Annotated in this window: 877 protein-coding genes, 6 pseudogenes, 6 riboswitches and 3 other annotated features (2 of these 892 only partly in view); of the genes and pseudogenes, 376 read left to right on the forward strand and 507 right to left on the reverse strand. The window is 36.4% G+C overall.

Annotation, left to right across the window (positions count from 1 at the left end; translation table 11 throughout):
* The 4 genes from MKX29_RS19045 to MKX29_RS19060 all read left to right on the forward strand — a co-directional run.
* Positions 1 to 128 carry the end of a response regulator transcription factor gene (locus MKX29_RS19045; protein ID WP_224938476.1) on the forward strand. It extends 547 nt beyond the left edge of the window, so 128 of the gene's 675 nt are visible here — the last part of the coding sequence; the start codon falls outside the window, past its left edge; it ends in the stop codon at positions 126 to 128.
* A complete protein-coding gene (locus tag MKX29_RS19050) occupies positions 125 to 1,507 on the forward strand; it encodes a HAMP domain-containing sensor histidine kinase (protein ID WP_341107086.1) in 1,383 nt (460 codons plus the stop codon). Before MKX29_RS19045 ends, MKX29_RS19050 begins: the two co-directional genes overlap by 4 nt.
* 143 nt (positions 1,508 to 1,650) lie before the next feature.
* Positions 1,651 to 2,049 (forward strand): hypothetical protein, encoded by a 399-nt coding sequence (locus MKX29_RS19055; protein ID WP_224938474.1) that lies wholly within the window; start codon positions 1,651 to 1,653, stop codon positions 2,047 to 2,049.
* A 132-nt stretch (positions 2,050 to 2,181) separates the two neighbouring features.
* Positions 2,182 to 2,517 carry a hypothetical protein gene (locus MKX29_RS19060; protein WP_224938473.1) on the forward strand — a complete coding sequence of 112 codons (336 nt, stop codon included), beginning with the start codon at positions 2,182 to 2,184 and terminating at the stop codon, positions 2,515 to 2,517.
* 333 nt (positions 2,518 to 2,850) lie between these two features.
* On the opposite strand, the gene MKX29_RS19065 is transcribed toward MKX29_RS19060, so the two are convergent.
* Positions 2,851 to 3,846: an aromatic acid exporter family protein gene (locus MKX29_RS19065; protein WP_251161805.1), complete on the reverse strand. Its 996-nt coding sequence runs from the start codon at positions 3,844 to 3,846 to the stop codon at positions 2,851 to 2,853.
* 304 nt (positions 3,847 to 4,150) lie between these two features.
* Between MKX29_RS19065 and MKX29_RS19070 the strand changes: the two genes are divergently transcribed.
* The 8 genes from MKX29_RS19070 to MKX29_RS19105 all read left to right on the forward strand — a co-directional run bounded on the left by MKX29_RS19070 (position 4,151) and on the right by MKX29_RS19105 (position 14,748).
* A complete protein-coding gene (locus MKX29_RS19070) occupies positions 4,151 to 5,959 on the forward strand; it encodes a S9 family peptidase (RefSeq protein ID WP_341107087.1) in 1,809 nt (602 codons plus the stop codon).
* Positions 5,960 to 6,037: 78 nt separating this feature from the next.
* Complete coding sequence (locus MKX29_RS19075) at positions 6,038 to 7,711, forward strand: sigma-54 interaction domain-containing protein (RefSeq protein ID WP_224938470.1); 1,674 nt, start codon at positions 6,038 to 6,040, stop codon at positions 7,709 to 7,711.
* A 184-nt stretch (positions 7,712 to 7,895) separates the two neighbouring features.
* Complete coding sequence (locus MKX29_RS19080; RefSeq protein WP_224938469.1) at positions 7,896 to 9,044, forward strand: acyl-CoA dehydrogenase family protein; 1,149 nt, start codon at positions 7,896 to 7,898, stop codon at positions 9,042 to 9,044.
* Between the two features lie 21 nt (positions 9,045 to 9,065).
* Positions 9,066 to 10,676: a long-chain-fatty-acid--CoA ligase gene (locus MKX29_RS19085; protein ID WP_341107091.1), complete on the forward strand. Its 1,611-nt coding sequence runs from the start codon at positions 9,066 to 9,068 to the stop codon at positions 10,674 to 10,676.
* Positions 10,677 to 10,695: 19 nt separating this feature from the next.
* Positions 10,696 to 11,586, forward strand: a complete 891-nt coding sequence (locus MKX29_RS19090) for a 3-hydroxyacyl-CoA dehydrogenase family protein (RefSeq protein ID WP_341107093.1) — start codon at positions 10,696 to 10,698, stop codon at positions 11,584 to 11,586.
* A 15-nt stretch (positions 11,587 to 11,601) separates the two neighbouring features.
* Entirely contained in the window at positions 11,602 to 12,750 is a 1,149-nt protein-coding gene (locus MKX29_RS19095) for an acyl-CoA dehydrogenase family protein (protein ID WP_341107094.1), read from the forward strand.
* 12 nt (positions 12,751 to 12,762) lie between these two features.
* Positions 12,763 to 13,956 carry a thiolase family protein gene (locus MKX29_RS19100; protein ID WP_289433978.1) on the forward strand — a complete coding sequence of 398 codons (1,194 nt, stop codon included), beginning with the start codon at positions 12,763 to 12,765 and terminating at the stop codon, positions 13,954 to 13,956.
* A 15-nt stretch (positions 13,957 to 13,971) separates the two neighbouring features.
* Positions 13,972 to 14,748, forward strand: a complete 777-nt coding sequence (locus MKX29_RS19105) for an enoyl-CoA hydratase/isomerase family protein (RefSeq protein WP_341107097.1) — start codon at positions 13,972 to 13,974, stop codon at positions 14,746 to 14,748.
* 74 nt (positions 14,749 to 14,822) lie between these two features.
* On the opposite strand, the gene guaC is transcribed toward MKX29_RS19105, so the two are convergent.
* On the reverse strand, positions 14,823 to 15,806 hold the full coding sequence (gene guaC, locus MKX29_RS19110) for a GMP reductase (protein ID WP_251161799.1): 984 nt from the start codon (positions 15,804 to 15,806) through the stop codon (positions 14,823 to 14,825).
* Positions 15,807 to 16,145: 339 nt separating this feature from the next.
* Here guaC and MKX29_RS19115 point away from each other — a divergent pair, with 339 nt between their 5' ends.
* Positions 16,146 to 18,131, forward strand: coding sequence for an acetoacetate--CoA ligase (locus tag MKX29_RS19115; RefSeq protein WP_341107100.1), 1,986 nt, complete (start codon positions 16,146 to 16,148; stop codon positions 18,129 to 18,131).
* Between the two features lie 99 nt (positions 18,132 to 18,230).
* A complete protein-coding gene (locus MKX29_RS19120) occupies positions 18,231 to 18,623 on the forward strand; it encodes an acyl-CoA thioesterase (protein WP_341107102.1) in 393 nt (130 codons plus the stop codon).
* An 8-nt stretch (positions 18,624 to 18,631) separates the two neighbouring features.
* On the opposite strand, the gene MKX29_RS19125 is transcribed toward MKX29_RS19120, so the two are convergent.
* Positions 18,632 to 18,844 (reverse strand): hypothetical protein, encoded by a 213-nt coding sequence (locus tag MKX29_RS19125; RefSeq protein ID WP_341107104.1) that lies wholly within the window; start codon positions 18,842 to 18,844, stop codon positions 18,632 to 18,634.
* Positions 18,845 to 19,379: 535 nt separating this feature from the next.
* Here MKX29_RS19125 and MKX29_RS19130 point away from each other — a divergent pair.
* Both MKX29_RS19130 and MKX29_RS24530 read left to right on the forward strand, forming a co-directional pair.
* Positions 19,380 to 21,215 carry a PTS fructose transporter subunit IIABC gene (locus MKX29_RS19130; protein ID WP_251161797.1) on the forward strand — a complete coding sequence of 612 codons (1,836 nt, stop codon included), beginning with the start codon at positions 19,380 to 19,382 and terminating at the stop codon, positions 21,213 to 21,215.
* A 127-nt stretch (positions 21,216 to 21,342) separates the two neighbouring features.
* Positions 21,343 to 21,426: a putative holin-like toxin gene (locus MKX29_RS24530; protein ID WP_224938507.1), complete on the forward strand. Its 84-nt coding sequence runs from the start codon at positions 21,343 to 21,345 to the stop codon at positions 21,424 to 21,426.
* 188 nt (positions 21,427 to 21,614) lie between these two features.
* Here MKX29_RS24530 and MKX29_RS19135 read toward each other — a convergent pair whose 3' ends face one another.
* The gene (locus MKX29_RS19135) at positions 21,615 to 22,862 is read right to left on the reverse strand and encodes an MFS transporter (protein WP_095372983.1); all 1,248 of its coding nucleotides are present in this window, start codon (positions 22,860 to 22,862) and stop codon (positions 21,615 to 21,617) included.
* 154 nt (positions 22,863 to 23,016) lie between these two features.
* Here MKX29_RS19135 and MKX29_RS19140 point away from each other — a divergent pair, with 154 nt between their 5' ends.
* The 11 genes from MKX29_RS19140 to MKX29_RS19190 all read left to right on the forward strand — a co-directional run bounded on the left by MKX29_RS19140 (position 23,017) and on the right by MKX29_RS19190 (position 33,959).
* Complete coding sequence (locus tag MKX29_RS19140) at positions 23,017 to 23,670, forward strand: MOSC domain-containing protein (protein ID WP_341107106.1); 654 nt, start codon at positions 23,017 to 23,019, stop codon at positions 23,668 to 23,670.
* Between the two features lie 33 nt (positions 23,671 to 23,703).
* Positions 23,704 to 23,949: a binding site (T-box leader), on the forward strand.
* A 37-nt stretch (positions 23,950 to 23,986) separates the two neighbouring features.
* Positions 23,987 to 24,241, forward strand: a binding site (T-box leader).
* Positions 24,242 to 24,302: 61 nt separating this feature from the next.
* Positions 24,303 to 25,709 (forward strand): anthranilate synthase component I, encoded by a 1,407-nt coding sequence (gene trpE / locus MKX29_RS19145; protein WP_445662711.1) that lies wholly within the window; start codon positions 24,303 to 24,305, stop codon positions 25,707 to 25,709.
* Positions 25,706 to 26,320 carry an anthranilate synthase component II gene (locus MKX29_RS19150; RefSeq protein ID WP_341107109.1) on the forward strand — a complete coding sequence of 205 codons (615 nt, stop codon included), beginning with the start codon at positions 25,706 to 25,708 and terminating at the stop codon, positions 26,318 to 26,320. Before trpE ends, MKX29_RS19150 begins: the two co-directional genes overlap by 4 nt.
* A complete protein-coding gene (trpD, locus tag MKX29_RS19155; RefSeq protein WP_224938456.1) occupies positions 26,289 to 27,314 on the forward strand; it encodes an anthranilate phosphoribosyltransferase in 1,026 nt (341 codons plus the stop codon). The genes MKX29_RS19150 and trpD overlap by 32 nt, the downstream gene beginning before the upstream one ends.
* Positions 27,315 to 27,318: 4 nt before the next feature.
* Positions 27,319 to 28,101, forward strand: a complete 783-nt coding sequence (trpC, locus tag MKX29_RS19160; RefSeq protein WP_341107111.1) for an indole-3-glycerol phosphate synthase TrpC — start codon at positions 27,319 to 27,321, stop codon at positions 28,099 to 28,101.
* Positions 28,098 to 28,706: a phosphoribosylanthranilate isomerase gene (locus MKX29_RS19165; RefSeq protein ID WP_224938454.1), complete on the forward strand. Its 609-nt coding sequence runs from the start codon at positions 28,098 to 28,100 to the stop codon at positions 28,704 to 28,706. Before trpC ends, MKX29_RS19165 begins: the two co-directional genes overlap by 4 nt.
* A 14-nt stretch (positions 28,707 to 28,720) precedes the next feature.
* Positions 28,721 to 29,923, forward strand: coding sequence for a tryptophan synthase subunit beta (gene trpB, locus MKX29_RS19170; protein WP_341107113.1), 1,203 nt, complete (start codon positions 28,721 to 28,723; stop codon positions 29,921 to 29,923).
* The gene (gene trpA, locus MKX29_RS19175) at positions 29,920 to 30,699 is read left to right on the forward strand and encodes a tryptophan synthase subunit alpha (protein WP_341107115.1); all 780 of its coding nucleotides are present in this window, start codon (positions 29,920 to 29,922) and stop codon (positions 30,697 to 30,699) included. The genes trpB and trpA overlap by 4 nt, the downstream gene beginning before the upstream one ends.
* A gap of 132 nt (positions 30,700 to 30,831) precedes the next feature.
* Positions 30,832 to 31,431, forward strand: a complete 600-nt coding sequence (cdaS, locus tag MKX29_RS19180) for a sporulation-specific diadenylate cyclase CdaS (RefSeq protein ID WP_251161789.1) — start codon at positions 30,832 to 30,834, stop codon at positions 31,429 to 31,431.
* Between the two features lie 72 nt (positions 31,432 to 31,503).
* Positions 31,504 to 33,105, forward strand: a complete 1,602-nt coding sequence (locus MKX29_RS19185) for a catalase (protein WP_341107119.1) — start codon at positions 31,504 to 31,506, stop codon at positions 33,103 to 33,105.
* A 194-nt stretch (positions 33,106 to 33,299) separates the two neighbouring features.
* Complete coding sequence (locus tag MKX29_RS19190; RefSeq protein WP_341107122.1) at positions 33,300 to 33,959, forward strand: SOS response-associated peptidase; 660 nt, start codon at positions 33,300 to 33,302, stop codon at positions 33,957 to 33,959.
* A gap of 37 nt (positions 33,960 to 33,996) precedes the next feature.
* Here MKX29_RS19190 and MKX29_RS19195 read toward each other — a convergent pair whose 3' ends face one another.
* From MKX29_RS19195 to MKX29_RS19210, 4 genes are all read right to left on the reverse strand, one after another.
* The gene (locus MKX29_RS19195) at positions 33,997 to 34,278 is read right to left on the reverse strand and encodes an iron-sulfur cluster biosynthesis family protein (RefSeq protein ID WP_341107125.1); all 282 of its coding nucleotides are present in this window, start codon (positions 34,276 to 34,278) and stop codon (positions 33,997 to 33,999) included.
* Between the two features lie 5 nt (positions 34,279 to 34,283).
* Positions 34,284 to 34,478, reverse strand: coding sequence for a hypothetical protein (locus tag MKX29_RS19200; protein WP_224938447.1), 195 nt, complete (start codon positions 34,476 to 34,478; stop codon positions 34,284 to 34,286).
* 285 nt (positions 34,479 to 34,763) lie between these two features.
* Positions 34,764 to 34,901 carry a hypothetical protein gene (locus MKX29_RS19205; RefSeq protein WP_180316959.1) on the reverse strand — a complete coding sequence of 46 codons (138 nt, stop codon included), beginning with the start codon at positions 34,899 to 34,901 and terminating at the stop codon, positions 34,764 to 34,766.
* A gap of 26 nt (positions 34,902 to 34,927) precedes the next feature.
* A complete protein-coding gene (locus MKX29_RS19210; protein ID WP_341107128.1) occupies positions 34,928 to 35,074 on the reverse strand; it encodes a Fur-regulated basic protein FbpA in 147 nt (48 codons plus the stop codon).
* Positions 35,075 to 35,255: 181 nt separating this feature from the next.
* On the opposite strand from MKX29_RS19210, the gene MKX29_RS19215 reads away from it, so the two are divergent.
* From MKX29_RS19215 to MKX29_RS19245, 7 genes are all read left to right on the forward strand, one after another.
* Positions 35,256 to 35,594, forward strand: coding sequence for a MerR family transcriptional regulator (locus tag MKX29_RS19215; RefSeq protein ID WP_191817265.1), 339 nt, complete (start codon positions 35,256 to 35,258; stop codon positions 35,592 to 35,594).
* A gap of 311 nt (positions 35,595 to 35,905) precedes the next feature.
* Complete coding sequence (locus MKX29_RS19220; RefSeq protein WP_322909485.1) at positions 35,906 to 36,664, forward strand: threonine/serine exporter family protein; 759 nt, start codon at positions 35,906 to 35,908, stop codon at positions 36,662 to 36,664.
* Between the two features lie 28 nt (positions 36,665 to 36,692).
* On the forward strand, positions 36,693 to 37,142 hold the full coding sequence (locus MKX29_RS19225) for a threonine/serine exporter family protein (RefSeq protein WP_341108311.1): 450 nt from the start codon (positions 36,693 to 36,695) through the stop codon (positions 37,140 to 37,142).
* Positions 37,143 to 37,203: 61 nt separating this feature from the next.
* Entirely contained in the window at positions 37,204 to 38,814 is a 1,611-nt protein-coding gene (nagZ, locus tag MKX29_RS19230) for a beta-N-acetylhexosaminidase (protein ID WP_341107130.1), read from the forward strand.
* Positions 38,815 to 38,887: 73 nt separating this feature from the next.
* Entirely contained in the window at positions 38,888 to 40,600 is a 1,713-nt protein-coding gene (locus tag MKX29_RS19235; RefSeq protein WP_281202530.1) for an ABC transporter ATP-binding protein, read from the forward strand.
* A gap of 139 nt (positions 40,601 to 40,739) precedes the next feature.
* Positions 40,740 to 41,606: a carbon-nitrogen hydrolase family protein gene (locus tag MKX29_RS19240; protein ID WP_224938442.1), complete on the forward strand. Its 867-nt coding sequence runs from the start codon at positions 40,740 to 40,742 to the stop codon at positions 41,604 to 41,606.
* A gap of 151 nt (positions 41,607 to 41,757) precedes the next feature.
* On the forward strand, positions 41,758 to 41,958 hold the full coding sequence (locus MKX29_RS19245; RefSeq protein WP_224938441.1) for a hypothetical protein: 201 nt from the start codon (positions 41,758 to 41,760) through the stop codon (positions 41,956 to 41,958).
* Between the two features lie 180 nt (positions 41,959 to 42,138).
* On the opposite strand, the gene MKX29_RS19250 is transcribed toward MKX29_RS19245, so the two are convergent.
* Entirely contained in the window at positions 42,139 to 42,615 is a 477-nt protein-coding gene (locus tag MKX29_RS19250) for a hypothetical protein (RefSeq protein WP_224938440.1), read from the reverse strand.
* A gap of 159 nt (positions 42,616 to 42,774) precedes the next feature.
* Here MKX29_RS19250 and MKX29_RS19255 point away from each other — a divergent pair, with 159 nt between their 5' ends.
* The 10 genes from MKX29_RS19255 (at position 42,775) to MKX29_RS19300 (ending at position 59,005) form a co-directional block, all read left to right on the forward strand.
* Positions 42,775 to 45,870: a DEAD/DEAH box helicase gene (locus MKX29_RS19255; protein WP_341107133.1), complete on the forward strand. Its 3,096-nt coding sequence runs from the start codon at positions 42,775 to 42,777 to the stop codon at positions 45,868 to 45,870.
* Between the two features lie 596 nt (positions 45,871 to 46,466).
* Positions 46,467 to 47,726, forward strand: coding sequence for a C40 family peptidase (locus tag MKX29_RS19260; protein ID WP_224938438.1), 1,260 nt, complete (start codon positions 46,467 to 46,469; stop codon positions 47,724 to 47,726).
* Positions 47,727 to 48,114: 388 nt separating this feature from the next.
* Positions 48,115 to 48,798 (forward strand): FadR/GntR family transcriptional regulator, encoded by a 684-nt coding sequence (locus MKX29_RS19265; protein ID WP_224938437.1) that lies wholly within the window; start codon positions 48,115 to 48,117, stop codon positions 48,796 to 48,798.
* 64 nt (positions 48,799 to 48,862) lie between these two features.
* A complete protein-coding gene (locus MKX29_RS19270) occupies positions 48,863 to 50,182 on the forward strand; it encodes an FAD-binding oxidoreductase (RefSeq protein WP_251162017.1) in 1,320 nt (439 codons plus the stop codon).
* Positions 50,183 to 51,523, forward strand: a complete 1,341-nt coding sequence (locus MKX29_RS19275) for a (Fe-S)-binding protein (RefSeq protein WP_095373007.1) — start codon at positions 50,183 to 50,185, stop codon at positions 51,521 to 51,523.
* Positions 51,520 to 52,977 carry an FAD-linked oxidase C-terminal domain-containing protein gene (locus tag MKX29_RS19280; protein WP_251161783.1) on the forward strand — a complete coding sequence of 486 codons (1,458 nt, stop codon included), beginning with the start codon at positions 51,520 to 51,522 and terminating at the stop codon, positions 52,975 to 52,977. The genes MKX29_RS19275 and MKX29_RS19280 overlap by 4 nt, the downstream gene beginning before the upstream one ends.
* A gap of 109 nt (positions 52,978 to 53,086) precedes the next feature.
* Entirely contained in the window at positions 53,087 to 55,264 is a 2,178-nt protein-coding gene (locus MKX29_RS19285; RefSeq protein WP_341107138.1) for a malate synthase G, read from the forward strand.
* 116 nt (positions 55,265 to 55,380) lie between these two features.
* A complete protein-coding gene (locus MKX29_RS19290) occupies positions 55,381 to 56,157 on the forward strand; it encodes a fumarylacetoacetate hydrolase family protein (RefSeq protein WP_341107140.1) in 777 nt (258 codons plus the stop codon).
* Between the two features lie 33 nt (positions 56,158 to 56,190).
* Positions 56,191 to 56,961 (forward strand): IclR family transcriptional regulator, encoded by a 771-nt coding sequence (locus MKX29_RS19295; protein ID WP_224938433.1) that lies wholly within the window; start codon positions 56,191 to 56,193, stop codon positions 56,959 to 56,961.
* A gap of 268 nt (positions 56,962 to 57,229) precedes the next feature.
* Positions 57,230 to 59,005 carry an L-lactate permease gene (locus tag MKX29_RS19300; protein WP_341107142.1) on the forward strand — a complete coding sequence of 592 codons (1,776 nt, stop codon included), beginning with the start codon at positions 57,230 to 57,232 and terminating at the stop codon, positions 59,003 to 59,005.
* Positions 59,006 to 59,055: 50 nt separating this feature from the next.
* Here the strand turns inward: MKX29_RS19300 and MKX29_RS19305 are convergent, their stop codons facing one another.
* Entirely contained in the window at positions 59,056 to 59,343 is a 288-nt protein-coding gene (locus MKX29_RS19305) for a hypothetical protein (protein WP_224938431.1), read from the reverse strand.
* 161 nt (positions 59,344 to 59,504) lie between these two features.
* Between MKX29_RS19305 and MKX29_RS19310 the strand changes: the two genes are divergently transcribed.
* Positions 59,505 to 60,233, forward strand: coding sequence for a class I SAM-dependent methyltransferase (locus MKX29_RS19310; protein WP_341107144.1), 729 nt, complete (start codon positions 59,505 to 59,507; stop codon positions 60,231 to 60,233).
* Position 60,234: 1 nt separating this feature from the next.
* Here MKX29_RS19310 and MKX29_RS19315 read toward each other — a convergent pair whose 3' ends face one another.
* The gene (locus MKX29_RS19315) at positions 60,235 to 60,663 is read right to left on the reverse strand and encodes a MarR family winged helix-turn-helix transcriptional regulator (protein ID WP_341107146.1); all 429 of its coding nucleotides are present in this window, start codon (positions 60,661 to 60,663) and stop codon (positions 60,235 to 60,237) included.
* A 235-nt stretch (positions 60,664 to 60,898) separates the two neighbouring features.
* On the opposite strand from MKX29_RS19315, the gene MKX29_RS19320 reads away from it, so the two are divergent.
* From MKX29_RS19320 to pssA, 5 genes are all read left to right on the forward strand, one after another.
* Entirely contained in the window at positions 60,899 to 62,044 is a 1,146-nt protein-coding gene (locus MKX29_RS19320) for an acyl-CoA dehydrogenase family protein (RefSeq protein ID WP_341107148.1), read from the forward strand.
* Between the two features lie 13 nt (positions 62,045 to 62,057).
* On the forward strand, positions 62,058 to 63,209 hold the full coding sequence (locus MKX29_RS19325) for a thiolase family protein (RefSeq protein ID WP_341107150.1): 1,152 nt from the start codon (positions 62,058 to 62,060) through the stop codon (positions 63,207 to 63,209).
* 21 nt (positions 63,210 to 63,230) lie between these two features.
* Positions 63,231 to 64,784, forward strand: a complete 1,554-nt coding sequence (locus tag MKX29_RS19330; protein WP_224938426.1) for a fatty acid--CoA ligase — start codon at positions 63,231 to 63,233, stop codon at positions 64,782 to 64,784.
* Positions 64,785 to 64,810: 26 nt separating this feature from the next.
* A complete protein-coding gene (locus tag MKX29_RS19335; RefSeq protein WP_341107153.1) occupies positions 64,811 to 65,845 on the forward strand; it encodes a CaiB/BaiF CoA transferase family protein in 1,035 nt (344 codons plus the stop codon).
* A 146-nt stretch (positions 65,846 to 65,991) separates the two neighbouring features.
* Entirely contained in the window at positions 65,992 to 66,687 is a 696-nt protein-coding gene (pssA, locus tag MKX29_RS19340) for a CDP-diacylglycerol--serine O-phosphatidyltransferase (RefSeq protein WP_095373020.1), read from the forward strand.
* 142 nt (positions 66,688 to 66,829) lie between these two features.
* On the opposite strand, the gene MKX29_RS19345 is transcribed toward pssA, so the two are convergent.
* A complete protein-coding gene (locus MKX29_RS19345) occupies positions 66,830 to 67,207 on the reverse strand; it encodes a nucleotide excision repair endonuclease (protein ID WP_224938424.1) in 378 nt (125 codons plus the stop codon).
* A gap of 311 nt (positions 67,208 to 67,518) precedes the next feature.
* Here MKX29_RS19345 and MKX29_RS19350 point away from each other — a divergent pair, with 311 nt between their 5' ends.
* From MKX29_RS19350 to pstB, 4 genes are read left to right on the forward strand one after another with little or no spacing between them, the layout of a single operon-like run.
* The gene (locus tag MKX29_RS19350; protein ID WP_224938423.1) at positions 67,519 to 68,361 is read left to right on the forward strand and encodes a phosphate ABC transporter substrate-binding protein; all 843 of its coding nucleotides are present in this window, start codon (positions 67,519 to 67,521) and stop codon (positions 68,359 to 68,361) included.
* Positions 68,362 to 68,404: 43 nt separating this feature from the next.
* Positions 68,405 to 69,310, forward strand: a complete 906-nt coding sequence (gene pstC / locus MKX29_RS19355) for a phosphate ABC transporter permease subunit PstC (protein WP_224938422.1) — start codon at positions 68,405 to 68,407, stop codon at positions 69,308 to 69,310.
* Between the two features lies 1 nt (position 69,311).
* Positions 69,312 to 70,136, forward strand: coding sequence for a phosphate ABC transporter permease PstA (pstA, locus tag MKX29_RS19360; protein WP_224938421.1), 825 nt, complete (start codon positions 69,312 to 69,314; stop codon positions 70,134 to 70,136).
* Between the two features lie 17 nt (positions 70,137 to 70,153).
* Positions 70,154 to 70,972 (forward strand): phosphate ABC transporter ATP-binding protein PstB, encoded by an 819-nt coding sequence (pstB, locus tag MKX29_RS19365; RefSeq protein WP_224938420.1) that lies wholly within the window; start codon positions 70,154 to 70,156, stop codon positions 70,970 to 70,972.
* A gap of 370 nt (positions 70,973 to 71,342) precedes the next feature.
* Here the strand turns inward: pstB and MKX29_RS19370 are convergent, their stop codons facing one another.
* Positions 71,343 to 73,388 (reverse strand): molybdopterin-containing oxidoreductase family protein, encoded by a 2,046-nt coding sequence (locus MKX29_RS19370; RefSeq protein WP_341107157.1) that lies wholly within the window; start codon positions 73,386 to 73,388, stop codon positions 71,343 to 71,345.
* A 470-nt stretch (positions 73,389 to 73,858) separates the two neighbouring features.
* Here MKX29_RS19370 and ileS (MKX29_RS19375) point away from each other — a divergent pair, with 470 nt between their 5' ends.
* The 5 genes from ileS (MKX29_RS19375) to fsa all read left to right on the forward strand — a co-directional run bounded on the left by ileS (MKX29_RS19375) (position 73,859) and on the right by fsa (position 82,282).
* Positions 73,859 to 76,921, forward strand: coding sequence for an isoleucine--tRNA ligase (gene ileS / locus MKX29_RS19375; protein WP_341107159.1), 3,063 nt, complete (start codon positions 73,859 to 73,861; stop codon positions 76,919 to 76,921).
* 542 nt (positions 76,922 to 77,463) lie between these two features.
* Positions 77,464 to 78,666, forward strand: a complete 1,203-nt coding sequence (locus MKX29_RS19380; protein WP_251161768.1) for an MFS transporter — start codon at positions 77,464 to 77,466, stop codon at positions 78,664 to 78,666.
* A 114-nt stretch (positions 78,667 to 78,780) separates the two neighbouring features.
* Positions 78,781 to 79,980, forward strand: a complete 1,200-nt coding sequence (locus MKX29_RS19385; RefSeq protein ID WP_341107161.1) for an NAD(P)/FAD-dependent oxidoreductase — start codon at positions 78,781 to 78,783, stop codon at positions 79,978 to 79,980.
* 150 nt (positions 79,981 to 80,130) lie between these two features.
* Complete coding sequence (gene gndA / locus MKX29_RS19390; RefSeq protein ID WP_224938415.1) at positions 80,131 to 81,546, forward strand: NADP-dependent phosphogluconate dehydrogenase; 1,416 nt, start codon at positions 80,131 to 80,133, stop codon at positions 81,544 to 81,546.
* Between the two features lie 76 nt (positions 81,547 to 81,622).
* Entirely contained in the window at positions 81,623 to 82,282 is a 660-nt protein-coding gene (gene fsa / locus MKX29_RS19395) for a fructose-6-phosphate aldolase (protein ID WP_224938414.1), read from the forward strand.
* A gap of 320 nt (positions 82,283 to 82,602) precedes the next feature.
* Here the strand turns inward: fsa and MKX29_RS19400 are convergent, their stop codons facing one another.
* A complete protein-coding gene (locus tag MKX29_RS19400) occupies positions 82,603 to 82,848 on the reverse strand; it encodes a methionine aminopeptidase (protein WP_095373030.1) in 246 nt (81 codons plus the stop codon).
* 301 nt (positions 82,849 to 83,149) lie between these two features.
* Here MKX29_RS19400 and MKX29_RS19405 point away from each other — a divergent pair, with 301 nt between their 5' ends.
* Positions 83,150 to 83,908 carry a TerC family protein gene (locus tag MKX29_RS19405; RefSeq protein WP_224938413.1) on the forward strand — a complete coding sequence of 253 codons (759 nt, stop codon included), beginning with the start codon at positions 83,150 to 83,152 and terminating at the stop codon, positions 83,906 to 83,908.
* Positions 83,909 to 83,955: 47 nt separating this feature from the next.
* Here the strand turns inward: MKX29_RS19405 and MKX29_RS19410 are convergent, their stop codons facing one another.
* A complete protein-coding gene (locus MKX29_RS19410) occupies positions 83,956 to 84,924 on the reverse strand; it encodes an ABC transporter substrate-binding protein (protein ID WP_341107164.1) in 969 nt (322 codons plus the stop codon).
* Between the two features lie 112 nt (positions 84,925 to 85,036).
* On the opposite strand from MKX29_RS19410, the gene MKX29_RS19415 reads away from it, so the two are divergent.
* From MKX29_RS19415 to MKX29_RS19430, 4 genes are all read left to right on the forward strand, one after another.
* Positions 85,037 to 86,059, forward strand: a complete 1,023-nt coding sequence (locus tag MKX29_RS19415; protein WP_224938411.1) for a FecCD family ABC transporter permease — start codon at positions 85,037 to 85,039, stop codon at positions 86,057 to 86,059.
* Positions 86,060 to 86,061: 2 nt separating this feature from the next.
* On the forward strand, positions 86,062 to 87,078 hold the full coding sequence (locus tag MKX29_RS19420; RefSeq protein WP_404826629.1) for a FecCD family ABC transporter permease: 1,017 nt from the start codon (positions 86,062 to 86,064) through the stop codon (positions 87,076 to 87,078).
* Between the two features lie 43 nt (positions 87,079 to 87,121).
* Positions 87,122 to 87,382 carry a hypothetical protein gene (locus MKX29_RS19425; RefSeq protein WP_341107167.1) on the forward strand — a complete coding sequence of 87 codons (261 nt, stop codon included), beginning with the start codon at positions 87,122 to 87,124 and terminating at the stop codon, positions 87,380 to 87,382.
* A gap of 161 nt (positions 87,383 to 87,543) precedes the next feature.
* The gene (locus MKX29_RS19430; protein WP_341107169.1) at positions 87,544 to 88,638 is read left to right on the forward strand and encodes a metallophosphoesterase; all 1,095 of its coding nucleotides are present in this window, start codon (positions 87,544 to 87,546) and stop codon (positions 88,636 to 88,638) included.
* Positions 88,639 to 88,711: 73 nt separating this feature from the next.
* Here the strand turns inward: MKX29_RS19430 and MKX29_RS19435 are convergent, their stop codons facing one another.
* From MKX29_RS19435 to MKX29_RS19445, 3 genes are all read right to left on the reverse strand, one after another.
* Positions 88,712 to 88,930 carry a methionine aminopeptidase gene (locus MKX29_RS19435; protein WP_095373037.1) on the reverse strand — a complete coding sequence of 73 codons (219 nt, stop codon included), beginning with the start codon at positions 88,928 to 88,930 and terminating at the stop codon, positions 88,712 to 88,714.
* 60 nt (positions 88,931 to 88,990) lie between these two features.
* Positions 88,991 to 91,207: an MMPL family transporter gene (locus MKX29_RS19440; protein ID WP_341107170.1), complete on the reverse strand. Its 2,217-nt coding sequence runs from the start codon at positions 91,205 to 91,207 to the stop codon at positions 88,991 to 88,993.
* Between the two features lie 487 nt (positions 91,208 to 91,694).
* The gene (locus MKX29_RS19445; RefSeq protein WP_224938504.1) at positions 91,695 to 92,411 is read right to left on the reverse strand and encodes an NAD-dependent protein deacylase; all 717 of its coding nucleotides are present in this window, start codon (positions 92,409 to 92,411) and stop codon (positions 91,695 to 91,697) included.
* A 214-nt stretch (positions 92,412 to 92,625) separates the two neighbouring features.
* Between MKX29_RS19445 and MKX29_RS19450 the strand changes: the two genes are divergently transcribed.
* From MKX29_RS19450 to MKX29_RS19485, 8 genes are all read left to right on the forward strand, one after another.
* Entirely contained in the window at positions 92,626 to 93,087 is a 462-nt protein-coding gene (locus MKX29_RS19450; protein ID WP_341107173.1) for a GNAT family N-acetyltransferase, read from the forward strand.
* Between the two features lie 338 nt (positions 93,088 to 93,425).
* On the forward strand, positions 93,426 to 93,998 hold the full coding sequence (locus tag MKX29_RS19455; RefSeq protein ID WP_341107175.1) for a histidine phosphatase family protein: 573 nt from the start codon (positions 93,426 to 93,428) through the stop codon (positions 93,996 to 93,998).
* Between the two features lie 120 nt (positions 93,999 to 94,118).
* Positions 94,119 to 95,171 carry a bifunctional transcriptional activator/DNA repair enzyme AdaA gene (locus MKX29_RS19460; protein ID WP_341107178.1) on the forward strand — a complete coding sequence of 351 codons (1,053 nt, stop codon included), beginning with the start codon at positions 94,119 to 94,121 and terminating at the stop codon, positions 95,169 to 95,171.
* Positions 95,172 to 95,322: 151 nt separating this feature from the next.
* On the forward strand, positions 95,323 to 96,519 hold the full coding sequence (locus MKX29_RS19465) for a M20 metallopeptidase family protein (RefSeq protein ID WP_095373041.1): 1,197 nt from the start codon (positions 95,323 to 95,325) through the stop codon (positions 96,517 to 96,519).
* 15 nt (positions 96,520 to 96,534) lie between these two features.
* Complete coding sequence (locus tag MKX29_RS19470) at positions 96,535 to 97,824, forward strand: amidohydrolase (RefSeq protein ID WP_341107180.1); 1,290 nt, start codon at positions 96,535 to 96,537, stop codon at positions 97,822 to 97,824.
* Between the two features lie 77 nt (positions 97,825 to 97,901).
* Entirely contained in the window at positions 97,902 to 99,224 is a 1,323-nt protein-coding gene (locus MKX29_RS19475) for a hypothetical protein (protein WP_224938401.1), read from the forward strand.
* Between the two features lie 295 nt (positions 99,225 to 99,519).
* On the forward strand, positions 99,520 to 101,043 hold the full coding sequence (locus tag MKX29_RS19480) for an AbgT family transporter (RefSeq protein WP_281202557.1): 1,524 nt from the start codon (positions 99,520 to 99,522) through the stop codon (positions 101,041 to 101,043).
* Between the two features lie 211 nt (positions 101,044 to 101,254).
* Positions 101,255 to 102,007, forward strand: coding sequence for a GNAT family N-acetyltransferase (locus MKX29_RS19485; protein ID WP_341107185.1), 753 nt, complete (start codon positions 101,255 to 101,257; stop codon positions 102,005 to 102,007).
* Positions 102,008 to 102,126: 119 nt separating this feature from the next.
* Here the strand turns inward: MKX29_RS19485 and trhA (MKX29_RS19490) are convergent, their stop codons facing one another.
* Entirely contained in the window at positions 102,127 to 102,762 is a 636-nt protein-coding gene (trhA, locus tag MKX29_RS19490; protein ID WP_341107188.1) for a PAQR family membrane homeostasis protein TrhA, read from the reverse strand.
* Positions 102,763 to 103,114: 352 nt separating this feature from the next.
* A riboswitch (TPP riboswitch) is annotated at positions 103,115 to 103,224 on the forward strand.
* A 123-nt stretch (positions 103,225 to 103,347) separates the two neighbouring features.
* Here trhA (MKX29_RS19490) and tenA point away from each other — a divergent pair.
* From tenA to MKX29_RS19510, 4 genes are all read left to right on the forward strand, one after another.
* Positions 103,348 to 104,037, forward strand: coding sequence for a thiaminase II (gene tenA, locus MKX29_RS19495; protein WP_281202560.1), 690 nt, complete (start codon positions 103,348 to 103,350; stop codon positions 104,035 to 104,037).
* A gap of 300 nt (positions 104,038 to 104,337) precedes the next feature.
* Positions 104,338 to 105,618 carry an MFS transporter gene (locus MKX29_RS19500; RefSeq protein ID WP_341107191.1) on the forward strand — a complete coding sequence of 427 codons (1,281 nt, stop codon included), beginning with the start codon at positions 104,338 to 104,340 and terminating at the stop codon, positions 105,616 to 105,618.
* A 297-nt stretch (positions 105,619 to 105,915) separates the two neighbouring features.
* Positions 105,916 to 108,051, forward strand: a complete 2,136-nt coding sequence (locus MKX29_RS19505; RefSeq protein WP_251161753.1) for a peptidoglycan D,D-transpeptidase FtsI family protein — start codon at positions 105,916 to 105,918, stop codon at positions 108,049 to 108,051.
* Positions 108,052 to 108,646: 595 nt separating this feature from the next.
* On the forward strand, positions 108,647 to 109,462 hold the full coding sequence (locus MKX29_RS19510; RefSeq protein WP_224938395.1) for an ATP-grasp domain-containing protein: 816 nt from the start codon (positions 108,647 to 108,649) through the stop codon (positions 109,460 to 109,462).
* A 42-nt stretch (positions 109,463 to 109,504) separates the two neighbouring features.
* Here the strand turns inward: MKX29_RS19510 and MKX29_RS19515 are convergent, their stop codons facing one another.
* Both MKX29_RS19515 and MKX29_RS19520 read right to left on the reverse strand, forming a co-directional pair.
* Positions 109,505 to 109,675 carry an aspartyl-phosphate phosphatase Spo0E family protein gene (locus tag MKX29_RS19515; RefSeq protein ID WP_224938394.1) on the reverse strand — a complete coding sequence of 57 codons (171 nt, stop codon included), beginning with the start codon at positions 109,673 to 109,675 and terminating at the stop codon, positions 109,505 to 109,507.
* Positions 109,676 to 110,021: 346 nt separating this feature from the next.
* The gene (locus MKX29_RS19520) at positions 110,022 to 111,398 is read right to left on the reverse strand and encodes an aspartate aminotransferase family protein (RefSeq protein ID WP_281202563.1); all 1,377 of its coding nucleotides are present in this window, start codon (positions 111,396 to 111,398) and stop codon (positions 110,022 to 110,024) included.
* 223 nt (positions 111,399 to 111,621) lie between these two features.
* Between MKX29_RS19520 and MKX29_RS19525 the strand changes: the two genes are divergently transcribed.
* The 23 genes from MKX29_RS19525 to MKX29_RS19635 all read left to right on the forward strand — a co-directional run bounded on the left by MKX29_RS19525 (position 111,622) and on the right by MKX29_RS19635 (position 144,735).
* Positions 111,622 to 112,488, forward strand: coding sequence for a MurR/RpiR family transcriptional regulator (locus MKX29_RS19525; RefSeq protein WP_251161751.1), 867 nt, complete (start codon positions 111,622 to 111,624; stop codon positions 112,486 to 112,488).
* Positions 112,489 to 112,500: 12 nt separating this feature from the next.
* Entirely contained in the window at positions 112,501 to 113,286 is a 786-nt protein-coding gene (locus MKX29_RS19530; protein ID WP_224938391.1) for an SDR family oxidoreductase, read from the forward strand.
* A 112-nt stretch (positions 113,287 to 113,398) separates the two neighbouring features.
* Complete coding sequence (gene htpG / locus MKX29_RS19535) at positions 113,399 to 115,285, forward strand: molecular chaperone HtpG (RefSeq protein WP_341107193.1); 1,887 nt, start codon at positions 113,399 to 113,401, stop codon at positions 115,283 to 115,285.
* Between the two features lie 339 nt (positions 115,286 to 115,624).
* The gene (locus MKX29_RS19540) at positions 115,625 to 116,023 is read left to right on the forward strand and encodes a VOC family protein (protein WP_341107195.1); all 399 of its coding nucleotides are present in this window, start codon (positions 115,625 to 115,627) and stop codon (positions 116,021 to 116,023) included.
* A 715-nt stretch (positions 116,024 to 116,738) separates the two neighbouring features.
* Positions 116,739 to 118,106 carry an NAD(P)-dependent oxidoreductase gene (locus MKX29_RS19545; RefSeq protein WP_224938387.1) on the forward strand — a complete coding sequence of 456 codons (1,368 nt, stop codon included), beginning with the start codon at positions 116,739 to 116,741 and terminating at the stop codon, positions 118,104 to 118,106.
* Between the two features lie 19 nt (positions 118,107 to 118,125).
* Positions 118,126 to 119,412, forward strand: a complete 1,287-nt coding sequence (preA, locus tag MKX29_RS19550; protein WP_224938386.1) for an NAD-dependent dihydropyrimidine dehydrogenase subunit PreA — start codon at positions 118,126 to 118,128, stop codon at positions 119,410 to 119,412.
* 24 nt (positions 119,413 to 119,436) lie between these two features.
* Positions 119,437 to 120,846, forward strand: a complete 1,410-nt coding sequence (gene hydA / locus MKX29_RS19555; RefSeq protein ID WP_341107198.1) for a dihydropyrimidinase — start codon at positions 119,437 to 119,439, stop codon at positions 120,844 to 120,846.
* Between the two features lie 92 nt (positions 120,847 to 120,938).
* Positions 120,939 to 122,411: an NCS1 family transporter gene (locus MKX29_RS19560; RefSeq protein WP_224938384.1), complete on the forward strand. Its 1,473-nt coding sequence runs from the start codon at positions 120,939 to 120,941 to the stop codon at positions 122,409 to 122,411.
* Between the two features lie 13 nt (positions 122,412 to 122,424).
* Positions 122,425 to 122,637, forward strand: coding sequence for a hypothetical protein (locus tag MKX29_RS19565; protein ID WP_095373056.1), 213 nt, complete (start codon positions 122,425 to 122,427; stop codon positions 122,635 to 122,637).
* Positions 122,638 to 122,658: 21 nt separating this feature from the next.
* Positions 122,659 to 123,888 carry a Zn-dependent hydrolase gene (locus MKX29_RS19570; RefSeq protein WP_281202564.1) on the forward strand — a complete coding sequence of 410 codons (1,230 nt, stop codon included), beginning with the start codon at positions 122,659 to 122,661 and terminating at the stop codon, positions 123,886 to 123,888.
* A gap of 443 nt (positions 123,889 to 124,331) precedes the next feature.
* Complete coding sequence (locus tag MKX29_RS19575) at positions 124,332 to 125,105, forward strand: 2,3-dihydro-2,3-dihydroxybenzoate dehydrogenase (RefSeq protein ID WP_341107201.1); 774 nt, start codon at positions 124,332 to 124,334, stop codon at positions 125,103 to 125,105.
* A 21-nt stretch (positions 125,106 to 125,126) separates the two neighbouring features.
* Complete coding sequence (locus tag MKX29_RS19580; protein ID WP_281202565.1) at positions 125,127 to 126,287, forward strand: isochorismate synthase; 1,161 nt, start codon at positions 125,127 to 125,129, stop codon at positions 126,285 to 126,287.
* Between the two features lie 20 nt (positions 126,288 to 126,307).
* Positions 126,308 to 127,924, forward strand: a complete 1,617-nt coding sequence (locus MKX29_RS19585; protein WP_341107204.1) for a (2,3-dihydroxybenzoyl)adenylate synthase — start codon at positions 126,308 to 126,310, stop codon at positions 127,922 to 127,924.
* Between the two features lie 15 nt (positions 127,925 to 127,939).
* Positions 127,940 to 128,824, forward strand: coding sequence for an isochorismatase (locus MKX29_RS19590; protein WP_224938379.1), 885 nt, complete (start codon positions 127,940 to 127,942; stop codon positions 128,822 to 128,824).
* Between the two features lie 15 nt (positions 128,825 to 128,839).
* Positions 128,840 to 135,946 carry an amino acid adenylation domain-containing protein gene (locus MKX29_RS19595; RefSeq protein ID WP_341107206.1) on the forward strand — a complete coding sequence of 2,369 codons (7,107 nt, stop codon included), beginning with the start codon at positions 128,840 to 128,842 and terminating at the stop codon, positions 135,944 to 135,946.
* Positions 135,943 to 136,155 carry an MbtH family protein gene (locus MKX29_RS19600; RefSeq protein ID WP_224938377.1) on the forward strand — a complete coding sequence of 71 codons (213 nt, stop codon included), beginning with the start codon at positions 135,943 to 135,945 and terminating at the stop codon, positions 136,153 to 136,155. The genes MKX29_RS19595 and MKX29_RS19600 overlap by 4 nt, the downstream gene beginning before the upstream one ends.
* On the forward strand, positions 136,155 to 137,543 hold the full coding sequence (locus MKX29_RS19605) for a DHA2 family efflux MFS transporter permease subunit (protein WP_281202568.1): 1,389 nt from the start codon (positions 136,155 to 136,157) through the stop codon (positions 137,541 to 137,543). Before MKX29_RS19600 ends, MKX29_RS19605 begins: the two co-directional genes overlap by 1 nt.
* A 20-nt stretch (positions 137,544 to 137,563) precedes the next feature.
* Complete coding sequence (locus MKX29_RS19610) at positions 137,564 to 138,247, forward strand: 4'-phosphopantetheinyl transferase family protein (RefSeq protein ID WP_281202569.1); 684 nt, start codon at positions 137,564 to 137,566, stop codon at positions 138,245 to 138,247.
* 251 nt (positions 138,248 to 138,498) lie between these two features.
* A complete protein-coding gene (locus MKX29_RS19615) occupies positions 138,499 to 140,082 on the forward strand; it encodes a PucR family transcriptional regulator (protein WP_224938374.1) in 1,584 nt (527 codons plus the stop codon).
* A gap of 205 nt (positions 140,083 to 140,287) precedes the next feature.
* Positions 140,288 to 141,754 carry a CoA-acylating methylmalonate-semialdehyde dehydrogenase gene (locus MKX29_RS19620; protein WP_341107210.1) on the forward strand — a complete coding sequence of 489 codons (1,467 nt, stop codon included), beginning with the start codon at positions 140,288 to 140,290 and terminating at the stop codon, positions 141,752 to 141,754.
* Between the two features lie 16 nt (positions 141,755 to 141,770).
* Positions 141,771 to 143,123 carry an aspartate aminotransferase family protein gene (locus MKX29_RS19625; RefSeq protein ID WP_251161740.1) on the forward strand — a complete coding sequence of 451 codons (1,353 nt, stop codon included), beginning with the start codon at positions 141,771 to 141,773 and terminating at the stop codon, positions 143,121 to 143,123.
* Positions 143,124 to 143,353: 230 nt separating this feature from the next.
* Positions 143,354 to 143,641, forward strand: a complete 288-nt coding sequence (locus tag MKX29_RS19630; RefSeq protein WP_224938371.1) for a DUF3219 family protein — start codon at positions 143,354 to 143,356, stop codon at positions 143,639 to 143,641.
* A 119-nt stretch (positions 143,642 to 143,760) separates the two neighbouring features.
* On the forward strand, positions 143,761 to 144,735 hold the full coding sequence (locus tag MKX29_RS19635; protein ID WP_281202571.1) for a bile acid:sodium symporter family protein: 975 nt from the start codon (positions 143,761 to 143,763) through the stop codon (positions 144,733 to 144,735).
* Between the two features lie 161 nt (positions 144,736 to 144,896).
* Here the strand turns inward: MKX29_RS19635 and MKX29_RS19640 are convergent, their stop codons facing one another.
* On the reverse strand, positions 144,897 to 146,075 hold the full coding sequence (locus MKX29_RS19640) for an MFS transporter (protein ID WP_224938369.1): 1,179 nt from the start codon (positions 146,073 to 146,075) through the stop codon (positions 144,897 to 144,899).
* A 253-nt stretch (positions 146,076 to 146,328) separates the two neighbouring features.
* Between MKX29_RS19640 and MKX29_RS19645 the strand changes: the two genes are divergently transcribed.
* The 3 genes from MKX29_RS19645 to MKX29_RS19655 all read left to right on the forward strand — a co-directional run bounded on the left by MKX29_RS19645 (position 146,329) and on the right by MKX29_RS19655 (position 148,267).
* Positions 146,329 to 146,529 carry an IDEAL domain-containing protein gene (locus MKX29_RS19645; RefSeq protein WP_224938368.1) on the forward strand — a complete coding sequence of 67 codons (201 nt, stop codon included), beginning with the start codon at positions 146,329 to 146,331 and terminating at the stop codon, positions 146,527 to 146,529.
* 49 nt (positions 146,530 to 146,578) lie between these two features.
* A complete protein-coding gene (locus MKX29_RS19650; protein WP_341052761.1) occupies positions 146,579 to 147,637 on the forward strand; it encodes a DmpA family aminopeptidase in 1,059 nt (352 codons plus the stop codon).
* Between the two features lie 183 nt (positions 147,638 to 147,820).
* Positions 147,821 to 148,267, forward strand: coding sequence for a GNAT family N-acetyltransferase (locus MKX29_RS19655; protein WP_341107214.1), 447 nt, complete (start codon positions 147,821 to 147,823; stop codon positions 148,265 to 148,267).
* Positions 148,268 to 148,453: 186 nt separating this feature from the next.
* Here the strand turns inward: MKX29_RS19655 and MKX29_RS19660 are convergent, their stop codons facing one another.
* Together MKX29_RS19660 and MKX29_RS19665 are read right to left on the reverse strand one after the other, a co-directional pair.
* Entirely contained in the window at positions 148,454 to 149,476 is a 1,023-nt protein-coding gene (locus MKX29_RS19660) for a DUF1646 family protein (protein ID WP_341107216.1), read from the reverse strand.
* 117 nt (positions 149,477 to 149,593) lie between these two features.
* Entirely contained in the window at positions 149,594 to 150,121 is a 528-nt protein-coding gene (locus MKX29_RS19665; protein WP_224938366.1) for a GbsR/MarR family transcriptional regulator, read from the reverse strand.
* A 307-nt stretch (positions 150,122 to 150,428) separates the two neighbouring features.
* Here MKX29_RS19665 and MKX29_RS19670 point away from each other — a divergent pair, with 307 nt between their 5' ends.
* From MKX29_RS19670 to MKX29_RS19685, 4 genes are read left to right on the forward strand one after another with little or no spacing between them, the layout of a single operon-like run.
* Positions 150,429 to 151,568, forward strand: coding sequence for a betaine/proline/choline family ABC transporter ATP-binding protein (locus tag MKX29_RS19670; protein ID WP_281202574.1), 1,140 nt, complete (start codon positions 150,429 to 150,431; stop codon positions 151,566 to 151,568).
* Positions 151,569 to 151,583: 15 nt separating this feature from the next.
* Positions 151,584 to 152,237, forward strand: coding sequence for an ABC transporter permease (locus MKX29_RS19675; RefSeq protein ID WP_224938364.1), 654 nt, complete (start codon positions 151,584 to 151,586; stop codon positions 152,235 to 152,237).
* 16 nt (positions 152,238 to 152,253) lie between these two features.
* Entirely contained in the window at positions 152,254 to 153,174 is a 921-nt protein-coding gene (locus MKX29_RS19680; RefSeq protein ID WP_373370915.1) for an osmoprotectant ABC transporter substrate-binding protein, read from the forward strand.
* Positions 153,175 to 153,186: 12 nt separating this feature from the next.
* Positions 153,187 to 153,870 (forward strand): ABC transporter permease, encoded by a 684-nt coding sequence (locus tag MKX29_RS19685; protein WP_341107218.1) that lies wholly within the window; start codon positions 153,187 to 153,189, stop codon positions 153,868 to 153,870.
* A 50-nt stretch (positions 153,871 to 153,920) separates the two neighbouring features.
* On the opposite strand, the gene MKX29_RS19690 is transcribed toward MKX29_RS19685, so the two are convergent.
* The gene (locus tag MKX29_RS19690) at positions 153,921 to 154,070 is read right to left on the reverse strand and encodes a hypothetical protein (protein WP_251161736.1); all 150 of its coding nucleotides are present in this window, start codon (positions 154,068 to 154,070) and stop codon (positions 153,921 to 153,923) included.
* Positions 154,071 to 154,210: 140 nt separating this feature from the next.
* On the reverse strand, positions 154,211 to 154,885 hold the full coding sequence (locus MKX29_RS19695) for a lysoplasmalogenase (protein WP_289433910.1): 675 nt from the start codon (positions 154,883 to 154,885) through the stop codon (positions 154,211 to 154,213).
* Positions 154,886 to 154,910: 25 nt separating this feature from the next.
* On the opposite strand from MKX29_RS19695, the gene MKX29_RS19700 reads away from it, so the two are divergent.
* Positions 154,911 to 156,341, forward strand: a complete 1,431-nt coding sequence (locus MKX29_RS19700; protein WP_341108316.1) for an aldehyde dehydrogenase — start codon at positions 154,911 to 154,913, stop codon at positions 156,339 to 156,341.
* A 96-nt stretch (positions 156,342 to 156,437) separates the two neighbouring features.
* On the opposite strand, the gene trhA (MKX29_RS19705) is transcribed toward MKX29_RS19700, so the two are convergent.
* A complete protein-coding gene (gene trhA, locus MKX29_RS19705; protein ID WP_095373078.1) occupies positions 156,438 to 157,085 on the reverse strand; it encodes a PAQR family membrane homeostasis protein TrhA in 648 nt (215 codons plus the stop codon).
* A 130-nt stretch (positions 157,086 to 157,215) separates the two neighbouring features.
* Between trhA (MKX29_RS19705) and MKX29_RS19710 the strand changes: the two genes are divergently transcribed.
* Positions 157,216 to 157,788, forward strand: coding sequence for a DUF1836 domain-containing protein (locus MKX29_RS19710; RefSeq protein ID WP_281202575.1), 573 nt, complete (start codon positions 157,216 to 157,218; stop codon positions 157,786 to 157,788).
* 219 nt (positions 157,789 to 158,007) lie between these two features.
* Here the strand turns inward: MKX29_RS19710 and MKX29_RS19715 are convergent, their stop codons facing one another.
* From MKX29_RS19715 to MKX29_RS19735, 5 genes are all read right to left on the reverse strand, one after another.
* Complete coding sequence (locus tag MKX29_RS19715) at positions 158,008 to 159,015, reverse strand: LLM class flavin-dependent oxidoreductase (RefSeq protein WP_281202576.1); 1,008 nt, start codon at positions 159,013 to 159,015, stop codon at positions 158,008 to 158,010.
* 218 nt (positions 159,016 to 159,233) lie between these two features.
* Positions 159,234 to 160,364: a CAP domain-containing protein gene (locus MKX29_RS19720; protein WP_341107223.1), complete on the reverse strand. Its 1,131-nt coding sequence runs from the start codon at positions 160,362 to 160,364 to the stop codon at positions 159,234 to 159,236.
* A 618-nt stretch (positions 160,365 to 160,982) separates the two neighbouring features.
* Entirely contained in the window at positions 160,983 to 161,147 is a 165-nt protein-coding gene (locus tag MKX29_RS19725) for a hypothetical protein (RefSeq protein WP_224938356.1), read from the reverse strand.
* Positions 161,148 to 161,193: 46 nt separating this feature from the next.
* Entirely contained in the window at positions 161,194 to 162,141 is a 948-nt protein-coding gene (locus tag MKX29_RS19730; protein ID WP_224938355.1) for a MerR family transcriptional regulator, read from the reverse strand.
* A 290-nt stretch (positions 162,142 to 162,431) separates the two neighbouring features.
* Positions 162,432 to 163,496 (reverse strand): AbrB family transcriptional regulator, encoded by a 1,065-nt coding sequence (locus MKX29_RS19735; protein WP_341107225.1) that lies wholly within the window; start codon positions 163,494 to 163,496, stop codon positions 162,432 to 162,434.
* 199 nt (positions 163,497 to 163,695) lie between these two features.
* Here MKX29_RS19735 and MKX29_RS19740 point away from each other — a divergent pair, with 199 nt between their 5' ends.
* Complete coding sequence (locus MKX29_RS19740) at positions 163,696 to 164,346, forward strand: AAA family ATPase (RefSeq protein WP_224938500.1); 651 nt, start codon at positions 163,696 to 163,698, stop codon at positions 164,344 to 164,346.
* Positions 164,347 to 164,635: 289 nt separating this feature from the next.
* On the opposite strand, the gene MKX29_RS19745 is transcribed toward MKX29_RS19740, so the two are convergent.
* Positions 164,636 to 165,409: a methyltransferase domain-containing protein gene (locus MKX29_RS19745; RefSeq protein WP_224938353.1), complete on the reverse strand. Its 774-nt coding sequence runs from the start codon at positions 165,407 to 165,409 to the stop codon at positions 164,636 to 164,638.
* A gap of 201 nt (positions 165,410 to 165,610) precedes the next feature.
* On the opposite strand from MKX29_RS19745, the gene MKX29_RS19750 reads away from it, so the two are divergent.
* The 8 genes from MKX29_RS19750 (at position 165,611) to MKX29_RS19785 (ending at position 173,203) form a co-directional block, all read left to right on the forward strand.
* Positions 165,611 to 165,991 carry an XdhC family protein gene (locus tag MKX29_RS19750; RefSeq protein ID WP_224938352.1) on the forward strand — a complete coding sequence of 127 codons (381 nt, stop codon included), beginning with the start codon at positions 165,611 to 165,613 and terminating at the stop codon, positions 165,989 to 165,991.
* A complete protein-coding gene (locus tag MKX29_RS19755) occupies positions 165,966 to 166,763 on the forward strand; it encodes an XdhC family protein (RefSeq protein WP_281202579.1) in 798 nt (265 codons plus the stop codon). Before MKX29_RS19750 ends, MKX29_RS19755 begins: the two co-directional genes overlap by 26 nt.
* Positions 166,735 to 167,358 (forward strand): nucleotidyltransferase family protein, encoded by a 624-nt coding sequence (locus MKX29_RS19760; RefSeq protein WP_251161728.1) that lies wholly within the window; start codon positions 166,735 to 166,737, stop codon positions 167,356 to 167,358. Before MKX29_RS19755 ends, MKX29_RS19760 begins: the two co-directional genes overlap by 29 nt.
* 194 nt (positions 167,359 to 167,552) lie before the next feature.
* A complete protein-coding gene (locus tag MKX29_RS19765) occupies positions 167,553 to 168,002 on the forward strand; it encodes an SRPBCC family protein (protein ID WP_341107227.1) in 450 nt (149 codons plus the stop codon).
* Between the two features lie 18 nt (positions 168,003 to 168,020).
* On the forward strand, positions 168,021 to 168,914 hold the full coding sequence (locus MKX29_RS19770) for an FAD binding domain-containing protein (protein WP_281202580.1): 894 nt from the start codon (positions 168,021 to 168,023) through the stop codon (positions 168,912 to 168,914).
* A gap of 1 nt (position 168,915) precedes the next feature.
* A complete protein-coding gene (locus MKX29_RS19775) occupies positions 168,916 to 169,380 on the forward strand; it encodes a (2Fe-2S)-binding protein (protein ID WP_308937070.1) in 465 nt (154 codons plus the stop codon).
* Positions 169,381 to 169,394: 14 nt separating this feature from the next.
* The gene (locus tag MKX29_RS19780; protein ID WP_341107230.1) at positions 169,395 to 171,767 is read left to right on the forward strand and encodes a xanthine dehydrogenase family protein molybdopterin-binding subunit; all 2,373 of its coding nucleotides are present in this window, start codon (positions 169,395 to 169,397) and stop codon (positions 171,765 to 171,767) included.
* A gap of 161 nt (positions 171,768 to 171,928) precedes the next feature.
* Entirely contained in the window at positions 171,929 to 173,203 is a 1,275-nt protein-coding gene (locus tag MKX29_RS19785; protein WP_251161725.1) for an MFS transporter, read from the forward strand.
* 77 nt (positions 173,204 to 173,280) lie between these two features.
* On the opposite strand, the gene MKX29_RS19790 is transcribed toward MKX29_RS19785, so the two are convergent.
* Complete coding sequence (locus tag MKX29_RS19790) at positions 173,281 to 173,712, reverse strand: terpene synthase (protein WP_224938345.1); 432 nt, start codon at positions 173,710 to 173,712, stop codon at positions 173,281 to 173,283.
* A gap of 36 nt (positions 173,713 to 173,748) precedes the next feature.
* Positions 173,749 to 174,663, reverse strand: a complete 915-nt coding sequence (locus MKX29_RS19795) for a DMT family transporter (RefSeq protein WP_281202582.1) — start codon at positions 174,661 to 174,663, stop codon at positions 173,749 to 173,751.
* 116 nt (positions 174,664 to 174,779) lie between these two features.
* Between MKX29_RS19795 and MKX29_RS19800 the strand changes: the two genes are divergently transcribed.
* The gene (locus MKX29_RS19800) at positions 174,780 to 175,649 is read left to right on the forward strand and encodes a LysR family transcriptional regulator (RefSeq protein WP_281202583.1); all 870 of its coding nucleotides are present in this window, start codon (positions 174,780 to 174,782) and stop codon (positions 175,647 to 175,649) included.
* A 54-nt stretch (positions 175,650 to 175,703) separates the two neighbouring features.
* On the opposite strand, the gene MKX29_RS19805 is transcribed toward MKX29_RS19800, so the two are convergent.
* Complete coding sequence (locus tag MKX29_RS19805; protein ID WP_251161722.1) at positions 175,704 to 176,144, reverse strand: OsmC family protein; 441 nt, start codon at positions 176,142 to 176,144, stop codon at positions 175,704 to 175,706.
* A gap of 117 nt (positions 176,145 to 176,261) precedes the next feature.
* Between MKX29_RS19805 and MKX29_RS19810 the strand changes: the two genes are divergently transcribed.
* The 6 genes from MKX29_RS19810 to trhO all read left to right on the forward strand — a co-directional run bounded on the left by MKX29_RS19810 (position 176,262) and on the right by trhO (position 180,991).
* Complete coding sequence (locus MKX29_RS19810; protein WP_289433904.1) at positions 176,262 to 177,017, forward strand: exodeoxyribonuclease III; 756 nt, start codon at positions 176,262 to 176,264, stop codon at positions 177,015 to 177,017.
* Between the two features lie 441 nt (positions 177,018 to 177,458).
* Positions 177,459 to 178,187: a DUF421 domain-containing protein gene (locus tag MKX29_RS19815; RefSeq protein WP_095373096.1), complete on the forward strand. Its 729-nt coding sequence runs from the start codon at positions 177,459 to 177,461 to the stop codon at positions 178,185 to 178,187.
* The gene (locus tag MKX29_RS19820) at positions 178,188 to 178,556 is read left to right on the forward strand and encodes a DUF4363 family protein (RefSeq protein WP_095373097.1); all 369 of its coding nucleotides are present in this window, start codon (positions 178,188 to 178,190) and stop codon (positions 178,554 to 178,556) included.
* 47 nt (positions 178,557 to 178,603) lie between these two features.
* Positions 178,604 to 179,659 (forward strand): undecaprenyldiphospho-muramoylpentapeptide beta-N-acetylglucosaminyltransferase, encoded by a 1,056-nt coding sequence (locus tag MKX29_RS19825; RefSeq protein ID WP_341108318.1) that lies wholly within the window; start codon positions 178,604 to 178,606, stop codon positions 179,657 to 179,659.
* A 92-nt stretch (positions 179,660 to 179,751) separates the two neighbouring features.
* Positions 179,752 to 180,015 (forward strand): DUF1450 domain-containing protein, encoded by a 264-nt coding sequence (locus MKX29_RS19830; RefSeq protein ID WP_191814296.1) that lies wholly within the window; start codon positions 179,752 to 179,754, stop codon positions 180,013 to 180,015.
* A 13-nt stretch (positions 180,016 to 180,028) separates the two neighbouring features.
* Complete coding sequence (gene trhO, locus MKX29_RS19835) at positions 180,029 to 180,991, forward strand: oxygen-dependent tRNA uridine(34) hydroxylase TrhO (protein ID WP_224938338.1); 963 nt, start codon at positions 180,029 to 180,031, stop codon at positions 180,989 to 180,991.
* 45 nt (positions 180,992 to 181,036) lie between these two features.
* On the opposite strand, the gene MKX29_RS19840 is transcribed toward trhO, so the two are convergent.
* On the reverse strand, positions 181,037 to 181,654 hold the full coding sequence (locus MKX29_RS19840; protein ID WP_341107233.1) for an NUDIX hydrolase: 618 nt from the start codon (positions 181,652 to 181,654) through the stop codon (positions 181,037 to 181,039).
* A 420-nt stretch (positions 181,655 to 182,074) separates the two neighbouring features.
* Here MKX29_RS19840 and MKX29_RS19845 point away from each other — a divergent pair, with 420 nt between their 5' ends.
* On the forward strand, positions 182,075 to 182,686 hold the full coding sequence (locus MKX29_RS19845) for a superoxide dismutase (protein ID WP_095373101.1): 612 nt from the start codon (positions 182,075 to 182,077) through the stop codon (positions 182,684 to 182,686).
* A gap of 431 nt (positions 182,687 to 183,117) precedes the next feature.
* On the opposite strand, the gene MKX29_RS19850 is transcribed toward MKX29_RS19845, so the two are convergent.
* Positions 183,118 to 183,747 (reverse strand): helix-turn-helix transcriptional regulator, encoded by a 630-nt coding sequence (locus tag MKX29_RS19850; protein WP_341107236.1) that lies wholly within the window; start codon positions 183,745 to 183,747, stop codon positions 183,118 to 183,120.
* A gap of 187 nt (positions 183,748 to 183,934) precedes the next feature.
* On the opposite strand from MKX29_RS19850, the gene MKX29_RS19855 reads away from it, so the two are divergent.
* From MKX29_RS19855 to sipW, 5 genes are all read left to right on the forward strand, one after another.
* Complete coding sequence (locus tag MKX29_RS19855; protein ID WP_341107238.1) at positions 183,935 to 184,894, forward strand: MBL fold metallo-hydrolase; 960 nt, start codon at positions 183,935 to 183,937, stop codon at positions 184,892 to 184,894.
* Positions 184,895 to 185,376: 482 nt separating this feature from the next.
* A complete protein-coding gene (locus MKX29_RS19860) occupies positions 185,377 to 185,967 on the forward strand; it encodes a CalY family protein (RefSeq protein ID WP_224938334.1) in 591 nt (196 codons plus the stop codon).
* 36 nt (positions 185,968 to 186,003) lie between these two features.
* Entirely contained in the window at positions 186,004 to 187,587 is a 1,584-nt protein-coding gene (locus MKX29_RS19865; protein ID WP_341107240.1) for a M4 family metallopeptidase, read from the forward strand.
* Positions 187,588 to 187,654: 67 nt separating this feature from the next.
* Positions 187,655 to 188,083 carry a hypothetical protein gene (locus tag MKX29_RS19870; RefSeq protein WP_341107242.1) on the forward strand — a complete coding sequence of 143 codons (429 nt, stop codon included), beginning with the start codon at positions 187,655 to 187,657 and terminating at the stop codon, positions 188,081 to 188,083.
* Entirely contained in the window at positions 188,084 to 188,632 is a 549-nt protein-coding gene (gene sipW, locus MKX29_RS19875) for a signal peptidase I SipW (RefSeq protein ID WP_224938331.1), read from the forward strand.
* Between the two features lie 248 nt (positions 188,633 to 188,880).
* Here sipW and MKX29_RS19880 read toward each other — a convergent pair whose 3' ends face one another.
* Positions 188,881 to 189,900 (reverse strand): AI-2E family transporter, encoded by a 1,020-nt coding sequence (locus MKX29_RS19880; RefSeq protein WP_224936639.1) that lies wholly within the window; start codon positions 189,898 to 189,900, stop codon positions 188,881 to 188,883.
* Between the two features lie 43 nt (positions 189,901 to 189,943).
* Positions 189,944 to 190,258: a hypothetical protein gene (locus tag MKX29_RS19885; protein ID WP_341107247.1), complete on the reverse strand. Its 315-nt coding sequence runs from the start codon at positions 190,256 to 190,258 to the stop codon at positions 189,944 to 189,946.
* A gap of 234 nt (positions 190,259 to 190,492) precedes the next feature.
* On the opposite strand from MKX29_RS19885, the gene MKX29_RS19890 reads away from it, so the two are divergent.
* A complete protein-coding gene (locus tag MKX29_RS19890; protein WP_341107251.1) occupies positions 190,493 to 191,620 on the forward strand; it encodes a metallophosphoesterase in 1,128 nt (375 codons plus the stop codon).
* 287 nt (positions 191,621 to 191,907) lie between these two features.
* Here MKX29_RS19890 and MKX29_RS19895 read toward each other — a convergent pair whose 3' ends face one another.
* Together MKX29_RS19895 and MKX29_RS19900 are read right to left on the reverse strand one after the other, a co-directional pair.
* Positions 191,908 to 193,356 (reverse strand): spore germination protein, encoded by a 1,449-nt coding sequence (locus MKX29_RS19895; protein WP_341107253.1) that lies wholly within the window; start codon positions 193,354 to 193,356, stop codon positions 191,908 to 191,910.
* 5 nt (positions 193,357 to 193,361) lie between these two features.
* Complete coding sequence (locus MKX29_RS19900) at positions 193,362 to 194,438, reverse strand: endospore germination permease (RefSeq protein ID WP_251161709.1); 1,077 nt, start codon at positions 194,436 to 194,438, stop codon at positions 193,362 to 193,364.
* A gap of 153 nt (positions 194,439 to 194,591) precedes the next feature.
* Here MKX29_RS19900 and MKX29_RS19905 point away from each other — a divergent pair, with 153 nt between their 5' ends.
* The 10 genes from MKX29_RS19905 (at position 194,592) to MKX29_RS19950 (ending at position 204,703) form a co-directional block, all read left to right on the forward strand.
* A complete protein-coding gene (locus tag MKX29_RS19905; RefSeq protein WP_224936634.1) occupies positions 194,592 to 195,698 on the forward strand; it encodes an ABC transporter ATP-binding protein in 1,107 nt (368 codons plus the stop codon).
* Positions 195,688 to 196,494, forward strand: a complete 807-nt coding sequence (locus MKX29_RS19910; protein ID WP_341107257.1) for an ABC transporter permease — start codon at positions 195,688 to 195,690, stop codon at positions 196,492 to 196,494. Before MKX29_RS19905 ends, MKX29_RS19910 begins: the two co-directional genes overlap by 11 nt.
* Positions 196,491 to 197,291 carry an ABC transporter permease gene (locus MKX29_RS19915; RefSeq protein ID WP_224936633.1) on the forward strand — a complete coding sequence of 267 codons (801 nt, stop codon included), beginning with the start codon at positions 196,491 to 196,493 and terminating at the stop codon, positions 197,289 to 197,291. The genes MKX29_RS19910 and MKX29_RS19915 overlap by 4 nt, the downstream gene beginning before the upstream one ends.
* Entirely contained in the window at positions 197,288 to 198,364 is a 1,077-nt protein-coding gene (locus tag MKX29_RS19920) for an ABC transporter substrate-binding protein (protein WP_341107259.1), read from the forward strand. The genes MKX29_RS19915 and MKX29_RS19920 overlap by 4 nt, the downstream gene beginning before the upstream one ends.
* 396 nt (positions 198,365 to 198,760) lie before the next feature.
* A complete protein-coding gene (locus MKX29_RS19925) occupies positions 198,761 to 199,606 on the forward strand; it encodes a MurR/RpiR family transcriptional regulator (RefSeq protein ID WP_341055762.1) in 846 nt (281 codons plus the stop codon).
* A gap of 12 nt (positions 199,607 to 199,618) precedes the next feature.
* Positions 199,619 to 200,755, forward strand: coding sequence for a M20 peptidase aminoacylase family protein (locus tag MKX29_RS19930; RefSeq protein WP_341107261.1), 1,137 nt, complete (start codon positions 199,619 to 199,621; stop codon positions 200,753 to 200,755).
* Between the two features lie 3 nt (positions 200,756 to 200,758).
* Positions 200,759 to 201,595 (forward strand): GNAT family N-acetyltransferase, encoded by an 837-nt coding sequence (locus MKX29_RS19935; RefSeq protein ID WP_341107263.1) that lies wholly within the window; start codon positions 200,759 to 200,761, stop codon positions 201,593 to 201,595.
* Positions 201,592 to 202,698 carry an o-succinylbenzoate synthase gene (menC, locus tag MKX29_RS19940; RefSeq protein WP_341107266.1) on the forward strand — a complete coding sequence of 369 codons (1,107 nt, stop codon included), beginning with the start codon at positions 201,592 to 201,594 and terminating at the stop codon, positions 202,696 to 202,698. Before MKX29_RS19935 ends, menC begins: the two co-directional genes overlap by 4 nt.
* A gap of 89 nt (positions 202,699 to 202,787) precedes the next feature.
* Positions 202,788 to 203,867 carry a YkvI family membrane protein gene (locus MKX29_RS19945; RefSeq protein WP_341107268.1) on the forward strand — a complete coding sequence of 360 codons (1,080 nt, stop codon included), beginning with the start codon at positions 202,788 to 202,790 and terminating at the stop codon, positions 203,865 to 203,867.
* A 56-nt stretch (positions 203,868 to 203,923) separates the two neighbouring features.
* Positions 203,924 to 204,703 carry a divergent polysaccharide deacetylase family protein gene (locus MKX29_RS19950; protein WP_425389319.1) on the forward strand — a complete coding sequence of 260 codons (780 nt, stop codon included), beginning with the start codon at positions 203,924 to 203,926 and terminating at the stop codon, positions 204,701 to 204,703.
* Between the two features lie 180 nt (positions 204,704 to 204,883).
* On the opposite strand, the gene MKX29_RS19955 is transcribed toward MKX29_RS19950, so the two are convergent.
* Both MKX29_RS19955 and MKX29_RS19960 read right to left on the reverse strand, forming a co-directional pair.
* The gene (locus tag MKX29_RS19955; protein WP_341107270.1) at positions 204,884 to 205,699 is read right to left on the reverse strand and encodes an ATP-binding protein; all 816 of its coding nucleotides are present in this window, start codon (positions 205,697 to 205,699) and stop codon (positions 204,884 to 204,886) included.
* Positions 205,700 to 206,300: 601 nt separating this feature from the next.
* On the reverse strand, positions 206,301 to 207,947 hold the full coding sequence (locus MKX29_RS19960) for an AAA family ATPase (RefSeq protein ID WP_341108319.1): 1,647 nt from the start codon (positions 207,945 to 207,947) through the stop codon (positions 206,301 to 206,303).
* A 389-nt stretch (positions 207,948 to 208,336) separates the two neighbouring features.
* Between MKX29_RS19960 and MKX29_RS19965 the strand changes: the two genes are divergently transcribed.
* Complete coding sequence (locus tag MKX29_RS19965) at positions 208,337 to 208,609, forward strand: hypothetical protein (protein ID WP_224936625.1); 273 nt, start codon at positions 208,337 to 208,339, stop codon at positions 208,607 to 208,609.
* A 31-nt stretch (positions 208,610 to 208,640) separates the two neighbouring features.
* On the opposite strand, the gene qoxD is transcribed toward MKX29_RS19965, so the two are convergent.
* Genes qoxD through qoxA form a run of 4 tightly spaced genes read right to left on the reverse strand, consistent with a single transcriptional unit; the run spans position 208,641 to position 212,435 of the window.
* Positions 208,641 to 208,931, reverse strand: a complete 291-nt coding sequence (gene qoxD, locus MKX29_RS19970) for a cytochrome aa3 quinol oxidase subunit IV (RefSeq protein ID WP_095373680.1) — start codon at positions 208,929 to 208,931, stop codon at positions 208,641 to 208,643.
* 2 nt (positions 208,932 to 208,933) lie between these two features.
* Positions 208,934 to 209,530, reverse strand: coding sequence for a cytochrome aa3 quinol oxidase subunit III (qoxC, locus tag MKX29_RS19975; RefSeq protein ID WP_095373124.1), 597 nt, complete (start codon positions 209,528 to 209,530; stop codon positions 208,934 to 208,936).
* Complete coding sequence (gene qoxB / locus MKX29_RS19980) at positions 209,530 to 211,476, reverse strand: cytochrome aa3 quinol oxidase subunit I (protein WP_251161702.1); 1,947 nt, start codon at positions 211,474 to 211,476, stop codon at positions 209,530 to 209,532. The genes qoxC and qoxB overlap by 1 nt, the downstream gene beginning before the upstream one ends.
* A 44-nt stretch (positions 211,477 to 211,520) precedes the next feature.
* Positions 211,521 to 212,435, reverse strand: a complete 915-nt coding sequence (gene qoxA, locus MKX29_RS19985; protein WP_224936623.1) for a cytochrome aa3 quinol oxidase subunit II — start codon at positions 212,433 to 212,435, stop codon at positions 211,521 to 211,523.
* Between the two features lie 869 nt (positions 212,436 to 213,304).
* Here qoxA and MKX29_RS19990 point away from each other — a divergent pair.
* The gene (locus MKX29_RS19990) at positions 213,305 to 213,634 is read left to right on the forward strand and encodes a DUF3889 domain-containing protein (RefSeq protein WP_251161700.1); all 330 of its coding nucleotides are present in this window, start codon (positions 213,305 to 213,307) and stop codon (positions 213,632 to 213,634) included.
* On the opposite strand, the gene MKX29_RS19995 is transcribed toward MKX29_RS19990, so the two are convergent.
* Complete coding sequence (locus MKX29_RS19995; protein WP_251161699.1) at positions 213,631 to 213,822, reverse strand: small, acid-soluble spore protein, H family; 192 nt, start codon at positions 213,820 to 213,822, stop codon at positions 213,631 to 213,633. The two genes, MKX29_RS19990 and MKX29_RS19995, sit on opposite strands and share 4 nt — an antisense overlap.
* Before the next feature lie 436 nt (positions 213,823 to 214,258).
* Here MKX29_RS19995 and MKX29_RS20000 point away from each other — a divergent pair, with 436 nt between their 5' ends.
* From MKX29_RS20000 to MKX29_RS20010, 3 genes are all read left to right on the forward strand, one after another.
* Positions 214,259 to 217,093 carry a 2-oxoglutarate dehydrogenase E1 component gene (locus MKX29_RS20000; RefSeq protein ID WP_224936619.1) on the forward strand — a complete coding sequence of 945 codons (2,835 nt, stop codon included), beginning with the start codon at positions 214,259 to 214,261 and terminating at the stop codon, positions 217,091 to 217,093.
* A gap of 16 nt (positions 217,094 to 217,109) precedes the next feature.
* Positions 217,110 to 218,357: a 2-oxoglutarate dehydrogenase complex dihydrolipoyllysine-residue succinyltransferase gene (odhB, locus tag MKX29_RS20005; protein ID WP_095373129.1), complete on the forward strand. Its 1,248-nt coding sequence runs from the start codon at positions 217,110 to 217,112 to the stop codon at positions 218,355 to 218,357.
* 618 nt (positions 218,358 to 218,975) lie between these two features.
* Positions 218,976 to 219,110, forward strand: coding sequence for a hypothetical protein (locus MKX29_RS20010; protein WP_263624168.1), 135 nt, complete (start codon positions 218,976 to 218,978; stop codon positions 219,108 to 219,110).
* 79 nt (positions 219,111 to 219,189) lie between these two features.
* Here MKX29_RS20010 and sda read toward each other — a convergent pair whose 3' ends face one another.
* Complete coding sequence (gene sda, locus MKX29_RS20015) at positions 219,190 to 219,321, reverse strand: sporulation histidine kinase inhibitor Sda (protein WP_095373130.1); 132 nt, start codon at positions 219,319 to 219,321, stop codon at positions 219,190 to 219,192.
* A 257-nt stretch (positions 219,322 to 219,578) separates the two neighbouring features.
* Here sda and MKX29_RS20020 point away from each other — a divergent pair, with 257 nt between their 5' ends.
* The 7 genes from MKX29_RS20020 to MKX29_RS20050 all read left to right on the forward strand — a co-directional run bounded on the left by MKX29_RS20020 (position 219,579) and on the right by MKX29_RS20050 (position 224,915).
* Positions 219,579 to 220,322 carry a VOC family protein gene (locus MKX29_RS20020; protein ID WP_341107276.1) on the forward strand — a complete coding sequence of 248 codons (744 nt, stop codon included), beginning with the start codon at positions 219,579 to 219,581 and terminating at the stop codon, positions 220,320 to 220,322.
* A 15-nt stretch (positions 220,323 to 220,337) separates the two neighbouring features.
* The gene (locus MKX29_RS20025) at positions 220,338 to 220,841 is read left to right on the forward strand and encodes a GNAT family N-acetyltransferase (protein WP_341107279.1); all 504 of its coding nucleotides are present in this window, start codon (positions 220,338 to 220,340) and stop codon (positions 220,839 to 220,841) included.
* 25 nt (positions 220,842 to 220,866) lie between these two features.
* Positions 220,867 to 221,337 (forward strand): GNAT family N-acetyltransferase, encoded by a 471-nt coding sequence (locus tag MKX29_RS20030; RefSeq protein ID WP_341107281.1) that lies wholly within the window; start codon positions 220,867 to 220,869, stop codon positions 221,335 to 221,337.
* Between the two features lie 243 nt (positions 221,338 to 221,580).
* Positions 221,581 to 223,224 (forward strand): AMP-binding protein, encoded by a 1,644-nt coding sequence (locus MKX29_RS20035; RefSeq protein WP_341107283.1) that lies wholly within the window; start codon positions 221,581 to 221,583, stop codon positions 223,222 to 223,224.
* A gap of 241 nt (positions 223,225 to 223,465) precedes the next feature.
* On the forward strand, positions 223,466 to 224,335 hold the full coding sequence (locus MKX29_RS20040; protein WP_341107286.1) for a gamma-glutamylcyclotransferase: 870 nt from the start codon (positions 223,466 to 223,468) through the stop codon (positions 224,333 to 224,335).
* A gap of 72 nt (positions 224,336 to 224,407) precedes the next feature.
* On the forward strand, positions 224,408 to 224,596 hold the full coding sequence (locus MKX29_RS20045) for a hypothetical protein (protein ID WP_341107290.1): 189 nt from the start codon (positions 224,408 to 224,410) through the stop codon (positions 224,594 to 224,596).
* A 115-nt stretch (positions 224,597 to 224,711) separates the two neighbouring features.
* Positions 224,712 to 224,915, forward strand: a complete 204-nt coding sequence (locus tag MKX29_RS20050; protein ID WP_095373136.1) for a DUF6501 family protein — start codon at positions 224,712 to 224,714, stop codon at positions 224,913 to 224,915.
* A 298-nt stretch (positions 224,916 to 225,213) separates the two neighbouring features.
* Here MKX29_RS20050 and MKX29_RS20055 read toward each other — a convergent pair whose 3' ends face one another.
* Positions 225,214 to 225,756: a YhcN/YlaJ family sporulation lipoprotein gene (locus MKX29_RS20055; protein WP_224936612.1), complete on the reverse strand. Its 543-nt coding sequence runs from the start codon at positions 225,754 to 225,756 to the stop codon at positions 225,214 to 225,216.
* Positions 225,757 to 225,851: 95 nt separating this feature from the next.
* Between MKX29_RS20055 and crcB the strand changes: the two genes are divergently transcribed.
* The 3 genes from crcB to MKX29_RS20070 all read left to right on the forward strand — a co-directional run bounded on the left by crcB (position 225,852) and on the right by MKX29_RS20070 (position 227,611).
* Complete coding sequence (gene crcB, locus MKX29_RS20060) at positions 225,852 to 226,235, forward strand: fluoride efflux transporter CrcB (RefSeq protein WP_224936611.1); 384 nt, start codon at positions 225,852 to 225,854, stop codon at positions 226,233 to 226,235.
* Positions 226,228 to 226,578, forward strand: a complete 351-nt coding sequence (locus MKX29_RS20065) for a fluoride efflux transporter FluC (RefSeq protein ID WP_224936610.1) — start codon at positions 226,228 to 226,230, stop codon at positions 226,576 to 226,578. The genes crcB and MKX29_RS20065 overlap by 8 nt, the downstream gene beginning before the upstream one ends.
* Positions 226,579 to 226,681: 103 nt before the next feature.
* Complete coding sequence (locus MKX29_RS20070) at positions 226,682 to 227,611, forward strand: lysylphosphatidylglycerol synthase domain-containing protein (protein ID WP_224936609.1); 930 nt, start codon at positions 226,682 to 226,684, stop codon at positions 227,609 to 227,611.
* Between the two features lie 328 nt (positions 227,612 to 227,939).
* Here the strand turns inward: MKX29_RS20070 and MKX29_RS20075 are convergent, their stop codons facing one another.
* Together MKX29_RS20075 and MKX29_RS20080 are read right to left on the reverse strand one after the other, a co-directional pair.
* Positions 227,940 to 228,530 carry a biotin transporter BioY gene (locus tag MKX29_RS20075; RefSeq protein ID WP_224936608.1) on the reverse strand — a complete coding sequence of 197 codons (591 nt, stop codon included), beginning with the start codon at positions 228,528 to 228,530 and terminating at the stop codon, positions 227,940 to 227,942.
* 95 nt (positions 228,531 to 228,625) lie between these two features.
* Positions 228,626 to 229,099: a DinB family protein gene (locus tag MKX29_RS20080; RefSeq protein WP_224936607.1), complete on the reverse strand. Its 474-nt coding sequence runs from the start codon at positions 229,097 to 229,099 to the stop codon at positions 228,626 to 228,628.
* A gap of 174 nt (positions 229,100 to 229,273) precedes the next feature.
* Between MKX29_RS20080 and MKX29_RS20085 the strand changes: the two genes are divergently transcribed.
* The 4 genes from MKX29_RS20085 to nadE are packed head-to-tail and all read left to right on the forward strand — an operon-like array spanning position 229,274 to position 232,923.
* A complete protein-coding gene (locus MKX29_RS20085; RefSeq protein WP_224936606.1) occupies positions 229,274 to 230,029 on the forward strand; it encodes an NUDIX hydrolase in 756 nt (251 codons plus the stop codon).
* 14 nt (positions 230,030 to 230,043) lie between these two features.
* The gene (locus MKX29_RS20090; protein WP_289433881.1) at positions 230,044 to 230,586 is read left to right on the forward strand and encodes a cysteine hydrolase family protein; all 543 of its coding nucleotides are present in this window, start codon (positions 230,044 to 230,046) and stop codon (positions 230,584 to 230,586) included.
* A 22-nt stretch (positions 230,587 to 230,608) separates the two neighbouring features.
* Positions 230,609 to 232,084, forward strand: coding sequence for a nicotinate phosphoribosyltransferase (locus MKX29_RS20095; RefSeq protein ID WP_341107297.1), 1,476 nt, complete (start codon positions 230,609 to 230,611; stop codon positions 232,082 to 232,084).
* Between the two features lie 17 nt (positions 232,085 to 232,101).
* Positions 232,102 to 232,923, forward strand: coding sequence for an ammonia-dependent NAD(+) synthetase (gene nadE / locus MKX29_RS20100; protein WP_341107299.1), 822 nt, complete (start codon positions 232,102 to 232,104; stop codon positions 232,921 to 232,923).
* A 339-nt stretch (positions 232,924 to 233,262) separates the two neighbouring features.
* On the opposite strand, the gene MKX29_RS20105 is transcribed toward nadE, so the two are convergent.
* Entirely contained in the window at positions 233,263 to 233,862 is a 600-nt protein-coding gene (locus tag MKX29_RS20105; protein WP_341107301.1) for an undecaprenyl-diphosphatase, read from the reverse strand.
* A gap of 304 nt (positions 233,863 to 234,166) precedes the next feature.
* Between MKX29_RS20105 and safA the strand changes: the two genes are divergently transcribed.
* Positions 234,167 to 234,793 (forward strand): SafA/ExsA family spore coat assembly protein, encoded by a 627-nt coding sequence (gene safA / locus MKX29_RS20110; RefSeq protein ID WP_281202880.1) that lies wholly within the window; start codon positions 234,167 to 234,169, stop codon positions 234,791 to 234,793.
* A gap of 87 nt (positions 234,794 to 234,880) precedes the next feature.
* Here safA and MKX29_RS20115 read toward each other — a convergent pair whose 3' ends face one another.
* Together MKX29_RS20115 and MKX29_RS20120 are read right to left on the reverse strand one after the other, a co-directional pair.
* Positions 234,881 to 235,078 carry a hypothetical protein gene (locus MKX29_RS20115; RefSeq protein ID WP_341107303.1) on the reverse strand — a complete coding sequence of 66 codons (198 nt, stop codon included), beginning with the start codon at positions 235,076 to 235,078 and terminating at the stop codon, positions 234,881 to 234,883.
* Positions 235,079 to 235,288: 210 nt separating this feature from the next.
* A complete protein-coding gene (locus MKX29_RS20120; RefSeq protein ID WP_251161689.1) occupies positions 235,289 to 235,738 on the reverse strand; it encodes a cupredoxin domain-containing protein in 450 nt (149 codons plus the stop codon).
* Positions 235,739 to 235,874: 136 nt separating this feature from the next.
* On the opposite strand from MKX29_RS20120, the gene MKX29_RS20125 reads away from it, so the two are divergent.
* From MKX29_RS20125 to MKX29_RS20165, 9 genes are all read left to right on the forward strand, one after another.
* Positions 235,875 to 237,329, forward strand: coding sequence for a helix-turn-helix domain-containing protein (locus tag MKX29_RS20125; RefSeq protein WP_341107305.1), 1,455 nt, complete (start codon positions 235,875 to 235,877; stop codon positions 237,327 to 237,329).
* A 30-nt stretch (positions 237,330 to 237,359) separates the two neighbouring features.
* A complete protein-coding gene (locus MKX29_RS20130) occupies positions 237,360 to 238,313 on the forward strand; it encodes a phosphoglycerate dehydrogenase (protein WP_341107307.1) in 954 nt (317 codons plus the stop codon).
* A gap of 431 nt (positions 238,314 to 238,744) precedes the next feature.
* Positions 238,745 to 240,418 (forward strand): urocanate hydratase, encoded by a 1,674-nt coding sequence (hutU, locus tag MKX29_RS20135; protein WP_341107310.1) that lies wholly within the window; start codon positions 238,745 to 238,747, stop codon positions 240,416 to 240,418.
* Positions 240,419 to 240,440: 22 nt separating this feature from the next.
* Entirely contained in the window at positions 240,441 to 241,739 is a 1,299-nt protein-coding gene (hutI, locus tag MKX29_RS20140) for an imidazolonepropionase (RefSeq protein ID WP_341107313.1), read from the forward strand.
* Between the two features lie 76 nt (positions 241,740 to 241,815).
* Complete coding sequence (locus MKX29_RS20145) at positions 241,816 to 243,147, forward strand: YjiH family protein (protein ID WP_445662698.1); 1,332 nt, start codon at positions 241,816 to 241,818, stop codon at positions 243,145 to 243,147.
* A gap of 74 nt (positions 243,148 to 243,221) precedes the next feature.
* Entirely contained in the window at positions 243,222 to 244,421 is a 1,200-nt protein-coding gene (locus tag MKX29_RS20150; protein ID WP_306469994.1) for a DHH family phosphoesterase, read from the forward strand.
* 151 nt (positions 244,422 to 244,572) lie between these two features.
* Positions 244,573 to 245,517 (forward strand): glycine-rich domain-containing protein, encoded by a 945-nt coding sequence (locus MKX29_RS20155; RefSeq protein WP_341107317.1) that lies wholly within the window; start codon positions 244,573 to 244,575, stop codon positions 245,515 to 245,517.
* A 227-nt stretch (positions 245,518 to 245,744) separates the two neighbouring features.
* Positions 245,745 to 246,932, forward strand: coding sequence for a D-alanyl-D-alanine carboxypeptidase family protein (locus MKX29_RS20160; protein ID WP_341107319.1), 1,188 nt, complete (start codon positions 245,745 to 245,747; stop codon positions 246,930 to 246,932).
* 143 nt (positions 246,933 to 247,075) lie between these two features.
* On the forward strand, positions 247,076 to 247,546 hold the full coding sequence (locus tag MKX29_RS20165) for a DUF523 domain-containing protein (RefSeq protein ID WP_341107321.1): 471 nt from the start codon (positions 247,076 to 247,078) through the stop codon (positions 247,544 to 247,546).
* Positions 247,547 to 247,675: 129 nt separating this feature from the next.
* Here MKX29_RS20165 and MKX29_RS20170 read toward each other — a convergent pair whose 3' ends face one another.
* Positions 247,676 to 249,298: an ABC-F family ATP-binding cassette domain-containing protein gene (locus tag MKX29_RS20170; RefSeq protein WP_224936592.1), complete on the reverse strand. Its 1,623-nt coding sequence runs from the start codon at positions 249,296 to 249,298 to the stop codon at positions 247,676 to 247,678.
* Between the two features lie 391 nt (positions 249,299 to 249,689).
* Between MKX29_RS20170 and MKX29_RS20175 the strand changes: the two genes are divergently transcribed.
* The 7 genes and pseudogenes from MKX29_RS20175 to MKX29_RS20205 all read left to right on the forward strand — a co-directional run bounded on the left by MKX29_RS20175 (position 249,690) and on the right by MKX29_RS20205 (position 257,284).
* Positions 249,690 to 249,818, forward strand: coding sequence for a hypothetical protein (locus MKX29_RS20175; RefSeq protein ID WP_263624167.1), 129 nt, complete (start codon positions 249,690 to 249,692; stop codon positions 249,816 to 249,818).
* Between the two features lie 671 nt (positions 249,819 to 250,489).
* Positions 250,490 to 251,617: a sensor histidine kinase gene (locus tag MKX29_RS20180; RefSeq protein ID WP_341107324.1), complete on the forward strand. Its 1,128-nt coding sequence runs from the start codon at positions 250,490 to 250,492 to the stop codon at positions 251,615 to 251,617.
* Positions 251,618 to 251,628: 11 nt separating this feature from the next.
* A pseudogene (locus tag MKX29_RS20185) lies at positions 251,629 to 252,261 on the forward strand (response regulator transcription factor).
* A 205-nt stretch (positions 252,262 to 252,466) separates the two neighbouring features.
* Positions 252,467 to 253,399: an ABC transporter ATP-binding protein gene (locus tag MKX29_RS20190; protein WP_341107326.1), complete on the forward strand. Its 933-nt coding sequence runs from the start codon at positions 252,467 to 252,469 to the stop codon at positions 253,397 to 253,399.
* 19 nt (positions 253,400 to 253,418) lie between these two features.
* On the forward strand, positions 253,419 to 254,681 hold the full coding sequence (locus tag MKX29_RS20195) for an ABC transporter permease (protein WP_341107329.1): 1,263 nt from the start codon (positions 253,419 to 253,421) through the stop codon (positions 254,679 to 254,681).
* Entirely contained in the window at positions 254,681 to 255,784 is a 1,104-nt protein-coding gene (locus MKX29_RS20200; RefSeq protein ID WP_341107331.1) for an ABC transporter permease, read from the forward strand. Before MKX29_RS20195 ends, MKX29_RS20200 begins: the two co-directional genes overlap by 1 nt.
* A gap of 744 nt (positions 255,785 to 256,528) precedes the next feature.
* Entirely contained in the window at positions 256,529 to 257,284 is a 756-nt protein-coding gene (locus MKX29_RS20205; protein WP_251161678.1) for a MerR family transcriptional regulator, read from the forward strand.
* A gap of 43 nt (positions 257,285 to 257,327) precedes the next feature.
* On the opposite strand, the gene MKX29_RS20210 is transcribed toward MKX29_RS20205, so the two are convergent.
* Entirely contained in the window at positions 257,328 to 258,812 is a 1,485-nt protein-coding gene (locus MKX29_RS20210; protein ID WP_341107335.1) for an aldehyde dehydrogenase family protein, read from the reverse strand.
* A gap of 552 nt (positions 258,813 to 259,364) precedes the next feature.
* Between MKX29_RS20210 and MKX29_RS20215 the strand changes: the two genes are divergently transcribed.
* The 3 genes from MKX29_RS20215 (at position 259,365) to MKX29_RS20225 (ending at position 264,088) form a co-directional block, all read left to right on the forward strand.
* Entirely contained in the window at positions 259,365 to 261,851 is a 2,487-nt protein-coding gene (locus MKX29_RS20215; protein WP_341107337.1) for a beta strand repeat-containing protein, read from the forward strand.
* 225 nt (positions 261,852 to 262,076) lie between these two features.
* Positions 262,077 to 263,432 (forward strand): IS1182 family transposase, encoded by a 1,356-nt coding sequence (locus tag MKX29_RS20220; RefSeq protein WP_251161429.1) that lies wholly within the window; start codon positions 262,077 to 262,079, stop codon positions 263,430 to 263,432.
* 503 nt (positions 263,433 to 263,935) lie between these two features.
* The gene (locus tag MKX29_RS20225) at positions 263,936 to 264,088 is read left to right on the forward strand and encodes a hypothetical protein (RefSeq protein ID WP_251161676.1); all 153 of its coding nucleotides are present in this window, start codon (positions 263,936 to 263,938) and stop codon (positions 264,086 to 264,088) included.
* A gap of 29 nt (positions 264,089 to 264,117) precedes the next feature.
* Here the strand turns inward: MKX29_RS20225 and MKX29_RS20230 are convergent, their stop codons facing one another.
* Positions 264,118 to 264,264, reverse strand: a complete 147-nt coding sequence (locus MKX29_RS20230) for a hypothetical protein (protein ID WP_224936582.1) — start codon at positions 264,262 to 264,264, stop codon at positions 264,118 to 264,120.
* Positions 264,265 to 264,384: 120 nt separating this feature from the next.
* On the opposite strand from MKX29_RS20230, the gene MKX29_RS20235 reads away from it, so the two are divergent.
* On the forward strand, positions 264,385 to 264,576 hold the full coding sequence (locus MKX29_RS20235; protein WP_224936581.1) for a cold-inducible protein YdjO-related protein: 192 nt from the start codon (positions 264,385 to 264,387) through the stop codon (positions 264,574 to 264,576).
* Between the two features lie 118 nt (positions 264,577 to 264,694).
* Here the strand turns inward: MKX29_RS20235 and yhfH are convergent, their stop codons facing one another.
* A complete protein-coding gene (gene yhfH / locus MKX29_RS20240; protein WP_224936580.1) occupies positions 264,695 to 264,826 on the reverse strand; it encodes a protein YhfH in 132 nt (43 codons plus the stop codon).
* 300 nt (positions 264,827 to 265,126) lie between these two features.
* Here yhfH and MKX29_RS20245 point away from each other — a divergent pair, with 300 nt between their 5' ends.
* Positions 265,127 to 265,963 (forward strand): LysM peptidoglycan-binding and 3D domain-containing protein, encoded by an 837-nt coding sequence (locus MKX29_RS20245; RefSeq protein ID WP_341107341.1) that lies wholly within the window; start codon positions 265,127 to 265,129, stop codon positions 265,961 to 265,963.
* Positions 265,964 to 266,584: 621 nt separating this feature from the next.
* Here MKX29_RS20245 and MKX29_RS20250 read toward each other — a convergent pair.
* Positions 266,585 to 267,280: a hypothetical protein gene (locus MKX29_RS20250; protein WP_341107343.1), complete on the reverse strand. Its 696-nt coding sequence runs from the start codon at positions 267,278 to 267,280 to the stop codon at positions 266,585 to 266,587.
* 366 nt (positions 267,281 to 267,646) lie between these two features.
* Between MKX29_RS20250 and MKX29_RS20255 the strand changes: the two genes are divergently transcribed.
* The 7 genes from MKX29_RS20255 (at position 267,647) to MKX29_RS20285 (ending at position 276,121) form a co-directional block, all read left to right on the forward strand.
* Positions 267,647 to 268,228: a TerD family protein gene (locus MKX29_RS20255; RefSeq protein ID WP_341107345.1), complete on the forward strand. Its 582-nt coding sequence runs from the start codon at positions 267,647 to 267,649 to the stop codon at positions 268,226 to 268,228.
* 28 nt (positions 268,229 to 268,256) lie between these two features.
* Positions 268,257 to 268,835 (forward strand): TerD family protein, encoded by a 579-nt coding sequence (locus tag MKX29_RS20260; RefSeq protein WP_224936576.1) that lies wholly within the window; start codon positions 268,257 to 268,259, stop codon positions 268,833 to 268,835.
* A gap of 474 nt (positions 268,836 to 269,309) precedes the next feature.
* Entirely contained in the window at positions 269,310 to 271,547 is a 2,238-nt protein-coding gene (locus MKX29_RS20265) for an AAA domain-containing protein (RefSeq protein ID WP_341107347.1), read from the forward strand.
* 106 nt (positions 271,548 to 271,653) lie between these two features.
* The gene (locus MKX29_RS20270; RefSeq protein WP_341107349.1) at positions 271,654 to 273,729 is read left to right on the forward strand and encodes a transglycosylase domain-containing protein; all 2,076 of its coding nucleotides are present in this window, start codon (positions 271,654 to 271,656) and stop codon (positions 273,727 to 273,729) included.
* A gap of 468 nt (positions 273,730 to 274,197) precedes the next feature.
* Positions 274,198 to 274,740: an HD domain-containing protein gene (locus MKX29_RS20275; RefSeq protein ID WP_224936573.1), complete on the forward strand. Its 543-nt coding sequence runs from the start codon at positions 274,198 to 274,200 to the stop codon at positions 274,738 to 274,740.
* Positions 274,741 to 275,080: 340 nt separating this feature from the next.
* The gene (locus tag MKX29_RS20280; RefSeq protein ID WP_224936572.1) at positions 275,081 to 275,515 is read left to right on the forward strand and encodes a peptidylprolyl isomerase; all 435 of its coding nucleotides are present in this window, start codon (positions 275,081 to 275,083) and stop codon (positions 275,513 to 275,515) included.
* Between the two features lie 276 nt (positions 275,516 to 275,791).
* Positions 275,792 to 276,121, forward strand: coding sequence for a hypothetical protein (locus MKX29_RS20285; RefSeq protein ID WP_341107352.1), 330 nt, complete (start codon positions 275,792 to 275,794; stop codon positions 276,119 to 276,121).
* Positions 276,122 to 276,745: 624 nt separating this feature from the next.
* Here the strand turns inward: MKX29_RS20285 and MKX29_RS20290 are convergent.
* The gene (locus tag MKX29_RS20290; protein WP_341107355.1) at positions 276,746 to 276,925 is read right to left on the reverse strand and encodes a DUF4083 family protein; all 180 of its coding nucleotides are present in this window, start codon (positions 276,923 to 276,925) and stop codon (positions 276,746 to 276,748) included.
* Positions 276,926 to 276,994: 69 nt separating this feature from the next.
* On the reverse strand, positions 276,995 to 278,023 hold the full coding sequence (locus MKX29_RS20295; protein ID WP_341107357.1) for a DctP family TRAP transporter solute-binding subunit: 1,029 nt from the start codon (positions 278,021 to 278,023) through the stop codon (positions 276,995 to 276,997).
* A 193-nt stretch (positions 278,024 to 278,216) separates the two neighbouring features.
* Between MKX29_RS20295 and MKX29_RS20300 the strand changes: the two genes are divergently transcribed.
* The 14 genes from MKX29_RS20300 to dacB all read left to right on the forward strand — a co-directional run bounded on the left by MKX29_RS20300 (position 278,217) and on the right by dacB (position 292,175).
* Positions 278,217 to 278,765: a TRAP transporter small permease gene (locus tag MKX29_RS20300; protein WP_341107359.1), complete on the forward strand. Its 549-nt coding sequence runs from the start codon at positions 278,217 to 278,219 to the stop codon at positions 278,763 to 278,765.
* Positions 278,762 to 280,030, forward strand: coding sequence for a TRAP transporter large permease (locus MKX29_RS20305; RefSeq protein WP_251161670.1), 1,269 nt, complete (start codon positions 278,762 to 278,764; stop codon positions 280,028 to 280,030). The genes MKX29_RS20300 and MKX29_RS20305 overlap by 4 nt, the downstream gene beginning before the upstream one ends.
* Positions 280,031 to 280,285: 255 nt before the next feature.
* Positions 280,286 to 281,056: a DeoR/GlpR family DNA-binding transcription regulator gene (locus MKX29_RS20310; protein WP_289433851.1), complete on the forward strand. Its 771-nt coding sequence runs from the start codon at positions 280,286 to 280,288 to the stop codon at positions 281,054 to 281,056.
* Positions 281,057 to 281,120: 64 nt separating this feature from the next.
* Positions 281,121 to 281,312 (forward strand): hypothetical protein, encoded by a 192-nt coding sequence (locus MKX29_RS20315; protein ID WP_341107362.1) that lies wholly within the window; start codon positions 281,121 to 281,123, stop codon positions 281,310 to 281,312.
* 61 nt (positions 281,313 to 281,373) lie between these two features.
* Positions 281,374 to 282,126, forward strand: coding sequence for an ABC transporter ATP-binding protein (locus MKX29_RS20320; RefSeq protein WP_251161667.1), 753 nt, complete (start codon positions 281,374 to 281,376; stop codon positions 282,124 to 282,126).
* A complete protein-coding gene (locus MKX29_RS20325) occupies positions 282,119 to 283,741 on the forward strand; it encodes an ABC transporter permease subunit (protein ID WP_341107365.1) in 1,623 nt (540 codons plus the stop codon). The genes MKX29_RS20320 and MKX29_RS20325 overlap by 8 nt, the downstream gene beginning before the upstream one ends.
* A gap of 16 nt (positions 283,742 to 283,757) precedes the next feature.
* Positions 283,758 to 284,747, forward strand: a complete 990-nt coding sequence (locus MKX29_RS20330) for an extracellular solute-binding protein (RefSeq protein WP_251161665.1) — start codon at positions 283,758 to 283,760, stop codon at positions 284,745 to 284,747.
* 14 nt (positions 284,748 to 284,761) lie between these two features.
* Positions 284,762 to 285,853, forward strand: a complete 1,092-nt coding sequence (gene phnW, locus MKX29_RS20335; protein ID WP_251161664.1) for a 2-aminoethylphosphonate--pyruvate transaminase — start codon at positions 284,762 to 284,764, stop codon at positions 285,851 to 285,853.
* A complete protein-coding gene (gene phnX, locus MKX29_RS20340) occupies positions 285,853 to 286,671 on the forward strand; it encodes a phosphonoacetaldehyde hydrolase (RefSeq protein WP_251161663.1) in 819 nt (272 codons plus the stop codon). Before phnW ends, phnX begins: the two co-directional genes overlap by 1 nt.
* The gene (gene pbfA, locus MKX29_RS20345) at positions 286,661 to 288,019 is read left to right on the forward strand and encodes a (R)-1-hydroxy-2-aminoethylphosphonate ammonia-lyase (RefSeq protein WP_341107369.1); all 1,359 of its coding nucleotides are present in this window, start codon (positions 286,661 to 286,663) and stop codon (positions 288,017 to 288,019) included. The genes phnX and pbfA overlap by 11 nt, the downstream gene beginning before the upstream one ends.
* Positions 288,020 to 288,299: 280 nt before the next feature.
* Complete coding sequence (gene mug / locus MKX29_RS20350) at positions 288,300 to 288,806, forward strand: G/U mismatch-specific DNA glycosylase (RefSeq protein WP_251161661.1); 507 nt, start codon at positions 288,300 to 288,302, stop codon at positions 288,804 to 288,806.
* A gap of 161 nt (positions 288,807 to 288,967) precedes the next feature.
* Positions 288,968 to 289,930, forward strand: coding sequence for a S8 family peptidase (locus MKX29_RS20355; RefSeq protein ID WP_341107372.1), 963 nt, complete (start codon positions 288,968 to 288,970; stop codon positions 289,928 to 289,930).
* A 200-nt stretch (positions 289,931 to 290,130) separates the two neighbouring features.
* The gene (locus MKX29_RS20360) at positions 290,131 to 290,442 is read left to right on the forward strand and encodes an MGMT family protein (RefSeq protein WP_095373183.1); all 312 of its coding nucleotides are present in this window, start codon (positions 290,131 to 290,133) and stop codon (positions 290,440 to 290,442) included.
* Positions 290,443 to 290,690: 248 nt separating this feature from the next.
* Positions 290,691 to 292,175, forward strand: a complete 1,485-nt coding sequence (gene dacB / locus MKX29_RS20365) for a D-alanyl-D-alanine carboxypeptidase/D-alanyl-D-alanine endopeptidase (RefSeq protein ID WP_341107374.1) — start codon at positions 290,691 to 290,693, stop codon at positions 292,173 to 292,175.
* 88 nt (positions 292,176 to 292,263) lie between these two features.
* On the opposite strand, the gene MKX29_RS20370 is transcribed toward dacB, so the two are convergent.
* Entirely contained in the window at positions 292,264 to 292,797 is a 534-nt protein-coding gene (locus MKX29_RS20370; protein ID WP_341107377.1) for a YceI family protein, read from the reverse strand.
* Positions 292,798 to 293,006: 209 nt separating this feature from the next.
* Between MKX29_RS20370 and MKX29_RS20375 the strand changes: the two genes are divergently transcribed.
* The 3 genes from MKX29_RS20375 (at position 293,007) to MKX29_RS20385 (ending at position 297,520) form a co-directional block, all read left to right on the forward strand.
* Positions 293,007 to 295,577, forward strand: a complete 2,571-nt coding sequence (locus tag MKX29_RS20375) for a DEAD/DEAH box helicase (protein ID WP_341107379.1) — start codon at positions 293,007 to 293,009, stop codon at positions 295,575 to 295,577.
* A 14-nt stretch (positions 295,578 to 295,591) separates the two neighbouring features.
* Positions 295,592 to 296,584 (forward strand): LLM class flavin-dependent oxidoreductase, encoded by a 993-nt coding sequence (locus MKX29_RS20380; RefSeq protein ID WP_341107381.1) that lies wholly within the window; start codon positions 295,592 to 295,594, stop codon positions 296,582 to 296,584.
* Positions 296,585 to 297,064: 480 nt separating this feature from the next.
* Entirely contained in the window at positions 297,065 to 297,520 is a 456-nt protein-coding gene (locus MKX29_RS20385; RefSeq protein ID WP_224936552.1) for a CoxG family protein, read from the forward strand.
* A 1-nt stretch (position 297,521) separates the two neighbouring features.
* Here MKX29_RS20385 and MKX29_RS20390 read toward each other — a convergent pair whose 3' ends face one another.
* Positions 297,522 to 298,043, reverse strand: a complete 522-nt coding sequence (locus MKX29_RS20390; RefSeq protein ID WP_412728594.1) for a ribonuclease H-like YkuK family protein — start codon at positions 298,041 to 298,043, stop codon at positions 297,522 to 297,524.
* Between the two features lie 280 nt (positions 298,044 to 298,323).
* Here MKX29_RS20390 and MKX29_RS20395 point away from each other — a divergent pair, with 280 nt between their 5' ends.
* The 7 genes from MKX29_RS20395 (at position 298,324) to MKX29_RS20425 (ending at position 305,470) form a co-directional block, all read left to right on the forward strand.
* A complete protein-coding gene (locus MKX29_RS20395; RefSeq protein ID WP_224936550.1) occupies positions 298,324 to 298,908 on the forward strand; it encodes a branched-chain amino acid aminotransferase in 585 nt (194 codons plus the stop codon).
* A gap of 123 nt (positions 298,909 to 299,031) precedes the next feature.
* Positions 299,032 to 300,042 carry a fatty acid desaturase gene (locus MKX29_RS20400; protein WP_251161654.1) on the forward strand — a complete coding sequence of 337 codons (1,011 nt, stop codon included), beginning with the start codon at positions 299,032 to 299,034 and terminating at the stop codon, positions 300,040 to 300,042.
* An 86-nt stretch (positions 300,043 to 300,128) separates the two neighbouring features.
* Positions 300,129 to 301,265, forward strand: coding sequence for a sensor histidine kinase (locus tag MKX29_RS20405; protein ID WP_251161653.1), 1,137 nt, complete (start codon positions 300,129 to 300,131; stop codon positions 301,263 to 301,265).
* Positions 301,262 to 301,861 carry a response regulator transcription factor gene (locus tag MKX29_RS20410; protein WP_224936547.1) on the forward strand — a complete coding sequence of 200 codons (600 nt, stop codon included), beginning with the start codon at positions 301,262 to 301,264 and terminating at the stop codon, positions 301,859 to 301,861. Before MKX29_RS20405 ends, MKX29_RS20410 begins: the two co-directional genes overlap by 4 nt.
* Positions 301,862 to 302,280: 419 nt before the next feature.
* The gene (locus MKX29_RS20415) at positions 302,281 to 303,381 is read left to right on the forward strand and encodes a branched-chain amino acid aminotransferase (RefSeq protein ID WP_095373191.1); all 1,101 of its coding nucleotides are present in this window, start codon (positions 302,281 to 302,283) and stop codon (positions 303,379 to 303,381) included.
* 280 nt (positions 303,382 to 303,661) lie between these two features.
* Entirely contained in the window at positions 303,662 to 304,570 is a 909-nt protein-coding gene (locus MKX29_RS20420; protein ID WP_341107389.1) for a nuclease-related domain-containing protein, read from the forward strand.
* Between the two features lie 114 nt (positions 304,571 to 304,684).
* A complete protein-coding gene (locus MKX29_RS20425; RefSeq protein ID WP_341107391.1) occupies positions 304,685 to 305,470 on the forward strand; it encodes a hypothetical protein in 786 nt (261 codons plus the stop codon).
* 231 nt (positions 305,471 to 305,701) lie between these two features.
* Here the strand turns inward: MKX29_RS20425 and MKX29_RS20430 are convergent, their stop codons facing one another.
* Positions 305,702 to 306,208 (reverse strand): shikimate kinase, encoded by a 507-nt coding sequence (locus MKX29_RS20430; RefSeq protein ID WP_224936544.1) that lies wholly within the window; start codon positions 306,206 to 306,208, stop codon positions 305,702 to 305,704.
* Positions 306,209 to 306,333: 125 nt separating this feature from the next.
* Positions 306,334 to 306,441: riboswitch (TPP riboswitch) on the forward strand.
* Positions 306,442 to 306,484: 43 nt separating this feature from the next.
* A riboswitch (TPP riboswitch) is annotated at positions 306,485 to 306,577 on the forward strand.
* 71 nt (positions 306,578 to 306,648) lie between these two features.
* On the opposite strand from MKX29_RS20430, the gene thiW reads away from it, so the two are divergent.
* The 5 genes from thiW to MKX29_RS20455 all read left to right on the forward strand — a co-directional run bounded on the left by thiW (position 306,649) and on the right by MKX29_RS20455 (position 310,134).
* Positions 306,649 to 307,170, forward strand: coding sequence for an energy coupling factor transporter S component ThiW (gene thiW / locus MKX29_RS20435; protein ID WP_095373195.1), 522 nt, complete (start codon positions 306,649 to 306,651; stop codon positions 307,168 to 307,170).
* Positions 307,139 to 307,945, forward strand: a complete 807-nt coding sequence (thiD, locus tag MKX29_RS20440; protein ID WP_341107394.1) for a bifunctional hydroxymethylpyrimidine kinase/phosphomethylpyrimidine kinase — start codon at positions 307,139 to 307,141, stop codon at positions 307,943 to 307,945. Before thiW ends, thiD begins: the two co-directional genes overlap by 32 nt.
* Complete coding sequence (thiM, locus tag MKX29_RS20445; RefSeq protein ID WP_341107396.1) at positions 307,945 to 308,754, forward strand: hydroxyethylthiazole kinase; 810 nt, start codon at positions 307,945 to 307,947, stop codon at positions 308,752 to 308,754. The genes thiD and thiM overlap by 1 nt, the downstream gene beginning before the upstream one ends.
* A complete protein-coding gene (gene thiE / locus MKX29_RS20450; RefSeq protein ID WP_341107400.1) occupies positions 308,754 to 309,362 on the forward strand; it encodes a thiamine phosphate synthase in 609 nt (202 codons plus the stop codon). Before thiM ends, thiE begins: the two co-directional genes overlap by 1 nt.
* A 145-nt stretch (positions 309,363 to 309,507) precedes the next feature.
* Positions 309,508 to 310,134 (forward strand): FMN-dependent NADH-azoreductase, encoded by a 627-nt coding sequence (locus tag MKX29_RS20455; RefSeq protein WP_095373199.1) that lies wholly within the window; start codon positions 309,508 to 309,510, stop codon positions 310,132 to 310,134.
* Positions 310,135 to 310,490: 356 nt separating this feature from the next.
* On the opposite strand, the gene MKX29_RS20460 is transcribed toward MKX29_RS20455, so the two are convergent.
* Positions 310,491 to 311,273, reverse strand: coding sequence for a hypothetical protein (locus MKX29_RS20460; protein ID WP_341107403.1), 783 nt, complete (start codon positions 311,271 to 311,273; stop codon positions 310,491 to 310,493).
* Positions 311,274 to 311,404: 131 nt separating this feature from the next.
* Here MKX29_RS20460 and pepF point away from each other — a divergent pair, with 131 nt between their 5' ends.
* Together pepF and MKX29_RS20470 are read left to right on the forward strand one after the other, a co-directional pair.
* The gene (pepF, locus tag MKX29_RS20465; RefSeq protein ID WP_341107405.1) at positions 311,405 to 313,195 is read left to right on the forward strand and encodes an oligoendopeptidase F; all 1,791 of its coding nucleotides are present in this window, start codon (positions 311,405 to 311,407) and stop codon (positions 313,193 to 313,195) included.
* A gap of 60 nt (positions 313,196 to 313,255) precedes the next feature.
* A complete protein-coding gene (locus tag MKX29_RS20470; RefSeq protein ID WP_341107409.1) occupies positions 313,256 to 314,371 on the forward strand; it encodes an NAD(P)/FAD-dependent oxidoreductase in 1,116 nt (371 codons plus the stop codon).
* 71 nt (positions 314,372 to 314,442) lie between these two features.
* On the opposite strand, the gene MKX29_RS20475 is transcribed toward MKX29_RS20470, so the two are convergent.
* Positions 314,443 to 315,267 carry an aldo/keto reductase gene (locus MKX29_RS20475; protein ID WP_224936536.1) on the reverse strand — a complete coding sequence of 275 codons (825 nt, stop codon included), beginning with the start codon at positions 315,265 to 315,267 and terminating at the stop codon, positions 314,443 to 314,445.
* A gap of 181 nt (positions 315,268 to 315,448) precedes the next feature.
* On the opposite strand from MKX29_RS20475, the gene MKX29_RS20480 reads away from it, so the two are divergent.
* Both MKX29_RS20480 and MKX29_RS20485 read left to right on the forward strand, forming a co-directional pair.
* Complete coding sequence (locus MKX29_RS20480; protein WP_095373204.1) at positions 315,449 to 316,129, forward strand: NAD-dependent epimerase/dehydratase family protein; 681 nt, start codon at positions 315,449 to 315,451, stop codon at positions 316,127 to 316,129.
* Between the two features lie 29 nt (positions 316,130 to 316,158).
* Positions 316,159 to 316,983: a 2OG-Fe(II) oxygenase gene (locus MKX29_RS20485; protein ID WP_224936651.1), complete on the forward strand. Its 825-nt coding sequence runs from the start codon at positions 316,159 to 316,161 to the stop codon at positions 316,981 to 316,983.
* A 189-nt stretch (positions 316,984 to 317,172) separates the two neighbouring features.
* On the opposite strand, the gene MKX29_RS20490 is transcribed toward MKX29_RS20485, so the two are convergent.
* The 3 genes from MKX29_RS20490 to MKX29_RS20500 all read right to left on the reverse strand — a co-directional run bounded on the left by MKX29_RS20490 (position 317,173) and on the right by MKX29_RS20500 (position 319,363).
* On the reverse strand, positions 317,173 to 317,574 hold the full coding sequence (locus MKX29_RS20490) for a VOC family protein (RefSeq protein ID WP_251161643.1): 402 nt from the start codon (positions 317,572 to 317,574) through the stop codon (positions 317,173 to 317,175).
* A 549-nt stretch (positions 317,575 to 318,123) separates the two neighbouring features.
* Positions 318,124 to 318,306 carry an SE1832 family protein gene (locus MKX29_RS20495; RefSeq protein ID WP_224936534.1) on the reverse strand — a complete coding sequence of 61 codons (183 nt, stop codon included), beginning with the start codon at positions 318,304 to 318,306 and terminating at the stop codon, positions 318,124 to 318,126.
* A 301-nt stretch (positions 318,307 to 318,607) separates the two neighbouring features.
* Complete coding sequence (locus MKX29_RS20500; RefSeq protein ID WP_224936533.1) at positions 318,608 to 319,363, reverse strand: TraR/DksA C4-type zinc finger protein; 756 nt, start codon at positions 319,361 to 319,363, stop codon at positions 318,608 to 318,610.
* Between the two features lie 282 nt (positions 319,364 to 319,645).
* Between MKX29_RS20500 and MKX29_RS20505 the strand changes: the two genes are divergently transcribed.
* Positions 319,646 to 320,419, forward strand: a complete 774-nt coding sequence (locus tag MKX29_RS20505; RefSeq protein WP_341107412.1) for an arylamine N-acetyltransferase family protein — start codon at positions 319,646 to 319,648, stop codon at positions 320,417 to 320,419.
* Positions 320,420 to 320,456: 37 nt separating this feature from the next.
* Here MKX29_RS20505 and MKX29_RS20510 read toward each other — a convergent pair whose 3' ends face one another.
* Positions 320,457 to 320,699 carry a DUF1450 domain-containing protein gene (locus MKX29_RS20510; protein WP_095373211.1) on the reverse strand — a complete coding sequence of 81 codons (243 nt, stop codon included), beginning with the start codon at positions 320,697 to 320,699 and terminating at the stop codon, positions 320,457 to 320,459.
* A gap of 129 nt (positions 320,700 to 320,828) precedes the next feature.
* Here MKX29_RS20510 and murB (MKX29_RS20515) point away from each other — a divergent pair, with 129 nt between their 5' ends.
* From murB (MKX29_RS20515) to MKX29_RS20540, 6 genes and pseudogenes are all read left to right on the forward strand, one after another.
* Complete coding sequence (gene murB / locus MKX29_RS20515; RefSeq protein WP_224936531.1) at positions 320,829 to 321,761, forward strand: UDP-N-acetylmuramate dehydrogenase; 933 nt, start codon at positions 320,829 to 320,831, stop codon at positions 321,759 to 321,761.
* Complete coding sequence (locus MKX29_RS20520) at positions 321,754 to 322,239, forward strand: flavin reductase family protein (protein WP_224936530.1); 486 nt, start codon at positions 321,754 to 321,756, stop codon at positions 322,237 to 322,239. The genes murB (MKX29_RS20515) and MKX29_RS20520 overlap by 8 nt, the downstream gene beginning before the upstream one ends.
* Before the next feature lie 90 nt (positions 322,240 to 322,329).
* Positions 322,330 to 323,107 (forward strand): annotated as a pseudogene (locus MKX29_RS20525) (ABC transporter ATP-binding protein).
* A gap of 423 nt (positions 323,108 to 323,530) precedes the next feature.
* A complete protein-coding gene (locus MKX29_RS20530; RefSeq protein WP_341107415.1) occupies positions 323,531 to 325,273 on the forward strand; it encodes an ABC transporter ATP-binding protein in 1,743 nt (580 codons plus the stop codon).
* The gene (locus tag MKX29_RS20535; protein WP_095373215.1) at positions 325,270 to 327,006 is read left to right on the forward strand and encodes an ABC transporter ATP-binding protein; all 1,737 of its coding nucleotides are present in this window, start codon (positions 325,270 to 325,272) and stop codon (positions 327,004 to 327,006) included. Before MKX29_RS20530 ends, MKX29_RS20535 begins: the two co-directional genes overlap by 4 nt.
* 163 nt (positions 327,007 to 327,169) lie before the next feature.
* Positions 327,170 to 327,601 (forward strand): hypothetical protein, encoded by a 432-nt coding sequence (locus tag MKX29_RS20540; RefSeq protein WP_224936526.1) that lies wholly within the window; start codon positions 327,170 to 327,172, stop codon positions 327,599 to 327,601.
* A 63-nt stretch (positions 327,602 to 327,664) separates the two neighbouring features.
* Here MKX29_RS20540 and MKX29_RS20545 read toward each other — a convergent pair whose 3' ends face one another.
* A complete protein-coding gene (locus MKX29_RS20545) occupies positions 327,665 to 328,423 on the reverse strand; it encodes a 2-phosphosulfolactate phosphatase (RefSeq protein ID WP_341108326.1) in 759 nt (252 codons plus the stop codon).
* A 668-nt stretch (positions 328,424 to 329,091) separates the two neighbouring features.
* On the opposite strand from MKX29_RS20545, the gene MKX29_RS20550 reads away from it, so the two are divergent.
* The 7 genes from MKX29_RS20550 to MKX29_RS20580 all read left to right on the forward strand — a co-directional run bounded on the left by MKX29_RS20550 (position 329,092) and on the right by MKX29_RS20580 (position 335,438).
* Positions 329,092 to 329,481 carry a sporulation protein gene (locus MKX29_RS20550; RefSeq protein WP_341107418.1) on the forward strand — a complete coding sequence of 130 codons (390 nt, stop codon included), beginning with the start codon at positions 329,092 to 329,094 and terminating at the stop codon, positions 329,479 to 329,481.
* A 181-nt stretch (positions 329,482 to 329,662) separates the two neighbouring features.
* Positions 329,663 to 329,812, forward strand: coding sequence for a 50S ribosomal protein L33 (gene rpmG / locus MKX29_RS20555; protein WP_095373222.1), 150 nt, complete (start codon positions 329,663 to 329,665; stop codon positions 329,810 to 329,812).
* Between the two features lie 32 nt (positions 329,813 to 329,844).
* Positions 329,845 to 330,114, forward strand: coding sequence for a 30S ribosomal protein S14 (rpsN, locus tag MKX29_RS20560; protein ID WP_095373223.1), 270 nt, complete (start codon positions 329,845 to 329,847; stop codon positions 330,112 to 330,114).
* Positions 330,115 to 330,215: 101 nt separating this feature from the next.
* Positions 330,216 to 331,409 (forward strand): GTP-binding protein, encoded by a 1,194-nt coding sequence (locus MKX29_RS20565; RefSeq protein WP_341107420.1) that lies wholly within the window; start codon positions 330,216 to 330,218, stop codon positions 331,407 to 331,409.
* 213 nt (positions 331,410 to 331,622) lie between these two features.
* Positions 331,623 to 332,945 (forward strand): hemolysin family protein, encoded by a 1,323-nt coding sequence (locus MKX29_RS20570; RefSeq protein ID WP_341107422.1) that lies wholly within the window; start codon positions 331,623 to 331,625, stop codon positions 332,943 to 332,945.
* A gap of 2 nt (positions 332,946 to 332,947) precedes the next feature.
* On the forward strand, positions 332,948 to 333,994 hold the full coding sequence (locus MKX29_RS20575; RefSeq protein WP_341107424.1) for a hemolysin family protein: 1,047 nt from the start codon (positions 332,948 to 332,950) through the stop codon (positions 333,992 to 333,994).
* Positions 333,995 to 334,199: 205 nt separating this feature from the next.
* The gene (locus MKX29_RS20580) at positions 334,200 to 335,438 is read left to right on the forward strand and encodes an MFS transporter (protein ID WP_341107426.1); all 1,239 of its coding nucleotides are present in this window, start codon (positions 334,200 to 334,202) and stop codon (positions 335,436 to 335,438) included.
* Here MKX29_RS20580 and MKX29_RS20585 read toward each other — a convergent pair.
* The 3 genes from MKX29_RS20585 to MKX29_RS20595 all read right to left on the reverse strand — a co-directional run bounded on the left by MKX29_RS20585 (position 335,369) and on the right by MKX29_RS20595 (position 337,597).
* Positions 335,369 to 336,199 (reverse strand): helix-turn-helix transcriptional regulator, encoded by an 831-nt coding sequence (locus MKX29_RS20585; protein ID WP_341107428.1) that lies wholly within the window; start codon positions 336,197 to 336,199, stop codon positions 335,369 to 335,371. The genes MKX29_RS20580 and MKX29_RS20585 overlap by 70 nt on opposite strands.
* A 15-nt stretch (positions 336,200 to 336,214) precedes the next feature.
* Entirely contained in the window at positions 336,215 to 337,069 is an 855-nt protein-coding gene (locus tag MKX29_RS20590) for a DUF2268 domain-containing putative Zn-dependent protease (RefSeq protein ID WP_341107430.1), read from the reverse strand.
* Between the two features lie 75 nt (positions 337,070 to 337,144).
* Positions 337,145 to 337,597 carry a DinB family protein gene (locus MKX29_RS20595; protein WP_341108328.1) on the reverse strand — a complete coding sequence of 151 codons (453 nt, stop codon included), beginning with the start codon at positions 337,595 to 337,597 and terminating at the stop codon, positions 337,145 to 337,147.
* A gap of 556 nt (positions 337,598 to 338,153) precedes the next feature.
* On the opposite strand from MKX29_RS20595, the gene MKX29_RS20600 reads away from it, so the two are divergent.
* Complete coding sequence (locus tag MKX29_RS20600; protein ID WP_341107432.1) at positions 338,154 to 338,735, forward strand: GNAT family N-acetyltransferase; 582 nt, start codon at positions 338,154 to 338,156, stop codon at positions 338,733 to 338,735.
* 365 nt (positions 338,736 to 339,100) lie between these two features.
* Here the strand turns inward: MKX29_RS20600 and MKX29_RS20605 are convergent, their stop codons facing one another.
* The gene (locus tag MKX29_RS20605) at positions 339,101 to 339,229 is read right to left on the reverse strand and encodes a hypothetical protein (RefSeq protein ID WP_341107434.1); all 129 of its coding nucleotides are present in this window, start codon (positions 339,227 to 339,229) and stop codon (positions 339,101 to 339,103) included.
* 224 nt (positions 339,230 to 339,453) lie between these two features.
* Here MKX29_RS20605 and MKX29_RS20610 point away from each other — a divergent pair, with 224 nt between their 5' ends.
* The 3 genes from MKX29_RS20610 to MKX29_RS20620 all read left to right on the forward strand — a co-directional run bounded on the left by MKX29_RS20610 (position 339,454) and on the right by MKX29_RS20620 (position 341,441).
* Positions 339,454 to 340,182, forward strand: a complete 729-nt coding sequence (locus tag MKX29_RS20610; protein WP_341107436.1) for a nucleotidyltransferase domain-containing protein — start codon at positions 339,454 to 339,456, stop codon at positions 340,180 to 340,182.
* A gap of 142 nt (positions 340,183 to 340,324) precedes the next feature.
* Positions 340,325 to 340,918 (forward strand): histidine phosphatase family protein, encoded by a 594-nt coding sequence (locus MKX29_RS20615; RefSeq protein WP_289433802.1) that lies wholly within the window; start codon positions 340,325 to 340,327, stop codon positions 340,916 to 340,918.
* Positions 340,902 to 341,441 (forward strand): HAD-IIIA family hydrolase, encoded by a 540-nt coding sequence (locus MKX29_RS20620; RefSeq protein ID WP_341107438.1) that lies wholly within the window; start codon positions 340,902 to 340,904, stop codon positions 341,439 to 341,441. Before MKX29_RS20615 ends, MKX29_RS20620 begins: the two co-directional genes overlap by 17 nt.
* 129 nt (positions 341,442 to 341,570) lie before the next feature.
* Here MKX29_RS20620 and MKX29_RS20625 read toward each other — a convergent pair whose 3' ends face one another.
* The 4 genes from MKX29_RS20625 to MKX29_RS20640 form a co-directional block, all read right to left on the reverse strand.
* Positions 341,571 to 342,413 carry a metal ABC transporter permease gene (locus MKX29_RS20625; RefSeq protein WP_281203044.1) on the reverse strand — a complete coding sequence of 281 codons (843 nt, stop codon included), beginning with the start codon at positions 342,411 to 342,413 and terminating at the stop codon, positions 341,571 to 341,573.
* Positions 342,350 to 343,066 carry a metal ABC transporter ATP-binding protein gene (locus MKX29_RS20630; protein WP_281203043.1) on the reverse strand — a complete coding sequence of 239 codons (717 nt, stop codon included), beginning with the start codon at positions 343,064 to 343,066 and terminating at the stop codon, positions 342,350 to 342,352. Before MKX29_RS20630 ends, MKX29_RS20625 begins: the two co-directional genes overlap by 64 nt.
* 179 nt (positions 343,067 to 343,245) lie before the next feature.
* The gene (locus MKX29_RS20635; RefSeq protein ID WP_341107440.1) at positions 343,246 to 344,784 is read right to left on the reverse strand and encodes a metal ABC transporter solute-binding protein, Zn/Mn family; all 1,539 of its coding nucleotides are present in this window, start codon (positions 344,782 to 344,784) and stop codon (positions 343,246 to 343,248) included.
* Between the two features lie 79 nt (positions 344,785 to 344,863).
* Positions 344,864 to 345,841, reverse strand: coding sequence for a ZinT family metal-binding protein (locus tag MKX29_RS20640; RefSeq protein WP_341107442.1), 978 nt, complete (start codon positions 345,839 to 345,841; stop codon positions 344,864 to 344,866).
* A 426-nt stretch (positions 345,842 to 346,267) separates the two neighbouring features.
* Between MKX29_RS20640 and MKX29_RS20645 the strand changes: the two genes are divergently transcribed.
* A complete protein-coding gene (locus tag MKX29_RS20645; RefSeq protein ID WP_341107445.1) occupies positions 346,268 to 347,020 on the forward strand; it encodes a class I SAM-dependent methyltransferase in 753 nt (250 codons plus the stop codon).
* A gap of 83 nt (positions 347,021 to 347,103) precedes the next feature.
* On the opposite strand, the gene MKX29_RS20650 is transcribed toward MKX29_RS20645, so the two are convergent.
* Positions 347,104 to 348,057, reverse strand: coding sequence for a calcium/sodium antiporter (locus MKX29_RS20650; protein WP_224936508.1), 954 nt, complete (start codon positions 348,055 to 348,057; stop codon positions 347,104 to 347,106).
* 254 nt (positions 348,058 to 348,311) lie between these two features.
* Here MKX29_RS20650 and MKX29_RS20655 point away from each other — a divergent pair, with 254 nt between their 5' ends.
* A complete protein-coding gene (locus MKX29_RS20655) occupies positions 348,312 to 348,692 on the forward strand; it encodes an alpha/beta hydrolase-fold protein (RefSeq protein ID WP_341107447.1) in 381 nt (126 codons plus the stop codon).
* Positions 348,693 to 348,966: 274 nt separating this feature from the next.
* Here the strand turns inward: MKX29_RS20655 and MKX29_RS20660 are convergent, their stop codons facing one another.
* Positions 348,967 to 349,728: a SurA N-terminal domain-containing protein gene (locus MKX29_RS20660; RefSeq protein ID WP_224936505.1), complete on the reverse strand. Its 762-nt coding sequence runs from the start codon at positions 349,726 to 349,728 to the stop codon at positions 348,967 to 348,969.
* Positions 349,729 to 350,229: 501 nt separating this feature from the next.
* Between MKX29_RS20660 and MKX29_RS20665 the strand changes: the two genes are divergently transcribed.
* From MKX29_RS20665 to MKX29_RS20700, 8 genes are all read left to right on the forward strand, one after another.
* Positions 350,230 to 350,712 carry a GNAT family N-acetyltransferase gene (locus MKX29_RS20665; protein ID WP_341107449.1) on the forward strand — a complete coding sequence of 161 codons (483 nt, stop codon included), beginning with the start codon at positions 350,230 to 350,232 and terminating at the stop codon, positions 350,710 to 350,712.
* A gap of 340 nt (positions 350,713 to 351,052) precedes the next feature.
* On the forward strand, positions 351,053 to 351,940 hold the full coding sequence (locus MKX29_RS20670; RefSeq protein WP_341107451.1) for a hypothetical protein: 888 nt from the start codon (positions 351,053 to 351,055) through the stop codon (positions 351,938 to 351,940).
* A gap of 28 nt (positions 351,941 to 351,968) precedes the next feature.
* Positions 351,969 to 352,745: a hypothetical protein gene (locus MKX29_RS20675; RefSeq protein ID WP_341107452.1), complete on the forward strand. Its 777-nt coding sequence runs from the start codon at positions 351,969 to 351,971 to the stop codon at positions 352,743 to 352,745.
* 22 nt (positions 352,746 to 352,767) lie between these two features.
* On the forward strand, positions 352,768 to 353,247 hold the full coding sequence (locus MKX29_RS20680) for an NUDIX domain-containing protein (RefSeq protein WP_341055626.1): 480 nt from the start codon (positions 352,768 to 352,770) through the stop codon (positions 353,245 to 353,247).
* Between the two features lie 15 nt (positions 353,248 to 353,262).
* Positions 353,263 to 353,901, forward strand: coding sequence for an NUDIX hydrolase (locus MKX29_RS20685; RefSeq protein ID WP_341055624.1), 639 nt, complete (start codon positions 353,263 to 353,265; stop codon positions 353,899 to 353,901).
* Positions 353,901 to 354,275, forward strand: coding sequence for a VOC family protein (locus MKX29_RS20690; RefSeq protein WP_289433786.1), 375 nt, complete (start codon positions 353,901 to 353,903; stop codon positions 354,273 to 354,275). Before MKX29_RS20685 ends, MKX29_RS20690 begins: the two co-directional genes overlap by 1 nt.
* Before the next feature lie 52 nt (positions 354,276 to 354,327).
* A complete protein-coding gene (locus MKX29_RS20695) occupies positions 354,328 to 354,786 on the forward strand; it encodes a DinB family protein (protein ID WP_341055621.1) in 459 nt (152 codons plus the stop codon).
* 3,021 nt (positions 354,787 to 357,807) lie between these two features.
* Positions 357,808 to 359,151, forward strand: a complete 1,344-nt coding sequence (locus tag MKX29_RS20700; protein ID WP_341107454.1) for an FAD-binding oxidoreductase — start codon at positions 357,808 to 357,810, stop codon at positions 359,149 to 359,151.
* A 161-nt stretch (positions 359,152 to 359,312) separates the two neighbouring features.
* Here MKX29_RS20700 and MKX29_RS20705 read toward each other — a convergent pair whose 3' ends face one another.
* Together MKX29_RS20705 and MKX29_RS20710 are read right to left on the reverse strand one after the other, a co-directional pair.
* The gene (locus MKX29_RS20705; protein WP_341108330.1) at positions 359,313 to 359,855 is read right to left on the reverse strand and encodes a cysteine hydrolase family protein; all 543 of its coding nucleotides are present in this window, start codon (positions 359,853 to 359,855) and stop codon (positions 359,313 to 359,315) included.
* Positions 359,856 to 360,452: 597 nt separating this feature from the next.
* Positions 360,453 to 360,908 carry a VOC family protein gene (locus tag MKX29_RS20710; protein ID WP_341107456.1) on the reverse strand — a complete coding sequence of 152 codons (456 nt, stop codon included), beginning with the start codon at positions 360,906 to 360,908 and terminating at the stop codon, positions 360,453 to 360,455.
* Positions 360,909 to 360,984: 76 nt separating this feature from the next.
* Here MKX29_RS20710 and MKX29_RS20715 point away from each other — a divergent pair, with 76 nt between their 5' ends.
* Positions 360,985 to 361,893: a helix-turn-helix transcriptional regulator gene (locus MKX29_RS20715; RefSeq protein ID WP_224936496.1), complete on the forward strand. Its 909-nt coding sequence runs from the start codon at positions 360,985 to 360,987 to the stop codon at positions 361,891 to 361,893.
* A gap of 244 nt (positions 361,894 to 362,137) precedes the next feature.
* Here MKX29_RS20715 and pdxT read toward each other — a convergent pair whose 3' ends face one another.
* Both pdxT and pdxS read right to left on the reverse strand, forming a co-directional pair.
* Entirely contained in the window at positions 362,138 to 362,731 is a 594-nt protein-coding gene (gene pdxT, locus MKX29_RS20720) for a pyridoxal 5'-phosphate synthase glutaminase subunit PdxT (RefSeq protein ID WP_281203024.1), read from the reverse strand.
* A complete protein-coding gene (pdxS, locus tag MKX29_RS20725; protein ID WP_281203023.1) occupies positions 362,731 to 363,618 on the reverse strand; it encodes a pyridoxal 5'-phosphate synthase lyase subunit PdxS in 888 nt (295 codons plus the stop codon). The genes pdxT and pdxS overlap by 1 nt, the downstream gene beginning before the upstream one ends.
* A 114-nt stretch (positions 363,619 to 363,732) precedes the next feature.
* Between pdxS and pdxR the strand changes: the two genes are divergently transcribed.
* Positions 363,733 to 365,148 carry a MocR-like pyridoxine biosynthesis transcription factor PdxR gene (pdxR, locus tag MKX29_RS20730; RefSeq protein ID WP_341107459.1) on the forward strand — a complete coding sequence of 472 codons (1,416 nt, stop codon included), beginning with the start codon at positions 363,733 to 363,735 and terminating at the stop codon, positions 365,146 to 365,148.
* Between the two features lie 134 nt (positions 365,149 to 365,282).
* On the opposite strand, the gene MKX29_RS20735 is transcribed toward pdxR, so the two are convergent.
* The 6 genes and pseudogenes from MKX29_RS20735 to MKX29_RS20755 form a co-directional block, all read right to left on the reverse strand.
* Positions 365,283 to 366,068: an energy-coupling factor transporter transmembrane component T family protein gene (locus MKX29_RS20735; RefSeq protein WP_341107461.1), complete on the reverse strand. Its 786-nt coding sequence runs from the start codon at positions 366,066 to 366,068 to the stop codon at positions 365,283 to 365,285.
* Positions 366,065 to 366,853: an energy-coupling factor ABC transporter ATP-binding protein gene (locus tag MKX29_RS24535; protein WP_445662712.1), complete on the reverse strand. Its 789-nt coding sequence runs from the start codon at positions 366,851 to 366,853 to the stop codon at positions 366,065 to 366,067. The genes MKX29_RS20735 and MKX29_RS24535 overlap by 4 nt, the downstream gene beginning before the upstream one ends.
* A gap of 99 nt (positions 366,854 to 366,952) precedes the next feature.
* A pseudogene (locus MKX29_RS24540) lies at positions 366,953 to 367,630 on the reverse strand (ABC transporter ATP-binding protein); the annotation flags it as partial.
* The gene (locus MKX29_RS20745) at positions 367,605 to 368,216 is read right to left on the reverse strand and encodes an ECF transporter S component (RefSeq protein WP_341107465.1); all 612 of its coding nucleotides are present in this window, start codon (positions 368,214 to 368,216) and stop codon (positions 367,605 to 367,607) included. The pseudogene MKX29_RS24540 and the gene MKX29_RS20745, both read right to left, overlap by 26 nt.
* The gene (locus tag MKX29_RS20750; protein WP_341055610.1) at positions 368,213 to 368,821 is read right to left on the reverse strand and encodes a YkoF family thiamine/hydroxymethylpyrimidine-binding protein; all 609 of its coding nucleotides are present in this window, start codon (positions 368,819 to 368,821) and stop codon (positions 368,213 to 368,215) included. Before MKX29_RS20750 ends, MKX29_RS20745 begins: the two co-directional genes overlap by 4 nt.
* An 85-nt stretch (positions 368,822 to 368,906) precedes the next feature.
* Positions 368,907 to 369,010: riboswitch (TPP riboswitch) on the reverse strand.
* Between the two features lie 206 nt (positions 369,011 to 369,216).
* The gene (locus MKX29_RS20755) at positions 369,217 to 369,786 is read right to left on the reverse strand and encodes a TetR/AcrR family transcriptional regulator (RefSeq protein ID WP_095373690.1); all 570 of its coding nucleotides are present in this window, start codon (positions 369,784 to 369,786) and stop codon (positions 369,217 to 369,219) included.
* Positions 369,787 to 369,944: 158 nt separating this feature from the next.
* Between MKX29_RS20755 and MKX29_RS20760 the strand changes: the two genes are divergently transcribed.
* The 22 genes from MKX29_RS20760 to MKX29_RS20865 all read left to right on the forward strand — a co-directional run bounded on the left by MKX29_RS20760 (position 369,945) and on the right by MKX29_RS20865 (position 392,211).
* Positions 369,945 to 372,011 (forward strand): efflux RND transporter permease subunit, encoded by a 2,067-nt coding sequence (locus tag MKX29_RS20760; protein WP_341107467.1) that lies wholly within the window; start codon positions 369,945 to 369,947, stop codon positions 372,009 to 372,011.
* A complete protein-coding gene (locus tag MKX29_RS20765) occupies positions 371,998 to 373,809 on the forward strand; it encodes a YhgE/Pip domain-containing protein (protein ID WP_341107469.1) in 1,812 nt (603 codons plus the stop codon). The genes MKX29_RS20760 and MKX29_RS20765 overlap by 14 nt, the downstream gene beginning before the upstream one ends.
* A 284-nt stretch (positions 373,810 to 374,093) precedes the next feature.
* Positions 374,094 to 374,278: riboswitch (cobalamin riboswitch) on the forward strand.
* Between the two features lie 200 nt (positions 374,279 to 374,478).
* Positions 374,479 to 376,146, forward strand: coding sequence for an acyl-CoA dehydrogenase family protein (locus MKX29_RS20770; protein WP_341107471.1), 1,668 nt, complete (start codon positions 374,479 to 374,481; stop codon positions 376,144 to 376,146).
* A 14-nt stretch (positions 376,147 to 376,160) separates the two neighbouring features.
* The gene (locus MKX29_RS20775; RefSeq protein WP_341107473.1) at positions 376,161 to 377,072 is read left to right on the forward strand and encodes an NAD(P)-dependent oxidoreductase; all 912 of its coding nucleotides are present in this window, start codon (positions 376,161 to 376,163) and stop codon (positions 377,070 to 377,072) included.
* On the forward strand, positions 377,069 to 378,526 hold the full coding sequence (locus MKX29_RS20780; protein ID WP_341107475.1) for a CoA-acylating methylmalonate-semialdehyde dehydrogenase: 1,458 nt from the start codon (positions 377,069 to 377,071) through the stop codon (positions 378,524 to 378,526). The genes MKX29_RS20775 and MKX29_RS20780 overlap by 4 nt, the downstream gene beginning before the upstream one ends.
* Positions 378,527 to 378,548: 22 nt before the next feature.
* Positions 378,549 to 379,595, forward strand: a complete 1,047-nt coding sequence (locus MKX29_RS20785; protein ID WP_341107477.1) for an enoyl-CoA hydratase/isomerase family protein — start codon at positions 378,549 to 378,551, stop codon at positions 379,593 to 379,595.
* 388 nt (positions 379,596 to 379,983) lie between these two features.
* Positions 379,984 to 380,331 carry a DUF2294 domain-containing protein gene (locus MKX29_RS20790; protein ID WP_340974967.1) on the forward strand — a complete coding sequence of 116 codons (348 nt, stop codon included), beginning with the start codon at positions 379,984 to 379,986 and terminating at the stop codon, positions 380,329 to 380,331.
* A gap of 38 nt (positions 380,332 to 380,369) precedes the next feature.
* Positions 380,370 to 380,744 (forward strand): hypothetical protein, encoded by a 375-nt coding sequence (locus MKX29_RS20795; protein WP_224936479.1) that lies wholly within the window; start codon positions 380,370 to 380,372, stop codon positions 380,742 to 380,744.
* A 139-nt stretch (positions 380,745 to 380,883) separates the two neighbouring features.
* A complete protein-coding gene (locus MKX29_RS20800; protein WP_341107479.1) occupies positions 380,884 to 382,008 on the forward strand; it encodes an NADH:flavin oxidoreductase in 1,125 nt (374 codons plus the stop codon).
* Positions 382,009 to 382,409: 401 nt separating this feature from the next.
* Positions 382,410 to 383,312 carry a sulfurtransferase gene (locus tag MKX29_RS20805; RefSeq protein WP_340974964.1) on the forward strand — a complete coding sequence of 301 codons (903 nt, stop codon included), beginning with the start codon at positions 382,410 to 382,412 and terminating at the stop codon, positions 383,310 to 383,312.
* A gap of 269 nt (positions 383,313 to 383,581) precedes the next feature.
* Complete coding sequence (locus MKX29_RS20810; RefSeq protein ID WP_341107481.1) at positions 383,582 to 384,247, forward strand: HAD family hydrolase; 666 nt, start codon at positions 383,582 to 383,584, stop codon at positions 384,245 to 384,247.
* 139 nt (positions 384,248 to 384,386) lie between these two features.
* A complete protein-coding gene (locus MKX29_RS20815) occupies positions 384,387 to 385,193 on the forward strand; it encodes a protein phosphatase 2C domain-containing protein (RefSeq protein ID WP_341107483.1) in 807 nt (268 codons plus the stop codon).
* A 142-nt stretch (positions 385,194 to 385,335) separates the two neighbouring features.
* The gene (locus tag MKX29_RS20820; RefSeq protein WP_341107485.1) at positions 385,336 to 385,539 is read left to right on the forward strand and encodes a hypothetical protein; all 204 of its coding nucleotides are present in this window, start codon (positions 385,336 to 385,338) and stop codon (positions 385,537 to 385,539) included.
* The gene (locus MKX29_RS20825) at positions 385,536 to 385,730 is read left to right on the forward strand and encodes a hypothetical protein (protein ID WP_341107487.1); all 195 of its coding nucleotides are present in this window, start codon (positions 385,536 to 385,538) and stop codon (positions 385,728 to 385,730) included. Before MKX29_RS20820 ends, MKX29_RS20825 begins: the two co-directional genes overlap by 4 nt.
* A gap of 297 nt (positions 385,731 to 386,027) precedes the next feature.
* Entirely contained in the window at positions 386,028 to 386,702 is a 675-nt protein-coding gene (locus MKX29_RS20830; RefSeq protein ID WP_224936463.1) for a FadR/GntR family transcriptional regulator, read from the forward strand.
* A gap of 133 nt (positions 386,703 to 386,835) precedes the next feature.
* A complete protein-coding gene (gene ilvD / locus MKX29_RS20835; RefSeq protein ID WP_224936462.1) occupies positions 386,836 to 388,509 on the forward strand; it encodes a dihydroxy-acid dehydratase in 1,674 nt (557 codons plus the stop codon).
* Between the two features lie 601 nt (positions 388,510 to 389,110).
* Positions 389,111 to 389,266, forward strand: coding sequence for a hypothetical protein (locus MKX29_RS20840; protein WP_251161626.1), 156 nt, complete (start codon positions 389,111 to 389,113; stop codon positions 389,264 to 389,266).
* Positions 389,267 to 389,603: 337 nt separating this feature from the next.
* On the forward strand, positions 389,604 to 389,729 hold the full coding sequence (locus tag MKX29_RS20845; protein WP_281203241.1) for a hypothetical protein: 126 nt from the start codon (positions 389,604 to 389,606) through the stop codon (positions 389,727 to 389,729).
* A gap of 321 nt (positions 389,730 to 390,050) precedes the next feature.
* Positions 390,051 to 390,230, forward strand: a complete 180-nt coding sequence (locus MKX29_RS20850; RefSeq protein ID WP_095373273.1) for a DUF6440 family protein — start codon at positions 390,051 to 390,053, stop codon at positions 390,228 to 390,230.
* Positions 390,231 to 390,449: 219 nt separating this feature from the next.
* Positions 390,450 to 390,965 carry a GNAT family N-acetyltransferase gene (locus MKX29_RS20855; RefSeq protein ID WP_404826586.1) on the forward strand — a complete coding sequence of 172 codons (516 nt, stop codon included), beginning with the start codon at positions 390,450 to 390,452 and terminating at the stop codon, positions 390,963 to 390,965.
* Between the two features lie 213 nt (positions 390,966 to 391,178).
* Positions 391,179 to 391,499 (forward strand): PadR family transcriptional regulator, encoded by a 321-nt coding sequence (locus tag MKX29_RS20860; RefSeq protein ID WP_341107493.1) that lies wholly within the window; start codon positions 391,179 to 391,181, stop codon positions 391,497 to 391,499.
* The gene (locus MKX29_RS20865; protein WP_341107495.1) at positions 391,492 to 392,211 is read left to right on the forward strand and encodes a DUF2812 domain-containing protein; all 720 of its coding nucleotides are present in this window, start codon (positions 391,492 to 391,494) and stop codon (positions 392,209 to 392,211) included. The genes MKX29_RS20860 and MKX29_RS20865 overlap by 8 nt, the downstream gene beginning before the upstream one ends.
* A gap of 94 nt (positions 392,212 to 392,305) precedes the next feature.
* Here MKX29_RS20865 and MKX29_RS20870 read toward each other — a convergent pair whose 3' ends face one another.
* On the reverse strand, positions 392,306 to 393,490 hold the full coding sequence (locus MKX29_RS20870; RefSeq protein ID WP_224936456.1) for a NupC/NupG family nucleoside CNT transporter: 1,185 nt from the start codon (positions 393,488 to 393,490) through the stop codon (positions 392,306 to 392,308).
* Between the two features lie 240 nt (positions 393,491 to 393,730).
* Here MKX29_RS20870 and MKX29_RS20875 point away from each other — a divergent pair, with 240 nt between their 5' ends.
* On the forward strand, positions 393,731 to 395,422 hold the full coding sequence (locus MKX29_RS20875; protein WP_341107497.1) for a methyl-accepting chemotaxis protein: 1,692 nt from the start codon (positions 393,731 to 393,733) through the stop codon (positions 395,420 to 395,422).
* Between the two features lie 143 nt (positions 395,423 to 395,565).
* Here MKX29_RS20875 and MKX29_RS20880 read toward each other — a convergent pair whose 3' ends face one another.
* From MKX29_RS20880 to MKX29_RS20895, 4 genes are all read right to left on the reverse strand, one after another.
* Positions 395,566 to 396,666 (reverse strand): tyrosine-type recombinase/integrase, encoded by a 1,101-nt coding sequence (locus MKX29_RS20880; protein WP_224936454.1) that lies wholly within the window; start codon positions 396,664 to 396,666, stop codon positions 395,566 to 395,568.
* A gap of 655 nt (positions 396,667 to 397,321) precedes the next feature.
* Positions 397,322 to 397,813 (reverse strand): 3-isopropylmalate dehydratase small subunit, encoded by a 492-nt coding sequence (locus tag MKX29_RS20885; RefSeq protein ID WP_251161622.1) that lies wholly within the window; start codon positions 397,811 to 397,813, stop codon positions 397,322 to 397,324.
* The gene (locus MKX29_RS20890; RefSeq protein WP_341107499.1) at positions 397,810 to 399,054 is read right to left on the reverse strand and encodes a 3-isopropylmalate dehydratase large subunit; all 1,245 of its coding nucleotides are present in this window, start codon (positions 399,052 to 399,054) and stop codon (positions 397,810 to 397,812) included. Before MKX29_RS20890 ends, MKX29_RS20885 begins: the two co-directional genes overlap by 4 nt.
* 6 nt (positions 399,055 to 399,060) lie before the next feature.
* Positions 399,061 to 399,822: an IclR family transcriptional regulator gene (locus tag MKX29_RS20895; RefSeq protein WP_341107501.1), complete on the reverse strand. Its 762-nt coding sequence runs from the start codon at positions 399,820 to 399,822 to the stop codon at positions 399,061 to 399,063.
* Positions 399,823 to 400,048: 226 nt separating this feature from the next.
* On the opposite strand from MKX29_RS20895, the gene MKX29_RS20900 reads away from it, so the two are divergent.
* The 22 genes from MKX29_RS20900 to MKX29_RS21005 all read left to right on the forward strand — a co-directional run bounded on the left by MKX29_RS20900 (position 400,049) and on the right by MKX29_RS21005 (position 422,168).
* A complete protein-coding gene (locus tag MKX29_RS20900) occupies positions 400,049 to 401,371 on the forward strand; it encodes an MmgE/PrpD family protein (protein ID WP_341107503.1) in 1,323 nt (440 codons plus the stop codon).
* 127 nt (positions 401,372 to 401,498) lie between these two features.
* Complete coding sequence (locus MKX29_RS20905) at positions 401,499 to 402,881, forward strand: FAD-dependent oxidoreductase (protein ID WP_341107506.1); 1,383 nt, start codon at positions 401,499 to 401,501, stop codon at positions 402,879 to 402,881.
* Positions 402,878 to 403,588: an isochorismatase family protein gene (locus tag MKX29_RS20910; RefSeq protein ID WP_341107508.1), complete on the forward strand. Its 711-nt coding sequence runs from the start codon at positions 402,878 to 402,880 to the stop codon at positions 403,586 to 403,588. Before MKX29_RS20905 ends, MKX29_RS20910 begins: the two co-directional genes overlap by 4 nt.
* Positions 403,578 to 404,960 (forward strand): dihydroorotase, encoded by a 1,383-nt coding sequence (locus MKX29_RS20915; protein WP_251161616.1) that lies wholly within the window; start codon positions 403,578 to 403,580, stop codon positions 404,958 to 404,960. Before MKX29_RS20910 ends, MKX29_RS20915 begins: the two co-directional genes overlap by 11 nt.
* 21 nt (positions 404,961 to 404,981) lie before the next feature.
* Positions 404,982 to 406,184 carry an ABC transporter substrate-binding protein gene (locus tag MKX29_RS20920; RefSeq protein ID WP_191811572.1) on the forward strand — a complete coding sequence of 401 codons (1,203 nt, stop codon included), beginning with the start codon at positions 404,982 to 404,984 and terminating at the stop codon, positions 406,182 to 406,184.
* A 210-nt stretch (positions 406,185 to 406,394) separates the two neighbouring features.
* Positions 406,395 to 407,264 carry a branched-chain amino acid ABC transporter permease gene (locus MKX29_RS20925; RefSeq protein WP_251161614.1) on the forward strand — a complete coding sequence of 290 codons (870 nt, stop codon included), beginning with the start codon at positions 406,395 to 406,397 and terminating at the stop codon, positions 407,262 to 407,264.
* Complete coding sequence (locus tag MKX29_RS20930) at positions 407,261 to 408,274, forward strand: branched-chain amino acid ABC transporter permease (protein ID WP_341107513.1); 1,014 nt, start codon at positions 407,261 to 407,263, stop codon at positions 408,272 to 408,274. Before MKX29_RS20925 ends, MKX29_RS20930 begins: the two co-directional genes overlap by 4 nt.
* Complete coding sequence (locus MKX29_RS20935) at positions 408,255 to 408,974, forward strand: ABC transporter ATP-binding protein (RefSeq protein ID WP_341107516.1); 720 nt, start codon at positions 408,255 to 408,257, stop codon at positions 408,972 to 408,974. The genes MKX29_RS20930 and MKX29_RS20935 overlap by 20 nt, the downstream gene beginning before the upstream one ends.
* Positions 408,974 to 409,684 carry an ABC transporter ATP-binding protein gene (locus tag MKX29_RS20940; RefSeq protein WP_225230481.1) on the forward strand — a complete coding sequence of 237 codons (711 nt, stop codon included), beginning with the start codon at positions 408,974 to 408,976 and terminating at the stop codon, positions 409,682 to 409,684. The genes MKX29_RS20935 and MKX29_RS20940 overlap by 1 nt, the downstream gene beginning before the upstream one ends.
* 46 nt (positions 409,685 to 409,730) lie before the next feature.
* Positions 409,731 to 410,468, forward strand: coding sequence for an IclR family transcriptional regulator (locus MKX29_RS20945; protein ID WP_251161612.1), 738 nt, complete (start codon positions 409,731 to 409,733; stop codon positions 410,466 to 410,468).
* A 20-nt stretch (positions 410,469 to 410,488) separates the two neighbouring features.
* Positions 410,489 to 411,817, forward strand: coding sequence for an MmgE/PrpD family protein (locus tag MKX29_RS20950; RefSeq protein ID WP_341107521.1), 1,329 nt, complete (start codon positions 410,489 to 410,491; stop codon positions 411,815 to 411,817).
* A 36-nt stretch (positions 411,818 to 411,853) separates the two neighbouring features.
* The gene (locus MKX29_RS20955; protein ID WP_341107523.1) at positions 411,854 to 413,065 is read left to right on the forward strand and encodes a CaiB/BaiF CoA transferase family protein; all 1,212 of its coding nucleotides are present in this window, start codon (positions 411,854 to 411,856) and stop codon (positions 413,063 to 413,065) included.
* Between the two features lie 12 nt (positions 413,066 to 413,077).
* Positions 413,078 to 414,016, forward strand: coding sequence for a hydroxymethylglutaryl-CoA lyase (locus tag MKX29_RS20960; RefSeq protein ID WP_341107525.1), 939 nt, complete (start codon positions 413,078 to 413,080; stop codon positions 414,014 to 414,016).
* Positions 414,017 to 414,457: 441 nt separating this feature from the next.
* A riboswitch (SAM riboswitch) is annotated at positions 414,458 to 414,562 on the forward strand.
* 164 nt (positions 414,563 to 414,726) lie between these two features.
* The gene (locus tag MKX29_RS20965) at positions 414,727 to 415,446 is read left to right on the forward strand and encodes a phosphoadenylyl-sulfate reductase (RefSeq protein WP_341107527.1); all 720 of its coding nucleotides are present in this window, start codon (positions 414,727 to 414,729) and stop codon (positions 415,444 to 415,446) included.
* 16 nt (positions 415,447 to 415,462) lie between these two features.
* Complete coding sequence (gene sat, locus MKX29_RS20970; RefSeq protein WP_341107529.1) at positions 415,463 to 416,608, forward strand: sulfate adenylyltransferase; 1,146 nt, start codon at positions 415,463 to 415,465, stop codon at positions 416,606 to 416,608.
* Between the two features lie 14 nt (positions 416,609 to 416,622).
* Positions 416,623 to 417,228 (forward strand): adenylyl-sulfate kinase, encoded by a 606-nt coding sequence (cysC, locus tag MKX29_RS20975; RefSeq protein WP_341107533.1) that lies wholly within the window; start codon positions 416,623 to 416,625, stop codon positions 417,226 to 417,228.
* A gap of 3 nt (positions 417,229 to 417,231) precedes the next feature.
* The gene (locus tag MKX29_RS20980; protein ID WP_341107536.1) at positions 417,232 to 418,863 is read left to right on the forward strand and encodes a nitrite/sulfite reductase; all 1,632 of its coding nucleotides are present in this window, start codon (positions 417,232 to 417,234) and stop codon (positions 418,861 to 418,863) included.
* Positions 418,847 to 419,050, forward strand: coding sequence for a DUF3906 family protein (locus MKX29_RS20985; protein ID WP_095373296.1), 204 nt, complete (start codon positions 418,847 to 418,849; stop codon positions 419,048 to 419,050). Before MKX29_RS20980 ends, MKX29_RS20985 begins: the two co-directional genes overlap by 17 nt.
* Positions 419,051 to 419,063: 13 nt before the next feature.
* Positions 419,064 to 419,840: a uroporphyrinogen-III C-methyltransferase gene (cobA, locus tag MKX29_RS20990; RefSeq protein WP_224936449.1), complete on the forward strand. Its 777-nt coding sequence runs from the start codon at positions 419,064 to 419,066 to the stop codon at positions 419,838 to 419,840.
* A complete protein-coding gene (locus MKX29_RS20995) occupies positions 419,837 to 420,595 on the forward strand; it encodes a sirohydrochlorin chelatase (RefSeq protein ID WP_289433710.1) in 759 nt (252 codons plus the stop codon). Before cobA ends, MKX29_RS20995 begins: the two co-directional genes overlap by 4 nt.
* Complete coding sequence (locus MKX29_RS21000; RefSeq protein WP_289433707.1) at positions 420,571 to 421,203, forward strand: NAD(P)-dependent oxidoreductase; 633 nt, start codon at positions 420,571 to 420,573, stop codon at positions 421,201 to 421,203. The genes MKX29_RS20995 and MKX29_RS21000 overlap by 25 nt, the downstream gene beginning before the upstream one ends.
* Before the next feature lie 44 nt (positions 421,204 to 421,247).
* A complete protein-coding gene (locus MKX29_RS21005) occupies positions 421,248 to 422,168 on the forward strand; it encodes a sulfite exporter TauE/SafE family protein (RefSeq protein WP_341107544.1) in 921 nt (306 codons plus the stop codon).
* Here MKX29_RS21005 and MKX29_RS21010 read toward each other — a convergent pair.
* Positions 422,163 to 422,852, reverse strand: a pseudogene (locus MKX29_RS21010) (GntR family transcriptional regulator); the annotation flags it as partial. The gene MKX29_RS21005 and the pseudogene MKX29_RS21010 overlap by 6 nt on opposite strands.
* A 160-nt stretch (positions 422,853 to 423,012) precedes the next feature.
* On the opposite strand from MKX29_RS21010, the gene MKX29_RS21015 reads away from it, so the two are divergent.
* The 3 genes from MKX29_RS21015 to MKX29_RS21025 all read left to right on the forward strand — a co-directional run bounded on the left by MKX29_RS21015 (position 423,013) and on the right by MKX29_RS21025 (position 426,363).
* A complete protein-coding gene (locus tag MKX29_RS21015; protein ID WP_341107546.1) occupies positions 423,013 to 423,927 on the forward strand; it encodes a DMT family transporter in 915 nt (304 codons plus the stop codon).
* Positions 423,928 to 424,284: 357 nt separating this feature from the next.
* On the forward strand, positions 424,285 to 424,443 hold the full coding sequence (locus tag MKX29_RS21020) for a recombinase family protein (RefSeq protein WP_341107548.1): 159 nt from the start codon (positions 424,285 to 424,287) through the stop codon (positions 424,441 to 424,443).
* A 582-nt stretch (positions 424,444 to 425,025) separates the two neighbouring features.
* Positions 425,026 to 426,363, forward strand: coding sequence for a CoA-disulfide reductase (locus MKX29_RS21025; RefSeq protein WP_341107551.1), 1,338 nt, complete (start codon positions 425,026 to 425,028; stop codon positions 426,361 to 426,363).
* A gap of 47 nt (positions 426,364 to 426,410) precedes the next feature.
* On the opposite strand, the gene katG is transcribed toward MKX29_RS21025, so the two are convergent.
* Positions 426,411 to 428,636, reverse strand: coding sequence for a catalase/peroxidase HPI (katG, locus tag MKX29_RS21030; RefSeq protein ID WP_341107553.1), 2,226 nt, complete (start codon positions 428,634 to 428,636; stop codon positions 426,411 to 426,413).
* A 424-nt stretch (positions 428,637 to 429,060) separates the two neighbouring features.
* Here katG and MKX29_RS21035 point away from each other — a divergent pair, with 424 nt between their 5' ends.
* Positions 429,061 to 429,663 (forward strand): hypothetical protein, encoded by a 603-nt coding sequence (locus MKX29_RS21035; RefSeq protein ID WP_341107556.1) that lies wholly within the window; start codon positions 429,061 to 429,063, stop codon positions 429,661 to 429,663.
* A 118-nt stretch (positions 429,664 to 429,781) separates the two neighbouring features.
* Complete coding sequence (locus MKX29_RS21040) at positions 429,782 to 430,306, forward strand: hypothetical protein (RefSeq protein ID WP_341107558.1); 525 nt, start codon at positions 429,782 to 429,784, stop codon at positions 430,304 to 430,306.
* A 54-nt stretch (positions 430,307 to 430,360) separates the two neighbouring features.
* Here MKX29_RS21040 and MKX29_RS21045 read toward each other — a convergent pair whose 3' ends face one another.
* Together MKX29_RS21045 and MKX29_RS21050 are read right to left on the reverse strand one after the other, a co-directional pair.
* Positions 430,361 to 430,786 (reverse strand): DUF2071 domain-containing protein, encoded by a 426-nt coding sequence (locus MKX29_RS21045; protein WP_341107560.1) that lies wholly within the window; start codon positions 430,784 to 430,786, stop codon positions 430,361 to 430,363.
* On the reverse strand, positions 430,701 to 431,102 hold the full coding sequence (locus tag MKX29_RS21050) for a DUF2071 domain-containing protein (protein ID WP_341107562.1): 402 nt from the start codon (positions 431,100 to 431,102) through the stop codon (positions 430,701 to 430,703). The genes MKX29_RS21045 and MKX29_RS21050 overlap by 86 nt, the downstream gene beginning before the upstream one ends.
* Before the next feature lie 261 nt (positions 431,103 to 431,363).
* Here MKX29_RS21050 and MKX29_RS21055 point away from each other — a divergent pair, with 261 nt between their 5' ends.
* From MKX29_RS21055 to MKX29_RS21065, 3 genes are all read left to right on the forward strand, one after another.
* Positions 431,364 to 432,776, forward strand: a complete 1,413-nt coding sequence (locus tag MKX29_RS21055) for an FMN-binding glutamate synthase family protein (RefSeq protein ID WP_341107564.1) — start codon at positions 431,364 to 431,366, stop codon at positions 432,774 to 432,776.
* A 520-nt stretch (positions 432,777 to 433,296) separates the two neighbouring features.
* Positions 433,297 to 433,434 (forward strand): hypothetical protein, encoded by a 138-nt coding sequence (locus MKX29_RS21060; RefSeq protein WP_341107566.1) that lies wholly within the window; start codon positions 433,297 to 433,299, stop codon positions 433,432 to 433,434.
* A gap of 2 nt (positions 433,435 to 433,436) precedes the next feature.
* Complete coding sequence (locus tag MKX29_RS21065) at positions 433,437 to 434,381, forward strand: Ger(x)C family spore germination protein (protein ID WP_341107568.1); 945 nt, start codon at positions 433,437 to 433,439, stop codon at positions 434,379 to 434,381.
* Positions 434,382 to 434,443: 62 nt separating this feature from the next.
* On the opposite strand, the gene MKX29_RS21070 is transcribed toward MKX29_RS21065, so the two are convergent.
* Entirely contained in the window at positions 434,444 to 435,532 is a 1,089-nt protein-coding gene (locus MKX29_RS21070) for a GerAB/ArcD/ProY family transporter (RefSeq protein ID WP_341107570.1), read from the reverse strand.
* 70 nt (positions 435,533 to 435,602) lie between these two features.
* The gene (locus MKX29_RS21075) at positions 435,603 to 437,126 is read right to left on the reverse strand and encodes a spore germination protein (protein ID WP_263624163.1); all 1,524 of its coding nucleotides are present in this window, start codon (positions 437,124 to 437,126) and stop codon (positions 435,603 to 435,605) included.
* Between the two features lie 1,068 nt (positions 437,127 to 438,194).
* Here MKX29_RS21075 and MKX29_RS21080 point away from each other — a divergent pair.
* The 7 genes from MKX29_RS21080 to MKX29_RS21110 all read left to right on the forward strand — a co-directional run bounded on the left by MKX29_RS21080 (position 438,195) and on the right by MKX29_RS21110 (position 447,555).
* Positions 438,195 to 439,904, forward strand: coding sequence for a sigma-54 interaction domain-containing protein (locus tag MKX29_RS21080; RefSeq protein WP_341107573.1), 1,710 nt, complete (start codon positions 438,195 to 438,197; stop codon positions 439,902 to 439,904).
* A gap of 229 nt (positions 439,905 to 440,133) precedes the next feature.
* The gene (locus MKX29_RS21085) at positions 440,134 to 441,216 is read left to right on the forward strand and encodes a DUF917 domain-containing protein (protein ID WP_341107575.1); all 1,083 of its coding nucleotides are present in this window, start codon (positions 440,134 to 440,136) and stop codon (positions 441,214 to 441,216) included.
* Positions 441,213 to 442,766, forward strand: a complete 1,554-nt coding sequence (locus tag MKX29_RS21090; RefSeq protein ID WP_341107577.1) for a hydantoinase/oxoprolinase N-terminal domain-containing protein — start codon at positions 441,213 to 441,215, stop codon at positions 442,764 to 442,766. The genes MKX29_RS21085 and MKX29_RS21090 overlap by 4 nt, the downstream gene beginning before the upstream one ends.
* Positions 442,767 to 442,794: 28 nt before the next feature.
* Entirely contained in the window at positions 442,795 to 443,523 is a 729-nt protein-coding gene (locus MKX29_RS21095; RefSeq protein WP_095373692.1) for an aspartate/glutamate racemase family protein, read from the forward strand.
* A gap of 16 nt (positions 443,524 to 443,539) precedes the next feature.
* Entirely contained in the window at positions 443,540 to 444,850 is a 1,311-nt protein-coding gene (locus MKX29_RS21100; protein WP_224936427.1) for a purine-cytosine permease family protein, read from the forward strand.
* Between the two features lie 30 nt (positions 444,851 to 444,880).
* A complete protein-coding gene (locus tag MKX29_RS21105; protein WP_224936426.1) occupies positions 444,881 to 445,975 on the forward strand; it encodes a DUF917 domain-containing protein in 1,095 nt (364 codons plus the stop codon).
* The gene (locus tag MKX29_RS21110; protein ID WP_341107581.1) at positions 445,975 to 447,555 is read left to right on the forward strand and encodes a hydantoinase/oxoprolinase family protein; all 1,581 of its coding nucleotides are present in this window, start codon (positions 445,975 to 445,977) and stop codon (positions 447,553 to 447,555) included. Before MKX29_RS21105 ends, MKX29_RS21110 begins: the two co-directional genes overlap by 1 nt.
* Positions 447,556 to 447,821: 266 nt before the next feature.
* Here MKX29_RS21110 and MKX29_RS21115 read toward each other — a convergent pair.
* The 11 genes and pseudogenes from MKX29_RS21115 to MKX29_RS21165 all read right to left on the reverse strand — a co-directional run bounded on the left by MKX29_RS21115 (position 447,822) and on the right by MKX29_RS21165 (position 457,094).
* Positions 447,822 to 448,291: pseudogene (locus MKX29_RS21115) on the reverse strand (DMT family transporter).
* A gap of 14 nt (positions 448,292 to 448,305) precedes the next feature.
* The gene (locus tag MKX29_RS21120) at positions 448,306 to 448,734 is read right to left on the reverse strand and encodes a DMT family transporter (protein ID WP_341107582.1); all 429 of its coding nucleotides are present in this window, start codon (positions 448,732 to 448,734) and stop codon (positions 448,306 to 448,308) included.
* 80 nt (positions 448,735 to 448,814) lie between these two features.
* Positions 448,815 to 449,129, reverse strand: coding sequence for an ArsR/SmtB family transcription factor (locus tag MKX29_RS21125; RefSeq protein WP_191811650.1), 315 nt, complete (start codon positions 449,127 to 449,129; stop codon positions 448,815 to 448,817).
* 1,102 nt (positions 449,130 to 450,231) lie between these two features.
* Positions 450,232 to 450,795, reverse strand: a complete 564-nt coding sequence (locus MKX29_RS21130) for a staygreen family protein (protein WP_251161590.1) — start codon at positions 450,793 to 450,795, stop codon at positions 450,232 to 450,234.
* Positions 450,796 to 450,872: 77 nt separating this feature from the next.
* The gene (locus tag MKX29_RS21135) at positions 450,873 to 451,634 is read right to left on the reverse strand and encodes a hypothetical protein (protein WP_224936421.1); all 762 of its coding nucleotides are present in this window, start codon (positions 451,632 to 451,634) and stop codon (positions 450,873 to 450,875) included.
* A gap of 74 nt (positions 451,635 to 451,708) precedes the next feature.
* On the reverse strand, positions 451,709 to 452,101 hold the full coding sequence (locus MKX29_RS21140; RefSeq protein WP_224936420.1) for a helix-turn-helix transcriptional regulator: 393 nt from the start codon (positions 452,099 to 452,101) through the stop codon (positions 451,709 to 451,711).
* Positions 452,102 to 452,134: 33 nt separating this feature from the next.
* Positions 452,135 to 452,752: a DUF2812 domain-containing protein gene (locus MKX29_RS21145; protein ID WP_341107585.1), complete on the reverse strand. Its 618-nt coding sequence runs from the start codon at positions 452,750 to 452,752 to the stop codon at positions 452,135 to 452,137.
* A gap of 13 nt (positions 452,753 to 452,765) precedes the next feature.
* Positions 452,766 to 453,089, reverse strand: a complete 324-nt coding sequence (locus MKX29_RS21150; protein WP_224936418.1) for a PadR family transcriptional regulator — start codon at positions 453,087 to 453,089, stop codon at positions 452,766 to 452,768.
* Positions 453,090 to 453,335: 246 nt separating this feature from the next.
* The gene (locus MKX29_RS21155; RefSeq protein WP_341107588.1) at positions 453,336 to 454,307 is read right to left on the reverse strand and encodes an NAD(P)H-dependent flavin oxidoreductase; all 972 of its coding nucleotides are present in this window, start codon (positions 454,305 to 454,307) and stop codon (positions 453,336 to 453,338) included.
* Positions 454,308 to 454,483: 176 nt separating this feature from the next.
* Positions 454,484 to 455,437, reverse strand: a complete 954-nt coding sequence (locus MKX29_RS21160) for an alpha/beta hydrolase (protein WP_341107590.1) — start codon at positions 455,435 to 455,437, stop codon at positions 454,484 to 454,486.
* A 13-nt stretch (positions 455,438 to 455,450) separates the two neighbouring features.
* Entirely contained in the window at positions 455,451 to 457,094 is a 1,644-nt protein-coding gene (locus tag MKX29_RS21165; protein WP_341107592.1) for a flavin-containing monooxygenase, read from the reverse strand.
* A gap of 298 nt (positions 457,095 to 457,392) precedes the next feature.
* Between MKX29_RS21165 and MKX29_RS21170 the strand changes: the two genes are divergently transcribed.
* Positions 457,393 to 457,935 (forward strand): DUF402 domain-containing protein, encoded by a 543-nt coding sequence (locus MKX29_RS21170; RefSeq protein ID WP_341107594.1) that lies wholly within the window; start codon positions 457,393 to 457,395, stop codon positions 457,933 to 457,935.
* 325 nt (positions 457,936 to 458,260) lie between these two features.
* Here the strand turns inward: MKX29_RS21170 and MKX29_RS21175 are convergent, their stop codons facing one another.
* From MKX29_RS21175 to MKX29_RS21210, 8 genes are all read right to left on the reverse strand, one after another.
* A complete protein-coding gene (locus MKX29_RS21175; RefSeq protein WP_341107596.1) occupies positions 458,261 to 458,581 on the reverse strand; it encodes a hypothetical protein in 321 nt (106 codons plus the stop codon).
* A gap of 26 nt (positions 458,582 to 458,607) precedes the next feature.
* Positions 458,608 to 459,018, reverse strand: coding sequence for a hypothetical protein (locus tag MKX29_RS21180; RefSeq protein WP_341107599.1), 411 nt, complete (start codon positions 459,016 to 459,018; stop codon positions 458,608 to 458,610).
* Positions 459,019 to 459,247: 229 nt separating this feature from the next.
* Positions 459,248 to 459,802, reverse strand: coding sequence for a hypothetical protein (locus tag MKX29_RS21185; protein ID WP_341107601.1), 555 nt, complete (start codon positions 459,800 to 459,802; stop codon positions 459,248 to 459,250).
* A complete protein-coding gene (locus MKX29_RS21190) occupies positions 459,738 to 460,109 on the reverse strand; it encodes a hypothetical protein (RefSeq protein WP_341107603.1) in 372 nt (123 codons plus the stop codon). The genes MKX29_RS21185 and MKX29_RS21190 overlap by 65 nt, the downstream gene beginning before the upstream one ends.
* Entirely contained in the window at positions 460,102 to 460,353 is a 252-nt protein-coding gene (locus tag MKX29_RS21195; protein WP_341107604.1) for a hypothetical protein, read from the reverse strand. Before MKX29_RS21195 ends, MKX29_RS21190 begins: the two co-directional genes overlap by 8 nt.
* 329 nt (positions 460,354 to 460,682) lie before the next feature.
* On the reverse strand, positions 460,683 to 463,115 hold the full coding sequence (gene parC, locus MKX29_RS21200; protein WP_341107606.1) for a DNA topoisomerase IV subunit A: 2,433 nt from the start codon (positions 463,113 to 463,115) through the stop codon (positions 460,683 to 460,685).
* On the reverse strand, positions 463,112 to 465,088 hold the full coding sequence (gene parE / locus MKX29_RS21205) for a DNA topoisomerase IV subunit B (RefSeq protein ID WP_281202489.1): 1,977 nt from the start codon (positions 465,086 to 465,088) through the stop codon (positions 463,112 to 463,114). Before parE ends, parC begins: the two co-directional genes overlap by 4 nt.
* A gap of 330 nt (positions 465,089 to 465,418) precedes the next feature.
* Positions 465,419 to 465,832, reverse strand: coding sequence for a CoA-binding protein (locus tag MKX29_RS21210; RefSeq protein ID WP_341107612.1), 414 nt, complete (start codon positions 465,830 to 465,832; stop codon positions 465,419 to 465,421).
* A 301-nt stretch (positions 465,833 to 466,133) separates the two neighbouring features.
* Here MKX29_RS21210 and plsY point away from each other — a divergent pair, with 301 nt between their 5' ends.
* Together plsY and MKX29_RS21220 are read left to right on the forward strand one after the other, a co-directional pair.
* A complete protein-coding gene (gene plsY / locus MKX29_RS21215) occupies positions 466,134 to 466,736 on the forward strand; it encodes a glycerol-3-phosphate 1-O-acyltransferase PlsY (protein WP_224936411.1) in 603 nt (200 codons plus the stop codon).
* Between the two features lie 377 nt (positions 466,737 to 467,113).
* The gene (locus MKX29_RS21220; protein WP_224936410.1) at positions 467,114 to 468,223 is read left to right on the forward strand and encodes a sensor histidine kinase; all 1,110 of its coding nucleotides are present in this window, start codon (positions 467,114 to 467,116) and stop codon (positions 468,221 to 468,223) included.
* Positions 468,224 to 468,308: 85 nt separating this feature from the next.
* Here the strand turns inward: MKX29_RS21220 and brnQ (MKX29_RS21225) are convergent, their stop codons facing one another.
* Complete coding sequence (brnQ, locus tag MKX29_RS21225) at positions 468,309 to 469,655, reverse strand: branched-chain amino acid transport system II carrier protein (RefSeq protein WP_224936409.1); 1,347 nt, start codon at positions 469,653 to 469,655, stop codon at positions 468,309 to 468,311.
* A 382-nt stretch (positions 469,656 to 470,037) separates the two neighbouring features.
* Positions 470,038 to 471,384, reverse strand: coding sequence for a branched-chain amino acid transport system II carrier protein (gene brnQ / locus MKX29_RS21230; protein ID WP_224936408.1), 1,347 nt, complete (start codon positions 471,382 to 471,384; stop codon positions 470,038 to 470,040).
* Positions 471,385 to 471,752: 368 nt separating this feature from the next.
* Between brnQ (MKX29_RS21230) and MKX29_RS21235 the strand changes: the two genes are divergently transcribed.
* Together MKX29_RS21235 and MKX29_RS21240 are read left to right on the forward strand one after the other, a co-directional pair.
* Complete coding sequence (locus MKX29_RS21235; protein WP_224936407.1) at positions 471,753 to 472,412, forward strand: GntR family transcriptional regulator; 660 nt, start codon at positions 471,753 to 471,755, stop codon at positions 472,410 to 472,412.
* 87 nt (positions 472,413 to 472,499) lie between these two features.
* Positions 472,500 to 472,790 carry a HesB/YadR/YfhF family protein gene (locus MKX29_RS21240; protein ID WP_289433672.1) on the forward strand — a complete coding sequence of 97 codons (291 nt, stop codon included), beginning with the start codon at positions 472,500 to 472,502 and terminating at the stop codon, positions 472,788 to 472,790.
* A gap of 38 nt (positions 472,791 to 472,828) precedes the next feature.
* Here MKX29_RS21240 and MKX29_RS21245 read toward each other — a convergent pair whose 3' ends face one another.
* The 9 genes from MKX29_RS21245 to MKX29_RS21285 form a co-directional block, all read right to left on the reverse strand.
* Positions 472,829 to 473,122 carry a hypothetical protein gene (locus MKX29_RS21245; protein WP_251161580.1) on the reverse strand — a complete coding sequence of 98 codons (294 nt, stop codon included), beginning with the start codon at positions 473,120 to 473,122 and terminating at the stop codon, positions 472,829 to 472,831.
* A gap of 17 nt (positions 473,123 to 473,139) precedes the next feature.
* Positions 473,140 to 473,556 (reverse strand): acyl-CoA thioesterase, encoded by a 417-nt coding sequence (locus MKX29_RS21250; RefSeq protein WP_191811710.1) that lies wholly within the window; start codon positions 473,554 to 473,556, stop codon positions 473,140 to 473,142.
* Positions 473,525 to 475,858, reverse strand: coding sequence for an AAA family ATPase (locus MKX29_RS21255; protein ID WP_341107618.1), 2,334 nt, complete (start codon positions 475,856 to 475,858; stop codon positions 473,525 to 473,527). Before MKX29_RS21255 ends, MKX29_RS21250 begins: the two co-directional genes overlap by 32 nt.
* 127 nt (positions 475,859 to 475,985) lie before the next feature.
* A complete protein-coding gene (locus MKX29_RS21260) occupies positions 475,986 to 476,129 on the reverse strand; it encodes an acid-soluble spore protein N (RefSeq protein ID WP_095373331.1) in 144 nt (47 codons plus the stop codon).
* 60 nt (positions 476,130 to 476,189) lie between these two features.
* The gene (locus MKX29_RS21265; RefSeq protein ID WP_095373332.1) at positions 476,190 to 476,327 is read right to left on the reverse strand and encodes an FbpB family small basic protein; all 138 of its coding nucleotides are present in this window, start codon (positions 476,325 to 476,327) and stop codon (positions 476,190 to 476,192) included.
* Between the two features lie 122 nt (positions 476,328 to 476,449).
* Positions 476,450 to 476,941 carry a peroxiredoxin family protein gene (locus MKX29_RS21270; RefSeq protein WP_341107620.1) on the reverse strand — a complete coding sequence of 164 codons (492 nt, stop codon included), beginning with the start codon at positions 476,939 to 476,941 and terminating at the stop codon, positions 476,450 to 476,452.
* Between the two features lie 30 nt (positions 476,942 to 476,971).
* A complete protein-coding gene (locus MKX29_RS21275) occupies positions 476,972 to 477,388 on the reverse strand; it encodes a hypothetical protein (protein ID WP_341107622.1) in 417 nt (138 codons plus the stop codon).
* Positions 477,389 to 477,579: 191 nt separating this feature from the next.
* Entirely contained in the window at positions 477,580 to 480,288 is a 2,709-nt protein-coding gene (gene acnA / locus MKX29_RS21280) for an aconitate hydratase AcnA (RefSeq protein WP_341107623.1), read from the reverse strand.
* A 325-nt stretch (positions 480,289 to 480,613) separates the two neighbouring features.
* The gene (locus tag MKX29_RS21285) at positions 480,614 to 480,874 is read right to left on the reverse strand and encodes a hypothetical protein (RefSeq protein WP_095373336.1); all 261 of its coding nucleotides are present in this window, start codon (positions 480,872 to 480,874) and stop codon (positions 480,614 to 480,616) included.
* A gap of 119 nt (positions 480,875 to 480,993) precedes the next feature.
* Between MKX29_RS21285 and MKX29_RS21290 the strand changes: the two genes are divergently transcribed.
* Both MKX29_RS21290 and MKX29_RS21295 read left to right on the forward strand, forming a co-directional pair.
* Positions 480,994 to 481,137: a small acid-soluble spore protein P gene (locus MKX29_RS21290; protein ID WP_224936401.1), complete on the forward strand. Its 144-nt coding sequence runs from the start codon at positions 480,994 to 480,996 to the stop codon at positions 481,135 to 481,137.
* Positions 481,138 to 481,382: 245 nt separating this feature from the next.
* Positions 481,383 to 481,688, forward strand: a complete 306-nt coding sequence (locus tag MKX29_RS21295) for a heat-shock protein Hsp20 (RefSeq protein WP_095373337.1) — start codon at positions 481,383 to 481,385, stop codon at positions 481,686 to 481,688.
* Between the two features lie 173 nt (positions 481,689 to 481,861).
* Here MKX29_RS21295 and MKX29_RS21300 read toward each other — a convergent pair whose 3' ends face one another.
* On the reverse strand, positions 481,862 to 482,797 hold the full coding sequence (locus MKX29_RS21300) for an L-threonine 3-dehydrogenase (RefSeq protein ID WP_224936399.1): 936 nt from the start codon (positions 482,795 to 482,797) through the stop codon (positions 481,862 to 481,864).
* A 41-nt stretch (positions 482,798 to 482,838) separates the two neighbouring features.
* Positions 482,839 to 484,029: a glycine C-acetyltransferase gene (locus MKX29_RS21305; RefSeq protein ID WP_341107625.1), complete on the reverse strand. Its 1,191-nt coding sequence runs from the start codon at positions 484,027 to 484,029 to the stop codon at positions 482,839 to 482,841.
* Between the two features lie 314 nt (positions 484,030 to 484,343).
* On the opposite strand from MKX29_RS21305, the gene MKX29_RS21310 reads away from it, so the two are divergent.
* Complete coding sequence (locus tag MKX29_RS21310; protein WP_341107627.1) at positions 484,344 to 484,886, forward strand: NADPH-dependent FMN reductase; 543 nt, start codon at positions 484,344 to 484,346, stop codon at positions 484,884 to 484,886.
* Positions 484,887 to 485,365: 479 nt separating this feature from the next.
* Entirely contained in the window at positions 485,366 to 485,785 is a 420-nt protein-coding gene (locus tag MKX29_RS21315) for a Fur family transcriptional regulator (protein ID WP_191811732.1), read from the forward strand.
* A gap of 157 nt (positions 485,786 to 485,942) precedes the next feature.
* Here MKX29_RS21315 and MKX29_RS21320 read toward each other — a convergent pair whose 3' ends face one another.
* On the reverse strand, positions 485,943 to 488,531 hold the full coding sequence (locus MKX29_RS21320; protein ID WP_341107629.1) for an AAA family ATPase: 2,589 nt from the start codon (positions 488,529 to 488,531) through the stop codon (positions 485,943 to 485,945).
* Positions 488,528 to 489,847, reverse strand: a complete 1,320-nt coding sequence (locus MKX29_RS21325) for a 3' terminal RNA ribose 2'-O-methyltransferase Hen1 (RefSeq protein ID WP_341107631.1) — start codon at positions 489,845 to 489,847, stop codon at positions 488,528 to 488,530. The genes MKX29_RS21320 and MKX29_RS21325 overlap by 4 nt, the downstream gene beginning before the upstream one ends.
* A 158-nt stretch (positions 489,848 to 490,005) precedes the next feature.
* Between MKX29_RS21325 and MKX29_RS21330 the strand changes: the two genes are divergently transcribed.
* On the forward strand, positions 490,006 to 491,559 hold the full coding sequence (locus tag MKX29_RS21330; protein ID WP_224936394.1) for an ABC-F family ATP-binding cassette domain-containing protein: 1,554 nt from the start codon (positions 490,006 to 490,008) through the stop codon (positions 491,557 to 491,559).
* Positions 491,560 to 491,620: 61 nt separating this feature from the next.
* Here the strand turns inward: MKX29_RS21330 and MKX29_RS21335 are convergent.
* The 3 genes and pseudogenes from MKX29_RS21335 to helD form a co-directional block, all read right to left on the reverse strand.
* Positions 491,621 to 492,348, reverse strand: a pseudogene (locus MKX29_RS21335) (SDR family NAD(P)-dependent oxidoreductase).
* A gap of 111 nt (positions 492,349 to 492,459) precedes the next feature.
* Positions 492,460 to 493,974 (reverse strand): esterase/lipase family protein, encoded by a 1,515-nt coding sequence (locus MKX29_RS21340; protein WP_445662713.1) that lies wholly within the window; start codon positions 493,972 to 493,974, stop codon positions 492,460 to 492,462.
* Positions 493,975 to 494,177: 203 nt separating this feature from the next.
* Positions 494,178 to 496,424, reverse strand: coding sequence for an RNA polymerase recycling motor HelD (gene helD, locus MKX29_RS21345; protein ID WP_341107635.1), 2,247 nt, complete (start codon positions 496,422 to 496,424; stop codon positions 494,178 to 494,180).
* Positions 496,425 to 496,605: 181 nt separating this feature from the next.
* Between helD and MKX29_RS21350 the strand changes: the two genes are divergently transcribed.
* The gene (locus MKX29_RS21350) at positions 496,606 to 497,430 is read left to right on the forward strand and encodes an MBL fold metallo-hydrolase (RefSeq protein WP_341107637.1); all 825 of its coding nucleotides are present in this window, start codon (positions 496,606 to 496,608) and stop codon (positions 497,428 to 497,430) included.
* On the opposite strand, the gene MKX29_RS21355 is transcribed toward MKX29_RS21350, so the two are convergent.
* The 15 genes from MKX29_RS21355 to MKX29_RS21425 all read right to left on the reverse strand — a co-directional run bounded on the left by MKX29_RS21355 (position 497,425) and on the right by MKX29_RS21425 (position 515,619).
* Complete coding sequence (locus MKX29_RS21355; protein WP_224936390.1) at positions 497,425 to 498,051, reverse strand: NUDIX hydrolase; 627 nt, start codon at positions 498,049 to 498,051, stop codon at positions 497,425 to 497,427. The two genes, MKX29_RS21350 and MKX29_RS21355, sit on opposite strands and share 6 nt — an antisense overlap.
* Before the next feature lie 89 nt (positions 498,052 to 498,140).
* The gene (locus tag MKX29_RS21360) at positions 498,141 to 499,388 is read right to left on the reverse strand and encodes a glutamate-5-semialdehyde dehydrogenase (protein ID WP_341107640.1); all 1,248 of its coding nucleotides are present in this window, start codon (positions 499,386 to 499,388) and stop codon (positions 498,141 to 498,143) included.
* On the reverse strand, positions 499,385 to 500,479 hold the full coding sequence (gene proB / locus MKX29_RS21365; protein ID WP_251161567.1) for a glutamate 5-kinase: 1,095 nt from the start codon (positions 500,477 to 500,479) through the stop codon (positions 499,385 to 499,387). Before proB ends, MKX29_RS21360 begins: the two co-directional genes overlap by 4 nt.
* A gap of 569 nt (positions 500,480 to 501,048) precedes the next feature.
* A complete protein-coding gene (locus MKX29_RS21370; protein ID WP_251161566.1) occupies positions 501,049 to 502,263 on the reverse strand; it encodes a CaiB/BaiF CoA transferase family protein in 1,215 nt (404 codons plus the stop codon).
* 36 nt (positions 502,264 to 502,299) lie between these two features.
* Positions 502,300 to 503,463: an acyl-CoA dehydrogenase family protein gene (locus MKX29_RS21375; RefSeq protein ID WP_224936386.1), complete on the reverse strand. Its 1,164-nt coding sequence runs from the start codon at positions 503,461 to 503,463 to the stop codon at positions 502,300 to 502,302.
* A 12-nt stretch (positions 503,464 to 503,475) separates the two neighbouring features.
* Complete coding sequence (locus MKX29_RS21380; protein ID WP_224936385.1) at positions 503,476 to 504,273, reverse strand: enoyl-CoA hydratase/isomerase family protein; 798 nt, start codon at positions 504,271 to 504,273, stop codon at positions 503,476 to 503,478.
* 334 nt (positions 504,274 to 504,607) lie between these two features.
* The gene (locus MKX29_RS21385; RefSeq protein WP_341107646.1) at positions 504,608 to 506,383 is read right to left on the reverse strand and encodes an acyl-CoA dehydrogenase family protein; all 1,776 of its coding nucleotides are present in this window, start codon (positions 506,381 to 506,383) and stop codon (positions 504,608 to 504,610) included.
* 11 nt (positions 506,384 to 506,394) lie between these two features.
* Entirely contained in the window at positions 506,395 to 506,805 is a 411-nt protein-coding gene (locus MKX29_RS21390) for a PaaI family thioesterase (RefSeq protein WP_180316969.1), read from the reverse strand.
* A gap of 17 nt (positions 506,806 to 506,822) precedes the next feature.
* Positions 506,823 to 508,958 (reverse strand): acetate--CoA ligase family protein, encoded by a 2,136-nt coding sequence (locus MKX29_RS21395; RefSeq protein WP_341107648.1) that lies wholly within the window; start codon positions 508,956 to 508,958, stop codon positions 506,823 to 506,825.
* 3 nt (positions 508,959 to 508,961) lie between these two features.
* Positions 508,962 to 510,872: a TRAP transporter permease gene (locus MKX29_RS21400; protein ID WP_341107650.1), complete on the reverse strand. Its 1,911-nt coding sequence runs from the start codon at positions 510,870 to 510,872 to the stop codon at positions 508,962 to 508,964.
* Positions 510,873 to 510,925: 53 nt separating this feature from the next.
* Positions 510,926 to 512,071: a TAXI family TRAP transporter solute-binding subunit gene (locus tag MKX29_RS21405; protein ID WP_341107653.1), complete on the reverse strand. Its 1,146-nt coding sequence runs from the start codon at positions 512,069 to 512,071 to the stop codon at positions 510,926 to 510,928.
* Positions 512,072 to 512,111: 40 nt separating this feature from the next.
* Positions 512,112 to 512,516 (reverse strand): Zn-ribbon domain-containing OB-fold protein, encoded by a 405-nt coding sequence (locus MKX29_RS21410; RefSeq protein ID WP_251161559.1) that lies wholly within the window; start codon positions 512,514 to 512,516, stop codon positions 512,112 to 512,114.
* A 4-nt stretch (positions 512,517 to 512,520) separates the two neighbouring features.
* Positions 512,521 to 513,690 carry an acetyl-CoA acetyltransferase gene (locus MKX29_RS21415; RefSeq protein WP_281202472.1) on the reverse strand — a complete coding sequence of 390 codons (1,170 nt, stop codon included), beginning with the start codon at positions 513,688 to 513,690 and terminating at the stop codon, positions 512,521 to 512,523.
* A gap of 226 nt (positions 513,691 to 513,916) precedes the next feature.
* Positions 513,917 to 514,657, reverse strand: coding sequence for a 3-oxoacyl-ACP reductase FabG (gene fabG / locus MKX29_RS21420; RefSeq protein ID WP_281202471.1), 741 nt, complete (start codon positions 514,655 to 514,657; stop codon positions 513,917 to 513,919).
* Between the two features lie 167 nt (positions 514,658 to 514,824).
* The gene (locus tag MKX29_RS21425) at positions 514,825 to 515,619 is read right to left on the reverse strand and encodes an IclR family transcriptional regulator (protein WP_251161556.1); all 795 of its coding nucleotides are present in this window, start codon (positions 515,617 to 515,619) and stop codon (positions 514,825 to 514,827) included.
* A 156-nt stretch (positions 515,620 to 515,775) separates the two neighbouring features.
* Here MKX29_RS21425 and MKX29_RS21430 point away from each other — a divergent pair, with 156 nt between their 5' ends.
* Positions 515,776 to 516,684: a LysR family transcriptional regulator gene (locus MKX29_RS21430; protein ID WP_281202470.1), complete on the forward strand. Its 909-nt coding sequence runs from the start codon at positions 515,776 to 515,778 to the stop codon at positions 516,682 to 516,684.
* Between the two features lie 62 nt (positions 516,685 to 516,746).
* On the opposite strand, the gene MKX29_RS21435 is transcribed toward MKX29_RS21430, so the two are convergent.
* From MKX29_RS21435 to MKX29_RS21490, 12 genes are all read right to left on the reverse strand, one after another.
* Positions 516,747 to 518,852 (reverse strand): acetate--CoA ligase family protein, encoded by a 2,106-nt coding sequence (locus tag MKX29_RS21435; protein WP_341107657.1) that lies wholly within the window; start codon positions 518,850 to 518,852, stop codon positions 516,747 to 516,749.
* 15 nt (positions 518,853 to 518,867) lie between these two features.
* Positions 518,868 to 520,172, reverse strand: coding sequence for a TRAP transporter large permease (locus tag MKX29_RS21440; RefSeq protein ID WP_341107659.1), 1,305 nt, complete (start codon positions 520,170 to 520,172; stop codon positions 518,868 to 518,870).
* Entirely contained in the window at positions 520,162 to 520,677 is a 516-nt protein-coding gene (locus tag MKX29_RS21445; RefSeq protein ID WP_341107661.1) for a TRAP transporter small permease, read from the reverse strand. Before MKX29_RS21445 ends, MKX29_RS21440 begins: the two co-directional genes overlap by 11 nt.
* A 22-nt stretch (positions 520,678 to 520,699) precedes the next feature.
* Positions 520,700 to 521,761 carry a TRAP transporter substrate-binding protein gene (locus MKX29_RS21450; RefSeq protein WP_224936371.1) on the reverse strand — a complete coding sequence of 354 codons (1,062 nt, stop codon included), beginning with the start codon at positions 521,759 to 521,761 and terminating at the stop codon, positions 520,700 to 520,702.
* 27 nt (positions 521,762 to 521,788) lie between these two features.
* On the reverse strand, positions 521,789 to 523,003 hold the full coding sequence (locus MKX29_RS21455; RefSeq protein ID WP_341107664.1) for a CaiB/BaiF CoA transferase family protein: 1,215 nt from the start codon (positions 523,001 to 523,003) through the stop codon (positions 521,789 to 521,791).
* A gap of 3 nt (positions 523,004 to 523,006) precedes the next feature.
* Positions 523,007 to 524,221 carry an acyl-CoA dehydrogenase family protein gene (locus tag MKX29_RS21460; protein ID WP_224936369.1) on the reverse strand — a complete coding sequence of 405 codons (1,215 nt, stop codon included), beginning with the start codon at positions 524,219 to 524,221 and terminating at the stop codon, positions 523,007 to 523,009.
* 165 nt (positions 524,222 to 524,386) lie between these two features.
* Positions 524,387 to 524,953: a Fe-S-containing hydro-lyase gene (locus MKX29_RS21465; protein ID WP_251161550.1), complete on the reverse strand. Its 567-nt coding sequence runs from the start codon at positions 524,951 to 524,953 to the stop codon at positions 524,387 to 524,389.
* A gap of 11 nt (positions 524,954 to 524,964) precedes the next feature.
* Positions 524,965 to 525,810, reverse strand: a complete 846-nt coding sequence (locus MKX29_RS21470; RefSeq protein ID WP_341107665.1) for a fumarate hydratase — start codon at positions 525,808 to 525,810, stop codon at positions 524,965 to 524,967.
* A gap of 2 nt (positions 525,811 to 525,812) precedes the next feature.
* The gene (locus MKX29_RS21475; RefSeq protein ID WP_341107667.1) at positions 525,813 to 527,174 is read right to left on the reverse strand and encodes an MmgE/PrpD family protein; all 1,362 of its coding nucleotides are present in this window, start codon (positions 527,172 to 527,174) and stop codon (positions 525,813 to 525,815) included.
* 91 nt (positions 527,175 to 527,265) lie between these two features.
* Positions 527,266 to 527,931 carry a GntR family transcriptional regulator gene (locus tag MKX29_RS21480; protein ID WP_341107670.1) on the reverse strand — a complete coding sequence of 222 codons (666 nt, stop codon included), beginning with the start codon at positions 527,929 to 527,931 and terminating at the stop codon, positions 527,266 to 527,268.
* 169 nt (positions 527,932 to 528,100) lie between these two features.
* The gene (locus MKX29_RS21485) at positions 528,101 to 528,958 is read right to left on the reverse strand and encodes an HpcH/HpaI aldolase/citrate lyase family protein (protein ID WP_341108336.1); all 858 of its coding nucleotides are present in this window, start codon (positions 528,956 to 528,958) and stop codon (positions 528,101 to 528,103) included.
* A 24-nt stretch (positions 528,959 to 528,982) separates the two neighbouring features.
* The gene (locus MKX29_RS21490) at positions 528,983 to 530,047 is read right to left on the reverse strand and encodes a tartrate dehydrogenase (RefSeq protein ID WP_341107672.1); all 1,065 of its coding nucleotides are present in this window, start codon (positions 530,045 to 530,047) and stop codon (positions 528,983 to 528,985) included.
* A 257-nt stretch (positions 530,048 to 530,304) separates the two neighbouring features.
* On the opposite strand from MKX29_RS21490, the gene MKX29_RS21495 reads away from it, so the two are divergent.
* Together MKX29_RS21495 and MKX29_RS21500 are read left to right on the forward strand one after the other, a co-directional pair.
* Positions 530,305 to 531,027, forward strand: a complete 723-nt coding sequence (locus MKX29_RS21495; RefSeq protein WP_224936363.1) for an ABC transporter ATP-binding protein — start codon at positions 530,305 to 530,307, stop codon at positions 531,025 to 531,027.
* Positions 531,024 to 531,791, forward strand: coding sequence for an ABC transporter permease (locus tag MKX29_RS21500; RefSeq protein ID WP_341107676.1), 768 nt, complete (start codon positions 531,024 to 531,026; stop codon positions 531,789 to 531,791). Before MKX29_RS21495 ends, MKX29_RS21500 begins: the two co-directional genes overlap by 4 nt.
* Positions 531,792 to 531,863: 72 nt before the next feature.
* Here MKX29_RS21500 and MKX29_RS21505 read toward each other — a convergent pair whose 3' ends face one another.
* Positions 531,864 to 532,139, reverse strand: a complete 276-nt coding sequence (locus tag MKX29_RS21505) for a hypothetical protein (RefSeq protein WP_251161545.1) — start codon at positions 532,137 to 532,139, stop codon at positions 531,864 to 531,866.
* Between the two features lie 267 nt (positions 532,140 to 532,406).
* On the opposite strand from MKX29_RS21505, the gene MKX29_RS21510 reads away from it, so the two are divergent.
* Both MKX29_RS21510 and MKX29_RS21515 read left to right on the forward strand, forming a co-directional pair.
* Positions 532,407 to 532,628: a hypothetical protein gene (locus tag MKX29_RS21510; protein ID WP_341107678.1), complete on the forward strand. Its 222-nt coding sequence runs from the start codon at positions 532,407 to 532,409 to the stop codon at positions 532,626 to 532,628.
* Positions 532,629 to 532,684: 56 nt separating this feature from the next.
* On the forward strand, positions 532,685 to 534,715 hold the full coding sequence (locus MKX29_RS21515; protein ID WP_251161544.1) for a catalase: 2,031 nt from the start codon (positions 532,685 to 532,687) through the stop codon (positions 534,713 to 534,715).
* A 332-nt stretch (positions 534,716 to 535,047) separates the two neighbouring features.
* On the opposite strand, the gene sdaAA is transcribed toward MKX29_RS21515, so the two are convergent.
* The 7 genes from sdaAA to MKX29_RS21550 all read right to left on the reverse strand — a co-directional run bounded on the left by sdaAA (position 535,048) and on the right by MKX29_RS21550 (position 540,799).
* The gene (gene sdaAA / locus MKX29_RS21520; RefSeq protein WP_341107680.1) at positions 535,048 to 535,938 is read right to left on the reverse strand and encodes an L-serine ammonia-lyase, iron-sulfur-dependent, subunit alpha; all 891 of its coding nucleotides are present in this window, start codon (positions 535,936 to 535,938) and stop codon (positions 535,048 to 535,050) included.
* Positions 535,939 to 535,962: 24 nt separating this feature from the next.
* Positions 535,963 to 536,625, reverse strand: a complete 663-nt coding sequence (sdaAB, locus tag MKX29_RS21525; protein WP_224936357.1) for an L-serine ammonia-lyase, iron-sulfur-dependent subunit beta — start codon at positions 536,623 to 536,625, stop codon at positions 535,963 to 535,965.
* A 36-nt stretch (positions 536,626 to 536,661) separates the two neighbouring features.
* A complete protein-coding gene (locus MKX29_RS21530) occupies positions 536,662 to 537,336 on the reverse strand; it encodes a helix-turn-helix transcriptional regulator (RefSeq protein ID WP_289433634.1) in 675 nt (224 codons plus the stop codon).
* Positions 537,337 to 537,812: 476 nt separating this feature from the next.
* Positions 537,813 to 538,046, reverse strand: coding sequence for a group-specific protein (locus MKX29_RS21535; RefSeq protein ID WP_224936355.1), 234 nt, complete (start codon positions 538,044 to 538,046; stop codon positions 537,813 to 537,815).
* Positions 538,047 to 538,141: 95 nt separating this feature from the next.
* Entirely contained in the window at positions 538,142 to 540,070 is a 1,929-nt protein-coding gene (locus MKX29_RS21540; RefSeq protein ID WP_341107682.1) for an LTA synthase family protein, read from the reverse strand.
* 183 nt (positions 540,071 to 540,253) lie between these two features.
* Entirely contained in the window at positions 540,254 to 540,487 is a 234-nt protein-coding gene (locus tag MKX29_RS21545; protein WP_341107684.1) for a hypothetical protein, read from the reverse strand.
* Between the two features lie 12 nt (positions 540,488 to 540,499).
* Positions 540,500 to 540,799, reverse strand: a complete 300-nt coding sequence (locus tag MKX29_RS21550) for a DUF2642 domain-containing protein (RefSeq protein ID WP_341107686.1) — start codon at positions 540,797 to 540,799, stop codon at positions 540,500 to 540,502.
* Positions 540,800 to 540,954: 155 nt separating this feature from the next.
* Here MKX29_RS21550 and MKX29_RS21555 point away from each other — a divergent pair, with 155 nt between their 5' ends.
* The 3 genes from MKX29_RS21555 (at position 540,955) to MKX29_RS21565 (ending at position 543,676) form a co-directional block, all read left to right on the forward strand.
* A complete protein-coding gene (locus tag MKX29_RS21555; RefSeq protein WP_341107688.1) occupies positions 540,955 to 542,049 on the forward strand; it encodes a glycosyltransferase in 1,095 nt (364 codons plus the stop codon).
* A 47-nt stretch (positions 542,050 to 542,096) separates the two neighbouring features.
* Entirely contained in the window at positions 542,097 to 542,552 is a 456-nt protein-coding gene (locus tag MKX29_RS21560) for a hypothetical protein (protein WP_281202455.1), read from the forward strand.
* Between the two features lie 101 nt (positions 542,553 to 542,653).
* On the forward strand, positions 542,654 to 543,676 hold the full coding sequence (locus MKX29_RS21565) for a M42 family metallopeptidase (protein WP_445662714.1): 1,023 nt from the start codon (positions 542,654 to 542,656) through the stop codon (positions 543,674 to 543,676).
* Between the two features lie 75 nt (positions 543,677 to 543,751).
* Here MKX29_RS21565 and MKX29_RS21570 read toward each other — a convergent pair whose 3' ends face one another.
* Complete coding sequence (locus MKX29_RS21570; RefSeq protein WP_341107693.1) at positions 543,752 to 544,471, reverse strand: glycosyltransferase family 2 protein; 720 nt, start codon at positions 544,469 to 544,471, stop codon at positions 543,752 to 543,754.
* A gap of 108 nt (positions 544,472 to 544,579) precedes the next feature.
* On the opposite strand from MKX29_RS21570, the gene MKX29_RS21575 reads away from it, so the two are divergent.
* Positions 544,580 to 545,662, forward strand: a complete 1,083-nt coding sequence (locus MKX29_RS21575) for a glycosyltransferase family 4 protein (RefSeq protein ID WP_341107695.1) — start codon at positions 544,580 to 544,582, stop codon at positions 545,660 to 545,662.
* Positions 545,663 to 546,104: 442 nt separating this feature from the next.
* Here MKX29_RS21575 and MKX29_RS21580 read toward each other — a convergent pair whose 3' ends face one another.
* Entirely contained in the window at positions 546,105 to 546,818 is a 714-nt protein-coding gene (locus tag MKX29_RS21580) for a glycosyltransferase (RefSeq protein ID WP_281202451.1), read from the reverse strand.
* Positions 546,819 to 546,820: 2 nt separating this feature from the next.
* Positions 546,821 to 547,738 carry an NAD-dependent epimerase/dehydratase family protein gene (locus tag MKX29_RS21585; RefSeq protein WP_341107697.1) on the reverse strand — a complete coding sequence of 306 codons (918 nt, stop codon included), beginning with the start codon at positions 547,736 to 547,738 and terminating at the stop codon, positions 546,821 to 546,823.
* Positions 547,739 to 547,890: 152 nt separating this feature from the next.
* Here MKX29_RS21585 and MKX29_RS21590 point away from each other — a divergent pair, with 152 nt between their 5' ends.
* The 7 genes from MKX29_RS21590 to MKX29_RS21620 all read left to right on the forward strand — a co-directional run bounded on the left by MKX29_RS21590 (position 547,891) and on the right by MKX29_RS21620 (position 551,828).
* Entirely contained in the window at positions 547,891 to 548,331 is a 441-nt protein-coding gene (locus MKX29_RS21590) for a hypothetical protein (protein ID WP_281202449.1), read from the forward strand.
* Between the two features lie 170 nt (positions 548,332 to 548,501).
* On the forward strand, positions 548,502 to 549,692 hold the full coding sequence (locus MKX29_RS21595) for a glycosyltransferase family 4 protein (protein ID WP_341107700.1): 1,191 nt from the start codon (positions 548,502 to 548,504) through the stop codon (positions 549,690 to 549,692).
* A 12-nt stretch (positions 549,693 to 549,704) separates the two neighbouring features.
* Positions 549,705 to 550,622 carry an NAD-dependent epimerase/dehydratase family protein gene (locus tag MKX29_RS21600; RefSeq protein ID WP_251161533.1) on the forward strand — a complete coding sequence of 306 codons (918 nt, stop codon included), beginning with the start codon at positions 549,705 to 549,707 and terminating at the stop codon, positions 550,620 to 550,622.
* 22 nt (positions 550,623 to 550,644) lie between these two features.
* Positions 550,645 to 550,851, forward strand: a complete 207-nt coding sequence (locus MKX29_RS21605) for a hypothetical protein (protein WP_341107703.1) — start codon at positions 550,645 to 550,647, stop codon at positions 550,849 to 550,851.
* 54 nt (positions 550,852 to 550,905) lie between these two features.
* Positions 550,906 to 551,109 (forward strand): hypothetical protein, encoded by a 204-nt coding sequence (locus tag MKX29_RS21610; protein ID WP_341107705.1) that lies wholly within the window; start codon positions 550,906 to 550,908, stop codon positions 551,107 to 551,109.
* A gap of 36 nt (positions 551,110 to 551,145) precedes the next feature.
* Positions 551,146 to 551,592, forward strand: a complete 447-nt coding sequence (locus MKX29_RS21615) for a glycosyltransferase (RefSeq protein WP_341107708.1) — start codon at positions 551,146 to 551,148, stop codon at positions 551,590 to 551,592.
* A 20-nt stretch (positions 551,593 to 551,612) separates the two neighbouring features.
* Positions 551,613 to 551,828, forward strand: a complete 216-nt coding sequence (locus MKX29_RS21620; protein ID WP_341107711.1) for a glycosyltransferase — start codon at positions 551,613 to 551,615, stop codon at positions 551,826 to 551,828.
* A 195-nt stretch (positions 551,829 to 552,023) separates the two neighbouring features.
* Here the strand turns inward: MKX29_RS21620 and MKX29_RS21625 are convergent, their stop codons facing one another.
* The 6 genes from MKX29_RS21625 to MKX29_RS21645 form a co-directional block, all read right to left on the reverse strand.
* The gene (locus MKX29_RS21625) at positions 552,024 to 552,866 is read right to left on the reverse strand and encodes a dTDP-4-dehydrorhamnose reductase family protein (RefSeq protein ID WP_341107713.1); all 843 of its coding nucleotides are present in this window, start codon (positions 552,864 to 552,866) and stop codon (positions 552,024 to 552,026) included.
* Between the two features lies 1 nt (position 552,867).
* Positions 552,868 to 553,854: a polysaccharide biosynthesis protein gene (locus MKX29_RS21630; RefSeq protein WP_224936338.1), complete on the reverse strand. Its 987-nt coding sequence runs from the start codon at positions 553,852 to 553,854 to the stop codon at positions 552,868 to 552,870.
* Complete coding sequence (gene wecB, locus MKX29_RS21635) at positions 553,847 to 554,938, reverse strand: non-hydrolyzing UDP-N-acetylglucosamine 2-epimerase (RefSeq protein ID WP_251161529.1); 1,092 nt, start codon at positions 554,936 to 554,938, stop codon at positions 553,847 to 553,849. The genes MKX29_RS21630 and wecB overlap by 8 nt, the downstream gene beginning before the upstream one ends.
* 228 nt (positions 554,939 to 555,166) lie before the next feature.
* The gene (locus MKX29_RS24545) at positions 555,167 to 555,463 is read right to left on the reverse strand and encodes a TIGR04104 family putative zinc finger protein (protein WP_224936336.1); all 297 of its coding nucleotides are present in this window, start codon (positions 555,461 to 555,463) and stop codon (positions 555,167 to 555,169) included.
* Between the two features lie 20 nt (positions 555,464 to 555,483).
* Positions 555,484 to 556,281, reverse strand: coding sequence for a PHP domain-containing protein (locus MKX29_RS21640; protein WP_341107715.1), 798 nt, complete (start codon positions 556,279 to 556,281; stop codon positions 555,484 to 555,486).
* 24 nt (positions 556,282 to 556,305) lie between these two features.
* A complete protein-coding gene (locus MKX29_RS21645) occupies positions 556,306 to 556,851 on the reverse strand; it encodes a M15 family metallopeptidase (protein WP_341108338.1) in 546 nt (181 codons plus the stop codon).
* A gap of 139 nt (positions 556,852 to 556,990) precedes the next feature.
* Here MKX29_RS21645 and MKX29_RS21650 point away from each other — a divergent pair, with 139 nt between their 5' ends.
* Positions 556,991 to 557,167, forward strand: a complete 177-nt coding sequence (locus tag MKX29_RS21650; RefSeq protein ID WP_341107717.1) for a CsbD family protein — start codon at positions 556,991 to 556,993, stop codon at positions 557,165 to 557,167.
* Positions 557,168 to 557,207: 40 nt separating this feature from the next.
* Here MKX29_RS21650 and MKX29_RS21655 read toward each other — a convergent pair whose 3' ends face one another.
* The 4 genes from MKX29_RS21655 to MKX29_RS21670 are packed head-to-tail and all read right to left on the reverse strand — an operon-like array spanning position 557,208 to position 560,925.
* Positions 557,208 to 557,774 carry a GNAT family N-acetyltransferase gene (locus MKX29_RS21655; protein WP_341107719.1) on the reverse strand — a complete coding sequence of 189 codons (567 nt, stop codon included), beginning with the start codon at positions 557,772 to 557,774 and terminating at the stop codon, positions 557,208 to 557,210.
* A gap of 52 nt (positions 557,775 to 557,826) precedes the next feature.
* Positions 557,827 to 559,434, reverse strand: a complete 1,608-nt coding sequence (locus MKX29_RS21660) for a YndJ family protein (RefSeq protein ID WP_341107721.1) — start codon at positions 559,432 to 559,434, stop codon at positions 557,827 to 557,829.
* Positions 559,427 to 560,017, reverse strand: coding sequence for a DUF4166 domain-containing protein (locus tag MKX29_RS21665; RefSeq protein WP_341107723.1), 591 nt, complete (start codon positions 560,015 to 560,017; stop codon positions 559,427 to 559,429). Before MKX29_RS21665 ends, MKX29_RS21660 begins: the two co-directional genes overlap by 8 nt.
* Positions 560,014 to 560,925, reverse strand: coding sequence for a DoxX-like family protein (locus MKX29_RS21670; RefSeq protein ID WP_251161525.1), 912 nt, complete (start codon positions 560,923 to 560,925; stop codon positions 560,014 to 560,016). Before MKX29_RS21670 ends, MKX29_RS21665 begins: the two co-directional genes overlap by 4 nt.
* A gap of 264 nt (positions 560,926 to 561,189) precedes the next feature.
* Between MKX29_RS21670 and MKX29_RS21675 the strand changes: the two genes are divergently transcribed.
* From MKX29_RS21675 to MKX29_RS21685, 3 genes are read left to right on the forward strand one after another with little or no spacing between them, the layout of a single operon-like run.
* Entirely contained in the window at positions 561,190 to 562,227 is a 1,038-nt protein-coding gene (locus MKX29_RS21675; protein WP_281202438.1) for an ABC transporter substrate-binding protein, read from the forward strand.
* A gap of 18 nt (positions 562,228 to 562,245) precedes the next feature.
* A complete protein-coding gene (locus MKX29_RS21680) occupies positions 562,246 to 563,046 on the forward strand; it encodes an ABC transporter ATP-binding protein (RefSeq protein WP_224936328.1) in 801 nt (266 codons plus the stop codon).
* Positions 563,047 to 563,060: 14 nt separating this feature from the next.
* A complete protein-coding gene (locus tag MKX29_RS21685; protein ID WP_224936327.1) occupies positions 563,061 to 563,873 on the forward strand; it encodes an ABC transporter permease in 813 nt (270 codons plus the stop codon).
* Positions 563,874 to 564,054: 181 nt separating this feature from the next.
* Here MKX29_RS21685 and MKX29_RS21690 read toward each other — a convergent pair whose 3' ends face one another.
* The 39 genes from MKX29_RS21690 to MKX29_RS21880 all read right to left on the reverse strand — a co-directional run bounded on the left by MKX29_RS21690 (position 564,055) and on the right by MKX29_RS21880 (position 603,957).
* Positions 564,055 to 565,077, reverse strand: a complete 1,023-nt coding sequence (locus MKX29_RS21690; RefSeq protein WP_224936326.1) for a zinc-binding dehydrogenase — start codon at positions 565,075 to 565,077, stop codon at positions 564,055 to 564,057.
* A 306-nt stretch (positions 565,078 to 565,383) separates the two neighbouring features.
* Positions 565,384 to 566,157, reverse strand: a complete 774-nt coding sequence (locus MKX29_RS21695) for a sporulation protein (RefSeq protein WP_341107727.1) — start codon at positions 566,155 to 566,157, stop codon at positions 565,384 to 565,386.
* 297 nt (positions 566,158 to 566,454) lie between these two features.
* Entirely contained in the window at positions 566,455 to 567,642 is a 1,188-nt protein-coding gene (locus MKX29_RS21700) for a CaiB/BaiF CoA transferase family protein (RefSeq protein WP_341107730.1), read from the reverse strand.
* A 24-nt stretch (positions 567,643 to 567,666) separates the two neighbouring features.
* The gene (locus MKX29_RS21705; RefSeq protein ID WP_224936319.1) at positions 567,667 to 568,473 is read right to left on the reverse strand and encodes an enoyl-CoA hydratase/isomerase family protein; all 807 of its coding nucleotides are present in this window, start codon (positions 568,471 to 568,473) and stop codon (positions 567,667 to 567,669) included.
* A 13-nt stretch (positions 568,474 to 568,486) separates the two neighbouring features.
* Complete coding sequence (locus tag MKX29_RS21710) at positions 568,487 to 569,569, reverse strand: acyl-CoA dehydrogenase family protein (RefSeq protein ID WP_281202436.1); 1,083 nt, start codon at positions 569,567 to 569,569, stop codon at positions 568,487 to 568,489.
* On the reverse strand, positions 569,566 to 570,720 hold the full coding sequence (locus MKX29_RS21715) for an acyl-CoA dehydrogenase family protein (RefSeq protein ID WP_281202435.1): 1,155 nt from the start codon (positions 570,718 to 570,720) through the stop codon (positions 569,566 to 569,568). Before MKX29_RS21715 ends, MKX29_RS21710 begins: the two co-directional genes overlap by 4 nt.
* Positions 570,721 to 570,901: 181 nt before the next feature.
* Complete coding sequence (locus tag MKX29_RS21720) at positions 570,902 to 571,849, reverse strand: C40 family peptidase (protein WP_224936643.1); 948 nt, start codon at positions 571,847 to 571,849, stop codon at positions 570,902 to 570,904.
* A 245-nt stretch (positions 571,850 to 572,094) separates the two neighbouring features.
* Positions 572,095 to 572,826 carry a YwaF family protein gene (locus MKX29_RS21725; RefSeq protein WP_224936316.1) on the reverse strand — a complete coding sequence of 244 codons (732 nt, stop codon included), beginning with the start codon at positions 572,824 to 572,826 and terminating at the stop codon, positions 572,095 to 572,097.
* A gap of 157 nt (positions 572,827 to 572,983) precedes the next feature.
* Positions 572,984 to 573,991 carry an NADP-dependent oxidoreductase gene (locus MKX29_RS21730; RefSeq protein ID WP_341107736.1) on the reverse strand — a complete coding sequence of 336 codons (1,008 nt, stop codon included), beginning with the start codon at positions 573,989 to 573,991 and terminating at the stop codon, positions 572,984 to 572,986.
* 106 nt (positions 573,992 to 574,097) lie between these two features.
* Positions 574,098 to 575,258, reverse strand: coding sequence for an ABC transporter substrate-binding protein (locus MKX29_RS21735; RefSeq protein WP_224936314.1), 1,161 nt, complete (start codon positions 575,256 to 575,258; stop codon positions 574,098 to 574,100).
* Positions 575,259 to 575,285: 27 nt separating this feature from the next.
* On the reverse strand, positions 575,286 to 575,993 hold the full coding sequence (locus MKX29_RS21740; RefSeq protein ID WP_224936313.1) for an ABC transporter ATP-binding protein: 708 nt from the start codon (positions 575,991 to 575,993) through the stop codon (positions 575,286 to 575,288).
* On the reverse strand, positions 575,986 to 576,747 hold the full coding sequence (locus MKX29_RS21745) for an ABC transporter ATP-binding protein (RefSeq protein WP_251161515.1): 762 nt from the start codon (positions 576,745 to 576,747) through the stop codon (positions 575,986 to 575,988). The genes MKX29_RS21740 and MKX29_RS21745 overlap by 8 nt, the downstream gene beginning before the upstream one ends.
* Positions 576,734 to 577,738: a branched-chain amino acid ABC transporter permease gene (locus tag MKX29_RS21750; protein ID WP_341107741.1), complete on the reverse strand. Its 1,005-nt coding sequence runs from the start codon at positions 577,736 to 577,738 to the stop codon at positions 576,734 to 576,736. The genes MKX29_RS21745 and MKX29_RS21750 overlap by 14 nt, the downstream gene beginning before the upstream one ends.
* Before the next feature lies 1 nt (position 577,739).
* A complete protein-coding gene (locus MKX29_RS21755) occupies positions 577,740 to 578,603 on the reverse strand; it encodes a branched-chain amino acid ABC transporter permease (protein ID WP_095373424.1) in 864 nt (287 codons plus the stop codon).
* A 31-nt stretch (positions 578,604 to 578,634) separates the two neighbouring features.
* Positions 578,635 to 580,314, reverse strand: a complete 1,680-nt coding sequence (locus MKX29_RS21760; RefSeq protein WP_224936310.1) for a long-chain-fatty-acid--CoA ligase — start codon at positions 580,312 to 580,314, stop codon at positions 578,635 to 578,637.
* A 56-nt stretch (positions 580,315 to 580,370) separates the two neighbouring features.
* Entirely contained in the window at positions 580,371 to 581,159 is a 789-nt protein-coding gene (locus MKX29_RS21765; protein WP_224936309.1) for an enoyl-CoA hydratase/isomerase family protein, read from the reverse strand.
* A 20-nt stretch (positions 581,160 to 581,179) separates the two neighbouring features.
* Positions 581,180 to 581,908 carry a 2-phosphosulfolactate phosphatase gene (locus tag MKX29_RS21770; RefSeq protein ID WP_224936308.1) on the reverse strand — a complete coding sequence of 243 codons (729 nt, stop codon included), beginning with the start codon at positions 581,906 to 581,908 and terminating at the stop codon, positions 581,180 to 581,182.
* A gap of 10 nt (positions 581,909 to 581,918) precedes the next feature.
* Positions 581,919 to 582,980: a phosphotransferase family protein gene (locus MKX29_RS21775; RefSeq protein WP_341107746.1), complete on the reverse strand. Its 1,062-nt coding sequence runs from the start codon at positions 582,978 to 582,980 to the stop codon at positions 581,919 to 581,921.
* Positions 582,977 to 583,414, reverse strand: a complete 438-nt coding sequence (locus MKX29_RS21780) for an acyl-CoA thioesterase (protein ID WP_224936306.1) — start codon at positions 583,412 to 583,414, stop codon at positions 582,977 to 582,979. Before MKX29_RS21780 ends, MKX29_RS21775 begins: the two co-directional genes overlap by 4 nt.
* A gap of 2 nt (positions 583,415 to 583,416) precedes the next feature.
* The gene (locus MKX29_RS21785; protein WP_224936305.1) at positions 583,417 to 584,001 is read right to left on the reverse strand and encodes a TetR/AcrR family transcriptional regulator; all 585 of its coding nucleotides are present in this window, start codon (positions 583,999 to 584,001) and stop codon (positions 583,417 to 583,419) included.
* Between the two features lie 33 nt (positions 584,002 to 584,034).
* Positions 584,035 to 585,213: a thiolase family protein gene (locus tag MKX29_RS21790; protein WP_224936304.1), complete on the reverse strand. Its 1,179-nt coding sequence runs from the start codon at positions 585,211 to 585,213 to the stop codon at positions 584,035 to 584,037.
* A 19-nt stretch (positions 585,214 to 585,232) separates the two neighbouring features.
* Positions 585,233 to 586,006, reverse strand: a complete 774-nt coding sequence (locus MKX29_RS21795; RefSeq protein WP_224936303.1) for an SDR family oxidoreductase — start codon at positions 586,004 to 586,006, stop codon at positions 585,233 to 585,235.
* Positions 586,006 to 587,232 carry an acyl-CoA dehydrogenase gene (locus MKX29_RS21800; protein ID WP_224936302.1) on the reverse strand — a complete coding sequence of 409 codons (1,227 nt, stop codon included), beginning with the start codon at positions 587,230 to 587,232 and terminating at the stop codon, positions 586,006 to 586,008. Before MKX29_RS21800 ends, MKX29_RS21795 begins: the two co-directional genes overlap by 1 nt.
* A gap of 15 nt (positions 587,233 to 587,247) precedes the next feature.
* Positions 587,248 to 587,652: a MaoC/PaaZ C-terminal domain-containing protein gene (locus MKX29_RS21805; RefSeq protein WP_224936301.1), complete on the reverse strand. Its 405-nt coding sequence runs from the start codon at positions 587,650 to 587,652 to the stop codon at positions 587,248 to 587,250.
* Positions 587,649 to 588,098 carry a MaoC family dehydratase N-terminal domain-containing protein gene (locus MKX29_RS21810; RefSeq protein ID WP_341107751.1) on the reverse strand — a complete coding sequence of 150 codons (450 nt, stop codon included), beginning with the start codon at positions 588,096 to 588,098 and terminating at the stop codon, positions 587,649 to 587,651. The genes MKX29_RS21805 and MKX29_RS21810 overlap by 4 nt, the downstream gene beginning before the upstream one ends.
* Positions 588,099 to 588,118: 20 nt before the next feature.
* Positions 588,119 to 588,880, reverse strand: coding sequence for a 3-oxoacyl-ACP reductase FabG (gene fabG, locus MKX29_RS21815; RefSeq protein WP_341107753.1), 762 nt, complete (start codon positions 588,878 to 588,880; stop codon positions 588,119 to 588,121).
* A 26-nt stretch (positions 588,881 to 588,906) separates the two neighbouring features.
* A complete protein-coding gene (locus MKX29_RS21820) occupies positions 588,907 to 590,085 on the reverse strand; it encodes an acyl-CoA dehydrogenase family protein (protein ID WP_095373436.1) in 1,179 nt (392 codons plus the stop codon).
* A gap of 447 nt (positions 590,086 to 590,532) precedes the next feature.
* Positions 590,533 to 591,354 carry an MBL fold metallo-hydrolase gene (locus tag MKX29_RS21825; protein ID WP_224936298.1) on the reverse strand — a complete coding sequence of 274 codons (822 nt, stop codon included), beginning with the start codon at positions 591,352 to 591,354 and terminating at the stop codon, positions 590,533 to 590,535.
* Positions 591,338 to 592,294, reverse strand: a complete 957-nt coding sequence (locus MKX29_RS21830; RefSeq protein WP_341107759.1) for a ketopantoate reductase family protein — start codon at positions 592,292 to 592,294, stop codon at positions 591,338 to 591,340. Before MKX29_RS21830 ends, MKX29_RS21825 begins: the two co-directional genes overlap by 17 nt.
* Positions 592,291 to 592,971 carry a Dph6-related ATP pyrophosphatase gene (locus MKX29_RS21835; protein WP_341107761.1) on the reverse strand — a complete coding sequence of 227 codons (681 nt, stop codon included), beginning with the start codon at positions 592,969 to 592,971 and terminating at the stop codon, positions 592,291 to 592,293. Before MKX29_RS21835 ends, MKX29_RS21830 begins: the two co-directional genes overlap by 4 nt.
* A 115-nt stretch (positions 592,972 to 593,086) precedes the next feature.
* On the reverse strand, positions 593,087 to 594,334 hold the full coding sequence (locus tag MKX29_RS21840; RefSeq protein WP_341107763.1) for an MFS transporter: 1,248 nt from the start codon (positions 594,332 to 594,334) through the stop codon (positions 593,087 to 593,089).
* Between the two features lie 967 nt (positions 594,335 to 595,301).
* Positions 595,302 to 595,757: a GNAT family N-acetyltransferase gene (locus MKX29_RS21845; RefSeq protein ID WP_341108342.1), complete on the reverse strand. Its 456-nt coding sequence runs from the start codon at positions 595,755 to 595,757 to the stop codon at positions 595,302 to 595,304.
* Positions 595,757 to 597,145, reverse strand: coding sequence for an MFS transporter (locus MKX29_RS21850; RefSeq protein WP_341107765.1), 1,389 nt, complete (start codon positions 597,143 to 597,145; stop codon positions 595,757 to 595,759). The genes MKX29_RS21845 and MKX29_RS21850 overlap by 1 nt, the downstream gene beginning before the upstream one ends.
* Positions 597,146 to 597,627: 482 nt before the next feature.
* A complete protein-coding gene (locus tag MKX29_RS21855; RefSeq protein WP_341107769.1) occupies positions 597,628 to 600,774 on the reverse strand; it encodes an SMC family ATPase in 3,147 nt (1,048 codons plus the stop codon).
* A complete protein-coding gene (locus MKX29_RS21860; protein WP_341107770.1) occupies positions 600,771 to 601,916 on the reverse strand; it encodes an exonuclease SbcCD subunit D in 1,146 nt (381 codons plus the stop codon). The genes MKX29_RS21855 and MKX29_RS21860 overlap by 4 nt, the downstream gene beginning before the upstream one ends.
* A 944-nt stretch (positions 601,917 to 602,860) precedes the next feature.
* The gene (locus MKX29_RS21865; RefSeq protein WP_095373442.1) at positions 602,861 to 603,061 is read right to left on the reverse strand and encodes a cold-shock protein; all 201 of its coding nucleotides are present in this window, start codon (positions 603,059 to 603,061) and stop codon (positions 602,861 to 602,863) included.
* Positions 603,062 to 603,234: 173 nt separating this feature from the next.
* Positions 603,235 to 603,354, reverse strand: coding sequence for a YvrJ family protein (locus tag MKX29_RS21870; protein ID WP_445662715.1), 120 nt, complete (start codon positions 603,352 to 603,354; stop codon positions 603,235 to 603,237).
* A gap of 139 nt (positions 603,355 to 603,493) precedes the next feature.
* Positions 603,494 to 603,712 (reverse strand): DUF2922 domain-containing protein, encoded by a 219-nt coding sequence (locus MKX29_RS21875; protein WP_224936291.1) that lies wholly within the window; start codon positions 603,710 to 603,712, stop codon positions 603,494 to 603,496.
* Positions 603,713 to 603,738: 26 nt separating this feature from the next.
* Positions 603,739 to 603,957, reverse strand: coding sequence for a DUF1659 domain-containing protein (locus MKX29_RS21880; RefSeq protein ID WP_224936290.1), 219 nt, complete (start codon positions 603,955 to 603,957; stop codon positions 603,739 to 603,741).
* Between the two features lie 294 nt (positions 603,958 to 604,251).
* On the opposite strand from MKX29_RS21880, the gene MKX29_RS21885 reads away from it, so the two are divergent.
* Positions 604,252 to 604,533 carry a phage holin family protein gene (locus MKX29_RS21885; protein ID WP_095373446.1) on the forward strand — a complete coding sequence of 94 codons (282 nt, stop codon included), beginning with the start codon at positions 604,252 to 604,254 and terminating at the stop codon, positions 604,531 to 604,533.
* A gap of 214 nt (positions 604,534 to 604,747) precedes the next feature.
* Here MKX29_RS21885 and MKX29_RS21890 read toward each other — a convergent pair whose 3' ends face one another.
* The 12 genes from MKX29_RS21890 to MKX29_RS21945 form a co-directional block, all read right to left on the reverse strand.
* Entirely contained in the window at positions 604,748 to 605,947 is a 1,200-nt protein-coding gene (locus MKX29_RS21890) for an NAD(P)-dependent malic enzyme (RefSeq protein WP_341107776.1), read from the reverse strand.
* A 150-nt stretch (positions 605,948 to 606,097) separates the two neighbouring features.
* Entirely contained in the window at positions 606,098 to 607,057 is a 960-nt protein-coding gene (locus tag MKX29_RS21895) for a VOC family protein (protein ID WP_341107778.1), read from the reverse strand.
* An 18-nt stretch (positions 607,058 to 607,075) separates the two neighbouring features.
* Positions 607,076 to 607,861: an SDR family NAD(P)-dependent oxidoreductase gene (locus MKX29_RS21900; protein ID WP_095373449.1), complete on the reverse strand. Its 786-nt coding sequence runs from the start codon at positions 607,859 to 607,861 to the stop codon at positions 607,076 to 607,078.
* Positions 607,862 to 607,894: 33 nt separating this feature from the next.
* Complete coding sequence (locus MKX29_RS21905) at positions 607,895 to 608,404, reverse strand: aromatic-ring-hydroxylating dioxygenase subunit beta (protein ID WP_095373450.1); 510 nt, start codon at positions 608,402 to 608,404, stop codon at positions 607,895 to 607,897.
* 28 nt (positions 608,405 to 608,432) lie between these two features.
* Positions 608,433 to 609,734: an aromatic ring-hydroxylating dioxygenase subunit alpha gene (locus MKX29_RS21910; RefSeq protein WP_341107780.1), complete on the reverse strand. Its 1,302-nt coding sequence runs from the start codon at positions 609,732 to 609,734 to the stop codon at positions 608,433 to 608,435.
* Between the two features lie 59 nt (positions 609,735 to 609,793).
* Positions 609,794 to 610,576 (reverse strand): aspartate dehydrogenase, encoded by a 783-nt coding sequence (locus MKX29_RS21915; RefSeq protein WP_095373452.1) that lies wholly within the window; start codon positions 610,574 to 610,576, stop codon positions 609,794 to 609,796.
* 16 nt (positions 610,577 to 610,592) lie between these two features.
* Positions 610,593 to 612,038 carry an aldehyde dehydrogenase family protein gene (locus MKX29_RS21920; protein ID WP_341107782.1) on the reverse strand — a complete coding sequence of 482 codons (1,446 nt, stop codon included), beginning with the start codon at positions 612,036 to 612,038 and terminating at the stop codon, positions 610,593 to 610,595.
* Positions 612,039 to 612,067: 29 nt separating this feature from the next.
* A complete protein-coding gene (locus tag MKX29_RS21925) occupies positions 612,068 to 613,789 on the reverse strand; it encodes a thiamine pyrophosphate-binding protein (protein WP_341107784.1) in 1,722 nt (573 codons plus the stop codon).
* 26 nt (positions 613,790 to 613,815) lie between these two features.
* Positions 613,816 to 614,607, reverse strand: coding sequence for an SDR family oxidoreductase (locus MKX29_RS21930; protein ID WP_341107786.1), 792 nt, complete (start codon positions 614,605 to 614,607; stop codon positions 613,816 to 613,818).
* Positions 614,608 to 614,634: 27 nt separating this feature from the next.
* Positions 614,635 to 615,549, reverse strand: coding sequence for a VOC family protein (locus MKX29_RS21935; protein WP_307314255.1), 915 nt, complete (start codon positions 615,547 to 615,549; stop codon positions 614,635 to 614,637).
* A 137-nt stretch (positions 615,550 to 615,686) separates the two neighbouring features.
* The gene (locus MKX29_RS21940; RefSeq protein ID WP_095373457.1) at positions 615,687 to 616,214 is read right to left on the reverse strand and encodes a cupin domain-containing protein; all 528 of its coding nucleotides are present in this window, start codon (positions 616,212 to 616,214) and stop codon (positions 615,687 to 615,689) included.
* 132 nt (positions 616,215 to 616,346) lie between these two features.
* A complete protein-coding gene (locus MKX29_RS21945; RefSeq protein ID WP_095373458.1) occupies positions 616,347 to 617,618 on the reverse strand; it encodes an MFS transporter in 1,272 nt (423 codons plus the stop codon).
* 653 nt (positions 617,619 to 618,271) lie between these two features.
* Between MKX29_RS21945 and MKX29_RS21950 the strand changes: the two genes are divergently transcribed.
* Positions 618,272 to 619,830, forward strand: a protein-coding gene (locus MKX29_RS21950) for an IS3 family transposase (RefSeq protein ID WP_224939358.1) whose coding sequence is annotated in 2 segments (ribosomal slippage) — positions 618,272 to 618,926 and positions 618,926 to 619,830 — 1,560 coding nt in all. Because the reading frame shifts where the segments join, the coding sequence is not laid out codon by codon here.
* 97 nt (positions 619,831 to 619,927) lie between these two features.
* Here the strand turns inward: MKX29_RS21950 and MKX29_RS21955 are convergent.
* Together MKX29_RS21955 and MKX29_RS21960 are read right to left on the reverse strand one after the other, a co-directional pair.
* Positions 619,928 to 620,704 carry an IclR family transcriptional regulator gene (locus MKX29_RS21955; protein WP_095373459.1) on the reverse strand — a complete coding sequence of 259 codons (777 nt, stop codon included), beginning with the start codon at positions 620,702 to 620,704 and terminating at the stop codon, positions 619,928 to 619,930.
* Positions 620,705 to 620,787: 83 nt separating this feature from the next.
* The gene (locus MKX29_RS21960) at positions 620,788 to 621,591 is read right to left on the reverse strand and encodes an alpha/beta fold hydrolase (protein ID WP_095373460.1); all 804 of its coding nucleotides are present in this window, start codon (positions 621,589 to 621,591) and stop codon (positions 620,788 to 620,790) included.
* A 193-nt stretch (positions 621,592 to 621,784) separates the two neighbouring features.
* Here MKX29_RS21960 and MKX29_RS21965 point away from each other — a divergent pair, with 193 nt between their 5' ends.
* Positions 621,785 to 622,243: a DUF2188 domain-containing protein gene (locus MKX29_RS21965; RefSeq protein WP_095373461.1), complete on the forward strand. Its 459-nt coding sequence runs from the start codon at positions 621,785 to 621,787 to the stop codon at positions 622,241 to 622,243.
* A 129-nt stretch (positions 622,244 to 622,372) separates the two neighbouring features.
* On the opposite strand, the gene MKX29_RS21970 is transcribed toward MKX29_RS21965, so the two are convergent.
* The 12 genes from MKX29_RS21970 to MKX29_RS22025 form a co-directional block, all read right to left on the reverse strand.
* Positions 622,373 to 623,113, reverse strand: a complete 741-nt coding sequence (locus MKX29_RS21970) for an SDR family NAD(P)-dependent oxidoreductase (protein WP_341107788.1) — start codon at positions 623,111 to 623,113, stop codon at positions 622,373 to 622,375.
* 32 nt (positions 623,114 to 623,145) lie between these two features.
* Positions 623,146 to 624,756 carry an AMP-binding protein gene (locus MKX29_RS21975; protein WP_341107790.1) on the reverse strand — a complete coding sequence of 537 codons (1,611 nt, stop codon included), beginning with the start codon at positions 624,754 to 624,756 and terminating at the stop codon, positions 623,146 to 623,148.
* A gap of 24 nt (positions 624,757 to 624,780) precedes the next feature.
* Positions 624,781 to 625,581 carry a 1,4-dihydroxy-2-naphthoyl-CoA synthase gene (gene menB / locus MKX29_RS21980; protein ID WP_095373464.1) on the reverse strand — a complete coding sequence of 267 codons (801 nt, stop codon included), beginning with the start codon at positions 625,579 to 625,581 and terminating at the stop codon, positions 624,781 to 624,783.
* A 30-nt stretch (positions 625,582 to 625,611) separates the two neighbouring features.
* Positions 625,612 to 626,775: an acyl-CoA dehydrogenase family protein gene (locus MKX29_RS21985; RefSeq protein WP_322909257.1), complete on the reverse strand. Its 1,164-nt coding sequence runs from the start codon at positions 626,773 to 626,775 to the stop codon at positions 625,612 to 625,614.
* Positions 626,776 to 627,002: 227 nt separating this feature from the next.
* A complete protein-coding gene (locus tag MKX29_RS21990; protein ID WP_341107793.1) occupies positions 627,003 to 628,313 on the reverse strand; it encodes a sigma-54 interaction domain-containing protein in 1,311 nt (436 codons plus the stop codon).
* 5 nt (positions 628,314 to 628,318) lie between these two features.
* Positions 628,319 to 628,783 (reverse strand): hypothetical protein, encoded by a 465-nt coding sequence (locus tag MKX29_RS21995; RefSeq protein ID WP_224936270.1) that lies wholly within the window; start codon positions 628,781 to 628,783, stop codon positions 628,319 to 628,321.
* Between the two features lie 17 nt (positions 628,784 to 628,800).
* On the reverse strand, positions 628,801 to 629,115 hold the full coding sequence (locus tag MKX29_RS22000) for a DUF3870 domain-containing protein (protein WP_224936269.1): 315 nt from the start codon (positions 629,113 to 629,115) through the stop codon (positions 628,801 to 628,803).
* A 14-nt stretch (positions 629,116 to 629,129) separates the two neighbouring features.
* A complete protein-coding gene (locus MKX29_RS22005) occupies positions 629,130 to 630,347 on the reverse strand; it encodes an acyl-CoA dehydrogenase family protein (RefSeq protein WP_224936641.1) in 1,218 nt (405 codons plus the stop codon).
* Positions 630,348 to 630,361: 14 nt separating this feature from the next.
* Positions 630,362 to 631,549 carry a CaiB/BaiF CoA transferase family protein gene (locus MKX29_RS22010; protein WP_224936268.1) on the reverse strand — a complete coding sequence of 396 codons (1,188 nt, stop codon included), beginning with the start codon at positions 631,547 to 631,549 and terminating at the stop codon, positions 630,362 to 630,364.
* Between the two features lie 295 nt (positions 631,550 to 631,844).
* Positions 631,845 to 633,839: an LTA synthase family protein gene (locus tag MKX29_RS22015; protein ID WP_224936267.1), complete on the reverse strand. Its 1,995-nt coding sequence runs from the start codon at positions 633,837 to 633,839 to the stop codon at positions 631,845 to 631,847.
* Positions 633,840 to 634,246: 407 nt separating this feature from the next.
* Complete coding sequence (locus tag MKX29_RS22020; RefSeq protein WP_224936266.1) at positions 634,247 to 635,182, reverse strand: ATP-grasp domain-containing protein; 936 nt, start codon at positions 635,180 to 635,182, stop codon at positions 634,247 to 634,249.
* A gap of 161 nt (positions 635,183 to 635,343) precedes the next feature.
* Positions 635,344 to 636,870 carry an MDR family MFS transporter gene (locus MKX29_RS22025; RefSeq protein ID WP_224936265.1) on the reverse strand — a complete coding sequence of 509 codons (1,527 nt, stop codon included), beginning with the start codon at positions 636,868 to 636,870 and terminating at the stop codon, positions 635,344 to 635,346.
* Between the two features lie 177 nt (positions 636,871 to 637,047).
* Here MKX29_RS22025 and MKX29_RS22030 point away from each other — a divergent pair, with 177 nt between their 5' ends.
* Positions 637,048 to 637,920, forward strand: coding sequence for a TetR/AcrR family transcriptional regulator (locus MKX29_RS22030; protein WP_341107798.1), 873 nt, complete (start codon positions 637,048 to 637,050; stop codon positions 637,918 to 637,920).
* Positions 637,921 to 637,967: 47 nt separating this feature from the next.
* On the opposite strand, the gene MKX29_RS22035 is transcribed toward MKX29_RS22030, so the two are convergent.
* From MKX29_RS22035 to MKX29_RS22055, 5 genes are all read right to left on the reverse strand, one after another.
* The gene (locus tag MKX29_RS22035) at positions 637,968 to 639,047 is read right to left on the reverse strand and encodes a nitric oxide synthase oxygenase (RefSeq protein WP_263624160.1); all 1,080 of its coding nucleotides are present in this window, start codon (positions 639,045 to 639,047) and stop codon (positions 637,968 to 637,970) included.
* Between the two features lie 72 nt (positions 639,048 to 639,119).
* Positions 639,120 to 640,469 carry a D-arabinono-1,4-lactone oxidase gene (locus tag MKX29_RS22040; RefSeq protein ID WP_341107801.1) on the reverse strand — a complete coding sequence of 450 codons (1,350 nt, stop codon included), beginning with the start codon at positions 640,467 to 640,469 and terminating at the stop codon, positions 639,120 to 639,122.
* Positions 640,466 to 641,629: an alanine racemase gene (locus MKX29_RS22045; protein WP_341107803.1), complete on the reverse strand. Its 1,164-nt coding sequence runs from the start codon at positions 641,627 to 641,629 to the stop codon at positions 640,466 to 640,468. The genes MKX29_RS22040 and MKX29_RS22045 overlap by 4 nt, the downstream gene beginning before the upstream one ends.
* A gap of 88 nt (positions 641,630 to 641,717) precedes the next feature.
* Positions 641,718 to 643,241 carry a solute symporter family protein gene (locus tag MKX29_RS22050; protein WP_224936261.1) on the reverse strand — a complete coding sequence of 508 codons (1,524 nt, stop codon included), beginning with the start codon at positions 643,239 to 643,241 and terminating at the stop codon, positions 641,718 to 641,720.
* Between the two features lie 2 nt (positions 643,242 to 643,243).
* Positions 643,244 to 643,588 (reverse strand): DUF485 domain-containing protein, encoded by a 345-nt coding sequence (locus MKX29_RS22055; RefSeq protein ID WP_224936260.1) that lies wholly within the window; start codon positions 643,586 to 643,588, stop codon positions 643,244 to 643,246.
* Between the two features lie 171 nt (positions 643,589 to 643,759).
* Here MKX29_RS22055 and MKX29_RS22060 point away from each other — a divergent pair, with 171 nt between their 5' ends.
* Together MKX29_RS22060 and MKX29_RS22065 are read left to right on the forward strand one after the other, a co-directional pair.
* Positions 643,760 to 643,888 (forward strand): hypothetical protein, encoded by a 129-nt coding sequence (locus tag MKX29_RS22060; protein WP_341107806.1) that lies wholly within the window; start codon positions 643,760 to 643,762, stop codon positions 643,886 to 643,888.
* 140 nt (positions 643,889 to 644,028) lie between these two features.
* Positions 644,029 to 644,454, forward strand: a complete 426-nt coding sequence (locus tag MKX29_RS22065) for a DUF2621 domain-containing protein (RefSeq protein WP_224936258.1) — start codon at positions 644,029 to 644,031, stop codon at positions 644,452 to 644,454.
* A gap of 77 nt (positions 644,455 to 644,531) precedes the next feature.
* Here the strand turns inward: MKX29_RS22065 and MKX29_RS22070 are convergent, their stop codons facing one another.
* The 3 genes from MKX29_RS22070 to MKX29_RS22080 form a co-directional block, all read right to left on the reverse strand.
* The gene (locus MKX29_RS22070) at positions 644,532 to 645,026 is read right to left on the reverse strand and encodes a CcdC family protein (RefSeq protein ID WP_341107810.1); all 495 of its coding nucleotides are present in this window, start codon (positions 645,024 to 645,026) and stop codon (positions 644,532 to 644,534) included.
* Between the two features lie 82 nt (positions 645,027 to 645,108).
* Positions 645,109 to 645,468 (reverse strand): response regulator, encoded by a 360-nt coding sequence (locus MKX29_RS22075; protein ID WP_095369427.1) that lies wholly within the window; start codon positions 645,466 to 645,468, stop codon positions 645,109 to 645,111.
* A gap of 183 nt (positions 645,469 to 645,651) precedes the next feature.
* Positions 645,652 to 646,359: a cytochrome c biogenesis CcdA family protein gene (locus MKX29_RS22080; protein WP_095369428.1), complete on the reverse strand. Its 708-nt coding sequence runs from the start codon at positions 646,357 to 646,359 to the stop codon at positions 645,652 to 645,654.
* A 303-nt stretch (positions 646,360 to 646,662) separates the two neighbouring features.
* On the opposite strand from MKX29_RS22080, the gene MKX29_RS22085 reads away from it, so the two are divergent.
* Positions 646,663 to 646,842 carry an aspartyl-phosphate phosphatase Spo0E family protein gene (locus MKX29_RS22085; RefSeq protein ID WP_224936256.1) on the forward strand — a complete coding sequence of 60 codons (180 nt, stop codon included), beginning with the start codon at positions 646,663 to 646,665 and terminating at the stop codon, positions 646,840 to 646,842.
* A 199-nt stretch (positions 646,843 to 647,041) separates the two neighbouring features.
* Here MKX29_RS22085 and MKX29_RS22090 read toward each other — a convergent pair whose 3' ends face one another.
* The 6 genes from MKX29_RS22090 to yneA form a co-directional block, all read right to left on the reverse strand.
* Positions 647,042 to 647,260 (reverse strand): YneF family protein, encoded by a 219-nt coding sequence (locus MKX29_RS22090; RefSeq protein ID WP_095369430.1) that lies wholly within the window; start codon positions 647,258 to 647,260, stop codon positions 647,042 to 647,044.
* An 84-nt stretch (positions 647,261 to 647,344) separates the two neighbouring features.
* On the reverse strand, positions 647,345 to 647,779 hold the full coding sequence (sirA, locus tag MKX29_RS22095) for a sporulation inhibitor of replication protein SirA (protein WP_095369431.1): 435 nt from the start codon (positions 647,777 to 647,779) through the stop codon (positions 647,345 to 647,347).
* 136 nt (positions 647,780 to 647,915) lie between these two features.
* Entirely contained in the window at positions 647,916 to 649,913 is a 1,998-nt protein-coding gene (tkt, locus tag MKX29_RS22100) for a transketolase (protein ID WP_289433576.1), read from the reverse strand.
* Positions 649,914 to 650,071: 158 nt separating this feature from the next.
* Positions 650,072 to 650,302: a DUF896 domain-containing protein gene (locus MKX29_RS22105; RefSeq protein WP_224936230.1), complete on the reverse strand. Its 231-nt coding sequence runs from the start codon at positions 650,300 to 650,302 to the stop codon at positions 650,072 to 650,074.
* Between the two features lie 448 nt (positions 650,303 to 650,750).
* A complete protein-coding gene (locus MKX29_RS22110; RefSeq protein WP_224936229.1) occupies positions 650,751 to 651,416 on the reverse strand; it encodes a YneB family resolvase-like protein in 666 nt (221 codons plus the stop codon).
* A 14-nt stretch (positions 651,417 to 651,430) separates the two neighbouring features.
* Positions 651,431 to 651,763 carry a cell division suppressor protein YneA gene (yneA, locus tag MKX29_RS22115; RefSeq protein ID WP_341107816.1) on the reverse strand — a complete coding sequence of 111 codons (333 nt, stop codon included), beginning with the start codon at positions 651,761 to 651,763 and terminating at the stop codon, positions 651,431 to 651,433.
* Positions 651,764 to 651,894: 131 nt separating this feature from the next.
* Between yneA and lexA the strand changes: the two genes are divergently transcribed.
* Positions 651,895 to 652,542 (forward strand): transcriptional repressor LexA, encoded by a 648-nt coding sequence (gene lexA / locus MKX29_RS22120; RefSeq protein ID WP_095369436.1) that lies wholly within the window; start codon positions 651,895 to 651,897, stop codon positions 652,540 to 652,542.
* A 196-nt stretch (positions 652,543 to 652,738) separates the two neighbouring features.
* Complete coding sequence (locus tag MKX29_RS22125) at positions 652,739 to 653,023, forward strand: DUF4257 domain-containing protein (protein WP_341107819.1); 285 nt, start codon at positions 652,739 to 652,741, stop codon at positions 653,021 to 653,023.
* Between the two features lie 573 nt (positions 653,024 to 653,596).
* On the opposite strand, the gene MKX29_RS22130 is transcribed toward MKX29_RS22125, so the two are convergent.
* The 7 genes from MKX29_RS22130 to hflX form a co-directional block, all read right to left on the reverse strand.
* Positions 653,597 to 653,944 carry a hypothetical protein gene (locus MKX29_RS22130; protein ID WP_224936225.1) on the reverse strand — a complete coding sequence of 116 codons (348 nt, stop codon included), beginning with the start codon at positions 653,942 to 653,944 and terminating at the stop codon, positions 653,597 to 653,599.
* 267 nt (positions 653,945 to 654,211) lie between these two features.
* Positions 654,212 to 654,553 (reverse strand): hypothetical protein, encoded by a 342-nt coding sequence (locus MKX29_RS22135; RefSeq protein WP_095369439.1) that lies wholly within the window; start codon positions 654,551 to 654,553, stop codon positions 654,212 to 654,214.
* A 258-nt stretch (positions 654,554 to 654,811) separates the two neighbouring features.
* Positions 654,812 to 655,114 carry a hypothetical protein gene (locus MKX29_RS22140; protein ID WP_224936224.1) on the reverse strand — a complete coding sequence of 101 codons (303 nt, stop codon included), beginning with the start codon at positions 655,112 to 655,114 and terminating at the stop codon, positions 654,812 to 654,814.
* A 300-nt stretch (positions 655,115 to 655,414) separates the two neighbouring features.
* The gene (glnA, locus tag MKX29_RS22145) at positions 655,415 to 656,749 is read right to left on the reverse strand and encodes a type I glutamate--ammonia ligase (RefSeq protein WP_341107823.1); all 1,335 of its coding nucleotides are present in this window, start codon (positions 656,747 to 656,749) and stop codon (positions 655,415 to 655,417) included.
* Between the two features lie 41 nt (positions 656,750 to 656,790).
* Positions 656,791 to 657,201, reverse strand: a complete 411-nt coding sequence (locus tag MKX29_RS22150; RefSeq protein WP_095369443.1) for a MerR family transcriptional regulator — start codon at positions 657,199 to 657,201, stop codon at positions 656,791 to 656,793.
* A 180-nt stretch (positions 657,202 to 657,381) separates the two neighbouring features.
* Positions 657,382 to 658,656: a methionine gamma-lyase family protein gene (locus tag MKX29_RS22155; RefSeq protein ID WP_341107825.1), complete on the reverse strand. Its 1,275-nt coding sequence runs from the start codon at positions 658,654 to 658,656 to the stop codon at positions 657,382 to 657,384.
* A gap of 18 nt (positions 658,657 to 658,674) precedes the next feature.
* Positions 658,675 to 659,931 carry a GTPase HflX gene (gene hflX / locus MKX29_RS22160; protein WP_341107827.1) on the reverse strand — a complete coding sequence of 419 codons (1,257 nt, stop codon included), beginning with the start codon at positions 659,929 to 659,931 and terminating at the stop codon, positions 658,675 to 658,677.
* Positions 659,932 to 660,171: 240 nt separating this feature from the next.
* Between hflX and MKX29_RS22165 the strand changes: the two genes are divergently transcribed.
* On the forward strand, positions 660,172 to 660,780 hold the full coding sequence (locus MKX29_RS22165; RefSeq protein WP_341107829.1) for a trimeric intracellular cation channel family protein: 609 nt from the start codon (positions 660,172 to 660,174) through the stop codon (positions 660,778 to 660,780).
* A 134-nt stretch (positions 660,781 to 660,914) separates the two neighbouring features.
* Here MKX29_RS22165 and spoVK read toward each other — a convergent pair whose 3' ends face one another.
* The 3 genes from spoVK to miaA form a co-directional block, all read right to left on the reverse strand.
* A complete protein-coding gene (gene spoVK, locus MKX29_RS22170) occupies positions 660,915 to 661,865 on the reverse strand; it encodes a stage V sporulation protein K (protein ID WP_095369446.1) in 951 nt (316 codons plus the stop codon).
* 289 nt (positions 661,866 to 662,154) lie between these two features.
* Entirely contained in the window at positions 662,155 to 662,385 is a 231-nt protein-coding gene (hfq, locus tag MKX29_RS22175; RefSeq protein WP_095369447.1) for an RNA chaperone Hfq, read from the reverse strand.
* Between the two features lie 28 nt (positions 662,386 to 662,413).
* Positions 662,414 to 663,379: a tRNA (adenosine(37)-N6)-dimethylallyltransferase MiaA gene (miaA, locus tag MKX29_RS22180; protein ID WP_341107832.1), complete on the reverse strand. Its 966-nt coding sequence runs from the start codon at positions 663,377 to 663,379 to the stop codon at positions 662,414 to 662,416.
* A gap of 308 nt (positions 663,380 to 663,687) precedes the next feature.
* Between miaA and mreBH the strand changes: the two genes are divergently transcribed.
* Positions 663,688 to 664,698 carry a rod-share determining protein MreBH gene (gene mreBH, locus MKX29_RS22185; RefSeq protein WP_095369449.1) on the forward strand — a complete coding sequence of 337 codons (1,011 nt, stop codon included), beginning with the start codon at positions 663,688 to 663,690 and terminating at the stop codon, positions 664,696 to 664,698.
* Between the two features lie 120 nt (positions 664,699 to 664,818).
* Here the strand turns inward: mreBH and mutL are convergent, their stop codons facing one another.
* The 34 genes from mutL to dpaA form a co-directional block, all read right to left on the reverse strand.
* Positions 664,819 to 666,678, reverse strand: a complete 1,860-nt coding sequence (mutL, locus tag MKX29_RS22190; protein ID WP_341107835.1) for a DNA mismatch repair endonuclease MutL — start codon at positions 666,676 to 666,678, stop codon at positions 664,819 to 664,821.
* A gap of 21 nt (positions 666,679 to 666,699) precedes the next feature.
* Entirely contained in the window at positions 666,700 to 669,300 is a 2,601-nt protein-coding gene (gene mutS / locus MKX29_RS22195; RefSeq protein WP_341107837.1) for a DNA mismatch repair protein MutS, read from the reverse strand.
* Positions 669,301 to 669,461: 161 nt separating this feature from the next.
* The gene (locus MKX29_RS22200) at positions 669,462 to 670,004 is read right to left on the reverse strand and encodes an outer spore coat protein CotE (protein WP_095369452.1); all 543 of its coding nucleotides are present in this window, start codon (positions 670,002 to 670,004) and stop codon (positions 669,462 to 669,464) included.
* 1,049 nt (positions 670,005 to 671,053) lie between these two features.
* On the reverse strand, positions 671,054 to 671,479 hold the full coding sequence (locus MKX29_RS22205; protein ID WP_095369453.1) for a RicAFT regulatory complex protein RicA family protein: 426 nt from the start codon (positions 671,477 to 671,479) through the stop codon (positions 671,054 to 671,056).
* Position 671,480: 1 nt separating this feature from the next.
* The gene (gene miaB, locus MKX29_RS22210; RefSeq protein ID WP_341107839.1) at positions 671,481 to 673,025 is read right to left on the reverse strand and encodes a tRNA (N6-isopentenyl adenosine(37)-C2)-methylthiotransferase MiaB; all 1,545 of its coding nucleotides are present in this window, start codon (positions 673,023 to 673,025) and stop codon (positions 671,481 to 671,483) included.
* Between the two features lie 217 nt (positions 673,026 to 673,242).
* The gene (locus tag MKX29_RS22215; protein WP_341107841.1) at positions 673,243 to 674,109 is read right to left on the reverse strand and encodes a 2-oxoacid:ferredoxin oxidoreductase subunit beta; all 867 of its coding nucleotides are present in this window, start codon (positions 674,107 to 674,109) and stop codon (positions 673,243 to 673,245) included.
* Complete coding sequence (locus tag MKX29_RS22220; protein WP_251161483.1) at positions 674,110 to 675,843, reverse strand: 2-oxoacid:acceptor oxidoreductase subunit alpha; 1,734 nt, start codon at positions 675,841 to 675,843, stop codon at positions 674,110 to 674,112.
* A 192-nt stretch (positions 675,844 to 676,035) separates the two neighbouring features.
* Positions 676,036 to 676,962: a dipeptidase gene (locus MKX29_RS22225; protein ID WP_341107844.1), complete on the reverse strand. Its 927-nt coding sequence runs from the start codon at positions 676,960 to 676,962 to the stop codon at positions 676,036 to 676,038.
* 134 nt (positions 676,963 to 677,096) lie between these two features.
* Complete coding sequence (gene spoVS, locus MKX29_RS22230) at positions 677,097 to 677,357, reverse strand: stage V sporulation protein SpoVS (RefSeq protein WP_095369458.1); 261 nt, start codon at positions 677,355 to 677,357, stop codon at positions 677,097 to 677,099.
* Between the two features lie 151 nt (positions 677,358 to 677,508).
* Positions 677,509 to 678,306 (reverse strand): TIGR00282 family metallophosphoesterase, encoded by a 798-nt coding sequence (locus MKX29_RS22235; protein WP_095369459.1) that lies wholly within the window; start codon positions 678,304 to 678,306, stop codon positions 677,509 to 677,511.
* Between the two features lie 123 nt (positions 678,307 to 678,429).
* On the reverse strand, positions 678,430 to 679,989 hold the full coding sequence (gene rny, locus MKX29_RS22240) for a ribonuclease Y (RefSeq protein WP_095369460.1): 1,560 nt from the start codon (positions 679,987 to 679,989) through the stop codon (positions 678,430 to 678,432).
* Positions 679,990 to 680,449: 460 nt separating this feature from the next.
* A complete protein-coding gene (recA, locus tag MKX29_RS22245) occupies positions 680,450 to 681,490 on the reverse strand; it encodes a recombinase RecA (protein WP_095369461.1) in 1,041 nt (346 codons plus the stop codon).
* A gap of 373 nt (positions 681,491 to 681,863) precedes the next feature.
* Positions 681,864 to 683,096 (reverse strand): competence/damage-inducible protein A, encoded by a 1,233-nt coding sequence (locus MKX29_RS22250; RefSeq protein ID WP_341107846.1) that lies wholly within the window; start codon positions 683,094 to 683,096, stop codon positions 681,864 to 681,866.
* Between the two features lie 16 nt (positions 683,097 to 683,112).
* Entirely contained in the window at positions 683,113 to 683,691 is a 579-nt protein-coding gene (pgsA, locus tag MKX29_RS22255; RefSeq protein ID WP_191812097.1) for a CDP-diacylglycerol--glycerol-3-phosphate 3-phosphatidyltransferase, read from the reverse strand.
* A 159-nt stretch (positions 683,692 to 683,850) separates the two neighbouring features.
* The gene (locus MKX29_RS22260; protein WP_341107848.1) at positions 683,851 to 684,741 is read right to left on the reverse strand and encodes a helix-turn-helix domain-containing protein; all 891 of its coding nucleotides are present in this window, start codon (positions 684,739 to 684,741) and stop codon (positions 683,851 to 683,853) included.
* A 12-nt stretch (positions 684,742 to 684,753) separates the two neighbouring features.
* Positions 684,754 to 685,551 carry a DUF3388 domain-containing protein gene (locus tag MKX29_RS22265; protein ID WP_095369465.1) on the reverse strand — a complete coding sequence of 266 codons (798 nt, stop codon included), beginning with the start codon at positions 685,549 to 685,551 and terminating at the stop codon, positions 684,754 to 684,756.
* Between the two features lie 203 nt (positions 685,552 to 685,754).
* On the reverse strand, positions 685,755 to 686,000 hold the full coding sequence (locus MKX29_RS22270; RefSeq protein WP_095369466.1) for a DUF3243 domain-containing protein: 246 nt from the start codon (positions 685,998 to 686,000) through the stop codon (positions 685,755 to 685,757).
* A 111-nt stretch (positions 686,001 to 686,111) separates the two neighbouring features.
* Complete coding sequence (ymfI, locus tag MKX29_RS22275; protein ID WP_341107849.1) at positions 686,112 to 686,834, reverse strand: elongation factor P 5-aminopentanone reductase; 723 nt, start codon at positions 686,832 to 686,834, stop codon at positions 686,112 to 686,114.
* Positions 686,835 to 686,898: 64 nt separating this feature from the next.
* Positions 686,899 to 688,185, reverse strand: coding sequence for an EF-P 5-aminopentanol modification-associated protein YfmH (gene yfmH, locus MKX29_RS22280; protein WP_341107851.1), 1,287 nt, complete (start codon positions 688,183 to 688,185; stop codon positions 686,899 to 686,901).
* A complete protein-coding gene (gene yfmF / locus MKX29_RS22285; RefSeq protein WP_251161478.1) occupies positions 688,185 to 689,465 on the reverse strand; it encodes an EF-P 5-aminopentanol modification-associated protein YfmF in 1,281 nt (426 codons plus the stop codon). The genes yfmH and yfmF overlap by 1 nt, the downstream gene beginning before the upstream one ends.
* Positions 689,466 to 689,675: 210 nt before the next feature.
* Complete coding sequence (locus MKX29_RS22290) at positions 689,676 to 690,635, reverse strand: ABC transporter permease (protein WP_251161477.1); 960 nt, start codon at positions 690,633 to 690,635, stop codon at positions 689,676 to 689,678.
* Positions 690,636 to 691,682: an ABC transporter permease gene (locus MKX29_RS22295; RefSeq protein ID WP_095369470.1), complete on the reverse strand. Its 1,047-nt coding sequence runs from the start codon at positions 691,680 to 691,682 to the stop codon at positions 690,636 to 690,638. It lies immediately after the preceding gene.
* Positions 691,675 to 693,207, reverse strand: coding sequence for an ABC transporter ATP-binding protein (locus tag MKX29_RS22300; RefSeq protein WP_341107856.1), 1,533 nt, complete (start codon positions 693,205 to 693,207; stop codon positions 691,675 to 691,677). The genes MKX29_RS22295 and MKX29_RS22300 overlap by 8 nt, the downstream gene beginning before the upstream one ends.
* A gap of 202 nt (positions 693,208 to 693,409) precedes the next feature.
* Positions 693,410 to 694,504 carry a BMP family lipoprotein gene (locus MKX29_RS22305; RefSeq protein ID WP_341107858.1) on the reverse strand — a complete coding sequence of 365 codons (1,095 nt, stop codon included), beginning with the start codon at positions 694,502 to 694,504 and terminating at the stop codon, positions 693,410 to 693,412.
* 50 nt (positions 694,505 to 694,554) lie between these two features.
* Positions 694,555 to 695,283: a GntR family transcriptional regulator gene (locus MKX29_RS22310; RefSeq protein WP_341107861.1), complete on the reverse strand. Its 729-nt coding sequence runs from the start codon at positions 695,281 to 695,283 to the stop codon at positions 694,555 to 694,557.
* A gap of 373 nt (positions 695,284 to 695,656) precedes the next feature.
* On the reverse strand, positions 695,657 to 697,993 hold the full coding sequence (locus tag MKX29_RS22315; protein WP_289433557.1) for a DNA translocase FtsK: 2,337 nt from the start codon (positions 697,991 to 697,993) through the stop codon (positions 695,657 to 695,659).
* Between the two features lie 112 nt (positions 697,994 to 698,105).
* On the reverse strand, positions 698,106 to 698,318 hold the full coding sequence (locus MKX29_RS22320) for a YlzJ-like family protein (RefSeq protein ID WP_224938641.1): 213 nt from the start codon (positions 698,316 to 698,318) through the stop codon (positions 698,106 to 698,108).
* Positions 698,315 to 699,037 (reverse strand): ClpP family protease, encoded by a 723-nt coding sequence (locus MKX29_RS22325; protein WP_224938654.1) that lies wholly within the window; start codon positions 699,035 to 699,037, stop codon positions 698,315 to 698,317. The genes MKX29_RS22320 and MKX29_RS22325 overlap by 4 nt, the downstream gene beginning before the upstream one ends.
* Before the next feature lie 155 nt (positions 699,038 to 699,192).
* The gene (locus MKX29_RS22330; protein WP_341107866.1) at positions 699,193 to 700,857 is read right to left on the reverse strand and encodes a ribonuclease J; all 1,665 of its coding nucleotides are present in this window, start codon (positions 700,855 to 700,857) and stop codon (positions 699,193 to 699,195) included.
* Between the two features lie 558 nt (positions 700,858 to 701,415).
* Positions 701,416 to 702,285 carry a 4-hydroxy-tetrahydrodipicolinate synthase gene (dapA, locus tag MKX29_RS22335; protein WP_341107868.1) on the reverse strand — a complete coding sequence of 290 codons (870 nt, stop codon included), beginning with the start codon at positions 702,283 to 702,285 and terminating at the stop codon, positions 701,416 to 701,418.
* A 25-nt stretch (positions 702,286 to 702,310) separates the two neighbouring features.
* The gene (gene dapG, locus MKX29_RS22340; RefSeq protein ID WP_341107870.1) at positions 702,311 to 703,543 is read right to left on the reverse strand and encodes an aspartate kinase; all 1,233 of its coding nucleotides are present in this window, start codon (positions 703,541 to 703,543) and stop codon (positions 702,311 to 702,313) included.
* Between the two features lie 24 nt (positions 703,544 to 703,567).
* Positions 703,568 to 704,617: an aspartate-semialdehyde dehydrogenase gene (asd, locus tag MKX29_RS22345; RefSeq protein WP_224938637.1), complete on the reverse strand. Its 1,050-nt coding sequence runs from the start codon at positions 704,615 to 704,617 to the stop codon at positions 703,568 to 703,570.
* A 270-nt stretch (positions 704,618 to 704,887) separates the two neighbouring features.
* Complete coding sequence (gene dpaB, locus MKX29_RS22350) at positions 704,888 to 705,487, reverse strand: dipicolinate synthase subunit B (protein WP_095369480.1); 600 nt, start codon at positions 705,485 to 705,487, stop codon at positions 704,888 to 704,890.
* A complete protein-coding gene (dpaA, locus tag MKX29_RS22355; RefSeq protein WP_289433551.1) occupies positions 705,484 to 706,386 on the reverse strand; it encodes a dipicolinic acid synthetase subunit A in 903 nt (300 codons plus the stop codon). Before dpaA ends, dpaB begins: the two co-directional genes overlap by 4 nt.
* Before the next feature lie 268 nt (positions 706,387 to 706,654).
* Here dpaA and MKX29_RS22360 point away from each other — a divergent pair, with 268 nt between their 5' ends.
* Positions 706,655 to 707,314 (forward strand): class I SAM-dependent methyltransferase, encoded by a 660-nt coding sequence (locus MKX29_RS22360; RefSeq protein WP_341107876.1) that lies wholly within the window; start codon positions 706,655 to 706,657, stop codon positions 707,312 to 707,314.
* A 70-nt stretch (positions 707,315 to 707,384) separates the two neighbouring features.
* Here MKX29_RS22360 and MKX29_RS22365 read toward each other — a convergent pair whose 3' ends face one another.
* The 89 genes from MKX29_RS22365 to MKX29_RS22805 form a co-directional block, all read right to left on the reverse strand.
* Entirely contained in the window at positions 707,385 to 708,620 is a 1,236-nt protein-coding gene (locus MKX29_RS22365; RefSeq protein ID WP_224938634.1) for a M16 family metallopeptidase, read from the reverse strand.
* A 157-nt stretch (positions 708,621 to 708,777) separates the two neighbouring features.
* Complete coding sequence (locus MKX29_RS22370) at positions 708,778 to 709,743, reverse strand: polysaccharide deacetylase family protein (RefSeq protein ID WP_224938633.1); 966 nt, start codon at positions 709,741 to 709,743, stop codon at positions 708,778 to 708,780.
* A gap of 209 nt (positions 709,744 to 709,952) precedes the next feature.
* Positions 709,953 to 712,076: a polyribonucleotide nucleotidyltransferase gene (gene pnp, locus MKX29_RS22375; protein WP_224938632.1), complete on the reverse strand. Its 2,124-nt coding sequence runs from the start codon at positions 712,074 to 712,076 to the stop codon at positions 709,953 to 709,955.
* A gap of 201 nt (positions 712,077 to 712,277) precedes the next feature.
* Positions 712,278 to 712,547 carry a 30S ribosomal protein S15 gene (rpsO, locus tag MKX29_RS22380; RefSeq protein WP_251161471.1) on the reverse strand — a complete coding sequence of 90 codons (270 nt, stop codon included), beginning with the start codon at positions 712,545 to 712,547 and terminating at the stop codon, positions 712,278 to 712,280.
* Positions 712,548 to 712,673: 126 nt separating this feature from the next.
* Complete coding sequence (ribF, locus tag MKX29_RS22385; protein WP_341107882.1) at positions 712,674 to 713,621, reverse strand: bifunctional riboflavin kinase/FAD synthetase; 948 nt, start codon at positions 713,619 to 713,621, stop codon at positions 712,674 to 712,676.
* Positions 713,622 to 713,703: 82 nt separating this feature from the next.
* Positions 713,704 to 714,621: a tRNA pseudouridine(55) synthase TruB gene (gene truB / locus MKX29_RS22390; RefSeq protein ID WP_224938629.1), complete on the reverse strand. Its 918-nt coding sequence runs from the start codon at positions 714,619 to 714,621 to the stop codon at positions 713,704 to 713,706.
* Between the two features lie 80 nt (positions 714,622 to 714,701).
* Positions 714,702 to 715,064 (reverse strand): 30S ribosome-binding factor RbfA, encoded by a 363-nt coding sequence (gene rbfA / locus MKX29_RS22395; RefSeq protein ID WP_095369489.1) that lies wholly within the window; start codon positions 715,062 to 715,064, stop codon positions 714,702 to 714,704.
* A 16-nt stretch (positions 715,065 to 715,080) separates the two neighbouring features.
* A complete protein-coding gene (locus tag MKX29_RS22400; protein WP_095369490.1) occupies positions 715,081 to 715,362 on the reverse strand; it encodes a DUF503 domain-containing protein in 282 nt (93 codons plus the stop codon).
* Complete coding sequence (gene infB, locus MKX29_RS22405; RefSeq protein ID WP_224938628.1) at positions 715,359 to 717,494, reverse strand: translation initiation factor IF-2; 2,136 nt, start codon at positions 717,492 to 717,494, stop codon at positions 715,359 to 715,361. The genes MKX29_RS22400 and infB overlap by 4 nt, the downstream gene beginning before the upstream one ends.
* A gap of 19 nt (positions 717,495 to 717,513) precedes the next feature.
* Complete coding sequence (locus tag MKX29_RS22410; protein ID WP_095369492.1) at positions 717,514 to 717,816, reverse strand: YlxQ family RNA-binding protein; 303 nt, start codon at positions 717,814 to 717,816, stop codon at positions 717,514 to 717,516.
* Positions 717,817 to 717,825: 9 nt separating this feature from the next.
* The gene (gene rnpM, locus MKX29_RS22415; RefSeq protein WP_095369493.1) at positions 717,826 to 718,098 is read right to left on the reverse strand and encodes an RNase P modulator RnpM; all 273 of its coding nucleotides are present in this window, start codon (positions 718,096 to 718,098) and stop codon (positions 717,826 to 717,828) included.
* A 14-nt stretch (positions 718,099 to 718,112) separates the two neighbouring features.
* Positions 718,113 to 719,237 (reverse strand): transcription termination factor NusA, encoded by a 1,125-nt coding sequence (gene nusA, locus MKX29_RS22420; protein WP_191812158.1) that lies wholly within the window; start codon positions 719,235 to 719,237, stop codon positions 718,113 to 718,115.
* 45 nt (positions 719,238 to 719,282) lie between these two features.
* Positions 719,283 to 719,753 (reverse strand): ribosome maturation factor RimP, encoded by a 471-nt coding sequence (gene rimP, locus MKX29_RS22425; protein WP_095369494.1) that lies wholly within the window; start codon positions 719,751 to 719,753, stop codon positions 719,283 to 719,285.
* 235 nt (positions 719,754 to 719,988) lie between these two features.
* A complete protein-coding gene (locus MKX29_RS22430) occupies positions 719,989 to 724,308 on the reverse strand; it encodes a PolC-type DNA polymerase III (protein ID WP_224938627.1) in 4,320 nt (1,439 codons plus the stop codon).
* A 339-nt stretch (positions 724,309 to 724,647) separates the two neighbouring features.
* Positions 724,648 to 726,342, reverse strand: a complete 1,695-nt coding sequence (locus MKX29_RS22435; protein WP_224938626.1) for a proline--tRNA ligase — start codon at positions 726,340 to 726,342, stop codon at positions 724,648 to 724,650.
* 92 nt (positions 726,343 to 726,434) lie between these two features.
* Entirely contained in the window at positions 726,435 to 727,700 is a 1,266-nt protein-coding gene (gene rseP / locus MKX29_RS22440) for an RIP metalloprotease RseP (protein ID WP_341107887.1), read from the reverse strand.
* Positions 727,701 to 727,735: 35 nt separating this feature from the next.
* Positions 727,736 to 728,881, reverse strand: a complete 1,146-nt coding sequence (gene dxr, locus MKX29_RS22445; protein ID WP_341107889.1) for a 1-deoxy-D-xylulose-5-phosphate reductoisomerase — start codon at positions 728,879 to 728,881, stop codon at positions 727,736 to 727,738.
* Between the two features lie 119 nt (positions 728,882 to 729,000).
* Entirely contained in the window at positions 729,001 to 729,801 is an 801-nt protein-coding gene (locus MKX29_RS22450; protein ID WP_341107890.1) for a phosphatidate cytidylyltransferase, read from the reverse strand.
* A gap of 17 nt (positions 729,802 to 729,818) precedes the next feature.
* On the reverse strand, positions 729,819 to 730,595 hold the full coding sequence (locus MKX29_RS22455) for an isoprenyl transferase (RefSeq protein ID WP_224938623.1): 777 nt from the start codon (positions 730,593 to 730,595) through the stop codon (positions 729,819 to 729,821).
* A 465-nt stretch (positions 730,596 to 731,060) separates the two neighbouring features.
* A complete protein-coding gene (gene frr / locus MKX29_RS22460; RefSeq protein WP_224938622.1) occupies positions 731,061 to 731,618 on the reverse strand; it encodes a ribosome recycling factor in 558 nt (185 codons plus the stop codon).
* Complete coding sequence (gene pyrH, locus MKX29_RS22465) at positions 731,619 to 732,344, reverse strand: UMP kinase (protein WP_095369502.1); 726 nt, start codon at positions 732,342 to 732,344, stop codon at positions 731,619 to 731,621.
* 122 nt (positions 732,345 to 732,466) lie between these two features.
* Positions 732,467 to 733,348, reverse strand: a complete 882-nt coding sequence (gene tsf / locus MKX29_RS22470) for a translation elongation factor Ts (RefSeq protein WP_095369503.1) — start codon at positions 733,346 to 733,348, stop codon at positions 732,467 to 732,469.
* A gap of 205 nt (positions 733,349 to 733,553) precedes the next feature.
* The gene (rpsB, locus tag MKX29_RS22475; protein ID WP_095369504.1) at positions 733,554 to 734,255 is read right to left on the reverse strand and encodes a 30S ribosomal protein S2; all 702 of its coding nucleotides are present in this window, start codon (positions 734,253 to 734,255) and stop codon (positions 733,554 to 733,556) included.
* 154 nt (positions 734,256 to 734,409) lie between these two features.
* Positions 734,410 to 734,910, reverse strand: coding sequence for a hypothetical protein (locus MKX29_RS22480; protein WP_289433541.1), 501 nt, complete (start codon positions 734,908 to 734,910; stop codon positions 734,410 to 734,412).
* Positions 734,911 to 734,955: 45 nt separating this feature from the next.
* On the reverse strand, positions 734,956 to 736,293 hold the full coding sequence (locus MKX29_RS22485; RefSeq protein ID WP_224938620.1) for a DUF342 domain-containing protein: 1,338 nt from the start codon (positions 736,291 to 736,293) through the stop codon (positions 734,956 to 734,958).
* A 24-nt stretch (positions 736,294 to 736,317) separates the two neighbouring features.
* A complete protein-coding gene (locus MKX29_RS22490) occupies positions 736,318 to 737,070 on the reverse strand; it encodes a FliA/WhiG family RNA polymerase sigma factor (protein ID WP_341107895.1) in 753 nt (250 codons plus the stop codon).
* A gap of 59 nt (positions 737,071 to 737,129) precedes the next feature.
* Positions 737,130 to 737,624: a chemotaxis protein CheD gene (locus MKX29_RS22495; protein WP_180316976.1), complete on the reverse strand. Its 495-nt coding sequence runs from the start codon at positions 737,622 to 737,624 to the stop codon at positions 737,130 to 737,132.
* A gap of 5 nt (positions 737,625 to 737,629) precedes the next feature.
* Positions 737,630 to 738,265, reverse strand: a complete 636-nt coding sequence (locus tag MKX29_RS22500) for a chemotaxis protein CheC (protein ID WP_341107897.1) — start codon at positions 738,263 to 738,265, stop codon at positions 737,630 to 737,632.
* Complete coding sequence (locus tag MKX29_RS22505) at positions 738,258 to 738,716, reverse strand: chemotaxis protein CheW (RefSeq protein WP_341107898.1); 459 nt, start codon at positions 738,714 to 738,716, stop codon at positions 738,258 to 738,260. The genes MKX29_RS22500 and MKX29_RS22505 overlap by 8 nt, the downstream gene beginning before the upstream one ends.
* 21 nt (positions 738,717 to 738,737) lie before the next feature.
* The gene (locus MKX29_RS22510; protein WP_341107900.1) at positions 738,738 to 740,741 is read right to left on the reverse strand and encodes a chemotaxis protein CheA; all 2,004 of its coding nucleotides are present in this window, start codon (positions 740,739 to 740,741) and stop codon (positions 738,738 to 738,740) included.
* Positions 740,742 to 740,756: 15 nt separating this feature from the next.
* Positions 740,757 to 741,842, reverse strand: a complete 1,086-nt coding sequence (locus MKX29_RS22515; protein WP_341107903.1) for a protein-glutamate methylesterase/protein-glutamine glutaminase — start codon at positions 741,840 to 741,842, stop codon at positions 740,757 to 740,759.
* On the reverse strand, positions 741,842 to 742,714 hold the full coding sequence (locus MKX29_RS22520) for a MinD/ParA family protein (protein ID WP_289433536.1): 873 nt from the start codon (positions 742,712 to 742,714) through the stop codon (positions 741,842 to 741,844). Before MKX29_RS22520 ends, MKX29_RS22515 begins: the two co-directional genes overlap by 1 nt.
* On the reverse strand, positions 742,707 to 743,837 hold the full coding sequence (gene flhF, locus MKX29_RS22525) for a flagellar biosynthesis protein FlhF (protein WP_341107905.1): 1,131 nt from the start codon (positions 743,835 to 743,837) through the stop codon (positions 742,707 to 742,709). Before flhF ends, MKX29_RS22520 begins: the two co-directional genes overlap by 8 nt.
* Positions 743,837 to 745,870: a flagellar biosynthesis protein FlhA gene (gene flhA / locus MKX29_RS22530; protein ID WP_095369514.1), complete on the reverse strand. Its 2,034-nt coding sequence runs from the start codon at positions 745,868 to 745,870 to the stop codon at positions 743,837 to 743,839. The genes flhF and flhA overlap by 1 nt, the downstream gene beginning before the upstream one ends.
* 73 nt (positions 745,871 to 745,943) lie before the next feature.
* Entirely contained in the window at positions 745,944 to 747,029 is a 1,086-nt protein-coding gene (flhB, locus tag MKX29_RS22535) for a flagellar biosynthesis protein FlhB (protein WP_224938611.1), read from the reverse strand.
* 4 nt (positions 747,030 to 747,033) lie between these two features.
* Positions 747,034 to 747,810 (reverse strand): flagellar biosynthetic protein FliR, encoded by a 777-nt coding sequence (gene fliR, locus MKX29_RS22540; protein ID WP_341107908.1) that lies wholly within the window; start codon positions 747,808 to 747,810, stop codon positions 747,034 to 747,036.
* Between the two features lie 7 nt (positions 747,811 to 747,817).
* On the reverse strand, positions 747,818 to 748,087 hold the full coding sequence (gene fliQ, locus MKX29_RS22545; RefSeq protein WP_095369517.1) for a flagellar biosynthesis protein FliQ: 270 nt from the start codon (positions 748,085 to 748,087) through the stop codon (positions 747,818 to 747,820).
* A gap of 19 nt (positions 748,088 to 748,106) precedes the next feature.
* Positions 748,107 to 748,772 carry a flagellar type III secretion system pore protein FliP gene (fliP, locus tag MKX29_RS22550; protein WP_095369518.1) on the reverse strand — a complete coding sequence of 222 codons (666 nt, stop codon included), beginning with the start codon at positions 748,770 to 748,772 and terminating at the stop codon, positions 748,107 to 748,109.
* Positions 748,765 to 749,439, reverse strand: coding sequence for a flagellar biosynthetic protein FliO (locus MKX29_RS22555; protein WP_341107910.1), 675 nt, complete (start codon positions 749,437 to 749,439; stop codon positions 748,765 to 748,767). The genes fliP and MKX29_RS22555 overlap by 8 nt, the downstream gene beginning before the upstream one ends.
* Before the next feature lie 20 nt (positions 749,440 to 749,459).
* The gene (locus tag MKX29_RS22560; RefSeq protein ID WP_095369520.1) at positions 749,460 to 749,825 is read right to left on the reverse strand and encodes a response regulator; all 366 of its coding nucleotides are present in this window, start codon (positions 749,823 to 749,825) and stop codon (positions 749,460 to 749,462) included.
* Between the two features lie 17 nt (positions 749,826 to 749,842).
* A complete protein-coding gene (gene fliY / locus MKX29_RS22565) occupies positions 749,843 to 751,057 on the reverse strand; it encodes a flagellar motor switch phosphatase FliY (RefSeq protein ID WP_224938607.1) in 1,215 nt (404 codons plus the stop codon).
* Positions 751,050 to 752,045 (reverse strand): flagellar motor switch protein FliM, encoded by a 996-nt coding sequence (fliM, locus tag MKX29_RS22570; protein ID WP_289433531.1) that lies wholly within the window; start codon positions 752,043 to 752,045, stop codon positions 751,050 to 751,052. The genes fliY and fliM overlap by 8 nt, the downstream gene beginning before the upstream one ends.
* Positions 752,046 to 752,114: 69 nt before the next feature.
* Entirely contained in the window at positions 752,115 to 752,528 is a 414-nt protein-coding gene (gene fliL, locus MKX29_RS22575) for a flagellar basal body-associated protein FliL (protein ID WP_095369523.1), read from the reverse strand.
* Complete coding sequence (locus MKX29_RS22580) at positions 752,521 to 752,745, reverse strand: flagellar FlbD family protein (RefSeq protein WP_095369524.1); 225 nt, start codon at positions 752,743 to 752,745, stop codon at positions 752,521 to 752,523. The genes fliL and MKX29_RS22580 overlap by 8 nt, the downstream gene beginning before the upstream one ends.
* A 43-nt stretch (positions 752,746 to 752,788) precedes the next feature.
* A complete protein-coding gene (locus MKX29_RS22585) occupies positions 752,789 to 754,276 on the reverse strand; it encodes a flagellar hook protein FlgE (protein ID WP_341107913.1) in 1,488 nt (495 codons plus the stop codon).
* Between the two features lie 41 nt (positions 754,277 to 754,317).
* Entirely contained in the window at positions 754,318 to 754,947 is a 630-nt protein-coding gene (gene flgD, locus MKX29_RS22590; protein WP_341107915.1) for a flagellar hook assembly protein FlgD, read from the reverse strand.
* A gap of 12 nt (positions 754,948 to 754,959) precedes the next feature.
* Positions 754,960 to 756,267 (reverse strand): flagellar hook-length control protein FliK, encoded by a 1,308-nt coding sequence (locus MKX29_RS22595; RefSeq protein ID WP_341107917.1) that lies wholly within the window; start codon positions 756,265 to 756,267, stop codon positions 754,960 to 754,962.
* Positions 756,268 to 756,282: 15 nt separating this feature from the next.
* Positions 756,283 to 756,903 (reverse strand): MotE family protein, encoded by a 621-nt coding sequence (locus tag MKX29_RS22600; protein ID WP_341107920.1) that lies wholly within the window; start codon positions 756,901 to 756,903, stop codon positions 756,283 to 756,285.
* A gap of 8 nt (positions 756,904 to 756,911) precedes the next feature.
* On the reverse strand, positions 756,912 to 757,355 hold the full coding sequence (fliJ, locus tag MKX29_RS22605) for a flagellar export protein FliJ (RefSeq protein ID WP_224938601.1): 444 nt from the start codon (positions 757,353 to 757,355) through the stop codon (positions 756,912 to 756,914).
* A 3-nt stretch (positions 757,356 to 757,358) separates the two neighbouring features.
* Complete coding sequence (fliI, locus tag MKX29_RS22610) at positions 757,359 to 758,678, reverse strand: flagellar protein export ATPase FliI (protein ID WP_341107922.1); 1,320 nt, start codon at positions 758,676 to 758,678, stop codon at positions 757,359 to 757,361.
* Positions 758,665 to 759,432 (reverse strand): flagellar assembly protein FliH, encoded by a 768-nt coding sequence (gene fliH, locus MKX29_RS22615; RefSeq protein ID WP_341107924.1) that lies wholly within the window; start codon positions 759,430 to 759,432, stop codon positions 758,665 to 758,667. Before fliH ends, fliI begins: the two co-directional genes overlap by 14 nt.
* Positions 759,425 to 760,438: a flagellar motor switch protein FliG gene (gene fliG / locus MKX29_RS22620; RefSeq protein WP_251166478.1), complete on the reverse strand. Its 1,014-nt coding sequence runs from the start codon at positions 760,436 to 760,438 to the stop codon at positions 759,425 to 759,427. Before fliG ends, fliH begins: the two co-directional genes overlap by 8 nt.
* Positions 760,439 to 760,452: 14 nt before the next feature.
* Positions 760,453 to 762,051: a flagellar basal-body MS-ring/collar protein FliF gene (gene fliF, locus MKX29_RS22625; RefSeq protein ID WP_341107927.1), complete on the reverse strand. Its 1,599-nt coding sequence runs from the start codon at positions 762,049 to 762,051 to the stop codon at positions 760,453 to 760,455.
* Positions 762,052 to 762,102: 51 nt separating this feature from the next.
* Positions 762,103 to 762,411: a flagellar hook-basal body complex protein FliE gene (fliE, locus tag MKX29_RS22630; RefSeq protein WP_224938596.1), complete on the reverse strand. Its 309-nt coding sequence runs from the start codon at positions 762,409 to 762,411 to the stop codon at positions 762,103 to 762,105.
* A gap of 15 nt (positions 762,412 to 762,426) precedes the next feature.
* Entirely contained in the window at positions 762,427 to 762,870 is a 444-nt protein-coding gene (gene flgC / locus MKX29_RS22635) for a flagellar basal body rod protein FlgC (protein WP_095373475.1), read from the reverse strand.
* 3 nt (positions 762,871 to 762,873) lie between these two features.
* Positions 762,874 to 763,263, reverse strand: coding sequence for a flagellar basal body rod protein FlgB (gene flgB, locus MKX29_RS22640; protein WP_224938652.1), 390 nt, complete (start codon positions 763,261 to 763,263; stop codon positions 762,874 to 762,876).
* Between the two features lie 424 nt (positions 763,264 to 763,687).
* On the reverse strand, positions 763,688 to 764,467 hold the full coding sequence (gene codY, locus MKX29_RS22645; protein ID WP_224938594.1) for a GTP-sensing pleiotropic transcriptional regulator CodY: 780 nt from the start codon (positions 764,465 to 764,467) through the stop codon (positions 763,688 to 763,690).
* A gap of 116 nt (positions 764,468 to 764,583) precedes the next feature.
* Positions 764,584 to 765,981 carry an HslU--HslV peptidase ATPase subunit gene (gene hslU / locus MKX29_RS22650; RefSeq protein ID WP_373370913.1) on the reverse strand — a complete coding sequence of 466 codons (1,398 nt, stop codon included), beginning with the start codon at positions 765,979 to 765,981 and terminating at the stop codon, positions 764,584 to 764,586.
* Positions 765,982 to 766,007: 26 nt separating this feature from the next.
* Positions 766,008 to 766,550 (reverse strand): ATP-dependent protease subunit HslV, encoded by a 543-nt coding sequence (gene hslV / locus MKX29_RS22655; protein ID WP_095369538.1) that lies wholly within the window; start codon positions 766,548 to 766,550, stop codon positions 766,008 to 766,010.
* 98 nt (positions 766,551 to 766,648) lie between these two features.
* Complete coding sequence (xerC, locus tag MKX29_RS22660) at positions 766,649 to 767,545, reverse strand: tyrosine recombinase XerC (protein WP_095369539.1); 897 nt, start codon at positions 767,543 to 767,545, stop codon at positions 766,649 to 766,651.
* A 65-nt stretch (positions 767,546 to 767,610) separates the two neighbouring features.
* Positions 767,611 to 768,918 carry an FADH(2)-oxidizing methylenetetrahydrofolate--tRNA-(uracil(54)-C(5))-methyltransferase TrmFO gene (gene trmFO / locus MKX29_RS22665; RefSeq protein ID WP_224938593.1) on the reverse strand — a complete coding sequence of 436 codons (1,308 nt, stop codon included), beginning with the start codon at positions 768,916 to 768,918 and terminating at the stop codon, positions 767,611 to 767,613.
* A 620-nt stretch (positions 768,919 to 769,538) separates the two neighbouring features.
* Complete coding sequence (gene topA, locus MKX29_RS22670; RefSeq protein WP_224938592.1) at positions 769,539 to 771,614, reverse strand: type I DNA topoisomerase; 2,076 nt, start codon at positions 771,612 to 771,614, stop codon at positions 769,539 to 769,541.
* 298 nt (positions 771,615 to 771,912) lie between these two features.
* Complete coding sequence (dprA, locus tag MKX29_RS22675; protein ID WP_341107932.1) at positions 771,913 to 772,791, reverse strand: DNA-processing protein DprA; 879 nt, start codon at positions 772,789 to 772,791, stop codon at positions 771,913 to 771,915.
* 86 nt (positions 772,792 to 772,877) lie between these two features.
* Positions 772,878 to 773,780 (reverse strand): succinate--CoA ligase subunit alpha, encoded by a 903-nt coding sequence (gene sucD, locus MKX29_RS22680; RefSeq protein ID WP_095369542.1) that lies wholly within the window; start codon positions 773,778 to 773,780, stop codon positions 772,878 to 772,880.
* Between the two features lie 92 nt (positions 773,781 to 773,872).
* A complete protein-coding gene (sucC, locus tag MKX29_RS22685; protein WP_095369543.1) occupies positions 773,873 to 775,033 on the reverse strand; it encodes an ADP-forming succinate--CoA ligase subunit beta in 1,161 nt (386 codons plus the stop codon).
* Between the two features lie 248 nt (positions 775,034 to 775,281).
* The gene (locus tag MKX29_RS22690) at positions 775,282 to 775,593 is read right to left on the reverse strand and encodes an EscU/YscU/HrcU family type III secretion system export apparatus switch protein (RefSeq protein WP_341107935.1); all 312 of its coding nucleotides are present in this window, start codon (positions 775,591 to 775,593) and stop codon (positions 775,282 to 775,284) included.
* Positions 775,590 to 777,353, reverse strand: a complete 1,764-nt coding sequence (locus MKX29_RS22695) for a hypothetical protein (RefSeq protein ID WP_341107937.1) — start codon at positions 777,351 to 777,353, stop codon at positions 775,590 to 775,592. The genes MKX29_RS22690 and MKX29_RS22695 overlap by 4 nt, the downstream gene beginning before the upstream one ends.
* A gap of 8 nt (positions 777,354 to 777,361) precedes the next feature.
* Positions 777,362 to 778,135: a ribonuclease HII gene (locus MKX29_RS22700; RefSeq protein ID WP_341107940.1), complete on the reverse strand. Its 774-nt coding sequence runs from the start codon at positions 778,133 to 778,135 to the stop codon at positions 777,362 to 777,364.
* Between the two features lie 142 nt (positions 778,136 to 778,277).
* Positions 778,278 to 779,141, reverse strand: coding sequence for a ribosome biogenesis GTPase YlqF (ylqF, locus tag MKX29_RS22705; RefSeq protein ID WP_224938587.1), 864 nt, complete (start codon positions 779,139 to 779,141; stop codon positions 778,278 to 778,280).
* A gap of 194 nt (positions 779,142 to 779,335) precedes the next feature.
* Complete coding sequence (gene lepB / locus MKX29_RS22710) at positions 779,336 to 779,887, reverse strand: signal peptidase I (RefSeq protein WP_095369548.1); 552 nt, start codon at positions 779,885 to 779,887, stop codon at positions 779,336 to 779,338.
* A 320-nt stretch (positions 779,888 to 780,207) separates the two neighbouring features.
* Positions 780,208 to 780,552, reverse strand: coding sequence for a 50S ribosomal protein L19 (gene rplS, locus MKX29_RS22715; protein ID WP_095369549.1), 345 nt, complete (start codon positions 780,550 to 780,552; stop codon positions 780,208 to 780,210).
* A 132-nt stretch (positions 780,553 to 780,684) separates the two neighbouring features.
* Positions 780,685 to 781,422, reverse strand: a complete 738-nt coding sequence (trmD, locus tag MKX29_RS22720) for a tRNA (guanosine(37)-N1)-methyltransferase TrmD (RefSeq protein ID WP_224938586.1) — start codon at positions 781,420 to 781,422, stop codon at positions 780,685 to 780,687.
* Complete coding sequence (gene rimM, locus MKX29_RS22725) at positions 781,422 to 781,937, reverse strand: ribosome maturation factor RimM (protein ID WP_224938585.1); 516 nt, start codon at positions 781,935 to 781,937, stop codon at positions 781,422 to 781,424. The genes trmD and rimM overlap by 1 nt, the downstream gene beginning before the upstream one ends.
* A 13-nt stretch (positions 781,938 to 781,950) precedes the next feature.
* Positions 781,951 to 782,337: a YlqD family protein gene (locus MKX29_RS22730; protein WP_095369552.1), complete on the reverse strand. Its 387-nt coding sequence runs from the start codon at positions 782,335 to 782,337 to the stop codon at positions 781,951 to 781,953.
* 114 nt (positions 782,338 to 782,451) lie between these two features.
* Positions 782,452 to 782,679: a KH domain-containing protein gene (locus MKX29_RS22735; protein WP_095373476.1), complete on the reverse strand. Its 228-nt coding sequence runs from the start codon at positions 782,677 to 782,679 to the stop codon at positions 782,452 to 782,454.
* A 14-nt stretch (positions 782,680 to 782,693) separates the two neighbouring features.
* Positions 782,694 to 782,966 carry a 30S ribosomal protein S16 gene (gene rpsP / locus MKX29_RS22740; RefSeq protein ID WP_095369553.1) on the reverse strand — a complete coding sequence of 91 codons (273 nt, stop codon included), beginning with the start codon at positions 782,964 to 782,966 and terminating at the stop codon, positions 782,694 to 782,696.
* 95 nt (positions 782,967 to 783,061) lie between these two features.
* Positions 783,062 to 784,414 carry a signal recognition particle protein gene (gene ffh / locus MKX29_RS22745; RefSeq protein ID WP_341107944.1) on the reverse strand — a complete coding sequence of 451 codons (1,353 nt, stop codon included), beginning with the start codon at positions 784,412 to 784,414 and terminating at the stop codon, positions 783,062 to 783,064.
* A 12-nt stretch (positions 784,415 to 784,426) separates the two neighbouring features.
* The gene (locus MKX29_RS22750) at positions 784,427 to 784,756 is read right to left on the reverse strand and encodes a putative DNA-binding protein (RefSeq protein ID WP_095369555.1); all 330 of its coding nucleotides are present in this window, start codon (positions 784,754 to 784,756) and stop codon (positions 784,427 to 784,429) included.
* A 205-nt stretch (positions 784,757 to 784,961) separates the two neighbouring features.
* The gene (gene ftsY / locus MKX29_RS22755) at positions 784,962 to 785,948 is read right to left on the reverse strand and encodes a signal recognition particle-docking protein FtsY (RefSeq protein ID WP_251161463.1); all 987 of its coding nucleotides are present in this window, start codon (positions 785,946 to 785,948) and stop codon (positions 784,962 to 784,964) included.
* Positions 785,949 to 786,036: 88 nt separating this feature from the next.
* Positions 786,037 to 789,603 (reverse strand): chromosome segregation protein SMC, encoded by a 3,567-nt coding sequence (smc, locus tag MKX29_RS22760; RefSeq protein WP_341107948.1) that lies wholly within the window; start codon positions 789,601 to 789,603, stop codon positions 786,037 to 786,039.
* A gap of 47 nt (positions 789,604 to 789,650) precedes the next feature.
* On the reverse strand, positions 789,651 to 790,388 hold the full coding sequence (rnc, locus tag MKX29_RS22765) for a ribonuclease III (protein WP_224938581.1): 738 nt from the start codon (positions 790,386 to 790,388) through the stop codon (positions 789,651 to 789,653).
* Positions 790,389 to 790,745: 357 nt separating this feature from the next.
* Positions 790,746 to 790,979 carry an acyl carrier protein gene (locus MKX29_RS22770; protein WP_095369559.1) on the reverse strand — a complete coding sequence of 78 codons (234 nt, stop codon included), beginning with the start codon at positions 790,977 to 790,979 and terminating at the stop codon, positions 790,746 to 790,748.
* A gap of 132 nt (positions 790,980 to 791,111) precedes the next feature.
* A complete protein-coding gene (gene fabG, locus MKX29_RS22775) occupies positions 791,112 to 791,855 on the reverse strand; it encodes a 3-oxoacyl-[acyl-carrier-protein] reductase (RefSeq protein WP_341107951.1) in 744 nt (247 codons plus the stop codon).
* On the reverse strand, positions 791,852 to 792,799 hold the full coding sequence (fabD, locus tag MKX29_RS22780) for an ACP S-malonyltransferase (RefSeq protein ID WP_341107953.1): 948 nt from the start codon (positions 792,797 to 792,799) through the stop codon (positions 791,852 to 791,854). The genes fabG (MKX29_RS22775) and fabD overlap by 4 nt, the downstream gene beginning before the upstream one ends.
* A gap of 15 nt (positions 792,800 to 792,814) precedes the next feature.
* Positions 792,815 to 793,804: a phosphate acyltransferase PlsX gene (gene plsX / locus MKX29_RS22785; RefSeq protein WP_224938578.1), complete on the reverse strand. Its 990-nt coding sequence runs from the start codon at positions 793,802 to 793,804 to the stop codon at positions 792,815 to 792,817.
* Between the two features lie 32 nt (positions 793,805 to 793,836).
* On the reverse strand, positions 793,837 to 794,394 hold the full coding sequence (fapR, locus tag MKX29_RS22790; protein ID WP_095369563.1) for a transcription factor FapR: 558 nt from the start codon (positions 794,392 to 794,394) through the stop codon (positions 793,837 to 793,839).
* A 208-nt stretch (positions 794,395 to 794,602) separates the two neighbouring features.
* On the reverse strand, positions 794,603 to 796,642 hold the full coding sequence (gene recG, locus MKX29_RS22795) for an ATP-dependent DNA helicase RecG (protein WP_341107956.1): 2,040 nt from the start codon (positions 796,640 to 796,642) through the stop codon (positions 794,603 to 794,605).
* Between the two features lie 251 nt (positions 796,643 to 796,893).
* Entirely contained in the window at positions 796,894 to 798,579 is a 1,686-nt protein-coding gene (locus MKX29_RS22800; RefSeq protein WP_341107958.1) for a DAK2 domain-containing protein, read from the reverse strand.
* Between the two features lie 16 nt (positions 798,580 to 798,595).
* Positions 798,596 to 798,958 (reverse strand): Asp23/Gls24 family envelope stress response protein, encoded by a 363-nt coding sequence (locus MKX29_RS22805; protein ID WP_095369566.1) that lies wholly within the window; start codon positions 798,956 to 798,958, stop codon positions 798,596 to 798,598.
* A 406-nt stretch (positions 798,959 to 799,364) separates the two neighbouring features.
* Here MKX29_RS22805 and rpmB point away from each other — a divergent pair, with 406 nt between their 5' ends.
* Entirely contained in the window at positions 799,365 to 799,553 is a 189-nt protein-coding gene (gene rpmB, locus MKX29_RS22810; RefSeq protein ID WP_095369567.1) for a 50S ribosomal protein L28, read from the forward strand.
* Between the two features lie 69 nt (positions 799,554 to 799,622).
* Here rpmB and spoVM read toward each other — a convergent pair whose 3' ends face one another.
* From spoVM to MKX29_RS22895, 17 genes are all read right to left on the reverse strand, one after another.
* Positions 799,623 to 799,703 (reverse strand): stage V sporulation protein SpoVM, encoded by an 81-nt coding sequence (spoVM, locus tag MKX29_RS22815; RefSeq protein WP_095369568.1) that lies wholly within the window; start codon positions 799,701 to 799,703, stop codon positions 799,623 to 799,625.
* A gap of 90 nt (positions 799,704 to 799,793) precedes the next feature.
* Positions 799,794 to 800,447 (reverse strand): thiamine diphosphokinase, encoded by a 654-nt coding sequence (locus MKX29_RS22820; RefSeq protein ID WP_328199072.1) that lies wholly within the window; start codon positions 800,445 to 800,447, stop codon positions 799,794 to 799,796.
* A gap of 133 nt (positions 800,448 to 800,580) precedes the next feature.
* Positions 800,581 to 801,225 carry a ribulose-phosphate 3-epimerase gene (rpe, locus tag MKX29_RS22825; RefSeq protein WP_224938574.1) on the reverse strand — a complete coding sequence of 215 codons (645 nt, stop codon included), beginning with the start codon at positions 801,223 to 801,225 and terminating at the stop codon, positions 800,581 to 800,583.
* A gap of 3 nt (positions 801,226 to 801,228) precedes the next feature.
* On the reverse strand, positions 801,229 to 802,113 hold the full coding sequence (gene rsgA, locus MKX29_RS22830; RefSeq protein WP_341107960.1) for a ribosome small subunit-dependent GTPase A: 885 nt from the start codon (positions 802,111 to 802,113) through the stop codon (positions 801,229 to 801,231).
* A 15-nt stretch (positions 802,114 to 802,128) separates the two neighbouring features.
* On the reverse strand, positions 802,129 to 804,120 hold the full coding sequence (gene pknB, locus MKX29_RS22835; protein ID WP_307314487.1) for a Stk1 family PASTA domain-containing Ser/Thr kinase: 1,992 nt from the start codon (positions 804,118 to 804,120) through the stop codon (positions 802,129 to 802,131).
* 9 nt (positions 804,121 to 804,129) lie between these two features.
* The gene (locus MKX29_RS22840; RefSeq protein WP_095369572.1) at positions 804,130 to 804,879 is read right to left on the reverse strand and encodes a Stp1/IreP family PP2C-type Ser/Thr phosphatase; all 750 of its coding nucleotides are present in this window, start codon (positions 804,877 to 804,879) and stop codon (positions 804,130 to 804,132) included.
* A 4-nt stretch (positions 804,880 to 804,883) separates the two neighbouring features.
* Positions 804,884 to 805,969, reverse strand: coding sequence for a 23S rRNA (adenine(2503)-C(2))-methyltransferase RlmN (rlmN, locus tag MKX29_RS22845; RefSeq protein WP_224938571.1), 1,086 nt, complete (start codon positions 805,967 to 805,969; stop codon positions 804,884 to 804,886).
* 4 nt (positions 805,970 to 805,973) lie between these two features.
* Complete coding sequence (gene rsmB, locus MKX29_RS22850) at positions 805,974 to 807,326, reverse strand: 16S rRNA (cytosine(967)-C(5))-methyltransferase RsmB (RefSeq protein WP_341107963.1); 1,353 nt, start codon at positions 807,324 to 807,326, stop codon at positions 805,974 to 805,976.
* Positions 807,323 to 808,273, reverse strand: a complete 951-nt coding sequence (gene fmt, locus MKX29_RS22855) for a methionyl-tRNA formyltransferase (protein ID WP_341107966.1) — start codon at positions 808,271 to 808,273, stop codon at positions 807,323 to 807,325. Before fmt ends, rsmB begins: the two co-directional genes overlap by 4 nt.
* The gene (def, locus tag MKX29_RS22860; protein WP_095369576.1) at positions 808,270 to 808,755 is read right to left on the reverse strand and encodes a peptide deformylase; all 486 of its coding nucleotides are present in this window, start codon (positions 808,753 to 808,755) and stop codon (positions 808,270 to 808,272) included. The genes fmt and def overlap by 4 nt, the downstream gene beginning before the upstream one ends.
* Before the next feature lie 112 nt (positions 808,756 to 808,867).
* Entirely contained in the window at positions 808,868 to 811,276 is a 2,409-nt protein-coding gene (gene priA / locus MKX29_RS22865; RefSeq protein WP_289433510.1) for a primosomal protein N', read from the reverse strand.
* Positions 811,273 to 812,481 carry a bifunctional phosphopantothenoylcysteine decarboxylase/phosphopantothenate--cysteine ligase CoaBC gene (coaBC, locus tag MKX29_RS22870; RefSeq protein ID WP_224938567.1) on the reverse strand — a complete coding sequence of 403 codons (1,209 nt, stop codon included), beginning with the start codon at positions 812,479 to 812,481 and terminating at the stop codon, positions 811,273 to 811,275. The genes priA and coaBC overlap by 4 nt, the downstream gene beginning before the upstream one ends.
* A gap of 158 nt (positions 812,482 to 812,639) precedes the next feature.
* Complete coding sequence (rpoZ, locus tag MKX29_RS22875; protein WP_095369579.1) at positions 812,640 to 812,864, reverse strand: DNA-directed RNA polymerase subunit omega; 225 nt, start codon at positions 812,862 to 812,864, stop codon at positions 812,640 to 812,642.
* A gap of 1 nt (position 812,865) precedes the next feature.
* The gene (gmk, locus tag MKX29_RS22880) at positions 812,866 to 813,480 is read right to left on the reverse strand and encodes a guanylate kinase (protein ID WP_095369580.1); all 615 of its coding nucleotides are present in this window, start codon (positions 813,478 to 813,480) and stop codon (positions 812,866 to 812,868) included.
* A gap of 9 nt (positions 813,481 to 813,489) precedes the next feature.
* Positions 813,490 to 813,753, reverse strand: coding sequence for an extracellular matrix/biofilm regulator RemA (remA, locus tag MKX29_RS22885; RefSeq protein WP_095369581.1), 264 nt, complete (start codon positions 813,751 to 813,753; stop codon positions 813,490 to 813,492).
* A gap of 59 nt (positions 813,754 to 813,812) precedes the next feature.
* Positions 813,813 to 814,685, reverse strand: a complete 873-nt coding sequence (locus tag MKX29_RS22890; protein ID WP_224938566.1) for a YicC/YloC family endoribonuclease — start codon at positions 814,683 to 814,685, stop codon at positions 813,813 to 813,815.
* 167 nt (positions 814,686 to 814,852) lie between these two features.
* Complete coding sequence (locus MKX29_RS22895; RefSeq protein WP_224938565.1) at positions 814,853 to 817,531, reverse strand: cation-translocating P-type ATPase; 2,679 nt, start codon at positions 817,529 to 817,531, stop codon at positions 814,853 to 814,855.
* A 280-nt stretch (positions 817,532 to 817,811) separates the two neighbouring features.
* Here MKX29_RS22895 and MKX29_RS22900 point away from each other — a divergent pair, with 280 nt between their 5' ends.
* Positions 817,812 to 819,524 carry an Rqc2 family fibronectin-binding protein gene (locus tag MKX29_RS22900; protein ID WP_224938564.1) on the forward strand — a complete coding sequence of 571 codons (1,713 nt, stop codon included), beginning with the start codon at positions 817,812 to 817,814 and terminating at the stop codon, positions 819,522 to 819,524.
* Between the two features lie 73 nt (positions 819,525 to 819,597).
* Here the strand turns inward: MKX29_RS22900 and MKX29_RS22905 are convergent, their stop codons facing one another.
* The gene (locus MKX29_RS22905) at positions 819,598 to 820,341 is read right to left on the reverse strand and encodes an SDR family NAD(P)-dependent oxidoreductase (RefSeq protein WP_224938563.1); all 744 of its coding nucleotides are present in this window, start codon (positions 820,339 to 820,341) and stop codon (positions 819,598 to 819,600) included.
* Positions 820,342 to 820,363: 22 nt separating this feature from the next.
* Positions 820,364 to 821,119 carry an SDR family NAD(P)-dependent oxidoreductase gene (locus MKX29_RS22910; RefSeq protein WP_224938562.1) on the reverse strand — a complete coding sequence of 252 codons (756 nt, stop codon included), beginning with the start codon at positions 821,117 to 821,119 and terminating at the stop codon, positions 820,364 to 820,366.
* Positions 821,120 to 821,289: 170 nt separating this feature from the next.
* On the opposite strand from MKX29_RS22910, the gene MKX29_RS22915 reads away from it, so the two are divergent.
* Positions 821,290 to 822,390: a LuxR C-terminal-related transcriptional regulator gene (locus MKX29_RS22915; RefSeq protein ID WP_224938561.1), complete on the forward strand. Its 1,101-nt coding sequence runs from the start codon at positions 821,290 to 821,292 to the stop codon at positions 822,388 to 822,390.
* 82 nt (positions 822,391 to 822,472) lie between these two features.
* On the opposite strand, the gene pyrE is transcribed toward MKX29_RS22915, so the two are convergent.
* The 44 genes from pyrE to MKX29_RS23135 form a co-directional block, all read right to left on the reverse strand.
* Positions 822,473 to 823,105: an orotate phosphoribosyltransferase gene (pyrE, locus tag MKX29_RS22920; protein WP_095369586.1), complete on the reverse strand. Its 633-nt coding sequence runs from the start codon at positions 823,103 to 823,105 to the stop codon at positions 822,473 to 822,475.
* Positions 823,102 to 823,818 carry an orotidine-5'-phosphate decarboxylase gene (gene pyrF / locus MKX29_RS22925; protein WP_289433505.1) on the reverse strand — a complete coding sequence of 239 codons (717 nt, stop codon included), beginning with the start codon at positions 823,816 to 823,818 and terminating at the stop codon, positions 823,102 to 823,104. Before pyrF ends, pyrE begins: the two co-directional genes overlap by 4 nt.
* The gene (locus MKX29_RS22930; protein WP_341107971.1) at positions 823,790 to 824,731 is read right to left on the reverse strand and encodes a dihydroorotate dehydrogenase; all 942 of its coding nucleotides are present in this window, start codon (positions 824,729 to 824,731) and stop codon (positions 823,790 to 823,792) included. Before MKX29_RS22930 ends, pyrF begins: the two co-directional genes overlap by 29 nt.
* Positions 824,728 to 825,507 (reverse strand): dihydroorotate dehydrogenase electron transfer subunit, encoded by a 780-nt coding sequence (locus tag MKX29_RS22935; protein ID WP_341107973.1) that lies wholly within the window; start codon positions 825,505 to 825,507, stop codon positions 824,728 to 824,730. Before MKX29_RS22935 ends, MKX29_RS22930 begins: the two co-directional genes overlap by 4 nt.
* Entirely contained in the window at positions 825,504 to 828,722 is a 3,219-nt protein-coding gene (carB, locus tag MKX29_RS22940) for a carbamoyl-phosphate synthase large subunit (protein WP_341107976.1), read from the reverse strand. The genes MKX29_RS22935 and carB overlap by 4 nt, the downstream gene beginning before the upstream one ends.
* Entirely contained in the window at positions 828,719 to 829,807 is a 1,089-nt protein-coding gene (locus MKX29_RS22945; RefSeq protein ID WP_251161456.1) for a carbamoyl phosphate synthase small subunit, read from the reverse strand. The genes carB and MKX29_RS22945 overlap by 4 nt, the downstream gene beginning before the upstream one ends.
* On the reverse strand, positions 829,804 to 831,090 hold the full coding sequence (locus MKX29_RS22950; RefSeq protein WP_289433502.1) for a dihydroorotase: 1,287 nt from the start codon (positions 831,088 to 831,090) through the stop codon (positions 829,804 to 829,806). The genes MKX29_RS22945 and MKX29_RS22950 overlap by 4 nt, the downstream gene beginning before the upstream one ends.
* Positions 831,053 to 831,988, reverse strand: coding sequence for an aspartate carbamoyltransferase catalytic subunit (locus MKX29_RS22955; RefSeq protein WP_341107980.1), 936 nt, complete (start codon positions 831,986 to 831,988; stop codon positions 831,053 to 831,055). Before MKX29_RS22955 ends, MKX29_RS22950 begins: the two co-directional genes overlap by 38 nt.
* Positions 831,989 to 832,191: 203 nt before the next feature.
* Complete coding sequence (locus tag MKX29_RS22960) at positions 832,192 to 833,469, reverse strand: uracil-xanthine permease family protein (protein WP_224938552.1); 1,278 nt, start codon at positions 833,467 to 833,469, stop codon at positions 832,192 to 832,194.
* 131 nt (positions 833,470 to 833,600) lie between these two features.
* Entirely contained in the window at positions 833,601 to 834,143 is a 543-nt protein-coding gene (pyrR, locus tag MKX29_RS22965) for a bifunctional pyr operon transcriptional regulator/uracil phosphoribosyltransferase PyrR (protein ID WP_224938551.1), read from the reverse strand.
* Between the two features lie 186 nt (positions 834,144 to 834,329).
* On the reverse strand, positions 834,330 to 835,235 hold the full coding sequence (locus MKX29_RS22970) for an RluA family pseudouridine synthase (protein ID WP_224938550.1): 906 nt from the start codon (positions 835,233 to 835,235) through the stop codon (positions 834,330 to 834,332).
* Positions 835,216 to 835,701 carry a signal peptidase II gene (gene lspA / locus MKX29_RS22975; RefSeq protein WP_095369597.1) on the reverse strand — a complete coding sequence of 162 codons (486 nt, stop codon included), beginning with the start codon at positions 835,699 to 835,701 and terminating at the stop codon, positions 835,216 to 835,218. Before lspA ends, MKX29_RS22970 begins: the two co-directional genes overlap by 20 nt.
* An 88-nt stretch (positions 835,702 to 835,789) precedes the next feature.
* Positions 835,790 to 836,083 (reverse strand): hypothetical protein, encoded by a 294-nt coding sequence (locus MKX29_RS22980; protein WP_224938549.1) that lies wholly within the window; start codon positions 836,081 to 836,083, stop codon positions 835,790 to 835,792.
* Between the two features lie 384 nt (positions 836,084 to 836,467).
* The gene (gene ileS / locus MKX29_RS22985; protein WP_224938548.1) at positions 836,468 to 839,239 is read right to left on the reverse strand and encodes an isoleucine--tRNA ligase; all 2,772 of its coding nucleotides are present in this window, start codon (positions 839,237 to 839,239) and stop codon (positions 836,468 to 836,470) included.
* 97 nt (positions 839,240 to 839,336) lie between these two features.
* Positions 839,337 to 839,587: a binding site (T-box leader), on the reverse strand.
* Between the two features lie 73 nt (positions 839,588 to 839,660).
* Positions 839,661 to 840,176: a DivIVA domain-containing protein gene (locus MKX29_RS22990; protein WP_095369599.1), complete on the reverse strand. Its 516-nt coding sequence runs from the start codon at positions 840,174 to 840,176 to the stop codon at positions 839,661 to 839,663.
* A 144-nt stretch (positions 840,177 to 840,320) separates the two neighbouring features.
* On the reverse strand, positions 840,321 to 841,097 hold the full coding sequence (locus MKX29_RS22995; protein WP_224938547.1) for a YlmH family RNA-binding protein: 777 nt from the start codon (positions 841,095 to 841,097) through the stop codon (positions 840,321 to 840,323).
* Between the two features lie 163 nt (positions 841,098 to 841,260).
* Positions 841,261 to 841,527, reverse strand: coding sequence for a YggT family protein (locus tag MKX29_RS23000; RefSeq protein ID WP_224938546.1), 267 nt, complete (start codon positions 841,525 to 841,527; stop codon positions 841,261 to 841,263).
* A gap of 7 nt (positions 841,528 to 841,534) precedes the next feature.
* Positions 841,535 to 842,026 (reverse strand): cell division protein SepF, encoded by a 492-nt coding sequence (locus MKX29_RS23005; RefSeq protein WP_224938545.1) that lies wholly within the window; start codon positions 842,024 to 842,026, stop codon positions 841,535 to 841,537.
* A gap of 15 nt (positions 842,027 to 842,041) precedes the next feature.
* Entirely contained in the window at positions 842,042 to 842,719 is a 678-nt protein-coding gene (locus MKX29_RS23010; RefSeq protein WP_251161453.1) for a YggS family pyridoxal phosphate-dependent enzyme, read from the reverse strand.
* A 4-nt stretch (positions 842,720 to 842,723) separates the two neighbouring features.
* Positions 842,724 to 843,542 (reverse strand): peptidoglycan editing factor PgeF, encoded by an 819-nt coding sequence (gene pgeF, locus MKX29_RS23015; RefSeq protein WP_341107989.1) that lies wholly within the window; start codon positions 843,540 to 843,542, stop codon positions 842,724 to 842,726.
* 59 nt (positions 843,543 to 843,601) lie between these two features.
* Positions 843,602 to 843,880 carry a YlmC/YmxH family sporulation protein gene (locus tag MKX29_RS23020; protein WP_341107991.1) on the reverse strand — a complete coding sequence of 93 codons (279 nt, stop codon included), beginning with the start codon at positions 843,878 to 843,880 and terminating at the stop codon, positions 843,602 to 843,604.
* A gap of 356 nt (positions 843,881 to 844,236) precedes the next feature.
* Positions 844,237 to 845,016: an RNA polymerase sporulation sigma factor SigG gene (gene sigG, locus MKX29_RS23025; protein WP_191812371.1), complete on the reverse strand. Its 780-nt coding sequence runs from the start codon at positions 845,014 to 845,016 to the stop codon at positions 844,237 to 844,239.
* A 145-nt stretch (positions 845,017 to 845,161) separates the two neighbouring features.
* On the reverse strand, positions 845,162 to 845,881 hold the full coding sequence (gene sigE, locus MKX29_RS23030) for an RNA polymerase sporulation sigma factor SigE (RefSeq protein ID WP_095369607.1): 720 nt from the start codon (positions 845,879 to 845,881) through the stop codon (positions 845,162 to 845,164).
* 38 nt (positions 845,882 to 845,919) lie between these two features.
* The gene (gene spoIIGA, locus MKX29_RS23035; protein ID WP_095369608.1) at positions 845,920 to 846,840 is read right to left on the reverse strand and encodes a sigma-E processing peptidase SpoIIGA; all 921 of its coding nucleotides are present in this window, start codon (positions 846,838 to 846,840) and stop codon (positions 845,920 to 845,922) included.
* A gap of 367 nt (positions 846,841 to 847,207) precedes the next feature.
* Positions 847,208 to 848,374: a cell division protein FtsZ gene (gene ftsZ, locus MKX29_RS23040; protein WP_224938540.1), complete on the reverse strand. Its 1,167-nt coding sequence runs from the start codon at positions 848,372 to 848,374 to the stop codon at positions 847,208 to 847,210.
* A gap of 157 nt (positions 848,375 to 848,531) precedes the next feature.
* Positions 848,532 to 849,815 carry a cell division protein FtsA gene (gene ftsA / locus MKX29_RS23045; protein WP_095369610.1) on the reverse strand — a complete coding sequence of 428 codons (1,284 nt, stop codon included), beginning with the start codon at positions 849,813 to 849,815 and terminating at the stop codon, positions 848,532 to 848,534.
* A gap of 149 nt (positions 849,816 to 849,964) precedes the next feature.
* A complete protein-coding gene (locus tag MKX29_RS23050; RefSeq protein ID WP_095369611.1) occupies positions 849,965 to 850,327 on the reverse strand; it encodes a small basic family protein in 363 nt (120 codons plus the stop codon).
* On the reverse strand, positions 850,327 to 851,058 hold the full coding sequence (locus tag MKX29_RS23055) for a DUF881 domain-containing protein (protein WP_251161451.1): 732 nt from the start codon (positions 851,056 to 851,058) through the stop codon (positions 850,327 to 850,329). Before MKX29_RS23055 ends, MKX29_RS23050 begins: the two co-directional genes overlap by 1 nt.
* 57 nt (positions 851,059 to 851,115) lie before the next feature.
* The gene (locus MKX29_RS23060; protein WP_289433484.1) at positions 851,116 to 851,829 is read right to left on the reverse strand and encodes a DUF881 domain-containing protein; all 714 of its coding nucleotides are present in this window, start codon (positions 851,827 to 851,829) and stop codon (positions 851,116 to 851,118) included.
* Positions 851,795 to 852,595 (reverse strand): cell division protein FtsQ/DivIB, encoded by an 801-nt coding sequence (locus tag MKX29_RS23065; RefSeq protein WP_306469970.1) that lies wholly within the window; start codon positions 852,593 to 852,595, stop codon positions 851,795 to 851,797. Before MKX29_RS23065 ends, MKX29_RS23060 begins: the two co-directional genes overlap by 35 nt.
* Positions 852,596 to 852,757: 162 nt before the next feature.
* Entirely contained in the window at positions 852,758 to 853,666 is a 909-nt protein-coding gene (gene murB / locus MKX29_RS23070; RefSeq protein ID WP_251161449.1) for a UDP-N-acetylmuramate dehydrogenase, read from the reverse strand.
* A gap of 65 nt (positions 853,667 to 853,731) precedes the next feature.
* Positions 853,732 to 854,829 (reverse strand): undecaprenyldiphospho-muramoylpentapeptide beta-N-acetylglucosaminyltransferase, encoded by a 1,098-nt coding sequence (gene murG, locus MKX29_RS23075; protein ID WP_289433480.1) that lies wholly within the window; start codon positions 854,827 to 854,829, stop codon positions 853,732 to 853,734.
* A gap of 276 nt (positions 854,830 to 855,105) precedes the next feature.
* Entirely contained in the window at positions 855,106 to 856,206 is a 1,101-nt protein-coding gene (gene spoVE / locus MKX29_RS23080) for a stage V sporulation protein E (protein WP_224938535.1), read from the reverse strand.
* A gap of 110 nt (positions 856,207 to 856,316) precedes the next feature.
* Positions 856,317 to 857,669 carry a UDP-N-acetylmuramoyl-L-alanine--D-glutamate ligase gene (gene murD, locus MKX29_RS23085; protein WP_341107999.1) on the reverse strand — a complete coding sequence of 451 codons (1,353 nt, stop codon included), beginning with the start codon at positions 857,667 to 857,669 and terminating at the stop codon, positions 856,317 to 856,319.
* The gene (gene mraY, locus MKX29_RS23090) at positions 857,669 to 858,643 is read right to left on the reverse strand and encodes a phospho-N-acetylmuramoyl-pentapeptide-transferase (RefSeq protein WP_095369616.1); all 975 of its coding nucleotides are present in this window, start codon (positions 858,641 to 858,643) and stop codon (positions 857,669 to 857,671) included. The genes murD and mraY overlap by 1 nt, the downstream gene beginning before the upstream one ends.
* A gap of 124 nt (positions 858,644 to 858,767) precedes the next feature.
* Complete coding sequence (locus MKX29_RS23095) at positions 858,768 to 860,240, reverse strand: UDP-N-acetylmuramoyl-L-alanyl-D-glutamate--2,6-diaminopimelate ligase (RefSeq protein WP_341108001.1); 1,473 nt, start codon at positions 860,238 to 860,240, stop codon at positions 858,768 to 858,770.
* 304 nt (positions 860,241 to 860,544) lie between these two features.
* On the reverse strand, positions 860,545 to 862,491 hold the full coding sequence (locus MKX29_RS23100; RefSeq protein ID WP_251161445.1) for a stage V sporulation protein D: 1,947 nt from the start codon (positions 862,489 to 862,491) through the stop codon (positions 860,545 to 860,547).
* 85 nt (positions 862,492 to 862,576) lie between these two features.
* A complete protein-coding gene (locus MKX29_RS23105) occupies positions 862,577 to 864,814 on the reverse strand; it encodes a penicillin-binding protein (RefSeq protein ID WP_289433475.1) in 2,238 nt (745 codons plus the stop codon).
* Positions 864,814 to 865,176 carry a cell division protein FtsL gene (gene ftsL / locus MKX29_RS23110; RefSeq protein WP_095369620.1) on the reverse strand — a complete coding sequence of 121 codons (363 nt, stop codon included), beginning with the start codon at positions 865,174 to 865,176 and terminating at the stop codon, positions 864,814 to 864,816. The genes MKX29_RS23105 and ftsL overlap by 1 nt, the downstream gene beginning before the upstream one ends.
* A gap of 30 nt (positions 865,177 to 865,206) precedes the next feature.
* On the reverse strand, positions 865,207 to 866,139 hold the full coding sequence (gene rsmH, locus MKX29_RS23115; RefSeq protein ID WP_289433473.1) for a 16S rRNA (cytosine(1402)-N(4))-methyltransferase RsmH: 933 nt from the start codon (positions 866,137 to 866,139) through the stop codon (positions 865,207 to 865,209).
* A 72-nt stretch (positions 866,140 to 866,211) separates the two neighbouring features.
* Entirely contained in the window at positions 866,212 to 866,643 is a 432-nt protein-coding gene (gene mraZ / locus MKX29_RS23120) for a division/cell wall cluster transcriptional repressor MraZ (protein WP_095373480.1), read from the reverse strand.
* A 395-nt stretch (positions 866,644 to 867,038) separates the two neighbouring features.
* Positions 867,039 to 868,673, reverse strand: coding sequence for a bacillithiol biosynthesis cysteine-adding enzyme BshC (gene bshC, locus MKX29_RS23125; protein WP_341108007.1), 1,635 nt, complete (start codon positions 868,671 to 868,673; stop codon positions 867,039 to 867,041).
* A 165-nt stretch (positions 868,674 to 868,838) separates the two neighbouring features.
* On the reverse strand, positions 868,839 to 869,228 hold the full coding sequence (locus MKX29_RS23130; RefSeq protein WP_251161441.1) for a DUF3397 domain-containing protein: 390 nt from the start codon (positions 869,226 to 869,228) through the stop codon (positions 868,839 to 868,841).
* Complete coding sequence (locus MKX29_RS23135; RefSeq protein ID WP_341108010.1) at positions 869,225 to 870,121, reverse strand: 2-dehydropantoate 2-reductase; 897 nt, start codon at positions 870,119 to 870,121, stop codon at positions 869,225 to 869,227. Before MKX29_RS23135 ends, MKX29_RS23130 begins: the two co-directional genes overlap by 4 nt.
* A gap of 289 nt (positions 870,122 to 870,410) precedes the next feature.
* On the opposite strand from MKX29_RS23135, the gene MKX29_RS23140 reads away from it, so the two are divergent.
* Positions 870,411 to 870,857: a PH domain-containing protein gene (locus MKX29_RS23140; RefSeq protein ID WP_341108011.1), complete on the forward strand. Its 447-nt coding sequence runs from the start codon at positions 870,411 to 870,413 to the stop codon at positions 870,855 to 870,857.
* Between the two features lie 88 nt (positions 870,858 to 870,945).
* Here the strand turns inward: MKX29_RS23140 and MKX29_RS23145 are convergent, their stop codons facing one another.
* From MKX29_RS23145 to MKX29_RS23155, 3 genes are read right to left on the reverse strand one after another with little or no spacing between them, the layout of a single operon-like run.
* Positions 870,946 to 872,487: an acyl-CoA carboxylase subunit beta gene (locus MKX29_RS23145; protein ID WP_224938526.1), complete on the reverse strand. Its 1,542-nt coding sequence runs from the start codon at positions 872,485 to 872,487 to the stop codon at positions 870,946 to 870,948.
* A 13-nt stretch (positions 872,488 to 872,500) separates the two neighbouring features.
* Positions 872,501 to 872,713: a biotin/lipoyl-binding carrier protein gene (locus MKX29_RS23150; RefSeq protein ID WP_095369626.1), complete on the reverse strand. Its 213-nt coding sequence runs from the start codon at positions 872,711 to 872,713 to the stop codon at positions 872,501 to 872,503.
* A 23-nt stretch (positions 872,714 to 872,736) separates the two neighbouring features.
* A complete protein-coding gene (locus MKX29_RS23155; RefSeq protein ID WP_251161438.1) occupies positions 872,737 to 874,083 on the reverse strand; it encodes an acetyl-CoA carboxylase biotin carboxylase subunit in 1,347 nt (448 codons plus the stop codon).
* Between the two features lie 264 nt (positions 874,084 to 874,347).
* On the opposite strand from MKX29_RS23155, the gene MKX29_RS23160 reads away from it, so the two are divergent.
* The gene (locus MKX29_RS23160) at positions 874,348 to 874,833 is read left to right on the forward strand and encodes an N-acetyltransferase (protein WP_095369628.1); all 486 of its coding nucleotides are present in this window, start codon (positions 874,348 to 874,350) and stop codon (positions 874,831 to 874,833) included.
* Positions 874,834 to 874,946: 113 nt separating this feature from the next.
* Here MKX29_RS23160 and MKX29_RS23165 read toward each other — a convergent pair whose 3' ends face one another.
* The 4 genes from MKX29_RS23165 to MKX29_RS23180 all read right to left on the reverse strand — a co-directional run bounded on the left by MKX29_RS23165 (position 874,947) and on the right by MKX29_RS23180 (position 877,451).
* The gene (locus MKX29_RS23165) at positions 874,947 to 875,528 is read right to left on the reverse strand and encodes an RsfA family transcriptional regulator (RefSeq protein WP_224938524.1); all 582 of its coding nucleotides are present in this window, start codon (positions 875,526 to 875,528) and stop codon (positions 874,947 to 874,949) included.
* 92 nt (positions 875,529 to 875,620) lie between these two features.
* Complete coding sequence (locus MKX29_RS23170) at positions 875,621 to 876,382, reverse strand: enoyl-CoA hydratase/isomerase family protein (protein ID WP_224938523.1); 762 nt, start codon at positions 876,380 to 876,382, stop codon at positions 875,621 to 875,623.
* Positions 876,383 to 876,606: 224 nt separating this feature from the next.
* Positions 876,607 to 876,780: a 50S ribosomal protein L32 gene (gene rpmF, locus MKX29_RS23175; protein ID WP_095369631.1), complete on the reverse strand. Its 174-nt coding sequence runs from the start codon at positions 876,778 to 876,780 to the stop codon at positions 876,607 to 876,609.
* A 149-nt stretch (positions 876,781 to 876,929) separates the two neighbouring features.
* On the reverse strand, positions 876,930 to 877,451 hold the full coding sequence (locus MKX29_RS23180) for a YceD family protein (protein ID WP_095369632.1): 522 nt from the start codon (positions 877,449 to 877,451) through the stop codon (positions 876,930 to 876,932).
* A gap of 230 nt (positions 877,452 to 877,681) precedes the next feature.
* On the opposite strand from MKX29_RS23180, the gene MKX29_RS23185 reads away from it, so the two are divergent.
* Positions 877,682 to 878,896 (forward strand): nucleotidyltransferase, encoded by a 1,215-nt coding sequence (locus MKX29_RS23185; protein ID WP_341108014.1) that lies wholly within the window; start codon positions 877,682 to 877,684, stop codon positions 878,894 to 878,896.
* Positions 878,897 to 879,289: 393 nt separating this feature from the next.
* On the opposite strand, the gene MKX29_RS23190 is transcribed toward MKX29_RS23185, so the two are convergent.
* Positions 879,290 to 880,309 (reverse strand): SepM family pheromone-processing serine protease, encoded by a 1,020-nt coding sequence (locus MKX29_RS23190; RefSeq protein WP_322909207.1) that lies wholly within the window; start codon positions 880,307 to 880,309, stop codon positions 879,290 to 879,292.
* Positions 880,306 to 881,094 (reverse strand): patatin-like phospholipase family protein, encoded by a 789-nt coding sequence (locus MKX29_RS23195; protein WP_307314603.1) that lies wholly within the window; start codon positions 881,092 to 881,094, stop codon positions 880,306 to 880,308. The genes MKX29_RS23190 and MKX29_RS23195 overlap by 4 nt, the downstream gene beginning before the upstream one ends.
* A 311-nt stretch (positions 881,095 to 881,405) precedes the next feature.
* Here MKX29_RS23195 and ylbJ point away from each other — a divergent pair, with 311 nt between their 5' ends.
* Positions 881,406 to 882,620 (forward strand): sporulation integral membrane protein YlbJ, encoded by a 1,215-nt coding sequence (gene ylbJ, locus MKX29_RS23200; RefSeq protein ID WP_341108018.1) that lies wholly within the window; start codon positions 881,406 to 881,408, stop codon positions 882,618 to 882,620.
* A 71-nt stretch (positions 882,621 to 882,691) separates the two neighbouring features.
* Here ylbJ and coaD read toward each other — a convergent pair whose 3' ends face one another.
* The 3 genes from coaD to MKX29_RS23215 form a co-directional block, all read right to left on the reverse strand.
* Complete coding sequence (gene coaD, locus MKX29_RS23205) at positions 882,692 to 883,174, reverse strand: pantetheine-phosphate adenylyltransferase (RefSeq protein ID WP_095369637.1); 483 nt, start codon at positions 883,172 to 883,174, stop codon at positions 882,692 to 882,694.
* Between the two features lie 23 nt (positions 883,175 to 883,197).
* The gene (gene rsmD / locus MKX29_RS23210; protein ID WP_341108021.1) at positions 883,198 to 883,761 is read right to left on the reverse strand and encodes a 16S rRNA (guanine(966)-N(2))-methyltransferase RsmD; all 564 of its coding nucleotides are present in this window, start codon (positions 883,759 to 883,761) and stop codon (positions 883,198 to 883,200) included.
* Between the two features lie 333 nt (positions 883,762 to 884,094).
* Complete coding sequence (locus tag MKX29_RS23215) at positions 884,095 to 885,477, reverse strand: hypothetical protein (protein ID WP_341055219.1); 1,383 nt, start codon at positions 885,475 to 885,477, stop codon at positions 884,095 to 884,097.
* 131 nt (positions 885,478 to 885,608) lie between these two features.
* Here MKX29_RS23215 and MKX29_RS23220 point away from each other — a divergent pair, with 131 nt between their 5' ends.
* Positions 885,609 to 885,998, forward strand: coding sequence for a DUF7147 family protein (locus MKX29_RS23220; RefSeq protein ID WP_095369640.1), 390 nt, complete (start codon positions 885,609 to 885,611; stop codon positions 885,996 to 885,998).
* 50 nt (positions 885,999 to 886,048) lie between these two features.
* Here MKX29_RS23220 and MKX29_RS23225 read toward each other — a convergent pair whose 3' ends face one another.
* The 5 genes from MKX29_RS23225 to MKX29_RS23245 all read right to left on the reverse strand — a co-directional run bounded on the left by MKX29_RS23225 (position 886,049) and on the right by MKX29_RS23245 (position 888,133).
* Positions 886,049 to 886,324, reverse strand: coding sequence for a YlbG family protein (locus MKX29_RS23225; RefSeq protein ID WP_095369641.1), 276 nt, complete (start codon positions 886,322 to 886,324; stop codon positions 886,049 to 886,051).
* Between the two features lie 122 nt (positions 886,325 to 886,446).
* The gene (locus MKX29_RS23230; RefSeq protein ID WP_095369642.1) at positions 886,447 to 886,887 is read right to left on the reverse strand and encodes a YlbF family regulator; all 441 of its coding nucleotides are present in this window, start codon (positions 886,885 to 886,887) and stop codon (positions 886,447 to 886,449) included.
* A 65-nt stretch (positions 886,888 to 886,952) separates the two neighbouring features.
* On the reverse strand, positions 886,953 to 887,384 hold the full coding sequence (locus tag MKX29_RS23235) for a hypothetical protein (protein ID WP_095369643.1): 432 nt from the start codon (positions 887,382 to 887,384) through the stop codon (positions 886,953 to 886,955).
* Between the two features lie 89 nt (positions 887,385 to 887,473).
* Positions 887,474 to 887,713: a YlbE-like family protein gene (locus tag MKX29_RS23240; RefSeq protein WP_191812444.1), complete on the reverse strand. Its 240-nt coding sequence runs from the start codon at positions 887,711 to 887,713 to the stop codon at positions 887,474 to 887,476.
* A gap of 15 nt (positions 887,714 to 887,728) precedes the next feature.
* Positions 887,729 to 888,133 (reverse strand): YlbD family protein, encoded by a 405-nt coding sequence (locus tag MKX29_RS23245; RefSeq protein ID WP_341108024.1) that lies wholly within the window; start codon positions 888,131 to 888,133, stop codon positions 887,729 to 887,731.
* Between the two features lie 201 nt (positions 888,134 to 888,334).
* Between MKX29_RS23245 and MKX29_RS23250 the strand changes: the two genes are divergently transcribed.
* A complete protein-coding gene (locus MKX29_RS23250; protein WP_341108026.1) occupies positions 888,335 to 888,823 on the forward strand; it encodes a PaaI family thioesterase in 489 nt (162 codons plus the stop codon).
* A gap of 46 nt (positions 888,824 to 888,869) precedes the next feature.
* Here MKX29_RS23250 and MKX29_RS23255 read toward each other — a convergent pair whose 3' ends face one another.
* Entirely contained in the window at positions 888,870 to 889,952 is a 1,083-nt protein-coding gene (locus MKX29_RS23255; RefSeq protein WP_095369646.1) for a CAP domain-containing protein, read from the reverse strand.
* Between the two features lie 495 nt (positions 889,953 to 890,447).
* Here MKX29_RS23255 and MKX29_RS23260 point away from each other — a divergent pair, with 495 nt between their 5' ends.
* Positions 890,448 to 890,807: a YugN family protein gene (locus MKX29_RS23260; RefSeq protein WP_095369647.1), complete on the forward strand. Its 360-nt coding sequence runs from the start codon at positions 890,448 to 890,450 to the stop codon at positions 890,805 to 890,807.
* A gap of 26 nt (positions 890,808 to 890,833) precedes the next feature.
* On the opposite strand, the gene MKX29_RS23265 is transcribed toward MKX29_RS23260, so the two are convergent.
* From MKX29_RS23265 to coxB, 7 genes are all read right to left on the reverse strand, one after another.
* Complete coding sequence (locus MKX29_RS23265; RefSeq protein WP_095369648.1) at positions 890,834 to 891,163, reverse strand: hypothetical protein; 330 nt, start codon at positions 891,161 to 891,163, stop codon at positions 890,834 to 890,836.
* A gap of 309 nt (positions 891,164 to 891,472) precedes the next feature.
* Positions 891,473 to 891,940 (reverse strand): DUF420 domain-containing protein, encoded by a 468-nt coding sequence (locus MKX29_RS23270; RefSeq protein ID WP_095369649.1) that lies wholly within the window; start codon positions 891,938 to 891,940, stop codon positions 891,473 to 891,475.
* A 184-nt stretch (positions 891,941 to 892,124) separates the two neighbouring features.
* Complete coding sequence (gene ctaG / locus MKX29_RS23275) at positions 892,125 to 893,027, reverse strand: cytochrome c oxidase assembly factor CtaG (protein WP_095369650.1); 903 nt, start codon at positions 893,025 to 893,027, stop codon at positions 892,125 to 892,127.
* A gap of 269 nt (positions 893,028 to 893,296) precedes the next feature.
* Positions 893,297 to 893,629, reverse strand: a complete 333-nt coding sequence (ctaF, locus tag MKX29_RS23280; RefSeq protein ID WP_095369651.1) for a cytochrome c oxidase subunit IVB — start codon at positions 893,627 to 893,629, stop codon at positions 893,297 to 893,299.
* A 3-nt stretch (positions 893,630 to 893,632) separates the two neighbouring features.
* A complete protein-coding gene (locus MKX29_RS23285) occupies positions 893,633 to 894,262 on the reverse strand; it encodes a cytochrome (ubi)quinol oxidase subunit III (RefSeq protein ID WP_095369652.1) in 630 nt (209 codons plus the stop codon).
* Positions 894,262 to 896,127 carry a cytochrome c oxidase subunit I gene (gene ctaD / locus MKX29_RS23290; RefSeq protein WP_322909201.1) on the reverse strand — a complete coding sequence of 622 codons (1,866 nt, stop codon included), beginning with the start codon at positions 896,125 to 896,127 and terminating at the stop codon, positions 894,262 to 894,264. Before ctaD ends, MKX29_RS23285 begins: the two co-directional genes overlap by 1 nt.
* Before the next feature lie 34 nt (positions 896,128 to 896,161).
* Positions 896,162 to 897,220: a cytochrome c oxidase subunit II gene (gene coxB / locus MKX29_RS23295; protein ID WP_095369654.1), complete on the reverse strand. Its 1,059-nt coding sequence runs from the start codon at positions 897,218 to 897,220 to the stop codon at positions 896,162 to 896,164.
* Between the two features lie 1,055 nt (positions 897,221 to 898,275).
* Here coxB and MKX29_RS23300 point away from each other — a divergent pair.
* The gene (locus MKX29_RS23300; RefSeq protein ID WP_095369655.1) at positions 898,276 to 899,235 is read left to right on the forward strand and encodes a COX15/CtaA family protein; all 960 of its coding nucleotides are present in this window, start codon (positions 898,276 to 898,278) and stop codon (positions 899,233 to 899,235) included.
* 64 nt (positions 899,236 to 899,299) lie between these two features.
* Here MKX29_RS23300 and pyc read toward each other — a convergent pair whose 3' ends face one another.
* From pyc to glsA, 4 genes are all read right to left on the reverse strand, one after another.
* A complete protein-coding gene (gene pyc, locus MKX29_RS23305) occupies positions 899,300 to 902,743 on the reverse strand; it encodes a pyruvate carboxylase (protein WP_341108029.1) in 3,444 nt (1,147 codons plus the stop codon).
* 19 nt (positions 902,744 to 902,762) lie between these two features.
* Positions 902,763 to 903,977: an FtsW/RodA/SpoVE family cell cycle protein gene (locus tag MKX29_RS23310; protein WP_341108031.1), complete on the reverse strand. Its 1,215-nt coding sequence runs from the start codon at positions 903,975 to 903,977 to the stop codon at positions 902,763 to 902,765.
* A gap of 365 nt (positions 903,978 to 904,342) precedes the next feature.
* A complete protein-coding gene (locus MKX29_RS23315) occupies positions 904,343 to 904,624 on the reverse strand; it encodes a YlaN family protein (RefSeq protein ID WP_095369658.1) in 282 nt (93 codons plus the stop codon).
* Positions 904,625 to 904,718: 94 nt separating this feature from the next.
* Complete coding sequence (gene glsA / locus MKX29_RS23320) at positions 904,719 to 905,657, reverse strand: glutaminase A (RefSeq protein WP_224937874.1); 939 nt, start codon at positions 905,655 to 905,657, stop codon at positions 904,719 to 904,721.
* A gap of 145 nt (positions 905,658 to 905,802) precedes the next feature.
* Between glsA and MKX29_RS23325 the strand changes: the two genes are divergently transcribed.
* The gene (locus MKX29_RS23325) at positions 905,803 to 906,300 is read left to right on the forward strand and encodes a peptidyl-prolyl cis-trans isomerase (protein WP_224937873.1); all 498 of its coding nucleotides are present in this window, start codon (positions 905,803 to 905,805) and stop codon (positions 906,298 to 906,300) included.
* A 71-nt stretch (positions 906,301 to 906,371) separates the two neighbouring features.
* On the opposite strand, the gene MKX29_RS23330 is transcribed toward MKX29_RS23325, so the two are convergent.
* Positions 906,372 to 907,700 (reverse strand): PhoH family protein, encoded by a 1,329-nt coding sequence (locus MKX29_RS23330; RefSeq protein WP_445662699.1) that lies wholly within the window; start codon positions 907,698 to 907,700, stop codon positions 906,372 to 906,374.
* A gap of 198 nt (positions 907,701 to 907,898) precedes the next feature.
* Here MKX29_RS23330 and MKX29_RS23335 point away from each other — a divergent pair, with 198 nt between their 5' ends.
* Entirely contained in the window at positions 907,899 to 908,501 is a 603-nt protein-coding gene (locus MKX29_RS23335; protein ID WP_341108037.1) for a YhcN/YlaJ family sporulation lipoprotein, read from the forward strand.
* A gap of 82 nt (positions 908,502 to 908,583) precedes the next feature.
* On the forward strand, positions 908,584 to 908,784 hold the full coding sequence (locus MKX29_RS23340) for a YlaI family protein (RefSeq protein ID WP_095369663.1): 201 nt from the start codon (positions 908,584 to 908,586) through the stop codon (positions 908,782 to 908,784).
* 42 nt (positions 908,785 to 908,826) lie between these two features.
* Here MKX29_RS23340 and MKX29_RS23345 read toward each other — a convergent pair whose 3' ends face one another.
* Positions 908,827 to 909,381, reverse strand: a complete 555-nt coding sequence (locus tag MKX29_RS23345) for a nucleotidyltransferase family protein (RefSeq protein WP_341108039.1) — start codon at positions 909,379 to 909,381, stop codon at positions 908,827 to 908,829.
* Between the two features lie 13 nt (positions 909,382 to 909,394).
* Positions 909,395 to 909,583, reverse strand: a complete 189-nt coding sequence (locus MKX29_RS23350; RefSeq protein ID WP_341108040.1) for a hypothetical protein — start codon at positions 909,581 to 909,583, stop codon at positions 909,395 to 909,397.
* A gap of 515 nt (positions 909,584 to 910,098) precedes the next feature.
* On the opposite strand from MKX29_RS23350, the gene MKX29_RS24550 reads away from it, so the two are divergent.
* Together MKX29_RS24550 and MKX29_RS23355 are read left to right on the forward strand one after the other, a co-directional pair.
* Positions 910,099 to 910,428: a transposase gene (locus tag MKX29_RS24550; protein WP_251161713.1), complete on the forward strand. Its 330-nt coding sequence runs from the start codon at positions 910,099 to 910,101 to the stop codon at positions 910,426 to 910,428.
* On the forward strand, positions 910,425 to 911,276 hold the full coding sequence (locus MKX29_RS23355) for an IS3 family transposase (protein WP_409338353.1): 852 nt from the start codon (positions 910,425 to 910,427) through the stop codon (positions 911,274 to 911,276). The genes MKX29_RS24550 and MKX29_RS23355 overlap by 4 nt, the downstream gene beginning before the upstream one ends.
* Before the next feature lie 55 nt (positions 911,277 to 911,331).
* On the opposite strand, the gene MKX29_RS23360 is transcribed toward MKX29_RS23355, so the two are convergent.
* From MKX29_RS23360 to typA, 3 genes are all read right to left on the reverse strand, one after another.
* The gene (locus MKX29_RS23360; RefSeq protein WP_341108346.1) at positions 911,332 to 911,613 is read right to left on the reverse strand and encodes a hypothetical protein; all 282 of its coding nucleotides are present in this window, start codon (positions 911,611 to 911,613) and stop codon (positions 911,332 to 911,334) included.
* 28 nt (positions 911,614 to 911,641) lie between these two features.
* Positions 911,642 to 911,956 carry a YlaH-like family protein gene (locus MKX29_RS23365; RefSeq protein WP_341108041.1) on the reverse strand — a complete coding sequence of 105 codons (315 nt, stop codon included), beginning with the start codon at positions 911,954 to 911,956 and terminating at the stop codon, positions 911,642 to 911,644.
* A gap of 78 nt (positions 911,957 to 912,034) precedes the next feature.
* Positions 912,035 to 913,870, reverse strand: coding sequence for a translational GTPase TypA (gene typA / locus MKX29_RS23370; RefSeq protein ID WP_224937867.1), 1,836 nt, complete (start codon positions 913,868 to 913,870; stop codon positions 912,035 to 912,037).
* A gap of 216 nt (positions 913,871 to 914,086) precedes the next feature.
* Here typA and MKX29_RS23375 point away from each other — a divergent pair, with 216 nt between their 5' ends.
* Entirely contained in the window at positions 914,087 to 914,272 is a 186-nt protein-coding gene (locus MKX29_RS23375; protein ID WP_095369668.1) for a YlaF family protein, read from the forward strand.
* Between the two features lie 77 nt (positions 914,273 to 914,349).
* On the opposite strand, the gene MKX29_RS23380 is transcribed toward MKX29_RS23375, so the two are convergent.
* Both MKX29_RS23380 and MKX29_RS23385 read right to left on the reverse strand, forming a co-directional pair.
* Positions 914,350 to 915,150, reverse strand: coding sequence for an inositol monophosphatase family protein (locus tag MKX29_RS23380; protein ID WP_341108043.1), 801 nt, complete (start codon positions 915,148 to 915,150; stop codon positions 914,350 to 914,352).
* Positions 915,151 to 915,298: 148 nt separating this feature from the next.
* Positions 915,299 to 915,493, reverse strand: a complete 195-nt coding sequence (locus tag MKX29_RS23385) for a hypothetical protein (protein WP_095369670.1) — start codon at positions 915,491 to 915,493, stop codon at positions 915,299 to 915,301.
* 231 nt (positions 915,494 to 915,724) lie between these two features.
* Here MKX29_RS23385 and MKX29_RS23390 point away from each other — a divergent pair, with 231 nt between their 5' ends.
* Positions 915,725 to 916,342 (forward strand): YktB family protein, encoded by a 618-nt coding sequence (locus MKX29_RS23390; protein ID WP_251161424.1) that lies wholly within the window; start codon positions 915,725 to 915,727, stop codon positions 916,340 to 916,342.
* Between the two features lie 81 nt (positions 916,343 to 916,423).
* Here MKX29_RS23390 and MKX29_RS23395 read toward each other — a convergent pair whose 3' ends face one another.
* Complete coding sequence (locus MKX29_RS23395; protein WP_095369672.1) at positions 916,424 to 916,693, reverse strand: UPF0223 family protein; 270 nt, start codon at positions 916,691 to 916,693, stop codon at positions 916,424 to 916,426.
* 337 nt (positions 916,694 to 917,030) lie between these two features.
* Here MKX29_RS23395 and MKX29_RS23400 point away from each other — a divergent pair, with 337 nt between their 5' ends.
* Positions 917,031 to 918,500 carry an aminotransferase class I/II-fold pyridoxal phosphate-dependent enzyme gene (locus MKX29_RS23400; protein WP_341108046.1) on the forward strand — a complete coding sequence of 490 codons (1,470 nt, stop codon included), beginning with the start codon at positions 917,031 to 917,033 and terminating at the stop codon, positions 918,498 to 918,500.
* A 179-nt stretch (positions 918,501 to 918,679) separates the two neighbouring features.
* Here the strand turns inward: MKX29_RS23400 and MKX29_RS23405 are convergent, their stop codons facing one another.
* Complete coding sequence (locus tag MKX29_RS23405) at positions 918,680 to 918,805, reverse strand: GapA-binding peptide SR1P (protein ID WP_224937863.1); 126 nt, start codon at positions 918,803 to 918,805, stop codon at positions 918,680 to 918,682.
* A gap of 195 nt (positions 918,806 to 919,000) precedes the next feature.
* Positions 919,001 to 919,273 (reverse strand): SAV0927 family protein, encoded by a 273-nt coding sequence (locus tag MKX29_RS23410; protein WP_224937862.1) that lies wholly within the window; start codon positions 919,271 to 919,273, stop codon positions 919,001 to 919,003.
* Positions 919,274 to 919,416: 143 nt separating this feature from the next.
* Here MKX29_RS23410 and MKX29_RS23415 point away from each other — a divergent pair, with 143 nt between their 5' ends.
* Positions 919,417 to 919,857, forward strand: coding sequence for a DUF1885 family protein (locus MKX29_RS23415; protein ID WP_341108051.1), 441 nt, complete (start codon positions 919,417 to 919,419; stop codon positions 919,855 to 919,857).
* 33 nt (positions 919,858 to 919,890) lie between these two features.
* Positions 919,891 to 920,241, forward strand: coding sequence for a hypothetical protein (locus MKX29_RS23420; protein ID WP_341108053.1), 351 nt, complete (start codon positions 919,891 to 919,893; stop codon positions 920,239 to 920,241).
* Here MKX29_RS23420 and MKX29_RS23425 read toward each other — a convergent pair.
* From MKX29_RS23425 to lpdA, 3 genes are all read right to left on the reverse strand, one after another.
* Entirely contained in the window at positions 920,238 to 921,086 is an 849-nt protein-coding gene (locus MKX29_RS23425; protein WP_224937859.1) for a polysaccharide deacetylase family protein, read from the reverse strand. The two genes, MKX29_RS23420 and MKX29_RS23425, sit on opposite strands and share 4 nt — an antisense overlap.
* 37 nt (positions 921,087 to 921,123) lie before the next feature.
* Entirely contained in the window at positions 921,124 to 921,375 is a 252-nt protein-coding gene (locus tag MKX29_RS23430) for a hypothetical protein (protein WP_095373481.1), read from the reverse strand.
* 341 nt (positions 921,376 to 921,716) lie between these two features.
* Positions 921,717 to 922,746, reverse strand: partial view of a dihydrolipoyl dehydrogenase gene (gene lpdA / locus MKX29_RS23435; protein WP_095369678.1) — the 3' portion only. It continues 380 nt past the right edge of the window; the window shows 1,030 of its 1,410 coding nt (coding positions 381-1,410); its start codon lies off the right edge, out of view; its stop codon occupies positions 921,717 to 921,719.

Consider the following 922,746-nt stretch of genomic DNA (forward strand, 5'->3'; position numbering starts at 1 on the left):
TTTCTGGGGATGAAAGGACTGTTGATGTACATATTAAACGTTTACGTAGCCGCTTATCTAAGTTAGAGGTAGATGTAATCATTAAAACGATTCGCGGTATCGGTTATTCATTGGAGATAGGCAAATGAAAACACTTTACTCAAAAATTGCTCTCACAACCATTTGTATTATGCTTCTAAGTAGTGTCATTTCATTCATCTTGAGCAATGCATATTATCAACAATCATTAAAGCCTAAAAACGATGCCAAAGTGACAGAGATGGCGAAAGCTACGATTACCTTCATGGAGGAGAATCCACAAATCAATAAGGAACTATATCTTACAAATATCAGCTCTTTTGGTTATCAAATATTTGTAACTGATGGTCTTGGAGAGGAATCTTTTTATGGAGCGGAGTATCGCGATCATAATTTAAGTAGTGCTGCTGTTCAACAAGTTTTGAATGGTCGGATTTATCACGGTATTAACCTTTTTCCACATGCTACATTTGTGACCGGTTTTTTTGCTAACGAACTTAAAAATACTGTCGGTGTACCATTTACTTATCAAGAGAGGGAGTATGCTCTTTTTCTCAGACCTGATATTTCCCTTTTATTTAGCGAAATGCACATGATGTTTGCTTGGTTATTGATTGGTATCCTCTTATTAAGTATTTTATTCGTGTTCATCAGTACAAAGTATATTGTAAAGCCGATTAGAAAGTTAAATGAAGCAACAACAGTGATTGCTAATGGAGCGTACAGTATTGAGTTACCTACTAATAGAAAAGATGAAATTGGTTCTCTCACTCAAAGTTTTATGAAAATGACGAAAAAATTAGAAGCAGCAAATGAAATGCGCAAAGAATTTATTACAAATATCTCACATGATATTCAATCCCCTTTATCTAATATAAAAGGTTACTTACATCTTTTTAAGGAAAAGAAAAGAACAGATGAAGAAATGAATCAAATGACAATGATGGAAGAAGAAGTAACCCGTTTGTCTGATTTAACAAATCAATTATTATTATTATCTTCTATCGACTATAGGAAAGATATGGTTAATATCGTTTCATTTAATATGAGTGAACAACTAAAGTCAGTGATTAAACAATATCAGTGGCATTTAGAAGACAAAGGCATGATGCTAAGTTATTCATTGCCTGATTGTATGATCGAAGGGGACCCCTCCTTGCTCTATTCTGTTTGGGAAAATTTACTCACAAATAGCATTAAATATGGAAAGGAAAATGGAGATATTTCCATCATTCTTAAAGAAGAGGGGGGCTGGATAAAAGTACAAATTCAGGATAATGGTATTGGTATGAATCAGGAGGAAATGAAAAAGGTTTTTAATCGTTTTTATCGTTCCGACCTTTCTAGAAATCGTTCCATTGCTGGTTCTGGGTTAGGACTTTCCATTGTTTATTCAATCGTAGATCTTCACCAAGGAGAAGTACGAGTCGAAAGTGAAGAAGGAGAAGGAACGATTTTTACAATTATGCTACCAAACCAATCGAATTAGCAAAACAATTCTATTGTAAACCATTGTTCATACTCCGTTCATATTCATTCTATAACCTTATTTTGTCAGTCATAAAAGGTGAGATAGGACATATGATGACAAAATAAAATCAAATGAATGAAGATGAAAAGGGTGAGTGTCAATTGAATAAATTTAGCAAAATATTACTTAGGTTTTCTGCTATCTTTGCAGTGATAGGTGCTTTTCTAGGATCACATATGGCCGGAGCAGGGAGTTATGCCTTCAAACCCATCCATGCCCATAGTTTAGTTGTTGGCTGGCTATCACTTTTCGCATGGGCGGTATATTATCAATTATTTACTCCGAAGCTAAGATTCCTTGCAAAATTACATGTCACTACTGCCATTATCGGCACAATTGGTTTAACCGCTGGAATGGCAATGTTTATCTTTAAACCAGGTTTTATGCCAGAGATGATTAATACGGTTTTTTATATTGTTGGAGGAAGTATCCTATTGATTAGCTTTGTTCTTTTCTTATTACTTACTTTTACAAAACATGAAAGTGAGATAAAAAAATAGCTTTCAGCTGTAGGTTTTAGAAAAAATAAATGACGCTTAGTAATTGATATATGAAGGGTGAGTTCTTCTTGTTGACTTCATACCAATAGGGGTATAGAATATGAGGGTGAATATAACATCCTAGGAGGAAAAATGCTTACGTTTATTAGTATACTCTTAATCATTTTACTTTTGACTTTTATATATAGTAGATATTTGCCGGTATTTGGTGTGAAGGCACAAGTGTTACAAGACAATCAAGAAAGCGATGTTCGGATTGTTGATGTGAGGGACTATAATGAAAAAGTAGATCAGGCTCATCATCGTCTGCATATTCCAATTGCTTATCTCCATCGCTTTTATCATGAAATCGATGGAAAGAGCGTACACGTTATTGCTTCATCAAAAATAGAAAAAAACATGAGCATTCGATTTCTTAGAAGAAAAGGATATAAGGTGTCAGGGTACACACTATGCAATGAATGTTGAACAATATAAATATAGAAAAGAGTGCCACAGATTAAGTGATCTGTGGTTTTTTGTTGAATTGTAAAAGAGGATAATAGGGAAATTCATTTTTTCCTAAAGCTGTAAGAAGAGTGGTACAAGGGGCGGATTCTTGCTTTTAGAAAAAGCCCCAAGAATAAAAGTAACGTAAATGAGAGAAACACTGCTCTCAGAGGAAACCCCAAGAGTGAGTGCGCCTTAAAAGTAATAGTTCCTTCTCATAACGGAAAATAACAGTTACTAACTACATTTAAATTTTAAATAAGGCTGCAAAATAAAATCCTCTTCTGTACCATACGCTCTCATAAATACATCTTAAGTACTCGTGTTTTCTACATTCATTATTCTCTCATCTAGTTTTCTTAACTTTTCTTCATTCATTTGATACTGCATGATGAGCTGTTGTATGGCGAGCATATTTTCCTCGATTTTAAGGTGGTTGTCATTCAATGTATATTGTGTCCTTAAATGGAAATAGTCCTCTTCATTAGGTTGCTTGGATGGCTGTTTCAGATGCAGTATAGTATCTTGCAATAATCGCATTAAGTAGGGTGAAGGTGTAAGCTCTTTCAAAGAAAGGTTTACAAGCTGGAATAAGTGGATAAACGCTTGTTTTATGATAGTTAAATGCCTTTCTTTCTGCCTTAGGTAAAATACATCCTTCCTAGAAAATTTATGAAAGCGCCATTCATCTTTTTGATATTGTATCAGCTGTTGGTAATGAGCTATTTCTTCCTCAATCTTTGCAATGACTTGTTTGACCTCGTTTCTGCTGCTATTTCCTTGTTTGATGTTGTTTGTTACATATACAAGAATATTTTCCATACGATTCAATAACTGTGTAGACGTTTTGCTTATTTTTACTAAATAATTCGGGGGTAAAATAAATATATTTACACAAGTTGAAATTAATAAACCTAGCGTCGTACCTCCAAGTCTCATTAACAATGTTGCCATATAAGCTTCTTGTACAATTGAAATCATGGCCATACCGGTTAAAGCGGCTACAAGTAGACCATCTTCTAGCTTTAACTTCGTACATATCATCAAAGTGAAAACGGCTGTTAGTGCGTAAGCCAACGAACTATCTGAAAAGATAAAGGTAAATAAAACGGCGAAGGAAGCTGCTATAGAAGAAGCTTGAAATCTTGCTGGTGCTTTGCGAATGGATTCTTTCGCCGTAGGCTCAATCGTAACGAGAGCGGTAATGACTGCAAAGGTTGGTGGCCATGTGAATAGCTGACATAGAAATGCAGTAATAAAGACAGAAATGCCTGTTTTGAAAATTCGCCCTCCAAATAGTCTAATCATAGTTAGTATCCTCTTTCTATATGCCTTACATTTATAATGAAGGAAGTTTAAAATAAACACGCTGCATTAACAGAATGACCAATTGAACCTTTTTCAATCAAAAGAAAGAAAAAATAAATAAAAAAGAAGGTTCATTTGTACATCCTCCTATCGGTATTTTGAGCATTTACGGCGAAATTATTGCAAACAAGTAGATTTGAAATAAAAATGTCATACTATGTTCGCTTTTGTTTGGTTTTAATTGGTAAAATAGAGTGTGGTATACTGAATAATAAGAATAATCTATTAATAGGAGGGCAACTCTATGATTCAATTTCCAAAACCCGAGATGGATCAGTTTCTAAAAACGTTAAGCATTAATGATTTTGTCGTTAATTCCGATGAGTCCCAAGTAGTGTTTAGTACAAATTTAAATGGCTACTATAATTTATGGGCAATGAATTTGCCACAACAATTTCCAGTTCAGTTAACATTCAAAAATCAAGTGTGCATGGGGCTTCTCTATGATAAGAGTGGCAAATTTATACTTGCGGGTTTTGATCAAGATGGGGATGAGTGTGCGCAATATTATGCAGTCCATCCAAGTGGTGGTAAATTGAAACAACTAATCAATAATGAAAAAACGAGGAATTTTAATCCCTTATTATCAAAAGATGGCCAGTATTTATATTATAGTTCGGCTAAAAATAACCCAACTTATTTAAATGTTTATAGATATCATATAGAAACAGAGCAAGAAGAACTTTTCCTAGAGGGTAAAGAAGGTATGACGTTTCTAGATGGTTGGAGTCCAAATGAAGAGAGTTATATTTCATCTACTGTATTTGCCAATACGCATTCTCTCGCTTATGTACATACGGAACGTGAAAAGCTTTGTTTAACTGAAAAGGAGGAAGAGGCGCATACGGTAACTGGATCTTTGTTTACCGCGGAAGACACGATTTATTTGATCACCAACTTTAAAGAAAATTTCACTTATTTGGCTGAATTTAATATCGTGACAAAGCAATTTCGTAAAGTCGTCGGGCTTGACCATGAAAGTTTCTCATCCATTCATTATGATAAGAGTAATCACATCATCTATTTAACTTCTGAAAAAGGAGTGGAGGATTATCTTTATGCTTATTCATTAGATCATAATTCCTTACAAAAGGTAGAAATTCCTTGTGATATCATTGAAAAATTAGTTGTTCATGACTCAGGAAATTTATATCTTTTAGGAAGAAGCGCTATTAAACCGCACAATATTTATCAATTGAAAAAGGGTGAAAAGTGGAAGCAGTTAACTGAATATCGCGTACCAGGTGTGGAAGAATCTGAGCTTGTCGAGCCGGCAACGATTTACTATCCTTCATTTGATGATTTAGAAATTGAAGCATTATGGTTTGAAGCAAATAAAGAGGTAAATAATGGCCAAGTTATATTTTGGCCACATGGTGGACCGCAAGCCGCAGAGAGAAAATCTTTTCGTTCCTATTTTCAGTTTCTTATCAATCATGGATATAGCATCTTTGCCCCTAATTTTAGAGGATCAACAGGTTATGGCCTGTCCTTTATGAAAATGGTAGAGGGTGATTGGGGAGATGGTCCTAGGTTAGATAATATAGCTGGTATAGAGTGGCTAATTGAAAAAGGTTATACAAAGAAAGGTGACATTCTATTAATGGGCGGAAGCTACGGCGGATATATGGCGCTACTTTTACATGGTAGACATCCAGAGTATTTTAAAGCGGTGGTCGATATCTTCGGACCTTCTAATTTATTTTCGTTTATAGAATCAGTTCCCGAAGATTGGAAACCAATTATGGATCAATGGGTTGGAAATCCCTTAAAAGATAAGGAAAAACTCACTGAATACTCCCCTATTATTTATTTGGAAGCTATGACTAAACCGATGCTCGTTATTCAGGGAGCAAATGATCCCCGTGTAGTGAAGGAGGAATCTGATCAAATTGTGCAAGCATTGAGGAAAAAAGGACGCGAAGTAAAGTATATTTTATTACAAGATGAGGGACATGGATTTTCTAAAAAAGAAAATGAGCAGCTTGTGTTTGAAGAAGTTCTCTCTTTTTTTGATCAGCACACAAAGAAAACCGCCGATACGAATAGTTAATTACGTTCCAAGCTAGGAGGAAATATAGTGAAATTATTTCCTCTATTTGTTTACCATGTGAAGAGGTGAAGATAGTAGATGATTGTACAGAATCGTAGTCTTTTATTGACAGTAGAGACAACGCTCACTGGTGAAATTATTTCTATGAGCGAATCATTACGTATCTTGATAAAAGGGAAGCCTTCCACGTATATTGACGACCTATTTCCTAGATGGAATGCGTATGGTAATGAAAAGATAAAGGTTGCCTTTTTAACGGATGAAGATTTTCTTCTGTTTATCAGAAGTCAATCAGGACAACATCACTACTTATATATAGGGGTTCTATCTTCCGAATTGTCTCAATTAATGAATAAAGTAAGTGACTTGATGAAGGCAAATACGCTACTAGAAGCAATCATAGAAAACTCTTACGATGGTATTTATTTAACCGATCGAAACGGTAATACCATTTTAACCAATTCCGCAATGGAGAGAATTACAGGGATCCCAAAAGACTATTATATGAACAAAAAGGTCGATGCTTTAATTGAAAGAGGCATTCTCGAGAGTTCGTTAACGAAAAGGGTGATAGAAAAGAAAGAAACGATTTCACATGTCCAGTTTAATCGAGCTGGCAATGAATCGTTGCTCCTTACAGGTAGTCCAGTTTTTGACGATACAGGAGAAGTAGAAAGTGTTGTCACAAATATTAGAGATTTATCACAGTTGATTGAACTACAAAATGCTCTAAAAGAAGCAAATAAATTAAACCTCTCTTACCGTCAAGAAATTGAAAGGTTAAAACAAAACATTAACATACATCAGCAATCAATTGTCATAGAAAGTGAAAAAATGAAGCATGTATACGAAACCGCCGAAAGGATTGTTAATGTGGATGCCACAGTTCTTCTTCTTGGTGATACAGGCGTAGGAAAAGATGTTCTTGCTAAATATATTTACGAAACAAGCAATAGAAGAATGAAGGGCAAATATATTAAACTAAACTGTGGTGCGATTCCAGAAGAATTAATTGAATCTGAGTTATTTGGTTATGAAAAAGGTGCTTTCACAGGTGCAGATAAACAAGGGAAACCAGGGATGTTTGAACTAGCCGATGAAGGGGTTTTATTTTTAGATGAGATTGGGGAATTACCGTTGGCTTCACAAGTCAAATTGTTAAGAGTTATTCAGGAAAAGGAAATCCAACGGGTAGGCGGAACGAAGACGAAGAATGTAAATGTAAGGCTTATTGCTGCGACTAATAGAGATTTAAAAGAGATGGTGAATAAAGGTCGTTTTCGCGAAGATCTTTATTATCGCTTAAATGTAATTACCATTGAAATCCCCTCTTTAAAGGACCGGCGGGAGGATATTTATCCCTTAATCAATTATTTCTTAAAACAGACGAACGAAAAGTATCATTTCAACAAAGATCTACATAATGATGTAAAAAAATTTTTATACCATTATCAATGGCCTGGCAATATTCGTGAATTAGCCAACTTAATTGAGAGATTGGTTATTGTCTCACAAGAGTCTATCATTACAATGAATGATCTTCCACCAGAATATCAGCGAGAAATAGATTTTCCATATGAAAATGACAAAATAGAGACATTAAAGGATGTAGTAGAAGCAGCAGAAAAAAAAGCTATTATGAAAGCTTTAAAAAAATGTACAACAACCTATGAGCTCGCATCCGCTTTGCATACAAGCCAACCGACAATTTCAAGAAAGCTTAAAAAGTATGGAATAGAGTTGATTCATTAGTGAATCTACTCTATTCTTTTTTGAATCAAAAAAGTAAGCGTTTACTTTTTTGCTGATTTAAAGGATGCGGAAAAAATAACTATATAACTTGTGTTAAAGCTATTCATTAACGATTTATCATGAGTTAAAAATGATGGCATGGTTTTTGCATCTATATTAATAAAGCAAACAAAGGAGTGATCTTATGTTCACAGTTCAAAACCAAGAAATCGATCAAATCGTGCAGATGGTTCACCAATTTGTCGAGAAGGAAGTAGAGCCTTTAGCACAACAAATTGAAGATGACGACCGTATACCAGATTCTTTGGTTCAGCAAGTGAAGGAACTTGGATTATTTGGGATGAGTATACCAGAAGAGTATGGGGGTATTGGTCTTGGCATGGTTGGGAAAACCGCTGTATTAGAACAATTAGGTCGCACGCATAATGGTTTTGTTAGTTTAATTAGTGCACACACAGGTATTGGTAGTACAGGTTTAGTAAGGCTTGGCTCTCCCTACTTGAAAGAAAAATACTTACCTGCTTTAGCATCAGGAGAAAAAATTGCTTGTTTTGCCCTTTCAGAGCCTGGGGCAGGTTCTGATGCTACTAATCTTGCGACAAAAGCAGAGAAAAAGGGAGATAAGTGGATTCTTAATGGGTCAAAACATTTCATCACGAACGCGCCTGTAGCAGATGTATTTACGGTCTTTGCTGTTACAGATAAAGACAAAGGCGCAAAGGGGATTACTGCCTTCTTAATAGAAAAAGATTTTCCTGGATTTACAGTAGGAAAAAAGGATAAAAAAATGGGTTTAAAAGGTTCATATACTGCACAATTATTGTTTGATCAATGTGAAGTGCCAGAAGAAAATGTTATAGGAGAAGTGGGTCTTGGATATGTAGCTGCACTAACTATTTTAAGTGAAGGACGGATTGGGTTAGCGGCAAGGGCAGTTGGATCTTGTGATAAACTCATTGAATTATCAGCGAAATATGCGAATGAGCGTATTCAGTTCGGTAAACCAATTGCAAAGAACCAAGCGATTCAATGGATGTTAGCTGATATGGCAACAGAAACAGAAGCAGCAAGAACATTAACATTAAAAGCCGCTCATTTAGTCGATCAAGGTAGAAAGGTCGTGAAAGAATCCTCAATGGCTAAACTTTACGCGTCTGAAGTGTTTAATCGAGTGGCTGACAAAGCAGTGCAAATTCATGGTGGCATGGGCTACGTCGCTGATTATCCTGTTGAAAGGTATTATCGTGATGCAAGAATAACGAAAATCTATGAAGGCACAAATGAAATCCAACGGCTAATTATTGCAAGAGATATATTAAAAGACTATATGTGACACATAAAGGAGGAATGTGTCTTGAATAATCTCTCATTAAAAAGAGTATGGGAAAAATATTATGAAGATCGGTTGCCAAATTTCCACATACCTTATATTGGCCTATATGAAGTACTAAAGGAAACTGCGCATTCTTATCGAGATCATGTGGCTATCATTTTTAATCACGAAACACTCACCTATGAGGAACTGAAGAAACGAACGGACACACTCGCTTCGTATTGGCAGAGATGTGGGTTGAAAAAAGGGGATAGAATCGGGTTATGGCTTGGCAATCATCCAGATTATGTCACTGCCTATTATGCTAGTCATGCACTTGGTCTTATCATCGTGCCAATTAACCCAGCCTATACACCAAGAGAGGTATTGCAAGTGTTTCATGATACAGAATTACGCGCACTAGTTGTTGGTGAAAAATCAGTTACTGCACTGCAGAAAATTAGAGAAGTGTATGATTTAGAGCATATTATGTATGCCACAAATGTCAGTATTAATAGGGAAGTATCTTCAATCGTTCATCATATGAAAGATATTTTTAAAAATGGAAGTACTAAATTTACTGAAGCGTCTATAGATCCTAAAAAAGACTTAGCCATTATACAATACACAGGCGGAACAACGGGAACGATAAAAGGAGCCATGCTTACACATCATAATTTAATTGCGAATGTTTACCAAAGTTATGTGATGTATCGACAAAAAGTGGCTTTCGGAAACGAAACGATATTAGCGGCAACTCCGCTTTATCATGTGTTTGCGATGACAAGTGCTATGAATGTAGGCATCTTTTTAGGAGCGCGAATCTTGCTCTTTGAACGTTTTGACGTTGATGAGGTTTTAAATCAAGTGAAGAAATATGCACCAACCATGTTTCCAGGTGTCCCTAAAATGTATCTTTCTTTTATCCATCATCCCAATGTACGATCCGCAGGATTAAACTCTCTTAAAATATGTTCATCCGGATCAGCGCCATTGCCAGTAGAGGTTATTAAACAATTCAAGCAATTAACTGGTTGTACCATCTTAGAAGGGTTTGGTATGTCGGAAACTTCCCCAACGACTCACCGTACGCCAATAAATGGTACACATAAACATGGTAGCATCGGTATTCCTGTTCCTGCTGTAGATTGTCGTATCGTTGATCAAAAACAGGAGGATTTGGGGATTAATCAGGTCGGTGAATTGGTCATTAAAGGTCCACAAGTGATGAAGGGTTACTGGAACAATGAGAAAGAGACAGCCGCTACGTTACAAGAAGGGTGGTTATTTACAGGTGATTTAGCCACAGTAGACGAAGATGGGTATTTCTATATTGTCGGTCGTAAAAAAGAAATGATTCTTTTCTCGGGGTTTAATATTTATCCTCAAGAAGTGGAAAATGTCCTTTATGAACATCAAGGTATTGCTGAAGTTGCAGTAGTCGGTATCCCTGATTCTGAAAATGGAGAGATTCCGAAAGCATTTCTTGTGGCTAAAGAAGGTTATACGCTCCATCTTGAAGAAATTAAAGCATTTTGTTATACGAAACTAACACCTTATAAAGTACCGAGAGTTTTTGAAGAAAGAAGTCACCTACCAAGAAATGGTGTTGGTAAATTATTGAAAAGATTACTTGTGAAAGAGAAGAATTAGAAAGGAGAAATAAACGAGAATGACAAATATAAAAAAAGTTGGTGTGATTGGAGCGGGAGCAATGGGTGCACAAATTGCCGTTGTAGCAGCGCTTCATCAATATGATGTCGTGTTACAAGATATATCTAACGATCGTTTAATAAAAGCGAAAGAAGTGTTAGAAACACAGTTAGAAAAGAGGGTAAGAAAAGGGAGATTTTCGCGTGATGAGGTGGATAAAGCTTTCGAACATTTAACATTTACTACTGAAATCAACCAGTTACATGATGTAGATATTATCATAGAAGCTATTATTGAAGATTTAGAGGCAAAACAAACATTATTTCAATCTTTAGAAAAGATTGTCTCGGAAAATTGTATCATTGCGACGAATAGCTCCACTATAGTGAGCTCTAAATTGATAGATAAGTTAACCTATCAAAATCGTGTATGTAATATCCATTTCTTTAACCCAGTACTTGTGATGGAGCTTGTGGAGGTTGTTCAAGGTCCGCATACTTCAAAGGACGTTGCCCAGCAAGCGATGACATTCATTCATAGTATTGGAAAAAAACCAGTACTTCTACAAAAAGAAATTTCAGGTTTCATCGCCAATCGTATCTTAGCGAGACTCATGGATGAAGCGATTTATTTATATGAACATGGATATGCCAGTTATGAAGAAATCGATGTCGTTGTCGAAAAGGCTTTAGGTCATCCTATTGGTCCATTTGCATTAATGGATTTAACTGGTCTTGATGTAAATTATGCTGTAAGGAAGCAAAGATATGCAGAAACAGGGCTCGAGGTGGATCGCCCTAAACAGTCGGTAGTAGAAAAAGTGGAAAAAGGTGAATTAGGTAGAAAAACAGGTAAAAGATGGTACGCATACGATCAACACGGAAAGAAAATAGAGAATATTCAAAAATAAAGGGAGGCAGATGATATGAGTTATACAGTAAGTGAAGATATCGAAGTGTTGCAAAAAGGTGTTAGAGAGTTTGTGCAAAATGAAGTGGAAGCGGTTGCGATGCAGATCGAAAAAGAGGATCACATCCCAGATAAAATTGTAGAAATGGCAAAAGAGCTAGGCTTATTTGGTTTAAGTATTCCAGAAGAATATGGTGGGTTAGGCATTGGGATGGTAGGCAAATGTGCCTTGTATGAAGAAATTGGTGCCACGCATAATGGATTCACCACTTTGATTGGCGGTCATACGGGTATCGGATCAGTGGGCATTGTGGAAATGGGAAATGAATATCAAAAACAGAAGTACTTACCTGATATGGCTACAGGAAAGAAAATAGGTGCCTTCGCATTAACAGAGCCACAGGCTGGTTCGAATGCCACTAATTTAAAAACGACGGCAGTACGTAAAGGCGATAAATATATTTTAAATGGGTTAAAGCACTATATTACAAATGCACCTCAAGCGGATGTCTTTACGGTTATGGCTGTCACAGATCCATCTAAAGGTGCAAAAGGGATTACTTCTTTTATTGTAGAAAAAAGTTTTCCTGGTTTTCAAGTAGGAGCGATTGAACATAAAATGGGCCTTCGTGGTTCACATTCAGCAGAAATAATTATGGAAGACTGTGAAGTCCCAGTAGAAAATGTCCTAGGTGAAGAAGGGAGAGGGTATGTGAATGCATTAACAATTCTTGCCAACGGACGTGCAGGCTTGGCTGCCAGAAACTTAGGTTCCGCCCAAAAATTATTAGATCTTTCAATGACGTATGCAAAAGAACGGGTGCAGTTCAATGTACCAATTATTGAGCATCAGGCCGTTGCTCATATGCTAGCGGAAATGGCTGTCGATATAGAAGCATTACGATCTTTTACGTACCAAGTAGCTACGATGGTTGATGAAGGGAAGAAAGTAATTAAGGAAGCTGCGATGATTAAATTATTCGGCTCAGAGGTATATAACCGTGTGGCTGATAAAGCCGTACAAGTCCATGGCGGGATTGGATACATTTCAGATTTTCCTATTGAACGGTTTTATCGTGATGCGAGAATTACGAGGATTTATGAAGGAACATCAGAAATACAAAAAAATATCATCGCTGCTCAATTAAATAAAGAATATAACTAAGGGGGGAAGAAAATGGACCTAAACAAAATCGTCATTGTAGATGGCGTAAGAACAGCGATTGGAAGGTATGGAGGAACATTACGAAATATATCTTCTAGCTACTTAGCCTCCGATGTTATATCTGGCTTACTTAAACGTGTCAATGTGAGCCCATCGACTGTAGAAGAAGTCATATTAGGAGAAGTGCGACAATCTTCGCAATCATCCAACGTGGCAAGAGTAGCTGCTTTAAGAGCGGGCATTCCTGAAACTTCCCCCGCTTTTACTGTGAATCGATTATGTGCATCAGGCATGCAAGCCATCGCTTCAGGTATGCAACAAATTTACTCCAAACAGGCCAATGTTGTTATCGCAGGTGGTACGGAAAGTATGAGTAATTCCCCCATTTTTATTAGAGGCTCACGTTTTGGAGGTGACCAAACAATACTAGTGGATGCCAATAAAGAGAATGGTCAACAACCACAAGAAATTTATGGCGCTCATTTAGGGATGGGGGTGACAGCAGAAAATGTTGCCGAGCGATACAATATTGCTAGGGAAGATCAAGACCAGTTTGCATATGAAAGTCAGCAAAAGTATAAAAAGGCGCAAGAAATGAACGCATTTCAACAAGAAATCATCCCAGTAACAATACAAAACAAAAGAGAACAAATCACTTTCGCTCAAGACGAACATCCAAGACCGGAGACAAAACGAGAAAAGCTTGCCAGCTTAAAGCCGGTATTTAAAGAAGGTGGTAGCGTAACTGCGGGAAATGCGTGTGGAAGAAATGATGGCGCCTCAGCACTCTTGCTTATGACAGCACAAGAAGCTGATAAAAGGGGATTATCAGCAAAAGCAATGATTCATGATTGGACATCTGTCGGTGTTTCACCTGAAGTCATGGGGATTGGACCTGTACCGGCAATACGGAAGCTATTGGCAAGAACAAAGCTTAGTATCGCAGACATAGATTTATTTGAAATAAATGAAGCGTTCGCTTCTCAAGCCATTGCAGTACAAAGAGAGTTGATGCTACCACCTGAACAAATAAATATTAATGGCGGAGCAATTGCTCTCGGACATCCACTTGGATCAACCGGATCTAGAATTGTCGTTACTTTAATGCATGCACTAGCAAGAAAGAAGGGAAGATTTGGCATTGCCTCTCTCTGTGTCGGTGGCGGCCAAGGAATGGCTATGTTGATTGAAAACCTTCAAAAATAAGAAGGAGGAAATCTGATGTATGAAAACATTATTGTAAAAAAAGAAGGTCAACTTGCCTATATATATATTAATCTACCAGAAGTAAGAAATAGATTAAGTAAAGAAACGCTTAGTGAGATAAGGGATGCTCTTGTAGAAATTAAACATGATGGAGTGTCCCAGCTTGTTGTATTTACAGGAGAAGGAGACAAGGCATTTGTAGCAGGTGCAGACATTACCCAACTAAATGAGAAGGAAATGTTAGATGTTTTTGCAACAGGTAGTATGCAAGAGATTTATGATGAAATTGAAGCTTATGACATGCCGACAATTGCCATGATTAATGGTCTTGCCCTTGGCGGAGGATGTGAACTGGCATTAGCATGTGATATACGAGTGATGGCTGATCATGCCAAGATTGGTTTGCCAGAATTAAATTTGTCAATTATCCCAGGTGCTGGTGGTACGCAAAGGCTATCGCGAATTGTTGGAAAAGGAAAGGCGTTAGAAATGATTCTATTAGGAAAATTTCTTTCCGCTGAGGAAGCAATGACACATGGCTTAGTAACAGAAGTTGTCCCATTGCAATTTTTGAAGGATAAAGTAGATGAGATAGCAGAGCAAATTTTAGCTAAAGGTCCATTAGCGGTTAAGCTAGCTAAAATGGCTGTACAATATGGTGCAGAAACCGATCAAAAAACAGGACAAATAATTGAGAAATTAGCACAAGCAGTTTTATTTGCAACAGCGGATAAAAAGGAAGGAACAAAAGCTTTTATGGAGAAAAGAAAACCTGTTTTTACTTCAAAATAAACGCACTCATCCTGCCCGGGGGTCAATTCCCTGGCAGGATGAAATAAATGATTATCTTGGCTTAATCGTGCTGTTTAATAAACTTTATCACCATTAAAGATTGAGTTTTTTACTACTACATAATCTACATTGCGGATACTCTCCAGCCTATTTCCACCAGCATAAGAAATAGAAGATTGTAAATCTTGTTCCATTTCTTTTAATGTATCCACAAGAGAACCTTTATGCTCGACGTACATTTTTTTGCCTTCAACATTTTTACGTTCGCCTTTTTGGAATTCAGAGGCTGAACCGAAATATTCTTTGAAGAGCTTACCATCTTTTTCAATTGTTTCACCAGGTGATTCTTCATGACCAGCAAACAATGAACCGATCATGACCATTGATGCGCCAAAACGGATAGACTTTGCAATATCGCCATGTGTTCTAATCCCACCATCAGCAATAATAGGTTTGCTTGCTGCTTTTGCACACCAACGAAGTGCAGCTAATTGCCAGCCACCTGTACCAAAACCAGTTTTTATCTTTGTGATACAAACTTTTCCTGGCCCAATACCTACTTTTGTTGCGTCTGCACCGGCATTCTCTAATTCACGGACAGCTTCAGGTGTACCTACATTACCAGCAATAACAAAAGCATCAGGCAAATGTAATTTAATATGTTGAATCATTTGAATGACTGCATTGGAATGCCCGTGAGCAATATCGATTGTAATATAATCAGGTACAATTTTTTCATAAGCTAATTCTTCAATAAAACCATATTCTTCTTCTTTTACACCAACACTAATAGAGGCAATGAGTTCACGTGCATGCATATCCTTAATAAAGTTTTTACGCGTCTCAGGTTGGAAGCGGTGCATGACATAAAAATAACCGTTTTCAGCAAGATAAGTAGCAATTTTTTCATCGATAATTGTTTGCATATTTGCAGGAACAACTGGGAGTCTGAATTTATGTTTTCCGAGCGTTACAGCCGTATCACACTCAGAACGACTAGTCACAATACATTTAGCAGGAATTAATTGAATGTCTTCATAATCAAATACGTTTTCCATAGCTAGCACCTCAAAATACGAATATTATATTGGGTTAACATATTAATTGTTCGCCCATTACGTAATTTACATCATTTTATCCAACTTGTCAAAGGTTATCTCTAGAAAAAAGCTAAATGTTAGAATTAATTAAAATTTTCGAAGTCAAGGAAAAAGATAGGAACCTAAACACTTAGAATGATTTTTAATAATAATAATCGTTGTAGTCACTTATACTAGGAGAATATATGCTAAATAGTATGATAATGGCGATTTTTTTGATAATATATATATAATGGAAATTTATTTCATCTCAGATTCCCGTCCATTTTACAAAAGAGTATGAAGGGGGCGAAGGAAATGGAAGCGGTTTCAAAAGGTCAGCTTTTATGGCAACCGAGCGAAAAGGAGATAGAGAAAGCAGGGGTAACAAAATTTCTTCATTGGATCAGAAACGAAAAGAAGCTCGAAATAAATGATGTCCATCATTTGTGGAAATGGTCAGTTGATGAATTAGAATTATTCTGGGGGTATGTTTGGGAATATTGTCAAATCATTTCATATACGCCATACTCACATGTCTTACAATCTCGAAAAATGCCAGGAACTAGATGGTTTGAAGGCTCCTCATTGAATTATGCTGAGCATGTGTTCAGAAATGATAGAGGTGATGAAACAGCCCTTATTTTCCGATCAGAAATGGAAGATATAAAGGAAATTTCCTGGAAAGAATTAAGGGGAAAAACGGCTTCACTAGCAGGTTATTTAAAAGAGATAGGTGTAAAAAAGGGAGATCGTATCGTTGGTTATATGCCTAATATCCCTGAGACGATTATTGCTTTTTTAGCATGTGCGAGTATTGGAGCAGTGTGGTCTTGTTGTTCACCTGATTTCGGTATGGAAAGTGTTGTGGAACGTTTCAAACAGATTGAGCCGAATGTACTCATTGCAGTGGACGGTTATGTATATAATGGCAAAACATCAGACCGAGTTGAACAAGTGGTTCACTTACAGAATGCACTACCAACTTTGAAGCGAACCGTGTTGTTTAAGAGCATAAATAGTGATAATAAACGGTTAAATCCACAGAAAACAATCGACTGGCACGAAGTAATGAAAAGAAAGAGTGAACTTGTTTTTGAACCAGTGCCTTTTAATCATCCTTTATGGATTTTATTTTCATCTGGAACGACAGGATTGCCTAAACCGATTGTACACAGTCAAGGAGGCATTGTACTTGAACATTTAAAAGTATTAGTCATTGAAGAAGGGGTTACAAACGAAGATGTATTTTTTTGGTTTACGACAACGGGTTGGATGATGTGGAATTTACTTGTTGGTGGCCTTTTAACAGGTGGAAAGATTGTTTTATATGATGGTAGCCCAATGTACCCGAAACCCGATGTTTTATGGGAATTAGCCGAAAAAACAAAAGTAAGTTTCTTTGGCACGAGTGCTGCTTTTATACAGGCAAGTTTAAAATTAGGAATTAAACCAAGAGAAAAGTATACATTCCCCCATTTAAAAGCCATTTGTTCCACAGGTTCTCCCCTAAGTATAGACGGTTTTAATTGGGTATATAACGAGGTTAAACAGGATGTGTGGTTAGCCTCTGTAAGTGGAGGTACAGATGTATGCACAGCTTTTATTGGAGGTTCCCCCGTTTTGCCTGTTCGTGCTGGAGAAATTCAAACAAAGGCTTTAGGAGTAAACGCCCAAGCTTTTAATGACGATGGAAAGCTCATACTTAATGAGGTAGGGGAATTAGTGATTCTTAATCCAATGCCATCGATGCCAATTTATTTTTGGAATGATGAAGGTGATAAGCGTTACAAAGAAAGTTATTTTAGTACTTTTCCGGGAATTTGGCGTCATGGAGATTGGATTCAGTTTGATGATAAAGGGAGATCCGTTATCTTTGGCAGATCAGACTCAACCATTAATAAACAAGGCGTTCGCATAGGTACTAGTGAAATTTATCGAGCAGTCGAAAGTATAGAGGTTGTGAGCGATAGCTTAGTAGTGGATTTAGAAACCCTGGAAGAAGATTCATATATGGCATTATTTGTAGTGTTAAAGCGAGATCAACTACTCGAAGATGGACTCATTTCACATATTAAAGATGTCATATGGCAACAAGTTTCACCACGCTTTGTTCCAAATGAAATTATTGCTGTGGAGCAAGTGCCGAGAACGTTGACCGGTAAGAAGATGGAAGTACCGATTAAAAGGATATTATTAGGTCATCAGCCAGAGAAAGTGATTAATGTTGGTTCAATGGCTAATCCAGAAATACTTAAAACGTATATTGAATTTGCTCATAAAAGAAGGGCAATCAATCAATAGGTTTTCAATTGGTGAAAGGAATGGATAGTACTTTTCTTTCACCATTTTTATCAATATTGTTCCGAGGAAGTAGCATACAAAAAGGAGGACTGGCTTAAATTGAAAAAAATTAAAACAAGTCTTGTTGTTCGTGAGAGTGATATAGATGAACTTGGTCATATGAACTATTTGAAATATTTCAACTACTTTGAATGCGGTATTGATGACTGGTTTTTAGCGCTTGGTCTAACGAATCAATATTTACAATCAAGACATATCGGTTGCGTTGTAAAGAAAGTGGAAAGTGAATATATAAAAGAGGCATTAGTGGGAGAACTGTTAGAGATTACGACAACATTAAAGAGAGTGGGTCATACGAGTTTTCTCATTTCTCAACAAATGGTAACTAGAGATCAAAAAATCATCGCAACAAGTGAAAAGGTTTTTGTTATGTTCCATTTGCAAACAAGAAAAGCAATTCCAGTAATCAAAACGATTACCTCTGCCTGTTAGTGACTTATTTATGTGTCACTTTGTTTTTCAAGTTCTAATTCTAAATCACATAAAGCGGTGACTGCAAAACTAACGAGCATAATAATCCATAGCTCTGCACCATTGAGGGTTTGTGATTGATAACATTCTGTTAATAAAAAAGTAATTCCACCAATTGATAAGACAGTGAAAATACTCCCTGCAATATAAAAGATGACTGTTTCACTAGATGGCTTTGCCATGATCCATACTCCTCTATATTTTAATCACTTCGTTATAATTGAATCAAAACAATAGTAATATATTGCATTTTTCATATTGTAACATGTAACCGGACTATATGGAGTTATTTTATTGACCTATTTTATAAATAATGATTTCTTTATTTGATGATACAATGGTCACAGAATAGTCATAAAAATAGTAAGAAATGCATATGTAAACATCTATAGTTATACAGGAACTTTAGATATACTGGAAGTATCATTTTATTTCCAATCGTTGGGTGATGACATAATCAAAAGGGAAAAGATAAACAGAAAAAAGCCGTTTCTTATAAAGAAACGGAAAATGAGACTATGGATGAGGATAATCTTGCGAAATACAATATATAGTGATTAGTGAAGTTGAATTTAACTATATATTGTTATTTTGATTCTAGCATACATGAACAATTTCAGCAATTATCATTTGCTAGAAAAAATGATTGATTTTCTTATTATTTTTTGTATGATTGAAAGATAAAAAGACTTTTTGTTAGTGGAAAGGAGAGAGGTATTGAATATTACTGATTTATTAAGTGAAGAATCAATTCTTCTCTCACTTGAGGAAGTGACAAAAGTAGAAGCGATAACTGCGTTAGTCGATACGCTATACAGTGATGGTGGTATAAAGGAAAAAGGACTTTTCCTTGCTGATGTGCTTAAACGAGAAGCGCAAAGTACTACAGGTATAGGCAACGGCGTTGCGATTCCCCATGCAAAATCTAGGGCAGTCACACAAGTTGGTATTGCTTTAGCAAGGAGTCATGGAGGGATAGAGTTTAACTCTTTAGATGGTGAAAAAGCCCATCTTATCTTCCTTATTGCTGTTCCGGAAAACGCCGATGAACTCCATTTGGATATATTAGCTAAGTTATCCACCATTTTAATGAACAAAGAAACTCATTTCAAACTAATGACGGCAGAGTCAAAGAGTGATTTACTCTCGATTATTAGTGAATTGGATAAAGATGATACTAGAAATGAAACTTATGAAACGAATGAAGAGACTCCATTTATTTTAGCAGTTACAGGTTGTCCAACAGGGATAGCTCATACTTATATGGCGGCTCATTCCTTAGAGTCAGCTGCCGCCACTTTGCATATTCCTCTAAAAGTCGAAACAAATGGAGCTGCTGGGGTTAAGCAACATATTACAAAGGCTGAAATAGAAAAAGCAACTGCCATTATTATTGCAGCCGATACAAAAGTAGAGTTGGAGCGATTTAGTGGCAAACATATGGTGCAAGCCTCTGTTGCAGATGGTATGAGTAAACCTTTTCAGTTATTAGAGAAAGCTGTTTCACAAGATTGTGATATATATGACCATAATCATGTAAATAAAAATAGTAAAACTTGGTCAAGAGAGCTTTATCAACATGTGATGAATGGGTTATCTAATATGCTCCCCCTTGCCATTGCCGCCGGATTTTTATTGTCATTAACGATTTTTAGTTCAGATTTTCGTCATCAATTTTGGGAGATTCTCTCTTTTTTCGGTGATCAAACAATTATTGTTTTATTAATGCCTATATTTGCTGGCTATATTGGTAAAAGCATTAGTGATCGCCCAGGATTTGCGCCAGGAGCAATTGGTGGTTTATTCGCTGCAATGAATGGTTCAGGCTTGATTGGTGGGATATGTGCAGGTTTAATCGGTGGGTTCATTATTAATCGTTTAAAGAAATGGACGAATTATTTACCATCTTCTATCACAGCGATGTCGAACATTATCATTTATCCTGTCATCGGCATTTTGATGACTTTATTGGCGATGTTTGTATTATTACAACCATTAACCTGGTTAACACAATCCATTACAACATTATTCCAAACGATGACGACACCTTTGTCTATCTTGATTGGTGCGATGTTCGGACTATTAATGGCCATTGACCTAGGTGGTCCTATTAATAAAATGACTTATTTGGTTGGTATTGGATTTATGTTAAATGGTGTATACGAACCATTAGCTGCTATTATGGTTGGTGGAATGGTTCCCCCACTTGCCATTGCTTTTGCGACGAGTATTTTTTATTGGAAGTTCTCTAAAAATGAACGTTTATATTATCGTACGAATTATGTAAAAGGTTTTTTGTTTATGACTGAAGGAGCGATCCCTTTTGTCGAGCGGAATAAAAAGGCGTATATACCACCAATTCTCCTTGGTTCTGCTATTGCGGGTGCGTTGTCGATGGCAACACATACAGGGATTGCGATTCCTCATGGAGGAGTATTAGTTACACCTTTTGTGTTCGGTTCTTCTCTTTCCTTTTTGTTGGCCATTGCGGTAGGTAGTCTTTTTGCTGCTTTGTTGCTAGGAACCATCAAAAGAAAACCTAAAGTAGAATAGGTGGATAGGCTCAATTTTCAAAAAGAGAACATGTGTTCTTATATTTTTGTGAAAATATGTTATAATGGAAGAGCGATAGTGTTCACAAGGGTGGTCGGCTAACCCCGTAGAAAGGGGGTGAGGCCTTTTGACAGTATTTGAATCTCTAATGTTGATGATTTCATTTACAACACTGATTATGGCGGTCTTAGCTTTTAATCATAAAAAATAGACCCCCCTTGAGCCTTTAAACTTTTAGGGTGAGGTCTACGTCAAACTTATTTGGCCGTCCCCTTTTAGGACGAACCTATTGCAGATGGCCACAGGTGCTGCAACACCTGTGGTCATTTTTATACGTAATATATAATAAAATCATATCATATGAGTGTTCAGTTGTCACGGGTTTATCTTCTGTGTTCCTTATGATTTCGGCTTAATTGCTAAGAAGGTTGCTAATGCCGCTATCAGTAAAATAAGACTAAAGATATAGAACATCCAATTTTCTGCATGCTTTAACAATAATGCCGTAATAGGTGGTCCTGCTGCAACACCAATAAAACGCATAGAGCTATAAATAGAAGATATCGTCCCTCTTTGTTCTTTTTCAATGCCTTCAGTAATCATTGCATCCAAACAGGGCAACGCCGCTCCGATACCAATCCCGCATAACAGAAACAGCATAATCATAAACCAAAGTTGGTCATTTAAGCTTAGTAATGCTACAGAGATCATTGCTCCTAAACAACTTACAAATATCATCCACTTCATCAATATTTTGTTTTGCTTAATTAACTTTCCTGTAATATAGGAAGATGCACAGAGTGAACATAAAGGTAATGCCAGGAGCAGACCTTTTTTTATATTTTTTATATGATAGCTTTTCTCTAATAAATCGGATAAATAAAATAATATCCCGAATAGAACAAGCATGAGGATTGCACCAATAAGAAAAATGGCATATAACCATTTTCCTTTTTGTGTAAAGATGTCTTTTATATGCTGAAAAAATTCCTTAAAAGGAATAGGTTCTTCTCGCTTATTGGGTGTTTTTACGAGAAACAGCATTAAGATAATCGAACATAAACAAAAAACAGGAATTGAAAAGAAAGGTAAAAACCAAATTACCCCAGCAAGCAAAGCTCCTAAAATGGGACTTAATACTTTTCCGAAAGTATTGGAGGTCTCGATTAAACCTAACGAACTACTTACATCATCATCATTTTTAAACATATCTCCAACTAATGGCATGACTATTGGTTGAGCTCCGGCAGCTCCTACCCCTTGAAGGGCTCTTCCAATCAAGATGACCGTATAGGGATTTTCCAACTTCCATGCAGCCCAACCAGAAACAATTCCACCAATTCCTGCAATCAACAGACTAGGGATAATGACTTTTTTTCTTCCAATATGGTCAGAAAGATAACCGGCAATCGGGATGAGAAAGATTGCGACAATGGAATATATTGTGATGATCATACTTACTTGGAAAGAATTAATTGATAGTTTTTTTTCCATAACTGGTAAGACAGGTATGAGCATAGAATTTCCAAGGGTCATGACAAGTGGGATGGAAGAAATAGATAAAATAGCCCATTTTTGGTTATTCTTTTTATTTTGTTTTTTATTTTTACTCGTCTTTTTTTGTATGGCTTGTTCAATATGGTCCATGGTTAACTCACTTTCAATAGTTTTTACCCTCACAAACACTATTTATTAATATGAACGAAATGAACAGAAAGTATGGCTACAATTTTGTTTTTTCTTAACTAGTAAAAATTAGTAATAAAAGCTAAAATGAAAGGTAGATAAAGGGGGCTGGAAATTGAGAATTGTATCTTTAAGTAAAGGTAAACCTAAAGATTATCAATGGAAAGAAAAGCATGAAACATCTGCTATCGGTAAAACACCTGTAAAAGAACTCTTTTTAAAAAAAGATGCGATTGAAGGTGACGGAGTAGCTAATACAGATTTTCATGGTGGGATTGACAGAGCATTATGTCTTTATCCGTACGAACATTATGAAAAATGGCAAAAGGCATTTAACCGTACTTTTATGCTTCCTTCTTTTGGTGAAAATATTAGTACAACAAATATGACTGAGAAGGAAATATATATTGGAGATGTGTTTGCAATTGGTGAAACGATTGTTGAAGTGACACAAGGGAGAGTTCCTTGTTCAACCATCTCAAAATTTAATGGTGAAGATCAATTACTAAAAAAGGTTTTTCAGACGAATCATACAGGTTATTTTTTCCGTGTGTTAAAAGAAGGAACGATTAACCTTCAGTCAGAAATTCAATTAGTCGAAAGAAAGCAATCGGAACTGTCTGTATGGGATGCGACTGATATTATACTACATAAACTTAAAGATATTGAAGCAATGGAAAAACTGTTGAATGTATCGGGGTTATCGCAAGAGTGGACAGAAATTTTAGAAAAAAGATTAAAAAATAAACGAAAACCTATTGACAATTAAAAGAATCAGGCATATCATATGTAACAAATAAAGACGTAAGCAATGACGAAGAGTAGTATCTTATATATGCTCATTTTAGAGAGCTGATGGTTGGTGGGAATCAGTGGGTGATATAAGTGAATGGACTTCCGAGCTTCCAGACCGAACCTTTATAACTAGTAGGCTCTGGCGAATGTCTCATCGTTAAAAGAGATAAATACGAATTTGTTATTCGTATTTGTTAAGTGAGTTGTAATTTACAGCTAATAAAGGTGGCACCACGGGTCTCTCGTCCTTTTTAATAAGGAGAGAGGCCCTTTTTCGATTAAATTCATAAAAAAAATCGTTGATCAAGAGTAGTATATTTATCGTTAATCACATAAGAGAGCCGGTGTTGGTGGGAATCCGGTGTGATCGATAAATGGAATGGACTTGTGAGAGGTACCCTGAAAAATGTAAGTAAGGGACACGGGATTCCGCCGTTAAAAGGATAGAGTATCGATTTTGACATCTGTACTTGAAAAAGAGAATGTCCACATGGACATTCTGAACTTGAGGTGGCACCACGCATCTATATAGATACGTCCTCTATACCTAAAGCTATTGAGCGTTTATGGTATAGGGGATTTTTTGCGTTAAAATTCGATTTATTATTGATAAGGAGAAGTGAAGAAATGAATCAGACTTTAGAAACCCTGGTTATTTTAGAAGTCAATGACGGTGATTTATTAACACCAATTGCCATTTATCAAAAGCTTTCAGGTAAAAAGAAATTCTTGTTTGAAAGTTCTTTAAAACATGAAGACGCTGGTAGATTTTCTTTTATCGGCTGCAATCCCGTTTTAGAAGTGCAAGGAAGTGCAAGAACTACGGTTATACTCTCAGAAAATGAGAGAGAAGAAGTAAAAAATAAACCGTTAGAAGTAGTCAAAGAGCAAATGAAAAAAATTGGCGTTCACAATTCTCAACAATTCCCTTTTATTGGTGGTGCCGTGGGGTTTGCTGGTTATGATGTCATAAGACAATATGAAGAAATAGGCGTTGAAATACAGGATGATTTGCAAATTCCCGAAGTACATTTCATGTTCTTTGAAGAAGTGATTGTTTTTGACCATTTGAAGCAAAAATTATTTTTAGTAGGCGTACCTATCGTATCAAATAAGAGGCAACTAGAAGAAAAATTAAGTAAGCGTAAGGCAGAGCTATTTTCTATGGAGCAAAAAACGGGTGAAAAAGCGCGAATCAGTCAATATAGACCATTAATGAGCGAAGATGCCTTTATCTCAAAAGTAGAAAAAGCAAAGGAATATATAAAGGCGGGAGATATTTTTCAAGTAGTATTATCTCAGCGGTTACAAGCAGAAATAAGTGGAGATCCTTTTGATTTTTACCGAAAACTCAGAATTGATAATCCTTCTCCATATATGTATTACTTGGACTTTGGTGATTACAAAGTAGCGGGGGCTTCACCAGAGAGTTTAGTAAAGGTGAATCAGCACAAAGTAATGACCAATCCAATTGCCGGCACAAGGCCTAGAGGGAGAAGTAATTTAGAAGATGATCTGTTAGCAAAAGAGCTCAAGCAAGATGAAAAAGAGGTGGCAGAGCATCGAATGCTTCTTGATCTTGGGAGAAATGATTTAGGTAGAGTATGTGAATTTGGGACGATTAGCATTCGGAAATATATGAATATTGAAAAATATAAACATGTGATGCATCTCGTTTCTGAAGTAGAGGGGCAGTTAAAGAATGAATGTACAAATATTGATGCCCTTATTTCTTGCCTGCCAGCTGGTACAGTATCAGGTGCACCAAAAATAAGAGCGATGGAAATTATCAATGAATTAGAGGAAACAAAAAGAGGGATCTATTCCGGAGCCATTGGTTATTTATCGACAAACGGTAATATGGATTTTGCTCTTGCTATTCGAACGATGGTAGCAAAGGATGGGAACGCATATATTCAAGCTGGTGCAGGAATTGTTTATGATTCGATTCCTAAAAAAGAATATGAAGAAACGATTCATAAATTAAAGGCATTTCTGGAGGCAAACAAATGATTTTATTAATTGATAATTATGATTCATTTACTTATAACTTGTATCAATATTTAGGAGAACTTGGGCAAACGGTCGTAGTGAAACGAAATAACCAAATAACTGTCGAAGAAATTCGTTTATTAGATCCGACACATATCATTTTGTCACCTGGCCCTGGGCGCCCAGAAAATGCAGGGATATGTGTGGAATTGATTCAACAATTACATCAAGAATACCCCATTTTAGGTGTTTGTTTAGGTCATCAAGCAATTGGATATGCATTCGGAGGTGAAATCACTGAAGCGAAGAAAATTATGCATGGAAAAACCTCAAACATGATGCATACGGGTGGGGGGGTATTTCAATATATGAGCCAACCGCTCGTAGTGATGAGATATCACTCATTAGTCATCAAATCAGGTAGCCTTCCAGGGTACTTCAATATTTCAGCACGTTCACTAGAGGATGGCGAAATAATGGCCATCAAGCATGAAGCATTTGATTTATATGGATTTCAATTTCACCCTGAATCCATTGGTACATTACAAGGACAAAAGATGTTGAGACATTTTATTGAAAACACTAAAAGGAGAGAGAATGATGAAAGAAATACTGCTGCAATTAACCAATAGCATTTCATTAACGGAAGAAGAAATGATAGAAGCTGTACAATATCTGTTTTCACCAGATATTACGGATAGTGAAATTGCTGCCTTTCTTGTTAGTTTAAAAGCAAAAGGAGAGACGGTTAATGAAATCGCAACATTTGTAAAAACATTAAGAGCTTATGCGCTAACCTTTGATACATCTATTCCTCATTTAATGGATAATTGTGGTACTGGAGGAGATGGTTCAAAAAGCTTTAATATTAGTACCACTTCTGCTTTTGTTATAGCTGCAAGCGGTATTCCTGTGGCGAAACATGGGAATAGGAGTGTATCAAGTAAAACGGGCAGTGCGGATGTCTTGGAACATTTAGGGATTCGTCTTGATTTATCACCACAACAAATTGAAGGAATATTAGAAAAGATTGGCATCGCATTTTTATTTGCACCTAATGTTCATCCGCAAATCAAGAGGATTATGAAAGTCAGACAAGATTTAAGAATTCCGACAACATTTAACTTATTAGGTCCGCTAATTAATCCAATGAATTTAGAAAATCAATTATTAGGCATTTATAAAAGAGATGCTGTTGAAATGTTTGCGGAAGTCCTTCAAAAGCTAGGACGAAAAAGAGCGGTCGTTATCAATGGAGCAGGGTATATGGACGAAGCTTCCTTACAAGGTGAAAACTATTTAGCTATTTTAAAAGACGGAAACATTCAAACGACTATGCTTCATCCTGAAGAGGTGGGGTTACATGTATATGCGAATGAAAAAATTCGTGGTGGTTATGCAAAAGAAAATGCAGCTATTTTACTTCGGGTTTTAGACGGAGAAAAAGGGGCGTATCGAGAAACCGTTGCGCTGAATGCTGGGATAGGTATTTTTGTTGGTGGAAGAACTGAATCAATTAAGGAAGGCGTGCAACTTGCTTTAGAAATCATTGATTCAGGCGCAGCCATGGAAAAGTTAGAGCAACTAAAAGCATTAAGTGTTCAATCTACAGAAAAGGTGATATAGACTCATGACAATCTTAGATCGTATCATTTCAGAAAAAAGACGAACTTTATCAAATTTAGCCTATTCAGAAAATAGTCGAAGGAACGGAACTACCCGCTCTTTATTAAAACAATTAGAAAAAAATAAACCTGTGATTATCGCTGAATTTAAACGAGCATCTCCCTCTAAAGGAATCATAAATAATCTATTACAACCTGACGAGCAAGCCTGTTTATATGAACGCTTTGGTGCTGATGCGATGTCTGTTCTGACCGATACCCCATTTTTTAAAGGAAATTTTACAGATTTAACAACTGTTTTTGATGCGGTATCGCTACCTTTATTATGTAAAGACTTTATTATCGATGAAAGGCAAATCGTTTATGCCAAAAATCATGGGGCAACAGTTATTTTATTGATTGTTGCAGCATTAACGAAAGATCAGTTAAAACAACTCTTTCATTTTGCAATCAATGAGGGTCTTGAGGTTTTGGTCGAAGTACACAATAAAGCTGAAGCAGAAAGGGCAATAGAATTAGGAGCTGAAATCATTGGTGTGAATAATCGTGACCTTCATACATTTGGTGTGGATTTGCAGGTAACGGAATCACTCGCTCCACTTATAAAAGAATCAGGAGCGTTCTTAATTAGTGAGAGTGGATTAAAAACAGGGGAAGATGTAGCAAGAGTAATTAATGCTGGAGCAGACGGTATTTTAGTCGGGGAAGCATTGATGACATCTGAAAACTTAGAATTATTAATGGGGCAAATGAAAAAGACGCAAAATTTGGCTGGTGGATCGAAATGAAAGTGAAAATTTGTGGAATTGTTAGTGAGGAAATTGCACAGCAAGCAATAGTCTATGGGGCTGATGCCCTCGGATTTGTTTTTGCTGTAAGTAAACGTAGAATTTCTACCGAGAAGGCGAAAAAGATTATTAAAGGTTTGCCTATAAATGTATGGAAGGTCGGAGTCTTTGTTGATGAGCCAATAGAATCGCTTCTTCTTATAGCAAAAGAAGTAGGCTTAACACATGTGCAATTACACGGTGATGAATCGAAAACCTATTGCACAGAAATCAAATCTCAAGGTTTTGAGGTAATTAAAGCGATACAAATGAAAAGCGAAAAAGATATCGACCTTATCTATGAATACGATGATGATTACATTCTTGTTGATAGTCCAAGAGGTAAATACCATGGCGGTAATGGAACGAGCTTTGATTGGACATTGCTGCAAGAAATGCAAAGAAAACACCCTAAATTAATTCTCGCTGGTGGTTTAACAGCAGAAAATGTTAAAGTCGCCATTTCACAATGTGCTCCCTTTATGGTTGATGTAAGTTCAGGTGTTGAAATAGATGGAAAAAAAAGTCCGAGTAAAATTAGAAGATTTATAGAAGCAACAAATTAAGAGGAGGAATAAAAATGACAACAACTATCCTACCAGATGAAAAAGGACATTTTGGCACGTATGGAGGAAGATATGTACCAGAAACGCTTATGCAGGCCATCCTAGAATTAGAAAAAGAATATGAAAAAGCAAAAGTGGATCCTGCATTTCAAAATGAGCTAAATGATTTATTAAGAGATTATGTTGGAAGAGAAACACCACTCTATTACGCGAAAAATTTGACAAAATACGCTGGGGGTGGAAAAATCTATCTCAAGCGCGAAGATTTAAATCATACTGGTGCCCATAAAATAAATAACTCTCTTGGGCAAGCATTATTGACTAAAAGAATGGGAAAATCAAAGGTTGTGGCAGAAACAGGGGCTGGTCAGCATGGTGTAGCAACTGCGACGGCTTGTGCGCTGCTTAATTTAGAATGTGTGATTTTTATGGGAGAAGAAGATATATTGCGTCAGCAATTGAATGTATTTCGGATGGAAATACTCGGTGCAAAGGTCATCAGTGTAAAGTCTGGAAGTGCAACTTTAAAAGATGCAGTTAATGAAGCATTAAGATATTGGGTGTCAAATGTAGAAGATACGCATTATATACTGGGCTCTGCTATGGGACCACATCCCTTCCCTAAAATTGTGAGAGATTTTCAAAGTGTGATTGGCCAGGAAACGAAAAAACAATTTATCGAAAAAGAAGCTAAACTTCCAGAAGCGATAGTGGCATGTATCGGCGGAGGGAGTAATGCAATTGGCATGTTTTATCCGTTTTTAGAAGATCGTGAAGTAAAACTTTATGGCGTAGAGGCTGCTGGCTTAGGACTTCATAGTGAAAAGCATGCAGCATCATTAGCGAAAGGCAAACCTGGTATTCTTCACGGAGCCTATATGTATCTCCTTCAAAATGAAGATGGTCAAATACAGGAAGCCCATTCAATATCAGCAGGTCTAGATTATCCAGGGATCGGGCCAGAACATTGCTATTTACATGATATTGAACGAGTGAAATATGATGCCATTACCGATGATGAAGCACTGGAAGCGTTACAGGTGCTCTCGAAAACTGAAGGAATTATTCCGGCATTAGAAAGTGCCCATGCAATTAGTTATGCGATAAAACTTGCAAAAGAAATGGAGCCAACAGAACATATCGTTGTTTGTCTTTCGGGTAGAGGAGATAAGGATATGGAGGCTGTTAGATCGAAAATAGGGGGAGTAAAAGCATGAACCGCATCGAAAAAGTGTTCCAAACAATGAAAAAAGAAGGAAAAAAAGCATTTGTACCTTATGTAATGGCTGGGGACGGTGGCTTAACATCTTTGAAAGAAAAGTTAGTGTTTTTACAAGAAGCAGGAGCAACTGCCATTGAGATAGGTATCCCATTTTCTGATCCAGTAGCTGATGGTCCTGTTATTCAAGAGGCTGGTATTAGAGCTTTAAATACGGATGTTACCTTAAAAGAAATTGTAGAGTGTATGAGAGAAATACGACCAATAATCCATATTCCATTGATCTTTATGACGTATATGAACCCATTATTAGCTTATGGGCTGGAGCGGTTCTCGAGAGATATTCAAACATCCGGTATCGATGGATTAATCATTCCTGATTTACCTATTGAAGAAGAAGAGATTATCACTTCTTACTTAGATGAAGTTAAGATCGAATTGATTCGTTTAGTGACATTACAAAGTCCAATCGAAAGAATTGCGGAAATCACCAAGCGAGGTAAAGGTTTCGTCTATGCTGTTACCGTAAATGGCATTACTGGTACGAGAGCACAATTTGCTTCTCAGCTCTCAAGTCATTTAGAGAAAATAAAAAGTATAAGTCCACTACCTGTCTTAGCTGGATTTGGCATCTCCACACCAGAACATGTAGAAGAAATTCTTCAGTATTGTGATGGTGTCATTGTCGGATCAAAAATTATAGAGCTAATGGAAGCTGATAATTATGAACAGATCCGCGCTTTGATTAACGCAACCAAGCTACCTATTGCTTGAAAATGAAGTATGATAAAGAGCCGATTGGCTCTTTTTTTTACCTAAAACTAACAACAGAAAAAGAACATAATTAACGACTGATAAATCAAAATATGATAAGGAGAAAAAATATTCCCGCGAAAGGAGAAAAAAATGCAATATGGTTTAGAAGACTACCAGAGCACACTTGAACAATATATAAAGGATATCGAGGCTCAGCTTTCTCACTTATCAAATATTAATATTGGCGTTGATTGTTGCATTTTAACCGAGTTTGAACAGCTCCAACAAATCGTGTCTGATGCCCATAATCTAACGGCGATTTATTACTTGCAACATTATTTATCACCGTTTACAAACCATTTTTCTAGCATATCATTAGCGGGGCAAACACTATCGAACAAAGGTCACGGTGGTTTAATCATTATCGAGCGCGAAGTGGATGTTACGCCCTTTATCCATAATGGCATTCAAATCGATGCAAGGGTGAGTCAAGCTTTAATAGAAACGATTTTTTATCCAGGTGGTCCTGTACATGATGGAGGAACATTAATTCGTGGTGATATAATCATTTCAGCTGGAAATATTCTCCCTTTAACCAATAGGGAAGTGAATGGGCGCGTTTTAGGTACACGACATCGGGCGGCACTTGGTTTATCGGAACTTACGGATGCGGTTATCTTAGTTGTATCAGAAGAGTCTGGTCGTATTTCTTTTGCTTATAAAGGAGAGTTATTTGTTGTTCGTCCTTAAAATTATACATAGAAAAGCTCTAACTTGTACATATTACTCAAGGAAAGATATGTAAAAGGAGGCTTTTTTCTAATGAATAATGATCATAATAGTGAAAATGAAAAACTCGAACAAGAAGAAACCTTGACCAATCGCCAAGGACATCCGGTTACTAATAATCAAAACATACGAACAGTAAGCAACAGAGGACCAGCGACACTAGAAAATTATGATTTTATTGAAAAAATTAGTCACTTCGACCGTGAGCGTATTCCAGAAAGGGTCGTGCATGCACGAGGTGCTGGCGCTCATGGTTATTTTGAAGCGACCGGCATGGCAGGTGACGAACCAGTATCTAAATATACAAGGGCAAAACTTTTCCAGGAAAAAGGGAAAAAAACACCCGTGTTTGTTCGTTTTTCATCTGTTATCCATGGTGGTCACTCCCCGGAAACACTTCGAGATCCGAGAGGGTTTGCAACAAAATTTTATACAGAAGAAGGGAATTGGGACTTAGTAGGAAATAATTTAAAAATATTTTTTATTCGGGATGCGATGAAGTTTCCTGACATGGTGCATGCATTTAAACCAGACCCATTAACCAACATTCAGGATGCAGAGAGGTTTTTTGATTTTTGTGCTAATTCACCTGAAAGTTTTCATATGGTCACATTTCTCTATTCACCTTGGGGAATACCGGCAAACTATCGCCAAATGCAAGGCTCGGGTGTGAATACATATAAATGGGTTAACGAAAATGGGGAAGCGGTACTTGTAAAGTATCATTGGGAACCGAAGCAAGGGATAAAAAATTTAACACAAGAGGAAGCCGAACAGATTCAAGCAAAGAATTTCAATCATGCTACACAAGACTTATATGACGAAATTGAAAAAGGTAATTATCCTGAATGGGATTTTTTCGTTCAAATCATGAGTGATGATGCGCATCCAGAATTAGATTTTGACCCCTTGGATGATACAAAATTATGGCCGGAGGATCAATTTCCATGGCTTCATATTGGTAAGATGGTGTTAAATAAGAATCCGGAAGATTATTTTAATGAAGTCGAACAAGTTGCCTTCGGAACAGGGGTACTCGTTGATGGTCTTGATTTTTCTGATGATAAAATGTTGCAAGGTCGAACATTTTCTTATTCAGATACGCAAAGATATCGTGTTGGACCTAACTACTTGCAATTACCTATTAATAAGCCGAAAACAAATCAAGCGACAAATCAGCGTGGAGGACAGATGTCTTACTATGTCGATAAAGCACCTGGCCAAAATCCGCATATTAACTACGAACCATCTAGTTTAGGTGGTTTAAAAGAATCAGAGCAATCAGGTAAAGAGCATACACCAAAAATTAGTGGTGAGCTCGTTCGAGAATCGATTGATCGTGATGATAATACAAAACAGGCAGGACATACCTTCCGTGAATTTGAAGACTGGGAAAAAGATGAACTGATATCAAACTTAGTAAATGACCTTTCCACATGTGCTAAGGTGTTACAAGATAAAATGATTACATTAGCTGAATCAGCGGATGATGAATATGGCAAGAGGCTAAGAGAAGGTTTAGTGAATGCTCGGAAAGAGGAAGGGATGCATAAAGGTCGTCCACTTGGTGATAAAGATGGCGATGACGCACCCGGACATGCTGAACAGATGGGGCATGATGCAGATCGTTATTAATGAAAGGAGGGCTTGTTGCCCTTCTTTTTATTTTATTGGAATTATAAAGTAACTATGAGCGTTACTCACGTAATTAAGGCTATGAAAAAGGGTTGTTAGGGTAGAAAATAGTTTCCTTTAGATTATCAGGCAGCTATATTTTTACGTTTTGAATATGGTTGGTATATGCTTTTATTAGGAAAGGGGTTGTCATCATGTGTGGTCGATTTACTTTATCTGAAGAAGTGTTCATTCTACAAAAAACATTTGAGTTTTATTATCATGATGCAGCGGATTTACCCAGGTATAATATTGCACCGGGGCAAAAAATTTTAGCTATAGTAGAGGAGCAAGGCGAGAAAATTGGGAGGAAAATGACATGGGGTTTCATACCACCATGGGCAAAAGCAAAACGTAATAGCACTTCATTCATTAATGCACGTGCAGAAACAGTGGATGAGAAACCTAGCTTTAAGCACTCTTTCCATACAAGGCGCTGTTTAGTCTTAGCTGATGGCTTTTATGAATGGAAGAAAATAGAAGGTGGTAAAAGCCAGCCTTTTCATTTTACATTGCTTGAAAAAAAGCCGTTTGCGATGGCGGGAATCTGGAGCGAATATAGACAAGGGGACGAACTTTTTACATCATGTTGTATTTTAACTACAGCAGCAAATGAGATCATGTCGTCTGTTCATCATCGTATGCCGGTCATATTAACAGGTAATGAAGGGGATAAGTGGATGTATAGCAAAGATAAAAAACAGCTGAAATCATTATGCAAACCTTTTCAAAGTGATGAAATGCAAATGGTTAAAGTCTCAGAATTGGTGAATTCTGTGCATAATGATTATCCTGAGCTACTGAATAGTTTATAATCTAAAAAATTGTTCAAGAGCTCCTTCTTGAACAATTTTAGAATGGTTGTACGAGAGGATGTGGATGGCGTATAAAGAATCCACCATCGCTATAATCAATCATTGTATCCTGTAGATAAGGTAAATCTGTAGGGTGGTATATGACTTGCACTGTATCATATGTATAGATAGCGTCTTGTGTTGTGGTTGTATCGGTTAGTGTAAGGTCATATTTCCGTTGGTTACAACAAGGGGTCGTAATTCGAAAGCGAATCATCACTTTGTCTTGACCGCTCCATTCTATGAGTGCCTGTGTGGCCTTTTTTGTAATTGCAAACAAGTTACTCAACTCCTGTTTTTTTGCGCTCTGAATTTTATTAACTTCTCTTTAAATTGAGACCATCGCTTGATTCGAATTGTCTTTTCATCATTTTCATGGGTTTGATAAAAAAGTGAACGACGAACTACATAATGTATAACTTCTTCAATGATAATTAGTCCTACTAAAATACTTAAGGCAATAGTTAACCAAATTGGCAATTATAACCCTCCTAATAGTGGGAATATATTAATCAGTATGAGGAAAATCTGAGATGGCTTTAATATTCATTTTATCATATTTTTCGTACAACATGGTTGTATGATGGCTGGATCAATAAAAAAAGAAACGAGCTCATTCCACTATTACTTGGAATGGAGTTCGTTTCTTTATATATAAATATTTTATATCTTTACATATAAATGGTTACGTAAATAGAAATAAAAAGATCAACGTGCTGTAAATCTCTACATAATTAGTCAGAGAATTTAACAAAATAGTCCGATTTAACTGTTTTGTACAAGGCGAAGAAGTTTATGTGCATCATCTCCTGTAAGAGCCGCATAATACTCCCATATCTCGTCTCTTAATAAGTCGAGTTCAATAATTTTTTTCGCTAATTGAACTGCTTCTTCATTTTCCATTTGTTAAATCCCCCAATTAATTTTGATTATTTAATTGATAAGTGTTTTTTTGATAATCCTTCAAGTTCAGAAAGTGTTAAGCTTTGAAGTTTCTGTTCGTGCAAACCGTATTCTTGTAATAACTTAATCAAATAATTTCTTTTCTTTTCCACCGCTTTACGTAAATATTGCATTTTTATCTGCTCCTTTAAATGGATGATGATGTCATTCTAAAACGTTTGTTATAAAAAATCATCTGAATTGTAAGATAATCTAACATGGTTTATTTTATGTTATTTTTTTTAACATAACTAGTGAAATTTTTTAACAATTCTGTATAATAGAAATAAAACCTTGAAATAGGGTGGTCTGCAGATGGAAAATGAATGGTCATATAAGGAAAGAAAAGTCATTTCAATTGGCGCTGTTAGTGAACTTACTGGATTAAGCGAAAGACAAATTAGATACTATGAAGAACGAAAATTGATATTTCCTTCAAGGTCTGATCGTGGTAATCGCAAATATTCTTTTTCGGATGTAGAAAGGTTAATAGATATTGCAAATAAACGAGAAGAAGGTGTGAGAACAGATGAAATTCGTATGGAGTATAAAAAAGAAAAGGTGAAAGAAGATCGCGAAACAAGAAAGAAAATGATACAAGGACAACTTAATGCGAGATTTATGGGGCAGAATAATGGAAAGAGATTTAGTTGATATTTGAAAAGAATAGAAGGTGGCAGGGTTCTTTAAAACAGGATGACGAAAGTAGTCTCCGTTTTAAAGCCCTTTTTTTATCTCGTATGTTACAGAATATGCCGTTAATGGTATTCTGTTATATATGATGACATAAATACATATTCTATGAGAAATGAAGGCTGTCCCTCAATATTGGTTTTAGAAGGGATTAGTAAAATAATTCTGTATTTCTTCTCAATACTTCCTTATTTTAACGAATTCGTATACGATGGATAAGCGTAATTGTGGACCTTCAGAATAAGGTTTTGACGACATGGAGGGATATTTCTTTGAGTAAAAATAATGAACATGTGTTTGAAGTAATTGAGCTTTGTTTATTAGCGGGTAAAATTATGCTGCAATCCGGAGCAGAGACATATCGAGTGGAAGACACAATGACGAGAATAGCGGAAGCATTAGGCATTCCTAATTCACATAGTTATGTTACTCCTACAGGAATTGTTTTTTCGACTGATGACACCAACCCAGCGAAATTAATAAGAATCTCAGAACGTTCTACAGATCTATATAAGGTGACATTAGTAAATGGTGTATCGAGAAAAGTAAGTAATGGCGAACTGACAAGACAAGAAGCATTTGAAAAGTTAATGGAAATTGAAAAGGCAAATTATACATTTCCAATTTATCAACAGGTACTTGCAGCGGCTATTGCTAGTGCTTGTTTTATGATTATGTTTTTAGGCCAGTGGCATGATTTTTTTCCTGCCTTTATTACTGGTGGTGTTGGTTTCCTTTCTTTTATTTTTTTGCAGAGAGTAGTGCAAATTCGCTTCTTTTCTGAATTTCTTGCTTCTCTAATTATTGGTGTGATCTCGATGCTTTTTGTCAAAATCGGAATAGGCGAACAACTGGATAAAATCATTATTGGCTCGGTCATGCCACTCGTACCTGGATTACTGATTACTAATGCTGTGAGAGATTTGATGGCGGGGCATCTTGTTTCAGGGTTATCCAAGGGCGCAGAAGCGTTTTTAACGGCATTTGCTATAGGTGCTGGGGTGGCCGTTGTCTTTGCAACAATGAGTTAAATGAAAGTGAGGTGCGAAATACATGACAATGGTTATTACACATTTGTTTACAAGTTTTATTGCGGCAACATCGTTCGGTGTCATTTTTAATGCGCCAAGAAAATCATTATTGCGTTGTGGGTTTGTTGGTATGATTGGCTGGATCATCTATATAATTCTTGTGAACAATCATTATGATGCGATCCCCGCTTCGTTAATTTCTGCAGTGTTCATTTCAGCAATTAGTCATATTTTCGCAAAAATCTATCGCACGCCAATAATTATCTTTAGTGTTGCTGGTATAATTCCATTGGTTCCAGGTGGTATTTCCTATGATGCAATGAGACATTTTGTGTTAAATGATTATAATATGGCCATCCAATTGGCAGCAAAGGCATTTATGATATCAGGTGCGATTGCGGTGGGACTTGTCATTGCAGAAGTGTTTTTTCAATTGTTTATGAAAGCAAAACATAAAATAACGTCCAGAAACACATAATAGATAGGAGGTGCGCATAGCACCTCTTTTCTATTAATTAATGAAAAGATGTGAATGCAGGATGAGACGTTTCATATTTTGTATTTGTTTTATGTTTCTTTTGCAAAATGAATCGGGGGTTCAAGCTTTAACTATAGAAAAAACGAACGTAACACAGCAACTCCATGAAATGAGTGTGGAGGAAAAAATAGGGCAAATGTTGATGATAGATTTTAATCAAACAGTCGGGAGCGGACAAATAGGTGTGAATGCTTCAATCATTCGGATAATAGATCAAATCCAACCTGGTGGGATTATTTTTTTTAAGGAAAATATTCAATCGATGGAACAAACAAAGCGATTTACAACGGAATTACAACATCTCAATCGTGGAATTCCTTTCTTAATAGGCGTAGATCAAGAAGGTGGAGAAATAGTGAATCGTCTCCCTTTCTTAACAGAAATGCCAGGAAATATGGCATTGGGAGCTAGTAGTGATCTTGGACTTACAAAGCGTGTCGCCTCAGTATTAGGAAAGGAGTTGGATTCATTAGGTTTTAATATGAACTTCGCACCAGTGGTTGATATGAATAGTAATCCTTTAAATCCCATCGTAGGTGTCCGCTCTTTTGGGGAAAATCCATACTTAGTTGCAAAAATGAGTGCAGCTTTTATGGAGGGGCTCCATGAAGCAGGAATAGTTGCTGTAGCAAAGCATTTCCCAGGTCATGGTGATGTAACGGTTGATTCTCATAAAGGGTTACCCACTGTGTCTAAGTCTATCGAGCAATTAAAGAAAAATGAGCTCATACCTTATAGATATTTAATAGACAATGGTCTTCAATCCGTTATGACTGCTCATATTGCGTTTCCGGCTATTGAGAAGTCAGTATATCCAGCATCGCTATCTCACGCTATAACAACGAATCTTCTGCGGCAAAGTCTTGGGTTTAATGGAGTAGTTATAACAGATGCCCTAAATATGCAAGCGGTAGCGAGCAATTTTACAGCAGCTGATGCCGCTATTTCTGCTGTTAATGCTGGTGCAGATATATTATTAATGCCAAGTGAAGCATTAACTGTTAAGCGGGCGCTGATAAATGCCGTCAAAACAGAGGTTATTAGTGAGGAAAGAATTGATTTATCTGTGCTAAGGATTCTAAACTTGAAAGCACAGTTATTTAAAGAGCATAACACGATTGATGTCATACGTGCTAAAGAACATCTTAAGGTAGAAAAAGAAGCGGCTGAAAAAGGGATTACAATTATAAAGCGAGATGAGACGCTCCCGATTCAAAAAAATGAGAGGGTGGCATTCATAGATGATGGCAGTAATCATCAATCGAACAAACGGTTAACTGAAATATTAGTTAAAGCGGGAATCACCGTTACAACCGAAGAAGAGGCAGAACGACTCATTTATATTTTACATCATAAAAAAGACGCGTTATTGAATAACAACCTACAAAAGGAAAAGAAGCCAATCATAGTGATTTCGACAACAACTCCTTATCACTATGAACAATGGGATTTTGTACAAGGATTTATTGCTACATTTAGTCAATCGAAAGCTAGTATACAGGCAGTAAGTGATTATCTTAGAGGGGAATTGTTAGCAACAGGATGTCTACCAGTTTCCATATACGATTCAACAGGAAAAGTGATTGTAAGGAATGAAGAGCAGTGTAAATAAAGTAAAAAGGTATTGTAACTTTTATCTTCGAGGCATATAATCCAAGATATATTTTGAAAGTTAGGAGAATAGCATGTTTAGAAGATTTTTCACTTATTATTTACCTCATAAAAGACTATTTATTATTGATTTTAGTTGTGCCATTATCGTTGCTCTACTAGAATTAGCTTTTCCATTAGCTGTTAGTTGGTTTGTAGATGAATTACTACCAACCAACAATTGGTCAATGATTGTTGCGGTTAGTGCGGGTTTGTTTGCTCTTTATTTTACGAGTACTGGGCTACATTTTGTTGTTAACTACTGGGGACATAAACTTGGTATTAATATTGAAACAGATATGAGACAGCAATTATTTACACATGTGCAGAAGCAATCCTTTCGTTTCTTTGATAATACGAAAACCGGTCATATTATGAGCCGGACAACCAATGACTTAATGGATATTGGTGAGTTAGCCCATCATGGACCAGAAGACCTTTTTATTGCAGCGATGACTTTTGTCGGCGCTTTTTGGATCATGTTAACTATTAATGTGAAACTTGCATTGGTAGCAATATTTATTGTACCGTTCCTCGTATGGCTCATCGCATATTGTAATATTTCTATGAATAAAGCTTGGAAAAGAATGTATACAGAAATTGCCGAAGTGAATGGTAGGGTAGAAGATAGTGTTTCTGGTGCCCGTGTTGTTCAGTCTTTTACAAATGAAGCTTTTGAAATTGAAAGATTTACAAAGGATAATAGAAGGTTTCGATCGGCTAAACTTCGTGGCTATAAAGTCATGGGGATCACATTATCTGGCGTCTATTTCCTCACGAGAGTGTTAATTCTATCTGTTTTAGTTTTTGGTGCTTGGTTAGCTTTCAATAATCAGTTAGCACCAGGAGAGTTGGTCGCTTTTGTATTGTATGCTAATCTTTTATTAAAGCCGATTGATAAAATTAGTGCGTTAATGGAGCTCTATCCAAAAGGAATGGCAGGGTTCAAGCGTTTCACAGAAATGATTGATCAAGAACCAGATATAAATGATAAGCCTGATGCAATAGAAGTTGATTCATTACAAGGGAATATTACCTTTAACGATGTCACGTTCGGGTACAATGATACTCAAAAAGTTTTACAAGAGTTGAATTTTCATATTCAATCTGGACAAACGGTGGCCTTTGTTGGTCCTTCAGGCGCTGGAAAGTCTACGATTTGTTCCTTAATACCTAGATTTTATGATGTTGATAAAGGAACCATTACGATTGATGGTATCAACATTCAAGATATGACGAAAAACTCTTTAAGAAATCAAATTGGTATCGTTCAACAAGATGTCTTTTTGTTTACAGGCACCATTAAAGAGAATATTGCTTATGGCAAGTTGGATGCAACGGAAGAGGAAATCATATTAGCAGCAAGTAAAGCCCACCTAACGCAATGGATTGATACGTTACCTGATGGTTTCGAGACACAAGTTGGCGAGAGAGGGTTAAAACTTTCTGGGGGACAAAAGCAACGTTTAGCCATTGCGAGAATGTTTTTGAAAAATCCACCGATTTTAATCTTAGATGAAGCCACTTCAGCACTTGATACCGAAACTGAAAAACTCATTCAGTCGGCCTTAACTGAGTTATCTAAAGATCGAACGACACTTGTTATAGCCCATAGATTTGCCACGATTAAAAATGCCGATAAAATCATGGTTGTTACTGAGGATGGTATAACCGAAGAAGGAACTGAAGAAGAGTTACTCGCTCTTGAAGGGATTTTTGCGAACCTACATCATGTGCAGTACCAATAAATAAAGGTTGTCAAAGTGAAGATTATTTATCATAATAAAAGATATGTGAAATTTAAAGAAAGACTTGTTTACCCGGTAGAAAGAATGTGGCTTTTCTTTCTCTGGGTTTTATTATGCCCAAAAGATAAGGAGGATGACAATGAAGATGAGAGTTTCTAGTGTGCAGTATCATTTGCATACGATTCGTTCGTTTGAGGATTTTGCTCGTCAATGCAAACACTATATTCTTACTGCAAAAGAGTTTGATTCTGAGTTTGTATTGTTTCCAGAATTTTTTACAACTCAATTACTATCAATTGGTAGTGAAACGGGTGAGAGTTTATCCATTGCAGAATTACCAGGTTTTACGAAACAATATCAATCGCTGTTTACTCAATTAGCTGCCGAAACAAATATGCATATGATTGCAGGGACTCACGTAATCAGGCGAAATAATCGTCTCTATAATATGGCCCATCTTTTTTACCCGGATGGACGGATAGAAGAACAAGCAAAGCTTCATTTGACACCGACTGAAATATATGAATGGGGCATAACAAAGGGTGAAGACTTAAAAGTTTTCGATACAGAAAAAGGTAGGATTGCGATTCTTACATGTTATGACATAGAATTTCCTGAGATTGTCCGCATGGCAGTAGCGAAAGGGGCAGATGTTATTTTTTGCCCTTCGTGTACCGATGACCGCCATGGTTTTCATCGCGTCAGATACACTTCTCACGCAAGAGCAATCGAAAATCAAATCTATGTAGTAGGTGCAGGGACGGTGGGATCACTTCCCACAGTTGATTTTATGCGTGCAAATTTTGGACAAGCAGCTATCATGACACCAAACGATATACCCTTTCCTCCGCAAGGTGTTTTAGCTGAGGGGGAATTAAATAATGATATGATTATTACAGCTGACATCGATCTTCATTTATTGGATGAAGTAAGAAAAAAAGGATCTGTTACAACTTGGCGTGACCGAAGAACAGATTTATATTATGATTGGGAAAAGGCAAGATAGGATTATTGAACATGTCATTGATTTTCCACTAAAAACAGTGAGTATATGTCCATACTTAGGGAGAACCCTGAGGTAAACAAACGAGTCAAAAACACAGTAACAGATAAAAATAGGATTGGATTAAATTATGGTTTCGATAGGCGGTGTTGTGGTGAAAAAATATCCTGGCTTTCTTCTTATATTTATAGGTATTGTTTTACTGTATTTTTCCTTTAAACTAGATGTTTCGCCAATCGTAGCGATTCTATTATTGCTTTCAAGTTTAATCGCTAATATCGCAGGTACGGTTATATTAGTAAAGCTAATTATTACTATTCAAAGGAAAGCAGCCGAATTGAATAAAGAAGAATGATTGGAAGGGTTCGCTCTATGTTCGAACTACCTTACGAGTGTGATGCTGAGAATTCAATTAAAGGCAATCACTTAATAAATATATATGATTACCAAGGGATAGAAAAAGTCAGTTCCGTAAATGAGTGTTAACGGGACTGACTTTTTCTTTTTATCTATTTTCTTTATCAGTTTATCTCTATTATTCAATCTCCATCTTTTTTTCTGTACCATCAGCAAATATACGGTATTCTTCAATTTTCTGCTCATCGTTTACATAATAGAGTGCTGCACTTCTAATATTTTTCTCATCATCAAAATCAAAGTATATAATGGCCTCTAATTGTTTATTTTTTAACGCATCCATATCGACGAGCTGATAATCAGCATCTAATGAATAATGTTCATCATGTTTAAAATCATAGCGAAAAGAGGGTAAGCCATACATATCATCCTTCATTTTTTGATCGGGTTGACCAAACTGATCGATTACGTCTTGTTCTGTCAGGTCGCTATGTAGTTTATCTTTTAATGTCGAAACGATATTTGCTTGTTCTTGAGTAGTCTCATTTTCAACTGTAGTATCCTTTGCTGCCACCGGTTCCCCATTTGGTACCGCAGTTAAGTTCAAAAATAGGACGAATGTTAGGACGGATAAGGAAAGTATAAACTTAAACATTTAATCTCCTCCGTTTATATTTTCTGTTTCTACTATTCATATTTCCTTTTATACACTTTCAAAACATCAATTCAACAATTAATAGAAAGTTTTTGCTATACAATCTTTATGTATAGGTTTGTTATAATAGAAGAACATTTGAAAAAAGGAGCATGATTTGTGGAATTGAACCTCACTGACAAGATGATTATTGAAAGATGTGGAGCTGTTTCTTATAAGCGCGGTAAAGCTTTTTTCTCTGCAGGGAAAGTCAACTTTATAACAGAAGAAGAAAACAAAATCTATGCAGTTGTTAAAAGCGGAGAACACTTCAATGTGGAAGTAGAACGGACAGATGGTGAGATACAATCAAAGTGTAATTGCCCTCAACTCTCTTCTTATCGTAAAGAATGTCAGCATCTAGCAGCCGTTTATATTGCCTGTCAAAAAAAGAACAGAGTGAGAGCGGACTCAGATGCGAATCAACTATTCTCCTTATTTGCAAAAGAGATTCCGGAAGTAAATGAACAAGCCCATTTTGAGTATAGAAAAAAATTAGAAATCCATATACAATGCCGTACGGTGACATGGAAAAATGAAGCAAGGCTAGCGCTATCATTTATCTATCAAGGTCTACCTATTTCCTCCCCTCATGATTGGTTCCGTTCTTTTATGCAAGGAAGGGTTTACAAAGAAAGTAATGGACTTCGTTTGGATGCTAGTAAACATTATATAGCCGAACCAATCGTCAATATTATGCAACTATTAGAGAATGCAGAAAGAAAGCACGAATGGTTATTCATTCCTTCATTAACTTGGGAAAAAGTAATGGAGAACATCATTCGGTTAGGTAATAGTCACTTTATAGAAGAGAACAAACAGTTACAAACGATGAGATTATCAGATCAACCTTTACCCATCATTTTTGAACTCTCTTATAACGAAGAAGAAAATATGGCTATTTTATCTTACAATCACAATGATTCTTTTCAGCTTTTACCATATTATCAAGCTGTATATAAAGAGGGATGCTTTTATCATTGGCCTAACCATGACTTTAGACGTTTAACTGAATTGTTAAAGATGATGCAGAAGGATGAGAAATTGATGATTGCTGATGAACAAATCTCATTTTTCTTAAATAAAGTAGTGCCTGGGTTAAAGAAGCTTGCGACCATAACCATAGCTGATACGCTTAAAAAACAATATATGCAAGCCCCCCTAGTGGCAAAGCTTTATTTAGATCGCTTAAATCATAAATTATTAGCTAGTCTGGAGTTTCATTACGGCAAATTAAGTTTTAATCCATTAGATGAAGAAAAAGCTAAAAAGGTTCTTTTTAGAAATAAAGAAGACGAGGAGCAAATCCTCTCTTTAATGGAGCAGGCCTCTTTTACAAAAACGGATGAAGGTTATTATATTCAAAATGAAGAATTGGAATATCATTTTTTAATGCATATTTTACCTGATTTACAAGAGCTTGTACGTATATACACGACTACAGCCATAAAGATGAGGATTGATAAAGGTAAAACGCGTCCAGTTATTAGAGTGAAAATGAAAAAAGATCGAATGAATTGGCTGCAATTTAAATTTGATATTGAAGGAATTCCTGAGCAAGAAATTAAAGAAATTCTAAGTGCAATTGAAGATAAACGAAAATACTATCGCCTCAAGAACGGGGCATTATTATCATTAGAAACAGAAGATTATCAACAAATTAAGGCTTTTTTGAACGAAGTACCTCTGCAAGCTGAAAATTGGAGTGAAACGACACTTGCTCGTGGCTTACAGCTTATTGCAAAAACGAAGGAAGATACGATTGCCTTTGAAGCATCTATAAGAAATTTTCTTCAAGATTTTAAAAATCTTAACGAAGAAGACTACCCTCTACCAGGGAATTTTTCGTCCATATTAAGGCCCTATCAAATGGAAGGTTATCAGTGGATGAGAAAGCTGGCAGAAAACCAATTTGGTGGAATTTTAGCAGACGATATGGGGCTTGGGAAAACAATACAAGCGATTACTTTCATCTATTCTTATATAGATGAAATAAGACATAAGCAGTCACCTGCTCTTATTGTATGCCCCTCAGCCGTACTTTACAATTGGTTACAAGAATGGATGAAGTTTGTACCGGATATGAAAGTTGTGATTTTAGATGGCAAACAGAGCGAAAGACAATTATTACGTAAAGATATTCATGTAGCAGATGTAGTTATTACATCATATACGTTAATAAGGAAAGACATTCATTGGTTGAGAAATGAACGTTTCCACACGATTATCTTTGATGAAGCACAAAGTTTTAAAAACCCATTAACTGAAACACATAAATCTGTAAAACAATTATCATCACAATATAAGTTTGCGCTAACAGGTACACCAATCGAAAATGCAATCGAGGACTTATGGTCTGTCTTTCATATTATCTTCCCAGATTTATTTCTCGGCTTACAACAATTTAGTGAACTAAATAACGCTGCGATTGCCCGAATAATTCAACCTTTTGTTTTACGAAGAATGAAAACAGAGGTATTGGAAGAGCTTCCAGTTAAGGAAGAAAAAATCGAAAGAATAGATTTATATAAAGAACAACAAAAAATTTATTTAGCGTATCTAGCCAAATTGAAAGAAGATACATTAAAGCATTTAGATAAACGGACGTTAAGGAAAAATCGTATTAGAATTTTAGCAGGACTAACGAGGTTAAGACAGTTATGTTGTCACCCGGCATTATTTGTAGAAGACTATCAGGGACGATCAGCTAAACTAGATCAATTATTGACTTTATTACAAGAAGCCAAACAGGCGAATCGCCGTGTGCTCATTTTCTCTCAATTTACGAGCATGCTTGAAATAATCAGTAGTGAACTCTCCTTTCAAGGGAAAGAATTCTTTTATTTAGATGGTCATACAACAGCAAAGGAAAGAGTAGAAATGTGTGAACGGTTCAATAGCGGGGAAAAGAATCTCTTTCTGTTATCATTAAAAGCTGGTGGCACTGGTTTGAATTTAACAGGTGCAGACACTGTTATTTTATATGACACATGGTGGAATCCAGCGGTGGAAAGCCAGGCAGCGGACCGTGCCTACCGCATCGGTCAAAAAAAAGATGTTGTAGTCGTGAAATTAATCGCTAAAGGTACGATTGAGGAAAGAATGGAAGAAATGCAGTATCGCAAAAAAGATTTAATTCATACAATCCTTGACCGGGAAACAGAAGACTTTCTTACGGAAGAGGATCTATTACATCTTTTAGATATAAGAGACTAATGGGTCTCTTTTTTTTGTTTCTGGTCTCTTGATTAGGTGTTATAAAGGCAAGTAATATTCCTAGTTCATTCATTTAATGTGGTTCACTCTTTTGAATAAAAGAAGAAAGTCTACCAATTTTAAATGGGAATTCTATAGTTTTCGCTAGCTAGCTCACTCAAAATAATATAACTCACTACCTTTACGCATTTATTTAACCTGTGTCTGTTCTAAAAGAGTTAATCATTGAAATGTTGAAGTGAATATGTTTTCATGGAGACTGGATTAAATAATTGAAATAACTAGATTTTTACAGATGATGGAGTATCATCCCTCTTTATTAGGCCAAAGAGATTAGGAGAAAGGTGCAAAAAAATACAAGTTTTTAGGAAAAAGTTTCAGTTTGTAATAAAAAAATGATGAAATATGTCGGATTAGTAATATATTTGTAACATTGCTATTACCTGAATGTCAAAAAGGGATGATATAATGCATTTTGTACTAGATAATATACCGACATATAAAAGTGAACTATAGTAAAAAAAACATAGAAAAATAGACAATATAGATAAAACATACATAAAAAGGAAAAATGTTAAAAAGGCAGGGGAAAATGAGTGAAGAAAAAGATTATCGCATTAAACACAACAATTATGTTAGGCCTTGGAGCCTTCGCACTTCCAGCAGTGAACGCAGAATCTCTGGATGACATTAAAAAAGAACGCTCTGATGTCAAATCTGATCTTTCTAAAGCAGAAAAAGAACTTGCAGCTGTATTAACAGAATTAAATGGTTTAGAAGAGAAAATCGCAAAAGTAGACCAAGCAGTAGCCGATAACGAGAAAATTGTTAAAGAAACAGAAAAAGAAATTGAAGAAGCTAAAGCAAAAGTAAAAAAACTTGAAGAAGAAATTAAAGTCATTCAAGAAAGAATTGACAAGAGAAGTGAAATCTTAAAAGAGCGCGCAGTGGCTATCCAAAATAGTGGTGGTTCTAACGTTAACTATATTGAAGTCCTTCTAGGTTCTACTAGCTTCAGTGATTTTGTTGATCGTGTTGGTGCGATTTCTAAAATTGTCGATGCAGACGAAGAATTATTAATTCAACATGATAAAGATAAAAAAGAAGTAGAAGAAAAGAAAGCAACAGTAGATAAAGAGTTAACTACACTAAATGAAAAAATGACTGATCTTGAAGGTATGCGCGAGCAACTAAAAGAACAGGAAGCACAAAATGATAAGCTAAAAGCTGAATTAAAAGAAAAAGAAGAAGTTGCAGCTGAAAAAAAATCTAAGTTACAAGCTAAAGATGTTGATCTAGCAGCAATGCAAGCTGATATTGAGAGCAGCATGGCGAGACAAGCTCCTGTAGAAGCAAGTGTTACAAATAATGAATCAACTTCAACTGCAAATACTACAAACTCTAATAGTAGTTCTAAATCTAAGTCTTCAGCAAAGGCATCTTCTGCACCAGCATCTACAACTGTTGGTAGCGGTATGCAAGCAGTTATTTCAGCAGGTAATAAATACATCGGAAATTCAGTTTATGTATTTGGCGGTGGACGCTCAGCATCAGATATCGCTGCAGGCCGTTTTGATTGTTCTGGATTCGTACATTGGGCATTTGCTCAAGGTGGCTATAGTGTAGGTGCTAGTACGGATGCATTGAAGAATCAAGGTACACCAGTTCCAGCAAGCCAAATGCAACCTGGGGATATGGTATTCTTTAATACTTATAAAACAGATGGTCATGTTGGTATTTATATCGGTGGCGGTAAATTCATCGGTTCACAGAGCAGCACAGGTGTAGCCATTGCTGATATGTCAAGTGGTTATTGGGCAAAAGCATTTAACGGCCGCGTTAACCGCATCAACTAATCTATGATTTGAATTTTTGAAAGAGCGTCTTGTTACGAATGTAATAGGGCGCTTATTTATTACCCAATTCTGTTCTCATCTTAAACATGGATCTTGAAACCTATCATAATCGGTAAAAGAGAACAAATTAGTACTAAGTTGTATTATCCCATCAAATAATAGACCAGCACTTAAATGATTGTGGCGTTTGAAAACGTCCTGTTTATTCTCCTCAGCTATCGAATTCTCTATGTAAATAGGTGTCGAGTAAAATTGTCAACCTGACTTATCTTCTATAAGTAGTTATAAAATTATCAGTTAATTCAAAAAATAGTTGCAATTATTCTTATTAGGTGTTTTAATAAAATTAACTTATCTGATATGTGATATATAACAGGATGTGATGATTTTGGCAATTGAAAAGATTGAGACGAAGAGAGTCTCACATATTATTGAAGAGAAGTTAGAGGAAATGATTCTCGATGGTCAATATCAAATAGGTGAAAAACTTCCATCAGTCCGCATGCTTTGTGAATCTTTTGGTGTCGGGCGATCAGCGATTCGAGATGCAATCACTGCATTGAAAGGGAAGGGATTAGTTGAGGTAAAACAAGGAGAAGGTACTTATGTGAAGGCGTTTGATGTTCATACATTACTGGGGAGTAAGTATTGGAATTTGTATGAAAAGGATATACGAGAACTCTTTCAAGCACGTAAGATTGTCGAGGTAGGTTTAGCGGAATTAGCTGCCAATCACAGATCAGAAAAGGATGTAGAGGATTTACATTATATACTTACAGAAAAAAAGGGGTGGGAATCAGATTTTTTATTTCACCAAAAGCTTGCTGGTATTGGAGGTAATACAGTTTTAATGCAATTTATAGACTTCATATCCGCACCATTGAAGCAATCGCTAGTAAAATTCCATCAATATATACAGAACAGTAAAGAAAAAGGTTCAATCATTGAAACCCAACATATGAACATTTTCCAAGCAATTAAGGAAAGAAATAGCAAAAAAGCTTCAGAAGAAATGCTGGCGCATTTGACCACAGTCGAAGACATGTTACAAGAGACATCTACTATGGAGTAAAAATTTTTCGCTAATTGAGGAACGGTGTTTGGTAATAGCGAACAATAAGGAGGTAAGGAAATTGATGAATGAGGTGCTTTCTATAGTGGAGTATTTAACAGCTTATAAACTAGACTATGAAATGTCTCAAGCTGATTTGTATGGTAATAGTGGACAATACACCGTATATCCAACCTCAGAAGAAGAGTTAAGTGAAATTTTCGCATTTGTTCATAAACATCAATTCACAGTCAATATCCAAGGTGCTGGATCTAAAAGGGGGTACGGGGGATTAATTGATCAAGCTGATTTACTTATTTCAATGGAAAAGTTTACGGGGATCGTTGAACATCAAAGTGGAGATATGACTTTAACCGTTAAAGCAGGAACGAAACTTGAGGATATTCAACGTTATTTAGAGGATTTTAATCAAAAGTTAGCACTAGATCCCTTTATGCCTCACGTAAGTACAATTGGTGGTGTGATAGCAAGTAATGATAGTGGACCGAAGAGACTAAATTATGGATCGGCAAGAGACGCAGTCATCGGTTTAAGAGTAGTATACCCAGATGGTAAGGTGATTCGCACAGGTGGTAAAGTAGTAAAAAATGTTGCCGGCTATGACATGAATAAGTTGTTTATTTCTTCAATGGGGACACTTGGAGTGATAACAGAAGTCACAGTTAAATTACGTCCATTGGCAAAGAGTACAGCCACTTGCATCATATCTTTTCAAGGTGAAGATAGAAATACGATTTATTCTTTTACTAGAAATTTATTAAATAATAGTATTGAACCAATTAGTTGTGAGTTACTTGATCCAATTGTTTCTTATAAAATTAGCGGCATAAATAAACTATCTTTACTCATAAGCTTCGAAGATGTTGAAAAATCGGTGGAATATCAAATAAAGTATATTCAAAGTTTAATAGAAGAAGAAATGAATCTGATTGTTCTAAGAAATAGCGAGGAAAAACAGTTATGGGACCGACTTTATCAACTGCCTATTGATAAGGAGGCTGAACATAACAACGGTGAAAAGCTCTTTGCTGTTGCTAAAATAGGTACAATCAATCTAAACGTTATAGACATTCTCCTAAAAGTAATGGAGATTAGAAGAAATACCAACATTGATATTTATACGCATGGAGGAGTCGGTCATGGCTTGATGCAGCTATATATCAAGGGGGAAGAAAGAGAAATGATTGAAACGCTTACAAAAATGAGAGAAGTAACAAATGAAAATGGTGGTTATTTTATCATTAAACATTTACCGCTAGCTCAAAGGTTGGTGTTTGATACATGGGGAGAAACGAAAGGTGCTCATTATTTACTTGAAGGAATTAAAACGAAGGTCGATCCAAAAAAAATCTTAAACCGTAAACGTTATGTAGGGGGGATATAGGTGACAGTCTCACAACAAAAATCAAAGCAACCAGCTTGCAAAGACGGGGTGAGCAATTATTTGTGGAATGATGCGCCTGATGAAACGAAATGGGCAGATTGTGTGCATTGCGGGATGTGTTTAGAATCTTGTCCAACCTATGAGCAAACAGGTCAGGAACAGCATTCGCCAAGGGGGAGAGTTTATTTAATTAAGTCTGTGGCAGAAGGGAAATTAACGGTAAATGAAGAGTTTATGGATCCTGTATTTGCATGTTTAGATTGTCGAGCCTGTACAACAGCATGTCCGGCTGATGTTGATGTGGGTGGATTAATTGAAGAAGCACGAGGGCAAGTAAGGCAAGCTATTCCTCTAAAAGGATGGAAAAAGTCTGTAAACAAGTTATTTTTACATGGGATATTTCCACATGAAAATCGTCTGCAAACCTTAGGTGGACTGCTGAAGTTCTATCAAAAAAGTGGAATGCAAACATTGGTTAGAAAAACGAAGCTCATTCAAATAATGCCTAAACATTTAGTCGATATGGAAGGGGTTATGCCAAAGATTCATTCATCAGTAAAGAAAAAACATCGTAATGGGTCAGTAATTAAAGCAAAACAAGAAACTAAACGTGAAGTGGCGATGTTAACTGGTTGTGTAATGGATGTTATGTTTAGTGATGTCAATGAATCTACTATAAACGTGTTAACACGTAATGGTAATGATGTTCATATTCCTCAAAATCAAACCTGTTGCGGGGCATTACATGTTCATGCAGGTGATCGAGATATGGGTAGAAAACTAGCAAAACAAAATATTCTTGCCTTTGAGAACGATGATACAGTAATTGTCAATGCAGCGGGATGTGGCTGTATGATGAAAGAATATGGTGAATTATTTAAAGAGGAGCCAGAGTGGCGAGAAAAAGCAGAAGCGTTAGCAGATAAAGTGGAGGACATCTCGAAGTTCCTTTATGATACTGGTTATGAAAAGCCAAAAGCTTCCTTGAATAAAAGAATTACTTATCACGATGCCTGCCATCTTGCTCATGGTCAAGGTGTGAGAGAGGAACCACGAGATTTGTTATTAAATATTCCTGGAGTAGAAATGGTCCATATGCCGAATGCAGATCGTTGTTGTGGGAGTGCAGGTATTTATAATATTACCAACCCTGAAATGGCGGGAGCTGTATTAGCAAGTAAAATGGAAAACGTGCCAGATGATGTCGAGATGATTTCCATGGGGAACCCCGGCTGTATGTTGCAAATGGCCATTGGTGTGAAAAATCATGGGCGCAGTCAAAAGGTTGTTCATACTGTTCAACTATTAGATTGGGCTTACCAAAAGGAGAGTAGAGGATGAAGAAATGGAAATTAAAAACAAAAGATCGACATATTCATGGACTCTCTCAATTGTTAAATGATAAACAAGCTATTCTTTATCATAAAGAAGATTTAATCAGTTATGATTGTGATGGGTTTACGATTCACAAATCATTACCAAGAGCGGTTGTTTTTCCTCATTCAACCGAAGAAGTGGCACGAATCGTCAAGTATTGTCATGATCATGCCCTACCTTTTTTAGCGAGAGGTGCGGGTACAGGATTGAGTGGTGGAGCGATTCCCCTTAATAATGAGGTCATTATTAGCATGGTTAAAATGAAAAGACTAATTGACATTGACCTTGATAATAGGAGAGCAGTTGTCGAGCCTGGTTATGTGAATTTGAAACTCACAAATCAAATTATTGAACGTGGGTATTACTATGCACCAGATCCATCGAGTCAATATTGCTGTACCATTGGTGGGAATGTGGCAGAGAATGCTGGAGGTGCCCATTGTTTAAAATACGGTGTGACAACAAACCACATTTTAGGGTTAGAATTAGTCCTACCAAATGGAGAAATAGTTGAAATCGGTAGAAACGGTGTTTTAGATGAACCTGGTTATGACCTATTAGGCCTTATTACAGGTTCAGAGGGTACATTAGGTATTGTAACAAAAATCATCGTCAGAATATTAAAAAATCCAGAAGGAAAACAAACCGTGTTAGCCTATTTTGATGATATTGAAGACGGTAGTCAAGCAGTATCGGATATCATTTCAGCAGGTATTGTTCCGGCAGCACTTGAAATGATGGATAAGACAGCTATTGAAGGAGTAGAAGCAGCGGCTTTTCCGGTTGGTCATCCGAAAGATATAGCAGCTGTTTTATTAATCGAAGTAGATGGTATTGCAGCAGGAATCGATGAACAAATTGAGCAAATTTTATCGGTTTGTCGCCATCGTAATGTTAGAGAGGTAAGAGCAGCAAAGGATGAAAAAGAACGGGCAGCATGGTGGGCTAATAGAAAAACAGGATTTGGCGCAATGGGGGCAATATCACCTGATTATCTTGTTCAAGATGGCGTTATCCCACGTAGTAAATTACCTGAAGTTCTTCGAAGAATTAATAAGATCAGTGAAGAATATGGTTTACGAATTGCCAACATATTTCATGCTGGGGATGGGAACTTACACCCGCTCGTTTTATTTGACGCGAGAGTTCCTGGTGAAACAGAGAAAGCGCTCGCAGCTGGTAGTGCTTGTCTAAAAGTGTGTGCAGATGTTGGTGGAACAATTACAGGTGAACATGGAGTAGGTATTGAAAAGAGAGAAGAAATGCGGTTCGTTTTCACTGATGAGGAAATTGCAGCGCAAACGGATATTCGATCTGTGTTTAATACGGATAATCTTTTGAATGCTGGCAAGTTATTTCCGTCTCCAAGTAGATGTGCAGAAGTGAAAAAAGAAATAAAAGAGAAAATTATTGGTTAAATAATCGTAAGAATAATCTAAAAATCGTTGAAGCGATCAGTCAATCATGGTATATTTTTTTTAGAATAATAGAAACAGTGTTTTGTAATAACAAACAAGGAGGATTATCATGACGCAATATGTAGAAAAAGGCAGTCTTAAAATCGCGGAGGAATTATTTCATTTTATTGAAAAAGAGGCATTACCAGGAGCAGAGGTAGATTCAGAACAATTTTGGCAAGGATTTGAAAAGTTAATTGCCGATTTAACTCCGAAGAATAAACAGTTACTACAAAAAAGAGAAGACATACAAACACAGATTAATGAATGGCATACAACACAAAAAACGTTTGATGCGAAACAGTATAAACAGTTTTTAGAAGATATAGGCTACTTGCTCCCAGAAGCTGATGATTTTGAAATTACTACTCAAAATATTGACGATGAGATTGCCATTCAAGCAGGACCACAATTAGTTGTTCCAATTAATAATGGGCGCTATGCAATTAATGCTGCCAATGCGAGATGGGGCAGTCTATATGATGCCTTGTACGGCACAGATGCGGTTAGTACTGAAGATGGGGCAACGAACGAAGGTGCATACAACCCTATTCGTGGAGAGAAAGTAATTGCTTTTAGTAGAAACTTTTTAGATGAAGTGATCCCGTTACAAGAAGGCAGTCATAAAGACGCGATCGCTTATACTGTTGAAGCCAGTGAACTAGTCATTACATTAAATAGCGGGACAAAAGAATCACTCCGTAATAAAGCATTATTTATCGGTTATCGCGGGACAGAAACAGAACCAACGGCCATTCTTTTGAAAAACAATCAACTACATTTTGAGATTCAAATTGATCGTCAACATCCAATTGGAAAAACCGATGATGCAGGAATTAAAGATATTTTATTAGAAGCTGCAGTTACAACGATTATGGATTGTGAAGATTCAGTTGCAGCAGTCGATGCTGAAGATAAAGTACTAGTATATCGTAATTGGTTAGGATTAATGAAAGGAGATCTAACTTCTACATTTAAAAAAGGTGACCGAGCGATCACAAGGGCTATGAATGATGATCGTGAATATTTGGCACCTAATGGAGGTACCTTTTCGCTTAATGGACGCTCACTCATGTTTGTCAGAAATGTGGGTCACTTGATGACAAATGAGGCGATATTAACAGAAAATGGTGAGGAAATTCAAGAAGGAATTTTAGATAGTGTGATTACTTCACTAGCAGCAAAACATACATTACTTGGAAATGGAAAATATCAAAATAGTAAAAAGAATTCTATCTATATCGTAAAGCCTAAAATGCATGGTCCAGAAGAAGTGGCTTTTGCCAATGAGCTTTTTAACCGAACAGAAGATTTATTGGGACTCGATCGTTATACATTGAAGATAGGTGTAATGGATGAAGAAAGAAGAACTTCTTTAAACTTAAAATCTTGTATTAAAGAAGTAAAAGAGAGAGTTGTATTTATTAATACAGGATTTTTAGATCGTACCGGAGATGAAATGCATACCTCAATGGAAATGGGCGCAATGATTCGTAAAAATGATATGAAGTCAACAAAATGGCTGCAAGCTTATGAAACATCTAATGTGTTAACAGGGCTTTCTACCGGTTTTAAAGGGAAGGCGCAAATAGGAAAAGGTATGTGGGCGATGCCTGATTTAATGGCAGCCATGCTCGAACAAAAGGTGGCGCACCCTAAAGCTGGTGCAAATACAGCTTGGGTTCCTTCACCGACTGCAGCTACACTTCATGCCCTTCATTATCATCAAGTAGATGTGGCTAAAGTACAGCAATCATTATCAGTGAAAAAGACTGACTTAAGAGACGAGATACTTGCCATACCAGTGGCAAAGGATACTAATTGGACTGGGGAAGAAATCCAAGCAGAGTTGGATAATAATGCACAAGGGATATTAGGATATGTCGTTAGATGGGTTGATCAAGGCATAGGTTGCTCAAAAGTCCCAGATATCAACAATATTGATTTAATGGAAGACCGAGCGACTTTAAGAATTTCGAGCCAACATATGGCGAATTGGTTGCATCATGGTATTGTATCAGAGGACCAAGTGATGACTACTCTAAAAAGAATGGCGAAAGTAGTGGATGAACAAAATGCGGATGATCCATTGTATTATCCGATGGCACCGAACTTTGAGGAATCTGTTGCTTTTCAAGCTGCATGTGAACTAGTCTTTGAAGGAGTTAAACAACCAAGTGGATATACCGAGCCAATTTTACACCGTCGTAGAATTGAGGCAAAAGCGAAGTTTGCTGTAAAACAGTAAAAAAATAATGAATAAAAGAGTGGTTCGTTTGCGGCCACTCTTTCTAAATATAGTAAGAAGAGTGGGACTTGAAATTGTAATTTAAAACTTAAATGATTGTAGTAGGAGGATTTTAAATGAAATTTGTAAGATTTACGATTAATAATCAATTATTACAAGGTATCATTGAAAATGGGGAGATCAAAGAAATCTCAGGTGATATATTCAATAAGTGGGAAGAGACAGGCACCTATTATGATCAAAGTGATGTTAAACTTATTTCTCCTATTGTTCCCAACCAAATTATCGGAATCGGTGCAAACTTTGTTAGTGATAAACAAGAACTACCAGAGGAACTACCAGCAGTTCCAGTGTTTTTCTTTAAACCGGTATCATCCGTAATCGGTCCGAATGAAGAGATAATCATTCCTAAAGGGATTGATCAAGTTAAATTTGAATCAGAATTGGCAGTAGTGATTGGTAAAGAAACAAAAGATGTCGCTGAAGAGGATGTGTTTGATCATATTTTTGGTTATACGATTGGTAATGATGTAACAGCTCCGCAATTTTTCCATCAAGACGGTCATTGGACGGTCGGTAAAGCATTCGATACATTTACTCCTCTTGGGCCAGTTATAGAAACAGAGCTTAAGCTAGAAGATACTCGCATTAGAGCAAATCTAAATGGTCAATTAAAGCAAGATAGCCCACCTGAGTTAATGATTATTTCTATACAAAAGATGATTGCTTTTCTATCGAAGGTAATGACTTTGAGGGCTGGAGATGTTATCCTTACTGGAAGCCCTGTAGGCGCCGAATTGATTGGTGAAGGTGATATAATTGAATGTGAGATTGAATCAATCGGTCAGTTAACAAATACAGTCGTAAGAAGTAAAGCGGAAGTAAAATCATAAATGATTTTTGTAGGTTTTGATTGAGGTGAAGGTATGGAAAGAGATAATATGGTGAAATCGGTAAGTAGAGCGCTTGATATTATTGATATGATCAGTTTAAGAAAGTACGGTATGGGTGTGACTGAAATTGCAAATGAAATGGATATCAATAAAAGCTCCGTACACCGCATATTATCAACTCTTGTGAAGTATGGTTATATCGAGCAAGTAAAAGATTCAGGCAAATATAAAGTAGGTTACAAAATATTAAATATTAGTACTAGGTTGCTTGATTCAATAGATATCCGCTCAGAAGCAAAGCTTTATTTACAGGATTTGGAGCAAAAGACGAATGAAGTCATTCATCTAGTGGTGCCAGATAATGACGAGGTTGTTTATATCGAAAAACTCGATGGGAATGAAGCATTGAGAATGCACTCATCCGTTGGCAAACGTGCGCCAATGCATTGTACATCTGTTGGTAAAGCGATTTTAGCACATCTACCAGTACAAGTAGTCAAAGATATTATACAGAGAAAAGGATTGAAACCTCATACAGAGCATACAATTACAGATGAGATGGCATTGTTAGAAAATTTAAAGATGATTAAGACAAAAGGTTTTGCCCTTGACTTAGAGGAAAATGAAACCGGAATTGTGTGTATTGCTGTCCCAATATTTGACTATCAAAATAATGTATGTGCTGCGATCAGTGTATCCGGTCCATTAATAAGAATGTCACAAGAGCGTTTGCAAGAACTCGCTCCCTTTATGGTTGATATTGGAAAAAGTGTTTCTGTACGCTTAGGGTATTTAGATGAATAGTCTCTTTCAGTTAATAAAAACGCTCCCTTATAAAAAAAAGGGAGCGTTTTTACTTTTTTTAAGTCTAATATCGCACGCTATTACCTCATCTGTTAATCAATCATTCTACTTATTAAAAACTTTAATTATATATAAAAAATATCAATTTATAATTTTCAAAATATTGTTGTAATTGCATAATAAATAAGTATAATTAATATATATAACATTTGTTGTATAACAAAATATTTTAGTTATATAACAACAAAGAGAATAAGGGGGAGTGTTTGTGAGTACAGGCGTTTTAGCAGTTATTTCTTTATTACCGATTATTGCTGTTGCCATTTTTCTTGTAGGACTTAAATGGCCGGCAAGTAAAGCCATGCCGATTTCCTTTCTAATTGCTGCCGCATTAGCATTATTTGTATGGAAGGTTCCATTCAATACTGTAGCTGCAGCAAGTGTAAATGGTTTAGTTGTGGCCATTACACTGTTATATATTATCTTTGGTGCAATATTATTATTGAATACTGTACAAGAAAGTGGAGCCATGAGAACCATTCGCCAAGGCTTCATAGATATTTCACCAGACCGTAGAATTCAAGTGATCATTATTGCTTGGCTCTTTGGCTCATTTATTGAAGGGGCATCAGGCTTTGGTACACCTGCTGCGGTAGCAGTTCCATTAATGGTTGGTTTAGGATTTCCTGCAATGGCAGCTGTTGTGGCTGGCATGGTCATTCAAAGTACACCTGTTACTTTTGGAGCTGTGGGTACACCTGTATTAGTAGGTGTACAAACAGGTTTATCTGCTAACCAAAGTATAACTGACAATCTCTTAAATGTTGTAACAACGATTGGTGGTCATGCCGCAATCTTGCATATGATTGCCGGTACCTTTATTCCATTATTTGTTGTTGCTTTAATGACTCGCTTTTTTGGTAAAAATAAATCTTTTGCAGAAGGAATTAAAGTATGGAAATTTGCACTGTTTGCAGCTTTTGCAATGACGATTCCATACGTGATTGTTGCCAATACACTTGGACCAGAATTCCCATCTATGACAGGGGGACTAGTTGGTTTACTGATAGTTGTACTTGCAGCTAGAAAAGGTTTTCTCCTTCCGAAAGATGAATCGTGGGATTTTGAAGAGAAATCAAAATGGGATCCTGGGTGGACAGGTAGAATAGAAGTGCAATTAAATAACAATGGGAAAACAATGGGGTTACTAAAAGCATGGTCACCGTATATCCTAGTGGGAGTCTTTTTAGTTTTAACGAGATTGAAAACGCTTCCTTTAAAAGAGTGGTTACAATCTATTGTTATTAAATTGGAAAATATATTCGGCTCAAGTATTACTGCAAGCTTTGAGATTCTTTATTCACCTGGAACAGTTCTTATTTTAGTATCAATTATTACATTTTTCATCCATGGAATGAATTTTAGCTCCTATAAAAAAGCATGGAGTAGTTCGGCAAAAACAACAGCTGCAGCATCTGTTGCACTTGTATTCACTGTTCCAATGGTTCAAGTATTCATCAATACTGGTGGTGGAGCCGCAGGTTATGAACAAATGCCAATCGAATTAGCAAATGGGGCAGCGGCATTAGCTGGAGAATTCTGGCCATTCTTTGCTACCTTTATTGGTGGGATTGGTGCATTTATCGCTGGTAGTAATACGGTTAGTAACATGATGTTTTCCCTTTTCCAGTATGATGTCGGTAGCCAAATTGGGGTGAACCCAAGCTGGATTGTAGCTTTACAAGCAGTTGGTGGAGCAGCGGGTAACATGATCTGTGTCCATAATGTTGTTGCTGCTTCTGCCGTAGTAGGACTCGTCGGTAAAGAGGGAGAAGTTATTCGTAAAACACTCTTGCCATTTGTTTATTACGCTTTATTTGCAGGTGCTATAGGGTACTCTATTGTATGGTATTCAAGTAAAGGCTTATTTAACCTCGGTACACTGATTGCTGTTCTTATCATTTTGGCTGCATTTTATATTATAGCCACGAACAATAAAAGGCTTAATACGTTGCATCAATATAATCAAACAATTTCAAAGTAATAACAAAAAAAGTAACCGCACTATATTTAGCGGTTACTTTTTTGTTAAAATTACCAGAAAAATAAGGGAAGAAAGACTAAGGCAGCAATAGCACCTAAAGCAATCCCTGCGCCGAATCCCCAGCCCCAACCGCCGCGACCGCAACCACCGCGACCGCAACCACCTCTGCGGTATCCGCTTGCATAACCGTAACCACCATAATTTTTGTTCATTGGACGTAAATACACTCTGTCGTTAGATACTCTTTCAATAATCCCACGATGAATTCTACCATCATTCATTTTGATTTCTACAGGCTTTCCTATTCCGTTAGAACAGCGATGATAATAACCACTCATTAAAATAACACCTCCGGGAAATAAAAATGCTTTCTCTCCTTATGGTATGTCCACCTTTCTTTTTTGAATAGGTGCATGTCCTATATGAAGAGCGGAGTTTTTATCCAGTGTCAACAACTAGAACATTAGAATAATATAGATAGTATAAAAGGAGGGGAACAATGAAATATTCTTATGAAGATGCTTTAGCCTATTTTCAAGTCCCATTTGCTCACCCTGGAGGGAAACAACTTACGAGTGAGTTATTAATTAATGAGTCTATTACGACAGAAACGACTATTCTCGATGCTGGCTGTGGAACAGGAAGCACATCTTATCTTTTAAGTGATTTATATGGTGCGAGAATAGAAGCAATAGACAAACATGCAGAAATGGTACAGGCCGCAACTAGAAAGGCGAGCATGTTAACAAAACCCTTTCACGTATCGTTAGGTAATGTGGAGAAGTTATCTTTTTCTAATCAACAATTTGATCTGATCCTATCTGAATCAGTTATCGCCTTTACTAACGTGGCAAGTACTTTAAAGGAATTTGCACGTGTATTAAAAGACAAAGGGAGACTCTATTTAATAGAGATGACAAAAGAATCATCAATGACTAGTGAAATGGAAGAAGAAATGAAGGCGTTTTATCAATTAGAAAAACTGTTAAGTGAAAAAGATTGGACGAAGGCTTTAGACACTGCCGGCTTTAAAAAGGTCGAAGTTTTAAAAGCAAGTACGATTGCAGAGATGATTGCAGAAGGAGTGAAGATGGGAGACGATAGTTCCCATCAACATATCAAGTTATTAAAAGAAGATTTATCACAAGTGTTAATTGATCATTACCAACTTAACTTACAATTAAGTAACCATCTAGGCTATCGAATGATACGAGCGATGAAAACGTAGCTCACATTTGATCGAGGGTAAGATTTAACTTTTGATAGATTGCTAATAATTGTTTAATTTCTTCATTTGTGAGCTGTGCAAATGTATTTTTTTGCAGTTGATGTCCGTCTTCAGCTGCTTTTTTTAACACTTCTAAGCCTTCATCAGTGATTTCTAAATATGAAATTCTTTTATCATTTAAATCAGGTATTCGTTTAATATAATCCCGTTTAGATAACTTCTGAATAAGATGCGAAATAGAGGATGGTGCGATACCGAGGCTTTCTGCCAAATCGATAGGTTTCATTTTTCCATCGCGCTTTAAATGACTAAGCAGAAGAATATGAGAAATACCTAATCCCTCATTAAAAGATTGATTCCATTTAATAATCATGCGGTTGGTTACTTGTTCCATCGCATGAATAAGTTCAAAAACAGTTTGATCATTCATTTTATGCCAGGTCCTTCCCTACGTTTCATACAGTAATCATATCAAAAAAAATAATGATGCAACAAACGTTAGTATCTTTACGATGTTTTTTCCAATAATCGGATATTATCTGTCGAAATCAACTTCACGGAATCCATTTCATAATTACATATTACTTATGTGTGAGATTGATATTAATAATATTCGAAAAAATAAGAAAAATATAATAAAATATAGAAAAGGAGGAAAGGCAAAGATGAATGATACATATATAACAGAGGAGCATGAACTTTTTAGAAAGTCCTTACGGAAATTTTTAGATAAAGAAGCTTATCCCTATTATTCACAATGGGAAAAAGATGGTATGATTCCTAGAGCTTTCTGGAGAAAAATGGGTGAGCAAGGCTTCTTATGCCCAAACATCGACGAGGAATATGGTGGAAGTGGTGTTGATTTTGGCTACTCTGTCATTATAAATGAAGAATTAGAAAGGGTCGGATCCGGAACGATTGGTATCGGTCTTCATAATGATATTGTTATACCTTATATCACAACATATGGTACTGAAGAACAAAAGAAACGGTGGTTACCAAAGTGTGCGACAGGGGAATTCATTTCGGCGATTGCCATGACTGAGCCTGGCGCAGGTTCTGATTTGGCATCGATTAGGACGACAGCTATTAAAGTTGATGACCATTATGTACTGAATGGCGAAAAAACCTTCATTACAAATGGAATGAATGCAGATTTGGTCATTGTGGCTGTAAAAACAGATACGAAGGTGAATCCTCCATATAGAGGAATTAGCTTAGTTATAGTAGAGAAAGGAATGAAAGGGTTTACAAGAGGAAGGCAACTAAACAAGGTTGGCTTACATTGTCAGGATACAGCAGAGCTTATTTTTGATGATTGTATCGTATCTAGTGAAAATCTACTCGGTGAGGAGGGTAAAGGGTTTTACCATTTAATGGAAAGGCTTCAACAAGAACGGTTAATTGTTGCTATTGCTGCCCAAATTGCTGCCGAAGAAATGATAAGAATGACAACGGCTTTTATCAAAGAAAGAAAAGCGTTTGGAAAGGCAATTAGCTCTTTTCAAAATACGCAGTTTAAAATGGCTGAGATGGTAACAGATGTAGAGATGAGCCGTGCCTTTCTTCAAAAGTTAATTCATGACCATATGAAACAAAAGGATATTGTCACTCAAGTTTCAATGGCTAAATGGAAATGCACAGAGAATGCGAGAAGAATTGCGACAGAATGCATGCAACTTCATGGTGGATACGGCTATATGGAAGAATATGAAATAGCAAGAAGGTATAGAGACATACCTGTCGCCAGTATCTACGCAGGAACCAATGAAATGATGAAATCAATTATTGCTAAAAACTTAGGATTATAAGGGAGGATTTCTTTTGCGCGAAGTAGTTATTATTGATGGGATAAGAAGTGCAGTCGGAAAAAGGAACGGTTCTTTAAGAAATACACGTCCTGATGATTTAGCTGGTGCAGTCATTAAAAGTTTAGTAGAAAAAACAGGGTTAAATCCAACACTAGTAGATGATGTTATTTTAGGATGTGTATCACAAATAGGTGAACAAACAGGAGATATTGCTCGTGTGGCGGCTCTTATCTCTGGATTACCAATCACAGTTCCAGGAACAACGATTGACCGACAATGTGGGTCGAGTCAACAGGCGGTTCATTTTGCCGCTCAGGCGATTTCATCAGGTGATATGGATATCGTTATTGCTGGTGGCGTTGAAAGTATGTCGAGAATACCAATTGGTTCAAGTTATCAGGGTGTAAAACCGAGTGAGCAATTGACAAAGCAATATGAGATTATCCATCAAGGGTTATCGGCGGAAAGAATAGCAGAAAAATATCAGTTCACTCGTGCTCAACTAGATGAGTATGCATATCACAGTCAAGAAAAGGCACTACTTGCTCAAGCAGAAAATCGCTTTAAAAATGAAATTATGCCACTTGAGTTAGTTGACGATAGTGGGGAAACATTCAATTTTGATCAAGATGAGGGGCCAAGAAAAGGAACGAGTATAGAGAAATTAGGCGGATTGAAACCTTCATTTAAAGAGAATGGCATCATACATGCTGGAAATGCAAGTCAAATAAGTGATGGAGCAGGTGCTTTGCTCATTATGTCAGGTGAGAAAGCACGAGAATTAGGATTGAAACCAAGATTTAAAATAATTACCCGCGTCGTTATTGGGTCAGACCCTACTTTGATGCTTACAGGTCCGATAGCTGCAACTGAAAAAGCATTGCAAAAGTCTGGATTAACCTTAGCGGATATGGATGTATTTGAAGTGAATGAAGCCTTTGCTTCTGTGCCATTAGCGTGGTTGAAAGAAACAGGAGCAAATGCGAATAAACTGAATCCAAATGGAGGTGCTATTGCCTTAGGTCATCCACTGGGTGCAAGTGGAGCTCGCTTATTATTAACAATGATGAGTGAATTAGACCGTACAGAAGGTAGATATGGGTTACAAACAATGTGTGAAGGTATGGGTATGGCAAACGCAACAATTATAGAAAAAATCTTTTAATAAAAAAGGGAGGAATAATAGATGACAATGACGATTGCAGAAATCTTTGATTTAACGGTAAGTAAGTTTCCGGAGAAGGAGGCGCTATATGATGTCAGAAAAGATTTGAGGTTTACTTATCGTGAGTGGGCAGACGAAGTCAATGGATTAGCACAGGCGTTACATGTAGCAGGAGTGAAAAAAGGAGACCGAGTTTCTACCTATTTATATAATACAGAAGAATTAGCAACGACGTTTTTTGCCTGTGCAAAAATAGGTGCAGTATTTAATCCTATTAATTTCCGGCTGATGTCAGAAGAATTGTCATTTATTATTTCTGATGCTGAACCCAAGGTGTTTATTTTTGAAGAAACTCTACAGACAGCTGTTGAAAAAGTGGCCAATAGTTTCCCCACAGTTCAATTTTGGTCAATTGATGGCAATCATCCTCCTTTTGCCAAAAGTTATCATGAGCAAATCAAAGCTGTTAATAGAGAGAACGTAGAAGTGGAACTATCATCAGATGATCTATATGCGATTATGTATACGAGTGGGACAACTGGGAGACCAAAAGGCGTGCTGCATCGCCATAAAGATATGACAGAACAGAGTCTGATTGTTATCCATGCACTAAATTATCATCAGAATGATAATGGTTTAGTCGCTGCTCCTATGTTTCATTGTGCAGAGTTACATTGCGCTTTTTTACCAAGAGTTCATATTGGAGCAAAGAGTACCATTCTCCACCAGTTTGATGCAAAAAAAGCATTAGCACTGATTGATTCAGAAAAAATTACCGCTTTCTTTGCAGCACCAACAATGTGGAATATGTTGCTTCAAGAAAATTTACAAGCGTATAATCTATCAACATTAGAAAAAGGTTTATATGGTGCAGCACCAATGGCCCCTAGTCTCGTGTTTGCTTGTCGGGAGAAGTTGGGTGTTAAATTAACTCAAGCCTATGGGATGACTGAAATGGGACCAGCAATTACGTTCCTTAGTGATGAAGACCAGATTCGTAAAGCAGGCTCGGCGGGGCAAGCTTGCTTGAACCATGAGATAAGGATTGTTGCACCTAATGATAATGGTCATTCATATGATGATCAAGTCGTTCCAACTGGTACAGTAGGTGAGATCATTGTGAGAGGACCAAGTATGATGCAAGGTTATTATAAAAGAGAGGAAGCAACTAAAAAGGCACTCCATAACGGCTGGTATCACTCAGGAGATATGGGCTACCTCGATGATGAAGGCTTTCTCTATGTGAAAGACCGTGTTGATGATATGGTGATTTCAGGGGGAGAGAATATTTATCCACGGGAAGTAGAAGATGTTATCCATGCACATCCTTCCGTGTTAGATGTAGCTGTATTAGGTGTACCAGATGAGCATTGGGGAGAAGTTGTCATTGCTTACGTTGTCAAAAAAGAGGGGAATATTACTGCTGAAATTTTAGATGCATTTTGTAAACAAAGTGAAAGCCTTGCAAATTATAAAAGACCAAGAAGATATGAATTTGTGGAAAGTCTACCGAGGAATGCTAGTGGGAAAATCCAAAAATTTGTATTAAGAAATCAGGAACAATTGCAAAAATAACCGCCAGTAAATGGAAGGGATAACATATGTTAACAGGTGTGAAAATAATTGATTTTACAAACTATTTACCAGGTCCTTTTGCCACGCTTAGATTGGCAGAACTAGGAGCAGAAGTAATTAAAATAGAAGGACCCAATGGTGATCCTGCACGACATGTAGAGCCGATGGGCAAAGGTCAAGGTGTCATATTTACGAGTAATAATCGGGGTAAGCACAGTCATTTCCTCAATTTAAAAGATACAACCGATTTAAATAAGGTGAAGGAACTAATACTAGAAGCCGACGTAATCATTGAAAGTTTTCGACCGGGTGTGATGAAGCGTTTAACATTAGACTATGAAACGATCCAAACATATCATCCCACAATTGTCTATTGTTCATTGGTTGGGTATGGTGAAAATACTCTTTATTCTACCTTTGGAAGTCATGATCTGAATTATATGGCCATTAGTGGGATGTTAGCACAATGGAAGGATGATAAGGGACGTCCCATTCATCCTTCTCAACAAATAGCTGATTTAGTCGGAGGGATTGTGGCAAGCGAAAGAGTTTTAGCAGGTCTTGTTCAAAGAGGGATAAATGGAAAGGGTAGCTACCATCAAGTAAGTATGGCAGATACAATGACGGCTTTAATGGGTAACCACCATCTCGTTCATCAAGTGACCGAAATGAAACAAGGTGTAGAGGTTTTAGCAGGGACCATTGTTAACTATTGTTTATACGAAACAAGTGATGGTCGCTATATGGCATTAGGCGCATTAGAGAAGAAATTCTGGCAATCTTTTTGTTTAGCTGTTGAACATCCCGAATGGATAGCATGTCATATGATGAAGGTAAGTGATCCTGTTTATAAACAAGTTTCTGCAGTTTTTAAGGAGCAATCATTTACTGATTGGATAGGTGTTAGCGAGCAAGTCGATTGTTGCTTAACACCTGTGTTAGAAATCGATGAAGTACCCAAAAGTAGTTATCATCAACAAAGAGGAAATTTCGTTTATGATGATAACTGGTCGTGTATTCAACAATATTCTGACTTGAGAAATCCTCAAAAAAAGAAATAGGGACAAAAGAACTTAATAATCGTCAAACATATATAGTAACAACTTAGAATATAGTGTTATAATAGATAAACCTTAAAAAGTGATTTGTGTTTAAATGAAGGTTTATTTTGCAACGTAGATCACAAAAAAGTGAGTGATGATTGTAAGTGAAATTTATTAAGATGATACCTAATATGCTTACTTTAGGCAATTTATATTGTGGATTTTTGTCTATTGGATTTGCTGCTCATGGCCAATATAATAATGCGGCTATATTGATTATTATCGGGATGATGCTTGATAGTATGGATGGTCGTGCAGCGAGGATGTTAAAAGCAGATAGTACGCTAGGCAAAGAATTAGATTCATTAGCCGATGTTGTAACTTTTGGGGTTGCACCGTCATTTCTCGTATATTATACATACTTTTACCAATTTGGTTCTATTGGATTATTAGTTTCTGGGTTATTCCCGCTATTCGGTGCATATCGCTTAGCACGATTCAATATTGGTACTAGTAAGCAGTCCATGCATTATTTTATCGGTGTTCCGATTACTGCCGCTGGTGGTATTTTAGCTATCCTAACATTGTTTGGCCATTGGGTGCCCAGTATTATTACGACAGTTGTATTTACCGCGCTTTGTTTTTTAATGGTCAGTCGTATTCGCATTCCGAGTTTAAAAGATATCCCATTACCAAAGTACGGGACAATTGTGACAATCTTTTTAGGCTGTATGCTTTTTGTTCTTTATAAAGGGACATATGGTTCCTATCCTTATTTAATTTATATTGCCACTCCATTGTACATTGCCTATTTAGCGTACCGCTTTAAAAAGAACCAAAATAATAAGACTTCCGACTAGTAAGAATCATACAGTTGGGAGTCTTTTTTTGTTGTTAAAAAACCATTAAGTCATGAATGTAATTGATTCTTTCAGAGAGGGAAATCATTTTATAAAAAAAGGATGAAGGAGGTTTCTCCTTCATCCCATAGCTAAAATAAAATTAGCTTGAAAAGAAAACTTTTTCAGTATTATATTTTGCTTTTAACTTATTAATAATGTAGGTTTCGTATATTTCACGCTCAACGGGATCATCAACATACATACATGCAATTTTGGTCACTTGTTCACGGTGATTTTTAATGGGAGACACCTGGTCGTCGAAATGCTTTTTTACACGTTGTCTTAGTTTACGTGCTTTCCCAACAAAAAGAAGGTTCTCTTTTTTGTCAAAGAATAAAATCATTCCACCTCTATCTCTTGGAATCTTTGTAAAGTCCGTAAAACCATATAAATGGCTGATGGCCGTTGTTCCTTGTTCCCCGCCAGGCTTCTTTTTAGTGATAACTAAGTCTGGTTGAGGTATTTCAATATTAATCATCAATAATCACTTCCTATTCTAGCAATCATCGTACCACAACCTACATAAAAAAGCCCATACTTCCTCGTATTTTTCTTTAAATGTTTTTAAATCATATAATGTAGAGAAAATAAACGTTTTCAAAAAATGAAAGTTTGAAAAATTAACAATATTTTTAGGTTGATTTTTACAATTTCTCCATAAATTTATGGGTATATTGATGAATTTTACAAAGGCTTTACAAAAGGTTAATAGAGAATTAAATATGATTCGTTATATTGGGGTTAACACAAACAAAACAGCTAAAAGCAATCTAAAGTGGAGGTTTTTCTATGCTAAAACTTCGAAAATGGAAGAGTATTTTGTTACTTTTGTCACTTACCTTAATTTTGACTGCATGCAATGGTGGTGAAGAAGAAGGAGAGGGACAAGCTAGTACAGGTAACGGAAGCACGATATCCATTTCTGGTTCTACGTCAGTTGGTCCGCTAGCGGAAAAGCTAGCTGCTAAATATATGGAAAATGCGGATGTGAATATTGAAATCAATCAAATTGGTTCTTCAGCAGGAATTACAAATGCAATAAGTGGAGTTTCCGAAATTGGTATGTCTTCTCGTAACTTAGAGTCAGGAGAAGAAGAAGAAGTAACACCTACAATCATTGCTTTTGACGGAATTGTAGTCGTTACACACGCAAACAATAAGGTAAAAGATTTAACAATGGATGAAGTGAAAAAGATCTTTACTGGTGAAATAACAAACTGGAAAGATGTGGGCGGTAAAGATATGGAGATTGTTGTCGTTTCACGTGAAGACGGGTCAGGTTCGAGAGATGCTTTTCAGGAAATTGTTGACTACTCTTCTGGTGAATTAGTGCGGAGCTCAATTATCGCTAGTGGGAACGGAAATATAAAAACGACGGTTGCAACAAATGAACATGCTATTGGGTTTATCTCTTTTGAATATATAGATGATACAATTTCAACGATTAATATTAATGGGGTAGAACCAACTGCTAAAAATGTGATTGAAGAGAAATATCCATTATCTCGTCCTTTCCTTTTCGTGCATAAAGACTTATCAGAGGAAAGCCAAGCGTTTATTGATTTCATTTTAAGTGAAGCTGGGCAGGAAATAGCTGCAGAAGCAGGGGCTATACCAATTATAGAAGAATGATGCTACATCAAACAATTAGCAAGTGACTTTGGAGGTATGTGTTTTGCCAAATCCATCAGAAGTAAAACAAACAAATAAATCAAATCGATTAAAATATATTATGGAGTTCATTTCAGAGAAGTTGTTTTTAATCTGTGCGCTAATCTCTGTGCTTAGTTTATTTCTCATTATTGGATTCGTCTTCTTTAAAGGATCGAATCCATTCATTGCAGACGGATATAGCTTTATTGATTTTATCTTTGGCTCTGATTGGATACCGAGTGAAGATAAGTATGGAATTTTTCCAATGATAGTTGCTTCCATTTATGCAACGATTGGAGCGCTTGTCATTGGAGTACCAATTGGGTTATTAACGGCGATCTTTTTATCGGAAATAGCTCCAAAACCAATTGCAAAGATTATTTCACCAGCTGTGCAATTGTTAGCGGGTATTCCCTCTGTATTATATGGTGTATTCGGCTTAGCGATTATTGTTCCTTTCTTACAAAATAATCTTGGCTTAGTAAAAGGGCAAAGTTTAATAGCGGTTATTCTCGTATTAGCGATCATGATGTTACCTACAATTGTAACCGTTGCTGAAACAGCCATTAGAGCAGTACCGAAAACGTATAGAGAAGGTTCCTTAGCATTAGGTGCCTCGCCAATCGGAACCATCTTTAAAGTCGTTGTTCCAGCAGCAAAATCAGGTATTATGGCAGCGATTGTATTAGGGCTAGGACGAGCAATTGGAGAGACAATGGCAGTCATTCTTGTTGCTGGTAATAGTTTGATTATACCAACAAGCTTAACGGATAGTGTAAGGCCACTTACAACGAATATTGCCCTTGAAATGGGTTACGCTTATGGTACACATCAGGAAATGTTATTTGCGACAGGAATTGTATTATTCTCATTCATTCTAATATTGAATTTCGTATTAGCAAAAATAAGTTCGAAAGGTGGGAAGTAAAGTGAGAAAGTTTAAAGATAATTTATTATTAGGCTTATTGTGGTTTGGCGCTTTCTTAACTGTAGCTATCCTACTTATTATCGTTGGTTATATTTTTTATAAAGGTATCGGGTTAATTAATCTTGATTTTATCTTTGGTGACTATTCACCTGTCGGCGGCGGTGGAATTTGGCCAATGATTATTACTACCATTTATACAATTGTGATATCGCTAGTCATTGCCACTCCAGTTGGGATTTTAGCAGCAGTTTATTTACAAGAGTACGCGAAACAAGGAAAGCTCGTTCGAATGATCCGGTTTGCAACAGAGAGTTTAACGGGTATTCCATCTATTATATACGGATTATTCGGTGCTGTATTTTTTGTTACCACATTGGCGATGGGGATGTCTATTATTTCAGCATCCTTGACCTTAACAATTATTGTTTTACCAGTGATCATCCGTACAACAGAAGAAGCATTAAAAACAGTACCAGCTAGTTACCGAGAAGGTTCCCTGGCATTAGGTTCAACAAAGTTACAAACACTATATAAAGTCATTTTACCTAGCGCTATGCCAGGGATCTTATCAGGGATTATCCTCTCAATGGGACGTATCATTGGTGAATCAGCAGCAATCTTTTTAACAGCAGGTACAGTAGCTGCAATGCCTGAAGGGATTTTCTCATCAGCGAGAACATTAACGGTTCATTCGTATCTTGTTACACAAGAATCTGGTGATATTGAATTAGCAGCAGCAATTGGTATTGTGTTAATTGTAATGATTCTTGCTCTAAACTTTGCTGCAACATTTATCTCTAAAAAGCTTAATAAAGCTGACTATTAAAAAGGAGTGTTCTATTCATGAATACAACACTAGAACGTAAAGAAGTAAAAGAGTCTGCAAATGTTGAACATCAAAATGATCAGCGTTCAGTGAAAATTAGTGTAAGAGACTTAGATTTATTCTACGGTGAGAACCAAGCGCTTTATCAAGTGTCATTAGATATTCGTGAAAAAGAGGTAACAGCATTAATTGGTCCTTCTGGATGTGGAAAATCGACTTTTTTAAGAACATTGAATCGTATGAATGATTTAATTGATAGTGTGAGAATTAATGGAGATATCCACATTAATGGCAATAATATATATCAATCAAAAGATGTTATTGAACTTAGAACAAAAGTCGGTATGGTTTTCCAGAAGCCAAATCTATTTCCAATGAGCATCTATGATAATGTAGCCTATGGGCCTAGAATGCAAGGGATTAAAAATAAAAAAGAATTGAATAAAATTGTTGAAGAAAGTTTACGTGGAGCAGCGATTTGGGACGAAGTAAAAGATCGTTTAAAAACTTCGGCACTTGGTTTATCAGGTGGTCAACAACAACGTGTTTGTATTGCCAGAGCAATTGCCATGAAACCAGACGTCATATTAATGGATGAGCCAACTTCAGCACTTGACCCCATTTCAACACTTAAAGTAGAAGAACTTATTGCTCATTTGAAGAAAGATTATACGATCGTCATCGTTACTCATAATATGCAACAAGCTGCTCGTGTATCCGATAAGACAGCGTTCTTCCTCAACGGAGAAGTCATTGAATTTGAACAAACCGATCAAATCTTCTCCATGCCAAAAGATAGCCGTACAGAAGATTATGTGACTGGCAGATTCGGTTAAAAAAATAAACGTGAGGTGTCGAACAAATTTCCATTGTTAAATAGGGATTTGTTCGGCTCTTTTCTTTGGGAAAATGTATGATTGATGCATAGCTACCAAACTAATGAGATGTGAGAGTAGCGCAAAAGGGGGAACTAGACAACAGGTGAGCAATTTCGGATATGGGCAATGTAAATAGCTAAACATAACCAACAATAGGTCAACTTCCAATTTAATGGTTGCAAAACGGAAACTAATCTAGAGAAGTAAAACCTAAACATTGGTCTTCTTCCCTTAGCACTATAAAAAAGACTAGAACAAACGTTCAACCATACCAGTTTGTCCTAGCCATTCTGTAATTTAGACATTTGTCCATTTTCTAAAAAAGGTATTAATTACTAATGACTTTCTCAATATACACTCTGCCAGAAAAGAAAGTCGCCCCGCCTCCCATATCAGCGACTCTATCAGGTGTGAGGGTATTAACGAGATGTTTCTTACCTGGCTCATCAGCCCAAAGACCTTGACTAACAACAACCCCAGGAAGTACGTTTTCTCCGACAGCAGCGGTTAACTCACATTCTCCTCGATTATTAAAGATTTTTACTAGATCTCCATCTTCAATTCGATAAGCCTGCGCGTCCTTGCTATGCAAATGGATTTTTGGTTGTTTTTCTAATTTAATATGCTTGTCATTATTTGAAAAAGTACTATTTAAAAAATTATGGTTCGGTGCTGGTACGAATAAAAATGGCGCATCGCCTTCATCTACAATTGGATTGTAGGTCGGCAGTGGATTTAAACCGTCCTTCTCCATTAATTCAGAATAAAGTTCAATTTTTCCACTTGGTGTCTTAAGTTTGCCAGGAAGTAATGGACGTACGTCTGCTTTCATAAAGCGATTTTCTTTTAGACGCTCAAAATTAATTTCCTTCATATACTCATTCTTTGTATTCGCTAAAGCGGATGTGATTAAATCTTCTTCGGAATCCTTAAATAAATCTTCAGTATATCCCATATAATGTGCTAGCTGTTGAAAAACAAGATGATTGGACCTTGACTCACCATACGGTTCTATGACTGGTTCATGCAAATGAATATAATGGTGCCAATAAGACGTGTAAAAATCTGTATTCTCATATGATGAGGTAGACGGCAAGATGATATCAGCATATTGAGCTGTTTCTGTTAAGAATAAATCATGAACAACTAAAAATAAATCTTCTCTTTCAAGCCCTTTTTTCACTAGATTACTATTTGGTGCAATAACAGCCGGATTACTACCATAAACGTACATGGAGCGGATAGGTTCATCTTTTTGTACTAAAGCTTCACCTATGAGATTCATATTAATCGATCTTGTCTGTTTATTTGCTAATAAATCGGGACGCTGCATAGCCGCGGTATTGAAAGCTAAAAACCCAGAGTTTGATTTTAGTGCGCCACCACCTTTATGCAGCCATTGGCCTGTTAGAGCAGGAAGGCAGGATATGGCACGTACATTCATCCCACCATTATCATGATGTTGCAATCCATTGCCAATCCGGATAAATGACGGGGTACTCTGACCATACTCTCTTGCTAATTGATAAAGATCATCAATAGATACCCCTGTAATAGAAGAGACTACTTCTGGCGTATATTTTTTTATATGTGTTCGTAATTGCTCATGTCCAATGGTATACGTTTCAAGAAATTCCTCATCTACCATATGCTCAGCGAACAAGATATGCATCATCCCAAGTGCAAGCGCACTATCCGTACCTGGTTTAATGGGAATAAACCAATCAGCCATTTTGCCTGTTTGATTTTTATGGACATCAATCACGATGATTTTTGCTCCATGTTTTTTTGCTTTTCGGGCAAGGATAACTTGATGCATATTCGTACTGACAGCATTAATTCCCCAAAGGATGATGAGCTTGGCTTCACTTGTTTCTTCCGGATCTGTGCCAAAGCCTCCACCCATTGTGTAACGGTAACCTTCTTTACCTGCTGCTTGACAAACTGTTTGTTCTAGTCTACTGGCACCTAAGCGGGAAAAGAATCGGCGGTCCATTCCTTCAGCAGCCACTCTACCCATATTACCGTAAAAGCTATAGGGAAGAATGCTCTCAGGGCCGTGTGTTTTAATTAAATCTTTCCATTTATCTGTAATTATTTGTAGTGCGTCATCCCAACTGATCTCCTCAAATTGAAGACTACCTTTTGGACCAGTTCGTTTGAGAGGGTGAGTTAATCTCTTTGGGTCATATAGCCGTTCAGCCATATTTCTTACTTTATTGCAAATATTCCCTTGCGTAACAGGATGGTTAGGATCGCCTTCGACTTTAATGATTTTCCCCTCTTTTTTATGTATGAGTAAACCACATTGGTCTGGACAATCAAGTGAACAAACGGACGTGAAAATGCCCTCTTTCTCGGTGTGAATCGTCATTTTGTAATCTCCTTTATTCTTGGCAAGCTTTATTGTCTATTTAGCATGTTTTTATTAATAATTATTATAATAGGTTACTTCTCTTCATCCTGCAATGATAAAATATTTATTTCTATTGACAATTCATAATTATTAACATATGATACTTTCATATTAATTAAATTCTATTCAATTCGTTGACGAGAAAGAGTAGTTGTGCACATCTTATCCAAAGAGAGTTAGCCATTTGCTGAGAGGCTGACGTTAAGACCACAATGAAAATCCTCTCTGAGAAGCAAAGCTGAAGTGAAACTAAGCTTTGACGGCATCCAACCGATAACCTGGACGCGTATGATAGTACGTAGTGAGAGCAAATACAAACCACTACAGTTGGTTTTTTTGTTTTTTAGAGGGGATATTTTAACTCGATTCTACGTATAGGAATCGAGTTTTTTTCGTATATGAAGGGATATCGAAAGGGGTCTTTATAGATGAAAGAACGAGATGTGGAAAAGGAGAGGAAGATTGCTGATTATTGGCAAGAAGCACGGATATTTCAAAAGTCCATACAGCAAAGGCAAGAAGCGCCATCCTTTGTTTTTTATGAAGGCCCGCCAACAGCAAATGGTATGCCGCATGCTGGTCATGCACTTGGTCGAACGATAAAAGATTTTGTTGCCCGTTATAAAACAATGACGGGACATCAAGTTTTAAGAAAAGCAGGGTGGGACACACATGGGCTCCCTGTAGAACTTGAAGTACAAAAGAAATTACAATTGCATAGCAAAGAGGATATTGAAGCATTTGGTGTAGAAGCATTTATCGCAGAGTGTAAGAAAAGTGTATTCACATATGAAAAAGAATGGCGACAGTTTACTGAGCTATTGGGCTATTGGGTGGATATGGATAACCCTTATATCACGCTCGATAATGAGTATATTGAATCAGTTTGGCATATATTGTCACACATTCATCAAGGTGGGCGTTTATATAAAGGACATCGAGTTGTCCCGTATTGTCCTCATTGTGAAACGTCCCTAAGCTCGCATGAAGTCGCACAAGGATATAAAGATGTGCATGATCTTTCAGCAACAGTTAAATTTAAAGTGGCTGAAAATGAATACTTACTTTGTTGGACAACAACGCCTTGGACGTTACCTGGAAATGTAGCTGTAGCGGTAAACCCTAAGCTACGTTATGTGAAAGTCGAGCAAAATAATGAACGATTGATTGTTGCAGAAAGCTTGGTTTCAACTGTACTTAAAGAAGGTTACAAAGTTATCGAGTCTGTACGAGGTGAAGAATTAATAGGAATGAAGTATGTAGCACCATTTTCATTTGTGCCGCTCAACAAGGGGCATATGGTGATTGCTGCGGATTTCGTAAAGGATGATGCAGGAACTGGGTTAGTCCATATTGCCCCTGCACATGGTGAAGATGATTATCAAGCTGTAAAAGAAAATGGATTAGATTTTCTTCAAGTTGTGAATGAGAAAGGGAGATATGTGCAACAAGTTGCCCCGCTTGCAAATAAGAGAGTGAAAGAAAGTGATGTAACAATCATTCAAATGTTAGCACAGCAAAATCTACTTTATAGCAAGAGGAAGTATGAGCACAGTTATCCGTATTGCTGGAGGTGTGATAATCCACTGATTTATTATGCGATGGAAGGATGGTTCATTCGAACAACTGATGTCAAAGAAAAAATGATAGACAATAATCAAATGGTTGAGTGGTACCCAACGCATATGAAGAATGGTCGATTCGGTCACTTTCTTGACCAACTTGTTGATTGGAATATTGGAAGAAATCGTTTTTGGGGGACGCCGTTAAATGTATGGACTTGTCAAACATGCGGATTAGAAATTGCCCCAGGTTCCATGGCACAATTAAAAGAAAGAGCGATTGAAAAAGTAAATGATCGCATCGATCTGCACAAACCTTATGTTGATCGCATTCATTTGAGATGTTCTTGTGGTGGTGAAATGAAGCGAGAGAAAGAGGTCATTGATGTATGGTTTGATAGTGGTTCAATGCCATATGCTCAATATCATTATCCTTTCGAACAGACAACGCCATTTAAAGAACAATTTCCCGCCGATATTGTAATAGAGGGAGTAGATCAAACGAGAGGATGGTTCTACAGTTTACTAGCCGTATCCACCCTTTACAAAGGTGTTGCACCTTATAAAAATGTCTTATCTCTTGGCCATATATTAGATGAGCAAGGACAAAAAATGTCTAAGAGCAAAGGGAATGCTCTAAATCCTACATCGTTAATTGAAGAGTTTGGCGCAGATGCATTAAGATGGGCTCTTCTTAGTGATAGTGCCCCTTGGAATAATAAGCGATTTTCTAAAAAGACTGTTCAACAAGCAAAATCAAAAATAGTCGATACGTTGAGGAATGTTTTTTCCTTCTATGATATGTATGCAAAGATAGATGGCTTTGATTTCAGACAACATCGAGTCAAGGAATTTGCACTCATTGACCAATGGATACTTTCTAGATTGCATCATACGATTGCGGAGGTAAGAGAAGGGTTAGAGCGTTATGACTTTTTTAAAAGTGCTAGATTACTGGCAGAATTTTTGGATGATGTGAGTAATTGGTATGTAAGACGATCCCGGCAAAGATTCTGGAAGGAAGGGTTAGATCACGACAAAAGGGCAGCGTATACAACTCTATACGAAGTACTTCTGCAATCAACACGATTATTTGCACCATTTATGCCGTTCGTCACTGATGAGATTCACCTACAATTAGTCGGCAGTAGCGTTCATCTAACTGACTACCCTAAGCAAGAGAAAAAGAAGACTAACATCCAATTAGAATCCGAAATGAAAGCTATTCGACAAATTGTTGAACTCACTAGATCAATCAGGATGTCAGCAAATATCAAAACAAAGCAACCACTTCAAACATTAATCGTAAGTGTTGTTAATGGGAAGGTTAATTTGTCATCCTATGAACAGATCATAAAAGATGAAACAAATGTAAAAGACATTGTTTATGAAAAATATGTAAATAATTTTATGATGATTGAGTTAAAAGTTAATTACGCAATTGCCGGCAAAAAGTTCGGTAAAAGAGTAAAAATGATTGAGCAGGTAATAAAAGGATTAACTGCCCATGAAAAAGATAGGTTACTGACGGATGGAATAGTAAATATAGAAAAAGATGGAGAAATGCTCTTTTTAGAAAATGAGGATGTGTTAGTAGAGAAAAAAGCAAAACACCCATACAGGTTTGCGGAAGGAAAAGATTGTACAGTCCTACTGGATATCGGATTAACAGAAGAGCTTTTGCAGGAAGGGTTAGTGAGGGAAGTAATTAGAGAAGTGCAAAACACTCGAAAAAAGAAAGGGTTAGCGGTTGAATTACGTATTCATCTAACAATGTTTGGCAATGACAGGGTTTTAAGTGCATTAGAGAAGTTTTCAGCGCTTTTACAAGAATCATTACTTGTCCAGACAATTACATTAGCAGAAGTTGAAGAAATGACAAATATTGATGTTGATGGAGAAACAATCAAAATCAAAATAGACCATTAAACAATGAAAAATCACAGCCAATGGCGGATGGCTGTGATTTTTACTGGGGGATATGTTGTTTAACCATTCATCACGTATCCATGTCCCTACAAAAAGTGTAATGGTAACCTTTTAGTATAGGCTTTGATTAATAAGCTATTAAAGTTTCGTCTGATGAGAATGCGACTGAATTTGAATAGTGGATGAATGATATTTCAACAATAAGTATTTGATGTAGGCTTGTAGGTTAAATTCATTATTCTTAACAAAATACGAAAAGTTAGTTCTTTTCAAGCTTAATCACAACCTTTTATATGTACTAAATAAAATGATCACCATTGAATATACCGGCCCCACCTTCGCCAAGTACGTTGATAGCCACACTTGCTATCCGCCTAATACTTAGTATATATGAAAACGCTTACATAAACAATAAAAAATTTTCTCTTTATTTCGACAAAAAAATAAGTAAAATGAGCATACTTTATTGGCGGATTATAAGCTATAATTGCTTAGGTAGTCGAAATATAATATATTCATTTTTTTGAGGAAGAAGGTTAAACATGCATACGTTAGGAGGCAAGCTTTGGACCAGACAGTATATCATGGCCCTTATGCTTACTTTTTTATTTTTTTTAAGTTTACAATCCTTGTTAGGGGGATTTCCAATCTATGTTACTACATTAAGTAATAACCCGACATATGGAGGGTTAATGACAACAGCATTTATGATTGCTGCTGTTATATCTAGGCTTTTCTTAGGCTTATGCTTACGGTATTTGAATCAAAAAGCGTTATTAATTCTATCTTTAATAGGTATGTTGTTGTTTATTTTTGTGACAACATTCACAAATTCTATCGTTCTATTCACTATCCTTCGCATACTACAAGGAATTGCTTTCGGTTTTATTACTACTTTATTAGCAACAATAACCACAAATTTAATTCCTGACCACCGTTTAGGTGAAGGAATCGGTTATTTTGGCTTAGCTACTAGTGTAGGTACAACAAGCGGACCTTTTTTGGCTATTTCAATGATTAATGTTTATTCATTTGAATCCGTTTTGTACTTTTCTCTTATTCTTATTATAGTGATTACAATTGGTAGTCTTGCGCTTAAAACTTCTCAAAACATAAATCAGCAGGCAGTTAGTAAATTGTCAATTGTTGAATCTGCTTTTGATTCACGCGCTTTTTTACCATGCTTTTTAGTATTATTATTTTATTTTACGTTTGCTGGAGTGGTGAATTTTATTGAAGGCTTAGGAAGTTCTATTGGAGTTGGGGAACAAACCTCTTTATTCTTTCTCATCTTAGTGGCGATGCTCATTATCATTCGCCCATTTTCAGGGAAAATTTTCGATCGCTTTGGACATGCTTATTTAATATATAGCGCAACAATTGCAGCATTTATCGGGTTGTTACTGATTGCATTTGCTAAAGGTGTTTCAACCTTATTTATTGCCGCTGTTTTTTATGGCATTGCATATGGTGTCATGCAACCGACATTCCAAGCTTGGGCTGTTAGCCTCGTACCAAAAGAAAAAAGAGCGACGGCTAACGCCATGAGCTTAAGTTTTATGGATATGGGTTTAGCAATGGGTGCACTACTGCTTGGTATCGCTGCAAACGAAAAGGGATACGGTTTTATGTACATCCTATCTTCTTTACTAGCCGTCGTTATCTTTCTGCTCTATTTTGTTGCTCATATAAGAAGAAAAACCAAATTAACGCCATTGCCATCTCATAACAGAAAAGCTTCGTAAATGGATAATGTCTTGGTATTCTTTGTCATTGCTTTCTTTCTTATCATGTTTCTTATCCATATTTTTTGGGGAAAGTAACGTCATAATCTTCTATAGGCTGAAAGGATAATGACAATGAACTTAAAAGCTGGTAAATTATTTTGGCCAATGACAATGAACGACGTGAAAAAGTATGGCTGCTTGCAGGAGAATAAGAACTGTGATGTGTGTATTATTGGCAGCGGTTCGAGTGGGGCTTTTCTTGCTTACCATTTAGCGAAAGAAAACATTAGAACGATCGTCATTGATAAACGAAAAATCGGTATGGGTAGTTCCTCTGCAAATACTGGATTACTACAATATAGTAATGATAAATCATTTACATCTTATATTAACTCTTTTGGCTTAAGTAAAGCGAAAAAGCATTTAAAAAACTGCTTTGAATCAATATCTCATTATGAAACCAACATTCTGCCAACTTTAGAGGATAATCCAGATTTTTTTAAAAGAAAAAGCTTATATTTTGCATCTAAAAGAGAAGATATGAAAATGCTGAAAAAAGAGTTTGCCAATTTACAAGCTCATCAGTTTCCTGTGCGTTTTTTATCAAGGAGAGATATGAGAGATCGTTGGTCCTTTGAAAAAGAAGGTGCCATTGTTACTGAAGGAGATGCTGAGATTAATATATTTAAAAATATTCACTATTTACTAAGTGCGGCTAGTAAAAAAGGAGTAGAGATTTTTGAAGAAAGTGAAATTGTAGGCCAAAAATGGGGAAAAGATACGGTCAAATTATATACTGATAATAAAAGCGTTATTCAAACGAAATATGTAATTTATGCGACAGGGTATGAAGCTCAGATGGATATAGCTGAAAAAAATGCAATGATTGTGAGCACATATGCTTTAGCTACTAACCCAGTTGATTATCAATGGCCAGAAGATATGTTCATTTGGGAAACTGCCAGACCCTATTTGTATTTACGCCGTACATTAGATAAAAGAATCATTATTGGAGGCCTTGATGAGTCAACTTCAGACTCTAGAAAAAGAGATAGGATGTTAGTTCAGAAAAGGGATCAATTATTAAAACAATTACTTTTGTTGTTTCCCATGTTAAAGGACAAGTTAGAACCTGCCTATTACTGGACAGGCTTTTTTGGAGAGACTCATAATGGCTTACCAATGATCAAACAACATCCGAATTACTCAAACGGGTATTATCTTCTCACATATGGTGGCAATGGCACGGTATACAGTATGATTCTATCGGATTTAATGAAGAAATTTATTGTCAATGGAGACTCAAAGGGTATGGAACTATACTATCATTAGAGTGATATAGTGAGAAAGTTCACACAGTTTGTTTAATAATAGGATTGATTGTAATCACCCTTATCGTTTTGTATAATCACAGATGAGGGTTATTCTATTCTTGACTAAAGTATCAGTCAAGGAAAAATGAAAGACGAAAGGACCAATTAAATGAGTAAACAACAAATAGGTGTTATTGGATTAGCAGTAATGGGGAAAAACCTTGCTTTGAATATAGAAAGTCGTGGCTTCTCAGTAGCTGTTTTTAACCGTTCTTATGAAAAAACAGAAGCATTCTTACAAAATGAAGCAAAGGACAAGAACTTTACTGGCGCTGAAACTATTGAAGATTTTGTTCAATCACTGGAAACACCAAGAAAAATCTTGTTAATGGTTAAAGCGGGTGCAGCGACAGATGCGACAATTGAATCGCTAAAGCCATATCTTGAAAAAGGCGATATCTTAATTGACGGTGGTAATACATATTTTGAAGATACCATCCGCCGTAATCAAGAATTAGCAGAAGAAGGCTATCATTTTATTGGTACAGGCGTTTCTGGTGGTGAAGAGGGAGCTTTAAAAGGACCTTCAATCATGCCAGGTGGTAAGAAGGAAGCATTTGACCTTGTACAACCGATTTTTGAAGCTATTTCTGCTAAAGTAAATGGCGATCCTTGCTGTACATACATTGGTCCAAACGGGGCTGGTCATTATGTGAAAATGGTTCATAATGGGATTGAATATGGTGATATGCAGTTGATTTCTGAAGCTTATTTTATTCTCAAACATGTACTTGGTTTAGAAGCGAATGAACTTCATGAGACATTTGCAGAATGGAACAAGGGTGAGTTAGATAGCTATTTAATTGAAATTACAGCTGATATCTTTACAAAAGTAGATGACGAAACTGGCAAACCACTCGTTGATGTGATTCTCGATAAAGCGGGACAAAAAGGGACAGGTAAATGGACAAGTCAAAATGCTTTAGATCTTGGGGTGCCTCTTCCGATTATTACAGAATCTGTATTTGCAAGGTTCATTTCCGCAATGAAGGAAGAAAGAGTTCATGCGAGCAAGATTCTTGCAGGACCTAAAGAGGACACCTATAGTGGAGACCGTACGGAGTTAATAGAAGCTGTTAGACAAGCATTGTATATGAGTAAAATTGTCTCTTATGCACAAGGGTTTGCTCAAATGCGCGCAATGTCTGATGAACAGAATTGGGATTTGAAATATGGCGATATTGCTATGATTTTCCGCGGAGGTTGTATCATTCGTGCCCAATTCTTACAAAAAATTAAAGATGCTTATGATCGTGAACCAGCATTAGCAAATTTATTATTGGATCCTTATTTTAAGGAAATCGTTGAAAGCTACCAGTCTTCATTAAGAAAAGTTCTTTCTATTGCTATTGAACAAGGTATTCCTGTACCTGCATTCTCGAGTGCTATTGCTTATTTTGATAGCTATAGAACGGCAACATTACCAGCTAATCTACTGCAAGCACAAAGAGACTATTTTGGAGCACATACGTATCAGCGAGTAGATAAAGAAGGAACGTATCATACTAATTGGATGGAAAAGTAAAGAATGAAACTAGAAACGATTACCAGCTTTAGTATGGTATAATGTTAAAGGAAGCTAGAAAGGGAGGTATTTTACAATGAAATTTTTCATTGATACAGCAAATTTAGATGAAATTAAACAAGCATACAAGTTAGGTGTCCTTTCAGGCGTAACAACTAACCCTTCACTTGTAGCTAAAGAAGGCATTAAGTTTGAAACAAGAATTGAGGAAATCCTTCAAACTGTACCAGAATTAGAATCAGTATCTGCTGAGGTCACTCCTTCTGCAGAAACAGCTGAACAAATGATTGCAGAGGCTGAGGAACTGATTAAGATAAATAATGGTGATAAGAACATTACTATTAAAGTGCCAATGACAATGGCAGGCCTTGAAGCAACAAGATATTTATCCAAAAAAGGTGTTAAAACAAACGTCACATTAATCTTTACTGTGAACCAAGCATTACTTGCTGCAAGAGCTGGTGCTACTTATGTTTCACCATTCTTAGGCAGACTTGATGATATCTCAGAAGACGGGATTAACCTCGTTGCTAAAATAGCTGAGTTATTCCGGATTCATCAAATAGATGCTCAAATTATCGCTGCATCTGTTAGACATCCGGATCATGTCACAAGAGCTGCATTAGCAGGTGCTCATATTGCGACAATTCCGTACAAAGTAATTGAGCAGTTAACGAAGCATCCATTGACAGATCAAGGGATGGAGAAGTTCGCTGCTGATTGGAAAACAGTATAAGCTTTTTTAAACCCTCTCCTTCATTTTTAGGAGAGGGCTTTTTGATTAGTCTGTTGTTCTATACGAATTAGAAAATTATTGATTTTGCGTGCCCAACAATCTTGTGAGGAGAATGGGTTACATAGTAATTAGAGCAGAACTAAAAAGAGTATGTGCGCAAGCTTCGATAATGAAATGGGAATATATAGCTGAAAAACATCCTTTTCTCTGTCCATTCACCCTTTCTGGTAAAAGGAAATGGCAGAAAATTTATACATAACTCTTTGCCAAATAATTAAAGACACTCAACATTCGACTTGTGTTCCCCAGTAGAAGTTTGGTTATTCGACTTGTTCATCCTCTGTATGCTTTTCTCTTTCTTGAATAGTCACCCAATCATTGAAACGACCACTTCCTTCGCATCCTGGACAAAAGAGTGTATCAGAATGTAGGGAGTACATAAGGCTAGGATATAATAAAAAGCCTTGTCCGTAGCATTCTGGGCATCTATTACTTCGTTTCATCTTTTCTAAATGTTTATGTTCTCGCGCATTTTTCCATTGATTAAAAGATTTACCTAGACTCATCGGCTTCACCTCTGATCATCGCTTTTTAATGAAGCGATAAATTGTCGTGATGCTAGACAAACTACTGTTAAACTTCATGCTTCAATTATGAAAGGACTTGAATATACCCGTACATCTTATAGCGAGCAAAAGTTTTTAACCATTTCTGTTAATTATTATATTAAAAAGAATTATTTTTGCTCATACTTTATGAGAGGAAATGAAAAATATTTTGTTAGATTAACGAAACTTTCGGGCAGCGAATCTATTTGGTATAATAGAAGAGTATAATAGGTTCAATTCATTTAAAGGAGTCTTGTCAATGGAAGTATTAAATCAGTTGTTATCCACCTATGCATCATTTTTTGATTGGTCAATGTGGAAAGAGGTTCTTACAGATCCTGTTTCTTGGGGATATATAGGTACACTCATTGTCCTAGAAGGTCTATTATCAGCTGATAATGCATTGGTATTAGCCGTTATGGTTAAGCATTTGCCGAAGGAGCAGCAAAAAAAAGCACTTACTTATGGCTTAATTGGCGCTTATTTTTTCAGATTTCTCTTTATCGGTTTAGGTATGTGGCTGATTAAATTTTGGTGGATTAAAGTACTAGGAGCCGCTTATTTAGCTTACTTAGTGATTAAACAATTTTGGCTTAAAACCCCTGAAGAAGATATTGACGGAGTAAAGAAAGACGGTTGGATGATTCGTACTTTTGGTGTTTTTTGGGGAACGGTTATTTCAGTAGAGTTAATGGATTTAGCTTTTTCTGTAGATAGTATATTGGCTGCCTTTGCTGTTTCAGATAAAGTATGGATTTTGTTAATTGGAGGTATGCTGGGTATTTTAATGATGCGTACAGTAGCTAAGTTATTTTTAGTGCTAATTGATAAGATTCCTGAGTTAGAGACAACAGCTTTTATTCTTATTGGAATCATTGCAATTAAAATGTTATTAAGTGTGTTCCATATAGAGATTGGACATCTATTATTTTTTAGTATTATCATTGCAGCCTTCGTTATCACATTTTTTGTTCATATTTATCATAATAAACAAGGTGGACATGATCACGTGGCATAAGAAAAAGGCTAAGATTCCAAAAGGAAAACTTAGCCTTTTTGCTTGTCTTATTTATTAAGAATAGTTTCTTCCACATCTTCAATGATTTGTGTATTCGCTATTGTTCCAGTGTATAACCACCCTGTGTCTCTAGAGAATTCATACACATTCTCATTTTTCACTGCCGGAATATTTGCCCATAATGGATCAGATAAGACTTCTGCACCTTCACCATCGCTATTAATAAAGAATAGGTGGTCAACATCCATATCTGCTAATTTTTCTAATGAAATCGCAGACCAGTTTCCAGTAGCATCTGCTGAAATTTCTTCAACGACAGAAGGAACGGCCATACCTAAATCATTATAAATTACATCACCTGCAGAAAGATCCTTACTTACGACAAATAAACTGTTATTCACTAACCAAATAGCTGCAGCAGATTCACCAGCATGATCTTTTTGTAGCTCCTCTTCAACTTGTGCTGCTTTATCTTCGTACTCTTTAAGAACTTCAGTTGCCTTATCTTCTTTACCGAAGATTTCACCAACTGTTTCAAGTTCTGTACGCCAATCACTATTTTCTTCTTCACCAATCACGTAAGTTGGAGCAATTTTCGCATATTGATCATATTTACCACCTTCAACCATACCTGCTCCATCCATAATTATCAAATCTGGATTTTGACTAGATATAGCTTCTAAAGGTAAATCATGAGCAATTGTAGGTACATCTTTTAAATATTCTTGAAGGTATTCTTGTTTGCCGTTAGCAACTGACCATTGTACAATAGGTGTAATGCCTAAAGCGACAAGATGATCTTCTAAGTATGTAGCAACTACTCGTTCAGGATTAGCAGGAATTGTTACTTCGTTTCCTAATGCATCAGTTAATACACGTTCCTCGGTTTGCTCAGCTGCTTGGTTTGAGTCATTGTTACTATTTTCAGCATCCTCATTACCACAACCAAAAAGGGCAAGAGATGTTGTAATTGTAGCAATTAATAATAAGTTTTTTTTCTTGTGAGATAAAAACAAGATGTTAACCTCCTAAATGAACTATGATATAATTAGCCTATGCAAATGATAACAATTATCACTATCGATTACAAGATATTTCTTGCACAACTTGATGAAAGAGAGATACATAATGGCTTTACTTAATGGAACAAATACGAGTAGAAATCGTTTTTTTGCGATTATGATCGTCACATTTGGTACAATCATCCTTTGTTTATCGATGGCTGTTTCCATTGCTTTTGGTGCAGTGAATATTAATCTTTCAACTGTATGGGAAAGTGTTGTATCATATGACCCATCTAAAACGACGCATCAAATTATTATTAATTTAAGGATGCCTCGAGTGGTGGCAGCAGCACTAGTTGGATCTGCACTTGCCATTGCCGGAGCAATTATGCAAGGGATGACAAGAAACCCACTAGCTTCACCATCCATTATGGGGGTTACCTCTGGGGCTACATTTGCTATTGCAATGGCTTTAGCCTTTTTTACCTCTTTAAGTCCGATTGGAACCATGTTTGCTGCGTTTATCGGTGCAAGCATTGGAGCAGGGCTTGTTTTTGGTATCGGAATGCTATCACGAAATGGGCTGACTCCTGTTAAACTGGCTCTTGCCGGTTCCGCTATTACGGCCCTTTTAAGTTCTATCTCATCTGCAATTGCCATTCACTTTAATGTCGCAAAAGATTTAAGCTTTTGGTATGCAGGTGGTGTGGCTGGTATCCAGTGGGAAAGTGTTGGCCCTGCTATTCCTGTTTTTATTATAAGTATTATCCTAGCAATTATGATTAGCAGTTCCATTACTGTCTTAAGTATGGGTGAAGATGTTGCTATCGGACTAGGGCAAAAGACAGGTTTGATCCGTACAATTGGTTTTTTAGTTGTTTTGCTCTTAACTGGAGCAGCAGTTTCTATATCGGGTACGATTGGATTTGTGGGTCTCGTGATCCCACATATGATTAGGTTTTTAGTTGGAACAGATTACCGCTTAATCATTCCTTGCTCAGCAGTATTAGGTGGTCTACTACTTGTGTTAGCGGATATTGGTGCGAGAATGATTAATCCTCCTTTTGAAACACCAGTTGGTGCTATCATGGCATTGATCGGTGTACCTTTCTTTCTTTATTTAGCAAGAAGGGAGGGTGGAAGATAATGATGTACAAATCTAGAAAACAAAAATGGAAAGTGGTTGTATTCTTTCTAACGATATTATTAGCTTTACTATTCATTGCTAGTTTGAGCTTTGGAGCCAGTTTTATTTCACCCGTTGCTATTTTCAACAGTGTATTATCTTCTACACCTGGTCAATATGATTTAGTCCTTTTCGAATTTCGTTTACCAAGGATTGTTCTAGCCATTTTAATTGGTATTGGCATGGCAGTTTCTGGTGCGATATTACAAAGTGCGACTCAAAACGGTCTAGCTGATCCGGGGATATTAGGAATTAATAGTGGTGCTGGATTTGCTGTAATTTTGTACATCTTTTTTACACAAGGTATTAGATTTGAATCTGAGTTATTACAACTGTATATTCTGCCTATATTTGCATTATGTGGGGCGCTGCTTGCAGCATTTTTGATTTATATTTTCTCGTGGAAAAAGTCTTCTGGTGTTACACCTATTAGGTTAATCTTAGTAGGTATAGGTATTAATGCGGCTTTTTCTGCGTTAATTATTATCCTCCAATTAAAAATGGACCCCCGTTCCTTTACACAAGCAACTGTTTGGTTATCGGGTAATATTTCTGGGGTGAGTTGGAGTTATACTTATGCTCTTTTACCATGGTTAATTGTGCTGTTACCCATTGTGTTATTCAAGGCGAGGTATTTAAATGTTCTTACACTAGGGGATGCGATGTCTACTGGCTTAGGTGTCAATGTCAATCGTCAAAGAAAATGGTTATTATTACTTGCTGTTGGACTAGCTGGTTCTTGTGTGGCTGTTGGTGGTGGCATTTCATTCTTAGGTCTAGTGGCTCCTCAACTAGCAAAAAAACTCGTAGGGCCAAGAAACGAAATTTTATTACCTGTTTCAGCGTTAGTCGGTGCGGTGTTACTACTCTTTTCAGATCTTGTTTCACGTACCATTTTAGCACCTTCAGAAATTCCAATTGGCTTAGTCGTTTCTGCAATTGGCGCACCTTACTTTATTTATTTATTAATTAAAAGCTAAATCGACCATACTATCGTTAACAATAGATGAAGGGTATGAGCACATGGCTAAAAAGGAAGAAAATAATAGTAAGGAAATCGACCATCTCAACTCTATGCTTGCAGCTGTAATGAATTATTTAACAGATGAAACAGTCGAGGAGATAGACTTTGATTATCTTCTTGATTCTACTGAAGGACTGAGACAGTGGTGGAATGAGTATGAAGAACGCCATAAGAAGGAAATTGCAAAAGAAATTAAACAATCTTTAGAGGGTTTATCTTTAAAAGAATTAATGCAAATCAAAAAACAAATCACACCTTAAAGTCTTCACAGTAAAAGTGGAGGCTTCTTTCTTTTTATATATGTAATAAAATTATTTAACATTATTTTTGTAATTAAGAAGCAATTAGTTGTTTTCAACATACGTCTCTGATAATATTTTTTACAGTTCTATACTTTATACATAATGTGAAGGGGAAAAATATGCTTACATTGTTCGTTGGCATTACAATGATACTTATTTACGGCTTAACTTGTTACTATATTGGCTTTAATATATGGCGTTGGTTGAGTAAAACTTTTTCTTTTCGATTCAAAAAAACATTTATCGTGGTTGTTTTTCTTCTTGCAATATCATTTTTTGTTGGATTTGCGATTCATCTGCCGGTCATTGAATGGATTGGTGGATATTGGCTTGTCATTGTTGGCTATGGTATTCTCCTATTACCGATTATCAATTTGCTTTATTTTATTTCAAAGAAAAATGCTAAATTTTTCACTTACTCAGGTTGGGCGATTGTTGCGTTTTTTACGTTTGTTTTTGTATATGGTACATATAATGCATGGACTCCGATTGTGAGAGACTATCAAATAACAATCGATCAACCGACAGAAGCAAAAGAAGGGAAGTTAAAGGTTTTATTAGCGGCAGATTTGCATCTGGGTACGATTATAGGAAATAATCATCTTGAAAAGTTGGTGAAAATAGCGAACCAGGAGAAACCTGATATTATTCTTATACCTGGTGATATTATTAATGATGATATTACCCCATATGTAGAACAGGAAATGAATAAAACGATGGCAAAACTAGAAGCCCCACTAGGTGTTTTTGCTTCTCCTGGTAACCATGATTATTATGGTGGTGATAATGAACAGTTGAAAAAGGAATTAAATGATATCGGTATTCATTATTTAATGGATGAAGCAGAAATTGTAAATGACCAATTTGTAGTAATTGGCAGAGAGGATTTAACGAACCCAAATAGAAAAACCATAGAGGAACTTATTGCTACGAATAAAACAAAAGATTTACCCGTTATTGTATTAGATCATCAGCCTCATGAGATTACAGAAGCACAAGTGGCTGGAGCAGATGTGATATTATCTGGTCATACACATAGGGGGCAGTTATTTCCAGCAAATTTAATTACTGCGAAATTGTTCGAGAATGATTGGGGTTATATGCAAAAAGAGCAATTACATTCTTTTACTACTTCAGGATTCGGATTATGGGGGCCAACACTACGTATAGGATCTCAATCAGAAGTAATGATCATTGAAATAGATTTTCGATAAAAAACCATCTCCAGAGATAATGCTGGAGATGGTTTTCCTATGTTTGTCTATTTAAATAAATTCAGGAGGAATATCATTTAATTTGGTTACTTTCCCATATATCATACTCACCGCTGCCATTACAGCTTGCACAGTAGTAGGCATCGTCGTCCATAAACATATATTCTTGACCAGCAAAATATTGAAATCCTTTTCCACGACAATCAGGGCATTTTTCGAGATCTTTCATCTTCTCTACGTGATTAGCATATCTTGTTTCACGCCACTCGTTAAAAGCATTGAGTAATCCCATGAAAGTCCCTCCTTACTTTTTCTACTAGTTTGCATCAAAGTGTGGAGAGATATACCTACTTTATTTTTTTAATGTGTCTTCACAATTAGAAGTAATCTTTCTCTTTTTAGTAGTCCAAACAAGAAGTGTGGGTAATAAGAAACCACGAACAACAAAAGTATCCAGTAAGATACCAATAGCCATCGTCATTCCGAAAAGATATAATTCCTGTAGAGGTTGTGTGATAAGCACTGCAAAAGTTGCTGCTAATATAACCCCTGCAGACGAGATGACTCCACCTGTTAGCGTCACGCCTTCTTTCACAGCTTGAATCCATTCAACTTCTTTTGCTCTTTCCTTAATTCTTGCTAGCAACATAATATTATAATCAATTCCAAGGGCTACCATAAAAACAAATGTATAGACGGGTATTCGATAGCTGATGGCATCTAGCCCTAGTAAGTATTTAAATATCAACCAACTGAAGCCTAATGAGGCAAAATAAGATAGTAAAATAGTTGCTACCATAAGGAACGCCAATTTAAATGATTTGGTTTGAATTGATAGTAGCCCTATCAGCAGTAGGGTAACAAGTGTTATCAAAACGATAGTATCCCGTTGATTCATCGATTGGATATCAACTAATTTAGCCGTTTGTCCGATTAAATATAGTTGAGTTTCTTCAGAATCAAAACCAGCATTTTTCATTAACTCATCTTTTTGTTGCAACAAGCTTTCCACCGTATCCATACTCGATTGTTCATAAGGGTGATCATCTAGTATAATTTGAAAGGAAAAACTATTTAGAGAATCTGATTGAAAACCTTTTGGTAATGATACTTGTTCAGATACCATCTCATCTGTAATGGAAGGCGAAATAGTTGATATTCCTTCTGTTTCTTCTATACTTTTTGCCAACGCCTGCAAACTTGCTACATTTTCTCCAACATTGTTTGTCGCAATTTGATCTTGATGTACTAACACTGTTAACGGCGCTAATTGTCCGGCTGGATAGTTCTCTTCTAAGATTTCGAAACCTACACGTGAGGATAAATCTTCGGGAAACGATTTTAATAAATTATAAGAAGGACTAATCGTGCTGAATTGATAAGCACTAAGCCCAAAAATAATTAATAGTAAAACAGCCATTCTTTTTGGGTATGTCACAATCAATTGACTAGCTTTTTCCCAAAACGGATGCTTATTAGTATCTGCTGCATCCATTTGAGGAATAAATGGCCAAAAGGCTTTTCTTCCAAATAAGGCAAACATGCTGGGAATCAAGGTTAAACCTGCTAATAAGATTAATATGACAGCTACAGCAAACACTGGTGCAAAATGATTATAGGGCTTAAAAACAGTAAAAAATAATGTCAGCATTGCCATTAAAATAGTACCGCCACTAAAGAAAATAGGCTCAGCTAAAGGTGTAGCCGCATGGTGCATCGCTTCATAATGAGACGGATATTTCTTCAATTCACTTCGATACCTAGAAAAAATAAAAAGACTATAATCAGTTATGACAGCAAATAGAAGGACGAGCATAATAGAGATACTGGCACTATCGACAGTAAACCAATCCCATTTTCCTGCTATACCAAGGATGCGGTCAATCACACCATATGCGATTAAGGCAATTATTACTGGTATGATTGCAATGATTGGTGAACGGTAAATAACCATCAGTAAAAAGAATATTAGTAAGATGGTTGTAATCATAAGCACAAAGTCTGCATTTTTAAAAAGGGTCACTGTATCAGCGGATATACCTGCTGGTCCTGTTATTTCGAACTGAATATCTGTTGCTCCCATTCGTGTGAATTGTTTACGTAAAGAGTCAAATGCCTGATTAGCGACATCAGAATCTATATTTTCTTTTAAAGATGCATTTATAATTAAAGTGGATTGATCTTTAGAAAACATTTGATTTTGTATAGATTCATTAAATTGATGAAAAGGGAGGGCAGAAGAAAATGCTTCTGGCTTGTCATCAGTTGTTAACCATTCACTAAAAGAAGTAATTTTTTCTCGATCTTCAACTTTAAGACCACCTTCACGGTGGAAAACGAGTAAAGCAGTTAATCCATCATCTGATGGATATTCTTCTTCATATAAGTCTTGAGCGATTTCTGATGGCATTTTGCCAGATATACTGCTTTCACTACTATTTGAAGCATATTCTTTCGAACCAGGTGCAGTAAAACTTAATAGGATCATAATGACGATCCAAAAGAATATGACCCATTTAGCTCCTTTTTTACTGCTGGAAAATTGCACGATTTTTTTTAATGATTTCATTATTCGTTTCATCTCCTTCAAAATCAATCCTATCTAGCTAATTTGAACGGAGAATGAACATTAGATGACATTTGATTTAGCCTAAGCCAACGTAAGCAAAGAAAATAAAAAAACATGTTAGATTATTTAACAAAATAGATGCAGAACGAAAAGAATCATAATATAGTAAGTATATAATCCTAAGCCCCACTTGGGAGGAAGCCTGATAACTATTGTTATCAGGCTTTTTTTGATCGTTGTGGTTACCGTCTGAAAAATTTAGTCATTTTAGAAATGAAATGATGGAAATATGACAATTTTGATAGTGGGGAAGTTCTCTTATGAGAATGAAGAAAAAATTAATTATATGCCTACATGAATCCAAACGCAAGATGAGCTTAACCGAGGTAAAACAACGTGTTCTGAATAGAAGGAATGAACGAATGATTTTTATTACAAAGTACAATATATAACGCTCGTTTAATATGTTATATCGAATTTTCTTAAATTAAATGCTATGTAATTGTTGATCCACAGCGGATAATACTTCTCCAATCTTCCTCTCATTAATGACTAAGTCAGCATAATGATCGAGATCGGTTGATTCTTCATTAATGATTATTAACTTTGCTCCTGCTTCTTTTGCGATTAAAGGAAATTGATTGGCTGGAGCTACAGAAAGAGAGGAACCTAAAACAATAAAAAGATCGCAGGATGAAGAGAGATGTGACGCATCTTCGAAAGCTTTATTTGGTAACTGCTCACCGAATAGTACGATAGAGGGTCTTATCTTACCACCACAGTGACATTTGATTTGTTGCTTTATAAAATCGTCTCTATCCTTTGTCTCCCCACAGCTTTGACAGTGAAATCTTTTTAAAGTACCGTGCAGTTCTGCTACATGTGTAGAACCTGCTTCTTGATGTAGACCATCAACATTTTGCGTAATAATACCTTCAATTAACCCTTGTTTTTCCCATTGTGCAAGAATGCTATGCCCTTTATGAGGCTTTACAAGCTGTACACTGTTCACTCTTTCTTGATAAAATTGCATAAAATCACTGAGCTGATTGTTCAATGCGTCAATACTAGCTAATTGCTTTGGGTCGAATTGCTTCCATAATCCTGTAGATGAGCGGAAATCTGGTAAACCACTTTCTGTAGACATACCAGCCCCGGTAAAAACAACTGTTGCATGTGCATTTTTCAGCCACTTTGTTAACATATCCAATTCATCTCCGCCTTTCATTACTTTTTATTATTATAGACAATCAAGTATCGAAGGAAAAGAAATTCAGACTATGGCTAGTTTTTAGATGATGATATTTGATATTAACTATAGCGTTTGTTTAAAAATTTGATGATATAATGGCCATACACACCACAGATCAATCAATGTGAAAGCTTCATAAGAGTTAATAGATTGGGGGATTTGTAAAATGATAAAAACAATTGATATTACTGACTTTGAGTCAGCTCAAGAGGTGTTCTCCATTCAAATCGCAGCATATAAAATAGAAGCTTCGATTATTGGTTCATATGATTTACCCCCATTAAAAGAGACAATAGAAACGCTGCAAAATTGTGGGGAAACTTTTTTTGGTTATTACAGCGAAGAACGGTTATATGGGGTTATATCAATCGAAATTGATAGGCATGTGATAGAGGTTTGTCGTTTAGTGGTCCACCCAATCTTTTTTAAAAAGGGCGTTGCACAAGCACTATTAAACTTTATTGAGGATGAAAACAAGTCAAAAAAACTGAAGGTTTCGACAGCAACTAAAAATACACCAGCAGTCAATTTTTATAAAAAAAATCGTTTTCAATTGGTGGACGAGAAGATAGTAAGTGAGCATATTACTTTGGCTTTTTTTGAAAAAAGCGAGAAAAAGCTTGATTGATAAAACGAGTTTGAAATTGAAAACTAATAAAGTCGCCCACCGAGCAGACTTTGTCACTAGGTGGGCTACAAGGCGAAGCAAACTGGTTTTAGCGGGAAAGAAATTTTTATTCGTTAATATCTTATGATATCAGGACAAGTATGTGCATCATACGAATAAAAAAATACGAAAAATCGGTATGTAAAACAATAAGAAAGGGATTGAACAATGTTCAATCCCTATTTCAAAAGGGGGGGAATTTGTTTATGTCCTAGCTGTATTATTAATATACACATAAAATATGAATAACCTATGAACGCAAGATGAAAAAAGCGTTAACTTTTTGGAGGGGGAAGAGAATGACAACGATTTGTTTGATTAGACATGGAGAAACCGATTGGAATGCTGCGAGAAGAATTCAAGGTAGAACGGATATTATGCTAAACGAAAAAGGAAAGCAACAAGCGAAGCAATGTGGAAACTATTTTTCTGGAACGGATGCAGATGTAATGATTGTAAGTCCCTTGAAAAGAGCCCGACAAACAGCAGAAATTATAAATGAGAAGCTGCAATTACCCATTGTTATCATGGATGAATTTATTGAAAGATGTTTTGGAGAAGCAGAGGGAATGACTTATGAAGAAAGAAAAGAGCAGTTTCCATCACATAATATCCCGGGGTATGAAAGTGATAAAATATTAATGGAAAGAATAAAAATCGGTTTATCAACCATTCATTATCAATATCCTTATAAAAAAGTCCTTCTTGTTGCACATGGTGCGGTGATTGGCATACTACTAAATCATTATTCAAAAGGTGAAATTCACCAAAAAAGAGACCGGTTATTAAATGGTTGCATTAATACAATTACTTTAAAGAAAAAAGACTGGCTCATAAAAGAATATAATATAACCCATCATCTATATGATTGAAATGACTTTGAAAAGGATATAAAACTTAAATAAAAATAGTTGTTCATTTTTCGAAAGAAATCTTGCTTAGTCTCGCTATAATTATAGTAGCGATTAACCGAAATAAAGGAGGGGGCAACTATGGTTATAGGCGAGGAAAAGGCAAGGGAGTTTTATCAAGCTTTAGTTGACAGAAATGCAAAATATGATGGTATTTTCTTTGTAGGCATAAAAACAACCGGTATCTTTTGTCACGCGACCTGTTCGGCAAGAAAGCCTAAGTATGAGAATTGTGAATTCTTCTTAACTGCAGAGGAAGCATTATTAGCAGGATATCGCCCTTGCAAGCGGTGCACACCATTATTCTATCCAAATAGTATTCCTAAAGAAATTGAGAAATTAGTTGTAGCCGTTGAGGCAAGCCCGGAAAAAAGATGGAAGGAAGCAGATTTTCGAGAAATTGGTATCCATTCGGCAACTGCCAGAAGAAAGTTTAAAGAAATTTATGGTATGACATTTGTGCAGTACGCCCGCTCAAGAAGAATGGGTATCGCCTTTAAAGAAATATTAAATGGAAAAAAAGTCATAGATCAACAAGTATCACTCGGGTATGATTCATCGAGTGCGTTTAATGATGCATTCTCAAAGATTATCGGTAGATCACCTAAGAGAGCTTCTTTATCGATATTATATGCAAATATTTTATCAACACCTCTAGGGCGGATGATCAGTATTAGTGATGAAAAGTATTTATATTTATTGGAATTTGTTGATAGACGTGGACTTGAAAAAGAGATAGAAAACTTAAGAAACAAGCAAAATGCGCGAATTCTACCAGGGTATACAACGATTAATAGAAACCTAGAAGAGCAGCTCAAGCTTTATTATGCTAAACAACTTCGACAATTTACAATCCCTCTTTTCCTTCAAGGAACTCCTTTTCAACTGGAAGTATGGTCTCTTTTGCAAAAGATTCCTTATGGACAAACTGTATCTTATCAGGATATTGGTCAGCTATTAGGAAGTAGCAATTACGTGAGGGCTGTCGGAAATGCGAACGGAGCCAATCAAATAGCCATTATAATACCGTGTCATCGCGTGATTAAAGCAGACGGTAAATTAGGTGGGTATGGCGGAGGAATAGAAAGGAAGGAGCATCTTTTACGTCTAGAGACCGAGAGTGAAATAAAATGAGTAACTGATTGGATATTTTTCTATTCACAAAAGAAATTTACGTAAATTTTTAAAAAATTCTCGGATTTCCCTCAAATTTGATTCATTTTAGTGTATTATCGGAATTGATAAGGAATTTTTCCTTAATGATTTAATAGAGGGAGAGATCATTATGACCGTTTCTTTTAAAGGCGAAGCAAAAGAAATAGCTACTGAATTAACACTGTTTAGACGTGAGCTTCATGAGTATCCAGAGCTAAGTGGCGAAGAAGTACAAACATCTTCGAAAATACAACAGAAATTAAACGATTATCAAATACCATATCAAACTGGTTTTGCTAAAACTGGTATTCTAGCAATTATTAAAGGGGCAAAACAGGGACCGACAGTATGTTTAAGAGCGGATATTGATGCCCTACCGATTGAAGAACAAAGTGGTGTCTCTTATTCTTCGAAAGTAAAAGGTGTGATGCATGCTTGTGGTCACGATAGCCATGCAGCAATGTTATTAGGAGCTGGAATTATTTTAAATAAACATAAAGGCAACATATCCGGCACAATCTTGCTCTTATTTCAACCAGCGGAAGAAAAGTCTCCAATAGGTGGAGCGAAAATCATGATGGAAGATGGTGTATTTGATGAATATAAACCGTCTGTTATTATTGGTCAGCATGTATGGCCAGACCTTCCGCCAGGTCAAATAGGAGTTAGACCGGGACCAATGATGGGTAACTCTGATCGATTTTCTTTGAAAATCACTGGTTCAGGCGGGCATGCAAGTATGCCCCATACGACAATAGATGCAATTATTATAGCGAATCAAGTAATTACAATGTTGCAAACGATCGTAAGCCGAAACATTGATCCGCTAGAATCGGCGGTAGTCACAGTTGGTAAGGTGTCTGGCGGTGTTGCCCATAACGTCATTGCGGAAGAAGTAATTATTGAAGGTACAGTAAGGACTTTAACAGATAAGGTAAAAACACAAGTGAAGAATCGTTTTCATCAAATCGTAACAGACACTGTTAAGGCGCTAGGTGGACGTGTCGAAATCACATACCTTGATGGTTATCCTTCCACAGTAAACACTCCGGAATGGGCTGAAAGAGTAAAGGAAACAGCGGCAAAATTTGTAGGTAAGGAAAATGTCCCAGAAGTCGCACCCTCAATGGCAGGAGAGGATTTTGGCCGCTTTTTAAAAGAATATCCAGGTGTATATTATTGGCTAGGTTGTTCAATAGGAAATAATCAAAAGCCGCTTCACAACCCTTCTTTTCAACTTGATGAAAACATTTTGCCGATCGGTATGGAATTAATGGCTCAAGTTGCCATTGATACAATTGAACAATTACAAAGTAAGGGTTTATAGGAGGAATTTTTTTCAATGGAAGCATTCATAAAAGACATCACCCCGTATTTAACTAAAATGAGAAGAATGTTTCATGCATATCCAGAGGTAGCGTGGACAGAGTATGTGACAACTGCAAAAATTGCTGAAGAGATAGAAAAGCTTGATTTTGAAGTAGAGATGGGACAAGCGATTCTCCATCCACATACAAGAATGGGGTTGCCAACAGAAGATCAGATAGAAAAAGAAGAACAAAGAGCGATGGAAGCGGGCATAAATAAAGCGTATTTATATTTAATGAAAGGTGCTTTTACCGGACTTAAAGCTTATTTCGACACTGGTCGAAAAGGAAAACATATTGTTCTACGATTTGATATTGATGCCCTGCCGATTAATGAAGCAGAGGATGAAGCACATTTTCCTTTTGTGCATGGGTTTCATAGTAACAGAGCGGGATATATGCATGCGTGCGGTCATGATGGGCATACCGCCATTGGTTTAGGTGTGGCGCATTTTATTCATGAAAATCGCCATCAATTAAACGGCCGTTTCACCTTGTTATTTCAACCTGGAGAAGAAGGCGGACGAGGGGCAAAGCCGATGGTGGATAAAGGCTTGTTAGATGATGCCGATGTCTTTTTAAGCGGACATATAGGGATCCACTCGTTAAACATTGGTGACATCGTTGCAACAACAGATCAGTTCTTAGCGAGTACAAAGATAAACGTTGAATATTTTGGCAAATCAGCACATGCTGGATTAGAGCCAAATGAAGGCAGGAATGCTCTATTAGCCGCTGCAGCCTCTTCATTACATTTAAATGGTATTACGAGACACGCAAGTGGTGCGACGCGCATCAATATAGGAACACTAGAGGCTGGAAGTGGCCGAAATATTATTGCTGATTATGCGAAAATGCAATTAGAAACCCGAGGTGCTTCAACTGAACTTAATGAAGAGTACATGGTCCTCGAAGCCATGAGAATTATTCAAGCCAGTGCAGCACTATATGATGTCACTACAAATGTTGAAATCGTTGGGCAAGCGCCAAGTGCAGTGTATCAAGAAGAATGGGTGGATTTTATTAATGAGGCAGTGAAAGCCAGTACAAATATTAAAAATGTGATCCCAAAATTACCTCTAGGGGCTTCTGAAGACGCTGCCTTTATGTTAGAGAAGGTGAGGAATAATGGGGGAGCGGCGAACTATATGTTATTTGGAACACCGCTCGCTGCTGGACATCATCATCCATGTTTTGATTATGATGAAAAGGTACTGCCTATCGCCGTTGAATCAATTTGTCGTGTGATTTTAGGATGGCAATAAGTTAAAAAGAACGAACCTTAACCAGTCATGTTAAAATAAGGCTATATTGTTTAATTTGTTGGAGGCAGGTGCGTTGGATGAAAATTCGAGTGGGGGTTATTGGACCAAAAGATTCAGTTAAAATGATTATAGATACAGGGGCGGACTACGGCGAACTTCACTTTATTCCCTTTGTGTATGAATCGACTGAAGAAACTGAGCAAATTATTATTAGAAATAGAGAATGGGTTGATCAGTGGCTTTTTTCAGGACAGGCGCCATATTTTTATGCATTATCCAAGAAAGTGATTACAAAAAAAGAAGCGAGTTATATTCCTTTAAGTGGTGCGAGCCTGCTTGCTGTCTTAGTAAAGGTTTTTTTAGATAGCGATCAAGTGCAAAAGCGTTTTAGCTTGGACACTATTCAAGAAGAAGAAATGGATAGAGGACTCGATCCGTTAGTGAGGAATCGAGTCCTTTTCCAGATGAATTCTTACGATGGATATATGCCGGCTGAAGAAATTATTGCTTTTCATAAAGAATTATATGAAAGTAACAAAGTCGATGTGGCTATTACTTGTTTGAATAAGGTGTATAAAGAATTAACGAAGATGAATATCCCAACTTATCGCATTGAGCAATCTGAACTAACGGTCAGACGTTCTTTAGAAACGATTAAAGAAAAGGGGCAAGCATCATGGTACCGGAAATCACAGCTTGTCATTATTGGTGTCGAACGCATCGTTGCTTCTTCTGAAAGTGAAGAAAGAAGGCGATCCTTCCGGTTAAAGCATCAAGAACTAGAACTAAAAAAAGTCTTGCTTGACGTTGGTGAACAAATGAATGGTTCGATAGTCCAAATGGATGATGGCGTTCACTATATTTTTACTACGCGAGGAGAACTTGAGCTATTTATGCGAGACCAATCGATGTTGACGATCAGTGAAGAGATTTTTGTTCATAGTCGGTTACGTGTTCGCATAGGTGTAGGCTTTGGATTAACGGTATTAGAGGCTGAGGAAAATGTGAGCATGGCTTTTTCTCATGCTCGTGAATTTAAGGGTCCTATCGTTATCTCTGTTAATGAAGAAAAAGAATTAACGATTATTAATAATGAAAGAGAAGAAATAAGTTTTCATTCAAGGATTTACGGAAATGATTGGGAAAAAATATTTAAAGATGCAGGTATAAGTAGTAAGGTTGTTGCAAAAATTGAGTCTTTATCATTACATTATCAAAAAAATAAGATCACTTCTCAAGATTTATCTCATTGGCTAAAAAGCACTGATCGCAACGCAAGAAGAATCTTGATGGAGATGGAAAAGATAGGTTTAGCTGAAATTATTGGAGAAGAGACAGGTCATAGAGGGAGACCACGAAAAATTTACCAATTAAACTTTAATCAGTTTGCCAAACAATAAAAAAATAAATCCGTATGATTTGAACCTAAACACTAGAAATATCACTTATTTCCAGTTGTTTAGGTTTTTATTATCGTTTAAGTTAAATAACACCTAACAAAAGGCGAACATTGAGAATGATTATCAACCATATAATTCCTATATATTCTTTTATTTGTAAATAAAAATGATATTTATTAGAAAATTACTAAAAAAGACAAAAAAGATTAAAAAAAGACTATTCACAATATAAATGTGATGATATAATAACGGAAATGTTAAGGAATAGTTCCGTTATTAAAGGAGTGGATAATGTATGAAAGTAGAACATGAAGTCAAACAGTCAAGAATAATGACTGGATTCTTAAATGGAATTGAAAAACTAGGTAACAAATTACCTGATCCATTTTTCATTTTTGCATTTTTGGCAATAGTTGTTATTATCGCGTCAGCAATCATTAATTCTTTAAATGTAACTGTCGTTCATCCAGGAACTTCAGAAGAGCTAGCAATTAAAAGTTTACTATCAGGTGAAGGAATTCAGTTTATTTTAACTGAAATGCTCAGTAACTTTACTGGCTTTGCTCCGCTAGGTTTAGTACTAGCTATGATGTTAGGAGTAGGTCTTGCTGATAAAGTTGGACTACTTGAAGCTGCGATTAAAAAAACCATGTTAAGTACGCCAAAATCATTAGTCACTTATGCAGTTTTTTTTGTTGGAATTTTAGGTAATATTGCTTCCGATGCTGCATTTGTCTTAATACCTCCTTTAGCCGCAATGATATTTTACACAGTGGGAAGACACCCGTTAGCGGGTTTAGCTGCAGGTTTTGCTGGGGTAGGAGCAGGTTTTACGGCTAATATTATTGTTGGTGGAACAGATGCACTATTAGCAGGTATTACTTCTGAAGCTGCTAAAGCAGTAGACCCTAGTATATCAGTATCGCCTGTTGATAATTGGTATTTTATGTCAGTTTCTGTCGTTATTTTAACACTTATCGGTGGCTTGATAACTGAGAGAATTATAGAACCAAGGTTAGGAAAATATGATGGAGAATTAAAGAAAGAGTTTGAACCAGTTACTCAATTAGAGTCAAAGGCTTTAAAAAATAGTGTCCTAGCAGGTGTAATTTATTTAATTGTGTTATTCACAGCACTTTTTTGGCCAAATTCGCCTTTAAGGAATGAAGAAGGTGGTATTATACCTTCAACATTTTTAAGTGGAATTATTCCGATCATACTATTATTCTTTATTGTAATGGGTACCGCATATGGGGTAACTGTTAAGAAGATTCAAAAATCTACTGACATACCAAAGTTTATGGGTTCAGCAATGAAAGATATGTCCGGTTATATTGTGTTGATTTTCGCAGCTTCTCAATTTATTGCTTATTTTAACTGGAGTAATTTAGGGACTTTAATTGCAGTAAGAGGAGCGGATTTACTTACCTCATTAAATTTGACTGGTTGGTTTGTTATTATTCTATTTGTATTTTTTACAGCGGGATTAAATTTATTAATATTTAGTGGCTCTGCACAATGGGCGCTGCAAGCACCAATCTTTGTCCCAATGTTTATGTTATTAGGTTTTAACCCGGCTTTTGTACAAGTAGCCTATAGAATTGCTGATTCTTCTACTAATGTCATAACTCCTTTGAATCCGTATATATTAATTATTCTTGCCTATATGAAAGAATATGATAAAAAGGCAGGCTTAGGGACATTAATTTCAATGATGTTACCATACTCAATCGCCTTCCTTTTTACATGGGTCATCTTGCTTGTATTATTTGGTTTACTTGGTATTCCGTTTGGTCCAGGGGTGGGAATGTTTCTCTAATATTTTATTAATGCTAAATGATTAAAGTAGAATGACTCTCGCTTTCTGAGTGAGAGTCATTTTGTCTTTTGCATAAAAATCTTATTAGGATAAGTATAAAAGAAGCTATAATTGTTAATATAGACATGTTATTTTGGAGTTCAAATCAGTTATTCTTTTAATATTTTGTCTTACTATTACCCAAAAATTTAGTAAGAGGGTGGGTTTATTAATGGTTAGTTTCAGAGATATACACGATGATGGTAATTTAATAGCAGAGAAAGCCAACTTTGAACACTATGGCACAAAACAGTTCTATTTTAAATATGATGCAAACTTTATTCAATTTAAAATAAATCCTAGTTTGCAAGTATTTCAACTGGCACAGAGGTATTTAGAAGACTATCAGAAAGAGCATAAACAAGAACATTTGAAGTTTTATTTACCAGCAGACGAAATGATTCAAGAGGATGTTTTATTATACCTTTATCAACAATTTTATACGATCGGGTGTCAGGAGTTATATGAAATTAAACCTCTTCAATTTATCTATAAAGATAGAAAGAACGAAATCGTGGTTGAGGAAGTGACAAATGATAATTTACGAGAATATCTACTATTGCAGAGAAACTTTGATCAAGATTATGGTGAGGAATATGTGAATCTTAATAGAAGCATGCATTCCTATCATTATAATGCAAAAGATACGTTACAGTTACTCGCATATGATCATGGTGTGCCAGCAGGTTCATTACAAGTATTTTTTAATAAGTGTACGTGTACAGCTGAAATTGATAATGTAGGTGTGTTACCAGCTCACCGATTAAAGGGGATTGCTGCAAGTTTGCAATATGAAGTAATGAAACGATTTAGCAATCATAGGGTTATACTTGTAGCCGACAGCAATGACACGCCAAAGGATATGTATCGCAAACAAGGGTATAAAAAAGTGAGTTTTCGCTATGAAGTAATGAAGTTATTATAAGTAGTAGTTTTTTTAGATTAAACACGTATTGTCATAAAAACTCAACAAACGGATATTAATAAATCTGCAGGCGGTGAGAGTAGCCATCTGCAGATCATTTATAAAGAAGTAAATTTTGATCATGGTAGAAGCGAGAGAACAGCAAAAAAATGCATAATCGAACCAGCGAGAATAAAAACATGCCACAATGCGTGATGGTACTTAAATCCTCTCCATACATAAAATATTGAACCAGCAGTGTATAGTACGCCACCGATAATGAGGAAAATCATTCCTTGTTTGGGTAAGTGTGTAACCAAGGGCTCCCAGGCAAATATAATTAGCCAGCCCATCAAAACATATAGTAATGTCGAGAAGACTAAAAACTTTTTAACAAAAAAACATTTGAAAACCGTACCAGCAATCGCTAGCCCCCAAACAAGACCAAATAAAGTCCATCCTAAGGGTCCTTTAACTGTTATAAATAGAAACGGTGTGAACGTTCCAGCAATAAAAAAGTAAATGGAAGAATGATCGAGAATCTCAAATACATCCTTTGCTTTTCCAGCAGGTAAACTATGTAGCAAAGTTGATGAGAAATATAAAATAACCATCGTTGTACCAAAAAGAACAAAGCTGACAATATGCCAAGCTGTTCCATATAAGGATGAGAAAACAGTTAAAATGACCAGAGCCGCAATACTTAATAGCGCACCAATTCCGTGTACGATCGCGTTGGCGATTTCTTCTCCCTTTGAAAAAATATGTGTTTCCAAGTAGTATTCACCCATTCTTTATCCAAAATCATAATTCTAGTATAAACATATTTTACGCTGATAAAAAGTCGAAAGCTTTCATTATAAAGAAAAACTTCACCGAACGAAAAGGGGGAAGGGTCTGGTCTAACGGCAGAGAGTTTAAATGCTTGGAGAATATTTGGTGTTATCCATCCTTGAGTCAATGCCAATTTAAGCCGCGGTATTACGTCAGTTGAAGCATTCATCCAACTTGTTTCATAATGGTTACTGAAAGAGAAGCTCGACATTGCTTATTTACTAAACTTGCAGTTTCCATTTAGGTTGACATTTATTGATAAGATGATAACATAACTTTGAAAGCATAATTGAATAAATCCACTAGGGGTGCCTTTAAAAGGCTGAGATTAAAGTGTAATAACTTTAAGACTCTTAGAACCTGATCTGGTTGATACCAGCGTAGGGAAGTGGCGTATATAAATTTAGTTAACATTATAACTATAACTAAATGAATAATGTATACAGTAACCACTTTCTTATAGGAAGTGGTTTTTCGCTTTTCTGGATTTTTTATGCTCGATAAAAAAAAGAGAAGAGGTAGAAATGATGACAACAAAAGAAACGTTTACACAATCGTTAAGGAAAGAAGTACATGATATATGGGAAGCGAATTTTGAACACCCTTTCGTTAAAGGAATTGCTAAGGGAGATTTACCAATTGAGTGTTTCCGCTTTTATGTGTTACAAGATTCTTACTATTTATCACATTTTGCTCGTGTGCAAGCAATCGCTGCTTCTAAAGCAGAGAATTTATATATGACCTCAAGAATGGCCTCGCATGCGCAAGGTACCTATGAAGCTGAACTAGGGTTACATAACAAATTTATGGAGGTATTAAAAGTTTCTGAAGAAGAGTTAAACCAGTTTAAACCCGCTCCTACTGCCTATGCATATACATCCCATTTATATCGTGTAGCAGAGACAGGCACAGTTGGCGAGGTCATCGCTAGTTTGCTTCCGTGTTATTGGATTTATTATGATATTGGGCAGAGCTTTAAAGGGGCAAAACCAAAAGAAGAAATCTATCGTACCTGGATTGATACATACGGTGGAGAATGGTTTGTTAAACTTGTACTGGAACAAATTCATCATCTTGATCGGCTTGCTGAAATGGCATCTGAAACAGAAAAAGAAAAAATGAAAATGGCATTTACCATTAGCTGTCAATATGAATTAGCTTTTTGGGAAATGGCTTATACCCAAGAAAAGTGGCTAAGTGATAAAACATATGCATAAAACTTCATAAATGAAAGCAGGAATAGTGTTAACAGAATAAGGTTAGTTCATACTAACTCAATTCTGTTAACATCATACCCTTTATAATCGTTGTAGTATCAGGTTTGTTTATGGAATAAAGACAATTTGCCGTATCGGATTTTCCTAAAAAGAAGTTCGGACTTCAAAAACTACTCATCTAGTCAATAGAAATGACTTCTACTTCTCCACCCTCATAGACATATAAACTTCCTATATATATATAATGACAATAAGCGTATAATGAGAGACGAATGTTAAATTGAGGAAGGCGTTTTAAAAATGAATAAACAACAAAGTAAGTACAGATGGGTTGTATTTGGTGTTTTACTTTTAGCCTATTTATTTATGGTTAGTCAAAGAACAGCACCTGGTTTAATTACTGATCAATTAATGGAAGAATTTCATTTAACTGCAGCAACGATTGGGCTGATAACGAGTATTCAATTTTTTGCTTATGCTGGATTGCAAATTCCCATCGGATTATTCTCTGATAGATTTGGTCCCAATGTATTTCTAGTCGCTGGAACACTGCTAAACGGGCTAGGTACCATCCTGTATAGTTCGGTAGATAATAGTTATATGCTCATCTTTGCTAGGTTATTATGTGGAATTGGCGATGCTACTATATGGGTCAATTTAGTTCTTGTATTGAGCATTTGGTTCAAGCAGCAGGAGTTTTCGATGCTAGTGGGATTTGCCGGAATGACCGGAAGTTTAGGATTCTTATTAGCAACAGTTCCTTTTAGTTCGACCATTTCTCTATTAGGGTGGCGACTTCCATTTTTAATTGTTGGCATTGTAATATTCACCCTTGGTATGGGGCTTTATGTTGTTTTAATAAAATATCCTAAGAAGAAATTTCAAATGGAAGAAGAAAAAAATCAAAAAGAAACAAATGAACCGTTATTAGTCATCATAAGAAGATTACTTGTCAATCGCCAAGCTTGGGCGACATTCCTTTGTCACTTTGGTGTAGTGGGCACATATATCGGCTTTATTGGCTCTTGGGCAGTTCCCTATGGTATGGACATTTACGGTTTATCACGATCAAGTGCAAGTGAAGTAATTATGTACGGCTTATTTGGTGCCATTATCGGAGCACCATTAACAACCTATCTATCTACTTTTTTTGACAGAGTCAAAGCACCGTATGTCATTGTGCAGATGCTGTCGGTTTCTGCTTGGATCACTTTAGTATTGATGGGTGGAGAGCCACCATATTTATTATTCATTCTTTTATTCGTAATCATAGGTTATGCAAATGGTGCCAGTGCTCTAACCTTTACAGTTGTTAGACAGTCCTTTCATATAAAGGAAGTGGGGCTTATTTCCGGTTTCGCTAATACGGGAGGCTTTCTTAGCGCAGTGTTGCTGCCAGCAATTTTTGGAAAAGTATTGGACCATTTTGCTAATTTTGACGTTATAACCGCTTATCAATATGGACTTTATATTCCTTTAAGCTTTGCGATTATTGGGTTAATTGGAGTATTCATGTTATATGAGCCAACAGTATATCGTCAAAAACTTAAAATGAGTCAAATGAAAAAATCGGTTGGTTAACAATCGATTTTTTTATTTAGCTAATAAAAAATGAAGAACAATCATCACTTAAAAGGCAGTCGAGTGGATACCTGATTTGTTCACCATCTATCGTCTTTAGAGAAATGTTACTGAAAGTGTAAAATTGATCTTTTTTTATCAAATATTTCTTCATAACAATTGAAAAAATTGGATATTTGTTGTAAGATAGTTTATATTATTAATCTAATTTTAATAGATAACATATTTGTGAAATATAATAGTTACATATAGTAATAATTAAGAACATTCATACTTTGATGATTGGTTGTGTTGATGATGGCGGGAGAACAGAGAAGAAAAAAAAGAAATAAAAAAATGGTTTTTCGGATTAATTTAATGTTTTTTGCAGTATTTATACTCTTTTCGATTCTAATCTTCCGCTTAGGTATTGTTCAAATTGTTTACGGAGAGAATTATAAAAAAGAGATTGAACGGGAAGTGGAGGTGCCAGTAGCAAGCACGGCACCTAGGGGGCAGATCTATGATAGTAAAGGAAGACTGGTTGTAGGGAATAAACCCCAATTAGCCATAAGTTATACTCGCTCCCAATCTACAACACAAGAAGAAATGATTCAGACATCAGAGCTTTTAGCGAAGATGATTAAAAAAGACACGGAAGAAGACTTGAAGGCGATTACTGAAAGAGATAAACAAGACTTTTGGATAATAAAGTATCCGAATGAAGCAGCAGAAAAAGTATCGGATAAAGAAAAAGATAAATTGCTAGCAAGTGATATGTCATCAAAAGAAGTAGATGACGAAATATATAAACGAACGCGGGAACGAATAACAGAAGAAGAACTGAATGCTTTTAAGAAGGATGAACTAGAAGTTTTAGCGATATTTCGAGAAATGGCAAGTAGTCGAATGTTGACACCTCATTTTATAAAGAACAAAAATGTCAATGAAGATGAATTTGCTCTTGTTAGTGAGAATCTTCATCTATTACCTGGCATTGATACAACGGTAGACTGGGAACGTTATAATGCTTTGAAAGACGAAGACGGCGAAGTGACATTAAGTTCTGTACTTGGAAATGTTTCAAGTTCAAAAGAGGGCTTACCTAGTGAAATGCTCGAATATTATCAATCTAAAGGTTATAGTCGTAATGATCGTGTCGGCAAGAGTTATTTAGAATTGCAATACGAGTCTGTTTTACAAGGGCAAAAGAAAATCATGAAAAATTACACAGATAAAACAGGTGAAGTAACAAAGCAAGATGTGGTAAGAGAAGGACAAGCAGGAAAAGACCTTGTCTTAACAACTGACATCGAATTCCAACAAGAGGTAGAAAAAATTATTGAAAAGCATGTTCGAAGTCTGAGGGGAAGTAATTACTTTTTAGATCGTGGCTTCGTTTCAGCGATGAACCCACAAACAGGTGAGGTTCTCGCAATGGCTGGCAAACAATTTGTCAAAGATGAAAAAACAGGTGAAACAGAAGTCATGGATTACGCCTTAGGTAATATGACAAGTCAATATTCAATGGGTTCCACTATAAAAGGCGCAACAGTGTTAGCAGGTTACCAAGAAGGGGTAATCTCACCTTGGAGTGTTTTGGTGGATAGACCTTTGTATTTTGACGGAACACAACCTAAACGATCTTGGAATACGGCAGGATTTGGTGCCATTAATGATCTAACGGCCCTTAGGAAATCGTCAAATGTTTATATGTTTTTAATAGCGATGAGAATTGGTGGGCAACAAGAATACATTCCGCGAGGTAAACTTCGTATTGATAAAGATGAAGGTATTAGAAAGTTACGATATAATTTTCACCAGTTCGGTCTTGGGGTGAAAACGGGTATCGACTTACCAGGTGAAGTAACAGGACAATCACCCATTCCTCCTAATGGAGGGAATACGCTTGATTTTGCCATTGGACAATTCGATACTTATAGTCCGCTACAATTGGCACAATATGTATCAACGATAGCAAATGGTGGTTACCGTATGCAACCACAGATTGTGAAGGAAATTCGTGAACCGAATCTCGAGAATAATCAACTTGGTGCGGTTTATCAATCCATTGAGCCAAATGTTTTGAATAAAATTACGATGAAGGATGCATGGATTGAACATGTACAGGATGGGTTTATCCAAGTAGTCAACCATCCGCAGGGAACAGCAAATAGTGGGATTACAAATAAAAAGTACAAGATTGCAGGTAAAACAGGAACAGCCCAAGCTTACTACGGGGGGCCGCTTAAGGTGCAATCAAATCCGGATACTTGGAATTTAACCTTTGTCGGTTACGCGCCGTATGATAACCCTGAAATTGCCATTTCAGTCGTCATTCCATGGTTGTCTTCAGATAAATCCAAGATTAACCTTCATATTGCTGATGAGGTATTTGATGCTTATTTTAAAATGAAGACTAAACAAAAAGACGAAGAAAATGAAGAACTTTAAATAAAAAAGAATAGAGCTTTTGATGTACACCCCGAAAGTCTAACACTCGGGGTGTTTTTTATGGTGAATGATGATGGCGCTATTAAGCAAAAAATTGTTATTCTCTCTTGCTAGGGAAGGTGATTACGCTTCCTTAGCAAAGGTAGTTGGAATCCGTAGTAAAACGATTGTAAGATAATGGGTGTGTGCTTTAAAAAGAGAGGGTGGTTCCCTTAGAAGGACTAACAAAACAAGTCATTCTATTCAATTTAAGGTAAATGTCCTACACTAGAAATTTAAACCAGGAGAATCTTTTGACACAGTTGGTTTTTAAAATTTGGCATTCGAAATGAAAAAAATAAAGAAAATGAGTGTAAATGCATTCAACTCTTTTAATTTTCCAAAAAACCGGTTCTATTTTCCTGATTTTTCTTTATTCTACTTCCGTATAATTACAATAAATATTTAGAAATATTAATAAGAATATTTCTTAAAAAAACTGATTGTATTTTTTTACAAAAATGCTATGATATTAATAGTTTTCTATTCTTTTAAATACATTTTTTAACATCTGTAATACGGAAAACATAATTGAATAATGAAGGTGAATGAATCAATGAAAATTGTTTCTTTTAATGCATTTCGCACGATTGGTATGCCCAATGTGCACTATATAAAGCCAGAACATATGTTTAAGGAAATAGATGCAATAAAGCAAGCAGACATCGTGTTATTTCCTGAAACGTGGCAAGTACCGTCACTTGTGTATGGGTTGAAGAAAAAGATTTTTCCTAGCATAGAAACAATGCAGTTAGGTTTTAGTAAAATTGAAATGACAAGGGCCCTTTGGTCGGTGAGTCCTGAGCATGCTCCCTATACTGAAATCCTTGCTAATACAAGGAGCAATATTGAGTATGTGTTAGATACTTTTCCCTTTCCTTTTGTAGCAAAAGAATCACGAAACTCTATGGGAAAAGGTGTTTTCCTTATCCAATCGAGAGAAGACTTTCTAACGTATTGTGAGAAAGTGGACGCTTTATATATCCAAGAATATTTACCGAATGATGGCAAAGATTTACGTATATGTGTGGTTGGGAATGAAGTACTGGGCGCCTACTGGAGAGTGGGACTAGAAGGAGAGTTTCTTCATAATATTGCACAAGGTGGAGAACTATGTGCCGATTTTATTCCACAAGAAGCAATCGACCTTGTTTTAGATATCGCCGGTCAATTAGGTATTAATCATGCAGGGTTTGATGTCATGGTAAGCGAAGGGAAATACTATATTATCGAATTTAATGTGTTATTTGGGAATCAAGGGTTAAATAAACTAGGAAAATCAGTGGAACAAACGATTTATCAATATTTATTATCACAATTTCTACCACCATTTCCAACATCGCCAACACCAGGAAATAAAGTTGTTTCTTAATGGTAAAAGCCTAATTTCTTTCAGAGGAAACTAGGCTTTTACTTATTTATACATTGCGTATTTTTCTTTTTGTACCATATTAATTAAGAGGTCGAGTTCCTCGCTTATTTGAATAGTGAACGGGTCTGATAGTCCAAAAATATCCCCGATAATTAAAAGCATTTCTCTTGTATCTTTTATTTGACTCTCTATGTCTATAGAAGTTACCTGCATCTGTCATTACCTCGAATTCAAAATATCATAACTAATTATATTATCACATATTTTTACATATTATACAATCAATAGTTATCTCTTTAAGTTATAACAGAGCTGCAGTTTTTATAGCCTGAATCAAAATGCTATAAATCTAGTAAAAGGATAAATTGTGTCATGCCCAGAATTTTGCTTTCGTTTTAGCAACGAGATGAAAAAGAAGAAAAAGAGAGAAATTAAAAAAATCATTGAAGAGCATCAGATAGTTATGGAGAGCGATAAATAGTTGATTCATAAATGGCACAAACAAAAACGATTTTTTAGGAGTTTTTGTTTGTGCTTATTCACTGGGTACAACGAATGATTATAAATCTTGTAAAGCTTTTTCGAATATCTCCAAGGTTCTATTAATTTCTAAATCAGTGTGTGCTGTAGATAGACTGAAACGATTCATTGGTTTTGTATATAAACCATTAATTAATAATAATAGATCTAATCTTTTTCGTAAGGCAAAATTCGCTTCCTGTAAGTCGCGATAATTCCATATTTCTTTATCAGTAAATACGATGTTAAAAATGGACCCGAGTCCAATGGTTTGCATCGTTAATCCTTTTCTCTCAAAAAGACTTGTTAGTTCTTGTTTTAAACGATGCGTTCTAGCTATTACAGTAGAGATTTCATTTTGTAATACGTCAATGGTTGCCATACCTGCTGCAAGGATTGAAGGGTGACCATTATATGTCCCGCTATGGAAAAGAACATCTTTGGCACTGGAGTTCTTACCTGTACTATGGTCAAAAACATCCGAGAAGGCAGAAGGAGCACAACACATCATTATCTCTTCTTTGCCTCCAACCATACCAACAGGAAAACCCCCTCCAACTACTTTACCTAAGGTTGTTAAATCAGGTGAAATATGATAAATGGATTGTGCACCACCAAGCCCCAATCTAAAGCCGGTTTTTACTTCATCAAAGATTAAAACAATACCTAAGTCTTCCGTTATTTTTCTCAATCCAGTCATAAATTCTTGTGTAGCAGGGATAAAGCCACTTTGAGCAGGTTCTAAAATCACTGCTGCTACCTCATCTTTATGCTTTGTCAAAATTTCTGCTGTTGCTTCTAAATTATTAAAAGGTAAAACAATCGTATGTGTTTCGTGATAGGGATCAACACCTTTAGATTCAATTAGCGCATTTGGTTCCGAAGCTGGACCTGCTTGATCTACTTTTGGATTGACACTAATAAGCATTTGATCATATCCGCCGTGGTAATGACCTTCAAACTTAGCAATCTTATATTTACCAGTGTAAGCATAGGCTAATCTTATTGATAATAAAGTGGCTTCAGTACCTGAGTTTGTATATCTAAGTTTTTCCATCGAAGGATAAAGTGCTTGTAATTTTTTTGCCATTTCTAGTTCAAGTTGATGAGGCGTCCCGAATAAATGTGTACCATTCACTTGCATTTGGTCAGCTAATGCTTTTTGCACTTTTGGGTGACCATGACCGAGCATTAAAGAGCCGTAAGATAATAAGTAATCGATGTATTCATTGCCATCAATATCGAATAAGTAAGCGCCACTACCTCTTTGCATAACAATCGGGTATGGATCAAAGTATTTAATATTTGCTGTCACACCGCCTGGCATATAGCTTTGGGCATCTAAAGAGAATTGATATGATTTACTCGTTTTTGCTTTTAATTGTTCGTGTACATCATCTAATGAACTTGTTTTCACTGTATTTTCCACCTCTATAATGAAATGTATAATTCATATTTATTAATATAAGAAATATATAGAACATCATACGCTGAAAAAACCTATTTGTGAAGTATTAATTTCATTTTTAATTAAAATGAAATAAATAATTCATTGATGGTTATACAAATTATCAATTTTTAAGCTTTTCACGTATAATAAAAAGGATGAGAAAGAAATCTGTTAATTTTGAAGAAAAGGTATGACTTACAAAATGGAGAATATCGAAAAGTTAATCGCGGATCAATATCCAATAATGAGTAAATCTCAAAAGAAAATTGCTACATACATGCTTGATCATAAAAATGAAATTCCATTCTTAACTGTCGCTAAACTAGCCAAATCTACGAAAGTTAGTGAAGCTACTGTTGTTAGATTTGCCGTTTTTCTTGGATTTACTGGTTACTCTGATCTACAGCAATACATGCAAAGCTCTATACAAAAACAACTCACTACAACAGAGAGATTGAGAATGTCATCAGATGTGTATGAACACGAAAGAGAAGGGGTTGTCTCTCTGTTCCAGGATGATATGGCTAACATCCAATTGACGATGGAAAAGTTAGATGAACAACAATTTATGAGAGCAGCACAATATATATTAGAGGGAAGAAGAATATACATCAGTGCCAATCGCAGTGCTCGGTCATTAGGTGTATTTCTGCAATATTATTTAAATATTATCCTTGGACATAGTGAATTAATAGGTGCTGCTGACACTGTATCAGAACAGTTATTTAAGTTGGATGAGCATGATGTAGTGATTGGTATCAGCTTTGCTCGTTATTCAATGAATACAATTGAACAAGTGCAATATGCAAAAGAACATGGAGCAAAAGTGATTGCTATTACTGATCATCTAACGTCACCATTAGTGCCATATGCAGACGTAGTATTAACTGCTTCTAGCAAGCTTCCGACGTTTATCGACTCCTTTACCGCACCACTTAGCTTAATTAATGCTTTAATTGTTTATTTAGGGAAAGAGCGGACAGATGTTGTAGAAGAAAGGTTAGAGAAGTTAGAAGACTTATGGGAGCGGTTTGATATATTTTATAGAAAGAAATAGGAGGAGTAGTCAATGGATTTAAAAATAAAAGGTAAAGTAGCTTTAGTATTAGCTTCCAGTCAAGGTTTAGGAAAGGCGATTGCCCTTGAATTAGCCAAGGAAGGCGCCAAAGTAATGATTTCTAGTAGAGATGAAAGTAAACTACAAGTCGTACAACAAGAGCTAAAATCAAGTGGTTTCATGGAAGTGGAGTACCAAGTGTGTGATATTACAAAACAGGAAGATATTGAAGAACTTGTTCAAAAGACAAAAGCTACATATGGAACCGTTGATATCCTTATCAATAATGCTGGAGGACCCCCTGGTGGCGGATTTGAGGATTTATCGGATGAAGATTGGTATCGTTCGTTCGAATTAAATTTACTTAGTTACGTACGAACAATCCGAAGTGTATTGCCTGAAATGAAGAAACATGGTGGGAAAATCATTAATATTGCTTCCACATCTATTAAACAACCAATCCCAGGTTTATTATTATCTAATACATTTCGCTTAGGAATTGTCGGTTTGACTAAAACGCTTGCTGATGAATTGGCTCCGCATCAAATATTAATTAATACGGTTGCACCAGGTAGAATAGCAACAGATCGTATTGACTATCTTGATCAATTAACGGCCAATAGAAAGGGGATGACGAAAGAAGAAGTGCAAAAAGCATCAGTACAATCGATCCCGTTAGGTCGTTATGGTACGCCGGAAGAATTTGCTCAATTTGTCACTTTCCTATGTTCAGATATTAATACTTACGTAACGGGTTCTTCCATTTTAATAGATGGCGGAATGGTGCGTTCTTTATAAATATTAACTATTGACTGGGAAAAAAGAGGATATTAAAATAGTATTAGCACTCTACAAGATAGAGTGCTAATTTAGTCTTTGAAAATTTCATGATAAAGGAGAGACTGTGAAGATGGCAGAAAAAATGCAATTCCAAGCTGAATCGAAACGATTGCTTGATATGATGGTACATTCTATTTATTCACAAAAAGAAGTGTTTTTACGTGAATTAATTTCTAATGCAAGTGATGCAATTGATAAAATCTATTATAAGGCGTTGACTGACGACCAACTTGTTTTCGAACAAGACGATTATTACATAAAGGTGATTCCTAATAAGGAAACACGCACATTAACCATTATTGATACTGGTATCGGAATGACAAAAGAAGAACTAGAAAATAATCTAGGTGTCATTGCTAAAAGTGGATCCCTTGCTTTTAAATCAGAGAATGAAGCAAAAGATGGTCATGATATTATTGGGCAGTTCGGTGTCGGATTTTATGCAGCATTTATGGTAGCAGACGAGGTAAAAGTATTGTCCAAAGCTTTGCATAGTGACCAAGCTTATCTTTGGGAATCTCAAGGGGCCGATGGATATACTATTGTGGAAACAACGAAAGATCAAGTAGGTACAACCATCACACTTAAATTAAAAGAAAATGAAGAAGAAGAGAACTTTGATGATTTCCTTGATGAATATCAATTAAAATCAATTATTAAGAAATATTCTGATTTCATTCGTTATCCAATCAAAATGGATGTCACAACGAGTAAACCGAAAGAAGATAATGACAAAGAATTTGAAGAGATCATAGAAGAACAAACCATTAATAGCATGGTTCCAATTTGGCGTAAAAACAAAAATGAATTAACGGATGAAGATTATCAAAACTTCTATCAAGAGAAACGGTATGGGTTTGATCAGCCATTAAAGCATGTGCATGTAAGTGTCGATGGATCCATTCGATATAATGCCATTCTTTTTATCCCAGAAAATCGTCCTTTTGATTATTACTCTCAAGAGTATCAAAAAGGGTTAGAGTTATATTCAAATGGCGTGTTAATTATGGAGAAATGCCCAGACTTATTACCTGATCATTTCAGCTTTGTTAAAGGGATGGTTGATTCTGAAGATTTATCCTTAAATATTTCAAGAGAAATTCTCCAGCATGATCGTCAATTAAAATTGATTGCCAAAAATATTAATAAGAAAATTAAAAGCGAGTTAAAAACATTATTGAAAAATGAACGTGAACAATATGAGAAGTTCTATGAATCATTCGGTCGCCAAATCAAGTTTGGTGTGTACAATGAGTTTGGTACACATAAGGATTTATTAAAAGATTTACTATTGTTCCATTCGTCCAAAGAGAAAAAACTAGTAACATTAGATGAATATATAAGCAGAATGCCAGAAGAGCAAAAATATATTTATTATGCTACAGGTGATTCAATTGATCGTATTGACAAGCTACCACAAACAGAAATCGTAGCCGATAAAGGATATGAAATTCTTTATTTTACAGAGGACATTGATGAATTTGCAATTAAAATGCTTGTTAACTATGAAGAAAAAGAGTTTAAGTCAGTATCTAGTGGAGATTTAGGAATTGATGCGGAAGACAAAGAAGAAGACAATGAAGATGAAGTAAAAGAAAATAAAGAAATATTAACGAAAATGTCTGAAATACTTACTGGTAAAGTAAAAGAGGTCCGTGCATCCAAACGACTAAAATCTCATCCTGTTTGTTTATCAGCTGATGGTGAAGTAACCATTGAAATGGAAAAAGTATTAAGTATGATGCCAGATAATCAAAATGTCAAAGCTGATAAAGTACTTGAACTGAATATCCACCATTCTGTTTTCAATAGTATCCAAGCTGCATTTAATAAGAATGATGATGAAAAATTAGCTTTATACACCAATTTACTTTATAACCAAGCATTACTGATTGAAGGCTTATCTGTGGAAGACCCGGTAGCGTTCACAAATGATATTTGTAAGGTAATGCAATAATCTACTTTGAAATAGTTTTTTCAACATGAGGCCCGATCGATTGTTCGGGTCTATTTTAATTTACGCTGTTTTCGTAATGAATGACAACTCTGTTTGAGAATAACATCATCGTGGTTAAGGAAGCATTTCGATTTGTAAGGAGGGGTAAATGTACGTTCAAAAGAAAAATTAGTGCTTGTTAAAGCTATTTGAAATGACTTGTTTCCAGCAGAAGTTGATACGTTTATTATACGTTAAAATCGTTTTCCTAATGGAATGGGTTGTGTTTATTGTGGAAATACATCAGCGATATGTAACGGAAAGTACAAGATGTTAATTTTACATTTAGGAGGGATATAGATGATTTTTGAAATGACTACTCAAGTTAGAGTTGCCAATATTGAAGAAGGGCAAAAGTGGTATGAAGCACTGCTTAATAAGAAGGCTGATTTTACTCCACATGAGGGGTTTGCTGAGTGGGAACTTATTCCTGGATGTTGGTTGCAAGTCGCAGAAGGAACTCTTTCCGAGGGTAACGGACCTTTGCGTTTAGGAGTGACTAATATTGAGGCTGAAAGAGAGAGACTTATAGAAGTTTTAAGAATAGATAGGTTTGAAATACATTCAAGACCTGATGTACCAGTGAAATGGGGAACTTTCACAGACCCATGGGGAAATCGACTTGGATTTTTCGAATATTTAGATAAGGGAGAAGAGCAAGAGCGTATTAAAACGATCAAAGGAACAATAAAAGTTTGAAATAGTCTGGTAAGAAAGGGAACTACGAGAGAGGTTCCCTTTCATTTATGTAACAAATAACAAAGGTCACGAAAACAGTGTTAATTTAAAGAAGATTAATAATTAAGAAATAGGTATATACCTAAGAAACACAAGAAGTCTGTAAACAATCATCTTTGAAAAACAATTGCTTTGTATGAGCTCACTTCTGTTTTCGTTTGTCCGTGCATAAAAAATAAATAGAATTAACTTTATAGTGAATTGCAAAATCCTTTCCACTCGTATCCTCTTAAAAAACATCTCCAGGGTCTTTTAAAGGCTCTCCCTCATAATTCTGAGTATAGAGACCTACATTCATAATTAAAGTTTGTTATTCTATTTCTTACTAGATCTTAAAACAAGCATTAGTCAATTATTATTTGTGAGACATAATAAATTGCTTATGTTTGCCATTTTAGAATGTAAAAGAACACTAATATTTACAGGGTATGTAAGGATAAATAACATTCAAAAATTAGAAAGAAAAAACTATTTGGAACAAGTATTAAGTGAAGCGCTTACAAAACTTTGCTTTTTACATTTTGACAAGCAAGACTAGTGAACTATTTTACGAATTGTATAATGATTAATCGATTAGAACACAGTAAAATGATTATAAGATTCTAACAATTCAGTTTAATTAATGTTAGAAAAACTAACATTCAAAGATGCTATCTATTAAGGAGGTTACTCTATAGTGAAAAGCGACCGAAAAGAGACATTAGCAACACTAAAGCGGAACTTTGAAGAAGTAGAACCACCTTTTTCTAAGCATGATGCACTGGATGAGGCCAATCGATGTTTGTATTGTTATGATGCTCCTTGTATTCAAGCGTGTCCAACGGGAATTGATATCCCTAGTTTTATTAAAAAAATTGCCACAGATAATTTATTTGGATCTGCAAAAACAATTATGTCTGCTAATCCTGTAGGAGCTAGTTGTGCGCGCGTTTGTCCGACTGAAGAACTTTGTGAAGGCGCATGTGTACTCAATCATTCTACTAAACCTATTTTAATAGGAAATTTACAACGGTATGCAACGGACTGGGCAATTAAGAATGAAGCGACCCTGTTTCATGCTGGAAAGCCAAATGGAAAGAAAGTAGCGATTATAGGAAGTGGGCCTGCCGGTTTATCAGCAGCCAGAGAATTAGCAAGAATGGGTTATAAAGTGACGATTTACGAAGCAGAAAGTGAAGCGGGAGGATTAAATACTTACGGAATCGTCTCATTTAGGTTACCGCAGAAAATATCTTTTTGGGAAGTAGAACAAGTAAAAAAATTGAATGTAGACATTGTTACAAATACGAGAGTAGGGGTAGATATCTCTGCTAAAGAAATTCTGGAACAGAATGATGCTGTTGTTTTAGCCATTGGTATGTCATCTGTACCAGAATTAGGCATTCTTGGTGAAGATTTAAATGGCGTTCATGATGCGATTGAATTTGTAAAAGAAACAAAGACAGCACCTATTCATGATGACTTATACAAAAAAAAGGTAGCAGTAATCGGGGCTGGTAATACAGCTATCGATGCTGCAACTTGTTCAGTTAGATTAGGAGCGGATAATGTCAAAATTTTATATAGAAGAACGCTGGCTGAGATGACCGCTTATGATTTTGAATATGAATTTGCAAAGCAGGATGGTGTCGAATTTCGCTGGTTAACAGCTCCGGTTGAAATTTTAGGAGATGAGCAAGGGAAAGTTACAGGTATTAAATGTGTCAAGATGACTTTATCGGAACCTGGTGAAGATGGAAGGAGACGTCCTGTACCCTTAACTGATTCTGAATTTACGATTGAAGTAGATGCAGTGATTAAAGCGATCGGACAAAGTCGTTATATTGATTTAATTGAACAATTTGAAATTAGTCACGATGGTGGTGTTGTGACAATAGATAGTGAAACCTTTCAAACATCTAACAGTAAAGTATTTGCCTGTGGAGATTGTATATTTGGTAAAGGACAAGGTGAAGCAATGGTTGTGTCTGCTGCACAACAAGGAAAAGCGAGTGCCATAAGCATCCACCGCTCTCTATTAAAAGAAACGATAGAAACTGCTTAAATATCTTGGAGGTGAAAAAATGGCAGATTTAAGTACAAATATAGCTGGAATTAAATCCCCAAATCCATTTTGGTTAGCTTCAGCTCCGCCAACCAATTCAGGTTATCAAGTACAGCGTGCCTTTGAAGCTGGGTGGGGAGGTGCAGTTTGGAAAACATTAGGTGACCCCATTTTGAATGTTTCTTCGCGTTTTGCAGCAGTGAGTTTTAATGGTCAAAAAGTAGCAGGGTTTAATAATATTGAATTAATTACTGATCGACCGTTGGAAGTAAACCTGAAAGAAATCTATGAAACAAAAAAGAAATATCCTAATCATGCAATCATTGCTTCGTTGATGGTCGAACCGAAACAAGAAAAATGGCATGAAATTGTCAAAAAGGTGGAAGAAGTGGGTGTCGATGGACTTGAATTAAATTTCGGTTGTCCGCATGGGATGGCTGAAAGAGGAATGGGAGCAGCCTCAGGTCAAGTACCAGCACTTGTTGAGCAACAAACCTATTGGGTAAAAGAAGTAGCGAAGACACCGGTAATCGTGAAACTTACACCAAATATCACCGATATAACTGCAACAGCTGAGGCTGCGGTTAATGGTGGTGCAGATGCAATTAGTATGATTAACACGATTAATAGTTTAGCAGGTGTAGATATTGAAACGTGGAATACCATTCCGCATGTTGGAGGGAAGGGTGCCCACGGTGGCTATTGCGGACCTGCAGTGAAACCAATTGCTCTAAATATGGTTGGAGAATGTGCACGTAATAGTAGAATTGGTGTGCCAATCTCAGGAATTGGTGGTATATCTAATTGGCAAGATGCTGTGGAGTTTATGCTCATGGGTTCAACAAGCGTACAAGTTTGTACAGCGGCCATGCATCATGGCTTCCGCATCGTAGAAGATATGATTGATGGGCTGAATTATTATTTAGATCGTAAAGGGATCGCTTCGGTAAATGAAATCATCGGTAAGTCTGTACCCAAATATTCTGATTGGGGCGATTTAGATCTAAACTATCAAATTGTCGCACACATTAATAATGATGTTTGTATCAATTGTAATAAATGCCATATTGCCTGTGAGGATACCTCCCATCAATGTATTGATATGCTGACCGGAACTGATGGTAAGCCTTATCTCCAAGTTCGCGAAGAAGATTGCGTCGGTTGTAATTTATGTTCGATTGTTTGTCCTGTAGATGGAGCAATCGATATGGTCGAAAAACGAAATGAACTACCACCGATGACTTGGAATGAAAGGCAAGAAGCCATTGCAAATATAAGCTATGTTGCAAATAGTACAGCGAAGTAAAAGAGTGAGAAAGGGTGGTTACTTATGAAAAAACTCATAAAAAATGGAGTAATTGTTACAGCAACAGATACTTACAAAGCAGATATCCTAATTGAAGATGAAACAATTATGCAAATCGGAGAGAATCTTCAAGAGAGTGGTGCGGAAGTCGTTGATGCAAAAGGACATTATGTCTTCCCTGGTGCGATTGACCCCCATACTCACTTAGACATGCCTTTTGGTGGAACGGTCACTAAAGATGATTTTGAAACGGGTACAAAAGCTGCCGCATTTGGTGGAACAACTACGATTGTTGATTTTTGTTTAACGACAAAAGGGAAATCACTCAGTAGCGCCGTTGAAACTTGGCATCAAAAATCAAAAAATAAAGCGGTCATTGACTATGGTTTTCACTTGCAAATTGTTGAGAGCAGTGACGCTGTATTAGCAGAGATACCGAAAATGGTTGAGGAAGAAGGCATAACTTCATTAAAAGTATTTATGGCTTATAAAAATCAATTCCAAGCAGATGATGAGACACTATATAAAACTTTACTTGCCGCTAAAGAACTTGGGGCACTTGTCATGGTGCATGCTGAAAATGGTGATGTAATTGATTATTTAGTAAAGGACGCATTAGCAAAAGGAAATACAGACCCTATTTATCATGCTTTAACTCGTCCCCCTGAAGCAGAGGCAGAAGCAACAGGAAGAGCTGCAACACTTACCGGACTTGCTGGATCACAATTATATGTCGTGCATGTTTCGTGTGCAGATGCGGCTAAAAAAATAGCTGAAGCTAGATGTCAAGGTATCGATATCTGGGGTGAAACCTGTCCGCAATATTTGGTCTTGGATCAAACCTATTTGGAGAAACCAGATTTTGAAGGAGCTAAATATGTTTGGTCACCGCCATTAAGAGAAAAATGGAATCAAGATCATTTATGGAATGCGTTAAAGACAGGACAATTACAAACACTCGGATCTGATCAATGTTCTTTTGATTTTGTTGGCCAGAAAGACTTAGGAAAAGGTGATTTTTCTAAGATTCCAAATGGTGGTCCATTAATTGAAGACCGCGTAAGTATTTTATTTTCAGAAGGTGTGAAAAAAGGGAGAATATCACTTAATCAATTTGTAGAGATTACTTCAACCCGTGCAGCTAAATTATTTGGATTATATCCGAAAAAGGGTACGATAGCTGTTGGCGCTGATGCTGATCTTGTTATCTATGATGGCAATGTCGAACGGACGTTGTCGGCGAAAACGCATCATATGGCAGTTGACTACAATCCTTTTGAAGGCATGAAAATTACAGGAGAGCCTATTTCAGTGTTATCTAGGGGTAACTTTATCATCAAAGATAAACAATTTGTAGGTGAAGCAGGTCAGGGTAATTTTATTAAGCGTGCTAAATATGGAGAAACGTTAGAAAAACGACCAACAATGATTTAACTTTTATTGCGCCCTGCTGAAATGATTTCAGCAGGGTATCCAACTTCAAGAACTTTACTAAATGTGTTGTTCATATTAAGGGGGTGTCCATATTGGAGAAGAAAGATAATTATTTAAAATCACCGGACCTATTGCCAATTGGTTATAAGGAAAGGAAAATTGGTACCTTTGGTTTTGCAGTTATTTGGATTGGTATGGCGATTGTGCTAGCAGCATTTGCTATTGGTGGTGGCGGAATTGTTCATTTATCGCTTCCTATGGTTCTGTTAGCAACCATTATCGGCTCAGTGGTCATTGGGATATTGATGTCCTTAATTGGTGATATTGGTGTGGAACATGGACTTTCTTTTCCTGTATACATGCGGGCGCCGTTTGGAACAATTGGCACACATATTCCTTCAGTTGTTAGGGGGATAACTGCTTCATGTTGGTTTGGCATAAACACTTACTTTGGTGCTTCCGCTATTAACGGGATACTTAATCTTCTTTTTGGCTTTGATCAGTGGTTCGTATGCTTTATTCTTTTTGCTGCTGCACAATTAATCAATACAGCATTAGGAATTAAATCGATTGAACGGTTTGCTGATTTAGCTGCCCCTATTATTATTATAATCTCATGTTGGATGTATATTACATTATCAGATAATGCAACAAGCCAAGGTAAAGATGTCTGGACTTGGGTGGAAAGTCCTGCGACAGGTATAACTGCTTTTACAGCTTTCATGGTTGTAATTATGGCAAATATGGGCTTTTGGGCTACACTTGCAGCAGATATGCCAAGCTTATCAAGATTCTTTAAAGCCCCTAGAAATGAGAGGAATTGGTTTAAACGCAATAAATCTCAGTTAATTGGTAATATCATCGTGATGCCAATTGTGAATACATTCATGATTGCGATTGGCGCTGTATCATATATGGCAGTTAGCACATCAGATCCAATTGTGGCATTACAAGAATCAGCTAGTGGTTTTATTTTAGGGATTCTTCTATTAATGATTGTTTTAGCACAGTGGTCTACAAATACTTCGGCCAACATTATACCAGCAGCAACTGTTTTCTCTAATGTAGGCGGGCCGAAAGTACCTTTTTGGGTAGGAGTCATTTTTGCAGGAATTATTGGTACTCTTGCGCAGCCATGGAGCTTGTTTGATGTGCTTAATCAAGCGTTATTAGTCATTGGGGGAATCCTAACATCTATCGTTGGTATATTATTTGCTGATTATTATTTATTAAGAAAGAGAAGAGTGAATGTGCCAGCATTATATGAGAATGAAGGGCAATTCAAATATTTTGCAGGTTTTAATGGCGCTGGACTAATTGCTTGGATTGTCGGGGGGATATGTGCCAATCTATTGTCTACCTACTCTTCCATTGTAGGTTTTGTCGTTGGAGCTGTTCTCTATTATGTTTTAGCGAAGTACTGGTGGTTTAAAAAATACAAGCAAAGCGAAATGAATGATCCTAGTGATGAGAAATATCTGGGAATTACAGTCGGAAGAGATTGGGTTTTATCTATTGATGAACAGGAAATAGTAAATACTAAAGTCAAAGAAAAAGTCCAATAAAGGAGATGGTCAAATGTCTGAGCATATTGAATATATGAAAGAAAAAACAAGCATTGATGTCCTGTTAAATAACGGTTATACAATTAAAAGCATTACAGAGAATTTAAGTGGGGCCTTTGTGGAGTTTGAGAGAATTACAGGTTCAACGATTTACTCTGAAACGTTACACATATTAACAGCTGATGCACGCAAGTATTTTTCTGTCCATTTAATTAATCGTAAATAAGTTGTTGAAGGAGATGACATTTTGGAGAAACAAAAAGTAAGGATTAATAGTGAGAGATTAACAGAAACGATTGAACATTTCGCGAATTTTGGTAGGACAGAGAATAATGGTGTAACAAGGTTAGCTCTATCAGAAGAAGATCGCTTAGCACGAGAATATTTTAAAACCTGCTGTGAAGCACTGAAAATGGAAGTGAAAATTGATGATATGGGTAATATGTATGCTCTTTTACCAGGTTTAGTAGAGCGTCCACCGGTGGTCATCGGTTCCCACCTTGATTCAGTAAAATGCGGAGGTCGTTTCGACGGTGTTTTAGGGGTAATTACAGGTTTAGAAATTGTGAGAACACTTGTTGACAATAATATTACACCTAAGATTCCTATTATGTTAGTTAATTTTACGAATGAAGAAGGTGCTAGATTTGAACCTTCAATGATGTCCTCCGGAGTTTTAAGTGGAAAGTTTGATAGTGAAAAGATGTTGAACAAAAAAGATGCTGATGGCAAGGTCTTTAAAGAAGAGTTGGCGAAGATCGGTTTCAATGGCTCTGAGGCCAATAGATTAAAAGAAGCGCATGCCTTTTTAGAGCTACATATTGAACAAGGGCCGGTTCTTCAGCATGAAGAGTTGAAGATTGGTGTAGTTGACTGTGTAGTAGGGATGGTCTGTTATGAAATTAAAATCGTAGGTGACTCTAATCATGCAGGCACGACGCCTATGCATTTACGTAAAGATGCACTATTTACAACCAATAACTTTATTCAAGATATTAGAAATGAATTAAGTAGTTTACCAGATGACCTCGTATTTACTATGGGAAGACTAGATGTTTCTCCTAATGTTCATACGGTTATTCCAAATGAAGTGATTTTTACGATTGAAGCAAGGCATAAGGAACCTGAAGTAACAGCAATTGTAGAAGAAAAAATAAAAAAAGTACAAGAAACCGTAAATAGTGAAGGATGTACTGTATTCATTGAAAAACTCTGGGATCGCTCGACCGTCCATTTTGATAATGAAATGGTTCAATTACTAGAAAATGTGACAAAAGAACAGAGATTACCATATAAAAAAATGGCTAGTGGTGCAGGGCATGATGCTCAGTTTATCGCAAGTATGATTCCTACTGCTATGTTATTTGTACCTAGTATAAATGGAAAAAGCCATAGTGAAGATGAATTTACTCCATATGACGATTGTGCAGCAGGTGTCAATGTAATGTTAGAGGCTGTATTGGAACTTGTAAAATAAATGAATGAACAAAGAAACGAACTTAACAGTGACATTCACTTAGAGTTCGTTTCTTTTTTATCTGGAATTTACTGGAAAATAAAGGTTTTTTAAAAGAAAAATGAATGAATTCCCAAAAAGCCACCTGTATTTTTTACTATAGATATTTAAATAACTTTTCCTACATTTATAAAATTTTTTGGTTCAATCGATCGTCATTCAATCCTTAATTTTCCATTACAAACCATTCGATTCGATAAAAAACCATTCGATTTCATAGAAATAGGATTTTTTTCCTCCTTGACGAATATTAGGAATCTGTACTATTGTTAATATTGTGATGTGATAATGAGAATCATTATCATTAAAAGTGTAATTTTTTTCTAACCATGTAAGAAAGAAATGAACGCTTTCTTTTTTAAATTTTAATTGAGAATGATTATCTGTTGAGAAAGGGTGTTAAGATGCTTAAAGGAAAAGTTGCAGTCATCTCAGGTGCAGCAAAAGGAATGGGTGCCGCTTTAGTCAAGCGTCTCTGTTCTGAAGGTTGCCAAGTGGTTGGCTTAGATATCGAAGCAGAAAAACTAAACCAATTATCGGAAGAGTTATCAAACCGGGATCATACATTTGAAGGCTACATCTGTGATGTATCAAATAAAGCACATGTAACAGATACGATACAACTAGTAATAGAAAAATATAAAACGATTGATATTCTTGTCAATGTTGCTGGTGTGATCTCACTAAACCCGATTCAATCTATGACAATGGATGAATGGGAACATACTTTTTCCATTAATACAAATGGGGTATTTTATCTATCCCATGAGGTGAGTAAAGTGATGATTACCAAGCAATCTGGGGCAATTGTTACAGTTAGTTCAAACGCAGCATCTGTACCGAGAACATCTATGTCAGCGTATTGTGCATCAAAAGCTGCTTCTCTCATGTTTACAAGATGTTTAGGGTTAGAGCTTGCAAAATACAATATACGTTGCAATATTGTCTCACCAGGTGCCACTGACACAGATATGCAAAGAGACTTCTGGAAGGACGGTGCTATTGAGCAAGGAATTAAGGGTGTTCAAGAAGAATATCGCGTAGGTATTCCATTACAAAGAATAGCCACTCCGGAAAATATTGTTGATTCGATTCTTTACCTCGTTTCAGATCAGGCAAGTCATATCACTATGAATAATATTGTGATAGATGGTGGAGCGAGCTTAGGTGCACAATGACGAAAAAAGAGGTGGATATTAATGGCGATATTACAAGAAAAAAGCGTCAATAAAATGGCGGATTTATATAATAATGGCGATAGTTTCCTTGGTTTTCCCACGAAACATATTTTAGCAAAGGGAAAGGAAGTTAAATTACATACGGAAGAACAGGAAGGAAAATCCTTTAGCGAACGAGTGGATTTACTTTGGCAGAAGTGTCCCCGGACATATGGACATCATGATCTGATGATAGCTGCTTTTCCTTTGGATCAAAAGGATGTAGCAACCTTATATATCCCTAAAGAAGTAATGTTGGAGAAACCGTTAACTAGTACAAGATATCAAGAAGGAAATAGACTCCCGTTACCTAATAAGGTGAATTTTCATCCACAACCACAGGAATATATGATGATGGTCGAAAAGGCTGTAGCAAGAATAAAAAATGCAGAGCTTAAAAAGGTTGTTTTAGGCCGTTTAATGCAAATTGAGTTTAGTAAAGACGTGAATATTCGTTATGTTTTACAGAATTTATTAGCAGATAATGAAGATAAATTTAATTTTGCGGTTCATTTATCAGATGAAAAAAGTACGTTGATAGGATCTAGCCCGGAATTGCTGATTAAAAAAGAGGGAGGAAAAGTGATTACCAATCCTTTAGCAGGTTCAAGGCCGAGGATGGCAAACGAAGAGGATGATAAACAAATGGCCCAAGAATTAAGTTGCTCTGAAAAAGATTTATATGAACATCGCCTTGTCGTTGAAGCGATTGAAAGAAATCTTAAACCATATTGTCGAACACTAACTGTTCCCGCTCGACCTTCTGTTATTTCTACAAAAACGATGTGGCATCTTTCAACAAAAATAGAAGGGGAGTTGTATGACGAAAGCGTTTCATCTGTTCAATTAGCCGAGAGTATTCATCCGACACCAGCTATTTGTGGGACACCAGCAGTTAATGCTTTTCAATTGTTGAATGAACTCGAGCCATATAATCGTCATTATTTTACAGGGATGATTGGTTATAGTAAAAGAAACGGTGATGGAGAGTGGGCGATTTCAATTAGATGTGCAGAACTGAGTCAACGAAAAATGAAGTTATTTGCTGGAGCAGGAATTGTTGCTCAATCAGTACCACAAGAAGAATGTGATGAAACGGCCGCAAAATTAAAAACGATGTTAAGTGCATTAGGTATTGAATAATTCATAAAGGAGAGTTGTAAATGTTACAAGGATATACACCGTGGCCAGATGAATTGGCAACAAAATATCGCTCAAATGGTTGCTGGACTGGTGAAACTTTTGGGGAAGTATTAGAAAGAATGGCAACATTCACACCGACATCCATTGCGCTCATTGAAGGAAATCGTAAAGTCACGTATGAAGAGTTAGATGATAGAGCCAATCGCTTAGCCCATGGATTCATACATCTTGGGATAAAAAAGCAAGATCGAGTAGTATTGCAACTCACCAATACCATTAGCTTTTTTGAAGTTTGTTTTGCGTTATTCCGTATTGGGGCTCTCCCTATTTTCTCTTTGCCATTGCATCGACAAACAGAAATTACTTACTTTTGCGAACATACAAAAGCCGTTGCTTATGTGATACCTGATGTTTTTGATAGACATGATTATGTGAAGATGGCCAGAGAAGTGAAAGGAAAAGTTAATTCATTACAACATATTATTGTCGCAGGAGATGAGCAGGAGTTTTTAAACGTTGAAGCACTAAAGTCTGAAGAGTCTGTGGATCTACCAAATATTACGGGTAGCGATTTAGCATTTTTCCAATTATCTGGTGGAAGTACTGGGTTGCCTAAGTTAATTCCGAGAACACATGATGAGTATTTATATAGTATTCGCAAAAGTGTAGAAATCTGTGAATTAAGTGAAAGGACGAAATATCTTGCTGTATTACCAGTAGCACATAACTTCACGATGAGTTCACCTGGTGTTTTTGGTGTCTTATATGCTGGTGGGTGCATCATTTTAAGTCCCGACCCTAGTCCAGATACGGCATTTCCACTAATCGAAAAAGAAAAAATCAACTTTACTTCACTCGTTCCTCCGCTCGCAATTATTTGGATTGAGGCAAAGAAGACAAGAGATTATGATCTTACTAGCTTAGAGGTGATTCAAGTAGGTGGGGCAAAATGTAGTGCCGAAGTAGCGAAAAAGGTGGGACCTAGTTTTGGCTGTTCACTACAACAAGTTTTTGGCATGGCTGAGGGCTTGGTTAATTATACGAGATTAAATGATGCAGATGAGAAAATCGTTTATACACAAGGGAGACCAATGTCTGAATTTGATGAGATTCGTATTGTAGATGAAGAGGATCAGTCTGTTGCCATTGGTGATACGGGCCATTTACAAGTAAGAGGTCCTTACACGATAATTGCCTATTACAATGCAGAGACTCATAACGAAAAAGCATTTACTCATGATGGCTTTTATCGGACAGGAGATATTGTTAAACAAACGGAAGATGGTTATTTAATCGTAGAAGGAAGAGATAAGGACCAAATTAATCGTGGTGGAGAAAAGATTGCTGCTGAAGAGGTTGAGAATTATTTGCTCTCACATGAAGATGTATTAGATGCAGCAATTGTCAGTATGCCAGATGCATTCCTTGGTGAAAGATCTTGTGCATTTATTATCTCGCAAAACGCACAGTTGACAGGTCAAGCTTTGAAGTCGTTTCTACAATTAAAAGGAATTGCCGCATTTAAGATACCTGACCGTTTTGAATTTGTACATGAGTTTCCACAAACACCACTTGGAAAAGTAAGTAAAAAAAGCTTGAGAGAAATCATCCAAGACAAATTAGCTACTAAAATATAAAAGGAGAGATTCCCTATGTCAATACCAAAAATCAAAACCTATCCATTACCTGAGGCAAATAGTTTACCAAAAAATAAAGTAGATTGGCAGCTTGATAATAAGCGCGCAGTACTGCTTATTCATGATATGCAAAATTATTTTATCAACTATTATGAGAATGGTTCTCAATTGATTGAGGGAGTGATTGAAAAGATTGCTCGTGTAAAAGCCTATTGCCAAAGTCAAAATATCCCGATTGTCTATACGGCACAACCAGGTAATCAAAAAGATGAAGATCGTGCCTTATTGACCGATTTTTGGGGGCCAGGACTAACGGAAGATGAAGCACAAACAGGTATTGTACCTGAGTTGGCACCAACAGACAATGATACGATTCAAACAAAATGGAGATATAGTGCTTTTAAGAAATCAAATTTACTTGATCGTATGAAGGAAGATGGTCGTGATCAACTTATTATATGTGGTGTGTACGCACATATAGGTTGTTTAGCTACGGCAATGGAAGCATTTATGTATGATATCCAACCATTTCTAATTGCCGATGCGGTAGCTGATTTCTCTTATGAGGAACATGTACAGGCATTAAATTATACAGCAACTAGATGTGGGAAGGTTTTATTAACAGAAGCACTACTTCATGATTTATCAGAAAAAAACGCATCTAATCGTACGCACAGTGAAATAAAGGCAAAAGTAGCAGAGATACTAGATATCTCCCCTAGTGAAATCAAGGATGATGATGACTTAGTGAGCTTAGGATTAGACTCCATTAGGATGATGACGTTAGTAGAAGAATGGCGAGCTGAAGGAGCAGATGTAAACTTTATGAAAATGGCATCAAATCCAACCCTACAAGCTTGGTATGAAATGTTTCCACAAACAGACGAAGTCTATTCTTAAAAGGAGGAGCATGGAATGATCAGTGAAGCAACTAAACTGCGAGCAACAGATGCCCAAGCAGGTATTTGGTACGCTCATGAATTAGATGAAAAAAAGACAGCTTATAATACTGGCGAATATGTTGAAATAAACGGGCGAATAAACGTGTCGTTATTAATAGAAAGTATAAAAAGTACTGTTCAAGAAGCAGACAGCCTCCACATTACCTTTTTTGAAGAGGATGGAAAATTATATCAAGTTCTTCAAAAACCGAATGAAGTGCCTGTTCAATATATCGATGTGAGTCTAATGAAGACTCCTAAGCAAACGGCTATTGATCTCATGAATGATGACTTATCCCTGTCAATTGATTTGAAAAAAGGTCCGATTTATAAGCAAATTCTCTTTAAAATAGCAAGTGATGAATATCTTTGGTATCAAAAAATACATCATATTGCTTGTGATGCATTAGGATTTTCATTAATAACAAACAAAGTGGCAAGTACTTATTCAGCATATCTAAAAGAAAAGTTTGAGCCAGAACCTGCTTTTAAACCATTGTCTCTATTAATTGAAGAAGAGAAAAAGTATAAAGAATCTTCGTTATATATGGAAGATCAAAAATATTGGAAGGAAAAATATAAAGGAGTCACACACGACGTTTCATTGTCTCAGAATGAGCTTCAATCTTCTGAGGCAACATCTACGATAAAAATTGCTAAAAAATTAACAGCCACAGAGTTTCAAAAGATAAAAAACAAGGCAAAAGAATGGAAAATCGCGTGGCCACATCTCGTTATCGCAGCTATGGGGGTTTATCAATATAAGATAACGGGGGATCGCAAGAGTTTATTAACATTACCAATGATGAATCGTTCAACAGTTGCGATGAATATTCCAGCAACAACAATGAATATTCTACCCTTACTGCTATCATTTTCTATTGATTCAACTTTTATGAGTCTGGTGAAAGATGTTGTAAATGAAACGAGAGAAAATAGTAAACATCAACATTATCGTCAAGAACAATTACAAAGAGATTTAGGAACCATTGGCCAGAGTAGTTTTTTGAACTCTTTTCAAGTAAATATTATGCCGTTTACGTATCAACCGATTTTTGGCGATGTCGCTGCCACTACTTATAAATTAGCCACCGGTCCAATTGATTTAATGAATATGAATATGTTTGAGCAAGATAGAGATGGCAGTCTAAGAGTAGATATTGAAGCAAATGGTACGAAGTTTCAGCAATTGGAAGTAGAGCAACATGCAAGTAGAATTATCCATTGGCTAAAGAGGTTACCAAGTATTGATGGCGGGCAACCTATTTGGAAGATTAATTTATTATTAGATGAAGAAAACGCATTGATGCGAAAAGATTTAGGGTATGAGACAGCTGAAAGCGTTCATCCGCTTATTCAATTCAAGGAAATGGTAAAGAAATATCCTCAGCATCCAGCATTAGAATATAGTGGAGAAATATGGACATATGAAAAGCTAGATAAGATGACTTCAGCATTAGCAAGAGAAATGATTAGCACGGGGTACAATTCCCCCTTTATTGCGGGGATAGCTGTAAGCCGTTCTGCCAATATTTTGGTTGCCATATTGTCTGTTTGGAAAGCTGGCGGTGCCTATGTGCCAATGGATATCGATTATCCTGAGAGTAGACTCAACTATATGTTAAAAGATAGTCAAACACAACTGATTCTTACTGATACAGAAGGGAAGCAGAAACTACCAAAAAGCTTCCAACCGTATCTTATGAACATCGATGTTATAAAGGCTGAAAGTGAGACTTTGCTACCGCTCGTAAATAGTGGAGATCCTGCGTATATGATTTATACATCAGGTTCAACTGGTAATCCAAAAGGTGTTCTCGTATCTGCAAAGTCACTTTCTTATTTCTTATCGGCAATGAATAAGCATTTACAATTAAACCATATGGATCGCTTTTATGCTTTAACGACGATTTCGTTTGATATTTCAATTTTAGAATTGATTTTACCCATCACGGTTGGGGGCACATGTGTAATCGCTAAGAATGCGGTCATTTCTGATCCGCCAAGTATTGTCAAAGAATTGAAAGAAAAGCAGATTAGTGCGGTTCAAGCAACACCGACACATTGGCAAATGATCCTACCATTTGTAACTGAAGAATTAAAGAAAGTCAAAGTATTAGTTGGGGGAGAGAAACTTCCTTCACATACAGCAAAGCAAATGCAAACGTTATGTCGAGAAGTGCATCATGTTTACGGGCCAACTGAAACGACAATTTGGTCTACACATTATGAATTAACGTCAGTTGATGGTTTTACTTCACCACCACTTGGAGACGCCCTTTCAGGCACAGAAATTTACATTTTGGATGAAAACCTGCAACTAGTTGCTCCGGGAAGACCAGGTGAAATCTATATTGCGGGAGAGGCTGTTACATACGGTTACTATCGTAAGCCAGCGCTCACCTCTTCAAGGTTTGTGGCTAATCCATTTACTGAAAAAGGTCAAAGAATGTATCGAACAGGTGATATTGGCATAAGAGATCTTTCAGGGAAACTTCATTATGTGAAACGAAGTGATGATCAAGTAAAAGTCCGTGGTCATCGGATGGAATTAGGCGAGATTGAGCATCACTTGTCAGCACACCCTAATGTGAAAAGCTGTAAAGTGATTGTAAGAGAAGATCAACCGGGAGATCAACGTATTACGGCTTATATAATAGCGGCAGAGAACGTGAAGAAAACAAGTGAAGATTTCAATTCATACTTACGTGAGTTTTTGCCAGATTATATGATTCCTAGTTTCTTTATGTATTTGGACGCTTTTCCATTGACGCTTAATGGAAAGTTAAATTTGCGTGAATTACCTAATCCGCTGGAAAGTAACGCAAGCTATACAGGTGACGAATGTTGGACTCCTTTGCAGAAGGATGTTTATAATATTTTCCAACAAATATTAATGTTGCATGAAATACGCGAAACCGATTCGTTCTTTGCCCTTGGTGGTCATTCATTACTTGCTTCCCAATTACTTGGTAAACTCCGTGAGGAATTCGGTCTAAGTTTATCATTCTCAGCATTTTATCAAAACCCAACGATCCAATTTATTGTTGAACAAGTGAAAGAACAAGCAGACAACAAGTTTGAAGGTAGAAAGTTAAAGCCATATAAGAGAGATCAGTATGCTCCAATGAGTCATGAACAAAAAAGATTATGGTTTATCGAACAAACTGAAAATGTGGCTTCTACTTATTATATTCCTGTGGTAGTCAAGTTGAAAGGTACACTCCGAACGGAAGCTTTATACGAATCTTTAGTTGAGGTAATGAAAAAGCATGAAGCGTTGAGAACTGTCATAGAAACAAAAGATGGTGAAGTATATCAAAGGGTATTATCAGCAGATGAAGCAACATTGAAATACTATGAAAAAACGATTAATCGAAATGAGCTCAATCATGAGATAGATGAAGCGATCAAAATGCCAATCGATTGGGAAAATGAATTAGGTTGGCATAGCTATCTATTTAGAATAAATAAAGAAGAGAATATATTATGTATTGTTTATCACCATCTATTCGCTGATGGGTGGTCGATTGCACCATTTATGGAAGATGTATCAACTGCTTATGAGACCCTTGTTAAGGGCGATCAGCCAGTTTTATCTTCATTACCTATTCAGTATGGTGATTATGCCTTCTGGCAACAGGAAATGTTAGTGCATGATATGGAGGAAAAGCTTGCCTTTTGGAAAAAACAATTAGCCCACATACCTGAGGCCATCCCATTGCCATATGGGGTTGAAAGACCAGAGAAAAGAATGGTTGAAGGTGGACGATTGACTTTTGAGCTGGACAAAAACCTTTATCGACAACTCAATCAGTTAGCAAAAGGTGAAGATGTTACGTTGTTTATGGTTCTACAATCAGCATTAGCAACACTGTATCATCGTTTAGGCGCTGGAGATGATATTCCATTTGGTACACCAGTAGCTGGGAGGGATGAGCCGTCATTACAAGCAATCGTTGGTTTCTTTGTTAATACAATAGTTCTACGTACAGATGTTTCAGGCAACCCATCATTTTTACAGTTACTACATCGCGTGAAGAAACAAAATATGAGTATTTATGATCAGCAAGACACACCGTTTGATAGAGTGGTAGAGGCGATTAACCCAACCCGTTCGAATAAAGTTCATCCATTATTCCAATCAATGATTATTATGCAAAACACACCACAACCCTCATTTAAAGTAGAGGGAGTGGATGCTGAAATTCATATTAACGGTACGAACACAGCGAAATTTGATTTAACTTTTGAATTTTGGCAAGGATCTAATCAAGATACATTGGAAGGTGCGATTGAATATAGAAAAGACCTTTATAAGCATGAACAAATCCAACAATTATTGCAGCAATGGTTGACTCTCTTAAGTTCAATCATTGCTACGCCGAATCAATCTGTTGGAAAGTTACCAATTCTAATAGACACAGAAAAAAATGAGTTATTACATCTACAATCGAAGAAAGTAACGACGAAACAAGAACATATCGTTCATAACTTTGAACAAATGGTAGAACAATACCGTAATGAAATAGCGGTAACATATGATGAGACATCAATCAGTTATCAACATCTAAATGAAAGGGCAAATCAGCTTGCTAGATTGTTAATAGATAAGGGTGTAAAAGCAAATGATTTTATCACCATTTCATTACCACGCTCCTTGGAGTTAATTACAAGTATTTTAGCAGTATTGAAAGCCGGTGCAGCCTACGTACCAATAGATCCGGATTACCCCGAAGATCGCAAACAATATATCCATCGTGATGCTGGTGCGGTTATGATGATTACTGATAAAAAACAGGTAGAACACGGGAATCAAATTGTGTTTGATCTACAATTACACCAAACATTGACATTGTATGATTCTTCTAACTTAGAAGAAGTTGAGGGGAATGAGATATATCCTAGTTCACCAGCTTATATTATTTATACATCAGGTTCTACCGGTAAGCCGAAAGGTGTGCTAGTTCCACATAGCAATGTGGTACGACTGTTTGCCTCAACGAATCGATGGTTTTCTTTTGATCATGATGATGTTTGGACACTTTTCCATTCGTATGCTTTTGATTTCTCTGTTTGGGAGATATGGGGCGCATTATTATTTGGTGGAAAACTAGTTATTGTCCCTTACGAGACGACTAGAAACCCACAAGCTTTTCTACAATTATTAGTTAAAGAACGAGTGACTGTATTAAATCAAACACCTTCTGCATTCTATCAATTAATGGAAGCTGAAAAAGAAAGAATTGATTTATCGGATATGTTGCGAATCAGATATATCATTTTTGGTGGAGAGGCGTTGGAACTACCAAGATTGGAAAGTTGGTATAACCTGCATGCGATGTCAAAAACAAAGCTTATTAACATGTACGGTATTACAGAAACAACCGTTCATGTCAGTTACTTAGAATTAACGAAAGACATAATTCGACAATCTGCTAGTAGTTTAATTGGTGAAGGTATCCCTGATTTAGGTGTGTATATATTAGATGATTACCTTCAACCTGTTCCTAAAGGTGTCATAGGAGAAATGTATGTAACTGGGGATGGACTCGCTCATGGTTATTTAAATCAACCAGCACTGACAGCGGAGAGATTTGTCGCTAATCCATATGGATCAGCAGGAAGTCGAATGTATAAAACGGGAGATTTAGCAAAATGGACTGAAGATGGTTCACTTGACTATATTGGTCGCTCTGATCATCAAGTGAAAATTCGTGGTTTCCGCATCGAGTTAGGTGAAGTAAATGCAGCACTTCTTCAGTATCCTGCTATTAAACAAGCTGTAACAACAGTACTAACGATGCATGGTGATAAGCAATTGGTTAGCTATTTCATCTCTCATAATGAGATTGATTACAAAGAACTGAGACAATTTTTACAAACGAGATTGCCTAAATATATGGTTCCGAATCACTTCGTTAGAACAGATGATATCCCGTTAACGAACCATGGGAAATTAGATATGAAAGCTCTTCCGAAACCAGAGATGGAGACAATGCAGGGAGATAGGCATCTACCTAGAACTCCACAAGAAGAAATACTTACGCAGTTATTTGCTGAAACCCTACATTTAACTGAAGTAAGTATTGATGATAGTTTCTTTGACTTAGGAGGACATTCGTTATTAGCAGTTCAATTAATGAAAAAAATAGAATCAACATTCGGCAAAGAGTTAGGTATTGGTGTGTTATTTGAAGCACCAACTGCTGCCCAACTCGCAAAAGTGATTGAAGGTGATGCAGAAGAAGGCGCTTCATTACAGTCATTATTGGGTTTACGAAAAACAGGAAGTGAGACGCCATTATTCTGTGTGCATCCTGCAGGTGGTTTAAGCTGGTGCTATGCTGGATTGATGTCGAAACTAGATAGTCGATTTCCTATCTATGGCCTCCAAGCAAAAGGGATTAAAGAGAAGAAAAATAAACCGACAAGTTTAGTTGAAATGGCGAAGGATTATATCCAAGAGATTCGTTCTGTTCAACCAAAAGGTCCGTATCGCTTACTTGGCTGGTCGTTAGGAGGTAACGTTGTTCATGCAATGGCAGTTGAATTACAAAAGCAGGGAGAGAAAATTGAGTTTTTAGTCATGATGGATTCCTATCCAGGACATTTCATTTCTATGAATGAAGAAGAAGCAGAAGATGATGCGTTAATTGCGATGCTAGCACTTGGGGGCTATGATCCTCAAGAAGTGAAAGGCAATCAATTAACAATACAATCGGTTAAAGAATTACTTCAGGAAAAGGGGAGTGTACTTGCATCATTGGATGAAGAAACAATCGAAAATCTTAAAGAAACCTATCAAAATTCCGTTCGTATCATGTCAGAATATGATCCAGAAGTATATGAGGGGGATATGATTTTCTTCAAGTCAACAATTGTTCCAGAGTGGTTTAAAAATGATGATCCAGCGAGATGGTTACCATATGTCCATGGCAGGATGAGACAATATGATATTGCTTGCCGTCATAAAGATATGTGTCAACCAGAGCCTTTAGCAGAAATAGGCGAAGGAATCGCAAGAGAGTTAAAGTGTTTAATTGAAAACAAGCATTTAGAAGGGAGTCTACAAACATGAGTAACCCATTTGATCAAAAAGATTCTATGTATTTAGTTTTAATGAATAATATAGGGCAGTATTCATTATGGCCAAGTTATATTGATGTACCAACAGGTTGGCAAGTGGTTTGGGGGGAAACTACCCTTTCAAGCTGCCATCAATATATTGAAGAGCATTGGGAAAGTCTACTTCCAAATGAAAAAGAGAAGGAAAGTCTATCACTCTAATGACAATGGATAAAAAAGTGAAATACCAAAGAAGAGCATTATGTACAGTGTATATACTAGCTATGTTTATGGCGGCATTAGACGGAACAATCGTCTATATTGCCCTTCCTTCGATTGCTGCTGAACTGGGCGTAACATCCGCTCAGTTAAGTGGATTGACTGTCTGGTATCTGGTTGGGGTTAGCATGATTTTACCTTGTGCAGGGTATTTAGGTGATCGTTTTGGAAGTAAAAAGATGTTTATGGTTAGCTCACTCGTTTTTACATTCGCTTCTTATATGTGTGCTTTAGCAGATTCAGTTTCGATGTTAAACATAGCACGGTTTCTGCAAGGATTAGGAGGCGGCTTGTTTGCCCCTATAGGCATGGCGATGATCTTTCGGACGTTTTCAATTGAAGAACGTCCGAAACTGTCGCGGTCTTTCGTCATTCCTATTGCCATTGCACCTGCCCTTGGTCCGATAATTGGTGGAGTAATCGTGACTTATTTACCGTGGCAGTGGATCTTCTTAATTAATATTCCGATTGGCTTGTTCATCGTTATAATTGGTGCACTATTTTTACAGGAAAAACATGAGTATATGGGTAAAAAGCTAGATGTTAAAGGTTTATTATTACTGGTGATTGGTTTTCCATTATTTATGTATACGTTGAATCGACTAACAGCAGGAATGAGTCTGCCAATAATCGTTTTTGGGATGATTGGGCTAATAATGATTGTTACATATGTTTTTCATGCATTAAAAGCAGATCAACCATTATTGAACTTAAAATTATTGGAGGAAAAGACATTTAAACGAATAAGCATGCTCTCCTTTCTTGGAGCGGCAGGCTTACAAGGTTTCTTGTATTTGTTCCCGATTATGTATCAATATACAACTGGTGCATCACCATTAAAAAGTGGATTAACTATTTTTATTGAAGCGATTGGTTTAATGGTGGCATCAAGAGTAATGCCCTTGACATTAAAACTTCTCGGCGTTTATCGTGTGATCGTTTATGGATTCTTATTATCCAGTGTCTTTTTCCTACTCATCAGTTGGATAGGCCCTACTGGTTCTATCATCGGTTTACAAATTTGTTTATTTGGAATTGGACTGACGTTAGGGCATGCCGTGATTGCCATGCAGTATACGGCATTCCATCATATTAATAAAGAAAAAATGTCACAAGCAACCACATTATTTAATGTGCAGAACCGTTTAGGTGCAGCAATGGGAATTGTGAGTATTTCTTTGATTATCAGCATGTTTTCAATCGGAAATGAGCAATTATATCAAGTGGCAATTATTTTTTGTGCTATGCTTCTACTCGCCGCGTGCTTGTTTGCGATCAATAGTCAAACTGCCATTAAGTCAACTTCACCAAAAATGAAAAAAGCAAGCTAGTATAAGAAGGAGGGGAAGGTATGCTTGAAGTTTTTGCTTGTCGATTACCGCAAGTACATTCAGAGGTAACTTTACATCATTATAGCGACTATTTACCACCATTAAAAAAAATACAAATCCACCGTTATAGAAGAATAGAAGATGCATATCGTACGTTAGTAGGTTATCTATTATTAAGGAAAATACTTATGAAGAAGTTACCTAAAGTTGATTTTACTAAGCTCCAATTCAGCAAATACGGTAAACCTTTTTTGAACGCGGACCCTTTTCCCCCTTTTAGCTTGTCTCATTCAGGTGATTGGTGTGTTTGTGCCGTTGGAACTGATGGAATGGTTGGGATAGATTTAGAAAAAATAACTAAACCAAAGCCAGAGTTACACTCCCTATTGTTTCGAGAGGAAGAAGAGTGTATCGGAGCGAAAGATTTTTTTAATCGTTGGACGATAAAAGAAAGCTATTTAAAAGCCATCGGTACGGGTTTACTTGTAGATCTCCAAGAAATAGAAATGGAAGAAAAAAATCGGAGTGAATTCGAGGTCAACCATCAAGAAAAACGGTACCCAGGGGGAAAAGTAAAGGTTTATAACCGCCTGAAACAATATAGCTTATCACTTTGCACATTGTCTACAGAGGAAAAGCTTCCTCAACATCTAAAACTTGTCACATTTGAAGAAATTATCAAACCCAGCGCACAAACAGTATAAAGCGCTGGGTTTTCATTTTACGAGCATCACTTATGTGACGGAATGCATAAAGAAATCTTGCTGAGTATGGAGAGCGATTGATCCGAAGAATTGTTAAAAGGCGTTTAAGAAATGTGTAAAAGTATAACCATTTATTTTCATGGGAGTGGGCCTCTTGTATTTACTGAATGTATTAAATATTTCTATTATATTTGACAATTTGTCTAGTTATCCATTAATATTCTATATATTCAGAATTTAGGAGGGCGAGAATGAAATCCTATTTAACCGTCAATGATATCTTGCAAAGAAAGCATTTCGATCAAATAGAAATAGTTGCAGGGAAAGATGGGTTAGTAGATCAAGTGAAGTGGGTTCATATTGTTGAGGTAACAAAAATAGGGAATCTCTTAAAAGGAAATGAATTAATCCTTTCAACCGCTGTTGCATGGCGAGAGAGAAAGGAATTATTTATCTCAATTGTACAACAGTTAATTAAGTCGAATGCAGCAGGCTTATGTATTGAATATGGCACTTATACGAAGGGCATACCTCATGAAATCATCTCTATGGCAAACAAAGCGAATTTCCCCATTATACTCATATTAAAGGAAGTTCCTTTCGTGGAAATCACGCAAGACATTCATACATCTTTAATTAATCAGCAATATGATATGTTAGCAAATTTAGAAAAAATCTCTCATATCTTAAATAAGAAACTACTTTCTATTAATCATTATGATGAACTTTTGAAGGTCATTTATGAAGAATTACAAGTGCAAATTCTATTATTATTTCAAGATGAAAGTGCGAAGTTTTATCCTGTACTACCGGAAATAAAAAGAGAAAATATCCTAAAGAAGGTGCAAGCCCAACAAGAACCCTCTCGTTTTGTCGTAAGAGCTACTATTGAACTTTTAGGTGAGAAATTTGCTGAACTTATCATCATTTCTTCATCTCATCAACTAACAGAATATGATCAGCTAATTGTAGACAGAACAGCTAACGCTTTAGCACAATTCTTTATTCGTGAATTATATGTAGAAGAAAAAAGAAGATTAGAAGAAAGTGAGTGGGTAAATTCTTGGTTAGAAGGTAAGGAAACGACGCCTTCATTACTAAACCATGTATCTGCCTATTTACCGAAAGCACCTCGAGGGGCGGTTGTATGTGTCTATCAAGTGGAAAAGTTAGAAAATTTAACCTATTTCAAGTTGTATTTTCGCTCCATATTAGAACAAAAAGGTTTTTCCCTCTTAGCTGTTGAGAAGCACAAAGCAATTGTATTTATATTATTTAATGAAAGAGGATTATCTGATTGGAAGAGGAGAGTAGTGCAAGCAATTGAAAAAATGAAGCAATTATTTTCGGATATGCAATCAGACACGACTTTTAATTTTGGAATTGGAAAATATGTTTCTGATTTAAATGCCGTGCATGAGAGTTATCAAACGGCATTAGAAACAATCCAAGTGAATCAACAATTTTATCATCGTTCGTATTCAAGTATGTTTTATGATGACTTACATATATTTCGTATTATCTCAGTTGCCAGTAGACACATGAATTTACAAGGAATGATCGAAGAATATTTAGGGCCGATTGTTGAATATGATACCGCACATCAATCAAAGTTAATGGAAACATTAAAAATGTACTTAATTTGTAATGGCTCAAAAAAAGATACGGCACAAAAATTATATATTGTTAGACAAACATTATATCATCGGTTGGAAAAAATTGAGCAGTTATTAGGCTCCGACTTTATGAGTCATGAGAAAAGATTGGCATTGGAATTTATGCTATTAAGCTATGATTTTATCCAGCGACCAATGGATTTAAAACAAATAAAGTAAAAAGGAATGAACCGTCTCTAGTAGTCGGTTTATTTTGCTTGTTACGATTTCCTTTGAGACACTGATTTCGAGATTACCCCTATTTCATATAGACCGTTTGTTTATGAATGACCGTTATCCTTTTTACAGTATGTCTAATGAAAAGGAGCTAGTAAATAAGAGATAATGAAATCAGAATAATCAATCTTTAATAGGAGGTTTGATGATGAGCGTAATTGAACAGGGAACGAAAACTTTACAGAATTTTATTAATGGCCAATGGGTACCTTCACAATCTACAGAAACAATGGAGGTGCCTAACCCAGCAACTGGGGCAATTATTGCAAAGGTACCTATATCCACGAAATCAGATGTTGATCAAGCAGTAAAGGCAGCAGCAAATGCTTTTCAAACTTGGAAAAAAACACCGGTTCCAAAAAGAGCGAGAATTCTCTATAAATATCATCATTTGTTAACGGAAAACCATGAAAGATTAGCAAAATTAATCGTAGAAGAGAATGGTAAAGCATATAAAGAAGCATATGGGGAAGTGCAAAGAGGAATTGAATGTGTGGAATTTGCCGCTGGAGCCCCAACACTAATGATGGGAGAAACTTTGTCGACGATTGCAGAAGACATCGATTCACAAATGTTTCGTTACCCACATGGAGTTGTCGCTGGTATAACACCATTTAATTTCCCCATGATGGTTCCTTTGTGGATGTTTCCACTTGCCATTGCATGTGGCAATACTTTTGTTCTCAAGCCATCAGAGAGAACGCCTATTTTATCTAATGAGTTGACGAAGTTGTTTATGGAAGCTGGTGCACCAGCTGGCGTCTTAAATGTTGTTCACGGTGCGCATGATGTAGTTAATGGCTTACTGGAACATCCCCTCGTTAAGGCAATTTCATTTGTTGGTTCTCAACCGGTTGCGAAATATGTCTATGAAAAAGCGGCTTCTTACGGTAAAAGAGTGCAAGCATTATCAGGAGCGAAGAATCATCATATTGTTATGCCAGATGCGGATATGGAGAAAGCGATTAGTCATATTATAAGCTCCACATTTGGCAGTGCTGGTCAGCGTTGTATGGCTTGTAGTGCAGTTGTTGTGGTAGGTGATGGATCTGAGTTTGTGGAAAAGCTTTCACAAGCAGCAGATGAATTAATTATTGGTGAAGGCTCTAATGAAGAAGTCCTGCTAACACCAGTTATAAGAGATTCTCATCGTCAGAAAGTTTTAGGATATATTGAGAAAGGCATTGAAGAAGGAGCAGAGCTGTTACGTGATGGTAGAGCTGTTATGACTGAAATGAAAAACGGCACATTTTTAGGTCCGACAATTTTTGATCAAGTCACACCTGATATGACCATTGCGAAGGATGAGATATTTGCCCCAGTGCTAAGTTTATTGCGAGCGAAAGATTTAGATGAGGGATTAGCTTATATTAGTCAATCAAGATATGGAAATGGCGCAACGATTTATACGAAAGATGCGCGTGCTGTCCGTCAGTTCAGAGAAGAAGCGGATGCAGGTATGTTAGGGATCAATATTGGTGTCCCAGCAACAATGGCCTTTTTTCCTTTCTCTGGGTGGAAGGATTCGTTTTATGGTGATTTGCATGTAAACGGGAAAGATGGTGTTAATTTTTATACCCGGAAGAAGATGATTACCTCACGTTTTGATAATTAATAAGGAGGAAAAGTGCATGGCTGAAATTAAGGAAGAGAAAGGGTTGCTTAAGAAAGATGCAGAGGTTGTTTGGCACGCGATGAAACCATTTAGCCCTAATAGCACAATTATAGCGGAAAAAGCAGATGGTGCTTGGGTTACTGATCATGAAGGTAATCGCTATTTAGATGCAATGGCAGGTTTATGGTGTGTAAATGCAGGCTATGGTAGAAAAGAGCTCGCAGAGGCAGCATACGAACAATTAAAAGAGATGAGTTATTTTCCTTTATCACAAAGCCATACACCAGCGATAAAATTAGCTGAAAAACTAAATGAAATGCTCGGTGGCGGCTATGTATTCTTCTTTTCAAATAGTGGTTCAGAGGCGAATGAAACCGCATTTAAAATCGTTAGACAGTATTATAAGCAAAAGGGAGAACATGAACGCTACAAAATTATTTCTAGGTATCGTGGGTATCATGGGAATACGATGGCAACACTTGCAGCAACAGGGCAGGCGCAAAGAAAATATAAATATGAACCGCTCGCACCGGGCTTTATTCATGTCGCACCACCTGATATGTATCGCCAACCGGAAGATGAAACCTTGGCATCTACCAAGCTTCAATCAGTACAGGAAATAGATAAAGTAATGACGTGGGAGCTAAGCGAGACCGTTGCAGCTGTCATAATGGAACCAATTATTACAGGTGGCGGGGTTATTATGCCACCAGAAAACTATATGAAAGGAGTAAAAGAGGTTTGTGAGAAGCACGGGGCATTGCTCATTAGTGATGAAGTTATTAATGGCTTTGGTCGCACGGGTGAACCGTTTGGATTTATGAATTATGAGGTCTCACCAGATATTATTACGATGGCCAAAGGGATAACAAGTGCATATTTACCTTTGTCAGCTACCGCTGTGAAAAAAGAAATCTATGATTATTTCAAAGGAACAGAAGAATATGATTACTTTCGCCATGTGAATACTTTTGGAGGAAACCCTGCTGCTTGCGCTTTAGCATTGAAAAACCTAGAGATTATGGAAGATGAGAAGCTGTACGAACGGTCGAAAACAGCCGGTGAAGCGCTAAAGAGGACATTACTGCAAAAGCTGCAACATCACCCTTATGTAGGGGATGTGAGAGGAAAAGGATTATTAATAGGTATTGAGTTAGTAGCGGATCAGGCGACGAAGGAACCGCTAGCTGTGGAGTATGTGAATAAGATCATTTCCGGATGTAAGGAGAAAGGTGTACTAATAGGTAAAAACGGAGCAACTGTTGCTGGATATAATAATATTATTACACTTGCCCCACCGTTAAATATAACTGATAGTGATATCACTCTTTTAGTTGATACATTAACAGAGCAAATGAACCAACTTTAATTATATGCTGCACTGGCTTGCCATTTATAGCAACCAGTGCTTTTTTCCATAGATGTATGTATGAACGGTGTTAAGAAGTCATTAGCTATTTTTTTTATTTGTTATGAAAATATATTTCTCATCATTCATTTTTCTATGTAGGTTGTATCATTGTTATTTAGTAAGCAAATCAATATAACCTCCGCTCATTATTTGCTAGAATAAAATTTGTAAGAAAGGAGCAGATGATAATGGTTCAAGAGATACAATTAAACAATTATACATTACCTATTAATCAATATAAGGAAACCTTAGTAAATGGTTTAAAACAAATTGCCATTGACTTTAAAGTAACGAGTGAGAACTATCATGATATTGCCGTGCTTTTATATGAAGAAAATTTTGATGTGCAAGTTCCGGCGAATAATCTTAGAATGAAAGCCGCAATAACTCAATATTATACATCAGTAACAAATCTGTATCGTGAAGGCGAAATTGGCGACTATCATGTAACCTTACGGGAAGTTTTAGGTGAATAATCAAGAAAAACGTAATATTGTGCTCATATAGGCATAATATTACGTTTTTATTTTATCGAAAAATTCATTGCTAAAAAGTGTTAAAATATATATGTATAAAAAAGAGAAAGGAGTGAGGGATGATATTAACGAAAATAAACAGTCAGCTAGATAAAATGATGCCCTTGATTACTCCTACTAGTGTCATATTGGGTATATGCTTTGCTGTCTATTTAAAAAACCTAGATAGTCTTATCCCATGGATCTTTGCGTTTATGACATTCGCAGGTAGTTTGAAAGCAAATTTTACATCGATGAAAGAAGCCATCACTCATCCTTTGCCACTATTTATTGTCTTATTTGTTCTACATATTTTTATGCCATTATGGGCCTTTACTGTTGGTCATATTACTTTTCCAAATGATACTTATACAATTACTGGTCTAATTTTAATGATGGCAATACCTACAGGTATCTCAAGCCTGATATGGGTTTCCATTTACAAAGGCAGCATTCCATTAACTTTAACGATTATTCTCGTTGATACGTTATTATCACCAATACTTGTGCCACTTACACTAAAGCTCTTAGTAGGAGCAAAAGTGGAAATGGATGTCATAAGCATGGTGAGTGGATTAATCATGATGATTGTCATTCCATCTATTTTGGCCATGGTTGTTAATTCAATCACAAAAGAGAAGGTTTCAAACATACTTAGTGCAAGACTTGCTCCATTTTCTAAAATAGGTATGGCGACTGTTGTAATGATTAATAGTGCCGTTGTTTCATCCTACTTGACAGCCTTTGATTTACGTTTATTAGCATTAGTTGTCACCGTTTTCTTTATAGCCTTTACAGGATACTTAGTGGCTTTTTTAATTGCTAGAAAAATAGTAGGGAAAAATAGAGAAGCGGTGATTGCGATTACTTTTAATGGTGGTATGCGAAACATTAGTGCAGGCTCTGTCTTAGCTGTTGCCTATTTCCCACCGCCAGTGGCCGTGCCTGTTGTTATTGGCATGCTATTTCAGCAAATATTAGCAGCTTTATTTGGGATGATTATAAATAAGGTTGAAGAAAAGGATCGACTGAATGTGAGGAAAGAGGCAGTGTGAAGATAAAAGAGACAGTTCTATGAAGGTGGTCTAATCTCGAAGCTTGAAGATAGTAGTATTGGTATAAGTCTTAATTAAAAACCCGAAAAACATTTTAATCACAATGAAAAAATGTCTTTTCGGGCTTTTCTATTAGGCTTATTTTTTTTTTTACAAGGTTGTTAGCGGGTCTTTCTCATTTGTAATAACATACCAATATAGATGAATAAAGAAACAACAACTGAAATGGCAGCAACGATATAGATAGAGCTATATCCTAAGTAAAAAGCGATTTGTCCAAACATAATTGATCCAATACCGATTCCTAAATCAAAAAAAGAAAAGAACGTGGCATTAGCCATTCCTCTACGATTGACCGGTGCTTCTTTGACAGACCAAGCTTGCAAAGCTGGTTGAATCGTACCGAAACCTAAACCATATAAAATGGCTGCAGTAAATAGAATCGCATTACTCGGTAACCATGCGAGTAGAAGCATGGCGGCAATAATAAGGAGCACACCTGGAATAAATACAGCTTGATGCCCTCTTTTATCATAAATTCTACCTGCAAAAGTACGGCTGATGAGTAGCGCTAAAGCATAGAGAAAGAAATACCATTCAATTCCATCAATTCCTTTTTGTAATGAATAGATAGGTAGAAATGTAGCAATCCCTCCAAATGTAACGGTGACAAAGAAGATTAATATGGAAGGGGGCAGAGCGGATTTCTCGTAAACATCAAACTTTTTCTTTTCTACAACGCTAGCAGTATGGTCTACTTGCTTATATTTTATGAATGATGAAAGGATGAAAGCAGCGAGTCCTAATAAAGAACAGATTAGAAATAAAGAAGTAAAGCTAATATTGCCAATGAGTGCTAATCCTAAAGTAGGACCAAAGGCAAGAGCGAGATTACCTGATAGTCCAAAGTAACCCATCCCTTCGCCACGTCTTTTCTGTGGAATAAGATCTGTTGCGATTGTCCCTGAAGCTGTTGTAGAGAATCCCCATCCTAAACCCTGTACTAATCTGAGTATAAGTAGAAAGGCAATACTCGTTATAAAGCCAATGACTCCAACGGAAAGAACAAATACAGCTAGTCCAATAAGAAAGACAAACCGCCTGCCTTTTGATTCTAACGCATGTCCCGCAAAAGGACGCATAATAAGGGATGAAAAGGTAAATATCCCGATGACTAACCCAATTAATTGGTCATTGCCACCAAGTTCTTCGACAAACAAAGGCAATGTTGGTAATGTCATTTGAAAACCTAAAAATACAAAGAAGTTTGCAAAACAAATTAATGTAAAATCCTTAGTCCAAATTCTTTCTTTTTGTAATGAATTTGTTGATTGATCCAAAACCCCACCTCATTTATAAATATATATACCAATAGATATATTTTGATTCCCTAAATATCCATTATAGTAAAGAAAATTATATTTGCAAGGAAGTGGATTAACATATTTTAAAAAGGTTTAAATCAAGATAGTACGGGGTAATATTTATATTAACAACAATTAGTAATAGAGTATAAGATAAATTTCATTTAAGGTTTGAATTATCAGAAATTTTTTGTTATAATAGAAAAAAGGTCAAGGGGTTGATTTCAAAATGGAAAAGTACACGCTTAACTCAACAGTCCAAACCGATGAAAACCAATACTCAGTCGTAGCGGAACAAGTGTTAAATAAGGCTATACTTGACTTCAGAATGAAAAAGCTCCGCCAAGAAATTGATAACGCTCTTGAAGAAAGAAACGAAGAGAGATTTATTGAATTAACTGATGAATTAAATAAGTTAACGAATGAATAAAAAAAAGCAACCTTCTTCAAGGAAGGTTGCTTTTTTGGTACAGAAAGAAATGGAGAGAAAAGCATTGAAAATACGAGAAAGAGGAATAATCATTGGTAGTATACCGACAGGGGAAAATAATTGCTTGATTGATGTCCCCGGGGTGAGAGTCGGTCATAAAACCATTGATGAAAAGACGGAAACAGGATATGCCTGTACAGGTGTCACTGCCATTTTGCCTCATGGTGGTAATTTATTTAAAGAAAAAGTAGTGGCCACATCGTATGTTATTAATGGTTTTGGTAAAACCACTGGGTTGGTACAAGTAAATGAATTAGGACAGATAGAATCACCCATTATGTTAACCAATACATTTTCAGTCCCGGCCGTTACACAAGGTACCCTGCAATATATGTTACAAGAAAATAAAGACATTGGAGATACAACAGGGACGATTAACATTGTCACCGGAGAGTGTAATGATGGTTTACTAAATTCAATAAGAGAAATGGTTGTTACGCCTAAAGATACTATAGAAGCCATCTTGCACGCTTCAACAAATCCAGTGGAAGAAGGTGCAGTTGGTGCAGGAAAGGGAATGGTATGTTTTGGCTATAAAGGAGGGATTGGTACTTCTTCTAGAAAATTGTCAGTAAATGACGGGGAATTCTTTCATGTAGGTTGTCTTGTCTTAAGTAATTTTGGAGGAAAACCTGAATTCCCTTTTGATCGTTATTTTAAAAACAACCTACATTATCCTTTAGAGTTAGATAAAGCAACTGACGGATCAATTATGATTGTATTAGCAACAGATGCTCCGTTAAGTGATAGGCAATTACACCGAGTTGCTAAAAGATGTGGAATTGGACTGGGTAGGACGGGTAGCCATTATAGTCATGGTAGTGGAGATATCGTTATTGCTTTTTCTACTGCAAATACAATAAAGCACAAACAATCATCTTATTTGCATACAATGAAAACTTTAAGAGAAGATCATTCGATTATGAATGAGCTGTTTGCAGCAGCAGCAGAAGTAACAGAAGAAGCAATTATGAACTCATTATCCCAAGCTGAAACGACCGTTGGAAGAAATGAAACGGTTGTACATTCCTTATTTGATTTAGCTTAAATAAGGAGTGAATCAACATTTCCATAAAAGCTTTTTTTTATAGGAAAATAGCTTTTCTTTTTTATTCTCTTTGATGTTTAAGGAGAATGAGGTATTTATTTTGGTCATTGTAATGTTGGATACTTTTATCTTTTTACAGCAGGTAAAAAGCAATCTAAAAATGTTTAGAAGGAGAAAAGGTATATGGGCTATGAATATATTACTTACCATACAATCCCTGAAGCAGATGTATTAAATGACATTTTGAAACTGCATGAAGACATTTTTGGAACCTCTGATAATTTAATTACCAACATGCTGAGTAAATCTAAATTGTTGGTTATCCTTGCAAAGGATGGAAAGAAGATAGTCGGATATAAGATTGGGTATACAATTGATAGCACGAAGTTTTATAGTTGGCTAGGTGGAATAGATGCTAATTATAGAAAACAAGGTATTGCATCAATATTAATGAAGAAGCAACATCAGTATTTAAGGGATAATGGTTTTCGCATTGTTCAGACAAAAACGATGAATAAGTGGCGTAATATGCTGATTTTGAATATAAAAGGTGGATTTGACATTATTCATACTTATACAAATGAAATAGGAATACATAAAATAATCCTCGAAAAAAATTTAGTCAAATAATACAGCATCAGACCATTATTGATTAAACTGCAAATGTTATAGCGGAGACATTTACGATTCAATTTGTCTCCGCTATTACTCTATTATGTGAAGTTTTGTTTATATAAATAATCAGTGAAATAAGATAGCCTACAGCTGGTCAATCGTTTATGTCAAAGAAAGTCTCTATTTTCTATAGGAGATTAATTATTGAATAAACAATAGCACCATAAAAAAAGCAAGCATGAATACTAGTCCTATAGGTAAACCGATTTTCGCCCATTCTTTACTCGTAATATTTAATTTACCGGCTGCAATAATATTCGGGATATTGCCCGGAACAAGCATCCCACCGCTTATTAAAAGGCCGAGTAATATCGCTTGTATGGTTTGATTACTCATAGAAGGGCTAATTTCCGCCGCAGCTAATGTCGCATTATCAAGTACTGCAGATAATGTATTAATCCAGTACAGATCAGAAGGCGAGAGGTTAATCAAATATTGGCTAATTAATGGTTCAAATCCTGCACCTAAAAATGTTAACCCCATTACGAAGAAATAAATTTTTAAAGAACGAATACTTATTTCACCGTAGCCTTCTTCCTCGTTTTGCACCATTTTGCTGAATTTATCTGTTTGCCTGGGTGGTTTAACTAAAATAGCGGCTAGTAAACCGAAGAATAACAAGGCAATTAGAATCTCTTTACCAACTAAATTGATAAGGAAAAAGAAATCTTCATTTAATTTACTAATAGCGATTGTTGAAAGTGGTTCACCAATCGGTGTTAAAGATGCACCTAGACCAATAGAAAAACAGGAAAGAACAACAAATATGATTAATGACTGTCTATGTAGTGGAAGTGAAGAAGCAATAAGGACAAGAATGAGTGCGGCAATAATTGCAGTTATAACACTTGAAATCAGTCCTAAAAAGATTACTGTGAAAAAAATAAAAAACCAAAAGGGCACACGTTCACTAACATAGACGATTGAATTTTGCAGTCCGCGTCGAAACCACTTGAATAACACACTTGCTATAAAAACCGCTATTGCGATATTAATTGGTGCGATTGCTGCCTTAAAAAATAATGCTTCCGTATAGACTTGGCTAATAAAAACAGCTAAAACGCCCATAAAGAAAAGAAATATTTCTAAATTTTCTTCGACTACCTTTGAAGTAAAGGGCAGAAATAACACAAGTAAAAAAATGATGATCAGTCCAGTTAACATATAACAATCCCCATTTAATTGTTTTTCCTAACCTTAGGAACGGTTGGATATGTTATATATATGAAAAGATAGGACAAACTTTACAATAAATATTTAAGAACGGTTATAGCTAATTCTTTAGTATGGCTTCGGTACATGTTTAAATACTTCCCCACTTTCAAAAAACTCCACAAGATTAGCTAGCCATTTGTAGTATTCCATCCATTCCTTTGCTTCTGCTAATAATTCATTTATCTTTAATTCATCTTCGACGGTAAGTTCCTTTTTTGATGTGATAAGATGAAGCTCTTCTTTTATTTTCTTTTCAAATTGTTTGTTCTTTTGTATCGCTTTTTGCCAATTGGAAGTGAATAGTGATACGAACGTTTGGTAATAGTCTTGTTCCACGTTGTATAAGTCTTTACGGATGCCTTTCTCAAACACTTTTTCCGCTATATTTAACTCCACCATTTCTCTTACTACTTGACTCATTCGTGTTTTGCTCATGCCCGTTGCTTCCGATAACTCGCTAAGTGTCATCGGTTTTCTGTTCATATAAATAATCCCTAACACTCTACCAACCGTTGAGGAAACACCATACGTATTCATATTATCCGCTATTTTATCGATGAAAATAGATTCAATTTGATCAAAACTTTCGCTCAATCCAATCACCCTTTCAATATAAGGATCATTTAGTTAATGACAATGTACCATATTTGAAAAAAATTTACATAATCACACCTTTGGGAGTAATTCGTATGATTATGTAGCTATTATAAGATATAACGAGTAAAAACATTATACAATATTTATTTTAACTATTTTTTATAAAATATGTACACTTTGTAAACTTTTTATTTCATGAAGTTTATAATATACTACGTTATGTAAGTAAAAAGTCTGACAAGAGGATTCATATTACGGAGAACTGGGTATTGTTTGTGGTAGAGAAAAAATGGGGGTGTTATAAATGCTGAAATTTGAGCATGTATCAAAAAAGTATAAAGGCGGTAAAACAGCCGTTTCTAATCTAAATTTAGAATTTAAGAAGGGTGAATTTATTGTATTTATCGGCCCAAGTGGTTGTGGGAAGACAACAACAATGAAAATGATCAACCGCTTAATCGAACCAACAGAAGGCAAAATCTTCATTAATGATGAAGACATTATGGAGAAAGATCCGGTTAAGCTGAGAAGAGAAATCGGTTATGTCATTCAACAAATTGGTCTATTTCCGCATATGACTATTCAAGAAAACATTTCACTTGTGCTTAAACTTTTAAAATGGCCAGAAGAAAAAAGAAAAAAACGGGCAGAAGAGCTTCTTTCTCTCGTTGATATGACTCCTGATTATTTAGAGAGATATCCACATGAATTGAGTGGAGGACAACAGCAACGTATAGGTGTCTTGAGAGCGTTAGCCGCTGATCAACCGTTAATCTTAATGGATGAACCATTTGGTGCACTCGATCCAATTACGAGAGATGCCCTACAAGATGAATTTAAAAACTTGCAGAAGAAATTAGACAAAACAATCGTTTTTGTTACGCATGATATGGACGAAGCGCTTAAACTAGCAGACAGAATTGTCATTTTACGTGATGGACAGCTTGTACAATGTGGGACTCCTGACGAAATTTTACGTGAACCTGCCGATGAATTTGTTGAAGAATTTATTGGAAAAGAAAGATTAGTGCAAGCAAAACCAAACATTACAACAGTTGAGCAAATAATGAATGCGCATCCTGTAACCATTACAAGTGATGAGCAATTATCTAATGCGATAACTGTTATGAAAACAAATCGTGTAGACTCACTATTGGTTATTGATCAAGAAGGAGTTTTAGAAGGATATATTGATGTGGAAGCCATTGATCAAAACAGGAAAAAAGCAAAAGACGTAGCCGATATTTTAATCCCTGATACATTTTCTGTGTATAAAGATGCGCTTGTGCGTGATACGATCAGGCAAATATTAAAGAAAGGGCTTAAATATGTGCCGGTTGTAGATGAGCAAAGACATCTTGTCGGTATTGTGACTAGAACAAGTTTAGTCGATATCGTTTATGACTCTATTTGGGGAGACGAAGAGCTAGAACGTGCACAGTAGAAGGGGGAGATATAAATGAGTGCCATCATAGACTTTTTAAATAATAACGGTTCGGATTTATTGATCAAAACTTGGGAGCATTTATATATATCAGTCATTGCTGCAGCTCTTGGTGTCATTGTAGCTGTTCCTTTAGGTATACTTCTTACAAGATTCGATAAAGCGGCATCACCCGTAATGGGAGTGCTTGGTATGATTCAAACAATTCCGAGTTTCGCAATTTTAGCGTTTTTTATTCCTGTTCTTGGAATAGGTAAAATCCCCGCCATTATTGCTTTATTTTTCTATTCAGTCCTGCCTATCTTAAGAAACACATATACAGGTGTGAAAGATGTTAATAAAAGCTTATTAGAAGCTGGTCGTGGGATGGGCATGACTGGATGGGAAAGAATTCGATATGTTGAACTACCACTGTCCATCCCTGTTATTATGGCGGGTATTCGTGTATCGACAGTATATTTAATTGGGTGGGCTACATTAGCTGCGTTTATTGGTGCAGGCGGTTTAGGTGATTTTATTTTTAGCGGGTTAAATTTATATCAAACTGAGTTTATCATTGCAGGTGCGATTCCTGTCACCATACTCGCATTAATAGTCGATTTAATACTTGGAAAATTAGAATTTAAGGTTACGCCTAAATCAATGCGTGACAAAGAAAAAACAGCATAAGGTGGTGATTAGTTTGATAAAAAGCAAAAAAATTTTCATGACGATGATGTTAACGATGACTCTTTTATTATCAGGCTGTTCACTTCCTGGTTTAAGCGGATCTAGTGAAGATTCTATTTCAGTAGGGACTGTGGTCACCTCTGAATCACAAATTGTCGGTCAAATCATTAAACAGTTAATTGAAGAAGAAACCGATCTCAGTGTAAACATGGTCAATAATCTTGGGTCTTCTATTGTGCTTCACCAGGCAATGGTGAGTAATGATGTAGATATATCAGCTACTCGCTATACAGGCACGGATATTGCAGGACCATTAGGAATGGAGCCAGTACTTGACCCTGATAAGGCAATGGAAGTTGTCCAAGAAGAGTTTGACGAGAGATTTAATCAAAAATGGTATGATTCATTTGGGTTTGAGAACTCGTATGCTTTTACCGTAACTGATGAATTAGCAAAAGCAGAGGATTTAGAAACGGTCTCTGATTTAGAGGCATTAGCAAATGAAATAAATTTCGGTGTAGATACTTCATGGTTGAATCGTGAAGGAGATGGATATGATGGTTTTGTTGAAACATATGGCTTTGATTTTTCGAATGTGTATCCTATGCAAATTGGACTTGTTTACCAAGCAGCGGCATCGGGCGAAATGGATGTCGTTTTAGCTTACACGACGGATGGACGTATAAAAGCCTTTAATTTAAAAGTATTAGAAGATGATAAGAACTTCTTCCCTCCATATGATTCATCTACTGTTGCGAGTAAAGAAATTTTAGAGAAATACCCTGAACTTGATCCATTATTAGAGAGATTAGTTGGAGAAATCAGTACAGAAAAAATGCAAGAATTAAATTATGCAGCAGATGGGGAATTAAGAGAACCCGCAATCATTGCTGAAGAGTTTTTAGAAGAAAATAATTATTTCCGTGATAAGGAATAGGGGGTGGCATAAATGGATGTGTTTTCTGACTTAATTACTTATTTTACAAATAACGGTTCTTATGTATGGGAACAGTTCTTTAGACATTTTCTAATGTCAGCCTACGGGGTTTTATTCGCAGCGATCGTGGGTATTCCGGTTGGCATCTTAATAGCAAGATATTCACGTTTAAGTAGTGTAGTTCTCTCGTTAGCCAATGTAATTCAAACGATTCCTGCACTCGCTATGCTCGCAGTTTTAATGCTTGTGATGGGCCTTGGAACAAATACAGTCGTTTTTGCACTATTCCTTTACTCCTTATTGCCAATTATTAAGAATACTTACACAGGAATTAGGAATGTAGATCATACTTTAATAGAGTCAGGTAAAGCAATGGGTATGACAAAATGGCAAATATTAAGAATGGTAGAAATACCACTTTCTCTTTCTGTCATTATGGCAGGGTTACGAACAGCACTAGTCATTACAATTGGTATTGCAACAATAGGTACTCTTATTGGTGCTGGGGGACTTGGTGATATTATTATGCGTGGAACAAATGCGCAAGACGGAACGGCAATCATTTTAGCTGGAGCTATTCCAACAGCATTTATGGCAGTAATTGCAGATGTTCTAATGGGCTGGTTGGAAAGAAGCTTAATGCCAGTGAAGAAGAAGAAACAGGATAGTAATGAGCAAGAGGAGGTTACGGCATAAAAAATGATGGTGATTCATCATTAAAATGAATCACCATCATTTTTTTGTTCTTAATTTCCGTAACCATTTAACCCCGTCCCGAACGTATCAAATTCTGGTTTTCTTTCAATTCTTTCAGCAGCCGTCTCAACTGTCTCTATTTCATTTTCATGATTTTCGCCATTATCTTGTGAATGAAAAGAATGTTGTTTCTTGTTCATACTGGTATCCTCCTTTTACAATGTAAGATAGATTATAACTAGTTAAGCCTAAACGGGAGAGTGAAATAAATTTGCTTATTGTTATTTTATGCTAATGCCCAATTTAGGTTATTTCTTTATTTTAACATAAATTTGAAAAATTATCCTTTTGTTGCTATGGGTGAATTTGGTTTCTGTATCTTCACTTGTTTTACTGTATGAAACAAGCTAAAAGCAATTAAAAATTGTGCTAAATAATAGGTAATCATAATAATACTTCCGGAAAAAGGAATGGAAGAAATAAATTTATTCCATGCTAATACACTATCAGAAATGACAAAGAGTAAACTTCCAATGATGGCATATAATTGCCCTGACATAATAGCAGACCAAAACATCAATGATATGACCGCGATATAGAGGATGACTGGTATAATCAATTCATTTTCATTGCGGTTGTGAAGTGCTTTCACAAATTCCGAACTCATAAAGATGCCATAGGCAAGAATAGGAATAAAAGAAAGAAACCTAGCTAAAGAGTATTCCCAAATCTTAAAAAAGCCAATCGTATAGAATATATGACCGATTAAAAATGCGGTTAATCCAACCACAAACCAAATGAGTAGACCGTCACCGAACATACAAAAAATAAGACCTGAAAAAATAAAATAGTAGTGAATAGGTTTAGTTTCTTGCCGATTGCGATAGGTGTATAGAATAATAAGAATCATCGGTACTAATTTGAAAAAGATTTTTAGGATTGTCGGTTCCTCAGGTATAAAAAATATATAAAGAACAGCAAATAGAAGAATCATATATGGCAGTTTTTTTCGCATTGGATTCACCTCATTTTTTTAGTATATATTCAAGAGAGTAAAACCATTTTCCTGCAGGAGGTATATAAAATTGAAAGTAGAAAGAGGGAAGAGCATGGAAAAGAATATTTTAGCACAGCAAAAAGCATTCTTTCATACGGGTAAAACAAAAGCACTTACATACCGATTGGACGCATTATATACATTAAGAAGTTTAATTAAGAAGAACGAAAACAGCATAGCGGAGGCTTTGCAAAAAGACTTACGGAAATCATTTTTTGACTCCTTTTTAACAGAGATTGCTGTTTTACTAGAGGAAATAAAATTTACAATTAAACATGTGAAAAAGTGGTCGAGACCTGCAAAAGTAAAATCATCTTTAACTACGTTCGGTTCAAAAAGCATGATTTATCCTGAGCCATATGGTAATACATTAATCATTGCACCATGGAACTATCCTTTTCAATTAGCGATTGCGCCATTAATTGGTGCAATCGCTGCAGGCAATACAGCAGTCATCAAACCTTCCGAATTAACACCTCACACTTCTCGTTTAATTGCTCATCTTATTGAGGAGCATTTTCCAGCTGAATATATTACAGTTGTGGAAGGTGGCGTGGAAGTTAGTGAAAATTTGTTAGAAGAATCTTGGGATCATATTTTCTTTACTGGGAGTGTAGCAGTTGGTCGACACATAATGAAAGCAGCCGCTAATCATTTAACACCTGTTACGTTAGAGCTGGGAGGAAAAAGTCCAGCAATTATTCATCATGATGCCCAAATGAACCATGCAGCCAAAAGGTTAGTATGGGGGAAATTCTTAAATGCTGGACAAACATGTGTAGCACCCGATTTTGTTTATGTCCATCAAGAGATTCATGACAAGTTTCTTAAGGAAGTTACAGCTCAGATAGAAAGTCTCTATGGAGAGAATGCAATCGAAAATACGGCTTACACAAAGATTGTCAATGAGAAGCATTTTAAGAGGCTTGCTACATTTTTAACTAATGGTCAATCTTTTTATGGGGGGAGAGTGGATGAATCAAATCATCTGATCGAACCGACCATCTTAACTGAAATTAATTGGCAAGATCCAATTATGCAAGATGAAATTTTCGGACCGATTCTTCCAGTATTGAGTTATAAGGAATTAGATGATGTCATTAGCAAAATAAATGAACAACCGAAACCGCTGGCACTTTACCTTTTCTCAGATGATAAAAAAGTCCAGCAAAAAATCTTGCAATCAATTTCCTTTGGTGGTGGTTGTATCAATGATACAGTCATGCATTTAAGTTCCCCACATTTACCATTTGGTGGTGTAGGCAATAGTGGAATTGGATCTTATCACGGACGGGCAAGTTTTGATGCATTTACGCATTATAAAAGCGTCTTAAAGCAAACAACAAAAGTGGATTTTCCATTTCGGTATCCGAGTGAAAAATCATTAAAGCTATTAAAAAAGCTAATTAAATAATGAATAGAGAAGGGCTAAATGAGCAGAATAGACATCTATCTCACTTAGCCCTTCATTTTATACACAAACATAATATTCCTATGACCATTCAATTAATTAAAGAACGTAGCCATATACGCTAATAAAGTGACAAAGCGTTCCTAATAAGATAAAGATATGAAAGATTTCATGAAACCCCATATGTTTAAATTCCATGAATTTAGGTTTGACCGCATAAATAACGCCACCGATTGTGTAAAATACGCCCCCTTGAATTAACCATACGAGTCCTGCTGTACTCAATGCTTTACTTAATGGGAGGAAGGCGATGATGATAACCCAACCAAGAAGAATATATAAAAAAGTGGATAACCATCTAGGACAACTAAACCAGACCATTTTAAATAATACACCAAGAATGGATGTCGTTATAACGAAAGCAAATAAACTTATTCCTAATACGCCATCAAGTGCGATTAAACAGAAAGGTGCATAAGAACCAGCAATTAACACGAAAATCATGGAATGGTCAACTTTTCTCAAGAAAGCAATAACTGTATGTTTTGCTCTTACCCCATGATAAGTGGAGGAAGCGAGATAAAGTAACATCATACTAATACCGAAAAAAGTAACAGAGAATATGGCAATGTTTGTTCCGTTATGTAATGATGCTTTGATGATTAACGCCAGTAAACCTATAAATGACAATATTGCGCCAACGAAATGAGTTAAGCTATTGATGGGTTCTCTTATAAACGACATGATAACACCCCTAATAATATTATAAGTAGTTTTTAATACTACATATAATATTACTACTAACTATAATATATAGTCAACATTTACATTTCTATTGATAGGATGTATGATAGGAAGAAAAATAATGAGGGATAAAATGATGGAAAAACAAGAAAGAATCAGACAAGGAAAGCCGATTCGCATGGAAGACATTCCGTCTATCGCTTTATATATGGATCAAGTCATACAACTGTTTGAACAAAACTACCATTCTTATAAACGAAATGAAGATGAGAAAATCTTAACAAAAACAATGATTAATAATTATGCCAAAGGAAAACTATTACCACCCATTAAAAATAAGCGCTACAGCAAAGAACATATATTAACGATGAGCCTTATTTATCAACTAAAAGGCATTTTATCGATTCAGGACATTAAATCAACGTTAGAAAGTCTGAACGAGGAAGTACAAAAAGAAGAGGTGAATATAGAAGACGTTTATGATATGTATGTTGACATGATAAATGAGAATGAAGAACAATTTAATGAAAATGTTGACTGGATGGAGAAATCGATGGCTCAAAATTATAATGAAAAAATCTCCCAACCGAACAATGAAATGAAAGAGGTATTAATGATTAACTCATTGGTCCATATGAGCAATCTTTATCGCCGGTTAGCTGAAGCAAAAATTGATTCACTTTCTAGGGAAGAAAATAGGAAGTGAATCAGATTCTCACCCCATATACATATTTAAATATTGAAGCTGTACCAACATGGATAATAAGCTAAAGATGATAAAAGAGGGATGAGGAAGGGTGCTCCGTACCATAACTAAAGCCAAGCAACGCAGATTTCTAAGTACGACCCTGTATGAAAGAGAACAATGGGGTCGAAAGCAAACATGTAAACTAGTTTTCATGTTTGCTTTCGATGATCAAAGTTCTTAAGCGTTTATTTCCTTCATTACATTCGCCACATGCTGATAAGATGCTTTTCTTTTATCATGGTCATAGATTTGAGCATTGACGATGATCTCATTGGCGCCAGTTTCGCCAAGGAATATTTCAAGCTTTTCTTTCACTTTCTCAGGACCACCAATAATGGAAGAACCTAATTGTTGTTGTAATAATTGTTTCTCAATAGGTGTCCAAACTTCGTCCATATTCTCAACAGGAGGCAACATCCTTCCACGTTTATTACGCATCATGCCTAAGAAAGATTGGTAAAGAGAACTTGCTAGGTATTGTCCTTCTTCGTTTGATTCCCCTGCAATGATATTCACCCCAACCATTACATAAGGTTCTTTTAATACATCAGATGGTTTAAAGCTCCGGTGGTATAGATCAATTGCTGGTAGTGTATTGTCCGGTGAAAAATGGCTAGCAAAAGAGAAGGGCAAACCTAACTGACCAGCAAGTTGCGCACTATAACCACTTGAACCAAGTAACCATATTGGAATATTCAAGCCTTCTCCTGGAACCGCTCTAACTGGTAATGGTTGTTCTGAGCGGGAAGGATCAAAGTAAGTTCTTAATTCTTCCACTTGTTGAGGGAAATCTTCGGCATCTGTTCGTCTTGTCCTTCTTAATGCCGCCGCAGTAAGTTGGTCAGTACCTGGCGCACGACCTAGGCCTAAATCAATTCTTCCTGGGTAGAGTGATTCGAGTGTACCGAATTGTTCAGCAATCACTAAAGAAGAGTGATTTGGTAACATAATGCCCCCAGATCCTACTCTAATTGTATTGGTAGCGCGGGCAATATCACTTATAACAATAGATGTGGCTGAACTAGCAATCCCCGGCATATTATGGTGTTCAGCCAGCCAATATCTCGTATAACCTAAGTTTTCTGCATGTTTGGCTAAATCGCGCGAGTTCGCTAATGACTCACTAGGTGATCCATCTTCAAGGACTGGTGCTAAATCTAAAACAGAATATTTTATCGTTGACATCGTTTTCAGCTACTTTCTTTTTAGTATCTGTACATATTGTAGCAACTTCTATTACATGAATGAAATTATCTGCTTTAAAAATGAATGATTCGGTTATTAAAATGTTATTTGATATGATCATTAAAGCAAAGCTCATTTAACCGTTTGTCTTAAGAGTGAATAGTTATATTAAATGGTTTGTAGTATGAAAAAGAGCATGTCAGAGCAGTTCTGCATGCTTATCTTTTCGTATAAAAATTTTCTGTGAAATAAGGCTGGTTATCGTCATTAAATGCCACGCCAACACCAAGAAGCTGGTAATCTTCTTTAAGAATGTTTTTCCTATGTCCAGCAGAATTCATTAAGCCTTCATGGGCAAAAATACTACTAAATTGGCCATAGGCTAAGTTTTCGCCTGCTGTTCGGAACAGAATATCATCCGCATTCATCCGGTCAAACGGCGATTCACCTTTTAAGTTATCATGACCGAAATAATTATTAACAGCCATATCAGCACTATGATCTCTAGCTGTTTGTCTCACGGGATCATCCCAAGTTAGTGTAGGTAAATGATAATTAACTCTTTCAGCATTTGTTAAATCAAATAACTGGAATTCAAAACCTTCCTTTAAAGCTGCACTTTTTTTACCATAGAATCCAACTTTATTAAGTTCAAGCTCTTTAGCAATTAATTGAATGGCAGTTACTTGGTTATTTTCATGAATATCATAGAAAACCGTTAAATAACTATCATCGACCTCATAAAGTGCATAATTACTGTCGGTTGCATATTGATAATTGGTTATACCTTTACGAATCGCGCTAATCGGTTCCCCGAATATCTCTGTTACTTCCTCTTTTGTCATATTCATTTGAAAGCCGTTTTTAGAAGTAATTAAATCTTGATTCGTATAGATGCCATTAATTAATTCATTTTCATCGTAAGAAATCATGATGAAGTGATGATAATTATCATGATAAGCATGCCATTTACTACCGTATTCATTTGATGTAATTCTTTGTGGGGATCCTAATGTATTCTCAACTTCCGCTTTCTTCTCACCGATTTCAAAATTATAGACTGAAATTGTTTGGCTATCAGGTTCAGATAATGCGGGCTTCTCGACTGATTCCTCTTCTGCCGGAGGAGAGTCATTAGGTGAAGGCTGGATCCATTGTTCAAAATTGATAATCATTTGATTAAAAGCAGTAACAGCATCTTCTGTAAAGCCTTGAACATCTTTTTCTTCAATAGTTGATTGAATTTCTTTCAAGTGTTCGCTGGTTTTATCCCCTAGAGCTTCACGAATTGACGGCCAACTTATATAAATAAGTATACATATTAAGAAAAATATACTAATCTTTTTCAAAATAGAATTCCTTTCTAACCTTGATACTACTCTTTATTGCCTAAATTATAGTCTCGTTAAACATAGGTAACAACTCATTTGACTTATCCATAATTACCCACTAAGGATATATTTCCTATTATTTACAGAATAACATAATCTGTTTATGAAAATATAGTTTTGTTTTAAAGAAAAATATTTGGGCTTTCTCATAGTAGGAGGAGTCATTGAATGGAGAGATAATACACCGAATAAACGGGGAATGGGACCGCTTTTAAGAAGAATAACAGAAAAAGGGCTGAGACATAACTAAATGACCTAACCTCAAAGATGAACAATAACAAATGAAGAACTATAAAAAATCAGTTGCAAAAAAAGTCCGTCCTCTTGCACTACAGCCACTCACTTTCCGCGGGGAGGGAGCTGAGCCTCCTCGGCATTGCCTGTGGGGTCTCAGCTTTCCTTCTATTTCTCGTTGGAGTCGAGTGTCTTCCGCTCCATCCACTATTCTATAGGATATAAATCACACAAAAAAACCGAATGATTAGAAGTTGTATGCTCATAATCATTCGGATATATCCTTAGCTAGAATACAATACTTCTCTTCCAGCTTCTTTTAGAGGGTATTATCAGGTGTATTTAGTCTTTAAGCATTTGCATTTTGTGTTCAAATTTTTCAAGTTTTCTTTTTAACATCTCCATTTTCGATTCCAGTTCATCTAGACGAAAATCTACACGATGATGATCATTGTCCATTGTAACTAATAATTCATCCACATGATGCGCTTTTTGCTGATTTTTCATTTGATAAAGACCCCTTTATATTGAGGGGATACTCGCCCCTACGAATTTATTTTTTCCACTTTTGCCACCATTTCTTTTCTTGCTTACTCGCTGCGGCATCTCGGAAAGACAGCATCATATCTTGAAATGCGTCTTCTCGCTCACGTAATCGATGTAAATATTCTTCATGTTCTTTTCTCATTGTTTCGACATAAATATCACGATCTGCATTCATACTCTCTTTTAATTCATTTATTTCATTGCTAAATTCTGTACCTGTTAATTCTTGCGAGCTAGAAATATAATGAATCATTGTTTTGAACTCTTCAGAGGATGCTTCTGAGGATTCGGTTATTTTGTTCGTGATATAGTGCATCTGGTCTGTCGTTCGCTTCGACTGTTTCGCAACTCTTTTTGACAAGGTTTCGAGCGCTCCGGAGCTTTGTTTTGAAGCATGCTTCCATTCGTCAGTCATTTCTTGAATTTCTGCTTTCGTCTTCTCGTTGGATTTATAGATGGAGTCTGAAATGGTTTTAACTGTATGAAGCGAATTTTTGGAAAGCTCCATTTTCATTTCTTCTACAACTTCTTTTTTAAAGTTCGTTTTTAATTCTTGCTTGATCTCTTGTAATAAATGGTCCTGGAATTGTGTCATGACCATAGATAGCTGTTCGATATTGAGAGGATGATGATCTTGCTCAGTTGTTGCTTCATGTAGGATAGGATTCAATGATGTTTCTAAGGGGTTCTCTTGTTGGTCTGCTATTGACTCTGAATCAAGATGTTGCTTAAGTAGTCTGCGAATCATTTTTTGACTTAAATTTTGATTACGCATCTTTTTGACGGTATCTAGTAAGCTAATTTCTTCATCTGTATAATATCTTGCCCCATTTTTTGATCGGGGAATGACTAATATATCCTTTAAATCTTTTTCCCACTGTCTTAATGTTCCCGGCGGAATATTTAACTGTTTAGATACTTCATTAATGGTATATGCTTGCATAATTTGATTCATGAATAACTCCCTTTCATCATAGTGTAATTTTTCATGTTTCGGAAGGGGATTCCGAACTACATAATAAATTCCGTATAATTAGCTATTCCGCATCGTAGCCCGTCTTTTCCTGCCTGCTGACAAAAGATATCAAAACAAGACGTTATTCCACAAATGTAGGCACTTTATAACGAAATTGACTATTTCGACAATGAATTTTGTAGATAAAAAATAGATTTACGAAGGAATAGGTAAATGGTCCTGAGGTGAGGATAGATCATTTAGGATAGGCAAAAAGGGTCACCAACTGGTTACCCTTTTACTCTCTTATATCGTAAAAATAGATATTTTAAACAAGGAGGTACAATAAAGAAGATGAAAAATACCCGAAAGAGTTGATAGCCGGTTACAACAGCCAACTGTGCGTCGACTTCATGGGCAATAATAGCCATTTGATCCATGCCACCAGGTGATAAACTTAAGAAGCTTGTAGCAAGGGAAAACTCATAAAAATGACTAAGAAGAAAGCTTAGAATCATTGAGATGACGATTAATAAAGCGCTGCTAAATACACCTAAACTTAATAATTTCCATTTGTTTTCAAGCTTTTCTGGATGCATCATGAGACCAATGTTAATACCAATAAAAACTTGTGCAATCTCAAGTAAGCTGTTAGGTAAAGCAGGACCATTAATATTAAGCAGTGTCATGAGGCTTGTTGCAATAATAGGTCCGAGAAGAAATGGGGTTGGTGCGTTCCATTTTTTAAAAATAATAGCTAAAATAAATGATAGAATCATAAATGGAATAATGTCAGGTAATAACTGCTGCCAGCTAGCTGTATGTTCATAATCTGGTAAAATATTCCTGCCATTATGGAAGAACGGACCAAATATGAGAAAAGGAACAAAAAAGATAATAAGTATTAATCTTACTACTTGTAAGAAAGTAACAACAGTCACATTCATTCCTTTTGTTTCTTCAGCTAATACGAGCATTTGTGACAAACCGCCAGGAATACTACCAAGCAATATCGATGGATAATGGATACCGGTTAATTTTGCAATGAAGAATGAAGTAATTAAACTGAACCCAATAATGAGTACTGTTAAAAATAACATGGAGGGTAGTTGGTGCAAGATGAACACCATCGCCTCTTTTGTTAATGAAAGGCCCATACTGTATCCAATTATAAAGATCCCGATGTTTCTAAAATATTTTGGCCAGTACAACGTCGTCTTTGATAGTATAGAATAAAGCATCATACTTGTTATGGATCCTAATAGCCAGCTTACAGGGATATGAAGTAGGGTGAAAATGCCCCCACCTGCTACGGCAATAGTAACTGCTAGCAATAGTGAATAGCTTTTGTTCATGTGCAGACCTTCTTTTTCTTATGAGAAATTTCGATTCTGGAAAGATATGTTTATCATACCATAGACAATAACATATTTTTAGTAAATGCTTAGGTGAGACATCCTAAAATCAGGAGGAGAGACCTTGCTAAGAAAAATAAAGAAAATAAGTAGTAGTCATGAAAATACCTATCCTTTATCCATTCCCACGATTGCATCAATGGATGAAATTCAATTTAAGTCACCTGTAACGTTCTTTGTAGGTGATAATGGTTCTGGCAAGTCAACCTTATTAGAAGCCATTGCCCACCAATGCGGTTTTAATGTGGCTGGAGGGAGTAGAAGTAATAGTTATGAATTACATGCCTCCGAATCTTCCTTAGCTCCCCACATTAGGCTTTCTTGGATGCCGAAGTTAACAAATGGCTTTTTCTTAAGAGCCGAATCTTTTTATCAGTTTTCTTCACATATTGATGAATTAGAACGGGAATGCCCAACAGGATATAGTGGTTATGGTGGCAAGTCATTACATGCACAATCACATGGAGAATCGTTTCTATCACTCTTTCTGAATCGTTTTGATGGAGAGGGTATCTATTTGTTAGATGAACCTGAAGCGGCATTATCGCCTGCAAGGCAGCTTGCTTTTCTTAGAATCATGCATGATATTGTCTCAGCAGAAGAGAGCCAATTAATTATTGCCACCCATTCTCCGATACTACTTGGCTTCCCTGGAGCAACGATTCTAAATTTCGATGAAGGTAGCATTGCGGAAACAACGTATGAAGAAACAGATCATTACCAAATAACGAAATACTTCTTGGAAAATAGAGAGCGATATTTACATGAAATATTTAAAGAAGAAGACTAATCAATACCTTGCTGTATAAACAAGGTACTGATTAGTCTTTTATGATCTTAAAGTTCATCAAAGATTAGTCATCGTGTTATATAAGATTACCCATCTTGTCTTTAGAAGAACCCAGCAATTATGACCACCGCAAACAAACATGGAAAATAAAAGACATGCGAGAGTTATAAGGAACACACTACTAAGAATCATGATTATGCTTAAGAGAATGAAATTTGGGTCTACCTACATGCAGGGTAGGCCCAGATTTATTCTAATAATGACTTTAATCCATAGACTTGTAAGGGATTTACACTTGTACTATTGTTATATATCGTTCATAAGTGATAGGTAATCCTTTAACGGTTTGATGTTTCTTGAAAATGTTAGTGATTTCTTGTATGTCGGAGCTAACTACTTGATAGATTTCTTCTTTTTGTCCAAAGCAACGATAGTGGATGAGATCAAGCGGTGAATGTAAATATTCAATCGTATGATACGGGTGAATTTCAAATTTCTTGAAAGGAGCCTTTGTAAAGATCTTTGTGAGATGTTGTTGAATGGGTATGTTATGTTGGTTGTTTGGAAAAAGTTTAGGAAACCAGTTTGATAACTCTTTTCCCTCATTTTCACCAGGGTGCAACCCTAAAATGAGCCCTCCTTCTTTTACGTAAAGAGGTAATTGATGATAAATAGATGTTGGCCCTTTGCGGATAATGGCAATATCAAAGAATGCTCGTTTAAAAGGAAGTACATGTTTTGAATGAGCAACAATAAATGATGTATTTTCGGGCTTTGTCTTCATTGCCGTCTGAATAAATTGCATAGAAGAATCGGCCCCAATCATTTGCTTGGCATATAAAGCATATTTTTTTGTGAATCTTCCATCCCCGCAGCCAAAATCAAGGGTAACTTTATCTTGTGTATGTAAACAGACAAGTTGATCAAAGATATTCTCTGCTATAGGTGAATCAATAGTAGATTGCCATGGGTATATGTATGCATTTCCGTTCTTGCTTATTTGCCTATACCATTCGGGAGAGTGAGGAGAAAGCCAATAATTGGATAATGTAGGATTTTTCAAATGAATACCTCCATATGTATGTTGGGTAATAAGAAGTCAAAAATTTCAAATAGTAATCTATTGTAAATTTTCTAAAAATTTAATTGACATAGTCAAGAAGTAACGATTATATTATTCTATATCGGAAACTTCGTTTTATAGGTAAAACATTCCAATTTTTATTTGTACTATTAAATATATACGCATTGGAGGGTGATGTCGATGACTAATGAACAGTTGGAAGTGATGAGGGCAATACAAAAACTAAAAGCCAAGAAGCTTCCTTGTGCGCTAGCAACAGTTATTAAAGTAAAAGGATCAGCTTATCGAAAAGAAGGGGCAAAAATGCTAATCGATGCGGATGGAGTTACTGTTGGATTAATATCGGGGGGCTGTTTAGAAGCAGATGTAGCAGAAATAGCCAAGGAAGTAATAAAGACAAAAGCTCCAATAATTAAAACGTATCATTTAGATGAAGACGAGGTATGGGGGTTAGGTCTTGGCTGTCCAGGAACGGTTCATATCTATATTGAACCTATAATATATACAACACAGAATATTGAGGAGGTGGATGAATGTGCAAAAGAAATTGGCGCCTTTTGACGCTTGGCTAGATGCGATTGACCAACAACAAGCTGCTGTTTTAATGACCATTACGGAAGCTAGTTTGTCACAAAAAAATTATCGGATTTGCTATCTGGAAAATCAATCCCCTATTGGATCTTTCCATGACCAAGAATTGGAATTGGCTGCTTTATCCATTGCTAAAGAAAAGTTAAGGCAATCCAACCCGCAATCAGAAAGTTTAATGATACAAGATGAGAATGAATTAGATGTAGACATATTCTTCGATGTATTTGTTCCATCACCTACTTTGATGGTGTTTGGTGCAGGACATGATGCGATACCTGTTGTTAAATATGCAGCAGAATGCGGGATGAAAACGGTTGTCATTGATCAAAGAAGCCTTTATAACAATGAAGAAAGGTTTCCTCATGCCGAAAGAATAATAGCTAGACCAGAGGATTTCACAGCATGTATTCGTGTAACAAATCGTACATATATTGTCGTTATGAATCATCATATTGAGAAAGATAAGCAGACATTAAAATTTGCCCTGTCTTCACTGGCTCCTTATATAGGCGTTTTAGGACCGAAATCACGACGTATCAAAATCCTCGATCAGCTTTATTTGGAAGGTTGTCACTTCACGTATACAGACTTACAAAGAATGCATAGTCCAATTGGTCTTGATATAGGAGCCGTATCCTCTGAGGAGATTGCTATTAGTATTGTTGCTGAAGTGATAGCAGTTAGAACAAGACATAAAGGAGGCTTTCTACAAGGTGCGGAATTTATCCACCAATCATCATAAACGTCCAATGAAAGCAATTATTCTCGCAGCAGGGTTATCTACGCGAATGGGGCGGACGAAGCAGTTGCTGCCATTTAAAGGGACAACTATGCTTCATTATGTCATTGAACAAGTATTAAAGTTACATTGTAAAGAAGTGATAGCAGTTATTGGTCATGATGCAGTTACCATTATGGAAAGAATTAAGATAAACAATCCTTCCTTTTCTTGGGCTTTTAATTCGGATTATGCCAATGGTCAATCGTCTTCACTGTACAAAGGACTTTCCAAAGTTGCCTTTTCAAAGGAAGATGCACTCGTTTTTTTAGGAGACGCCCCCTTTATAGAAAAGGAAACAAGTGAAATGATTATTCAAAGAGGGCAGCAGTTAGCGAGAGAGAAGAAACATCCAATATCTATAAGGCCATCATATGATCAAACGCCTGGCCATCCTGTCTATTTTGCAAACATCAACAATACAATGATTCATTCGATTCAACAACAAAGTGGGAAGAACTTTATTCAGACCATCCCATATAAGGAAGAAATTGCAGTGAATGACCGCGGTATTCTATTAGATATAGACACAATAAAAGAGTATGAAAAGCTAAAATAATAAATGGTTTTACATCCAAAACAAAAAATAGCCTTCTTCATCTAAAACAATCTTTTTTACATATTTATGTTTTATATAAGAAACGATATTTAGTTAACGAAACAAAAACATCCGTATTTTATTGACAAAATTTTTCGAAAAAATTAATATTATTACTATTAGCACAATTCAAAAAATATAAAGGGGAGAAAATAATGATCTTATCAGGTCAAGTGAAAATGAAAAAAAATTATAAAGATGTTTGGGATGCTCTTCACAACCCTCAAATATTAGAAAAAGCTATTCCAGGATGCAAAAGCCTAGTGTTAAAAGAGGACGGAACCTATGATGTTGAAATGAAATTCGGCATTGCTTCAGTTAAAGGGGATTACAAAGGAAATGTAAAACTTGAAGATATCGAAGCACCTGTACACTATCAATTAATAGCAGAAGGGAGTGGAAAACCAGGATTTGTTAAAGCAAAAATGGATTGCTATATTACTGCAGTTGATGAAGAAAAGTGTGAAGTTAAATGGGAATGTGATGCTGAAGTTGGCGGCATGATTGCAGGTGTAGGAAGCAGAGTAATGAGCGGTGTGGCGAAATTTATTGCTGGAAACTTTTTTAAAGATGTGGAGAAACAAATCACTTTACAAAAGGCGTAACGAAAGGGTGGCACGAGCATGAAACCATCAAAATTTAAATATTTAAAACCGTCAAGTGTTAATGAGGCACTAACCTATCTAGAAGAATACGCAGATGATTGTAAAATCATTTCTGGAGGGCAAAGTTTAATACCTGTACTGAATATGAGGCTATCTACCCCTGAGTTTTTAATCGATGTAAGCGGTATAAAGGAGTTAAATTATATTCGTGAAGAGGATGGATATATCGCCATTGGTGCACTGACAAGGCATGTGGAAGTGGAAAATTCACTATTAATTAAAGAAAAATGTCCATTGCTTATTGACGCAATTAAGTGGGTAGGTCATAAACAAATTCGCAATCGTGGGACAATTGGTGGCAGTATAGCTCACGGTGATCCTTCGGCAGAATTACCGTGTGTATTGACGACATTAAGAGGTGAGATTGTTATTGCTTCAGTGAATGAAGAGGAAGTTGTCGGTCCTGAAGATTTTTTTCTCACTTATCTCCTGACTTCATTACAAACAAATCAATTAGTGAAAGAAATCCGCTTTCCAATTATGACACAAGGAGAGAGAGTGGGGCATTCTTTTGTAGAAGTGGCGAGGAGACATGGAGATTTTGGCTTAGCAATCGCTGCAGCAGTAATTGAACTAGATAATCAAGGACTTATTCAAAAGGCACAACTAGCTGTAGGTGGTGTCAATCCTGTTCCTCTTATAATAGAAGAAGCTGAGGAATTATTAATAGGAAAGAAAGTAACGGAAGCTTTATTAAAAGAAATCGCTGAATTAACGAGTGAGTGTGTGGACCCAGAAGGAGATTTGCACGGAAGTGCTGATTATCGCAGGGAACTTATTGGTACCCTATTAAAACGTGCAATAGAAGAAGCAATAGCAAGAGCATGGGAAGGAGAAGAGAAGGTTGGATAAAGTGAATATTTCTTTAAATGTAAATGGAGAAAAAGTGGAAAGAGATATAGAACCTAGGCTCTTATTAACAGACTTCTTAAGAGAAGAATTATTTTTAACAGGCACACATGTCGGTTGCGAGCATGGGGTATGCGGGGCATGTACAATACTTTTAAACGGTGAAGCGGTTCGAGGTTGTTTAATGCTAGCTGTTCAAGCAGATGGGGCAACAATTGAAACAGTTGAATCACTTGCTGGTGAAGATGGTCAATTAAATCCTCTTCAACAAGCATTTACGGATTGCCATTCCCTCCAATGTGGATTTTGCACACCAGGGTTCTTAATGACACTAACGCAATTTACGAAAGAAAATCCCAATCCGACAGAAGAAGAAATTCGAGAAGCCATCTCAGGGAATCTTTGCCGTTGTACAGGCTATGCCAATATTGTTAAAGCAGTAAAGCAAGTTACACATCAAACGGTATAAAAGGAGGGAGAAACATGCATAAATATATCGGAAAAAGCATGCACAGAAAGGAAGATTATCGCCTTTTAACTGGAACGGGCATGTTTGTAGGCGATATTAGTTTAACCAATATGGCAGAGGCAGTATTTGTAAGAAGCCCTCATGCACATGCGAAGATTGTGGACATAAATATAGAGGCTGCAAAAGCAATAGAGGGTGTTTATGGGATATTTACTGCAAAAGATATTGAAGACATCAAACCATTGACGCAATTTGAATCACATTGTTTTTTGCCACCCAATTTAGTTGAGGCCATATCGCCAACAATCAACTTTAACTATGAAGATATTTTGGCTAAGAAGAAAGTTACATACGTTGGCCAATCTGTAGCAATAGTTGTGGCGAAAAATCGTTACATCGCCGAAGATGCAGCTGATCTAGTTGAAGTAACGTATGAGCCGCTACAACCCCTTGTTGACCCATATGAGGCACGAAAAGAGGGTGCACCTCTCATACAAGAACATTTAGAAAATAATATTCAGTCCCATTTTCATGTGACAACAGGCAATGTTGAGCAAGCATTTGCCGAGGCGGACTATATAATGAATGAAAAAATTCGCACCCCACGACTCGGATCAAATCCGTTAGAAACAAGAGGAGTAGTGGCGAAATTTGATACAAGAAATCAAGAACTGAGAGTTTGGTCGTCTTCGCAAATGCCTTATGAAATCAGATCTACTTTAGCACATTGTTTGTCATTACCCGATTTAAGTATTCGTGTTACAGCATCTGATGTTGGAGGGGGATTTGGACCAAAAGGAGGTGTTCACCCAGAAGAGATTGTTATTCCTTACTTGGCTAAAAAATTGCAGAGGCCGATAAAATGGGTAGAGGACCGAATGGAGCATTTAACAAGTGCAAGGCAATCTAGGGATCAAATCCATGATGTGAAAGTTTCATTTAAACAGGATGGAACGATTACGGCAATTAAGGATTTTTTTGTGATTGATAGTGGTGCTGTTAATTTCTTCGCCTTAACTTGTGCTTATAATAGTGCCTATCATTTAAGAGGAGCTTATAAAATCCCTAATTATGATAGTGAATGTGAAGTCATCTTAACGAACAAAACACCTAATGTCCCATTTAGGGGGGCAGGTAGACCTGAAGTAGTCTTTGTAATGGATCGAATTATCGATATCGTCGCAAGAAAATTAAAAGTAGATCCAATCGAAATTATGAAGAAAAATATGATCCAAGCTGAAGACATGCCTTATGATCAAGGAATTCTTGTAAAAGATGGTCATCAGCTTATTTATGATAGTGGCGATTATCCTGATGCATTACGCAAGGCAGTTGATTTAGTTGACTATGATGCTTTTAGAAAAGAACAAGAAGAGAAGAAGAAAGAAGGTAAGCTAGTTGGTATCGGCATCTCTTCTTACGTAGAAGGTACGGGCGCAGGACCTTATGAAGGGGCACATATCTCTATTGACCCTTCTGGTCATGTAACAGCTTATTTAGGCTGTACCCCTCAAGGACAAGGGCATGAAACAGTATTTTCACAAATTGCAGCAGACGGATTGGGTGTAAACCCGCAAAATATTACTGTTCGAGTTGGCGAAACAACTGTGTTGCCAATGGGTCAAGGAACTTACGCAAGCCGAAGCGCAGTAAATGCAGGTTCAGCTATTTATGAGGCAGCATTAAAAATGAGAGAGAAAGTGTTAAAAATCGCTGCACATTTGCTAAAAACGGATGAAGATTTAGTCATTGATGAAGGGAAAATATATGCAGAGACTTCTCCTGAAAAGTTTGTCACCTATCAAGATGTTGGGCGAGCGGCGCTGCCTGCTAAATTAGGGAATTTACCAGAAGGCATGGAAGCAAGCTTAGAAGTAACACATTATTTTGCCCCTCCAACCGTTACATTTGCTGCTTCGATTCATATGGCACAAGTGGAGGTTGATAAAGAAACAGGTTTTGTAGATTTACAGAAATATAGTGTTGTACATGATTGTGGTACGGTTATTAATCCGATGATTGTTGATGGTCAAGTGCAAGGCGGTATTGCACAAGGAATTGGTTCAGCTCTTTACGAAGAAATCGTCTATGACCAAACAGGGCAATTGCTTACCGGTACTTATATGGATTATTTATTACCAACATCGATGGAAGTACCAACGGTGGCAAAAGCACACCAGGAATTCAAATCAACAAGAAATCGCCTAGGGATAAAAGGTGTAGGTGAGGGGGGTGCCATCGCGCCACCAGCTGCAATAGCAAATGCAATTGTAGATGCACTTCATCCATTAGAAATTAAAACAAATGATTTACCTATCAGTCCAAATAAGTTAAGAACATGGATTAAGGAAGCAGAGGCATCTTTTCAAACACTACAAACAAATTAAAGGAAAAAAACAGGTATCTTCCAAAGGATTTTGTGGGAAATCCCTTTGATTGCAAGATACCTGTTCTATCTTAAAGATTACTAGGAAAGCCATCAATAAGAGTGTATTTATTATATCACTCTTCTACTAACATGCCAATTTTCACAAGGAGTGATTCAACTATGCAAAAGGCAAATGTACTTCACGAAGAAAACATGACAAAGGCAACAAATGCTAGGTGGATTTATATTTCACTACCATTAATGCTACTGTTCACGGTTTCAATGATCGATAAATCTAATATTAATATACTATTTGCAGAAAGACAGTTTTTACAAGATTTAGCTATTAGTGATAATGTGATCAAGGGAACATTAAGTTCTGTCTTTTTAATTACATACGCATTAGGGCAGTTTTTCTGGGGATTTGTAGTCGACCGTATCGGCGCATTTAAGAGTGGAATGATTGGTATAGCCATTTGGGGTATAGCGATGATTATCGGTGGAGTAGCTACATCGGTTACGGCATTATTATGGTCAAGAGCATTACTAGGGGTAGGTGAAGGTGTTTTATACCCCATTGCACTTACCTTAACTGCTAAGTGGTTTCCGCAACAAGAACAAGGGAAAGCTCAGTCTTTTTGGTTTACAGGGAATGCAATCGGACCAGTTATTGGTATTCCAGCGATCGCATTAATTGCCGCCTCTTTTGGATGGAGAGAAAGTTATTTCGCACTAGCGATTATTTCTTTTATTTGTTTGGCCATATTTATTTTTATGATTAGAAACAAACCATCTGAACATTATGCAACTAATGCTGCAGAAGTGAACTATATAGAAAAGGGACAAGGAGTGAAAAAGACTGCTAACATCGATACAGGAAGTGTTAAATCTGTTTTAACTAGTCCTCTGTTCTGGATATTAACAACAGTATATGCTTGCGTCTCAATCGGTTTTTTTGGATTTTCTACATTTTTGCCAAGCTATTTAACAGAAGCAAAGGGGATTGATTTTGTTAATTCAGCTATGATTAATGCAGCGGGTTATGCTCTTGCCATCATCGTTCAATTGGTATGTGGCTATCTTTCTGATAGATGGATGAAACGGGCTATATTTGTCGCCGTAGCAAGTGTCATCATCATAGGCTGCTTCGTAGGCTTCTTATACACTACGAATACTACAATCGTTATTCTACTTACAATTATTCTATTAAGTGTATTATACATGCCAGCACCGATAACCATGACGATGCTCCATGAAGTCGCTTCATCCCAAGTGATGGGGAGAATAAGCGGTACATTCGGATGTGTATCTTATTTAGTAGCAGCTGCTGGGCCAATGGTTGTTGGCTTTTTCAGTACAACAACAGGCTCTTTTACAGGCGGTTTTATGGCGTTAATTAGTTTTATCGTTCTTTCACTTTTATTATGTGTGTATTTGATGAAAAAAGGTTATTGATATAGAATCATTTTAAAAAAATTAAAAAAGTAGAGTCGTTCTGAACAAAGTGAACGGCTCTATTTTTATAAGAAACCTTAGTCTTGTGATAAATAAATCCAATTTTTTTCATCAAATTCTTCTATTATATAATTTGAACCAATACTTTGTAGGATTTTATTAAAGGACTTTATATCGTCTTCGTTCTCATACAAATCTTCTTGAATATATTCCTTCATAATAAAATTTGTTAAGTGAGTATTGTTAACGAAGTCCGAAAAATATATTCGTAGTGTTTCCGAATCCTCTTCGTTTAACTTTTCATCATTAATAATAGAAATTCTGAAAACATTTAGTATCTCATCAATATCTTCATCTTCCATATAACAGAGCGGCTCTAGTTTTTTATCATCATTTGTAAATGGTTTTCTAGTATCTTCAATGATTACATAAGATAAGAAATGTTCTTGCTTCCATACATGAAAGATTTCTAAATCACGTAATTTTAAGACTCTACGAAGTGATAACATAAACTTCCTCCTTTCCATATTAAGTTAATGGCTGTACTAAAGTAGAATTTTTTCTGTTTTTTGTTCCATTGTTTGCTCAGTTTTTACCTTAATAGGCACTCGATAGCTCCCTAATGTCGCAACAATCACACCACAAATAATTAAAAAAGCACCTATGATATCTCGAATGGTAAATGCTTCACCAAGAATAATAACAGCTAGACCGGCAGCGAAGAGAGGTTCTAGTGAAAACATTAAACTCGTTTGTGTTGGTGATGTATGTTTTTGTGCCACTGCTTGGGAAATAAAGCCAAAGGCACTACATAGAATCGCTAGTCCAAGTATACTCATCCAAGCAACTGTGTTTTGGGGTAGGATTGGTGATTCAAAAAAGCTACTTAAAACAAGAGCGAGTATACCAGCAAAGCCGAGTTGCATGATACCAACTGTAATGGGTTCATGATCCTTAGTGACTCTTCCAATAATCAGAATTTGAATAGCGTATGCGAGAGCGGAAAGCATACATAAAATATCGCCGTAATTGAATGATAATGATTGTGTAATTGTCATGATGATAATACCAACAAATGTAATGATGATGCCAATTCTAACTGGCACGATTGGTAACCTTCTTTGCAGAATACTTTGGATCACCGGAACGAATATGACCGTCATACTTAATAAAAATCCGGCATTAGAAGCATCTGTCATCGTCAAGCCAACAGTAACTAAAGAGAACACAAGTAATAATAAGAAGCCTAATAGAAAACTGTAAAATAAAAGTTCCATATTAACATGCCGTAAAGAACGATAAAAAAAGGTAGCGGCAATTACAAAGGCAATTAAACATCTTAATGCGACAAGGTTAAATGGTTCAATCGACGCGATTCCCATCTTCATAAAAATATAAGATAATCCCCAGAAAAAATTCACCACCACTAAAAGAATCGTTGCTTTCGTGTGCATACTCATAACCATTTCTCCATTCTCATGATTTTCTACATGTATTATAATGAATCTATTAACATTAATAAAACGAATCTTTTTCATTGTTTATATGAAATAATTTCATGAAAAGGAGTAGCGAGATGAGTTTAGTTAAATATGAGATTTATAGCAAGGTTTCTGAGCTTCAAAGTTTTACGAAAGCAGCAGAAGTACTAGGGATGACACAATCTGCAGTCAGTCATGCGATGGCTAATTTAGAAAAGGAATTAGGTTTCACGCTTTTTCATCGTTCAAGAGGTGGGCTAACATTGACGAATGAAGGAAGAAGCATGCTTGTAAGTATTCGTAAGGTGTTACACTATGACGAACAAGTACAACAAGAGGCAGCAAAAATAACGGGTTTGATGAAAGGAACAGTAAAAGTAGGTACATTTACGAGTGTTTCATCTACTTGGTTACCCGAAATCATTAAATCAATGGAGCAAAGTTATCCTTATATCCGTATTGAATTAATTGAAGGAGATTATGAAGCGATTGACCGTTGGATTCTTAATGGAAAATTAGACTGTGGCTTTATTAATGTCGATAGCTCCAGTCATTTTGATGTTATTCCGTTAAAAAAGGACCGTTTGCGTTGTATTGTGTCAACAGATCATCCTTTTTCAACAAGAAGTGAGATAAGCGTACAAGAGTTAAAGGATATTCCTTTTATCATGCCGACATATGGGGGGTACCATGAAGTAAAAGATTTATTTGCTAAAGCGGAGATCCAACCAAATATTCGCTTTGAATTAATGGCGGAAGATTCAATTAAGTCAATGGTTGCTCATAATTTTGGTGTAAGCATATTGCCAGAATTATTATTAGAAACCATTCCTAAAAATTGTGTGGTAATGCCATTAAAGGAAGAAAGCTATCGCATATTAGGATTAGCGATGAAGTTTAATCTGTCACCAGCAGCCAAAAGATTTGTAGAGATCACGGAGAAGTGGTTGGCGTCGTTTTATTAAATCCTCACGCCTCTAGGGAAAACTTGTAAGAGACGTGGATTGAAAACGATACTTTTATTTAATGGTTACTTCTAGTTCAATATCTACATTGCCTTGTATGGCGCGCGAAATCATGCAGGATGCTTCTGCTTTTTTAGCCAATTTCAGAGCAAGATCTCTGTCACGTTCATTATCACGGTTAGTAAGTACGATGGTTGGTTTATGAATGATTTTCTTATAAGTTAAGACGCCATTCGTTTCGTTAACAATTGCAGTTGATTCCATCGATAAATCATTTTTCTCTACTTTACTTCTTTCCATCATGGCAGCTAAGGTAATGATATAACAAGTGGCAGCAGCACCTAGAAGCATTTCATCTGGGTTAGTCCCTACTCCTGGTCCGTTCATTTCAGGTGGAATAGATACTTTTGTACGCAGTTGTCCACTTTCGATTGTTCCGACGCTATTTCGTAATCCTGGAAAGTGTGCTTTTAAATGAAATTGATGATCGGCCATTAGTATTCCTCCTTCAAACTATACGTAAAAACTATAGCAAATCACAAGGCTTTTATCAAAGACAAACTTCCTATAGAATAAGAAGGGACAGATAGAGAAAAAGGGGAGTTTAGCAACATGAAATTTGTGTCATGGAATGTAAATGGTTTGCGTGCTTGTGTGAAGAAAGGCTTTCTCGACTTTTTTGCAGAAGTGGATGCGGATGTGTTTTGTATACAAGAATCAAAGCTTCAAGCAGGTCAAATAGAATTAGATTTAAATGGCTATCATCAATATTGGAATTATGCTGTTAAGAAGGGCTATTCAGGAACCGCTATTTTTACTAAAGAAAAACCTCTATTTGTAAAATATGGCGTAGGGGAAAACGAAGAACAAGAAGAAGGTAGAATTATTACGTTAGAATTTGAAACGTTTTACCTTGTAAATGTATATACACCGAATTCAAAAAGAGATCTTTCCCGATTAGACTATCGTTTACAATGGGAAGATGATTTAAAAACATATTTGCTTTCGTTAGAGGCGGAAAAACCTGTGATTTATACAGGGGACTTAAATGTTGCACACCAAACAATTGATTTGAAGAATGCAAAGTCCAATATTGGAAATTCAGGATTTACTGATGAAGAACGTGGGAAAATGACAAGTCTCCTTGAATCAGGGTTTGTCGATTCTTTCAGATACCTTTATCCAGAAAAGACGGATGTCTATACATGGTGGTCGTACATGGCCAAAGTGAGAGAGCGGAATATTGGCTGGCGAATTGATTATTTTATCGTGTCGGAAAAATTAAAAGCACAAATCAAAGATGCCGGTGCACACTGTCAAACAATGGGTAGTGACCATTGTCCGATTTTCTTAGAATTAGATATATAAGGAAAAATGAAGTGAAGTCTAATAAGGCTTCATTTTTTTGTGTTGTGCATATTAATCGACAAAGGAAAAACCATTATCTAGGTTATTTAAGGTTTAAGTTAAGAGAATCAGTTGCATAGAAGAATGATGAATCAGACTCGTTAAGAAATGACGGAAGATAAACATTATATTTTACAGCAAACCTTGGTTGGAGATGATAACATACAGAACCGAGCAATCTATTGTGGAACTAACAAAATAAAATTAAATAGATGTTAACTAAGCAAACAAACTTGTGAAAATGATGCGAGAATCTTTTTCCTTTAAATAAGAACCCTTGTATCTATACAAAAAAAATTCATTTGTAAAAAATCTATTTACTCCCCTCAAACTTCAAAGGTTTTCTGGATACTTTTTCTAGTTCTGCTCATACTAAAGGCAATGATTGTAGGAGTGAAGTCAATGAATGAGACATCGGTCGTTATTGTAAGGTCGATTATTGCTTTTGGTACATTACTTATATTTACACGATTTTTAGGTAAACAAACAGTGAGTCAAATCACATTCTTTGATTACATTTTAGGTATCTCGATTGGTTCTATGGCCGCAAATCTTTCAGCAGACATCGCGACAGATGCTTGGCCATATTGGGTGGGGCTGTTTACATGGACGGTTCTTGTATTATGTCTGCAAAAAGTAACAATGAAGTGGCGACAAGCATCAATCTATTTCGATGGGGAGCCTGTCATCGTTATTATGGATGGGGAAATTATGGATGAAGTTATGAAGAAACTGCGTTACCGTATCTCTGATCTCCAAGAACAACTAAGAGAAAAAGGGATATTTGATTTAAAAGAGGTAGATTATGCAATTGTAGAAAAAGATGGGCAAATATCCGTGTTAAAAAAAGCGGATTATTTACCAGTTACCCCAAGAGATTTACAGTTAAAGTCTACATATAAAGGAATAGGGACGGAATTAATTTATGATGGTGTGCTTGTCCGCAATAATTTGCAGCAATTGCAAAAATCTGAGGAATGGCTGATGAAAGAATTAAAAAATCGTGGATATACAAAAATTAGTGATATCTTTCTAGCGATTATTGATAGCAACGGGATGCTCTTTATTGACGCTTATCATGATAAAATGAAAAAACCCGTAGATATAACAGATTTTAAAGGATTGAAGTAAATGAAAGAGTTTATTCTTTATAAATTGATTCCATTACTTATATTGGCTATTTTTATTTTTACAATGAAGTCTGGAGATTTTCTTAAACAACCACTTGTTGATGGCGATGATGTAATAGGGACGCTTTCTTTAGTTGAACAATCAATTCACGAAGGCGATTGGAAAAGTGCAAAAAAACAAATCAATAGAGCCAAAGAAGGGTTTTTAACTGTTCAGATGCGAGTGCAGTTTTCTGTAGAGAAAAATGAACTGAATCAAATAGGCACAAGTTTAAACCGAGCAATTGGCTTTATTGATGTTCATGATGAGGGAGGAGCTCAGGCTGAAATAGAAGAAATCAAATTTGCATGGGAGGGGTTAGGAAAATAAAATAACAGTAAGACCTTTAAATAAGAGAATGAGGAGAATGATTGATGTTGGCTAAGAAAAAAGTAGTTTTAACAGGAGGGGGATCAGCGGGGCATGTTACCCCTAATCTCGCCCTTATTACAGAATTACAGAAAGAAGTCGATTTTTTTTACATAGGTTCGAAAACAGGCATTGAAAAGGAGTTAATCGCAAAGACCGAGGTCCCTTATTTTTCAATTTCCAGTGGGAAATTAAGAAGATATATAGACTTAGAGAATGTAAGGGATATCTTTCGCGTCATGAAAGGTGTAATTGACGCAAGGAGAATCTTAAAACAGATAAAGCCTGATTTGCTTTTTTCAAAGGGTGGATTTGTATCAGTCCCCGTAATAATTGCTGCTAAAATGCTAAGGATACCAGCATTTATCCATGAGAGTGATTTAACACCCGGGTTAGCAAATAAAATTGCCCAACGGTTTGCTGAAAAAGTGTTTACTTCGTTTGAAGAAGCGAAAGCTTATTTTCCGCGAGAAAAAGTGTTTGCCATTGGCTCACCAATACGGCCAGAAATATTTAACGGCGATAAAAACACGGCCCTAAAGTTGCTTCATTTTTCTAGTGTAAAGCCAATTATTACTGTTATGGGTGGTAGTTTAGGTGCCAAAAAGATAAACGAACAAGTTCGCAAGGAATTACCAAATCTATTAGGTAACTATCAAGTTGTGCATATTTGTGGAAAAGGTCAAGTTGATGAAAGTTTACTAGGGAAAGCAGGTTATAAACAATTTGAATATATTCATGAGGAATTACCACATATCCTTGCCGCTACTCATTGTGTAATCACAAGGGGTGGATCCAATGCGTTATTTGAATTCTTAGCACTAAATATGCCCATGCTAATCATTCCCCTATCTAAAAAACAAAGTAGAGGTGATCAATTGTTAAATGCTGAATCTTTTGCACAAAAAGGATTCGCTAAAGTAATCGAGGAAGAAGCAATTGGTTCCTTATTACATACGTTAAGACAAATGGAATTGGATAGAGCAGAAATGATTGCTAGTATGAGCAAATCTCCTTTGACGAACGGTTTAAAAGTTATAGTGAATGAGATTAGGGAAAGGTAATTGTTGCAAATCTATTTGAAAATGTTTGTCAAAGCATGGTATAGTATTCTACGGATAAATAGGAAATAGACATCTAAAAAAGGATGTTGTAAATGGGATTATTTAATAAAATTTTTTCAAAAAAAGAACAAGTTACGATAGAATTTTGTGAAAAGAACCTCGATCGTTTTTATACTGATGAAGACTTTGCACTTTTTGGCCCTTTTCTTTCTAGTAAAGAGGTATCTTACAAACAATATGAATGCCAATCACATTGTAAGCAATGCAAGAAAAGTCCATATGCAATAGTTAATGGCGAGTTTATACAATGTGAAACACCCAGTGAACTATTATCGCAAATGAAAGAACAGAAATAAGCAGGTGGAAGAAATGACAGAAGAAAATAATCAATACCGCGTCTTACTCTATTATAAATATGTAACAATCGAACACCCTGAAGCCTTTAGTAAACATCATTTAAAAGCATGTCGTGAGCTCGGATTAAAAGGAAGAATCCTTGTTGCCAAAGAAGGTATAAACGGTACGGTTTCAGGCACAGTGGAACAAACAAATGCGTATATAGATATGATGAAAAACGACAACCGCTTTAGTGATATGGTCTTTAAAATTGATGAAACGAATGGACATGCATTCAAGAAAATGCATGTCAGACCTCGTAAAGAAATTGTGACATTAAAACTTGAGGATGATCTCAATCCTAATGAGATCACAGGCAAATATTTAGAGCCAAAAGCATTCTTTGAAGCAATGCAAGCAGAGGATACTGTTGTTATTGATGCAAGAAATGATTATGAATATGATATCGGCCACTTTAGAGGGGCGATTAGACCGGATGTTGAAGCATTTCGTGATTTACCTGATTGGATACGTGAACATAAAGACCAACTTTCTGGGAAGAAGATTTTAACATATTGTACAGGTGGCATACGTTGTGAAAAATTCTCTGGTTGGTTAGTAAGAGAAGGTTTTGAAGATGTGAATCAGCTACATGGTGGCATTGTCACATATGGTAAGGACCCAGAAGTTCAAGGAGAACTATGGGACGGTCAATGTTATGTGTTTGATGAAAGAATCAGTGTGCCAATTAATCAGAAAGAACATACCATTGTCGGAAAAGACTATTTCACTGGTGAATCTTGTGAACGTTATGTCAATTGTGCTAATCCTGAATGTGATAAACGTTTTATGACGACAGAAGAAAACGAACATAAATATTTACGGAGCTGTTCGGATGAGTGCCGCACACATCCTGATAATTTATACGTGAAAGAAAAGGGTTTAACAGATGAAGAGTGGCAAGAGCGATTACAGAAGATAACAATTGACGCATAAGAAAAAGGCTCATAACCAAAAATGGGAATGGGCTTTTTTCTTTGATTAATCGATGATGGGGAATTTATGAGGATCTTCAAGGTAGCCAAATGCCATTTTTATTTGTTCTTCCGTATTTCGATTAAGGGATAGTGGAGGTAAGTTGTTTTCAGGAAAAAAATCAATCGCTTCGGTTTCTATTCCGCAGGTAGCTTGTCCGCCCGTAATCTCACATAAAATAAATATTTTATAATAATGGAAGATTTGTTTGGGATGCGGGTGCTTATTCATATCCAACAAGGCAATGAGCTTCTTCGCAACACAAATAAAACCTGATTCTTCTTGAATTTCTTTTATAACATTCTCACTTGCAGATAAGCCAACATCACAAAAACCACCTGGTAAGGACCATTTGTTATCAACATTTTCTCTCACTAGCAATATTTTGTTTTTCCTGAAAACAACGCCTCGTACGTCAATTTTCGGTGTTTGATAGCCTGATTCATTACTTAATACGGCCACAATTTCGTCTGTTGATTGTCCTGAGTACTCACCTATGATCTCAGCACTCAGTTCTTTTAACTGCTCATACCTTTCAATATCATAGATATCTTTCGAAAAGGCTAAGCCAGATTGTGCAATCGCTTGGATTTTCCTCGCCCATGTTAACCACTGGTCGCTCATTATCTCATCCCCTTTGATAACCTTTACACCATGTTAGTTAATCATCCAATTCAATATTTGCTTGTGATCGAAACTCCGTCGTTTGGTAAGCTTTAGATGTTTTCAGAAATTCCTGTTTCTGATGGTCCTAACATTGATAGGCATTCATGATGAGAAAGTGTATGCTCATTAAATTGTTAAACATCTTGTTTAACGCAGCGTTAAAAATTTAATGTTTTGGCTAACGTACCATCGATATCAAAGGAGGACTGCTTTCATAAAATCATCCTCATACTCATTTTATACCAATTTTAACAAAAGGAGGTAGAAATAGGAAGTTTTATTTTCTAGCTACTTTTTATACTTATTAGTTGAAAAAGTAGATAAGGTATTCTAAAATATAGAGTGTAAATAGATTTTACATATTAGGAGGAATTCAAAATGGCTAAACACGAATTACCAGCATTACCTTATGCAAATGATGCGCTTGAACCACATATCGATGCGCAAACAATGGAAATCCACCATGATCGTCACCATGCAACATATGTAAACAACTTAAATGCTGCATTAGAAGGACATGACGAGTTAGCTAGCAAATCTATTGAAGAACTAATTGCTAACTTAGACGCTGTTCCTGAAGATATTCGTACAGCTGTACGTAATAACGGTGGCGGACATGCAAACCACAGCTTGTTCTGGACACTTCTTTCTCCAAACGGTGGCGGTGCACCAACTGGTGACGTTGCTGGTGCAATTGAAGAAGCTTTTGGTAGCTATGATGCATTCAAAGACCAATTCGCTAAAGCTGCAGCTGGACGCTTCGGTTCTGGTTGGGCATGGTTAGTATCTGAAAATGGTCAATTATCTATTACAAGCACACCAAACCAAGATAGCCCAGTAATGGAAGGTAAAACACCAATCCTTGGTCTTGATGTTTGGGAGCATGCTTACTACTTAAAATATCAAAACAAACGCCCAGATTATGTTCAAGCATTCTTCAATGTTGTGAATTGGGATGAAGTAAACAAATTATTCGCAGCATCAAAATAAGGATGTTGATCAGGGACCCAAAATTTGATTTTGGGTCTTTTTTATATGCAAAATGAGAGGGAAAAGAAATAGTTAAGAATTTACTGATGTAAAAGTAAATACCAAAAGCACCAAACACCTGAGGAATATAGAAAAAGAATAGCAAATAAAAAATATGCATAAAACACCTTTGAAAACAGATAAGAGGAGTGGACAAACAGAAAATTTATTCCATATTGTGTAAATGTAAGTAAAGGGAATATACAAATAATTGCAAAATATGAGGGATATTGAAGGGCTTAAAAAGTGATAAATGTACACTGTTGTTCTTATAGGGATGTATCACAATAAAAGATAAATACATAAAAGAAACTAAGTTAAAAGTAAAGCCTAGAAATCGAAACCGGGTGAATATAAAAGAAAAACTATTACTCTAGCAAGTAATAGTTGAATCAATTAAATTTAATTTTAAATTGGCAATGATCATGGCCTTCTGTTTTGCATCTTACACGTTGCACTTGATTTGTGTTTAATGCTTGCTTGAACAATTGGGTTTCGCAATGACAAGCTGTTTTATACGATTGGACAATGGAAAGAATGGGACAATTAAATTCTGTAAGCTCATATTCGTCTGTTCCTGTTTTCAACAAGTTTGCCATATAGCCTTTTTCATTTTGAATGTTTAATAATGTTTGCATTTTTATATCAGGCGCTTGTTCTTGTAATCTATGTTCGTACTCTTCAACTAGTCGCTTTTCTCGTTTAATAAATAAGTTTTCAATCGCTTCACTGCCATACAATTCTTCAATATCAAAGAGAAATTCAAGTGATAGACCTTCATAATTTTTTGGAAAATAATGTTCGCCTTTACTTGTTAAATAGTAGAACTGAGTCGGTCTACCTAAGGCTTGTTTCGTTTCTTTGGACGCGATTAAACCGCTATTCTCTAATCCGGTTAAATGTTTTCTCACCGCCATATGGCTAATATTCAGGCGCTCCTTAAGGTCGTTGACAGACATGGAAGACTCTTTTTTTAATAAAAATAACACTTTATCTTTTGTTGATTCAGCATGAAATTCCATTCTATCACCTCAAGTATAGTCAATATTCGCGTGGCAATGGCCGGTTTGACAATCATACTTATTATACTATATTGTATAAAAAAACTTAAGAGATAATCATTGCCAGCGGAATTTTTAGAGAAATAAGACATTTCGATTGAGTGCTCATTCAAACATTTGAGATAAATAGTTTAGTAGGGGGAATAAAATGATTTATCCAATAACCATACCGACAAAAAGTGATTTGCGTTCTTTTAATTTTTTTCTTGTAGAAGGTAGTAAAGGATTAACTTTAATAGATGCTGGAATTAATCATGAAGCATGTTGGCAGCAATTTCTTCAACTATTACAGCGCCATCAATTTCTGTTAGAGGATATCAATGAAATCATCCTTACCCATTCACACGAGGATCATACAGGCTTGATTACTAGAATTATTGAAAAACACAACATCCCCGTTTATGTTCATGCTGAAGCGATTCCTCGGTTAAAGAGGGAAAAGTCATTTTTTGAAAAAAGAATTTCCTTTTATGAAATATTATATCGTGAAATGGGTTGTGGCAAGGAAGGTGAAAAAAGAGTACAGCAGCTCAAGAATATCGTCATAGAAAAACAAAACGAGGGATTGCATGCTGATTATAGAACGTTAAGTGAAAATGATTATATTATTAATAGAAAAGTAATTGAAACACCAGGACATGCTCCTGATCATATCGCTTTAATAGATGAAAGAAACAATGTGATGTTAGGTGGAGACCACCTTATCGCCCATATATCAAGTAATGCTTTAATTGAACCTTATATGAATGGTGAAAGAAGAAAGACGGTCCTTGAGTATGTGGAGTCACTGCAAAAATGTTTAACCTATGATATTGACTATTGTTATAGTGGGCATGGTGAACAAATAACGAATCCACATCAACTTATACATAAAAGGTTGAAAGGGATAGAAAGAAAAGCTGAAAAATTCCTATCCTATGTTTCTGAAGCAGAAAAAACAGCGAGTGAAATTGCCCGGTATTTTTACCCGGACAAATATTATACGCAGTTCAGCCTTGTTATGTCAGAGGTAATTGGTCATTTAGATTATTTGGAAGAAAAGAACAAAGTAGAGAAGGGAATGGAAAATGGAGTTTGGCGGTATAAAACCGTTAAGCACATTAAGTAGAAAGTTTTTATAGGGGAAATGGATTTTCTCATATGGAACATTTTATGAGGTCCAATCCCCTTTAGCTCTGTTCTCTTAATATTAAATAACTCCATATACAACTCTCTCTGTCAATGATAGATTAATATCGTAACTGCATAGTTAATCTCAATTTCTGGTGTTGGATTAGACAAATACCAAAATACAATAGGTAGGAGACGGGCAAAGGGGATAACAAGCTTTGCATTTGATTGGGTTGCTAATAGTAAGCTTGAAAAATCACTTTTTCCGCCTAAAATAATGGTAATAAATACCTCGTTTTTACTAAAAATGTGAAAAATGAAGGAATATGACTATATTTAAATAGGGCATAGGAAACTTAATTCCAACCATTGATTCCTTTATGTTTGACGTAAGCTTTTCTTATAAGTCTAAGCAAATGAAGAAAAGTCTAAGCAAATGAAGAAAAGTCTAAATAAAGGGTTGAAAGGAGCAGATTTACTATGGGAGTGAAAAGAAAGCTTGCATCTGGGATGATGTCAGCAGCACTTGGATTGGCTCTGGTTGGAGGAGGAACATTTGCCTATTTTTCCGATGAAGTAACGACGAATCATGTATTTGCTGCTGGCACACTAGACTTATCAATTAATCCTGAGGTTGTGTTTCAAGTTGAGAACATCAAACCGGGTGACACAGTCACGAGAGAGCTTGTTTTAAGTAATAGTGGTTCGTTGCCAATTGAATCCGTTCACCTGCTCACAAATTACCAAGTATCGGATGAATTATCTGATAATACAGAAGATTTCGGCAAACATATTCGTGTAAACTTTTTGTGGAATTGGGAGAAAGAGTCAGAACCTATTTTCGAGACAACTTTGTATGAATTAAAGAATATGGACCCTGATATTGTTCAAAGAGACCTATGGGATCCTTTATGGAAACAGAATAGTGGCCTAGCTCCAGGAGAAACAAATGAGATATGGGTACAATTCGAATTTGTTGAAAACGGTGAAGATCAAAACCAATTCCAAGGGGATCAGTTAGATCTAGAATGGGTATTTAATGCTTCACAAACAGCTGGTGAGGAGAAGTAGAGTAAATGAAAATAAGCAATGGGGAGGCGTTTTTGCATGTCGATAAAAACGAAAGTATTATCAACAGCATTCATTTTAGGGATGCTAGCGAGTCCTATTCAAGGGCAAGTTTATGCAAATGAATCACAAACCAAACTGTATAGCGAATCATCTCAGCTTACTGAACATATGAAGGTAAGTGAGACTGTTGAGCCTAAACAAATACTTGAAAGCTATCTACTTTCTAAAAGTAAGCAATTCAATTTATCTAATAAACAAATGAGCGAAAATTTCACAATAAAAGATTATGAATTTATTAAAAATGAAAACTTTCATCACTATCGTTTGCAACAATTATATAAAGGTATTCCTATATATGGAGCAGAACAAACTTTTAATATTAGAAAAGATACTGATAAAGTTACTTTTTATGGTGAAGTCGTTTCAGACATCGATATTGACCTAAAAGCTACAACCGACCAAATAAGTGAAAAAAAGGCTATTTCCATTGCAACAGCAGGAATAGAAGCATCAATTGGCGAAGTAAACCAATATGATAGTGAAATAACAGCAGAAAAATACATTTACAAGTTTAATGATAACTATTATCCTGTTTATCTTGTGAAAGCTTCCACCACCTCTCCGGAAGTAGGGTATTGGCATTACTTTGTAAATATAGAGACTGGGCAGATTATTGATTCCTTTAATGCAGCAAATGAAATAACGGCATTTGGTTATGGTGTATTCGGAGATAAACAAATGTTTAAGGCATCTTACATTGATGGTTTGTTTAAGATGTATGACCAAACAAGAGGTGATGGGGTCATTACATACGATTATGATAATAATATTAATGAAGATATTGTTAGTAGAAGTAAGTTATTTACCGATGGTGCAGCAGTTGATGCTCATGCCAATTCTCAAAAGACATACGACTACTACCAAAAAACCTTTGATCGCAACTCTGTAGATGATCAAGGGCAAAGATTACTCTCCCGTGTACATGTTGGGGATAATTGGAACAATGCTTCTTGGAATGGTGTATATATGTCTTATGGAGATGGTGATGGTATTAGATTTCATCCGCTAGCTGGTGGTCTTGATGTGGCTGCACATGAAATGTCTCACGGTGTCATTCAACATACAGCAGGGTTAATTTACCGCAATGAATCAGGTGCGTTGAATGAATCATTTGCTGATATTTTCGGAGCAATGGTCGATCGAGATGATTGGATTATCGGTGAAGATATTATGGCGAATGGGGCGATTGGATTACGCTCTATGGAAGACCCAGCTAGTTTAATTGAGAATAGAACACAACAACCTTATCCAGATCATTGGGATAGAAGGTATACAGGCTCTCTTGATAATGGTGGTGTCCATATTAATAGTAGTATTAATAATAAAGCTGCTTACCTTGTCTCTGAAGGGGGAGAGCATTACGGCGTGGAAGTAACTGGTGTTGGCCGAGAAAAAACGGAACAAATTTTTTATCGGGCCTTATCGGTTTATTTAACACCAAATTCAACATTTGCCATGATGAGACAAGCTGCCATCGATGCTGCAGAAGATCTCTATGGTGAGGATTCAGCGGCAGTTACGGCAGTTGAACAAGCTTATAACGCTGTTGGCGTTCAATAATTAAAACATAAATATGCTGGGGAAATGATCATCGTTCCCCAGCCCTTGAAAGAAAAGGGGATATAACATGAAGCGCAATGGAAAAATCATTTTATTACTCTCTGTTCTGTCTATCTATTCTCTCATTTTGACTTTCCATTCAGTTTTAATAGGGCAAACAAAAGCAAGTTATACATATTCAACCTCCGTTGATGTAAATGTAGAGAGTAAAATCTGGTCATCTAATGAAGAAGTAAGCGATAGTGAAAAAAAACGAGAGACAGAAAATGAGCATGAAGAGGAAAATGACCAAGAGATAGAAAAGCAAGAGGATGAAAAGATGGCAAAAGAAGATAAGCAACAGCAGGAGGAGCAAAACGAAAGTACTGAAGAAAAAGAAAAAAACGTCGATGTTGAACATAACCAAGAAGAACTGGAAGAAGAGGAAGTTAGTAACGAAAATCCATCTTCTGATGACGAAATTGAACAAACACTTGAAGAAGAGGAAGTTGAATAAATGAGAAAGGTACTTAATTGGTTTAGTACGGCTTTGACGGTTTTCTTAATGGTTATAGTTATCGTGTTAGCGGTTGTTGTTGTTGCTGCTAAAGCATCAGGCGGGGAACCAACAATTTTAGGGTACCAATTAAAGTCTGTGTTATCTGGTTCTATGGAACCCACGTTTCAAACAGGTGCAGTTATTGCAGTAAAACCACTAGAGCAGGATGAAAAGCAATCTTTACAAAAGCAAGATATTATCACTTTTCAAAGTGAAGAAGGCATGCCTGTTACCCATCGTATTCATAATGTTATCCATAGTGGCGTGCACACGATGTATGAAACAAAAGGAGATAATAATAATACAATTGATAAAGATCTCGTACTTTCCGACAATGTAACAGCTAAGTATACCGGCTTTACTATTCCTTACGCAGGCTATTTTACACAATTCGCACAGTCTAGGGAGGGAAGCGCGTTATTATTAATTGTTCCAGGTGTTTTCTTACTTATATATGCTTTATTCTTAATTATAACGGGTTTAAAGTCCATTCAAAATCAACAATAAGGAAACCTCACGAGAACAACTACTTAGGAGGTTTCTTTTTTATATTTCTCATCGATTGTTACTAGCCCTTGAGTTTATTTTAAAGTAAAGATTCGTGCGGAGGTAATATAAATGAAGGGGTACCCCACATTAATCGGGGGTGTACAAATTCAACTGATTTAACGATAATGCCGTCATTCACAGCTAAAAGCTTCAGGAGAAAAATGAAGAATAAAAGCCGTGCTTTATGCACAGCTTTTATCTTATATTTACACTTTTACCGACTTTTTTCCTGTCGTTTTCACATCTAATACATCTAGTAAGAAGACGAACACTGGTATACCGACAATAAGTCCCCATACGCCAAAGAAATGTTCCCCGAAAATCAATACGATAAAAGTATAGAAGACAGGTAAATTGGTTTTTGATGACATTAGCTTTGGATTAAGTATATATGCTTCGATTGCGTGAATAATCATAATGACGACTAATAAATAAATGACTAGCATGAATCCACCAATCGTATATCCGATTAAGCTTAATGGCACCAATGATATAATCACGCCCGCAACTGGTATTAAGCCTAGAAAGAAAATAAGAATAGATAATCCCATTAAATGGGGAAAATCCATTATCCATAGTGCAAATGTTGTTAATGCACAGTTCACAAGGGCAATAATAAATTGTGCCTCAATTACTTTGCCAAATGTTTGAACAAACTTAGAACCAAAGTAAGCAATCTCATTATAAAATGGTGCAACTTTGCTATATTTGAATTTGTTTGTAAAGGCAATCAATTTCGGCTTCTCTAAAACGAAGAAAATACTTAAAATAAGTGAAATCAAAAATTGTATGCCAAATGAACTTATATCAGAGAAGTATTTAAGTAGAACGGTTACCCCTTGTTCTAAATAAGATGATATTTCATTTCGTTCATATAATTCTGTAATATAGTTCATGATAATATTGTCATGTTTTTGGCTAAAGAAACTTTGCATTTGTCCAATCAGTTGCGAGATTTCAAAAATAATAACTGGTAAATATCTGCTGATTCCAACAGTAAATATCGCAATAATGAATAAGTAAAGACCGATTACTGTGAATTTTCGATTTATGTTCACTTTCTTCAAGACAAGATTTACTAAGCGGTCCATTAGAAAGGAAATAATAAACGTAATAAGGATGACATTAATCATACTTCTCATTAAAAATAAAGCGAATACGAGAATTGCAAAAATAATAACTCTTTTAATCCCGCTACTTTGTAACCAATTCTTGAAATTTTCCATTTTCACATTCCCCCTATAAAATCTTCAACAATAAAGCATCTTTTTATATAAGGAGATTAGATAAATAACTGGATTGATACTGGACGGGTAGTTGAAATCGATCCTGTTTTGATTGTTGGTTCTCCTGAATGATGCTATGGGGTTCTTCTAAGCGAACAAAATCATTGATTTTATGTACAATAGGATTTTTTTCTTCTGGTATAACCATCTCTGTAGGCCTTTTAAATGTAGCAAAAGTAGCCGTTATTTGAACATCATCATCATAATGTAAAGAACGATGCTCGTTTATATCCTCAGTTAAAAATGGCGTAATGAACATATAGCAAATGAACATCATTGATAAACATATCTTATACAAAACCTACATCCTCTCAGTATTTCCTTATATTTATTATTCTATCCTACTTTTTTTTAATTTCATATATTTTTCTTTAGATAAAAAAATATAATAGCTTGTTCTAACATATGCACAATACGTGTCATAAATGTACTAATTGGAATAAAGTGGTTTAGGACAATTCTACTTTCCATCGAATGATTTTAAGTAAGTCATGACAAAATAAGAATTCATCAAATGTGTTGAGGTGAAATGATGAAAAGTCATATGCGAAAGATAACTGTCGTTTTCTTTATACTTCCTATCATTGGATGGCTCTTGGGTTTATCGCTATTTCCTAGCGCTTATGCCACATCAGCAGCTCCAGTAAAATTACGGATTCTACAAACAACAGATATGCATGGTCATATGATGGATGAAAACGATGAAGGCGAATCTGTTAGCGATTTTGGACTCGTTAGAACCGCAACCTTAATTAAAAGTGAGCGTAATGAAAACAAAAATGTCCTGTTATTTGATACTGGTGATATCTTAGAAGGAAATGCATTTGCAGATTATATATTTCAAACAAGATTGATGCATTTAGGACAAACTCACCCGGTTATTCATGTCATGAATACACTACGGTATGATGCCATGACACTCGGAAATCATGAATTCAATTATGGTATCGGCTTTTTAACAGAAAGCTTAAGAGATGTGACTTTTCCAATTGTAAGTAGCAATATATACAATGAGGATATGACGATAAACATCTTTGATGATGTTTCATATATGAACCCATATGTGATTCTTGATCGGACATTGGTCGATGCAAATGGGGATGAACGTGCAATTAAAATTGGAGTGATTGGTTTTTTAACCCCCATTGTCGCCGATTGGAATAGTAATTACTTTAAGCAAAAGTTAAAAATGAGGACAATTACTGAAACGGCCAATCAGTATATTCCCCAAATGAAAGCAAAAGGAGCAGATATCATCATAGCTTTGGCTCATGTGGGTGTGAATGCGGATAAGGGCCTTGCGGAGCAAGAAGGGAATAGTGTCAATGAATTAAAATCAATTGAGAATATTGATGTGATTCTATTTGGACATAGTCATAATATTTTCCCAGAAAAACCGAATGAATGGCTTCAATCTCAGACAACACCATTCATTGTTCAAGCGGGGCATTGGGGAAATCATTTAGGAAGAATAGAACTTGAGTTAACTTATGATGGAGAACAATGGATTATTGAAGAAGGAGCTACTTCTGTAATCCCAATTTATAAGCAAGTTAAAGGAAAAAAAGTACCTAATGTCGCCAAAGATAAGCAAGTAGAGGCATTAATGAAGGGTCCCTATAATGAGTTAAAGAGTTTCCGCAAGTGGCACGCGCATTGATTGTAAACGGAAGAATGGTAAATGAACAATCAATATATAATAAAGTGAATATATGAAGGATTTCAGTTAAAAGTTGAGTAGTTTAAAACTCCTTTTTTCTTAGTCTCATTTTGTATAAATGATGGTGCTATCGCAAATGTTGCAGTTTTTCCTAATTTTGATAATTTTAAAAACTGTAATCTTTGATAATCTGGCCCGATTTCTAAAGTATGCGCGGAGCCGAACTTCTATACTTTGGCAACCACTAAAAATCAGGCAAGTAGTATGTTCGTGAATGAACACCTTCTTTAATCATTGTCACTATTTTTTCGTGTTTTGTCTTTAACACCGTAAGATAGATTTCTCTTTTTCTGCAGGCTAAAAGGAAGTGTAATGAACATTTTTAGTTCTTCTGACCACTTTCTTTGCCTTGCTAGAGTTAAAAAAGGCATACCAAAGGATTTGAGTGTAGATAAGTGGATAAATACACAAATTAATGAAAGGATAAAACCAAAAATACCAAAAGCATAACTTATTAATAGAACAGCCATTCTCAAGAAAAAGACATTACCCGTAAGACTGGCATTGACGAGAGTAAACCCTGCGATGGCCGTTATTCCTACAACAATGAGTAGCGTCGGCGAGGTTATACCAGCTCTGATTGCTGCATCACCAATGATTAATCCCCCTATAACAGCAACTGTTTGTCCAATTCCTTTTGGCAGTCTTGCACCCGCTTCTTTAAACAACTCAAACATAATAAAGATTGTAATCATTTCTAATAATGTAGAAAACGGCAAACCCATCTTTGCAATCGTAATAGTGGCAATAAACGGCAAAGGTAATTGTCCAACATTATGCATAACGAGTGCTGTATAAAAACCTGGTAAAAACACCGTCAGGAATAAGCTTAGTAAACGTATCATTCGTTCTACTGAGGAATAATAAAAGCTAATATTACTATCTTCAGCTGTTTTAACAAGGAAGCTTAAGTTGATGGGGGCGATAATCACAGTCGGGGCACCATCAATAATAATCGAAAATCTTCCTTGATTGAGTGATTCAACAACAAAATCAGGCCGACCTGAGAAATTTGTAAGTGGTAGTAGGGAGAATTTATTATCCACAAGTAACTCTTCTAATTCATCACGACTCTGCAAAATATCGACATCAATGTGATTTAGTTTCTCTCGCACATTGTTAATTATTTGTTCATTTATCACATCTTTAATATACAGAAGTGCAACCCTCGTATTTGACCGACGCCCAATTACAAACTCTTCATTAACGAACGAGGGGGTTTTTAACCTTTTACGTACAAGTCCAAGGTTAGTGTCAATATTTTCGATAAAGCCGTCTTTTGGTCCCGTTACTGATACTTCAATAACAGATTCTTCGGGTTGTCTATTGGGCTCATCTTTCACATCATAATAATAAATACGTTCACGGAAGTTTGATAACACAGCTAATTTACCACAAAATACTTGATTTATTAATTCTTCTTTTGTTAATTTAGCTTTTAAACTGTAATCACTTTGTATGTAGTTATAAAGTTTTTCATTGTCATTATCCTCATCCATTAAAAAAGGAATCACAAGAGAGTGGACTAACTTTATGTTTACAATGGGACGACAATAGATAATAATCAACTCTCCCTTAGGAGTATGCCGAACAGGAACGCTTTTGATCTGTATATCTGCAGAATGATTAAAAACTTCTGCTAACTTTTCTTTTGTAAAAAGGGATTGATCATACAAGCTCTTTAACCTCCTAGGAATAATTGTTTATTCTTAAAGATATATATAGAAACCATAATAAATTGAATAGGTAGAACAATCGTTGATATGGGTAAGAAATAACGAAAAACAAAATTATAAAATAGGTCTTGGTCTAACGGCATAACAACTGCAATGAATAACAAAATAAAGATGATAGAGATAGGTGTTCTGTTTTTCTCCCCTTTTGTAAGAATTTGAGAGGTGAGGTAGATAAAAAATCCAATTCGAATCGTAGCACCTGATAGCCATTGGAAAATTGCAAAAAAGTCTGTATGAGAAATATATCTTCCAATAGATATGATTCGCCACTCTTCAAATGCTGGGTACCTAAATTCGGAAGCGTATTTTGGACCAAATTCCACTATCGCTCCAATTGCCGGCCCAATCATTAATCCGATAATAAGTACACCCAGAATGATTAAATGTTTAATTTTAATCATTCCTTTCATATGGGGTAGGAAAAATAAAACAAAAGCAATCTCAATAATCGGTAAGCTTGTGTAAAACATCCCTTTTAGAATATCTAGTACACCCTCTTGGAATATGGGTAATAACAACTCATAATGTTTTTTCTTCATATTGGCGAAAGAAACAAAAAATCCTAAAAATACGACTACTGGAAGTAACAAGCGGCTAATAATGGCCATTGATTCTACACCGGAAAAACTACAATAGAAGCAGGCAATTAATAGTACACCACCAATGATCATACTGGAGAAATTCTGCATGAAACTTAACTGTGACCAATAGATAATTTCTTTTGTAGAGACAAAGGCAGAAATTATTAAATATAGGAGTAAAGGGAAGAATAAAATATAGAATTTGAATCTCCCTAATTGTTCACTAATAATTCGAATAAATGGTGTTCCTTTAACTGTTTGTCCCACTTTATAAATAAGAGGGGTGAATAGAATCAAAGGAATAATGGCAAGTAACATACTGATCCATGTATCGCGTCTAGAAGTAGACAATACAGCAGGAATAATTTCAACATGAGCAAACAAGCCGATGCCGAGAATCATAATATAGGCAATGCTAATAAAGCTTAGTTTTTGATTCAAAATTACTCACCTGTTTTTTTCCTTATTGTTTCAGCTATTCCAATTATTATGCGCAGATAAAAATATCTATATATATTTATTATTGTGTATTGATTATCAGTTTTTTTTAATCTAGAATTACTAAGGAATATCTTATAGAAGAAGGAGATTGGAATGTCAGACCAAACTATTATTCGTTTTGAAAACGTAACAAAGCAATATGACAATGACCCGGCTGTCTTAAATGATGTTTCATTTGAAATAGAGCGTGGGAAATTCTATACTTTGCTCGGTCCTTCTGGATGCGGAAAAACGACCATACTTCGCTTAATTGCCGGATTTATTTCGCCATCAAAAGGTAATATTTATTTTAATAATAAAAAGGTAAACGAAGTACCTGCAAATAAAAGACAAGTGAATACTGTCTTTCAGGATTATGCACTCTTTCCTCATTTAAATGTCTTTGAAAACGTGGCATTTGGACTTAGAATAAAAAAATTAAAATCTGAAATGATTAACCAAAAAGTGATAGAAGCTTTGAAATTTGTGAACTTAGAAGGATATGAAAAAAGAGAGATAAAAGAGATGTCAGGTGGGCAAAGGCAACGTGTTGCGATTGCACGAGCGATTGTTAATGAACCTGAGCTTATTCTTCTTGATGAACCATTATCTGCACTAGATTTAAAGTTGCGAACAGAAATGCAATATGAATTGCGAGAATTACAAAGAAATTTAGGCATCACTTTTATTTTTGTGACACATGATCAAGAAGAGGCATTAGCGATGTCTGATGAAATTTTTGTTCTGAATAACGGTAAAATAGAACAAAGTGGTACGCCTAATGATATTTATGATGAGCCGATTAACCGTTTTGTTGCCGACTTTATCGGTGAATCTAATATTGTTGAAGGTGTAATGGTTGAAGATTATGTCGTTCAGTTTACAGGCAAAACATTTGATTGTGTCGATGGCGGTTTAAATCAAAATGAAACGGTCGAAATTGTCATTCGCCCAGAAGATTTAGAAATTACTAGCCCTAATGTAGGTAAGTTAAAGGTGAAAGTAGACTCACAATTATTTAGAGGCGTACATTATGAGATAAGTTGTTATGATGAAGATGGCAATGAGTGGCTCGTTCACTCGACAAAAAAAGCAATTGTCGGAAGTGAAATTGGTCTCAACTTTGAGCCAGAAGACATACATGTCATGCGTCTTGGTGAAACAGAAGAGGAATTCGATAAGCGTCTTGAAGCATATGAAGAGGGAAGTTATGAAAGCTAAATCTCGTAATTATTATTTAATTCCTTATGTTTTATGGATTGCTCTTTTTGTCATCACACCAATCGTCCTAGTCGTTTATTATTCTTTTTTTAATATAGAAGGTGAATTTTCGTTAGAGAATTACCAAAAATTCTTTACACCAGTTTATTTAAAAATGACACTTAGCTCCTTTTGGTACGCGTTATTAATTACATTTTTCACGTTATTAATCGCTTATCCAACTGCTTATTTATTAACAAAAACAAAGCATAAACAACTATGGTTACTCCTTATTATCGTTCCTTCATGGATCAATTTATTATTAAAGGCTTATGCATTTATTGGTATTTTTGGTACATACGGAGCAGCGAATAAATTTCTTGAAGTGATGGGTGTAGGTGGAAAGCAAATTTTGTTTACAGACTTTAGTTTTGTGTTTGTCTCTGTTTATATCTTTTTACCGTTTATGATTTTACCAATATTTAATGCACTAGATGAACTGAACCCATCTTTTATTGATGCTTCAAAAGATTTAGGTGCTTCAAGCTGGCGAACCTTCTCTCGTGTCGTTTTCCCTTTGACTTTAGATGGGGTGAAATCTGGATGTCAAATCGTATTCATCCCTGCCTTATCTTTGTTTATGCTGACAAGGTTAATCGCAGGAAATCGAGTGATTACATTAGGAACAGCTATTGAGCAACATTTTCTCGTGACACAAGATTGGGGAATGGGGGCAACCATTGCTGTTTTCTTAATTATCTTTATGGTTGTCATTATGCTTCTTACTGGTAGAAGAAAGAGAGGCGAAATGAGATGAAGAAATTTAAATGGTCCTCTCTTTATTTAATCATTGTTTTTATGGTTTTATATGCACCAATTTTTTATTTGATTTTTTATTCTTTCAATAGTGGCGGTGACATGTATCACTTTGAAGGGTTTACATTGGATTGGTATAAAGAAATATTTAATGACACTAGGCTACTCATTATAGTATTAAATACAATTATTGTTGCCTTGCTTTCATCAGCAATATCAACAGTTTTAGGGGTAGCTGGCGCTATGGCCATTTATTATGCAAGAAGAAGAAGAACAAAAAATACTTTATTGTCGTTAAATAATGTTTTAATTGTTAGTCCCGATGTCATTATCGGCGCATCTTTTCTCATTTTTTTCACAATGATAGGTATAAAGCTTGGCTTTATTTCCGTCTTATTGGCACATATTGCCTTTAGTGTACCAATTGTTGTCCTAATGGTATTACCTAAGTTAGAAGAAATGAGTACGAGTATCATTTATGCGGCACTGGATTTAGGTGCAAGTCGATTAGATGTGTTAACAAAGGTTGTATTACCTTATATTACCCCTGGTATATTTGCTGGTTTCTTCATGGCACTTACTTATTCTTTGGATGATTTTGCTGTCACCTTTTTTGTGACCGGTAATGGATTCTCAACTCTTTCTGTAGAAATTTATGCGTTGGCGAGACAAGGGGTTTCTCTAAGTATTAACGCCTTATCAGCATTGTTATTTTTATTCACCATGCTTTTAGTTGTTGGTTATTACTTTATAACAAAGAAAACGAGCAAGATAGGTCGAATGGGGGTTAGAAAATGAAAAACCTCATACGTGCTTTGTCACTTGTATTAATTGTTTCTTTTGTCTTGTTGTATATCGTTCACCGCTTAAATACTGCACAAGGATATACAGGCGAGAACACGATTACTGTTTATAACTGGGGAGATTATATAGACCCTGAATTATTAGTCCAATTTGAAGATGAAACAGGTATCAAAGTCATATACGAAACCTTTGATTCAAATGAAGCCATGTTAACAAAAATCGAGCAAGGTGGGACTTCATACGATATAGCGGTACCTTCAGAATACATGATTGATAAAATGAAACAGGAAGATTTACTTCTCCCCATTGATCATGCACAACTGCCGAATTTGAAAAATATTGATCCACGTTTTCTTAATTTAGCTTTTGATGAGGACAATGAATATTCTATTCCTTATTTTTGGGGAACAGTAGGTATTCTATATCATCCTGATAAAGTAAGTGATGAAATTGATTTTAAACAATGGGACGATCTTTGGCATCCAAGCTTGAAAAATGATGTATTACTCGTTGATGGAGCGAGAGAGGTCATAGGTTTTGGACTGAATAGTCTCGAGTATTCATTAAACGAAACAGATAAAGCAAGATTACTGGAAGCGAAGAATAAACTGGATACATTAACACCAAATATTAAAGCCATCGTTGGTGATGAAATTAAATTATTAATGCAAAATAATGAAGCGGCCGTTGCTGTTTTATGGTCTGGAACTGCCCAAGATGCGATGTGGGAAAATGAATCACTGGAATATACGGTTCCTGAAGAAGGATCGAATCTTTGGTTTGACAACATGGTCATCCCAAAGACAACAAAAAATAAAGAAGCGGCTCATCAATTTATTAATTTTATGCTAGATCCGAAAGTTGCTGCGCAAAACGCTGAATATGTAGGTTACTCAACACCGAATAAAGCAGCTCTTCCTCATATGGATGAGGAAACAACGAGTGATGAGCGTTTCTATCCGGATGAAGAGCAAACAGCTAAGTTAGAAGTATACGAGAACCTAGGTAAACAAATGCTTGCTTATTATAACGAACTGTTTCTTGAATTTAAAATGCATCGTAAATAAACAATAAAATAAAGAAGAACAGAAAAGGTCGTCAGAGCAGCCGCAAAGCGGACAAATTTCAATGGTGGAATTTGTCCGCTTTTTTAATGGAAGAGTACAATGAAATGCTTATAGGCAATAAATGCTGTTCGTACTTTATGATTATTTTGATGAAAACAATGGTGGCATTTAAAAAGGGTGAGCCGTTAAATTTATCGGAAGGGTAACGAACGTGGGAGATAGTCATGCTTGGATAAAAAATAAGAACTACTCTAAATAATATATTGCAGTTGAAACTTTTTCTCTATAAAGCATTGAAATAACTGAAAAATTGTGATAATTTACTATAAACAAGAAGTTAACACTTCTAATATATTGCATAAAAAGTACAGACTTCATTTTGAGGTAGGTGTTCAGGTGAATCTGAAAGAAGTTATTACAGGGAGTTATGAAAAACTATCGAAAACACAGCAGAAATTAGCAAGTTATTTACTAGACCATTATCAAGATATAGCCGTATTGTCTGCAAGTGAATTAGGTAAAAAAGCAGGTGTGAGCGAAACCACTGTGATCCGTTTTTGTTATCGAATAGGATTATCAGGATATACGCAATTACAAAAAGAAGTGCGTGAGCAATTATTTCATGATAAAAGCAGCTTGGATTCTTATATTCAAATGAAGCAACCATTTGTTGGCGAACCACATTTTCTTGAAAAAGTGATGAACATGGATGCAGAGCGAATCACCCAAGCCATTCAGACAATAGATGAAGCAAAATTTGATTTGACTATTGAGCAATTAAAATCAGCCCAAAAGATTTATATTATTGGTGCAAGAACATCATTTGCTGCTGCAAGCTGGTTAGCATTTACATTAGGGCTTGTGAAGGATGATGTCCATCTTATTCGAACAGAGTCCGATGATTTATTGAAGATTCTCCATTCGATGGATGAAACTTCAGTAGTGGTTTCAATCAGCTTTCATCGTTATGTGAAAAGCACTACTGATTTTACCAAGCAAGCAAAAAGTCGAAATGCCAAAGTCGTTGGCATTACTGACACGCCACTATCTCCATTAAAAAACAATGTCGACATTCTCATTCCACTATTTTCAGGGAGGAAACCTACACTTGATTCTACACCAGTGCTTTTTTCATTCTTGAATGCGTTGATTGCGGCAATGATGACAGAGAATAAAGAGTCATTTAAAGAAGAAAAGGATTACTACGATAAAGTATTCCATGATTATTTTGAATCTAGTTAACAGATTAAAGAGGTGAAAGAATTGCAGGAACTTGAAGCACTAAAGCCAAAATTAACAAACATATTTAATCATCTCCATCAAAACCCGGAAATCAGTTGGCAAGAAACAAAAACGACAACATTTATTGCTGAAGTCTTAAAAAAAGAAGGGATCCTGTTTCAAACCTTGCCTAAAACGACAGGACTTATTGCCGAAATAGGTAGCGGTGAAAAAGCCATTGGCGTTAGAACTGATATAGATGCATTGTGGCAGGAAGTTGATGGAGTAATGCAGGCCAATCATTCGTGTGGGCATGATGCACATATGACCATGGCGATTGGTACATTACTTGTACTGCATCGTTTGAATGCTCAGAAAAAAGGTAGGGTTAAATTTCTATTCCAACCAGCTGAAGAAAAAGGTACCGGGGCATTAAAGTTTATTGAAGAGGGATTAATAGACGATTTGAATTATTTATACGGTGTCCATGTAAGGCCGATACAGGAGTTGAGAGATGGTCAATGTTCACCAGCAATTATGCACGGAGCTGGACGGTTCGTTACTGGAGAAATCATTGGTGAAGATGCCCATGGAGCGAGACCTCACCTCGGGCAAAGCGCGATTGAAATAGGTGCAGCGATTGTTCAAGAATTGAATCGTGTCAAATTAGATCCTATGGTCCCACATTCAGTTAAAATGACGAAGTTCCAAGCCGGGGGTGACTCAAGTAATATTATCCCAGGTAAAGCACATTTCAGTTTAGATTTAAGAGCGCAAACAAATGAAGTGATGCAACAATTAGCAACTAAAGTAGAAGCAATTTTTGCTCACATTTCTTCTCTTCACGAGGTAGAAATTCATTATAAAACAACGGCTGATATTGCTGCAGCACAAGTAGATACTGATGCAGTGCAATTAATGGGTCAGGCAATTGTTGAAACAATCGGTAAAGAAAAAATGGTTCCTCCAATTATCACATCTGGAGGAGAAGATTTTCATTTTTATACTTTGAAAAGACCTGAATTGAAGGCAACGATGCTCGGACTTGGTTGTGGATTAACTCCTGGGTTACATCATCCTGAAATGAATTTTAACCATGAAGCGATATTTACGGGTATTGAAATTCTTGTCAAAACAGTCTTAAATACGTTAGAAAAAGAAGGTGCGTAACCTATGCTCGCTGGCTTAGCGATAAAAAAATTGACCACGATAGAAGAAATGGAAACAATCCAAAAGTTAGAGCGAGGCGTATGGGGAATGGATCCCATTCCTATCCACCAAACAGCAACAGCAATAAAAAATGGTGGTCTCATGCTAGGCGCATTTGATGAAAATGAATTGATTGGATTTAGCTATGGATTTCCTGGTTATGCAAATGGAGAAGCGTTTCTTTGTTCTCATATGCTCGGTATCCATCAAAGCTATCGTGATAAAGGAATTGGTGCTCTACTAAAAGTTGCACAGAGGGATGCTGCTGAGGAAATGGGGTACAATCTGATTCGTTGGACATTTGATCCTTTACAAAGCAGGAATGCTTACTTGAATTTATCAAAACTAAATGGTATTTGTAATGATTATCTTGTGAATTGTTATGGTGAAATGGTAGATGGAATTAATAAAGGCTTACCAAGCGATCGTTTCAACATAGAATGGCGAATCAGCAGTTCACATGTCAAACAACAACTTAACTATGATGTGACACCGATCTATCCATTTGAAGTTTTCAATCGAAACGATTTTCCTGCGATAAGCGATATGGAACAAACTTTACAAACCATTGATTATAATGAAATGAGTATTGCTGTCCCCATTCCAGCGGAGTTTATGGAAATTAAAAAACATAATCCTTCACTAGCAAAGGAATGGCGAGAGGTGACAAGAAGGATATTTCAGCAATTATTTCAGCATGGGTACACCGCGTATGATGTCCAAAAAAATAATCATGTAAGTTATATCATCACTATCAAAAGACAAAAATTACAATTAGATGTGAGGAGAAGAGATCAATGAAATTAAAGGAAGTAAAGTTACGCCATCTAAAAATGACAATGAAAGCACCTTTTGCCACTAGCTTTGGATCTTTTCAAGATAAAGAGTTTATCTTATTAGAAGCAACTGATGAATTAGGTAATACTGGTTGGGGAGAATCTGTTGCTTTTGAGGTGCCTTGGTATAATGAAGAAACCTTTAAAACGAATTGGCATATGCTTGAGGATTTTCTCATTCCAGCATTATTAAATAAAGAAATGACTCATCCAGCTGAAGTAAATGAAATCTTTTCTTCTATAAGAAAAAACAATATGGCCAAGTCTACAATAGAAGGCGCTGTTTGGGATCTATATGCAAAAAGAAATCAAATCACTTTGGCTAAGGCACTTGGTGGAGAAAAGAAGAAGATTGAAGTAGGTATCAGTATCGGCATACAGAAATCTGTAGAAGATTTACTGCAATTAATTGAGGGCTATGTAAATGAAGGCTATAAAAGAATGAAAGTAAAAATTAAGCCGGGCTGGGACATAGATGTGATGAGACAAATAAGAGAGAAGTTTCCTGACATTCTCCTAATGGCTGATGCAAACTCTGCTTATCGTTTATCAGACATTCAGCATCTTAAACAATTAGATGAGTTCAATTTAATGATGATTGAGCAACCTTTAGCTTCGGATGATATTGTTGATCATGCTAAACTTCAAGCTGAAATGAAAACGCCGATTTGTCTAGATGAAAGCATCCATTCGTTAGAGGATACACGAAAAGCTGTGGAGTTGGGTAGTTGCAAAATCATTAATATCAAAATTGGACGAGTAGGCGGCTTAACAGAAGCAAAGAAAATCCATGACTATTGTCAAGAACAAGGTATTGCTGTTTGGTGTGGAGGAATGTTAGAGTCAGGCGTTGGAAGAGCTCATAATGTTGCTTTAACTACTTTAGCCAATTTTATTATGCCTGGTGACACTGCAGGTTCCTCAAGATATTGGGAAAAGGATATTATAACACCTGAGGTTGTTGTTGAAGATGGATATATTACCGTACCTGAAAACGCCGGAATAGGTTACGCCCCAGATTTAGCGGTCATTGAAAAATATACAATAATGGAAAAAACGTATCAATAATGTCTAATAAGAAAGCCAGCTGTGTATATAGGCAGCTGCTTTCATTATTAATGAAATATCAGAAAATTCAAATATAAGGATGAGGTTTTATGAGAAAAATCATTCAAATAGCAGGTGCTTATATTGGTACAATCATTGGAGCTGGTTTTGCATCTGGACAAGAGGTATTGCAATTCTTCACTAATTTTGGCTGGTTAGGTTTTATTGGTACAATAGTCGCTACGTTTTTATTCATTATTCTCGGTATGAATATTACGCAAATAGGTAGTAGGCTACAAACAGAATCTCACAAAGATGTTGTTCACTATATTTGTGGAAAATATATAGGGAGAGTAGTGGATTTTATTATTACTTTCTTTTTATTCGGTGTGGCAACCATTATGTTTGCAGGTGCAGGTTCAACATTGGAACAACAATTTGGTATTGCGAGTCAAATTGGAAGTTTAATCATGGTGCTGTTAACCGTGTTGACTTGTTTTGTAAACGTGAATCGAGTCATGACTATAATCGGTAGTATCACTCCTTTTCTTCTCATGCTTGTCATGATTATTTCAGCGTATGCTCTATTTACAGCTGATGCAAACTTCTCACAATTGAATCACGTAGCTCAAGAAGGTAGTCCAGCAGCACCACATTGGTTACTAGGTGCAGTACTTTATGTTTCCTATAACATTACATGTGGAGTGGCAATGCTAGCTGTTATGGGTGGCACAACTAAAAACGCGAAACAAGCAGGTTGGGGCGGAGTTCTTGGTGGTTTGGGTCTTGGTCTTATGCTAATACTCATTAATGTCGGAATGTTCACAAGAATAGGGGATGTGGCAACACTCGATATTCCGATGCTCTTTCTAGCAAATGAAATCTCTCCAATCGTTGGTGTGTTGATGACAATTATTCTTTTAGGAATGATTTATAACACTGCCGTTGGAATGATCTATAGCTTTACTTCAAGGATAGTGAAAAGAGAAAGCAAACATTTTAAATGGGCAGTTCTTGCCATTAGTTTAACATCTTTTGTTTTTAGTTTCTTTGGATTTACTAACTTAGTTGGTATCCTGTATCCGATTACTGGCTATTTAGGTTTAGTTCTTATTGCTGCTGTAATCATCGCGTGGATTCGAAATAGAAAAACGTCCTACACGCAAGTAGAAAAAAAATCAGTTTTATAAAATCGAATGCAATTTTCTTCGAAGTTATGGGAAATTTAACTTTGAGGAGTGATGAGATGAAACGATTATTGTTCATAAGTTTGCTAGTTCATATCATGTTATTTCCATTTATGAGTAAAGACAGTTTCGCACAAGTTGATGAAGGGGGGAAGCCATCTTTATCAATTGTGATTGATGATTTAGGTAACCATATGAATGGAACAGAAGATATTCTTAATTTACAGGCAAAGTTAACTGTTGCGATTATGCCGTTTATGCCTTCAACAACTGCAGATGCCAATGCAGCCATTGAAAAAGGTCATGAAGTAATCGTTCATATGCCGATGGAGCCCAAAGTAGGGAAAAAAAGTTGGTTAGGTCCAGGAGCGATTACTGCTGATCTGAGTGATGAAGAAATTCGCAAAAGGGTAGAGGAGGCAATTGAGAATGTACCACATGCTGTTGGGATGAATCATCATATGGGGTCGAAAATCACTGAAGATAAAAGAATTATGCAAATTGTGCTAGAGGTTTGTGCTGAAAGGGGCTTATATTATCTTGATAGTAAAACCACTGGCAAGAGTGTCATACCAGAAATAGCAGAAGAGCTACACTTACCTTATCTAGAGAACAATCTTTTTTTTGATGACACATATTCCGTCAGTCATATTGAAAAACAAACTCAGAGACTGGAGAATAGACTTAAAACTGAAAACCGCCTAATTGCGATAGGCCATGTTGGTGTTTCGGGACCAATGATGGTTACCGTATTAAATCGCCATATTGAGCATTTGAAAGAAAATGCTCATATCATTCCTTTATCTGAACAGATTGAAGGAAGTGAATGGCTTCGTTAATAGAATGGTTCCGAGAAGTTAAGAACTAACTTATGAGAAGATATATTAGAAGTGATAATGGCTTCATCTTAAATTATCACTTCTAATATATAAGGAAATAAGGACTTTATTCTCTTGTTATTTCCTAGGCAAGCGCAAGAAGTGACATATTCCTTCTTCATTGAGGGAAATGCGACATCGTTAGACAGAATCTGATGTAGAAAAATACAAATGAATGGCTGTTCCTTCGTCCTCATTACTTTCTATTTCATATTTCCCATTCATTTTTTTTATAATATCAAAGGCAATCATTAAACCAAGGCCAGTTCCTCTCGTTTTTGTTGAAAAATACGGTTGTCCGATTCGTGATAACTCGTCTTTTGACATTCCTTTCCCATTATCTCGAACCGTAATTTTTACTTTGTTTTTTAAGGAAAAAACCTCAATCTCTACCGTGCCATTTTCATTAATGGCTTCAATAGCATTTTTAATAAAATTAATTAGCAGTTGTTTTAACTCATTAGCATTTCCATCTATATAAATGGGGTAGTGGGTTATTTTACACTGCAATTGAATATTCGACAGATGGGCATATGATTTCATAAATTCAGTTACTTCTTGAATGATCGGAATAAGGTCAAATGTTATGACGGTGTTATTAGCAGGTTTTGATAAAGTGAGAAAATCATTAATCATTTGATTGGTTCGTTCTAGTTCTTTTAAAGAGACTTCGATGTACTGTATTTGTGTCTTAGTAAGATTTTGCTCAGCGTGCATTAATTGCATAAATCCTTTTACAGTGGTCATTGGGTTTCTTATTTCATGAGCGATGGATGCAGCTAATTGACTAATCGCATTGAGTTTATCTGCCGCTTGAATCGTCTCTCTCATTAATAAATGAGATTGGTGCATTTCAATCATATAAATGATCAATATTAATGTTAAAGCGTAAACGAAGACAAGAAATAATGCTTGAATAAAAAATTGTGTTTCCTGATTCTTAAAAAATATAATCATTCTAGTACTCGCGATAGGAATATAAAATAATAATCCTATCAATATTTTCTTTCTTAAAGAACTTTTTTGGTAAAATTTTGTTAGTAAATGAAATATGAAAGCGAGGACGAGATAATTGACTATGAGAAATACATCGCTAGTATCGCTTTCAAACAAACGGTAAATAAGAGCGAAAAATAATAAGCATAATCCGGTATATTTATGAACATAGAAAAAACAAATAAATATGGGTATGTACATTAAATCAAAAACAGTATGGTTAGAAAGATGCACTGGAAAAAGAATAGTTAAGATTAATGAAAGTAAAATAGCAACAAAAAAAATGCCAACTTTCTTTTTATGATGATATTTAGAAGGGACAATTATTTTTGTCATTGGTATAATCATTAAAATCAAAAAATGCAGTATAATATTTGTGATGAATTCATACAAAAGCATCATTCCTAACATGGTTATATATTCATATATATACATTATACATTTAGTTGGAGATTCCTGCTTCATTTTGTCGAATAATAGAATCGTATAGGAGAGGGAAGAGGTGAAAAATGAACACTTTCAACAGGCGGTTGAAAGTGTTCATTTATATGTGTTGGCATTTTCATTTGTTTCGTACTAATTGTTCAATTTCATCTCCATCTAATGTTTCATAAGACATGAGGGCGTGAACAATGTTTGCATGCGCCTTACTATGTTCGAGTAGTAAGGACTCTGCTCGTTTTAATGCTTGAAAATAAAGTGATTGTAATAATTCGTCTTTACGCTTTGATTCAAAAGAAAGGGTGAATCCATCTTCTAAGAGACCGTTTTCAACCATCTGTTCTAATAATTGCTTTGCTTGTTGGACATCTCCGCTTACACCGATACTATGCTCACCTAATAGTTGTCTTTCTGCTACTCCTCCACCTAAAATCATTGCCACTTGATCAAGCAATTCGCTAAAAGTAGATAAATGGAGTTCTTTTTGAATAGGTGCAACATAACCCAATGCTTGGCCACGAGGAATAATGGTCGCTTTTCTAACTGAACCCGGTTTTGTCACAGCTGCAATAAGAGCATGGCCCGCTTCATGGATGGCTACTCTTCGCTTAATATTTACATCTTGTAAAGGTAGGCTGCTATTTCCTAGTATGGTTCGATCCAATGCAAAATTGAGATCATCTTTTGTTATTTCTTTATGATTATTGAGTATTGCTTTTCTACTTGCTGTTTCAAACAGAGAATGGAGATCAGCTCCAGAAAATCCGGATGTTGATTCAGCTAAAACTGTAAGTGAAGCTGAGACATCACTGGCAAGTTGTCGATTTTTTGCATGAATATCAATGATTTCTTTTCTTCCTTTCAAATCAGGTAACTGAATATGAAAGCTGAAATCAATTCTGCCTGGTCGAAGAAATGCATCATCTAGCATATCTTTTCTGTTCGTTGCTGCAATAAATAAAATACCATCATTGGATAGCCCGCCATCTAATTGAACGAGTAATTCCGTTAATGTTTTTTCACTTTCTTCCCCGCCATGAGGCTTTCTTTTGCCTGCTAAAGCATCTACCTCGTCTATAAAAATAACAGCAGGTTGATTCTTGCGGGCATTTTGAAAGAGTGAACGCACTCTTGCAGCACCAATACCAACAAACATTTCATTAAAGGCAGAACCACTTGAAGAGTAAAATTGCGCATTTAATTCCTTAGCTATTGCTTGTGCAAGCAATGTTTTACCAGTCCCAGGAGGGCCATAAAGAAGAATCCCTTTAGGAGGTTTAATCCCTAATTCTACTGCTTTAGCTGGCGACTTCAAGGATGATATGGTTTGTAATAATTCATCCTTCATTTCGGGTTGCAAGCCTCCAACATCATTTAATGTTGTCGAGGGGAGCGGTTTCGCTTTAGATACAGATTGTTTTAATTGTTTGGTTGCACCCATTTTTCCTGATTTAAACAAATAAATAACTGTTGCAATGAATAATGATAAGAAAGCAATAATGATCCATATACTATATGAGTTAGTCGCAGAATATTTATATTCTATTGGATAAGTAGCGACAAGGTTTTCAACTTTATCACTATTAGGTGTGATATGAGAAATAAATTTTTTCTCGTCTATTACCACTTCTAATTTTCCGTTTTTATATTCCTTCATTTCAATGTCAGCTTGGGAATAATTTTGTATATTGGCTTCTAATTGAGAGAAGGGGATTGTATGAGTGGTTGGTTTATTCATCAAATAATAGGTGATAAAAATAGCTAACATACATAACAGTGATATAAGAATGAGAGTTGCACGTTTTATTTTATGTGACAAATTTATAACCCCCAAAAAAATTAATATCAAACATGTTTTGGTAATGTAAATATATGTCCATTATAAAGGGAGAGAAAAGCTATTTTTAGTATAAAACGTTGTTAACATAGGAATATAATGCATAATTTGTGAAGAAAATAAGTAGTAAAACCGTTATTTTTGTCAAAAATAAGGCTAAAAGTAAAATCAAACTATAATTATTTGCATAATATAATAAAAAAATAACTAATTAATCGAAAAGTCAACCCAAAAACAGAGGTGTTTTTGTCAAATTTGCGAAAAAATATTGACATAATTGTGAACAGGGTGGATAATGGATGAAAAGGAGGATGATGGAAATGAATACATCAAAAGCTATGTTAAATGCAGTTAAGTATTATGGAGGTACATTATTGATTGCCGGAATCATCATCTTTTCGATCGGATTCTTTGGAAACGTTTCCAGTACGTTAACTGGTATTGGTATTGGTACGGTAATGGGAGCCATTTTTGTCTTTTTAATGGGCGTCTTTTTTGTAGCTACAGAGGAAGTATTAGAAAAGACAGGTAGAAGAAAATCTAAACTAGATACATTAGCAAAAGTAACAGCAACATCTATTAAAACAAAGTAGGAGCGCCCGAAAGAGGACGCTCCTTTTTTATTTATTGAATTTGGTAAGTCCAAACCATTGTTAGTAGGGAACCAAGAATGGTGAAGATTGCAATTAATACACCATAGTAAATTGTAATATAGATGGCGTTTTTATCTTCTGATTCACCAGCATGCATGAATAGTACTAATTGTAGCCCTGCTTGAATAAAAGCAGTTACAAGTAAGATTGTCATTCCAACTGCAAATGACATATCAAAGAAGTAAACCATTAGGGCAACAGCTGTCAGCACGAGTGAAAAGATAAATCCCATCACTTGTTTCATCGGGAATAATTCTTTCATCATTACATCATTCCTTTCAGATAGACGAAGCTGAAGATGAAGATCCAAACAACGTCTAGGAAGTGCCAGTAAAGAGAGAAGATAAATGACTTATTCGTTGTTCTTGGTGTTAAGCCATATTTCTTTACTTGAATTAGGATACATGTTCCCCAGAATAACCCGAAAGTTACGTGCGCGCCGTGTGTTCCTAAAGTTGTTAATAGGATTGCACTAAATGCACTTGTTTGTAGTCCTGCGCCAACATGAACATAATGAACGAATTCATAAATCTCAACACCGAGGAAAATAGCCCCAAGTACGATTGTTGCAATAAAGAATCCCATCATTGCTTTTTGGCGGCCAAGTCTCATCGCGTGAACCATGAGGCCAATTGTGAAACTACTTGTTAGTAGAACGAGCGTTTCAATTAATACAGGTGTGATTTCAAAAATTTCGGCACCCGATGGGCCATCACCTGTACCACCTGACAAAATAAAGTAAGATGCAAATAATGTAGCAAATAACATAACTTCCGCACCGAGGAAAATCCAGAAGCCAAGAATCTTTAAGCGATTTTCATCAGTACTGTACTCAAGAGGGAGAGAGTGATCAATCTTCATTATCTTTTACCTCCCAATTCTTTTTCTGTTTCTTCTATTTCTTCAATAGAAATATATCTTCCATGATCATTTTCAAATGATTGATAAGCCATACAAGCGAAAATACCTAGTGTACAAATAATTAAAGGAATCCACATTGCAAAGACGAACGAGAATCCCCACATGAAGAAGATAATTCCCATAATGAATGGAATACCACTGTTGTTCGGCATGTGAATCTTTTCAATTTTATCTGGGAATAACGGTGTGCCTTTTTTCTTTGAATCCCAGAATGTTTCATAGGAATCGATCTTAGGCATAGTTGCAAAATTATACTCAGGAACTGGTGTATGTGTAGCCCACTCAAGTGTACGTGCATCCCAAGGATCTGATCCAATGTCTCGTGATGCATAACGGAAACTATAGTAAATGTTATAAACGATTAACGCAAATCCTGCTGCTAACATAAGGGCGCCAACCATAGAAATCATATTCCAAATACCAAATCCACTTGCTTCAGAATAAGTGTACATACGTCTTGCTTGACCATCTAAACCAGAGATGAACATTGGCATAAAGGCAACTAATGTACCAATAGCAATAATCCAAGCGCCGATTTTACCAAGACGATCATTTAACATGAAGCCGAACATTTTTGGCCAGTAGTAGTAAAGGGCAGCTAGCATTGCGAACACAACCCCAGGAATGATTACCATATGGAAGTGAGCAACTAAGAACATTGTATTATGGTATTGATAGTCAGCTGCTGACATACCTAGCATAACCCCTGTTACACCACCAAGTGTGAAAAGTGGGATAAACAACATTGAGTAAAGCATTGGCGTTGTCATAGTGATTTTACCTTTATACAGTGTTAACAACCAGTTGAATATTTTTACACCGGTAGGTACTGCTATTGCCATCGTTGTAATAGAGAAAATACTGTTAACGAAAGCGCCTTGACCCATTGTAAAGAAGTGGTGAACCCATACAACGAATGATAATAGTGAAATGATTACCATTGAAGCAACCATTGATTTATAACCATATAGGTTACGTCTAGCGAAAGTAGAGATTACTTCACTGTAAATACCGAATGCAGGCAAGATCAAGATATATACTTCAGGGTGTCCCCAAACCCAGAAAAGGTTGGCCCATAACATATCCATACCGCCATTTGTTGATGCGAAGAAATGTGTACCGAATAAACGATCTAATGTACCCATTGCAAGCGCAACTGTTAATACAGGGAAAGCAAATACGATAATAACGTTCGTAATTAATGCTGACCAAGTAAACATTGGCATTTTCATTAATGTCATGCCTGGAGCACGCATTTTCAAGATTGTCGTCATAAAGTTGATACCTGTTGCTAATGTACCAAGACCGGCAATCTGTATCGCAATCATATAATAGTTGGTACCGACAGAGGTACTAAATTCATTATCTGCTAACGGGAAATAAGATGTCCAACCCGCATCTGGTGAACCTCCGATAACGAATGAGATATTGAATAACATCGCACCGGCAAAGAATAACCAGAAGCTAAGTGCATTAAGACGTGGGAACGCAACATCGCGAGCCCCAATTTGCAGTGGAACAACAAAGTTCATAAAACCGATAATAAATGGCATAGCCATGAAGAGAATCATAACAACACCATGTGTAGTGAATATCTCGTTATAATGCTGTGCATCAAGCAATTTGTTCTCAGGTGCTGATAATTGCGCACGCATCATAATTGCGTCAGCGCCTCCACGGAATAGCATGAGGATCGCTGCAATAATATACATAATACCTAATCGTTTATGGTCAACAGTTGTTAACCATTCACGCCATAAATAACCCCATTTTTTAAAATATGTTATCCCAACTACAATGGCAATAGAAACAATTGCAATTGCTACCATTGAAGCATAAATAGCTGGACTTGGATGTGGTATGGCAAAACGTTCAAAGAACTCCATCCTGTATACTCCTTTCAGAAGATGTCAATAGACACTTCATCTAATTAATGGCTACTGTGGTCAGAGTGACCTTCGTGCTCATCATGATTTTCATGATTTTCTTCTGAATCTTCATCATTTGATTGATGATGTTCATGCCCTTCAGGTGCTGGGCTAAAGTCTAAATGAGTGCCAGTAAAAGTCATCTTACCTAAGTGACCTGGCTCTAGTAACTCTTCAAATTTATCTTCAGTAATTGGATCAGCTGTTTGATGAACTTCATCTACCCATTCCTCAAATTCAACTGGAGACATTGCTGTTACATCAAATGTATTTTCAGCAAAACCTTTTCCGCTGAAGTTCGCATTTCTACCCATGAATTCACCAGGATGATCAGCAGCTAAATGTAATGTTGTTACCATATCGGCCATTGCATATTTCTGTCCGCCAAGTTGTGGAATCCAGAAGCTAGTAATTGGACCGAATGAGTAAAGTTTAAATTCAAGTGCCCGATCAGTAGGTATATATAAGTAATTTACTGTTTCAATATCTTCTTCAGGATAGCTGAAGTGCCATTTCCAGTTAGATGATGATGCATATACAACTAATGGCTCCTTATCCTCATACCCTGGTGGTGTTGCTTCAACTTTATAGTTACTTTGGACAGAAACAAATGATAGATAAGCAACAATTAGTACAGGTATTCCGACACAAACTGCCTCCACCCATTTATTTCCCTCGATGTGAGGTGGTTCATAATCTTTTCCTTGTTTAGATGAACGAAATTTAATGAGCATATATGCAAGCATTGCAAAAACTACAATAACAATGCCAGACATTAACCATATGGACATCATAATATCGTTAGCCTGGACTTCGGCCTGTGGACCTTTAGGATTTAGAACAGTAAGTGGTTCACACCCAGCAAGTACAGCGGCAATGGCAACTATAGCCAATAAAAGAGCCCTTTTCAATTTCATTGATGTACCCCTTTCTATCTTTCTAAAAATCTATTGTTTTATTTGAACGTGAATATCACGCCTGTAACCCTATGTTAGTATCATAAATGGTTAAAAACAATTGAATGTGATAGGTGTCACAAAATGTTCATGAACAAATGATGAATTTGGTCACAAAATGTTCATGAAACTGAAAGTAAAAAGAAAAAATAATATTATTTAAATACTCTATTTTAAGAAAAAACTGAAAAATGAATATTGTATCATTCAATAAATATTAAAGGTTGCTTCTGTATTTATTATTTTAATATAAATGATGTTGCGTATTTGATTGACAGTACCCTCAGAAAAAGTGTGAAGTCTTCGAATGGTTTTGAAACGGATGGAAAAAAGAGGGGGGTTATCTTGTTAAAGAAATTTGATATTGATCAATTTTTAGACGGTGTATATAACCCGACTGATGATATTCATCATTTAATAGACATAATTGAAATAGATGATTTACTTGAGAGAACAAAATAGCCCTTTATGTCTTCCACTTTTTGTTTTAGATGTTGTACGATTACTTTTTTTAAAATCATAACTAAAACTAATCAAATGAACTAGTAAAGGACATATTCTTATATTTTTTTAAAGGCTATGTTGATATTTATGGTATAAGGGTTAATGGAACAATAGATAAAGAAAAGCGGGCAAGTTTTAACCATTAACTTGCTCGCTTTTCTTTGTCCATTGATATTTACTTTTGCACAAGCAAGTTTTGCCTTGAATTTTTTCTTTCATTATATAACCCATTACCCAAAAAAACTTTCATAAAGAATAAACATTTAAAAGATAGTAAAACTATAAATATTTCCATCAAAAAATGAAAGTGAAGAGGTGAGGAGAAAATGGAGAAAAGAGTGTTTCTCTCGATTGTCATAGTGTTGTTTAGCTATATATTAATTTCAAGCCCTCAAACAAACTATGCCGTTTATGATGCTCCTTCTTATGCAAAATGGGGTAAAGAAGCGATGATGATTGCAAAGGAAAAATACCCATCAGCAGATATTGTTGATTATCAGCATCTTGGAAAAGAAGTAAAGGAAAAGACAGAAATAGAAAAGTTTAAACTTTGGATGCGTCAACAGGAGATAGAATATGGGCTCTATGTGTTTATTGAATATGATAAAGATTCGGAGAAAATCGTCCATATTATAACGAAAAAAACTGACCGTTAACGTATTGTATTTTCTTCTATTAATTGTGCGAGTGGAACAACTTGATTCTTATCTACGTTGTTTCTTTCGCACACCCTCGCCATTTTAGTTAGTTCATAGAGATCGACAATCACGATTTTTACGCCATCGAAAGTTACTTCATATTCGATTTGACTTTTTAGTAGTTCCCTCGCTCTAGATAAATCCATAAGTTCACATCCTCTCTCGTAGTATTTTATTCAGTTTGAATATTTAGTGCACAATTCTACCAATAATAAGGCTTTTGATATATACTTAAATAGGCAAACGGTTTAGAAGTTGAATGATTTTCAACTTGTAGACGTTAGTTCATCTTTCCAATTTATTACACTAATAGGCGTGATATAGGAATGAAATTAATTCACTTTTTTAATATAAGTATTTTTTCTAAAAATATTAGCTGTATTTTCGTGATTTTCTCTTTTTTCCCTTTGTATATGCGCCTTTAACGTGGTAAAATGGCTTAGGAAACATTTCGTCCTCTGGAAATTAACATTATTCGGAATTTTTATATACGAAATAATATTGTTACTATCCTAGAATGGATATGGGGCGGAAATAAATTATCCAAATATATTTAAAAAAGAGTTGTGGAGGTAATTTTCCATGAAGAAGCCTTCAGAGGGTAGCGGACCTTTAGAACAAAGTTTTTACGGTCCTAACCTTGGCTATGTAATCGAGCTTTATGAGATGTATTTAGAAAATCCAGAATCAGTCGACCAAGAAATGAGAGAGTATTTTGAGGTTAATGGTTCACCATTGCAACAAACAGGGGTAGCTCCTGTAAGTATAGGAGCAGAAAGCACTGGCGTAAGTCCAGAACAAATTGAAAAAACTTTATCAGCTATTCGTCTTGCCGATTTTATTCGTTCAAACGGACATAAAGCTGCTGATATTTATCCCCTAGTTAATAGGGAAGAAAAGAATGTTGCTATTTTTGATTTAAGTAATTATGGATTAACAGAAGCAGATTTACGTGCAATACCAGCTCATCTTATATGTACAGATGCGAATATTCCGTTAAGAGATGGATTAGAAGCATTTGAATACTTAAAAAATGCTTATATGGATACGTTAGCATTTGAGTTCACTCATGTTGACAATTTAGAAGAAAAGGATTGGCTTCGTCGCAAGGTTGAAACAAATAGCCTTAAACTTAACTTGCAAAAACCTGAAAAGGCGAAAGTGTACAAAAGATTAACGGAAGTAGAAGAGTTTGAGAAATTCTTACACCGTACTTTCGTCGGTCAAAAACGCTTCTCTATTGAAGGTTTAGATACGATGGTACCAATGTTAGATGAAATTGTATCAGGTTCAGTGGCGAATGGCACAAAAACAATAAATATTGGAATGGCACACCGCGGACGTTTAAATGTGCTTGCTCATGTACTTGGTAAGCCTTATGAGATGATATTCGCGGAGTTTCAGCATGCGCCAAACAAAGATCTTGTCCCATCTGAAGGCTCTATTGGCATCAGCTATGGATGGACAGGCGATGTAAAATACCATCTTGGATTAGACAAACAAATCAAGGCTGAAAATACAACAGTTGCAAACTTAACACTTGCGAACAACCCAAGCCATTTAGAGTTCGTTGGTCCTGTTGTTGAAGGATATACAAGAGCGGCTCAAGATAAACGTACTTCTGGTGGTTTCCCAGAAGTTAATTACGACGAAGCACTTTCCATCATCATTCACGGAGACGCTGCTTTTCCAGGGCAAGGTGTTGTCGCTGAAACATTAAATCTAGGTCAATTAAATGGCTATAATACTGGTGGTTCTATCCATATTATTGCTAATAACACGATTGGCTTTACAACAGAATCTTATGATTCTAGATCGACTAGATATGCAAGTGATTTAGCCAAAGGCTATGAGGTTCCAATCGTGCATGTAAATGCAGATGATCCCGAAGCAGTCATCAATGCCGCTAAATTAGCTATTGAATATAGAGATAAATTCCATAAAGATTTCTTAATTGACTTAATTGGGTATCGCCGCTTTGGTCACAATGAAATGGACGAGCCGATGACCACAAACCCAGCGATGTATAATATTATCCATAAAAGACCAACGATTAAAGAGCTTTACGGTGAGAAATTAAAAAAAGATCAGTTCTTAACAGAAGAAGAGGTTACTGCTATTCATTCAGAAGTAGCAGAAAAACTTCAGCAAGCTTACGATAAAGTGCCGGATAAACAAGAAGATGCAACTGAATTAAATCCACCTGAGACAGTGGAAAATGGTATACCAAGCATTCAAACTGCTGTGCCATTAGAGTCTTTACAGCAATTGAATGAAGAGCTTCTAAATTGGCCGGAAGAATATAAAGTCTTTAGAAAGCTAAGTAAAATATTACAACGTCGTAAAAATGGACTAGAAGAGGTTGGGAAAATTGATTGGGGTCACGCTGAAACATTAGCATTCGCTTCAATTATTTCAGATGGTACGCCTGTAAGACTTACAGGTCAAGATTCAGAGCGTGGAACATTTGCCCATAGAAATATCATGTTACATGATGAAGTGACAGGTAAATCGTTCTCACCTTTACATCAAATCTCAACTGCTAAAGCTTCATTTGCTGTTCATAATAGCCCGTTGTCAGAAATGGCTGTTCTAGGTTTTGAATATGGTTATAATGTGTCAGCTCCAGAAACTTTAGTTCTTTGGGAAGCACAGTTTGGTGACTTTGCGAACTCTGCACAAGTTATGTTTGATCAATTCATTTCTGCTGGTCGCGCAAAATGGGGGCAAAAATCTGGTCTAGTAATGCTTCTTCCACATGGATATGAAGGACAAGGTCCAGAACATTCAAGTGCAAGATTAGAAAGATTCCTGCAGCTGGCAGCTGAAAATAACTGGACAGTAGCTAACCTTTCTTCAGCAGCACAGTACTTCCATATTTTAAGAAGACAAGCAGCGATTTTGAATCAGGAAGAAGTAAGACCATTGGTCATAATGTCACCTAAGAGTCTTTTACGAAATCCTACAGTTGCTGCAACTGCTAAAGATTTATCAGAAGGACAGTTTAACTCGATTCTTGAGCAATCTGACCTTGGTGAGAAAAAAGATCAAGTGAAGAGAATTGTTTTCACATCAGGAAAAATGGCTATTGATTTAGAAGATAAATTAAAAGATATTGAAGATAAAGAGTGGTTCCATATTGTACGTGTAGAAGAGATTTATCCGTTCCCATTTGCTGACATTACGGAAGTAGTAAAACGTTATCCAAATCTTGAAGAAATGATCTGGGTGCAAGAGGAACCGAAGAATATGGGCGCATGGAATTTTGTTGAACCAAGGTTAAAACATATTGCCCCTGACGGAGTAGAGGTAAATTATATCGGTAGACGCCGCCGCTCAAGCACAGCAGAAGGCGATCCAGTCGTGCATAAAAAAGAGCAGCAGAGAATTATTGAAGAATCTTTAACACGTAAGTAATAAGGAGGAAATTATTGTGGCAGATATTAAAGTTCCTGAATTAGCAGAATCAATTACAGAAGGTACGGTGGCTCAGTGGCTAAAACAACCTGGTGATACAGTCAATAAAGGTGATTATGTTGTTGAGCTTGAAACAGACAAAGTAAATGTAGAAATCATTTCTGAATATAGTGGTGTACTTGCAGAATTAAAAGCAGAAGAAGGCGACACTGTGAATGTAGGGGATACCATCGCAGTTGTAAGTGAAGGTGGAGAAGCTCCTGCTCCTAAAGCAGAAGAGAAGAAAGAGGAAGCACCTCAAGAGGTTAAAGAAGAAGCGAAACCAGCTGATTCCAAACCAGCGGAAGATAATAAACAACGCACAATTGCTTCACCGGCAGCTAGAAAAATGGCGCGTGAAAAAGGAATCGATTTAAGTGAAGTTCCAACTACAGATCCTATGGGAAGAGTACGTTCACAAGATGTTGCGAACTACGATCCAAATCAAGCGACTCAAGCAGCGCAGCCACAAGCTGCATCTAAACCAGCTCCTAAGCCAGCCGCAACTGATGCAAATAGTGAAAAACCAGTAGAACGCATCCGTATGAGCCGTCGTCGTCAAACAATTGCGAAAAGACTTGTAGAAGTTCAACAAACATCTGCTATGTTAACAACATTCAATGAAATTGATATGACAAATGTTATGAACTTACGTAAAAAACGTAAAGATAAATTCCAAGAAGAAAATGATGTAAAACTTGGATTTATGTCTTTCTTCACAAAAGCGGTTGTCGCAGCACTTAAACGTAGCCCGTTGTTAAACGCTGAAATTGACGGCGACCAACTAGTTCTTAAAAAATTCTATGACATCGGTATTGCTGTTTCAACAGATGAAGGTTTAGTAGTTCCAGTTGTTAGAGATGCTGACCGTAAAAACTTTGCAGAAATTGAAAAGGATATTATGGGCCTTGGTAAAAAAGCAAGAGATAATAAACTAGCTATTTCTGACTTACAAGGTGGAACATTCACCATTACTAATGGTGGTGTGTTTGGTTCATTATTATCAACACCAATCCTTAATGGACCACAAGTAGGTATCCTAGGGATGCATTCTATCCAAACTCGTCCAGTAGCTATTGATGCTGAAAGAATGGAAAACCGCCCAATGATGTATGTTGCTCTCTCTTATGACCACCGTATTGTTGATGGTAAAGAAGCAGTAACATTCCTTAAACGTGTGAAAGAATTAATTGAAGACCCTGAGTCTTTATTATTTGAAGCTTAATTTAAAATAAACTAATACTCAAAAGGGTTTAAAGCGAGGAAGTGAAGCGATTTATTGTTCACTTCCTCGCTTTTTGTTATCAGTCACCCTCATGATTGATCCCTTCATTTGAACCCGAGGGTATTGTAAAAGGGGCATATTCCTCTAAAAGAGAAGAAATCAAAGCTTGAACCTGTCACAAAAGCAAGAGCCATAGCCCTTTAGCAGTAAAACAAATATGGTGTCAACGAGCATAAGATCATCACTCATGAACATGTCTTTTAGGAAAGAAGTCAAAAATAAAGCAAATTACTAACTTTTTTTACACATGAACTACGCTAGGTCTGAGGAGAAAACGAGTGAGTTTCATCAAACATGAACAGGTTCAGAAAAAGTACGAGTGGTAACAAATAATATTCACATTTTCCTATATCATTCATCCACATGCTACTCATCCCATTTATTGTTGCATTAAAAAAAGATCATGTATTCCTCACTATTAATCATCATTTCAAGCACTTTAGGAAATAGTAAGGGATATGCACTTGATAAAAAGATTTTTAGAAATATAAAAATGTTGCATGAAGGAAACTTTATTGATAAAATGCATATTATGATAGAAAAGCAGGAGTGATTACCATGAGAGGAAGGAAAAATAGGATATTGAAATATTCCGTACTGTTCAAAAAGCTAGGTGTTATTTCTGATATGGACTATAAACAGATACTACAAAATAATGAAATTCAAACAACAAAGGAAATAAAGCAACGATAATTAAAATGTGATGGATATCTTCCGCGTTACCGAAAGGATTAAAATAAAAAGGCGAGCAACTATTTGCTCGCCTTATGCTTTACTCTTTAAATGGTTTTAATCCCCGCTTTTGAATTTCATCTTTAAGTATCCGAATCCATTCCTTTTCAGAACCTGACTTTAATGCATCACGATACGAGACGACCAACTGTTCATTACTCATTATCTTCATTTGATACATACCTCCTAGGTAAAGGATTGAATATTCTTTTATTTATTGTAAACGTTATCCCCTGTTTTGAAAAGGAGAAATGTATAAAAATTTTAATTGTTAAGGAAATGTAAAATGTTTATAAAGGACACACAATTCATTTAAGAAGTAAAAGTTGAGTGAAAAACATTCATAGATAAGTAGAAAAGTTATGGTAAACTAATCTTAGCTAAGGTAAAGTTGGATGAATTTTCTTTTGATGAAAGGGGTATCCTTCAATGCAACTTGATCATATCGTTCATTTTATTAAACGAAATCCGCAAGAGATTATCGATTACTTATCTGTTATGAATATAAAAGCGGTTCAGGGTGGTAGGCATGAAAAATGGGGAACATATAATAGTTTATTGTACTTAAACTCATCTTATATAGAATTTTTAGCAATAGAAAATAAAGCAACTGCTATGCAATCAGATAACCCTTTAGTACAACAAGCTGTACAGGATTTAGCTACTTTTGAGGGGTTAGGTCAAGTATGTTTTCGCACAGAAAATATTGAGGTGTTAAAGCAAGAATTAAATGAAAAGGGATATAAAACCTATCCGATCTTTCCTGGTGAACGGATGAGGGCAGATGGGCAAATGATTAAATGGAAGATGCTATTTTTGCAAGCAAAACGAGAAGTGCCTTTTCCTTTTTTTATTCAATGGCAACAAGATGACCATACGAGATATGAAGAATTCAAATCATTAGGTATGATAGATCAACAACTTATCCATACAAAAATAAAGGACATTAAGTATATTGTAGAGTCACCTGAAGAAACAGCTGCAGAATGGCGTGAGTTGTTTCAAGGAAAACAACCCGGTACAAACGTTATGATTGCAGACGTATCCTTTGAGTTTGCAGCATATAACAAAAAATACGCGAATAAGAACCGTCCCGTTCATATCACATTACAACCTTTTTTGAAGAACGAGGAAACAATACAACTCTTTGGCTCTTCTTATCATTCGTTATAGAAAGAGGGGTGTCACATGCACATATATGAAACGAAACGAATGTCATTCTTTGTATTTAAAAAAGAGTATATTAAGCAAATGAATGAAATTTGGGGCAGTCAGGAAGTAATGGCCAGAAGTGGAGGAGCAGTTGCTTCCGTCAAGATTCCTAAAATCGTCAAATGGTATGAAGACTGTCATAAAGAATACGGCCTATCGGTATATAGTTTAAAAGATAAGAAAAGCAATGAAATTATTGGAGCGGCTGGATTTAATATTGATGCATCAGTGAAACGAATTGAATTAATTGCCCATTTCAGAAAATCGTATTGGCATAAAGGCTATGCGACAGAAGCTATTACAGGTTGTATCAAATTAGCTAAAAGACATAAAAAAGTAAAATATATTCAAGCCTCATGTGACCCAAAAAACGAAGCATCCATAAGAATCGTGGAAAAATTAGGGTTTACGTTATTAGGAAAAGAGTGGTTTGAAGACACTCGCCAAGAAGAACTTGTATATGAGTTGAGATTATTTTAATAACGATAAACTGGAGGAAAATGATATGGAAACTACCAGGTTTAATAAAGTAAAAGAATACGAGGCAGTCATCCTCAGTTCATGGACATATCCACCTCCTTACGATTTTTATAATCACGCTCAAACAGAAGACAGTAAACAAGAATGGCTAACGGGAAACTACTTTTGTATATATAAACAGGAAGAAATGATTGGTTTCTTTTGTTACGGTGAATCAGCAAGAGTACCGGTGAAAAGCAGTCATCTATATCTAGATGATTGCATTGATATTGGCATTGGAATGAGACCGGATTTAACAGGAAAGGGATTGGGAAGCAGTTTTTTAACCAAGATTCTTATGGAAATAGAAAGGCTTTTTCCAAATACCCCAATAAGGTTAACAGTGGCTTCATTTAATCAACGAGCCATCCATCTTTATGAAAAACTCGGTTTTATTATTCAACACCATTTTCAAAGAAAAAGTACAAACTTTTATATAATGGTAAGAAAAAAATAAAGGAAATAATACGAGGAGGTTCGAATATATAAATATTCGAGCTTTTTTATTTTTATTAGAATAGAAATCTACATTTGTTTTTAACTGTTGGACATAAAGCACCATCGGAATATGAATTTACAAACCTGGGTTGGTTCATTTTGTACTGTACTTTAATATGATAAGTACTAAAATGATACATTCGAATTTTACATAAGAATAAATGAAAGCGTTTCAATCATAATTTTCTGAGGAGGAAAAGAATTGTCTGAATTATTAAATATAACGATTGGCGATTTATTAGAAAAAAGAGCAGAAGAATATCCTAATCATGAAGCATTAGTCTATGCAGATAGAGGTTTGAGGTACACATATCATAGCTTTAATGAGTATTGTCGTACAGTTGCTAAAGGTTTCATGAAACTCGGTTTAGAAAAAGGAGAACATGTAGCGATTTGGGCTTCTAATACCCCTGAATGGGTAAGTGCTCAGTTTGCAACAGGTAAAACCGGATCTGTGTTAGTAACTGTCAATACGAATTATCAAGCTGCTGAACTTGAATATTTATTACAACAATCTGATGCCACCACTATTATTTTAATGGAAAAATACCGCGACCAATCATATATTGATATTCTCTATAAAATCGCACCAGAATTAAAAACATCGCAGCCGGGCCAGTTAAGATGTCGCAAGCTTCCCTTTCTAAAAAACGTCATCGTGTTAGGAGAGAAGCGCTTTGCTGGCACCTACAGTTGGGAAGATGTTGTAGCTCTTGGTGAAGGATGTAGTGACGAGGCTTTAAATGAGCGTTTGCTTTCACTTCAGCCGGATGATGTTATTAACATGCAGTATACCTCAGGCACAACTGGATTTCCGAAAGGCGTAATGCTCACACATAGTAATGTCGTGAATAACGCATTAAATATTGCCGCTTGTATGAAGCTCACAAAAGATGATCGACTATGTATTCCTGTACCATTCTTCCATTGCTTTGGTTGTGTCATTGGCACCTTGGCTTGTGTGTCAGTTGGGGCAACGATGGTACCTGTACAGGAATTTCATCCTGATACCGTTTTACAAACGGTTGAACAAGAAAAATGTACGGCCCTTCATGGAGTGCCAACAATGTTTATAGCTGAAATCAATAGCAAAAATTTCACAAAATATAATTTACAATCATTGCGAACAGGTGTGATGGCTGGATCCAATTGTCCGATTGAAGTAATGAAGGCTGTGATTGAAAAAATGGGTATTGAAGAGATTACAATTTGTTATGGTCAAACGGAATCTTCACCAGTTATTACACAAACACGCACTGATGATCCTATTAATTTACGCGTAGAATCAGTTGGCCGAGCATTGCCAGAAGTTGAAGTGAAAATTGTTGAACCTGGGACAGCAAATGAAGTGCCAATTGGTACTCAAGGGGAACTCTGCACAAAAGGATATCATGTTATGAAAGGTTATTATAACAATCCCGAAGCGACAGAACAAGCTATCGACAAAGAGGGATGGTTGCACACTGGTGATTTAGCTATTATGGATGAAAATGGTTATTGTAAAATAACAGGTCGTCTGAAAGATATGATTATAAGAGGTGGAGAAAACGTATACCCTAGAGAAATTGAAGAATTTCTCTATAGTCATCCAGATATTTTAGATGTTCAAGTTGTAGGTGTTCCGGATGAGATATACGGTGAAGAGGTAATGGCATGGATTATTTTAAGAGATCATGCCAACATTACGGCTGAAGAAATTAAAGAATATTGTAAAGACAAAATATCTAAGCATAAAATACCTAAACATATTACTTTTACGAAAGAATATCCAATGACTGCTTCTGGTAAAATACAAAAATTCAAATTAAAGGAACAAGCGATTCAATCCATTACTGCCCAGAAATGAAGAGTGAAAAGAGGAGATCAAATATAAAAAGTGGAGAGTAAAGAGCAAGAGACAAGGCAATCATTTGCCTTGTCTCTTATTCACCCATATTCCTAGCTCTATTCGATATTGGTGATATTTAGTTAAGGTAAAAATATGGTAAAAAATTGTTAATAAAGAGGGAATCACTTTCAAATTGTTGAATATTGTAGGAGGAGGAAGAATAAGTATATTACTATAGTGACAATAAAGGAGCGCATTTATGGGTATGGCAACGATTCACCTCTTTGTGTATGGTACATTACGAAAAAATGAGATCCATCATGATTATTTAACTGAAGCTCGTTTAATGGCCGAACAAGCTTGGGTAAATGGAGTCATGTTTGATACGGGTGATGGTTATCCGAGAGTCGAATTGTCAGATAAACTAGCTGAAAAAGTATATGGAGAATTATACGTTTTAAGTGCCGAACATTTAGAGGCAATTGATGTTTTAGAAGGGTATGTAAAAGGTGACAAGCATTCCTTATCTGTAAGAAAAAAAGTACACGTACATACGGATTTAGGAGTGCGACAAGGTTTTATTTATGTTTCCCCCGCTGAAGTTCTACAGCAAGAAGCAATTAAAGTTTCAGACTGGAAGGTATACAACCTGCAAAAGAATTCCCCAAAGACTTTTTACTATTTTGCTTATGGGTCTTGTATGGATACAGAAAGATTTATGAAAGCTGGAGTTGACCATTTTTTTAAAAATGTCGTTGGTATAGGTGTGTTAAAAGGCTATCAAATGGGCTATTATTTCTATGCACCAGATGGGAATCGAGCGGACATCATTGAAGGTTCTGGTGAAACAGAAGGTATTGTTTATCAATTACCGATAGAAGCAATAGATTATTTATTCAAAAGAGAAGGAGTCACTGTTGGTCACTACCGACCGACTTTTGTTAATCTGACAATTGAAGGGGCAATATATAAAGATGTGTTAACCTTCCATGTTTATGATAAAAATCCCCAGTCTTCTCCACCATCCTTTTATGCGAGGGAGATTTTGCGTGCAGCTGAAGGGAGACTCAGTTATCAATATGTTCAGCATTTAAAAGAAGAGATAAATAAGCTTGGAGTCGTGAATTAAACAAAGAAGTTTACTATAAGCTACTTTGGTGGTATATAACAATGTCACCAAAGATGAAAGAAGGTCGTCTAAATGAAACAATTGACGAAAACATGCTTCTTTGAGATTGTTTATGATAAGCAACATTATCAATACTTGGAAATGATTAGAATCGATTATATTTGTGATATACTATATATAACATTTAAAGATTTTTTCACAAGTGAAATGTATACTTGTGAAAAAGAAAAAATTTCTTTTTTACAAAAAGTATTTCTATAAAAACACGTTTCAAATGAGTATTTACCATCACAAATAGAAAAAAATCACTATACAGCTTGCAGAACACATTTAATTTTTTTACACTGTATAAGAGAACACATAAGGAGTGGCAAAAATGATTCATCAAACATGGCATGAAAGTGACACGTTAAAAAAGGTAAAATGTGTACATACGAATGCAGCGAAATATATTGTTAATCGTGCTTTAACTGAAGGAAAAATCTATGATGTGAAAAATGAAACAGAAGAGTTTTTCTTCATCGTTGACAACTCTGGTAAAGTTAGTGGTTTTTATAAAGACTATTTTAAAGAAGTTTAAGGCAAAAAGCTGTCAGATTGACTGACAGCTTTTTCGTGTGCAAAAAAATAGCTAAGTTCATAATATATGTAAAATGTACCTTTGAGGATGCATGCAGGTTGGAGCAAGAGATTTATATTGGGATCATAGAGGAAAGCATCGAGTGGAAATGATTGTTATAATTAACACTTACAAAATCTGTAATGTTATAAATTAACTTCTTTACTTTTATTTTTTATACAATAATCGCTTAGTCAAGTGAAGTCAGGATTAAATAGGACTGATAGGGATATTTCCCTACCAGACCACAGATTGACCATTATTCATGATTAGGAAACATTCGTTTCACTGTTTCACTAAATTCATCGAAGAAGCCTTCAATTGGTTTTCCATTGCGAACATCTTTTGCATATGTGTCCATACGGTTGTAGAAATCAGGGTTTACTGATACATAGACATCATCAATGTTCTGGTCAGATGATTTTACTTGATCAGCAATTTTCTTTTCTAGATCTTGTGTAAATTCATTACCATTTGCTAAGGTTGCTGCCACATAGGCATTGTCGTCAGTAAGTAAAACCCTTGCTCTTTTAACTTCGTCCATTTGTGTAATATTATCTGCTGTTTTATCGGCAAACCTCATTGAATGTTGTGTCCCATCATAATCGACATTACGAGTATGAATATTGTTGTCAATACTTGGTCTATCATTGTCACCATTTCTTTCATATCCAACTTTAGCGGGGTCATGCATATCTGGTGCTCTATAAGCAGTGTCGTTCGTATCTTGTCCATTATTCATGCCACAAGCTGTTAATAGTAGAGAACTTGAAAGAGCAACAGCAATGATTGTACCTTTCATCTTTTAACACCCTTTCTTTTTTTCTTACACTGTTAGCTTGGCTCATTTTATCGATAGTATGCATAAACAATTTTTTTGGAGCAAGGAGGTCAAGGATGAAGTATCTATATATTGGAATTGGCGGGATGATAGGCGCAAGCATGCGGTTTGCTATCACAATTGTCATCGGACGGTTTTGGCAGAGTGCGTTTCCTTTAGATATTTTAATAATCAATGTGTTTGGTGCCTTTATTCTCGGTTATTTATCGTCCATCACATTGCCTATTGATCCTAATCTTAAACAAGCAATCACTGTAGGGGTAATTGGCTCATTTACCACATTATCGACTGTTAGTGCGGATACCGTTTTATTAGTTGAAAATGGATTTATCATTCAAGCTTTTATATATATCTTATTTAATATCGCACTAGGTTTAGTGATGGCCTATCTTGGTGTTGTTTATGGTAAACGTAAAGAGGTGAGGGGAACAAATGAGTGAAATACTTTATGTGATGATAGGTGGATTTTTTGGTGCAATAGCCCGTTTCTCCTTATCAACGTTGATCAATAGCAAAACCAACTCACTCTTTCCCTATGGAACGGTGATCGTTAATTTACTTGGTTGTTTCTTAATGGGTGTGGTTGTTCATTTTCTACATTGGGAAAATGTATCAGCTTTACTTGTAGTTGGTCTTTTGGGGGCGTTTACAACTTTTTCATCTGTTCAGTTGGAGATGGTGGAATTAATTGTGAAGAAACAAAAGATGGCATTTATATATTTTTTTGTCACTTATATAGGCGGTATAGCCCTTTTCATGTTAGGCTTAATAATGTTTCCATAAATCGGTTGTTCATTTATGGACAAGTATTGAATACATATTTAATAGGATCGAAACAAAAGGGGAATGAAAATGGTTGTAAAAGTAGTGAATAAGGTGAATCATCGTGTCAATTTTTTCTAATCAAAAATTAATTCAAGTAATAAAATATGTTATGCCATGTATTATTTTGCTCATTGTAATAATGGAAGCAAATAAATTCTTTAAAGATTTCAACTGGGCTTTACTTGAGCATTATTTGGATGAGCTTTCATTTTGGCGAATTTTTTTCATTATTATTCTAGGGTTAATTTGTTTGTCTCCAATGTTTTTTTATGATGTTATTTTAAATCGATTACTACAGGTCAAAATTCCGATGCAAAAACTGTTAGGGTATTCGTTATCTGCAAATGCTTACTCAAACTTAATTGGGTTTGGCGGAGTAGCCGGCGCAACATTAAGAACGGTTTATTACCGCCCCTACTTAGACAATAATATCCCATATATTAAGGTAATCGCTAAACTGTCATTATTTTATCTTTGTGGTTTATCCATCTTGTCTTGGATTGTGTTATTTAATGGATCTGAACTTTTCTCAGAATTGAGATTAGCTCATCTTGCTATTTGGATTGTGGCGCTTTATACCCCTCTACTGCTTTTTGTCTATTTTATTAAACGAAAACTGCAAAGTTTGCCTATCAAGAGGGAGTTTATAACGGAACTATTAATGATCTCTGTTTTTGAATGGATCTTTGTCGTTATTTGTATTTGGGGTATTTTAAATATAGTCGGTGTCAATTTTTCTTTATTTTCTGTTTTCCCAATTGTCATTGTAGCTGCTTGTGCTGGCATAATAAGTATGTTACCTGGGGGAATTGGTTCGTTTGATTTAGTTATTCTAATCGGTTTTGAATCTCACGGAATACCAGCAGAATTAACATTTATGGTATTAATGTTTTATCGCCTGAGCTATTACTTTATTCCTGCGGTAGTTGGTACACCGGTTGTTTTGACTACTCTATGTGGACATTTAAAAACAAAAAATTTTTTCAGCTAAGGAAGTAATAAAAAAAATCGACTATTTCAATTTAAACTGCATGCATACTGGTATGAGGGCAAATATAAAAAGTTGGCTAGACTAGAGATCAGAGGGCTTAAATCGGGCGGTCTTAATCAATCATATGGATAGATGTGATTATGGAGATAGAAAAATATCAAAGAGAAAGAAGTAAGCTTAGGAGTGTGAAATGGACGAAGACCAATTTCGGTACTCAAATCCAATGTATATATAATAGAAGGAATGTAAGAATATAATATTGAAAAGTGAAATGCGCACACAATTTAGATGTATGCGCATTCGTTCACTTTTAAAAAAGAATATATCATTAAGAGGCGCTTTTATCGACTGCCTTCGTTGATAATTGATTCGTAAAAAGTAATCGAGCACTAATGAGTCGTTTTCTAACTAGCAATCCAATCCATGCTGCCATCAACGCTTTAATAAAACCACCGATAATAAATGGAGCGAACCCTGACAGAAAGGCTGCGGTCCAACTTAAGTCAGCCATCCACTTTAACCACGCCGTTCCAATAATTAACGTAATAAACATACCTATGATATTTGCTGTAAGCGCATGTGCAAATGTGAATTTTGTTTTCTCAAGGTATTTAGCCATAATCCATACTACTGGTATATAGCTAATTAAATAGCCACCAGTCGGTCCGACAATAACTGAGAAACCTGCAGAAAACTCTGCAAAAACGGGCACGCCAGCACAACCTAGGGCTAAATATAAGAGTACGGAAAAAGTGCCATATTTCGATCCTAAAATGACGGCTGCTAATCCAATGGCTAATGTTTGTCCAGTAATTGGGACAAGTGGCAATGGGATAATTAATTGTGCCATAATCCCAATAATAGCTGCGAATAATGCTGTCGTAAGGAGCGACCTTAATCGTAATTGTTCTTTCGTCAAATCTTTCACCTCATTTATAATGTTAACCTTATGTATAATATAGTTTACATTATAATTTGGCGGGTTTTTTATGTCAACTATGTTTTGTTTGTGGTTTACTTATTTTTCGTGCTTTTATATATTCTTTTAATTGTTTCTAAATGCATCCCTTCATGAAAGGTAGAAAAAAGGATACATTCGCCAACCGTTTGAAAAGTAATCCCCATTTTATTGGTGAATGGAGTGGGCAATGTTTTAGTAAATTTGTTTTTGGCAACGGAAATGACTCTCTCTGTCTGTTCCTGTAATACATCTTTGATTTCTAAAATAGATGGCGGATTGCCTTGCCAAAGATGTGGTGCAGTACCTGCAGCAAAAAATGTTTCATACTCACTTGGAATCCCCATTCGCTCTCCTGTTAGTTCAAATACAAGTCTCTCCTGTATATAAGCGATATGACCGAAATTCCAGTGAATATTATTATTAAATCCTTTTGGTACAGTCGAAATGAATGCTGGATTTATTTTCTCAAGTGATTGGATTGTTAATAAACGTACTGTTTGTATGTGATTCGAGACATTTTCAATCATGTTTTCTTTCCTTTCAAAAAAAGTATTATTCCTCCTCTCATATATTCTTTAGGAAAAAAGAAAACTCCTGCATTCAAATGAATCATTAGAGTTGAACTTTCTTTAAAGTAGGGTAAAATATAATTAACAATTATCAAGTTGTTAATTAATTCATGGTGGTGGGGCAATTACCTTATGACTAAAAAATATCGAACACCAGATGGCTATACAGCAGATATTGCTGTTTTTACCATCGTAACAGAAGAATCTAAACCATTTACTCCACCCGATATGAGCTTAAACCTTTTGTTAATTGAAAGAGCTAAGTGGAATGCAGAAGGGGAGTTAAATACAGAGGGAGGGAAATGGGCGCTGCCAGGTGGCTTTGTTGGCGTTCATGAAAATGCCTTACAAGCAGCTGTTAGGGAATTAAAAGAGGAAACTGGGATTGATTGTGTGCATATGAAGCATTTTGGTATATACGATGAACCTGGTCGAGATAATAGAGGGTGGATTATATCTAACGCACATTATGCAATTATCTCTGAGGATGACTTAAGGGAAATGAATGCAAATGATGACGCATCTGCCGTTAAATTAGTGAATATTCATGATGTCCTGCAATTAGAACTTGCATTTGATCACCGACAGATTATTTGTGATGCACTGAGCGTAATAAAAAAAGAGCTGTTACAAACAACAGCCGCAAAAAATTTATTACAAGATGAATTTACATATTCAGAATTACAAGCCGTATTATCAACAGTTACAAAAGATCCCGCTATACTAAATGAGCAAGCATTTGCTAGAAAAATTAAATCACTCCCTTTTATAGAAAAGGTTGAGGGTAAAACCACGCAAAGAACGTCAAAAAAAGCAACGCAATTATATAGGTTTAATGAAGTCGAAGTAGTGAAACCTATATATACAGGTCGATACCAAGAAAGATAACGGGGGAGATACTAGTGGCAAGGGCTTTGATTAATATCGATTATACCAATGATTTTGTTAACGGAGCATTACCTTGTGGAGAACCGGCAATTGCTATTGAAGATGAAATTGTAAGAATAACCGCTGATTTTATCAAAAATGGGGATTTAACGATCTTGGCTATCGATAGACATGAAGAAAATGATCATTTTCATCCTGAAACAAGTCTATACCCGCCTCATAATATAAACGGCACAGTGGGTAGAGAGCTATATGGTAATTTAAAACAAGTTTATGAGGAAAATAAGGGTTTAGAGCATGTAAAGTGGTTAGATAAAACAAGGTACAGTGCGTTCTGCGGGACGAATTTAGAACTTTTATTAAGAGAACGAAACATTAACGAATTGCATTTAGTTGGTGTTTGTACAGATATATGTGTGTTACACACTGCTGTAGATGCCTATAACAAAGGGTTTTCAATGGTTGTCTATGAAAGAGCCACAGCAAGTTTTAACGAAATAGGTCATAAATGGGCACTCGAACATTTTAGTGGTTCTCTGAATGCAATAGTTAAATAACGAAAAAGGGGTATAAAATAGTATGAACAAGCCATATCCAGATGACAGCATGGCATTACACACAGACTTATATCAAATTAATATGGCACAAACCTATTGGCAAGATGGTATCCATGATAGAAAAGCGGTTTTTGATATTTATTTTAGGAAACTACCTTTTGGGAATGGCTATGGCGTGTTCGCTGGTCTTGAGCGCATCATTGATTACCTGCAAGGGTTCGAATTTTCTAAGAGTGATATTGCCTATTTGCGAGATGAATTACACTATCCAGAAGCGTTTCTTGCTTATTTAGCGGATTTGCGTTTTACAGGTAATATTCGTTCAATGATTGAAGGAGAGCTGGTTTTTGCCAACGAACCAATTGTACGAATTGAAGCACCGCTTGCTCAAGCGCAATTAATAGAAACAGCATTATTAAATATCATCAACTTTCAAACATTAATTGCTACGAAAGCTGCACGGATTATGGAAGTGTTAGATGATGGTGTGGCAATGGAGTTCGGTTCCCGTAGAGCCCAAGAAATGGATGCCGGTGTTTGGGGAGCAAGAGCAGCTGTAATTGGCGGGTTTGGGGCTACGTCAAATACGCGTGCTGGTAAAATGTTTAATATCCCAGTAGCTGGGACACATGCTCACTCACTTGTACAAGCATATAAAAATGAATATATCGCTTTCCATAAATATGCACAAACACATAAAGATTGTACTTTCCTTGTTGATACATATGATACGCTTCGTTCTGGTGTACCAACGGCTATTAAGGTAGCAAAAGAGTTAGGAGATCGTATTAATTTTGTCGGTATTCGAATTGATAGTGGGGACTTAGCTTATTTATCTAAAGAAGCTAGAAAAATGTTAGATGAAGCTGGATTTACTCACACAAAAATTGTTGCTTCTAACGATTTAGATGAATATACAATTATGAATCTTAAAGCACAAGGTGCCAAAATTGATTCTTGGGGTATTGGGACAAAGTTGATTACAGGTTATGACCAACCTGCACTGGGTGCTGTGTATAAAATGGTATCTATAGAAAATGAAGCAGGGGAAATGGAAGATACAATTAAAATTAGTGGGAATCCAGAAAAAGTAACAACGCCAGGTTTGAAACGTGTTTATCGAATAATAAATAGGGAAAATCACAAATCAGAGGGTGATTATATCGCTCTTGAGAGTGAAAACCCTAAAGAAGAAGAACGTTTAAAAATGTTCCACCCTGTCCACACCTATATTAGTAAGTTTGTCACCAATTTCGAAGCGAAAGACTTACATCAGGACATTTTTACGGATGGACAATTAGTTTATGAAATGCCTAGTCTTCAAGAGATACAAGGATACGTGAAAGAAAACCTATCTCTATTATGGCATGAGTATAGAAGGTCATTAAATCCGGAAGAATATCCTGTAGATTTAAGTCCAAATTGCTGGAATAACAAAATAGAACTGATTGATTCAATAAAGAAAAAAATTAAAGATAGCCTAAATGCTAAAGCTTGATGAAAGGATGAGTAATGATGTCCATACAAGATAAGATTCGCGCTGCTTTAAATGTCAAATCATTGATTGATCCAAAAGAAGAGATCATTGAACGAATCAATTTTTTAAAAAATTATGTCAAGCAGGCGCGTGCAAAAGGATTTGTATTGGGTATAAGTGGTGGTCAAGATTCTTCACTAGCCGGACGATTAGCACAGATAGCAGTAGAAGAATTACGGGCGGAAGGATATGAAGCCAAGTTCGTGGCGATTCGATTACCATACGGAGAACAGCATGATGAAGATGACGCACAAAAAGCATTGCAATTTATTCAACCGGATGAAACATATGTTTATAATGTGAAATCACCAGTCGATGAGATTCAAAAAGTATATAATGAAGTGGCCGATATTGCTGAGCTAAAAGATTTCCATAAAGGAAATGTGAAAGCAAGAACACGTATGATTGCGCAATATATTTTCGGTGGAGAAATGGGTCTTTTAGTAATTGGTACGGACCACGCTGCAGAAGCAGTTACAGGATTTTATACAAAGTACGGTGATGGAGGAGCAGACTTATTGCCACTAGCAGGGTTATCTAAGCGACAAGGTAAAGCTCTATTAAAAGAACTAGGTGCAGAAGAGAGCATCTATATGAAGGTACCGACAGCAGATTTACTTGATCACACGCCAGGACAAGCTGATGAGACAGAACTAGGAATTACTTATGATGAGCTTGATGACTATTTAGAAGGAAAAGAAGTCAGTGCGGAAGCTGCCAAGAAAATTGAGCAAAGGTATATTATAACGGAACATAAAAGACAAATGCCAGCATCTATGCATGACGATTGGTGGAAATAATGTTGTAGGCAGACTGCTAGTTAGCAGTCTGTTTTTTTACAGGTAAGTATAATTAACCAACATGATTAGGGGGGTTAACCAATCTACTAAATTAAAAGCTAATAAACAACTAAATAAGTAGACAGTGTTAACATATCTCGAAGATAAAACGAAGGTAAAAGTCGAGCCAAAACGGACTTCAAATAGAAAACCTGAATGAATACAGAGTACAAGTCGTTTTCACCGATTCATTGTGCATTTTCGCTAAATAATTGAGCAAATGCTACATAATCGCCCCTTATTTTTATTCATTAACAGAAAGGAAAAAAAGAATGGATCTAAAAAAGATCCATCCCGCTTCTATCGATTTAAATGTCTACCTTTATTTTTTCTTGGCCATACTTTTTCTTCTATTTTTTCGTATACTTCTAAAAGTGTCGTGAACAATTGCATTCTACCTATAAGGTTATACATGATAATCGCACAAATGATGGCAATGAGTGCCCCTGTTATCACATCAAATGGATAATGAACACCAACCCATATTCGTGAAATCCCTACTAATACAGCAAGAATGGGCCACAATACATTTTTCTTATCAAATAACCAAAAGACGATACAAAATGAAAAGAATAATATCGTATGATCACTTGGAAAAGAATTATTTGCCGCTTTATCTATAAGCTGATTGACATTATCCAATTCAACAAAAGGTTGGTAGTTAAAGTGAAGTTTGCTAACAACGAACTTACCAATAATTTCAGCTAAAATAAATGTGAATCCTGCCGTCATCACCATATAACGATGTTTTGTTTTACGTGTAAACCAATACATCAAAGTAATGAAGGCTAATAATATCACGGTATATTCGGCAATAAAAACAATTATTGGGTTCAAATCTGGATATTCAAAGCCTAGGTCATTTATTCCTCTAAATAAACTAATATTGATTTCGTTCATCTCTCAATACCTTTCTATTCTATCAGTTTCTAATGTCATTACTCCATTATAATCATTTTTCCTATTGCTGTCATCTGATTCTATCAAGTAACTTACATTATCATAAGAATAGACGAGAACAAAGGCAAATTCCCTACACCATTGTTCAATAAATTTTTTAAGGGTGTAAAAAAGTAATTAATTTTAAATTTATAGGTAATGATTTTTCCAGTATTACCTTTCATATACTATCTAAGCTTCTTTTACCCAATGTAGGCAACAATTACCGCTATAATAGTTTAATAGGTTTTGGTTTAATATGAATATGAAAAAAACAACTAAATACTTATCCTTATTTTTGTTAACTGTTACTCTTGTCTTTGGAATAAAAAATATAGCAAGTGCTCAAACCGTACATACAGTGCAATCCGGAGATACAATGTGGAAAATAGCGGTGAAGTATCAAGTAGGGGTGCAGGAGATTATTCAAGCTAATAAACAAATTGGTAATCCTAACCTCATTTACCCTGGTCAAACAGTTCAAATTCCATCCACTGCTCAAGCGACATTATCAATGGAATCTCAAGTCGTTCAGCTTGTAAACGAAGAGCGCGCTAAAGTGGGCTTAAAACCATTAAAAGAAAATTGGGAGCTCGCGCGAGTGGCACGCTTTAAATCTCAAGACATGATCGATCATCGTTACTTTAGTCATCAATCTCCTACATATGGCACACCTTTTCAAATGATAAAAGATTTTGGTCTAACATACCATGCAGCAGGGGAAAACATTGCAGCTGGCCAAACAAGTGCACAAGCTGTTGTAACAGCATGGATGAATAGCGATGGACACCGTAAGAATATCTTATCGAGTCAGTTCACTGAGATTGGTGTTGGCTATGTTACAGGCGGTTCTTACGGTCACTATTGGACACAAATGTTTATTTCAAAATAATAATATAGAAGGGAATTCTACTGTCGTACAAGTTACGGCAGTTTTTTTATGAAGCCTATTGCGATTACCTAATTGTGTTTTTTTAGGCTATGTTTTAGCGCTCTTTAACGAGTCGTTTACAGTATTGAATTGATTATCGCATAAATTCTTGAAAAAAGAATACTGATAAATATAATAAAGGCTGTGTATCCCTTTTGTAGGCTTTATAGGTTCGCTGGAGACAGAAACCCAATCACCAATCATAGATACGATCGCACCAAAAAGAAAAACCATATCTTTAGACACCTTTGTCCCTCCCGAAAATTTAATTATAAGAAAATAGAGTCGTTGTTTATCATTTTTTATTTTTCCAAACGATGTACTGTGGAATAAAATGGGGGGATGCCTAAAGGAGATTATAATAGAAACACGAACAAATCAAAAGTATGTTCAATTTGTTCGCGTCATTATTCAGTGGCTATTTTCTATATTCAACATTCTTAGAGACAACTATAATCATTGTACAACAATGTAAGCAATCATTTTTCCGTGATCTTCCTCTTGAGAATGGTTATGGCAGATGAGTTGATAGGTACCTTTTTCGTCAAATTGGAGAGGTACTTTAGTTTCTTCTCCTTTTTGAACCACGCCTTTAATATCAGTTCCCTCTACATAAAAGGAATGTTCCTTACCCATCACACCTAGTATGTTTAAATTAACCTTTTCTCCGACCTCTAAAAATACAGTTCCTGGATCCCAGCGATAGACTTCCATTTCTTCTCCATTTTCCATTGTTGTTTTATATTCTGTTGTTACCATTTCAATCTCTCTTGTTGTTTCTGTCGTATCCCCAAACACCGCTAAACTCCCATTTTTTGATATAAGCCATACCGAAGCAGATGCAATAAGGGCAATTAATAATAAAACAGTGATTATCGTTTGCTTTGTAATAATTAGAAACTTCATTCTATCTCTCCTCATTATTAGGTTGTACTTCATATGTATGCAGGTTGAACAACAGAACTTGTCTCATTTTTATCTTTTTTTTCAAAATTGTTTACTTTTGCATTTTAAGCTAACATAATAAAAAGGAGATGATGGAATGTATAAAATTTTGATTGCTGATCGAGATAACATCGATGCAGAGGGATTAAAATGGTTAATTAAAACCGTATATCCTACTTGGCAAATTGAAATAAGATCATCTACAAATGAAGTATTCACAACCATGGAAAAACAAAGTCCGGATCTCTTATTGTTGGAAATGGAAATGTTCGATTCAGTGGGATATAAGAAAATAAAACAGCTTGTGCCTATCTTAAACATAAAAATTTTAGCCATCACCATTGAACCTACTTTTGATCAAGCAAAGAAAGCCATTGAAATAGGAGTGAGTGATTTATTAGTAAAACCTGTGTCTCCTGAGGATGTGCTTCGATCACTGCAGGTGCTTTATCGTATGCATAGCAAAAGCCTGAACCATGCGCAAATAGCAGAAGACAATACTGAAGAACGAACCTTACTGCAAAAAGATCAAGCCCATCATGTAAAGGTCATAGGAATGAGAACTATTCATCCAAATGGAATATTTAAGTTATATACATATGTAATGGGTCATTCATGGGCAAATGTCAAAAAAGTATTTCTTTTACCTGAGATGATTTTATGCCTTGTCGAGGAGAATGACCAAGATCTTTTAAGAAAATGCCATACCTTTATTCGTGGATGGGAAAAAGAATCAAATGAAGCGATTATTTTAGCCGAAGGAAATACAAATGATACAGGTTTACTGCAATCACAATACGGTAAGATTAAGCAACGAATGGAGCTTTCTTTTTACACTGGTCTAAATAAGCTTATTCCATGGTCATCAAACGAATGGGTGAGTATTGACCCTTTTTTAACACCAAAAGAGCAGGAGTTTTGGATTGATTATTTACGGCGAGGGAATATAAAAGCAATCAAAACATGGCTGTATGAGCAATTTTTAAGTCTAACTTCGCCTTACCCTGATCCAGCTATTATTAGAATTAGGTTAACGAGTATTTTGGCACAAATTAGGAGATACATGATTTCAAGGCATTTAATTGATAAACAAAAGGAAGAAAAATATCAAGCATTATTCCAAACGATTCTATACTCACCACTTATCTATCGAGTAATAGAAGAAATGATCAAGCTGATAGCTAGTTTAATAGATACAGACATGCAAATAGACTCGAAGTCCGAGAAGTTAGCCAAGCAAATATATCATTATCTAGAAGAACATTATCATGAGAAAGAGATAAGCTTAGATATGATTGCTGCCAAATTTAATCGTAATACAAGCTATATTAGCTCCTTATTAACGAAGTATTATAAGCAATCTTTTAGAGAAATCGTTACGATGCGTCGTATAAAAAAAGCGACCCAGCAATTGACGGAAACAAATCTTCCTATTAAAATAATTGCGAAAGAATGTGGTTATCGTAATCAACAATATTTTAATAAAGTCTTTAATCAAAACATGAAGTGCTCTCCAAGTACTTTTCGTGCAAACACCAGTCGTACGTACTAACAAAAATGAACATAAAGGTGAAGATGAAAAATGAAAGTTTTATATTTAATTAGAGATCCCTTTATCGAGGAATATCCGACAATCATAGAAGATGCGAAGCAGTTAAATGCTGAAGTGAAGTTCGTTCATAGTGATAGTGGACTTACAAAATCACAATTATTAAAAGAAGTCGAAGAGGTTGATATCATCGTCGTTGCTATTGTGAAAATTGATCAAGAAGTTATTGACCATGCCCCCAATTTAAAGTACATTATTAAATTCGGAGCAGGGTACGATAATATCGATGTGAGCTATGCTGAGAAAAAAGGGATTGTTGTTACAAACGCACCAGGGGAAAATGCACATTCCGCAGCAGATCTTGGCTTTTCGTTATTATTGTCAATTTCAAGACAAATTGCGCAAAAAGATCAAGAGATGAAAACTGGTAAATGGCAGCTTTCTATGGGTAACGAAGTGTACGGGAAAAAGTTGGGCATTATTGGTTTCGGTGCAATCGGACAAGCAATTGCTAAAAGAGCAAGCGGTTTTGATATGTCAGTCATTGCTTTCGGCCATTACCGAAACGAGGAAAAAGCGAAAGGGCTGAATGTTACCTTTACTGAACTTGACGATTTACTATCAACTGCCGATTACATTATTCTCTCTACGTCGTTATCTGAGAAAAATCGCCATCTAATAAATGAAAAAACTTTAGCAAAAATGAAGCCGAGTGCGTTTCTTATTAATATCTCACGCGGCGGATTAGTCAATGAAGTGGACCTGCTTGCAGCATTAAAAAACCATGTGATTAAAGGTGCTGCATTAGATGTTTTTGAAAAAGAGCCTTCTATTACGGAGTTGTCAAAACAAGCAAATGTGATAGCAACTCCTCATATAGGTGGGGCTACTTTTGAAGCAGTCCAAAGAATTAACCAGCTGACGCTAAAAAATATACAGCGATTTATTAATGACGAACAGCTAGAACATCTCGTCTCGAAATCATAAACAAAAACTCAATCTGAACAATCATTCAATTTTTCCTTAAAACCTAGAATGATTGTTTGGATTTTTTTGTTTTGGCCGTTTATTCACTCCAAGGAAAGTCTCATTATACATATTGTCGAGTCTGGCATGATGAGAGCAGAAATCAACTTTAATTAAAAGAGGCAATTCTACCGTGAAAGAAACGGAATGGGTTCAGATCAAAAAAGAATTAGATGGTTTATAAATTAAGAATAATAAAAATAGAGCAGTAGAATTTAAACGGTTTAGTTATATATTCTTTATATTTTTATATAAATCAAATAAATGAATAAATAACTATATAAATCAAAGTAACAAATAACAGAAAAATATAAATAATCCAATATTAATAGACCGTTTATTCTGAAAATTCTAAGTTAAAATAAACTTATGAATGAGTTGGAGGGATAATAATGGAAAAAGTGAAGAGAGAAATTATTAATTATACAGGTAGTGAACTTCATGCAAAAGGTTGGATTCAAGAGGCTGCTATTCGTATGTTAAGAAATAATTTAAATAAAGAAGTCGCAGAAAAGCCTGATGAATTAATTGTATATGGCGGGATTGGTAAAGCGGCAAGAAATTGGGAGAGCTACGATAGTTTGATGGAAACTCTTCACCAGCTTGAAAATGATGAAACCTTGCTTGTGCAATCAGGGAAACCTGTTGCGGTTTTTAAAACACATGAGGATGCACCCAAAGTACTAATTGCCAATTCTAACATTGTTCCTGCATGGGCCAATTGGGATCACTTTCATGAACTAGACAAAAAAGGTTTAATAATGTACGGCCAAATGACTGCAGGTAGTTGGATATATATTGGCAGCCAAGGAATTGTGCAAGGAACGTATGAAACATTTTCAGAATTGGCAAAGCAACATTTTAATGGTTCTTTAAAGCAAACGATTACACTTACATCGGGCCTTGGCGGTATGGGCGGGGCGCAGCCATTAGCAGTGACAATGGCTGGGGGTGTTTGTATTGCAATAGATAAAGATGAGACAAGAATAGACCGAAGATTAGAAACAAAATATTTGGATAAAAAAATTTACGATATGAAAGAAGCGATTGTGCTTGCACAGGAAGCAAAAGCAGAGGGAAAGTCACTGTCAATTGGCTTGCTTGGAAATGCAGCTGAAATCCTCCCCAAAATGTTGGACGTCGGTTTCATTCCAGATATATTAACAGATCAAACATCCGCGCATGATCCGTTAAATGGCTATATTCCTATTTCTTATTCAATGGAAGAAGCAGCGAAGTTAAGAATTGAAAATCCACAAGAGTATGTTCAACAAGCTAAGAAGTCAATTGCCATTCATGTGACTGCTATGCTTGAAATGCAGAATAAAGGTGCGATTACATTTGATTACGGTAACAATATTCGTCAAGTCGCGCATGATGAAGGTGTGGAAAATGCTTTTGCCTTCCCAGGATTCGTACCTGCTTATATTCGTCCACAATTTTGTGAGGGGAAAGGCCCTTTTAGATGGGTAGCACTATCGGGAGATCCAGAGGATATTTATAAAACAGATGAAGTCATCTTAAGAGAGTTTGCAGATAATAAGCATTTATGTAACTGGATTAAAATGGCTAGAGAAAAAATTCAATTTCAAGGGTTACCTTCAAGAATATGTTGGTTAGGTTATGGTGAAAGAGCAAGGTTTGGCAAAATAATTAATGATATGGTTGCATCTGGTGAATTAAAAGCACCAATCGTAATTGGGCGAGATCATCTTGACTCAGGCTCTGTTGCCTCACCTAATAGGGAAACAGAGGCCATGAAGGACGGCAGTGATGCAGTAGCAGATTGGCCAATTTTAAATGCATTAATTAATAGTGTTGGTGGTGCTAGTTGGGTGTCAGTACATCACGGCGGTGGAGTCGGCATGGGCTATTCCTTACACGCTGGCATGGTGATTGTTGCTGATGGAACGGAACAAGCGGAGAAGAGATTACAGCGAGTGCTTACAACAGATCCTGGTATGGGTGTAGTTCGGCATGCTGATGCTGGTTATGATCTGGCGAAACAAACGGCCATAGATAAAGGCATTCAAATACCAATGTTGAAGAGAGATACCGAAAAATAATCGATAGAGGAGAGGTAAGGTAATGAGCTCAACTTATTTGTTTATAAAACATGCGAATGAACTACTTACATTAAAGGGTCATTCACAACAACCAGCAGTCAAAGCAGCGATGAATCAATTACACGTCATTAATGATGGTGCGATACTAATGAAAGATGAACAAATAGTCGCCATCGGTGAAACAGATGAATTGCTCAGCCAATTTCATCAGGAGATAAATTTAGCAGAAATAATTGATGCGAGTGGTAAAGTGGTCATGCCTGGATTAGTGGACCCACATACACATTTAGTTTATGCAGGGAGCCGTGAAGAAGAGTTTAATATGAGGTTAAATGGTGCCACCTATATGGACATCATGAACAACGGAGGTGGCATTCATGCCACCACAACTAAAACGAGAGCAGCGACAATAGATGAATTAAAAGAGGAGAGTATAAAACGGTTAGATCGCTTTTTAATACACGGTGTAACAACGATTGAAGCAAAAAGTGGCTACGGCCTTGACTGGGAAACTGAATATAAGCAATTGTTTGTAGCTAAAGAACTCAATCACCTTCATGCAATCGATATTGTCAGCACCTTTATGGGCGCACATGCCATACCTGCTGAATACAAGGAGCGGCCAGATGTTTTTATTGATCTAATTATCGATGAGATGCTCCCTCTTGTGGTAGAGGAAGAGTTAGCTGTTTTTAACGATGTATTTTGTGAACGCGGAGTGTTTACTCCTGAGCAATCGAAGAGGTTATTGTTAGCGGGTAAAAATCTTGGATTAATACCAAAAATTCATGCAGATGAAATTGAACCGTATGGTGGAGCAGAATTAGCAGCAGCAGTAGGTGCCATATCAGCTGACCATTTATTGAAAGCATCAGATGAAGGGATTAAAAAAATGGCGGAAGCAGGTGTCATCGCTGTTCTTCTTCCTGGTACAGCCTTTTTCTTAATGGAAGCAGCAGCAAATGGTCGTAAAATGATTGATGAAGGAGTAGCAGTTGCCTTGTCTACAGATTGTAATCCTGGTTCCTCGCCAACAACTTCATTACCTTTTATGATGAATCTCGCTTGTATGCATATGAGCTTAACGCCTGCTGAAGCGATTTACGCGGCAACAATCAATGCTGCCCATGCAATTGGGAAGGGTCATGAGGTTGGCAGTCTGGAAGAAGGAAAAAAGGCAGATATTCTTATACTTGATGTACCTAATTATATGCAAACTCAATATTTATATGGAATGAACCATACGCATACGGTAATTAAAGCTGGAAGAATAGTCATTGACAATGGTGCCCTAGTAACAACTAAGCTAAAAAGTCACTAATAGTAAGGGAGAGATTGGTATGTGCCAGTCTCTTTTTATAAAATAACATTTAAAGGAAGATAGGGTGTGAGGAAATATGGAAACGGAACTGAGTAATCCAAAAACCAAATCTCAAATGAAAAACGCCAATAGTCATGTATGGAAGTTTTTCATTTACAGTATGATTGGTATATTTATGTTTTTTATTCCGATAACATTGAATGGGCAATCTTCCATCATGATCGATCATATTGTGAGTGGGTTGCGCCACCTTCTAGGTAATGTTGTTCCTTATTATTTGCTATTGATTATCCTGATAGGAGGCTTATATCCTTTTATAAAAGGTAATTGGAAAGAAACGATTGTGACAACAGTATTTTCCTTCTTAAAACTTTTGGGTGTAGTTATTGCTTTTATGGTTTATTTTAGCTTGGGTCCCACATTCATATTTGATCCAAATATGGGTCCCTTTTTATTTAATAGTCTTGTTACGCCTGTCGGTTTATTAGTTCCTATTGGTTCGGTCTTCTTAGCTTTATTAGTAGGCTATGGTCTGCTTGAATTTATCGGAGTGATGATGAAACCAGTTATGAGACCGATTTTCCAAACACCTGGACGGTCTGCGATTGATGCAGTAGCCTCTTTTGTCGGTAGTTATTCTGTCGGTATTTTAATTACTAATCGTATTTTTAAAGAAGGTAAGTACTCAATGAAAGAAGCAGCAATTATAGTGACTGGGTTTTCCACTGTTTCTGTTACTTTTATGATTGTCGTGGCTAAAGCGTTAGACTTAATGTCTATATGGTCGGTTTATTTTTGGACTTCCTTCATAATTACATTTGCAGTAACAGCAATTACGGTAAGAATTTGGCCAATTAGAAACATGTCAAATGAGTATTATCAAGGTGTGAAGAGAGAGAAAGATGCATATGACAAACCTCTGCTAAAAACTGCGTGGAAAGAAGCAATGAAAGCTGCTGCTTCAGCACCATCAATAGTTGAAAATGTGAAACAAAATTTAAAAGATGGTGTATTAATGACGATGTCCATTCTGCCTTCAATTATGTCTATTGGGCTTATTGGCTTGGTATTAGTCGAATACACGCCAGTTTTTGATTGGCTTGCATATTTATTTTATCCATTTACAGCTATATTGGGATTACCAGAAGCAATGCTAACAGCAAAAGCGACATCGGTTGGGATTGTTGAAATGTTCTTACCTTCTATGGTAGTGACAGAAGCCGCTTTGATGACAAAATTTATTATTGGGGTTGTATCTGTTAGCGGGATTATTTTCTTTTCGGCTTTAGTTCCTTGCATTTTATCAACTGATATTCCTATTACCATAAGGCAAATGGTGATTATTTGGTTTGAACGAACAGTGCTTGCTCTTATTCTTGTCACACCAATTGCATACCTTCTGTTTTAATTTAATGCCCTGCGGTTTCATGCAGGGTTCTTTTCATATATAATAGTACTAACTCTTTTGGGAGAGCATACATATTGAAATATTCTAGAACAGCGGGTGAAGTAATGTATAAATTATATTCTCATAACGACTTAGATGGTGTTGGTTGTGGTATTATAATCAAGCTAGCATTAGGAGAAGAAGGGCAAGTTTATTATAATTCTGTCGGAGGCTTAGACTATAAAGTCGAGAAGTTTTTTTCTGAAAAGGACCATAAAGATACCAAGCTTTACTTAACAGACTTATCGATCAATGAGGATAACACGAAAAGGGTCGATGATTTTGTCAAACAGGGTGGTCAGGCACAACTAATTGATCATCATAAAACGGCCCTACACTTTAATGAATATGAATGGGCTACAGTAACAGTACAATATGATGATGGTAGACAAACTTGTGCTACATCATTATTATATGAGTATTTTGTTGAGCAAAAAAAACTATCTCCAAAAAGGTCTATTGAACAATTCATTGAATTGGTTCGACAATATGATACTTGGGAATGGGACGAAAATAATAATGTAAAAGCGAAGCAGTTGAATGATTTATTTTATATGTTTTCTATAGAAGAATTTGAAGAAATGATACTGCAAAGATTAAAAACCGCAGATGACTTTGAATTTGATGAGCTTGAAGCGAAATTATTATCAATGGAAGAAGCTAAAATTGAACGCTATATTAAGCGTAAAAAAAGAGAACTTATCCAAGCGTCGATTGATAAGCATATTGTTGGTGTTGTTCATGCGGAATCTTATCATTCCGAACTAGGCAATGAGCTGGGAAAAGAATACCCTCATTTAGATTATATTGCAATTCTTAATACGGGTGGTCGCAAAGTCAGCTTCAGAACGATTCACGATCACATTGATGTTTCGGCTGTTGCAGGCACGTACGGTGGGGGTGGTCATGCAAAAGCATCAGGCTGTACGATGAATGAAGAGGCGTTTAGAAAATTTGTTGTAGAATTATTCACAGAAGAATCATTAAAAATTGATGCACCTAAAAATAAATTCAACCAAAAAGAAAATAGTCATGGTACGATTTATGAAGGACGCTCTGGTGACATTTATCGTATCTACCAAAAACAAGAGCAGTGGAAAATAGAAAAGAATCATCAAGAAAATGCGACAGTATTTAAAGATTTCCAATCGGCAGTGAATGCAATTAAGATAGCTGATTTTGCTTGGTTAGCGAAAGATGATGTATACGATAATTATATGAAAAAGAATAAGTAAGTCATAACTCCTCGAAAGATAGCAACCCTTTCGAGGAGTTTTTTATAAATTTGGGGTAAAGTATCGCTTTTGAATGCTTGGTTAACACCTTCCAAATTTATGGTGGGGTACCAATATCTTGTGTATAATGAGCGAGAGGGGGGAAGAGAGAATGTTGTACTTATTTATCATTTTATTCATCATCATGATTCTCGTATTTGCCAAATTCTTAAAACCGACTGTAAAACCTTTAAAGGAATTGCCAATCCCGAATAATCTTGGTTTAGTTCAGCCGATAGCACAATCTTTAGTTCATCAAGTAGAGAATTCATTTACTGAAAGTGATAAAAGGCAGTTAAGAAATCGCGTGCTAAAAGAACATCCAAAATGGAAAGATCATGAATTTGACTGGCTTTTTTTGGAGTTGAAAAGGTATTTCTTCTTATGCAGCATGTTTAAAACAGTACCTATGTATAGTAGCAAAGTAGATACATTATGGCATGAAATGATTTTGTTTACACAAAAGTATGCTGATTTTTGCCAGCAATTATTTGGTCAATATTTACACCATACCCCTAACCTTGGTGGCAATCAATCTGCACATAACGAAAGGGCATTTTTTGACTTTTTGTATTTGAGTTATTTCCAACCATCTGAGAATAGTGTGAAAATATGGGGATCTTTTATGAGAAAACCTTTGCACCCGCAAATTATAGCTGATTTTACTGCTTTGAGTGAAAAAGAATTGTTAATGACTTATTTTCGGACTCATTCTAAATGGAAGGATATCCAATTGGAATTAATTCAATCAATAAAAGAAAATATTAAATTAGCAACTAATTTTCATGAAAATCAAGATAAGGGTTTAAAATCAAAATCAGTATTTTCCCACCAAGGTATTCTTTTTATTAGCATTTATTTTTCAATGTATGAATATGACAATTTTGAGGAAGCGGTAAGTAGTTATTTACCTGAAGAGCTAACAAAGAATAGCTTTACTTCTTCCTCATGCAGCGGTTTTGCCTGTGCTAGTAATGCATCGTCACCTTCCAATGATAGTTCTTGTTCTAGTGGTGATTCAGGTGCGAGTTGCGGTGGAGGCTGCGGCAGTAGTTAATATCATATAATTAGTAAATTAGGGCATCTAAATAAAGGATGCTCTTTTTTATGACCAAAAATTAGGCACGTACTAAGTTTAGTTTTTATCACCAGCATTCGTTAACTCATTACAAAATACGACAAAGTTCTTTCAATTATGTAACAATTTGTTATCATCTGTAATTACGTTAGATTTTTTTGGTACAATTCAATAGGGTAAAAAGCACTAGAAATGGAAGTGGATGAATGAAGAAAAAATGGATGATCATCTTCCTATTCCTCATGTTATTAGGTACACAAGCATATGCTAAGGATGATGAACCAGAAATTGTTAGTGAAACGGCAATCGTTATGGAAACAGAGACGGGCGCTATATTGTATGAAAAAAATGCAAACGCAAAAATGTATCCAGCAAGTTTAACTAAAATTGCAACCGCTATTTACGCAATTGAAAACGGAAACTTAAATGATGTGGTCACAATTTCTAAAGAAGCAGTAGATGTTGATGGGACAAAAGTATACTTAGAAGAGGGCGAGCAGGTAACTTTAAAAAAGCTCGTTCAAGGAATGCTCATTAACTCAGGTAATGATGCGGCAAAGGCAATTGCCATTCATTTGGAAGGTAATGAAGAGAATTTTTCGAAAAAATTGAATGCTTACATGCGAAATAAAATAAAAGTGACCGAGACTCATTTTACGAACCCCCACGGATTATTTTCCGAAAACCATTATACAACGGCAAAGGATATGGCAATCATCACAAATTATGCTATGAAAAACGAGACCTTCGCTGAAGTTTTCGGTACTGTAGAATTAAAATGGGATGGTGAATCTTGGGATACGACACTCATTAGCCATCATCAACTCCTAACTGGACAAAGACCGTACGAATGGATTACTGGTGGGAAGACTGGATTTGTCAGTGAATCTAAACAAACACTCGCATCTACTGCAGATAATGGGAAATTGGCATTAACAGCGATTGTTATGAAAGCAGATTTTAAACGTGATATTTATAAAGACACCAAAACCATCTTTGATTACAGTTTCTCTCATTATGAAAATAAAGAACTTGTCCCTGAACAAGAATATTTTGTTGGTGAAAAAGTGTTTCAACCGACAGAAAATAGCTACAAGGTATCTTTACCGATTGAAGGATTTACAGAACACTTAAATAAACAAGGTGTATTAGAAATCGTGGATAATAATGACAAAGTGATACAAGAAATAACTTTGGAAAGAGAGCAGCCTAAACAAGAGGTAGCGAACCATCATACGATGAATGATGCTAGTGATGATACTGAGAAGGAAAATCCGACTCTTATTATTTATATTGCTATAGGCTCGGTCGCCATCATTTTAATAGTGGTTTTCTTATTTATACGAAAAATGAGGAAACGTAACCGATATGATATCCATAATAGAAGATGGTAGGAAGGAAGCGCAGTAACTTTACTGTGCTTTTTTGCTTTATATAGATGTGAGTAAATGTGAGAATATAACTTTAAAAAGAAAGAATTATGTTACTATTATCAATAGAAAAGATTGTTTGGGACTAACAACTGGCGGTGAAAAACATGATAGTAGTAAGTGCATGCTTGGCAGGAATGAATGTAAGATATAATGGATCTAATAGTTTAGACGAAAGAATCCAGAAACTTTTATTAGAGAATCAAGCGATGCCTGTTTGTCCGGAATTACTCGGAGGTTTTACGACGCCAAGAGAGCCAGCTGAAATCGTGGGCGGAGATGGTGAAGATGTATTATACGGAAAAGCAAAAGTTATCGAAAAGTCAGGTAAGGATGTTACAAAACAATATATCAACGGTGCATATGCTACATTAAAAAAAGCTCAAGAGTTGGGCGCAAATACAATTATCCTTAAGGAAAATAGTCCATCATGTGGTAGTTCAGTTATTTACAATGGAGAATTCAAAGGGGAACAAATAGTAGGTAATGGTGTCACAACAGCCTTATTAAGAAAAAATGGTTTTAAAGTCATTTCGGAAAATAACTTTAATGAATATTCAATACTTGAAATTAACTAAGGATATATTTATGTATTTTTACGTAGGTGTTTGTTATAGATACAACTTTGAGTGTCCTCAGGTATTCGCGACTTTACATATCCATTTAAAGAAGCTGGTAGCCGTATATGGCTACCAGCTTTCTTACTATTATGCCTGATACATTTTGGCGATTTGCTTTTGTAGCTCATCGTTTTCAAGGTATTCATCATAAGTTACTTGTTTGTCTACGATACCGTTTGGTGTGATTTCAATAATTCGGTTAGCAATCGTTTGGATAAATTGATGGTCATGTGATGCAAAAATCATCGAACCTTTAAAGGCAATTAAACCATTATTTAAAGCGGTAATGGATTCTAAGTCTAAATGGTTAGTAGGTTCGTCAAGTAAAAGTACGTTTGAACCACTTAGCATCATTTTTGATAGCATACAGCGAACTTTTTCTCCACCTGAAAGCACGCTTGCTTTCTTCAATACTTCTTCACCTGAGAAGAGCATACGACCTAAAAAGCCACGAAGGAAGCTTTCACTTTCATCTTCAGGAGAATATTGACGGAGCCATTCGACTAAATTCAGCTCACTATTTTCAAAGAAATTTGAGTTATCCTTTGGAAAGTAAGCTTGAGAAGTTGTTACCCCCCATTTAAATGAACCTTCATCTGGATCCATTTCACCCATAAGAATTTTGAATAAAGTTGTTTTAGCAAGTTCATTTGTACCCACAAGGGCAATTTTATCGTCTTTATTCATAATAAAGCTTACATTATCGAGTACTTTCACACCGTCAATTGTTTTTGATAGTCCATCTACTCTTAATAAGTCGTTACCAATTTCACGATCAGGAGAAAACCCTACATACGGATAACGTCTTGAGGACGGTCTAATGTCATCTAAAGAAATTTTATCAAGTAATTTTTTTCTAGATGTTGCTTGTTTAGATTTTGACGCGTTCGCACTAAAGCGAGCAATAAAGTTTTGTAATTCCTTAATTTTTTCTTCTTTTTTCTTATTTGCATCTTGGGCCATTCTTTGTGCTAATTGACTAGACTCATACCAGAAGTCATAGTTACCGACATAAATTTGAATTTTACCGAAATCTAAGTCAGCAATATGAGTACAGACTTTATTTAGGAAATGACGATCATGAGATACAACGATGACTGTGTTTTCGAAGTTAATTAAAAACTCCTCTAGCCATGCAATTGCTTTAATATCCAAGTGGTTCGTCGGTTCATCTAGTAATAAAACATCAGGCTTTCCAAACAATGCTTGAGCAAGCAATACTTTTACTTTGTCTCCACCTGATAAATCAGCCATTTTCTTCATATGCAATTCTTCTGGAATGCCGAGACCTTTAAGTAAAATAGCCGCTTCGGATTCTGCTTCCCAACCATTTAACTCAGCAAACTCACCTTCTAATTCAGCAGCTCTCATACCATCTTCATCTGAGAAATCTGCTTTCATGTAAATAGCATCCTTCTCTTGCATCACTTCATATAGGCGTGCATGCCCCATAATAACCACTTTTAATACTTCATATTCTTCATATTCAAAATGGTCTTGTTTTAAGACGGCAAGCCGTTCTCCTGGTCCTAAGCTAACATTCCCGGACTGTGATTCAATTTCGCCAGATAAAATTTTTAAGAAGGTGGATTTTCCCGCACCGTTTGCGCCGATTAAACCATAGCAATTGCCAGGTGTAAACTTAATATTAACATCTTCGAATAATTTGCGATCGCCATAGCGGAGACCTACGTTTGTAACAGTTAGCATTAATTATATTCCTCCATGAATCATAATCGATAAAATTATAACATTAACTCAAGTCACAGTGTTAATCTAGATCATATTTATTTGAAAAAACATGAAAAAATAGAGGGAGTTTACCCCTTTAAAGCGAATATAAATATTTATGGTTTGAAATGAAATTGTTGAGGTTTTGTCATAATTCTAAAAGGGTAAGTAATGATAAAATAGACAATGCGAGGCGTTGGACAATACATACAAGCAAGTTTTCACTTTATCCAACAAAACCATGATCCTTTTATACTTTTTTCACAAAAAAGTTATAAAAGAAGGAAAAAAATAAAGGATTGTTCATAGTTTTTTCATAATTATCCTTTAATATATAAAGTATAAAGGCAGGAAAAAAGGAGTTTTATAAATGGAGAAAACACAGATCGTAGATTTAGTGAACCGTTTAAAAAAAGCTGGTATTAAAGTGAGCCTTACAAAACCAAGATCATTATTAACCATTCAGCCATGTAAAGCAATGCCATCTGCTTCTAATTAAGGATAAGCAGGGCTACTACATATGATTAATCGATTTTAGAGGTGAGTGTATCACCTCTTTTTTTTGTTTAATGATATTTTTTTATGTATAGACCACATTTCGGACATTTTGTAAGGTAACTTTAGAATTTAAATGGGAAAGTTACAATATTTTATTTATAGATAATTTAATCCTTTAATGTGAAGGGCATGTTAAAAAGGCGCCTTATTATTCAAGTCAAGCGCCCGAATACTGAAACTAGTTGACTAAATGCTGTGCCACCAATCAGTTAAAGAAAATCAAATAAGACGAAGACTAAATGTGTAGTTACTTCATTATTTGTTCAAGTACTTGGACTTTGTACACTTTTGATGCAAAAAATAAACAATCCTTTCCCCTACCTCCACATTACTTGAGTGGTTGTTCACCAGTCGTATATTACTCGAATCTATAGGTATAAAATATTCCACCTTATATGTCACGAAAAATACATTGGCGTTTCCAGTCAATTTATCACTCGCCGCTTGCTTAGTTGAGTTCAAAGACCAAAAACCATATTTCTTCCCCAATTCCAATAACTGATCCTTTCGAGAAACAACGTTCTTCTTCTTTTAGATATATTACCTTAGATAATTGTTATCTAAAACCCTATTTGGTACGATATATTCATTGGAAGGAAAGGGACAATGTGTATGAACTTATACTGGATATGGTTGTTGTTTAATGCAGTTGCTTGGAGTTTTGCTATTCTAGGATTTTCAGGTGATTTGTCAGAGATCACATGGCGGCTATTTGGTTTATCACTGTTTTTTATACTGTTTTTTTTCATGCCGCTTGTTAAGGAAAAGCCTGTCATTTCCACCGTTTTAATTGCTATTAATGCAGTGATTTCGGTCATTATATTATTCCCGCAACAAGGAGAACAATTTAATCTGTTTCTGCTGTTGATTTTATCCTTGTTAATTGGAGAAGCCTATTATCAGCTGTCAACTCGTCTTGCTAGTATTATTGCAATTGTTTCTACTATAGGAGTTATTTTTATCATATTAAATAAGGATCTGTCCGCAACTGAAATTAGTTTTATCTTGCTATATTTAGTTTTTCTCATTGCAGCGATCATTCTTTATAAACAAACAAAGAACGAGAAGGATGATTTTTTCCTTAGGTATGATGTGCTACTCAGTGAATATAGGAGTTTAAAAAGGCGTGTTGCCTCGGAGGAAGAATCAGCAAGGCAGGAGGAACGTACCCTGATTGCACATGAAATTCATGATTCTGTAGGTCACAAACTTACTGCGCTTCTCATGCAAATGGAAGCATTCAGGTTAACGGCAGATGAAAAAGATCAGGAGCAGATCCAGTCTTTAAAGTCCCTAGCAAGTGAAAGTCTTGAAGAAACGCGAAATGCGGTGAAAGTGTTAAAGAGCAATGAAATTGGAGGACTTCAGGGCATTTTACGATTAATCCGTATGCTGGAAACGGAGAGTTTTATCCGTATTCAGTTTTCAGTCAAGCATGGGGCGTTTACCGTACCGCTTACAGGTGAACAGTCTTTTGTCATTTTTCGTTCTGTACAGGAAGCACTTACGAATATTATGAAACATAGTAATGCTAGAGAGGCTGAGATTTCGTTTGAAGCTCCAGGGGGCAGTGTCTTTCGTTTTGAAATTAGCAATCCGGTGATGAATAGTTATCGTTTTGAGGAAGGATTCGGATTAACCTCCATGCGAGAAAGGCTTGAAAAAATCGGTGGTCAGTTAGAAGTACAGAAAACGGAAGAGCAATTTATCGTTAAGGGTTTTATAAAATTAGCAGACTAGGAGGGGTAATGTTGATACGGATTCTATTGGCTGAAGATCAGGTGATGGTGCGGCAAGGGCTAAAGATGATGATTGAAACAGATGAGGAAATGAAGGTTGTCGGAGAAGCAAGCAATGGTAAGGAAGCAATCGACCTTTGTGAAAAGCATGTATTTGACGTAGTTATTTTAGACATTCGCATGCCTGTTATGGACGGAATCGAAGCTGCTAAAATTATACAATCCCGTTGGAAACCATCATAAATTTTAATGTTAACAACGTTTGATAATAACGAGTATGTGATGGAAGCATTAAAAATAGGCGTAAGCGGTTATCTATTAAAAAATGCAGATACCGATTCTCTCATTCGCTCTATCCGTAGTGCGCTAAAAGGTGGACTGAGTGTGGAAGATCAAGTTGCAGCCAAAGTGATGCCGCTTCTTCTCCATCGCCAGGAAGAAAAAAATCCAGATCCATCGCTGAATCCGCGTGAACGTGCACTATTAACTTGTATCGGTGAAGGGCTTAACAATCATGAAATTGCAGAGCGATTAGGTTTATCTGTCGGAACGGTGAAAAATAATACGAGTCAGATTTTACATAAATTAAATTTAAGAGACCGGACACAACTGGCTATTTACGCAATCCGCCATAATCTTGTCTGATTAACTGAAGAGAAGCAGCAAATAACTAGGCGAAAAATGAAAATGACTAAAGTCATGACCAATGATGATGAAAATGACTGAAGGCAGTGGTGACACTGTTTTTTTTTATGTATATTGACAATGTCAGGAGAGGATATAAGTATTAGAAAAACGAGCGTTACGTCAAGTTTTTCTGTGCTACCAACTTATACAGGGGTGTGTGGATATGATTGAAACAGTAAAATTAAGCAAAATATTTAAAGGAAAAAAAGCTGTGGATGAAATTGATCTTTATATAGATGAAGGAGAATCCATTGGTTTGCTTGGACCGAATGGAGCTGGCAAGTCTACAACGATTTCCATGATTTCTACTTTACTCAAGCCGACTTCCGGTGATGTGAAACTAAATGGCAAAAGTACCATTAAAAATCCAGGAAAAATCAGGAGAATCCTTGGTGTTGTTCCACAAGAGATCGCCTTATATGAAGAACTTACTGCTTATGAAAATCTAAAGTTCTTTGGTGAAATTTATCACGTCAAAAAGAATATCTTAGAGCAACGTATCCAGGAAGTTCTTGAGATGGTCGGATTGAAAAAACGTCAAAAAGAGCTGGTAAAAACATTCTCCGGCGGGATGAAAAGACGGGTTAATATTGCAGCTGCTTTGTTGCATCAACCAAAAGTTCTTATTCTAGATGAACCTACTGTAGGGATTGATCCACAATCAAGAAACCATATTCTTGAAACGGTGCGTAAACTAAATGAGGAATATGGAACGACAGTGCTTTATACGAGTCACTATATGGAAGAAGTCGAGCAATTATGCAAACGTGTCTACATTATGGATCATGGGAAAGTGGTGGCTGCAGGAAGTAAAGAAGAGTTATTAAGCATTTTGTCCAGTGAGGATATGATTCAAGTAACTTTGAGCGAGACGAGTGAGAGGGTAGTCGAGAAAGTGAAAGCTATTAACAACATAGGTCGTGTTGATGTAACAGATAAAAGTTTACGGATTATCTCCAAAAAAGGAAGTAGTATCTTAAGTGATTTAGTACACGCGGTTGAAAGTGAAGCCATTCATTTAACGAATTTTCAAATGGAAAAGCCAAGTCTTGAGGATGTTTTCCTGCATATTACCGGTCGGACATTAAGAGATTAAGAGGAGGAAGGGGAGCCAAATGATTTCATTTTTAAAAAAAGATTTATTGGTTTTTTGGCGGGATCGTAAAGAAGTCTTGATTTCTATATTAGCGCCAATATTGATCTTGATTGTTCTGAATGTTGCCTTCTCCGGAATATCGATAGATGATACCGATGAATTGGATGTAAGGGCTGGTTTGGTTCTGGAAGATGATGAAGCTGCCGCATTTAAACAATTTGAAGAAACGTTACTGGAAATGAACTTGGCAGAAATGGAAATAAATGCAATGATGGACCAGGCTAAAACATTGTCACCAAGTGGGGTAATGGTATCGTTTTTTGAAGATCCTGAATTAAGTTCCTGGGTTCATACCATAGAGATGAGTGAAGAGGAAGCGAAAAAACAGGTCGAAAACGGCGAATTAGAAGCCATTATTAAAATTCCAGCAGGATTTACGCATGATATGTTAAGTCAGGTAATGCTAGGGCAACCTGCAGATACAGCTATTCGTTTTCAAATAGCAGAGCATTCATTTGAAACGGATATCTTAGCTAGTGTAATCGATCATTATATCGAGACGCTCAATTTTCAATTGGCACTTGATGCGGTGACAGAAGATGAAGGAACAGAACTAGTATTACCGCAAGGAGGAAGAGACGTAATCAGCGAAAACATTGTTGAAATAGAACTTGCCCAATATTATACGATTGCGATGAGCTCACTCTTTGCGCTATTTATTGCTGCAACAGTTGCAGTAAAGACGGCAACGGAAAAAAGAGAACGTGTTTTCAATCGAATTTTATTAACGAACAGCAGTCCATTTTTGTATTTAATGGGAAAGGTAATTTCTACTTTCTTTCTGGCTTGGATTCAGTTAATGCTTGTGTTTATTGCAACTGATCTGATGTTGGGAATCTTCCCCGAAAAATTATCGGAATTTTGGCTAGGCATCATTGTTATTGTTACGTTTTTCTCATTAACTATTGCTGGGTTATCTGCGATTTTCACTTCGTTGACGTTAAGGATGAGTAATATAAATACAGCGAATGGACTGTTTACAATGGTCGTTATGGTGTTGGCTGCATTAGGCGGAAATTTTTTCTCGTTGGAACAATTCCCGAATTGGGTACAGGAATTGAGTCAATGGACACCGACTGGGGTAGCGATAGATTTATTTACGGAATTTCTGCAAAATGGAAATGCGATTTCTTTTGCCGTACCATTGGTGAAGCAATTTGTTTTTTTCTGTGGATTTTTTGCTCTCGGAATACTCCTGTTTCCTGAAAGGGGGAGGTCGTAATGTTTCCAGTGATGAAAGCACAACTCAAGAAGGACATAAGAAGTCCATGGTTAGTCATTCTATTGACCATAGGAAGCATACTTTTTACGTTTATTTTCACGGATTTGCATGAACAAACAGAAACAACCGTTCCGATTTTTAGCAGTGAGCCTAATAGTAGAGAAGTGGAAGAAAAATGGGAGCCTCTGTTGAATGCAAATCAGGATTATGATTTTGTGATTACTGATGAATTAGAGGCGCAGACAGATGTGGAAGATGGAAAAAGTGAGGCAGCGATTCGGCTATCAGAAAGTGATTATCAGATTATTGCAGCTTCCAATACTCAGGCGGTCCAATTAGTGGAAGACTATGTTCATTCTGTATTTACGAAAGAGGCGCAGCTCCAAGCCGCATCTGGAACAGGGAATGTTGACACCACACGAGAGAAAGTGAATGGTTATTTGGAAGAGGCTCCATTCCAAATGCAAACGGAATCCATTGAGGGTGGAGAAGTGCCTGAATATAATATGCAGCTCCAATTACTGTTTGGTTTCACCCTGTTTCTAGCCATGTTTACAATTGGATTTAAAGTGAATGCAGTAACTTCCGATAAAGTGAGTGGTGTATGGGATCGAATGATTCTCTCTCCTGTCAGCAAAACGGGGATGTATGCCGGCCATCTGTTTTACAGTTTTATGATTGGGTTTATGCAAATTGTAATTGTATTAGCGATTTTTAATTATGTGATGGACTATGATCTAGGACATAACTTTGGCATGATACTTACTGTCGCTGCTGTCTTTACACTCAGTATGGTGAGTTTAGCCATGTTATTTACAGGATTTATAAAAACACCGGAACAGTTTAATATGATTTTCCCGTCCGTTATGCCAATTGTGCCGGTCATCAGTGGTGTTTACATGCCACCTGGACTGATTAGTCATCCTGTCCTCTCGTTCGTTGCCGATTTATTTCCACTCGTTCATGCGATTGAAGCCCTAATGGATATAGCCATCTTTGATGCCGGATGGCTTGAGATTACAATGCCATTAGTTCTCATGTTATTAATTGGAGTGATTTGTATGGGCGTTGGCGTAAATTTGATCGAAAGAAGGACGAAATAACTGAAGAGGTTGGGACATAAGTATTCTAGCTAAGGATTGATCCGAGTGATTAGGCGTATTTATCATCTAATCATTCGGATTTTTTGTCAGAAAGGAGTGTCTATAGTGCAATGAAATGGACTTTTTTTTACAAATGATGTTCATGTTCAAAGGGCATCATTTGTTATTGTTCGTTTTAAGGTAGTTCATTGAGTTATAACCCAGCCCCTTTAGTTTATCTTCGGTTATTTTCAAGTTCTATATCTTCTTTTTTAAACAGAACATGGTGTAATGATACAATTGGGTTTTAAGCTAAGTAAATTAGGCTTATATTAAAGGATGATTGAACTACCAAAACGCGTCATGGAAGAAATTATACGCTAAATTAACAATACTTTTACTAAAAGACCGAACTGTTCATAAAACCCAACTAGTTAGACTTTTGGGATATTACCTGACAGGCATCATCAATTTCCTTTTCCCATAAAAAGATTTAAGTACATATAAAAGGATTCTTAAAAGCACTTACTTAAGATATTTAAGATTTATTGTGAATTTTTCTAGAGAACTTCCGCTAGTGGAGGAGGATGTTACTCGCCATTTGGGGTTGAACATCTGATGACTGTCGTTTAAAGGGTCAAAAAAGCATATAAAAATATTGTTGCTTTGTATCCTGCATTAAAAGTGGTATTGAAAAATTTTTTTCATTTACGCTTGACCTTTACGCAACGTAAACCTTTATTGTAGTGATTAGGAGGTGAATTGATGCTCTATTCAATTAAACAAATGGCAGAAATGTCAGGTGTAAGTACACGTACTCTAAGATATTATGATGAAATTCATTTACTTGAGCCTGCAACAGTCAATGAAGCGGGTTATCGCTACTATTCAACAAGAGAAGTCGATCGATTACAACAAATCTTATTTTATCGGGAATTAAACTTTAAATTGTCTGACATACAACAAATACTATCGTCTGAAAGTCAATCGATACAAAGTGTATTACATTCACATTATGAGGCGTTAATTGAAAAGAGGAATCATATAGACAGCCTCATTAGAGCAGTGGAACAGACGATTGCTTATCATAAAGGAGAGAAAGAAATGAGTAATGAAGAAAAATTTGCCGCATTCAAAAAGAAAAGATTAGAAGAAAACGAAAACAGTTTTGGAGAAGAGATTCGTCAAAAATATGGTGAAGAAACAGTGGATGAAGCAAATAAATCATGGCTGGGAATGTCTGAGGAAAAGTATAAAGAAATGCAAGAGGTAGAGGGGCAACTGATTGAAAGACTTAAACAATTCAATCAACAAAAAAATCAACAAAAAGAAGATGCGAAGCAAATCGTGATGTTACACAAAAAATGGTTACAATATACATGGTCAACTTATTCTTCTGAGGCACATAAAGGTTTAGCAGACATGTATATCGCTGATGAGAGATTTACACAGTATTACGATGAGAAAGCAGGTGTGGGGGCTGCTCAACTCTTAAGAGACAGTATTTTAGCATATGCGTAAAAAAAGAGTAGCCATTTTTTGGCTACTCTTTTTTTATTCTATATTATTTCATTGAAATCCAGACACTTTTCACTTCAGTATAATTATCAAGAGCATAGGATCCCATTTCACGACCGATACCAGACTGTTTATAGCCACCAAATGGTGAAGCTGCATCAAAAGCATTATAACAGTTAACCCAAACGGTACCTGCTCGAAGTTTATTTGCAATATAATGAGCATTTGCTACATCACGTGTCCATACTCCCGCAGCCAAACCATATTCTGAGCGATTAGCCCGATCAATAAGTTCATCCAAATCTTCATATGGCATTGCGGAAATAACTGGACCGAATATCTCTTCCTTAGCAATCGTCATGTCATCTTGCACATTAGCAAAGATTGTTGGTGAAACAAAATAGCCATCATCCTGTGGTTTCGTTCCTCCTACTATCAGTTCTGCACCTTCACTTACACCTTTTTCAATATAACCAAGGACTCGTTTTTGTTGTTCAGTTGACACCAGTGGTCCAATTTCTGTGTCAGCATGTATACCTGCTCCTTGTTTGATATTTTTAGCATGGCTTGCCATATCAGCCACTACATTATCAAATTGTTTCTTCTGAATAAACACACGAGAACCGGCACAGCACACTTGACCTTGGTTAAACATGACACCATTTAGGGCCCCTGGAATCGCTTTTGAAAGGTCAGCATCAGGTAAGATAATATTAGGTGATTTACCGCCAAGCTCCAGCGTTACTCTTTTTAATGTTTTAGAAGCACTGGACATAATCGATTTACCGACTTCAGTAGAGCCAGTAAAAGCAATTTTGTCGACCAATGGATGATCCACTAGTGGACTACCTGCCGTTTCACCAAATCCAGGAACAATATTAATGACACCTCTAGGGAATCCAGCTTCCTCGACTAGTTCTGCTAAATAGAGAGCAGATAGAGGAGTTTGCTCAGCTGGCTTTAATACAACCGTACAACCGCTAGCTAGTGCTGCACCGATTTTCCACATAGCCATTAACAATGGGAAGTTCCATGGGATGATTTGTCCTACTACTCCCACAGGTTCATGTCTTGTATAGTTAAAGAATGGACCGCTTACCGGTATCGTCTGTCCTACGATTTTTGTTGACCAGCCAGCATAATAACGCATATGCTCAACAGCTAGTGGGATATCTGCATTTGTTGTTTCTCTAATAGGTTTTCCGTTATCTAAGGTTTCTAATTGTGCTAATTCTTCACTATTCTCTTCCATTAAGTCGGCAAGTTTATAGAGAAGTCGACTGCGTTGTGCAGCAGAGATCTTTGACCATTTACCATTATCAAATGCCTCGCGAGCTGCTTTGACCGCTAAATCAATGTCTTCCTTGTCAGCTTCATATACATGGGCGAGTACTTCACCTGTCGCTGGGTTATAAGATTCGAATGTTTTACCTGATTTGCTTTCGACAAACTCCCCATTAATATACAGCTTTTTCTTCCCACTTAAAAATTTCTCCACCTTTTCTTTCACACTTACAGTTAACTGACTCATCGAATTCCTCCTTAAAAATAGTGTCTATGTACTCTCATGGCTGGAATTGTTAAGCATAGAAACCGTTTACATGAATATAGTACCATTTTTTAAAATTATAAATCAACTAAGAAGATTTATAATTTTCCGTCTATATTCGACATGGACATTTAATGAATATAAGAAAGAAGCTATTTATCGGACAGCACTAATGCAAGGTTAAACATCGGAATTGATATCTATATGTATGCGCGGATTAACAGGTATTATATTCATCCTGGAGCCGTGTGAAAATACACTTGTATTCCAACAAGAAATGCCTTTTCCTATATACTCATGAGTATATAGGAAAAGGTCTTATATTCTATTTTTAGATTTATGTCGAATTTTTTTATTTATTACTTGTACTTTTTATTAAAATGCGACAAAATTTTATCATTTTATTTAATCTCAGTTTTTTCAAAGATCAATAAATGTGCCGTTCCACTTTTGTTCCAAATTTCATAAATTAATTAGAAAGTTAATTTAAATTAAATTCACTTGTATTCTCTATAAAAAGGAAGGTGACAACCTATGCCAGAATTCTTTGATGGAATAATATCTCAAAATGCTTCCTATGCCAATTCTATAAACATACCAACTTCGTCTGCTTACCAAATTTGGGGACAAGTTGGCCTTAATGTTAGTGAAGCTATCCCCACTTCAAACATTCGTGTTCAATTTGACGGTATTATTACTTTAAAATTAAGTCCAACAGCCAGTACTTATACAAATTTTGTAGAAATAAAAATTGTTCGAGGGACTAATCCTAATGCTAATACTATTTTTACAGGTATCAAGACTATTGTTCTTAATGGCTCCGAGGATGGTCCTCAAGAGTACGCATTTTCCGCTTCAGATTACAATGTCCCCAAAGGTTCTGGGTTTTTAATATATACTGCCTTTGTTCGTAATATTACTGGTGCAGTTGATTCAGATGTAACGCGTGTTGGCCCAGAGAGTTTTAATGCGACAGCTAGTGGAATTACAGGTATGAGTGGAGTTACAGGAGCCACCGGGGCGACCGGAGTAACCGGTGCTACGGGATCTACAGGAGTTGCAGGTAATACAGGGGCAACCGGAGTAACAGGGGTGACCGGAGCTACTGGAACGATTGGATTAACCGGAGTCACAGGAGCTACCGGGACGACCGGAGTAACCGGTCCAACAGGAGCAACTGGAACGACGGGAATAACCGGAGATACCGGAATCACAGGAGCCACAGGAATCACAGGAGCGACAGGAGTAACGGGAGCCACCGGAATAACAGGAATAACTGGAGCAACCGGAGTAACAGGAGCAATCGGAGTAACAGGAGCAACAGGAATTACAGGAGCAACAGGAATCACAGGAGTAACCGGAATCACAGGAGCAACAGGAATTACAGGAGCCACCGGAATTACAGGAACAACAGGAATCACAGGAGCGACTGGAGTAACGGGAGCCACCGGAATAACAGGAATCACAGGTGTCACAGGAGCAACAGGAATCACAGGATCAACAGGAATCACAGGATCAACAGGAATCACAGGATCGACCGGAATAACAGGAGCAACAGGAATAACAGGAGCAACCGGAATCACAGGATCGACCGGATCAACAGGTACCACAGGAGTAACCGGTCCAACAGGAGCCACTGGTGTAACGGGAGCCACCGGAATCACAGGAATCACTGGAGCAACAGGAATAACAGGAGCAACCGGAATAACAGGAGCAACCGGAATTACAGGATCGACCGGAATAACAGGAGCAACCGGAGTAACGGGAGCAACCGGAATAACAGGAACAACAGGAGCAACCGGAATAACAGGAGCAACCGGAATCACAGGAGCAACAGGAATCACAGGAGTAACCGGAATCACAGGAGCCACAGGAATAACAGGAGCAACAGGAATCACAGGAGCAACAGGAATTACAGGAGCCACAGGAATCACAGGATCGACCGGAATAACAGGAGTAACCGGCGCTACGGGAGCAACAGGAATAACAGGATCGACCGGAATCACAGGATCGATCGGATCAACAGGTACCACAGGAGTAACCGGTCCAACAGGAGCCACTGGAGTAACGGGAGCCATTGGAATCACAGGATCGACCGGAATCACAGGAGCAACAGGAATAACAGGAGTAACCGGAATTACAGGAGCAACAGGAATCACAGGAGCAACAGGGACGACGGGAGTAACCGGTCCAACAGGAGCCACTGGAGTAACGGGAGCCATTGGAATCACAGGATCGACCGGAATCACAGGATCGACCGGAATCACAGGAACAACAGGAATCACAGGAACAACAGGAATCACAGGAACAACAGGAATAACAGGAGCAACCGGAATTACAGGAATAACAGGAGCCACAGGGACGACGGGAGTAACCGGTGCAACAGGAATCACAGGAGCAACTGGAGTAACCGGCGCTACGGGAGTAACAGGAATCGCAGGAGCAACCGGAATCACAGGATCGACTGGAATAACAGGAGCCACAGGATCGACCGGAGTAACGGGAGCAACCGGAGTAACCGGTCCAACAGGAGCAACTGGAACGACGGGAATAACCGGAGATACCGGAATCACAGGAGCCACAGGAATCACAGGAGCGACTGGAGTAACGGGAGCCACAGGAGCTGGATCTCAATTATTTTTTACACAAGTGGCTGGGCCAATTGCGCTAATAACTACTGGAACTGAAACGACAGTGGCTACATTAAATGTGCCAACTACTGTTGCTCAAAACATTAAAATTGACTATGCGGTATCAGTTGATGTAATTACAACAGCCAATTCTAATTTCACCTTCCAAATAAGGCTATATCTTAATGGGACTTTACTTGATACGCGTTCCGCTCAAAGAAGTGTAAGTTCGGCAGGTACATCAAGATTTCCTGTTGCATCAACCAATGTAAATACTGCTACTACCACTGGAACTGCAACATATGATATTAGAATAGCTTATACAGTAGCAACAAATGTAACCTCTTCAAGTGCTTTAAATATCGACATTAACGCAATACGTTTTCCGTAACGAAAGTAAATCAATAAAAATAAAAGCTACCCTTCAAATGAGGATGTCAACATGGGAATTAAAGATAAATATAAGATAGTAGATGTTTGTTATATTGACGTTAGAACATCTTGAGAAGCAGCCTTAATGGCTGCTTCAGCTTGTAGACAAAGTCTAAGAATTAGACCACGTCTACAAGTTTTTTTGTATAATTGAATGGAATCAATTTTATGTAGGGGATATAAAATGTTATCAAAACACGTTGAGGATGGAAGAAATCAAATTGAAATGGTAGCGTTGGATCAACTTGTTCCAGAGGATCATCTGGTTAGGAAGGTTGAACAAGCGATTGACTTTGAATTTATTTATGACCTGGTGAAAGATAAGTATTCCTTAGACAATGGTCGTCCGAGTATTGATCCCGTCGTTCTTATTAAAATGGTCTTCATACAATACCTTTTCGGCATACGCTCAATGCGTCAAACTATAAAGGAAATCGAAACCAACGTGGCTTATCGATGGTTTATTGGTTATGGGTTCACCGAGAAGATTCCTCATTTTTCAACCTTCGGTAAAAACTACGCTCGACGCTTCCACGATACAGATCTATTTGAACAAATTTTCTACCGCATTTTGAAAGAAGCGATGACCAAGGGATTGGTGGATCCATCCGTTGCGTTTATTGATTCTACTCATGTTAAAGCGAATGCTAATAAGAAGAAATTTGAAAAGAAAATAGCCCGAGTCGAAACCAGAACGTATCAGGATCAGTTAGATGAAGAGATCAATATCGACCGTGAGAAACACGAAAAAAAGCCCTTCCCCCCACAGAATAAAGAAGAGTCAAAAGAAATAAAAGTCAGCACGACAGATCCTGAAAGTGGTTATTACGTAAAAGATGAACGCGAAAAGCTATTTGCGTATTCTTTTCATACGGCAAGTGACTCCCGGGGGTTTATCTTAGGTTCACACGTCACAGGAGGGAATGTTCACGATAGTCGGATGTTGGACAAGCTCGTCACTCAAGTCACAGATAAAGTCGGTAAGCCCAGTTCTATCGCTGTTGATGCGGGATATAAAACACCACACATCGCTAAATTCTTAATGGACCAAGACATCAGGCCTGTTATGCCTTATACACGTCCGAGAACGAAAGACGGATATCTTAGAAAATACGAATACGTTTACGATGAACATTTTGACTGCTATCTATGTCCCGAAGGACAAATTCTACCTTACCGTACGACGACAAGAGACGGGTACAAGCAATACGCTTCAAATCCTTTGGAATGTAAAGACTGTCCTCTGTTAGACCGTTGTACGCAAAGTAAGAATCACACCAAAATGATTCATAGACATGTATGGCAGGATTACATAGATGAAGTAGATCATTTGAGACATACCGAACTTAATAAAACTCTATATGCGAAACGCAAAGAAACAATCGAACGAGTTTTTGCGGACGCAAAAGAAAAGCATGGCATGCGTTGGACGACCTTAAGAGGTCTTAAAAAAGTTTCAATGCAGGCGATGCTTACGTTCGCTGCCATGAATCTAAAAAAATTGGCAAACTGGACATGGCGAGGACCATGTCCAAGCTGAAAAAGAAGAAAAATCTTTTAAAATAACAGAAAACCCCACCTTCACTATAATGCAAAGGTGGGGTTTGTCTACGGTCTGAAGCAGCCTTAATGGCTGCTTTATTATTTTTAAATACTTCTGTTTTTAATTTTTTGAATGTTGTTATGCTACATTGTGAAAGTTTCGCTACTTCAGTTTGGGAACCATTTACTTTCAACTTGCTAAAAAAGTATTCACTTAAGAATAATCTTCTATATTATATTTTTGGAATTTCCCTCCGAGTTTATCTCTTTATTTCTTCCATCCTTCAACCTACTTGTGTTCATGGTAATATTCATCAACCAGTCATGATATTAATCATGTGAACAGTTATTCTACTGCTTGTTAAATCGATGATCATTGATTCGAATTGTGAAGAATTCTCTCTATGTAATCATATTGGCAATAGTACATAAATGCTTGAGAACTGTATGAAAAAGTGAAATTTGAACACAATAGTATTACATGAAGGGAGGATAACAGATTTGAAAGAGTATGAGGATATGCCTTTAAGTGAATCCAAAAATCTTTATGAGAATCTATCCTTGCTAAATGGTGATTTAGAAAATTCTGATGAAAATTGGGATGCTATTGAAGGTATTGACATCGCGATTCCAAGAAAAAAATCACAGAATTAAATTAAAGAAGCTGCTTACTGGCAGCTTCTTTAGTTACGCTCATTTTTTGAATTTAAATATTTTGCAGCTAATAATGCTTTTACTTCATTATAAGATAAACCAGACTGTTGATTTAGTCGTTTCACTTCATTAATATCAGTTCCTGCTACTGTAAATCGTTTTTCTTTTGATGACATTATGTTCACCTCTTTCTATAGTTTACGTTACTTACGAAAAAATACACAGAATTAAATTCATTAATCTAAGCTAAGTTGTCCATACTAATAGTAGAAGATAAAATTTAGAGGGGGATTACGATGTTTTTTAATAAAAAAGCACAAGATGAAAAACCTGAAGTAGTGATTTTAAGTACGGATGTATATGCTTGTCTAGATAATACATGTAATGGCTGGATGAGAAAAGATTTTGTATCTGTAGATTTGAAATGCCCTTTATGTGGTAGTGACACAACTTTAGAAGTAAGGGATCTCCCAGAAATCTTAATGTAACTTGTCGCCAGTTAAAGATAAAGCAATTAGCATAGTTCTTTGTGTTAATCGCTTTATTTTTAGCAAGATGGATACAAAAAACCGTGTAGTCTACATCGACTGCACGGTTTTTGTCGTTCTATTCACCTTTTTTTGAAAGACAACGATCACATTCCATTAAGTAGGATTCCGCTTGTTCTTCCATTATTTGACCGCATTCTGGGCATACCTTCTTAGGTAAAGTTTGAAAAAATTCTACTGGACTCATCATTTTCTTCCATCTCCTTTTATATAACAATTATTTTATTATTCCTTCTGTTATGATACAGTATACACGATTAAAATAAAAATGTGTACCTATTTTTTGAATTTTTTAATAAAAAGGAAGAAAAATTTTCATTTTAAGGAAGAAGAATTACTATTAATACATTTATTAAGCAACAACCCTCATTTTGTTAAACTTCTGTTATATAAGTCATTAGATTATTATTGTCCTGTTCTTTTCCTGTAACGAACTTTTGTTATGATTATCACCGTTAGCTAATACAAGCTATACAGGAGGTTATGCGAAATGAAAAAATCAGTATTATCATTTTTAGCTGTAGCAACTATTGCAGGAGGAGCTGCAGCAAGCGTGCAAGCCGAGGAAGTAACTGTCAAAAAAGGAGATACAATATGGAGCATCTCACAAAAATATAATACGACAGTTGAACAGGTTAAAGAGTGGAATAACTTATCTTCAAATACAATTTATATTGAAGATGTGTTAAACGTATATGAGGAAGAAAAATATAAAGTAAATAAAGGCGACACGCTTTGGGGCATTGCAAAAGAACTTGATGTGAAGGTTGATTCATTAAAAAACTGGAACAATTTAAGTTCAGAAGTGATACACCCTGACCAAGAGCTTGTTGTATATCCCGGTGCACCGAGTAGTATCGTAAAAGAAAGCCCGGTACATACTCCGGTAGAAAATACCGAATCTACACCAACTAAAGAAGAAAAACCAGCGGTGAATCAAGAGACGAACAAAGAACAGGCAAAAGAAGAACCTGCAGAGGCTGTAGATGCACCTAAGGAAGAAAAAAATACAAACAACACCCCTTCAGAAGAAGGAACAAAAGAAATTACAATGGAAGCAACTGCATATACAGCATCTTGTGAGGGTTGTTCTGGTGTAACTGCAACTGGTATTAACTTAAAAGAGAATCCAGATGCGAAGGTCATTTCAGTTGATCCAAATGTTATTCCACTTGGCACAAAAGTATATGTAGAAGGTTATGGTGAAGCAATCGCAGGAGATACTGGCGGTGCAATTAAAGGAAATAAAATTGATATCTTTATTCCAAATAAAGAGGATGCCATTAATTATGGTAGACAATCAGTAAAAGTGACAATCTTAGATTAATTGTTAAATAGAAAATGGTTAAACTAGTATGATAGTTAGCTGACAAGTCCGAACACATTTTAAACCTATAAAGGTTTATGTGTTCGGATTTTTTTGCTCTATGGGTCTTTCTTAGACTGAAAGAAAGAATTGTGATCACTGCTATTTCGTATTCAAGTTTCATTATATTTTTTTCTTTGAACGTTGCACAACCCCTTTTTACTCAACCATCTTGGGCAATGTACGAACTAAACTTATTTTGCCTTGTTATTTTTTGCTATGATTTTAGGAGTATATCTCCTTATTCTCTACTAAAAAATTATTATAGACTCAGGTTCTGCTTATTGGACTGTGCCAAACCTGCCTTAAGGTCCAACATAACAATATGCGAGTTGAAAGCACTTGTCATTATTAAAAAGGAAAAATGAGAAAAAGAAAGGTGATGATCATTATAGTGATTTAACATATCAGTGGAGGAAAAAACAACACTCATTTCAATAGATTCGTTAAATAACTAATAAAACGAAGAAATCTATATTATGTAATTTCTGAAAAATACGGATGAGTGCAACGGGCAAATAAATGCGCGACCAGGCAATTAAAATAAACCAAAACCGCGCAAGAAAAAATATAAAACCTGACTTATTTATTTTTGTTTTTCTCCTCATGATGAACAAAAAAACTTTTTACTGGAGAAATGAGTGACTTAAAGTTTTCTGTAAGGTAAGCTGTTCTTTCAAAAATAATCGATTTTAAATGATCGATTTGTCTTGATAATTTCTCATTAAGTGCATCTTGAGATTCGAGTTTTTCCATAACAGATTGATGATAGATATCTTGTGTTTCCATTTTGTCTTTAATAGCAGCTTGATCATCGGTAATGACTGTTAATTCCTCTAGGATTTTTTCAGTCGGCTTCTCAAGGTTATCTAATTTTCGTGAAAGTTCTAAGATAGCTGTTTCCTGAATAGATGATTGTGCTAATAGAGTTTCATATGAAGACTGACTAGTTCTTAGTTGAATTAGTAATTCTTCGTTTTTATTTTCAATTTGTTGAAGATAACTATTCATTTCGAGTTGATTTTGCTCTTGAGCTTGGTAGGCTGATTGAAGTGCAGTCCAGTCCTCATTGTATTGCTGCATATTTTTTTCGTGGCGTATACTCTCATCTTTAGCATAGCTCATTAAATCTTCATACGTCTCCTCTAACTGATGTTGTAAATCGCGATGCTGTTTTGATACTTTATGATTAAGCTGTGATTGTTCTTCTAAAAGGTCAGATAGATAATTTTTTCTAAAAACATCTTGGTTACTAGTGATTTTTTCTTTAAGAAACAATGATGGTGTTACCTGCTCTTGTTTAGACAGAATATAAACCTCCCTTCAGATCTGTTTTTATAGCATATGAGTGTCGTTGTTAAACTGTGGCAATAATAGGCACTCACCTATTAAACGAAAAATTTTTGAAACTATTTATCAGGCGTTTACGTATGTACTATAGACAGGATGCAAAAGAAAATGAGAGTCAGAAATGAAAGAACTCCATTTTCCATAAGCATATGAAACCATGCTAATTGAATAGGTTTTTTTCACTTGCTTTTTTAAGTATAAAAGCGAGGGTATATCAGTTTACGTTTTTCTAATAAACGTTTAAACTAAATGTATACATATTTACAATTTTCAATGAAAAGGGAGAGATGAAAAGTGGCAATTTCATTATCAAAAGGACAAAAAATTGATTTAACCAAAACAAATCCAGGGCTATCTAAAGTCGTTATCGGTCTTGGTTGGGATACAAATAAGTATGATGGTGGCCAAGATTTTGACTTAGATACTAGTGTGTTTTTATTAGATGAATCTGGAAAATGTTCTTCGGATAAAGACTTTATTTTCTACAATCAATTAGAAGGTGGAAATGGGTCAGTTGTACATGCAGGAGATAATCGCACGGGTGTGGGTGATGGCGATGACGAAAGTGTAAAAGTTGACTTATCCAATGTACCTGCTTCTATTGCAAAAATCTCGTTTGTAATTACGATTCATGATGCAGAGGGAAGAGGGCAAAATTTCGGACAAGTATCTAATTCTTATGTTCGTATCTTAAATGAAGAAAACAATGAAGAATTGATTCGTTATGATTTGGGAGAAGACTTCTCTATTGAAACAGCTGTAATTGTTGGGGAATTATACCGTCATAATGGCGAATGGAAATTCTCTGCAATTGGTTCAGGCTATCAAGGTGGTTTGGCAAGAATTGCAACTGATTACGGCTTACAAGTAGGATAATCTTAACGCGATAAAAGGGGGAGTCTCTTTGGCTATTCAATTATCAAAAGGACAAAGAATCGATTTAACGAAAACAAACCCGGGGTTAACGAGGGCAGTGATCGGTCTCGGTTGGGATACAAATAAGTATAATGGCGGGGAATCCTTTGACCTAGATGCTTCTGCATTTTTAGCAGATCATCAAAACCGTTGCCAGCAAGATCAAGATTTTATTTTCTACAATCAGTTGGAACATCCATCAGGTTCGGTCATTCATACAGGAGACAATCGTACTGGTGAAGGAGATGGAGATGATGAACAATTAATTGTCGAATTTTCAAAAATCCCTTCAACTGTTGATCGTATCGGAATTGCTGTTACCATTCATGATGCAGAGTTAAGAAAGCAAAATTTCGGACAAGTTTCCAATGCGTTTGTCCGTTTAGTAAATGAAGAAACAAATGAAGAACTTCTACGTTATGATTTAGGAGAAGATTTTTCCATTGAAACAGCTGTTGTTGTATGTGAGCTTTATCGCCACAATAACGAATGGAAATTCAATGCCATTGGTAGTGGCTTCTCAGGTGGACTAGCAGCATTATGTAAAAACTATGGCTTAGAAGTATAAGGAAGAGAGGCTCAATCATTTTAAAAATGATTGAGCCTCTTTCATTTATCTCTGGTTCATTCATGATTGGAGAGAGTCATTCTTTACGACAAGGACGTTCTAAAATAAGTAACTATATATGAAAAACTAATATTGAAAGCCGATCAGAAAAGTATACATGAATCAGTCTTATTTTAAAGGAAGATAGGTGAAATTAGTGGCTTTGAAGTATACAGAATACGGTGATAAGGGTGCTTCTTTAATTGTATTTTTACATGCCATGGATTTCCTATGGAAAAACCTGACTTATTTACTTATATCGTTGAAACGTGGTTACTAAAAGGTGATTTACCAAAGGGATGTAGCGAGATTAGATCATTTTGTACTGAGGATGGTGCTGAAGGCTAATTACCTTTTTTATTTCAAGCAGAGTCTACTTGTTTGTAAATATGGTATAGTAAATATTTATGATGAAAACAAAGGAAGTATGAGCAAATGGTATCAACAAAAGTTTATATAAAAGAGTGGCAAAAAGCGATTGCAGCAGAAATCAGTCATTTAAAACAATATGGTAGTAAGAGTTTTCATATTTTTGCTGGAAGAAAATTAGATGCAAAAGAGGGCTATAGCTATTACTTTGAAGTCCATTTTCCTTTATCAATTCCAATTGGTTCAACCATTACCGTTCTTTGGGGAGAAAGAAGGTCAAAGGGCCGTATGGTCTCTGTAGAAGGAAAAAATATTATTGTAACGATAGAAGATTATTACGGTGAAGAGATTCATGAAGCCCATTTGCATCATGACCCGTGGGAGTTATTAGATCAACTCTATCAGAGGCTAGCGGAAATAAAGGATCAAAAGGAAAAAAGAGTAAGAATAAAGCATCTAATGAATCCCTCAACTGAGGTAAAACATCCGCAAGATAAAATTAAATCATCATTACATGAGTTAGTCCTACGATCGAAGTATAATCCAATGACTTATATTTGGGGACCTCCTGGAACCGGTAAAACCTATACGTTAGCAAGAGTAGCTGCAAATCAATATTTAAAAAAGAAGCGGATATTAATTGTCGCACATAGTAATCAAGCAGTGGATGTACTTATGGCAGAAGTGTATCAGTTTCTTTTGAAAAAGGATAAATATAATCTTGGTGATCTATTAAGGTATGGCAGACAGTCAGATGAATTCATGAAGCAGTTTGCTTCAATTACAGCGACTGGCTTATTGAACATGAGCGATGGTGATTTAATAGAAGAGAAAAATCAATTAATGGAGGAAAGAGCAGGATTAAAATTAGATCTATCCTCTTCATTTAGCCAACGTGATAGTAGGCAATTAGTTGAAATAGAAAAAAAGCTTCATACATTACAGGAAAAACTAAAGAAAAAAGAAAATACGCTAGTAAAGCAATCAAGAATCATTGGCACAACTTTGGCGAAAATGGCTACTGATACCCTAATCTATGAAGATGAATTCGACTATATCATTTTAGATGAAGCAAGTATGGCATATATCCCTCAAATTGCCCTGGCGACTTCTCTAGGAAAACGGACAATTATTTGTGGAGATTTTAAACAGCTACCGCCAATAGCTTCAGCAAAGCATCCTTTAGTAAAAAAATGGTTGCAAGAAGATATTTTCCATCATGCCGGTGTCGTAAGTCAAGAGAAGAAAGGGAAACTTCATCCGCAGTTGTTCTTATTAAATGAACAAAGAAGAATGCACCCAGATATATCGAAATTCACGAATGAATATATTTATCAATCCCTCGTTATCGATCATCCATCTGTCTATCAAACGAGAGAGAACATTGTAGAAAGTCATCCATTTCCTCAACGTGCTTCTATATTGTTAGATACATCAAGTACAGGTGCCTATTGTATAAAGGAAAAATCAACGCATTCACGCGTGAATCTCTGGCAATTATTGCTCTCTTTTCAACTCATTCATGAAGCTTATAAGGCGGGTAATCGCTCAATAGGCTATGTCACCCCTTATAGGGCACAAGCAATATTAATGACACAGTTCTTAGATGAAGTCTATGAGAAAGAGAAAATGGCTGCGCAAATTGTGTCAGCGACTGTCCATCGCTTTCAAGGGAGTGAGCAGGATATGATGATATTCGATACAGTCGATGGGGATCCAGAAACAAGACCAGGTATGTTATTAACCGGTCAAAATAGTGAACGATTATTGAATGTTGCTCTCACACGTACAAAAGGAAAGTTTATCCATATAGCAAATGGTACGTTTATAAGGCAGCATGTATCAAGTAAGAAAATATGGAAAAAATTATGGCAACATCAAACGAGCGAAGGACATGTGATTGGCCCCGCTGAAATAGGGCAATGGATGAATCATTCTCATCCGAAATTGTCTTGGCATTATGCTAAAAAGCGTGAACGCCTCCTATATGATCTACATCATGCTAAGAAGCAAGTAATCGTTGGATTGCCGAAAATATTTAGTGTGGGGTCCCCTTATATAGAGGTATTTCAATCACTTATGAAAAGGAATTTACTTACGATTTGTAGTGAGTCTCATTTATCTGAGCTTCCTTCGGCTAATCATATGAAAGGTCATCCGTGCTTTGCTTTTATTTTGATTGATGATGATATTTTATGGCTTGGAGCTCCTTTTGAAGCAATGACTAATCTATTACCCCCTTATGTCAGTGCGAGAATCATATCAAATACATTAGTCAACTGGGTTAAATCTAATGGTTGGTAGAAGAATAATATAAAAGTGAAACTTATTTTCATTTATTACGTTCTATTTAATAGAGGAGAGGAAATAAAAACTTTTCACTATTGCATTTATATGAAGGAGTAAAACAATGAAAGCTCAACTAAAAGCCAGATTAAAAACTTTATGGCAATGGATAAAGAAGTTTTGGAAAAAATATCATTTAACGCAAATCGGATTATTATTAGGATTGACTTTTATTTTACTTGCGATTCTATTTTTTGCTTTTCTTGCCGTAAATGCCAATGTTTCTACATTACAAGAAGGATTAAAGCAATCTACTATCATATATGATAAGGATGGGGATGAAGCGTCAAGCTTTGCCACAAATCGTAGCGAAGGAGTAACATTTGAAGATTTACCAGAACATTTACCAAATGCGGTTGTTGCCATAGAGGATGAACGCTTTTATCAACATAATGGCTTTGATTTAAAAGGAATGACAAGGGCGTTTGTAAGCAATCTATTTGCTGGTAGAATCACAGGTGGAGGTAGTACAGTCACACAGCAATTAGCTAAGAATGCACTACTAACATCCGAACAGACATACCGCCGAAAAATAGAAGAACTATTCCTTGCAGTTGAAATTGAAAAAGAATATGAAAAAGAAGATATACTGCAGATGTACTTAAATCAAGTTTACTTTGGTAGTGGTGCCTGGGGAATTGACAGTGCCGCCAACCAATATTTTAGTAAAAATGTTGGCGAGTTAACAATAAGTGAATCAGCCATGCTTGCAGGTTTATTGCAATCACCTTCTTATCTGGACCCTTATAAAAACTATGAAGGCGCAATGAAAAGAAGAAATATTGTATTAGCTAAAATGCAGGAACTGAACATGATTACTACTGCCGAGTACGAAAAAGCAGTTGCCGAAGAGATTGTCTTAAAAGAAGGGGAAAAAAATACATTCGAGAGACAATACCCTTACTATGTAGATGCGGTATTAGATGAAGCAATCAACCGTTATGGTTTAACTCAAGAGGAAATTTTTACAAGAGGATATAAAATATACACACAAATGGACCAAAACATCCAATCAAATTTAGAAGTGACTTATCATAATGACTCTCTATTCCCGAATGGTAATGGAAGTACTCTTGTTCAAAGTGGAGCTGTTCTACTCGATCCGCAAACTGGTGGCGTCCGTGCAGTGGTTGGTGGACGAGGCGAACATGTTTTTAGAGGATTTAACCGTGCCACACATATAAAGGCACAACCAGGGTCAACCTTAAAGCCACTTGCTGCCTACACCCCTGCGCTTGAAGAAGGTTATGAGCCAGATTCAATGTTACAAGATGAAAAAGTCACTTATGGGGACTACACACCAACAAATGTGAACGATCAATACCTTGGTGAAGTAGAAATGACAAAAGCTGTTGCTGAATCTATCAATGCACCCGCTGTCTGGTTACTAGATCAAATTGGATTAACAAAAGGGTTAGATTCCTTGCAGCGATTTGGCATTCCTTATGAAAAGGAAGATGAGTATTTAGGTATTGCTTTAGGTGGTATGCATAAAGGGATTTCTCCTTTAACACTAGCAGAAGCTTATTCTACTTTCCCAAATGAAGGGAAGCGGTATGATGCTCATTTTATTACGAAAATTTTTGGTCCAACAGGTAATGAGATTGTTGCCCATGATGATAAAGCTACAAAGGTCACATCAAAATCAGTCGCAAAAAAAATGGATACAATGCTTGAAGACGTCATTGAAAATGGAACCGGTGCAGGTGCCAAAATAGAAGGTGTGTCACTTGCTGGGAAAACAGGTTCGACTCAATTGCCATATGCTGATTTAAATGGAACAAAAGATCAATGGTTTGTTGGTTATACAGATGAAATCGTTGGCGCAGTGTGGTTGGGGTATGATAAAACGGACCGAGAACATTACTTATCAGGAAGCACCTCGACAAATGTTGTACCGATTTTTAAAGCGGTAATGGAAGGCGCTATTGAACCTAAAGAAGTGAACAACAGCACGGGCGAAACTTTTAACAAAGCAAAAGAGAAAATGGAAACAACCATTAAAGAACAATCTGACAAACTAGGGGAAAAACTAAAAGAAGAACTACCCGTTTGGAAAGAATTTATGAAAGAAAGCATTGAAGACGGAAAAGATTTCGCGAGATACTTGCGCGATAAATGGAATGAATATGTAAATTAAGAAGGAAGTAGCTGGGACATATGTATTCAAGCTAAGGATTGATCCGAGTGATTAGGAATATACACAACTAATCATTCGGTTTTTTTGTGTGTTTTTATCCTTTTATAAAAAGAATAGTGCAATGGAACAGGTTTTTTTGCAACTGATTTTTATAGATCATCATTGGTAATTGTTCGTTTTTAAGGTTAGGTCATTTAGTTTTGTCTCAGTCTCTTTCTTACGATTAGTCAAGGATGTTTTATTTATAAGGTGGTAGAGACATTGCTCACAAACATTTTTGTTAGATAATCAAACAAAACACTAGCAATTTTAAGAGAAAATAAGTAAAATGTATAGTTAAAATATCAATTTCCACATAATATGCCCTAACACTTTCGACAATAATAATGTATATGATAACTTTATAAGCCAACGTTTGTTTAGAGGGGCATAAATATGGTAAAGGATAAAAAGAGGAGGTTATTTTTTATGAGGGATGTTACATTAACAAATATTTTTGATCATCATATTGCCAAAAAATATGTCACAAGATCAGGACTTGCCCATGCTGTAGCGGTTGCTTATCACGCAGTGAAATTAGCAAAGATCGAAAATGTGGATGTCGACTTAGCTGCAAAAGCAGGGTTTTTACACGATATCGGTCATTACACTTGGTATAATCAAAATGGTAAATGGGACTATGAATTATATCGTAAAAACGATATTCATGCGATCAAAGGAGCGGAAAGAGCCCATAAATTACTGATTCGCTTAGGTGAAAATCCGATTAGAGCCAAACAAGTCTCACTTGCAATATTATTTCATACTGATTCTTTTTTACCAGGTGGAGAAGTGGATCGTACGGCCTTACAATCCATTGTTAAAAGAGCAGATGAAAAGGATGAAGAACCAGGGGGAGCCCATCATTATCGGACCATTACTGCTGACAGAGCAAGGCAAAGTCTACAAAAGTTAGACAGTATCATTGATCGTCATTTAACTCAACAACTTCAGCAAAGACAAGCTGAATAAATGGCACTTCATACAAACGAAGGGCTATTTATTTTGCTTAAAGTTGGAGGATTTTGTCACATGAATAACGAATATTATTAACATCTACATAAGGATGGTGATGATATGCAAAAACGGACGAAAAGACAAACTTTTAACACTGAAGAAATAAAATTCAACCTCACTACTTTTTTTCTCCATGTCTCATTTTATGCATCGATCATATTTCTTTTATTACTATTCTTAAGCTTATTTGGTACATAATAAATGCTTCATTTAAATTAATTAACCTTCAGATTTTATTCTTACATAAAAAAATGTTATGATAGAAAAGATTTTGAAATATAAAGGAGTGTTATACATGTCTGAAAAAGGATACATACAGCTACAAAATGGAGAAAAACTTGAATTTGAATTATACCCAAATGAAGCACCAGGTACAGTAGAGAACTTCAAAAAGTTGATTAACGAGGGCTTTTATAACGGGTTAACTTTCCACCGTGTGATTCCTGGATTCGTTTCTCAAGGTGGGTGCCCTTCAGGAACAGGTACAGGCGGCCCCGGTTATACAATTAAGTGTGAAACAGAAGGCAATCCTCACAAACACGAAGAAGGATCACTTTCTATGGCGCATGCTGGTAAAGACACTGGTGGAAGTCAGTTCTTCATCGTACATGAACCTCAGCCGCATCTTAACGGTGTTCATACTGTGTTTGGTAAAGTAACTTCTGGTATGCCAGCTGTTAAAGCAATGAAAAATGGTGACGTAATGGAAAAGGTTGTCGTTGAAGACTAATTCCACTTTCATCAACTAGAGCAAGGTGGTTTGTTTTAGCTGAAATGTAACCCGGACATGAGTCCGGGTTTTTTGTCGTGTGTGATTCGTTCTATCCATATATGTGATTACGCCTGTGTTGTTAATAATCAAGAGTGTGTAGAAGGTTATTTACATACAATCAGAACGATATGAGTGAGATTACAGAATGTTGTGGATTGGTAAGGTTTTTGAGTTGAAGGAAATGGAATAATTTCGCAAAGTGGCTTAGCAAGTCACTCAGGAGGAAGAATAGAAATGAGCGCTTCGCAAAGTGGCTTAGCAAGTCACTCAGGAGGAAAAGAAGAAAAGAGCGCTTCGCAAAGTGGATTAGCAAGTCACTCAGGAGGAAAAATAGAAAAGAGCGCTTCGCGAAACGGCTTAGCAAGTGACTCAGGAGGAAAAGAAGAAAAGAGCGCTTCGCAAAACGGATTAGCAAGTCACTCAAGAGGAAAAATAGAAATAAGCGCTTCGCAAAGTGGATTAGCAAGTGACTCAGGAGGAAAAATAGAAAAGAGCGCTTCGCGAAACGGCTTAGCAAGTGACTCAGGAGGAAAAGAAGAAAGAGCGCTTCGCAAAGTGGCTTAGCAAGTCACTCAGGAGGAAAAATAGAAAAGAGCGCTTCGCAAAACGGCTTAGCAAGTGACTCAGGAGGAAAAGAAGAAAAGAGCGCTTCGCAAAGTGGCTTAGCAAGTGACTCAGGAGGAAAAGAAGAAAAGAGCGCTTCGCAAAGTGGCTTAGCAAGTCACTCAGAAAGAATAGAAGAAATGAATGCTTCGCAAAATGGATAGCCAATCACTCACAAGGAAAAATCGAAAGGGTGCTTCGTAAAAGTATTTCACTTCCATCAAAAGGGAAACCGCTCATAAAGACTAGCAAAAGTCGTTTTTTCACAAACCCATTACGTATGAATAGCTAGAACAAAAATACATCACTCACTCATAATCTTTGCATAAAGAATAAGAAAACCCTCGTATTTTAACGTAAAAGTTATCTTCCAAAAAAAGAGACATAACCCTCAAATCATTACAATATTGGTTAAAAACATATAAACGTGGTGAAAATTGATAAAAATAGGGGTAGTAAAGGCGATGTGTGGGCATCTGCTAACCGATAATTGTCTATCGAAATTTTTGAGTGGCATTTAGAATCGTCCAAATCTACATTAAATGTGAGAAAGGAGAAAGGCGCTTTATATGAAAACGCCTTTAATTATTTACTATTTGTTTCTCTTTCCAATAATTCGATAATACGATCTAATTTTTGTTCTACATCAGGATTTGTTTTAACAACCCTCTTTTTTAACAAGATTTTTACAGCGGTAGCAATTATTAATAAGACGGCTAAAAGGAAGAGGAACATAATAATTTGAAACACCATATCCCCAGTCATTTCTTATATCACCTCATTTGAGACGGTTTTACCTTAGTATACATGATATAGAAATATTAGGGTGCCGTTTTACTGTTTTTCAGCATCCTCAATAATATCTTCGCCAATAATTTCCTTCCATTTATCATACACTGGCTGTAAATGCTCTTTAAAAGCTTCTATTTCTTCTTCAGTCAGTTCATTTATTTCTATATCGCTCTCATTTTGTATTTTTACATAAGCTTCATCATTGAGCTTTTCAGCAGAATCTCTAGCAATCTCTGTACCTGCGTCGATTCCGGCTTGCACAATACGCTTGCTCTCATCATTTAATCCATCCCAAAAAGTTGTGTTTGTTAGTAATGCATAGTCAACACGGTTCATACCGATAATGGTTAAGTACTCTTGTACTTCAGCAAACTTTTTCGATTCGATGTTGCTATACGGGTTATCTTGACCATCGACCGTTCCTTGTTGCAAGGCAGTATATAGCTCTCCGAAAGGGATCGAACTTGAGCCGGCCCCTAATGATTTATATAGTTCTTCTAATAGTTGCCCTCCAGTTGTCCGCACTTTCAATCCAGCAAAATCACTTGGAGAGGATATAGTACGGTTATTATTTGTCACATGCTTGGCTCCGTTTGGCCACATGGTTAACCCTAATACTTTATCTTTCTGTAAACGCGCTAATACTTCCTTCCCCTTTGGACCATCCCAAAAATTTTCAGCAGCTTCATCATTTTCAAATAGAAAAGGCATACCTGGAATATTAAAACCGACTTCTGAACCAACTAATTTGGTCATTTCTGGCATGATGAATTGAACATTATTGGCAATTAAGTTTTGATATTCATCTTTATCACCGAACAAGGAGCTATTAGGAAAAATCTCAACTTGGATCTTCCCATTTGATTGTTCTTCAATCACTTCTTTCATTTTTAATGCCCCTTTATGCTTGGGGGTATTTTCTGCAACTACGTGGGATATCTTAATAGTCATTGCTTGAACGCCGTTTACTTGGGTAGCATCTGCATGTGTAGGGTGACTTTGACAACCAGACAGAAGTGTTCCAACGATAATCAAAAGGCAAAGGACAAAAATCGATTTTACTCTTAACATGGAAAAACCCCCCTTAGTTACAAAAGAAATCGCTTACAAAATAGTAGATTGGATACAATATCTAAAATTATAACAAAATAAATGAAAATTGTGAATAAATAAAAATAAATAAATATTCTGTTTATTATTCATTTGTTTTATAGTAAAGTATAAATATTGGATACAATCTACAATAGGGGAGTTGATAATCGTCATGCTTAAGAAACTATCAAACTTAGAAGAGGGAATAGCTGGTTTGTTATTTATTGCTGGTGTGTTTGTAAGTCTGTATGGGGTATTTACACGGTATATCCTCAATATGCCGCAAGCTTGGGTGACAGAGATTTTTGAATTTTTGATTGTTTGGTCCATCTTTTTGGGTTTTGGTATCGCTTTAAAGGAAAATCGTCATATCAGTGTAGAAATCCTATTTGATCGTTTATCTTACAAAGCAAAAATGATTATTAACTGTATTAGCAATTGTATCGGTGCGGGTTTTGCCTTTTTTTTAATGTTTACAAGCATTAAATTGGTAACGCTTACAAGAGTGCAAGGTACTGAAACTGTTGATGTAGGTATTCCGATTTGGATTACCTTACTTGTATTACCTATCAGTATGGGGCTACTAGGGCTTTACTTCATTAGAAAAGCTTATAGATCTGCTAAAGGAGATAAGAAAGAGTTAACAGGTGGAGTAGAAGAATTATATGAAGAAATTGAACAACAAAATAGAGAAAATCATAACAAGGGGGTTAGTTTATGAGTGCGATTATTGTCCTCTTTGTTGTATTTACGATTCTTTGTTTATTAAGAGTTCCAATCGCAGTCAGCCTTGGCCTGTCTAGCATCGTTGCTTTATTTATGGTAGATTTTACGCTTTATACGGTTGGTTTGAAGATGTTTAATGCTTTAAACTCAGCAACTTTAATGGCGATTCCCGGATTTGTTTTTGCAGGGGTGATTATGTCCAAAGGTGGCATATCCTTTCACTTAATTGAAGCACTAAAATCATGGGTCGGTCATTTTCGCGGTGGGTTAGCTGTTGTCACTATCCTTGCCTGCATGATTTTTGCTGCCATCTCAGGTTCAAGCCCGGCCACAGCTGCAGCAATTGGTGGGATTATGATTCCTGCGATGGTAAAGGCAGGTTACAGTAAAAGATATTCGATGGGTTTAGTGGCAGCTGCTGGTACGCTAGGTATATTAATCCCACCGTCCATTCCGTTAATTATTTATGCAACTGTTGCAGAAGCCTCAGTAGGTAAATTATTTGCTGCAGGAATAATCCCTGGTTTGCTACTAACAAGTTTACTTTTGTGTTCAGCTATATTTCATGCAAGGAGACATAATTATGGTAGATTAGAAAAAGTGCCCTTTCAATTAAGATGGAAGAAGACATATAAGGCAATCTGGGGCTTTTTACTACCCGTTTTTATTTTAGGTGGCATTTATAGTGGGGCTGTCACGCCAACTGAAGCGGCTTTTGTTTCTTGCTTATACGGTTTAATTGTGTCGATATTTATTTACAAAGAGATGACTTTTAATAAATTTCGAGAAGTATTAAAAGAGTCTATTAATATAACTGCGATGATCTTCTTAGTGATTGCTTCAGCCATGGTTTTTGGGATGTTCTTAACAACGGAACAAGTACCGCAGATTTTTGCTCAATGGATTGAAGCTAGTGCAGCCAATAAGTGGATATTTATAATTGGTGTCAATTTGATGTTTTTCTTATTGGGTATGTTTCTAGAGGCAACAGCGATTATTTTAATCACTTTGCCCATCTTACTACCTGTATTAGTATTGTTCGATATCAATATCATACATTTTGCCATTATTATGACGATTAATATGGAGTTAGCGATGATTACTCCTCCGGTAGGGCTAAATCTGTTCGTAGTTAGTGGAATTACAAAAGAAAAAATTGGTGAAGTGATTAGAGGTGTGGTTCCCTTTTATTTGCTTATGGTGGCTGCACTTATTCTTGTAATCATATTTCCTGAAATCTCTCTGTTGTTTGCAGAGTAAATCATTGAGTAATAGAGCCGTCCAAAGCAATGTCTTTGGCGGTCTTTTTGTGTTGTTATAAGCAAACTAATAGAAGAAATATGTAAAAGCCTTTAAGCGGTTGTAAATGATATTTAAGGTTTTGTAAATGTTTGTGAGATTCTCTGACAGGATGATATACATGTGATATTCTTGCTTATATAATAAAAAACAACATAAAACAAAATAAAACAAAGTAAAACAACAAAAGAATTTTGATTAAGGGAGCAAACATGGATGTCTCTACTAGCCGAAGAAAGAAAGAAAAAGATTATGAGTTTAATCCAAGAGTTTGGGCAAGTGAAGGTTAATCAATTGGCGAAGGAATTTCATGTATCAACGGAAACCATTCGTAGATACTTAGAAGAATTATCAAATGAATATAAAATAAAAAAAGTTCATGGTGGCGCAGTCAAAGTTGAGCCTGTAAATAATGAATTGTCGATGTTTGAAAGAGAAATTCTTCATATCGAAGAAAAGAAATTGATTGGTAAGAAAGCAGCTGCTCTTGTTGAAGATGGTGATGTACTTTTCATTGATGAAGGAAGTACAACGATGCAGATGGCTGATGGTTTATTAATGAAAGAAGGCATTACAGTGATAACGAATTCCTTTCCCATCGCGATTAAATTAATGGAAAGAGAGGAGTTAAGAAGTTTCACTGGTGAACTTATCTTCTTAGGTGGACATGTTCGTAATGACCACTTCCGCACAACCGGATCTCTGGCAGAAAAAATGGCAAAAGAATTTTATGTCGATAAAGCATTTATTGCCATCGACGGTGTGGCTAATCAAGCTGGATTTACAAGTTATGACTTAGATAAATGTCTTCTATCACAAGTTTTTATCTCGCAATCAAAAAAATCTTATGTTCTAAGTGATGATTCTAAGGTGGATAAGGTAGCCAATTATAAAATCGCATCATTAGAAGAAGTGAATTACTTTATTACGAATATCGACTATTCGCACACAGTTGCCCTTACTAAAGAACAATGGATACAGAGCTAAAAGGAGAGGGATGCACTTTAGTTAGCTGATTGCAGCCCTCCTTAGTTCAGAGGAGAATGGAACAATGATCGCTCCGATGCCAGTTGCCGCACTGTTGTATCGGTTAGGATTTCTAGATGCTGATTTAATGATAAAAATGGGCGTCAAAGTAAAGGGACTTACTTCAGCAGCGATAATATTTTTTGTAGGCGGTATAAGGGTCTTTAACATGGTTAATTTTTATCATTGTGACACTTTTTATCATTCGTCTTGGTAGCTGAAAGAGAAAAATGCTCAGTTTAAAATGCTGAATTTTCTAACTATAGGGGGATTTAAATATGCTCAAACTTGAGAATGTATCTAAAAAATATCATAACAAATCAGTATTAGAAAATATTGATTTAGAAATACGACCAGGAGAAATCGTGTCACTTCTTGGTCAAAGTGGAAGTGGGAAAACAACGTTATTAAACATCATTTTAGGATTGACAAAAATGGATAGTGGTAAAATTTATTATGAGAATGAAGATTTAACGAATGTAAAGATGAAGGATAGGGGCTTTAACATTGTTTTTCAAGATTATGCATTATTTCCCCATCTAAACGCCTATGAAAATATTGTTTATGGCTTGAAGAATAAGAAATCTATGGACTCAAAGAATGAATTACACGAATATATTGATTTCCTTGAGCTCGGTCCACATTTGGACAAGAAAATCAGTCAACTATCTGGCGGGCAAAAACAAAGAGTCGCGCTTGCGAGAACGTTAGTGATGAAACCAAGAATTCTTCTATTAGATGAACCGTTAAGTGCATTAGATGGGGTGATAAAAGAGTCAATTAAAGAAAGAATCAAGTCGATTGCTAAGCAATTTCAATTGACAACCATTATTGTTACGCATGATCCGGAAGAGGCGTTAACTTTGTCAGATAAGATTTTAATTATTAATCAAGGTCATGTGTCACAATTCGGCACCCCACATGAAATCATTCATGAACCGAATAATGAATTTGTGAAAGATTTTATTCTTAAACAACTACACATTAAAAGGCAAAATATTTTTCATTTGTTTGGTGAGCAATATGCCTAATATCAAGTTGGAAATGAAGGTCATCTATATGGCTATCATCCTACTATTCTCGGTATTTCTAGTCTTGCCAATGCTGGCATTGTTCTACCGCTCCTTCCAAACAACCAATGGCCTTGAATTAACTAATTATATAAATGTACTAGCGAATGGCGAATTACTAACAGCGTTCATAAACAGTATAAAAGTTTCAGGATTAACAGCTGTCATTTCAACTGTGTTAGCGTTTATGATTGCTTACGCATTACATTGTACGAATATTGAACATCGTTATAAAAGTATCATTAAAGTCGGGATACTTATTCCTATGTTATTACCTACGATTACATACGGTTTTGCAATTATGTATTCTTTTGGTAATCAAGGATTAATCACGCAGCTCATGGGAGAACCTTTATTTAATATCTATGGATTTAATGGCTTGTTGTTAGGTTATACAATTTACACTTTACCGGCAGCCTTTCTTATTATCAATAACTCATTTATGTATATAGATAAGAGATTCATGGTTGTTTCAAAGTTGATGTTAGACGGTACTTGGAGAAGTTTTTTTCATACGATCTTACGTCCATTAACTGGAGCCATAGGTGGAGCCTTTGTACTCTCATTTATTCTAAGTTTTACTGATTATGGGATACCAGCTTCGATTGGCGGAACCTACTCGGTTGTTTCTACTCAGCTTTATCAGGTTATGCTTGGTTCAATCCCGAATTTCAGCCATGGGGCAGTCATCGCTATATTAATGCTCCTACCAGCCTTATTCGGTGTTTTTTTACTGCAATATTTAGAACGATTCAATTTCCATTATGACAAATTCACTGAGATTGAAATGGTTGAAAATAAAGGAAGAGATATTAGTTTTGCGTTATTATCTTCCATTGTCATCATTGGTATGTTATCTGTCTTTCTGGTGATGTTCATTGCACCGTTTTTAACAAGTTTTCCCTACGATTCAACTTTTACATGGAATCATCTCATCAATGTATTTCAATCAAATGACCTCATTGGTGTTTATAAGAATTCTTTAATCGTTGCTCTTTTTACGACATTCTTTGGGATATTGATAGCCTACAGTTCAGCGATTATTAATGCGAGAACAAAGATAAAAGGAAAAGGCGCGTTTGATATTGTTTCAATGATTACAAATACCTTGCCTGGTATGGTACTTGGTCTATCGTATCTATTACTTTTTAATAATAGCAGTCTAAAAGGCACATTTATTATTATTATTGTATGCAATATTGTCCACTACTACACAACGCCTTACTTAATGGCGAAAAATTCTCTATCTAAGATGAACCCGACATGGGAGACAACGGGAGGATTACTGGGAGATAGTTGGTTTAAAACGATTTACAGAGTGATTCTGCCAAACTCTTGGGGCACAGTGATAGAAATGTTTAGTTATTATTTTATCAATGCGATGGTCACGATTAGCGGCATTATTTTTCTCGTATCTGCTCAAACATCGCTTGTTTCAAGTAAGATCAAAGAACTACAGCACTTTGCTAAATTTAATGACATTTTTGTACTATCTTTACTGATCTTCTTCACTAATCTCATTATCAAACTACTCTGTGATTATTTACAAAAAAGAAGATCATTAAAAAACATATAAAAGTGAGGGATGTAACATGAGAAAAAATAAAAAATGGTTCACACTCTTGTCAGTTGCTATCGTCATGATTCTAGCTGGATGTGGAGGGGAGGCAGCAAGTGGTGACAGTAATCAAGTCGTGATCTTATCAAATGGTGATGAAGAAGCAGTAAACGTGATGGAAGAAACATTAAACGATGCTGGCTTTGAAGGAGACTATTTAATTCAATCATTAGGAACATCAGAATTAGGAGGAAAATTATTAGCAGAAGGGAAAAGTATCGAAGCAGATATCGTCACAATGAGCTCTTACTTTTTAGAAAGTGCTGAAAAGCAACATGACATGTTTAAGGAATTAAGTTTTGATACAAGTAGTTTAGAAGAATATCCTGACTTTTATACTCCTTTATTAGCTAATACTGGTTCATTATTTTATAACACTTCTCTTTTAGAGCAAAAAGGGCTAGAAGTACCGACCTCAATAAAAGAGTTGGCAGAACCGCAATACGAAGGCTTAGTGTCAATCCCTAATATTATGGATTCTTCCACAGGATGGATGCTTATTCAGGCAATAATTAGTGAATATGGAGAAGAAACTGGTAAGAATGTAATGGCTGGTATTATAAAAAATGCAGGGCCCCATTTAGAAAGTTCAGGTTCTGGTTCTATTAAAAAGGTGCAAGCAGGGGAAGTGGCGGTTGGATTTGGTTTGCGTCATCAAGCGGTTGCTGCAAAAACGGAAGGCGCACCCATTGATTTTATCGATCCAACAGAAGGGAACTTCTCAACTACAGAATCGATTGCTGTCATTGATAAAGGTGAAGGGCAAAAAGAATTAGCGGAAGAAATGGCTGAAGTTCTGGTAAAAGAAGCGAGAGAAGGTTTAATCGACTATTATCCAGTTGCTTTATACGATGGCGAGACGGTTGCAGATGAAAATATTGCTAGCAATCAAAAAATATTCCCAGAACCAATGACAGTAGAGTTATTAGAGAAACATCAAGCATTCTTTAATTCAGCTAAATAAAGGAGAGTTTACGAATGAAACAATATAAATTATTAACACCAGGTCCATTAACAACGACAGAGACGGTTAAAAGAGAAATGTTGTTTGATCGTTGTACTTGGGATGATGATTATAAGCAAATTACGCAAAAAATTCGCACAGATTTATTAAAACTTGCTCATGCAGAAAATGATGACTATACCGTTGTCTTGATGCAAGGAAGCGGCACTTTTACAGTGGAATCAGTTATGACTTCTGCTTTTAGTAAAGAAGATAAAGCATTGATTATTACGAACGGTGCCTATGGTGAGAGGATTGTCAAAATCGCCAACTATATTGGTATCAAGCATACGCATTACGCTGTAGCCTATAATGAATATCCGAAAGAAGCAGAGATTAGAAATTTATTATCTTTAGATAACGAAATTACACATATCGTCATGGTCCATTGTGAAACAACGACAGGTATTCTTAATCCACTTGAGATGATCGCCAACGTTGCTAAAGAAACAAATAAAACATTAATTATTGATGCAATGTCAAGCTTTGGCGGAATGGAAATTGATATACCTGCACTTGGAATTGACTTCTTAATAAGCAGTGCGAACAAATGTATACAAGGAGTGCCAGGGTTTGGATTTGTGATTGCTAAAAGAGAGAAAATCACCTCTTGTAAAGGTAATGCACGAAGCCTTTCACTCGATTTATATGATCAATGGGTAGCGATGGACAAAGATGGTAAATGGCGCTATACTTCACCAACTCATGTCGTTGCTGCTTTCGGGAAGAGCTTGGATGAACTGGACACAGAAGGAGGGATTCCTGCTCGTGAACAACGATACCGAAATAATAATCAGTTATTAAGGAAGAGAATGAAAGCCATTGGATTTGATACATATATTAGTGAGGACAAACAATCACCAATTATTACTTCCTTTATTTATCCGAACGATCAATTTAGTTTTCAAGCTTTCTATGATTATATGAAAGAACATGGGTTTGTTATTTATCCAGGAAAACTAACTGATGAAGATACTTTTAGAATGGGCAATATTGGCGAAATTTACGAAGAAGATATTAACCGTTTATGTGATATTATCGAAAACTATTTGGGAGTGAAAGCATAATGAAGAAAATAGAAGCAGTGATATTTGATTGGGCGGGTACGACAGTAGATTTTGGTTGTTTTGCACCTGTAAATGTCTTTATTGATATTTTTAAAGATGCGGGTATTGAGGTGACGATGGCAGAGGCGAGAGAACCAATGGGCATGCTAAAGATCGATCATATTCGCGCCATGCTGTCGATGCCCCGGATTGCATGTCTTTGGGAAGAACAAAATGGCAAGCCATTCACTGAAACAGATGTAGAAAGGTTGTATAGCAAATTCGAACCGGCTTTATTGCAGTCATTAGCTCATTTTACTGATCCGATAGCTGGTGTGGTCGAAACGGTTAAAGAGCTAAGAGCATATGGTTTGAAAATAGGGTCAACGACAGGATATACGAGCACAATGATGGATATTGTTGTACCCTTAGCAAAGGAAAAAGGCTATACACCTGATTGTTACTTTACAGCTGATGATACCGATTCGTACGGTCGACCGTATCCGTTTATGATCTTTAAAAACTTGCAGGCATTAAAAGTATCAAGTGTCAAAAACGTCGTGAAGGTTGGAGACACGATTTCAGATATGAAAGAAGGTGCACAAGCCGGCGTATGGACGGTTGGGGTGATAGTTGGTAGTTCTGAAATGGGCTTATCAGCCAATGAGTTTAACAAATTATCTGAAGAGGAACAACGGAAAGAAATGGCACGAACAAAAGAAGCCTTTATAAGCGCAGGGGCTGATTTTACAATTGAGACAATGACAGAATTACCTTCACTGATAGAAACAATTAATCTTCAAGTATCCGGGAAGGAAAGGGAAGCGATTGAAAAATAAAGAAGCACTTCACCGTGAAGGAGACGTGAATAATAGCCCTTCACGGCTGAGATGGAATCATTCACTTGATCAGATAAGTCGAGAAACACTTTGTCGCGACGAAGCGGTCTTTATAAGGCAATCGATGTCGACTCCTTGTCTACAAACCGTTGTTGACTCAGACGGTTGCTACTTAATCGATCGAGAGGGAAAACGTTATTTAGACTTCCATGGCAATAGCTTGCATCAAGTCGGCTATAAAAATCCGTACGTGATTGAAGCTATCACGAAACAAATGAGTACTTTGCCTTTTATTCCGCGGAGATTTACTGCTGACATTGCGATAGAGGCTGGAGAAAGGTTAATAGAGAAGACGATCTCAAAAGATTTCAAGGTATTATTCGTTCCCTCAGGCAGTGCAGCAGTAGGGCTTGCTATGAAAATTGCTAGAAAAGTGACTGGCAATCATAAAGTGATTTCCATGTGGGAGTCATTTCATGGGGCAGGCTTAGATGCAATCTCTGCGGGAGGAGAGTCTGTATTTAAAAACGGTATTGGTCCGATGTTGCCTGGGATGATTAAAGTAATGCCCTACCAGTCCTACCGGAATGTCTTTGGTGCAAGCTCACCAGAAGATATCGCTGAAAAGTCGTTAAATTATCTGGAGTATGTGATTATAAATGAAGGGAATATTAGTTGCATCTTACTAGAGCCAATTAGAGCAACAGACACGCATATTCCTCCACGATCTTATTTTAAAAGGTTAAGAAAAATATGTGACGAACATGGAATCCTACTCATTTTTGATGAGATTCCAACCGCCTTTTACCGAAGCGGTGAATGTTATGTGCATCAATTATATGATATCGAGCCAGATATCCTTGTATTGGGAAAAGGTTTAGGCGGAGGCATCGTGCCACAAGCTGCCGTTTTAGTGAAAAAAGTGCTTGATACGGCGGCAGATGTTTCACTCGGTCATTATACACATGAAAAGCCAGCAATAGGCAGTGCGGCTATCGTTGCCATGCTTAACTATATTGACGATTACAGGTTAAAAGAAAATAGTTTGAGCCAATCTCAATTCATGGCGGCTAAGTTAAAGAAGCTAGCGGAGGAGTATACTTGCATTGGGGATTTGCGAATCTGTGGATTGTTAATAACGATCGAGCTTGTTAAAAGCCGAGTCACAAAAGAAAAAGATGAGCAGTTGACCGAGTTTCTTCTCTACTATTGTTTACAACATGGACTATCGTTTAAAGTAGCAGCTGGCAATTGCATCACATGGCATCCACCCCTCATCATCAAAGAAAAAGAAGCAAGCTTAGCTATTGAGTTACTGGAGAATGGCTTGAGAGCATATCATGCATAAAAACCTCTCATTTTTAGAGAGGTTTTTTTGTCTTCTGCATGCATAGTGCAACATCATAAAAATTAGGAATCGTCTAAACAGCACTTAAAATGATGAAAATGATTGTCGGGATAATCACTGTCCATTTTTAAGATTGTGAACGTCTTTTTTTCTAGAACATTCATACAAGCAATTGATCATTTTTTCCTTCTACTATAAATAAATTGTAGATTGTATCAATGCAAAAATAATCATTTACATGCTATGGTTATTGTATGAAAAAATAAAGGAGTAAAGATAAATGAAACCGATAGATGATCATCTTAAAAAGGATTTAAAAGTCATATTTATTGGGTTTAACCCGAGCGTAAAGTCTGCAGAAACTGGATATCATTATGCCAATCGTCATAATCGGTTTTGGAAAATCCTCTATCAATCTGGACTGACTGAGCGGATTTACTTACCAGAAGAAAATCATCAATTACTTCAATTAGGATATGGTTTAACAAATATCGTCTCAAGACCAACTAAAGCGGCCGGCGATATTACGAAGGAAGAATATCAAGCAGGTAGATTAGAACTATTAGAAAAACTAGAAACATATCAACCTGAAGTGGCCTGTTATGTAGGGAAAGGTGTATATCAAGAATTTAGTAAGAAAAAGAAGGTATCTTGGGGGTTTCAGAGCGAATCGGTTGTACCTGGTGTAATTGATTTTGTTGCACCTTCGTCAAGCGGGCTTGTAAGAATGAAAATAGATGAAATTGTAGATATCTATAAACAATTGAGGGAAATGTTACGGAAGTAAAAAACAGGAAAAAAGACCGAGAGAAAAAAAGGTCTAATTTCTTTCAGAATATTTAATCTTTTGTTATAATAATGATACAACTTGTATCGCTTCAAAATTCTCTTGTCTATGCGTTGAAGGGACCAAATGGTTTTCACGATTATGTTAGGGAGGGATAAAGGATGAAGCAATTAGTTAGAGTAATGCCTTACACAGTCAATGATCAAGTGACAGATGTCAATGAAACACCGCAAGGAATACAATTGATTCAGGCACCTGAGATTTGGAAAGAGACGAAAGGAAAAGGCATGAAGGTGGCAATATTAGATACAGGTTGTGACATGGACCACCCCGATTTAAAAGCGAGAATTATAGGTGGTAGAAACTTTACAGACGATGATGGGAGTTCACCAGATATCTTAGATGACCATAATGGTCACGGCACACATGTTGCTGGTACAATTGCTGCTACTGCTAATGAATCAGGAGTAATTGGAGTAGCCCCGGAAGCAGATTTGTTAATTGTAAAAGTATTGAACAAAGATGGATCTGGTCAATATGATTGGATTATAAATGGAATATTGTATGCGGTTGAACAGAAAGTAGATATTATATCGATGTCACTAGGTGGCCCTGAAGATGTTCCAGAACTACATGAAGCGATACAAAAAGCCGTCGGAGAAAATATTCTTGTTGTTTGTGCAGCTGGGAATGAAGGTGACGGGGATGATAATACCGATGAGCTTGCTTATCCAGGTTCATATAATGAAGTCATTAGTGTTGGAGCCGTTAATTTAAACCGCGAATCATCTCCTTTCAGCAATTCTCATACCGAAATTGATTTGGTCGCTCCTGGTGAAGAAATATTATCTACTTTTTTAAATGGTAAATATGCAAAACTAAGCGGTACATCAATGGCCGCACCACACGTCGCAGGGGCTTTGGCGTTAATAAAAGATTTATCTCAAGTTACATTTGAAAGAGATTTCTCAGAGCCTGAGTCATATGCGCAATTGATTAGAAGAACTGTTCCGCTGGGCTATTCGCCAAAATTAGAAGGAAACGGTCTCCTTTATTTAACTGTACCAGAACATTTAAATCGTGTATTAACTGAAGTAGTAAAAAATAGATTAGTAAAAAGTTAATATATTGATTGTATTAAAAACAAGAACAAATTCTGCTTCTTTGAATTTGTTCTTGTTATTTTTTGTCTAATAAGTTTCTCTAGGCATGGTTTTTTTATTTTATTGATTACATGTATTTTATGATGAATGAATTGAGACTATGTTATGATCCTTTAGTTTATTATACTAGTAACAAAACGAGCGCGTTTGGAGGAAAGGATATGCAGCCATTTACAGCAACAGTGATTAAAATAATTAAAGAAATCCCTAAAGGAAGAGTAATGAGCTATGGACAAATCGCAACATATGCTGGTAGCCCCCGTGGTGCAAGGCAAGTTGTTCGCATTCTCCATTCAATGAGTCATAAATATGGTTTGCCCTGGCATAGAGTGGTCAATAAAGTAGGTGAAATTAGACTAAATGATAGCCACCAAGCCGATATGCAAAAAGAGTTACTTGAACAAGAAGGTGTTTTCTTTATACAGGCTCATCAAGTGGATATGAGTCGCTCACAGTATGACCGCGCCAAGTGAAGCACTAACACACAGTCAAGGTTTGTTCTCTATCTTTCCTCTTTTTTTCCCCTAAGTATGCCTAGTTTTGCTGAAAGAAATGATTGACTAGTCATTGCTACCTATTTAGGACAGAAGGAAAAACACATCCATTCACTTACAGGAGAAAAATGAAGAAAAAGCGAAGTTCAATACATATAGATGTAGTTTTTTGTCAATCTATGTAGGAGAAATGTAGACAGGAAGAAAATAGGAGGGGATGAGGAAAAATGAAAAAAGCTTTAGTGAGTTTGTTGACGGTTGTACTATTATTTTCAATTGCCTATACACCGTTTCAATCAGCAGTGGAACCTAAAGTTTCGGCTAATGAAGAAGGAGATGAGTTAGTTCAGAAGCTTAATCGACTTATTAACAATGATCCACTGTTAGCGGGAGCTCTTGCTGGTGTAAGCGTGAGGAGCGCAGAAGAAGGGGAGATTGTTTATGAACATATAGCTGATACTAGATTACGACCAGCTTCTAATATGAAACTATTAACAGCAGCAGCAGCACTGTCAGTATTAGGTGAAGATTATCGTTTTAAAACAGAATTATTATCGAAGGGCCAGCAACGGGGCTCTGTCCACCATGGGGATATTTATTTAAAGGGGTATGGCGACCCTACTTTATTGAAAGAAGATTTTACTAACATGGCTAAAGCATTAAAAAAACAAGGTATTAAAATGATTAAGGGTCAACTTATTGCAGATGATAGTTGGTATGATGATGAACGTTTGTCAGAAGATATCATCTGGAAAGATGAGAGTTATTATTATGGTGCGCAAATATCAGCATTGACTGTAAGTCCGAATGAAGATTATGATGCTGGAAGTGTGATTGTCGAGGTAAAACCAGGTAAACAAGAGGGGAAAAAGCCAGAAATAACTCTGCAGCCGAACAATAAATATGTCAAAATCAACAATAACGCTAAAACCGTTGGTACATCAGATAAAAAAGAAATTGATATTGTAAGAGAACATGGTACAAATGAGATAACCATCACTGGGACGATTCCTATAGAAGCTACATCTAGTAGAGAGTGGATTGCCATATGGGAGCCAACACAGTATGCTTTAGAGTTATTAAAGGATTCTTTAGCAGATGAAGGTATTAAAATACATGGTGGCGTTAGGGTAGGAGTCGCACCTAATCAAACAGAAGTGTTGTATGAACAACAATCCATGCCGTTAAAGGAATTGCTCATTCCCTTTATGAAGTTAAGTAATAATACACATGCCGAAATCTTAATCAAAGAAATGGGAAAAGTGGTTAAAAATGAAGGCAGTTGGGATGCGGGATTAGAAGTTTTAACAGATGAATTGAAGGCTTGGGGAATCAATCAAGATACCATGCTTTTAAGAGACGGATCAGGCATCTCTCATGTCACTTTATTACCAGCTAACGAGCTTTCCAAACTCTTATACGAAGTACAGAAGGAATCTTGGTTTGATGTGTATTTTCATTCATTACCAGTAGCTGGTCATGCGGACAGAATGGTAGGGGGAACATTAAGAAATCGACTGAAAAACTCTCCAGCTGAGGGTCATGTTTATGCAAAAACAGGATCGATTTCAACTGTTAGCTCGCTTTCAGGCTATGTGGATAACAAGTCAGGAGAAAGATATGTATTTTCTATTATATTGAATAATATGGTAGATGGATCAAAAGGGAAAATCATTGAAGATAAAATTGCTACCATTTTAGCTGAACAATAAACTACGCTCTATCATTACAAAAACGCTTGGGTGCTGGACACCAAGCGTTTTGTAATCGTCTTTATTTTAAATAAGATTCGGATAAAAATTACTCACCCTTGCTAGCCTGAACATCTAAACTAATTTTGATTTTGTCTCCGACAAGAACGCCACCCGTTTCTAATGTAGAGTTCCATGTTAAGCCATAATCATTTCTGCTGACTGATCCAGTTACGTTAAATCCAGCTTTTGTATTTCCCCATGGATCAATTCCCGTTCCTTCAAATTCGACTGTAAGCGTTTCTTGTTTTGTTGTATCTTTAATCGTCAGATCGCCTGTCACGCTATATTCATCTTCCCCATTTTTCACAATATTCGTTGCTTTAAAATTAATTTTTGGATAGGTTTCAACATCGAAGAAATCTTGTGATTTTAAATGATTATCACGATCTTCGTTTTTGGTATCAATACTAGCTGAGTCGATTGTTAATGAAATATCCGCTGTTGTTAAATCTTTAGGATCAGCTTCAATAACAGCATCAAACGCTGTAAATGATCCCTTTACATTAGCAATCATCATATGTTTAACAGAAAAATCAACACTACTATGAGCTGGGTCTAACGTCCACTTTGTTTTAGCCATTTTATTTCCTCCTATATATCTTTGATTAATAAATCTCAAATTAAAAATAATTTATTTCGAAATAATTATAATCTCGCCATCCGTGTTTGTCAATTTATTTTTAAATTTTCTAATTATTTTTTCGTAGAAGTGCGATATGTTATGGTAGTGAAGTGACAAGAGTTCGTATACAATAGGAATAATATGTATTTGTTAGAGGAGTTAAAGGAATGAAGCAATTAGAGGATATCCATCGTCAAGCGATTGAATATACAAAAATGAAAATTTATGAAGATATAGATTATTATTTAGGTGCAAATGAACAAATGTTAAGTTTTTCACAATATATAAAGGATCGAGCCCCGTTTTTAGCACAAGTTTGGCAAAATGTGTGGAGTAATAAAGCGACAAACAAACTCTCTCGTTTTCATAAGAAGGAATATTTAAAGAAAAAAAACTATGTTATTGAAGATATGAATAAGAAAACGTTAAATCAAGCATTTAGGAAAGAAGTCATTGAGTTTCGTCCATTAAATGTAAATAGTTTGCTGCATTCGATTTTTGCAGATCAACCTGAAAAGTGGGCGAAGCGTTATGCTTATGCAAGAGAAAGATATCTTCAAGAAGAAAAAGAACGCCAGATCAAACAAGAAAGGTACGCCTATCAAGAATTTCTATGTGAAGAAGCAGAACAATGGTTGTCAAAAAACAGTGAAAATCTCTTTTTAACTTTAAGACACAAATTGGCTCTAAAGCTTAAAACGGATTTAACAAATCGAGTGAAGTATCATGAGACGGAATCCCGTTACTTAGAAGAGCCTTTAGTGGAAGTGGGGGCTTTTGTCGTTGATGATTACCCTCGTGTAGAAGATTTCTTTGAGGAGTTTACAGGTAATCTCCACAAAGTGATGATAAAAAATAAATGGTATTTTGAGTATGAAACATACTATTTTGAATACGAACAAATGGTAGGAGAAACTTTACATACGCTTATACAACAAGCGCTTCTATTACAACTTGGTCAAGAACATATTGATAAGTATCAATCTTTGTTCCAGCATAGTTTGACTGGAGAGAAGTTGTTAGATCTAATTGATTGGGAAGATTTAATTCCAAATGCACTAGGCCGAATCATGGAAGATTATGTGAAAGATTTATTGAAGATAGCAAATGAGGATTTTGATTTAGAAGAGCAGCGAAGCTTATATGAAATACAAGTGAAAGAAAGAAAAATGAAGCGCAAACAAGAAGAACGGGAACGGAGACAAAAAGAAGAACAACAACAAAAAATGTTGAATGATATTTTTGGCTCTGCTTATGAGAACCGAAAGAATATTTATCAGAAATTTGTTCTTCATATTGGTGAAACAAATACAGGGAAAACGTTCCAAGCGCTAGAGAAAATGAAAGCAGCCCCATCCGGGTTATATTTAGCCCCATTACGTTTGTTGGCACTTGAAGTCTATGAAAAGCTAAACAATGAAGGAACACCTTGTTCTTTAAAAACTGGAGAAGAAGAACGAGAAACCTCAGGTGCGAAACATTTAGCTTGTACGGTTGAAATGTTTTATGAGAAAGATGATTATGATGTCATTGTTATAGATGAATCACAAATGATTAGTGATAAGGACCGTGGCTATGCTTGGTTTAAGGCAATCACAAAGGCAAATGCGAGAGAAGTGCATATTATTGCGAGTAAAAATGCCGAAGCTATGCTGTTGCAATTAATTGGAGATAGCAATGTTGAAATACATAGATATAAACGAGAAGCCCCTTTGGAAGTAGACAGTGAAGAGTTCACTCTAAAAAACGTAAAAGAGGGTGACGCGCTGATTTGTTTCTCACGTAAAAGGGTACTCGAAACAGCGTCTATGTTACAGAGAAAAGGTCATCAAGTGAGTATGATATATGGCAGTATGCCACCTGAAACGAGGAAGAAACAGGTTAATCGCTTTACAGCTGGTCAATCTGATGTCATTGTCTCAACAGACGCAATCGGAATGGGATTAAATTTACCGATACGACGGATTGTTTTTTTGGAAACGGAGAAATTTGATGGTACGAAACGTCGCACACTGACTTCTCAAGAAGTGAAACAGATTGCTGGGAGAGCGGGGAGAAAAGGTATTTACCCTGTAGGTAGAGTGGCCTTTTTTGACCGGATTAAGTTAATGAGTAGTTTATTATCACAAGTAGATGCTCCGATTGAAAGTTTTGCTATTGCACCTACTTCAGCCATTTTTGATCGCTTTCTTTCGTATTATCGTGATTTAGGGAAGTTTTTTGAACTCTGGGATTTATTTGAGAGTCCAAAGGGAACTAAGAAAGCAACATTAAGTGAAGAAAGGGAGCTTTATGAACTGGTTAGAGGGACAGAGATTGAGGCGAGAATGCCTTTAAAAGATTTGTACAGTTTCTTACATCTACCTTTTTCAAAAAAAGAAGCGGACTTGATTCGGCAATGGGAGCAGGCGATGTACAGTATCATTGATCATGAAGAGCTGCCTGAACCAAGGTTAAGAAACCGTAATCTTGAAGACCTTGAGTATTCATATAAAGCAATAGGTCTTCATTTACTATTTCTCTATAAATTAGGTCAACATACTGAAGCCATCTATTGGGAAAGAGTGAGGGACGATATATCTAATCATGTGTTTGAACGATTAGATGATGATATTGCAAATATGAAAAAAACATGTAAGCGTTGTGGAAAATCTTTAGCTTGGGATCATGCCTTTAACATTTGCGATGATTGCCATAAGAATCAACCGAGTAGAAGAAGACGTTACTATAAGAGGTAAACAGGAGGGATAATGTGAAGCTGAGTATTTTAGATCAATCACCAATTGCCAAAGGCAAGACGGCAAAAGAAGCACTTGAGGCCTCACTGCAGTTAGCAAAAACAGCGGATGAATTAGGCTATTACCGCTATTGGATTGCAGAGCATCATGACTTGCCTGGGCTCGCTAGTTCCTCTCCTGAAATTATGATGAGTTATATTGCATCACAAACGTCAACTATAAGGATTGGCTCGGGTGCGTTGTTACTACCGAATTATAAACCTTTTAAAGTGGCAGAGAACTTTCATTTGTTAAGCACACTTTTTCCAGGACGTATAGACCTCGGCATAGGAAGAGCACCAGGTGCATCTGCTGAAGCAAGTATTGCACTAGCAGGGAATTATTTGCAAGCTGTCAAAGAGTGGCCCCAGTCTATTGATACACTACTTGCTTTTTTAAATGACCATCATCCAGAAGACCATCTTTTTCGTAAAGTGAAGGCAAGTCCCATTCCCCCAATAAAGCCTGAAGTGTGGATGTTAGGAACAAGCCATAAAAGTGCTAGTGTAGCAGCCGAAAAAGGGTTACATTACTGTTTTGGACAATTTATGAGTGAAGCTAATGGTAGAGAGGCGATTGATCTTTTTAAAGAGAAGCGCAAGAGCGAACAACAAAATATGATGTTAACCGTCTCCGTTATTTGTGCTGAAACAGATGAAAAGGCTGAGGAAATAGCTACCTCAGTATTATTATGGCATCTCCAATCAGATGATGGAGAGAAGCAAGAAGTACCTTCAGTAGAGGAAGCAATTAAGCATCCCTATTTCATTGCAAAACAAGAAAAAGTAGCTAAGATGAAAGAAAGAATGATTATTGGTAATCCGGAAAAGGTCAAGAGAGATTTGTTAAGTCTTACAGACCAATACGGCATAGATGAAGTCATGATCGTGACAATAACACATGATTATGACGATCGTCTAAAGTCATATAAATTATTGGCTGATATGTTTAACAAACCAGTTTTTTAGAGATATAAAGGGAATGTGAAGCAACCTACACAATGTGAATTAGTGGGTTGACCACCCCCAATCTAAAGCTAATCATCGCGCTACAGACGTCTGTAGTATAGCCATTAGACGATAGCCTAAATTATGACTGCGTTATGGCTCTAATAGACAAAGTAAATCGTAGTATGATCTTTTTTTTTAGAAATTGTATAAAGATTGCACGCTATTCTTTAAAGGTGAGAGATTTAATATCGAAACTATCTACTTCGTCCATTGATTTTAATAGAATATAAGGTAGGAATGTATTCTCTTTTTTTCTGCCATTTAAAAGAGCGAACATGATGAGGTATATCGGTTTTATTAAACTGAAGCAATGTCAATTGTAAGCAAGCAGCTTTTACCTCTAGAGTTTCTAATTTGTTTTCGTTAGCATGTTTCCCTTACTGCTTGAATAGAAATAAGGCAGTAGCATCTAAGACGAGAATGAAGGAGAGAGGCATAATGGCAAGCTTTCATCATGAGAAAAAAGTAAATGTATCAATTGAACACCTATGGCAGTTTGTTAGTGATATGAACCATTGGGCACCACTTGTTCCTGGATATATAAGGCATGAAATATTAAATGAAAAAAGCTCCATCTGGGTGTTTAAAGTAGATGTCGGCTTAATGAAAAAGAAGATAGAGCTACAGGTTGATATCACTAGATGGCAGGCACCTAATAAAGTGACATTTAACTTAACAGGTATCAATGAGAAATTTAAGGGCAATGGTTTTTTCTCAAGTGTAAATTCTTCTAAAAAAGAAGTAGTGATGACGGGCTTTTTAGAGATTGTAGCTGAAGGAATGATGGCAAAAATGGCGAATGCTATTTTAGAAACCTCTCTTCCTGAAATTACAACCGAGTTAACGAATGCAGTCGCAGAGAAAGCAGAACAGCAGTATTCACTGCATCAGTAATTTATTTTGTGAATTTATTTGCATAACTAGAGGCGACATATGCCTCTGGTTTTATTTTGGCTTCCACACCAATGGATTCCATCCTTGCGACCATTTCAGCTACATATTCCTTCGTTTTATTACGAGAGCCGGCACCAATATCTAAATGGCCTTCCATCGTAAAACTTGCACCTTGGTAAATAAATGGTAAGACGATATCAATCATCTTGTTTTTCTTCTCTTCATCAAATAATGCAACAATTTCTTCAGTTAAAGAAGTTTCAAAAGAAATTCGTTCATGTAGATGAAGCATCTTTCGTGGGACGGAACATTTTCTAATACAAGCCCACGCTCCTTTTCCTGCATTTTGAATCACTATACCAGTGATAAATAAAGTATGGGCAGGATGTACTTGAGAGTCTGTTCCAACAATCAGTTTATAATTTCCTCTCGGTTGGATGTACATGAAGTGAAGAATGCGCTCAAAGACATCTTCAAATGTTAAGTTTTTCTCTTTTAAATTTTGAAAAGGAAGTATTTGCAAAGTCATCACCACATTTTTAATTTATAGTTTATGCATTCACGAACCTTCATGAATCAATTGCAGCCTATTTTATACATATGAAAGAAGTAAAGATTTTAAGATAAATTTTATGATGCTAGGTTGCAACCTAAACTGATTGAAAGGATGAGATGGCGGTTATTGGAATCATTGATAGTGGATGTTCGTCAATATGTGATTTTCCATTGTTGAAAGCATGATAGAGAGTTGTGTAGAATGTAAAGGAGTAAAACTTGCAATGAAAGACAAAGAGGTGCGAATAATGTTTAAAGAACAGTTAGTTGAAAGAATTAGACAAGCAAAAGAAAATGGAGAATTATTATTTAATGAAGAATTAAACTACGCAAAAAAGCAGAAGTTAATAGATGAAAAAGAGGAAAACGTCCTCGACCCTAAAAAGCGCTTTTTTGATAGTTATATTGAAAGAGGCGATAAAGAAACAGAAAATTTCCTTGGGACAGAATCGGCCAGTGAATTTTTTGAGCAGCCGATCACTTATTTTAAGCAACATATCAATGAATTCGTCTATGTTGAATCCGTATGGTTCGATCAACTAAATGTTGAATCACTTTCTTTTGAAGTAGATGATTTATTCCGTACTTATGATTGCTTGATTGGTTTAAAACAGCCTAAGAAAAAGGAAAAAGAAATTAAAGCCTATTTTATGTCAATCTTCACAAGTGATGAAGCACGACTCAGCCCCATGTTTAATCAAAAAGATGGCTTATGGGAAATTAACTTTACGTTGGATTATATTGAAGGATTTTCTGAAGATATGAAGATAGGCGAAGCTTTTTCACTTATTTATAAAGTTTTATTTGACCTTATAATTGAGCTTGAAGGCTGATATTAGTAGTTGGTCTTAATGGATACATGACATTTATCATGGTTGCGTGATGACACCTATGTCTTCACAGTATTTTCAGACGTCTTTATTATTAAATTATATTGAAGGAAAGGAACTTACAATATGACAAAAGAACGTTTGAAAACATTGAGAAAACAAATGCTGCCATTTGAAAAGGCGAATCGTAACAAAAGTATATATCAATTAATCAATACGCTGGTACCATTTTTTGGTTTATGGACACTTGCTTATTTTTCACTTTCCATTCATTATTTATTGACATTAGCTTTATCTGTTTTAGCGGCGGGCTTTTTAATACGTATATTTATCATCTTTCATGATTGCTGTCACAATTCATTCTTTAAAAGCCGCAAAGCGAATAAAATTGTGGGAACGATTGCTGGGATTATTACGATTTTTCCATATAGCGCTTGGGCACATGATCATTCCGTTCATCATGCAACAAGCAGTAACTTGGACAAGCGTGGGACAGGAGATATATGGTTATTGACTGTTAAAGAATATATGGATGCCTCTTTTTTAACGAAGGTTGGTTATCGACTTTACCGTAATCCAATCATTATGTTTGGATTAGGTCCGATTTACACATTTTTATTTAAAAATCGTTTTAATCGAAAGGGTGCTCGTTTACCAGAAAGATTAAATACGTATTTAACCAATGTAGGAATTGTTGCTTTATATGCTTTCATGTGTTATCTCATCGGCTGGGAAGCATTCCTACTTGTTCAAACCCCGATTTTCCTGATTTCTGGTGCAGCTGGTATTTGGTTATTCTATGTCCAGCATACATTTGAAGATTCTTATTTTGAGCCAGATAAAGAATGGGAATATGTGAGTGCAGCAATTGAAGGCAGTTCATTTTACAAATTGCCAAAACCACTGCAATGGATGACAGGAAATATTGGTTACCATCATGTACACCATCTAGCTCCAAGAGTCCCAAATTACGAATTAGAGAAAGCACATACTAACAGTGAGCAATTACAAAATGTACCGACCATTTCACTAGCAACAAGCCTAGAATCTCTTCGCTTTAAGCTTTGGGATGAAGAGAAGAAAATATTTGTCGGCTACCGTGCAGTAAAACAATACCGAAAAGTACCGGTATCTTAATAATCTGCTATAATACTGTTAAGAAACTCCTTTGTATGAAAGAAACAAAGGAGTTTTCTATTTCTACATTGAAGCGGAGGTTTACAATGTCATATCCACTTTTATATAAATTGAAAAGCTCTGGGATGACACCATACATATGGATTATCCTGACGATTCTCCCATTTTATTTTATCTTTCAATCTTCAACGACTTGGGAGATTATTGTTGGTATTATATTAACGGTCGTCTTTTTTATCACTTTTCGTTTTGCCTTTATATCTAATAAATGGCCAGTTTATATCTGGTCTCTTTTATTGATTGCAGTTTCAATGACAATGTTAATTATTTATCAGTATGTGTATTTTGCTTTTTTTATCGCTTATTATAATGGATATATAAGAAATAGAGTGGCGTTTTTTATTGTTTATATCATTCACATTGTTTCAACGACTGTAGCCATTAATTATAATATTGTTGTTAAAAGTGACATGTTTTTAAGTCAAATTCCATTTGTGATTATTATTTTAGTGAGTATGATATTGTTGCCATTTAATATCTATAATAAAAGAAAACAAGAGAGGCTAGAGAAACAATTAGAATACGCGAACCAAAGAATTGCCGACCTTGTTAAACAAGAAGAGCGTCAAAGAATTGCGCGTGACTTACATGATACACTTGGACAAAAACTCTCACTAATAGGATTAAAGAGTGATCTGGCGAGAAAGTTAATTCAAAAAGACCCAGAACAAGCAAAAGTTGAATTAAAAGATGTCCAGCAAACAGCCCGTACAGCTTTGAATGAAGTACGGAAAATGGTATCACAAATGAGAGGAATACGATTGCAGGAAGAAGTCGTTCGTATTAAAGAAATATTACAAGCAGCGCAAATGGATATGGAAATCAATGAACCTTTAAAAGAAGCTTACACATCCATTTTTATAGAGAATATTATTAGTATGTGCTTAAAAGAAGCGGTTACAAATGTAGTCAAACATAGTCGAGCGACAAAATGTTCGGTAGTAATAGAAGAACGAAATAAAGAATTAGTCGTTACTGTAAAGGATAACGGAATAGGCATTACAAATAGTGAGAAAAAAAGCTATGGTAATGGGATTAATGGCATGAAAGAACGATTAGAATTTGTCAATGGTCATTTGGACATCAGTTGTGATGAGGGCACGACAATTTCAATTATTGTCCCACTTGTCGTTAAACAAGTTGAAGGAGGAGATTTGGCATGATTCGAATTGTCATTGCAGAAGACCAAAGGATGATGTTAGGCGCACTCGGTTCTTTACTGAACCTTGAGGACGATATGCAAGTCGTTGGTCAAGCCTCCAATGGAGAAGAGGCAGTTACATTAGTGAAGGAACAAAGTCCCGATATTTGTATTATGGACATTGAAATGCCTTTAAAAACAGGGTTAGAAGCAGCTGAAGCAATTAAAAACAGTGGCATAAAGGTCATTATTTTAACCACTTTTGCAAGATCTGGATATTTTCAACGAGCGATAAAAGCAGGGGTACGGGGCTATTTATTAAAAGATAGTCCAAGTGAAGAGTTAGCTGATTCGATTCGTAGTGTTATGGCAGGCAAAAGAATTTTTGCCCCGGAACTGATGGATGATGTCTATCGAGAAGAAAATCCCTTAACAGAACGTGAGAAAGCGGTACTTGAATTAATGGCAGAAGGAAAAAGCACTAAAGAAATTGCCTCCATATTAACGATTAAAGCTGGTACAGTTCGTAATTATATCTCAGCTATATTAGAGAAGTTAGAAGTAACCAACAGAATCGAAGCCATCACAGAATCAAAAAACAAAGGCTGGTTTCATTAATGAATACTCGTGACGAGCAGGTGGTCACGAGTATTTTTGTATTTCTTGACTAATTATCTAAAAAATCAAACCTTTTTCTGCATAATATTTCATGCAAATCATTTCAATAAAAAGCTAGTTAAATCCTGTGTTTATAGGGAGATTATAAATTTGTAAGAATAATAGAAAAGTTTCAGAAACTGTGTTGACAATACTAAAAATAGGGTTCATAATATTTTAAACAATCAATGTACTTTATTAAGGAAATGTTATATTGATTTTAAGTATTAAAGTAATAAATTCTTAATATCGTATAAATTGCGAAGTAGTAGTTTAATCATCAAAGTATTTCGTTTACAATGGTGCATAATACCACAAGAAAAAGAGTAAAGATGTTTAACAGCACTTTAAATTGATCTTAGACAGGGAGTAGAGTAGAAATGAATGATTATCAGTTTGAAATCCAAAGACGTGCAACCAAAAAAGAGAAACCGGCATTTGATCAGTTGATTTTCGGTAGGAATTTTACAGATCATATGTTTGTAATGGACTATCATGCAGACAAGGGGTGGCATGATGGACGTATTGTCCCTTATGAGCCATTACAAATTGACCCGTCTGCAATGGTATTTCATTATGGCCAAAGTGTTTTCGAAGGATTAAAGGCATATTTATCTGAAGATCAGGAAGTGCTCATGTTCAGACCATATAAAAATATGGAGAGACTGAACAAATCGAACAACAGACTCTGTATTCCGCCAATTGACGAAGAACTTGCTGTTCAAGCATTAAGACAATTAATTGCAGTTGATCGTGATTGGGTTCCAAATGTAGAAGGAACATCTCTATATATTCGTCCATTTATTATTTCTACAGAACCTTATTTAGGCGTTGCTCCATCACATCAATACAAATTTATTATTATCATGTCACCAGTCGGTGCCTATTATAAAGAAGGAATTAACCCAGTGAAAATTGCTGTCCAAAGCGAATATGTTCGTGCAGTCAAAGGTGGAACGGGTAATGCCAAAACAGGAGGAAACTATGCTGCTAGCCTAAAAGCTCAAGAAGTAGCAGAACAGGAAGGATATTCACAAGTACTTTGGTTAGATGGCAAGGAAAATAAATATGTGGAAGAAGTAGGAAGCATGAATATTTTCTTTAAAATTAACGGTGAAGTCGTTACACCTGAATTGAACGGAAGCATTTTAGAAGGCGTTACAAGAAACTCTGTTATTGAACTCATTAAAGACTGGGGTATTCCTTTATCTGAGCGTCGTATCTCAATCGATGAGATCTATGAAGCACAAAAAAATGGCACGCTAGAAGAAGCATTCGGAACGGGTACTGCAGCGGTCATTTCACCTGTCGGAGAACTATTCTGGAATAACGAAAAACTGACCATTGGTGGCGGACAAACAGGTGAAATTGCCGGCAAACTTTACGAAACGCTAACAGGAATCCAAAAAGGAAAAGTAGAAGATAAATTTGGTTGGATTGTGAAGGTAGACGAAGAAAAAGCTGTTACGACAGCAATTTAATAGAAGAGAAAGAACCACTTGCCATTGATGGTAAGTGGTTTTTTAAAAGGGTTAGGCTAGAAATGTGGATAGCAGTAAAAGTGGACAAAAACTGAAAGAATAAAGACGAAGTGATGGACTTAGTGAGAAAATGGAATGACTGCATATATTAAAATCACAAAAGGGTTTTACACTTTTTAACAAGCAAATTTGTACTTTCTATTAGAGAAGTTATACAAATTGGTATTTTTTTCATGTGGAAAATTCGTTATAATAGTGTAAAAAGAAAGGATGAAGGAATTTGCCAGACCTAAAACCACTCAAACCCTCTTATCAACTCCGATTATTACGCGTGCTCCATCTTAGATCAAAATTGTCCCCTGAGAATGAACAATATCTCAAAATGTTAGAAAAAGGATATGAAGGAGAAAGTAAATGGCGAGATGATTTGCAGCAACTTTCACCAAAATTCCCCATTCTTTATGATGTATTGCTAGAAATTAATCATACATCCTTCCAAATTGATGCACTCTGTTTAACCCCTCACAAACTCATTGCTTTCGAAGTGAAAAATTATAGTGGTGATTTTTTGGTTCAGGACACTAAATGGTATTCACCAACAAACAAGGAAATTAAAAATCCCCATCTACAAATCCAAAGAAATGAAACCCTCCTACACCAATTCCTTACTAAGCACGAATTAAACATTGCATTTGATTATCTACTTGTTTTTGTTCATCCCGAGTTTATGTTATATGACCGTACAAAGAAACAAAATGTTATTCTTCCACCGCAAATTCCACGATTATTAAGAGAACTAAATCAAATAGACATTCAACACTCTCCATTTCATACAAAAATTGTTCACACTTTTTTGAGTCATCATAAAGAAGAAAAGAATTATGCTAGAAAAATCGATTATTGTACGGAGGATTTGGTAAAAGGAGTGGTTTGTCGAGAGTGCAGTGGGCAGATGAGGCGAGCGAGTTTGCGCAAATTTCATTGCTCAAAATGTAGGAGGAATATTTCATCTTATGATGCATTAAGTGAAGCAATCAATGACTTTATTATTCTTTTTCCATCAGAAAAAGTAACAAAGACGGCGATTTATGATTGGTGTGGAGGAGCAATCAGTAGTTCCGCAATACAACGATTCTTACAAGAGAAATATACACTTAATGGTGGTGGAAATTATTTTTATTATCATTAATGGGTTTTAAAAAAGAAGAAATAGTTGAATTATTTAGTAATGAAGTGAAGTAACAGTACCGTATAGATTGATCGGTATTCTGATGGGTTCAATCTACTAGTAAGCAGTTATAAGTTGAACAAAGGACTTTGTGCACAAAAAAATTTATATGACATCGCAAAAAAGGGGATAGTAAGTCACTCAATAGGAGAATCAGAGAAGAGCGCCTCGCAAAAGGGTTTAGCAAGTCACTCGGAAGGACAAACAGAGATGAGCGCCCCGCAAAAGGGATTAGTAAGTCACTCAGAAAGAAAACCAGAAATGAGCGCCTCGCAAAAGGGTTTAGCAAGTCACTCAGAAAGAAAACCAGAAATGAGCGCCCCGCAAAAGGGTTTAGCAAGTCACTCAAAAGGAGAATCAGAGATGAGCGCCCCGCAAAAGGGTTTAGCGAGTCACTCAGGAAAGAAACCAGAGATGAGCGCCCCGCAAAAGGGATTAGTAAGTCACTCGGAAGGAGAAACAGAGATGAGCGCCTCGCAAAAGGGTTTAGCAAGTCCCTCAGAAAGGAAACTAAAGATGAGCGCCTCGCAAAAGGGTTTAGCAGATCCCTCAGAAAGAAAACCAGAGATGAGCGCCCCGCAAAAGGGTTTAGCAAGTCCCTCAGAAAGGAAACTAAAGATGAGCGCTCCGCAAAAGGGGTTAGTAAGTCCCTCGGAAAGAAAACCAGAGATGAGCGCCCCGCAAAAAGGGTTAGCAAGTCCCTCAGAAAGGAAACTAAAGATGAGCGCTCCGCAAAAGGGATTAGCAAGTCCCTCAGAAGGGAAACTAAAGATGAGCGCTCCGCAAAAGGGTTTAGCAAGTCCCTCAGAAGGTAAACCAGAGATGAGCGCCCCGCAAAAGGGATTAGCAAATCACTCGTAAAGAAAATCAGAGATGAGCGCCCCGCAAAAGGGTTTAGTAAGTCCCTCGGAAAGAAAACCAGAGATAAACGCCCCGCAAAAAGGAGTTATTTAGCAATTTATTAAGAACCAAACACAAATGAAAGCCGAGCAAGGGAGTGCCCGGCTTTCATAAATTCGTTTAGGATAATGCGAAATACTTAGATAGTAGAAGAAACATCCTAATGAACCATAACCATAATCATCACTAGCTTTATCTTATCCCACTAATAATCAATTCAGCAGCTTCTTCAGCTGTTTTCCCGTCAACATTGATTTTTAGATGATATGGTTGATAATGAGCTTGTCTTTCTTTGTATAGATGATACATTTCATCAGTAGAAAGACCATTTAATTTCGGTCTTGTATCTTTAATCAATGGGTATCGGTCAAGCCACTTTTCCCATGAGAGCTCGATAAGGACAACGGTACTGTTTTGTAAACATATTTCGCGGTTCTTACTGTTTAAAAAGGCACCGCCGCCTAATGAAAGAATCTGTTTTTCTTCGGCAGATAGTTGTTCAATCAACTCGCTTTCAGCTTTTCGAAAAACTTCTTCACCATGATCAAGGAAAATTTTTGAAGTTGACATCTTGAACTGTTGTTCAATACGTTCATCCGTGTCGATTAAACCCCACTGTAATTTCTTTGCTAATTCCGTTCCTATGGATGTCTTTCCGACCCCCATAAACCCAATAAGTACAATACTCTTATCTTCCATAGACTGTCCTCCCGAATGTTATATAAATATCATATCATAACGTTTTATGTCGCAACATCGTTTCTATCCCATGTTTTTTATTTTCATTTCTATCATTTCATGTTATATTGACATCATATATTATAAGTTTTCACTGGGGGTGCCTTCACATAGAGGCTGAGATTGAATGCCGTTCAAAACCCTTTGAACCTGATCTGGTTTGTACCAGTGGAGGGAAGTGTGTCGATGTAGTCGTCCTCGCTTCCTTTTGGAAGTAGAGGATTTTTTTTATATATGAATAAATGCTAGGGGTGCCAAATACTTGGCTGAGATGAACCCTTTGAACCTGATCTAGTTAATACTAGCGTAGGGAAGCGAGTGACGTCATACATATCATGATGACCAAAGCCGCTTATACAAACTAGCGGCTTTTTTATTTTTATCGAAAGGAGGAAAGGTCTATGAATAAAATCCAAAAAATGACGATGACGGCAACGATTGCAGCCATCACTACTGTGTCGAGTAGTCTCATTTTTATTCCGATTGGAATAGCGAAAATTTTTCCGATTCAGCACTTGGCGAATGTATTATCTGCTGTACTTCTTGGACCATGGTATGCCGTTAGTCAAGCGTTTCTTTCATCTACATTGAGAAATATGATGGGGACAGGAAGTGTTTTTGCCTACCCCGGGAGTATGATTGGCGCATTACTTGCAGGGTTCCTTTATCAAAAAACGAAAAAAATTGGCTTCTCAGCACTAGGTGAAGTCGTTGGAACAGGAATGATAGGGGCAGTAGCGACTTATCCGATTAGTACATTACTTTTAGGACAAGAAGCCACCCTTTTCGGATTTCTACCAGCATTTATGGTGAGCTCGTTTACTGGAGCAATTTTAGGATATGGTTTATTAAGAGTATTAATAAAGAATAAAGCTATTGGAGGTTACATCAATGAAAACAGCATTAACGATCGCAGGTTCTGATTCAGGAGGAGGAGCTGGGATTCAAGCAGATCTTAAAACTTTTTCCGCCAATGGTGTGTTCGGCATGTCTGTCATTACGGCGATTACCGCTCAAAATACAGTAGAGGTACGATCGGTACAGGATATTGAAATCAATATTATAAAAGACCAAATAGAAGCTGTGTTTGATGATATCCAAGTTGATGCTGTCAAAATCGGGATGTTGTCATCTAGTGAGACTGTAAAAATCGTCGCAGACCGTTTAAATCATTATAGTCCAAAAGTGATTGTGTTAGATCCTGTTATGGTTTCGAAAGGTGGACATCATCTTTTAAAGGAACAAGCTATTGAGGCATTAAAAGCGAAGATGTTACCACTTGCGACTGTAATTACGCCAAACATTCCTGAGGCTGAAGTACTTTCGGGTATGACGATTCGCACGGTTGAAGACATGGAGCAAGCTTGTAAAAAGTTATATGAATTAGGGCCAAAAGCCGTCTTATTAAAAGGTGGACATTTAGAAGGAGAACCGAATGACTTATTATGGGATGGTCAAAGTTTCAACTGGTTTAATGGTAGAAGAGTAGAGACAAAAAACACCCATGGTACAGGTTGCACTCTCTCATCTGCCATTGCTGCCGGGTTAGCAAAAGGGGAAGAACTTATTGAGGCCATACAGTCTGCGAAAAATTATATTTCCATAGCGATTGAGCATAGCCTAGCACTCGGTCATGGGCATGGTCCGACAAATCATTTTTATGAGTTATACAACAAAGCAAAGATGGAGGAAAGATAATGGCGATTTCAAGTGAAGCAGTTGAGAGAGTCTTTCAGCAGTTACAAGAACAAACCCCACTCATTCATCATTTAACAAATACAGTAACTATTAATGATTGTGCCAATGTGACCCTAGCAATGGGCGGTTCACCTGTTATGGCCACCCAACTCTTAGAAGTAGAAGAAATGGCTATGATGGCAGATGGGCTCGTAATTAATTTTGGTACTATTAATGATGCAATGTTTGCGGCGATGATTAAAGCTGGACAAACAGCCAATCAAAAAGGGATTCCAGTAATATTTGATCCAGTGGGTGTTGGTGCAACCACTTATCGCACAAATAAGGCAAAGGAGTTAATTAGCACAATAAAAGTGTCCATTATTCGTAGCAATGCTTCTGAAATTTCAGCTCTTATTGGTAAGAATACAAAAACGCGTGGTGTTGATGCAGGGGCAATTGAAATGGCACCTGAAGCACTTGCAAAGGAGGCAGCCGAAGTTCTAAACTGTCTCATTGTTATTAGTGGGAAAGAAGACGTCATTACAGATGGTAGGCAATTCGTTGTGATTGATAATGGAGATTCCCTTTTGACGAAGGTAACTGGAACTGGCTGCATGACAGCTTCATTAGTAGCAACTGCTGCTGCTGTTTCAGAAAATTGGTTTGACGGGGCTGTTATTGGTATGGCTACTATGAGTCTAGCAGGGGAAATCGCAGCAAAGAGCTTACATGCCGGTGAAGGGTTAGGTTCATTTCGAGTGAAGCTAATGGATACGATTAGTACAATGAATGCAGCCACTTGGCTAGAAGGAGTGAGGCAAAACTAATGGATTACCGTTTATATTTAGTCACAGATGATAAAATAGCAAACAATGAATTATATGATATTGTTCGAAGTGGTGTAAAAGGTGGTGTGACCATCGTTCAATTAAGAGAGAAGACAGCGGATGGTCAACCCTTTTATGAAAAGGCGAAAACATTACAATCTATATTAAAGCCATTGGATATTCCACTGATTATTAATGATAGAGTAGACATCGCTTTAGCGGTAGGTGCAGCAGGTGTGCATGTGGGACAAGATGATCTGCCATGTGCTGTCGTTAGAAAGATTGTTCCTGATGATATGGTAGTTGGTATCTCTGTATCTAATGTAGAAGAAGCGAAACTTGCTCAAGAACAAGGAGCAAATTATGTTGGAATAGGTTCGGTGTTTCCGACAATTTCTAAATCTGATGCTGATTTATTAGCACCAGGTATGCTCGAGGAAATCATTGCAGCGATTGATATTCCTGCTGTCGCTATTGGTGGTATTCAACTAGAAAACATAAAAATGCTTAAAAATCGAGGGTTAGCAGGTGTTTCTGTTGTCTCAGCAATTAGTAAATCTAAAAATCCAGAAAAGTCAGCTCGAGATTTACTTCAATTATTCCTTTAGACCTAAAAAATATCATAAGTGTAGTTAAAGAGAACTTATTCCATTGACAAGATACTATTAATATACTAAAATTACTTTTGGTTCGAGATATTTCATTTTAGTGTATTTCGGATAAATTATTACGACATTCGGAGGTCTTCACATAATGGCAAAAGTTCTATTTGTAAACGCAAGTGATCGTCCAGTTGAAGCTGGAATTTCTGTAAAAATGTATCATGCATTTTTACAATCATATAAAGAATCAAATCCATCAGATGATATTACGGAATTGAATCTTTTTGAAGAAAACATGCCTTACTATGGTAATGATGCAATCAATGGTACTTTTAAAAAGAACCAAGGGTTGGAATTAACTGCTGCAGAAGAAAAGGGTGCGGCGTTAGTTGAGAAGTATTTAAATCAGTTCTTTGATGCTGATAAAATCGTTTTCGCATTCCCACTTTGGAATTCAACTGTACCAGCTCCATTGATCAGCTATGTTTCTTACTTAGCTCAAGCAGGTAAAATGTTTAAATATACTGCTGAAGGTCCAGTAGGATTTGCTGGCGACAAGAAAGTGATGCTTTTAAACGCTAGAGGTTCTGATTATTCACTAGAAGGTATGGCTGCTGGCGAAATGGCAGTTAACTTAGTAAAAACAATTATCAGCCTTTGGGGCATTACTTCTCCTTCAGAAGTTGTGATTGAAGGACATAACCAATACCCAGATCGTACACAAGATATTATTGAAGAAGGATTACAAAACGTAGCTAAAGCTGCTGCTCAATTCTAATTCGATACGAAAGCATCTCTATATTTTAGTAGAGGTGCTTTTTTTGTCTAAAGGAAGTTCTAAAAGTTGTATTGAGGAAGTCACGGTCGCTCATTCTTTGCGTAAACCTTGAATAAACTTGATTATTATCACAAAACTCGATGATGTGTAAAGAGGTTAGGATTCAAAACAGGAAGACATTTTAAACAAGCTAAATAGATAAAAACGTATTCGCAGTTAAATAGATATATTTTAACTACAAACATGAATGATGGCTGAGGAACTATTTGTCGAATCAGTACCCATTTGTTACGAAAGATTACTTGCGTATCTTAAAGTAGAACAAAACAGAGTGAGGAATGGCCTCACTCTGTTTGTTATTGTTTTTCAATTTTTGAAGGATTGTTTATTTTATAAGGAACTGCTTCTTCTACTTTATGCTCTTCATCGACATCGTCTTGGGCTTTTGGTAATTTCTTTTTGACGATTTTGCCATTAAAGGAAAGTTTGTTTCCGATAGCTAATTCTTGTTTTTTTAATGTTTTAGAGTGACTGCACCAAGCTAGTCCAATAGGTAAAGGATCGTCTTGATGAATTACAACCTCATCGAGCACAATGACTTCATCATGGTCCTCAGTGAAATGATTATAGCTTAGCGCAAATTGCTTCACAATTGCTGAGAAAGCCACCTTATCTTCAGGAAGTTGGATTTTTTTAGCTGCTTCTTTTTTCTTTGTTTTTGTTTTTGTAGCTGTGGTTTTCGGCGGTGTTGGCGCTTGCTCTTTTGTTTTTTCGTCGGCCTGTTTTTCTTCTATTTGTGCGGTGTTCGGTTGTCCAGCAGCATCAAAAGCTTCTTTACCAAAGTTGCCCGCTTGCATTTCTTTTAAATAAGCGGGATGAATGCAACTTAGTTTTCCATCTTGGAACTTGATTACAATGGTGTAATGATCATCTTCTTCACCGTATGCTTGATAGCCGACAATTTCTACTTTGCGTTGATGGGTTTTTTGTTTAAACCAAAACGCTTTCTTGGCAGGCAGCTTCCATTCTTTTAACTTAGTTTCGTATTCTTCTTCAGATTCAAACGGTTGAATCTCACCTTGAGGTGGGAGATAATTAGTTTGATTCGCATCCTCGATATGAGGTAATGTAATAGCCATGATTGGATCTCCTTTCCTTTTTTCCATTATTAATTACTATAAAAAGGTTTAAGAATGGCGAAATAGAATATATTTAGTTAATATAACGCATATGAGCAAAAAAATGAACTATTTAAGGAGTGTTAAAAATTATGACGGCCTATTCTAGTCGAAAAGAGATTCCCGTAGAAGAAACTTGGAATGTCACTGATATTTATAGTGAGGAGTCTGAGTGGCAAAAGGATTATGATTCCATTCAGTCATTAGCGCAGGAGTTAGCTGGGTTCGAGGGGGAAATAAGCGATGGACAAAGTTTATTTCAATTTCTGAGGAAGCAGGAAGATTTATCTTATTTGTTTGGTAAAGTCTATGCTTATGCGATGTTACAATCAGATGTTGATACAAGGGATAGTCGTGCTCAAAGTTTATTAGATCAATCGAAACAACTAAGTGTAAAAGTGAGTAGTGCAACTTCTTTCTTTATGCCGTTTTTACTTAGCTTAGATGAAGCGACATTAAAAGCTTATATTAAAGAAGAAGAAGGGCTGCAATATTTTGAAGAAGACTTACTCGAATCGTTTCGTTATAAAGCGCATGTGCTCTCAACTGAGCAAGAAAGTTTATTATCACAACTCGGTGAATCGCTTTCTGCACCATCAAATACATATAATATGATTAATAATGCTGATATTGAGTTTGGACTCGTAACAAAAGATAATGGTGAAAAAGTAGAACTTACACGAGGAATGTATGCGAAATTAATTGAAAGTGATGATCGAGAAAAGCGGAAAGAAGCGTATAAGGCGTATTATAAGCCTTATGTACAACTTAAAAATACAATCGGCTCGACTTTATCAGCAGCAATCAAGAATAATGTTACAACCACAAGAATAAGGCAGTATCCTTCTGCATTAGAAAAAGCATTATTTGGTGATAATGTTCCGAAAGAGGTTTACCATAATCTAATTCAGTCCACAAGAGACCATTTGCAAACGATGCACAAATATACAGCATTAAGAAAAGAGTTATTGCAGTTAGATGAATTAAGACAATATGATTTAAGTGCCCAGCTTGTGAAAGATGTCGATATGCAGATTCCATATGAAGAGGCATTTGCGACGATGTGTAAAGCGTTAGCGCCACTAGGGGAAGAGTATATTTCTACATTGCAATCGTTTAAAGAACATCGTTATATTGATGTAAGAGAAACGAAAGGAAAGCGCTCGGGTGCTTATAATATGGGCGTATATGGTGTACACCCTTATATTCTTTTAAATCATCGTGATGATCTTGATAGTATGTTTACACTTGCGCATGAATGTGGCCACGGTGTTCATAGTAAATGGAGTGCCCAGCATCAGCCGCAAATTACGGCAGGCTACAGTATTTTCGTCGCTGAAGTGGCATCAACTGTAAATGAGGTACTTTTAATAAAATATTTACTTGATCACGAAACCAATGAAGACGTCAAACGACATTTACTTAATCATTTTATTGATCAGTTTAAAGGCACTTTCTTTACACAAGTTATGTTCAGTGAATTCGAATGGAAAACGCATCAATTAGCAGAAGAAGGTAAAACGTTAAATACAGAAGTATTTAATGGCATTTATGAGCAGCTATTTAAAGATTATCATGGGGAAAGCCTTGTGTTAGATGAAGAGGTGAAATATGGTTGGTCAAGAATTCCGCATTTTTATCGACCATTTTACGTATATAAGTATGCGACAGGTTATGCTTCAGCCATTCAATTAGCAACGAAGATTTATAATGGCGATGAGGAAACATTAAAGACTTATCTTGAATTCCTAAAAAGCGGAAGTTCAGAATTTCCATTAGACTTATTAAAAAATACAGGTGTGGATTTAACGACGTCAAAACCGATTGACGAAGCGTTACAAACGTTTGAAGAGCTTGTGGAAGAGTTCGCAAGCTTAAGCTAGAACGAAAAAAGACGGAAAGCATATTGCCTTTCGTCTTTTATCCATGATGGAGGAAAAAATATGCAACAAATGATAGTGATTGGAGCAGGCATACTAGGTGCATCTACGGCTTACCATTTAGCGAAAGCAGGTTTTAAGGTGACGGTGATCGATCGGCAAGATGCAGGGCAAGCAACAGAAGCAGCTGCGGGTATCGTCTGCCCATGGTTGTCACAACGTCGAAACAAAGCGTGGTATCAGCTTGCTAAAGGGGGAGCAAAGTATTATCAACAATTAATTCCAGCACTTGAAGCAGAAACTGATCAAGACACCGGTTATAAAAAAGTAGGTGCGATTAGTCTACATCACGACGAAACAAAAATTGAAAAGATGATAGAAAGGGCGATAAAAAGGCGAGAAGATGCACCAGAAATCGGTGAAATCAAAAGCTATAATCAAGAAAAAACGAGAGACGCCTTTCCGCCACTGTCGCACGATTTTCAATCTGTATATGTGAGTGGAGCGGCTAGAGTAGATGGGCGTAAACTTAGGAAGGCGCTGCTTAAAGCCGCCGAACTATATGGCGCAGATATCATCCATGGTGAAGCTTTTTTAGTAAGTGAAAATGGTCAACTAGAAGGGGTAAAGGTGAATGGAGAGCTATTACATGCAGATAAAATCATCGTAACCGCCGGCGTTTGGGCAAGGGAATTATTAGAGCCAATAGGGCTCAACTTTCAAGTTAGTGCTCAAAAAGCACAAATTGCCCATCTTCACGTACCTGATTCAGACACATCTGAATGGTCTGTGGTTCAGCCGCCAACAAATCATTATTTACTCTCTTTTGAAGATGGTAAAGTCGTTGTTGGTGCGACACATGAGGATGAACATCCGTTTAATACGAATGTGACAGCGGGGGGCGTGCTTGAAGTATTATCTAAAGCGTTGACTGTGGCCCCTGGTTTACAAGCAGCAACTCTTGTTGAGACAAAAGTGGGATTTAGACCGTTTACACCTGGTTTTTTACCCGTTATAGGTCAAGTTCCTGGGTACGAGAAACTATATGCTGCCAATGGTTTAGGAGCATCTGGATTAACATCTGGTCCGTATTTAGGTGCGCAATTAGCAAAGCTTGTAATTGGCGAGGAATTAGATATTGATATAGCCCTATATAATATTAATGACGCCTTTAGGTAATAAAAAAAGAGGGAGGTGCAAATATAAGAATATTATAGCACTTACCTCTTTATCCTATTGATGAAAGAATATTAGCGAACATTCATATCCGATGGATCTGGGCCTTTTCTTTCATTGCGATTAAGTTTATTAATGGTTTCCATTTGTGCTTGCGAAAGCTCAAAATCAAAGACATCGAAGTTTTCTTTAATTCTAGAAGGTGTAACTGACTTAGGAATAACAATTGTATCGTTCTGCAAATGCCAACGAAGAACTACTTGGGCAGGTGTTTTTCCTACTGAATTGGCTATTTCTTTAATTGAATCAAGTTGTAATACTTCCCCGCCTTGTTGTAAAGGGCTCCATGCCTCAACATAAATATCATGTTTGTTACAAAATTCCTTTAATTCGTTTTGTGATAAATAGGGGTGACATTCTACTTGATTTAAGACAGGTTTGACTGAACACTCATTTAATATACGTTCTAAATGTTCAATATGAAAATTGCAGACGCCGATCGCTTTTACACGACCATCTTTATATAATTTCTCTAGTGCTTTATATGTATCTACATAAGTATCGAATTGTGGTGTTGGCCAATGAACCAAGTACAAATCAACATAATCTAATCCTAACTTTTCTAGACTTTCGTCAAACGCTTTTAATGTCTGTTCATATCCTTGATCCGTATTCCAAACTTTTGTCGTAATGAATAGATCTTCTCTAGCAATACCAGCGTTTTTAATGGCTTTGCCGACACCTTCTTCATTTTGATAAATCATCGCTGTATCAATGGAACGATACCCAACTTCAATGGCTGTTTGCACAGCAGCGGTTGCTTCCTCATTTTGCACTTGCCAAACACCAAAGCCAAGTTGGGGCATTTCTACTCCATTGTTTAAAGTAATTGTATTCATGTAGTACCTCCTTTAATGTTATGGTCATATTATGGCATATGATGTAATTTTTGCAAAAAGAAAAGCTTCGTGACTAGAAAAAAACAATAAATGCACAATAATTCAAACTTTTTGTTTTTATCTGTACCCGTTTCCATGTATCATAGAATGAAAGGAAAAAATATAGAAGGATGGTTTAAAGATGGGAAAGACTGCGCTGATAGCAGGTGCAACAGGCCTAGTTGGGCAAGAATTATTAAAATTATTACTACAAGATTCGTATGAGAAAGTGATTGCTATTGTTAGAACACCGCTTCATATGAAACATGAAAAATTGATTGAATTAGTCATTGACTTTGATTATTTAGAAGAATATGCCGAACATTTTTGTGTTGATCACGTTTATTGCTGTTTAGGAACGACCATTAAAAAAGCAAAAACAAAAGAGAAAATGATTAAAGTAGATGTAGATTATCCTTATACGATGGCAAAGTTAGCGAAGAGTCATGAGGTTGAACATTTTGTCATTATAAGTTCTATCAACGCAAATGCCCGTTCTAAATTGTTCTATCCAAGGATTAAGGGCTTACTAGAAGATAAACTAAAAACATTGTCATTACCTGCGTTATCGATTGTAAGGCCTTCATTGTTAATGGGTGAACGATTAGAAAAGCGTAGAGGGGAACTGGCGGGTAAAAAGCTGTATCAACTTTTGTCGCCATTATTGAATGACGAGAAAAAAATGAAATATGCCATTGAAGCCAAGCATGTTGCTCAAGCAATGAAATGTATCACTGATATGGAGAAGCAAGGTGTTTGTATTTATTCTTCAGAGCAACTAATGAAGATTGTTCAGTCTCAACAAAACATATTGTCAAAATAGGGGAGGAGTTGACGTCTGTTTTGGAAAAAATGAAAACTATTTCAAATGAACTACAAGATTGGATTATTGATACATTAAAACAAGGAGTAAGTCCATTAGCTATTACGAATGGTCTGATTAAAAAAGGATTTGATGCTAGGTTTGCCTATGAGACAATGTTTGAAATTGCGTTTGCCAGTTCAGATATTAAAGGTGCCTCAACTTATCAATATGAACCTGTCTATTTAAATGAACAACCTCATACCATTGTGGTAGATAATCAAATGGTGTTTGTTCGCTCTAACTTTATAAAACCAACGATTATCCAACTAGACCATGTATTATCAGATGAGGAATGTGATTTTCTCATTGAACGGGCGAAAAGCCGCCTTCAGCCATCTAAAGTCATAGATGCGAATTCTGGAGCAGAAAAAGCCGCTGCTGGTAGAACGAGCAAAGGGATGTATTTTAAGCTTCAAGAAGATGATTTTATTGCTCGAATTGAAAAACGAATCAGTTTGCTGACCTCTTATCCAATTGAAAATGGGGAAGGTTTGCAAGTATTGCATTATGAAGTCGGTGATGAATATAAGTCTCACTTTGATTTTTTTCCGGAAAACCGTGTAGACAATCGTAAAGGCGGCCAAAGAATAGCGACGATGCTAATCTATTTGAATGATGTCGAATCAGGCGGTGAAACGATATTTCCAAAGATTAATGCTTCATTTACCCCTAAGAAAGGATCTGCTGTCTTTTTTCACTATAGTAATTCTCTAGGTGAAGTCGATCGCAAATCATTACATTCAAGTTTACCGGTACAAAGAGGAGAAAAGTGGGTGGCAACCAAATGGATTAGACAAAAAAGGATTGATTAAAAGCGTGGTGATGATATAAATGTGGGTGCTGTTTTTTATCATTGTTTTTTTATGTAGTATAGCTTTTTGGATTGATAGAAAAAGGAGGCATCATCCATATTTGCCTCCTACTAATGTAAATATGAGAGAAGATAAAAATGTGATGATGGGTGATAACAAGTATTTAAATGGTGGAGAATGAAGATGAAACTATGTTGCGGGTGCAACAATTTCAACCTTCATCCGGTCTGGATCTTCAAAATAAACAGCATAATGCCCTGTACCACCAGCGAAGGGGTGCTTATCTTCATAGAGAATTGTAACATGATTTTCTCTTAATTTTTCTGTAATCACATCAACCTGCTCTCGTGACTGTGCATGAAAAGCTAAATGATTAAGGCCAACACGACAACGATGATAGGGAATGTCTAAATATTTCTCTTCTGCTTGTACAATGACTAAATAACTGTTCTCTATTTTCCAACTTTGTCCGTACTTCCATGTTTGAAAACGACTGTAACCCAGCTCTGTTAGTAATGCATCCCAAAAAGCTACACTACGTGAAAGTTCTGACACATACAATTCTATATGATGAATCATTCCTTTAGACATTGGTAATGCCTCCTTAGCTTGCCTCATTAATCACTTGATTCCACAGAGAATGCTCATCTTCATCCACCTTTTTAGTTAACTTATACGGTATCAATAGCAACATCATCTTGTAGAAAAGTTACGGTGTTACTGCATAATAATCGATTAGACCGTTATGTATTTGAACTTCTTCTAATTGCGAGCTTTCTATATCCGTTATAAGGGGTAACTAAATTTAATGAGCAGGTTTCGATTAACACCCCTATTTTTTGTCTTTGTTAGAAATCCAATCGGAAGGGCAACAAGTGGTTTTTTTTCTACTATCCTTTTACAACCACAAAGTTTCTCATTATAAGATTGCTGTCACAAGATATCAAATCAGCGTTCTGTTGACACTCTGTTAAATAGAATGTGAAGGCAAAAATATGAAAATAAAATTATTTTTTAGTGCAAGTCATGTGTTCATCAACTCAGGAAACATCCCCCCAAATAAATTGGGGGAAGCCTTCATTATCACTATATAGACCAGGCGGCAAATCAACAGGCCGTTTCACACCTGCAGTCAGCGTATTATTTCTCAAGCTCAGCTTTTAAATGATTAAGCCTTTGTAGTTCTTCTTCAATTTCTTTCATTCGTAATTCTTGTTTCTCAACTGAACGTCCAAATGACTCTAACTTTTCGATATCATCTTGTAAGCGCATATAGTCCATTTTTAACTCTGCTAATTGGTTTTCAATTTCCTTTAATGTCATTTACTCTCCCCACCTATGTATATAATCCTTTTTAGTTTAACGTATATCTTCACTGGTTACTAGTAAATGGAGACATAATGAAGACGCTTCTGCATATAGATGGAGTAAGGGAAACGTAAGTCTTTACTTCTTAGATAAACCGGAGGAATGAACTTCACCATTTATGGAGGAGGATGATTCCGATCGAAGCCGATGTCTTGATTCAATTACTCGTGTTAATTGTCATGATGATCGATCTCGCCAAAGAAGAGAAGTAAAGCAGTGAATAATAAAAAGCGAGACGCTATAGTCTCGCTTTTTATTATTGCTCATCTTCTTTGTTTTCTACATAAGGTTCTTCTTCATAAGCTTTTAAATCACCGAAAGTAGTCATAATGCCTTCTTCATCAAGTGCTTCTTCATAAGCACGTAACTGTTTAGTGTCAAAAATTTGAATGTTTTTGCCATCGATATCCGTTCCCACACTATTCTCGAACTCTTCTGTATAGCCAACATTTTCACCGGAATTAAGATACATTTTTTCATAATCTGTTGGGGCATCGTATAAATCTGACGGTCCATCTGAATTCCCCCATTTTGCAACAGATTGCCAGCTATCTTCTTCATCAAAACCGTTATTATCATCATGTGGTACCTCGACATCGGCATTAATGACTTCTTCTTCTATTGGTCTGTACTCATTTAAGTTCTGTTGTTGACTATGTTCAATGCAAGTTGTTGCTGTTGGCAATGCCTCAAGTCGGCTTACGGGAATCTCTTTTTGACAAACTTGACACACTCCATAAGTTCCTTTTTCTATAGCAGTAAGAGCTGTGCGAATTTCATCAACTTCATCTCTATAATGATCGTCTATGGCTAGGTCCTTTTCTCTTTCGTATAATTCAGTCGCAGAATCAGCTGGATGATTATCGTAATTAGATAATTCGCCTGAAAAACCAACATTATTTTGTTCCTCATGGAGTCCGAAATGATGATTTTGCTCTATTTGTTGTTCATTTTCGTTTAAAGATTGTGTTAACAATTTTTTAAAATGATGTAGTTGTTCAGCAGATAACATAATGAAGTCCTCCTATCTTTGTTGCTTATATTGTCAGCGGTTTGTCTCTTTATTATGTAAGGTTTATTCAAAGTGATTTGTGTTTCATGTGTTTGGTTTTTTAAGGAATAAAATAGTAGGCAATCTGTGATAGGTGGGATGATTAATTTTCTTATTAAATACTCCTCAGTAATTGAAAGAATCAGAAAGATACCTTGTGCTCGCCAATTTTATGCAGATTCATTTATGAGATAGGCGAAGCGTGTTATAGTAGAGTGAAGTTATACCAAAGGATGATGAACAATGACAGACTTGACAATGAAGTTCAAAGAGAAAATTCATTTTCAAGAAAAGATTACATTTAATAATTTGGACGAAGTTCTAAGAAAAACAACAAATATCTTCCCGTTTGAAAACACGAGTATTATGGCGAGAAGCACAACACCTATTACAAAAGAATTAATTGAAGAAACTTGTTTAAACAATGGATTTGGTGGTGTTTGTTATCATTTGAACCCTTTGCTTTTTTATGTATTAAAAGATGAAGGATTAGATGTAAAATTAGTAAAAGGGAATGTCTATGATCACAGTAAACAAACATGGTCAAGTACTGGGGACACGCATGTATGTATCATTCTCACTAAAGAAAATAAACCTTTCTTAGTAGATACAGGTTTTGGCAATAATTTACCTTTAAAAGCTGTACCGTTAGACGGTGAAGAAGTCAAATCAGCGAACGGTTTTTTTAGAATCACATACAATAACGATGAATATATTTTAAATATGAAAAAAAACGGTGTACATGATTGGAAAACAGGGTATAAATTCTCTTTGGCAAACACTATACAATCAGAAGATGAATTAACGACCATACAAGACACCATTATCCATAGTGAATCCTCACCTTTTAATAAGGGTTATCTATTCACATCTATTAGAGAATATGAAACGATTACGTTGACAGAAAGTTCCTATACCCTAAATGTAGGGGGGAATATAACGAAAAGAAAAGTAACAACAGCTGAATTTTTACAATTAGCTAAAGATCTATTTGGGATTACAATAAAAAATAAATAAAAAACTGGAGCCTTTATTAGGCTCCAGTGCGAATGAATTATGCGAACAATGCCAGTTCCTCTTCTATTTTAATGCGTATATTTTCAATGCATTCCGGCAAGTCTTTTCCAAATATCCTTTGTCCGTTTACGAGCGCATATGGTCTCATTTTGCAAAGACCACATAAGTTTTGACAATCATAGCTCATAACAGCTACTTCGGGATATTTTTCTAATAGTGCTTGCAACGCTTCTTCTGACAAGAGGTTCATGTCGCAAATTTCTAGTAATATTAAACCCATGGTTATCACACTTTCTTTCGTCTCACAAAGTACTAGATAAATACATGATTTCATGTTATTTTATTTTTATACCTTTCAGTATAAAAATGCATTGACTTTTTGTAAAGCATAACAGATTGGAGTAAAAAAATGAACATCAAAGAAACATTACGTCAGCTATTAACGAATAGTGATATCTATCATCAAGAGCCGATGTCAAAACATACATATATACAGGTTGGTGGCGAGGCGGAAATTTTCGTGCAGCCAAGAAATACTGAAGACGCACAAAAGGTTGTAAAATTTGCCTTCGATAAAAAGATTCCTCTAACCTTACTTGGAAAAGGAGCAAATGTCATTATTAGTGATCATGGTTTACCTGGAATTGTGTTAAACCTGAATCATTTTAACGATATTGCTGTTAATGAAAAACAAATAACAGCAGGTAGTGGCGCTGAAATTATTCATGTTTCTCGTACTGCTTATGAACACGGACTAGATGGGTTAGCGTTCGCATGCGGGATCCCAGGAAGTGTAGGCGGTGCGGTATTTATGAATGCAGGGGCATACGGTGGTGAAATCTCGAATGTATTAACAAAGGTCATTGCTTTAAATACGGAAGGTGAGTTATTAACGCTAACACCAGAAGACTTTGATTTTGCTTACCGTACAAGTGCATTTGCTAAGAAAAAGCTAATTGTATTAGAAGCGACATTCACGCTACAAAAAGGAAATCAAGCAGACATAAAAGCAAAGATGGATGAATTTACCTTTGCGAGAGAATCGAAACAACCACTAGAGTATCCTTCTTGTGGTAGTGTCTTTAAACGACCTCCGGGATACTTCGCTGGGAAGTTGATTCAAGATAGCGGCTTACAGGGCTTAACGGTTGGGGGCGCGCAAGTGTCGACGAAACATGCAGGTTTTATGGTGAATATGAATGAAGCGACTGCTAGTGATTATATTCAGCTCATTCATCTTGTACAAGAAAAGGTCTTTGCCAATTTTGGTGTGAAGCTAGAAAGAGAAGTACAAATTTTAGGGGATTATGAGGAGAATGAAAGGGGAAAGAATCATGAGTAAAACAGATTTATTTAAAGAAGTCATGGGTAATTACCCTACTGGTGTCACTGTTGTCACAATGATGGACGAAGAAGGCACCCCTATCGGTTTAACGGTGAATTCATTCGCTTCTGTTTCATTAGATCCAATGTTATTATTGTGGTCAATTGATAAAAGAGTATCTTCTTATGAGAAGTTCACGCAAACGAAAAAATTTGCTGTCCATGTATTAGCTCATGATCAAGCAGAAGTTTGTTCATTATTTGCTTCAAAAGGTCTTGATCGTTTTAAAAATACTGATTGGTCTGAATCAGCCAATGGATTGCCAATTATTGCTGATTGCGCTGGTGTATTTCAATGCGAGATGCATGACACAATTGAAGCTGGCGACCACAGTATTTTAGTGGGAAAAGTAATTGATATAGAAAGCAATAAAAAAGAACCGTTATTATATCATAAGCGTAAATTCGCAGGTATCCCTGACAGTTTTTATGAGTGAAATGAATAATTTACATAAACAGGACGGACAAAAGCCAAAAGCACCGTTCTGTTTTTTTATTATATAGTTTAGTTTTTAGGGAGGGTAAAGATGGATACAGTGCTTCAAATAGAAAATGTCTACTGGTCAAGAAATCAAGAGCTCATCCTAAAAAATATGAATTGGCAAGTAAATAATGGGGATCATTGGGCAGTGCTTGGTTTAAATGGTTCAGGAAAGACCACATTATTAAATATGATTATGGGCTATATTTGGCCAACTAGTGGACAAATATCAGTATTGGGTCATACATACGGAAAAGTAGACTTACAGCAAGTAAGGCAATCCATTGGATGGGTATCCTCTTCTTTTCAAGAGAAGATTCGTCCATACGAGCGAGTACAAGATATTATTGTAAGTGGGAAATACGCATCTATCGGACTTTATGACGAACCTTCAATGGATTGAAGAAGCAAATGAATGGTTAGAGCAATTCCATTTAATCCAATTACAGAATGAAACTTATCAAACTTGCTCTCAAGGTGAGAAACAAAAAATATTAATCGCTCGTGCCCTAATGGCCCATCCAAAATTGCTCATTCTTGATGAACCAACAACGGGACTAGATTTTGTTTCTCGTGAACAGCTGCTGGATTCAATTGCTCGTATCTCAAAACAAAAAGAAGCACCGACCATTATTTTCGTTACCCATCATATTGAAGAAATCATTCCGATTTTCAATAAATCTCTATTAATCAAAGACGGTACGGTATTTAAAAGTGGAAATACATCTGAGTTACTTACGAGTGAAACATTAACTGATTTTTTTGGCATAACAGTTGAAGTAGACAGGCATTCAAAAAGAATGTCTTTGAAAAAAACATATTGACACAAATATGAAAATAGTGGTAATATTCAAAAGACGCTATTTACAAATGAGAGGAGGTAAGGACGATGAAAGCAAGAGTGAAGGCATTCATGAAAACAAATTCATATTCGTCCCTACCTTTTTTTCGATAATGCTTTATTCTTTTAATGAATGGAGGTATGGCAACACGTTCATACCTTAGAAGAGAAATGCGGCCTCTTTATGGGGACCGCATTTTCTTTTTTTGGAGAAGAAAATAGGGGAGATAAACAGAGACTTGCCATGTAAATTTCCGTGCAAGTCGAGTTTTTCTAATAGATAGTTGAATAAAGATAAGGGGATGTTAAAGATGAACAGAAAACAAAGAATATTATTATTAAAAAATCAGCGTATAGGTTGTGGGTAGAGGAAACAGACAGCAAGAGAGGAAAGGTTGTGTAATAAATGTTTGATGTGTTAAAGAAACTCGGTTGGTTTTTTAAAAAATACAAAAAGCAATACGGTATCGCCGTTCTATTATTGATGTTAGCTACTGTATTAGAAATTATTCCACCGTACTTAATTGGGGTCATTATTGATTACATTACAGAAGGTGAAATGACACGTGATTTACTTATTCAGTATGTAGCGGTCTTCTTAGGTATTATTATTTTTAGCTATATGTTAAATTTCTTTTGGCAATACGGTCTATTCGAAGGATCCGTCAACTTGCAACGATTAATGCGGCGGAAATTAATGAGCCAATTTCTGTGTATGACACCGACTTTTTATGAAAAAAATCGCACCGGAGATCTTATGGCCAGGGCGACCAATGATTTGAATGCCGTCTCGTTAACCGCAGGATTTGGGATTATGACGTTGATTGACTCTACTTTCTTTCTCGGTGGTATTATCTTAGCGATGGGCTTCATGATCTCGTGGGAACTTACTTTTTTCGCCATGTTACCTGTCCCAGTTATGGCCATATTAATTCAATATTATGGCAAACTTGTCCATGAAAGGTATATGAGAGCACAAGATGCTTTTGGCGAGATGAATGATAGTGTTTTAGAATCCGTCTCTGGTGTGAGAGTTATTCGCGCCTATGTGCAAGAGAAGGCAGATGAACAACGGTTTGCTGATATGAGTGAAGATGTTTTTGAGAAAAATATGCATACCGCCAAGATAAATGCTTTATTCAATCCAATCACAACAATTGGAACTGGTATTAGTTATATTGTCGCACTCGGTTATGGATCAGTGTTAGTGGCTAATGGAGACTTATCTGTTGGGCAACTAGTTACCTTTAATGTTTATTTAGGATTAGCGGTTTGGCCAATCTTTGCTATTGGTGAGTTAATCAATGTGATGCAACAAGGGAACGCTTCTTTAGACAGAGTGCAAGAGACATTAAATTATGAAGCGGATATCATGCCGCCAACAAAACCTTTAGCAGTCGATAAGCCCCATATTTTACAATTCCAAGAGGTAACCTTTCAATATCCTACGAGTAAAGTCGTTAACCTCTCAAATATTAATTTAAGCTTAAGAAGTGGTGAAACGTTAGGAATTGTGGGTAAAACAGGCGCAGGGAAAACGACCTTTATTCGCCAATTGTTGAGGGAGTATCCTTTAGGAGAAGGAGGAATATCTATTGATGATATCGACCTTTCCCAACAGACGAAAGAACAAGTATTAGATTGGATTGGCTATGTACCACAAAGTCACGTGCTTTTTTCTCGAACAATTAAAGAAAATATATTATTCGGTAAAGAAGATGCCACAGACGAAGAAATAGAAAAAGCGATTGATTTGGCTGCTTTTACAAAAGATTTAGCTTATCTTCCGCTCGGGTTAAATACGTTAGTAGGTGAAAAAGGTGTTTCCTTATCAGGGGGACAAAAGCAGCGGGTATCGATTGCTCGCGCATTAATTAAAGATCCTGATATTTTAATATTAGATGATTCCTTATCTGCTGTAGATGCAAAAACAGAGTCTGCAATTATTAGCAATATTCAAAGCGAAAGAGCGGGAAAAACGACAATTATTACAACACATCGTTTATCAGGTATTCAACACGCAGATCAAATTATTGTTTTAGATAATGGTGTGATTACACAAGTAGGTACACATGATGATTTAATTAATGAAGACGGTTGGTATAAAGAACAGTATGTACGCCAACAGCTAGAGGGGGCCAATTCATGAGCACAGGCAAACAATTATTATCGTATGCGCTAAGGTTTAAAGGCACCATTTTACTCGGGTTGTTATTTCTATCCATTGCAGTGTTCACTGACCTAGCGGGCCCCTTTATTGCTAAACATATCATTGATAATCATATGACAGTCGGCCAATTTGACTTTACACCAATTCTATACTTACTCATTCTATATTTCTCGTTATCAATTTGTACGGCTATTTTCCGTTATTTTATGTATTTACAATTACAAAAGGGTTCAAATAGAATTATTCAAGCATTAAGAAAAGATGTATTCAAGCATATTCAAACATTACCAATTGGTTTTTTTGATCAATTACCATCTGGTAAAATTGTTGCAAGAGTGACAAATGATACAGAGGCAATAAGAAACTTATTTGTGCAAGTACTTTCGAGTTTTGCTACGAGTGCCATTTCTATAACTGGTGTCTATATTGCCCTATTCATTTTGAACTGGAAAATGGCTTTAATCGCACTCGTTATGATACCAATCGTTTATATTTGGATGATTCTATATAGAAAGTATGCTTCACAGTATAATGACGTGATCCGAACAAAAATTGCTGATATTAATGCAATGATCAATGAATCCATTCAAGGGATGACTATTATTCAAGCTTTCCGTCGAGAAAAACAAATGACGAAAGAGTTTGATGAAATGAATGAAGAACATTATCAATATGAGAGAAAGCTAATTATTCTTGATTCTGCGACTTCTCATAACCTTGTAAATACGTTAAGGCTACTGTTATTTACATGTTTTATCATTTATTTTGGGACACAATCATTTAGTGGTACACAAATAGTGACAGCTGGAACACTATATGCGTTTGTTGACTATTTAACAAGACTTTTTAATCCGATTACAAATATTGTGAATCAATTTTCGCAAATGGAGCGTTCACTTGTAGCCGGGAATCGTGTATTTGAAGTTTTAGCATTAAAAGGTGAGAAGGTATCTAATGAAAAGATACCAAAATATAAAGGGCATGTGGTGTTTGATCAAGTATCCTTCGCATATAAAGAACCTGATTTTGTTTTAAAGGATATTTCATTCCAAGCGAAAAAGGGAGAAACGATTGCGCTCGTGGGTCATACAGGTTCAGGAAAAAGCTCGATTATGAACTTATTATTTCGCTTTTATGATCCAACAATCGGTAAAATTTATATTGATGGAGTGGATATTACGACGATACCACGACAAACGATTCGTGAACATATGGGGATAGTTTTACAAGACCCGTATCTTTTTACAGGGACTATTGCTTCGAATGTAAGTTTAAATCAACCTAATATTACAAGAGAAAGAGTGGAGCATGCGATTCAGTCAGTTGGTGCTGATCGAGTGCTATCACATTTAGAAAAAGGGATAGATGAACCGGTAATTGAAAAAGGAAGTACTTTGTCTTCCGGTCAAAGACAATTAATCTCGTTTGCACGGGCGCTCGCTTTCGATCCAGCGATCCTAATCCTCGATGAAGCAACATCAAATATCGATACAGAAACGGAAGAAATTATTCAAAACGCGATGAATGTTCTAAAACAAGGAAGAACCACTTTTATCATCGCTCATAGACTGTCTACAATTAAAAATGCTGATCGCATTTTGGTGCTTGATAAAGGTGAAATCAAAGAACAAGGCAGTCACGAAGAGCTCATTGCAGCAGGTGGCATATACGAACAAATGTACGAGATGCAAGCGAAATCTTTACAAGCATAAGAAGAAAAAACCAATCTGAGTATAAATCTTAGATTGGTTTTTTCATTTAACTAATAAATTAAATGAACTATGTTCCAAATATTCAATAGGAAAGAAAATAATAAATGCACAATTAAGAGTAAAAAAAATCTTGAGGGAAAAGTTAATAACAGAGGTGATTAAGATGAAAAAAATGTTGATCTTACTTTCTTTCGCACTATTACTATCATTTGTTTCAACAGCTTCTGCACAAGGACTTCCTCAAGTGGAATTGTTTGATGTGGAAGTCAACGACGTTGTAAAAAAGCGACCCCCTAATGAACAAATACAACAAGAAGCAACATCTATTCTTCAATCAATCAATGGGATATATGTGAAAATTAATCCTATGCCTAAAGACGGCTATATGGTTCGTATTCCGTTGGCACCATCATTGACCGTAAAAAACAAATGGTTTAATGATTTTATCAACGAAATGGTATTAATTATTCCTGAAGAAGAAGAGCCTTATATTATGTTATTAGATGACGAAAATCATCCCCACTTCCTCATAGCACAACGAGATTTCTACCAAATAGTGACACTTATAATTGGCGAATCAAACAGCTTAAGATGAAGATGACAAGATTAAAAGCTACCAAAGAAGAAGCAATTGTGAACATTATTGTGGATTGCTTCTTCATGTCGTTGTTGTATACTCAGAAAAATGTTGGTTTTTTAATATAGGAACGGTTTGATAAATATTTAAACGGCTACAATGCTTCACATCTTTTTCAAACCCTCTTTCTCTTAATTCTATTCCACTTGTACAATCCCATATTAATCTACTAAGTGTTGACTTTGAATGCTGAAAAGCGCCAATACACACTTGCACCTCAGCTGATTGCTTTCCTTCTATCCTAGAAAGGATGGCACCAGCCCCTAAGTAGTCTTCCATTGCAGGACGAAGGGAGTCTTCAAATTCTTTCACGCCATTCCATACTTCTCCACAAGGAACAACAGTAATATTAGCGTTTAATGAAGCGGATATTTGACTTGCAGCTGATGCCACTGCAGAAGCGTTTAATAAAGAGCCAATGAATAAAGCTGGTATATGGGAGGCAATCCAAGTACAAAAGGCACCATTTAAAGAACTCAAAACATATTTTTGCCTATCATGTGAGTGATTAAATGTAACAGGTGATAAAGTGGGTGCATCTAATCTCGCTGCCTCAGCTCTCCCAAGAATATATTGCGCTCCCAATGATTGTGCGTATGCTTTGCCATTTAAATGAGGGGGATAGGGATATATGATTGCTCCATAATTTAAACCCGTTACAACTGTAGAAGAAAAACTGAGGACATCAACAATAATCACAATATCTCCTCGATTTGCTGCTTCTCTTGCACCACGTTTTCCCCATTCTATCTGACATTCAGGTAAGTATGAAATGATTATTCTCCTCTTTTCTAAAAGCCTTTATTTTGCTGCATTTGCGGTTAAATAGTTTAAGATAACATTTTTCATTGTTACTAGTTGATGATGCGCAGGTAATTCCGGTTCAATTATATTCGTTTTGCTTTGTACAGCAAGTTTAAGTGTTATATCAATACAGTTTAAGATAAGAAACAATTCCTGCTGCTTTGTTATTCCATGGTTCGGTGCTAAATCTCATGCATCTTTTAATGCAACTAAAATACTTACTATAGTTATTTTTGAACGATAAAAATGAATCCGTCATAATGTACCTACTGACGAATGTAAAAACACAGTAAATTTTATAAAAGCACACGTTTTTATCTTGTCAAAGGTAGATGCGCATTATATAATTTAAAGAACTATAACGTTGCACTTTATCTTTTGGTTAATTACCTGAAGAAATGTTAGACAATTGTAACGTTTCACTTTCAAAAAGGGAGTAATGGAATTGATTAATTGTTTAGTAAAATGCGTTACTGATTGAAAGCTTATAATTCTAAGGTGAAAAGAAGGATAAATAATTTTAAAAAATAATTATGTAAAAAAATTCTTTACCATTATTTCTATCATATACTATTATAGTTTAGTACGATTACAAACAACAGTTATTAAACAATATATAAGAAGGTATAGGTGACATAGCTAGAATGCTTAAAAAATATGCTCTAAAAATGGGTATAGGAATGAAGAAAATTCATTTATCTACTAATGAAGAAGAATATAAAGAAGGCCATATTATTGAAGGTGGCATAAAATTTTTTGGTGGTCTCATCCCACAGAAGATTAGAAGATATGATATTGATCTGATTGCTTGCAACCAAGAAAATGATAAAGAAGAAATTGTGAGATCTCACTCTGTATTTTGTTCGATTCCTGTCCAACCGAATGAGCAGAAAGAAACAGTATTTACATTGGAAATTCCCTCAGCAAATGAGATGAATGCTAAAGATAATGATTATTATATTCAAGCCAACTTTATGCTCGATCATAAATTAGAGCAATCAGTAAGAGTTGCAGTGAAAATTAGCCCAAATTAGCCCATTAGCAACTATGTAAATTAAATAATCAAAGGATAGAGCGATCATACAATATGATGGCTCTTTTTTTATAAAGGAATAAAAAACGCTTGCAAATCGTAATGATTACGTTTTATACTATGGGATGTAATATCTGATTGTTTTTAGTTTTTATAATAGGAAACGGGAAGGAGATAAAAAATTGAGAGTTAAAATCACACTAGCTTGCACAGAGACGGGTGATAGAAATTACATTACTTCAAAGAATAAAAGAAATCATCCAGATAGAATTGAACTGATGAAATATTGTCCGCGGTTAAAGAGAAAAACTTTGCATAGGGAAACAAAGTAGAGAATGTAGAAATAGAAAAGGAATGGTGAAAGTTGGCTAAGAAATCTAAAATAGCAAAAGAAAAGAAACGGCAAGAATTAGTGAAAAAATATGCAGAAATTCGGAAGGAACTGAAAGAAAAAGGTGACATTCAAGGTATTAGAAAACTACCGAGAGATTCGTCCCCGACAAGGTTAAAAAACAGATGCGAAATAACCGGAAGACCTAGAGGTTATCTTAGAAAATTTAAGATGTCTCGTATAGCTTTTCGCGAATATGCACATAAAGGTCAAATACCAGGTGTTAAAAAATCGAGTTGGTAATCCACTATCCTTATTAGATGGGAGTATATAAACGAAAGATAAGAAGAGTATTTTTTTAATTCATAAATCGTAATCATTTTGATTTATAGGGGTGTTTAACAATGAAAAAAATTCCAGTGACCGTTCTTAGTGGTTATCTAGGTTCCGGTAAGACAACATTATTAAATCATATATTAAATAATAGAAACGGTTTAAAAGTAGCAGTCATTGTAAATGACATGAGTGAAGTAAACATCGATAGTGAACTTGTTCGAAAACAAGGAAACTTTTCTCGAACAGAGGAAAAATTGGTGGAGATGTCAAATGGATGTATATGCTGCACTCTTCGAGAAGACTTACTTATAGAAGTTGAACGATTAGCTAAACAGGGTGAAGTAGATTACATACTGATTGAATCTTCAGGTATTAGCGAACCTGTCCCTGTAGCACAAACCTTTTCTTATATCGATGAAGAAATGAATATAGATTTAACTCGGTTTTGTAAATTAGATACGATGGTAACGGTGGTTGATGCGAATAGATTTTGGCATGATTTTGAATCAGGAGACACATTATTAGAACGAAAGGAGGCAGTTGGGGAAGAAGATGATAGAAATATCGCTGATTTACTCATTGACCAGATTGAATTTTGCGATGTGCTTATATTAAATAAGTGTGATCTAGTAAATGATATAGCCCTTGATAAATTAGAAAAAGTGATTAGAACACTGCAGCCACAAGCGAAGATTATTCGTACGGTAAATAGTGAAGTAAATCCGAAAGAAATTTTAAATACTGGGCTTTTCGATTTTGACGAAGCCAGTCAATCTGCAGGTTGGTTACAAGAGCTCTCGATCGGTCCTTCTGATCATACGCCTGAAACAGAAGAGTATGGCATTTCATCCTTTGTCTATTACCGAAAATACCCTTTCCATACTGAACGTTTTAATACTTGGTGTCAAAAAATGCCATCACAAATAGTTAGATCAAAAGGGATTGTTTGGTGCGCGAGCAGAAACAACTTAGCTATATTAATGTCACAAGCTGGTCCTTCTGTAATGATGCAGCCCATATCCTATTGGGTAGCATCACTACCAGAGAAGGAAAAAGATGAGACCTTAAAGGAAAACCCTAATTTGTTAGATGATTGGGATGTGGAATTTGGTGATCGTCATACTAAACTTGTGTTTATTGGAATGGATATTGATGTAGATTTAATAACAAAAGAATTAGATGACTGCTTGTTATCACCAAGTGAGTATGATGCCAAGTGGGATGAACTGCCAGATCCATTTAGCTGGACAATCAATAGTTAGATAAATCGGTCCAGTTATAAAATATGTTAATGTTGTCGAGGAAAGAAAAATTATTTTCTTTCCTCGTTTTTATTTTTAATAGGAGTTTTCATAGATACTGTTACGCATTTTAGCCTTTGGTATTAGAGGTTAACTAATCATTACAAATGCATGAGTACATGATATTAGAATGGACACATTAATAAAATACAATTTCAATACTGGTGGTGTCTTATGGATCTGATTACAATATTAAATTTACTACTATTGGCCTTCTTGATCTTTGCGACCGGTTTTTTTGTGGCAGCTGAATTTGCTGTTGTCAAACTAAGAATGTCACGGATTGATCAGCTGATTGATGAGGGGAATAAAAAAGCAATGACTGTCAAGAGGGTAGCAGATAACTTAGATTATAATTTATCAGCTTGCCAACTGGGGATTACCGTAACAGCTTTAGGACTTGGTTCCCTTGGTAAGCCAACCGTTGAGAAGATATTATATCCTGTTTTTGATTGGTTAAATCTTTCACAATCATTATCATCAGTTCTTTCATATGCCATTGCCTTTATTTTAGTAACAATTCTACATGTAGTTGTCGGTGAAATGGCACCTAAGACCTTAGCGATTCAATTTGCCGAAAAAATGAGCTTATTATTAGCGCCCCCTCTTTACTGGTTCGGAAAAATCATGTTTCCTTTCATTTGGTTACTCAATGGAACATCACGTGTGATATTACGTATGTTTGGCGTGCCGGCAAAAGCAAAAGAAGACTCATATACGGAAGAAGAATTGAAAATTGTCATGACCCAAAGTTATAAAGGCGGTGAAATCAACCAAACCGAACTCGAGTATATGGAAAATATTTTCTCCTTTGATGAAAGGGTGGCCAAAGATATCATGGTTCCCAGAATTAATATGGCTGTGTTCGAGCAGAACATGACAAGGGAAGAAATTGCGCAAATGATGATTGAGCATCATTTTACAAGATATCCTGTGATAGAAGACACAAAGGATCAAGTGATCGGCATCGTTAATGTTAAAAAAATGTTGACCAAGATGGCAGGCAAAAGGGAATATCACTTGGCTGATTTTATTCAACCTATTCCGTTTATTTTAGAAACAACAAAAATATACGACGCATTCATCAAAATGCAAAAAATCGGTGTTCACATGGCGATAGTTGTGGATGAATACGGTGGTACCTCTGGTTTACTTACGATAGAAGATATTTTAGAAGAAATTGTTGGTGAAATTCGCGATGAATTTGACGAAGAGGAAGTCGAAGAAATTGAGTATCGTGCACCTAACAAATACTGTATCTCTGGACGCGTTTTATTGGCTGATTTAGAAGAAAAATTCGGGATGACATTCGCAAATAGTGATCAAATTGATACATTAGGTGGTTGGATTCATCAAAAATTAGCGGGCATGGCAAAAAAGGGAGATGTCGTGGAAGAAAACGGTCTCACTTGGACAGTAATGAAAGTAAAACAACTACAAATCCAAAGAGTACAATTAGAAGGACTTCATATTGGAGGTGAACCCAAAGGGGATTGAGAATGGACGGTATGATTATTTTAAATCTATTTCTTGTTGTTGTGTTTATTATTTTAACCGCGTTTTTTGTTGGTGCAGAGTTCGCTATTCTTAAGGTGCGAATGTCACGAATTGACCAACTGATTGAAGAAGGAAATAAAAAGGCTAAAATATCGAAAAAAGTGGTTGTGGGGCTCGATTATCATTTATCGGCATGCCAATTAGGAATTACTGTTACCGCCCTCGTACTCGGTGCATTGGGTGAGCCAACAGTAGAAAAAATTTTACATCCTGTTTTTGAACGATTCGAAGTATCTAAAGCAACAGCCACTTTATTGTCGTATTTCATTGCTTTAGCGATTGTCACGTTTTTCCACGTTGTCTTTGGAGAATTAGCTCCAAAGACATTGGCGATCCAATATTCAGAGAAGATGACATTGTTACTTGCTCCTCCATTATATTGGTTTGGGAAAATAACAAAACCGTTTATCAAATTCTTAAATGGAGCTTCGCAAAGTCTTCTAAGATTGTTTGGTGTCGAACCGTCGAAACATGAAACAGCGCATACAGAAGAAGAAATAAAGTTGATTGCCACACAAAGCTTCGAAAGTGGTGAGATTAACCAAGCAGAACTTACTTATCTAGAAAATATTTTTAGTTTTGATGAACGAAAACTAAAAGATATCATGATTCCTAAAGCAAGTATCATTACACTTGAAAAAAACATGAGCCTTGCCGTATTATTAGATATTTTAGAAAAACACGCTTTTACTCGTTATCCTGTTAAAGACAAGATAGATGGAAGGATTAAAGGTTATATAAATGCAAAGGAGTTATTAACGAAAAGTCTAGTGGATCAAAATATATCTATCAGTGATCTTATTCATGAAATTCCAAACTTTCTAGAGACTTCTCCAATTAAGGAAGCCTTACTAACGATGCAAAAGACAAGAAAGCATATGGCACTTATTCATAATGAAGAAAAGCAAGCCGTTGGTATTGTCACAATGGAGGATGTTCTAGAGGAAATTGTTGGTGAAATTGGTGAGGAAGGCAATAGGGTAAACTAACATTTATATGATTTACCTAATGCGTGAGAGTTTAAGACCGACCATAGGCCTCGTATGGTATCGTAATTAGGATTATCATCTTTTATATTTTTGATAAGAATGATACTAAACAATAGTAAGTGGTATGATCTTGTGCAAAATATATGCAATATCATAGCAGAAAAATCCCTCGCTCAACTATAAGGTAGTAGGTGAGGTGAGCGAGATGTATCAATCAATTCTACGAAACAACCGGGCATTCAGGTTTTATTTACTTAGTAAAAGTTTCACAAGTTTAGGTAACATGATGATAAATATGGCTTTATTGTTTTTTGCTTTCTCATTAACGGGTTCATCTAGCTATGTAACTGCTATGGTTGCCGCTCAAGTGTTGCCATATTTGTTATTTGGATTAATAGGGGGCGTATTAGCGGATTGGATTCCAATTAAGAAATGGCTTATTCGAATGGAAATTATTAAAATACCGATAATCATGGTAGTGATTGTTTTATTTTATACTCAGCAATTACAGTATTGGCAACTTATTTTTCTCTGTTTATCTATACATACAATAGGTTGCTTATATGACCCTGCGAGTAGAGCGTTATTGATGAAAGTGACGGTTGAAGAAGAGAGAACGACGGCCAACAGTTTAGTTGACTCTATTACAAGAGGCGTTGTTATAGTAGGACCCATTGGAAACCTCATCATTTTAGCTATGATCGGTAAAATACATTTTTTTACATTTTCGATAGTTAGCTATCTTGTTAGTGCAATATTCCTTTCTTTTGTGACGGTTTACATTCATAGTGACATCAAAACGAATCATCTAAAAATTCACAGGTCCTTAATGGAATTTTTTCGCTGGTTAATACAGCACCATATTCTTAGGAAAGTCATTTTCATCACTGTTGTGATTGTGTTTTTCCATACTTGGGTCTGGCAAGTTGGATTATTTTTATTAGTAGAACAGTTGGTTACAAAGGGAGAAGAATGGTACAGTATTTTAACCAGTTGGTATGGCCTATTTGTCATTGTTGTTAATGTAATCATTCCTTTATTTATCAAAAGGTTCACCATGATGCAATATGTAATTGGTTCCTTTATTTGGGGAGCTGGCATTAGTATCGTCGGTTTAGTTAATGGGCTCCCGTTTTTGTTTATTGGTGTGTCCATCGCAGCGATTGGTCTACCGATTTCAGGGCTTGCTAGAGTTTATTTGTTACAAAAACACCTACCAGACGAGATGTTGGGCCGAGGCTTTAGTTTTAGCGCATTTACTTTATATTGTGCGAATGCCTTTTCCTTATTATTATTTGGTTTATTCTCACATATTGTACCAGTAAGATTCCTCTATGCAATATGTGGCCTTTTTATATGTCTCTTCACATTTTATTACTTCGTGAAGTTGTTTCGAAATGTTCGAGGTGAAATGCCATATACTCTTTTAAAAAGGCGATTATAGACAGCAATGGATGAAAAACCTGCGTTCAGAGCCGTATCGAGAATAGTCGTATCATTCTGTTTCAATGAAAACAAACTTCTTTGCAGACGATAGATTTGTAACCACGAATAGGGCGAAACCCCGACGATTTCTTTAAAATAATGAGAGAAATAATAGACATCCCAATCAATAATTGTTGCCATGTCCTTGAGGGTCCATGGTGATTGATAGGCTTCTTTTAATGAGGAAGTGACTTTGTAAATAGCAGGTGCTACGGTTTGATAATGCTCTGTTGGTAGCTGATGGTTATTCGTATGTATCGTGTGTTTTAATAGAAGGATCGCTAGCTGTGTGTAGCTGTTCTCAAGGAATAAGCGAAACATCGGCTGTTGATCGTCTTCTTCTAGTGTCATCATTTCAATTACCAGCTCAATCCATTTCGTGATCATTGGATTGAGCTGAATAACCGCTGCAAATGCAATATCAATAGGTTCAACACCAAAAGATTCATTCACATCTTTTAAAAAAGAAGGGTTGATTTCAATAAGAAATTTTTGCTTTTCAACAAATAATTGCTGATGAGGTGTAAATGGATCAACCATAATAAATTGATTAACCTTTAGTTTTTTCACTCTTTGTGATAGATGGTAATGAATGGGTCCGTTTAGAGCATATATCAATTTATACGAAGCATCTGAACGTAATAAGCTTTCTTGTTGAAAGGTGTTTTTATAGAGAAACAGTCCCTTTTTTGAAGGAATTAATACATTTCCATGTTGCATAAGAGCTCTCCTATCTTAATCATAGTTTTCCTCATGATTACCTTCTTTAAAAATAGTGGCAGCGTCTTGTTTTGTCCATTCCGGAATACTCATTTTCGGATTTTTCTCAATGTAATTTTTCACCATTCGGTAGCCTTCAGAATAGCCGTACAATGGTGGCAGTGGATCAAATCCGCCATAAAGAATCTCATTAGAGTGCTCGAGTGTTCCTGTTTCGAAATGAGGTGAAGCATAATCCCATGCCTCTTGGTCATAAATCTCATTTGTATTGATCATTTGTTGATTAGGGTAAATGATCTCTTGAAACATCACTGCCTTTCCTTCAAAAACCATATTATCTAGGACAGTCCATTTCTCAGATGGCTCTCTATATGCAGCTTGCCAGGCACTATGATGATATTCATGAGCGAGTGTAACCTTAAAACGATCGATGGAAAGGTACTCGTCAAACAAAATGAGAATCTTATCTGATCCTACTGCCATTCCAAAACCAGGGTAGGAAACAGGAAGTAAGCAGACATTGATTTCCTTTTCTATCGGTAAGGCAGCAGCAGAAAGCTCTAATGCTTCGGATAAGCTATCTTTTACTTCCTTACTATTCATCCGTTCGATGGCTCTTTGTAGTTTGTCGAAATTCTCCGGGTTATGTGACAATACATCTTCAGCGATATGAAGAAATTCGCCGTCAAGAAAGCAATCATTATAAATAGGATCAATGACCGCTTCTTTATAATCTGCGAATATAGCATCTTCTTCATCATGATCTTTTATGTACCTTTCCATTAAATGTTGGATTTCTACAATATTAAATGATTGTCCGTTTTCAGTTTGGAAAGACCAGTTCGTTTCTAATTTTTCATTCCTACTCATTTCAGAACACCCGCATAATAAAAACAACACTGTTAAGCTAAGACAAAAATAAGGAAAACGCATAGATACCTCCGATTAAAATTTCCGCCCAATGTAGCTAGCAGAGACAGGGTGTAAATTCAATTCTCTCGCCCATATAGACAACTGGCCGATATGATGAATTTCATGGGCAATTATATGATGAAGAATCGCAGTCACATTTTGGTGACTAGAGTCCCAAGGAATAAATACTTGTTTATCTATAGGTACATCATGAGGAAAGGTAGCGCTTATTTCAGTTCTTAGTTGATTTGATAGATATTGAATACGATCAAGTGTCTGATAGTCACTATAATCAAATAGTACATCTTCTTTTCCATTGATACACCGTAGCCAGCTATACTCCACATCAATGATATGGAAGAAGGTATAAAGAATACTCCTGACACCACCGACCTTCTCCTTTAATAGTTCATCAGGAGGGATGTCTTTCAACAGTGTCAACCATTCATCTCTCACTTGCCAATTGTATTGAAAGAACTGGAACAAAATCATTTCACTCCTCTTACAAAATTACATTTTTTCCAAAATATGATACTATTAATTATAGCAAAAAAAGTAAAAGGAAGTTGAACAATTGCAAAAAAAATAGGAAATACAGAAAATAAAATAGGCTACAAATTATAAATTGACCAGATAATCACCTGTATCAAATTTCCACCTGTTTTTTATTGCAATCGAAATGTAAGGTAAAGCATGGAGAAAAAGGGCGTGCTCTTTTTATTTTCAAATGGATAACTGAAATCTCGAGAGAAAGACATTCATGCCAAGCAATTTCAAAATAATAGTAATCACTATTTCGTTTTACAAAAAAGGCATTGTTTCTCGCCAATCTTGTTCTATAGAATGGGATGTGAGGCCGTTTAGCAAAGTGTGTTGGTTCTATATCCATAGAAACTGGACTTCTCGTTTGTTTATTTAATGCCTTTTATCTTTAATCATAAAGACTTTCATATTGAAAGGAGTGATTGCCATGTTCACAATGAATCTAACAATAATTGCATGTAGGTGTTTAGGGGGATTCTTTTACTTAAGGAGAGAGTAAATGGAAATAAGAGCTTATAGACCAGAGGATGAAATAGGTTGGGTGAGATGTAGAGTACTTGCCTTTTTGGATTCAGCTTATTATGACAATGTTTTAACTGCAAAAGAGCATTACGAAAATCAAGCGATTGAACTTATAGCTATCACGGACCAAACAGTTGTCGGTTTGATCGATGTAGAATATGAAAATGAAGAAAGAAGTGTTTGTTTCCAGGGGAGTGGACTCGGTGGCATGATATGGCATATCGCTGTCCATCCAGATTACCGAAGACAAGGGATTGCGCGCGCATTACTGACAGAAGCTGAGCGAATAGCTCGTAAAAAAAACATCCATCGGTTAGAAGCGTGGACGAGAGACGATAATGGAGTCAACAGTTGGTACCAGCAAAACGGATTTACTAGTGATTACTCCTATCTTCATCTTTATATCAATGAAGAAGAGGGTAGTGATGTCATTTATAGCAAAGATAAAAATATCCTACCAACGACAACCTTCGCGCATTATGTCGGTGATAACAAAGAAGAAGTGAAGTCACAGTATAAGCGAGCATATGAATGTTTTTGTTATGAGAAGTTTCTGTAAAACCAAATCTATTATAAGTATGATAAAGATTAAATAGAAAAAAGAAAAGGCATGTTGGATGTTTCACACCATGCCTTTCGCAAATTTATAGTTCCCCATTTTTAACTCTCTCAATAACTGTAAATAAAGAAGTATAGATTTCGCGTACTTCATTTTTTTGGTCCTTATTAACCTCAATCTTATAACGTAACTTCCACCCCTTGTACCCATCTTTTATAGAGACGTATTACAGACCAAAATAAAATTACTATCATCATTAATCTTTTTTGCTGCTATTTCATAGGAAATCCGTCCAGAAAAATCTCTAAACAGAACTGTACCTGCTTTCGATTGTATAAAGAAGAACGGAAGCTTTCTGTTTTTCTTTAAATAATTGGATATAGCCATCTATCGACTATAGTTAAATACGCCTCTGCATTTAATACAGCATCAAATTTTATTTGATCAATGGCTGATAATTTTTCTAATGATACCGGCGTAAAATGAACTTGCACTTCTAAAAATTCCGGTGTTTTTCCTAACATAGTAATATAAAGAGATGTGCCATCAAGTAATTTTTAACCTCTTGTTTATTTATTGCTACATCCACTTATAAAAGCTAGAAAGCCACAATTTTCAAGATTAACCTATTCATAACTTAATAGTAAAAGGTTATACTAGGTTATACATTGGTATATTGTAACATTTTTGTCAATAAAATTAGAAATGGGTGATATTATTGATTAAGCAAACAGCTATAGAAACAGCAGAGAATTTTATTGAAGCATCTTTCCCTCGATGTGCAAGTGCAGTATTAGCTGGAAGTGTTGTCAGGGGAGAAGCGACGGCAACTTCTGATTTGGATATTGTAATTTTTACAACATGTAGAGAGTCTTATCGCTATTCTTGTATAAAAGATGATTGGCCTATCGAAGTATTCGTCCATAATTACAACTCCTATCGTGCGTTTCTCCAAAGTGATTATGAACGAGCAAAACCTTCCTTAGCAAAAATGATAACGGAAGGAATCATCTTGAAAGAAGATGGAATGTTTAAGAAAATAAAAAAAGAAGCTGCTGACTTGTTATACCTTGGAACAGCATTATGGGATGCAAATACGATTGAAATGAAACGCTACTTTTTAACAGATGTATTAGACGATTTATCTGGTTGTAAGGATAGAGCAGAAGGTGTATTCATTGTGCAAACATTGGTTGAAAGATTAGGAGAATTCTATTTACGAACGAAAGGGCAATGGATAGGCGACTCAAAATGGTTATTGCGAGCACTAAAAACCTATGACCCTCATTTTGCTTCCAAACTAACCGACAGTTTAGAAGAATATTATAAGAAAAATAGCAAAGCGGGGTTAATCGCACTTACTTATGAGGTGTTGCTTCCATATGGTGGGAGATTATTTGCAGGCTTTTCCCTAGGTAAAGAGAAACATGAGGGAGGAGCAGAATAAAGAATGTCATTATACTCCATTCTTAGCGTAAGAAGAGTGGAGATTGTATAAAGGATTTTTTATTTGGATTTACGTTAACTATAAGTATCTAAATTTTCTGAATTTTTTTCGAGTCTTATAGAGAAAGATAGGGGGAAAAGCTATGGTAACGACAATATATATGGTTAGACATGCAGAATCGCCGTTTATATTTGGTGAGGAGAAAACAAGAGGTTTATCACCAAGGGGAAGAGAAGCAGCAATTAAGGTCACTGAGGTTTTAAAGGATAAAAAGATTGATAGAGTCATCTCTAGTCCATATACACGCGCAATCGAGACTGTTCGAGAGGTTGCAGAAAATAGGCAGCTACAAATCAAAACATATGAAAATCTAAGAGAAAGACCAATTAAGGGGCTCGATTACCATGCAGAAGAAAAGGAATTATTATCCGCCATTGAGCAGTCATTTAAAGACGAAAATTACTGTTTAGTTGGAGGAGAATCCACAGTTGCTGCGCAAGAACGTTCTATCCCAGTCATAAAAGAGATTTTAAACAATTACATGGGAGAATCCATTGTCATTGGAACACATGGAAATATCATGACGATTATAATGAATTACTTTCAAAAACAGTATGATTTTCAATTTTTTCAACAAACGACTAAACCTGATATTTATGAGATGATATTTGCTGAAGAGAAACTGCTAACGGTTAATCGCCTTTGGGGGAAAGGTCACCATGAAGAAAAACAATAAATTACAAGCTGTTTTCTTAGATAGAGATGGCACAATTGGTGGCGATGACACCATCCATTATCCTGGGGAATTTAGACTCTTTCCCGGTGTAACAGAAAATATAAGCAAGTTACAGGAAAAGGGAATAAAGGTTTTTGCTTTCACGAACCAACCAGGAATTGCGGAAGGATTAACGACAAAAACGGCATTTATTCACGAATTACTTTCTTTCGGATTCGATCAAGTGTATATTTGCCCTCATGCCCCTGAAGCGGAGTGTAAATGTCGCAAACCAAATCCTGAGATGCTCCAGCAAGCAGCAGAAGATTATAAGCTTTCCCTAGCTCGAACCGTCGTAATTGGCGACCGCTGGAGTGATATGGTTGCCGCTTCAAAAGTAGGGGCAATGAAAATCTTAGTCAAAACTGGGGCAGGAAAGCAAACATTAAAAGAGCACCAGGAGAGACTCAAAGACATTGAGTTGGATAAGGTGGTTGAAGGGATAGAAGAGGCCATGAACGTTATTCATCGAGAGTATATATAAATGTTCGATATGTACGGAACGCTATTGAAAAGTATCTATAAGATAAATTAAGGGTGGAAATAGTATCCCCACCCTAACAAGACATAGAACCAGAACCTTATGAAGCTTGATTTTATGATGTTGTACCATTTACTGCTGTTCTTTCAAAGTAATTTTTTCCTTTTGGTTTTGTTTCATCACTTTTTTTACTATGATTGCTATCACAAATAGGGCCAATAAGATTAAAGTGATAGTGGCACCCGGAGGCGTACCATACTCATAAGATGTAAATAAACCACTTAACATACCAGTCAACGCAATAGGTATCCCTAATAGAATTGTGCTTGCGAAGCTACGGCTCAATCGCATAGAAATGGCTGCAGGAAGAATTAAAATGGCGGATACGAGCAGGGAGCCAACTATAGGCATAATAATAGCAATCGTTACTCCGGTTAATACATTAAAAGCAATCGACATCGTTTTGATTGGTAATCCAGCAGTAAACGCTGTTTCTTCATCAAATATTAAAACGTACATCGCCTTACGGAAAATGATATACAGTATGACGATGATTCCCGCTAAGAGGTAGAGCATCCATACTTGTTGTGTGCTAATTGTTACGATAGAACCGAATAAAAACTGATTGATATTAAGTGTAGTTCCACCTTGGTTCAAACTCATTAAAAACAATGCTAAGGCCATCCCGCCAGACATTAAAATAGCAATTGAAACTTCTGAATAGGTGCGATATAACATACGTAAGTATTCCAGTAAGATCGCAATGATCACCACCATGATAATGTTCGTCCAAGTCGGATTGATACTAACTAATAATCCAAGTGCTACACCAGCTAAAGAAACATGAGCTAGAGTATCTGCCATCAGAGACTGTCTCCGTAGTATGAGAAACAAGCCTAGCATAGGGGCAATTAAAGAGATGAGAATCGAGGCTTGGAAAGCTCTCTGCATGAATTCATAGAGAAACATCTCCAAGGCAATTCCTCCTTTCGAACAAGTTCAATATGTTTATTACAATAATTTCGTAATTCGTCGTGGTCGTGCGACACCATCAGAATTGCTTTTTCGTGTATTTCACTTTGATGTCGCAATAATTGGTAGAATTCCTCCCTTGATTTTTTATCCATTCCCGTAGTAGGTTCATCTAGAACAAATAAGTCCGGATCTGTAGCAAATACACGTGCGATCGATATTCGTTGTTTTTGGCCTCCTGATAATTCACCAATTTTTTTATGACGCATTTCCCATAATCCTACAGATTCAAGGGATCGTTTCACTTGATCTTTATCCGCTTCAGTCAACTTTTTAAACCACTTGCCCCTTTGATAGAGTCCTGATTGAACTAATTCTAAGACTGTACTAGGAAAACCAATATTAAATGAAGATACTTGTTGGGGAACATATCCAACCACTAACTTCTCACCATATCGATTAGTAGGAGACTGCGTAACTTCCCCCATAGTAGGCTTAAGCAATCCTAAGATATTACGTAACAAAGTTGTTTTTGCGGCGCCATTTTCACCGGTTAACATGACAAAATCACCCGGGTTTAGCTCAAATGAAATATTTGTTAAGACGGGTTCTTTTTCGTAGTGGAAAGAGAGATCATCTACTTTTATATAGAACACTTTTTCATCTACCTTTCTTCATTTTCCAAAAATAAGGTGGAAGGATTGCAGGATCGTCTATCTGATTTTTTATCTAATAGATAGAAGTTAAATTAACCAGATGGGCAAACTAGAATGATGCAAATCCAAACCTTTGGTTAGTTAGCCTTTTTTTAAATAACCGCCTTCACCAATTGATCCTAATGTACACTAAGTTGCAATGCTTTAAGGTTATGACGCATAGCTTCAATATAACCTAAGTTATTTTCTAATAATTCATCAGAAAGTACCTCTAAATCATACAATACAGCTGTGTCTGTTCCTGTCTCTGATGCAACGGTTTGAGCAATGGAGGAGCTCGCTCCTTGTTGATAATAAATCACAGGTACGTTATTCTCTTCAACTAAATGACCGATTTCAGCAATACGTGATGGACTGGGCTCAACTTCTGTAGATAATCCCCCAATCGCAATTTGTTCTAGGTTGTAACGTTTCGCTAGATGGCCAAATGCCTGGTGTTGCACGACAAAAACACGATTTTTCGCATCTTTTAAAGTAGTTTGATATTCCTCATCTAGATCCTTAAGTTCATTCATAAAGGATTCAGCATTCTTCTCATATATTTCTTCTCCACCTGGATCTGCCTCAATTAAGGCATCACGAATCGCTTTGATTTGATTTTGTGCTAAAACTGGATCAAGCCATATGTGAGGATCTTGTTCTTCATGATCATCAATTAACACAGATACAGGGTTAGATTCTGCCTGAATATGATGTTTATCATCATAAAGAACAGCCTTCAATTCGAAGCTTTTTCCTGTTGTTTTGTATTCAAAATGATCGGTTACTTGTTTTGGTACTGCTTTCCATTCTTGGTTAGCATCTTCTCTCATCATCCAATGCCAATGATTATGATTGAATGAATCATTCGGCTCAGCTTCTAGTGTAACAACATCACCTGTATGATAATGATCTGCTAACCCTTTTATGTTTATTTCCGCTTCCTTCTTGGAATGGTTATGTTCAGCGTGTTCAGTGTCTACCTGGTTATCATGGTTATCAATATTAATTTCTACTGGCTCTGATTCTGCATATTTATTATGATTATCATCATAAATAACTGCACGAATGTTTAAACTTTTCTCTGGAGCAACCATTGTCAACGTATCAGTACTTTGCTCAGAAATAGCTTCCCATTCTTCACTCTCATCTAACTGCTGATACCAATGCCAGTGATCATAATCAGCATTTCCTGTTAATTCAGCTGAAAGTTGAATATCATCACCCGTATGGTAATGATCTGCTACCCCATTGATCTTCAATTGTTCTGTTCCAGTTGAGTCGTGTTCATCATGCACATTGTCATGTTTTGATTCATCGAGACCGTCTGCAGCACGTGCTATAACGAGATTGTTGTTCTCTACCGTATTAAGTAGGCTCTTTACCCAATACTCCATTTCTTCACTACTGTAGACAAACACATCTGCTTGACTGACAGCTGCTACATCTTGGGCACTAGGCTCGTAGTGATGGGTATCTTGACCTTCTGAAACCATAAGTTGAACATTTGCTCGATCACCAGCTACTTGTTTGGTGAATTCATACATCGGTAAGAAGGAAGCGACAACAGTTATTTCAGGTTTATTCTTATTTCCAGCTTCTTTTGAATTTTGAGACTGACAACCAAAAAGAAATGCTATCACGGTAAAACATATGAATATAGTTTGGTATTTTTTCATTTTATCTATGAATCTCCTTGTTATAATGTGTTGCAAAAGTAGAGAGAAGAGAGGACCGATCCATCTCTTCTCCAAAGTATTAATGAGCTAATTGATCACGGACAATATCATCGCCGTCTAAGTTAGATGGATAATAAGTCGGCCAGTGAGTTACTTCTTCCAATAATTTCTCGCGATCATCTCCCCAATAAAGATGAAAATGACTAGATTCCTGAGGGGATATAATATGGTCACTAAATTGAATGTATTGAGGCATCTCATTAGATTTTTCTGCAAGTTTATAGATAAAACGAACACCACGATTTCCTTTTTCATAAGTCAGAATTTCATAGCCATCATATTCGTAGTCTCCAGAAAACTCTTCTCCGTCCTTGTAAAACGTTACATTACCATTATCAATAACAATACGCTCGACGTCTGTTACATAACCTTCTGTATAATAGTCTTTGTATTCTTCCGCAGTCATGTCACCTTCTTCAGCTTTCTGTGCAAAGACTTCATCTAAATCACCATTTAAAAGGTAAGGGTAGACAGACTGCCAATCGCCTTCCCAGTCTGTTAATTCACGATCTGCTACTTGATCATCGTCAAAATACCCTTGATAAATCTGTTTGCTTTCTTCATCATGCCCATGATGATCATCAATAACAATCGTTACTGGTTCTGATTCAGCAAATACCTCATGATTATCGTTGTAAAGAGCTGCTTTAATTTCTAAACCATCGACACTTGCTTCGCCTGAGAAGGTGTCACCTTCTTGACCAGATGCAACCTCCCATTCTGATTGACCACTTTCTCTTGTATACCAATGCCAGTGATCATAATCAGCCTCTTCACTTAATACAGCAGCCAACTCAATGGTATCCCCAGTGTGATAATGATCACCTAAGCCATCGATCGCAATAGTTGCTGTTTCTGCTGAAGTTGCATTATCATTTGTAGATTCCCCTTCTTCTGTAGAAGTACTGTTAGTAGTTGCTGTTTTTTCTGAATCTTGGCAAGCTACTAATGCTAAACTTAAAGCCACTACACTTAAATATAAATACGGTTTTTTCAAAATAAACATCCTTTCGCGTTGAATTTAATCGTAACGATTACGTTTTAAAGAATATACTTTTAGAAGGCTGATCAATATGTATAGAGTATGATTTCTTCAGGGCAGATCTTTATTGGTTAATCGTAACGATTACGTTTTAAAGAGTATAATGTTTTTTTAGTTTTGTCAATATGAATCTTTTATTTTTAATAAATAACTAATTAATAGCTAAATGGCTGAAAAGAGGGGAATATAGCTTATTTTATTAGTCATATTAATAAAATCCGCTTCAACTAATATATTTAAAATTACGAAAATATCACAAACAGGAGTGCTTAACGGTACTGTATTATGACACAAAATTGAAGGAGAATCACCCAAGTTTTTTCTCAAAAAGGAGGACATCATCACCCAAGAGAAGAATATATGTTCTTAAGAGGTGAAAGTATGAATAATGTAACGTTAATACAAAACAAAAAAAGTTGGGATAAAGCCGCAGAGCGTTTTTTTGCTAGAAACCCGCTACCTGAATATGGTCCGTTCGCACCTACAGAAGAAGCTTTACAGTTATTCGGTGAGGTTAAAGGAAAGAGGATATTGGAATTAGGATGTGGGAGTGGTCATTCAATCAAATATTTAGATGGAAAATCTCCTAGTGAGTTATGGGGGCTTGATTTATCTCATGTGCAAATTCAAACAGCTAAGCACTTATTAGCAGAAAGTAATACATCGATTCAATTATTTGAGTCTCCAATGGAAGAGAATCCTGGTATTCCAAGTGCGTATTTTGATATTGTCTTTTCAATATACGCGATCGGATGGTCGACGGATTTAAGAAAGACATTGGCCAATGTCTTTCAATATTTAAATGATGGTGGTTTATTTATCTTTAGTTGGGAGCACCCACTATATAATAGAATGAGCCGCCAAAATGGACAACTCGTTATGACTAAAAGCTATCATGAGGAAGGTGCTTATGATCATCATGCATGGCAGGAACCAGCAACAATGCAACAATATAAATTAAGTACATATATCAATTTACTTACTGCTTCTGGCTTTCATATTGAGCAAATGATCGAAGAGGTCTGTATAACAGAAGAAGATAAAGATAGACATAGTAATGGCTGGTATTCACCTGATAAAGCCAGTCTATTACCGACTAGCTTTATTATCAAATGTCGTAAGCCAAACATATAGGGCAAACAAACAAAAAAAAGACTTTCAAACTAGAAATGGAAGTCTTTTTTTATCATGCACATTCAATTATTTTATAGCATTTTTTAATTACGAATAATAATATAAACCAAATAAATAATGTATGCGACAGCGAGAATGAACCCTTCTCTTTTGCCGATTTTAAAACTGGTCCGCGAGAATATAAATAGAACAATCGTTAGGATTATCATAAGAATGACATCAATAAAGACTTTATCATTTACGGCTAATGGTGAGATGGTTGCCGAGGCACCAAGTACAAATAAAATATTAAAAATATTACTACCTACAATATTACCCAAAGCGATTTCGCTCTCTTTTTTTAACGCTGCAGTAATTGAAGTTACTAGTTCTGGTAGAGAGGTACCTATTGCAACAATTGTTAACCCTACTAATGTTTCACTCATACCGAGGGAGTATGCAATTTCTGTCCCGTTGTTAACGACCAAATTCCCACCAAAAATAATGGCCGCTAGACCTATAATCGAAATGAATATATTTTTCCCCCACGTAATGTCTTTAGGAGTAGATATATTTTCTTTATTTTGCCGACTTTTAAGGCCAATTTCAATGACATAGTACATAAATATAGATAAAAATAATAAAAAGACAAGCCCATCACTACGAGTAAGTAAATTACTGTCAAAACCCTGCAATGCTATATCACTCATAAGAATGAGCAAAGTAACACTTGCAAGTAATGTGAAAGGGATTTCTTTTTTTATGGTTTCACTTTGTACTTTCAATGGATATAAAAAGGCTGTAACCCCTACCACAAGTGTGATGTTAAAGATATTGCTTCCCAGCACATTCCCTAGTGAAACATCTGCACTTCCTTCTAGTGCCGCAATAATACTGACAGTAGCCTCAGGTGAACTTGTACCAAATGCCACAATCGTTAACCCAATTAAGATGGGCGGGACTCTTAACAACCTAGCAATATTGGAAGAACCGTCAACAAAAAGATCAGCCCCTTTAATCAATAATGCGAATCCAACAAGTAATAAAATATAAGTCATCATAAGTACTCCTTCATTTTCTTTTATGTATAGTTTTATTCATTATTCTTTTCTCTTCACTCCTATTCATACCCTCTTTCGGAGTGGATTAAAATATAGCTTTGATTTATTAATAAAAAAAATATCCAATTATGCTCGTATAAATTTGTATAATATCTTTAAAAACATTATCGTAAATGATAGAAATGAGTTTTCCTTATTAAACTTTTAAATACTTCCTTAACAACTCCTTTTAAAAATTGCATAAGTGAGGTGTGCTTAAATTTGTTGCATTGCTTCCCAATTTATTCAAATATCTTGTAACAAACGAGAACAAGGGTTATCCCATTTCAAGTAATCACTATCCTGTGCTTTACATGCATGATGGTCAAAATCTTTTACGTGATCAAGATGCAATTGGTGGTGACTCTTTGTCATTGGAAAAAGGGTTAGATTACCATAATGCTCAACTAATGATAGTGGGTATTGATAGTATACAGGTGCAAAGAACAGAAGATTATTGCCCTTGGCAGGCAGGTTTATATAGTGAAAAATCTCATGTTGATAAGCATTTTCGTGTGAATGAACAACAGTACATTGAGTTTATTACGAAAGAACTGAAGCCTTATAGGGTAGCAATTGCTATCCAATTATAAAAGCAAACAAAGTTATTAATTGTAGAAGGAGGAAAAAACATCATTATGTTCACTTTAAAACCCGAGCGCCAAGAGTCCTAATGCAATTATTTTCTTAACCAAGAAGAATGGGGAAAATATTACTCGATAGAATAATCCAATAGGCACCCAAGTTAAGGTCATTCCTACTGGTACCACTGGGAAATTTGTTTATTTTGATAGGTTGAGGTCTTTATAAAGACTACAAGAACCATCAAAAACCCCCACCCAAATGAAGTTTGGATGGGGGGGATTATTAAATCTTAATATCAACTTTCCCTTTTTCTTTCAAGTCATCAACATGTTGAGCAAGTACTTCTTGTTGTTTTTGCTGTTGGATAGATGCTTTAATTTGTTCTTTTACATCTTCAAGTTTTGGCACTTCTTGATCGGCACCTTCACTTTGTGTTTTTACTTCTTCATACGCTTTTTTGATTTCATCTTCTGATACTTCACCAGTAGGCACTTCTTTTTCAACGTATTGGTTGAATTGAATGCTATCAGCGATTTGTGCTTTTAATTCTTTTTCATCTAATTTAGATTGCTCTAGAGCAGCTGCAAAGGCTTTTTCATCTTCAAATTGACCTTTTGTCTGCTCAAATTGTTCATTGATATCTTCTTCAGAAGCTTTAATCCCTTTTTTATCTGCTTCTTGAAGGATAAGTGCTTGTCCAACAAGGCTATCAATTACTTGAGTCTTCATTTGTTCAGATGTTTCTTTAGTAGTTGGGTCTTGACCCATTTGTTGCATTTGCCCTTGTAGTGTAGTAAGTGTCAAATTATAATCAACACCTAAGATTTTTTCATCATTCACTACAGCAACAGTTGAATCATCCTCAACCATTTGTTCGTCTAATTTCTTCTGCATTTCTTCTTGTTTTTTCTTATCTTCAGCAGATAATTCAGTGTTTTGCCCTTCGTCCTTCTTCTCAGCATCTTTTGCTTCTTCGTCTCCTCCACAAGCGGCTAAGAAAAGCACCATCAAACTTGTCATTAATAAAACTGTCCATTTCTTCATAATCAATCTCCTTCCTGCAAGCAGAATGATTTTTTGATTAAAATCATCTAGTGCGCATTATATAGTATGTTTGGCTAAAAAGAAACCAATAGACCCTCCAATTATGAGATGTAATCAAATTGAAAAATCAATAAAAATTTTAACTATTTACATATGATACCAGCAAAACAAGAGATTAGCCATTCTTTTCATATTAAAGAGGAAAAAATGCCTGTTCTTTTATTACAAAAGTAACAAAAATTATAAGAATTTTCAGTAGAAATATCGCTGACTTAAACTTTGATAGGTTATGATAGTAAGGTGAAGTATAACGAATGGAAGAAAGCTCTTTTGCATGACTCACACTGTATAACCAACTCCATTTTTTCTATCCACTTCGAAGTTGTCATGATTCCTAACAATTGCATTTATAAAAACAGTCTAAAAACTTATACTGTATTCTATGAAAGATTCCTCTATCTATGAAAATTTAGTGAAAAATGGGTAATAAGGAGCGCACTTATGTTAATCAAATACGCAACAAGCGAGGATGCTGCTATCATTAACGAAATAATGCAGGTTGCATTTAGTGAATATAAAAATCCCCCATCTAGTGCTTTAAAAGAAACAACGGCAGAAGTCAAGAACGCACTAGAGAGAGGTGAACATAGTTTAATCGGCTTTGATCAAGATATACCAGTGGCGATGGTTCGGTTTAAACTCACAAATAAGGAGCTGTATTTTTATCGTCTTTCTGTACTCCCAACCTATCAACGAAAAGGGTTGGCAAAGCAATTGTTGAAGGAATTAGAATCCTATGCAAGGAATCATGGAGTTACCCAGCTCGTTTGCAAAGTCCGAATGACTGCTTCAAAAAATATCTTATTATATCAATCAATTGGTTATGAGATGTTTGAAAAAGTAACTGTCCGGAAAGCAAATGGGTTTGAAATCTCTGTTGTTCACATGAAAAAACAAATCCAGTTAGGCAAGGTAAGGGGTTAAATATATGACGAAGTAACGACCAATTAGGATCGAAAAGAAATACAGTTATCATGGAAAACGAGTCTGTTCAACGAAAATGGATAAACATGCAAGCGTTTAGTCAATATTTTGAACAATACTAGAAGATTTACTAAGTGATTTTAGATAGCGCCATTGAAAGGTATCAACAATGGTATAAGAAGGATTGAACAATCAACCTCAAGAGTATCTCTACATATTTTAAAGTCTAGTGCTTCGTTTCGTTTCCACTTTTACGAGCAAAAGATCAGTTGGAAAATTCAATGAACGGCACGCTAATCGTATTTACATTTAAAACACTATGTATATAGGAGGAAACTAAATGAATAAACAAACGAAGATTTGGATGCAGCGTAATGCTCGACCACTTGAACTGGCACGATGGGAATACCTATTTGATGGAGGGTCGCGAGAAAGGGTCATTCAGTATTTAGCATCTTACCAAAATGAAGATGGAGGTTTCGGTAATGGATTGGAACCCGATTTCTGGCTGCCAGATTCTTCGGCTATTGCTACATGGTCAGCGTGCCAACAATTAATAGAAGTGAATGCGACTAAGGATGAAAGCATAGTAAGGAATCTCGTCAACTATTTATTATTTTCTTTTAATAAAGAGGCGGAACTTTGGCTCACAGTAACACCAGAACATAACCTTTATCCCCATGCCCCTCATTGGCACTATACAAAAGATGTTCAATCTACGTGGATGTATAATCCATCAGTTGAATTAGCTGCCTATTTGATACATTGGTCGAGCAAGGAGAGTGAAGCAAATAAGTTGGGATGGCAAGTAATTGAAAAAGCCTTCACCTATCTGCAGCAAGCGGAAGACATGGGATTTCATGAGATTAATAATTATCAGAAGGCGGCGATCTTATTACAGGACAAAATGGGTGATTCCAAAAAAGTGCTTGCTAAAATCCATCAACTAGCAGAGCGAGCGATGAACAAATTACCAGATACATGGGGGAAAAGTTATGGCGCACTGCCACTAGATTTAATTCATAATAAAGAGGACCTTCTATATCATCAATATCGCAATCTTGTAGAAGAAAATATTGTTTACCTACATAAAACAATTACAACGGAGGGGATATGGAACCCTTCTTGGGATTGGGGAGACGATCAGTTGCATTTTGCTGTAGCTAAACAACAATGGATAGGCATTATTGCCATTAATAATCAGCAGAAATTACAGATCTTTCAATAAAATCTTTTGCTTCATAGGAGTTGTTCATATGAACACGGATAAAAACCAATCCATTCTATCATATATAATGAATCTATTAACTACACTCACTTGCTTACTTATTCTACTAAATGTTTTCCTTCTAAGTAGTGTTGGTTTTGATTTATATGAATGGAAGCAGTCATATCAGTCATGGGTTTATCTTTACTGCATCATTTATGCTCTACTTGTTGCTGTGGTCATTGACGGGTTTTCGATTAAATTATCTTTATCCATATCAGCTCAGGCCATCTTTTATACAGTCGCTGGCTTTATAGCTTTCTTTCCTTTTACGGGAATCAGCTTTTTTACCTTTTTTGCAGGTATATTCGCTGCATTTATAGCTGTTATCTTTTTCTTTTGCTATAAAATCGTGAAACACTATCATAAAAAACTATGGGTAATTGTTCTACTTTTTCCCATGTTAGTTGCATTATCCACCATAGATTATACAGAGAAGAAAGACTGGCATGAACAAACGTCAGAAAACTCATTTTCTGCTCAATTTACTCATTTTAATGGTATGCACCCTATTCCTATTTCACTTGCCCGTGGTGAGATAGTCTACATAACCATTCAATTTTTACCTGAAAATGAGGGTGGCTATGGTTATTATATTTTAGACGAAAAAAACCAAGATGTGTCTTATCAGATGATAGAGGCAATCGATCAAGACGTGAACAATTTTCAAATCTATTTTACAGCAGATACAACAGGTCAATATCGTGTTTTCGTAACCGGTTCAGATTTAAAGGGGAGAATAAAAGTCAATTGGGAAGTGAAGTGATTACTGAGTGAGGTTTAGGCAAATGGCCGTTGCGTTTTTAACCAATCGAAATGGTGAAGTTTTACTATTACAAAAACCTTCCACGCACGCATTTCTTCCAGGGAAACTCGTTCCAATCGGTGGTCATATGGAGCCAGATGAGCTAAATGACCCCGAACGAGCGATTATAAGAGAAGTGCAGGAAGAGACTGGACTTATTTTAGAAAAACTACAGTTAAAGTATATTGTCCATAGATTAAAAGCAGATGAAAATGAGATAAGGGTTCAATATGTCTTCTTTGCAAGCTTAAAGGAGAATGGACCAATTATTTCAGGTGAGGAGGGAGAATTGTGCTGGATCAGGATGAAAAATTTGGAAAAAGAAAACGTTTCTGAAACGTCGAGGGCCATTGCCAGTCATTATAATGAACACCTGGAAAATGAATTAATCTATACCGGCACAATGAAATCAGACAACGGCAAACCCACTATTACTTGGAGTGTACTAGAAGATTGGTTGTAGGAAAGGATGGCATACATGACTAAAGAATTCTTGAAAATCTTTGATGAACATTATAACGAAATTGGTATAGCAACAAGAGACGACGCGCACGACAATGGCTATTGGCATGAAGTCTTTCATTGTTGGCTACTAAGTCAGGAAGGAGAGACAGCCTACCTCATTTTACAGATCAGAAGTGCGCAAAAGAAAGATTATCCTAATTTGCTAGATATTACTGCTGCAGGGCATTTATTAGCGGATGAAACCATTGAAGATGGAGTTAGGGAAGTAGAGGAAGAGCTAGGCATCAATGTCTCTATAAAACAACTTTCCTCAATTGGTATGCTTCGCTATGCGATAGAAACCGAAAAGATGAAAGATAGAGAGCATGCACATGTTTTTTTATATCGTGGATTATTCAACTGGGATCAATTTTCTCTTCAAGAAGAAGAAGTAGCCGGCTTGGTTAAAGTGAAATGGACTGATTTTTGCCGATTATGGGTGGGGGAACAAGATACGATTCCTATTATAGACCGATCTATCTTAGATCCTAGGCAAAGTGATGAGCTGAACACTAATATCACTCAAGCACACTTTGTTCCGCATCCGCCTTCGTTTTATCAAGATGTCATAAGACTGATTCAACCATTGCTAGTGAATAAAGGAGGTATTTGATGGCTTTCAAAATTGAATTATTTGTCATAGACTTGCACCAGTCGATTCATTTTTATCAAGAAATATTAGGATGTAGCCTTATGAAACAAGGGGAGAATAGTGCCTTGTTTAAGAATGAGGATACTTTTCTCTTACTCACAGGAGAATCCATTCTAGACGAGGACCATTACTTCAGAAAAAGGAATTTAGCAAATAAGGGAGTGGGCGTTGAGTTGATTCTAAGTGTGGATGACGTCAATGATCATTACGAGCAAATCACAAAAGTCGCACCAAAAGTCATAGAATCTCCTATTAAACACCAAAGTTGGGGGGCAACTGATTTTAGAGTCATTGACCCAGATGGATATTATATACGGGTAACTTCAAAAGGATAGACCTCCAGTACAGTTGAATTCGTCTTATAAAAATTTTAGGGGGAAGAGAAATATGCAAAAGGTAGTTGAGGGGATCAATCGTTGGATAAAAACATTGCCAAATGAGTACAATTCTATGTCAGAATTAGAAATTTCTAATCGACCATTACCAAATAAATGGTCTAAAAAAGAAATTTTAGGACATTTATGTGACTCTGCGATAAATAATATTGAAAGGTTTATAAAAATTCAGTATGAAGAACAAGTGTATGTTATTCAATCATATAATCAAGATCAATGGGTAAAGGTTCAGAATTATCAAGATAGACCGCTGGGTGAAATAATAAACCTTTTTCAGACATTAAATAAGCAAATTCTCACTATTGTTAAAAATGTTCCTAGCGAAAGCCTATCTAAACTTTGTGACATAGGCAATAATCAACATAAGACACTCGAGTGGCTTATTCAAGATTATCTTTCGCATATGGAACACCATATTCACAATCAAATTTTAATTAAAAATAACAATTGATAAATTTAGTTCTTAGTAGAGAATAGGGCGCATTTTCGGAGGAAGGAGTGTGCTCTTTTTACATCTATGTATTTATAACAAAAACCAGCTAATGTACTGTCTAGGGATTAGCTGGTTTTACTACTAATTGAAATAATGATTTAAGAGACTTTTAATTTAATAAGTAGCAGCTAAACCATATCAAGTTCAAAAGTTCCGTATGTATTTTTTTATGGTTATTCCCATATGAATGGATCTCATTTCTATATGATATTCGTATAGAAAATTCAAAAGCACGAGTTCTTTCATTTAATAGGCACCTTCATTAACGATATTTTATTTTCTGCTTATATTTTATGATTGGATAATAGATTAGACGGTATCTCATTTTTCGAGCATCGGTATTGTATTTTGTATAATTATCTTCACTATTCTCATTTTATTGATTCAAAAAAGGGGAAAGCGTTAGAAGAAGATAAAAGAGAAGTAAAGCGAACAGAACAGCAACTCTAAAGCAAAAAACCTACCTTAAATTAGAATTCCAACTTGATAAATATATATACAAAGCTCATACATTTTAGTAGACATAACGCCTCAATAAGTAGAGCATCTTAGTACATGCTCTTTTTTTATATGAGCTTAAAAAATTCATTTAATTACAATAATATGACTTAGATAATTCAGAAGTACGCTTAAATGAATTGAATCAAGAAGCTGAACAAGGAATTATAACTATTTTATCGGATAAAACAATAATTCAAAATGTAGAAGTACAAGGAGTAACAAAAACTGTTAAAAACTGGTAGGGATATACACGATATTTAAATAATAGGGATACTGTAAATGCAATAGATCAATTAAGGGAGTTTGATAAAGATGTAAAATCTAGTTCAACTATTTTGAGAATCTTAAAAATACCTGTACTTGGTTTTGTTGCAAGTGTAGTAAGTAACTACGGAAAATTGGTGGCAAGTAGACTTGAAAAGAATAATAAAGGAAACGGTACCATCCTGAGCATAACCTGGGCAATGGTGTTTAATGTGAAAGCTCAATAAAATTGATTAAGTTTCTACTTTTTTTTGTTATTTTTCAAAAAATCCCTTATTGATAAAAGACCATCCAATATTGTTGCTACGACTTCTAAAATCCAAATCATATGATTTTTTCTCCTCTAGTAATCTTAATTGGATGGTTACTTTTTATAATAAACTCGTATTAATCCAATTAGAGTGGAATAAAATGAATAAAATTATTTATTCTATAGGAGGAACTATTTTTGGATTCTACATTTAAACAAAGTCGTTTACCCATGATATTAGGAGTAACGTCTATATTATTACCATATATCGGGATTATAGTTGGAGTATTCGGGATTTTGACTTCTTCAAAGGTAATGAAAGACAGGGAATACATTGAAGAAACTAAATGGGCATCAAGGGGTAGAATCCTTAGTATAATTGGAGGTTGCATTCAAATTATCCTTATTATTTTATTATGTTTATCGATTATATTTTATTACATTTTACATAGCATCTGATTCTAATAAAACAAGAGTATTTCTTGACAAATAAATATACAGCACCTATACAATCTAGTAGACATAACGTCACAATATTGGCAGTTACAAAAACCAGAACCCATGTGGAATCTGGCTTTTTCTTTGCGCTTTTGTTGGCCTAGTATATTATACATGTTAAGAAACAGTGATAAGGCACGATACGTTCTTTTTAATGAATGAAAAAATGAATAAAACTTTCGCCACCTCCCCCTTTTACTGCCTTTTTTCTTAAGAAAAAAAGCCACCTTAAGGTGGTTAATCAACTAACAGTCGTTTGGGGTGATTTTCACTAAATACAAATGAAAAACTTCTATTAATTGCTAAGCCCCTATTTGTTTATCATTATTATTCAATCTTTTCTCTTTTTGTCTTCTTTCCAACCTATCCAAATAGCTACGGCTAAAGCAAATGCTACTCCAATATAAGCCATTCAGTACCCCTCCTTTTTGGAAACCGCCCTGATAGTTTACTCATTTTCCGCAAAGCCATTGAGAAATCTACGTTTTAACGTAACACACCTTTTATAATTATTACGAAACAATTGTAGGAAAGGTTTCATTAAAGGGAAAAACTACCTTAAAGTGGCGGTCATTCCGCTTCTTTTTTGGTCAATTTCATTCAGCTTTTCCTCCCCAAATCTCTTTTACTAAAAGTTTGCCATCAATGAATCTGTTTAAACATACTCTTCTCTATCTCTATAAGACACTATGACACTGTTTTAAAGCAAACTGACGAAATGAGGGGATTGTTTTGATTAAAGAAGAGGAGATAAAGAAAAACTCGTTTAAAAAAAGAGGAATCAAACCGACAACTTCGATTGAATAAAAAATTGTCTATACCGATTGTTAAATCACCAATCAACTAGTAAAAGATATTGTAGAAATACTTTGCGAAACAGATTGCATTCAAGAAAAATAATGGAATATTTATCGGAATTTTTTTAAAGAGATTACCAATTTTCTTATACAACCTTCTTTGGACACCTTAAAAGAGAGTCTCTACATGCATAATGAATCTGTTCATATTGCTGCCTAATAAGATCCCATTTAATTGATCTACTGCAGAAGAATCACTTCCTCTATTGATGTTATTCACGATATTTTACGGGTCCGACTGGATCGCAACTGTCCCACTCACCATCAATATCAAAAGGATTGTTTTTGGCCTTGAGAAAAGTATCATTATTTAAGGTTGGATACCTGCTGCACACCAAGGAGGTGCAGGAGTCGCTACTATTGTCATCTTTGAGCAAACTTGCTCCTATACCAATGCATTACTTGGAGCAGGAAGACTATCCTTTTTAGTTAGCCTTTTTGTGATTGTGATAAAAAAACAACAGCGCCTTTTAAGAGCCACTTAATAAATATTTATTTTCATCAACAGAAACAAAAAATAGGAAGGTTATGTTTTACTTTTTCACATACCAACGTTCATCTACTCATACAATTAAAAATGTTCAACAGTATATAATGGGAGTGGTGTGCATGGGGGCGAGTGAGTTAACAGGGCGGGTGATTTTTAAAGGTGAACCAGGTTACGACAAAGCTGTTTTGAATTGGAATCCTTATGTTGATACTTTTCCACTTGTATTTGTTTTTGCACAAAATGCAAGAGACGTAAGCCATGCGATAAAATGGGCGCGAGAAAAAAATGTTCCATTACGTGTGAGAAGTGGGCGTCATGCATTAGATAAGAGCCTTTCAGTTGTGAAGGGAGGCATCGTAATTGATGTCAGTGACATGCAAAAGGTGCATTTGAATAAGACAAAGGGTATAGCGACAGTGCAAACGGGTGTTCATGTTGGTCCACTTGTAAAAGGCTTGGCTCGCAATGGCTTTGTTGCTCCCTTTGGAGATAGTCCGACTGTTGGTATTGGTGGCATTACAATGGGTGGTGGGTTTGGTGTACTATCACGATCAATTGGGCTAATTAGCGATAATCTTCTTTCGTTGAAAACGGTTGATGCAAATGGAAATATCATTACTGCCAATAAAAAGGAGAATACGGACTTATTTTGGGCTTCCAGAGGGGGTGGTGGCGGTAATTTTGGCTACAATACTGAGTACACATTTAGTGTACGACGTGCACCTAAAGCCACTACTGTATTTAATATCGTTTGGCCATGGGAACAATTTGAAACAGTTGTGAAAGCATGGCAAAAATGGGCACCATTCGTAGATGAAAGGTTAGGCTGCTTATTAGAGGTCTATAGTAAAATCAATGGTTTATGTCATGCAGAAGGAATATTTCAAGGTTCGAAAAGCGAACTGACAAAATTGCTACAACCTTTAACTAGCGCCGGAACACCTTCGAGAATCGTGATTGAGACCTTATCATATCCAGATGCAATCGATTTCTTAGATCCTGACGAACCCATTCCAGGTCGTTCTGATCAAAGTGTGAAATTTTCTTCAGCTTGGGGTCTAGATATATGGCCAAATGAACCGTATGCGATTATGAGAAAGTTTTTGGAAGAAGCAACAGGTACAGAAGCTAATTTCTTTTTTATCAACTGGGGTGGTGCATTGGGGAGAGTCCCAACTGACAAAACAGCTTTCTATTGGCGAAATCCTTTATTTTATGTGGAATGGAATGCGAGTTGGAAGCATAAATCACAAGAAGCAGTTAGCATTGCATCTGTTGAAAGAGTAAGAAAGCTTATCAAGCCATATGTAACAGGTTCATATGTAAACGTGCCAGATCAAAATATAAAAAATTTCGGAGAAGCATATTACGGTAATAATTTTGCAAGGTTACGGGAAGTAAAAACGAAATACGATCCAGAAAACTTCTTTCATTTTCCACAGAGTATACCGCCTTATGATTAATATCAGTTAAAAAACAGCTTACTATGAAGAGCCTTGCTATATCTGAAATAGTAAGGCTTTTCATAGGGATGACTAAAATCATCAATACTTCTGTATGCTGTTCATCTTTTTACATATTGAGATTGTTTTAACCCTCCAAAAAATATTCCGCATAAATGATTCTATTTGATTGCTTTTATCAATTGTTCAGTTGTAAGTATAGTAGCGAACTCTTCATTTAAAGTTGCAAGAGAAATGTTATGTATCGTCTCAGCATCGTAACTGTTATTGTGATGGTCTTTTAAGGCAAATGCTGCCGTTGCATCTGAGATAAGATAAGTGTTGAAACCTAAGTTCCCACTCATTCTTGTAGTCGTTGATACACAATGGGGAGTAGTTAAACCCACTATTACGACAGATTTTAATTCATTAGACTTGAGAAAGCTCTCCAAGTTGGTACCGATAAAACTACTATTCACCTTTTTAGTTATTACTTCTTCACCTGAAATAGGTTCAACACATTCTTTTATTGAGAACCCTTCATTAGCAGGATGAAAAAGCGAATGCGGTTGATCAGATTTGTGTTGAATATGTATGACTTGCCACCCTTTTTTTCTCCAAATCGTTAGTATTTTACTCATATTTTCCTCTGCATTTAAGTTGTTACGTTCTCCCCATTTATTATCATCAAACGCTTTCTGGACATCTACAATTATCAAACCCATATTCCCTTGCTCCATGAAAATCCCCCTTGATTCATTAATACTCATTTAATTTTTACATCAGCCAACATGATAAGACAGCCTTTACCTTGTTTCCCCTTTATAGTTTACATTAACACCAAGTTACATTTATAACAAAACCTAGTAATAAAATATATATTAGCTTGGAGTGTCCATCTGTTTCCAACTATTAAAAAACAAACCAGACCATGCTTCAATGTTTGATTGAAAATATTTACACAATTGTTGAAATGAAAGAGATAACTACACCATTTAGCAGGGAAAATAAAGGCTATAAATGATGATGGAGACATTGGGAAAAGTTCCATATATGTATGAAAAAGCTCAATACAGCATTTCTACACAGTCTATTCTTTTAGTAAACTTCTTTTATTGTATAGCGTTTAGTATTCTTTACTAAAATAAAAAAATATCCTTTATCCATTTATATCAATATTTCTTATTAAATATCTAATCATAGAAATAAAACAAGCCCCGAAATTTCCAAATAATATAGGAAATCTCAGAGGCTAGTTTGTCTATTCTGTTTAGTCTGGGTGTTACGCCAAAAAGGTTGGACAAATCCCCAATAATAGAAGATTAATCTACATAACCATCTATAAATTTACTTGCCTCACTATTAAACTTCCACATTACCCCAAATCTATCGACTAACATTCCAAAACTTGCTGACCATGGCGTAGAAGAAATCGGCATAATCACAGTACCACCTTCTGAAAGGCTTTCGAAATATTGTTCATTTACTTCGGGATCAGCGTCAATAATACTAATTAAGAGGGTATTACCATTTGTGATATCACCTGTGACAGATTGCATAAAAGGCGGAACATCAGAGATCATTAAAATATTCTCCGAAAACTCCATACGAGATTCCATAATCATATTTTGTTCTTTTTTTGTTAATGAGGCATTGGGATTTTGACCGAAGTCGCCAAATTTTACTATTTTTTTGCTAGTTGCTGATAATGCCTTTGCATAAAAGGCCAATGCTTCTTCTGCTTTTCCATCAAATTGTAGATAATTTATTGCTTTCATATTTTATTCCTCCTTTTCATATTTGAAGTATAATAGTACATAAGCGACATATGTATGTCGTATATCGGAGGAGAATATGAAAAAAATTGAGCGACTTATCTCGATAGTAATGATTTTGTTACAAAAGGAAGTTGTATCGGCTTCAGAATTTAGTCAACTTTTTCATGTGACGAGAAGAACGATTCAACGTGATATGGAAACATTAAGTTATGCAAAAATCCCTATTTATGCGAAATATGGTGTTGAAGGGGGATATGCGCTAATGGAAGAGTATAAATTTGATAAACGTTTACTAAATCACAAGGATATAGAAAATATACTTATAGCTTTAGCAGGCTTTGAGGGACTGATTACAAATCAAGAAATTCAAACGACTATTCAAAAAATTAGAGGAATGACCAGCACAGATATTTCTCCAAATCTTAATCTATCTTTCTATGATTGGGTTGGGAGAAGGCAATCTAAAGCAGATATTTTATTTATTGAGCAAGCAATTAATAATAATCGGTTATTAAAGTTTGAGTATGTTGACCAAATAGGAAACATAACTTATAGAGTGGTAGAACCTTATAGACTACATTTAAGTGAAATGCATTGGTATCTATTTGGCTATAACTTAGAACGGAAAGACTATCGAACATTTAAGTTGACGAGGATATTAAATATCCAAAAAGGCGGTTATTTTGATGCAAGAATTAATCAGGAATACAAACATGAAAGACAACACAATAAAGAAAAAACAATGGTTAATGTACATCTATCAATAGATGTTGCTGTAAGGGATCAATTTATCGATAGATATGGGAAAGATGCCGTTAAGAAAGAAGCTGGAACAAGTTACGTTGCAACAATTGAATTGCCTGAGAATCAATATGCTTATCAATTTTTGGCCGGATTTGGTAATAAAGTTAAGATTTTAAAACCAAAAGCATTTATTGTGAAATATGTAAAGTTTTTGGAGGGGGCAGTGAAACTTTATAAATAAAATGGTTACTGCTGTTCTTCTAAACAGCTAAATGGACTCGAAGAAGGAGCGTATTTTTACCGAAGTAAGCAAGTGTGTTTCGTCTTCTTGCCATATATAACTTCTCGCGATAAGAAATAGATTTGCAGGTTAGGAAAAGGAGAGTAAATAAATACATAGAGAACCCGGAAAAATTCCTATTAGGAAACAGCTCTTTTCCGGGCATTTCTTTTTAAATTATCTGTAGCAAGGCTCTTTTTGTGATTTAATGAATGGTAGACATTTGATGTGCCTGTTTTACCATCTCGATAAATAATTTCATCCAACGATTATCCTCTGTTAATTCAGGGTGGAAGGAGGTAACAAGTAGATGACCTTGTTTGGCAGCTACAATTTGGTTATCATATGTAGCTAACACTTCCACATGCTCTGTTACTTCTGTAATAATTGGGGCTCTAATAAATACTGCTGGAACATTGTCTGTGAATCCCTTTACTTGTAACATTGTTTCAAAACTATCCTTTTGTCGACCGAAGGCATTTCGCTTTACACTTATATCCATTAACCGTAAATGCGCTTCACTACCATCAGCTAACTCATTAGCTAGTAATACTAAACCCGCACAAGTACCAAAAATCGGTTTCTTTTCTGCTGAAAACTGTTGAATTGGTGCTTTGAATTCATAATAATCAATTAGTTTTCTTATTGCCGTACTTTCTCCACCAGGAATAATTAAAGCATCAAGTGACGGTAGTTCACTTGCTTTTTTTACGGCTACAGCGACTTGCCCGGCTGACTCGATTTGTTTTATGTGCTCAGAAACGGCTCCTTGCAAGGCGAGTACGCCAATTTTTAACATTACCAACCACGCTCCTGCATTCTTTCTTCTAAGGATAATTTAGAAATATCTAATCCTTTCATTGCAGCACCGAGTTCTTGCGAAAGCTTTCCGATTAAATCGTAGTCCTTATAGTGCGTTGTTGCTTGCACAATGCTATGAGCAAACTTTTCTGGATTTTCAGATTTGAAAATACCCGAACCTACAAAGACACCATCAGAACCAAGTTCCATCATGAGAGCAGCGTCTGCTGGCGTGGCAATCCCACCTGCAGCAAAGTTTACTACTGGTAATTTGCCACTTTTCTTAATTTCACGAAGGATTTCATATGGTGCACCTAAGAGTTTAGCTTCTGTCATGAGTTCATCATCATTCATCAAAGTGATTTTCCGAATTTGTGCTTGAACTTTTCTCATATGCCTTACTGCTTCAACAATATTACCTGTACCCGGTTCACCTTTCGTTCTTAACATGGATGCACCTTCACCAATTCTTCTTGCTGCTTCACCTAAATCACGACATCCACACACAAATGGAACCGTAAACTCACTTTTTAAAATATGGTACTCTTCATCCGCAGGGGTTAATACTTCACTCTCATCTATGTAATCAACACCCATTGCTTCTAACACTCGTGCTTCAACAATATGTCCAATTCTAGCTTTGGCCATGACAGGAATAGACACTGCCTGCATCACTTCTTCAACAATTCTTGGATCCGCCATGCGAGCGACTCCTCCAGCTGCACGAATATCTGAAGGCACGCGCTCTAATGCCATAACAGCAACTGCGCCTGCTGCTTCAGCGACCTTTGCTTGCTCAGCATTGACGACATCCATAATGACACCGCCTTTTTGCATTTGTGCCATCCCGCGTTTTACTGTTTCTGTACCTACTAATTGACTCATTTTCATTCCTCCATTGCATTTTTCAGATTTGTTTATTAGTATAAAAAGAAACTGATATGATTGTAAGTATCAGTTTTTGATAATTTTATAGTATCAGTTAGAGGGGGCAGTTAGATGGATTACTTAGCTTGTGAGTTGTTAAGAGACAGTGATGTGCCTTTATATGAGCAATTATATGACTATATTAAGGGCGAAATAACAGTGGGAAGATTACGAGAAGGAGATAAGCTTCCATCTAAACGAAAATTAGCCACCTTGTTAAAAATAAGTCAAAATACCATTCAAACAGCGTATGAACAGCTTGAAGCGGAAGGTTATATTGAAGTACAAGCGCGCAGAGGCTACTTTATATTACCATTAACAGACTTAGAATATATCGAAAGTAAAATGAAGAATGAAAGTTCAACAGTTGGTGTTTATCCTAAGGAACAAACAGCCATTTATGATTTTCACCCGAGCCAAATTGATACAGTTCACTTTCCATTTGATAAATGGCGAAAGTATGTGAAACAACATATTGAACCTGTTCATCAGTCCTCATTACTGCTTGGTGAAAACCAAGGGGAACTTGATTTAAGGCAGGAAATTGCGCAGTACTTATATCATTCCCGTGGTGTAACTTGCAAGCCAGAACAAATTGTAATTGGCGCAGGTGTAGAAGTTCTTTTACAACAGCTGATTTTTCTGTTTGATAAAAATACGGTCTATGGGGTGGAAGACCCAGGCTACCATTTAATGATGAAGATACTACATAATTACGGATATGAAGTGTATCCACTGTTAGTGGATAGACAAGGAGTCGACATCCACGCCATAAAAAAATCGCCTATAGATATCCTGTATACGACGCCTTCACACCATTTCCCTTATGGAACCGTTTTACCGATTCAACGAAGACAACAATTGTTGAATTGGGCAGCAGAGAAGAATGATCGCTACATTATTGAAGATGATTATGACAGCGAGTTTCGCTATAACGGAAAAACGATACCGTCTCTGCAAAGCATGGACAGAGGGGAAAAGGTTATTTATTTAGGCTCTTTTTCTAAATCTTTTATTCCATCATTGCGCATTAGTTATATGGTTTTGCCGAAACCCCTTGTTAAATCTTATAAAGAAAAATTATCTTTTTATCATTGCACGGTTTCGAGAATAGACCAAAATGCCTTAAGTGGATTTATGAAAGACGGAGAGTTTGAAAAGCATTTAAACCGGATGAAAAAAGTTTATAGAAGAAAGGTAGAAATAGTTCTAAACGTACTCAAGTCCTTTCCGCAATTAGAAGTTATGGGAGAAAGCTCTGGATTACATGTCGTATTGATTGTCAAGAACGGAATGAATGAAAGCGAACTCGTAGCACGCGCAAAAAGAGAGCGCTTGAAAATTTATCCATTATCTAATTACTCCATAATTAGAAGAGAGGATAAAGAACCGCAAATCATATTAGGCTTTGCAGGTATTCGTGAAGAACAATTGAAACACAGCTTGAAGGCATTGTTCAAAGCATGGGGAATGGATGATATTGATTAGATATATCTTGCTTGACTTAAGAAGAAATAATTACAAACAAGTACAATAAGTTAATCAACAACGAACAAATTCTTAATCATATAACTGAACTTGTTCGTTGTTAATATTACTTAGAAAGATTGAAGGAAGTAAAGTTAGGGCATAATCCGATGGCCAAATATGTTAAGGGTGCCCAATCGATAAGAGACGTAATAGGCGATTATTAAAATGATAAGCATGATGATAATAAATAGGTAATCAGTGGCCTTGATTTTCATTACAGTATAATAGGTTCGATCTTTTGACCCTGTAAAACCTTTTGATTCCATTGCAATTGCGACTCTTTCAGCCTTCCGAATGGCACCAGCTAATAGGGGAATAAAATATTGTCTCATATGTTCCACGCGATTTCTCCATCCTTTCGCACGACCAAGGCCCCGAATACGATGAGCTTTCTTTAACAAGTCTAATTCGTGTTTGAAGGTTGGAACAAAGCGATACCCAGCCAAAATACCATAAGTTAACTTAGGTGAAAGGCGAACTTGCTGCATTAAACTTAACATAAACTTTGTTGGATCAGTTGTAAAAGCAAAGAGTAAAGATAACCCTATAAAACACAATGACCTTAGTGCTAAACTCATACTAACTATAATGCTACCCATCCTGATATCAAAAGAATAGAACGAAAAAACAATAGGACCAGTTGCGTACTTATCATCCGTATATAGCATTGTCATCCAAGCTAATCCGAGCGCAAAAAAGGACATCGGTATAAAGTAAAACAACCATTTCTTTATGTTCAGTTTACTGAAGAAAAAGGTAAGTATCAGGATATAAATAAACATAATCGCTGGTGTAATAATATCAAAGGAAAAGCTCAACAGAATGGCAGGTAAGATAACCGTAATAGCTTTCATGGTTGGATTTAATGAGTGTATCATATTGTCATCTCTTCATTGATCAACCGTAAGCGGTAAGGTATCCTTAATCTGGCTTTTTCTAGAAGCTCAGTTTTTCGCCAAAGTGCTTTAGGTGTACCATCATAAACGATCTTTCCTTGTTGCATGACCAAGACATTATTACAGTATGAATCAACTAAATCCATGTCATGTGTAACGAAAACGATGGTTACCCCTTTATCATTTAGGTGCGTGACTATACGCATAAATTGAGAGGTCGTATAGGCATCTTGTCCAAATGTTGGTTCATCGAATAGAAGTAAATCTGGTTTGGAATGTAACATTGTTGCTACACTCAGCCTTCTTTTTTGGCCACCACTTAATGAAAATGGGTTTTTCCACTTATCAGATAAGAGATCAAAGTCGGTTAATAAATGATGAGCCATTCTTTCTGTTTCTACTCTAGAATAGCCACGTAGCTTGATACCAAAACACACTTCATCGTATACAGTTTGGTTAATAAATTGATGCTCAGGATTTTGAAATACATAGCCCATATTCTTATACAATTCGTTTTCATACCAATTACTTAATGGAGTGTTTAAAAAATCGATTGAGCCTGAGACGGGCTTAATTAATTTGGCTATTAACTGTAATAACGTAGATTTACCAGCACCATTTTCGCCAACTATTGCGCAAAAGTCCCCTTTTTTGATTGAAAAGGAAAGTTCATTTAGGATTTGCTTATTTTTATAGTTGAATTGTATATCTTTAAGATTGACGATTACTTTTGTACTTTCTTTCTCACTTGATGGTCGAATAGGCATTTTTCTATTTTCATACCTTTTAGGTACTCTTATACGATTCTTCGTCAACTTATGTAAATGATTTTGAAAACCTTCCTTCGGCGTACTATCTAAAAGTAATTCTCCTTTGTTATTAAGCGCAACCAACCGATGAGCGTATGGTTCCCAGTCATCGATTTCGTGTTCAATTACAAGCAAACCAAATCTTTGTTGTTTTTGAATCTTAATAATTGTCTCGATAAACTCGAGGCTAGATATCGGATCTAAATTTGCTGTAGGTTCATCTAAAATTAAATATTGAGGGTCCATTAAAAGGATAGAAGCTAGCGCAACCTTTTGTTTTTGTCCTCCTGAAAGATGGTGAATGTTATGTTTCATATATTGTGATAATCCTACAATATCTAGCACATGTTCTATTCTTTGTTTCATTTGGCATCTGGGAATAGACAAGTTTTCTAACACAAATGCTAATTCATCTTCTACACGAACCATGCAAAACTGACTTTCTGGATCTTGAAAGACAATGCCTATTTCTTGGTTTATTACTCCTTTAGGGTAGGAGGAGATATTTCTCCCTTTATATAAAAGGTCCCCTGAAGTAAAACCATCAATCGCCTCAGGATATAGACCATTTAAACATAGTGTAAGTGTACTTTTGCCAGAACCACTTGCTCCAAGTAATAAAGTCACTTCCTCTGCATATAACTTACAGCTTACATTATCTACAGAAGGTTCATCGTGTTTATCAAAGGAAAATGAGAAAGAGTCTAGTTCAAAAATTGGTTGATGATTTTTCATGCCTTGCTATTACCTCCTTCCCAATCGGGTACCCATTTAACACACCAGTTTTCGCTAGTTGATCCGCTAACATTTTTCCTAAATAACCAGCAATGATGGCTCCACTTAAGAGACGTATAACAAACATTGTCATAATAAGCCAGGATTCATAGGCATGAAAACCTGATACAAAGAAATGGTAAGGAAAACTAATAAATGCTGCGCTAACACCTGAGAAAACGAGAATTCGAGGTTGGTAATTTTTCCATTTTGTCAGTGCAAAAGCGATTTCCGCCCCTAACCCTTGCACCATCCCTGAAAGAATTAAAGTGGGTCCAGATGTTGAGCCGACAAGTACTTCGGTAATAGCAGCAATGGTTTCTGCTGTAAAAGCAACGCCTGGCTTTCTGATAATGTAAGCAGCTATTATTGATACAATAAACCATATGCCATAAATCAATTCATAACCAATGGGTCCAAATCCAAACGGGGTAAGGATGGCAACAAGAACTTTACCGACCCCAAAAAAACCTAAATAAATAAAGCCAAATACTACACCCAGGACTGACATGAGAACAATATCTTTTAGACGCCATGATTTTGTCATGAGACTTTCACTTCTTTAGCTTTTCCAGTAGGGCTGTTAGCTGATAATGTGAATGTCATTGTCACATGAGATACATCTTGCTTGGTCTGATCGAAAACGTTCTGTAACAAGTTAAAAATATCATTCACCTTGCCATCAAGCCTTGTGGCATAATGGCTATGGCTTACGTTTACTTCAGTCTCCTTGGACCAATCAATTTGCTCATAAATTTTTTCCATATAATCTTCCCTCCCTAAGGGATAGAGGGCAAATTTACAACCTGCAAGCTGGTCTATTTCTTTTGTATAGTCCTTGTTCAAGGCAATGTCAGTTTCGTCCATGTATACATCTGCTGCTGAATCTCCTGGACAACCAATCGAAAAGGTACCACTCATAGCGATGTGTTCTCCTGTTTTAGCTGCGTGTAAAAAGATTGCCCTCACTACATCAAAAACATGAATTTGCTTACCACGGATACAAGTAGATACATCATCAGTTTCAGCCCACACCTTTGACATGTTCACTTCTTTAAGGGCAAATAAGATGATGTCCACATACCTCTCACTCATTGCAGAAAGCGTAAACTGACAACCTACGATACTACTTGTTCCACATAATTGATTCATATAAAAATCTCCTTTTAACATTTTTTGAACAAAAAAACTGCACCCCGATGGAATGCAGTTTGGCTATGCAGAAAAAAAGAGAATACACTGACCAACTGCACTTCCCCACGCTAGTATTATCTAGATCGGGTTATAAGGGTCAGGCACTTGCCTTCTCAGCCATTAAATATAGCTCCCCTAGCGCATTCGATATATTTATTTGTTCGTCTATCCTATCATAAGCAAAAAATCATTATCTGTAAACCAATACTTGTCAATTGATAATGTAGTAGCGATAAATACAATATATTAATTGATACGTAAAATGATGCAAATGAGTAGGGGAGACAACTTAAATTCCAATAGAGTAGAGGTGAATAAAATATTGATGTGAAGAATGTTGATATATTCGCATCCTATTTAGAATGAAGAATAACCCGATTACTTATTTCAGTAATAATGGTTGTCATTTCTTCCGGAGATTCTTTCATCCCGTTCATTAACCATTTTTCAATTACATAAATACATCCACTAATTACAAAGTAAATCATATATTTTGATTTATCTAGATTTATGACCTGCTGTTCTTCCTTTAAACTATTAATAATGATTGATTGTGCAGTATCAATTACTCTCGTTTGAAAAGCTTTGTTACCATGGTCACTAAATAAAACAAGAAAATCGGCACTACGTTTATAAACATAATCTAATAAATACTTTGTCATTGCAAAAGTTTCATTTGTCTCATTATGGTTGTACTGTTTTAAAGTGACTTGTAATTCTAACAAAATCTCATCTTCAATATGCTGGAGTAAATCAAATTGATCACGATAATGACTATAAAAAGTAGAACGATTGATATCTGCTTTTTGACATAATTCTTTAATGGTAATGGAGGAGATTACTTTTTCTCTTAATAATTCCATTAAACTTTCCTTTAACACCATACGAGTATATTGTTTCCGACGATCCAATTTTTTGTTCATCATACAAACCCTCACTTTTTTAAAGAAATCCAACAAAGTACGCTTAAATGTTGGATGTTAAACATTTTTTACACAACTGTTTGTTGTTTATCTAACACAGTGGTATGTATAATGTTACTGTAAAAGAATTTCAACATCAAGAAGTGGGGAAACCAATAATGATTGAGTTTATTATTCGTTATAAAAAATCTGTAACAATCATTTTCTTTTTGTTATCAGTGCTTTCTGCTATTGGCTTTCTGTTTGTGAATGTTAATTATAATATGAAAGATTATATCCCAGCAGAAGCTGAATCTACCGTTGCTTTAGAAGTGATGGAAGAGGAGTTTACTAGTGGCATTCCAAATACAAGCGTAATGGTTGAGAATGTAACAATCCAAGAAGCGCTCGTTATCAAAGAGAAATTAAATAAGGTTCAAGGTGTAACTGATGTGATGTGGTTAGATGATGCGATGGACATAAGAACACCAATAGAAACCGGAGACCAAGGCACAATAGAAAATTACTACAAAAATAATCACGCTCTTTATTCTGTCACCATTGAGAGTGGCAAAGAGGTCGAAGCAACAGAAGATATATATCAAATAATTGGTGAGAAGGGATCACTTATTGGCGAAGCTGCAAATACAGCTACGCAGCAGAAAATGACAGGGCAAGAAACGTTACTCGCTGCAGGGATACTTATTCCCATTATTATCATTATACTAGTTCTCTCGACAAACTCTTGGGTCGAACCGCTCTTGTTCTTAACGGCTATCGGTGTATCGGTAATTATTAATTTAGGGAGTAATGTTTTTATAGGAGAAGTGTCCTTTGTGACACAATCAGTCGCACCAATTTTGCAGTTAGCTGTTTCCTTGGATTACGCTATCTTTTTATTACATAGTTTTCAAGATTATCGTAAACGAGGGCATGAGCCAAATGAAGCTATGAAACTAGCTATGAAAGAATCGTTTAGTGTCATTGCCTCGAGCGCATCTACAACTCTATTTGGATTTATTGCATTATTGTTTATGGATTTTGAGATTGGATCAGACCTAGGTTTAAACCTTGTTAAAGGAATAATTTTAAGTTTTATAAGTGTGATGGTATTCCTTCCAGCACTTACATTATTATTCCATCATTGGATTGAAAAAACACAGCACAAATCATTAATACCAAATTTTAAAGGTATTGGAAAAAAAACATTAAAGTTAAGGTTTCCGGTCTTGATTTTCGTCTTACTTCTCGTTATACCTAGCTTTTTAGCACAAAAAGAAACCTCATTTACTTATGGAATGGGGGATCAACCTGACAGTACTAGGTTAGGGCAAGACATCCAAAAAGTAGAAGAAATATTTGGCGAATCAACCGCTGTAGTATTATTGGTACCTAATAATGAAATAGGTAAAGAAAAAGAAATGATTGCATCTATTGAAGAGGTTGACCATGTCTCAAATGTAATTGGCTACACGAATATGGTTGGTTCGACTATTCCGCAAGAATATTTAGAGGAGGAAGCAAAGGAACAATTCTTATCCAATAATTACAGTCGAATCATCATTAATACTGATGCAGGAACAGAAGGAGATATTCCTTTTCAATTAGTAGAAGAGATAAGGGAAATAGGTACTAAGTATTTTGGTAATCAAGCGTTAACTTTAGGCGAAAGTGTTGCACTTTATGATATGAAATCAACGGTTACAGAAGATAATTCTTTAGTAAATACTTTAACCGTTATCGCGGTTGGATTCGTGTTACTTGTCACATTCAAATCATTATCATTACCGATTATCTTATTATTAACAATACAATCTTCTGTTTGGATTAATCTCGCCATACCCTATTTTACCGATACGTCATTAGTATTTATTGGTTATCTCATCGTTAGCACTGTACAGCTTGCAGCAACGGTCGATTATGCCATTTTATTAACAGAGACTTATAAGCATAATCGTGGAAAACTTTCTCCAAAACAAGCGATGAGAAAAACAATTGATGAGAAATTATTTTCCATTATCGTGTCTGCCTCCATTTTATCTAGTGTCGGATTTATATTATGGCTAACTTCTTCAAATCCAATCGTCGGTTCTATTGGATTATTATTAGGTAGAGGAGCATTGCTCGCGTTTTTACTCGTTATCCTTTTTCTACCTGCATTATTATTACTATGTGATAAATTGATTCAAAAAACATCTCTACAAATGGACTTTAGTAACAAGGAGGAAAAACATGAAGATCATTAAATGGATGCTTATCACTGCTTCCCTATTTTTCTTTCCTGTGATGAATATACATGCTGAATCACAAACAGTTAAAGGCGGAATGAGTAAAGGGAAAGTAGCAAACAAAAATGAAGTGATTTATGCTAACTTGCTAGCAGACGGTAACCTAACCGAATTATATGTTGTCAATTCGTTTGAACTGATAGAACCTGGTGTGATAGAAGATTTTGGGAATTACCAAAAGGTTAAAAATCTAACTGACACATCAAAAATTAGCAAAGAAAATGATCAGATCACATTACAAGCAAAAGAAGAAAATTACTATTATCAAGGAAACTTACCAAATAACTTTGAGTTACCTTGGCGTTTTACAATAAATTATTACCTTAATAATAAAAAGGTTGAACCAGAAAATTTAGCTGGTAAATCGGGCGATATAAAAATGGAAATTGCTGTAGAAGCGAATGAAGGTAAGCGTTCTTCATTCTCTGAAAATTATATGCTGCAAATTAGCGTACCGCTGAACACTGAAAAATTCAAGGAGATAAAAGCCGAGAATGCCACTGTTGCACAATCCGGCAAAGATAAGCAGCTCACTTTTACCGTTATGCCGGAGCAGGAAGAAGTATTTACGATTGAGGCAGAAACAAATCATTTTGAAACAGAAGGTGTGCAAATATCTGCTTTACCTGCTTCACTTGCCATTGATAGCCCAGATACTGAAGAATTGACGAGTGAGTTTCACTCATTAACTGAGGCAATTGGTGACATTCATCATGGTGTCGGAGACTTAGCAATAGGAATGAATGAACTATCATCAGGCTTACGGTCTTTAGAGGGTGGGTCTGCACAATATAAAAAAGGACTAAATGAATTAAGTCAGTCTGGTAACCAATTAACAGAAGGATCAGCACAAATAAATAATACTTTATCTTTGATTAAAGATGAGATGAAACAAGCCAGTGGCGTAAGTGGTATTGGGGAACTCGAGAATGTAACAATCGATCTGCCTGAGGTAGCGGATAATCTAGAACAAGCAGCAAATGATGTAGACCAAGTAGTTGTTAATTATAATGAGGTAAAAACACAAATCAATCGTGCTCTGGAGCAGATACCAGATAACCAAATTTCAGATAAAGAGATAAATAAATTATATGAAAGTAATGCGGATAAAGAGGTAATTGATCAATTGGTAGAAACCTATAGAGGGACAAAAGCTGCTCAAGAAGTTCTACTACTAGCCAAAGATAACCTTACAGACATGGTTGAACCGCTATCAACCTTTAGTCAATCAATGAGAGAAGCAGCAGGTAACCTTCGTGCAATATCATCTAATATAGACGAATCTATTCTTCAAATTGACATTGATGAAGGGTTAAAACAATTGACATCTGGTGTTGAAGAAATGGTATCTAACTATAATCAATTCCACCAAGGGTTACTTGCTTATACAGGCGGTGTTTCTGAATTAAGTACATCATATAGTGACATCCATGAAGGAATTAGCGGTTCTCTATCTGGAGCTGAGCAACTAACCAAAGGAGCTGGCTCGCTTCATAATGGAACTGGACAATTACATGATGCAACTAAAGACATTCCTGATGAGGTGACAAAAGAAGTGGATGAAATGATATCGCAATATGATAAATCTGATTATGAGCCAATTTCTTTTGTATCAGATAAAAATAATGAAAAGTTGGAACTAGTCCAATTTGTCATCCAAACAGATAAGATTAAAATTAAAGATAACAAAGAAGATGTAAAAGAAACAAAAGATAAAGTAGGATTCTTCGAGAAACTTCTTAACTTATTTAAGTAAACTTGAAAAACACGCCACTGCAATCTAGGAGGCGTGTTTCTCTTTTTGGTGGTAAATTTATATAAACCTTTCATGTTACATCAAACGATCGGTCAAAATGAAGAATTAGGCTTTCTTCTACTCGGGTTGTAGGAGTGGATTTAATCAATGACTCTAGCTTATATTGTGGTTGGAAGAAAAATGATAAAGAGCCTAACTTTTTCATCATTTTAAGCTGAGAATACATATTCTAAAAAATAAATTGTAAATTTTCCGAAAAATTGATATATTGTTAGTGTGAAACTAAATAAGCTAAATAAACAGGTGCTTGTTCATCAAGCTTAAAAGGGAAACCGGTTAGACTCCGGTGCTGTCCCGCAACTGTATTTGCGAGCGGATTGTACATAACCACTTATTCATTATTGAATAGGGAAGGAACAAATCCGCCACGACCATAAGCCAGGAGACCTGCCTGTTTTAGCCAACATCATTACCTACGCGGATAGGGGGTGTTAAGTGCGGATAGAAGAACATGTATATTACTCAACACATGTTTATTTGTTTGTCCACTCGTTACTTAACAACTTCTTTTAACAGGAGTTGTTTTTTTTTGAAGGTGGTTTGCTTCTTGCTACTGATTTGAGCAAGCGCTCAATCAAAGGAGATGGAAAGATGTAAAGGGAGTGCACGATGGCGAAGCTAAAAAAAACGCTAGAAGAAAAGGGAGATATTTTTTCTCCTGAAGATTTTCTTGAAGAGGAACAACTCATTGCACAAACGGCAGAATTATTTATTAAGAATGAAGTGTTGCCCCAAATAGATTCATTAGAAAAAAAGAACTATGAAGTGGCTAAGAATCTGTTTCAAAAATCAGGGGAACTAGGTCTACTAGCTATTGATGTACCTGAGGATTATGGCGGGTTTGCACTTGGTAAAAAATTATCCGGGCTTATAGCTGAAAAGATAGGATACGGTGGGGCTTTTAGTGTTTCGTATAATATTCATGTAGGTGTTGGCACATTACCGTATGTTTATTTTGGTTCAGAAGCACAAAAACAAAAGTATTTACCACAACTCATCTCCGGGGATTGGATTGGTGCTTATGCCTTAACGGAAGCAGGAGCTGGATCGGACGCACTTTCACCGAAAACAAGAGCTATTTACAACAGCAAGAGTGATAGTTGGATAATAAATGGGGAAAAACAATGGATTACCAATGCTCACATAGCAAATGTGTTTGTTGTATTTTGCCAAACAAATGACGGGATGACTGCTTTTATTGTTGAAAAAGACATAGCAGGCGTATCTATTGGTGCAGAAGAAGAAAAGATGGGTATTCATGGATCATCAACAGCTACTCTTATATTGGAAGATGTCGTTGTGCCATCCGCTAATATACTAGGAGAAAAAGGAAAAGGTCATCAAGTTGCCATGAATATATTAAATCTTGCTAGATTGAAGCTAGCTTTCTCGAATATTGGCACAGCTAAACAAGCCTTCAACTTTTCTCTTAGCTATGCGAAAGAGAGACAACAATTTGATAGAGCGCTGGTTGAATTTACGTTGATACAAGAAAAATTAGCTGAAATGGTGACATCTATTTATGCAAGTGAAAGTGCCGCTTATCGCACAGCAGATATGATTGATCAAGCTCCAACAGATGAAGGAATCACCTCTTTAAAAGCATTCGCAATGGAATGTGCCATAAACAAAGTACGATGCTCTGAAATGCTTGGGCATGTAACAGATGAGGCCGTTCAAATTCACGGTGGATACGGTTATATGAGAGATTACGATGTTGAGCGACTATATAGGGATGCTCGAATCAGTCGTATCTTTGAAGGAACAAACGAAATCAATCGCTTAACCATAGCAAAAAACTTACTTCACAAACACTCATCTAAAGATATCACAATCAATACCCCTACACCATTACACCAAGATAGAAACAGCCAATTTATTGAGTTAGGAAAAGAACTGTTATCGCTGTCTTTGGAAGCGGTTTCAAATGCAAAGATTGATATAAATAGGGAACAGCAGTATGCACGTCTTTTAGCTAATATCATCACAGAACTATACACAATGGAATCGACTTATATGCGGACATCAAAACTGCAACATCGAAAACAAAATCAAAAGTGGAAAGATTTAGCGACTGATATTATATGCGAACAATGCTTTCAATATTTGAAACAACAAACGATTAGCCTGATTTCAGCAGCGATACTTGATGAAAAAGAACGATTCGTTGCATTCGCAAACATTGAAAATTACCAAATCCCACTCTACAGCAATCTGTTATTGAAAAAAAGGCAATTAGCACAAATACTTATTGATCAACCAAAATTACTGAAATGAAGGGAGCTTAAATGATGGGTGAGAAAATCGGTTTTATTGGTTTAGGGAATATGGGTTTACCGATGGCGCAAAGCTTATTATCAGAAGGCAATGAAGTGTACGGCGTCGACCTCAACAAAGATGCTGAAGCGGCATTGCTAAGGTCGGGAGGTGTGATTGGATTATCTATCAATAATATCATAAAGCAAGTAAATTTTATTTTCACAAGCTTACCATCAATGAAAGCGGTGGAAGAAATCTATTTAGGTGAGGAAGGATTGATTACAAAAGGACGGGAAGGCATTGTCCTGATTGATACAAGTACGGTTGCTCCTAGCTTGAATCAAAAATTAGCAGAAGAAGCAAAAAAGAAGAGCATTCATTTTCTTGCTGCTCCTGTCAGTGGGGGTGTAATCGGTGCTGAAAATCGTACTTTAACCATTATGGTCGGTGGTCCTAAACAAGCTTTCGAGCAATCCCAACCATTGTTAAATATTCTTGGAGAGAATATTTTTCATGTGAATGAACGAATTGAAAGCGGAACTGCAGTCAAATTAATCAATAACTTACTTATCGGTTTTTATACTGCTGGTGTAAGCGAAGCCTTAAATCTGGCAGAAAAAAGCAACATTCATTTAGCACAATTATTTGAGATGTTGAATGTGAGCTACGGCCAAAGTCGGATATATGAAAGAAACTATAAAAGTTTTATCGCGAACGAAGATTATCGTCCCGGTTTTACCTTGCAGCTATTAAATAAAGATCTTGGTTTCGCGCTTGATTTAGCCAAGGAACACGAATTGCAATTGCCAGTTAGTGAATTACTATTAAATATATACAAAAATGCTGAAAACGAGGGTTATGGTAGCCAAGATATGGCTGTTCTTTATGAAAAAGTGAAAAATGATCAAACAAAAAATGCGAAAGAAACGGGGATGAAGGAATGATTAAAACAGAAATTCCAACAATGAAAAACCATATTAATGGTGAATGGGTTGATTCAAGCAGTAAGGAAGTGGAAGCCGTACCGAACCCGGCGAATGGGACAATTATTGCTTACGTCCCCCTTTCTGGTAAAGAAGATGTTGATTTAGCTGTCAAAGCTGCTGCTGCGGTCTATCCTAAGTGGGCTGAAGTACCCGTCCCAAATAGAGCGCGTCTGCTTTACCAATATCTTCATTTGTTAAAAGAGGAAAAAGAAAACCTCGCTCAAATTATTACAGAGGAAAATGGAAAAACATTAAAGGATGCGCGTGGTGAGGTACAAAGAGGAATTGAAGTCGTTGAACTCGCAACCTCCACTCCTAATTTAATGATGGGAGATGCACTTCCTAGTATTGCCGAAGGGATAGATGGCTCAATTTGGCGCTATCCGCTTGGTGTTGTTGCTGGGATTTCTCCTTTTAACTTTCCAATGATGGTTCCTTTATGGATGTTTCCTCTGGCAATCGCCTGTGGGAATACATTTATACTGAAAGCTTCTGAAAGAACGCCGATCTTGGCTGGTAGACTCGTAGAGTTATTCTATGAGGCAGGTTTTCCTAAAGGGGTACTAAACCTTGTACATGGAGGAAAAGACGTGGTTAATCGCTTATTAGATCATCCAGAAATTCGTGCAATTTCATTTGTTGGGTCAGAGCCGGTCGCCAAACATGTTTATCAAACTGGCACCGCTCACGGAAAGAGAGTACAAGCATTAGCTGGTGCGAAAAATCACGCAGTTGTAACATCTAGTTGTCATCTAGAAAAAACGGTTCAAGGTGTTATTGGCGCAGCGTTTGGAAGTAGTGGGGAACGATGTATGGCTTGTTCTGTGGTAGCCGTTGTAGAAGATATAGCAGATGATTTTATGAACCTACTTGTAGCAGAAACGAAAAAACTTACTGTCGGGGATGGCCGGTTTGAAGAGCATTTTGTTGGACCACTCATTCGTGACACTCATAAATCCCGTGTGTTACAATATATCGCCTCAGGGGTTTCAGAGGGAGCCAATTTAATCGTAGATGGTAGGGATACAGAGACGACAGAAGATGGTTATTATGTAGGTGCAACAATATTTGACAATGTAACATCCGATATGAAAATTTGGCAAGATGAGATTTTTGCACCGGTCTTAAGTGTCGTTAGAGTAAAAACATTTGAAGATGGTATCGCCTTAACGAACCAATCAAAATTTGCCAATGGAGCTGTTATTTATACATCTAGTGGTAAAGAAGCACAAATTTTCAGGGAGAAGATTGATGCAGGTATGATTGGTGTAAATGTGAATGTACCTGCTCCTATGGCGTTTTTCTCTTTTGCTGGTAACAAATCATCATTTTATGGAGATTTAGGAACTAACGGAAAAGATGGTGTTCAATTTTATACAAGAAAGAAAGTCGTAACTGAACGTTGGTTTTAAAAAAAATGGAAGGAGAGATTGTATGACAGATGAAGTACTCTTCACAGTAAATGATAAAGGGTTAGGTGTGATTGCACTCAACCGTCCGAAAGCGCTAAACTCACTTTCTTTAGCAATGGTTCAACCACTTAAAGAAAAGTTACTGCGATGGAAAAACAATAATCACATACAGATAATTCTGATCAAAGGAGCAGGAGAAAAAGGCTTGTGTGCAGGTGGAGATATAAAAGCTTTATACGATGCCCGCTTGAATGAAAAAAATAAAAGTCTGGCAATGCAATTTTTTAAAGAGGAGTATGAATTAGATCAATTAATTTATGACTATCCAAAGCCCATTATTGCTTATCTTGATGGTATTGTAATGGGCGGGGGAGTTGGACTGACTTATGGGGCAAACTATCGTATCGTAACTGAACGGACGAAGTGGGCCATGCCTGAAATGAATATTGGCTTCTTCCCTGATGTCGGTGCAGCCTATTTCCTTAACAAAGCTCCAGGCTATATTGGCCGTTATTTAGCGTTGACGGCAGAGACGATACATGCATCTGATGTTCTCTACATAGGAGGAGCTGATTATTTCATCAAGAGTGAACAATTTAACTCCCTCTTAGAAAATCTAGAGAATATGAATTGGTTAGATGTAAATCACGATTATAACTTGAATGATTTACTCAACCAGTACGCCAACGACGAAAGCGGAGAAAGTAAGTTATCACAATTACAAGAAGAAATTGATTTGCACTTTTCTTTTCAAACATTAGAAGAGATTCTACACTCTCTTCGTGAACATCCTAGTGATTTCGCTACAACGACAAGTGATATGTTATTATCTAAATCACCTTCATCACTTAAAGTCACACTTAAGCAACTGATTGACGGTGAAGAACAATCTCTCACAACTTGCTTAGAAACAGACTTCATACTTGCTAGAAATTTTTTAAGCCATAGTGACTTTTATGAAGGTGTACGGTCAGTGGTCATTGACAAAGACCGCAATCCCCAATATGACTTTGCACAATTATCCGATTTTACATCTCAACATGTTGAGGGATTCTTTCAAAAAAAGTAAGCTAACTCTTAACGAAAATCAAATGAAACAGCAAGGGCATGAGTTTATTACCATATCAAATAGAAGAGAAAGCAATTTTTTTCTATAATATTGATATTTTTCAAGAAAGAAATTATACTTATATAAGTAATATATGGCTAATAGGTAAAGAGATTGCCTATTACTATATAATAATAGGTGAATGGTGAGATGGATAACGAGTAGCTTCTGCTGCTTTGCTATTAGCCCGCCATAAAATAGTTTATGAAAACAAACTATTTTATGGCGGGCTTATTTTATGCATAGAGAAATAGGTTTAACAAATGGTCACATGAGGACCATAAGATTACATTTTCACTATACACTTACCTTGGAAAAACTGTGACTTTATTATTGGAGGACGCTTTTAATGAATATCGAACATCAATTCAATATGATTATAAGAGAAATTCGAAAAAAACATGTAGGCAATGGACCAAGAGAAATGACTACAAAATTTACAGGCTGTTGGGCGATTACGGAAATGAAAGGGAACTTAACAAATGTCGAGAAGTTCATGATTGAATCAACGAAAGGCTACCAAGTAGTCCATGAAGCTCGAACAACCCTTATCAAACAATTATATAGCGATAAAGAAAAGGTTGAAAAACTTGAAGTACTCGTTGGTGCTCAATTAATCAATATTTTTACTGATATTGATTTGGAAAAAGATATTGCGATGACGATTTATGTTTTTGATAAACCTTTGCAAGTATAACTCTCAACTCTTTAAGATGATTAAAATTGGAAAAATAGGTGATTAAAATCGATATAAAAGAAATGTTAAATCAAGTTCCTGTTGTGAATGAAGAAGAAGGACGGTTATTATTAACTAACTTAAATACGCAAATGATTAAACTATTTCAGGAAAAGGAAATCGCAATCTATTATTCACTATTAGAGGATGTTTTGAAGATTGCAAAACATTTAAATTTAGATACGGTAATTAAATATTTCGGAATCACCCCCGTGGTGAAGGCAAATGAAAGCATGCAGTTCCAAGAGATCTTTCGTTGTCTTCACACAAAGGAAAGGAATAATAATTGGTTCTTGGATTTCTTTTCTTTATATTTAGGTGTTTCTGTTATTTATGGCTTTAAACCTGAAGAAATTAAAAGAGCTGATTCCTAATAAAGAGAAAACATTTCAATCCCTTTTGTTGAAATGTTTTTTTATGCAGTGATAAATGAATAAAATATTCTGTTAATTGAAAGCATTTTACTTGTATTTGTTATCATTCTTTGTAAAATGAAAGCAAGGAGTGATAAAGATGGTAGAAAAAACTGCAGGGCATAGTTTATTGGAAAAGGTGTCATTTGGAAATGGGCAATTAAAAAGCAGGGTAGTAATGGCACCAATGACAAGAGGGTTCTCACCAAATGGTGTACCAGATGAAAAGGTAGCACAATATTATCGCAGGAGAGCAGAAAATGGTGTAGGCCTTATTATTACTGAAGGCACAGCGATTGATCATCCATCAGCAGTTGCTGGTGAAACAATTCCCCTTTTTTATGGCGAGGATGCACTAAAAGGTTGGGCAAATGTAGTAGCTCAAGTACATGAAGCCGGCGGGAAGATTATTCCACAATTATGGCATGTTGGTGCAGCAAGAAAAGCCGGGAGTCTACCTAACATCGATTCACCGCCTGTCAGTCCTTCAGGCATCACGTTAAAAGGAAAGAAAATTGATCAGATCAAGGTACTTACAGAAGAAGATATACATGACCTAGTTGATGCGTATGCAAAGGCTGCTAAATCTGCCAAAGAGATTGGATTTGATGGCATCGAATTACACGGAGCTCACGGTTATCTAATTGATCAATTTTTCTGGGAACTGACTAATAAACGGACAGATCAGTATGGTGGAGACCTACAGGAACGCTCTACATTTGCAGCAGAGGTCGTTAAGGCATGCAGACAAAGTGTTGGTCCCGATTTTCCAATTGTTTTCCGCTATTCTCAATGGAAGGGTACAGATTACAAAGCCAAGTTAGCGAATAATAGTAAGGAGCTTGCGACCATATTATTACCTTTAGTTGAAGCGGGTGTAGATATTTTTCATTGTTCAACAAGACGCATATGGGAACCAGAATTTGTAGATGAACACCCTACATATAACTTGGCTGCTTGGACAAAGAAAATCACACAAAAACCAACAATTGCAGTTGGATCCATTGGCATTAATCGCGCATATTTAAGTAGTGAAGACAATGCACAAATCACCATTGAAAAAAATCTTAAAATTGTCGATGAAAAAATGAATGCTGGTGAATATGATTACGTGGCAATCGGTCGTGCCCTACTTGCAGATCCAGAATGGGTAACTAAGTTAAAAGATGGGGCACTTGATCAGGTGAAAATTTATACAAAAGAAGCAGAAGGCACCCTCTATTAATAGGAAATTATTTTAAAAACCGATTAAAATAAGAATCGGTTTTTTTCCCGTTGTTTCTTTCCTCCATAAAGGAGGGCCTTATGTAGCAAGATTGAGTTGTAATGTAGAGACGAATCGAAAAGATATTTTCTTATAATTATTGGTATGAATGTCGAATGTCTTTACTTCATTTCATTCTCTCCATTCAATGAACAGGTTTCGGGAGATTGTTTTTTGCTCGAAAGCTTTCATAAATAATGATTTCTATGATAAAGCTTTTATCAATGTTTCTAACCTTTGTAAATAGGGAATATGAAAATATAATGGTTTGTTTCATAAAAATGAACATTGCAAACCTAATTCCTTGTAAACAGATGGGTATAATGTTATATTAATCAAAAATCGAAAGAGGAGAGAAGAGTATGACCAAAACGATTCCACCAATTGTTTCAACCCAATGGTTAGAGGAACATTTAAATGATGAAAATATCCGCATACTAGACGCGACGACTTTCTTAAAGTTACCAGATGGTGATGGACTTTACTCTGTAACGAACGGACGAGACGCATATAAAGAAGAGCATATTCCGGGTGCTGTGCATGCGGATGTAGTAAACGAATTAGCAAACCCAGATGATCCAAAAGCATTTACATTGCCATCTCGAGAAAGGTTCGTAGAAGGGATTGAAAAATTGGGTGTTGGTGATGGTACGCATGTGATTATTTATGACAAAATCGCTGAAGTCGGCTCCCCGAATGCCGCATCTGATTGGGCATCACGTGTTTGGTGGCAACTTCGCTTCGAAGGATTTGATAATGTCTCAATCTTAAACGGCGGGTTTAGAAAATGGAAAGAAGAAGGTAGAGAAATTAAGTCTGGGATTGAATATTATCCAAAAGCAACTTTTAATGGTAGAAGAAGACGGGAATTATTAGCTACAAAAGAAGATGTCAAAAAAGCGATAGATGATCCAAACATGATTATTATGAATTGTTTATCACCAGATGTCTTTAGTGGTAAGAAAAACACTTACGGTCGTCCCGGTCATATTCCTAATAGTAAAAATGTCTTCTTTGCCGACTTATCAGATGATGAATCACTTCTCATTAAAGATGAAGAAAAATTACGTGAAATTTTTGAGCCGACCGGTGTATTTGATCAATCTAAAAAAGTCATCACATATTGTGGCGGTGGGATTGCTGCTACATGGAATGCTTTCATTCTATATACACTAGGCCGTAAAGATGTCGCTGTATACGATGGTTCCATGACAGAATGGGTGCAAGACGAAAACGCGCCACTAGTAACAACCAATAATGAATAAATTCTTTCCACGAATGTTCTCGCATTTGTTGATTTAAAATAAAATTTATAAGTTGTAAAAAAGTTCGATAATTTATAAAAAAGTTTGATAACTTATAATAAAGTTTGATCAAAAGTCCTGTATTGATGCAGGACTTTTTGTTCAGCAATCGGGCCATTTAATGGAGCAAGAATTATCGAGTAAACGGGACAGTTTGATAATAAATTTAAATAATTCTGAGTTTTTATGGTAAAATGAGGAAGGTAATTGATACAGAAAGGAAGCTTTATATGAACAAATATAAGATAATTTTATTTGATTTAGATGGAACACTTTCAGACCCAAAAATAGGTATAACTAAATCTGTTCAATATGCGTTAAAGAAAATGGACATTGATGAACCTAATATCAATAAACTTGAATGTTTTATCGGTCCACCACTTCAAGTGTCATTTGCTGAATATTACGACTTTGATGAAGGAAGTACACAAAAGGCAATTCATTTTTACAGGGAAAGGTTCAAGGATAAGGGTATGTTTGAGAATGACCTATATTCGGAAATTCCTTTTCTACTAAAATCATTAAAAGAACAACAATATATTTTAGTTGTTGCAACTTCAAAGCCTACTGTATTTTCTGAACAAATACTAAAGTATTTTAACATTGACCATTATTTTGATCTTGTTGTTGGAAGTAATCTAGACGGAACACGAACATCAAAAACTGAAATTATTCAATACATACTTGATAAGTACAATGAGCATAGGTTAGATGATTTTATTATGATTGGTGACAGAAAAGACGATATGATTGGTGCAAATAATATTGGTATTGACTCTATCGGAGTAACTTATGGATATGGTTCATTTAAAGAATTAAGTGATACTAACCCTACACATATAGTTAATTGTGTTGACGAGATAACAGATATTTTAATAGCAAGTAAAGTTGGATAAATAACGAAATTATATTTCCGAAATAAGGAATTGGCAGCTATTCTGCATGAAAAGGGTGCTTTTCTTAGGTTATAAATCGTTTTATTTTCTTTTGTATATTAAAAAATAGTTGACCAATATGAATACAAGGTGATTAATCATGAGTGGTTATCAATGGGTAGGAAGCCAAAAACATTATGTAGATGAAGTTCACACTGAATTGTTGAACAACGATATTGTAATAGGTCATTTTGGTGGTAACTCTTCAACTGGGCAATTTAAGAATGAAGATGGATGTTTAATTTGGGTTAATCAAGAAGAAGATTGGGAGTTTGTTATTATTCTTGATGCTCATAATACAGCACAAAGTGCAGAATTAGTTCTTAAAACCTTTGAAAAAGAAAGAGACTCAGTGCAACAAATCTTAAAAATGCAGACAGTAGAAGCTTTCGACACCATATCCACCTTCATTCTAAATATTTTTAAGGGTCAAAGCTTTCGAGAAGCTAATCAAAATGTCCAAGGAGAAACTGCTTGCCTATTTGTTGTTAGGAAAGGAAAATTCCTTTGGTGGCTATCGATAGGAGATTGCATTCTTTATTTGTTTCATCCTGAACTTAAAGCACTAGGAGAATTTCAACAGAATCATAGAAGTTTTTATGAGTGGGTAGGACAAAAGAATACTTTTAATTTAGCTGTACCTTGTTACAGTTCTGGAAGGAAAGAATTACGGAAAGGAGAAAATCATATTTTCTTAACAACAGATGGGCTTATTGAGTGCCCAAATACTAATTTTGACAACCCATTTGAAATATTTAATACCTTCGAAGGGATAACCAATCAATATGGTGTTAAAAGATTATTAGAAGAAATTAAGGAAAATAATGTACGTGATAGTACCACAATAATTTCATGGAAAGTAACTATCAACAATTCAGCTACTTTACCTAGTGATATTCCGCAATAGGGCGCTTTTCAAGAACAAGGAAAGCTCTCTTAAATGATTTGAGTTAGTTTGTATATTTTGAAATAATTGGTATTAAGCAATAGGACATTACTTTTGTATAAGGCTTAAAATAATTAATTCAAATTAAGGGAGGGTAAGAATTATGGGTAATGAAGAAGATAAGAGTTCTGTTTGGATTGTTAGCAAGAAAGAGAAAGTTTGGAACGCAATAATAAATGAAGATAAACTTTCACAGTGGTATGCACCTGGTTCACCTTGGGAAATTCCTAGTCTGAATGTTGGTGAGAAAATTACTTTTACGTTAATACCTAGTGTACATAATAACCTTACAAGAAACTTCCAATGACCTTAACAATTGAGAATGTTGTTACCTATCAGGAATTTGCCTTTCGTTTAGATTCACAACAAATTCTAATATCAATTACATTAAAAGATGAATCCAATGGAACAAGAGTAACAATGAATTCGGAAGGTTTTGCTACCTCTTTAGAAAATTTGAAAGCCTTAGTAGAAGGAAATAAAATACGTAATATTTAAAAAAGGTTATTCAATTATAGGGCGCGATTGTTGAGCAACAAAGGTAGAAAATGATCAAACTTTTTTTATAAAAATCGTCTTCGTAAAATGTTTAAAGAGCCTGTTTTTATCAAACTTTTTTTCAAAAACAGGCTCTTTTATATTTGGGAAATTAACATAATAAGACGTGCATTTGATCAAACTTTTATATAACCCAACAGCATTCATGGTTTTTCATTTCGCAAAAAATAAGCATTTACATAAATGATCGTTTACACTATATTCTATATTAATACTAAATAAGGTGTGGACAAATATATGACTCAAAAAAGATTATCCGATTCCATCGCTGATGACATTATCTCTATGATTGTCATTGAGAAACGTTTTCAACCTGGAGATAAGCTACCTAACGAAAATGTATTATCGGAAGAATTGAATATTAGTCGAACTACTTTAAGAGAAGCGATTAGAATCCTTGTTACAAATGGCATTGTCGAAATCAAAAGAGGTAGAGGGACTTTTATAAAAGAAGCTTTGGATATTGACCATATGCAACATTTCGGATTGCTTACAGATGCAAAAATTAATGCGAAAGATTTGTATGAAATGCGCTTAATATTTGAACCAGAAGCTGCATACTATGCGACCATTCGAGCAAGTGACCAAGAAATGAAAAGAATTATCGATTATGGATTACAAATTGAAGAGAAGATTAAAAAGAAGCAAGATCGAACGGCTGAAGAGCAGAAATTTCATCAATCAATTGTTAAAGCGACCCATAATGAATTTATGGAAAAGCTCATGCCTGTCATTTATCAAGCCATCGATAAAGGGGTGATTTTATCAGTCGAAAAAGAAGTTGCAATTAAAGATACATTGAATGATCATCAAATGATTATGGATTTTATGAAGAATCGTAACCCTGAGGGAGCAAGAAGTGCGATGAAAATTCATATATTACATGCAATGAGTGAATTAGGAATTGAATAAAAAAGCAAAAAAGAGCATCTTTTTATAAAAGATGCTCTTTTTGTCTAACAACGTTATTGACAGCAGACAACATACGTTTTACAATACATTATACAAATAATCAAAATAATGAAAATTGAAGGTGTGGTTGTAAATGAGAAGAAGCGATACGATTAAACTTGGAGTAGATAGAGCTCCTCACCGTAGTCTTTTATATGCGACAGGAAAAGTAAAAGCAAAAGATTTAGAGAAACCATTTATTGGTGTATGTAATTCATATATTGATATTATTCCTGGACATGTTCATTTACGAGAATTTGCAGATGTGGTTAAAGAAGCAATCATTGAAGCAGGTGGCATTCCCTTTGAATTTAATACAATCGGTGTTGATGATGGAATAGCCATGGGGCATATTGGTATGCGTTATTCCTTACCTAGCAGAGAGTTAATTGCTGATAGTGCGGAAACCGTTATTAATGCCCACTGGTTTGATGGCGTCTTTTATATTCCAAACTGTGACAAGATCACTCCTGGTATGTTAATGGCAGCCGCGCGTACAAATGTCCCTTCCGTCTTTGTTTCAGGTGGGCCGATGGAAGCAGGAACGAGTGCAAGCGGAAAACAACTTTCATTAACATCTGTTTTCGAAGGAGTAGGAGCTTTTAAGTCAGGAAAAATGACAGAAGAAGAGTTCAATGATATTGAAAATAATGCGTGTCCAACATGTGGGTCTTGTTCAGGGATGTTTACAGCTAATTCAATGAACTGCTTAATGGAAATGCTAGGTGTCGCTCTTCCCGGTAACGGATCGATTGTCGCAACAAGTGCGAAACGAAAAGAGTTAATCTATGAAGCTGCTAAACATTTAGTTCGCATGATTGAAGAAGATGTGAAACCACGTGACATCATTACGAAAGAAGCCATTGATGATGCCTTTGCTTTAGATATGGCGATGGGTGGTTCGACTAATACAGTGCTTCACACTTTGGCAATCGCAAATGAAGCTGGTATTGATTATAATCTTGAAGATATTAATAAAATCGCTACCCGTGTTCCATATTTAGCAAAAATTATGCCAGCGTCAGATTATTCAATGGATGATATTAATAAAGCTGGGGGCATTAGTGCAATCATTAATGAATTAACGAAAATTCCAAATGCCATTCATCCAGAGAGAATAACGATTACAGGTAAAACAATGGGTGAGTTGGTAAGTGGACATGATATTACTAATGAACAGGTTATACGTCCTAAAGATAATCCCTATAGCCCAGTTGGTGGCCTTTCCATTTTATATGGAAATATCGCCCCTGAAGGTGCTGTCATCAAAGTCGGCGCAGTGGACCCAACGATTCAAGAGTTCGAAGGAGAAGCAATTGTTTTTGAGTCACAAGAAGAAGCACAACAAGCAATCGATAATGGAGCTGTAAGAGAAGGCCATGTTGTTGTCATCAGGTATGAGGGACCTAAAGGTGGTCCAGGAATGCCGGAAATGCTAGCACCAACTTCAGCCATTATGGGTCGAGGATTAGGTAGTTCAGTTGCTTTGCTAACAGACGGTCGTTTTTCCGGAGCATCACGTGGAATTTCCATTGGTCATATTTCTCCAGAAGCTGCTGAGGGTGGTCCAATCGCACTTATTGAAAATGGAGATATCATTGTGATCGACTTACCTAACAGAACGATGAACGTAAAATTATCTGATGAAGAATTAGCTAACCGAAAAAAATCATTACAACCATTTGAACCAAAGATTAAAAATGGCTGGTTAGGAAGGTACTCCAAACTGGTAACAAATGCATCAAAAGGTGGCGTAATGAGCATTTAAGTATAGTAAAGTAAAGAAACTTCATTTTAGATAATGAGGTTTCTTACTTATTATTTTCAAGACTATTACTATAATTGATTTAGTAATGGACGAACAAAGTAATTGGCAAGCCCAACATTTTAAAAATATTAAAAACACGGGTTATAAAAAATGATACAACTTTCACACATCTCTGAGATTGGAGATGAGACGTTGCAAAGTTATTTTTAATTGTTACGAAACAGTCGATAAGCCCTCCTTATTAACAAAATAGAACTAAGCATTACACGTAGCTTTTTAAAAATTACTTAACATGTTTATTCCGGGCTTATTTTCGTGTTCTTTGTAGGTAATATACGTTTTTTCTATACTTAAATAAATTTCCCCTTACTTTTCCAGATGTTTACTCATTTCTTCTTATTGAAAATTCAAAAACCTTAAGTTTGCCTAAAAATCTCATCAGTAACCTCAAACTTGAGGGAATATGTTTGCCCGTTGTCTAAATATATATAACAATAAGTTTTAATTGAATCCATTTGATTGAACTGTATCTATAAAAGACAATATAAAGTTTTTTAAAGTCTGTTCTAAAAAGGTCGAACTCTTATATTAAGGAGGTATTATGGAAAAAGAGTATCTTGGTAAATGTAGTAGTTGTGGTGAGGGGATTTATTGTCATGGTGGATTTTTAGGTGGTGTTCTTGAAGATGATGGTAAAATGATTTGTTTTTCTTGCTTTGAGGAAGAAAACACTGGCTATCATTCAAAAAAACAATAGACCAATAATAAAATTCGATAACACGCTAGAAGTTATTTCATTTAAGCTAGAAAATAGGAACAAGATTTGAAAACGAAAGACCGACCGATCTCTACACCAATTAGATACTATTGAATAAAAGAACAAAGCCGATTCCTAAAAGCCACAAAGGAAGTCTACTGTTTTCATTCAGCTAGGAAGCGAACTTTAACAATTGATGTCTATATATCATTATACATATGGAATTACTCGCCCCGTGATTTGATAAGAGGAGGTCTTGGGTGTGACTGGACTCTTTTTTGTATAGAATTTTCTCGAAAGGTCCACAATACTCCTTAATAGAAGGGAGTGAAGCAGTTTGACGAAAGTACCTAATAACGGCAGTAAGAACCAAAGCTCACCGCAAGGAACTCAAAGCGCAATAAGTGGTGATAATAGTAAGGGGAATAAACGAAATAAAGATCAAAAAAGAAAACCAGAATAGGATCATTTTTGGCTTGTTAGCTTTCGAAGTTAACAAGCTTTTTTTTTAGGTAATTTCTAGTTTCACTCAATACAGACGTTGATTGGTCTTTAACTGAATAGAATAACAATAATTTAGACTGCTATATCACTTTAAAGGAGTAACTCATTATTATTCAGAATTATTTATAAAAATTTTTGATTTAATCTCTAAAGTAAAAATGCTTTGAAATGTGCATTGTTCAGTAGGTGGTTTTATGGTAAAAATAAGTTAATGAAACTTATTTAGAGCTACATTACCTCAGAGGAACTTCATTAAAAAAGATGTAGGGAGCGTTGAGTGATGGATAATAAACGTTTTGAAACAATTTATTCTCAAGGGAAAATAGAAAATTTCAAGATTATTCGGGATAATGAAACCGGAGTGATGTATATGTTCCATTATGCAGGTCCGGTCAGTGGATTAACTGTTATGGTTGATCCAGATGGTAAACCTTTGATAGATAAGGACTTTAAGAAATAGTGTGTAATTTATTAACTGAAAATTCCGTCCTATTAAGTGGGTATGTGTACGGATAAACATGTGAATAAATAACCGGAATTTCAGTTGTTTCTCTTTGGAACAGTTAAGATACGATTATTTTTCCAAGGGGAGACTTTTCTTATTCGGTAGGTTGGTGGTTCAAACATATCTGCTTTTATGCGTGCGAGAGGTCACTCTATATCTTGAACAGGAGAGTTCATGTTGAAGGAAAATGATTTATATATAAGAAAAATGTCTAAAAATGACTATCTGTATATGAGGAAATGGTTAAGTACGAAAGAAGTATTGACATTCTACGGAGATGTTAATGAACCTTTTTCTCTAGAAATGGTGAAAGAGAAATACGGTCCTCGTATAGACGGCGAAATTAATGTCCTGCCATTTATCGTAGAACTCAAAGATCAACCGATTGGATTTATGCAGTATTATCAGGTAGATAATGAAAATGAATATTTTGGATTTGGGGACAATGAACTGATCTATGGAATCGATCAGTTCATCGGTGAACCAATGCTTTTCGGAAAAGGTATTGGAACAAGAATGGTGAAACTATTTGTTAAATACATTGCGCAAAGAACAGAAGCAAAGATGGTTATTTTAGATACTGCGACAAACAATCATCGTGCTATTGCTTGTTATGAAAAAGTTGGGTTTACGAAAGTGAGGAAAATGAATAAGGATAGTAATTGGTTGATGGTATATCCTTTGAAGTAATGTGCAATGTATGGGTAAAAGAAATTAAAATTGCAAAGATATGTTCGTTGTTAATATTGACTAGAATGCTTCTTTATGTTGAAGGAAGCTTTTTTTATATAAAAATTATATCATTTTATGATATAACTATAGACACTTATATCACAAAATGATATATTATGAATATATCCATTTGTGATATATCAAAAAAGAATATATTAAGGATGATGTAAATTGAAATCAGAAGGGCAGATAACCGATTCTATGTTTTATATTATGACGGCACTAACCCGTCCAAGGCATGGATATGCAATTATGTCTTTGATCGAAGAGACTACACAGGGGAGAATAGCCATTGGACCAGCCTCGATGTATACGATTATAAAGAAGCTCTTAAAACAAGAATGGATTTATTTGCAGGACGGTTCGGATTCAAGAAGAAAAGTATATGAATTGACTAATCAAGGTAAAGTGGTATTAAAAGGTGAAATGAATGTGAGAAAGCTAATGGTTCAATTAGCTGAAGAAGGATTGGGAGGAATGGACAATGAGTAAAACAAAGTATATGATGTCTGGTGGATTAGCATTTGCAGAAAGTAAAGATATGGAGAAATTGAGGCAGCAGTCTCTTAAAGGGTGGCATGTTAAAAAGCTAAGTTTTATGGGATATACATTGGTGAAAGGTGAGAAAAAAGAGTATGTATACAGCATTGATTACCGTACAGTAGAAGAAAATGAAGAAGAGGAATACTTAAGCTATTTTGAAGACGCAGGTTGGAACCACGTTTACTCAGAAGCAGGTATTCATTTATTTCGCGCCGATCCTGGTACTGAACCAATTTATTCAGATAAGGAAACACTTGCCCAAAAACATGAAGAATCTTTAAGTAACACGGCAAGGTGGGGAATAGGAGCATTAGTGTTGTTTGCAGTAAGTTCTTGGACGGGTACAGTATTTACAACTGGAATGATAGCAAATATACTCACTGTTGTATCAATAATATTAACGATCATAGCAGTACCAGCTGTTTGGACAGCAATGAAAATTCAATCAAATAAATGGAAAGTACAAGGGAAACAAAGAAGTGTATTTTTCATAAATACAATAATCATATTATTTTTAGCTGCATTGACAATTTTTCTGTTATATGGAAGTGGCCCAAATGATGCAATTAAAACGCTCGCTTATATGCTTATAGGTGCTTTTGCACTACCTATACTCATCTGGTCAATTTTATCTTTTTATCATAAGCACTTAGGGCGGTAATCTTACATAATCAAAGTAAGTATAGGTTCAGTTGAACAAACTCATGATTTTAACACGAAAAAAAGGCATATATCGCTATGCCTTTTTTTCGTGTTTAACTAAATAAACCGACCATAATGGATGTTAAGGTAGATGCCATGGTTGCTGCTAATAGAATCTTCAAACCAAATTTAGCAACGACTGCCGCTTTTTCACCATTAATAGCTTGAATCGAACCACTAATAATACCAATTGAACTAAAGTTAGCGAAAGAAATCAAGAATGTTGAAATAATCGCAACTGTTTTCTCTGAAAGCTCTCCAATAAGTGGTTGGAATTGTAACATTGCAACAAATTCGTTTGTAGCAAGTTTTGTTCCCATAATGGATCCTGCTGTAATAATTTCATTTGATGGTATACCCATCAACCAGGCAATAGGAGCAAATATATAACCTAGTATTGTTGTTAGATCCATACCAAATATTCCATCAAACATGGCATTAAGTAAAGCCATTAACGCAATATAGGCAACAAGCATAGCTGCAACGATTAAAGCTACTTTACCGCCATCAAGTGCACCGTTAGAAATCGCTTCGAACAATGATTTTGACCCCGTTACGTCTTTTACATCAATTTCTTCTTTTTCGTTGTTTTTGATCGGAGCTATCATTGTCGCGATAATCAAGCCTGAAAGCGAATTCAAAATCATCGCTATTAAAACATACTGAGGAGGAACCATTGTCATGTAAGAGCCCATAATACTAGCTGATACACTCCCCATTGCTGATGTACTAATAATAAATAGTTTGTTATCACTCATTTTTGCCAAATGTGATTTAATCGCCAACAATGCTTCACTTTGGCCAAAGAAAATGGAGTTAATACTATTGAATGTAACTACTGTTGATAAACCGGTAATTTTCGCTAAAAACCCACCAATGTACTTTATAGCTAGAGGTAAAACTCTAATATAAGTAAGAATGGATAATAATGCTGAAGTAAAAATAATGAGCATAAGTACATTCATAAAGAAGACTGTTTGTCCTTCTTGCACCAAGCCACCTAATACAAAATCAATACCTTCATAACCAAAATTTAAAACAGTTGTAACGCCATTAGAAATCCATTCAACTAACTTTAAACCAATGGTTGTTTGGAACATGAATAAAGTAATGATAATCTGTAAGACAACCATAATAGCAATCGCTTTATAGTTGATATTTTTTTTATCATTGGAAATAAGGTATGCTAAGCCGAGAACGAGAAAAAAACCTAAAATTCCTATTAAAATATTTACCATGATGTCTCCCCTTAAAAAGTTTTATCCAATAGTATTGATGATAAGGTAGTATGACATCTGATGTCAAATGAATATTAAAAAATGACAGAAATTGCATTATTCAATGTATTAAGAATGAGTGCACAACTTTTCATTCTCACTACTTTAGTAATGGGTATAAAGAATTAAAACAATTATAACTCATTATTTACATTCTCTTTATATTTCACCCTCATAATAAGAACAAGGGGGGAGAGATATATGGAAAATGTTTTAGACGCCATCAAAGGGATTGTTGGAAAACTTTCTTTACAAGCAAGACTCTTGATTATTGTTATTACTATTCTGCTTTTTTCAGCAACGATAGTGACAATGATTTCTATTAGTAAATCAAAAGAAACTATTATTGGCTTTATGGAACAAAGACTTGATAAGGAAACAAGTTATATTTATGAAGTTGCCCAAAATTTATTACTCATATACATAGATGACGAGAATGAGTACACAACAAAACTGAATCAAGTGATCAGAAGACAAGAATCACAATTAGCCCAAGATGGATTCAGTGCATATTTCTTTTTGATTAATCAAAACGGAGCAGACCCTTTTTCTGTCAGTGAAAATCGACCAATTAACTTTCCTGATAACGTTGTTGAAACTATTACTCAACAACAAAATGGAATCATTGAGCGTGACATGAATGGGGAAACCTACACGATAGCATTTCGTAACATTCAAGAATTAAAGGGAATCTACACTATTGCTATACCTCAATCACAGTATCTACAAACATTAACAGAAATGAGCCAGTTTATTGGTGTAACAGTCCTTTTATGTTTGTTAGTAACTGGAGTGATTGTCATTCTTTTAGTAAGAAATTTGACCAACCCTATTTCAAAGTTAACAATAATGATGAGACAGGCTAGTAAAGGACAACTAATAAATGATATAAAAATGGAAAGTACAACACCTGAAATTGTCTCACTTATTAATAGTTATCAAACAATGATTGCTCATATGAGGAAGTTATTAACAAATATAATGGATGCTACAGACAATTTATCCCAATCAGGCAATAGTCTTGATCATATTTCTCATAAAGTAAAATTAGAAAATGAAGAATTATTAGTCGGTATTCAAGTGGTAAAACAGGGAGCAGAGCAAACTGCCATTAGTTCTGAAGAGAGTATTAAGAAGTTTCAATCTATGAAAGAAAAAACCAATAAATTATTTGATAGTATGGATAGTATGATGAAAAAAGCATATACAATGGAAGGTACAGCGGTAGATGGTGAAGAGAGTATAAGTAAAGTCATCGCCACATTTGAATCTTTTTCAACTTCATTTTCAAAAATGACTCACACTGTTGCCCAAATGAATAACTATTTTTCTTCTATTAAAAAGGTGACCTCAGTTATACAAGATATTTCAACTCAAACAAAGCTGCTAGCTTTAAATGCTTCCATAGAAGCAGCGCGGGCAGGGGAATCAGGGCGCGGTTTTGCGGTAGTGGCAACTGAAGTCGGTGCTTTGGCAGAAAAATCAGCACAAGCTGTTGAATTAGTCAAAGAAAATATTATTTCAATGAAAGACATCTCATCTAGAACACTTTTTGAATCTGAAGAAACGAATAACCATTTTTTACAATATAAAGAGATCATGAATAAGAATCGAACAGCATTCGATTTGTTAATGAAAGAAGTCCTTTCTGTTTGTAACATTATAGATGAATCAAAACGACAATTGGTTGGTTTACAGACTATTCTACCGCAAATGGAGGACAAAACAGAATACGCTTTAGCGATTTCGCAAGAGACTTTAGCAAAATCTGAGCAAATGGTGATGGATTCAAACCATTTAATGAAGGAAGTGGCACAAAGTCACGAAGAGGGTTTAAAGATTAGCTCACTTGCACGAAAATTAAAGGAATTAAATAAAGAGTATCAAATTTAAGTTTAGCCCAAATTTTAAAAAATAGACCATTGTCCTTGTCCACATTCCCTGCTTGTACATATAGTATAGTAATCCTTCTGAAAAACTGATTCACCTCAAACGGAGAAAAAGACAGCTCGCCCAGGCTGTCTTTTTCATTTGTATTATTGGAAAATATTTACTTTTTCAAGATGTTTGTATGCTTCCTCTTGATTAATTCGTTCTAAATAAACATTGGTCGTAGATATATCTGCGTGTCCTGCCCAATCTTTTACAACTGCTAATGGTACATCATTTTCTAACAACATCGTGACAAAAGTATGGCGGAACCAATGGGGAGAAATATCAGTTTGTTTTCCGGCCATCCGCACCGCTTCTTTCACAATTTTATAAAGTGCAGGATAAGTGAGTCTTTTCTGCTTTCCAGTTAAATCCCGTTTATTATACATAGAAAAAAAGAGAGGAGAGTTGTCTCCGCTTGAAAAACTTGTTGAAGCACCTATTGTTTCGCGATATTGCAACAGCACCTTTTTTGTTTCCTCACGAATAGGAATAGAACGGAATTTATTTCCCTTTCCAATCACATCTGCATATAAGGCACCACGACGATTTAAACGGAAACTACCCCAATTCAAACTGATAAGCTCACTCGCCCTTAATCCAGTTGTATACAATAAGTAACCGATTAACAAATTGCGTTGCTTTAATCCTTCACGATTTGTCTCCGCCTTCACGACTTTTGGGAAACAGGAAATAAGTTGTTCGGCGTCAAAAGCAGTCAGTTCTCTCATACCAACACCTGCAGATGTTTGATCACTAAAATGACCTTTTTTACTTGATGGTTTAGATACCCATGTTGAAAGATGCGCTTTATAAAATTGCGTTTCATAACCGAAGTCTAAGATTCTACGAAAAAATTCTAATTTTCTTATCGCTGACTTGGCTGCATAAGCCTCATTAATGTAACGATTATAAGCTTTCACTTCCGGGAAACCAATTTCCTTGAATGAAAGTTGATGTGTATTCATATAAGTAAGTAAGGTTTTCGCATCACTGCGATAAGCCTTCAGGGTATGAGGAGAAAATGTTTTATTGGTTGTAAAAATCTTTACAACGAAGAACATTTCCAAAAATTCTTGATCACTGGCTTTTTCCAAAATGAGATTGCGATGTTCATCAAGAAGATGACTCGAATGTAACTTAGTTTGTAAAGCTTGTAAGTATTGACTATCAGTCATTTTATGTAAAGGTATCATATCATTCATAGAAGAGAACTCCTTATTATTAACCATAATTTTATTATGTATAGTAAAGATAATGCGTAATTATCTTTACTTATATATTATCATAGAAATCTATGAAAATAAAATAATATTTTTCCAGTAATTAGGATGCTTGAGAATCGCCCTCAGACGAAATTATCTTTTTTTTAATAGGTATTTACTCATTCGTTTCTTATAAAATATATCTTGGTATAAAGGGATATTATTCAGATAAATGAAGGAATTAGATGTCAAAAATATTATTAGTAAAAATAATAAAATATTATAATTAATGAGATTTAGCAAAAAACAACTAGGGAGGGATGAATCAAAAAGAAGTGGCAATGTGATAGGTGCTAGGTATGGAAACGGAAGGCGTCGATTTTGCTTCTCAAAGGAGAGTTTTTTGTTCATTAATTGTACATATGTAAGCCAGGAAATAGTTGGCTATTTTCCCTAAGTTCAGTTTTAACATGTATTTTGATTATAAAAAAAACAATGTTTTGCAAAAATGCCCTACGATTCGAGCAAGTGTACCACTGGAAATCAAGAATCCCAGTGGTAAATGCAAGCTGCCTTATAGGCGAACAGAAGAAGGCATGATATATCGATGTCTTTCGTCTCTTTAATAATTGTCATAAAAAGCGCCAAAATGGGATCAAGAATAAGTTTTATGTTCCTTCAAATAAGGAACTAATCCACCTTCATTTAGTATCTTTACCATTACCTCAGGGATTTGTGTCCCCTCATATACTTCATTTTTTGATAAGTTTGTCACTTTTCCATTCTTTAAATCTACTTCTACTTCATCATTCATATTGATAGAGTGATCCTTCACTTCAATAACAGGCAAGCCAATGTTGATTGCGTTGCGGAAGAAAATGCGCGCAAAGGATTGCGCAACAACGGCAGAGATCCCTGCTTTTTTTAACGCAAGAGGGGCCTGTTCTCTTGATGAGCCACAGCCGAAGTTGCTTCCTCCCACGATGATGTCCCCTTGTTTTACTCTTGTGCGAAACTCAGGATCTAAATCTTCAAGGACATGATCGGCTAAGTCTTGTAGATTTAGTGTTTTAGTGTATTTTCCGGGTATAATCCGGTCAGTATCGATATTATCTCCATATACATGCGTTTGACCTTTAATAATCATGAAAATGCCTCCTTTAGTGTTGTAGGGTCAGTGATTTTTCCATTCAAGGCGGAGGCTGCAACAGTTGCTGGAGATGCTAAGTATACATTGGAGTGACGATTTCCCATCCTTCCTTGGAAGTTACGATTTGTCGACGAAATAACGTTTTCTCCGTTCCCTGGTACCCCTTGGTGCGTCCCAACACATGGCCCGCAGCCTGAAGATATGAAGGAAGCACCTGCTGCAGTTAAGATCTCAACAGTCCCATCCTTTAGTGCATCTAGTAATACCTTTTGTGATGCGGGAGCAATGATTAGACGAACATCTGGATGAATTCGCCTCCCTTTTAAAATCTCTGCTGCCGCATGTAAATCTTGCAATCTGCCATTTGTGCAACTTCCGATAAAAGCCATTTGGATAGGTGTGTTAATAGCTTCAGCAATATCTCTTACATTGTCTGGAGAATGAGGGATGGCAATTTCAGGATTAATTTGGCTGACATTAAATAAAAACTCTTTTTCATACGCTGCATCTTCATCACCATATATATGATCAAAATCGTATGGAAGCTCTAATCCTGTAGTATCAACAAAACAAGCTTTAGCTCCCATTTCAATGGCCATATTGGAAAGAGTCATCCGGTCATCAAGTGAAAGTAATTCGACTGCAGGGCCTGTGAATTCGATTGCTTTATAGGTTGCACCTTCAATTCCTAGCTGACCGACGATGTATAAAATTAAGTCTTTAGCAGACACACCTCGTTGCAGCTTTCCATTCAAAGTGATTTTGAATGAAGCAGGTACTTTTAGCCAAGTTTGCCCTGTCAACATGACTCCTGCCAAATCGGTTGAACCTACACCTGTAGCAAAGGCACCCAATGCACCATAGGTACAAGTATGGGAGTCCGCTCCTAAAAACAATTGACCTGGCTTCACATGATGATTTTCTACCATCAGCTGATGGCATATGCCTTCACCGATATCGTAAAGCTTTATATTCTGAGCTTTCGCAAATTCTCTCATGAATGTATGAAGATTAGCGATTTTTTCGTTAGGCGCTGGTGCAGCATGGTCAATAATAAGGAAAACCTTTTTTGCATCCCATACCTTCCATCCACCCATATCCTGAAAGGCCTTAATTGTAAGAGGTGCAGTGGTGTCGGTAGCCATCACACCATCGACATTGACAATTGCAATTTCATTTTGCTTAACTTGTTTATTTGCATGTGTTGATACAATTTTTTCAATAATGGTTTGTCCCATAATGAATCATCCTCCTAATTTTTGATAACCCATCATAGCTGATAATTTTTCTGCTGACTGTATGGCTGCTTTTATAAATAACTGTTTATTATTATCTAGCCTTGCTGATAGCCCTGAGATAGAGAGTCCGCCAATTAGCTGCTGCTGGCTATTTAAAATGGGGGTGGAAATCGCAAATGCTCCGATAATTCGTTCATGCATGCTGAAGGCAAATCTCTGCTCCTGGAATAGTAAGAGGTCTTTTTTTAATTCTGCTGTTTCATTCTTCGTCAATCCGGATCCTTCAATAACTTCTTCAATTAGTTCGTTTTTAGAAAAGGCAAGCAGCAGTTTACCTGAAGCCCCTTTATAAAGAGGGTAAGGAATGCCTAAGTTGATAAACTGTCGAATATCTTCCTTTCCCTCTAATTTCTCAATACATATTCTCGAAGATCCTTGTATGATATTCAAACTTATTGTTTCTTTCGTAATCTCATTAAGCTCATTCATGATAGGCAGGGCCATTTTTCTTAAATCTAGATTTTCAGTAACAATCTGGGCGAAATGTATAAAAGGTAGACCAAGCCGGTAAGTATTCATAGCTTCATTTTTATTAATCAGTTCTTTTTTCATCAAAGAAGAGAGTAATCGAAAGACCGTTGTCCGATTTAACCCTGTTCGTTTGACGATAGCATTGAGTGATAGCTCCGGTGTTCGTGTTGTGAAGCAATATAATAGTTCAATCGCTCTTTCAACAGATTGAACCGTTTCAGTTTCATTTGTTTTCAAATTTTAATCCCCTTATTACATATTATGAACAACATGTTCACGATACGAACATACAAACATCGTAAGGGAAGTATTAGGAGAAGTCAATATAATTATCAGATTTGTTTAAATTTAAAATTAATTCAAAACTTTTTGGTGAAATTCATTGACTTAAAAATTTAAATAATGATAGAATTTATAAAAAATAGAACACGTTTCATAATATGGAACAATAGAAGGTGGCTGAATGGAATATCAACAAGTATTAAGTGAGTACGCAACCAATTTTCAACTTCATGATGCATCAGAAGAAGTAAAACGGAGAGCGAAATTAATCATTCTTGATTCAATAACTGCCATGATCCATGGAAATCAGTCTTTACATATGCTCAAGCTGCAAGAGGATATCAGTCAGAATGAAGCCAATAAAGGCTACGCAACTATTGTAGGCAGACAACCTTCTATTAACCCTCAGATGGCAGCCTTTATTAATGGGATTGCAATGGTGAGTGAGGAGATGGATGAAGGTAATCCGATTGCAAAAGGTCATCCAAGTTGTCACTTCTTTCCTTCTTTATTGGCCTATGCTGAAACGAGTCACTGCAATGGAAGAAGTTTTTTAGAAAGCTTTATACTCGGCTATGAGATTGCAGCTAGAGCAGGGGCAGCTATTACCTTACGATACGACATACATCCCCATGGAAATTGGGGAGTAATTGGGGCTATATTTGCTTTAGGTAAACTGAAAAACTATCATGCAAGTGATTACGAGCGAGGATTTTATTTAAGTAGCTCATTGCCTAATGTATCTTTATGGCAGCCGGTGTTAGAAGGTCATCGGTTAAGGGATGTATACGTCGGTTTGAACAATATGCATTCATTTTTAATTGGCCATCTTATTACAGCTGGTTTTTCGAGCAGTCCCAACGCTATGAAGCAAATTTATGGTGATGGAATATTAGGAAAGCGTTTTCAAAGCGAAAAATTAATAGAAAATCTTGGCGTTGAATACTACATGCTGAAAACGTATTTCAAATTTTATGACTTTTGTCGTTTTTGCCATTCTCCTATGGATGGAGTAAATAAACTATTAAAAATGGAAACAATCCTCCCTAAAGATGTGGAGAGAGTAGATATCTTTACCTATTCAATGGCAGCTAGGCTGAATAATCAAAATGTGAAAAATCCATATGCAGGCAAATTTTCTATACCTTATGCTGTGGCAAGCTTATTTTATCCAAAGGGAAGTGAGAACGAAGAGAGGCTCAATTTTACCAAGAGAGTATTTGTTCATGAGGATGTTAATATGACACAATTGCTTCCTGACCAACGCGATTCACGTGTTGTACTTAAAATGGTAAATCAGCAGCAATTTACGATAACTGTTAGTGGAGCTAGCGGAGATGCTCATGAGGTAGGACTTGAAGAAAAAGTAATAGAAAAAAGCGAAAGAACTTTAGCAAAGGTGCTTAGCTGTCAGGGTGCGAAGGATCTTATAGAAAAAATTCTTTCTTTAGAAGAATTGGAAGATATCTCAACAATCACAGAATTGATGCGACCAGCTCATTAATTATTGAAAAATAAAAAACATTGTAAATAAATATGACATCTTAGTTGTCAATTTATTTTATAGTGTTACCATGATAATTAAATGAAACAAGTTTCACAATATGGAACAAATTGGAGGATTCAACATTATGTGGGATGCTGAGTTAGATGTAGTTGTAGCAGGTGCTGGTGGTTGCGGCTTGGTGGCTGCATTAGCAGCAGCTGAAAAAGGCTTAGAGGTAGGCGTTTTTGAAAAAACAGATTTTGTTTTGGGCAATACAGCTGCCAGTGCCGGAATGATTCCTGCAGCGAATACAAGATTTCAGAAAGAGGAAGGAATTTTTGAGACAGCAGAAGAGATGACAGAGGATATCTTAAGGAAAAATCATAATGAAAGTGACTATGATTTAACCTTAGCTTTATGTAAAGAATCGGGCCCATTAATTGAGTGGATGGCAGATACGCTGCAAATTCAGCTTTCACTAGTAAAAGAGTTTAAATATCCTGGTCAAAGGAATTTTCGAATGCATGCACCACCCTCGAGATCAGGATTAGAACTAATAAAAAAGCTTAAACAAGCTGTTGCAAAGCGGGACAACATTTACTTGCTATTAAAATCAGAGGTAAATGAATTAATAACAAATGAGAACAAAGAAGTCATTGGAATAGAAGTAAAAACAGATGATGGTATTCAGCGAATTAAAGCAAAAAAAGTCATACTAGCAACAAATGGCTTTGGGGCAAATAAAGAAATGGTACGTAAATATATTCCTGAAATAGCAGATGCTCTCTATTTTGGTTATGAAGCAAATACAGGTGATGCAATTAGAATGGGCGAGAAAGTGGAGGCATCATTTGCCTCCTTAACAAGTTATCAAGGGCACTCTGCTGTCGCAAAATCACAAGGTATTTTAGTAACATGGGGAACGGTTATGATGGGTGGATTTATGGTCAATCAAAATGGCGAGCGATTTGGCGATGAATCTCATGGATACTCAGAATTCGCTGTTCAAGTATTAAATCAGCCAGGCCAATGCGGATATATTATTTTCGATCAGCATATATTCGATCAATTGATTAGTATTGAAGATTTTAGCCAGCTTGTTGGGATGAAAGCTTTTAAAACAAGTGATTCGATTGATAAGTTAGCGAAGTTGTTAGGTTTGCCTGCGGAAAATCTACAAAAAACTTTCGAATCAGTTGTTGTAGCTGTTGATGAAGGCATAGATGCATATGGAAGAGCAGAATGGCCGAAGAAGCTTACCCCAACTTATTATGCGATCAAGGTATCGCCTGCTCTATTCCATACACAAGGAGGTTTGCAAATAAATTCCAATGCACAGGTGATAAATAAGAATGGTAAATCTATTAAGAATTTATATGCAGGCGGAGGGGCAGCGGTTGGAATTTCAGGTAACCATTCTTATGGTTATATGTCAGGAAACGGCCTCTTAGCTGCATTAGGTTTCGGAAAAATTGCCGGAGACCATGCGGCACTATCAATTTTAAATGAAGGGATAGAAATATTATGACTAGACCATGGGAAGATATGTTGACTGAGGTAGATAGAATGGTAATTCAAAAAGGAGGATATGGAAAAAAGAGAGGATTAGGGAAAAATCCTGCTCTTGTTATTATAGATATTCAACATAACTATGTAGGAGCAAACCTCCCGATAGCAGATCAGCTTGAAACATGGCCAAGTGGGGGAGGTGCAAAGGCATGGGAAGCAATAGAGAAAATAAAAAAAATGAAAAAGCTGTCAGATCAATTAAATATACCAACAATCTATACAAGGAATGTACAGAAGAAAACCATCAATTTTGATTCATTTGCGGTTAAAGCTGAACGAGATAATTCTAAGTACATTGACGGAAGACCTGAGGCGCAAATTGTTTCTGAACTTGAGCCAGAAAGCAAGGATCTTGTTGTTGATAAAAGCTATGCAAGTGCCTTTTTTGGAACGCCACTGATTAGTTATCTAGTAAAAATGGGCGTCGATACATTGATTATTGTAGGTGGTTCGACGAGTGGATGTGTCCGTGCAACAGCCGTAGATGCAGTCACGCATAATTTCAATGTAGCTGTTGTGGAGGACTGTGTTTATGATCGGATCGAACTGTCTCATAAAGCCGGTCTACTTGATCTATGGATGAAATATTGCGACGTATCACCGTCAGAAGAAATTTACGATTATCTAAAAGAATTTCAAGAAGGAGGAGTTAAAGTTGAAGGTTAATCAACTGATTAAAAATGGGTTAGTCGTCTTCCCTAAAGAAGGAGTTAAGGCGGTTGATATCGGTGTCATTAATGGTAAAATTGCTGGTATTTATAATGAGAACTCGGAGATAGAAGCTGATGAAGTAATTGATGCAAACCGTTTACATGTGTTCCCTGGAGTGATCGATGCCCACCAGCATCTAGGAATCTATAATTCAATTGAAAAAGATTTTCTTGATACGAAACAGCATGCCGTTGGAGGTATTACAACGATTGTCAATTATGATCGGCAACCAGTTAGCTATTTGGATTTTTTTCCTAAAGTACAAGATATCGGTGAAAAACATAGTTATATTGACTTTACATATAGCTTAGGTATTTTGACAGAACAGCATATTGATGAGCTTGAAGAGACGGTTAAACGTTTCGGGCTGACATCATTTAAGTTTTTTAGGAATTATGAACGACAATTAAATGATAAATTCAAAATATCCAATGGCATTAACTTATCTTCCTATGATTTAATGCGTCTTCTGGAGAAATTTAAGTCTATCTCTCCTAAACTGCTATTAGCGATTCATTGCGAGAATATGGATATTAATCGCAGTTTGATTAAGAAGTATAAAGAAGAAGGTGCTGAAGAAGGATTAAAAACATGGTCTCTTACAAGCCCTGGTTTTGCGGAAGCAGAATCATTACTAAGCACATTGTATATAAATTCGATTGTTGGTGGAAATGTTTTTATTGTGCATTTGACGTCAGGGGCTAGTATCGATGTGCTTGAAAAGATGCCATGGCTACTTGAGAAAGGGGTAAAGGTAGAAACTTGTCCCCATTATTTGAACTTAACAGAAGAATCTTCAACTGGATTGAAAGCAAAAGTAGGTCCACCTATTCATGGTCAATACGATTCAGATCGTTTATGGGAGGGGATTAAGGAAGGCATTGTGAATGCAATTGGAACAGACCATGTGCCTGGATCACTTGCAACCAAATTTTCTAAAGGAAATGGAGTATTTGAAGCAGAGTACGGATTCCCAAGTGCTGGTGCACTATTGCCAATGATGATTACTGAAGGTCATATGAAAAGGGGAATTCCGCTTGAAAGAATTGCTGATATCACTTCCTATCAAGTAGCTGAATCGTTTAATTTGGAAAATAAGGGACGTATTGAAATAGGGGCAGATGCTGATTTCGCCATTGTGGATTTAGCTAATGCCAAAACAATTTCGCCAGAAGTACTTCATTCGAATTCAGATTATTCTATATTTGATGGATTTGAGACCGTAGGATGGCCAGTGTATACCATCAGTAGGGGAGAAGTAATCGTAAACAATGGAATACCAACAAAGGAAAGTGGTAGAGGTAAATTTGTTAGAAGGTCCATTTAATGATAAAAGTGGGGGATGGAATTGAAAAAAATCGTTTTTCTTATGCTGGCGACGCTGTTCATATTGACAGGTTGTACTGGAGAAGCACAATCAGGCGATGAGAATATTGTGAAAATCGGCGCACTTCATCCATTAAGCGGTGCATTGGCTAATGAAGGTCAGGAAATGCGTGATGCAGCAAGACTTGCAGTTGAAGAAATTAATGAAGCAGGCGGAATCGAGTCTTTAGGCGGTGCAAAGGTCGAATTAATAGAAGCTGATCATGAAGGTGCACCAGAAAAAGGGATGTCTGAAATTCAAAGGTTAGATCGTGAAAAAGTAGTTGGTGTTATTGGTGCTTATTCAAGTGGTGTTACATTACCAGCAACCCAAGAAGCTGAAAGAGCAGGGATCCCATTCGTTGTCGATATTGCTACAGTCGAAGAAGTTACAAAGAGAGGCTTTAAATACACCTTCAGAGTTCAGCCACCAGCATCGACTATGGCAGCGAACTTTTTAGACTATTTTAATGTGCTTAATGAAATGAGTGATTCCCCTTTAGAGACAGTTGTTCTTGTTCATGAGGACTCAGTGTTTGGGACAAGTATTGCTAGTTTGATAGAGAAAGGGGCAGCAGATCACGGAATTGAAGTGCTGGATAACATCCCTCACGCTGCAACAACAGCAGATTTATCATCGACAATCAATAAAATTAATCGGCTCAAGCCTGACGCAGTGATTGCAACAACCTATTTGCGTGATGGCACGCTACTGGTAAATGGATTAAATCAATCTAACTTTCAGCCTAAAGCAATAATCGGTGTTGCTAATGGAGCATTTAGCAATACGTCATTTATTAATGATGAAACAGAAATCAATCAATATATTATGGATGTCAACTATTCTATCAATCCTCAAAGTAACCTGGCAATTGAAGTTTCGAAAAGATATGAAGACCAATTTAATAAACATATGGGGCCGAATGCAGCTTATTCTTATACTGCCACGAAAGTCCTAATTGATGCAGTAGAGAGAGCTGGTTCAACCGATCGGGCCAAAATTCAGAAGGCTTTATCCGAAACAAATTTAACAGAGCATATCCTTCCCCAGGATTCAATTATTTTTGATGAAAGTGGACAAAATGCAAATGCCCAGGCTGTTTTAAATCAAATTATCAACGGTGAAACTAAAGTTATTTACCCTGATGAATACAAGAATGCCGACGCTGTATTACCAACAAAGTAATAAAAAGAGGGAACGAAGAGAGGGTACTATGTATAGACAATGTTAACATTTGAGGCCTTCAGTTGTGTTTGTAGCCGCTTGTAAGCTCACCTCATTTGGAAGCGTGGGTCCTACATAGGAAAACTCCACCCCAACTTTCAAAATTAGAATGATTGAGGGAACGAAATGGGTTCTCGTTTATAAAAAACACTAGGTATAGGAGGGAAGTTGATGCTCACTTTGATATTACAGTCCTTGGTGGACGGTATTTTAATGGGAGGTATTTATGGACTGGTAGCTATAGGCCTCACCTTAATCTTTGGGGTAATGAAAATTATTAATTTTGCTCAAGGGGCATTATTAATGTTAGGTATGTATATTTCATACTGGTCGTTTAGCCTTCTTGGGCTTAATCCATACTTATCGATACCATTAAGCGCCATTTCCTTATTTTTCATTGGTGCGATCATTCAGAAGACAATCTTATCTAAAATGTTAAATGCGCCAGAGCATAATCAATTGCTTGTAACACTTGGAATTATGCTTGTTATTGAAAACCTTGCGTTAATATTATGGAGTCCTGATTTTCGCAGCGTAAAATTAGAAGGTTTTATTCAAACGTTTAATATAGGTGAAGTAGGAGTAAATGTCCCGAAATTAATTGCTTTTATTGCAGCGATTGTATTATCAATAGGCCTGTTTTTATTTCTTAAAAAAACGATGCTTGGGAAGGCGATACGCGCAACTTCAATCAATCGCAACGGCGCAATGCTATCAGGAATCAACACGAAACGCATAAACTATATTGCCTTTGGATTAGGCGCTTCTCTTGCAGCAATCGCTGGTTCGCTCATTACGCCATTTTTCTATACTTCGCCGACAGTAGGTGCCACTTTTATATTAAAGGGGTTTGTTGTGGTAGTTCTTGGCGGATTGGGCAACTTTATTGGTGCAATAATAGGTGGGCTCATTATTGGCATTTCTGAAGCGTTAGGAGGAGCTTTTTTACCTGGTAGTTTAAAAGAACTCATGACCTATATTATTTTTGTCATTGTCCTAATGGCAAAACCTAATGGTTTATTTGGGGGGAAAGCACGATGAGAAAATTTCCTATTCTAATCAGCTTAGCATTACTTATCTTTACGTTCTTTCCTCTTATTGTCAAAGACCAGTACTACATGCACATTGCCATTCTCATTTTATATTATGCATTGGTGAGCCAAGCATGGAATATATTGAGCGGTTACTCAGGCCAGTTTTCATTTGGGCATGCAGCTTTTTTTGGAACAGGTGCTTATACATCAAGTATATTATTCACGAAGCTTGGTGTATCGCCTTGGATTGGACTTTTTGCAGGGGCCCTAATCGCAGCCTTAATTGGTCTATTCATTGGATATCTGTCGTTCAGATTCAAATTGAGAGGTGTGTTCTTTTCGCTTGGAACACTTGCATTTGCGGAAATTCTGCGAATCATCATTCAGAATTTTGACATTTTCAATAAAACACTTGGTGTACTTATTCCATATAAACCAGATCCCCTTATGTTTCAATTTAGCTCGCGTACCACTTATTATTACATCATTCTATTATTTGCTATCGCAGTCACTGTTTTAGTTTATTATATTAGTCGTTCTAAGTTGGGCTATAACTTAGTCGCCATCCGCGAAAATGAAGATGCTGCCCAATCACTAGGTGTAAATACGTATAAAAATAAAATGATTGCTATTGCAATCAGTGCAAGCTTAACAGCAATAGGGGGAACATTTTATGCACAATATATGCTTTTTATTGAACCTGCGACGACTTTTTCTAATGATGTCTCGATTAATATTTTGTTACCGGCTATCATTGGCGGGGCAGGAACGGTTTTAGGTCCGATTGTAGGTTCACTCATTATTATTCCAATTGGGGAGCTTACAACCACTTTATTCGGAAACTTTGTCGGAGCGAATTTAATGGCTTACGGGGTCATTTTAATTCTTGTCATGCTGTACTTGCCTGAAGGAATTGTTGGGTGGTTCCAAAATAAATTTGGGAAGGAAAAAAATGCAAAGAAAAAGAAAGATAACAGCATAAATGGGGGTGAAGACGTTGGAACTTTTAAAAATTAAAGGATTGACAAAACGCTTTGCTGGCCTAGTAGCAGTAAACAATGTCAACTTAACGCTCAATAAAGGAGAAATTGTTGGGCTAGTTGGTCCGAATGGAGCAGGAAAGACAACTTTATTCCATTCTGTATGTGGATTTCACACACCGGAGGAAGGATCTGTTAAGTATAATGGTAAAGAGATAATTGGAAATAAACCAGAGCATATATGTAAAGAAGGGATTGCGAGAACATTTCAGATTGTGCAGCCTTTTGGCAATCTGACAGTGTTAGAAAATGTCATTGTTGGCGCATTTAATCGAGAAAAAAGTTATAAAGAAGCAGAAAGATTGGCTTTGGAAAACCTAGATTTAATTGGTATTTCATCTCTTGCCTATTCCAGAATGAAAGACCTAACCTTTCCAAATCAAAAGAAAGTAGAAGTAGCCAGAGCTCTTGCTACAAGCCCTGAAGTTCTTTTTTTAGATGAAGTAATGTCAGGGCTTAATCCATCTGAGGTGAATGAATTCATTGAGCTTATTAAGAATATTAGAGATAGCGGAATTTCCATCTTCTTCATTGAACATCTTATGTCTGCAGTGATGGCACTATCTGATCGCCTAGCTATTATGCATCTGGGAGAAAAAATAGCTGATGGAGACCCCCAGGAAGTAATGAAAATTCCAACTGTAGTAGAGGCGTATTTAGGAGAGGAAGTATCATGATGTTAAGAGTATCGAACCTGGATGCAGGTTATGGAAATTTACAGGTGTTAAGAAATATCACTTTTGAAGTGAACTCCGGTGAATTAGTCAGTATACTAGGAACGAACGGTGCAGGGAAAACTACTTTGTTGAGGACCTTATCTGGATTAATTTCTACTACCAATGGACAAATAGAGTTCAATGGAAAGCATATACAAAAAATGCAACCAGAAAATATTGTCAAGGAAGGATTAATACAGGTGCCAGAAGGCAGAATGTTATTTACTGAAATGACAATACGTGAAAACTTAGAGTTAGGTGCTTATTCTTCAGCGGCACGTAAAAATATGAAGAAAAATATCGAGTACTGCTTTAAGCTATTTCCGATTTTAAAGGAAAGGGAAAACCAGATGGCAGGAAGCTTCAGTGGAGGCCAGCAACAAATGCTTGCAATAGGTAGAGCACTGATGGCTCAACCTAAGATTCTATTATTAGATGAGCCTTCTACAGGGTTATCGCCTTTATTAACAAAACAAGTATTTGACATTATTAAGGAGATTAAGCAACAGGGTGTCACTGTCCTATTAGTTGAACAGAATGCACATCAAGCATTATCCATGTCTGATAGGGGATATGTGATTGAAAATGGAGAGATAGTGATGTCAGGTACAGCAGAATCTTTGCTGCAGGATAATAAACTTAGAGAATCTTATTTAGGTCTAGCCAATTAAGACCCTTGCACCGAATAGTTTTTTGATAGACTGGAGAGTTCACAAAATGAAAATAATTGAAAAAATGGCTAAAATACTATCTTTGTACTCTATGAATAGAACAAGCTTATCTATTAGTGAGGTACAAGAGGAATTGGGATACCCTAAAAGCACCGTCTTTCGTATCCTCAACGCACTAGAAGAATTTGATTATATTGAAAGGAACAAAGATACGCATAGATACTCTTTAGGTGTTAATTTTTTTAGGCTGGGTAGCATTGTTCAAAGCCAATTGGATTTTAGGCATGTCGCCATACCGATAATGAAAAAAATGGTAGAAGAAACGAGCGAAACAGTGGAACTTAATATTAAGGACGACCTTAATCGAGTATGCGTAGAAAAGGTTGATAGTCCTCAGGATGTCCGAAACTTTGTAAGAATTGGAGAACGAAAGCCACTTCATTTAGGTGCTTCAGGAAAGGTATTGATTGCATTCGAGAAGGAAACCGACAGAGAAAAAACACTCGATAATCTAGCTATGCAAAACAGTCATATCCCTATTCAAGCATTACGAGAAGAACTCAATCAAATCAACCAACGTGGTTTCTGTGTTACGAAAGGTGAAAGGGTTCCTGGGAGCTTTGCTATTGCTGCACCTATATTTGATCAAAACAAAGAGATGATCGCAAGCTTAACGATTGCAGGTCCTATCCAGAGACTTACGCCAGAACATGAGGAGGAATTAATTGCAAAAATAAATGAGGGAGCTAGACAAATCAGCAATAGCCTAGGCTATTTTGAATAAGAGAAGGAGGAGAAGGCCGATTGATCAAGAAAGCTTCAGCAATATATGATGCAGTTTGGTCAGACTTTAATGAAGAAACAATTGATTCAGCTAAATGGATCTTGCTAGATACATTAGGAGCTTTGATTGCTGGCATGCAGCAACAAGATACGCTCGAATTAGCTAAGCAATTTTCTGGAACGGGTAGCTATCAGCTGCTTGGTACTACCCTCCATGCAGATAAGTATAGTACTGGACTTGTACATGGTACGGCATGTGTGGCTACAGAGATGGATGAAGGAAACCAATATAGTAAAGGCCACCCTGCGGCCCATGTGATTCCTGTTATTCTCACGATGCTGCAGAGGAGTAAAAATGTTTCTGGACAAGAACTGATTAGTATAATTATTAAAGGCTATGAATACTGCTCAAGATTTGGTAGAGCGACTACTCTATCACCAGAAGCACATGCTCATGGAACATGGGGAGTAATGGGGGCTGCAGCAACTGCGCTCATGATTGATGGAGCAGATAAAGCAACATTTCAAGAAGGTGTGAACCTAAGCGCTAGCTTCTCATTGCCAACCTTATGGACATCGGCATTAGAAGGTAAATTAATTAGAAATATTTACGCTGGCCATGCGATTGAAATGGGAATGAAAAGTGTGATATTTGCCCGTACCAATCATTTGGCGCCGAAAAATAATGTTTCAACTGTGTTTTCCACTATTCTCGGCAGTGGATTTAATTGGATTGATTTAGAGAGAGGTAAGAATGCGCCCTGGGATATTGAACTCAATTATTTTAAACCCTATGCTTTTTGTCGTTATGTACATTCACCTATTGATGCCGTTAAGTCTATTATTGACAAACAGCAACTTGGTCCAGATCAGATAGAAAAAATAAACGTATATACCTATGCAAGAGCATCCTCTTTATCACATCAGGATTATGAAAATATACTGTCATCAAAGTTTAGCATTCCTTTTGCTATTGCTGTACAGCTCTATCATCAAAAGGCAAATCAATCTGTTTTCATAGAACAGCTGCACAAGGATAAAAAGATAAAAGAGTTCGCTAAAAAGGTGTTTGTTCAATATTCTGATGAGCTCGAAAAGGATTATCCTCTTCAAATGCCCGCTCGAGTGGAAATTATAGATTCATATGGAAATATATATAGCGAACGTGTAGACATTGCAAAGGGCGGGCCGGGTAAGAAACTATCTGAAAGCGAATTAATAGAAAAATTTAAGACCTTGACATCTACCGTCTACAGCAGCAATCAACAGGATAAAATAATTGATTTTATTACCCATTTAGAAACGGAAACGAATATTGAGAAAATATTTGTTTTATTGGAGTTGAACTAAAAGTATATTTTTTAGACAGAAGAGAGGTTAAAAGTAATGGAAAATAAACAGAAATATGGCCCTCTAACTGGTAAGAGAGTGCTAGATTTGTCTACAATGATTGCGGCACCTTTTGGCGCTACATTACTAGGGGATTTTGGAGCTGAGGTTATTAAAGTAGAGATTCCCGGTAAAGGGGATACATTAAGAGGCATGGGTCCTTTTCGTGAGGATGAACCATTAAGGTGGCCAGCTTTAGCAAGAAATAAAAAATCACTTACTTTAGATTTGCATAAAGAAGAAGGGAAAGAAATTTTAAGAAAGCTTGTTAGAGTGTCAGATGTAGTAATAGAAAATTTCAGACCAGGAACATTGGAAAAATGGGGGGTTGGATACGAAGATTTAAAGAAAGAGAATCCGAACTTAATCATGACAAGGGTTACAGGGTATGGTCAGACAGGTCCCAATGCCAGTAAAGCAGGATTTGGTACACCAGCGACTGCCTATAGCGGATTTACTTATTTACATGGATACACAGATCGACCTCCCATCAGTCCGTCTTTTTCATTAACAGATTATGTGACGGGAATTTACGTTGCTTTTGCAACGGTTACAGGCCTATATCATCGTGATACAGCAGAACAAGGGGAAGGACAATATATTGATATCGGATTATATGAATCTATGTTTAGAATGATGGAATTTCTTATTGCGGAATATGATCAAAAGCAAATCGTGAAAGAGCGTACGCCAGGTTTGAGCGGACACTCCAGTCCGGCAGGAACATTTCAAACAAAAGATGGTCACTGGATGTCTCTTGTCACTAGCTCTGATCGTACATTTGAACGTTTAGCAGCTGCAATGGGCAGGGAAGATATGCTTGAAGATGAGCGATATCATAATAATGCCGCCCGCCTTAGCCGATTTGAGGAAACAAACGGTATTGTTGCCGATTGGGTGAAACAATTTAATAGAGAAGAATTGCAGAATCTGCTAGATGATTATGGGGTCCCAATTAGTCCAATATATAGTATTAAAGATATATTCGAAGACACTCACTATAAAGAACGACAAAATATCATAGAGGTCGACCACCCTCGTCTAGGAAAAATAAAAATGCCTGGTATCATCCCTAAATTCTCTGAGACACCTGGGGCTGTTCGTAATGTAGGTCCAGATTTGGGAGAGAACAATGAGGAAATCCTTTCTGGCATTCTTGATTATAATGATGAAGAAATTGAGATCCTAAGAGAAAATAACGTAATCTAAGGAGGGAAAAACATGAATTTGAAAGAAGAGGTCATTATTTCTGAAGTTTGCCCCCGTGATGGCTTTCAAAGTCTGGCAGAAATCATTCCTACAGAAGAAAAGGTCGAATGGATTAATTCAATGATTAACTGCGGTTTCAAGCAAATTGAGGTCACATCTTTTGTTCACCCAAAAGCGATTCCTCAGCTGTCGGACGCTGCTGAAGTACTGCAAAAAATTAAGCGCAAGCAAGGGGTAAAACTACGTGCGCTTGTCCCGAATTTACAAGGATTAGAAAGAGCGATTGAAGCAGAAGTAGATAAAGTAAAACTAATGCTTTCAGCAACAGATTCCCACAGTATCAGTAACGCTAATAGCAAAACGTTCGATGCAATGAAAGGTTTTGAACCGCTAGTAAAACGCGCAGCAGAAGCTTCTATGGGTGTATCAGGCAGCATTTCTGTCATATTTGGATGTCCTTACGAAGGGGATGTACCTTTGGTGAGAATTGAAGAGATTTGCAAAAGATATATAGATATGGGAATATATCAGTTATCGTTAGCTGATACAACAGGGATGGCAAATCCAGTAAAAGTTAAGCGCATTATTGGGCATCTCACTAATAAATTCCCAGAATTATCCTTCTCCTTGCATTTGCATAATACGAGAGGGATGGCTTTTGCCAATGCCATAGCAGGCTATGAAATGGGTGTTCGGGATTTTGATAGCTCGATTGCTGGACTAGGTGGCTGCCCTTATGCACCAAACGCCACTGGAAATATCTCCTCTGAAGACCTTATTCATGGTTTTGAAGAGATGGGTATTTCAACGGGTGTAGATTTGGATAAAGTCATTAAGCTAGGAAAAAAATTAGAAATTAAATATCCTGAATATTCTGATAGTTTTATTTTGAAGGCTGGTAAATGTTCTGACTTACATCTGGCTCCAAAAACACAAGAAAAGTTGGGATAAAGCTTTTATTCTTATTAATCCTACTTTAAGAGAATGAAGGTAGGTTGAAAGTTTACTTTTAGCTAAGTGAGAAGTATTATGTAATTAATATTTCTAGGGCAGCTTGTGGAGGAAATCTTTTAGTTGTAAATGCAGTATATAATTCTCCTAATATGATTGTTTTTCGATTTAGTATCAAAGAACAATTGAGACCATCAAAAAAGAAGCTCGCACCATCTTTTTTACTATATGTTTAACTAATCTTTAACGGCAGTTACACCCTTTATAAAACGTTATTTCTTTTATGAGGATATTTGGGACACGCTCTCAGAAAAAATAAACTTTTTCTCAACTTTATGTATATTCATCAGTTTCAGTTAAATAATTCAGACAAATCATAAAAATTAGATTTTTGTCTTGACTTTTATTGATAGTATGTTAGGATTTATCTTATCCAATATTTTCTTATCCAGAGAGGTGGAGGGACTGGCCCGATGAAACCCGGCAACCTGCTTAGTGCAAGGTGCTAATTCCAGCAAAATGTTGATTCATTTTGAAAGATAAGGTGTCAAAAATTTTCCATCCTACACCTTTTCTCTTTGAAAAGGTGTTTTTTATTTAAGAAGGTGATAAATAAAAAAATAATAAGATTCGCTGATTAGACAACTAAAGGCGGACATTTCCTTTTACGGAGGAAATGCCGTCTTTTTTTATTGGAAAAGGGGGATTAAATGAATCAACCGCTCTCTTATAAAAACTGGAAAGACATTTCTGCTACCTTCGCTATTGATCAATCAACGAAAGGAGCCAAACAGGTTCTAGAGTGGGCTTATGGCACATATGACGAAGAGGAAATTGTGTACGCTTCTAGTTTCGGTGCTGAAGCTATTGTTCTAATTGACCTCATCGCACAAATAAAAAGTGATGCCAGAATTGTTTTTCTTGATACCGATTTACACTTTCCTGAAACATACCAAGTAATCGAGGAAATAAAATCACGTTTTCCTACGCTTCAAATTGAGATGAAAAAACCTAAGCTTACATTGGATGAACAAGCCACACAATATGGGTCAGCATTATGGAAAAGCGACCCGAATCAATGTTGCCAATTACGTAAAGTGTTGCCTTTACAAGAAGCAATGCAAGAAAAAAAAGCTTGGATATCTGGACTTAGGCGCGAGCAATCACCTGAAAGAAAACAGACAAATTTCTTAAACCGTGATGAGAAATTCACTAATATCAAAATTTGCCCACTTATTCATTGGCGTATAGATGATGTGTGGGATTATATCAAAGAAAAGCAGTTGCCTTATAACAGCTTACATGATGCAAATTATCCGAGCATTGGTTGTTTTCCCTGTACACAACCAGCTAGTGGCGGTGATGATTCCCGTGCTGGCCGCTGGCAAGGCTTAACGAAAACAGAATGCGGCTTGCATACTAATTCATAAAAAAAGGAGTAAACAGATGAGCATACCTAGCCCACATGGAGGAACATTAATTCAAAGATTTGAGCCAGAATTTGATTTTTCTAAAGTGTCAAAGTCGATAGAGATTGACAAAGTTGCACTAAGTGATTTAGAGCTAATAGCCGTTGGATTATTTAGTCCATTAATAGGCTTTCTAGGAAAAGAAGATTATGAATCTGTCGTTCATGAAATGAGATTAAGCGATGGGACAATATGGTCCATCCCCATCACATTACCTGTTGATGTTACGATTGCTGCCCAACTTCAAAAAGGGGAGCAATACCGTTTGGTTTTAGAAAATACTACCTATGGTGTAATTACTGTTTCTGAGTGGTTCGAACCTGATTTAGAAACAGAAGCACAATCGGTCTATCGTACAAAAGATAAAGCCCATCCAGGGGTCAAACGACTTTTTGAAAGAGGCAATATTTATGTAGCTGGAGAAATCATCCTCATTAGAAAAACGGAAAAGAAAGAATTTGCAGATGTCTGGTTAGAGCCAAAAGATACAAGAGCTTTGTTTGCAGAAAAGGGGTGGGAAACAATTGTTGGTTTCCAAACGCGTAATCCGATTCACCGAGCGCATGAGTATATTCAAAAAGCTGCGCTTGAGACGGTCGATGGCTTATTTGTAAATCCATTAGTAGGTGAAACAAAAGCAGATGATATCCCAGCTGATATCCGTTTAGAAAGTTATCGCATCTTACTAAAAGAATATTTTCCTCGTGAACGTGTCCATTTGGGTGTTTACCCGGCAGCGATGAGATACGCAGGCCCTAGAGAAGCAGTGTTTCACGCCATAGCCAGAAAAAATTTTGGCTGTACACATTTTATCGTCGGCAGAGATCATGCCGGTGTTGGGAATTATTACGGTACATACGATGCCCAATATATTTTCCAACAATTTACTAAAGAAGAACTTGGAATTACCCCATTATTTTTTGAACATAGCTTTTACTGCCACCGCTGTGAAGGGATGGTTTCAAATAAAACATGTCCACATGAACAAGAAGATCGAGTGATATTATCTGGCACAAAAGTACGAGAACTATTAAGCAAGGGTGAACAGCCACCTTCCACATTCAGCCGTAAAGAAGTGATTGATGTATTGATTAATGGCTTAAAGAGTGATGCAAGCGTCTAGAAAGGATGATTTATATGGGGAGCCGTAATCTTACTTGGCACGATACGCTCATTTCCAAAGAGGAACGTCGCTTAAAGCAGCAACATGGTAGTTGTACATTATGGTTTACTGGGTTATCTGGTTCTGGAAAATCAACTTTGGCAAATGCTTTATCAGCCAAATTGTTTGAAGAAGGTATGAAGGAATATGTCCTTGATGGTGATAATATCAGACATGGTCTAAATGCAGACTTAGGCTTTACTGAAAAAGACCGGACAGAAAATATCCGCCGTATTGGGGAAGTAGCTAAACTGTTTGTTGATAGTGGAACAATTGTTGTTACGGCATTCATCTCACCATTCGCAGCTGACCGTGATTGTGTGCGTGAACAGTTTGCCTCCAATGAATTTTTTGAAATATTTATTGACTGCCCGTTAACAGAATGTGAGAAAAGAGACCCGAAGAAATTATACGAGAAAGCGCGTAGAGGTGAAATAAAAAACTTCACCGGAATCGATTCACCTTATGAGCCTCCTAAACATCCGGATTTAACTATTAGGTCCGACCGGTTATCAGTAGAGGAAGCAATAACGGAAATACTAACGTTTTTGCAACAACAACAAATCATTAAGGAGTTGTAGACAATGGCTTATACAAAGCATTGGTCAAATAATGAAAAACTAAACAAAACCGAATTAGCTAAACTCGAAAAAGATGGGCTGAAAATTTATGAAGACATTCCACAATATGCAAAGAATGGCTTCACGTCTATTCCTAAAGACCAATGGGATCTTTTTAAATGGGCAGGCTTGTATTTGCAAAAGCCGAAAGAAGCAGGTTATTTTATGATGCGTGTGAATGTAACTTCAGGAATACTAACGAAGGAACAAGCGAAAATTCTAGCTGGTATTGCCAAAGATTATGGTCGCGGGATTTTCGACATTACGACGCGACAAGCGATTCAATTTCACTGGTTAACAATTGAGGATATCCCTGATATTTTTACTAGATTAGAAAGTGTTGGCCTTTCCAGTGCTGGTGCATGTGGGGATATAACGAGGAATATAGTCGGAAATCCGATCGCAGGCATTGACCCTAACGAATTATTTGATACGAGAGATATTGTCAAAGAAGTGTATGAGTACTTTCAATTTAATGAGGAATTTTCGAATTTACCAAGAAAATATAAGATGTCTATCAGTACAAACTTACACAACGCCGCTAATGCAGAAATTAACTGTGTCTCATTTACACCGGCTGAAAAAAACATCGATGGTGAAGTAAAACAAGGCTTTCATTTAAAAGTAGGGGGAGGCCTATCTGCTAAGCCTTTTCTGGCAGAAACGGTTGATATATTTGTAGAAAAAGAGCAAGTGCTACAGATTGCTATTGCCGTAACCACTATCTTCAGAGATTACGGTTATCGAGATAAACGTCATCGTGCTAGATTAAAGTTTTTAATTGCTGACTGGGGTGTAGAGAAATTTAAAGAAAAACTTGAAGAATATACAGGGAAACTGCCTTCTAAAGGAGTTGAACCCGTGAAGAAATGGAATGCAGGGTATTTCTATGGCGTCCATGATCAGAAACAATCAGGGCTTAAGTTCATCGGTTTTAATGTACCTGTCGGCCGTTTAACAGCTGATGAAGTATTTGAACTTGTTCGAATCTCTGATCAATATGGTCAAGGTGAAATTAGAACATGTAATTCACAGAACTTGATTATTCCACATATCCCAGAAGAACATGTAGAATCGCTACTTGCCGAACGCATTTTTAATAGAATTACAGTGAATCCGAATTCCTTTATCGGACATTCCGTTTCTTGCACAGGTATCCAATTTTGTAACTTAGCCTTAGTTGAGACAAAGGAAAGAATGCGCCAAATTGCAGAAGAACTCGATCGTCGCTTAACTGTTGATGTTCCGGTACGCATGCATATGATCGGTTGTCCGAATTCCTGCGGTCAACGGCAAATAGCCGATATCGGTTTACAAGGTGTGATGGTACGAAACAAGAATAAGGAAATGGAAGAAGCTTATGAAGTGTATGTTGGAGGAACGTTAGAATCTGGCGGAGAGTTTAACAAAAAGTTAAAAGGAAAAGTACCAGCCAACTTCCTCACAGATACACTTGAACATCTACTACATTTTTTTAACAAAGAAAAAATGTCAGGTGAGAACTTTTATACTTTTGTGCAAAGAAATGGCACACAATCTTTGCAAGATCAACTAAATATTGTATTGGAGAATCATAAAGATGGCCTTTCTATATAGGTTTGAATTGTCATTGGTAAATAAGGAAATTCCAGCAGTCATTGTAGCTGATTCTGATGATGAAGCATTTACCCAGTTAGATATTGAACTAGAAAAATATTACTTAAAGTTGCCAGAGATAGACGAAGTAACGTTAAGAGAAAAGAAACGGATAACGAAAAAAATCGGTTTTATATTAGATGAATGATGGAGGCGGATAAATGAAGGGTTATGTTTACCTTGTTGGTGCAGGCTGTGGTGATCCTGAATTACTAACATTAAAAGCAATTAAAAAAATTCAGCAAGCGGATGTAATTTTATATGATCGACTAGTCAATCAGGAAATCTTATCATTTGCGAGAGAAGAGGCACAATTGATTTATTGTGGGAAGCTTCCTCATTATCATACGATGAAACAAGAAACGATCAACAATTTCCTCGTAAAATATGCAAAAAAAGGATTAGCAGTTGTTCGCCTTAAAGGTGGGGACCCCTTCGTGTTTGGTCGTGGAGGAGAAGAGGCCCTTGAATGTGTGAAACATCGTGTTCCATTTGAAGTGATTCCCGGGATTACTGCTGGCATTGGTGCTGCGAGCTATGCCGGCATTCCTGTCACCCATCGGCAAATCAGTCAAAGCTTTGCATTTATTACCGGTCATCAAGCGGGTGACTCAGTTGCTGACCAAAAATGGCATCACTTAGCACATGGAGTTGATACACTTTGTATATATATGGGTGTTTCACAATTGCCTGTCATTGTCGATCATCTTATTAAAAGCGGAAAAAATAGTGATACCCCAATTGCTATTGTGGAGTGGGGAACAACATTGAAACAACGGACGATAACTGGAAAATTAAAATCGATTGTAAAGGTAGCGGAAGAAGAAGCAATTATCAATCCAAGTATGATTATTATTGGGGAAGTCGTTAAACTACGAGACGAACTGAACTGGTATATTGAAAATGGCTCGGCCCTTCAGAAGGTTCATAGCGAATGAAAGCCATCCTTTATATTGCTCACGGCACAAGGTCAAAAAAAGGAATACGGGAAGTAGAATGTTTTTTGCAGACCATCATGAAACAAGTAAATGTCCCTATACAAGAATGGTCCTATTTAGAAATATGTGCCCCAACGATTGAGCAAGGAATAGAAGCTTGTGTTCATCAAGGAGCACGGGAAATTGAAATCATTCCGTTACTTTTATTAAAAGGAGGGCATTACAAGAAGGATATTCCTGGCCTTCTACTATCATTGCAGAGGCGCTTTTCAGCTATTAAAATCGATTTGCATCCACCTTTTGGCGTCCAAAGCTATATTTTAGATGGTATATGTGATTTGATAAACGAAAAATATTCTCCCATTACCGAAAAAGATCATTTACTTGTAGTAGGACGTGGAAGTAGCGACATGAACATTTATAAGGATTTCAACTTAATTACAACTGGGTTAAAGGCAAGGTTAGCTGTGAACAACGTAACCTCCTGCTTTCTTGCTGCAGCCACTCCTCGTCTTGAAGAGGGCTACCATTTATCACAGAGTCGTACAAAAAATAGAGTAATTATTATCCCTTACTTATTATTTTCAGGGTTATTACTAGACGAATTGCAGCAATTTACGGAACAAAAAAGAGCTTTAGGCGATCAGACTTTCATCATTGAACCGTTAAGTCGCATCTCCAGCATACAACTTCGATTGATACAATATTTAAATAAAGGGGGCCCAGAAGATTGCAACCACTCGTTATTGATTTAAGTAATAAGGCAATTGTCATTGCGGGAGGTGGGAGGATTGCCGCACGCAAAGCGAAAGTTTTATTAGAACAAAGAGCCAATATTACTTTTATCGCACCTGCATTTTCAAATGAAGTCTTGGAATTAGTGCAACAAAATCATTTTCAATGCATAGAAAGAGAGATCGAATTGGCTGATTTCGAGGATGCGTTTCTTTGTATTCTCGCTACCAATAATCGGGCGATTAATAAGCAGTTTGGCGAAATATTAACCCCGCAAAAGTTAGTTTGTGTAGTAGATGAACTAACGGATGGCAATACACTCTTCCCCGCTACTGTAACGAGAGGGCATCTGCAAGTAGCAGTTACTTCAAATGGCAGTAGTCCAAAGTTAACAAGAGCATTAAAACAACAATTAAGTAAACAATTTGATGAAAGTTGGACGGAGTATACAACGTTTCTTGCCGAATATAGGCAGTTGGTTAAAAAATTGCCTATAAGTGAAATTGAAAAAAATGACTATTTACAAGAGGTACTAGCAGATGAATTCCGTGTAAATAATAAACAACAAAGAGAGAGCTTAGAAGCATTACATATAGCTGCTGTTCGGTCAACCGAAGGCAAAATCTAGAAAATAGATTTTGCCTTTTTTTATTTAACGAAAGAGGTGTTACCGTGAAAAATTTATTGATTTTTATTTTTATTGGTTTATTCGCACAGTTAATTGATGGTGCTCTCGGAATGGCATACGGAGTGACTTCTACATCGCTTTTACTTGCTTTTGGCATTGTACCTGCCGTTGCTTCCGCATCGGTACATCTTGCTGAAGTTGTCACTACAGCTGCTTCAGGTATCTCACATATTAAATTTGGCAATGTAGATAAACAAACAGTATATAAGTTAATCATCCCTGGTTCCATTGGTGCGTTCTTAGGTGCCACATTTTTAAGTAATATCCCAGGTGATTTAGCTAAGCCATATATAGCCCTTTTTCTTTTACTATTAGGTGTTTTTATCTTCATACGATTTTTATTTAAATATAAGGAAAGTAGCCACCAGTCATCAATCAATCTCAGTAAAAAGCAATCGATTCCATTAGGTTTTATAGCCGGATTTGCTGATGCCACAGGTGGTGGCGGTTGGGGTCCTGTTACAACACCAGTATTGCTTTCAAAAAAAGGGGTAAGCCCAAGGAAAGTTGTTGGAACTGTTGACACAAGTGAATTTGCGATTGCCCTCTCTGCATCCATTGGTTTTCTTATTTCTTTAGGATGGAACGAGGTAAATTGGCTTTGGGTGGGAGCACTCATGGTAGGCGGTGTAATTGCAGCACCGATCGCTGCTTGGCTTGTACAGAAATTAAATCCACAATTAATGGGGGTGCTTGTTGGAGGATTCATCATTCTCATTAACATTCAAACAATTGTACAAACATGGATTAGTAATGAAGAGGTTTATCCCATTGTGTATAGTGCCGTCGCAATCATATGGGTAACAGCGATTATCTTTACAGTCATTCGAATCTACCATAATTATTTTCTTCATTATTATTGTTTACCGAAGATGGTGTCATCGCCTTTACTGGCATTCATCTAAGGGTAGACCTGTAAGCTTCATTCCAGCAGATTGAAACACATGTAGAGAATAAAGATAGGAAGGCTTTTCAAGTAAAACGGATGACCCCCTGTGTAGTAAGCCAACTGAAATCAATTGTAATGCCTGCAATGCTCCAGAAACAATTAATATGGATGAAGGAGAGGCATGAACACCCACTGTTCTTAAATAGTTGCTTAACGCTTCTCGTAAAGGCATAAATCCTTTTGGTTCTTCATATCCGAAAGCCTCCATTTTGTTAGAAACTCTTCCCATTACGAGCTTCATTGTTTCCAAGGGAAATAGATCTTTGGAAAGTTCGCCTTTACTAAGCTGAATAAGGTTAGTGTTAGATTCGGCTTGATTAATCTCTTGAACTGTTGCTTGACTCGGTTTGTGTAAACCTGATTTGACATGTTCGTTCCAATCAGGTGGAGGATTTGTAGCTAGTAATGTCCATGTATTATTCACTACGATTGTTCCCATTCCCATTTTACCCTCAATTAACCCGTCAGCCATTAATTCTTCTAAAGCAGTGATAACAGTGCTCCGATTTACTTCAAATTTCTTGGCTAATTTACGTTGGCTTGGAATTTTGCTTCCGATAGGCCATTCTCCATGTGCAATTTTCTCTTTTATATCATCCACAATTTGTTGATATTTCGGGTATTTTTTATTTGATATCATCCATAAGTTACCCCTTCACATTCTATTTTTATTCCAAAGTGGTTGGGTTAAGAATTGTCCAACTGGTTGAAGACATTCTATCAAATACTGATTAAGATTAGAAATAATAGGAACCAGAAATAATATTGGTTGGTTTCGTATTCTCAAAGGATGTGTTCAAATGGCAAAAAAATGGGGTTTTAATGTTATAGTCGCTCATAGTCTTGCGATTTTTCTATGGGCTTCAGCTTTTCCTGGTATTCGGGTTGGATTAGAGTCCTATACACCTGAACATCTTGCCCTTTTTCGATTAATAGTTGGTTCTTTAGCCCTCGTAGTAATTGCTTTACTCACTCGTATGCATTTACCGGAAATAAAGGATGTTCCAGCTATTTTATTGTTAGGATTTTTAGGTTTCACGGTTTATCATACAGCTTTAAATATTGGAGAGAAAACGGTTAGTGCTGGTGTTGCTAGCCTAATTGTATCTATGACTCCTATTTTTTCTGCTCTATTAGCCGTTTGGTTTCTGCGTGAACGGTTTGGATTTATAAGGTGGATTGGGTCTATTATAAGTTTTTTGGGCGCTATATTGATATCGTTTGGGACAGGAGATCATTTTGAATTTAATACTGCAATTTTATTTATTCTCTTAGCTTCCTTTTCAGAAAGTTTATACTTCGTTTTCCAAAAGCGGTATTTAATAAAGTATGGATTTCTTGCTTTTACTACCTATACGATTTGGGCAGGTACATTTTTTATGCTTTTCTATCTCCCGGGACTGGGTCAGGAAATAATAAGATCCTCTATAGAATCAACACTTAGCATTTTGTACTTAGGTCTCTTTCCTACGGTTATTCCTTATCTTGCATTAGCTTATGTAACATCTCGGGTAGGAGCTTCAGAGGCGACAAGCTCCCTTTACTTAACACCAGCTCTTACATTTTTGATTGCTTGGGTTTGGCTTGGAGAGGTACCGACTACCCTTTCTGTTATAGGAGGAATCATAACGCTATTTGGGGTTTTGTTCATTCATATAAAGAGAGATAAATTACCGGAAAGAGTAAAACGAAATATAATACAAATAGAAGATTAATTTATTATTGAGTTCAGTCCGGAAAGTCATCATTTCTGTACACAATATTTTGTAATCTAGTTTTCTATATTTAATTATAAATAATTTACATTAACTCTGTTAATAAATCTATGTTTACTTAATAGCTCTTGCATTAAGTTATGGTACAATTATTTTTGGGAATAATTAGAAATGATGGTTCTCTATGATAGTAATTCGCTTGCAATAGACGCTTAAAAAAACTCATGGTTGTGAAGAAATTTTAACTGACAAAATGAGTGGACCAAAAGAGTAAAGAAAAGGATTTGAGGAATCTCTCCGGTTTGTTCGTCCAGGTGACACTGTTATTGTTTAGTGACTTGATTGTTAGAGAGAAACATGCAGCACTTCTTAAAAATTGTCAATGATCTTAATAGTCAAGGTATTAGCTTTCACAGGTTACAGGAAAACATTACGCTGGATAAATCAACTGCAACCGGCCAGTTGATGTTTCATTTATTCACGGCATTTGCAGAATTTGAACGAAATCTTATTTAAGTACGTACAGCAAGCTGAAGAATAGCAACGAAGGCAAGAGGTAGATGAGGCTGAAGGCCAGTAAAATTAGATAGGAAGCAAATAGTAATGCAGAAAACAATTGTGGCAAACGGACCACCTATAAAGGATGTTGCTAAATGGGGGGATTTCTCGTACAACTATCTATTGTTATTTAGATAAGGAAGCAGGCAAAAAAATAAATTAAAAGGGAAACATAAAGACACCCCTGTATCGACATCAATGCCAAGCAATTTTGTAAGATGTCGTTAAGAGGAAGAGCATAACTTACATCAGAACAAAGGTTAGAGTTTGTTAGCATTTCAGATGACATAAGTGAACAATTTCGCGTTTTGCTACTGCGCCCCATCAATGCGTGTAAATTACTCAATCAATTATTATGGTTTCTTAAAATGAACTAAAGGGTATTCAATTAAGAAATTTACGAGTGGTGGAAGGAGATAAGAAACGATAACTTTAACGCTCAGTTAACTTTGTTCAATCGTTTCATTGTAGGTAAAAAACGAATCATTGTGTGAAAAACACATTGTTGAGCAAAACTAGTGAAGGGAGGAATGAAAGAAGATGAAAATAATTATTATAGGTGGCGATGCTGCCGGGATGAGTGCAGCGATGCAAATCATTCGCAACAGCAAGGAAAATCACGAAATTACTGTATTAGAAAAAGGAACGATTTATTCTTATGGACAATGTGGTCTTCCCTATTATATTAGTGGCGTAATTCCACAAAAGGAAGACTTAATTGCCCGTTCTGTTACTACTTTCCGCGAGAAATATGGAATAGATGCCAAAGTACAACATGAAGTCTCTCATATTAATACAGATACGAAAACCGTTGAGGGATATAACTATATTGATCAACAACCATTTCAACTTACATACGATAAATTATTGATTGCGACTGGAGTTAGTCCTGTTATGCCTGATTGGGAGGGGGCTGATCTTCAAGGAATATTTACTTTAAAAACCATACCTGACGCAAATGAAATAATCCAGGAAATGAATAATCGAACGATTAAACATGTGACGATTATTGGTGGTGGATACATTGGTTTGGAAATGGCTGAAAGCTTTGTGAGGTTAGGGAAAAGGGTCACGATTATCGAGCGCAATAAACAACTTGCTACCATTTTTGATGAAGATATGGCACAGCTGATTCATCAAAAAGCTAAAGAGCATCAAGTGACTTTAAAATTAGGTGAAGAAGTTCAATCCTTTTCAGGAAACACTTTTGTCGAAAGCATTAAGACTGATAAAGGGGCATACAAGACAAATCTTGTCTTAGTGGCAATTGGTGTCAAGCCAAACGTGGCATTTCTCAAACAAACAGATATTTCACTCAGTCAACACGGTGCAATACGGGTGAACAATTATATGCAAACCAGTATTAAAGATGTATATGCAGCAGGAGATTGTGCTACGCAATATCATCGAATTAAAGCCTTAGATGATCATATTCCTTTGGGCACACACGCAAATAAGCAAGGACAAATTGCAGGTCTGAGCCTATTAGGAATTCCTAAGCCGTTTAAAGGAATCGTGGGATCATCTGTCATTAAATTTTTTAACTTAACATTAGGAAGAACAGGTATTTCTGAAAAGGAAGCTAAACAACTAAATATTCCTTACGAGTTTGTCGTAACAGATGCTCACGATATTGCTGGGTATTACCCAGATGCAAAAAGAATGAAGGTAAAACTTTTATACCATAAGAAATATCGCACATTACTTGGGGGACAAATTATTGGAGAGTACGGGGTAGATAAGCGAATAGACGTTCTTGCGACTGCGTTATACAATCAAATGTCTATCGATGACTTAATGGATTTAGATTTATCGTATGCGCCACCTTTCAACGGGGTATGGGACCCAGTGCAACAAGCCGCACGCAGAAGTAAATAAGAAGAACGCCGTCTACATAAGTAGCGGCGTTTCTTTTTAGAATAATATTACTTGCTTAATACAGCATCTTTGATTTTTAAATCAAAACGATCGGCATTCATTACTTTAACCCATGCAGAAATAAAATCAGCGACAAACTTTTCTTTATTATCCTCTTGTGCATACACTTCAGCAATAGAACGTAACACTGAGTTTGAACCGAACACTAAATCCACTCTTGAAGCCGTTCGAACAACTTCTCCTGTTTGACGATTACGACCTTCAAAAATACCGCCTTGAACTGGTTTCCATTCTACACTCATATCAAGTAAGTTCGTAAAGAAATCATTGGATAGTGTGCCTACATTTTCAGTAAATACGCCATGGCTTGTGCCACCATGATTTGTACCTAATACACGCATACCGCCAATTAACACAGTCATTTCTGGAGCAGTTAAGTTAAGTAGTTGTGCTTTATCTACCAATAACTCCTCAGAAGCTACACTGTATTCTTGTTTTTGATAATTACGGAAACCATCAGCAATTGGTTCTAATACTTCAAAGTTTTCTACATCCGTCTGTTCTTCTGTGGCATCTCCACGACCTGCAGAGAATGGAACAGTGACGTCAAAACCAGCATTCTTTGCCGCTTGTTCAATCGCCGCACTACCACCAAGTACAATTAAATCAGCTAAGCTGACTTTTTTATTTAATCCAGCTTGTAAACCTTCTAATGTATGAAGCACTTTAGAAAGTTGTTCAGGTTGATTCACTTCCCAGTCCTTCTGTGGAGCAAAACGGATCCGCGCACCATTCGCACCTCCACGATTGTCAGAACCACGGAATGTACTAGCTGATGCCCATGCAGTTGTAACAAGCTCACTAATTGATAAACCTGAATCTAAAATTTTGGCTTTTATCTCAGACACTTCAGCATCTGTTAGTTCATAGTCTACTTTAGGGATAGGGTCTTGCCATACTAATTCTTCTTCTGGTACTTCTGGACCTAAATAACGATCACGTGGACCCATATCACGGTGTAGAAGTTTAAACCAAGCACGTGCAAAAACATCGGCGAATTCTTCTGGATTCTCATAGAACCTACGAGAGATCTTCTCATAAGCAGGGTCCATACGTAGCGCCATATCAGCAGTTGTCATCATTGTTTTCACACGGACAGAGCTATCAGCGGCATCAGGCGCCATATGTGCTTCATCTTGACCTACTGCTTGCCATTGGTATGCACCGGCAGGGCTTTTTGTTAACTCCCACTCATATCCAAATAATTGTTCGAAGAAACCGTTATCCCACTGAGTAGGGTTTGCAGTCCATGCACCTTCAATTCCACTTGTAATTGTGTCACGACCTTTACCACTACCATGTGAGCTGATCCAACCAAGTCCTTGCGCTTCAATTGGCGCTGCTTCTGGTTCTGGGCCAACTTGGGCAGCATCTCCAGCACCGTGTGCTTTACCGAAAGTATGGCCACCTGCAACAAGGGCAACTGTTTCTTCATCATTCATACCCATACGTGCAAATGTTTCCCGAATATCTTTCCCACTTGCTACAGGATCAGGTTTCCCATTTGGGCCTTCAGGGTTCACATAAATCAGACCCATTTGTACAGCCGCTAAAGGATTTTCCAATTCGCGATCTCCTGAGTAGCGGTTATCACCAAGCATTTCTTTTTCATTACCCCAGTATACATCTTCTTCAGGGTGCCAAACATCTGCTCGGCCACCACCGAAACCAAATGTTTTACCACCCATCGATTCAATGGCAACGTTTCCTGCTAATAGAATTAGATCTGCCCAAGAAATTTTGTTACCGTACTTTTGTTTAATAGGCCATAAAAGACGACGAGATTTATCAATGTTGGCATTGTCTGCCCAACTATTAAGAGGGGCAAACCGTTGTGAACCTGTACCGCCACCCCCGCGTCCATCACCTGTACGGTAAGTACCTGCAGAATGCCAAGCCATACGAATAAACTGTGGTCCGTAATGACCGAAGTCTGCTGGCCACCAATCTTGGCTATCCGTCATTAATTTATGAAGATCTTGCTTTAAAGCATAGTAATCTAGTTTAGTAAATTCTTCAGTATAATCGAAATCTTCACCCATTGGATTAGACTTTTGATCATGTTGGTGAAGAATATTTAAGTTTAATTGATTGGGCCACCAATCTTTGTTAGTCGTTGCTTCAGATTGCTGCTTAGTTACACTTCCATGATGAAAAGGGCAGCCACCTCCGCCTGAATGGTTTGCTTCAGAAATAATATTATTTTCGCTCATACTGATTCTCCTTTATTGTGAAGTGAGGTAATTATCATCATCTACTAATCAATCTCAGATAATAATAATTATTATATAATGATTATAATAAAATATAATAAAAAAAGTAAAGGGAAAAGATGAAATTTACGAGAAAATTATATTCTAAGAGGATAAACAATGGAATATTAGGGTGCTTTTATTCTTGTAAAATAGTAAAAAGAGAAGGAGGATATGAGAAAATGTAAATGAAATTGATAAAATTAATATGTAAATGAAAATAAATCAGTAAAGGGTATTATCAGTTAATCGAGGTCATAAAATAAAGATAGAAAAATCTGACTATTTATCTTTTATTGTAAATGAAAGTAACTAAAATGGAAAGTATTAGCCTTTGATAAATATAATCTTTCTTAATAATCCTTTTAAATAGGTGGCGTAAGCAATGATTCATCAAAAGGAAAACAGCTTCTTAATCATCATCATCACTCTATTACTATTATGTATTACATTGGTTCTAGGGGCTTGTTTACATATCATGTTTGAATGGGACTTGACCATTATAGCTGGTTTGATCGGATTTGTTGGAGCGATTATTGGCGGAATGATTACCTACTACGGTGTTAGAGTAACCATTTGGCATCGTGATAAGGAAATCTTTCTCTCTACCGCCACCTCAAAACTACTTTTAATAACGACGAAAATTGAACCTAAATATAAAGAGATTGCTAATGAAGCATTACTATACTCTAATGTTTTTAATTTAGATATTGATTACCATCTAAAAGCAAAAAGATTACACGAACTAATGAAACGGTTCATCTATACATCATATGAAGATATGGAAACACTCTATGACATTATGGAATATGAAGACATTAAAGGCTTTCATCAATCACTTAAAAAGATGAGAGAAGAAGTAATGAATGAATCGGATGTGCAACTAAATGATTTAATTCAGCTTATTCAGCAAAGCTACCAATATATCTTTGCAACTTCTGCAAAACTAGAAAAGAAATATTTCCGATACAAGAAGCAAGTTCTTTAAACTGTCAAAATTCTTCAAGGAAATTTTTTAAAAAAGAGGGTTTAATCCCTGATAAATGGAAGTTTTATGTATGCGCTCGCAGTAACATCGCAGTTAATTAGAAGGAGGGAAAAGCAGTATGAAAAACTTTGGACATACGCTCATTTTTGGAGGAACAGGTATGTTAAAGGAAACAACACAATGGTTAATTGATCGCACGACTCAAACAAGAATCTATGGAAGAAAGAGCAAATCCCTAGAGCAATCAAATACAACTTATCGTCTTTTAGATTACACTGATACTGACAAACTTATTGAAGAGATTACCCTTGCTTACAAAGAAGGCGGTCCCATTCACACTGTTTTAGCATGGATTCATAATACAGCCCCCAACGCTATTCCTATAATGAACAAACAAATCGAGCAATTACAAAATGAACCTTGGACACTCTATCTTGTAAAAGGCAGCAGTTCAGACATCGAAAGTATCAAATCCTCCCAACAAAACTACAAAGACCAATGTAAGCTTAAAATCATCCAACTAGGCTTCAAATATAACGGAACATCTTCCAGGTGGCTCACACACGAAGAAATATCAGCTGGTACAATTGACAGTATGCAATCAGCGAGGGATTTCACAATCATTGGCTCACTTAAGCCTTGAGATGGGCGACCTTAACGTAATTCTTTTTAAAAGAGAAATCTACGTCTTCTTAATTTAATGTAGCTTCTTAATATTCCAAATAAGAGAATCAACTCCTTTTGAAAAATGAGATATCGGTTCTTTATTAGAAAGATCAATATTAAAAGGTGAAAAAAGTGTATTCACCTCTATATCTATATCTACTTTCTGTAACGGCCATGGCCCATGATGGATTTCTCCACAATAGATGGTGCCATTAGAATCGGTACTATATAGGCAATACCGCTCTGTAAGCCAGTGATCAAGAGTGCCTGTATTTGCAAAAATTACTTCTTGTGAGTGTCTTAACGTCCCACGAAATGCTATTTGGGCATTGTTATTTTTTCTGACACTCTTACAATGAAAAATTTGATCGTCATTTCGAAAAGAAATCTGTGCAGGATAATAGGGCAAACGATACCATTTTTTTTGCGATTTTATAGGAAGCCCAGTTCTCGACATCTAAAGAAAGAAAATAGACTCCTGGTTTACCATTATATTTAACATAGGTTCTTAAATTGACTTCTGGAAATTTAGGGGTTATTGAGACAGCAGGTATTCCGCGAGGATAGATTCCTTCCATAACAAATGCAACAATTCCTAACCAAGCATAGTTATTAAAGGTATCAATTTGTAATGAATCAGGAATATGTTCACGTAGCGCTTCAATTGGGACAGGCCAATGAAGAAAATATAGGTTTCTCCATGTTTGTCTCATTATCCATTTTTTTGAATATATTGAAAATGGTCGATGACTGGTATCTTTTAAAATATTCAAGCAAATTTTCTCCTTTCCATGTTAGATGGCAACACTATAATCCATGAGAAAATGATGTTAATAAAAATCACCCGAAGCACGTCTTATTACATTAGTAATTGTTCAATCTTAAAATCATTTTTAGCCTTCCCCTTAAGATGAATTTTATTAGAACTCCATATGTACTTCTTGCTAGTGTTCTATATCAATATGATAATAAATTTTAATTTGGGCAATAATGGGGATGATGGTTGTTTATTAATACAAAGTGGAGAAGTGATTATGCCGAACATCTTATACTATTTTTCTTTTGTGATGATTTCAATATTATTTATCTTTTTGATTTTCATCCTTATTGGTTGGCGTTGGATGATAAAAAAAATAGCGAAAAAAATGGGGAAAATCATACTAACCGACGGATATCAAGAAAATCTTATGGAAATATTGCCGGGTTTACGCCATATGGGAATTCAAAATATGCTAGAAAACAGCTTGCGTGCCGAAACAGGCGATGTCCTACATCGTCCATTAGGCTCGTCAAAAAAGTGGCCACATTTTGATCCGATTACCTTTATCCCTACACAAACAACACCATTTCCTATAGATGGCGAAGAAGAGGTAGATGTTAAAGTAACAATTGGACCAAAAGCAAAGAAGCCAATGAAAATAAAAATACCATTACTGATCAGTGGGATGGCTTATGGCATTGCACTGAGCGAAGAAGTAAGGCTTGCATTGGCAGAAGCAGCTAACAATACAGGAACAGCAATTAATTCAGGAGAAGGAGGCGTTTCACCTGAAGAATTAAACGCTGCAGGGAAATATATATTGCAATTTTCAAAAGCAGAATGGTCAAAGGACGAGGATTTAATTAAACGTGCTGATATGATTGAAATTAAATTTGGACAAGGTGCACTATTCGGCGTGGGTACGAAAATTTCACCAAAAAATCTAACCGGACGTGCGCGTGATGTAATGGGACTGAAAGAAAATGAAGATGCTGTGATTTATGATAATTTCTATGAAGATCAAACGATCGATGATATAAAAGAGCTTGTTAAGGAACTTCGAACTGTATCTGGGGGTGTTCCTATAGGTGTTAAAATGGGGGCAGGCGGAAAGATAGAAGAGGACATCGATCAATTAATTTATCTAGGTGTGGATTTTATTTCGATAGACGGTGGTCAAGCAGCTACAATGGGTGCACCGCCGATTTTATCTGATGATATGGGGATTCCAACCTTACATGCAATTGTTCGTGCTGTTAATCATTTAAAGAAGAGAAATATGAAAGGAGAAATTAGTTTAATTGTTTCTGGTGGACTTTATGTTCCAGGACATTTTTTAAAGGTACTGGCATTAGGTGCTGATGCTGTTTATTTGGGTTCTGCTATTTTATTTACGGTTGCACATAATCAAATATTTCAGGCAATTCCTTTCGAACCACCTACACAAGTTGTTTGGAATGAAGGGAAATTCAAGGATCAGTTTAAGATTGAAGATGGGGTAAAAACTGCAGAAAAATTTTTAACAGCGAGCATTGAAGAAATGAAAATGGCCTTAAGAGCAATGGGGAAACGCTCATTAAAAGAACTTTCAAAAAAAGATTTAGTATCCTATGATGAGTTAACAGCTAAAATGGTGGGAATTCCATTTTCATTTGAACCTTGGAAAGTCAACCATAAAGAGAAATAATCATCAATTATTTTATTAACATAAATAAGTTTGAGTATAATCTGATAAAAAGATGGTTCCAGATAGTATTCTAAAATTATTGCTTCACCATATTGGATTTTAATAATACAAGTTAGTTAAAAACAGGTATTTGATTATATAGAAAAAGAGCCTGATTTACTAATGAAGAGGCATAAATGTATTGGTATATTCTCAATTTATCTTGTCATAATTTACGGCAATTAACAAAGAATAATTTATAACAATTGAGATTATTTTTTGTATATACTATTTAATCTATTTTTAAAAGTGAATGTCCTTTTAAACTCATCCATAGTTTTAGGGCTTTTTCCAATAAATTTAGTATTAGTACAGGAAACTATGCAATCTCTGCACTCGCAACAAAGTCCTATAATATATGAATAGTTGTCACATTATATAAAGGTTTGGGCGGAATAATGATATTGAATCAATGTCACTGTCGAATATCTATGATTACCTGACCTTAATTTGGTAAATTTTAATGTCAAGGAGTATATTAATGATAATTAAAAAGTCGCTCATCCCTATCTGCTGTATTTATTTACTTGTAGGCTGTGTTCAGACAGAAACAATTGAAAATCTTCAGATTGCGGAAGGCATCGGTTATGATTCTGCTGACAAAAAAAATACGAATTAACTTTGGATGTTGCTATTTTCAGTACAGGTAAGGATAAAAAAGTGACTAACACAACCCTCAGCGATGTGAATTTTACTGGATATGGTGCTGCAAGAAGTGCTCAAAATGAGTCGCCTAAACCTGTTACAGTGGGTAAAGTGTTGGTTGCTGTCTACGGGGAAGAATTAGCAAAAGAAGGTGTTATTAAGATTCTTGATGGTCTTAAAAGACATCCATCTATTGGAAGAATGGTTGACTTTTGTGTAATTGAAGGAAACGCCAAGGAATTATTAGAAGGGACATACGCATTTGAAGAAACACCTTCCCGTTATTTAAAGAATCTTCTTGAACATCATAAAACAGGAAATTTACCTTCAACAAATTATCATGAGTTTATGTACAATTATTCATCTAAAGGTCAAGATCCCTTTATGGTGCTTGTCAAAAAACAAAACGATAAAATTAAGCTCACTGGTCTAGCCTTATTTAAAGAAGATAAATACATAGATGCTATACGGGGGGATAAGCTTTTCTTATTTAAAATGTTATATGAACATATAGATTATGGGACGTACGAGGCCTCTTTTCCTGAAGAAGATACTTATATAGCATTGGAAACTATAAAATCGAAAGTGGATTATCAAATAAAGAAGGGGATGACCAGTCCAGAAATTGAGATCACTGTTAAAGCTAAAGCTTTTATTAATGAAGTTATCTCAGACATTAAGTTGCAGAATGCGGCTGATGAAAGGAAGCTTGAAAAAATGATAGAGGCACATTTAAAGGAAAGCAGTTTACAAATGATTAAAGATTTTCAAGAAAAGGGCATTGATCCACTTGGTTTTGGAGATAGAGTTAGAAGCCAAACAAGGGGATGGAAAGCAGATAAATGGCGGGAACTGTATCCAGATGCCTCCGTAGATGTCAAAATTAAATTCGATATTATAGAAAAGGGCATTACTGAGTAAAAAAAACAGAAACGAATAGATTTTAAGTTATTTTTAAATTTTTGTGAGGGGATATTCATACTTTATTTACCCCCTCTCAGCTTCAATATAAGCCTTTGTAAAATAAACAAAATGGGGATGTATCCATATACAAAAAAGAAAGTAACTTCTCCTGAAAATCTTCTAAGTGCTTCGATACTTGTCCGATCTTCAATTAATCCCGAAGCAGCTACTAAAATGATTATGATCACACTCAAAATAACTTTTTTGTTAAATGAAAATATCTCTACAATTCCACGGTGTGCTCCCCAGAATGTCAAACAAATATTTGGCAATACAATAAATATCCATGCAGCTATTCCTAAATGTTCAAAACGCTCGAAAAATGGAAATTCGATAATTTTCCAAATTGTGATTGTTCCCCATAATATTTCTTGCAGCTGATCTTGATTATAAAAAACGAAAGTAACTAGAGCTATAAAGACATAAACAAGTGTTGTGACTATGACTGCTAAATGAGCCCATTTTTCAGACCTTTTCGGATGCTTAATAAACGGGTAATACATAAATAATAATTCAAATCCGCTCAAACCTAATGTGACATTTCTTGCTGAATCAATCAATTCTTTAAAACTATGGTCTATTACAGGAAGCAAGTTACTGAAATGAGCAAATTTCAGCGGGAAAAGAAATGTTAGTAAAATTGGTATCGAGTATAGGGTACTTAAAAAACATATCCCAGTTACAACTCGAAGTCCGTTAATCACAAAATAACCGGCAGCTATTAAAAGTACTAAGCTAAAAAACCATGGAGTTAATTGCGGAAATACCCATAATTGTATGATTTCGATATATGAACGTAATACAGTGAAACAAAGCATTAATAAATATAAAATAAACAGCAGACTAAGAAAACCACCAACCCATTTGCCAAACAATTCCTTGTGAATAGCAATTAAATCTCCTTGTCCTTTGTTTAAAATACGATATAAGATAAAGATTAGAAGATGTATACTTACCCCAGATATTATTATTGAGATCCAAGAATCGTGTCCAGCAGACTTACTTATTCCTCTTAAGTCGAGGACAGAGATACCTGTCTGCATTGAATGAATCAGATAAAAGACAAGGAAGGGTGAAATAAGTAAGTTTTCTTTTAAAAGATTTCGCATAAACCTCACCAAATTTCCATAGTAGTTGTTCAAGATTCATTTGCTGTTAAGTTAAAAAGCTCTATGCTCCTTATTTATTTTTATTCTTATCATGTTTTTGATTTAAGCGATCTGAATTTGCACGATTTGAGTCTTCAGGTCTTTGGTAGATTGGACGCTTAGCCTGACGATTGAAAGGCATACGAAAAAAGGCATCTTTTAAATCCGTTAAACGTGGCGGGAATATAGGTTCAATAAATGGCCTACCTAAGGAGGTCAATCCTAATAGGTGGCAAATTGTAATTGCAAATAAAATAGCGATTCCGACAAATCCCCACAAATGTGCAAATAATATAAAAGGAAAGCGAATGAAGCGAATGGTGTTGCTCATTTGGTAGACTGGTGTTGTAAAAGATGCAAGTGCTGCAAGTGCTACAATAATTAGTAATACGCTGCTAGTTAAACCAGCATCTACAGAAGCTGTTCCAATTACAATACCGCCAACGATACCAATTGTCTGTCCGACTTTACTAGGCAATCTAGCACCAGCTTCACGCAATAGTTCGATAACAAATTCCATTATCAGCACCTCAAGCACTGGTGGAAATGGGACATTTCCTCTTGATGAATATATGGTGGCTAAAAGATTTATCGGTAACATTTCAAAATGATATGTCAATATTGCGATATAAAAAGGAGTAGAAAAAACCGAAAAAGCTACAGCGAATAGACGAATCAATCGAAAGAAGGATGCCATATGCCAAATAAGAAAATAATCTTCAAATGCCGAGAAAAATTCAACTATTGTTATAGGAGCATATAGGGCATGCGGTGAACCATCAACTAGAATCACAATTTTCCCTTCTGTTAATACTGCACAAACACGATCAGGACGTTCCGTATCGAGCAGCTGTGGAAAAGGTGAATTTTTATTATCAGAAATCATTTGAGTTATATACGAACTATCAATTATATTGTCATATTCAATATCAGATAATCGCTGTATTACTGTATTAACATTTTCCTGATTAGCGATGCCATCAATAAAAAGAACAGCGATTCGCGTATTTGATATTTTCCCAACCTCAATCTCTCTTAAATGTAACTGCGGAAGTGGAAGTCTCTTTCTGATTAAGTTAATATTTATATCAAGTGTTTCCACAAATGCTTCCTTCGGTCCAACTACACTAAACTCTACTTCTGGTATTGTTACTTGTCGTGATTCAACAGTAACAGCAGGTATCAGTAAACAGTTCGAATCATGTTCACTAAATTGAATCATAATTGAACCAGTCATTATTTTCTTTTGGATTTCTTTTACATCATCAGTTATTAATTTCTGTTCTATTGGAAGTAATTTTTCTATGTCTTTTAGGCTAGTAAAGGTGTTTTCTGTTAAATGTGACAGAACATCACGATGTATAAACTCCGGGTTTACTAAAGTATTCATATAGCTAATAATGCAACTAGTACTTCCAGTTTTGAATTCAAACCGTTGAAAGTCTTTCGATGGTTTTAACGCTTTAATTAAATCATCTATCTTAAATTCTGTTTCAGTATCGTCATTGTTTTTATTAAATAATGTCTTTTTCGATTGGTTAAGCCATTTTAGCAAGGGTAAAGCCCTCCTTATATATTTGCATTGAAAATAGAAGGTTTTTTTTCCGATACTGATTCTTTGGTTATTTGTATTTATAGGTTATCCAATAAATTGATTAATATTAGGGGAAGAGCAGAGGAAAAGTTAAATTAAAGAGGTAGGTTCTCCAGAAGCGCATCAAGCAGCAATCAAACGTTTATGTATGGAAAATAAGGGATGTAAAAAAGTTTAGTATCACCCTTTAAATGCTGAAGAAACTACTTAATTACAAAAAACACTTATATCAAATCTAGTATGTAGGATTTAAAAGTAAAAGTATGTTTAATTTGCTATTTTCCATTTTTAATGGTTCAGAAACTTTGAATGGGTATCCCTTAGAATACATGGTTTCCAAGTAGTAATTGAGTTTCCATGCTACGCCAACTCTTCAATAGTCACTTTCTCAACTGTTTTATCAAACCGTATGACAAAGCCACCTTGTCATACATTTTTCCTTTTAGAGAAAGAATAAATCCTCAATCTATCCTCATTCTTGGGTGTAAACATTTAACGGAAAGAAAATCAACCTAATCAGCAAAAATCGGATGTTATGGGACTGACATTGAACCATTATTGGATAGATTTTCTGAGTAAATAGATAGCAGATTTTTCGATTTTTCTCCTACCATTTAAGTACCCGAGCAATTACAAAATGAACCTAGGACACTCTATCTTGTAAAAGGCAGCAGTTCAGACATCGAAGTATCAAATCCTCCCAACAAAACTACAAAGACCATAAGCTTAAAATCATTCAACTAGGCTTCAAATATAACGGAACATCTTCCAGGTGGGGCTCACACACGAAGAAATATCAGCTGGTACAATTGACAGTATGCAATCAGCGAGAGATTTCACAATCATTGGCTCACTTAAGCCTTGGGATGCGCGACCTTAATTCACCTTATAAAAGGATTTATTTAAACTCAGGCTTATTTTTCATAAGGTTCATTTAAAGTGAAATTAATCTAAATGCGTCAATATACCAATGGGACATCTCGATTATTTGTTATAATAACTTTAATCTCAGTAAAAGTGGTGATCCTGTTGTTATCTGAATTATATAAAAGTGAAATAACGACAATTGCTATAAGGTTCTTTCGCCACTATTCTTGTAAGATACATATCTATTTTGAGAATTGTGATAGGCAGAATTCAACCTTTGGTGTCCTTATTGAAGAAAAACTCCGGAAAAATAGGAACCCAATTGGACAATTATTTAAAGAATCGTGTAGCATTTGTACTGACTTATGTACATTAACTAAATACCCTGATGAAGAAATAAGTATAACCCCCATTAGGATAGCGGATCAAATAGTGGCATATCTTGTTATGCAAAGTGGCATGAAAAATGAACAGCGAGATGAAACATTAGAACTCATTGACTCTCAATTGGACTTATGTAAATCAACGATCGAAATAAAATTACAAAGTCTAGAACTAGAACGTCTTTATCATGAAACATTAGATGAACTGCAAATCTTTTTACAAACTACAAGCGATGTATTTGTCCTTATTAACAAAGAAGACGTCATTGAAACGACCAGTCAAACATTCTCCTCTATTAATGAGGAAAAATTAAATGTAGTAGGCTTAAATATTTCAACTTTAATGTACAGTAAAGATTGGGAAAGACTCAAAAAAGATAAAGTCATTGAAGAGGTTGAATTATTGGTGAATAAAGGAAAAGCTACGGTTTCTTTAAGAACGATCAAATCAAATGATGTAACAATATCCTATTTAATACAAATATTAATGGATAAAGGAACTGTGAAAAAACCGATTGCTAAACAAACGCTCTATACTTTTCAACAAATTAAGGGGACTAGCCATAGTATTCAAAAAACGATTGAAAAAGCACAGAGAGTAGCTAATAGTGATTCATCTATTCTATTAAGAGGTGAAAGTGGTACGGGAAAGGAAATATTTGCCCAAGCTATTCACCATGGAAGCAATCGAAGTAAGAGGCCATTTATTGCGCTAAATTGTGCAGCCATACCAGAATCGCTATTAGAAAGTGAATTATTTGGTCATGTAAAAGGTGCATTTACTGGTTCACATACTACAAGGGTTGGGCGCTTTGAGCTCGCAAATGGCGGTACGCTTTTTTTAGATGAGATTGGTGATTTGTCTCCTTCTCTTCAAGCGAAGTTATTAAGGGTTGTTCAAGAAAGAAGAATAGAAAAAGTAGGTGATAATCAATCAACCCCAGTAGATGTAAGGATCATTACTGCTACTCATCAAAACTTGGAGCAATTGGTTCAAGTAGGGAAGTTCAGAAAAGATTTATATTACCGTTTAAATGTTATACCGATTGTCATCCCACCTTTAAGAGATAGAAGGGAGGATATCCCTATATTGATTGAATATTTTATGAAAAACTTATCAAAACAAGCTGGAAAAAAACCGAAAAGAATTTCTAAAGAAGTATTGGAGATTTTATTGAATAACAATTGGAGTGGAAATATTAGAGAGTTACAAAATGTCGTTCACCACTTTGTTCAATTAGAAATCGGTGAATTAGTGACTCAAAAAAGTTTGCCAACGTATCTTAAAGATGAAATACAATCTCAAATACAATTACAACCAAATCATAAGCGTATATATAGAACACAATCCAATGAAAACAAAGAGGAAATCCTCCGACTGTTAGATGAATTTGGAAGGGATACCTTAGGTAAAAAAAGAGTAGCAAAATCCTTGAATATAAGTTTACCAACCTTATACCGCAAACTGAATAAATTAAGAATTAAGTAATTTGAGAATCAAAGAGAAAAGTTGAGAAAAAATGAGAAATCAATGTATTTAACCTGTTTTTCTCAATTATCATTCTCATGTTTATATTTAAAAATCCTCTCACTTGAGAGGATTTTCACGTTTAACCTAGATACATAAAGTTGCGAGATTCGTGGTTTTTTAAGTTATTATTTTATTTTTTTGAATATTGGTATAAAACTTGCAACTAGTAAAGAAAGGAGAGAAAGAAATGCCTTGGAAAATAACTAAAGAAGACATTCGATTCATTTCCCTTGGGGCAAGGATATTATCTTGTGGAGGTGGTGGTAATACAAGATCAATGGAAGCTTTAATATTGTCGGTGATGAAAGACGATGATGTGATAGAGGTGATACCCATTCATGAAGTGAGGGATGATTGGTGGGTAACTGCTATTGGAATTATGGGTTCCACAGTCCTCTTTAATGAAGATTTACCGACAGGCGAAGAAATGGAAACAGCACTTAGTTTATATGAAAAGGAATATAACAAAAATGTAGATGCCCTCATTTCTATCGAAATAGGTGGTGTGAATGCTTTGGCTCCCCTTTTACTTGCTCTAAAGCGGCGCCTTCCTGTGATTGATGGAGATGGAATGGGAAGAGCATTTCCAGAGCTTTATATGACTACTCTGCATTTAAATGGTATTCCACTTGCCCCTCTTTCACTAGTAACGCAAGATAATATGAAGTTCATTCCTTCTTCATACACTTCCGATCAGGCAGTACATGAAGCTAAATCATTTGCTAATAATAATGGAGGGCATAGTCACGTAGTCGGCTATGGTACAAGTGGAGATGAGATCAAAACTTCGATGTTGTCAGGGACACTTTATTTAGCCTATCGTTTAGGGAAAATTATTACGTCTTATGGCGACGGAATCATCCGATTAAAGCAAATAAAGAACGTATTTGAAAATTCGATCTACGGAGAATTATCTCTCGTTATTAAAGGGTATGTAACAGAGGTCTCTCGTTGGTTTGAAAATGAAGTGATTGTTGGAAAACTATTTATTGAAAGCTACACAAAACAACATAACCAGAAAATTGAAATCCAATTTATGAATGAATTTTTTACCGTTCATAATGGCGAAAGCCTTTATCGTGTGCCAGATTTAATTGTGTTTCTCCATATAGATTCACTTGAACCAATCAGTGTTGTAGACATTCAAAGGGCTCAATCAGTCATCGTTTTAGTTATACCTGCTCCTAACATATTGCATACTACAGATATGTTAACACTCATACACATGGAAGAATCTTATCAACTGTTAAAGAAAGAGGATGACCAATGAGGTTAGGAATTGATGTAGGTGGAACAAATACTGATGCAGTTATCATTGATGACTCAGGCAATATAAAGGCCTGGTCAAAGCAATTGACGACAAGTAACTTGGGAGAAACCATCTATGAAACCGCAAAAATAGTATTAAATGAGGCCAATGTAAAGCCAGAATCGATGAAAGGGATCTTCTTAGGCACTACACATGTACTAAATGAATTGTATTATCCAAAAAATTTAGCCAAGACAGCTTTGATTCGCTTAACCAAGAAACCATCAAAAATCAAACCTGGTTTATTTTGGCCAAGTCATTTAAGTAAATACATTATAAAAGAGTTTCATTTAGAAACAAAATATGATTTTACAAGGCAAATACCTCATTATGATGAAATCGATCATGAAAGTGTATTTAAGATAATGAAGGAATTAGAAAAAGCAAAAGTAGAGTCAGTTTGTATTGTAGGTGCCTTTTCTTCCTTTTATGAGGATGAAGAAAACAACTTAAAAAAAGTGATTGCCTCTCATATGCCTTCTCTTTCTGTCACTGTATCTAATGAAATAGGAAGTATAGGCTTTTTGGATCGTGAGAATGCCTCTTTGCTTAACTCAATGTTGTCATTTGTGATGAAGGATGCGTTAAGCTCCATTAATGATATCTTTAAAAACTTAGGTCTGCATTGCCCTTATTGGATAACGCAAAATGATGGATCATTGATGAAAGTAGAAGAAGCGATTAAGTTACCTATTTTCACAATCGGTTCTGGCATAACTAATAGTTTACGTGGCGCTTCCAAACTTACTGGTTTAAAGAACTTCATAGGGATTGATGTTGGAGGCAGCACAATTGATATTGGTATGGTAAGTCATGGTCATCCACAAACAGAAGAAGGACCAGTAAAAGTATTGGATATTCCAGTGAATGTTAGGCTGCCAAAAGTACACTCACTTTCAACAGGTGGAGGCAATTTAGTCAATACTCATAATGGTGATTTATTAATTGAAGATACAATTGCAAGTGATATAACAAAAGATGGGCTTGCATGGGGAGGAGAACAATGGACAATATCCGACTCGTTTTTAAAAATTTTTCCTCATTCATTCAAGGATAAACACATTAAATATGAAAATCTAGAAGGTATTTCAACAGAAGATTGTTTAAAAGTAGTAAATACGGTATCAAGCAGGATAAGAGAAAAAATTAGACAATTACAACCTAAAGATCAATACGTCCCACTCGTTCTAGTTGGAGGTGGAAGTCCTTTACTTCTAAATAATATTTTCACTAAATTTGATAAAGCTATCCAGCCTGTAGGTTATCAAATATGTAATGCCGTAGGAGCTTGTTATGCTCCCCTAAGCTCAAGTTTAGACAAAGTTTTTTGGCTAAATGATCGTACAAAAGAGGAAATTGTAGAAAGAGAGAAAGAGAGGGTAATTACAGAGTTAATTCATAAAGGAGCAAAACCTGAAACGATCAAAATAAATAGAGTGGAGGAATTTCCATTCGATTATTTAAAAGGTGAAATGTTTCGTTTAAAAATAATGGCATTTGGTGATTTATAATCTTATTTTAAAAAAGAGAGGGCGAAATATGAAAATTAAAGTGATTGCACCTATTATCTCAGACACATTTATGGATGAAATGAAAAAAGAATTTACTGGATTTTCCTATCCTCAAACAACCATTGATGTAACAAACCTAGATTACGGGCCTGCTTCTATAGAAAGTGAGTACGATGAAGCCTTATGTGTACCTGATTTTATCGAAAAAGTAAAACAAGCGGAAGCAGACGGATACGACGGTGTGATTAGTAATTGTTTTGGAGATCCAGGAGTGAAGCCAGCTAGAGAGGTCGTTGATATTCCAGTGATAGGCCCTTGCGAGGCTTCTATGCTGTTTACAAGCACACTGGCAAAACGTTTCTCTGTTGTAACTGTTCTCCCCAATGTCGTTTCAATGATTAGTAACATTAGTAAAGTAACAGGTGTTTATCATAATCTTGCCTCTATTCGTTATGTAAACATCCCCGTTTTAGAAGTACATGAGAAAGAGAAGTTAAAGAGTGCTCTTTTAGATGAAATGTTAAAAGCGATTAAAGAAGACCAAGCAGAAGCACTAATTCTGGGCTGTACTGGATTTATGGGGGTAGCTAGCGAACTCCAAATGAAGCTAACTGAAAAAGGCTATGACATTCCAGTTGTAGATCCTGGCTTTGCAGCGACAAAATTATTAGAAGCTACAATAAGTATGGGAGTGAAGCAAAGTCGCATTACTTATATGAAGCCGCCAAGTAAACAAAGAGTGATGAATACGAATTGAATGGAGGGATAGGACGTTGGCAAATCATTCTACTATTGGGGACGATTATTCATTAACAAGGGTGCCTCAGGAGGCTAGGCGATCACTGTGGAGTATTACGATCATTCGTGTCGGGGCATTAGCAACCATTTCACAATTTATTTTAGGAGCATCTTTAGGATACGGGATGACTTTCTGGCAGGCATTTTGGGCTACGTTTCTAGGTAGTGTGATTCTTCAAGTGGTTGGTTTCCTTTTAGGGTATGCAGGCGCGAAAGAAGGGTTATCTACAAGTCTTTTAGCTAGGTGGACAGGGTTTGGGCGCCATGGTTCGAGCATAATTGGGGCAGTTATAGCTATTTCTTGTATTGGTTGGTTTGGTGTACAAAATTCCGTGTTTGCTGAAGGAATTGTACAATCTACCAATGGAGCGGTTTCTTTACCCTTAGCAGCAACATTAACAGGAATTGGTGTAACCATTTTGGTTATTTTCGGTTTTAAACTTTTAAGTATTACAGCTTCAATCACTGTACCCTTATTTCTAATAGCTGTCAGTATAGGAATTTATCAAACACTAAAAGGACAGAGTTTTTCTGATTTACTAGCAACACAGCCAGCAGGTGAGCCTTTATCAATTGGCGTTGCTGCGACCATGGTTGCGGGTGGATTTATCATAGGTGCGGTGATTACCCCGGATTTTAGTAGGTTTGCTAAGAGTGGAAAAGATGTTTTCTGGATGACTACCATCGGATTATTAGTAGGAGAATTAGGGATTAATATGATTGCTGTCTTAATGGCTTTAGCGGCAAGAACAAATGATGTAGCTAATATTATGATGACAACAGTTGGCTGGTTAGGGGTTATGGTTGTGGTCCTTTCCACTGTTAAAATCAATAATTTAAACTTGTACTCATCATCCCTCGGTTTTACTAATATTTTTGACTCATTATTTCGAATTCAATTAAATCGTGGAATGGTTACGTTACTAATTGGTATTATTGGTACGCTATTATCTGTATTAGGGATATTAGAACGTTTCACTGATTTTCTCGTTTTACTTGGGATACTTGTTCCACCTGTTGCGGGAATTATGGTTATTGACTATTTCATTTTAAAGACACATAGGAAAATACTAGACGAAAGTCGCCAGAAGGGCCAATTGCCTGCAAATACCGAGAAACTTGGCTGGCCTACGATTTTAGCCTGGGGATGCGGAGGATTAGCTGGTTATTTTATTACAATAGGTATACCATCTATTAACTCGTTAGTGATTAGTGCGGTCATTTATTATGTGGCAAAAAAAATGGAGCGATTATATAAAACTGATATTCATGCAGATGTAGCATAAATATATAGAAACTTCAAAGGAGTGCGTCAAATGAGAAAAATAGGAAAACAAGAAATTGAGGATATGGCAATTGGTGCAGCTTTACTTGGAACGGGCGGAGGTGGAGATCCGTACATCGGTAAGTTAATGGCGCTTCAAGCAATTGAAGAATATGGAGAGGTAATATTATTAGACCCGGAGGAAGTACCTGACGATGCATTAGTTGTCCCATCATCAATGATGGGTGCACCCACTGTTATGTTAGAAAAAGCACCAAGTGGTGAGGAAGCTATTCGTGCTTTTAATCAATTAGAGGAATATTTAGGTGAAAAGATATACGGGACTTTTCCTATTGAAGCGGGTGGTGTAAATAGTATGTTACCTTTTGCATTAGCTGCAAGATTAGGAATTCCAGTAATAGATGCTGATGGGATGGGACGAGCATTTCCAGAACTCCAAATGGTAACCTTTTATTTAGACGGGATATCAGCAACTCCTGCAATAATAGCTGATGAAAAGGGAAATACAGCGCTATTGTCTACAATTGATAATGTATGGACAGAGAGGATTGCTAGATCTGCAACTATACAAATGGGTGGTTCTGTCATGTGTGCGATGTATTCAATGACAGCTAAAGACCTTAAGAAAAGTGGGATTACAAATATTCTTAAGCTTGAAGAGGAAATTGGTAAAAGTATTAGATTAGCCAAAATAAATAATGTGAATCCTATAGAGAAAATTTTAGAAACAGTCAATGGCTTTGAGTTATTTAAAGGGAAAGTCATTGATATAGATAGGAAAACTGAATCAGGTTTTGCAAAGGGTGTCGCTACTTTTGAGGGGCTTGAACAAAATAAAGGTGAAAATTTAAAACTCCGCTTTCAAAATGAACATCTTATTGCTCAAACGAATGAAAAGGTTTTATGTATGACGCCGGATTTAATAGCTGTACTCGATTCAGAAACAGGTTTACCTATAACAACAGAAGGCATACGCTATGGATCTAGATGTGTTGTAATTGGCATCCCTTGTCATCCAAAATGGAGAACAGAAAAAGGCATAGCAACAGTAGGACCAAACTACTTTGGCTATGATATGGCATATACACCTGTAGAGGAACTTGTAAAAAAAGGAGTGACACAATGATGGCAACATATAGAATTGGAATTGATGTAGGTGGTACTCATACTGACGCGGTCTTGTTAAATGACAAGAATGAAGTCATATCAGAAACAAAAGCTTCAACTACTGAAGATGTAGCTACAGGCATATATCATGCAATGCACAAAATTGTTTCTCATGCGAATGTGCCAAAAGAAAATATAAAATATGCAATGTTAGGAACAACTCATTGCACGAATGCGATTGTTGAAAGAAAGAGACTAAATCAAGTGGCGGTAGTACGAATTGGTGCGCCAGCGACACTGGCAGTCAAACCTTTAATAGGTGTCCCAAATGACCTTAGAGAATTACTAGGTGAACATGTCTTCTTAGTGCGAGGGGGTCATGAATTTGATGGAAGAGAAATAGTTGAACTTGATGAAAATCACTTATATGAAATCGCAAATGAATTAAAGGAAAAAGTGGATTCCATAGCAATTACTTCTGTTTTCTCTCCGGTATCAAAGGCACACGAAGAAAGAGCAGCCGAGATTTTTCAAGAAGTATTGGGAGACTCTATCGCATTATCGTTATCTTCTGAGATTGGTTCTGTAGGGCTATTAGAAAGGGAGAATGCGACCATATTAAACGCTTCAGTTATTAATGTCGCAAAGATGGCTGCAGAAGGGTTTATCGATGCATTAAAAAATGAAGGGATTCAAGCGAAAGTATTCTTTGGACAAAATGACGGAACATTGATGTCTGTAAAATATGCAATGAAATACCCTATTTTCACAGTTGCATGCGGACCTACTAATTCTTTGAGAGGTGCTTCATATTTAAGTGAATTATCGGATGCCATAGTCGTAGATGTAGGAGGAACAACATCTGATGTAGGTGTGTTAGTGCAATCATTTCCACGAGAATCTTCTCTTGCAGTTGAGATTGGTGGAGCAAGAACGAACTTCCGTATGCCGGATTTAGTTTCTATAGGCTTAGGGGGAGGAACAATTATAAAAATAGAAGACGAACATTCTTTTACAATCGGTCCTGAAAGTGTGGGGTATCGATTACCAGAGAAAGGATTGGTCTTCGGTGGAGATACATTAACTACTACTGATGTTGTTGTGGCACTTGGGAAAAGTAATTTAGGAGACGTTAAAAAAGTGTCACATCTTGATAAAAATTTATTAGATAAAATATACGTAAGAATGGTTGAGATGGTCGAAGAAGCAATAGACAGAATGAAAACAAGTGCTGATCCAGTTCCCGTTATTCTTGTTGGAGGAGGTAGTATTTTACTACCAGAAACCCTTAAAGGCGCCTCTCATGTTATCCGCCCGAACCATTCAGGTGTAGCAAATGCCATTGGCTCAGCCATTGCTCAAGTAAGCGGGCAAGTGGAAAAGATATTTGTACTAGATGAGATTGGCAGAGCTGCTGCGTTACAAAGCGCAAAAGAACAAGCAATAAAAGAAGCTGTGGAAGCTGGGGCTGAACCAAGTAGTGTAGAAATTGTAGATATTGAGGATGTCCCATTGGCCTACTTGCCAGGAAATGCAACTAGAGTAAGGGTGAAAGCGGCAGGGGACTTAAAATATCAAAGCGAGGTTGCTATCCATTAATAGCAAAAGTTACAAATAGTAGGTAAAACACAGACTGATGCTTTTATCAGAGTCAAATTCAAAACCAGTCATCTATAGTGTTGATGACTGGTTTTGTTGATTCTTAATACCCTAATGAGATATGAACTCCAAGTCCCGCTCTAATAGAGCTGAAGAATAATAGTTAAATTCATTGCGATAAAAAAATTGAGATGATTTAGCTATGCTACCTAATGACATACTGATTAATAGGGGATTCTTAAATGCATTAAGTGAAGTAACCTCAACTACTTTTGTTGTTTCGCTTCTACCACAGAACGCTTATTCCCTTTAAATATGAAATATAAGGCTATTAACATAAATAAAAGAGCAAACCATCGTTTAGTATCCATGGAATAATTAAACTATTAAACCATCCAAAGTGATCAATTACAACACTAATGACTAATTGCCCGATAATCACCGTAATACTAGTAGCTATAACGCCAATTTTTGTAACAGCAAAAACATTAAAGAGCAAAAATATAACTCCTAAGAAAACTGCACTTAGTTGCCAAAGAGGTGCGTCAAATATGGCAAATATATTTCCTTGACCAAAGAATAATATAATAAGGGCCAATAACATACTGCCTGTTATAAATGTTAAAAACGTAGTTTCGATTGTACCTGCTCTACGGCTGAATGATCCATTTATTGCTGATTGTGCACTTAATGTTATACCACCAATTAAAGTAAATAAAATCATAATAATTCCCATAATAAAAACCTCTCCTAGTTAACTAATATGAGTGCTATCATCATTGAAATGACAGCTAAAACTTTCTCTCTATTAATTTTCACTTTATTTGTTCCTAACCATCCAAAATGCTCAATTACCATACTCATAATCAATTGGCCAAGGATGACAGCAACCATAGTGATCCCAACTCCAACAAATGGGATACTAATTACTATTGCTGTTAAGTAAACAACACCTAAGACTCCTCCTAAAAGGGACCATTTAGGCGCTTTAATTGCGTATGATAAATTACCTTTTCCAAAAAATAACCATAATAGACCAAGAATGATTGCACCTACAATAAAGTTATAAAAACTAGTCTCTAATTTTCCAATATTTTTACCTAGTTCACCGTAAATAGCTCCTTCAAAACTAAGTGCCATTCCAGCCAATAATGCAAAAATATATGCAATAAACCGCATGATTAAATCCTCCTGTCTTAAATTCAAATATCTAGAATTATCGATATATGCATTAAAAAAAATACGAAAATCATAAAAACTTAGATTTCCGTTTTAAAATATTCAGCAAATTGACTAATAGCTTCCTCATTTCTTCGATAATAAGTCCATTGACCATAACGAACAGATTCTAATAATCCTGCTTTCTGCATCATATTTAAGTAGTGTGACACTGTAGATTGGGAAACTTTAGCCTTTTCTTGTATATCTCCAACACATACTCCGCCTTTGTAACTCACTTCCTTAGGTAGGTGAGCCCCCTGTTTTGGAAAGTGCTTCTCTGGATCTTTTAACCACAGTAAGATATTTAGCCTCGTTTCATTAGATAATGCTTTAAAAATATCGATAGGTTCCATATTGCTATTATATCGATATTTCTATATATGTCAAATTGATGTATTAAACGTTGTTAGCAAAGGCAGAAGAAGGGAGGGAGAATTGTACATAAAATTAAAGATATGCAAATTTACTCTATTAACAAAATCACCAGCTCTGTATAAACATATTAACTATAAGTGGGGGAAGAATATAGTACACTATTAGTTAATCTCATGTTCTTATATTTAACTATTTAAGCCCAGCGTTCTTAAATGAATGAAAATCTTTTTAAAGTAGCATTCGAGCAATACTTATTATGTAAACTGAGGAATGAATTTTATCATGAATGACAAAAAAATATCCAATACTCAGCATAATTAAATCAACGTCAAAGTTAATGGGAAGGTACCACGGTATCCGAAAACAAATCATTAGTTTATCATCCTGACCATTCGAAAGAATAAGGATTATGAAAGGTTAAAGAACTTTGGCATAGAAAAATGAACATAGTTGCTATTTTTGCATAGATCGAAGTGAAGTCGTAAGCGGGAAATCGCAATGAAATGAAAGTAACTACTTTTCTTATCATTTTTATCTAGTTTACATAATATATATTATAGGAAGTTAAGTAATTTTAATCATTTCTGTCTCAATATCTAAGTATACTTAAAACATTGAGACAGAATAAAATTTTATGATTCCTGATCTTATTTTTGTGATAAATTGTTTTCCATTGTAATCAAAAATTGCAAATCTATATGTAATCCTATTTAATAACTTTAACAAAATGATTGATTCGCATATGATTCAAGTTTTAGTGTATCAATCAATCTATTATCTAATTAAAAAAATCGCAGTTAACTCAATGATTTTATTTACGTTCTTGCTCTACCTAAGTTGTATACGATTAAAATACCGTATTAACTCTTTCTTAGCTACCTTTTCTATTCTTGCTTCAGCATTGCCAGCTGCTGAACGCTCATAACTAAGTTTAGATGTAACAGAAAATAGCTTTATCCATTATCAGTTTTTCTGCATGATATAAAAATAACTCCTTGATCTCTAAGATCATTCACAATTTTAATTGGAAAAAGTTATAAACCATGCTTCGATTTATAACTTTTAGTTTACATAATAATATTATTGTCTTTGTAAAGCTTTGCTTAAAAACTGTCTTACATTTCCATAATATTGTATCTTATTAAACGCAGGATAATCAGATTGAAACTGTACGTAGATTGGTGAATCGAGTAACCATGGATAATGCTGTAAAAAATGTTGATCCCCATAAACCAGCGCTGTTAACCAAGTATTGATTTCTCTTTCATAAATAAGATATCGTATCTTAGCATACGGTTCAGTATACTCTCCTTTGCTAATTTGAAAACGGCAGAACAATACATATTGCCCCATTTGCGGTATCCACTGTGCCTGAAGCGCGTCAGAATGAGTGTTCTCATTGCTTTTTACGTTCTCAATAGAAATGCTTAAATAAGCTTGTTCATCTCCATAAGGCTGTCGAAAGTAATAATTTCTATATTCAACTGGCTTAACATTTGTTGCAGGAGCAAGAATATCAACCTTTAATTTTGTTAAATCTAATTCTTGATTCATTGAATCCTTCCCCTTCATTAAAAGATTGTTACTTCTATACATCATATGCCCATTAGCTAAAGTTGTGCTAGCTAGAGATTTGTACCCCATTCTCTACCCATATCATAAAAAATGCTTATAGTTTATCTTTAAAGAAGATAAACTATAAGCTATTTAGCCATAACCGCTTATTTGTTTCTTACATCCAAAATTTCTACGTTCACTAATTGCCATTTTTCATCTTCTCTTTTCCAAAAAGATTGCAAATAAGCTATAGTATCATTTTGGTCTATACCTGTGACCCTTTGCATTCCCTTCAAGCCCTTTTCTCCCTTTGTATTTTCAAAAGGAGTAAGCATATTGTATGAGTTAACAGTTAGTTCAAATGGTTCGTTTAATTTCCCTTTATGATATATACCGAGTTTTTCATATGCTTTTGCATTCCCAGCCAAATCAAAAGTTACTTCCCTATTTTCATTTTCTACTGCAATAACAGCTTCATAATTATCCTCTAATTGCGCAGTAGAAATGACTGGGTCAGGTACACCTAAGTTAATTAGTTTTCCATCTTGATAACTATAAAGATAGAATGAAGCATTTTCTCCACTATCTTCGCTGTTGATTTTCACTAGCAATTCCTTTTCACCATCATCATTAAAATCAATTATCTTTAATCGTGGGTCAAACCCCGGTTCTAAATCTACTTTGACAGTTTTTTTAAGATCATCTTCTACTTCTAATGATAATTCTTTAAAAAAACCAGCTTCCTCTTCATAACGGATACCTTTAATTTTTATCGTCTCTTTTAACTCTTTTCCAGAAAGCTCTGCTTCTTGGGTAATGATTGTTTTTTGCTCTTCATTCTTGTCTACACCGGCATATACAGCGGTCATCGTGGATAAACTCATCAAGAAAAAGGCAGTTAATGCGACAAGCACTTCTTTCTTCATTATAAAGACCCTCCTAACATTATTATAAGGATGCCCTTTATTGGAAGAATAATGCAAAAATAGACTTGAAAAATTTATTTTCTTTTTATTGGTCCGTAATGATCACTCATGGCCTGATTTAGCAGTCCTAAACAACGGTCAAGCTCCACTTTCATTTGCTTTCTATATAGTTCGTATTCTTGCTTCCCCTTATCCGTAAGATGATAAATAATAATTTCTTGAAAATCTACTCCAGGTTCACCAAGTAACTTTTTTTCTCTTCTCACCCATCCCTCTCTCGTTAACTCATGTAATGTTTTATAGATTTCGGAATGAGTAGGATGATATCCATATGGTTTAAATTCGGTTCTCAGATCATCTAAAAACTGAGTACCATAACGTTTATTCGCTTCAATCATTTTTAGTAAATACAACTTCAAAAATGCTCTTTGTCTTACAAGAAAGCCCCTCTTTAATTCAGATTCCATTGTTCTCCCCTACCTTTGCTATGAAGAATCCTGTTATTTTTTTATCATTGATTGAATATACCGTTTATTTGCTTTATAACTAAAGAATAAATAGAATAGAACAGATAGTGGAATGAATGTCCAAGCTGCCCCTCTTAACAAGGCAAAAGGTGTCTCAAAAATGAACGAAAACCAAAATGAGGTTCCACTTTTGTCCCATAGCCCCGGCGTTAAGTAAAGTTCACTTGGTCGAATGAGATAGACTGGATCAATAATGTCTGTAAAATAAAGAAAGATTATTAGTGGGAAGTTACCAATGGCAAGCATGAGAGAAGAATGAGCGTAGCGCTGATACCTTTTTGCCTTTGAAACATTATCAGAAAAAATGTCATCTATGGCTTGGTCATCGATTTTCTCAAAATATTGAATCCCTGAATATTTTGATCCCGCTATATGTCTCCACCCACTATCCTCAAACAGTGTAATATAATCCAAAAAGTCTGCTGAATGCTTGAACTTTCTGAAATCTATTTTAATTTTTTTCTCTTTTGGATCAACTAACCGAAATTTGTAGCCGAAATAAGTGCTTTCTAATTGGTATCCTTCACTCGCCATTCTCTCTAACCATTGTTCCTCTTTATCAAAGTCATTAAAAACCTTGAATTTGCGCATCTTCTCCCCTCCACTACTTATCTGTATTAGAGAATAAGTTATTAGTAATGCGAATCATATGGCTCATCCTCTTATAATCTTGTCTTAGTACCTCAATTCCTTTCTCTGTGATCACATACGTTTTTCTACGTTTATCATCACTTTGCACAGATTGTATTAACCGTTGTTTCACTAAATTTTCTATTGCTCCGTACATCGTTCCTGCCGCTATTTTCACTTTGTTGTCACTTAATTCCTCCACTTTTTGCATCATCACATATCCATGGGAAGGTTCAATTAATGATAATAAAATGTAATAGGTTGTTTCGGTTAATGGAGAATATTTATTTATGTCCATGGAATCACCCCGACACTATATATACAGTTAAACTATATAGTTCAATTATATACAGTCTAACTGTATATTGCAATAAAACATTTTTCAACTTTCGCCCTTTTCTTACTTAATTGCATTTTTTGTTTTTTCTCTATCTATTGAATATTTGGAACATAGTTCTGTTAGAATTATTTTCGTTAATTTTTGTATGCTTATAAATTCGGACATTAAAAAAGCCACCTAAAAGGTGGCTAAAAGATTCATTGTTCACGTAAATTGTTTGCTATAAGCGAACAAGTCTTCTTGTGCTTGTTTATATTCCTGTTTTAGTTTATTGACATAATTAGCGGTAGTTGTCACCGCGGAAATGGCAGCAATCCCTTGTCCACTTCCCCAAACATCTTTCCATGCTTTTACTCGATTTTCCCCAAAATTCATTTTGCTTGGATCACTATCTGGTAGATTATCAGGATCCAAACCAGCCGCTTTTATGGATGGTTTTAAATAGTTACCATGAACCCCAGTAAATAGATTACTATAAACAATATCATCGGACGAACCATCAACAATAGCTTGTTTATACTCTTCTGAGGCTCTAGCTTCCTCTGTAGCGATAAATGGCGAGCCGATATAGGCTAAGTCTGCTCCCAACGCTTGCGCAGCTAAAATGGCTTGTCCGTTCGCAATAGAGCCCGAAAGCGCTAATGTTCCATCAAACCATTGTCTAATTTCTTGAATGAGCGCAAACGGACTTTTATCACCAGCATGGCCACCCGCTCCTGCAGCAACAGCAATTAAACCATCTGCGCCTTTTTCTATCGCTTTATGTGCAAAAGTGTTATTGATTACATCATGGAGTGCAATACCACCATAACTATGAGTAGCGGAGAATACTTCCTCTCTCGCTCCTAGAGAGGTAATTATAATTGGCACTTTATATTTCACGCATAGCTCCATATCTTTTTCTAATCTTTGATTTGATTTATGTACGATTTGATTAATTGCAAAGGGTGCAGCCGGTTTATCCGGGTTTTGTGCATTATAATCAGCAAGCTCTTCTGTAATTTGCGCTAACCATTCATCTAACTGAGAAGAAGGTCTGGCATTTAATGCTGGCATTGATCCAACGATACCAGCTTTACATTGTTCAATAACTAGCTTTGGGTTACTAATAATAAAAAGTGGTGATCCAATGACCGGTAACTGTAATTGCTGAAATTGTTTTGGTAAACGAGACATTTTCTTTTCTCCCTTCAAAGAACGAATGAAAACGGTAACACTTATTTCATCTGTTTTCTATATGTCCAATTTAACCCATATTTCTGTTACCCGTCAATTAAATATCAGATATTTCTAAATTAACAATATTATTTTCTGTAAAAATGAGCTGCGATTCAATCTCGCAGCTCATTTTTTTACTTCATGATTTTCACTTTTGGGTTAAGCGCTTTCTTTAATGCTTGTATATAGTTTTGAATTGCTGCACTACCCAAATCAGAAGTTGGATTTAATAATTCAAAGGCATGATAAGCGCCAGGATAAATATGAAACTCTACATCGACTCCATCTTTCGCAAGTCGCGAGACATATTCAATTGTTTCATCTCTAAATGGATCCAATTGACCCACACAGGTATAGGTTGGTGGTAGGCCAGAATAATTTTTTGCTCTTGCCGGCGCAGCATACGGTGAAATCTCGCCATTGATATTTTTACCTAAATACATCCTCCATGCTGCTAGGTTATTGCCACGATTCCATATCGCTTTTTCATCGGTGATTTCATAGCTTGATGCACTCGTATTACGATCATCTATCATTGGATAAAGCGGCATTTGAAAGGCTATTTTCGGACCGCTTCTATCTCGTGCTAACAATGAGAGGGCAGCTGTTAATCCTCCGCCCGCACTCTGACCAGCTACTGCGATTCTACTTCTATCAATCTTTAATTCTTCACAGCTCTCATGCATCCATAACAAGGCAGCATAGCAATCTTCTATTGCACAAGGATAGCGATGCTCTGGAGCTAACCGATAATCCACTGACACAACCACACATTCAGCTTCTTTTACAAACGCTTGACAAATAGCATCACTACCATCTGGATGACCAGTAACATAACCTCCACCATGTATGAAAAGAACAGCTGGAAGTGCCTCTTCATTTCTATTAGAAGGTTCATAAATCTTCACTAACATTCTTTGTTTATCTCCACCTTGAATAGATAATTGATTGATTCTTACATAAGGGGATGTTTCGACTGGGACGAATGCAGCCTGCCTTGCTGCTTCTAATCCCTCTGGTAACTTAAATGGTGGGAAAATCTCACAGATTTCTCTTATTTCTTCTGCTACTCTACTCATAAAATCCATTAATAGCACTCCTTTACATACTTTTTGTGATGGAAGAATGTTGGTCAAATCCACTATACTCACTAGTAGCACAGTTCTCGAGGATTTTCCCGTATTGTCCTAGTCCACCCAGGTAAATTAAAAATGCTTCAGGCTTTCCTTCTACATTTGCTCCAGAATACCAAGAAGGGGTTTTGCTATATAATGTTTGTCTATATACTTCTTCACAGTGGATACGCCATGTTTCTTCTTGTTGCGCATTCGCTTCTACCATTTCGAGCCCCTCTGCCTCTATATAAGCAATAAAACGGTCAATCCAATCCACATGCTGTTCAATACTTGTCGGCATATTTGTTGCTACAGATGGACTTTGTGGTCCAGTAATCATAAACATATTCGGGAAGAGGTTAGTGGCAACACCTAAATAAGTTGATACATTAGCTCCATGTTCCCATTTCTCCTTAAGTGATTCTCCTCCACGTCCTTTAATATCCATCGTTAATAATGGTCCGGTCATTCCATCATAACCTGTAGCGAACACAACCATATCTAAGGGATACTCTCTGCCTGTTGTGCAAATACCCTTTTCACTGAATTGTGTTATAGGCGCAGCTTTTACATCAACAAAATGAACATGTGGCAAATTAAATGATTCATAATAATTTGTATCAAGAACTAGACGTTTAGTGGCAATTGGGTAAGTGGGTAACAATTTTTCTGCTAACGATTGATCCTTAACAACTTGTTTTATCTTATCTCGAACAAATTGACTAAGTGTTTCATTAGAGGTTTCATTAATTAATAAATCATTATAAGTGGCACTTATCTCAAAGCCGCCTTTCTTCCATGCTGTTTCATAAACTTCCTGCCGTTTATATTGATTTTCCTCTAAGGCAGAAAACGGTCGTGAAAAAAAGGGATAACCAGTATGAGATTGAAACATTTTCTTTCTTGTATCTAATCGATTTGCTTTATATTCATTGATTTCTTCTTCTGTGTAAGGGTGATTTTGTGCGGGAATCGCATATTGAGGAGTTCTTTGGAAGCTATATACTTCCGCTGCTGTTTCTGCAATAACCGGTAAACTTTGAATTCCACTTGAGCCATTACCAATAATCCCTACTTTCTTGCCATGAAAATCTACTTCGTGATGTGGCCAAGTACCTGTGTGATAGCTTTCACCTTTATACTGGCTATAACCTGGTATTTTCGGTATATTCTTCGCATGTGCTGATAGACAACCGACAGCTGTAATGAAATATTTACATATCAATTGTCGACCATCTTGTAAAAACACTCTCCATTGTGTAATTTCTTCATCAAAATGAGCCGCTCTTATTTCTGTTTCTAACTCAATATCCTCTCTCAGTTGTAAGCGATCTGCTACAAAGTTTAAGTATTCGAGAATTTCTGGTTGTGTCGGATAACGAGAACGCCAAGACCATTCTTCATATAACGTTTCAGAAAAGGTAAAATTATACGTATGGCTTTCTGAGTCACACCTCGCACCAGGATAGCGGCTCCAATACCAAGCTCCCCCTACACCAGCACCTTTTTCAAACACCCGTACCTTCAAGCCACGTTCTCGTAATCTGTAGAGCATATACATGCCAGAAAACCCAGCACCAACAATAATTGCATCATAGGAAGGGAAATCTTGATGATTGTGGTTGTCCATCAATTACTCACACCTTTCTACTTGAATGATTGCGCTTACATTTCATAGGTTTTGTTGAAAATATTCTGACTATTAATAGTATTAGACCTCCTATTGTAAAATTCCTCTCTCCTTAATTAAATTTTTTCTCACTATAATAGCTCAGTAAAAGGAAGCCCATTAATTTTAGAAGTAACAGCATTACTTATGAAATATATTCAGTAAGATCTATTATTTTAAATAAATTTGTTTAATACAATTAAACTCATTACAATCAAATGCTATAATTTGCGTAAAAAAACAAGCGTGGGGGATGATGATGCTAAAGAGGAAGTTCGGAGATCGTTCAGATTGGAAAAGAATTGATAAAAGGAAATATTCACAGGCTTTCCTCAATACCAAAAACTTTAAGGGACACATAACTTTATTACATACACTATCCGTTACATCTCCATTATGTGTAAGTTATGGGAGAAAGAAATTATGTATAGTGGATGATGGATATATGTGGCTTCAACAATTTCCTTTAAGAAAAAACCATACAGTAACTACGATGTTCGATTCTAAAGGGAATATCATTCAGTGGTATATAGACATATGCCTCCATTATGGAATAGACAATACTATTCCATGGATAGACGATTTATTCTTAGATATTGTTATATTACCAACCGGGGAATTATATGTTTTGGATGACGACGAACTTGAAGATGCTCTAAAAAATAATATTTTTAATCAATCTCTATATGATTTAGCTTGGAAAGAAGTAAAAATCATTAAAAGTTTAGCTAGAGCTGGAAACTTTAATTTGTTAAAATTGTCAAACGCCCATAAAAATATTCTATCTAAAATTTTAAAGTAACTAAGATTAAATGAACAGAAGTTCTGTCTATTTCCCTTGATGAAAATTAGTTAACTAGAAGATTTAACGTTAATATAAAAAAATCATTTACTAACACAGTAATCTTCCCTGTTGACCAAGAAGCATTAGAAGGACGCCTTCAGAGTTTTAAAAAAATGATCAACTAAAAGAAGGATAATGACACATAAAAAAAGTACATCACTTTTATGATAATGGGTTCGGTTGATGGGGAGAAAATTGCTAATAACTAAGTAAAAAACAAGTTAATTAGCGTATATTTCAACAGTAAATTAGTAATGTAAATGGCAAGTAAAAACGCTCAGATTTATTCTGAGCGTTTTTTGATGTTATATTTTTTTACTTTTCTAATCGGAAAAAAGACAAGTATTAATACTAATCCTAGTAACAAGGTTAAAAATGGGAATATTAAGGGGAAGAATATTGTAGGATAACCTTCCCAAGCGTCAGTGTAATATCCAATCGAATAAGGAACAACTACACCAGCATTAAGTAGTTCTGTTTGTAAAGCGTCTCGTTCGGTAAAATTAAAAGATTTATTTTTGAAATTACCATCTTCATCTAATGTGTATAGAGTGTACTTCAATTTCTCTGAAGGTACCCCTCCGACTATATCTCCATTTGGCATCTCTTTTTCTAGTTCTCTTGTTTTTTTCAAAAGTAGAATGAATTGGGTTTTATCATTTTTTTATCTTCTAAGATTAAATATGCAATTTCTCCATAGTATCTATTCAAACCTTTTTCATCTATCCTTATCGGATAACCTTTTAACGTATCTATTTTCTTCCCATCTAATTTTAATGATAAATCTGCGATGCCAATTTTATTACTCCAAGGGTCTATATAACTTTCTTCATCTATTATTGTTTCTTTAACCTCTACAATATGGTCTTTAAAATTAAATGTAGATTTAGTAGGGGGTTCACCTTTGCTTACATTTGTAATCTTATACTCTTTATTCATTTTTTGATTATGTATGAGTTCCATTATCATTTCTGTGCTTAATGGCAGAGAAGTTAAAAATAAAATCGTTCCTATTATAAAGAATACTAATCTTTTTTTCATATCAATTTCACCTCTATCCTAATTTTTGTCCATTTGCATTTTGTGATATAATTTTAACATAAATTTTCCAATTCCTTATTTAAAAAATAAGTTTGCTTCGTATTAAAGCGAACTACCTCAGATAAATAATATCTTTTAAATCGAACTTTTTATTTGTAATACTCAATCGTTGTGCAGGTGTTTCCATTGTTCCGTTCGATTTATAGGCAAAACAAAAGTTGTAATAAGTTCACAGGATTGTGATAGCCATTTGAGCATACTTTGGATTGAAATTGGAATAGAGATAACTTTCTCCATCACCACGGGCTGTGGTTAATGGTCTTTCTAATATGGATAATCTTCTGTGAATTTGTTGAATAAGGTATTGGTTGCAGTCATTCATATTCAATATTAAAGCAGCCACATCTTTCGGTTCCAACGAAGAAAGGTTTGTCGTGCAATCAACAGAACGCAACCCTCTATCAATCGTAGCAAGAGGATGCAAGATAGGATTATCGGCATATTCTAGGTGTATTCCTGATGATGTGGAAACTTCTTTGTGGAAATGATGTTGCTCAAACAATTCTTGTGATTGCAGAAATGCCAATTTTCTTAGAGAGCCTGTTCCAAATCCTTGCATTGATCCCCAATTAACTAAATCAACTCTTGCTTGAATAAATTCCTCACGCGCCTGTTTGCTAGTTTTCGTTTTTTCCGTTTGACACAAGAAATGATGGGCATCAGATAGCCGTATTTCTTTTGAGAATACTCGGTTGATGGATGTAGAGAAGAAAATTGTTTTCATCAGTCACAAAATGCCACTCAGGGGCTTTCACGAACCGTTTAATGAGCCATAGATGTGCAATTGTCGTGTAAGTTGAACCGACGTGTAATCCATGATGTGAACAATGATGGTATTGAATTTGATGTGTATTGCCATTCCAAGTAAGTTCAATAGGCGTGAACAGTAAATCTTTATACTTTGTTCCAAACTGCTTCGGTGTTAATACATCATAATCTTTCGTTCTATCCCCAATTTCACTCATTGAAAGAGGGGATAGAACCTGAATTATAAAATCTTCTTTGGTAGCCAATCGCTTTAATTTAGCCAATCTTTTCGTCACCTACTAAATCTTCAATTCCAAGCTGCTTAACCATCCGTCTGTTATTTCTCCTGTTTTCAATCCAAGCGCTGAATTCTTTATCATCCAACAGGTTGAGAAGAAATAAATTGGCGACTTCGCTCTCGCTATGCTCCGTGTATTCTTCATAGCTTTTTACAATATTTCTTGCCCGTTCCGATATGAGCCAATCTACCTTTTCTGCATTTTGATTTTTGGGTTTAATGAACTTCATCCTTATTAGTCTCCTGTCTAAAATTGGTCATTAAATTAGTAAATCCAATTCGCAAACATTTTAGCACTCGTTTTAACAACGCCACATAATTTTATGTGATGTTTCCAATTTATCTGCGAATTGATGTGTGAAATTTGAAAATTTAATCTGGAAAGTATTGATATGGCAACAAAAAAGGGGACACCAATTCCTATGTGAATTGTGTCCCTAATGAGATTGCTATTTAATGTTTTCTCCCCAATAACCGAACCCGTTACTTTAATGAGTGTGTACTTTTTTTATGTGTCATTTAAGTTAAATACAACCTTTCAACTTTTGGAAGAAACCATTTATGTTTGTTCCTTTTTCTCAGTCCATAAATGAATAATTGTACCATTTTCTTCTTCATCCAAAATGAACGATCCGTTGGAGTAGCGATCATTGTATCTAAGTTCATTCATTGCTATGGACTCGATTGTCCCTTTTTCACTTTCAACAAATGCCGTTTCATGGTTATTTGTTATAACCATACCGACAATGCGATGCGGATGTTTTTTCAATTCGCGTAACATCACTACACCTCGTTTTGCCCTTGATGTTTGTTCAAACTCTTGCAGTTTCATCTTTTTCACTGCCCCGCGTTGCGTCGCAATGACAACTGCTTCTTCTTTCTCATTACTAATCATTTTTCCAGAAACAACATAATCATCATCTTTTAGATTGATTCCTTTTACACCCGCAGCTCTTGGACCTACTAAGTTTACTTCTGTCTCATGGAACCTGAGACCATAACCTAAATGAGTTGTGAGAAACACATCATGCTCGCCATGTGTTAGGTGAACATCGACAACCTCATCATCACCTTTTAGGTTAAGAGCAACGAGCGCTTTTGAAAAGCGTTGAGCTTTATATGATTTTAATTCGGTTTTCTTCACCATACCATTTTTCGTAATAAATAATAATGTCGCATTCTCTTGTTCAAAATCAGTAATAGGGATTGCGTGAATGATACATTCATCACGATCGATGGCAATGATATTGGCAATATGTTGACCCATGTCCTTCCAGCGGATATCAGGTAATTGGTGCACAGGACAATATAAGTAGCTGCCTTTATTCGTAAATAGAAGTAGAACATCCGTTGTATTCATCTCTAGCTTTGTTAATAAACGGTCGGATTCCTTCATCGCTAAATCTTGTCCATTTGAAGCTGAATAAGAACGCTGGCTTGTCCGTTTAATATACCCATCTCTTGTGACAGTAACAATCACATCTTCATTTGCTACAAGAACTTCTAGGTTAATTTTAATTTCTTCTATCTCTGCTTGAATTACTGTTCTTCTATTGTCTTCAAATCGCTTCTTCACTTCACGAAGTTCTTTTTTTATCACTGATGCGAGTTTCTTGTCACTGGCAAGAATCGATGTGAGTTCCTCTACTTTGGCCGCTAGTTCATCTGCTTCTGCACTCAATGCTGTGATATCCGTATTCGTTAAACGATAAAGTTGTAATGAGACGATCGCTTCTGCTTGAGGCTCTGTAAATTGATACTCTCTCATCAAATTCTCTTTCGCGTCACGCTTATCTTTTGAAGCACGAATCGTCGCAATGACTTCATCTAATATAGATAACGCCTTAATTAGTCCTTCAACGATATGCTGACGTGTTTGTGCCTTTTCTAAATCGAATTGCGTTCTACGTGTGAGAACCTCTTTTCGATGGTCAATATAGGCATCTAATAAGGGAACTAACCCCATCGTTTTCGGATGACGGTTATGAATAGCCACCATATTAAAGTTATATGGGATTTGCAGATCAGTATATTTATATAAATAGTGTAAAACACCTTGTGGGTCAGCATCTTTCTTTAATTCAACGACAATTCTTAACCCTGTACGATCCGTTTCATCACGGACTTCGGCGATTCCTTCAATTTTACGATCGAAGCGAAATTCATCCATTTTCTTCACTAAGTTCGCTTTATTTACTTCATAAGGGATTTCAGTAATGACTATTTGCTTTCTACCACCACGAATATCCTCGAAATCTACTTTACCACGGATAATAATTTTACCTTTGCCCGTTTCATAGGCTTTCTTAATGCCTTCCACACCTTGTATGATTCCACCGGTAGGAAAATCAGGTCCTTTTATATACTGCATTAAGTCATCGACAGTACTTTGTGGACGATCCATACGATGAATAACAGCATCAATAACTTCTCCAAGGTGATGAGGTGGAATTTCCGTTGCATACCCGGCAGAAATCCCTGTTGATCCATTTACAAGTAAGTTAGGATAACTAGCCGGTAAAACGGTTGGTTCATTCGAAGTATCATCAAAGTTCGGAATAAAATCAACCGTTCTTTTTTCAATATCATTTAAGAGTGCAGAAGAAATAGAAGATAATCTCGCCTCTGTATACCTCATTGCAGCAGGTGGATCATTATCGATACTACCATTATTGCCGTGCATTTCAATAAGAAGCTTGCGCAACTTCCAATCTTGACTCATACGCACCATGGCATCATATACAGACGAGTCACCATGTGGGTGAAAATTACCAATCACGTTACCGACCGTTTTTGCCGATTTTCTAAAACCTTTATCATGCGTATTTCCTTCAACATGCATGGCATATAAGATACGACGCTGTACGGGCTTTAGCCCGTCTCGCGCATCAGGTAATGCTCTATCTTGTATAATATATTTACTATATCTGCCAAATCGGTCACCAAGGACATCTTCTAACGGCAGATCACGAAATTGTTCTGCTTTGTTCATGAATCTAACTCCTCAAGCGTCGAAATGTTTTCATTTTCTAAAATGCTGCCATCTTCTTCTAACCCAAATGCAACATTGGTTTCAATCCATTTCCTCCGCGGTTCAACTTTATCACCCATTAAAGTGGTAATTCTACGTTCCGCTCTCGCAGCGTCATCAATTTTTACACGGATGAGCGTTCTCGTTTCTGGATCCATTGTTGTTTCCCATAATTGGTCAGCATTCATCTCACCAAGTCCTTTATAACGCTGAATAATATAACCTTTACCGACCTTTTTAATCGTATCAGGAAGCTCTTCATCACTCCATGCATACTCTATTACTTCTTTCTTTCCTGAACCTTTACTCACTTTATACAATGGTGGTAAAGCAATATAGACTCTACCTGCTTCGAGTAACGGCTTCATATAGCGGTAGAAGAAGGTCAGTAAGAGCACTTGAATATGGGCTCCATCGGTATCAGCATCCGTCATAATAATCACTTTATCGTAATTAATATCTTCAATCGTAAAGTCACCACCGACACCCGCTCCAACAGCGTGTATTATCGTGTTTATCTCTTCATTTTTAAAGATATCTGCGAGCTTTGCCTTTTCAGTATTTATTACCTTACCTCTTAATGGCAATACCGCTTGAAACCTTCTATCGCGCCCCTGCTTTGCTGAACCACCTGCAGAGTCACCCTCTACTAAATATAATTCGTTTCTTTCTGGGTTACGTGATTGAGCAGGTGTCAATTTCCCTGACAGAACCGCTTCAGCCCGTTTCTTCTTCTTCCCGCCTCTAGCGTCTTCCCTCGCTTTACGTGCTGCTTCTCTTGCTTGAAAAGCTCTAATTGCTTTCTTAATTAATAAAGAGCTTGTATCTGGATTTTCTTCAAGGAAGTAAGAGAGATGCTCTGATACAACAGCATCGACAGCTGAACGCGCTTCACTTGTTCCGAGCTTGCCCTTTGTTTGTCCTTCAAATTGTAACAGTTCTTCAGGTACACGTACTGAGACAATCGCCGCAAAACCTTCTCGTAAATCAGTTCCTTCTAAGTTCTTATCTTTCTCTTTTAGAAGCTGCACTTTACGGGCATATTCATTGAACACCCTAGTCATCGCTGTTTTAGCTCCAGCTTCATGTGTCCCTCCATCTTTCGTACGAACATTATTGACAAAAGAAAGGACATTTTCCGAAAAGCCATCATTAAATTGGAAGGCAAAATCAACTTCAATACCGTTATGCTCCCCTTCAAAACTAACTACTGGATGGAGCGTATCTTTTTCTTCATTTAGGTACTGAACGAATGCTTCAATCCCATTTTCATAATGATAAATCTCTTTAAGATCATGACGTTCATCCGTTATTTCGATTTTCATTCCTTTTAAGAGAAAAGCGGATTCACGTAATCGTTCACTTAGAACTTCAAAATTATATGTAGTTGTTGAGAAAATTGTCGGATCTGGTTTAAAGTGGATCGTTGTCCCTACTTGATTCGTTTTACCAACCTTCTCAAGTGTGGTTACTGGCTTTCCACCGTTTTCAAATCGCTGTTCATAAACAAGTCCATCGCGTTTAATTTTAACGACTAACCATTGTGATAAGGCGTTAACAACTGAAGCACCCACACCATGAAGTCCACCACTTGTTTTGTATCCACCTTGGCCAAACTTTCCTCCAGCGTGCAACACAGTCAATATGACTTCGGTTGTAGGTTTGCCCATTTTGTGCATTCCGGTCGGCATTCCTCGACCTTTATCTTGAACACTAATTGAATTGTCTTTATGTATTTTGACAATGATATGATCGCCGAAACCTGCAAGTGCTTCATCTACAGCGTTATCGACTATTTCGTATACAAGATGGTGTAACCCTCTTGCATCCGTACTTCCAATGTACATTCCGGGACGTTTTCTAACAGCTTCTAATCCCTCAAGTACTTGTATGGCATCATCATTATAGTCAAATACTTCCTGATTTTTTGCCACAAGCATTCCCCTTTCATCTCTTCAAAAACCATCTATTGTCTATCAATCCGAGTCGGCAATAGAGTTTGATTATATCATAACCGCGCCTTTATGCACCTCTCTACAATAGATATCGGTTTATTATTCCATTCTTATTCACTATATTCCTTCTTACTCATGCGAGCCGTATGCATATATGTTCCCCATTGTAACATGCATTAAGATCATGTATATACTGTTGCAAGAGGCAAACGAGAACAAACGTTCTAATCATTATATCATATTTTCACTTCTAAACCGCATATGAAAGAAAAAGCATGAAATCAATGTCATGATCCCATGCTACAAATGTTATTTTGTTAGCGCATGCTCTACTTTAATGCATCGATCCATGATTACGGTATAACCAGCATCGCTTAACTGCTGAAATACGTCTTCATCTACAACACCTAGCTGAGTCCAAAAAATGGGACAATCAATATTTTGAAATTCATTCGCAAGACTTGGCAAATATTCCGACCGTCTAAAGACATTAACAATATCCACTTTGCCTTCTATTTCAGCTAATGATGCAACCGCTTTTACACCTAATACTTCCTTAACTTTGGGATTAACAGGGATAATTTCATAACCACTTTTTTGCATTGCTTCACTTACCATATAGGATGTACGATTAGGGTTATCACTTAAACCTACGACGGCAATCCTCTTTGCTTGTTTTAACATCTTTCCGATTTCAGTTCTTGATGGGTTTTCTATACTCAATACATTCACCTCTTATTTTGAACTCTACACTATTTTATCTGAATTAAAGTATAAATGCGAATGGATCGCAATGCTGTACTTTCTATCTTTTTTATAAAGCTTTCCTTTTCGCTAAATATCACGTAATTCCTCTTAACAAAAAAGTTCTTTTCTACTAATTTTAATCATATATCTATTTAACATTCGTTTCATATAGCGTAATCTTTGCAATAGAAAAGATAATTTAAAAGCAACATAGTACATTCACTTATTTACGTGGTACAATATAAGAACTGTATTTTTATTCCGTGGGGGAGAGTTTATGACATTTGAAGTAATCATCGTTTTTCTTATTGCTTATTTAATTGGTTCCATTCCATCTGGATTAATCATTGGTAAAGTGTTTTATGGCATTGATATTCGTGAGCATGGTAGTGGTAATCTTGGTGGGACAAACACTTTCCGAACGCTAGGAAAAAAAGCAGGTTTTACCGTTACACTGGCCGATATCCTGAAAGGTACCATAGCTGCTGGATTATTACCAATCTTCTTTGATATAGATATACATACAGTGATTATAGGAATTTTTGCTGTTATTGGCCATATGTACCCGATATTTGCAGGATTCAAAGGTGGTAAAGCTGTTGCTACATCTGCAGGCGTTGTGCTGGCGTTCGTGCCCGTCATGTTTGTGGTCATATTAGCTGTTTTTTTCATCTCACTTCTCACTACTAAATATGTTTCATTATCATCAATGATTGCTGGTATTGCAGGATTGATTTATTCACTCATTCTTGGTGATCCAATTTTAATCATAGTGATTGCCCTAATGACATTGTTCATCATTTATCGACATCGTACAAATATTAAAAGGATTATCAATAAAACCGAACCAAAAGTCAATTTATTTAAAAAGAAAAGATAACATTCAAAAGACAGCGTTAGAGCATGCTGTCTTTTTTTATCTATTCATTTCTATACTAGGTAAATCGAAGCTATACTTTTTTCTAGTAATCTATCATTTTTTAACAATTCCTAAAAAATTCCTTTAACGAATGAAAACGGTGATTGAAAGCCATTGAATGACTTTGGTATGATAAGATTAATAATTCCAACATTGCGGTTTAATTAAAAATATGACATTTTAACTCATATACATAACAAGATATGTAGAGATGATTCGTGTTTTATTCTCAATATACATGTTTTTCTAACATATATTGCAATTTCTTCTAATAGAATAAAAGAGAATGACATTAGATACTACTTCCACATGACAAACAATGGTAAGGATGATAAGAAATGAAATTAACTGAGATTGTCTTAAAAGAACTACCATTTCCATACTTCTTAATTGACAACAATAATCACGTGGTTTCAACATCTATAGTTAATCAGCATACAATCATTGGTACCCCATTCACACAATTAATGAATTACGAAGATGTCGAACAATTTAATGAAATACGGAAGAAAAAAGCAGTTCTTAATTTACAGCTATTTTTCGGTAACGGTTATCACAATTATCGCGTCTATACGATTCCTGAGGAAGAATCATGTCATTTATTTTGCTACCCCTTATTTCATTCATTAACTGCTGACTATAACTATCAAACACAACAATTAGAACAGAAACTCCTCAGATTTAGCTTAGAACTAAATGAAAAAAAGAAAATCATTCATGAAACTGCGTCTCAGATTAATGAAGCAAATTTTACAAATGAGTACGCCCAAAATTTAAGTACACTTGCAGCATCGATGGCACACGAAATACGTAATCCGCTTACAACAGTTAAAGGTTTTTTACAATTGTTAAAACCCTATCTCAACGAGTCAGGGAAAAATCAATATGTTGATATTGCTCTAGATGAGATTAATCGTGCCAATGATATTATTCACGAGTTTCTAAATGCAGCAAAGCCAACGGACAAAATAAAAGAAGGTATATCTATTAATAAACTTGTTCACGATACTTTCCTGTTGTTTCAGAGTGAAGCGATTTTAAAGAATACTGCACTCTCCTTCCAATTATCAAAAGACGACCCATATATTTATGGAAATGCCAAACAATTAAAACAAGTACTTGTCAACTTAATTAAAAATGCACTGGAATCATTTGATACACAAGAGCAGCATCAAGATAATACGATTAATATCTCTGTTAGAAGTACAGCTGAAACATGTTTAATCGTTATAAAGGACACGGGTTTCGGAATGAATGAAGAGACATTAGAAAAGCTTTTTCAACCTTTTTATTCTACTAAAACGACGGGCACAGGCATTGGGTTATCCATTTGTAAAAGAATTATCGAACAACATAATGGCTGGATTAACATTTCATCTGAAATGAATGTAGGTACAACGATTAAGATTACTTTACCGCTCGATAAAGAAAATACATACAGCAATTGAGAGATTAACTTCACATATCCGAATGATCGGCATCGTTTTATAGCAAAAAAAAGCCTCCGTTTTAGTCGGAGGCTTTTTTTTCTTATTATATTAATTGTTCTTTTTCATCCTCAACCTTTTTATTTTGAAATAAACCAATGATTATTCCTAGAACCGCTCCTAAAAATGCAGGTACTAACCAACCTAACCCTACATCATATAATGGAAGAATACTAGTGAATAGATTATCTACTGAGGCAATCGTATATCCTGCTGCTTTAAAGCCATCAAAGATACCAATAATAAACGTAAATAACATACTCATTTGATAAACAGTTTTCTTACCATTAAACAATGGGTGTAAAAACGTAAGGATTAATAATACAATCGCTAATGGATAAATAGCTGTTAATACCGGTACTGAAATAGCGATCAATTGAGTTAATCCAAAGTTAGCAATCGCTGCACTAAATACTGAGAAAACAATAACAAACGTATTATAGGAGACTTTAGGCATGATTTTACTAAAATAAGCTGCACATGAAGAGATTAAGCCAATACTAGTCGTTAAGCATGCCGCAATGACAATCACACTTAGAATAACTCCTCCAAATGAGCCGAAATAATGCCCGGAAACTTGAGATAAAACTGCACCACCGTTTCCTAATATACCTAATTGAGAAACACTACTAGCACCAATATAAGAAAGTGAGCCATAAATCACGGCAAGCAAACCGGCTGAAATTAATCCTGCTTTAATCACTGAAAGCATCACTACTTTAGTAGATTGAACGCCTTTGGAACGAATGGCATCAATCACTATAATTCCGAATACGAAAGCTGCAAGAGCATCCATTGTTAAGTAACCTTCAGTAAAGCCGTTAAAGAAAGAGTTAACAGTATATGCCTCACTTGGTGCTTGTAGAGATCCTAGTGGATTAACAAATGCTACTACAATTAAAATTAAGATAAATAATAGTAGAATGGGTGTTAAAACCTTACCTACAATATCAACAATTTTCGATGCATTCAGAGAGAAGAATGCGGTAATTCCAAAGAAAATGATAGAGAAGATAACTAATCCAATCGTACTCCATTCATCAGAAATGAATGGTCTTATACCAATTTCATAAGAGACCGTACCAGTTCTTGGTATCGCAAATAATGGTCCGATAGATAAATATAATACAACTGTAAAAAGGAGACCAAAGAGTGGACTTACACGACTTGCAAGCGATTGCAAGTCACTTTTACCAGAATAACCTAGAGCGATTACACCCAATAAAGGAAGACCAACACCTGTTATAATAAAGCCCGCTACTGCGGCCCATACGTTCGTTCCTGCTTCTTGACCCATCATTACTGGAAAAATTAAGTTCCCAGCACCGAAAAATAATGAAAATAACATAAATCCTACTGCAATAATATAAGAAGATGGAACCTTTTGATTCATATCTTCTACCCCCTTCTGCCTCTACTGTTGTAGTTAACAATCATCAAATACTATAATTTACTAATTCTTCAGAAAATTCATATTTAAATATAATATTGTATGAATTACAACCTCTGAAAAAATTCAAGCAATATATTGCATTATTAAAGTAACATATCCATGTAATGAATGCAATATATTATTTTAAAAAAATATAGTCATATGTAATATATTAATAGAATGATTCTTACTTATATTACTAGTATGGACATCGATAATTTTTACGTTCTTAATTGGAATGACTAAGAATAACCCTTCTAGATATCAATAAAATAGTGAATATTATAGGTTACATAAAAAAACCCTTACAAAAGGAAAATCTTTTGTAAGGGTAAAAAAACAGTTAAATTACTTCTTCATTCTCTTTTATCTTTGTCTCTCTTTTAAACAGGTCTATAACAATACCTAAAATCACACCAATGATAGCTGGTACAATCCAACCTAATCCCACTTCATACAACGGAAGAATGTTTGCGAATAAATGATAAACAGGCTCTATTTGAACTCCTGCCTCTTTTAAACCATCAAAAACACTAACAATAAACGTTAAAATCATACTCACTTGATAGACAGACTTCTTCCCATTAAAGAACTGATGGAAAAATGTTAAAATTAATAATAAAATCGCCAAAGGATAAATCGCTGTAAGTACTGGAACAGAAATAGCTATTAACTCTGTTAAACCAAAGTTCGCAACTGCAGTACTGAAAATTGCAAATGCAATTACATATGTCTTATAGGAAAATTTAGGCATGATCTTATTAAAATAGCTAGCACATGAACTGATCAAACCTACACTTGTTGTCATACAGGCAATAATCATAACAGCACTTAGAACGATTCCTCCATAAGAGCCAAAATAGGCATAGGCTACACCCGAGAGAACAGCTCCACCATTTTCAAGGATACCTAATTCCGCAACACTACTAGCACCCATATAAGCCATCGCACTATAAAAGAATGCTAATAAAACCGCAGCAATCAAACCAGCCTTCATCGTAGCAAACATAATAGAGCGATTTGACTCTATACCTTTTGCCCGAAGTGCATTAATAACAATTACACCAAAAACAAAAGCAGCCAGTACATCCATAGTTAAATAGCCTTCTGAGAAGCCATTAAAGAATGAGTGTTGTGAATAAGCTTCTGTTGGCTCCCCAAAAGATCCTAAAGGATTAAAAACAGCTACAAGAATTAATAGTAGTATAAAGCTAATTTTAATAGGCGTTAAATATTTACCAACGATATCAACAATCTTTGATGAATTTAATGATAATATCGTCGCAACACCAAAGAAGCAGATTGAGAATATTAATAAACCAATCGTCAGTGAAGATTCTGGCAATAATGGTCGGATGCCAATTTCAAATGAAACACTTCCTGCTCTCGGAATGGCAAATAATGGACCAATAGCTAAATACAAAATAATAGCGAAAATCAGTCCAAATGTTGGATTCACTCGACTTGCAAGCGATTGCAAATCACTTTTACCTGAAAAGCCAAGAGCAACAACAGCTAATAATGGCAGACCCACACCAGTTATAATAAACCCAGCTGTTGCTGCCCAAACATTTGTACCCGCTTCTTGACCCATCATAATCGGGAATATTAAATTACCCGCTCCAAAGAACAAAGAGAATAACATTAAACCTAATACAACCACATAAGAATTTGAAGATTTTTGATTCATATTTACAAGTTTACCCCTCTCAATTACAACTAGCAGATGATGTTCGCACCGCTAGTATTTTTCAGAATATTTATTCTTCATAAAATTAAATATTCTGAAATAATTTTAAAAAATTCTGTCTTTTATCTAATTCCAGTTAATATATTGCATTAATAAGATAACATATCACTATAATGAACACAATAAATTATCTTAAGAAACTAACGGACGAGGTGATATATTGCATTAAAAACTATATTATTATATAATTTTTTCTATATATTACTAATATGGATAGAATATTTCCGTATTTATTTCAGCAAGTTTGAAAAATCACACTATACTAACAGAGTATTTTACAGATATTTGATACGCAAAGGTGGTTTATTATGCCAATTCCAAGTAATTTTTCAACTCCACAACGACTTTCAGCCAAAAAACGAGCATTCTTGCAAATTCAAGAATGGATTATTGATGGCACGTTAAAACCAAAAGAAAAGTTGAATGATGCTGATCTTGCGGAAGCTTTAGGAGTCAGCAGAACACCCATTAGAGAAGCATTACAATTATTAAATTCCCAAGGATTTGTAGAAATGTATCCTGGTGTCGGGACACAAGTTACGGCAGTAAATCACGAAGATATAACGAAAATCCTTCCTCCATTAAGTGTCCTGCAAGCATTGTCTTCTGAATTAGTAGCAGGCAATCTGGGGCAAGAGGTGATTAATCGTTTAAAAGGAATTAATCAGAAATTTGCTGAAGCTATTAATACTGAGGATTCATTCTCTGCTCTTAAATATGACGAAGAGTTCCATCAATTAATAGTAGATGAAACAAACAATCCTTATATAACTCAGGCAATTGAAGGTCTCCAACCTCACGTTATGAGACTTTACTATTACAAAGCCATTATCTTAACAGAATCATCTATCGACGAGCATGAACGGATCATTCAAGCGCTAGAAGCAGGTGACAAACAAACAGCCTCTGATGTAACAAGAATCAATTGGATTCGTGCCATCAATGAATATTTTTCTGAGCATAAATAAGGTTCCCTTCTCTTTCCAATCAAAATCTTAGCAGTGTGTTTCACTTTCGTATACAATAGGCATATAAAGGTAAAAGGAGTGGGGACCTTGGACATTCGATTGAGTGAGAAAGCCATTAATTGGTTTAAAGATGAGATGCTTTTAACTACTGGAGATTACGTTCGTTTTTTTGCCCGTTATGGAGGTTCAAGCCCGATACAACAAGGCTTTTCTTTAGGTATTTCTAATGAAGAACCGGTTAATCCTATCGTTACGAAAGAATCTGAAGGTATCCAGTTTTTCATCGAGGAAAAAGACTTATGGTACTTCGATGATCATCATTTGATTGTGCATTATGATGAGAACTTAAACGAACCGCAGTATAAATATGAAAAATAAACATCACCCCTAGCTCTTAAAACTAGGGGTGATGTTTATTATCTCCAAATATGCTCTTCTTTTCCCTCTAACTTCATAATTTCGATTTGTTTATCTCCTAATAAATCAAAATGAGAGTATCCATCCTTACGATGATGAATCCACTCCGGCTTCAATCCGTATTGCTTCCCCCATAAAATGAGCTGATTCAAATCGGAAGCTCCCACCTTCGTGACCGTCTTACACGTGGGGAAACGATCATCAAGCCAATAATGAGTAAGAAAGGCGATCTTTCCAGCATCTATATCAGCTTTCCACTTTCTCACATCCACCCTAGTAATACCGAACGCCATTTTTAAGCCTTCTTTCTTTATTTCTTTGCATTTTCGTATGCTTCATGCCAATCTGGAAACTTCCTTCGAAGTGAAATCGGTCGAAAACTATCCTTCTTCACACAAGTGTGTAAGGAAGACCCACTAACAGCGAGAATGCCTTCTTGGTTATATATCTCATACCCATAAGTTGTCCTTAAACCATCATAAGCCTCTACCCAGGTCTTGACTGTAGCTGTCTCCCCATAATGGAGAGGTTTTTTATAAGATGCTTGTATATCGAGTACAGGTGATAATACACCTTGTTCTTCTAATGCCGCATAATTAAAACCTAGGTCTTTTACGAATTGCGTTCGACCTAGTTCCATCCAAATAATATAATTGGCATGATAGACCACACCCATTTGATCTGTTTCCGCATATCTAACTTCTATCTCTTTCGTTGAAACTAGCACTAGTCTTGTCTTCCTTTCTATTGCCGCCTATTGTATTCATAAAATCCCTCTCTGTTAATGTGGATAACGATGACTCACTTGTATGTGAATCTTCCATAATTCTTCTTGCTTGATTCTGAATGGCCCCTTCAGCAAGATTCACAACTAAACGACCATTGCCTTCTGTTACTGTATTCGTAAAATACTCTATCAGTAATTGTTCGGCCGCCTTTGTTAAACTCATTTCATAACTTGCTAAAAATGCTTTCATCATCTTCAGCATCTCTTCAGCAGTATAGTCCGGAAAATGTAAAAACTTTTTAAACCGCGACCTTAGTCCAGGATTACTTGCCAATAGCTTTTCCATTTCCATTGGATACCCTGCTAATATCACAACCAAGTTTTCATTATGTTTAGTCATTTCATCCACAAGCGTATCTATCACTTCTTTTCCGAAATCCGTAGTGATATCTGATAAAAGAGAATACGCTTCATCAATAAACAAAACACCACCTAATGCTTGGAGAATAAGTTTTCTTGTTTTTAATGCTGTCTGGCCAATATAACCAGCAACAAAGTCAGCTCTACTCGAAACAATAAGATGGCCCCGTTTGAGCAAGCCACATTCTTTTAATAATTGTGCGAAAATTTTCGCTATCGTTGTTTTTCCAGTACCTGGATTTCCTGTAAAAACTGAGTGTAGCTGCACAGGAATGGCCGGTAATCCTTGTTGCCCTCGCATATGCTGTACTTGTACAAATGACACTAAAGTCTTTACTTCTTCTTTAACATGCTCCAATCCAATCATTTCATCCAGTTGCTTCTGCGGTTGATCAATAGACTCTTCCTCATCGATGGTAAAATCATCTTCTTCTAATATGGTTAGTTCTCTAATATCTGCTTGATCACCCTTAATACCTTTAGAAAATATCGCATCGAGAATGACATCATGTACAGCTCTTGCGTTACCAAAGGTATCATCAACACGCTCTCTTTCTATTCTCTTTAACAACGCCCTTTCTCCTGAACTAGTTAGCACATAATCATTATTTAAAGCGATCCGCTTTCCTATCTCTAACAACTCGTAGTCATTGTAATCTTGAAGATGGAGATGGTTTGCTTGCGGGAAACGACTGCGTAATCCCGGGTTTACTTCAAGAAACTGTCGCATTTCATCAGGATAGCCTGCCAATATTACTGCCAACCGTCCACTATACTTTTCACTTGTCATTAACGAAACAAGCGTATCAATTGCTACTTGTCCATAATCGTCCTTTGACTGATCTGATCGATTCAATGTATAAGCCTCATCTATGAATAATACTCCACCTAGCGCTTTTTCGACTAATTGTCCAACATTCTCTTCGGTTTGCCCAACATATGCACCGACTAATTGTGAACGATTAGTTTCTATAACATTCTCCCTTGGTAAGACACCTAGATGATGGTATATACGCGCAAGTGTTCTCGCTAAAGTTGTTTTACCTGTTCCAGGATTCCCTGTAATCACCATATTGAGACTCATTTGATCTCGCTGGTTAAAACCTAAAGTACGACGTCTATGTTGATACTGTAAAAATTGATAATAAGCTTTAATTCTCTTCTTTACATTTATCATACCAACCATTTCATCAAGCTCATTCAATGGGGTCACATGTTGTTTTTTCTGTATTTCGTAGGCTTCAATTCTTTGTTGCCACTTTTCTTTCACTTTCAAAAGTTGCTCAATTTTTCTCTTTACTTCATCATAATGTATCGCTGTATGAAATACGCCAGATATCGACCGCTCATATGCTTCGGCAACCTCAACTAATTCCTCACCAATGAACAGAGCGTCTTCGAGGATAGCATATAAATCGTTTACAAAAGGACTCAATTGATCATTTTTATACTTACTTAGCTCCTCTTTTTGTCGTTTTAAATGTTCTTTTGCTTTATGAGTTTCTTGCATAAAACGGTTCGTGATGGCTATCATTTCTTCTGCAGCATATTTTTTTGTTGCACGATTATCAGTTTCACGAATAATAGGATATTGAAGTTGATCCATGAATTCTTTGTTAATCATCCATTTTGTTTCTGCGAGCGCTTCTTTTGCTCTGAGATTCTGCGGTGATAATTCAATCGCCTTTTGTAACCATGCAACTGGCAATTGAACATCTGTTTTGTCCCTTATAGCAGACAATTGCGCTGCTTCTGTTAGCAACTCTGATAATTGTTCAGCATCCGTTTTTTCATCTAAACGAGAGATTTGTTCAAATATATTTCTTTTAGTATGTACTTGCTGGGAACCATTTTTATCAATATCTGTTTTCTTTTGTTTCATTCTATTCACATCACTTTATTCAATGGTTTAAACTAACTATACCATATTTTTTTCTTCATATTGAAGTAAAGCCGCTTACATACAAAAGGATGCTTAGGTACGGCTTACCTAAGCATCCTTTTGACATTTATTCACCTTTTGTTTGAATCACATCAGGTTGTTTGCCTGTTTTATCCTGCATTTGTTTCCCTTTATTGCCACCAAAACCTCTTGATTGTGTACCAAGGTGATTGGGGACAAAAGCTTTACTGTTCTTTTTTGGATTACCCATCACTTATCCCTCCTTCATTTTATTATGTTCGGAAGTTAAGTGAAATAGTCAGGTAAAAATCTACTCTGCCTTTAGGTGACTAGCATGTTTTTCTTCTAATCGCATTTCTATTTTATCCATTGCAGACTGATCTTTCATTAATTGAAGCTTATTCTCTAATACCAGATCAGCAAACGTTCTTCTTTTAGGTTTTCTCATAAAATTCTTCACCCACCATTTCTTTCTATTTTATAAGCAGTATGCCCCATTCAATAGAAAGTTATTACAAATTTTAGAAAATTTAATAATGGGCTTAGTTATTGAATTATAAAAGAGATATATTAAAACTGTTTTAACTTTTCTTTAATTAATGATAAAGGCATAGCACTATAGTATTTATCCCTTATAACACCCTTTTCATCAATGAAATAAGTTGTTGGTATTACCAGCACTTGATAAACCTCATTTACGTGATCATTCTCGTCTAATAAAACCGGAAAAGTAATACCTAAACGCTCAACATATTTGCTGACATTACTTTTTGAATCAATGTTAATGGCAATGATCTCTATATTAGTATCCTTTTTATTTTGATAAAATGATTGGAAATCACGCATTTCTTGTTTACATGGCGCACACCAAGTAGCCCAAAAATTAAGCATCACTTTTTTTCCGCGAAATTCCGTTAAACTGACATTTTTACCTTCAATAGTCTGAAGCTTAAAGTCGGGTGCTTCTGTGCCGATCTTCAAACCTGGTAATTGATCTTCTGCTGCAGTTTCTAGCGGGATAAATAGGAAAAGGCAACAAAGGAATAATAAGATTTTTTTCAACTAGAACACTCCTTCCTTTCATTATTGTTCCTAATAGAAAAGAAAATATAGTGTTCTGATCATCCAAAATGAAAGAAAATATGTAAATAAATAAACGAAAGCGATACGTATCCATTGAATCATAGAGAAATGCGAGCGATAGGCTTTTATAAATAAATAAATGACCATGATAACTAAAGCGAAAAATAGACCTTTCAGCCCACTACTTGAATAAACAATTATAAAAGGGTTTTTTATTACATCTGCAAACCTCGTTATTAGTGGCAACCCTTTATAACATAGGAGAAAAATAATTAGACCAGTCACCAGACTAGAACTAACTTCATCTTTTATCTTCCCTTCAACTTTAAACAAAGTTTTTTTAAAGAAATAGGTGATTACAAACGCTAATACAAGACTTAACTGATTAACAGTAATTAAAAACGGACCAATCATCCATGCTTTCAATTGTTATCTCCTTTTGTTTTACTATGCTCAATCATTTTAACTCATTTCATTTAATCCTAAGCTTTTTTAAAAACTTTACATCGTGATTCTATGAGTATGGAATGGAGGCAAATTCCTTCCTAAAAGGGGTAAAGTTTGGAAACTAAAAACCCTCTACACATTTAGATGTGTAGAGGGCAGGAATGCTACAATTATTTCTGCAATCGATTACGAAGTACCATTTGCAAGATACCACCATGACGATAGTAATCAATTTCCACTTCAGAGTCGAAACGAACAAGTGCTTCAAAAGTAGTTACAGTGCCATCTTCTGCAATTGCTGTCACTTTTACAAAGTCGCGAGGTCTCACGTCTTCTCCAATTTCAACACTAATTGTTTCCTTACCAGTTAATCCTAGTGTATCAGCACTTTCCCCAGCTTTAAATTGAAGTGGTAGAACGCCCATTAATACAAGGTTAGAACGGTGAATACGCTCATAGCTTTCAGCAATAACTGTTTTAATACCGAGTAAATTTGTTCCTTTTGCTGCCCAGTCACGAGATGATCCCATTCCGTAATCCTTACCAGCAAGTACAACTAATCCAGTTCCATCTTCTTTATATTGCATACATGCATCATAAATGGATGTCACTTCACCCGTTGGCCAGTACGTTGTGAATCCACCTTCAGTACCTGGTGCAATTTGGTTACGGATACGGATATTAGCAAATGTACCACGCATCATAACTTCATGGTTACCACGACGAGAACCATAAGAGTTAAAGTCACGAACTTCTACGCCATTTTCACGAAGGTATTTACCAGCTGGTGTATCTTTACCGATTGCACCTGCAGGAGAAATATGGTCAGTTGTAACAGAATCACCAAATTTACCAACTACACGTAAACCATTTAATGGTTTTACTTCTTCTGGATCTGGTTTTAAACCTTCAAAGAATGGTGGGTTTTGGATATAAGTAGATGACTCATCAAAAGTATATAATGGTTCATTACTTGTTTTAATTTCATTCCAACGCTCATTATCATCGAATACACGCTCATATTCATCACGGAATAAATCAGGTGTAACCGTTTGTTTAACGACTGCATTGATTTCCTCTGTTGTTGGCCAGATGTCTTTAAAGAATACATCGTTCCCATCCTTATCTTGACCAAGAACATCATGTTGAAGATCAACATCGACTGTTCCAGCTAGAGCGTATGCAACTACTAACGGTGGTGAAGCAAGGTAGTTACCTTTTACTAATGGATGGATACGACCTTCAAAGTTACGGTTACCAGAAAGAACAGAAGTAACAAGTAAATCACTATCAGCAATCGCTTCTTCAATTTCTTCTTTTAAAGGACCAGAGTTACCGATACATGTTGTACATCCATAACCTACTAGATTAAATCCTAATTGCTCTAAATAAGGAAGTAAACCAGAGTTATTTAAGTATCCAGTTACAACTTTTGAACCCGGTGCTAAAGATGTTTTTACATATTTAGGAACTTCCAAACCAAGTTCTACTGCTTTTTTCGCAACAAGACCTGCACCAACTAATACATAAGGATTAGATGTGTTTGTACAGCTAGTGATTGCAGCAATTGCAACTGCACCTGTTTTCATTGTCGTAGAATCGCCATTTTTGAAGTTAACTGTTGCTGTTTTATCAAACTCTTTCTCATCATAACCAAAACCTTGGTTACCTTGAGGAGCAGTAACAGCTTTATTAAATTCTTTTTTCATAGCAGAAAGCGGAATTAAATCTTGCGGACGTTTTGGACCGGAAAGGTTCGGTTCAATATCAGCTAAGTTAATTTCTACTACATCTGTATACACTGGTTCTAATGAAGGATCGAAGAATAATCCATTTGCTTTAGAATAAGCTTCAACAACTTTGATTTGTTCTTCTTTACGTCCAGTTAGACGCATGTATTCTAAAGATTCACCATCAACAGGGAAGAATCCACATGTTGCACCATATTCAGGTGCCATGTTCGCGATTGTTGCACGATCAGCTAGTGGAAGTGCAGGAACACCTGGTCCGAAGAATTCCACAAATTTACCTACAACACCGTGTGTACGTAAAACTTGTGTTACTTTTAAGGCAAGGTCAGTAGCTGTTGCTCCATTAGGTAGCTCACCAACAAGTTTCACCCCAACCACTTCAGGAACTGGGAAATATGAAGGCTGTCCAAGCATACCAGCTTCCGCCTCAATACCACCAACACCCCAACCGAGTACACCAATACCATTAATCATCGTTGTATGAGAGTCAGTACCAACAAGTGTATCAGGGAATGCTTCAAAATCTCCTTCTGTTGTTTCATTTGCAATTACAACATCTGCAAGATATTCTAAGTTTACTTGGTGAACGATACCTGTCGCAGGTGGAACAGCACGATAGTTATCAAATGCTTTTTGTGCCCAACTTAAGAATTGGTAACGTTCTGCGTTTCTTTCAAATTCTAAAACCATATTTGCATCTAGTGCATCTGGTGTGCCATATTTATCAACTTGTACAGAGTGGTCAATAACAAGATCAACTGGTTTTTCAGGGTTGATCATATCTGGATCTCCACCCATATCAGCCATAGCTTTTCTTAAAGAAGCTAAGTCTACAACTGCTGGTACACCTGTAAAGTCTTGAAGGATAACACGTGAAGGTTTAAATGGTACATCCACTTCCTTCACATCTACTGTTCCCCATTTTGCTAAGTTTTCAACATGCTCTTTTGTAATTACACGACCGTCATATTGACGTAGTACAGATTCAAGTAGGACTTTAATAGAATATGGTAATTTAGATACCTGTCCTATACCTGCATTTTCAAGTGCTGCTAAGTCATAGTAATGATAACGTTTCCCATCTACATCAAATGATTTACGGGAATTAAACACATCATTTTTCGCCATAGTATTACCCCCTAATTCGAACTACAAAGTACTATAATACCACTTAATGGTAATCAATCGAAAAGTTTGAATTTTTACCCATCCTCACTTTTCTCACAATTTCTATAATAATACAACATTCAACATAAGTAAATAACAAGAAAGTTATTGTTATTGATAAGTTTTTCTTATGGTATTTCTAATAAATGATATGATAAACATAAAAACACCGTAATTGAGAGAGGTTATCAATTACGGTGTGAAATAGACTTCATTTAATTATTATATTAAGAAAATAAACCAATCGTGTTTAATTGACTTTATTCGACTTTCTTAGCACTATTTTTTATTTTTCCGATTGCACTTGGCTTGTAATGGCATCCAAATCCGTTTGAAATTTAAGCAATTGCTCTTTTTGATGCTCTGATGCAACTTCTAAAGCATTTTGAATTTGTTCATAAGTTTCTGCTATTTCTTGAGACAGATGTTTGAGTTGTTGGCCATACGTACTCGCATGTTTATCTATTACATGATACTGTTCTTCTACATCTTCCATACTTTGTTGGGCTGCTTGAAATGCTTGCTGTTTATTTTTATGATAAGGCATAACTTGTTTTCACCTCTTTTGCTTTTCTTACAATTAAATTGTTCAGTGTGATGATAAAATATACCGTATAAAAAATGGGGATTCTTTCATCCTATAAACAAAAGGAGGGAAATAAAAAAATGAATAAAAATGATGGTAAAGATATGAGAAAAAACGCTCCAAAAGGGGATAATCCAGGACAACCTGAGCCTTTAAGTGGCTCTAAGAAAGTAAAGAATAGAAATCATTCAAGACAAAAGAATCACTCTCATCATGATATGTAGAAGTTTGTTCGATACAATTGCATAAGTGATCAAAATAAAACCTTAATGAAATAACTTTGCATTCTTGAAATGGGTTCGGTATTGTACCGGACTCATTTTACCTTATACCCGGACTGTTCCTAATAAAAATAATTCATCATTAATTTGGAAGAGAATATAATTTTCCCCATTAACATTAAAAAAATCCGTGGTACGATTCACATTATTTGTGTATACGCATACATTATCATACTGGGGTGATATGTATGAATATGGAGTGGCAGAGTTGGTTTGAAAGCATGTTTCTTGATCCGTTAACATCTTTTTTAGACGAGTCTATCTTTCGTATCGATGTATTTGATACAGAATCAGCTTATATTATTGAAGCCTTAATTGAAGAAGATCGTTATCATCATGTGCAAGTAATACCAACAGGAGATGAGCTTATTATCAGTGCTGTCGCAAAAAGTGATGGTGCAACATATAGCAGAAAACTTATGCTTCCTCATATTACAACTCCACTACGAATCGTGCATCAGCATTCTATTTTGGAAATTTTCATAGACAAATAACGATGAAACATTTAGTTGACATAATATATTTATGTAAACCTTTTATCGTCTCAGGATTCGAACTAAAATGAACAAATTTACGATACGATAAATCCTCCTTAGCATGGATATACTAAAATCTATTTTCACTCAAAGAAAAACGCCCGCTAATCAAAAGGGCGTTTTTCTTTGAGTTATTTTAGTTTATTTAACATATCCTCAGTCATTCTTGCAAGATCATACTCTGCTTTAAATCCCCATTCTTCTTTTGCGGCTGAAGCGTCAATGGCATTTGGCCAACTGTCAGCAATCGATTGGCGAACTGGATCGACATCATACGTTAAGGTGAATTCTGGTATATGCTTACGAATTTCAGCAGCGATTTGCTCCGGTTCAAAACTCATTGCTGTCACATTAAATGAATTACGATGTAATAATTTTGCTGGATCTGCCTCCATAAGGTTGACTATCGCATTTAAGGCATCAGGCATATACATCATATCCATATAGGTACCTTCTGCAATATAAGAAGTATACGCTTTGTTTTTCATCGCTTCGTAATAAATCTCCACAGCATAATCGGTCGTTCCGCCCCCTGGAGGTGTTACGTAAGAAACTAATCCTGGGAATCGTAAACCGCGCGTATCCACACCGAATTTATGATAGTAATAATCTGAAAGAAGCTCTCCAGACACTTTATTGACACCGTACATTGTTGTTGGTCGGCAAATCGTATCTTGTGGTGTAAGGTCTTTTGGTGTAGAAGGTCCAAAAGCGCCAATGGAACTTGGCGTAAAGAATTGCGCACCCGTTTCTCTTGCTGCTTCAAGTGCGTTCATCAATCCACCCATATTTAAATTCCAAGCAAACACTGGATTTGCTTCAGCTGTTGCTGATAATAAGGCAGCCATATGAATAATAGAATCAACTTGATGCTTTTTCGCCACTTCTAACATCGTTTTTCCATCTGTAACGTCTACCATTTCAAAAGGACCTGATGTAGCTGCCTCTGAGTCATTGCTTCTAATATCTGTTGCAATGACATGGTCCGTTCCATAGATTTCTCTCAATTTCAGTGTTAACTCTGAGCCAATCTGGCCAAGTGCACCAGTAATCATAATTTTTTTCATTTTTTCTCCTACCCTTTTCAACCCTCTCTAAAAGGGTGATTTTATATAATCTCTAGTTCTTTCCCTACCGTTTCATATATAGTTAACGCTTGATCTAGCATTTCTTTCGTATGTGCAGCAGATGGCATATTACGTACACGACCAGTTCCTCTTGGTACCGTTGGGAATACGATGGACTTTGCATACACTCCAGCTTCATTAAGTTTCTTACTAAATTCTTGCGTTTTCACTTCATCCCCAATGATACAAGGTGTAATCGGTGTTTCACTTTCACCGATATTAAATCCTAATTTCTTTAAGCATGCTTTTAAGTATTCACTGTTTTCCCATAATTTTTCATTGAGCGCTGTGCTCTCCATTAACATCTCAATCGCTTTTTTACTTGCAGCGGCATCAGCAGGTGTAACAGATGTAGAAAATAAGAAAGGTCTACTTCTCACCTTTAACCAATCGATTAATTGTTGTTTACCAGCTACATAACCACCAACTACTCCGATTGCCTTCGATAATGTACCAATTTGGAAATCCACTTTATCAGAAAGACCAAAATGTTTTACCGTACCAGCACCCTTACCTAATACACCAGAACCGTGAGCATCATCCACATATGTTATTAGATCAAACTCTTCAGCGATTTTAACGATTTCTGGTAATTTAGCAATATCACCATCCATTGAAAATACACCATCTGTAATGACCATTACTTTATTGTATTGCCCAGATTCTGTTGCTTCCTTTGCTTTTGCTCTAAGATCGTCCATATCAGAATGATTAAATCGAATAATCTTTGCTTTGGATAAACGGCAACCGTCAATAATAGAAGCATGATTAAGCTCATCTGAAAGGATGGCATCATTTTTATCCATAACTGCAGAAATCGCCGCCATATTACAATTGAATCCAGATTGATAAGCAATTGCTGCCTCTGTATGCTTGAATTTTGCAAGTGTTTCTTCAAGCTCTACATGAATTTGCAACGTACCATTAATCGTCCTAACTGCTCCTGCACCAACACCATATTTATCAATCGCTTCTTTAGCAATTGTCTTTAACGTATCATTTGTTGCTAAACCTAAATAATTGTTCGAAGATAAGTTGATTAACTCTTTCCCGTTAATTTTAATGATTGGACCATTCGCACTTTCTAACGGGTCAATTTCGTTATATAATCCTTTATCTTTTAAATCCTCAAGATTTTCACTTAAAAATTGATTAAGAATATTGCTTGACATATTTCTTTTCCTCCTAGGGTTTCATCTTCATTTTCTTTTCAAAATAGACAACTGTCCTCTGGAAAAATACAACTATTTTCTAGTTACACATTTGCTATGTATAGGTTTTACAAATTATACTTTACCACATTTTAAATAATTGTACACATATAGAGGACATATTTTCAAAAGAACTTTATTAGTTAATTTACCCATTTTACTTAAAAAATGTTCCTTTAATTGAAACGATTAGATTTTCTGAGCATTTATAACAGATTTCAAATAGGTCTATGCTATGATGGAAACATTAATTATTACATAATGGAGGCGTTTATATGAAAATTGCTGCATTTGTTGGAAGCAATCGTAAAGAATCACTAAATAAAAAGTTAGCCTTATTAATGAAAGATCGTTATCAAGAAGAGCTCGAGATAGATATCCTCCCTCTTGAAAGATTACCGATGTATAATCAAGATGATGAACTTACACCACCAGCGGCCGTTTTAGAAATTCGCCAAAGAATTAAAGATAGTGATGGGTTATTATTTTTAACACCTGAATATAATCACTCCATTCCTGCATTTTTAAAGAACGCCATTGATTGGTTTTCAAGAGTGGAAAAAGTTATGGTCAATAAACCTGCGATGATTGTTGGGGCAACGCCTGGTGCAATGGGAACAGTAAAAGCCCAAATGCACTTGCGTCAAATACTCAACTCAGCTGGAGTCGGCGCTGTCACACTTCCAGGAAATGAAGTTTTTATCGGTACCGTGCTTGATAAAGTAAATGAACAAGGAGAACTTGTACACGAACAAACTCTAGATTTCTTAGATCAGGTTGTAAACAATTTTATGAACTGGGCAGAAAAAGTAAAATAACCTTCACTTCCATTATTAGATTAAATATATAAAAATCCGTAATGTTCCAAAAAACGCTAATGTTTTAGGGACATTACGGATTTTATATTTGTACAAAATTTGAACTCTTTTATCAACTAGAATCCCCATTCAAAGTGTAATTGATAATCCCCTTCCGTCTTCAATATTCTTTCACACATTCATGTCATGTAACATATTAGTATATTGGTGATTAAAAAAACTAAAATTATTACACACTCAACGAGGATATATTACAGGTAATGTCGAAACTATAGTCGAAACTATATTTATACACAGTCCTTATTTATAATTATTATAAAAAAGTATTGATTTTCGAATGAGAAGTGTTATTATTAATATATATCGTTAATATGTTAGTCATTCTCATATTTCGTTATTTTTCACTTTTTCTCATTTGCCTTTAAGTTCTACTTAAAGGCATTCTCAACAATTACATCATTATAAATGAGGGTTATAGCATGAATAAAGACCAAATAGAAAGCTTAATTCCCTTATTAAAAGAAAAAAATTTAAGGGTTACACCACAAAGAATACAAATTTTAACGACACTGATTGACATGAATGGACATCCAACAGCTGAAGACATTCAAAAAAGAATCCCTATCATTAGTCTCGCTACCATTTACAATAACTTAAAACTATTTGTTGAATTAGGAATCATTAATGAGCTACCTTATGGCAATGGATTAAGTCGCTTTGAATTTAGTCAGTCCAATCATTATCACGTTATCTGTGAATCATGTGGAAAAATTGCAGATATTAACTATCCGGAACTTACAGAAATTGAAGAAATGGTAGCTAATCTTACAGGTTTTTCCGTCAATAATCACAATATGGAAGTGTATGGGAAATGCCAAGAATGCATAGAGAAAGGATGATTCCGATGAAAAAAGAAGATAAAATTTGCCCAGTATGTAAAACAAAATTAATTAAGTTAAAGCATAGTACAATTTGCGCTTGTGGTAATAAGATTATGAAAGATAAAATTCCATCATAAAAAAGCCATCATATATAGATGACTTTTCTCTATGACGACTATAATCTCGGGTCGACTTCATCTCCTTCGAGGGCAAGTATAGCGACAATACACTCATGAATTCGACCTATTTCTTCTTGCTTTACAAAGCGGTTTAACGCCTCTATCCCTAAGGAAAATTCTTGCAACGCTAATTTTTGTTTACGTTTCGTGTTTCTTTTCTTCAACCGCTCTAAGTACTTCTCTTCTAAATAATCGATGCCATATATGATTTGTAAATACTTTCTTCCCCTTACCTTTAATGCTGGTTGTAACAGCTTCCCTTTTTCCCATACGGTAAACTGGTTAGGTTTAACAACCATTCCTTCATGCCCTTCTTCTGTTATTTTTTTCCACCAATTAATTACTTGCTTCCAATCCGATTCATCTTCAATAAGTAAATATTCAGTACGTCTAAAAATACTACATATATTGGATAGTTCTTCTACATGAGTCATATGCCACGTATGGGGATTTTCGTGATATACTCTTCCACTATGTGCTAGGATATGAAATGGAGCAATCACAATGCGATCTATGTCAGAAACTTCCCAGCAATACTTTTCATACACTTTTTGAAAACTTTCTGCACGTTCTAACTTTTCCTCATTTTCCTTTAACCACTGGTTCTCAACCATTGATTCATTTAGTGCTTGATCCAAGATTTTTCGATCTAAGATCGCACTTTCAGCTACAAGTTCATATTGTTTATTGATTAAATCTTGTGCCTTTAAATTCCATGGCATGATCTCACAATCCAGTAATACAAAGTCTGTTTCGTACTTATCAAAATAGTCATTTTCCTTTAAACTAGATTGGATAACCGTTAATATTCGCTCTTCTATATCCTTCTTAAAAAAGCGCTTCCCACTTCTTGAATATATCGCACCTAAATTACTAATCCCAGTATAGTTTAACGCTACTTCCTCATTCTTAAAGATGAGTAAAATACCCCGTGAACCCATATGCTTTTTCTCAACAATCAGTTGATTAACACCATTATCCCGATAATATTTAAAAGCCTCTATTGGATGTTCTAAATAATCTGGCAACTGACTCGGAATAGGAACAGGACTCATAGTTGGAGGGAGATAAACCAGTTGACCAAAATGGGTATCGGCTGTAGATAACGAGCCAATGACTGGTTTTACATACTTACCTTTCACACTTACATCTTCGAATTCTTCCATTCGTATGCGGAAACCTTCAATAAGCGCTTGTATATTTGGGGGTAGCAATCTCTTGCTCTTCCATTCTATTATTGGGTTATGCTCTACACCGTTATAATTTTTGAGGGCATCAACTGCGACAAATGACTTCTCGGGATATCGATAGGCTGTTAATTTCCCTCCAAATACTACACCTTGATCAATATTAATCGTAGAGTTGATAGTAGTCGGATATGGTCTCGGATCATGCCCCCATATAATGGTCATATGACCTGTATGATGATGATACCATTCACCTCTAATGGGAATACCATCTTGCATGCGACTTGATGATTCACCGTATCGACAATAATCCGATATTTGTGGGGATTTCTTGCCTATATACTCATCTTTAATCCCTGCATGTGTGCATACAAGCATCGGCACGCCTTTATCCTCGATTATATAATGTGCCGGAGCATCTCCTAAAAACTGAATGAACTCATCCTTCAGACGCTTTTGCTCTTCTTCTGAATAGGTAGCTAACCATTGATTGATTTCTTTAGCTGTCCATTCGTCACCATGTTGTAAAGTAACTTGATTTCCTTTTAACCATCTGTAGATTTTCCAACCATGATTACTATCAATCATATAAGCTAAGTTATTATTAACATGATTTTTAAAAAATAAAAGCGTTTCTAAAGAGCGCGGTCCCCGACTCATAATATCTCCTAATGATAAAAACTTCCTCCCAAGGGGATGAGTATAGAGCCCTTGTTCATTTTCTTCATATCCTAACTTCTCTAATAAATGTAATAGCTCAGTATAACAACCATGAATATCACCAATGATATCAATTCCTGCTCCCACATCAATAGGAGGAACTTCATCCATTCGTTCTATTTCAATAGAGTGATTCAATTCTTTTATCATATGAAGTTGATGATAACCTTCTGTCTTTAAATAACGCTTATGATATTGGAACCTTTTCATTTGTTGTTTAATGCGCTTTGAGCCCCTTGGGAATACTCGTTCGTTATCTCTCATTAATAATGTATCTAAATCGATATCTAGCACAATTGCGCTTATCGGTAAATGATGGCGATGTGCAATGGAAATCAATTTTTTACGATCATCACTATTTATATTAGTCGCATCAATGAAACTACATTTATTTAAGCGACATCTTGCTTCTAGGGTCAATTCTAGCAGTTCAAATGCTTCTTTAGAAATCCTTTGATACTGTTCAAATAAGATTTGCGCCATCTTATTATCAGTGCTTTCAACTGAGTTGTACTCTTGATCTGCAACTATTTTTCTATATTTATCTGAACTTAAAATTTCTGAGTCTTTTATTTGTCCGCTATCGACCAAGTTCTGCAATAATGTTGTTTTACCGCTACCAGAAGGCCCAACAAGTAAAACGACACCAGCGTTAGGAAGTGTGATTCTCCTCCTCATACCATCACCTCTTTTTCAAATACGACTATCTGAGTCGGTGAACCTCGTTCATGATCTACCTCACCTATACTAGAAATGCTAGCTTTATAAGCATACATATCAGTCATCTTCTCAACCCATGCTAGTAATTCTGCTCTTGTCCATTCAAAGCGATGATCATAATGACGCATGGATTCCCCAAGTTGATAAAGTGTATTATATTCTTTATTCGGTGTTGTAATAATACAAACCGCAGGCTTATACTCTTGAAAAATCAGTTGCATGGCCGTATGCAATTTTTCCTCGGCAATATGTTCGATCACTTCACATAAAATAAAGACGTCTTTATTCTTTAGTCCATCATCATAATAAAATACCGAACCCCATTTTTGCATTGGCATTAAGAAGCCCGGATTTTCGGCAGCTTTTGCATATCTTTTTTTCGCCTTTAACGTTTCTCGTTCACTTGGTTCAACTGCGATTATTTCACTCACATTTGGTAAAAAGCCTAATCTAGTACTAAGCTTTCCTTCTCCACTCCCCATATCTATTATCTTTCTAAGATGAGGTTTAGATTGAATGATTTCGATTATCTTTTCATAACGTAGTTGGTTTAGTCCTTTTTGCTTCTTTTCCTTTTCAACCTTTATGTGTTCGGTTATATGGTCGTCTAACAGCCCTTTATACTTTAAGGCACGTATATAAATCCATTCTTTTTGAGGATGATCATCTAGCCAACCTTCTCCGAACCGCTGAAGCTTTTCCGCCTCTTTTTCATCAATAAAATAGTGCTTATAATTATCAATAACTGGAATGAGAATAAATAACTGCCTTAACCCCTTTTGTAACGTTGTCTCACCTGTAACAGTTACATAAAGAGGACTGTTTTTCGTTTCAGATTGCACAGATAAGGTAAATCCAAGCGGTGAAAACAACTCCCGAAGATTCTCTACAGAAAGGTCTGTATTTACTGGACCAAATGAATAAGAAAATTGAAATACCTGCCGTACATATGGTAAATATTCTTCCTTAGGTAAGCCATTTAGGGCTGTCGCAAGAGAAGAGCGTATGAGTGATAAAAACAAACTACTAACTGCAAATTCACGGTCATTAATATAATGTGTAATATCTAATTTCTCTCCACTATCCCTTACTAAACTTATAGCATCCAAAACGACGTATATCGTTACTTTCACCTCATTAGGAGTAAAGGTTTGATAAAAGAGACGTACTTTATGCCCTTTATGTTCTTTTTCATAAAGACGTTCAGGGTGTTTCGCCAATAAAAAAGAAAGGATATTCGCGCCTTCTCCTTTTGCATGGATCGTTAATTGCATAACAATCCCCCTTTTATATGTATTTAAACCATATTATACCACCATCCATTCCTCATAAGGAATTTTTCTTTTATAGATAAATATCGCCTCTCCCCTAGTTAAACATCGAGAAATCTAGTATGATTATTAAATGATTATGAAGAAATGAGGATTACAAAATGAGTTTACTTACAGTTGATCATCTTAGTCATACTTTTGGCGATCGAACATTATTTAAGGACGTGTCTTTTCGTTTATTAGCAGAAGATCACGTAGGGTTAGTTGGAGCAAACGGGGTAGGTAAATCTACTTTAATGAATATTATTACAGGGCAGCTTATTCACGATGGGGGCAAAGTGGAATGGACACCTAATGTACAATATGGGTATCTGGATCAACATACTGTTTTAACCCCTGGAAAAACGATGCGCGATGCATTAAGAGATGCCTTTCTACCATTATATAAAAAAGAAGAAGAATTAAATGAAGTCACAGCGAAGATGGCAGATGCCACACCAGAAGAATTAGAAGTTTTGCTTGAGAAAATGGGTGAAATTCAAGATACACTAGAAGCAGGCGGATTTTATTCAATCGATTTAAAAATAGACGATGCAGCAAGAGGGTTGGGATTAGATGCAATAGGTTTGGATAGAGATGTCGCAGCACTTAGCGGAGGGCAAAGAACAAAAGTCCTACTTGCTAAACTATTGCTTGAGCAACCTCAAGTTTTACTCTTAGATGAACCAACAAACTATTTAGATGTTGAACATATAGACTGGTTATCCCACTATTTAAAAGAATATCCGTATGCATTCATTTTAATCTCGCATGATACTGAATTTATGAACGGAGTCTCAAATGTTATTTTTCATCTAGAATTCTCTAAACTTACTCGCTATACGGCTAGTTATGAAAAATTCTTAGAACTGGCAGAAATCAATAAAAATCAACATATCCACGCATATGAAAAGCAACAAGAATTCATCAAGAAACAAGAAGATTTTATCGCAAAAAACAAGGCGAGATATTCAACAACAGGTCGTGCAAAAAGTAGGCAAAAGCAATTAAACCGGATGGAGAGAATTGATCGTCCTGAAACTGCCGCTAAACCTACTTTCGAATTTAAAGAGTCGAGGGCTAGTAGCCGTTATGTGTTTGAAGGCGAGAATTTTGAAATTGGTTATACACATGCCCTATTGCCAAAAATGTCAATTACGATTGAAAAAGGGGATCGCATTGCCATTGTTGGATGTAACGGTGTCGGAAAATCTACCCTCTTAAAAACGATGCTTGGAAAAATCCCAGCGATTAGCGGGAAAATTGAAAGAGGTGACTTCCTCTACCCTTCCTATTTCGAACAGGAAGTAAAAGGCGAGCAAATTACACCCATAGATGATGTATGGAACGAGTTCCCGGCGATGGATCAGCATCAGGTTCGTGCAGCTCTCGCTAAATGCGGGCTAAAAAATGAACATATTTCAAGACCAATGAACCAACTAAGTGGGGGAGAACAAGCGAAAGTACGTCTTTGCAAGTTAATGATGAACGAAAGCAATTGGCTGCTGTTTGACGAACCAACAAATCATTTAGATATTACGGCGAAAGAAGAATTAAAAAGAGCCTTAAAAGCATATAAAGGCACCATTGTCCTCGTTTGCCATGAACCCGACTTTTACGAAGATTGGGTCACAAAAGTGTGGAATGTAGAAGAGTGGTCAGACGCAATGAAATAGAAATATAAACAAGCAAGGTTCCTTTACTCTTACTAGGGGAACCTTGCTTTTTATCATTTATTTATTCTTCATATATCATTTTCTTCGTCATACCACCATCTACAGTAATATTCTCTCCGTTCACAAAGTTATTTTCCGGATCTGTTAAGTAAAGACAAGCTTTAGCTACATCAGCTACCGTCCCGACTCTCCTTGAAGGGTGCTGATGATGATCTACTTCTCGCAGTTCCGCCTTCTCATTCGTCACAATCCACCCTGGCGAAATACAATTAACCGTAATGTGATAATCAGCTAGGGAAAGAGCTAATGCATGAGTTAAACTAACTATGCCACCTTTTGAAGCGGCATAGGCTTCTGAATTGACCTCAGACATCATCGAACGAGTAGAAGCCATATTAACAATCGCTCCACCCGATTCGTTATTTTTCATATATTTTGCCGCTTCTTTCGTGGCTAGAAATACGCTTCTTACATTTGTATTGATGACACGATCCCATTCATCTAATGTTAATTCGAACAAAGGTTTAAAGACAGATACACCAGCATTATTAATGAGAATATCTACTTGTCCATATTTCTCGATCGTTTGTTCTAATAATCGTTGAATGTCTGCTTCTTCTTATTTATCTGAAGGCAATCAAGCCCCTTTGCTTCAAGCGCAGCAAAGTTCGAATCATCCCAATCAGCCACTACTACGTTGGCACCTTCCCGTTTATATGCGAGTGCAACCCCTTGACCAATGCCATTACCTGCACCAGTGACAATAACTGTTTTATTTATAAACTTCATTCACATCTCACCCCATCTATTTCAATTGACTTGCCTTTATTTTAGTTAAAAAGAAAAAGAGATGCCAGTATCAGCACCTCACACACCGATCAAACGATATATGAAACTCTACTATTGTACATAAAACGAGCGAATAACTGTTCTTTCATAAGGGGCCCCTTGAAGTGTTTTACCTTTTATATCAATAGTCATATTATAAACACCACTACTTAACTTAGCATTAAATTGTCCAATTGACCCATTACGCGAAGTGTTTTGTACATTTAAAGGTGCCACTACTGTATTGCCGTTCTTATCCACTAATTTCGTATTCATTGTGATAGATTGTATATTGTTGTTTGATTGTAGGGAGAAAGCAACTGGATCCTTTGAGAAAAGTGGATTCATCTTTAGTTCTAGATTTTTTTTCCCTTCATGGGTAACATTCATTACATAGGCATTATCCTTCTTGCTAGATGTTAGTTCCACTTGCCAACGACCTGTTTCAGATATAATGCCAGTAAAACTATGTGCTGCTGCCCCATTAAATATTTCTGCACTTTTAGGTGATGAAGTGTAACTTTGATACTCTTTCCCAGTTGGCGAAATTAATTTAACTTTAACATCCTTCGTTGATGTCCAGATTTGTATGTTTTTAAGTTGTTCATCCACATGAAAGAATTGATTATAAGGGGCATACCCTTGCCATTCGCCACCGTGGGTATAGGAGGAAATATCTTTAGACATTAATGTATCGCTACTTTTTACATCATCCGTTGTCAATCCGGTTACAGATGATGAACGCAAATATGGTTCAATTCTAGAAAATACTGCGGAGCCCATACGAATTTTATCATGATCGAGAGAGGTGTCATTAAAGAGATGTGTACCATATGGTAACCTTGTACTCCAATCATTAACTAAACCATCATTTTCACCTTCAGAGGATAAGTATTGGCCACCCATCCATAAAGCGGACATTGACGGCCCCTTATTTGTCCCGGAAACAGTGTAATACTTATTCTTCGTTGCATGAGAATGATGATCAGTTATTGAGCGAAAGTGAGCCATTTCACCTACCTGTAAAGAAAAGGTCCCATCATCCTTTTGCCCTAATAACGTACCTAACCACCCTGCCCACCAACTATAAGCAAGGTCAGCCAAATGGGAACCATGATGCGGGGAACCTAATGTAATGACTCGACCGACATATGCGTGTGCACCATAATGAATGAGCGCCGCTTGTGTATCTGGTCCACCTTTACTGTGAGCGACAATATTTAATTTTCTTCCTTGGAAATGCGCGGAAATATCAGCAAGCATCGAAGCGAGAAGTTCACCGTTATCCAATTGGCTTGCCGAACCTTCTCCTGCTGCATCATGCAATTGTACAAACACAGTTTGATAACCAGATTCATACGCTTTTGTATACATATCATTTACACCATGATATTCCGTTTTTTCATACCAACTAGTTGAACTACCATTTTTTCCTTGAACAAAGACAATCGGGGGTTTACTTGTATCTAAATTCGGTGGTACACTTCCGAGAAACCACTCTCCCGGCGTGAATACTTCCCCTGGTGGCTTAAGCTTTCCTTGAGGCGTAATCGTTTTAGCAGCAAATGCTTGAGAGGTTGTTAACATAAATAGTGTGACGATGGCAATACAAGCGACCATTTTTTTCACTTCACATTCCTCCCTCTATTCAGATTGAAAGCAAAAATTGCTCCCTTAAAAGGGTTATGCAAGAAATCCCCTTTTCCTCCTTTAATATGTAAAAACACATCAAAAGATATAAAAAAAAGTATGCAAGATACGAATAATATCCTACATACCTAAAACAATCATTACAATATATATTCATATGTGTGCACATCTGCTCCATTAATAAACGGATTCGTTTGTGATTTTTGCAAGATGACTAATTGATGCATTGCCCGCGTACACACAGTATAGAATAAAAAGCGGTCCCTCTCTTTTTTATATTGTTCACCATCTGGGATAACAACAGCATCAAATTCAATCCCCTTTGCTAAATAAGATGGAATAATGGTAATTCCTTTTTGAAAATCCGTTGTTTTTTGATGGATAAGGTTCACATTGTTAAGATGAGGCAATAATTGACGGTACCACTCCTCACTCTGACTCGCACTCCTAGCAATGATCGCAATGGTTTCATGACCTAGCGAGACGGATCGACGAACGACATCTATAAGTATCGTTAGCGCTTCTTCCTCATCCACATTTTTGATAATGGGCTTTTCGCCACTTCGGTTAAAAGGAATAATATCTTCATTATTCAAAAGTAGACTTGATGTAAATGTCGTAATCTCTTTCGTTGAACGATAACTTTGTCTTAATTGATAGATTGTTGCTTTTTCATTACTAAACAGGACAGACTGATTGTCAGCGTGATAGTGGATAGTTTGATTCACATCTCCCAATAACGTCCACTTACTATGCGGGAATAACTCTTTTAAATAGGCAAAGTGAAAGGGTGAATAATCCTGTGCTTCGTCAATAAAAATATGACGTACAGACGTATGACCATCTTCCTTTAATAATTGTTGTTTTAAATATAAATAAGGGACCACATCTTCATACAACATATCACCAGATACAATTGCCTCTAATCCCGAATCATCTTTGTTACTTGTACGTAAAAACTCATCGTACATTGCAAGTATATCAACAAAATAGAAAGATTGGATTTGTTTCCGAATGGGCTTAAGTCTCCTTTTCACAACCATTTTCATCAAATACGCTTGCTCAACTTCTGGTTGCATAAAGCCATCATCATCTATTTGCTGTGCCTTTTTATATGCTTGTAAATAATCTTCTTTATCAAGTAATTCTACTTCATTCTCAACCCAAGCCTTCTTCCGTTCTGCTTTCTCCTTTTTCTTTATAATAGAAAGGATCCATTCTTGTATAAGTTGCAGTCTGTTCGCGATTGAAATGTTACTTTCATAAGAATAAAACTTCTCACCGATTTCATCGACAGTCAGCCATTTTTCATTATGAAAGGTGAGATCACGGAAAATCATCCCTTCTATTAATAAATGGCTAATATATTGATCCATAGAAGATTGATAGGATAAAGAGGACTTATATTCAATTTCCTGGACTCTTTTTTCACTTGAATCATTTTCTTGAAGAAGAAATTCTAATTGATCAAGCGGTGTTTCTATCGTAAGCTTTGCATCAAACTTACTTAGAATGAAGTGCCAAAAAGTATCCTGCTTCATATTTTTCTCACCCAATTCTGGTAACACTTGAGAAACATAACTATTAAATAGCGGGTTTGGCGAGAAAAGAATTATATTTTCCGCATGTAATGATTTCCTATAATGATATAGAAGGTAAGCGATTCTTTGTAATGCTGCTGATGTTTTCCCACTACCTGCCACTCCTTGAACAATAATTAAATCGTCTTTCACATTGCGAATAATTGCATTTTGTTGCTTCTGAATCGTAGCAACAATACTTTTCATCTGTGCATTTGCGTGACCACCTAACACTTCCTGCAGCACACTATCACCAATCGTTAAACCCGTATCAAATAACCCTTCAATATTCCCCTTTTTTATAATAAATTGACGCTTTAATAACATTTCTCCCATAATTGTTTCATATGGGGTGTCATACTTTGCTTTTCCAGGTGTGTAATCGTAATACATACTCGCAACAGGTGACCGCCAATCATAAATAAGAAACTGCTCATCGTTTTCATCCATTAATGAGGCAACACCAATATATATGGATTCCTTTTCTTCCCCATCTTCCCTAAAATCAATTCTGCCAAAATAGGGTGAGTCTTTTTGTTTCGACAATATGTTGACATATTGATCGAGCATTCCCATTCGCCGTTCTCTTTCCCCTAATAATTCTGCTTGCTGCTTTACACTTTGAAATGTCTCAATCACATCGTCCATTTCCTCTAGGTTGACTGTCACATCATCCCAAAATCCTGTTTTTAATTGTTTTACATCCTTCTGTACGTGGTCGCGATTTTCTATATAAGCGACTTGCTTCTTATTCACTTCATGTATTATTCTATCAACCCTTTTTTGCTCTTCTTGTCGCTCTTGCATAGAATCACTCCTCGATAAAAAATTAGTTGACACATCTTAATATTTTTGTTATTATTATATTGGATACTTTTATACAATAATAAAAAAAGCCATACCTATGTATCATAGCATAGTTTTAAAGTAAGTATCAATAGCTAAAAAATATTCATAATATTCAAATTATTTATAAAAGGTGGACATAATGAAATCAGATATTAGTGTATTACGTATACCTATTCCTACTCCCACTCTTTGGCCATATACAACAACAAATAGCTACATCATCGGTAATAAAGAGGAAACTCTAATCATTGACACTGGTTATAATCAACCCATTACAAGAGAAACACTACATACAGCACTAAAAAAACATGAGCTTCCCATTCCGAAAGCGATTCTTCTCACCCATGGACATAAAGATCATTCACCTGGAGTGAAACAACTTCTTGATTGGCAAATACCTATATTTGCTCATCCACTTGAGGAGCCCGAAATCAGAAGGAATGTTCAAATTGATAACCTCCATTACCTTTCAGATCACGAAGAAATATCTATAGGCGATGAATCTCTGATAGCATTACATCTCCCAGGGCATTCTTCAGGTCATTTAAGCTTTTATTTACCTTCTAAGAAGATTTTACTGGCAGGTGATAATTTAATAGAAAAGGGAACTTCTTGGATTGGTACACCCGATGGGAATATGAAAGATTATTTCATCACATTAGAAAAAATAAAATCATTATCCTTAACAATAGTTGGTCCTGGTCATGGCGATTGGATTAATAATCCATACGAACATATTGATTATGTACTGAATAGAAGAATGCAGAGAGAAGAACAAATTTTACATATTTTAAAAGAGAATGAGCCCCTGTTATTACACGAAATTACGAATAAGATATACGCTGGTCATATTCACCCTTCAAACAAAGTAGTAGCAGAAAAAACAACAGAAGCTCATTTAATTAAGTTGATAGAAGAAAGAAAGGTTATACAGAACAGAAATGCTTACTCAAGTTATTCATGAAGTTGCATCTAACCAACAAATTGCTTTTTCAAGTGAACGGATAGTCGGGTTTATGAGTTTAATTTCACCCTTCTCATATGCATGCAAAGCATCTTTTGGATAAATCCACCTGGCTTCTGCAACTTCATAAGGATCAGGAATTGGTTGTTGCCGTTTTGGGAGACGTGTAATAAAGAAACGTGTATCAAAACGTATTGGACTTTTTGCTGGTGTCGTTTTATGGCCGATATATGTGAAGCAGCGACAATCAAGCGCGGCTTCTTTTTCTTTTAATAACTCGATAAAACTTATTTCCTTTTTTAAGAGCCTTTTCCTATCGTTCAAACTTTCTTCTTTTTGAAATGAGAGCGGCTCTCCTGTTCTATCACAACCAAGGAAAACTCCAATTTCTTCATAGACTTCTCTTGCGGCAGCAACATAATAAGCTAAAGGGATATTTTCCTGATCTGTTGGAGCAATTAATCTATTAGATAGCAGCGAGTCTTTCTCATCCACTGCGCCACCAGGAAAAACATAATGCCCAGCAAGAAATTTCATTGTTGCTGGGCGTTTCGTCATATATACTTGTCCTTGTGGATTGATTAATAAGACTGTCGCCGCTGGCTTAGGAATAGTTTCCATATATAAGTCACACCTTTTTAGAAGAATATCATCTTATTCATTTATACTTCTCTAACGCTAGCAAAATTCCTTTAACTTTTAGCTAACAATTATTCTCTTATTTGTCCATTACCTTCAATAAAATATTTACTTGATGTTAGTGCTTTTAATCCCATTGGTCCACGCACATGCATTTTTTGTGTGCTAATGCCAATCTCAGCGCCAAAACCAAATTCAAATCCATCTGTAAATCTTGTTGAAGCATTATGATAAACAGCAGCAGCATCTACATGATTCATAAAGGTTTCTGCTCGACTATTATTTTCCGTTATAATTGCTTCTGAATGCTTTGTCCCATACTGACGAATATGAGTAATGGCGTCTTCAACAGAGGCAACTGTTTTAACGCTCATTTTTAAGCATAGAAACTCACTGTGAAAATCTTCTGTAGTGGCTAATTCGATGTGAGGAAGAAAGTCTTTCACATATTGATCTCCAACCATTTCAATTCCCTCGTTCTCCATGTAAGCTAAAAATTCTCCCCCGTATTTTTCCAACCAATGAGTATGAATCAAAAGAGATTCGATACTATTGCAAACAGAAGGTCTTTGTTTCTTCGCATTTAATACTACTTTCTTCGCCATTTCTAATTCCGCAAACTCATCAATATACATATGGCAATTACCTGCACCTGTTTCAATAACCGGCACGGATGCCTCACGTACAACAGTATCAATCAATCCTTTGCCACCTCTGGGGATAAGCACATCGAGAAATGTATGAAGATGAAATAATTCTTTGGCAGCTTCTCTACTCGTATCTTCAATTAATAAGACACTATCAATTGGTAGCTCCGTCGATTGTAATGCGCGATGAACAGTTTGGACAAGCGCACGATTACTATGTAGAGCCGTTTTACTCCCTCGTAAAATTACACAATTATTTGTCTTTAAAGCTAGTGAAGCAGCATCAATGGTTACGTTAGGTCTTGCCTCGTAAATCATACCTATAACACCAAGTGGGACTGACTTTTGTTGAATAAGTAGGCCATTTTCTTTTTTTATTGTCTGCAATACACGATGTATAGGATCGTCAAGTTGTGCGATATCAGTGACCGCTTGTGCCATTGCTATTATTCTAGACTCATCTAACATAAGACGATCAATCATACTGTCACTCATGTGGCCACGCGCCATCCTTATATCTTTTTCATTGGCTAAACGGATTTCCTCTTGATCTTCTATTAATTGATTGGCAATGGCGTTTAATGCTTGATTTTTTTCCGCTGTCGTAGCGCCACTTAAACGATAGCTCGCTTTTTTTGCTAATTTACCTTTTTCATATACTTCACTTGTCATTTCCCTTCACTCCTATTCGATTCTAAAACTAATTTATCACGATGAATCACTTCTTTAATTCGTTTTTTCTCATGTGATGTTTGCGTGAGATATTGACTAGAACAACTTACTTCTCCCCTAGCAATTAGTTGATTTTCAAACCTCACTTCAACCACCTCACCCGAAAGAAAACTTCCATCAATTTTAACAATTCCAGGTGATAATAGACTTCCACCACCATGTACAAGTGCTTGTTCGGCTCCTTTATCCACATAGATTTTTCCTTTGACCGTCGAATGAAGGGCAATCCATTGCCGTTTTGTATTAATATTTTTCATTTGCTGATTAGAAAGATATGTACCGTCTCCATTTCCATTAAGGATGCTTATAAGTTTGTCTTCACCTTTACCAGTACCGATAAAAACCGGGACGTTTAATTCCATAGCTGTTTTAGCAGCATTCAACTTTGAGTACATGCCGCCAGTTCCAACTTTAGAGCCCGCACCATCTGTCGCTTTCATTTGCACATCAGTAATTTCATTTAAGAAGTCAATTCGGCTGGCATTTGGATACTTAAACGGGTTTTGATCATATAAGCCATTAATATCTGTTAAAATCACAAGTAAATCAGCATGAACAAGCCCGCTAACGAGTGCTGATAACATATCATTATCCCCGAAAGTCAATTCCTCAATAGAAACAGTGTCATTTTCGTTAATAATCGGTATGACTTTACGATCTAACAGTTCCATAATCGTATCGTACGCATTTCTAAAGCGCACTTGATTGTTAAAGTCGGATCGAGTCAGTAAAATTTGCGCTGCCAGGGTGTCAAATTTTAATAAGGCTTCCATGTAACTTTGAATTAATAATCCTTGACCGATAGCAGCCGCAGCTTGTTTCCCTTTTAATGTAATGGGACGGGAAGAATAACCTAGTTTTCTAAAACCTGCTGCTACTGCTCCCGAGGATACGACAATCACTTCATGGCCCATTTTCTGTATTTTTGCAAGTGCTAATATATGATCGGTAAATTTATAGCGGTCAATCTCTCCCCTTTCATTCGTTAATGAACTGCTGCCAATTTTAACGATCATTCTTTTCTTCCCCATATGATTCATTCCTTTTAAGAGCACGAACACCCATGTAGTGATGTCTCAGTCTAGTTTTTTAAAAAATAAAAAACCTAACTCAAGCCTTAATACATAAGGACGAGTTAGGTTTCGCGGTACCACCTTAATTGAATGCTCTCTTTTAAACATTCCACTTTCATGAGTTAACGTCTCAATCACCGCTGATGGTTTTCACCAGACTAAAGAGGCAGGTTCAATAGGTTGAATCATGGTGGAATCTTTCAGCTGATAAATTCCACTCTCTTTCATGCCAATCCCTATTTACTAGCCCTCTTTCAATCGTTCATTTATAATTTTGACTCTTTCTTCAATTAAAACGTTTCAGTATTACAACTATTATAGCAGATATCTTTCTCATGAAAAGAATTATTTATCGTAGTTGATGAAAATATCCCCACTTCATATGTAATATTCATCAAACAAATCTTTTCTTCAACTTTTTGATATTGTAGATGAAAAACAGTTGTACTATTTACGCGTTAGTTGAACCACAAGAAAAGCTCTCCTATAAATGTCTTACCACAATAATAGAAGAGCTCATAAATGGTTTATCTGTTTTTCAGTTTTTTTTCATAAGCCCCAATAACTTGGCTAGTTGAAAGCTCTGCTATTCTTTCTTGCGTATAGCCTAATGATTGTAGGACACAATCAGTATTTTCCCCTAGTTTTGGCGATGCCATTTTCACCTCAGGTGTAGATTTACTTAGATGAAAAGGTAGTCTTGGTAGACGTAAATCTTCAATTGTATCATGTGTTACTTGTTGCCACATGCCAAGGGCTTCTGTCTGTTTTGCATCAATGACTTCCGATATTTTTTTTACTTTGGAACTTGGGATCCCTGCCGCGCTTAATTCCGTCACCCAATAATCAGCCGTTTCCCTTTGAAGTATCAGTTCTATGTTTTCTTTTAAGATGTATTGGTTTTCCACACGATTTTTATTATCTAAAAATCGCTGATCTGATAGCCACTCCATACTATTTAAAACCCGACATAATCTTTCAAATAGCGATTGATTGGAAATGCCAATCATGATATACGTATCACTTGCCAAGTAAGCACCATAAGGAGCAAATGCCGTGTGACCAGAGCCGTTTTTCTGTGGTTCTTCTCCTGTCGCTAAAAAGGAAAGCATATGATAACTACTCCAAAATAAACCGGTTTCATATAAAGAAGTAGAAACAAATTGCCCTTCACCTGTATGATTTCGATGCAAAAGTGCAGATAGAATACCAATTGCCCCCCACATTGCACTTCCTTGATCTAAAATAGAGACAGGTACTCTCGCTAATTCAGCGTCTTTGGCTCCATTGATGCCCATGATACCTGTTTCAGCTTGAGCAATAGCATCATAGCCCGGTTGCAATTTTTGCGGTCCACTTTGGCCATATGCTGATAATGAGCAATAGATGATTTGATTGTTTATTGCTTTCAATTTAGCATAACCTAATCCCATTTGCTCTGCTTTTCCCTGCCGGAAGTTCTCAACGAATATATCTGCCGATTTGACAAGATCATATACGATTTGTTTCCCATCTTGTTTCTTAAGGTCGATGACAACCGACTCTTTATTGCGATTAATATGAAGAAAATATACGCCTTCACCACTCATAAATGGCCCCATCCCCCTGGCGTCATCTCCCGTACCCGGACGTTCAATTTTAATAATTTCTGCACCTAAGTCCGCTAGAATCATTGTTAAAGTTGGACCGGAAATATTGGTTGTGACATCAATGACTCTCATGCCTGCTAAAGGTCCCGTCATCCTTATCCCTCCCTGTAGTAAAAGAAATGGTACAAGTTAATAAGACCTTGGTAATCCTAATACATGCTGTCCGACAAAGCTTAATACTAAATTATTGGCAATTGGGGCAACCTTAAATAATCTCGCTTCTCTAAATTTCCGTTCAATATTATATTCTTTAGCAAAACCATAGCCACCGTAAGTATCCATTGCCGCATTTGCTGCATTCCATGTCGCTTCGGAAGTAAGGTATTTAGCCATATTTGCTTCTGCACCGCAATTGACTCCCTCATCAAATAAATCAGCCGCCCTATCTCTCATTAGCTTTGCGGCTTCTATTTCCATAAATGCCTTAGCAATCGGAAATTGTACACCTTGATTCTTTCCAATAGGACGATTGAATACTACACGTTCATTAGCATACTGTACTGAGCGATCTATAAAGTATAAGCCATCTCCAACAGATTCTGAGGCAATTAATATTCTCTCCGCATTCATTCCACTAAGAACATATTTAAACCCTTTACCTTCTTCGCCAATTAAGTTTTCTACTGGAATTTCCGCATTTTCAAAGAATACTTCTGTTGTTGCATGATTAATCATTGTATCAATCGGACGAATGGTTATTTTATCGTGTTGTTCTTTCATATCTAGTATGAATAAACTTAAGCCATCAGTTTTCTTCGCTACAGCTTCTTTTGGTGTTGTTCTTGCTAGAAGTAGCATCAAATCAGAATGCTCAGCTCTAGATGTCCAAATTTTTTGTCCGTTAACTATATATTTATCTCCTTCTTTGTGGGCAAAAGTTTCAATACTAGTTGTATCACTGCCAGCTGTTGGTTCCGTAATTCCAAATGCCTGGAGTCTTGCTTCACCACTGGCTATTTTTGGGAGAAATCTCTGTTTTTGTTCTTCACTACCATGCCTTAATATTGCACCCATTGTATACATCTGTGCGTGGCAAGCACCCGCATTCCCGCCTGAGCGATTAATTTCTTCTAATACAATACTCGCTTCTGTCATTCCCAAACCAGCTCCGCCATATTGTTCTGGAATAAGAACTGAAAGCCACCCCTCATCTGTTAAGGCTTGAACGAAACTTGTTGGATATTCTCCCCTTTCATCCGTTTCTTGCCAATACGTTTCCGGAAATCTCTCACATAAACTTTTCACACTTTTCCTAATCATGTCATGTTCAGTATTGACTTTCGTCTGTGCCATTTTTACCCTCCTTTATTTTCCTTGCCATTGTGGTTTTCTTTTTTCATTAAAAGCATAAATTCCTTCTAGACGATCGTTAGAATTAGCACAACGATAATATGCTTCTAATTCTAGTGCGATTCCCGTAGATAAATCGGAATCTGCTCCTTTATTAACAACTTTCTTTAATGCCTTTAATGAAAGTGGCGCGTTCTCTGCAATTTCTGATGCCAACTTAATTGTCTCTTCTAATAAGTTTTCTTCTCGACAAACTTTATTCACGAGTCCATATTTCTCAGCTTCTGTAGCACTGATTCTTTTACCTGTAAATAAAATTTCTTTAGCTATTGCAAGTGGTAATACTCTTACGGCCATTTGTGTACCACCTATCCCTGGTATGAGACCGAGTTTCGCTTCAGGCAAACCGAATGAAGCGTTTTCATTTGCTGTGCGCATATCACAGCTTAATGCAATCTCCATACCTCCGCCTAGCGCATAACCATTTACAGCACAAATAATGGGAAAAGGAAACTCACGAATTAATTCTGTCACTCTTTCAAAAATATCATGTTGTTTTTTCCAGTCACTTTGGCTCATTCCGTTTCGCTCTTTTAAATCAGCTCCAACACAAAAGCTTTTATCCCCCTCTGCAGTTAAAATAATAACACGTAAATCTGGATCATATTTTAAGGTTTCTAAACTTGATACAATCTCACTTGCCATTCTAGTGTTCAATGCATTCATTGATTGTGGACGGTTTAAACGTAAGATAGCAATTTGATTATGATGGGTTTTTTTTAGGTCAATCGTTTCATATGTCTCAACTTTCATTTATATCCTCCTTTTTTGCTGTAAAAAGAGCATTTAATTCATACTCAATCATTGACATAGTTGCCCTTAATATTCTTGTTGGTTTAGTATGATTCATTAAAGAAATGGAGACGAATACCTGCTCATTTTTCGCCAAATGTTCGTAGATGTTCTTTGTGGAAATGCATAGTAACATGTTCCTTTAAGTGATATTTTTAATGGTTTGCTAGGGGGGAAAACAACGAAGCTTCTCGCTTTTTCTCACAAGTTGTCGTTCGTCTTCACCCTACTTATAAAAATGGTTATCTATAGGATACTGTATCCAATTTTCAATTGCAATATTTTTTAGAATTTTCTATTTACTTAATTGCTCATTAAAATGAGAGATCGCTGATTTGGGGATAGTCACCCAATTGATAACATCTTCTCCCCATTGCCATACACTTTGGTGAAAACAGCGACTTTTACTATTTTGGATATGCAGATGATAATAATAACAAGCATTAAAATATTTTCTATAACTGCTTGTTTCCTTTGTTTCAATTTCAGCTTCTTTCAACAATAAGCAATTCGCTAATAAAAAATAAATGCGATGCATGATAGAAATAGCTTCCATTTCTACTTCTGTAGGGCTAACTTGCCCTATTAGATTAAGATCTTCCTCTAATAGATGCATATTAGTTAATAACTTCTTTCTCAATGGGATAAAATTAACAAACGTCACTTCATTTAAAATCGTTTTCATTGTTTGTATTAACACAGTATTTGCCTTATTTTTTGTAATTGCTCTTAAAACATCCAGCGCAACAATATTCGTCGTACCTTCCCATATTGACCCTAAATGTGCATCACGTACAAGTTTAGCATTTACCCATTCTTCAATATATCCATTGCCGCCTCTCATTTCCATTGATTCACCTGCAATCACTCTTGCTTGTTTGCATATTACACCTTTTAACAAAGGTGTTAACAATCTTAGCATCGTTTTTGCTTTCTCATCCTTTTTAGTTTCGGTCAAATCAAAGGTATGTGCCGTGTATAGTGAGATGGATGTCGCCACTTCCGATGTTAGCATCATTTCAAATAATTGTTTCTGCATGAGAGGAAGTTTGGCTAATGGTTTTTTAAATGCGATACGTCCTCTAGTTGTGTATAAGGCTTCTAAATAAGAGCGCCTGATGAGACCTGTAGAACGGACACTATTTGATAACCTTGAAGCGTTGACCATTGACATCATTTGTTTAAACCCATGATCAAGTTCCCCAACTAAGTAACCAGTCGCCCGCTTAAAAGTTACTTCTCCTGAAGCCATTCCTTTTGTCCCTAATTTATCTTTTAATTTATTGATCGTATAATGATTTCTTTCTCCACTAGGCAAGATTCTTGGTACTAAGAACATGGCCAACCCTTTTGTTCCTTCTTTTGCACCTGTTGGTCTCGCTAATACAAGTGCTACATCAGCACTAACATTTGAACAAAACCATTTATCCCCCGTGATTAACCATGAATCTCCATTAGCTTCTGCTCTGACTGAATTGGCACCCACATCCGAGCCGCCTTGCTTTTCTGTCATAAATTGAGCAGCTGTCATTCTATCACTCTTCGTGCTAATTAAATGGGGTAAGTATTCTTTCTTTAGTTTTACACTTCCATAATCCTCCAAAATCTTCGCCGCTGAGTCTGTCATACTCATCGGACAACATAAACCAAATTCAGCTTGAGCAAATACATACCAAAAAGTGTATTTCATCACTTTATTAAAAGCCGTTTCAGCCCCCATGACACCGCTGCGATGACTCATGGCAACCAAGCCGAATTCTTCATAACCGATTTCCTCGAGACGTGAATAGGATGAATGATAATTAACATCGTTTATTCGTTGTCCACGCTTATCATACATTGTTAATGTTGGTGGATGTCTGTCCGCCTCTCTCGAAAGCGGATCGATTTCATTATTTGCTCTATCCCCTAACTCAATTAACTTATCTTTAACTAATTGATAATCATCGTTTACATAGTGTGCTAATAAAAAATGAATATGGGGATCTGATAAGAAATAATTGATTTCTGTCGGTTCTGGCATGCCACCTTTTATCGGTTCCGGTTGAGGTACTTTAATAGACTCATCCATAAATCCACCTCCTAACTTATCCGCTGTTTAATAGAAAAGGTACCTAGCGCTTTGGCAACAACACTTCCATCTTCCTGAGTAAGGATAGACTCAACATATTGGATTCTTCTTCCTTCATGTATCATTTTCGCTTCTGCATACAAGATCCCTTCTTTAACAGGGGCGAGAAATTGAGTTGTTAATGAAATCGTCGCCACTTTAACATCTTTCATTGACCGAATAGTGACACCTATAACCGAATCCAATAAGGAGGCAGTTGCGCCTCCATGAACCACACCATTAGAGTTTAAATGTTGTTTTTGTACTGACATCTTAATGCGCGCTCTCCCTGCTTCCAATTCATCCATTGTAATACCAAGAAGCTGCCAATAAGGAGATGTATTAAACTCCTTTTCTAGCCATTGTAAGTATTCATTCTTCATAATAGAGACTTCTCCATTCATAAGGATTCTATTAAATGATCAATTTTTTCATCCCAAACGATGACACCATCTAGGGCAAGCACACCTTCTCCTTCTTCAAGCACAATCAGAGGGTTGATATCCATCTCTTTTAATCTACCATTTTGATTAGCAGCAAAATGGGATATCTTCTCTATCGCTCGAGCTAATGCCTGAATGTCATGACTGCCTTTTCCCCTAACTCCTTGCAAAACGGCATAACCTTTTAATTCCATTAGCATCTCAATTGCGTCTTCCTCACTGACTGGAGCTTTTCTTAGCGATACATCTTTAAATACTTCAATAAATATCCCTCCTAGCCCACAGACAATAATCGCACCAAATTGAGGATCCTCTTTCACGCCAATGAAAAATTCTACACCTTCTTGCTTAACCATCTCTTCCACAAGAAAGCCATCTATCTGTGCTTCTTTATCATATTTCTTTACACTTTCTGTTATCTCCTTAACCGCTAACGCTAATTCTTGTTCATTCTGTATATTAACAATAACACCACCTGCATCCGTTTTATGAAGAATATCGGAAGAAATGACTTTGCACACCTTAGGAATATCCCAGTCTACTTTCATAGTCTCTATCTCATCTACCTTATTGATGAGTACGCCTTTAGGTGTACGGATGCCAAAGCTTGTTAATAGATGTTTAACCTTCACTTCAGTCCAAATTCGTTCTTTTATTTCATCAGTATGATAAATGTTTTCACCAGCTACCTGAACATCATTAACAGTCTTTGTTGAATATTGTACTAGTAAACTTAGTGCAACCATCGTTTCATAAGATGTTTTATATACTGGGATATTATTTTGTTGTAAATACCTTCTTCCTTTTCCTGTTAATTCATCTGTGCCAGTAATCGTCACGAGTATCGGTTTATCTGTTTTCGCGTCTATTTCCGCTATTGCTTTGCAAATATTAAAGCCTAATTCGCCTCCAAATGTCGTTTGAAAAACAATGCTGTCTATTGTTGTATCTTCTAATAAGATTTTCAATGTATCGGTTAGAATATGTTGTTCTTTTAAACTTTGCGCAGTCACATCAATCGGATTCATTGCAGATCCGTAAGTAGGGATTAAATCTGCCACTTTTCTCTTCGTTTCTTCAGCCAACGTAATCATATTAAGCTGCAAATCTTCACTATAATCAGCCATTGCGATACCTGCAGCTCCAGAATTAGAAATCGTTACCACTCTATTTCCAGCTGCCCTTTTGTGATTTAAAAAGACTTTGACTGTTGTGATTAAATCATCAATATCATTCACTGTAATAATGCCATATTGTTTGGCGATTGCTTGATACGTTTCGTCAGAACCAGTCATTGAGGCTGTATGCGATAAAGCCGCTTTCTGTCCTAATTTTGACCTTCCAGCTTTCAACATGATGAGTGGTTTATCTTTTTCTTTTGCGGCTTTCGCTAATCGAATGAATTGTTCTCCGTCTGGAATACTTTCTAAATAACCAGTAATGATTGATGTTTGCTCATCCTTTACCATATAACTCATGACATCAAGTGTCGTAATATCCATCTGATTTCCCGTATTCACCACATAGGAGAATCCTATATTCTCTTCTTGTGCCATCCCGAATAATGAAAAGCCTATCGCTCCACTTTGAGAAGCAAACCCTACTGGTCCAGAAATAAATGGCCGATCTGTTTCAAACGAGGTAGCAAACCCCATTGGTAGTGATAAATGAACATTTAATAAGCCGACACAGTTGGGGCCAAGAATATGAATATTCGCTTCCTTCGCCTTTTCTAACACTTCATTCTGTAGATTTGAACCTTCTTCTCCTATTTCTGCAAAACCTGAGCCAAAAAGAACGATACTTCTAATTGCTTTTTGTTTACATTGATCGATGATGGATAACATTCTTTTAGCTGAAACAGCTATTAATGCGACATCAACGGAGTCAGGAATTTCAACTAAAGAAGGGTAACACTTATAACCACCAATTTCTTCATATTTAGGGTTTACAGGATAAATATTCCCTTTATATTGATGCTGAATAAGGTTTTTGATCGGTTTACCACTAATGGATGTGAAATCTTTTGATACGCCTACAATGGCGATTGATTGTGGGTGAAGAAATTTTTGTATCGCTTCATTTTTATCCATTCGTTATACCTCCAGTTCATTGCCTTGATTATATTTACTTCTTTTTCTTCGCCATTTAAGTACATAAAGACAGACAGCTATCACGGTTCCAGCGATAATAAATGACCACATTGGGACAAACATCATCAGACCAGCAACAAATAAAATGATTCGCTCTGCCATAACTAAAATGCCAGCTCCCACAAGATAGCCTTCCAGAGCAAAGGAAATGCAAGCAATCCCTACGACTGCAACAACTATACTAAGGACCGTATCCCACGGATCTCCACGACCAATCAATATGGCAGGATTATAAATCATGAAGAATGGGACAATAAACTTTACTGACCCTAACTGGACAGATTGAAAAGCTGTTTTCATCGGACTTGCTCCTGCTATACTTGCTGTCGAAAAGGCAGCTAATGCTACTGGTGGCGTAATATAGGAGACAGTTGCCCAATAAACAACATATAAATGTGCTGCTATTGGATCCACACCAACCGCAACAAGTGCCGGTGCCATAATAACTGCTAAAAATACATATACAGCGGATACAGTCATACCCATCCCTAAAATAAAGCAGGTAAGTGCTCCACCTATTAAGATTAAGAAAGTATTATCTCCAGCAGCAGCCACTAATTCACGAGAAAATGAAAACGATACACCTGTAGCAGACAACGCACCAACAATAAAGCCTACCCCAGCAATAATAACAACGATATCAGTTAAGACCTTTCCTATATTCACAACCATATTCGCTAGATCCTTAGCTGACATCCTCGTTGATTTCTTTATCATGGCAATGAGTAACAATACAGCACTCGCATAATAAGGTGCTTGCCCTTCTGAGTTAAGTACTGCTAAGAAGAGTATCATGACTACGATTGAAAAGATATAATACCAACCCTCTTTTAACGTTTTCCAGAATGAGGATATTTCCTTAGCAGACATCCCTTTCAATCCATTTTTGGCAGCATATCCATCAATTTGAATAAATAAGCCAAGATAATAAAGAAATGCTGGGACTGCAGCTGCTAAAGCGATTTCATAATAAGGGACCGCTAAAAAAGAGGCCATGATAAAGGCTGCCGAACCCATAATCGGTGGCGTAATGGTACCACCTGTAGACGCTGTCGCTTCAATAGCTGCTGCATAATGGGGTTTATAGCCTGTTTTCTTCATTGCCGGTATGGTCATTGCACCTATAGTCACTGCATTCGAAACGGCACTACCACTCAACATGCCAAAAAATGCACTCCCTACAACGGCAACCTTCGCAGAGCCCCCCCTTGTTCTGCCAAAGATAGAAAGAGCGAGGTTGAAGAAAAAGTCACCACCACCAGTTTTCGTAATGACTACACCAAATACTAAAAATCCTAGTAATAAATTCCCAATCGTTGTATAAGCAATACCAAACACGCTATTAGAACTCATGATGTGATTTCTCGCTAACGTAAGAAAATCATAAGACTGTCCTTGGAGCAATTCTATCGGTATAATTCCAGCAATAAGAGGATACAGTGAGATTACTAGACAGATCATCGCTAAAACAAGACCGGCTGTTCTTCTTAAAGCTTCAATAATTAACCCCCATAGAAGAATACTTGCAATGGTCGGTAAAACTGGAGCCTCCCAATCCCATCCCTCAATAATAATTCGTTCACCATTCAAACCAATGGCTATAGCAATGATCATGGATAATAAAAAACAGGCGATATCATACCATTTAATCGAAAGATCCGTTTTCTTTCCGGGAAACATAAGATAGGCACAAGGGAGAAAACAGGCTAATAATAAAATCATGTAAGCATTTTGAATCGGATTTATGCCAAATAATTCAAGATAGAATAACATGTTTACAGATAAGAAAATGCCTATTAAAGTGGAGCTAATAATAATCGTTTTCCAAAAAGTGTTTAAACGTGATTGCACCATAGACTAACCTCACCTCACATTTATCAGAATGGATGGTTATGATTCTCTCATTTCTAATTTACAGATTCCCGTTCCTGTAACCAGAGCGCTTCAAATTCCTCATCTGTTAATTCTTCTTTTTCAGCGTAGGCAACCGTTTTTTCCCATACTTCATTTAACGCTTCGTACCGTTCTATTAATTGATCATTTTTTTGTTGTTTTTCTTCACTCCATAAGCCTTCTTCTTTAAAGAAACGAATTGTGCCCTCATGAAACGGAATTCCTTTTGGCTCTGTTAAGACTTCATCCTTACTATATAGAGCTAGATTAGGTAGGGCATCGCCATATAAATGGAAAGAATCATTTAACGATTTAATAAACTGATAAACTGCCTCTTCACTTTGATCTGCGTATCCACCAATTAAATAGCCATGTCCCATGACATCCATACCTGTTTCCATACCTGCTCCTTGTTTTGTATTAATAGGAAATAACCACGCAGCCACTTCCTCAACTCTTGCCCATCCCCCGTTGTCATCTTTATCCATTTCTAACCAACGAATTCCACCTTTACTATGGGCTTCAAACATTGTAGATGCAGTCGGATTAATACCGGCAACATCAATTTGCCCTTGGATAAGCGCTTCTCCTTGTCCTGAATAGGAAGTGATTTTCACTGGCTCCACATCATTCCAAGTTAAGCCGGCGAAAGCAAGCATTGCTTCATTTTTCAAATTGACGGAAGTGTTTCCAGCTATTATTGGAATTTTCTTTCCCCTTAGATCTTTGAGAGTTTGTATATCTGAGTTTTCTCTTACCGCAAATCCGAATTGACTAATGGGTGCCCAATAAGCTCGAACATTTTGCGGTCCCCATTTTTTTGAAGTGAATTCTTCCTTTCCTTCGAATGCCAGTTGAATTTCATCTCCCACTTTGCCTACAGAAGCAATTTCACGCCTTAAAGGGACCATTCTTCCAACACCACTTGCAGATGGAAGCATTCTCACCTTTGTATCATATTTTTCTGTCAACACATTCGCAATAGCCGACATTTCTGCATAACCACCAGAGCCTACATCATAAACACTCCACGTCATTTGCTCAGCTAGGCCCGATTCATCTGCGAGCAACGAAGCTTGAGGAGCAGAGTTACATCCAGCTAAAAGAAAACATAGTAATAGCAGCAGTACTAATGGAAGCATTTTATTCCCTTTCTTCATGTAATAACCTCCCATCCAGATATGGCCAATGAAAACAAAGTTATACAGGCGTAAACATGGGTAGCGTCATCTCTCCGACTTTTTGAAAGACGACTTTTACTTGTTGATTGCAATGAATTGCTTCCATATCCGTATCAATAATGTTCGTCATCATCCTAACCCCTTCTTTTAGATCGATGAGGGCAACACAATACGGCAAATCGTCTTTAAACGCAGGACCACCAGCCCTTCGCGCAATTGTATAAGAATAGATCGTCCCTTCTCCGCTTGCTTCTACCCAAGTAACGTTTTCCTCTCCACAGTGAGGACATAGAATACGTGGGTAAAAGATATGCAAAGAGCAGCTTTGACATTGTTGTATGAATAATTTTCCTTTCTCACACCCTTCCCAAAAAAACTTCGAATCATTATCAATAATTGGTAATGGCTTCATTATCTTATCCATCTGTTTAGTCCCTCCCTAAAATGACGACTGATGTTGAGGAAAGTGTTCCCCCTGTTCCATTTACAAGTCCTATTTTTGCTTCTTTCACTTGTCTCTCTCCACACTCACCTCTTAGTTGCCTAACCGCTTCAATAATTAAAAAAATCCCGTACATACCTGGATGGGCATATGAAAGGCCCCCGCCGTTCGTATTCATCGGAAAATCACCGCCTGGAGCTGTACGTTGATTTTTCACAAAATCGCCACCTTCACCACGTTTACAAAAACCTAAAGATTCTAATGTGAGCAACACCGTGATCGTGAAAGAGTCATAGATTTCAACGAAATCAATGTCATCATGGCCAACTCCTGCCATCTCAAACGCGCGTTTACCTGATTGCGCAGCAGATGTCATTGTTAAGTCAGGCATCGCCTGAATAGACCAATGACTATGTGCCTCCCCTTGGCCAAGGATCCAGACCGGTTTTTTCCGGCAATCCTTCGCCCGTTCGGGTGATACAAGCACTACTGCCCCTGCTCCGTCTGTTACAAGACAGCAATCTAGTATATGAAGAGGATCAGTAATCATTGGCGATTGCAGAACATCCTCAATGGATATCGTATCCCTTTTTGTCGCATATGGATTTAATTGAGCCCACTTTCTTGTTGCTACTGCTATTTCTGCTAAGTCTTCATTCGTTGTTCCGTATTGATGCATGTGACGATTTGCCGCCATTGCGTATGCACCAGCTGGTGAAGGTAAGCCAAAAGGTGTTTCATATTGTGCAGTAAAGGTAGGTGGTCTTCCTGCTAAAGATCGCGATCTCTCTGACTTCTGTGTACTTCCATATAAAATTAATGCTACTTCACAAAGCCCTGCTTGAATGGCAGCTGCAGCATGGCCAATATGAGCTTCAAATGAAGAACCGCCTATCTGTGTAGAATCTGTATAGTTTGGCTCAATCCCTAAATATTCTCCCATTACAACAGAAGGAAATGTACCAACACCAGGCACCCCCCATAGACCAGCAACAAACAGACCGTCTACATCAGACTTTGTTAAACCTGCATCATCTAGTGCTCGTTTTGCTGCGATTGCTTGAATTTGCAAGACAGATAAACCGTCTTTTACTTTTCCTTCCTCAAGCTCAATATCACCTACTCCGACAATCGCAGCAGCGTTTTTAATTGACATGATAACCCTCCATCTATGCATTTATTTTTAGAAATCCTTATGAAAGCAGTCATACATACCTAATAGATTGGTATACATATGTTTTTATTGGGTTTGGTCTTTTACAAAGAAGTTAACAGCGAGTATTTCAGGATGTATCTTGGTTGAGGATGTTGTTAGATCATTTTGTAGATTTGAGAAGAGAGATTAAAAATGAATCGATATATTTTTCATGTTTTGCAATCGCTTACATATATCTGCCACCAGTTACTTCAATTACGTTCCCAGTGATATAGTCAGCATAATTAGAGCTTAAGAAAACGGCAGCTTTAGCGATATCAAGCGGTTGACCTACTTTTTGCATCGGTATTTCTGCTATTTTCAACTCCTTTAACTTGTCAGGAATGGCTTTGGTCATATCTGTTTCAATAAAACCAGGTTGAATGGCGTTCACATTGACCTGGAATTTAGCTAATTCTTTTGCTGCAGCTTTCGTCATGCCAACAATTCCTGCCTTAGCGCCAGCATAATTCACTTGCCCCATATTACCAACCTTACCGGCAATGGATGAGATATTAACAATCTTCCCCTTTTCTTGTTTTCTCATATGAAGTGCCGCAGCTTGCATACATAAGAATGTCCCTTTCATATGTACTTGAATCACTTGGTCAAATTGCTCTTCTGTCATTTTATGAAGCATTGCATCACGTGTAATTCCTGCATTATTAACAAGCACATCTATATCACCAAAATGACTAATTGTCTTGGAGAAAAGCTCGTCAACACTTTCTTTTTTGGCAACATCTACTTTAACTGCTAATCCCCTTGATCCAACCTTTTCAATTTCATTCACGACAGATTCACATGCTTCTACATTCAAGTCACCAACGACTATTTGGGCGCCATGTTGAGCTAATAAAAGACTAATCTCTCTACCGATTCCCTTCCCAGCGCCAGTAACTATCGCTACTTTATTCTTTAAATCCATGAAACTACCTCCATTTCAAAAATATGATATTTATTAAGATTTTATATATTAAAAATTTTTTGTCAATAAAAAATTAGAAAATTAAGATTATTTAACTACATTCAATTTTCTGCAAAAAAGACATTATTACTCCCTATTTTCTGATTGAATAATAATGTCTTTTCTAATTAGACTAATGGGCGATCTCCGCCTAATTTAATTGTAATTTCATTCGCAATTCCCTTTATTAGTTCACCAATTCTTTCCGCTTCCGCTCCTTGCAACTGACTGGTTAAGCCGACTAATGAAATGGACATCTCCACTGTATTTGTATTATTAAAAATCGGTGCAGCAATGCCAATTAAACCATCAATATATTCCCCATATGAAATGGCATATCCCTTTATTTTTATCATTTCTAACTCTGCTAATAATTCTTTCATTTCGTTTTCCGTTAAAGGACGAAGACCATCATTATAATCAATTAACCGTTTTGCTTCTTCTCGCCTTAGATTAGCTAACAAACACTTACCATAAGCACCATCTACAATTGAGAAATGTCTACCTACTGATACATTTATTCCAAATTGTTCTGCTTCTACCTTAGCAATGATGGTCGATTTTTTCTCACCAATTCGATTGACTAGGAAACTCGTTAATCCAGTTTCTTCTGTTAATCTTTCCAAGTATGGCATAATAACAGATAAATCTAGAATATTCTCTTTCGCTCTTTCTCCTAAAACAACTAAATAGGGGCCAAGACTATATCTTTTAGAGCTTTGATCATAACGTACAACGGATAGCTCTTCTAACTTTTGCAGTATGCGGTAACATGTTGTTGGGGTTAATGATAAGGCATTTGCAATTTCAGTTAAGTTACTTTTACTAAACTTTTTTCGACTCAATAATGTAAGGATTTTAAATGCACTGTCCACTGCAGGTACATTATATTTTCTCTTCGCCTTCTTTACATGCTCATCCATCTTTTCTACCCCTTCATTATCCTTTTTTCAGTAATTTTATATACAAAAAATTTTTTTGTCAACGAAATAAAAGTTGTTTTTTGAATGATATAAATCATCTGATATCTATATGGTAAAATAGTGGGAGCAGGAAAACATGTAAGGAGCGTTATTAGAATGGATATTAAACAATTAGAAGTATTTCTATCAGTATATAAACATAATAACTTTTCTAAAGCTGCTGAGGAACTTTGTATTTCACAACCAACAGTTAGCTCTCAAATCAAATCTTTAGAAGACCAATTAGGGCTGCAATTATTCAATCGTAAAAATAAATCATTAGGTAGCTTAACAGATGCTGGAAAGATTCTTTATCCTTATTCCACCCAAATTCTTTCATTAGTAAAAGAAGCAGAAAAATCACTCACTCAATATAAAGAAGGGTATAAAGGTTCCCTCTCTCTAGTGACTTCCGATTCATTTTGTTACTGGATTTTACCAAAAATTTTAGAAAGCTTTCATATTTCCTATCCTACAATTGAAATCATACTACATACCGCTTTTACACCTAAAATGATTGATATGCTTTATCATCGTGAAGTGCATTTTGCCATTGCACGTTCCGCTCAAAAAGAGTTTATAGAAGAAGATTTAGTCAGCCATCATATTGGTCAAGATCCCATTGTACTCGTTGCCTCAGCTAACAATCGTTTAACAAATATTCCAAGTCCTCATTTAAGTGACTTAGCTGATGAAACCTTCATCGTTTATGGGAAAGAGTCAAACTACTGGGCACAAATTGAACAAAAGCTATCTTCCTATGGTTTCCATATGAAAACAGGAATGGAGCTTAACGACATCCATGCAACGAAAAAAATGATCGAGATTAATCTCGGGATTTCTTTCTTGCCAAGTATCTCGGTACAAGAAGAGATTGAAAATGGTAAGCTCCAAATCATTCCAATTAGTGATGACTTGCATTTGTATCGTCACTCTCACCTTGTTTACCATCAAGATACCGTAATTGCTGGAGGAATACAGAAGTTTTTATCGTTTGTAACTGAACAGAAGCCCTATTTGATTTAAGTATATAATCCCCCTTATTAATGAGGTTGCTTCACTTTGCCTCATTAATAAGGGTAAGTGAATCAACTATAGATCTCTGCTTGTTTTTTCCCAACAATGACAGCGTCAACCGCTGTAACACCTTTACCTTCTTTATGGACAAGGATTGGATTAAATTCCATTTCTTTCCATTCCCCTTGATGAGATAAACAAAATTCTGATAAAGTTTGTATCGTTAATGCCAATGCTTTTATATCTGACTTAGGTTTTCCCCTCACTCCATTTAGAAGTGGAAATGCCTTAATAGAAGCAATCATTTGTAACGCTTGAGCCTCTGTAATTGGTGCAGGCAAGAAAACAACATCCTCAAGCACTTCCGTAAATACCCCACCGATACCAAACATGATTGTCGGTCCAAATGTAGGGTCGTTAATGGCTCCAATAATCACCTCAACTCCTTCATCTGCCATTTCTTCAATCATCATTCCTTCGATAAGATGTTCGATATGATGATGCTTTATTCTATTAATCATGCCTTCATAAAATTGAAGTAACTCTTGTTGACTGTTGATTTTTGTTTGAACCAACTGATAGTCTGATTTATGAGTAATCTCCTTCGAAACCCCTTTTAAGACAAGAGGAAAAGAAAGACTATGCTCATGCAGATCTTCTTGATTACGAACAAAAGAACCTTTAGGCACTTTTATACCAATCGATTGTAATAGTTGCTTCCCTTCCCATTCATTTAGTTTTTCATTAACGATCATGGGTGTCTGCTTACGAATTTCTTTTCTCATTTGACCGTCAGTTTGCTTTTCTGCCGTATAGTAATTTACGACATGTGCAAGGGCATTAATGGTCCGTGTGGGTGTAGGGATCCAAGGAATACTTTTTTCCTTAAAGACCGCCTTTTTTGTTTCTTCCTGTATACCAGACCAACAAACAACAACGGGCTTATTTGCTTGTTTAATCAACTTACTAAGTTTGTCGATAATAGGTGTAAATAAATGATCCGTCATTTGAATATAAAACACGATGGTTTGCACTTCAATTGCTTCAACTAACACAGTTAGAGTATCAAGTATTTGTTGAGGATCTTGATTCACTTGTGCCGTCATATCAACTGGGTTTTTAATAGAAGCAAAAGCTGGAAGAGTTTGTGATAATCTCTCTTTCGTTTCTGCTTTTAAAGTGGCAAGTTTCATTCCTTTACGTTCACATTGGTCAGCCATCATTATGCCTGCACCACCTGATTGTGTGACGATAACCGCCCCTCCGTCTTTAGAGATATTTTTAGCATAATGAAACAGTGATAATGTATCAATTAATTCTTCCTCATCATCAACGAGAACCACATTGTTTGCAGCAAAATAACATTGATAAATCTTCGCATTTCCTGCTAATGATGCGGTATGCGAACTAGCCGCATCCGCCCCGATAACTGACGTGCCAACTTTCATTAATACTATTGGTTTATTATTTTCATGACTTGCCTTTATTGCACGATTCATTTTAGTTATATTTCTTGCTCCCTCTAAATATCCACCAATGACTTTTATGTCAGGACTTTTAGCAAAATAATCAATATACTCAAAGAAATCAACCGTGCTTTCATTTCCGCTAGATACAAAAGCTTGAAATCCGATACCCATTTCAGTTGCTAATGTATGAGTTAAAGAACCCATTGCTCCGCTTTGTGTAACGAATGCAATCGCTGCAGGATCACATGCTTTTAAACTGGAAAAGGAAGCAATCATCTGTTTATTTAAGTTAAATAACCCAAGAGAATTTGGACCGCAAATCGGCAAATGGTTTCCTTTTGAATACTCCCTTATCTCTTCCTCCAACTTCTCTCCCTCTCCACCTATTTCTGTAAATCCAGAACTAAAAATCAATATACTTTTTACCTTCTTCGCATGTAATTGTTTAATAATAGATAATACACTTTTAGCTGCTACACAAATCAATGCTAAGTCAATATATTCAGGTAGTTCTTCTATCTTCTGATAGCATGGAAAACCTAATATCTCTTCATATTTTGGATTTACAAGATAAACTTCACCTTGATAGCCTACCTCTTTTAAATTCGCTATCGGTTTATAGCTGATTTTCGTTTCGTCTCCACTAGCTCCAATAATAGCTATTGCGTTTGGTTCTAACATTGGTTTAAGGTCGTCACTCGTAAACATATATTCAACCTCCTCTTAATACATATTTTTAGGCAAAAACAGAGCAATATCAGGAAAAAGATAGAGAATAATAATTAATAGGAAAATGGGAATCAAAAATAAACTTGTTCCTTTAAAAATTTGTTCTAAAGAAAGGTCAGGGGCTGATCCTCTTAGTACAAAACAATTCATGCCAACAGGAGGTGTGATCATTGCCATTTCCATCACCAAAACAATAATGACACCGAACCAAATTAAATTCATATCCATCGCTAGAATAATCGGTAGAATAATCGGTACTGTAACAACAACCATAGCAAGAGCATCCATCACCATTCCTAATAAAATGTACATAAGAATAATAAGCACAAATAATAGAAAAGGGGGAACTGAGATAGATTCGAAAATATCCGCTAATAGAAAAGGTAATCTCGTAATTGTTAGGAAGTAATTTAAGATAAATGCCATAATAATTATGGCAAATAAAAATCCTGTTGTTTTTAAAGTAGCAGATAATGCTTTAACAAATGACTGAATCGTTAATTTCCTTCTGATTAATGCAAAAATAAACGTAAAGAATGCCCCAATCCCTGCTGCTTCAGTTGGGTTAAACCAGCCGATATACATCCCCCCAATCACAATGCCAAATAACAAAATAATCCATATTGTAGATTTCAATGCGATGAAACGATCCTTCCACTCCACCTTTGTATGAATCATTGGTGCTAACTCTGGCCTTACAGAAACAGCCACAAATACAGTAATCATATATAAGATGATAAGCATCAGCCCCGGTATAATGCCAGCCACTAAAAGCTGTCCAATAGATTGTTCAGTCATCATCCCATATAGAATAAACAAAGTACTTGGTGGAATGAGCACACCCAATGTTCCTCCCGCGACAATCGTTCCTCCGGTTAATGATTTGTTATAACCAGCCTTTAGCATTTCCTTTGATGCAATTACACCCATTGTGGCAGTATTTGCAAGGCTTGAACCTGAAGCGGCCGCAAAAACAGCAGAAGATGCAATTGTCGCCATCCCAAGTCCACCTCTTAATCTACTAAGCCAAAGTCTGAAAGTATTAAAGAGCTCTGTACTAATTCCACAGATAAATAATAATTCTCCCATTAGAACAAACATAGGGATAGTGCTTAACGTATAACTAAAACTATGATCCCATGTCACTGTTTCAACAACTGTGGCTAATGCCGTCCAACCTTTCAAATAAAAGATTCCTAGTACGGCTGGTACAACCATTGCGATAGCAATGGGTACTTTAAAAAACATTAAAACAAACATGATCAAAATAACGATAACGCCAAACCATTCAACCGGCATGTTCATCACCTCCTGTATTTTCATAATTTAATGAAAAGATGAGCTTGAGCATTCTTAGAAAAGCCTCAGCTCCCCACATGAGAAAGCCGAATGTAATGATATAATCAAAGGGATAAAACGGGATTTCTAAAAGAGTAGTAGATATAGGCATTGTTAGTTGATGAAAGATCCCGACATGAAGATATATATAGGCAATGAGGATGGTAATAATAAATGTAAGAAAGGCGCCAAATATCTCTAAGACGCGTTGCCACTTATATGAAAGTCTGCTTGTGATAATATCTATGGTAATATGTCCGTTTACTTGTTCTGTATAAGCCAAACCACACATGATTAGCACTACCATACCTAATTGAACAATTTCGATATCACCGATAATAGGTGAAAATAATATCCGACTAATTACAGCAAAGGTAATAAATATCATCATCAGTGTCATCGTTGCTAACGCAATATATTTTGTTATTGCTGTTAAAAAGTGTATGACCTCTTCCAGCTTTCTCATGCATTCCACCACCTTAACTGTTTTAATTTTCAAATGGTAAAGGGTAATCTTCTTCACGGAGAATTTCAAAAAAAGCTTCGACCATTTCTTCTCCATCATATCCACGTTTATTTGCATCTTCTATCCATAACTCCCAAGCACCTTTACCTGCTTCACGATACTTAATGTCTTCTTCTGTAGAAAGTTTAATATATTCGCCTCTTTTTTCAACTGCTTTCTCTAACTGCTCATTAGAAGCAGCTAACTCTGTAACATAACTCTTTGTAAACATTTCTGATAACGCAGGATTCAATTCTTCTGTAAATATTTTTTGTAAATCTGGCGGGAGCTGATCATAGAAGTTTTTATTCATTACAGGAATGAGTGGGTTCACGAGTACTGACATTTGTGTAATATAAGGGGCAGGTTCATAATACCTTACTGCTTCACCACCAATAGGTGTATAAAATGCGGTATCAATCATCCCCTTTTCTAATCCTTCGTATATGCCTTCAGATGTGATCGATACTGGCGTTCCTCCTAATGATTGAATAAAGGCATTTTCGCCTTTTCCGCTCATTCTCATTTTTTTATTCTGTAAATCTTCCATTGTGTGAATAGGAGTGGTAGAAAATAAATCATAGGCATCTGTTGATGTTGGTGGCATAAGGATGACATTATCTAACCCTTTGTCTGCAAATCGATCTTCGAATTTACTTAAAACTTTGTTTGCCTCAACAGGTCCTTGTAATGCAAATGGTAAACTACCGATTGTATAAGGAAAAAAAGGGGTATCATAAAAATAGTTCGTTACGAGAAGACTTACATCATAGAGCCCTCCTTTTATATCTTGATAAACAGAGCTAGACTTTCCTAAGGCACTCCCATGATAAATATTGACTTTAACTCTTCCATTCGTCTTTTCTTCCACCATCTTTTTCCATGGCTCCCACGCATTATAAGCATAGTGATGTGTAGATGGCTGCCAATTATTTATATCCATCACATACACCTCATCGGAAGCGCTTTCATTGGATGTCTGTTGACTACAGCCATTTAATAAAATACATACAAAAAATAAAGTCAATAGAAGAATCTTTTTCATTGGAAACACCTCCATTATTGTGCATAATCACACTTTCCACTTGGCTAACGAACCAATAACTCCCTCTTTTCTCAGTTGATCAATCTCTAATTTTTGATACCCTAATGCATGTAGAAGTTCTTCTGTATGTTGTCCTAAAACAGGTGGCCCTGCTTTTGTTTTAACATTTAGCGTAGAATTTTTGAGTGGACTTTTCACCAATTTAATATGTCCAAGCTTTACATGGGAAACTTCTTCTACAACTTCTCTCGCCTCAACTTGAGGATGTTGAAAAACTTGTTCAATATTATTTACTGGTCCAGCTGGAACACCTACTTGTGATAATAGAGTGAACCATTCATCTGCCGTTTTGGTTATCATCATATCTGCGATCTTTTTTGTTAACACTTCACGGTTAGTTACTCTGGCTTGATTCGTTTTAAACCTCTCGTCCCCAATCCATTCTTCATGATTTAAAACAACGCAAAAATTCGCAAATAATTTATCATTACCACAACAAACCATTAATGGACGGTCACTGCATTTAAATACTTGATAAGGAACAATATAACTATGATCATTGCAAACTCTTGTTGAAACAGTACCTGTATTTAAATAACTACTTGCTACATTGGCAAGTGCACTTAATTGTACTTCAAATAGGGATAGATCAATATATTGTTCCTTTCCTGTTTGATCTCTTTGTCTTAGTGCTGCTAGAATCGCTATTGTTACATATTGTGACGTCATAATATCGACTAGTGGAAGTCCCACTCTTGTCGCCTCGCCCTCTGAAAATCCAGTAACTTCCATTAAACCACCTATCGCTTGCATAACAGGATCAAATCCCGGTTCCCCTTTATACGGTCCCGTTTGCCCATATCCGGTAACCGAACATAATATAATATCTTTTTTTACCTTTTTAAGTTGATCTAGGTCGAGACCTAACTTTTTCAAAGTACCTGTTTTAAAGTTTTCTAAGACAATATCTGCCTCTTGTACGAGCTTTAGAAAGATATCCTTCCCTTTTTGATTTTTCAAATCCAACTCGACTGATTTTTTATTACGATTAGCGGTAAAATAATACGTACTTTCTCCACCTATGAAAGGAACCCAATCTCTCATACTATCTGTACCGTTCGGTGCCTCTATTCTGATGACATCAGCACCTAAATCTGCTAATATCATTGAACCCCCAGGTCCTGCATATACACGAGATAAATCCAATACTTTAACGCCTTCAAGTGGTTGCCTTTCACTCATCGACTACACCCTCACCTTTTGAATATCACTACTTAAAGAATACTTTCTTTCGATATGATGACGATTAGCATCCTTTTCCCCTAAGGCATCATTGGCAATCAGTATACGTTGAATATTTGCCGACCCTTCACCAAAGTGAAGCATATTCGCATAGTTTACATACTTCATAATCGGATATTCATCTGCGATACCATTGCCACCAAATATCTCTAACGCACTTCTTGCAGCTTTGGTAGCTACTTCGGAAGCAAAATATTTTGCGTATGCACTTTGTCTAGTCGCCGCTTCGCCTTTATCTTTTAAGTAAGCGCTTTTATACGTAAGCAATCTTGCAGCCTCTGTTTCTACTACCATATCCGCAATCAAATGTTGAATCATTTGATATTGACCAATCGGTACACCACTCACTTCTCGTTCGTTTGCATAAGATATCGACTCATCAATACAACCTTGAGCAATGCCAACCAATCGTGAAGAAACCGTTAAGCGTCCATAATCAAGGGCGTTCATCGCAATTTTAAAGCCTTCTCCCTCTTTCCCTAATAATTGACTTTTGGGGATTCGATAATCCTCTAAAAATACTTCACAGCTTCTTGTCATAAATCCTAGAGAGCTGATTTCGATTGGTTTTGCATAAAACCCTGGTACATTAGTCTCAATAATAAATGCAGAAATGCCCTTATGACCAGCTTCTGGATTGGTTCTCGCAAACAACACACCTACATCTGCCTCATTTGCAAAAGTAATCCACATTTTTGATCCGTTCAGTACGTACTCATCACCATCTAAAACAGCCGTTGTCTTCATTGCTCCAGCAGGATCTGAGCCACCACCAGATTCAGTAAGAGCGAACATACCAATTTTCTCAGCCTTTATTAGAGAAGGAACATATTTTTCAATTTGCTGCTTATTTCCCCAATTTAATATTGTAAAAGGACAGGTCATTGCTTGCATATTAAAGGCATAACCTAACGATGGATGTGCTTTCGATATTTCTTCAGCAATGATAGCTAAATTAAGAAAACCTAATTCAGACCCGCCATATTGCTCAGGAAAACAAGCACCAAAAAAACCTAGATTCCCCATTTTTTCAAAAATATCTTTCGGGAATAATTGATTTTTCTCATAATATTTAATGTGGGGTGACACTTCTTTTCGGACAAACTCCTTTACCATTTGTAAGACTTGTTGGTTTTCACTTGTATATTCGAACTCCATCTCTCCACACCACCTAATTAGAATTTTCTGAATTCATTAATTATACTATTATATATATTAATAATATTCAATATTTTATTAATAAAATAGATAATTTGTTTGGGATAATGGATACAATTGATAGACATGTGAGACTTTGTCCTTTTTAAGAATAGTAATAAATGATTAAAGAGTTGATCTTTCTTGTTGAAACTTCTCTCTTGCTTGTATATACCAGTCATTACCTAAAGAATCGATAATCACTGTAGCTGGAAAATGTTCTACTGTGAGCCTATATACTGCCTCTGGACCTAACTCAGGAAATGCCACAACCTCAGCCTCTCTAATAGCCGTTGAAAGAAGTGCACCGGTTCCCCCTATTGCTGCTAAATAAACCGCTTTGTTTCTTTTTATACTTTCCTTTACTTCTTCATTTCGATATCCTTTTCCAATCATTCCTTTTAAGCCATGCTCTAATAATAATGGTGTATATTTATCCATTCTGCTACTAGTAGTTGGACCAGCGGAACCAATCACTTGATTAGGTTTTGCTGGGGTCGGACCAACGTAATAAATAAAAGCATTTTCTAACGTGAATGGGACCGTTTCTTGTTGAGATAAAAGATCATAAATTTTTTTGTGGGCTGCGTCTCTCGCTGTATATATTAAGCCAGTTAATTCGACTTGCTGCCCGGCCCTTAATGTTTCCAACTCTTCTGGTTTTAAGGGTAGTGATAATTGCTTTTTTTCCAATTTTATCAGCCTCACATTCTCAATTCTTTATGTCTTGACGCATGACAATTTAAATTAACAGCCACAGGAAGTGCAGCGATATGACATGGTTCTAACTCGATCTTTACATCTATGGCAGTTGTATCCCCACCTAATCCTTGAGGACCAATCCCCATTTCATTCATGTTCTTCATTAAATCTTTTTCTAATTGGGCAACTATTGGAGACTGATGATGTTGACCAATCGGCCTAAACAATGATTTTTTAGCTAAATAAGCGCAGCGTTCAAAATTCCCACCAATTCCAATTCCAACAACTAGAGGTGGACAAGCATTTGGTCCTGCATTTTCAACGGTTGTTAAGATGAACTCTTTTACGCCTTCGATACCATCTGCTGGGGTTAACATTTTAAGTGCACTCATATTCTCACTCCCTCCCCCTTTTGCCGACATATGGATAACGAGTTGATCTCCGGCTTTCATTTCGATGTGAATAATGGCAGGGCTGTTATATGTTTCAGATTTATCTCTTGTCAGGGGATTATTGACGATAGAATGTCTTAAATATCCGTCTTTATATCCTTTCATTACACCTTCATTAATGGCACTTGTAATTGTTCCACCTTTAATCAAACAGTCTTGACCTAATTCAACTATAAAAACGGAAACACCTGTATCCTGACACATAGGCACACGGTTTTCTGTAGCGATATTCGCATTTTCAATTAAACCTAACAGTATATCTTTTCCAATTGGTGATCTTTCTGTTTCTACCGCTTGTCGAAAAGCAGAAATAACGTCTTCGCCAAGGTCAAAGTTCGCTTCCTGACAAAGCTTCGCTACTTGTTCCACTATATGGTCATAAGCAATCACTTTCATCATCAAGCCTCATTTCCATTTACAATTGGGCTATTTACCAGTAGCCAATCCTTTATTTTTACATTTTCAATATTGTATATATCATCTACTCTATGATCTACATCTGTAATTTTATGAGCCACTAATGACTGGAACTTCTCAACCATTTGTTTTTTACTGGCAGGATTCTCTGGGTCTCCTTTTGGAAATTCAGTCGCGAAACGATAACTTTCTTTATTCCTTAAGACAATAGTTACCTTGGCACCCCATTGTTCTGGATAGGCATCCGTAAAATCCTTTGTTGATACTACTCGTACTTTATTCATCATTTCTCTAATTTCACTATTATTTAATGTTCTTTCATTAAAGTCTTGTAGAAAAGCGCTGCCTTTAAGAGCGATTAAGCTAACACAGAATTGTACACTAAATTTTGCTGCATAAATGGAACGAGGTTTGGGATTATCCGTTATATCTAATACAGTTTGATAGGTTTCTATGAGGATTTTTTCAATTTCAGTAGAGTCTATTGAATGTTTGTTCATCAATGTATGCACACAGTCCATACTCGGATGGGTATGACGACAGGAAGCATAAAGCTTAAAACCATTTTCCATTATTTTAAACTGCTCACCGAGTCCTTCAACAATCTTTTGTTCGTTGTACGAATCACTCATTGCCTTGAAAAAACCACGATCACCCTCTAATATCTTTGAGGCACCTGTAAAGCCTTTTTTTGCTAGTAGTGCTGCAAGTACACCATTATAGGATGCCTTTGCAGTATGAAGCTGTTTTGAATTGGCTCCGTCTTCAATAAATTCCCATAACCCCGCTGCCTGTGTCCCTGCATTCCCCAAAGCATGAACGATTTGTTGTTTATTAAGCCCTAATAACTTCGCTGCTAAAGCTGCTGCTCCGAAAGTGCCACATGTTGCAGTATTATGCCAATAATAATAATGACTAGGCGTAACCGCTTCCCCGATACGATAACAAACTTCATAGCCGATGACGATACTCGTAATTAATTCTTCTATTGATAAGTCATACGCTTCACACACAGATAAAGCAGCAGGAATCACAACTGTTGCTGCATGAATAATCGACCCTTTATGAATATCATCTAACTCCACTATATGGCTAGCAGCACTATGAATCATGGCAGCATTTGCAAGAGAAGTCCTTTCACCGGAAATAAGGGTTGCCTGTTCATTCCCTCCCATTTCAAATAACGTTTCTTTTAAAGCAACAACTGGTGGTTCATCTATGCCTGCTATTGCTGAACCGTACCAATCTAAAATACATACTTTCGTGAATTCAATCACATCTTTTGGTAAATCTTGATAGTCTAAATTAACTATATATTCTGAAATTTTCTCCGTTAAAGCCATTGTCCATTCACCCTTCCTTCGTTAAAGTAAACGTTTGCAAAAGATAAGGCAGCTCTGAAAAATTCGTGCTGCCTTCCTGATGAATCAATATTTATTTCATTCTTTCATTTTTTAAACTATGAATAAGTGATTCACCTGTTCTTAAAATATGATGAGACAAAATCTCACCTGCATGCTCAAATCTTTTCTCTCTAATCGCTTTGATAATCTCCTGATGCTCTTCATTTGATGTAGCCGTCTGACCTGTAATAAAATGTGGGGTTTGTTGTGGTAGCCCATTCCATAGTGAGTCAATAAAACCATTTAATCTCTCCCAATGGCAGTGCTTTAATAATAATTGATGAAATTCTATATTTCTTTCAACAAATTCATCTACATCTTCACTATCTTCCATTAAATGAACAAGATTTATTAATCTCGTGATTTCAGTATCTGTAAGCAGCTTTGCACTTTGGATAAAAGCCATCTTCTCTAACTGTGCTCTTAAGGTGTACACCTCTTGTAAATCTGATAAATGAATCGTTTTAACAATAGCTCCTTTATGTGGTACTAGGGTAATTAAGCCTTCAGATTCTAATTTTCTCAATGCTTCTCTAATCGGCATTCTACTAACACCGAGTTTTTCTGCTAAATCTGATTGTTTTAATCGTTCACCAGGTTTAAACTGACCTTTTATAATTGCTTCTCGGAGAACATTACATACTTTTAAATGCAGTGTATCACGATTATCTAATTTCAAATCAACATCAATCGTCAATGATCACTCACCCTTTACTCCCTTTTAAAACAGGATACAAAATCCAATTACAATTGTCTATACTTTTCAGAAATTTATTTTAAAGAGTAGTAAAACTAAGTGTTCGATGACAAAGGGTCAGCTAATACTAGCGTATCAAACATTTGACAGTTCAAAATATAAAGTGTCATCACTTTGATTCATTACTCTCACTATTTAACTGTAGTAATTTCTTAGCCTGTTTATAAACGGGATAATCCACTAAACGCCCATTCACATTAATTGATGCTTTTCCCTCTTTCTCAGCGTTTTCGAACAGTCTAATCACTTCTTTAGCCTCATAAATACGGTTGTGATTCTCTTGATGATACACATCATTGATTCGTACGACTTGCTTTGGATGAATCGCTAATTTACCAGCAAAGCCTAGTTTCCTGCCATGGGTTGTTTCTTTAATGAGATCATTGCTATTCTCTAAATGAAGGAACACGGAATCAATAGGTGGTAGTGTTTTAGCTGCTGCTGAAGCGTTTACTAGTTGCGAACGTGCGTATAATAACTCTTCCCTCCCCTCTCCTACCTCAATATTTGTATCTAAACAATAATCAACCGCACCAAAAGCCAGTCTTTCAACGGTTTCTGTTGCAGTGGCAATGTCAAATGAATAATGTATCCCTTTTGCCGTTTCAATTAAGGGAATAAGAGCTATCGATTCGTCTGCCAAATAAGTAGCTATCTCCTTTATCATGTTTTTATCTTCTGTTTTTGGGATAAATAGTCCCCGTGGCTTACATACTTTAACTAATTGAAGATCATGATAAAAATACGGACTTTCACTATCATTAATCCTAATATATACCCTTTGCCTATCCCATTCATTAAGTTCACTCATATAACCAGAGACCTTCTCTCTGGCTACATGCTTTTTGGAATGGGCAACAGAATCCTCTAAGTCTAGTATGATGGCCGATTGTTTAATTGTTAAAGCCTTATTTACCATCTTGGTAGAAATCGCAGGTACGAATAAAAAACTAAACATTTGATTCATCAAATATCTTCAACCTCCCTACATTCAGCCAATATTATTTTGTAATTGAAGACAAATCTTATTTGTCACTTCATCAGTCGTAGCATTTCCGCCAATATCTCTCGTCTTTACCCCTGCATCAGTAACTTCTTCCATTGCTCGTAAGACCTCTCTAGCTAGTGCTACTTCACCTAAATGATCTAACATTAACGAGGCCGTCCATATTTGCCCGATTGGATTGGCTATCCCTTTACCATAAATATCTGGCGCTGAACCATGTACAGGCTCAAACATAGACGGATATTTCCCATTTATATTGATGTTTCCAGCAGGAGCTATACCAATACTCCCCATAATCGCTCCACCAATATCAGTTAAAATATCTCCAAAAAGATTACTAGCAACGATCACATCGAAATCGCTCGGTTTGGAAACAAAAAAAGCAGCTAGTGCATCAATATGCACAGATGATGTACGCACTCCTGTATAGCGCTCACTCACATCTTTAAACACTTCATCCCAAAATGGCATCGAATGGACAATACCGTTAGATTTTGTAGCTGAAGTGACATGACCCTTACGAAGAACAGCTTGTTTAAACGCATAATCCATTACTCTTTCCGTTGCTTTTTTCGTAAAAATGGCGTTTTGGATAGCGATTTCGTCTGTTCCTTTATGTATCCTCCCACCAGATTCACTATACTCACCCTCACTATTTTCACGTACAACGAGAAAATTAAATGCCCCTGGATCAACGAGAGGGGAGGTTAGCCCTTTGAATAATTTTGCTGGCCGGATATTAATGGTCTGCTCAAATTCTCTCCTAATGTGAATAAGTAAACCCCATAATGAAATATGATCGGGAACTTTGTTCGGATCTCCTACTGCCCCTAAAAAAATCGCATCAAAATTCTTCAGTCGCTCTAGACCGTCATCACTCATCATTTTGCCATGTTTGAGATAATAGTCGCACCCCCATGGAAGTTCAGTTGTCTCTAATTGAATACCGCCATGTAAAGTCGCTGCTGTTTGGAGCACTTTAACGGCAGAAGGTACAACTTCTTTCCCTATACCATCACCAGGAATCACTGCTAAATCATATCTTTTCATCATTTTTACCTCCTCTTTGTTGTCATTGTGATATATTTTCATTTCTTTACTGCCTTTAATAAATCCTTTTCTTTTTTCAAATATTAAGTAAAGTCTTTTTACTAAGTAATCATTAGATCGCTTTATTTTAAAGAACATCAAGTTATTTCTTTTTCATTTTAAGCAAGAATGTTTTAAATATCTAACCAATCTCATCCTTTAGGATATACTAAGGTTGTACATAAAGATTTATCATAAATGTAAAAGGGTGGTTATATTTGCAAACAGCGATTTCATTTCAAAATGTACATTATCACACTGATTCATTATCAATTATTAAAGACATAACAGGTACTATTTCTTCCGGGAATATAACGACCGTTGTCGGTCCATCAGGCTCGGGCAAATCTACACTATTCTATTTATGTAATGGAATGAAGTCAGCCTCATCTGGAGACATTTTCATTCATGGTGAGAATATTTCGACCATTACACCAACAGTTCTACGTCGTAATGTAGGAATAGTTCTGCAAAAAGCCATTATGATAGAAGGGGATGTCTATGATAATTTATCGTTGCCACTAACCCTAAATGGAAAACAGTTATCAAAAGAAAAGGCGATCGAAATGCTTAATTTGATTGGATTGAATGAAGAATTCCTTCACCGCAAAGCAACAGACCTTTCTGGAGGGCAACAACAAAGGGTGTCTATCGCGCGGACATTACTGAATGAACCAGCAATATTATTGTTAGACGAAGTTACATCAGCCCTTGATCAAACTTCACAAAGGGAAGTGGAGCAACTAATTACAACGATTAATCAAAAGAGGAAAACAACCATTGTTTGGATTACTCATAATCTTGATCAAGCACTTCGTTTAGGGGATGAGACGTGGGTAATTATAGATGGCAAACTAGCAGCATATGGAAAAAGCACTGAAATTGTTTCATCCTCAAATGATAAGGTCAAGCAGTTCTTTGAAGGTGGTGAGGAAAAATGACTTTTTTTCAATTATCTCTGACATTAATATTTGTTCTTATTCCTATTCTCTTATCTAAAACATTCAGGCTAGGTCTTGAAAAAGATGTCTTGATTGCGACCATTCGATCAATCATCCAACTTCTTGCGGTCGGTTACGTGTTGCAATTCGTTTTTGATTCAGAAAGCTTTTTCTATATCTTTTTAATGATTATTCTCATTATTACTGCTGCCGTACATAATGCAAGAAAAAAAGGTGTGATGATCAAAGGCATTACATGGAAACTTATTCTTACATACTGCTTTATCGAAGTGTTGACCCAAAGTGTCCTTATTAGTCTTAAAATTATTCCAGCAACTGCCCAATACATGATTCCAATTAGTGGAATGATTATTGGTAATGCGATGGTACTATCGATATTATTTCTCAATCGATTTACCGCAGAAATTGAAAACAGAACAGGAGAAGTAGAGCTTCTGCTATCATTGGGGGGTACACCGAAACAAGCTATTCACCGTCAGTTAATGACAAGTATTCGCGCAAGTACAATACCGACAATAGAAAGTCAAAAAACAATTGGGCTTGTACAACTGCCTGGGATGATGAGTGGACAAATAATCGCAGGCGCTGATCCTGTGCAGGCTGTCATGTTTCAATTGTTGATTCTGTTTATGTTGCTTTCTTCTGCTGTTATCACGAGTATTATACTTGGATTCCTATCCTATCCAACAATGTTTAATGAAAGGATGCAATTTGTGACACATACGCCAAATAAAACGGAATGATATCCTTTATAAACGCGGACAAATGGAAATTTGTTCGTGTTTTTCGTTTTAATAACTCTTTGCTCTTTTGCATTATTTTTTATTTCTAAAATAAAGCAAAGATGTTTTAAGGGAAGCGTAACTACCAATAGCCCCATAACCGTAAAAGTAACCCATAAAGACACCTGCAATGAGATCCCCTCTATGACTTATAAATATTGATACAATTAACCCAATAAGTATAGCCACTGTCGGCACATAAGGTTTACTAATTCCTAGAAAATATTTTAACACTTGCGTAAGGATCATCACTATGGGAATAGCGATGATAGCATCCCAAAAATTTGTATGTATGATTGGAAATTCCATATCTTATTGCTCCTTTCATTTTTTAAACCAACAACATTATTCTCTATTATTCTTCATCATTGCTGAAATACTCTTAAATAAGGATAAACCTCATGAAAATTGGTTACATTATAATTGAACAATTCAAGTGTATAGCAAAGGAAAATAATCATTTAAAAGGTTTTACTATACAGATTTACATAAAGTTCTATATTACCCAAGATGATAAGGCGAATGAAAGCCTAGTCTATCGCATTAATTCATCATGTCAAATGGAGGCGAATCTAGATGGCTATTAAAAAGAATATGGAGTTTAAAATTAAAGATGGTTTTTTACCTAACTTATATTTGTCAAAATCTTTGAAGGTTTTGGATGTAAGTGATAGTAGTATTATTATTGAAATGGGATCTTCACAAAGGCGTGGTGTTTTCCCGCCAGAGAACTTCAATTATTGGATTAACAAGGGGATTTTAATTGCCGTAAAAGATCATCAAAAGCGTATATCATAAAATTTTATACATACTTTATTACCGTCATCATACCTTTGATAATGGAGGTGACTGTAGTGGAGCGAGAAGGCAAAAAGCCAGAAAATAAAAAAACGAAACAATTAGAAGCATTCATACGTGAAAATAAAAATCAACCGTTAACAACTAATGAAGGGGTAAAAATTGCGAATGACGAAAATACTCTAACAGCTGGTGAACGCGGTCCCACCTTGATGGAGGATTTTATATTTCAGGATAAAATGGCTCATTTTGATAGAGAGCGTATTCCTGAGAGAGTAGTTCACGCGAGGGGATTTGCTGCACATGGGGTTTTTCGCGTATATGAATCGTTAGAAGATATAACAATGGCTCATTTTCTTCAAGATCCTAGTTTAGAAACACCTGTATTCGTCCGTTTTTCTCAGGTGGCGGGCTCTAGAGGGGTAAATGAAACGAACCGAGATGTGCGGGGATTTGCGACAAAATTTTATACAGAAGAAGGCAATTTTGACCTGGTAGGGAATAATATTCCCATCTTCTTTATTCAAGACGGGATTAAATTTCCAGATCTCATTCATGCAGTAAAACCAGAACCGCATAATGAAATTCCACAAGGTCAAACAGCTCATGACACTTTTTGGGATTTCATTTCGAGCAATGAAGAATCTGCAGCAATGATGATGTGGATTATGTCCGACCGAACCATTCCCCGTAGTTTTAGAACGATGGAAGGCTTCGGCGTCCATACATTTAGACTGGTTAATAAAAATAACGAAGCGAGATTTGTTAAATTTCATTGGAAGCCTGTACTTGGACTGCACTCGTTAATTTGGGATGAAGCACAAAAACTTGGCGGAGCAGATGCCGATTTTCACCGCAGAGATTTATGGGAAAATATCGAAGAAGGTCATTTTGCTGAGTATGAATTAGGCATACAAGTCATTAATGAAGAAGACGAATTTAAATTCGACTTTGATATTCTAGATGCGACTAAATTATGGCCAGAAGAGCTTGTTCCCGTACGGAAAATAGGTAAAATGACATTGAATCGAAATGTTGATAATGTTTTTGCCGAAACAGAACAAGTTGCTCTTCACCCTGGTAGTATCGTCCGTGGTATTGACTTCTCTAATGACCCCCTACTACAAACGCGTATTTTTTCCTATTCAGATACACAAATATATCGTGTAGGAACAAATTTTCAACAAATTCCTATTAATCGTCCTGTTTGTCCATTTCATAACAACCAACGAGACGGTGCAGCCAGATATATTATCGATAAGGACAAAGTCGCTTATCACAATAATTCCTTGCAAAACAATACACCTTATGAAGTACCCCCAGCAAGAGGCGGGTTTCTCACATACCCTTCTGAAGTTGAAGGCATGAAAGTTCGAAAGACTGCTCCAAGTTTTACAGACCACTTTTCTCAGGCGAGGTTATTTTGGAATAGTATGAGTGATGTTGAAAGGAATCATATTTTCTTAGCTTTTAGCTTTGAATTAGGTAAAGTAAAAAGTAAAATGGTCAGGCAAAATGTAGTCAACCTTATTGGTCATATTAGCCACGATCTGGCCACATCCGTGGCACATAAAATTGGTGTCCAGCCACCAAATGTGAAAGAATCATCGGAAACTGCGTCCTCTAAAGCACTTAGTATGGCAAACACCACTTTTTCTCCAGCTACGTTAAAGGTGGGAATCATCGTAGCTGACCAATATGATGCAGCTATTGTACGTCCATTATTACAACAGCTGCTCGCTGCAAAAACTCGCCCGTTCATTATTAGTGAAACACAGGAAACATTGAATGGAACTGATGGTAGTACGCTTCAAGTCGACGATTCCTTTTTAACAGGTTCTCCCCTGGTTTATGACAGCCTATTTGTCGTATCTGGAAGAGGAGCTACACCTCACTTTAATCAAAAAGCAAAGAGCTATATAATTGAACAATTTAATCATTATAAACCGATTGGCTCTTCTCGAAGTGGCATGTACTTAATCCAAGAAGTTGGAATTATTAATAAACCTGGAGTAACAATCACAAACGGCCCTTTTAAAACTTATATACAAAATGTAGGTAAACAAAGGTTTTGGGAACGAGGATAATAGACAAAATACACCAGCATCAACCACCTTTGTGACCCATTTTACATTAGACCACTTTTGTAGTGGTCTTCCCTTATGCTATCTATGCCTGTACTTCATTGTAATCTGTGCAAAAGATGAACATGGGTACGAATATCGTATTGAATGATAAGCACTCCTAAGACTTTTTCATTTGATTTTGATAAAAAGAGTACCTAGCGATCTTTGCTCTACTTCTTTCTCCCACATCTCATTCCTTATTAGCCATACTGCTGCTAAACAAACAAAAAAATAAACACTCTTGAATCGTATAGACACGAGACAAGAATGTTTATTTAAAGTGCTCTATCATATTATTTAACTGTTTTAGCTTTGTTCCCAAAAATCTCTTTTTCTAATCTTCTACCTGTTGGTGTGGCCGCTAACCCACCTTCAGCCGTTTCTCTTAACGCAGAAGGCATCGTTTGACCAATTCGGTACATGGCATCAATCACTTCATCACATGGAATTCTACTTGTGATCCCTGCTAATGCCATGTCTGCTGCTGTCATCGCATTTGAAGCACCCATTGCGTTTCTTTTCACACAAGGGACTTCTACCAATCCAGCTACAGGGTCACATACTAAACCGAGCATATTTTTTAAAGTAATCGCCATCGCATGTGCTGCTTGAGAAGGTGAACCGCCTGCCATTTCTGTAATAGCTGCAGCTGCCATCCCACTCGCTGACCCCACCTCTGCTTGGCAGCCACCAGCTGCTCCGGAAATGGATGCATTATTGGCAACAATAAAGCCAAAAGCTGCGGATGTAAATAAGAATTCAATCATTTCCTCTCTTGTTGGATTAAGTACATCCTTAACGGCAAACAGCGTTCCAGGTACAACGCCTGCGGAACCCGCTGTTGGTGTGGCACAAATAGTTCCCATTGCTGCATTTACTTCATTTGTAGCAACAGCTTTGCTAACAGCATCCAGCAGTGTATGACCAGAAAGTGCTTTTCCACTTTTTATATATTTTTGTAATAAAACCGCGTCTCCTCCTGTTAACCCAGAAACAGAAGTTACACCATTTAAACCTCTCTCTACTGCTTGTTCCATAACGGTGAGATTACGATCCATTTGGGCAATAATATCTTCACGTGTGCGCCCTGATACTTTAACTTCTTGGCGAATCATCACTTCTGCAATTTTGATTTGCTCTCTTTCTGCTATTTCTACTAATTCTGCCGCGTTCTTAAATAACATATACATCCCTCCTACATGCTGTCATTAATCCACCATCTTGATGACTTGAGTGATATGTGGTAACTGAGCAATTTCGTCCATTAAGTTTTGATCAATATTTTGGTCTACTTCAATGACCATTAATGCCATTTTCCCTTTTTCTTTTCTTGACACTTCCATATGACCGATGTTTATTTCATGTTGTGCTAAAAGGTAAGTAACTTTTGAAATTACACCAAATTGGTCATTATGGACCACTAAGATAGCAGGATGTTCACCTGTAAGTTTGAGCGCAAATGAATTTAATTCAATTATTTCAATAGAGCCTCCACCAATGGAAATACCAACTAGCTCCATTTCTTTATCATCATCAAACAATTTAATGCGCACAGTATTTGGATGATCAACAACTGCTTCTTCAACAGAAAACACGATTTCCATTCCCAGTTGCTCGGCTAATTGAAGCGATCCAGGGATGCGTTCATCAAACGTATCGTAATCAAGAATTCCCCCTACAATTGCCACATCTGTTCCATGTCCCTTATACGTTTTCGCAAATGAACCATAAAGATATATTTCCGCCTTCGTTGGCTGCCTGCCAAATAAGGTCCGAGCTACCCTTCCAATTCGAGCAGCCCCAGCTGTATGTGAGCTAGAAGGTCCGATCATAACTGGGCCGATAATATCAAATGCTGATCTATATTTCATATATTATGCTCCTTTATCATTAACTGACTCTTTATCTTAAACATACTCATGCGTGTTTTCGTTCTCATTCTCATTCATCACTTTTATTTTTTGTAAATAATTATAAATAGTAAACTTAGAAACTCCTAAAATAGAAGCAACATATTCATTGGCTCCTTTAATTAAGAAGGTCCCTTTTTCCTCTAACTTTTTCACTGCCTCAATTTTTTCATCAATCGTCATACTTGCAGGTGCTTTTTTATACGGTTGAAGGACTTGTTCCACCATTTCGTGAACAATATCCTGTACGGATGTAAAGAAAGTTTCATCCTTTGTATCTTCTTCATTAAAGTTTGTTAACGTTTCAAGGACACCACCAAATTGCATCATCAAGCTTATGTCGTAGTTCATACATAGCGCGCCAATAATTTTATTATGTTCATCACGTAAGAAAACGGTCGATGATTTCATTACATTTCCTTTTGGTGTCTGCGTTTTATAGTTGGCAAGATCCTCTGCTTCATGGTTACCCTTTGCTAATTCGTTCAAAACTAAATCCGTAATTGGAGCACCAATTGAACGACCAGTTACATTACCGGCAAGATGTATAAGCGATTTCTTAAAATCCGAGAAATCATGAACACCTACTTCACAATGAGGGCCAAACATTTTTACAAGCATATCAGCCGTTCTAATAGCAAAGTCAAATATATGTTGATCCTTCTTTTTCATCTTTGTCACATCCTATACTCTTCGAATGAAACCGTTTTCAAAATGGTTGTATTTCAAATCCTAATCATCATAACACACATAAACTATAATTAAAATATTTTTTTAATGCATACAATTTTTTTGTAATAACGTTCAAAAGTACGATAAACTAAGAACAAATAAAAATCCGCAAGTCTAAAATAGCTATTGTGCAAGTTTAAAAGACAGAAGATTATACCCTCTTTCGCTTGAGAAAGAAGAGGGCATTTGCCTTTCCTATTGACAACTCATCATTGGACTCTTCTCTGAATGCGATAATATAGCCTTGTGGAGACCTGATTTCTTTATTTTTGTGAAGCTCTCAGCTTGGGCTAATTCTATGAGTACGACATTGAAATGCTTTAAATCAATATCACCACTAAGAGTTTTTTCATTTTACACGCATCTGCCCAACAACAAATGAAAAGCGAAAGAACAAAAGTCCTCTCGCTTTATCATCAAACATTTCTTAAGACCAAATGAAGACGATTATTTCTCGTTTCTTGCTCCTCTTCATCAGCTAAATCGTATTTCTTTAATAAGTGAAATACATCGTTTAGGATTTCTTGGCTATGTTCTTCTTGGAAAAAAAGGTCGAACTTTGCATGCAAATCCTTAGGCAAATACGATTGCTGATCTATATACTTATTTTTTACATCAGTCATTGTGTGATCCAATTTGCATTCGCTCATCTTTTATCCCCCTTAATCAATTTCTCAATGTATGAAGTATAACATTGATTATAAGTTGTTTGCTATATTTTAACCCGAAGTCCACATTCAATACTTTAACTTTCCGCTTCACCGTCTTGAACATATTGATAGTCCTCACGATTGATAGGGGTAAACCCTGCTGGATGATAAAACCTTAATAAATCTTTTGTTAATATTTCATCTGAAAGATCAAGCTTTTCTCTTGCAGCTTGTGTCAGTTGATCAAACTCCTCCTCATACGATATCATTTTCCCGCTTTTACTATCATAAAAACGCCGATTAATCATACTTATATCATTCGAGACAAAGTCACCATTTCGCAATGGCGTAAGTTCGATATGACCTTTGGCTAATAAATCTGTTCCTAAACCTAAATAATGATTGGTTTCAACCCCTAATAAATGTAGAAGTGTAGGCCTAATATCTAATTGTCCGCCGATAGGTTGAGGATAATCTCCTGTTTTCACTCCAGGGATATGAATAAAAACGGGGACTTGTTGTAGTTTTAGACTTTCGATTGGCGTCATTTCTTTGCCGATAATCTCTGCCATCGCTTCATTATGATTCTCTGAAATTCCGTAGTGATCACCATAAAGGACAATAATAGAACGGTCATATAGACCACTCTTTTTCAAATCTGTGAAAAACTTAGATAATGCGGAATCTAGGTAATTTGCCGATTGGAAATACTGATTAACAACCTTATCATTTGTATTAGCTTGTGGGAAATTTGTATCCCATTCGTCCATTTCAAAAGGAAAATGATTGGATAATGTAATAAATTTTGCGTAAAAAGGTTCAGGTAATTCCTCTAATATGGGCATCGACTCTTCAAAAAAAGGTTTATCTTTCAATCCATAATTCTTCGTATTTCTCTCATTCATATCATAATATGATGCATCATAGAAACGGTCATAGCCTTGAGAACGATACATTTCATTCCGATTCCAAAATGTTTTATAATTCCCATGAAAGGAAGCAGATGTATAACCATATTCCTTTAATATTCCTGGTGTAGATTGAAAGGTATTTTGCGCTTTATTTACATAGGCCGACCCTTGCGGCATGCCATATAAAGAATTATCAAGAATGAACTCAGCATCCGATGTTTTACCTTGACCCGTTTGATTATAGATTTGATCGAAATAAAACGTCTCCTCATTTTCTACTAAAGAATTGAGAAAAGGTGTGACTTCCTTCCCTTCTATTTTCATATTAATTACAAAATCTTGTAATGATTCCATTGAGACTACTATCACATTGCGATTTTGCGCCAATTGAAAATAATCCTTAGAGGGCGAAACATAGCGATTTTGAATTTCTTTTTTAATCTTCACCACATCTCCGCTATCTGCCGTTGCTCTTTCACTCGTCGCATGTATATTTTGATAAATGTCAAAAAGTGTGAAATTGTATAATCCTAAATACTTAACTAAATAGGCGCGATCAAATGAGCGCTGAAATAACCCTGGTCGATCATTTTCTGCTAAAATGACATTTCCTATAACCATCATTACTCCAATGAAAAGGCCTATCAATGCCATTTTCATGCTTCGATTTCCAACAACCTTAACTTTAAATACGGTCAAAAGGACGACCAACACGATCAAATCTATAAAAAAGAGAATATCTATTGGCTGCATGAGAGCTAAGGCACTATTACTTAATTGCCCCCCATTTGTTCTTGTTTGCATTAAGACTGGTATTGTAATGAAATCATTGAAGAATCGATGGTATACAACATTTGCATAAAGAAGAATGGTTAAAAGAAGATCCATGATAAGTAAATAAATCATTTGTTTACGTTTATTAAAAATATACAAGATAAAAAATAAGCTAGCAGAACTTAAAATATGTGTAGCTAATATAATCATTTGGGTTCCCTGCTCAATATCCATTCGAAACTGTTTGTTATATGTAATCAAGAGCTTCATAACAAAACTACTTAATGCAATGAGAAAAATCGAATGAAATGAAATATATTTATTGTTACTTTCTTCCATGATAAAACCTCTTTCAAGTTCTTTTATAAATAAAAATATAATATGATATAAGCTTGCTCCTATTGAAGACGAAGACTAAAATAATAAAGTTTCAAAAATGCAGCTTTTTGATATCGTCCTGCTACACAAATAAAAATGAGAAAGCCTTCAAAGGTAAAGACCTTCGAAGGCTTTAAGTCATCATTAAACTACTGGTAACTCTACATAACTCACATTACATAACGGGATAATAATCTCGTCCGTTTCATTTGAATAATAACCAGATACGACACGAGCTAACACCAGTGAACCATCTTCTACGCGTAAAAGGACACCTGTTTGAGAAGAAAAGTTACTTACTACAGTGATTGTACGTCCGATGTAACCTTCTAGCTCTTCTGCAATAGTTGGTGCTAATCCAGAAAACCCTCTAGACAATATAAACCCTCCTTATCCTAAATTAATAACTGATTGAATATTTCTAAATGGAACAAAGAAAGTTGAAGTACCATCAGTAACAACAACATAGTCTTTTTTCACTGCTGCTAATACACCTTCAACTGGGCCACCTGTTGTTTCAATTTCTACAAAAGTGCCGACTAAGCGTTTTAATTCATTTCTTAGTCCTTCAAAATTACAGAAGTCATCACCACAGTCATTGTTATGAGATGGTTTTTCACAACCATCTAACCATTCTTTTTCCTTACCACCTTGGTAACGATATTTCTTCTTAGAGTCAGTACATAACATATTGTAATACCCTCCCTTCACTCCTTAATCACTAACTATCTTATGTCGTTTTCCTCAAACTGAATGGACGAGTTTCCCAGTACAAACGCCTTTTTTCTAACAATTCCTTAAACAATCCACATATAATGTAAAAAAACATGATTGGAAGTGTTAAGATGAAATCCATATTAATGGTAGCTGATCACTTAGGAGCAAACGGAACAGTAACTTATATATTTACAATTAGTAAAGCATTAAAAGCCATGGGTTATACGATTATTGTCATCGGGAGACCCGGCGTATTAGGAGACAATTTTAAGCAAGAGAACATTCCTGTCTATGAGGTTAATATCCCGACCACCTTTGACAAAAAATCTAATGAATTAGAAGCAAAAATAGAAGAAATCATTCATAACCATCAAATTGATCTCATTCATTGTCATCAAGTATATTCAGGTATTTTATTCCTTCATATGGCACAAAAACATAACATCCCCTATGTCTACACTCTTCATGGTCTATATAACCGAAAAGACGAGTTATTAAAAATACTTCCAAAATGTAACCAAATCATTACTGTCAGCCAATTCGTTCAAGAGCAATTGGTTCATCAATATAATCTGACATCTACCTTCATTCCAAATGGCATTGATGGAAATGATTATTTTTATCAATCTGATCTAACTGCAAGAAAAAACCTTCATATCCCAGAAACAGGATTTGTTGTCTTTTATGCCAGCCGGCTCGAATTTGATAAAGCAGATATTTGCATGCGTCTGTTAAAAGCCATTGAAGAATTGAGACAACCAAACCTATATGCACTTGTTGCTGGGGAAGGTTTTAGAACGAAACAAATTCATAATATGATTAAAGCGATGAATCGGAAAAGAGCAACACCGTACGTTCATTTATTAGGCTCACAACAAGATTTACGGCCCTTTTACTATTCCGTTAATGCGGTTGTAGGAACCGGAAGAACAGCAATGGAAGCGATATGCTGCGAAGTTCCTGTTATAGCAGCAGGAGCAAAAGGTTATAGTGGAATTTTGACAAAAGAAAACTGGGAAAAAATGAAATATGGTCATTTTGCTGATCATCATGCAGATCAACCTATTCATCAACGGAATATCAAAAATGACATCTTCCAATTAATGACTCATGAAAAAAACCTTGTAGAAATGAAAGAAACTCGTCAAGCATTATTAAAAGATTTTAACATTGCAAAAATCACAAAAGATTTAACTAGTTTGTACGTAAACATCCTCAATTAATGTTAAAATATGCTAAAAGAAACGAAAAAAGGAGGTGCAAGCTCCCCATGTCTAGAAAGAAAATCATATTTATTTCTTTCATGAGTTTAACAACGGTTTTCACCGCTATACTTATTTGTTTTGCGGTGCTAGAGGGAGTCACCTATCAAGCAGCTTCAAAACTGGCTGACACGCTGCAAGAAGAAGACATGCAAAAATTATTAAACGACCCTACAATCCTGTCATATATCAATGAAAAAGACGAGATTGCAACAATGAACTTAAGTAAAACGGACTTACCGATAAAAACGAAATCAGAAGCCATGACCAAAGTAACACAAACCTTCAGCAATCAAGACATCAAGGATCTTTCTACAAAACTAAAACATGGGTTAACGGAGAAAGATAAGGAAGAATTAATGGACACCGTTAATAAGCATTTTAGTGATGAAGAAATTCTTTCACTAAAAATACTTGCCATACAAGAGCATAAAAAAAGAGAATATCAATCACAAAAACAATAAAATGCCTGGCATGTTCAGACACACAAAAAAGGCGTATAATAATAGACAATTAAACATATAGGAGGCTCACAAATTTGACTCACTTTCAAACGAAAGAAACACTGCAATTATTAAAAGATTTAGTTTCCATCCCTAGTCCATCAGGGAATACATATGAAGTAATTTCATTCGTTGAGGAATATTTGCATGAACTTGGCGTACAAACAAGAAAAAATCGCAAAGGTGCTCTTATCGCAACAATTACTGGCAAAGACAATTCCCAACATAGGATGTTAACTGCACATGTGGATACATTAGGAGCCATTGTAAAGGAAATTAAGCCGAGTGGCAGATTAAAAATTGATCTCATTGGTGGGTTTCGTTATAACTCTATTGAAGGCGAGTACTGTCAAATAGAATCGTCAGATGGAAAAAAATATACTGGGACGATTCTCATGCATCAGACCTCTGTTCACGTATATAAAGATGCTGGGACAGCGGAAAGAAATATAAATAATATGGAAGTACGTTTAGATGAAGAAATACACTCCATTGAAGATGTTAAAAAACTAGGAATTGCCGTTGGAGATTTTGTTTCATTTGATCCACGAGTGGAAATAACCAACGCTGGATTTATCAAATCTAGACATTTAGATGATAAAGCAAGTGTAGCTATTTTACTGCAGTTAATGAAAGATATCGCTACTGCTCGTATTGAATTACCTTATACAACTCATTTCCTCATTTCAAATAATGAAGAAATTGGTTATGGAGGCAATTCAAATATCACTGACGAAACAGTAGAATATTTAGCTGTGGATATGGGAGCGATCGGTGATGGACAGGCAACTGATGAATATACGGTTTCTATATGTGCGAAGGATTCTAGTGGGCCTTATCATTATCAATTACGTAAACATTTAGTCTCTCTCGCAGAAGAACATCAAATCGGTTATAAAGTGGATATTTATCCATACTACGGTTCCGATGCATCTGCCGCTATTAGAGCCGGATTTGATATTATTCACGGATTAATCGGACCAGGAATCGATTCTTCTCACGCTTTTGAGCGCACGCATGAAAAGAGTATTCGCCAAACTTACGACTTACTTTATTATTATTTACTGTCAGAACTAGTTGGTTAAAGGATCAATCCTGAGTGTAATTGATATAACCCTACCTGCCAAAACATATTGTTTGACGGCAGGTATATTTTCTTCCTAATGCCCACCCCTTCTTAGCTCTGAGATTTTTTTTAATACATGATTTCGATACTGTCTCTTTATGAAGAGAACTTCTTGCTTTATTTCTCTTTGATGATGCACTGTCCCCATTTCTTCATGCACACGATAATTCACTAACTTTTCAGTAAGATAGTGAAATTCCTCACTTAGGCCAACCCGCAACCACATCTCATAATCATGTGTATATCGATAACTAACATCAAATGGACCAACTTCTCGTAATAAATCCATACGCAGCATAACTGTACAACCGTGAATAAAACATATATTTAATAAAGCTTTTAAAAAGTGGCTTCTCAATGAATAGGTTTGATTAAAATAAGCATCTATCTGTGAATCACTCTTTCCAATTGTCTCACAGCCGGTATAACAAGCTCTTACGCCATATGTTTCCATATACTTTACTTGTTTTTCTATTTTTGTTGGCTTATAGCTATCATCGGCACTAAGCCAACAAAAATATTTACCTGTTGCGATTTGACTTCCAGCATTGAGAGCTGTAGCTGTGCCTCCATTTTCCTTCCTTACATAAGTAACCTGTTTTTTATATGGTTCAAGTTTATCAAGATGTAATGTGGACCCATCATCGATGACAATAATCTCGATATTTCCATATGTCTGTGCAAGCAGACTTTCAATTGCCTCATCAATATAACGGCAATTATAAAAAGGGATGACTACTGAAACTTTATCCATAAATTAAATGCACTCCGTTCTTTCTTTCTAGACGTATTGTCCAAACCACATGTGAGACTTAAGCATATTTATAATATTAGAGGATAAATGTGATAGGAGGAGTACATCTTGAAAGTATTATTTATATTCTATGTACCAAGTGGAGGAGTCGAAACCTTAAATCGACAAAGAAGTATTGCTTTAAAGGAGGTAGGAATCACTTGTCATTTTCTATATTATGAAAACCGTAGAAATTATATAAATGAACACTATAATCCTGTATTTATTAAAAGTGATGAAGAAGAAATTATTACCCTTATAAAGAAACATCAATATGACGCCATTGTCATTACTTCCGATTTTAAAATGGTGCCTGCTATCAAAAAAAGTGGGTACAATGGTAAAATCTTTGTTGAAATCCAAGGTTATGGGTCGATACAACAAACAAGATATGGTTTTTCTATCGGTAAAACATTAGCAGAGAAAGATATTGATGGTTTTCTTAATCCAAGAACTCCCCATATTTCCACATTATTAAGTGAGATGTTCCCAAATGTTCCTAAGTATGAATTTAATAATTGCTTTGACTGCAGTCACTTTAACTATAAAGCGACTGGCAAAAGTTTTGTCCAACCAATTATTGGTTGGGTTGGTCGGATCGAGGATAATAAAAACTGGCAGGAATTTTTGAACATTTGTTTTCTACTAAAAAGGAAACTACGTAATCAGCTACAAGTCTACCTTTTTGAAGATCCAACATTATCTTTCCCTAAAGATAGAGAAAATTTTTTAAAGACGTTGAAAAAGTACCATTTAGAAAAAAACATCAATTTATTACCGAATATTCCTAATGAGAAAATGGCTGACTACTTTTCCATGATTAGTGATTCTGGTGGATTTCTTTGTTCGACCTCAAAAATAGAAGGTGCCCCCTTAACAGCATTAGAAGCGATGAGCTGTAGATGCCCGATACTCACAACTGACTCTAGCGGTATAAGAACAGCTGTCACTCATAATGTTACCGGTAAATACTATGATATTGGCAACCCAAAAGAAGCTGTTAAAGAAGGTGTAGAACTGATTCAAAACCAGACGCTCAGACAGACAATTATTAATAACGCAGTATCCCATGTAAAAACGAACTTTGCCCCCTCGCTTTATGCTCAGAATTTCAAGAAAATGATGACAAGTACATTACCAGTAAGTAACTGAAATATGTTTTATGAACGGAAAAACAACTAAAAAATTCTCATAGCAAATCTGTTACTATGCTGTTTTTTTCTAATTGAAACGTCATGTCATCTTATAAGGTATACGTTGCAACTACTCATTTAACTATTTTATTTATTCAGTAGCCTCTTTAAGGAATTGAAACAAGTAGATTGTAATAATCATACATTAGGAAATGAATTGAGCAGTACATTACACTGCTCAATTCTGTTTTTACTCTATTGGTATAACTCGGAATCTTAACTTCCATTGATGTATTCGCCTTTGGGTTTACCTAATCGGCAATCATTTTTTTTAAGGATCTCTATCAGTTTTACAATTAGAACGCACAAAGTATTATACAAAAAAAGAAACACTCCATATTCAGAGTGTTCATTTGGCATGTATTCATCCAGATCACTATTTTATAAAAACTAGTATTATTTCATATCCACTTTTTTAATAGTTGCCTTAATTTTCTACGATAAATGGCTTCGAGTTTACGTATTTCCATTTTCATTGCCGGCTGATTTTTAGCTGATGTTGAATTACTATGAGAGCGATATTTTGTTAGACTTTCATTTATAAATGCTATTGAAGTTTTGGCAAGGACTACTCTTAACCACATATCATAGTCTTGAGTGAATTTATATAGAGTATTGAAATAGCCCACTTCATTAAATACATCTTTCTTTATCATGACTGTGCATCCATTTACAGGGTTGTAGTATAAAAATGTTTCATAAATATGATTGGTAGATAGAAAATTAATCGTTAAGTTTTTCATCACAACTTCATTATTTTCATTGATGATATCATAGTTTGTAAAACTCATATCCACTAGACGATCTTCCATAAAATCTACTTGTTTTTCAATCTTTTCATGTTCAAATAAATCATCGGCACTTAACCAGGCAATATATTTACCTTTAGCAGCTTTAATTCCCGTATTTAAGGCAGCTGCTGTCCCTTTATTTCTTTGATAAATATAGGTTAGTTTATCTTTATAAGCTTGCACTAAGTGTACGTATTCAGTTGAACCATCATCGACAACAATTAATTCTATATTTTTATACGTTTGTTGTAATACACTTTCAATTGCTTGATCGACATATTGGCAATTATAAAAAGGAATAACGACCGAAACTAGTGGCTCCATATTTACACTTCCTTCTTTATCTTATTCCTAAAGTGAGTTAACACATCATTTAAAGATTCTTTTAACGTGTAGTCTCTCACCCAACCTAATTCTCTTAATCTTTGTGCACTCATTGATGATACATAAGATGGTCGTAACTCTTCCACTTCTTCAATATGAATATTTTCATTTGTAAGAGATTTGTAAATAGCCATCACTTCAAGGAGTGTGTAAGATGTTTCAGAACAAATCTCGTACACTTCTCCAACTTTTCCTTTTCTTAACAACAATTCGTAAGCTTTTATTGCATCTCTTACATCGAGAAAATCTCTTTTAGCATTGACAGCAATCTCTATCGCTTCTTCCTTATTATAAGAATGCCTTGTTTCTATTTCTGCAATTCGTTGACCTAAAATGGCACAAATCCCCGTCGAATTTCCTGGCCCAATTAAATTCGTAGGTTTGGCTAAGATGACTTGGCTTTCAAAGAGCTGAATCCAGGACTTTGCCAGTATGACTTGTATCGTTTTGCTAAGACTATAAGGGTTTTTCAGTGTGTCTATTTGATTGGGTTCAAACTCTAAGGCAGAACCCGGTATAAGAATGCGACAGTGTTTCACATGCTTTCTAGCTTCGTCTATTAATTTGGCTGTTGCCATCGTATTAACACTTAATACATCTACTGGATGTTCCCATGAATCAGAAACACTACATCTTCCAGCTAAATGTAAAATATAATCAGGCTTACTGACATTTACTGCTTCTTCAATTTGTTCAAGCGATAATAAATCACAAATGATTACCTTATATGGTAATGATAATATTGGCTGATTCCTCATTAATGCATATACTTGATAACCTTGATTATGAAAGAAATCACATGCATGCCGACCCGTAAACCCACCAGCACCAGTAATAAGAATCGTTTTCCCTTTACCCATATTATCCCTCTCACTCTCCAATTCGAACAACTTACTAAATAGCATATGAAGAGTTTGTCTATTTGTTTCGGGCTCAATTCGTAAAAAAATGGTGAAACTTGTCCAAGCACCTCGCACTTATTACTAACTGACAAGCAAAGGAGGTGAACATATTGGGAACATTTTTAGATTCACAAAGTTCACAAAACTCAACAGCAAATGGTCAGATTAGTATACCTGTAACAGCTACACCAGCATTATTCGGTACATTAGGGTTGAATTTAGCAGGCGCTGGTGCTAATCCACGTGTAACATTTTCTATCAGTGCCGCCTTCACTTCATTAGCTACAGTGTTAACACCGATTGTCGTAAACGTATATCGTGTGGTGAATGGTATCCCAACACTTATTTATTCAGCCACACAAACATTAGCAGTTGCAGGTCTGGGAGTAGCTTCAACTACTGTCTTATCTTTCAATGGTGCCGATTACAACCCCATTGCTTCAACGACTTTTCCAATTTATCGCGCAACAATCAATGTAGGAGGCGGAGTTGTATTATTTCCAACACGAACAGGACCAGAAACATTTTATGCAGCTGCCTATTCTGATTAATTTCTGAATGACGCAAAACACGGACAATATATGTTTTTATCATATTTTGACCGTGTTTTAATTTGAACAAAGCTTTTCTATTTAAGATATTTAGCGGGTAACCCGTCTATAACCGATTATAGCGCACTGCATATACATAGTATGTGGACAATCAAAAAGGAGAGAAACATATGAGGATTTTATTTGCAACCTTTTGGCAAATTCCGCATGTTGGTGGTGTATGGAAATATATGAACCAACTAAAGAATAGGTATGAATTACTTGGTCATACAGTAGATATCATTGGTTTTACTCAAGGCCATAAAGCACTTGCGGTCATTAATCGTAATATTTTTATCCCTACGCCCGCTGGACAACCACCTATGGCTGAGAGTAATGATCCCATTATTGGCTCTTATTCTTCCTTATTAGACATATATATAAATTGTTTCAAACAAATTGACCTTAGCGAATATAATGTCATACATGCCCAGGATATTTTCTCTTCTATAGCGGTCAATCGATTAAAACACCCTCAAACGGCAACAGTTACTACCATGCATGGATGTGTAGCTCAAGAAATTATTGATGCCCATTATAATGGTCAAATAGAAAATCGCTCCATAGAAGGTGTTCAATATTTCTGTCAACTCGAAAAACAAGGAGCTGAAGCTAGCGACTGTACCATTGTGGCAAACCGATGGATGTATGAAAAATTGATCTCCCAATTCGATGTATCGAGTCAGCAATTAAACATTTTACACTACGGCTATGATATTGAAGCTTTTACCGCTAGCGCGAAGGAAACGACCAATATGAAAAAACCACTCAATAAAAAAGTGATCATTTTCACAGGTAGGTTCACACCATTCAAGGGAGTGAGGTTTCTTATTGAAGCACTTTCAATGCTTAAGAAAAAAAGACGTGATTGGGTATGTTGGCTGGTAGGGAGCGGTCCTGAAGAAAACGAATTGAAAAAACTTGTTAAAGAAGTACGACTAGAGAAAGATATTGTCTTTCTAGGGCAACGAGATGATATCCCTGCCTTATTACAACAGTCAGATATGCTTATTTTACCAACGTTAATTGAGAACCAACCTTTATCTGTTATTGAAGCACAACTTTCTGGGAAAGCCATTATCGCTAGTCAAGTCGGTGGTGTCCCCGAGATGATTCAACACGGTATGACAGGCATGCTAGTACCTCCAAAAAACGCCTACCCCCTTTATGAAACGATTGCTTATCTCTTACAAGAGCCAGCATTCTTAAATAATCTCGGGATGCGTGCCAAACATTTCGCAGATGATTACTGGCGTTTAGACCCAGCCATTGATCGTGTTATTGCCGTTTACCAAAAAGCCTTGAAGACAAAGCAAATTTAGGGAGGAACAATCATGAATATTGTTATTAGTGGAGGAGCAGGATTTATTGGTTCACATTTAGTGGACTATTTTATAAAAGAAGGGGCAAAAGTATATGTGATTGATAACTTCTCATCTAGTACACAAAAATATCTCCACCCTGAGTCAATCGTTCTTGATTGTGATATACGAAGTGACAAAATAAAGCAGCATTTTTCTACCATAAAACCTGATCTTGTTTTCCACCTTGCTGCTCAAGCAGATGTAACAAAATCAATCAAATATCCAACTACAGATGCAGATATTAATATCGTAGGTACAATCAATCTACTAGAAGCTAGTGTACAAGCAAAAGTAAAGCAATTTATATTCTCATCTACCTCCGCTGTATACGGAGAATCATCGGAGGATATTATTCACGAAACAGATCCCACTCAACCAATCTCCTACTACGGTATGTCAAAATATGCAGCAGAAAATTATATCCGCCTTTACCACCATTTATATCAATTACCCTATACGATATTACGCTATGGCAATGTGTATGGTCCTAGACAAACACCCAAAGGAGAAGGTGGTGTTATTGCTGTTTTCCTTCAAAAGATTTTATCCGGGGAATCACTTAATATCCACGGGAATGGGGAACAAACACGAGATTTTATATTTGTCGACGATATCGTTCTTGCAAATGTGTCTGCTAGTAAACAAATCACAAATGATACCTATCACGTGAGCACAGGTTTAAAAACTTCAGTTAATCAAATCATTGAAAAACTTTCGCATATTCATTCTAAGCCGATAAAGAAACAATATGTTACAAGTCGCCAAGGAGATATAAAAGATAGCTGCCTTTCCCGAGAAAAAATCAAACAGAAACTCAATTGGGTACCACACCATTCTATCGACGAGGGCTTACTACAAACCTATCAATTTATGAAAAACAAAAGCTAACTTAATGTAAAGAAGCTTTTTTATGAAGATTCTAGCTACGTATTGGGCGATTCCTCACTTAGGGGGAGTGTGGAATTATATGAATCAGTTAAGAAAAGGGCTCGAGGCAGAAGGTCATGAGGTAGATTTAATGGGGTTTAATACACAAAACCGTCATGTCATTATTATTAATAAAGATATTAGTATTCCGATTACACCGCCTCATACAGAACTTCCGCCTGATGAATAAATTATTAAATATACCGCTTATCAAAGCAAGGAATATGAGAAGGCAGCTGCTCAAATGGATTTGGAAGCATATCTATTCATACATGCACAAGACGTTATTGCAGCCCGTGCAATTGATCATTTAAAACTCAAACACCCTGCTCTCATTACAACTATACATGGATCCCTGACAAAAGAAATAAAAGAACAGTTTTTCCAAGACCCTTCATCAAAACTGGAGAATTTATCGTATTTTAAGAATTTAGAATACACCGGTTAAAGGGCAGGTTATACCACTATTGTAGCTAATGAATGGATGAAACGTATTTTATGTAATGATATTCACATCGAGAGTCATCAACTAACTATCCTTCACTATGGGTTTGATATTGATGATTTCTTATTACGAGCTGCAAAACCTGCAAACCATATTAGAAAAAGAAAAAAAAGACAACAACTATTAATATATACAGGTAGACTCATTAAAGCAAAAGGTGTACAGTATTTGATCACCGCATTGTCATATTTGAAAGAACAAAATAATAACTGGGTTTGTTGGATCATTGGTGATGGCGAAGAAAAACAGCATCTACAAAAACGAACGAATGATTATCACTTAAGAAATCAAATTCTCTTTTTAGGAGAAATGATGTCCCCTCTCTATTACAACAAGCTGATCTATTCATTTTACCAACACTCTCAGAAAACCAGCCTTATCAATTATCGAAGCTCAACTATCAGGATTAGCTATTATCGCCAGTGATGTAGGAGGCATACCTTTAAATGATTGAAGATGGCGTCACAGGATTTCTAACACCGATAGGAGATTCAAAAAAACTAGCTGAACAAATCGCATTCTTACTACATGAAGAAAAGGTCAGAAAAAGTATTGGTATAAGCGCATTTGAGTTTGCTACTCATCACTGGTCGTTAGCAAAAGCCATTAAACAAGTACTATGCCTCTATCATCAGGCGATACAGAAAAAACAGCATGAATAATTGAATTAAAAAAACGATCCATCCGGTTTGATTCGCTAAAAATCTAAATGCGAATAATCGAATAAGTTTTAAATAATGAGATGGCAAACATACAAACGAACCCTCCGCATAATTTAAGAAATGAACTGCACCTCCAATTGTTAGGTCATGTGTCTAACCATTAGAGGTGCAGTTTTTCCTTATAGCTGATGACAATTATTCTCTTTCCTTCATTCTTTCCATCTCTTCTTTAAGCTCAATGAGCATTTCTTTATATGTTGGTAGTGGATAAGAAAAATCTTTCCTTACCGTTTGCACTGTTCGATCTAACTTTACTACATCATCAGAGATAATCGATACATCTTCTTTGTGAAATACTTCTTTTATTAAAGATAAGAGCTCATATTTAGAAACAGCTTGATGCATACCCAGATGATACAGTCCCTGTATATCCTCCTTGATCATTTGATGAATCGCTTTCGCTAATTCGAAAGTCGTTACGCCATTCCAATACACATTACTGAAACCTTTTATGGTACCTGTTTGTTCCATAAACCATAAGAATAAGCCGATACCATCCTTCTTTAACTCCGGACCTATAATTGATGTTCTTACAGTTAAATGGGGAGGTGAAGATACTTCACCTAATTGCTTCGATTGCGCATAAATAGATGTACCATCTGTTATGTCTTCTTCAGTATAGCCACCCTTATCGCCTAAAAACACACAGTCAGTACTAATATGGATGAGACGACCGCCCCTTTTTTCCATAATACTTGCCAACGCTTGTGGCAGCAGACTATTCACTTGAAAGGCAAGCTTTGTATTAGCACTTGCATGCTCGTTTAAGATACCAACACAATTTATAACGATATCCGGTTGTACCTTATCTATAACCTCTTCGACATCAGTTGTTCGGGTCACATCTAAATATAGTTGATGATCACTTTCTGAATGTTCTCTTGAAGTTGTGTAGACGTCAAAGGTGGAATAAGCATGAAAATAGGAGGCAAGCATGTGACCTGCCATGCCCTTCCCTCCCAAAATTAATAATTTCATTCTAAATAAACCCGCCCTTCTTCAACATCTTTCTCAGCTCCTCTTTATCCATTAACGATTGACCAGAATTATATTCTTCTAGATTAATCGGTTGATAATCTTTATAATAAGCCTTCAAACCATCGATATGGATAGAGGGTAGGATAACATAGTATTCATCATCATAAGTGACGGTCATTGTACTTTCATAATCTGATAGTAAAAGTTCATGGATTTTTTCTCCTGGTCTTACTCCAAGAATTTCTGTTCCGATATTCGGTTTTCCTGATGCTTCAATTAATAAGTCAGCGAGGTCAGTAATTTTACATGCTGGCATTTTCATTACAAATGTTTCGCCACCGATACTTTCAAAAGTTGCTTTAAATACCAATTTGATTGCTTCCTCTACTGTTAAGAAAAATCTTGTCATTCTTGGATCGGTGATGCCTACCTTTCCCTTTTCTTGTATTTGTCTCTTAAACACATGAATGACACTTCCATTTGTACCAAGTACGTTTCCTCCTCTTATACAAACAAACTTTGTGGCCGAGTTTAAAGTATTGGCATGGATAATCAATTTCTCCCCCATCGCTTTAGATAAACCGTAGAAGTTCGACGGGTTAGAAGCTTTATCTGTGGATATATATACAACTCTTTCCACTTTATTAATAATCGCTGCATCTATGACATTTTGTGTTCCAATCACATTGGATTTTAATGCCTCAATCGGTTGGTCTTCACATACAGGAACATGCTTAAGTGCCGCAAGATGAAAAACATAATGTACTCCTTGTGTTGCTTCAATCATGGCATCCTTTTCTTTTATATCTCCAATTAAAAAGTGTAATGAAGGATGATGATCGAATGCTTCCTTCATTGAAAATTGATTTGACTCATTTCTAGATAGTATTCTTATCTCTTTCGGTTGAAAGAAAAGTAATTGTTCGACGAGTTCATAGCCCCAAGACCCTGTACCGCCGGTTACTAAGATGATTTTATCTTTAAACAACTGTCAGTCCCCCTAATAGTAGTTTGATTACTTTATCTGAAACATCCTCTGCTTCGTAGCCTTCAGGCAATTTCCAACTTGTCGGCTGACTCGTCATTATTTTTGCACAGAAAAGTATTCTTTTTGCATCAATACCAGAAATCATATTACTTCCACAGGCTAATGTTTCAGGTCTTTCTGTTGTATGGCGGATCGTAACAGTTGGAATATAGAATAAACAGCACTCCTCTTGGACTGTTCCACTATCCGTTAATACACAGAAAGCATTTTTCTCAAGTTGTACAAAATCAAAAAAACCAAATGGCTGATGGAATTCGACTAATGGATGTAGAACGAAATCGGTAAGGTGATCGATTTTGGATTTTGTGCGGGGATGAATACTGCAAATGACACGTTTATTAAAATGATCAGCTACTTGATTAACACCATTTAAGATCTCAAGCAGCCTTTCTTGATGGTCGACATTTTCAGCTCTATGTGCAGTAAGTAACAAATAATTTCCTTTTTGTAGTGATAATGAGGTTAAGATATTACTTTGATTAATTTGTGGCGAATAGTGTTGGATGACTTCATTAATCGGATTGCCTGAAGTATAAATTCTTTGTGGGGCTATCCCCTCTCTTAATAAATTTTCTTTACTTCCTGGTGTATAAGGAAGATTAACTGTTGAAATCGCATCAATTACACGGCGGTTTTTCTCTTCAGGCACTTCTAAATCATAACAACGATTCCCCGCTTCCATATGGTATACTGGAATACCCATGCGCTCAGCTAAAATAGCACTGAGTCCACTATTGGTGTCTCCTAATACGAGAATTTTATCTGGTGCCTCATCTTGTAATATGCCTTCTAGCTCGCTATACATTTTTGCTAATTGTTTTCCAAGTGATTGTTGTTTTGATGCTAATATATAATCAGGTTGTCTTAAGCCTAGTTCTTTAAAAAAGATATCGCTTAATTCGTTTGTAAAATTCTGACCAGTGTGTACAATAAGATGTTCATCAATTAATTGATCGAGTTTTTTTATGATTAAACTTAAGCGAATAATTTCTGGCCTTGTCCCCAAAATTGTCATGATCTTCATCCCTTCACTCCCTTTCCTTTCTATTACTAGACCATAGCACTTTTTTTATCTAATATTAATTTATGCTTGTATCTCGACTTTGCTATAGGCAAGTCTTTGAAAGATAAAATTGAAACATATACCTAAGGGGGAGAAGCCAGTGGAGTATATATAATGAAAAAAAGCTATGATGAAATGGTATTTACCATATCATCATAGCAAGCAAAAATTTAGTTCTTCATTAGTTCACTACATTACATCATCATCCTTAATGAAACGGATAAAAAAAGGCATGACAAGACAAATAAGGATAAATATGAAGCCACTGAATAGATATACAATGGTTTGCGAAGGATTAAAAAGATAAATAAAAGCGATCATAAATGAGGTAACGAGCGGTAGAAAGAAAGTAACTTTTCTTGACCTTACACTTTGATATTGATTTTCACCGCAATACATACACTTTATTGTCCTCCTAATAGTAAATAGTCTTTTAAATGTTTGCATCCAACTCCATTTGTGATGACAATGTTGACAAATAGGCATGACAAACCTCCATAATTCTATTATCGTTTATAACCAAATTCACCCAAATAGTGGGCATATGTATGAAAATCTGATCCACCTGTTTGCAGAATCTCATATTTTTTTGCCATTCTTTTGTATTTTTTCACATCTTTACTCGTATGCCTGCGATGCCAAACTTCAATACCATTGAGACCTAAACGCAGTAATTCTAACACTAATTGATCATCTTTTATGAGGCGTGGATGAGCTAGCACAGCATGTCCACCAGCCTCATGAATAGTGGCAATCGCCTCTTCCACAGACATCGTATCGAGTGGAACATGTGTTGGGCTATCATCACCGATGTATCGCCGAAAAGCATCATTCTTGCACGATGCATAGCCCTTTTCAACTATAGCCATGGCAATATGGGGACGACAAATTAGCTCTCCTACCATCTGTTTTCTAATATCTCTCATATTAATATGCACGCCATAAGAGTTTAACAGTTTTACCATCTTGTTGGCACGATCTAACCGATTTTCATAAATAAATGCAAGTTTTTTTTTAAGATGATTAGTTGGGTGAATATTGTATCCTAATATATCAATTCTTCTGTCTTTATATGTTGATGATAGCTCAATCCCTCTAATGAGTTGAATAGGGAGATTGTGGGAGATGCTATATGCCTCTTCCACACCATTAATCGTATCGTGATCTGTAATACTGATAGTCTTTAATCTTTTTTCAACAGCATATTGCATTAACTCAAGAGGTGTTAGTTCACCATCTGAAGCAGTCGTATGCAAATGCAGATCAAAGCCTTCCTCTTTTGTTACAGCAGCAATATCCACCACACTCAATCCCTCCCTTAACGATATTTATTCTTCTTCTGGTGGTCTTTTCCCCCTTTGTAATTCATTAATCGATAAACCGAAGTCATATTGTAGATGCGGGTAATCTTTAAAATGCTGCCAATCCCCACCCCATTCAAAACCTAATTTTTTCGCTTCTGCAACTACTTCATCCCAGTCAGCTTGGCCATTTCCATTCCCATCATATGTCATATCCCATACTACTTCTCCACCTTTTATGACTAGTGCAAAATCAACAGCTAACCCATAATTATGATACGATTCTCCACCTTTAGCATGTGTGACAATCTTTCCTTCTTCAGTTCGCCCTTTTGCATACAGCTCATCTTGGTCATGTAAACTGCGATAATCATCTGTAATCAATATATTGATTCCTTTGTCTTCTAATGATGTGATTAGCTGTTCTGTCTTAGCTCTTACTTCGGGATGAACCTCAACTGGTAAGGGTACATCTTTATACTTAAATAATGAACCGAATAAATATTGGATAAATAACAATAGAATAATAATTAATATGAGCACAAATACAAACGCCCTAAAAACTTTCACCATCTTCACCTTTTCTTTTCCCCCACACAAAGTTGTCTCTTTTCAATAGTTTATCAGTTTCATAAACGAATAATCGAAGAAAAAGGTTTCAGTTTTTTGATAAAGGGAATAAATGTAACAAACTTCAAAAGGAGTGGTACAAATGAATAAAGAGCAATTGGATGGTCTTAAAGATAAAGTAAAAGGAAAAATGAAAGAAGAATATGGTGATAGTACAAATAATACATCAAAAAAATCTGAAGGTAAGATGGATCAAGTGAAAGGAACAGTTAAAGAAAAGTTCGGCGATGTGAAGGAAGCTTTTAACAAACAAAAGTAAGAAAAAAGGTGATGATTCCTTTCATCACCTTTTTTCTTCTTTACATTCTGCTATTATCGAAAAAATAACTCATTAAGATGAGATCATCATACTCATTATAACTTTTTTTCACTGCCTGCCTTTTAACACCTTCGACTGCAAAACCCGCACTCTCATACAAGTGGATAGCAGCTTTATTTTCAGCCAGCACTTCTAACTCTATTTTTTCTATTTTTGGATGTTGTCTACCCCATAAAAGTAAACTTGAAAGTAACGCTTTTCCTACCCCTTTTCCACGAAAAGAGTGACTCACACTCATCCCGAAAGTTCCTGTATGCGCAATTTTCTTTCGACTGGCTACACTAAAATCTAACCTGCCAATAATCTCCTCTCCAAAAACAGCAATTAACAATAACTTACTTGGACCTTCAAGTATTTGCTGAACTTTTTGCTGTTGCTGTTTGAAGGAAATCTGATATTCATTGGGCTCAATCAATAAATAAGGAGATTGCTCTATGACATCCTTAGTAAACAGTAGTAACTCATTGGCATCCGAGCTTTCAGCATGTCGTATATAAAATTTCTTCCCATCTAACATACGAAATCCTTTTATTAACATCTTTCCCATTTAAGGCACTCCTTAGCAACCTATCATTTAATCATGCTAATATAGTTCTACTCTAAGTATTTTTTTCCTGCCTATTTTCAATCTCATAGGAGATAAATAGAAAAGAGATTCCGAATATCCACATATGATGATTCGCCATTAACTTGTCATCTTTTGAAACAAACATCGTAAATTTTTCATTTAATGGCAAACGGAAGAAGTGATTTCTCCATTGAAAATATATCCCTTCATGCGACTGCTCATTTTCTTGAAAACTAGTTAATACTAAGTTCTCTTTATCCATCTTCAGTGAAAGAATACCGGTCATAGCAGAGAAAGGAAGGGGTAGACTTATATTCATATATTTTTTCCCTAAATGTTCATGTGCTGCATATAAAGCAATAAAGCAAACGTCATTGTTTATTTTTCTCACCCACGCTCGGGGATTTGTTCGCCCATCGACTTTAGATGAGACCGATACCAACTCACCGTTCATTTCTATTTTATTGCTATGGAGGGGTAAATGGATTTGTTTAACGAAGCGGCTCACTTGGTAATAACAGAAAGCAAATGGTTTAAACCATTTAGCCCAATGTACAGTTGCATACAAGCGAAACTCGCCCGTATGTTCATAAAAATCTCGGTATGGTTTTGGAATCGAACGGGATGAATAACTTTGTAGTTCTTCAACAAGTCCCTCTACTTTTCTATTGTCTTTCACTTTAGTTAAAACTTCTTCACCAACCATCATGCCACCTCTCACATGACTAAATGGGATATTATGCTTAACAAAACGACTTTGGGGTCGGATAAAAAACCAAGCTAAGCAACCACATAAAGCAAAAAAGACACTATTCGTTATACCATGAAATTGAAGCATGAAAGGAATAGTAATCCCTTCATTTCCACCAAATCGACTTATGATATAGGCAACAGAAAATAAAATGGTTACACCTAAGGAAGCAAATGAAATGACAGCTAAGGATTTGTAAAACAATCTATGAATTCGTGCTCTTAATGCATAATAAATCAGTCCATAGATTCCATATATATAAAGAACGACGGATACTACTTCTAACCAATAAGAAACAGCAATGCCAATTGCAAGAAGAAGCGGTGCAATAAGGACGGCTGTGCTACAGTAATAAAAACCCCTTCGCTTCCCTTTTAGTACGCGTCCTAAAAAGCCAGCAAAAACCGGTAATAAAAAAGAAGCATAATGAAAATGGATACTCGTTAACCAAGTAATCATTGGAGAAAAACCAGTATCAATTCCATTATAATGAGCAAATGTCCATAATCCTCCAATTGCAAAATAAATCAAGCCAACATCAATCAAAAATTCTTCAAAGAGAGTGAAACCTCGATTTAGAAAGCGCCATACCCCATAAAAACATATGAAAACCGTATAGAACAGATAAATTGAAGAGAAAAACCAATTGGTCACACCTGAAGTGAAAACCGTTAGTATAAAAATCGAAAGGACACCAATTGTAATGAATAGCCATCCGTATCTGTCTATCCAATCCCCTTTCTCAACAATAAGCAAGATCATTGTCGGAACATAAATCATTTGTGCTACGGTCAAAAGTAAAAAATAGCCACTATCGATTGATACGAGAAGTGTGATAATAAATAAAATGATGTATAGGATAAGTAATGTTTTTTTCTGTCTATTCATCAATAAAAGTCCCTTCATATGTGAACAATGTACCTAAAAACCGATTCATTACTTTTACTTTAATTCGAAACCGGCCAATCTTCTCATCAAATTGTTCATACACCTCTGCTTTTACTTGAAAGAAAGAGGGAATCTCTACCTCGTGTTTACCAATAAGCAACTTTTGCCGACCCGACACAATCTTTAGACCACCACAAGGTTGTACTTGAAAACATAGTGATGAGTATAAAGGGGACGGATATCCTAAAAAATCATCCACTTCTCTCGTCTGTTCATTCCACCTCATGTTTGCATCAAAAAAACGTACTTTCCCACCAATGAAAAACTTCCGCTCCCAATACACTTCGTTTTTTTCTACATTCAACGTATTTTTCACTTCAAACGGAATATTTTTACCATGTTCAGGGAACATTAAGCGTCTTTTTGTCGCTAAATATAAAAAAGGGCGTAGCCACCATTTATTATCAATCATGTCCATTTTCCCTTTTCCTATAAAAGTTGCCTCATTGAAACGGTATCTTTGCTGCATTCTCTTATGTAATTTTTCAAAATGTTCACCTAATACTTGCTCATACATAGTCATTTGCGCTTTTTCACTCTCCTACAATTTTTAGCAGACGGTAGATGAGCCGAACTTAACCACCCAATCAGGGCAAGTATAATTAAACTAGTGTTAAACGTAAAAGGATTAAAGGGGGCAGTCATTAAAGATGGAATTCCGACAATTGCCGCTATGCCTAAAGCAAATAAAAGCAAGAGGGCTATTATAAACAGCTTACCTTTTCGCTGAATGAATAAAAAACTTAAGCCAAAGGCAATCTCACCTACACCAGCTATTATGGTCAATATTTTCGCATGCGCATATGAGACTGGCAATACATCAGTAATCATTTGCACCTCTAAAGGATGTTGTGTAATCAATTTAGGAACTAAACCGTGATAGATCCATATAAAAGCAAATAGAAAAGTAACTATCCAGTGAATGATAAAATTTCGATATTGCGTCTGAGGACTTTCCCCTTTTTCTAACCATCTTCGCAATACATCGAAACTAAGCGCCGTTGACCATCCTAATAAAGGTCGGAAAAAATAGTTATCTAGCAACATACCTAACCTACCTAATGGGACATCATAGTCATATTGGGTAATAAATAATGTCTTATTTTCTCCTTTAGTTTCATATTTCCAGTATCCTCTACCTTCCCTTATTGGCGAAAGCGAATAATCGGTACCGAAATGAAGCGATGAAGTCTTTTTTCCATCCCTATCTACGCTACCTCTTGTTTTCCCCCACCCTATTATTTCTAAAAATGGTGGGATATTCCGCTTATATGTAAAAGTTTGTACATCATCATCCAATATTTCTTCATAGTGAATGTTTGAGAACCTGATATCCCATTCCACATGCTTAGTAGGTTCTTGTGTGTATGTCCAAACGTCATCTAGCTCACGATTGATATCAACCTCCACATAAATCGGTTTAGGCTTCATCAACCCACCTCCCTTATTTACCATTATAACTGATAATAAACGGTTGAATCATCAAATGTTGGAGAATAATCCATTCATACATAGCGTTCTTTAATTAGATTAAAAGACGAAATTCTCCTTTGACTATCTTTATACTCTAGAATCGGTAAAAGGTATATTGAACTCATCAAAATAAATAAAATATTCAAATAATATTGACATTAATCAAATCTTTTTTGTATATTTAAAACTATGTATTATATATAAAACAAAGGAGGATTTAACATGAAAAGCACTTTATTCACTTTATTACTGTCAACATTGCTCCTTCTGACAGCTTGCGGGAATGCTTCTTCTACTTCAGAGGATGGGAAGACCGCACTTACTTTTGCAGAGCCAGCACGAATTCTTTCCTTCGCCCCTCTCTATGTAGCAATTGAAAAAGGATATTTTGAAGACGAAGGGATCGAGGCAAATATTGCTTCAGGTGGTGGTGGTTCCCAAGTAACAGCGACTATTCTTTCAGGAGATACACAATTTGCATTAGCTGCACCACGTGCCATGTTATCTGCCATTGAAGCAGGAGAAGACCTTGTAGCCATCCAAGGATTAAATTCTGCTCTCACATATGAAGTAGCGCTGTCTGAAACCTTTATGAAAGAAAAAGGCATAACAAAGGAATCCACTGTTGAGGAGAAAGTAAAAGCATTAGCTGGTGCAAAAATTGGCTCTAATCAAGTGGGAGATTCCGGCGATGTTTATTTACGTTATTTAATGGAAAAGTATGGACAAGATCAATCGACCCTTGAAACAGTAAAAATGGAAGGGACAGGATCAAAAGTCGGTGGAATGCAAGAAGGTATTATTGATGGTGGAATTGCGTCACCTCCATTCTCTGCACTGGTTGAAGCAGAAGATGGTGGTTCACTTGCACTCGAACTAAGTGAAGAAGAAATGTACGCGGAACTAGCTTGGGAGATTGTTTTTGCGAAAAGAGACTATATCGAAGACAACCCTGAACTTACTACAAAAGTTGTAAGAGCATTAGGAAAAGCGATTGAATTTACTCGGGACAATCCAGGTGAAGCTGCTGGATTAATTACAGGGTATTTTGAAGGAGTTGATCAAGCAATATTAGAAAAATCGCTCACTTCATTAAAACCAACCTATGTCGGGTATGGTGAAATGACTCAAGCTGCATGGGATCACGCACAAGACCCTTTAGTTGAATTAAGTGAAATTTCTGGTGTAAGCCAAACTCATGATACGGCTGAAGAAAAACTTTGGACAAATCGTTACTTAAAAGAGGCTTTCCCAAAATAATAGGAAAGGAAGGGTACGATGAAAGATACACAATCATTACCTAAACTGCAAAGTCAATTCCTCGATGTCACTTATATGAACCATAAAACCGGTCAAGAGGTAACTGCTTTAAAAAATATTAACCTCTCCATTCAAGAAGGAGAATTTATTTGTATTGTCGGTCCATCAGGTTGTGGAAAAACAACTTTCTTAAATACGGTGATCGGTTTTATTGAACCGAGCAATGGGTCCATTCTTTTAGATAATAAGAAAATAGTCGGACCTGGGAAAGATCGCTCTATGGTCTTTCAATCTCCGAGTCTCCTTCCATGGAGAAATGTAATGGACAACGTCTTATATGGGGTAGAATTACAAAAGAGACTGAGTCCTGATACAAGAGAGCTAGCGAAAACATATATCGAAATGGTTGGCCTCAAAGGATTTGAAAGTCATTATCCGCATGAACTATCTGGTGGTATGCAACAACGAGTAAACCTTGCAAGAGCCTTAACAGTAGAACCCTCCTTACTCCTTTTAGATGAGCCATTTTCCGCTCTTGATGCACAAACAAGAGAATTTATGCAACAGGAACTTGTGAGAATATGGAGTGAAACGAAAAAAACAAGTATTTTTATCACCCATCAAATCGACGAAGCTGTTTTTTTAGCTGATCGCGTTTTTGTGTTTGGTGCAAGACCTGGCCATTTAGTAGAAGATATTTCGATTGATTTAGTAAGACCAAGAGAATTGAAGATAAAAAGAGAACCACATTTTCTACAATATGTTGACCGTATTTGGCAGTTAATAGAAAATGAGTCAGCAAAACAAGGATTCGCCTAAGGAGGAGACATTGAGTGAGTAAAACCGAAATGACATCCACCATTCCAGTGAAAAATAAATCGCTAAAAATAAAAACAAAAAAAAGCACCGTCTGGATTAGTGTAACTTCCGTTATTCTATTTTTAATTTCTTGGGAATTGATTTCTTATTATAAGCTTATTAACCCCCTATTTATAAGCTCACCTATTAAAATTGTTGAAGCGGCCACGACACTTTTTGCAGATCCTAGGTATTGGCAGCATCTAGGTGTTAGTGCATATGAATTTTCACTTGGGTTTATACTGGCGATGGCGATAGGGATTCCGATTGGCATATTTGCCGGGTGGAATCGTATTTTCAACAGTATTATTAGTCCATTTGTATCCGCTCTATACGTTACGCCAAAAGTTGCATTATTACCCATAATCATCATTGCTTTTGGGATTGGTGCGGCATCTAAAATCGTCGTCGTATTTTTAATGGCATTTTTTCCTATTGTCATGAGTGCACAAAAGGCCATGTCCACTCTAGATCAAAACTTAATTAAAGCAGCTCGTAGTTTTACCGCATCTGAATTCCAAATATTTAAAACGATTGCTCTCCCCTCCACGGTTCCTTTTCTTCTAAACGGTATTCGCTTAGGGCTAGGACAGGGATTAATCGCAATTGTCGTTGGAGAAATGTATGCATCTACAGCTGGTATTGGTTATCATCTCACACATGCAGGCCAAAATTTAAAAACTGCGGAAATGTTTGTTGGTGTCGTTGTAATCGCTGTTTCTGGTGTCATTCTCACCGGCATTATCGGTTTAATTGAAAAAAGATTTAGCTCATGGAAACCTGAATAATTATCATTAAGCAGCATAAAAAGGTTGAACTTATAGTAATGATAAGATCAACCTTTTGCTATTTATTTTATATGTTTTTCATTTTTGCATGTCAGTTGGGATTTGATATCTTTGACGAGTGGATGATAATATCATAGCTGGCCTGGCAACGATAAATAATGTTTTATACCATTTTTCCATCTTAGTCATGCGGTATTTTTAAAACCATTTTCCCAAATACCTTTCCTTTATCCATTTTCTCATGGACATTTTCAATATCTTGTAGATCATATACTCCATCAATTACTGGCTTTAACTTATGAGCCTCGTAGAAATCAATCACTGATTTAAATTCAGAAGCACTACCCATTGTTGTCCCTAGAATATGTAATTGCTTAAAAAAGATTCTTGGCATCACAACTTGCTCTACCGGTCCTAATGTCGCACCAAAGGAGACGATTTTACTACCAGGTTTAGCCAAGTAGATGAGATCATTAAAGGTAGATCCACCAATACTATCAATACTTAAATCGGCACCACCTGACAGTGCTTTTAATTCCTTCACCCAATCCTCATTGCGGTAGTTTACTCCATCAGTAGCCCCTAGTTCCTTAGCATAAGCAATTTTCTCATCACTGCTTGAGGTAACAAAGACCGTCGCTCCTTTTGCAACAGCAATTTGTAATGCAAAAGTCGCAACACCTCCCCCAATACCCGGAATAATAACGGTATCAGATGGTTTGACCTCTCCTTTTGTGACAACGGCTCGGTATGCTGTAAGTGCGCCTAAAGGAATGGCAGCTGCTTCTTCTAATGTTAAATGGGAAGGTTTTTGTAGCACATTCTCAGCAGGTACTGTCACATACTGTGCATAAGTCCCGTTTGAGGGAACACCAAGTACTGTATGTTTAGCTTGAGGATAGTCAATGTTATCTCCCCAATCAAGCCCTGGATTGATGACAACTTCACTACCTACAGCGATACCTGAAACCCCCTCACCTAATGCTGCAATGACACCTGCCCCATCAGAACCTAAAACAGAAGGTACCGCAATCCCAGGATAAGCACCATATCGGATAAATACATCCCGACGATTAACAGCAGCATAATGTAATCTCACAAGCACTTCACCTTTTTTGGGCTGTGGTGTCTCTACTTCTTCATAATATAATGGAGCAATCATATCTCCTTTTTTCATTTTGTCTTTTAATACAACCGCTTTCATTTTTTCTACCCCTTTCCAAACCTCTCCTGTATGTATAGCAATTATTTTACTTAATTAAACATAATACAAGTATAACAAACCCATCGATTCATTCAAAAATTCTGATTTATCAGAACATCTATAGATTGACTTTATATGCTTGAAACGACAAATGCGAACATATCCAATGAAGATTATCCTCTGATATGTTCGCATAAAATCACATACATAAACAAACATAATAGCTAAAATCATTGACTTGTTAAGCTTCTATTAGGCTATTATTTTACTTACTTCCAGCATACAACCATTAGTTATTGTTACATTTTAAGCATATTTACGAATGAGCTCTGTAAGTTTCGCTTCCATTTGAGGGATATCATTTACAGACAAATAGACTCTTAATTTCGTCTCATCTGTTTCCATAAGTTCTGAAAGAAAGGAGCCAAAATCTCTTGCTCGACGGTCGACTTCAATGAGTAATTCCACATTACTTTCGTTTTGCTTCATGAAGATTAATTCTATTTCATCCAACAGGCCTCGAAACTCTCCACTAGTAGGAACAAATTCCCACTCTTGAGCAAACGGATATTTATCTCTTAATCTTCTAGGTACTTCCTCGCATACTACTTCTCTTAACCTAAATCCAATATCCTCCATGCTATGTAAAATGGAAGAAGATAATTGATTAGGCTCAACCTTTATAAAGTCTGTGTCGTTAGGATCCATTGCGTTCTTAATATCTCCTGAAGTCTGTAACCAAACCTTTGTTTTTCCGTAAGTCATCGGTGTATCATAAGGTAATTGAAAAGAAAAAGGCACTTCTTTTTCTTCACCTTCTAAAACGGTTATATTTTGTGTAATCAATTGACGACATAGAACTGCTGTTTGTGTGCTTACCCCATTATCATCATTTTCGACATCATATTTACAGCATACTTCTATATATAAATGTTCAATCTGTTGATCTATTTTCCCTCCGGTGATTGCAATGACACCGTCGATTTGTTCGCCTTGCACAAAAGATGCTTTTGCAAGTTTTGTATCCACTTTACAGCCACCTATACCCACACTAGCTAAAACTTTAGAAAAGAAACTCATTCATTTCTTCCTCCTCATCATATTCATCCTCATCTATATTTTACCATGGAGTGATGGATATCAACACATATTTTACTTAGCTTTTACTACTTCCGGCACATATCCTGCTTCACATTTGCCAGGTAATTTGGTAAGGAATGATGAGAAAAAACAGGAGTTTCTCCTCCATTTAAAATAAAATATCTAATGAAGTATCTTTTTGGAACCAACACATCGGTAAAAAGGTGTTATTTTATTCAAATGAAAATTGGTAATGAGCTATTCAATCATACAAATGTTTTAAAATATAGATCTTTCTCATATAACCCCTTGTTTTTTTAATGTTGCTATCTCCCCCTCACCCAAACCTAATTCTTCTTGTAAGAACAAATTTGTATGCTCTCCGAGGATTGGTGGTGGCAGAACCCATCTGATGTTTAATCCAGAAAACCGTAAAGGACTTTTCGTTAATTTCACCTCTCCCATCACTGGATGTGACATTGTTCCAACCGTTTCTCTTGCAATTACTTGCGGATCATTGAAGGCTTGCGTAATACGATTAACTTTTCCAGCAGGAATACCGTATTGGGAAAACTTCTCCAACCAATTGTCTGCTGTATTTTCTAACATTTGTTCAGCTATCCATGGGACTAAGATATCTTTATACTCTAAGCGTTTTTCGTTGGTTTGAAACCTATGATCATTTACCCATTCTGGTTTATCTAATAGTGTGCATAATTGACTAAACAAATGGTTATTTCCTACACAAATCATTAGAGGTTGGTCTTTACAATCAAAAACTTGATAGGGAACAACATTATTATGTTGGTTGCCTAATCTTTTAGATTCCATACCAGTATTTAGGTAGCCACTCGCAATATTGGCCATTGAGCTGATTTGCACATCTAGTAAAGATAAGTCGATATGCTGACCCACACCATTATTATCTCGCATCCTTAAAGCGGCTAAGATACCTATAGCGACATATTTAGAGGTAAGAATATCCGCAATAGGAATCCCCACTTTTGTTGGCTCACCATCAGGGTGACCTGTCACATCCATTAATCCACTCATCGCTTGAATAACTGGATCAAAACCTGGTTCTGTACGCATTGGACCTGTTTGTCCAAAGCCTGTTACAGAACAAAGTATAATCCTATTATTGATTTTTTTTAATTCATCAAAGTCAATACCAAGCTTTTTCAATGTCCCTGTTTTAAAGTTTTCAAGGACGATATCAGCTTTCGCTACTAACTGCTTAAAAATAGTTAATCCTTCATGAGATTTTAAATTAAGAGTAATAGAACGTTTATTCCGATTGGCTGTAAAATAATAGCTGCTGTGACCATTCATAAATGGTCCCCAATCTCGCATGCTATCAGTACCCATAGGTGATTCTATTCTAATTACATCGGCACCTAAATCCGCTAATATCATTGAACCAGCCGGTGCAGCGTAAACTCTTGATAAATCCAATACTCTAATTCCATCCAAGGCTCTATCCACGACTACCTCCCCCTTCACATCTATTCATTGAAATTTCGGTTTTCTCTTCTCTGTTACCGCTTTTACTCCTTCACGATGATCTTCTAATTCGGTTGTGATTGCCATAAACGAAGAAATCATATCTAATGATGACCTTAGGCTCATTGTTTGATTTTGATAGACAGCTCTTTTAATGAAGCGAATGGCCGTTTGTGGTCCATTTGCTAATTTTTTGGCATAGTTCTCTGTAAAACCTTCCAGCTCATCATCAGCAATTACAAATGTGACCAATCCCATTTCTTTCGCCTCACTAGCCGTCAATACTTTCGCTGTCCAAAGCATATCTAAAGCTTTGTCTATACCAACTATTCTCGGAAGAAAATAAGCAGCACCATCCCCAGGAACTAAGCCGACTTTTGTATAACTTTCAGATAGCTTCGCACCTTCTGCGGCAATGCGGATATCACACATTAATGCCATATCAAGACCTGCCCCAAATGCCGCTCCATTAATTTGTGCAATAACAGGTTGATCAATCTCTTCCAATAATAAAGGAATTCGTTGTACCTTTTTCCATAGAGAATTTTTTCTTGCAAGACCAGTGGTTACACGATCTTCATCAGAGCGATAAAATCCCCTGCCTGCACTCATTTCTTTCATATCCCCACCAGCACAAAAGCCTTTTCCATTTCCTTTAACAATCACTACACGTATATCATTAGAATCTCGCACAGTCTGTAGTGCGTCAATCCATAAATCTAGCATTTCCTCACTAAACGCATTCATTGCATCTGGGCGGTTTAATATAATTTGTGCAATTCCGTCTCTTACCTCAAAATGTAAATCAGACATTCTCTTTACCTCCTTATAAAATGGATTTAACTTCGTGATTATCCACTAATAGTGACCAAATAGTGGCTGGACTGTGTGCTATATATGTGCTTAATTCCCCTTGCCAATAGCGTTCATTTCCAGCTTCATCACGCCACGACCATAACCGTTTTGTTAAATGATGCAGCGTATGTTCATATGTCATCCCAATGGCTCCATGGAGCTGATGGGCGGTCATCGCAATATCCCCTGCAACGGAACTCACCTTTATCTTCGTCAACATGATAAACAACGAATCATTACTACCCTGAAGCATTTCCACTGCATTATTAACAGCAGCTAAGCAAGCAGCGGTTTCTCCTACTAGAAGTGAGATATGTTGCTGCACCGCTTGAAAGCGATATAAATTCCTACCAAACTGTTTACGCTCACTTGCATAAGACAGGCACTCCTGTACTACTCGTTCACTAATGCCAGCAAGCATCGCCGCTTTAGCCAATGCATACAGTTGCTCTACTATTTTCTTACTCTCACAATCTTCTATTATTTTGATGGCTGAACCTCCAATATGAATGTCATGAAAAATCAAGGAATCACGTGGTTCACCGGCTAGATTCACCTCTTCATGTATCTTGGACTCGTTTACTGGTACGAGGACCATCATCCACTCGTTTTGACATTTGGCGAGGGCAACGATTTCTTTTGCTACCCTTCCCCAAGGTACGTTCAAAGCCTCTCCGCTTATAATATAGTTGCCGTTATGTTTCCTAACTTCCAAAGGGTTTTGTTCATTAAAATAGAAAGATAACGGTTGATCATGATGGATCTTTATCCCGTACTGTGACAGAATCCATTTACTAATTAAAGTTTCAGGTAAAGGTAGAGGAATTGGGTATTGACCAACTAATCTAATAACTGTAAAACCATCTACATAATCTCCGCCAACTCCCCCATATGCTTCCGGTATATTTACTCCTGTTAGACCCATGTCATTTAGGGATGCCCATAACTCATCATCAAATAACCCCTTTTGTCCCTTTTCAAGTAAGTCCTGTGTAGATTGTTTCTTCAAAAATTTACTGGCCGAATCATAAATATACTCTTTTATTTCACTCATTCTGATACAACCCCTTTGGCAATCATTCCTCGTAAGATTTCCGTTGTTCCCCCTCTTAGAGTGAAACCTGGGCCATGCAAAATAGATTGTGTATACAGCTCACCGATAGGCTTACTATTTAATAAATTAGGGTGTTTAGACAACACTAGCCTCACCGTCTCTGCCACTTTTGTTTCAAAAGTTGTTCCTCTATCTTTAACAAGTGACGCAATAAATGAAACATCCTTCCCCTCGTCAAGATACTTTGCCACACCAATAGATAAATTTCTAATGCTCCATAGCTCTGGAAGGAGCGAGAGCATTTCTGTTAATCCTTCTCGATCATTTATCCTTTTTAGTTCATCAATTACACCTGAAAATAATGGGTATGTACTGAGTATTCTCTCTGGTCCGCTTCTTTCATAAGCAAGTTCTGCCATTCCTTGTTTCCAACCATTCCCGACTTGACCGACCACTTGTTCATCTGGAACGAAAACGTTTTCAAAAAATACCTCATTAAAATGATGCTCACCTGTTAAAAAAGTGATTGGGCGAATGGTCACACCATTAACATGTAAATCAACAATTAACTGACTCATACCATCATGGCGATTTTCTTCATCTTCTGGTGATGTACGACATAGCACGACCATATAGTGAGCGATATGAGCACCACTTGACCATATCTTTGAACCAGTGAGTAGCCAGCCACCATCCGTTCGTACTGCTCGGGTTTTGATAGCAGCTAAATCAGAGCCAGCATTCGGTTCACTTAAACCTATAGCAAAGAAGCATTCACCTTTTGTGATTTGCGGTAAAAAAGTCTTTTTTTGATTTTCCGTCCCATATTTAAGAAGCAATGGCCCCGTTTGTCTATCAGCAAACCAATGAGCAGCAACGGGTGCACCTGCTACAAGCAATTCCTCTGTTAAAATATACCTTTCAATGGCGCTCTTTTCACTTCCACCATATGCCTGCGGCCATGTCATTCCAATCCAACCTTTATCACCTAGCTTTTTCGAAAAAGTAGATGATTCTCCACTTAGCCATGAATCACATGCAGGTGTAAAATGCCCGGATTGTATTTCTTCTCTTAAAAATGCACGGACTTCATTTCTAAATGACTGCTGATCAGATGTCAATTGAACAGTTGGCACTTCTAATTTAACCAATACTTTTCACCCTCTCATTTTATCGGTATTCGATACTATATATCTATATATAATATTTTATTTAAAATATTATAATTTGTCAATTTTAAATATTTAGAATATTTATCGGGTAATTCAGTGTTTTTAACCTAAAAAAGAGCATCTAGGAACTGTCTCCCAAATGCTCTTTTAAATCTAGTTACTATAATGCCGTCTTTGCACCCAAATATTTCGGTTTCCAATAACTTGAAGACATATCTGCAATTGTTACACCTGTGCTTGTTCCAGCATGAATAAATTGATTGTTGCCTAAATAAATACCGGCATGTGATGGTCCTTTTTTATACGTTTCAAAGAAAACAATATCACCTGGTTGTGGAGATGAAACAGATGTAGTCGCTTGCCAAATCGTTTCCACTGTTCGTGGAATGGAAACACCAATTTGATTAAAAACATATTTTAGAAATCCACTACAGTCAAACCCTGAAGATGGTGAATTCCCTCCCCAAGTATAAGGAACACCGATATGTTTTTTCGCTTCTTTTATTAATTGATTTACCTGTGACTGTTGGTTATTACTAGTTTGATTTCCACCAGCCGAGGAGTTAGATGAACTCACTTTTAAAACCTGACCTGGACGGATCACATCCGTTGTTAAGTTATTTATATTTTTTAACTGCGCTACTGATAACTGATGTTTTGAGGCAATTAACCAGAGACTATCACCTGATTGCACTGTATAAGTTGATTGGTTTGTATTAGGGGTTGAAGGTGCTCCCCCTGAACTCACCTTTAGCTTTAATTTCTGACCTGGATATATCCTATCGGAACTCAGCCCATTGATGTTTTTTAAATCAATGACAGAGATGCCATGTTGTTGTGCAATTTTCCAAAGTGAGTCTCCACTTTTGACAGTATAGGTACTTGTTTGTTCTGTCCCATTAACCTTCAGCTTTTGACCAACAACAATTGTAGAACTCTTTAACTGATTCCATTCCATTAATTGATTGATGGAAAGATTATATGTATTAGACAATTTCCATAAAGTATCACCTGATTGCACTGTATGTGTTTGCGCTGCTCCAACTTCTGCATATGTTGCCGCAAAAAGAGTAGTAGCCGCTGCTATTGACACGAGTTGTTTTTTCATCACTTTGTACACTCCTAATCTATCATTATCTCATTCATGATAGTGGTCATACGATGAAAAACAAACCGTGAAAAACATGGTTTATATGTAATATAATGACAGTTTAAAAGAAAATACATACTAAACTTCCAATAGCATCCACAATAAACAGTTCTTTATCACTAAAATAAAATGTAACACAAAAGAAAATAGTTGCATTTTATTTGTCCATTTTGTGACACCTATGGAAAAATGGGCCGATGTAATCAACTAATTGTTTTTCTTTTCTCTAGAGGGTCTTTCCTCCTATTCTTAAATGGGAGATACATAAGTACAAATAACAATACTGCTACAGCTTCAAGAACAAAAATGTAATAAGGATAGGGTCCAAAAAAGTCGAGCACAGAACCCGTCGCTGGTTTTCGGGAAAGAAACATATAATTTCCACCCGTAACATAGTTAATAACAGCCGCTATAATTGCAAATATATTAAGTGAAATAAACGCATTTACAACCCCTTTACTTGATGGAGAGTACTTGAAGGTAAATATATAAAGGAGAGCTGTCCATACGATGATCATATGGATAAAGAAAAATTGAAAATAACGAAAATGAGGGTATCCGAAAAACAATTCTGGCGTCAAGATAGCCATGGTCGCTCCCGCAATACCAATATAATAAGTTAATTGAAAAAACAAACGTTTTTGTAAAATAAGTAATAGCAAACAAAGCAGCACACTAATCGAGCATAAGTGAAGAGGCAAAGCAAATGATACATCCCACTTTCCACCTATCCATAACCAATAGTGATAACTTCCTTCTAAAACGAGTAAGAGGAATGAAAATATTACTCTTAACATCGTTTTATGTCCGGCTAACCTTTTTCTCTTGAAATATAAGAAGAAGGATCCTAATAAAAAAAGGACCACCATTACAAGGTGTGAAGTAGAAAATATCTCAAAGGAGTAGTTGCTATGATTTGGCTCAAATAGTTGCATAACATTCCTCCAATCTATGTATCTAATTGTCCCTTATTGTTCTATTACAAAGATTGTAGCAGCAGCAACCATTCACAATGATATGGAGAAGAACAAATCATGCCATAGACACGTTATTTATTCTTCTCCAATATCATGTCCTTATAGTTAGGTCATGTTAATCTTCACTCACTTTAACCAGTTGTTTACCTAAATTATCCCCCTTAAATAAGCCAATAAATGCATGAGGAGCATTTTCTAAACCTTCCACAATATTTTCCCGATATTGAAGCTTTCCTGAATTAACCCATTCTCCAAGTTGCTTCAATCCTTCTTCGTGATTATCTGCATAATCACCAACAATGAATCCCTTCATTAATGCACTTTTTTGTACCAATAACCCTTGTATTCTCGGGCCGTGCTCTACTTCTGTCGCATTATAGGAGGAGATTTGTCCACAAAGAATAATCCTTGCTTTGTAATTAATTCTTTTTATTACTTCATCGGAAATTTCTCCACCTACATTATCAAAGTAAATATCGACGCCATCGGGTGTATATTCTTTAACCTTATCCTTTATATTATCAGTTTTATAATTGATGACTTCATCAAAATGTAGCTCATCTTTTAAATATTGGCATTTTTCTTCCGTTCCAGCGATTCCAATCACTTTACAGCCTTTTAATTTTGCTATTTGCCCAACCGTTGAACCAACGGCACCTGCTGCTCCAGAGACCACAACCGTCTCTCCCTCTTTAGGCTCACCTATATCTAATAATCCAAAATAAGCTGTTAACCCTGGCATTCCCACAATACCTAATGCAGTTGATATAGGAGCTATAGAAGGATCTAATTTACGTATTTGATGACTTTTAGCTACATTATAATCAGACCAGCCAAGCCGCCCTTCCACATAGTCCCCCTCTTTAAAATGACCATCCTTTGATTCAATTACTTGACCTACAATTCCACCAGATAACACTTCATTTAATGCAAATGGCTCAATATATGATTTTCGCCCACTCATCCTGCCTCTCATATATGGATCAACAGAAAGGTAAATGGTTTGTATTAATACCTCCCCTGCATTTAAACGAGGAACCTCTCCACTCTCTACTAATTCAAAATTTTTATCACTTGGCATTCCGTTTGGTCTTTCGACTAATAGAATACTTCGATTACCCATTTTATCCCTCCATTTTATACTTTCTACTTCTCTATACCCTTATCAATTAAGGTAAAACAAAAGATAGGACGTCTGTGAATTTTCTTCACTCACAGACGTCCACTTTTTATTCTACATCTACTTCTTCAAACTCACCGTCTTTAATTACACCCATTCTGATAAAGTTTTCGATTGCCCCATTTTCTTCAATATGTTTCAAATCATATACTTTTTTATCATCTGGTAAATTAGTTAATCCATCTTCTATATGTTCCCGTATAAGCTTAGCATCATCAACAGATCCCGCTGCTTTCATTGCCTCTACAAATACATACATTGCTAAATAGTGATACCCTGCTTCAGAACCTGGGTCTTTGTCATGCTTTTCACGATACTTATCAATAAAAGCCTTTGTTCCAGAATATTCTGTATATATAAGGGGAACAACACCTATTGCTCCTTCTAATACATCATATGAACCTGTCACATTTTTCATTTCATCCAATTTCGCTTGGTCCATCACGATAAAACCTCCGTCATATCCAAGCTGTCTTGCCTGTGATACGATTTTAGCAGTAGGTTCTGAAGGTCCACCAATGAAGAGGACATCTGGCTCTTCTTTTAATGCATTCGTTAAAAGAGTAAAAAAGTCGGTATCTTTTGAGTAATCAACTGAAGCTTTATGAACCACTTCTCCTCCTGCACTTTCCCAGTATGGAATAATCGCTTCAGCCCAATCTTTTCCATATTGCGTAACAGGTGGAATAGCTGCTAATTTTTTTCCGAAATTATCCATCGCATAATCGGAGAATGGCTCAATATATCCTTCATAGCTCGGCGGTATTCTAACAGTTAATGTATTCCCACGCTCAACAATATCTGGTTCACTCGAATAGGCTGATACGATGAAATTATCCACTTCGTTAAATACTTGTAACGCTGAGATGCCACCGCTATGTGGCGAGAATATAATTGGTGTTTGGTTTTCTTGAACTAAGCGCTTTCCATTTGATGCTGTTTCATTAGGTAAATATTTATCATCCAAGGCAACAACATTCAGTTTGTATTTATCACCATTTACTTCAAAACCTTCTTTATTAATATCCTCTACTGCCATCTTCAAACCATTTAATGTATTTTCACCATAATAAGCAGCAGCACCACTCAATGGACCACTATAACCAATATTGACGACTTTCTCACCATTGCCACCACTTGATTGTGCACAAGCTGAAAGAAAAAAGATAGTGAATACGACTAAAACACTTAACCATTTCCGCTTTTTCATAAAACTCTCCCCCTTAATGATTATTACTTATGCACCAATATAAGCCTTTCTTACCTCTTGGTTTGATAAAAGCTCATCCGCAGTCCCTTGCAATGCAATCTGCCCATTTTCAAACACATAACCTTTCTTCGCAATACTTAACGCTGCAAATGCATTTTGTTCTGCTAAAAGAATGGTTGTTCCTTCTTGATTAATATTTTTAATGCTTTCAAACATTTGTTCAACAATAAGTGGTGCTAGCCCAATGGAAGGTTCATCAAGTAACATTAACTTCGGTTTAGCCATATAAGCTCTGCCGATTGCAAGCATTTGCTGTTGTCCACCACTTAGTAAACCTGCTGCTTCATTTCTTTTCTCGTAAAGAATCGGAAAAAGCTCGAACACATCATTTAATGATTGTTTCAATTGCGCTTTACGCTTACGATGAATATAACCACCCATCATTAGATTTTGTTCTACGTTCATATAAGGAAACAATTTACGGTCTTCGGCACATTGGACAATCCCCATTTGTACAATCTTTTCAGGTGCCGTTTGATGAATAGGTACATCGTTAAAAAGTATCTTGCCTGAAGTTGCTTTTAATAGACCACTAATTGTTTTGAAAGTCGTGCTTTTCCCTGCTCCATTCGCCCCTAATAAAACAACAATCTCGCCTTCCACCACATCAATATTAATATCTTTAATACTTAAATATTTTCCATATTTAGCAGAAACCCCATCTATTTTAAGCACTCACCGTCCCTCCTAAATAGGCTTTGATGACCTCTTCATTTTTTTGAATCTCTGCTGGTGTTCCTTCCGCAATCTTTTCTCCATAGTTCAACACCATAATATGATGCGCCAACCGCATAATCATCGGCATCTTATGCTCAATAAGACAAATCGTTAAGCCTTTATCCGCCATTTTTTGGATTAATTTTGCCATTTCATCTGTTTCATCAGGATTGACCCCAGCTGTTGGTTCATCGAGAAAAACGATCTCAGGATCAGTAGCAAGTGCTAATGCGAAAGCAACACGTTTCTTCTCTTCTTGAGAAATATTTGTTACTAGTTGATCACTTACATGTGATAAGCCAACGAAATCTAAAGATTCCTCTGCTTTGGCGATACATTGTTGTTCTTCTTCTTTTAGTCTTCTCGTCCGAAAGATACTATCAAACAGATTCGATTTCGTTCGCAAGCGATGGCCGACGATTACATTGTCTTTCACCGTCGACATTTCAAATAAGTGTGTACTTTGAAATGTCCTTGCCACACCTAGCTTTGCTATCACATTCGCTGGTTGTCTAGTAATCTCTTCATTTTTATAGATAATCGTTCCTTCGGTCGGTTCGTGCACACCTGTAATCAAGTTAAAGAATGTACTTTTCCCCGCACCATTAGGGCCAATGATGGCGTTGATCTTCCCTTGTTGTACGGAATAATCCACTGACTTCACTGCTACATTTCCACCAAAACGCTTCGTTAAGCCTTTAACCTCCAGCATTTGTCTCCTCCTCCCTGTTTTTGTAAGCAAGAGATTCCTGTTTTTTCCTTTTTCTTTGATACAACTGCATTTGAATAAACCCAACAATTCCTCTAGGAGAAAAGATGATGAGTAATGTCAGTAATGGACCAAATATGAGCATCCGATAATCTTGTAAGAATTGTAGATTTTGCGAAATGATCACGATAAGAAATGTCCCTACAATCGGACCAGCAAATGTACCAATTCCACCAACAATCATATAAGTAAGCAAATCAAATGTGATCGTTGTATAAGCTATTTCTGGACCGATGAAACGGATAAAACCTGCATACATCGCTCCTGCCAAACCAGCAAAAAAAGTTGAAAGTACAAAGGCAAGAAGTTTATTACGTTTAGTTGAAATACCAAGTGATAACGCTAAATCTTCACTATTACGAATAGCGATAAATGTTCTCCCAGTTAGGGAATGCACGATACGATAAATGACAGCCACAACGAGAAGAAAAATGAAAAACGCTAAATAATATTGAGCTGTTGGCGATTGAAAAGTGATTGGACCGATTGCCTCTGGCAAAGGGATACCAATTAGACCTCTTACCCCACCAGTTAGACCTTCCCACTTATCAATCACTAGGTAAATAATATAGCCTACACAAAGGGTGTATATAGCAAAGAAGTGTTCTTTCGTTCTTAAGGCAAACAGCCCGATGATTAACCCAATGAACATCGTTACCAATGGTGCTAACAAAAAGCTTAACCAAAAACCCATCTCAAGTTTAACGGTAAGAATGCCGATAACATACGCCCCAATTGCAAAGAAACCACCATGAGCTAAAGATAAGTAACCTGTATAACCCGCAAGTAAATTCAAGCCATAAACTGCGATGGTCCAAATAAAAGCCAAAGTCATAATATGAAGATAATAAAGATTCGGGATAATGAAAGGGAAAACGATTCCGAGAACGATGAGCAAAGATATAATTAATTTCTTGTTTGTTAGAACATTCATTCTATACGCCTCCTTTAGAGAAAATTCCTTGAGGCTTAATCGATAGAATAAGAATTAATAATACAAAAGCGATGATGTCTTTATAATCTGCAGAAAGATAGGTTGCACCTAAACTTTCCGTGAACCCTAGAATATATCCACCTAATATGGCTCCTGGAATACTGCCCATTCCCCCGATGATGATAATGACAAAAGCTTTTAGGATTACCAGATGTCCCATTCCAGGAAAGACGAGGTTAATTGGTGACGTAAGTGAAGCACCAATTGCCGCCAGAGCACCAGCAATAAAAAAAGTGAGGATCGCTACTTTATGTGTGTTGATACCTACTAATTGCGCCCCTTCTCTATTTTGGGCCATTGCAATGATTGTCCTACCCGTAAATGTTTTCTTTAAGAACCAGTAAAGCAAAATCATCACGGCAATTGCTGCGAATACAATGAGTATTCTTTGCAATGTCAGTGTGAGACCAAACACTTCCACCACCTGCCCAAAAGGTGTTGACATTTGGCGATAGTCCGCTCCCCATATAAACTGTGCTAATGCTTCAAGAAAAAGTAAAATACCGATGGCAGCCACTTTATCTTGAATAGGAGGAGAGTGTCTTAAAGGATAGAACACAAGTCTCTCCATTAAGACACTTAATAGTCCGACTACACAAATGGAAACAACCATTGCGAGAATATAGTGTAAACCTGCTTCAGTCATCATAATTAAAGTGATATATCCACCTACCATGTACAGAGCACCGTGAGCGAAATTTGGAATATGGAGAATGCCGTATACTAAAGTGAGCCCTAAAGCTACTAGGGCATAGACACTCCCAATTGTTAATCCATTAAACAATTGTTGCATTAAAAGTTCCATCATTTTCCCCCTTTTTCACGTCAGTAGAAGATTAGACTTTTTGTTGATTCAATTTCGATTCTTCTTCTTCTTTCAGTTTACGCCATAATATTTTCCCGCTAGATGTCATTGGGAAAGACTCTCTAAACTCAACCACTTTCGGAACTTTATAGGCAGCCATATGCTCTTTAGCCCATTGAATAATCTCTTCAGCAGATGTCTTTCCTTTACTGTCTTCATTTAATATTACGAAGGCTTTTGCTGCTTCTCCTCGTCTCGGATCAGGAATCCCCACGACACAAGCCTGTTGAATCGCAGAGTGACGATATAGAATCGACTCCACCTCTGTCGGCCAAATCTTATAACCTGAAGAATTAATCATTCTTTTAACACGATCAACAATAAAGAAATAACCCTCTTCATCTACTTTTCCTAAATCACCTGTTCTAAAAAATTGTTTTCCTTCTATAGTAATAAAAGCGCTTTCATTTTCTTCCGGACGATTATAGTAACCTTTCATTACTTGGTGACCATGAATGATGATTTCACCAACCTCATCGATACCCAATTCTTCATTTGTAATAGGATCTATGATTCTAGCATCCACATCGAAGAAGGGAATGCCTAAACATTGCATTTTCGGATGATCTGTTGGATTTGAATGGGTTTGTGCAATTGTTTCGGTCAAGCCATACCCTTCTAAAAAAGTTAATCCAGTTAATTTCTCTAATTTCTGACCAACTGCTTCCGGCAAAGTAGCGCCACCACCGGAAATGCCAATAAGTGAAGCTATACGATCAGCTGTTAATTTAGGATTAGAAATAAAATCAATTAACATCGTACTTATAGCTGTCCAATTACTACACTGCTTTCTCTCAATAAGTTGTAATGCCGTATCTTTATTCCATCTAGTCATAATGACCATGGTACTTCCAGCATAAATGGGTACATGCATACTTTGCACCATTCCGGTCACATGGAAAAATGGCAAAGAAGATAAAATGACATTGCTACTTGAAATCCTCCCCCATAAAGCACCACCAACGGTATTGGCTTGAACAGAATAATTCGTATGCATACAGCCTTTTGGTACACCGGTTGTTCCTGAAGTGTAAGGAAGGACGATTAAATCATCCTGTTTGCTCGTATAATAAGGAACGATTTCTCTCATCTTTATAGCGTCATCCCACCGGAAATGATCTTGCTCTTCTGTCCATTCTTTTCGTGGTTCTGCAACTACATCTGGTCTATCTATGTTATCTTGTGGGTCAATATAATCTGAATAGGAGGCAATAAGTAGGTGTTTCAAAGAAGTCTGTTCAATAAGTGGTTTTACAATAGGTTGTAATTCTTGACCGATAACTGCTGTTTCAATTTGACAATCATTAATATAAAAAGCTAACTCACTCGTAACAAGCATTGGGTTAATCGGAACGACGACTGCGCCGATTCTCATAATGCTATAGAAGCTAATGACAAACTGTGGAGAATTCTGCATAAAGAGCAGGACTTTATCTCCTTTTTTTACCTGTAATTCCGTTTGAAGATAACTAGAAACACTCTTCACTTCGTCTAATAATTGCTTAAAGCTTATTTCATTTCCATAATAATGGATAGCCTCTCGCGAAGGATATTGAAGTGCTGAGAATTCCAAGTTTTGGTAAACTGAAGTTTCTGGAACAATCAATTTTTTTGGAAGCTTTGGCCAGTGATCAAAATGTCTTGTTTGCATTAATTTAATCTCCTCCTTAACTTTTTAGAATAGCTCATAGAGGTGTCATATTTAATTTAAGAACGTTTGAAGTCAGGTTGTCTTTTTTCTTTAAAAGCAGTAATTCCTTCATGATGGTCCTCTGTTGTTACCATCGTCCCTTGTGTAATCCTTTCCTGTTCTAATACTTGTTTTAATGATAACTGATAAGATTCGTTAGTAAGTTTTTTAATAAATCCATACGCAATATTTGGCCCAGCACTTAATTTTTCCGCATATTGTTTTACTTCATCTTCAAAGTGACCTTTTTTGTAAATATGGTTTACGATGCCAAATTCGTATGCTTTTTCAACTGTTAATGGCTCTGCGCTAAATAATAGTTCCTTCGCACGTTGCAATCCAACTAATCGAGGTAGAAAATAAGAGCCGCCGCCATCCGAAATTAAGCCTACTTTAGAAAAACTTAAAATAAATTTAGTTTCTTCTTCAGCTAAGATTAAATCACATGCTAGTGCTAGATTAAACCCAGCTCCTGCCGCATATCCATGTACGGCTGCAATGATTGGTTTCTCTACAGATTGTATTAAAAGAATAAGCTCATTCAAATTACCAATATGTTCATAAGTAGCTAGAGGCGACCTTGAACCCATCCTTTTTACATCTCCACCAGAACTGAAAGCTCTTCCTGCACCCTTCAATACAATAACACGAATATCTTTATCCGCTTTCGCTTGTTGTAGTGCTGACTTTAACCCTTGAATTAGCTCAGGGCTAAATGAATTTAATGCCTCAGGTCGATTTAATGTTAATTCCATTACACCATTCTCAATTTTCATTAGTAAATGACTCATTGTTTTCGATGTCATATCTTCACCTCATTTTTTTATTAAACGCCGATTACGCCTTCATCCGTTACAATAGGTGCAACGGCAAAAATATCTTTTTGAGCTGCGAACGCTACTTCTGTCTTCATACCGTGATTTGCAATCATTTTACCTACACGTGAAGCCATTAATAATTCTGTTCCTTTTTCTTTTGCACCCAAATAAAACTGATGGGCACATAGTGCTGTATCTGACATTTCCCAAGCTTTATGACTGCTAGTTATTAAACAATCGATGTAATAACCGACTCCATAAAAGTCCTCGACATTAAATGCACCAGAAGATCCCGAACAAACAAGTACTACCGTCTCATCAAGATGTTCGTTACAAACTGCCTTAGCAGAATGTTTGGCATTTAAAAGGGATGCTATATACACTTTCTTTGCATTAAGTGCATGTTTGATGGCTACGGTTCCATTGGTGGTTGTTAAAATGATATCCTTACCTAATACAGTTTTAGATAACCTTTCTGGATGGGGCGATTCAAAACCGTCTATCGTTAGCCCGTTATATTCTCCAACTAACACATATGTTCCTTTTTCACGAATACTTGCTTCATATAATGCATCCTCTTGATTCGCTACTGGTATAACCGCCTTTGCCCCGTGTTGAATCGCAGTTGTTATAACTGATGTGGCCATCAAAATATCAAAAACAACGACCACCTTCTGCCCATTTAATTTCTCTTTATCGATTTCTTCTTTTTTCATGACTACATGAAGTTTCACCATATCAATAACCTCACAATTTTCTTCTAGATGTCTTTACAGCATGTTGTATTAAGTTATTTACATATAAGTTTAGATTAGAAAAGCGCTCGTCTTTTGTTTGTCCGCGCTTCCAACGATAATAAATTTGCTGACATATAACGGCGAGTTTGAAGTAAGCAAATGTTAAATAATAATGAATTTGACTGACATCTGTCCCACTTTTTAGAGCATATGCTTGAATAAACTCTTCTCTTGTGAAGAAGCCAGGCTTTGTCGTCACCGACTCGTCTCCTAGACCTCTCTTCAATAGATCGGAATCACCTTTTTCATGCCAGTAGCTTAAGGCAACACCTAGATCCGCTAATGGGTCACCAACAGTTGACATTTCCCAATCAAAGACACCGATTAATCTTGTTAACTGTTGATTGAACATACTGTTATTTAACTTGAAATCATAATGGATAATCGTTGTTTTTTCGGAATGTGGGAGATGTGACTCTAACCAATTTGTAAGTTCATCAATCCCAAGAATTTCATCTGTTTTACTACGATGATATCGGCTTATCCATCCATCTACTTGCCTTTGCATGAACCCAGCTGGTCTCGTCATATCTTTTAGTTTGGTCTTCTGATAATTGATATCATGTAATTGTACAAGAGCGTTTACCATCAATTGTGATATCCTTTGACCGACATCATAAGCACTGTCACCATCAGGAATAGTGAGGGAATCGTCTATCACCACCCCTTTTTTTCTTTCCATAATAAAGAACGGTGCACCTAAAAGTTCTTTATCACTGTAAATAAAAGGCTTTGGTGCTTGATTGAAAAAAGGGTGGATCTCCTGTAGTACTTTATATTCCCTCTCCATATCATGCGCTTTAGGTGCTACTGGTCCCATAGGCGGTCTTCTTAACACACCCTCCCAGTTGCCAACTTTTAATTGATAGGTTAGATTTGATTTACCTGCACTAAATTGGGAGATTTCTAATGGTTTGTTAGGTATTTCATCTATGTTTGCTTTTAAATATTGTTCTAAGCGATGAACATCCAGCCCTTCACCTTCTCGAATGGGAATTGTATCAGAAGTCATTGAACACCCTCCTCTGTTGTACTTAGTAATGCGAGAGGCTGATATTTTTCTAAGTTATTCCTTAAATGTTCTGGAATCAAAATAGAATGATCATCTATGAAGTTATAACACACAGTGACACAACTTGCTTTAGCCACCAATTTCCCATCCATCTTTCTTGTCAACAAATGCTGTAATTCAAAGCTTTTACGGCCAATATTGCTAACCTCAGTTGTCACAACTAGTTCCTCACCTGCGAAAGCTGGGGCAACATAATCACAATGAATAGAAGCCAAAATCATGCTACTTTGTTTATTTCTATTAGGTAGGATCTCATAAAATAATTTCGTTCTTGCCTCTTCAAAATAAAGAAAATAACTTGTATTATTGACATGGCCAACAGCATCGGTTTCACTAAACCGTACATACACCTCTATTTGATGTTTTTTATGCATCATCAAATCCCCTCTTTAACAGGCACTTCTTCAATACCCTTTAAAATGATTTCTGTATAAAATCGTGCTAATTCCTTATCCGTTAGTTCACCATCTGTTCGAAACCAATAATAGCTATAATTCGTCATTCCTAAAAATCCGAATGCAAGAATATCCGTACGAATATGATTACTAAATTCTTTTGTCTTTTTACCTTCATCAATAATCTTTTCAAAATTTAATCGATATTCTTTTCTCTTTAATTTAATTTGTTTGACATGATCTTCATGTAAATGCCTTAACTCCCGGTGCACAATTCGTGCTTCTTTGCCCTGGGTGTCAATCTTACTTAATGTTAAATAAATGTTTTCGTAGAGCTTTTCTTTATTACTTAATGTTTGATTTTGTAAGATTTCCTCTTGTTCTTGTAATAAACCTTCGATGTATTCTAAATGGATATCCCTTAATACTTCCTGCTTACTGTTGAAATAATAATAAAAAGTACCTTTTGTCACATCGAGTTGATCCACAATATCTTGAATGGTCGTTTCCTTAAAGCCTTTATCATCAAACAAATCGATGCTTTTCTTTAAAATTTGATTTTTCACTAAAAGCCCTCCTGACTATGACTATGCCTATTCTTAGACTAGTTCTCTTTCAATGAGAAGGGCAATCCCTTGACCTCCACCAATACAAGCGGTAATTAAAGCCGTCTGGCTCAGTGACCGTTGCAATTCATACACTGCTTTCGTAACAAGTATGGCACCTGTTGCGCCTAATGGATGACCATGAGCAATCGCTCCGCCATTCACATTCAACTTTTCAGGATTGAATGATAACTCCCTGTCACAAGCAATGACTTGTGCAGCAAATGCTTCATTTAATTCAATTAAATCAATATCTTCAAGTGTTTTGCCAGTTTTCTTTAATAGTTTTCTAACAGCAGGTACAGGACCTATTCCCATAATATTAGGGTCAACACCAGCGACAGTTGATTCTTTTATGACGGCTAATGGACGTAAACCGAGTGAATTCGCTTTTTCTCTCGACATGATAACAAGCGCCGAAGCGGCATCATTTAAGCCTGAACTGTTACCGGCTGTCACACTGCCAGCTTGCTTAAATGCAGGTTTAAGTTTAGCTAACCCCTCTATATTCGTTTGTGGTCTTGGATGTTCATCCTCATTAAAAGTAATCGGCTCACCTTTTCTAATAGGAATCTTTATCGGAACAATTTGTTCATTAAAACGGCCTTCTGCCATCGCCTTAGCCATTCTTGCTTGACTACGATTGGCATATTCATCTTGCTCTTGACGAGAAATATCATATTTTTCTACTAAATTTTCTGCTGTTATCCCCATAGGTGGATCTCCAACTTCATCAGGTGAAAGTCGTGATTTTCTAAATTGAGGGGGTCTTGGACTATACGGCTGATCAGCCCGATCCATCAAGTAAGGTGCCCTCGACATACTTTCTACTCCACCTGCAATATAGACATCTCCCTCACCCGCTTTAATCATTGCTGCAGCAAGTGCAACAGCATTCATACCTGATCCGCATTGGCGGTCTATTGTTAAGCCAGGTAGATTAAGAGAAAGACCTGATTGAAGACTTGATAATCTAGCAATATTTCCTCCACCACTTAGCACATTACCAAAAATCACATCATCAATCTCTCCCACATTCACTTGCGCCCGCTCTACTGCTGCCTTAATAACTTCGCCACCAAATACGTGAGCTGGAACGGAGGCAAGAGCACCTCCCTGCCTACCAATCGCTGTGCGTACAGCTGAAACGATTACTGCTTCTCTATTACCCATTTCATCCATCCCCTTCTCTTTACATTGCCGTTGTTCCACCATCTACAGCAATTGTTTCACCAGTAATGAAATTGGACGCACCACTGGCTAAAAATAAAGCCACTCCTTTTAAATCCGAGTCGGAACCAAATTTCCTAAGTGGTGTCCTTTGCAAGAAGCGATCGCTGTTTCTTTCAATAAGAACCTTGGACATTTTTGTTGGGAAAAACCCAGGTGCAATCGCATTGACATGAATGCCTCTCGGTCCCCATTTCACAGCCAAATCTTTTGTAAAAGAAATGACACCACCTTTACTTGAGTTATATCCAATTGCGTCCATTAACTCTGGATTTGACCCCTTAAGTCCAGCAACAGAAGCTATATTAATGATTTTCCCTTGTTTTTCAACCAGCATTGCTTTACCAACAGCTTGTGACATTAGAAATGTGCCTACAACATTTACATTGACCACTTTTTGAAAGGCTTCTAGAGGCATTTCTTCTACTGGAGCCCCCCATGTTGCCCCACTATTATTGACAAGAATATCAATCTTTCCAAAACGCTGAATCGTTTCGTCGACGACTGTTTGCACTTCTTCTGGATTAGTAATATCACATTTAAAAGTCAGTACTTCAACACCAAGTTCTTTTAAACGATCGGCCACTTCATCACAATTCTCTTTTTTCCTGGAACATAACACGATGTTTGCTCCAGCTTCGGCAAACCCTTCAGCAATTTGTTCACCTAATCCTCTTCCGCCCCCAGTGACAATAGCTGTTTTCCCAGATAGATCGAACAGTTCTTTTACATGCATTATTGGACCCCCTGTGCTACTTTTTTATATTTTTTTAACTCTTGTCTTGCAATCGCTCTTTTATGGACTTCATCTGGACCGTCTGCTAACCGTAATGTTCGAATATTCGCCCAACTTGCAGCAAGCGGTGTATCTTGACTTACTCCTTTTGCACCTAGTGCTTGAATGGCGTGATCAATCACTTGAAGTGCCACATTTGGTGCGACTACCTTAATCATGGCAATCTCTGTTTTGGCAGCTTTATTTCCAACAGTGTCCATCATATAAGCAGCTTTCAACGTAAGTAAACGAGATTGTTCTATATTCATTCTAGCTTCGGCAATCCATTCTTGAATAACACCTTGTTCTGCTAATGTTTTGCCAAAGGCAATGCGCTCTTGGACACGCTCACAAAGAATGGATAATGCTCTTTCCGCTGCCCCAATCGTTCTCATGCAATGATGAATGCGCCCTGGTCCTAATCTGCCTTGTGCAATTTCAAAGCCCCTTCCTTCACCTAGTAGCATATTACTAGCAGGGACTCTTACATTGTTATATTCAATTTCTGCATGACCATGAGGAGCATGATCGTAACCAAACACATTTAATGTACGTTTGATTTTTACACCTGGTGTATCAAGTGGGACTAATATCATCGATTGTTGTTTATGTTTTTCTGCGTTTGGATCGTTTTTACCCATGACAATGGCAATTTTACATCTAGGATCACCTGCCCCTGATGACCACCACTTTGTTCCATTAATGACATACTCATCTCCATCACGAATAATGCTGGATTCGATATTGGTCGCATCAGATGAGGCCACATTCGGTTCAGTCATGGAAAAACAAGAGCGTATTTCACCGTTTAGTAATGGTTTTAGCCACTTTTCCTTCTGTTCATCCGTTCCGTAGCGTACTAATACTTCCATATTACCTGTATCTGGTGCTGCACAGTTAAATACTTCAGGTCCTATAGATGACCTCCCCATTAACTCACATAATGGAGCGTATTCGATATTGCTTAAACCTGCACCATCTTCGCTATCCGGTAAGAATAAATTCCATAATCCTTCTGCTTTTGCTTTTGCTTTTAGTTCCTCCATAATGGATGGATGGGTACTAAATCGATTCTCCTTACTTATTTGCTCCATATAGGTTTTCTCATTTGGAAAAACATATTGGTCCATAAAATCACTAATTTTTTCTTGTAAACGCTTTACTTTATCCGAATATTCAAAATTCATTACACGCACCTCCTCTTATCCATTTGTTTTAACAAACGTGACATCACCTTTTAAGACTGCTTTCCCTGCTTGATTGACTGCTTTCACCTCAAATGCGATTTCCTGCTCCTCTTCAGTAGTCACTGTAGCAACCAGTGTAATCACATCATCAATAAAGACCATACCTGAAAAACGAATGCGATAATCCTTTATAAATCCTTCTTCATAATATGGTGTGAATAATTTGGCCAAATTACCCATTGTCCACATGCCATGAGCGATAATTCCAGGAAGTCCCGTTTTCTTTGCTTCCTCATCAACTGTATGAATGGGGTTAAAATCTCCAGATGCACCTGAATACTTTATTAAGTCCATTCTCGATACAGGCGCTAAGGTTTCTGACAATGTTTTTCCTTTTTCTAAAGTCAAGATATTACTCATACACTCATCGCCTTTCTCACAGCTTCTGTAATGATGGTAATGGCTTCTTCTTTAAAAATGAGCTTCCCATCCTTATCTTCTCCATACTTCACTACGGAAAGAAAACCCATTAAACCATTGCTCCCTTTCTTTTCATAATAATCCTTTACTTCGGTCCAAACATAAACATCTTCTCCAACGAGGAGAGGTCTTTCATAATGAAACCTTTGCTCACCATGAATCAAACCTTTCTTAGGGAGCTGTAACTCTTCAATTGTGCCCGATTCAAACACACGTGGAAAAGTAGGTGGCGCAATATTTGTGCCATACTTACTTCTCTTTCCATATTCTTCGTCAATAAAAATGGGATGGGGGTCGCCAATCGATTGCGCGAACCGTTTGACTAACCCACGTTCAACAGTATTCTTCACCTTACCTGATACTTTGCCAATCACATCCGTGTACATCCTGTGTATCAACTCCTATTTTAATTTTTTGGACCGCCCGCAACATAGATAACTTGACCGTTCACAAATGATGATTTCTCATCTGCAAAAAAAGCAACTGCATTGGCGATATCCTCAGGTTTTCCGCTTCTCGCAACCGGTATAGCCGCAATCGCTCCTTTTATAAAGTCTGCAAAAGGTACCCCTACTCTTTCTGCTGTAGCCTTTGTCATCTCTGTTTCAATGAAACCAGGTGCGACACTATTTGCTGTGATACCATAGCGTCCAAGTTCAATGGCTAAAGTTTTTGTTAACCCTTGTAAACCAGCTTTTGCTGTTGCATAGTTAGCCTGACCTCTATTACCGAGAGCAGAAGTAGAAGAAATACTAATGATTCTGCCATAGTTTTGCTTGACCATATATTTTTGTGCGGCACGCGATGCATTAAAGGATCCCTTCAGATGTACATCCATTACTAATTGCCAATCATCGTCCGTCATTTTAAACAGTAAATTATCGCGGATGATACCAGCGTTATTAACTAAAATATCAAGTGTACCAAACTGTTCCACAACTTCCTCCATTGCTGTTTCTACTTCGCCTGCTTCCACAACATTCGCTTTTTTCACGAAGATATGATAGCCCTTTTCCTTGAATTCTGCGGCTGTTTCTGCTAATGCCTCCTCATTGATATCAATAATAGCAATATTTGCCCCCTCTTGTGCGAAGAGCTCAGCGACGCCTTTACCAATTCCTCGGCTTCCACCAGTAATAAATGCAGTTTTCCCTGTGAATCTTGTCATTTTCATATGCCCCCTGTATCATTCCTTTATATTTGTTGTCCGATTTTCACATGCCCCTTCAGTAAGTTTCTTGAGATAATCATACGTTGGATTTCATCTGTCCCATCATATATTCTCCAAAGTCTTGCCTCGCGGTACCATCTCTCAATCGGAAGCTCTCTTGTATACCCCATGCCTCCATGAATTTGTAATACGCGGTCAACGACTCTGTTCCCCATATTAGACCCATAAAGTTTTGCCATTGATGCATAGTGTCGATTATCTTCCCCTTGATCCAAAGTAAATGCAGCATTTAAAGCTAGCCACTTAGCTGCCTCAATTTCAACGGCTGAATCGGCAATTTGCCATTGAATTGCCTGTCTCTCAGCAATTGGTTTGCCAAAAGTTTCTCGTTCTTTTGCATAATCTAATGCCATTTGCAATAGTCTCTCTGCTGCTCCAACTGCTCTTGCTCCTACTATCCAACGAGCAAATCCAATCCATTCAAGGCCAAGTTTATAACCACCATGCAATTCACCTAGTATATTCTTCTCTGGCACTCGTACATTATCAAATACAAGTCCAGCTGGTCCCCATTCACCCATCGTATGGATAAATTCTGATTTCCAGCCCATTTCGCGGTCAGCGATAAAACAAGTGACACCATCTCTACCCTTTGTTTTCTTATGTAGCTCCTTATCCGTTATCGCGATGACCATAACGAAATCTGCTTCATTACCACCAGTAATGAAAGTTTTCTCACCATTTAGAACCCACTCATCTCCATCTTTCACTGCTGTCATGCGAATATTTTGCGTATCAGATCCTGCTCCAGGTTCAGTCATAGCGAAACAAGATTTTTTCTCACCATTTATCGTCGGAATTAAATAATTTTGTTTTTGTTCTTCATTAGCATAATAAAGAATGTTGTCAGCAGATCCACCAAAACTAAATGGCACAAACGTTTTAGCTACTTCAATACAAACAATGGCTTGCATCATTTGTCCCAAATCAGCTCCACCGTATTCCTCAGGTGTGTTAATTCCCCAAAAACCTGCTTCCTTTGCTTTTAACTGTAGTTTCTTCTGCACTTCTTTGGAAAGACTTGGCTTTCCTTCTCGTTCATTCTTTAACACTTCATTTTCTAACGGAATTAATTCTTTCTCCACAAACTTTCTAATGGTTTGTTGTACCATTTTTTGTTCTTCTGTTAACCGTAAATCCATTCTTTTCACCTCTATCTATTTATTTATACTAACTAGTTAGTATGTTAGAACTTTTTTACATACTAACCGGTTAGTTTTTTCACATTATTAATAACAACATGATCAATTTTGTTTTACTCTTGCCTGTTGCGAAGCATAGAGTAGCCACCTCTAAATGACATTATGAATGTATTCATTTTACAACTGGCTTAGAACAATGATGTTAAATTTCTTTGAACGTAATAGTTAGGAAACGCTTTCATTTCTTTGACAAAAACGTTTGGCAGAGGTAGTAATGGAACTAAAAACATAGAAGTGTCTACAGCCAAACCACGCAGTAATTTTGCAAAGTTCTTAGTAGTTGAATGGAAATGTATCATGGAGTTATAAAAACATCAAATATTATCTGACTAGTCAGTATGTTTTTAATATTCATTATAATATCAGAGATTGTTTCTCTTGCCAAGACTAAACCGATGATTTTTTGATTTTTTCTTGATTGCCATTAATGATCGAAGTAACAATATGAAGGGTATCCCATTCACCATTTGATAACGCAATCATTTGATAGTGCTTTGGAAAAAGTAATTGTTGAATCTCTAAAACACTTTTTCCTTCAAGATACAATTGCATGATTTCACCACTGAGATTCTCTAAATAATTCAATTTCGCTTGCAATTGTTCTTTACCATGAGGAAAATACCCTGAATGAGAACAAAACATTGCCTCAAAATCATAAGTTAACAATTTTTTTATTGATTGTATAATTTCCGGAATGGATTCTGTATCCATCGCAATCTTTGTATGAGGCTGAACATATAAATCACCTGTAAACATTATCCCTTTATTGCGGCAAAATAGAGCAACATGGTCATCCGCATGACCGGGTGTCTCTATTACCTCCCAATCAAGCTGTCTTGACGAAACTTTTTGCGATAACGGATAGGCAGGAAACGCTTTTCTTGCTCCCCATGTTTTTTGCCTATACAAGGGGTACGGCGCCTCTTCAGAACAAATCTCTACCCCTAACCGATGACAAAAAATAGGAATTTGTTGTTTGGCAAACCACGAGGCATTGCCAGAATGATCTTCATGACTATGTGTTAAAACGACCTGATCAACAAAATAGGATTGATAAAATTGAGTGAAGGCAGATGACATCGAATACGGCCCAGTATCAATCACCAAACCGTCGATAATAAAAGAGAATATTTTTCTTGAAATTTTACTATTCTTCAATAAATTTCCTTCGGCGCAAATCACACCTTCATGTTTATAAGGTTTCAGCATATCCGTAGTCCTTTCTTTTTTCTTTTTCGTCCCAAAATTTCAAAATACTATATAAAAACATAATCGTTGGCACTTCTATTTTTGTTTCATGGGCAAGTTTAAGAACATACCCACACATCGATTCGTATTCCATGGCCTTACCATTTAACCGGTCTTGTAGCATAGATGTCTGATGTTCTTTGGCATAGGTCGCTTTTTTAAAAATAGACTGAATCACTTTTTCTTTATCAAATGGATAACCTTGTCTTGCTGCCACAGAAACGGCTTCTGCCGCCACGTTTTTCGCCAAAGCACTTAATTCCACACTTTCTAATATTTCGCCAATTGTTGCTTTTGTAATAGCCGACAACGGATTAAAGGTAATATTCCAAAGAAGCTTTTTCCACTTATGGTTAAGGATTTCTTCTGTGAATTTTGCACTTATTCCTGCTCTTTGAAATAAATCAACTATTTTTCTCGCTTGATTGCTATCTTCTTTTTGTAATGCACCTATTAATAATTGATGTGATCCCGATTCTTTCACAATGCCTGGTTCAGTTATACTTGCTTGCACATAAGTCGCACAAGAAAAAATTTTATTATTCGTTAGACTTCGTGCCAATACTTCTTCATTATCCACCCCATTTTGCATCGTTACAATCATTGTCTCATCTTTAATAACACCCTTAAGGCTATCAGCTAACTTTTTCGTATCAGTAGACTTTACACAAAATAGAAGGATGTCTACTGAAGCTAACGCATGTATGTCATTAGTGAAAATCGTATGTTCATTTTTTAAGTTAAGGATAGGATATTGCTCACTAACTACTTTTATGCCCCTCTCTTGCAATCTAGTTAAATGCTTACCTCTGGCTAGAAAGGTCACTTCATGATGAGCATTTGCAAGTAATGCTCCAAACAAACTTCCAACTGCTCCTGCCCCGGCCACACCTATTTTCATACTTCTACCTCCCCATCATGAATTAAATGGTAATCAACCTTCTTAGATCCTTCCCATAACACTGTTTCCTTAGTAAGGAGTGAAATCGCTTTAGAAAAAATCGGTCCATCATAAACAAAGCTATGATATTCTCCTGCTTCTCCCATCGGACAGACTTCTTCTAACTTAATCTTCTGAAAAAATTCATCATCTATCTCTCTGCCTAGCCAACTATCAGATAGACAATCCGGACGGACTCTTATCACTTTAGCTCTATAACCACGCTGAATAAACGATTTTAGAAGTGCATCTACTTCTTCTTTTTTTCTCCATAATGGATAAATAGCCTGTAATCCGACTGTTGAAGCAAGCTTCTCTCCCCAATCTTTATGGGGCGTAAAATAAATGTCCCCAAATGCAATTGCCTCTAAATCATATTTTATCTTCATTTGCTTTAATTCTTCTACAAATCTATCTGTATAGTTATCTATGTCTGTGTCAATAAAATGGATAGGTATACCTAATGATTCACTTTGTTCTACTAACAGATTTGTATTTTCTCCATGACCATATGTCCTTTTTGCAGATGGTTGTTTTGTTGTAATCAATACTTCAACACTTAATCCATTAGCCAATAAGTAGTCTAATGCCAAACAAGCGTCCTTTCCTCCACTCCATGATAAAGCCGTTTTTCCCATATAATCCCCCTTTCAATAAACTGAATATTCTTATAACACATCATACTCCTTTCACTCTTAGGTAGCAAATAAAACTGTTTGCAGAAAAGTCGTATGCAAGCATGGAAATTTGCTGTTATTCATCAGCAGGCATCTCTTCCCCTTTTTCTGTAAAATAACGTTGAAAAGAATAGCGAAAAATAACTACAACATAAAGACAAGTGAATGTAAAAAGGAGCAGACTCAATGTAATGATAATATTCTTTAATGGAATGAGATGAGACATTAGTATAATGATACTTAAATATCCTACTTGAAGCATACTTTGCAGCAATTGAAAGATACTTGTCACTCTGCCCATCATTTCTACCGGGATATTATTTTGGTAAAAAGTTAAGGCTCCAGCATTTAAGAAACTATTAAAAAAACCTAATAGAATAAAACTGCTCATCACAGCCGTAAATGACGAGGATAATGAGTAGATAACATATCCGATAGCCATCATGAACATTCCACAAGTAATCATTGATCGGATTGATAGTCTATTTGCCATTATGGTTAATACTAAAGCGCCACCAACCGATCCTATACCTGTAATACTCAAAAGAAAGCTATAATCAGTCTCAGAAAGGCCGACTACTGTTTGAATAAAAGCGACCTCTTGCGCATCCATAACATAGGAAATGATTACCAGAAATAAATAACCTAAGTAGACAAAGCTGACATATTTCTCTTTTTTTAAGAAGGTAAAAACAATGGTAAAATCTCCTTTTACTCTGTTAACTGTTAATCGAGGGACCTCCATCTTCTTCTTATCAACATCAGGTAGAAAGCAAATAAAGAGGGCTGCAATGACAAAAAACAAACTAGTTAATAAAAGAGTCACCTCAACGGTTGTCAACAAGATAAATACACCAGCTATCGCTGGCCCAATAATAAAAGCACTAGATGATGTGACCGAACGGAATGTATTGAACTTTTTTCTTTTCTCAAAGGGGACTATCATCGTTGTATAGGTTACTGACGCAGGGACAAAAAATGATTGCGCCACACTTAAAGCAATTAAAATAAGATACAAGTAGGTTATATTCGTTGCGAAGAACATGGTTACAATTAATAAAGCACGTAAAACATAAGTAATCATCACGATTTTCTTTTTACTACGATAATCTATAAAACTACCTGTCCACAACTTTGTCATCATGTTGATTATTGGTGAAATCATCCATAGACCAGCGACAGCCGCTGCTGAACCATCTGTTATTTTGTACACCAATACATTAATGGCTGCTAAATATACAAAACTACCAATATGGGCACTAGAAAGTGAGATAAATAAAATGATGGGGTTTTTCCATTCTTTCAAATTATGTAATGATATCAATTGTCGCGCAAATCTCCTTTTTCATTAGAATTTAGGATCTTTGTTATTTACAAATGATACCATAAATATCCTCAACAAAATAAAAAGGTTAATAATTATCTAAATTTTTTTACATTTCATTTTGACATTTTAAATAATACTGTAAAAATACACATGTATGAAAAGAGGGAAAGGAATTGCTCAAGGATTCCATATCTGTTGTGTAGCGAAAAAAGTGGACAGAACTACAATTGACTGAGGATGTGGGTGTGAACCGACAAACGATTGGCGCTCCTAAAAAGATACACCCCTTCCTTAATTAGCGTTAAGTAGTCGCAATCGCTTAAAGGAGATCACAGAAACTTTTCATTATAAGGGGGGAAATTATTCAGTATCACATCGTTTTCTACCACAAAGAATGTTTATTTTATGTAATTGTCATATTTTTATTGTATGTATAGCTTCCCTCGCAATAGTAAAGAGAAGATAGCAAACAATTGAAAGGGAGGTTGCTGTTCCATCTTTCTATTTTTTCCCGTTTACATATCTCCTTCTGTTACCGTATTGAATATACCTATCATACGCTTGAAAAATAACCCAAAAAGGTTATGCTCTTTATGAAATATTGCATGTCCTACTAGCTTTCATTTAAGATAGTAGAGAATGTACATATATTGCAAAAAGAAAGGGTTTTCCAATTGAGTTCAACATTCTTTATTTTCTTACCAGCTCTAATCTTTTTTATTCTCTATATTGTGATGGTGTTTGTTCTTAATAAATACTCTAGTAGTAAAATAGCAACTATTGCCTTTACAATTATCGGCTTATTAATCTTCATTTACATTTTATTTTTCATTTTCACCTTTGTCCTTTAAAAAAATATTCCCATAATGCGAAGAAAAACAGGTGCAAATCCCATTCGGTTTGCACCCTTTTTTATTGTAGCTGTTCTTAACTAGCATCACCTAACAAGAATAATTTTCTTATTCTAAATTGTTCGTGTCATAAACACACTATTGGGATCTTCCTTATAGTGTTCAAATGGTTGGCAATATTGAAACCCTCTACTTTCGTACAATTTTCTAGCTGGTTCGAAAGATTCCATCGAACCTGTTTCTAAACTTAAACGTAAGTACCCCCGCTCCTTTGCTTCATGAAGCAAATGATCTAATAGTTTTCCTGCTACCCCTTTTCGTAAAGTGTTTTTTGCTGTTCTCATCGATTTGATCTCACCATGTTGGTTGTCTAGCTCTTTTAATGCCGCACAACCAACGAGCAAACCAGATTCCCAGCAGCTCCAAACGGTCACAGAAGGATGTTTTAAACCATTTAAATTTAGAGCATGTGTACTTTCAGGAGGTGATTGACTGCTCATATCCGCTAAATGTTCCATTATCAATTGTTGAATATCTGTACCTGATAAATCATCGATCATCAATTCCATCATCTATTGTCCCCTTGAATTCTTTTTCTATTATTATATTGTTTTAACCGAAAGATGATTTGATAGCTAAAAGCGAGTACGAGTATACCTGCAAGCATAAAATAGACGCGTTCATACTGAATATATAGTGGCAATTCCTCCTGAAGATTCATTAATAATCCACATATTGTCACTCCAATTCCTCCACCAATAAATTGAAGTAGTTGTAACAGACCCATACCTGCACTGTTCAATTCTGCTGATAATAGATAGGCTGTTTCATTGGCAACGCTGCTATTTAGCATAGAAAACCCGATACTTGCGAAAATGTAAGCACCCATAATAAAGTACGAATTGTACGCTTGTAAAAAAGCAAACAGTAAGGAGGCGATCAGTAATGTTAATTGGCCAAGAGAAATAAAACGCTTGCTTCCATATAAATCTATCAACTTACCAATATAGGGTCCAGCAAACATAGCGATGATGGCACCGGGAAATATCAATAGGCCCATAATAATCGGGTCTCTATGATGCAAATTCCCTAAAATAAGTGGCATCATAAATAAATTTGAAAAATGGAAAATAAAACCTGATAAACCAATGACTAATAATCGTATATAGTGTTTATTGAATAGTAATTGCGGAAATATAAATGGGTGATTCTGCTTCATCAAATAGAACATTGTAAGGATTGCTAAACCTACAAATACTGCGCCGAATAAATATGATGTTTGCGAGATAGTTAAAAGGGCGGCAATAGTTGTACAACTAGTAAGTAAGCAACCAAATATATCAAAGCTCCCTTCCCTTCTTTCATTTTCCGGAGACAATTGCATTAGTATAGGCAAAAAGACAAGAACCATTAGCGGTATTAGAAATAAGTAATTCCAACCAAAGAATTGTGTTGCTACCCCACCTACTACTGGACCTAAACCAAAACCTAATGCTGCACCTGAACCAATCATGGCAATTGATTTTGCTCTTTCTGATATCGGCACATATCTACTAGCAATGATCATAGATAATCCTGGAACAGCCCCAGCACCCACCGCTTGTAAGATTCGTGAACATAAAAGGATAATAAAATTTTCAGCAAAAAATCCAACCAACGAAGAGCTTATAAATATACTAAGTCCAATAAGGAGCAATTTTTTTATAGAAATATAATCGGATAATCGACTAAATGTGAGTGTGAAAATGGCAAAAGCGATGGAGTATCCAGAAACCATCCACGAACCGATAATCGGGGTAATATGTAAGTTTGTTATTATATTGGGCAAGGCTATATTAAACATTGTTGTGTTCATAACGACAAACCAGCTACAAAAACAGAGTGCTAAAATTAACTTTTTATATTGTGGGTTTTCTTGCTTATGAGCGCTCGTTCGAGTGAAGGATGCAACGGCCATGCCTTTTCACCTCCTTTTAATTATTTTCTGATTATTAATAATTATACAATAATTAAACTTTGATTCCTATTATTCCGCTTTTCGAAAGAAAACATTAAACAATTTTTGCTGGGGTCTTGTTAGGAGTTTTTAAACCTAATTCACTCAGGCTAGCCTTGTTTGTTTGCACGGCTTTCATTTCTATCTTTCGTTCGGAGTATAGGTCAAACATCATATGCTTGCCTTTCACCTTTTGTGCTTCTGAGTGAAGCACTTACTTTTTTACCTTGCTCTTATCTGTCTGTTGCTTTCGCACAAGTATTTTCTTTTTGTGAAAAAGTGACTATAGACAAACACTTCTATTCGCCCGAAAATTCCAAATAATAGTGAATAATCGCTCGAAAAAAATCATTCGAAACGAAGTGATGTCGTTTCTACATAATCCAAACCTTTTTTGTTACGTAAAAAGGACTCCCTTATCAATGAAGAGAGTCCAAAATTACTTAGGCTGTAAAAATAAACTTGGTTGTACTGCCCCCTTTAGATGACTCTACCTCTAGGCGTGCATCCATTCTTTCTTTTAACTCGGGGACGTGGGAAATAATGCCCACTAATCTTCCGCTACTCTGTATTTCGATGAGTGATTCAATGGCTTGTTCTAATGATTCAGGATCAAGTGTACCGAAACCTTCATCTATGAACATGGTTTCCATCGAAACGCCACCTGCATGTGATTGAACCACATCAGCAAGACCTAATGCAAGGGCAAGAGAAGCCTTGAAACTCTCCCCACCTGATAATGTTTTAACATGTCTTTCCTGTCCTGTGTACTGGTCAAATACAAGTAGTTCTAATCCACTTTGTACATTCCCTTTGGAACGATCTGTTTTTCTCGTTAATTCATATCTTCCGTTCGTCATTTTATATAAACGTACATTGGCTTGAATAAGGATATCATCTAAGAAAGCAGCTAACACGAACCGCTCAAACGTCAATCTATACGTATTTTGTCCTTTCGAAATATCGGATAAATGACCAATGAGGCGATAACGTTCTTCTAAATCAGCAATTTCTTCATGAAGACTTTCTAAACGTGTATATGCCTTTTCATTATCTCTTTTCTTATACATAAGTTGATTGTATTGCTCATTTTCAAATTGCATCTTATTAGCGAGTTCATTTATTTTCAATTCAATTTGCTCTAGATCTGGTTTCATTATATCTCTTAATTGTTTCGTCAACTCATTTAAGCGGTCATTAACAGAACGAAATTCTTCACGATACGAACGTATCTCTTGAGCAATTTGTTCCCTAAGCTCTTCTGAAATTTGCGCATTGGCATATTCACTATAACTTTGAAAGCCTTGCTCCTGCATTCGATTAACAAAGTCCGTTCTTTCCTGATGTAATTGTCCTTGTAAATGGTCATGTTGTTGGGTGAATGTTTCATAACGCGATTTCAAAATGGTTAATTGTTTAGCCACTTTATCTTTCTGTTCTTCTGCCAACTTTAATTGGTCTTTTAATGTCTGCAATTTGTCCTGTTTATTTTGCAAAGCCATTTTGTATTGCGGTAAAGAACGTAAATCCTCTGGAATAATCTTAATCAATCTTTGCAGCGAGGTATGATGCTTTATATATTCATTGTTTAAATCAACAACAGATTGCTTAAGCGTATCTGTTTTTTCTGCATACTGACTTACCTCTTCTTCTAACAAAATGATTTTTTCTTGACATTGCTTTAGCTTTGATTTTTCTTTTTCTAGTTGATTTTTCTGTTGCCTTTTTTTTCTTTCGTTTTCTTCCACTTCTGCTAAAACTTCTTTTGCATTATCTAATGTTAAATGATGTAGATGCTCTGATTGTATTTCTGTTAATAGTTTCGCAATTGAATTTTCGATATGTTGTAATTTAGATTGTACTAGGTAGAAAGCTTGCTCTGCCGCTATTTTTTCCTTTTCAACGACTAATACTTGATGTTTAGCTGCGTTTAAATCCTCCTCAGTTGGAATGGTTTCATGACCATTAGCAATTGATGGATGATGAATTGAACCACAAACAAGACATGGTTCACCTTGTTGAAGCTGCCTTGCTAGAATACTTGCTTGTCCTTCTATCCACTTCTTCTCGAGTTCGTGCTGAAGTGATTTACTATCATTCAAGCGCGCAATTGCATTCTGCAGATATTTATCTTTCTCTTCATAAGATTGCTTTTCAATAACTAATTCTTGCTCTGAGTGTATAAGTGATTGTAATTGTTTGATTTCATATTTGTATTGATGAAGTTGTTGTTCTATTAATAGCATATGTTCTTGATTTTTCTCAAGCTCTTGCTTTTCTTCTTTTACTTTTTTTAATTCTTGCTGTAAATGATGAAGTTTTTGTTGGCTTTTATCAATCTCTTTCTTTTTACTAGTCATTGCATGATCTAATAATGAAACCTCTTTCTCTGTGTCAGCAAAGATGTGGATATCATCGTGTAAATTTTTTAATGACAACCACTCTGATTCTACTAATTCTCTTTCTTTCTCCCGAAGCAATTCCTTCTCTAATGCTTTATTTGCATGTAATAGCCGTTCCTTTTGGATTTTTTCTTCACTTTGGACTGATTGCATTTGCTCGGAAATATGATTCATTTCTTTTTTTAAACGGTGGCAATTTTGTTCCTGTTCGAATAAGACAGCTGCTTTGTACGCCGATGATAAATCTTTCTCCTTCTTCGCCATTATTTCCTCAGTATCTTTTAGCTGTTCATACCTTTCAGTTAATCTTTCCTTTAATGTGAATTGTTCAATAATCCGGTTTCCTTCTATTTTCTTTTGCTGAAATTCTAAACTTCTTTTTTCAAGCTCTTTTATTTTTTTTGACCAGTCAATTATTTTTTCTTCCATTTGTGATAATTCTTCTGATAAAAGTTTTACAAACTGATGATGATTGATAGACTCAAGCTTATCCTCTTCTAGTACGCTCTGTAACTCCTGATTCATAACAGCATGAATTTGCTGCGCGATTCTCTGCTTTTGCTCAAATTTCACTTCTACATTTTTGCGCAGTTCAGCTGCTTCATCTTTTAATCTTTCTTCTATTCTTTTATATACCTCTGTATGAAATAGTTTTTGCAGTATGACTTCCTTTTCTTTACTATCTGAAGTGAGTAATTTACGGAACTCTCCTTGTGGAATCATCAGTATTTGCCTGAATTGGTTGCTATCAATAAGCATGATTTCTTTAATCTTTTCATCTACATCTCGAACATTCGCAGCTAATTGTTGCTGTGTACCATCATTAGAGATCGAATATAATTCGGCCTTTGCACCAACGGTTGTGAAGCCGTCCCCTCTCGTTTTTTTCTTCAATTGCTGAGGAGAGCGAACAATATAGAATCGTTTCTCTTTAATTTTGAATGTGAGCGATACTTCCGTTATTAACTCTTCTTCTGCAAACTGACTACGTAAGTCTGCACCCATTCGATCTTCCCCACTCGCCTTCCCATAAATGGCAAATGTTATCCCGTCAAAAATAGTTGTTTTTCCCGCTCCTGTTTTTCCGGATATAACAAACATTGAACGACCACCTAATTGAGTAAAATCAATCATTTCTTTACCGGCATATGGTCCAAACGCTTGCATTGTTAATAACAGTGGTTTCATTGGCCAACTCCCTCCCTTCTCATTTTTTCTATTACATCAACAATAATATTTTGCTTATCCTCAGTGAATTCAGCTGTTGTTACTTCTTGATAAAAATGCGAAAATAGTTCAAGTTCACTTTTTCTCTCATCAGTTAAAACATTTAATTTCGTCTTCTTTTTCATATCTTGCAAAGTACGCTTTCGTTCTAAATGAAGAATATTAGGGTAAATTTGTCTTAATTTATTGATGGGGTCAATCAACGCGCCTTCATCCAATAGGGTTACTTTTATATAATCATCCTTCTTCTGCTCGCTATAAAAACGCTCGTCTAATAACTCGTCTAAATAGCCCTCAATTTCCCTCATATCTCGGAGCGGCATTAAACTTTTTCTCTCTAATTGAAAAGTACCATTATCATTCATCTCAATAATTGAAACCGATTTTTGTTGTTTTGCCTCTGAGAAAGAATACTTCATCAAAGATCCCGCATATTTTATTTTGTTATGAGATATCGCATCTGGACTATGTAAATGACCAAGAGCTGTATAATCAAATAAATCGAAGTTACGGGCACTAACACAGCCCGAACCACCTACAGATAATATTCGCTCTGAATCTGTCGTTTCTCCCCCAAGTACAAATGCATGACCGACGAGCACATTTGGCTCATTATGGTTCATCTTCTTTTCTATTTTTTCGATAATCGCTTTCATTGCCTCTTCATGTGAGATAATCCGATCATCATTGAAAGCATATTTTACTAGACCTGGTTCAGCAAAGGGAACAAGATGGAAATTCACTCCCTTAATATTCACACTGTCAACCGTGTCTTTCAGCTTTCCCGCTAAGTAAAAATCACTTTGTTGATACCACGAACTGCCAAATGATAATCGTTCTGCACTATCATGGTTTCCACCAATTGCCACAATGGGGACACCTAATTTTACATTGATTGTGAATAATACTTCATTTAATAATTCTACCGCAGCAACGGGCGGGACAGATCGGTCATAAAGGTCACCTGCTATAACTAAACAATCTGGTTGTTCCTCCTCAACAAGCTTAAGTAATTGCTTTAGCATATATGATTGATCCTCTGTCATATAAACCCCATGAACAAGCTTTCCTAAATGCCAATCAGCTGTATGAATAAATTTCACTTATTTTCCCTCTCTTCTATGTATCTTTGTTTGCCTACTTTAACCTTTTATAAAAATGAGGCAAATCTGCCTTCATATTGCTTTTCTTCCACATTGTGAAAACATCTACTGATGTTATCTTATCTTCAATAACCATATATCTTAATAAAGTCGTACTTTCATAGCAAGCGAATGCTGCGGCACATAGGTAATCCTTACATCCCATATCTGCAATCAATCATACAGTATCGATTCGTAAGGTCTTATTGTTAATAATGGACGAAGCCTTCCTTTTCCCTTAATCGAACCATTAACTCTGTAATCAATTTTCTCACCATATTATCACAAATAATCTACTATGATTACAAGCTATATCTTAATAACATTTTCTTCATACAAAGATTAATATATTCCATTTCATTTTTTGAATATTTTTAAATAAAAACAAATAAAGGAGTGAGCATAACAATTTATTAAGGAAAAAGATGGGCTAGAACGGACAATAACGCAATGATTGGAAGGATCATCAGATTATCATATAAAAGGTGTACTGCTTGTTAGGGAGTGAACGGGGATGATTATTGGTTCATCATAGTGATTGAGTAATCATCTCGATGATGTCTCCTACCGAGTGCAAAAAATGAACCGTGTACGTCAAAATCAACCAATTACTATACATATGAAAGATTCCAAAAATGAAGAAGCAATGATGATATGAGGGCAAAACCTTGCAAGCATGTGACTCAAGAGATTATTAATGAAAGTGGGCAAGTACGAAGTCAGCAGGTAATACTTTACAAATGTTTTTTAAAATATATTGAAGCATCATTCCTCCTATTACTTTTAATATGACTGACTTTGATGAGATGTTTCGTAAGTGGGCTCAGCATCTCATTAAGTGAAAAGATCAACTATTATTTATATATAAAAACAGCCTAACAAATGTTAGACTGTTTATCATCGAATTATATTTTATTAACGTTAGCCGCTTGAGGTCCACGAGCACCTTCAACAACTTCGAAAGAAACTTCTTGACCTTCATCTAGTGATTTGAATCCTTCAGATTGGATTGCAGAATAATGTACGAATACATCATTTCCGTCTTCGCCTTCGATAAATCCAAAACCTTTTTCTGCGTTAAACCATTTTACTTTACCGTTTTTCATAACAAAAAATCCTCCTTATGGTTAAAAAAACAACCATATAAAAATTCACCTTTAATCATTGTACTTACAAAGACCTATCCAATCAAAGGAAAAGCTTTCTTCATATACCACTAATGAGTAACGGTTAATTTAAATTTAGCATCTATCCCCATCACTGTCAACAAATTACGCTTTTAATCTTTTAGCTTCTCAGGCAAGCTTTGAATCGATTGAACAACGACATCTAACTTCACCTCAATGCGGTAAAGTAAATACAATGTCACAATGATAGGAAAGCCGACTTCACTGATCATTTTAACAAGCTCACTCACATTCGTTCCCTCCTAAATTTAGCGTAATAAGAATATAGAAGATAAATAAAAAGATGAACCTCTTTCCTTGCAAAAGATAGAGGTTCACCTAAAATTACAACTTGGTAACAATGACCTTATATTACACTATCTCATAATCAGTAACGGTTCTTTCTACAAGTCTTGCACCTTTAACATTTGTAAGCTTTCCTTTTGTTGATTGAACCGCTTCTGAAGCAATCATTTCTTCCATTACAGTAATGACTTCAGCGATGTCAATAGGTTCTTTAGGCTCATCAACTGAAATGGTCGAAACACTTCCATCTGCCGTTCCAAAAGTTAACTCTAATTTTTTCGTCATTCTTTATTCTCCCCCTTCAAATAGTATTATTGTAAAATATCATGGTTGTCATTTCTTTGGATAGAAACGAGTGGTGATTGTGCTAAAGATCCATACGCCTCAGCAAATCGATATAATTGGTCAGCCGTAGTTTCTGATCTCACATGGCTAAAAGTTTTCACCTTATACTCCGCTTCTCCCTTTTCATTTACACCTGTTTCAAAACTTAATCGTAGCTTTGAATCAACTAAAATTGTTTGTGCCATATTCTCTTCCCCCCTTTCACTTCTTATATAAAAGTTAAAATGCAAAAGAGACAGGCTATCATCAGATAAATTAATACTGAGCTACTCACAAGGTGCTTTCATTTATTAGAACTTTTGAGATTGTTCCACTCCTATTACACACAGCAGATCACCTAAAAATAAGCATTTATTTATTACTATTTCTAGTATTTTTCAAAAATAATACCTTTCTGCTTCTAAACTTAGTGCAAGCGAACAAGCAATCTTATGCGGTTTTCATACTATATTTAATAGCCGGAATAAGGAGGTGGTGACATGAACCTTGTGCAATTTTTGAACCAAAATTATTTTGTATTAATACCGGCGCTTTGGCTCATTGGACATGCACTCAAACAGACCCCTATTATCCCTGATTGGACAATCATTTGGATTTTGTTTATTTGTTCTATCGGTATTGGGAGCATCGGATATGGTTTTTCATTAGAGGCGATTGTTAACGGTATTATTGCAGCAGGTATCGCTGTTTTTGGTCATCAGGTTTTGAAACAAACAAAGGAAGGGATAGTGATAAATAAAAAAACAGATAACGAGGGCTGATATTTGAGGAGGTATGGTGTTCGTGAGAGTAAAGGCTACCGGCATGTTTGGTAGCTTTTATTTTGTTTCTAATTGGACATAAAAAAGACCACAAGTTTAAATGGCTTGTGGCCAAAGTAGATCAAAAGATCTAATAGGGAGGAGATCTTACACAATTATAGTATGTCCACATCTTTATTTTGTTTGGACAAACATCCCCGGCGAATTCATTATTTTATATAAAAATTGGTTCTCTATATGCATTTCTAGTGACACCAGTAGAAATGGCTGCTTCACTAACTGCTTTCGCCACATTATGTGCTACATTGGTATCAAATGGATCTGGGATAATATAGTCTCTAGTAAGTTTTTCTTCGTTAATCATACCTGCTATTGCATAAGCAGCCGCAATCTTCATTTCCTCATTAATCACTTTGGCTCCTACATCTAATGCACCTCTAAAAATCCCTGGAAAAGCTAATACATTGTTCACTTGATTAGGAAAATCAGACCGGCCGGTACCAATGATGGCTGCTCCAGCATCTTTGGCTTCCTCTGGCATAATTTCTGGACTAGGATTAGCCATCGCAAAAATTATCGCATCACGATTCATTGTTTGTACCATTTCTTTAGATAATACACCTGCTGCAGAGACTCCAATAAACACGTCTGCCCCATTAATTGCCTCTTTTAACGTACCCGATAGAGACTTACTGTTTGTTATTTTGGCTACCTCTTCTTTAATCGCGTTCATCCCTTCCTCTCTTCCGCTATAAATCATTCCTTTTGTATCACAAAGAATTATTTCGCCAACATTTAATTTTCTTAATAATTTAATAATTGAAATCCCTGCTGCACCTGCACCATTAACGACTACTTTTATTTCATCAAGCTTTTTCCCCACAACCTTCAAGCTGTTGATTAAACCAGCTACTGTTACAATTGCCGTACCGTGTTGATCGTCATGGAAGACAGGAATTCCGCATTCTTCAATTAATCTTTGTTCAATTTCAAAACATCTAGGTGCAGAAATATCTTCAAGGTTCACCCCTCCAAATGAGGGCTCTAATAATTTGACCGTACGGACAATCTCATCTACATCATTGGTCTGAAGACAGATTGGCACAGCATCGACATTGGCAAACTCTTTAAAAAGAATCGCCTTTCCCTCCATTACAGGTAAAGATGCCTGTGCACCTATGTTTCCAAGGCCTAAAACGGCACTACCGTCTGAAACGACTGCGACCATATTGCCTTTACTCGTATATTCATAGGCTGACTCTTCATGCTCAGCAATCTTTAAGCAAGGTTCAGCTACACCTGGAGAATACGCCAAACTTAAATCTTCTTTCGTTTTTACTGGCACCTTTGTGCTAATACTAAGTTTTCCCTTATGCAAACGATGAAGCGCTAGTGCTTTCTCCTTTAATTCCATCATATAACCCTCGCTTATTTTTTTATTTGAAAATTCAGATAATAAAAACATCAACTATTGTTATGCAATCACCTGATAAGTATTTCCTTAAAAAATTGAGAGAAGCAACCTTGTATACCTCTTCATTTACAAAGCGCTTCCCAATATTGTTTAATATTTTTCTAACAACTCAATGATGACTTTAAAAGTTGAAGTTGTGTCCATATAAGCATATCTGCCTTTTCCGTTATAAAAATTACCTCTTTGAATAACAGGATAGCCCATTTCTTCTAGAAGTGTAATCTTTTCATCCATATCTTTTACAACAAAGGATATATGGTGAACACCTTCTCCAAATGATTCTAAATGTGTCTTCCATGTGCTTGGCGCTTTTCCAGGCTCTATTAACTCAATTTCTAATAATGGTGTTCGAATGAACATATAGCGACTATCCGCTTCCGTTGCTTCACCGTTATAAACAACTTTTGTTATGTCACTATGACCTGATTGAATCACTTCTGGTTTTTTCACACCTAGCAATTGACAAAACTTATCTGCTGCTCTATCTAAATCTTTAACCACGATAGCAAGTTGTTCCACAACATTTGTACCTAAAAGTGGCTTTTCTTCTCCCGCTTTGTATGTAGTATCCCTAGGTTCGGCACTCTCTAATAATTCAATCAAAGTTTTCGTTTCATTCGCTGTATCAACATAAATGTACCTTCCATCACTTGATGTAAACTCACCTGATTGAAGAAGTGGATAACCATTTTTTTCTAGGTTTGGCAAATGATTTTGAATCATATCAACATCAACCGCAATATGATGGATTCCTTCTCCTGTCTCATTGAGAAATTCGCGCATTGTTCCCGGCTCCATATTAGGTTCTATGAGTTCAAATTGAACAGTCGGTGTATTTAGGAATGCTAGTTTACTTTGTGAAGCGGTCGACTTTCCTTTATATATTACTTTAGAGACTTCCTCATCACCTGTTAGGAACCAGCCAGGATTAGGTATACCTAACAGTTTTGAAAAATCAGCCGAGGCTTTTTCAATATCATTGACAACAAATGCTAATTGATTGACCTCTGTACTACCAAGAAGTGGCTGTATTTTCGTATTCGATGCCATAATCATTTATCTCCTTTCTTAACTAAGACCTCTGATGGCTAGGCCGCCATCACTCGAAATGACTTCGCCAGTAATGGCGCGTGATTTACTCGAAGCTAATAATAAATATGGACCAACATGATCATCAGCATTCATTGCGATTCGTAATGGATTTCTCGTTTTTATGCTTTTCGCTTTCGTATCATTGTCGATTTCTTTCACAAATGGTTTTAAAGGTGGGATGACATTAAGTGCTGTTAATGTCCCACCAGGGGCAACTGCATTCACTCTTACGTCTGGTGCAACCTCAAAAGCTAATTGTCTCATTAAACCAATTTGCGCATGTTTACTAGCGGTGTACCATACTCCACCACCATCAGGGTAAAATCCTGCACCTGAAACGGTGAAAATGATATTACCTTTTGTCTTTTGCAATTCGTGAAGGGAAGCTTTCGCACCGTTGAAATATCCTTTAACATTAATGTTCATTAATAAATCATAAGCATCATTCATTGCTTCAGCAGTCACATTTTCGAATTTTGCAAATCCATCGAATACCCCTGCATTAGCAATAAAGACATCTAGTCCCCCAAATTTTTCAACCGCTTGATATACCGCTTTTTCGTGGTCTTCAAAAATAGTGACATCTCCTTCTATACAAATCACCTGCTCACCATATTGTGCCTTGATAGCAGCTAATCCGTCTTTTGAGCGATCAAGAATCGTCACATTTGCTCCTTCATTCAGAAATGAATCCACCACAGCTCTCCCAATACCTGATGCCCCTCCAGTTACATAAAGCGAGCGACCACTAAACTCTGCCATCTTAGTTGTCCTCCTCTCTTCCTTGTGAATAAATTAAATAAAGATTGCTAGATTTCGAGTATTAATTGTTGTTTGATCCACGATAAATACCCGTTTCGATAGCTTCCATTTGCCGTTCTCGAACTTGAATTCATCACGACGCTCTCCTGAAATAATATCGTGATGGATATCTGTACTTCTACTTCTATAAAGAAGTAAATAACTATTCACTGACGCAAATTCTTCCTCTTTATAATCTTCCAGTTTTACATTACTGACAAAACGTCGAGTTCGAGAAGGTGGAATTTCCGCCCAAGCATAATCTGTTTTTAAACGATCCACTCTGAGTTTTAGCAAGTCAATATCATCATCAAAACAAAACATATCTGTCGTATAATCAGGTCGCTCTGTTCCTTCCTTATTTATACGGACTGGCATCTGATACTTCAAATCTTGATGCATCAAACTGAACCAGCCATCAAAATCGATATCATCCAATAATTGTGCTTCTTTATATAGCCATTGTTCAAATTCATAATTTGCAAGCATTTTTTCCATACTCATTTCATCTATCTCCTTCCTTCAAGAAAATTTAGCTATTCATTAGCTCCAACCAGTATTTATAAAAATTTCTTTGGTTCGCTTCAGAGAATTTATCATCATAAGCAACTCCAGGACCGATAAAGTCTACTGGTTTTCTATGCAGTCCCATTGTGTAGTTATAAGTTAAATTTTTCATTACTGGCATAGGGCCTTTTGCTGCGGCAGTAATGTCAGTAAATACTTCCGTATCGTCTTGTTCAAAAATGCCTGATGGGCTGAATGTAAGGACAAAGGATTCACGTGAACGTCTCTTCCAATCTTCAGGTGCATTTTTTTCTACTAAAAACCAAGCAATCACTTCCATTTTGTCGTGATCGATTGGTCGCCATAACCTAACAGTGGTATTGGAAATCAATTGCCTTTTTACTTTCGTATGAGAAATTAAGAAAGATAGATGTGGAAAGATGTTCCCGATCATATTCTTCAAGTTACTTAATACTTCAAACTGTTCTGACGATAAATTCGATTTATATTCTTCTATTAATTCTTCTGGAAAAGCAAAATCAGGATTTGGTGTACCAAGATTTAGTCCATGGCCATTTTCACTATGAATTTGATAACCCATTTTGGAATACGTTGCAGAGGGTACCATTCCTAATTTAGCAATTGAACCATGTGTCACCATTGTATGATAGGAGTCACCAACAAAATTATCAGCACCAATCTTCCAATTCGAATGAATCACGAAACGTTGCGGAGCACCGAGAACTTCCATTTCAGCTCGACCTACTAATATATCAAGATACCATTTAAAATCTCCTAAAAAATCATCTAATGATTCTGCCTCATCATTCCAAGTACCAAATAACAATCCTTTATAGGATTCAATTCGTACTTCTGTTAAACCCATAGTAGATTTATCTAGCTCTTCACCATAGATGTTTTTTTGTAGTGGAACACCAATTAAATCACCATTGTTTTTAAAGTTAAATCCATGATATGGACAAACAAAAGCAGATTTATTCCCTTTGTCTGCACGACACAACTTCATACCACGATGCGTACACATATTGTAAAATGCCTTGATGCTGCTATCTGCATTTCTAGATACAATAATTGAATATCCGGCTAAATCTCTCAGCATATAATCATTTTTATTAGGTATTTCTGATTCATGACCAATAAATATCCATGTTTTCATAAAGACTTTTTTATGTTCAAGATCATAAACTTTGGGATCAGCCAACACGTAGGCAGGTATTTCTCCTACTTCCGGTTTGACCGTATCATTCAAATGTTCCAATAATTCCGATTTTGTCATATCCTCTATGTCTTTTGCCGTTTTAATCATAATAATCCCCCTTCTTACCAATTGATTCATCGATGTCACAAAGATTATTGTACTAATTCTTACCCCACTTTGATAGATTGATCCTTATGTTTCAATGTTGAGAGAACACTTAAAGCTGCTAAGTAACTTGTCTTTGGGTTGTTTGGCATCGGATCATTTTCAACCACTAGTTTCACTTTTCCAAACGCCCCTTTAGCTGTAATCTCATGACTATTTTTCGTTGCTTTTGGATCAGCAATAATCTTCACTTTTGTCTCTTTTGAACCAAGTCCAGCTAATGATAGAATAATTGATACGTTAATATTCTTAGGAAACTGTTTAATCGCTTCATAGGCATTACCTTCAAATAAGACTGTTTTATTCTCGAGAGTAACACCGTTTAAGGCATGCGGTGGCTTCGTTGTTGTTAACGATACTTCTTGTAAAGCACCAATAGCCTTAGCAGCTTTTAATATATCCAAGCCTCCTACTGCACCTGAAGGTAAATGAATCGTTGTCCCTTGTTCTTTACAAATCGTTTCTAATTGGAGAAAATAGTCGTTATCAGAAAATGCGCCAACACTGCTCACAACAAGATCTTTACCATGTGTGAGAACCGATGTGGCATGGGCTCGAACAACGTCTACAGTAGCTGCTTCAACTATCACATCTATATCTGAAGCAATCAACTCATCGATGGATTGGTAGCTTCGCAAATCATACTCTTCAGCCAGCTCATTTGCTTTCTCTTGATTTCTTGTATACAATCCAACGAATTGTGCGCCATCTACCAATTTATCGCTATTGATAGATTGTAGCAAAAATTTTCCGATATTTCCTCCACCTATTAATCCCAGCTTCATTTTTTAACCCTACTTTCTAATTCGCGAATCCATAAGTGTCTGCAAAAAATTCCAAGCTACAGTGTCTCGTTTCGCGTGAAATACCACTTTCTTTTAAACCAGGAAAATCTAAATGAAGGTCCTGGAATACAGTATGGTTATTGATAAATACAGCACCGGCTTCTAATTGATCAGCAAACGCAATCGCTTTCTTTTCATTTTCTGTCCAAACAGACGCACGTAAACCAAAATGGCTATCGTTTGCAAGCTTTAATGCTTCTTCATTTGTTTGAAATGAGAGAATCGGAATTACTGGTCCAAATTGTTCCGCTTGAACAATTTCGCTATTTTGATTAACACCAGTAATAATAGTAGGTTCAATAAAGTATCCATCATTCCAACCTTCTGGATCAATTTTGATTCCACCTGTAAGGACTTCTGCCCCTCCATCTTTCGCTCTCGAAATTAACCCTTTCACATAATCATATTGTGATTGATTATTTAACGGTCCCATCTCTACATCTGGTTGAATCCCACTACCAATCCGAATATATTGGAACTTTTTCCTTAATTTTTCCACAAGCTCTTCATAACGAGATTCATGCACATATACCCTTTTAACTGCTGAGCATACTTGACCAGCTGCTCGTAAGATACCAAATCTTAACTTAGTTATTAATTCATCATCGAGTTTCGCATCTTCCAAGATGATGGCTGCATCATTCCCGCCTAATTCCATGAAGATGTTTTTCACATTGCTAGCTGACGCTTTCATAATTTCTTTACCCGTTTCCGTACTACCAACAAAGGCAACTGTTCGTACACTAGAATCTTTGCAAAGTGCATCTCCTATTACTGAACCTGACCCTGTTACAACATTCAATACACCATTTGGAAAGTATGAAGCGACTTTTTCTAGAAATGTCATAATTGTTAGCGGACAACTTGTAGCTGGTTTAACGATGACTGTATTACCTGTTAAGATAGCAGGAATAACACGCTTAAAGGTTAAAATCATCGGTGAATTCCATGGAGAGATTACCGCAGTTACCCCTCTCGGCCTTCTACGAATTTGCACTTTTTGTTTTCCATCTAATGACTCTGGTTGCCACCAAGTTAATAATTCATCGGACGCTTCTCTCATAATGTCGACACATCGAAGTAAATCTTTCTTTGCTTCAACTAATATTTTACCATTTTCCCTTACGAGTAAATTCACATTCTCTTCAACGATTTTTTCAATCGCTCCTGCTGCTACCTTCATTTTTTCTGCGCGTTCGTGAATATCTGATTGAGACCAAGATTCGAATGCCGTCACTGCTGATGTTATCGCTTTATCTACATGCTCCTTTGTACAAAGGGCAACTTCTCCAACTACTTCTTGCGTATTTGCTGGATTAATGACTTCTTTTTTATTTTCCGCTTCCAACCATTTACCATCAATTAAAAATTTTCCTGAAACTTTAGGATATGTTGAAATCATTATGCTTCCTCCTTTACTCAGATGTTTACTTATAACTTCTTCGGTTTAAACGCATCAGCAGCACCAGGAGGTCCCTCAAAAGGTTTAGCCATTGGCCCTACAGCTTCCATATCTACAACGATGATTGTCGGATTAACACTTTTTGCCGCTTTATTTATTTCTACGGCAAATTCATCACTTGAATGAATTCGTACCGCATCAAATCCCATAGACTCTCCCAATTGCACAAAATCAGGACTTAGTAGATCAACAGCTACTTGACGACCGTATGCATTTTGTTGGATATTACGAAGAACGCCATAACCACCATCATCAAATAAGATAACAATAAGTGGGAGAGCCTCCTCGGCAGCAGTCGGCATTTCACCAACATTCACCATAAAGCCCCCATCACCAGCCATTAAAACCACTTTGCGATCCTTTGCAGCCATTTGAGCACCAATCGCTGTCGGTAACCCTTGACCTATTCCACCACCGGAAGCATGAATAGATGTTCTCGGTTCAAGAATCTCGAACAATCTGCTGCCCCATACATTAGCTTGTACTGTCACATCTCGTACGAGCACTGTATCTTTCGGTAATGCTGCTCTCATTTCGTCCATTATTTGTTCATATGGACCTAAAGTTGCTCGTAATTTTGCTCGTAATTTTTCTCGTAGTTGCTTTACTTCAGCCTTATACGATGGTTTATCTTGAACATCTTTTGTCTGTAATTGCGTGACAAAGTGATTTAAAATATCCTTCGCGTCTCCAACAAGTCCATAACTACAAGGGTAATTTCGATTTATTCCTTGCCAATCGGCATCAATTGCAATATGATTATTCGGCACTTCAACCTTCCAATTTGACGTTTCATTTCCTCTAAATCTCACACCGACACTAATTAACAAATCCGCATTTTTGAGCATTTCTTTCGTGTCTGGATAGGCAGCAAAATGACCAATACATTGAGGATGATCTTCAGGGATGCTTCCTTTTCCGGATTGGCTCGTAATAACAGCAGCTCCTAGCTGATTAGCCAATCTTGTTAACTCTTGGGATGCATTTGCTGAAATGACACCTCCACCAGCCCAAATCACAGGACGTTTCGCTTTAGCAACCAATGAGAGAATATCTTCAGGAATATATGTATTTGAGTTAACTTCCGGAGTTTTTACCGACCAGTCTTGTAAATGCAGGTCAGGAATAATCGCAGATTGATAATCAATGGGGATTTCTAACGAAACAGGACCAGCAGGCGCAGTTTGAGCAGTTACAACAGCCTGCCTTACCACTGCTTTTGCTTGATGTGGCACTCTTAAGCGCATCGCTTGTTTAGAACATCCTTCTAACATTGATAATTGATCTTTACATTCATGAATATAGCCACGGCCAGTACCTAAATAGGGGGATGCTACTTCACCAGTTAGATGCAGAAGTGGTACACCTGCTGCCCAAGCCTCAACAAGTGCGCCTGCTGCATTACCTGCGCCTGTTCCTGTACTTGTAATGACAACACCTAACTCTCCTGTAACACGTGCGTAGCCATCGGCCATATTTACCGCGCCACTTTCACCACGTGCACATACAAGATGGATGCTTCCTTCTCGTAAAATGGCATCATAAATCGGCATATTATGTATACTTACAATTCCAAATGCTGTCGTAACGCCCGCTTTAACAAGCTCTTGAACAATCGCATCAGCAACCGTAAAGTTCATCTCCGAGTTATCTGTTACACCCGCTGTCTCCATTTGCTTTGTTTCTGTCATAGTATCTTCCTACCTTTTTTGTGTATTTATAACGCCTTTCCTAATGCACCTGCTGTTTCAATAGTTGAGCCAGCGACATAGCTTGCATGTTTGGATGCTAAAAATAAAATCACACTAGCTACTTCTTCTGCTTCTCCAACACGACCAAGTGGTATATTTCTTTTCTTCGCTAAGTCTGCATAATAACTTTCTGGATCCATATCGGGTGCATTTTTCTTCCTTCTTCTCTCCCATTGATCCGTTCTAATTAAGCCAAGACTTACAGAATTCACAAGAATATTATCACTCGCCAGTTCTTGCGATAATGTTTTACTTAAATTAAGTAATCCTGCTCTTGTCGCAGCTGTTGCAATCATATGCCTTTCTGGTTCTTTCGCGAGCGTAGCATTTATATTTATTATTCGGCCGCCGCCACGCTTAACTAAGTAGGGATGAACAGCTTTTACAGCGTGGATGATAGCAAAATACTTTAATTGAATTTGTTGTTCCCATTGATCATCAGTAACATCAAAGAAATGTCCCATTACACTTTGCCCTGCTGCATTGACTAAAATATCAATACCTGAAAATTTTTCTGCCACACCTTTGACAAAACGCTGTACATCTTCTTTATTCGTTACATCACATGTTTCGGCAAAAATGCGATCAGCAGATGCTAAATCATTTAAATATTTCTCTGCCGTATTTTTTCTTGTTTCATCTCTACCACAAATAGCAACTTTAGCACCTTCAGCTAGGAACATCTCAGCCGTTTTCAATCCAACACCTGAAGTCCCCCCCATAATAATTGCTACTTTATTATTTAATCCTAAATCCATTACACTCTTCCTTTCTTAAGTCAGCCATTAAATCAAAGATTGTAATTTTGCCCAGCCTGGATCTGGTTTTCCCCCCATTGCTGCACGTGCTTCTTTGGATGGTGGCCCAGCAATCCCCCATTGATCCATTAAGTGTGGTACACGTTTCCATACTCTTGCTTTCCATTCTGCTTCATCCTCAATCGTTTCAAGATAACAAGTGTATTCCATAACAAAATTACCTGGGTCTTTGAAATAGCAAAAGATATTATCTCCTGGTCCGTGTCTACCTGGTCCCCATAGTTCATTCAATCCAGCTTTCCGCACATTAGCAATGCCACGCATGACCTCATCTACTGTATCAACTTCGTAAGCAATATGATTGACAGATGCATGACCCTCTTGATTAAAAGCAATGGAGTGATGTTTTCGATTACAACGTAAGAACACCATTTTATCTTCACTCCAGTCTGTCACTTTAAAGCCAAGAATATCTGTATAAAATTCTGTAATCATTTGTAAATCAGCGGTATTCATTACTACATGATTAAGTTTGACTGGATCTACATTTTTTTGATTCCAAATAGATGTATGAATTTCAACCCACGTCGATAATTCAATTACACGATTTTCTGGATCAGCAAAGCGGAGACCATAACCTTTACCTTCCTCATCTAAATAGCCCGGTGCTTGCACAATCGGTACGCCTTTTTCTTGTAAATATTCTGCAGCACGGTCAACTGCATGCTTATCCACCATGCCAAATGCGATATGATGAAGAGCACTTCTATCTCCACTGTGCAAGCTAAGAATATGATTCTCAGGTCCTGCTCCTCTGAAATAAACCGTTTGTTCATCCTCAGCCGTTTTGTCTAATCCCCAAACTTTTTCATAAAAGGCTGCTTGTTCTTCAATGTTCGGAGTAATAAGACTGATATGTCTTAAATGGGTAATACCAATCATCTTGAAACCTCCTCTATAAATAAAGCGAAAGTTCGTGGTAAATGTTTCGCTCGTTACAAATTATTGGTGAATATAGAATGTTAATAAAAATCGGTAAGGATAGACCATATGAGATTGGTCTTCCTTACCTCACTTAATTATTTATCTGCAATAATTGCTTCTCTTTCTTTCGCTCTTTGAAGACGAAGTTCTTCTAATTCGCTCCCTTTAACGTAAGTTGGCAAATTCGGTTTAACTGCACCAAGCATAACCAACATTAATGCTTCTTCGTCACCATCATTATGAATCCCACGATATACGCCAGGTGGGGAACTGATACAATCACGCTCGTTTAAACGAATTTCATGAACCTCATCACTATCTACTTCTTGAATCAACGCTTTTACACTTCCTTTAATAATGAAGAAAACTTCTTCAACATCATCATGTAAATGCAATGGTCCAATACAACCTGCAGGTAATACCATTGTGCTTAATGTAAAGTGCTCAGCTGCAATAACATTAGAATCAGCATTTGCAGTGGCTCCACGACCAATATATCTCATTTGTGCTCTTTTAAATCTTGGGTCAATTTCTTCTTGGAATTTAAGAACATTCCAATCTAATGAACGATCCTGTAATCTTGCTACATGCTTCTTTTCAAATTCTTTAACATCAAATGCCATTTTCAAAAACACTCCTTTATGTTTTATATTAGAAACACTGTTTCTCCTATAAATCAATTTTAAAATCTGTTAACAAAAAAGTCAACAAATTTTGAGAAAATTTTAAAAAGATAAATAGTTGGAATGAAACGATTAACCTACTATTGACTGGTTATTATGAACAACCCTTAACTCAGTTGATTCCCGCTTAAGAGTAAATAAATAAGCAACAAAACCTAAAGTGGAGGCAAAAATTAACACAATGATTGATGTCCCAAAGTCTCCGTTTGATAAATCTCGTAAATATCCCATAATATAACTGGCGAAACCACCCATAATATTAGTAAACCCCATCATACCTGCTGCTCTACCAGCGGTTTCAGGTGTAGAGAATTTCACAATAAATAAATTACTTAGATGGAAGACGCCACCTTGTGTACCCATAGCTAATCCCATGCAAATACCTGCAACTATCGCGTTAGGCGACATAATGCCACCACATAAAAAGATTGTTGTTAATGCAAATAAAATGGTCGCCATCAGGCTTGGGCGGTTTGTCTTATCTGATAAGTAACCACAAATAAGGACAAATCCTAAGGCAAATAACCAAGATAAGGATGTAATACTACTCATTGCTTCCCTAGAAAAACTCTTCGCTTCGATTAAATAAGTAGGTAACCATATACTAATACCAAAAAATAAGAAGGAAGACATCAGCATTCCAAACCATACAATCCAGTACCTATAGTCTTGAGCAAAATTTTTCGATCCATCTTTTTTATCAATCGGGTTTTTCTCACGTATATAGGCAAGCTCCTCATGTGTAATCCCTTTATGCTCTTCTGGTATATCTCTTGTAAGAAAATAAAAAAGTGGTAGTACAAGCAATAAATTAAAAGCAGCGAGTAGGAAAAATGCAGCTTGCCAATGGAGACTAGCAATGATAGCGGTTAGCATTAATGCACCAACAGCCGGCCCTAAATAGTTACCAGATAACCATGATGCTTGTGCTTTTCCTAATTCTTTATAATGGAACCAGTTAGCAATGAATTTTCCACATACAGGAATCATCATTCCCTCACCAAACCCAAGAACGATTCTTGACAAGATAAACATCTCATATGTAGTCGACAAGCCAGCGGTAATCATCGTAATGGTCCAAACAACCAAACCTAACATTGCTGTTTTTCTGGCACCTAGTTTATCAATAATTACACCCCAAAATAGGTTTGAAACCGCATAAGCAATTGTGAATATAAAAGTGATGAAACCAATCTTGGCATTTTCACCAGCAATCCCTAAGTCACTAAGAAAATCAGCATCTGTTTGAATAATAGAAATACCAAGCTTGTCAATTTGGCCAAAAAACCAAAAGAAGAATATCGGTACAGCAATATATAACCATCTTTTCTTTCCTGTTAACATTCTTTACCCTCCTATCATATGTGGAAAAAATCACTAATTAACAAAAATCACCTCCATATAAATTTCGATCCATTCAAAACTTTGTTTTTTATACAAAACAAAGTTTATATAATCTTAAAATTTTTAAAAAATTTTGTCAATACAGATTGTTATAAATTAAAACTATTTTCACTATACTTATAATGAAAATTGAACATCCCAACTGATTTCACTTATTTTAATAGTGAATACGTATTATTTTAAAGAAGCCCAAAAAGATTCGAAATTTTAGTCACTTTATCAGGTGATTTCATATATTTTTTAGAATCTATTTAATTTAATGATCTTTTTTATTGTGAACTATTTATAAAAAGTGAGTCCCTGCCAATTAAAGGAACGACAAATGAAGAGGTTGATGATGAGAAGTAATATATTAATCTAGTAGATTAATTTGTAGAGTTATTACTATGAGAGCAACACTAGGGGAAAGATTGTACATATATAAAAAACAATTACTCTTTCATACCTAAAGAAAGATAAACTGGAAAGAAGTAAGTTTCATGTGAAAGAAAAAGGTAAATCCAATAAAAAAAACCCGAATCAATTATGATATGCTCCCCTCTAGGTAGACAGATAAAAAAATAAAATCTGGCTACTAAAAGGGGAGTATATTTATGTCTAAAAGAGCTCATCCACTCGAAGTTAGGATAGAAGTAATAAATACATTAAAAGATGGTATTTTATCTGTAGCGGAGATAATAAAAAAGTATAAGGTTAGTAGAAGTGCCATTCGAATTTGGAAGTATAAATTTGATATGTATGGATTTGAAGGTCTTAAAGAATCGACATCCTGGAAAACGTACCCGAAGAATTTAAAAATATTAGCCATGAAGGACTACCTATCCGGCCACTATTCTTTAGAGGAAATTGCCAAAAGATATAAAATATCAGATGAGTCTGTCCTCAGGTTATGGTTGAAGAAGTATAATAGTCATAGTGAAATAAAGGATACGTCAAAAGAAAGGACGAGCTCTATGACTAAAGGAAGAAAAACAACTTGGAAGGAACGAATTCAAGTTGTACTTGATTGCTTGGGGAACGGAAAAGATTATCAGAAGACAGCTGACACTTTTCAAGTGTCTTACCAACAAGTCTATACATGGGTTAAAAAATATGAAGAAAGTGGAGAGGAAGGTCTTCAAGACAAACGAGGGAGGAATAAAACAGAAATTGAGTTAACACCAGAAGAAAAAATGAAACTCGAAATGAAAAAGCTAGCACAAGAAAATGAACGATTACGTGCAGAGAACTTATTCTTAAAAAAGTTGGAGGAACTCGAAAGGAGGCGGAAATAAGCAGGATTCGATTTAAAGATAAGTATGTCGCCATACAGGAACTACATAAGAAAGAGAATCTAAGCATAGTTCTTCTGTGTGATATCGCGGGCGTCACTCGGAGCGCTTATTATAAATGGCTAAGACGTCAACCGACTTCCCAAGAGATTCTGAATGAAGCTATTATGAAAGAGATGAAAATCCTCCATATACAAATGAAGGGGATTTTCGGCTATCGCCAAATGACTCTTCATTTGAATAGAAAATTTAATAAGCCACTGAATCATAAGAGAATCTATCGATTAATGAAAGTGGCTCAATTACGCTCGGTGATTCGAGTGAAGAAAAAACGATATAAACGTTCTATCCCCCAATATGTCACGGAAAATATATTAAATCGTGAGTTTACAGCTAATAAGCCGAATGAAAAATGGGTCACGGATGTCACAGAATTTAAATATGGTTCCTCCCAAAAAGCTTATTTAAGTGCCATTCGTGATCTCTATGATGGTTCTATTATTAGTTATGTTCTCGGGCATTCTAATAACAATGAACTGGTGTTCGATACACTTGACCTGGCGACAAAGCATTTAAAGGGAAAGGAGCCTCTCATTCATAGCGACCGTGGTTATCAATACACCTCCTATGGATTTAAAAGTAGGATAAAAAAGTTAAAAATGACTCATAGTATGTCTCGCGTTGGGCGATGTATCGATAATGGACCTATGGAATCCTTTTGGGGAACACTGAAATGTGAGAAATATTATTTACATAAATTTATGACCTATGAGGAACTTTCCAATGCCATAACGGAGTATATTCACTTCTATAATCATAATCGATACCAAAAACGACTAAACGGCTATAGCCCTATGGAATATAGAGCTATAGCCGCTTAGGTAACTTTTTATTATTTCCACTGTCTACTTGACAGGGGGCTGTTCATTAGATTCGGGTACAACAATTGTTAATGAGTAGTTCGTGTCTTCTAGTGAATCAATTTCCAATAAGTCCGGATAATTGTTTGGATATATCAAGGATTTTCGGTAAAGCAACTTTTTCGATAAAATCATTCTGATATGTGACATCAGTGGCGACAATATTTATGGCTGCTACTACTTTTCCACTACGATCATAGATTGGCGCCGCTACAGATTGAATTCCTTGATGGAATTCACCTAAAGAAATTGCATAACCGTTTTTCCTGATTGTTTCTAATTCTTCAAAGAACCCAGGTAAATCAGTTTGCGTTTTTTCTGTATACGGTTTTAAGTTAGATCCATACACTGTCTCACGTAGCTTCCCTTCTGGTTGCATAGCTAATAAAAGCTTGCCATTAGCTGTTGCATGTGCAGGCAATCTTAAACCGATATTTACATTTATGGCAGATACCCCGCGAACAGGTGCACTACCTATGTATACGACTTCATAATCATCTAATATCGATAAATGACATGACGCTCCAGTTGTATCACGGAGTGTATCCAAATAAGGCTGAATGATTTCAGGTAAGTTTAAACTATTCAAATAAGCAAACCCAAGCTCAAGCACTTTTGGTGTTAAGCTATAGCGCTTTGTATGTTCATCTTGATGTAAGTAACCTAACGTTTGCAATGTATAAAGTAAACGGTATGGTACTGTACGACTTACATTTAGTTCCTTCGCAATTTCAGCTAGAGACATCGTTGGACGTCCACCGTTGAATAATTTCAAGATTTCTAATCCTCTGACTAATGAATTGGCATTATATCTCTCTTTTTCACCGTTAGCCACTCCATCACCCCACTTTCCCAGTAAATGCTATATTACTATTTTAACAAAAAATCGATGAAAAAGATATTAAGAATCATTTTCATTTATATATTTACAGGATTTTGCAGAAATGTCCGAACGGCTTCATTAAAAGATGCTGGGTCCTCTTGATAGCAAAGATGGCCTGTATTAGGAATGATCACCAACTGTGATTCGGCAATCGCATGATGAAATATTTTTGCCTCTTCAACAGGAGTTGCCTTATCAAATTCACCACATAATATTAAAGTTGGCGTTGTTATGCTCCCATAAATGTCCGTGTGATCCAAGGAATATAATGAGTTAGCAACCGAAATATATCCTTTCGGTCGAACTTGCGCCATAATTCTTTCTGCTTCTTTCACAACCTCCAGATTTGCCTCTGGCGCTAACAATTCTCTTACTCTTTGTCTTGCTAGTTCTTCTCCTGTTAGATTTGTCACATTATAAACTCTTCTAGTTAACTTTTTCCTGTTCTCTTCTTCACTATTCCCAGCAGCCCCTCGTGTTGGATCAGCAATAATAAGTAATTCAACTCGATCTTTGAATCGATAGGTAAAATCTATAGCAATAGCAGAACCCATTGAATGACCAAGTAAGTAAAATTTTTGTAATTCTAGGGCATCGACAAATTGCTTTAGTATATCAGCAAATTGCCGGAAACTTGTAAACTCTTCCTCCGGATCACTACTTTGACCATAACCTGGTGCATCCCAAACGAATACTTGAAAGTCTTTTGATAAATCATCCAATTGTTTTGTCCACGACTGAGAATTATTACCTAACCCGTGTAAAATAATAAGCGGCTTTCCCTCACCTTTCACTCTGTAATGAATCTTCATTTCTTTACTTACTCTTATGGTAGGCATTTTACTCCTCCTCTTCATTATGTTTCTATAACAAAACATTGTTTTAATTTTAAATAGAGACCCATCATTTGTCAATCATTATTCTAAATTTTTAGATATTTCACTATTGTTATGTACTACTCTTACTTTTTTTTATGAGTAATCTTTATCAAACTAGGGTATGAATTTAATAATAAACTAGGAGGTGGAGAACATGCCCTGGCATACGACAGATTATCCAGATTCATTCAAAAACTTAGAAACAGCGATGAAGAAAAAAGCCATTGAAATAGCTAACAGTCTTATTCGCGATGGCTATAATGAAAGTCGTGCTATCCCAATTGCCATTGAACAAAGTAAAAAATGGTATAGCGATGCAACAACGAAAGAACGAAACCAAATGATTCAAGCAACTGACAGTGAGTTACAACCCGAAGGAAAAGGGGATAAAGAAAAGAGTAAACGAGTTCAAGAAGGACAACATGTACTACCACACGATGATGGTTGGGCAATTACAACTGATCATGGAAAAAAACCATCTGAGATCCTTCCTACGAAGGCAGAAGCAGTCAAAAGAGCAAAGGAAATCGCTCAAAATAAAAAAACACATCTTGTAATATATAAAAAAGATGGAACCATTGACGAGAAACATTCTTATGATATAGAAGAGTAACAATATATTACTGCCTATTCAAGCACAAATACAAACAAGCCGAATAAGGTTTCGGCTTGTTTGCATGCTCTTATACTTATTTTCTATCCTTAAGAACTTAGGAAAGAAGTTATCCTTTTTTTATCTTGTTTAACACATTGTTAAACCGCCATTAACAGAAAGTGTTTGCCCGGTAATATAATCCGCTTCCTTCGAAGCAAAAAAAGCGACTGCACCAGCAATATCCTCTGGTTGGGCTAATTTTCGGAATGGAATGGCTTTCTCTAGTGCAGCAGCAATCCCTTTATTATAAGATCCTATCTCCTGGAAAAGTGGCGTATCGGCTGGACCTGGCGCAATGCAGTTCACATTAATCTGATATCTGGCCATTTCTCTTGCAATCGTCTTTGTAAATGCAATTACACCACCTTTAGCAGCAGAGTAAACTCCTTCTCCACTTGAACCTACTCTCCCAGAATCTGAAGCAATGTTGACTACCTTTCCTTTCCCATTTTCTATCATTAATGGCAGGATCATTTTACATGTGTGTACTTGACCCATTAAATTAATGTCTATTACCTTTCTCCAAGTATCGGGTTCACTTTGTAAAAATGGTTCAATTTTATCCCATCCCGCATTATTTACAAGTAAATCAATACGCCCATACTTCTGCTGCACTTCCTTTACTGATCGTTCTACACTTTCTAAACTCGTAACATCACAATGTACAGCAAACCCCTCTCCACCTATTTCTTTCACAAGTTCAATAGTTTCTTTCGCATTATTTATATTGATATCACTGGCAACCACGTGATAATTATTTGCAACAGCTAAACAAATTGCTCTTCCCATCCCCCTACCGCCACCGGTAATATAGGCTATTTTACTCATTATTCAAACACTCCTTTTTACTTAAGTTACATTCAATTCTTTAGTAACGATTCTCTTAATTTAAACTTCTGGATTTTCCCACTTGCTGTTCGTGGAAATTCCTCTAGAAGGACAAAATGTTCGGGCCAATATTGTTTCGCTACCCCTTTTTCCAGTAAAAACTGTTGTAACATAGCTAAAGTAAGCGTAGTAGCCCCTTGTTTCAATTGAATAAATGCGCATGCTTTTTCTTGCAATCGTTCATCTGGCATTGCCACAACCTGCACATCATTGATCAACTCATACTCATATAGGACATTTTCAATATAAGATACGGGGATATTTTCCCCACCTCGAATAATAATATCTTTGTTTCTACCAGTAATTCTTAAATAACCATCCTCATCCAACACGCCTCTATCACCAGTAATAAACCAATCTCGATCGAATTCAGACTGCGTTTTCTCTATTTGTTTATAATAACCGCGAAATAAAGCCGGTCCACGGCAATAAATATTACCTTCTTCTCCCGCCTGGCAAGTCTCCCCTTCTTGATTGACAACCTTTACTTCCATGCCAGTGAAAGCAACACCATCTGTTTCCGTCAATTTTTGAATGGAATCAGTTCTCTTTGTTAAGGTAACTAACCCATTTTCTGTTTGCCCCCAACCGGCCAATATTATGAATGATACAACCTTTTCTGCTTGCTTGACTAAGTTTCTCGGAATAGGGGCGCCTAAAGCAATAAAATACTTCAAACTACTAATATCTGCTGTGCTTTTTTTAGCCGCTGCGATTGTGTCTTTTAGAAAAGGTGTAGCTCCAGCCGTAAAAGTCACTTTCTCTGTTTCTATAAGCTTTAAGAATGAATCTGGATTCCAAGTATCTTGGTAGACGGCTGTACCACCATATTGTGTTGGTAACCTTACACCGTATGCAAACCCAGTTTGATGGGCAAAGGTTGAAGCCATAAATAACACATCTTCATTCGTTAATTGCAAATGATCAATCCAATAATGGGAAGTAATACATAAAGTATTATGAGTATGCATGACACCTTTAGGAAGACCTGTTGTACCTGAAGTAAAGATAATCTCAGTCACTTCATTAGGATCTATTTCTATATTTAGCTCATCTCTACGCTTTTGAAGTATGTCTATAGAAGTGACTATTGATGCAAACGATTTCATTTTTTCCGGTATTGGTAACGAATTTCCTACAACAACAATATTCTCAAGTTCCGGCCATTCGTTTAGACATTTTCCTACCATTTCAATATAATCATGGCCTCTAAAACAATCTGGAATAATTAATAATTTAGCCCCTGCCTCTTTAACCATATAAGTAAGTTCTCTTTCTCGGTAAATAGGTACAAGAGGGTTCGTAATCGCCCCAATTTTTGAAGCAGCATAATGTAGAATAACAAACTCATTCCAATTCGGAAGCTGAATAGAAATGACATCGCCTTTTTTTATACCTAAGTCCAATAAACCTAGTGCGACGCGATCGACCATTGAACCTAACATTTTGTATGTGTATCGACTTTTACTATCGATAATCGCTGTTTTATTTGGTGTACGTGTGATTGCTTCATCTAAGTAATCAATCATCGTTTTATTGAGCCATTGTGAAGAATATGATGTTAATCCATCTAATTGTTCCACAATAAACACTCCTTCATCTTTCATTTAACTTCTAAACGTAGAAAAATCTACTGGGCGTTTTTCTAGGAAAGCATTTTTTCCTTCCGCTGATTCATTAGATTGATAGAATAATGCTAAATTTGCCATTGACAACTGCGTAATCCCTTGGATATTTGCACTATCTGCATTGAAGGACAGTTTCAACATTTTAATTGCTGTTGGACTTTTTTGCAGTATTTTTTGTGCCCAGTCTTCTGATGCCTGCTGTAATTCATGTAATGGTACAACTTTATTCACTAGTCCCATTTCTTTACATTCATCAGCGCTATATTGTTCACATAAGTACCAAATTTCTCTTGCTCTCTTCTCACCAACGATTCTTGCTAAATAGGCAGATCCATATCCTGCATCAAAGCTCCCAACCTTTGGCCCTGATTGCCCAAACTTTGCGGTATCAGCAGCAATTGTTAAATCACAAACTACATGTAATACGTGGCCCCCACCGATTGCATAGCCATTAACAGCAGCAATAACTGGCTTAGGGATGTTTCTTATCGTTTGATGGAGATTCTCTATTTCAAGGCCAATTCCATTTCCTAGACCACCTTTACCATCATAACCACTTTCTCCATCTTTTTGTTTTTGATCGCCACCTGTACAGAATGCTTTTTCTCCTGTACCTGTTAAAATCACCACACCAACAGTGTTATCATCCCAAGCTTCACGAAAACACCAAATTAATTCTTTAATCGTTTGTGCTCGAAAGGCATTATAAACTTCTGGTCGGTTAATAGTTATTTTCGCTACGCCATTTTTCTTTTCTAGTATCGTATCTATTAATTCCATTAGTGATTCTCCTTTTCTTCTGATTTGAATTTATATTTTTTGATAAGATCGGAATTCTTTCCCTATAAGGTGTTTGGCGATTACCATTTGGTTTGCTTGGGCTGTTCCATCACCAATCTCTAATCCAATGACATCTCTTAATCGTTGTTCAAATGGCATTTCTTTTGTATAAGCATAGTGCCCATTTAAAAGGAGGCATTCATGAATCGCTTCACTACTATATTTAGGTGCAAGCCACTTAACAGATGCTGCTTCCTTCGTATGTTGTAAACCTTCATCACGCAACCACAGTCCTCGATAAGCTTGCCATTTAACGAGCTCCAGTTGAGTATAATGGTGTACTATCGGAAAAGAGACTGCTTGATTCACAGCTAATGGTTTGCCGAAAGAATGTCTTGTTTTCACATGTTCTATTGTTTCATCCAAACTTTGTGTGGCTGTACCTATACATTGAAGTCCTATTAAAAGTCGGCTTAAATCAAAGCCATTCATCACTTGAGAGAAGCCTTCATTTAGATTACCAATCAAGTATTGCTCAGGAATCATGACATCAGTTAAATAAACGGAGCCTCTACCTATTGGGATATTTCCCATATCTTCATAACCTCTACAGTCTACTCCTGGTAAATCACTAGGTACAAGAAAAGCGGATATTCCTCTATTTCCGGCAGTTGGGTCGGTTTTAGCAAAAAGAATAAATGCATCCGCCACTGTTGCCACACTAATCCCCGATTTCTCACCATTTAGAATGAAATGATCGCCTTTTCTAATAGCTGTTGATTGTATTCCCCCTGCATCGGTACCTGCTTGTGGCTCAGTAATTGCAATCCCAACAATCGATTTCCCCTGTGCAATTTTCGGAAGCCACTCTGATTTAATAGCATTATTTGCATGAATGGAGAGAATTTCTCCTATTAAAGCATTTAACATTACTGAATAAGTTAAATTAAAATCACCTTTGCCTATTTCTTCAGCAGCAATACCTGTCGTGATACAATCTGCCGCGCTTCCACCATATTTTTCTGGAATACGCAGACCTGTTACACCTAACTCCCCTAGCTCCTCCCATAAATGTCTCGGCGTCTTTTTTTCTCTGTCCCACTTTGTATATTGAGGTAATAATACCTCTTTAGAATATTGTCTTAAAATTTTTCGAAAGTCCTCTTGCTCTTCAGTAAATGAAAATTGTAACATCATCCATCCTCCTCTCAGTTACTAATAAGCAAGAACCATGCCAAATTAATTTATTTGTTTGAAGCTGTTTATTCGGTTTCATTCTTCTTACCATTGCGAATTTATCTCACTTTTGCGAATTATATATGCAAAAATGTGTCATCATACAGTAAATGAACGAGTGCTATCAACAAAAAAACGTAAACAAATTGGCTCCCTGCCAAAATCTGCTTACGTTTTCTACTTACTTAGGTTTTGATTTGATATTTAGCCATTTTTCTATATAAACTGGCCAAATGAATATTTAATTTGACAGCAGCCATCGTTTTATCTCCATCCGATTTTTCTAAAGCCTCAACAATAGCTTTTTTCTCTGTTTCTTTCACGATCTCTTCTAAGGTTTTTGAATTATTATTGCTTGGTAAACACTGGGTTTGACTAGTTTGAGTCGCTATTCTTTTCACCATTGCATTGTCACCTAACTCTTCTCCTAAAGAAAGTGTTACCCCTCTTTCTACCACAGCTTTTAATTCTCTTATATTACCAGGCCATTCATGATCCATTAAGCATTTTAGCAAATGGGGACGAATCTGATTGATGTTTTTATTAAGTTGTTGATTATATTTATCTAAAAAATAGTGAACAAGCGGTAATATATCTTCTTTTCTGTCTCTTAAAGGGGGGATAGGTAGATCAAATACGAATAAACGATAATATAGATCTTGTCTGAATTCCCCTGCCGAGACGAGCTCAAATAAATCTCTATTCGTGGCGGCTATAATCCGAATATCCACTCGCTTTTTTCCTATGGATCCAAGTCTCTCAACTTCTCTCTCTTGCAATACCCTTAATAGCTTTCCTTGAGCCGCTTTAGGCAATTCAGAAATTTCATCAAGGAACAATGTGCCATTTTGTGCTAGCTCAATTTTTCCTGGTTTGCCTGTTTTTTTCGCTCCACTAAATGCGCCTTCTTCATAACCAAATACTTCAGATTCAAATAATTCTGATGGAATGGCTGCACAATTGACTGCAATAAAAGGACCTCTTCTCCTTGGACTGGCATGATGAATCGCTTGAGCGAATAATTCTTTACCAGTACCACTTTCACCGGTAATTAAAACCGTGGATGAACTAACAGCTATACGAGCAGCTAGTTCTTTCACTTCTAATAACTTTTGACTTTCACCGATAATATGCGCAAACTCATAATTAGCTGTATGATTCTTAGGTGTATATTGCTCTTTTTCTTGTAATAAAGAAAGAAACTGTTTTAAAACAGGGAGAGAAATTTCATCTGCTTTTAAAAAAATAGTTAAACGATAATGCCCATTTTCCTTATTAACTTTGACGATACAGAGAACCGATAAAATCGTTAGACAATGAAGCTTGCCAATCAAATAAGGAAAATTACTAACCTCAATCAACTGATCTTTCAATTCTTGTATTGTAATCGCAAACCGTTGGGTAAATATAGGGTTAGCAGTAACCATTCTTCCGTGCTCAGTTACGATTAATATAGGATTTTGATGAGATTGTTCCATCAATGTTATATCCTTCATCTTATTCAACCTTTAGGCTCGAGTAATTGTACCACGAGCTGACCTCTAATGACTTCATGATGATCTTCGTTTGTACATGATACTTTTATCGTCAACCAATGACGTTCGTTATGACAGTCTAGCAAATCTAACTTAGCTGTGATGGTTTCGTTACGGTAAACAGGGTCATAAAATAACAGTTCTTTTTGAAGGAGCACACATGGACAACCTGGTAATTTCTCACTAACTACTTGATGAATCAGTCCTTCAATTAACAATGCGGGTACGATTGGTTTGTGAAAAGGTTCATCCCATTTCTTTTTGTGTAATTGGTAAACAGGGCTATAATCATTTGTTAGTTGCTGACAGCTCAAAATTTCTTCTTCCGTAAATTTTCTTGCAATGGCTGCACTGTCTCCGATTTTAAAACGAATGGTATCCATATCACTCTTCTCCTTTTTTACACGATGATAGGAAAAAGGGGTCTGCATGAAAGCAGCCCCCCTCCTTATTTCACAGATAAAACCATTTCATATTGTGTGTGTACATCTTTTAAAGCAGCTAATATTGCTTGACCCGCTTTGCCCTTATAATGATCTTTTACTCTCTGTATCAAAGGTTCCAAACCATCATTTAAACTATATCCTCTTAATAACTGGCGAATAAATTCTCTTCCATGCTCTGTTGCTAACGTGCATGATGCATCAATGATTACACCATACTTTTGATCCAATTCTAATGTAATTGTAATAGAATCATATAGGTTCCTTGCCGCCATTCCTTGAGGAAGCTTAGCGTGTCCTGCTAGAAAAAATGTATTCATGATAGTTGCTCTCCTTATCTTTGTTGAATTGCCACCTCTTCTTCTTCAAACGGCCAAGATGGCAGTGGGTTACGCAATGGCTTATCTTCACGATAGCCTAGTGCATATTCACCTTGCATAACGGTATGAATTTCTCTCGTTCCTTCGTAAATAACCGGAGCTTTTGAATTTCTCAAGTACCTTTCTACGGGGTATTCATCTGAATAACCATAAGCACCATGGACTTGTACCGCATCATTTGCCGCCTCAAACGCAGCATCACACGCAATCCATTTGGCTAATGATGTTTCTTTTGTATTTCTCTTACCAGCATTTTTCAGCGATCCAGCTTTGAAAACAAGTAGGCGTGAAATTTCTAGGTTAGCAGTCATCTTAGCAATCATTTGTTGAACAAGTTGATGCTTTCCTATCTCTTTACCAAATGTTTTCCTTTCATGACAATATTTCACACTCGCTTCTAAACTAGCAGCGATTAAGCCTACTGCACCAGCAGCTACTGTGAATCGACCATTATCTAAAGCTGACATGGCAATTTTGAAGCCTTCCCCTTCCTCACCTAAACGGTTGGCTACTGGTACTTTTACATCAGATAAGAACACTTCACCAGTATTACCCGCTCGTATACCTAACTTTCCTTTAATAGCCTTTGTTTCTACACCTGCAAATGTTCTCTCTACGATAAAAGCTGTGATACCTTTATGAGCTGCATCATGATCTGTTTTAGCAAATACAAGAAAGTGATCAGCAACATCACAAAGTGAAATCCAAGTCTTTGATCCGTTTAAAATATAATAGTCACCATCTTTTTTCGCTGTCGAATTCATTGCTGCTACATCTGATCCAGCATTCGGTTCAGTAAGACCAAAAGCACCTACTTTTACACCTTTTGCTTGAGGAACTAAATATTTTTGCTTTTGTTCTTCAGTTCCCCATTGCAATAAGGTCATACTATTTAACCCTGTATGAACAGACACTGCTGTTCTATATGCTGTGTCTCCTCTTTCTAATTCTTCACATACAATTGCTAGGGTGTTATAATCCATCCCCGCCCCGCCGTATTGCTCAGGAATACATACACCCATTAATTGAAGTTCTGACAGCCTTTCTAAAATACGAGGTTCAAAATGTTGTTTACGATCCCACTCTTGAATATTTGGCATAATTTCATTGTCAACGAACCGTCTCACTAATTTTTTTACACTTTCTTGTTCTTCTGTTAATTCGAAATTCATCATTATAATTCCTCCTATATCACTTGATTTTTTTTCATTTCTTTTATTTCCGCTCTGGTATATCCCACTCTCTGTAATATTTCGGCTGTCTGCTCCCCATAAAGCGGCGGATGATGTCTTACTTTGACCGGAGATTTTGACAGCTTTAATGGAGAACCTGTTAATTTCAAAGACGGTATATGAGGATGATTGCCCTCTATCACCATCTCTCTTGCAAGAACTTGTGGATCATTAAACATTTCGCTAATTGTATGAATTGGACCGTTTGGAATCGCATGTTCATCAAATAAACGCTTCCAATTTTGTTTTGAATTTTTTAATAACTCTCGTTGAAGAATTGGTATTAGCGAACTACGATTTTCAACGCGACTACGATTGGTGGCATACCGATTATCGTTTATCAACTCAGCTAATTCTAAAATATTACAGAAACGGGCAAATTGTTGATCGTTGCCAACAGCAATGACCATTTCTCCATCAGCCACCGTAAATACTTGATAAGGGGCTATATTTGGATGGCGATTACCTAACCGCTTAGGTTCTGTTTGACCGACCAAATAATTACTCGCTACATTAACTAAGGCCGATATTTGACAATCTAATAATGCTATATCAATTTCTTGACCTTCTCCAGTGTGTTGACGGTGTTGTAATGCACTTAATATTCCAATACAAGTATATAAACCTGTGATCACATCAGAAATGGCAACACCAACTTTCATTGGTGAGCCAGCTTCCTCTCCGGTAATATTCATTAAACCACTCATTGCTTGAATGATGTAATCATACCCAGGTAGATCTTTATATGGCCCACTTTGACCAAACCCTGTAATAGAAGCTAAAATAATTTTACTGTTCCATTCATTTAACTGCTCGTATCCAAGTCCCCATTTATCTAATGTACCTGTTTTGAAATTCTGTACTACGATATCAGCATCTTTTACTAATTGACGAAAAATCTCCTTTCCTTCTTCAGCTTTTAAGTTCAATGTCATACTCTCTTTATTTCTGTTTGCACATAAATAATAAGCGCTTTCACCTTCAACAAAAGGAGGTCCCCAGAATCTTGTTTCATCTCCATTCTGATGATGTTCAATTTTGATGACTTCTGCCCCTAAATCACCCAGTATCATCGTACAGAATGGTCCTGCTAACACCCGTGATAGGTCGATAATCTTAACCCCTTCTAATGCAAGCCTCATCTTTTATACACTCCATTTCTACAACAATAAAATAGAGTCAGCAAAATAAACTTTCCTCCGAAAAGTTTACTCTACTGACTCCTATTCACGGCTTGTTTTTCGGCAAGAAAAATCAAGTGAATCATTGTCAATGATTTTCATATTCACATTTCAAAAAGGGAAACCATTTTTGCAGTAAGGTAATTACTGTCATTGGTTTATACATTATATAATAATTAAAATTTTTAAAAAATTCAATAGTTTTTGAAAAAATAACGTAAAATAATAAAAAGAGGAGCGCTTATGGCTCCTCTTTTTATTCTCTAATCATATCGTTTGAGTTTGTACTTGATTCAGTGTCAGTAAACAACTTTTTAAAGTCGGCATAATCATAATCTGATCGATTTACAGGAGTGAAATTCTCTGGTTCATAGAATCGAAGTAAATCAGCATTGACGACTTTATCTGAATATGCGAGCTTTTGCTCAACATTTTCATTCATCTCATCGCCTTTAGCAATCACTTCTTCATCTTCTATAAGTTCACCTGTATTTGAATCGTAATATTTTCCACCGATAGCTGTAATTGTTGGACTAACAAAATCTCCATTTCTGAACGGTATTAAATCATCATGTTCTTTTGAGAAAATATCAGTTCCAAAGTGGATATACTCTTTCGAATCGATACCAAGTAAATGTAATAACGTTGGTTTTAAATCAATTTGGCCGGAATATTCATGGTTCGTTCCACCTTCCATACCTGGGACACGAATAAATAACGGCACACGTTGTAAACTTGTATCAAGAAAATCACTATACTCTGTATCTAATACTTGTTCCATTGCTTTCTTATGGCTACTTGAAATGCCATAATGGTCACCATACATAACGATAATTGAATTATCATAGAGTCCTGATTCTTTAAGATAATTAAAGAACTCTTCAAGTGCTTCATCCGCATATCTTGCCGTTTGGAAATAATTATCCACAGATGGATCGCCAGTTGTATGTTTATCAATTGTCGCTTCTTCTTCATCTAATGGATACGGATAGTGATGTGTTACGGTAATAAACTTCGTATAGAAAGGTTGTGGTAATTCATCCAAATAAGCTTCTGATTGCTCAAAGAATGGTTTATCCATTAATCCATAGTCAGTTAAGTTATCTGAATTCATATCAAAATAACTTGAATCATAAAAACGGTCATAACCAAATCCTTTATATATCTCATTCCTATTCCAGAATGTCCCATTATTTCCATGGAATACTGCAGACGTATAGCCTTCTTCTTTTAAAATGGCTGGTGCTGCATGGAATGTATTCATTCCTTTTGTAGTAAAAGCAGAACCTTGCGGTAACCCGTATAAGGAGTTTTCAAGCATAAATTCTGCATCAGCTGTTTTTCCTTGAGCTGTTTGATGGAAGAAGTTATCAAAATAAGTTGTGTTTTCTTCTTCAATTAATGAATTGAGAAATGGTGTAACTTCTTCTCCATGCAATTCATAGTTCATTAAGAAGGTTTGAATGGATTCCAAGTGAAGATATATCACATTCATATCCTTCCCAATACCGAATGTTTCTGGATTTGGTTCAGCATAATTTGATTGCGTAAAGTTCACGACTTCGGTTGTATCATTGCTATCTGCCATAACCCTTTGAGCTGATGCTTTCGTACTTTGTACTGCATCATAAATAGTATAATTGTACATACCGAGATATTTAACAATATAGTTTCTATCAAACCCACGTGTTAATAATTGTGGTCGATCTGCTTCAGCCAGTCCTAGGTTTGCACATGAGATTGCTAATCCTAAAGATAATACGGCAACCATGCGTCTCTTACCATAATCTTTCTTCTCGATCTTAACAAATTTAAATGCTAATAGACCAATTAAGAAAAGGATGTCTATGAAGAATAAGAAATCATATGGGCGTAGTAGAGTGGTTACACTCTTACTAACATCTGCAAAGTTCTGTGTCATTGTTAATGTTGGTAATGTAATAAAATCCGTAAATGAACGATAATATACCACATTCGCATATAACAAGAATGACATTATGCTGTATATCACTAATGTTGCAATATACTTTCGTCTTCCTTTAAAGAATAAAGCTAAACTAAGAAAAATCAACGATGATCCTAAAGGATTTAAAAATAAGAGAAATTGCTGTATTGGGCTGTCAACCCCGAGATTAAATTGAGTTAATTGTGTTATATACGTTTTCATCCAAAGGAAGAATACAGCTAACATAAAGAAGCCAATATATTTATCGAAGAATAAACTTTGACCTTTTTTAGATAAATTATCCATTATTGCACCTACCTTCTAGCACATTATTATAACATGCTTTTAAAAAAATTCTATAAGCAATTGGTAATAAAAACCCTTTTCTTACCAACTACTTTCCCTGTTTGTATTGAACAGAAGCATATTATGATTATAGTCGATAATTATGAACGTTCTATGACAATGTAAATTTTTCTTTAAAATTAACGCTATCACGAGTTATAAATATACTCTTTTTTGAGCAAATGTCAAGAAATAACCTTAAAAACCTCCATAATCAAGAGCTGCTTAAAACTAAGCAGCCCTTAGATGTATTAGCTAACATTTCAGTATTACTCACATACACATTTTGAATTAGCATATGTCACTCTAATTAGAACTGTTCATAGAAAAATGGACTAGCTTCATTAGTATATGATGGCTAACATGAATTATGCTCGTTTCAACTGTTCCTTCAAAAACGTTGCTAGTTGTAACATACCATATTTACCTGCAATTGCTTCAGCGTCTGGATTATAATTCGTATTTGTATTGATGTCATACGTATAAACGTTACCCTCACCATCTTTTATAAATTCAATCCCTGCTACATCAATTCCTGCATATTCAAGAAATTTCTCATATTTAACCATTTGTTCGGTATCCACTTCATCAGTGATTTCGAATTTAGGACGTATCTGTGGCTCTTCTCCCACCGGACAAAAAGCATCGCCAATTTGACAAGCATCTGCCGGACATAATTCAAACCCTTCCGAAGTATCAACATTTACAGCATAATAAAACTTCCCGCCAATGAACTCTGCCCTTGTAATTATCTGATCCTCCGATTTTATATATTGCTGAATAAGAGTAATCCCATCAACAGGTTCTTCGAAGGAATTGCTATTAACATATGTTCTTAAAGAATCGATTGTTTGGAATAACTGCACACCTAAACCTTTTCCTGCACGGTTGTGTTTCGTTATAAAAGGAGTGGTTCCTAATCTTTCAGCTGCAGTTATAATATTTTCTTTCCCAACTGCTCCAATTGTTTTTGGTGTTTTAATCCCGCTTTTTTCTAGTAGAGCATATTGTTTCACTTTACTCACTTCTAACGAAAGTGCGTTACTCCCATTTAACACTTGTCTACCGTGACTTTCTAGCCATGCAATCACACTTGCTGCTAATTCTGGAGCGAAACGATGCCCTCTCGTGTGAGATGAAGCACTCATGCGATTATAAAACACACCTTCTGGTGGTGTAGAAGTTAAATCGATTAATCCCTCATGCAAGTGCCATGTTTCATAAGGTACTTGTAATTCATCTAATCTACTTGTCAAATGGTCTGTCCATTCATCATTCTCGTGAATAATATATATTTTCTCCAAAGAAAACACTTCCTTTTAATAAAAACTATTATGTATGGTACCTATTATTTCACGGGTATCAGAAATTCGCAATTATTTCGTATAAAGATACAACTAATCTTCCTTTTAAAAAATCATAAAAAAATGACTGTGAGATGAGGATCTCCAGTCACTTTATTCTATCATCTTGACGATTCTGTTTCATTTAAAGGTTCTGTTTCTAATGCTTCCGTCTGTTCTTCAGGATCTTTTGCAGGTACTGAGCGTTTCATAAAGAAGACGAGAATCAACGCAATAGCCGAGATAAAGGTTGAAACGAAAAAGGCAAAATTAATCCCGTCTAATGTAGATTGCAACCCAATTTGTATCATCGCTTCTTGAGATAATTCTCCTCCACCATTTTCACGTAGAGTAGTTTTTGCTAAATCTTCTCCGACAGCGTTTGCTTTATTAGACATAATTGTAATAAGTAATGCTGTACCAATGGCACCAGATACTTGGTTAAGTGTATTATTCATCGCCGTACCATGGGGATAAAACCGTGGTGGTAATTGATTCAAACCGTTTGTCGATACAGGCATCATGACCATTGACATACCGAACATTCTAATCGTATGTAATACCATAATATGAATTACCCCTGTATCCATACCAAGACGACTAAAAAAGTAAGTCGAGATAGTCATAATGCTTAAGCCGGTTAAAGCTAATATTTTCCCACCGAATTTATCAAATAACTTTCCAGTTAGGGGTGACATTGCTGCCATTATTAATGCACCTGGCAGCATCATTAAACCGGCATCAAAAGGGGAAATACCTCGGATATTCTGTACATAGATAGGAATGAGTAGCATCCCTGAGAACATCGCCATATTCACAACCATTGTAATAATCGTTGAGAGAGTAAACATTGGAAATTGAAAAACACCAAAGTTTAACATTGGTTCTTTTTGCTTGTTTTGTCTAAAAATAAAAATGAATAGAGAAATAGCACCAACAATGATAGTTAAATAAACGTTCGCAGCACTCCATCCATCATTACCTGCTGAGCTGAATCCATATAAAATTCCACCAAACCCAATACTAGACAATAATAATGAAAGAAAATCTAATTTAATTGATTGCTTTTCTTTTTTATCTCTTAACCATATAAAGCCTAATAGTAAAACGATAATTGCAATTGGAGAAATAAAATGAAACAGCATTCGCCAATCATAATTTTCGACTATCCAACCTGACAATGTTGGACCTATCGCTGGGGCTGCCATTAATATTAAACCAAATATCCCCATCGCAGAACCACGCTTTTCAACAGGGAAAGAAACGAGCATCACATTCATTAGAACAGGCATTAATATAGCCGAACCGGATGCCTGCATCATTCTTCCTATAAGTAACATGCTAAAAATATCGGCAAATCCAGCTACAAATGTTCCTAATGTGAACATAAGCATCGCAAATAAAAACAAAATACGAACACTATATTTACGGATTAAGAACGCCGTTGCAGGGATTAAGACCCCATTTACTAACATATAGCCAGTTGTTAGCCACTGGACAGTAGCTGTATCTACATTCAAATCCTCCATGATTGATGGTAAGGCGATATTTAATAAAGTATTGTTTAAAAACGCAATAAATGCACCTACCATTAGGATTGCTAATAATCCATAGGGTGGTGTATTTGAATTTTGGTGATTTGCGGTCATTGGTTCCCCTCCCTATACACATTGTTCAATTGTTTGTACCACTATTTCACGTAGGACTTATCATAACTGATATGATTAGTGAATGCAATCATTATATTTCGCTTTGCGAATTTTTTCTTAGTAGAATTTTATGTTATGATACTAATTATTTAAAACTTAAAAATAAGGTGATATTTTTTGAAGGACAGAAAATTACATGTCATTCATTTAGCTCATGAATTATTTATTGAAAAGGGATTTCAAGCTACTTCTATCCAAGATATATTATCTTATACAGGTATATCTAAAGGTACATTCTACAATTACTTTTCATCAAAATCAGAATTACTGATGGCCATCTTTAAAGATAGTTACAAACTGATGGAAAAGGAGAGAGATGCTTTACTTATCGGAAAAAGCCCACAAAGTATTGATGTTTTCAAGCAGCAAGTTGAACAGCAAGTCATGTTTAATCATAAACACCAGCTTGTCTCCTTATTTGATGAAATGTTCATATCAGATGACTTAGAACTTAAAGCATTTATAAGAAAAGGTCAGCTCCAGACAGTTAAGTGGATTTATTACCGTTTTATTGATCTGTTTGGAGAGAATCGGCGAGCATACCTTCTTGATATGTCTATTATCTTCCTTGGTATTCTTCATCAGTTGAGCAAATATTATACTGAATTATTTCAATCATCGGTCAGTATTACTAAGGTTGTTCAATATAGTGTTGAGAGAATTGTAGAAATGACAAATCAAGTTGCGACAAAAGAAGTTCAACTATTCTCACCTTCTTTAATCGATACAGAGATCAACGATTTATTAGGTACTGAAACACAGGATGAAATTAAGTATTTATGTGAACTTATCTTGGAAACGGAAGCAATAACTAAGGACGAAGAATTATTGATACAGTTTATTCAAGACGAACTCCTTTTAAGAAAAAAACCAAGGAAGTTTCTTATTGATAGTGCCTTAGAGACATTAAAACGGACAGATTCAATTTGTAATAAAGGGAGTATTATACGGCTTCAGTCTATTGTTCACAAAACTTCTTCCCAATCATAAAAAAAAGATAGATATTCTAACCTTTAGGGTAGAGTATCTATCTTTTTTTAATAAGGTTTATGCTGATAATAATAATTGGGTGACTTACTTACATTTTTATAAGGTTTATGAAAAATGTGAGTAGTAGCTGGTGATAAAGGGGGGATAAGCCAAGTCCACTCTCCAGTGACTTCTCTCTTATGTTTTCTTTCCTTCGTTTCAAATTGTTTGAATTGTTCCGCAGCCGTATGGTGATCTACAATACTAACTCCTGCCCGTCGGAAAGAATGCATGACAGCTAAATTTAATTCAATTAATGCACGATCTTTCCAAAGTGAAGCATTCGAGCGAATATTTAACTCTAACATTTCTGCTATAATAGGTAGCTGATTGTACCTCTCTTCATCTGCTAAATTTCTAGCACCTATTTCTGTCCCCATATACCAACCGTTAAAAGGTGCAGCTTCATAAATAAGACCGCCTATTTCCATTTTCATATCAGCAATGATGGGGATTCCATACCATTTTAACTGTAATTCTTTAAACCAAGTATATTCGGGATGTTCGATTTCTACCTCAACAATTAATTCTGTTGGGATCGTAAACCATTTGGGTTCTTCATTGTTCTTTTGAATAACAAGCGGTAATATATCGAAACGACTATAGGTCGGCTCCCAACCTAGCTCGATGCACTTTTTTGTAAATTCAATAGAAGATGAATCACCTAATATACCATCTTTGGTGTCGTATCCAGCATACCTAATTAATTGGTGATTCCATAGACGAAAGGTTGTATCACTCTCGTTACTTGGAAATACAGTAATAAAAGGTTTAATTTTCCCACTATTCGTCGCTAGTTTTATGTGCTCAAAAAGCGCCTTTGCTACTTCCTCTTCTGTGTTACATAATCTCTTATCGATGACTTGAAGTGTTTCCCAAAAGAAACGCCCTATACAACGATTACTATTACGCCATGCAAGTTTGCTACCATAAGCCAATTCTTCCTGTAATTGCGTATATGTTCCAGTTGATTCTATTTCATCAAATATCATACTTAATCTTCTATCCGCTTGTTCTTTTGATTGCCTTGTTTCTTCGTAAAACTGATAAATAAATTCCTGAGCTTTTTGAAATAGTTCTTTAGACAAGATAGACTGAATCCTCCTGAATGTAGATTCGATAATACTATTTTACCATATCCCTATTGTATATTAGAAAAATCATGGCTTTTCTGTCATTGTTTCTTTCCCGTACATGTTGCCCTTTTCAATATTTAACAACTTCGCCAAATACGGATTGACAAATAAATGGTTTGGATCAAGTTTTGCTCTCCAAATGAGGAATTCTCTTAGGTGGCTGTATTTACGAGTCAACTCTGAAAGCTTTGCTTGATGAACCTTCCCCCAATGAGGACGCCCATTATACTTATTCATAATTGCTTCCATATCGTTAAAATAGGTTTCATATGGCATACCTTTAAACATATGAAAAGCAATATAAGCTGAATCTCTCCCAAAAGATGGACTTAACCAAATATTGTCTCTTTTCACGACGCGACATTCGATTGGAAAATGGACCTTATATTGCTGCTCTTCTATCTTTTTCCTTATTTCATCGAGACAAGCAACCATATGCTCTAATGGAATCGCATACTCCATTTCAACGAACTTTACTTTTCGTGGAGTAGCAAATAAATCATAACTTGGCGCATATTGCTCACTATTACTAATGGCTTTTGCGCTTATACGACTAACTGATTTCGATAGATTTGGCCACTTGCGACATAAGACAGATAGAAAACCAAATATATAATTTTCCATTATCATACTTTCCATCTTACGCCATTTTCTTGTCCTCGGCTTCTTGTCTGTTATATTCATTGTTTTTATTTGCACATGGTTAGAAAAGGGAAATAAGAAGCATTCAAAATGGCGATTGTTATGGATATATAAACTAATATGAGGCTTTAAATCACTATAAGGTATTTTCCTACTTTTATAAACATAGGTCGGCGCTTGAATGACTTTTAATTTCACCTTTACAACGATGCCCAACAACCCTAACGAAACGAGCGAGGCATCGTACAATTGTGAGTTTACTTGACGAGAGATTAGCAGTTCCTCTCCTCCTGCTGTAATCAGCACTAATTCTTCAACTTGTGTAGAAATATTGCCGAATTTCATACCTGTCCCGTGTGTACCAGTTGATATTGCGCCGGCAATACTTTGCGTGTTTATATCACCGAGGTTTTCTTGCGCCCAACCTTTCTCACCTAAGTATTTGCCGATTTCATATAATTTGGTACCACCATATACCTCTACTAAACCTTGGTCCTCATCAAAAGAAATCATACCTGATAAACGGTCTAATGAAACGAACCACTCTTCGGTTTGAATTAGATTTGTGAAAGAATGTCCAGATCCTATCACTCTAATCTTCTTCTCTTCCTTTCTTGCATTATTTACAACTTTTATGACATCCTCTATGCTTTGTGGAAAAAATAGTTGCTCAGCATTAAATTGTACATTTTCTGCCCAGTTACGGATAGATGCGAGCGAAGTTTTTCTCATAGGAAACACATCCCTTCTCCTCTATACGTTTTTACAGTTGATGTGGATTGATTTTCCGAGTAGCAATGAATCTCTGTGAACCTTTCACATACCTCCCCAGCTTTCGCAGCTCTAAAAACAACGGCACTTCCTATGGATAAACGTTCTTTTGAATAAGACAATGGTGTTTGCACCTCGCCAGCACCTTCCATAGATAAAAGTCTCATGCCATGTGGATATACGGGATGTGGCATCTTCGTTTGATCAGTAACACCGGAAGCAATGTAACCTCCTCCGAGACATGTATATATATTCGCTTTCGCTTGACGAACAATAGGTATGGCAAAGAAGAGAGCAGGTTCGTATTTTATCTCTTGATAATAATCAAAAAGAAGTGGTGAATAAAAGCCTGACCCGACAGTAATTTCCGACACTTGTTCGTCTGTCGCCGTATAATGGATACTACCAGTCCCGCCACCATTCACTAAAGCAGGTGTATAACCTTTTTGTTGTAAAGCTGTAATGATTTCTTCCCTCTTCCGTTTTACTTCTCGCTTTGCTTTTTGTTTCATTAAACGAATAATGGTATTTTTCCCATATGAATGCGGGACGTTATCACCAACGCCAGCAATTTGTGCTTCATATCCCATGAGTCCCTTCCAGTGAAGCACATCACTAGCATGAATAGCTTCTACTATAGCTAGGACCTCAGAGGAGCTTCTTAAAGAAGATCGGCGAACACCAAAATGAAATCCAAAAATATTTGTACTCATATCTATATCTATACAAACTGAAAACTGGCCATTTACAGACTTTGCTAGTTTTATTAAATAATCAACATGCGCTAAAGAATCGACCATGACAGTTATTTCTTTCGGGTGCTCTCGAGCAATTAGCTTTAGAGAATTTTCATCCATACTTGGGTATCCAAGCAAAATGTCATTAAAACCATATTTCACTAATACTAAGCTCTCATCAGCAGAATAAGTCATAATACCTTGATAGCATTCATTTGAAGCCAAAATACGCTTGATTACTTCAATGGAACGAATAGACTTTGTTGCTACTCTTATTTTTTTGCCTTTTGCATGCATTGCGATGACCTGGCAGTTTCGATCAAGAGCATCTAAATCTAATAAAAGGGCAGGCTTCAATACATTTTCTATTTTTTCCATATCCATTAAATTCTCACCACCACCATTATTTCGCAAAATATAAGAAGAGCGACTTTCTTGTGGAAAGCCGCTCCTGCTCGTTGTATTAAAAATATTATTTAACACCTGTATTCGCTTTAACAGTTACTTCATTATATTTCTTCTCATCTCGTTTATTTGACACAACTGCACCAATATAAGCTGCTAGAAATCCTGCTGGAACTGATATGATTGCTGGGTTGGTTAATGGGAATATTGGATCACCAACAAGGATTGCTGTTCCTTCAGGGCTCAATACACTTGGACTAATAGCTACTAGAACAAGTGCAGTAACGAGACCGGTAACCATTCCTGAAATGGCACCCGCTGTGTTGAACTTCTTCCAGTAAATTGTATAAATGATAACTGGAAGGTTCGCACTTGCTGCCACACAGAAAGCTAAAGAAACTAAGAAGGCAACATTTAACGTTTGCGCAAATAGGGCTAAAATAATCGAAAGTACAGAAACACCAATGGAGGCATATCTTGCAGCCAGCATTTGCTCTCTCTCAGTTGCTTTACCTTTTTTAATAATTTGCCCATAAATATCATGTGCAAAGGCTGAAGCTCCTGAAAGCACAAGCCCAGCAACGACGGCCAGAATGGTAGCAAAAGCAACGGCAGAAACGAATGACATTAGGAAGTCTCCACCAAGTGCTTCAGCTAATAGAGGTGCTGCCATATTACCAGCTGCATTGGCTGCAACGATATCTTGTGAGCCTACAAACGCTGCAGCTCCAAATCCTAGGAAGATCGTTAAGATATAGAATATTCCTACAATCCAAGTAGCTGTGACAACAGAACTTCTCGCTGTTTTAGCATCTTTTACTGTGAAAAATCTCATCAAAATATGAGGCAGTCCAGCAGTACCTAATACAAGAGCGACCATCATTGACAATGTGTCAACACCGTTCGTATATTTCACACCTGGGTTTAAATATGATTCACCGTGGGATGTTACCGTTTTCATTTGCTCAAACATACCAATAATATTAAAGTTAAACTCTTTTAATACAAGGAATGAAATAATAACTGTTCCTATCATTAATAGTGCTGCTTTAATAATTTGAACCCAACTAGTTGCCGTCATTCCGCCAAATAAAACATAAGTTGTCATCATTACACCTACGATTACAACAGCAATCCAGTAATCAATACCCAACAATAATTGTATAAGTGCACCAGCTCCAACTAATTGAGCAATCATATAGAAAATTACAATCGTTATCGTACTAATTGCCGCTACTCCTCGAACTTTCTTTTCACTAAACCTGGCACTAATCATATCAGCAATTGTATATTTACCCAAATTTCTTAGTGGTTCAGCAACAATATATAATACGACTAAATAGGCTACTAAGTATCCAATAGAATAGAAGAAACCATCAAACCCGAATAATGCAATCGCGCCCGCAATACCTAAAAAGGAAGCGGCTGATAAATAATCTCCAGCAATCGCTAAGCCATTCTGCCAACCGGTTAATCCCCCTCCAGCTGTATAAAACTCACTTGCTGTATTCGTGCGTTTTGCTGCCCAATAAGTGACCACCAATGTCATCGCTACGATTAATACGAATAAAGTTAAGCCAATCCCACTCATAATTAACGTTCTCCTTGTGTTTTATGACTTTCAATGATTTGTTCTGCATCTTTATCAAATTTTGCAGCTTTTTTAACGTAAATCATGCATAAAACCCAAGTCATCACAAATTGTGCAAACGCATACATCCAAGTCCAAGTAATAGAACCAATTGCCGGTTGATTAAGCACATTCGTAAATGAAGTCAGTATCGGTAGCATAAAATAAAAGAGCATGAAAAAAATAATCATTGGTACTAAAAAGGCTTTCTTAGCACTTAATAATCTTTTAAAAGCTGAACTACTTGCCACAACCTCATAATCTACATTCTCTTCCTTTTGGTCATGCGCTTTCGCTAAGTTATCCAATGGATCCCCTCCCATTTTCTGAAATATATGTATATTCTAAAAAATATAATAAATATATGCAATAGTATTTGTACTAAAAGAAAAGATTTATTTTTAGACAAGTTTCGACAATAACAAGAAATTTTAATATAATAGAAAGTAAATTATTTACTATAGTTTGCGAGGGAAATCATGAAGAAAGTACGTCTATTAAAAGACTATCAAAATTTTCAAAAAGGTACTCCTTTTCTCGTCATTACTGAATCTGAATTTATTGGTGTAAAAGAATATGTATTGAGAACATATGATTTACATCATTGATTACTCATCACCGACAAGGAATACGCCACACTGTTTTCACAAATTGGGAAAAACGAACCTCTTCTGTGACGCTTGCTTGTCTGATTGAATAAGAAGCCTTATAATAATGAGAGAATAAGAACGGTAAGGGTGAAAAGAACATGCTCGATGGTTGGTTTATGTGGTTTATACTTTTTTGGGTTGTCATATTAGTAATCCTTATGTCCATTGGTGGTTTCTTTATGTTCCGAAAGTTTTTAAAACGGCTGCCTAAAGCTGACGGTAAATCTGATATGGATTGGGAAGAATATTATGTAAGACAAACACAGCATTTATGGGGACAACAAGAAAAAGAGTTATTGAATGATCTCGTTAGTCCAGTACCAGAACTCTTTCGTGATGTCGCCCGACAAAAGATAGCTGGAAAAATTGGAGAATTAGCTGTAAAGGAAAAAGCAACAAAGATAACAGAAGAAATTCTCATCCGCGGCTACATAATTGCTACTCCAAAAAAAGATCATAAATTTCTAAGAAAAAAATTGGTACAAAAAGAAATCAACATGACACCATATGAACATCTTTTTTAAAACGAAGCAAAAAATTGCACAATAATAAAGAAGCACCTTTAAAAGTTGGACACTCTTAAAGGTGCTTCTTTTCATTATTAAGTAGTTGGCCTCGATCTTACTTGTTTAATATTTACCGCTTTGTCCATTTTGCGAAATTGAACGAACATCGCCATACGCCATGGAACAATCATCGCAAATGCTAATAAGTAAAACATTCCTGCAAGTGCACCTACATCTATAGTCGAACTTAGCATCAGTTTGGCAACGAGGCGAATAATGAGTAAACCTATTAAGATAAATATAAACGCTTTCGATTTCTTTAAATAGATTTCGTCTTCCTTCTTCTCAAATTTAGTCGTTTTGATTAATATTAAGGAAAACAACGCCCCTACTATAGCAGCTTCCAATAATTCAATTGGCGTAACGCGAAAATAGGGAAAAATAAACATTAATGCCCCCGTACTCATAAACACGGGAGGTAAAATTATCTTCTTGATCGTGACTGGATGATTAGCTGCCTTCATTCGGATGAACATAGCTAATACTGCCATAGAAACAGCTCCAATTGATGTCAACAACACCATGTCCATAAAAAACATCCTTTTACAATAAAATCAATGACACTTATTATTATAGCTAATTCCTATTCAATAGTAAATTATATGTATGATATTAAGATAACACTCGTGATACTGCATCTATTACTCTAACTTCATCAAATGGTTTGATGATAAAATCTTTTGCCCCAGCTTCGATCGCTTCTACTACCATTTTTTGTTGACCCATGGCCGAACACATAACAATTCTAGCTGTTGGGTATTCAGCTCTAATTTTTCTCATTGCTTCTAATCCACTCATCTCTGGCATTGTAATATCCATTGTCACAAGATCTGGTGTTAATTCTTCATATAAAGCAATGGCTTGTTTACCATTCTCCGCTTCGCCCACAATATCATGATTGGCTTTTTTTAATATATTTGTTAAAGTCAGCCTCATAAATTTCGCATCATCTACTACTAGTATCTTTGCCACCTATTATTCCTCCTCCAAACACATCCGCTACAACATCTCATATTACAGAACTACTTTGATTTCAAAGTAATATCCTCATTACAATATATCTAATTTTTCTAATAATTTCAATTTAAACCCAACGACAATTTTCGCAAGGATCAAAAAGCGAGTTATCCTCACTTTTTAATCCAATTATCACTGTTAAAAACCAGTAAAACCACCTGTCAACATAGTGAGGAGGGAGATTATATCAGTCATCCAATCAAAAAACAAGACGACACCCATTACTATCATTAAAATCCCACCAATTCTCATAATCTTTACATTATGTTTTTTAATCCATTTCATTTTACCGATAAAGAAAGACAATATTAAAAATGGCACAGCAAAGCCAATAATATAGGCAATCATATAAAATAAACCAGATCCGGGATTTGTCGCTGAAAGTAAAATAACTGAAGCTAAAATAGGTCCAGAGCAAGGTGTCCAACCAGCAGCAAAGGCTAAACCTATTAAAACTGAACCGAAGTAACCAGTCGGTCGATTTTTAAAATCAAATCTCCTTTCTTTCATTAAGAATGCTGGCTTAAGTAAACCTAAGATCACTAGACCAAATATAACGATAAAAATGGCTCCAATTTGACGGATGAGATCAGCATATTCATAAAAAAAGTTACCTATATAAGAAGAACCAAAGCCGATGGCAATAAACACTATTGAAAATCCTAATAAAAAGCATAGCGTATGTATCAAACTACGTTTTTGTAGCAGTGCATTCTCCGTTTTTAATTCACCTACGCTCATTCCAGTGATATACGATAAAAATGCCGGATATAATGGTAAGCAGCATGGCGAGATGAAACTCAAAAAACCTGCACCAAGAGCAATAATAAAATTCACATCAGTCATACCAACACCTCCATACCTTCCCCTTTTTCCTTCCCCATTCTATCAAAACATTATGAGAAAAGAAATTAATCTTTTTGAATAATTTGTGTCTAACATTTAACACACATGGTAAACACCAGTTTTATTTCGACATTGTATCAATTTCGTTGAATCATTTAGTGATATGTATAATGAATGTAAAAAGTTTTACATAAGTTTCTTTTGAATTAATTACCATAATTCGCTATAATTAATAAAAGTATATTTGGGACAAAATAGAAACTACTTCATGGTTAGACAAAATCGCAGAGGAGTTTTAGGTGCGTGAACAAACAAGACTTACTATTATTAATTGAACAAAAAAGACGAGAACTGATTCAAACTGCTATGAGAAACGGCCTCAACTCTACTTCTGCCATAAAATATAGTCAGGAGTTAGATTCTCTATTAAATGAATATAATCGTCTTTACGAGAGCAGACTCACATTAAATAGACAAGCATAAAAGGCTAACACTTGAATTCATCAAGTGACTTGATATCAAAGAATTCAACAATATGATACCGACTAAAGAAATAGACCAAAGCTAAAGTTTAGCTTTGGTCTATTTCTTAGTTGCAATGAAGAACCGAAAAATAAAGTTTGCTCTGTTTCTATCTATATGCAATTGAACCTAGTAACTTTATCTAACTATAGTTCGTAAGTTATTTTCCAGGTTGTTGCTTATTCATCGCATTCATCATTTGGTTAATTTTCTTTTGAGACGGCTTCATTCCCATTTGCATCATCATCATTTTAAGCATTTGTTCATTAATTGGTGGATTTTTCTTTAGGTAGCTCATCATATATTTACGAGCGATGAAAAATCCTAGTGCTACACCAGCAAGTAATGCTAATATACCAACTAGAATATATGTCCACATACTACTTCCTCCTTCATGTTGTCTATCATACAGTGTACTAGACCAAAGGTTATTATACAATATTTGCTGATGATTTTCTCTAATTTAGACAAACTTTCTTTCTTTTATTGGCTTTAACCAGCCAAATCGATTATGAAAAAGGTCGATTGCTAAATAAGAACTTTCTTCTTTTCGTAGGACTTCAAAGAACACCGTCTCTGCATCATAGTTTCCTTGAGCCTCTAAACTAAGAAAACGATCATAGATCATCAACTTAGCTTGACTATTCTTCTCTTTAATATAAAATGCATTGCTCTTATAAGAAACTTTTTTCTCTGCATATAATTCTCTATATAGATCATTATTTACTTTATCTTTTGGAATATTCTTGGTGATAAAGGCAATTTGTTTTCCCAAAATAAATTGGATCGTTCCAGTCGCTTGTTCATATTCCTTGAACAGCTGATAAAACATTTGCTCTCTACCAAAATAATGAGACGCAAAAGGTTCATCTATTAAATATAGCTGATACGTTCTCATAGAATTACTCCTTTTTTAGACAAGTCTTTTTCTTATTATAAAATTTTATTTCAGTATTTTCTGTCTCTTTTTGTTATAAATTTCTACTTTTTTTGTCGAAAAAAAACGAAGAGGGAAATTCCCTCTTCGCTCATGCTTATAAACTTTTTAATTTGCTTACGATATTCTCTACAGTAAACCCATACTCTTTTATTAGAATATCTCCTGGTGCAGAAGCACCGAATTGATCAATTCCTAAAACGTCGCCTTCTAGACCGACGTATTTATGCCAGCCAAATGATGCTGCCATTTCAATGGCTAAACGTTTGGTTACATTTTTAGGTAATACAGATTCTTTATATTCATTTGATTGAGCATCAAATCGTTTCCAATCCGGCATACTGATTACTGCCACATCAAAGCCCTCTTCTTTTAAAGCAGCTTTAGCCTTTACCGCTAATTCTACCTCTGACCCTGTCGCTAAAAGAAGCGCATCTGGTTGATCTTTTTCTGCTTTTGCAATCACATAAGCACCTTTTTGAACTCCTTCAGGGGCTAACTCTGCTGAGTTTGGTAGGGTAGCAATATTTTGCCTAGTTAACACAAGTGCTGTTGGTTGATCTTTTGACTCAATCGCTAGCTTCCAAGCAGCTGAAGTCTCATTTCCATCAGCTGGGCGAATTACTGCTAAATTTGGCATGGCACGAAGCGCTGCCAATTGTTCAACTGGTTCATGTGTAGGCCCATCTTCACCTACAGCAATACTATCATGTGTAAGAACATAAGTAACAGGTAGCTTCATTAATGCGGCAAGTCGAATAGCTGGTCTTAAGTAGTCAGAGAATACAAAGAATGTCCCTCCAAAAACATTTAGGCCACCGTGTAAAGCCATACCATTTAAAGCGGCACCCATAGCAAATTCTCGTACGCCAAACCAAATATTTTTACCAGCATAATTAGTTGCTGAGAAGTCTTCTGCATCTTTAATCATCGTCTTATTCGAACCTGCTAAGTCAGCTGAACCACCAAAGAAAGATGGTAAGTTCTTCGCAATACTATTGAGAGCTTCCCCTGAAGACGCTCTAGTGGCTAAGCTTTTGCCTTCTTCATATACGGGAATATCTTTATCCCAACCATTTGGTAATTCACCTTTGATTGCACCTTCTAGCTGTTCTGCTAATTCCGGATGATTTTTTTTGTAAGCAGCAAAAAGATCTTTCCATTCACTATCTGCTTTTTCACCGTTAATAGCTACATTTTGTTTGAAGTGTGCATATACTTCTTCAGGTACATGAAAATCTTCTTCAAATGTCCACTCATAAGCATCTTTTGTTAATTTTAATTCAGCTGAGCCTAGTGGCGATCCATGAGAAGCAGATGAGCCTGCCTTATTCGGGGATCCATAACCAATTACTGTTTTAACTTCTATTAACGTCGGTTGTGTAGTATTTTGACGAGCGCTGTCAATTGCCTGGGCAATTTCATCGAGATTATTTCCATCTTCTACTCGAAGATAATGCCAGCCATAACTTTTAAAACGATCGGCTACACTTTCAGAAAATGATTGATCTAAATCTCCGTCTAATGAGATGTCATTAGAATCATACATTACGATCAGCTTTCCTAATTGAAGGTGACCAGCAAGAGAAGCTGCTTCTGCAGACACTCCCTCCATTAAGTCTCCATCTCCGCATATACTATATGTATAGTGGTCTACTACATTGTAGCCATCTTTATTATATTCAGCTGATAGGTGGCTTTCTGCCATTGCCATCCCTACTGCCATGGCAATTCCTTGTCCTAATGGACCTGTTGTCGCATCTACACCTGGTGTATGGCCATATTCAGGATGTCCTGGTGTTTTACTACCCCACTGACGAAATTCTTTAATATCATCTAAAGAAAGACCATATCCCGATAAATGAAGGAGACTATACAAAAGCATAGACCCATGACCTGCAGATAACACAAAGCGATCACGATTAAACCAATCAGGATTTTTGGGATTATGATTCATAAACTTTGTCCATAAGGTATATGCCATTGGCGCAGCTCCCATTGGCATTCCTGGATGACCAGAGTTTGCCTTCTCGACTGCATCGATAGACAATGTTCTTATGGCACTAATTGATAAAGCATCTGTTTTGTTGAACATGAACGACATCCTTTCAATATATATCCTACAAATTAAATATAATAGACTTTCACCTTCAGTTACAACCAGAAAGGTAAAAAATTATATAATTGTCATATAAACAATAACAAAGGAAACTGTTCGTGACAGTTTCCTTTTAAAAATTTATAAACACAATCTTAGTGAAGTGGTTTATTTTGTTCACGTTTTAACTTATCTGGTGTAACATCATTACCTTCAGGGTCAATAACAGTAACACCTTTTAATGTATTTAACATAGAAGCTCTAAACTTCTCTAAATATTCTTTTCTTAATTTAGATTGTTCCTTTGCCTCTGATTCTGATAAACCTTCTGTTTTCGCTTTCTTAGCAAGCGAATTAATTCTCGCCAATTTTTCTTTTGAAATCATTATGTTACACTCCTTCCCATCCAAAAAGTCTTCATTCCATATGGAGAAGATACTTAATAGCCATATTACTAAATATGAATGGATTTTACAAGAAAGCAGTTTTACACTCATGCTTTTCACTATCATTTCAGAGGACAATAAGTTGGTATCGTATTGCTTTATTATTAGGTATGGCAATGTAGCAGTGTTCTCAACTTAAAAATGTGAGAATTATTTAATGTAGGGTGCGTATGTAAATAAGGGGAATAAGGGAATAATACTTTCACTAACGTTAAATGAAAAAACATGGATGAATCCTCGGCAAACAAATAACCATTCACAATTCACATGTCTGAACTCATGAACGATTGAAGGATCTTTCAGTATGCTTTTATCTTGGAATCAGTACCAGAATTTCTTAGTCTTTAAGTTAAATTACAACTAATCAACTTAACTTATTAGGCCTATATCATGATGATTCATTATCCACCTGCTCTATATCAGCTATATATTCATTATATCTACGGTTTACTGTCGCTTTAGATATTTTATAACCAAAGCCTCTTAACGTTGCAGCAATTTCTGCAAAAGTAAGGTTATTTTGTCTCAATTTTACTATTTCTTCTATTGGTACCTCTATTCGTTCTCTTCCGTTTATATTTCCTTGGTTTTTTAAATTCTTTTCAGGTCGAAAGCCTTTTTGAACAGCTTTTTGCATCCCTCTTTTTATTTTTACATTATGTAGTTTTCTTTGATACTCTTCAACCATGCTAACAATTTGTAATACCATAGAATCAGAATCTGAAAGTTGCAATTCTCCATTATGGGCAATAGTATAAATTTTCCCATTTTCCTTAAGTATACAATGTAAGATGGCAATTTTAGCATTTCCTCTTCCAATCCTGGTTTCATCTTGAATAAGAACAGCCTCTGCTTGATTTTGTTTAAGTAACTCCAATAATTGCAACAAACCAATTCTTTCTAAATCATAACCACTTGCTTTCTCACGTATGACTTCAACCACATTCATATCCTTCATTCTCGCTAAATGTAAAAGTTCTTCCTCTTGTCTAGCAAGAGACGTTTCCTGGGTATCTTTCGTCGTACTCACTCTGCAATATATAATTACATTCATTCTCTTTCATTCCTTTAGTCTTCTAATATCACACTAGCTAAATTTGTTTCAGATATTATTTCACCATCTGTAATGGGAAGATACACCTTATCACCAGGATGTATTTTACCTAAATGTATATGATTAAATTCTTCTACCCAAGCAACAAAGTCTTTAGAAGACATATGATGGGCATCTTTAAATTCCTCCGCCATTTTCCATAAAGAATCTCCTTGTTTTACTTCAACTTTTACATATTCCACCTGATTTGCATTACCAGTGTTCAAAAATAATAAGAAAGCCATACCGAAACTAAAAGCGATAAGAATAATAGCATAACTATAAGAATTCCACAATTGTTTTATCATTAATTGCCACCCCTGAATAGAATATATGTTCGATTTGATAATTTTAGTATAATGCGAACATTTGTTTCTGTCAATAAGAAAATTCGAACTTATGTTTGTATCTATTTACTACTGATGGTATAATAATCTTAATGAAATTGACGAAGGTGCGTGATAGCGTGAAATTATCTAAGAGGCAGCAAGATATATTGAATTTTATAAAAGATGAAGTAAAACAAAAAGGTTATCCACCTTCCGTTAGGGAAATAGGTGAAGCTGTTGGACTTGCTTCAAGTTCAACCGTACATGGCCATCTAGCCAGACTAGAGAGTAAAGGACTTATTCGTCGAGATCCGACAAAACCCCGTGCCATTGAAGTATTAAATTTAGAAGAAAGCAACCCAATTCCTAAAGTGCAAACGGTGAATGTTCCTATTATCGGTAAGGTTACTGCTGGTCACCCCATTACTGCGATTGAGAATGTTGAGGAATATTTTCCTTTACCTGAAAGAATGGCTCCGAGTGATGAAAATATCTTCATGCTTGAAATTATGGGAGAAAGTATGATTGAAGCTGGCATATTAGATGGTGATTATGTCATAGTCAAGCAGCAACAAACAGCAAATAATGGAGAAATCGTGGTTGCTATGACAGAAGATGATGAGGCCACCGTTAAGCGATTCTTTAAAGAGAAGAACTTTATCCGCTTGCAACCAGAAAACCCTACCATGGAGCCGATTATCCTGCACAATGTATCTATTTTAGGCAAAGTAATTGGTGTTTATCGCCAAATACACTAAAAAAAGAGTGTCATTATTGACACTCCTTTTTAATAGTTGCAATTATCTTTATATGTTACTCATACAATTATAAAATTTGAAAAATTCAGTAAAATAGAATCATTACATGGAGACAAAAATATATTATAATGAAATTTACACCAAGAATCAACCTAAGGTCGCAAAAAAATCTCGGCTTTAGGAGTGTGAAGGAAAAATGTTAATGAACATTCTCTTCGCTGCGTTGATTGGTGGAATTGTCGGTGTTGCAGGACATTTGCAGAGATTAGGCAAACTAGTCAAGCCACGGATGACAAAAAAATTCATTTATTTAGGGTTCTTAGAAGACATCTTACTAGGAGGACTGGCGTCCGTATTTGTCATTGTGACAACAACACCGGATTCCCCCACTGCTGTTTTCATCATCTCTCTCGTATCTGGTATGGGAGGTGAGGGTATCTTAAAATTATTAGATACCCTAAAAGTAAAAGATCAAGAATAAAATTTTATTCCGTTCTTATGAACGGTTTTTTGTTGTATATAACAAGATTTAATTATATCTAGACAACTAACTTCCCGCTTAAACAGTCTGTTTCACCTTTATGGAAGGGATATAACACATTACCATTTTGTTTAACGTTGAGTAGCTTCTTAAATTGTCATATGTATGTCTTACACAGCACATAGAACCACTCTCCTGAAGTACGGTTCATCAATTCAATACGAAATATTGTTTTTAAACATGATGTTTTATGGGTAAATAAAAAATAAAGCATTTTTCATGAAAAACAGATGGCTAACTGGATTAAATGCTAATTATTCAATTGATTGGTAACTAAAACAAAATACTATTTCTTATTGATTTCGATTATCCGCATCAATACTTATAAATTTTCTTCCTAATCTTAATAAATCTGTAGACAAACTCATATAAGGAGTTTGTCTACAGTCTGAAGCTGCCGCTAAAACTGCATTTGAATATGCCTTTTAGTATCAGCAATAGTTATTTTCCCATATATTAGCTTCCATTAAAACAAAGTAAAAGCACTTTCAACTTACGGGTTTCCTAAGTTCCTTATACTTCAACTGCAACGATATCATCACAACAGATCGTAGTAATTCGTACACGAGCTTTCTTGTCACAACAACAATGATCGTGACGATCATCGTGACGATCACAGTCTGCTTTAGCTAGGAAGACTAAATTACCGCGAATATCGATAAACTCCCCGAACACATGGCCGCCACCTTTAAGAAATACTCTCACATCCTCACCACGGGAAATGTTCTTAAAGAACTCATCACAGCCACAATCCTTATTGTCATCTTTGCTGTAATTACCACAACCATGATTGTTGTTGTCATATCCATATGAGTCTGAATATCTTGGTCTTCTTCCAAAAAAACAATTATTATATCCCATATCTCTTCCTCCTTTCTATCATTATGTTAATACTATATGTCGAGGGTCTTGGAGATGTACGGGCTATATCCCCCTGTTAAAAGACCATTTTATTTTCTCTGTGAACCTTCTTTTTGTTTGTCAAACCTAACTATAAAATAAAGAAGCAGCCGTTATGGCTGCTTTGGACTCGATTTTTGGTATCTATTAAATAGATACCAAGTTGAATGTTAATACTAAACAGTTATAGCCCTTGCATCCGCTAAGACACAATAAAGAAACTCCTAACTATCGTGTTTCAACTGCAACGATATTATCGCAACAGATCGTAGTGATTCTTACACGATTTTTCTTGTCGCAACAATCGTCGTGACGATCATCGTGACGATCACAGTTAGCTTTTGCTAAGAAAACTAAATTACCGCGAACATCAACGAATTCTCCTGTCACATGGTCGCCACCTTTAAGAAATACTCTCACATCCTCACCACGGGAGATATTCTTAAAGAACTCATCACAACCACAATCCTTGTTGTCGTTTTTACTGTAATTACCACAACCGTGATTGTTGTTGTCATATGAGTCTGAATATCTTGAGCCTCTTCCATAGAAATTATTATTACATCCCATTTTTCTTCCTCCTTTCTATGATTATGTTAATACTATATGTGGATGGTCTTAGAGTTGTACGGGCTATATCCCCCTGTTGAAAGACCATTTTATTTTCTCTGTGGACCATCTTTTTGTTTTTCAAACCTATAAAAAAGCAGCCATTATGGCTGCTTTTAACTGAGACCCTTTTTAGTTTCTATTAATTAGTTGAATGATGATACGAAGCAATTATAACCCTTGCATTAACTTCTTTTAGACTCATAAAAAGGACTCTTACTATCGAGTTTCAACTGCAATGATATCATCACAACAGATCGTAGTAATTCTTACACGATCTTTTTTGTCGCAACAATCTTTGTGACGATCATCATGACGATCATCGTGACGATTACAGTTAGCTTTTGCTAGGAAAACTAAATTTCCACGAACATCGATAAACTCTCCGAACACATGGCCGCCACCTTTAAGGAATACTTTCACATCCTCACCACGGGAAATGTTCCTAAAGAACTCATCACATCCACAATCGTTATGATCATATCCGTATGAGTCTGAATAGTTTTGATTATTATATCCCATATTCTCATCCTCCTTTCTCTGATTATGTTAATACTATATGTGGAAGATGAAGAGTTGTACGGGCTATATTACCTTGTTAAAAGACCATTTTATATTTGATATGACATCTTCTTAAGTTTTATAAAAAATCAGATGTTAAGGCTACTTCTATAAATTAAATGTAAAGAGGTTCATAATAAACGCCTCAAGGATGATCCTCACCGCTTTACTTTCTTCTATTTTTAAATACAAAAAGACTGTAGGTACCTCGATTACACCGAGTTTACCTACAGTCTGAAAAAACCACTTTGGTATTATCTATTAATACATTTGTAAATATTGCTCGCGTTCCCATGGGTGAACTTGCGTACGGAACATATCCCACTCAATTTCTTTTGCTTCAATAAAGTGTTCAAGAATATGCTCACCAAGTGCAGCAACCATTACTTCATCTTGTTTGAGAAGTTCTAGCGCGCTATAAAGTGTTGCTGGAAGATCTTTAATACCTTCAGCTTCACGTTCCTCTTTGCTCATAACATAGATATTACGATCTACTGGAGCTGGTGGTGTTAGGTTGTTTTTCACACCATCTAATCCAGCTTTAAGAAGAACAGCCATTGCAAGGTATGGATTGGCAGCTGGGTCAACACTACGTACTTCTACACGTGTACTGACACCACGTGATGCTGGGATACGAATAAGTGGTGAACGGTTTCTTGCAGACCAAGCAACATAACAAGGAGCTTCATATCCAGGCACTAAACGTTTGAAAGAGTTTACGGTTGGATTTGTTACAGCTGTGAAACTTGGTGCATGGTTAATGATACCTGCAATAAAATTACGTGCTGTATCACTAAGTTCTAAATCACCTTTTGTATCATAGAATGCATTTACACCATTTTTAAATAATGAAACGTTACAGTGCATACCTGATCCGTTCACACCGAATAATGGTTTTGGCATAAATGTTGCGTGTAAACCGTGTTTACGTGCAATTGTTTTAACCACTAATTTAAATGTTTGGATATTATCACATGCTGTAAGTGCATCAGCATATTTAAAATCGATTTCATGTTGCCCTGGAGCCACTTCATGGTGAGAAGCTTCAATTTCAAAGCCCATTTCTTCAAGCTCAAGAACGATATCACGACGGCAATTTTCACCTAAGTCAGTCGGAGCTAAATCAAAATAACCACCATTATCATTAAGTTCTAAAGTTGGTTCACCTTGATGATCTAACTTAAATAAGAAGAATTCCGGTTCAGGTCCAAGATTGAAGTCTGTAAAACCGAGGTCTTCCATTTCTTTAAGGATTCTTTTTAAGTTATTACGAGGGTCTCCCGCGAATGGCGTACCATCTGCATTATAAATATCGCAGATTAAACGAGCTACTTTTCCTTTTTCCGCCGTCCAAGGGAATACAACCCATGTGTCTAGGTCTGGGAATAAATACATATCGGATTCTTCAATGCGAACGAAACCTTCAATTGAGGAACCATCAAACATCATTTTATTGTCCAAAGCTTTTTCAAGCTGACTAATTGGAATTTCTACGTTTTTAATTGTTCCTAGAATGTCAGTAAATTGCAATCTAATAAATTTAACATTTTCTTCTTCAGCAATACGTCTGATATCTTCTTTAGTGAATTTTGCCACCTTGTGTTTCCTCCTTTAAAGTCAAGAAAAGATTTTTTATTTTAATGGAAAAAGCGTGATAAATCACCTTGCCTTAAAGACGATCGAGTAAACCTACCTGCTTGCATAAATTCTTTACGCAAAAGCTTTCTCAATTCGTCATCTGACAAATCGTGTCTCACTTTTTCTTCTTGCTTCTTAAATGCTTGTTCATCCATCTCTTGTTGTTGTTTCACTGTGAATAGTTGCTTTATTCCCGCCATATTGACCCCTTGATCAATTAAATCTTTGATCTCTAGCAATTTATCAATATCATTCAATGAATATAGCCTTCTATTCGTATCCGTTCTAGCTGGAGTAATCAATTGGTGTTCTTCATAATAGCGAATCTGTCTTGCTGTTAGCTCAGTCAGCTGCATCACAATGCCAATTGGAAAGAGCGGCATGGAACGACGTATTTCACTTCCAGTCAACCATCTCTCCTCCTTCATTCTTTTACTTTTAATTTCTTTGTATCTTATATCCTATTATATGTCGTGTTAGATAATCTGTCAACAAAATGTTATGTTTTATCACATGGAAATCATGAAATTTTCAAACTTTTTTCCTAATACTGAAAGGAGGCAGCATATATCCGTCTCCTTTCTCTATATTTATTGATACTTTTGAATGAGGTCTTTCTCTAATAATTGGTCTAAGGCTGTACAAATGGCGATTTTTACATGTGAATAGGTTAATCCACCTTGAACATATGCTTCATACGGGGGCCGAATAGGACCGTCTGCTGTAAGCTCAATACTTGCTCCTTGTATAAAAGTACCCGCAGCCATAATGACATCATCCTCATATCCTGGCATATATGCTGGATAAGCAGTAACGTGAGAGTTGATTGGGGATGCATATTGAATCGCTTGACAAAAGGCAACCATCATTTTAGCTTCACCAAATTGTACTGATTGTATTAGGTCTGTTCTCTCTGCATCCCATCTTGGATTAGTTTTCATCCCAAAGTATTCGAGGATTGCTGCTGTAAAAACCGCTCCCTTCAAAGCCTGTCCCACTACATGAGGGGCTAAGAAAAAGCCCTGATACATCTCCTGTAAACTATATAGTGATGCTCCAGCTTCCGCTCCAATGCCAGGGGAAGTTAATCGATAAGAGCAGGCTTCTACAAGGGCTTTTTTTCCAACAATGTAACCACCCGTTTTCGCCAATCCACCGCCAGGGTTCTTAATAAGGGAACCGGCCATTAAATCGGCACCAACATGACAAGGTTCCATCTCTTCAACAAATTCACCGTAACAATTATCTACGAAGATAACGACTTCAGGGTTGATGGACTTAACAAAATGAATCATTTCTTTTATTTCATTTATTGTAAATGATGGTCTTTCCGCATAACCTTTTGAACGTTGTATACCAACCATCTTTGTTGAAGATGTCATTCTTTCTTTGATTACCTCAAAATCAACAGTATCATTCGCTTGCAATTCAACCGCATCATACCCAATACGAAATTCTTTTAGAGACCCTACCCCTTTACCTCTTATACCGACGATTTCTTCTAACGTATCGTAAGGTTTACCCGTAATATATAAAAGGTCATCCCCCGGTCGTAAAATACCAAATAGCGCAGTGGATATAGCATGAGTACCAGAAATGATTTGTGGTCTAACCAATGCGGCTTCGCCACCAAAGACATCTGCATAGATTAATTCTAAAGTATCTCTACCCGCATCGTCATAACCATATCCCGTCGAGGGTATAAAGTGGCTATCACTTACACGGTGTTTTTGAAAACTCTGCAGAACCCGAAATTGATTCTCATCTATTCTTTCCTCTATTTTATGTGTCACACAAGAAATTTTTTTTTCTACTTCTTGAACAATCTCAGAAAGAGATTCTCCATTTATTAAGCTTTGGAACATGATCTACACCTTTACTTTCTATACTCTATAATGATTTAGCATTTGTGTGATTGGATGATCTTTGAAGTAAAAACCTTTAGCCAAATACATTTGTTTTTCTTCTATAAACTCACTACTCCGCACAATAGTCACCGTATTTAGGAGCGATAATAACTTTCCTTCTGAAGCAGGGATTGCAGCAGTATACGAGTCCATTAATTGGGTGATCGCTCGTTCAATTGCTTCTTTTAGCAAATGGAGATCACGATCATTTAATGCACTCATTTGTAACGTGTCCCTACCTTTTGTTGGAATGAACCTTTCATGTGCTTCATCTTTTTTATTATAAACAATCAATTGTGGAATCTCTTCCTGCTCTAAGTCATCAATTAATTGTTGTACGGTTTGTTCATGTTGGGTGTAGTCCGGATTAGACATATCAACTACATGTAAAATGAGATCCGCTTCGTTTACTTCTTCTAAAGTAGATCTAAAAGCTGCAATTAACGTAGTCGGTAAGTCTTGTATAAATCCAACTGTATCGGTTAAAAGGGCTGTATATCCACTTGGTAAAGACATTTTTCTTGTCATTGGATCAAGTGTGGCAAATAATTGATTTTCTTCATAGGAATCAGCTTCGGTTAGACGGTTAAACAGTGTCGATTTACCCGCATTCGTATAACCTACTAAGGCGATTTGCAGTGCTTGATTCTTCTTTCTTCTTTCGCGATAACGCTTCCTATGATGAACAACTGCCCTCAATTGCTTATCAATATCATCAATTTTCCTTCGTATGTGACGGCGATCTGATTCAAGCTTTGTCTCACCTGGACCTCTTGTCCCAATTCCCCCGCCTAGTCGTGAAAGTGCTGTTCCTTGTCCCAATAATCTCGGTAGTAAATATTTTAATTGAGCTAGTTCAACTTGCAGTTTCCCTTCTTTTGAACGAGCTCTGCCCGCAAAAATATCAAGAATCAACTGGGTTCGATCAATAATTCTTGCCGAAATGACTTCGGATAAGTTACGAACTTGACTAGGAGATAGTTCATCATTAAAAATAATCACATCTGCTTCGGTCTCTTCTTGTAGGCGTGATATTTCTTCAACTTTCCCTCTTCCTATATATGTAGATGGATGAATTCTCTCTCTTTTTTGTACAACACTTGTAATCACTTCACCTTTAGCTGTTTTTGTTAGTGACACAAGCTCATCCATTGAATAACTATATTGCAAATCGTCTTCAGTCGTTTGACAGCCGACAAGTATCGCTTTTTCTTTAAAAGACTGTTGTTCCATTAAAGCCCTACTTTCTTTTTAACATATCATTATCATATCAAATTCTTTTGTAATTCACTAATTATTCTTTACGTTAAAGGGAGAAAATTTCCGGTTATCCAAAATGTCCCTGCTAAGTATCAATAAATATTGTTTACCACAAAAATTTATTTATTGAAAATCATTGATTTCATGCTTTTTCATGTTAAAATCTATATGTTTGTGTTTTTGCAGGATTTTAAGAACGTGTGGTGATATGTGATGTTAACTTGGGATTTTTTAAGTATGATTGGTACAATTGCTTTTGCCATTAGCGGTGCTATCGTAGCAATGGAAGAAGATTATGATATATTAGGCATTTATATTTTAGGTATTGTCACTGCCTTTGGTGGGGGAGCCATCCGTAATATATTAATTGGGGTACCCGTTTCAACATTATGGGAACAGGGAACTTTTTTTCAAATCGCCCTCTTGTCTATTACATTGATTATTATTTTTCCCCATCACTTATTGAAGCATTGGCATAAATGGGGGAACTTCACTGATGCCATCGGATTATCAGCATTTGCTATACAAGGTGCACTTTATGCTGCTGATATGAATCATCCATTAAGCGCAATTATCGTTGCCGCAGTATTAACCGGTAGTGGTGGTGGAATGATTCGTGATTTATTAGCACAAAGAAAACCTTTGGTATTACGATCAGAAATCTATGCGGTTTGGGCGATTATTACTGGGCTATTAATCGGATTAAACATTTTCACATCTGCAGTAGAACTCATTATATTATTCATAACAATTACCGCCCTTAGAGTATTATCTTACACTTATAAATGGAAACTTCCTACAAAACAATTCAAGTTAAATTAAAGATAAAATAGTAAAAAAACAGAGCCACGTTTCAGCCCACGATAAGAGGTAGGAGACCGGCTCTGCTTTTTTCAATTTGCATCTCTATTAATAACAAAAAACAAACTCCTAAATTAATCGGAGCTAAAACAAAGTCAATCATCTTCTTCAAAAACTAAGTCGTTGCTTCTAATAGTCATTAATTCATGGCGGTCATAATGACTTTGCATTAAAAGCCTCATGGATTGTGCACGTATTGCCTTTTCGATAATATTTCTTATATATCTTCCATTAGAAAATGTTTGTGGATTTAAGACTGTTTTCACCCAAAGTAAGTGATCTTTTAATTTCCTTTCACTTTCTCTACTAAGTACGTACTCTTTTTGTTTCAGCATTCTTTGCCCGATTTCCATTAGTTGTTCAATTGAATAATCTGGAAAATCAATAACAAGCGGAAATCTAGAATGTAAACCCGGATTCAAAGATAAAAAATAGTCCATTTCTTTTGAATATCCGGCTAAAATCAGTATAAAATCATGCTGTTTATCTTCCATATGTTTCACTAATGTATCGATTGCCTCTTTACCAAAATCCTTTTCCCCTCCTCTACCGAGGGAATAAGCTTCATCGATAAAAAGTATGCCTCCGATTGCTTTCTTAATTAAATCTCTCGTTTTTTGAGCTGTATGGCCAATATATTCTCCTACTAAGTCAGCCCTTTCAGCTTCGATCAAATGCCCCTTTGTCAAAACATCCATTTTTTGAAATAGCTTACTTATTAACCTTGCTACCGTTGTTTTCCCTGTACCAGGGTTTCCCTTGAACATCATATGAAGGGACTGCTTTCCCGCTTTCAGTCCTGCTTCTTCTCGCTTTTTGTTCACATAGATCCAAGCATAGATTTCTTTAATCATTCTCTTCATTTCTTCCATGCCAACTAAGGCAGCTAATTCTTCTTCAATTTCTCTAAGAGCAAGATGCTCTGATTGTAAGGTTTTTTGTACAACATTCGGTTCGGGTATTTCCTTTGTTAAGGCTTTTCTTTTTTGAGAATTTAGTACAATACTGATTTGTCCATTATTTTTCAAACGAATCGGCTGATCCAATAGCTTTCACCTCACATTCTCTTGCACCAGTATACGCTAAGATTGCCTTAATTGTGACAAAAGCCTAGTCGTTATCTCAAGTCGCTATTTAGCCTATTCTATTATTAGAAGTTAGAGTCTTCTTGTTCATATATATTCAATTTGGAGGAAAATCATTAAAGTTTTTTTAGTGAAAACAAAATTGTTAATAATTAAATATAAATTATAGATTAACCGAATTTCTTCCAACAAGATTGTCAAAGCATAAGAAAAAGCCCGCATCATTTGCGGACTCGACGAAGCAACTTTATTATTTTTGTTCCATATCTAGCGATACATTTCGTTGAGGAGCAAATGTTGAAATCGCGTGCTTATAAACAAGTTGTTGTTTTCCTTCTGATTCAAATAGGACAGTAAAATTATCAAATCCCTTTACTTGCCCCCTAATTTGGAAACCGTTTAATAAGAAAACTGTCACATTGGCATTATCTTTTCGCAATTGATTTAGAAATTGATCTTGGATATTGATTGATGTTTTCATTACAAATCCTCCTCTTTTATCTCTATTATTATGTATTCGATTTAATTTTCAGCTTTCCTTCAATCGTTACATAAATTTCATTTATTTTTTTATGAAAACCCTTTGAATCGAGAGCTTCACTCATATCTATCCAACTAACATCCAGTTTATTACGAAACCAGGTTAGCTGTCTTTTGGCATATCTTCGTGAGTTTTGCTTTAGCTGATCAACAGCCTCGTCTAAAGTAATCAAACCATCAAAATAAGGGTAGAATTCCTTATATCCTATCGCTTGCATGGACTGACAGTTTTGCAATCCTTTATCACAAAACCCTCTCACCTCTTCCAATAGGCCATTATCCATCATCATATCTATTCTCTGATTAATCCGTTTATACAAAAGATCTCTATCCATTGTTAAACCGATTACAGCGGCATTATATACCGATTCAAGTTCCTGTTTACTTTGCCACTCTGTCATCGTTTTTCCCGTACAATGGTATACTTCGAGAGCCCGAATCACTCTTCGAATATTATTCGGATGTATTTTTCCCGCAGATACCGGATCGACCACCTGTAATTCCTTATGAATACAAACATTCCCTTCAACCTTCGCCCTTTTCTCTAAGTGATATCGAAAATCATCATCTGAGGGGGCATTTGAAAATTGATAGTCAAATAGAACGGATTGTATATATAGTCCCGTCCCCCCTACAATAATGGGTAACTTCCCTTTACTACTGATTTCAGTTATCTTTTCTCTGACAATTGTTTGAAATTCAGCTGTCGAAAAACTTTCATCTGGCTCTTTAATATCAATTAAATGATGGCTGATACCTTCTGTCTCTTCTTTCGTTATTTTAGCTGTACCAATGTCCATACCTTTGTAAATTTGCATGGAATCACCACTAATAATTTCACCATTATATTTTTTTGCCAGTTCAATACTTGTTTTTGTTTTCCCTACAGCAGTAGGTCCTATAAGAATAATAATTTTTTCTTTTTGATTTGTCATTCACTCACACTGCCTTTTAGTCTTTCAATTTCTACCTTATCGTACCATAAGCATAGGAAGGAAAAAAGACAATCAATACTCAAACATTATTCACCCTTTTTCTACAAATTAAACCTTTTTTATTGCGGATTCGATTCTTTTTTACAGTGGAGATTACATTTTTATAACGTTTTATTTACATTCAGGCTTCTATAGTCGTTTCATGTTACCTTATAAAAAGCGGAGTTTAAGATAAGATGTCTTATGAATATGGTCTTATGAAAAAGGATTGAGACGAAGCAGAATTATAGGAAATTAGGTGATTGATAATGATAGGAAATGCTGAAATTGGAATCGATTTAGGAACAGCTAATATACTTGTTTATAGTAAGGCAAAAGGAATCGCTCTCAATGAGCCTTCTGTTGTTGCGATTGATACAGAAACAAAAAAAGTGCTTGCAGTTGGCTCTGAAGCAAAAGAAATGATTGGAAAAACACCGGGACGAATTGTCGCCATACGACCATTAAAAGATGGGGTAATTGCCGATTTCGATACAACGACGGAAATGTTACGTCATATTATGAAAAAGGCTGCAAAAGCTGGTGGCTTCTCAATTAGAAAGCCGAGTGTCGTTGTTTGTACACCTTCCGGGTCGACAAGTGTTGAAAGAAGAGCGATTCAAGACGCCGTACGAAACGCCGGTGCAAAAAAAGTTTTCGTTATTGAGGAACCTGTTGCAGCAGCAATTGGCGCGGGTATGCCAGTCGATGAGCCAGTCGCAAATGTAGTAGTTGACATAGGTGGCGGTTCAACTGAAGTGGCGATTATTTCCTTCGGTGGTGTAGTTGCTTGCCACTCCGTCCGTATTGGCGGAGACCGTTTAGACGATGATATTATTCAGTATGTGCGTAAAGAATATAACGTACTTATTGGTGAAAGAACAGCAGAGAATATTAAAATTGAAATTGGCCATGCGCTGATTAACCATGATGAATTAAAAATGGAGATACGTGGAAGAGATTTAGTTACTGGTTTACCAAAAACCATTGAGCTTTCTTCATTTGAAATTAGAGATGCGATGAAAGAAGCGTTACTCAGTATTTTAGAAGCACTAAGAGCAACTTTAGAAGATAGCCCTGCTGAATTAAGCGGTGATATCGTTGACCGTGGAGTCATTTTAACTGGCGGTGGAGCTTTACTTAACGGTATGCAAGAATGGATCAGTCAAGAGATTGATGTGCCTGTTCACCTTGCTCCAAATCCGTTAGAATCCGTCGCAATTGGAACAGGAAAATCATTAAAATACATGGACAAATTACAAACAGCCAATGCGAAATAATTAAAAAAGAGAGAACCGCGTATCACTAATTTTGCGGTTCTCTCTTTTTATGTGAACATAAGCGTTTTAGCGTGGTTTTCCTGTATCTTTCTTAAAACAAAGGCCTCTTTAAAGCTGGTCTTACATAATACGCTTAAACATTTTCTCCATTTCATATATAGAATAATGAATGATAATTGGGCGACCATGAGGACAAGTAAAAGGATCATTCGTTTGTCGTAACTCATCAAGTAATGCTTGAATTTCATCGTTACGTAAATGGCGATTTGCTTTTATGGAACCTTTACAACTCATCATGATAGCCGCTTCTTCTCTCAGTTTTTTTATATCCACTCGTTTCATATTCAACAATTGTTCTATCATATCCACGATCGTTTCTTGTTCCTCTCCTTTAGGAAACCATTGTGGATGAGCACGAACGATATAACTGTTGTGGCCAAACTCCTCTAAGAAAACCCCCACTTTTTCAAGTTCGTCTTTATATTCTTCAATCTTTATCACATCGTCATTCGCATATTCAAAGGTCATTGGTATCAAAAGCTCCTGTAATTCACTTTCTACTTTCCCAACCTTTTCCTTAAAAAACTCATATTTGATTCTTTCCTGAGCCGCATGCTGGTCAATGATATACAAACCATTATCATTTTGTGCAAAAATATACGTACCATGCATTTGACCTATCGGATACATCGCTGGGACTCTTGAAGGAAGCACGAATTCCTCTTCTTCTGCAAGCGTTATATTTTCTTCTTCTTGTAAGTCCACTTCTTTAGATGGAGCATAAACTTCTATTGCAGGAGCCGTTTCAAAGATCGTATTTTTTACCTGTTCGTTTGGTGTTACTGAATCTTCTTGGATGAATTGTACTTCTGTTGCTTTCCTTTCTCGCTCGATCTCTTTAAATGGTTTTCTTTCAGGTAAATGATCGAGGTGAAGGAATGTTTGTTCTTCTTTTGGCTTAATTATTTTCTTTTCGGTAAAGCCACTTGGAATTAATTCTTCTTTTTTAAAGACTTGTTTAATGGTGGCCGTTACTAATTCGTTTAATTCATGCTCTTTACTTAACCGAACTTCCATTTTAGAAGGATGAACGTTTACATCTACTAATAATGGGTCCATTTCAATGTTTAATAAAACAATGGGATACCGTCCTATCGGCAATAATGTATGATAACCTTCCTGAATCGCTTTCACTAAAGGGTAGTTTTTAATAAACCGACCATTGATCATCGTTGAAATATAATTTCTCGAAGCTCTCGTTATTTCTGGTAACGCTACATAACCAGAAACCTTGAAGTCAAGGGACTGAGTTTGAATGGGAATCATTTTTTTGACAATATTTAAACCATAGATCGCCGCTAAAACTTGACGAACATCACCATTGCCTGTTGTTTTTAACAATTGCTTATCATTATGGAGTAACCTGAATGAGATCTCCGGGTGTGATAAAGATAAGCGATTCATGACATCTGTAATATTACCTAATTCGGTATGAATCGTTTTCATATATTTAAGTCTAGCCGGCGTATTGTAAAACAAATCTGACACGGTAATATCTGTACCTTTACGACTAGCTGCCTTTTCCATCGTTATAACTTTGCCGCCTTCAAGCACCACTCTCGTACCTATATCACTATGGCAAGTCTTCAATTCGACTTTGGAAACGGAAGCAATAGAGGGCAGCGCTTCCCCTCTAAATCCTAATGTGCGAATCCTAAATAGGTCGCTCTCGTCTTGGATTTTACTTGTCGCATGTCGATGGAACGCATGGAGAACGTCATCTTCTGCTATTCCTTCTCCATTATCGATGATGCGGATACTTGAAAGGCCAGCTTCTTCTACTTCCACTTCAATGACAGAACTGCCAGCATCAATTGCATTTTCTACTAATTCTTTTACAACAGATGCTGGACGCTCAACGACTTCTCCTGCTGCGATTTTATTTGATAGATAATCATCTAAGAGCTTGATTTTACCCATTAGGATTCACCCTTTCAATCTTTATTTTAATTTTTTTTGTATCTCATATAAGGTATTTAATGCCGTCATCGGTGTCATTTCTAGAATGTCTAGTTTCTTTAGCTGATCAAGCAACTTTCTTTCCTTTGTTGCAATATTTGTTCCTCTTTTCGCTTGCGTTTCTTCTTCAAAGAATGACAATTGGCCAACCGCTTCTTCTTGTACGTCTATTTTTGTTGCTGTTGCATTTATTTTTGATGAATCCTTTGCTTCTAGTCGCGTAAGGATTTCGTTTGCTCTTTGAATCAATGTCTCCGGTAGCTCTGCAAGTTGGGCAACATGTATACCATAACTTTTATCTGCTGAGCCTTCTTTAATCTTATGGAGAAATACGACCTTCCCGTTTTGTTCAACTGCACTTACATGCACATTTTCTAGATGGGGTAACTCCTCTGCCAAAACAGTAAGCTCATGGTAATGCGTTGAGAACAATGTTTTCGCCCCAATATGGTGGTGAATATATTCAATAATCGCCTGAGCAAGGGCCATTCCATCATAGGTTGACGTTCCCCTACCAATTTCGTCAAATAGGATAAGACTATTTTCTGTGGCATGAACAATGGCATTCCTTGCTTCTAACATCTCGACCATAAATGTGCTTTGTCCAGAGATTAAATCATCTGCCGCACCTATTCTAGTAAACACTTGGTCAAAAATAGGTAACACCGCTTGTTTAGCAGGAACAAAACAACCAACTTGTGCCAAAATTGAGGTTAAAGCAATTTGTCGCATATATGTACTTTTACCTGACATATTAGGTCCAGTAATAAGTAACAACTCTCTTTCCTCATCCATATAACAGTCATTTGCTACATATTCTTGCGCATTCATCACTTTTTCAACAACCGGATGTCTCCCATCCTCAATGACGATTTTCCGTTCACTAGAAAAGGTCGGTTTATGGTATTGTCGCTGTTCGCTAACCATAGAGAAACATTGCAATACATCCAATTCACTTATAAGCTTGGCAAGATTCTGGATGCGTGGAATATGCTCTTTTACCTGTTCTCTTACCTCTAAGAATAATGTGTATTCTAGTTCAACCGATTTTTCTTCCGCTTGTAGAATTAATGCCTCTTTTTCTTTTAGCTCTGGAGTAATAAACCTTTCAGCATTTGTTAAGGTTTGCTTTCGATCATATAAACCTTCTTCTAACAGATGAAGATTAGACTTTGTCACTTCAATATAATATCCGAAGACACGATTGTATCCAATTTTTAATGACTTAATCCCTGTCTTCTCTCTCTCTTTCTTCTCAAGCTGAGCGATCCAATTTTTACCGTTTTTCGTTGCGTCACGATATTGATCGAGTTCTTCATTAAAACCATCAGCAATAATATTCCCTTCCTTGATGGTTAACGGGGGATTATCGGTAATGGCTCTTTCTAACAAGTCGGTTACATCCTCACAAGGATCAAGTTCATTTGCCAACTGTTTAGCTACGTTATTCGTTAACTGATTCACTACATGACCTATTTTGGGTACTTGCTGTAATGATTTTTGCAATTGATATAAGTCACGAGCATTGACATTACCGAATGCGACTCTACCTGCAAGTCGCTCTAGGTCATATACCTCTTTTAAAGTATCTCTTAGCTCTTCTCGTTCGAAATAATGATTCATGAAAGTTTCCACCATTGATTGTCGTTCTATAATGGCATCCTTATTAATTAACGGACGATCTATCCATTGTTTTAACATTCTCGAACCCATCGCTGTTTTCGTTTCATCCAGCAGCCAAAGAAGTGAACCTTTCTTTCCATTTGAACGCATCGTTTCAGTTAGTTCTAGGTTTTTCTTCGAGAAATAATCAATTTTCATAAATTGGTTCACTTCATACACTTCAGCTAGTTGCAAATGGTCAAGGCTACGTTTTTGTGTTTTGTATAAATAATTATATAATCTCATTACTGTTTCACGCAGACGATCATTTGCTAACTTTGCTACACTTTCCTGAAACACTTCCCGAGTTTGGATATCGTCTTCAATAGAAATGGTCAGTACCATTCTCTCTTTCATCTTTTTGAGCCATTTATCTGAGAACTGCGAAGAGACGACAATTTCTTTCGCATTAGAAACTGAAAGCTCATTCAAAATGGAAGTAAAACCATCAGTTATAATGGTCGCTTTTGTTTCTCCTGTTGATAAATCACTATATGCAAAACCATAAGTATCATCTTCAAATGCGCTTACTGTAGCAATATAGTTATTTTCCTTTTCATTTAACCCCTTACCTTCCATCCGAGTCCCAGGTGTAATTAATTGAACAACTTCCCTTTTGACCACACCTTTAGCCTGTTTCGGATCTTCGGTTTGTTCACATATGGCTACTTTGTAGCCTTTTTCAATTAAGCGTTCGATATAATTCGGGGCTGAATGATAAGGTACCCCGCACATCGGTATGCGGTCTTCAGCTCCTCCGTCTCTACTTGTTAATGTAATTTCTAACTCTCTTGATGCTGAAATCGCATCTTCAAAAAACATCTCATAAAAATCGCCTAAACGAAAAAATAAAAAGGCATCTTGATAATCTGCCTTTACCCTTAAATATTGTTGTATCATCGGCGTATATGTTGCTGCCATAATTTCCTCCACATAATTCATAATCTATTATTTTCTTATCTCATTATATCATACTTGAAAGTCAACAAACGATTAGAAATGCTTCATACTCTTACCCGCCTTAACTCTTCAACACTCTGAAAAAAGAAAAAAACTAGGAAGTAAAACCTCCTAGTTAGTTTTTATTCCTCTTCAGTTCCAATGATGAAGTCTGGGTTTAAGTCTTCAAATTCCTCATCTTCTGCTTCCAATCCCCAATCTTCATCTTCGCAGTCACCAGCATCAGCAACTGCTACACAAATCTTTGTTTCTCCAATGACTTCAACAATAAACTCTCTCTCTACATGTACAATAATTTTATTGCCATTTTTAGAGATTGTTGCTTCAATACAGTTTGGTTGTTGAACGACCCGTGCAACAACTTCAATATCGTCAAGGATTTCTTCATCACGATACTTCACTTTGATTACATCTTTGTATTCCACGCACTCTGTAACTACTTCAGTTTGCGTGTTATCTTTATAAGAATACCAGATATTGATATCAAAGCTTCCGCTAACCTCTACAGTATTTCCCACCTTTTTCGCTTTGTACTTATGGTTAATGATCCAAGCACCAAGAATACTAGATGGGTGGTGTTGAGGACAAACCGTGTGATTGGACTGGATAAACTTTCGTCCTTTCGCAACGACTGCCTTCGTTATTATCTCTCTATAGTCTCCCATTGCGAGCGAACCCTCCTCATTCATTTTCAATTCATCCTATGCGGGATATTAGACTAGTGTGCGACATATTTTCTTGTGGGCAATTAGCCAAATCCATTAGCATGCTTTATCATATGCCGCATACGGGCGAGTGTTACGGACTGAGGTGGGCAAGGGCCCAATCTAGGAAAGATTTTTCATCAACTTCTTATAACATTTTCTCTCACTTTTGGTGCAACTGCCTGTATTGATTGTCACGTCGCTATTAAATTTATCATACGAGGATGGAAGTGTTGTTATTGGGAGAGTTGTCTAACAAAGGATTTATTGGTCAGTTAAATAAGAACGTTGAAACCACATCTTTACTTGTTGAAAATTTGAATTCTCAAATTTCACCTTACTGTATGGTTTGTTCTCAATTATATTGTTTTCTTATAGTCCACTTTTTCATTTCTCACAAAAAGGCGCAAAATTAGTGATATAAATTTACTCCAAATAAGATTCATATATAAGTGAGATTAGCCGTTTAAATAAGCGCAGATCGGCAGCGCTGGGTATTATTACTGGTCTTTAGGCTATTTTTTAACTATATCTTTATCACTTTTCAGTTTTTCATCAACAAAGGTACTGCAGCTACAATCGATTCAATCATTGCCCAAAACGACAACGATGCAGATGTATAATCAAATTAATAGTAAAAGAATTGTTTTTAGAAAGGACGATTATGGATTGAAGGAAATTGGTGTAAATTGGTGTAAATACTGTTGCATTGAATGTGATGGATTTATTTTAACAAGCAAAAAAAGACCATATTTTCATCTCACACAACGAAGGAAAAGATGGTAAAACCATATTTTTAACCTATTTTGATAATCATTCCACACTACAATTTGTCTATCCATATCTATTCAATAATAAGAAGTTTGAAACCTAAGTAATCAATAAGAAACATTTCCTTCCTTAAAAGAACATTAAACTAATAAAAACGAGTTTCTAAAAGCTGCTGATATCAATAGTAAAAAATCAAAAGGGAGATCACATCGACTTGTGATCACCCTTCCATTTCATTCTTAATGTTGACAGCCTGAATTTTTCAATTGTGAACCGGTTTGACCAGATAGTAAATCGCCACCAGTTGACGAAATAATCTCATCCGTCACTCTGTTAGAAATGGCTGAAGAGACAATTTGTAATAAATCATTTACATCCACTTGAGATTGTTTAAACTCTTGAACAACAGGAATTGCATCTAGCTCTTCTTCAAGAGAATCAATTTTCGCTTCTGTTTTTCTTAAAGCTTCCTCTTTCCCATAATGTTGTAAATTAACCGCTTGTTTTTGTAGACCTTTAATTTGCGTAATAATCTTTGAAACTTTTTCATTCTCATTAATTTGTGCTTCCGCACGTTTAAAGAAATCTACTTCTTCCGTTTCAGCAATCATTACAGCTAGTTCCCTTGCACGTTTTACAATATCATCTTTAGAATACTTCGCCATCTTAGCTCACCTCAAGATTTTCTTTTTCTTCAATCATCTCACCATTAAGTGACCAAGTTTTAGCATCCGTCACTTTCACCTTAACGATTTTTCCTATTGCTGTCTTCGGTCCTTTAAAGTTTACCAACTTGTTCTTTCTTGTATAGCCTGCCAATGTATCAGGGTTATTTTTGCTTTCCCCTTCTACTAACACTTCAACTATTTCATCTTTGTATTTCTTCATAGATTCAGCAGATATTTCATTCACTAGCGCGTTTAATCTTTGTAAGCGTTCCTTCTTCACTTCCATTGGTACATTATCCTTCATTTTCGCAGCAGGTGTACCTTCACGAGGAGAATAGATAAAAGTATACGCCGCTTCAAAACCTACTTCACGATAGAGCGACATCGTTTCCTCGAACTGTTCTTCAGTTTCATTCGGATAACCAACAATAATATCCGTAGTAAAAGTTGCTCCTGGTATGTTTTCTTTTATTTTGCGTACTAACTCTAGGAACTGTTCTCTCGTGTACTTTCTAGCCATAATTTTCAATACATCATTAGAACCTGATTGCACAGGTAAATGAATATGTTCTACAAGATTGCCGCCTTTTGCCAGCACTTCAATGAGATGGTCATCAAAGTCACGTGGATGACTAGTGGTAAAACGGACCCTAGGAATATCAATTTTATGAATTTCATCCATTAAATCCCCAAGACCATACTTCATGTCTTTAAAGTCTTTACCGTAAGCATTCACATTTTGTCCTAATAAAGTAATTTCTTGATAGCCTTTTGCCGCTAGTTGACGAACTTCTTGAATGATATCTTCTGGTCTGCGACTTCTCTCTTTTCCTCTTGTATAAGGAACGATGCAATACGTACAGAATTTATCACAGCCATACATAATATTTACCCAAGCCTTGATATTACCTCTTCTCACTTTAGGTAAATTTTCAATCACATCGCCTTCTTTAGACCAAACTTCAAGTACCATTTCCTTAGACATATAAGCTTCTTGTAAAATATTTGGCAAGCGGTGAATATTATGTGTTCCAAACACCATATCTACTTGGTTATATGTTTTAAGAATTTTATTAACAACAGATTCTTCTTGAGACATACACCCACAAACACCGATAAGTAAATCAGGATTTTTTTGTTTTAAATGTTTCAAATGTCCGAGTTCCCCAAACACCTTATTTTCCGCATTTTCACGGATTGCACAAGTGTTTAGAAGAATCACATTGGCATCATCTACGGATTCAGTTGGTTCATAGCCTAAATTCATAAAAATCCCTGCCATTACTTCCGTGTCATGCTCATTCATTTGACATCCATATGTACGGATATAGAACTTACGACCTTCTCCTAAGCCGGCAAATTCACTTGGTATTTCAAAATCCTTATGGTATTCGACATCTTCTTTTCCACGTTTCTTCGCATCCTTTAAAGATGGAGCTGTATACACATGTTCAAAATACTTACTGTAATCCTTTTCGGATTTTTTGTCCGCAGGATTTGCGACCTTTACTTGTTGACTTTCTAATCTTTGTTTTTCATTCATTTACGACATGCCCCTTTCTATGATACTGTAGGCGATTTCTATCCATTATTTCTATACACATTACTATAGTATAAAGCGTATTTCTATTGAACACAATAGCAATGCACCTGATCTATTCTTTTTCGTAGGCAAGTATTAAAAATAGGCTTACATTCTATGAAGAATAAAAAAGACCTAAGAAAATCAACAATGGATTCTCTTAAGTCTTTTATTTAATTTACATAAATTCTTCTACTAATTTATCAAAGTAGGCTTGATCTAAGTTTAAATCAGCCTTTGCTAACGGTGTCTCTGAATAACCATGTAGCATTTCCTGATAAGACTTACGAACAGTGTCTTGATAAATAAGTCCAGTTACTAATCCTTCGTGTTTCATTAAGGTTTGCATTGCTTGTTCTCTATTAGAAGAATCGTATCCTTCAATATCTTTTAATTTAGTTAAATTCGCTTTAAACCAATCATACGTATTGATTTTGTTATAAGTGACACATGGACTAAACACATTAATAAGTGAAAATCCATCATGTTGAATTCCTTGTTCAATGAGAGCAGTTAAATCTTTCAAGTCGGTTGAAAAACTTTGTGCAACAAAAGTAGCTCCTGCCGTTAAAGCCATTTCCATTGGTGAAATCGCTTGTTCAATGGAACCTTCAGGTGTTGATTTTGTTTTAAAGCCGGTAGATGAACGCGGAGATGTTTGCCCCTTTGTTAAGCCATAAATTTGGTTATCCATTACGATATACGTAACATTTATATTACGGCGAATAGCATGAATCGTATGCCCCATACCGATAGCAAAGCCATCCCCGTCACCACCAGAAGCAATAACAGTTAAGTCCTTATTCGCCATTTTAACACCTTGAGCAATCGGTAATGAACGTCCATGGATTCCGTGAAATCCATATGAATTAATATAGCCAGAAATTCGTCCAGAACAGCCAATTCCAGATACTACAGCTAACTCTTCAGGTTCTAAACCAACATTAGCTGATGCGCGTTGAATAGCCGCTTGAACAGAGAAGTCACCACAGCCTGGGCACCAATTCGGTTTTACATTATTTCGAAAGTCTTTAAACGTAGCCATTTAGAACAACTCCTTGCACTTTGTATGGATTTCGTGCGGCAAGAAAGGATTCCCGTCGTACTTATTATATTTAATGATTTTATTCGCATGTCCAACATTCATTTTGATAATATTTGCTAACTGTCCAGTGGCATTATTCTCAACTACCACAACCTTTTTAGCAGATGCGACTAACGGCATTAACTCATCAGTTGGGAATGGATGAATCAAACGAATATGTGCGTGATTGACCTTCAAACCGTCTGCTTCTAATCTAGTAATCGCTTCTTCAATTGCACCTCTTGTTGAAATGAAACCAACTAATAACAAGTCTGCTTCTTCATGAGGGGCATTTTTATATACTGGTGTATTAAATTTTACATTTTCAATTTTACGGAACCGTTTATCCATTTGTTGAATACGATTTGCTGCTGATTCCGATGGTTTTCCAGATTGATCATGCTCTACACCTGTAACATGGTGGATCCCATATTTCATTCCTGGGATTACCCTTGGCGATACGCCATCCTCTGTCACTTCATAACGTTTAAAATATTCTTTGCTATCTATTTCAGGTAGATCCCCTTGTAGCTTCCCACGGCGAATTTCTACTTCATTAAAATTCAATGGTTCCACTGTTTGTTTACCTAATGATAATTGTAGATCTGATAAAACAATAACAGGACATTGATATTCTTCAGCTAGATTAAATGCTTCAGCAGTATCATAAAACGCTTCCTGTACTGTACTTGGTGCAAGAACAATTTTTGGAATTTCTCCATGTGTTCCATAAATCATAGCCATTAAATCTGACTGTTCTTGTTTTGTTGGTAGACCTGTTGACGGACCACCACGCTGAGTATCAACAATAACTAATGGTGTCTCTGTAATACCCGCTAGACCAATCGATTCCATTTTCAAAGATAACCCTGGACCGGCTGAGGCTGTGAAAGCACGTACTCCTGCATAGTTGGCACCAATCGCCATAGTTGCAGCAGCAATTTCATCCTCCGTCTGAATAACAGTACCACCAAGTTCAGGTAATTTTTTTATTAAATACTCCATAATTTCTGAGGCTGGTGTAATTGGATAAGCAGCCATAAATCGACTTCCTGCAGCTAATGCGCCCAGAGCAATGGCATCATTTCCGATCATGAACATTCTTTTCTTACCATCCGCTTCATCCAACTGCATCAAGCCATCTGTTTTACCTAATTGTTCAACTGTTGTATCATAGCCAGCTTTTATCGCTTCCATATTTTTATCTACAACGGCTTGTCCTTTGCGAGCAAAAATCTCTTCTACTACTTCTTTGAAAACTTCCACATCCAAATTTAAAACGGCGCAAGTTGAGCCTACAGCGACCATATTTTTCATCAGCGATGTCCCCAAATCAGTCGCCATTTGTGTAAATGGAACAGATAGAAGTATCGCGTTTGTATCTTCTGGTTTCACTGGATTAAATTTTGCATCTGCTAAGATGATCCCACCATCATGTAACTCTTTATAATTGACATCTATCGTTTCTTGGTCAAACGCCACAAGAACGTCTAAATCATCCGCAACAGACCGAGTTTGAGAGGTACTCACACGAATTTTATTATTCGTATGCCCCCCTTTAATACGAGAAGAAAAATGACGGTATCCGTATAAATAATAGCCAAGGCGATTCAATGCAATAGAAAATATTTCACCAGTACTTTCAATTCCTTCGCCTTGTTGTCCGCCAACCTTCCACGAAAGTTGTTTCACCATGTCCTACACCCCTTTTATTACATGAGAAATATGTAAATAACTTGTATAATCTCTTTTTATACATCCATTTCACCATTTAACGTACTAAACGCTTTCAATTCTAGACCTAACAATGTAAAAATGCAAGCCTTTAAGATTAAATAATTGATAGATTTGTTTATTTTTTTAGATAGTTTAGAAAAATTCATCTATTTATCTACTACATAACACATTTTTAAAATTATAATAGGTAATCTTTTCTACGACATCGTGTGGAAAATGCTGTAATAATGCGTCAATCAAATATTGATATTCTCCCGCATGCTCAAGTCCTCTTAGTGGTGGTTCAGTGCCATCAAAGTCTGAACCAAGGCCAATATGGTTTTCTCCACCAAGGGAGCAGATATGATCAATATGTTTTAATACATCATTGATTGACGCTTTATGTGGCTCATTTAAGAATTCTCTAACAAAAGTCAATCCAATCAAACCATCTTTCTTAATAAGAGCTCGAATTTGATCATCGGTTAAATTCCTTGGATGTGAACAATAATGAAGACAATTAGAATGTGAAGCAAACGGTCTCTTTGCTCTATCCATTACATCCCAGAACCCTTTTTCTGCTATATGAGACACGTCACATAATATATTGCGTTCATTTAATATTTCTATAACCTTTTTGCCAAATCGTGATAGTCCTCCTGCATTCTCCTCTAATACACCATCGGCAACAAAGTTTCCGTAATTCCAAGTTAAGCCGACCGATTTTACACCTAACCTTAACAGCGTTTTTAATTTCACTTCATCATTGTAGATTGCATCACAGCCTTCTAGAGTTAAAACCGCCCCTATTTCATTTTCCTGTAATCCTTGAAGATCTTCACTCGACTGGATTACCTTCACTTGAGGATGAGGTTTAACTATTTTCTCATAAAAAATATCAACCATTTGTAGTGCTGCGTTAAACTTTAATTCTGGATGAATTTTCTCTGGTACATAAATAGCAAACAATTGTACTTTCACATCGCCGGCTAATAATCGATTAAGATTAGCCTGAAGCTGCTGCGAATACTGAAACTCAATGGAAGGGTCCAAAAACATTTTTGCTAATACATCACAATGACCATCAACTATCTTCACTTTCTCACTCCCTTATTCTTTAAATATACAAAATATTTCATTCATTCTCTATTGTTTTTTCGTCCTACAAAGAGAAAAAACCCATTTGATAATCAAATGAGCTTTTACTTTTTCTGATGGGACAATGACAGCCATTATCTAGGTTCTACGATCAGCTTTATAGCTGTTCTCTCTTCCCCATCTATCAAAATATCTGTAAACGCAGGAATACATACTAAGTCTACACCGCTAGGCGCTACAAATCCTCTTGCGATTGCTACTGCTTTAACCGCTTGATTCAATGCACCCGCACCAATTGCCTGGATTTCTGCTGCTCCTCTTTCACGTAGAACACCAGCAAGCGCACCAGCTACAGAATTAGGATTAGATTTTGCTGAAACTTTTAATATTTCCATTCCTAGCTCCTCCTCATTTTTCCCCCTCCTGAATGCTCTTTTTTTAAAGAGTTCATCAGGTTTCAATAAATGTTTCCACTGCTACTATATTCATAATGAAAAAGACATATTCCAGCTTGACCAGAAAAATTAGAAAATGAGGAGGTTTTTTTTAGCTATAAAATGGGTGATCATCATTAATTAAAACGCTTTCTATCTTCTTCGCTTTTCCTGTTTTCATATCAATGTCAATGGTTACGGCACTCAATATTCCTCTTCCACTTTTCGGTACTTCAAAACGAACCGGCATATTCGTAATAAACCGCTTTAATACAGCTTCTCTTTCCATCCCAAGAATACCATCGTATGGTCCAGTCATACCTACGTCACTCATGAATGCTGTCCCATTAGGCAGAATGCGTTGATCTGCTGTTTGCACATGTGTATGAGTGCCAATGACTGCTGACACTTTACCATCTAAATACCAGCCCATCGCTTGTTTCTCACTTGTTGTTTCACCATGAAAATCGACGAAAATAACCGGAGTTCTTTGCTTTGCCTCTTCAATAAGTTGCTCTGCCTTCTCAAAAGGGCAATCACTTGGTTGCATAAATGTTCGACCTTGTAGATTGATAACAGCTATTTCTTCACTATTATATTTTAAATAAACTAAACCCTTCCCTGGATTATTATCAGGGAAATTAGCCGGCCTAACTAAATACTTTGCTTCCTCAATAAAATCAAATATTTCCTTATTATCCCATGTGTGATTACCTAATGTCACCGCTTGTGCCCCAGCAGATAAAAATTCCCTGTATATTTTTTCGGTAATTCCTCTACCACCAGCAGCGTTCTCCCCATTAATAATGGTTATTTGCGGTCGATACTTTTCCTTTAACTTCGGTAAATACTCTTCTACCATTTCACGGCCTAATGATCCAACAACGTCCCCTACAAATAAAATTCTCATAAAATTCCCCTTCTAAAAATACTTGTATTCATACATACGCCAATCAAGCTCTAAGCTAGATTGTTAGCTCTTTAAGATTTTTTACCCTTCAAAAAAGGAAGCGATGCCTAAAAGGCATCGCTCTTATTTCGCATATTCTACGGCTCTTGTTTCCCTAATAACCGTTACTTTTATATGACCTGGATAATCGAGTTCTTCTTCGATTTTCTTCCTTATATCTCTTGCAAGACGGTGTGCTTCCAAATCATCAATTTGCTCCGGTTTAACCATAATGCGAATTTCACGACCCGCTTGAATAGCAAATGATTTTTCAACACCATCATATGACTCTGAGATTTCTTCGAGCTTTTCTAAACGTCGAATATAATTCTCAAGCGTTTCTCTTCTTGCCCCCGGTCTTGCAGCAGAAAGTGCATCAGCTGCAGCTACTAAAACAGCGATAATGGATGTTGGTTCCGTGTCACCATGATGGGAAGCGATACTATTAATGACAACTGGGTGTTCTTTATATTTCGTCGCTAGTTCAACCCCAATTTCAACATGGCTTCCTTCTACTTCATGGTCAATCGCTTTCCCAACATCATGTAATAATCCTGCTCGGCGAGCTAATGTCTCATCTTGACCTAATTCCGCAGCAAGCATACCGGACAACTGCGCTACTTCCATCGAGTGTTTCAATACATTTTGACCGTAGCTTGTACGGAATTTTAGGCGACCTAATATTTTGATCAAGTCAGGATGTAAACCATGGACACCAACTTCGAATGTCGTTTGCTCTCCAATCTCTCGAATATGCTCATCCACTTCTCGTCGGGCCTTGTCCACCATTTCCTCGATTCGAGCTGGGTGAATTCTTCCATCCTGTACAAGTTTATCAAGTGCAAGACGAGCAGTTTCTCGTCGGATAGGATCAAATCCTGAAAGAATAACGGCTTCTGGTGTATCATCGATAATCAAATCAATACCTGTCAACGTTTCAAGTGTACGGATATTACGCCCTTCACGACCGATAATACGACCTTTCATTTCGTCGTTTGGCAAGTTAACAACTGACACCGTTGTTTCAGCTACATGGTCCGCAGCACATCTTTGAATCGCTAATGATAAGATTTCTTTCGCACGCTTATCCGCTTCTTCCTTCGCCCTTGATTCACTCTCTTTTACCATGATGGCAATATCATGTGCAACCTCTTGTTCAGTACGATCTAAAATGATGGATTTAGCTTCCTCACGAGTTAACCCGGAGATTCTTTCCAGTTCAGTTTGCTGAGACTGTACCATTTTGTCCACTTTGCTTTCCATCTCTTCAATATGCTGTTGTCTTTTGCCAAGAGAGTCGTCTCTTTTTTCCAAAACCGCTTCACGCTTATCTAGCGTTTCATCTTTTCGGTCTAGATTCTCTTCTTTTTGCAATAAACGATTTTCTTGTTTTTGCAGTTCATTCCTACGTTCACGAATTTCACGTTCCGCCTCTGTGCGAAGCTTATGATTCTCATCCTTCGCTTCAAGTAATGCCTCTTTCTTTAGAGCTTCTGCTTCACGTTTTGCATCTTCTAATATTTGATCAGCAGCTCCTCGGGCACCAGCGATTTTTGCTTCCGTAACGGATTTTCGAAAGAAATAGCCAACAAAAGCAGCAACGATTAGGCCAAGCAAAATGGAGATGATATAACCTAGTTCCATCATTTCACCTCCTCTTGCTATAAACTTTTTTGTTACGTTTTTAAAGTGTTGGCATGTATACCGTTTTAACAATATACTGCACTTAAGCTTTTCAACGCTTTCATTCTTCTTATTGTTTGCAAATAATACAGTTATTTGGAAGCATTCTCCATTTGCAACAGAGATATCTTCTGAAAAGGTAATTTCTACCTTCCCTTAACAAATATGCAAATTAACATATAAAAAATGTAAATTATACAGTTTTAATTGTAAAGCCGCAGAATTTCATTGTCAAGTACTTGAAGGTAGAGTATAAGTCCACAATGCCTGTTATTATGTATAATCACGAGCCCAAGAAGATGACGATTTTCACCGCATGATTTTTCTATACAAAAAGAGATATTCAACTATATTTATAAGTTGTGAATATCTCTTTTCGAAGTAAAAGAGCAACAGTAGTCTGTACTCTGCTTTCTCTCAATTAATCGATGAGTTCGAATTCCTCTTGTTCATCATCGCTGTTAGAAGATTTATCTACGTCTAAACCATAGTACTCGCGGATTTTCTCTTGAATTTGCAAACGAATTTCCGTATTCTCTTTAAGGAATTGCTTTGCATTTTCTCTTCCTTGACCTAAACGTTCATCATTATAGGAGTACCAAGAACCACTTTTTTGTACAATATCAATCTCTGATCCGAGATCAATAATTTCCCCTTCTTTTGATACACCTTCACCATACATGATATCAACTTCCGCTACTCTAAAAGGCGGAGCTACTTTATTTTTTACAATTTTAATTTTGGTTTTATTACCGACAATCTCATTGCCTTGCTTTAAAGCTTCTGCTCTACGCACTTCTAAACGTACCGTTGAATAGAATTTTAATGCACGACCACCTGGTGTTGTTTCAGGGTTACCGAACATAACGCCTACTTTTTCACGAATTTGGTTTATGAAGATCGCAATCGTTTTGGATTTATTAATCGCACCAGATAGTTTCCTTAGTGCCTGCGACATTAATCTTGCTTGAAGACCGACGTGAGAATCTCCCATTTCCCCTTCAATTTCTGCCTTTGGTACTAAAGCAGCTACAGAGTCAATAACTAAAATATCAACGGCACCACTTCGAACTAAAGCTTCAGCTATTTCAAGGGCTTGTTCCCCTGTATCTGGTTGTGATAAAAGAAGCTCATCAATATTTACCCCTAGGTTCTGAGCATATACAGGGTCAAGTGCATGCTCTGCATCGATAAATGCTGCTTGTCCACCTGCTGCTTGTACTTCAGCAATAGCGTGCAGAGCAACAGTTGTTTTACCCGAACTTTCAGGCCCGTAAATTTCGATGATACGTCCTCTCGGATATCCACCTACTCCTAAAGCGGTATCTAAAGCTAATGAACCACTTGGAATAGTGGATATTTTACGCTCTGCTTGTTCTCCTAACTTCATAATCGAGCCTTTACCAAACTGCTTTTCTATTTGTTTCAACGCCATATCTAAGGCTGCTTGACGATCACTCATGCTATTTCCTCCTTTAAATTTCGATTATCTATGATAAATTTATCATTGGTCTTGCGATTTCATATTTATACTATAGCTTTTTTTTATGACTTTGTCGAGGAAAAAATCGAACATCCATTCGTTTTTTTTATCGGTTGGTTTTTTTGGAAAAATGATCGTTTTGCCAGATAGAAATCCAATAATCAAACCTCTTCCTCAGTATAACCTTCAAATTTCTTTTAATCTCCGACTATTCCTTTAGCTAAATTTGCCCCCTGGCCGATCATAACAAGCATCTATTGCTTCTTTAGAAGTGAGAAATCCGAACAACGTTAATCATTGTCCGGATTTCTTCGACTACTTACTTACTTTCTTCAGTATCTAAAACACCTCATTACGCCAAGGATTTCAATAGAAAATAGGCGCCATAAAGAGATGACCTCTTTCTGATTGATGTGCGAGAACCACCAAGGTTGAGCTTCTCAGCCCTTGCTTCACCATCGTGATAAATCCCTATATAAACGGTACCGACTGGGTTGCCTTCTAATTCATCAGGTCCGGCAACACCCGTAAAGCTTACACCAATGTCACTTTCCATTAATTTGGCGACATTTTCCGCAAGTTCCTTTGCACATGTAGCAGTGACAACACCTTCATTTTTAATTGTCTCTTGCTTTACATTTAGTACTTTAGCTTTTACTTCATTTGTATAACAAACGACGCCACCATTTATGAGCCCACCAGCTCCAGGAATCGATGTAAATGTTTCTTGAAACATGCCCCCAGTTAAACTTTCCGCAGCAGACAGGGTTAATTTCTTTTCATGCATTCTTTTTGAGAGCTCTTTAAACAGCGACGTATCATCATAACCGTAAAAATACTCTCCTACTACTGCCATAATTTCTTTCTCTTTCTCTTCCAAAAGTGTTATAGCCGTATCAAGGTTATGATGTTTGGCTGTCAACCTCAATGTAACTTCATGATCTCCCGCTAACGGTGCAATCGTCGGGTTTGTTTGGTTATCAAGTATATCTTCTATTTCCGCCTCTAGCATTGCTTCACCAATGCCAAAGAATCTAAGGACACGCGACGAGATAACTGCTTCTTCTACTGCTTGTGATTTAATTGCGGAAAATCCGTATTTCAAAAACATCGGTTCCATTTCTTTTGGTGGCCCAGGTAAAAGCATATATTGCTTATTTTCCTTCTGATAAAACATACCAGGTGCCATACCGTAATCATTAGGAAGTACTTTCGCACCAGAAAGCACTAAGGCTTGCTTACGATTATTTTCAGTCATCGGTCGATTCGTCCGTTTAAAATATTCTTCAATAGACGCCAGTGCTATATCATCCATTACGAGATTTGTTTGCAAATGCTTAGCAATGGTTTCTTTTGTTAAATCGTCTTTTGTCGGACCAAGCCCACCAGTGAAAATAATGAGTTCCGCTCTATTTTCAGCAATTTTTATAGCAGACTCTAACCGCCCCGCATTGTCTCCGACGACCGTATGATAAAAAACATTCACACCAAGGTCAGCTAACTGCTGTGATAAAAATTTGGCGTTCGTATTGTTAATTTGTCCTAATAACAACTCAGAGCCAACGGCAATAATTTCAGCATTCATGATGACCACTCTCCTATTATTTTGAATTGGTAAAGGCATGTTTGTTTTTAATAAAATAATCAACGCCAGACCAAACAGTAAACACCATGCTCACCCATAGAGCAAATGTTGCAAAGTCAAATGAAATCAATGCGAAGATTGTATTATGCAACAACAACGCAGAAACAGCTATAATTTGCGTCCAAGTTTTAATCTTACCTAACATATTCGCTGCAACTACCTCACCACCACCTGCTAAAATCAGGCGAAGACCGGTTATTGCAAACTCCCTACTAATAATAATAATCACAATCCAAGCGGGAGCCATCCCTAATTCTACAAGGATGATTAATGCACTGGAAACTAATAACTTATCTGCTAAAGGGTCTAAAAATTTCCCTAAATTGGTTACTAATTGATATTTTCTCGCTACATATCCATCAATCCAATCTGTAACGGAAGCGAATATAAAAATAAGCGCGCCAACAAAATGGGCAATTGGGAGCGTCACACCGATAAAATTCATGTCTCCCCATGAGAAAGGGTTGTACATAATAATAATGAAAATCGGTATTAACAATATCCTTGAAATCGTTATCTTATTTGGTAAATTCATAAGTTCCCTCCGGTAATTATGTAATTCTTCCCTAGGTGGGATGATCATATTTTATCAAAAAAAAGTCATAAAGCCTAAATTTGCGATACAATGTTAGGATTTAACTATATTTCCCACCTCAGGGGGCTAAACACGAAAATAGTCATCAATGGTTGATGACTATTCGCCAAGCGATGTAAAACGGATTGTAATATTTTGGTTTACATACTCTGATGGTGAAACTTCATATTCGAGTTTCTCATCATTGATTTTAATTTCAGTAGCAGTTGTATTTCCAATGATTACTTGTACTTCTTTTTGATATGTTAAATCTAACTCTTTTTCAACGCCTTCTTCCATTGTTTCTTCATAGAAGGTTTCATTGTCAGCACTAGCCACTCTTACCCAGCTTTTACCTTCTGCTAATAAAGATAGTGTAAACGTATCCGTATTTTTCAATTCATATACAGTGTTTTTACCAGCGGATTCTTGTACACTTAACTCTTGTACAGGTTTCTCCTCTTCTTCTGTATTTTCATCTGCTGCATCGTCTTTTTCTTCCTCAGAAGCAGTATCTTCATTTTGTTTCTCATCTTTAGGCATATTATTTTCAACAATGGCACCTGGGTTATTATTGTCTTCATTTGATTGCTTATCACTACTAGACACGTTATTTTCAACAAAATAATAAATGACGGCAAGAACACCAATGATAAAGACAATAATTAAAACTTTTGGTAAAAGATCTAAAAACTTCGAAGTTGAAGGAGAGATATTCTTACTTGTTTGCACACGTGAAAGTTTCTCTGGAATATCTTCATTGGTTGTTGCTGGAATTTCACTTTTATACTCATCTAACAGCTCTTCATGATTTAAGCCTACTGCCTCTGCATATTGCTTAATGAAAGCACGCACATAAAATTTACCCGGCATTATACGGTAATTACCTTCTTCTATGCCGATTAAATATCTTTTCTGTATTTTTGTAACTGTCTGTAACTCATCAAGAGACATCCCTTTTTGTAAACGTGCTTCTTTCAAACGACTACCTAATTCTGTCAAAACTAACACCTTCCAACATTACTAAAAATCAAAACCTCCGAAGCCTGTATCGGAGAACATATTATGATTGTTACGTTCGACTACATCATAGACGATATCTTCATCATGGTCGTGACGAAGCTCGATAATATAATCAAAATCATCCAAAGTATATTCTGAATTTTGCACAAAAACATCAGGATGTTCAATTACTTTAATAGCTGGGAGTCTCATTATCTCTCTCACAAGTTGCCAATGACGTTCATTTGCTCTTTTTGTCGAGACGATCCCATCAATGATAAATAAATTATCATCGCTATACTCATCTTCAATTAATTGATTGCGAATCGTTTGTTTAAGCAACGTTGACGAAACAAACAGCCATCGTTTATTCGCACAAACACTTGATGCAACAATAGATTCTGTTTTCCCGACCCTAGGCATGCCACGAATACCAATTAATTTATGGCCTTCCTTCTTAAATAATTCTGCCATAAAGTCTACTAAAAGACCGAGCTCATCTCTGACAAATCGAAAAGTCTTCTTATCATCTGCGTCTCTCTGTATGTATCTCCCATGTCTCACAGCCAGCCGATCGCGAAGCTTTGGCTCTCTTAGTTTAATGAGCTTAATCGTATCCATCGTCTTTAATATTGATTCCAATCGAACGATTTGGTCATCATCTTTAGCAAGGATCAGCATTCCACGTCTACCTTGATCAACTCCATTAATGGTAATAATGTTGATGGAAAGCATCCCTAACAATGATGAAATATCTCCGAGTAATCCAGGTCTGTTTTTTTGGATTTCATATTCGAAATACCATTCTTTTTTCTCCACCTAAAACACTCCTTATTCGCCTACAGTTCCAGATATTCTTATTACACAATATTAATTTATTTTTAATTAAATCTAGGTTCTATAATATATGATTTTCCACTAATATGAAAGGAAAATCCTTTTCGTTTGTAAAAATATATGTAAAATAAGAAAAAAGCAATTAAAGGCATATACACCTTCATTGCTTTTCCCATACCTGCTAATTATTTTTGTACTAATTTCACAACTAAATTAGCAATCGCATGTTGTTCTTCCTCACTTGCGACAGACCAAAGATCAGCAAGAATTTTCTCTTGGTCGTTTTTTGGCTCTACTGATCCAGCAAGATAATCTCCAATTTGATAAGCAATTTCACTTACCGTAGATTGATTCATCCCTTGATCTTGACCTTGTTCTAAACGCTCACCTAAAAAATCTTTCCATTGTTGCCAATTATCTAGTACAGACATGGTATTTCCTCCTCGTTATAGACATTTGCCTCAACAGGTAGATGGTGCAAATGCAAAATATTAGAACGTACAATATTATCATGCAACGAGGAGAAATAAATTATTCATTCTTTATGTATACCAGCCACCATTGACACTTATGGTTTGGCCAGTTATATAAGAAGAGGCGTCAGATAATAAAAATGCACAAGCATGAGCTACTTCACTTGGATGACCGAACCGACCGATGGGAATATCATTCTTAATATCTTCCATTTCCATGTCGTTAAAGAAGGACATCATCTTTGACTCAATGGCACCTGGAGCAATTGCATTTACCCGTATACCGCTATAAGCGACTTCTTTACTCAATGCCTTCACAAAGCTAATCTGTGCTCCTTTAACAGCTGAATAGACCGTTTCACAGGCAGAGCCTGTTTGTCCCCATATCGAAGAAATAAACTGTATATTGCCTCGTTGTTTTGTTACAAGTTTTGGCATTAATGCTCTCGTTAATAAAATCGGGTTTAAGACGTGTACGTTCATTAAATGTTGGACATCAACATCTGTCATGTCAGTTAGTAGACCATAATAAGCATGACCGCTGCAATGAATGATCGCATCAAGTGAAAAAATGTTTCTAACAATTTTTTGATATCCTTCAGGTGAGGTTAAATCAGCAGAAATAGCGATATATTCACCGCCATAAGTATTCAAAGCAGCCAATAACTGATCAATACGAGATTGATTTTTGTTGTAATGCAAATAAAGGGAATAACCTTCTTTCGCTAATACCTGTGCAATTGCTTCGCCAATATCTCCACTAGCTCCCGTTATTAATACAAATTTCTTCATTTTTTTCCTCCAAAAAACAAATACATAAATCAAGCTAGCCCACCTAAAACGGGGCTAGCATCATTTATTTTGGTAAAACTTGGCACACAGACATTCTTTCCTCAGAAAGTAATTCTTTTGCCGCTTCATTAATATCATCCAACGTTAACTTTTCAAGAAAAGGAACAATTTGAAAGAGATCCATATCATTGAATGAGTAACGAGTAAATTGATTGGCTATATATTCAGGAGAGTTAAGTGCCCTTAAAAACCCACCAATCTTCTTCTTGATTGAGCGTTGAAGTGCTGCTTCATCCCAATTTGCACCATTCGTAGACTGCAATAAAATCTCTTTCACTTTTTCAGCAAGTTTATTTGGGTCACTTGTATCTCCGCCAATCATAGCAAAGCCAAACCCAGATTCTTGGGAGTAATCGTAAGAGAAAGTATCATCGATTAAACCTTCACGATAGAGATCATTGTAATGTTGCCCACTTTTTCCAAATAACAAGTCTAACATAACATTTAGGCTTAGTTCTTTTTTAAGCATCTCCGCCCCTTGCTGGCTGGCATCGTTTGTTTTAATGCCCACCATACATTTCGGGGTTTGCACATTCATTCTTAATGTACTTATCGTTTCAGCAACCGTTTGCGGCTCTTGATCAAAGATTCTATCAATTGCAGGCTGCTCGCTATAACTTTTACTAGCCTGATTTTCCCTTACTTGAGCAATTATAGCTTCTGGGTCAACTGGACCCACTACAAAAAGCAACATATTACTTGGGTGATAAAAAGTATGATAACATTCATACAGCATATCCTTTGTAATGTGAGAGATACTTTCAATCGTTCCCGCAATATCGATTTTCACAGGGTGATGATGATATAGGTTTGCTATTAGACCATAATATAGACGCCAGTCAGGATTATCATCATACATTGTAATCTCTTGTCCGATAATGCCTTTTTCTTTTTCTACCGTTTCCTTAGTAAAATAAGGGTCTTGGACAAAGTCAATCAATGTAGTTAAATTCTCTTGAACGTTTGAAGTACTTGAAAAAAGATAGGCCGTGCGAGTAAATGAAGTAAATGCATTGGCAGATGCACCTTGGCGACTAAATTGTTGAAACACATCTCCATCTTCTTTTTCAAACATTTTATGCTCTAAGAAATGGGCGATGCCGTCTGGTACTTTAACTGGTTCATTTTTATCAAGCGGGACAAAGTGATTATCGATCGATCCGTATTTTGTCGTAAATGTTGCAAAAGTCTTATTAAAACCATTTTTCGGTAGGACATAGACATCTAAACCATTGGCCATTTTTTCATAATAAAGTTTTTCTTGAAGCTGATCAAATGCGATTTGTTCCATTATTTTTGCACCTCTTTTCCATGAAGAAAGTAAATTGTATCAAGCTGAACTTTCTTAGCTACAGTTATAATGTCTTCCTTTGTCACTGCTTCCATTCCATTCATCCATTCAGTTAAGTCCATTTTTTGTTGAGAAACGATATTATGATAGAGCACTTCTGCGACACCTCTTGCTGTATCCATTGTTTCCAACATTTGGTTCTGAATGACCGCTTTTGTCTGCGTAATCTCCTCTTCTGTAAAGGCACCCTTCTGCATTTCCTCTAATTGTTCTTCAATAATAGAAGTTGCTTGCCCATAGCTGTTGTTGTCAATTCCAGACATCACCATCAATAAACCTTTGTGACTTTCTAAACGACTGGCGACATAATAGGCTAGAGAAGCTTTTTCTCTTACATTAATAAATAATTTTGAGTGGGAGAATCCGCCAAAAATTCCGTTAAATATTTGTAACGCACTATATTCAGGATCACCATAAGTGATACCCGTACGATAACCAATATTTAATTTCGCTTGTTTCACATCCTGCTCTTCCTTAATCGTTTCTGGCTCAATCAAATCGTTTGCTCTTGCCATTGAGGCTTCTTTAATAGGTCGAGTTTTTAAAGGTAATAATTCACGAACATATTGTTCAACTTCATTTGTATCAATATCACCAATCATATATAAATCAAGCTCATCTTCAGCTAGAGCCTTTTCGTAATAATGATAAAGAGACGATTCTGTAATTAATGGTAAATCATCTAATTCACCGTGTACATGGAGCGCATAGGCTTCATCTTTACACATTTCTTGTACAAGACGTAAATTGGCATATCTCATTTTATCATCATTAACTGCTTGTATCCGTTGCTTTAATGTTCTTTTCTCACTTTCAACCACCTCTCGGTCAAAAGCTCCATTATTAGATAATGGATGGAGTAAAAGCTCTGAAAGTAATTCAAAAGCTTTTCTAAGTAGTGGAGTCTGATCAGATAGAAATTTTTCATTTGCCATTTCAATAGTCATGGAAATAATGTGGTACTCCCCTTTTTTTGAGAGGTCCACATATAAGGAAGCGCCATAAAGCTCATCTAAGTATGCCCTCAGCTTAGCCGTGGTAGGATAAGCAGCGCTACTACTTTCTAACACATGCGGTAATAAAGCCCTTAGTGTAACAGTATCTTTACTTAAAGGCGCTTTCATTTTCCAAACAATCGTATTGGTTTTATATTTATCTGTTTTAATTTGATGGAGCTTTACACCATCAATTTCTTTAACTGTTTCTGTTGTAATATTCATTAATAAACCTCCTTATTCCTTTTTACCTTAAAACATCCTATTTGCATCTCTCTACTTCCTATTTTGTCATCTTTTTAGTATATGTATGAAAAGAAAACAATATTTTCTATTATATACGTTAATAACCATCCTATGCTAATCTTGCAGTCATCTATAGGAGAAAATAAGTAAAATAAAAGTCTCAGGGCTAATCTCCCGAGACTTTACTTATTATCTATTTCCTTTTACATACGGTACCCCAGATGCTTTTGGCGCATCTGCTCTACCTATAAATCCAGTGAGTGCTATAATCGTTAATACATATGGTGCAACAAGTAGATAGACATTTGGGATATTCTCTAATAGCGGTAAGCTAGAACCAATAATACTCAAACTTTGGGCAAAGCCAAAGAATATCGCTGCACCCATTGCTCCTAACGGATGCCATTTCCCAAATATCATTGCAGCTAATGCCATAAATCCTTGTCCACTAATTGTCGCATGACCAAAATCAGAAGAGATCGCTTGGGCATATACACCGCCACCTATACCACCTAGCGCTCCCGAAAGTAATACGCCATAATAACGCATTTTTGTCACATTAATCCCCATTGTATCTGCGGCCATCGGATGTTCGCCAACAGACCGTAATCTGAGACCGAATTTTGTCTTATAAATGACATACCAAGCAACCACAGCGAAAATGATTGCTACAAACGAAGTGTAATACGTATTAGAAAAGAATATCGGGCCAATAAACGGGATATCACTTAAAAGCGGAATATCTATTTTACTGAAGCTCTCTTGAATGATATCTGTTTGCCCTTTATCATAAATAAATTTTACTAGAAATAAGGTAACCCCTACTGCTAACAGATTGATTGCGACACCAGAAACGGTTTGATCCGCTCTAAAAGTGATGGATGCGACCGCATGAATAGCTGAAAAAATGACTCCAGCAAGCATGGCTACTAATAGTGAAACCCACGGGGTCCATGCCCCTAATACATCGGCAAACGATAAATTGAAGACAATTGCTGTAAAAGCACCAATTACCATTAATCCTTCTAATCCAATATTAATGACACCTGAACGTTCTGAGAAAGTTCCACCTAACGCGGTGAAAATAAGGGGTGCTGCCCAAAGTAAAGTAGTTGGCACAATAATCATTAATATTTCCATGATACCCACTTACTTCACCCCCTTCTTATTAATCTTTCTTATGAGTAAACGAATCATATAACTTGAAGCCACAAAGAAAACAATTAAAGCAATAATAATATCAACCAATTCGTTCGGAACGCCTGCTTCTAGTGGCATATTAAGGGCACCAACCTTCAAGCTCCCGAAAAGAATCGCCGCCAAAACAATACCTATCGGTGAATTAGCACCTAATAAAGCTACAGCGATACCATCAAACCCGACCCCAGTAAATCCACTTTTCACAGCGGCATATCCGAAAGTCCCAAGCCCTTCCATAGCACCAGCTAAACCAGCAAAAACTCCGGATATCACCATGGAAAGAATAATATTCTTTTTAACATTCATGCCTGCATAATTTGAAGCATGTTGATTTAAGCCAACAGCCTTCAACTCAAATCCTCTCGTTGTTTTCTCCAAAATAAACCACATAATAATAACAGCAATAATGGCAATAACAATTCCCCAGTGCATACGAGAGTAATCTGTTAAAGATTCTAATAAAGGTGAACGAAGACTTGCTGTTTCAGCAATTGGATCCGAACTATCACTACCTTCTGACAATTTTGTTCGAATAATATAGTTCGTAATATGAAGTGCTGTATAATTCAACATAATTGTGACAATAACTTCATGAACACGATATTGCGCCTTTAAGAAACCAGGTATAAATGCCCAAATCGCTCCCGCTAAAGCAGCAGCTAGCACAGCTAAAGGTAAATGAATGATCTTCGGTAGTTCAAAAGCTACACCTACCCAAACAGCAGCTAACCAACCTACAATTAATTGTCCTTCAACTCCGATGTTAAAAAGGCCTGTTTTAAAAGCAAATGCAACTGCAAGGCCAGCTAATATATAGGGGATGATTTGTCTAACGGTTTCACCGAAAAAATAAACATCACCAAATGCACCATTCCAAAGAGCTATAAACCCTGCAATAGCATCATAACCTGTTACAATCATTAAAATAGTCCCGACAATGATACCAAGTAGCACGGCAATGATCGGTATTAATATATTCTGCATACGGTTAGACATTTCCATCACCTACCTTTTTCTTCGTTGAACCGGCCATTAATAAGCCCAACTCTTGCTCTGTCGTTTCCTTGGGATCAACCATTGCAATGATTTTCCCTTCAAAAATAACAGCAATACGGTCACTCACATTCATGATTTCGTCCATTTCAAAAGAAACTAACAGCACGGCTTTACCTTGATCTCTTTGGTCAATTAACTTGCGATGGATGAATTCAATTGCACCCACGTCAAGCCCCCTTGTCGGTTGTGAGGCAATTAATAAATCTGGATTACGATCTACCTCTCTGCCGATAATCGCTTTTTGCTGATTACCTCCAGAAAGAGCGCGAGCTGGTGTATATTCACTTGGTGTTCGTACATCATATTCTTCTATTAATCTATTTGCTTGGTCATAAATCGCTTTCTTATTCATCAAACCTGTTTTCGAATAAGGCTGTTGGTAATAGGTTTGTAGTACCATATTTTCACCAATTGTAAAATCTAATACTAAGCCATGTTTATGGCGATCTTGCGGTATATGTCCAATACCTGATTCAGTTACTTTTCTTGTATTTAATTTAGTAATTTCTTTATTGTTTAACAGAATTAACCCTTTATCTACTTTTCTTAATCCTGCAATTGCTTCTACCAATTCTGTTTGTCCATTACCATCTACACCTGCAATACCGACAATTTCCCCTTTTCTGACTGTTAAGTTTAAATTGTCTACCACTGCGATATTGCGGGAATCTTTTACTGTAAGTGATTGTATTTCTAATGACGCTTCTTTCGGCTTAGCTTCTGTTTTTTCAGTTTTAAACGTGACTTCCCTACCAACCATTAAACTAGCTAATTCATCGGGATTTGTTTCAGATACATTTAATGTTCCGATTCCCTCACCTTTACGAATAACCGTTACTCGGTCACATACTTCCATAATTTCTTTTAGTTTATGAGTAATTAGAATGATAGATTTACCCTCTTTAATCAGCTTACCCATTATTTGAATAAGCTCTGCAATCTCCTGTGGCGTTAGCACTGCTGTAGGTTCATCGAATATTAGGATATCTGCTCCTCGATAAAGTGTTTTTAAAATTTCAACTCGCTGTTGCATTCCTACGGAAATATCTGCAATCTTTGCTTTTGGATCTACCGATAAACCATATTTTTTTGAAATTTCGCTAACTACTTTTTCCGCTTCTTTTAAATCAATTTTACCTTTTGAAGTGATCTCTTTGCCTAAAATAATATTTTCTGTTACTGTGAATTTATCAACTAGCATGAAATGTTGGTGAACCATCCCAATACCTAACTCATTGGCGACATTTGGATTCGTGATTTTTTCAATGTTTCCCCTGACTTTAATCTCCCCTTTTTCAGGTTGATAAAGACCAAATAAAACATTCATTAACGTTGATTTTCCTGCACCATTTTCTCCGAGGAGCGCATGAATTTCTCCTGGTTTAACTTGAAGTGTGATATTATTATTCGCTACAATACCCGGAAACTCTTTACGAATATTGAGCATTTCAATAACATATTCCACCCTCTCCACTCCTTACCCTTATGTAGTTAGAGGTCAGACCTCGCTTTTTATTTATGATTGATTTAACATCCATGAATGAAATTTTAGGCTTATTTTTAAAAACCTAATTGAAAAGGATAATTTGTGTACTTATTATTCTTTTCAATTAACCTTTTAAGTTAAAAAGGAATAAGAGATTTCAAGTCCCTTATTCCTTTCCTCATTACTCTGCTGTAAATGCCTTCGCTTCTTCTACTGATTGAGGAGGAGTAACTTCTCCACTCTTAATTTTTTCAATCCATTCGTTAACTTGTGTTTCAACTTCCGCTTTGCCAGCGAACTCTTCGTTGATTGGTGCCAAAGTCACACCATCTTCATCTAAACCGTAAACAGTAGTTTCGCCACCAGGGAAGTTCCCATCTTTTGCTTTAGTAGCGATATCTTGTACAGCAACGTCTACACGTTTCATAGCAGATGTAAGGATAATATTATGATCTCCGACTACCCCTTCTGCTGATTGGTCAGCGTCAACACCAATTGCCCAAAGTTCTCTCTCTGGATCTTTTCCTTTTAAGTCACGAGCTTCTTTGAATAATCCATTACCTGTTCCACCAGCCGCATGGAAGATGACATCAATGCCAGAGGCATACATCTTAGAGGCAATCGATTGACCAAGCTCTGCTTTGTCAAATGCACCTGAGTAATTGCTTTCTACTTTAATATCTGGATTTACAGCTCTAACACCTGCAATAAACCCTGCTTCAAAGCGTTCAATAACAGGGAGCTCCATCCCGCCGATAAAACCAACTGTATCCCCTTTTGTTGCATTTGCAGCAACGACACCAGCTAAGAAACCTGATTCTTGTTCTTTAAACATAATGCTAGCTACATTATCTGCCTCTACTTCTGAATCAATAATTGAAAATTGGCTATCTTTTTGTTGTTCGGCAATTTCAGCAATCGCATCATGCATCATCGCTCCAACACCAAACACTAAATTGAATTTTTGACGAGTTAAGTTATTTAAATTTGTTGCATAATCAGCATCAGATTGGGATTGAAGGTAAGTGTATCCACCTTTACCTTCTTCTAAGCCATTGTCTTCACCAAAAGCTTTAATCCCTTCCCATGCAGATTGGTTAAATGATTTATCATCTACGCCACCAACATCTGTTACCATTGCAACCGTGAATGACTCTTCTTTGTTGCCTTCTGAACTTGATCCTTTTTCGTTTTCTTCTGAAGAACCACATGCTCCTAAAATGGTACCTGCTGCTAGTGCAAAAGAAAGTACTAATCCAAGTTTACGTTTTTTCATTTTGCTCCCCCTTAAGGAATTGGTTTACATTAGTAGATGAGTATGATTGATTAGTTAATCCGTTTTCTAAGAACATGGAAGCTAAATTTGTCTGCTCTAAAATAGTTAACCGAGAGGAGTAATGGCTCGTCTTGTTCAGTGTAATGCATTTGCTTAAGAACAAGTAGAGCTGTCTCAGGACTACAGTCTAAAATAGGTGAGACCTTCTCGTGATAACCAATCGGTTCAATTTCAGAGACCGCATATGTAATTCTTCTGCCTGTTTTTTCTTCCAAATTTTCAAAAATAGATTCTTTTTCCCAAGAGATAGAGTCTGGAATATGCTTCGCCAACATTTTATCCAAGCAATGAACAACAGGTTCACCATTTGCCGTTCTTACCCGTTCTACTACTAAGATTTCTTCATCTGCTGAACAGGAAAAAAGTCTGATATCTTCCTCACTAGGACATTGCGTCTCTGAGCTAAGGAATATAGTCCCAGGTTGCATACCTGCTTGGGTAATCATATTAGTGATACTATTTAACTGTTCAATTCCTGATGTAAATAATGGCTTTGTATTTACAAACGTGCCGACACAGTGTCTACGAATAATGACATTTTCTTCTTCTAATATCCTTAATGCCTCTCTTAATGTCGCACGACTGACACCTAATTGTTTGGCAAGATCAAATTCTGAAGGTAATTTTTCTCTCTCTTTATAAATTCCTTTATCAATATCTTGCTTCAAACGATCAATTACTTGTAAATATAAATGGCGGCTATCTGACTTAATAGACATGCTGTGCTCCTCCAAATCCAAATCTCAAGACATCAGACCTCTGATGTTCAATCATCTCTACTAATCGAAAATACTATACCATTTTTCTAAATATAAAGAAACATATTTTTCAAAAAATGTCGAAAAAGATAGTGAAAAAAGTGAATATTTTTCACATTTGTTGACTCATAGTTGATGTCTTAAAGAGTTTTGTTTAATTATTTTCCCTTTCGTTATAGGCTTCTTATGATAAAAATCAAATGCTACTAAAATATTTTAGAAACCCTAAAAAAAGAATAGGTCATATTTATAATAAATATTAACCTATTCTTTGTACATACTTTCTTTCAATTGTTGATTAAAGCTGTGTTGCTAAAAAGCGTTAAATATATTTTTAAGAAGATGCCTCATCAACACTTTGGCTGACGAGTACTGTTCTTGGTTTACTTCCCTCATAAGGTCCAACGATTCCTCGCAGCTCCATTTCATCAATTAACCTCGCTGCTCGCGTATAACCGATACGGAACCTCCTTTGCAACATGGAAACAGAGGCTGTTTGCATTTCAATGACAAGCTCAACTGCTTCATCATATAATTTGTCATCAACTTCACTTGCTTGTGAATCTGGTAAATCATCGGGAATCATTTCTTCTTGATATTGCGCTTTTTGCTGACCGATGACAAAATCAACAATTTCTTCAACTTCATCATCCGATAAAAATGCGCCTTGCACCCGTATAGGTTTTGATGCGCCGACTGGCATAAATAACATATCGCCTCTTCCTAATAACTTCTCTGCTCCGCCCATGTCTAAAATCGTCCTTGAATCCGTCATAGAAGAAACAGCAAACGCAATTCTTGATGGAATATTTGCTTTAATCACACCCGTGATGACATCCACTGAAGGACGTTGAGTGGCAATGATAAGATGAATACCAGCTGCCCTAGCCATTTGTGCTAATCTAGTGATCGCATCCTCAACATCCGATGAAGCAACCATCATTAAGTCCGCTAACTCATCAACAATAACAACGATGTAAGGGAGTAGTGGTTGCTTAGCTTCCTCTGTTTTATTTTGCCTTTTTATAAATTCATTATAACCTTCTATGTTTCTTGTGCCTGTATGGGAGAATAATTCATATCTTCTCTCCATTTCGCTTACAACCTTTTTCAGTGCTTGAGAAGCTTTTTTGGCATTTGTCACAACAGGGGCTAATAAATGTGGGACCCCATTATATACATTAAGCTCTACCATTTTTGGATCAATCATCATCAATTTCACTTCATGAGGTTTCGCCCTCATTAAAATACTAGTAATAATGCCATTAATACAAACACTCTTCCCACTTCCTGTCGCTCCAGCGACGAGCAAATGCGGCATTTTATTCAACTCTGCTGTGACAGCTTCGCCAGTAATATCTCTTCCTAAACCAATTAATAGCTTTGAATCATTGCGATCTTTACCTTTAGGTTCAATGACCTCTCTTAAGGAAACCATCGCAACTTCTGAATTCGGTACCTCTATCCCGATAGCTGATTTTCCTGGAATTGGTGCCTCAATTCGGATATCTTTTGCTGCTAACGCAAGGGCTAAGTCATCACTTAAACTAACAATTTTACTTACTTTCACACCTACATCAGGATGTACTTCATATTTGGTTACTGCCGGTCCAAGATGAACTTGGGTTACTTTAGCTTTGACACCAAAGCTTTGGAAGGTTCTCTCAAGCTTTGCTGCATTATCATGAATAAGTTTATATTCACCGCTTTGGTCGGTGTGATTAGGTGCCTTTAATAATTTCATTGGTGGTAGTTTATAATCCTTATTTTCCACTTCTGTAAATGTAATCGGTGGTACAGTCTCATCTTGCTGCTCTTCGTCCTCCGGTTGACTCTCGCTTACCCCTTGTACCGGTACTGTACCATCTTGTTCTTGGTCATAAGCATTTTGAGAGAAACTAGAAATAATTGGTTCTTCTGGTGTACTGTCTTTATCCATTTCTTCTGAGCTGTTATGAATCGTTATTGCCGCCTCTTCTTGATTTTCTTTACTTCTTCTCGTACGAGGTTTAGCATTGCGCTTATTCTTTTTACTTACCCAACCTTTTACATCTTCAAGAAATGCTAGCCATTGTTTTTTTAGAAATTGAGCAAATGAAATGGTCATATCACCCATCGCAGGGCCAAAAGTTTTTCCTGTAATTAATATAATTCCTACGATAATCAAAAGAAATGCAATAATTTTTGAGCCTGCTTCATCAAATAAATAATAGAAAACAGCAAACATTAATGCTCCAATCATGCCCCCACCCAAATCTGAAGTGCTGGCTTGATTTGTCACCTCACCCCAGTAGAGACGCCATGTATTCATTATTACACTTGGGTCGGTAAATGCTCCCCCATTTGAAAGTAATTCAAATAACGTTACATGACTTAATAACAGAAGTGCACTAATAATGAAGTACATGCCCACTAATTTCATATGAAAGAGATCAGGTCTCTCCCTTTTCCACATTAGAAACCCTGCATAAATCACTAATCCAATTAAACAAAGCATGTACCATTCGCCGGTAAAAAACCTGAAAAAAAGTACGATTGCTCCACCTACTGCCCCTAATTTCGCTATCGCAATCACTGCTAATGCGAGCATCACTAGAGCAGTTAATTCATATTTTAAAGTTTGTCTCACTTGTTGCTTTTTTCGCGTTTTACGCTTCTTTTTTTTCGCCATTTTATCACCTGATTTATAAGTACTTGAATGATGCATGAAAGAAGAGAGCAGCCTTTTAGTGGCTGCTCTACGTTTGTTCATTTATTATAGCATAATTTCATCCATCTTTTGCTTAACTGAGGGTGATTTTTACTCCAGGTCCAATATTTTCATTCATGAAATCATTTGGGTCCGTACTCATTACTTGGATTACACGATATTCAGAACCACTAGTGAATTCCACTAGTAACGGGATACCTTCAAAGTTAACCACTTTTTGTTTCGCATATTCAGATGGTTCAGCTTGGTATATCCATTCACTTGGCATGGCTGTATATAATATCATTGTACAAGCCCCTCCTGCTGTTCATTGTTTTCAATTAACTCCTCAAGTTTTTTTAATGCTGGGCCAATACCACCTACTTCATTAATCAAACCAAACTCAACAGCATCAGCACCAATCACATTCGTTCCAATATCTCTTGTCAAATTTCCTTTAGCAAACATTAAGTCTTTAAACTTCTCTTCAGTAATCTGTGAGTGTTTTGTTACAAAGTTAATGACACGTTCTTGCATTTTATCTAAATACTCAAAAGTTTGTGGCACCCCAATCACTAAGCCAGTTAACCGAATGGGGTGAATGGTCATCGTTGCTGATTCAGCAATATAAGCATAATCACAAGATACGGCTATAGGTACACCTATTGAGTGTCCACCACCTAACACGATTGAAACTGTAGGCTTTGACAATGATGCCAACATTTCAGCAAGCGCTAACCCTGCTTCTACATCTCCCCCTACAGTATTTAATATTACTAACAAACCTTCTATTTTTGGATTTTGCTCAATGGCTACAATCTGAGGGATAAGATGTTCATATTTTGTTGTCTTATTTTGTGGCGGTAATTGTAAATGCCCTTCTATTTGTCCAACGATTGTCAAACAGTGAATTTTGGAATCTTGAGATAGTTGCGGTACATTTGTTTGACCTAATTGCTGTATCTTTTCCATTAAAGGCGATTGTTTATCTTCTTTAGGTTGTTGCTCTTGATCATTCCCATTCATTTCAAAATCCATAAGACTTCTCCCTTCAAACTTTTATATATTTAGTATGAACAGGGATGGGATTTTCATTCTATTAATGCACTTGGAAACGAAGATATCTATTATCGAAATCAAAATATAAGCAGGCAATCACGAATACGTAATTGCCTGCTTTTTTAGGACTCCATAATTATCGGTAAGATCATCGGACGACGTTTTGTTTTATCAAATAAGAACTGATTGAGACCTTCTCTCATATCTTGTTTGATACCTGACCAGTCAAAAGCTTCTTTCGATAGTTTTGCTTCAACAATTTCTTTTACCAATTTGCTTGCTTCAGCTAGTAATTCTTCAGATTCTCTCACATAAACAAAGCCTCTTGTAATTATTTCTGGTCCTGCTGAAATGATTTTTTGTTTTTTGTTTAACGTAACAACCACAAGTAATATCCCATCTTGAGATAATAATTTACGATCTCTAAGGACAATATTACCAACATCACCAACACCACTGCCATCAATTAATACATGTCCGGTTGGGATTTTCCCCACATTCTTCATGGTTCCTTTTGTTATTTCATATAATTCTCCCTTTTCAGGAATAAAAATAGCATCACTTTCCATACCAGTCGACTCAGCTACTTTTGCATGTGCCTTTAACATCCTGTATTCTCCATGAACAGGAAAGAAATATCTCGGATTCATTAAATTAATCATGAATTTAAGCTCTTCTTTGCTACCATGACTAGATGTATTAAAACTCCCTTTGCCTGAAACCACATGTGCTCCGCCCCTGAACAATACATCAACTGTTTTTGATAAATAAACTTCCGACCCTCTCAAAGGAGAAGCAAAGAATATCACATAATCTCCAGCTTGAATATGCACTTGACGGTGAGAGTTTTTCGCCATCTTATACAGCGCATCAATGGGCTCTCCTTGCGTACCTGTCACTAAATAAATGATTTCTTCATCTGCCAAGTTTTTCACATCGTTCATAGACACTATTACGTCTTCATAAATATCCAAAAACCCTAATCTGATGGCAATATCATATATTTTTTGCAAACTTCTTCCTACTATTGCTACTTTTCGGTTAGTCTGTTTCGCAGCGTCAAATACTTGTTGAATCCTGATTAACTCAGACGCAAATGTAGCCACTACGACTCTCCCTTTTGCTTGATAAAAATGCTTCACTAAATCATCTAATACTTCAGCTTCAGATTTTGTGTAGCCTGGTTTTTCTGCTTCTGTACTATCAGATAATAAGCACAAAACGCCATTTTCTCCGATTTTGGCCATTTTTCCAATTTCGGCTTTATAAAGTGGTCCAGCCGCTTGGTCAAATTTAAAATCCCCAGTGTAGACGATACTGCCTTGTGAGGTATGAATACATACCCCAACACTGTCTGGGATGCTATGATTTGTTTTAAAAAATGAAATTTCACAATGATCAAAGTGAAGTTCAGTATCACTATGTATTTCCACTAGTTTAGCTTTCCCTTTAAATCCTTGCTCTTTCATTTTTGCTTTTGCTAACGCAATTGTAAGCTTAGTTCCGTATACCGGTGCCTCAATTTGCCGAAGCAAATAAGATAAAGCTCCAATATGGTCTTCATGTCCATGGGTTAAAAATACTCCTTGCACACGATCTTTTTGTTGAATAAGATAGGTGAAATCTGGAATAACCGTATCAATTCCAAGCATTTCGTTCTCTGGAAGCATTAAACCTGCATCGATTACGAATAAATCCTCATCAACTTCAATTATGTACATATTCTTTCCTAATTCACCAACTCCACCTAGTGCTGCTAACTTGATGCTTTCGTTCTGTCTTTTCACTTATGTATCCTCCTATAGTTCATTCACCCGATCAAAATCAGTTATTCCCATTATACTTTAACTAAGAAAATAATAACAACCAAATTTATGCATTTTTGCGGTTATTAAGCAATTTATCCAGTTAAATTAAGTAATTAAACACTTTAGTGATTAAAGAAGACGGCACAAAAAGGATCGTTTTACTTTAACAAATACTCTCTTCTAAAAGCGATACCTAAATATCAAGTTTATAATCATTCAGTTAGTCTTGCTTTTAAAAAAAGAGAACCTAAAAGACTCAAGAAACGTGTAAATTTCCTTCATCCAGATTGATGTATTGGGTTTGGATTTAACAAGGACTAAATAGTAGTAATCAAAGATTTAAGTATCTCTAGTTCAGCTAGTGAGCGAAATCTTTTCCAGCCTGAGCTACTTATGTTTGCTCAATATGTTATATTTGTGAGATATACGAAGAGCCCCCTTTTTACTCCCCTATCCAGAGTATATATGTTATGGCATCACACAAAAAAACCTGAACAATTCATACCCAAGGTGGGAATGATCGCTCAGATTTTTTACTTACTTTTTAATAATGTCAATCAGTGAAGCTCTTTCTTGTTCAGAAAGTGGTACCATTGGTAAACGCACTGAACCGACATCAAGGCCTTTGACCTGCAAAGCGGTTTTAACTGGTACAGGACTTGGCGCTGCAAACATCGCTTCCATTATTGGTAGTAAGGTTTGGTGCAATTTTGCAGCCTCTTGATAGCGGCCATCTAAAAATGCTTGCACCATTTCTTGAATTTCAGAGCCGATTATATGTGAGGCCACTGATACAACACCTGCTCCACCAATGGATAAGACTGGTAAAGCTATACCATCGTCGCCACTATATAACAAGAAATCGTCATCTGTTTCAGCGATAATCTTCGTCATTGCATTAAGATCACCACTCGCTTCTTTCACAGAGACAATATTTTTAATCTTGGATAGTTCAATAATTGTTTCAGGTGCAATATTAACAGATGATCGACCTGGAATATTATATAACATAACAGGTAAATCTGTACTTGCTGCGATCGCTTTAAAATGCTCATATAAGCCTGCTTGGTTTGGCTTATTATAATAAGGAGCGACTAACATGATGGCATCTACACCAATTTCTGCTGCTTTTTTCGTTAATTCAATGGATGAGTAAGTATTATTGCTACCTGTACCGGCAATAACTGGCACGCGTCCATCCGTTACCTTCACTACATGTTTAAACAATGCGAGTTTTTCTTCTTTCGTTAACGTTGGTGATTCGCCTGTTGTTCCAGCAACAACAAGGGAATCTGTCCCATTCTCAATCAAATGATTAATCAACTGAGTTGTCTTTGCAAAATCAATATGCCCATTGATATCGAATGGCGTAACCATTGCTGTTGAAACTCTTCCGAATAAAACCATTTTTACACCTCTTTTTAATAATCACTTATATCATTTCTACTTGATCTTTTTCTAAATGAAAGGCATCATGGAGTGCATTGACTGCTTTCGGCAAATCTTCTTGTTCAACTAAAACCCAAATAGTCGTATGGCTATCTGCTGATTGCATAATTCTAATGCCTTGTTCCGAAAGTGCTGTTACAATTTTAGAGGCAACACCAGGTACACCTTGCATACCTGCACCGACAACTGAAACTTTCGCACAGCCTCTTTCCACTTTTGGTTCATGACCTAATCTATTTAAAATTTGTATCGCTTTATCGGTCATTTCCTCGGTCACTGTATAGGTTACTCCATGTGGATAAATATTAATGAAATCAACGCTAATGCCTTCTTTGGCCATTGCCTTAAAAACCTCTGATTGTAGGTCATACTGATTTTCTTTAGCAACCACTTTAATTTGCGTAATATTCGCTACATGTGCAATCCCGGTAACCGGTCTTTCTTTTATATCTGTTCCTCTACTTTGTTTCGTAACAGCCGTAACTAGCGTACCTAAACCGTCTGTATAAGTGGAACGGATACGAATGGGAATTTTTGATTGCATCGCGATTTCAACTGCTCGTGGATGAATAACCTTTGCACCTTGATAAGCCATATTGCAAACTTCCGTATAAGTTACGACATCCAAAGAACGTGCATTCTGTGCAATCCGCGGATCAGCTGTCATAATCCCTTCAACATCTGTGAATATATCAATCCACTCTGCATTAAGGGCAGAACCTAGCGCAGCTGCTGAAGTATCACTGCCGCCACGTCCAATCGTCGTTGTATCACCGTTTCTAGCTGATCCTTGGAAACCTGCAACGACAACAACATCATGTAATTCTAACTCGTTTTTTAAACGTTCACATTTCATATCAATAATTTTCGCATTCATATGATCATGATTTGTACGAAAACCAGCTTGCGCACCTGTTAATGCGGTCGCCGTTAGCTCATTTTCTATAAGCATATTCGTAAATACAACACTTGAAATCACTTCTCCACAAGATAGTAATAAGTCTGTTTCACGTTTATTGATTTTGGCAAGGGGCGCACCAACAAGTGATAATAACGTGTCTGTTGCATAAGGGTCTCCCTTTCTTCCCATTGCAGAAACAACAACTACCACTTTGAACCCTTCATGAACGGCATTTTTAATATGCCTTAATGCATGACTCCTGCCTTCTTCATTTTTTACCGATGTACCGCCAAATTTTTGAACGACGATTTTCATCTTAACACCTCGAGTAATTGCAATTTATTTCACTAACTTTAATTTAACAAGACTTTCTGCGATTTGTACAGAATTCCAGGCTGCACCTTTTAGTAGATTATCAGAAACGACCCACATATGGAACCCTTTTGGCTCATCTAAGTCATTGCGAATACGACCGACGAACACTTCTGATTTACCAACACAATCTGCTGGCATTGGATAAATTTGCTGTTCAGGGTCATCTTGTAGTTCTATACCTGGTGCGGTACTTAACAAAGCTTTTATATCCTTTGCGTTAATGCCTTCCTGATCAATCTCAAAATACACAGATTCAGAATGACCAGTTCCCACGGGTAGACGAACACAAGTCGCAGCTACTGGTAAAGAAGGCAGATGCATAATTTTTTTCGTTTCATTAATCATTTTCATTTCTTCAAATGTATAACCGTTATCAACAAATTTATCTATTTGAGGAATGGCGTTAAAAGCGATTTGATAATGCTTTTTATCACCCTTTACTGGCAATACTTCAGGCGTGTATGTTTGATTATCTAAAATCGCTCTTGTTTGCTCTTGCAATTCATCAATAGCTGCTTGCCCTGAGCCAGAGACTGCTTGATAAGTGGAGACAATCACTTTATTTAAACCAAATGCTTTTCTAATCGGTTCAAGTGCTACAACCATTTGAATGGTTGAACAATTGGGGTTGGCAATGATGCCGTTATGGTTATGCAAGTCTTCTTCATTTACTTCAGGTACGATAAGTGGAGTATTTTCATCCATACGGAATGCACTCGTATTATCAACCACAATTGCTCCTCTCTTTACCGCTTCTGGAGCTAATTGTTTGGATACACTTCCCCCTGCACTAAACAAAGCAATATCTACACCTTCAAAACTATCAGGTGTAGCTTCTTCTACAGTATATTCCTTGCCGTTATATTGAATCTTCTTCCCAGCTGAGCGAGACGAAGATAATACTTTCAATGTTGATATCGGAAAAGCACGCTCTTCCAATGTTTTTAACATTTGTTCACCTACTGCTCCTGTTGCTCCTACTACAGCTACATGGAAGTCTTTTTTCTCTGTCATAACCATTTCTCCTTCCGGCCAACATAATGATTGATATTTTTTAGTTTACCTTTCAGCTAACAAACAAGTGAGCGACTATCTTTCAGTCGTATTTCAGCTATGAGAGCGAGCTAGAGATAGTATACTAAGATTATTTTATATTTTATCATATTCCCGCATTAAAAAATAAAATTTTATGAGAAAACATGGCTTATCGCCAAGTCTACTGGCGAAAGCCGTCGTCTGCAAACATTCATCACTTAACGAAGGGAACTATGATAAATCTCGAACTTAGTTACCATCTTTGTATCTTTCTACAATGACTGGCTGAATCTGTTCACCATTTATTGCTTTCACTATTGTATCAGATAATGCTGTCATACGGGCGACCATTGAGTTCGGTTTCTTCACTGGGTCATCTTGCCCAAATGGGATAAAATAAATATTTTTTGTAGACATTAAACGCATGAGATTTGTGCCGTTTAAGCCTAGTGCATCATTAGTCGATATACCTAGTACGACTGGTTTTTCGTTCCTTAATGTCGCTTTGGCAGCCATAAGCACTGGAGAATCTGTCATAGCATTTGCAAATTTACTCATGGAGTTTCCTGTTAATGGGGCAACAACCATGCAATCTAATGGGATTTTCGGGCCTAATGGTTCTGCTTTTACAATAGAATCAATAACTTTATTCCCAGTCACTTCTTCTATTCTTTTAATCCAATCTTCTCCATCGCCAAATCTTGTCACCGTATTTTGAACTGTAAAAGTCACGACTGGTATTACTTCAGCTCCTGCCCCGACTAACTTCTCTATTTCCGGAAAAACGGCATCATATGTGCAATGCGACCCCGTTAAACCGAATCCTATTTTTTTCCCTTTTAAATTCATGATTGTTTATCCTCCCTTTCATCAAAATTAGCCAAAATCAATTGTGAAAGAACATTAGCTAAAATACGTCCCGCTGTTTTTGGTGCAACGATTCCTGGTAGGCCAGGTGCTAATAGAGCTTTTACCCCACGTTTCTCTGCGTATCTAAAGTCCGTACCACCTGGTTTAGAAGCTAAATCAATAATGAGGGTATGAACTGGCATTTTCGCTATTACTGATGCCACCACGACTTGTACGGGAATTGTATTAATGCATATATCTGCATCCACAACGGCTTCTTCAATATCACTCAAATGAAAAGGCGTAAGACCCATTTCAGTTATTCTTGCTATATGCTCGCTTTTTCTAGCTCCTACTTTCACTTTAGCTCCTAAAGCATGAAATGCACGGGCTATACTCATTCCTGTTCTTCCAAGTCCTAATACAGTCACATTTGATCCGTGAATTGTAAAATCAGTATGTTGAATGGCCATCATTAATGCACCTTCAACAGTGGGGATTGAATTGTATATTGCGACATCATCACGATTAAATAATTGAACAACCTCACGATCTGCTTTGGTTGTAATTTCTTGAAGATAAGGAGGATTAATACCAGAATAAATTTTACAATGTTGCGGTGTTTTCTTTAAGATTTCTTCATTTATCGTAATTTTTTCATTAGAGAAAATTGTATCAATCTGTCCATCCACCCCAGCCCCAGGCACTGGCAATATAATGGCGTCAATGCATGTAAAGTCAACTTCATCTATCTTCTCCTTTACTGCACCAGAAAAAGCGTGGTCAAGCTGTTCAAAACCAATTAAATATAATTTTGCATCCAATTCTGTCAGCTTACGAATGACCTCAAGCTGCCTTGCATCTCCACCGATCACTGCAATTTGTAATCCTGTCAGCATGCAACACTCACCTTCTTTTAAAGAACTTTTTATGTTCTTTTACTCAATTACTTCAACATCTTATGTAGAAATGACCTATTCGGTGAGTTCTCTAACAAAGAATAGACGCTAAGTTTGAACCTTTGTTTTGAAGAGAAGATTGATAAGGAGTGAAGGACGAAACTCCTACCATTAAAAAAGCATTTTAAATAGGAAAAGTGATTAAATCGTGAGGTAGCGACTCATCTTTATTCACATACAATAAAATGCTAAGTGAGGAGGAAATGAAATGAAAAACATAACTGATTCAAGATTTATTACAACTGACGATCCGCAATCTCAGCAGTTCGTCTTCCAGTTACCTAAGGAATGGGAAACAAGACCCTATGAATATGAATGGGCAAAAAATTTTGCAGACAAAAATGAAATTGTTCTCGATGCAGCCTGTGGATTGGGGCATCCTTTAAAGTTTTATTTAAGTGAGATATGCAAACACACTTTTGCCTGTGATATCGATGAGAGATTATTAGACAGTAAAGCCATTTTTTTAGATATGAAGGAAACATATACACATGACGATATACAAGAAGAAAATGTACAACGTTTAATAAACAACGTATCTATGAATTGCTGTTCCTTAACTGATTTACCATACAGTGGGCAATTATTTGATAAAATCTTTTGTATTTCCGTTATTGAACATTTAAGTAGTGAGGATATATATAAAAGCCTTGTAGAGTTTAAACGTGTATTAAAAGAGGATGGACTCATTATTTTAACTTGTGACTATCCTACCATCGATTTAGACATGTTCAATCGTATGATTCACGAAGCTGGATTAACCTTTTTTGATCATGTGACCTTCACCCGACCTTCTAATGTCCTCACATCAACCATATGGGGAGAATTAAATTGTTTTCGTGCGGTGTTAAAAAAGAAAAAAGGCTAAAGAAAATATATGTTTATAATAAAAAAGAACAATTTCCTATCTTTACAAACGGGAAATTGTTCTCTTTTATTTATAGCCCTTGAGGTAACTCACCATCTGGACTAATTAAGGCTAATGAATAGTCATCTGTAAAGATCTTTTTCGCCATTTCATTGACTTCATCCATTGATACTTCATCAATTTCTTCAATAATTTTATCTAATGTACGATGAGATCCAAGCAATAGCTCATTTTTGCCGTTACGGCTCATGCGACTATTTGTACTTTCTAAACTTAGCATTAAGCCACCTTTTAATTGCTCTTTACTATTGACTAATTCTTTTTCTGTTATTCCGTTTCGTTTTAAAACGTCTAATGTGTTCTGAATCGTTTCGAAAAGAACATTCATTTGTTTCGCACCGGTACCGCCATATATTGTAACCAAACCACTATCTTTAAAAGAAGAGTGATAAGAAAACACAGAGTATGCGAGCCCTTTATCTTCCCTCACATCTTGGAATAAGCGACTACTCATGCTACCACCAAGAATATTATTTAGAACGATCAACTGATACATATCATCATGACCAACGGGAAGTCCGTTAAACCCTAAACAAAGATGCGCTTGTTCTGTTTCTTTCTTTCTGGCGATCTTATTATTGTGAAAAGTAGGTACTGTTTCGTTTACTGCCGGACTACCACCTGTATATGTACCAAAATGGGACTCTACTTCTTGAATAAATGATTCAGGCACATTACCTGCAATGGAGATGACGACATTCTCAGGTATATAGTGATTATGCATATAGTCTCTTAATGTGTCCCCGTTAAACGTTTCTAGTGTTTCTTCCGTTCCGAGTATCGGGTACCCCAATGAATGACTTTCATATACACCCTTACTTAAAACATCATGGACAATATCATCCGGTGTATCTTCATACATTTTAATTTCTTCATAGACAACATTTTTCTCTTTTTTCAACTCTTCGTTATCGAAGGAAGAGTTGAAAAACATATCTGCTAGTACATCTAATGCAAATGAGGCGTGAGTATCCAGTACTTTTGCGTAATAGCATGTATATTCTTTTGATGTGAAAGCGTTCACTTGTCCACCAATACTATCAAAAGACTCCGCTATTTCTCTAGCTGTTTTTGACTCTGTACCTTTAAAAATCATATGTTCAAGAAAGTGGGAAATCCCATTATTCTCTTTATCTTCATTTCTTGATCCTGTTCCAATCCAAACGCCAATGGCAACAGAGCGGACAGTCGGAATATTTTCTAATACGATTCTTGTTCCATTTTTGCAAGTATATCTTTTAATCAAGCATGCTCCTCCTGTTCTGTTTGCAAGCTGTCTTTTTTCGAATGATACGGAATGCTTTTTCAAAACAACTGTTTATCATTCATAAGAAAAAAAGACTCATGATGGTAGAATAACATAAGTGTATCTATAGTTGCTATTTTTTGCAAAATCTCGCTTGTTATTTTTTCGGCTTTTCGTGTGATCCGATTCTTTCCTCTGATAATAAGGATGTCACTGTCCCAATTTGTAAGTCTTTGTCTTTAATCCCTACAATCATTCTATCCAGTGCATTTGCTGTTGATTCTGTTGGATGCATTAAGACCATTGAACCATTTTCTACTTTATTGACTACACGATTAATAATCGTTTCAGGTGATGGTTTTTGCCAATCTATCGTATCGACAGTCCACATCACAGTAAGTAGTCCTTGCCCACTAGCAATGTCGACGGTTTGATTACGATAACTACCACTTGGGGGGGCAAACCATTTCACTTTTTGTTCAGTCGTCGCCTCTATGACTTCGTTAGTTTTCACAATTTCTTCTTTCGTTTTTTGATCAGAAGCAACTTTTAAATCAGGATGCGTATAAGAATGATTGCCAATTTCGTGCCCTGCGGCAACAATCATTTTTGCTAAATCAGGATTATTTTGCGTCCATCTTCCTTCTAAAAAAAACGTTGCTTTTACATTATGTTTCTTTAATGTTTCCAACATTTTAGGAAGATACTCATTTCCCCATGCTACATTAATTAATAAACTAACCATCGGCTTGTCTGGATGGCCCTTATAAATCGGTGAAGGTTCTAAATCTTCTAGATGGATTTTTGGTTTAACTTCGGTAAATACGAGTTTCTCTTTATCAAAGGATCCGTCCTTTTTCATCTTTTTATAAGATGCATTCACATCAACCTTTAGTCCATTTAATCCTGGAATCGCCTTCCATACTTTATCTATAACAGCATCCTTGGCAGGGACTTCAAACGTCTTCGCTTGCTCCTTTATTTCTATTAAAAGCGGATCATCTACTTTACTTACCGATATGCTTTCATTTAGTGCTAAAGACATATATTGATCTGTTAACGGGTTCGCAACGATTAAAAATCCACTAATGACTATTACCAGCGTGTATCCAATTTTTCTCATAACACCAGCCTCCCTCTTCATTAAAATATGTTAAAGGAGGACAAGGTAGAACAGTTTAACTATTCGATAAAGCGCTTACATAATAACAATCCCCTTCGACAAGTAAAAGAAACAAGCCGAGGGCTCACTTAAAATATACATCATCATTTTATATTCTAACAAAAAAAGAAAGAAAAAAATCAGGGGACAACCCTGACTTTCTTACAAATTTATTTATTCTCAGCTTTTTCTTTTTGTTCACGCTGCTCTTTTAATACAGCTTTACGAGAAAGGTTCACTCTACCTTGTTTATCGATTTCCGTCACTTTTACAAGGACTTCATCACCTATTGAAAGCACATCTTCGACTTTTCCTACGCGCTCTTCAGCTAGTTCAGAAATATGAACAAGTCCATCTTTCCCATTAAAGATCTCTACGAAAGCACCAAATTTCTCAATGCGCTTCACTTTACCCAAATACATTTGTCCAACTTCTACTTCACGAACGATATCTTCAATGATTTTCTTCGCTTTTTGGTTCATTGCTTCATCGATCGAAGAAATAAATACTGTACCATCTTGTTCGATATCAATTTTTACGCCCGTTTCTTCAATGATTTTATTGATTTGTTTTCCACTTGGCCCAATAACATCACGGATTTTATCTGGGTTAATTGACATCATTAAGATTTTCGGTGCATATTGTGAAAGCTCTTTATTAGGTTGAGCAATCGTTGCTAGCATGGAATCAAGAATCTGCATTCTACCGATTTTTGCTTGTTGTAATGCTTCTTCTAAAATTTCTCTAGAAAGACCATCGATTTTAATATCCATTTGTAGTGCTGTGACGCCTTTACTTGTACCTGCTACTTTAAAGTCCATATCACCTAAGTGATCTTCCATTCCTTGAATATCGGTTAGAATAGAGTAATAATCACCTGATTTGATAAGACCCATCGCAATACCAGCAACTGGCGCTTTAATTGGTACCCCAGCATCCATCATTGCTAAAGTACTTGCACAGATACTTGCTTGTGAAGTGGAACCATTAGATTCCAACACTTCAGAAACAAGTCGAATCGTATAAGGGAAATCCTTTTCTGATGGAATAATTGGCTCTAAAGCTCTTTCTCCTAAAGCACCGTGTCCGATTTCACGACGACCAGGTCCTCTCATCGGGCCAGTTTCACCAACACTGAAATTCGGAAAATTATAATGGTGCATAAAACGTTTTTCTTCTTCAATGCCAAGACCATCTAGAATTTGTACATCACCAAGCGCACCTAATGTACAAATGCTCAACGCTTGTGTTTGACCACGTGTAAACAGTCCTGATCCATGTGTACGTGGAAGTAAGTCAATCTCAGATGATAGCGGACGAATTTCCTCTAGTCCACGCCCATCAGGTCTTACTTTATCTTCAGTAATTAAGCGGCGTACTTCTTGTTTAACAATTTTATCAAGTACTTGCTTTACTTGTTTAAGATAGTCATCATCGACTTCTTGCTCTTCAAAATGGGTAATCACTTTATCTTTGACAACTTTAATGGCCGCTTCTCTAGCATGTTTTTCTTGAACTTGAATAGCAGGAATCATATCCGCTTCACACATAGAGCGCACAGTTGCATTAATCTCTTCATCGACTTGATAAAGCGTAACTTCCATCTTGTCTTTACCAATTTCTTCAGCAATCTTCTCTTGGAAGGCAATTAATCGTTTAATCTCATCATGACCAAACATAATTGCTTCAAGCATCGTTTCTTCAGGAACTTCTTCTGCCCCTGCTTCTACCATGTTAATCGCATCTTTCGTACCAGCAACGACTAAATGAATATCACTTTTTTCTGTTTGTTCTACAGAAGGGTTAATGATAAATTCATTGTTTACTCTGCCAACAGTTACACCTGCAATTGGACCGGCAAACGGAATATCAGAAACACTTAATGCAAGAGATGACCCAAACATTGCCGCCATTTCCGAAGAACAATCTTGGTCGACACTCATAACCATACTGACAACTTGAACATCGTTACGGAAACCATCCGGGAAAAGTGGTCGAATTGGTCTATCAATTAATCGGCTAGCTAGAATGGCTCTTTCACTTGGACGACCTTCACGTTTAATAAAGCCGCCAGGTATTTTACCGACTGCGTATAATCTTTCCTCATAGTTCACAGTAAGTGGAAAGAAATCTAAGTTCTTCGGTTCTTTTGATGCTGTTGCTGTACTTAGTACAGCTGTATCACCATAGCGAACCAAAACAGCACCGTTTGCTTGCTTTGCTAATTGTCCGATTTCAACAGACAACTTGCGTCCAGCCCAATCTATGCTGTAGGTATGCTTATCTTGTCCCATATTTGTACCCCTCTCTACCATTTCACTTACAAAATCATATATACTAAAGCAAAATGCCATGACATATTTTCATCATTAATACTATTATGCACACTTTTTCAAATATATAAAATAACAAAATTTTATGTAGAATAGCGTTTTTAGGCTAATAAAAAAGCGGGAAAAAATCCCGCTTCTTCAAATAAGAAGACAAGCTTCTTATTATCGACGTAAACCAAGCTTATTGATTAACTCACGGTAACGTTGTACATCTTTGTTACGAAGGTAAGTTAATAGGTTACGACGTTTACCTACCATTTTTAATAGACCACGACGAGAGTGGTGATCTTTCTTATGAGTACGTAAATGTTCGTTCAAATTGTTGATTTCTTCTGTAAGGACAGCGATTTGAACTTCTGGAGAACCAGTATCATTTTCATGAGTTTTGTACTCACTGATAAGTTCATTTTTACGATCTTTAGTGATAGCCATCCGATTCACCTCCTAAAATTTCAATCCCCTGTTACTGAGCAAGCGTCGGTGACTCGACTTGCCAAGCAAAGGTTCATCAATCAATACGTTTATAAGAATACAACTTTTTTAAACAAAATGCAAGAATTAACCGTTGTTTTTTGCAAAATAATCGAGTGTTGCTTGCTTATCCTTAGCAATTTGCTCAATTAATGCTTCAATTCCATTAAACTTCCGTTCATCTCTAATATGTTGATGCCACTCTACTTCAACCTCTTCACCATATATATCTTGATCGAAATCAAAAATATGGACTTCAATAGAAGGGGTCTTTAAGTCATCATGGAAAGTTGGCTTATAGCCTAAATTACAGACCCCTTTACGCCATTTTCCTTGAACAAAAATTTTTACAGCGTATACACCTGTAGGTGGGGTGATGAAATCTTCGCTAACAGCAACATTTGCTGTTGGAAAACCTAATTGTCTCCCCCTTTGATCACCTTGCACGACCGGACCACTAACTGTATAGTATCTTCCCAAAAGCGGAGGGATTTTTTCAACGCTCCCCTCTTTTAAGTAAGTCCTAATGAGGGAGGAACTAATCTTGGCATTGTCTCTTTTTAACTGTGGAATCGTGGTTGTAGAGAAATACCCTTTAGCATGTGTCTTTATCGTATCCATAGTGCCTTTACCGAATTTACCATACGTATAATCGAATCCAGCAGATACATGAGAAACATTTAAATCAATAATATACTGATCGATAAAAGCTTCTGGATCTAGATTAGCAAATGCTTTAGAAAAGTGCACAATAAATAAATAATCAATGCCTAACTGTGCAACAATCTTGATTTTTTCATTTATCGGTGTGATGTATCTAATTTGTTCTTGTGGATCACCTAATACAGCTGATGGATGAGGGTCAAATGTCATTACGGCACTTTTCAACCCTAGTTCAGCTGCCTTCTCCTTTGCATTTTGCATCACTTTCTGGTGACCAAGATGAACACCGTCAAAAAAGCCCAATGCCATTGAAAGAGGTGGCCAGCTATCTTTACTGTGGTTATGTGGATGTACTATTTTTATAACTTCCATGATCATTCACCTTTTTATATTGTTTAAACATGAAGATAGGCATAGAACGTCTATTTTATGTAAAAGAACGTTTACCTTTACCCTATTCACCTATGTATAGAACTTTAGTTGGCTTTATTATACCTGGTTTATCAGGATGATGGATATACAAGGCCAACGCTTGATTGTTCACAGTCTCCATTACAATAGGACCAGATACACTCTCAAGTTCTTCAGGAGTAGGAAGAACTGCGCCATTCTTCACTTTCATTGCTACTTTATCATTTATTTGATATTTCGGCAAATAGCTAATCCCCCATTCTAACGGTTTGAGCACATCAGCTATTCTTCCCTCGTTCATCACTTCCTCCACTTGTGGTAATGTCAAACAATCCTCAATGGTAAAGTCTGCAGACCGGATGCGAGTTAAATCAGACATATGGGCAGGATAACCAAGAAGTTCACCCATCATAACTGCTAAGGTTCTAATATATGTTCCTTTTCCACAAGCAACACGAAAACGAAAAGTAATCTGTTCCCCATTATATACTTCCTGCTCATTTAGCAATGTGATACGATCAATGCGCACTTTTCTACTTGGCCGCTCCACTTCTTGCCCTAGTCGTGCATATTCATAAAGTCTTTTACCATTCACTTTAACAGCAGAATACATTGGTGGTGTTTGGACAATCTCTCCAGTTAATTGCTGGAACACCGCGATAATCTCTTCTCGAGTAATCGGTTTATCTACCTTCTTCTCTTCAACCACTTCGCCTGAGGCATCTTCTGTCGTTGTCGAGAAACCTATTGTGACCTCTCCTTCATACTCTTTACCTGCATCCGTAATATATTCGGCAACCTTCGTAGCCCGTCCAATACAAATAGGTAATACGCCAGTGACTTCAGGGTCCAATGTTCCTGTGTGACCCACCTTTTTCGTTTTTAGAATCTTGCGTAACTTAAATACACAGTCATGAGAAGTCATTCCTTTTGGCTTTAATAAAGGTAATATTCCTTCCATTTTGTACGCCCCCTTTCACTAAAATTCAAATTAAGGTGAAATAAATACGGATAGACAAACGTCTATCCGCCAATCATTATTTATTCCTTATCTTTGGATTGACCGTCATCTTGAATTTGATGAAGGAGTGTTTCAATACGATTACCGTAATCGATTGATTCGTCAAACTCAAAAGTGATTTCAGGGGTTTTTCTCAAACGTATTCTCTGACCGATTTCTGAACGGATAAACCCTTTAGCTTTAGCCAATCCTCTCAATGTATCTTCTCTTTGTTCTTCATTACCGAGAACAGAAATATAGACAGTAGCTTGTTGTAAATCACCTGTCACATGAACATCTGTTACTGTTACAAATCCCACTCGTGGGTCTTTAATTTTTCGACCGATAATTTCTCCGAGCTCTTTTTTCATTTGCTCGCCAACTCTATTTGATCTTAGGCTCAATTGTTACACCTCTTTTTCAAAGCCATTCAATGTCTGTAATTGTCCGCTCAATCTCAGGAAAAGAATCAATTAATTTAAGCGCATTTGAAAGCTCCCACTCAACGGCCTGCTTACTTGAAGCTACAGCAGTTATGGCAATTTGTGTATGTTGCCATGTATCTTGAAACCCAACTTCTGCAACAGAAATGTTAAACTTCTGTTGCAGACGAGTGAGGATTCGCTGTAATACACTTCTCTTTTCCTTTAATGAACGAGCATCATATATCATACACTCACACGAAACCAAACCTACAATCATTTACGCTCAATTTCTTGCATAATATAAGCTTCAATGATGTCGCCTTCTTTGACATCATTGTAGTTCTTAATTGTAATACCACATTCGTAATTTGTTGCTACCTCTTTCGCGTCATCTTTGAAGCGTTTTAACGCATCAATTTCACCTTCGAAAATAACAACGCCGTCTCTAATTAGGCGGATACCAGAATCTCTTGTGATTTTACCTTCCGTAACATAAGAACCGGCAATTGTACCAATTTTTGATACTTTAAATGTTTGACGGACTTCTGCTTGACCAATAATTTTTTCTTCAAACTCTGGGTCTAGCATCCCTTTCATTGCTAATTCAATTTCTTCAATTACGTTATAAATGATACGGTGTAGACGAATATCAACATCTTCTGCTTCAGCCGCACGTTTTGCATTCGTATCAGGTCTTACGTTAAAGCCGATGACAATTGCGTTAAATGCAGCAGCAAGCGTAATATCTGATTCATTAATGGCACCCGCACCTGTATGAAGAATACGTACTTTTACGCCTTCTACATCGATCTTATTTAATGCGGAAGTTAGGGCTTCAGCTGAACCTTGAACATCAGCTTTTACAACGATGTTTATGTCCTTCATTTCCCCTTCTTTCATATGCTCAAATAAGTTATCAAGGCTAACACGAGATTTCTCAGATCTTTGTGCTTGTAGAGCTAATTGTGCACGTGCTTCCCCTACTTGGCGCGCAGATTTCTCGTCTTCTAGAACAGCAAACCTGTCACCTGCTTGAGGGACATCATTCAATCCTGTAATTTCTACAGGAGTAGATGGTCCTGCAGTCTTTACTCGACGCCCAAGGTCATTAACCATCGCACGTACGCGACCAAATGTATTACCGACAACAATCGGATCACCAACCTTCAATGTTCCGTTTTGTACAAGTAAAGTGGCTACTGATCCTCTACCTTTATCAAGCTGTGCTTCTATAACTGTTCCGACAGCATTGCGATTAGGGTTCGCCTTATATTCTTCTACTTCACCAACAAGGAGAATCATTTCTAACAACTCATCGATACCGTCACCTTTAATGGCTGAAATCGGTACAAAGATTGTATCTCCGCCCCATGCTTCAGGAACTAATCCATGTTCTGTTAGCTCTTGCATTACACGGTCAGGATTTGCCGCTTCTTTATCCATTTTATTAACAGCAACAATAATAGGTACCTCAGCAGCTTTAGCGTGGTTAATTGCTTCAATTGTCTGCGGCATCACACCATCATCCGCTGCAACAACTAAAATTGTAATATCAGTTATTTTCGCTCCACGGGCACGCATTGTTGTAAATGCCGCGTGACCAGGTGTATCTAGAAATGTAATCTTCTTACCTTTATCTTCTACTTGATAGGCACCAATATGCTGTGTAATTCCACCAGCTTCGCCAGCAGTTACCTTTGTGTGACGAATGGAATCAAGTAATGTCGTTTTACCATGGTCAACGTGACCCATAATCGTTACAACAGATGGACGTTCCTCAAGATTAGTCTCTTCATCTTCAGTGAAATATGCTTCTAAATCTGTCACATCTACTAATACTTCTTCTTCTACATCAACACCATATTCGCCTGCAATTAACTCAATGGAATCTTTATCTAGTTCTTGGTTAATTGTTGCCATCACACCAAGCATAAATAGCTTTTTAATGATTTCTGAAGGCTCTCTATGGAGCTTCTTAGCAAGCTCACCAACTGTTAGTGATTCAGTAAAAGTGATTTTCTCTGGTAATTCTTTTACTTTTTTAGGTGCTGGTGGTTGAGGTGGCTTCTGCCCTTTATTCTTTGGTTTATTTTTTTGATTATTATTGCGATTAGGTTTTTGATTCTTATTATTATTATTATTGTTATTTGGCTTATTTCTATTGCCTTTTGGTGCACCTGCTGGTTTATTTTTCTGATTGTTTGCAGGTTGTGCTTGCGCTGATTGTTGTTTTTGTGGTTGTTTCTCTTCTTGCTTATTGTAAATACCGTCTAATTTTGTTACTTCACCTGGTTCTAATGTTGTCATATGATTCGAAACCTCTATATTCATTTCCTTTAATTTCGTAATTACATCTTTACTAGATAGATTATGTTTTTTAGCATATTCGTAAACGCGAATTTTACTCATGCTTTCACCCCCGCTAGAATTAATCGAGCAACGTTAATAGCTTTTTGGCGAATCCAGCGTCTAAAACAGCCACCACTACTCTTGCTTCCTTGCCAATTGCTTGCCCTAACAATTCTCTGTCTGGGACAATCTTATAAGGAACAGCATAAGATTTACATTTGTCTGTTACTTTTTTTGTCGTATTAGCAGAAGCATCTGCAGACAACAAAACCAGCTTCGCTTTCCCTTTTCTAATATCGCTTATAGAAAGCTCTTCACCTGAAGTGATTTTACGCGCTCGATTGGCCAAGCCAAGTAATGACATCCATTTTCTCTCATTCATTTTGGACGGTCATTTCTCCTTTTCAATAAGATCTAAAAGTTCGTTATATATGTCCTCATCCACTTGTACATCTAGATGACTAGCTAAAATATTTTTCTTTTTTGCAAGTAAGATGGCTTCCTTACTTTTTGTAAGATACGCTCCGCGACCGGATTTCTTACCTGTAACATCAACCGAAACTTCGCCTTCTTTTGAGCGAACAATGCGTACGAGTGATTTCTTCGGCATCATTTCCCCCGTCGCTATACATTTTCTCATCGGAATTTTTCTGCTTTTGTTCACCAGCCATTCACCTCTTATTCCTTGTCTTCAGGGAATGTAAAATCTTCATCTTCATCATCTTGATGATAGCTTAAAAGAGCTTCATCTCTTGGATATGTGCCGGCTTCTCTTGCTTCTGTCTCTGATTTAATATCAATTTTCCAACCAGTAAGCTTCGCCGCAAGTCTTGCATTTTGTCCACGTTTCCCAATAGCTAGCGATAGTTGATAATCTGGAACAACAACCGTTGTCGCTTTGTCCTCTTCATTTACTACAACATCTAACACTTTAGAAGGACTTAATGCATTGGCTACAAAGACAACTGGATCACTAGACCACTTCACAATGTCAATTTTTTCACCTTTTAACTCATTAACAACGGCTTGCACACGTGTACCTTTAGGTCCAACACATGAACCAACTGGATCTACCTCTGGATTATCAGAATGTACAGAGATTTTTGAGCGATCTCCCGCTTCACGCGCAACAGATTTTAATTCAACAGTACCGTCATAAATTTCTGGTACTTCAATTTCAAAAAGACGTTTTAAAAGTCCTGGATGTGTTCTAGAAACATAAATTTGTGGACCTTTTGTTGTTTTTTCGACTTTTGTAATAAACACTTTAATACGATCATGTGGGCGATACTGTTCACTAGGCATCTGTTCACTTACAGGTAAAATCGCTTCAATCTTACCAAGACTAACGTAAATAAATTTTGCGTCTTGTCTTTGGACAATGCCTGTCATGATATCTTCTTCTCGATCAATGAATTCAGAATAAATAATGCCTCTTTCTGCTTCACGAACACGTTGAGTAACGACTTGTTTGGCTGTTTGTGCAGCAATTCTACCAAAATCTTTTGGCGTTACTTCCATTTCTACAATATCTTCAACCGTATAGTTAGGATTAATCTTGCGTGCATCTTCGATAGAAATCTCTAATCTTGGATCAAACACTTCATCAACGACTTCTTTGCGGGCAAATACTTTCATAGTGCCACTACCCAAATTTAAATCAATACGGACATTTTGTGCTTGATTAAAGTTTCTACGATAAGCAGACACTAACGCGGCTTCCATTGCATCAATAATGACATCTCGTGAAATTCCTTTTTCCTTTTCAAGCAAAATAAGAGCATCTAATAATTCACTGCTCATGTGATTCATATCCCCCTTTAAATAAGTTGCGTTACGCCAATTGCTTTATGAGAAGACAATAGCTAAGCGAGCTTTTGCGATTTTTTCATACGGTAATTCTACCGTTTTCTTTCTTGTTTTAACTTTCATTTCAACTTTTACGATATGGCCATCGAAGTCTGTTAGTACACCTTCAAATGTTTTCTCTCCATCTATTGGTTCATACGTTTTTATAAATACGTTTTTACCAATTGCTTTCATGAAATCTTGTTCTTTTTTTAGAGGGCGTTCCGCTCCTGGTGAAGAGACCTCAAGGAAATAGTTATAAGGAATTGGGTCAATTTCATCTAATTTCTCACTTAAGCGTTCACTAACTACTCCACACTCTTCTATATCAACGCCTGTCTCTTTATCAATAAAGACACGAAGAAACCAGTCTTTTCCTTCCTTCACATATTCGATCTCAACTAATTCCAACTGAAGATCGCTCAAAATAGGAGTGACTAATTGTTCAACTTCTTCAGTCACTTTACTCATCTTTATCCCTCCTTCTAGCAAGATGCCTATTCATTATAAATGTAGCAGCAAACACTAGAGTTGCTGCTAATCGAGATATACCGGATCATCTTAGTAACCGATGAAAATTTTGGTTAATAACAAGACGAAAGAGTGGGTTGCCCCACTCTTGTTTGCGAAGATATCCGTTAGTATTTCCAATAAAACTATACCATAACCATAATTTTTATGCAAATGGAATAGCTGTAAAAGCGACTTAGAACAAACTTAACTGATTTTGGTCTGGTAATTCTTCTAAACAACCATGATTATTTAAGTACTCGATAATTGTTTTAGATACCTTACCTCTTTGCTGAAGATCTTCCTTCGATAGGAAGTCCCCTTCTCCTCTTGCTTTTACAATATTCAGTGCTGCATTCGTACCTAATCCTGGTATAGAGTTGAACGGCGGAATCAGTGTATTACCTTCAATAATAAAGTCACTTGCACTGGATTTATACAAATCAACTTTTTGGAAACTATATCCTCTTTCATTCATTTCAAGCGCTAACTCCATTACAGTCAGCAAGTTTTTTTCTTTTGTAGAAGCATCTAAGCCTTTCGCATTGATTTCTTCAATTTTTGCTCGGATCGCCTGTGAGCCTTTTACCATCGCATCTATATCAAAATCTTCTGCACGAACGGTAAAATAAGCTGCATAATATAAAAGCGCATGATGAACTTTAAAGTAGGCAATACGTACCGCCATTAAGACATAGGCAGCGGCATGGGCTTTAGGGAACATATATTTTATCTTTAAGCAAGAGTCAATATACCACTCAGGTACTTCATTCTTCCTCATTTCCGCTTCCATCTCTTCTGTCAGCCCTTTTCCTTTTCGGACTGATTCCATGATTTTAAAAGCGAAAGCCGGTTCTAAGCCTTGATAAATTAAATACACCATAATATCATCACGACATCCAATAACTTCACTTAATGTGCATGTATTGTTATGAATTAACTCTTGGGCATTGCCGAGCCATACGTCAGTTCCATGTGAAAGACCTGAAATTTGAACAAGCTCAGAAAATGTCGTTGGTTTCGTATCTTCTAGCATTTGCCGAACAAACCTTGTTCCAAACTCTGGAATACCAAATGTCCCCGTTTTACACATAATTTGCTCTTCTGAAACGCCTAACGATTCCGTTCCACTGAAAATCTTCATTACTTCTGGATCATCGGTTGGAATGGTCTTCGGATCAATCCCACTTAAATCTTGCAACATCCTAATAACAGTGGGATCATCATGACCAAGTATATCTAGCTTCAACACATTATCATGAATGGAATGGAAGTCAAAATGAGTTGTTTTCCATTCTGAATTACGATCATCAGCCGGAAACTGGATAGGTGAAAAATCATAAATATCCATATAATCAGGAACAACAATAATGCCGCCTGGATGTTGCCCAGTTGTTCGCTTAACACCGGTACAACCAGAAGCTAAGCGATCAATTTCTGCGCCTCTAATTTGAAGATTATTATCATTTTGATACGCTTTAACATAGCCGAATGCCGTTTTATCTGCTACAGTACCGATCGTACCTGCCCGATACACATATTCTTCACCAAAAAGAACTTTTGTATAGTTATGGGCTCTAGGCTGATATTCTCCGGAGAAGTTCAAGTCAATATCTGGTACTTTATCCCCTTTAAAGCCTAAGAAAGTTTCAAATGGAATATCATGGCCATCTTTACGATAATGCTGAGAACAGTTTGGACAATCCTTATCTGGTAAATCAAACCCTGAACCTACTGAACCATCATCAAAAAACTCAGAGTGTTTACAATTAGGGCAGACGTAATGAGGAGGCAGTGGATTAACTTCTGTTATTTCCGTCATTGTCGCAACAAAGGAGGAACCTACCGAACCCCTTGATCCTACTAAGTAGCCATCATTTAATGACTTTTTAACAAGTTTATGGGAGATCAAGTAAATAACGGCAAAGCCATGTCCGATAATACTTTTTAATTCTTTCTCCAAACGAGCTTCTACGATTTCAGGTAGTTCTTCTCCGTAAATACTTCTCGCCATGCTATAGCTCATTTCACGCATTTCTTCGTCTGCGCCTTCTATTTTTGGCGTATAGAGATCATCTTTTATTGGTTTAATTTCATCAATCATATCAGCAACTTTATTCGTATTATCTACTACGATTTTTTTTGCTATATCTTTTCCTAAAAATGCAAAGCATTCAAGCATTTCATTGGTCGTGCGAAAATGCACATCAGGCAGTTCATGACGGTTGAGCGGATTTGCCCCACCTTGAGAATTCACTAAAATCTTACGATAAATCTTATCATTCGGATTTAAGTAATGAACATTCCCTGTTGCCACAACTGGGATATTTAATTTTTCACCAAGTTGTACAACGTTCGTAATGATTTCTTCGAGCGCCTTTTCATCACGAACTAACTCTAATTCTAATAAATGAGCATAGACCTCTTTAGGGTGAACCTCTAGATAATCATAAAACTCAGCTATCTCTTCCACTTCATCAGGCGATTTTTGCATCATCCCTTCAAAAACTTCACCTTTGTCACATCCAGAACCAACAATAATACCTTCTCTATATTTCTGTAATACCGAACGAGGAATACGTGGCACACGATAAAAATAATTAATATGAGCAATCGAGACTAATTTAAAAAGATTCTTCAATCCTTCACTCGTTTGCGCTATCAAAGTACAATGGGACGGTCTAGCCCTTTGATAAGCATTTCCTTTACCCATATTGTCATTAAATTGATCATGGTATTCAATGCCTTTAGCCATCGCATCCTTCAGCATTTTTATTAATATATAGCCTGTCGCTTCCGCATCGTATATTGCCCGGTGATGTTGGGTTAGTTCAACATCAAACTTCTTTGCCAATGTGTTGAGGCGATGATTTTTCATTTCAGGGTGTAAAAATCGCGCTAATTCAAGTGTATCTACTACGGGATTTGTTGCTTTTCCAAGACCTATTTTCTTATACCCTACATTTAAAAAACCCATATCAAATGAAGCGTTATGTGCCACAAGCACACTATCGCCAGTCCATTCGTAAAAATCTTTTAAAACGTCAGCTACTTCCGGGGCATTCTCTACTAAATCATCCGTTATGCCCGTTAAATTAATAGTCGTAGCAGATAAAGGATGATGTGGATTAGCAAAAGATTCAAAACGATCAATAATCTCGCCGTCGTGAATTTTCACGGCTGCAAGTTCTATAATGGTGTCATAAACAGCAGATAATCCAGTCGTTTCAACGTCAAACACAACATAAGTATCTTCAGCTACTCGTCTATGTGCATCATTATAAGCAATTGGTACACCGTCATCGATTAAGTTCGCTTCAACACCATACAGTATTTTGATACCATTTTTCTTACCAGCATTAAATGCTTCTGGAAAGGATTGAGCACCAGCATGGTCTGTAATCGCAATCGCTTTATGTCCCCACTTCTTCGCTTGTGAAACAAGCGCACTAACCGAACTAACGGCATCCATTTGGCTCATTGGTGTATGAAGATGAAGTTCAACCCGCTTTTCCTCTTCCTTAGCTGTATCTTTTCTTTCAATTGGTTTAATTTCATTTAAATCATTACCAATCATGACTAGGTCACGTACGAAGGTATCATTTTGAATACTACCGCGAACTTTCAGCCACATACCTTTTTGTACCATTTGAAAAAGTGCAGCATCTTCTTTATCTCGGGAAAACATTTTTACAAGTATCGAGCTTGTATAATCTGTAATTTTGAAAGTTAATAATGTCCGACCACTTCTGAGTTCTTTTGTTTCTGCATGAAAGACGTAACCTTCCACAGCAATTCTTCTTTCTTCATCAACTATATCAATTAGTTTGCGGAAGTCAGCATCATCTTTAATTGTCAAGCCAACTGTCAATGGCCCTTGTGGTATCGGTGTATCTGATTCTTGCTCTAATGCTTTCTTCTCCATTTCAATTGCTGCTTGCATGCCGCGTTCTTGATCTTCTTTTCTCTTTGCTTCTAAAAAACGCTCATATGCTTCATTGCTCTCTTCGGTTGACAATTCTGTTTCAATTTGAAATGGTGGAAATCCAAATGATTGAAAGCTATCAAGAATAAGTGGCGCATACTTATTTTTAATGGACTGACTTTCCATATCATTACTAACGGTAACGATTACCTTATTTCCCTTTATTTTCGGCACTTGCTCATGAAGAAGCTTGAGCATCGGTGGTGAGATGCCTTCAATTTCTTTCATACAAAATGTCCAATAATCTTGAATTAAACTCTCATCATATTGTTGATTCGTAACAGTAATAGAAAAAGAGGTACGTGCAATATGAGAAAACTTGTGGTGCAATTGAGCTGCAAATCTTTGAAGAACAGTTGCCGGTAAGATTTGTTCTAGGCTAAAGGAAAAATGCCATCTTTTTTCCTTTTTTTGAATATATACTTTCATGATTTCGGCTTGTTCAAAATAATGAACAAAAGCATCTTCTGTTAATTCTAATTGTTGTAACAGGAGCTGAAAACGTTCTTTGTTTCCTTTTACATCGCTCATTTCAGCCCTCCCCCTTCATTAACGTTCTATTTTTTTCAATCGGTCACTATTATATCATAATTAAATACTAGATTTGATAAAGTAAAAATCACGCTAATTGTCAACTATTTTGTGGTAATGGATATTATTTCCCCGAGGAATGATCGGGTTATTTAAAACTTCAAAAATGAATGATTCAACATAAATATCGAGCTATAATTCGGACAGTGACGCAATTTTTTTTAATAGGACTACAAACTTCTTCTATCGATGATAAAATAAAAAACCGATCCCATTCTCATCTTAGCATTTGACGACTAATGGGGTCGGATCATTTTTATATAGGAATGTTTAGGTTGTTTATGCTAACTGATGATGAATGAATTGTGGTAATTCATCCACTGATACTTCAAATTGCTCGCCTGTACTTCTTAATTTCACTTCTACGATGCCTTCATTTGCCTTTTTACCAACAGTAATTCGTAAAGGTAAACCGATTAAATCACTATCAGCAAATTTTACTCCAGCTCGTTCAGCGCGATCATCCCATAAAATACGATACCCTAAATCTTTCAAAGAATCGTATACTCTTTCACTTAATTGCACTTGGTCTTCTTTTTTCATATTTAATGAAACAAGGTGAAGTTGATAAGGTGCGATATTCTCCGGCCAAACAAGTCCATTTTCATCACTATGTTGTTCCGCAATAGCTGCCATTACACGAGAAACCCCGATGCCATAACAACCCATAATCATTGGTTGTGAACGGCCATTTTCATCGAGAATAGTCGCATCCATTGCTTCACTATATCTCGTACCAAGCTTGAATATATGACCAACTTCAATTCCTTTTGCAAAAAGAATACTACCTTCTCCATCAGGTGATGGGTCTCCTTCTTGAATAAAGCGAACATCTGCATATTGTTCTACGGTAAAGTCGCGATCCACATTTACATTGACATAGTGGTATCCAGCTTCATTTGCACCGCAGACACCATTAACAATTGCACTGACAGCATGGTCGGCAATGATCCGCACATTTGCATGAACGGGACCGATGGAACCAATTTCACAGCCAATAACTGATTTTGTCTCCTCAGCATCAGCTAATTCCACATCATTGGCAGCAAGCAGATTCTTTACTTTAATATCATTCACTTCATGATCACCACGAACAAGTAGCAATACATAATCTTCATCTACTTTAAATAGTAATGATTTTATGCATTTATCTGCTGAGACATTTAAATAATCCACAATTTCAGCAATGCTTTTTTGATTCGTAGTACTAACTTTTTCAAGTTCTCTTAACTCTTCATTAGATTTTTCATATGTTGAAACTACCTCTGCCATTTCAATATTTGCTGCATATTGAGAGGTATCAGAATAAGCAATCGTATCTTCTCCAATTTCGGACAGAACCATAAATTCATGAGTATCTTTACCACCCATTGCTCCAGAATCCGCAATAACAGCTCTAAAATTCAAACCTGCGCGAGAAAAAATATTGGAATAAGCTTGATAAAAAAGATCGTACATCTCATCTAAACTTTCTTGGCTTGAATGGAAGGAATAACCATCTTTCATAATAAATTCTCGACCTCTTAGCACACCAAAACGCGGACGCTTTTCATCACGAAATTTCGTTTGAATCTGATACAGAGCAAGAGGTAGCCTTTTATATGATTTCACTTCATCACGCACAAGACTCGTCACAACCTCTTCATGTGTTGGTCCAAGAGCAAATTCACGCTCATGACGGTCTTTCATTCTCATTAATTCTGAACCATATGTATACCAGCGACCAGACTCTTGCCACAGCTCTGCTTGCTGAAGTGCAGGCATAAGCATCTCTACGGCATTAATGGCTTCAAGCTCTTCTCTAATAATCGTTTCAATATTTTGTAACACTTTTCTTGCCATTGGTAAATAACTATAAATACCACTAGCATTTTGACGAATAAATCCTGCTCTTAATAAAAGTTGATGACTTTTAATTTCTGCATCAGCAGGGTTTTCCCTTAAAGTTGGAATTAATACCTGACTTTGTTTCATCTTAATTTATACACCTCTATTATTTATTTTCATTATCAAGGCTCAGAAACCATTTAGTTAAAACGGATCTCTGAGCCTCAGGTTTCATCTTCTTATAAAAAGAATCGCTGAATGTCATTCCATGTTACAACTAACATAAGCAGCATTAATAGCGCAAAGCCTACAAAGTGAACCATACCTTCTTTTTGTTTGTCTATCGGTTTTCCTCTAACTCCCTCAATAGCAAAGAACATTAATCTTCCACCATCGAGAGCAGGGATAGGCAATAGGTTCATGATACCTAAATTGATGCTTAAGACACCTGCCCACTTCATTAAATAAAATATACCTGATTGAGCAACTGTGTCAACTGAAACATAGATACCAACAGGACCTGAAAGGGCATCAATTGTAAATTCCCCAGAGATTAACTTCCCTAAAATAACAAAAATTTCTTTTGTCCATAATAAGGTCTCCTCAGCACCGTATACGACTGATTTTAATGGATTTTTTTCCATCGGACTATATACACCGATCACACCGATTGTCGGACCATCTTCTATTTCTTGCGACTTAGGTGTAACCGGGATCGTCATTTCTTCCCCACCGCGATCAATTTGAAATTCAAGCTCATTATTAGGGTTTTTCTGAATGATTTCTACAACATCTTGCCAGCTTGAAATTTCTGCACCATCGACTGAATGAACAATGTCACCTTGTTTGAATCCTGCATCAATCGCTGCACCATCTTCTGTTAATTCCCCAAGCATCGGCGCATTTGATGGCATCCCCTGTAATAAAGCGATGATGACAAAAATAACAAAAGCTAAAACAAAGTTCATCATCGGTCCAGCGAAAATAGCCATTGTTCTTTGTCCTAAAGTTTTAGAAGAAAATTGGCGATCATAAGGAGCAATCAGTGTTTCTGTTCCATCTTCCACCAATACTGCTCGTCGATTTACGTTAAACGTTTCTAATTTCTCTTCTTCCTCGCCTTCGACATACCCTTTTAATATCAATTCATGTTCAATATCTGCATGTTCGATTTCGAGAATCCTTGCATCCGGATATTTATCTTTGTTATTTAAAATAATCTTCTGAACTTCATTTTGGTCGTTGAAGACTAATCCTACTCGGTAACCTGCTTTCAATTCGACCATTTCAACATCTTCACCAGCCATCCGCACATAGCCACCTATCGGTAACAACCGGATCGTATAAAGTGTATCATTTTTTGTAAATGAAAAAACCTTTGGTCCCATACCAATCGCGAACTCACGACATAGGATCCCTGCTCGCTTCGCAAAGATTAAATGTCCAAGTTCATGGAAAAATACTAGTGCCCCAAAAATGATAATAAAGGCTATGACTGTACTCAATTTTTAACCACCTTTTTTTCTGAATCAAAAACGAATCAGCTTGATAAAAGCGAATAGATATAGGCTCTTGTTTCCTCATCTACTTCTTGTATTTCTGTTAATGTCGGTGCTTTTATACAGGAATGTCTTGTTAAAGCTTGTTCAATTAATTCTTCAATCTTTAAAAAGCTTATTTTTCCTTCTAAAAATGCTGCAACCGCTGCTTCATTTGCTGCATTTAAAACCGCAGGCATCGATCCACCTTCTTTTCCTGCTTGGTAGGCAAGCGCTAAACAACGAAAGCGATCATAATCCATTTCTTTAAAATGGAGCTGGCCAATTTTGGCTAGATCTAATCGTTTATTCTTTAATGGTAAACGGTCCGGGTAAGAAAGAGCGTACTGGATAGGAACCCTCATATCCGGTGTACCTAATTGTGCGATGACACTACTATCATGGAATTCAACCATTGAATGAATGATACTTTCATTATGAAGAAGACAGTCAATCTTATCATATGGTAATGAGAATAACCAATGAGCTTCGATTACCTCTAAGCCCTTATTCATCATTGTTGCCGAGTCAATTGTGATTTTAGCTCCCATTGACCAGTTAGGATGATTTAACGCTTGTTCTACTGTTACTGCTTCTAAATCCGCTCTGCTATAATCACGAAAAGATCCTCCAGAAGCGGTTAAAATCAATCGATCGATATTCTTCGCATTCTCTCCTTGTAATGCTTGAAAAATCGCTGAATGCTCACTATCAACAGGTAAAAGGTCAACACCATAGTTTTTTGCTGATTCCATGACTAAATGCCCCGCTGTTACCAATGTTTCCTTATTTGCAATAGCAATCGTTTTTCTTTCTTCAATTGCTTGTAATGTTGGTTCTAGTCCTACACGACCTAAAACAGCATTTACCAATATATTTGCTTTATTATATACAGCCACTTCTGTTAAACCGAGTTGTCCATATGTAAATGATATGCTTGGAAACTCAGCTTTAAGCATCTCCATCGAACTTTTTTCTAAGACGGAAACAAGCTCTGGATGGAATTCATTGATTACTTGACGGGCAAAATGAATATTTTTACCTACTGAAAAAGCGACTAATTGGAATTCATCAGGATGCTGTCTAATGATATCTAACGTTTGTGTACCGATAGAACCTGAAGCACCCATTAAACTAATTTTTTTCATTTCTAAAACATCTCCTATTAAGAAAAGCGTCTACTGAGCCACATATCATAAGGTATGATTACACTTTTCTCCGCTAAAAACAGCGTCTCTATATAATCGTTTCTCTACTCTGTCTTTTATTACATGATAGATAAAATAATATACATAAATGGCCAAACAAATAACAAGCTGTCGAAACGGTCAAGTATCCCACCATGACCAGGTAATATTCTACCCGAATCTTTTACTCCGTAATGTCTTTTAAATGCTGATTCTGCCAAGTCACCAACTTGTCCAAAGATAGCTAATAGACAGGTCATAAGAATAATGAGAAAAGCGGGTTCACTAATATCTGTAAAAATCAAAAACAAACAAGCAACGACAACAGATGAAATAACGCCGCCAATACTACCCTCTATTGTTTTATTAGGACTAATATCTGGCCATAGCTTTCTTTTTCCAAATGCCTTTCCAAAGAAATACGCACCTGAATCAGAAGCCCATATAATAAATAGGCTAAAAAAGATCCAAATAAGTCCATTCTCCATCGCTCTCGTTTCTAGAAAGTAATGAAAACCAAAACCTATATAGATAGTAGAAATGAGCATAAAGGCAATATCATCATATGTAACACGATTCTTTGTTAATACTGTATATGTAAGCAAAAGAAGTACACCAAGTACTAAAATATCTGTCTTTCCAACTCCTGCTCGTATCAACCAAGCAAAATAAAATTCTGTAGGAATCATGATCATCCATAATATAAACGTAGATATGAGTCCTGGAAGGGAAAATAGATTAAACCCTTTCATTCTTAATAGCTCGTATAAGCCTACTGTTGCAAAAAAATAGGCAAGGAGCATCAATGGCCACCCACCAATAAATACTAGTGGCAAGAGAACTGCTCCAAAAATGATTGCTGTGATTACTCTTTCTTTCATTCATTTCAACACCTTTATTAAACTCCTCCAAAACGCCTTTGACGCTTTTGGAATACTTCAACTGCTTCAACAAAATGTTCTTCCCCAAAGTCTGGCCATAAAACATCTGTAAACCAAAACTCAGCATAAGCTAGTTGCCATAGCATAAAATTACTTAAACGAATTTCCCCACTCGTTCGTATCAGTAGGTCTGGATCGGCCAACTCATTTGTCATTAAATATGATGAAAAAACTTCTTCTGTTAACTTTTCTTCATCTATTATACCACTTTGCGCATCAATTAAGACGTTTTTAACTGCCTCAATAATTTCCGCTCGACTCCCGTAGTTCATAGCGAAATTTAACACTAACCCATCATTATGAGCAGTAGATTGGATCGCTTCGTCAATTGCTTTTAATGTCGCTGCCGGTAAAATAGATTTATTTCCGATCATTTTCACTTGAACATTCTCTTCAATTAATTCGGGTAAAAACGTTTGCAGAAATTCAGATGGCAACTTCATAAGGAAATCGACTTCCATTTTTGGCCTTTTCCAATTCTCAGTAGAGAAGGCGTATAATGTTAACGTTTTAACACCCAGTTGATTGGCGAATCGTGTGATTTTTCTAACGACTTTTGCCCCTTCATGATGACCTGCAACACGCGGCAACGTTCTTTTTTTAGCCCAGCGACCATTACCATCCATGATGATTGCTACATGCTCTGGAATTGGCTGTGCTTTAATATTATCTATTCTTTCTTGAAGATCTATTGAGTCATTATTATTTTTCCAAAGTTTCATTTTATCGAACATTTGAATACTCCTTTTAATCGGCTGATTTACCATTAAATAAGTAATGCCATGTATTTAATGGATAAGCACCCTTTTCCGTTCATACTACTTCGATGATTAAACGAGTGACACTTTTGCCATTTCAGATATATTCATTATAGGCAGAATAAGTAAGCACATCAATAACTTTCCTCCAATTGTGCTCCTCATTTTAAAGATTACCACAAAACGATGCAATAAGATATTTTTTTAAGATATTAATTATAAATTAAGAGTTCGATTTCAAAGATTGCCGTTTTGGTTTATCTGCCAACAAATTCTATCAGTAAAGAAAATAGTTCAATTTTCTTCTACGCTACTGCCTTTTTCACTTCATTCATTAAACACGAAGTTTTAGAATCGGTCCATTATAGAAAAAGCCCCCTATTTATCATAGAGGGCTTCGCCTACAATCGAAAAAGTATGTCCTATATAATGTAAATAAGATTATACTTCTAAAATTTCTTTTTCTTTATCTTTTGTAAGCTCATCAATTTTCTTAATGAACTCATCTGTTGCTTTTTGGATATCATCTGAGTAACCACGTTGATCATCCTCAGTGATTTCTCCATTTTTTTCTAGTTTTTTCAGATCATCATTACCGTCTCTTCTAATATTACGGATGCCTACTTTTGCTTCTTCCGCCTCTTTTTTCACAACTTTTACAAGTTCCTTACGGCGCTCTTCAGTTAGTTGTGGAATGGATAAACGAATAAGGTTTCCATCGCTTGTTGGAGTAAGTCCTAAATCTGATTTCAAGATTGCCTTTTCAATGTCACCTAATATAGATTTATCATAGGGTTGAATGACTAATAAACGTGCTTCTGGTACAGAAACACCAGCTAATTGGTTAATAGGTGTTGGTGCACCATAGTAATCTACTGTTATTCTATCTAATATAGAAGAGTTAGCTTTCCCAGCTCGAATACCGGCTAATTCGCGAGAGTAAGATTGTGTTGCTTTTGTCATACGATCTTTTACATTAGCTATGATATTTTTTGGCATTTAGTTTTTCCCCCTTACGATTGTACCGATTGGCTCGCCTAATACAGCGCGATTGATATTTCCTTTTTCCATAATAGAAAAGACAATCAGTGGAATATTATTATCCATGCAAAGTGATGATGCCGTTGAATCCATGACTGCTAATCCTTCTTTAATGACATCTAAATAGGATAATTCATCGTATTTTTTTGCATTTTTATCGATTCTTGGATCAGCAGAGTATACACCGTCAACATTATTTTTTGCCATTAAGATAACTTCAGCATCAATTTCTGCCGCTCTTAGTGCAGCTGTTGTATCTGTTGAGAAATAAGGGTTTCCTGTGCCTGCAGCGAAAATAACGACCCTTTTCTTTTCCAAGTGACGAATGGCTTTTCTACGGATATATGGCTCAGCAACTTGTCTCATTTCAATTGAAGTTTGTACTCTTGTTTCAATCCCAAGTTGTTCTAAACTATCTTGAAGTGCTAAGGAGTTCATTACCGTTGCAAGCATTCCCATATAATCTGCATTAGCACGTTCCATACCCATCTCTTCACCAATCTTACCACGCCAAATATTTCCGCCACCAACAACGACAGCTACTTCAACATCTAGCTCAGCTAAGTCTTTCACTTGCTGTGCGACTGACTTAATTACTGATGGATTAATGCCGAAACCTTGTTCTCCAGCCAATGCTTCACCACTTAATTTTAAAACAACTCTTTTATATTTAGGGTCGCTCATAAGAACCTCCATAATGAATAGTAAGCAAAAAAAGCTTTTGCTTAAAATTTCAAACTACATTTATTCTAACAAACAGGGAACACACAGTGTTCCCCACAAATTCATCTACTATGGTAGATTTATTATTTTTTCACTTGGCTCATTACTTCTTCTGCAAAATTATCTTCGCGTTTTTCGATACCTTCTCCTACTTCATAACGTACGAATTCGCTAATTTTCCCGCCTTTAGAAGCAACAAATTTCCCAACTTTTTCATCTGGGTTTTTAACAAATGATTGGTCGTTTACACAAACTTCTTCGAAATATTTACCTAAGCGACCTTCAACCATTTTCTCAACGATTTTTTCTGGTTTACCTTCGTTAAGCGCTTGTTGAGTAAGAACTTGACGCTCATGTTCAACTTCTTCTTGTGAAACTTCATCACGAGAGATATATTTAGGGTTTAATGCTGCAATATGCATAGATACATCTTTTGCTGCTTCTTCATCAGTCGTACCTTCAAGAACTGTAAGTACACCAATACGTCCACCCATGTGTAGGTATGCGCCAAAAGCATCGTTATCTGTTTTTGTTTTAACTTCAAAACGGCGTAATGATAGTTTTTCTCCAATTTTAGAAATAGCTGTATTGATATGAGACTCAACTGTGTTACCATTTGTCATAGATCCTTGAAGTGCTTCTTCAACTGACGCAGGCTTTACACTTAACAAGTGCTCTCCTAATTCTTTTACAAGTGTTTGGAAACCTTCGTTTTTAGCAACGAAGTCTGTTTCAGCATTTACTTCAAGAATAACAGCTTCATTTCCTTCTACTTTAATAGAAGTTAAGCCTTCAGCAGCGATACGATCGCCTTTCTTCGCAGCTTTTGCAATACCTTTCTCACGAAGAAAGTCAATTGCTTTTTCCATATCTCCGTCTACTTCTTGAAGTGCTTTTTTACAATCCATCATTCCAGCACCTGTTTTTTCACGTAATTCTTTTACCATTTGTGCAGTGATTGCCATTATGGAATCCTCCTTATTAAATATGTAAATGTCGTATATGAACATTCAGCATGATTTTTTTATTATTACATTATCTTTTCCAAATATTGCGTGTGCCAATCGTTCTTTTAATTTGCAGGCAACAAATACGTCATTCTTTTTAAAAAAAGGTGATAAAGGGTGCTCCCTATTATCACCTTTTCAAAAATAACGCATTTCATAGCAATTATGCAGTCGTTACTTCTTCACCTTGTTTAGCTTCTAAAATTGCATCCGCCATTTTACCAGTTAAAAGTTTAACGGCACGAATTGCATCGTCGTTTGCAGGGATTACTACATCGATTTCATCTGGATCACAGTTCGTATCAACAATACCAACGATCGGAATGTTTAATTTATGCGCTTCTGCAACTGCAATGCGCTCTTTACGAGGATCAATGATGAATAAAGCATCAGGAAGAGCTTTCATATCTTTGATTCCGCCTAAGAATTTTTCTAAACGTTCTTGCTCTTTTCTTAATTGAACAACTTCTTTTTTAGGAAGTACTTCAAAAGTGCCATCTTCAGACATTCTTTCGATATCTTTAAGACGTGCAATACGCTTTTGGATTGTTTCAAAGTTTGTTAATGTACCACCTAACCAACGTTGGTTTACATAGTACATACCAGAACGAATTGCTTCTTCTTTAACAGAATCTTGCGCTTGTTTTTTAGTACCAACGAAAAGAACTGTTCCGCCTTCACCAGCTAGTTCTTTAACGAAATTATAAGCTTCTTCTACCTTCTTAACTGTTTTTTGAAGGTCGATAATGTAGATGCCGTTACGCTCAGTGAAAATGTATTTTTTCATTTTTGGGTTCCAACGGCGAGTTTGGTGTCCGAAATGTACACCAGCTTCAAGCAATTGCTTCATAGAAATTACTGACATGGATGTTTCCTCCTAATGGTTTTTATTTTCCTCCGCTCATATCATCTTTAACTAGAAACTGTATTGACAGCACCAACTAGTTAAATCAATAAGCGTGTGTATTAACACCGTTTTATAATATAGCATAACTCCAGTAAGTAAGCAAGACTTATCATCATTCCTTAGAAAATTTCAATAAAAGTTCTACCTCTTTTTTTCCTTTATTCATGCGTTTTGCAATTTCATCAACGGAGTGCCCTTGATGATAAAGGTCCTGAATAGAAGAATGGGTAGTGGCTTCATTCTTTTCTTTTTGACGGTCAATATGAGTATCCTTATTGGCTTGATTAGCTTGATAAATAGATGCAGCCTTCTTTTTAGCTGTTGTTGCTGGATAGCGCTTATTCAACTCTTGTGGATTTGGCTCATTTTGTACGTTAGATTCGTCATTTACTGGAGATAATATATTTCTTTGCTGGACTTGCTTCAAAAAGGCTTCGTTCTCTTCACGCATTTCCGTTATGTATATCGCTAATAATTGATCCATTTGTTCTATATTATTTTTTTGTTCTTTTTCTAAAGAAACAAAACGATTTTGCCGTAAATAAAGGAGAAGAATCGCAGTGATTGCGAGTATATTCAATATGAGACTAATGATAAGGAAGAAAACAATCATTATTTATCCCTTCTTTTTTGTCAACTATTAGTGACTCTCTACTTTTTAATTTTCAATAGGTAATACAATAAATTCTGATTTATCAAAATGAATGGTAATATGCGCATTCGGCTTTTTAAATAGCTTGGCGTACTTACCTTTTTTAATCTTTGTTTGAGGGTATAGCTCTCCAAGAATTTTGATAGCTAGCTTATCCTTTTGAAAAGCGTGGTGACTTTCTATCTCTTGTTTCTTTTTCGTTAGATTTAAAATTTCCTGCTCGATATGTTTCTTAGTCTTTTTATGTTTTAATGCCAACGGATGTCCCTGTTGATCCTCCTGCAATTTAGACTCAATAGAAACTAGCTTTTGTTTTACAATATTTAAATCAGCAAGTTTGTTCGAGATTTCTCCTAACTTATCTTGAAGTGAATAATCCTCATCCTTTAATTCAATTTCAGTATATGTAAAATGGTGATTGCCAATATCTTTGACAATCATTCCACCATATGTTGATAAATGTCCCCCGATGACAGATGCTTTATTTGCATAAATATGTTCCTTGGCAAATACTACACTATGAAGGATTGAACGCTCTATATATATATTACTTTCAGATTCTACTACTGCTTGATTTAAAAAATGGGCTCTTATACTACCTTGAGCCTGAATTTTACCATATTGGCTTCCAAGGACTCCACCTTCAATATAAATATAGCCTTGTGCCTCTAGTTTTGCGTTTTCAACTGTTCCTTCTACCCTTATATTACCTGTTGCCACTATATGGCTTCCTGTTAAAACATTCCCTTTCACAACCACATTGCCATCAAATTTCATTATACCTTTTCCTGGATGATAATCACCATCTATCAGTTGTATCGGTAACACAGACAAGGTGTTTTTTGAGAGTAAGACTTCACCATTAATTAAAGAATAATATTGCTCATGATGTAAGATCACATTTTCCCCTGGAGTGATGTGTAATTCTTTCCCATTCATGCTGTTAACCCTTTGTCCATGAACATCGATTCCGTCCGAACCAGGTGTAGCTGGAAAAATGGTTGCGATCACCTCTCCATTTGCTACTGTCACCATATGCTCATGTATGTCATTAAGCTTCTCTCGCTTCTCACTATGCATATTTAATTTTTCCTTTACTAAATAAGCATCTCTTCCAGCGACTGGTTTCTCGCCTTTTGCAATTTCGATTGGGTAAGTGTAGGCTAGAGGGTCTTCAACGATTTTCGCGATTAGCGCATGGTCAAGTCCGTATGTAATATTCGCTTTACGAATACTTTTTTCTATTACTTGTTTAATATTATCATCTTGTATCTCATTTGCCTGTAGATGTAACATAGCAGTTAACCTATCAGGTGATACAGAAATGATATGCCCTCCTACCATAGAAAAACCCTCCTTCAAAGAACATTAGACGATTTTTTCTAATGTTTTCTTTAACTTTTGAATTGCCTTTGAATGAATTTGTGAAATCCTAGATGTAGAAAGCTGTAAAACTTCACCAATTTCGGTTAATGTCAGTTCTTCTTTATAAAATAAACTAACCACTAATTGTTCCTTTTCGTTTAATTGCTTAATTTGGGACGTTAATTCTTCAATTAATTCATTTTTAACAAGCTGTTTTTCTGGTAAAATCGCTCTCTCATCTTGTAGAACAAATGAATAATCATCATAATCATAGTCACTCGGTTTTTCATCAATAGATAATAAGTTGGCCATGTATTGTTCATTTAGAGTAGCATATACTTCCTTAGTTGATAATTGTACCTCAAGAGCAATTTCTTCAACTGTGACATTACGCATATAGGCCTGCTCTAATCTTTCAATCGCCGCTTCCACTTTTTTTGTTCTTTCTCGCGTGCTTCTAGATAGCCAGTCTTCTTTTCTTAAACCATCTAAGATGGCGCCCCTTACTCTAAAGGATGCATACGTATCAAATTTAAGGTCACGATTGGGGTCGTATTTTTCTAGTGCATCAAATAAACCGATCATGCCTAAACTTTTTAATTCATCCCTTGACACGTTTTTAGGGAGACCTGCTGCAATCCTTTGAACATGATAACTTACAAGTGGCATATATCTTTTAACGAGAAAATTACCCGCATCTTGATTCCGTGAACATACCCACTCATCCCAAGCTTTCTCTTCTGAAACTTGTAGCATTCATTAAATCTGGTTAAATACATGATTTAAACCAGATACTCACCTCCTCTAACAAATATTTATATATATGTCACTCCTTGATTAACCGTCTTAACCATCATCTTGCCATTCTCTGGATTGAACTCTATCGTTCGACCACAATGACCGCCTACATCCTTACCTGTCACTTCAACTTGCAAGTTTTTTAATATTCGTTCTGTAGTCGCTATATTTCTTTCGCCAATACGGATCACATCTTGACCGGATGAAAATTTAAACATATGTGCCCCACCTGCATACTTAGCCATGATGGAAATACGATGCGCACCACTTTTAATTAACTCATCATACAAATGCTTAATTCCTGAATCAGCAAACTTAGCGGGGTTAAATACCTTTGATTTTGCTAAGGATGAGTCAGGGAGCATTATATGAACCAATCCTGCTATTTTCTTTTTTTGATCATAAAGGACGACACCTACGCAAGAACCTAAACCTGACGTCCTAATTAACTGAGGTGCCTGAACAATATGACAGTCAGCTATCCCAACTTTCACGACTTCACTTGTATTCATTATATTTATCCGTCACATCTCTTTAAGATTTCAGATAACGAGTGATTATCGAGGAAGATCAATAAGTGACAAAGCTCTTCTTTCGATTCTTCAACAATCTCCATACTCGTTTGAATAACTAATAACTCATCATAGTCGTATGATTGTGTAATACAAGCATCACTGATTAGTGCAGCTGACATATCGATACTTATAGCAGGAAGTGAGCAAAAGAGTGGTTCTTCAAAAAAATCCCCAAGTGCTGAAGCGTAGGCGCCTGTTAACATATTCATTAATTCCGCTAATGCTGATTGTTCCATGTGATCGTATAGACTACTAAATATTTCATTTTGGTTTTGTAGCAAGTCTGCTATCCACCGTTCTACATTTTGATAAGACAGTAATAATAATAGTTGGCTTGAAAGAGAGCCTGAGACTTGCGATAGACCCCCAACCGTTACATTCTCGTCATTACCGTTCGCCTCGACTACCTCTTGATAGGTATATATGTGAACCGAGGGAACCTGCATATTTACTTTTTTATCCAATAAAGAAGAAAGTGCTGTTGCTGCATTACCTGCACCAATATTTGCTACCTCTTTTAACATATCAATAAATTTTGGGAGATGGTGTCGATCATTAATAGAATAAGAATCAGCCATTAACTTCTACATTCTCCTCTATATTTAATACTTTAGCTAAGTCAATCAAAATAAGAATTTGTTGATTCATTTTGGCGACAGCTTTTATATAATCAAATGACTCTGTTCCCACCACTTCAGGCGGGGGCTCTAATTGTGATGTTGCCACATCTATCACATCATTAGCTGCATCGACAATTAACCCCACTTCCTTTTCACCTTTTTTCGTAATAATAATTCTAGTATGTTCGGAATACGGGTGTTCGGGTAAATTAAATCTTGTGCGTAAATCGACAATTGGCAGTATAACACCACGAAGATTAATGACACCTTTAATATACTTCTCTGTTCCTGGCACTCTCGTAATATGTTCTATTTTTTCTATTGAGAGTACATCTGCAACAGGTACCCCATATTCTTTATCACCAAGCTGAAATACAATTAATTGAACAGTATGTTGTTTATTTTCCACAGTCCAATCACCATCTTCCTATTATTTTATCAACTCATTACAATCAATAATTAGCGCTACTTGTCCATCGCCTAATATTGTCGCACCCGATATGGCAAAAACATTCGTTAAATAATCACCTAATGATTTCAGTACAATCTCTTGTTGCCCGATAAAAGAACTCACGATTAATGCAGCCAGCTTTTCTCCTTTTCGAACAATAACAACTGAAAGCGTCTCTGGTATTTCTTCACTTTCATCATTCACTTCAAAAATAGATTGTAAAGAAACGAGCGGAACGACTTTACCTCTAAAATCGATTACTTGCTGATTATGTGTTTTCATAATGTCAGCTTTTTTTATAATTGCTGTTTCAATAATAGACGATAAAGGAATAGCATACTTTTCATTCTCTACTTCTACTAACATAGCGGAAATAATTGAAAGGGTTAAAGGTAATTGAATAGAGAAGGTTGAGCCGTTTCCTTCATTAGACTGAATCGTAACATATCCACCTAATGATTCAATTGTACTTTTCACAACATCTAAACCGACGCCTCTGCCCGAAACATCAGAAATTTCCTTAGCTGTAGAAAAGCCTGATGAAAAAATAAGCTGATAAATATCTTGATCTTCCATAGAAGCGATCTCTTCTTCTTTAATAATCCCTTTAGAAATGGCTTTTCGACACACATTGTCTTTATTTATTCCTGCCCCATCATCCGTTATTTCTATGAAAATATGATTTCCACTATGGTAAGCCTTCAAGATAATTGTTCCTTGTTGTGACTTACCTTTTGCTATACGCTCTTCGGGCTTTTCAATTCCATGATCCATTGCATTTCTAATCAAATGAACGAGTGGATCACCAATTTCATCAATGACTGTTCGATCTAATTCCGTTTGGGCACCAATAATCTCTAGGTTGACAGACTTATGCAAATCTTTCGCCAGTTGTCTAACCATTTTAGGAAAACGATTGAAGACTGTATCAATTGGAACCATCCTCATATTGAGAATTATATTTTGCAAATCTCCGGAAATACGAGACATATGTTCAACTGTTTCTTGTAACCCTTGATGGTCTAAATCTTGTGAAATTTGTAGTAGACGTCCTCTATCTATCACCAATTCCTCAAATAAATTCATTAAGATATCTAGTCGTTCAATGTTTACCCTAATCGTTTTCGTTGCATGTTTGCTCTGCTGTTTGAATGATGAAGTCTGTTGCTGTGTTACTTCAACCTCTTTTTCTGTAGGCAATACCACTTGTTCTACAGCTACCGCCGCTTCTTCACTTGCCTGAGACAAATCTATCGCTATGATTTCGACAGCGTCGATTTCAGATATTTTCAACAGTTCCATTTCAATCTCTTCTTTTGTATTAGAAGAGAGAATAGTTACTGTAAACTCAAAGTCAAATTGTTCCTCTTCAAGAGCAGTTGCCTGAGGGTGCGATTTAATGATTTCTCCATTTTTCTCTAGTGTTTCAAAAACCATAAACACTCGAACTGCTTTTAATAAACAATCTTTATGTAATTGCACTGTCACTTCAAAGGGGTGATAATCGGTATCTTTTGATTGACTTAATACAGTCCATTCATAATCATCGTAGGTCAGCTTCCCAAATTGCACAGTTTCCGGTGCATTTACATTCTCAAGCTGTTCTTTGCCATCCAAGCTTTGCAATTGTTTCACTACAGTCTCTACATTCAATTGTCCATTGCCTCCACTGGCAATAGATTCTACCATTTCTTCTAAGTAATCAGCTGCTAAAAATAATACATCAAGTACTTGTGAAGATACAGCTAATTTCTCATTACGAATAAGATCTAACACGTTCTCCATTTGATGAGTTAATTGGGCTAGATCATTAAACTCCATCGTAGCTGACATGCCTTTTAAAGTATGAGCAGAGCGAAAAATTTCATTAACAATGAATAAATCCTCTGGACTTTGCTCTAATTTAAGCAGCAAATCATTACAATTTTGTAGATGTTCTTTACTTTCTTCAATAAAAAGATCTAAATATTGGTTCATTTCCATCTAAGGACACCTCCATTAAACATACTTCAAGATTGTAGATGAGACATTTTGTAACTCTACCACTTCATCAGCTAATCCATTATCAACTATCGCTTTTGGCATCCCGTAAACGATGGCTGTTTCTTTCGATTCGGCAATAATTGTTGTATTCGTTTTCTCTTTTAACTTTTGTACTCCCTTTTTTCCATCTACGCCCATTCCGGTCAATACGACAGCTACCTGTCTATAGCCCTGCAATTCACTAAATGAAGCAAATAGCATATCGGCAGATGGACAATGCCCCACTTTTTTCTCCGGTGGTAATAAATGAGCGAAAAGAAAACTGCCTTTTTGATTTATAGTAAAATGTAAGCCGCCTTTAGCAATATAAGCCACACCTTTCTCCAACTTTTCTCCATCTTCTACTTCTTTCACCGTAATATGAGTCATTTGATTCAATCGGTTTGCTAATGAATGGGTGAAATACGGTGGCATATGTTGGACAATCAGTATTGTTGCATTTATATCTTGCGGAAAACTTTGTAAAATAGATTGAATGGCTCTTGGTCCTCCTGTTGATGCAGCAATTGTAACGAGTAAAGGTTTTTTCTCTCTTAATACTAAATGCTCACCCTTTAGTTCTATATTACTATAATCAGCAGATGTTTTTATGTTTTTATGGGGTTGTTTTATAGGACTAATTAACGATTTCATGTTTGTTTGTCGGGCTATTTTCACTTTTTCTATTAAATCATGCTTGATTTTATATAAATCTAAGGAAATTGGACCCGATGGCTTTTCTATAAAATCAAATGCGCCATATTTAAATGCTAGTATCGTATGATCTGTACTTACTTTCGCGGCACTAGATAACATGATAACTGGTAGAGGTTTATTTGCCATTATTTTTTGCAGCGCCTCAAGTCCATTCATAATAGGCATTTCAATATCTAGTGTAACGACATCAGGCTGTTTTTGAATCACTTCACGGACGCCCTCTTCCCCATTCCTCGCTACACCTATTACTTCTATTAGTGGATCTCCAGATAAAAAATCGGTAATTAGCTTTCTCATAAATGCTGAGTCATCAATTACAACTACCTTTATCTTACTCACACCCATCACCTCCTACTTAAAAGCAAATGTTTTAAACGCTGGATAAAAGAAGTACTGCTTCCTTGTTCCACTCCTTCTATTTCATTTAATAATTGAGAAGTAATGAGTGCTAATTGTTTAGCAGCTTGTCCTTGTCGATCCAATTGGACAAAAGGGACTTGGTGTTGAACGGCTTTTTTCACTTTTTTATCTTCAAACACACATCCTAAATATACAATTTCCAATTGTAAGAACTTCTTGACTACTGCCGAAATACGTTCGTATGCTTCACCAGCTTGCTGTATTTCATCAACGCGATTCATAATCATTGAAAATTGAACATCCGACTGATTTCGGGCAATTTGTTTTATCGCACCGTAAGCATCCATTATAGCTGGAGGCTCTGGTGTTGTAACAACGATCACTTCTTTAGAAGATGAAATAAATGAAACAGCTTCCAAACTCATCCCTGCTCCCATATCTAAAATGATGAAATCATATGTCCTTAAAACGACACTTAAATCATCAAGGAAGTTTTCCACCTTTTGTTTATCCAGTTGCAATATATTTGAGAGTCCTGAACCACCGGCAATCATATCAATACCTAATGGCCCCTTTTCTATTAACTCATTAAATGAGCGCTTTTCATGAAAATAATCAGCTAAAGTAAACGGAAAAGAACGACCGATTAGAATATCTTGATTCCCCATACCTATATCCATGTCAATTAACAAGACTTTCTTCTGTTGCTCTTTCAATAAAATGGATAGATTCAAAGATATATTTGACTTCCCCACGCCCCCTTTACCACTAATCACAGAGATGACACGACCTTCTTGATTGATAAAGGGTTGATTATTCCTTAAATGATCACGTAGTTTAGCTGCTTGATCATACATAAGCCGAATCCTTTTTGAGAACGATATTCAAAAATTTCTCCTTTGTCATCTCTTGCAAGTCTTCGGGTACTTCTTGTCCATTTGTCATATAAGCAATCCCTTTTTGAAAACGAAATACCATTTCTCCTACTGCATTTAGGTTGCTTGTTTCATCTATTTTAGTAAATAGGAAACGGTCAATGTCCATTTTGGTAAATTGCTCATAGATCTCTTTCATATCTTCTACTTTTGCAGTAAGTGACAGCACCAGGAACGTCTCAGTCGGAGAATCAGTGGCTTTTGTTACAGAGGAAAGCTCCTTTATATTTTCCTCGAGACGATAATTCCTTCCTGCTGTATCTATAAATATCACATCGTAATGAGCAAACTTCTCTACTGCATGTTGATAATCTTCAGCAGAATAGCAAACCTCTAGAGGTGCATGGAAAATATCGGCATATGTTCTTAATTGCTCAATAGCAGCAATACGATACGTATCAGTTGTAATAAATGCTACCTGTTTCTTATGCTTTAATACAGCTTCAGCAGCCAGTTTAGCAATGGTAGTTGTTTTCCCAACCCCTGTTGGACCTACCAGTTTAATTAATTTATTGTTAAAAGTAATACCGCCAAATGAAATACCTTCTAGTTTACTAGTCAGATATTCTTCTATCCATTCTGTCACCTTGCTATCACGTAATTGCTCTGATTCTTTATACCATCTCGATAATAGATGGTCTGTCATCTCACTTATAAGAAATGCTGGCAATTCCAAATGGTGTAATCGTTCAATCATTGTTTTAACATCTGTTGGCACGATTTCAGTTTGCCTATGTAAATTGTCTGGCTTTTCTTTCATTAGCCCTTTTACTTCATTCAACTGCGTAATTATTTGTTGCATATTCTCTAACTCACTTGAAGAAGTCTGCGTATGAAAGGCTGGTGGTTGATTAGATTTCTGCTGCTTTGCCTCAGGGTCGACACCTGCCATAATCTCTAGTTGCTCCTTTTTAAAGAGACCGAGAAATCCCGTTGCTTTTTTAGTTTTTTTCGTCTGTAAGATCATGGCATCTGGTCCTAAATCTTTACGTATTCTCTCTAATCCTTCTGCCATTGTATTAACAGTAAATTTTTTCACTTTCATTATAGATTCACCACTCCAACGCTTTGTACTTCTGCATTAGCTTCAATCTCATTGTAAGAGAGAATAGGCACTTGAGGAAAATACCTTTCCGTCAATTGTCTTACATATAAACGAACAGCAGGTGAACATAAGACCACTGGTGTATGATTCAACATAGAGCTTTGTTCGATTTGGTTTGCGAGAGACTCTAAAATCGTTTGTGTTTGTGTCGGATCTACCGATAAAAAACGCCCCTGTTCTGTTTGCTGAATCCCATCAGCAATAATCTTTTCTACTTTTCCAGATAAAGTAATCACTTTTAACGATTCACCTTCATCATGAAATTGATCGGTGATTTGCCTAGCAAGTGCTTGGCGAACATACTCCGTTAATAAATCTGTATCAGTTGTCGATCTAACAGTATCTGCTAAACTTTCAAATATCACTGGTAGATTCTTAATAGAGATGTTTTCTCTAAGTAATTTCGCCAGCACTTTTTGAATATCTCCCGTTGTTAAAGGCGTCGGTGTGACTTCTTCCACCAATATAGGATAACTTGATTGTAAATGATCGATTAATTGCTTCGTTTCTTGACGACCTATTAACTCATGAGCATTATTTTTAATCACTTCAGTTAAATGAGTGGACACAACTGAGGGGGGATCAACAACGGTATAACCGTAAATTTCAGCTTGCTCTTTCGTGTCTTCATTAATCCATTTAGCTGGTAAGCCAAATGAGGGTTCGATTGTGTCAATTCCTTCAATAGAATCTTCCTCTACACCTGGACTCATGGCTAGATAATGATCTAACAAAAGCTCCCCTTTGGCCATGACATTCCCTTTTATTTTGAGTCGATACTCATTAGGTTGTAATTGAATATTATCTCTAATGCGAACGACAGGGATGATAATTCCTAACTCTATGGCTAATTGCCTTCTAATCATAACGATTCGATCAAGTAAATCGCCACCTTGATTCCCATCTGCTAGTGGGATAAGCCCATAGCCAAATTCAAATTCTATCGGATCAACATTTAATAGATTAATCACACTCTCAGGGCTTTTCATTTCATCTGTTTGCACTTCTTCTTCAATTTCTTGTAATTGTTCTTTGTCAGGTGCTGGTGTTTTAGAAATAAAATACCCACCTGCTATTAACAAGCCTGCGATAGGAAGTGTTAATAACAAACCAATCGGTGTAAACACACCTAAGAAAAGAATAGTCGCGCCGGCAATATAGAGCATTTTAGGATATGAAAATAATTGCCCAGTTATATCTGATCCAATATTCCCCTCTGAAGCTGACCTAGTGACAACTAAACCAGTAGCAGTAGACATTAGAAGAGCTGGTATTTGGCTCACTAATCCATCACCAATTGTTAACATAGAAAAATGAGTGGCAGCCTCTCCTATTGGTAAACCTAATTGCGTGACACCAATGATAATTCCAACGATTAAATTTATTAATGTTATAATAATTGACGCAATGGCATCGCCTTTTACAAATTTACTTGCACCATCCATCGCTCCATAGAAATCTGCTTCCCGCCCGATTTTTTCACGACGATTTCTAGCATCTTGTTCAGAGATCATCCCAGCATTTAAATCTGCATCAATACTCATTTGCTTTCCAGGCATTGCATCCAAAGTAAATCTTGCTGCAACCTCAGAAACCCGCTCAGTCCCTTTTGTAATAACAATAAACTGAACGATAACGAGAATGATGAACACAACTAAACCGACGATTACGTTACCTCCAGTAACAAAGGAACCAAAGGTTTCAACCACTTTTCCCGCATCACCTTCGGAAAGGATGGCACGCATCGTAGAGACATTCAACCCGATGCGAAATAAAGTCATTAAAAGAACAAGCGATGGAAATATAGAAAATTCCAGTGCTTCCTTCATACTCATGGCCATGAGTAAAACCATAAGTGCGAGCGCCATATTAATGATAATTAAAATACTTAATAGCCAATGGGGAAAAGGAATGATGAGCATTGCAACAATTAGAATAACGCTCAACAACACCGATAAATCTTTTACAGCCATCTGATTCTCTCCTAACGATATATAAAACAATCTATCTCTCCATCTTTTGATAGATGGGTATTTTTAATAGTTATCATTTCTCCAATTGGTTTTTCACTTTATATACATAAGCTAAAACTTCAGCAACCGCTTTAAAAAACTCTTCAGGTATACTCTCGCCAATATCAACTTGATCATAAAGGCCTCTAGCAAGCGGTCTATTCTCTACCATGATTACTTTATGTTCATTAGCGATTAATTTTATTTTCTGTGCGACATGGTCGACCCCTTTAGCTGTAAGAATAGGTGCGTCTGCTTTCGACTCATCATATTTCAAACAGATAGCATAGTGAGTGGGATTGGTAATGATGACATCTGCTTTTGGCACTTCTTGCATCATTCTTCTTGTCGCCATCTCCCTCTGCCTTTGCTTAATTTTAGATTTAATTAAAGGGTCTCCCTCCGAACTTTTATGTTCATCTTTTATATCTTGCTTTGACATTCGTAAATTCTTTTCATAATCATATTTTTGGTATAAATAATCTAATATTGCTAGAACCAATAACGCTAAGGAAGCAAATATCCCCATTTGGATGGTTAAATCAATGACTGTTTTCATTGCAGCCCCTATTGTTTTTTGTGAAAGAATGAGAATCTCGTCAATTCTTAACCACAAAATCGAAAAAACAACGACGCCAATGATACTAATTTTAAGAATCGATTTTAACAATTCAACGATGGCTCGGAGAGAAAAAATCCTCTTAAAGCCTTTAATCGGATCTAACTTCTCAAGCTTCGGTTCAACTGGTTTTGTCGTAAATAACACGCCAACTTGTATATAATTTGCAATGATTCCTGCGATAAGGGCCACTATCATAATTGGGCCGACAATCATAATTAGTTCTTTTAAGATGTCCAATAAAATCTTAAAAACAGATGCTTCCGTTACATCAAGTAATAAATATTCATTAAAAGAATGCTCAAGCATTGTGATGATGGAAGTTTGCAGAAAATCTGCGGCAAAGAAAAAGAACATAAAAACAGCTAGTAACATAATAGCGGTATTTACATCTTGGCTTTTTGCAACTTGCCCCTTCTTACGATTATCTTGTTTCTTTTTCGGTGTTGCTTTCTCTGTCTTTTCTCCAGCAAAAAGCTGTAAATCGAGTGTGAGAAACATTTTTTTATGCCCCTCCCATCAAGTTCATCAAGCCTCGTAAGAAATACAACATTTCTTCAAACAGTTTTGATACAACTAACATCATCACACCCATCACACTAAATAAGATGATGAAGCTTACACCAATTTTCAACGGTAACCCGACAACAAAAACGTTTAGCTGAGGGAAAGTTCGAGCGAGAATCCCTAATGCCACATCAACAAGAAATAAACAGCTGACAACGGGAATAGCCATTTGAAAGGCAATAACAAACATTCTACTAAAAGCTTTCACCATATATTCAGCCATATTAGCATTTCCAAACGCAATCCACGGTTGATCTAGTGGCACATATTGATAACTATAAAAGATTCCGTCTAATAATAAATGATGACCATTGACCGATAATAGAAATAGAAGTGAGATAATGTATAAAAATTGACCCGTTAGCGGACTTTGTGCACCAGTTTGTGGATCAATGACATTCGCTAGCGCAAAACCCATTTGAAAGTCGATAAAGCCACCTGCTGTTTGAATCGCCGATAATAATAAATAAGCAAGAAAGCCGATAAACAAACCAACCAATGCTTCTTTAAGAATGAGAAAAATATACATATTGTCTATTTCAAGTAATGGTAAATCGAGTGTAAATACCATAATCCATGCAATAAAAAAGCCAAGCCCTATTTTCATTGTATTAGGAACATTCCTATATGAAAAAATCGGCATCATCACAAAAAATGAAGTAATTCTTACAAATACTAATAGGAAACTTGGAAAATAGTTGAATAATTCTTGCATAATAACTTTAACCTATATACCTTGTTAAATTAGAAAGAATATCACTCGTATAGCTAACCATATAATTTAACATCCATGGTCCAAAGACGACTATACCAACTAACACAGCGACAATCTTTGGCACAAATGCTAGCGTCTGTTCTTGAATTTGTGTTGTTGCTTGAAAGATACTCACAATTAAGCCGACCACTAAGGCTAGTAATAATAATGGTCCGCATACAATTAGTACTGCCATTATCCCCTGCTCGGCGATTGAAATTACGGTTTCCGAAGTCATTTCTCTAACATTCCCTTACTTAAAAACTTTGTAGTAGTGATTTCACTACTAAATACCAACCGTCAACTAACACGAACAATAAAATTTTAAAAGGTAATGAGATCATTACAGGTGGAAGCATCATCATTCCCATCGACATTAATACACTGGCTACGACCATATCAATGACTAGAAAAGGAATAAAAATCATAAAACCAATCTGGAAGGCTGTTTTAATTTCACTAATAGCAAATGCTGGCACTAGTGCTGTTAATGGAATCTCCTCGATAGAAGTAGGCTTTTCAGCTCCTGAATAATCTAGAAATAGCTGTAGATCCTTTTCTCTCGTATGAGCACTCATAAACTCTTTAAAGGGAAGGGAAGCTCTATCATATGCTTCCTCTAGATCAATTTCTTCATTGAATAGGGGTGATAATGCTTGTTCGTTAACCTCATGAAAAGTAGGCGCCATCACAAAAAAAGTTAAAAATAAGGCAAGTCCAATTATCACTTGATTGGGAGGCATAGATTGAGTAGCTAATGCCGTCCTAACGAAGGAGAGAACAATCACGATACGCGTAAAGCATGTCATTAATATTAAAATACTTGGCGCTAGAGAAAGTACTGTTAACATTAGTAACAGTTTAATAGATGTTGAAATATTATCGGGCGAACTGTTATTAAATATCTCCATTACTTCATTCATGTTCGTGATTACCTTTCTTCAGGTTTTCAAGTTGGTCGGAACGTTTTTTTTTCATATCTGCCAGTTGTTTACTAAGAATATCTTGAAAGGATTGGTTCTTAACTTGTTCACTTTTCGACTTCTTCATTATCTTGAAAGGTTGAGTAAGAAACTGTTTTGCTGGCAATGACTGGTCGCCTTGTTCTTCATAATTTTTTAATAAAGTATCCTGCTCTTCTTTATCAGCGACCTCACTGATGAGTTGTACATTTTCACCAACGCCTAGTATATACACTTTTTCACCTATTTTGACGACTTGCACCGAGCGATTTTGACCTAAGGCAGTCCCACCAAGGTGATTAACGACATTGGTTGATTTATAAGAGCGGCTCTTTTTATTAACAAACTTTAACAATCCATATAACAAGCCAACAACAAACACTGTAGCAAAAATCATCTGAATAAAATCCCAAGCGTTTAACCCGACTTCCGCAGTGTCTGCTGTTATTTCTTCTGAGTGTATATTTGGTTCAACCTCATTTTTCTCTGCGGATTTTTCCTCATCCTTCACCATTTCCTCAACACTTCTAGATTCAGCTGACGCAGTCACATGAAGTAACTGCGTCAAAAATAAGCAGGAAATGGTTAGTAGACATATTCTTCCTATTACTTGTTTATACATGTTCATTACATCTCACTTCTTACGGCTTATTGATTCAATGTTTTTGAAATCGCCTCGATAACCCTATCTGCTTGAAATGGTTTAACAATAAAATCTTTTGCACCTGCTTGAATGGCATCGATCACCATCGCCTGCTGTCCCATAGCAGAACACATAATAATCTTAGCTTGACTATTAATCTTTTTGATTTCCTTTAATGCTGTGATTCCGTCCATTTCCGGCATGGTAATATCCATTGTAACTAAATCAGGCATTGTTTCTTTGTACTTTTCAACGGCTTGTAAACCATCTGCTGCCTCACCTACAACCTCAAAACCATTTTTCACCAATATATCTTTAATCATCATTCTCATAAAAGCTGCGTCATCGACAATTAATATTTTTTGAGACATTTTCTATTCCTCCTTGGTTACCTTAACTTTTTAAGACGATCTTGTTGACTGATTATTGAAGTGACCCTTACACCGAAGTTTTCATCTATTACAACCACTTCACCTTTTGCTATTAATCTACTATTTATTAAAATATCTACTGGTTCGCCTGCCAATTTATCTAATTCAATAATTGACCCTTGCGTCATATCTAAAATTTCTCTTACAGATCTTTTGGTACGTCCTAATTCGACTGTTAGCTGCAAAGGTATGTCTAAGAGCATATCCAAATTATTCGTTTGCTTTTCAGCTGGTTGTTGCGAACCAAACTCTAAAAAGTTGGCCGGCTGAATCTGCGCCTGTGCCACTTGTTTTTGCATTGGCTCAGTTGGTTGTTGATAATCATTAGGCTGACTATATGTATCACCATTCTCAGTAGAGCTATGAGACATATCACTCATTGTTAAAGATGAGCTTGTCTCTTTCATCTGTGCAATCTCTTGCGGTTGAACAACATTTGCTTTTTGTTGTTCCATTTCCTTGTCACTTTGTTCTTCAGCTGTTGTTTGTAATAACTCCTTCACTAAGCTTTTGGCAAAGTGATAAGGTAATACTTGCATAATATGAGAATCAATTAATTGACCAATGATGATGCGAAAAGAGATTTTCACTAGAGGATCTTCCCTAGGAATCGTTTCTGCCCCTTCACCTGTCGTTAAATTAAGTATATCAATTGTCGGAGGTGATATATCCACCCTTTTCCCAAAAATAGTGGACATTGAAGTAGCAGCTGAGCCCATCATTTGATTCATTGCTTCTTGCACCGCACTTAAATGAATATCTCCCATATCTGGCGATGGTTGACTTCCATCACCACCAAGCATCAAATCGGCAATGATTGATGCATCATGTTGATTAATAACAAGAATATTCGTTCCCTTGAACCCTTCTGTATAATTCACCTTAATGGCAACATAAGGATGGGGGAATTCTTCGATTAATTTATCATATTCAATAACAGAAACAGAAGGAGTCGTTATTTCTACCTTCTGATTTAATAACGTAGACAAAGCTGTCGTCGAACTACCAAATGAAATATTACCTATTTCTCCAAGAGCATCTTGTTCAATAAGCGTTAGTTCTTGCCCTTTGTCTTGCTCTTCTGGAGCAGAACGAAAAAATGTTTCGTTCTCGTCTCCCGTTCCTTTTAACAATGCATCAATTTCATCTTGTGAAAGCATATCATTACTCATTTTCTTCTTCTCCTTTCACAAAATCCAAAATTTGTACAGCCATTTTTTTATGGACTTTCCCAGGTTGTCCTGTGAATTTTTGAATTTCGCCAACTTTAATCTGCATCGGTTCGTGAATGCCCTGATCCAACTCAATCACATCACCAATTGTTAAATCTAAGAAATCTTCAATATTAATATCCGTCGATCCTAATTCACAGACAACGGGAATACTGGCCATCTCAATATTCTTTGTTAATCGTTCTATCTCTTCAGGCTCTCTGTTCTTTACATCTGATTCAATCCAATATCTTACTGATAACTTTGGCATAATGGCTTCTAATGCCACATGCGGGATACAAATGTTAATCATTCCACTCGCCTCGCCTATTGTGGCAGTGAGAGATATTACGACAACTGTTTCATTAGGTGAGACCATCTGCAAGAATTGAGGATTGACTTCAAAATCTGCATAACTTGGCTCGATGTCTATTACATTACTCCAAGCCTCTTTCAAGAGAAGAAAAGCTTTCGAAAACGTATTAGACATAATTTTTGTTTCTATCTCTGTTAGGTTTTCTACTTTATTTAAGCTAGATCCTTTGCCACCCATCATGCGATCCATTAATGCGTATGCGATATTGGGATTTACTTCGATCAATATTTTCCCATCAAGTGGTGGAACATCGAAAACATTAAGGATTGTCATTTTTGGAACAGAACTAATAAACTCTTCATATGGAATTTGATCAGTAGACGTCACTGAAATTTGCGCATAAGTTCTTAATTGTGCAGAAAAGTACGTTGTTAATAACCGAGCAAAATTTTCATGAATCCTTGTTATGCTTCTAATTTGATCTTTAGAGAACCTAAGAGCACGTTTAAAATCATATGTTTTAATTTTGCGCTCACTCTGTTCCTTTTTCAGTTGATCAGCGTCCATCTCTCCAGTTGAAAGGGCTGATAGAAGCGCATCTATTTCACTTTGCGATAAAACTTCTCCTGGCAAAAAAGTCACCTCCATATCTTTGAATTAAACTCTTATTTTTAAAAGATGAGTAATCTGTCAGCAATTATGTTATTGGAGGATTGATTCAGTTATATAGATTTTTTCAATTTTGCCCGATTCCATCAGGTCATTTATTTTTTTTGTTAAATTTTTCTGTAATAATAGTTGACCATCTTTACCTCTTAAATCATCTGCTTGCATTTCTGATAACTCTTGGATCATTAAGTTCTTCACTTGGAAATCTCTTTTCTCTAACTCTTCTTTCGCCTTTTTACTCTCCACTTGAATAGTAAAAGATATCCGTATATAATCGTCACTTGCTAGATTTGTCGTAATCTGGTCAATAGAGACAGTGCGTTCAAGAATATCATCAATAGAAGACTCATTTGCATCCTTCGCAAATACATCCGTAAAGTAAAATAACGAACCACTAATAACTAGTAACAATGACAGAATTCCAACGATGAGCCATTTTTTATTCATCTTCACCGTTCTCCTCCCACATAGAATGAGCTTTAATCATCCCAACAGCCTGGTAGAACTGCTGAATACTTTCCACTACTTCTAATTCATTTTCCTTCACAACATACTTTTTACCATTGGTAAGTGTGATTGTTGTATCAGGAAATGATTCGACTGTTTCGATATAAAACGCATTTAACCTAAACGATTGACCATTTAATCTCGATAATTTTATCAATTTATTGTAATAGGCAAACCTAAGCTTGCCTAAACCTCCCTTTTTAACGTTTCAAGTTAACTAGTTCTTGAAGGATCTCATCAGACGTCGTAATAATTCTTGTATTTGCTTGGAAGCCTCTTTGTGCAGTAATCATTTCAGTAAATTCTTCTGATAAATCAACATTAGACATTTCAAGTGATCCTGCTGCTAAGCTCCCTCTTCCGTCACCTGCCATACCAATATTAGCCACACCTGAGTTGGCAGAAGCTTGATAAAGGTTATTACCAGCTTTTGTTAACCCTGAGCTATTGCTAAATTTGGCTAAAGCGATCGTTCCAAGAATATCGATAAGACCATTTGAATAGACACCATTAATTTCACCAGATGCACCAATGTTGAAGCTTTCCAGTTTCCCTTCCGTATAACCATCAGGGAATACATTGGCATTCGATGCTCCTTCTACTTGTGTAAGTGCAGAAAAATCAAGATTAACTAATAATTGACTTTCATCATCAGCCGTTGCCATATTATCTGTTACACCTGAAGGAACTGGTATTCTAATGCCTTCTTTTAACGCATCAGCACCTACGATTTGTCCATTGGCATCAAAGCTTAATGTAAGATTATCCTCAGGTTGGGTGGGTGCCGTAACATTAAACGTCCAAGTACCATTTTCTTTCACATTTGATACATCAATTTGTAAGCCATGGGCAGATAAGACGCCATTCTCCACTGCAGAAGCATCTACAGTTACCTCACCATCAGGTGTTGAAATCGTATATACATCATTATTTAACTCAACTTTCCATTCTCCTGTTTGTGTCCCCTTGTAACCTTCTGGATTTTTCACACTAATATTTCCAGCGTCATCATTTGAACTTGTGATTGTACCAACAGAAGATGGTTTTGGCTCTTCATCAAAAAAGACACCCCAGCTATTTTCGCCCACCTTTTTAAAGTACACAGTTGACGCATGGGCATTGCCATTGCTGTCAATTGTTTTTATTTGTTGATTGAATACCGTTCCAACATTCGCATCTTTTGCTAGATTTCCTTGGATAGTGATTGATTCTGTTGTTACTGAAGGAAGGGTGGCATTCACATTTACAACCACATCACCTAATACACCGTTGCTATTATATGCCTGTACTTTTAAACCCTCACTATTCACTAGACTGCCATCATCATCCAAATAAAAATTACCTGCGCGCGTATAATACTGGGCGCCGCCTTGCTGAACGATAAAGTAACCATCTCCTTCAATGCCTAAATCCAATGCTCTACCGGTCGTTTGCATACTCGATCCAGAGTGAATAACATCGATAGTAGCCAAAGTAGACCCTAGGCCAACTTGTGTTGCATTTCGCCCCCCACGTAATTCTGTCGGCGAGGATGGACCAGCCACCATTTGATTCATTGCATCTTTAAATGTCACTCTACTCTTCTTAAAACCGGCTGTATTAACATTGGCGATATTATTACCAATTACATCTAATTTTGTTTGAAAATTCTTCATCCCACTGATCCCTGAATACATTGAGCGTAACATTGCATTTCCTCCTTTAAATCATCAAATATATCATTTCGCTTTTATTCAATTTTCATAATTTGCTGAGGGGTAATTAATTTTTCAGAACCTGAAATATGAAAATATGTTTGTCCATCTTTAAAGGACACTGACTCCACTTTGGCTATTTGATTTTCCCCTTGATCATCCTGATAAGTAATTTCTTTTCCGATTAATAAACTAGATTGAACTAATGTATTCTCATCAATCGTTGGCTGATTTAGTTCAGAAATATTACTTGGTGATAACTCGGTTCCATCTTCAAGAATAAATGTGACAGTAGAATCTTTGAACTGTATGGAAGCAACTTTTCCAGTTCCTTGCTCAACTTCCACATTAGCCTCATTAGTATTTAATTTATGCCAAGTAATCTCTTTACCTACAAAATGAGAATAAGATAGTAATTGGTTCTGCTCTTGAATGTTGATCATTTCTTCCATACTTGTTGTCAGATTAGTCATTTGTTCTAAAGAAGAAAACTGAGCCATTTGTGAAATGAATTCTTTATCATCCATCGGGCTTGTTGGGTCTTGATTTTGAAGTTGAACCATTAATAGTTTTAAGAAGTCATCTTTGCCTAATGTATTGCTATTACTTGTATTGGCTACTTGTGATTGTGATAGCAATAAAGAAGAATCAATACTGTTTGTCATATAACGTACCACCTAAACCTTTAGATTTAATAATTCTGCTTCTAATTCATCGAAGAAAGAGGTTGCTTTAGCCTTTTGTTCATCTCTGCCGTTATGACCATCACCATCTTGATTTGGTTGATTCTTCTCTCTTTGATTGAACGATTCCTCTGCATGCTTTTGTTCTAATGAGGTTTGATAAATTTCGATCTTGTCGACATTGATATTTTGTGTATGAAATGCTTGTCTGAGAGTTTGTGCGCTAGATTCAAATGCATCTTTGGCTGCCTGTGTACTTGCAATAATTCTAGCAATCATCACTTGATCTTTTTGGACAATTTCTATCTTCAATGTGCCTAAATGTTCTGGTGTGAGTTGTATGCTCAGTTTTTGTATTCCATTAACCGTCGTAAATTTGGCACGAGATAAGGTATTCTCAAACTGTTTTATTAATTGTTCTGCCGGAATTGGTTTTCCATTTTGTGGAATATGTAACTGCAAAGTATCGTTCTTAGAGATTGCAACCGGATTTGTAGGAACTTGCACAGTCTTTATGTCCGGATTTTGATCCTCTATTCCTTTACTAATTGTTGCTCGTATTTCCACTTCTGTTTCCATTTGCTTCTGCTCACTATTTATTAACGTCATGCTTAGTGGTGAATGATTGACCAACTGTTGTGTTCGAAGTTGTGTCTCTTGGGCTTTTAAAGAAATGGATTGAGGTATCGGTACTACTGCTTCGTTTTCTAGTATTTTCACGATGTCTTTTACGAGACCAGCTAATTGTTGTTGATTAAATGGTGATGGTTCTGTTTGTTGATTCATCATTTGTACAAGCTTTATTGTTTGGAAGACGGCTTTGTTCTGAGTGATAAGGTCAGTTGTTTGCGTTTGCGCACGTCCACCTTCCACTGCTGAAACTAACTTTGAAAGAAAATTCTCTCTAGCTTCTGTCGTTTGAAGATCTGTAGAAATATCAGCTTGATTTGTCAACAATGACTGGATATGAGTAAAAATCAATTCCATCTCTTCTTCTTCAATGTTTAATAACTGACTAGCCTGTTCTACAACAAGCGGTTCATCACGTAAGTCGATATACATAAACGGTTGCCATTCTTCCGGCAAATCTTCCCACTCTAATACCCCGAGAGTAGATAGCAAATCATCTTGCTCTGTAACTGTATCTTTCGTGACGTCGCTATTCGGACTGACCGTTTCCACATTTGACAGAACACTCCCTAAAAATTGAGCGAAATCGCCTTTACCCATCTTCTCATTAGCTGATATTTCTTTAGTAGATTGATGGTTATTACTTATAGGTAACAGTGACATGAGTTCCATGAAACATCTCCCTCTTTATTCAGCGGCTTTCTCATCGTCATCTGTGGTAGAAGTATTTTCTACAGACGCTGTTACCAGGCTTGTAAATGAAGCAGCTTTTGTTGGTTCCATTTTTGCCAGTATATCAGCAAGTACTTCAGGTTTTACCTCTGCCAGGATTCGCACCGCTTCTTCTTCATTCATATTAGATAAAATAGGCGCAGCTTTTTTAGCAGCCATTTCTTCATAAGTTTTAATAATGTCACTAAATGCCCGCTTATTCTCTTCTTTCATTAAAACTAATTCGTCTACTCTATTCTCTAATCGTGTTTTTTCTTGGTTTGCTTTATTTAATTCATTGTCTTTACTTTCTACTTGATTTTGCAGTTGCTCAATTCTTGCCTCACGGTCATTTACCTCTGCCTCTAGTTCGATCAGTCTATTTTCCATTGTTTGCATCATTTCTATTTGATCTTCTTCAAAAAGGGTAGATAGAACAGGAACATTTTGACCATACTTTTTCGCCACATCAAAAATGTTATATCCACTTACAGTTAGGATTAATAATCCAATTGCGATAAGTCCAATTAAAGTGGTGGCAATGATCATAAATATCTTAATGACCGGTCTAGACTTTTTCTCTTTGTGACTTTCCATCTTATCACCTAAAGTTCTTTATGGATAAATTGCTGGATTGAAATATCATCCATTTCAATATTTTCTAATCTCTTCATTTCTGATACGTATTGCATCTTCTTCTTATCTTTAATGACTTCATATTTCTTGTACTCTGTCATTTTTTCTGCAAGCTTTTCTTGATAATAGTACATTTGAGTACGGGCATTCATTACTCTTTTTTGATAATGACTAATTGTCTTTTCTAAATTCGAAATAAACTGTTGTTGATAACGCATTTCCACTACTTGTAAACCACTAACTAGTCTTTCTGATTGCAATCTATCTAAATCTTCTTTTTTCTTTAGCAAATCATATAGTTTGGTCGCAGCTTCTTCAAAACGTCTCGTCGCTTGATTATAAATATCCAAAGCTTCATCTTTTTCACGTTCTTTTACATGCATAATTTTCTCGAACTTATATTTAAAAGACATTTGTTACTGTGCTCCTTCTCCAACTAGCGCAAATAGTTGTTCAATTCCATCATCGATCGTCACTTTTTCATCCGTTTGTTGTTTAAGAAAATTTAAAATTTGTGGATATAAAGCAATCGCTCGATCTATTTCTTGTGATGATCCTTTCTTATATGCACCGATATTAATTAAATCCTCTGATTGCCTATAAGTACTAAGTGATTCTCTTAAACTCTCAGCTGCTTTTATATGCCTCTTACTACTAATTTGATTCATTACACGACTGATACTTTTGAGTACATCTACAGCAGGATATTGTCCCTTATTAGCGAGCTCTCTATCTAACACATAATGACCATCCAATATACCTCTCACAGTATCAGCAATTGGTTCATTCATATCATCACCATCAACAAGCACTGTATAAAAGGCAGTGATAGACCCCTCTATGGAGGTGCCAGTTCTCTCTAACAGCTTAGGTAAAACAGAAAAAACTGATGGCGTATAGCCTTTTGTTGTCGGGGGTTCGCCAATTGCTAAACCTATTTCCCGTTGTGCCATTGCTACCCGAGTAACAGAATCCATTAGCATCATAACCTTCATACCTTTGCCACGAAAGTATTCTGCAATGGCTGTCGCAGTATAGGCCCCTTTTATTCTCATTAATGGCGGTTGATCAGAGGTAGCTACAATGACAATTGAACGTTTTAATCCTTCAAGACCAAGATCTCTCTCGATAAACTCACGGACTTCTCTTCCTCTTTCACCAATTAAAGCAATAACATTAATGTCTGCTTTTGTATTTCTGGCAATCATGCCGAGTAGGGTGCTTTTACCAACACCACTACCTGCAAAAATCCCCACTCTTTGGCCATTACCAACTGTTAATAAACTATCAATCAACCGAACGCCTACTTCAATTGGTTCGCTAATGGGTGGTCGCAATAGGGGATTTGGTGGCTCTTGTTCTGTTGGCACCTCTCTTAATCCTTTTGGAAGTAGAGACCCGTCTAATGGTTGTCCCAAGGAATCAAGGACATTCCCTACAAGAGAAGTCCCAACTTTAATTTCTAACGGTTTTCCTGTTGTTTCTACTAAACTCCCAGGCGATATATCAGTAACCGTTGTATACGGCATAAGAATAATATTCTCATCTTTAAATCCGACCACTTCTGCACGTATCTTCCTGCTCTTCTTACCTTGCACATGAATATAGCAAACATCACCAATGGAACTAACCGGCCCTTGAGATTCGATCATTAGGCCAACAACTCTCTTGACTCTCCCGTATTTTTTGAAACTATCTGTGACATGGATTTCCTCTAATAACTTATCCAAGTTCATGATGGGTCTCCAACCATTCTGATAGTCTTTCTTTGATCTCGTCTATTTGGCTTTTACACGTGGCATCAATTCGACCATTATCTGAATCAATCACACAATCTACTACAGAAAGTTCTTCATCGGGAAGGATATACAGGCCAGCTTCAACCGGTAACATTGCCTTTAGTTCATCCTTATAGCTTAATAACTCTAGATATTTATCAGGATGAACAATAAGTTTAATGTTTTTGTAATGCTTGGCTTCTTTTAATGCGTTTTTTACATAAGATTGATAGTGCTCCGTATGATGAGTTAATTCCGTTGCAATGATTTTCTCTGCTACATTCATACTAATCGTTAATATCGTTCGGTCCGCTGACTGAATAGTTTCTTCATAATCAGTTTTTGCTGCATTAATTATCTCTTTTACTTCTGCTAATCTAGATGAATATGAGTTAAATCCATCTTCTTTGCCCTTACTCATCCCGGTGAGATAACCTTCTTCATATGCCTCTTTACGTACCAATTCTTGTTCTTCTTTTGCCTTTTCCTTTTCTTCTTGAACTGTTTGATATATGCGATCAGCATGCTGATTGGCTGATTGAATAATTTCCTCCGCTCTCTTCTCTGCTTCATTAATCACCTGGTCATAATAGACAGACATCTGCTGTGATGGATGATCCTCTGATTGTTTAAACATCGGCCGAATAGAGATTGTTATTTGCTCCTCTTCACTTAAGTAATCGTGAGAAGAATGTTTAAATAACCTAGACAATAATATCATCCCCTCCGCCTCTGGCGACGATGATCTCCCCAGCTTCTTCCAGTCTGCGTACAATTGCGACAATTCTTGATTGTGCTTCTTCGACTTCTCGAAGTCGAACTGGTCCTAAAAATTCCATTTCCTCTTTAAATGTATCCACAGTACGCTGTGACATATTTTTATAAATAATCTCTTTTACTTCTTCACTAGACACTTTCAAAGAAAGCATAAGATCTTCACTTGCACAATCTCTTATCACTCGTTGAATCGCTTTATTATCAAGCGTAACAATATCCTCAAACACAAACATTCTTTTCTTTATTTCTTCAGCTAAATCTGGATCTTGAATTTCTAATGCATCAAGAATCGTACGTTCAGTTGAGCGATCCACTCCATTGAGCACTTCTACTACAGACTCAACTCCACCAGTTTGCGTATAATCTTGTGTAACAGTAGCGGACAGCTTTCTTTCTAAAATCTGTTCGACCTCATTAATAATTTCAGGAGAAGTGCCGTCCATTACTGCGATTCTTCTAGCAATATCTGCTTGCGTATTTTGAGGTAATTCCGACAGTATTTGACCAGCTTGCTGTGGTTCTAAATAAGAAAGAATTAACGCAATGGTTTGCGGATGTTCATTCTGAATAAAATTCAATATTTGTGTTGGGTCAGCTTTTCTGGCAAAATCGAATGGTCTCACTTGAAGCGACGAAGTTAAACGATTTATTATCGCTGTTGCTTGTTCGTTTCCTAATGCCTTTTCGAGCACAGTCTTCGCGTATCCGATCCCCCCTTGCGCAATGTAATCTTGAGCAAGAGCGATTTGATGAAATTCATCTAGCACATCTTCTTTTGCCTCAGTGTCTACTTTTCTTACACCGGATATTTCTAAAGTCAACTTTTCAATCTCTTCTTCACTTAAATGCTTATACACATTAGAAGCAATATCTGGACCTAAAGATATTAATAAAATGGCTGCTTTTTGCCGTCCTGAAAGATTTTTCTTCTCCCTTTTCACGCTTGACTGGCCTCCTAATCTTCCGTAATCCATGTTCTTAGGAGCTTGGCAAAGTCTTCCGGTTTCTCTTTAGCTAGCTTCTCTAATTGCTTGATTCGGATGCTTGCCTCTGTTTCCTTTACCTGATGTACATCAGGTATAGAATCATTTAATTGCTCTTCCACTTCATACTCTACAATCTCTTCTTCTTTCTCTTTTTTATTACGTAAAAATAACCATAGTAATAATATAATTACTAATAATAGTAATCCGACAACCAAATATATCCACCAAGGAATCGTTGCTGCTTCTTCATTTGGAAACTCAACTTTTCCATTGAACTCTTGAACGGAGACAGCTATTTTATTTTGTAGCTCTTCATCAGTTAACGTTTCATCCAATGTATCTTTATCGATAGATGTACGGATAATGGTTGATAAGATTTGCGTAATATCATTAATTCGATCTTGTGGCAATGAATTTGGATTATTAGCATCAGGTGGTTCCACCATTACTTGAATGCCCAAATCCCTAACTTTATACGGGCTTTCAACAATTTCTTTTCTTATTCTGTTTACTTCATTATTAATTGTTTCTTCTATTTTTTCATAATCGCCGTTGCTATTTGAACCTTCAACATAAGAAGAGCCGAGTGCATCCGCACCATCTTCACTTTGCGGGATACCCCCTTCTGTATCTCCATTCCCTGTAAAGGTTTCTGTGAGCTTTTGTGCACTAATGGCTATTCCTTCCATATTCTCTTCATCTACTGGTTCGACAAGATTTTCTTCTCTATTCTCTTGTGTAAAATCGACATCTGCTGTAACAGACACCACAACTTTTTCTTGACCCATTAATGTAGCTAGCATCGTTTGCACTTGACGTTGGATATCCTTTTCGATTTCTTTTTTTATTTCATGTTGTACGGCAAATTGATTGCCTGTCGAAAATTCTTCACTGTTTTTCAAGTCAAAGTACTCAAAGTTTTGATTAGTTATGACGATATTATCAGTAGGTAAATTAGGTACACTTTTAGACACTAAATGATAGAGTGCTTGGATTTGTTGATTTTCGAATTTATAACCTGGATCCGTGTTTAAAACGATAGACGCAGATGCTTGTTCCTCTGTTTCATTTAAAAACACACCAGATTCAGGCATGTTTATCATGACTTTAGCGTTGTTAATACCATCAATACCTTTCATTAACTCTGCTAATTCAGACTGCATCGCATCTAGTTTCATCACGTCAAATTCATTTTCCGTCATCCCGATCCCAGCATTTTGACTAAAAAATGAGTAATCAATATTACCGCTATCTGGGATACCTTCTGCAGCTAGCTCTACCATGAGGCTATCTACTTGTTCTTCTGGTACTTTAATAGCTGTACCACCTTCAACGATTTCTGACTTAATCCCCTTAGCATCTAAATTTTCTTTTATACTGCCTGTTTCTGAGGGTGTCAGGTTACTATATAGTGGGACTAAGGTGGTTCTGGTCGAAAGAAAAACAATGATACTAATACCAATGATTAATAATAACGGAGCACCGATTATTAGAGCCTTTTGCCCCTTTGTTTTCGCATCCCAGAACGTTCTCACCTTTGTACCATATGCTTGCAAAGAATCTTTCATCTAAAAATCCCCCGATGGTCCTTGGTTAGTCATCAGACGAGAATACATGTTTTACACTTGCATTCTCATCATCTCTTGATATGCTTCGACTGCCTTGTTACGTACTTCTAGTGTTAAAGACATGGATACACTCGCTTTTTGAGCGGTGATCATTACGTCGTGAAGATCAACATCCTGCCCCGTAGCAAGTTTTGTCGTCATTTCATCCGATGATATTTGCCTTTCATTTACACTATCAATTGCACTTTTCAAAGCCGAAGCAAAGCTATTATGTGCATCACTCGGTGTAATCTCTTTTACATTTTGAGCATTATCCGGACTATTTGTATGTACGACGGGAGAGAAGCTATTAATATTCATCTCTTAGTCTCCTTCTTATTTACCTATTTCCAATGCCTTCAAGAGCATATTCTTATTCGCATTAAATACAGTGACGTTTGCTTCATATGAACGTGTTGCACTCATCAAATCTACCATTTCTCTTAATGGGTCCACATTTGGCATTTCTACATACCCTTCTGCGTTAGCATCAGCATGAGATGGATTATAGACGAGTTCAAAAGGCGTTTCATCCTCAACAATTCTCGTTACCTTTACACCATTACCCGTTTGGCTTTTTTCATTTATTGCTGTTTGTAAAAATGATGAAAAGCCGTTATCTTTCGCTTGAAGCACGACAGATTTTCTTCTATAAGGGTCTTCCCCAGTCACGCTGCGAGTAGAATCAGCATTGGCCATATTTGAAGAGATGACATCCATCCTTAACCTTTGCGCTGTTAGTGCGGAAGCTGTTGTATCTAAACTATGAAAGATAGTCATCGATTATCTACCTCCCTTAATTACGTTTTCAAGTCCATTAAATTTACTGCTCATGCGATCAACCAATGCGTTATATTGAATTTGGTTTGCTGCAAGCTCTGACATTTCCTGATCCATATCTACACTGTTACCACTTTCGTTATATGTTACATTTTTCTTCGTCAAGACGGTGGTATTTAAATTAGATGGCGTGAAATCAAAATGCCTTTCATCCGTTTTATATGTATTCATGTTAGATAATGCGGAATCAAAAGCAGATTTGAAGCTTACATCTTTCGCTTTATATCCTGGCGTGTCAACATTCGCGATATTTTGCGAGATCACCTTTTGTTTTGTCGATGTTTGTTGAATTGCGTTTTCGATAATCGACATGGATTGTGAGAAGACTTTCACAAACTTCACCTCGTTTTTTCCAAAATTCTCCCCAATTAGCACTTACTAATAATTTCATCTATCATCATTGTAAAGAATATGAAATAATAAGTCTATGACCTAGAAGGGTTTTTTGATAATTCTTTTGTCCTATTTTCGACATTTTTCTTACTAGGCAAAAATACGCTTCATTTTTCCGTGTTTTTTAAAAACACTATTCACTATCAGTTGAATCAAGCGTTCGAATATATTTTTAAATAGGTATAAAGAACTATGAGCATTTTGTTTTTTAAAAAATAGGCTCAAAGTTCTACTTTATTCGTTATTACTTTATTATTTCGTTCGTAATAAAGTTGTAATACAGAAAAATTTGACACCATAAAAATAACACGGTAACGCATCACTGCGTCTCCGTGTTATTTTAAAAGTTTTTTTATTTTACTTCTTAGTTAGATTTTAATTTTTCTAACTCGAAAAGGAATTTATCGTTCAATACTTTAATATAAGTACCTTTCATCCCTAATGATCTTGATTCAATTACGCCAGCACTTTCTAATTTTCTTAGTGCATTAACAATAACAGAACGTGTGATTCCAACTCTATCGGCAATCTTTGAAGCAACTAATAGACCTTCTTTTCCGTCTAACTCTTCAAAGATATGTTCAATTGCTTCTAACTCACTGTATGATAAAGAGCTAATCGCCATTTGTACAACTGCTTTACTTCTAGCTTCTTCTTCAATTTCTTCTGCTTTTTCACGAAGAATTTCCATACCTACTACTGTAGCACCATATTCAGCTAAAACTAAATCATCATCTTCAAAGGCATCTTCCACTCTTGCAAGAATGAGGGTACCTAAACGTTCTCCTCCACCGATAATAGGAACAATTGTCGTTAATCCAGCGCCAAATAACTCCTTATTTTCGATAGGGAATGCAGTATATTCACTATTCACATCTAAGTTAGATGATGTCTCTTGAATGTTAAATAAGTTTTTAGTGTACTCTTCTGGGAACTGACGATCTTCAAGCATTTTCTTCATTCGCTCATTTTCGATTTGTTGGTTCGCAGCATATCCTAATAGTTTACCTCTACGGCTTACTACATAGATATTTGCTTCGATAACAGCACTTAAAGTTTCTGCCATTTCTTTGAAGTTAACTGGCTTACCTGCAGCCTTTTGTAGCATTGCATTAATTGTTCTTGATTTTTTTAATAAATTCATTGATTTTTCCTCCTATAACTTTGGAACATTATTTCAATCCCTTGAATGTTTCGTTACTTATTTTTTTGCTAAGATTTGCTTGATTAGGAGTACAATGAAATTTCATCAAATAAGGATTATAATATAAATTGACTTAAATCTTTATTCTTAGAAATTTCCCCGAGCTTCTCTTCTACATATTGTGGCGTAATCACAATCTTCTCTAATGTTACCTCAGGCGCTTCAAACGAAAGGTCTTCAAGCATTTTTTCCATAATCGTTTGCAATCGTCTTGCTCCAATATTATCGGTATTTTGATTTACATCATAAGCAAATTCTGCAATCCTACGTATAGCATCGTCAGAAAATTCAATTTGTATACCTTCTGTTTCCAATAATGCTTGATATTGTTTGATTAAGGCATTATCAGGCTCAACTAATATTTTCACAAAATCATCCACAGTTAATTTTGTCAATTCGACTCTAATCGGGAAACGTCCTTGCAATTCAGGTATTAAATCAGACGGTTTAGCGGTATGGAATGCTCCAGCTGCAACGAATAAGACATGATCGGTTTTTACTGTACCATATTTCGTTACAACCGTTGATCCCTCAACGACAGGAAGAATATCTCTTTGCACACCCTCGCGAGAAACATCTGCTGAGGAGCCACCTGAGTTTTTACTTGCGATTTTATCAATTTCATCGATAAAGATCATACCAGATTGTTCTGCTCTATAGATGGCTTCAGAACCTACTTCATCCATATCAATAAGCTTTTGTGCTTCTTCGTTCGTTAAAACTTTTCTAGCTTCGCTTACTGTAAGTTTTCGCTTCTTCTTTTTCTTTGGCATTAATCCACCAAGTGCATCTTGCATATTCATCCCCATTTGTTCCATACCCGAACCTTGGAGCATATCAAACATAGACGGCTGCTGTTCTTCTATTTCAACAGTGATTATTTCATCTTCTAGCTCTAAATTTTCAAGCTTTGTTTTCACTACTTTACGCTTTTGCTGAATTGACTGATCATCTTGTTGCTCATGATCGCTCTCTTGTTGATCATTCCCACCACCAAAAAACATTTCTAAAGGGTTCTTATAATTGGCGGACTTTTTATTACTAGGTACGAGCAATTCGACAATTCGGCGATTAGCATTTTTCTCTGCTATTTCTTGCACACTTGCTACCTTTTCTTCTTTCACAAGTCGCACAGATGTCTCAACTAGATCTCTAACCATAGATTCTACATCTCTACCTACATAACCCACTTCAGTGAATTTCGTTGCCTCTACCTTAACAAATGGAGCACCAACTAATTTCGCAATCCTTCTTGCAATCTCAGTTTTACCAACTCCTGTTGGTCCAATCATCAAAATATTCTTAGGACTTACTTCATCACGAAGCTCTTCATGCAGTAGGCTTCTACGATATCTATTTCTTAATGCAACTGCTACAGCTTTCTTGGCATTTTTTTGACCGATTATGAACTGGTCTAGTCTTTCGACAATTTGACGGGGTGTTAAACTTGTCATTTTAACCATTTTAGCACTCCTTTGTTTTACAGTTCTTCCACAATAATATTGTGGTTAGTATATACACAAATTTCTGCAGCCATTTCAAGCGAAGCTTTTGCAATTTCCCGAGCTGTTAAATGTTCACCTGCAAATCTCTTTAAAGATCGACCTGCTGCTAATGCATAGTTACCACCTGAACCGATTGCTAGTACACCATCGTCAGGTTCAATGACTTCACCTGTTCCTGATACGAGCAATAAACCGTCTTTATTCATAACAATTAAAAGCGCTTCAAGTTTCCGAAGAACCTTATCGCTTCTCCACTCTTTAGCAAGCTCTACAGCCGCTCTCTGCAAGTTACCATTATATTCTTCAAGCTTTCCTTCGAACTTCTCGAATAAAGTAAATGCGTCGGCAACAGACCCTGCAAATCCGGCAATCACTTTGCCATTTGCAAGCTTTCTTACCTTTCTTGCAGTATGCTTCATGACAACCGATTCACCAAATGTAACCTGTCCATCTCCAGCCATTGCATATTCGCCATTGTGTTGTACTGCAAAAATTGTTGTTGCATGAAATTGTGACATGTTTATTCCTCCTTTTGGAGTATGTTAATAATCCACTATAGACTATATATGAGTATGACTATTCGTTTATCCATCATATAGTTAAACTTCTTTAAAATCTATGCTCTAGGATGATACTGATTATATGTCTTTTTCAAGTAATCAGGTGTAACATGTGTGTAAATTTGCGTTGATGAAAGAAAAGCATGACCTAAAAGCTCTTGAACTGTTCTCATATCAGCCCCATTTGACATTAAATGTGTAGCAAATGAATGCCTAATCTTATGGGGATGGATGCCACCTTCTAGAGACGACTTTTCAATCAATTTATTTAATATACCTCTTATACCGCGGTCAGTTAATGCGCCACCACGGTGGTTTAAAAATAAATGGTTGCTCTTCTCTTTTTGGAGTTTTAGACGTCCATCATGACAATATTTTAAAAGAGCATCGTGAGCAAAGCTTCCGAATGGTATGTATCGATCTTTTTTCCCTTTTCCATGAATAAGAATTACGGAAATATCCAAATCAATATCACTTAGCTGTATAGAAGCACATTCAGCTACCCTTATGCCTGTTGCATACATCACTTCTAAAATCGCCATATTCCTTTGGCCAAGTGCTGTATCTACCTCTACACTATTAAAGAGTTGTTCCATCTCTTCTTCATAAAAAAACTGCGGCAGTCTTTTATCACCTTTTGGGATGGATGTTAATTGGAAAGGATTATCGTTAACCATACCTTCTCGTACCAATAACTTAAAAAAGCTTCTTAAGCAGGAAATTTTACGAGCAATTGTCTTTCGAGCTAAACCTTCTTGATAAAGCTTTGTTAGAAATAATCGAACATCCATATATTCGACATCATTTAACTTTTTCAAACCTTGTTCAGCCATGAACATAAAAAATCCTTTTATATCCGTCTGATAATGCTCAATTGTATATTGTGAATAATTCTTTTCGATTTGTAAATATTCGATAAATAACTTTAAAGAAATGTTCACATTTTCGCTCATTTTTTGTACTCACCTCACAAGGGCTTCATCATACTATCATATTTAAGCAACCCACGCAAGAAAATTTACATATTTTTCACAAAGTTCTGAATTGTCTCTAATGCTCGATTAGCATGTTGTTCATTTCTCTCCTGCTTACCTTTAATTCTTTTTTCTAACTCTGGGAATAAACCAAAATTGGCATTCATAGGCTGGAAATTCTTTGGATTGGCGTTAGCAATATATCTTGCCATACTCCCAATAGCAGTCTCAATCGGAAACTCTACTGTTTCTTGGCCCTTCACAAGACGGGCAGCATTAATCCCTGCAATTAACCCACTAGCAGCTGATTCAACATATCCTTCTACGCCAGTCATTTGCCCAGCAAAGAATAAAGATTCTCTATTCTTAAATTGATAAGTTGATTTAAGCACTTTAGGAGAATTAATAAAAGTATTTCTATGCATAACACCGTATCTTACAATTTCAGCATTTTCTAAGCCTGGTATTAAACGAAGGACCTCTTTTTGTGGCCCCCATTTTAGATGCGTTTGGAATCCAACAATATTATATAGTGTACCTGCTGCATCATCTTGACGTAATTGGACAACAGCATATGGCCTCTTCCCTGTTTTAGGATCCTCTAAACCAACAGGTTTCATCGGTCCAAAGAGCATTGTTTTCTTCCCACGAGATGCCATAACTTCGATAGGCATACAACCTTCAAAAAAGATTTCTTTCTCAAATTCTTTTAACGGCACAGTTTCAGCATTAATTAACGCTTCGTAAAAAACATTGAACTCTTCCTCGTTCATCGGACAATTTAAATAAGCTGCTTCCCCTTTATCATATCGAGATTTCAAATAGACTTTATCCATATTAATGGAATCTTTTTCGATAATTGGTGCCGCTGCATCATAAAAATAAAGATAATCTTCCCCAGACAGTTCACGTAGTTTCTCAGAAAGTAATTCACTTGTTAATGGGCCTGTCGCAATAACAGTAATCCCTTCAGGAATATCCGTTACTTCCTCATTTATTACTGTCACATTCGGATGATTCTTCACTGCTTCAGTTACCCTTGCAGCGAAGTCATGGCGGTCAACAGCTAAAGCACCACCTGCAGGAACCGCACTATCATCTGCTGAAGAAATAATTACAGAATCTAGTTGTCTCATTTCTTCTTTTAATACACCTACAGCATTCGTTAAATTGTTGGCTCTTAAAGAATTACTACAAACTAATTCAGCAAATTTATCTGTATGGTGAGCTGCTGTTTGTCTAACTGGTCTCATTTCATATAAGCGTACTTGAATGCCTCGTTTAGCAATTTGCCAAGCGGCTTCACTTCCAGCTAACCCAGCCCCAACTACGTTTACTACCTGTTCAGTCATTATTTAATTCTCCTTACTTATTGTAAAATAATTTATATCATTCATTTAATTGTTCGTTTTAACTAAATCATAAACGAGTGTAATCTTTTAATCCCAAATTGCATTGTACAATATTACAAAAAAATTTGAAAGCATAAAGTATTTTTTTAATCGTTGTCCATCTTAGAACATCATTTGTCCATCCACTGTGTGATTTTAATGTTTTTTCAAATAATACATGATGTTATTGCTTTCAGCCTCTTAACCATTTTTACCAATTCAATCGCATTTTTATCATCTCATTTGATAACATTTCATCTTTTACTATTCACAAAAGCTTCAAATTGTTTTTTGATTCCATCATTCATCATTGCTGATATAGAACAGTTAAACGAGATTTAATAGTTAGTAATTTTATAAAATAGCAATGACGATTTATTCTTTACTTTCACATTCACATCACTCCATTCAGTTAAACTCCTATCCCCCCTAGAAAATACTCCTTCAAATCTTTTTTTGACAAAAAACGCCTTTAAATATAAAACAAAACGAACAATTAATGAAAATAATTAATAATTGTTCGTTTCTGTGTCTCTCTATACTTTTTTATTAGAAATGAGCAAACCGTTACTCACTTCAATTTATCCTTGTTTCTCTTCTTTATAGTCACATTCAACACACTGTACTTGTACACCCTTTTTCAGTTTTTTCTCAACAAGTAGTGATTCACATTTTGGACAGCTTCTTGCTATCGGCTTATCCCATGAAATAAACTCACACTCAGGGTAGCGGTCACAACCATAAAAGATACGGCGTTTTTTACTTTTTCTCTCGATGATATTACCTTCTTTACAAGTAGGGCATTTCACACCGATTTCCTTCACAATTGCCTTTGTATTGCGGCACTCTGGAAAGTTACTGCAAGCCATAAACTTGCCATAGCGTCCCATTTTGTATACCATCGGGCTTCCACATTGTTCACAATCTTCACCCGCAGGTTCGTCTTTAATTTCTATTTCCTGCATTTCTTTCTCTGCTACTTCTAAACGTTTTTCAAAACCTTGATAAAACTCATCAATAATTTTAACCCAATTTTCTTTTCCCTCTTCAATATAATCCAGATCTTGTTCCATTTTTGCAGTAAATTCCACATCTAATATCTCAGGGAAAAACTCCATTAATAGTACGGAAACGACTTCTCCTAATTCAGTTGGCACAAAACGTTTATTATCTAATGTGACATAGCCGCGCTTCTGAATGGTATCTAGCGTCGGTGCAAAAGTTGAAGGTCTACCTATACCTAGTTCTTCAAGCGTTTTGACTAACCTTGCTTCTGTATATCTTGGAGGTGGTTGCGTAAAGTGTTGTTTCGGTTCGATATCCTTCTTAACGACTTTATCTCCCACTTTTAAATTAGGAAGCATATTAGATTTTTCTTCCGTCTGATCATCTGTTCCTTCGACATATACTTTCATAAACCCAGGGAATTTAATCTTTGAACCGTTTGCTCTAAAGGTCACTTGACCGTTGATTAAATCAACACTCATTGTATCCATTATGGCAGGAGCCATTTGACTAGCAGTAAAACGTTCCCAGATTAAACGATATAAACGAAGCTGATCTCTTGAAAGATGCTCTTTCAGCGAATTCGGTTCCCTTAATATACTGGTAGGTCGGATGGCTTCATGTGCATCTTGAGCATTAGCGTTTTTCTTTTCTTTTCTTTTTGATGCTGGCAAATACTCTTTGCCATAATGGTTTGTAATATAATCCACTGCTTCACTTTGAGCAACTTCAGATACTCTCGTAGAATCCGTTCTCATATAAGTAATTAATCCAATTGTACCTTCTTTTCCCAAATCGATACCTTCGTAAAGCTGCTGAGCAAGCATCATTGTTTTCTTTGCACGGAAATTTAATTTTCTTGCTGCTTCCTGTTGAAGAGAAGATGTAGTAAAAGGAACTGCAGGATTTCTCTTTCTCTCCTTTTTCGTTACATCTGTTACTTCAAACTCATTATTCTTTAACTCTTTTAAAACGGATTGCACATCTTCTTCAGATTTCAACTCAAACTTTTTACCATTTAGAGCAAAAAAGCTTGCATCAAACGTAGATTTACCTTTGACAAATTCTCCATCTATGCTCCAATATTCTTCTGGCTCGAATTTGTTAATTTCCTTTTCTCTATCAAGGATTAAACGAACGGCAATTGATTGTACACGACCGGCGCTAAGCCCCTTTTTAACCTTTTTCCATAGTAGTGGACTAATATTATAGCCCACTAACCTATCTAGCATTCTTCTTGCTTGCTGGGCATCAACTAAATCCATATTAATCGCTCTTGGATGTTTAAAAGATTCTTTAATGGCATCTTTTGTGATTTCATTAAATACAACACGGCATTTTGAATCAATATCCATATCTAAGCTATGCGCCAAATGCCATGCAATTGCTTCTCCTTCGCGATCGGGGTCAGCTGCGAGATAAATTTTCTTCGCTTTTTTTGCAGCTGTTTTTAACTCTTTTAGTACTGGTCCCTTACCTCGAATCGTTATATATTTTGGTTCATAATTATTCTCTACATCTACACCCGTCTGGCTCTTAGGTAAATCCCTTACATGCCCCATGGATGCTTTCACTTTATATTTTTTCCCCAAGTATCTTTCTATTGTTTTTGCTTTAGCTGGGGATTCTACGATTACTAGAAAATCTGACATCCAGTTGTCCTCCTCAAGAGGGAATAAATTTGCTAAACCCGCTGTTTCTTTCATTTTAGATAAATGTTTATTGTTATTTATTGACCATTTTCTACTTATTTAAATGCTCAATCATATTTGTTCTTCGAAATATCCACTATTATTAATCAATTTATTTAGCTTTGTCAAATCTAAACCGCTACTATCGCCTCTCCATTTGTTGTCATACAAACAAACTTCTGAAGCAAAATGTATAACAGTTTTTCAATAATTTCAACCTTTTTCATAAAAATTCCTGTAAAATTTATGATTTTTGCCCCTAATATACCAGCTCTTCTATAATATCTTCCGCTGAAAGTATTAATTTCGCACCATTTTGAATCAGTTCATTCGTTCCGGAGAAAAAAGGGGAAAGAATGCCTCCTGGTACCGCAAACACATCTCTACCTTCTTGAACAGCAAAGTTAGCAGTAATAAGAGAACCGCTTTTCCTTTTTGCCTCAATGACTAAAGTCGCACGGCTAATACCACTAATTATGCGATTTCTCATTGGAAAATGCCATCTTTCCGCTTTTGTATGCGGTGGGTACTCTGATAACACAAGATGATTACGAGACATTTGCTGAAATAAATGGCGGTTACTTGTTGGATACATATTAAAAAATCCACTTCCCAATACACCAATCGTTTGCCCACTCAAGTGCATAGCTACCTTATGAGCATGGGCATCTACTCCTTTTGCTAAACCACTTGCGATAATAAATCCTCTTTTTATGAGTGTGGGAAAAATTTCTTCGATTACTCTCGCCCCGTATTCAGTCATATTTCGACTTCCGACAACAGAAAGAATTGGTTTCATATTTAGTAACGACAAGTCTCCTTTTGCATAGAGAAACCAAGGTGGCTGATACGTTTCCCTCAAAAGCTTAGGATAATTTTCATCCATAATAGAAATGATTTGTATGTCATTGTTCACATATTGTGAAAGTAGCTCTTCCATGTTTAAGGTAAGCATCTCATCATTAATTTTATTTCTCGTATTTGCAGTTAGGAAGTGAAAATAAGGGAGAGGGTTTGGTCGCTGAAAAGAGATGGAGGAAAGGGTGGGATCTGCTTTTACAATTTGATATAACGTTTTCCACGATACAGATTGACAATGATGGAGAGCGAGTAGTTTAGTTGTCATCAAATCATTCATAAGAACACACTCCTTTTTCTAAATTTTAAGAAAATTATTTTATTTAATAAAGTCCCCTTCTTTATAAAGGGGACTTCATCTATTAATTAATGCGTTTTACATTTATCATAAAGATCAGTTTCTTTTAACACTTTAATAAGTGTTTCACCCATTACTGAAGGTGTATCAGCTACTTGTATTCCGCATTCATTCATTACACGGATTTTTTCATCAGCTGTTCCTTTACCACCAGAAATAATCGCACCAGCATGGCCCATACGTTTTCCTGGAGGCGCTGTACGACCACCAATAAAGCCAACAACAGGCTTAGTCATGTTCGCTTTTACCCACTCAGCAGCTTCTTCTTCTGCAGTACCACCGATTTCACCAATCATGATAACTGCATAAGTTTCAGGGTCATTATTAAACTCTTTTAGTACATCGATGAAGTTTGTACCATTAACAGGATCTCCACCAATACCTACTGCAGTTGTTTGTCCAATTCCAGCTTCTGATAATTGGTGCACTGCTTCATAAGTTAATGTACCAGAACGTGAAACTACGCCCACATGACCTTTTTTATGAATGTAACCTGGCATAATACCAATTTTACATTCATCTGCTGTAATAACACCAGGACAGTTAGGTCCAACTAGACGCGTTTTCTTACCTTCCATGTAACGTTTCACTTTCACCATATCAAGTACTGGAATGTGTTCTGTGATACAGATAGCAAGATCTAATTCAGCATCAGTTGCTTCCATGATTGAATCTGCAGCAAAAGGTGCTGGAACATAGATAACAGATGCAGTCGCACCAGTTGCTTCAACAGCTTCTTTCACAGTATTAAAAACAGGTACACCTTCAACTTCCATGCCACCCTTACCAGGAGTCACACCGCCGACAATTTTAGTACCATATTCAAGCATTTGTTTTGTATGGAATAGCGCAGTTGAACCGGTAATTCCTTGTACAATCACTTTTGTATCTTTATTAATAAATACGCTCATGTTTTTTTCTCCTTCCTGATTTCCGTATCTCAAAAATAATAACTAAGGCACGATGCCCATTATCACTTTTTTTCGTCATCTACCTATAGGTCTTATCCTACAAGTGATACGATTTTTTGCGCTCCGTCAGCCATAGAGTCTGCTGCAACGATTTCAACATCAGATTCAGCAAGAATTTTCTTACCTAAGTCCACATTTGTACCTTCTAAACGTACAACTAGAGGAACTTCTAATCCAACTTGTTTAGCCGCTTCAACAACACCTGTAGCAATAACATCACATTTCATAATTCCGCCAAAGATATTAACGAAAATACCTTTAACATTTTCATCAGAAAGGATAATTTTGAATGCTTCAGTTACTTTCTCAGCAGTCGCACCGCCCCCAACATCAAGGAAGTTTGCCGGATCGCCGCCATAATGCTTGATAATGTCCATTGTAGACATAGCAAGGCCCGCACCGTTAACCATACAACCAATGTTACCATCAAGTGCGATATAGCTTAAGTCATATTTAGAAGCTTCAATTTCTTTTGTATCTTCTTCTTCTAAATCACGCATTTCTAAAATGTCTTTACGACGATATAATGCGTTGCTATCGAAGTTTAATTTTGCATCAAGGGCCATTACTTTACCGTCCCCTGTTACAACTAATGGGTTAATTTCAGCAATTGAACAATCTTTTTCTACATATGCTTGATAAAGACCCATCATAAATTTAACAGCTTGGTTTACAAGCTTTGTAGGGATATTAATATTAAAAGCAATACGACGTGCTTGGAACGCTGTTAATCCAACAACTGGATCAATTTCTTCTTTGAAGATTTTCTCTGGAGTAGCTTCTGCTACTTCTTCAATTTCTGTTCCGCCTTCTTCAGAAGCCATTAGCGTTACGCGAGAAGTTGCACGGTCTAAAACTAGTCCAACATAATATTCTTTTTGAATGTCGCAACCTTCTTCAATAAGCAAACGTTTTACTTCTTTTCCTTCTGGTCCTGTTTGATGAGTAACAAGCGTTTTACCTAGAATTTCTTCAGCATATGTACGCACTTCTTCCAAGTTTTTAGCTACTTTTACTCCGCCAGCTTTTCCACGTCCACCTGCATGGATTTGCGCCTTTACAACACAAACGTCAGTACCTAATTCTTTTGCGGCTTCTACTGCTTCTTCAACAGTGAATGCTACTTTACCATTTGGTACTGCAACCCCGTATTGTCTGAGGACTTCTTTTCCTTGATACTCATGTATATTCATTTCCCATCCTCCTAACTAACTCTTCAAAAAATTAGACTGCGTTTACATTTTATATAATGTGACAAAAGTTGTCTACTGTATTAGCTGAAATATTCAATCAGCTGATTCAATACTTATTCAAAAAAAGTGCTTTAAGCCTTTATCTCATCGCATTTTTTCTATTTCAAAAAAATATTATTGTTTCAACTACTTTGCCTTTTCAAAAAGATGAATAATTACTATACTCCACTTGAATGGGTCAAAAAGTATTACTGTTGATTCAGTGAACGGACACCATTATTTCGCACTTCTCCGTCTTTCGCCTTTTTGTCTACTTGATAAATAAACGCGAAAACTTCCGCGACTACTTGATACATCTCTTCAGGTATCTTTTCATTCATATTTAATTTTCCTAGTAACTCCACTAAAGAAGGGTCTTCTTGGATCGGTAATTCATTCTGTTGTGCAACAGTTATTATATTTTCTGCAATAAGCCCTTTTCCTTTTGCAGAAACGACCGGTGCATCCATCTTTTCTGAGTAAGTTAAGGCAACTGCTTGTTTAGCGTTTTGTCCATTCATATTCGCATATCCACACCTGTAATTTGTAATATATTCGTCTTATCCTTCTTATCCTCTTCCACTTTACTTGTTATTTCGGAAAAATTAATTTGTGTTAATTGATAATTCGTTTCGTTTAATTTACGTTTAATCAGCTCCTCATAAGGCTGCGTATCTGGGAGCAGTTCTTTGTTTTCAGTTGAAATATTCATCGTAATTACTCTGTTTTGAATCTGCAACTTTATATAGGTCTCACCCAATGTTTCCATATTTAAATGAAATAGCACCCGACAGAAACTTGGATCAATTTCTCCATTCTTTTTCCTTTTACTTGACCACTGCATTGAAAGGAGTTTACTGAATGGGCTTAGTGGAAATGGCAACTGCAGGGCAAAGTGTGAGAGTCCATTTGTATCATGTGAAAGTAACTGCATCCCAGTGATTTTATTTAATAACTCTTTAGCAGCTTCGGTGAGTGCAGGTTGCTGAATTTCTTTGATCAACTGTAAAATGAGTGGTTTAATCGCCTGAATGTTAATTGGCTGTCTTTCATTAAGTTGCTGTTCATAAGTTAAACCGAATATAGCTAATATGTGCTTAAGTTCACTCTTTATCATCACTGGGTTATGTAATTGTTGCCTGTTTTCTTCTGCAATATTATACAAAAGTTGTTGCGTTTTTGAAAAAGCGTTTTTATTTGTGTTTTCTAGCACTTGAAGTTGTTCTTGCATACGTGAATAAACATCTACAAGTGGTAATGAGGTTTGCTTCATGGAGGTGGACGGATGGTCATATAATTTCGCCAGACCATCCTTTATTAAACTTGTTAGCTGGTTAGCATTTAAAGGCAATGTAATTTCTCCACTTTTTATGCTAGCCTGTAAATTAGTCCCACTCTCCCATGTATATGAAAAAGCATGATTTAATTTTGTTAATGTGAGCAAAAAAGGGGCCGTTTGTTTTTGTAATCCCCCGCTTTGTATATTTTGTAAAAGAGTTAATATTGCTTTATTTTTTTCATCTGAACTGGTATATAACAGTTGCTGAATAATTTGTGCTTCACTGCTATTCGACGAAAATACACCTAACTTTTGTAGCAAGGAGAAACTTTCTTTTGCTTGAACGCTATTTTTCAGCCAGCCATCCATTAAACTTGTTAACATTTTATCATTGAAAAGATGGTTAAATTTATTTAAAAGGTTATCAAGTGTTTGAGCTGTTTCGTTATTGAGATAGGGCGTAAGCTTATGTTGAAGATTGTTTATTGCGAACGTGATTGTTGGCTCATTTTTCATGCTATGTACGGCGTTGAAAACTTCTTTAGTTAATGGTAATCGTCTATCTAGAAGTGTATTAAACACAGCGATATCTTGTTTTGTATCCCCTGTCATCCAATGAATAAATGATTTTACAAGTGATTGAGTAAGTGGGATCTCTCGACTTTGAAACCATTTAAGGAGCTCAACCTTTTCTTGTGTAGCATTTATACCCATCGTTTGTAGAATCGCTTGGGGCGATATGCCTTTTAAAAGTTGATTTTCATCGATAATTTGTAAGTTAACTCCCTCACCATTCTTTTGCACCACAAACCAAATATCACTATTGTTAATAAGATTGATTGAGGTTTTCGCATAAATCTTCTGAGCCCCTATTTGAATTTCAGCCATGTTTTCCTCGTTCACCTTTACAACTTTGCCCTTTAACAATTGTCCCGGCCGTAACATGAGTGGCTGGTTTTTTATTGGATCTTTGGAAACCTGCGTTAATTCATTCACTTTCACCAACCTTATCACCTTCTATTGTCAATTAGAAAATCTTTAACTGGAGCAAAGCTACGGCGATGAATGGGCGATATTCCTTTTTCTTCAATTGCACGTAAATGTTCCTTTGTACCGTAGCCCATATTTTTCGCAAATCCATAGTCAGGATATTGTTGATCATAATCTTTCATCAACCTGTCACGTTCTACTTTTGCTACAACCGATGCAGCAGCAATACTAATACTTTTGCTATCACCTTTTATAATTGATTCACTCGGGTAGGGTGTGGGTAGTTTAACGGCATCAATAAGCAAAAAATCAGGTTGAGTATGTAAACTATTTACCGCATGTATCATCGCTTTTTTCGATGCCTCTAAAATATTCATTGTATCAATCTCATGATGATCAATCATACATGTTGAAACAGCAGTTGCTTCCTCCATAATTCTTTCATAATAATACAAACGTCTCTCTTCAGAGAGTTTTTTTGAATCATCAATACCTAGAAGCTGAATGTTCTCAGGTAAAATAACGGCGGCGGCTACAACTGGTCCAGCTAACGGTCCTCGCCCTACCTCATCTATACCGGCGATCAACCGATAACCTTCCCTATTAAATAGCTTTTCATATTTTTGCATAAGCTCGTACTTCTCTAGTAAGGCTTCTCGTTTTTCTATTTGCTTTTCCCATCGTCCTAATGCTTTTTGCACACCTTTTCTTTCATCTAATTTTAATTTTTTTATGTAGTCATCTTCTCTATCACTATTTTTTAATAATTGCTCTATTTCTTTAATCGATTTCATATCTGCACTCTCCTATTTCATCGACAGATTGGTCAAATTCTTAAACATTTGCGTTTATGGACGAAAAAATAAAGGCCTATGATTAAGACCTTTATAATCGGATAATGTACTTACTATATTCTTCTTTCCGTTCATGAACACATTACTCTTCTTCTATTATATCTTTCGGACTTTCTAATGTTAAGCGACCAAATTTTTCTGAGCGGAACTCTCTAATGATTAACTCTGTCACCTTATCATAATCAACTGTACCACCGCTCACTAAGCAGCCTCTTTTTTGGCCAATTTCATCAAATAGTTCTACGATTTCTTCAGGAAGCTCATTTAATTGATACCTTTCAACTAACTTCTCTGGGTAGTGTTCTGTCATAAATCTCAGAGCATAAACAGCAATATCTTGTAGATTTAAAATCGTATCTTTGATCGCACCAGTTAATGCAAGTTTTAAACCAATTTCTTGATCTTCGAATTTCGGCCATAAGATTCCTGGCGTATCAAGTAGCTCCATCTCTTTTCCAACTTTAATCCAACTTTGTGCCTTCGTGACGCCAGGCTTATTACCTGTTTTGGCGATATTCTTCTTCGCCAGGCGGTTAATTAAGGTTGACTTACCTGCATTAGGTATGCCAACTATCATCGCTCGAATGGCTCGCGGCCTTATTCCCTTTGCTTTTTGCTTGTCGAATTTCTCTTGAAGTAATTGTTTTGCTGCTAGAGTAATGTCCTTCATACCCTGGCCATCTTGTGAATTAATACTAATTGCGGTTAACCCTTTGCTTTTAAAATAGTCAATCCACTGTTTCGTTAGGATAGGATCTGCCATATCTGCTTTATTAAGCAATACTAATCTAGGCTTTTGTTGAATAATCTGTTCAATCATTGGATTGCGTGAGGATAGAGGAATCCTTGCATCAACCAATTCAAAAATAATATCGACTAACTTTAACTTCTCAGTTACTTCTCGTCTAGCTTTCGCCATATGTCCTGGAAACCATTGTATTGTCATTACGTATCATCACCTTTAAATTCACATTTCAAATTTACGCTTTATTAAACATTTAAATTACCTACTACGTACTAAAAAAACACAATCATGGCGCTTGTTTAAGGAAAAGGATAAACCCATTCTTTAAGTTAAGAGAAATCATGCAATCACCTTAAGCGCCATATTGTGTTTTAGATGTTATCATTCATTCAAATCTACTTAATTAATCTAATATCTTCAATCGGCCAATAAATAATTCCAGCAGTTCCTAATACATCTTCCATAGGAACTGGGCCAATATGACGGCTATCTTTACTAAAGCGGCGATTATCACCCATCACAAACAAATGGCCCTCAGGCACTGTTTCTTGGCCGATTTTCTCCTCTAGCGTAAATGGCTCTGTTAATGGACCGTCAGCTACTTGTTGCTTATACTCGTCAAGATATGGCTCCTCATAAGGTTCCCCATTTACGTATAATGTATCATCCTTATATTCAATTTTGTCTCCAGGTAAACCAATGACCCTTTTAATATAATCTTTATTTTCTGGTGCATGAAAAACAATGATATCGAACCGATCAGGCTCTCCAATTTTATAACTGAATTTATTAACAATCATTCGGTCTTGATCATGCAGTGTCGGCATCATCGATAATCCGTCTACCACTATCGGTGCAAAAAGAAAATATCTAATAATTGCTGCTAGCAAGACGGCGACAACTAATGCCTTTGTCCATTCCCATAATTCACTTTTCTTCTTAGCCATCGTTTCCCCACCATTCTTTCTCTTTTAAAAGCATAGCCACTTATACAGTTGCGTTTTATTCTCTCGATTATTGACATACTCTTATTTTATACATAAAAGAAGTAGACGATGCAACTATACAATGAACTATTGTTTGATTTAGTAGAATCAAACTGCTTCTTCACCCTACCAATGCTGAAAAAACAGCCTATAAGTATGTTATTATCATATCAGAAATGAGAAATATGTATAGAAAAAGAGCTTGTAAAAATACAAGCTCTCCTTTCTTCATTTTAACTAAGGTAACATAAGTTGAACTTACATCCCTTTTGTTAAACCGATTATCGAATTTCTTTAATACGAGCTTTTTTACCACGTAGGTTACGTAGGTAGTAAAGTTTCGCACGACGGACTTTACCGCGACGAATTACTTCAAGCTTCGCAATTTTAGGTGTGTGTACAGGGAATGTACGCTCTACGCCTACACCGTAAGAAATCTTACGAACTGTGAAAGTTTCGCTAATTCCACCACCACGACGCTTAATCACAACTCCTTCGTATACTTGGATACGCTCACGAGTTCCCTCTACGATACTAACGTGTACACGTACAGTATCCCCAGGACGGAATTCAGGTAGATCCGAACGAAGTTGTTCTTGAGTGATTTCTTGAATTAATTTATGCATCGTTTTCAACTCCTCCCAAGACGCTCATGCAAACCATTTGTGTTACAGCGGAACATCGTTATCAGACAAAAGACTTTTAACAAGCCCAAGTCACAAAGATTATAATACCATATCATCCGCAGAACATCAATGTTAAATCTGTTCTTTTTTTATTTCTTCTAACCAATTTCTTTCTTCATCAGTCAAATCTATTTGTTCAAGTAAATCAGGACGTCGTTGATACGTTCTCTTTAACGTTTCCCTCTGTCGCCATTGTTCAATATGAAGATGGTTTCCTGAGGTTAATACGTCCGGGACTTTCAATCCTCGAAAATCAGCTGGTCTCGTATAATGAGGGTGTTCAAGCATCCCAGTACTAAAAGAATCTTTCATATGTGACTCTTGATTTCCTAAAACATTAGGCAATAATCTCACCACACTGTCAATGACAACCATTGCTCCTAATTCTCCACCTGTTAATACATAATCACCAATGGAAATTTCATCAGTTACAATATGCTCACGGATCCGTTCATCATAACCTTCATAATGTCCACATATAAAAATAAGATGCTCACTTTCGGCAAGCTCTTCAGCCTTTTTCTGTGTAAACCTTTCCCCTTGAGGACATAGAAGAATAACACGAGGATTTGCATCACTTTTACTCTTTATATCACTGACAGCATCAAAAATCGGCTGTGGTTTTAACACCATACCCGCTCCGCCACCATAGGGATAGTCATCGACTGTTTGATGTTTATTATCCGCATATTCCCTAAAGTTCACTACATTATAGGATGCAGCTCCTGCTTCACTTGCTTTTTTTAAGATAGAGTGACCGAATACACCTGCAAACATTTCTGGAAATAGAGATAGTACATCTATTTTCATTATAATAGCCCTTCTAACAAATCGACCATAATCTTCTTATCAGCGATATTTACTTCCTTTACGACATCAGCGATATAAGGAATGAGGATTTCTTTTTTCTGCTTACCTTTAATCACCCAAACATCATTCGCACCTGGTGAAAGAATTTCTTTAATTTCACCAAGCTCTTCACCATCCATCGTATAGACTTTACACCCAATGATTTCGTGATAATAAAACTCATCTTCTTCTAATGCACTCAATTGCGATTCATTTACTTTTAAAATGCCACCTTTAAGCTTTTCAGCTTCTTGCATACCGACAACCTCTTCAAAAGTAAGTAAATCAAAAGACTTATGTGTGCGGTGGGATAAAACTGTTAATTCTCTCCCTTGTTTATTATCAGGCATAAATAAGGTCAATTTATTTCCTGGTGAATAGCGTTCTTCTGTAAAATCTGTTCGAGAAATAACGCGAACTTCACCACGAACACCATGGGTATTTACAATTTTACCAACATTAAACCATGTTTCCATTTCATACTCACCTCTAGCGGATATCGTCAACCAATCCATCTTTAATGATAATCGTTTTTCCTTTTTCGATCTCTTCCCAATTATCTCCCTTTTCGATGGTTATTAACGATTGAACTTCTTTTTCTTTTAATTCACTTCCAAGTGGAAGCATATGTAACTGCTCTATTTGAAAATCAAGTAATTTCATTTTTTCATTTCTTGATTCTATTTCTTTATCAAAAAAGGAGCGAAGATGGCCATTTTGGGCCTTTTGGTTCTTCTCCCACTTTCTCATTTCAAACTTAAATTGATCACATTCTTTTTGTAGTTGCTGTTTTTTCCATTCATAGTTATTTAATAATTCCTGTTTACTCGTTTCAGTTAAAACTTGTTTCACAGTAACCGTTTGAATAATTTGCAAGATCAACCAGCCTCCATTCAATAATAGAATGTGAAAATTTTGTTTAATGGTGAAAAAAGGAGGGTCTCCCCTCCTTTCTCATGTTTGTTTATTCAGCTATATCGATAGAATCGATTATTTAATTTCTAAGAAAATCTTTTTTTCTTGAGAAGTACCTGCTGCATAAACAACAGTTCTTATCGCTTTTGCAATGCGCCCTTGCTTACCAATTACCTTCCCCATGTCATTCTTGTTGACAGAAAGCAAATAGGTCACCGCTCGGTTTTCTTCACGAATACTCACTTGAATATCTTCAGGAAAATCAACCAGGGGCTTCACAATTGTCTCGATAAGGTCCTTGATCATAAGTTAATCACTTATTTTGCATGCTTTGCATTATGGAATTTTTCCATAATACCAGCATTTGAGAATAAGTTACGAACCGTATCAGAAGGTTTAGCACCATCTTGTAACCATTTAAGCGCTAGTTCTTCATTGATATCAACACTTGCTGGTTGAGCAACTGGGTTATAAGTTCCTACAGTTTCAATGAAACGTCCATCACGTGGTGAACGAGAATCAGCTACTACAATACGATAGAAAGGAGATTTTTTAGCTCCCATACGTTTTAAACGAATTTTTACTGCCATTTTTAAAGCACCTCCGAATAGTTTCACACAAGATAGTATATTATCAGATACTACCCTGGTTTGTAAAGGTTTTTTTCTTTACATAGTTTTTTTTATTAAAAAGGGTTAAAAGGAAGCTTTAAACCGCCCTTTTTCTTCCCTTTTTGTTGCATTCCTGACATCTGTTTCATCATTTTTTTCATTTCTTCAAACTGCTTCAGTAAGCGATTGACCTCAGGGACCGTTCGTCCACTACCTCTTGCAATTCGTTTTCTTCTACCTGCATTAATAATCTCAGGCTGATTTTTTTCTTCTTGTGTCATTGATTGAATAATGGCTTCAACATGGGCAATTTGTTTATCATCAATTTTTAAGTTATTCAGCCCTTTTACCTTGTTTGCACCAGGCATCATTTTTAATAATTCATCGAGCGGTCCCATGGTCTTCACTTGACCAAGTTGCTCTAGAAAATCATCAAGTGTGAACGAAGCCGTACGCATTTTCTTTTCTAGCTCTTTCGCTTTTTCCTCATCTACATTGGCTTGCGCCTTTTCAATAAGTGAAAGCACGTCACCCATACCTAAAATTCTTTGAGCCATTCTCTCTGGATGAAAAGCTTCAATTGCATCTAACTTCTCACCAAGTCCAATAAATTTAATCGGTGTTTCGGTGACTGAGCGAATAGATAGCGCTGCTCCACCACGGGTATCACCATCTAATTTAGTTAATACCACACCAGTGAGCCCGAGCTGTTCGTTAAAACTAGACGCTACATTAACAGCATCTTGTCCCGTCATTGCATCGACTACAAGGAAGATTTCGTCTGGATTTGTCAAGTCCTTCACATCTTTAAGCTCAGTCATCAGGGTTTCATCCACATGTAAACGACCAGCTGTATCGATTAGCACATAATCATGATGGTCTTCCTTCGCTTTAGCAATGGCTTGTTTGGCAATTTCAACAGGACTTACTTGATCTCCTAAGGAAAACACAGGCATATTAATTTGCTTGCCCAATGTCTCCAATTGCTTAATAGCCGCTGGTCGATAAATATCAGCTGCCACTAACATCGGATTACGGTTATATTTCTTCCTTAATAAGTTTGCAAGCTTTCCTGTTGTTGTCGTCTTACCTGCCCCTTGTAACCCAACCATCATAATAACAGTTGGTGGACGATTGCTAACAGCGATTTTACTTTGTTCGCCGCCCATAAGCTCTGTTAATTCTTCTTTAACAATTTTGATGACTTGTTGTCCTGGAGTCAGACTTTTCATTACATCTTGTCCGACAGCACGTTCGCTTACCTTTTTGACGAATTGTTTAACTACTTTAAAGTTAACATCAGCTTCAAGTAATGCTAAGCGAACTTCACGCATCATTTCCTTTACATCCGCTTCACTTACTTTTCCTTTTCCACGGATTTTTTGAATTGTATTCTGCAGTCGGTCGGCTAAACCTTCAAATGCCATGCACGCCGCCTCCTAATCTAATTTCTCAAGCTCTTCCAGCAAGGCTTCATATTGTTCTTTTAAGCTTTCTGGTTGAAAATTACTCTTTAATTTTGCAATAATTTTAGCGCGCTCTTGAAATTTATGAAACAATAATAACTTCTCTTCGTATTCCTCAAGCATCGCTTCTGTACGCTTTATGTTATCATAAACTGCCTGACGGCTCACGTGATACTCTTCTGCAATTTCACCTAAGGAGTAGTCATCAAGATAATAAAGGGACATATAGCTGCTTTGTTTTGGCGTTAACAACGATTGATAGAAATCATACAAATAATTCATTCTCGTTGTTTTTTCAAGCATCTCTAAACCCCCTTGTTAAGTGAAAAGCCTTTACAATGTAAAGTTTACCTATCACACACTGAATTGTCAAGCATAGACTGACTTTTATAGTGTATCAACTTATATATAAGCTATATTTGTCAGCCAAGCTTCTGTCATTTTAAAATAACCGATTACATTAAGTAAAGCTCATTGCATTCTTCAGCAATGAGCTTTGTTCTTATTCTTATTCTTCTGCTTCAACCATTTCAGCAAATAATCCATACACATATTGTTCTGCATTGAATGTTTGTAAATCATCCATTTTCTCACCTAAACCAACTAATTTCACTGGGATTTCCAACTCATTTCGAATGGCCAAGACGATGCCACCTTTAGCTGTTCCGTCTAATTTCGTTAAAACAATACCTGTTACATTTGTCGCTTCTTTAAACGTTTTCGCTTGAACCATTGCGTTTTGCCCAGTTGTCGCATCTAAAGCTAACAGAACTTCATGAGGTGCACCTGGTACTTCCCGTTCAATGACACGTTTTACTTTTTCAAGTTCTTTCATTAAATTCACTTTGTTTTGCAGCCGACCGGCTGTATCACAAATAAGAACATCTGCTTTTCTTGACTTTGCTGCCTGTACAGCATCAAACATCACTGCAGCAGGGTCAGAACCTGCCCCTTGTTTAATTACTTCAACCCCGACTCTTTCGCCCCATACTTCAAGCTGTTCAATCGCCCCAGCACGGAACGTATCTCCTGCGGCTAACATGACCTTTTTCCCTTCCCCTTTTAGCTTATGAGCAAGTTTTCCTATTGTCGTTGTTTTCCCCACACCATTGACGCCGACGAACAACATAACCGTTAGACCCTCGTCTTGTATATTTAAATCTGCAGAAGATTCGCCTGCTCTTTCATAAATATCAATTAATTTTTCAGAAATAACTGCATGGACCTCTTTCGGATCTTGAATATTTTTTCTTTTCACTTCCATCTTTAATTCTTCTACTAATGTCATGACAGTATCAAAACCAACATCTGCTTGGATAAGAATTTCTTCTAATTCTTCAAAGAAATCTTCATCCACTTTGCGATATCTTGCAACTAAATCATTAACTTTACCAGAGAAATTATCTCTTGTCTTTGATAACCCGTCTTTAAATTTCTCTGTAACAGTATCCGTTTGTGAAGTGATTTTTTCTTTCAACTTCTTAAAAAAACTCATTTTCATAACTCCAATCTGCTAATAATTACTTTTAATATGTATGAGGATAAGCCCCACTAACTAATTACTAATGGGACTTATCATTAGGTTAGCTCATCGCCATCTCTTTTGTTTCTTCAAGCCTTACAGATACCATTTTTGAAACGCCGGATTCTTGCATCGTAACACCATACAATACATCCGCTTCCTCCATTGTTCCTTTTCTGTGAGTAATCACAATGAACTGTGTTTCATGGCTATAATTTCTTAAATACTTCGCATAGCGGTGCACATTTGCTTCATCTAAGGCTGCCTCTACTTCATCTAATATACAAAATGGGACAGGGCGGACTTTTAATATAGAAAATAATAACGCAATCGCAGTTAAAGCTCTTTCTCCACCAGATAGTAGCCCTAAATTTTGCAGCTTTTTACCAGGTGGTTGCGCGACAATATCAATACCGGTATTTAATAAGTCCTCAGGATTTGTAAACTTAAGATCTGCACGTCCCCCACCAAATAATGATTGAAAAACAGATTCAAAGTGGAAACGGATTCCTTCAAATGTTTCTTGAAATCTCCTTTTCATTTCCACATCCATCTCATCTATGACTTGGAAAAGCGTGTCTTTGGCAGCTAGTAAATCGTTCTGTTGTTCTAATAAAAACTCGTAACGTTCTGAAACACGTTCATATTCATCAATGGCACCTAAATTAACCGTGCCAAGTTCATCTATTGCTAATTTGATTAACTTTACCTTTTTGCGTGCATCTTCTACATCAATACTTAGTGGGAATGCCTCTTTCGCTGCTTCATAAGAGAGCATATATTCTTCACGCAAATGCGTTAAACGGGTCTCTAACTCTACGTCTAATCGATTAATTTTCACTTCGAGATCTTTTAATCCTTCTACTCTTCCTTTATGAAGACGTTTTAACTCTTTTAACTCCACTTCGATATCTTCAAGTATTGTTTGCAATGAAAATCTTTCTTCTCTTCGTTTAGCGATTAGTTCAATTGTTTGATTCTTATCTTCACGCTTTCTCATTGCTTCTTCTTCGAGATGCTGTTCTCCTGAGGAATTATTGGTCATTTCTGATGATAATAAATGCAAGTCATCTATAACGAGTTGTAATTTCTCTTCTGTGTCTGCTTTTTCTGAGACGATTGAACGCAAACGATCTTGTGCAGATTTTAGTTGCTCACTTTTAGAAGCAAATTGCACCTTTAATTCGTTTATCTCTTCTTGTAAACTTTCTTTTGACGTTTGTTGTACATTCTTTAATTGCGTTAATTCTTTAATTTGGTTATCTAATGAGATAATTTCTTCAGCATAATTTCGTAGGATTTCTGTTAATTCGTTTTCTCGATTCACGAAGCGGTTTTTCTCTTCAACAAATTGTGCCTTATCCAGGTCATACAAAGAAAGACGATCATTTACTCTCTTCTCTTCATACTCCATATCTTTAAGGAGACCAAGACGGCTTTGCTCTTCTTCGCGTAATTGTTCTCCCTTTTGCTTAAGCGTTTCTAATATATGCTCAGCATCTTGGAACTGGTGCTTCATTTTCTTCACACGTGCCTCAAGTTCTTTTGTTTGCTGATCCATATGTGTGATCTTATCTTTCAAATCATCCAGCTCATTTTTTCTACTTAATATCGATGATTTATTTTGTTTAACCGCTCCGCCTGTCATTGAGCCACCAGGATTAACGATATCACCATCGAGTGTGACTATTCGCACGCGATACCCTAATAGCTTTGCTAGCGTATTAGCTCCTTTTAAATCACTGGCTATTATTACGTTGCCTAGTAAGCTTTCAATAGCAGGAGCATATTTAGCATCATATTGTAGTAAGGAAGCAGCCGACCCTATGTACGCTTCGTGTTCTTTCACAATTTTTAATTGCGCTTCATTTAATGTTTTCTTTTTTAACACATCAAGTGGCAAGAAAGTCGCTCTACCATAGGATTGGCTCTTTAAATATTGAATGGCCTTTCGCCCATCAGATTCCGTCTGCACAACAATATGCTGCATTGCCGCGCCTAACGCAACTTCCATTGCAGTTTGATATTCTTTAGGAACCTCAATTAACTCCGCCACTGCTCCTTCAATACCACTAAGGCGATTGTTTCTTTCTTTCAGTACTTCCTTCACACCTTGGAAAAAACCGGAATAATCTTCTTTCAACTCTTCCAACATTTCTTTTCTAGACTGTGCTTGTTGTAGAAATTGGATGGCTTGATAGTATTTCTTTTCATCCTTTTCATAGGTTTGTTGCAACATTTCATATTCTTTTTGCTTTTGTCTATATTGGTGTATATGGTTGTCTAATTGTTCTTTAACTGCCTCATGATCATGCCATAACGCCGCTTTACGCTCGAGCAATACTTCTCTTTCCTCAATATATCGACTATTATCCCCAATCAACTTTTCTTCACGCGTTGCTTGTTGCGTAAGTTGTTTTTGCAACATCTGCTGTTCATTCTTTGCTGCTGCTTCAGTATTTAAAAGGTCAATATACTCACTTTTTAAGTTCTCAATTTGTTCATCAATATCAACGCTATATAACTTCAACTGTTCTAACTTCTCGGAAAGTTGTTTTTCATAAGTAGAGGCCTCAGACTTTAAAGCAAGCGTTTTTTGATCTTGTTCTTGTCTTAACTTTTTAAGTTCCTCTACACGTATGGTCAATAATTCTTTGTTTTTTTGTAACTGTTCTTTGTTTTGTGAAGCATTTTTCTTTCTTTCCTTGAGCACTTCTTTACGACCTTCAAGTTTTTCTAATGCTTCACTCGCATGTAGGAGTACTTCTTGTAATTCATTAACTGATTCATCCAATGCGACTGTGCGGTCTCGTACTTCAGCAATTTTCGCTTCTTTCGTTTGTACCTCTGCTGAAAGGGCTATTTCTTGCTGTTGCTGTTGATCAAAATCATTCGAGTGCTGTTCCCATTTTTTATGCAAATCCTCTATTTCATAAACTGTTAAACCGACTTCAAACTGTTCAAGCTCCTCTTTTTGCTGTAAATAATCTTTGGCAATAGAAGCTTGCATCTTCAACGGTTCAACTTGGGTTTCTAATTCGTGAAGAATATCATTTACCCTGTTTAGATTATCTTTTGTTTCACTTAGTTTGACTTCCGCCTTCTTTTTACGTGTTTTATATTTTAAAACACCTGCAGCCTCTTCAAAAATCGTTCTTCTTTCTTCCGGCTTACTATTAAGAATTTCCTCTACTCTTCCTTGGCTTATAATCGAAAATGCTTCTCTCCCTAGCCCCGAATCCATAAATAAATCAACAATATCCTTTAATCTACAAGGTTGTTTATTAATTAAATATTCACTATCTCCCGAACGAAAAACCCTTCTTGTTACACTAACTTCACTGTAGTCAAGTGGTAAAAATTGATCATGATTATCTAGCGTTAATGTAACTTCTGCATAGTTTAATGGTTTGCGTGAATCACTACCTGCAAAAATAACATCACCCATTTTCACGCCACGTAACGATTTAGCTGATTGTTCACCTAATACCCAACGGATGGCATCCGTAATATTACTTTTACCACTTCCATTAGGGCCAACAACTGCAGTTACACCAGTAACGAAATCAACTGTTACTCGTTCAGCAAAAGATTTAAAACCGACGATATCGAGTTGCTTTAAAAACAAAATCCTGCTCCTCCCTTACTAAATCTTTTTTTCACCTTTATAAAGATTTAGTTCACATGGTTTTTAAGTACTTCTAATGCCATTTGCGCTGCATGTTGTTCTGCTTGTTTTTTTGAACGACCTGTACCCGTTCCAAGTTCTTCACCGTTTAGATAAACAGTCGACTCAAACTCACGATTATGAGCCGGTCCCTTTTCCTGTAGAATCTTATATTCAATCATTCCCGCTGAATCTCTCTGCACTAATTCTTGTAATTGGCTTTTAAAATCCATTACATGAGAAAATGCGCCAGAGTCTATCTTAGGGAAAACATATTTTTCTAAGAAACAAACAACAACATCAATCCCTTGGTCTAAATATAGTGCTCCTATAAAGGCTTCAAATACATCAGCTAATAGTGCCGGACGCATTCTCCCCCCAGTCATTTCTTCTCCTTTTCCTAGTAAAACGTATTTGCCAAAATCTCTTTCATTAGCAAATTCAACTAAGGAAGGTTCACACACGACCGCTGCTCTTAATTTTGTTAATTCACCTTCACTCATCATCGGATATTTAATATAGAGAAATTTGGAAACTGTTAATTCCAATACCGCATCTCCTAAAAATTCGAGTCTTTCATTATCTTCATGAGGCTTTCTTCGATGCTCATTCACATATGAAGAATGAGTAAAAGCTTGTCTTAATAATTTTTCGTTTTTAAATTCAATAGATAATACCTGCTGTAATTCTTTAAACTTCTTTTCATCCGCACGTTTTCTTTTCTCTTTTTCTTTGTAATTACGCATTTTAACAGCCACCTTGTACCTTAAATGAAATTTATCCTAAATGGTGATAACCACACATATTGACTACGTTATTAGCCGTGGTTTATTACTGATGACAAATCTTATCTTTTTATATACATCATTCTCTCTTAGTTTAAGCAATTTTACATAAAAACACAAAGAAACTTGGCAGAAAGAATTCTTAACCAAGTTTAAAGCGCTAATGAGGATAAATCTGGATGTACTTACTGTCCGTCACTACCTGATTAACTCAAGTCACGGCGGACAATAAGCACAAAAGTGACATCTGGCTCATTAACTGCTATTTATATAGAAAGATTGAGTGAGGGATACCCCTCACTCATACTTATCTAACGATTAGTTTTTTGCTTTTATGTAATTTACAGCGTCACCCACTGTTACAATTTTTTCAGCATCATCGTCAGAGATTTCCATATCAAACTCATCTTCTAATTCCATTACTAGTTCAACTACATCTAGGGAATCAGCACCAAGATCATCTTTGAAAGACGCTTCTTCTTTTACTTCTGCTTCATCAACACCAAGACGATCAACAACGATTTTTGTTACGCGTTCTAATACTTCTGCCATGCTTGTTCACCTCCCCTCAAGATATTATAGATGAAAGTTAATAAATACGAAAGATGTTTTTAGTAAATGCAACAATCACGTAATCTTAAATCTTTCATTTATATGTAAACCCTTTAAAAAAGGACTTACTGTTTACATATACATACCACCATCAACATGCAAAGTTTGACCAGTCATATACTTACTGTCCTCTGAAGCAAGGAAGTTAACTACTTTTGCAATATCTTTTGGCTCTCCGAATGTTGCCAGTGGAATATTAGCAAGCATTTGCTCTTTAATTTCTGCATTTAATTCATCGGTCATTTCTGTCGTAATAAACCCAGGTGCAATCGCATTAACCGTAATGCCTCTCGATGCTAATTCTTTGGCTGTTGTTTTAGTTAAGCCGATGACACCAGATTTAGCAGCAACGTAATTTGCTTGGCCTGGATTTCCTGTTGTTCCAACAATAGAGGAAATATTAATAATGCGTCCGCTCCGCTGTTTCATCATTTGTCTAGTTACTGCCTTCGTGCACAGAAATACTCCTTTAAGATTGGTATTGATGACAGCGTCCCATTCATCTTCCTTCATTCTCATCAATAGGTTATCCTTTGTAATGCCTGCATTATTCACTAGAATATCAATACGGCCAAAATGTTCGATGACCGATTTAATCATATTTGTAACTGATTCACTATTAGAAACATCACATTGAATTGCAAATGCTTCTGACCCTAATGATTTAATTTCATCAACTACTTCATTGGCTCTCGCCTCACTACCTGCATAATTGACAGCTACTTTGGCCCCTTCTCTGGCAAGCTCTAAAGCTATTTCCCTACCAATCCCTCTAGAAGCACCGGTTACAATTGCAATTTTATTTGATAACTTCATTTTGCAGCCTCCTTTATGGCTTCGATAGTTGACTCAATGGACTTACTATCAGAGATAGCAAAAAGTTGAACATTACGGTCTACCTTTTTGATAAGGCCTGATAAAACCTTTCCAGGTCCAATTTCAATAAAAGTATCTACACCTAAAGCAAGTAACTTCCTTACAGTATCCTCCCAAAGAACAGGTGAATATAATTGTTGCAATAGCTTTTCTTTAATTTCTCCAGACGCGGTGATTGGCGTTGCTGAAACATTCGCAATCACTGGCACACTTGCATCCTGTAATTTGATTTCATCTAATACGCTTAATAGACGATCAGCTGCTGGTCTCATTAGTTGCGAATGGAATGGACCACTTACTTCTAATGGTAATACTCTTTTCGCACCTGCCGTTTTCGCTTCTACGCCAGCTAGTTCTACACCTTGTTTTGTACCGGAAATGACAATTTGTCCAGGTGAATTCAAATTGGCTAATTGTACAGAATGACCTGATTCAGTAACCTTATCGGTAATAGCTTGCAGTGCTTCTCTTTCCATACCAAGAACTGCAGCCATTGTCCCTTCGCCATTAGGAACAGCCTCTTCCATAAATTCACCACGTTTATGAACAGCATAAGCACCATCAGTAAAAGAAATAGCTCCTGCTGCAACAAGTGCTGAATATTCTCCTAAACTATGACCAGCAACATAATCTGCTGTGATGCCAGATTGTTTGAATGCTTCCAAAACCGCCATACTTGTTGTTAACAATGCCGGTTGAGCATTCATCGTTTGCGTCAACTGTTCTTGTGGGCCTTCGAAAATAAGTTGTGAAAGAGAGTATCCTAACCGTTCATCAGCTTGTTTAAATAATTTTAAAACGTTCTCATTCTCATCAGCTAGTGATTTCCCCATTCCAACAGTTTGTGAACCTTGTCCTGGAAAAACAAATGCAATTTTTCCCATATTATCTGCCTCCCATTATGATTGAATTTCAAGCGCCGCTTTAACTTTTTCAGCTACTTCATGCTCTACCATAATTCTTGTCTGCTTTACAGCACTGTACAAAGCATTGCGATCAGACGATCCATGTGCTTTAATAACTGGTGCCTTTAGTCCAAATAATGCTGCTCCACCATATTCAGAGTAGTCCATTTTCCCTTTCAACTCTTTCAGATCAGGCTTTAATACTGCTGCAGCTAGTTTTGATTTCAGATTACTTGTCATTGCCGTTTTCAACATCTTAAACAGACTCATCGCTGTCCCTTCAATGGTCTTTAATACCATATTGCCAGTAAAACCATCGGTCACTACCACATCTGCTACACCATTTAGTAAATCACGCGCTTCAACATTTCCAATAAAGTTGATATCAGCTTGTTGCAAATTAGTAAAAGTACCCTTTGTTAGTTCGCTACCTTTTTTCTCTTCTGTACCAATATTCAACAAACCAACTCTAGGGTTCTTAACTCCTCTTACCTTCTCTGCATAAATCGCCCCCATCAAGGCATACTGCGTTAAATGCTCAGGTTTAGCATCGACATTTGCTCCTACATCTAAAAGTAAGAAACCTTCTCCTCCTATGGTTGGCAAGGTAGGGGCGAGCGCTGGTCTTTCAATCCCTTCAATTCTTCCAACTACAAATAATCCAGCAGCCATTAAGGCTCCAGTATTACCTGCAGATATACAAGCATCAGCCTTACCATCTGCAACAAGTTGGGCAGCTAACACCATTGATGCTTGTTTTTTTCTTCTTACAGCGCGAACAGGTTCATCAGTGCCCAAAATCATTTCGTTCGTATGAAGCACTTGAATTCTGTCATCATTTGATGTCAAATATTTTCTAATCTCATCTTCATTACCTACTAAAGTAATTTCAATATCATTGAAGTCTAACGCAGCCTTCATAGCACCATGAACAATTTCCTCTGGTGCATTGTCACCACCCATTGCATCTATGGCAATTTTCACATCTATTCATCCTTTAGTTTCATTTAATATTTTTATTGATGCGAGCGATACATATCAAACTCACCTTTAAAAACACATTCATTATGTACGGTACTTATAACCTCTATCTTTGTCCGATCGTTATCGATACTTATCACTTTCGCTTTACATACTACTCGTTCCCCTTGCTTTACCGAGCGAGTAAAGTGAATATTTGCTTTCGCTGTTAAGGCAAGGTCATCATTAATAACCGCGACCGCTAAAGAGTTTGCTTGAGCAAATAAGTGATGTCCACGCGCAATTTGATTTCGTTTAAAAACGTGCTCCTCTTTGACATCGAATATAGAAATGGCGACATTATCTAACTCAATATCAATGATTTCCCCTATTACTTCCTCAATAGGCAGCGCGACAACCTCGTCCTCAAAATTTTTTTCAGCGACTGTTTTTATTCTTTCTCTCAATTCAGGTATTGAGAGCTCTAACCGATCAAGCCTAATCGTCTGCACACTGACAGAAAACTTATCGGCTAAATCTTCATCCGTGATGAATGGGTTCTCTTTTATCGTTTCTACTAACAATGATTGTCGTTGCTTTTTATTTCTTTTCATTTTTTATACACCGTCCAAGAAAATTAAGACTAGGTACTAATAGTAGTATATAATTATAGCTATTATATTGCAAGAAGTAATTATTGCTACTATTGACCTTTTAAAGTCTTAAGCATACTAGCGAGCATCTAGGCAATGTTTACCTCAAACTATTTATTCAAATAGCTAGCTGCATCTAGTCCGCATATCTCCTTTCATTCCCTTTTTATTAATCTAACTTCTCACCTTCAAGCACACCATTATCCCTTAAGTAATCCCTCAACATTTGATATTTTTTTTCATACCAAAAGCTATCTGTCTGAATTAATTGAGTAGCATCATTTCTTGCCACTTCAAGTGCACGGTAATCATGCACCATGTCAGCTACCTTGAATTCAGGAAGCCCACTTTGCTTACGACCAAAAAAATCACCTGGACCACGTAGCTCTAAATCCTTCTCACTTAAAACAAACCCATCATTCGTTTCTGTCATAATTCGCATTCTTTCTTTGCCAACTTCTGACTTAGGATCAGCTAGTAATATACAATAGGACTGTTTATCTCCTCTACCAACTCTTCCTCTTAATTGATGAAGTGTAGCTAACCCAAAACGATCAGCATCGTAGATGAGCATCATTGTGGCATTCGGTACATTGACACCTACCTCAACCACAGTTGTAGATACTAGTACTTGCGTCTGATTGTCACTAAACTTCTTCATCACATCTTCTTTCTCATCAGGATGTAGGCGCCCGTGCATTAAACCAACTTTATATCTATCCTGAAAATATTGCATAAGAATAGTGTGGACATCAATTGCATTTTGGACATCAAGTTTCTCTGATTCTTCAATGAGTGGGCAAATCACATAAGCTTGCTGTCCTCCACGCAATTCTTTCTCCATAAAGCCTAATACCCTTTCTAACATATCTAGTTTTGCCCAATACGTTTCTATTACTTTCCTACCTGCAGGCATTTCATCAATTATGGATACATCCATTTCACCAAATGCAGTTATGGCCAAAGTTCTCGGTATTGGCGTCGCGGTCATAAATAACACGTTAGGGTTTTCACCCTTTTGCCTTAATACACGACGCTGTTCAACACCAAAGCGATGTTGTTCATCTGTAATAACAAGTCCTAATTTTTTAAAAACAACTTCCGTTTGAATAAGCGCATGTGTACCAATAACAATATCAATGTTACCTGCCTCTAATTCTGCAAGTAGTTCTCTTCTCTTTTTCCCCTTCACTGAACTTGTTAATCTTTCAATCCGTATTGGATCATTCGCAAACATCATAGCCAGTGATTCTGCATGTTGTTCAGCTAAAATCTCTGTTGGTACCATTAATGCACCTTGATAACCCGCACTATTAGCAGCGAATAGCATAATAGCAGCAACTGCTGTTTTACCTGATCCAACATCACCTTGAAGCAATCGATTCATACGATAGTTAGATTTCATATCATAGAGAATTTCATTAACAACTCTTTTTTGTGCACCCGTCAGTTCAAATGGAAGTGTATCTATAAATGACTTTAAGCGTTGCAAATCATAATCAATGTTCACACCTGCACTACTTTCTCTTTCTATTTTTCGTAATGCTTGGATTTTCAATTGGAAATAAAAGAACTCTTCATATACTAACCTTCTTCTTGCTTGCTTTAGCATTTCGGGGGTATCAGGATAATGTAATGTACGGATCGCTTTTTCACGCGCCATCAATCGATAAGCCTCAATATATTCAGAAGGGAGTGTTTCTACTATATCGTGTCCGAATTGATCAAGTGCGTGCTTAATATAGCGACGTAAAGACTTCACTGTGACTTTGCCTTTAACAGCATAAACAGGTTCAAATGCATTCGTTTGCGTAACCTCACCTTTGCTGAGTTTACCTAGTGTAATCGTTTGGCGATGTTGGTCCCACTTTCCCGTAATAGTAACTGTATCATTTAATTCTATTTGCTTTTTTAAATATGGTTGATTAAACGCAATGACTTGTATGAGGTAGCGATCGACTAATACTCTAAATGTTAAGCGCGAACGTTTACGGCCATAAAAGCTAAGTGCGGGCTGTGAATGGACTTTCCCCTCAACTGTAATTCTTTCTTCATGTTTGATTTCACTTAAATCTTTTAGACGATAGTCTTCATAACGAAAAGGCAAGTATTCAATCAAGTCGCCTACAGTGGTAATTCCCATATCTTTCAGATTATCTGCAGCAGATTGACCCAACCCTTTTATATGATCTACTTTGTCACTTAACATACTTGACCCTCCTTTTCAAAACAGCCCTTCTTTACGGGAAATAAAGAAAACTCGCCCTTTTGGCGAGCACGAAGGCGAAGACAGAGGCATAGTTTCATAAACTAAATGATTAAATAACTAACCTCTAATTACCCTCCTACCATCGATATCAAATTCCAATTGCAGTAAGCAGGAGAAGGCAGTGAGTCATTTGATGAAAAAAGACCACGGGAGCAGTGTATAAGAAGCTACCCATGGCCATTCTCTTCTATTTATTCTACCGAGAAGATAAATGCATATAATGGTTGTTTGCCGTCGTGCACTTCTACTTCGACATCATCATACTTCTCTTCTATATAGTTAAGAATTACTTCTACATCTTCTTTCGAGGCATCTTCACCTTGAATAATTGTGACAATTTCCGAATCTTCATCTATCATCTGGTCAATTAAACTTTTAGCAGATTGAAGTTTATCCTTATCTTTAACGATAATTTTGCCTTCTTCAATCCCCATAAAGTCGCCTTTTTCGATTTCAAGACCATCGATACTCGTATCGCGGACTGCGAAAGTGATCTGACCTGTTTTCACATGCGATAACGCTTCAGACATATAATCCTTATTCTCTGATAGCTCCGCGGATGGATTAAAGGCAAGGAGCGCACTCATTCCTTGAGGAACAGTTTTGGAAGGAATAACGATGGCATCGGTTTCTGATACTTCACACGCCTGTTCAGCAGCCATAATAATATTTTTATTATTTGGTAAGATAATTACTTTCTCTGCGTTCACTTCTTCAATCGCCTTTACAATATCCTCTGTGCTTGGATTCATTGTTTGGCCGCCTTCAATTACTACATGCGCCCCAATACTACGGAAAACCTCAGCAATTCCGCTTCCCATTGAAACAGTGATTACTCCGTATTCACGTTTTTCTTGGGGAACTTTAGTATCATTTTGTGATGCGGAAGCCTTTTCATCTTCGTCAAGAATGTTTGTGTGTTGCAAACGCATATTCTCGATCTTCATATTAATAAGATTTCCGTACTTTTGTCCATAGGATAAGCAATCACCTGGTTGTTCAGAATGAATATGAACCTTCACGAGGTTTTCATCAGCAATCACAAGTAGGGAATCACCATATTGACTTAAGTCTTGACGGAATTTTTCTTCAGAGAATGGATTCGTAGCTAACTTCTCAGATTCAAATCTAACCATAAATTCTGTACAGTATCCGAATACAATATCTTCTGTATTCATATGGCTCTGTACACTTTTATGATGTTCTGCACTTACAAGCTCCTCCATTTTCGGAAGAGATGCACTGGAGTCAGGTAATGCTTCTCCTTTTAATTCTGCTAGAAAGCCTTCATATACAAAAAGTAAACCTTGTCCACCACTATCAACTACTCCTACTTCTTTTAACACTGGTAGTAGCTCTGGTGTACGCTCAAGAGAAGCCTTAGCTTCATTAACGATTGCTTGCATAATTTGAACAATATCATCTTCTGTTTTCGCTACTTGTACTGCCTTGTTTCCAGCATCTTTCGCAACAGTTAATATTGTTCCTTCAACAGGTTTCATCACCGCTTTATAAGCCGTTTCTACACCCGCTTCAAATGCAGATGCAAATTCAAGTCCATTTACACTTTCTTTCTGCTCAATATGCTTTGCGAACCCACGAAAAAGCTGAGAGAGAATTACACCAGAGTTACCACGAGCGCCCATTAATAGACCCTTTGAAAGAGCAACCCCAACTTTACCAATATGATTGGTTGTTATATTTTTAACTTCCTTTGCACCAGAAGTCATTGACAAGTTCATATTTGTCCCAGTATCACCATCTGGAACAGGGAAAACATTCAATGCATCTACATAATTCGCATTTGTAGATAAATGATTAGCTCCTTGGACAATCATTTTCGCAAATTGTTTTCCTTCTAAAACTTTAATTGACACGAAATTTTCCTCCTCATTACGGGTTCGTTACACGAACACCTTGAACAAAAATATTAACAGACTCAGTACTTAGACCGACTGTTTGATCTAAAGTGTATTTAACTTTGGATTGCACATTATGAGCAACTTCAGAAATTTTCGTTCCGTAGCTAACAATAATATACATGTCGATATGTACTTCATCTTCTTCCTGACGCACGATGACACCTTTAGTAAAGTTTTCTTTACGCAGGATTTCAGATAAGCCGTCTTTTATTTGATGTTTAGAGGCCATGCCAACAATACCATAGCAGTCGACTGCTGCTCCTCCTGCAATTGTCGCAATTACGTCATTTGAGATATCAATTTGCCCGTAGTTATTCTTTAGTTCGATGGACATTTTATTGTTCCCCCTTCTGGTAAATTACTGCTTCTTCTAAGCTAGTCTTCGTTTTCATTGTGAATATCTAATGAATGACAATCATTGTATGATGAAGCCATGGAACGAATAGACGCATGTACTACACTTTTCATAAAGAATATTTTACTATACATGTAAGCATTTTAAAAGTCATACTTACCTCTTTCATATTATAACGTATTTCCACAGCATATATGTCAAGGTTTTTTTCTTGATAGAATAGAGGCAAACTATTGCATTGTAGGTGTTTGTATGATAAATTATTAAAGTATCTTTTTAGTATGAAATTGGTGCGAGCTACTTTCATATTAAGTTAGATGTAACTGACAATTGTGATCGAAACATGAAAATAATGATGTCATGTTTTAGTAAGGGGGGAATATAGATGCCACGCCAATGTGTAATTACTGGAAAGAAAACAAAAACAGGTAATGCTCGTTCTCATGCGATGAATGCTAACAAACGTACTTGGGGTGCTAACCTACAAAAAGTACGCATTCTTGTAGACGGTAAACCTAAACGTGTATGGGTTTCTGCAAGAGCTTTGAAATCAGGTAAAGTTGAACGCGTATAATGAATGAGAGGGTACCAGTATTGGTACCCTCTTTTTTTATACAATATTCGCACTAAAGACGTTAGAGTATTACTCCTTTTTAAATGTCCCTAGCATCGCCCTCACAATGCCTCCCAAAAATTTAGGCAGCTTGATTGTATAAAATCTCATTTAAGTCCCTCCTCAAAGTCTCACACCTTAAGTAATAAACGTACGCACTACTTCTTTTTATTCATATTAGAACAAAGGAATCAATATTAGTTATTTTTCATCCTTACTTCTTATCACCATTAATATGCCTTTATCAAAAGAAAAAGTACCATTATCATCAATAAGTTCATTACTAATACAAAGAGTTGACCCTAAAGGTACGAAGTGATTAGTTAATGGGTACTTGAATCCCGTTAATGTCAAGTTCCTCACGTTTTCTGTTACCGGAATAAAAGATATATATGGGTAAGATGATTCCTTAGCAATTTGATAATGGCCGCTCTTTTTAACCATAATTTGATTTTGTTTATCAACTAAACGAATAGGTACTAGAATGTCATTTAGAAGTGGTTGAATTAACAGTTGAGTATTAGCAAAAAAATGATCTAATCTCCCACCTGTGGCTCCAAATACCGTAATTTCTTCTGGCTTTTGTTCGATCGCCCATAAAAGTGCTAGTTCCATATCCGTTTCATCCTTTTCAGGTTTTACCCTTTGAAGATGAGGAACATGCTGCTTAATCATACTGTACTGACTTTCATCAACTGAATCAAAATCTCCAAATGCATAATCAATTGCGATTCCCTTTTTTATTAATGTATAAGCGCCACGATCAACACCTATCCATAATACTTCATCAAAACAATAGTCATTGAGATTGGGTAGATACTGTTGTGGTCCCCCTGCTAATATATTGATTTTCATCTCTACGCCCTCCACTTTTCCTATCCTTTTAGGTTATGAACTATTTATTCTTTTAAATTGCTAACTACTGTAAAATACAAGAAACATAAGAAAAGCTGACTCTAAGTATAATCTTAAAATCAGCTTTTTTAGGTCAATTCCGCAGTCTAGCGATTGCTTCTTTGCGGTCTTGTTTATTATAAACGGCAGAGCCTGCTACTAAAACATTCGCTCCTGCAGCAATGCATTTTTTTGCAGTCTCCTCATTTACCCCACCATCCACTTCGATTTCGAGAGAGGGATTAGATGTTTTACTCCATTCTTTTACTTCAGCAATTTTAGGTAAAACATTTTCAATAAATGATTGTCCACCAAAGCCAGGGTTCACCGTCATTAATAAAACCATATCAACATCAGTTATTACATGCTTAATCGCTTCGACAGGTGTTGCTGGGTTAATCACAACGCCTGCTTTCACACCCAAGGACTTAATGAGATGTATTGTACGATGAAGGTGTTTACATGCCTCAGCATGAACAGTAATAATATCTGCTCCTGCTGAGGCGAAGCTTGGAATATATTGATCAGGATTTTCTATCATAAGATGAACATCTAATGGTAGGTTCGTTATCGGTCTAATGGCTTCAACAATTAACGGACCAATCGTAATGTTAGGAACAAAGTGACCATCCATCACATCTACATGAATATAATCCGCTCCCCCACGTTCGACATCAAGAATTTCTTCTCCTAATTTAGAAAAATCTGCAGATAAAATCGATGGTGCAATTTTTACCATGCGTTAATACCTCGGCTTTCTGTCTCTTATTTCGTCTATAAAAGTAATATAATGCTCATAGCGATAACGTGGCAAATCTCCGGCATCTATAGCTTGTTTAACTGCACATTTAGGTTCCTTTAAATGCATGCAACCTCTGAATTTACATGAGCTGCTTAGTTCTTGGATGTCAGGGAAATAATTTTGTAAGTCCTCTTGCTCAATTTCAGTAAACTCTAAAGAGCTAAAACCCGGTGTATCAGCAACAAGTCCACCATTAATCTCAATGAGCTCCACATGTCTTGTTGTATGTTTTCCTCTCCCTAAATGAGAGGATATATCGTCTGTTTTTAATTGCAAATCAGGACGTAATACATTTAAAAGTGAAGATTTACCAACACCTGATTGACCAGCAAATACGGATATTTCTCCCGTAATGAAAGGATAAAGATCCTCAATCCCTTCCGCCGTTTCGGACGAAGTCAAAACAACTTTATAGCCTGCTTTTCGATAGTTATCAGCATATACAGCTAGTGTTTCTTGTTCCTCTTTACTTGCCAAATCCATCTTAGTGATACAAATAATAGGCGTAATATGATTCGATTCTACCAGGACAAGAAAACGATCTAATAACGCTGTACTAAAGGTAGGTTCAACACTTGAGAAAATGAGAAAAGCTTGATCTACATTCGCTATAGGTGGGCGAATAAGTTCATTTTTACGCTTTTTCACTTCTAAAATATACCCTTCTTTATCATTTTCTGCTTGATAGTGTACTTCATCTCCGACTAATGGAGTTATTTTATTTTTACGAAAGACACCACGTCCACGACATTGGATGATTTCTTTATCCTTGTTCAAAACATAATAAAAGCCACTTAAAGCTTTTATGATTTTGCCTTCTGGCATAGTAGTCCTCCTACATCACTGTTCATACGGAACATTTTCTTGAATAATCATTTGTCCATCCCTCATAATTTGGTAAGAAGCGGTTTCTCCTGGTTGTATTTGCAGTGAAAAGGAAATAACTCGATCTTCAGTAATATGAATCGTATTAAATGGCTCATCAATATTGTTGTCCATATCTTCTATAAAGATTTGTACTTCTTGAGGTTGTCCGACATTATCAGGATTTGGCTTATACGGTACATTCACTTCTCTTTTCACTTCTACAGGAACTTGTTCCGGCCCACTTGATAGATAAACTTTTACTGTGTCCCCGTCATTTAAAGATGCTCCAGCTCCAGGTTCCTGCCGAATGACCTCACCTTGAGCAATCTCAGCATGATGCTCTTCTCCAGCTACTTCAATTGTTAATCCACTAGATGCTTCGTATTCTGCTAGGGCCTTATCATTATAACCGGTTAAATCTTTTAATTCTATCGGTTCCTCCCCTTTGCTGACGACAAAGATGAGCTCTTCTTCTTGGGGAATCACTTCTTCTCCGGGATCAATATTCTGTTCTAGAATTGTTCCCTTTGCTTCCTCACTAAATTCTTCTTCTGATTGGATAGATTGGAAACCCTCTTCTTTTAGTAACTCTTCTATATCACTATATGGGCGACCAGTAAAATCCTCCATTGAATAGCGTTCTTTACCGATACTTTCATAAATATTTACTGCTGTTCCTTCTTTCTGTGTCCTCCCTGCTCTCGGTTCGGTTCTTATAACTTCCCCTGCTTTCACTTCATCATTGTTTTGTTCGATTTCTTCACCAATCGTAAATCCTTCTTCTTGTAACAATGTTTTCGCGTCATCAACGCTCATATTTGATACATCTGGTACAGTAACATCATCAGGTGAAAGCATCTCAGGTAAAACAGTGACGGAAAGAACAAATAGCACAACTAATAGAACAAAAGTAGATATAAGGATCATTGGACCTTTTTTTCGTTTTTTCTTCTTTTTCGTATCTTCTTTTTCTTTTTTTGGACTTTCCTTTTTTACAATAGGTACAGGACTATCTTCATTTTTTTCTTCAATTTTATGAATAATCGTTTCGTCAGTAGGATGGTACATTTTATCTGCAGTAATGATCGGAATTGCTTTTGTAGCATCATCGTCATCAGGTACAGTAAACTTTCTTTCGTTCATCCTCTCTTCATTCAAAGATGTAGAGAGGTCTTCTTCCATTTCATCGGCACTATTATAGCGATGGAAAGGGTCCTTTGCTGTTGCCTTCAATACGATATTTTCAACACTTTGTGGTATATCTGGGTTCCATCTTCTTAAGGAAGGCGTTTCTGATTGCAAGTGTTTCAATGCAATAGAAACAGCTGATTCTCCTGAAAACGGTAATCTTCCAGTTAACAGCTCAAACATGACAATCCCTAATGAATATATATCTGATTTACGGTTTGCCATACCGCCTCTTGCTTGTTCTGGTGATAAATAATGAACCGACCCTAATACGGAATTCGTCTGGGTAATGCTAGTTGCACTTAGAGCCATTGCAATTCCAAAATCAGTAATTTTTATCTTGCCTTCATGATCAATTAAGATATTATGTGGTTTAATATCACGATGAATAATCTGGTTTTGATGGGCGTGAGAAATAGCTGATGTCAGCTGTTTCATAATATCAATCGCTGTTTCCAAAGGGACAGGCCCGTTTTTTTGTATGTATTGTTTTAATGTTTGACCGTCAACATATTCCATGACGATGTAATATAGGGTATCTTCTTCTCCAACATCATAAATCGTCACAATATTTTGGTGAGTTAGGCTTGTAGCTGATTGAGCTTCACGGTGAAATCGTTTAATAAACTCATCATCTTCAGCGAAGTCTAGACGCAACATCTTTAATGCCACGTTTCGATCTAGAATCATATCATGAGCTAAATAAACGTTGGCCATGCCGCCTCCACCGACCATTTCCAAAATTTTATAACGGCCGTTTATACGCTTACCAATCATCAACGTTTATCACCCTCTCTCACAATCATCTGCATACTCGATGATTACGAGGGTAATATTATCTTCCCCTCCATTTTCATTTGCTCTTTTAATCAACTCAGTAGCTTTCTCCTCTAATGAGTCATTTCCATTTATAATCGATTCCATCTCTTGTTCTGAAACTTTGTTTGACAAACCATCAGAGCATAGCAATAGTCTATCATCTTCCTCAAAAATAATTGTTTTAATATCTTGGTTTACATCTTCTTCCGTACCGAGCACACGTAACACTAAATTTTTCATCGGATGATTTTCAGCATCCTCTTTTGTAATTTGCCCTGACCGAAGCAGTTCATTAACAAGGGAATGGTCGTCAGTTAGCTGCTGAAAACCCGCTTCATTTCTAATATAACACCGGCTATCACCTACGTTTACAATCGTAGCAAATCGACTAGTACAAATAGCAGCAACAACGGTCGTACCCATACCTTCACATTCAGTTACTTCTTTACTGTGAGCATATATAGCCTTATTGGTTTCATTAATATGGTCATGCAACCACTTTTCTGCTTGGTCCGCGGTTTCAATCTTTGGTGCAAGCAGCCACATAGATTTTAGCTTTTCCTTGGCCATTTCACTAGCTACATCACCAGCTCGGTGACCGCCCATACCATCAGCTACAATAGCTAAGCGATCACCACTGGCGTTTGTAAAAATGCCACCATTATCTTCATTTCGCTGACGAAGTTTCCCTACATCAGTCATAAAAACAGCCTTCATACTGTCACCTCGTTTCTTCTTTTCTCTCCTTTGCACGAAGTTGTCCACATGCTGCATCAATATCATGACCTTGTTCTCTACGGATGGTCACATTAACCCCACGATTTTTCAAAGCCTTTTCAAATTGAAAAATCTGCTCTCTAGGAGTTCTTACATAGTCTCTCTCAGGTACGTAATTGACTGGGATTAAGTTAATATGACACTTCAATCCTTTAACGAGATCAGCAAGCTCTTCTGCATGCTCTACTTGATCATTGACTCCTCCAAATAAACCATATTCAAAACTTACACGTCTACCTGTCTTGTTCACATAATAATGAATAGCTTCCATTAAATCGGGCAATTTATAAGCGCGGTTGATTGGCATTAATCTTCCTCTTATATCATTATTAGGGGCATGCAAGCTGACAGCAAAATTGATTTGCATATTTTCATCAGCAAATTTATAGATTTTCGGGATAATTCCGCTTGTAGATACAGTGATATGTCTAGCACCAATATTCAAGCCATCATCATGATTAATAATTTTCAAGAAAGACATCATTTGATCATAATTATCAAACGGTTCCCCAATACCCATAATGACAACAGAACTTACTCTTTCATCTGTTTCATCTAACGCTTGTTGTACTTTTACGACTTGAGCAACGATTTCTCCTGCTTCTAGATGACGTTTTAATCCTCCTAAAGTCGAGGCACAAAATGTACAACCAATACGACACCCTACCTGTGTTGTAACACAAACAGAATTACCGTATTCATGACGCATTAAAACCGTCTCAATTGAATAGCCATCGTGTAACTCAAATAAAAATTTAATTGTGCCATCAGTAGATTGTTGCTGAATAATCGTTTTTAATGTTGTTAAAGTAAATGTAGCAGCGAGCTTTTCTCGCAAACTTTTTGATAAATTTGTCATATCATCGAAGTTTGTTACTCTTTTTGTATATAACCAATCAAAAATTTGACTTGCGCGGAATACTTTTTCATTATTTTCTTTTAACCAGTCCTTTAGTTCGTCTAATTGTAATGAATAAATGGATGGTTGATGATTCGTTTCTGTATTTTTCTTTGTTGCACTTCTTTCCATGTGATTACACCTTCTTTCTCAGACAAGCGATATAAAACCCGTCTGAACCAATATATTGCGGTAATACTTGTATTTCAAAATCATCCACAAACGTTTGTAATGCTTGTGGTAGCCTTGCCTTAAGTGTTGAGTCTCCAACAAATTCTTTATGGTCACTTAAAAAACGTGAAATGACTTGATGGTTTTCAGATTCATCAACAGTGCATGTACTATACACTAGCATACCACCTTTTTTTAATAATGGGGTGATGGCATTTAATAAATCCAATTGAATGGACTGCAGGCGTGATAAATCATCTTCTTTTTTTGTATATTTCATATCAGGTTTCCTACGCATCACACCTAAACCTGAGCACGGTGCGTCTAACAAAATACGATCAAACGACTCTTGCGGGAAATGATCTTGAACTTGTCTACTATCGAGAGCAAGAGTACCAATATTCTCTAATCCTAATCTATCTGCTGTTTGTGCAATAAGCTTCACTTTATGCTCATGGAGATCTATCGCTATAACCTCTCCACTCCCCAACATCGCTTCAGCAATATGAGACGTTTTCCCACCTGGAGCTGCACAAGCATCAAGGATTCTTTCATTTTTTTGAGGATTCAGGGCCAAGCAAGCTAACATTGAACTTTCATCTTGTATTGTGATAAGTCCATTTTTGAATGCTGTAGACTTGGCAAGATTTCCTCGAAGAGCATGAATGGCTTCTGATACCCATTCACTCCGTTTCACGGCATATCTTTCCTCTTCTAATAATGTAATCACTTCTTCTGTCGTAGCTTTCGTACGATTTACACGCGCTGTTTGAGTTGGAGCTTGTAAATTAAGCTTACACATTTCTTCTGTTGTTTCTAGCCCAAATTGATCCACCCATCTAGCAACGAGCCATTCTGGGTGACTTGTTGCTATCGAGATTCTTTGAATAGGATCTTTAATTTCTTCCACTTGTCTAATCCCAGTTCGTTGTACATTTCGTAATATCCCATTCACAAATGAAGCAATGCCTTTATGGCCTTTATTTTTTGCTATTTCTACCGCTTCATTTAATGCCGCATGATCAGGAATTTTATTTAAGTGAACCATTTGGTAAACCGTGATCCTTAATAATTGCTTTACCCAAGACTCCACTTTATTGGGTTTTTTTATATAGGGCTGTAAATAATAATCTAATGTCATTTTACGTTGTAACGTCCCATAAACCAGTTCTGTCAGCAAACCAATATCTTTTTGTTCTAAATGATTTTGATTAATAGCATGGTTTAACAGGAGGTTACTATACGATTGGTTCTTTTCAATTGCATCTAACAAATCCATCGCAACTTCTCTTACATTTTTTTTTCTTTGTTTTTTCATTGATTGTCCCCTAACTTCATGCCAACTTGAAGATGGGCACCTGCGCCGCGCAGGTAATCTTTCGCTTTCATGCGTTTTTTACCTGATGGCTGAATCTCTGTTAGCTTCAATATCTGACCATCGCCGGTGGAGACATTGATGCCATCCTCTTCTAATCCAACAATTGTTCCAGACATTTGATTTGATTTTGATTCAATGATCACAGAAGCCCACACTTTCATAACTGCATCAGACAAAGTCGTATAAGCAACTGGCCAAGGATTCATCCCTCTAATATGGTTATAAATTTCTATTGCTGGTTTACTCCACTGAATTTTTTCTTCTTCACGCTTAATATTGTATGCAAATGTTGCTAAATTTTCATCTTGTTGTTTCGGAAGCAAATCACCCTTTAATAATGGTGGTAATGTTTCTAACAATAGTTTGCTACCAGCTTCACTTAATTTATCATGTAAGCTACCAACAGTATCATCCCTAGCGATTTCGACTTCTACCTGTGTTAAAATATCACCTGCATCCAACTTTTCAGCCATATACATAATCGTAATACCAGTCTTTTCTTTCCCTTGGATGATGCTGTAATGAATCGGTGCTCCACCTCTTAATTCTGGCAATAATGAAGCATGTACGTTAATGCAACCATATTTAGGTGCATCTAACAATGGCTTAGGGAGAATTTGCCCGAATGCAGCCGTGATAATAAGTTCAGGCTCTAGATTTAAAACAGCTTGCAAGTCCTCTTTATTTTTAACTTTCTCAGGCTGTAGCACTGGAATACCGTGTTTTTGTGCTTCCACTTTTACTGGTGGTGGAGTTAACACCTTTTTCCTTCCCACTGGCCGGTCAGGTTGTGTAACAACTGCAATGACTTCATAACCTGCTTGAATAACACTTCGTAATACCGGAACTGAAAAATCCGGTGTTCCCATAAATACAATTTTTGTCATTCTTCATCCAACCTCTCTAACTCTTCTGCCTCTATATATCTGCTAACTTTAGTGGTGAATAGGATTCCATCCAAATGATCAATCTCATGTAAAATGGCTCTAGCAAGAAAACCTTCTGCTGCGAACTCATATGGCTTACCCTTTCGATTGAATGCTTTTATTTTCACAAATGACGGTCGTGTGACATCACCATAAATACCGGGAAAGCTCAAACAGCCTTCTGGATCTGTTTGTTCACCTGATGTTTCGATTACTTCGGGATTTATCATCTCAATCGTGCCATGTTCATCTTCAATATCTACAATCGCTATTCTTTTATTGAGACCTATTTGAGGAGCAGCTAGTCCTACACCATCAAATTCAATCATTGTATCATACATATCATTTAATAGCCTTACTAATTTTTTATCAAAAACCGTTACCGGTGTACATTTTTCTTCTAAAATTGTATTAGGGTACATCACTATTTGTTTAACACTCAAAATATAAATCCTCCATAACATCTTCTCATTCAACAGACAGCCATAGCTAGACTAAAATTATTACCATTCTCGACGATTTTCTCTATCTATAACCTTTTTTAGTTATTTTTCTTTACATCAGAATAAATGGATTAACATCCACAGATATTTTCAAGGAAGTTGAAGTCACTTCTTGCTGATACTGATCTAATATCTTTTTTAATGATTGATTTAACTCTGGCTCCCGTTTGTATTTTATCAAACATTGGTAGCGATATCTATTGTTGATTCGTGGAATAGGTGATGCAACCGGACCAAGACAGATGGCGCTTTTAGTTAAGCGACTAGTCAGAAATGTGGTAATTTTTTCTGTGACATCTAACGCTTTCATCAATTGCTCGTGACTGACCGTAATAAGCGTAATAAAATAAAAAGGTGGGTACTTTAAGCCTTTTCTAATCATCATTTCGCGCTCGTAAAACTGGTCGTAATTTTGTTCAGCTGCTAACTCAATACTATAATGTTCAGGACTGTATGTTTGAATGACCACTTCTCCTGGTAATTGATGACGCCCTGCTCTTCCACTCACTTGCGTCAATAACTGAAACGTTTTTTCTGATGAACGAAAATCTGGCAAATGAAGCATTGTATCAGCTGATAATACACCGACAAGCGTTATATTTGGAAAATCAAGTCCCTTGGCAATCATTTGGGTCCCTAGCAGAATATCTGCATGGCCTTTTTGGAACTCATTAAGCAGTCGCTCATGAGAGCCTTTTTTACTCGTTGTATCCACATCCATACGAATAACTCTCGCTTCAGGCAATACTTTATGGAGTTCTTCTTCTACCTTTTGTGTCCCTGTGCCAAAATAACGAATATGATCACTCTGGCATTCTGGACAAACAGAGGGGACATGATCCTCATATCCACAATAATGACATTTCATTTGCTGCTGGTGGCGATGATAAGTTAATGAAATATCACAGTTCGGACAATTAACAACATAACCACAATCACGACACATGACAAAAGAAGAGTATCCACGTTTATTTAAGAAAAGGACTGTCTGCTCTTTTTTTTCTAGACGTAATTGGAGCTTTTCTAATAAGGAGGAAGAAAACATCGAGCGATTTCCACTTCTTAGCTCTTCACGCATATCTACAATATCCACCTGTGGTAAATCTTGATTATTCATCCTCTTCGGCAAACTTAACAAAGTGTATACACCTTTTTTAGCACGAGCAAATGATTCGAGTGAAGGTGTAGCGCTACCTAAAATAACGGGGAAACTACCTTGCTTCCCTCGTTTTATTGCTACATCTTTTGCATGATATTTTGGGTTTTCCTCTTGTTTATAACTTGTCTCATGTTCCTCATCTATAATGATGAGACCGAGGTTTTCAAACGGAGCAAATACAGCTGACCGCGCTCCAACAACGACTTTCACTTCTCCACGCTGTACTTTTCGCCATTCATCATACTTCTCACCAGCAGATAATCCACTATGCATCACAGCTACTTGATTCCCAAATCTTCCTTTAAAACGATGAACCATTTGTGGGGTAAGTGAAATCTCTGGCACTAAACAAATTGCTTCTTGGCCTCTCCCTAGTACTTTCTGTATCGACTGTAAGTAAACTTCTGTTTTCCCACTCCCTGTTACGCCATACAATAAAAACACTTCATGAAGGGATTTTGCAATGCGATCATGGATTGGATCGATGGCTTCTTGTTGCTCATTTGTTAACAGCAATGGTTCTGTTCGTGCAAAATAACGATTTTCATAAGGATCACGATAAATTTCACGTTCGCTCTCCTCTAATACTTCTTTTTTCACTAGTTCTTTTACGACGGCATTCGATATTTGTAGAGTTGCCGTTAAATCAGTTAAGAATATCCAATCATTATTTGCGATAAAGTATTTGATCACGTCATGTTGTTTTTGTGCTCTTGGTGTAAGAGACGATTGATAAGTCTTTAATTCCTCTGTTGAAAGGGCGCTTCTAATAGCGAGGCGTTTTTTCTTTTTTATTTTATCTTTCACTTCATAAATAATTAGAATATGACCCTTCGTTACTTCTTGCTGTAACAATGATAAATAGCCTGTTTCTTTCGCTTCTTCCCACAGGATGCTATCTTGGTTAGTAAATAAGCCTTGTAAGGTTTGGGGTAACAAATGTTTGCTTTCAGTTGAAACTTGTAATTTTTTTTGATATTTTGCTTTAAGTGCTGCTGGTAACATCGCTTGATAAGCAGAGATCCGATAACTTAAAGTTTCTTCTGATAGCCAATTTCCTAATGAAATGAGCGACTCAGATAATACAGGTGTTAAATCTAACGGCTCAATGATTTTTTTTAATTTATTAAGCGTGGACTGAGGTTTGATCCCAATGACAAAACCTTGAATTCTCCTTGGCCCAAATGGGACAACGACGCGCATCCCAATTTGAATGACCGTCTCAAGTGATTGCGGAATAACATAATCAAAAGGTCGATCTGTTTGCTTAGCCGGTACGTCAACAATGACCTCAGCAATCATTTTCCCTCATCCTCGTGTATATGAAGTGCTTCTTTTAGAATGCTAACTGCTACGTCATGTTTTGACATTAACGGGAGATCAGTTTTAGTTCCATCTCGTTTATAGAGAGTAACAACATTCGTATCTGTTCCAAATCCGGCACCCGCACTTGTTACATCATTGGCGACTATCATATCAGCATTTTTCTTTTCCAGCTTTCCTCTCGCATATACATCTACATTATTTGTTTCTGCCGCAAAACCCACCAACACTTGATTTTTCTTTCTTTTACCAAGTGCCATTAAAATATCTTTAGTTCTTTCTAATTCCAACTGTTGATCACCATCATTCTTTTTCACTTTCTGATCATAAGTATATTTAGGCCGATAATCTGCTACAGCAGCCGTTTTTATTACAATATGAGCATCAGCAAAACGAGTAATCATTTCTTCATACATTTCTTCCGCACTTTCAACATTGATCACTTTTACACCATGAGGTGAAGAAATATGGACAGGACCTGATACTAATGTCACATCTGCACCAAGTTTCGCTGCGACTTCTGCAATCGCATAGCCCATTTTACCACTCGAATGATTGGTTAAATAACGAACAGGATCAATTTTTTCTCTTGTCGGCCCTGCTGAGATCAATAACTTTTTCCCTTTTAACAACGGTTCCTTTTGATTGAAAAAATGATTCATATGCTCAACAATCTTTTCCGGTTCTTCTAATCTACCTTTTCCAACATAACCACATGCGAGATAGCCTTCACTCGGTTCAATAAATTGATAACCAAACTGATGAAGTGTATCAATATTTTTTATCACTGCAGGATGATTGTACATATTGACATTCATCGCCGGTGCAATCCATACAGGCGATGTGTGTGCTAACAATGTTGTAGAAATCATATCATCTGCTAGGCCATTTGCAAGCTTACCAATAATATTCGCAGTTGCTGGTGCAATCAATATCAAATCTGCCCAGTCTGCTAAATCAATATGAGCAATCTTACTAGCGTCCTTTTCATCGAAGGTATCAAAATATACATCATTACGTGACATCACTTGAAAAGTTAATGGTGACACAAATTGTCTAGCTGACTCGCTCATCATTACTTTCACACAAGCTCCAGCTTGCGTTAACTTACTTGTTAAAGCTACAGCTTTATAAACAGCAATACCGCCGGTTACACACAACAGGATTTTTTTACCATTCAACATCTATACAAACCCCCAATATTCAAAAGGTTATTTTTCTTTTATTATGAATAATTTCGCTCACTTTTTCATCTATCTCTTCTTGTTTTTAACAAAAATTACGGCTATGAACAAAAATAACAACCTCCATACAGGTTGTTATTTTTTCATATATGTGTATTTTACCGTTTTTCCCCTTCATGCGTTGTATCACCTAAGCGATAAAATAGTTCGTTTGCATTAATCTCTTCTAACGCTTTACCCACATTTTTATGTGATACATATTTTTCTAAACGATATTGCTCTTCATTATTTTGTAATTTCCGTGCTCTTTTAGCAGCCACAGACACAAGAGAGTATTTTGAATCAATTTTTGTCATCAATGAATCAATTGATGGATTTAACATATTATTCAGCCTCCAACATTTTCAAATATCTAGGTTCAACGCGCGTGCGACGGCAATGTTCTGCTACTACAATCGCATTAATTCTGTCACAAGCGTTTTCCACTTGATCATTTTCTACAACATAATCATATAATTTCATCATTTCAATTTCTTCTTTAGCTGCACTTAAACGATTATTAATTATATCTTCTGTTTCTGTGCCTCGTGTAACAATACGATTTTTTAATTCAGATAAACTAGGTGGAACAAGGAAGATAAACAAGCCATCAGGAAACTTCTCACGCACTTGCTTTGCACCTTGTACTTCTATTTCTAAAAATACATCCTTGCCCTCGTTTAACGTTTGTTTCACATAATCAACAGGGGTTCCATAATAGTTGCCAACAAACTCAGCATACTCCAATAATTTATCTTGTTCTATTAATGTTTCAAATTCTTCACGAGATTTAAAGAAATAATCTACTCCATCCACTTCACCTTGTCTCGGCTTTCTTGTTGTCATAGAAATAGAGTATTCGAATGCCGTATCAGGCTGTGAGAAAATCTCTTTTCTCACTGTACCTTTCCCTACACCAGATGGACCTGAGAGTACTATTAATAAACCTTTTTCCTTCATTAGAAAATCCTACCCTTCATCGATAACATCATCGCGGTCATTCAGTCGTGCAGCTACTGTTTCCGGCTGAACAGCAGATAAAATGACATGATCACTATCCATGACAATGACTGCTCTCGTTCTACGGCCATATGTTGCATCTATCAGTACACCACGGTCTCTTGCATCCTGAATAATTCTCTTAATTGGTGCCGATTCCGGACTCACTATTGATATGATTCTATTGGCAGAAACAATGTTTCCGAAGCCAATATTAATTAATTTTATTGACATATGCGTCCCCCCGTCATCAGTTAACTATTTTGACCTTTATCACGCGTTTCTAAACCGCTTTATTCAATATTTTGTACTTGTTCTTTCATCTTTTCTAATAGACCTTTCATTTCAACCACTTCTCCAGCAATGGTAGAATCATTCGCTTTAGAACCGATTGTATTAACTTCTCGATTCATCTCTTGAATCATGAAATCAAGCTTTCTGCCAATTGCATCTTCCAAGGAAAGGGTCAATTGAAATTGATTACGATGTGATGCGAGTCGTGTCAATTCTTCATTGATATCGGCCTTGTCTGCAAAAATTGCCACCTCTGTAATAATTCTTGATTCATCAATATGACCATCAGCATATTCCTCCATTCGCTTTCGCAAACGGTCTTCGTATTGCTTTACCACGTTAGGGGCTAAGTCATATAAGCGGTTAAGACATTCAGTTAGTAAACCGAGCTGTTTAAAAAGATCCTTCTCTAGCTCCTTACCTTCAGCTAACCGCATCATTTGCAGCTCTTTACCAGCTTCATTTGTCGCTTCAAGAATCAACTCATCTAACCATTCGTCTTCTTCATCCACTTCCACAATAGCAAATACATCTTCATTAAGTAAATCTTTTAACCCAGGCTCACTGCTTAACTTATATTTTTCTTTCACTTCTGTCATTGAACGATAAAATTCGTCTAACAAATCCCAATCCACACGTATCTTCTTTTGTTTCGATCCCGTTTGTTCTATGGTTGCATAGACTTCTATTCTACCACGCTTAATATATTGATTAAGCGTTTTTTTTATTTTATCTTCCAGCTTGAGAAATTGCTTTGGAATGCGCAGGAAATATTCTGTAAAACGATGATTAACCGTTTTTACTTCAATCGTGATAGAGAAGGTGTCAGTTTGCCTTTTACCCTGTCCATACCCTGTCATGCTCGCTACCATCGTTTAACCACACTTCCTTTCGCCATTTGCGGGAAGTACCTACAACTTTCTTATACAAATTTGGCACTAACCATACCTTTTCTTACACTCATATATTATGTAGTTTTCTTTAAAAAACCAAAAGGTAATAGAGTTTCACTCTACTACCTAAAGGATTATACCATATTTCACTTCGATTTTCTTGCCAAATATGTGAAGCCAAGCAAAAATGTTGGGACAGCTGATAAGCCAACAATCATTAACCAATCACGACCAGCGATTGGTACTGTGTGGAAAATTTGTTGTAATGGCGGCCAATATAAAACGACTAGCATAAGTAAAACCGAAGAAATAACCGCCCAGACAAGATACATATTACCGAATGGGTTTCGAGCAAAAACTGATTTTTCACTTCGACAATCAAACACATGAATTAATTGAGCAAGGACTAATGTCGCAAATGCAACGGTTTGCGCATACGCGAGCTCATTAGGATCGCCTTTATATGTGAGCATAAACGCAAGTAAGGTTACTCCACCAATTAAAAATCCTCTTGAAATAACTTTCCAGCCAAGTCCTCTTGAAAAGATGCCCTCTTTAGGATTACGCGGTTCTCGCTTCATGACATTACCTTCTGGTCGGTCTAAACCTAACGCCATCGCCGGCAGGCCGTCTGTTACTAAATTCACCCAAAGAATTTGTATAGGTACTAGCGGCAGAGGTAGTGCTAGTATCATTGCAAATAGCATAACCAGTATTTCGCCAACATTAGATGCAAGTAAATACCTTACAAACTTTCTAATATTATCGTAAATATTTCGCCCTTCTTTTATTGCTGATTTAATGGTTGCAAAGTTGTCATCAAGTAAAATAAGAGAAGATGCTTCTTTTGCTACATCCGTACCGGTAATGCCCATGGCAATGCCAATATCAGCAGCTTTGATAGCTGGTGCATCATTGATTCCGTCCCCTGTCATGGCTACAATATGACCACGATTTTGCAGAGCTTTAACGATCTTTAATTTATGCTCCGGTGATACGCGCGCAAACACCGATACATCATCCACTACATCTTCTAACTCTTCTGTACTCAATGTAGCTAATGTTTTTCCTTCCATTACTTTTGTTGACTTATTAAGAATACCTAATTGTTTAGCAATTGCTTGAGCAGTTGTAATATGATCGCCTGTAATCATCACTGTCTTAATTCCTGCTTCTTTACATTCTTTAACCGCAGCTCGTACCTCGGTCCTTGGCGGATCAATCATTCCCTGTAAACCTATAAACGTCAATCGATTTTCTGCCTCTTTTTCTGATTTTATTCTGCCCTCATTAGTCAATTCTTTATATCCTATTGCAATTGTTCTTAGGGCTTGGGAGGCTAAACCGTGAATGGCCTCATTCACTGACCTATGCATCTCTTGGGTCATTGCTTGCTTACGGTTATCCCACAGGATACTCTCACAGTTCTGCGCCAACACATCCGGTGCTCCTTTACAGACAACAAATCTTCTGCCACTAGCATCTTTTAACACGATACTCATCATTTTTCTAGTTGAATCAAAAGGAAATTCTTCGAGAATTTCATATTGATTTAATAAAGAGGGGCGACTATATCCTGCTTTCATCCCAGCGACTAACAATGCACCTTCTGTTGGATCACCGTCAATGACAAATTCTTTATTTTTCTTATGAATTTCAGCATGATTACAAAGCATACCAAACATCAATAATTGTTGTAATGTTTTTTCATTTTTTGGATCTACACGTTTTTCACTGCGATAAAAATCTCCTTTAGGTGTATAGCCAATGCCATCTACTTGCCAAGTGTTCCCACCACTCCATAAATGGGTGACAGTCATTTTGTTCTGAGTCAAGGTTCCCGTTTTATCGGAGCATATGACAGAAGCACACCCTAATGTTTCTACTGCTGGGAGCTTTCTGACAATCGCCTTTTGTTTAATCATGCGTTGGACTCCAAGCGATAAGGCCACGGTGACTATCGCCGGTAATCCCTCTGGTATTGCTGCTACAGCTAACGATACCCCTGTTAAGAACATCGTATATAATTCTTGTCCTTGAAGCACACCGATACCTACGACAAGAACCGTTAAGAATAGTGCGACAACAATGAGGATTTTTCCTAATTGTTCCAACCTTCTTTGCAGCGGTGTTGTCATCGTTTCCGCACTTTGAATCATATCAGCGATTTGTCCCATCGCTGTTTTCATTCCTGTGCCAATGACAACCCCCACTCCGCTACCCTTCGTTACGATCGTACCCATAAAGCCCATATTTTCCATATCGCCGATTCCGGGGTTATCTTGCTTAATTGCTGCGACTGTTTTTTGCACTGGTAATGATTCACCTGTTAATGCCGACTCTTCTATTTCTAAGTTATTGCACTCGATTAAGCGGATATCCGCCCCAATTCTATCACCGGAGGAGAACTTCAATAAGTCACCAACAACGACTTCTTTTGAGGGGATTTTCTTCCATTCTCCATCACGTAATACAGTTACATGAGGTGTGGATAATTCTTTTAGCGCACTTAATGACTTCTCTGCTTTTCGTTCCTGAAAAAAACCTAATACTCCGTTGATAAGTACAATCGCAATAATGGCGATTGCATCAATATATTCACCCAGTAGCCCAGATATCAATGTGGCTACTAATAGAATTAAAGTCATAAAGTCTTTGAATTGACTAAAAAATAAGAGTAAAGCAGATTGCTTTTCTCCCTCTACTAATTCATTATATCCAAATTGCTCTAATCTTTTTTGCGCATCTTCTTCAGACATGCCTTCATGCCTATTCGTGTTTAACGTGTCTTCAACCTCTCTCGCTTCCATCTCATGGTATTTCATCCGGACATCACACTTCCTCCTTTTCATTTTAAGAGAATTCGCATCTACTACATGCGAACCGTCCTGCTTCCCCTACTATCTCGATGGAGAGCTGTCCTATTTTTAAGGCTCTCATGAAAGCTTATTCAGTCTCGTCCTAAAAAATGCTATGCTATTATGAGAAAGAATGTTTTTACATAAACAGAAAGCTTTTAAAAACCATTTGTTTATGGGAAAATAGCTTCCATAAAGTAAAGAGACGCACAGCGCTGAATCTCGTGCGTAGAAAAGGATGTTTTCAATGTCATTTGATGGATTATTTACAAAAGCGATGGTAGAGGAGTTACAATCCACTCTTAAAGGTGGTCGAATTAATAAAGTTCACCAACCTTATAAAAATGAAATGATATTAGTGATTAGAGCAAACGGAAAAAATCATAAATTACTCTTATCTGCTCACCCAAGTTATGCTCGGGTACAATTAACAAATGAAGCCTATGACAACCCGAGCATACCACCGATGTTTTGCATGCTATTAAGAAAACATTTAGAAGGATATATATTAGAAGATATTAAACAAATGGATTTAGATCGCATTATTATCTTTGACATTAAAGGCCGCAATGAGATTGGGGACGTTTCCTATAAAAGACTGATTGTAGAAATAATGGGACGACATAGTAATATTACGCTTATCGATCAAGAACGAAATATGATTCTCGATTGTATTAAACATGTATCTTATGCCGTAAATAGTTATCGTGCCTTACTTCCAGGTCAAACATATGTGACTCCCCCGGCTCAAAATAAAGCCAACCCAATAGAAGCTGATGAGACGGATGTATTACGAAGAATGGACTTTAATAGTGGGAAGTTAGATAGACAACTTGTACAACATTACAGCGGGTTTTCTCCCCTACTTGCAAAAGAAATTGTTTACCAATCAGGATTAGCCAACCGTACAACATTACCTGCTGCCTTTATTAAGACAATAGATAAAATAAAAAACAAAGAAGTTCAACCGACCATTACGATAAATGAGCATAAAGAGACTTTTTATTTCCTCCAGTTAGATCATATTCAGGGAGAGCAGCGTCATTTTGAGAGCTTAAGTCTAATGCTTGACCGCTATTATTTCGGCAAAGCAGAAAGAGATCGTGTCAAACAACAAGGTAATGACTTGGAAAAATTCATTAGCAATGAAAAAGAAAAAAACACAAAAAAAATAGAGAAATTAAAACTAACCATGCAAGATGCAAAAAATGCCGAGCAATTTCAATTGTACGGTGAATTAATTACAGCTCATATGTATGCCATTCATAGAGGGATGGATGAGATTGAAGTGAGCAATTATTATGATGAAAATAACAGTAATGTCCTTATCCCTCTAGATACACAAAAAACACCTTCGCAAAATGCACAGATATACTTTAAGAAATATCAAAAAGCTAAACATGCCAAACAAGTTGTACAAGAACAAATAGATCAAGCCTATGAAGAAGTTAACTACTTCGATCATCTTTTACAACAAATACAAGCCGCTTCACCGAAAGATATTGAAGAAATACGGGAGGAACTTATTGAAGGCGGTTACTTACGGGAAAGACAAAAAAAACAGAAAAAGCCGGTCAATGCCAAACCAATCCTTGATTATTTTGTCGCTAGCGATGGGACAGAAATCATTGTTGGTAAGAACAATAAACAAAATGATTATTTAACGAATAAATTAGCTGCAAAAGACGACATATGGCTCCATACAAAAGATATCCCTGGGTCCCATGTGGTCATTAGAGATAAAGCGCCAAGTAATGAAGTTATTCAAGAAGCTGCTTGTTTAGCTGCTTATTTTAGTAAAGCGCGTAACTCAAGTAGTGTACCCGTCGATTACACAAAGGTACGTAATGTGAAAAAGCCGAGTGGTGCTAAGCCCGGGTTTGTCATTTATGATCAACAACAAACAATCTTTGTCACCCCTGATGAAGAAAAAGTCATTTCACTTAGTAAAAAGAAATAACAAAACCCAATTGAGATGAACGCCTTACTCTACCAGGCGCTCCATCCAATTGGGTTTTTTATTAGTTAAACAGTTACTGTGCTGTATAACCACCATCTACTAATAAGGTTGTACCATTTACAAAGCTCGCATCATCACTTGATAAGAATAAAACAGCTTTAGCAATTTCTTCTGGTTTTCCAAGTCTACCTTGTGGATGAAGGGAGGCAAGGTGATTCTTCACATCTGATTCTAATTCTGATAATAAAGGCGTATCAATGTATCCCGGACAAACCGCATTTACACGGATATTTTCTTTCGCATATGCCGTACATAGGTTTTGTGTTAACAGTTTCACGCCACCTTTTGCAGAGGAGTATGCTGGGATATTAGGCAGTGAGACAAAGCTATGAATAGATCCTGCATTCACTATTACACCGCCGCTTCCTTGTTTTTGGAATTGTTCGATTGCGTATTTATCTGATAGGAACACACCAGAAAGATTAATATCAATCGTTTTTTTCCATTTATCATAATCTAATTCAGCTGCTGGCCCATCGCTGGCAATACCCGCATTGGCATACATGATATCCAATTTTCCAAACCGACTAATTGTTTGTGCAACGACATTTTTCACATCTTCTTCGTTTGATACATCTGTTTTAACAAATAAAGTCTCATATCCTTCTTTATTCAAAGTATCAGAAAGAGCTTGTCCCTTGTCAGAGAAATCAGCTATGACAACCTTTGCACCTTCTTTTACATATTCTTTGACAACTGCTTCACCAATACCACTTGCTCCACCTGTTACGATTGCTACTTTATCTTGTAATTTCATTTTAATCTCCTCTTTCTTTTCATTATCTTGCTGTCGCTCCACCATCAATGACAAACTCTGCCCCTGTAGTGTATGCTGAATCGTCTGAAGCTAAAAAGAGCACTGTATTAGCTACATCTTTTACTTTACCTAAATAACCGAGTGGAAATAGGTTCTTTCCTAAAGCATCTTTTGACTGACCAGTCTGTTCTGAAGCATAATCAGCCATGCCAGTATCAATATACCCTGGATGAATGGAATTTACTCTAACACCCATTGGAGCATATTCAATGGCAGCGTCCTTAGTCATGACACGTACAGCACCTTTACTTGCACCATATAAAACATGGCCGGGAGAGCCCACTAAGCCTGCAATAGAAGAAGCGTTAATCACAGAACCTTTCTGCCGCTCAGCCATTAATGGCATAATATGCTTCATTCCTAAAAACACACCCCCTACATTAATAGCCATTAATTTATTCCATTCCTCTAGCTCAATTTCAGCTAGTGGTTTAATAAGATAAATCCCTGCATTATTGAAGAGAATATCTACTTGGTTATAAGCTTTTATCGCCTCATTAGCGACCTTACGCCAATCATTTTCATTACTTACATCATGGCGAACAAATATTGCTTCCCCACCATTTGCTTTGATTTCTTCGACGGTACCTTGACCAGACGTTTCATGAATATCTGTCAGAATAACTTTTGCTCCTTCTTGTGCAAAAAGAAGTGCTGTCTCTTTCCCAATCCCAGTGCCACCACCAGTAATAACAGCCACTTTTTCATTTAATCTCATAATCCTTACCCCTTCTCTGCTGTCATATTTACATGAATATCCTTACTTATCAACAATTCATTCATTGTTCACCCCACATCTACAATGATACAAACTTTAACTTTTTAACGCTATCCTATAAGATACTGTTTATGAGTAGCTATTTTACAGTCATATATAGGGGGAATTTCATGGCTCAATCTCATGATCGTTTTGAAGAAGTTACATTGCGGGAATTTATATTCTTTATGAAAACATATAGGCAAAACTTAGAAGAAAATATCCGGATATACCTTAATGTCGAGGGGATTTCTGACGAAGAGCATTTTGAGGCGGTTACACTGCTACTCCGTTCCTTTACAGAATGGTTTCACCATATACACATGGGAGAAATGGAGGAAGACATTCATAATCAGTTAATAGATTGGCTTTATGCGCAAATATCCATTCTATCCACTGAACGATTATATTTGTTTTCATTGATTCTACAAAAAGCGGTAACAACCTTATTAAAGAAAGAAAAAATTCATAAGAACGATGGGTTTATCATGTTTTTATTTAACTTACAATCAGATTTACTGAAAACATATCAGCAAATAGCAAAAAAAGAGAAGCAAATACCTCATAGAGCACCCTTAACTAAATTAAGTCAATTATTAATTCGTTCATCGAAGACGGAACTCCCCGATATCCTAAAAAAATGTGAAGATTGGTTTGGGTTTAAACGTTGTGTCTTTTATGGTTATATTCCGTGGTCCAATGAATTTTATGGTGCAGTCGGAACAGAAGTTATCAAAGTGCAGAGTATGAAAGGTCAGTTAGGAGAGAATTTCTCAGTCTTCTCTACAAAGAAACCAATTTTCCTAAAAGACCCTAAGCAATTAATTAGACAAGAACATATTGAATTATTCGGCTTATCTTCAATTATCTTTCTTCCCATTTTATGTGAAGAACAATTATATGGCTGGTTAACTTTTGACCAAAAGGGAGAGGCGTTTGAATATAGTAAAGAAGAGTTAGATTATATCAATGAAGTAGGTATATTATTGGGTTTATTCTTTTCTCGAAAAAGTGGAAATGATATGATCCAATCCTCCATTCATCTTACCCAAAGGGAGCATTCTATTCTCATCCTACTAGCTGATGGTCATGATAATAAAACCATAGCCTCCATGCTCTATTTAAGCGAGCATACGGTGAGAGATTATGTCAGTCAATTAATGACTAAACTAAAAGCAAAAAATCGCACACAAGTTGTGGCGATTGCTTTTCAATCGGGATTATTACATTAATTCCTCTTTACTGATAAAACTGTATACTGTTAGATAGGCTAAGCGAAAAGTTTGCTATTGCTAACTTTTCGCCGCCACTTATTTATGCAAATGCTTTCCCCCATGCTTGCGGGTCTTTTCTCCATTCAGTTAATACTGCAAAATCGGATGCCTCGATTGTCCCTTGATTCTTTGCAACTTCTTTTAATGATTCAAAATCGGAAAGTGTGTGAACGGAAACATTTGCTGCCTGAAGTAATTCTTCGCCTTTTGCTAATTGATAAGTAAAAATAGCGACCACCCCTAGAACTTCACAACCTGCCTCTCTTAGTGCTTCGACAGCGTTGATCACACTGCCACCTGTCGAAATTAAATCCTCGACGACGACAACTTTTTGCCCTTTCTCCGCTTTCCCTTCAATTTGTTTGCCTTTACCGTGAGCTTTCGCCTTTGACCGAACATAGCACATCGGTAAATTCATCCGATCACTTACCCATGCAGCATGTGGAATGCCTGCAGTCGCTGTCCCAGCAATCACCTCAGCGTCTGCATAATGTTCCTCAATAAGTGCTTGTAGCCCTTGCGCAATTTCATTTCTTACTTTAGGATAAGCTAATGTTAAGCGATTATCACAGTAGATTGGTGATTTAAGACCAGATGACCACGTAAAAGGATCTTTAGGATTTAGTGCGACTGCTTTAATAGTTAATAAACTTTCTGCTATTTGTTTTTTCATACGGAAATACCCTCCCAAAGATTCTTGATTTGATAATAGGCAGCAAGGGAATTAGATGCTCTAGTAATGGATCGCCCTACGACGATTGCTGAAACACCTTCAGCTCTGGCAAAATCAGGTGTTGCCACTCTTTTTTGATCTTGCTTGTCGTCAGTCTCCATTCTTATTCCTGGTGTCACGGTTAAAAAATCAGCGCCCACCTTCTCGGCAATTTGTTTGGCTTCAAAAGGCGAACAAACCACACCATCTAAGCCTGCTTGCTTTGTTATTTGGCTATAATGCAACACAGATTCATTTAAAGAAACAGGGATTAACTGTTCACTATTCATTTGCTGCCTAGATGTGCTCGTTAATTGCGTAACAGCAATAAGCTTTGCCCGTTCCTTTCCTTGCACTTTCCCTTCCTCAAGTCCTTCAACAGCTGCCCGCATCATCTCTATACCACCAGCTGCATGGACATTCACGAGATCACAACCGAGACGAGCAAGTCCTTTCATGGCACTTTTGACTGTATTCGGAATATCATGCAGTTTCAAATCAAGGAAAACTTGGTGGCCTTCAGCTTTTAATCGTTCCACAATTTGTGGACCTTCTTGATAATATAACTCCATTCCAACCTTTAAGAATAATTGCTCATTTGTGAAAGGTTTGAGGAAATCTTCCACTTGTTGACGGTTAGCAAAATCAAGCGCGATGATGAGTGAGTTTTTCAACTGTTTTCCAGCTCCTTCCGGTACATTCAGAAATATGATCAAATCCTAAAGAATGAATAAGTTCTGGCAACTCTGCTATGATTTTTGGACAGATAAATGGATCAACAAAGTTCATCGTTCCCACTGCGACGGCGCTCGCCCCGGCATAAAAATATTCAATCACATCTTCAGCTGATTCCACGCCCCCCATAGCGATGATTGGAATCGCTACTTGTTGGCTTACCTCATGAATCATGCGAATGGCAATTGGTTTAATGGCCGGCCCAGAAAGACCACCGGTTTTGTTGGCGATTACCGGTTTACCGGTCTTTATATCAATTCTCATACCAACGAGCGTATTGATCATTGTTAATCCGTCAGCACCACCTTGTTCAACAGCCTTTGCCATTTCAACAATATTTGTGACATTCGGCGAGAGTTTCACGTATACAGGAACAGCTGATACTTCCTTTACCTTCTTCGTTAATGATTGCGCAATTTCCGGTACGGTTCCAAAAGCAATACCACCTGTTTTCACATTGGGACATGAAATATTTAATTCAAGTGCATGAACATTCGGCGCTTGCGAAATTTCTTTTGCCACCTCGATATAATCTTCTTCCATTGAACCGGCGACATTAGCTATGATTGGTACATCAAATTGCGAAAGCCACGGTAATTCTTCCTCTACGACTTTCGTCAATCCTGGATTTTGCAGCCCGATCGCATTCAGCATTCCGGCAGATGTTTCCGCTACCCTTGGTGTAGGATTACCGAATCTCGCATCTTTCGTTGTTGCCTTAATCATGATCGCACCGAGCTGACTCAAATCATACAATTCACTATATTCTCTACCGAAACCGAAGCAACCAGATGCCGGCATTATTGGGTTTTTCAACTCAAGCCCTGGTAAACTAATATTCAAAGCGCTCATATGACAACCTCCCCTGCCTTAAAGACTGGCCCATCGCTACAAACCTTTTTATAAGACACGCTTGTGGGATCTTCTGCTGTATGACATACACAGGCAAAACAAGCACCGATTCCACAACCCATTCTCTCTTCTAATGATAAAAATACTTTTTTATGTCTATATTCTTGTTCAAGTGCGCGGAGCATGGGCGTTGGCCCACAAGTATACAGAACATCGAACGTTATATTTTCATTCTTTATAATATCTGTCACAAATCCTGAATAAGCGTAACTACCATCAGCAGTCGCAATAAAAGTCGGACCTAATTGTTTAAACTCTTCTTCATAAAAAACAGCATTCTTTGTTTGATGCCCGAGGACATGAATGACTTTTACACCATTGGCAGTTAGTCTTTGCGAAAGTTCATATAGCGGGGGGACTCCAATACCGCCACCGACAAGCAATGCCGTATCACAAGCCTCCGTCTCCTCTACAGGAAATCCGTGACCAAGCGGACCTAATACATCAAGAAGGTCGCCTTGTTGTAACGTTGCTAACAAGCGTGTACCTTTTCCTTCTGCACGATAGATCATCGTGAAAGTCTCTTCGTCTTGATTGATATTTGCAATCGAGATTGGTCTTCTTAAAAGCGGTGAAATTCCGTTATTCACTTTCAAATGAACAAATTGTCCTGGCTCTTTCATTTCATGAACAAGCTCACCTTTTACGGTGAGCTCATAAATATTTGTTGCGATTTCTGTTTGATCAATCACTTGACATAATTCTTGTTTGATCATAAGAAAACCGCCTCCTGTACTGCTTTTTCTTCTAAATTATTCATTGCATCAGCAGAGAAAGTCATCGATTCAATTACTTGGAGAATGGCATCTGCTGTATCTAAGGATGTTAAACATGGGACCCCATTTTCAACCGATTCTCTACGAATTCTAAAACCATCTCTTGCTGGCTGCTTCCCTTTTGTTAAGGTGTTTATAACAATTTGCGCTTGACCGTTTCGGATGACATCAAGTAAATTTGGTTCATCTGTGCCAATTTTATTCGTAATATCAACCGGTATACCCGCACTTTGAAGATATTCTGCCGTTCCACTGGTCGCCATCAATCTATAACCGATAGAGGCAAAGCGTTTCGCTAGACTCAAAGCTTCTTCCTTATCTTTATCTGCTACAGTCATTAAAACCGTGCCATATGGATAGATTTTCATTCCTGAAGCAACTAATCCTTTATATAACGCTTTTTCAAGGGTTTGATCTTTGCCCATCACTTCACCAGTGGATTTCATTTCTGGTCCAAGCGTAATGTCAACTCTCCTTAGTTTCGCGAAAGAGAATACCGGTACTTTAACGTATACGCCGGCTTTCTCCGGCACTAAACCATTTTCATACCCTTGACTTTGTAATGTTTCTCCTAAAATGACCTTTGTTGCAATTTTTGCCATTGGTACATTTGTAATTTTACTTAAGAAAGGTACTGTTCTACTTGAGCGAGGGTTCACTTCTAACACATAGACTTCACCTTTTGAGATGACATATTGGATATTTAACAATCCGATAATGCCAAGCCCTTTTGCCAATCTCTCGGTATAATCAACCAGCTTCGCCTGAATGCTCTGGCTAATACTTTGCGGAGGATAGACAGCAATCGAATCACCTGAGTGTACGCCAGCTCGTTCGATATGTTCCATAATCCCAGGAATCACTACCGTTTCTCCATCACTAATCGCATCGACTTCGATTTCTTTACCGGTTAAGTAACGGTCGATTAATACCGGATGTTCAGGATTTACTTTTACAGCATTCTTCATGTACAGCAGGAGCTCTTCTTCTTTGTAGACGATTTCCATCGCGCGACCACCTAGTACATAAGATGGTCTGACAAGAACTGGATAGCCGATATCAGTCGCAATCTCCACTGCTTCTTCAACCGATAATGCTGTTTTTCCTTCTGGCATTGGAATGTCTAATTTTTGCAATGCATGTTCAAACTTGTCGCGGTCTTCTGCACGATCAAGATTTTCAAGTGAGGTTCCTAAGATTTTCACTCCTCGTTCAACAAGTCCTGCCGCTAAATTTATCGCCGTTTGGCCACCGAACTGAACGACAACCCCTTCAGGACGTTCTAGGTCGATGATATGCATGACATCTTCTATTGTTAAAGGTTCGAAGTAGAGCTTATCCGAAATACTGAAGTCAGTTGACACGGTTTCTGGATTGTTGTTAATGATGATCGCTTCATATCCTGCCTCTTTAATTGCCCAAACGGCATGGACAGTGGAATAATCGAATTCTACCCCTTGACCAATTCTAATCGGACCAGACCCTAATACGAGCACGCTTTTTCTATCTGTTACAACAGATTCGTTCTCATCTTCATATGCTCCGTAATAATAAGGTGTTTCTGACTCAAATTCAGCTGCACAAGTATCGACCATTTTATAAACCGGTGTAATGCCCGCATTTTTTCTCTTTTCATAAACTTCTCTTTCTTGCATCGACCATATTTGTGCAATTGTCGTATCAGCAAACCCTAGTTTTTTTGCTGCCTGCAAGATTTCTAGATCACCAATATTCGCCGCTAATTGATCCTCCAGCTTAACAATTTTATTGAATTTGTATAAGAAAAACAAATCAATTTGGCTCCATTCATGAATGGTTTCAATGGTGACACCGCGCCTTAATGCTTCTCCGATATAGAATAATCGTTCGTCGCCAGCTTTACGAATCCGCTTTTGTAAAAGGGCATCATCTATTTCATCTCCATTTTGTAATGCGAGATGATGAACATTTGCTTCTAGTGATCGGACAGCTTTTAAAATCGACTCTTCAAAGTTTCGACCAATCGCCATGACTTCCCCAGTTGCTTTCATTTGTGTCCCTAATGAACGGTTAGCCGATTCAAATTTATCAAAGGGCCAGCGTGGAATTTTGGTAACGATATAGTCCAATGCTGGTTCAAAGCTTGCATAAGTTTTCCCTGTTACCGGGTTCATCATTTCATCCAAAGTTAATCCGACAGCGATTTTCGCTGCCAACTTCGCGATCGGGTAGCCAGTTGCTTTAGAGGCTAAGGCAGAAGAACGGCTAACCCTCGGGTTTACTTCAATAATGTAGTAATGGAAACTGTAAGGGTCAAGGGCTAATTGTACGTTACAGCCCCCTTCAATACCGAGTGCTCTAATAATTTTGAGCGAAGCGTTTCTTAACATTTGATATTCACGATCACTTAACGTTTGGCTCGGCGCGACGACAATACTGTCACCAGTATGGACGCCGACAGGATCAATATTCTCCATGTTACAAACAACAATGGCATTGTCATTTGAATCTCTCATAACCTCGTATTCTATTTCTTTAAAACCAGCAATACTTTTCTCTAACAAACATTGCGTCACCGGGCTGTTTTTCAAACCGCTTATAACAATTTCATTTAGTTCTTCTTCGTCGTGGCAAATGCCTCCACCTGTTCCACCTAGTGTGAAAGCAGGTCTGACGATGACTGGGTAACCAACAATATCAACAAATTGTTTGGCCTCTTCTAGCGTGTGAATAATTTCACTATCTGGTACCGGTTCACCGAGCTCATTCATTAATGTACGGAATAAGTCGCGATCTTCTGCTTGTTCAATAGCCGAAAGTTTCGTACCCAATATCTCGACATTACATTCTTCTAACACGCCTGATTTGGCCAATTCAACCGCCAAGTTTAAACCTGTCTGACCACCTAATGTTGGCACGAGCGCATCTGGACGTTCTTTCCTAATAATTTTACTTACAAACTCAAGTGTTAAAGGTTCGATATAGACTGCATCAGCAATCTCTGTATCTGTCATGATCGTTGCTGGATTCGAATTAACGAGAATGACTCGATACCCTTCTTCTTTTAGTGCGATACAAGCTTGTGTACCCGCGTAGTCAAATTCTGCTGCTTGCCCAATGACAATCGGTCCTGATCCAATTACGAGTATGCTTTTTATATCTGTACGCTTTGTCATTGATAAACACCTTCCTGTCTGTTCATTTCAATTAGTGTTAAAAACTGTTCAAAAAGTCCGTTGGCATCTTCAGGTCCTGGTGAAGCTTCTGGATGATACTGTACAGTGAAAGCAGGGTGCACTTTATGCTTTAACCCTTCAACTGTGCCATCATTTAAAGCAATATGTGTTATTTCAAGGTCTGTTTGTGTAATTGATGCTTCATCTACGGAGTAGCCATGGTTTTGTGAAGTGATCGCAACCTTACCTGTAGCCAATTCCTTTACAGGATGGTTCGATCCACGATGACCAAATTTCATCTTTTCCGTATTGGCCCCGCAAGCGAGCGCAAAGATTTGATGTCCAAGACAAATGCCGAACAGTGGAACTTTCCCAAGAATCTCTCTAACCATCTCAATTGCTTGTGGCACATCTTTTGGATCCCCAGGGCCATTTGATAACATGATGCCATCAGGACTTAAATTTAAGATTTCTTGTGCAGTCGTGTTGTATGGAACAACAATGACGTCACAATCTCTTTTATTTAATTCTCTTAAAATCCCGTGTTTCATACCAAAATCAACTAATACTACTCTTCTGCCACGCCCTGGTGATGGGTAAGGCGTTTTTGTTGATACTTGCTTTACTTGATCGACTCGCAGTTTAGTTGCTTTCATTTTTTCTAATATCTCGGCAACATTTTCTTCCATGCTACAAATCGTTCCTTTTAAAGTTCCTGCTTTACGGATGATTCTTGTTAATTTTCTCGTATCAATCCCAGCGATGCCTGGAATGTCTTTCATAGAAAAGTACTCAGCAAGCGATTGTTGATGACGAAAATTTGAAGGATATTCCGCTGCTTCTTTCACAATGAAGCCACTGATAGCTGGATGAATGGATTCAAAGTCATCACGGTTAATACCATAATTACCTATTAACGGGTAAGTTAAAGTAACGATTTGACCACAATACGAAGGGTCAGATAACACTTCTTGGTATCCCGTCATGCCTGTATTAAACACGACTTCACCCATCGTTTGTTTACCACTACCAAAGCCTTCACCAATAAATACTGTGCCATCTTCTAAAATTAATTGTCTTTTCATGCTGTTACACTCCCCTTTTTAAAGACTACCTTTCCAGCGACAATTGTCGTTGTTGGCCAACCTTTACACTTCCAACCAGCAAACGGTGTATTTTTACCTTTTGATAAGAAGGTATCAGGATCAATTGCTTCTTCTTTTTCCAAATCAAGCAATACAATATCCGCCCTGCTTCCTTTTTGTAATAGCCCTCTATTTAAAGAGAAAGATTCAGCTGGTTTTCTTGTTAAGAAATCGATGAGTTGCTTTAGTGTGAAAATACCTTTCTTAACAAAGTTCGTATAAAGAAGTGGAAAAGCTGTCTCCAATCCTACAATACCGAACGGTGATAAGGTCATCCCTTCAGCCTTCTCTTCTGCTGCATGCGGGGCATGGTCAGTAGCGATAAAATCGATTGTTCCATCTAGTAGACCCTCTAACAGCGCTTCTTGATCGTCTTTGCCTCTAAGTGGAGGGTTCATCTTATAGTTTGTATCAAGACCAGGGATATCTTCTTCTGATAATAATAAGTGGTGTGGCGTCACTTCTGCCGTTACTTTAATTCCTGCCCTCTTGGCATCTCTTACCACACGAACCGATTCTTTTGTGCTAATATGACAAACATGATAATGGCAATTGGCTGCCTCTGCTAATAACACGTCTCTTGCAATATGCACAGATTCACATACTGAAGGGATACCATTTATACCTTGTGCTTTTGAAAACTTCCCTTCATGAACAGCACCTTTATGAATTAGTGTATTCTCTTCGCAATGAGCGACAATTGCCATATCTACTTCAGCTGCCTTCTTCATCGCTGAGTACATCATATCAGCTGACTGTACGCCAACCCCGTCATCAGTAAAAGCGAAGGCCCCTGCTTCTTTAAGTGCTGCAAAATCTGTTAGTTCGACTCCAGCTTCTCTTATAGTGATGGATGCATATGGTAATACTTCCACTACGCCTGTTTCAGTGATTCTTTTATGTAATGCTTCCATTTGTTCCTTACTATCTGGTACAGGTCTTGTATTTGGCATTGCAGCAATTGTAGTGAATCCGCCTCGTGCCGCTGCCTGTGTACCAGTTGCAATTGTTTCTTTATGTTCACCACCCGGCTCGCGTAAATGGACATGAAGGTCGACAAATCCTGCTGTTACAAGTTGACCTGTTGCATCAATGACCTCATGCTCATTTACTGCGATGGATTGACCGATTTCTTCAATCTTCCCATCATTAATTAACACATCCTGTTGAAGTAATTCCCCTTCATTAGTAAGCAATTGACCATTTTTGATGATGATTCCCATTACGCTCTCCCCTTTCAAATTGTTCAATTATTCTTTTTAATACCGCCATTCTAATAAATACACCATTTTGCATTTGTTTGAAAATTCTTGACCGTTCACACTCAACTAAACTGTCTGCAATCTCTACGCCGCGGTTAACTGGTGCAGGGTGCATAATAATGCTGCCCTTTTTCATCATTTTTTCCCGTTCAAGTGTTAACCCAAATGCCTTATGGTACTTTTCAGCGTCCCATATACCACCTTCATGACGTTCATGCTGTACCCTTAGCAGCATGATGACATCGGCTTCTTTGACCGCTTTATCGATAGACACATATTGTCCATGTTGAGCCATGTCTTGATCGAACCATATTTCTGGTCCTGAGAAAATTATGTTCGCACCTAACCGATTTAAGCTCTCTGCATTTGACCTTGCAACACGGCTATGACGTAAGTCACCAACGATGGCTACCTTTAACCCTTTAAAGCTACCGAATTCTTGTTTGATCGTCAGTAGGTCAAGCAAAGACTGTGTTGGATGATGACCACTTCCATCGCCTGCATTAATAATCGCACTATTGGTCTTCCCAATCAGTTGATCAAAATAACAATTCTCATTATGCCTGATGACAGCTAGTTGAACCCCAATCGCTTCAAGCGTCTTTACTGTATCATAGAGCGTTTCACCCTTTGCCACACTAGAAGTACTCACTTCAAATGGAATAATATCTAAGCCCAACCTTCTTTCGGCTACTTCAAAGCTACACTTTGTTCTTGTACTGTTTTCAAAAAAGAGATTAGCGATAAAAACTTTGTTTTTAGGTTTCCACATTTCACCGTTAATAAAATGCTCTGCATCGGCTAAGATCCCTTGAATTTCGTCTATTGTTAGATCAGTTGTAGTGAGACAATGTTCCATAAAAGAAAGCCTCCTTTTTTTATTGAAACGTAAAGGTTGATTACCCTTAACTTCTTTGCTTTGCTATTAAAAAACACCTTGACAAAAACAAGTCAAGGTGTCGAATAAACATGAGTGTACAAAGGTGGGATTTTTCTTCCCACTTTGAACTGAGCTCTTCAACACCCTTAGGAACCTCTCTGGATTCCTTTTAAAAGGCGTAATTAGTTTTCAAACATATTCTCATCTACTTCCGGTTTACCCGGTAAGACTAAGTTGAGTATAACCCCAGCAATTGCAGCAATCGCCATTCCCTCTAAGTTGAATACCCAAAGTTGTAAATGCGCACCGCCAATTCCTAATACTAAGATAACAGAGGCGATAGCTAAGTTACGGTTATTACCAAAGTCTACTTTATTATCTACAAGCATCCTTAATCCTGAAGAAGCTATGATACCGAATAGAAGGATTGAAACACCGCCCATAACAGGTGTCGGTATTGAACTTATTAAAGCTGTTACTTTTCCGACAAAACCGAAGACGATGGCAATCACTGCTGCACCTGCAATTACATAAACACTGTAAATTTTGGTGATCGCAAGTACACCGATATTTTCTCCATAGGTTGTTTTCGGTGGCCCTCCTATTAGTGCTGATAACATTGTTCCCATCCCATCACCTAAGATTGAGCGATGTAAGCCTGGGTCTTTAATATAGTCTTTGCCAACGACTTTTCCGAGTACAAGTTGATGACCGATATGTTCAGAAAGAGTGACAACAGCTACCGGGATCATCAATAGAGCAAGATCAAGAGTAATTCTGATATCATAATCCATCACAGGAAAGATAAATTCAGGCATTTCAAACCATGCAGCTTTTGCAACCACTGAGAAGTCAACAATACCAATCATGAGTGAATATACATAACCGATAATTATACCAGCAAGAATCGGAATCATTCCAAACATCCCTTTTCCATATACTGAGATAACTACTGTAGCAGCAAGTGTAATTAAAGCTGCCGAGAAGTGAAGCATGCTATATTCTCCTGTTACGGGGTTGTTCATTGCCATGTCTATCGCTGTTCCTGATAACGCAAGTCCGATAACGATAATAACAGGTCCTGTAACAATTGGTGGTAATAATTTTAAAATCCAACGATAACCTGCTTGCTTAATAATAAGAGCGACAATCCCATAAACGAGACCTGCCATAAAGCTTCCTATCATAGCAGCACCAGGTCCACCTTCGAGCTGTGCCGTCTGTATAGGAATAATAAATGCGAAAGACGAACCTAGGTAAGCTGGTACTTTCCATTTTGTAATCATTAGGAAGGCAAGTGTTCCGATACCACTTGAGATTAGTGCAATAGCCGGACTTAATCCTACTAAGTATGGTACTAAGATGGTCGCACCAAACATGGCGAATAAATGCTGTAAGCTAAGGGTGAGCCAATGTACTGGCGTTGGTTTATCATGTATGTCTAATACTGGTTTATTCATGGTGGTATTTCTCCCCTTTAATATAAAACCCTCTTTGCCTGCGGACAAAGAGGGTTGGTAAGCATAGACAGGAGCAGTCTATTACTTCCCCCTTTGTCAGCCTCTCTGGACTGCATTTAAAAAGGGCTCATTTATTTTTCAAAAATACTAACTTGATCTGTTTGATCAATTTCATTTAGTTCGACAACTATTTTTTCCGAACTTGAAGTTGGAATATTTTTCCCGACATAATCGGCTCTAATCGGTAATTCTCTATGACCACGATCGACAAGCACACCTAATTGGATAGCTGAAGGTCTACCTATATCAATTAAAGCATCTAATGCTGCTCTTACCGTCCTTCCAGTATAAAGGACATCATCAATAACAATCACTTTCTTATCGTTAATATCAATCGGGATATTTGAACCCTTAACGAGTGGTTCTTGATTATCTGTCTTCTTTGATAAGTCATCTCTATATAGCGTAATGTCAATTTCACCAACCGAAACTTTGGCACCTTCAATTTCTTCTATTCGCTTTGCTAAGCGATTAGCAATATAAATTCCTCTTGTCTTTATTCCAATAAGTACACAATCCTCTATGCCCTTATTCTTTTCAATCATTTCATGAGCTATTCTTGTTAGTGCTCTTCTTATCGCTTGTTCGTCCAGTACAATGGCTTTTTGTGACATCTTTTTCACCTCATTTTATACTAAAAAACCCTCTCACCTAAGGACGAGAGGGTAAACGATTGTACTTTATTTAAACATACAACAACCGTATGTTCATACCGTTTCCTTCCCAGCCTCACGGGACTGTTCTTAAAGGACTTATTTAACTGAATTCATCTTATAACACTTCAACTTATATGTCAACTATTATTTTTCCAACATAGCAATTAGCTGTTTAAAATCCGTTGGCAATGGTGCAGTAAATTCAAGGTACTCACCTGTTCTTGGATGATTAAACCCTAACACACCTGCATGAAGCACTTGTCCACCGAATTCAACCGTTTTTCGCGGCCCATATTTCGGATCACCAGCTAATGGAAAGCCAATATATTTCATATGAACACGTATTTGATGCGTTCTTCCCGTTTCGAGCTGACATTCTATCAAAGTAAAATCTTTAAAACGGTCGATAACATTAAAATGCGTTACAGCATGTTTGCCACTATCAACCACCGTCATACTTTGACGATCTTTCGTATCTCTCCCAATTGGGGCATCAATTGTGCCATGATCATGATTGACAACGCCGTGAACAATCGCTTTATATTTTCTCGTCACCGTCTTATTAACAAGTTGATCTACTAACTTCTCATGGGCAAGATCATTTTTAGCAACCATCAGAAGGCCGGAAGTGTCCTTATCAATGCGATGGACAATACCTGGTCTCATAACCCCATTTATACCTGATAAGTCTTTACAATGTGCTAATAAACCGTTTACCAATGTACCTGTTCCATGCCCAGCCGCAGGGTGTACAACCATTCCCCTCGGTTTATTGACAACTAAAACATCACTATCTTCATAGTAAATATCCAAGTCCATATCCTCAGCAACTACATCTAATGGCTCTGGATCAGGAATAATAATATCAAGATGGTCTTCATTTACTACTTTATAATTTGTTTTCACTTTATTACCATTGACAAGCACATGTCCTGCTTTTATCCATTCTTGTACTTGTGTTCTTGACCATTCTGCATTCAGATTAGCCAGCACCTTATCAATTCGATCACCCGCTTGATTATCGGTGACATTATGTTCCACTTTGCTCATTTGCTTTCTCCTTTTTCACTTCTCTTTCCTCTCGTATCATCTGTATTAATAACAACACGACACCTACACATAGAGAGGAGTCCGCAACATTAAATATCGGGAAGTTATATCCGAACGGGAAAGTATGAATAAAATCAACCACTTCTTTTCGCCAAAGACGATCAATAAAGTTTCCAATTGCACCACCTAATATAAGTGCTAATGAGAGCTGAAGAAGCCATTTTCCCTTCGCATGTGTTTGCATATAATAAATGATTCCGATGATGACAATAACAGTAATCAAATAAAAGAACCACATTTGACCTTCTAATATTCCCCAGGCTGCACCTGTGTTCCGATGGGAAGTAATATACAGAAAATCTTCAATGACAGTAATACTTTCACCAAGCGTAAAATTCTTGACAATTAACCATTTAGTCCATTGATCAAAAGCAATAATCAATAAAGCGATTATGTAGAAAAACACAAAGGCAACCTCCAATATTCATTTGTATACCTTTGCATTTTAGCATAAACCCATAAAAAACGGTAGCTTTGCTCTTTAAGCGATCGTTTTAATCATAAAGGGCTTTACGATAGAACCTTTTAAGAGACTGACAATCGTCCATTGTTTTTAACGTAGGGATTAATGTTAATAAATCTTCTGGCAAAAACTCACCAGAAATTTCACATGTGCCGAATTGGCCATTTTCATACTTCTCAATCGCCTTTTCAACATCATATAATTCATCTAATATCATTTCATTTATAAAGGGGTGAAGATTACTTTGCATTAACCTCTCAAGTAACTCTTGTCTCGTATTACGAAGCTCTTCAATTAGTGGAATAACATGTGGTTGATTGTTCAAAAAAATCCCCCTTCATCCTACAAGATTGTTCATAAAGTTATTATGAGCAACTGGCTAATTTTGAACGCCTCTAAAGATTTTACAAGGTGAACAAGTTTTGCAGGTTGAGGAAAATTTTATTAGTTTTTACTCATAATCAAGAAGGATTAAAGAAATGGAAAGTGTGAAAAGCCGAGACATAATAAAAATGATGCACTAAAATATTGGCTAACATTTTCTTCATCTGATGCATTTTGTTACAGTCGCTTTTATTATAAATAAGGCAAAAGTCATTTAGCTTTACTTCATTTTCTATCTTCATTCATTCTTCTTATATAATTAGAAAAAGACCCGAACGGTTCGTCCGGGCCAAAATTAGGGTAGTTCGTTTTAACCTAGTACCACTTAGCTCAAATGGCTATAGTTTTCTTTCACGACAGTAGCACAACGTGGGCAGAGTGTTGAAAATTCATCTACTTCCCCAACTTCTGGTGTGACAGTCCAACAACGTTCACATGTTTCGCCTTCAGCTTTGGAAACTAGGATTGCTACATTGTCAAATTTATGTGCTTCATTTGGTGCTTGTTCTAAGCTGCCTGCCACTTCAAATGCAGAAACGATAAAGAGTTGTGGTAGGCTCTCTGAAATAGAATCAAGTAATGAATTGGTTTCGTTATCGACATACAACGTTACTTTTGCTGTCAATGATTTACCGATTACTTTTTCATTTCGTGCTTCTTCTAGAGCTTTTAGGACATGATTTCTTAGTTTCATGAATGCTGTCCATTTTGCCGTTAATTCTTCCGCATTGGCAAAAGTTTCTACTGACGGCATATCTGTCAATTGAACACTCATCTCTTCCACGCTTGGAATGTGACGCCACACTTCATCAGCTGTATGAGAAAGAATCGGTGATACAAGCTTAGTAAGGGCAACTAAGCTATCATAAAGCACTGTTTGAATCGCACGACGATCATGTTGATCTTGCGCTTCAATGTACAACACATCTTTCGCAAAGTCTAAATAGAACGAACTTAAGTCTAATGTGCAGAAATTATTCACAGCATGGTAAATACCTGCAAATTCATAGTTCTCATATGATTGAAGCGATGTTTCGATTAGTTTATTTAACTTCACTAACATAAACTGATCGACTTCACGTAAATCATCATAAGAAACGCGATGTACTGCTGGATCAAAATCAGCTAAGTTTCCTAATAAGAAGCGGAAAGTGTTTCTAATTTTACGGTAAACTTCTGCTACTTGTTTTAAGATTGGATCAGATACTCTTACATCTGCTTGGTAATCAACTGATGCAACCCAAAGTCTTAAAATATCTGCACCTAATTGGTTCATCACTTTTGAAGGTACAATGACATTACCAATTGACTTACTCATTTTTCTCCCTTCACCATCTAAAACAAAGCCGTGACTTAAGATGCCTTTATATGGCGCCTTACCAGTTACAGCGACACCTGTTGATAATGATGAGTTAAACCAACCTCTATATTGGTCAGACCCTTCTAGATAAAGGTCTGCTGGTCTTTGTAAATCTTCTCGTTCTAGCAATACTGCTTGATGCGAAGAACCTGAATCAAACCACACATCCATAATATCAGTTTCTTTTGTAAATACACCATTTGGGCTACCTGGATGAGTAAATCCTTCAGGCAATAATTCCTTTGCCTCTTTTTCAAACCACACATTAGAACCGTGCTCTCTAAATAGGTTGGATACATGATTAATGGTTTCGTCTGTAATAATCTCTTCTCCATTTTCTGCATAGAAGACAGGAATTGGCACACCCCATGCGCGCTGTCTAGAAATACACCAATCGCCACGATCACGAACCATATTATAAAGCCTTGTTTCGCCCCATGCTGGTGTAAATGTTGTATCATTAATTGCTTGCAATAATTCCTGTCTAAAATCTTTAATTGAAGCAAACCATTGAGCCGTTGCACGGAAAATAACTGGTTTTTTTGTGCGCCAATCATGTGGATAAGAATGCTTGATAAAAGAAAGCTTCAATAACGCGCCGACTTCTTCTAATTTTTCAGTGATTGGTTTATTCGCCTTATCATAGAAAAGACCTTCAAAGCCAGGTGCTTCTTCTGTCATTACACCTTTATCATCTACTGGACATAATACATCTAAGCCATATTTACTTCCGATGTAAAAGTCGTCTTCACCATGTCCTGGAGCCGTATGAACACAACCAGTACCAGCGTCTGTAGTTACATGGTCACCAAGCATAACAAGTGAATCACGGCCATATAATGGATGTTCAGCAGTCACATATTCTAAGTCACTACCTTGAATGGTTTGAACGACCTTAGGATTTTCCCAGCCAATCTCTTCTGACACTGTCGCTAGCAGGTCTTCAGCTACTAAATATTTTTCGTTATCCACTTCAACGACAACATATTTTAGTTTCGGGTGGACAGAAATACCTAAGTTAGCTGGCATTGTCCAAGGAGTGGTTGTCCAAATAATAATACGTACGTCATCAGTTAAAACATCTTTGCCATCTTTCACTTTGAATCCTACATAAATGGAAGCGGATTGCTTATCTTTATATTCAATCTCAGCTTCAGCTAATGCAGACTCAGATGATGGTGACCAGTAAACAGGTTTCTTCCCTTTATAGATATAACCTTTCTTCGCCATCTCACCAAAAACTTTAATTTGTTGGGCCTCATAGGCAGGTTTTAATGTAATATAGGGATTTTCCCAATCTCCACGAACACCTAATCGCATGAATTGTTCACGTTGATTTTCGATTTGACCGTACGCATATTCTTCACAAAGCTTACGGAATTCTGCTACCGTCATTTCTTTACGTTTTACACCTTTATTCGTTAATGCTTGTTCAATGGGTAATCCATGCGTATCCCAACCAGGAACATATGGTGCATGGTAACCACTCATTGATTTATAGCGGTTAATAAAGTCTTTTAAAATTTTATTTAACGCATGTCCGATATGAAGATCGCCATTCGCATAAGGAGGTCCGTCATGCAGAACAAACAAAGGTTGATTTTTTGTGCGCTCAAGCACTTTTGCATAAATATCTTGTTCATTCCATTCTGTTTGCATTTCAGGTTCTCTTTTTGGCAAATTTCCTCTCATTGGGAAATCTGTTTTAGGCATTAATAAAGTATCTTTGTAATCCATAGCTCATTTCCTCCTCAACATACTACATAACATTATGACCAAAGTAGCGTTCATACATAAGGTACGCGGAAAAAACACAAAAAACCCCTCATCCCAAAAAAGGGACGAGAGGTTATATATTCCCGCGGTACCACCCTTGTAGATAGAGAAATTCCTATCCGCTCAAAAATCAATTCGTAACGTGAACGTCTACGCCTTACTCTAACTTTTTAGCTCAAGTAAGGAACTCAAGGGTGATGTTCAAATTCTTCTTCTTAATATCAGGCTTTCACCTACCCTGAATCGCTGAAGTGGAAATCCACTCTTTTAAGTAAGATAGAATGCTACTATCCCTGTCATCGTTTTATCATGTTTTTTCTAGATTATATGCGATAGGATACAACTTCGTCAAGTCGTCGTTTATCTAAAAGATAAAAGTATCTTATACTCTAGATTCTTCTTCTTTTGTAGACTTTAATTCTGTTGTATCTAGCTCATACTCCATTAAGTGGTCCCAGTCATCATTCTGCAGCATATCTAATTGGGCTTCAATTAACATTTTAAAACGATTTCTAAATACTTTCGATTGCTTTTTCAAATCTTCTATATCTAGCGCAATCTTCCTTGCTTTAGATAATGATTCATTCACAATCCTATCGGCGTTTTTCTCCGCTTCCCGAATAATTAACTTTGCCTCTTTCTGTGCGTTTCGCTTCACTTCTTCCCCAGCTTCTTGCGCAACAACAATCGACTTATTTAACGTCTCTTCAATCGTATTAAAATGTCCGACTCTTTCATTTAAGTCGTTTAAACGCTCTTCTAATTCCTTCTTCTCACGAATAATGATTTCATAGTCTTTAATCACTTGATCTAAAAACTCATTTACTTCATCTTCATCATATCCACGAAAACCTTTGCTGAACTCTTTGTTATGAATATCTAATGGTGTTAATGGCATAAGGCCACCTCCTAGATCAGTTGGTCAAATTATGTACATTTGTTAACATGTAATTCGACAGTTTCTTGCAGATTCCTGCATAAAATTCGATACACTTTCAATTTTATATCGGTAACACACTATAATCATTATAGCTAAAAAAGATTATTTTTGTATACCGACAACTACTTTCCATTTTTCTTTCTTGGTTTTTCCCTCTATCGCAATAACCTTACAGCGCCCATAGCCTCTTACTGAAATTGTATCACTCTCACGGCAATCGAATGCTACATTTTCTTTCATTGCCCAATTTACTTTTACTTTTTTTGCAGAAATGAGTTGTTGCGCCTTTTGTCTAGAAAAATTATAAATCGATGCAATCAGCGTATCAAGTCTTAAGGATGACATTGTAAAAACTTTTTCTTGCCACTGCTCTTTTGCATCGATAACAGATGCAAATGGCTTTTCTTCAAGTTGAACAGAAGCTTTCCCAACAGATTCTAATTGCATAGAAATATAAGAGGATACTTCCTTAGAGACAATTACTTGTATCGTATGACCTTCAAACAAAATATCTCCAAATTTACTTCTTTTCAATCCGAGTGACATCAAGCTTCCAAGTACTTGAGGATGCTCGATTAATACGAATTTATGCGGATAATTTACTTGGTATAATTCTAAGCGAAAATCGTCCATTTCCGGTATAAAATAATCTGGAAAAATAAGCGCGCGTTTTCTTTCAGCGTTTCTATGTCCACCGTCAAATTGTACGCGCACATCACTTTGAGAACCAATGATGGTGTGTAAAATATCTTGTTCCCTTGGATCGAGAAAATCTGTAAGCTTAGGCGCATACGTTTGTTCAACCGTTTGTCGCCAACTTAACACTTGATCAATAAACTCTCTCTCTTCCGTACGAAAATGTTGATATAGATTTGACATTTGCTTACTCCTTTAAAACTGGTTAGGCAAGAAAAGCCTAACTATGTTTAACAATTGTATAATAGTATAACATTTATTTTTTATTTGTTTTACAATTGTCTTAGAATCCCGATGAATAGTCATTGAAAAAACAAAATACGAGCTAAGCATTAGCTCGTATTTTCTACATCATCCAAAAAAATATTTGTCTAATGCCGGATGTAGCTAAATTTAATACTAATATAGCTACAATCGGCGAAATATCTAACATCCCACCAATTGGCGGAATGACACGTCTAAATGGTTCAAGAAAGGGTTCACAAATTTTTGTTAAAATTTGCCCAATACTAGATTCTCTTGCATTCGGAAACCATGACATGAGTATGTATATAATCAATGCCCATGAATAAATCTCCACGGCTGTTATAATAATCGAAAATAAAGTTGCCATATTTAATTTACCACCTCGAGTTTTCTTCTTCCTGTTCCTGAATCATTTGTGAAATATTCCCAGATACTTCGACATTTTCAGGTGTACATAAAAAGATGTCCATTCCAATTTTTTGTATATCTCCACCAATGGCATACACAGTTCCACTTAAAAAATCAACAATGCGCTTTGCCTGGCTTTTATCAATTCTTTGAAGATTAACCACAACAGCTTTTCTATTCTTCAATTGATCAGCAATTTCTTGAGCTTCAGCATAGACGCGCGGCTCCACAAGGACAACTTTTGATGATTTTTGCTGACCGCCTTGTCCTTGGACGGATTGTAAACTTACGACATTTTGTTTTGTTGCAGCATGCTGCCTTTGAGAAGCCCGCACAGAGGTTGTTTCTTGCTCTTCTTTACGATCCCTACTATTAGCGTAATCATCTTCTCTTGTCTCATAGTTGTCTTCTTCGTCTTCTAAAAAGAAATATGATTTAAACTTTGATTTTATACTCATCTGCACCTAGCCTCCTTACTTTTCTTTTCCAACTAAAGCCGTTCCTATACGGACCATTGTTGCCCCTTCTTCAATAGCAATTTGATAATCATTGGACATCCCCATTGATAATTCTTTACACGGTGCATGAGATAATTGAAGGGATAATACTTCTTGCTGAAGCAACTTCAAATTTCGAAAACAATTTCTTAATACTGTCTCATCACTTGTAAGTGGTGCCATTGTCATTAGACCAACTACTTCTATTTGTTTAAAATCTGACAGTGCTTTAACAAAAGGAATGATTTCTTCTTTGGATAATCCTTGCTTCGAATCTTCTCCAGACACATTAACTTGTATAAAGCATTTAATTGGTTTATTCGCTCGCTTTTCAATCTCTTTTGCCAGAGACATACGATCTAATGAATGGATATAATCCACTTTATTGATGATATTTTTTACTTTTCTAGATTGTAAGCTTCCGATATAATGCCAAACAGCCCCATTTTTAATGACAGCTTGTTTTTCTAATAGGCCTTCATCACGATTTTCTCCAAGGTTATTAACCCCCGCGGCAATTGCCTCCTGCGCTCTTTCTGTTGATACATATTTTGTCACAGCGATAATTTTCACTTCATCACTAGAACGATTAACTTTCTCACAAACAGCTTGTATATTTTCCTGTATATTCTCTAGGTTTGTTTGTACATTCAAGATGCTATTCCTCCTCACGCAAACCAATAAAGCTCATCATTCTACCCGTTTTTCCGTCATCTCTTCGGTGTGAAAAAAACAAGGATTCATGACAGCTTGTACAATATTCAGTAGTATGAATATTATCTTGTAAAACACCGTATTTCTGCAATAAGAGCTGATTACATCGTTTTAAATCTAATTGATATTGACCTTTAGCTATTTCATTATAAACACTAGGAGCTATTTCTCCTAGGCAATCGTTCACCTTGTTAATAACATGATTATCTACAATATAACAAGAGCGACATATGCCCGGGCCTATAACAACTTCGACCTCTTGTGGGTGAATTCCTTTTTCACGGAAGGCAGCAATCGCACTTTTAGCGATTTCAAAGACCGTCCCTTTCCATCCTGCATGAGCAACAGCCATATGCTGACTCTTTGGATGAAAGAAATATAGTGGAATACAGTCAGCGTAACACATGGTTAATAATAAATCTTTTTCATCTGTAAACAAGGCGTCTGTAGCAGCAAATGCTGTATCATACTCTTTTGCGCCTTTACCTCTATCTTTAGTTTGAACATATTCAATATGAACACCATGAGTTTGTTCTGCTCCCACCCAATTCTCTAATGGAAATTGTAATTCTTGTGCTAATGCTATTCGATTTTGTATAACATGCACTTGTTGGTCACCTACATGAAAGCCAAAGTTTTGCGATGTGTAAACTTTGTCACTATACCCATCATTTTTAGTTGTAAACCCGCAGGTAAGTCCATATTTTTCAAACCAATGTTTTATGATCAAATATTTTTCATTCGTTAATTGAAATGGCTCCATACACTTTCCCCATTTTTTTCTTTAGTTTACCATATTGCGATTAAGGTTTACAGCTATAACTATCGATTGCTATATTCTTCTTTTGGTTCATTTAATTGATATTGATGAGGAAAACGGACAAGGATCACGTCCTCCCCAATCTTTAAGATATCGCCCCATTCAATCACAATATCCTCCAGCTTATTAAAAAAAGGAAGCATCTTGTTTTGTTGACTAATGAAAATACAGTCTATTTTCCCAGTTTCTACATCGATATCAATATCACTAATAAATCCTAACTTCTTACCATCAGCAACATTAATAACATCTTTCATTTGAAAATTTGAGATCCTCATCATCTTAAACGCCTCCTTTTATTACAATATATGTTGAGAAAGATTAAAAATACCGAGTTCAAATTTGGTGTGATTTGAGACTAAGTGGATCTCAAGATGTTTACTTATAATATTTGTCAAGCAAGCATGTATTGTAGGTGTATCCTACTTTTTTGCGAAATAGTTCTTCTGCTTTTGTCCGTTAATGTAAATCAAATATTATATCCAGTTTTACCTATTTGTGTATATTTTCTATGAGATTTCTTACATTTCCCCTCATGTTAGGCAAGCTCTCACGGAAGAATCTTTTTTGGAATAGCACTCACATCCATACAAATAAAAAAGAGCTTAACACATTTGTGTCAAACTCTCCTGGCATATTAGCTTTGAATATTTTTATTCATTTGTTTAATAGCTGCTTTTTCTAAGCGTGAGACCTGAGCCTGAGAAATACCAATTTCTTCAGCAACTTCCATTTGTGTTTTTCCTTGAAAAAACCTTTTGCGTAATATCATTTTTTCTCGATCATTCAGGCGTCTCATGCCTTCTTTCAGTGCAAGCTCTTCTACCCATTGAATATCCTTATTCTTTTCATCACTGAGTTGATCCATTACAAAGATTGGGTCGCCGCCGTCATTATAAATAGGCTCAAAAAGTGATACAGGATCTTGTATTGCATCAAGGGCGAAAACAATTTCTTCATGCGGAATATCCAATTCTTTCGCAATCTCTTCAGCTGTTGGTTCTTTTGAAGTTTTACTCATTAGGCGTTCTCTTACCTGCAAGGCTTTATAGGCGATATCACGTAAGGAACGAGATACCCTTATTGGATTATTATCGCGTAAATATCTACGGATTTCTCCAATAATCATAGGAACAGCATAAGTGGAGAATTTTACATTTTGGCTTAAATCAAAATTATCAATAGATTTCATAAGACCGATACAGCCAACTTGAAATAAGTCATCAACAAATTCACCCCTATTATTAAACCGTTGAATGACACTTAAAACGAGTCGGAGGTTCCCATTTACTAGGCTCTCCCTTGCTGATATATCTCCATTATGCATTTGCTTGAAGAGTGCTCTCATTTCTTCGTTCTTTAGTACTGGAAGCTTTGATGTATCTACTCCGCAAATTTCTACTTTATTTCGAGTCAATCCCATTCCCTCCTCACAGGAGCTGCTGTACAAAAATCAGTATCTCCGCGAGAAGGAAAAATATGCACAAGAAAAATGCGCATAAATTGCAAAAAAAAGAAATATCCTTTATTTAACAGATATTTCAACGACGAAAAAAATTTTTTTACACCATTTTATTGAATTCTTTTTTCAAACGTTTAATGATTCTTTTTTCTAATCTTGAAATATAGGATTGAGAAATCCCAAGCATATCGGCAACATCTTTTTGTGTTTTTTCCTCATCCTCACCAAGTCCAAAACGCAATTCCATGATTTGTTTTTCTCTATCAGATAATTGATGAAGTGCTTTGATTAAAAGCTTTTTATCGACATTTGCTTCTAAATCCTTAGTGATTATATCTTCCTCTGTGCCAAGAACATCTGATAATAATAATTCATTCCCATCCCAATCAATATTAAGTGGTTCATCAAACGAAACTTCCGAGCGAATTTTGTTGTTTCTACGTAAATACATTAATATCTCATTTTCAATACATCGTGAGGCATATGTAGCCAGTTTGATTTTTTTCTCCGGATTAAAAGTATTAACTGCCTTTATTAAGCCAATAGTTCCTATACTAATGAGATCTTCAATATTAATGCCTGTATTCTCAAACTTGCGTGCAATATACACTACTAAACGCAAATTCCGTTCAATTAAAATTGACCTTGCTGCTTGGTCTCCTTTAGGAAGCTTGTTTAACAATATTGCTTCCTCTTCTTTACTAAGTGGCGGGGGAAGAGCTTCGCTACCACCTATATAATATATTTCATCTGTCTTTAAACCTAATTTCATTAAAAGCTTATACCAATAATATGATAAGCGAAATTTAAGTTTACGCACTCTTTCTCCTCCCTATAATGGTTTATTTCTCATGCAATTTAACTAACCTTCTTTGCACCTGTTAACATTTTTGGATGTACAATGCATTGAAAGCGATTCTCTGGGGACAATTTTTGCATAGTAAATGAAATTAGTCCTTTATCCACTGCAATGACTTCATTATCTTTAACCAAAGTAATCTTCTCTGGTTTGAGGGCAAGTCGCATTTGATTATCGTTACCGACCACCTTTGCAGGAATCACGCGGACAACTGACATCCAATCGTTCGGGATTTCCCACCTGCCTTCTATCGCACCATCTGGATCTTTTGCCATTGTTGTAATCGCTTCTGGAAAAGACTCTTTATGCTGGTCAATCGAAACAATCATCACAGGTACTCTTGTTAATGGATCGTAAAGCTGATTACCACTATCTATTAGACCTTGAAACTCATAGGTTTCGCCTTTTAGTTGAATTTGGACATTCACATTTGACTCATAATTGATCTTGGTCATTTCAATAGAATCATAATTTTTCTTTGAAAAATGCCAGGCAATAGGGAAACCTAATAATACGAACAGCCAGCTAATAGGATCACCAAAGCCCTTTACGGATGCAAGCATCACGGTTGATGTTAGATCTAAATCAAATTGAATAAAATAATGAACAGCAATTAAACTACCACCGATTAAAAAGGTTACTGCATAAAATGTACTTAACGCTTTAATAAAAAATGTTAATCTTCTAAAACCAAATACAATAAAAACCATGAAAATAGAAAATAACCACTTACCTATTGGATGACTGGAGTATGCATGAATCGGTGTAATGGATAATAAGATTATTATTGAGCCTACCAAACCTCCTGTGGCTATTCTCCATAATTTAACTTCGATTTTCAGAAGAATAGACGTTAAATATAGGAGAAGACTATCAAACAACAAATTTAATGCCCAAATAATATCTAAATAAATGGCCAATCTGCCTTCTTCCCCCCTAAAACTAACAATGTATATTCTTATGGGTGGCTGTCTTATTGATGTGCTAAAAAAAGTATAGCCTATTCATCAAGATAAAGATGTCACTTTCTGTTGGTAAAACAGCAGAAATTTTCACTATTCTTTTCTTTTTTTGTCAGTTTTTTGCGGTCTGTCTCAACTGGGGGGAATGGCGAAAATGGGGAAGTTTTTAATATGACTAACTTTTTAGAGAGTTCTTATCTTTGATTAACATTAATATAAAAAAGTATTTTACTAATCGTACATTTATTTGTGGGGCATTCTTTTTTTAAAACAAAAAAAGCCAATGTCCTTAAATTAGGACATTAGCTTTCTTACACAAATTGAATTATCTTCTGCGGTTACGGTTTCTTAAAAACGTTGGGATATCTAATGTATCTTCTGGATGTTCCTTTGCTGTATTCCTTGTTGGCTGCTCATGTGTTGCAGCTTCTTCTCGCTCGCGTTCACGATACGTTTCACGCTTTTGCACCTGTGATCCTACACCAACGTTCCCTTTATTCTGGCCGAATGCCGGCTTTGAAGGCTTTGTTTGAATAACTTCTTCATTGAAGCCAGTCGCGATAACTGTTACAACAATCTCATCCTTCAAATCCTCATTGATAACAGAACCAAAGATCATATTAACATCTTGATCTGATGCTGATGCAACAATATCTGCTGCTTCTTGTACTTCATACAAGCTTAAGTTTGATCCGCCTGTAATATTCATTAGAACCCCTTGCGCACCATCAATAGACTTTTCTAATAATGGAGAAGAGATGGCCTTCTTGGCAGCTTCTGCTGCTCGATTTTCTCCTGCAGCTAATCCGATTCCCATAAGTGCAGAACCTTTATTGGACATAATTGTTTTTACATCAGCGAAGTCCAAGTTAATCAAACCAGGTGTGGCAATTAAATCTGAAATACCTTGAACCCCTTGGCGAAGAACATTATCTGCTTCACGGAATGCTTCAAGCATCGGTGTACTTTTATCTACAATTTCTAATAAACGATCATTAGGGATGACAATCAATGTATCCACAGCATCTTTCATAGAAGCTATTCCACCAGCTGCTTGAGTAGAACGTTTACGACCTTCAAATGTAAATGGCCTTGTCACAACACCCACTGTTAAAGCGCCTAAATCACGTGCGATTTGAGCTATTACAGGAGCAGCACCAGTACCTGTTCCTCCACCCATTCCAGCAGTAACAAATACCATATCTGCACCTTTTAATGCTTCTTCAACTTGCTCTTTACTTTCTTCAGCTGCCTTTTTTCCTACTTCTGGATTGGCACCTGCACCGAGCCCTCTTGTCAATTTACCACCAATTTGCATCTTTACTTCGGCTTTGGATAGGTTTAGTGCTTGAGCATCTGTATTCACTGCAATAAATTCAACACCTTGTACACCATGCTCAATCATACGGTTAACGGCGTTATTTCCTCCGCCACCAACTCCAATTACTTTTATCGTTGCTAATGAATCTAAATTCGTATCAAATTCCAACATGACAAATCCTCCTAATTCGTCGATATTCCTAAGAACACCTTTTTTTCGATTCGCTCATTTATCTTGATGATTAACTGTTTAATAGCTAACTAACATCTACTGTAAATTTACAATCTGCCTTGCTATTAATCTATTACAATACAATGTTTTGTTTTTGCTACTCGAAAAAGTATCCAAGGAACTTTTTAACTCTTGATGTCACTTTTTGTTCCGGCTCTTTTTCTGTGCTTTTCTTCGGCTGCGTTTGCTTTTGTGTTCTCTTTTCATTTGCTTCAGGCTGATCGACAATTGCCTCCATGTTCTTTCCTTGAATCTTTGCATTTTTATATGCAAACTGTATTAAGCCAACTGCTGTACAATATTGTGGTTCTCTAACCCCAATATAATCAGGTACGGCTATTCTCACTCTATTCTGGAAGACTACTTGAGCAAGTTCTAATACCCCTTGCGTATTTGCAACCCCTCCACATAAGACATAACCACCTGGAAGGTCTGATGCCCCTAGCCTTCTTATCTCATGTTGAATAAGATCAAAGGTTTCTTCCATTCTTGCTTCAATAATATCTGCTATTTCTAGCTGATTAAATTGCTGATGTTGATCACTGCCGATAATTGGTACACTAAATACCTCTTCCTCTGAAGCGTGATCATAAAAAGCATACCCATGTTTTATCTTAATTTTTTCAGCATCTTCAGTTGAAGTTCGTAAACCAATCGATAAGTCTTTAGTGATATGTTCCCCTCCAACAGGCAATACACTTGTATCCTTTAGTACACCATTTTCAAAAATAGCAATCGTTGTTGAACCACCACCTATATCAACGAGTGCCACACCTAAGTTTTTCTCATCTTTAGATAAGGCGAAAGCACCTGCTGCTAACGGCTGAAGGGTTATATCCATAATTTCTAGGCCTGCGCGTTCAACGCATCTAAGCGTATTATGTAATAAAGTTTTAGATCCGGTTATGATGGTACCTTCCATTTCTAATCTTACACCAATCATACCTCTTGGATCATTGATTTCATCTAATCCATCTACAATAAATTGCCTTGGGATAACATCAATAATTTCTCTCTCAGGTGGCACTGATACCACTTGGGCAGCATCCATTACACGCGCTACATCATCATCTGAGATTTCCTTATTTTCACTTGACACGGCGACTACACCGTGAGAAGGCTGAAGCATAACATGGTTACCTGTGATACCTACTATCACTCTTCTAATCTCCATGCCAATCATTCTTTCAGCTTGTTCAATTGCTCTTCTAATAGAATGAACGGTTTCATCTATATCAACAATGGAGCCCTTTCTTAATCCTTCGGAAGCTACATTGCCAACACCAATAATGTTTAAAGAATCATTGACCATCTCACCAATGATTACCTTTACACTGGATGTACCGATGTCAAGGCTGACATATATTTCATTGCTGTTCATTCTGTGGCACCTCCCTTTTTGCGAGTCTACTTTTTTTAGTTACTTACTCTTGCAGTTTTCATTATAAAACCTTTATATATTAAACTGATAAACCAAATTTGATATTAATAAAATTATTCGTCAAAACTAAACTATTCCCTTTTTTAAAATCAATTTTTTTCTAAATTTTCATTCTTACTTGTCCACCTGGCTAATAAAATCCTTCTAATAACTGCGATGTTTTGAAATAACCTCACACCGAAGGCAAATACAGCTGCTAAATATAAGTCTACACCAAGATGAACCCCTAGAAAAGCAAGACCTGCTGCAAGCATAATATTAAAGAAAAATCCAGATACAAAGATTTTTTCACTATACACATCTTGTAAATGGGCTCTAATACCACCAAAAAGTGTATCAAGTGCAGCAAGAATAGCGATTGATAAGTAATTGGCATATTCATCAGGAATTTGAAAATCTGTCATAAACCCGATAAACAACCCGATAAATAAACCTAAGATGGGTAGCCACATTATGAATGTCCTCCTTCGCTCTTCTTGCCCGCCTCCTTCATATCAGTCATGTGAATTGGTTCATTGTAGGCTGGTACAGTAATCTCATTTTCCGCTAGTTGTATATCGAGTGTTAAATTCTCTATAAAAAAGTCTTCTATAGATTTAGAAACTTGCATTCTTTTATACATTTGTTCCGCATCATGCTCATTCTCTACAATAACCCTCAATTCTAACGGTAAGGTCTGAATAGAGTAACCATCTATTTTCGTTATATTATTTATATCTCTTATCACAGTAGAGTTGATTACCCGATGACCACCGATCGCTACTTCTTTCGCACCATAACGGTTGAGTTCATTTAATAACCTCTTCAATAAATCGGGAGTGACCTTCCCCACTTGTGAGCCGATAGTCAATTCCTCAGCAATAGGTTGTATCGTTAAAATCAAACCTGGACCTGATTTTTCTGTCAACCCTACTTCTGTTTTGAGCTCATCCAATGTTGTTCTCAGAATCTCTTCCTTATTAGCAGCTATATTATTTTCATATTGCGCTATTTTTTCTTCTTGTGATCTGATTTCCTTTAGCAACTCAAGCCGTAATGCTTCCTCATTTTGCAGATCTTCCCGCAATTGCCATGTATCTCTTGTATCTCTTACATCTGTATTCTTGACCGTTTTAAACTGAATGGCTAGCATGACACCAATTAAGACTGTAATTATTGTAAAACCCCATTGCTTTTTGTTCATCGTTTCACCTATCTTCTTTTTCCATCAATTATTACACCTATCATGATAGAAAAAGCACTAACTACCAATTATCGGGTCCATTATGATTTCTGATTTACTCTCTAATGAAAACTGAATATTTTCATTGACAAGTAAGTCTTTAACGCCGCCAGCAATATTTAGTGCCGATGTGAGAACATCCGCATCTCCAATCGCAGATATAACAAATGGGGCTGGGTGTTGCTTCCCGTCCACTTCAATGACTGGTCCGTTACAGACAATATAAGAGGAATGCGTTAAACGCTGACCATTAATGGCGACAGCTGAAGCACCGGCAATGTATAACTCATTAATAACTTGAAACACATGATGTTCATGTACGATGTAATTATTCGCTGAATCGGCTTGAGGATTGTATTCCCCGTCCAAGAGAGTGACATTTACACCAGGGCCACTCACTTTGACTTTTCCTAAATACATTCGATATTTATCGGCATCCTCGGCAAGATTACTATATACTTGCTCATCTTGAGAGAATTCCTTTTCTATTTCTTGCAGAGCATCTTGTGTCTTGTACAATTCTTGTTGAAGGCTAAGATTTTTTTCTTCCAAATCAATCAATTCACTTCTTAATTGCTGATCCCTCTCCCACTGGTTACTCGTTATACTACTGTCACCTTTTGTATCTTTCGCCAATTGAAAGGAATAAGCAATCAGAAAACCTAATCCAATGAAAACAAGTGAAAAGATAACCTGATTATTCTTCAACTTCCTCTTCTTGTTCTTTTTCATTCTCATTAGCTCCCCCTTCGCCATAAGGCTTAAAGTAAGAGCCCACTTCCAAATCAATAATTCCTTTTACATCGGGATCAAGTTGAGCGACAATTGCCGGGTAATGAGACATTTTATCGACAAAGGTTGCTAATGTAGCGATTACTTCATATCCATCATTCATATATAGCGTAATTGCCTCTTTATCTGTTTCTTTAGGTGTCGCGTGTATTTCTGAAATTGAATTACGAACCTCTTCTGGTAATTGACCAAGAGACGCAATCATCTTCTCTAACACATTTCCTTCAGAAAATTGAAATAAAATAGGCGCACTGGCTGGGAACTCACTTTCACCTTTTACTGAGAGAGTTTTACCGTTTTCAAGAACGGGTATATAATCCTCACCTTCCATAATATAAGCTACTCGTTTATGTTCTTTCACCGAAATAACGACTGTATTTGGAAACTCAGTTGCTACTTTTACCTCTTTCATTTCTGGTAGTTTTAAAAGCACTTGCTCAATCTCAGCTTCATCAACTTTCCATATATTCATATCTTCAGTTAATCCACTTTGTTCTACAATCGTTTCATTGCTGAAGACAGTGTTACCTGATACTTTAATTGCTTTTATATTGCTCAACGGTGACTGGAAATAAACTACTAAGGCAATCAGAAATAAAAAGAAAATAAGTAGGAAAATGAGTCTACGGTTCGCTTTCTTTTTTCTCTGCTGTTTTAATTTAGGAATTCTATCTTCAATGGATACTATTTTTCCTTGTTCCAGCATCATCACCTCGTACATCGTTACTCACAGCATATATCCTTATTTTCGGTTAATTAAACTAATATATTAACATAATGAGATAATATACCTAAATCTTTATTCACTTATCATCATTCTATTGAATGATTATATCACAATAATTGGAATGGAAGTTGGTCTTTTTCGCTACTCGCGCCCAATTATTTCAACTTCTGTTTGCAATGCTATGCCCTTCTCTGCTAATACCGTATCCTTCACATGTTGAATCAGACCCAAAACATCTTCAGCAGTTGCCTGATTACTATTCACGATAAAATTCCCGTGCATGGGCGAGATTTGGGCACCTCCAAGTGAATGCCCCTTTAAACCAACTGCTTCAATCAGCTGACCAGCATGATGTGGTAGTGGATTTCTAAAAATACTCCCTGCACAAGGGGCATCCCATGGTTGTGTTTCTTTTCGATAAGCCTTATTACGTAACATCCTACCAGTAATCGCTTCTTTCTCTCCTTGCACTAAGCGAAAAATCGCTTCAACAACAATGCCAGGTCGTTCTTTTTGTAAAATAGACGTTCGATACGAAAATTTCATTTCTTCGTTTGTTAACCAGTGCATTTCACCATTCGGAAAAAGGATATTCGCTTTCTCAAGGATAGCTGCGATATCTGATTGATGTGCACCTGCGTTCATAAAGACTGCTCCACCAACAGAACCAGGAATTCCACTTGCAAATTCTAGCCCTGCATACCCTTGTTTACTCACTTTGGTAGCTAATGCTACAAGGGGATATCCTGCACCGACCCTCAGGAGTTCCTGTTCTAGTTCGAGGTGGGTAAAGCCTTTACCGAATTTAATAACTACTCCCTCAATGCCATCATCAGCTACTAGTAAATTAGAGCCTCTTCCTATGACAGTCCATTTCATTTTATGCGAGACAATAACATCCATCGCTTTACGCAAATCTTCTATTGTCTTAGGTTCAATAAAAATATCGGCAGGTCCACCTATTTTCATCGTTGTATGATAAGCAAGCGGTTCTTTTTCTTTCACCGTTCCATTTATAGCGTTTTTCAACTCACTAAATACGCTCTGCATAACATCCGCCCTCTCTGTATCGTCATTCTATATTATGCTAATACCATCAAGAATGGGCTACATTACTACTTATCTTTCATTAATTTTTTCATGACATTATATAACCGATCGGCTGCATCTGGGACGCCTATCTTCTTTGCAGCAGATTTCATTGCGACAATTTTGTCCTCATCTAATAAAATCCGGTCAATCGATTCAATTAATTTATTCGCACTCAAATCTCCTTCTAGGAGTAATTCTGCTGCGCCATGGTCGCTTAATGCTCTCGCGTTCTTTTCTTGATGATTATTCGTTACATATGGGCTTGGTATTAATATACTTGGGATGCCTAATGACGTTAATTCAGCTAGGGTTGTTGCACCCGCTCTCGTTACAGCAAGGTCCGTTCCCGCTAATACTTCTGGCATATTATGAATAAAAGGTTTGATTTTGATATTATCGGGATTTCCAGCCAATTCAGCCTCTTTCTTTACACTTTCATAATGGACCTCACCGGTGATATATAATACTTCATACGGCCTAGATGCTAACTGGGTAAATGTTTTTAACACGGCATCATTAATCGGCCTTGCTCCCCTACTACCACCGAAAATCAGCACAGATGGTTTAGCTGGATCTAGACCGACAGATAATTTACCATTAATGGCATTTTGTCCAAGCACTTCTGTTGCTCTAGGATTCCCCGTCATAACTACCTTTCCTTTAGGAAAGCTTGCCACAGCTTCATCAAAGCATACAGCCACTTTATCAACATATTTACTAAGGAACTTATTAGTTAAACCAGGTACACTATTTTGTTCATGAATGATTGTTGGAATTCCCAACTTGGCACCAGCGTATACAACTGGCCCACATACATAACCACCTGTACCAATTACGACATCTGGCTGAAATTCCTTCAACATTTTTTTACTATCTTGAACACCTTTTAAGAAGCGCCAAATCGTTTTCACATTATCTAAAGATAAGCTTCTTTTAAATCCTGAAATTTCAATTGACTGAAAAGGTATATTTGCACGAGGAACAATCGATGCCTCTAGCCCATTTTTAGTACCTATGTATAAGAATTCTGCGTTTTTATCTTGCTTTTGAATTTCTCGTATTAAGGCAAGCGCAGGGTAAATATGTCCACCTGTGCCACCACCACTTAATGCAATTTTCATGCTTTCACCTCAAACAAAGCTGTTAGTTTCCTTACTGTTTACTAGTCTTACTTTATCCTATTCTACTATATTTGCACTGAAAGGAAGAAATGATAACCTACAATGTCATGCAAATGTAATGAATTTGGAAAAACTCTTTCCCTTTTGAAATAAATGAATGTTCTACACTAACAAATTAACCCAAGTAATACCACTTAATTGAAGCTTTAACTATATATTCTTTTTTAATTTGCGATTCTCCTATCAGCAAAAAAAGAAACCCTAAAATGGGTTTCATTAATAACGAGAATACCGACTAATATTAAGCAGCACACCAATAGCCATTAACATAAGGGTCAATGAAGATCCTCCATAACTTAAGAATGGTAAAGTGATACCAGTTACTGGCATTAAACCTGTGACTACACCAATATTAATCATTACTTGTATGGCAACCATGGCGATAATCCCTACTGCCAAAAAACTACCATATAAATCTGGTGCACCAAGCGCTACTCTAATTCCTCTCCATAAAAGAAGAGCGAAGAGTAAAATCACGAATGTGCCCCCTATAAAACCTAATTCCTCAGATAATATGGCAAAAATAAAATCTGTTTGTGGTTCTGGTAAATAGAAGAATTTCTGTCTGCTTTCTCCTAAACCTAAACCGAATAACCCACCTGGACCAATTGCATAAAGAGATTGTATAATTTGAAATCCGCTTCCTAAAGGGTCCTCCCAAGGATCTAAGAAGGAAGTAATTCTTTTGATTCGATAAGGTGCAGAGAGTACTAAAGCAACAAAGCCTCCTATACCGATCAAACCTAAAAATGCAAAATGTTTAATTCTTGCACCTGACACGAATATCATTACTATACAAGTCCCTACCATTACAGTTCCCGTGCCTAAATCAGGCTGTAACATGATTAAGCCGAAAGCAAGAAATACTAGGCCTAATGAAGGTACTAAGCCTTTCTTAAATGAGGTAATGAGTTTCTGCTTTTCGGAAAGAAACTTAGCGAGAAAAGCAATCATCGCTAGTTTCATAAACTCGGAAGGTTGAATAGAGAATGCACCAACCCCTATCCAACTTCTTGACCCATTTCTAACATTTCCTATACCAGGTATTAATACTAATAATAGCAACACAAAACAAACAATGATGATGACTTTTGCCCATGTTCTCCATGTCCAATAATCAACATTCATAAGAAAGAACATGGCTACTAAACCCACAACTGCAAATAGTAACTGCCTTTTTGCGAAGAAAAAAGCGTCATCAAACTTGTAATCTGCCCAAATGGCACTGGCACTATAAACCATCGTTAATCCAACAGCTAAGAGCATGAGCGTAACAATAATTAATATCATATCTGGAGTGGCTTTTTTAGTTGGCAAAGTCAACACACCTCTAAATGCAAGTTTTAGGGCTGTTTGCAGTTTCCTCTACCGAACAAAATCAATCTTAGCTCAAGGAATAGGATCATTTGAACCGGCAGACAAGCCCTTTACTTAAGCTTATGCACCGCTTCTATAAAAATGTCTCCTCTTACTTCAAAAGTTTTATATTGATCCCAACTTGCACACGCGGGCGAAAGTAAGATAATATCTCCTTCTTTTGAAAGGTCAAAAGCCAGTGGCACAGCATCTTCCACATTATTGGCATGTACAATGCTTTTTATCCCTGCATGAGCGGCAGCAGCGTCAATTTTTTCAGCCGTCTCACCGAAAGTTACGACGGCTTTCACATTTGTAAGTGCTGGTATAAGCTCATCAAAGGCATTACCACGATCAAGACCGCCAGCTAGAAGAACAATAGGCTGATCAAAGGCAGCTAAAGCTTTCGTTGTCGCTAAAATATTTGTTGCCTTTGAATCATTATAAAAACGTCTTTTATCCTTTTCGCCAACGAACTGTAGACGGTGGGCTACTCCTTGAAAAGTCGTTAAAACTTGATAGATGGCTTCATTATCAATACCGGACAATTTGGCAGCAATGATACTAGATAGAATGTTTTCTAAGTTATGTGCCCCTGGGAGAACAATATCAGCAATAGATATAATTGCTTCCTCATTAAAGTAAATAATACCGTCTTTGACATATCCACCTTTTTCCAATTCAATGGTGGTAGAAAACGGAATAATTGTCGCTTTCGAATGGGCAGCTACTTCCATCACTGCCTCTTGATCAGCATTTACAATGAAGTAATCTTCCTTCGTTTGGTTTTTTGTGATATTCGCTTTTGCACTGATATATTCTTTCATTGTGCCATGATAATCAATATGTGCTTCATAAAGATTGGTTAAAATAGCAATCTTCGGGCGAAATGCTTCAATTCCCATTAATTGAAAAGAAGACAACTCAATAATAATTGTATCCTCCTTCTTCGCGTTTTCCGCAACGATAGAAGATACCTTTCCGATATTACCAGCAATAAGCGAAGACTTATTAGCAGCCTGAAAGATTTCATTAATGAGCGTTGTCGTTGTTGTCTTGCCATTTGTACCAGTAATAGCAACAAATGGAGCTTTGGATATTTGATAAGCAAGTTCTACTTCCGTAATAATCGGCAGCCCTCTATCAATCGCCCCTTGGACAATAGGGTTGCTATATGGAATGCCAGGGTTTTTTACCACATATTCAAACCCTTCATCAAGCAAGTCGACTGGGTGGCTTCCACAAATCACGGTAATACCTTGCTGTAATAAGCTTTGGGCCTCCGGATTTTCATCTAAAGGTTTATAGTCATTTACCGTTACAAAAGCACCTAACTTATGTAGTAGAGATGCCGCACCGACACCACTTTTAGCAAGTCCTAACACGAGTATTTTTTTATGATGATAATGATTCACTGTTTTCATTACATCCACACCTCTACATAGATTCCGAGAATGGCACAAAGAAGTCCTACTGTCCAAAATGTCACAACAACGCGCCACTCTGACCACCCTACAAGCTCGTAGTGATGATGTAATGGGCTCATTTTAAATACACGTTTTCCTGTTGTCTTGAAAGAAGCTACTTGAATAATCACTGATAATGTTTCAATAACAAATACGAAGCCTATGATTAGTAAGATCAGTTCAAACTTTGTCATGATGGCAATCGCCGCAATTGCTCCACCCAAAGCAAGTGATCCTGTATCACCCATAAAAACTTTGGCTGGATGTGCATTGAATACAAGAAATCCAAGAAGTGCACCAACAACTGCTACTGAAAACACGGATACTTCAAATAATGATTGACTCCAAGCAAGGACGGCAAATGCACCAAATGCGATTGCTGCTGTCCCACTTACCAATCCATCTAACCCGTCTGTTAAGTTCACAGCATTTGAAAACCCAACGAGCCAAAAAATAATAAATAAGGCATAGCCCCATCCTAAATCAATGGAAAAATCGGTTAAAGGAATCGCTACTTCTGTACTAAAACCGGTTTGCTTTAATACAAAGAAAAATATTATTGAAATAATAATCTGTCCGATTAGTTTTTGCAATGAAGTTAAACCTAAGTTTCTTTTCATCACTACCTTAATAAAATCATCTAAGAATCCTAATAAACCAAAACCTAAAGTAACGAGAAGCAGCAAATATGTGGTACTTGTCGGTCCTTGGAATTTAGCAGTCATAATGAGCGTACTTAATGTAATTGAAAACAGAATCATTAAGCCACCCATTGTAGGCGTCCCTGTTTTCTTCTGGTGGGATTTTGGTCCTTCTTCTCTTATGCTTTGACCGAATTTAAGTCTCCTTAAAAAAGGTATGAACAAAGGAGAAATGAGTACGGTAATTAAAAAACCTAGAATAATTGTAAATAATATCACTTGCTCCATCATCATTGTTCACAACCTTTAACGGGTATTGAGAATTGTTTTACTTGTTTTTTTCTTAATCGTTTTATCATATATTCTAAACCTTTCAATCAATCATTCATGATCGTGTTATTTTTTTAGTCATTTACTACTTGTTTTCTTTTTTTTCAATGGCTTCCTTCGCTACTAATCGATCATCAAATTCAAAATGCTCATGACCAATTATTTGATATGTTTCATGACCTTTACCTGCTATTAATATACAATCCCCAGGTTCTGCCTGATTCACTGCATATTGTATAGCCTCTTTTCGATCAATAATTGAAACATAAGATTCGTTTTTCACACCAGCTTCCATGTCTTTTAAAATACTTTCAGGGTCCTCGGTACGGGGATTATCAGATGTAAATATAGCATCAGTACTATGTTTACAAGTAATTTGAGCCATTAAAGGCCTTTTCGTACGATCTCTATCTCCTCCACAACCGACAACTGTAAAGATTCGTTTCTTTGCTAATTGTTGCACTGTCTTTAATGCATTCTCTAAACTATCTGGCGTATGAGAGTAATCTACAATAACGGTGAAATCTTGATGAGCATCTACCGTTTCGAATCTCCCTGCAACGCCAGCTACACTTTCAACAGACTGGATAATTTGCTCCATAGAAATATTAGAAGCAAAAGCTGCAGCAATACTTGCCAATACATTATATACACTAAATTTTCCTATTAACTGAATATGAAGAGAATAGTTTCCGATTGGACTGTCTAATTCAAATGTGGTCCCAGAAGCATTCATTTCTATATTTCTTGCCCGAAAGTCCGCATCTCGATCAATTCCATACGTTAGTATATATGCGGAAGTTGATTTTTCATAATCATATGACGCTGGATCATCTACATTCAAAACAGCATATTTCGGTCGATCATAATGATAGGCATTCCCCAGTTGTGCGAACAGAAGACCTTTAGCACGACGATATTCATCCATTGTATGGTGGTAATCTAGGTGGTCTTGCGTTAAATTTGTAAATACAGCTACATCAAAATCACAACCATGTACTCTACCTTCATCTAATGAATGAGATGACACTTCCATCACTGCTGATGTGACGCCAGTATCTTTCATTTGTTTAAATGTTCTCTGTAAAGTAAGACTCTCAGGCGTTGTGTTTTTAATTTCATATTTTTGCTGACCAATTTTAGTATACATTGTGCCCATCAGACCCGTTTTTTGACCAGCATCTGATAAAATTTTATCAATGATATGTGTTGTCGTTGTTTTCCCATTTGTACCTGTCACACCTATTAAGTGTAACTGTTGACTTGGCTGCCCGTAAAAGGCATCTGAAAGTAAAGATAGTGCTCTTCTTGTACTCTTCACAACAATCACGGGTATCTTTAAGGAGAGCTCCTTCTCAGAAATAACGGCTACTGCTCCTTTTTCGACAGCTGAAGCAGCAAAGTCATGACCATCAACTGTGTAGCCTTTTATACAAACAAATAAGCTACCTTCTTCTACTTTACGGTTATCATTTTCAATTGATTGAATTTCAATATTGTCTACATCATTATATTGAAGATAAGGTTGCAACTTTTGTAGCAACGTATGTAATTTCATAAAATTCCATTCCTCTCATACAAACTTCTCATAAAACATTTTTACGATCATTTTGTCTAACCTATGCGTTAAAGGTGATAGGCGTATAATATTTTACATGATTCAGCGATAATTTTCTATGAGTTTCTTATAAATGCCTCGTTTAAACGGTTTTTTCTATAAAAATAATAGCACTTGATCCACCAAAAGCCTTCTTTTCATCCATTATACGCCATTTAACCTTACTAATAATTGGACTCAATCTCTAGCTCCTTTGTTACATATGATGATTGATTATAATCATAAACTTAGAAAAAGGCGGCTTTTAATCGCCGCCTTCCTCAGTGTCATCATGCTGTTCATCGTTGAAATAGAGGCGTATGGTGGAACCTTCTTTGATTTTTGTACCAGGAAGAGGCGATTGTTTTACAACTGTATCTCCTTGTCCACTAGCTTCAATTTGAAGGTTAATCATCATCTCACCTAACTCCAATTTTGTTATACCTACTAAATCAGGTACTTCTAAAAGCGGTGTATCTGGCCAAGCATACTCTTTTTCTACTTGATCTTTCCTAGGTTCAACTCCCATAGCTCGTAAACTATCACCAATAATGTTACCAACAATCGGAGCCGCTACAACACCACCAAATTGGACCGTCCCTTTCGGATTATCAACAGCTGTATAAACGACAATCTCAGGGTCGTCAGCTGGTGCAAAGCCAATAAAGGAAACAATATGGTTGTTTTCCAGATATTTACCACCTTGAGCTTTCTGGGCTGTTCCTGTCTTACCACCTACTCTATACCCTTCAACAAATGCATTCTTACCTGACCCTTGAGCAACTACGGTTTCTAATGCTCTGCGAATCTCGGTTGATGTCTCTTTTGATATTACCTTTCGTTTCGCTTCAGGTGTGACTTGTTTTATGACATCGCCTGTTTTAGAATCAACGATTTCTTTAGCAATATATGGTGTATACAATGTTCCCCCGTTTATGGCGGCAGAAATGGCGGCAACTTGCTGAATGGGTGTGACTGATACCCCTTGACCAAATGCCGTTGTCGCTTGCTCTACTGGCCCTACTTTATCTAAGTTAAATAGTATTCCTGTAGATTCTCCTTGCAAGTCAATCCCCGTTTTTTCTCCAAAACCAAAATCATGAATATATTTAAATAAGGTTTCTTTTCCTAACCGTTCACCAAGATTAACGAAACCTGGGTTACAAGAATTTTGTACCACTTCTAAATAGGTTTGTGAACCATGTCCACCTTTTTTCCAACAGCGAAGCTTAGCTCCGCCTACTTCTACATAACCTGGATCGTGAAAATGGTCATGATCTAGATCAACTTTCCCCTCTTCTAATGCGGCTGCCAATGTAATAATTTTAAAAGTTGATCCTGGTTCGTAGGAGCTCCAAATAGGTAAATTACGATTATACACATCTGCAGATACATTACGAAAATTTGCAGGGTCAAATGTCGGTCTACTAGACATTCCAAGAATTTCTCCTGTATTTGGATCCATCGCAATTGCTATTAACCCATCTGGATTATACTTAGCCTCGGCATTGTCAAGTTCTCTCTCAATAATTGTTTGTACTTTTGTATCAACAGTTAACTTTAATGTATTACCGTCAACAGGTGCTTGATAATCGTCAGCCATATCATTCATTCTTTGTCCTTTGGCATTAGCATAAAACTTGACCGATCCTTTTTCTCCACTTAGTTCTTTATCGTAGTATAATTCGAGACCCATCAGCCCTTGATTATCAACGCCAGCAAAACCGAGCACATGGGATAGATAATCGCCAAACGGATAATGCCTTTTAGAATCCTCACCGATATATACACCATCTATATTTAATGATCTTACTTCTTTTGCTTTTTCATGGGTGATTTTTCTGCCACCAGTAATTCTTACACTCGACTTTTTCTCTGTAATTTCTTCAAATACTTTCTCTTTAGATAAATGAAGTGTAGCGGCTAACTTTTCAGCAGCATCGTCAGGCTCGGTAATTTGTCGCGGGACGACGTAAACCGTTGGTGCACTTACATTGGTTGCTAAAGCGACTCCGTTCCGATCAACAATTTCTCCTCTTTCAGGCTCAAAAGGGATATTTCTACTCCATAATTCTTTGGCCCCATCTGTGAGAACATTTCCTATAAAAAATTGGACATAGCCCAAGCGAACATCAATAATTAAAAACACAAATAACCCAATAAATAATGCAGCAATTAATCTTTTTCGAACGGTTACATTAGATACACGCATAAATGGAAGAACCCTCCTTTTTTATCTGGCTCGTTCCATTTTATGCTTGTACATTATTTTTAGAACAGAAGCTCGTCTTTAACTTCTACTGTTCGCTCGCACTTTTATCATCTTTCAGTTCTTCTCCCTCATTAGAAGAGGATTTTTTTCCACTTTGTTGAAAATCAACGATTAAATATTCATCTTCTTTTATAGCGCTTCCTGGAGCTAGATTTTGCTTGACAGCAAAACCGTTGCCCACACTGTTAAGCTTAAGATTAGATAGCTTAACAAACTTCATCACATCTCTCATCGACCAACCAGTTAAGTCTGGGACAGTAAGCTTCCCATCCGTTTTAAGAATAACCTTTTCACCTTCTAACACACTTTCTGTAGCACCTGGTGATTGTTCTACAACCTTTTTACCATCACCGATAATAATTGGCTGCATTCCATTTTTCTCTAATGACTTTTTCGCTTGTTCAACAGATTTTCCTTCAAAATTCAATCCTTTACTCACTTGAAGTTTATCGTAGTCAGTAGGTTCAATACTTAAATAACTTAAGCTATTCTTCATAACCGGTTTAAAAATTTCTGAAACAGGATCGCTGCCTGTTTCTGTATTTTCAAGCTCTGGTTGCTGAACAGCCACATATACTAGTAATTCAGGGTCTTCAGCAGGTGCCATTCCTAAAAAGGAGAACACATAATTTTCTCGCCCTGTAATATAGCCACCACCCTCTTTAGGTATTTGTGCTGTTCCTGTTTTACCAGCTACTTTGTAGCCATCAATTTGATAATGGTTATGGCCTGTCCCATTCTCAGAAGAGACAACCGTTTCTAATACCTTTCTCACTTCCTTAGCTGTATTCTCAGAAATCGGTTGACCCTTAATCTCTTCTTTTGCTTCTTTTACCACTTTATCATTGTTTGGGTTAATTATTTCACTTATTACATGAGGCTGCTTCATAGACCCATCACTAGCAATAGCAGTCGCCGCTTGTATTTGTTGAATGGGTGTAATAGCGGTTCCTTGACCATAAGCCGTTGTTACTTTTTCAAATGGCCATTCGTAAACAATTTTCCCTCCAGCTTCATTAGGTAAATCAATACCGGTTGGTTCTTCAAAACCAAATTTCGTCAAGTATTCTCGATATGTTTCATAGCCTAGTTGATCTTTTACCATTTTCGCTATTGCTACATTAGAGGAACGTTGAATGCCTTCTAAATACGTAATTGAACCCCATCCTTGTCCATTATTATGGTCTCTTACTGGTGGAGATTTTTCCGTAACTTTATACGTACCAGATTCGAAGGTTGCATTAGGTGTAAACACCCCTTCCTCAATTGCCGCTGCTAACGTAAAAGCTTTCATTGTTGAACCTGGTTCAAACGAATCCTCAATAGCGAGATTACGCCATGTTTGATCAATGCCTTCCCGTGTTTCTGGATTAAATGTAGGTCGTTGGCTCATCGCAAGAATTTCGCCCGTTTTCGGGTCAGCGACAACGGCGACCATCTTTTCTGGGTCATACTTTTCACTTACTTTGCTCATTGCTTCTTCTAAAAATATTTGAATTTTATTATCGATTGTTAAATATACATCATTTCCGTCTTCTGCTTTTTCTACAACTTCTTCACCATTTGGTAATAAGTATCCCCAAATATCTTTTTCATAAGAAAACTTGCCATCTTCCCCTAACATTAAATCATTCAAGCTCTTCTCTAAGCCCATAATTCCTTTGTCTTCGAGTTTTCCATCTTCACCTTCTACGGAATCAACATACCCAATAAGGTGCGAAGCAAAAGTTCCATTAGGGTAAAAACGAATGGTCTGCGGTTGAAAAACAATACCTGGCAACTCTAACTCTTCTATTTTCTTCTTTTGACTAACTGTTAATTTTTGACCAGCACGACCAAATTCAACCTGGAACAACTGTTCATCCTTGCCTCGCCTCTCATTGATCGTTAATCTTTCGTAGATTTCGGACTCTTCCATATCAATGACTTCAGCTAATTGCTTTGCCGTCTCATCTGGTTCAACCACATGTTTGGGATTATCTTTATTCTTGGTCATTTTTTCGGATAAGACGGCAACTAAAGTGTAAGCTGTACTATCTTCAGCAATGACATTGCCATTACGATCGTAAATTGTCCCACGTTTAGATTCAATAGTTGTTGAACCTTGGTACAACTGTTCAGCTTGTGCAGCAATGACTTTACCACCCGCTTCACCAGACACTTGAATAGAGATAAACCGGAAAAGCAAGACAAAAAAGAGCAGACTGAATATCATAAACAATATCGCTGCTCCAACATTCATATTTCTTTGCTTCTTATACATTACTCACCACCAACAACCTTAGGAGATTCATTCATTTCAAAGCCAGATTTTTCAGCTGCTTGTTTTACACGATCTGGACGACTTAATTCCTCGATTTGCATTTTTAAATCACTATTCACACTCTGTTGTTCAGTGATTGCTTTTTGCGTGTCTTGAATTTCCGCATTTACTTCATATAAACCTGCTTGATTTGAAATAATTGTTGTGGCGCCAAAGAAAACTGCACCCGCAAATACGATACCCATTATTTTTTCTCCAGGCGAGAGCAATGATTTACGATCTTTGATTTTCTTTTTTGGCGCTTGAGCCGGCTGGTTAGATACATGTTGTTCTTGCTGTAGTTTACGAGCTACATTCTCCATATTTCCCCTCCTGAGTGTGTATCTTTTATTTTATATTTTTTCTATAATCCTGAGTTTAGCTGAACGAGATCGATTATTATGGGATAACTCCTCTTCCGATGGAATAATAGGTTTTCTGTTCACTAATTTCATCTTAGGTTGATATTCATCAGGAATAACTGGCAGTCCCGGTGGTAGATCTGGTGTTGAACTGGCCTCTTTAAAAGCCGCTTTACAAATACGATCCTCTAACGAGTGGAACGTAATAACGCTCACTCTCCCACCACTTTTTAGCAAGCCCATCGCTTGCTCTAATGACTGCTCGAACACCCCTAATTCATCATTAACAGCAATGCGTATCGCTTGGAAAATTCGCTTAGCTGGATGACCCCCTTTTCTTCTAGCTGGGGCAGGTATGCCTTCCTTGATCAAATCTACTAATTCACCCGTTGTTTTTATCGGCGCTTTTTCTCTTGCTAACTCAATTTTTCTTGCAATTTGTTTAGAAAATTTTTCTTCACCATATTTAAAAAAGATTTTCACAAGTTCGTTATATGACCAATGGTTGACAACATCATAGGCTGAAACCTCCGCTTGCTTATCCATTCTCATATCGAGCGGAGCGTCATGATGATAACTAAAACCTCTTTCCGGTGTATCTAATTGAGGGGATGAAACACCTAGGTCATACAAAATACCATCCACTTCAGAAATCCCTCTTGCATTCAATTCTTCCTTTAAATGACTAAAATTACTTTTTACCAGTGTCACTTGCCCACTGTACTTAGCAAGTTTCTCCTTCGCATTGTCAATTGCCGTTTCATCTTGGTCAAAAGAGAATAGCCTTCCTTCACTTGAGAGCTGTGATAATAAATATTCACTATGCCCAGCTCCACCTAAAGTACAATCCACGTATATCCCATTTTCTTTCACATTTAGTCCATCTACTGTCTCTTTTAAAAGTACTGTTGTATGATTAAACATTGTTGCTCATCCTTCCCAACCTGTAATTGTGTGTAAAAGTCCCCTTATGTATTCATTCGGGTTAGGCCTTGTTTAAATATCAAAGCCAATCATATTTTCTGCAATTTCAGCAAAAGATTCTTCTGACTCTGCAAAATATTCTTCCCAAAGGCTTCTACTCCAAATCTCAATTCGGTTGGAAACACCTAATACGACACATTCTTTATCTAATTTTGCATATTGCATTAGTGGGGAAGCGATATTTACTCGTCCTTGTTTGTCAATTTCACATTCTGTTGCACCCGAGAAGAAAAATCGGGTAAAAGCGCGGGCGTCCTTTTTTGTCATGGGTAAAGCTTTAAGTTTCTCTTCAAGCTCTTTCCATTCTGTTAAGGGATATCCAAATAAACATTGATCCAAACCTCGTGTTAATACAAATGTCTCTCCTAAGTTCTCACGAAATTTAGCGGGTACGATTAAGCGGCCCTTCGTATCAACATTATGATGGTATTCTCCCATAAACATACCCGCTTCACCCACTTTCTAACACAAATGTACCACATTCCCCCACTTTCCTCCACTATTTTAAATGATTCGCTTACGTCCAATAAATTCCTGCTGTTTTTTTATTTTTCAAACATTTTTCTTTCGCTATCTTTTTACAAAAATATTTGCTTTTTTTACCTTATCTATTTCATTTTGAATAAAGCTGAAAGAGAATTGTCAAAAGAAGAAGATTCGTTAGTCACACTTTTTAAAAATCGACAAAGCCTATCCATTACGGATAACTTTAAAATCATTTTCTTGTCGTTCGGCTAGCCTAAACCTCTTCCAGCTTTTATGTGCCTATTATTTTTCTTTTTGCACAAAAAAAGACTTAAATTCTCCTCTAATATTGAGAAGGATTTAAGTCTTTTTCTTTATACCTTAATCACTTTATGCGTACCATCAAAAGGTAGTTCATGATCGAGAATCCGGGAGAAGAATGATAAACCGTACTTATTGATAAAATAAAGTCCATTCCAAACCCTTTCTTGTGGGATACCGTCTGGTTTTACTGAAGATTGAATACGATCAAATTTCGTGAGTATATTTATATATTTTTGCTCAGTCGATTGTTTAAATTTTGTTTGTATAAATGCAATTTGCTTTTGCACAAGTGCTTGATTTTTTTCTACGAGTGGGTACATACCCTTTTCTTTCTCTGAAGTATAAGCTAACAACTGTTTGTAAGATTCTTCAAATTTCGCTTGTAATTCGCTTAAGATTTCATCTCGTTCTTTACTTTGGACTGATTGAAGAAATTGATTCTTTCGTTCTTCAGTGCCATTCTTTAATACGTCTTCTAATTGTAATTCAAGCTCTTTCATTTCCGATTCAATTGCTCTCTCTAAAATCGTGAAATTCAAGCGCGGAACAAGTGGCGGCATTTTTAAAGAGAACTGCTCAAACACTTTTTGCAGTTCAGCCCAGTACGCGATTTCCCCTGGTCCAGCAATAAACGCTAATGTGGGGAAAAGTAATTCTTGTGTTAAAGGTCTTGTAACAACATTATTACTCAGTTTCTCGGGTGTTGTTTCTGCCATCGTTAACATTTCTTCTAATGTGAAGCTTATTTTAGCATCTGTATTCACAAAACATTGGGTTTGATGATTGTAATCAAGTAGAATTCTCTCTTTAAAAACTTCATCATAATAGAAGAGATTAGCAGCATTTTCACTGATTTCTAGCATATTTGCATAACCATCAGCTTGTAATCTCTGTTGATTTTCAAGCACAGCTGTTGTCATTTTTGTCGCAGCTTTGATTTGCTCAGCTAATATGCCTTTTTCCAATTGTCTTAATTGCGCATTACCTGAATCAACCAATAAAAGACCATGTTCTTTAAACATCCCCATAATTAAATGAGCAAATACGTCTACATATGTTTTTGATTGTTCTATAGCCTTATGAATGAATGTCATAATATCTTTTGTAAATGTGGTTTCACCAAATGACTCAATGATGTCGTCAACCCACTTGATACAAACATCTGAATCAATAGCGATATTTGATACCATCTTTTTATCATTCGGTGATTCTGGATAAACCTGCTTTTTCATTTGGTTGTTTTCGCTACAATAAATATGGTTTACCTCTTGATAATCATGATCCTCACCAGCAATCCAAAAAACAGGTACAACAGGAGTATTTAATTCCCGCTCTTTTTCCTTAGCAAAGGCAATGATAGAAATGACTTTATGTATGGAATAAAGAGGTCCAGTCATTATACCTGCCTGCTGCCCTCCAATAACAACTACACTTTTATCATCATTTAGCTTTTTAAGAGATTCTTGTACTTTCTCAGATGTTGGAAAGCCCTTCATGAAATCACTTATATGACTTACTAGCTTATCTCGTGAAAAATTTCTCTGACCAAGTTCTTCTATACGTCTCTTTAAATCACTAATATGATTATAACGGTAGTGGAAGTATGGCTGAATTTTCTCATCTTGAGCAGTATACTCTGTTGCAAACCGATTAGTGGCCGGTATTGTGAGATGCAAAATCTCCATCTATGAACTTCCTTTCTAAACACATTTTCCAAGTATCTTTATGAGTATAGCATTGTCAGAAAAGAAAAGAAAAAAACTTTGCTTATGATGGGCTAGATTTTAAATTCTTTTGATTTCATCATTCATAATGATAATATATTTCCTTAGCCAACTAAAGAGTCTTTTTTAAAACATCAAATAACTAATTTTGTTAAAAATACCAATTGCTATCAAAACACAGTAAGCAGTAAGAAAAAACAAAAAATTAATGCGCCAATATCCTTTGAACAATTTACCGTAATCTATTTCTTGCTTAACCCGCCAATAATACAAAAGATAAAGTATAGCAGTACTAATAAGGAAAAGAAAAATTAACCAAATGTATGAACGATTCCAAATTGAAGCAATCATAAAATGGACAGAGAGAATGAGCAGCAATGTGCTAATATCAAGAGCTAGATGTACAGATTTCTTATGCTTTTTCGTCACTTGTTTACAAATGATAAAAACGAGTAAATACCCTAGAAATGGTATAGTAATAAATGTCGCAATCATCGAGGATAAAAATACACTCAATCTTTCTCCCCCTTTTTCTCCATCCCCTTGATCATAAAATAACAAGATGTTAATAATGGTACACTCTCTTGATTTTTCTTTGCTTGAGTAAGACAGTAACCAACAATTGCATCAACTTCTGTTTTCCTGCCTTCAACAATATCTTTGAACATTGATGATTGATTATGAGCAGTCTTCCTACAAATTGATACAACATATGCTTCGATCTCTTGACTCTCTTTAATTGAAAGCGCAGCTGTTACTTCTGTAAATAAGATTTTAAATACTTTAAAATAAGATGGATCTTCAATTAGTAAACCATTTCTTATCTTTAAAATGGCTGTTAAAGGGTTAATCACAGCATTTGCAACTAATTTTTTCAGCATGATTTCCTCATAGTTCTGATAAAGCATGAATGGAAAATCTTCGCTATTAGCCATTACATTTGAAAGTTGGATGGGTTCAGCATTTTCAGTTAAAGGAGCAAGCTTTGTTACTCCTAACCCCGTATGGTTCACTTCATTTTTATTTACCTTTAGTGCACCATGTTCAACTGTACCAATATAGACTTGTTGATTTTTTAACCGTTCGAGCTTTTCTAAATGACCCATACCATTTTGCAGAAAGATAAATAACGTTTTTGTATGTATGCTAAGAGTGGCAAGGAGTGAGTCAAGGTGATATTCTTTTACAGCAACAAAGGTAATCTCGTCTTGCCCTTTCCAATTATGTATATATTCAACATGAATACGTTCATTCCTCCGATTTTCTTTCGTATTTAAAAAGATACCTTCTAAGGAGATAATGTCCTTTTGCTCATCTGAACGCACATAAAGAGTAACCTCATGTTGTTTATTTAAATAGAAAGCATATAATAGTCCGATAGAACCCCCGCCAATAATCCCGATTTTCATCATTATCACTTCACTTACAATGTATTTAGTCTCATTTTAGCAAATTTAGCTATTGAAAGGGGAGACGATTCTTTTTTTCTTGAAGTTTCATCTATTTTTCTTTTTTGTTTGACTAGCTATAACATAATTATTACTAAGAAATTCTACACCCAAATAAACCATATAGATCTAAAAAGAGTACATTCGTTTCACTTTTAAAAATAAATAATGATAGGAGCTAATAAGTACATACTTGTGAATTTTTTAACATTTACGAAACCGATTAAACATAACGAAAGGAAATGATGATATGTATTTTCCATCAAAGAAAGATTTATGGTTGTCAATAACCTATTGGTTATTTGCATTGTTTTTTATTATTCCACCCATCTTCTTTCCAAACTTCGGTGTTTGGATAAGCCCATCGTTTCTAGATAAACCATGGATAAAAATCTTTACTTTATCGCTCATTGGATTATGTCTGCTGTGGATTTGGCTTAAGACAGGGTATACAATTAAAAGCGATGTTCTTACTATTCAATATGGCCCTTTTAAGTGGACAATCAAGATAGCTGAAATACACAGCGTTACGGAAACGAAAAACCCGTTTACAGCTCCCGCTTTGTCTATTGATAAACTTGAAATTAATTATGGGAAGTTCAAAACAATTGCCATTTCACCTAAAAACAAAACTGAGTTTATCGATCAACTGAGAAAGCAAAACTTAAATATTAGCACCGATAAGATCAATGGGTAGGTTGTACATTTTCCAGATATTCAATCAATCAATATCTATAAAAGAAAAAACCCTGATTACTCTCCTAAGAAAGGTCAGGGTAGGGTCTTTAAACTGGATTTACTGGGTGTTTTCTCGAAACGATTGGTATATCTTTTGTTGCGTATAACTCAAAGCGGTTAATAAGGGCACTTCTAAGCTCGTCAGGAGCGATAATATCATCTATAATGAGTTCCGATGCCAATTTATAAATATCAATTGTTTCCTTATATTCTTTTTGTTTTTCTTGTACATACGCAATGCGCTCTTTCATATCTTCAATTTCATTAATCTTATTAGAATAAACAGCATTAACTGCAGCCTCAGGTCCCATAACGGCTATTTGAGCAGTTGGTAAGGCAATACAGCAATCCGGTTCAAAAGCAGGTCCCGCCATCGCATACAATCCCGCACCGTAAGCTTTCCTGACAATAACTGAAATCTTCGGTACTGTCGCGGAACTCATTGCAGCAATTAACTTCGCACCATGTCTAATAATACCTGCTCTTTCTACTTTTGTGCCAATCATAAACCCTGGAACATCCGCTAGAAATAACAATGGAATATGATAAGCATCGCATAGTGAGATAAACTTTGCTGCTTTATCAGCCGAGTCAACGAAAAGAACGCCACCCTTAACCTTTGGCTGATTCGCTATAATTCCGACTGGCTTTCCATCTATTCTCGCTATTCCAGTAATAAGTTCAGCTGCGAATAATTTCTTCATTTCAAAAAAACTATTCTCATCAACGAGTTGTTCAATACATTCATACATATCAAATGGGGCATTTTGATTCACAGGAATGATCTCTTCTAAAGACTTACCAGCTTTAGGCGCCACAGATTCTTTAGTTGGAGGTAACTCTTGAAAATTCCCCGGAAAATAAGATAAATAGTTTTGTGCAACTGTAATCGCTTCTTCTTCACTGTATGCTAAGTAATCACCACAACCACTAACAGAACAATGCATTCTTGCTCCGCCCATTTCTTCTAGGGAAACCTTTTCCCCAATCACTTTTTCTGCCATTCTTGGTGATCCTAAATACATAGAAGCATTCCCGTCTACCATAATGACAATATCACAAAAAGCGGGAATATACGCGCCGCCTGCTGCCGATGGTCCAAATAGTAAACAAACTTGTGGTACAACACCTGAAAGTTTTACTTGATTATGAAAAATTCTCCCAGCACCTCTACGGTTTGGAAACATATCTAATTGATCAGTTATTCTTGCACCGGCTGAATCTACTAAATAAAGCAAAGGAGCTTTAAGTTTTTCAGCTGTTTCTTGAATTCGAATAATCTTTTCAACTGTTCTAGCTCCCCATGATCCTGCTTTAATAGTAGAATCATTCGCCATCACACAAACTGTGCGCCCATTAATCTTTCCTACTGCCGTGATGACTCCATCAGCTGGCAATCCTTCCTCACTACAGTTAGCAAACTTACCATCTTCTTCGTAAAAACCATCATCCAATAATAGTTCCAAACGCTTTCGTGCAAATAATTTATTTTGGCCTTCCAGCTTTTCGTGGTATTTAGGTGCACCACCCGCTTCAATTTTCTTTCGTCTCTCTTTTAAATCGTCTGTTAATGTTTGTATCGTTGTCATGATTTATCTCTCCTTATTCTAAAACTAATAAAGAATCGCCTTCATTTACAAAATCACCGATATTAACTTTTAATTCAGCTACCTTACCGCCTTCATTGCTCTCAACAGGAATTTCCATTTTCATACTTTCTAAGACAAGCACTTCTTGCCCTGCAGTAATTTCATCACCATTTGCAACTAACACATTAAGAACTGTACCTGCCATATTTGCTACGATTTCTTTCATTTTCTTTTCCTCCTTGGGTTGTATTACTGTTTTTTTATTAAAGATTTATTTTTCAAAAAATCAGTTGTATATTTACCTTTACTAAAATCTTGATCATCTAAAATTTCTACAAACAACGGAGCATTCGTTTTAATACCGGAAATTTCTAGATCATTAAAAAATTGTGCTGCCTTTTGTAATGTTTCCTCTCGGTTCTCCCCGTTTATAATACATTTTGCTATCATTGGATCGTAAAATGGAGTTACTTTAGAACCTTCAACATAGCCATAATCAATACGGACACTATCAAGGTTTCCCCATTTTAGTTCACTAATCGTACCAGGTGAAGGCATAAATGTAACGGGATCTTCCGCATACAGGCGGAACTCCATCGCATGTCCAACTGATTTAATTTCACTTTGCTTAAGGGGAAGTTCATTCCCTTTAGCAATCTCAATTTGCCATTCCACGAGGTCTATCCCGGTGATTTGTTCTGTGACAGGATGCTCGACTTGGAGACGAGTATTCATTTCAAGAAAGTAGAAATTCTCATCCGCATCGACGATAAATTCAACGGTACCAGCATTTTTATAACCTACTGCCTCGCCTGCTTTAATAGCAGTCTCAAGCATCTTATCTCTCGTTTCCGTTGAAAGAGAAGGGCTAGGCGATTCCTCAATGACTTTCTGATGCCTTCTTTGAATAGAACAATCTCTTTCAAATAAGCTAACAATTTGTCCCTTATCATCACCAAATATTTGTACCTCAATATGACGACTACCCTCTATACACTTTTCTACGAATACTTCATCACTGCCAAAGTATGCTTTCGCTCTTGTTTTTGTCGAGGAGAAGGCATTTTTGAGCGCTTGCTCAGTTTCACAGCGCACCATACCGATTCCACCACCGCCCCCACTTGCCTTAAGCATAATAGGGTAACCATATGTTTCAGCTAAAGCAAGAGCAGCTTCGACTGTTACAACACCACTATTGCTACCGGGCACAATAGGTACACCCGCTTTTTCCATCGTTTGCCTGGAAATAATCTTATCTCCCATTTTTTCAATTGTGTCAGGGTTTGGACCGATAAAGATAATACCCGCTGCATGAATTCTCCTAGCAAATTCTGCATTCTCAGATAAGAAACCATAGCCTGGATGAATGGCATCAACTTTCTCTGCTAAAGCTATTTGAATGATTTTCTCAACATTTAAATAAGATTGATTGACCGGTGGTGGTCCAATGAGAAATGCTTGATCTGCCTCGATAACAAAAGGCAACCCTTCATCTGCCTCTGAGTATATTGCTATCGTTTCGATTCCCAGTGCTTTACAAGTTTTAATAATTCTTAAGGCAATTTCTCCTCTATTGGCAATTAAAATTTTCTGCAATCATTTATTCTCCCTTCGTTCGTTGTTACAATAACCAAATGCAAATAAATATAATTTATCGCAATATTCCCTATTTCTACAAGGTTCGCTCTTTTTCCTTCTTTTTTATTGAAAACGCTTACGTTTATTTTTGAACAATACATTTTTATGTCTTGAATGATAAAAGAATGACAGTTTACTAAAGAAATTTTCTTAATATTGTTATATAATGATATAGAGTAAGCGCATTCAATAAATTACATAGGTGTTTTAGGGGGATGAATCATGAGCTATAAAGTTGAAAGACTAAAAGTAAATTACAGAACCTTAGAAGATTTTAAAAAGTTTAAAGAATATGGTCTTCAAGAATTATCAATGCTCGAGGATCTAGAAGGCAATATAATAGAAAACGGAAGCCAATCGCCTTTTTATGGCATTTACTTTGGGGACCTACTCGTTGCCCGCATGAGCCTTTATAAAGTAGAAGCTAAATTCGACCGTTACTTCCAACCTTCTCATGATTATTTAGAACTTTGGAAGCTTGAAGTATTGAAGGATTATCAATCAAAAGGTTATGGAACAGCACTTGTTAACTTCGCCAAGAGCTTTAACCTACCTATTAAGACAAACACGAGAATTAAGTCAAAGGAATTCTGGGAAAAGATGGGCTTCACTTCAGCCCAATATGATATGGATAGGGATTTAGGGGAAAATCCTGTTCTTTGGTTTCCCGAAGGTATGGTAAAGGAATCTTTAAAAGAAGACGAATAAACATAAATAGGCACTCCATTAGGATGGAGTGCTCTTTTATGTTTATAATTTGAAATAAACTGTATAAGGAAATTTAAGTATAAATAGTATCATTAGTAATTGTTAGATAGAAACTAAACACGAACATTTTTTTCGCGATCGTCCGTTTTTAGTACAACCATTTTTCTTGCCTTCTCCATTATTTCTACAAGCGCCTTATAATCCTGCTCCAATGTTTGTATTTCTTTTAATAACCTTTCATTTTCAGCAGCTAAATAATAAGTTTGTTTTTCTAAAGAAATAATTTTGCCCTCATACTGAGATAATGAATTTTTTTCAGCAGAATTGGCGTTTTCCGCTTGTTCATATACAGATTTAAGGCTCTCTACAATTTCATTAAAGCTTAATTGCTGGTGGCTTGAAACCTGTTTATCTTTTGCCGCCTCTTCAACAACCAATGATGTTAGTTCTGGGTCCTTTTTACGGTTCTTTAATTCTTTCCGTTGTTTCTTTGCTACATCTATCGCTTTCTTATATTGCTTTCTTACATAAGAGTTCCAACGAAACCCACATGCAGCGCCTGTTCTCGATAGCTTTTTACCCACTTCTTCAAATGCTTGAAGTTGTGTTCCTCCCCCTCTTATCTGGCGAAGAACGACTTCCGCTAGCAAAATATCTTCATCTTGTGACCACGCATCTTGACGAGTAGAAGACATCCCTAACCCCTCCTAGTAGTGTTTTTATTTCATCTTATGCTTATACTAGAAAAGATAGACTTAAACATGGGATATTCACTCGTTTTCTTTATTTACTTATTTTTTGTTAAAAATTTATTGACCGCTTGATGATGACTTTCCATACTCCAAAGGGTCGAGCAAGTGCGAACTTCTTCTTCCATTCTTTTTTCTAATTGTGTGACCTTCCACTTACGAACAAGGATCTCTTTATAGGCAGATAAAACATCTGTATGAATTCTATTAATGTTGGCAAAGAATTGTTGCACTACTTCCATACTCACTTGATCATAAATAGCATGAATAAAACCTTTTTTATACAAGTCTTCTGCCGGCAGTGGCCTAGCTTCCATCAGTAACTTTAAAGCGACTTCGTTCTCCAACTTCTCTAACAATAGGCTACCTCCGCCCCAACCTGTAGTAATGGCTAAAGTACCTTGAATAAAGCCCATTTTCGTTCCTTTTTTAGCGATGCGGAAATCACATGCTGTAGCTAGTTCACATCCACCACCTACTGCCGTTCCATTAATAAGGGCAATTGTCGGCTTGTTGAGTGTAGTGAGCTTATATAAAATCTTTGACATTTTAGATAGCATGTTATAGGCATCTTCTGCAGTGATCAAATTTTGAAAAGCAGATAAGTCACCACCAGAGCAAAAAGCACTCTCTCCTTCTCCAGTGATGACCAAGCCTTTTATGTTTGCTTCTTGTTTAGTCATTTCAATTACTTTAAGTAGGCCATCCATTACCTCATAATTAATGGCATTTCTCTTATGTTCTCTAGTAATCGTGAATACAAGCAAATTTTCTTCTTTATGTATTAGATAACTGCTCATTATCATCAAATCTCCTTTAAAAAAGTATAATATAACTAAGATAATTAGGAATCCGTTTTGCAAAGCATTTAGGTCCATTGTGCTTATACCTTGGATGATGCGTAATAGGTGATTACAAGTGCTCAAGAATACTTCACTACATATCTTATTTACTATGCCAGCTAAATTGACAATAGAAAAAACGCTGAAGCTTTTATTGCTCCAGCGTTTTGTCATATGAAAAATTAGTTGTTTACAACTTCTTTTCCTTTGTAAGTTCCACAAGCTTTACAAACGCGGTGTGAAAGTTTCATTTCACCACAATTTGGGCATTCTACCATACCAGGAACCTGTAATTTAAAATGGGTACGACGTTGTCTTTTTGCAGTTTTAGATGTTCTTCTAAAAGGTACAGCCATTATTCCCACCTCCTTATAGAGATTTAGAGTCGTTCAAACTTGAGGATTAACTTCTATTAATAAAATAGAGTAGAAAAGACCTCTCTATATTTTGAACATACACTATGAAGAAAAAATTATTAAGACCAGCTTTCACTGTTTTCTTCCAGTTATGAATCAGAAGAATCCTTTTGATTAAGTAGCTGAGCAAGTCCAGCAAGACGTGGATCAATCTTTTCCGTTTTCTCTTGCTCGGAAATGACCTCCCAATCTTTTCCTGATTGAGGAGCGCCCTCTTCACCGCTATCATCGCAGAATACTTGCATAGGGACCTCAAGCACAAGCAGTTCATGTATAATAGGCATCATGTCTATTACATCACCTTGCACTTGATGAACTTCCTCTTCAGTTTCATAATCACTAGCTTTCAAGAGGAATGTTTCAATTGTTTCCACACTAATTGGATATTTAACGTCAACTAATGTGCGAGAACAAGGGAGAATCAAATGACCTTCCATTTTAAAATGGACAATCACTTTCTCAGAATCAATATCTGCTCGACCAGTAATTCTCATTGGCGATGCATCTCTGATTTCAGCATCCATTTTGATTACTTCATCAACATTGACGATTTCATCAAAAGAGAAGTCCTTGCTTCGATATTTCTGTAACTGACTTAAAGTCCATTTCATATAAATCACCCCAAGGCAACAAAGGTAATTATAGCTTTCATATAATTATTTGTCAATATTTTTTCTTTACAGTCAGAAGGTTATTGAAAAGAGATTCATTTATCTCATTTTCTCTTAGTATTGTAACCAATTTTGTTCAATTTGCAAACCTTTATCGTCGATTTATGTAAGCATTAGTGAAATTTTATTTCTTCATTTATAATTAAGATTTAAGAAGGAGTGGTTAACAGATGAAAGCTGTTGGTATTGTCGTTGAATATAATCCTTTTCATAATGGGCATGCCTATCAAGTAGAGCAAGCAAAAAAAGAAACAGGTGCAGACGTGGTGATTTGTGTGATGAGTGGTAATTTCCTGCAAAGAGGAGAGCCGGCAATCGTATCAAAATGGGCACGGGCTGAAATGGCATTGGCTGGTGGTTGTGACCTTGTTTTTGAACTTCCTTTTTCATTTGCGACATCTCAAGCAGATATATTTGCAAATGGAGCCATTTCAATACTCGATGCCACTCTGTGTCAATATTTATCATTTGGTAGTGAGCAAGGTAGTATACAGCCCTTTTTATCAACTTATCGTCAGTTACATCAACATGAAAAGGAGTATAACCAACTGATTAGAAATTATAGTAAAGAAGGCTATAGTTATCCTAAATCTGCATCTCTTGCTTTCCAACAATTGACCATCGATGAAGAAATAGTGGACCTAACTAAACCAAATAATATTCTTGGCTTCCAATACATAAAAGCTATAAAGCAACAAAATGCGAAAATGGAGCCAACAACCATCGCAAGAAAGAATGCCGAGTACCATGATGAAGACTTTAACTCATCAACCATAGCAAGTGCAACTAGCATAAGAAAAAAGATATTTTCTCAAGAAGCAAATATAGAAGAAACTTTTAAATATATGCCGAGAACCTCATATGAAGCCTTGCATTCGTATTATAAAAAGTTTGGAGTTCTGCATCATTGGGAACTGTATTGGACTATGCTACAATACCGCTTGCTCAGTTCGTCACCTGCTCAACTTAGAGAAATTTATGAGGTTGAAGAAGGAATCGAATTCCGTTTAATCGAAGCGAGCAAGACTTCAACTTCTTTTCAAACATTTATGGAAGCAGTGAAAACAAAACGATATACTTGGACACGCATCCAGAGAATTTGTTTATATATACTTATCAATGCAGGTAAACAATCTATGTCACATTTAAAACAAGCACCATACCTTCGCCTCCTTGGTATGTCCAAAAAAGGAAGGGTTTACTTAAATAAATATAAAGGCGAGTTTAAGCTTCCTCTCATTTCTAAGGTCTCAGACAAAAATCGAGAGTCATTAGCACTAGATCTTAAAGCAACTAGAATATATGCGCTTGCAGCTAATTCTCCACAACAGCAGGAGCTTTTAAAACTTGACTTTAGCCAACCACCAATCATTTATGACAAATGATATAGATACGTGCCGAATGTTTACTGCGAAAAACAATGTTTGAGAGATGGTCGAATAAAACTGCTTTTGCTCGTCTATCTCTCATTTTTTTAATCTGGATGGACGCGCAAGACCGTTTTGCTTATCTATCTTGAAGTTTTCCACTCCAGATGTACATATAATCCTTTGATTGGCTATTTCTAGTTGACCGAGCTAGGTCCTTCTCCTCTTCATTCTTCACACTACTTGTACACCTAGGCAATAGAATTCGAATAAATTTACATAGATTGTATAATTTGGTGTTACTTATAACTAAGCAGAAATAAATCTCATAAAAAAAACGGAGAAATTCTGATGATTGAGCAGAATCTCTCCGTTTATACATTACATGCCCCACACGACAGGTCCTTGGATCTATGATTTATTTTCTAGCCCTTCTAAGTACTTCACGGCATCAGCAAAAGTGTCAATTGGGATGATTTTCATATCAGTACCAATATCTTTAGCTGTTTTAACAGCTTCTTTGTAGTTTGACTTATTACTATTATTCTCATTCGGTGCAAAGAAAATGTCTGCGCCGGCATTATCTGCAGCCACAATTTTTTGATCTATTCCACCGATGCGCCCTACTGTGCCATCTGGTGAGATTGTGCCAGTTCCAGCGATTTCATAACCCTTTGTTAAATCTCCCTCAACTAACTGATTATAAATTTCTAATGAAAACATAAAGCCAGCTGATGGACCTCCAATTTCACTTGTATCAATCGCCACTTCTGGATCTACTGATATCTCTTTATCATCCACTAAAGTAATGCCCACACCAGCCTTCCCAGTCGCAGCAATTTTCTCTAGTTCGATATCGGTTTCTCTTTGTTCCCCATTTCTTTCAAACGTAAGGGATATGCTATCACCTTCCGATTTTGATGAAACCATATCAATGAATTGCTCCGAAGATTGAAAAGATTTTCCATCTACTTTTGTTACCCTATCTGATGCTTCAAGTTTCCCTTCTGCTGGCATACCTTCCATAATATTAAGTACATACACGCCTTGATAATTGTAATTCACATCTAATCCAGCATGTTGATATGCCACTTCTATGGCTGACTGCTTGGAGTTATCCATTAAGTATAATTGCCTTAACTGATATTCTCTATCTGTTTCATCATCTCTTCGGATATCCTCGATAGGATAAATATGTTGATATTTTTGCCATTTTGCCCATAAATAAGTATAAATATTAGCTTTGCCCATTCTTATAGTCGTAAGCATGAAACTACCTGTAGCGCTGTCACCATTCTCAACTTCAATGATTGGTTCTAATTCTTTCGCCATACCTGGCTTTGAGACATAATAAGGAAGTTGTATAAAAGAAGTAACAAGGACGAGTAATGCTAAGACGAAGAAGGAGCGAGCCCAAATTTTTCTTTTCATTCATTTGGCTCCTTCCAATTTTTGATAATTTCTTTTATTGTGTCGATATATTTGAGCGCTTCCTCTTCTCCTATCTTAATTATTTCATTTATATTTGTAAAAGCTTTTGAACTATACATCTCTACACTTGGTCGAATCATCACATTGGATGCTATTTCACGGTTAATCACATTCTCCATTTGTAAAATATCTAGGCTCTGCATAATAACATCATAAATGGAGTGTATCTCTGTCTGAACATTTACTCTTGAGACATCAACAGCAATAATAATATCTGCGCCCATATCTTTTACAACCGAAACAGGCACACGGTCAATAACCCCTCCATCAACTAGTAGCCGTCCTTCAACCTTTTCAGGTACAAAAATACCAGGAATAGATATACTTGCTCTAACAGCTTCTGCTATTGGCCCGTCTTGAAAAATAACCTTTTCTCCCTTCTGGATGTCAGTTGCGACTACAGAAACAGGAATATTTAAATCTTCTATTTTCTTGTCTTGTGTGAATACACGGATGAATTCCTTCACTCGATTACCAGCGACAAATCCCATTCTAGGGACCGTAAAATCTAAATAATACTTTCTTTTAAAAACAGTGGAAAATTTATATAATGTTTCAATATCTATTCCTGTAGCGTAAAAGCAGCCTACCATTGCCCCCATACTGCTCCCTGCAATCATGTCAATTGGTATATCTTCATCCACAAGCGCTTTTATTACACCAAGATGTGCAAACCCACGCGCACCACCAGATCCGAGAGCAAGACCTATTTTTGGTCGAACCAAAATCTTTCCCTCCAATCCCTTTCATAAAATGATTGTCTTTCTTCTTTAATGTATTGATATCAAACAACAAAATACTATTTATTATCTTATGTATAAATAGTTGCTTTAGTTAACAGACGAATGATTTCATTTTCAGATATTTCCATACTTTTTTGTAAAGTTCGAATCTTTTTAAAATGAAGATTCATCAATAGTAAGTAAATGTCATTTTGAAATCAATGGTCTAATTTTTCATCTGTCGTCGTATATTCAATAGAAGAAGGACATGCTTACATTGTGTTCCAGCCGTATTACATAAGGGAGGCTCGTTCGTGTCACGTTCAAAGTTAAAAACAGTCATGCTTGCACTTTCGGCATCATTAATCGCCGTTTCACTTATATTATATCCACAAGAATCCGTTGATGCATCGAGAAGGGGCCTCGAAATGTGGTGGGAGATTGTTTTTCCTTCACTTTTACCGTTTTTTATTATAGCCGAGGTTTTAATCGGTTTTGGTGTAGTAAAATTTATTGGTGTACTATTAGAACCACTCATGCGACCACTATTCAGAGTTCCAGGTGTAGGTGGCTTTGTGTTAGCCATGGGAATGGCATCTGGTTATCCAGCTGGAGCAAAGTTCACTGTAAGATTAAGACAAGAGAAACAAATATCACGTCTGGAAGCAGAGCGACTTGTTTCCTTCTCTAACTGTTCCAATCCCTTGTTTATTTTTGGCGCAGTGTCTGTTGGTTTCTTTCATAATACAAAATTAGGGATTATCCTTGCTTTAGCCCATTATCTTGGTAATTTAACTGTAGGTTTAATCATGCGGTTTTACGGACGAAAGGAAGAAAAGAAGAACACTAAGATAGCGACGCCCACCGCGCGAAAATTTTCATTTAAGGAAGCATTTAATGTCTTACATGAAACAAGATTACAAGAACAGCGTCCATTAGGAAAACTTGTTGGTGATGCTGTAATATCTTCTATTCATACTTTATTAATGATCGGTGGCTTTATTATTTTATTTTCGGTCATAAATAAATTATTATTCCACATCGGCATTACAGACTTTTTCGCTCATGGGCTCGGTTTATTATTATCTATTTTCCAAATCTCCCCTGATTTTAGTAAAGCATTATTTTCTGGCATATTTGAACTGACTCAAGGAAATCAGATGACTGCTCAAGTCGATCATGTTCCGTTGCTACAAAAAGTAATGATCGCCAGTGCTATCTTGGCCTTCTGTGGATTTAGTGTTCAATCACAAGTCGCAAGCATTATCGCTCAATCCGATATTCGTTTTAAGCCATTTTTCATCGCTCGTATTATTCATTCATTTATTGCTGCTTTTTACGCCTACCTTTTTTGGCATTTACTCTACGACCGTGTGTCATTTGAGCAACCATCTAACGCCATACCCGTTTTTCAAGGCGAAGCCTTTACCATATATGATTACATGATAACACTTGGACCTCTCATTACTTTATTTTCTCTTATTATATATATTTTCATCTACTATCGTAGGCATTTTCTTTCCCATTAGTACACGACCTTAAAACTAAAAGATTGTATAAAAAAAGGCAGACACTCCCTGAGTTGATCTGCCTCTTTATTTTACTTAGCGAATTTTTTATGTAGCGCATCTTGTACCACAGCTGGAACGAGGTCAGAAATATCTCCTTGATATTTTGCCACTTCTTTTACGATACTTGAGCTCAAGAAGGAATATTGATTATTCGTCATAACAAAGAATGTTTCAATCTCATCATTTAATACGCGATTCATCGATGTGATTTGCATCTCATATTCAAAGTCAGATACTGCCCTTAGACCGCGAATGATTGCTTTTGCATTTACACTTTTTGCATAATCCACTAATAAACCTTGAAAAGTCCCAACCTTGACATTAGGAATGTCTTTCGTCACTTCTTCAATTAAATGAATTCTTTCTTCAACAGAAAAGAGTGGATTCTTAGAAGAATTATTAAGTAGCACGACATGTATTTCATCAAATACTTTTGCTCCCCTTTTAATAATATCTAAATGGCCAAAAGTAATTGGATCAAAACTTCCTGGGCATACGGCAATCCCGCTCATTTTTATTCCCCCTGCTTTCTAATTTATTCATTAGGTACAATATAACGATAAATGGAAACAGCAATGATACCATAGCTTTCATACTTTACTTGTTCTAAGTCCCCGCATAATGTGGGTAATTGTATATCCGAGCTATGTTCACACATTATAATGCCACTTTGCTTTAGTAACCTCTGTTGACTAATGATTTCTAACAATTTAACGAGTTGCTGCTTTTTGTAAGGTGGATCAAGGAAGATATAATCAAATTGCAACTCCCTTTTCATAATGGCTTTTAAAGCTCTTTCTGCGTCATTTCTATAAACTTCAACGTCTTCTTCGATTTTACAAATTCGTAAATTTTCATGTACTGTATGTATTGCTTTGCTATCAAGATCAACGAAAATCGCTTTTTCTACACCTCTACTTAATGACTCAATCCCAAGGCCGCCACTTCCAGCGAACAAATCAAGTGCAATGCCACCATCAAAATAGGGTCCTATCATATTAAAGATTGCTTCTTTTACTTTATCAGTTGTTGGTCTTGTTGATTTGCCAGGAACGGCTTTAAGTTGCATTCCTTTATATTGACCAGATACTACCCGCATACTACTACTCACCACTTATTCTAAATTCAATTTTTCTTCATCATCCTACCATACTTTTTATAGGAAACAAACTCATATTCTCCTAAGTATTTCAAGAGATGTCGAATAAAAATGTATAACAATGTCTTATATGGAGATAATGAAATTAACAGCATCTAAACGATGTTGTTGCCAACCGCGGAGAAGACTTACGTTTCCCCATAAGTTCTTCCTCCGGTTTCTCCTCTCCCTTTACCTTCTGCCTATTAGATGGTTGGAAGGACCCTGTAGGTTTTTGCTACAGGGATTTTTTATTTTTATCGACGGTGAACTCATTCCACATATGCTTTCCTTTTACATGTCAAAATAAACTTTATTACCCTCTTCTCTGAAGTTTATATGAAAAATAGACTGGAGCCATTTTTTTTCTAAATAATACTCTCCATTCATCTTTTTCAGTGGATGTTCTAACAAGCCAAAAACCTCTTCGTTTCTTATAAAAATCGACTGGTCTGAATATAGACGATAAACATCTTTGTCATTAAAGATTGCCCATTCCGTTTCAGATAAACGCTCTGTTTCAAACTCGAGGAATGACATTGTCTTTTGTAGAGGTACCCACTCTATTCCATCAATTTCAATTACTTTCACAGTTAATTTTTTATTATTCCAATGATAATCTTTCATTGTATATAATTCTAAAGAAACCGGTTGTTTATTCCTTAATAATTCAGCAAAGAAGTTCGTTTGTTTTCCCGTTATTTGATAAAGTATCTCATCCATATCTTCTGGTACGAAACTTTCATCCAAGTCGGAAATATTGGCAACAAGCTGTTCCAACTCACTTGAAGTTAGCTTTTCTTTTAGTTCGTTAAAAGCATACATACTTAAATCAAACCGAGGATTTTCATCAATAATAAATGAGGTTAACAAATCCAATAACCATTCTATTTCTTCACTTTCAATAGAATGGAAATAGAGAGAGTCTACTAATTCTCTTTCTAATAATTCTCCACTAGGTAAAATGAGAATGCCTCCAAATAGACCACTTTTCAACTGATTAGTTGTAATGATACTTAAAAAGTTTGCTTCTTTTACCTTTTCTTCATGTTTTTGTATCAGTTCTTTGATCTCAGGATAGTGATTACCATAGTACGAATACTGCGTTTCGTTTCGCTCGGTGTTTATTTCTTCATTATACCAAAGCAGTGCCGGATTGTTGGTCTTACCAGAAAAGAAGTAATAATCTATTAGATCCTCTTTTACGAACCCAGATAAAGGAATACCAGCCAGCCACTTTCCATTTCGATGGTGAGATTCAATGATTTTTAATTCCACATGATCTATAGTGACACCCTTTAATTGAAATAACCAATCACGAATCAAAGTGTTAGTCTTTTTATTTAGAGGCAAACTATAGGTAATATGTAACTGACTACCTTTAGTTTCAATTATATTTTCAGCTCGCCAAACTCTCTTACACTCATCTTTATCATTATATGTACATGTCCAATTTGAAGCTTTCTCCGGTACGATTATTTCGTAAATGGATTTGTCAGATAAACTAGAAATCGTTTGAAAGACTTGCACAGATTTTTCATCTGAATGAATGGTAACATTTGTTTGTGCACTTTCTTGTGCATTGACAGTTTGCTCATCTGTTATGAATTGGTCCCATTGGTTAAAAAATATACAGAGAATAATGATAACAAAAAGAATAGAAATGACCTTTTTCATCTTGTGCTCCCTTACTACTCATTCAAGAGATAATTGTACCTAATTATATATAAACACCGAATATCCTTCTAATCAATAAAAAAAAATGATAAAGTAGGGAAGTGTTGATTAAACATAAAAGGAGAACAAATATGATTCAAAGATTTATTGAACTCGGAGAAGGGTTTTCTGACATTTATGAATTGATAGAGATAGCGAAAAGGAATGATGACCGCCTTAAACATATGATGGTTTTACATACAACCATAAATGACAAGGCGATGAGTTCACTTATCGTGATATTAAACCCACCTGCTGAAGGTAAATTCCAACCTATATATATATGCAGAGAAGGCGTGCCAAATCATACAATCAAACCTAATAAACGCTTTCAATTATTTGCGGATACAGCGAAAGAGTTAAATAAAGAACTCATCCAATTCAATGTGAAACCTTCGACACTTTTCTCTGAGAAAGACTTATATTTTCAACATTTAATCGCTATTTTCAGGTTAAATCACTATTTACCTGCACTAACTTAAACAAACCTAGGCACTATATTTACTATATGTGCCTAGGTTTGTTTAAGTTGTTAAATGCCCATCTTATAATCATACTCTTTTGCTTTATCTGGTTTTGCGTTTTCAAATTCAGTTTTTAAAAAAGGTTTGTATGAAGGTTCAACTTTTTTAACAAACGAATATGAACTAATCTTTTCAGTTAAAGCGTCGATATCCTCCATGTTACAATAAACAACTACGTACTTTAACCGTTTCGATACAAAATGAACGTTCCCAAAGCGACGTAACATTTTCGCTTGCTTTAATGAATAAAGCCAAACAATTAAACCTTGCCTCTCTCCAAGCATAATACTTCCCCTTTTGTTCAAATGATTGTTATTAGTCTAGCATATATTTCATTATTTTTACAATGTGATTGATTTTTTCATTCTCTATCTTTTAAAAAAACAGTGCGGTCATGACCGCACTGTTAAGCAGAACAGCTACATGCTCCGCCTGATCCACAACCACCCGAACAAGCATTATCAAAAAATGGGTTACCTGTTGGGACTTTAATATGTTGAGACACAGAGTGACTTATAATGACGCTAATTTCGTCAAGCAAACTCTGTAACTCTGTTTCCGATTGCCTATACGCTGCAACATACGGATCCATATCCATTTCTCTCTTTAACTGACGTATAGACATCGTAACTCTTTTATAATCAGGATGATACTTACCAAATCGTTGTACATCCTCATAAAGATCTTTCATTTCAACAAATTGACGAATCTTTTCCTGAGTTTCAGGATTTGATTGCATCTCCTTGAGGCATTGCTTGTATTGAGTAGCTTCCTCAGACTTGACAATCATCGTGACAATCTCATCGGCTACGTCCAATATCTCTAATCTTTCTAAAGTAGCAAGCATCTGGAAGCTCACCTCCACTTTTCATCATATCATGGAATACCTAAAATCTAAAGTACTGAGAAGAATTATTCCACTTGTACGATAAATTCTTTTGTCAAAAAGTAAAGCGCGGGATCACTACTCACTACTTCTAGTTTGATATGATGTTTCCCTTGTGACAACCCTTTTATTTTGAAAGCTGCGCGGTTGATTTCTTCTGTTTTCTCCCCATCAACATAAACAATAAACTTTCCCTTCACCCCTTGTCGATCTTCTCTAAATGTTATCCCATCAACAATACATTCAATAAATACATCGTTACCTTCCACTAAATGCTTGACGAAGAAATCTTGTGGCCCTTTTGCCATGGCCGTTGTTACCGGAATAGATTCTCTAATTTCAAGCCCCTTAACAGGAGCTAGTATGCTATTTGTTTCTGGCTCTGGAATATCTTTGGTGCAAGCTACTAATAAGATGAATAAAATACAAAGCGAGAAGTATTGATATATTTTCTGCAAGCTCATCAACCCTTTTTATTATGTATTATTTGCTTTTACATAATAATTACTCATAAAAAATAGCCTTCTTCCTAAGCGAAGAAGACCATTTATGATTGACTGTTCATTGCTTGAAACATGCTCATCATCATAGATGCCATCTGAACCCCATTAGAAAACTTTTCTACATGATGAGGAATTGTTTTTTTATGATAATGTAAAGACGCTACTTCTAATTTCTGTATTTCTGTTGGGTTTCGCGATAACGTTCGATACCACTGTGGCTGTTCTCTAACGAACTTTTTTAATTCTTCATTTTGTTGAATATACTCTCTTATATCTTTACGCAAAGATTTTCACCTTCTTTAATCTTTTTTAAATGCAAATGGATTTGGCTTTTGAGCAATTGAATTTGATTTAGTAGAGCTTTTAGAGGTTGTAGCTCCTCCTTGAAATTGTGATAACACCCCTTGAATTGCTCCGAGAGCCTGGCTCATATTTGTAATATAACCTTGTACTTGATTAACATCCATGTTTTTTACAGTTCCCATCACTTGATTGATCCAATCTTGTTTGTTTTCAGTAGTGGTTTCGGAAGAATCACTCTTCTGATCACGCACATCTTGCTCATCATCTTCCAATAGGTACCATTCTTCATACAATTGCTGCATCGACTTTTTGCCGGACCTCACTTCTTTTAGTACTGATGGATTCTTTTTCACATAAGACTTAAACCGTTCCACAGTTGGGTGCAATTGTTTCTGTGCCACTATTATTCACCTCGTTTTCGTTACAAATGCCTACTTTATTGTATGAGTGCACCTCCATAATAGTGATAAATTTCTATATTTCTATTGGTTAGGTTTCTGTTACGATAAAGATAAGCACATATACAAAACTTCATTTTATTGGAATGAGGATGAAACGGTTTATGCTTAAAGTTAATGATATAACAAGGAGTTTCACAAATTATGACAAAGAAAGATTTCTTACTTCAAAAGTTTTCACAAATTATTGCCGAGACTAATGACAAAGATTTAGCGTTAATCGATAGTATTGTGGATAGTTTAGAAAGAGAGCAAAATGGGGCTAATCGTTCATATATTGAAGCATTTATGAATGTAGAAGAACAGTTAGAAGATGATGCTGTTACAATTTCCATCCCTATTACACCTCTACTTTATAATCCGCTTGGTATTGTTCACGGAGGTATGATTGCTACACTCATTGATACTGCAATGGGTACTCTAAGCAATGAAGCAGCTCCGTTAGATAAGGTGGCAGTGACTACACAATTAAACATTCATTATTTAGCTGCAATTAAAGGCAACAACCTTACTTGTCATGCAACAATCACTCATAAAGGAAGTCGTATGATGGTCCTCTCTGCAGTCGTTGAAAGAGACGACGGTAAGAAGGTTGCAGCTGCTTCCTCTAACTTTTTTGTTATTGGAAAGTGAACAAAAAAAAGACGTGCACTCATCATACAATGAGTATGCCACGTCTTTATTCTTGTTCCCATTTTTCAATAAAGTTTTGTGTAAAGTGCTTCTTATGAACACCTACACCAATGTGAGTAAATTGTTCGTTCAATAAAGTTTCACGATGCGCACTACTATTTAACCATCCCTCCATTACTGAAGGTGCATCTACATAATTAGCAGCGATATTTTCACCAGCAGATAGATAAGCAACCTCGCCCGCTTTTAGGCGATCTGACAGTTCACCATATTCATCCGACGTATGCGAAAAGGCTTCACTTTCATACATATCCACACTGTGGTTATATGCTACTTCTTGGGTCTGCTCATCTAAGCTAAGCTCATTCACATTATATCTTTCTCTCATTACGTTTGTAATATCAATAATCTGCTGCTCCATTCCTCGATTGATAGCGGCTTCTTCCTCTTCTTCTATATCATTTACGACAAATAACTCGCCCCTATAAACTAATTCATAAGGCCTTAACATCACGAAAGACTCATCATTTAGAAAACGTACACTAGAAAGCGTACCTGTAAATTTATCTAAATAAAGTAATGCATAATAATCGCCAATTCTAATAATTGGTCTCATATTCATGTCCGCTTCTGATAACTCAAAGCGATAAACACTACCTTCGAATTCAATTTCTATATTTGTTTCTGCATATAACGAAGAATAAATTTCTCCTGATGGTTGTCCTATTTTAAAAGGGGTAACATCCACTTCTTCACCTGTGGCATATATGGAAATAACTTTCCCTTCCCATATACCGACTTGTATATATTCATGGTTGCCATTCGGATAAATCCACCATTCATAGCCTTGAAGTGTAGGATCAATCCGTTCCGGTTCACCAAACTCTTTCTTTATATCCGAAGCTTTTGACCCCATTAAAGTAAGCAACCCTTCTTCAGGCATCTCAGCAACCATTGACTCTTCATCCTGTTGATTACCTATCGTCTCATCTTGAGCAACTTCTGTACCCTCATCACTCAACAGCAGTTGATCTTCACTACTAAAATCTAAGTATAACCATATAACGGTAAGAGCCAATATCAGTACAAATACGCGTAATACACTCTTCAGAGAACTTGCACCTCCCATGACTTCTTTTAAACCCGGACACTTCTATTATATCCATGTCATAAACATGAGTATCGTTAAGAATCACATAACTCCCAATCTTTCCAATACAAGAAAAAGTATTTTTTATAACATATGTTTAAATATAGTATATCATCACATAGAAATGGATAATAGCAAGTTGTTTATGAATTAAGAAAACCTTTACAACAACTATAAGTTACGCTTCAATAAAGAAGCTAATTTAAATTGTTTAAAAATCTCGATTTAAAGGTTTATACATCTTATTATACATGGAAATGAACTTTATATCATTAACCTCTATATGTATCATTCTTTTCACTAATTTTTTCATTATACATATATGAAGGATGTTGGGAATACTAGTGTTAGGTGAATATAATGATCCATTTGAAAAAGATTGCAACTTGTCCATTTTTCAACTATTATTAAATTTGAGATGATTCAATATTGGTTCTGTTTACCAATTGTTTTTTTCAGGAGGGATTGATTATTATGAAGCTTGAAAATACGGGTTTAGAAAACAAGCAAGTTGAACTAAAGCGACTAGATGACCTAATGGATTCTTATCAGTTAGTACGTGCAGGACAGTGGGATTATGAAAGAGTTACATACGATCGAAAATTTGAATTAAAAGAAGGAATCTACTATCTTCGTGTATTTGGACATGCAGTCGAAGGGGACGTTGGCGCTAGAAAGGCGACGATTCAATTACTTACTCCTTTATTAGGCAAACATTATTATCCTCATGGAGTAGAATATGGGGATGGCGAACACTTTCCACAATCACTTGTTAAGCAATCTGAAAAGATCCTAACAGACATTAATAATGATTTAGAACAAATACTTAAGTAAGCAAAAAAAACGTGAAGAACAAATCTTCACGTTTTTTCTATCGAGTCGATAGAGCAATGCTCTATTTTCAAAACCACCTTACCAACGCGAAGTCCAGTCAATAATCGAATATCTTCAATAATTTGTTTTTGTAAAATCATCAAATCTGTTAATACTTCTTTATAAGGTCTAATACTTAATCTTACTTCAATTATCACCTGATCATCTAATCGCGTAATAATATCTTCACTACTTCTTCTAATTAACCTTACCTTTTCCTCTGCACCATCCATTTGAAGATAGCGTATATTGGATTCTACAATGGATGAAATGATAAATTTGCGTACTTTTTGTTTTTCCACATCTCGCTTTTCCAATTGCATCATCCATTCATTTCTGAATTCAACCTTATTAAGTAAAGGATATTATAGTTAATGCAGTTTGATCTCATTTTGTTCTGCTATGTTTACAAAAAGTACTCTTTAGACAGTAACCTAAAAACTTCTTGTTTCTTACTATTTGATGGTCTTACTTACTTTATTCTCATTTATTCTTTCTTCATTTACAGTTTTACGTATTACTGTGTCAAGTATTGACATGGAAATACAAGCAAGCAAAAAAAGTCCGAACCTATTCGAATGATACTAGCACTCGAATAAGCTCGGACTTACATGACTTTGGACTTTTTAGAATCCGAATATCGCTTTGATTAATGATGTTGTTTCTCCGCCATGATAAAAAACATATAGTAGTAAATAAACGGCTACCCCCGTAATGGCAGTAGCAAACCAAATAATACTTGTAAAGGGACCGATCTTTCTATGAAGCTTTAACTTATTCTTATATCCCGTATACAAGTTAATGATTCCAAGTACCGCTCCTGATGTGGCCAATGTAATATGAAAGACAAGAAAAAGGGTATAATAAATTTTTATATCATCAGGGCCACCAAATGATGTATTTCCGATAAAGATTGTTCGACTAGCATAAATAATAAAGAATATGATGGCAAAAATGCCAGCTAATGTCATCGATTTTTTATGTGCGTCAATTTTTCTCTTACTAATTTGAACCCAACCAATTGCCACCATAATGGCACTTAACACGATAAAGGTTGTACTGATTGTTGGTAAGACAGGCAATGAATGCTCCATAGTAACTTCCTTTCTCTTATCAAACTTCCTATATGTACTTTATTCTTCATATAATTACATGAAGAAGCTATGCTCATTTTATAAAAGTATTCCTTCTTTTTCAATCATGATTGAATGGTTTTCGTAAAAGTTCTTTAATTGTTCAAAAATGGAGCCTACCTTAGTAGCTAGGTAGGCTCGAGATTTATTCCACTGTTCTTGGGTTCATGAGCTGATTTTCAGCTTCTTTCTCCTCTGACTGTTCTTTGCGATACCATTCAAAAAATACAAGCGCCAAAACATATCCATAAACAATTTCCTGTATAATTTTCATAATAACGCCGCCTAACTGCTGATCATGCAGTAGAGACATACTATTAAACATTTCTGGCCCACTTAAATTTAATCCTGCGAGGGTTCCTGTAGGAACACAGAGAGCTAATGCTTGTCCCCATGCATGTGGATCAGAATACGTTGCATACATCGGTGCGTCTGCAAATATGATCAGTGCACAAGCAGGTGTTAATAGAATACCATCTGCAAAAATATAACCGACTTTTTTTAGCCCACTTATTCTTTGCTGCTCAGGTAACGGCGTGATAAGTGGCCACCACATACATATAGCAAAGAGAAATAAGATGATTGTATAAACTGTATGCAAAGTCATATCTACTTTAATTACATCAAAAATCAATGGGATATGGTAAAAAGAAAATAAGCCATTAAAAAAGATTAAAGCAATTAATGGTTTTGTAAAAAAGCGAAACAATGGTTTTATGATTGGTAAGGCAATAAAGGAACGCCACATCCATTTAGGAATTCCGTAAATAAACAAGATTGGCACAACTAAATAGAGTACACCCATTTGAATCATATGTGCATAAAACATCAAATGTCCCATTAGATCAAGCGGAGATCCCTTAATCAGATATAAGACTAAGATTGCACTGGAAAAGAATAGCGCTTCTTTCTTATGTAATGGTTCACTATTTGCAAAACGGTGGCGAAACTTAACGGTCACTAAAAAATACAAAATTAACAACAAGACCAATGCTAGAAGAAAATACGGACTCCATAATGCTCTAAATCCAAAAATACTAAGTGGCATTCTTACGTCACCTCATTTTATGTAATACTACAGGCCATCATTATTGTTTCTGATATCAATGTCTATTATACGCTTGTCTTAAAGACCGTGGCAACCCACTTTATGGAATCGGTGTCAACATCTTACCTTGATTGTTGTAACTGTCATAAATTTTTAAGAATTGTAGCTCAATTTTGTTATTCATCTATTACATGAATTAATTAGCAATCTATTTTAACCATTTTTAACCCACAAAAAAAACGACTGAAATTTATCAGCCGTTTTTCATTTTACCACCAAATAATTGTCATGAATGCCAGCAGAGTAATGAAAGCTACAAAGACACCTGAATACAGGAACAATGCAGGAGCTTCATGTCCTTTATGGCTCATATGCATGAAATAATATAGTTGGAAGCCTACTTGAACGATTGCTAGTACTAAGATAAACGGAATGGTAAACCATCCGGAAATATCATAGCCAACAGCAATGAAAGCCACAAATGTTAAAAAGATCATCATTGCAAATGAAACAACCTGATATCTCATTTCCTCTGCGCTTTTTCTGCGACGATATTCAATGTCAACTTTTGGGTTACCTGAGTTTAATTCTTCATTTGCCATCAGTTATCCCACCATTCCCATTAAATATACAACCGTAAAGATAAACACCCATACAACATCAATAAAGTGCCAGTATAAACTTGCAACATAAAACTTTGGTGCTGTATAAAGGTCTAATCCACGTTTTGCATTACGTACCATTAATGTAATGATCCATGCAAGACCAAATGCAACGTGACCACCATGGAAGCCTACAAGTGTGTAGAAAGCTGTACCAAATGCTGAACTTGTAAAAGTATGATGGTATTCATGTACATAATGGTTGAATTCATAAACTTCTAAACCAAGGAAAGCTAAACCGAGTAATACGGTAATGCCTAACCATAACTGCATTTTTTTGAAGTTGAAATTCTTCATATGGTACATTGCATAAACACTTGTTAGTGAGCTTGTTAATAACAACATTGTCATAACAAACACTAATGGTATTTCAAAAAGGTCTTTTGCTAAATAATGGTCACTGTTTGGTACACGATCCTTTAATGCTAAATAAGTAGCAAATAAAGTCGCAAATAAAACAGTTTCACCACCAAGAAATAGCCAGAAACCTAAAAATTTATTCTTTCCGTCGAGGGTTTGCTTTTCAGGCGCTGCAGGCCATGTTTCATATGTGAATTTTTCATCTGCCTTCATTATGCCTTACCCCCTTTATCATCATCCATTAATTCCTCTTTATGAATATGATATCCGTGGTCATCTTTCACTGATCTAAAGAACATAGAACCAAAGACAACCAACATGCCGATAATAAGTACTGGGATGCCCCATGAATGTTCATTATGGTACATTGCACCAAATGCCGCGATAAACAATCCTACTGAAATAACAAATGGAACAAATGAATTGTTAGGCATATGGATGTCACCTATTGGCTCAGCAGGAGTCATCTCTTTATTACCTTCCATTTTCTCAATCCAGTAAGCATCTAACCCACGTACAAGCGGAAGCTGTTTAAAGTTATAAAACGGTGGTGGTGATGGTATTGCCCATTCAAGTGTACGTCCGTCACCCCATGGATCGCCACCAACTTTTTTATTCTTCGCAATGGTCATAACCACATTAATTAATAATACGATTGTTGCTACCGCCATAAAGAAGGCACCAACAGTACTTACCAAGTTCGCAGTTTCAAACCCTTGACCTTCGTTAAACGTAAAGATACGACGCGGCATCCCCATTAAACCTAAGAAATGTTGAATAAAGAAGGTTAAATGGAACCCAATTAAAAATAACCAGAATGTTACTTTACCAAGGGCTTCATTCAACATTGTGCCAAACATCTTCGGCCAATATAGATGTAAACCGCCAAGTAATGCGAAGACAACTCCACCAACGATAACATAATGGAAGTGAGCAACAACAAAGTAACTATCATGGTACTGATAATCCTGTGCAGCTGACGCAAGCATAACACCTGTTACTCCACCCATTGTAAAGGTTGGTATAAACGCAATAGCATACAACATTGGGGTTGTAAATTTAATGCTACCGCCCCACATTGTAAAGAGCCAGTTAAATATTTTAATCCCCGTCGGAACAGCGATTGCCATTGTCGCCACAGAGAAAATGGCATTAGCGATCGGACCTAATCCAGTTGTAAACATATGGTGAGCCCATACCATGAAACCTAAAAACCCGATTAACACGGTAGCGAAAACCATTGATGAATAACCAAACAATCTTTTTCTTGAGAAAATCGCAAAGATTTCCGAAAAGATACCAAAAGCTGGTAATACTAAGATATAAACTTCTGGGTGTCCAAAGATCCAGAATAAATGCTCCCAAATAATTGTGTTACCACCCATATCTGGGTTAAAGAAATTTCCTCCAAATAAACGATCAAAAAGCATTAAGAAAAGTGCCACAGTTAGTGGAGGGAATGCAAATAGTATTAATGCTGACGTTACAAACGTTGTCCATGTAAATAACGGCATACGCATATAAGTCATTCCTGGTGCACGCATATTAATAATAGTTACGAGGAAGTTAATCCCTCCTATTAATGTACCCGCACCTGAGATTTGTAATCCTAATACGTAAAAATCTATCCCGTGACCTTCTGACGCAAGTGAAAGGGACGCATAAGAAGTCCAACCAGCATCAGGAGCTCCTCCTAAAAACCACGAAAGGTTTAGGAATACACCACCAAAGAAAAACAACCAGAACCCTAGAGAGTTAAGGAAAGGGAATGCAACATCGCGTGCCCCAATTTGTAGTGGCATAACCGCATTCATAAATGCGAATATCAACGGCATCGCTGCCAAGAAAATCATTGTTGTACCGTGCATAGTGAGTATTTCATTGTATACTCCAGCACTTACAAAATCATTGCCTGGTACGGCTAGCTGGATACGGATAAACATTGCCTCTAGTCCACCGACTAGGAAGAAAAATCCACCAGCAATTAGATAAAGGATGGCAATTTTTTTATGGTCAACAGTTGTTAAGTAATCCCATAAAACGGCGCCAACACCTTTTTTCTGAGCATAGGTACTCACAATTTTACCTCCTTCTTAAACGCAAATCGCCTTATCAATCCTCAACTTTAAGGCCCATTAAGTAATCTGTTAATGCATCGATTTCTTCATCTGAAAGGTCACCATACTGACCTGTCATTTTATTTCCAGGCTTAAATTCTTCTGGATCTTTTATCCAAGCTTTCAGATTCTCTTCTGTATGCTCTAAGTATCCAGCTATATGCGTACGGTCACCAAAAGTTGTCAGGTTAGGACCAACAGCATTTGCTCCTGTAGGCGTAACTGCATGACACCCAATACAGCTTTGATTAAAGATTTCTTGCCCTTGTTCTGCAGACGCAGTTTCAGGTTGAGCTGCTTCTTCCATAGAAGCCAAGTCTTCAGCCCAAGCATCAAAATCATCTTTTGAAATAGCTTTTACTTTAAAGTCCATTAATGCATGTGATGGTCCGCAAAGCTCAGCACATTTCCCATAAAAAATATTACCTACTTCATCAGCTTTTTTACTATCAAATTCTAACCAAAACTTATTCGTATTTTCAGTATTGGTATCAAGCTTACCACCAGCAGCTGGAATCCAGAATGAGTGTTTCACATCTGTTGATAGTAGATTGAAATATACTTTTTCGTCAGTAGGAACCACTAGCTCCTGACTAGTTACGATACCTTGATTCGGATATTCGAACTCCCACCAATAAAGATTCGCTTTAACATTTACCACCGTTACATCTGTTTTCCCCTCTTCATTCTTATCTTCCATAGGAGAAACATCAGCTAAGTCAAACGTAGCTGCAACAGTCGGTACAGCTAAAACTAGAAGTAATAAAATTGGTATAACAGTCCAGATAATCTCTAATTTGTGACTTCCTTCAACTTGTTTAGGGATCTTATCGTCTTTACGACGAAACTTAAACAGTACGATAAGGAAAATGACTGTCACGACAATAATGACACCAACCATAATGAATGTACTCAATAGCATAAGGTCATATTGTGTTTGCGCAACTTCACCCGCTGGTTGTAGTGCCGATATAAATGGCTCACCACAGCCGGCTAGAAATAACGTCGTTACAGCTAACATAAATAGCAGACGCCCTTTTGCAAGCCTTTTCATAGCTTATTCATACCCCTCTTTCGTGAAAATTTCTTTGAGTGCTAAAACTTAATATGGATAAATCTCTCAACAAGAGAGAATCTCCCAACAAATGAAAAATGAGCTACTCCACCAGTAAAATTAAGTAAAGCCCAACACATACTTCTAATCATATTGTTACAAACTTTGGAAAAGGTATTCCTATCTTAGAAAACAACTTTCTTAAAAAGCTTGTCTTCCTTACTATTATGTTCACTTTTTAAATATGTAAGTAATCTCTTTGTGTTTGTTATGTATTTATGAGTAAACATAATATCCAGATTATTAAAAAAATCTTAGACAGATTTCAAGCTATTTTTTCGTTTTCATCCTATTTCCTTTTAGTATGTGATACTGGAAAGCATTTAATGACAGATTAAAAGTTAAGCACTATCTCCACTATAAAGCAAATTAGTTTACATTACCATATTTGTCATTAAATTCACTAAAGCAGTTAAAATTAATTCCAAATCATTGACAATTCCACACAAAACAAGTGTGATGCATTCACTGTATATTAAATCACATTTTTTAGTTATTTTGTGAAATTTTCTAGAATTAATTATGACTAATTTGTGTCAGAAGTTTGTTTTTCATTATATATTCATCACTTTTCTGAGATAATTAAGTTAATAATTTTTTCATTAAATGATAAATTAAGGTAATCACACAACCTAAGCTTTTTAGAAATATTTACATGACAACTATATTTCTAGCAGACAAAACTTATGTTTTCAAGGGAAATAAGGATGAATACGGAAGAATTTTTATAAGTATTGTAATATTTTGATGAATCCTGTAGTATCAAAAAAGTGAGTATACATAGACGTATTTTTTTCACATTTAGTTCAATTACAACTTATCCGATTTAAACGAAGTAAATAAACATAAATGAACACAATTATTTGGTTATACATTATGACAAATATCAGCATTTAAATGGTATCTATAAGTATAATCACGCGTGGCGTAAAACCTTATATTCTTATAGCCATAGCGCTCATACATACCTATACATTCAGAAGAAGGTGAAAGATTTGCAACGATCATTAAAATGGTTTGCTGTCCTAACAACAATAGGCATGCTACTCATTCTATTAGGTGGGGCATTAGTTACAAAGACAGATTCGGGAGACGGCTGCGGGGCATCATGGCCATTATGTCACGGTGAATTTATCCCAAGCAATATTTCACCCGAATTAATTATTGAGCTCGCGCATAGACTTGTTTCAGGTTCTGTCGGATTTATGGTTCTAATTTTAGCCATTTGGTCATGGAAAAAGATTGGTCATGTAAGAGAAACTAAATTTCTAGCCATTTCATCTGTCATCTTTCTAGTATTGCAAGCACTCATTGGTGCAGCTGCAGTCATGTGGGGACAATCTGATTTTGTGATGGCACTCCATTTCGGTATTTCATTAATATCATTTGCCGCTGTTCTATTACTTACTTTGTTAATTTTCGAAGTGGATAAGAAGTTCCAAGCAGAAAAACTTGTTCTCGATCAACGAATGAAGCGCCACATTATCGGGGTTACACTCTACAGTTATATCGTTGTTTATACAGGTGCGCTTGTACGACATGTAAATGCTAGTCTCGTTTGTATCGATTGGCCATTCTGTAGAAATGACGCCATCGGTCTTCCGCTAAATATGTATGAATGGATTCAGATGGGACATCGTGCAGCAGCTGGTTTCATATTTATTTGGATTACCTATATCATGATACTGGCACTGAAACATTATAAGCATCAGCCAGTCATTTATATCGGCTGGATTATCTCGTTTATTTTAGTCAGTTTACAAGTCATTGCTGGCGCACTAGTTGTAATTACCCAATTAAACTTGTACATTGCGCTCGCCCATGCATTTTTTATTTCTTGCTTGTTTGGGGTGTTAAGCTACTTTATCCTTCTCACAACACGAAGCAAAGCGAATGAATTGACTCAATCAAAGAAAACGGACAATAAAAAAGACAAAAACGTTCCATTATCATAAGTTTTTATTTGATTGAAAGTAAGCAAAAAAACTTTTCCTCTATTTAAGAGGAAAAGTTTTTTTATTATGATCGCGCTAATTCAATTAAAAGATCACCAGTAGCAATCGATTCACCATCAGCTGCATAAATTTCTTTTACCGTACCTGTAAATGGAGCTTGTACAGTTGTTTCCATTTTCATCGCCTCAGTAATCATCAAGTGATCACCTTGATTAACGATGTCCCCCTTGTTTACTACTGCCTTAATAACTGTTCCAGGCATTGTCGCAGCAATATGTGTTTCATTGTGAGGGTCTGCTTTTACTTTCGTTGCAACGGAAGATTTAATACTTTCATCTTTTATCACCACTTCACGAGGTTGTCCATTTAGTTCGAAATAAATCACTCTCGTTCCATCTGCCCGCGCTTGACCAATTGACACTAATTTAACAATAAGCGTTTTTCCTTTTTCAATTTCCACTTCAATTTCTTCACCTAAGTTCATACCGTATAAGAATGTAGGGGTATCAAGAACAGAAACATCACCAAATTGCGTATATGTTTTGTGGTAGTCCATAAATACCTTAGGATAAAGTGCATAGGCAATTGCATCAAAGCTTGTCACTTCTCTACCTAACTCTTTATATAATGTCGCTTTTATTTCTTCAAAATCAACATGTTCTAGCAGCTCTCCAGGTCTAACAGTGATGGCTTCTCTATTTTTCAATATCGCCTTTTGTAAATCTTTAGGGAATCCTTGATACGGTTGTCCTAAATAACCTTCAAACAGCTCGACAACAGAATCAGGGAAGTCTAGTGAAGCACCTTTTTGAATGACCGCTTCTTCATCTAATTGATTTTGTACCATGTATAGAGCCATATCTCCTACAACTTTTGATGACGGTGTAACTTTGACAATATCACCAAACATTTGATTGACGCGGGAATACATCCCTTTTACATCATCCCATTTCTCCCCTAATCCAACTGCTTTTGCCTGTTGTTGTAGGTTACTATATTGCCCTCCAGGCATTTCATGTTGATAAATTTCTGTATGAGGTGCTTTCATACCACTTTCAAATTCTTGATAATATTTACGTACATCTTCCCAATAATAGGATAATTGTTCTAATGCATCCACACTCATCTCAGGTTGTCTTTCTGACCCTTCTAACGCGTAGTATAATGTATTTGCACTAGGTTGTGATGTTAATCCAGCCATCGTACTTAAGGCAACATCAACAATATCAACGCCCGCCTCGATTGCTTTTGCATAAGTGAAAATTCCGTTGCCACTAGTATCATGCGTATGCAAATGAATAGGAATATCTACCGTTTCTTTCAATTCTGAAATGAGCTCATAGGCTGATTGAGGCTTCAATAATCCAGCCATATCCTTAATCCCTAAAATATGAGCACCTTGATGTTCGAGTTCTTTAGCCAACTCTTTATAATACGCTAGATCATATTTCTTTCTTGTTTTATCAGAAATATCACCTGTATAACAAATGGCTGCCTCAGCGATTTTGCCTGTTTGTCTAACAGCATCAATTGCTACCTCCATACCTTTTACCCAGTTTAAACTATCGAAAATTCGGAAGACATCGATACCTGCATGTGCTGACTTTTCTACAAACTCTTGAATAACATTGTCCGCATAGTTTTTATAACCAACAGCATTAGAAGCCCTTAACAACATTTGTAAGAGAATATTTGGCATCTTCTGACGTAATGTTAATAATCTTTCCCAAGGATCTTCTTTCAAAAAGCGATAAGCCACATCAAAAGTCGCACCGCCCCACATCTCTGAAGAAAACATTTGCGGTAGTAGTTTTGCCGTCGGTTCAGCAATATTTTGTAAATCCTTTGTTCGAACTCTTGTCGCTAGTAAGGATTGATGAGCATCTCTAAACGTCGTATCTGTTAATAGAACATTCTTTTGTTCCTTAATCCATGACACAAGCCCTTCTGCACCACGTTCTTCAAGTACTTGCTTTGTACCAGACTGATACTCATTAGGTAAAATAATTTTAGGCATTCTTGGTTGATCAAATGCTGGCTTCTTCTGCTTTTCGATTCCAGGGAAACCATTAACAGTTACATTACCGATGTATGATAGCATTTTTGTTCCACGGTCTTTTCTTTTTGGGAAAATAAACAGTTCCGGTGTACGATCAATAAAAGATGTATCATATTCACCTGTCAAAAAGTTTTTATGTTTAACAACATTCTCTAAAAACGGAATATTGGTTTTTATCCCTCTGATTCTAAATTCTTGTAAATTTCTTACCATTTTTGATGCAGCTTGTTCAAAGGTAATTGCATGAGTTGAAAGTTTCACCAATAAAGAATCATAATGTGGTGTGATTACTGCACCTTGGTAAGCATTACCTGCATCTTGACGAACACCAAACCCTCCACCACTACGATAAGCCATTAGTCTTCCTGTATCAGGCATAAAATTGTTCAAAGGATCTTCTGTCGTTACACGAGATTGAATCGCATATCCCATTGTTTTGATATCTGCTTGATCTGGTATACCAATTTTTTCACTGTGTAATTCATATCCTTCAGCAACTAAAATTTGTGTTTGCACGATATCAATACCAGTTATCATTTCAGTGATTGTATGTTCAACTTGGACACGAGGATTTACTTCAATGAAATAAAACTCTTCTCCTGAAACAAGGAACTCAACTGTTCCAGCATTAATATAATCGACGTTCTTCATTAATTGTACGGCTGCCTCGCAAATACGTCCTCTTAATTCCCCATCTAACGATACACATGGTGCGACTTCGACAACTTTTTGGTGACGTCTTTGTACAGAACAATCCCTTTCAAACAGGTGAATAATATTGCCATGTTGGTCCCCAATGATTTGCACTTCTATATGTTTCGGATTTTGCACGAATTTTTCTACATACACTTCATCATTACCGAACGCCGCTTTCGCTTCAGATTTCGCGCGATTATAGGCTTCTCTCACTTCCTCGCCACTGTTAACTATCCTCATTCCACGACCGCCACCACCAAGCGAGGCTTTAATAATAATTGGGTAGCCGTAATCTCTTCCGAATTGTTCTACTTCTTCAACAGCTTGCACAGGACCATCAGAACCAGGAATAACCGGAATATTCGCACTTTGGGCTTGTGACCTCGCCTTTACTTTATCTCCAAACATATTCAAATGTTTAGATTCAGGCCCAATAAACTTAATACCTTCCTCTTCACATCTTCTAGCAAACTGAATATTTTCTGATAAGAAGCCATAACCAGGATGAATCGCGTCAACTCCGCTATCTTTTGCGATTTTAAGGATACCCTCGATATCGAGGTAAGCATCAATCGGCTTCTTACCTTCACCAACAAGGTATGCTTCATCTGCTTTGTATCTATGATACGACCCTGAGTCTTCCTTTGAATAGATCGCAACTGTACGGATATTTAATTCCGTACAGGCACGAAAAACACGAATGGCAATTTCTCCTCGATTGGCTACTAATACCTTACTAATCTTTTGACCCATAATAACACCCCGTATATTTTTATCGTCTATTATATGTAAAACGACCACTCATACTTGCTGTTGTATTTACTGGTTTGTCAGTCGTTACATCTTGTTCTTCTTTTTCTTTATATTTCTTTTCATAGTTTACAAACATTGATACATTCACTAAAATGCCCATTGAAACCATAAGTACTAATAAGGATGATCCACCATAGCTTATAAAAGGCAAAGGCACCCCAGTTAAAGGAATGACTCCTGATATACCGCCAAGGTTAATAAATGCTTGAATGCCAATCATACTAGAAACACCTATAGCTAATAAACTTCCAAATGCATCTTTACACTTGAGTGCGACGAATATGCCTTTTAGTACGATGAAGCCTAAAGCAAAAAGCACAAACATCACACCAAAAACACCCAGTTCTTCAACGATAACAGCCATAATAAAATCTGTATGAGCTTCTGGTAAGTAGCCCATTTTTTGAATACTTTGTCCTAATCCTAAACCGGTTAATCCACCATTACCAAGGGCGATAAATGCGTTGGACAATTGATATCCCCCTTCAGCTTCAAACGGATGTAGGAAATCGAATCTTGCTAGCCTAGTATCTGTAAAGATTTTATCTCTTAAAATAAGCATGATTGGAACTAAAAAAATAGCACCAATACCAGCTAATTTTAAAAGGTTTTTCATATTCATACCAGAAGATAAAATAATCGCTAGACCAATTAAAAAGATAATTCCTGCCGTTCCATAATCTGGTTCCATCGCAATCAGGCCACAAACGAGAATCAAATAAACAAGCGGTGGTACAACACCCTTATTAAATTCATTAATATACGATTGTTTCTTTGCATAAACAGCAGACAAATAAACAATAACAATAACCTTTACAAACTCCGATGGTTGAATAGAACGGGTACCTAAATCAATCCAGCTTTGTGCGTTATTAACCGCGTTCCCGATAATCGATACAAGTAACAAACCAAAAAATGAAAAGAAGACGATTGGAATGAGAAACTTGTTACTTTTATAAGCTTTATATGGGAATAGGGCAGCAACAATAAACGCAATCGTACCAAGAATTAAATGTGTTCTTTGTTTATCATAAAAGTAGTCACTAGCAACTCCATTATGTTGGACAGCAGTCACCATGCTTGAACTATAGACCATAACCAGTCCAAAAATACATAGTAGACCTAATACAACGATCAATGAATAATCATAAGATTTTAGAATTTTTTTAAACATATGCCTCTTCCTTTATTCTCTTAAGTAGTATATTTATTCTACTATAGCATTGATTTTCCTGCCAAAATAAAGATAAAAAGGAATGTAATTAAAACGTAACGCTTTAAATGATTAGATCATTGTTCTGTATGATTCTTTCTAATGTGACATACTAATTAATATATTTATACATCATATTTATCTTTTTGTCTACTATATATGCTTAATTCGTAGAATCAATTGTATAGATTAGCATAATATTGACTATTATTTTTAAAGCAGCATAACATATATTTTTTCTATTTTTTCTCTATTCTTCTCTTAACCAATTTTTAACAAACAAAAAAACTCAAGCTAATATTCTTAGCTTGAGTTTTTAATATGTTTTATTTTTTTACTGATGCTTCATGTAGAATGGATAATTCTCTCTCAAGTTTATCAAGAATTTCTTTTCCATCTTTATCAGCAATTAATCCAAGTCTCACAGCAAAATCAATTTCACGAGATAAGCCAAACATCTGCGTATCAAGTACTTCTTCGTATAATGGACATTGAGGCATAGTCAAATTATCCATTTGGACTTTGATTAATTTTAATATTTTTTCAGCATCTGCTTGTAATAGAGCATTAGCTCTTTCTTTATGATCAATAACCATTTCAGAAGCCAACTTTCAATCCCCCCGTTTCCGAGCGATTATCCTATCTATAAATTTTAAACTTAAGTGAAAAAAAAAGCAAGGATAATCAGGGGATATCCGCTGATTAAAAAATACTAAAATGATATTCCTCTGCCATAATCTTCAAAATTTCTGCTCCGGCAATACTATTCCCTCTTTCATCTAGTGCAGGAGAGAAAATGCCTATTCCTAACTTCCCTGGCACAACTGCCATTATACCACCCGATACACCACTTTTCGCAGGAATTCCCACTTTGATTGCAAACTCACCTGAAGCATTATACATACCGCAAGTTACCATGAATGTTTTGCATATTCTTGCAATTTCCTCCTCAATTAATATGTTTCCTGATTGCGGATCACGACCATTATTGGCAAATACTGCTGCTATTCTTGACAAATCTAAACAATTCATTTCAATTGCGCATTGTTTCGTATAAATATCAATTAACTCATCGACATCTCCATCAATCACTCCATGTTGTTTCATAAAATAACATAATGAACGATTTAAGTCTGTTGTCTTATATTCCGAATCTGCCACCTCTTTATTGTAACCGATGGCTTTACCCCCTAATAAGCATTGGACAAAGTGGAGAATACGGTGCCATCTCTCATCGGGAGAATTTCCATTTACCATGCTTGTAACCGCCAATGCTCCTGCATTAATCATTGGATTAAGAGGTTTAGAGTGTGAGCTCGTCTCAAGCTTAATCATTGAATTATAAGGATCCCCGGTTGGTTCCATACCTACTTTTTGAAATACATTTGTGTATCCTTGATCAATTAATGCTAGTGCTAGAACAAGCACTTTTGAAATACTTTGTAATGTGAACTTTTGTTCAATATCTCCAGCTGAAACACAAACATCACTACCTCGAGTAATATGAAAGACAGCTGCTGAAACATTTGACTGATCAGCAGCCTTCAAAGCCGGGATATAATCTGCTACTTTACCTTTAGCCACAAGCGGTTTCACTCGTTCAATTATTCCTAACAATTCTTGATCAGTCTGACAACCCATAACTCCCCTACTCTCCTTCAATATTTCCTTATAGTTTAATACATTTAGTAACATTCCATGCGAGTTGAAATGACATTTGCAGTTAAAAGCGTTATACTTTATAAGGAACATTAGATATTAGTGACACAAGCAGGGGGTATGACAAATGAAGGATATCATCCATATTACAGGTAACGTCAAATATACAATTACACTCGATCCAAGTGTATGGATTTTTGATGACCGAAAAATTGACCTTGATACATATTTTGAGAATCAAGAAGAATTACCGAATGAAAAGGAGGAATATACGAAAGCAGCCTCTAAACATTGGGATCGTGAAATAATGGAAGGTGCCGTTTACCCACCAACACTTAAAACAGAAAAGAAATTTGAAAAGGTTCGTGTTTTAACCGGTACTTTTGGGATTCCCTTCTTGCCTTTTCTTACAAATGCTGAGCCAAATAGTGGATCGAGGACAATAGAAGTACATTGTGAGAATGAAACAGTCAGTATCCCTATGACAGAGGCAGAAAACCTCATTCTCGCCTTTTCTTTAAAAGGTAAACCTTTGAAAGAAGATGGTCCAGTGCATATTTATTATAAAGATGGAAGCAATCGCCTACAGCCGATTAAAAACGTACAAGATTTCCATATTATATAAAAAAAAAGACTGAATCGAGAGCAACTATGCTCGTTCAGTCTTTTTTTATATAGAAGTATTTAAGAGTATCCTTATAAGATATCAGCAGCGAGTTGAGCTAGCCCTGACCTTTCACCTTTAATCAATTTGGAATGGCCGGCAATCTTCTGATCTTTAAACTTTTCGACAACGTAAGTAAGACCATTATTATAGGCATCTAAATATGGATGGTCAATTTGTTCAGGATCCCCCATTAAGACAATCTTACTACCCTCACCAACTCTTGTTAAAATCGTTTTTACTTCATGCTTTGTTAAATTTTGTGCCTCGTCAATAATAATAAACTGGTCAGGTATACTTCTCCCTCTTATATAAGAAAGAGCCTCAACCTCAATTGAACCCATACCTGCCAAAATGGCATCTAATTCCCCTGGCTTCTTAACATTAAATAAATATTCAAGATTATCATGAATCGGTTGCATCCATGGCCGTAATTTCTCTTCTTTTTCTCCTGGCAAGAACCCTAAATCTTTACCAACTGGAACAATTGGTCTAGCGACAAGTAACTTTTTGAAATCTCCTAAATCCTCAGTCTGCATTAGGCCTGCAGCTAGCGCGAGTAACGTCTTTCCAGTTCCTGCTTTACCAATTAAAGTAACAAGAGGCAAGTCCCTGCGTAAAAGCAGTTCTAACGCCATCGTTTGTTGTACATTTCTTGGTTTAATTCCCCAAATATGATCATAATCAAAAACAAGTTTTTTCAATTTCCCTTTCGTTTGATCAACAATGCCAAGTGCAGAAGCTGATGAACCAAGCGCATCTTTTAGAATGACAAATTGATTAGGATAGAATGAATGGTTCCCTACTTTATTTAGTGATAATTCTCCTTGACTGTAAAATTCATTCACCATATCTAAATGGAGATATACTTCAAGAAAACCTGTATATATATGATCATTTTCAATCACACGATCGCTTAAAAAATCTTCGCTTAGTAAACCAATAGCATCTGCCTTTACTCTTACAAGCGCATCTTTACTCACAAGAATAACTGGTCTACCACCTTCTTTTGTCTCTTCTTCTAATGAGAGGTTCTTAGCGACAGCCAAAATCCGATTATCGTTCGTTTTCTCAACAAAAATTTCTTGTAGCTGGTGAAAAGAACGATGGTTTAGTTCAATGCGTAAGCTTCCACCATTTTCAAGAAGGATTTGCTCATGCAATTTCCCGGACTGTCTCATACTGTCAATCATTCTTGATACTTGCCTTGCATTCCTCCCAATTTCATCCATATACCTTTTTTTCGAATCTACCTCTTCTAACACCACAGCTGGAATAACGACTTCATTATCCTCAAAAGAATAAATGGAATTTGGATCCTGCAATAAGACATTTGTATCTAACACGTATATTTTACTCAACCCGATGCCTCCCGCCATTAGAAATACATTAGTGCATAAATAGTTCATTGCTTGTTAGTTTCAACATTTTCAATATCAACATGGACAAATCTAACTTTGCTAAAATATATGATTTATCGCATAAAGATAGAAGAACTTTCGCACACTAGTTGTAAACATTTACTTTTTTTAAAGTTTAATCTTGATGGAGGTAGTATAATGAAGTACTTTCACGTTCTACTATCATTATTTATCGTACTCAACTTAACGGGGTGTGGTGCACAAAATAACGCACAATCTTCACAAAATGAGAAAGGTACACCTCATACAGTTAATGTAAAAAATAGTACCATATCTGAACAAGAAGGATTGACTGGACAAGAGACTTCTAAGCACTTAGCCACATTAGCTTCTGATAATCGTCGTGTGAACGATGCAACTGCTGTCGTATTAGGTGACTATTGCATCGTAGGTATTGATATTGATGAAGATGTTGAGCGGTCTGAGGTTGGCTCGATAAAATATGCAGTTGCTGAAAGCTTAAAGCATGACCCCTACGGTGCGAATGCTGTAATTATTGCCGATCCTGATTTATATGCCAGACTTAAGGAAGTAAAAGAGGATGTGGAAAATGGCCATCCGATAAAAGGGGTTTTAAATGAGTTAGCTGATATTTCTGGTCGAATGATGCCAGAAGTACCTGGTGATATCATTGAACCGAATAAATCAGAGGAAACGGAAGAATCAAAAGAACAGCTTAATGAAACAGAATCAAAAAAATTAAATAAACATCAAGAGGAACAATCGAATTATCATAAGTAATTCACGACAGCATCCTTTCATTTCAAAAACAGCTAGTTTATAATAAGGAAAATGCTTGTTTATTAGAAAAGGATGTATATAAATGAAAGTACAATGCGTTATTTGTGATAAAATTGAATCAATTGATAATGAATCTTATGAAGCAAAACGGTTAAGAAACCGACCTATTCACACATATATGTGTGTTGAATGCAATGACAGAATAACTACGAAGACGAATGAAAGAGCAGCTACAGGCAACTTTAAATTGTATAGAAGTAAGCAAGAAGAAGAAGAATGGTAATATAAAATCCCTCCGTTAAAGATAAAACGGAGGGATTTTATATTAGTTAACAAAATGCCATCTTTTTTTCCAACCTTTTGAAATAACCCTGCTTTGAAATAATTGCATTCTCTTCCTCGAAGCTGAAAAAAAGGGAGTCGGCTTGATACGAAAATGAATAAGGTCTTCTATGCCCCATGGTGCCGTTATGACTAATTGATTTTCGCTATCTAACTTTACGCCAATAGCGGTAGCCGTCTCCGGAAATTTTGCAATAGCGTCCTCTGAGGATTGATAAGGCGGCAGGCCATTAACAGAATGCATTCTCGCTTCATTCTTAACTGACCAAGGAATATTTGGTAGTATCTTGTGTAATTTTTCTTCATAGTATTTTTCAATGGTTTCACTCAATTGCTGATTATCATAATAGATGACATCAACATCAGGCAATGGCGTCTTTTCTTGAAAATGATGAAGGGTATCCCATACTTTTGATCGAACAAAACCAGCACAAATCCACCAATCAGGTAAATGAAGTTGTTTAGCGGCTTTTAATATGGCCATCATTTCTTTATCATCTCTAATTAACTGTAAAATATCTCCTTCATTTCGAATCATCTATTTCCTCCCCCTAAGCTTTCTTCAATCCCTTCAATAATCCACTCACCACAACTCGCCAAACCATAGCAAGTTCCATGAAATTGCCTAGCACAATCAATGGGATCATTTTTGAAGTATCTATATCAAATCCAATCAACTTACATATACTTTCGGGTAGTAAGGCTACACCTAGCCCTTTAGCAACTAATTTAAACCCCATTGCTCACTCTTAAAAGGAAGCCTTTGGTGAACTGCAGAACGGATACAATCGACAATAACCTTTTCGATGTAATATAAAGCTTTCAATCGCTAACTCTTGCAGTCGCACTATTTAGTCCCTTTATTTTAACGATAAAGAAGAGAGATGTACATAATTGTACAAAATGCACTATCATTGTCCAGTATCCATATTTCAAAGTGTTTTCCGAAACTATCTTCGAAATATGTTCATGAACGAAATACTCTTCAATCCGGTAGAGCCGTTTTGAACAAATAAAAATGAACCCCTTTCCTCACGTCTCATCTAGATTCGAGCCTGTCACTAACAGAGCTCTAATTCTGAGGCGTTTGAATCTTCTCCTCATCGACCAATCTTTTAAGGCGCACTGTTGCTCTTTGTACTACTATAATATAATAAAAAAACGCCACAATTGTTAATGTCCCCTTTAAGTAGACATTCAAAAAAACCTTCATGTTACCATGAAGGAAAGAATGCTACTTGGAGGGGATTTTTCTATGGCAAAGAAAGGACAAACTTTTAATAGTTATTCGGAAGAGTTTAAACATAATGCCGTCATGAAATATGTGAATGGGTCTAAAAGTTATAAAGCATTGGCAGAGGAACTGGGAATCCGTCACTGCAGCCAGCTTAAAGTGTGGGTTAAGAAATGGAAAGAAGGAGCCCCGTTTGATGAGCGTAAAGGAGTTTCTAATCCTTTAAAAGGCAGGCCTAGGACTAAATTTAAGTCGGTTGAAGAGGAAAGGGATTATTTGAAAGCACAAGTTGAATTTCTAAAAAAGCAGTATCCAAATCTGGTAAAGGAGGAGAAAACCCCAGACGAATGAAATATGAATTGGTGGATGAGTTAAGGGTTACCTATCCGGTCTCCTGGCTGTTGGAGATTGCCTATATCAAACCGGCTAGCTACTACAAATGGAGAAAAAACAATCATAAACGCGAAGCAAAAGTTAGGGATGAACAAGAGATTCGAGAGCACATTTTGGGCATACATTTTATGCATCCCGAATATGGACGACCCCGTATTACAGACGAATTAAATGAAAATGGGTATTTAATTAATCACAAAAAGGTCTACCGATTGATGACGGCAATGAACATACAATCAGTCATCCGAAAAAAGAGAAAACGACATGGTCATAGTCCTTCTAACCTCTTTCCTAACCGTCTGAAAAGGAAGTTCAAGGCGGTAGGACCTAATCAAAAAATGGTAACGGATATCACATTTGTGTCTGTTGGCGAAGAATATTATTATTTATCGGTCATACAGGATCTCTTTAATAACGAAATAGTAAGTTGGGAGCTAGCCCAAAGAAATGATTTGGAACTTGTGTTAAAAACGGTAGAGAAATGGACAAAGAAAAAAGACGTGGCTGGAGCCGTTCTCCATTCGGATCAAGGCTTCCAGTACACGTCAAAAATATACGGCAACCGATTAAAGGATTATGGCATCAAAGGCAGCCACTCTCGCAAAGGAAACTGCCTGGACAATGCCTGTATAGAATCATTCTTTTCACACCTCAAAACCGAGAAGCTGTATATAAGTAAGTGTAAGGGAGAAGAAGAACTAGAGCAAGCTCTTGAGGATTACATTTACCATTACAATTACAAACGAAGACAAAAGAAACTAAAGAAACGCGCGCCGATTGAATATCGACACGCGCTCACTGCTTAGCTTTTTATGTTGTCTACTTGACAGGGGCAAGACCAAATCGGGTGGCGTTTTTTTATTATACCGTGGGGAAGTTTTTGTATTTTTCAGGTTCTGCTAATATTTGTTTTAACATCACTTCTATTAATTCAATCGGATATTTTGTTGATTTACTATCTTCATTATCTCTATAAGAGACATGATAGAATAGATCAGCTTTTTCATATTGGATTTCGTTAATTCCGTGATCATTTTTCAACATTTGTAAAAACATTTCTTCTGTTTCGGTTGCTGCTTCATCCTCTGGTCTCGCATCAGTCACAACTTTAATGGTAAGCCAATTATAAATACTATCATGCACGTTCAATTAAAATCTCCCCCACTCTTCATTATTCCGTGCTGGCTCTTTGTTGTTTCTTTTCTTGATGAAGACGGATTTTATATATTATTAATATGACAGCAGCAACGACAAGTCCTTCTGCAATTGGTAAAAATACCCCTAAGAAAGTTAGCATTGTACATCCCATAAATAAGAACGCATATATAATTATTGATTTTAGTAAAGGAAGCTTTTTAGCAAACCCTAACTTAAAGACAATAATACAGAGTGCAACAATGGTGAGATACAACAACCACATCCCTAGATCTGAATTCTCATGAACTTTATATAGTGCTGCAAAAAAGGAAAGGCGATCTTCAATCATGCTCCAAATCCTCCTTAGTATGTATTAAGGAAGGAGGCAATATGAATTACCTCCTCTTTTTCGAGTGACTATGTGGGCTTAAGCTTCAGCGTATTTTTTCTTTTTAGCTGCTTTTTCTCGTTCGTTTTTATCTAGAATTTTTTTACGAAGACGAATCGATTCAGGTGTAACTTCACAAAGCTCATCATCATTTAAATATTCGAGTGCTTCTTCAAGCGTCATGATTCTAGGCTTTTTAATTGTTGACGTTTGGTCTTTCGTTGCACTACGAACATTCGTTGCATGCTTGACTTTTGTAATATTAACAGCTAGATCATTTTCACGTGTATGTTCACCAACAATCATACCTTCGTAAATTTCTGTGCCAGGCTCTACAAATATTGTACCACGGTCTTCTACCTGCATGATACCATAAGTAGATGCTTTTCCACTCTCCATGGAAACTAGAACGCCTTGTCTTCTTCCACCTACTTGACCTTGCATCATTGGTTGATAGCTGTCAAAAGTATGGTTAATGATTCCGTAACCACGAGTTTGTGTTAAGAATTCAGTTGTATAACCAATTAATCCACGAGCAGGGACATGGAAAATTAATTTCACTTGACCGTTCCCGTTATTAACCATATCTAGCATTTCACCTTTACGCGCACCAATAGATTCCATAATGGCACCAGTATATTCTTCAGGAACATCAATTTGAACGCGTTCAATTGGTTCAGACTTAACACCATCAATTTCTTTTATAATAACAACTGGCTTAGATACTTGGAGTTCGAAGCCTTCACGACGCATATTTTCAATTAAAATCGATAAGTGAAGCTCTCCTCGACCAGATACAGTCCATGCATCAGGAGAATCCGTTTCTTCAACTCTTAAGCTGACATCTGTTTGTAATTGCGCATGCAAACGTTCTTCGATCTTTCTTGCAGTAATATATTTTCCTTCTTTACCAGCAAATGGACTATTGTTCACTTGGAAGGTCATTTGTAATGTTGGTTCATCGATTCGTAATACAGGAAGAGCGTCTTGATTATCTACCGGGCATACTGTTTCCCCGACATTGATATCTTCCATACCAGAGACAGCAATTAAATCTCCTGCTTTTGCTTCTTGTATTTCAAGGCGTTTCAAACCAAAGAAACCAAACATTTTTGTTACACGGAATTGTTTAACAGACCCATCAAGCTTCATTAACGCAACTTGCTCGCCTACTTTCATCGTTCCGCGGAATACACGACCAATCCCAATTCGTCCAACATAATCATTGTAATCTAATAGTGCTACTTGGAATTGTAAAGGTTCTTCACTATTATCAATTGGTGTTGGGATATTATTGACGATTTCTTGATATAAGCATTTCATATCTTCATCTTGTTTTTGTGGATCTAGACTAGCTGTTCCATTAATAGCAGAAGCGTAAACAACAGGGAATTCTAATTGCTCTTCAGTTGCATCTAATTCAATAAATAGATCAATGACTTCATCAATGACTTCTTCAGGACGAGCAAAGTCTCTATCGATTTTATTGACAACGACGATTGGTGTTAAATTTTGCTCTAATGCTTTTTTCAATACAAATCGCGTTTGTGGCATACAACCTTCATAAGCATCGACTACAAGCAATACACCATCAACCATTTTCATAATACGTTCTACTTCCCCACCAAAGTCAGCGTGCCCTGGTGTGTCAAGTATATTAATACGCGTATCTTGATATTTGATAGCTGTATTCTTAGCAAGGATTGTAATTCCACGCTCTCTCTCGATATCGTTGGAATCCATTGCACGTTCTTCTACATGCTCATTTGTACGGAATGTTCCAGACTGCTTTAATAATTGGTCAACCAAAGTTGTTTTACCATGGTCAACGTGGGCGATAATCGCAATATTACGTATATCATCTCTATGTTTCAACTATGTTTCCTCCTAGCTGATTGTGTAAACCTTCTTACTATGTGAAGATATATAATCAGTTTATTTTCTTTTCATTTTTGACTAAAAATCACTGCCTTCATACTATAACTGATACATTATATCACATATATTGTAGAAAACTAACTTCTTTTTGTGTAAAATAAGTTCTGTGGACGATTATGGTATCCAATGTACAAAATTGGAGGTTAGGATTAAATGAAAAATATTAAATGGCCATTATTAGCTTGTGCGATTGCTGCGGCTATATGTATAGGCGGAATTGGTATTGCTATCGGAGAAAGAAGTATTCTTGGATTTCTTCTATGTATCGTAGGTATCGTTGCTGTTATGGGATACGGCTTTACGCTGAAGAAAAAAATGCGAGAAAATGGAGAATTATAAAGGCTAAAATACAACATCAAGTTAGAAAAATGGTGCCGACTACCCTTGAATTGGACAAGCCTGGCACCATTTTTTTATTACCAATTTCCACTATTTAAATACTGCTGAAGAATTTCTTCATGTACACCCGGTCTTGCAACAAATACTGAAGTTTGAGGTGTAATCATCAAGGCTTCCCCTTTTAAATTTGTCGTTTTCCCTCCAACTTCATTGATTAAAATCATGCCGCCACCATAATCCCAAGGAGCGAGTCGCAAACTTATATAAGCATCTAGCCGACCAGAAGCAACATAGGCCATTTCAAGCGCAGCAGAACCATACGATCTTGTTCCTCTCGCATCCTTTACTAATGGAGCAAGGTAACTAGGGTCAATACGCTTGTTACTCGTTACCCAAGTGGCATTGATGCCAATTATTGCATCTTTTACTTCACCCTTAGTCAATGGCTTCAGCTTCATGTCATTCATGTATGCACCCTCACCACTAATCGTATGATACATTTCATCATGTACCACATCATAAATCATCCCGACTTTACCGACTCCCTCATGAAATACCCCAATGGAAATGGCAAAATTTCTTTGTTGGTGAATAAAATTCATGGTGCCATCAATGGGATCAATCACCCAAATAATCCCACCTACATCCGCAAAATCATCACCAAAACCTTCTTCGCTTAAGATTCGATGTGATGGAAAATGGTCATGTATTTTACCAATAAGAAATTGCTCGGTTCCTTTGTCCATATCCGTGACAAGGTCATTGCGATGAGATTTTGTTGCAATGGTTAATTCTTCACTAAATGATGCTTTGATTCTCTCTCCAGCTTCCTTCACCCATGTGGTGGCTAATCTATGTATTTCATTCCAATTAGTCATTTTCATCCTCCACTCTTTATTAAGCGGTATAAAATACCATTAGCTTATCGAAAAAATAGCAATACTTCAAGTGAACAGCTTTAAAAAGCAATAAGCGAACTTAACTGCTTGCTGTTAAGTTCGCTTTAACATCTTTATTCATCACAACTTAAAATGCATTAAGCTTGAGAAGTTCCTGTCTGATTTTTTCAAGCTTTTTCTTTGTAGATTTTACTTCCTCTTCATCTTTCAGTTCTAAAGCTTCAAAAAGTGTTGCTAACTCATAATCCATCTCTAATCGCAATACTGCCGTTCTTTCTTTTTCAAATGTAGCCATTTTGATTGAATTAATTAGCTGCTTCATTAGACAGTGCACCCCTTTTCGTTTTAGTAATTTCACAAGAAAAGTTTTCTGATTATTTTTACTTTTATCATATGAAGCTTCTTTTCACAGTGCAACAAAATTGTACGTTTACCTATGAAGAAGATGATTTTACCCAATTGATTATTATTTTGGTGTACAAAATTGGTTCTCTCTCCCGGTTTTATGCTACAATATGCGACATAGTAAAACGGTTTTAAGGAGTGTTTACATATGACATTTAATGGATTTAAGAAAGAAGATTTCGATGTTTTCACAATTGATGGTTTAGAAGAAAGAATGGAAGCCTTAATTGCAACAGTAAGACCCAAACTTGAAGCACTTGGAGAAACATTTTCCCCTTTTCTCTCTGCGGAAACAGGTGATGAAATGATTCCTCATGTGGCTAAGCATGCGAGAAGGACAAAAAATCCACCAAATGATACTTGGGTCGCTTTCGCCAATAATACAAGAGGCTATAAGATGCTTCCTCACTTTCAGATTGGTCTGTGGGAAACGCATGTATTTGTCTGGTTTGCCATTATTTATGAAGCACCAAATAAAGTTGAGATTGCTGAAAAATTGCAAACCAAAATAGATAAAATCTATGATGATATCCCACAAGACTTCGTTTGGTCATTAGATCACACGAAACCAGAAGTGATCAAACATAGCGACCTTACAAAGGATGAGCTAGAAAACATGTTTGTTCGACTACAGAATGTCAAAAAAGCAGAGTTACTCTGTGGTATAAATATGTCAAAAGAAGAAGCAATGAAACTTTCTGGTTCTGAATTTACTACTTACACAGAGAGTGTTTTTAAAAAAGTTATACCCCTCTATAAAATGTAATAAACCTCTGTAAAGTTTAATCATTTTATAAAAAAAAAGCAGTGAAGACTGGTTCAAACCGTCTCTTACTGCTTTTTCTTATTACATTTTAATTTTACTACTCTCATCTGCTTTTTTTGCCATTTGAACCGTGCGGTAAGAAGAATACCCACTTATTTCTTCAAAATCATTACAAAGGTTTCTCTCTTGTGCTTTGCCCGGTACGATTTCTTTAAAACGACGATAAGCAGCCATGAAATCTTCACGTTGAATTCCTTTTTCGTAAGCTTTTTCGACTGCTTGAAAAAAAGCAATTGCATCTATAATTTCTTCTGTTGACCAATCGCTTTCCATTGGATATTGATACTCCATATAAACACCTCTCACATAGATTACATGCTGATTGTACGGGAGTTAACGAAGAAGAGCAAGCATATGCTAAATTTTAGAATCTAAAAAAACATAGACAAGATTATTTAGTGGATATGCATTTATCTTAGTATGGGAAGAATCCACTCAAATGAATCATTTCATACGAATAATTGAATCCTCTAAAGATGATGGATCGTTAACTATCTATCCTCACGAATGGAGTGCAAAGTTAGCACAATAAAAATTTTTGTTTATCTTTCTATGCAGGAGGAAGGATAAATGCTATAATTCACTTGTTTGTTTGCAAAATTGATTGTTTAAAGAGGTGTGAATTTAATTGTCTCAAACAGAAACACCATTATTTAATGGACTTCTCTCCCACGCAAAACGGGAACCGATTCAATTTCATATTCCTGGACATAAAAAAGGAAGAGGGATGGATCCTGATTTCAGAAACTTTATTGGAGAAAATGCACTTTCGATTGACTTGATAAATATAGGTCCACTAGATGACCTGCATCGCCCATCAGGCATCATAAAAGAAGCACAAGACTTAGCAGCTGAAGCCTTTGGTGCTGACCATACGTTCTTTTCCGTACAAGGTACGAGTGGTGCTATTATGACGATGGTTATGGCTGTTTGTGGTCCTGGAGAAAAAATTATCGTACCAAGAAATGTGCACAAATCTGTCATGTCTGCCATTATCTTTGCTGGCGCAACCCCTATCTTTATCCACCCTGTCGTTGATAAAGAATTAGGTATCTCACACGGTATCACAACTGATGCTGTTGAGAAAGCGTTAGAACAACATCCAGATGCCAAAGGGTTACTTGTTATTAACCCTACTTATTTTGGTATTGCCTGTGACTTAAAGGAAGTTGTTGATTTAGCCCATTCGTACGATATTCCTGTATTAGTAGATGAAGCACATGGTGTTCATATTCATTTTCATGATGAGCTCCCATTGTCTGCCATGCAAGCTGGTGCAGATTTAGCTGCTACGAGCGTCCATAAGCTAGGTGGTTCTATGACACAAAGCTCCATTCTTAATTTAAAGGGTACGAGAGTGTCAGCAAAAAGGGTACAGTCCATTCTTAGCATGCTAACGACTACCTCTACCTCTTATTTGCTTCTTGCCTCATTAGATGTTGCTAGAAAACGTTTAGCCACTGAAGGAAGAGCAATTATCGAGGAAACTATTGAGCTTGCTCAATATATGAGGAAAGAATTAAACGAAATTGAACATATTTATTGTGTAGGAAGAGAAATTCTTGGTACAAATGCAACCTTTAATTACGATCCTACAAAATTAATCATATCTGTGAAAGATTTAGGCATAAGTGGGTTTGATGTAGAAGTATGGTTAAGAGAGCATTACAATATTGAAGTTGAATTATCTGATCTATATAATATTCTCTGTATCATCACGCCTGGTGATGATAGAAGTGATGCGGATCAGCTTATTCATGCCTTGAAAGAGCTATCTAAAGAAAGACACGGAAAAGCAGCGAAAGTAAATCCGCAAGTGTTATTACCCAATATTCCATTATTAGCACTATCTCCTAGAGATGCATTTTATGCTGATAGTGAACTTGTTCCTTTTGATGAATCAGAAGGTAGAATTATTGCTGAATTCATTATGGTTTACCCACCAGGCATTCCTATCTTTACTCCTGGGGAGATTATTACAAAGGAAAACCTTAATTATATCAAAACAAATATGGAAGCTGGACTACCTGTCCAGGGACCAGAAGATTATGATTTTAAATATATTCGAGTAATTAAAGAACATAAAGCGATAAAATAAAACGCGAGATAAATGGTAATTGGCTTAGTTTCACATTTCTATTGCGAATCAAATGACATATTTGATTCGCATTTTTTATGGAAAATTATTATGATAAGAACCCTATAAAAAATGCCATAGATTAAATCTATGGCATTTGCACTCTGTTTATTATAAAGATTAATAGTTTAATATATGATCTATTCTTCAATGTGCATCTTGCTATGCTCATTTTTACATCCACATTGACCGTATAAAACTGACACCTTTTCATCTTCAAAAACTTCAATAGTTTCGTCACATATTTGACAAACGATGGTACCCATTCTTCATCCATCCTTTCATCATTCATTGTAATCGTTTTCATCTTATATATTATAATAATACATACTATTTATCTTATCAAGCCCTTTTTTTAACTAATATCGATAAAATAAGACATACTAAATATCGCAAAAGAAAAAGAAATCAGCATATTAACTGATTTCTTGTACCTTATTAACCTTGATTTATCTACAACCTTACTTATTTAATTCAATCTTAAAAAATTGAATAAGTTCAGCTGTTTGTTCATTACTTTCAATTTGAAAAGCTTTTTGGAGGTAATGGCGATCATCAAGATCTTTTATATCGAGGAGAGTAGAACAACTCGTCTGCAAGCAAACCACAAGGGGTTTTGTAAAGAAAGGGACCGAAAAAATGGCAAAATCGTAGCGAGTAATAGAAGAAGAAAAGCCAACAAATCTGGCATGTACATCCTCTAAATCATCATACATTTGATTTAAAAACTTCATATCCACCCTCCTTTAAATAATTTGAATATTATTATAATTTATCTTTGATTTCTATGCAACATTTTCATTGTCACATATATTTCACTGGTGATAGAATAGATATAGTGTATACCCTTAGGATTTTTGAATGGAGGCTTTTTTAAATGAATGCATATGCATCGATTAAGCTAGTGCCTGCATCCAAGATTGACACAATTACAACAACTGAACTAAAAGATTATTTCCAATATTATAAAGACATCACTGCAAAAACTGGAAATCAGGTGGATTGGGCCTATAGTGAAGCTGCTTTCCCATATGAGATCATTGATTCTAATGAGAAACAAGGAGAACAAATTACTCTTTATTCTGAAAATGAAAGATATCGTGCCATCCTTATTTCTATTCAAAAAGAAAAAATAATGGATAATGATGATATACCGAGGATTCAAACAAATATTTGCTTTACATTGCCTGAAGTAGCAACGTTCGGCGATAAAGGAAAAGCAAATGAATATTGCAAATTTCTCGCTAAAAAACTACAAGCCGAGCTTCATCTATTCAATGGACGAATCATGTACTACTACAAAAGAAAACTACAATGAAAAAATACTTCAGCTAGAGGGGTTATAATCTTCATGCGAAAACCAGTCATAATAACTTTAATCAGTGCACTTATTTTCACATTCATCTCGCCATTTATTTTCAGTAAATATCTCGAAGATGTGCCAGAACCATTAGAACAATCATTTTTGTTTGGGGGGCCATTTCCTTATGCCAAACAGAGCGTAACCGTTTCAGACGATACATCATCCTACCCGCAAGTAATAGAATTCACCTCACCACTTGACGCTGAGACGAGTATCCAATGGGTTCCATTTCTTTTAAATATTTTAAGCTACTTTCTATTATTCTTCTCAATTTACTCCATTACTTCACGATTTATTAATGGACGGGCAACAAGAAAAGAAAAAGAGGATCAGCCTTAAGCTGCCTCTTTTTCTTTTTGTATTTTGTTTGGATCTAGAAACTCATAGCCCTTCTCTTGTATGCCATTAATAATTCCTTCCAATGCTTCATTGGTCCATGAACGATCATGTGTTAATAGAATAGCTCCATTACTCAAATAAGGGTTCTCTACCATGATCTTTTCTAATGCATCTTTTGACTGGTAATCTACTTCCCAATCATACCCAAAAGTCCAATTCATTGGTATCATTTCCTCTTCTTTAGCAATTCTCAAGCTAGTGTCTGTGTTCGCCCCAAACGGAGCTCTGAAAAACTGAGGTCTACTTCCAATGATCTCCTCTACTAAATCATTTAAAGAAATGATTTCCTCTCTTTGCTTTTCTTCTGAAATCTCCGTTAAGTTCTCATGGTGATATGTATGGTTACCAATTGGGAAACCTAAATCAGCAATTTCTTTCAATGTCTTTTTACTTTCTTCACTTTGTAGGAAATGCCCATTGACAAAGAAAATAGCAGGCACTTTTTTTTCACTTAATGTTTTTGCCATTTCCAATGCATGCTTGTCCGGTGCATCATCAATCGTTAACAATACAACTTTATCATTAGCATCTTTTATCGGCTCAACCTTCCATGTTTTTTCATTAACGATATATGATGGTTGGACATCAACTTCTGCCAAATCTTCTTTCTCTTCAGTCACACCTTCATCCTTTTCTTCTTCTTGTGGATTCGTTTCTTCTTCCTGCTCTGTTTCTTCTATCGCTTCATCGTCTTTTGGCTCATTCGTTGTTTCTTTTTCTTCATTACCACATGCTGTAACAACTAAAACAAGACTAAGTAATAAAACGAAAAAACTGTTCTTCATCTCATTCATTCCTCTCAAGCATTTCTTTTGTTAAAAGTTATCTTATTAGATCATCTATGTAGAACATAATGAAATAGAAAAATAAATATACGCTAATACTGATAGAAGTAGCTAATACTGTTCTCATTTTTGAATGTAATAAATGATTACCCAATACCATGGCAAAATAAACAAATATAAGCAGGATGATGACCTTCATACTTAATTTGTCATATCTTGATAACCATTCAACAAATGTGTAACCACTCCATATGATTAACTGTAAAATAACGACCGTGTATAGCCTCATACCCTCACCGTCCTGAAAATTTGCACTTTTATTTCTAACATTGTATGCATGCGAATAGAACGATATTTCCATTGTATCATACAACATATACCAAAAACTTCCGTATTCTTTCCAATTAAGTGAAAAAAGTGCTAATTTCATGTAGAATTTTAGTCGTGTGAGATTTGCTTTAACTTACATCATGAGACATAACATAAGTCACTCTTCAATAATCTTGAATTTTTTATGCATTCCAGGAATTTTACCTTAAACAGCTACTTTTTTGCAAAAAAAAACTGCACCAGCAAATGTAGCAAACATTTGTGGTGCAGTTCATCATATAACAGCGATTTGTAAAATAATTATTTTACAATATGAATAGGTGTCCCTAGAGCAACCTCAGCTGCTTCCATTGTAATCTCACCTAAAGTTGGATGGGCATGAATAGTCATCGCAAGATCTTCTGCAGTCATTCCTGCTTCAATCGCTAAGCCGAGCTCAGCAATCATATCAGATGCATTTGCACCAGCGATTTGCGCACCGATTACTAATCCATCTTCTTTACGCGTAATTAACTTCACATAACCATCTGTGCTATCAAGAGCCAACGCACGGCCATTTGCAGCAAATGGGAACTTAGCAGCTGTATACTCAAGACCTTCCTCTTTTGCTTGGGCTTCTGAATAGCCTACAGTTGCAAGTTCAGGTTCTGAGAATACAACAGCAGGAATGCCAAGATAGTCAATTTCAGACGGTTCACCAGCAATTGCCTCAGCAGCAATTTTACCTTCATATGAAGCTTTATGTGCTAGTTGAGGTCCAGCCACAACATCACCAATAGCAAAAATGCTATTTACATTTGTACGACATTGTTTGTCAACTTCAATTACGCCCTTATCAGTCATTTTCACACCTACTTGCTCAAGGCCAAGTTCATCTGTGTTAGGACGACGACCAACCATAACAAATAAGTAATCAGCTTCTAAAACTTCTTCTTTACCTTTTACTTCATAAGTTACTTTTACACCATTTTCAGTTTCTTCAACTGACTTTGCAGATGCTTTAGTAATAATTTCTGCACCTTTTTTCTTTAAGTTCTTTTTCACAAGTGTTGTCATTTGTTTCTCAAAACCTAGAAGAATATCATCTGCACCTTCTAGAATAGTTACTTGAGAACCAAAGCTTGCGTATGCACCACCAAGCTCGACACCAATTACACCGCCACCAATAACTGCGATTTTTTCTGGAATTTCCTCAAGCGCTAGCGCCCCTGTAGAATTTAATACACGTTTAGAATATTTAAATGCTGGTAGTTCAATTGGTCTTGAACCAGTTGCAATAATCGCATTTTTGAAAGTGTATGTTTGTGCGGAATTGTCATCCATTACACGT

It is taken from the genome of Cytobacillus sp. FSL R7-0696, from assembly GCF_038006865.1.
Taxonomy (GTDB): Bacteria; Bacillota; Bacilli; order Bacillales; family Cytobacillaceae; genus Cytobacillus; species Cytobacillus kochii.

Coding starts and splice junctions, on each gene's coding strand:
- MKX29_RS19050 (WP_341107086.1), top strand. CDS start 125: ATGAAAACACTTTACTCAAAAATTGCTCTCACAACCATTTGTATTATG.
- MKX29_RS19060 (WP_224938473.1), top strand. CDS start 2,182: ATGCTTACGTTTATTAGTATACTCTTAATCATTTTACTTTTGACTTTT.
- MKX29_RS19065 (WP_251161805.1), bottom strand. CDS start 3,846: ATGATTAGACTATTTGGAGGGCGAATTTTCAAAACAGGCATTTCTGTC.
- MKX29_RS19070 (WP_341107087.1), top strand. CDS start 4,151: ATGATTCAATTTCCAAAACCCGAGATGGATCAGTTTCTAAAAACGTTA.
- MKX29_RS19075 (WP_224938470.1), top strand. CDS start 6,038: ATGATTGTACAGAATCGTAGTCTTTTATTGACAGTAGAGACAACGCTC.
- MKX29_RS19080 (WP_224938469.1), top strand. CDS start 7,896: ATGTTCACAGTTCAAAACCAAGAAATCGATCAAATCGTGCAGATGGTT.
- MKX29_RS19090 (WP_341107093.1), top strand. CDS start 10,696: ATGACAAATATAAAAAAAGTTGGTGTGATTGGAGCGGGAGCAATGGGT.
- MKX29_RS19095 (WP_341107094.1), top strand. CDS start 11,602: ATGAGTTATACAGTAAGTGAAGATATCGAAGTGTTGCAAAAAGGTGTT.
- MKX29_RS19100 (WP_289433978.1), top strand. CDS start 12,763: ATGGACCTAAACAAAATCGTCATTGTAGATGGCGTAAGAACAGCGATT.
- MKX29_RS19105 (WP_341107097.1), top strand. CDS start 13,972: ATGTATGAAAACATTATTGTAAAAAAAGAAGGTCAACTTGCCTATATA.
- guaC (WP_251161799.1), bottom strand. CDS start 15,806: ATGGAAAACGTATTTGATTATGAAGACATTCAATTAATTCCTGCTAAA.
- MKX29_RS19115 (WP_341107100.1), top strand. CDS start 16,146: ATGGAAGCGGTTTCAAAAGGTCAGCTTTTATGGCAACCGAGCGAAAAG.
- MKX29_RS19125 (WP_341107104.1), bottom strand. CDS start 18,844: ATGGCAAAGCCATCTAGTGAAACAGTCATCTTTTATATTGCAGGGAGT.
- MKX29_RS19135 (WP_095372983.1), bottom strand. CDS start 22,862: ATGGACCATATTGAACAAGCCATACAAAAAAAGACGAGTAAAAATAAA.
- MKX29_RS19150 (WP_341107109.1), top strand. CDS start 25,706: ATGATTTTATTAATTGATAATTATGATTCATTTACTTATAACTTGTAT.
- trpD (WP_224938456.1), top strand. CDS start 26,289: ATGAAAGAAATACTGCTGCAATTAACCAATAGCATTTCATTAACGGAA.
- trpC (WP_341107111.1), top strand. CDS start 27,319: ATGACAATCTTAGATCGTATCATTTCAGAAAAAAGACGAACTTTATCA.
- MKX29_RS19165 (WP_224938454.1), top strand. CDS start 28,098: ATGAAAGTGAAAATTTGTGGAATTGTTAGTGAGGAAATTGCACAGCAA.
- trpB (WP_341107113.1), top strand. CDS start 28,721: ATGACAACAACTATCCTACCAGATGAAAAAGGACATTTTGGCACGTAT.
- trpA (WP_341107115.1), top strand. CDS start 29,920: ATGAACCGCATCGAAAAAGTGTTCCAAACAATGAAAAAAGAAGGAAAA.
- cdaS (WP_251161789.1), top strand. CDS start 30,832: ATGCAATATGGTTTAGAAGACTACCAGAGCACACTTGAACAATATATA.
- MKX29_RS19185 (WP_341107119.1), top strand. CDS start 31,504: ATGAATAATGATCATAATAGTGAAAATGAAAAACTCGAACAAGAAGAA.
- MKX29_RS19190 (WP_341107122.1), top strand. CDS start 33,300: ATGTGTGGTCGATTTACTTTATCTGAAGAAGTGTTCATTCTACAAAAA.
- MKX29_RS19205 (WP_180316959.1), bottom strand. CDS start 34,901: ATGGAAAATGAAGAAGCAGTTCAATTAGCGAAAAAAATTATTGAACTC.
- MKX29_RS19210 (WP_341107128.1), bottom strand. CDS start 35,074: ATGCAATATTTACGTAAAGCGGTGGAAAAGAAAAGAAATTATTTGATT.
- MKX29_RS19215 (WP_191817265.1), top strand. CDS start 35,256: ATGGAAAATGAATGGTCATATAAGGAAAGAAAAGTCATTTCAATTGGC.
- MKX29_RS19225 (WP_341108311.1), top strand. CDS start 36,693: ATGGTTATTACACATTTGTTTACAAGTTTTATTGCGGCAACATCGTTC.
- nagZ (WP_341107130.1), top strand. CDS start 37,204: ATGAGACGTTTCATATTTTGTATTTGTTTTATGTTTCTTTTGCAAAAT.
- MKX29_RS19235 (WP_281202530.1), top strand. CDS start 38,888: ATGTTTAGAAGATTTTTCACTTATTATTTACCTCATAAAAGACTATTT.
- MKX29_RS19240 (WP_224938442.1), top strand. CDS start 40,740: ATGAAGATGAGAGTTTCTAGTGTGCAGTATCATTTGCATACGATTCGT.
- MKX29_RS19250 (WP_224938440.1), bottom strand. CDS start 42,615: ATGTTTAAGTTTATACTTTCCTTATCCGTCCTAACATTCGTCCTATTT.
- MKX29_RS19270 (WP_251162017.1), top strand. CDS start 48,863: ATGAATGAGGTGCTTTCTATAGTGGAGTATTTAACAGCTTATAAACTA.
- MKX29_RS19280 (WP_251161783.1), top strand. CDS start 51,520: ATGAAGAAATGGAAATTAAAAACAAAAGATCGACATATTCATGGACTC.
- MKX29_RS19285 (WP_341107138.1), top strand. CDS start 53,087: ATGACGCAATATGTAGAAAAAGGCAGTCTTAAAATCGCGGAGGAATTA.
- MKX29_RS19290 (WP_341107140.1), top strand. CDS start 55,381: ATGAAATTTGTAAGATTTACGATTAATAATCAATTATTACAAGGTATC.
- MKX29_RS19295 (WP_224938433.1), top strand. CDS start 56,191: ATGGAAAGAGATAATATGGTGAAATCGGTAAGTAGAGCGCTTGATATT.
- MKX29_RS19305 (WP_224938431.1), bottom strand. CDS start 59,343: ATGAGTGGTTATTATCATCGCTGTTCTAACGGAATAGGAAAGCCTGTA.
- MKX29_RS19310 (WP_341107144.1), top strand. CDS start 59,505: ATGAAATATTCTTATGAAGATGCTTTAGCCTATTTTCAAGTCCCATTT.
- MKX29_RS19315 (WP_341107146.1), bottom strand. CDS start 60,663: ATGAATGATCAAACTGTTTTTGAACTTATTCATGCGATGGAACAAGTA.
- MKX29_RS19320 (WP_341107148.1), top strand. CDS start 60,899: ATGAATGATACATATATAACAGAGGAGCATGAACTTTTTAGAAAGTCC.
- MKX29_RS19330 (WP_224938426.1), top strand. CDS start 63,231: ATGACAATGACGATTGCAGAAATCTTTGATTTAACGGTAAGTAAGTTT.
- MKX29_RS19335 (WP_341107153.1), top strand. CDS start 64,811: ATGTTAACAGGTGTGAAAATAATTGATTTTACAAACTATTTACCAGGT.
- MKX29_RS19345 (WP_224938424.1), bottom strand. CDS start 67,207: ATGATTAATATTGAAATACCTCAACCAGACTTAGTTATCACTAAAAAG.
- MKX29_RS19350 (WP_224938423.1), top strand. CDS start 67,519: ATGCTAAAACTTCGAAAATGGAAGAGTATTTTGTTACTTTTGTCACTT.
- pstB (WP_224938420.1), top strand. CDS start 70,154: ATGAATACAACACTAGAACGTAAAGAAGTAAAAGAGTCTGCAAATGTT.
- MKX29_RS19370 (WP_341107157.1), bottom strand. CDS start 73,388: ATGACGATTCACACCGAGAAAGAGGGCATTTTCACGTCCGTTTGTTCA.
- ileS (WP_341107159.1), top strand. CDS start 73,859: ATGAAAGAACGAGATGTGGAAAAGGAGAGGAAGATTGCTGATTATTGG.
- MKX29_RS19380 (WP_251161768.1), top strand. CDS start 77,464: ATGCATACGTTAGGAGGCAAGCTTTGGACCAGACAGTATATCATGGCC.
- MKX29_RS19385 (WP_341107161.1), top strand. CDS start 78,781: ATGAACTTAAAAGCTGGTAAATTATTTTGGCCAATGACAATGAACGAC.
- gndA (WP_224938415.1), top strand. CDS start 80,131: ATGAGTAAACAACAAATAGGTGTTATTGGATTAGCAGTAATGGGGAAA.
- fsa (WP_224938414.1), top strand. CDS start 81,623: ATGAAATTTTTCATTGATACAGCAAATTTAGATGAAATTAAACAAGCA.
- MKX29_RS19400 (WP_095373030.1), bottom strand. CDS start 82,848: ATGAGTCTAGGTAAATCTTTTAATCAATGGAAAAATGCGCGAGAACAT.
- MKX29_RS19405 (WP_224938413.1), top strand. CDS start 83,150: ATGGAAGTATTAAATCAGTTGTTATCCACCTATGCATCATTTTTTGAT.
- MKX29_RS19415 (WP_224938411.1), top strand. CDS start 85,037: ATGGCTTTACTTAATGGAACAAATACGAGTAGAAATCGTTTTTTTGCG.
- MKX29_RS19420 (WP_404826629.1), top strand. CDS start 86,062: ATGTACAAATCTAGAAAACAAAAATGGAAAGTGGTTGTATTCTTTCTA.
- MKX29_RS19425 (WP_341107167.1), top strand. CDS start 87,122: ATGGCTAAAAAGGAAGAAAATAATAGTAAGGAAATCGACCATCTCAAC.
- MKX29_RS19430 (WP_341107169.1), top strand. CDS start 87,544: ATGCTTACATTGTTCGTTGGCATTACAATGATACTTATTTACGGCTTA.
- MKX29_RS19435 (WP_095373037.1), bottom strand. CDS start 88,930: ATGGGATTACTCAATGCTTTTAACGAGTGGCGTGAAACAAGATATGCT.
- MKX29_RS19440 (WP_341107170.1), bottom strand. CDS start 91,207: ATGAAATCATTAAAAAAAATCGTGCAATTTTCCAGCAGTAAAAAAGGA.
- MKX29_RS19445 (WP_224938504.1), bottom strand. CDS start 92,411: ATGTTAACAAAGTGGCTGAAAAATGCACATGCAACAGTTGTTTTTACC.
- MKX29_RS19450 (WP_341107173.1), top strand. CDS start 92,626: ATGATAAAAACAATTGATATTACTGACTTTGAGTCAGCTCAAGAGGTG.
- MKX29_RS19455 (WP_341107175.1), top strand. CDS start 93,426: ATGACAACGATTTGTTTGATTAGACATGGAGAAACCGATTGGAATGCT.
- MKX29_RS19460 (WP_341107178.1), top strand. CDS start 94,119: ATGGTTATAGGCGAGGAAAAGGCAAGGGAGTTTTATCAAGCTTTAGTT.
- MKX29_RS19465 (WP_095373041.1), top strand. CDS start 95,323: ATGACCGTTTCTTTTAAAGGCGAAGCAAAAGAAATAGCTACTGAATTA.
- MKX29_RS19470 (WP_341107180.1), top strand. CDS start 96,535: ATGGAAGCATTCATAAAAGACATCACCCCGTATTTAACTAAAATGAGA.
- MKX29_RS19475 (WP_224938401.1), top strand. CDS start 97,902: ATGAAAATTCGAGTGGGGGTTATTGGACCAAAAGATTCAGTTAAAATG.
- MKX29_RS19480 (WP_281202557.1), top strand. CDS start 99,520: ATGAAAGTAGAACATGAAGTCAAACAGTCAAGAATAATGACTGGATTC.
- MKX29_RS19485 (WP_341107185.1), top strand. CDS start 101,255: ATGGTTAGTTTCAGAGATATACACGATGATGGTAATTTAATAGCAGAG.
- tenA (WP_281202560.1), top strand. CDS start 103,348: ATGACAACAAAAGAAACGTTTACACAATCGTTAAGGAAAGAAGTACAT.
- MKX29_RS19500 (WP_341107191.1), top strand. CDS start 104,338: ATGAATAAACAACAAAGTAAGTACAGATGGGTTGTATTTGGTGTTTTA.
- MKX29_RS19505 (WP_251161753.1), top strand. CDS start 105,916: ATGGCGGGAGAACAGAGAAGAAAAAAAAGAAATAAAAAAATGGTTTTT.
- MKX29_RS19510 (WP_224938395.1), top strand. CDS start 108,647: ATGAAAATTGTTTCTTTTAATGCATTTCGCACGATTGGTATGCCCAAT.
- MKX29_RS19515 (WP_224938394.1), bottom strand. CDS start 109,675: ATGCAGGTAACTTCTATAGACATAGAGAGTCAAATAAAAGATACAAGA.
- MKX29_RS19525 (WP_251161751.1), top strand. CDS start 111,622: ATGACTTACAAAATGGAGAATATCGAAAAGTTAATCGCGGATCAATAT.
- MKX29_RS19530 (WP_224938391.1), top strand. CDS start 112,501: ATGGATTTAAAAATAAAAGGTAAAGTAGCTTTAGTATTAGCTTCCAGT.
- htpG (WP_341107193.1), top strand. CDS start 113,399: ATGGCAGAAAAAATGCAATTCCAAGCTGAATCGAAACGATTGCTTGAT.
- MKX29_RS19540 (WP_341107195.1), top strand. CDS start 115,625: ATGATTTTTGAAATGACTACTCAAGTTAGAGTTGCCAATATTGAAGAA.
- preA (WP_224938386.1), top strand. CDS start 118,126: ATGGCAGATTTAAGTACAAATATAGCTGGAATTAAATCCCCAAATCCA.
- hydA (WP_341107198.1), top strand. CDS start 119,437: ATGAAAAAACTCATAAAAAATGGAGTAATTGTTACAGCAACAGATACT.
- MKX29_RS19565 (WP_095373056.1), top strand. CDS start 122,425: ATGTCTGAGCATATTGAATATATGAAAGAAAAAACAAGCATTGATGTC.
- MKX29_RS19575 (WP_341107201.1), top strand. CDS start 124,332: ATGCTTAAAGGAAAAGTTGCAGTCATCTCAGGTGCAGCAAAAGGAATG.
- MKX29_RS19580 (WP_281202565.1), top strand. CDS start 125,127: ATGGCGATATTACAAGAAAAAAGCGTCAATAAAATGGCGGATTTATAT.
- MKX29_RS19585 (WP_341107204.1), top strand. CDS start 126,308: ATGTTACAAGGATATACACCGTGGCCAGATGAATTGGCAACAAAATAT.
- MKX29_RS19590 (WP_224938379.1), top strand. CDS start 127,940: ATGTCAATACCAAAAATCAAAACCTATCCATTACCTGAGGCAAATAGT.
- MKX29_RS19595 (WP_341107206.1), top strand. CDS start 128,840: ATGATCAGTGAAGCAACTAAACTGCGAGCAACAGATGCCCAAGCAGGT.
- MKX29_RS19600 (WP_224938377.1), top strand. CDS start 135,943: ATGAGTAACCCATTTGATCAAAAAGATTCTATGTATTTAGTTTTAATG.
- MKX29_RS19605 (WP_281202568.1), top strand. CDS start 136,155: ATGACAATGGATAAAAAAGTGAAATACCAAAGAAGAGCATTATGTACA.
- MKX29_RS19610 (WP_281202569.1), top strand. CDS start 137,564: ATGCTTGAAGTTTTTGCTTGTCGATTACCGCAAGTACATTCAGAGGTA.
- MKX29_RS19615 (WP_224938374.1), top strand. CDS start 138,499: ATGAAATCCTATTTAACCGTCAATGATATCTTGCAAAGAAAGCATTTC.
- MKX29_RS19620 (WP_341107210.1), top strand. CDS start 140,288: ATGAGCGTAATTGAACAGGGAACGAAAACTTTACAGAATTTTATTAAT.
- MKX29_RS19625 (WP_251161740.1), top strand. CDS start 141,771: ATGGCTGAAATTAAGGAAGAGAAAGGGTTGCTTAAGAAAGATGCAGAG.
- MKX29_RS19630 (WP_224938371.1), top strand. CDS start 143,354: ATGGTTCAAGAGATACAATTAAACAATTATACATTACCTATTAATCAA.
- MKX29_RS19635 (WP_281202571.1), top strand. CDS start 143,761: ATGATATTAACGAAAATAAACAGTCAGCTAGATAAAATGATGCCCTTG.
- MKX29_RS19645 (WP_224938368.1), top strand. CDS start 146,329: ATGGAAAAGTACACGCTTAACTCAACAGTCCAAACCGATGAAAACCAA.
- MKX29_RS19650 (WP_341052761.1), top strand. CDS start 146,579: ATGGAGAGAAAAGCATTGAAAATACGAGAAAGAGGAATAATCATTGGT.
- MKX29_RS19655 (WP_341107214.1), top strand. CDS start 147,821: ATGGGCTATGAATATATTACTTACCATACAATCCCTGAAGCAGATGTA.
- MKX29_RS19660 (WP_341107216.1), bottom strand. CDS start 149,476: ATGTTAACTGGACTGATCATCATTTTTTTACTTGTGTTATTTCTGCCC.
- MKX29_RS19670 (WP_281202574.1), top strand. CDS start 150,429: ATGCTGAAATTTGAGCATGTATCAAAAAAGTATAAAGGCGGTAAAACA.
- MKX29_RS19675 (WP_224938364.1), top strand. CDS start 151,584: ATGAGTGCCATCATAGACTTTTTAAATAATAACGGTTCGGATTTATTG.
- MKX29_RS19685 (WP_341107218.1), top strand. CDS start 153,187: ATGGATGTGTTTTCTGACTTAATTACTTATTTTACAAATAACGGTTCT.
- MKX29_RS19690 (WP_251161736.1), bottom strand. CDS start 154,070: ATGAACAAGAAACAACATTCTTTTCATTCACAAGATAATGGCGAAAAT.
- MKX29_RS19695 (WP_289433910.1), bottom strand. CDS start 154,885: ATGCGAAAAAAACTGCCATATATGATTCTTCTATTTGCTGTTCTTTAT.
- MKX29_RS19710 (WP_281202575.1), top strand. CDS start 157,216: ATGATGGAAAAACAAGAAAGAATCAGACAAGGAAAGCCGATTCGCATG.
- MKX29_RS19715 (WP_281202576.1), bottom strand. CDS start 159,015: ATGTCAACGATAAAATATTCTGTTTTAGATTTAGCACCAGTCCTTGAA.
- MKX29_RS19725 (WP_224938356.1), bottom strand. CDS start 161,147: ATGAAAAATCAGCAAAAAGCGCATCATGTGGATGAATTATTAGTTACA.
- MKX29_RS19730 (WP_224938355.1), bottom strand. CDS start 162,141: ATGAATCAAATTATGCAAGCATATACCATTAATGAAGTATCTAAACAG.
- MKX29_RS19735 (WP_341107225.1), bottom strand. CDS start 163,496: ATGAACAAAAGCTATTCACTATTGCTAGCAGTTACTATTGCCGTAGCA.
- MKX29_RS19740 (WP_224938500.1), top strand. CDS start 163,696: ATGGATGAAATTCAATTTAAGTCACCTGTAACGTTCTTTGTAGGTGAT.
- MKX29_RS19750 (WP_224938352.1), top strand. CDS start 165,611: ATGACTAATGAACAGTTGGAAGTGATGAGGGCAATACAAAAACTAAAA.
- MKX29_RS19765 (WP_341107227.1), top strand. CDS start 167,553: ATGATCTTATCAGGTCAAGTGAAAATGAAAAAAAATTATAAAGATGTT.
- MKX29_RS19770 (WP_281202580.1), top strand. CDS start 168,021: ATGAAACCATCAAAATTTAAATATTTAAAACCGTCAAGTGTTAATGAG.
- MKX29_RS19780 (WP_341107230.1), top strand. CDS start 169,395: ATGCATAAATATATCGGAAAAAGCATGCACAGAAAGGAAGATTATCGC.
- MKX29_RS19785 (WP_251161725.1), top strand. CDS start 171,929: ATGCAAAAGGCAAATGTACTTCACGAAGAAAACATGACAAAGGCAACA.
- MKX29_RS19790 (WP_224938345.1), bottom strand. CDS start 173,712: ATGTTATCACTTCGTAGAGTCTTAAAATTACGTGATTTAGAAATCTTT.
- MKX29_RS19795 (WP_281202582.1), bottom strand. CDS start 174,663: ATGAGTATGCACACGAAAGCAACGATTCTTTTAGTGGTGGTGAATTTT.
- MKX29_RS19800 (WP_281202583.1), top strand. CDS start 174,780: ATGAGTTTAGTTAAATATGAGATTTATAGCAAGGTTTCTGAGCTTCAA.
- MKX29_RS19805 (WP_251161722.1), bottom strand. CDS start 176,144: ATGGCCGATCATCAATTTCATTTAAAAGCACACTTTCCAGGATTACGA.
- MKX29_RS19810 (WP_289433904.1), top strand. CDS start 176,262: ATGAAATTTGTGTCATGGAATGTAAATGGTTTGCGTGCTTGTGTGAAG.
- MKX29_RS19815 (WP_095373096.1), top strand. CDS start 177,459: ATGAATGAGACATCGGTCGTTATTGTAAGGTCGATTATTGCTTTTGGT.
- MKX29_RS19820 (WP_095373097.1), top strand. CDS start 178,188: ATGAAAGAGTTTATTCTTTATAAATTGATTCCATTACTTATATTGGCT.
- MKX29_RS19830 (WP_191814296.1), top strand. CDS start 179,752: ATGGGATTATTTAATAAAATTTTTTCAAAAAAAGAACAAGTTACGATA.
- trhO (WP_224938338.1), top strand. CDS start 180,029: ATGACAGAAGAAAATAATCAATACCGCGTCTTACTCTATTATAAATAT.
- MKX29_RS19840 (WP_341107233.1), bottom strand. CDS start 181,654: ATGAGCGACCAGTGGTTAACATGGGCGAGGAAAATCCAAGCGATTGCA.
- MKX29_RS19845 (WP_095373101.1), top strand. CDS start 182,075: ATGGCTAAACACGAATTACCAGCATTACCTTATGCAAATGATGCGCTT.
- MKX29_RS19850 (WP_341107236.1), bottom strand. CDS start 183,747: ATGGAATTTCATGCTGAATCAACAAAAGATAAAGTGTTATTTTTATTA.
- MKX29_RS19855 (WP_341107238.1), top strand. CDS start 183,935: ATGATTTATCCAATAACCATACCGACAAAAAGTGATTTGCGTTCTTTT.
- MKX29_RS19860 (WP_224938334.1), top strand. CDS start 185,377: ATGGGAGTGAAAAGAAAGCTTGCATCTGGGATGATGTCAGCAGCACTT.
- MKX29_RS19865 (WP_341107240.1), top strand. CDS start 186,004: ATGTCGATAAAAACGAAAGTATTATCAACAGCATTCATTTTAGGGATG.
- MKX29_RS19870 (WP_341107242.1), top strand. CDS start 187,655: ATGAAGCGCAATGGAAAAATCATTTTATTACTCTCTGTTCTGTCTATC.
- sipW (WP_224938331.1), top strand. CDS start 188,084: ATGAGAAAGGTACTTAATTGGTTTAGTACGGCTTTGACGGTTTTCTTA.
- MKX29_RS19880 (WP_224936639.1), bottom strand. CDS start 189,900: ATGGAAAATTTCAAGAATTGGTTACAAAGTAGCGGGATTAAAAGAGTT.
- MKX29_RS19890 (WP_341107251.1), top strand. CDS start 190,493: ATGAAAAGTCATATGCGAAAGATAACTGTCGTTTTCTTTATACTTCCT.
- MKX29_RS19905 (WP_224936634.1), top strand. CDS start 194,592: ATGTCAGACCAAACTATTATTCGTTTTGAAAACGTAACAAAGCAATAT.
- MKX29_RS19910 (WP_341107257.1), top strand. CDS start 195,688: ATGAAAGCTAAATCTCGTAATTATTATTTAATTCCTTATGTTTTATGG.
- MKX29_RS19915 (WP_224936633.1), top strand. CDS start 196,491: ATGAAGAAATTTAAATGGTCCTCTCTTTATTTAATCATTGTTTTTATG.
- MKX29_RS19920 (WP_341107259.1), top strand. CDS start 197,288: ATGAAAAACCTCATACGTGCTTTGTCACTTGTATTAATTGTTTCTTTT.
- MKX29_RS19935 (WP_341107263.1), top strand. CDS start 200,759: ATGCTCGCTGGCTTAGCGATAAAAAAATTGACCACGATAGAAGAAATG.
- menC (WP_341107266.1), top strand. CDS start 201,592: ATGAAATTAAAGGAAGTAAAGTTACGCCATCTAAAAATGACAATGAAA.
- MKX29_RS19945 (WP_341107268.1), top strand. CDS start 202,788: ATGAGAAAAATCATTCAAATAGCAGGTGCTTATATTGGTACAATCATT.
- MKX29_RS19950 (WP_425389319.1), top strand. CDS start 203,924: ATGAAACGATTATTGTTCATAAGTTTGCTAGTTCATATCATGTTATTT.
- MKX29_RS19955 (WP_341107270.1), bottom strand. CDS start 205,699: ATGATTATATTTTTTAAGAATCAGGAAACACAATTTTTTATTCAAGCA.
- MKX29_RS19960 (WP_341108319.1), bottom strand. CDS start 207,947: ATGTTAGCTATTTTTATCACCTATTATTTGATGAATAAACCAACCACT.
- MKX29_RS19965 (WP_224936625.1), top strand. CDS start 208,337: ATGAATACATCAAAAGCTATGTTAAATGCAGTTAAGTATTATGGAGGT.
- qoxD (WP_095373680.1), bottom strand. CDS start 208,931: ATGAAAGAATTATTCCCGATGAAACAAGTGATGGGATTTATCTTTTCA.
- qoxC (WP_095373124.1), bottom strand. CDS start 209,530: ATGAAGATTGATCACTCTCTCCCTCTTGAGTACAGTACTGATGAAAAT.
- qoxB (WP_251161702.1), bottom strand. CDS start 211,476: ATGGAGTTCTTTGAACGTTTTGCCATACCACATCCAAGTCCAGCTATT.
- qoxA (WP_224936623.1), bottom strand. CDS start 212,435: ATGAAATTGAAAAGGGCTCTTTTATTGGCTATAGTTGCCATTGCCGCT.
- MKX29_RS19990 (WP_251161700.1), top strand. CDS start 213,305: ATGGAGAAAAGAGTGTTTCTCTCGATTGTCATAGTGTTGTTTAGCTAT.
- MKX29_RS19995 (WP_251161699.1), bottom strand. CDS start 213,822: ATGGATTTATCTAGAGCGAGGGAACTACTAAAAAGTCAAATCGAATAT.
- MKX29_RS20000 (WP_224936619.1), top strand. CDS start 214,259: ATGAAGAAGCCTTCAGAGGGTAGCGGACCTTTAGAACAAAGTTTTTAC.
- MKX29_RS20010 (WP_263624168.1), top strand. CDS start 218,976: ATGAGAGGAAGGAAAAATAGGATATTGAAATATTCCGTACTGTTCAAA.
- sda (WP_095373130.1), bottom strand. CDS start 219,321: ATGAAGATAATGAGTAATGAACAGTTGGTCGTCTCGTATCGTGATGCA.
- MKX29_RS20020 (WP_341107276.1), top strand. CDS start 219,579: ATGCAACTTGATCATATCGTTCATTTTATTAAACGAAATCCGCAAGAG.
- MKX29_RS20025 (WP_341107279.1), top strand. CDS start 220,338: ATGCACATATATGAAACGAAACGAATGTCATTCTTTGTATTTAAAAAA.
- MKX29_RS20030 (WP_341107281.1), top strand. CDS start 220,867: ATGGAAACTACCAGGTTTAATAAAGTAAAAGAATACGAGGCAGTCATC.
- MKX29_RS20040 (WP_341107286.1), top strand. CDS start 223,466: ATGGGTATGGCAACGATTCACCTCTTTGTGTATGGTACATTACGAAAA.
- MKX29_RS20045 (WP_341107290.1), top strand. CDS start 224,408: ATGAAACAATTGACGAAAACATGCTTCTTTGAGATTGTTTATGATAAG.
- MKX29_RS20050 (WP_095373136.1), top strand. CDS start 224,712: ATGATTCATCAAACATGGCATGAAAGTGACACGTTAAAAAAGGTAAAA.
- MKX29_RS20055 (WP_224936612.1), bottom strand. CDS start 225,756: ATGAAAGGTACAATCATTGCTGTTGCTCTTTCAAGTTCTCTACTATTA.
- crcB (WP_224936611.1), top strand. CDS start 225,852: ATGAAGTATCTATATATTGGAATTGGCGGGATGATAGGCGCAAGCATG.
- MKX29_RS20065 (WP_224936610.1), top strand. CDS start 226,228: ATGAGTGAAATACTTTATGTGATGATAGGTGGATTTTTTGGTGCAATA.
- MKX29_RS20080 (WP_224936607.1), bottom strand. CDS start 229,099: ATGATTGAAAATGTCTCGAATCACATACAAACAGTACGTTTATTAACA.
- MKX29_RS20085 (WP_224936606.1), top strand. CDS start 229,274: ATGACTAAAAAATATCGAACACCAGATGGCTATACAGCAGATATTGCT.
- MKX29_RS20095 (WP_341107297.1), top strand. CDS start 230,609: ATGAACAAGCCATATCCAGATGACAGCATGGCATTACACACAGACTTA.
- nadE (WP_341107299.1), top strand. CDS start 232,102: ATGTCCATACAAGATAAGATTCGCGCTGCTTTAAATGTCAAATCATTG.
- MKX29_RS20105 (WP_341107301.1), bottom strand. CDS start 233,862: ATGAACGAAATCAATATTAGTTTATTTAGAGGAATAAATGACCTAGGC.
- safA (WP_281202880.1), top strand. CDS start 234,167: ATGAAAAAAACAACTAAATACTTATCCTTATTTTTGTTAACTGTTACT.
- MKX29_RS20120 (WP_251161689.1), bottom strand. CDS start 235,738: ATGAAGTTTCTAATTATTACAAAGCAAACGATAATCACTGTTTTATTA.
- MKX29_RS20125 (WP_341107305.1), top strand. CDS start 235,875: ATGTATAAAATTTTGATTGCTGATCGAGATAACATCGATGCAGAGGGA.
- MKX29_RS20130 (WP_341107307.1), top strand. CDS start 237,360: ATGAAAGTTTTATATTTAATTAGAGATCCCTTTATCGAGGAATATCCG.
- hutU (WP_341107310.1), top strand. CDS start 238,745: ATGGAAAAAGTGAAGAGAGAAATTATTAATTATACAGGTAGTGAACTT.
- hutI (WP_341107313.1), top strand. CDS start 240,441: ATGAGCTCAACTTATTTGTTTATAAAACATGCGAATGAACTACTTACA.
- MKX29_RS20145 (WP_445662698.1), top strand. CDS start 241,816: ATGGAAACGGAACTGAGTAATCCAAAAACCAAATCTCAAATGAAAAAC.
- MKX29_RS20155 (WP_341107317.1), top strand. CDS start 244,573: ATGTTGTACTTATTTATCATTTTATTCATCATCATGATTCTCGTATTT.
- MKX29_RS20160 (WP_341107319.1), top strand. CDS start 245,745: ATGAAGAAAAAATGGATGATCATCTTCCTATTCCTCATGTTATTAGGT.
- MKX29_RS20165 (WP_341107321.1), top strand. CDS start 247,076: ATGATAGTAGTAAGTGCATGCTTGGCAGGAATGAATGTAAGATATAAT.
- MKX29_RS20170 (WP_224936592.1), bottom strand. CDS start 249,298: ATGCTAACTGTTACAAACGTAGGTCTCCGCTATGGCGATCGCAAATTA.
- MKX29_RS20175 (WP_263624167.1), top strand. CDS start 249,690: ATGGAGAAAACACAGATCGTAGATTTAGTGAACCGTTTAAAAAAAGCT.
- MKX29_RS20180 (WP_341107324.1), top strand. CDS start 250,490: ATGAACTTATACTGGATATGGTTGTTGTTTAATGCAGTTGCTTGGAGT.
- MKX29_RS20190 (WP_341107326.1), top strand. CDS start 252,467: ATGATTGAAACAGTAAAATTAAGCAAAATATTTAAAGGAAAAAAAGCT.
- MKX29_RS20195 (WP_341107329.1), top strand. CDS start 253,419: ATGATTTCATTTTTAAAAAAAGATTTATTGGTTTTTTGGCGGGATCGT.
- MKX29_RS20200 (WP_341107331.1), top strand. CDS start 254,681: ATGTTTCCAGTGATGAAAGCACAACTCAAGAAGGACATAAGAAGTCCA.
- MKX29_RS20205 (WP_251161678.1), top strand. CDS start 256,529: ATGCTCTATTCAATTAAACAAATGGCAGAAATGTCAGGTGTAAGTACA.
- MKX29_RS20210 (WP_341107335.1), bottom strand. CDS start 258,812: ATGAGTCAGTTAACTGTAAGTGTGAAAGAAAAGGTGGAGAAATTTTTA.
- MKX29_RS20215 (WP_341107337.1), top strand. CDS start 259,365: ATGCCAGAATTCTTTGATGGAATAATATCTCAAAATGCTTCCTATGCC.
- MKX29_RS20220 (WP_251161429.1), top strand. CDS start 262,077: ATGTTATCAAAACACGTTGAGGATGGAAGAAATCAAATTGAAATGGTA.
- MKX29_RS20230 (WP_224936582.1), bottom strand. CDS start 264,264: ATGTCATCAAAAGAAAAACGATTTACAGTAGCAGGAACTGATATTAAT.
- MKX29_RS20235 (WP_224936581.1), top strand. CDS start 264,385: ATGTTTTTTAATAAAAAAGCACAAGATGAAAAACCTGAAGTAGTGATT.
- yhfH (WP_224936580.1), bottom strand. CDS start 264,826: ATGATGAGTCCAGTAGAATTTTTTCAAACTTTACCTAAGAAGGTATGC.
- MKX29_RS20245 (WP_341107341.1), top strand. CDS start 265,127: ATGAAAAAATCAGTATTATCATTTTTAGCTGTAGCAACTATTGCAGGA.
- MKX29_RS20265 (WP_341107347.1), top strand. CDS start 269,310: ATGGTATCAACAAAAGTTTATATAAAAGAGTGGCAAAAAGCGATTGCA.
- MKX29_RS20270 (WP_341107349.1), top strand. CDS start 271,654: ATGAAAGCTCAACTAAAAGCCAGATTAAAAACTTTATGGCAATGGATA.
- MKX29_RS20275 (WP_224936573.1), top strand. CDS start 274,198: ATGAGGGATGTTACATTAACAAATATTTTTGATCATCATATTGCCAAA.
- MKX29_RS20280 (WP_224936572.1), top strand. CDS start 275,081: ATGTCTGAAAAAGGATACATACAGCTACAAAATGGAGAAAAACTTGAA.
- MKX29_RS20285 (WP_341107352.1), top strand. CDS start 275,792: ATGAGCGCTTCGCAAAGTGGCTTAGCAAGTCACTCAGGAGGAAAAGAA.
- MKX29_RS20290 (WP_341107355.1), bottom strand. CDS start 276,925: ATGACTGGGGATATGGTGTTTCAAATTATTATGTTCCTCTTCCTTTTA.
- MKX29_RS20295 (WP_341107357.1), bottom strand. CDS start 278,023: ATGTTAAGAGTAAAATCGATTTTTGTCCTTTGCCTTTTGATTATCGTT.
- MKX29_RS20300 (WP_341107359.1), top strand. CDS start 278,217: ATGCTTAAGAAACTATCAAACTTAGAAGAGGGAATAGCTGGTTTGTTA.
- MKX29_RS20305 (WP_251161670.1), top strand. CDS start 278,762: ATGAGTGCGATTATTGTCCTCTTTGTTGTATTTACGATTCTTTGTTTA.
- MKX29_RS20310 (WP_289433851.1), top strand. CDS start 280,286: ATGTCTCTACTAGCCGAAGAAAGAAAGAAAAAGATTATGAGTTTAATC.
- MKX29_RS20315 (WP_341107362.1), top strand. CDS start 281,121: ATGATCGCTCCGATGCCAGTTGCCGCACTGTTGTATCGGTTAGGATTT.
- MKX29_RS20320 (WP_251161667.1), top strand. CDS start 281,374: ATGCTCAAACTTGAGAATGTATCTAAAAAATATCATAACAAATCAGTA.
- MKX29_RS20325 (WP_341107365.1), top strand. CDS start 282,119: ATGCCTAATATCAAGTTGGAAATGAAGGTCATCTATATGGCTATCATC.
- MKX29_RS20330 (WP_251161665.1), top strand. CDS start 283,758: ATGAGAAAAAATAAAAAATGGTTCACACTCTTGTCAGTTGCTATCGTC.
- phnW (WP_251161664.1), top strand. CDS start 284,762: ATGAAACAATATAAATTATTAACACCAGGTCCATTAACAACGACAGAG.
- phnX (WP_251161663.1), top strand. CDS start 285,853: ATGAAGAAAATAGAAGCAGTGATATTTGATTGGGCGGGTACGACAGTA.
- mug (WP_251161661.1), top strand. CDS start 288,300: ATGAAACCGATAGATGATCATCTTAAAAAGGATTTAAAAGTCATATTT.
- MKX29_RS20355 (WP_341107372.1), top strand. CDS start 288,968: ATGAAGCAATTAGTTAGAGTAATGCCTTACACAGTCAATGATCAAGTG.
- MKX29_RS20360 (WP_095373183.1), top strand. CDS start 290,131: ATGCAGCCATTTACAGCAACAGTGATTAAAATAATTAAAGAAATCCCT.
- dacB (WP_341107374.1), top strand. CDS start 290,691: ATGAAAAAAGCTTTAGTGAGTTTGTTGACGGTTGTACTATTATTTTCA.
- MKX29_RS20370 (WP_341107377.1), bottom strand. CDS start 292,797: ATGGCTAAAACAAAGTGGACGTTAGACCCAGCTCATAGTAGTGTTGAT.
- MKX29_RS20375 (WP_341107379.1), top strand. CDS start 293,007: ATGAAGCAATTAGAGGATATCCATCGTCAAGCGATTGAATATACAAAA.
- MKX29_RS20385 (WP_224936552.1), top strand. CDS start 297,065: ATGGCAAGCTTTCATCATGAGAAAAAAGTAAATGTATCAATTGAACAC.
- MKX29_RS20395 (WP_224936550.1), top strand. CDS start 298,324: ATGTTTAAAGAACAGTTAGTTGAAAGAATTAGACAAGCAAAAGAAAAT.
- MKX29_RS20400 (WP_251161654.1), top strand. CDS start 299,032: ATGACAAAAGAACGTTTGAAAACATTGAGAAAACAAATGCTGCCATTT.
- MKX29_RS20405 (WP_251161653.1), top strand. CDS start 300,129: ATGTCATATCCACTTTTATATAAATTGAAAAGCTCTGGGATGACACCA.
- MKX29_RS20410 (WP_224936547.1), top strand. CDS start 301,262: ATGATTCGAATTGTCATTGCAGAAGACCAAAGGATGATGTTAGGCGCA.
- MKX29_RS20415 (WP_095373191.1), top strand. CDS start 302,281: ATGAATGATTATCAGTTTGAAATCCAAAGACGTGCAACCAAAAAAGAG.
- MKX29_RS20430 (WP_224936544.1), bottom strand. CDS start 306,208: ATGGAAGATAAGAGTATTGTACTTATTGGGTTTATGGGGGTCGGAAAG.
- thiW (WP_095373195.1), top strand. CDS start 306,649: ATGAATAAAATCCAAAAAATGACGATGACGGCAACGATTGCAGCCATC.
- thiD (WP_341107394.1), top strand. CDS start 307,139: ATGAAAACAGCATTAACGATCGCAGGTTCTGATTCAGGAGGAGGAGCT.
- thiM (WP_341107396.1), top strand. CDS start 307,945: ATGGCGATTTCAAGTGAAGCAGTTGAGAGAGTCTTTCAGCAGTTACAA.
- thiE (WP_341107400.1), top strand. CDS start 308,754: ATGGATTACCGTTTATATTTAGTCACAGATGATAAAATAGCAAACAAT.
- MKX29_RS20455 (WP_095373199.1), top strand. CDS start 309,508: ATGGCAAAAGTTCTATTTGTAAACGCAAGTGATCGTCCAGTTGAAGCT.
- MKX29_RS20460 (WP_341107403.1), bottom strand. CDS start 311,273: ATGGCTATTACATTACCTCATATCGAGGATGCGAATCAAACTAATTAT.
- pepF (WP_341107405.1), top strand. CDS start 311,405: ATGACGGCCTATTCTAGTCGAAAAGAGATTCCCGTAGAAGAAACTTGG.
- MKX29_RS20470 (WP_341107409.1), top strand. CDS start 313,256: ATGCAACAAATGATAGTGATTGGAGCAGGCATACTAGGTGCATCTACG.
- MKX29_RS20475 (WP_224936536.1), bottom strand. CDS start 315,267: ATGAATACAATTACTTTAAACAATGGAGTAGAAATGCCCCAACTTGGC.
- MKX29_RS20480 (WP_095373204.1), top strand. CDS start 315,449: ATGGGAAAGACTGCGCTGATAGCAGGTGCAACAGGCCTAGTTGGGCAA.
- MKX29_RS20485 (WP_224936651.1), top strand. CDS start 316,159: ATGAAAACTATTTCAAATGAACTACAAGATTGGATTATTGATACATTA.
- MKX29_RS20490 (WP_251161643.1), bottom strand. CDS start 317,574: ATGTCTAAAGGAATGATTCATCATATAGAATTGTATGTGTCAGAACTT.
- MKX29_RS20495 (WP_224936534.1), bottom strand. CDS start 318,306: ATGACATTAAAGGAAATTGAAAACCAATTAGCAGAGTTAAAAATGGAC.
- MKX29_RS20500 (WP_224936533.1), bottom strand. CDS start 319,363: ATGTTATCTGCTGAACAACTACATCATTTTAAAAAATTGTTAACACAA.
- MKX29_RS20505 (WP_341107412.1), top strand. CDS start 319,646: ATGACAGACTTGACAATGAAGTTCAAAGAGAAAATTCATTTTCAAGAA.
- MKX29_RS20510 (WP_095373211.1), bottom strand. CDS start 320,699: ATGGGTTTAATATTACTAGAAATTTGCGACATGAACCTCTTGTCAGAA.
- murB (WP_224936531.1), top strand. CDS start 320,829: ATGAACATCAAAGAAACATTACGTCAGCTATTAACGAATAGTGATATC.
- MKX29_RS20520 (WP_224936530.1), top strand. CDS start 321,754: ATGAGTAAAACAGATTTATTTAAAGAAGTCATGGGTAATTACCCTACT.
- MKX29_RS20530 (WP_341107415.1), top strand. CDS start 323,531: ATGTTTGATGTGTTAAAGAAACTCGGTTGGTTTTTTAAAAAATACAAA.
- MKX29_RS20535 (WP_095373215.1), top strand. CDS start 325,270: ATGAGCACAGGCAAACAATTATTATCGTATGCGCTAAGGTTTAAAGGC.
- MKX29_RS20540 (WP_224936526.1), top strand. CDS start 327,170: ATGAAAAAAATGTTGATCTTACTTTCTTTCGCACTATTACTATCATTT.
- MKX29_RS20550 (WP_341107418.1), top strand. CDS start 329,092: ATGCTTAAAAAATATGCTCTAAAAATGGGTATAGGAATGAAGAAAATT.
- MKX29_RS20565 (WP_341107420.1), top strand. CDS start 330,216: ATGAAAAAAATTCCAGTGACCGTTCTTAGTGGTTATCTAGGTTCCGGT.
- MKX29_RS20570 (WP_341107422.1), top strand. CDS start 331,623: ATGGATCTGATTACAATATTAAATTTACTACTATTGGCCTTCTTGATC.
- MKX29_RS20575 (WP_341107424.1), top strand. CDS start 332,948: ATGGACGGTATGATTATTTTAAATCTATTTCTTGTTGTTGTGTTTATT.
- MKX29_RS20580 (WP_341107426.1), top strand. CDS start 334,200: ATGTATCAATCAATTCTACGAAACAACCGGGCATTCAGGTTTTATTTA.
- MKX29_RS20585 (WP_341107428.1), bottom strand. CDS start 336,199: ATGCAACATGGAAATGTATTAATTCCTTCAAAAAAGGGACTGTTTCTC.
- MKX29_RS20590 (WP_341107430.1), bottom strand. CDS start 337,069: ATGAGTAGGAATGAAAAATTAGAAACGAACTGGTCTTTCCAAACTGAA.
- MKX29_RS20600 (WP_341107432.1), top strand. CDS start 338,154: ATGGAAATAAGAGCTTATAGACCAGAGGATGAAATAGGTTGGGTGAGA.
- MKX29_RS20615 (WP_289433802.1), top strand. CDS start 340,325: ATGGTAACGACAATATATATGGTTAGACATGCAGAATCGCCGTTTATA.
- MKX29_RS20620 (WP_341107438.1), top strand. CDS start 340,902: ATGAAGAAAAACAATAAATTACAAGCTGTTTTCTTAGATAGAGATGGC.
- MKX29_RS20635 (WP_341107440.1), bottom strand. CDS start 344,784: ATGAAAAAATACCAAACTATATTCATATGTTTTACCGTGATAGCATTT.
- MKX29_RS20645 (WP_341107445.1), top strand. CDS start 346,268: ATGAATAATGTAACGTTAATACAAAACAAAAAAAGTTGGGATAAAGCC.
- MKX29_RS20650 (WP_224936508.1), bottom strand. CDS start 348,057: ATGACTTATATTTTATTACTTGTTGGATTCGCATTATTGATTAAAGGG.
- MKX29_RS20660 (WP_224936505.1), bottom strand. CDS start 349,728: ATGAAGAAATGGACAGTTTTATTAATGACAAGTTTGATGGTGCTTTTC.
- MKX29_RS20665 (WP_341107449.1), top strand. CDS start 350,230: ATGTTAATCAAATACGCAACAAGCGAGGATGCTGCTATCATTAACGAA.
- MKX29_RS20670 (WP_341107451.1), top strand. CDS start 351,053: ATGAATAAACAAACGAAGATTTGGATGCAGCGTAATGCTCGACCACTT.
- MKX29_RS20675 (WP_341107452.1), top strand. CDS start 351,969: ATGAACACGGATAAAAACCAATCCATTCTATCATATATAATGAATCTA.
- MKX29_RS20680 (WP_341055626.1), top strand. CDS start 352,768: ATGGCCGTTGCGTTTTTAACCAATCGAAATGGTGAAGTTTTACTATTA.
- MKX29_RS20685 (WP_341055624.1), top strand. CDS start 353,263: ATGACTAAAGAATTCTTGAAAATCTTTGATGAACATTATAACGAAATT.
- MKX29_RS20690 (WP_289433786.1), top strand. CDS start 353,901: ATGGCTTTCAAAATTGAATTATTTGTCATAGACTTGCACCAGTCGATT.
- MKX29_RS20695 (WP_341055621.1), top strand. CDS start 354,328: ATGCAAAAGGTAGTTGAGGGGATCAATCGTTGGATAAAAACATTGCCA.
- MKX29_RS20700 (WP_341107454.1), top strand. CDS start 357,808: ATGGGGGCGAGTGAGTTAACAGGGCGGGTGATTTTTAAAGGTGAACCA.
- MKX29_RS20705 (WP_341108330.1), bottom strand. CDS start 359,855: ATGGGTTTGATAATTGTAGATGTCCAGAAAGCGTTTGATGATAATAAA.
- MKX29_RS20710 (WP_341107456.1), bottom strand. CDS start 360,908: ATGAAAGCAATAAATTATCTACAATTTGATGGAAAAGCAGAAGAAGCA.
- MKX29_RS20715 (WP_224936496.1), top strand. CDS start 360,985: ATGAAAAAAATTGAGCGACTTATCTCGATAGTAATGATTTTGTTACAA.
- pdxT (WP_281203024.1), bottom strand. CDS start 362,731: ATGTTAAAAATTGGCGTACTCGCCTTGCAAGGAGCCGTTTCTGAGCAC.
- pdxS (WP_281203023.1), bottom strand. CDS start 363,618: ATGAGTCAATTAGTAGGTACAGAAACAGTAAAACGCGGGATGGCACAA.
- pdxR (WP_341107459.1), top strand. CDS start 363,733: ATGGATTACTTAGCTTGTGAGTTGTTAAGAGACAGTGATGTGCCTTTA.
- MKX29_RS20735 (WP_341107461.1), bottom strand. CDS start 366,068: ATGATACACTCATTAAATCCAACCATGAAAGCTATTACGGTTATCTTA.
- MKX29_RS24535 (WP_445662712.1), bottom strand. CDS start 366,853: ATGCCTATTCGACCATCAAGTGAGAAAGAAAGTACAAAAGTAATCGTC.
- MKX29_RS20745 (WP_341107465.1), bottom strand. CDS start 368,216: ATGACAAAATCATGGCGTCTAAAAGATATTGTTCTCATGTCAGTCCTG.
- MKX29_RS20750 (WP_341055610.1), bottom strand. CDS start 368,821: ATGAATCAATTATGTGGAACAAGTAGTATCGTAGGTTGTCAGTTTACG.
- MKX29_RS20755 (WP_095373690.1), bottom strand. CDS start 369,786: ATGAACAAAAAATTGGATCGTCGGAAACAATATACTCGTATGGTGTTA.
- MKX29_RS20760 (WP_341107467.1), top strand. CDS start 369,945: ATGATTGAGTTTATTATTCGTTATAAAAAATCTGTAACAATCATTTTC.
- MKX29_RS20765 (WP_341107469.1), top strand. CDS start 371,998: ATGAAGATCATTAAATGGATGCTTATCACTGCTTCCCTATTTTTCTTT.
- MKX29_RS20770 (WP_341107471.1), top strand. CDS start 374,479: ATGGCGAAGCTAAAAAAAACGCTAGAAGAAAAGGGAGATATTTTTTCT.
- MKX29_RS20775 (WP_341107473.1), top strand. CDS start 376,161: ATGGGTGAGAAAATCGGTTTTATTGGTTTAGGGAATATGGGTTTACCG.
- MKX29_RS20780 (WP_341107475.1), top strand. CDS start 377,069: ATGATTAAAACAGAAATTCCAACAATGAAAAACCATATTAATGGTGAA.
- MKX29_RS20785 (WP_341107477.1), top strand. CDS start 378,549: ATGACAGATGAAGTACTCTTCACAGTAAATGATAAAGGGTTAGGTGTG.
- MKX29_RS20790 (WP_340974967.1), top strand. CDS start 379,984: ATGAATATCGAACATCAATTCAATATGATTATAAGAGAAATTCGAAAA.
- MKX29_RS20800 (WP_341107479.1), top strand. CDS start 380,884: ATGGTAGAAAAAACTGCAGGGCATAGTTTATTGGAAAAGGTGTCATTT.
- MKX29_RS20805 (WP_340974964.1), top strand. CDS start 382,410: ATGACCAAAACGATTCCACCAATTGTTTCAACCCAATGGTTAGAGGAA.
- MKX29_RS20810 (WP_341107481.1), top strand. CDS start 383,582: ATGAACAAATATAAGATAATTTTATTTGATTTAGATGGAACACTTTCA.
- MKX29_RS20815 (WP_341107483.1), top strand. CDS start 384,387: ATGAGTGGTTATCAATGGGTAGGAAGCCAAAAACATTATGTAGATGAA.
- MKX29_RS20820 (WP_341107485.1), top strand. CDS start 385,336: ATGGGTAATGAAGAAGATAAGAGTTCTGTTTGGATTGTTAGCAAGAAA.
- MKX29_RS20825 (WP_341107487.1), top strand. CDS start 385,536: ATGACCTTAACAATTGAGAATGTTGTTACCTATCAGGAATTTGCCTTT.
- MKX29_RS20830 (WP_224936463.1), top strand. CDS start 386,028: ATGACTCAAAAAAGATTATCCGATTCCATCGCTGATGACATTATCTCT.
- ilvD (WP_224936462.1), top strand. CDS start 386,836: ATGAGAAGAAGCGATACGATTAAACTTGGAGTAGATAGAGCTCCTCAC.
- MKX29_RS20840 (WP_251161626.1), top strand. CDS start 389,111: ATGGAAAAAGAGTATCTTGGTAAATGTAGTAGTTGTGGTGAGGGGATT.
- MKX29_RS20850 (WP_095373273.1), top strand. CDS start 390,051: ATGGATAATAAACGTTTTGAAACAATTTATTCTCAAGGGAAAATAGAA.
- MKX29_RS20855 (WP_404826586.1), top strand. CDS start 390,450: ATGTTGAAGGAAAATGATTTATATATAAGAAAAATGTCTAAAAATGAC.
- MKX29_RS20865 (WP_341107495.1), top strand. CDS start 391,492: ATGAGTAAAACAAAGTATATGATGTCTGGTGGATTAGCATTTGCAGAA.
- MKX29_RS20870 (WP_224936456.1), bottom strand. CDS start 393,490: ATGGTAAATATTTTAATAGGAATTTTAGGTTTTTTTCTCGTTCTCGGC.
- MKX29_RS20875 (WP_341107497.1), top strand. CDS start 393,731: ATGGAAAATGTTTTAGACGCCATCAAAGGGATTGTTGGAAAACTTTCT.
- MKX29_RS20880 (WP_224936454.1), bottom strand. CDS start 396,666: ATGAATGATATGATACCTTTACATAAAATGACTGATAGTCAATACTTA.
- MKX29_RS20885 (WP_251161622.1), bottom strand. CDS start 397,813: ATGATTATTAAAGGTCAAACGCATGTATATGGAGATAATATCGATACT.
- MKX29_RS20890 (WP_341107499.1), bottom strand. CDS start 399,054: ATGGGACAAACCATTATTGAAAAAATTGTATCAACACATGCAAATAAA.
- MKX29_RS20900 (WP_341107503.1), top strand. CDS start 400,049: ATGGAATATCAACAAGTATTAAGTGAGTACGCAACCAATTTTCAACTT.
- MKX29_RS20905 (WP_341107506.1), top strand. CDS start 401,499: ATGTGGGATGCTGAGTTAGATGTAGTTGTAGCAGGTGCTGGTGGTTGC.
- MKX29_RS20910 (WP_341107508.1), top strand. CDS start 402,878: ATGACTAGACCATGGGAAGATATGTTGACTGAGGTAGATAGAATGGTA.
- MKX29_RS20925 (WP_251161614.1), top strand. CDS start 406,395: ATGCTCACTTTGATATTACAGTCCTTGGTGGACGGTATTTTAATGGGA.
- MKX29_RS20930 (WP_341107513.1), top strand. CDS start 407,261: ATGAGAAAATTTCCTATTCTAATCAGCTTAGCATTACTTATCTTTACG.
- MKX29_RS20940 (WP_225230481.1), top strand. CDS start 408,974: ATGTTAAGAGTATCGAACCTGGATGCAGGTTATGGAAATTTACAGGTG.
- MKX29_RS20945 (WP_251161612.1), top strand. CDS start 409,731: ATGAAAATAATTGAAAAAATGGCTAAAATACTATCTTTGTACTCTATG.
- MKX29_RS20955 (WP_341107523.1), top strand. CDS start 411,854: ATGGAAAATAAACAGAAATATGGCCCTCTAACTGGTAAGAGAGTGCTA.
- MKX29_RS20960 (WP_341107525.1), top strand. CDS start 413,078: ATGAATTTGAAAGAAGAGGTCATTATTTCTGAAGTTTGCCCCCGTGAT.
- MKX29_RS20965 (WP_341107527.1), top strand. CDS start 414,727: ATGAATCAACCGCTCTCTTATAAAAACTGGAAAGACATTTCTGCTACC.
- sat (WP_341107529.1), top strand. CDS start 415,463: ATGAGCATACCTAGCCCACATGGAGGAACATTAATTCAAAGATTTGAG.
- cysC (WP_341107533.1), top strand. CDS start 416,623: ATGGGGAGCCGTAATCTTACTTGGCACGATACGCTCATTTCCAAAGAG.
- MKX29_RS20980 (WP_341107536.1), top strand. CDS start 417,232: ATGGCTTATACAAAGCATTGGTCAAATAATGAAAAACTAAACAAAACC.
- MKX29_RS20985 (WP_095373296.1), top strand. CDS start 418,847: ATGGCCTTTCTATATAGGTTTGAATTGTCATTGGTAAATAAGGAAATT.
- cobA (WP_224936449.1), top strand. CDS start 419,064: ATGAAGGGTTATGTTTACCTTGTTGGTGCAGGCTGTGGTGATCCTGAA.
- MKX29_RS20995 (WP_289433710.1), top strand. CDS start 419,837: ATGAAAGCCATCCTTTATATTGCTCACGGCACAAGGTCAAAAAAAGGA.
- MKX29_RS21015 (WP_341107546.1), top strand. CDS start 423,013: ATGGCAAAAAAATGGGGTTTTAATGTTATAGTCGCTCATAGTCTTGCG.
- MKX29_RS21020 (WP_341107548.1), top strand. CDS start 424,285: ATGCAGCACTTCTTAAAAATTGTCAATGATCTTAATAGTCAAGGTATT.
- MKX29_RS21025 (WP_341107551.1), top strand. CDS start 425,026: ATGAAAATAATTATTATAGGTGGCGATGCTGCCGGGATGAGTGCAGCG.
- katG (WP_341107553.1), bottom strand. CDS start 428,636: ATGAGCGAAAATAATATTATTTCTGAAGCAAACCATTCAGGCGGAGGT.
- MKX29_RS21035 (WP_341107556.1), top strand. CDS start 429,061: ATGATTCATCAAAAGGAAAACAGCTTCTTAATCATCATCATCACTCTA.
- MKX29_RS21040 (WP_341107558.1), top strand. CDS start 429,782: ATGAAAAACTTTGGACATACGCTCATTTTTGGAGGAACAGGTATGTTA.
- MKX29_RS21045 (WP_341107560.1), bottom strand. CDS start 430,786: ATGTCGAGAACTGGGCTTCCTATAAAATCGCAAAAAAAATGGTATCGT.
- MKX29_RS21055 (WP_341107564.1), top strand. CDS start 431,364: ATGCCGAACATCTTATACTATTTTTCTTTTGTGATGATTTCAATATTA.
- MKX29_RS21060 (WP_341107566.1), top strand. CDS start 433,297: ATGATAATTAAAAAGTCGCTCATCCCTATCTGCTGTATTTATTTACTT.
- MKX29_RS21070 (WP_341107570.1), bottom strand. CDS start 435,532: ATGCGAAATCTTTTAAAAGAAAACTTACTTATTTCACCCTTCCTTGTC.
- MKX29_RS21085 (WP_341107575.1), top strand. CDS start 440,134: ATGCCTTGGAAAATAACTAAAGAAGACATTCGATTCATTTCCCTTGGG.
- MKX29_RS21090 (WP_341107577.1), top strand. CDS start 441,213: ATGAGGTTAGGAATTGATGTAGGTGGAACAAATACTGATGCAGTTATC.
- MKX29_RS21095 (WP_095373692.1), top strand. CDS start 442,795: ATGAAAATTAAAGTGATTGCACCTATTATCTCAGACACATTTATGGAT.
- MKX29_RS21105 (WP_224936426.1), top strand. CDS start 444,881: ATGAGAAAAATAGGAAAACAAGAAATTGAGGATATGGCAATTGGTGCA.
- MKX29_RS21110 (WP_341107581.1), top strand. CDS start 445,975: ATGGCAACATATAGAATTGGAATTGATGTAGGTGGTACTCATACTGAC.
- MKX29_RS21120 (WP_341107582.1), bottom strand. CDS start 448,734: ATGCGGTTTATTGCATATATTTTTGCATTATTGGCTGGAATGGCACTT.
- MKX29_RS21125 (WP_191811650.1), bottom strand. CDS start 449,129: ATGGAACCTATCGATATTTTTAAAGCATTATCTAATGAAACGAGGCTA.
- MKX29_RS21130 (WP_251161590.1), bottom strand. CDS start 450,795: ATGGGGTACAAATCTCTAGCTAGCACAACTTTAGCTAATGGGCATATG.
- MKX29_RS21135 (WP_224936421.1), bottom strand. CDS start 451,634: ATGAAGAAAGAAGTGCTTGTCGCATTAACTGCCTTTTTCTTGATGAGT.
- MKX29_RS21140 (WP_224936420.1), bottom strand. CDS start 452,101: ATGGAATCTGAATTAAAGAGGGGCTTTCTTGTAAGACAAAGAGCATTT.
- MKX29_RS21145 (WP_341107585.1), bottom strand. CDS start 452,752: ATGCGCAAATTCAAGGTTTTTAATGACTTTGATAAAGAGGAACAATGG.
- MKX29_RS21150 (WP_224936418.1), bottom strand. CDS start 453,089: ATGGACATAAATAAATATTCTCCATTAACCGAAACAACCTATTACATT.
- MKX29_RS21155 (WP_341107588.1), bottom strand. CDS start 454,307: ATGTCTCGTTTACCAAAACAATTTCAGCAATTACAGTTACCGGTCATT.
- MKX29_RS21160 (WP_341107590.1), bottom strand. CDS start 455,437: ATGGATTTTATGAGTAGAGTAGCAGAAGAAATAAGAGAAATCTGTGAG.
- MKX29_RS21165 (WP_341107592.1), bottom strand. CDS start 457,094: ATGGACAACCACAATCATCAAGATTTCCCTTCCTATGATGCAATTATT.
- MKX29_RS21170 (WP_341107594.1), top strand. CDS start 457,393: ATGCTAAAGAGGAAGTTCGGAGATCGTTCAGATTGGAAAAGAATTGAT.
- MKX29_RS21175 (WP_341107596.1), bottom strand. CDS start 458,581: ATGCCAAATGGAGATATAGTCGGAGGGGTACCTTCAGAGAAATTGAAG.
- MKX29_RS21180 (WP_341107599.1), bottom strand. CDS start 459,018: ATGAAAAAAAGATTAGTATTCTTTATAATAGGAACGATTTTATTTTTA.
- MKX29_RS21185 (WP_341107601.1), bottom strand. CDS start 459,802: ATGAAAACAATTTTCTTCTCTACATCCATCAACCGAGTATTCTCAAAA.
- MKX29_RS21195 (WP_341107604.1), bottom strand. CDS start 460,353: ATGAAGTTCATTAAACCCAAAAATCAAAATGCAGAAAAGGTAGATTGG.
- parC (WP_341107606.1), bottom strand. CDS start 463,115: ATGAACAAAGCAGAACAATTTCGTGATCTGCCGTTAGAAGATGTCCTT.
- plsY (WP_224936411.1), top strand. CDS start 466,134: ATGACATTTGAAGTAATCATCGTTTTTCTTATTGCTTATTTAATTGGT.
- MKX29_RS21220 (WP_224936410.1), top strand. CDS start 467,114: ATGAAATTAACTGAGATTGTCTTAAAAGAACTACCATTTCCATACTTC.
- brnQ (WP_224936409.1), bottom strand. CDS start 469,655: ATGAATCAAAAGGTTCCATCTTCTTATATTATTGCAGTAGGATTTATG.
- brnQ (WP_224936408.1), bottom strand. CDS start 471,384: ATGAATCAAAAATCTTCAAATTCTTATGTGGTTGTATTAGGTTTAATG.
- MKX29_RS21235 (WP_224936407.1), top strand. CDS start 471,753: ATGCCAATTCCAAGTAATTTTTCAACTCCACAACGACTTTCAGCCAAA.
- MKX29_RS21245 (WP_251161580.1), bottom strand. CDS start 473,122: ATGGCGTTCGGTATTACTAGGGTGGATGTGAGAAAGTGGAAAGCTGAT.
- MKX29_RS21255 (WP_341107618.1), bottom strand. CDS start 475,858: ATGAAACAAAAGAAAACAGATATTGATAAAAATGGTTCCCAGCAAGTA.
- MKX29_RS21260 (WP_095373331.1), bottom strand. CDS start 476,129: ATGGGTAATCCAAAAAAGAACAGTAAAGCTTTTGTCCCCAATCACCTT.
- MKX29_RS21265 (WP_095373332.1), bottom strand. CDS start 476,327: ATGAGAAAACCTAAAAGAAGAACGTTTGCTGATCTGGTATTAGAGAAT.
- acnA (WP_341107623.1), bottom strand. CDS start 480,288: ATGGCGAAAAATGATGTGTTTAATTCCCGTAAATCATTTGATGTAGAT.
- MKX29_RS21285 (WP_095373336.1), bottom strand. CDS start 480,874: ATGCCTTATCATAAAAATAAACAGCAAGCATTTCAAGCAGCCCAACAA.
- MKX29_RS21290 (WP_224936401.1), top strand. CDS start 480,994: ATGAATAAAAATGATGGTAAAGATATGAGAAAAAACGCTCCAAAAGGG.
- MKX29_RS21295 (WP_095373337.1), top strand. CDS start 481,383: ATGAATATGGAGTGGCAGAGTTGGTTTGAAAGCATGTTTCTTGATCCG.
- MKX29_RS21300 (WP_224936399.1), bottom strand. CDS start 482,797: ATGAAAAAAATTATGATTACTGGTGCACTTGGCCAGATTGGCTCAGAG.
- MKX29_RS21305 (WP_341107625.1), bottom strand. CDS start 484,029: ATGTCAAGCAATATTCTTAATCAATTTTTAAGTGAAAATCTTGAGGAT.
- MKX29_RS21310 (WP_341107627.1), top strand. CDS start 484,344: ATGAAAATTGCTGCATTTGTTGGAAGCAATCGTAAAGAATCACTAAAT.
- MKX29_RS21315 (WP_191811732.1), top strand. CDS start 485,366: ATGAATAAAGACCAAATAGAAAGCTTAATTCCCTTATTAAAAGAAAAA.
- MKX29_RS21320 (WP_341107629.1), bottom strand. CDS start 488,531: ATGAGGAGGAGAATCACACTTCCTAACGCTGGTGTCGTTTTACTTGTT.
- MKX29_RS21325 (WP_341107631.1), bottom strand. CDS start 489,847: ATGCAATTAACGATCCATGCAAAAGGAGAAGGCGCGAATATCCTTTCT.
- MKX29_RS21330 (WP_224936394.1), top strand. CDS start 490,006: ATGAGTTTACTTACAGTTGATCATCTTAGTCATACTTTTGGCGATCGA.
- MKX29_RS21340 (WP_445662713.1), bottom strand. CDS start 493,974: ATGTTAACAACCTCTCAAGCATTTGCTGCTAAAACGATTACGCCTCAA.
- helD (WP_341107635.1), bottom strand. CDS start 496,424: ATGCAAGAGCGACAAGAAGAGCAAAAAAGGGTTGATAGAATAATACAT.
- MKX29_RS21350 (WP_341107637.1), top strand. CDS start 496,606: ATGAAATCAGATATTAGTGTATTACGTATACCTATTCCTACTCCCACT.
- MKX29_RS21355 (WP_224936390.1), bottom strand. CDS start 498,051: ATGGAAACTATTCCTAAGCCAGCGGCGACAGTCTTATTAATCAATCCA.
- MKX29_RS21360 (WP_341107640.1), bottom strand. CDS start 499,388: ATGACAAGTGAAGTATATGAAAAAGGTAAATTAGCAAAAAAAGCGAGC.
- proB (WP_251161567.1), bottom strand. CDS start 500,479: ATGGGGAAGAAAAGAATGATCGTTAAAATTGGCAGCAGTTCATTAACG.
- MKX29_RS21370 (WP_251161566.1), bottom strand. CDS start 502,263: ATGACGGGACCTTTAGCAGGCATGAGAGTCATTGATGTCACAACCAAT.
- MKX29_RS21375 (WP_224936386.1), bottom strand. CDS start 503,463: ATGGCACAGACGAAAGTCAATACTGAACATGACATGATTAGGAAAAGT.
- MKX29_RS21380 (WP_224936385.1), bottom strand. CDS start 504,273: ATGAAAGTTGAGACATATGAAACGATTGACCTAAAAAAAACCCATCAT.
- MKX29_RS21385 (WP_341107646.1), bottom strand. CDS start 506,383: ATGGATGAGTCTATTAAAGTACCTCAACCGGAACCGATAAAAGGTGGC.
- MKX29_RS21390 (WP_180316969.1), bottom strand. CDS start 506,805: ATGAAGAATGAATACTTACAATGGCTAGAAAAGGAGTTTAATACATCT.
- MKX29_RS21395 (WP_341107648.1), bottom strand. CDS start 508,958: ATGGATAAAAATGAAGCGATACAAAAATTTCTTCACCCACAATCAATC.
- MKX29_RS21400 (WP_341107650.1), bottom strand. CDS start 510,872: ATGGTGCAATCACGTTTAAACACTTTTTGGAAAACGATTATTATTAGC.
- MKX29_RS21405 (WP_341107653.1), bottom strand. CDS start 512,071: ATGAAGAAAGGGAATAAAATGCTTCCATTAGTACTGCTGCTATTACTA.
- MKX29_RS21410 (WP_251161559.1), bottom strand. CDS start 512,516: ATGGATAAGATAATGAAGCCATTACCAATTATTGATAATGATTCGAAG.
- MKX29_RS21415 (WP_281202472.1), bottom strand. CDS start 513,690: ATGTCAATTAAAAACGCTGCTGCGATTGTCGGAGTAGGTGATATTGAG.
- fabG (WP_281202471.1), bottom strand. CDS start 514,657: ATGGATTTAAAGAATAAAGTAGCGATAGTTACTGGCGCTGGGAAGGGA.
- MKX29_RS21425 (WP_251161556.1), bottom strand. CDS start 515,619: ATGGATGAGCATGTAAAGAAGGCGAAGAGAAAATATAATGTACCTGCA.
- MKX29_RS21430 (WP_281202470.1), top strand. CDS start 515,776: ATGGATATTAAACAATTAGAAGTATTTCTATCAGTATATAAACATAAT.
- MKX29_RS21435 (WP_341107657.1), bottom strand. CDS start 518,852: ATGTTTACGAGTGACGACCTTAAACCAATGTTAGAACCAAACGCAATA.
- MKX29_RS21440 (WP_341107659.1), bottom strand. CDS start 520,172: ATGCCGGTTGAATGGTTTGGCGTTATCGTTATTTTGATCATGTTTGTT.
- MKX29_RS21445 (WP_341107661.1), bottom strand. CDS start 520,677: ATGAGAAAGCTGGAAGAGGTCATACACTTTTTAACAGCAATAACAAAA.
- MKX29_RS21450 (WP_224936371.1), bottom strand. CDS start 521,761: ATGAAAAAGATTCTTCTATTGACTTTATTTTTTGTATGTATTTTATTA.
- MKX29_RS21455 (WP_341107664.1), bottom strand. CDS start 523,003: ATGAGTGAAAGGCAACCACTTGAAGGCGTTAAAGTATTGGATTTATCT.
- MKX29_RS21460 (WP_224936369.1), bottom strand. CDS start 524,221: ATGGAGTTCGAATATACAAGTGAAAACCAACAAGTCTTACAAATGGTA.
- MKX29_RS21470 (WP_341107665.1), bottom strand. CDS start 525,810: ATGAAAGTGATTGCTTATGACCATATAGTGGAACAAGTAGCGAAGCTT.
- MKX29_RS21475 (WP_341107667.1), bottom strand. CDS start 527,174: ATGGCTTTAACGGAGAAAATTTCAGAATATATAGTTAATTTAGACTAT.
- MKX29_RS21485 (WP_341108336.1), bottom strand. CDS start 528,958: ATGAATCAAATGTTTAGTTTTTTATTCGTACCTGCGATTTCTACCAAG.
- MKX29_RS21490 (WP_341107672.1), bottom strand. CDS start 530,047: ATGAAAAGATATGATTTAGCAGTGATTCCTGGTGATGGTATAGGGAAA.
- MKX29_RS21500 (WP_341107676.1), top strand. CDS start 531,024: ATGACTTTTTTTCAATTATCTCTGACATTAATATTTGTTCTTATTCCT.
- MKX29_RS21505 (WP_251161545.1), bottom strand. CDS start 532,139: ATGGAATTTCCAATCATACATACAAATTTTTGGGATGCTATCATCGCT.
- MKX29_RS21510 (WP_341107678.1), top strand. CDS start 532,407: ATGGCTATTAAAAAGAATATGGAGTTTAAAATTAAAGATGGTTTTTTA.
- sdaAA (WP_341107680.1), bottom strand. CDS start 535,938: ATGTTATTTAAGAACGCGGCAGAATTAGTAGAAATAGCAGAAAGAGAG.
- sdaAB (WP_224936357.1), bottom strand. CDS start 536,625: ATGAAATATAGATCAGCATTTGATATTATCGGCCCAGTTATGATCGGA.
- MKX29_RS21530 (WP_289433634.1), bottom strand. CDS start 537,336: ATGAAAAAGAAGGATCAACATATATTTGACTTTGCTATTAGAACGGCT.
- MKX29_RS21535 (WP_224936355.1), bottom strand. CDS start 538,046: ATGAGCGAATGCAAATTGGATCACACAATGACTGATGTAAAAAATAAG.
- MKX29_RS21540 (WP_341107682.1), bottom strand. CDS start 540,070: ATGGAAGAAAGTAACAATAAATATATTTCATTTCATTCGATTTTTCTC.
- MKX29_RS21550 (WP_341107686.1), bottom strand. CDS start 540,799: ATGTTATGTACTGACTCTAAGAAGAAATATCGTTACCAAGGTGGTAAG.
- MKX29_RS21555 (WP_341107688.1), top strand. CDS start 540,955: ATGAAATCCATATTAATGGTAGCTGATCACTTAGGAGCAAACGGAACA.
- MKX29_RS21560 (WP_281202455.1), top strand. CDS start 542,097: ATGTCTAGAAAGAAAATCATATTTATTTCTTTCATGAGTTTAACAACG.
- MKX29_RS21570 (WP_341107693.1), bottom strand. CDS start 544,471: ATGGATAAAGTTTCAGTAGTCATCCCTTTTTATAATTGCCGTTATATT.
- MKX29_RS21580 (WP_281202451.1), bottom strand. CDS start 546,818: ATGGAGCCACTAGTTTCGGTCGTTATTCCTTTTTATAATTGCCAATAT.
- MKX29_RS21585 (WP_341107697.1), bottom strand. CDS start 547,738: ATGGGTAAAGGGAAAACGATTCTTATTACTGGTGCTGGTGGGTTTACG.
- MKX29_RS21595 (WP_341107700.1), top strand. CDS start 548,502: ATGAGGATTTTATTTGCAACCTTTTGGCAAATTCCGCATGTTGGTGGT.
- MKX29_RS21600 (WP_251161533.1), top strand. CDS start 549,705: ATGAATATTGTTATTAGTGGAGGAGCAGGATTTATTGGTTCACATTTA.
- MKX29_RS21605 (WP_341107703.1), top strand. CDS start 550,645: ATGAAGATTCTAGCTACGTATTGGGCGATTCCTCACTTAGGGGGAGTG.
- MKX29_RS21610 (WP_341107705.1), top strand. CDS start 550,906: ATGGATTTGGAAGCATATCTATTCATACATGCACAAGACGTTATTGCA.
- MKX29_RS21615 (WP_341107708.1), top strand. CDS start 551,146: ATGAAACGTATTTTATGTAATGATATTCACATCGAGAGTCATCAACTA.
- MKX29_RS21620 (WP_341107711.1), top strand. CDS start 551,613: ATGATTGAAGATGGCGTCACAGGATTTCTAACACCGATAGGAGATTCA.
- MKX29_RS21625 (WP_341107713.1), bottom strand. CDS start 552,866: ATGAAATTATTAATTTTGGGAGGGAAGGGCATGGCAGGTCACATGCTT.
- wecB (WP_251161529.1), bottom strand. CDS start 554,938: ATGAAGATCATGACAATTTTGGGGACAAGGCCAGAAATTATTCGCTTA.
- MKX29_RS24545 (WP_224936336.1), bottom strand. CDS start 555,463: ATGCCTATTTGTCAACATTGTCATCACAAATGGAGTTGGATGCAAACA.
- MKX29_RS21645 (WP_341108338.1), bottom strand. CDS start 556,851: ATGGTGAAAGTTTTTAGGGCGTTTGTATTTGTGCTCATATTAATTATT.
- MKX29_RS21650 (WP_341107717.1), top strand. CDS start 556,991: ATGAATAAAGAGCAATTGGATGGTCTTAAAGATAAAGTAAAAGGAAAA.
- MKX29_RS21655 (WP_341107719.1), bottom strand. CDS start 557,774: ATGGGAAAGATGTTAATAAAAGGATTTCGTATGTTAGATGGGAAGAAA.
- MKX29_RS21660 (WP_341107721.1), bottom strand. CDS start 559,434: ATGAATAGACAGAAAAAAACATTACTTATCCTATACATCATTTTATTT.
- MKX29_RS21665 (WP_341107723.1), bottom strand. CDS start 560,017: ATGACTATGTATGAGCAAGTATTAGGTGAACATTTTGAAAAATTACAT.
- MKX29_RS21670 (WP_251161525.1), bottom strand. CDS start 560,925: ATGAAGCCTAAACCGATTTATGTGGAGGTTGATATCAATCGTGAGCTA.
- MKX29_RS21675 (WP_281202438.1), top strand. CDS start 561,190: ATGAAAAGCACTTTATTCACTTTATTACTGTCAACATTGCTCCTTCTG.
- MKX29_RS21680 (WP_224936328.1), top strand. CDS start 562,246: ATGAAAGATACACAATCATTACCTAAACTGCAAAGTCAATTCCTCGAT.
- MKX29_RS21690 (WP_224936326.1), bottom strand. CDS start 565,077: ATGAAAGCGGTTGTATTAAAAGACAAAATGAAAAAAGGAGATATGATT.
- MKX29_RS21695 (WP_341107727.1), bottom strand. CDS start 566,157: ATGAGTTTCTTTTCTAAAGTTTTAGCTAGTGTGGGTATAGGTGGCTGT.
- MKX29_RS21705 (WP_224936319.1), bottom strand. CDS start 568,473: ATGTCTGATTTACATTTTGAGGTAAGAGACGGAATTGCACAAATTATA.
- MKX29_RS21710 (WP_281202436.1), bottom strand. CDS start 569,569: ATGAGTGAAATAAAAGAGTATATTTATGATTCGGCCAGTAAATTTTTG.
- MKX29_RS21720 (WP_224936643.1), bottom strand. CDS start 571,849: ATGAAAAAACAACTCGTGTCAATAGCAGCGGCTACTACTCTTTTTGCG.
- MKX29_RS21725 (WP_224936316.1), bottom strand. CDS start 572,826: ATGCAACTATTTGAGCCAAATCATAGCAACTACTCCTTTGAGATATTT.
- MKX29_RS21730 (WP_341107736.1), bottom strand. CDS start 573,991: ATGGGTAATCGAAGTATTCTATTAGTCGAAAGACCAAACGGAATGCCA.
- MKX29_RS21735 (WP_224936314.1), bottom strand. CDS start 575,258: ATGAAAAAGCGGAAATGGTTAAGTGTTTTAGTCGTATTCACTATCTTT.
- MKX29_RS21745 (WP_251161515.1), bottom strand. CDS start 576,747: ATGCTGGAGGTTAAAGGCTTAACGAAGCGTTTTGGTGGAAATGTAGCA.
- MKX29_RS21750 (WP_341107741.1), bottom strand. CDS start 577,738: ATGAATGTTCTAACAAACAAGAAATTAATTATATCTTTGCTCATCGTT.
- MKX29_RS21755 (WP_095373424.1), bottom strand. CDS start 578,603: ATGGAACTTTTAATGCAACAATTGTTTAATGGATTAACAATTGGGAGT.
- MKX29_RS21760 (WP_224936310.1), bottom strand. CDS start 580,314: ATGCAAACAAGACATTTTGATCACTGGCCAAAGCTTCCAAAAAAATTG.
- MKX29_RS21765 (WP_224936309.1), bottom strand. CDS start 581,159: ATGACATCGAAAACAATGAGTCATTTACTAATGAAAATTGAGAATGGT.
- MKX29_RS21770 (WP_224936308.1), bottom strand. CDS start 581,908: ATGGTGAAACTTCATGTAGTCATGAAAAAAGAAGAAATCGATAAAGAG.
- MKX29_RS21775 (WP_341107746.1), bottom strand. CDS start 582,980: ATGACTTCTGATACAATTCCCATTCGAGAAGGTGAAGGGCTGGATGTT.
- MKX29_RS21780 (WP_224936306.1), bottom strand. CDS start 583,414: ATGCATAAAAAACATCAAATAGAGGTGTATGTACGGTTTAGTGAAACC.
- MKX29_RS21790 (WP_224936304.1), bottom strand. CDS start 585,213: ATGGGTAATAGAGAAGCAGTAATCGTTTCAGCTGTACGCACAGCGATT.
- MKX29_RS21795 (WP_224936303.1), bottom strand. CDS start 586,006: ATGCATGTAAAAGAACTGTTCGATCTATCTGGGAAAACAGCTATTGTC.
- MKX29_RS21800 (WP_224936302.1), bottom strand. CDS start 587,232: ATGAATTTTGAATATTCGGATAAAGTAAAGCGTTTACAAGAAAAAATT.
- MKX29_RS21805 (WP_224936301.1), bottom strand. CDS start 587,652: ATGAGTAATATCTTGACTTTAGAAAAAGGAAAAACATTGTCAGAAACC.
- MKX29_RS21810 (WP_341107751.1), bottom strand. CDS start 588,098: ATGTACACGGATGTGATTGGCAAAGTATCAGGTAAGGTGAAGAATACT.
- fabG (WP_341107753.1), bottom strand. CDS start 588,880: ATGACAAGATTCACAGGGAAAACTGCATTTATTACTGGTGGAAGCCGA.
- MKX29_RS21820 (WP_095373436.1), bottom strand. CDS start 590,085: ATGGATTTACGGTTAACAGAAGAACAAAAAATGGTACAACAAACCATT.
- MKX29_RS21825 (WP_224936298.1), bottom strand. CDS start 591,354: ATGCTGAAACCTTATAAACATGAAGGTGTGATTTGCGCCGAAGGAAAT.
- MKX29_RS21830 (WP_341107759.1), bottom strand. CDS start 592,294: ATGAAAATAGGTGTGGCCGGGGCAGGAGCAGTTGGAAGTTTGTTTGGA.
- MKX29_RS21835 (WP_341107761.1), bottom strand. CDS start 592,971: ATGGGAAAAACGGCTTTATCATGGAGTGGAGGAAAGGACGCTTGTTTG.
- MKX29_RS21845 (WP_341108342.1), bottom strand. CDS start 595,757: ATGGAATTGATGATCGATGATTTATCAGGTACAGATATTCAACAATTG.
- MKX29_RS21850 (WP_341107765.1), bottom strand. CDS start 597,145: ATGGCCGTTGCATCCTTCACTCGAACGAGCGCTCATAAGCAAGAAAAC.
- MKX29_RS21855 (WP_341107769.1), bottom strand. CDS start 600,774: ATGAAACCACTGTTATTAACAATGCAAGCGTTTGGACCATATGCCGGT.
- MKX29_RS21865 (WP_095373442.1), bottom strand. CDS start 603,061: ATGAAAAACGGTAAAGTAAAATGGTTTAACGCAGAAAAAGGTTTTGGA.
- MKX29_RS21870 (WP_445662715.1), bottom strand. CDS start 603,354: ATGATCAGTGAAGTCGGCTTTCCTATCATTGTGACATTGTATTTACTT.
- MKX29_RS21875 (WP_224936291.1), bottom strand. CDS start 603,712: ATGACGAAAAAATTAGAGTTAACTTTTGGAACGGCAGATGGAAGTGTT.
- MKX29_RS21880 (WP_224936290.1), bottom strand. CDS start 603,957: ATGGCACAAACAATTTTAGTTGATTCAAAGCTACGATTAAGTTTTGAA.
- MKX29_RS21885 (WP_095373446.1), top strand. CDS start 604,252: ATGAACCTTGTGCAATTTTTGAACCAAAATTATTTTGTATTAATACCG.
- MKX29_RS21890 (WP_341107776.1), bottom strand. CDS start 605,947: ATGGAATTAAAGGAGAAAGCACTAGCGCTTCATCGTTTGCATAAGGGA.
- MKX29_RS21895 (WP_341107778.1), bottom strand. CDS start 607,057: ATGGCATCGAATACGAAAATACAGCCACTTCTTGGTAGTACAGAGGTC.
- MKX29_RS21900 (WP_095373449.1), bottom strand. CDS start 607,861: ATGGCAGAGTTTAGTGGTCGCTCGCTTTATGTAACTGGAGGGGCATCA.
- MKX29_RS21905 (WP_095373450.1), bottom strand. CDS start 608,404: ATGAGTATGGAAAAAATGCTTGCAAATTATGAATTTGAACAATGGCTA.
- MKX29_RS21910 (WP_341107780.1), bottom strand. CDS start 609,734: ATGATTAAAACGGCAAAAGACATAGAGGATATGACAAAATCGGAATTA.
- MKX29_RS21915 (WP_095373452.1), bottom strand. CDS start 610,576: ATGAAGCTGGGATTAATAGGTGGAGGAAATATCGGAAAATTTTTGCTA.
- MKX29_RS21920 (WP_341107782.1), bottom strand. CDS start 612,038: ATGATTTCAACATATCCTAAAGTTTCAGGAAAATTTTTAATTGATGGT.
- MKX29_RS21925 (WP_341107784.1), bottom strand. CDS start 613,789: ATGACAGAAACAAAGCAAATGGAGACAGCGGGTGTAACAGATAACTCG.
- MKX29_RS21930 (WP_341107786.1), bottom strand. CDS start 614,607: ATGGATTTAGGATTAAATAATAAAGTAGCAATTATTATGGGGGGGACT.
- MKX29_RS21935 (WP_307314255.1), bottom strand. CDS start 615,549: ATGATTGGTATTACCCATTTAAGACATATCAGTCTTATTACTCCGAAC.
- MKX29_RS21940 (WP_095373457.1), bottom strand. CDS start 616,214: ATGGCATTTGATGTTAAAGAATTTGAAAAGAAGCATGTAGCAAGATTA.
- MKX29_RS21945 (WP_095373458.1), bottom strand. CDS start 617,618: ATGTTAACAGGAAAGAAAAGATGGTTATATATTGCTGTACCGATATTC.
- MKX29_RS21960 (WP_095373460.1), bottom strand. CDS start 621,591: ATGCCTACCATAAGAGTAAGTAAAGAAATGAAGATTCATTACAGAGTG.
- MKX29_RS21965 (WP_095373461.1), top strand. CDS start 621,785: ATGCCCTGGCATACGACAGATTATCCAGATTCATTCAAAAACTTAGAA.
- MKX29_RS21970 (WP_341107788.1), bottom strand. CDS start 623,113: ATGAGTAAAATAGCCTATATTACCGGTGGCGGTAGGGGGATGGGAAGA.
- menB (WP_095373464.1), bottom strand. CDS start 625,581: ATGGAATTAATAGATACGATACTAGAAAAGAAAAATGGCGTAGCGAAA.
- MKX29_RS21985 (WP_322909257.1), bottom strand. CDS start 626,775: ATGTTACAATTTTCATTTACTGAAGAGCAAGAGGACTTTCGAAAAATT.
- MKX29_RS21990 (WP_341107793.1), bottom strand. CDS start 628,313: ATGAAGGATATAACATTGATGGAACAATCTCATCAAAATCCTATATTA.
- MKX29_RS21995 (WP_224936270.1), bottom strand. CDS start 628,783: ATGCAGACCCCTTTTTCCTATCATCGTGTAAAAAAGGAGAAGAGTGAT.
- MKX29_RS22000 (WP_224936269.1), bottom strand. CDS start 629,115: ATGAATACATTTTTTCTAGCAGGACACGCTAAGCTTCCTCAAGGAATG.
- MKX29_RS22005 (WP_224936641.1), bottom strand. CDS start 630,347: ATGAATTTCGAATTAACAGAAGAACAAGAAAGTGTAAAAAAATTAGTG.
- MKX29_RS22010 (WP_224936268.1), bottom strand. CDS start 631,549: ATGAGGCTTGCATTAGAAGGGGTTAAGATTATCGACCTATCACGGGTG.
- MKX29_RS22015 (WP_224936267.1), bottom strand. CDS start 633,839: ATGGATAATTTATCTAAAAAAGGTCAAAGTTTATTCTTCGATAAATAT.
- MKX29_RS22025 (WP_224936265.1), bottom strand. CDS start 636,870: ATGACCGCAAATCACCAAAATTCAAATACACCACCCTATGGATTATTA.
- MKX29_RS22040 (WP_341107801.1), bottom strand. CDS start 640,469: ATGAGAAAAACTTCGCTCGCATCTATCCGTAACTGGGCAGAAAATGTA.
- MKX29_RS22045 (WP_341107803.1), bottom strand. CDS start 641,629: ATGGATATGGAAAAAATAGAAAATGTATTGAAGCCTGCCCTTTTATTA.
- MKX29_RS22050 (WP_224936261.1), bottom strand. CDS start 643,241: ATGAGTGGGATTGGCTTAACTTTATTCGTATTAATCGTAGCGATGACA.
- MKX29_RS22060 (WP_341107806.1), top strand. CDS start 643,760: ATGAAGAAAGTACGTCTATTAAAAGACTATCAAAATTTTCAAAAAGGT.
- MKX29_RS22065 (WP_224936258.1), top strand. CDS start 644,029: ATGCTCGATGGTTGGTTTATGTGGTTTATACTTTTTTGGGTTGTCATA.
- MKX29_RS22070 (WP_341107810.1), bottom strand. CDS start 645,026: ATGGACATGGTGTTGTTGACATCAATTGGAGCTGTTTCTATGGCAGTA.
- MKX29_RS22080 (WP_095369428.1), bottom strand. CDS start 646,359: ATGACTGATGTGAATTTTATTATTGCTCTTGGTGCAGGTTTTTTGAGT.
- MKX29_RS22090 (WP_095369430.1), bottom strand. CDS start 647,260: ATGTGGACATATATTCTAGTTGGTATATTAGCATTACTTGCTGGTGTA.
- sirA (WP_095369431.1), bottom strand. CDS start 647,779: ATGAGAACGTATCAGCTATATTTAATAGATGAACCTTTTGCGTCTCAT.
- tkt (WP_289433576.1), bottom strand. CDS start 649,913: ATGTTCAACAAAACAGATGCTTTATCAATTAGTGCCATAAGAACATTG.
- MKX29_RS22105 (WP_224936230.1), bottom strand. CDS start 650,302: ATGATTTCAAAAGAAAAATTGGCGAGAATTAATTCGCTTGCTAAGAAA.
- MKX29_RS22110 (WP_224936229.1), bottom strand. CDS start 651,416: ATGAATGTAATTATATATTGCAGAGTGAGTACGACGAAAGATACCCAG.
- yneA (WP_341107816.1), bottom strand. CDS start 651,763: ATGATAAAACAATTGTGGAATTCTTATAGTTATGCTATTATTCTTATC.
- lexA (WP_095369436.1), top strand. CDS start 651,895: ATGAAATTGACGAAGGTGCGTGATAGCGTGAAATTATCTAAGAGGCAG.
- MKX29_RS22125 (WP_341107819.1), top strand. CDS start 652,739: ATGTTAATGAACATTCTCTTCGCTGCGTTGATTGGTGGAATTGTCGGT.
- MKX29_RS22130 (WP_224936225.1), bottom strand. CDS start 653,944: ATGGGATATAATAATTGTTTTTTTGGAAGAAGACCAAGATATTCAGAC.
- MKX29_RS22135 (WP_095369439.1), bottom strand. CDS start 654,553: ATGGGATGTAATAATAATTTCTATGGAAGAGGCTCAAGATATTCAGAC.
- MKX29_RS22140 (WP_224936224.1), bottom strand. CDS start 655,114: ATGGGATATAATAATCAAAACTATTCAGACTCATACGGATATGATCAT.
- MKX29_RS22155 (WP_341107825.1), bottom strand. CDS start 658,656: ATGTTCCAAAGCTTAATAAATGGAGAATCTCTTTCTGAGATTGTTCAA.
- hflX (WP_341107827.1), bottom strand. CDS start 659,931: ATGGAACAACAGTCTTTTAAAGAAAAAGCGATACTTGTCGGCTGTCAA.
- MKX29_RS22165 (WP_341107829.1), top strand. CDS start 660,172: ATGTTAACTTGGGATTTTTTAAGTATGATTGGTACAATTGCTTTTGCC.
- hfq (WP_095369447.1), bottom strand. CDS start 662,385: ATGAAAACATCAATCAATATCCAAGATCAATTTCTAAATCAATTGCGA.
- miaA (WP_341107832.1), bottom strand. CDS start 663,379: ATGACAAATCAAAAAGAAAAAATTATTATTCTTATAGGACCTACTGCT.
- mreBH (WP_095369449.1), top strand. CDS start 663,688: ATGATAGGAAATGCTGAAATTGGAATCGATTTAGGAACAGCTAATATA.
- mutL (WP_341107835.1), bottom strand. CDS start 666,678: ATGGGTAAAATCAAGCTCTTAGATGATTATCTATCAAATAAAATCGCA.
- mutS (WP_341107837.1), bottom strand. CDS start 669,300: ATGGCAGCAACATATACGCCGATGATACAACAATATTTAAGGGTAAAG.
- MKX29_RS22200 (WP_095369452.1), bottom strand. CDS start 670,004: ATGGGAGACTATAGAGAGATAATAACGAAGGCAGTCGTTGCGAAAGGA.
- MKX29_RS22205 (WP_095369453.1), bottom strand. CDS start 671,479: ATGGCGAAGTATTCTAAAGATGATATTGTAAAACGTGCAAGGGAACTA.
- miaB (WP_341107839.1), bottom strand. CDS start 673,025: ATGAATGAAAAACAAAGATTAGAAAGTCAACAAGTAAAGGTCGCAAAT.
- MKX29_RS22215 (WP_341107841.1), bottom strand. CDS start 674,109: ATGGCTACGTTTAAAGACTTTCGAAATAATGTAAAACCGAATTGGTGC.
- MKX29_RS22220 (WP_251161483.1), bottom strand. CDS start 675,843: ATGGTGAAACAACTTTCGTGGAAGGTTGGCGGACAACAAGGCGAAGGA.
- spoVS (WP_095369458.1), bottom strand. CDS start 677,357: ATGGAAATATTAAAAGTTTCAGCAAAATCTAATCCTAATTCTGTAGCT.
- MKX29_RS22235 (WP_095369459.1), bottom strand. CDS start 678,306: ATGAGAATTTTATTTGTAGGGGACGTTGTTGGATCATTAGGCCGTGAA.
- rny (WP_095369460.1), bottom strand. CDS start 679,989: ATGGAACTAGGTTATATCATCTCCATTTTGCTTGGCCTAATCGTTGCT.
- recA (WP_095369461.1), bottom strand. CDS start 681,490: ATGAGTGATCGTCAAGCAGCCTTAGATATGGCGTTGAAACAAATAGAA.
- MKX29_RS22250 (WP_341107846.1), bottom strand. CDS start 683,096: ATGAATGCTGAAATTATTGCCGTTGGCTCTGAGTTGTTATTAGGACAA.
- pgsA (WP_191812097.1), bottom strand. CDS start 683,691: ATGAATTTACCAAATAAGATAACGATTTCAAGGATATTGTTAATACCG.
- MKX29_RS22270 (WP_095369466.1), bottom strand. CDS start 686,000: ATGTCTGTACTAGATAATTGGCAACAATGGAAAGATTTTTTAGGTGAG.
- ymfI (WP_341107849.1), bottom strand. CDS start 686,834: ATGAAGAAATTTGTATTAATAACGGGAGCTAGTGGAGATATTGGCGAA.
- yfmH (WP_341107851.1), bottom strand. CDS start 688,185: ATGGAACAAATCGCATTTGATCAGCTTCAAGAAAAACTTTATTATGAA.
- yfmF (WP_251161478.1), bottom strand. CDS start 689,465: ATGAATATTACAACAGAAACAGTTAAAGAAATTGATGGTGTAAAGCTC.
- MKX29_RS22295 (WP_095369470.1), bottom strand. CDS start 691,682: ATGTCTAACCGTATGCAGAATATATTAATACCGATCATTGCCGTGCTA.
- MKX29_RS22305 (WP_341107858.1), bottom strand. CDS start 694,504: ATGAAAAAACGTAAACTTGGATTAGTACTTTCTTTTGCACTAGCAGCA.
- MKX29_RS22310 (WP_341107861.1), bottom strand. CDS start 695,283: ATGTCTATTAAGTCAGATAGCCGCCATTTATATTTACAAGTAATTGAT.
- MKX29_RS22315 (WP_289433557.1), bottom strand. CDS start 697,993: ATGGCGAAAAAAAAGAAGCGTAAAACGCGAAAAAAGCAACAAGTGAGA.
- MKX29_RS22320 (WP_224938641.1), bottom strand. CDS start 698,318: ATGATATTATATACAGCCATGCCAAGTGAATGGATATACCAAGCTGAA.
- MKX29_RS22325 (WP_224938654.1), bottom strand. CDS start 699,037: ATGAATGGGAATGATCAAGAGCAACAACCTAAAGAAGATAAACAATCG.
- dapA (WP_341107868.1), bottom strand. CDS start 702,285: ATGGTTTTATTCGGAAGAGTTTCAACAGCAATGGTTACGCCATTCGAT.
- dapG (WP_341107870.1), bottom strand. CDS start 703,543: ATGAAAATCGTCGTTCAAAAATTTGGCGGTACATCGGTAAAAAATGAA.
- asd (WP_224938637.1), bottom strand. CDS start 704,617: ATGACAGAGAAAAAAGACTTCCATGTAGCTGTAGTAGGAGCAACAGGA.
- dpaB (WP_095369480.1), bottom strand. CDS start 705,487: ATGAATTTAAAAGGGAAAAAAATAGGATTCGGTTTAACGGGGTCGCAT.
- dpaA (WP_289433551.1), bottom strand. CDS start 706,386: ATGCTGACAGGATTACAAATTGCAGTGATCGGTGGAGATGCAAGGCAG.
- MKX29_RS22360 (WP_341107876.1), top strand. CDS start 706,655: ATGAAAAACATAACTGATTCAAGATTTATTACAACTGACGATCCGCAA.
- MKX29_RS22370 (WP_224938633.1), bottom strand. CDS start 709,743: ATGAGAAAAATTGGATACACGCTGGTAATAGTCATTAGTGGATTTTTA.
- pnp (WP_224938632.1), bottom strand. CDS start 712,076: ATGGGACAAGATAAGCATACCTACAGCATAGATTGGGCTGGACGCAAG.
- rpsO (WP_251161471.1), bottom strand. CDS start 712,547: ATGGCTATCACTAAAGATCGTAAAAATGAACTTATCAGTGAGTACAAA.
- ribF (WP_341107882.1), bottom strand. CDS start 713,621: ATGGAAGTTATAAAAATAGTACATCCACATAACCACAGTAAAGATAGC.
- truB (WP_224938629.1), bottom strand. CDS start 714,621: ATGGAAGGAATATTACCTTTATTAAAGCCAAAAGGAATGACTTCTCAT.
- MKX29_RS22400 (WP_095369490.1), bottom strand. CDS start 715,362: ATGATTGTAGGTTTGGTTTCGTGTGAGTGTATGATATATGATGCTCGT.
- infB (WP_224938628.1), bottom strand. CDS start 717,494: ATGAGTAAAATTCGCGTTTACGAATATGCTAAAAAACATAATCTATCT.
- MKX29_RS22410 (WP_095369492.1), bottom strand. CDS start 717,816: ATGAATGAGAGAAAATGGATGTCATTACTTGGCTTGGCCAATCGAGCG.
- nusA (WP_191812158.1), bottom strand. CDS start 719,237: ATGAGCAGTGAATTATTAGATGCTCTTATTTTGCTTGAAAAGGAAAAA.
- rimP (WP_095369494.1), bottom strand. CDS start 719,753: ATGAGTAAAGTGACTGAAGAAGTTGAACAATTAGTCACTCCTATTTTG.
- MKX29_RS22430 (WP_224938627.1), bottom strand. CDS start 724,308: ATGAGCGATGTAAAAGGAAACAAAGAACGTTTTCAGCTCCTGTTACAA.
- MKX29_RS22435 (WP_224938626.1), bottom strand. CDS start 726,342: ATGAAACAAAGTCAGGTATTAATTCCAACTTTAAGGGAAAACCCTGCT.
- dxr (WP_341107889.1), bottom strand. CDS start 728,881: ATGAAAAAAATTAGTTTAATGGGTGCTTCAGGTTCTATCGGTACACAA.
- MKX29_RS22450 (WP_341107890.1), bottom strand. CDS start 729,801: ATGAAAGAAAGAGTAATCACAGCAATCATTTTTGGAGCAGTTCTCTTG.
- MKX29_RS22455 (WP_224938623.1), bottom strand. CDS start 730,595: ATGTTCGATAAAATGAAACTTTGGAAAAATAATAATGACTCAATAGAT.
- frr (WP_224938622.1), bottom strand. CDS start 731,618: ATGCCAAAAAATATCATAGCTAATGTAAAAGATCGTATGACAAAAGCA.
- pyrH (WP_095369502.1), bottom strand. CDS start 732,344: ATGAGCGACCCTAAATATAAAAGAGTTGTTTTAAAATTAAGTGGTGAA.
- tsf (WP_095369503.1), bottom strand. CDS start 733,348: ATGGCAATCACTGCACAAATGGTAAAAGAATTACGTGAAAAAACAGGT.
- rpsB (WP_095369504.1), bottom strand. CDS start 734,255: ATGTCAGTAATTTCTATGAAGCAATTGCTTGAAGCTGGTGTACATTTC.
- MKX29_RS22480 (WP_289433541.1), bottom strand. CDS start 734,910: ATGATTGTTTTCTTCCTTATCATTAGTCTCATATTGAATATACTCGCA.
- MKX29_RS22485 (WP_224938620.1), bottom strand. CDS start 736,293: ATGGTAGGAGGGCATATCATTTCTGTATCACCTGATAGGTTAACTGCT.
- MKX29_RS22490 (WP_341107895.1), bottom strand. CDS start 737,070: ATGCTACAAGTTTCAGAAGAGAAAGCTTGGGATGAGTGGGTATGTTCA.
- MKX29_RS22495 (WP_180316976.1), bottom strand. CDS start 737,624: ATGAATACAAGTGAAGTCGTGAAAGTTGGGATAGCTGACTGTCATATT.
- MKX29_RS22500 (WP_341107897.1), bottom strand. CDS start 738,265: ATGGCTGATTCTTATTCTATTAATGATCGACACCATCTCCCAAAATTT.
- MKX29_RS22510 (WP_341107900.1), bottom strand. CDS start 740,741: ATGGAAATGAACCAATATTTAGATCTTTTTATTGAAGAAAGTAAAGAA.
- MKX29_RS22515 (WP_341107903.1), bottom strand. CDS start 741,842: ATGGGTGTGAGTAAGATAAAGGTAGTTGTAATTGATGACTCAGCATTT.
- MKX29_RS22520 (WP_289433536.1), bottom strand. CDS start 742,714: ATGTATGATCAAGCAGCTAAACTACGTGATCATTTAAGGAATAATCAA.
- flhF (WP_341107905.1), bottom strand. CDS start 743,837: ATGAAAGTGAAAAAATTTACTGTTAATACAATGGCAGAAGGATTAGAG.
- flhA (WP_095369514.1), bottom strand. CDS start 745,870: ATGGCTGTAAAAGATTTATCGGTGTTGTTGAGCGTTATTCTAATTGTT.
- flhB (WP_224938611.1), bottom strand. CDS start 747,029: ATGTTTCTCACACTCGATTTACAGCTTTTTGCTGGAGAAAAGACAGAG.
- fliR (WP_341107908.1), bottom strand. CDS start 747,810: ATGCAAGAATTATTCAACTATTTTCCAAGTTTCCTATTAGTATTTGTA.
- fliQ (WP_095369517.1), bottom strand. CDS start 748,087: ATGACTTCGGAAACCGTAATTTCAATCGCCGAGCAGGGGATAATGGCA.
- fliP (WP_095369518.1), bottom strand. CDS start 748,772: ATGAATGAAGTAATGGAGATATTTAATAACAGTTCGCCCGATAATATT.
- MKX29_RS22555 (WP_341107910.1), bottom strand. CDS start 749,439: ATGAACATGTATAAACAAGTAATAGGAAGAATATGTCTACTAACCATT.
- MKX29_RS22560 (WP_095369520.1), bottom strand. CDS start 749,825: ATGTCTCAAAAAATATTAATTGTCGATGACGCAGCTTTTATGAGAATG.
- fliY (WP_224938607.1), bottom strand. CDS start 751,057: ATGAGTAATGATATGCTTTCACAAGATGAAATTGATGCATTGTTAAAA.
- fliL (WP_095369523.1), bottom strand. CDS start 752,528: ATGAATAAAAAATGGCTCATCGTTGGAATTCTGTCATTGTTACTAGTT.
- MKX29_RS22585 (WP_341107913.1), bottom strand. CDS start 754,276: ATGTTACGCTCAATGTATTCAGGGATCAGTGGGATGAAGAATTTTCAA.
- flgD (WP_341107915.1), bottom strand. CDS start 754,947: ATGACAAACAGTATTGATTCTTCTTTATTGCTATCACAATCACAAGTA.
- MKX29_RS22595 (WP_341107917.1), bottom strand. CDS start 756,267: ATGGAACTCATGTCACTGTTACCTATAAGTAATAACCATCAATCTACT.
- MKX29_RS22600 (WP_341107920.1), bottom strand. CDS start 756,903: ATGGAAAGTCACAAAGAGAAAAAGTCTAGACCGGTCATTAAGATATTT.
- fliJ (WP_224938601.1), bottom strand. CDS start 757,355: ATGTCTTTTAAATATAAGTTCGAGAAAATTATGCATGTAAAAGAACGT.
- fliI (WP_341107922.1), bottom strand. CDS start 758,678: ATGAACTTGGATAAGTTATTAGAGGAAATCCATGTCACAGATAGTTTC.
- fliF (WP_341107927.1), bottom strand. CDS start 762,051: ATGAAAGATTCTTTGCAAGCATATGGTACAAAGGTGAGAACGTTCTGG.
- fliE (WP_224938596.1), bottom strand. CDS start 762,411: ATGAATATTAATAGCTTCTCTCCCGTCGTACATACAAATAGTCCGGAT.
- flgC (WP_095373475.1), bottom strand. CDS start 762,870: ATGACTATCTTTCATAGTTTAGATACAACAGCTTCCGCACTAACAGCG.
- codY (WP_224938594.1), bottom strand. CDS start 764,467: ATGAATTTATTAAAAAAATCAAGAACAATTAATGCAATGCTACAAAAG.
- hslU (WP_373370913.1), bottom strand. CDS start 765,981: ATGACAAGTTTAACACCCCGTCAAATTGTCGAAAGACTAGACCAGTTC.
- hslV (WP_095369538.1), bottom strand. CDS start 766,550: ATGTCACAATTTCATGCAACAACAATTTTTGCAGTACAACACAATGGC.
- xerC (WP_095369539.1), bottom strand. CDS start 767,545: ATGAGCGAAAATGTGAACATTTCTTTAAAGTTATTTATCGAATATTTA.
- trmFO (WP_224938593.1), bottom strand. CDS start 768,918: ATGACTGAACAGGTAGTAAACGTAGTTGGGGCTGGGTTAGCTGGAAGT.
- topA (WP_224938592.1), bottom strand. CDS start 771,614: ATGTCAGATTTTCTAGTAATCGTAGAATCCCCAGCTAAAGCAAAAACA.
- dprA (WP_341107932.1), bottom strand. CDS start 772,791: ATGAATGATTTGATGACAACTAAACTACTCGCTCTCCATCATTGTCAA.
- sucD (WP_095369542.1), bottom strand. CDS start 773,780: ATGAGCGTATTTATTAATAAAGATACAAAAGTGATTGTACAAGGAATT.
- sucC (WP_095369543.1), bottom strand. CDS start 775,033: ATGAATATACATGAGTATCAAGGAAAAGAAGTCCTCAGACAATACGGG.
- MKX29_RS22690 (WP_341107935.1), bottom strand. CDS start 775,593: ATGAATGGACAAAACGCTAAACAAGCAGTTGCCTTAACTTACTCAGAA.
- MKX29_RS22700 (WP_341107940.1), bottom strand. CDS start 778,135: ATGAAATCGATTAAAGAAATAGAGCAATTATTAAAAAATAGTGATAGA.
- ylqF (WP_224938587.1), bottom strand. CDS start 779,141: ATGACAATACAATGGTTTCCAGGACATATGGCGAAAGCTAGACGAGAA.
- lepB (WP_095369548.1), bottom strand. CDS start 779,887: ATGGCTAAGAAGAAAAGTGAATTATGGGAATGGACAAAGGCATTAGTT.
- rplS (WP_095369549.1), bottom strand. CDS start 780,552: ATGCATAAATTAATTCAAGAAATCACTCAAGAACAACTTCGTTCGGAT.
- trmD (WP_224938586.1), bottom strand. CDS start 781,422: ATGAAAATAGATGTACTATCTCTATTTCCAGAAATGTTTGCAGGTGTA.
- rimM (WP_224938585.1), bottom strand. CDS start 781,937: ATGGAAACATGGTTTAATGTTGGTAAAATTGTAAATACCCATGGTGTT.
- rpsP (WP_095369553.1), bottom strand. CDS start 782,966: ATGGCAGTAAAAATTCGTTTAAAACGTATGGGAGCTAAAAAATCTCCT.
- ffh (WP_341107944.1), bottom strand. CDS start 784,414: ATGGCATTTGAAGGTTTAGCCGACCGACTGCAGAATACAATTCAAAAA.
- MKX29_RS22750 (WP_095369555.1), bottom strand. CDS start 784,756: ATGCTTGAAAAAACAACGAGAATGAATTATTTGTATGATTTCTATCAA.
- ftsY (WP_251161463.1), bottom strand. CDS start 785,948: ATGAGTTTTTTTAAGAAGTTGAAAGAAAAAATCACTTCACAAACGGAT.
- rnc (WP_224938581.1), bottom strand. CDS start 790,388: ATGCGTAATTACAAAGAAAAAGAGAAAAGAAAACGTGCGGATGAAAAG.
- MKX29_RS22770 (WP_095369559.1), bottom strand. CDS start 790,979: ATGGCAGAAGTATTAGAACGCGTAACAAAAATCGTTGTTGATCGTCTT.
- fabG (WP_341107951.1), bottom strand. CDS start 791,855: ATGAAGTTATCAAATAAAATTGCAATTGTAACCGGTGCTTCTAGAGGG.
- fabD (WP_341107953.1), bottom strand. CDS start 792,799: ATGGGAAAAATTGCATTTGTTTTTCCAGGACAAGGTTCACAAACTGTT.
- fapR (WP_095369563.1), bottom strand. CDS start 794,394: ATGAAAAGAAATAAAAAGCAACGACAATCATTGTTAGTAGAAACGATA.
- recG (WP_341107956.1), bottom strand. CDS start 796,642: ATGTTAAGTGACAAAGTAGATCATATAAAAGGGTTGGGTCAATCTGCT.
- MKX29_RS22805 (WP_095369566.1), bottom strand. CDS start 798,958: ATGTCCATCGAACTAAAGAATAACTACGGGCAAATTGATATCTCAAAT.
- rpmB (WP_095369567.1), top strand. CDS start 799,365: ATGCCACGCCAATGTGTAATTACTGGAAAGAAAACAAAAACAGGTAAT.
- spoVM (WP_095369568.1), bottom strand. CDS start 799,703: ATGAGATTTTATACAATCAAGCTGCCTAAATTTTTGGGAGGCATTGTG.
- MKX29_RS22820 (WP_328199072.1), bottom strand. CDS start 800,447: ATGAAAATCAATATATTAGCAGGGGGACCACAACAGTATCTACCCAAT.
- rpe (WP_224938574.1), bottom strand. CDS start 801,225: ATGGTAAAAATTGCACCATCGATTTTATCTGCAGATTTTTCTAAATTA.
- rsgA (WP_341107960.1), bottom strand. CDS start 802,113: ATGCCAGAAGGCAAAATCATAAAAGCTTTAAGTGGCTTTTATTATGTT.
- pknB (WP_307314487.1), bottom strand. CDS start 804,120: ATGATTGGTAAGCGTATAAACGGCCGTTATAAAATTTTGGAAATGGTC.
- MKX29_RS22840 (WP_095369572.1), bottom strand. CDS start 804,879: ATGAAGGCTGTTTTTATGACTGATGTAGGGAAACTTCGTCAGCGAAAT.
- rlmN (WP_224938571.1), bottom strand. CDS start 805,969: ATGGAAAGAAGTGCAACAAAGAAAAATACAGAAACGAATCATCAACCA.
- rsmB (WP_341107963.1), bottom strand. CDS start 807,326: ATGAAAAAACAAAGAAAAAAAAATGTAAGAGAAGTTGCGATGGATTTG.
- fmt (WP_341107966.1), bottom strand. CDS start 808,273: ATGACAAAAATTGTATTTATGGGAACACCGGATTTTTCAGTTCCGGTA.
- priA (WP_289433510.1), bottom strand. CDS start 811,276: ATGATTGCTGAGGTCATTGTTGACGTACCGGCTAAGCAAACAGATCGA.
- coaBC (WP_224938567.1), bottom strand. CDS start 812,481: ATGTTGAATGGTAAAAAAATCCTGTTGTGTGTAACCGGCGGTATTGCT.
- rpoZ (WP_095369579.1), bottom strand. CDS start 812,864: ATGTTAAATCCATCAATTGATTCATTGATGACAAAAATTGATTCAAAA.
- gmk (WP_095369580.1), bottom strand. CDS start 813,480: ATGAAGGAAAAAGGTTTATTAATAGTACTCTCAGGTCCATCTGGTGTA.
- remA (WP_095369581.1), bottom strand. CDS start 813,753: ATGTCAATAAAATTAATTAATATTGGCTTCGGAAACATTGTTTCTGCC.
- MKX29_RS22890 (WP_224938566.1), bottom strand. CDS start 814,685: ATGGTAGCGAGCATGACAGGGTATGGACAGGGTAAAAGGCAAACTGAC.
- MKX29_RS22895 (WP_224938565.1), bottom strand. CDS start 817,531: ATGAAATACCATGAGATGGAAGCGAGAGAGGTTGAAGACACGTTAAAC.
- MKX29_RS22900 (WP_224938564.1), top strand. CDS start 817,812: ATGTCATTTGATGGATTATTTACAAAAGCGATGGTAGAGGAGTTACAA.
- MKX29_RS22905 (WP_224938563.1), bottom strand. CDS start 820,341: ATGAAATTACAAGATAAAGTAGCAATCGTAACAGGTGGAGCAAGTGGT.
- MKX29_RS22910 (WP_224938562.1), bottom strand. CDS start 821,119: ATGAGATTAAATGAAAAAGTGGCTGTTATTACTGGTGGTGGCACTGGG.
- MKX29_RS22915 (WP_224938561.1), top strand. CDS start 821,290: ATGGCTCAATCTCATGATCGTTTTGAAGAAGTTACATTGCGGGAATTT.
- pyrE (WP_095369586.1), bottom strand. CDS start 823,105: ATGAAAAAACAAATAGCAGAAAGTTTATTAACTATTAAAGCAGTCGCA.
- MKX29_RS22930 (WP_341107971.1), bottom strand. CDS start 824,731: ATGAGCGCTTTGAATATTAGTTTACCAGGGCTTGAGTTGAAAAACCCA.
- MKX29_RS22935 (WP_341107973.1), bottom strand. CDS start 825,507: ATGATCAAACAAGAATTATGTCAAGTGATTGATCAAACAGAAATCGCA.
- carB (WP_341107976.1), bottom strand. CDS start 828,722: ATGACAAAGCGTACAGATATAAAAAGCATACTCGTAATTGGATCAGGA.
- MKX29_RS22945 (WP_251161456.1), bottom strand. CDS start 829,807: ATGAAAAGACAATTAATTTTAGAAGATGGCACAGTATTTATTGGTGAA.
- MKX29_RS22950 (WP_289433502.1), bottom strand. CDS start 831,090: ATGGGAATCATCATCAAAAATGGTCAATTGCTTACTAATGAAGGGGAA.
- MKX29_RS22955 (WP_341107980.1), bottom strand. CDS start 831,988: ATGGAACATTGTCTCACTACAACTGATCTAACAATAGACGAAATTCAA.
- MKX29_RS22960 (WP_224938552.1), bottom strand. CDS start 833,469: ATGAATAAACCAGTATTAGACATACATGATAAACCAACGCCAGTACAT.
- pyrR (WP_224938551.1), bottom strand. CDS start 834,143: ATGTCACAAAAAGCCATTGTACTGGACGAACAAGCGATAAGAAGAGCA.
- MKX29_RS22970 (WP_224938550.1), bottom strand. CDS start 835,235: ATGAGCAAAGTGGAACATAATGTCACCGATAATCAAGCGGGTGATCGA.
- ileS (WP_224938548.1), bottom strand. CDS start 839,239: ATGGATTACAAAGATACTTTATTAATGCCTAAAACAGATTTCCCAATG.
- MKX29_RS22990 (WP_095369599.1), bottom strand. CDS start 840,176: ATGCCATTAACACCATTAGATATTCATAACAAAGAGTTCAGCAAAGGT.
- MKX29_RS22995 (WP_224938547.1), bottom strand. CDS start 841,097: ATGTCAAATCTATATCAACATTTTCGTACGGAAGAGAGAGAGTTTATT.
- MKX29_RS23000 (WP_224938546.1), bottom strand. CDS start 841,527: ATGGCAACTTTATTTTCGATTATTATAACAGCCGTGGAGATTTATTCA.
- MKX29_RS23005 (WP_224938545.1), bottom strand. CDS start 842,026: ATGAGTATAAAATCAAAGTTTAAATCATATTTCTTTTTAGAAGACGAA.
- pgeF (WP_341107989.1), bottom strand. CDS start 843,542: ATGGAGCCATTTCAATTAACGAATGAAAAATATTTGATCATAAAACAT.
- MKX29_RS23020 (WP_341107991.1), bottom strand. CDS start 843,880: ATGATGAGGATCTCAAATTTTCAAATGAAAGATGTTATTAATGTTGCT.
- ftsZ (WP_224938540.1), bottom strand. CDS start 848,374: ATGTTGGAATTTGATACGAATTTAGATTCATTAGCAACGATAAAAGTA.
- ftsA (WP_095369610.1), bottom strand. CDS start 849,815: ATGAACAGCAATGAAATATATGTCAGCCTTGACATCGGTACATCCAGT.
- MKX29_RS23050 (WP_095369611.1), bottom strand. CDS start 850,327: ATGTGGCTACCCATCTTAGGTTTATTTATCGGGTTGTTTATCGGGTTT.
- MKX29_RS23055 (WP_251161451.1), bottom strand. CDS start 851,058: ATGAACAAAAAGCAATGGGGTTTTACAATAATTACAGTCTTAATTGGT.
- MKX29_RS23060 (WP_289433484.1), bottom strand. CDS start 851,829: ATGAAAAAGAACAAGAAGAGGAAGTTGAAGAATAATCAGGTTATCTTT.
- MKX29_RS23065 (WP_306469970.1), bottom strand. CDS start 852,595: ATGCTGGAACAAGGAAAAATAGTATCCATTGAAGATAGAATTCCTAAA.
- murB (WP_251161449.1), bottom strand. CDS start 853,666: ATGCAGAGCGTATTTAGTGAGTTGAAAAACGCTATAAATGGAACGGTG.
- murG (WP_289433480.1), bottom strand. CDS start 854,829: ATGAAAATTGCATTAAGTGGTGGTGGCACAGGTGGACATATTTACCCT.
- murD (WP_341107999.1), bottom strand. CDS start 857,669: ATGAAAACAGTGAATCATTATCATCATAAAAAAATACTCGTGTTAGGA.
- mraY (WP_095369616.1), bottom strand. CDS start 858,643: ATGATGGAGCAAGTGATATTATTTACAATTATTCTAGGTTTTTTAATT.
- MKX29_RS23095 (WP_341108001.1), bottom strand. CDS start 860,240: ATGAAATTACATACGTTGCTACAAAAGTTGCAACCTTATCTTCAATAT.
- MKX29_RS23100 (WP_251161445.1), bottom strand. CDS start 862,491: ATGCGTGTATCTAATGTAACCGTTCGAAAAAGATTAATTGCTGCATTA.
- MKX29_RS23105 (WP_289433475.1), bottom strand. CDS start 864,814: ATGTATAAGAAGCAAAGAAATATGAATGTTGGAGCAGCGATATTGTTT.
- ftsL (WP_095369620.1), bottom strand. CDS start 865,176: ATGGAGAATGTAGCTCGTAAACTACAGCAAGAACAACATGTATCTAAC.
- rsmH (WP_289433473.1), bottom strand. CDS start 866,139: ATGTTTAATCATACAACAGTACTTTTAAAAGAGACAGTAGATGGACTA.
- mraZ (WP_095373480.1), bottom strand. CDS start 866,643: ATGTTTATGGGAGAATACCATCATAATGTTGATACGAAGGGCCGCTTA.
- bshC (WP_341108007.1), bottom strand. CDS start 868,673: ATGGAGATTTTGCATCTCACAATACCGGCCACTAATCGGTTTGCAACA.
- MKX29_RS23135 (WP_341108010.1), bottom strand. CDS start 870,121: ATGAAAATCGGGATTATTGGCGGGGGTTCTATCGGACTATTATATGCT.
- MKX29_RS23140 (WP_341108011.1), top strand. CDS start 870,411: ATGTATTTTCCATCAAAGAAAGATTTATGGTTGTCAATAACCTATTGG.
- MKX29_RS23145 (WP_224938526.1), bottom strand. CDS start 872,487: ATGACAACGATACAAACATTAACAGACGATTTAAAAGAGAGACGAAAG.
- MKX29_RS23150 (WP_095369626.1), bottom strand. CDS start 872,713: ATGAAAGAAATCGTAGCAAATATGGCAGGTACAGTTCTTAATGTGTTA.
- MKX29_RS23160 (WP_095369628.1), top strand. CDS start 874,348: ATGAGCTATAAAGTTGAAAGACTAAAAGTAAATTACAGAACCTTAGAA.
- MKX29_RS23165 (WP_224938524.1), bottom strand. CDS start 875,528: ATGTCTTCTACTCGTCAAGATGCGTGGTCACAAGATGAAGATATTTTG.
- MKX29_RS23170 (WP_224938523.1), bottom strand. CDS start 876,382: ATGAGCAGTTATCTAATACATAAAGAAGAAAATTTGCTTGTATTCACG.
- rpmF (WP_095369631.1), bottom strand. CDS start 876,780: ATGGCTGTACCTTTTAGAAGAACATCTAAAACTGCAAAAAGACAACGT.
- MKX29_RS23180 (WP_095369632.1), bottom strand. CDS start 877,451: ATGAAATGGACTTTAAGTCAGTTACAGAAATATCGAAGCAAGGACTTC.
- MKX29_RS23185 (WP_341108014.1), top strand. CDS start 877,682: ATGAAAGCTGTTGGTATTGTCGTTGAATATAATCCTTTTCATAATGGG.
- MKX29_RS23190 (WP_322909207.1), bottom strand. CDS start 880,309: ATGAAAAGAAAAATTTGGGCTCGCTCCTTCTTCGTCTTAGCATTACTC.
- coaD (WP_095369637.1), bottom strand. CDS start 883,174: ATGAGCGGGATTGCCGTATGCCCAGGAAGTTTTGATCCAATTACTTTT.
- rsmD (WP_341108021.1), bottom strand. CDS start 883,761: ATGCGGGTAGTATCTGGTCAATATAAAGGAATGCAACTTAAAGCCGTT.
- MKX29_RS23215 (WP_341055219.1), bottom strand. CDS start 885,477: ATGAAAAAGGTCATTTCTATTCTTTTTGTTATCATTATTCTCTGTATA.
- MKX29_RS23220 (WP_095369640.1), top strand. CDS start 885,609: ATGATTCAAAGATTTATTGAACTCGGAGAAGGGTTTTCTGACATTTAT.
- MKX29_RS23225 (WP_095369641.1), bottom strand. CDS start 886,324: ATGCTTGGAGAGAGGCAAGGTTTAATTGTTTGGCTTTATTCATTAAAG.
- MKX29_RS23230 (WP_095369642.1), bottom strand. CDS start 886,887: ATGCTTGCTACTTTAGAAAGATTAGAGATATTGGACGTAGCCGATGAG.
- MKX29_RS23250 (WP_341108026.1), top strand. CDS start 888,335: ATGACAAAGAAAGATTTCTTACTTCAAAAGTTTTCACAAATTATTGCC.
- MKX29_RS23255 (WP_095369646.1), bottom strand. CDS start 889,952: ATGGGAGGTGCAAGTTCTCTGAAGAGTGTATTACGCGTATTTGTACTG.
- MKX29_RS23260 (WP_095369647.1), top strand. CDS start 890,448: ATGAAGCTTGAAAATACGGGTTTAGAAAACAAGCAAGTTGAACTAAAG.
- MKX29_RS23270 (WP_095369649.1), bottom strand. CDS start 891,940: ATGGAGCATTCATTGCCTGTCTTACCAACAATCAGTACAACCTTTATC.
- ctaG (WP_095369650.1), bottom strand. CDS start 893,027: ATGCCACTTAGTATTTTTGGATTTAGAGCATTATGGAGTCCGTATTTT.
- ctaF (WP_095369651.1), bottom strand. CDS start 893,629: ATGGCAAATGAAGAATTAAACTCAGGTAACCCAAAAGTTGACATTGAA.
- MKX29_RS23285 (WP_095369652.1), bottom strand. CDS start 894,262: ATGAAGGCAGATGAAAAATTCACATATGAAACATGGCCTGCAGCGCCT.
- coxB (WP_095369654.1), bottom strand. CDS start 897,220: ATGAAAAGGCTTGCAAAAGGGCGTCTGCTATTTATGTTAGCTGTAACG.
- pyc (WP_341108029.1), bottom strand. CDS start 902,743: ATGGGTCAAAAGATTAGTAAGGTATTAGTAGCCAATCGAGGAGAAATT.
- MKX29_RS23310 (WP_341108031.1), bottom strand. CDS start 903,977: ATGTTTAAAAAAATTCTAAAATCTTATGATTATTCATTGATCGTTGTA.
- glsA (WP_224937874.1), bottom strand. CDS start 905,657: ATGGGTTGTCAGACTGATCAAGAATTGTTAGGAATAATTGAACGAGTG.
- MKX29_RS23325 (WP_224937873.1), top strand. CDS start 905,803: ATGAAGGATATCATCCATATTACAGGTAACGTCAAATATACAATTACA.
- MKX29_RS23335 (WP_341108037.1), top strand. CDS start 907,899: ATGAAGTACTTTCACGTTCTACTATCATTATTTATCGTACTCAACTTA.
- MKX29_RS23340 (WP_095369663.1), top strand. CDS start 908,584: ATGAAAGTACAATGCGTTATTTGTGATAAAATTGAATCAATTGATAAT.
- MKX29_RS23345 (WP_341108039.1), bottom strand. CDS start 909,381: ATGATTCGAAATGAAGGAGATATTTTACAGTTAATTAGAGATGATAAA.
- MKX29_RS23350 (WP_341108040.1), bottom strand. CDS start 909,583: ATGGGGTTTAAATTAGTTGCTAAAGGGCTAGGTGTAGCCTTACTACCC.
- MKX29_RS24550 (WP_251161713.1), top strand. CDS start 910,099: ATGGCAAAGAAAGGACAAACTTTTAATAGTTATTCGGAAGAGTTTAAA.
- MKX29_RS23355 (WP_409338353.1), top strand. CDS start 910,425: ATGAAATATGAATTGGTGGATGAGTTAAGGGTTACCTATCCGGTCTCC.
- MKX29_RS23365 (WP_341108041.1), bottom strand. CDS start 911,956: ATGATTGAAGATCGCCTTTCCTTTTTTGCAGCACTATATAAAGTTCAT.
- MKX29_RS23375 (WP_095369668.1), top strand. CDS start 914,087: ATGAAAAATATTAAATGGCCATTATTAGCTTGTGCGATTGCTGCGGCT.
- MKX29_RS23380 (WP_341108043.1), bottom strand. CDS start 915,150: ATGACTAATTGGAATGAAATACATAGATTAGCCACCACATGGGTGAAG.
- MKX29_RS23385 (WP_095369670.1), bottom strand. CDS start 915,493: ATGAAGCAGCTAATTAATTCAATCAAAATGGCTACATTTGAAAAAGAA.
- MKX29_RS23390 (WP_251161424.1), top strand. CDS start 915,725: ATGACATTTAATGGATTTAAGAAAGAAGATTTCGATGTTTTCACAATT.
- MKX29_RS23395 (WP_095369672.1), bottom strand. CDS start 916,693: ATGGAGTATCAATATCCAATGGAAAGCGATTGGTCAACAGAAGAAATT.
- MKX29_RS23405 (WP_224937863.1), bottom strand. CDS start 918,805: ATGGGTACCATCGTTTGTCAAATATGTGACGAAACTATTGAAGTTTTT.
- MKX29_RS23410 (WP_224937862.1), bottom strand. CDS start 919,273: ATGAAGTTTTTAAATCAAATGTATGATGATTTAGAGGATGTACATGCC.
- MKX29_RS23415 (WP_341108051.1), top strand. CDS start 919,417: ATGAATGCATATGCATCGATTAAGCTAGTGCCTGCATCCAAGATTGAC.
- MKX29_RS23420 (WP_341108053.1), top strand. CDS start 919,891: ATGCGAAAACCAGTCATAATAACTTTAATCAGTGCACTTATTTTCACA.
- MKX29_RS23425 (WP_224937859.1), bottom strand. CDS start 921,086: ATGAAGAACAGTTTTTTCGTTTTATTACTTAGTCTTGTTTTAGTTGTT.
- MKX29_RS23430 (WP_095373481.1), bottom strand. CDS start 921,375: ATGAGGCTATACACGGTCGTTATTTTACAGTTAATCATATGGAGTGGT.